This window comes from Archangium gephyra, assembly GCF_049060025.1.
Classification (GTDB): Bacteria; Myxococcota; Myxococcia; order Myxococcales; family Myxococcaceae; genus Archangium; species Archangium gephyra_A.
In genome coordinates this window covers 9,324,592-10,243,384 of record NZ_JBMEQQ010000002.1, presented here as the reverse complement: position 1 = coordinate 10,243,384, position 918,793 = coordinate 9,324,592, and the positions used below count along the sequence as shown (strand labels likewise).

The following is a 918,793-nucleotide window of genomic DNA, read 5'->3' as shown; positions in this document are numbered from 1 at the left end:
GCATTCGCGGGCACCTGACGCAGGAAACGCTCGCGGGCCTCGGCATCGGGGATGTCACTGGCGCGGGCCCGGACGCACTCCACGGCCCGGCGCAGCGCGGCGTCTCCCGCCCCGGCATCCCCCTCCGCCAGGCAGGCCTCCGCCAGCGCCAGGCGCGTGGCGACCGCATACACGCCCGAGCTCCCCATCCATTCCAGCTCCTGGACGCCGAGCTCCGCCACCTGCCGGGCTTCCGTGGCGCGCCCCTGGGCGAGCAGCACGGAGCTGAGAACCCTGCGCGCCAGGCCCAAGAAGGTCCGGAAGGGCACCAGTTGCTCACACGCCCTGCGCGCCTGCGACTCGGCTTCGCTCAGCTCACCACCAGCGGCCAGCACCTCCGCCAGGCAGGCATGCGCCAGGCCCCTCTTGTAGGAGTAGGCGCCGTCCTCCTCCATCCACTCGAGCACCAGCCACTCGAGCCCCAGCGCTTGCGCCTCCTGGCGATGGGTGGGCTCCGGGCTGGCGGCCAGAATCTCCAACAGGATCTGCTGCGCATACGTGACGGTGAGGTGATGCTCCGTCCGCTGGCCAATGGCCAGGCTCTCCCGCAGCCGCGCCATGGCTCCCGGCACATCGCCCAACGCCGCCAGGGTCGCCGCTGAAAGACATTGCATCAGGATCGCGTTGGGCTCCGAGCCGATCTCCCGGAAGCCCTGTTTCCCCGCGTCCGCCATCAGGAACGCCTGCCACGGTCTGGCTTCGTAATAGAAGAGGAACTGGCTCCTCACGGACCTCGTCCAGCCATACGCGACGCCATCCTGGGCCAGGTCATCGGCGCCGACCTCGAGGGTCCGCTCGATGAGCACATCCATCATCTCACGCTCGCCGGACCAGAGGGCCGCGGCACTCAACAAGGCCATGGCCTCGGCATAGCCCCCGGTGGCCTCGGGCGCGGGGGTGACACGCAGCAGCAACGCCCCCAGCCGGGCCGTCTCCTCCTGGAGCCCTTCATTGGCGCTCCCCAGAATCAGGCCTCCCAGCAGTCTGCACCACAGCGGGCTGCCCGCCTTCAACCCATCCAGCACCGGGCCCCCGAGCTCCAGGACCGTGGCCCACTGATCCTTCCAGAAGGCCACCGTGGCCTGGAGCGCACGCAGCCGGATCAAGGACTCGCCGCTGACGCCACAGTCCAGGGCCGCATCCACGCAGCGCAGCGTCGCCTGGAAGTCGTGCCGCTCGAAGAGCTGTTCGGCGGCCCGCGTATAACAAACGGCCGCGCGCTCCGGCTGGTGTCCGAGCTGGTGGTGCGTGGCGAGCACCAGCGCATCCGGCTCGCCCACCTGTTCCAGCCACGCCACCGCGAGCCGGTGGCCCTGGGGACGATGGTTGTCGGGCACCAGGCCATAGGCCGCATCCCGCACCAGCGCATGGCGGAAGCGGTACTCGGCCTCGGTGGAGAAGCGGCTGTCCGGCTGCCGCTCGATGATCTCCTGCTCCACGAGCTGGCGCAGGTACGTCTCGAACCTCTCGGCCTCCAGCCCCCGGTCCAGCAGCTCGCTCACCGCGCCGGACCAGAAGGCGCGGCCGAAGAAACTGGCCGCCTGCAGCATCTGCCGCATCCCGGGCGCCAGCCGCATCAGGCGCGACTGGAGCACCGCCAGCACCGTCTCCGGCGCTTCTTCCGCCCGCCCCTCGTCCACCATGCGGATGAGCTCCTCCAGGAAGAGCACGTTGCCGTCCGCCTGCTCCACCACCTTCTGCACCACGGCCTCGGGCACCTTCGGCCCCAGCACCTCGCGCACCAGCCGGGTCCCCGCCTTGCGGCTCAGCCCGTGCAGCGGCACCTCCTGCAGGCGCCGCGACCACAGCTCCGGGTGGAGCTCCTTCACTTCCGGCCGTCCCAGCGCCAGCACCATGAAGGGCTGCCCGGCCAGCTCCCGCAGCACCTCGTCCACCAGCTTCACGGTGAGCGCGTCGCTCCAGTGCAGATCCTCCAGCACCAGCAGCACCGGCTGGTGGGCACACTCGGCCCCGAGGAAGGCCACCAGCGCCCGGCCCACCTGCGCGCTCATCAACCGCGGATCATTCCGGGCCGCCCGCAGGCGGGGACTGCCCTCCTCGGGGAAGGGAATGGCGCACAGCTCGCCGAGGAACTCCGCGGCCTCCTGCGCCCGCGCCTCCGGAAGATGCAGGGCCACGCGCCGGTAGAGGCGCGTGCGGCGCGCCTCCAGGTTCTCCCCGTCCATCACTCCGCACAGCGACCGCAGCGCCTGGCCCAGCAGACCGTACGAGGCGCCCGTGCTCATCGGGTCTCCCCGCCCCATCAGCACCAGCGGTGGCTGCTCCTTGCGCTCCACGCGGCGCAGGAACTCGTGGCGCAGCCGCGACTTGCCCACGCCCGCGGGCGCCGTCACCAGCAGGGCCCGCGCGGCCGGCTCCTCGACACACGCGTTGAAGGTGAAATCCAGCAGGGCCAGCTCCTGCTCGCGGCCCACACACGGCGTGGGCCTGCCCAGCAGCGGCCGGGAGGTGTCGGCCCCCAGTTGCTCGCCTTGCAGCACGAAGGTGCCCGAGTCCAGGCGCGAGAGCTGGAAGCCCGCGCCGAGCAGCCCCGCGGTCACCTCGTCCATCACCACTCCGGAGGAGGAAGGCCGCCGCTCCAACTGGCGCAGCAGCCGGCCCGCGCGGTCCATGGCCTCGCCCACCGGCAGCCGCTCGTTGACGACGCCCAGGCCCGTGGCCAGCACCACCGCGGCCTCGGGCCAGCGCTCCTTGAAGGTGAGGGCACAGCGCGCCGCCAGCACCACCAGATCCATCGCGGTGCCGCGCTCCGGCACCAACGTAGCCACCAGCGAGCCGTCCGCCAGCAGCTCCACCTGCGCCCCATAGGGCGAGAGATCCTTGCGCAGAGCATCGCGCAGCGCGACCCCCTGGTCCCAATCCGCCGTCTCCTCCACCAACGTCATGGCCTGCAGGGACACCAGCAGGACGCTGACGAGCTTCTGCTCGGTCCCCATCAGACCGAGAGGACGCGGCACCTGCTCTCCTCGTGACAGCAGCACCTCGGGCACCGACTCCAGCGCGGCGAGGGCCTTCAACAGGCTGTCGGCATCTTGCAGCCGCCGCGTGGCGTCCTTGGCCAGCATGCGGTCCACCAACACCTGCAGGCCCGAGGGCAGACCGGCGCGCAGCGTGTACAGCGGCGCCGGCTCGGCGAAGAGAATCTTGGCCAGGGCGGCGGCGAAGTGCGGCGCGGCGAAGGGCGGTTTGCCGGTGAGGCACTCGTACAGCACGCACCCCAGCGAGAAGATGTCCGAGGCGGGAGGGATCTCCGGCTGGCTGGAGGCCTGCTCCGGCGCCATGTAGCCCGGGGTGCCCAGCACCGTCTGGCTCCCCGTCACGCCCATCAGCGTGGGCACGGCATGGCGCGCCAGACCGAAATCCAGCAGCACCACGTCCTCGGGGCGGCCTCCCCGGAGGAAGAGGTTGGAGGGCTTGATGTCGCGGTGGACGATGCCCTGACGGTGGGCCACCGTCAGCCCCTCGGCGACGCGGTGCAGCAGGGCCAGGGTCTCCGGCAGGCTCAGGGGCTTGCGAGCCAGCCGCCGGGCCAGCTCCTCTCCTTCGAGCCACTCCATGGCCAGGTAGGGCTGGCCGTTCTCGAGCGTGCCGTGCGCCACGTAGGAGACGATGGCGGGGTGGTGCAATTCCGCCAGCAACGCGGCCTCGCGGTTGAAGCGGTAGACGGGCTCCGGAGAGTTGGCCCCTTCCAGCAGCTTGAGCGCCACGGGCCGCCCCGAGGAGATATCCGTGGCCCGGTAGACGCAACCCATGCCGCCGCGTCCGGCCAGCTCCTCGAGCTTGAATCGTCCGACAATGACCGTACCCGGTGGATGCGGCCCAGGTGGAAGCCTCGAAGCCGCTGGGGCCGTCCTGTCATTGTCGTCCATGATGCGCGCCTGTATCCCCCATGGGCGGAGTGTACGCCGGAGAAACTAACACACTACTCCGGGAGCTTCGCCCCAGCGCTGGCGGGCCAGCTCCAGGGTCCGGGCGTTCTCGGGCACCTGCCGCAGGAAGCGCTCGCGGGCCCCGGCCTCGGGGATGTCACTGGCGCGCAGCCGCACGCACCGTGAAGCCTCGCGCAGGGCGGCGTCTCCCTGCTTCGCATCACCCTCGGCGAAACACGCCTCCGCCAGCGCCAGGTGCATGGCCACCGCGTACACGCCCGCGCCGCCTATCTGCTCCAACGCCTGCACGCCAGGCACCGCCACCTCCCGGGCCTCCGCGGCACGCCCCTGGGCGAGCAGCACGGAGCTGAGAACCGCACGCGCCTGGAGCGAACAGGTCACGAATGGCATCAACAGCCGGCAGGCCATGAGTCCATGCTCCTCGGCCTCGAGCAGCTCGCCTTTGGCCAACATCACCCGCGCCAACAAGACGTACCCCACGCCCTGCCTGTAGGAGTAGGAGTCTTCTTCGGTCATCCACTCGAGCAACAGCGAGTGGGTCACGAATTCGAGCAACAGGGGGTGGGCCTCCTGTTGATGAGCGGGCTCGGGACTGCCCGCCAGCACCGCGCACAGGCCATTTTTGGCATGGACCGCGGAGAGGTGGGACTCCGTGCGCTGAGCGGTGTTCAAGGCTTCCCGCAGCCCCGCCACGGCCACAGGCAGCTCTCCCAGGGAGGCCTGCACCATCCCCAAGAAGATCTGCATCGATAGCTCATCCCGCTTGGAGCCGATCTCGTTGAAGTCCTGCCGCCCCTGCTCGGCAATCATCAACGCCTGCCAGGGATTCGCCTCGAGGAAATAGACGAAGTGGCTCTTCAAGAGTCTCATCCAGCCACGCGCCATGGCATCGTGGCTCATGGACGCGGCCCCCACCTCCAGGATGCGGTCCAGGATGGCCTGCGACTCCTGCCGCGCACCGGACCAGATCATCACGATGCCCAGGAGCGCGACGGCCTCGATATAGGCCGTAGTGGCCCCGGGCACGGGAGTGGTGCGCAGCAGCAATTCACTCAACCTGGACGTCTCTTCGTGGTGGCGGCCCTCCTGCCCGCTCGCGATGATGAGCCACCCCACCAACCTGCACCACAAGGGACTGCCCGCCTTCAGCCCGGCCACCGCGGGGCCGCCGACCTGTATGGCCTTCGACGGTTGATCCAACCAGAAGGCCACCACGCCCTGGAGTGCGCTCATCCGGAAGGAGGGCTCCCCGCTCAAGCCACAATCCAGGGCCCTCTCCGCGCACCACATCGTGCCCTGCAGATCATGGCGCTCGAAGAGCTGCTCGGCCGCCCGGGCGTAGCAATGAGCGGCACGCTCCAAATGCTGGCCAAGCTGATAGTGCGTGGCCAGCACCCGCGCATCGGACTCCCCCACCCGCTCCAACCAGGACCCCACCAGCCGGTGGCCCGTGGGCCGGTGACTGTCGGGAACCAGGCCGTACGCCGCATCCCGTACCAGCTCATGCCGGAAGCGGTACTCGGCCTCGGTGGAGAAATGGCTGTCGGGCCGAGGCTCGATGACCTCCTGCTCCACCAGTTGCCGCAGGTGCTCGTCCAGGGCCTTGCCTTCGCCATACTCCCCCAGCAACTCCCTCACCCCACCCCGCCAGAAGGTCCGGCCGAAGAAGCTGGCCGCCAGCAGCACCCGCCGCTCTCCCGCCTCCATCCGCGTCAGGCGCGACTGGAGCACCGCCAGCACCGTCTCGGGCGCTCCTTCCCCTCTGCCGTCGGCCACCCTGCGGATGAGCTCTTCCAGGAAGAGGGCGTTGCCATCCGCCTGCTCCACCGCCCTCTGCACCACGGCCTCGGGCACTCGCGGCCCCAGCACCTCGCGCACCAGCCGCAGCCCCGCCTTGTAGCTCAGCCCGTTCAGTGCCAGCTCCTGCAGCCGCCTCGCCCACAGCCCCGGGTGAAGGTCCTTCACCTCCGGCCGCGCCAGTGCCAGCACCATCAGGGGCTGGCCGGCCAGCTCCCTCAACACCTCGTCCACCAGCTTGAGGGTGACCCCGTCACTCCAGTGCACGTCCTCCAGCACCAGCAACACTGGCTGGTGGGCGCATTCGGCTCCGAGGAAGGCCACCAGCGCCCGGCTCACCTGCGCGCTCATCAGCCGAGGGTCTCCTCGCGCCGCGCGCAGCCGGGCACTGTGCTCCTCGGCGAAGGGAATGGCGCACAGCTCGCCGAGGAACTCCACGACCTCCTGGGCCCGCGCCTCCGGAAACCGCAAGGCCACACGCTGGTAGAGCCGCGTGCGGCGCGCCTCCAGGTTCTCTCCCTCCACGACACCACACAGCCGCCGCAGGACCTGGCCCAGCAGGCCGTAGGAGGCCCCCGCGTTCATCGGCTCCTCCCGCCCCAGCAGCACCAGCGGCGGCTGCTCCTTGCGCTCCACGCGGCGCAGGAACTCGTGGCGCAGCCGGGACTTGCCCATCCCCGCGGGCGCCGTCACCAGCAGCACCCGGGCGGAGGACTCCTCGATACAGGTGGTGAGGGTGAAGTCGAGCAGGGCCAGTTCCTGCTCGCGGCCCACACACGGCGTGGGCCTGCCCAGCAGCGGGCGGGAGGTATCGGAGCACAGTTTCTCGCCTTGCAGCACGAAGGTGCCCGAGTCCAGGGTCGAAATCTGGAAGCCCGCTCCGAGCAGCCCCGCGGTCACCTCGTCCAGCACCACGCCGGAGGAGGAAGGCATCCGCTCGCGCTGGCGCAGCAACCGCCCCGCCCGGTCCATGGCCTCGCCCACCGGCAGCCGCTCGTTGACGACGCTCAGGCCCGTGGCCAGCACCACCTCGGCCTCGTGCCAGCGCTCCTTGAAGGTGAGGGCGCAACGCGCCGCCAGCACCACCAGGTCCACCGCGGTGCCGCGCTCCGGCATCAGCGTGGCCACCAGCGAGCCGTTCGCCAGCAGCTCCACCTGGGCGCCATAGGGCGAGAGATCCTTGCGCAAGGCATCGCGCAGCGCGACGCCCTGATTCCAATCCGCCGTCACCTCGTCCTTGGACATGGCACTCAGCGACACCAGCAGGACGCTGACGAGTTTCTGCTCGGTCCCCATCAGCCCCAGAGGACGCGCCACCTGCTCTCCTCGTGGCAACAGCACCTCGGGCACCGACTCCAGCGCGGTGAGTGCCTCCAGCAGGCTGTCCGCATCTGGCAGCCGCCGCTTGGGGTTCTTGGCCAGCATGCGGTCCACGAGCACCTGCAGGCCCGGGGGCAGATCGGCGCGCAGCGTGTGCAGGGGTGCCGGCTCGGCGAAGAGAATCTTGGCCAGCGCGGCGGCGAAGTGCGGCGCGGCGAAGGGCGGCTTGCCCGTGAGGCACAGATACAGCACGCACCCCAGCGAGAAGATGTCCGCGGCGGGAGGAATCTCCGGCTGGCTGGAGGCCTGCTCCGGCGCCATGAAGCCCGGGGTGCCCAGCACCGTCTGGCTCCCCGTCACGCCCATCAGCGTGGGCACGGCATGACGGGCCAGACCGAAGTCCAGCAGCACCACGTCCTCGGGCCGGCCCCCGCGCAGGAAGAGGTTGGAGGGCTTGATGTCGCGGTGGACGATGTCCTGCCGGTGGGCCGCCGCCAGCGCCTCGGCGACGCGGTGCAGCAGCGCCAGCGTCTCCGGCAGGCTCAGGGGCTTGCGGGCCAGCCGCCGGGCCAGCTCCTCTCCTTCGAGCCACTCCATGGCCAGGTAGGGCTGGCCGGCCTCGGGGACGCCATGGGCGACGTAGGAGACGATGGCCGGGTGGTGCAGTTCCGCCAGCAGCGCGGCCTCGCGGTTGAAGCGGTAGACCGACTCCGGAGAGGGGGCACGCGCCAGCAGCTTGAGGGCCACGGGTCGCCCAGAGGAGGTGTCGATGGCCCGGTAGACGCAGCCCATGCCTCCGCGTCCGGCCAGCGCCTTGAGCTTGAAACGTCCAGCGATCACCTTCCCCCGTGGATGCATCCCAGGAGCGAGCTTCTCCGCGAAGGAAGCCGTTTCGTCGTTGTCCATGATGTGCGCTTGCCTCCCCCCCATGACCCGAGCGCGGGCCGAGACCGGAGGCGAGTGAGCCCCCGGAGGGCCCAAGGCCAGTCTACCACGCACGCTCGGGTGAATCCGTCCCGCCCCAACCGGATACACGGGGAGTGAGGAGACTACCCGGAGAGTTCATCCCAGCGCTGGCGAGCCAGCTCCAGCGTCCGAGCGTTCTCGGGCACCTGCCGCAGAAAGCGCTCACGGGCCCCGGCCTCGGAGGGAAACCGGCTGTCCGTCCGCCGCTCGATGACCTCCTGCTCCACGAGCATCCGCAGGTGCTGCTCCAGCACCTCGTTGCGCAGGGCGTCGCGCAACGCACTCCCCTGGCTCCAATCCGCCGTCTCCTCCTCGTGGACCATGGCGCGCGGAGACACCAGCAGGACGCTGACGAGCTTCTGCTCGGCCCCCGCCAGACTGAGGGGGCGCGCGTGAACCGGCCAGCGACCACCTTGCCCGGGGCGGTTCCAGGGGAATCAATGGGTGCGCTCGGAGCTGTCTTGTCGTGGTCCAGGAGGTCCCCCCGCCGGCCGGGCCTATCGCGCGCCGCGCTCTGGCCCGCTCGTGGCGCCGGCGCTCGCCCCGCGCATCCAGTCCGAGCACAGGTAGGCGTAGACGCCCCCTCCCACCGTCAGGGCGAAGGACACCTTGAAGAGCACCGACAGCTTCGGCGGGTGGATCTGCGAGATGGTGCCCTCGATGAAGCCCGCGAGCACGAAGAGCACGAGCGTGCCGAAGAGGAGCTTCACCGCGGTGACGGCCTCCTGGCGCAGGGCCATGCCCCGGGGCAGCCCTCGTGGCGCCACCTGTCCCCGGGCGATGACGAAGCCCGCCGCGCCCGCGATGCAGATGGCCGTTATCTCGGGAATGCCATGGGGGAGGATCCACGCCCAGAACCAGCCGGCCATGCCCTTGGCCGTGTACACCTGCGCGAGCGCGCCCAGCATCAGGCCGTTGAAGAAGAGCATCAGCGCGGTGCCCACGCCCACGGTGATGCCCAGCGCGAAGGCGAGGAACGCCACCTCGATGTTGTGCGTGAAGAGGAAGGTGGAGAACGCGGCCTGCTGCTGCGTGGACATGCCGTCGCCCGAGGCCTCGTTGGCGGCGCGCTCGACGGGATCCAGGCTCAGGTGCTGCTCGGGGACAAGGTAGGGGGCCGCGTCCGGGTCCACCAGCATGCCCAGGTAACCGAAGCCCATGCCGGCCAGGAAGAGCAGCACCGAGGCCAGGTACATGCGCCACTCCTGGCGCATCAGCGCGGGGAAGCCGCGAGCGACGAAGCCCCACACGTCCGACCACCTCGGGCGCTGACCCGGGTAGGTGAGCGCGTAGGCGCGGCCCACCAGGTCATTGAGGTACTCGCTCACGTCGGCCGAGCCGCTCCGGGCTCGCACCCACAGCAGGTCACTGGAGACGGCGCGGTACAGCTTCCCGAGCGAGCGGGCCTCCTCCAGCTTCAAGGAGCGCAGACCCCGCCCTTCGGCCTTGTCGAGCAGGGACTCGAGTTGCTGCCAGCGCGGCCGTCTCGCCTCGATGAACTCGGGCATCTCCATGGGAGGAGACTCTAAGCCATCGGGGGACGGGGCGTGACTACTGAGGCAGCAGCGCGCCCAGGCCGGACCAGCCCAGTGTCAGTTGTCCGCTCCAGCCGCCCCAGAGGCGCGCCCCGTCCGGACCGAACCCCCGGCGCACCGAGGTGCCCAGCTCGAAGCCCCCGAGCTTCAGCCGGGCCCCGACTCCGGCGGCGAAGCCCACCGGCCCGGGCTCCCGGGGCGTGGCGTCCAGCAGCGCATCGAGCCCGGCCCCGAGTGACAGCATGGGCAGGGGGAGGAACCACACCTGATAGGCACTGTCCCAGGTGGCCTGGGCCTGGCCCGGCCGGAGGGCATAGGACTGGCTGGTGGAGAAGGCCCAGCGCTCCCGGCGCAGGCCCGCGATCAGGGCCGGACGCAGCCGCAGCCCGCGCGCCTCCTCGTCGAAGCGGGAGCCCGCCAGGGAGCCGTCGAAGGCCAACAGCACGCGGAAGGCCGGATGGTCCGTCAGCCGCACCCGGGCCGACAGCGAGGCGGACAGCGCCGTCGAGGGCAGCCCCTCCGCGCCACCACCCAGCAGCACGCCGGGACGCATCGCCAGCGCCGTGCCCACGGCCACCCGCTCGGACACGCGCCCCTCCACGGCGAGGGTGGTGCGGCCACGGGCCACGTCCACGCCCGCCGAGCCCAATCCGGGCTGCACGCGCAACTCGAAGAGCCAGGCCTGCGGCAGGAAGGCGGTGGGCAGCGGGGCCCCTTCCACCAGTCCGCCCGAGGGAGCGCCCAGCAGCGGCATCAGCGCCACCTCCGGCTCGGTCACCGTCCCGGAAGGCTCGGGCTCCACGGCGGCGGCCACCGGGACCTGCGCCATGGGCACCAGCGCGTTGACCTGCTGGACGGGCGTCTCGCCCCAGAGGGCTTCCAGCGAAGCCAGACGCTCACCGCCCCGCGTCCCCGGCACCGCGCGCGTCAGCAGCGAGCCATCCGCCTGACGCCGGAGCGGCTCCTCCACCTGGGTGCCGTGCAGGCCGCGCAGCTTCAGCGCGGCGAAGGGGCCCTCCAGCGCCCTGCCCTGCTCGTCGAGCACCCGCACCGTCACCCGGAACGCGCCGGCCACGGGCTCCACGTCCACGTCCACGCGGGGCGGCACCACCGTGAGCGTCAGCTTCTCCGGGCGGGCCTCGGGAATGCCGCGCGGCAGCAACTCCAGCGTGTGCGTGCCCACGCCCTCCACCCGCACCGGGTGCGTCGTGGGGGCACCGTCGAGACGGAAGTCCAACGAGTCGGCGCCCTCCACCGCGAAGTCCAGCCGGTACGCGCCCCGGATGCCCTGGGGGCCCACGGTGCCGCGCTCCGTCTTCACGCGCATCACCTCCACCTGACGCACGGCGGACGCCTTGCCCACCAACCCCGCCGCGTCCACGGCGCGCACCCTCGCGAAGTACTTGCCGGGCGCCAGCGCGCGGGCCACGGACTTCAGCGCGTCCTGCGCCGCCCGCACCGTCTCCCCATGCACCCGGTCATTGAAACGCTCGTCGCGCGCGAGCTCCACCCGGTACGACGCCGCGTCCTTCACGGGCGCCCACCCGAGCTCCTCGTCCACGCCCTTGTCGTCCAGCAGCAGCCGCACCGAGCGCACTCCGCCCGCCCACACCGGCGCCTCGGGCAGCGGGCGCGGCTTCTCGGGCAGCTTCCCCTTCTCCACGCGCGTGCCGTGGTCCTTGGGCACCTGGACCTTCTGGCCCTGCGCGCTCACCTTGGCCTGGCCGTCGAAGACGGAGACGCGGCTCATCTGCTGCGCGTCCACGCCCACATGGAGATCCTTCGAGCGCGCGGCCACCGTGGCCGCCGGCATCCGCACGTCCACGGGCTCGCCGCGCAGCTCCGCCAGCGAGACGTTCAGCTCTCCCCGCAGCAGCTCCACCGCGCCGGACTTCTTCACCCTGTCCGCCGCCTTGGCGGCCTGGCCGTAGATGACGACGAGCGCGTTCTCGTTCATCTGCAAGCGCGTCAGGTCGCGGAAGGTGACCTCGGCGCCGGCCTCGCGCAGCGTGTTGACGGAGTCCAGCCGCCACAGCCCCTGGCCGGTGTTGGCCTGGAACCACTCCACCTTGCCCGCGCGCTTGGAGTTGACCTCGGGCCGGATGAAGGTGAGGCGCGCGTCGGGGTCTCCCTTGATGCGCAGCACCGTGCCCGGCACGAGCTGATGCGGCGGGGCCCCCATCTTGTTGAGCGCGTGCAGCTTCGCGGAGCCGGTGGTCGCATCGCCGAACACCTTGCGCGCCACGCTGCCGCACGTGTCCCCGGGCTGCACCACGTACACGTCGTCATCGGCCGGTTTGGGGGCCTCGGCCCACGAGACGGCGGGCAGGCACAGCACCAGTGCGAGCGCCGCGGCGAGTCCTCTAACGCTTGAGCTTCTGAGCACGCGATACCTTCCGGGTCAGATCGATCGGATCGAGCGGCAGGGGGACGAAGTCGAACAGTCCCCCCTCGAGCGCGCCCGTGACCAGGTCCCAGTCATCCGCGGGACCGCACAACAAGACGGGAGGAGAACCCGGGCGCGCGGCCAGAGTCCTCGCCCAGGCGAGCGACTCGCGCCCGTCCGCGACGACGAGCAGCGCGCCGAACGCCTGCCAAGGCTCGGCCTCCGAGGCCACCCACGCTTGGAATCCACACGCGGCGAGCGACATCACCAACGTGTTGCCAGCGGGCTCCTGATGCTGGGGAACCAGCACGGCCACGGGCGCCGCACCGGGCACGGGCCTGGGGACGGACACCTCGTGCCGCGCCCCCCCGAGCCCCCGCTCCGTCTTCTTTCCCTCGCCCCGCTTCTTCGGCAGCGGAGGGGGCCCCACCGGCTCGGCGAGCACGGCCAGCAACTCCTCACGCATGGCCGTCGCGTCCCGCGGGCGGGCAGCGGGCAGCTTCTCCATGGCCTTGCGAACCACGGCCTCCAGGCGCTCGGGGACGGAGAGGTCCGGCCGCACCTCGTGGAACGCGGGCACCGGCTTGTAGAGGTGCGCGACGACGATCTCCGCCGAGGGCATCACCGGGAAGGGAGGGAAGCCGGTGAGCAGCTCGTAGAGCACGCACCCCAGGGAGTACAGGTCGCTGCGCCCGTCCGTCGGCTGCCCGCGCATCTGCTCCGGGGACATGAAGCCCGGGGTGCCCACGGACATGCCTTCCTGGGTGAGGCGCGCGTGCAGCTCGCCCCCGAGCGCGGCCAGGCCGAAGTCGAGCACCTTCACGCGCTCGCCGCCCGGGTGGGGCTCCAGGAAGAGGTTCGCGGGCTTGAGGTCGCGGTGGACGATGCCGAGCACGTGCGCGGCCTCCAGCACCTCCAGCACCTGCACGGCCAGGCCCACCGCACGCTGTACCGGCAGCGCGCCCTCGCGCATCAACAGCGAGTCCATCGTCTCGCCGGACACCTTCTCCATGGCGAGGAAGAGGAAGCCGGAGTCGAGCCCGTAGTCGTACACCTCCACGGAGCCCGGGTGGCGAAGCCGGGCCAGCACCTGGGCCTCGCGCTGGAAACGCTCGGTGAAGCCGGGGGCGCTGGCGACGTGCGGGTGCATCACCTTGAGGGCCACGTGGCGGCCCAGGCCGAGCTGCTCCGCTTCGTAGACCGCGCCCATGCCCCCCTGGCCGAGCGATCGCAGGACGCGGAAGCGCTCGGCGATGACCGTGCCCGCCGCGAGCATCAGAGCGGTACCTCGAAGATGCGGGTGGCCGCGGTGCGGCCGTGAAGCTGGCGCTCTCCGGCGGGCACCAACTCCACTCCGCTGTCGCCGATGCGCTCGCGCGTGGCCTCGCTGACGAGGATCTGCCCCGGCTGGGCCATGGACTCGATGCGCGCGGCGATGTTCACCGTGTCACCGATGACGGTGTACTCCATGCGCTTCTCGCTGCCGACGTTGCCCGCCACCGCGGGGCCGGTGTGCACGCCGATGGCGAGCTGGATTTCAATGCCCCAGCGCGCGCGCCAGCGGCGGTTGCCCACGTCGAGCCAGCGCCGCAGGTCCTCGGCCGCCTGCACCGCGCGCAGCGCGTCGTCCGGGTGCGACTGGGGCGAGCCCCACACCGCCATGATGCAGTCGCCGATGAACTTGTCGATGATGCCCCCGCGCCGCTGGATGATTTCGGTGGCGAAGGTGAACAGCTCGTTGAGCAGCGCGACGATGATCTCCGGCGGCTGGGCCTCGGACAGTTTGGTGAAGCCCACCACGTCCGCGAAGAAGATGGTGACCTCGCGGCGCTCGCCCCCGAGCCGAAGCTGGTCCGGGTTGGAGACGACCAGGTCCACCACGTCCGGAGACAGGTAGCGGCTGAGGGCCGCGCGCACCTGCGTCTGGGTGACGACCTCGCGCTCCTTGGTCTCCAGCGTCACGGCCATGCTGTCGAAGGCGCGGCCGAGGGTGCCCAGCTCGTCTCCGCGCCGGGTGACGCGCTCGCCCACACCGCGGAAGGCCCGCTCGGCGAGGGCCCGCGTCGCGGCCACGAGATCTCGAATGGGCCGGGTGAGCTGCCGGGCCCCGAGCAGTCCGGCCCCCAGCGCCACCAGCGCGGCCAAGGCGAGCGCGGTGAGGATGGACCTGCGCATCTTCGACAACGACGCGTACACCACCGACCGGGGCTGCTGCACCGCCACTGCCCAGCCCTGCCGGGAGATCACATCCAGCGCGCCGACCATCTCCAGTCCGTCCAACTGGAACTCCGAGATGGCGGCCATGTTCGTTTTGAAGGAGGAATCCCCGCTCAGCGCCGCGAAGAGCCCGTGCCGGGACAGGTCCTCGCGAGCCACCACCCGGGCGCGGTCCGCGTGGAGCACGATCCGCCGCTGGTGGTCCACGACGAAGACGTTCTCGCGCGAACCAAGGAACTTCTCACCGAGTTCCTCCATCAGATCGCACAGCGTGCGGAGCTTCACCTGCGTGCCGAGGATGGCGCGCACGGTGCCGTCCTTCTGGATGATGGGATAGAAGGCCTCGAGCACGGGCTCCCCCTGGGCGTCCGCACGCACGGCATGGCTCACGAGGTGTCCGTTGGAAGCGCGGAGTGCCTCGAGGAGCGAGGGCTCCAGCCGGGGGGCCACTCGCGGGTCCGGCACCTCGTCCGCCTTCACGGTCGTCACGCTCTGGCCGCTCGGGGCGTAGAGCGTGACGAAGTCGATGTCGTCCGGGGCCGCCAACCGGGAGCCCACCAAGGCGAAGCGCGTGGCGTCATCGCCGAGCCCAGGCTCGAAGAGGATTTGGGAGATCCCCGTGAGGTCCTGCTCGACGCGGATCAACTCGTCCCGGACGCTGCGCTGCACATCCCCGGCGATGGCTCGGTACAGGTGGAGGGCAGACTCCTTGAGGGCCTCCTCGTTGGTGTCCATCATCTTCCAGCCCAGCCCCACCAATGGTGGCAGCGCACAGAGCAGGATGAGGAGGAACAGGCGCGTGAAGAGCGGGAGGCCTCGCGGGGCCGCCGGGGTGCCCTTCTCCTCGGAGGGAGGATTGGACTGCTCCGTGCCGCGCTCCGCGCTGCGAGTCTCCACTACGGGGACAGGGTGGGCTGCCATCGCGTGTCTGGGGGCTCGGCTTTCCGAGAGACGTCGGGGGAGGAGTTCCGGCTTATCACCCCCCTGAGGTGCGGAGCGAGCCCAGAGCCCCTCCGGGCCCCCCGCCCGGTCCCTCTCCGGGGGGACGCTCCTGGAGCGAGCAGCCGGGCACCATGACCCGGACGCGATACACTCCCGGCCCGCTTCCCCGCTGAGAGGAGATTCCGTCATGCGCTTCGAGAAGACCGCTCCCGCCCGCTGGCTCGCGGCGATCCTGTTCCCGCTGCTCACGGCCTGTGGCCCCACCGACCCTGGCGGTGCCCTGCGGGCCCTCGGCGAGTTCCAGAACGGCCTCATCACCTTCTACGACGCGAACGGCGAGGGCAACTGCAGCTTTCAGCCCAGCCCGGAGAACCTGGACGTGGCCGCGATGAACATCGGCCAGTACGAGAACAGCGCGGTGTGCGGCTCGTGCGTGGAGATTGAAGGCCCCAAGGGCAACCTGCGCGTGCGCATCGTGGACTCGTGCCCGGACTGCCCCACCCGGGGCCACCTGGACCTCAGCCGCGAGGCCTTCGCGAAGATCGCCAACCCCATCGACGGCCGGGTGAACGTGCGCTGGCGCATGGTGACGTGCGACGTGCAGGGCCCCATCCGCTACCACCTCAAGGACGGGAGTTCGCAGTGGTGGACCGCCATCCAGGTGCGCAACCACCGCGTGCCCGTGACGAAGCTCGAGTACTGGAAGAACGGCGCCTGGGTGAACGTCAAGCGCGAGAGCTACAACTACTTCGTCGAGCCCGCCGGCATGGGCACCGGCCCCATCAAGGTCCGGGTGACGGCCTCGGACGGGCAGACGCTGGAGGACACGCTGCCGGGAGCGAACTCCAACGCGCTCTACGACGGGGCGGCCCAGTTCAAGGCGGGCTGAAAAAGTGAAATAGTCGAGGCCATGAGTCTGCCGGCACAGGGGGCCGTGGTCTCGCCCATCGCGCAACGCCGTGTCGAGCTGGCGGGCCAGTTCCACGGCCGCACATCCGAGCTGTTGCGCCTGGAGCCGGGCAGGCTGCGCTTCTCGTTGGGGGTGTCGCTGGCGGAGCTGCGGCTGCCCTTCCACATCACCCCCGAGGCCGCCGCGCTCTTTCCCCAGGGCGTGCGCCAGCTCGCGGTGATGCTGCTGTCCCGGCACCGGGACCTCGTCTCCACCGGGGAGTTCGATCGCTTCCTGCTGGTGGAGGAGTACGCCACCCTGCCCCCGCTGCCGCCGACGCTGTCGCCCGGCACGGGCGGCCCGGACACGCGAGCCACCGCGGACCTGGCCACGCTCACGCACCCGCTGCTTACCGGCGGGGTGATGGCGGCCTGGCTGGGACCGGGGGGCGGAGGACGCTCGCTGGTGGCGCTGGTCATCGAGCTGATGCGGCGCGCCTTCGTGGAGATGAAGGAGTCGCGCGGGCGCGAGGAGACACCGGCCCTGGTGCCGTTGATGTTGTCCTCGCTGCTGCCGGGCGTGGAGGGCGCGCTGCGCACGCTGGAGTTGCCGGCCCTGGTGCAGCGCCAGTGGGTGACGGGCACGGCCACCGGCCTGTACCTCGCGCTGCGGCTGGGCGTGGAGCGGGCGGTGCGCGAGGCCCAGCCCTCCGAGGCGCTCGCCGCGCGCATCGAGTCGGCACTGGGGCCCATGGCGGTGCTGGGAGGCACGAAGCTGCTGCTGACGGGCGGCTCCACGCTCTACGGCTGCGAGCTGCTGGCCGGAGTCCCCGAGGCGGAGAAGCTGGTGGCCCAGTATCCCGGCGGCCTGCCGGTGGACACGGTGCGGGCCACGCTGGAGCAGGTGCTCTCGAAGGACGAGGTGCTGGCGCGCAAGGCCGAGCTGGCGGTGGGCCTGAGCGCCCTGCGCGAGTCCCTGGTGCGCGCGGTGCGCCTGGGCGAGGGCGGCGGTTTCCAGGCGGCCCTGACGGAGTATCTGCGGGCGCTCGCCACCCGCCCCGCGGAGCTGACGGCCCTGCTCGCCGGGGACAAGGAGCGCAAGCATCTGGTGAAGGAGCTGCGGACCTACACGGACACGCTGAAGGGCGCCTCGGCCGAGGCGCTGAACGACGTGGCCGCCCGCCTCAAGGAGTATTCGGCCAAGGATCCAGCGGCGATGGCCGGGCTCTCGCGAGCCAAGGCGCACACCCGCTACGCGAGCGCCGCCACCGGGTTCGTCTGTGACCTGTGGCTGGAGCGCTCCGTGTTCCCGCTGCGGCGCATGATGGAGGCGCGCACCGGCGAGGAGGTGGAGGGCGGGCTGGAGGCGGAGTACCAGGCCGGACGGCTCTACCAGCTCTCCACGAAGCCGGGGCCGCTGCTGCGCTCGGCGGTGAGCGCCCCGGTGGCGCACCTGTTCGTGGACGTGAAGGACTTCACCCGGCGCACGCAGTTGCTCGGCGGCGCGGCGATGGCGGACTTCCTGCGGCGGGAGTTCTACCTGCCCATCCTCGCCGACGCGAAGGCGCTCTATGGGGGCATGTCGCAGCTGACCGACAAGGGAGGCGTCTCGGTCAACAACCTGCTGGGAGACGCGCTCTCGCTGAGCGGGACGGTGGACCGGTTGGTGGCGCTCGGGGTGGCCATCCGCCGCCAGCTCGTGTCCTACGAGAAGCGCCTGGCGCAGACCATCTCCCGCGAGCAGGTGGAAGCGGGGCTGAAGGCCATCGAGGAGGAGTACGAGCGCAAGCTGCAAGCGGCCCGGCCGGGGGTGCGCGCCATCATCCAGCGGGAGAAGGAGGCGGCGCTGGCGCGAGGCCGGGGCGAGGGCCTGGAGGCGGGCGTGTTCATCTCGTACGGCCCGGCGCCGCTGATCATCACGCTGGAGGATGACGTGTTCGGCCTCTCCAAGGTGGCGATCGCGGATCGCATCAACGAGAGCGCCCGGGGCACGGCGCGCTCGGGGGCGGCGCGGGCGAAGGCGGACGCGCTGCTCACGCAGGAGCGGCAGCGGCGGGGCAACCCCTGGCTGGCGCATCCCTGGCTGGTGTTCGTGGGCGCGCCGCTGTCCGTGCAGGTGCCCTACTCCGCCGAGGCCGAGGCCCGTGCGGCGCTGAAGGCGGGAGACGTGGAGGGCGCGAGGCGGGCGTTGGAGCAGTCGCTGCGGGACGCGTTGGAGGACGCCGCGAAGCAGGGAGAGGACGCGCCGGGAGACATCTACAACGCGGGCGTCGCGGTCTCCGAGGAGACGCTGCTGGCCTACCAGGAGACGGTGGGGGATCAGCGCTTCTTCTGCCAGGTCGAGGTGGCGCCGGACACGCTGCATCCGGACATCCACCAGCGCTACTTCTTCCCGCCCGAGCCCTTGAAGCTGACAGTGGGCTTCCACCCGACGGGCGAGCTGGCGGAGGTGTTCCGGTACGCCGGCCGGGTGATGTTCAAGGGACTCGAGCGGAAGGGCGGGATGGGAGTCTGGGAGCTCGTGGACGAGCACGGCGTGGGCCGGCTCTTCGCACGGCACCACGCCTCGGAGTGGCTCCGGGCCCGCTGGCGGGCGGCCTGATTACAGCCGCTGCAGGGAGAAGCGCGAGCGGACCTTCATGCCGCCCATGCCGCCCATGGACTGGTCCATGACCTGGGTGCCCTCGATGCGGACGAGCCGGCCGGCCGCCACGTCGAAGCCGGTGGTCACGTCCACGTCGACGTTCATGCCCATGCTCGCGCCCGAGCCGCCGCCCTTGCCCGGCTTGCCGCCGCCCATGTTCATCCCGCCCATGCCGCCCATGTCCATCCCGCCCATGGCCTGAGCGCCCTCGTCCTCGTCACCGGCCTCCACGTCGGCGCCGCCGAGCTCGCTCTCCTCGCCGGCCTCGGCGGGGACCTCGGTCTTCTGGGCCACGGTGGTGCGCATCTGGGCCAGGTTGTTCTCGATCTCGGCGAGCGTCGTCGCCATGGCGCCCATGGGCGTGGTCACCTCGTAGCGGCCACCCGGCGTCATGTCGCCCTCGGGGAGCACCATCATGTCGAAGATCTGCTTGGGGAGGACGTCCACGGAGGGATCCTCCTCCTTGATCTTCACGGCCTTGAGCGCCGGAGGCGGCGCCTTCTTCTCCTCCATGGCCAGGGTGATGGTGCCCTTCTTCGGGTCCACCGCGGCCACCACTTCCACGCGCGTGTCGCCCGCGGTCATCGAGGCGCTGGCGCCCCGGGGGCCCGCCTTCAGGTTGTGCACGCCCACCACGGTGCGGCCTTCCTGGATGTAGACCGTCACCATCTTGTAGAACTTCGCGTTGCCCTTGCGGTCCACCTCGGCCTTCACCTTCTTCGCCGCGGCGGGGATCTTGTCGATGGTGGTGACGCGCTTGTCGGCGCCGACCAGGTCCATCTTCTCGAGGGTGAGCTCCACCTCGGCGGTGCCATCCGGGCGCACCGAGAGCACCTTCTGGCTGAAGACGGACTGGACCTTCATCCGCACGTTCATGCCGCCCTTGCCCATCTCCATGCCGGGCATCTGCATGCCCATGCCGGGCATCCCGCCCATGCCGCCGGGCATCTTCATCTCGATGGTGGAGTCATCCTCGTACTGGAAGCGATGCACATCCCCCTTCTTCCACTGATAGTTCAGCTCCACGGCGGAAGCGGAGCCAGAGGCGAACAGCACCAGAGCGGCAGCGAGACTGCGAGCACCAAAACGCATGGGGAACCCCCCTCCCAGGGGATGAACGCGGGCCAGGGGCCCGGACCGTTCAGCATGATTGTCACGGATGGCACTCGGGACGTCGAGCGGCCGGAAATATTCTAGAGTGGGGGCCGTGACGGACGCGCCCGACACCCTCCTCGACGGCAGCCACACCGTGCTCACCCCCGAGTACGTGGAGTTCCGCTTCACGCTCGCGGGCCTCTACTCGCGCTTCCTCGCGTGGCTGATGGACGCGCTCATCGTCGGCGCCTGCACGATGGCCCTCGTGATGGGGCTGAGCATGGCGCTGTTCGCCACCCCCGGCTTCGCCAGCGCCGTGGGCTTCGTCCTCTACTTCCTGGTGGACTGGGGTTATGGCATCGCCCTGGAGACGGCCTGGAGCGGGCAGACGGTGGGCAAGCGGGTGATGGACCTGCGCGTCATCCAGCGCAGCGGCGTGCGCATCGGCTTCTACCACGCCGCACTGCGCAACCTGGCGCGGCCGGTGGACCGGCTGCCCTTCTTCTACCTGGTGGGCGGAGTGACGGCGCTGCTGTCCGGCTCGCAGCAACGGCTGGGGGACATGCTCGCAGGCACCATCGTCGTGCGCGAGCGCCGCCTCAAGGCGCCCTCGGCCCTCGGGGCCCCGGCGGACGAGGGGCTGCTGGCGGATCCCCTCTTCGTCTCCCGGGTGAAGCGGTTGAGCGCCGAGGCGCGGGAGCTGGTGCTCTCCGCGGCCCTGCGGCGCGAGGAGCTGCGGATGGAGGCCCGCCTGCGCCTCTTCTCCGCGCTCGGCACGAAGCTGCAGGAGCTGCTGGCCCTGGAGAAGCCGGCCCACCTCTCGGACGAGAAGTGGACGCTGCTGGTGGCCGCGGCCCTGCTGCCCTCCCCCGGCACCCGGCCCGGGGGCACGGCGCGTGCGGTGGCCTGGGACTAGAAGTAGACGGCCGTGCCGCCCGACAGGATGAGCGACGTCTGCACCTGCTCCGACAGCGACAGGTAGACGTTGAACTGCGCCCGGGCGCCCAGGCTGATGGAGTCGGACACGAAGAACTCGATGCCCGCGTTGGGCCCGACGCCGAAGAAGCTCGAGTCTCCCTGCGGCTTGAAGACGTGCAGGTAGCTCAGGTCCGCGCCCAGGTAGGGCCGGATGGACTCCTCCAGGAAGAGGTAGCGGATGCCGAGCGAGGGGGCCAGGCCCACCACCCGCTTCCCGCTGATGGGATCCTCCGGGAAGGCGATCTTCGTCAGCGAGACGGCCTCGAAGCCGCCCTCGATGTAGAGGCTGGCGTCGAAACCGAGGAACACGGTGTCGTTGAGGGTGGCCGTGTTGTTGAAGCTCATGTAGCCAGCCGACAGGCCGAGGCTGCGGTTGGCGAACTGGGCGTGGGCGGGGGTGGCCGCGAAGAAGGCCACCGAGAGGCCAAGGACGAGCAGAAGCGAGCGCATGGGGCCGGACTCTAGCGTCCCCCGGCGGTGGCTAAACCACTGAAACCGCACGGAATCTCCTGGTTGGGGGGCGTTGATCCGGGTGGGGGGCCTCTCCTACACTCCCACCTGTCATGTCTGCCCTCCGCTCCGTCCTCGCCATCCCCCTGTTCCTGGCCTCCGCCTGCGTCACCACCCCGCCTCCGTCCGACCGGGCCCTCGTGAACAACGAGCTGTGCACGCAGGAGATCGCCAGGGGGGATCTCAAGCAGGCCGAGGTGTATTGCGACCTCGGACTGGAGTTCGCTCCCCAGTACGCGGACCTGTGGGCCAACAAGGGCCTCATCGCCATGTACTCGGGCAACAAGAAGCTGGCGAGGGATCACTTCATCAAGGCCATCCGCTTCAACCAGGATCACGCGGCCTCGTACATGAACCTGGGCAAGCTGTACCTGGACGAGCAGGCCTACGGAAAGGCCCACGACAGCTTCCAGCGCGCGCTGAAGGTGAACCCCGACTACATCGAGGCCCGCTACAACCTGGGGCTCACCTACATCAACCTGAAGAAGCTGGACAAGGCGGAGAAGGAGTTCCTCACCCTGCTGGTGGTGGACCCCAACAACGCCCAGGCCCACCATGACCTGGGCATCGTGCGCTACCACCAGGGCAGCCCGGACGAGGCCGCCGCGGAGATGCTGAAGTCCGTGCAGCTCGCCCCCAACCTGAACCCCGAGTGGTGGAACAACCTGGGCGCGGTGCAGATGGAGCTGGCCCGCTATCCGGACGCCGTGCATTCCTTCGGGAGCTGTGTGGCGCTCAAGGAGGACCACGCGGTGTGTCTCAACAACCTGACCATCGCCAAGAAGAAGGCGGCCCTGGCGGACGCGGGCCTCAAGCAGTTCCGCGACACGCAGCGGGCGGAGGGCAGCGCGGAGTCCCTCTTCATGCTGGCGCGCAAGTACAAGGACGAGGGGCTGCTGGCCGACGAGGAGCGGACCTACAAGAGTTGCCTCAAGCAGGACGGCAAATACGCGCCCTGCCACTACGGCCTGTTCGAGATCTACGCGAACGGCCAGAAGCGCCAGCACGCCGAGGTTGCGTGCAAGAACTTCCTCAAGTACGGCTCGGTGGAGGATTTCCCCACGGAGTCGGAGACGTGCGAAAAGTTCCTCAGCGCGCAGTCGTACTAGCGCCCGCCCGGAACCTCGCCCCCCGCCATCGCGATGAGCGTCAGGCTAACCGTCAAGCAGAGCAGTGAAGCCGGTGGACAACCCACCGAGTTCGTCCTGGACGACGCCGTCATCACCCTGGGCCGCGACAAGGCCTGCCAGGTGGTGCTGGCGCAGCAGGCCGTGTCGCGCAGCCATGCCCGCATCACCCAGGAAGGCAACCTCTTCTTCCTGGAGGACCTGGGCAGTGCGTACGGCACGCAGGTGAACGGCAAGCCGCTGCCCAAGGGCGAGAAGCGGCTGCTGCGCAACGGTGACGTCATCGTCATCGCGCAGTTCGACGTGCGCTTCGACAAGGTGGCGGAGCTGCCGCACGACGTGGAATCGCAGAAGACGTCCTTCGTCGCCCGCAACATGGTGAAGGACGTGATGCGGGGCCTGTCGGGTGGCGAGGAGCGCTACCTGCGGGTGATGAACGGCCCGCGCGAGGGCGAGCGCCTGGAGGTCAACGACGCCCAGGAGTTCGTCATCGGCCGGGACGACTCGGCGGACGTTGTGTTCCGGGACGATCTCATCTCGCGGCGGCACGTGAAGGTGCGGCGCGACTGGTCGGGCACGCACGTGGAGGACCTGGGGAGCCGCAACGGCATCAAGGTCAACCGCAAGCGGATCAACCGCAAGACGCTGAAGGACGGGGACGAGCTGGAAGTCGGTGGCGTCCGCTTCGTCTACGTGTGCCCGTCCGAGGCGCCCGAGGAGCAGTCCGAGGCGCTGTCCGTGCAGGTGGCCTCCTCGGAGGAAGAGCCCAGCTCGAGGACGAGTCCGCTGCCGGCCGCGCGCGAGCGCCCGTCGTCGGGGAAGCGAGCGGCGGCCACCGGGAAGCCGGCGGAAGAGCCCGCGGAGGCCGAGCAGGAGGCGGCGGCCAGCGGTGAGCCGGAGGCCGAGGAGCCCGCCGCGGCACAGCCGGAGCCGGTGGCCGAGCCGGAGGCCCCGGTGGAGGAGCCCGTGAGGCCCGCGCCGCCGCCGCCCGTGATTCGCCGGAACGAGCCGGCGCAGGACGAGGTGGCCGAGACGGATGTGAAGCGCTACATCCCGCTGGTGGCGCTGGGAGTCATCTTCGTGATGGCGATGGGCGTGCTGATCGCCCTGTTCGTGGGCGTCTGAGCGCCCCACCCTGTACCTCCCTCCCCCCCTCTCACGCATCCCCCCCTCTCCCACCGGGAGAGGGTCGGGGTGAGGGTGCCGGGAGCACCCGGGTTCCCCACTACCGGATGGAGATACGCGCCACCGGCTGGATGTTGAGCTCCGGCGACAGCTCCTGGAAGGAGACGACGGAGAAGGGCGGGTTGAACTCGTACTCGAGCAGCTTGCGGACGTAGCGCCGGATGTCCATGGCGGTGAGGATGACGGGGCGCTGCGCGCTGGGCGGCAGGTGGCCGCACTCGGACTTGACGGCCTGGACGATCTCCTGGGCGATGTCCGGCTCGAGGGCCAGGTGGGTACCGGCGGAGGTGCGCTTGATGGAGCCGCGAATGGCCTCCTCGATCTGCGGATCCAACAGGTAGACGACCAGGGTGCCGGTGCCGCGGGCGAACTTGTGGGACACGTAGCGCCGCAGGCTGGAGCGCACATGCTCGGTGAGCATGACGTTGTCGGCCTCGACCTGGCCGTACTCGGCGAGGGCCTGGAGGATGCCGCGCAGGTCGCGGATGGAGATCTCCTCCTCCACGAGGCGCCCGAGAATGTCCGTGAGCTTGAGCACGGTGACGACCTTGGGAACCACTTCCTTCACGATGGCGGGGAAGGCCTTCTCCAACTGGTCGAGCATCGACTGCGTCTCCTGGACGCCGATGAACTCGCGCGCCTGGCGGCGCAGCACGGCGGCCAGGTGGAGGATGATGTAGCCGGGCACATCCCAGGTGGTGAGGCCCGCGGCCTCGAGCGTGCCCTTGTGATGCTCGGGTACCCACGCGGCGGACTGGCGGGTGGCGGGGTTGATGGCCTCGAAGCCCTGGATGTTCATCAGCTTCAGACGCTCGACGGTGTCGTTGACGAGCACGTGGCCCAGGGTGGCCTGGCCCGTCACCACGGGCACTTCGTTGATCTGAATCTGGTAGGCGCCGGGAGGCAGGTTCGAGTTGCCGCGGGCACGCACGCCCGGGAAGCGCACGCCCATTTCGACGAAGAGGCCGTCGCGCATGAAGGGGATGAGCTCGAAGAGGAACTTGCCGTTGTCCTGGCGCGAGTCCACGTAGGGCACCAGGGCGTCGGAGACCTCCAGGACGATGGGCGTGACGACGGGGATGAAGAGCTCGGAGTCCGGGTTGATGGCCTCCTTGGGCTGCGGCTCGGTGGCCGAGGGCGTCTCTCCCTCGGGCGTCTCGCCGGTGAGGCCCGCGGCCTCGCCCGCCGCCAGCTCATTCTGCTTCTTCATCATCGACCAGGCGCCGTAGCCGGCGCCGGCCGCGAGCAGGAAGAAGGGAATCTTGGGCAGACCGGGGATGAGGCCGAGCACCACGAGCATGCCCGCGGCGATGGCGATGGCCTTCGGGTAGGCGGTGAGCTGCGTGCCCACGTCCTTGCCGAGGTGGTTGCCCTCCTCGTCGCCGCCCACGCGCGTCACGATGATACCGGCGCAGGTGGAGATGAGGATGGCGGGAATCATTCCGACCAGACCGTCACCGATGGTGAGCAGCGTGTACTTCTCGGCCGCGGCGCCCACCTCCATGCCCTTCTGCATCACGCCGATGATGAGGCCACCGACGATGTTGATGACGGTGATGATGATGCTGGCGATGGCGTCGCCCTTCACGAACTTCATCGCGCCGTCCATGGCGCCGAAGAGCTGGCTCTCGCGCTCCAGGTCGCGGCGCTTGCGCTTGCCCTCGTCCTGGTCGATGGAGCCGGCGCGCAGATCCGCGTCGATGGACATCTGCTTGCCGGGCATGGCGTCCAGGGTGAAGCGCGCGGCCACTTCGGCGACGCGCTCGCTGCCCTTGGCGATCACGATGAAGTTGACGATGACGAGGATGACGAAGATGACCAGACCCACGACCATGTTGCCCGCCACCACGAAGTGACCGAAGGCCTCGACCACCTCGCCCGGGTCTCCGGTGAGCAGGATGAGCCGCGTCGTGGAGATGGTGAGCGCCAGCCGGAATATCGTGGTGATGAGCAGCAGCGTCGGGAACACCGACAGCCGCAGGGCCGTGGGGACGTACAGGGAGATGAGCAGCAGCACCACCGAGATGCTGATGTTCAGGGTGAGCAGCACGTCCAGCAGCAGCGGCGGCAGCGGGACGATCATCATCCCGATGATGGCCACCACCACGCACGCCAGGACGATGTCGGAGTACTTGGACAGAAAGCTGTTGCTGTTGCTCTGGGCGGACATTCAGTCCGCAATCCTAGCGAGACCCGGTTACTTTCCCAAGCCTCCACCCCACCTACTCCGCCGCCGGACGCTTTCCAGCATCCAGGCAGGCGTGCCGGCTACTCCTTGCGGCCCCCGGCGACGGCGGCATCCCGCTGGGCGTCCTCGGCGCTCTGGAGGGCCGCGGCGGCCAGGACACGCGCACGCTCCGTCAGGGGATCCTTGTTCTCCGGGTCCAACTCCACCACGCGCGTGAAGTCGTGGACGGCGTCCATGATGTTGCCCAGGCGCAGGTGGACCTCCCCCCGGTTGATCAGCGCCGCGGTGTCCGCGTCATTGAGGCGGATGGCCTCGTTGAAGTGCACCAGCGACTCGTCGAGCTCGTCCACCGCCAGGCACGTGGCCCCCAGGGCCGTGCGGTAGTAGCCCTCCGTGGGATCCAGCGCCAACAGCTCCTGGAAGATGACACGCGCCTCGTCGTAGCGCCCCTGCTCGTACATCTGGAAGCCCTGCATCGCATGCTGGAGCAGGTCGGGCGCGGAGACATCAGGGTCGGAGTTCGCCATGTGGGTGGAAACCGGAAGAAGTCAACCTCGATGCTACTACGAGCTTCCGAACCGACGGAAGCTCCCTACCGGAAAAACAGGACAGGCCTCACAGGAGCGTCCTCCCGGGACGCGGCCTTCCGTAAGATGGGGTGCATGGACCTCGCGCACGCCCAGGAAATCTTCGAGCAGCTCTACTCAAGCTTCTCCGGCTACGACATCGCCCGGCACGAGAAGGAACGGATGGGACTGCAGGAGGCGGCTACCACCTACGGCGAGGTGATTCCGCCGGCCTTCCACGACGTGATGCTCGCGGCCGCTCCCAAGGAGGGCGAGGTCTTCTTCGACCTGGGCTCCGGAACGGGCAAGGCGACGTTCCTGGCCGCCCTCACCTTCCCGTTCCGCCGGGTGGTGGGCATCGAGCTGCTCCCCGGCCTGGGGGATGCGGCGCGCAAGGTGCTGAGCCACTACGACGCGGAGATCCGCCCCCGCCTGGGGCCGGAGCACCAGCAGCAGCGCATCGACTTCATCGATGGGGACTTCCTGGCCACGGATCTCTCCGAGGCCGACGTGCTGTTCGCCCATGGCACCTGCTACGGCCCCGAGCTCATCGCGAAGCTCACCCACAAGCTGGAGGAGCTCAAGCCCGGGGCGAGGGTCGTCATGGCCGGCCAGACGCTGGCCTCTCCCGAGCTCGTCTTCCAGAAGATGAAGGTGATGAAGACGGACTGGGGCTCGGCGCTCGCGGCGGTGTACCAGCGCCGCTAGCCCCACCCGCCTGGAGGCGGCTACTTCTTGGCCGCCCCCGCCTGCTGGAGCATCGTCAGGGTGGCGCGCGCGCGCTTGGTGTTCTCGCGCTTGGCGTCGGGATCCAGCTTCAGCGCCGTCTGGATGTCCTGGATCGCCGCGGGCACGTTGCCCTCGCGCAGGAACAGCTCGCTGCGCCCCACCAGGGCATCCACGTTGCCGATGTTGAGCTCGAGCGCCCGGGTGTACTCGTCCTTGGCCTCGGCGTACTTCTCGAGGTGGGCGTAGGTCGACGCCAGGTTGCAGTGGAAGACGCTGTCGTGGGGGGAAGCGGCGACCAGCCCCTTGAAGATGTCCAGGGCGTCTTGAAGCTTCCCGGTCTTCAGCATGTCGTGACCGCGCGTGGCGATCTCGTAGAGCATCTCCTGGGACAGGCCGAGGAACTCCGCCGGGGTGATCTCCCCGACGACGAGCTTCTCACCGAGCTCTTCCGAAATGACGCGCGTGGTACCTGCGGACTTCTGCGGGGTATTGCTCACGGGAGCACCTGTGGGAAAAAAAGACGGGAGGGCCGCGCAGGACCCCCCCGCCTGATGAGTCTAGACCAGAGCTCAGAACGTCAGGTAGCGGTTCTGGGAGACGCTCCGGGTCAGGTCACGCAGGGACGCCGCCTTGTCGAGCATGCGGCCGATGTCCTCGAAGCTGGTCTTCAGGTTGCTCTGGCGGCGATCCACCCAGCAACCGCCGCGCGGGCCACCGGGGGTGGGGCGCTCGAAGGGGTTGTTCTTCTCGAGCTTCTCGGTGAGCTTGCGCAGGGTGTCGAAGAGCTTGGACATCTGCTTGAAGAGGTCGCCGAGCTTGCCGAGGAAGTCGATCGGCTTCTGGGTGTCCGTGGGCTTGTTGGTGCCGGGGGCCGGGGCGCCCGCGGCCAGGTTGTTGCCGAGCTTGAAGGACTCACCGCCGTTGTTGCTGCCGATGATCTCCTTGCCGGTGAAGGACCAGTCGTCGGTCTCCTTGCCCATGACGAAGACGTCCTTGCCGCCGAAGCTGTTGACGTTGGCGTAGCCGTCCTGGGTGACGGGGCCCGTCTTGCCCTTGCCCTTGTCGATGTCGGTGACCTGCACGCGGTCGTTGCCGGAGATGATCTCCAGCTTGGCAGAGACCGTCATGCCGTTGCCGTAGGGGGCGGTGGTGCAGTTGATGCGGGTGCCGTCGCCGAGCACGAAGGTGCTGTCGCGCTTGAAGTCCCACTTGCCGCCGTCGCCCTCGTCCACGTGCGGGTCGCCCCAGACGCGGGTGTTCTTGCCGTCCGGACCGGTGATCTTCCACTCGAACTGGCTGGTGGCCTCGATCTTGTAGCCGCCCGGCGTGGTGATGACGCCGTTCTTGTCCGTCTTCAGGCTGCCCGACGGGTGGGAGGCATCACCGGGCGTCGGCGTCGCGGGCGTGGCAGGACCCTTGCCGACGACCGAGTAGAAGATGTCCATGATGGACCGGTCCTTGCGGAACACATCATTCTCGACCGTGGTGTTGGTCGGCGCGGCGGTCTGCGTGGTGGCCGCCGTGGTCTGCACCTGGCCGGCGTCCTTGGTGGCGCCCAGGGTCTGCAGCTCCGCGGTGTTGGTCCGGGCCAGGGTCGTGGTGTTCGGAGAACCACCGATCTTCGTCGACATGATGTTCGTCCTTTCTTTCGCTGGTGCGCGGCAGGGCCTACGCACCGGGTCAAGACATCTTGTGGGTGCGGCGCCGAAGCGCCGCATGCTGTGCTTCAGTTATTTCCATTATCGAGCCACCCCGCCGAAGGTTTCCTGTGACCTCGCGGAAGTGCTTTTTCCCCCTTGAAATCCCCTGATGTCCCCAGGGCCGGGAGTGGAAACCAGGGGCCGGGAAGCCGTCAAGTCCGCCCTGTCCGGGGAAAATGGCCGCCAAAGCGAAACCGGCCCCACGTGACCTCTCAGGGAGGGCCATGTGAGACCGGTTCGGACTGCTCCGCGAATGCTTCGAATCGGCGGCCCGCCTGGCTGCTTCCTTCCTCGTGAAGGAGGAGCTGCGTGCGCTCCGGCTCCTTTTCGGAGTTTCCAGCGGATTTTCCGGTGCATTTCCCGGCGCGGGGCTCCGAGGAGGCGCGGGACAGCGTCCGGGGAGCAAGCGCCCCAAAAGCGAAACCGGCCCCGCGAGGCCTCTTATCGAGGACCGCGAGACCGGTTCGGACTACCCAACGGCCTGGAGTGCTATCAGCCGCCGATGTTGCGGATGACGGACATCGCCATCTCGTGCATCTGCTTCATCATCTGCGTGATGAGCTGGGTGAGCTCCTGCTCCTTCTGCATCTTCATCTGCGCCTCGAGGAACGGCTTCATCTCGGCGGGGGCGTTGGCCAGCATGTCCTGCTGAGCCTTCGACAGACCGCCCATGGCGCTCATACCGGCGTTGGCGATGGAGCTGAGGGACATTGAAGTTCTCCTGGAAAATCAGTGGTTTGGATTCGAGTGGGGCGCGAAACAGCGACCTGACAAAATGATTATCGGACCCGCCCCTCAGGAGTTTCCTCCTTCTTTTTCCGGGGCATTTTTTTTCGGCGTCGCGCAGCCCCGCGCTTCGTCATGCCCGAGCAAGATAGAACCCTTCCGCCATTCGCCTCTCGACCTCCCTCGGGACGAAGACTGGACGGAGCCTTTTCAGAATGATCCTCCGCAACGTCACAGATGAGGACCTTCCCATCTTCTTCGAACACCAGCGCGACCCGGAAGCGCTGCGCATGGCCGCATTTCCATCGCGGGAGCGCGACGCGTTCATGACCCACTGGCGCACAAAGGTTCTCCGCCCTGAAAACGTCACCCGCACCATCGTCATGGGCAGCGTGGTCGTTGGGAACATCGGCAGTTGGGAACAGGATGCCAGGCGCTTCGTCGGCTACTGGATGGGTCGCGAGCATTGGGGCAAAGGCATCGCCACTCGGGCCCTCTCTGAGTTTCTCGTGCTCGAGCCCACCCGGCCGCTTCATGCGTGGGTCGCTCTCCACAACCTCGCGTCGATCCGCGTCCTCGAGAAGTGTGGCTTCCACGCCATGCTCACCGAGAACCCGAATCACCCGGGTGGAGTTGCCGAAGTCCTCATGAGGCTCGGTTCGACGTAGTGGAACAGCCCTGGGGCCCCAAAGCGAAACCGGCCCCGCGAGCCCTCTTATCGAGGACCGCGAGACCGGTTCGGACTACCCAACGGCTGGGGTTGCTATCAGCCGCCGATGTTGCGGATGACGGACATCGCCATCTCGTGCATCTGCTTCATCATCTGCGTGATGAGCTGGGTGAGCTCCTGCTCCTTCTGCATCTTCATCTGCGCCTCGAGGAACGGCTTCATCTCGGCGGGGGCGTTGGCCAGCATGTCCTGCTGGGCCTTCGACAGACCGCCCATGGCGCTCATACCGGCGTTGGCAATGGAGCTGAGGGACATTGAAGTTCTCCTGGAAAATCAGTGGTTTGGATTCGAGTGGGGCGCGAAACAGCGACCTGACAAAATGATTATCGGACCCGCCCCCCAGGAGTTTCCTCCTTCTTTTCCGGATCATTTTTTTGGGGCCGCGCGCAGGCCTGGTTCCAGTACCTTCGCGAGCGCACCATGACGACGGACACAGGAGAACCCACGGGCACGCGTCCAGCGAGGATCCACCGCGGTGACGTGTTCTGGATCGGGCCGGATGACTCGCGAGGGCCTGTCCCGAGCTACTCCCATCCCCACGTGGTGGTGCAGGACGACGTCTTCAACCACTCGCGCATCACGACCGTGGTCGTGTGCGCACTGACGTCGAACCTGCACCGGGCGAACGAGCCGGGAAATGTCCTGCTCGAGGTGGGCGAGGGAAACCTTCCCAAGCAGAGCGTCGTGGTCGTGTCGCAGATCTCCTCGGTCGACAAGGCCCGCCTGGGTGAACGGATCGGGTCGCTGTCCGACGCGCGGGTGGAGCAGATCCTGGCCGGCCTGCGATTCCAGCAGGCGTCGTTCTTCGAGCGGTAGCGAACGGCTCCTTCGCAACAGCCGCGAGGAGCCCTGGGGCCCAAAAGCGAAACCGGCCCCGCGAGGCCTCTTATCGAGGACCGCGAGACCGGTTCGAACTACCCAACGGCCTGGAGTGCTATCAGCCGCCGATGTTGCGGATGACGGACATCGCCATCTCGTGCATCTGCTTCATCATCTGCGTGATGAGCTGGGTGAGCTCCTGCTCCTTCTGCATCTTCATCTGCGCCTCGAGGAACGGCTTCATCTCGGCGGGGGCGTTGGCCAGCATGTCCTGCTGAGCCTTCGACAGACCACCCATGGCGCTCATACCGGCATTGGCGATGGAGCTGAGGGACATTGAAATTCTCCTGGGAATTCGGGGGGTTGGATTCGAGTGGGGCGCGAAACAGCGACCTGATGAAATGATTATCGGCCCTGCCCCTCAGGAGTTTCCTCCTGCTTTTTCCGGGGCATTTTTTTTCGGCGCCGCGCAGCGACAGGGCCCAAAAGCGAAACCGGCCCCGCGAGGCCTCTTATCGAGGACCGCGAGACCGGTTCGGACTACCCAACGGCCTGGAGTGCTATCAGCCGCCGATGTTGCGGATGACGGACATCGCCATCTCGTGCATCTGCTTCATCATCTGCGTGATGAGCTGGGTGAGCTCCTGCTCCTTCTGCATCTTCATCTGCGCCTCGAGGAACGGCTTCATCTCGGCGGGGGCGTTGGCCAGCATGTCCTGCTGAGCCTTCGACAGACCACCCATGGCGCTCATACCGGCATTGGCGATGGAGCTGAGGGACATTGAAATTCTCCTGGGATTTCGGGGGGTTGGATTCGAGTGGGGCGCGAAACAGCGACCTGACAAAATGATTATCGGGCCCGCCCCTCAGGAGTTTCCTCCTTCTTTTCCGGATCATTTTCCGGGGCCGCGCGCAGCCCGCCTGGCCTTCCCCCCCTCATCGAGAGGAATCAAGAGCGGCCCCGACGAACGGGCCATGCGCCTCCATGGGCCAGGCCCACGGAACGAGCACGAGGAGCACGACGAGCATCAGCACGGTGAGGGGGCCTCCGAGCCGGAAGAAGTCGCTGAACCGGTAGCGCCCGGGGCCGTACACCAGCATGCAGCTCGGCTCGAGCGGGGTGATGAACGAGCAAGAGGCGGCGAGCGCGATCCCCATGGCGAACGTGCGGGGGTTCACGCCCAGCGCCGCGGCGGCGCTCAGCCCGACGGGCAACATCACGAGCGCGGCGGCCTGGTTGCTCATCGGAACGGAGAGGACCACGGTCAACAGCATGATGCAGAGCAGCACCAGCCGCGGCCCCCCCACTCCCGAGAAGCTCGGCCGCGAGGCCTCCGAGCCATTGCCCCGTCCCGCTCTTCTCCATGGCGACGCCGAGCGCCATCATCGAGCCAATCAACAGCACCACCCGCCAGTCGATTCGGAATGCGCGCTTCGGATCCAGGCAGCCGGTGAGGACCATGAGGAGGACTCCCGCCACGCCCGCGGCGGCCAGCGGCACGAGCCCGGACGAGCCGAGGACGAGCGCGGTGACGAAGATGGAGAGGGCGAGGAAGGCCTTGGAGTGGAGAAACGCGGGGTCCCGAGCCGGCCGCTCCTCCTTGCGGACACCCGTCCGGGTGGGCAGGACCACCGGCGCCAGCAGGAGGATGAGGGTGACACCGAGGAGCGCCGCGGGCAGGCCGGCCGGAGTGAGCTCGACGAGGCCAATGGGGTCCATCCCGAGGTCGTCGAGACGTGCGGAGACCACCAGGTTCGTCGAGGTCCCATACAGGAATCCCATGCCGCCCAGGATGGAGGCGAAGGCGAGGGGCATGAGCACCCCGCTCCGCCGCAGGCCGACGGCCTTCGCTCCTCGGAGCGCCACGGGGAGGAAGGCCGCCGTGGTGACCGTGTTGGGGACGAAGGCCGAGAACACCGCCACGAGCACCATCATCCCCAGGAGGAACCCCCGAGGGCCGAGCCGGTTCAGGCGGGCCAGCCAGTTGCCGGCCCTGTGCATCACCCCCGTCGCCGACAGCCCCTCCGTCATCGCCAGGAGCGCGAAGATGAAGATGACCGTCTCGTTGGAGAACCCGGCGAAGGCCTCCGCGGGCGTCAGCACTCCCGTCAGCGCGAGCAGGCAGACGATGGAGAGCGCCGTCACCTCCAGGGGAATCGCCTCGATGGAGAAGAGGACGATGCCGATGAAGACGATGGCCAGCACGAGGGCGATCCCAGTCATGTCGAAACGCTCCTGGAGGACGTGCGCCCCCTCAGGTCATGCCGGGAGCGCGTAGCGATGGGTGATGGCTCCGAGGACCTGCCGGCGGCTGTCCGCGGCGGGAAGCTCGTAGCGTTGCTCGATGGCGGAGACCTGCCGCGCCAGCTCGTCGTCACGGAGGACGTGACGTATCCAGCGCGAGAAGTCCCCATGCCAGAGGTGGAAGAGCCACGCCCGCTCGTCCACGCCTTCCGCCACCTGGCAGAAGGTGCTCAGGTTGTTGGCCCGCACGTCCAACCTCCCTTCCGGCCCCCGGAAGACGAAGCTCCCGGAGCCCAGATCCCCCTCCACATGCCCCTGGAGGCGCCGCAGGCGCTCGGCGCGCCCGGGAGGAACGCTCAGCCGCATGGGCCAGTGCCCCTCGGTGACGAACCAGGCGATCACCTCATCCGCCTGGCTGGCGCTGAGGGGGACATAAGGAGAGGCCTCGGCGAGCGCCTGGGCCAACTCCCCGAGGGCCCGCGAGGCAGCCGGTCCGGCCGCCACGGCGACATCGACCTGCCGAAGGATGGAGCGCGCCACCTCCCCCGGGTGCTCCGCGAGCAGAATGGTCTCTCCCAGTTGGCAAGGGGCCCCCATGGCGGCGGGCCCTCCGGAGGGCCACACCTGCTGGGCTCCGTTGACGACAATCCAGTGAGGCCTCCCCGTCCGCTCCCGCATCACCCGCAGCGCCGTGAACAGCTCGGCGCAGAAGCCCGGCTGCTCGTAGGCGGGCAGCCCCGCGAGGTTGACCACGAGCTTCGCCGACGGATCCGTCAGGGCCGAGATGACCTCGGACACACGAGGCGCACGCAGCCGGCTCCCCAGCCGCGCCAGGTCCTCGCGCAGTGGGAAATCCCCCTGGGCGTCGATGACGCAGGGCTGGTACTTCTTCTGGATGAGCCGCTCGAGGAGCCCGAAGGCGTAGCTCGACTTCCCGCTGCCACGCGGCCCCATGACGAGGACGTTGTCCCCATAGGCGGGAATGCACACCGCGTCTCCGGCGCCATCGAAGCCGAGCAGCAGCGAGTCGTGGGGAATCCGCGCCCGGGCCGCTTGGAGATCATCACGGACCAACTCCTCGATGAGCTCGACCACCCCGGCTTCCGCCGCTCCGCTCGTCACGAAGGCCGCCCGCTCCTTGAGCGCGGGCAGGGCATCGGCCACGGCCACGGCGCACTCGCTCACGTCCAGGAGCGAATGATCATTGGCTTCGCTCCCGATGCTGACGACCTCGTGCGGAGACAGCCCGAGCGACAGGAGCGCCGCCTGCAGTCCGGCCCCCTTGTTGACGCCGGGAGGCACGGCCAGTGCCGACTCGCCGCAGAAGATGACCTGAAGCTCCAGGCCGAGCTCGCGAACCGCCTCGACGAGCGCACACGCATGCAACGCCTGGGTATAGACGACGACCTGTCCCCGCTCGACGGAGGAGAGGGCGCGCCGGCGCAGGGCCATCGTGAAGGACTCCGGGACGGGGGCGCGGAGGGACAGGCTCTCGCGTCGGGCCGGCCAGTGCAGGACGGCGCCGTTCTCCGCGATGATGCAATCGAAGAGCTCCAGGCGGGGACAGAGCGGGGGCAGCTCCCCGAGCCGCCGCGCGGTGACCAGGAGTGCGCGCCGCCCCGAGCGCCGCAGTTGCTCGAGCGCCGCGTCGATACGGCCGGCGTTGGACAGGGTTCCATCCAGGCTCATGGCGAGGGCCAGGTAGCGCATTGAGACCTCCGTTTCGGGTGGTGGACGTGGGAGAGCGGCCGCTTCGGGCAGACCCCTGACAGGCGGGTCCGCTCGAGCGTCCGTCGATGAGGGTGCGGGTTGAGGGAGGGACGGGTCCGGGTTCACCCTGCCGGGTCAGGCCTGGACTTTGGACCTGAGGGGGGGCGTACCAGACGAGGGCTCTTCCTCGTTCAACGACCGCCAGCGCCTCTAGACGAGAGGAGCGGCGGAGCGAGCGAGGAGCCAGGCCGCGGCCCTGTGGAGCACGCATGAGCGCCGGCACAGCCCTGCCCAAGGCATCTCGCTCTGGGTCTGGGCTGGGGGCTGCAGCATGCGCATCTCGGCTCTCCTGGGTGCACGACGATGCTCAATCCACATCGTCTACTATTCATCAACCCCTGCCCCGCCCGGCTTGTTCCTCCGCCCCCCGGGGAGCTCAACGCCGGGCTGGCGGCCCTCCGGCTGTTGCAGGACGAGAACGAGCAGTTATAGTTGTCCCGTGTATGCGCGCGATGCCGTGCGTACACCCCTGGTGATTGAACTCATGGCGCCCCTCTACCCAGCCCCGATGAAGTCCGGTACGCGCTGGGCCGTGGTACGCCGGGTTCTGCTCGCCCACGGCCGGGCAACCGCCTGGCTCGAATCCCACGCCGCCCGCCCCCAGCTCTAAACCCCGGCGCGCGGCGTCCCGTCCCCGCTGGGAGTTGCCCGGGCAACTTCCGAGGGGATCCCCCCAGTGCGGCGCGGGAGCGGCTCCACGGCCCTCCACCCCTGGCCTCCCTCGAATCACCCACCAGGCCGCCGCGCGGCCACTTCCCCCTGAGGACACCATGGCAATGACAATGACCCAAGAGCGACACATCCTCGTCACCGAGACCGACCTCGAGCGGCTCCAGCGACTCATCGAGCTGCACAGCGGCGGGCGCAACGCCACGCTGATCGAGATGCTGGATCACGAGCTGGCCCGGGCCGAGGTGACGAGCGCCCAGAAGGTCCCTCCGGACGTGGTGACGATGAACAGCACCGTAGTCTTCGAGGACGAGGAGACGGGTGAGACGCGGCGCGTCACGCTCTGCTATCCGCAGGACGCACGCAGCGACGAGGGCCGCATCTCCGTGATCGCTCCCATCGGAAGCGCCCTGCTGGGGCTGTCCGTGGGCCAGTCCATCCAGTGGCCGGTCCCGGGCGGACGTACCAGGACGCTCCGCATCGTCGCGGTGCCATACCAACCGGAGGCGGCAGGGGACTTCCACCTTCTGACACCCCGGAGGCGCCGGAGCGGACGGGCTGGCCCGAACCAGCGGTGTCCGCTCCGCCCCCGCCACGTCACGGCGGGTTCAGTGATTCACACCCTGCCGGGGTGATGACGGAACGCCATCGCCCTCGTGGACCAGGTCCCAGGAGGAGCCCGCGCGCTGGAGCTCGAACCAGAACGTGCTTCCCTTCCCCCGCTCGGAAGTGACGCCGACCCGGCCGCCATGCCCTTCCGCCAGCTTCTTGACCGTGGCGAGTCCCAGGCCGAGCCCTTCGGCACCGCCGCGCTGTCCGCGGAAGTACAGGTCGAACAACGAGGCCAGCACCTCCGGGGCGATTCCCGGTCCCGTGTCGATGACCTCCGTGCGAACCCGGGAGCCCTCCTCGAGCAGCCGGATGGTGATATGCCGGCTCGGCGCATCGCCCATGTACTTGATCGCATTGCGGACCAGGTTGCCGAGCAGGCTCATGTAGACCCCCGTACTGCATGCGACGAGGACGGGAGGAACCGGCTCGGAACGAAGCTCGATGCTGGCCTGCTCCGCTTCGGCCGCGAAGCCCCCCACCACATCGGCGATGACCGCTCGGGGCTCGGTCCGGGCACCTGGATCCGGCCTCGCTCCAGACCGGGCGAAGTCGAGGAGCGCGGTCGTGATCGCATCCGCCCTCGAGAGACTGCGGATGATGCGGTGGATGGAGTTGCCGGCCGCCTCGTCCTGACTCTTCCGGAGCGCGAGCTCGGCGGCCATCCGGGCCGCGGAGAGCGGATTCCGGATGTCGTGGGCCACACGGCCCGCGAACTGCTCCAACTCCGCGGCACGCATTTCGAGCGACCTGGTATGCGCGTCGAAGAGCGCGCGGCGAGTCCGCGACTGGCGATGGAGCTGCCACGCCACGACGACCGCCAGGAGGACACAGATCGAGGTGAGCCCGACGGAGAGCCAGAGGGTCTGGCGCCGGGTTTCGCGGATCTCCGCCGCCAGGTCCCGGCCGCGGAGGGCATTGTGTTCGATCGCTCGCGTGACCACCTCGAGGATCTGCCGGGCCGCCGGTTCGACCTTCTGACCGAACATCGCACGCGCTTCGGCATCCGCGTTCGCCGCCGAGAGCTCGCGCGCATGCCGGACCGCATTGTCGAAGTGCAGCCAGGCCTCCTGCACTTCCATCCACAGAGCCTGCTCGCCAGGGTAGGTCGGCAGCCTCAAGTACTCGTACGTCCCCTCTCTCACCCGGACCGATGCGGCCTCCAGGATTCGCCCCATCTCGGGCCGAAGCATGGGCTCGTGGATGTAACGCGAGAGGGCGAGCTCGGTCTCCAGAACGGACCGGCGAACGAACGCCAGGTGCTCGATGCTCGGGGCCGAGTTGTAGATGATGCTCTCGGACAGCGCACCGACGGCAGCCGAAGAGCGCTGGACGATGAAGGTCGTCACCAGGAAGCTCCCCACGACCGCCGCGAAGGCGAGCGAGAGCATCCTCCCGGACACATCCTTTCCAGATGGCGGCAGAGAAGGCATGAGCAACCCATGCGATCCACATCGCCCCGGGTCAAGCTCGACACGACGCGTCTGGACGGCCTCGCCCCCGCCGGGTTGACCACCAAGCGTTTCTCCACCCCCAAAGCGAAACCGGCCCCGCGAGGCCTCTTATCGAGGACCGCGAGACCGGTTCGGACTACCCAACGGCCTGGAGTGTTATCAGCCGCCGATGTTGCGGATGACGGACATCGCCATCTCGTGCATCTGCTTCATCATCTGCGTGATGAGCTGGGTGAGCTCCTGCTCCTTCTGCATCTTCATCTGCGCCTCGAGGAACGGCTTCATCTCGGCGGGGGCGTTGGCCAGCATGTCCTGCTGAGCCTTCGACAGACCGCCCATGGCGCTCATACCGGCGTTGGCGATGGAGCTGAGGGACATTGAAGTTCTCCTGGAAAATCAGTGGTTTGGATTCGAGTGGGGCGCGAAACAGCGACCTGACAAAATGATTATCGGGCCCGCCCCTCAGGAGTTTCCTCCTGCTTTTTCCGGGGCATTTTTTTTCGGCGCCGCGCCGCCCAGCTCCACGGCACCACCGAGGTGCAGGAGCCCTGGGGCCCCAAAGCGAAACCGGCCCCGCGAGCCCTCTTATCGAGGAGCGCGAGACCGGTTCGGACTACCCAACGGACTGGAGTGCTATCAGCCGCCGATGTTGCGGATGACGGACATCGCCATCTCGTGCATCTGCTTCATCATCTGCGTGATGAGCTGGGTGAGTTCCTGCTCCTTCTGCATCTTCATCTGCGCCTCGAGGAACGGCTTCATCTCGGCGGGGGCGTTGGCCAGCATGTCCTGCTGAGCCTTCGACAGACCGCCCATGGCGCTCATACCGGCGTTGGCAATGGAGCTGAGGGACATTGAAATTCTCCTGGAAAATCAGTGGTTTGGATTCGAGTGGGGCGCGAAACAGCGACCTGACAAAATGATTATCGGTCCTGCCCCTCAGGAGTTTCCTCCTGCTTTTTCCGGGGCATTTTTTTCGGCGCCGCGCAGCCCCGGCCAGCGGGGAGCCCAAAAGCGAAACCGGCCCCGCGTGGCCTCCAAGGAGGACCGCGCGAGACCGGCTCGAACTACCCAACGGACTGGAGTGCTATCAGCCGCCGATGTTGCGGATGACGGACATCGCCATCTCGTGCATCTGCTTCATCATCTGCGTGATGAGCTGGGTGAGCTCCTGCTCCTTCTGCATCTTCATCTGCGCCTCGAGGAACGGCTTCATCTCGGCGGGGGCGTTGGCCAGCATGTCCTGCTGAGCCTTCGACAGACCGCCCATGGCGCTCATACCGGCGTTGGCAATGGAGCTGAGGGACATTGAAATTCTCCTGGGAAATCGGGGGTGGGAAGCTGGTGGGGTGCGGAACAGCGACCTGACAAGCTGATTATCGGCCCGGGCTGTCCGGAGTTTCCTGGTGCTTTTCCGGATCATTTCCCGGGGCCGGGAAACCAGAAGGGACTAGCCCTTCACCTTGCCGAGCGCGGGATTCTTCATCCACGTCTTGAAGGACTCGAGCTGCTGCTGCTCGGACTTCGCATCCGCGGGAGCGGCGGGGGCCGGAGCGGTCTCGGGGTTGAGCGTCATGCCCTTGCGCTGCGAGCCGGAGCCCTCGAAGCCATCCTTCACGCCAGCAGCGCCGGGGCGCTGGGCCTGAGCCGCCGGGGCGGCCGCGGCGGGAGCACCCTCGAGCAGGGCGCCCACGAAGCCCGCCGGAACCGGCGGCGCACCCTCGGGCCACTCCATCTGGCCGGTGAAGCCCACCGCCACCAGACGCTCCTGCAGGAACTCCACGACCTCCATGATGATGGTCGGGGGAGGAAGGACGGGGTCCTTCGTGAAGCGAACGAACGCGTCCTTCACCTCGTTGTAGAGGTTCACGTTCAGCGGCGAGCCCACCTTCGTGTTCGTCAGCAGCTCGTGCATCTTGCGCAGCACGGGCTGGGCGGTGCCCGTCGCGGTCTTGGCCTGCTTCTCCAGCGCGGCCAGCAGCTTCTCCCGCTTCGCCACCAGCTCGGGCGGCTCCGTGGGGAGGGCATACTCTTCGTTGGCGTTCTGCTTCTTCGACATGAGCGCGTCTCTTTCTGCGGGGGGAGCGAAAAGTGTCAGTGCACGGCGGCGCCCATGTTAGGGATGGATGGATTCCCGGATCAAGCCAGCAACCTCGGAAACCCATGACCTGAGGGGTCGGGCGGGGGCTCAGCGCTGGGTCAGCGCCGCCATCATCGCCTCCGCCTTGTGGGCCAGCGGCTCATCCGCGTCCACCAGGGACGGAATGCGGCGCAGGTCCTCCAGCGCCTGGGCCTTCTGCCCCAGGGAGAGCCGGACCTCGGCACGGCCCACGTAGGCCTGGGCATCCCGGGCATCCAGCTTGAGGGCCACGTCGTAGGCGGCCAGCGCGCCCTGCGGGTTGCCCGCGGCCATCTCCACCACCCCGAGCGCCTTGGCGAAGTAGGCGTCCGCGGGGTTGACGGCGTAGAGGCCCTGGAAGAGCGTGCGCGCCTCGGCGAGCCGGCCCTGGTAGAAGAAGATGTAGGCCGTCTTGGCGATGGCGTAGAGCCATCGTCCGTGTAGCCGCGCACGTCGCGCAGCGTCGCCTTGCCTTCCGCCCAGCGCTGCATCATCGCGGTGAGCCGGGCCTCGTCCTGCGGGTTGTTGCTGTCGGATGCGGCCATGGCGCTAGAACCCTTCCTCCTGCTGCTCCTCGCGCATGCGGCGCTGGATCTCCTGGACCTCGGAGTGGACCTGGCCCACCAGCGCCAGCATCTGCGCCTCGCGCTGCAGCAGGCCCTTGAGGCGCTCCAGGCGCTCCGGGGGCGCGTTGAGGCGCGCCATGCTGCGCTCCAGCAACTGGCGCTGATCGCTGTCCCCTCGCCCGGCCACGCTGCCCAGGTAGGGCCGGTCCGAGAAACCCTCGAGGTCCGCGTCATGCCCCTTCGGGTTGGGCGGCGTGGGCAGCCGCAGCTCCTCGGAGGAGTGCGCCGGGCCGATGAAGTCCAGCAGGGCCGCCGAGGCGAGCGCCGGGCTCTTCGGGTTGCCCGCCTTGCGCTTCTTGCGATCGAACTGGGAGGGATCGACCAGCTTCTCGCGGACCGCACGAGGGCCGCCCCAGGGCCAGAGGGGTGTTCTCGGGGGCTGATTGTTGATTTTGGCCATGGTCTGGATTGAACCTCACTGCCGGGGGGGCACGCCAGAGTCTACCCTACTCGCCTCGCCGCACACGCCCTACCGCTTGCCGCCTGCCTGCTGCTCGCGCTGGAGGCTCGAAGATGAAGTTGAGGACCTCCGCGACGGCGTCGTACAGCTCCTCGGGGATCTCCTGGCCCACGTCGATGCGGTAGAGCGCGTTGGCCAGCGACACGTTCTTCATCACGGGGATGTTGTACTGCCGGGCGATCTCCCGAATCTTCTCCGCCTTGAGCCGCATCCCCTTGGCCACCACGCGCGGAGCGGTGTCCTTCTCCTTGTCGTACTTGATCGCGATGGCCATCTCGGCATCGTCACTCATGGGAACCTCGCGTCAGTTACGGGGGGGCCGCGTCAGGCCCGGGCCGCCGGAGTGGGATTCTTCAGGCTGTAGACGAAGTTGAGCACCTCGGCCACGGCGTCATACAGCTCCTCGGGGATCTGCTCGCCCACTTCCACGCGCAGCAGGGCGTGCGCCAGGGGCACGTTGCGCAGCGTGGGCACGTCCGAGTCGCGCGCCAGGGCCTTGATGCGCTCGGCCTTGAAGTCCAGGCCCTTGGCCAGCACCTTGGGCGCCACGTCCCCGTCCTTGTCGTACTTGAGCGCCACGGCCACGTGGTCCGGGTTGGTGACGATGACGTCCGCGTCCTTCACGGCCTCCATCTGCGCGCCTTCCAGGAGCTCGTGCGCCATCTCCTTGCGCTTGGCCTTGTTGTGCGGATCGCCCTCGCTCTCCTTGTATTCCTTCTTCACGTCCTCCTTCGACATCATCTGGTCCTTCATGTACGACTTGCGCTGCCACCAGACGTCGAAGATGCCGAAGAGGAAGAAGACCATCCCGATTCGCACGCAGACGCGGTACATCAGCTCGCCCATGATGGCCAGGATGGTGGGGATGTCGCGGCGCACCGTCTCCACCACCAGCGGCATCGAGTCGCGGATCACCCCATAGGTGACGTAGGCGGCGATGGAGATCTTCGTCAGGTTCTTGATGATCTCGATGATCTGCTTCTTGGTGAAGAGGTTCTTCAACCCCTCGATGGGGTTGAGCTTCTCCAGCTTGGGCATCACCGGATCGAGCGTGAACAGCGAGCCCACCTGGAGGTACTCCACCAGGCCGCCCATGATGGCCACCGCCGCCACCACCGGCAGCGTGAGCAGGAGCACCGTGTTGAGCCCCATGGTCATGAGCTGGCCGGTGGCCGCCTCGATCCCCTCCGGGTGCGCGATGTGATCGAAGCTGAAGTGGAAGAGCTCGGTGACGCGCTGCTCGACGTCGGACCAGATCATCTTGACCACGGCCAAGCCCACGACGAAGCCGAACACGGCCGTCAGGTCCTTGCTCTTCCAGACCTGGCCCTTCTTGCGTGCGTCGTCGAGCTTCTTTTGTGAGGGTTCTTCTGTCTTTTCTTCGGACATGGAAGGGACCCTGGGTCAGCCGAGCAGGCGGATGGCGTGGCGGAGCGTGGCCAGCATGGCGGCGAACTCCGTCTGCATCCGCCCCATGATGAGACCGAGCGACAAGAAGACGATGACCACGCCCACCAGGGGCTTGATGGCCATGGAGATGAAGAACACCTGGACCTGGGGCGCCACGCGGTTGACGGCGCCCAGCGCCATGTCCGTGAGGAAGGCGGCCAGCATGGCCGGCGCGGCGAGCGCGAGGGAGATCTTCAGCAGGTCCGCGAAGGAGCGGATGAGGAGATCGAAGAAGGCCCAACTGCCCAGGCTGAAGCGCGGGAAGCGGTCCAGCGGGACGATGGCGAAGCTCTCGGCGAGCGCCTCGATGACCAGGTGGTGGCCATTGAGCGTGAGGAAGAGCACCACCGAGAGCTGCACCTTGAGGCTGGCGAAGATGGACACCTGCGTGCCGAGCTGCGGCACGTAGAGCTGGGCGTTGTTGCTGCCCGACATGGTGTCCACGATGTTGCCGGCCACGCGCGCCGCCTCGAAGACGACGTTGACGATGGTGGCCAGCGCCACGCCGATGAAGATCTCCTTGAGCATCAACCCGATGAAGGGCAGCGCGTTGGTGGGCAGCGCGCCCATGCGCGCGCTCACCGCCGGGAAGAGCACGCCGGAGAGCATGACGCCCACGCCCATCTTGATTTCCGGGGGGATGACCTCGCCGCCCAGGAATGGGGAGAGCACCAGCACCGGCATGATCCGGCACATCAGCAGGCCCATGGTGAAGATGACGAGCGAGAGGTTCGCCTGCTCCGTCATCCGGGCGATGACTTCGGAGGCGTTCATTTGATCAGTGCCGGGAACTGATCGAACACGTGGAAGGTGAAGCGCACCAGCTGGTTGCCGATCCACGGCCCGGTGAGGGCGAGCACGCCGAAGACGATGATGACCTTGGGCGCGAACGAGAGCGTCTGCTCCTGGATCTGCGTGGTGGCCTGGAAGACGGCGATGATGAAGCCGACCAGGAGGCTCATCAGCACGGGAGGCGCCGAGACGACGAGCACGAGGTAGAGCGCCTGCTGGAGGATGGAATTCAGCTGGTGCATGTGCGGCTCACAGGTAACCGACGACGAGGCCCTTGGCGATGAGGTACCAGCCGTCGACGAGGACGAAGAGGAGCAGCTTGAAGGGCATGGAGATGGTGGTGGGCGAGAGCATGTGCATGCCCAGCGCCAGCAGGATGTTGGCCACCACCATGTCGATGACGATGAAGGGCACGAAGAGCAGGAAGCCGATCTGGAAGGCCTCCTTGAGCTCGGAGACCACGAAGGCCGGGACGATGGTCATGAAGTCCCTGTCCGTGAGGCTCTTCTTGTCCTCCTCGGTGGTGCGCATCTTCCTGGCCAGGTTGTAGAAGAGCGCGCGGTCCTTGGCGGTGACCTTCTTGATGAGGAAGTCGCGCAGCGGCTCCTTGGACTTGTTGGCCGCTTCCAACAAGGTGCCCACCGACTCCGAGGACAACAGGGCGGGCCCCTTTGCGAGGATGTCCACCTCCGCGGCCCGGTACATGGACTGGCCCACCGGGGCCATGATGTAGACGGTGAGGATGATGGCCAGGCCGGTGATGACCTGGGTGGGCGGGATCTGCTGGGTGCCCAGTGCCGAGCGCACGATGGAGAGCACCACGGAGATCTTCACGAAGCTCGTCACCATCATCAGAACGAAGGGGACGAGCGACAGCGCGGCCAGCGCCAGCATCAGCACCAGCGGACGCGAGGCGAAGGAGTCGGGGCTGACGGCGTCGACGTTCACGGCGGCGTCGACGGCGGAACCACCACCCCCGCGCTTGTTGCGCTGGGCGAAGGCGAGGAAGGGCTCCAGCGCGAACACCACGGCGAAGAGCCAGGGCGAGAGGCGGAGGGCGGGGAGGCGGACGTTGGTGAATCTCACGAGTCGTCTCGATCAAGCGCCCGGCGGCTCGGTGCCGCTCGGTTGGGTAGCACCCGGCTGCGTGGCTTCACGGCGGGCGAGGAGCTTCTGGAGGAAGGGAGAAAGGGAGATGACATTGGCCGGGGGACGCTCGGAACGGATGCGATCCACCGCCGCGGTGTCGAGCTTGGAGAGCAACTGGAGACCACTCTCGCCGCCGCCCACCAGCAGGTACTCGTCCGCGGCCTTCAGCACGAAAAGGGAGCGGCGCTGATCCAGCGGAATCCGCTCCAACACCGACACCACCGAGGGCCGCCCCGCGGGCACGCCCTGCAGCCCCATCAGCTTGCGCAGGCCCACGTTGAGCGTGAGGTAGATGGAGGCCACCACCGCGCCGAACAGCAGCAGCGTGCGCGTCAGCATCCACCCGAGGCTCTCGGGCTCCTCCTCCAGGCCCGGCGGCAGCCCGGGCGCCCCGAATTCGTCGGTGGAGGGACCGGTGGAGGGTGGCTGCGCGGGAGACGTCGAGGGCTCGGGGGAAGGAGCGGGCGCGGCGGCGGACGCCGGCGGTGGGGAGGCGGGAGCCTCGGCCCGGGCCAGCGGCGCCAGCAGGAGGCACGCGCACACCAGCCAGGCCGGGCGCGAGGAAAAGACGGAGGACACGGCCATGATGGGGCGCGAGGCTAGTGCATCGGGCAGGAGACCGCCACGGGTGCCCCCTGCCCTGCTCCGCTCCTTCGCCTGCCTGCCCGGGTCACCCCACACGCGCCACGCCCCTCTCAGCCCGCGAGCGAGAGGACCCGGACGCCCAACTGCCCCTCGATCTCCACCAGCTCGCCCCGGGCAATCACCTTGCCATTCACCGACAGGTCCACCGGCTCTCCCGGGGCCCGGCGCAGCTCCACCACCTGGCCCACCCGCAGGGCCACCACCTGCTCCGCCGTCACCGGCACCCGCGCCAGCTCCACGGAGATCTGCAGCGGGATGTCACCCAGCAGGTCGCCCGAATCCATTCTGTCGTCCACGGCACCACTCTCCGCCAAAGGGTTGCGCATCTCGGGGTTGGTGAACTCCTCGTCCCCCGACTCTCCCAGGGCATCCGCCGCGGACTCGTCCGCCTCGGAGGGCACGCGCCGCGGGAAGGACTGATCTCCGGGCACCATCCCGGTGATGCGTGCCCGGTACTGGCCATCCTCCAGGAACACGTCCGCCGCCAGGCAGCCCTTGCGAGCCAGCCCCACGAGCAGCCGGGCGGTGCCCTCCTCGCCCCGGTCCGGCCGGGCCGAGAACGCGTCCACCAGCACCACGTCCTTCACCCGGAGGCTCGCCAGGTCCCCGCTGGAGATCTCCGCCTGGGCGATCTCCGCGCGCAGCCAGGTGCGGACCGAGGACAGCCGGCCCAGGTGGGCCTGGATGTCGGCCTGCAACACCGCGCGCCGCTGCTCGGCCGCCTGCGGCGGCTCCATCACGTCCAGCACGCCCGAGGGCAGGAAGAGGCGCACCATGCCCTCCTGCGTGCCGAGCCGCGCCCGGAGCTGGACCACCAACACGGGGCCCTCCTCGCTCAGCCGCGTGATGGCCTCGTCCAGGCCGCGCGCCACGCCCTCCAGGCGCAGCTTGGGCAGCCCCTCCATCGCCGGCACCAGCGCCTTGAGGGCCTCGAGAATGACGAAGCTCGCCACGCCCTCCTCGATGTCCGTCAGGGGCCGCACGCCCACGGCCTCGCCCGCGCCACCCAGCAGCGTGTCCACCGCCGCGTGCGCCAGGGGCAGTTCAATCTCCAGCACCGCGCGCCCGCGATGCGGACCGGGCACCAGGAAGGACAGGAAGGTGGGCTCGGCCAGGTGGCGGCGCAGCTCGCCCGGCCCGAGCGCCCGCACCGCCTCCAGCGAGAAGCCCACCTGCGTGTCGAAGAGGCCCTTGAGCCGGGTGCACAGCGCCTCGGTGGCCTCGGGCTTGGGCGTCAGCCACTTGATGCGCGCGGTGAGCCGGGACTGGTTGAGCGACACCTTCTCCAGCTTGGGGAAGCTGAAGGGCTTCCACTGCCTGCCCGGAGCGGCCGGGGCCGCCGGACGCTTGAGCTGCCGGGCGTCCACCACCATGGTGCGCTCCTGCGGGCCGGGCTCGTCGTCCAGGTCGAGACTGCTCATGACTTCGCCTCGACGCGCAGCTCCTCCAGGGTGAGGCCACGTCCGGCCAGCGCGGCCTTGAGGGTCTCACGCTGCCCCTCGAGCATCTTCAGCACTTCCCGGTCGCTGCCGCTGAAGGTGGCGTGGATCTTCCCGTTCCTCGCGCTGAGCTTGATGGACAGGCCCTTGAGCACGTCGTTGCGCAGGTCGATCTGGAACTCCGCGTTGCCCGCGGCGTTGGTGCCCACGCGCACGCGCTCGACGATCTTCTGGGCGATCTCATTGGCGATGGCGCGCAGCCGCTCCGAGCCCGCCGTGGACTTGGGCTTGGCCACCGGCACGGGCGCCATCAGCGCGGGGTTGAAACGGAAGCTGGCGGCCGCCTCGGCGCCGTCCTTCTTGTCCTTGCCGTCCCCACCGCCCTTGCCCCCGCCGTCCGCGTCCGCCTTGATGGGGCCCTTGTCGCGCCGGGCCTGCACGCCCATGGCGGCGTTGTCGCTGTCCTTGTCGAGCGCCTCGCCGCGCTCGTCCAGGGCCTTGCTGGTGTCCTTGGCGTCCGCCGCGCGCGACTCGACGCGCGTCTGCGTCACGCCCTGGTCGTTCTTCCGGGCCTGCGCCATCTGGGGCTGGGCCGTCTCCGACTGGCGGCCGCCGGCCACCTGGCCCTCGGACATGCCCGTCTGCCGCTGCTGGCCGCGCAGGTCTCCCGCCTTGCCCTCCTGCTGCAGGCGCGCCAGCACGGACTTGCCCAGGTTCTGCTGCTGGGGCTGCTGCGGCTGGGCGGCCTTCTGCTGCTGCACCAGCTTGGAGAAGGCGGACTCCCCCTCCTGGCGCTGCTTCGCCTTGGACTCCTGGAGACGCTTCTCCTGGACCAGCCGCTCCACGGCCTTCTGCGCCTGACGATCGTCTTCGACTCGGCTCATCTCGACACCACCTGGGGGGGCCTGGAGGTTACTTGCGCTGCCGCATCAGGAACAAGGTGTTCCCGATTTCCTCCTGGTTCAGCTCCTCCTTGGCCTGGCGCTCGGCCCGGATCTGCTTCGTCCAGTTCTCCTTGTGCTTCTCGATGGCCTTGAGCTCCTTGGCCGCCTCGGCCATCTCGCGCCGGCGCTGCTCCACCAGCTTCTCGGCCGTCTTGACGACCTCCTTCTGGCGTTCGATCTCCAGCGCGAGCTGCGCCTCCTCGTCCTTGAGGCGCTCCTCGTACCGGTTCATCATCGTGAAGCTGTTGGGACCGGTGGTCCCCTTGGCCATGAGGCCCTGGAGGTAGGCCATGACCTTCTGCTTGCGCTCGGCCTTGCGCGTCTCGAGCTCCTGCTCCAGGCGCTTGAGCTCGGCCTTCTGCTTCTCCAGCGCCTTGACGGCGTCGGAAAAGGCCTGCTCGGCCTCCTCCTTGGCGCGCTCGCGCATCTCGAGCAGGGTCTGCAACCGGTAGGGGGGCATGGCCCCATCCTAACCCGGAAAACCCCGGTTCCGTCACCCCTCCCCGTCAGGCCTGCCCGTCAGGAGGCCCCGTCACTCCGCGAAGAGGCCGATGAGATGCTCGACGGTCTCGTCGAAGTCACTGTTGGAGTGGGTGTCCTGCTTGAGGAAGTCGATGATGGCGTCGTACTTGTCGATGGCGTAGTCCGTCCGGGGGTCCGTGCCGTACTGGTAGGCGCCCAGGAGGATGAGGTCGCGCTGCTTCTCGTAGGTGGCGAGCGTCTCGCGCAGCTTGCCCGCGGCCTTCTTGTGATCCTTGGAGACGATGCCGCTCATCACACGGGAGAGGCTGGCGAGCACGTCCATGGCGGGCCACTGATTGCGCTCGCCGAGGGCACGGTTGAGGATGAAGTGGCCGTCGAGAATACCTCGGACTTCGTCGGCGATGGGCTCCTCCATGTCACCACCGGCCACGAGGCAGGTGTAGATGGCGGTGCACTTGCCCTTCTCCGAGTTGCCCGTGCGCTCGAGGATGCGCGGCAGCATGGAGAACACGCTGGGCGGGTAGCCCTGGCGAGCCGGGGGCTCACCGATGGCGAGGCCGATTTCACGCTGGGCACGGGCCAGACGCGTCACCGTGTCGAGCATGAAGAGGACGTTGCCGCCGCGCTCGCGGAAGTACTCGGCGATGGCCGTGGCCACGTAGGCGGCGCGCAGACGCACGAGGCTGGGCTGGTCCGAGGTGGCGCACACCAGCACGGAGCGCTTCATGCCCTCCTCGCCCATGGCGTCCTCGATGAACTCGCGCACTTCGCGGCCACGCTCGCCGATCAGCGCCACGACGCACAGGTCGGCTTTCGTGTTGCGCGCTATCTGGCCCATCAGCGTGGACTTACCGACGCCCGAGCCGGCGAAGAGGCCCACGCGCTGGCCCTCGCCCACGGTGAGCAGTCCGTCGATGCACCGCACGCCCAGGGGCAGCGGCCGTTCAATCCGCTGGCGCTTGAAGGGGTCCGGGCAGTCGCGGTCCACGGACCAGTCGAAGAGGCCCTCGGTGGGCAGGGGCTTGCCGTCCATGGGCTCGCCGATGCCGTTGAGCACACGCCCCAACAGCCCTTCCCCGCACTTGATGGAGAGGGGTCTGCCGGTGGGGACGACCTCGCTGGACGGGCCGATGCCGAGCAGCTCGCCCAGGGGCATGAGCATGACCTCATCCCCCTGGAAGCCCACCACCTCGGCCTTCACCGCGTTGCGGCCGCCGTGGCCCTTGATGAGGACCAGCTCGCCCACGCGGACGTTGGGCACGCTGGCCTTGATGACCAGACCCGTCAGCTCGGTGACGCGGCCCTGCACCCGGTACAGCGGCGCTTCCTTGATGAGGGAGTAGTAGCGCTGGAGATCGAGAGCCATGGGTTACGCGGGACCGTCCTTCTTGCCCTGGTCCGGGAAGAGCACGTTCTGCAGCATCTCGAACTGGGTGGGGAGCTGCGCGTCCACCTTGCCGAACTCCGTCTGCACGATGCAGCCCACCGGCGCCACGTCCGCGTCCTCCTTGATGGACACGTCCACCGCCCGGCCGATGAGCTCCATCAGCTCTGCCTTGCGGGAGCGCAGCACCGCGGCCGACTTGGGATTGACCCTCAGCACCACCGCCCGCGCGCTGCGCAGCTCCTCGATGGCCTTGGCGCAGATGTCCGTCAGCAGCGAGGGATCCCTCTCCACGTCGCGGCCGATGATCTTCTCGGCGATCTTGCAGGCCAGCGCCACCACGTCGCGCTCCTGCTGGGCGAGGATCTCCCCGGCCTGCATCTTCGCGCGCAGCAGCGTCTCCGTGGCCTGGGCGAGTCCTTCCTGCCGGCCCTGCTCGCGCGTCTTCGCCAGCAGCTCCTCGCGCTCGCGCTGGGCCTCCGCGAGGATGCGCTCCTTCTCGCGATGGGCCTCCTCAATGATGCCCTGGGCGGTCTGCCGGGCATCGAAGACCTCGGCGTTCATCACGCCCGGACGCGGCGGACGCAGCACCGGCCTGTCCCCACCGGGTAGAGGCTCGGCCCCCGAGTCGCCCTTGATCACCTTGCCGATCGCCATCGAAAGCTCCTTGTGCGCCGGATGCTAGCGCGTTCCGCCGCGAGGTCCACGCCCACTGGTGCCCGGTCCCCCGGCTGGTCTCTGGACGCGCCGCTGGACCTGGGACTGGGACGGGGACCCGTCCGGCCGCACCGCCGGGAGGGAGGTGCTGGTCCCCAGCATCCTGGGCGGCCGCTCAGGCTCGGCCTCGACCCGCGACACGGCGCTCCGGCTGTGCGTGCGCGCCGCCAGGGGGGAACGGATGATGCGCGAGACCTCCCCCTCCGGCGCGGGAGGCTCGTTGACGCGGGACCGGGAGCCCACGCCCGTACCGGTCCGCGACGGCGGCGGCCCGATGCGCGCCCCGGTGGGATCCGGCTTCACGTCCGCCCCCTCCCGGGCATTGTCCCGGGCACTTCGGGGGGTCACCCGGCTCACCCGCGAGGGAGAGGCCTCGGGAGGCGCCTCCTGCTGGCGTCCCCCGTATTGCGAGCTGGCGCCCGCCCGGCGCGCCTCGCGCTCGGCGATGGGATCCCTCCGCACGTTGACGGACTGGGAGGACGCGGAGCGGCGGACCGACGCCTCGGAGCTGGCGCCCGCGCGCATCTCCCGGGACACCGCCGGGCCCCGGGTCGAGGGCGGAGGCACCACCGCCTTGCCACTCATCGAGGGCGGCGGGCCGAGGGCGGGCGGACGAGGCGGGGTGAGCCGCACCGGGCGCTCGATGAGCCCCCGGGCCGCGAGCCGCTCCAGGTCCGTGACGATGTCCGTGCGGCCACCGTCGCCGCGGGTCGTCGGCTTGGCGCGCTCCTCGCGCACCCACCTGGCCAGCACCTGGCCAAATTCGCTGCGGTGCTTCTCCACCAGGCGCGAGGCGAACTCGGCGGACTGCGCCACGCTCGCGCGAGCCAGCCGGTGCACCCCGGCGCTCCGGATGGCGGAGGCCAGATTCTCCATGCCGCCGTACTGCTCGAGCTGCGCGCGGGCATCCTCCTCGGCGAGCTTGCGCGGGGCGTTGGCCGTCACGGCCCGCGTGGCGAGCTGGCGCAGGTGGGGCGGCAGCACGGCGAAGGCCGGCTCCCGCTCGCCGTCCGGGATGCCCGCCAGCGCCGGCCCCAGCACGCGCGCGCCCAGCCGGTCACACATGGTGAGCAGTTCGCGCGTCTGCAGCAGCAGCACGTCGGTGAACTTGAAGGGCACGTGCGCCGAGGCCTCGCGCGACAGCCGCTCCTCCAGCTTCCAGCGCACGATGTCCAGCACCTGGGGCCGGACCTCGCGCGTGAGCTTCACCTTCCCCGTATTGGGCAGGTGGGTGCGCACCGCCTCGGCGAGCTGGGCCGGCAGCGCGCGCATCACCACTTCCACCAGGGCGGCCCGCTCCCGCTTGAGCAGCCCCGCGAGCCGCTCCGGATCCGCGCTCCACAACTGCCCGCGCCGATCCTTCACCAGCCGCTTGATCTCCTGGACCATCAGCGGAATCCGCTTGTCGCGCGGAATCTGGAGGATCTCCTGGGCCCGGTGCTGGAGCAGCTCCGCCTCTTCCTCGGGCAGATGCTCCAGCGCGGCGACGCCCTCCTGGCCACCGAAGGTGATGGCGGTCAGGAGCATCATCGTCTGTCGCTTGCTCAGCGAGGTGAAGAACTGATCCAACGGTCACCCCGCGGGGGAGAGGCGTTCCAGGAAGACGGCGGACTGCGCTCGCGACACGAACTACTTACGGGCCCGGCCCGCGGCGGGAGCGGCACCACCGCCCCGGAGCATCGGCCACACCGCCAGGCCGATGGCGGCCAGGATGACCATCACGGCCACGCCCGCCATCATCCGGAACTGGCTCACGCTGGAGGCCGTCATGCGCATGCCGAACACGTCCTGCAGGCGGCTCTCCGGGCCCACCTCGGCGTCGGGCGCCAGCGCCGGCGTCAGCAGCACCGTCACCGACGCCGGCTTGAGCCTCCGGCACCGCGGTGGAGACGAACTGCTGCACGTCCTCGCGCTTGATGGGCGAGTCGTTCTTCAGGCCCGGCCGGTACTTGATGAACACCGAGGCCGAGGGCTCCGGCTTGTTCTCCGGCTGCGCGAGATCGTTGTTCTCCGGAATCATCACGATGACCCGGGCCTCCAGCACACCGTCGATTTGATTGAGGGCGTTGGACACCTCGCCGCCGAGCGCCTTGAGCAACATGGCGCGCTCCTCGGTGGCGGTGGGCACCATGCCGCCCTTGGCGAAGTGGTTGAGCCCCTTCTCCATGGGCCGCGGCAGCGAGTACGCGCGCAGCAGCTCGGCGGCCTGGGCCGTGTCCGCCTTGGGCACCTGGATGCGGAAGCGCAGCTCGTTGCCACCCTCCTCCTTCATCTTGGTGGCGGAGATGCCGTTCTTGCTGAGCAGGACGTAGATCTCATTGGCGTCTTGCTCGGTCAGGTCGTGTTGCAGGTCGATGGTGCAGCCAGTCCCCACCGCGAGAGCGAGGAGGGCGGCGAGCGCGTACGGTCGGAGCGTCATGGGCGTCCCTAGCTTAGATGGGCCGCGTCCTTCCCAACAAGACCCAACCCCGAAACAGCCTGGAAAACGAGGAAGGGCGCCCCCTCGCTTGGAGGAGACGCCCTTCGGGAAGCAGCCGCCGAGGCTGGCTGCTCGCTTACACCTGGGTCTTCAGGGTGTCCTTCAGACCGCTGGTGGCCTTCTCGACGACCTTGCTCGTCAGGTCCAGCTCCTGCGTGTACTTGTACATGCCGGCCTGGAGCGAGAGCAGCTCGGCGTTGGAGAACGTCTTTCCGGAGGCGCCGGCCTGGATGAGCTTGTCCATGTTGACCTGGCCCTTCTCCAGCTCGCCCACCACGTGCGAGAGCATGTTGCCGACCTTGCCGGCCTCCTGCTTGCCGTGGACGGCCTCGGCGCCGCGCGCGGTGGCGGGCTCCTGGCCGGCGGTGTTCACCTTGTTGAGCGCCGCCTTCTCCGTCTTGTTGACGGACTCGGTGTGGCGAATCTGCTCGGTGCGCTGGGTGGCCTGAGCGGCATTCACCTGCTCCGGCCCGCCCGCGCCCTGAGCCTTGTTAGCGAGGGCCGCGTCGAACTTCGAGGCTCCCTGCTTGTTGACCTGCTGCGCGCCCTGATCCTGCAACTTCTGCTGAGCGATCTGCGCCGCCGAGACGCCGGCCATCGGACCCGCCATGTGACTGCCTCCTTGAATCCTCAGGGGAGGAAGAGTCCTCCTCGTTCAAAAGTTCCTTGAGCCGCTCGATGGCGCGCGCATGCAGCCGCGACGCCCAGCTCTTCGACTGCCCGATCTCCGCGCCCGCCTCTTCCAGCGTCTTGCCCTGGAAGTAGTAGCCCTGCAGCAGCCGCTTTTCCTTCTCCGGCAGCTTCTCGATGGCCGCCCTCAACCGCACCCGCTGCTGCTCGAGCTCCATCCGTTGATCCACGGGCAGAGACTCGTCCGAGAAGCCCAGCGTGTCCGCACCTTCGAGGCTGGTCGCGAACACCATCGCCAGTCCCGCCACCGCGTTGGAGATCTCCATGACATCATCGTCAATGGACCCCCCGCGGTTGCCTCCTCCCTGCTCGCGATCCGAAAGATTTCCCAAATAGGCCGTCGCGCGCTCTCCCATGTAGGAGGAGCGCGCGTCGCCGCCCTTGAGAATCCCCATCTTGCGCAGGCCGTCGTAGATGGCGCCCTTGATGCGGTAGTGGGCAAATGTGAGGAAGTTGGCCCCAACCTTCGGGTCAAAGCGATCCGCCGCCTCGAGCAGGCCAATCTGGCCGTAGGCGATCAGCTCATCGAGCTCGAGCTGGGCGGAGAACTGCCTGCGCACGGTCGACGCGAGCGACCGGACGTAGGGGCCGTACTTCTCCAGGAGGACCTTCTTGTCTTCGCCGAGAGCCAAAGCGGGGCGCTCACTCGGCCTTCGACCACAACCGCTCGAGGGCCTGATTCAGTCGGGGGTCATCCTGCAAGGCGTCGGCGATCTTGCTCGTCAGGGCCGACGACTTCATCCGCAGCTTTTCTTTGAGTACTTCGGCGACAAGCTTGCGAGTCGCCTCTTCCTTGTTCTTGAAGTCCCCGTTCTTGAGCTGTTTGGCGATGGCGAGCGCTTGGGAGGTGATGGGGTCAGTGGCCTGGGGCCCCTGCACGTTGCCGGAGCCGACGGCCCCGGACGGACCCACCAATCCCGCGGTGCGATCCACTCCGCCACCAAATGCCGCCGCTCCTGCCTTGCCGGCCGGCGCCTTACCGGAGGGGCCCTTGGCGCCTCCAGCTCGTCCCTTTCCGCCCCCTCGTCCAACTCCACCGACCGACATCGGCATCTCCTTCGTTCAACGCATCCTACTTCTTCGCGGAGGGCGGCGGCAGGGCCCCCGCCTCTTTCGCGTCGAGGAGGGCGCGGGCCAGCCGCCCCCCATCGCCGTCCGCATCCAAGTCCATGGCGGCCTTCAGCTCCTTGAGGGCCTCGGGCACCTTGCCCATGAACAACAGGGCCTCGCCCACGTGTGCCCGGGGCAGGCCGGAATTGGGAGCGAGCCGCTGGGCGGCCCGGTAGGCCTGCAGCGCCTTGTCATGACGGCCCTGGGCGAACTCGAGCGAACCGAGCGCCAACTGGGGCACCTCGCTCCTGGGCATCAGCACCGCGGCGCCCGCGAAGACCTCGCGCGCCTTGTCGAACTGGCCCATGTCCAGCCACAGGTAGCCCGCCTCGAGGAGGATCATCGCCTCCCGCCTGGCGAGCGGCACGAGGCTGCCCGAGATCTCCGAAGTCTCCGCCATGTGACGTCTGCTTCCTTTTCCGGCCCGGCAATGGGGAGGACGAGGCCTCGTCCTCCCCGGGGTGCCGGACCCGTGTGACCGCCAGCGTCAGACGCTAGCGGATGTTGCCGATGGAGTTCTTCGCCGAGTCGTGCCGGGTCTTCAGCACGTTGGAGATGGTGCTGAACACCTGGTTCTCGCGCTGCATGGCGACCTGCAGGCCCAGCAGCTTCTTCTGCTCGGCGAACATGCTCTGCATCTCGGGGTTGAACTCGCCGCCCACGCCGCTGCCGCCACCGGGCAGGCTGACCTGGCCGTTGTTGCCGCCGGAGGCGCCGATGGAGGTGGAGCCGGACACGAGCGCGCCGCCGCCGCTGTTGAGCGTGGTGTTCATCGGGGACGCGCCGGAGCCGAGGGCCGCGCCGTAGTAGGGCGCCGCGCCGGAGCCGTTGGCGCCGTTGAAGGTGGTGAGCGAGGACACGGCCGCGGACACCACGGAGCCACCGGGCACCATGTTGGCCACCACGCCCACGCCACCGGCCACCATGTTGGCCGCGGTCCCCACACCGTTCTGCACGCGAGCGGCGAAGCTCGTGTCGGGGGTCACGCGCGCCGTCGTCAGGTTGGTGGACATCCGCGGCATGTTCAGGTTGCTGTCGATCTTCATGGTTCCTCTCCAGGCGATGGAACGGCCAAGTCTTCGCGGAGCACGGGGGGGTCCGGCGCTCCCTTTTCTGAATTATCGGTGATCGTCCGGAACAGTTGCGTCTGATCCGTCAGAAAGTCGGCCCGCCCCCCAAAACCGCTGTTATTTCCGGCCCTTACCCTTGGACTCGGTCACGAGCCGCTCGCGCGTATCCAAAAGGACGCCGAGCAATTCCTCGGTGCGGGAGATGGCGGCCTGGACCTTCTTGGCGTGCTCGGCCTTGGGGCCCTTGAGGTTGGCCAGCTCGGTCTTCACCGGGGTGAAGAGCGACTGGACCTCCTCGGCGGAGGCGGTCTCGATGAAGGACTCGATGGCCGGGAAGGACGGCGTGGGCAGGGGCTCGTCAACGGGCGCGGGCTGCTGCTTGGACGGGGGAGGCATGGTGGAAAGGGACTCCTGTCAGTGCCGGCGCCAGGGCCAGCGCAGTCGGATTTCCCGAAGTTAGGGGAAAACCCCCTCCGGGTTCAAGCCGCCTGCCCTACTGACGGGGCGGCGCGCCGGAAAGAGCCGCCCGGGGAGGGTCCAGGCGCGTGCGTTTCCCGGGGCGTCCCTGGCCGCTACCCAGAGTGCACCTAGCTTTTGCCCAGCGGGGGGCGCTGCCAGGGGGGCACCGCCACCGCCTGACGAGGAGACTCTCATGACGAAGAAGATTGTGGGGCTGTTCGCGACCGTGGCGCTGATGAGCTCTGGCGTGGCCCTGGCGGGTGACGACAAGAACAAGAACCAGCAGACCCAGAGCAGCGGGCAGATGGGCGGCGACATCGGCGGTGCGGGCACCCAGGGCCAGTCCGGCCAGATGCAGGGCCAGATGGCGGGCGAGAAGCAGGTCAGCGGCACCGTGGTGAAGAGCAGCAAGAGCATGCTCCACCTGAGGACCGACAACGGCATCATCCCGTTGAAGATCAACAAGGACGTCCAGTTCCAGGATCCGAACCTCAAGAACGTCCAATCGCTCAAGGAAGGCCAGCAGGTCCGCGCCAGCTTCGACATCCTGGGCACGGACAACGTGGCCAAGAGCATCTCGCTGGACGCCTCGAACACGGGCGGCAGCGGCCTGGAAGGCGACACGGGCATCAACCAGGACCTGGGCGGCTCGGGCCTGGACCAGGACATCAACAAGGACATGGGCGGCTCCGGTGACGTGGGCGGTGACGTCGGCGGCTCCGGTGACATGGGCGGTGACGTCGGCGGCTCCGGCTCCGGCGACCTGGGCGGCTCCGGCGACGTGAAGCACTAGTCCGCCCCCGGTATCCATGGGGATGGAATCAGGGAGCTCGCGGCATCACTCCGATGCCGTGGGCTCCCATCAGTTCATTCAGTATTGACTGAACATCCTGACGCCAGTAGACGGGAGCGCGATTTCCCTTCCGGGAGAGGCCGCGCATGCGTCGGGATGGGTTGAGCGCCGAGGAAGAGCAGTTCATCGAGTCGATGGGCCTGTTCTTCGAGCGCCAGGGCGTGCCGCGCATCGGTGGCCGCATCCTCGGGTTGTTGCTGCTGGCCGAGAAGCCGCTCGCGCTGGGCGAGGTCGCCGGGCTGCTGAGGGTGAGCCCGGCCTCCGTTTCCACCAACGTGCGCCAGCTCCAGGCCAGCGGCCTGGTGGATCCCGCCAGCATCCCGGGGGATCGCCGCCACTACTACGTCTTCAACAGCGCGGGGTGGGATCACCGGCTCGAGATGGCGGTCACCGCCATGGACGTCCTGGGCCAGTTGTGCCAGGACGCGCTCGCCATGCCCCAGTTGAAGGAGCGCCACAAGCTGCGCGAGGCGGTGGAGTTCTGCGGTTTCTACCGCCAGGAATTGGCCGGTGCGGCCGGGCGTTGGCGCGCCCGCTTCGCCCGCAAGCCCGGCAACCAGGCCACCCTCCCTTCATCCCCGCCCTCCCCGCGTCAGCGCCGGAGCGCCACCCGCTAACCTGCCCCACCCCTTCCCCGGTCTCGGAAAGGACCGCCCCGTCATGACCCAGCTCACCGCCGTATCCGGCACCGGCGCCGCCACGCCCATCGTCTCCCTCACCGACGTCACCAAGACGTACACCCTGGGCAAGGTGGAGGTGCCCGCGCTCCGGGGTCTGTCGCTGGAGGTCTACCCCGGCGAGTTCATCTCCATCGCCGGCCCGTCCGGCAGCGGCAAGACGACGGCGCTCAACCTGATTGGCTGCGTGGACACGGCCAGCTCGGGCGTGGTGAGGGTGGACGGCCAGGACACCAAGAAGCTCTCGGAGCGGCAGCTCACGGACCTGCGGCTGCACACCATCGGGTTCATCTTCCAGAGCTTCAACCTGGTCTCGGTGCTCAGCGTCTACCAGAACGTGGAGTTCCCCCTGCTGCTGCAGCGCAAGCTGGGCGCGGACGAGCGCCGCCAGCGGGTGCTGACGCTGCTGGAGCAGGTGGGCCTGGACAAGCACGCCAAGCACCGCCCCAACGAGCTGTCCGGCGGCCAGCGGCAGCGCGTGGCGGTGGCGCGCGCGCTCGTCACCCGGCCCAAGCTGGTGCTGGCCGACGAGCCCACCGCCAACCTCGACTCCGTCACCGGCCAGACCATCATCGACCTGATGAAGGAGCTCAACCGCAAGGAGGGCACCACCTTCATCTTCTCCACCCACGACGCCAAGGTGATGAACCACGCGAACGCGGTGGTGCGGCTGGCGGACGGGAAGATCCTCGACCGCATCACCCCGGCGGAGGCCCAGAAGGCCCTGGCCGGAGGGGCGGAGGGGCACTAGCGATGGGACAGCTCAAGCTGCTGGTGCAGGTGGCCTTCCGCAACCTGTTCACGAGCTGGGTCAACGTCATCATCGGCGCCATCATCCTCTTCGGCACCCTGCTGGTGGTGGTGGGCGGCGCGGTGGTGGACAGCCTGGACGAGTCGATGAGCCGCAGCATCATCGGCAGCGTCGCGGGCCACCTCCAGGTGTACTCGGAGAAGTCCAAGGACTCGCTGGCCCTCTACGGGAACATGGGCGGCGAGGCGGATCTGCGCGTCATCGAGCGCTTCTCCGACATCAAGAAGGTGCTGGAGCAGCACCCCAACGTGAAGACGGTGGTCCCCATGGGGACCAACAGCACCATGCTGATGTCCGGCAACACGGTGGACCTGACGCTGTCACGCCTGCGCGGCCTCTACAAGCAGGCCGCCGCCGGGGAGACGCCCGAGCTGCGCGCGCAGATCGACAGCCTCAAGTCGCACGTGCGCCAGATGCTCGCCCTGCTCGACAAGGACCTGGAGCGGCGCAACGCCATCGCCGCCGAGAACGCCATGGATCCCGCGGACCTGCGGGCCCTGGAGCGCGCCCGCACCCCGGAGTTCTGGGAGGGGTTCGAGAAGGACGCGCTCGCCTCGCTCGAGTTCCTGGAGAACCGCATCGCCCCGCTGGTGACGGACGGAGACATGGTCCCCCTGCGCTACCTGGGCACCGACCTGGTCAACTTCCAGAAGACCTTCGACCGGATGCGCATCGTGGACGGCACCCCGGTGCCCGAGGGCCAGCGCGGCCTGCTGCTGCCCAAGTACGCCTACGAGGAGTTCTTCAAGCTGAAGACGGCGCGCCGGTTGGACATCATCAAGGAGGCGCGTGACGTCAACCACCGGAAGATCGCCGACGACCCCGACCTCCAGCGCCGGTTGAAGGAGAACCAGACCCAGACGCGGGAGCTCCTCTTCCAGTTGGATCCGCTCAAGACGCAGCAGGCCATCGCGCGGCTGAACAAGGCCCTGGGGAGCAACGAGACGGAGCTGGAGAAGCTGCTGGTGGCGTTCTTCACCATGGACGACGCCACCTTCGACACGCGCTACCAGCAGTTCTACGCGGAGCTGGTGCCCTTGCTGGACCTCTACCGCCTCCGGCCCGGGGACGAGCTGCCCATCACCTCCTTCACGCGCACGGGCTACGCGCGCAGCGCCAACGTGAAGGTGTACGGCACCTATGAGTTCACCGGTATGGAGAAGTCCCCGCTGGCCGGCTCGCTCAGCCTGATGGACCTCATCACCTTCCGCGAGCTGTACGGCTACCTGACGATGGACCAGAAGGACGAGCTGGAGAAGCTCCAGGCGGCCAGCGGCGTGAGCGAGGTGCAGCGCCATGACGTCGAGGACGCGCTCTTCGGCGAGGACAGCTCCCTGGTCGTCGAGAGCGTCTCGGGCACCATCAACGTGGATGCGCAGCTCGAGGACGCCGCCCAGGCCCGGCGCCAGCAGGAGGCGGCCCTGCGCAAGTACACCCAGCAGGACATCGACGAGGGCGTGGTGCTCCATGCCGCGGTGATGCTGAAGGACCCGGAGACGCTGGAGCAGACCATGGCCGAGCTCCAGGAGGCCTCGAAGAAGGCCGGGCTGCCGCTCAAGGTCGTCTCCTGGCACCAGGCCTCGGACCTCGTCGGGCAGATCATCGTGTTGGCCAAGCTGGTGCTCTACGCGGCCGTGTTCATCATCTTCGTGGTGGCGGTGGTGATCATCAACAACTCGGTGATGATGGCCACGCTGCAGCGGGTGCGGGAGATCGGCACCATGCGGGCCATCGGCGCACGGCGCGGCTTCGTGCTGGGCATGGTGCTGCTGGAGACCACGGTGCTGGGCCTGGTGTTCGGCGCGGCGGGCGCGCTGCTGGGCACCCTGGCCGTGAAGGGACTCGGCGTGGCGGGCATCCCCGCCTTCCACGAGTCGCTGTACTTCTTCTTCTCCGGCCCGCGCCTCTTCCCCACCCTGCAGGCCTCCAACATCATCACCGCCCTCGTCATCGTCGTCGGGGTGTCCGCCTTCTCCACCTTCTACCCCGCGTTCCTCGCGACCCGGGTCTCGCCCCTCCAGGCGATGCAGACGGACGAGTGAAGCCATGAATCAGCTCCTGCTCATCGCCCTGCGCAACCTCGGCTCGCACAAGCGCCGCACGCTGCTGCTGGGCGGCGCCATCGCCGGTGTCACCGCCCTGCTCGTCATCCTCATGGGGCTGGCCAACGGCATCCAGACGACGACGGTGGAGACCGCCACCACGCTCATGACCGGGCACGTCAACGTGGCCGGCTTCTACAAGGTGACGGCCGGCCAGTCCGCTCCCGTCGTCACGGCGTTTCCCGCCCTCCAGCAGAAGCTCCTCCAGGAGGTGCCCGAGCTGGATTACATGGTGCAGCGCGGGCGCGGCTACTCCAAGGTGGTCAGCGACACCAGCTCCATGGACCTCGTCCTGGGCGGCATCGACGTCCAGAACGAGACGGGCTTCCGCAAGGCCCTGATGATCCGCCAGGGCCGGCTGGAGGACCTCGCCCAGCCCAACACCCTGCTGCTCTTCGAGGAGCAGGCCAAGAAGCTCGAGGTGAAGGTCGGCGACACCCTCACCCTCTCCTCCCCCACCATGCGCGGCACCAGCAACACCGTGGACGTGCGCGTGGCCGCCATCGCCGCCAACGTGGGCATGCTCAGCTCCATCTTCTGCTACCTGCCCAACTCCACCCTGCGCGGCCTCTACCAGATGCGCGACGACGCCACCGGCGCCCTCCACCTCTACCTCAAGGACACCGCCGACGTTCCCGCCGTCCAGGCCCGCCTCATGAAGCGCCTGCCCGAGCTCGACTACAAGGTGCTCGACCACAACCCCAACCCGTTCTTCATGAAGTTCGAGTCCGTCAACCGCGAGGGCTGGACGGGTCAGCGGTTGGATGTCACCAACTGGGAGGACGAAATCTCCTTCATCACCTGGTCGGTGAAGGCGCTCAACTGGCTCACCATCGGACTGCTCGTCCTGCTGCTCATCATCATCAGCGTGGGCGTCATGAACACGATGTGGATCGCCATCCGCGAGCGCACCCGGGAGATCGGCACGCTGCGCGCCATCGGGATGCAGCGCGGGTGGGTGATGTTGATGTTCCTCCTCGAGGCCCTCCTGCTGGCGCTCTTCGGAACGCTGGGCGGCGCGGCGCTGGGGCTGGCCGTGTGCCTGGGCCTGAACGCCGCCCACCTCACCATGCCCATGGCCGTCCAGGTCATCATCATGTCCGAGCAGCTCCGCTTCGTGGTGGACCCGTCCGCCGTGGCCGGCTCCGTCGCCGTCATCACGCTGTGCACCACCTTCGTCTCGCTCATTCCCTCCTTCCTCGCCGCGCGGATGAAGCCCGTCACGGCGATGCACCACATCGGGTGATGATCATGACCCTGCGCAACCTCTTCGGCGCCGTGCTCGCCGCCGTGCTGCTCGCCGCTCCCGCCGTCAGGGCCGCCGACATGAAGGACCCGGCCGAGCTCGCGAAGCTCCTGCGGACGCTCGATGAGCGCCAGCGCAACGGCGGCGACTACAAGTCGTTGATGTACATCGAGCAGAAGGAGAAGGACAAAACGGACGTCGTGCGCGAGGCCGTGGTGTACCGCCGCGACGCGAAGGATCAGCTCATGATCCTCATGACCAAGCCCAAGGGCGAGGCCGGCAAGGGCTACCTCCGGTTGGAGAAGAACCTCTGGAGCTACGATCCCAACACCGGCAAGTGGGAGCGGCGCACCGAGCGCGAGCGCATCGCCGGCACCGACAGCCGCCGCGCCGACTTCGACGAGTCCCGGCTCGCCGAGGAATATGACGCGGCCTTCGAGGGCGAGGAGAAGCTCGGCAAGTTCACCGCCATGAAGCTCGTCCTCACCGCGAAGCAGGGCGTGGACGTGGCCTACCCGGTGGTGCACCTGTGGGTGGACAAGGAAACGTCCAACATCCTCAAGCGCCAGGAGTACGCCCTCTCCAAGCGGCTGATGCGCACCGCCTACTTCCCCAAGTGGATGAAGGTCTTCAGCGAGTCCAAGAAGTCCGACGTCTGGTTCCCCCAGGAGATGCGCTTCTATGACGAGGTGGAGAAGGCCAACTCCACCGTCATCGTCGTGAAGAACGTGGACCTGAACGCGCTCGAGGAGAACATCTTCACCAAGGCCTGGCTCGAGAGCAAAAGCCGATGAGCACCCGCACCACCCTGGCGCTCGCCGCGGCCCTCGCCGCCCTGCCCGCGTTTGCCCAGGAGCGCCCCCGCGAGGAGGACCTCTTCGGCGGTGAGGCCGCGGCGGACGCCCCCCGCCCCGACGAGAGCGCCCTCTTCGGGGACGACGCCCCCGAGGCCCCTCCGGCCTCCACCGACGACCGGGACGCGCGGGCACTCGACGGCCCCGCGGCCACCAACGCCTTCGACACCGAGGAGGCCATCGAGGACCCGCTGAAGATCGGCGGCCGCTTCTACCTGCGCGCCCTCTCCCAGGGGAACGAGGGGGTGTCCTTCGGCAACACCTCCTTCTCCGCCCCCATGCTGGTGGATGGCTACTTCGATGCCCGCCCCACCGACCGGCTGCGCGGCTTCGTGCTCGGACGGCTCACCTTCGACCCGACCCGTAGGGAAGGTTCGGGCAGCCTCCTCCCGTCGGGGACGTCCTCGTCCACCGCCTCCGCCGCTCCCCGCGTGCTCCTGGACCAGGCCTGGCTGCGCTTCGACCTGGGCCACACCCTCTTCATCACCGCCGGCAAGCAGCACGTGAAGTGGGGCACCTCGCGCTTCTGGAATCCCACCGACTTCCTCAGCCCTCAAGTGAGGGATCCGCTCGCCCTCTTCGACGCGCGCACCGGCGCCACCATGCTCAAGGTGCACGTGCCCTGGGAGGCCAAGGGCTGGAACTTCTACGCCATCGGCCTGCTCGACAACGCCGGCCCCGCGGGCACGCTCGGCCAGGTCGGCGGTGCCGCTCGCGCCGAGGTGGTGCTCGGCCCCGCGGAGCTGGGCATCGACGCCGTGCTCCAGCGCGGCCGCAAGCCCCGCTTCGGGCTCGACTTCTCCTCAGCCCTCGGCCCCATCGACATCTATGGTGAGCTCGCCCTCCGCAGGGGCTCCGACACGCCACTGTACCGGCTGCCCTCGGACGTCTCGCTCGGGGATCTGCTCGGACAGGTCGAGGGCAACGGCGGCCTGCCTCCCGACCTCGGCGCGCTCCCCATCGAGGCGTACTACCCGGACGGCTACACCCCGCAGGTGAGCGGCGGCGCCACCTGGACGTTCGCCTGGTCGGAGAGCGACACCGCCACCGTGGGCGTCGAGTACTTCTTCAACTCGACGGGCTACCCCACCTCCCTGGCCTACCCGTACCTGCTCTTCCAGGGCCAGTTCCAACCCTTCTACCTCGGCCAGCACTACGCCGCCGTGTACGGGCTCCTCGCCGGGCCGGGCTCCTGGGACGACACCAACTTCATCCTGTCCAACCTGGGCAACCTCTCCGACCGCTCCTTCCTCACCCGCCTGGACGTGACGCACCGCGCCCTGCGCTACCTCAGCATCGAGGCCTTCGTCGCCGTCAACTATGGCCAGAAGGGCGGCGAGTTCCGCTTCGCGCTCGATCTCCCGGCCATGCGCAGGGGTGAGCAGGTGATACCGCCCGTCGTCGTCGCCCCGCCCACGCTCCAGGCCGGCGTGGGCCTGCGCATCGACCTCTGACGCACCTCGTCCGCCGTGGCTGTACGCCCCAAGCCCCTGGAATCAGGGGCTTTTTCGTGGGCAGTGGGGAGCTGGGCAGAATTTGGCTCCCCCGCCACGCAACTTCCCCGGGGACCGGGCGATAATGGCTTCAAAGCTTTTGCGTCCCTTTTCCTGAAAGGTGCCCCATGTCCTTCAACGTGAACAACCGGACCCCGCCCGCTGCGACCGCGCGTACGGCCACCGCCGCGAACACCACTCCGAGCGCGAGTGAGCTGACGGACCAGGGTGTCAAGACCTCCAAGGAACTGACCTCGGGCGGTAGCTACAACATCGGCGTCAACAAGGACTCCGACAAGACCAAGGTCGCCGAGGCCCTCGTGCAGATCGCCGGCGACAAGGGCGCCCAGTACGCCAACACCATCGAGGGCCTGGGCAAGGCCTTCAAGGGCCGCGCGCTCGAGGGCATCCAGAAGGAGATGGGCGCGTGGCTGAAGGCCAACCCGAACGCCACCCAGAGCCAGGTGTTCGAGCAGGCCACGAAGACGCTCTACAAGCACACGATGATCAACCAGCAGTTCAAGCAGACCATCGACCAGATGGCCAGCGCCGCCATCTCCCGCATGAAGGACACCTTCGAGGGCTGATGCGTGACGTCCGGCGGGGCTGAGCGGTTCGCCTGCTCGCCCCTCGGACGGATGGACGGAGGCTCGGCCTCCGGGCTGTACCGGTTCGTCCGGCTGTGGACACGTTTGGAGGGATGAGCCTTCTCGCACTCTCCCTGACGCTGTTCCTCGGACAGACCCCTGCCCAGGCGCCGACCCTCGAGGAGCTGGAGCGCACCGCACGTGAGCTGGAAGTGAAGCAGCTCCGCGCCCAGATCGAGCTCCTTCAAGCCGAGTCGGAAGCCCAGCAGTCCCAACAGCAGCAGGACCAGGAACGCCTCCAGTCCCTGGAGCAGCAGGACACCACCGAGAGCGCCCGGGCCCAGGCCCTGGAGCAGCTCCGGCAGCAACGCCTGGAGCGCCTGCGCAGCGGCTACCAGTGGATGGTGACCGCGGACCAGTTGCTCGAGGAGGGTGACTTCTCCGTCGGACCGGCGCTCACCTCTGCACGCCAGGACATCTCCGAGGCCCTCGCCAGCGCCGCCGAGACCGGCCGGGGTGACACCGTGCGCCTCATCGAGAGCGCGCTGAACCGGCTCACCCGGCTCGAGGAGAACGTGGAGCAGCGCGACATCTACCGGGCCCGCCTGGAACTGCAGACCGCCGGCTTCGAGTTACATCAAGCCTGGCGGCTCAGCCTCCAGCGCTCGGGCGCCACGCTCGTCAATCAGTAGTAGTGCGGCGTGACCGAGGCCGGCGGGCTCGCGGGCCTCGCGATGAGGTAGCCCTGCACGAAGTCCACCCCGTGCTCGCGCACCCACCGCAGCTCCTCCGGCGTCTCGATGCCCTCGGCCACCGTGAGGATGCCCAGCTTCTGCGCCAGCTCCAGCAGCTTCTCCGTGATGGAGGCCTTGTAGCTGTCCTGGTGGATGCCCCGGATGAGCTCCATGTCGAGCTTCATGATGTCCGGACGCAACTGGTGGATGAGGTTGAGCGAGGAGTACCCCGCCCCCAGGTCGTCCAGCGCCACCCGGAAGCCCGCCTGCCGGTAGTAGGCGATCAGCGACTTGAGGTGGTTGGCGTCCGGCGTGTGGTCCGACTCGATGATCTCGAAGACCACGTGGCTCGGCGGGATGCCCACCTCGGAGATGGCCGCCACCGTGGAGCGCAGGCAGAACGCCGGATCGTAGATGGCCGTGGGCGTGAAGTTGATGAAGAGCGGCACCTTCAGCCCCAGCCGGGCCGCCTCGCGCACCGCGGACAGCCGCGCCGCCAGGTCCAACTGGAAGAGCAGATCCGCGTCGCGCGCCAGCGTCAGCATCTTCCCCGGGAACACCAGCGCCCCATCCCGCTCGAGCCCGCGCAGCAGCGCCTCGTAGGCGTACACCTGGCGCGTGTCCTTCGCGTGGACGATGGGCTGGTAGTGGCTGGTGACGCGCTTCTCGGCCAGCATGTCCACCAGCCACCCCGAGCGGGTGATGGTGAAGAGCTGCGGCAGCGAGCCCACCCGCGGGAAGTCTCCCAGCCCCGGGGCGCCCTCGCCCTCGACGAAGAGCGCGCGCGTGGCCCGCGACTCCTCGCCCGTCAGCGCGCCCATGACGTCGGCCACGAAGGCACTCAGCTGCGCGCCCTCCAGCCGCACCGCCACGCAGCGATCCTGCGGCATGGCCTGGTGCTCGCGCCCGGAGTCTCCCATCTGGCGCACCAGCTTGCCGTAACTGTGACCCAGCGGCAGCCAGAGGAAGAGCCGGCCTGGCCCCTCCAGCTCCAGCTTCTCTGGAAGGGACTGGCACCGCTCACACGACTTCGACACGGTCTGGCTCATGCGCCTCGCTCACTGCTCACGGAAGACGAGCAACCCCCGCGACGTCTCGGTGGCGTAGATGTACCCGTCACCGGGCACCTCCACCCCGCTGAGGCCGTCCAGGAACGCACGTCCCCGGCCTGAATCCGTCTCCCGCCACGTATTGTAGTAGGCAATCTGCCGGGGTGTGCTCGGGTTGGACATGTCCAGGACACGTAGACCATCCTGGTTATGAGCCACGTACAACTTCGTGCCCACGAGCGTCAAACCGGCCACCGTGGACTCCGGCCGCATCTCGAACCGGCCCACCTCGGTGATGTGGGCAGGATCCGACACGTCCAGGGCGCGGATGCGGGAGCCCCAGCCCTCGCTCGCCTCGAAGGCGATCGTTCGATCTCCAATGACCCCCGCCGCCACCGGACGGCTGGAGGCCTTGTCGTACCCGAAGTGCCCCTTTGCCTCCGGTTTGCTCACATCCGTCACGTCCACGACCGCCAACCCATACGCCCAGTGACCCACGTAGAGCCGGTTGTTCAGGACGACCCCCTCGACCGGGGCCTCTCCCGCCTGGGGGTCGGTGTCCGGGACGTAGTAGCGCGTCAGCACCGTGGGATCGGCCGGCGTGGAGATGTCGAAGATGAGCACCTCGGCCTTGGGCGAGGGCGACATCATGTAGAGCCGGTCCCCGTCCATGAACAGGCCCCAGCCCTGCAGGCCGGAGCTCGCCGTGGGCAGCGCCTTCACCCGCCGGGGCGCCGAGGGCGTGCTCACGTCATAGACGAGGAGCCCCTCGGTGTTGCTCGAGATGTAGAGCGTCTGGCCCTTCACCCAGGAGCGGTTCCAGGTGTCATTCGTCGGGGAGATCTCCGCCACCTTCGTGGGACTGGCCGGATCCCTCACATCGTAGATGAAGAGGCCGTGCGACAGCGCCGTCACGTAGGCGTACCCGCCCGAGACGAAGACGTCCATGGGCGTCCCGCGCGGCACGGCCGTCTCCGACACGAGCTCCATGCCGGACGCCTCCTGCTCGCCCGCCACGCGCTTGATGCGCACCGCCTCGAAGGTGCCCTTGAGGTCCGCCTCGCCGTTCACGCACCGGCGGAACTCGCCCTTCACCTGCTCCGGGGTGGGGGCCTGACAGCCCGCGACCGCCAGGCGGATGGAGGAGGAAGAACCGTTGTAGTCACTGGCCAGGAAGAAGGTCTCTCCCTCCACCTTGCGCTCCGTGAGCGGGGCCCCGAAGAGCAGGGACTTGGAGGGATCCGACGACAGGAGCATCGCCGCCGGCGTGTCGAGGCCGTCCAGCGTGACATTGGACTTCCAGATGCCGTCGGCCTGAATCGATGCGAAACCCGACCGGTCACATGCGGACAGTTCGAAGGCCTCGAGCTCGCACTCGCGCTTCACTTCTTCCGTGCGCGGGCAGCCAGGGAGGGTGAGGAGCAGGGCTCCCGCCGTGACAACCAGATAACGATTCATGCGCCATCCATACCGGGCACCGGGACGATGCGAAAGCATTGGTTCACCCAACACCCGGAGGGGCGGGTCCGTGCAACGCTGAGCAATCGTACAGAAGCGCTCGGCTGCCCACTCGTCTATATGGGGAAGCCTGCCTAGGTTCGCTCAGTCCCTCGTCTCCCCACCCGGGAGGTCGCCCTGTGAATCGTCGTCTTCTTACCGCCACCGTCTTGGCCCTGGTCCTCGCAGAGGCCGCCGTGGCTCAGGTCTATGTCATTCCACGTCGTGCCCAGCGCACACCGGTGCACACGTACGAATTCGACTGGAAGCACATGGACATCCTCGTCGGGCCCGAGGCCGAGGGTGTCGCCGCTCCAGCGGCCCACCGGGCCCACATGCAGCCGCCCGGCGCTCCGGGTGGCCCGACGCCCAACTCGCCCACCACGCCGCAGATGCGCTCGCCGGGCGTCCCCACCGCCGACGCGAAGCAGATCCCCAAGGGCGGCAAGCAGGGTGAGGAGGGCACCGGCGGCAGCCCCGTGGAGTCCATCGAGCCGGGCAGCCCCACGCCGGTGGTGGACAACCGGGATGGCGGCACGCCCATGGCCACGGGGAGCGAGCTCTACGTTCCCATCGCCCTGTCCGCGGACGGAGGCACGCCGGACGGCGGCCCGGCCTACGCCACGTCCCTGGGCGTGAAGAGCGGCGGCGTCCGCTTCTACTTCTACGAGAGCGAGCGGAACGTGGCCCAGTACGCCGCGCCCCAGCTCGAGGAGGCCTACCGCTACCTCGTGGACCGCTTCAAGTTCGTCCCCACGCAGACCTTCCCGTACATCCTCTACAGCAGCTACCAGGAGTTCCTGCAGACCAACGTCTTCGCGGTGTCCGAGGGAACGCTGGGCGTCACCAGCACCCAGGGCAACCTGGAGCTGGCCCTGCCCTACATGGGGGACCACCGGCTCTTCGGGGAGATCAGCTCCCACGAAATGGCCCACCAGTTCACCATCCAGAAGGTCCGCTTCCTGGCGGAGCAGGCCAAGGTGCAGGGGGATCCGCTCAACGCCATTCCCCTCTGGTTCATCGAGGGTCTGGCCGAGTTCTACGCCAAGGGCGGGTTGGATCCCGAAGGCGAGATGATGGTGAGGGACCTGCTCATCAACCCGGACCTGATGCGCGGGTACGCCTTCCTCGACTTCTGGTCGCCCGGGCCCTACGGCTTCCTGTGGATCTACAAGGTGGGCCAGGCGCGCTGCCAGTTCCTGGAGGAGACGTACGGGGCGGGCTTCATCCAGAAGGTGCTCGACAACTCGCCCAAGCTCATCTCCGGCACGGCCGGGACGCCGAACCTGGCCTTCGAGGGGCTGGTGGAGATGCTCACCGGGGATGAGCCGCAGAAGGTGGGCGCGAAGTTCGAGGCGTGGCTGAAGCAGCGCGCCTACCGCACCTACCTCAACTCCGAGCAGTCCACGCCCCAGATGGAAGTGCTGCGCGAGCGCAAGGGCATCGTCACCTCGCTCAACAGCTCGCCCAATGGCCGGCTGCTCATGTACCGGAGCATCATCCCGGAGACGGGCCAGAGCCAGCTCATCATGCTGGACCCGCGCGCGCCCCAGGAGAGCGTGAAGGTGCAGGGGGACGGCGTGCCGGGCTACGAGTCGCTGCACCCCGTCTTCGGGCGCAACTTCGCCCTCACGGACGACAAGCTGGTCTTCGTGGCCGAGTCGCTCTCGCGCGACATCATCTATGTCCAGTCCTTCAAGCACTCCGCCGAGCCCATCTCCATAGGAGGGACGCTGCCGTCGATGGGCCGCAGCCCCTACCTGAACAACCCCTCCGGGCTGCGCAAGGAGCCGCCCTACAAGGTGCGCTTCGACCTGGGCGAGCGCGTGGCCTACAAGCTGAAGGACCACGGGCTGATCGCCGCGTACTCGCCGGCCTTCTCGCCGGACGGCAAGCAGCTCGCGTTCATCGGCCTGAACGAGGCGGGCACGCGCGACGTGTACGTGCTGCCGCTGGACCAGGGCATGGACGTGGAGCCCCAGCAGCTCACCCACGACGTGTACGCCGAGCGCAGCCTCACCTGGGGCCAGGCGGGCATCGTCTTCACCTCGGACGCCACCTCGCACGGCTACTACAACCTCTTCCGGGTGAAGCCGGAGGCCGCCGACAAGGTGGAGCGCCTCACCAGCGAGCCGAGGGATCACTCGGATCCGACGGTGACGCCCGACGGCCGCCTCTTCTTCGTGGCCTACGAGAAGAGCCGCTCGGACCTGCACGAGTACACCGGCGGCGGCGGCATCGTGCGGCGCACGGACGTGACCACCGGCCTCTTCGAGCCGAGCCCCGCCCCGGATGGGAACCTGTGGTTGCTCTACCACGTGTCCGGTGAGCGCAAGCCGACCCTGCTGCGCTCGCAGCAGCTCATGAACCTCGAGGTGGCGCAGGCCAAGGCCGAGGCGGCCCCGCCGAGCCCCCTGCCCCAGCGCTCGTTGGTGGGGGCCACGCCGTACAAGCCCTTCGCGCGGGAGAACATCGATCTGGGGCCCATCATGGGCTTCGCCGGCGCGGGTGGCGGCGGCTTCTACGGCCAGGTGTTCGCCTCGGCCACGGACCGGATGCGCAACCACGCCATGTTGATGCAGGTGGCCGTGTACGGCTCGTTCGAGCTGACGGACGGCTACCTGATGTACATCAACCAATCCAGCCGGACGATGTACGGCCTGGGGCTCTTCCAGTCCCTGCGCTTCCGCCTGGACCGGACGCTGAGCCAGTACCGCGGCCGGCTGCCCTACTACGCGCTGGTCGCCGGTGAGCGCTTCTTCGGCGCCACCACGCTCGCGCGCTACCCGCTGAGCACCTTCACCTTCCTGGAAGGCAACCTCAGCATCGGCGGAGCCTCGTACTTCCTCGACCCGACGACCTCCTTCTTCCTCAACCTGGAGGAGGTCAACGGCATCGGCGACATCTACTCGGAGTGGCAGCGGAACCGGCCGAACATGCGCTTCCAGACGGAGGGCTCGCTGGCCTTCGGGTACAACACCCTGCGCTACCACTACACGGGCGTCCCCATCTCCGGCACCTCGTTCCTGAGCGAGGTCACCACCGGCGTGCAGCCCTTCAACGGGGAGTTCTACGGCAACCTGCGCCTGGACGCGGAGCGCTACTTCCCCATCCCGCTGGGCAGCACCCACCTCATGCTGCGCGGCGGCGCGGGCACCAGCTTCGGCGGACGCTTCTCCCAGTCCTTCTATCTCTCCAGCTTCGACACCCTGCGCGGCGTGCCCTTCGGCAACGAGCAGTGGCTGCTCGGCCAGCACTACCTCTACTCCACGCTGGAGCTGCGCGTACCGCTGGATGCGCTCATCCGCATCGCCTTCCTCAACACCCTCATGGGGGTGGCGGGCTTCGACGTCGGTGGTGTGGGCAGCTCGGCCCGTGAGCTGTGGAACCGGCGCGTGCTCGATGCCGCGGTGGGCGTCAACGTGGGTCTGGGTCCCATCCTCCTGCGCCTGCACTTCGCCTACCCGTTCGACATCAACGCCCCCGCCGGCCGCCCGTCCGACAAGTGGGTGACGCAGTTCTCCATCGGCCTCGCCGGGCTCGAGGGCTACCTCTTCAAGGGACACGGAGACCCGTCCCCCAGGAAGAAGGCCCCCGCTCCTCCGATAACCCTCGGCGGGCCGCGCATCGGCTCGCTGTAACGGGGCTCGTCGTACCGGGCTCGGGGTGGGGGCAGCCCCTCACCCCGGCCCGCTCAGGACTGGGCCGCCACCAGCGCGGCGTTGGAGCGCGCCAGCGGGCCTCCCTCGTGGGGAATCCGCTCGAAGTCGCCGCGCAGCGCCTTGAGGGCGAACTTCTCCAGATCGATCTCCCGCCGCGTCCGGACTCCCAGGGCCCGCACCAGCCCCGACAGGGGACCGAAGCCGAGGAGGCCGTGCTGCAGCAGCAGCCCCGCGGCCACCCCGCTCACCAGCTTCCACCTCGGGCCGTCCTTGGCCGCCAGCACCAGCCCGAGCACGGAGACCGCCGAGGCCGCCACCGTCACCACCCGGTTCAGGTCCCACTCCTTCTCCAGCTTCTCCAGGTAGCGGCTGATCTCCGAGCGGTCCATGTGCTCGGCCATGCTTTGGACGCACTTCTCCACCCGCGCATCAATCCGCCGGTTCACCCCGTCCGGTGTGTGGGTACGCACCGAATCGGTCGACGTCTGGTTCCAAGACTCCATCTCGCCTCCCTCCAGGCTGGCAGGCCATCTGTGCGAAGGTAGGGACGCGGGCGCACACGGGTCAGGAGAGGCGGCCGGGCCCGGCCGTCTGCCCGCCGGTTCCCCCTGCTCGGCCCGGGGACCGATGCCTAGCTTGGCCGACGTGAAACGCCTTCCAAGCTTCCTGCTCGCCTGCCTGCTCGGTACCGCCTGCGTCCACCGCGACCATCCCCAGTCCCTGCGCGTCTACGATGACGTCCCGGTGTCGGGGCCGGAGCTGTCGCTGGCCCTGTACCAGTCCGTGGGCGTGGGGCTGCGGTCCGGTCACACGGTGGAGCTGGTGCAGGACGCCCGCATCCTCGAGCGGCTCGAGGCGGAGATCCGCCAGGCCCGCGAGTCCATCCACCTGCTCGCCTCCAACTGGCAGCCGGGGGAGGCCTCGGAGCGCCTCCTGCGAGCGTTCTCCGAGCGCCAGGAGGGCGTGGTGTGCCGCATCCTGGTGGATCCGATGCACAGCCCGGGCTTCCGGGAGACGGTGGGCACGCGGCTCGTCCAGGCCGGGTGTGAGGTCCGTGCCTTCCGGCCCTTCGTCGGCTCGGAGGTGGTGTTCAATGACGAGCGGATGGAGGCGCGCAACCACCGCCAGCTCGTCATCCGCGATGGACGCAGCGGCCTCACCGGAGGCTCCGGCGTGGGACCGCAATGGGGTGGCGCGCGGAAGCCGGTGGAGGCGTGGCGCGACACCTATGTCCACGTGGAGGGCCCGGCCGTGCGCCAGTTGCAGCAGGCCTTCGCCCGGGACTGGCTGGAAGCGGGCGGAGGGCTGCTCCCCGAGTCGGCCTTCCCCACACTCGAGCCGCGCGGCGAGGCGCGTGCGGGCTTCGTCGCGAGCACCGGCTCGCCCTCGCTCAGCCACTCCGAGCGCATGGTACAGGTGCTGATGGCCGCCTCCCGGCGCCGCCTGTGGCTCACCAACGCCTGCTTCGTCCCCACCGCCGCCACCGTGGACACGCTCATCCGCAAGGCCCGCTCGGGCGTGGACGTGCGCATCCTCGTGCCCGGCTACGAGGCCACCGCCGGCGTGCTCGCCGCCCAGCGCGCCTCCTATGAGCGCCTGCTGGAGAGTGGCGTGCGCCTCTGGGAGTACCAGTCCGCGCCCCTCTACGCCCGCACGCTCGTCGTGGACGACCAACTGACGGCCGTGGGCTCCAACAACCTGGAGCCCAACGCGAACGCGATGCTCGAGGAAGGGGCGCTCGTCGTCGAGGATGAGCCGCTCGCCCGCGCCCTCGCCGACAGCTTCGAGCGCGACCTGTCGCACGCGGTGGAGATCCGCCGGGACGAGTGGCGGGAGCGCGGGTGGCTGGATCGCATCGGCTCCGCGCTTCCCCCGTCGTCCACCGGTTGCCGCTGAGCGGGTAGTCCGGAGCCCAGCCCGGACAACCGCCACCCCAGATGGGAGAACCCATTTCCCCTCCGGGGGCCTGCATCATCCGCCACCGGACAGAGGGAGGCCCTGAGGCACCGGGCATCCGACTTGCTCGAACAACGCGCGATGAGATTCGCGCGCCTGCTCTGCACCCTGTCGGTTGTCTGGCTGTTCGCCTGTGACTCCGAGGTCACCGCTCCGCCCTCGGTGGATGGGGAACAGAACTCCATCACGGACAACCCCGAGCCCCAACCGCAGGGGCCGCGGAACGAGAACCCGCCGCCGCCTCCGCCACCTCCTCCTCCGCCACCTCCTCCTCCTCCACCTCCGCCGCCACCACCACCACCGCCGCCTCCGCCTCCTCCGGTACCCGAGGAAGAGCGGGCCTTCGTGCTGCCGCCGGTGCAGGAGTCCTTGCAGGAGTACGAGCTCCTCCTGCCGCCGGACGTGCTGGAGAAGTTCTACACGGACAAGTACACGCCCGAGCAGGACGCCATCTTCCGCCACGCGGGGGTGAGCTATCCGGTGAAGGTGCGCCTGCGAGGCGCCTCGGCCCGTGACTTCCCCAAGAAGAGCTGGAACGTGAGCTTCGAGAACGGCACGCGGTTCGAGGGGCGCAACTCGCTCAACCTCGTGGCCGAATACCAGGACGCGTCACTGCTGGCGGAGAAGCTCTCCTATGATCTGCTGGCCGCCATGCGCCTCCCGGCACCGCGCGCGAAATACGTCCGGCTGAGCATCAACGGCCGCTACGAGGGCCCCTTCCTGGACATCGAGCAGGTCAACAAGTCCTTCCTGCGCGCCCACGAGTTCCCGGACGACGATGCCTCCATCTACCGCGCCGGCTGGAAGGACACCGAGCTCAAGCTGCGCTCCTGGAAGGTCCCCTATCAGGGGGACTGGGTGAAGAAGACGAACGAGAAGGAGCCCGACGACGCGCTCGACGAGGTGCTGTACGTCATCAACCGCACGCCCGAGCCGGAGCTGCCCGAGGCGCTCGCGCGGCACCTGGAGCTGGAGTGGTACCTGCGCTCCATGGTCATGGACGCGCTCATGGCCAACAACTACGTGGAGGACTCGGAGAGCTACTTCATCCACGACCGGGTGACGGGCCGCTGGGTGTATGTGCCGTGGGACCTCAACAACGTGGACGCGCGCTGGTGGCACGAGATCCCGATCGTCGAGGAGCAGGTGCCGCTCTACAAGCACCAGCTCTTCTCCTTCACCCTCACCGACGGGGCGGTGGCCACCCGGTACCAGCACCGCAAGAGCATCCACCCGGGCTACCTGCCCGTCTTCAGCAACCTGGGCACCCGCGTGGTGATGAACCCGGAGCTGCGCGAGCGGTTGGTGGCACGGCTCGACAAGGCCATGAACGAGCTCTTCACCCTCGAGGTGATGGGAGCCTACATCGACAAGTTGCACGCGCTCCTCGAGCCCCACATGGCCGAGGACCCGTACATGAGCTACGCGAAGTTCCAGAAGGGCCGCATCTGGATGAGGGACTTCGTCCGCCTGCGCCGTGAGTTCATCCAGAAGGAGCTGGAGCGCTACCGCGCGCACGAGCCCGGCCTGGTGCTGGAGGCATTGGATGCGCACGAGGGCTGGGTGGAGCTGCGCAACCGGGGCACGGTGCCGGTGCTGCTCGGGGGCATGGTGCTGACCACGAACCTGCGGCGGAGCATCCCCGAGCTGCTGAGGCCCGAGATTCCGGCGCAGACGCCCGAGGAGCCGCCGTCGTATGGCCCTCCCGCGGGCACCGTGCTGCCGGAGCTCACGCTGGGGCCGGACGAGCGCGTGCGCTTCTCCGCCACCGAGCTGGGTCTCACCTTCACGGCCGATGGGGAGCTCGGCATCTTCGATGGGAAGTCCGTGGTGGGGATGAAGGACGTCCTCTTCTACGGGAAGCTGCCGGACGGGAAGCACTACGAGCGCGCCGGGGATGGGAGCTGGCAGGTGCGCTGAGTGGCCCGCGCCAGCGGACGTGGGCCCGGGGGGGCCCCGCCGCTGGCGCGAATCACCGCGTACGAGGGAGGCACGCGGAGGCTCAGTACGTGTTGCCGGCCTCCTCACCGATGGCCAGGGTGGTGATGGGGCCACCACACTCCTCACCGATGGCCTTGCTGGTGATGGGACCACCGCCCTCTTCACCCACCGCCTGGGTCGTCATCTCCGGGTAGCCGCCGCGCACACCTTCCAGGTCCTTCGCGGGCAACTCGTAGTCGATGAACGTCTTCTTGCCAGTCTTCTTCATCACGTTCTCCTTTGGGAGCGAGTGCACCCGGGGATGTGGGGTGCATTCGGCTGGGATGGAGCACGTGGGTGTGACTTGTGAGACGGTCCCCGGCCCTCCAGGACAGGCCGCCTGGACGCTCGCTCACCGCTCCGGACGGCCCCCCTCCTGACTGACGAACCTAGGCCCGCCGCTCGATCAGCCGCTCGCGGGAGGAGAGCACTGGCGCGCCACGGGGCCGGGTGTCCTTGCGGCCCGCCCGCACCAGGCCCCACCCCACCGCCACCAACAGGGCTCCGAAGAGGAGGAAGCCCACGTCCCACGCGAGCTGCCCCGCTCCGGGGTGGACGTGGTGGATGCCCAGCAGGTGATGGTCGATGAGCCCCTCCACCAGGTTGAAGGCGCCCCATCCGATGGAGAGGGAGCCGACGAAGGTGCGGGTCGACCAGGGAACCTCGGGGCGCTGGCCCGCGCGCCACAGGAGGCCGAGGCCAATCGCCGTCACGAGCCACGTGAAGGCGTGGAAGAGGCCATCCCAGAACATGTTGACCTTCATCGCGACGAGGTCCGTGGGCGGGATCTGGCTCGAGAGCATGTTGTGCCACTGGAGCAACTGGTGCAGCAGGATGCCGTCGAGGAAGCCGCCCAGGCCCGTGCCGAGCAACACGCCCGCCGAGATGACGGCCCCCTGATGCCGTGGAATGCCAGCCATGGACTTCCCCCTTTGCGCGGTCACGATGGGCGCCCGGACTCGTTCCTGGCGCGTGCGGAGGTCATGCCCGAGGGCGGTAGCCCGATGCGGTACAGGAAGGCACTGAGGGCGCCGATGAACAGGAAGGGCACGACCGCCATCACCAGATAGCGCCAGAAGCCCTCGCCCAGGACCGACGCCCTGACCACCTGGGATGTGTCGCAGTTGGGACAGGCGGACGCGGCCGTCGCCACCAGCAGGCTCGCGAGCAACCCGAAGGATTCGAGCCGGCTGTGTCTCATCGGACGGACCTCCGGGTGGATGCTTCGCTCCCAGGGTGCGCACGGCGAAGGCACGGACGGGAGGACCAGGCAGCCGGATGAGGGATGGGACGCCAGGGGATTCCTCGCGGGAGTCCGCCGCACGGGACGCGGGATGCGGACCGGGAGATGGGGCGAGCGCGCAAGTGCGCCAGAAGTCTGGGACAGATGATGGCAGGGCCAGTGCAACCCGGAGGAGCCAGTCCCCTTGGAACAAAGGATCCTCACATGGTTCGCATGATGTCCGCCCTGCTCCTCGTCGTCCTCACCACCGGCTGCGCGAGCACGACGATGATTCGCTCCGATCCCAGCGGCGCCACGGTCCGGTCCCGCTCCGGGGAGCGCCTCGGCAAGACGCCGTACGAGCACAGCGATTCGGCCACCGTCAATCACACCGAGAGCTTCGTGCTCGAGCTGGAGGGCTTCGAGCCCGAGTACGTCACCATCAAGCGCGACCAGTGGAACGGCGTGCGCACCGCGGGCGGAGTCATCGGGGGGCTGATCATCTTCCCCGTCTTCGCCACCCTGCTCTGGGCCACCGACTACAAGGAGGCGTACCACGTGGAGCTGCGGGAAGCGCCGGAGCAGCCGGAGGAAGAGGCCGTCCGGCCGGTCCGCGCGTCCCGCCGCGCGGTGCCCGAGCGTCAGCGCAGCACCCGCCGCTGAACGGGATGGCAAAGGTGTCCGCCGCGGGTAGGCTCGTGGCGGATGCACGAACTCCCCGCCTCGCGTCCCGCCCCCTCCCGGTGGCGGCAGGCGCTCATCGATACCTTCCTGACCGTCCTCCTCATCGGGGGAATCCTTCTCTGGTTCCCCTTCATCAGGACGGAAGGCGCCTGGGCGCAGCTCGGAGGCCCCTCCTTCTTCGGCCTCGCGGTCGCGCTGGCGCTGGTACCGGCGCTGCTCGTCAATCACCTCTCGTTCCGGTTTTTCGACGCGGCCATCGAGCGGAGCGGGGAGCTCGCCGCCGAGCGCGGTGGCGGTCCGGACGCCGCCACCGAGTTGCTCGTGCAGATGCGGCCCTTCCGCTCGCGGCGCGTGCGCCAGGCGACGACCTTCCTCGTCTTCTTCAACCTGCTCGCCTCCTCGAGCGCGCTCGCGCTGTGGCACAGGCATTCCACCGCGCACGCCTCGGAGCGCATCGCGGTGCAATGCCAGGTCACCCGATTGAAGAAGGGAAGCGGCAAGGACCAGCGCTGGAGGGTGACGTTCGAGTGCCCGCTGCCCGGAGCAGCACCGGCGACGGCGCAAGCCCTGCTCCCGGAATGGCAGTGGGTTGCCAGTATGCCCCCGCCCCCCTCGCTCCGGGCCGAGCTCCAGCGCGGCGGGCTGGGTGGCTGGTTGGTGCCGCTGAAAACGGTGGAGCTCCAGGCGGCGCCCAGGCAGCAGCGGAACTGAGCCCAGCCCCCCCCCCACAAGACGAAGTCGAACGTCCTCCTCAGCAGCGCTGCCGGTGGGTCCGATCTGGGGACTTGACGACCCATAAGCGTTGGCTTATTGATCAGACATGCAGAGCGCGGCCGGACTCGAAGACAAGATCTTCCAGGCGCTGGCGGACCCCAGCCGTCGGGCGATCTTCGAGTCGCTCACGCGTGGCGAAGCAGCGGTGAAGGACCTCACGGCACGTTTCGACATCTCGCAGCCGGCGGTCTCGCAGCACCTCGCCACGCTGAAAGACGCCGGTCTGGTGAACAGCCGGCGCGAGGGGCGGTGCGTCTACTACCGGGTGGAGCCGCGCGGGATGAAGCCTCTCATCGACTGGATCTCGCACTACCGCGCCTTCTGGACGGAGCGCGTGGACCGCCTCGAACAACTGCTCGAGAAAATGGACCAATGAACCCCACCGACAAGACTGCCCCCTCACAAACGGCATCCATCTCCTTCGAGTTCGATTTGCATCATCCGCCGGAGAAGGTGTGGCGAGCGCTGACCATCCCCGAGCTGCTCACCGAGTGGCTTCTCCCCATCGTCGAGCTCAAGCTCGAACCGGGGGCCGCATTCGCCTTCAAGACGCAGCCGCAGCCCGGCTGGGACGGGACCGTGAACTGCCGGCTCCTCGAGATCGAAAAGCACAAGAAACTCAGCTACGCCTGGGTCGTCGGCGAGTTCCTCGACACCGTCGTGACCTTCACCCTGACGCCCACGGCGTCGGGCACCCGGTTGTTCTTGGAGCAATCGGGCTTCAGGCCTGACCAGAAGCAGAACTTCGGCGGTGCGCGCTACGGCTGGAAGATGATGGGCGGGAAGCTCGTCGACCTGCTCGAGAGGCTCTCATGAACTGGAACAAATTGATTCGAGAAACCCATCGCTGGCTGTCCATTGCCTTCACGGTGGCCGTCATTGCCAACATCGTCGCCATGCTCACCCAGAAGCCCGGCGCGGAGGCGGCGGGACAAGATCAGTCCGCCATGCTGGTGGGCCTGATGGCGCTGTTCCCACTCATCGTGCTCCTGTTCACCGGTCTGTATTTGTTTGCGCTGCCGTATGTGACCAGGTGGCGCAGGGCCGAGGCACCGGCGGCCGGGAACGCTCAGCCCCCACAATCGCAACCGGAGTGACGGCGATGTCCGGCAAGACGACGAAGAAAGCCGCGGCGAAGAAGAAGACCGCGACGGCCGCGAAGAAGCCCGCCGCCAGGCGTGTCGCGACGAAGGCGGCCAAGCCGGGCAAGGCTGCCGCCAGGTCATCGGACCCGATGAGCGCATCCGAGCGGATCGACAACCGGATCGCGACCCTCGGCGATTGGCGAGGGGTGAGGTTGGCCGAGATTCGCAAGCTCATCCACGAGGTCGACCCCGAGGTGGTCGAAGACTGGAAGTGGATGGGGACTCCCGTGTGGTCGCACGACGGGATGTACGTTCTCGCCAACCCTCACAAGGACAAGGTGAAGATCACGTTCTTCCACGGAGCCCACCTCCCTGACCCCAAGAAGCTCTTCAACGCGGGGCTCGAGGGGGGCAAGTGGCGGGCGATCGACCTTCGCGAGGGAGACAAGCTCGACACGACAGCACTCAAGGCGTTGCTGCGCGCGGCGGTGGATTACAACACCACGTACTCGGTGCCGAAGAGCAAGGGGTCGAGGAGAGCGTAGAACGCGCGCGAAGATTCCGCTTCCTGAATGCCGCGGCGCGGGGCTTCAATCCCGATCTGGCGCGCCGAGCGGGAACAGCGGACGGAACGGCCGTGCCTCCTCCACCGCCCGGGCGAAGGACGGGCGGGCAAGCAACCGCGCGCGGTAGGCGCGCAGCACGGGATACGCCTCGGAAATCCTGTGCGTCCAGTCCGCGTAGAACAGCGAGGGCGCGGCCGCGCAGTCCGCCAGCGTGAAGTCCGGACCCGCGGCCCAGGTCCTGCCGGCAAGCTGCCCCTCGAGCCACGCATAGGCGAGCTTCCAGCTTTTTCACGGCAAGCGCCAGTCCTTCCTGGCGCTTGACCGGGTCACCCGTCAGCGCACCGTCTACCGCGTGCTGCGCCGCGTTCATGACGTGCAGGTCGAAGAAGCGGTCGAGGAAGCGCACGTCCAGCGCGGCCCTCGGGTCCGCGGGCAGCAGGCGCACCGGCCCGGGATGCTCGAGCTGCAGATACTCGATGATGATGCTGGTCTCGGCGATGTTGCGCTCGCCGTCCACCAGCAACGGGAACTTGCGCAGCGGCCAGCGCCGCAGCCACTCGGCCGCGTGCTGCGGCGTCTCCGGCTGGAGGCTGCGGAACTCGAAGTGCAAGCCGTTCTCGTACAGCGCGATGAGCACTTTCTGCGTGTACGAGGAGAAGGGATGACCGTAGAGCGCGAGTGACATGATGGGTCCTATACCACTCTGGACCGCGTTCATGGATGAGCGTGAACGAGGTCACGCTCTACCGGCACTGGCCCACGGTGGAGCCCCGCCCGATGCGGGTGTTGGGGGTGGGCAACGTGGTGCGTCCGCGGCTCAGTCCCGCTTCCAGCGAAGTTGGAACTCGAGCTCGTCCACGCCCCCTTCGCGCTCGTGCTCGATGTTGAAGAGGGCATCGGCGGGGATCCGCAGGCGCTCGCCAGCCACCTGGATGGTGAAGGCCTCTCCGGCCTCAATCGCATCCGCCAACCGCCGCAGCTTCGCGACGAACTCCTTGCGCGGGTACGTCTTCTCCAGGTCTCGCTCGGGTCGCTTCGGCATCACATTCCTCGCTTCCGTCAGCAGGTGGTCCACGGCGCTCATATCATGGACGCACCGGGCGGGGCTTCGCGTCATGGGACATCTGCCCCCCCGCAGCACCCTCTTTCAAGAGAGCCACCTCGATGAACCGAACCCGACACGCCTGGATGTACCTGCTCGCCTCCGCGCTCTTCATCGCCTGCCAGCCAACGCCTTCCCACCCGGGGCAGCCGGATGCCTCCACTTCCGATGCCGGGGCCGTCTGGGACGGGAATGCCACTCCGCTCGAGGAGCTGGGCGATCTCCTGGATACCGGGCGGCTCTCCGTCTGCGGAATCATCACCGATGGGGGCGTCTCGGAGAGCTGTGGTGACCTGAACACCTTCGATCTCTCGCGGTGCAACCGGGACTCGCTCGCCAACGTGCCCCCCGGCGGCCACTACAACCAGACCCTGCGCACCGAGTCGAATGGCAGCCTCTACGGAGGCAACGTCATCTTCTCGGGGGACGGGGGCACCGGGATCCTCAACGGCCGCCCCCTCACCGACGTGCTGCAGGAGGAGAGGACCCTTCTCTTCTCCGAGCGTGTCTCCCTCCCGGACGGTGGCACCCTCCGCCGCTCCTACGCCGCCTGCGAGTCCCCCGGTGGCTCCGACTTCACCGGCTGCTATGCCACCTGCACCAACGGCAGGGTCACCGGCAGGGGGAGCACCTTCCGCGCCACCCGGCTGACGTGGCCCACGGGGGAGTCCGAGTCCTCCGGCCTGCGGCTCGTCTCCGAGCGCCGCGTGGAGCTGGGCTGGCCGGTGGACGTCTACGTCACCCGGGATCACGCCTATGTGGTGTCCATCGACAACAGGAATGGAGAGGGCACCGGCGGCCTCTCCGTCTTCAACGTGAGTGACAAGAGCGCCCCCGTGCTCGAGAAGACCCTCACCCTCAGCAACGACACCTATTGGAACGGCGTCTGGGCCAAGGGAGATGCCCTCTACGTGGCCAGCGACAAGCGCGGGGTGCTCCTCTTCGACATCAGCGAGCCGGCGAACCCCCGCTTCGTGCGCGACCTGCCGGGAGAGGCCATCAACGCCCACACCGTCTTCGTCGACGGGGACCGGCTGTACTCTGCCACCACCGACGCCGCGGGCGTGCTCATCTTCGACATCTCGACGCCCACCTCCCCCGTCCTGCTCAACCGCTATCTGGCGCCCAGCACCCACCCCTATCCCTACCCGCACGACATGTTCGCCCGGAACGGGCAGCTCTACATCAACCACGGCTACCTGGGCTACGTCGTGGCCGATGCGAGCGACCCGGGCGACATCCGCATGCTCGGCACGTACTCCTTCCCCAACCAATACAGCCACGCCACCGCGGTGGGCACCTTCGCCGGCCGCACCATCGCCTTCGAGGGCGGCGAGAACGCCGACGCGCACCTGCGCGTGCTGGACATCACCGACCCGGCCCACATCGTGAAGATTGGCGAGTTCCGCCTGCGCCCGGAGATCTCCATCCACAACATGCAGTTGGTGGGGCAGAAGCTCTACATCGCCTGGTACCAGGAGGGCGTGCGGGTGCTGGACGTCTCCAACCCCACGCGCCCCACGCAGGTGGCGTACTTCAACACCTACCGCGAGAGCGATCCCGGCCGGTCCGACTTCCTCGACGGAGCCATCGGCATCCGTGTGCCCGGCGATGGCTACGTCTACGCCGTGGACAAGCCTCGCGGGCTCCTCATCTTCCGCGAGCAGTAGGCGCCAACCATGGTAGACGGCCCGGCGGGCAACGAGGAGCAAGCAATGGCCAAGGTGGAGCAGGCAGGAACGGCAATCCATGTGCGGGGCGCGCGGGTCAACAACCTCCAGAACATCTCGCTCGATCTGCCGAAGAAGAAGATCACCGTGTTCACCGGCGTGTCGGGCTCGGGCAAGTCGTCGCTGGTCTTCGACACCCTCGCCGCCGAATCGCAGCGGCTGCTCAATGAGACGCTGCCGACCTTCGTGCAGACCTTCCTGCCGCGGCAGCCCCAACCCGACGTCGACGCCCTCGAGAACCTCTCGGCGGCGATCATCGTCGACCAGTCGCGGATTGGCGGCAACAGCCGCTCCACCGTCGGCACCGTCAGCGACACCGCGGGGCTGTTGCGGCTGTTGTTCTCGCGCCTCGGCACGCCGGCCGTGCCCCGCCCGAGCGCGCTCTCGTTCAATGATCCCGCAGGCCTGTGCAAGGCCTGCGACGGCATCGGCGTCGTCTCGTCCATCGACGTGAAGGGGCTGATCGACGAGAGCAAGAGCCTCGAGGAAGGTGCCTTGTTGTTCCCCGGGTTCGCCGTCGATTCCTGGTTCTACAACATCATCATCGGCTCGGGATTCTTCGATGCCAAGAAGAAGCTCGCCGACTACTCCGCCGAGGAGCGGCACAAGCTGCTGCACGCGCCGGAGTGCAAGGTGAAGCTCAAGGTGGGCACCAAGACGATGGGCTCCACCTACGAGGGGTTGATCCCCAAGATCCGCCGCCTCTATCTGGCGAAGAACCTCGACGACCTGCAGGCACACCTCAAGAGCGCGCTCGAGCCCATCCTCACCCGCGAGTCCTGCTCCGACTGTGGTGGCACCCGCCTGAACGCGGCGGCCATCGCCTGCCGCGTCGATGACGGCGCTGGCCACGCCATCAACATCGCCGAGGCCATGGCGTTGTCGGTCAGCGAGCTGCTGGAGGTGATCAACCGGAAGAAGAGCGGCTTCGACGATGCGGCCACCGCGCCGGTGCGGCAAGCCCTCGCCCGGCGCCTGCAGGCCCTCGTCGACATTGGCCTCGGCTACCTCTCGATGGATCGCGAGAGCAGCACGCTCTCGGGAGGCGAGTCGCAGCGGGTGAAGATGGTGCGGGCGCTCGGCTCGAGCCTCACCGATCTGACCTACATCTTCGACGAGCCGAGCATCGGCCTGCACCCCGCCGACCTGCACCGCCTCAACACGCTGCTCGTGCAGCTTCGCGACAAGGGAAACACGGTGCTCGTCGTCGAGCACAAGCCGGCGGTCATCGCCATCGCCGATCACATCGTGGACATCGGCCCCGGCGCCGGCGAGCACGGCGGCCGCGTCGTCTACGAAGGCGACGTGGAAGGACTGAAGCGCTCCTCGTCGGTGACGGGGCAGGCGCTGTCACAGAAGCCCGTGACGAAGACGCAGACGCGAACGCCGACCAGGTGGATCGAGCTCCACGATGTGACGCTGCACAACCTGAAGAACCTGAGCGTGCGCATCCCCCAGGGCGTCTTCGTCGTCGTCACCGGCGTGGCCGGCTCGGGCAAGAGCTCGCTCATCCGCCAGACGCTTCCGCAGCGCATCAAGGACGTCGTGGTCATCGACCAGAGCCTGGCCCGCGGCTCGAGCCGCTCGAACCTCGCGACGTGGACGGGGATCCTCGACGCCGTCCGCAAGCTGTTCGCGACGACGAACAAGGTGTCGGAGTCCTTGTTCTCGGCGAACTCCAAGGGCGCCTGCCCCGAGTGTCAGGGCCTGGGCGTCGTCTACACCGACATCGCCCACCTCGACCCCGTCGCCCTGCCCTGCGAGGCCTGCGGCGGGCGCCGCTTCACCGACGCCGTCTTGAAGCACAAGGTGCGCGGCCGCTCCATCGGAGACGTCTTCGACTTCTCCGTCGAGGACGCCGCCGCGTTCTTCGTCGAGCCCGCCATCCGGGGACCGCTTCAGTCCCTCGCCGACGTCGGCCTCGGTTACGTGCGCCTCGGCCAACCGTTGAACACGCTGTCCGGCGGGGAGCGCCAGCGCATGAAGCTCGCGCGCAGCCTGCACGAGCCGGCGTCCCTGGCGATCCTCGACGAGCCGACGACCGGACTGCACTTGAAAGACATCGATCGCCTGGTGGCGATGATCGATCGTCTCGTCGACACGGGCACCTCGGTCATCGTCATCGAGCACCACCCCCGGGTCATCCGCCGCGCCGACTGGATCATCGACATGGGCCCGGGTGCCGGTCACGACGGCGGCCGCATCGTCTTCGAAGGACCCCCCACCGGCTTGCTGAAGCACCCGGCTTCGCTGACCGGGCAGTGGTTGTCCCGAGAAGGCTGACGGTGGGTGTAACCGGCTTCACAGCCACGGACGCCCGCGCGAGGTACCGTGTCGGCCCTTCGGCTCGAGGCCGAAGGCTCATTCCACGCTCGCACCGCCAAGGAGTCGATGATGAAGCATCTGCTGGGTACCTTGTTGCTCCTGTCCGCTGGCACGCCTGCCCTGGCCGCGGATTCCATCGTGGTCAACGGCGGTTTCGAGGCCCCATGGCTCGTCCCCAACTGGTCGGTCTTCTCCAGCATCCCCGGGTGGACGACCACCTCGGGCCCCGGAATCGAAATCCAGGGATGGGGTGCGCTGGAAGGGGGACAAGCCGTCGAACTCGACTCCTATGGGCCCAGCACCATGGTCCAGCATCTGCCGACCCAGGCGGGCAGCACCTACAAGCTCTCCGTCGGCTTCTCGCCGCGTCCGGGCGTGGGGGACAACCGCATCGGTGTGTATTGGGATGGCAGGCTGGTCTCGGTCCTGGATGGGAACGGAATCGGCAATGGGGGCTCGGTGTGGCGCCGCCACTCGATACGGGTGACGGCCTCCAAGGCGAGTACACCGCTCATGTTCGCCGACCTGAGCCAGCCTGACAGCGTCGGCGGGCTCATCGATGACGTGCGCGTGGTGGAGGAGGTGCCGAAGGTCCTCGTCCATGGCTCGACTCCCGCGTATTACAACGCGTCGCTCGGTACCGCGCTCGATGGGACCCAGCCGCAGTTCCCGCTCGCCAACCTCGCCGCGGGTGACCCGACCCTCCATCCCGCCCCCGAGCCCAACCTGTCCAAGGTGGGCCCGGTGCTCGGCAACTGGCTGTCGGCGAACCCGTTGCCGCTCAACTCGTACTGGAGCGCCCCCGGGGTGATCCCCGCCACCTGGGCGGTCAATACCGAGACGGCGATCGTCTACGCGATTGATGCGGGCCGGTCGGGAATGCACGACGTCGTGGCCCGCTTCGGCGTGGACAACGGAGTCTTCGTCTGGCTCGACGGCAGCTACAAGTTTGGCGCGCTCGCGCCGGGCGCGGCTTCCGCGTGGGAGTACACCCTCCCCCTCGGTGACCTCTCGCCGGGAATGCACTACCTGCAAGTGCTCCGCGAGGACCATGGTGGTGGGACCGGGTACCTCGTTCAAGTGACGGGGGTGGAGAACGAAGCCGCCAGTTGCGAGTCCGATTCGGGCCAGTTCACGTCCTCCGGCGGCACGGCGGCGCTGCACCTGCAGCACTCGGCCACGGCCCTGGCGGATGGACGGGTGCTGGTGGTGGGCGGCTTCTACCCCAGCGCGGAGGTGTACAACCCGGCCACGAGCGCCTGGAGCTTCACGGGCCCCCCCCGCACCACCCATCGCCTCCACACGTCCACCCTCTTGAACGATGGCCGCGTGCTGGTGGCCGGCGGTGATGGTGCCAGCGCGAGCGATTCGGCAGAGGTGTATGACCCGGCCACGGGCACCTGGGCTTCCACCGGCAACCTGGTGACGTACCGGCGCGAGCACTCCGCGGTGCGGCTGGCGGATGGCCGCGTGCTGGTGATGGGTGGAACGGACGGGGGCGGCACGGTGCTGGCCTCGGCCGAGGTGTACAACCCGGCCTCGGGCACCTGGACTTCCACCGGCGGCATGGTCCGGGCCCGCCGCGCCTTCACCGCCACCGCGCTGCCGGATGGCCGGGTGCTGGTGGCCGGTGGTCTCATCGATAACGGGGACGAGTGCCTGGGCTTCAACTGCCTGGACTCGGCCGAGGTGTACAACCCGGCCACGGGCACCTGGACCTCCACCGGCGGCATGGCCACGGCGCGTGGCTTCCACGCGGCCTCGGTGCTGACCGATGGCAAGGTGCTGGTGACGGGCGGCGGCCTGGATGGCTCCACCAGTGTCCACGCCGAGGTGTACAACCCGGCCTCGGGCACGTGGACGTCCACGGGAGACATGAACGCGCCCCGGCGCCGCCACACCCTCACCCCGCTGAGCAGCGGCCTGGTGCTGGCGGTAGGCGGCTACGATGCCTCCACGGGCATCCACACCTCCGCCGAGCTGTATGACTCGAGCTTCCGGTACGTGGTACGCCACCGGCTCCATGAGCCAGGGCCGCTACGAGCACACCGCCACGCCGCTGCCGGGTGGCCGGGTGCTCATCACCGCGGGCTTCAGCAACGCCAGCCAGTACACGAGCGAGGTGTACGGCCCGGGGAGCAGGTAGTCCGCGCCGTCACCGCATGAGGCGTCAGGGGCTGTCTCCCGCGAGGGAGGCGGCCCCTGGGGCTCAGTTCGCGGGCGCGGCCAACGCCGAGCGCAGGGCCTCGAGCTTCCCGCTTCACCTCGGGCGAGGGCTCGTCCGCGAGCAGCTTCTCGAGGCGGTCGGGAACCTCCTTCTGGATCGTGGAGGCCAGTTGGGGCACCAGCCGGGGCAGGTCCTGCTTCAACGTCCCCAGGAAGCGGAGCCGGTCTTCATCCGAGTACACCTTCCGCTCCGAGAGCGTGGTGAGTGAGCCGATCACCACGCTGCCCAGGCCTGTCCGGATCTGCGCCATCCCCGACTCGAACGCCTGGCGATTGCGGATGCCGGCGAGAGGAACCCGGTCGATCGCCTCCATCATCTCCGCGGCCGCATGGGTGATGAAGGACTGGAAGCTCGATCATCTCCGTCGAGAAGGAACCGTTCTCGTTGGCCCCGATGTACAGCATGAGGATCTGTGAGACCGGCTCCATCACGGAGCCCGCGAGCTGGACCCGGGCCAGCGGAGCCACCTCGAGCTTCTCGATCGCGTCCACGTTCTCGAAGGCCGTCAACCGGGCGAAGAGCGGGCCGGAGCGCGTGCTCTGGTAGCGCGGCAGCTCGGCGGGGTTCTTCTGCGCGATGGCGGCGAGCGCCTGCGCGGCCAGCACATAGTCCTCGCCATCCCAGCTCCCCTCCGCCGAGGGGACGCCGAGCTCCACGTACTGCTCCAGCCCGAGGGAGCGATCCTCCACGGCGGGCGGAGCGGGCTGGGATACCGGGGAGGGGCCAGGTGCCTTGCCCTCGGACGTGGCGGTGGGAGTGGCACAAGCAGCCAACAACAAGACGAGCGAGCCAGAAGCCAGAAGTCGAGTGGACATCCGGCATTCAAGCCCCGGGGCTTCCATGCTCGTCAAGGATGGGAAGCACCCGCCTGGAGGTAGCGCTCCAGCACCCGCTTGCGCTGGGGCAGGAACTGGTCCCGGAGGGCCGGAGAGATGGCGAAGCGGCTGGGGTCCGCCGGATCATCGTTCTCGGTGCTGTGGACGAAGGTGGCCGAGGCGGGCCACGTCAGGCCGCCGCCCACCGGCCTGCCATTGTTGCGCTGGTGGCAGCCGCCGCAGGACAGGGCCTGGGCACGCGCGACGATGTCATGGGGAGTCAGCGTGCTGCCCACCCGGGCGAGCTCCTGGCCGATGGCCTGGTGGAACGGGCTGGGGCCCGGGCCGAATTGGGCGAGGTAGTCATCCACTCCGCCCCGTGTCTGGGAGTCGCTCTGGGCGGCGTTGAACTGATCCGGCACCGAGTGGTTGAAGAGGTTGAGGTCATTGATGGCCAGACTCGCCACCTGGGTGACGAAGTGGCTCCGGAAGGCGGAGGCCCGAGGGTCGGTGGACGCCGGGTTGAACAGGCCGCCAAAGGCGTTCGTCTTGACCGTCGCCGGGACGAACTTCAGCGTGCACGAAGGCTGCGAGGTGCAATCGCGCACCAGCTTGAACTCGCGCAGCATCCACGGAATGGGAGGCGCGGTGGGCCCGCCCTGGAGGAACTGGTTGGTGCGCACCTGGCCCAGGCTCCCCAGGTTGTTGCCGTAGTGGTTCATGCTCACCACCGGCGCGAAGCCCGGCAGCCCCGTGAAGTAGAAGGACTCCAGTTTGCTGGCGCGCGACGTGGGGTCCGGGTCAGTCGACAGCCCCGCCCAGAAGCTGGCCACCGGCCGGCACCCCTCGAGCCCCAGCTCGGGCCGCGGGTTGGGAAGAACGGACTCGAAGATGATGAAGTTGCGGCTGGCGGGCGCGGAGGGCAGCTTCGCCAGGACGATGCGGTACTCGCCGCAATGGGAGCCGTCCACGGGTGCCAGGTCGAAGCGGTTGTAGAGGCCCACCGCCGCATAGCTGTCCAGGTTGATGACCGAGCCCGGCCGCGCCTGGCCCCCCTCGCTCGGGCGGCACACATAGGGGAAGCCGTTGAGGGTGTTGCCCTGATCGGTGCAGTGCGGCATGCCGGGCAGGTCCGGCTGCCCGGGCGCCGGGTTCTGCGTGTCCCAGAGCTGGCGGAAGAGCTGCTCGGGGGTGAAGCCCGCCCCACCATTGTCCGCGGCCAGCTTGCTGAACACCCGCCGCCCGTTGAACCGGGCCAGGATGCTCTTCTCCGTCACGGCCAGCGAGCGGCGGATGTCGAGGGGAGCCAGTGCCGGAGATTGCTCGACACCCGGAGCCGGAGGCGTCATGCCGATACCGCCACGCTCGGAGTGCGGCGCTTCCGCCCCCTCCGAGGGCATCCCGTCACATGCACCCAGCATCGAGGCGGAGACCGCCACCAGACACACCCGCTTGAAACGTCCCTGGCCCATGGATTCCCTTTCGTGAGGTCCGCTGAGTGGGACCCGTGAGCCGCTCCGGCGGGCAAGGCACGCGCAAACAAGACTCGCGTGCGGAGGTCCCCGGCATTCCCCGGGAATCTCCTTGTCAGCGGACGTTCATCCGTTATAGTGGATGACGCATGCTTCCTCCGCGTCACGCTTGCTGCCGCTGTCCGGCTTTGACGGTGGGTCTCCACCCCGTCGAGCGGCGGTAGGACTGCTGCACGACAGAGGAAAAGAGAGCCCACCCCCCGCGAGGGTCCGGTGGGCTTTCGAGCTTCTATGCTCGATCGCAACCGTGCCTCGGTCCGGGTCACTCCAGGAGAGGTCAGGAATGCGAGCTGCGAACATCAGAAGACGAGCCACCCTCGTGCTGGCCATGACGGCTGTACTGGTCCATGGACCCGCGCTGGCCGAGGCGCCCGCGCCGGCCCAGGCCCCGGAGCAACCGGCGGACGCTCCGGTCACGGCTGAGCAGCGGCTGGCGGAGTTGGAGGAACAGGTCCGCCTGCTGCGGAGCGAGCGGGAGTCGGAGCAGAAGCAGGCGTCCGAGGAGAAGAAGAAGGGTGTCTCCGTGACGGCCGCGCCCGGCAAGGGGCTCACCGTGACGACCGATGACGGACGCTTCGCGCTGACGGTCCGGGCGCGTGCGCAGCTACGGGAGACGCTCGCCCGCGACAAGGACAAGACGACCAACGAGATCAACGTGAAGACGTTGCGCCTGGTCACCCAGGGGCATGTCCTCAGCACCGATCTCAAGTACAACATCCAGTTCGCCTTCGGCGGCAACGACTTCGAGACGGGCAGCGCCTCCCCCATCTTCGATGCGTTCATCGACTACACGCGGATCCGCGATCTCAACGTGCGCGTCGGGCAGTACTTCGTTCCGTTCGATCGGGCCCGCACCATCCGGGAGTTCGCGCTGCAGCTCGTCGACCGGCAGCAGGTGGTGCAGGAGCTGACGTTGGATCGCGATGTCGGGCTGATGCTGTACTCGAACGACCTCGCGGGGCTGAACGGGCTGCTGGGCTATCACCTCTTCGTCGGCGGCGGCGAGGGACGCAACCGCTTCGGCGCCCAGGCCACGGGCGGCATCTACGTCGCGCGCCTGGTGCTCCGGCCGTTTGGCGCCTTCGACGATGATCAGGAAGGGGATCTCCAGCGGCTCCCCAAGCCGCGCCTCGCGCTCGGGGTCGCCGGTGGCTACAACCAGGGAACGAATCGCCAGCGGTCGACCACGGGCAACGCGCTGACGCTCGGGACGCTCGACTACAGGCACGCCGCCGCCGATGTGGTCTTCAAGTACAGCGGCTTCTCGTTCCTCGGCGAGGCCGTCGTCCGCACGGCGGGGCGCGACTTCCTCGAGGGGACCAACGCGAGCGGGGCGACGATCCGCGAGTACTCCCGCTCCGGTTGGGGCTACTTCCTCCAGGCCGGCATGATGGTGCACCCGCTGGTCGAGGTCGCCGCCCGGTGGGACCACCTGCTCGCCTTCGCTGGGACGGATCCCGCGCTCGTCACCCAGGTGAACACGCAGGGGAGACAGGTCGGCGGTGGACTCAACGTCTACCTGAACGGTCACGCGTTCAAGCTGCAGACCGACTACTTCTACATCTTCGGCCACGACCGCGCCGCGGGCCGGCATGTCGCGCGGCTCCAGCTCGACGCCTCGTTCTGAGCCCGGAAGTGAGCGGACCGCGCAAGGGAGCGGTGGAGTCGTCTGGGCAGCCCGGTGCGTGAGCGCGGGCCGCTGCTCGAACCGCGGGAAGTCTGGTACGAGTAAGCCGATGAGTGTCATCGGCTTGCTCCCCCTGCCCATCCGATTGGTGCTGCTCCGTCCGCGCAACGCGGAGAACCTGGGGGCCGCCGCCCGGGCCATGAAGAACTGCGGGCTGTCCGAGTGGACCTGGGTCCGTCCCGAGGCCGAGGACCTCGCCCCCGCACGCCGGCTCGGCGTCCACGCCGAGGACGTGCTGGAGGCCTCGGGCCGCGCGGACACGCTCGAGCAGGCCGTGGCGGACTGTGTCTGGGTGGTGGGCACCAGCTCGCGCAAGGTGGAGGGCAAGCGCCGGCTGTCCCCTCGCGCCGTGGCGGAGGAGATGGTGCAGCGCGCCGCCCAGGGGCCCGTGGCCCTCGTCTTCGGCGATGAGCGCAGCGGCCTCACCAACGTCGAGGTCGAGCGCTGTCACGACCTGTCCGCCGTCCCCACCGCGCCCGAGCAGCCCTCCATCAACCTCGCCCAGGCCGTGCTGCTGTATTCCTATGAGCTCCGCATGGCCGCGCTCGCCGCTTCGCCGCCTCCCGCCGCTCCGCTTCCCGTCGCGGCCACGGACACCGAGCTGGCCCTGGTGGAGTCCGCGCTGGAGGACGCGCTCGTGACCGGGGGTTTTCTCGTGGACGAGCAGGCCCGAGGCCGCACTGGGCTCCGGGACTTGTTCGCGCCGCTGCGCCGCTCCCGGCTCACCCGTAAGGAAGCGAAGCTGTGGCTCGCCGCCCTGCACACGCTGTCCAAACGGCTGCGCTCGAGTAACAGGGGCGCGTGACCCTCAAGGGTGGGACTCCCCTTTACTCAGCGCGCGGCGCCCAGCAGCTTCGTCATCAGTTTCGGGTCCTCCGGCAGCAGCCCCGACTTCGGCAGCCGCTTGAGCAGCTCCTTCCAGCGCGGATCCGCCTTGTACGTCTTCTGCAGCAGCGGCACCGCCTCGTCCACCTTCCCCGCGTTGACGAGCGACACCGCGTGCCAGAACACCATCTCCGTGTTGCCCGGCGCCAGCGCCTCCGCCGCCGAGTAGGCCTTCAGCGCCCCCTGCGTGTCGTTGTGCTCCATGGCCAGGTCCCCCTCGTTCATGAAGTTGTACGCCCGCTGCAGCGTCACCAGCCGCCGCAGCTCCTTCAGCGGCGCCGTGTGGTCATCCACCCGCAGATCGAACCTCCGGTCCGCCCAGGGGCGCCCCGAGGCCTTGCCCGACACCACGATGAGCGCCGCCGACTGCTTGCCCCGGATGTCGCCGCCCTGCGCCTCCGCGGCCTCCAGCGCCGCCAGCATCCGCTCGGCCAGGTCTCCCTTCGCCTCCCGGTAGGCCTTGGCCATCGCCGGCCACACCGTGTCCTTCTCCATCATGTTGGCCTGCACCGCGAAGTTCTCCCCCACGATGTGGCCCGCCGCGGCCACGCACTTGTCCCCCGTGTGCGCCGCCACCCGGCCCTGCGCGTCGATCATCCCCACCTGCCGCACCTGGCTCGCCGAGTCCGCCGCCAACAGCCCCGCCAGCGACTGGGGCGCACTGCGGCCCGCGCGCATCAGCTCCAGGCCGAGCTTCCCGTAGGACGGGTCCACGAAGGACTGGGTGGCCACCGCCCCCACGCCCGCCTCGGCCCAGGGCACCGTCGAGCCCACCGAGAACCAGTGCGACTGCACCGCCACGCCCATCTCCCCCGTCCGCGGATCGCGCGCGACGATGGAGTAGGTGTTCACGGGCCTCTTGGGAACGGGCACCGGCTCCGCGGCGAGCGCGGGCACGGCGACCAGGGCGAGCAACAGGATGGAACGCAGCATGGAGCCTCCGAGGAACGGGGCCGCGAGACTGAGCGAGCGAGCGTCCAGCCGCAAGCGCTCTCCGTCCCCCAGCCCTCCAGCGAGCGGCCTGGAAATGCCCCCAGTAGGGCGCCTCCCAGGTCCCTACCTTCTCTGAAGATTCCAACGCGGAAGGAGCCACCATGCGTCACATGCCCTACGAGCGGATGTCCATCAGCGACGGACCCGACGACTCTCCCAACGTCCCCAACCGGGAAGCCCCCGAGGAGAAGGAGAACGGGCCCAAGCGCACGCCCAACGCCGCCGAGGGCACCGATGGCGAGGAGCGCCGCATGCCCCAGGACGAGCCCGGCCCCACTCCCGGCTCGGCCGAGGGGGGCGCTTTCGACGAGCCCTCGCGGCATTGACTCGCGGCCGTTACAGTGGCCTGGAGCCATGAACCGCAAGCCCCCTGCCCGCCGCTCCCCGCCTCCCCCCTCCAACAAGCACACCCACCCCGGGCGCTGGGAGGGCAAGGCCAAGCCGGACTGGATCGCCCGCGCGCTCGCGCGGGCCGGGGTGCTGCCCCAGGAGGAGGCCGAGGCCGCCATCAAGGCCGGCCGGGTCTCGATGAACGGGAAGGTGGTGAAGCAGCCGCTCGCCCCCATTCCCCCCGGAGCCGCCGTGCGCGTGGACGGGTTGCCCGTGTCGCTCGAGGCGCCCACCCGCGTCCTCGCCTTCCACAAACCCGCCGAGCTGCTCACCTCCACGGTGAGCCAGCATCGGGTGGGCACCGTCTATGAGGTGCTCCTGCCCCAACTGCCCCCGGAGCTGGCCGGCTTCACCTGGCACGCCGTGGGGCGGCTGGACCGGGGCACCACCGGGCTGCTCCTCTTCACCAATGACGACAAGCTGGTGACGCACGCGACGTCCCCCGAGACGCACCTCACCAAGCGCTACGTCGCCACCGTCTTCAGCGACGCGGACGAGGAGAAGGTGGAGCCGTTGCGCCGCGGGGTGCAGCTCGAGGACGGCCCGGCCCGGCCCGCGAAGGTCCGGCTGCGCGACGCGCACACCGTGGAGGTCATCGTCACCGAGGGCCGCAACCACCAGGTGAAGCGGATGCTCGGCGCGGTGGGGCTGCCCGTGCGCGCCCTGCACCGCGAGGCCGTGGGCGGGGTGGAGCTGGACGTGCCCGAGGGCTCCTTCCGGCTCCTCACCGACACCAAGGTCTCCGAGGGTCTCCGCTACACCCCGGGCAAGGCCTGAGCGTCTCCCGGGCCTCCCTCAGGACTGCCGCTTCAGGCTGCCGACGGTGAGCCCCGCCCGGCGCGGCTGCTCCCGGTTGATCTCATCTCCCCGGGCCCGGGCCAGCTCCGGCGCCTGGGAGGGAGCGCTCGAACCGGCGGCGGCGGGCGTGGACGTGCTCCGCCCCGCGGCCCCGCCGAGCAACTGCTGGATACGCGCCCAGCGGACCTTCTCCTCGGCCATGAGGCGCTTGAGCTCCTCGCGGGCCGCGGTGTCCGGCAGCGTGTCGGCCGTGGTGGCGACCCGATCCAGAAAGGGCATCAGGTAGCCGATGTCCCTGTCGAATCCTGCGGGCTTCGCCATGTGCATCCTCCTCGGGTAGGGGGTCGGACCCCGTCCCCCCTTCCTACCTCAGCGGACGGCCGTCCGGGCGGTTCATCCCACACCTCCCCCCGGAAATCGTCCTGCCCAACAGAAGCTTTTGGGAAGCCTGGGGGTTAGAACCCCGAGTGTAGGCAGGGCTCCTCCAGCAGCCCAGCACCCGGGGGGGCTTCCCCTTGGGCCTCAGAGGGAGTACACGGCTCCCCGGCTTCAATGCCGATTTGGCTGGAAACTTCAAGCGCCGGGAAGTAAGGGCGCCCCCTGCCCTGTTCTCGCAGGACTTCAATCAGCAGAAGGACCGACCCTCGTGGCCTCCCAAGTTCCCATCGAAAAGGTTCGTAACATCGGTATCTCCGCCCACATCGACTCGGGCAAGACGACGCTCTCCGAGCGCATCCTCTTCTATACCGGCCGCATCCACGAGATCCATGAGGTGCGTGGCAAGGACGGTGTGGGCGCGAAGATGGACTCGATGGATCTGGAGCGTGAGAAGGGCATCACGATCCAGTCTGCCGCCACCTACGCCATCTGGGGCGAGTACAACATCAACCTGATCGACACCCCGGGACACGTGGACTTCACCATCGAGGTGGAGCGCTCCCTGCGCGTGCTCGACGGTGCCATCCTCGTGCTCTGCTCGGTGTCCGGCGTGCAGTCCCAGTCCATCACGGTGGACCGGCAGATGAAGCGCTACAAGGTCCCCCGCATCGCGTTCGTCAACAAGATGGACCGCGCGGGCGCCAACTACGAGCGCGTGGCGGCCCAGCTCAAGGAGAAGCTGAGCCACCACCCCGTGCGCCTCCAGGTTCCGATCGGCGCCGAGGAACGCTTCCAGGGTCTCATCGACCTCATCCAGATGAAGGCGTTCTACTTCGACGGTGAGAGCGGCGAGAAGATCCGCGAGGAGGAGATCCCCGCCGAGTACGTCGAGAAGGCCAAGGCCGACCGCCTGGAGATGATCGAGAAGGTCGCCGAGGTGGACGACACGCTGGGTGAGCTGTTCCTGGCGGATGCCGCCATCAACAACGAGCAGATCATGGCCGCCATCCGCCGCGCCACGATCGCGCTGAAGATGACGCCCGTCATGTGCGGCTCGGCCTACAAGAACAAGGGCGTGCAGCTGCTGCTCAACGCCATCTGCTCGTTCCTGCCCAACCCGGCGGAGATCACCAACGAGGCGCTGGACCAGAAGAACGGCGAGGCGAAGGTCATCCTCGAGTCCAGCCCGGACAAGCCCTTCGTGGGCCTGGCGTTCAAGCTGGAAGACGGCCGCTACGGTCAGCTCACCTACATGCGCATCTACCAGGGCAAGGTGAGCAAGGGTGACTTCATCACCAACCAGACCAACCAGAAGAAGGTCAAGGTGCCGCGCCTCGTTCGCATGCACTCGAACGAGATGAACGACATCAACGAGGCGCGTGCCGGTGACATCGTCGCCCTGTTCGGCGTCGAGTGCGCCTCCGGCGACACGTTCACCGACGGCACCGTGCAGTACACGATGACGTCCATGTTCGTGCCGGACGCCGTCATCTCGCTCGCGGTGAGCCCGAAGAACCGCGACGCCCAGGCCAACTTCTCCAAGGCCCTCAACCGCTTCACCAAGGAGGATCCGACCTTCCGCGTGAACCGTGACGAGGAGTCCGGCCAGACGATCATCAAGGGCATGGGCGAGCTGCACCTGGAGATCTACATCGAGCGCATGAAGCGCGAGTACAACTGCGAGGTGATCGCCGGTAAGCCGCAGGTGGCCTACCGCGAGACGATCTCCCAGAAGGGCGAGTTCTACTACACGCACAAGAAGCAGACCGGTGGTTCCGGCCAGTTCGCGCGCGTGTGCGGCTACGTGGAGCCCCTGCCGGCCGACGCCGTGCAGCAGTACGAGTTCGTGGACGACATCGTGGGCGGTTCCATCCCCCGCGAGTTCATCCCCGCGTGCGACAAGGGCTTCCAGGAGGCCATCAAGAAGGGCTCGCTCATCGGTTTCCCCGTGGTGGGTGTGCGCGTGGTCATCAACGACGGCGCCTTCCACGCGGTGGACTCGTCCGAGCAGGCGTTCAAGACCGCCGCCATCATGGGCTTCCGCGAGGGCTACGCGGCCGCCAAGCCGATCATCCTCGAGCCGATGATGAAGGTGGAGGTCCAGGCTCCCGAGGACTTCCAGGGCTCGGTGGTCGGTCAGATCAACCAGCGCCGTGGCACCATCCTCGAGTCCGGTACGGCCGAGGGTTACGTGACGGTGGTGGCCGAGGTGCCGCTGAACACCATGTTCGGCTACTCCACGGACCTCCGCTCGGCGACGCAGGGCAAGGGCGAGTTCACGATGGAGTTCGCCAAGTACTCGCCGGTGCCGCGCAACGAGGCCGAGGCCCTGATGGCGCAGTACAAGGAGAAGCTGGCTGCCGAGCAGGCCGCGCGCAAGTAGTCCCGCGCTGCACGGCCTGACAGTTCCAGGCTGTTGAAGGAAGGCGCCTCCCCCGGGGGCGCCTTCTTTGTTTTCGGGCCCGCTGGCGATTCGCGCCGCGGGCCTCCCGGGGACCATCCCCACTCACGAGAACACATGACTTTCGAAGACCTGAAGCTTGCCGAGCCCCTGCTGCGCGCCGTGAAGGCCGAGGGCTACACCACTCCCACGCCCATCCAGCAGCAGGCCGTCCCCCACGTGCTGGAGGGCAAGGACGTGCTCGGCTGCGCGCAGACGGGTACCGGCAAGACGGCGGCGTTCACGCTGCCCATCCTCCAGCGGCTCTCCGTGGGCCGCCCGCCCCCGCCCGCCCGCGGCCGCCCCATCCGCGCGCTCGTGCTCAGCCCCACCCGGGAGCTGGCCGCGCAGATTGGTGAGAGCATCCGCGCCTACGGCCGCCACACCGGCATCACCTCCGCCGTCATCTTCGGCGGCGTGGGCCAGAACGCCCAGGAGCAGGCCCTCAAGCAGGGCGTGGACATCCTCGTGGCCACCCCGGGCCGCCTGTTGGACCTGATGCAGCAGGGCTTCGTGTCCTACAAGTCGCTCGAGGTGTTCGTCCTCGACGAGGCGGACCGGATGCTGGACATGGGCTTCATCCATGACGTGAAGCGCGTCATCGCGAAGCTGCCCACGCAGCGGCAGACACTCTTCTTCTCGGCCACCATGCCGCCGGAGATTCAAGGGCTGGCCAACAGCATCCTGAAGAACCCGGTGCGGGTGGAAGTGGCCCCGGTGGCCACCACGGCGGAGACGATCGACCAGCGCCTGTACTTCGTGGAGAAGGAGCAGAAGCGCGGCCTGCTGGTGCACCTGCTGCAGACGGACAAGGCCATCCAGCGCGTGCTCGTCTTCACGCGCACCAAGCACGGGGCGAACCGCGTGGCCAAGCAGTTGGAGGCCGCGGGCATCGGCGCCGAGCCCATCCACGGCAACAAGAGCCAGAACGCGCGCGAGCGGGCGCTGGCGGCCTTCAAGTCCGGCACCTGCCGGGTACTGGTGGCCACGGACATCGCCGCGCGGGGCATCGACATCGACGGCATCACCCACGTCATCAACTTCGATCTGCCCAACGTGCCCGAGACGTACGTGCACCGCATCGGCCGCACGGGCCGCGCGGGCGCGGCGGGCATCGCCCTCTCCTTCTGCGACTCCGAGGAGCGCGCGTACCTGAAGGACATCGAGCGCACCATCCGCCGGCGCGTGCCGGTGATCGAGGCCCAGGCCTACCGCTCGAACCTGCCGGCCCCCGCCGAGGGCGCGCTCGAGCCGGCTCCGGCCCGGGCCCAGCAGAACACCCGTCCGCCGCAGGGGCAGCCGCGTGGCGAGCGCCGTGATGGCGAGCGCCGCGACGGGGGTGGACGCCGCCGCGGTGGTGGGGGTGGTGGTGGTGGTGGCGGCGGCCGGGGTGGTGGCCGGGGTGGAAACGCGGGAGGCTCCCGGAAGCTCGGAGGCGCGTCCGCCTCGGAGCGACCGTCCGGCCACCCAGCAGGCCCAGCGCCCCTCGGCGTCGGCCCCGGCGGCACCGCCCGCCGTTTCCCAGAGGCCTCGCGCGCCCAAGTGGTTGTAAGAAGCGCCCGCGACGAGAACCTCCGTACCCCCCGCTGAAGAGGCACCCTTGACCCTGCTCCGCGCCGCCGATGTCCAACTGTCCTTCGGCAGCCGTACCGTCTTCCAGGGCCTGACGCTCACCATCGAAGAAGGTGAGCGCGTGGGCCTGGTGGGAGTGAACGGCTCCGGCAAGTCCTCGCTGATGAAGATATTGGCGGGGGTGGCGCGCGCGGACGCGGGGGAGCTGCAACTGCGCCGGGGCGCCCGCGTCACCTACCTGCCGCAGGAGCCCGAGTTCGCTCCCGGCGCCACGGTGGCCTCGGAGCTGAGCGTGGCCCAGGGTCCCCTCCGGGATGCGCTGGCCACGCAGGCCGAGCTCATCCGCCGCATGGAGTCCTCCCCCGCCGACGCCCAGGGCAAGCTCATGGAGCAGCTCTCGGTGCTGTCCGACAAGATCGAGCAGCTCGGCGGCTGGGACACGGAGCACCACGCCAAGACGCTGCTGGACCGGCTGGGCGTGAAGGACTGGGACCGGCCCGTGGCCGAGCTGTCCGGCGGTCTGCGCAAGCGCGTGGCCATCGCCCGCGCGCTGCTGACGCGGCCGGACATGCTGATGCTGGACGAGCCCACCAACCACCTGGACGCGGACACGGTGGACTGGCTCGAGGAGGAGCTGGACAAGCTTCCCGGCTCGCTGCTGCTGGTGACGCACGACCGCTACTTCCTGGACGGGCTGGTGGACCGGATCGTGGAGATCCAGCCCGGAGAGGGCGTCGTCTCGTACCCGGGCAATTACGAGGCGTACGTGGAGCAGAAGCTGGTGGCGCAGGAGAACGCGTCCACCGCGCAGCACAAACGCGAGCGCTGGATTGCCCAGGAAGTGGCCTGGCTGCGCAAGGGCCCGGAGGCGCGGCGCACCAAGAGCAAGGCGCGCATCGACCGGGCTCGCAAGCTGATGGAGGAGAAGGGCTTCCAGCGGCCGAAGGTGGCGGGACTGCAGGTGATGCAGGCGCCCCGGCTGGGCCACACCGTCATCGAGGCCGAGGACGTCCGCAAGTCCTACGGCGAGCGCAACGTCCTCAAGGGCGTGAACCTGATGCTCCAGCGCGGCGAGCGCGTGGGCCTCGTGGGGCCCAATGGCGTGGGGAAGACGACCTTCCTGCGCGTGCTGCTCGGCGAGCTGCCTCCGGACTCCGGCAAGGTGGTCATCGGGAAGAACACCAAGGTCGCCTACTACGACCAGACCCGCGCCTCGTTGGATCCGGAGCAGACGGTGTACGAGGCGGCCTCGCCACGCGGGGACGACTGGGTGGAGCTGGGCGACCAGCGGGTGGCGCTGCGCGACTACCTGGATGACCTGCTCTTCCCCGTGCCCATGCAGCGCATGAAGGTGAAGGCGCTGTCGGGTGGCGAGCGCAACCGCCTGCTGCTCGCGCGGCTCTTCCTGGAGGGCGCCAACGTCCTCGTGCTGGACGAGCCGACGAACGACCTGGACATCGTCACGCTGAACATCCTCGAGGGCCTGCTGCTCAACTTCACCGGCAGCGTGCTGCTGGTGACGCACGACCGGTACTTCCTCGACAAGGTGGCCACCTCCATCCTCGCCTTCGAGGGCGACGGCAAGGTGGTGCGCTACGAGGGCAACTTCGCGATGTACCGGCGGCTGAAGGAGCAGGCCCAGGCCCGCGCCGCCGCCTCCCCCGCCCCCTCGGCGAAGAAGGCGGAGCCCGTTCCCCAGGCCGAGGCGAAGCAGGCTCGCAAGCCGGGCAAGCTTTCGTACAAGGAGCAGCGCGAGCTGGAGGGGATGGAGGCGGCCATCGAGGCCGCGGAGACGCGCAAGGCCGGGCTGGAGGCCCAGCTCGTGGATCCCAGCGTCTACTCCAGCGGCTCCAAGGCGGCCGAGGTGCAGAAGGAGCTGGACGTGACGGCGGCCGAGGTGGAGCGCCTCTACACGCGCTGGCAGGAACTCCAGAACCTGGCCGCCGGTTCCTGAGCACCAAGAAACCCAATTTGAGTGCAATACCCCTCTCCCCCTGGGAGAGGGCCTGAGGTCCCATGATTCGTCTCGACAACATCGGCAAGCAGCACGGACAGCAGATCCTCTTCGTGGAGGCGTCTGCGCAGCTCAACAAGGGCGAGAAGGTGGGCCTGGTGGGCCCCAACGGCGCGGGGAAATCCACCCTGTTCCGCATGGTGGTCCAGCGGGAGCACCCGGACGAGGGCCAGGTGTCCGTGGATCGCGGCGTCACGGTCGGCTACTTCGACCAGGACGTGGGCGAGATGTCCGGGCAGAGCGCGGTGGCGGCGGTGATGGACGGCGCGGGCCCCGTGTCCGAGGTGGCCTCCGAGCTCAAGCAGCTCGAGGCGGCCATGGCGGACCCCGACCGCATGGACGAGATGGACAAGCTCGTGGAGCGCTTCGGCGTCGTGCAGGGCCGCTACGAGGAGCTCGGCGGCTACGCGCTGGAGGGCCGGGCGCGGGAGATCCTCGCGGGCCTCGGCTTCTCCGAGGAGATGATGGACGGGGACGTGGGCGCGCTGTCCGGCGGATGGAAGATGCGCGTGGCCCTGGCCCGCATCCTCCTGATGAGTCCGGACGTGATGCTGCTCGACGAGCCGAGCAACCACCTCGACATCGAGTCGCTCATCTGGCTGGAGAACTTCCTCAAGGGGTTCGAGGGCGCGCTGCTGATGACGAGCCACGATCGCGAGTTCATGAACCGCATCGTGACGAAGATCATCGAGATCGACGGCGGCGAGCTGACGACGTACTCGGGCAACTACGAGTTCTACGAGCAGCAGCGGGCGCTCAACGAGAAGCACCAGCAGGCGCAGTACGAGCGCCAGCAGGCGATGCTCGCCAAGGAGCTGAAGTTCATCGAGCGCTTCAAGGCGCGCGCCTCGCACGCGGCCCAGGTGCAGAGCCGGGTGAAGAAGCTGGAGAAGATCGAGAAGGTGGAGCCGCCCAAGCGCCGGCAGACGCTGGTGTTCGAGTTCCAGCAGGCGCCGCGCTCGGGCGACGACGTGGCCAAGCTGGAGCGGGTGGTGAAGGGCTACGGCAAGCGCCGCATCTACAACGGCCTGGACTTCCTCGTGCGGCGCGGCGAGCGCTGGTGCGTCATGGGTGTGAACGGCGCGGGCAAGTCCACCCTGCTCAAGCTGATCGCCGGTGAGTCGAAGCCGGACGACGGCGCGGTGAGCGTCGGCGGCAGCGTGAAGATGGGCTACTTCGCCCAGCACGCCATGGAGCTGCTCAAGCAGGACCAGACGGTGTTCGACTCGCTGGCGGACAGGTTCCCGCGGGCCTCGCAGGGCTCCCTGCGCGCGCTGGCCGGGTGCTTCGGCTTCTCGGGCGATGAGATCGAGAAGAAGTGCAAGGTGCTCTCCGGAGGCGAGAAGGCCCGGCTCGTGCTGGCGCAGATGCTGTACGACCCGCCCAACTTCCTGATCCTCGACGAGCCCACCAACCACCTGGACATGGCGACGAAGCAGATGCTCATCGCGGCGCTGGCCAACTACGAGGGCACCATGCTCTTCGTGAGCCACGACCGGCACTTCCTGGGCGCGCTGTCCAACCGGGTGCTGGAGCTGACGCCCGAGGGCATCCACCAGTACGGCGGCGGCTACACCGAGTACGTGGCCCGCACCGGCCACGAGGCCCCCGGCCTGCGGAGCTGACGTTCCCCGGACATGAGGGGCGGCTCCCGCTGCTCCTCATGTCTCCCAATGGGTTCTGGACGGGCCGCGCCCTGGCATGGAGGATGCCCCCCCATGCTCACCCTCCACAAAGGCCCCGCCGCGTTCGGCGTCAACGACATCAGCCCCTTCTGTTTGAAGCTGGAGACCTATCTCCGGATGGCCGGCGTCCCCTACACGGCGAGGATGGCCGACTTCGGGAAGGCGCCCAAGGGCAAGATCCCCTTCATCGAGGAGGATGGCTCGTACCTGGGTGACTCGCAGCTCATCATCGAGCACCTCAAGCGCAAGCACGGCGACACGCTCGACGCGAAGCTCGACGCGGCGGAGATCGCCCAGGGCCACCTGGTGCGGCGGGTGCTGGAGGAAAGCGTCTACTGGCACATCATCCAGGAGCGCTGGGTCTCCCAGGAAGGGTGGCGGGTCTACAAGCCCGTCTTCGGGACCTTCTTCCCGCCCGGCGTCGGCAAGTTCGTCACGCCCATGATTCGCCGGGGGGTCACCAAGGCGGCTCATACCCAGGGCCTGGGCCGCCACCGGCCGGAGGAGGTCCTGGAGATGGGCAAGGCGGATGTCTCCGCGGTGGCGGCGGTGCTCGGCGACAAGCCGTTCCTGCTGGGTGAGAACCCCACCTCGTTCGACGCGGCGCTCTACGCGTTCATCGTGAGCATCCTCGCGTTCCCGGTGGACTCGCCGCTCCGGAAGTACACGCAGGGGCAGCAGAACCTCGTCCGCTACTGCGAGCGCGTCCAGCAGCGCTACTTCGCGGGCGGACAGAAGTAGCCCTCCCGGCGGCTGTCTGGACCCCCGTGCTCAGAGCAGTTTGCCGGGGTTGAGGATGCCCAGCGGATCCATCGCGCTCTTGATGGCGAGATGGAGCCGGTGGGTCTCGGGGCCGAGCTGCCGGGCGATGAAGGGGCGCTTGAGCGAGCCGACCCCGTGCTCCCCGGTGATGGTGCCCCCCAGCTCGAGCACCGCGTGCAGGATGTCGTCGAACGCCGCCCTCGCCCGGGCCACCGCGTCCGGGTCGTTCTGGTCGAAGACGATCGTGGGGTGCATGTTCCCGTCGCCCGCGTGGCCGAACGTCCCGATGAGCACCCCCCGCTGCCCGGCGATGCGCTCGACCTCCGCGAGCAGGTCCGGAATGCGCGAGAGCGGCACGCCCACGTCATCGAGCAGCGTCGAGCCCTGCCGCTCCAGCGCGGGAAAGGCGAACCGGCGCGCGCCCATCAGCAGCTCTCCCTCGGCCTCGTCGGAGGAGTGCGCGATGAAGGTCGCTCCGACTGCCTCGCAGATCGCCGCCATCCGGGTGGACTCCGCCACGCCCTGCTCGCCCCCGGCATCGGAGCGCGCCAGCAGGAGCGCCGCGGCGTTGACGTCCAACCCCATGGGCCTGGCGGCCTCGACGGCGCGGACGGTCGTGCGGTCCATCAACTCCAGGAGCGAGGGCCGCAGCTCGGCCATGATCTCCGTGACGGCCGCACCGGCTCCGACCAGCGTCGGGAACGAGGCCACCAGCGTGGTGGCCCGGGGCGGACGCGGCCGCAGCTTCAGCGTGGCCTCGGTGATGATGCCGAGCGTGCCCTCGGAGCCGACGAACAGCCGGGAGAGGTCATAACCGGCGACGTTCTTGACCATGCGGCCACCGGTCCGGACGACGGAGCCATCGGCGAGGACGGCCTCGAGCCCGAGCACGGCATCCCCGGTCACGCCGTACTTCACACAGCACAGACCACCGGCATTGGTCGCGAGGTTGCCGCCGAGGGTCGAGAACTCCCAGCTCGCGGGGTCCGGCGCGTACCAGAGCCCCACCTCCGCCGCGGCCGCCTTCAGGGCGCCGTTGATGACTCCCGGTTGGACGACGGCGTACAGGCCTCGCCGGTCGAGCTCCAGGATGCGGTTCATCCGCGTGAGCGAGAGCACGATGCAGCCGTCCACGGCGTTGGCGCCGCCGGACAGCCCCGAGCCCGCGCCACGCGGGACCACGGGCACGCGGAGGGCCGAGGCCACCCGGAGCACGGCCTGGACCTTGGCCGTGGAGCCAGGACGGACGAGGACACGCGGGGAGCCCGCTGGAGCCCACCCCGCCTGGTCCCGGCGGTGGGACTCGAGAACATCGGAATCGGTGACGAGTGCCTCGGGCGGCAGGACGGCCGCGAGCTCACGCAACAGGTCCACGCTCATTCCGCTCTTACCCAGGAGCGCCAGGTCACGCGGACTCGAAGAGTTCCTGCACGGACTGCACGGACATCGCCTTGAGGAGCCAGCGCTCGAGTTGCGCGAGGTCCGTACAGGCGGCAATGCGCTGGCGGGCCTGCTCATCCACCTGGAGGCCCCGGGCTTCGAGGACCTTCAGCAGCGCTGTCACTTCTCCCTCCTGCCGGCCCTCCTGCCGACCCTCCTGCCGGCCCTCCTGCCGGCCCTCCTGCCGGCCTTGAGCAAGGTAGCGCCGGGCGAACTCGCTCTGGTACTCGTAGGTGCCACCGCGCATCAGTGCCTCCAAGGCCGTGCGTGCCGCGTCGTTCAACGAGCACATCACCAAATCAAAATAGAAGCGCGCCCGCTCGTCATCAACCCCCAGCAGCCCGGGCAGCACCGCCTCCGCGATGGCGGCTCCCTTCTCACCCTGCCCGTGTGCCATGGCGGACAACACCGCCAACTCCACCGCCTCGCGCGCCTGCTCGGGCCGGGTAATCACCGGAATGCGCTCCGGGCCCGCCACGCAGGGCCTCAGCACGAAGCCCGGGTGGCCCATCTCCATCGGCTGCCCGCCCCAGCGGGCCACCGCGGCGTCTGGTGCCACCACCAGCAGCACCGTGGGGCACCTCAACCTCGCCCTCATGTGCGTGAGGTACACCGGCCACGTGTACCGCTTCTCCTCGTCCGGCGAGAGCTGCACCTCCACCACGATGGCGAAGCGAGGCGTGTCCTCCCACAGCAGCACCACCAGATCCGCCCGGTACTCGGTGGGCACCACCTGGGTCAGCTCCGCGGACTCCGCCCGGGCTTCCGCGTAGGCGGGCAGCTCGACACCGAGCGCGTCCCGCAGCAACTCGGCCGCCAGGGCCGGGCGGTTGCGGAACAACTCCAGGAGGGCCTCGTGCCGGAGGGAGGGCATGCGGCAGCGAATGTGACTCGATAAGTCACATCGCTGTCAAGCCCATGGTTGACTCAAGAAGTAGTGCCCAGGCCCTCCACGAGGGCCTACTTGGGCATCATTCCAAAGGCCTTGAGCATCGCCACGGCAATGCCCATGAGGCTCTCACCGGCGATGAAGCCCGAGCTCACCGGGAGCACCGTGGCCTCGGCCAGCTTCGCCTTCTTGCGGCGCAGCACCTTGGCGATGGCCGCGCCGATGAAGAAGCTGATGGAGCTTCGCCCCGGGAATCACGATGGCCAACCCCAGGCCCGCCGACGAGGGAATGAAGGGCTTGGCCTTCTTCGGCGCCCAGCGCTCCAGCAGCACCAGCGCCACGCCCAGCGCCAGGCCACACAGGGCTCCAATCCGCGCCGACATGTGCAGCGAGCTCACCCCGTTGACGAGCATCTTCGACACACCGGCCCACACCAGCGAGGACGGCGCGGGGAACTCCTCGGTGCCCAGCACGTCCGCGCTCGGCACCAGCAGGTTGAAGGCCGGCACCACCACGGCGGCCCCGGCCAGCACGCCGAAGAGCTGCCCGAAGAACTGCTTGCGCGGGTTGGCGCCCAGCAACCAGCCCGTCTTGAGGTTCGTGAGCAGGTCCGCCGAGTGCAGCCCCACGCCGCCCGTGGCGTTGGCGCTCATCACGTTGGCCGCGAGGTTGCCGGGCAGGATGGCTCCGTAGAGGAGCTGCGTCACCGGCCCGAGCGCCTTGGTGGGCGTGGTGTCCGTCTCTCCCGTGACGCGCGCGGCGATGACGCCCATCACCACCGACAGCGGCAGGGCGATGACACCCGCCCACCACGGAATCTGGAAGAGGTACATCATCAGCCCCACCACCACCGGACCCAGCACCAGGAAGCCCAGGGGGAACCAGGTGGGCGGGCACTCCACCTCGGCGAGCGGATCCTTCTCCTCCTCGGTGTTCTTCCCGAAGAGCCCCGAGAGCGCCTTGAACGACTTCGCCACGCTGCGCCACTGGAAGGCGAAGGACAGCAGGCCCGAGGACACCAGCACCGAGGCCCCCGTCCACAGCGCCCAGCCATTGATGGCCTTGTACGTCACCTCGGGGATGACGCCACGGCTCACCATCTCCGGGGCGAGGAAGCCGTAGGTGAAGATGGCGCCCAGCAGCATGGACCAGCCCGTCTTGAAGCTCACCAGCGCCCCGGCGCCAATCAGCAGCAGGCTCAGGTCCAGCGAGAGCGTCCACGCCCCCGCCGGCTTGCCGCCGATGGTGAAGGGCAGGCTCAGCTTCGAGGGCAGGTTCCACCCCAGCCACGAGGCCCTGCCGTCCCGCCAGAACGCGATGACGGCCCCCACCAGGCCCGCGAGTCCCAGGTAGCGCGCCTTGCCGCGCGAGCTCTCGTCATTGCCGTGGAGCGCCTGGAGCGTCTCGGCGGTAGCCGTACCCGTTGGAAACGGGAGCTGCTCGATGTTGACGAGCTGGCGCTTGATGGGGATGGCCGCGAAGACGCCCATGGCGGAGATCACCGCGAACCAGGCCACCAGCCATCCCGCGGACGGCAGCGACCCGGTGAGCATCAGCAGGGCGGGCACGGCCGCCATGTTGCCCCCGCCCGTCATGTACCCCGCTCCCGAGGCCACCGAGCCCACCGCGTTGTTCTCCAGCGCCGTCACTTCCGTCTTCACCAGCCCCACGGCCCGCAGCGCGCCGAAGGCGGCGAAGGACAGCACACAGGCCGTGATGGTGACGCCCAGGCTCCAGCCCGTCTTGAGGATGACGTACAGGTTGGACAGGCACATCACCGCGCCAATCAGCATGCCCGCGATGACGGCGCGCACGGTGAGCTGGTTCTCGGCCCCCTTGTAGACGTTCTGCAACCAGTACCGCTCGGGATCCTGGGCGGCGGTCTTGGAGTCCTTCGTGGGCGACTCCAGCTCGGGAGGGAGCCGGAGCTGTTGGGGAGAGGGCGTGGCGGGCTGGCTCATGGGGGGTGGAAGATACCGGAACACCCCCTACCCCACGAGTGGGTATTGCTTCCGGAGCGGCCCGGCCACCCGCTCAGTGCGCGCCGCCCGGCCCGTGAGCGTGGCCGTGCTCCTTCTCCTCGTCCGTGGCCGCGCGCACTTCACGCACGGTGATGTCGAAGTGGAGCGTCTTGCCCGCCATCGGGTGGTTGAGGTCCACCACCACCTTGTCGCCCTTCAGCTCGCGAATGGTGATGGGGATGACGTCCCCGTCCGCCGTCTGCGCGCTGATGGTCAGGCCCGCCTGGAGGTTGGCGTTCGGGGGGAACATCTCGCGGGGCACTTCCTGGAGGCCGCGCGGATCATGCTCGCCGTAGCCCTGGGCAGGAGACACCACCACCTTCTTGGACTCTCCGGCGGACATGCCCTCCAACTGCCCCTCCAGGCCCGGGACGATCTGCCCCCGGCCATGCATGTAGGCGAGCGGCTGCCCGGGCTCACTCTCGTCCACCACCTGTCCGTCCCCGAGGTGCAACCGGTACTCCAACGAGACCACACTGTCCTTGGACACCTTCATCGTGGGCTGCTCCTTCTGTCCTACGGGTATGGGGACGGGGATGTAGCGGGGGCAAGCAAGCCGTGCTCCCCCGATTGCTCAGGAGGAGGACGAGCCGGACTCCCCCCGGGCCACGTAGACGGCGGCGGCCAGGTCCCCCGTCACGTTGAGCGTGGTGCGGCACATGTCGAGGAAACGGTCCACGCCCAGCACCAGCGCGAGCCCCTCGGGGGGAATCTTGAACATGCCCAGAATCATGGCGATGACGGGGATGGAGCCGGCCGGGACGCCCGCGGTGCCGATTCCCGCCAGTACGCAGATGAACATGATGACGGCCTGGTCCGGCAGGCTCAGTTGCACGCCGAACACCTGCGCCAGGAAGAGCACGGTGACGCCCTCGAAGAGCGCGGTGCCGTTCTGGTTCATCGCCGAGCCGGCGGTGAGGACGAAGCGCGCCACGTTGCGCGGCAGCTTGAGGTTCTCCTCGGCCACCTTGAGCGCGGTGGGCAGCGTGGCGCTGGAGGAGGCCGTGGAGAAGGCGGTGACGATGGCCAGCCGGCAGTCGCGGAAGAAGGCCACCGGGTTGCGCCCGCCGAGGAAGCGCACCGACAGCGAGTACACGACGAACATGTGCAGCCCGAGCGCCAGCAGCACCACGCCCACGTAGGACGCCACCTGCATCAGCACGCTCATGCCCAGGCGCGCCATCATGCTGAAGAGCAGCGCTCCCACGCCGATGGGCGCCAGCTTCAGCACCCCATCGATGAGCTTCATCATCACGTCATACAGGCCCTGGACGGTGTCGCGGAGCCGCTTCGCCGCCGGGGTGTCCGTGAGCGCCAGCCCCAGGCCGAAGAGGAGCGAGAAGACGATGAGGGCGATCATGTCCCCCTCCGCCGCCGCCTTCACCGGGTTGTTGGGCACCATGGCGGCGATCAGCGAGGGCACCGAGGTGCTGCTCGGCGCGGGGGCCGCCTGCACCGAGGTGCCCTTCATGGCCAGCGCGCGGGCCTCGTCGCTCAGCCCATCGCCCGGCCTGAGCGTGTTGACCAGCAGCAGCCCGATGAACACCGCGATGCTGGAGACGACCACCGTGTAGCCCAGGGTCCGCAGGCCCAGCCGGCCCACCTGCTTCAGGTCCAGCTCGCACACGCCCATCACCAGCGCGGAAAAGAGCAGCGGCACCACCAGCATCAGCAGCAGCCGGAGGAAGAGCTGCCCCACCAGCCCGGTGATGTTCGTCACCACCCACTCGAGCCAGGGCGCCCCCCCCGCCAGGAGGTTGGCGGCGATGCCCGCCACGGTGCCGATGCCAATGCCCAGGAGCATCTTCTGGTGCTGCTTCATCCGGGTGCCTCGTGTGGGGTGCTGGGGAGAAGACGCCCTGGCGACAGGCGGGAGGGGGCGCAGCCTACCGGCGATTCCCCGTGGCGGACACATCTGCATCGGCGGGGGCCGGCTCCGGCCGCACTCCCGCGCCCCGGGCCAGCTCATCCGCCGTCTCACGCAGCCGGCGGCTCACCCGCTCGGCCCACTCGGGCTCCACCTCCAGGCACGCCGCCTTGCGCCCCAGCCGCAGCGCCGCCGACGGCATGGAGCCACTGCCCGCGAACGGGTCCAACACCCAGTCCCCCGGCCGGCTCCAGGTGCGCACCAGCGGCTCCAGCACGGAGAAGGGTTTGTGGTGGGGGTGGTTGCCCCAGCGCGCCGCCTCGGCGTCGTCGTCGTAGCCGCCCACCACCGCCCAGACGGTGGGCAGCTCACCCGGCCCCAACGCGGGCGCGGGCGTGCGCGAGAGCACCAGCGCCACCTCGTAGACGCGCAGCAACTGCTCGTTGGCGTTCTTGTCCGTGGTGCGCTTGCCCCAGACGTACTCGCCCCGGAAGTGGCTGAAGCCCAGGGAGCGCGCCACCGCGAGGATGGGCTCCTTGCCCAGCAGGTTCGTCCAGATGGCCAGCGTGGCGTCCGGCGCCAGGTGCGCCACCGCGCGCGTCATCCACTCCTCGGTGAAGACGCGGTAGTCGCGCACCGTCTCGAAACGCACGATGGGGTTGCGATCGATCTTCTTGTTCGCCCGGGGCTCTCGCAGGTCTCCCCCCTTGCGCCGCCGCGTGAGCAGGCAATAGGGCGGATCCGTGTGCAGGAAGGTGGCCTTCGCCTCTCCCAGCACGGCCCGGTAACCGCCGGGCTCCCGCGCATCGGCCCGCACGCAGCGGAAGGACTCGAAGCTCTTCGTGAGAATTCATCCGGCGCGCACCCTACCCCAGCCGCCCCGTTTCACCACCGCGCCTCGGGAGGCACCGCCCGCGTGACGGCCAGGATGTCCCCCACCGACACCCGCTCGTGCGACTTGAAGACGGCGAAGTCGTCCCCCTGCTCGGTCACCACGTCCAGCACCTCGTCGATGAAGGCCTCGCCCTCGCGCAACTGGACCGCCACCGGCCGGTGCCGCAGGACGGCCTCCTCGAGCACGTCGATGAAGTCACAGCGGCCCACCTCGTCCTGGCATATCCGCGTCATCGTCTCGCCGCCTCCGGCGCGCACTCCCCTCGCGCCGTGCCCCTCAAACGTAACGATTCCCCGGGGCCCCGCCCACCAGGAATGACCCCGGGCCTGTCCGGAGCACACCCCTGGCCGCCATCCGCCTCCCCGCCCGCTCCCAGCTCACCGCTTGCGCCGACGTGGCTTCGGAGGCGGCTGCGGAGCCCCGAGCCGCCGGGCCTCCTCCCCCCAGCGTCCCCTCAGGCGCGCCTCCGTGGCGAGCGCCTCGTCCCACGAGGGCCCGTCCGGCAGCACCCGCGACGCGTGCTCGAGCATGAGCTGCTCCAGGGCCCGCTCCTCGCACAGCCGCCGCACCTCGTGCGCGTCCAGGCCGCAGGTGGCGAGGTACGCCTCGCGCTCCCGCGGCGGCAGGCCCAGGCCCTCCCACCACTCCGCCTCGGCCTGCGCCACCTCCTCGGCCGTGGGAAGCAGGCCGAGCGACCGCGCCTGGCCCGCGAGCAGCGCCCGCCGCAGGCCCGCCTCCGCCAGCTCCCTCGCGTCGGGGGCGGCGCGCAACTCCGAGAGCACCTCCTCCGAGGACACGAGGGCCTCCTCCGTCACGCACAGGCCCTCCACGAGGCGGCGGCGGCGCACGTACGACGAGGGGGGCGCCCGGCCCGTCCGCGTTCTCACGGGGAGGCGTGCTCCCGAGGCGAGGAAGGCCGAGGCGGCCTGGAGGCAGGCGCGGGCATCCTCGCGTTTGAGATCCTCGAAGCCCCCGGCGGCCCACGCGTCCCACTTCGCCCGGGTGTCCGGACGCCACGCCTCGCCCACGGCCGCCAGCATCCGGGGCCAGGTTCTATCCTGGTAGAAGAGCGCCGCCGCCGCGTCCACCAGCGCCTGGGCCTCGCGAGGCGCCAGCACGCGCGCTTCCTGCGCCTTGCGGGCCGCGTGACGCACGTTGACGAGCGGCACCGTGAGGGGCCGGAAGCCGTGCTCCTCGTCCGCGTGGAGCAGCGCCACCTCGGCGTCATCCACCAGCTCGCCCCGGCGGTACGCCTCGAAGATGTGGCCCACGCCGACCACGCCGTGCACCGCGAGCTCCGCCGCGCGCAGCGCGCCCATGCTGCCTCCGCCGAACACCGCCACCCCGGCATCCAGCGCCGCCAGCAGCTCGTGGTGCCAGACGGAGGGCTGCGCCTCGAAGACGCCGTCCACCAGGGCAATGGCCCTCGGACGCAGCGAGAGGGCGCGCCACACATCCCCCTGGCGGGCAGGAGGCAGCACCCGGCAGGGCGCCAGGGCCCGGGCCTCTTCCTCCGGCATCGAGGGGCCGAGGAAGACGATGAGGTCTTCGGGACGGAAGGGGGCTGAACGTCGTTTCACAGCAGCTCCGAGACGCGCAGGCCCGGCACCACCACGCGCACCACGTGGAGTCCGGGGAGAGGGGCTTCCAGCTCGACGGCGGCGGCCCGGCGGAAGCCCGCCTTGCCGAGCCGGACCAGCACTTCGCGCACCGCTTCCTCCGGCGAGGACACCTCATCGGAGACATCGGGCATGGACTCCACGGCCCGCCGCGGGCGGACCTGCGCACAGGCGGCCGCCAGGGCCAGGGTGGCCTCGCGGTCTCCCGCGGCCACGTCCTCGCGCGCACCGTGGATGTCCGTCAGGCGGGACTGGGCCGCCTCCAGCAGGGCGCCGAGCAGGGCCTGGTCCTTTCCCAGTCCGCAGGCGTACCCGGCCGCCAGGGGCACCGGCCCCTCCTCGCGGTCCACGAGCAGCGCCCCGCCCACGGGCAGGTCCGCGGCACCGCGCGTCCGCTCGGGGGGCGTGAGATCGAAGAGGTGGACGGCGAAGCCCCGCTCCTCCAGGGCCCGCACGAGCGCCGCCGTCCGGGGCGCGCCCTGCTCGAGTCCTCCGGGGCGCAGCATGCGCGTGCGGAGCACCTCCTCCGACCAGCCGTCCGGGAGGATGCGCGCGAGCTGGTCCCGCTCCGTGGCCTCCAGCAGCGCATGCAGGAGCGCCCGGGCCCGCTCGGGGTGCGCGCCCGAGCCGTTGCTCGTCCACTGCACGCTCACCGGGCCGAGCGCCGGAGCCCCCGAGGGCGGGCAGTACACCCCCTGCGCGAGGACGAGCACGGATTGCCCGGACTGCAGCTCGGTGGCCTCGCACCACGCATAGCGCATCTCGCGGCTCCACAGCCGGGAGATGACCACGCCGCCCCGGGTGCCCAGTTCCTCGGCGCCCCAGACGGCACGCCCCCGGGCCTCCAGCCCATCCATCGAGCCCCAGACGAGCCGCTCCAGGGGGACGTTCTCCGCGGCCCACAGCTCGGCCGTCTCCAGGAGGGCCCCGGCCGACGCGGCCTGGAAATCCAGGCCCTTGCCATTGCACACCTGGAGCACGTAGCCGCCTGGACGCACCGCGGCAGCCACCTCCACCCCGGCCCGGTCCAACCCGGTCACCCGTGCCACCCGGGTGACGCCGAGTCCTCGGGCGAGAGGGTCAAGAAAGGAGGACGTCAACGGAACTGCGGTCGGGAGGGCCACGGGAGAGGCTCTGTGTTGGGTGAGCGAGGGCTTATCGGCGGGAAGCATGCTAGGGGAGTCCGGCGTCAGGAGGCCGAAAAGAAGATGCTCGACGTGGGACAATCCGCCCCGGACTTCACCGGCACCGACTGTTGGGGACGCACCTTCTCGCTCTCAGCCCTGAGAGGCCGCCGGGTGGTGCTCTTCTTCTTCCCCAAGGCCTTCACCATCGGCTGCACCGAGGAGACGCGCCACTTCCGGGACAACCACGAGCGGATTCAGGCGCTCGGCGCGGAGTTGGTGGGCGTGTCGGTGGACACGGTGAAGACGCAGTGCGAGTTCGCCGAGAAGGAGGACATCCACTTCTCGTTGCTGGGTGACGAGGGGCGCACCATCAGCAAGGCGTATGACGTGCTCTGGCCCGTGCTGAACGTGGACCGGCGTGTCACCTACATCATCGGCCCGGACGGCCGGGTCGAGTCCGTCATCCGCCACGAGATGCGCGTCTACAAGCACCTGGACGACGTGCTGCGCTACCTGAGCGAGCACCCGCTGCCGGCGGCGGGCGCCTAGGCCTCCCAGGCGCAGTGGTACTCGCAGTGACCGTTGCCGCGGGCGCGGCATTTGGAGTGCTGGATGCGCACGTCGCGGCCACCGCTCATCTCGATGGCGCGCTCGTACCAGCCGATGATGGTGAAACAGTCGGCCTCGGTGACACTCTCGGCGCCCACGGTGCGCAGCACGCCACCGCGCGGCCCTGTCTTCTCGTAGGAGCGGTTCCCCACCGCGTAATAGAGGCGGTAGATCTCCGGCGCGTGGCTGAGGAGGAAGTGCGGATCCCCCTTGCGGATGAACACGTGGTGGGGGCCGTTGAGGTTCTCCTCGGCGGAGGCGCGGCCCATCTCGACGAAGGCCTTGTCGCGGTCCCTGGGCGAGAGCGCATCGGCGATGGCCATGTCGAGGCGGAGGTTGAGTTCCAGGGGGTACCAGCCGATGGGCATGATGACGCCCTCGAGAACCTTGCGATCGGCGGGAGGCAGCCGCTGGAGCACCTGTTGGAGACGCCCTGCCCCGCCCTGCTTCCTCAGCAGATTGATGCGGGTGATGAGCACACTTCCCTTGATGCGTGCGGCCGCGTTTTCCGTTGCCATGATGCGAACCCCCCGGTGAGCCCCTCCATTGTGACAGCCGGAGGATGGGGGCGGCAACCTGCCCGGGGGCGACCTCCGGAGTGGAGCAGGCAGGCGAGCCCGATGCATGAGCGAGGTCAGTGTGTCGGGAAGCTCTTGCAGGCGCTTCTCGAGATCCTCGCCGAGGTCCGTCGGCCGGCGCAGCACCGCGGCCATCATGACCACCGCGCCCGCCGTGAGCTCGTCTTGGGCATTCAGCCTGCGAAACCCCTCTTGCATGTCCGCGAGCATCCGCCGGAAGTCCTCGCGCAGATGCAGTACCTCCCCGCCCAATTTTTGAACCTCCCCGCCCAGTCGCTGAACCTCCCCGCCCAATTTTTGAACCTCCCCGCCCAGTCGCTGAACCTCCCCGCCCAGTCGCTGGACCTCCCCACCCAGTCGCGCTTCCAGCCCGTCCATGCGCGCTTCGAACCTGTCCATCCGGACACCCAGACCCTGAACGGCATTCAGGATCTGCGTGCCAATGTCGCCCCCGATCATCTCTGCCATCTGCACACTCCTCGCCCACCCGGGCAGTCCGTGAGCCCCCAGACCCACGCCGCACAGAATAGCGGAACACCCCGGCGATGCGAACCTTTTTCTAACCTCTCAAGTAGGGTGCTCCTCCCTACTTCCCAGAACGACATCGGGGTACCTGGACGTCCGCCGAAAAAACCCCCTTTAACTTTTCGCCGGCTCCGGGGTTTGTAGGAGGCGTGAAGGCCCTGGAGACATCCCCGGCGCTGGCGGAGGCCGCCACCGAGCCGAGTGACGAGGCGCTCTGCCGTGCCTTCCTGGCCGGTGACGAGGCGGCCTTCGGCACGCTGGTGGAGCGGCACCGGGCCCTCATCTTCTCCCTCCTGCGGCGCTACACGGCCCGGCCCGAGGACGCGGCGGACCTCGCCCAGCAGGCCTTCCTGCGAGCCCTGGAAGCCTCGCGCCGTGTCTTCTCGCGCTGGAGCCCCTCGGGCCCCGCTCCCTTCCGGGCCTGGCTCATCCGCATCGCGCTCAACCTGGCGAAGAACCATGCCCGCCAGGGAAGGCGCTGGCTCCGGGCCGTGCACCAGCCAGAGCCCGAGGCCCCGGAAGAGTCCGCGCAAGAGGCGCTGGAGAGGAGCGAGCGGGAGCAACAGGTCCGTGCGGCGGTGCTCACCCTGCCCCGCCGCCAGCGCGAGGTGCTGACGCTCCGGGTGGACGGTGGGTTGGGCTTCCGGGAGATCGCCGAGACGCTCGGCATCACCGAGACGAACGCGAAGGTGAACTTTCATCACGCCGTGAAGCGCCTCCGGGCGCAGGTGGCGGAGTTGCCCGGGGAGGAACGCTGATGGCGCCGTGCCAGGACCAAGACGAGCTGCTGACCCTCTTCGCCGCGGGAGCGCTGGAGCCCGAGGAGGAGGCGCGGGTGCGCGCGCACCTGGACGCCTGTGCCGCATGCCGCTCGGAGGCGGAGGCGAATCACGAGGTCCTCGGCCTGGCCGCGCTCCCCCCTCCGTCCGCGCGGGAGCAGGCCGTGATGGCGGCATTGCCTCGGACGACGCCAGGCGCCTGGCGCGGGGCACAGGTCCAACAGGCGGCGCGGATGCGGACCGCCGGAGCGCTGATGGCGGCGGCCGCCGTGGTGCTGCTGGTGCTGGGGCCCGTCATGCAACGCCGTGCGGCCACGCCTCCCCCGTCCACCGCCCAGGTGGAACCCGCCACCCGCCCGCCCGAGGAGGACGCCTTCACGCTGGAGCAGTGGGCGCTGGCGGACCCGCTGGCCGACGCGCTCGACCTGGCCGAGGCGGACCTGGAGGAGCTCGAGTCCGACGAGTTCCTGGACTCCGAGCTGGACGATGTCTTCGTGTACCCGAACCCTGGAGAGTCGCTGTGATGAAGCCGTTTCGACTGGCGGTGCTGACCCTGAGCCTGCTTCCCCTGGTGTCGCTGGCCCAGACGCCGGAGGCGAAGGAAGCCGTGGAGCGGGCGGAGCGACAGACACGCCTGATGCGGGTGGTGGGACTGGCCGAGGAGCTGGAGCTGCAGGAGTCCCAGGCGCTGAAGATGGCGGACACGATGCGCCAGTTCGACGAGCGCCGGCGGCCCCTGCTCGAGCAGGTGCAGGAGTCCGCGCGGGTGCTGAGGCAGGCGGCGCGGGGAGACACACAGTCCCAGGCGCAGGTGGACCAGGCCGTCCAGCGGGTGTTCGACGCGCGGACGCAGCTCACGGCGTTGGACCGTGACATGTACCAGGCACTCGCCAAGGACCTGCCGCCGCAGAAGCGGGCGCAACTGGCCATCTTCATGGCCCGGCAGGACGGGAAGATGAAGATGGAGAAGATTCTGAGGAAGGCCGAGCGGGAGGGCCGGCGCGAGGAGCGCGAGAAGCGGAGGCAGGAGCGCATGCAGCGGATGCAGCAACGCCTCCAGGAGCGCGGCCCGTAGCGCCCGCCCTACACGCGCACCAGGAGCGCCACCTGGTGCGCGCCGATGCCGATACCGAAGAGCACGAGGTACTTCGTGCGCAGCTCGCGGTGGTGGCGGGCCAGGGTGACGGGGATGGAGGCAATCACCATGTTGCCGCAGTCCTCGAGCGTGTGCAGGTACTCGCGCGGGCGGATCTTCTCGTTCCAGTGGTCCAGCAGCTTGCGCGTGGCCTGGTGTGACACGAGGGTGATGTCGTCCCCGGTGAGGCCGTGCTTGCGCAGCAGCCGCTCGACGAGCCTCGGCGGGCCCTCCATGCCGGTGTTCAGGAAGGCCTGCACGCCCCGGGAGGGCTCGAGCCCGTACACGGGGGTCTGGAAGCCGGACTCGGGGCGGGAGCGCATCGTCATGGCCCCGTACTCGTCACTGAAGGTGTCCGCGGCGTAGTCCACCAGGACGAGCCGCTCCCCGGCGCCGAGCACGGCCGCGCCCGCTCCATCCCCGATGCCGAAGGCGTGGCCCTGCGCGTAGTCCACGTTGCGCGTCCACCCCGCCCCCACCGTCACGAGCGCCCGCTCCGAGTGCCCCGCCAGCATCGCCTCCCAGGCCAGCACCGTGCCCATGACGAAGTTGCCGAAGTCGGCCTGCACCGGCACCACCAGCGCGTGCGAGCCCAGTCCTACCTCCCGGTGCACCTGGTACAGCGCGTTGGGTGAGACGAACTCGGACACGGAGACGTAGCCGTAGAGCCGGTCCACCTGCTCCGGCCGCACGCCCGCGTCCTCCAGCGCCGCACGCCCCGCCTTCGCCGTGAGGGAGGCCAGCGACTCGTCCGGGCCGAGGCACCGGTGCTCCCGGTTGCCGTAGAAGAGCGAGGCCTCGGACAGCCCCTGCGCCCGGGCGGCCTCGCGGATGCGATCGAAGATGGGGTCGGCACTGGTGCGGACCCGCTCCGGCAGCGCCGAGCCAAGTCCCAGGAAGGCAATCGACGGACGTGTCATCGCACCGGAATAGAGCACATCCGGCCCTCCGTCCGGGGGCTCCACTTTCCGCCAGCGGAGCGGGCAGGCAAACGACCCTGCGAAGCCGGCTCCTGGCCGCTATGGAGAGTCCCTCATGAGCGCACTCTCCCTGAGATACGTGGCCCTGGGTGACTCCTCCGCCGTCGGAGTGGGCTCGCGCAGTGGTGGCTACGTCGAACACCTCTTCCAACGCCTGCGCCGCACCCGCCCGGGTGTGGGCCTGCTCAACCTCGGCGTGAGCGGCGCCACCAGCGCCACCGTCCTCTCCGGACAGCTCCCCAAGGCCACCCGCTCCCGCCCCCACGTGGTGACCCTCGCGGTGGGCATCAATGACCTGTGGCGCGGCGTGGAGCCCGACCAGTTCGAGTCCAACCTCGACCAGCTCGCACGCGGCCTCGTGGCCACGGGCGCCCCGGTGGTGCTGGCCAACCTGCCGGACATGTCGCTCGCCCCCATCGCGCGGCTGGCGACGCACTTCCTGCCCGTCCAGCTCATCTCCGAGCGCATCGCCTCCTTCAACGAGGCGGTGGCCCGCGTGGTGGCCCGCCATCGCCTCCACGGCGTGGACCTCCACGGCCCCAGCCTCCAGGAGCTGCCGGGCAGCACCGACTACTTCTGCGGCGATGGCTTCCACCCCTCGGACACGGGCTACCAGCGCATGGCCGAGCACTTCTGGCCCGTCCTGCTCCAGGCCGCCGAGGCTCGGCGCCAGCACCACGCAGGCCACCGGCTGACACCTCGCGGGCCGGTTCGAAAGGTGGGGGACGGCCCGAGCTTCATGCCGCCGCGGCGTGGAGGTAGCTGTCGATGGCGCGGTTCACCGCCTCGGGCGCGCTCAGGTGGGGCAGGTGCCCGCTCGCGTTGATGGTGGTCATCCTCGCGAGCGGGATGCGCCTCGCCATGTACTCACCCACCGGGTTGGGGACGGCGAGATCCTCCCCGGAGTGGATGATGAGCGTGGGCACCTTCAGGCGCGGCAGATCCAACCGGTGGTCGTACTGGAAGATCATCCGGGCGATGGCCAGGGCGATGTCCGGCCGCATGGAGGACAGGGTGCGGGCGAACTCCTGGCCCAGCTCGGGCCGCTCGGGGTTGCCCATGGCCAGGGGCGCGAAGCCGCTCGCCCAGGCGTAATAGCTGGAGGACATGGCGGCGAAGAACGCGTCGAGCTCCGCCCGGGTGAAGCCCCCCACGTAGCCCGACTCCGGATCGTCGAGCAGCCGGGGCGTCGACTTGACGAAGACGAGCTGGCGGAAGCGCCGGGGCTCCACCATCGCCGCCAGCGTGCCCACCATGCCACTGAAGGAGTGGCCCACGAAGATGATGTCGGAGAGCTTCAGCTCCTCACACAGCTCGAGGAGATCCTCGGCGTAGGCGTGGACACCGCTGTAGCGGTGCGGGCTGTAGGCGTTGAAGTCGGATCCGCCGCACCCCACATGGTCGAAGAGGATGATGCGGTAGCGGTCCTGGAAGGCCTTCACCTGATGCCGCCAGGCGCTCTGCTCGGAACCGAAGCCATGGGCGAAGATGAGGGTGTCCGGGCCGTTGCCGAGCACCTGCACGTTGTTGCGCTTCCGGATCGCCTGGCCCATGACGCTCACACTCCTATCGAGATGCTGAGTGTCGATCGTGCCAGCACCGCGTTCTCCCATCTGTCGCAACTACCGGTGGAAACGCGGATTGCAGGGTGGAACACCGCCGTTCAGGGTTTGTCCGTCTTTCAACCAACATCCCCGCGGGCCGGCACACATCTACCCCCGGCGCATCTCTATCGTCACCGCGAGCCGAGCACGGCACCAACCAGTGGGAGAGAGAGGGCCCGAGTGAAAGGAAGCGTATGGGTGGAGCTGAGTGGCGGCATCGTCATCGCGCGGTTTCGCGGCGAGCCCACCGAGGCCTTGCTCAGGGAAACCCAGGAGCGCGTCCTCGTCCTCCTCCAGGACACGGCGCGCCGGAAGGTCCTCTACGACGCGCTGGAGATGGAGCCGCCCACGGTGGAACTGACGCTGGTGCAGCAACAGCTCAGCGAGGAGATCCACAAGATGGGAGTACGGGTCGCGCTGCTCGTCCCCAACAGCCGTCTGGCCTATCTCTCCCGGCTTGCGTTTGGCGCGGGGAACTACCGGGTGTTCTACAACGACCTGGGCGAGGCCATCTCCTGGCTGAGCGCGGACAATCAGGGCACGGGGCCCGCCTAGAAGGCGATGGGGATGTCGAGCTGGAGGATGGAGTACTTCTGCTTCGACATCGGCGCATCGAGCGCGAAGGCGTAGGCCAGACCCGGGCGCAGCGTGGGGCCATCCTTCAGCTTGATGTGGAAGCGGGGGCCGATGGCCACGGTGAGGTTGTCGCGCAGCTCGGGCGAGGTGACGCTGGCGGGAGTGGAGAGCCAGCGCTGGTAGCGCACCTCGCCGCCGAGCGACATCACCGGGAGCACGAAGTAGCCGAGATGCAGGCCGGAGGTGAAGTTCGTCCGCGAGGCGTCCGGCTGCACGGCCTCGCCGCGCACGCGGGTGAGCTGGAGGACGGTGGCCTCCACCTGGGCGGTGAAGCCTCCGGAGACATAGGAGAGGCCCACGCCGGGGAACACGGTGAAGTCATTCACCGCGAACATGGCGTTGTCCATGGCGGAGCGGGCCAGCACACCCGAGCGTGTGGCGGTGGCCACGGCGGCGTCCGGCTCGTTGCCACCGGACATGCCCACCGGCACGGTGAAGCCCAGGAAGAGGGCCAGCCGCAGCGACTCGTTGAACGGAATCGCGTAGGTGGCGCCCAGAGCCGGGTTCACGAAGGAGGTGCCGGAGCGGCCCCTGGCCGGGTTGTGGTGCACCGCTCCGAAGCGGACGAAGGGCGCCAACTGGGGCAGCACCTTGTAGGAGGCGAGCAGCATGAAGGCGTCGGTGAGGTTCTGCTCGCCCTCCACGGGTTGGCTCAGGGCGAAGGCCGTGTCGGAGCGCACGACATTGAGCGCCGCCGTGGGGCGTAGCTGCCACGGGAGCGAGTACGGCGCGGGCGCGGCCGCCCGGGAAGCCGCGGGCGCGAGCAGCGTCACGGCGGCGAGCAGGGCCGCCTTCACGCGGCCGGTGGAACGAAGTACGAAGGAACTCATGGGGTGGTCTCACTCACTCTTGCGAGCGTCCTGCTGTGGCACTGCCTGTTGCTTGCTCAGCGCCTTCTGGCCGAGCCGCGAGTAGTTGATGGAATCACCGAGGATGCGGGCCGCCTCCTGCGGGGCATGGAAGCCGCTGGAGTTCTCCGCCTCCACGAAGTCCAGGTAGAACTGGGCCTTGCGCTGGAAGCCCCGGGCCTCGGCCAGCTCCAGGTCGGTGGCGCCCGCCAGCTTGCGCGCCTTCATGTCCTGGATGAGGTCCACCAGCGCGTCCATGGCCGTCCCACGCAGCTTCTGGTTGCGCGCCTGGATGGTCTCCACGCGGCCCAACAGCTCCTGCTCGGACCACTTGTGGCACGTCTGGCAGGAACGGTTGATGTTGAGCAGCGGGCTGCGCACGTGGTGGTCGGTGATCTTCATCGCCCCCTCGCGCTTGTAGGCCATGTGGCAGTCGGCGCACGCCACCCCCGAGCGGGCGTGGATGCCCTGGTTGTACATCTCGAACTCGGGGTGCTGGGCCTTGAGCACCGGCGCACCCGTCTCGGCGTGAACCCAGTCCTTGTGCCCGTTCTCCTCGTAGTAGGCCATGATGTCGTCCACGTTCAGGCCCTTGGCCCACGGGTAGACGAGCCGCTTCTCCTTGCCCTGGAAGTAGTACTCCACGTGGCACTGGCCGCAGACGTACGAGCGCATCTCCTGGCGCGTTGCCTGGGAATTGACGTCGTAGTTGGCAACGCCCTGCCCCGCCTTGAGTGCGCGCATGCCCTCGATGAAGCCGGGGCGCGTCACCCGCAGCGCCATCGTCCCGGGGTCATGGCAGTCGATGCACGTCACCGGGTGCTCCACCAGCTTGCGCGCCTCGGTGTAGGGCATCTGGTTCATCTTCTCGAAGCCCTTGATGAGGTCCCCGTCCCCCAGCTTCTTGTAGGGCACGTAGACGGAGCCGTGGCAGTGCATGCAGGTGCCCGGCTGCTTCACCACGTGCTGCCGCTCCGTGTACGTCTGGTCATCCAGCATGTACGCGTGGCCGCGCTCCTCGCGGAAGTCCACGGCGAAGGCATAGCCGGCCCACATCGTCTTCAGCCGCGGGTCCTCCTCGATGCGCGACTGGGCCACCACCGAGCGCGGGTCCGCCTCGGTGGGCGTGTGCGGCACCGCCTCGCTCCCGCCGTACTTCGTGCGCACCTGGTCCACCGTGCGCTTGTAGTCGTCGTACTGCAGCGGGAAGTTCTTGCCCCAGAACGGCGGGGTCCACCGTCTCGTCCGTGAGCCTCGACGACGCGGTAGAAGGGGTTGCGCGCCTCCTGCTTGCGCTCGGAGATGTTCACCAGCAGGGCCGTGGCCGCCACCGCTCCCGCGGCCGAAACGAGGGCCGTGAGGAGGACGAGCCGCATCTTGCGGCTCCGCGGCTCGGCCCCAGGCTCTGGACGTGTCATTGGATTGCTCATGGATGGCCCACCGAGTTGTGGCAGCGAAGGCACGAGGTCTCTTCAGCGCCATGGGGGGCCTCCAGGGCCTCCACCATCTCGCTGTGGCACTTCCGGCACGCCTGCTCCGTCACCACCCGGTTGCCGGGGCGGATCTGGATGGGCTCGTGGAAGTCGCCGGTGGTGAAATAGAACGAGTGCCAGAAGCCATTGGACGCCTTGGTCGCGTACTTGCCCACCAGGCCCGGCGGCGTGTGGCAGTCGTTGCAGGTGGCCACCGCGTGGTGGCTCGACTTCATCCAGCCGTCGTACTGCTCGCGCATGACGTGGCAGTTGGCGCAGGCGGCCGGATCATTGGTGAGGTACGCGTAGCCCTTGGCGTAGGTGAAGGTGAAGGCCCCGATACCGACGGCGATCCCCACGCACGCGCCCAGGGCGATGAGCAGCCAGGACCTGGCGCCCAGGCCACCTCCCTCCGCTCTGTCCGCCGCGCGTTCCATGACCGGGGCGACTTCAATTCCCAGGCCAGGAGCTCGCCCCCGGAAATGAGGATTCCGGAGTGCAGGTTTTGCGTGCGCGCGAAGGGGCGGCGGTGAAACTTGCGCCGGAGGCTAGGGCGCGGGGCTCAACGCGCGCACCAGGAAGTCGTCGAACCAGACCCCGGCGATGGGGGTGGCGAGTCCCGCGAAGCCCTCCCCGGTGAGCGCGGCCGGGTCGTCGTCCGTCACCGTGAGGCGGACCTGCCCGTTCACCGAGGCCGAGAGCCGCACCGGGCCCGCGCCCGACACGGACAGGGAGAGCCTCACGGCATCCCAGGAAGACGCCTGGCCGCCGGGGGCCTCGCCGAGCACGGTGAAGCTCCCGTCCCGGTAGCGGCGAAGCTGGATGCGGCCCTGGGGCAGCAGCACGAGCGCATAGCGCTCATCCCCCTCGGCGCGCAGCACCACGCCCGCCTCGTCCACGCCGAAGGCATGCACCCAGGCCTCCACCTGGCAGTCGTCACAGCGCGAGGGCAGCGCGAAGGCGAGGTTGTCCCCATTCGGGTGGTCCAGGTCGCTCACCGCGCGCCGGCCATCCGTCAGCCACAGCCCGCTCCACTTCCAGTCGTGCCCGAGGCTGTTCGACGAGGTGCGCGGGAAGGTGTCGTTGAAGAGGAGCTCCCCGGGCTCCGGCTCCTCGGGCGGCGGCGCGTCCTCCTGCGGCGGTGGCTCCTCGCCTCTCCCCGGCACCGCGAGGGCCCCGCGGGCCACGTACCCACGCGAGTTGGCGTTGGGGGCATCTCCGAAGAAGAAGGGCACCTCGGTCGTCCCCTCCGGCAACGTCTCCAGGGCGTTGGGATAACCCTTGTAGGTCCGCCGCGAGTCGACCACCACCGGCTCACTGAAGCGTCCGCCCTTCAGCACCCGGGCATGCACCTCATAGCTCGCGTTGGGCTGGCGCATGACGTTGTAGAAGACGTACAGCGTGTCGCCGATGCGCGTGGTGGCCGCCTGCATCGCCCAGTCGCGCGAGCCCTCCAGCAACGTGCGCGGGCCGAACACGTTTCCATTGAAGTGGCGGTGGTAGAGGCGCTCGGACTCGTCCTTGTAGACGAAGTGCATGCCGCCCTTGCCGTCCGCGACGGCGCTCAGCGCGGCCCCGTGGTAGATGCCGTCGGAGAAGGCGTCGCGCACGGCGCTCCAGGTGCCCAGCGGATCGCCGTCGTTCCGGATGCGCATGCGCGTGGGCTCGAAGCCGTCGTGCATGGCGTAGACGAAGATGAGCTTCGAGCCGAGGCTCAACAACCGCCCACCGCCCCGGCGCTTCACCCGGCCCAGGTTCGGCTGGCGCTGGAAGCGTGTGCCCCCATCGGTGGAGACGGACAGCACCGCCGTGGAGCCGCCATCCGAGTCCAGGCGGAAGGCCTGTACCCACAGCCGGCCCCGTGAGTCGCGCGCGAGCAGCGCCCGGGAGTAGGCCGTGCTGTCGTCGGCATCGAAGACGCGCACCGCCGGTTGGGGCGCCCAGTCGTGCGTCTCCGGCCGGTAGCGCCACCATTGGAAGTACACGTCGTGTCTGCGCGAGGCCGCCAGCTTCGGCGCCTCGTACGAGTAGACGAGCGCCACATCCCGGCCCACCGCGAGCACCTCGGCGCGGTCCGCGTGGCTGGCGTCCGGTTGGATCGCCGCGGCGAAGCGGAACGTGCGCCCGCCGTCATCCGAGCGGAAGAACGACAACCCCCGCCCTTCCGCGCCTTCCTGCTGCAAGGTGAGCAACCAGGTAGGCGGCCGCCCGTTCCCCGTGTCGATGCGTACCGCGTGGCGTTGAGCCGGCAAGGTGAGCGCGTTTCCCCCGCTCACCGGAACCATGGGCGCAAGGCTCGCGAGCACCGTCGCGAGCAGCGCCGTCGACAATCCCACCATCCGTCCCCCTCCCCCGTATTCCCCGAGACAAACTAAGGCGCCCGGGGGCAGGAGGAAAGCGTCAGGACCCCACCTGGCCTGTACCCCGGTCTCAGTCGAAGAGGGGCATGCCCGTCATCGCCTTGCCGATGAAGTCGTAGAGCAGATCCGTGGTCGGGGACATGACAGTGACGGCGCGGGCGTCGCGGAAGTGCCGCTCGAGGCCCACCTCCTTGCGATACGCCGCGCCACCACACACGCGCATGCCCAGCTCGGTCACCTCGGGGGCCAGCTCGCCCACGGCGGCCTTCACCTCGAGCACCCGCATCTGCGCGTCCTCGCGCTTCGACTCGATGGCGTCCAGCGTGTCGCGGATCAACCCGCGCACCAGGTCCGTCTTCATGCGCATGCGCGCCAGGTAGGCCCGGATGGTGGCCAGGTCGGCCAGGGCCTGCCCGGTGTGGAGCAGCCGCGTCTTCGTCACGTGCGCCGCCGCCTTGTGCGTGGCGGCCTCCATGACGCCCAGGTAGCAGCTCGAGCCCAGCACGTGGAAGTGGGGCAGCACGTTGCCCATCATGATGTCGAACCCGCCCCCGTCCACGCCGAGCATCGCCGAGCGGGGCACCCGCACATCCCGGGCCACGATGGGGCTGGAGGAATTGCCCCGCAGGCCCATTCCATCGAACGCCACGGGGAACGACAGCCCGGGGGCATTGCCCGGCACCAGCCAGAGCGTGCTCATGCCCTTGGCCGCCACCGGCCTGCTCGACCAGAACGTAGCTGTCGGCCTGGCCCGCGGAGGTGGCCCAGCTCTTGTCCGCGTCCAGCCGCACGGTGTCCTCATCGGGCACGGCCAGGGCGGTGCTCACCGGCGCCCAGAAGTGACTGCGCGAGCCCGCCTCCGACAGGGCCAGCGTCGTCACGTGCCGCCCCGCCGCGATGGCCTCGCGGACGTCTCGCGGCCCGTGCTGCTCGATGATCGCCGCGCCGCAGAAGTGCATGCACAGCACCATGCCGCTGGAGCCACACGCCATCCCCACCTGCTCGACCAGCGCGGCCGCCGCCCGGAGCCCCTCTCCCCTTCCCCCGACGTCCTTGGAGCTGACCAGCCCCAGCAGGCCCACCTTGCCCAGCGCGTCCATGCTCGCCCGGGGATAAACCCCGTACCGGTCCACCTCGATCGCCTTGGGCTCGATGACTTCGGAAATGATGCTCTCGACGGAGTTCACGGGTCCGGCTCCTCGGAGATGAAGGGTCCCGGAAGGTAGCAACCCGCGGGACGAAAGTGGGAGGGACAATCTGATAAGAGGCCCGCCCGATGAATCCGCTCGAGCTGACGACCGACGACTTCCGGCGCCTGGCCCACCGCGTCTCCACGCTCGCCGAGCAGTGGCTCACGGAGCTGGACACCCGCGCGATCGCCCCTGCCGTGACGGGCCATGACACCGAGGCCCTCTTCGCCGAGGGCTTGCCCGAAGAGGGCTTGAAGGACGGGGCGCTCGACGCGCTGGGGGCGGTGATGGCCGGGGCCCGCGCGGGCAACGCACGCTTCCTCGCTTACGTGCTCGGCTCGGGCGAGCCGGTGGGCGCGCTCGGGGACTACCTGGCGGGCGTGCTGAACCAGAATGTCACCGCGTGGCGCTCGTCCCCCACCATGGTGAGCATGGAGCGTGCGGTGGTGCGCGGACTGGCGGCCGCGGTGGGCTGCCCCGGCTTCACCGGGAGCCTCACGGGTGGGGGCTCCTCGGCCAACCTCATGGGTCTGACGATGGCGCGCGAGGCGAAGGCCCCGGCCAACGAGGAGGGCTCGCCCTCGGGGGTGGTGTACGCCTCCACCGAAGTCCACATGTCCATCCCCAAGGCCCTGGCACTGCTCGGCCTGGGACGCAGGAACCTGCGCCTCATCCCCACGGACGCGGAGTGGCGGATGCGCCCGGAAGCCCTCGAGCGCGCCATCACCGAGGACCTGTCCGCTGGCCGGCGCCCGCTGGCCATCGTCGCCACCGCGGGCACCGTCAACACCGGCGCGGTGGATCCGCTGAAGGAGGTGGCGGCCATCGCCCGGCGGCATGGGCTCTGGATGCACGTGGACGGAGCCTTCGGCGCCCTGGCCGCGATGGCCGTCCCCGAGCGTTTCGAGGGCCTCGCGCTGGCGGACTCGCTCTCCATGGACGCGCACAAGTGGCTCTACCAGCCGGTGGACTGCGGGGTGCTGCTCTACCGGGATGCCACCGCCGCGCGCCGCGCCTTCTCCTTCTCGGGCGACTACGTGCGCACCATGAGCGCGGACGCCGTGGAGGGCTTCGCCTTCTTCGACGAGTCCCTGGAGCTTCTCCCGCCGCGCCCGCGCGCTCAAACCGTGGCTCTCGGTGCGCTACCACGGGCTGCGCGCCTTCCGGGAGGCCATCCGCAAGGACCTGGAGAACGCCACACAACTGGCGGAACTGGTGCGAGCGGAACCGGCGCTGGAGCTGCTCGCGCCCGTGCCGCTGAGCGCGGTGTGCTTCCGCTACGTCGCGGGCCTGGCCGAGCACGAGCGCGATGCCTTCAACACGCGGCTGATGGCACGGCTCAATGCACGCGGCCGCGTCTACCTCTCCAACGCCACGCTGTCGGGACGCTTCGCCCTGCGCGCCTGCTTCGTGAACCACCGCACCACGGCGGAGGACGTGCGGACGGTGGTGGCCGAGGTGCTCGCCACCGCGAGGGAGCTCCAAGGCGCGTGACAGCGGACTACCGGGTGCCCGTCCGGCCCCCGGGCCGCGTCACCGGAGGGCTCCCCTTCGTCTCCTGGGGCGCGGGGCTGGAGCCCCCGAAGAGCATCGCGACGAGCCCCGGGCCGAACAAGGCCAACAGCCCCGCGAGCGCGAAGAGCAGCACCCAGCGCCAGGGCCTGCCGCGAGGTGGAGCCGCCTCCTCCCCCTCGGTCTTCTCCGGAGGCGGAGGCGCGGGCTTCTTCGCGAGCTTCGGCGCCGCCTTCTTCTCGATGGGAGCCGCGGGCTTCGGCTCGGCGAGGCGGGCAGGTGCGGCCGGAGCCGGGCGCTCCTCCACCGCACGGGCGGCGGGCACCTGGACGGGCTCGGGCCTGGGCTCGGGTTTCTGGACCGCGGGGGCCGGGACCGGAGTGACGGGGGCGGCCCGCGCGGCGGGCACGGGGACTCGCTCGGGCTCGGCCTCCTCGACGGGAGCGGCCACGACCCGAGGACGCGTCCGGGCGGGAGCTTCCGGCACCTGCACCGGCGCGACCGTCACCGGGATGCGTGTCACGGGAACACGCAGCGGCGTCCCCGTCCGAGGTGGGGCCGGGGCCTCCGCTCCCAGCGCGGCGGAGAACTCCCGGCACGAGGCGAAGCGCCGCTCCGGGTCCACATCCATCGCCCGGAGGATGGCCGCGCGGAGTCCCGGCTCGAGGCCCGGGTGCACCACCTCCGGGGGCACGAACTCCGCCCGGGTGATCTTCTCCATGAGGGTGAAGTCGCTCTCGTCCTGGAAGCACGGCTGCGCGGTGGCCAGCTCGTAGAGGGTGACGCCGAGCGAGAAGATGTCCGAGCGGACGGTGACGTCCTCGGCCGAGCGGATCTGCTCCGGGCTCATGTACTGCGGCGTGCCCATGCGCGAGCCCGTGCGCGTCACCGGCCGGCCCTCGGCGCCGGACACCTTGGCGATGCCGAAGTCGAGCACGCGCACCACCCGCCGGCCGTGCACCTGCTCCAGGAAGATGTTGGAGGGCTTGAGATCCCGGTGGATGACGCCGTGCTCGTGGGCGAACTCCATGGCCGCGAGCACCTGCCGGAAGATGTCGCGCACCTCGTCCGCTTCCGGAGGCCGCCGCGCGCTGGCCAGGTACTTGTCGAGCGACTCGCCCTCCAGGTAGTCCATGACGAGGCCCGCGACGCCGGGCGCCACGACCACGTCCGTGATGACCAGGATGTTCGGGTGCCTCAGACGCGCCTGGATGCGGCCCTCGTCCAGGAAACGGGCGCGCAGCTCCGCGTTGCCCACCAGCTCGGGGTCCAGCACCTTGAGGGCATGGACGCTGCCCAGGGCCACGTGGCGCACCTTGTAGACACGCGCCATGCCGCCGCCGCCCAGCTCGCGCTCCACCTCATAGCGCTCGATGACAGTCCCCGGGCTCAACATGGCGCGACTCTACTCCAGCTAGAAGAGCTCCCAGGGGCCAACCCGCTTCCCGCTCTGGAGCTTGGAGGCAATCCGGTACGCGTCCACGATGAACGCGATGTACCAGGTGAGCCAGAGGCACGCGCCTCCGGGCCCCCCTCCGGTGATGATGTTCTTGAGCACGAAGAAGGACGCGATGAGGCCGAGCACGCCCTTGGCCGTCTGGCCGTTGTAGAGCTGGCCGCCCCCGGACACGCAGAACAGGTTCAGCACCACGGCCACTCCGGGCGAGCCCGTGGGGCGGGACACCGCCGCCGGTGAGGCCCTGGCCACGTCCTTCGGGCTCACACGCACGGTGTTGACCGGAGCGTGCTGGATGGAGGCAGGGGCCACCGGCGCGGGAGCCGGGGGCGCCGGAGCGGGCGGCGGGGTATCACCCTTCGGGAACCGCCCGGTCCCCGGCACGTAGGTCGGCGCGAAGGCGGAGGCGTCCGGCTCGGGCGCCGGAGCCGGAGGGTTCTCCACCTGGGTCACCGCGTAGGAGCGGGACGGCTTCTGGGGCGCCTGCGCACCGGCGTTGAAGGCGTTCTCCAGGGCCTCGCGGAAGGAGGCGCAGTCCTGGAAGCGCTCGGCGGGGTCCACGGCCAGCGCCTTGCGGATGCAGCCGGCGATGACGGGGTGCAGGCCACCCACGACGCGCTCGGGGGGCTCGTAGGTCCCCTCCACGATGTTCTTCATCGTGTCGTAGTCGCTCGACGCGTGGAAGGCGACCCGGCCGGTGGCGGCCTCGTAGAGGATGGCGCCGAGCGCGAAGATGTCGGTGCGCGCGTCCACCTCACCGGCCCCGCGGATCTGCTCCGGGCTCATGTACAGCAGCGTGCCCATGCGGGCCCCGGCCTGGGTACGCGGCTTGCCGCCCGGGCCCTCCTCCAGCATCTTGGCGATGCCGAAGTCCGTCACCATGGGCTGGAGCCGGCCCCGGTTGTCCTTGCCGATGATGATGTTGTCCGGCTTGAGGTCGCGGTGGACGACGCCCCGCTTGTGGGCCTCCTCCATGGCGTCCAGCACCGGCAGGAAAACCTCCAGGAGCACCCGGGGCTCCAGCCCCTGGCCGCGGCAGAACTCACCGAGCGTGGGGCCCTCGATGTAGTCCATCACCAGGCCCGCCACCGGGGTGGTGACGATCTCCGTCACCTGGACGATGTGGGGATGGCGGAAGCGCGCCTGGATGCGGCCCTCGGCGAGGAAGCGCCCGCGGATGTCGTCGTTGCGCGCCAGGTCCGCGTTGAGCACCTTCAAGGCGTGCGTGCTGTGCAGCGCGAGGTGGCGCACCTCGTACACGGCGGCCATGCCGCCCTGCCCGAGCAGCCGGATCACCTCATAGCGGCCGTCCAGCTCCGTTCCCGGCTGGAGGAGGTTCATGTCACCACTCATACGCTCACCCGCCATGGCGATTGCATCCGCCTATCCCAGCAGCCCGAGCACGCCCGACTTGTCGGGGCCGGACGCGAGCACGTCCTGGGGCGTGCACTCGAGGCATCCGTTGGGGCACTTGCAGTTGGCCAGGATGGCCCGGACCCACTTGAACGTGTCGTCGATGAGGGCCAGGTCCAGCGCCTCGGCCACGCCCATGCCCTGGAGGTGCCGGTCCACCACGACGATGCCGGCCGGGGCCTCCGGGAACATGCCCGGCCCCACCGGCACCACGTCCATGTCCTCGTCATTGGAGAGCAGGTGCGCCACCAGCACCCCGTCCGCCGAGCGCGCCAGGTGGACGAGCACCTGGGGCGTGGTGGCCGCGGGGAAGAAGACGCCGCGCACCCGGGTGCGGTAGCGGCAGCTCACCGCGCCCACGTCCACCCGGCCCGGCCGCCCGAGCTGCGAGTAGCCGGTGACGCTCTCCACCACCGTCGCCTCCAGGGTGCACACCTGGTACACGCACCGCCCGGTGCGCACCGTCTGGGGGGACTCCACCACGGTGGCGGACTCGAACTGGATGCGGAGCTGCGGCTTGGTGAGGGGCCTGTCGTTGGGCACCGGTTTGACGCGCAGCTCGTTGCGCTTGGTGTCCAACGAGTGCAGGGGCACCTCGTAGCGCGCATCGCCCACGGCGAACACCCGGCCCGGGTAGTAGCGCGTCTCCGCCATCAGCCGGTCCACCTCGGTGAGGAGCTGGCCGCTGTGCACGTCGAGGATGCGCACCACCTGCTCGCTCACGGTGCGCCGCAGCGGATTGACGGCCTCCGCGACACCGGCGGGGACGACGGGGCTGCGCACGGGCGGGCGGCCCGCGGCCAGCCGCACCACGTGGCGCTCGGGACGGAACTTCGGCCCCAGCAACTGCTCCACGCGCGAGCGGCCGAAGACGGCGGCCAGGGACTCCACGTCCTGCGAGCCCTCCTGCATGGCGGCCTTGAGGTGGGCCGTGGCCAGCGCGCCGTTGTGGTAGCCCACGAGCGCCCGCGGCGGCATCAACATGCCGTTGCGTGACAGCCCGTCCAGGTTGCCATCCCGCGTGAGGAAGCGCGTGACCGGGTTGTCGGCGAGGCCCCACAGCGCGTCATGCGTCTGCCCATCCGCCAGCGGCACCCGGTGCGGGAGCGCCCGGTACGCGGCCACCAGCCATGCCTCGTCCAACGTGCCCACGGAGGCCACGCCGAAGAGGGACACATCGCGGACGAAGCGCAGCTCGCCACCCCAGAAGTCCACGGCCTTGAGATCGAACGCCCCGCCCGGGTCTCCCACCGCCGCGGGCAGCTTCGCCCCCACCACCGGCTCCAGGGCCCGGCGAACCCACGGCGTCCCGGGCTGGGTACGGAAGCCCTCGACCACGCGCCAGACGCGCACGGGCGCCGCGGCGCGCGGGGTGAAGGGCACCTCGCGCACGGAAATGCCGGGGAACATCTGCTCCACCAACCCCCGCGTGCCTCCGCCTCCCACGCCCGTGGCCAGCACGCTCCAGCGCGCCCCGGCCGCCGACAGCGCCAGCTCCAGCCGCCGCAAGGTGAACATGCGATGCGTGGAGGCGAACGGCGTGCCCCGGTCCACGCGCGAGAGCAGCACCAGCCCCACCGAGCGGGCCCACAACCGGCCACAGCCGCCCCGCGTCTCGGAGAGCGCGCGGATGCCTCCGGCGGACAGCTGCTCCACGTCCAGGAAGACGGCGGCCGGCATCCGGTTGCCCGCGAAGGCCTCGCGCATCGCCGCCTCGCCGGCCAGCAACGGCCCCGAGGGCCACGAGCCACTGCGCGAGATGGCCTCCAGCACCGCGTCGCGCAGCGCTTCCGGCTCGTCGCTGATGACGAGGCACGGCAGGCCCTCGCGCTGGAGCGCCAGCAGCACGCTCGAGGTGAGGAAGTAGCGCTCCGTCGGATCGGGCAGGTCCCCCACCAGCCAGCCCTGGTTGGGCGAGCCCCACGCGGTGGCGATCTCCTCCAGCGCCCGAGGTGGAGCCCCGGTGGCGCCCGAGTCCCGCCACGCGGCGGCGCTCCAGGCGGGAGCGGAGTCCGCGGTGGCCGTGCCCTGCGTCGCGAGCAGCGGGCGCGCCTGGGCCTCGAGGGCTCCCAGCTTCCGCCACATGCCCGGGACGTCCGCGCGCAGCGGAGCGGGCGTCTGGGGCTGGGGAGCCTCCTCCTTGGCGGGCGGAGGCGCGAGGCGCTCGGAGCGTGTCCACACCGCGAGCGCCACGCACAGCATGGGCAGCACGGCGGCGAGGTCGAGCAGCATGCGGGGCTTGTCCTGCCGCCACGGCGCATCCACGGCGATGAGGGCCAGCACCGGCACCACCACCAGGACGAGCGCCAGCGGGTCCGCGAGCGGCACACGGAAGGACGCGAGGCTCTTGTGGCCCGACTCCTGGAAGGCGAACACCGCCGTCGCGAGGAGGAAGGCCACGGCATGGGGCAGGGCCAGCAGCAGGACGGCGTCCAGGGGGAACCAGGTGAACTTCACCTGGGGCACGCCCGGAGTGGTGCTCTGGGGCAACGCCGTGAGCGCATGGAGCCAGCCGAGCGGTCCGCCCTGCATGGAGGCACTGGCGGCCTCCACCAGCCGGGTGAGGAGCACCAGGGCCAGGGTGACGAGGACGGCCTTGCCCACGGGAAGGGCGGCGCGGCGCCAGCGCGAGTTGGGACCGGGGCCCACCAGGAGCGCCGCCAGGGCCCACGCCACCACGGGCGTGCCGAGCAACAGCACCCAGACGAGCAGGTAGAGGATCGTCGTCAGTTGCTGCGACAGATGCGGGAGTTGCAGCGTCATCGCGCACCTCGCGGAACCACCACGGGCTGCGGGGTGGCGCGAGCCCCCCGGGACATCTCTTCCACGGAGAAGCCCTCCCAGGTGCGCAGGAAGATGACGCGCGCGGCCTTGGAGGGAGACCAGAGGATGTGCAGCCGCGTGGGCATGTCCCGGAGGCCGGCATCGAGCGTGTCGCGCCCCGCGGACGGAGCGATGACGAAGCCCTCGCCGGGACGGACACCGAGCACCGGGTCCCCATGCGGGTTCAGCGGCTGGCACGGCGGAGCGAGCACCGCTCCCATCCGCGCTCCGAAGTCACGCAGCACGTCCGCGGCCTGCTGGCCCGCCTCCTGATCATCCATCACACTGCGCTGGGCCATCGGCTGCACCTGACGCCGGCTCAGCTCGTCGATGCGCGCGGGGTCGCCACACGGCACGTCCTCGAGCAGCCCGCCCTCGGGCCAGGCGCCTTCCAGGAGACGATCCGCCCAGACGCGGTCCTCGGAGATCTCCCGCCGGGAGGCAACCCACCGGCTGATGACCTCCGGAGGCACGAGCGAGCCATGGAGCAGCCCGCCCGCGCCGAGCAACGGCCCCAGGTCGTCCAACCGGGCCTCGGCGGCCGGAGTCACCCCGAGCGCCAGCAACTCCTGACGCTTGCGATCCCTCGCCTCCAGCAGCGCGTGGCGGACGGCCTGCAGCCGGGCCACGGCGTTCTCCAGGGCGAGGATGGCACCGCGACGGGCGCGTTTGCGGCGCACCACCAACTGCAGCTCCGCCTGCTTCGCGCGCCGCCCTCCCCCGCCCCGGCTGACCAGCGACTCCAGCGCGTCACGCCGGAGCTTCAGCACGCGGCGCACTTCCTTCCGGGTGTGGTTGCCGACGAAGTAGAGCCACCCGCCCCCGGCACCCGCCGCGGCGAGCACTCCGAGAATCCACGGCAGGGCCTCGCGCCAGTCGAAGCCCTGGGTGGCCGGGGGAGCCGTCGTCGAGAGCACGGGACTCGAGGGCGAGGCGCCGCCCGGGAGCGCGGCCGGAGTCATCACGGCCAGCGTGCCGAAGGAGACCCCCAGCAGCACGGCCAGCGCGAGCGCCGCCGCGGCCGCCAGCGCCATCCGTTTCGAGGGCAGCTCCAGCAGAGCCCGCTCCAGCTCCTCGCGGTGCGGGTCCACCGGAGGGCCCGCCGGTTGTGCGGGGTCCAACCTCCGCAGGGCGGACTCCTCCTGGGCCTGCTCGTCGTGGAGCTGCGCGATGACGCGCTTGAGCCCCTGCTCGACGGAAGGAAGCTGGGACAGGCCCGACGAGGGCCCGAGCGAGGCGTCGAACACCGCCTGGATGCCCTGCTCCACCGAGGTGGCCACCTCGGCCTCGGCGCGGTCGAGTGCGCGGAAGGTCTCATCGGTGCGGGCCTGGTCCACGGTGGTGGGCGAGGTCTCCACCGAAGCCGGTTTGAAGAGCCCGGAGTGGTTGGCGCGGATCTCCTCGGGCGTGTCGAGCGGGCCCACGCGGATCTCCGCGGGCAGATCCACGGGAGAGCGGGACAGCTCGGCGGCGAGGCGCCGGGAGAGCTGCGCGGCCTGTCCCTCGACGAAGGGGGCCAGCCAGCGGTCCTGCTGGAGCGCGGACACGGCGCCCATGGCCAGGGTGGCATCGGTGCCGGGCTGCTGCACGCGCTCCACCAGCACGCCGAGCCCGTCATACGCGGCCCGGGCGGCGGCATAGGTGCCCAGGCGCGACTCGGGCAGCTCCACCGAGGCCAGCGAGACGAAGCTCACCAGGCCCTCATCGCGGGAGGGGTGGGCCAGGCGGCGGGACACCTCGTCCTCGGTGCGCAGCCCCGAGGCCACCATGCCGAGCGCGAAGGAGGCGCAGGTGGACACCATCTCCTCGGAGGTGAGGGTACCGGCGGCGGTCTGCTGGGACACGACCCAGATGCGGGCCAGCAGGGGGAACACGGGACGGGCGCGGGCCCAGTTCTCCAGGGCGGCCAGCCGCGCGAAGACGACGGAAGCCCGGGGGCTGGACAGCGCCGGCACCTGCACCACGAGGTGCAACGTGGCGGTGCGCTGCTCCGGCGGCCGGTCCGGCGGGAACATGGTCCCGTAACCCTCGGCCAACAGCCGCGCGGCCTGCTCGCACGCGGTGAGCAGATCCTCGTCACCGCCCTGCAGCGCGGCACAGAAAGCAATCACATCCAGCCGCTGGTCGCGCCGCTCGCCCGAGCCACGGCCCGCGCGCAACAACTCCTCCAGCAGGGGCTGGAGCCCGGCGGCCACGCCCGAGGGCTCGCAGCGCAGCACGCCCAGCAGGGGCGAAGAGGCCTCCAGGGACTGGAGCGTGCGGCCGATGACCTCGTGGCCGAAGCGCCCCAGTCCGAGCAGGACGGTGGGGTACGAGACGGCGGCGTCCAAGCTAGCTCCTCAGCTCGGCGGCGAGCGCCTCCACCACGTTGCGCTCGTCCTGGAGGAAGCGGCGCTCGGCATCCTTCTGCTCGGAGACGGCGCGAGCATAGGCCTCGGTGAGGCGGCGCTGATGGGCCTGCACCTCCTCCAGCAGCCTGGCGCGCGCGGGCCGCTCGGCCGTCGCGGTCACCCACGAGTCGTGGGCGTTCTTCTCCAGGTCTCCGCGGAGGACGGGGTCCAAGGCCTCGAAGGCGTCGAAGGCACGCACCCGATCCGGCGCCAGCTTGTTCTTCGTGCCGGCGAAGCTCCAGTGGTAGCCCTCGTCGTCGCGCGAGATGCCGCCGAACAGGGCGCACAGGGTGAAGGCGCGCAGGCGGGACTCGCGGGCCTCACGGGTGGCCTGGGCGGAGCGCTCGACGGTGCGGCGCTCCTCGGCGCGCTTGAGCTCCACGGGGTCCAGGTCCGGCAGGCCCGGCGAGGACTCCCACACCGCCTCGATGTGCAGCGGGTAGGTGCGGTTCTTGTCGTCGCGCACGCGCTTGTAGCCCGAGTACAGCTCGGACTGGACGTTCTTGAACCAGTACACGGGGACGCCGAGCAGCGCGCGGTAGAGCACCAGCGAGTCGCGCTCCTCCCAGCCCGCCACGCGGTTGGTGCCGGACACCACGCCCTTGAGGACGCTCCAGAGAGAGCCCTCCTCGTCACTGGCGTACTTGTCGTGCAGGCCGGCGTAGAAGACGTCCGCGGGCGTCACCGTGGGGTCATCGCGGCGCGTGGCATCGATGTGGGCCAGCAGCACGCACTCGTCGGACAGGCGCTTGAGCCGGTCCTCGATGCCGCGGCGCACCTCGGTGGCGGACACGGCGCGCAGCTCGTCCTCCAGCTTGCCCTTGCGGCGCAGCTCCTCCAGGTCCTTCCCGGCCTTGTGCAGGGCGATGTAGCGCTGCTCCAATTCCAACCCCGAGGCCAGGTCGAGCCCCATCTCCTCCATCACCCGGCCGTAGACCTGCAGGGCCTGGGTCTCCAGCTTGCCGCGCACGTGCTGGACGATCTCGTTGGCGTCGCGGGCGCGGAGCTGGCCACTCGGATCGCGCACCGGGGTGAAGGCCTCGGTGACGGAGTCGAAGATGTCGGCCACGCGGAAGTGGGCGTCGCTGTCGAGCTTGTGGCTGTAGAACTCCTTCCACAGCCGCTCGCGGCGCCGGTCGTCGCGGAGCACCTCGGCGTCCAGGTAGTACTGGGCCACGTCCGAGCCCGCGTCCACCGAGGCCGGGTCCTTGCGGAAGCGCTCGGCCTGGGACTCGGCGTCACGGGCGCGCTCGTCGGCCACCTGGGCCACCTTGCGGAAGGACTCCAGCCGGGCCTCGGCGTCCTTGCGCAGCTCGCTCTCGAAGGACTTCCAGAAGAAGCGCTTGATCTCGTCGCGGAACTCGTTGGCCCAGCTCTCCACCTTGGCCACCGCGCGCAGCTTGGCGGCGGCGAAGGCCTTGTTGTCCCGGTCCGTGATGCTCTGGAAGAAGCCGGGCTGTGCCTGCTTCGTCATCTCCGAGTCGAGCCGGGCGATCTCCTGGCGCAGCTCCGGGCTGTCGAGGTCGGGCGGCGTGCCCTCGGCCTTGAGGTAGGCGCCCTCCTCCGGGTCCTTGAAGGGGACGACGAAGGACTGCTCCAGCAGGCGCACGAGGAAGAGCCGCTGGGCGATGGGGTTGACCTCGTACTCCTTGAAGAAGGACTCGAAGAAGCGGCCGGTGCGCACATCGCCGCGCTGGGCCTCGAGGTACTCGCCGCACACGCGGGCGCGCGACTCGTCCTTGGCCCGCCGCAGCACCGCGATGGCCCGGCTCAGCGACGGGTTGCCCGGGTTGATGGACTGCTTCTCCACGTCCGGGATGTCGATCTGCTCGTCCAGCCTGCCGAAGATGGCCTCCAGCTTCTCGCGGAAGGCCTCGGCCAGGTTCTTCCCGCCCTTCCCGATCTGCTGCTGGATTCCGTAGAACTGGCCCTTCTCGTCGCGGCGCTCCTCGTCGGAGGCGCGGAAGGCCACGTAGCCCTTGAACTTCTCGTCGATGCGGCGGTTCTTCTCGTTGGGCTCCAGGCGCTGGAAGGCGGGGTCACCGTAGGGCACCTGGAAGTCCGGGTGGTCCGCGCCGAAGCAGAGGAACTGCCGGAAGGCGCTCGCCACGTAGCGCAGGCCCGCGTACTTGAGGAGGTCGCGGCGGGGCAGTTGCAGCAGCGCGGTGCCGAACGAGCCGTAGTGCACGGAGAAGTGGCCCAGGGCGAGCTTCTTCTGGTGCTTCTCGTAGTTGTCGTACTCACCGGCCTGCGCGCCGAGCAGCGGCGAGAAGATCTGCAGGTAGCAGGCGTCGGCCACCGCGTTCTCGTACTTCTCGATGGAGAGCTGGTCGGGCCGGTCGATGAGGTAGGTGAGCGTGAAGGGGCGCTCGCCGACGACCTGGCGGTCGCGGTCCTGGCTGCCCGGGTCGTAGTGGAACTCGATTTCGCTGGAGCCGCCCGCGTAGTCGAGCTGGCGGTTGAGGTACTCCAGCTCCTTGAGGGCGGAGTAGCCGTTGGCGAGGATGTCCGGGTGGAGCTGGGGCTTCACCTTGTCGAGGAAGGCGGTGGGCAGGGTGAGCACGCCCGTGACGCTGGGGCGGCCCCAGCCCGCGTCGAGCACCATGCGCCGCAGCAGGTAGGCCATGGGCAGGAAGCCGCCCGAGCCGGTGCCGCCGGCCACCGAGCCGTAGAGCATGACGCGGACGACGCGGTTCTCGTTGTCGCGCCAGGGGTTCTCGCGGCGGGTGGACTCGTCGAGCAGCTTCTGGAGGGCCTTGCGGATGCCGCGCCGATCCTCCTCGAGGTTGTAGTAGAGGCGCAGGCGGCTCTCCATGCGGATCTGCCCGGCACCGGCGCCCTGGGTGGAGCGGAACTGATAGGTGGAGGGGACCCACTGGGTGACGAGCTTGTCCTCCTGGAGCTCGCGCTGACCGCGCTTGCGCTCGATGTAGGCGCGCGCGTCGAAGGCGGAGATGAGGAAGCGGTTCTCCACCGGGATGTCCTTGAGCTTGTCGAGGTCATCCTTGTTGGTGTCGATGCCCACGAAATGGGTCATCGACTTGATGCGCTCCCAGTTGGGATGACGGCGCAACCGGCCGGCGAGCAACTGGACGATCTTCCCGCCGTTACCACCGAGCCCCACGAACAACGTGGGGTTGAACTTCTCCGTCGCGAGCAGCCCCAAGACATCCCCCTCCGCGGCATCTCCACTGCATGTAGAGAGTACGTGCCCGATATAGCACGTCGCGTCGGGTGCGGAGGGGCACTCGTGGTGTGCCCGCGCTTCACACCTTGGAAGACCTCATGCCCGGCCTCGTTTCACCCGCCGGCTGGCTCAGGCATCGGCCGTTCGATGAGGCCCGCCCTGTCCAGCAACTCGCGGACGCGGGCGGTGAATGCCACATGCTCGGGGTTGCTCGCCGTCAAGGGCTCGAGGGAGAGCACGAGGAGCCAGCCCAACGTCCCCACCGGCTCGATGCGCACGGGGGCGGGCAGAGGCGGCAGGGAGCCCAGGCGGCGCGACAGGTACGTCAGCCAGCCCACGCGCACCTCTTTCTTCCGCTTCTGGACGAGGCGCACCATTTCGATTGAGCTCACCATGGCGAAGTCAGGGTCCCACGCGGTGGCCACACTGGTGAGCACCTCGGCCAGCACCGGGGCGGCCAATATCCGCTCCCGCTCCGGGCCCTCGTCGGGAGGAAGAATGAGGCAGGTGTTTCCCTCGCCAAAGGGCGAGTACTCACCGCAGTGGAGTTCGACGCGAGTCCGTCCCCTCTTCGCATTCCACACGTACTCGCTGAACCCGAGGTCCTCGATGACCTTTCTATCGGCGTCCCCGCGGTTCATGCCGCGAAGGAACAACTGCTCCCACTCGGTTGCCACGGGGCGGACAGGGTGACCAGGCAGCTCGCGGGGGGCGCCACGTCCGCCCCGGTACCACTGGACGAACGTCGGGTCACACCGCGCCAGCATGTGGAAGAAGAGCTCCGCGCGCCGGGCACACTCCAGGGCCGTCTCCTTGCGCGGGCCCCAGTACGCCCCCAGGTAATAGTCCTCCTGCATGCGTGCCCCTTTCTCTACCGTGCTGCTGGCTGAGGGTGGACGGTGATGTTGCCCCAGCCGTTCTTCTCGAAGAGTTTTTGAAGGAAGCTCGCGAATTCCGCCTCGGCCACGTACCACACCACCGGCAGATTCAGCGTCTCTGCTGCTTTCGACTGCCGCCTCGCCTGTTCCACCAGTCCCTTGAAACCCTTTCCAGCCTCGAACCAGGACTGGGCCGTACCGTCCTTCGTGAGGAAGTGCTTGTAGCTTCCCCCCTTGGCTTCCAGCAGGGCCTTGCCGTTGAAGCCGTCGAACTCCACCACGCCCACCATGTACACATACCAGGCGGGACGCCCCGTGATCTGCTCCTGGTAATCGAGGGCCTGCTTGGACTCGGTGGTGGGCTTCTTGTACGTCCACTTGCCGGGACCGCGCGCTGAAGCTGTCTGGGTGGACGTCCCCGCCTTGCCACTCGCGCCGCCGGTGTTTCCCTGGCCGCTCACCGCCATGTGAAGGATGGAGAGGGCGCCCAGGTCCATGCCCACCGTAGCCGTCGTGCCTGCCCCCATCACGGCCCTGCCCAGCACCAGCTCGCCCTCGGCCGTGAGCGACAGCACCGGCAGCGCAGCCTCCAGCCCCCCCATGCGCCCCACCGTGGCTTTCGCCCCTCCGAGCAGCATGAGAACGTGCGTGGACAGGCGTGCCGCCTCGCGTATCTGATCCTCCCGGGACATGGCACCGTAACGCGCGAAGTATTCGGGTGAGGATGCGATGAGGTGCGCCACCGTGGTGGGCAGTTGCCCCAGGTCCTCCAGCGTGCGGATGGGGTGGAGGATGGAGTGAGCCAGGGCCATTACCATCTCCGCCATGGCGTCCTGGGCCCCGTCGAGCGCGGCGTTGAGCGGGTCCCTCCCCAGGCCCAGTTCCGCCAGGGGCGGGCTGTCCGCGCGCCGCAGGGCCTCCGTGGCCGGGTAGAAGACCCCCCCGTGCGAGACGTAGAAGCCGCCCACCACGAGGCGGCCTACCCTCCACTCCCCCTCCACCAGCTCCAGTGGACCCAGGCGATGAAGCGGCGTCCCATCGAGCGCTGCCACCAGGTAGCCGTCCGGGCGCACCAGCACCACGAACCCGAAGCGCTCGGCACGCCACTGCAAATCGGCGTATTCCACACGCTCGCCGCCCTCGAGCACCTCGCGCAGCAGCCAGAACAGCGCCCGGCGCGGGGCGAAGCTCCGCTGTGTCACGGGCGTCTTCACCAGTTGCCGCAGGAGTTGGCGCGCCTGCTCCAGGTAGAGCGCCGCGCCCGCCGGGTGCCGGGCCTCTTCCCCGAGGCCGCTGGCCTCCTGCACCACCTGGAAGGGGTCCGCCGTCTGCTCGGGGAAGCCGCACGCGGCTCCCTCCGCATCTCCGGGCGGAGGAGTGGCCGCGGGCTGCCGGGGTCCGGAGTTGTCACGGGACGAGGTGAATCGCGAATGGAGCCCGAAGCCACTCGTGAGGCTCTCGCGCGGAGGGCCCATGGCGCACCCTTCGAGGAGCACGACCACTGCCAGAGCCAGTATGACCACGCCGAGTTGACGGCTCGGGATACGAGGCGCCGCAGTGGCGGGTGGCCTCGCATCAGATGCATTGCGTGTATCGCTCACGGGTATTGCCGGTACAACCACATCCACGTTGGGGCGCAGCCGTGCGTACAGAATCAGCTCCACTTCAAATACAGACTGCCCACCCGGTACACCGTGTTGGGCGTGTACCCGATGGCCAGCTCCTCGACCGGCACGGGCTCCCACTTCCCGGTGCGCTGCACCTTGCGCTCGAGGCCCCCAGCAGTGACGAAGCGCGTGGAGCCTCCCGGCCCCGCCTCCAGGACGAGCACCGCCGCACGTGGAGAGCGCACGAAGTCTCCCCCCGCGTTCAGGCACATCCGGGCGTTGCGGTAGAAGCCTCGCGTCCCCCCGGGCGTCTCGCGCAACGTGAGCGCCGAGGCCCGCTTGAGCCCCATCTCCGAGCCCGCCACGTAGACACTCGCTGCTGGATCGAAATCATGCGGCCGGACGAAGCCCGCGACGATCCAGCCAAAGCCAAGCATCCCCGCCGCCAGGGTGAGCCAGGGCCACCAGCAGCGCAGCCAGCCCGTCTCGTCTACCTTCACGACCGCCGGCACCGTCACGGCCGAGGCGGCGTAATGCGGATGCTCCGCGGAGAAGAGCACCCCAAGTCCTGACGGAGCCAGCCGGCCACAGCATCCCTCGGCAACGAAGCAGACTTCATACTGGAGCGGCTGTCCCTTGCGGCCATTGCCCAGGTCCGCCTCCGAGCCCGCGACGGGACCACAGCTCAGCAGGCCCTCCTCCACCGTCCCCTGTGCGGTGCATTGGATGGGCACCCGGTCCGCGTTGGTGGAACGGGACAGGTCCACCGTGACGCACCGGCGCGTCTCGGAGCGCTCACCCCGCCACTGGCCGAAGTCGATCGAAGCCGGATTCGGTACCAGGGCGAGGTCGAGGAAGCCCTCCACCTGCACGTTCCGGCGCGCGCGCTGCTCCATCCACGCGTTGCGGAACGTCACCTGCACGGGCGTGGGCGCGCCATCCTGCGATAGCCGCGCGGGCGTCCAGTCCGCCACGAAGCGCCCTCCCCCCTCATGGCGCAGCGGCACCTCCTGGCCATCGAGCGTCGCCACGGCCGCGAAGCCGTCCGCCTGGAAAAAGGTCTCGTCATCGAACGTCTTCCCCCGGAAGAGCAGCCGCGCGTCGAGCCGCACCTGCTCGCCCACCCGGGCCGTTGCCGGCACCGCCAGCGAGGCCTCGAGATCGTAACGAAGGATGAGCCCGTAATCGATGTCACCCGAGCCCTTCGGCAATGACAGCGTCCAGCGGCTGGGCTGGTCCGGCGAGTTGGGCGCGCGGAACACCTGGTAGTGGCGGTGCGGCGGCTGGCACAGCTTCGGCGCGCCCCCGTAGCGCACGCCGGGTGGACACCCATTGTCCCCCGAGGCCTGGACCGGAACGTTGCCCTGGGGGCCCTCCAGCTTCGCGGTGTACGCGGGCCCGGGCGAGGCCGACGCCGTGGCCACCAGCACCTCCACCACGTACTTGCCCACCTCGAATGTCTTCGACTCGCCGGGTGACAGCGAGCCCGTCTCCGGCCGCGAGCCCAACACGCGGGCATAGCCCCGGGTGAAGGCTTCGATCACCTCGCGCGGCTTCTGCACGAAGACCAGATCCTGCGGATTGCGCGCCAGCGGCTTCAGGAATTGCTCGCCCGTCTCGCGCATCTCGTCACTTCCAAAGAGCCCGATGACCAGCGTCTCGAAATCCGCCCCCTCCGAAACACCCAATGTCCGGGGGCCCTCGGCCGGGTCCTTCAAGTCCTGCGGGACACCATCCGTGAAGAAGAGGAACAGCCGGTTCGGCAGCGTCGAGCTCCGCAACCGGTTCCCCGCCTCCTCCAGCGGGCGCTTGAAGAAGGTGCCCTGCGCATAGGGCAGCGCACGGATGGCGTCCGCGTCCCGGGCGGGACGGGGCGGATCCCTCTCGCTGTCCCCGAAGGCCAGCACCTCGACACGGTCGGCCGAGCCTCTCGCCAGTCCCTCGACGATGAGCGTCCCGAGCACCGCGGCGCGCTCGGGGTCGTTGGGCGGATACCGGCGGCCATTGTCGTCCCGGGACTCGACGCCCATGGAGCAGGAGTTGTCGAGAATGAGGACGATCTCGTTGCCCCCGCCCGCCGCTCCGGAGAGGAGCAGGGGCAGGACGAGTTGCGCGAGCGTCATCTAGAGCTCCACCTTGAAGTACGTGCCCCCGGCCCGGTACAGCACCGAGGGAGAAGGAACATGGCCCTGGGCCAGGTCCGCCACCGGCTCCCACTTGAGGGTGCGGCGGTCCTGCTGCTCCAGGGGACCGAGGCCCGTCAGCACCACTCCAGCGCCCCGGGTGGCGCGCAGGATGAGGACCGCGTTCCGGGTCCGGCCGTTCACCTCGCCGTCCCCATGCAGGCCCAGCCGCGCGTCACGGTAGAAGCCGGGGCTGCTGCCAGGACACGCCTGCAGGAGGATGGCGGCGGACTGGCGCATGCCTCGCTCGCTCCCGGCCACGCGGAGGGCCGCACCGGGCGGGAAGCGCGCGGGCTGGGTGAAACCGGCGATCACCACACCGAAGCCGAGCAGCGCCAGCGTGGGCCACACCCAGGCGCCATGGCAGCCGAGGAAGCCCCGCCCCTCGACCTTCCAGCGCAGGCGCACCGTCTTCTCCTGCGCCTTGAACTCGGGGGTGAGCGGCACCACGCGCAGCACGGCCGAGTCCGGTGACACCTCCCCGGCGCAGCGCGGCACCTCCAGGCAGATGTCGAGCCGCCGGTCCTTCGGATCCAACGCCTCGATGCCCAACGAGGGCTCCAGCCCGCGCGCGTCCGCCTGTCCCAGCGCGTTGAGGAAATGGAGCACCGGGCGGGACTGGCAGCCGCCAAGCCCCTCGGTGCGCAGCTCCCAGCGGTGCTCCTCCGCGCTCTGCGAGCCGCTGAAGTCGAGCTTCTGGCAGGCCTTCGTCACGGAGGTGCCCGCCGCGACGGTGCCGAAGTCCAGCTCCGCCGGCAGCTCCAGCTTCAACGGGGGACGCACCCGCACCTCGTGCGCGGGCATGGCCACGGGCCCTTTCGGCGTCTGGAACACGATGGACCAGCTCACGTTCCCGGGCTCGCCGTAGGTGGCTGAGAACGTATACCGGTCATCCGCCCGGGGCGGCCCCCGGTAACGCTCCTCGCCCGTGTCCACCATGCGGGCCTCCACCTGGGGGTCCGCGAGCAGTGCGTCCACCTGCTGGCGGCCCGTTCCCGGCTCCGGGCGGAGGAGCCGCACCGTGCCCTGGCAGGGAAGCCCGATGTAGCAGGTGCGTGGCAGCTCCGAGGTGTCGAAGCCGAGCCCCAGATCGCTCACCGTGGCGGAGACCTCTCCCGCGGGGCACACCACGCGCTCGCCCACGCGCCCGCCCGCGCTGAGCCGCACCTCGCGCGGCTTGGGGGACGCGGGCGGAATCCACGTGGCGGCGAGCGCACTGTCCGCGCGGAGCACCCGCGGCTTCTCCCCTTCCACCTGCACGGTGAACTCCAGCGAGAGGCCCGCCGGCGGCGAGACCACCGGCACCTGTCCCGCCGCATCGAAGAGCCGGGCGAGCAGCGCGGTGGACTGTCCCGCCACGAGCGCCTCGTGCTCGGTGGGCTGCACCACGCGCGCCCGGAAGCCACAGACCTCCACCTTCAGCTTCTGGGCCTCGGAGGCCGCTGCCCGGAGCGTCTCGTTCTCGCCGAGCGGCGGCGCCTCGGGGAGGAACTCGATGCGCACGGAGTCGGAGGGCGGGAGCGAGAACCCGGCCGACACGGTGCCGTCCGGCTGCACGGTGCCCTTGTGCTCGGTGCGCTGTCCGCTCGCGTCGGTGACGCGGAAGGTCCCTCCGAGGATGCGGCGCAGCGCCCCGGCCTCATCGCGGACCGCGCCCACCACGGTCACCTTGTCCCCGGCGGTATAGGGGCCAGGGGAGATGCGCTCCACCCGGGCCTCGAGCTGCATCCGCGGGGGCACCGCGGAGGGCGTGACGTGCTCGCCATTGATGACGTGCTCCATCACGAGGCCGGCGCTGTGTCTCTCCCCGTAGAGCCGCGCGCATTCGTATTCATTCGTCCGCTGCCAGGTGTCCCGATTGCGCGCGAGGAACGTCGTGATGCAGGTGTTGTCGTTCTCGTCGTAGCAGGCGAAGCAATCCTGTCCGTTGGTGAGCCATGCGTGGAAGTGCCATTGGGCGTGCAATGCGCGCACGGCCGGCTGGTCACACGCGGCGACGAAGTTCGGCGGAGTCCCCTCGTACCCTCCGACACAGTAGGTCACCCCGGCCTGTGCCCCGGCGGGCACAGCCCACAGGAGCGGCACGAGGGCGAACAGCGCCGCGAGCACGCGGAGCATCACTTCCCTCCGGATTCCGTGACACGGGGATCAGCGGACGGAGCCGGTCCTGGGGTGTGCGGCGTCCCCATCCCCGTGGGCGGTCCGGACTGAGCGACGCCCGCGTCCTGCTCCGTTCCACCATCGGTCTCCACCCCGGGGGAGGAGCCCTGAACGGGCGCTGGCGGCGACGGTGTGCTGGCCGCCCCCAGCCCCAGGGCAATGCCCACGCCCATGGTCAGGATGCCCGTCGCGAGCAGCCACCACAGCGGCACCCGGCGCCCGGAGCTCCCCGCTGACACGGCCGCGGCCGGAGCCGCTGGAACCACTGGAGCGGCGAGCTCCCTCCTGCGTGGCTCGGGAACCGGCTCGGCCCGCACCGCGGGGGCGGGCTCGGGCGCGAGCATCGGCATGCCATCCGGGAGCGTCTCCCGCCGTGCGACCTGGGGGCCCTTCACCCTGCGCGGCACCTCGGGCTGTCCCGCCACGAGCAGGATGACCGTGATGTTGTCGGCTCCACCGCGCTCGTTGGCCGTCTGGATGAGCCGCGTCACCGCGTCCTGGTAGTCGCGCCCCTCGATGAGCGGATACAGCTCGTGGTCCTCGATGAAGTCGTACAGCCCGTCGCTGCACAGCAGCACCACGTCGCCGGAGCGCAGCTCCAGCGGCTCCGCCCACACCTCGGGCTTGAAGCTCTTCTGCACGCCCGGGCTGCCCCCCAGCGCCTGCACGAGCACGTGCGAGTCGGGATGATTCCGCGCCTCCTCGGCCGTGAGGATGCCGTGGGTGATCATCTGCGCGACGCGCGTGTGGTCTCGCGTGCGGTCGATCAGCCCTCCGTCGCGGAACTGGTAGAGGCGGCTGTCGCCCACCCAGCCCACGTAGCAACGCGAGCTCATCACCCAGGCGATGACGCCCGTGGTGCCCATGCCCGGCGCGCCCCGGGTGACCACGGCATCGAGCACCGCCTGGTTGGCCTCGACGAACGCCTGGTAGATGGCGGCAGGCGGGTTGTCGGCCGCGCTGGCGGTGAGCACCTCGACGAGGCGATCGCTGGCCACCTGGCTGGCCACCTCACCGGCCTCGTGGCCGCCCATGCCGTCACAGACGACGAGCAGGCGGGAGCCGTCCGGCTGAGCGGCGACGCGGAAGGAGTCCTCGTTCTGCGCGCGCTGGCGCCCGACGTCGGAACTCCCGTGGATGTAGAGCGGGAGGCTCATTCGTCATCTCCCCTCGCGGGTGCGTAGAGGGTTCTCGCCTTCGCCCGAGGGGCTTCGGCGGACGGTTGGGGGTCGGCGGGGGCCGAGGGCGGCGCCGCGGCGATGGGCACCCCCGCGGAAGGCTCTGCGGGCTGGAGCCCGGGCTGCACCAGGGTGAGCTCGAGCTGTTGCGACAGGCGGATGCTCTGGCCGGGCCGCACCTGGACGCGCTCGCCCGGATTCAGGCGGCGCCCGTCCACGAAGGTGCCGTTGGTGGAGTGCTCGTCCTTGACGAAGACGTTGCCCCCCTTGAAGAGCTGCACGGTCACGTGGTGGCCGCTGAGCTGGGGCAGGTCGACAGCGAGGTCCATCTCGCCCTGCCGGGCGCCGATGGTGAACGTGGACTTGTGCACCCGGTAGAACGGCTCGAGTCCGGGAGGCCCCTTGCTCACCACCAGCCGCGTCTCCGGCAGCGTGGCGAAGGGATCCTTCCACACCGCGGGAGCGGCCGGAGGAAGCTCGGGCTGCGCGGGAGGTGGCTCGGCCGCGGGAGGTGGAGCGGCGGGCTGCGCGGCCACGGGCGGCGAGGGATTCACGGCCGGAGCGGCCGGCTCCGAGCGGCGCCGGGACAGGAACACCATCAGGGCGATCAACAGCAGCAGACCCAGGCCGATGAGGAGGGCCAGCAGCCACCAGGGCAACCCACCCGGGGCCGCACCCGCGCCGGGAGCACCCGCCGGGCCACTCGCACCAGGAGCGCCCGGTCCACCACCGGGCTGCGCCGTGCCACCGGGAGTCCCCATGGCGCCACCGGGCTGCGTCGCCGCCCCAGGAGTCGCCGGAGTGCCTCCGGGCTGCGTCGCCGTCCCGGGGCTGCCAGCCGCCGTGCCCGGCTGAGCCGGGGAACCAGCGCCCGGCGTGGCTCCCGGTTGGGCCGTGGAGCCGGGAGTGCCGGGCCGGGCTCCCGTGCCAGACTGCGCCTGGGAGGCCCCCATGACGACCGAGCCCGGACAGGCGGCGGTCGCGGGGCCCTCGGCCCTCTGCCGGAAGGCGATCGGGTCGCTCCAGGCGGTGGGGGTCTGGCCCACGAAGGCATCGACGGAGAGCCGATCCGAGGTCTGCCCCGGCTTCACGCCACAGAAGGCCACATCCAGCCAGTAGAGGTGCTCCAGCGCCCCCACGAGCCCCATGACGGCCTGCCGGGCATCGACGTCCCCCTCCTGGATGTAGCGGCCTCCCGAGCCCTCGGCGAGCTGGGACATCTCATCGAGCCGCTGCGCGATGCCCTTGCCCGCGCTCTGGCCACTGAAGACGATCACGTGGACACGCACGCCCCGATCGCGCGCCTCGCGGGCGAGCTCCTTCACCTTGAGCGCGGCCGACTCCTCGCCGGCATCGGTGAAGACGATGACCTCGCGCGAGCCACCACGCGGGAGCGGCTGCTTGCGCGCGGCCTCGCGCACCGCCTGCTGGATGTAGAACTTGAGCCGGGTGACGAGCTGGTCCGTGCCCCGCGCCTCGACTCGCGCCAGACACGCCCGGAGCCCGGCGGCGGTGGTCTCCTCGCAGTGGGTGGACTTGCTCTTCCCGAACGTCATCACCGCCACGGTGTGGTTGCGGGACCGGGCGCCGAGCTCGTCCGCATACGCCTCCGCGAGGTCGAAGGCCTGGGGCCAGTACGCGGCGAACGACTTGGACTGATCGAAGGCCAGGACGGTGTAGCGGCGCTCCTTGGAGGAGTCGGCCATCCGGGCCACCGCCTTCACCTCCGCACCGGCCTGCTCCACGGCGACGCGGAAGCGATCCGGCGAGGCCCCCGACGACCGGAAGCTCCTTCTGGAGGGAGGGATCGGTGACCTCGACCTGGAGCCGCATCCGCCCGTTGGAAGCGGGAGGCGCCGCGAGCACGGTGAGGCCATTGTCGGCGGCGGCCGCGGGGACGCCCACGAGGAGCGCGGCGAGCAGTCCCGCGAGCATGATGACGGTGCGATGCATGGACATCCCCCCTCGGCCGCTCACGGGGAGCGCCGGGACAGCAACTGCTCGGGGACGATGACGAGCACGAGGGTCGTCCCGCCCAGGGTGATCACCGACTGGTTCTGCAGGACGATCTGCTCGCCGTGGACGACGGCACCGTTGACGATGGAGCCATTGCTGGAGACGTCGATGAACGAGGCATCCTCGGCACGGATGAAGAGGAAGGCGTGCTGGCCGCTCACGCGCCCGTCGTCGATCATCACATCGCAGTCGGCGTTGCGGCCGAGCACGTTGCGCCCGGCGCGCAGCGGGTGGACACGTCCGGGGTCGGTGGGTCCGCGGTACTCGAAGAGGGCGCCACGGACGAGCCCCACGGCGGCCGGGCTCTCACCGCCGGTCTCCACGATGGTGCGGGCCTTGGGGCGAGGAGCGGCGGCCGGAGGGGCGGGAGCAGGCGCGGGAGCCGGCGGCATGACGGCGGGGGCCTGGGCCGGACGGGAGGGCGGAAGGGACGCGGCGGCGAAGGGATCGCGCGGGTCGAAGGTGGGCCGGGGCGGGGGCGGATTGGCGAAGAAGTCCGCGCCCCGGTGGGCGGGAGGAGGCGGAGGCGCCGCCGGGTCCGGCTCGAAGATGGTGCGGCGTTTCTGATGCGGGTTGGCCGGCTGGGGCGGCGGCGGCGGCGCGGGTGCACTGGCGCCAGGAGCGGGCCTGGGAGGCGTCAGGTCCATGCCGCACATATCGCAGTAGGCGGCACCGGCATCGTTCTCGTTCTGGCAGGAAGGACAGCGCATGAGGGGCGGCCACGACTCTAGGGCACGCCCTGGAGGAAACTCCAGCCGGACGAGCCCCCAGGCGCCTACGAATGAGCCAGGCGGCGATTGCGGACCTCTGGGGATACTCCCGGGCACCTCATCCTGGCTGCTCCTCGGATTTGTCGAAGCCGCAAGCAGTGCGCATCTCGTTCAGCGTATCGATGACTTCACCGTGGCGCATCAAACTCCTCCCATCCCTCCGCATCCCACGCCAGCGGCTCCTCCTGGGAAGAGAACTCATCCACGGAGGGCGGGGCCGTCCCATAGGCCACCGCATCCGAGGAACCGCTTTGCGCGGCAGCTCGGAGCGCGAGCTTCGCAAGGCGCACCTGCTCGTCACGTGAGAGCTTCTGGACGAGCGGCAAGAGGTCCTGGGCGGTAAGAGTCTGGCTCATGGGCGCCCGGCCTCACCTTCCCCGCGCTGCCTTCCGGATCGGCTCGTCGGCGGCGAACACCGACTTGAGCACCCGGCCCGTGGCCGTCTTCAGCCGGGCCACGTCCTGCGGCGTCCCCTCCGCCACGATGCTCCCGCCCGCCTCGCCACCCTCGGGCCCCAGCTCCACCACGTGGTCCGCCGAGGCGATGACGTTCGGGTGGTGCTCGATGACCACCAGCGTGTCCCCCCGGTCCACCAGCCGGCGCAGGAAGGCGATCAGCTTCGACACGTCTCCCAGGTGCAGGCCCGTGGTGGGCTCGTCGAGCACGTACAGCGTGGGCTCGTGGCGCGTGGACGCCGTCAGCTCCGCGGCCAGCTTCAACCGCTGCGCCTCACCACCGGACAGCGTGTTCGAGCCCTGGCCGAGCTGCAGGTAACCCACACCCAGGTCGGACAGGCAGGACAGCGGCGCCGCCACCTTGGGGATCGCGTGGAAGACGTCCTTGGCCTCGTCCGCCGACAGGCGCAGTGCGTCGCCAATGGTCAGCCCGTGGTAGCGCACCTCCAGCGTGGCCGCGTCGAAGCGCGCTCCGCCGCAGGCCTCGCACGGGGTGACGACGTCCGGGAGGAAGGACATCTCGTGGGAGATGGCGCCCTGCCCTTCGCACGCCGTGCACCGCCCGCCAGAGGTGCTGTTGAACGAGAACCGCGTGGGAGAGAAGCCCCGCAGCTTGGCCTCGGGCGTGGCGGCGAACGCCCGGCGCAGCTCGTCCCAGAGGCCCAGGAAGGTGGCCGGCACCGAGCGCGGCGTGCGTCCGATGGGAGACTGGTCCACGGCCAGCACGCGGCGGATGGCCTCCATGCCCGTGAGCGACTTGAAGGGCCCCGGGCGCGTCGTCACCAGCCCGAGCTTCTCGCGCAGGGCCGGGTACAGCACGTGCCGCACCAGGGTGCTCTTCCCCGAGCCCGACACCCCCGACACCACGGTGAGCCGGCCCACGGGAATGCGCAGATCCACACCCTTCAGGTTGTTGGCGCGAGCCCCCTTCAGCTCCACCCACTTCTCCGCCTGGCCCCGGGCCGTGCCCGCCAGCACCGCGGGCTCCCGGAGCGCACGGGCCGTGGGAGCATCCTCGACCTGCAGCACCTTCTCGGGAGGGCCCTCGGCGAGGATGCGCCCGCCACCCCGGCCACCGGTGGGCCCCAGCTCGACGAGGTGGTCCGCCGCGCGGATGGTGTCCGTGTCGTGCTCCACCACCAGCACGGTGGAGCCGGTGTCCACCAGTGCGCGCAGGTTGGACAGCAGCCGGTGCGTGTCACGCGGGTGCAGGCCGATGGTGGGCTCGTCCAGCACGTACATGGCCCCGGTGAGGCCCGCACCGAGCTGCGCGGACAAGCGCAGCCGCTGCATCTCTCCACCCGAGAGTGTGGCCGCGTTCCGGTCCAGCGACAGGTAGCCCAGCCCCACCCGGTCCAGGAACTCCATGCGCCGCAGCAGCTCCTGGCGGGACGGCTCGCCGAGCAGTGCCCGGTCCCCGCGGAACTTCCATCCGCGCACCTGCTCCAGCGCGGCGGTGACGGACTGCTGCACCACCTCATGGTAGCGCTGCCCCTCCAGCTTCACGGCGCGCGGCACCGGCTCCAGGCGCGAGCCCTCGCAGGTACGGCACGGCTCCGAGCGGCCCTCGGCCAGCGCCTCGGCGCCTCCCTCCACACCAGTACCCTCGCAGTCCACGCACCGGCCCTGCTTGGTATTGAAGGAGAACCACCGCGGATCCATCTCCGGCACGGAGAAGCCGCAGACGGGGCAGGTACGCTCGCTGGACAGGAGCGTCTCCTTGTTCCCGTTGGAGCGGACCTTCAACGCGCCCTTGCCCCAGGTGAGGGCCTTGTCGAACACCTCGCGCGGCAGCTTCGCCAGCTTGCCCTGGTACATGACGAGGTCGATGTCGTGCTCGCGCGACTTCACGAGCTGGGGCGGCTGATCCGTGGAGACCACCTTCCCATCGGCGATGGCGGTCTCGATTCCGGCGCGGGCGGCGGCGGTGAAAACATCCAGGTAGGTGCCCTTGCGCGCACGCACGGCGGGAGCGAGCACGGTGCCATCGCCCTTCATGGCGGTGAGCTGCGCGTAGAGGGCCTCGGCCGTGGTGGCGGCGATGGGCTCGCCGTCACGCGGGCAGTGGGGCTGGCCCAGCTTGGCGAAGAGGAGGCGCAGGTAGTGGGCCACCTCGGTGACGGTGGCCACGGTGCTCGTGGCGCCCGCGCGCGAGGTGCGCTGCTCCAGCGCTACCGAGGGCGGAATGCTGCTGATGCGCTCCACGTCCGGGCGAGGCATGGTGGGGAGGAACTGGCGCGCGTACGGCGTCAGCGTCTCCAGGAAGCGCCGCTGCCCTTCCGCGAACACCACGTCGAAGACGAGCGAACTCTTGCCCGAACCGCTCGGCCCCGTCACCACCGTCATCTTCCCCAGGGGAATCCGGCAGGACACCTCCTGCAGGTTGTGCTCGCGCGCATGCTCCACCTCGATGGCCGGAGCCACCTCCGCCGCGCCCTTCGCACGCCTGTCCTGCACCACCGGCGCGGCCAGCTCCCCGCGCAGCGCCGCCGCAGTGAGGCCCTTGCTCTTGGCGAGCTGCTCCGGCGTGCCCTCGGTCACCAGGCGCCCGCCGTTGCGGCCACCGCCCGGGCCCAGGTCGATGATCCAATCCGCGCCCCGCATGACCACGAGGTCATGGTCCACCACGACGACACTCGCGCCGCGCTCCACCAACTCGTGCAACGCGGCGAGCACCTGGCGCACGTCCGCGTCGTGCAGACCGGCGCTCGGCTCGTCGATGAGGAAGAGCGAGCCCTTCGCCTCGCTGGCCAGGGCACGCGCCAGCTTGAGGCGCTGGGCCTCGCCACCGGACAGGGTGGACAGGGGCTGGCCGAGGGGCAGGTACCCCAGACCCAACCGCGACACGGGCCCCAGCGCGCGCACCAGCGGCTTGTCGCCGGCGAAGCGCGCGAGCACCTCGTCCACGGTCAGCTCCAGCATGTCCGCCACGGAGAGGCCATGGTGCCGGATGGCCAACACCTCCTCCTTGAAGCGGCGGCCCCGGCACACCGGGCACAGCAGGGACACGTCCGCGAGGAACTGCATCTCCACCGTCTCGTAGCCTTCGCCCGAGCAGGCCTCGCAGCGCCCCTTGTCCACGTTGAAGGAGAAGTGCGCCGAGGTCAGCCCGCGCACCTCCGCCTCGGGCTCGGAGGCGAAACGCTCTCGCAGCCGGTCCCATGCCTTGGTGTACGTGGCCGCGTTGCCGCGCGAGGTGCGCCCCAGCGGAGACTGGTCCACGAAGGTGACGCGCTCCACCGCCTCCAGCCCGTCCACACCGTCCGCCTCGCCGGGCAGCTCCACGTCCTTCTCGCCCAGGGCGCGCCCCAGGTGGCGGTACAGCACCTCGTCCATCAGGGTGCTCTTGCCCGAGCCGCTCGGCCCGGTGATGGCGCACAGCACGCCCAGCGGCACGCTCACCGATACGCCCTGGAGGTTGTGCGCCCGCGCATTGCGCACCACCAGCTCGCCCGTGCGCTGGCGCGGCTCGCGCTTCACTTCGCCCGTGCCCGCCAGCAACCGGCCGGTGGGCAGGTCCGCGCGCTTCGCCAGCGCCTGCGGCGTCCCGTCGAAGCACAGCTTCCCACCGTGCTTGCCCGCCCCGGGCCCCAGCTCCAGCACGCGGTGCGCGGAGCGGACGACGAGCGGATCATGCTCGATGACGAGGGCGATGTTGCCCCGGGTGGCCAGCTCGGCCATGGCTCCGGTGAGCGGCCCCACGTCGGCGGGGTGCAGGCCCACGGTGGGCTCGTCCAGCACGAAGAGCGCCCCCGTCAGCGAGGTGCCCAACGCCGCGGTGAGGGACACGCGCTGCGCCTCGCCACCGGACAGCGTGCGCGCGGGCCGGTCCAGCGTGAGGTAACCCAGGCCCACCCGCTCCAGGTAGCCGAGGCGCCCGGCCAGCTCGCGGCGCACCAGCTCGCCCTGGCCGGTATGGGTGCGCAGGGCCTCCAGCCGCGCGCGCGCATCGGACAGCTCCAGCCCGTGCCACGCGGACAGATCCAACCCGCCCACGCGCCAGGCCCGCGCGGACTCGTTGAGACGCGCGCCCTGACAGCTCTCGCACAGCGTATAGGCCCGGTAGCGCGAGAGCAGCACGCGCACGTGCATCTTGTACGTGCGGCTCTCCATCCACCGGAACCACGCGCGCACGCCCGGGTACGAGCGGCCACCGTGGTAGTCGCCCTCCCCTTCCAGCACCCGCTCGCGCTGCGCCGGGGTGAGCTGATCCCAGGGCCTGTCCAGCGGGATGCCGTGCTCGCGCGCGTAGCGGAACAGCATCTTCCGCTCCCACTCGGACGTCTTGCCCGACCAGGGACGGATGGCGCCCTTCTCCAGGCTCAGCGACGGGTTGGGCACCACCTTGGCCCAGTCGATTCCAATCGTGCGGCCGAAGCCCTTGCACGGGGGGCAGGCCCCGGTGGGCGACTGGTAGCTGAAGAGGCCGGGCCGGGCCTGCTCGAACTCGCGCGAGCACTTGGGGCACACCAGGCCGCGTCGGATGCGCCGGGTGCCCGAGGGCGTGAAGGCCTCCGCCTCGCCATGGCTCATCGCCCACGCGGACTCCAGCGCCGCCGTCACCCGGCCGAGCTGCCCCTGGGACAGCTTCACCCGGTCCACCACCACGTGCGCCACACCGGCCGGATCCGTGGCCTCGGCGGGCCGCAGCGACTCCAGCTCACGCACCTCGCCCTGCACCACCAGCCGGTGGTAGCCGTCCTTCAGCAGCCGGGCGCGCACGTCGAGGAACTCGGCGGTGTCCGCGATGCGCAGGGGGAAGGCCAGCACGGCCAGGGCGTCGGGCTCGGCGGCGAGGGCCGCGGTGGCGGCCACGCGTGCATCGGTGCGCACCGCTTCCACCCCACAGGTCGGGCACACGGGCATGGCCTCACGGGTGAAGAGCGCGGACAGATACGCCTCCACGTCGGCCAGCGTGGCCACGGTGGAGCGCGAGCTCTTCACCGGGGCACGGCGATCCACGGCCACGCCCGCGGCCACGGGCTCCAGCGTGTCCATCGGGGGCCGCTCCAGCCGCTCGAGGAACTGGCGGGCATACGGGCTGAAGCTCTCGACGAAGCGGCGCTGGCCCTCGGCGTAGAGGGTGTCCAACGCGAGGCTCGACTTACCGGAGCCCGACACCCCGGTCAGGCACACCAGCTCGCCTTCGGCGAGATCCACGGAGAGGGATTGGAGGTTGTGGGTGCGGGCGCCAACGAGGTGCGTCTTGTGCATGGGAGGCGCTGATTTAACGGCGGAAGTCGGGCCCGCCAACGGAATCTGTCACGTGGGACCGGGCAGGCGTCCGGGCAGTCCCAGACAGTTGTTGACCGGGCTGCGTGCGCATTTCCATTCGAACCCCTATGGGCGTGGTGCCGATCTAGCCTGCTGATCCCCCCCACACCCCCAGAGGCCTGCGCATGAGCAGCAGAGTGAACCTGCTCGCACCCGAAGTGCGGATGAATCCCTATCCCCTCTATGCCGAGCTGCGCCGGAACGCACCCGTGAGCCAGGTGGACCCGGGCGGGCTTTGGGCCGTCTCGCGCTACACGGACGTCATCACCGTGATGAAGAATCCGCAGCTCTTCTCCTCGGAGGGCATCCGGCGGACCTACCGCCCGGAGTGGATTCCCGACTACCCGATGGCCGACTCCATGCTCGTCATGGATCCACCGCACCACACCCGGCTGCGCTCGCTCGTCAGCCGGGCGTTCGGGTCCTCGGTGGTGAGCCGGCTGGAGCCACGCATCCGGGAGCTCGCTCAGCAGATCGCCGCCGCGCTGCCTGCGGGCCAGACGGTGGATTTCGTGGAGGCCTTCTCCATCCGCTTGCCCATCGCGGTGCTCGGAGATCTGGTGGGCATTCCCCCCTCGCTCCACACGCGGCTCAAGCACTGGGCCGAGGTGATGACCCAGTTCACCAGCGTGGGCCCGGAGGACACCGGCTTGCAGGAGCGGATCCGCGTCGCGGTGGCCGAGGCCCGCGAGCACTTCGAGCAGGTGGTGGAGGAGCGCCGCCGCGCGCCCCGTGAGGATCTCGTGAGTGAGCTGCTGCGGGCGCGCGTGGACGGCGAGGCGCTGACGGCGACGGATCTCATGGGCTTCATGTTCCTGCTGCTCATCGGCGGCCTGGAGACGACCGTGCACCTGCTGAGCATCAGTGCCCTGAAGTTCCAGGAGGATCCGGCGTTGATGGCGCGGCTGCGCGCGGAGCCGGGCCTCATCCCCCGCTTCATCGACGAGATGTTGCGCCACAGCGGCCCGGTGCACGGGGTGGTGCGGCTGGTCACCGACGAGGTGGAGCTGGGCGGCGTGCGCGTCCCCCAGGGCGCGCGGTTGCTGCTGCTGATGGCCTCGGCCAACCGCGACGAGGCCTGGTTCGATGACCCGGACCGCTTCGACCTGGACCGCCCCGGTCCGCAGAACCTGCCCTTCGGCCATGGCGTCCACTTCTGTCTGGGTGCCCAACTCGCGCGGATGGAGGCCCGGTTGGCCCTGGAGGCACTGCTCGCCCGCTGCACCCGGCTGACGCTCGGAGAGGAGCCGGCGCGGTGGAACATCTCGCTGGTGATGCGCGGGCCCACGCTGCTGCCGCTCGCGGTGCACCCCGCCTGAGTCCTCGGATACCCCACGGCCACCCCGGGCCCGCCGGGGCGGCTCCCCCTCGGGCTGGGCTACGATGAAGCCCCCCCGCATCACCCCCGAGGTAAGCCGATGAGCAGTACCAGTCGAGTGAACCTGTTGACCCCCGAGGTCCGCGCGAATCCCTACCCCGTCTACGCCGAGCTGCGCCGCAACGCGCCCGTGAGCCAGGTGGATCCGGGAGGGATGTGGGCCGTCTCGCGGCACGACGACATCCTGTACGTGCTGAAGAATCCGCAGCTCTTCGCCTCCGAGGGTTTCCGTCAGGCCTACCGCCCGGCGTGGATCTCCAACTACCCGCTGGCGGACTCGGCGCTGGTGATGGATCCGCCGCGCCACACCCGGCTTCGGGCCCTCATCAACCGGGCCTTCGGGACCTCCGTCATCACCCGTATCGATCCCTTCGTCCGCCAGCTCGCGACCCGGCTCGTCGCGGCCATCCCCGAGGGCCGCCCGGTGGACTTCGTGGAGCACTTCGCCACGCCCATGCCCATGGGCGTCATCGGCGAGCTGCTGGGGCTGTCCCCCGAGGTGCACCCGCGCCTCATGCACTGGGCGGAGCACCTGGCCACCTTCACCAGCATCGGCCCCGACGACACCGAGAAGCAGGAGGCGATGCGCGCCACGGTGAACGAAGCCCGCGGGCACTTCGAGCAGGTGCTGGAGGAGCGCCGGCGCAACCCGGGTGACAACCTGGTGAGCGACCTGGTGCGCGCGCGCGTGGAGGGCGAGTCCCTGTCGGACACGGAGCTGCTGGGCTTCATGTTCCTGCTGCTCATCGGTGGCCTGGAGACGACGCTGCACCTGCTCAGCCACGCCGCCCACCGGCTCCACCTCCAGCCGGAGCTGATGACGCTGCTGCGCGAGCAGCCCATCCTCATTCCCCGCTTCATCGAGGAGGTGCTGCGCCACGAGCCGCCGGTGCACGGGATGATCCGGCTGACCACCCAGGAGGTGGAGCTCGGCGGGACGCGCTTGCCCAGGGGCGCGCGGGTGCTCACCCTCATGGGCTCGGCCAACCGCGACGAGTCCCACTTCCCCAACCCGGACCTCTTCAACCTGGACCGCCCCGGTCCGCAGAACCTGCCCTTCGGCCATGGCATCCACTTCTGCCTGGGCTCCCAGCTCGCGCGGTTGGAAGCACGGCTGGCCGTGGAGGCACTGCTCGCCCGCTTTTCCCGGCTCACCCCGGGAGACGCACCGGTGCAGTGGAATTCCTCGCTGATCGTCCGGGGCCCCGCGAAGCTTCCCCTGGTGGCCCACCCGGCCTGAGCCTGGGGCGTGCCCGGCTGCCCTGCCTTCATCGGGACACCCCCCACGTGATGCCTGCCCGGTCTCGTCGGCGTGTCCATGCTCTACGGAAGGCAGGAGGCCCCCCATGTTGAACGTCGATACCGATATCTCAACCGCTCGGGCGGTCGCTGCCCGGGCAGCCCCAGCACTCGCCATCCTCGAAATGCCCGGCCGCCAGGGGGTCGGCTTCGTGGCCTCTCCCGGGGGCCAGCTCGTCACCAACCTCCATGTGGTGGCGGGCGCCGAGGAAATCCACGTCCTGCTCGCCGACGATCAATTGCTGCAGGTGGAGCGGGTGATCGCCCTCGACGAGAAGCGGGACCTGGCCGTGCTGCAGTTGCCCATGCACGGGCTGGAGGCGCTCCGGCTCGACGGCGGGGTCCACCCGGGCGAGGGAGACGTGCTCTTCATCCTCCTCCCAGCCGGCGGGGGCATGCTGGGGTTGATGGAGACGCGCGTCCACGCGGTGCAGGTGCTCGATGAGTCCCTCACCTTCCTCGAGCTGGAGGCGGGCCTGCCGGAGGATGCCTCGGGCAGCCCGGTGATGGATGTCTCGGGCGCGCTGGTGGGCGTGGCCACGTGCGCCTTCGCGGACGGACGGCCCGTCACCATCGTCATCCCCTCGCGCTATGTGGAGCCGCTGCTGGAGTGCTCCGGGACGCAGCCGCTCTCCACGCTCGCCCTGGCCCGGCCCGCGGCCTCGCGCCAGCGGCAGGTCCCCACCCACCCGCTCTCCATGCTGGAGGGCTGTGCCACCGACAGCGTCGAGGAGATCGCCTTCGCCATCATGCAGGCCATCCAGCTCGGTGCCCCCGCCTACAACCGGGGAGACCCCGAGTCCTGCTACCGCACCTATGAGCGCACGGCCGAGCGCCTCATCCAGGAGCGTCCGGATTGTCCCGGGGCCCAGGCCGCCCTGCGCGAGGGGCTCCAGCGGTGTGCCCGGCTCGATGGCGCGGACGCCTGCGCCTGGGCCTTGCGCGACACCTTCGACGGACTGCTCCACGTCATCGACCGCTGGCTCCAGGCCCAGGCCGCTTTCGCACGCATGTCCGCACCCAGATCGTACCTCCAGTGAAGTGCCCCGCGAGCTCCGCCGCCGAGGGAGATGACCCATTGGGGATTCCGTTCAGTCCCTGACGCCATGGGTCCTCTCCCGCCGCCGGTGTGGCTGTGGGTCAATCCCCACCCACCGGGGGCGGCGCCGACCCGTAGTAGAACGTCGGTTCGACGCCACCCCCCTCGGTGAGGAGCACATGCGAGCCCTGCTCGTTCCATCCGGGAGCATCGAGCTCTCCCCCGTGGAGCTCCTGCTCCGTCAACTCGGTGTGACGCCGACCCTCGCCAGGGACGAGGAGGCGGCCATCACGGCCTTCCGGCTGTCCCCCTTCCCGCTGGTGCTGCTGGGCATGGATGAGGCGGGAGACCGGATCGTGCTCGTGCGGGCGCTCCGGGCCTGCCCGCGGGGGATGCAGGCCTCGATCGTGCTGGTGGCGCACCCGGAGCAGGTGGAGCGGCTCAAACCGCTGCTGGACGCCGGAGCCGACGACTTCCTGCTGCTGCCGCTGGACGAGGCCTCGGCCACGCTGCGGTTGAGGCTCGCCGAGCGCCGGTCCGCCGAGCGGCCGCAGCCGATGCCGGACGACTTCGAGCTGGACGGGCTGTGCGCGGTGCTGCTGCGCGAGAGCCCGGTGCCCACCTGCATCACCACGCGCGAGGGCAGCGCCTTCGTCGAGGTGAACGATGCCTGCACGCGGCTGTTCGGCTACGCGCGCGAGGAGATGCTCTGGCGCACCGCGAAGGACCTGAACCTGTGGGAGACGCCCGTGGAGCCGGATCGCCTGGGCGCCATCTTCCGGGAGTACGGGGTGGTGCGCGGGGTGGAATCGCGCGTGCGGGCCAAGAGCGGAGAGCTGCGCCACGTGCTCGTCTTCTCGGGGATCGCCGAGTACGCGGGCACGCCGCACGTGGTGACGATGTTCCCGGACCTCACCGAGCGCAAGCAGATGGAGGCGCGGCTGCTGCTGGCGGACCGGATGGCCTCGGTGGGCACGCTGGCCGCGGGCGTGGCGCACGAGATCAACAACCCGCTGGCCTACGTCACGGCCAACCTCGGCTACGCGCACGAGGAGCTGGTCCGCCTGCTGGAGCGCGGGGCCGTCGCGGCGCCGGAGGGTGCTCCCGCCGCGAGCCCGCTCAAGCCGGTGTGCGTGGCGCTCGGCGAGGCGCTGCACGGCGCGGACCGGGTGCAGACCATCGTCGGGGACCTGAAGACGTTCTCGCGCGAGACGCAGGAGCCCCTGCGGGCGGTGGACGTGAAGAAGGTGCTGGATCGCACGCTCAACCTGGCGTCCGGGGAGATCCGCCACCGGGCGAAGTTGGTGAAGGAGTACGGGGACGTGCCCCCGGTGCGTGGCAACGACTCACGCCTGGGCCAGGTGTTCCTCAACCTGCTGGTCAACGCCGCGCAGGCCATCCCCTCCGACGGGGATGCGGATTCTCATGAGATTCGCGTCACCACGCGGCTGACGGCGCCCGGGCAGGTGGCGGTGGAGGTGTCGGACACCGGAGCGGGCATCGCACCGGAGCTGTTGGGCCGCATCTTCGATCCCTTCTTCACCACCAAGGCGCCGGGGGTGGGAACGGGGCTGGGCCTGTCCATCTGCCACAACCTCATCCACGCCATGGGAGGGGAGCTTCACGTCCACAGCGACCTGGGGCGGGGAACCACCTTCCAGGTGCTGCTGCCCTCGGCCACCACGCCGGTGGAGGAGTCCGTGCCGGAGCCGCGGCCCGCGGTCACCGCCGGAGGACCGAGGGGGCGCGTGCTCGTCATCGACGACGAGCCCATGCTGTGCTCGGCGGTGGAGCGGATTCTGAGGCCGCACCACGACGTGGTGTACACCACGCTGGCGGCCGAGGTGTTGCCGCGGCTGGAAGCGGGCGAGCACTTCGATCTCATCCTGTGCGATCTGATGATGCCGAGGATGAACGGGATGGACTTCCACGCGGCGCTGCAGCGGCTGAGGCCGGATCTGACGGGCCGGGTCATCTTCCTCACGGGCGGTGCCTTCACGGCGCAGGCGAAGACCTTCCTGGAGCGGGTGCCCAACCGGCGGGTGGAGAAGCCCTTCAACGCGCGCGCCCTGCTGGCGGTGGCGCGCGAGGTGATCACCACCCCGGGTTGAAACAGTGTGCAGTCACGGCATTTCCGCGTGGCCTGAGAAGGCACGCAGCCAGGTCAGTTCGTGACGCGCACGGGAGGACTCCAAATCCTCCAGGAGCGAAGGCAGGGGCCAACGTTCGATGTTGGCCGCGAGCGAGGCCCGGAGCCCCTCACGCACCATGTCGTCCCGTCTCCTGGCCTGGTCCAGGTCACACATCTGCCCCATGTGTTCCGCGCCGAGTTCCATCAGCAGGGTGCCCACCGAGTGCTCCAGCAGGCTGGAGGCCTCCGCCATCCGCTGACCGATGTGCCAAAGCATGCGCCCGAGCCAGCGTTGCTCTTCCTCCGATAAATGAGACCAGGAGGCGTCGGCACGTGTGCGCAGCAGGAGTGCCACACCGGAGCCTACGGTCTGCTCGGCCACGCCGAAGGCCCCCGTGTCGGCATTGGGGAGACCCAACTGCCGCAGGAGCTCACGCGCCTGAAGGAAGGTCTGGGAAAAAGAGGTCTCCCGCCAGCCTGGGAGCGTGGAAATAGCCTCGAGCGTTTTCAACTCCTGAGCATTGAAGGGAGCGTCTCCTCGAGTGTCAGACAGGAGCACCGTCAAGCGGGGCAACATTGCACGAGAGGAGTCACTGGAGAGCCCTCGCAGGCGTTGAAGCAGGACTGCCCGAGCCTCGGAGCGGAGCACGTCGGGAAACAAAGAAGCTCTGCGCGGGTCGAGCAGGGCCACCAGCCGAGCCGGATCGTCGAGCGCGGGGATGCGTTGCAGCAACCCGCGAGCCTGCTCCTCCGAGAGGGTGGAGATGGCCATGGCGAGGGTGGGCCGGGCTTCAACGGAGGCGCGCAGCCATGCCCGAGACATGAGTGGAGAGGCGTCTACTTTGGAATGGAGTACGGGCGGCAAGAGAGGACTGTCACGCAGGTCGGGCCGTCCCACGTCGGTCCAAGCCTGGAGGAATGCCCGGCCCCAGCCAGGAGGGAGGAGCTTGCGGCGTTGTACGAGGAGATTCTGCAGGAGAAGTGGCTCGGGGCGATCAGGGGCCGCGGAGCGGAGCCGGGAGATGGCCGCCTGGGCCTCGTCCAACCTGGAATCCTCCAAGGCCTGGCAGGCGCGAAGAAGGAGCGTTGACGCGGTGGCCACCGTTTCCAGGCTTCGCCCCTCCACCGCGCTGGAGAATGGGTCCTCCGGACTGTGTGACACCCACAGGGCACTGGCCGCTCCGAGCGACAGGAGGGCAAGAAACCTGAATCGGAATCGCCTTCGGTGCGCTTGTCGGGAATGGGACACCTGGCCAGGTGGCTCCCGGGGGGCGGTCATCGGCCCCATGCTACACCTTTCTCATGAGTGGCCTCCAAGCACTCCGGCACCACCCCCGCCCCAGCTTGTTGTCGGCCGGTGTCTGCTTGTTGCTGGTGTCCTGTGCCAGCAAGGACGACTGGCAGGACATCGGAGACTGCCCGGTGCCGTTGACCAACGCGGAGATCAAGCAGAGGTGCAACGCGGCATTCAACCGGTGTCTCGAGACCCGTATCCAGGGCATCGAGAGTGAGACGTGGGGGCATAGCCTCTGCCCCATCTGCATGGATGTATGCATGCAGCAGAAGGGGGTCTGGCCCAACAAGATCTGGGATGGGCGACCCTGCCAGTGAAAAGACTGTCGAAAACGGCCGAACGCCGCTCCAGGGACGTCGCACGGGCTTTCGACCAGCTCATCGTGGCGGCCCGGGATGACGCCTTCGAGGTCTTGGAGGCCAGATACAAAGCGTTGGAGCGGCAACTCCTGCGCTCGGTGGTCAAGACGGACTTCGAACGCAAGGAGTTACGGCGGCGTATTGCCGAGAGGCTCTTCACCGAGGCCTTCGGGCACGACTGCCCCTGGCCAGTCTTCGGGCGCACCCTGCGGCGTATCCAGCGGCTGGGCTACTCGAATGTGGAGCGCCGCTACCATGTGGCATGCATCTACGCCATGTGGTGTGAACGCCACCCGGAGCATGACCCACGAGAAGCTCGCCGCCTGCTCGACAACACCGAGCAGCACCTGCTCCGGCTCCCCCGCTCCAGCCGATTGCGCCAGGGTCTTCTGGAGGCGCTCGCGGACAAGCGAAGGGAGACAGGCCTGTAACCCCCCTCAGACGCGCGAGTCGCCCTCGAGCGGCTCGTGTCCGGAGACGAGGAGGGCGGTGCGCTGGAGGCGCTCGGTGCTCAACCGCGAGAGCGCCTCACGCACCCCGGGCTGCACGAGGATGTGCTTCTCGAAGGACTCCCGGTCCAGCCGCAGCAGCGTGCAGGGCGAGTCCGTACGCACGGTGGCGGTGGCCGGCAGGCCGAGCATCATCGAGAGCTCGCCGAACACGTCGCCCTCGCGCAGCACCGGGTACTGGCTCTCCTGGCCGTCCGGGTGGCGGTGCGTCACCCGGCACCGGCCCCGGAGGACCAGGTACAGGGCCTCGCCGGGCTGGCCCTGGACGAGCATCGTCCTGCCCGCCGGCTGGGTCTCGAGCTGGAAGGCCCGGGCCGCGGCCTCGCGCTGCTTGGGCGTGAGGGTGGCGAAGAGCTTGTTGCCGCGCATCACGTTGGCCAGCAGCCGCTCCTGGTGGAAGGAGCGCAACACCCGCCCCACCGAGGCGTCCCGCTGGATGAGCCGCGCCACCATCGCCCGCGTCAGCTCCAGCACCACGGTGCGCTCGGCGGCCACCACGCTGGCCAGCCGCGGGCTCTTGGACAGCAGCGCCATCTCCCCGAAGAAGTCCCCCTCGCCCATCGCCGCCACCTTGCGCCGCTGGCTCCCTTCCAGTTGCCGCACCACGTCCACGCGCCCTTCCACGATGGCGAACATGGAGGTGCCCGGCTCTCCCTCGGTGACGATGGCCGCCCCCGCCTCGAAGGTCTTCAGCTCCAACCCCTCCAGCAGTGCCACGAAGGACTCCTGGCCGAGTTGCGAGAAGATCGGGATGCGCGGCAGGGCCGCCAGCGCCGCGGGCTGGGCCGCCCTGGACGGCTCGGGCGCCACCGCCACCGGCACCGTGTGAATCACCCGCGCCGGCGTCTCCAGGCGCCGCGCGTAGAGCTCCGCCAGCCGCTGCTGCGTCCGCCCGTGCCTCGGATCCAACTGGAGGATGACCTTGCACATCGCGATGGCACGCAGCAGCCAGCCCTGCCGGGCCCAGCCATCCGCCACCGACGCGTACGTCTCGATGGCCTCCTGCTTGCGATTCAACCGCTGCAGCAACTCCGCCACCTTCTGACGGCTGGCCAGGTCCTCCGGAGCGGCATTCGCTACGAGCTGGTACTCGGTGAGCGCCTCCTCCAGCCTCCCGCTGGCGAAGAGGTGGGCGGCGTTGTCCTTGTGCTCACGAAGATTCCCGGCCATGGCGTGACTCCCTGATGAACGCCCGCGGCCCGTTTCCGGCCCCGCGAACACCTCCCTTTTCCCACGCGGGGCCCGGCCAGGAAGTGACGCAGCCAACAGTCCGGAAGTGAGGCCCGTCACACCGTCGCGGAGGGGTCGCGCCACTCCAGCCGGTAGAGCGTCAGCGCCTCCTTCTTGCCCTTCACCTCGACGGGGGCCAACTGGATGAAGGGCCACTCCCTCTCGCGCCAGCGCTCGAAGGTGGTCGCGTTCATGCAGATCTCCCCGTCTCCGGCGGCGGAGCACACCCGGCTGGCCACGTTGGTGGCATCTCCGATGGTGGCGTACTGCACGTACTGCTCGGAGCCGATGTTCCCGGCCGCCACGCGCCCCGTGTTCAGGCCCACGTGGATCTTCAGCTCGGGCTTGCCCTGGGCCCGCCACCGCGCGTTGAGCTCGGCCAGCGCCCGCTGCATCTCCACCGCGGCGCGCACGGCCCGGTCCGCGTCGTCCGGGTGCGAGAAGGGCGCGCCCCACACCGCCATCAGCGCGTCGCCGATGTACTTCTCCAACGTCCCCTCGTGCCGGAAGACGATGTCCGCCATCACCGGGAAGTAGTCATTGAGCAGGTCCACCACCTGCCGGGGCTCGAGCGTGGAGGAGAGCGCGGTGAAGCCACTGATGTCCGAGAAGAGGACCGTCACCTCCGTCTCGATGGTCTCCAGGGGGCCGCCCTTGGCCATCTGCAGCTTCTTGAGGGTGGCCGGAGGGAAGAAGCGCAGGTAGACGTTGCGCAGCACCGCCTCTTCCTTGAGCCGCTGCGAGAGCAGCGAGTTGTCGAGCGCGATGGCCGCCTGGTTGGCGAAGGCGGTGAGGAACTCCAGGTCCTCCTCGCTGAAGCCGTTGGGCCGCGAGAGGTTGTCCACGTACAGCACGCCCAGCACCTCGTCGCGGGGCTTGAGCGGGGCGCACATGGAGGCCTGGATGGACTGCAGCACCACCGAGGCGGCGTCGTCCAGGCGGGGATCCAACCGGGCATCGGAGAAGAGCGCCGCCACGCTGTGCGAGCGCACGTAGTCGACGATGCGCTGGCTGTAGAACGGGCCGGAGGGGGCCTCGCCGGCCGAGGTCCGGGCCACCCGGGGAACCAATCTCCCACTGGTGGAATCCACCAGCAGGATGGCCGCCCGGTCCACCTCCATGATCTGGAAGACGAGGTCCAGGATGCGCTCCAGCAGCGCGTCGATGGAGCCGGGCGAGGAGAGCAACTGGCTCACCTTGAGCAACACCTGCAGCTTGTCGTTGGCCCGGTTCTCCCGGCTCGCGTGCCGCACCTTCAGGGCCGAGCCCTCCCCAGGCTCCGAGTGCCGCTCCAACAGCTCATCCATGGAGCCGGGAGAGAACCGCGTCTGCAGCGGCTGCACCTGCGTGGGCGAGAGATCCAACGGCAGCGGCCGGGAGGCGGACACCAGCTTGAAACGCACCTCGCCACAGCGGAAGGCCTCGCCGCCCCGCAGCTCGTGGCGATCGATCCGTGCCTCGTTGACGAACGTCCCGTTCTTGCTGTTCAGGTCGACCAGGAGGATCCGCTCGCCGTCCCGCTCGAGCCGTGCGTGCCGCCGCGACAGGCTCTTGTGGAGCACGCAGATGGTGCTCTCCTCCGTACGGCCGATCGTCACGGAGCCTTCGGGGAGCTCGAAGACCTGCTCATCCAGCAGGCCCGGATTCATGATGAGCTGCATAGACACTGGACGTTAGCACCCGGGCGCGCGGCCCGGACTAGCCCGCCTTCGCGGCGGCGAGCGCGGAGGGTTGTGACGAAGAGGCCGAGGACCCATGCACCTCGATGGAGGCGGTCTGGTCCGAGCTGGACACCCGCTGCTCCCGGCGCGCCACGAGCTCATGCACGGTCAGCTCCGAGTTGGAGCCGGGCAGGATCCTCTTTCCCAGCGCCAGGCACTCGAAGCCCGCCTCCACCCGCGCGAGCAGATGCGCCCCGATGAGGATCTGATCCTTCCCGGCCAACACCGTCAGCCGGGCCGCGGTGTTCACCGTCTCCCCGAGCACCGTGTAGTCCAGCCGGCCCAGCCCCTTGGCGCCGATGCTGCCGCAGATCAGCTCTCCCGAGTCCACGCCGACGCAGAGGCCATGGGCATACGGAGAGGCGTCTCCCGAGCGGAAGGCCATGGCGCGAAGCTGCTGCCGGGCCGCCAGACAGGCCTCCAGGGCCCGGCCCAGGTGCCCGTGGCCGCGGAACACGGCCATCACCGAGTCCCCGACGAACTTGTCCACCATCCCGCCCCGCGAGAGCAGCTCCGGGACGATGACCTCGAAGTTGGCGTTCAACCGGCGGACGGCCGCCTCGGGCTGCTCCTGGCGCAGCACCGGCGTGAAGCCCTCGAGGTCGAGGAAGGCCACCGTGGCCTGCACCCGCTCCCCGCCCATCATGTCCGGGCCATGCATCAGGGGGAGCGCCCGCTCCACGACCCCGCCGTGCACGAACATCCGCAGGAGCTGGTTCTCCTCGGCCGAGCGCACCATCTGGCGGAACTCCGTCACGTGCCGGAGCGCCTTGGTGAGCGTGGCGTCGAGATCCTGGAAGTCGAGCGGCTTGACGAGGAAGTCGAAGGCCCCCCGGTTCATCGCCACGCGGATGTTGCTCATGTCGCTGTAGGCGGAAACCATGATGACCTTGACGAGCGGATTCACCTCGCCCACCCGGGCCAGGAAGGTGAGCCCGTCCATCCTCGGCATGTTGATGTCGGACAGCACGACATCGGTATCCGGGTGCTGGCGCAGCTTCTCCAGGGCGTCCTCGCCGTCGGAGGCGAAGATGAACTCGTAGACCGAGTCGCGGATGTGCTTGCGGAAGCGCTGCTGCATCAGCAGCGCCATGTCCGGCTCGTCATCGATGACGAGGATCTTCGCGGCCCGGGAGGGGCGGTTGGCCTCCACCAGGGAGGCGAAGGCCACGGCCAGCTCCCGCGCGGACTGGAAGCGGCGCGTGGGGTCCGGCTCCAGGGCACGCGAGAAGAACGCATCCACGCCCTTGCCCAGCTCGGGCACCAGGGTGGACGGCGGCTCGCCGAACGTGATGGTGCCGCTGCGGCCCAGCTCTCCGAGCGCATCCGCCGAGAAGGGAAAGCGACCCGTCAAGGCCCGGTACGCCACCACCCCCAACGCCCAGACATCCGTGCGGTGGTCCACCCAGGCCTCGCCCCGCATCTGCTCGGGGCTCATGTAGCGAGGGGTGCCCATCACCCTGCCCGGCTGCTCGGTGGAGGCCGAGGCGCCGCCGTCCAGCCGCGCCAGCCCGAAGTCGAGCACCTTCACCACCTCGTCGCTGTCCACCCGGGCGAGGAAGAGGTTGGCGGGTTTGAGATCCCTGTGGATGACTCCCGAGGCATGGGCGGAGGCCAGGGCCCGGGCGATCTGATTGAGCAGCGAGGCGACCACGGCTGGAGCCAGCCGGACCTGCCGCTCCAGGCGCGTCTCGAGATCCTCCCCCTCGAGCAGCTCCATCACGATGAAGGGCGTGTCACCGTCGACGCCGTAGTCGTGGATCTGCACCACATGGGGGTTGCGGAGCTGGGCGACCGCCTTGGCCTCCTGCTCGAACTGGTGCCGCGCCGAGGACGAGGCGATGCGCTCGGGCGTCATCAACTTGAGCGCCACCCGCCGCTGCAGTTGTGAGTCGAGCGCCACCCAGATGGCCCCCATGCCGCCACCCGCGACCCTGCGCTCCAACACATACCTGCTGCCGATCCTGCGTCCCGACATAGATGAGACCCACCTCAGCGACTGGCCGGGATTGCCAATCCCGGTTGGAATATCATCGCACAATTGCTGAGGGGGTGTAGAGCGGGCCCGGGTGCTCCTCTGCTCTCGCCGGACTGGAACTGTTTCGGCTGCAAAAAGCGCAAATCCTGCGCATCTGGCCGGGCGGGGCACCTGGCGGGGGCTCGGTCAGCCCTGGCCGGGTTCCGTGGCCGCGGGCAAGATGACGGGTGGGCAGACCACCCGGAAAGCCAGGAAAGCAGCGCGCCATGTCCGATTCGGAGCTCCTCTCCCAGGTTCCCCTCTTCTCGTCGCTCGGGTCCGACGACCTGGAGCGGCTCTCCTCGAGCCTGCAACTCCGGCGTTATGACCGGGGAACGCTCCTCTTCCAACAGGGCGACGTGGGGACCGACCTCTTCATCATCCGCGAGGGCGAGGTCACCATCCGCCTCAGCTCGCCGGATGGGCGCGAGGTCTCCCTGGCGCTGCTGCGGCGCGGAGATGCCTTTGGCGAGCTGGCGCTGTTGGACGAAGCCCCCCGCTCGACGGACGCGGTGGCCCGCGAGGACACGGCGCTGCTGGCTTTGAGCCGCAAGGACTTCCATCGATTCCTGGAAGAGCGGCCCCAGGTGGTGCCGGCCCTGCTGGCCGAGCTGAGCCGGTTGGTGAGGCGCGTCACCCAGACGGTCCACGACGCCAACTTCCTGGATGCGCGGGCCCGGCTGGCGCGCGTGCTGTTGGATCTCGCCCAGGTGCAGGGGAAGCCCGGGACCCAGAGTGAAGGGGTGGCCATCACCCCCCGGCTCACCCAGACCGAGCTGGCCAACCTGGCCGGGCTCACCCGCGAGAGCACCAACCGGTGGCTGCGCTTCTACGCCCGCGAGGGACTGCTGTCCTACGAGGAGGGGCGCATCACCCTGCTGGAGCCCGACAGCCTGCGCCTGAACGTGGAGTGAGTCAGCGCACGTACACGTTGTGCAGCACGGAGATCATCGCCGCCACGTCCGCCGCGGCGGCCATCTCGCGGATGGAGTGCATGGACATCATGGGATTGCCCACGTCCACGGTGCGGATGCCCAGCTCGCCGGCGGAGATGGGGCCGATGGTGCTGCCGCAGCCCAGGTCCGTGCGGGTGACGAAGTTCTGCGGCGTCACGCCCACCTCCCGGCAGCAGAGGGCGAACCAGGCCGCTGTCTCGCCGTCGGTGGCGTAGGACTGGTTGACGTTGGACTTGATGACGGGGCCCCCGCCCAGCACGGGCGCGTGCTTGGGCTCGTGCATGGACGCGTAGTTGGGATGCAGCGCGTGCGCCATGTCCGCCGACACCAGGAAGGAGTGGTGGATGGCCCGGTGCAACGCATCCCGCCGCCCGTCCGAGTGCGACAGGGTGATGCGCTCGAGCAGATCCTTCAGGAAGGGAGACGCGGCGCCCTGGGCACTGACGCTGCCGCACTCCTCGTGGTCGTACAGGATGACGCCGCAGGTGGCCTCGCGCGGCCCGCTCATGGCGAGCAACGCGGACAGGCCCGCGTGGCTGCTGGCGAGGTTGTCCAGGCGCGCCGAGTGGAGGAACTCGCCAAAGGCGCCGGAGCGGGTGGGCGGCTGCAGGTCATAGAGGCACAGGTCGAAGCCGAGGATGTCCGCCGGGTCCACCTGGGTGCCGCCGCGGGCCAGCTCCGCGACGAGCATCGCCTTGAGGTCCACCGCGCCCGAGCGCTCCAGGGCGAGCACCGGCACCAGGTGCTCCTGCGCGTTGAGCTTGAGGCCGTCGGTGTTGACGGAGCGGTTGAGGTGGATGGCGAGGTTGGGGATGCGCAGCAGCGGGCGGCGGAAGTCCACCAGGTGGTGCGTGAGGCGCCCGTCCTTCGCGGTCACCACGCGGCCGGCGAGCGACAAATCCCGATCCATCCAGGTGCTGAAGAGGACGCCGCCGTACACCTCCACGCCGAGCTGGTGGAAGCCGGAGCGCTGCACGTGGGCATTGGGCTTGAGGCGCAGGTTGGGCGAGTCGGTGTGGGCGCCCACCAGGCGGAAGCCGGCACGATCCACGGGCACGGTGCCCAGGTGGAAGGCGGCGATGCTGGTGTCCCCGCGGGTGACGTACACCTTGTCACCGGACTTCAGGTCCCAGGGCTCGCGCTCATCGAGGGCGCGGTACCCCTGGGCGGTCAGGCGGCGGATGCTCTCGCGCACCGCATGGTAGGGCGTGGGCGAGGCATCGATGAAGGCCAACAGATCATTGGCGGCGGCGTCGGTATCGGAGGGAGTCATCTCCCCCCAGGCTAGCGCCGCCGCCGGGCCTCGCCACAGGAAAGGCGAGGCCCTGCCGGGTAGCGGCTAGTTGGCCGAGCCCGGCACGGTGGCCTGCTGGCTCCCGGCGGGCTCCACCCCCTGGTACACGGCCGGCAGCGAGGCCGACACCGTGCTCACGTAGAAGATGCCGTGGTAGCCATGGCGGTTGCGGCCGCCGAAGAGCTGCACGAAGTAGCGGTCGCCGTTGTCCTCGCCCTTGGTCTGCTTCACCCCGCAGTCCAGCTTGTCCTCCGGGGTCATGGCGCACACCCACGCCGTGCCGCTGTTGTAGGCGATGTCCAGGGAGTACACGTTGGACAGCTCGCCCGCCAGCCGCAGGCCCATGGGGCGGTAGTCCGGAGCCCCGGGCAGGCCCTTGGCCTGGCGCGGGTGGACGTTGGCGCTGAGCACCAGCAGCGCCCGCTTCGGCGACCTCTTGGCCACCTTCAGCACCACCCCCGCCATGAACTCCTCGCGCGCATCACCCCGCAGCGCCGGCTGATCATAGGCGAAGATGTTCACATCCAGTCCCTGGCTGCGCAGCTTGCGCAGGGCCTCGATGAGGTACACCACGCCCTCGCTGTTGCGGCCATCCGGGTACGGGCTGCGCCAGAAGGGGCTCTCCATCAGCTTCGCCCAATCGGCCTCGGTGCCCGCGCTGATGAGGAAGGTCTCCAGCCGCTCCTGGTTCGCCGCCGGAATCTCCAGGCCCACCGTCACGGGGATGCCCTGGGTGGCCACCTGGCAGGCGCTCTGGGCCACGAAGTGCGGCACCTGCTGCGTGCCGTGCAGCTCGCCCAGCAACACCACGTTGCCACCACGCGCCAGCTTGCCCAGCCCCAGGATGGGCACGCCGCACTCGATGTTCTCCTCCCGCGTCACCACCACGTCGGGGCTCTCGGTGGACTTCTTCGCGTGCTGCATGAGCTGCGGGGAGAGGTTCCGGAACACCTTCCACTCCAGCACCATGTCGCGCGCGGACTGCTGGGACTCGCCGAGGATGGCGGCATCGGGGCTCATCCGCTGCAGCATCGCCACCTGGGTGGCCGCGTCGCTGCCGAAGCCCGTGGGGTTCTCCGCGGTGCGCCCGTCCACCCCCCACATCAGCTCGGCGCCCGGGGCCTTCAGCGCCTTGTTCGCGCTGCGCGTCGTGCGGGTGATGACCAGCTTGGTGCGGTTGGCGCCCTCCGGCCGGGCGACGACCAGGTAGCGGTGCCAGTAGGCCGAGATCCGCGAGCCGATGAACTCCTCGCGCCATTCCGTCTCCAACTGGGCGCCGCCCGGCACCTCACGGAAGACGAAGCCCCGGGACGAGAAGTAGTCGCGGACCTTGGGCCACACCTCGTCGACGGGATACTCGTAGACGGCCTCCTCGTCGGGGGCGAAATCCACGAAACGCCCGGCACACCCCGACAGCGCGGCGACGAGCAGCAGCAGACAACCAAAGGCCATCCGTCTCATTCAGTACTTCCTCCTGGGTTCTCTCACTTGGAATCGATGGCCCGCGCGCCGTCCAGACGCACCGCCGGAGGCGAAGCCGACACCGCCCCCACATAGAAGACGCCGTGGAAACCGGCCTCGCTGGGCTCCTTGAAGAGCGAGACGAAGAACCGGTCCCCGTGGTCCTGGCCCTTCGTGGGCCGCGCCCCACATTCGAGCGTCTCCCCTACCGCGCAAATCCACGCGGAGCCACTGGCGAAGGCCACGTCCAGCGACACCAGGGAGGGGAGCTGGCGGGCGAGCATGTAGCCCATGGGGCGGTAGCCCAGGTCCCACGGCACGCCGGGCCGGGTGCGCGGGTGGAGGTTGCCGGTGGCGATGAGGAAGAAGCGCTCCGGGCCCGCCTCCACCTGGGACAGGACGCTCCGAGCCATGGCGGCCTCACGCGCCTCGCCCTGCAGCTCCGGGTGATCGAAGACGAAAACAGCCACGTCCAGGCCCTGCGCGCGCAGCCAGCGCAACTGCTCCAGGAGCTGGGCCACCGCCTCGCTGCCGCGGCCGTCCGGGTAGGGGCTGCGCCAGAAGGGGCTCTCCATCAACAGCGCCCGGTCATGCTCGGTGCCCGCGCTGGCGATGAACCGCCGCACGCGCTCCTGGTTCTCCACCGGCATCTCCAGCCCCACCGTCACCGGGGTGCCCCGCGAGGCCACCTGGCAGGTGCTCAGCGCCACGAAGCGGGGCACCTCGCGCGTGCCGTGCAGCTCGCCCAGCAGCATCACCCGGCCCTTCGGCGTCTGCCCGGACAACCCGATGATGGACATGCCGCACTCGAGGGTGCTCGTGCCCGGCTCCTGCTTCGTCGCCGCCAGCGTGCGCCCCTCCAGGCCCTTCTTGCGCGCGTCCAGCTCCGGGACGATGACATCCCTCAGCGCCCACTCCATCCCGAAGTCCCGCGCGCCCTGCAGCGACTCGCCCGCCGCGCCAATCCCTTCCGGCAGCACGACGCCGGACACGGAATCCTGGGGCACGAAGCGCAGCTTCGGCTCGCTGGTGGGAATGCGCACATCGTACTCCTCCGGGCGGCTTCCCCCCGGCAGGCCGTCATTGCCGGGGCCCGGCATGCGGCTCGCGTCCCAGTCCGGCTGCTTCGCCGCGTAGATGGGGGCTCCATTGGGGCTGCGGCTGGTGCGGATGATCAGGACCCGGCTGCGCGCCGGGCCCTCCCGCTTGCCCACGACGGTGTAGCGGTGCCAGTAGCCGGCGATCAGCGAGCCGGCGAACTCCTCGCGCCACTCCGTCTGCATCACGAAGTGGGCCGCGTCCTCCCGGTACTGGAAGCCGCCGTTCCGCATCCAGGCGTGCACGGAGGGCCAGACCTCCTCCAGGGGGTACTCGTAGACGGCCTCCTCCTGCGGATCCATCCGGAGGAATGCCGGCCGTGAGGCACACCCCAGCAGCCCTCCCACCAGGAGAACCGACATGAAGATGGCCGCTCGCATCCCTACCTCCCTTCGGGCGTAAGGCCCGCAGACGTTGAACGAACTCGTCGCGCGGACATACTGCCTGGATTCGAACGGATTTTCGCGAGCCCTATCCTACCCGCCCCCACCCTGCCCCAATTCCTCCAGGAGCCGGCGGGCGTTGTAGACCTTGCGCAGCCCCTCGAGGATGCCCTGGCCGTGGACGGACACGGCGCGGTTGACGGACTCGTCGAAGCCGTACTCGCCGCCCAGGGACAGGATGTTGCCGTCGAAGACGACGCCGACGATCTCCGCGTCCTTGTTGAAGATGGGCGAGCCCGAGTTGCCTCCGATGATGTCGTTGGAGCTCACGAAGTTGAAGGGCGTCTGGAGGTCCAGGCGGGGTTTGGCCTGGAGCCAGCTCGGGGGCAGGCGGAAGGGATCCTCCCCGGTGGCGCGCTCGTAGAGCCCGGCGATGCGGGTGAGGGGCTCCACCGTCTTCCCATCCTCCGAGTAGCCCTTCACCTGCCCGAAGGACAGACGGAGCGTGAAGGTGGCATCCGGGTAGGTGCTGGTGCCATAGGCCTCGAAGCGGGCCCGGGCGAGGAGCTCCCCCTGTTGATCGATCACGGACTCCACCTCCTCCTCGAAGCGCTTGCGGACGGCGCGCGACTCGCCCTCCAGGGCGCGGACGAGCTCCAGCATGGGGTCCTTCGAGGCGCGAATGGCCTCCGGACCGCCCTGGTAGAGCTGGCGGCGCACCTGCGGGCTGGCCAGCCGGGAGCCGGACACCACCTTGCGCGCGAGGGTCTGGGGGGACTGCTTGCCCAGCACCTGCTTCACCACCGGATCATCCACCCCGAGCTGCTCGCGCAGCTTCGTCAGGTAGAAGGTGAGCAGGGCCTCCTCCAGCTTCGGGTAGACGGGGGCGGGGCTGAAGAGCTGCTGCTCCAGCTCGGGCTTGCGTGCCTCGGAGAACTCCTCCAGGCGCAGCTCGTTGGGCTTGGAGAGCTCGGCGGCCGAGCGGGCGAGCATGCGGGCGTAGCCGAAGAGGTCCGAGCCCGCCCCGGCGCCCTGCTCCAGCAGCCGCAGCCGGATGCGCATGGCGCGCAGCGTGTCCGTGGCCCGGGCGATGTGGTCCCACGCCTGGCCGTAGCGCTTCTGGCGCTCGGGATCCGCCTTCACCCAGTCGCGCAGCTTCTGCTCCTCGGCCATCTTCTTGGTGAAGAAGTCCCGGTCCACGAGCGCCTCGCGCCGGCCCACCAGCACCTTGTAGGCGTTCTCGATGCCTAACTTGAGGCCGTTGGAGATGCGGGTGAACTCGGGGCCGCGCTGCTGGAACTCGTCGAGCATCCCGCGCATCTGGGCAAGCTGGAAGAGGCGCTCGGGCAGGGCGTAGTCGCGCTGGTAGCGGAGCTGATCCATCGTCAGCAGGCGCGAGGTGCCGCCCGGGTGCCCGGCCACGAAGGTCAGCTCGCCCGGCTGCGCTCCCTTGGCGGACCAGCGGAGCCAGTGGTCGACCTTGGCCGGCTTGCCGTCCTGGTACACGCGCACGAAGGCCACGTCATAGTCGTAGCGGGGGAACTCGAAGTTGTCCGGGTCCCCACCGAAGAAGGCGATGGCCTCCTCGGGGGCGAAGACCAGCCGCACGTCCTGGAAGCGCTGGTACTTGTAGAGGTTGTACATGCCGCCCTGGTACAGCGTCACCACGTCACAGCGGACGTCCGGAGCGGTGGCGCACGCCGTCTCCAGCCGGGCGATCTCCGCGCGCTGCGCATCCCGGAAGGCCGCGCCCTCCTTGCCCTGGGTGGCCTTCGTCAGCGCGTCGGTGACGTCGGAGATCTCCAGCAGCTTGTTGACCTCCATGGCCGGGCACTGGCGCTCCTGCGGCGCGCTGGCCGCGGAGAAGCCCTTCACGATGAAGTCGTTCCGCGGCGTGGAGAGCTGCTGCACGCAATCGCGGACGCAGTGGTGGTTGGTCATCACCAGCCCGGTGGCGGACACGAAGCTGGCCGAGCAGCCACTGGCGATCCGGGCCGCGGAGAGCCGGACCTTCGTCAGCCACTCCGGGCTCGGGGAGAAGCCGTAGCGGGACTGCACCAGGGCGGAGGGGAAGTTGTTGAAGGTCCACATCCCCTCGTCGGCGCGGGCGAGCCCGGCGGAGAGAAGGACGAGGATGGGGAGCAGCCGTGTCATGTGCGGAGTCTCCTTCGAGTACAGCTCGCACCGGAGGGGTCACCCACCCGGGGGAGCCGGGTCAAAGACTCGCACACGGGAAGCGTCGCATCCGTCCGCCCGGACACGCTCGCGCCGGAAAGGTGACAGCCAGCGGACGGAGCCGGGTTCTCGGGAACACGCCGCCCGCTCGTGCGTTCCGGCCGCACCCACGGAGCCGGAGAACATGAGAATCGTCGCGTCGATCCGGTCCGGCGGGTCACCCTCACCGGGGGGACATGGATTCGCCGGGCGGGCTGGACGATGATGGGCGCCCAGCCCTCATCGGAGACTCCCGTTGTCCGCCCTGCCCTCCTTTCCCCCTGCGCCGTCCCCTTCCACCTCCGAGCCCGCCACGACGCACGAGCGGTTGAGCGGAGCCCGGCGGGCCCTGGTGCTCTTCGTCGTCCAGGGCCTCCCCCTGCTCGGCTTCTGTGCAGGCGTGTGGCTCTTCCTGCGTGAGGGCGTCAGCGGGTTGGACCTCGGCCTGCTGGGGGGCATGTACCTGCTCACCATGGTGGGCATCGAGGTGGGCTTCCACCGCTACTTCTCGCACCGCACCTTCGAGACGACGCGCCCCGTGCGCGCCCTCTTCCTCATCCTCGGCTCGATGGCGGGACAGGGCTCTGCCCTGCTGTGGAGCGCCGTGCACCGCACGCACCATGCCCATACGGATCAGCCGGGAGATCTGCACTCGCCGCTGTTCGGCCGGCCGGGCTTCTGGGGCGGGGTCCGCGGCTTCTTCTGGGCCCAGTTCCTCTGGTACCTCGAGGTGCCCGCCATTGGCCGCTTCGGCCGCCTCCTGGACCGCTACCGCGCGGCACCGGCCGGCCTCCTGACGGCGAAGGAGGACGACCAGGCCCACCGCATCGCGCGCACCCTGCCGGATCTGCTGCGCGACGAGCCGCTCGTGCGCCTCAACCAGCGCTATGGCACCTGGGTGCTGGTGGGCTTCGCGCTGCCCGCCCTCGTGGGAGGCCTCGTCACGCAGTCCTGGGACGGTGCCCTGCGCGGGTTCGTCTGGGGCGGGCTCGTCCGCTACTACATCGTCCAGCAGGTGACCTTCGCCATCAACTCGGTGGGCCACACGATGGGGGTCCGCTCCCTGAACAGCCGCGACACCAGCCGCAACAACGTGGTGATGGCGCTGCTGACGCTCGGCGCGGGCTGGCACAACAACCACCACGCCTTCCCGGGCTCGGTCCGCACCGACTTCCGGTGGTGGCAGTTGGACATGGGCGGCCTGCTCGTCCGCCTGCTGGCCCGGCTCGGGCTGGCCTGGGATTTGCGCGAGCCCTCTCCGGAAGCCCTCCTGGCTGCCCGGTTGGATCGCTGAACGACACACGCCCGTCACCCGGGAACAACTGGGCGCCCGGGATCGCGCTCCCTACCTTGCTCCTCCAGAACGGTGGAGGAGCAACGGATGGCCTCGCGCACCCTGACCCTCACCTATGCCCTCTCCGTCCTTCTGGCGTGTGGTGGACATGGGCTGGAACCGCTCCCCATGGATGAGTCGCCGGGCGAGCTCCCCCCGCCGGAAGCCCCAGCACCCGAGGCCCCCACCGTGGAGCAGACGCCCGCCGCGCCCACCTGGGTGACGGTGTCTCCTTCCGACGCGCGCATCCAATACACGGGGCGGGTGGACGTCTCCCCGGCCGCCGCCGCGTTCTCGTACCCGGGCGTCTCCATCAAGGTCCGGTTCTGGGGAGATGCCCTGGAGCTGTTGCTGAACGAGCAGGGCCCGGATGATGCGACGACGACCAATTACTACCAGGTCACGCTCGACGGACAGGCGCCGGTGAAGTTCCCGGTCCGCGCGAACCAGACGGTGTATGAGATTGCCCGGAGCCTCCCCCTGGGCGAGCACACCGTCGAGCTCATCAAGCTGACGGAGAGCGATGTCGGCCGGAGCGAGCTGCGGGGCTTCCGGGTCCGGGGCCAGTTCCTGTCGCCACCGGCCCGGCCCGCCCTGCGGCTCGAGTTCATCGGGGACTCCATCACCTGCGGCTACGGCAACGAGGTCTCCATCCCGGAGTCCAACAACCCGTCGACGGGGTTCCACTCCGTCAACGAGAACATCACGAGGACCTACGGCTGGCTCACCGCGCGCAACCTGGGCGCCGAGGCGGTGATGATCTGCAACTCGGGCCGGGGCATCTACCGCAACAACACGGGCGATACGGTGAACACCGTCCCGCGCCTCTACGGCCGCGTCTTCCCCCATCAGGACACGCCGCGCTGGGACTTCACGCGGGCCCCTCCGGGCATCGTGGTGCTCAACCTGGGAACCAACGACTTCTATCCGGGAACGCCGGACGCGGCCCTCTTCCGGGCCGCCTACACGGACTTCGTCACCCGGCTCCGGAGCCAGTACCCCCAGGCGAGGATCATCTGCGCCGTGGGCTCCATGATGAACGACTGGTACCCCGCGGGGCAGTTCCACTGGAGCACCCTCCAGGGCTGGGTGTCCTCCGTGGTGAAGGGCTTCAACGACCGGGGCGATGCCCGCGTGCACTACCTCGCCTTCACCCCGCAGACCGGGCCCTATGGCGAGGACTGGCACCCGTCCGCCGCCACCCACCAGGCCATGGCCACCCGGCTCACGGAGTTCATCCGCTCGCTGGAGTGAGCCGCTCTCAAAGCAGGCATGCCAGGGCCCGGCTCTCTCCCATCAATACGGGCCAGGGCACGAGCGTCAGGGGTGCTTCCTCCTGTCACATCCCGCGGCACCCGCCTCATCATTCTTGAAGCACTTCGGTTCGCACCGAAGGCTTTGGGGGGCGGAGCATGCGTTCAACCAATCAAACATCCGCTCCAAAAGCTGATGAGCTCCCGAAGGAGCTTTCAAAACCCAGGAAGCAACCCTGGCTGCTTGGCTACTTCGGCGACAGCTTCAACAAGTTCACGAACTTCGTGCTTGATCATCCGGGGCTGTCCCGCGCCTTCAGTGTGATGCTGCTGTTGACGTACATCAGCGCCTGCACCCTCTACATCATCAACCTGGAACCTGGCCCTGGAACAGGATCTGCCCAAAGGCTGATCAGCTACTGCCCCACGGTGATTGCCCTCTCGCCGAGTCTGTTGGCGCTCGGCCATTTCATCACGAGACGCAGGCGCTCGACCCGGATCCACACCCAGACCATCCAGGCCTACGTGAAATTCCGAGAGGACGTTGCCCGCCGGTTCTGCGCCTCGAAAGCCAACCCCGTGTCGCTCAGCTTCCTGGAGAATCCGGAGGAGAAGGAAATCGACTATCTCCTCCGCCCTCGACCGGGCCAGTACCTGCTAGGCGCATGCGCCCTGACCCTGCCCTTCCTGGTCCTGTCGATCTTCTCCGATGCCTTGCATGGAGTCAGGGGGACGGTGGCTGTCTATCAAAATGACAACGGCCTGCCCTTCCAGGAAGGAATCCGAGGGTTGGTGTTCACGGGCTATGGCATCTACGTCTACACACTCATCGTGCTCCTGCACCGCATGCACGCGGAAGCACTCTCCGCGGAGTTCCTGCTGGGTGCGGCGCTGCGGGCTCTCACCATGATGCTCATCGGCTTCATGGTGGGAGAAACCGGCATCTTCATCACGCAGGCCAGTCCTGTCGTACAGGCGCTGCCCCAGGTACTGCCCGTGCCCGTCGCAACGCCCGTTCCGGATATCTACTTCGCCCAGGCGAATCCGGACGTCCTGGCGCCTCTCGCCGCGCAGACGACCTCGGCTCCTGTCGGGTCATCCATGTTGGGGCTCTTCGTGTACTTCGCCATCGGCGCGTTCCCTTTCTGGGGGTATGAAGCACTCCGCAGCAAGGCTCGAAAGCTCCTCCAGCCCCACACCACCTCGGAGAAGATCCCCCTGGAATATGTGGATGGCCTGGACGAGATGATCATCGAACGGCTCGAGGAGCTTGGCATCGGCAACGCCCAACACCTCGCCACAGCCGATCCCGTCATCCTGACGCTTCGGACCAACTATCCATTCAGCCGGATCATCGACTGGATCAACCAGGCCATCCTGATCACGCACCTGCAGGACAGGGTTCGCGTCGCGCGGGAAGCTGGAATCCGAGGCGCGACAGACCTGCGCCGTCTCTACGAAGACGTCCAGAAAGGCCGGCCCGCCAGGCGCCTTCGCTTCCTTCACCGGCGGAACTGTCCCCATTGCAGGCAGTTCATGCTGGGCAGTGAGGCCGAGCGATCCCGCACCCTGCTGCAGCAACTCGCCGACAGTACCCGCTCCAGTATTGAGAGCATCTACTCCATTGGCGCGAGGTTCGCGGATGACTTCCATGTCAACCTGCTCCTGGAGGCTCTGGCAGGATCGATGCATCTGTGAGGAAACGGGCTCGAACACGAAGTGGACCCGCCTCCTCAACCCCTCCGGATGGAAGCGCGGCGCCAACCGCGAAGCTCCCAAGAACGGTGAGCCGCTGGCGCCCAAGAACAGCGAGCCAGCGCCGACCCAGCATTGATACCGAGGTCTCGCCCCACCCGGACCCGCCCCTTGGACGAGCCGCATGTAGAATTACAGCGTGATGGATTGAATCCGTTGCATCACTCGGCTGCCCAGCGAGCAGGCATCGCGGCCGAGTGTTGAGCACCAAATAATTTTGATGGATGCTCAATCCGCGCGGACGACGGCCCCGCGAGCACGAGCCATTCCAATTCCTCTCCGAGCGCCGGGGCCCTGTGCCTCGTCTGGCGCGACGGGAGGGCTGCATCCCGAAGTCAATCATTCCCCCCGCCGCTGTCTGTCTTCAACTCACCGAGAGAATCCACCCCGTGAAGAAACTCCTCGTGTTGGCTGAAACCCTGCTCCTCATCGCCGCTGCTGGTTGCGGCGCCCCCGAGACCTCCGCCACCGAGGCAACACCCGAGTCCTTCACGACAGCGGCCGCCGGACTGACGGTGCAGAATTGCACGCCCCTCGCCACGCAGTCGGTGCTTGCCTCCGGCAATGACGGCAACGTGCCGGACAACACGCGTGACGACCGGCTCGACACCCGCTGGAGCAACTTCGGAAAGGGCTCGTGGATCGACTACGACCTGGGCTCCACGAAATCCATCTCCGGAGCGGCCATCGCGTGGCACGCCGGCAACACGCGCGCCAACCAATTCACCCTGATGGTGTCCCCGGATGGGATGAACTACACGCAGGTCTACTCCGGCACGAGCAGCGGGAAGACGGAGGCGGCGGAGACGTATACCTTCGCCGCTCGCACCGCGCGCCGCCTGCGCATCTACGTCAATGGCAACACCCTGAATGAATGGGCCAGCATCGCCGAGGCCCGCCCGTGCGCGGGTCCCACCGGCGCCAGCGTGGTGTGGCGCGGCGACTTCGAGACGGGGAACACCAGCCAGTGGGACCGCTCGCAGATGGTCAGCGCGGACCGGCTGCAGCTTGTGACTTCGCCGTTGCGCCAGGGCCGCTACGCCCTCAAGGCCACGGTGCGCCAGGGTGATGATCCCATCAACTCCAGTGGCAACCGCAACGAGCTGGTGAAGATGACGCGCGAGCCGGTGGGCTCGGAGTACTACTACCGCTTCAACACCATGTTCGCCTCGGACTTCCCCAGCGTGAGGACGTGGCAGGTCTTCGCCCAGTGGCACCATGAGGGCAGCAGTGGATCTCCGCCGGTGGAGTTCTACGTGTATGGCGAGGAGATGCGCCTGAACATCGGCGGAGACCCCGGCGTCATCGTGTGGAAGGCCCCGCTGGTGCGCGGGCAGTGGCAGGACTTCATCCTCCACGTGAAGTGGTCTTCCGACGCCACCGTGGGATTCGTCGAGCTGTACCGCAACGGCCAGCTCGTCCTGCCCAAGCGCAACATCGCCACCCAGTTCCCCGGGATGCTCAACTACCTGAAGGTGGGCCTGTACCGCAGCGACACCGTCACCCAGACGGGCGTCGTCTACCACGACGGGTGGACCATGGCCCGCGAGCTCGCGGACGTGCTCTGAGGCCGGCCTTCCTGGAACGCCTCCGGCTCCTCCCCGAGGCATTCCGGGTCACGGGCGGCCACTGCTATTGCAACCGTACTTTCAGGCGCGCCTCCGCGGCATTGGGCCGCCCCAGGAGGGCATCGAGCAAGCGCTCCTCCAGGCCCTGTTGTTCCCAGACCGCCGCCGGTTCGAGCCCCACACATTCCTGGGGCTCGGCCTCTCTCTCGTTGCCAGCGGTGTCGAAGATGGTGCAGCGGCGGAAGTCCCCCAGGTCCTGCATGAACTGAACGACGGGCTGGGCCAGATGCTCCTCGAGTTCCCTCCTTCCAATGAACTCCCACGCATCGAGAGCCAGATGGCGAACAGCAATCCTGAAGAGAATGGGCTTTGACGCAATCCTGTCCAGCTCGGAATCTGGGCTCGTGGTCCTATAATTGTAGAAGGCCGCATAGGGCGGCTCGAGGAGCCTGCCATAGCCGAAGGAGCCGTCGGCGAGGGGAATCCTGACGAATGCTCCTCTGGCATGCTTCCGTCTGCCCATCTCTCAATCTCCGGTGTAGGGGTAGAGCTGGCCCCACTGTTTCACGGCGGCGTCGTGGAACAGCCTGCCCAATGGGTTGTCTTTCGCCACGCCGCGCTGGAGGTTCTCGGTCCGATACGGTTCTCGAGTATCGGATTGAGCGCCCCCAAAGGAGTCCATCAACTGCTGCTCTCTTCCACGGATCCGCCAATACGCAATATCATTGTATCTATTCGTATAGTTGACTGCGGTCCCTACATCGAACTTATCAAGCAGAGCCTCCTGGAACGCAGGATTTTTTGGTTCATCGTTTTCGTCAATGTGCTGGTTCAAATCTCGCGCGTTGACAGCCACCACGGCCTGAGGACGAAGGGGTTTGCGCAGATCAACCACCATACTGGTGCGGCCCGAGTAGTAATGGCCGGTCTTCACGTTGAACTTCGTGTAGGTCGCGTAGAGGCGACCCCGGTTCTCTTCTCGAGCGCTGTCCTTGTCGACTTCTGTCGCCGGTCCCGGAGCGGTAGGCGCATGGGGCTCGGAAGTCGGCTTCAACTCCCGCGCAGACGCAGATGACCCCGGGTGCGCCGTGTCCTTGGGCATGTAGCAGCCCTGAACCCAGCCCTGAAGGTCGCCGAAGTGGGTACCGTAGAATGCGTCCGCGATGTCGAGAGGGGTCTGCCTCCCGTCCAGCGCGGCCTTGACGGTCAAGCAGACCAGGACAACGCTGCCCCCCACCGCCAGCACTGCACCGCCGGTCACGAGCGCGCCTCCCGTTGTGGCAGCCGGTCCTGCTTCCGCCGCAGTTGTGGCACCTCGTGGCACGAGTTGAAGCACGGCGCGTGGAATGCCATGACCCAAGCCCTCGCCAGCAACTCCCTGGAGCAGGCGCGGCGGCGGCGGTGTGCTCGGCGCCACGGGTGGATTCGACTTGAGCGGACCCTGGCAGCCGCCAGGACGGACACCTCGTGTCGTGCCGCTACACCCCACCAGGCACATGGAAAGCAACAACGCCACCCAACCTGACATGCGGCGCCCTCCAGCGCGGGCGCTCATGGGGGTTGCGGACGATCTCTGCCCCCGGCGGGGTCTTCCGTGGGGGCGCCGAGGGGGGGCAAGGGGAACCAGACTCATTCATGGTGGGAGTTCCTGGGCAGGCAGGATATGCGCACCTGATCCCGCGAATACACCGGGCAATGCCCCGCTCCAGGCGGGCCCTGCCCTCCTGTCACCCGCTACGCGAGCTCGGTCCGCCGTCCGGGCCGGAGGTGATAGACCGGCCCTGGACTCGGCCCGGCCGGGGCTCCGTCATGGAGGTGCTCCGCTTCACAAGGTAGGATTGCTCCCATGCGGAAGACGTGGGAACGACCGAAGGACGTCTGGCACCGGGCGCGCGAGCGTTGGTGGGTGCGCCAGGTGATGGACCTCGCGCTGGTGGGGCTCGTCTTCCTGGCCGTCATGGCCTGGCAGACCCGCCGCCTCCCGACGGGCGCCCCCGCGCCGGACTTCACCCTGCGCACCCTCTCCGGCGCGCAGGTGCGCCTGTCCGAGCTTCCAGGGCAAACCGGTGGTGCTCACCTTCTGGGCCCCCTGGTGCGGGGTGTGCAAGGCCGAGGCCTCCACCCTCTCCGCCCTCCAGGGCACGGTGGGCGGCTCCGCGCACGTGCTGTCCGTGGCCGTGGCCTACGAGGACGAGGAGGACGTGTGCCGCTTCGCGCGCGAGCACTCGGTGGACTACCCCGTCCTGCTGGGAAGCGAGGAGCTCCGGCGGGCCTACGGCGTCGAGCAGTTCCCCACCACCTTCTTCGTCTCCTCCGAGGGCCGACTGGAGCGGGCGGCCGTCGGCTACACCACCCGCCTGGGGCTGCTCTGGCGGATGTGGCTGTAGCGGCACCCGCTCACATCAGGCCGTCCACGACGTACCAGAGCAGGGCCGTCCCCAGGCAGCAGGGGACCATGAGGTTGCCCGCGTACAGGGAGGAGAGCACCATGCTGCCCTCGCCCGTGGGCAGCAGCAACAGGGTGAGGGCGGCCAGCAACCACGTGACGCCGAGGCCGAACGCGCGCCGCACGGGCCGCTCGCGCGGGGGCAGGCGCTGGAGGAGCTGCTCCCGGAAGCCATCGTCGGAGGTCCCGGAGGGCAGTTGCCGCTGGAGCAACGTGTCCAGCCAGACCTCGTCATCGCGGCCGTTCATGGGGTCTCCTCGAGTTGCCGGCGCAGCTTCTCCTTCGCGCGCGCGACGTGGGTCTTGAGCGTCCCCACGGGGCAGTCGAGCACGACCGCCGCCTCCTCGTGGGTCAGTTCGTTGGCGTAGGTGAGCACGAGCGCGGCCCGCTCGCGGGGCTTGAGCGCGGCGAGCGCCTTCTCCAGATCGTGCCGCTCCAGGACCAGGTCCGGCAGGGCCAGCTCGGCGTTGCCGGCCTCCAGCGCGGGAGGCTCCTGGGGGGCCTCGCGGCTGCCGCGGTCCCGGCTGAAGAAGACGTTGCAGGCGATGCGGTAGAGCCAGGAGGAGAACTTCGCCCCGCCCCGGTACCCCCGCAGCCCCCGGTAGGCACGCAGGAAGGTCTCCTGCGCCAGGTCATCCGCCTGCGCCAGGTCTCCCCCCGTCAGCCGGCGCAACAGCCCGCGCACCGCGGACTGGTGCCGCGCCACCAGCTCGCCAAAGGCGCGCCGGTCGTCACGCAGGAGCACCCGCGTGATGAGCTCGGCGTCGGTGGGGGCGGCAGGGGGAGAGGCCATGGCGCGAGGGGTCTACTGCTGGGGCTCCGGCGAGAGCGCGGCCGCCAGTGCACCCCGTCCCTGCTGCAGGCGCCAGACAAGCATGTGTCCCACGCCGATGAGCAGGAGCGTCACGCCCACGCCCCAGGCCCCCGGCATGTCGGGCAGGGCCGCCAGGAAGATCGTCAGTCCCAGCCCCGAGGTGGACAGGATGATGCCCCGGCGCAGATCGGACGGCTTCCTGCGCGGAACCGGCGCGAGCAGCCCCTGGGGAATGTCCGCCCCCTTCTCCACCATCAGGCGCACCGTCTCGTGGAGCTGGCGCGTCCTGCGGTAGGCGGCCACCAGCCAGGCCAGGAAGCCCGTCAGCATGCAGCCGAAGAAGGACATGCTGACGATGGCGGGAGTGGGGTCGAAGTCGGCCTGGGAATTCCGCCGCGCCTCGCGCTCCTGGAGGAGCGTGTAGAGCTGCTCCTGGGTGAGCCGCCCGTCCGGGTCGATCCGCCGCGCCTCCGCCTCGAGTTGCTGGATGTCGGACTCGAGCTGCTGCCTCTGGGCATCGAGATCGCTCTGGCGGGCCCGCAGTTCCTCGCGCTGGGCCTCCAGGTGGGGCGGCAGCGGGGCCTTCACGGCGGAGCTCCCGTGAGGAGCGGGAGGGGCAGCGGGGGCCTCGGGCATGGGGGCGGACGCGGCGCGCCCTCCCGCGAGGGTGGCCAGGAGGCACACCGAAAGCAACCAGGTCTTCATCGGGAATCCTTCCGTCGGTTTTACGGACGTTAGGACTCCCGGACCCGATTTATTGGATTCACCCCCCTGTTTTTTCTTCGAGTGCTGGCATGGTGCGGCCCCGATATGAGAACGCGCGACCGCCTGCTCCTGCTGATGCTGGGGACCGTCTGGCTCGGGCTTCCGGGCTGCTCCTCCACCCCCGCGGACCCTCCCGAGGAGGGCCCTCGCTACGACGGAGGCCCCGTCTCCTGGCATCGGGACGTGCTGCCCATCGTCCAGGAGCGCTGCCAGGGCTGCCACACCCGGAATGGTGTCGCGCCCTTCGCGCTGGAGACGTACGGCGAGGCCTCCGGGATGCACGCCGTGCTGGCCCACTCGGTGCGGGAGCGGCGGATGCCACCGTGGATGCCCGCGGAGGGCCCCCACCGTTTCCGGGACTCGCGGCGGCTGACGCAGGGCGAGGTGGACATCCTCTCGGCCTGGTCCGAGCAAGGGGCGCCCGAGGGGGACCCGAACGACGCGCCCCCTCCCCTCGAGCCCACACCACCCCTCGCCTGGACCGACCTGACGATCGGCCCCGATGCGCCCTACCTGCCCAAGGACGAGGCGCCGGACGACTACCACTGCTTCCTGTTGGATCCCCACCTCGAGGAGAGGAAGGATCTGATCGGCTTCGAGGTGATGCCGGGCGTGAAGCAGCAGGTGCACCACGTGCTGCTCTTCGCCGCCCCCCGCCAGGTGGCGCTCGACCGCGATGCGCGCGAGGCGGGCGCCGGCTGGACGTGCTTCGGGGACTCGGGCATCGACGGAGCCTCGCTGCTCGGCGCCTGGGCTCCGGGCTCGCCGCCCACCCGCTACCCGGAAGGCACGGGCGTGCGCGTGGCCGCGGACGCCGTCTTCGTCATGCAGGTCCACTACAACATCACCCAGCGGCAGACCGGAGCCGGGCACGTCACCGCGATGCATGGCGAGGCCCAGCCGGACCTCACGCGCATGGCGTTGCAGTTCGCACGCGAGCCCATCGCCAGGCGCGCCTCGCTCTACCCCCTGGTGGATGGCGCGTTCTCCATTCCCCCGGGAGCCACCGGGTACTCGCACCACTCCGAGCAGTACGTCCCCGCGGGCACCCTCTGGGGCGTGCTGCCGCACATGCACACCAAGGGCAGGCGCATCCAGGTGGAGCTGGGCGGGGAGCGCCTCATCGAGATTCCCGCGTGGGACTTCCACTGGCAGCAGATGTACCTCTACAAGCAGCCGCTGCGCGTGCCGCTCTTCAGCCAGATGAAGCTCACCTGCGTCTGGGACAACCCCACGTCCCGCACCGTGACGTGGGGAGAGGGCACCGACGACGAGATGTGCCTGGCCTACCTGTACATGACGGAGTGACGCGCTCGCGCGAGCACAGCGAGGGACAGCGATGCGGCAACAAGGAACATGGATGCGCTGGGGGGCGCTCGCGGGCGCCCTGCTCTGCACGGGCCTCCCGGAAGCACGGGCCGAGGAGCCGGACCCTGGTACTCCGGTGGCGAGCACCTCCCAGCGGCGTGGAATCCTCACCGTGAGGGCCTCCTGGCGGACGGGGGTGCCGGACTACCTCGGCGGCTCGTTGACGGTGAACGCCATTCCCCTGGTGGACGTGGAGCTGGGTGCCACGCTCGTCAACCCCGTCGTCGCCTCCCTGTACCTCCGGGCGGGCCCACGCTGGAGCCTGTACGAGGGCCGTAACGACGCGGGACGGGGCCTGTCGCTGCGGCTGTCGGCGCTCGCGGGCGCCCGGGGGACCTCCGCCTATGACGTGCGCCAGGGCGGCTGGCGCGGGCAGTGGGGGCTCAATGCCGTGGCGGCGCTCGATGGCACGTACTGGCTGGCGCGCTATTTCGGCGTCAGCGCGCAGCTCGTCGCCGGAGGCACCACCTACTTCCCGCTGCGGCAACCCGTACAGGCGCTGCTGGGCCCCCTGACGCCCGACGCGCGCCTGTCCCTGGGCCTGTCCTTCTGAGGGCGTGTTGAACTGGAGCAGACGCCCGGCCGAAGCTTCAGGGCGAAGGTGTCACGCGCCTGCTGCTCCGTTGCCCGCAGGAGGCTCCAACGGGCCCGCCACTTGTAGTCGACTACAAGTGAAGATTTATAAATGTGTAGGATAAATTTATCTTCACTTGTAGTCGACTACAAGTGACGGTGGATTGCCTCCTCGGGCCCAAGAAGTCGACGAGCCCTGGCTGGACTTCGGATGGCTGGAAGTGGCGGGTGCGCCGACCGCACCGCCGTGCTTGCTCGTTTCAATTCAACACCCTCTGCGCCGTCAGGGAGACGCCTTCGACTGCTCGACCGCGGGGTAGTACCAGACGCGCTTCACGAGCCCATCGCGGACCTCGTAGACCCCGAGGGCCGCCTGCGAGCGCCGGCCGGACTTCCCCGTCCAGGAGACCCGCTCGCGGAAGGCCACGTACGAGCCGGTAATGGTGGTGTGCTCGATGACGGACTCCACGTCCCGCACCGAGGCGAAGTAGCCCGCCATCGACTGCTTCAACGCCTCGCGCCCCACCGCGTCCACGCTCACCTTGCTCCCGTCAACGCTGAGGTACTCGAAGTCCTCGTGGACGAGCGCGGCCATCCGCTCCGGGTCATGCCGGTTGAAGGCCTCCACGAGGGCCCGGACGACACCGAGCGCGGCATCCGCCGACGCGTCCCGTGCCGCCACCTCGGTCAGCTCGCGGCCCCGCTCCCCGCGAGGCGCACAGCCCCCGAGCAGCAGCGCCACCCCACCGGCGATGAGGCTCCAGTCCTTCCGCTTCCGAATCAACATGGGCGATTCTCCCTTCCCACCGGACCCGGGTTGGACTCCGCGTGGGATGATGGGCCGGAACGTAGAGGGCGCGAGCATGTCCACGGAAGACGGGGCCGGTCGCCCCGGCACGAAAGTCAGGGTCCTCTCCTGGTGCATCATCGCCGTGGCGAAGACGGTGCAGGTGGCCGCCAGGGGCCTCGCGCCGGTCCTCCGGCCCATCCTCCGCCGGATTCCCCCCGACCCATCCATCGAGCGGACCTGGAAGAACGCGGAGCACCTCGTCGCCGCGTGCCGGGCCTTCCAGGCGAAGCACGGCGAGCTCCCCGAGTCGCTGGAGCAGCTCGTTCCCGGGTTCCTCCCCGCGCTGCCCCCCGCTCGCTATGAGCACCCCGAGTTCGGCTGGGATTACCACGTCAGCGACGATTCGAAGCAGCACGTGCTGAGCTGGACGTTCCGGGCCCCCTCCGGGCGTCACGTCTACCGCTTCGAAGAGGACCGGTGGCTCGTCGTGGACTGAGCGTCAGCTCCCCCGGCGGCCCTGGAGGATCTCCAGGAACGAGCGGGTGCGCAGCTCCTCCAGGGTGAGCCCGGCGGCACGCGCCTCGTCCTCGGTGAGGGCGCCACAGGCGATGCCGCGCAGGAAGAAGTTGATCAACCCCTGCCCGGTGGCCGCGTCGTCGAAGACATCCCCCAGCCGCGTGGCCTGGGCGGCCTTGTCCATGAAGGCCTTCAGCCGGCGCGAGGCCGCGTCCAGCCCCTCCAGGAAGAAGGCGTACACGGCGGCGTAGCGCACGGGCACCTGCGCCGGATGCAGATCCCACCCCTGGTAGAAGCCATTCGTCAGCGCCTGGCGCACGTTGTCCGCGTGAAGCCGCCACGCGCGATGCACGGCGGCGCGGTTCTCCTCCTGCTGCGCCGGGGTGAGCGCACCGCCCTTTGGCGCCTTGTGCGGCCCCACGGGCATGGCGGTGGTGGCGCCGTCGGAGAGGTGAACGCCCGTGCCCGCCAGGGACACCTGCATCACGTGCCGGGCGAAGTCACAGGAGGGGTGGAACAGGTGCTGGTGCGCCGCGGTGATGCCGCACGCGGCGGTGTAGTCATACGCACCGAAGTGCGCGCCCGTGCAGCGTCCCTGGGCGGCGGCCACCAGCCTCGGCAGGGCCAGCCGTCCCTCCGGGTCGAAGAGGGACTGAGGCGTCTCCACCATCAGTTCCACCTTCACCCCGCCCCGCTCCAGGCCCAGGCCCGTCTCCAGGCCGCTCAACACCGAGTCGAGCGCGGCCACCTGCTCGCGCAGGGTGACCTTGGGCAGGGTGACCACGAAGTGGGGCGGCAGGCGCCCGCCCGTCTTCTCCACCAGCGAGGAGAGGAACAGGTCCAGGGTGCGCACGGCCCGTGGGAAGAGCTCGTCGCTGAAGGACTTGATCCGGATGCCGGTGAAGGGTGCCAGCGAGCCTCGCTCCAGGCCCCTCGCCATCTCCTCCGCCGCGGCCACCGCGTGCCCGTCCTCCTCCGCGTCCGGCCGGTGGCCATAGCCGTCCTCGAAGTCGATGCGGTAGTTCTCCACCGCCTCGCGCCGCAGCTTGGACACCACGCGCGCATGCACCGTCTCCGCCAGCGGGCCCTCCTCCTCCAGCCCCAGCACGCGGGCCAGGGTGCGCGCATCCGGCGCATGCTCCTCCCATGAGCGCAGCGCCACCTCCGCCAGCTTCGTGGCCGTCTCCGCCTTGAAGAGGTGGGCCCCCCCATACACGGAGTGAATCGGCTGCCTCCGGGCGGACTCCCCCGGGTAGCGGTGGTTGAAGGCCGTGTTCGCCTCCTTCAGGGCGGCACGGGTGTCCGAGAGGCTCTGGGCGGTCAGGGTCGTCTTCATGGAGCGCCCGGAGACTCGCCCCGGTGGAGGCGGGACGCAACTCCGCCCGTCAATCGAGGATAATGCCTCCATGGATCCGATCGGCCGACGCCCCGTTGCTCCCCAGACGCTCCCCCAGCCCACCCGGGCCGAGCCCCGCCCGGCCGCGAACACCGTCCAGACGGCCACCCCCTCTCAATCGGTGGGACATGCCCGGAAGAGCGGCTTCGAGGCCGCGGGCGTGAAGGCCACCCAGGCCCCCGTGGGCACCTGGCGCGCCCCGGCGGACTCGGAGCTGGGACGGGTCATCAACGGGATGCTCGACCGGCTCAAGCAGTGCGACATCAAAATCAAGGGGGACACCCCCGAGAGCCTCTTCCGCCGGGCCATCCTCGACAACAAGCACGTGACGAACGAGCAGCTCCTGGCCATCTCCCAGGTGACGCTGGAGCAGCTCGACTCCGGCCCGAAGACGCGCCAGGAGGTGCTGAAGAAGATCCCCAACGCCCGGGAGCTGCCCGTCCACAAGTTCACCGTGGCCCTCATGTCGGCGGCGACGGGAATCGACCCCCAGAAGCTGTCCGAGGCCTGCCCGGACCTGGGAATCACCGGCGCGCCGGGCACTCCGCTGCTCTACGCGGCCAAGACCGAGCGCATGCAGCGCTCCACGGCCCTGCACGACTTCACCGACTACCTCCGGGGCGTCGGCATCAAGGGCCTCAACAAGGCCGTCTGGGGTGTGGAAAACCGTGTGCTGTCGGCGGCCGTCAGTGCACTGGGCGGAGGCCGGTACTAACGGGTAGCGTTCCCGGCCCATGGACGAACCCAACGGCCGGCTCATCCAGACCCTCATCGAGGCGCGCAGGCACCACTGCTTCCCGCCTGACGTGCGCGCCGCTGCGCCCGAGCTCATCGAGAAGGTCCTGGCACTGCTCTTCCCCCACTTCGCCGAGCGGATGGACTGTAGCTCCGTCGGCATCCGCTCCGAGGTGGCGGTGGTCGAGGCCGTGCTCACGCGCGCCCTGGACACGCTCGCCCCGCGCTACCCGGGCCTGAAGCCGGACGTGCCCCAGCGCTTCATGGAGCAGCTCCCGGAGGCTCTACGCCTGGCTGCGGCAGGACGCCGAGGCCATCAACGAGGCCGACCCCGCCGCCCGCAACGTGGACGAGGTCATCCTCACCTACCCGGGCTTCTACGCCATCGCCATCTACCGGATCGCCCACGCCCTGCACCGGCTGGGCCTCCCGCTGCTGCCCCGCCTGCTCACGGAGCTGGCCCACCAGCGCACCGGCGTGGACATCCACCCGGGCGCCACCATCGGCCGGCGCTTCGTCATCGACCACGGCACCGGCGTGGTGATTGGCGAGACGACCCTCATCGGCACCGGGGTGAAGATCTACCAGGGCGTCACGCTGGGCGCCCTCCAGGTGCAGAAGGACCTGGCGGACAAGAAGCGCCACCCCACCATCGAGGACGAGGTGGTCGTGTACGCCAACGCCACCATCCTCGGCGGCAATACGGTGGTGGGCCGCGGCAGCATCATCGCGGGCAACGCCTTCATCACCCACAGCATCCCCCCCGAGTCCATGGTCACCCGCCGCAGCGAGGTCCGGCACCGGGAAGCGAATGTCGAGTTCGACGAGCTTGAATATCACATCTGATGTAGCGGATATTCATCTTCTGTAACGGACACTTCTCTGACGAGGCCCATCCCCATGAAGGTGAACAACATCCTGGAGACGATCGGCAACACGCCGCACGTGCGCATCAACCGGCTCTTTCCCTCGCGCGTCGAGGTGTACATGAAGCTGGAGCGGGCCAACCCGGGCGGGAGCATCAAGGACCGCATCGGCCTGGCGATGATCGAGGACGCGGAGAAGCGGGGCCTGCTGAAGAAGGACAGCGTCATCATCGAGCCGACGTCGGGCAACACGGGCATTGGCCTGGCGATGGTGGCGGCGGTGAAGGGCTACAAGCTCATCCTGGTGATGCCGGATTCGATGAGCATCGAGCGGCGCCGGCTGATGGCGGCGTACGGGGCGACGTTCGAGCTGACGCCGCGGGCGCAGGGCATGAAGGGCGCGATCGCCCGGGCTCAGGAGCTGGTGGCGCAGAACCCGAACGCGTGGATGCCGCAGCAGTTCGAGAACGAGTCGAACATCGAGGTGCACAAGCGCACCACGGCGCAGGAGATCCTCAACGATTTCCCCGAGGGCCTGGACTACATCATCACGGGCGTGGGGACGGGCGGGCACATCACGGCGTGCGCCGAGGTGCTGAAGGAGAAGTGGCCGAAGCTGAAGGTGTTCGCGGTGGAGCCGGCGAAGTCGCCGGTGATCAGCGGAGGGCAGCCGGGGCCGCACCCCATCCAGGGACTCGGTGCGGGCTTCATCCCGAAGAACCTGCACAAGGACGCGCTGGACGGCACCATCCAGGTGACCGAGGAAGAGTCGTTCGACTTCACGAAGCGGTCGGCGCGCGAGGAGGGCATCTTCGTGGGCATCTCCTCGGGAGCGGCGCTGGCGGCGGTGAACAAGAAGCTGTCGGAGATCCCCGACAAGAGCCGGGTGCTGTGCTTCTGCTACGACACGGGCGAGCGCTACCTGTCGATCGAGAACCTCTTCCCGGCGCAGTAACCACCGAGCAGTCCCCCTGCGCAGCAACCCGAGCGCAAGTCAGCCCAGTGCCCCCCACTCCTCCCTCTCCCACCGGGAGAGGGTCGGGGTGAGGGTATCGAGGGCCCCGGGTTCAGGCGCCCGCGGGCCGCGCCGGACGGGCCAAGGTCGGACCCATGGGCGCGATCTCGTAGCGGCCGATCGCCCGGGCGGGATCGCGCTCGAGCAGGCCGCGGAGCGCGTCCATCGACTCCGCCTCGAACACGGCCATTCCGAAGACGCCCGCGGGGTCGAGCACCGGGCCCGCCACGACCAGCGAGCCGGCCGCGAGCTGGCCCTGGAGGAACTCGCCATGCGCGCGCATGGTGGCCTGCTCGTCGGCGCTCATGGACATCGGGAAATCGGGACGATTCGGGACGAGGCGGGCGAAGAAGAGGCTGGTGGGCATGAGGCCACTCCTTAGAGTTCTAGCCTGACCGCGTCCACCCGATACGCAAGGCACCCGCATGCGGCCCCTCCTGCTGACTGTACTGCGGCCTTCCCTCGCCGCGGCTGGCGGCTTCCAGCGCCTGCACGCCGAACAGGCCACGGCCACCAGCTTCCTCAGGAGCAACTGGAACAAGTACGAGGAGAACTACCACCCCAGCTACGTCCTCGATGACGATCCGAAGACGGCCTGGGTGGAGGGCTCCGAGGGAGACGGAATCGGCGAGTCGCTGACGATCCCCGTCTCGGCGCTCAAGTCGGCGCGAGCCATCCGCCTCGTGCTCTTCAATGGCTACCAGATCCGCGAGCGTGGTGCCGAGGCCGTCAGGTCGACTACGCTCCCGGCCCGTGACGCCCTACACCATGCTGCACCTCGCGCTCGCGGGAGCGTTCCTCGTCCTCGCGCTGGTGCATTTCGTGACCTGGGCCGCGGTGAGATCCCAGCGCGTCCAGCTCTGGCTCGCGGAGAGCTTCCTCGGGTTCGCGTTGATCAGCTTCACCACCGGAATCACCAGCCGCGAAGCCAGCGAGATGATCGCCGACACGCGTCCGTGGCTCCTCCTCGGCGTCCTCCCGTCGATTCCCCTCCCCTACACGCTCCTGCGCGTCGCGTGGTCGCTGTTGGATCAGCCGCTCACGCTCTGGCGGCGCGTGATGTTGGGAGTGGCCCTCGCGCTCGGTGCGGTGCGGGTGCTCGACGTCTCCTGGTCCATCCTCACGCTGCCCGCGACCGGGCTGACCGCGGAGGCGCTCTCGCGTGCGACCGCGGGCCTGAGCCTCCCGCTGTTCTGGCTGCTCGCGACGTGCGTGGCCGGGACCTGGGCCGTCGAAGCGGCGCGGCTCCTGAATCGCCGGGGCGCGATGGCGGCCGCCGTGCTCGCCGCCTCCCTGTGCGCGCTCGCACTCCTGTGCCGTGCAGCTCGCCATCGACGCGGGCTGGCTCCCGGGGCCTCCGCTCTTCGCGCTCGTGGGACTCTCCTTCCTGCTGTTCGCCTCCACCGCGCTCGCGATCCTCACCGCTCGCTCGCTCCGAGGGGCGGACCTGGGAACCGGCATCCACCGTTACCGCCGGCTCACCCGGCTCGGACGCGGCGGCATGGGTGAGGTGTGGCTCGCGGTGCGGACGGGCCGCGCGGGGTTTCATCGGCTCGTCGTCCTCAAGCGGATGCTGGATGAGGACTCCGAGGACCCCGCCGTCCAGCTCCACCGCTTCATCGGCGAGGCTCGCACCGCCGCGCGCCTCCATCACCCGAACATCGTGTCCGTCTATGATCTCGGGCAGATCGAGGGCGGGTGGTTCATCGTCATGGAGTACCTCAGTGGCGTGAACGTGCTCGAGCTCGTCCGGCGCGTCGAGAAAGGAAGCCGGCTGCCGCTCGAGGTGATCGTCGAGATCTCCCAGCAGGCCCTGCGCGGGCTCGCCTACGCGCATGAGCGCGGCGTGATTCATCGCGACATCAGCGCGGACAACCTCGTCGTGTCGTTCGATGGCGTGGTGAAGGTCGTCGATTTCGGGATCGCTCACGGTACCGGCGAAGCCCAGGAGCGCGTCTCCGCGAACGTCTCCGCGCCTTCCGAGAACCGGCTCACACAGGCCGGGGGCATCATCGGAAAGATGGCGTACATGCCGCCCGAGCGCCTCCAGGGAGCCGAGGCGACGGCGTCCGGCGATCTCTACGCGCTCGGCTGCGTCATCTACGAGCTGCTGTTCGGTGATCTTCCCGACTCGTCCCTGGACGGCCTCCCGCTCCCGCACATGGAGCGGCCCGACGCCCCCGCCGCATATCAGCAGCTCAGGAACGTCCTCGACATCGCGCTTCACCTGGATCCGCAGCGGCGCTTCGTCGACGCGAGGGCATTCCTGCTCGCGCTCGAGCCGGTCCGGCACGCGCTTCCGGCGGTCGAGCTCTCGAGCTGGCTGCGTGAGAACTTCGCGGAGCGCTGGACGCGCGAGCGGGAGCTGTCGGAAGCTCGGAGATCCCACGCCCGCCGAAGTGGAAGCGCTGCTCACGCGCGAGTCGGCCGTGGCGCCCGGAGCGGATTCAGAGGCAACGCGGCTGCTGGGCCCGAGAGCCGCGCCACCCGTCGGGGAGCAGACCACGCGAATCATCGAGCGTCCCCGCTGAAACCCGCCTGCCCCCCTGACCCGAAGGAGTACGCCATGGCCGCGAAAGCCTCCCCCGCGAAGAAATCCACGAAGCGCGGGGCGTCCGCGCCCGAGAGCGTCGAGACCTTCCTCGCGTCGCTCGAGCACCCGTTCAAGCAGGAGATTCTCGCGCTTCGGCAGATCATCCTCGGTGCGGATCCCCGCATCGCCGAGGGCATCAAGTGGAACGCGCCGAGCTTCCATACCTCCGAGTACTTCGCGACCTTTCAGCTTCGGGCGAAGGACGGCGTGCAGGTCATCCTGCACCTCGGGGCGAAGACGCGAGACACGGCGGCCACGGGCATCGCCATCGCCGATCCGGACGCGTTGCTCGAGTGGCTCGCCAAGGACCGGGCGTCGGTGAAGTTTCGCGACCTGAAAGACATCGCCGCGAAACGCTCCGCCTTCGCGAAGGTCCTCCGCGAGTGGCTCGCGTACGTCTAGAGGAACATCTCGATGGGATTCAACCGCGCCTCGGGCGTGGGCCGCTTCAGCCAGCCCTCGCGGACGGGCACGTCGTAGAGCCGCCCCGGGCCCAGCCGCCGCCAGAAGTGGCGCATCCCCGGCACCACCACCTTCACCACCGTCAGGCCCACGTCCGGGCGGGTCTGGTCCAGCACCACCGTCTCCAGGCCCCGCTCACGGGCCAGCCGGACGCACGTCTCCACGTCGTCGCGCAGGTCCTCGCCCCACAGCCTCGGGAAGCTGGACGCCGTCCTGATGGACCGCCTCGTGTCGGGTGACAGGTAGGAATGGTCCGCGAGCCGCGCCTCGAGCAGCCACCGCCAGGCGGAGGAATCCTCTGGCCGGGCCTGCTCGAGCCCTCGCTCGGACGGCAGCAACTGGTTGAGCTCCGTCACGGCGCGCAGCAGGGCGATCCGCGGCTCCAGGTGGGCACCGAAGCCCAGGAGGATGGCCTCGGGGGAGCCCTCCACCCGCCGGGACACGGCGGCGAACACCGGGATGCCGAGATCGCTGGTGAGATCCACCGCCCACAGCTCGCGGCCCCGCGAGCGGTAGTACTCCGCGAGCCGCTGGAGGTAGGGCTCGCCGAAGCCGTCCAAGGCCACGCCCGGGCGGCGCAGCCGGTTGTACCACCAGAGCGCCACCGCATCGCGCTCCACCAGCTCGAGGAACCCCTGGAGGATGGCCTCCTCCAACGAGTTGCCGGCGGCGCAGCCATTGGAGTCCGAGAAGACGAAGGGCGGCACGCCCGGATCCTGGAAGCCGTAGTAGCAGAACGCGGTGGCCAGATAGCGCCGGGCCCCGTGCGTCAGCGACCACGCGGGCGACCAGGAGATGCGCCGGGATGGATCGAAGCGGTGGGGTACTTCTTGAAGCTCCTCGCCGGAGGACTCGCGCTCGAGGTACTGCCGCTCACTGTAGAGGAGACAGTCCGCGGGGGAGATGGCCTCGGGCCCGAGGGCCTCGAACGTCGCGCGTCTCCGGGCCTCGTCGCCGTGGAAGACACCGCAGGCGCGCTCGAGGGCCTCGCAGAGGGCGCTCGCCCGCGCCTGGGCCACCGTCCGGCCCTTCCCGTAGCTGCGCAGCCGGTAGAGGCCTCGCAGGGCCGCCAGGCGCCGGGCGCCAGCCGCGCGGTTGGGGCCCGCGTCGAAGAGCGGCACCACGTCCGAGGGCAGCGCCTCGTCCGCCTGGAGATGCTGGACGAGTCCGGTGATGGGGCTCACGTGGTGCTCGTGACGCCTCACCGTGTGTTCGGGGTCCTCCTGCCGGTGGCCCCCATCGGAGGTGAAGACCTTGGGCCGGCGCTCCAACACGAGCGGCCGCGACTGGCTCGCGGCCACCCGCCCCGGCTCGCCGCACGCGGGACACTGGGGGCGCCTGACGACGAGGTGGCGCCGCGTCCCGAACCCGAGCAGCTCCAGGGTCACCAGCGTGTCCCGCAGGCCGTCGTCTCCCGTCACGAGACCTCGCACCACCGCCGAGGCGATCAGCCCCGCCGCCGCGCGCGCCGTGGACTCCAGCGCGGCCCGGGCGGGGCGAAGCGCGCCGGACGCTGGCCGGTGCCGGGCCACGAGGGCCTCGAGGGGGCGGTTCGCGCGGAGCCGCTGCGCCAGGCACTCCCAACACGCGCCCTGTCCTGGCACGAAACGCGGACCGAGCCAGAGCGCCTTCCCGGTGGGCCTCGCCAGGAGCCAGGGCCTCTTCGTCCGGAGTGCCTCGCGGTTCAGCTCCTCCAGCGGGGCCCGCAGGTAGTCATCGGCGAGGACGATCTTCAGCACGCTCCGTCGCCGGCCCACCCGCAGGCCCTCGGCGGCGAGCGCCTCGCGCAGAGGCTCGTCGGCGCTCTCCCCGATCGAGACCACCTCCACGGCCGACTCCGCCAACCGCCGTCGCGCGTCGCGCGGATCCACGCCCAGCGAGTGCCAGAAGGCCGCGAAGGCCGGCGGTTCATCCGGGGCCGCCTCGACGAGCACCCCCTTCTGCTCCAGCCGGCCCAGTCCGTAGTGGACCTCGGCCGCGGAGAGCGAGTCCGAGGCCGTCTCGACGATCTCCTCCACCGTCCGGCTGCCGTCGAGCAGGGGCGCCAACACGCGGAACACCTGGCCACGCAGGTGCAGGACATCATCCTCCGCCAGCAGGAGCACGCCCTCTCGTGGGAGCACCTCGACATGGAGGTGGCTGGCGAAGGTGGGGTACCGGAGCGTGCTCATCGGCCGGTGGGAATCACGCGGAGGTGACTCACCTCACCGCGAGGACCGGTGCGCTTCGCGGAGTCCTTCCGGGTACAACCCGAGCCCGGCACGGTCATCGCCCTGGCCGCCGCCGCAGAAGCAGAAGCACCCCTTGGCCATGGCCGGCGCGCTCGCACGCTCGAGACTCGAGACGTCCTCGTCGTCGAACCCCTTCGGCTTGTCCGGCAGCCCGAGCACGAGGGTCGTGTTCGGGCCCTTGCGGGTGACCTGCGTCCGGGCGTGCCCCGGGACCACCTGCACCTCGAGCCCCTCCACGGCGGGGACTCCGTGCTCCGCGAGCACGCTCGTGGGCTCCTTCAGCAGCCGCCGCTGGAAAGCCGGCTCCAACCACGCCCTGGCGACGAGCTTCGGCCACGTCTCCGCCCATTGGCGGACTGCTTGTTCGTGCGTCATGTGTCCCCTCCACACCGCGAAGTACGTCGATAGTACGCGAACGGTGTGTTCCGGTAAATGGAGCGCCCCGAGCGGGCTCACTCCTCGGGAGCGCTGCCGAGGATGAGCTCTCCCACGGAAGCCTCGGAATGGCGCTCGAGCCCTGTCGCCTCGGCGAACGCGTCGGGGCTGCCGTGACCGAGCGCGCACGCCGCCAGGCCCATGGCGGCCGCCGCGAGGGACATGGACTGATACAGCACGCCCACGTCCTTGAGGATGAGCGCGTACGCCATGGACTCGTACTTCCAGAACATCCGCTGGAAGCGGGCCGCGAGGGTGATGAGAACCTGGGGAGGAGTGGCGCCAGGGTCGAGGGTCGCTTGCTGGAGCAACCGCTCCACTTCGGCGGTCATCCCAGAGAGCCGGACGAGCCGGTGGGCTCCAGGGTCGTAGTGGTAGAGCCCGGGCTCGAGGCCCTGGCAGGTGGAGATGCTCAGGTACAGCTCCAGCTCGTAACATCCGCCGGCCCCCGGGTACGGGCGCGAGCTGAACTGCCCCCGCGGGGAGTCCACGGTGCTTCGCACCCGGGCGGTCCGGTACAGGAATTCACCGAGCTGCGCCTCGGTGAGCGGGATGGAGCCGTGGGTGCGTATCGAGCGGCGGCGCTCCATCACCTCCGCCAGCGGGGGATCCTCCGCCCGGAGCCGCTCCAGGTCCGGCACGGGAAGGGGCCGGTGCTCGTCCGTCATCGGAGGCTTCACCGCGGGGAGCGGAGCGTGCGGGCCGCGGTGGTAGGTGGCTCCGAATCCCTTGTCACGGCCATGCCTGCCCATCCGGCTGCGCGCGTGGAAGAGCAGCTCATGGAACTCCCAGGACTCCGCCCCTCCGTCCGCCTCCGCGTCCGTGCCGACGAGCATCCCGGCGCCGAGGAGCAGGGTGCAGACGCCGAGGGCCTCCGCGCGGGAGAGGCGGCAGGGCTCCAGGGGGAGGCGCGAGGGAGCCATGGCCTCCGACAGCTCCAGGCACAGCAACCGGGCGCGCCAGTCGTGGAAGACGACGCGCTCGTCGGACAGCGCGCTCTCCAGGACGAACCGCGATTCCTCCCGCCGCAGGTAGGCGAACCGGGAGAGGACATGAGGGCTGCCGGACGACAGCCTCGGGAGCTGGAGGGGCGCCCGGGAGCCAGGCGTCCACGTCGCCAGGGGGGCCTTCGCGGTCCTCGCCGTGTACGCGAGGAAGCCCCGTTGCTGGAGCCGGCCCAGGTGAAAATGCAGACGGGCCAGCGCCTCCGGACCCTCCCGCTCACTCACCGTGGCCGTGAGCCGGTTCTCGGGGGCACCTGCTCCGGACAGCAACCGGAGGGCGGCACACAGCCCGGGTGCCTTCTCGTTCAGCGCCAGGTCGCCCCAGGGCGCCCGGAGCCGCGGTGGGCCCTGGCCGGTCTCGAGGAGCGAGACCCCCTGGGCGAGGTGGAGATGGATGAGGGGCTCGGGGAGTGACATGGCGCCGTGACGGAGCGAACCGGGCGGGTGATACCGCTTCAGCCGCTGCGTCTCCTATGCTGCGTGCTCCCGCGGAACCGGAAGGGGGGACGATGAACCTGGACGAATATACGAGTTTCGATGGCCTGGGCCTCGCGGAACTGGTCCGCAAGGGCGAGGTCCAACCCAAGGAGCTCGTCCAGCTCGCACTCACGGCCATGGAGCGCGTCAATCCGCGCGTGAACGCCGTCATCCGCATGGTGTGGAGCCCGGAGCACGGCGAGTACAAGGGTTCCCGGGAGGCGCCCTTCGCCGGCGTGCCCTTCCTCATCAAGGACCTGCTCCCCCTGGCGGGCTTTCCCATGACGATGGGCTCGCGCCTGATGGAGAAGTACGTCCCCAAGGCCAACGCGCCGCTGATGGACCGTTACCTCCAGGCCGGGCTGGTGACGCTGGGAAAGACGAACCTCCCCGAGTTCGGGATGAACACCACCACCGAGCCCGTGCTGTTCGGCCCGAGCAGGAATCCGTGGAACCTCGAGCGCAGCACGGGTGGCTCGAGTGGAGGTTCGGCGGCGGCGGTGGCGGCGCGGGTGGTGCCGATCGCCCACGGCAATGACGGCGGAGGCTCCCTCCGCATCCCGGCCTCCTGCTGCGGAGTGTTCGGCTTCAAGCCCACGTCGGGCCGCACCGGCGCCAATCCCCAGGCGGACGACACGGTGGCGCATGCGCTCACCCGCTCGGTGCGGGACAGCGCCGCGCTGCTGGACGCGACGATGACCCGGGCGCTCCCGCGTCCGCCGCGCCCCTACCTGGCCGAGGTGGGCGAGCCTCCCGGACGGTTGCGCATCGCCTACACCACGACGAACCCCCATGGCGCTCCCGTGGATGCCGAGTGCGTCCAGGCCCTGGAGAAGACGGTCCGCCTGTGCCAGGAGCTCGGCCACGAGTTGGTGGAGGTCTCGCCGCGGTACCCCTCCGGGTTCGCGCTCTGCCTGGACCAGTACGTGGCCGGAGGAATCGCCCACTTCGTGAACGTCATCGCGCCGGAGCTGGCGGGGCAGCAGCCTGGCCCGGACAACGTGGAGACCGTGAACCTGCAACTGGCCGAGCTGGGCAGCACCACCACCGCGATCCATCTCATCTCCTACGAGAACAGGGTGAACGCGGCCGCCAGCGTGTTGCTCGGCGTGTTCGACAGCCACGACCTCCTGCTCACGCCCACCCTGGCGAAGACCCCCGTTCCCCTGGGCGAGCTGAAGGCGAACGCCCGGTGGCCGAATCCCCTGGACTTCCTGAACCAGGGCTATGCGTTCTCGCCGTTCTGCGCCCTCGTCAATATGTCGGGACAGCCGGCGATGTCCGTGCCCCTGCACGAGAGCGCGAACGGGCTGCCCATCGGGATGCACTTCATCGGCCGCTACGCGGACGAGACCACCCTGTTCCGGCTGGCGGGTCAGCTCGAGCAGGCCACGCCCTGGGCGGGCCGCCGTCCTCCTGTCTGCGCTGGCGCGTCCCGGCCCATTGCCGCACGCCGGCCGGACGCACGCCCCCGGCGGCACCAGGCGCGCTACCACAGGTGAGCCCGGCGTGTGGAAGCGCGCCCCTCACGCGAAGGCGGCGCTGCGCAGGACCATCACGTCGGCGAAGTCCCGGCGATGTGGCGCGAGACGGAGCGCCCCCTGCGACACCTGCTCGAGGAAGTGCTCGCCATAGTCGTTGCGAGGGCCCGAGGCGTACACGGTGATGTCCCGGGCGCGCGCGACCTCCCCGAGCGTCCGGGCCACCGCGTGCGCCACCTCTCCCCAAAAGGGGAAGTACAGATAGAACGCGGTGCCGTCCGACAGGTCCACATCGCGGACATCCGCGTGGATGAACTCCAGGTTCGACAGCGCGAAACGCTCGCTGTTGCGCCGGGCGGACTCGACGTACGACTGGCCGTACTCCACGCCCTTCACCCGGGCCGAGGAGCTCGCGGCCACGGTGATGGCGAACTTTCCGTTGCCACAGCCGAGATCATAGACCGTGTCGCGCTGTCCGGGACTCGTGATGGAGAGGAAGTCGGAGATGCGCTGGGCCCGCGAGGCCAGATTCACCTGGCCACACGGGGGCCGGTTCTGGCCGGTGGTGATGCGGGAGATGCGCAGCAGGCCATCGAGCCAGTCATCCGCCGCCGTGCTCGCGCGGCCACTCGCCTCGGTGAAGCCGAGCCCCTCCCACCGCTCCCGGAAGCAGGCCGCCGCGAGGTCTCCCGAGCGAAGCTGCCGCGCGACGTCCTCTCCGGCCACATCCAGCGCCTCGGTCACCAGGAGGGCGCGGGCCTCCAACGCCCCCCAGAGGGCCTGGAGGCTCCGGACGGGCCCGCACGTCGAGAAGGAGCAGGTCCGGCTCCACGTTCTCCCGCACGAAGGAGAACCGCTCGAAGAGCTCCCACAGCATGCCCAGGTCCAGCGTGCGCGCCTCCTTCGATGCCAGAAGGGTCTCGGCGCGCTCGACCCACCAGGGGGCGGCGCGGGGGGTCGGGGAGGGAGAGGGCATCCCCGCAGGGTCTCACCCGGACAGGCTCCTGTCCAAAGCGAGCGCGCCCGGCCCACGCATTCCGCGTGTGCCCGCAGGGTCTCCTGGCAGGCCCTCGGCGGGTATCGGTTAGAGTCCGCCCGGACCGAAGTCCCGGAGGTGCCCATGCCCGCTGACTCCACTGCCCTGGCCCCGCTGCTCCACCAGAACGCGCTGCGCGTGCGCCAGACGAAGGAGTGGGGAGAGATCCTCACCGGCTTCGAGGGGCGCAACACGTACCAGGTGGTGGGCGACGACGGAGAGACGCTCTTCTACGCGGGCGAGGTGGGCAGCGGGCTGGGCCTGTTCCTGCTGCGCAACTTCCTCAAGGCGAAGCGGCCCTTCACCATGGAGCTGAAGAGCCCCTCGGGTGCCACGGTGTTGCGGCTGCGGCGGCCCTGGCGCTTCTGGTTCTCCACCCTGGAGGTCGAGGATGGGAACGGCCAGCTCCTGGGAACCATCCAGCAGCGCTTCCGCTTCTTCACCCGCGCCTATGACGTGCTCGGCCCCGGCGGCGAGGAGCTGGCCCACCTGAACGGGCCCTTCTTCCGCCCGTGGACGTTCGTCATCGAGGAGGGCGGCCGCGAGGTGGGCACCATCGCCAAGAAGTGGAGCGGCTTCGGCAAGGAGCTGTTCACGGACGCGGACAACTTCGGCGTCCAGTTCGACGGCCCCACGCGGGACGCGCGCCTGCGCCCGCTGGTGGTGGCCGCCACCTTCCTCATCGACTTCGTCCACTTCGAGAACCGGCACGAGAGCAAGGGCTGAGGCCCGCTCCCGCGCCAGGGCTCACTTCCCGGAGAAGGCCCGGACCATCTCCACCAGCCGGTCAATCTCCCCGGGCTGGTTGTAGAAGTGGGGCGAGATGCGGATGCGCCCGCGGCGCAGCGAGAAGCTGACATTGCGCTCGGAGAGGTGCGAGGCGAGCGCCTTCACATCCCCACGAGGCGGCAGGAAGGTGAGAATCCCCGCGCGGTGGGCGGGCACGGGCCCCGTCTCGCACCCGAAGGCGCGCAGCTCCTCGTCCAGGTGGATGAGCAGCTCCCGGATGCGGGCCTCGACGTTCTCCAGGCCCACCTCCAGCAGCAGCCCCAGCGCGGCGCCCAGCGCATAGGTGCCGGCGTAGTTCTGGCTCCCCTCCTCGAACTTCAAGGCGTCCGGGCGCAGCTCGAAGTGGGAGCGGTTGAAGTTCCAGGCATCGGTGGTGGAGCGCCAGCCGACGAGCACGGGCCGCACGCGCGGCAGCACGTCCTTGTCCACGTACAGGAAGCCGATGCCGGACACGCCGATCATCCACTTGTGGCTGTCGGCGCTGAGGAAGTGGATGCGGCTCTTCTTCACGTCCACGGGCAGGCAGCCCACGCTCTGGATGCCATCCACGCAGAAGAGGACGCCCGAGCGCTCACAGAGCGCGCCGATGGAGTCCAGGTCCGTACGGTAGCCCGAGGCGAACTGCACGGAGCTGAGGGCCACGACCCGGGTGCGCGGGGTGATCGCCGCGGCCACGGCCTCGGGGGTGACACCGCCCTCCACGGTCTCGATCTCCCGGACGGACACGCCCCGGTCGCGCAGGTGCAGCCAGGGATAGACGTTGGAGGGATACTCGATGGACGAGGCGACGGCGACCTCGTCCCCGGGCCGCCAGTCGAGCCCCTCGGCGACGAGGCCCAGGCCATGGCCCGTGTTGCGCACGAAGGCGATCTCCTCGGGCGCCGCTCCCACCATCCGTGCCGCGAGCCGACGCGTGTTCTCCGAGCGCGCCTCCCAACCGCGCTCGTAGCGCACCCCGTGCTGGAGCAGATCCTCCACCCACTCGCGCATGGCCGTGGCCACCCGCTGGCTCGTGGGCGCGACGCCCGCATGGTTGAAGTAGAGCTGCTCCTGCACGACGGGGAACTCGGAGCGGTACGCGTCGAGGTGGGGAGACGAGGTCATGGCGGGCGCATCATGCCAGGACGGCGCGCCCGTGGAGCCCCTGGCGCGCCGCCTTCGTCACCGGCTCAGCGGCCCTGACAGGCCAGCGCGAGTCCCTGCTGCATGGACGCCTGGGGCATCACGTGGCGCGCCAGCCCGGCCACGCCCTCCTGCTCGAAGGCCGCGTTGGCCTGGGCCACCGCCTCGCGCGAGTGCACCGTCACCGCCGCGCCCGAGACATCCACCACCTCCAGTGACCCGTCCACCCGCTCGCGCGCCTGCACCAGCAGCACGCCCGCCTCGTCCCGCACCGCCATGCCGTCCTCGAGCGGCTCGAAGTAGCGCACCTGGGGCGCCTCGCCCGCGCGCTCCAGCTCCACGCGCATCACCCCGTGCTGCTCGTCGCGCGACAGCCGCAGCGTGTCCGTCGGGCTCAGCTTCACCACCCGCGTCCCATCCTCCTTCGTCCCGGCGTTCGCCAGCGGGTTGCTCCCCGTCCAGAACTCCAGGCTGTTGAAGACGAGCGCGTCCACCAGCGCCCCCACCCCGTACACCGGGATGATGGTGAAGCCGAGGAACACCAGCCACCTCACGAACTTGTTGTCCGAGATGCGCTCGTTGAGGCCGTAGATGTTCCGCGTCAGCGCGAACGAACCGAAGCAGCCGGACACGTGGAGCGACAGGACGGCGGCGAACAGCGCAGCGACCAGACGAGGCGAACGCGACTTCATGAATCCTCCTTGAAGCGGACTCCGGGGGCTCCGGCCCGCTGGAGGGAGAACGTAGATCCGTGTCCGCTGGGACGTGCGGGGGATTTGAAGCGCATGGTGGAAATTGAAAAGGGCCGGCCCTCTTCCAAAGGGCCGGCCCTCTTCCAGAGGTCATGCGCTACGGCAGCGCCTTCAGCGCGTGGGCGCCACCGCGGGCTTCTTCGCGCCCTTCGTCCACTGATCCAACCAGTCCAGCACCGTCTCGTGCCACTGGATGCTGTTGGCCGGCTTCACCACCCAGTGGTTCTCGTCCGGGAAGTAGAGCAGCTTGGACGGAATGCCCCGGCGCTGCAGCACCGTGAAGGTGGACAGGCCCTGCGTGTCCACCACCCGGAAGTCCTGCCCGCCGTGGATGACCAGCATCGGCGTCTTCCACTTCGCCACGTGGTCGATCGGGTTGTGCTTCGCGTACCCCTCCGGGTTCTCCCACGGCGTCCCGCCATGCTCCCACTCGGGGAACCACAGCTCCTCCGTGTTGAAGTACGCCAGCTTCTCGTCCAGGTTGCCGTCGTGGTTCACCAGGCACCGGAAGCGCTCCGGCATCTGCCCGGCGATCCAGTTGATCATGAACCCGCCGTAGCTCGCTCCCAGCGCGCACACCTTGTCGCCGTCCAGGAAGGAGTACCGCTTCACCGCGGCCTCCAGGCCCTTCTGCAGGTCCTCCAGCGGCTTGCCGCCCCAGTCCCCCCGGATGGAGTCCGTGAAGCCCTGGCCGTAGCCCGTCGAGCCGTGGAAGTCGACCATCACCGCCGCGTAGCCCCGGCCCGCGTACGTCTGCGGGTTCCATCGGTAGTGGAAGTGGTTGCCGAAGCTGCCCTGCGGCCCACCGTGGATGAGGAACGCCACCGGGTACTTCTTCTTCGCGTCGAAATCGACCGGCTTCACCACGTAGCCGCGCACCGTCTCGCCATTCCAGCCCGGGAACTCGAACTGCTCGTAGTCCCCGAAGCGCAGGCGCGACATCGCCTCCTCGTTCACGCGCGTGAGCTGGCGCAGCTCGCTCCCGTCCGCGCGCACCGTGTAGAGGTCCGCCGGCGACTTCAGGTCATCGCGCAGGAAGGCGATGCGCCCGTCCGGCAGCGGCTGCGGCTCGGCGGCGTAGCCCGGGCCACTGAAGGCCTTCACCTGGCCGCTCGCCACGTCGATGGAGAAGGCACGGTGGTGGCCCACGTCATCCGCGGTGACGAGCACGGACTTCCCATCCGGGCTCCAGGTGAGCCCGCCGGCCGAGCGATCCCACTGCTCGGCGAGCACGCGCTCCTTGCCCTCCGGCCACGAGCGCAGCACCACGCGCAGCCGGTCCGACTCGTAACCCGGACGCGACATGGCCAGGTACGCGAGCGTCTTGCCGTCCGGGCTGAACACGGGCTGCGTGTCCGTGGCGCGGTTCTTCTCGGTGAGCTTCCGGGGCGTGCCGGCCTTGTCCACCGGGGCGAGGAAGAGATCCAGATCCGTGGACCAGGACTCGCTGTTGCCCACGTCGCGCGCGGTGAAGACGAGCCCCTTGCCATCCGGGGTGAAGGTGAACTCCTCCGGACCGCCGAAGGGCTTGGTGGGGGCATCCGCGTCCATGCCCGCCATCACGTCGCGCGGGGTGCCACTGCCGTCCACCGGCAGCACGAAGAGGTGCGAGCGCTTGCCATTGCCCCAGGTGTCCCAGTGGCGCACGAAGAGCTTGTCGTAGACCTGGCCGGTGCTCTTGCCCTGCGCCTTCTCCTTCTGGCGCTGGGTGGTGCACTCCAGCGTGGCGCAGTCGGGGTAGACCTCCAGGGCGACGGCGAGCGTCTTGCCATCTCGCGACAGGGCGAAGGCGCCCACGTCCAGGGGCAGCTTCGTGACGGCCTGGGACTCACCGCCGTCGAGCGGCAGGCGGAACACCTGCCGGGAGCCGCCGCGCGAGGAGAGGAAATAGAGGCCCTGGCCATCCGGGCTCCAGACGGGCTGGCCTTCGCTCTCGGGAGAGGAGGTGAGCTGGCGCAGGCCGCTGCCGTCGGCGTGGACGAGCCACAGGTCGGTGCGGCCCTTGTTGGCCTCCAGGTCGGTGGAGCGCAGCACGAAGGCGATGCGCTTGCCATCCGGCGACACGCTCGGACTGCTGATCCGGCGCATCGAGACCTGGTCCTGGATGGTGAAGGGCTGGGGTTTGGCGGGAGCGGCGGTCAGGGCGAGCGCCGCGAAGAGGGAGAGGGACAAGGAATCCTCCGTGCGAGTCGGCGTGGGACGGTGCCCGTTTCAACTCCGGGTGTCCACCGTTCATCCCCACCCGGCGGCACCACGGCCGCCCCTCCGGCCCCCGACCCATACCCTCCGTCGCTCTCCCCTCTCCCTCTGGGAGAGGGAGCCTGGGTCCCTCAGCCGCGGGCCGAGCGGGTCCGGGCGCGGTTCTTCGTCCCGGAGGCCGAGCGTCCCGTCTTCGCCGTGGACTTCTGCTTGCGGCTCGCCGGCGGCTTGCGGGCCGAGCCGGACGACTTCGAGGACTTCTTCTTCGACGCCTTCACCGGGGCCTTCTTCTTCCGGGGCGCCTCGTCCTTCTTCTCCTCCTGCGGGGCGAGGATGGTGCCGCGGCAGGTGGCGGCGCCGCAGCGGCAGACATAGAGCGCCTCCTCCTCCGGGCCCATGTCCTCGGTGCGGTCGTAGCCGTAGTCGTAGCTGAGCTCCTCGCCCTCGCGGATGTCGCGCAGGGCGTAGATGAAGATGCGGTCCCCCTCCAGGAAGGCCTGGCAGTTGGGGGCACACGAGTGGTTGATGAAGCGGGCGTCGTTGCCCTCGTGCGCCGCGTCGATGACCGTGTCCTCGTCCACGTTGAAGAGGAAGGTGTGGTGGCGGGACATGGCCGTGTCGTCGTAGCGCTCATCGGCCACGGCCTGGGAGATGCGCTCACCGATGTACTCGATGATTCGCGCGCCCTTGCGGATGGCTCGCGTGGCGAAGGCGCCGCGTCCCTGGATGGACGAGGGCCTCAGCTCGAAGGGCTGGGGCGTGAGGGTGGGCATCTTGCGGGAGGAGGGCTTCTTGGTGGTGGGAGCGGGCATCGGAAGAGGAAGTAGAGACGCGCCAGGAAAGGCGCGGTAGGGTGCCTCAGTCGGACCTCTGAAGAAAGAAAGGCGCTCGACGATGCGACAGTGGCTCATTCTCGGCGCGGCAAGCGCGTTCCTGTCCGTGGCGGCGGGAGCGTTCGGCGCGCACGCGCTCCGGGCAAGGCTCACCCCGGACCTCCTGACCATCTTCGAAACCGGCGCGCGCTACCACATGTACCACTCGCTGGGGCTGATCGCGATCGGTCTGCTCATGCAGACGCGCCCCAGTCCCCTGTTGAACTCCGCCGGGTGGGCCATGCTGGTGGGCATCCTCGTCTTCTCCGGCAGCCTGTACGCGCTGGCGCTCTCCGGAGTGCGCGCCCTCGGGGCCATCACCCCGCTCGGCGGGCTGGGCTTCCTCGCGGGCTGGCTGCTCTTCGCCGTCGCCGCCTGGCGGCAGGCGGGCTGAGCCACACGGCGGGGCCCCGCTCCCCCGCTCCCTCCCTCCCCGTGCTTCCGACGGGTGCAACTCCCTCTCGGGATCCCCACCGTATCCCCGGGAGGCGGGCCCTTTGGAGCGGAGCAAGCACGCATGAAGACCATCCAGGACGTGATGACGCGGGGGGTGGAGGTCGTCGGCCCCAACGCCACCCTGATGCAGGTCGCGGAGAAGATGCGGCGGTTCAACGTCGGTCCCCTCCCGGTCTGCGACGGCGACCGGCTGCTGGGCGTCGTGACGGACCGGGACCTCGTGGTGCGAGGCATCGCCATGGGGCATGACCCCCACACCTCGACGGTGTCCTCGGTGATGACCGAGGACGTGGAGTTCATCCACCTCGAGGCCAGCCTGGAGGAAGCGGCGGACCTGATGAAGGAGAAGCAGATCCGCCGGCTGCTGGTGGTGGACGGCCACAAGCACCTGGTGGGCATCCTGTCGCTGGGAGACCTGGCGCAGGAGGCGGACGACACCACCGCGGCGCGGACGCTGGAGCACATCTCCGAGCCCTCGTCGGCCTCGCACTGAGCCGGAAAGGGACTATCGTCCGGGGCGTGCACCCCAAGGACGAGAAGCTGCAACCCAGGCTGGGCACGGAGCTGCGCATGGCCCGGATGCGCCTGGAGCTCACCCAGGAGCAGGTGGCCAAGGCGGTGGGCTTCGTCCCCACCGTCTACGGCCGCATCGAGCGCGGAGACATGGTGCCCAGCACCCCCAAGCTGAAGGCGCTCTGCGCGCTGCTGGGGATCTCCGCCGATACGCTCCTGGGCACGAACCTCCAGCAAGCGCCGCCCCCCCAAGAGCCCCCGGCCCCGCCCCCCGGTGACTCCCCGGAAGCTCCGGCGCCTCGCCATGATTCTCCGCGAGCTGCCGCCCGACAGGCTCCGGCTGTTCCGCGTGGCGCTCCGGTCCATCGCCCATCCCGAGGAGGAGTGAGGCTCACCCCCCCCTTGACACCGGAGGGTGGGAAAACGTCCGGAACCGGTCATTTCTACCGATTTGCCGCCTCCTGATGTCCAACCGCCGACACATGTTGGCCCGCTCGTCCGCTTGGGCGTCAGTCAGACGACAGCGTGTTCAACCTTCGGTCTGGGTGGAAGTGAAGAGAGGCGGTAAACAAGCACGGTGTCTGATCCCCGGACGGCCCGCGCGCTCCCCGCTTCGCCCACCATGTCCTCGCCCCCCACTCTGCCGCGCGTCGATGTGCTGACCGTTGACGACACCCCGGCCAACCTCCGTGCCCTGGAGGTGCTGATGGCCGACATGGGTGCCAACATCGTCACCGCCTCCTCGGGTGACGAGGCGCTGCGCCTGCTGCTGGACAGGGACTTCGCGCTCATCCTCCTGGACGTGCAGATGCCGGGGATGGATGGCTACGAGACGGCGAGCCTCATCCGGATGCGCGAGCGCACGCGGCACATCCCCATCATCTTCATCACCGCCTACAACCGCAGCGAGGTGAACGTCTCGCGCGGCTACGAGCTGGGCGCGGTGGACTACCTCTTCAAGCCCATCGTCCCGGAGATCTTCCGCACGAAGGTGACGGTCTTCCTGGACCTGCACCGCAAGACGGAAGAGGTGCGGCGGCAGGCGGAGCTGCTGCGGCAGGCGGAGAACCGCGAGCACGAGCGCGAGCTGGCCGAGGCGCGCGCGGAGTACGAGCGCTCCCTGCTGGAGCAGGAGATGGAGCGCGAGCGCAAGGTGTCCGAGGCCCGCGAGCAGCGCGCCCAGGAGCTGGTGCGGCTGGTCAACGAGAAGGAGCAGGCCCAGTCGGCCCTGCACGAGAGCAACGCGCGGCTGCGCCTGCTGGCGGACGTGGCCAGCCGCCTGCTGAAGGGCCCCGACGGGCGCACCCTCCTCAACAGCGTCCACCACCAGATCGTCGAGCACCTGGGGCTCGAGGTCTGCATGGGCTACCTCTTCCAGGAGGGCCATGGCTCGCTGCACCTGGCGGCCCACGCGGGCATCCCCGAGGGGCTGCTCCACCGGCTGGAGCCGCTGCAGGCCGGCCAGGGCGTCGCGGGCAAGGTGGCCGCCGAGAGCCAGCGCTGGGTGCTCGACACCGGCGCCGCCGCCAACGGGCCCGTGCCGGATGCCGCGCCGGAGCTGGGACTGGCCGCGCTCGCGTGCTACCCGCTGATCAGCCAGGGCCGCGTCCTGGGCACGCTGGCCTTCGGCACGCGCACCCCGCGCACCCTCTCCGCCGACGAAATCTCCCTCATGCAGGGCGTGTGCGATCAGGTCGCCGTGGCCCTGGAGCGCGAGCGGCTCATCGGCGCGCTGCGCGAGGCGGACCGCCGCAAGGACGAGTTCCTCGCCATGCTGGCCCACGAGCTGCGCAACCCCCTGGCCCCCGTGCGCCACGCGCTCGAGGTCTTCCGGATGCGCATGTGGCAGGACGACATCATCCAGCGCACCATCGCCAGCGCGGACCGCCAGGTGGCGCACATGACGCGGCTGGTGGATGACCTGCTGGACGTCAGCCGCATCACCCGCGGCAAGGTGGAGCTCAAACCCATCCCCGTGTCCCTCGTGGACCTGGTGGAGGGCGCGGTGCAGGCCTGCGAGCCCATCGTCACCCAGCGCCGCCACGAGCTGAGCGTCTCGATGCCCTCCGAGACGGTGATGCTCAACGTGGACCCCACCCGCATGACGCAGGTGGTGGCCAACCTGCTGCACAACGCGGCCAAGTACACGCCCTCCGGCGGCCGCATCCACCTCAAGGCCGAGCGTCAGGGCGAAGAGCTCGTCCTGAGCGTGCGCGACAACGGCATCGGCCTGAAGCCGGAGATGCTCCACCGCGTCTTCGATCTCTTCGTGCAGGTGGACCCCGGCAGTGACCGGGCCCAGGGCGGGCTCGGCCTGGGCCTCACCCTGGTGCGCAGCCTCGTGGAGATGCACGGCGGCAGCGTGTCCGCCCGCAGCGAGGGCATCTCCCAGGGCAGCGAGTTCTCCGTCCGCCTCCCCCTCCCCCCCGAGGCCCCCGCGGCGCTGGCGATCCCCCACATGCTGAAGGCCGCCGCCTCCGCCAGCCAGAAGCTGCAGCCGCTGCACATCCTCCTCGTGGAGGACAACCCGGACATCCGCGAGACGCTGAAGGATCTGCTCGAGCTCCACGGCCACCGCGTGCAGGAGGCCAGCGATGGCCGCTCGGCCGTGGACCTGGTGCTCTCCGAGCGTCCCCAGGTGGCCCTGGTGGACATCGGCCTGCCCGAGCTGGACGGCTACAAGGTGGCCGAGCTCGTCCGCGCCTCCGCCGGCGGTGCGGCGACCCGGCTCGTCGCCCTCACCGGCTACGGCCACCCCGAGGACCGCAAACGCGCGCTCGAGGCGGGCTTCGACGCCCACCTCGTCAAGCCCGTGTCCTCCGACGACCTCTCTCAAGTCTTGAAGAAGCTCTGCACAGTGGCCGCCTGAGGCCGCACATCCCCCTCCCCCGGTGAACGGTGGACGGACCTCCCCGGGGTCCGTTCACCGGACAAGCATCACAGGAGACGCCCCACACCATGGCAACGCAGTCCGATAAGGCGCCCGCCGACAACGCCCTCGATCCGAAGCTCCTCCTCAAGACGCTCCAGTCCCTCCGCAAGGGTGACTTCAGCGCCCGCCTGCCCGAGGACCGGACCGGAACGACGGGGAAGATCTACGACACCTTCAACGAGGTCATCACCCTCAACCAGGCGCTGGTGCACGAGCTGGAGCGCGTCAGCACCGTGGTGGGCCGCGAGGGCCGCATCAACCAGCGCGCCACGCTCAATGGCGCCGTGGGCAGCTACCAGTCCGCCGTGGAGGCGGTGAACGCGCTCATCGCCGACCTGGCGCAGCCCACCACCGAGGTGGCCCGCGTGATCGGCGCGGTGGCCAAGGGTGACCTCACCCAGACCATGGCGCTGGAGTTCGAGGACCGCCCCCTCAAGGGCGAGTTCCTCCGCACCGCCCAGGTCGTCAACAGCACCGTGGCCCAGCTCTCCTCGTTCGCCAGCGAAGTGACCCGCGTGGCCCGCGAGGTGGGTACCGAAGGAAAGCTGGGCGGCCAGGCCGTGCTGCGCGGCGTGTCCGGCACCTGGAAGGAGCTCACCGACAGCGTGAACCTGATGGCGAGCAACCTCACCGCCCAGGTGCGTAACATCGCCGACGTGACGACCGCCGTGGCCAACGGCGACCTGTCCAAGAAGATCACCGTGGACGTGCGCGGGGAGATCGCCGAGCTGAAGCAGACCATCAACACGATGGTGGACAACCTCAACACCTTCTCCGGCGAAGTGACCCGCGTGGCCCGCGAAGTGGGTACCGAGGGCAAGCTCGGTGGCCAGGCCCAGGTGAAGGGCGTGTCCGGTACGTGGAAGGACCTCACGGACAACGTGAACTCCATGGCCAGCGGCCTCACGGCCCAGGTGCGTGACATCGCCAAGGTCGCCACCGCCGTCGCCAACGGTGACCTCGGCCAGAAGGTCACCGTGGACGTGAAGGGCGAAATCCTCGAGGCTCAAGAACACCATCAACAAGATGGTGGACAACCTGAACACCTTCTCCGGCGAGGTGACCCGCGTTGCTCGCGAGGTCGGTACCGAAGGAAAGCTGGGTGGCCAGGCCAAGGTCGAGGGCGTGTCCGGTACGTGGAAGGACCTCACGGACAGCGTGAACCAGATGGCCTCCAACCTCACCGCCCAGGTGCGTGACATCGCGGATGTCACCACGGCGGTGGCCCGCGGCGACCTCTCCAAGAAGGTCACCGTGGACGTGAAGGGCGAGATTCTCGCCCTCAAGAACACCATCAACACGATGGTGGATCAGCTCTCCTCCTTCGCTTCCGAAGTGACCCGCGTGGCTCGCGAGGTGGGGACCGAAGGAAAGCTGGGCGGCCAGGCGCAGGTGCAGGGCGTCAGCGGCACCTGGAAGGACCTGACCGACAGCGTGAACAGCATGGCCAGCGGCCTCACCGCCCAGGTGCGCGACATCGCGAAGGTCGCCACCGCGGTGGCCAACGGCGACCTCGGCCAGAAGATCACCGTGGACGTGCGCGGCGAGATTCTCGAGCTGAAGAACACCATCAACAAGATGGTGGACAACCTCAACACCTTCTCCGTCGAGGTGACGCGCGTCGCCCGCGAGGTGGGTACGGAGGGCAAGCTCGGTGGCCAGGCCCAGGTGAAGGACGTCGCCGGCACCTGGAAGGACCTCACGGACAACGTGAACCAGATGGCCTCCAACCTCACGGGCCAGGTCCGCAACATCGCCGAGGTGACCACCGCCGTGGCCCGGGGCGATCTCTCCAAGAAGATCACCGTGGACGTGAAGGGCGAGATTCTGGCCCTGAAGAACACCATCAACACGATGGTGGATCAGCTCTCGTCCTTCGCCTCGGAAGTGACCCGCGTCGCCAAGGAAGTGGGTACCGAGGGCAAGCTGGGCGGCCAGGCGCAGGTGGAAGGCGTCTCCGGTACGTGGAAGGACCTCACGGACAACGTGAACTCCATGGCCGGCAACCTCACCGCCCAGGTGCGCGACATCGCCAAGGTGACGGCCGCCGTCGCCAACGGAGACCTCTCCAAGAAGGTCACCGTGGACGTGAAGGGGGAAATCCTCGAGCTGAAGAACACCATCAACACGATGGTCGACCAGCTCTCCTCGTTCGCCTCCGAAGTGACCCGCGTGGCCCGCGAGGTGGGGACGGAAGGAAAGCTGGGCGGTCAGGCCGTCGTGCGTGGGGTCGCCGGTACGTGGAAGGACCTCACCGACAGCGTGAACAGCATGGCCAGCGGCCTCACCGCCCAGGTGCGTGACATCGCGAAGGTCGCCACGGCCGTCGCCAACGGCGACCTCGGCCAGAAGATCACCGTGGATGTGCGCGGCGAGATTCTCGAGCTGAAGAACACCATCAACACGATGGTGGACAACCTGAACACCTTCTCCGGCGAAGTGACCCGCGTGGCTCGCGAGGTGGGTACGGAAGGAAAGCTCGGCGGCCAGGCCCAGGTGAAGGGCGTGTCCGGCACGTGGAAGGACCTCACGGACAACGTGAACTCCATGGCGAGCAACCTGACCGACCAGGTGCGCAACATCGCCGAGGTGACCACCGCCGTGGCCCGTGGTGACCTGTCCAAGAAGATCACGGTGGACGTGAAGGGCGAGATCCTGGAGCTGAAGAACACCATCAACACGATGGTGGATCAGCTCTCCTCGTTCGCTTCCGAAGTGACCCGCGTCGCGAAGGAAGTGGGTACGGAAGGAAAGCTGGGCGGCCAGGCGCAGGTGAAGGGCGTCAGCGGCACCTGGAAGGACCTGACCGACAACGTGAACAGCATGGCGAGCAACCTGACCGCTCAGGTGCGCGACATCGCCAAGGTGACCACCGCCGTCGCCATGGGAGATCTCTCCAAGAAGATCACCGTGGACGTGAAGGGTGAAATCCTCGAGCTGAAGCAGACCATCAACACGATGGTGGATCAGCTCTCGTCCTTCGCCTCGGAAGTGACCCGCGTCGCTCGCGAGGTGGGTACCGAGGGCAAGCTGGGTGGCCAGGCGCAGGTGCAGGGCGTCGCCGGCATCTGGAAGGACCTCACGGACAACGTGAACAGCATGGCGAGCAACCTCACCGCCCAGGTGCGAGGCATCGCCACGGTCGTGACCGCGGTCGCCGCCGGTGACCTGAAGCGCAAGCTGGCCCTCGTCGCCAAGGGGGAGATCGCCGCCCTGGCCGACACCATCAACGGGATGATCGACACGCTGGCCACGTTCGCCGACCAGGTGACCACGGTGGCCCGCGAGGTGGGTATCGAGGGGAAGCTGGGTGGCCAGGCCAAGGTGCCCGGCGCCGCCGGTACGTGGAAGGACCTCACGGACAACGTGAACTCGATGGCCGGCTCGCTCACCACCCAGGTGCGCTCGCTCGCCGAGGTCGCCACCGCGGTGGCCAAGGGCGACCTGACCCGCAGCATCTCGGTGGAGGCCCAGGGCGAAATGGCCGCCCTGAAGGACAACATCAACCAGATGATCGCCAACCTGCGTGACACCACGCAGAAGAACACCGAGCAGGACTGGCTGAAGACGAACCTCGCGCGCTTCACCCGCCTGCTGCAGGGCCAGCGCGAGCTGGAGACCGTCTCCAAGCTCATCCTCAAGGAGCTGGCGCCGCTGGTCCAGGCGCAGCACGGCGTGTTCTACCTGATGGACGGCAGCGAGAAGAACCAGCAGCAGGCGCTGCGTCTGCTGTCCGCCTACGCCTACAAGGAGCGCAAGAGCCTCGCCAACTCCTTCAAGCTGGGCGAGGGCCTCGTGGGCCAGTGCGCCCTGGAGAAGGATCGCATCCTCCTCACCGACGTGCCGGACGACTACATCCGCATCAACAGCGGACTGGGTGAGTCCAAGCCCCTCAACATCGTCGTCCTCCCCGTCATCTTCGAGGGCCAGGTCAAGGCCGTCATCGAGCTGGCCAGCTTCTACCGGTTCAGCGAGACGCACCTGTCCTTCCTGGATCAGCTCACCGAGTCCATCGGCATCGTGCTCAACACGATCGCCGCCGGCATGCGGACGGAGGAGCTGCTCAAGCAGTCGCAGAGCCTCGCCGACGAGCTGCGCAGCCAGCAGCAGGAGCTCACCGAGACCAACCGCCGCCTGGAGCAGCAGGCCAAGAGCCTCCAGGCCTCCGAGGAGCGCCTCAAGCAGCAGCAGGAAGAGCTGCAGCAGACCAACGAGGAGGCTCGAGGAGCGCAGCCGCCTCCTCCAGGTCCAGAACATGGAGGTCGAGCGCAAGAACCGCGAAATCGAGCAGGCCAAGGTGGCCCTCGAGGAGCGCGCCCAGCAGCTCGCCCTCTCCTCGAAGTACAAGAGCGAGTTCCTGGCCAACATGAGCCACGAGCTGCGCACGCCGCTCAACAGCCTCCTCATCCTCTCCAAGCTGCTGGCCGAGAACTCCGAGGGCAACCTCAGCGGCCGTCAGGTGGAGTTCGCGCAAACCATCCACGGCGCCGGCAGCGATCTGCTCAGCCTCATCAACGACATCCTGGACCTCTCGAAGATCGAGTCCGGGACGATGAGCGTGGACGTGGACGAGGTGTCGCTCGTCAGCCTGAAGGACTTCGTGGAGCGCACCTTCCGGCAGGTGGCGGTGGACCGGAAGCTGGGCTTCAAGCTGGAGTTCGCCCAGGCCATGCCCACGCACATCCTCACGGATGGGCGCCGGCTGCAGCAGGTGCTCAAGAACCTGCTGGCCAACGCCTTCAAGTTCACCGAGGAAGGCCAGGTCACCCTGGACGTGCGCCCGGCCCGCGGCGGCTGGAGCGTGGATCACCCGGTGCTCAACCAGGGCGGCGCGGTCATGGCCTTCTCGGTCATCGACACGGGCATCGGCATCCCGGAGAACAAGCAGCGCATCATCTTCGAGGCCTTCCAGCAGGCGGATGGCACCACCAGCCGCAAGTACGGCGGCACCGGCCTGGGTCTGTCCATCAGCCGCGAAATCGCCAAGCTGCTCGGTGGCGAAATCAAGGTGTCCAGCGCCCCGGGCAAGGGCAGCACCTTCACCCTCTTCGTGCCGCAGACGTACGTGCCGGTCACCAGCACCATGCGCTCGCAGCAGCTCGCCGCCGCCAGCGCCAACCCCACCCCGTCCGAGCGGGCCACGGCCGAGGCGCGCCTCAACGCGCTGCGCGCGGAGGTGGAGACCGCGGTGCAGGACGCGGAGCTGGCCCGTGAGGAGGAGGTCGAGGACGACCGGCGCAACATCCAGCCGGGAGACCGGACGCTGCTCATCATCGAGGATGACATCGTCTTCGCCCGCATCGTGCTGAGCCTGGCCCGCGAGAAGGGCTTCAAGGGCCTGGTGGCGCTGCGCGGAGACACGGGCCTGGCCATGGCGCGCCAGTACCGGCCGGATGCCATCACCCTGGACATCGGCCTGCCCGTCATCGACGGGTGGAACCTCCTGGACCGCCTCAAGCACGACAGCCGCACCCGCCACATCCCGGTGCACATCATCTCGGCGAGCGAGGAGCAGCGCAGCCGCGGCCTGCGGTTGGGCGCCCTGGCGGTGCTGCAGAAGCCGGCCAACCGCGACGCCCTCGGCGACGCGCTGGCCCGGGTCAAGGGCTTCATCGAGCGGCCGGTGAAGAACCTGCTGGTGGTGGAGGACGATCAGCGCCAGCGCGAGAGCATCGTCACCCTCATTGGCAACGGCGACGTGAAGTCGACGGCGGTGGGCAGCGGCCAGGAAGCCCTCAACGCCATGCAGGAGCGCTACTTCGACTGCGTGGTGCTGGACCTGGGCCTGCCGGACATGACGGGCCTGCAGCTCATCGAGGCGATGAAGGCCAAGGGCCACACCCCGCCCATCATCGTCTACACGGGCAAGGAGCTGTCCGAGGAGGAGGAGACGATCCTCAAGCGCGTCACCGACGCCATCATCATCAAGAGCGTCAAGTCGCCCGAGCAGCTCCTGGACGAAACCGCGCTCTTCCTGCACCGCGTCGAGGCCAACCTGCCCGAGAACAAGCGGGCGATGATCAAGCAGGTGCACCAGAGCGATCCGGTGCTGGCTGGCAAGAAGGTGCTCGTGGTGGACGACGATGTGCGCAACATCTTCGCCCTCACCAGCGTGCTGGAGAAGCACAAGATGCAGGTGCTCTACGCGGAGAACGGCCGCAAGGGCATCGATCTCATCCGCGCCACCCCGGACCTCAACGTCGTCCTCATGGACGTGATGATGCCGGAGATGGACGGCTACGAGACCATGCGCGCCATCCGCCAGGTCAACGAGCTGAAGACGCTCCCCATCATCGCGCTCACGGCCAAGGCCATGAAGGGTGACCGGGAGAAGTGCATCGACGCGGGCGCCAGCGACTACATCACCAAGCCGGTGGAGACGGATCAGCTCCTCAGTTTGTTGCGTGTGTGGCTGTTCAAGAACTCCGAGCGTGCACACTCTGGCGGCAACGAGTAAGCACGCCGCATACGGACCGCGGAGCGGGTAACGGGCGATGAAGGAAGCGCTGGTGCGTGAGGCGGTCGAGGGCGAGGACGCCCTCGAGGACATCGAGCTGGACCTGCTCCTCCAGGGCATCATGCGGCGCTACGGCCTGGACTTCCGGGGCTACGCCCGTATGTCCCTGCGGCGGCGGGTGTGGAACATGATCCACGCCCAGAAGCTGGGGACGCTCTCCGCGCTCCAGGCCAAGGTGCTGCACGAGCCCTCCGCCATGGAGGAGCTGCTGCAGCACCTGTCGGTGAACACCACCACCATGTTCCGGGACCCGAGCTTCTTCGCGGCGTTCCGGGAGAAGGTGGTGCCCCACCTCTTCTCGGCCCCCTTCGTGCGCATCTGGCACGCGGGGTGCTCCACGGGTGAGGAAGTGTACTCGCTGGCCATCCTCCTCACGGAGGCGGGCCTGTACGAGCGCAGCCGCATCTACGCCACGGACATGAACGCGGCCGTGGTGGAGAAGGCCAAGTCGGGCATCTTCCCCATGGAGCACATGCGGGAGTACACGGCCAACTACCTGCGGGCCGGGGGCTCGTCGGCCTTCAGCGACTACTACACGGCCAACTACGATCACGCGATCTTCAAGGCCTCGCTGCGCAAGAACATCGTCTTCGCCCAGCACAACCTGGTGAGCGACGGCACCTTCAACGAGTTCAACGTCATCCTCTGCCGCAACGTGCTCATCTACTTCGGCACGGAGCTCCAGGGGCGGGTGTACCGGCTGCTGCACCAGTCGCTGCGGCGCTTCGGCGTGCTCGCCCTCGGACGCGGGGAGACGCTGCGCCACACCGTCATCGAGAACGAGTACGACGAGGTGGATGTGCAGGAGCGCCTCTACCGCCGCCGAGCCTGAGCCGGGCGCTCACTCCACGGCGGGAGGAAGGCGGTAGAGCTCGTCGATGTCCCCGTGGTGGCGCAGGCCCATGGCCTCGCGCTGCACGATGAGGTACCAGCGCTGCTTCTCCGCCTCGCCGCGCAGCTCACGGTGCCGGGCCGCCAGGCGGGCCCGCGCCGGGCCGCTCGCGCCGAGCCACCCCTGGCGCGTCTCCTCCAGTTCCACCAGCAGGGACTCCAGCCGCGAGGCCACCCGGCGCATCGCGGAGGCCTTCTCCGATTGAATCTCCACCTCGATGGCGAGCGTGGCTTCCGGGTCCTTGTAACGCAGCGACATGGGGATTGAGCTAATCGCCGTCTCCGGGGCCAGCAACCGGAGCCAGCAACCGCCGCGCGGCCGTCAGTGGGGCGCGGGAGGAAGCGGCTCATCGCGCTCGCCGAGAGGCAAATCCTGCTCCACCTTCTTGCGCACCAGCCGCTTGGTGGCGGTCTCCTCCTCCTCGGTCCGCTGGCGCCGGCGCACCAGGCCCTGCGCCTCGTCCACGAACCAGAAGAGCACCCGGAAGAAGGCGGCGATGACGGTGACGAGGATGGAGGAGAGGAACCAGCTCAGCACGCTCCCCACCCAGCCCCCCACCACCACCGGGATGGGATAGGTGCCCGTGAGCGGCACCAGCACGAAGGCCACGTAGTGCGAGGCGCAGTAGGGACAGGACACCAGGTACCCGCACCAGGTCTCCTTGCCGCCGAGCCACTCGCGCAGGGGCGCGAAGATGCGCTCCTTGGTGAGGGTCTGGGCAATGCCCATCACCACCGCGGATACGGCGAAGAGTTGAAACAGGTCCGTCATGCCGCAAAAGGTGGCAATGGACCCGGGCAGGTGCCGTAGGTCCGTCGACCACCCGACCGCGGTACAGGGGGGCGGGCAGGCAGGCCCTGCTCAGCGCGCCCGCCGCTCCTGACGATCGCGGGTCTCGGCCTGCTTGCGGCGCGAGGCCTCGGCGGCGGTCTCCGGAGGCACCAGCGCGTGCGGCCCGCGGCCGATGAGATCCTCGCGGCCGGCCTGCTGCAACGCCTCGCGGGCCAGGGGCCAGTGCTCGGGGTTCCAGAAGAGCAGCAGCGCCTTCTGCAACCGCTTCTCGCGCAGGCCCTTCGCCGTGTAGACGGGCTCCATCTTCAGCGGATCCATCCCCGTGTAGTACATGGCCGTGGCCACGGACATGGGCGTGGGGATGAAGTCCTGCACCTGGCGCGGGCGCTTGCCGTTGTGCTTCAGCCACAGCGCCAGCTCCACCATGTCCTCCAGCGCCGAGCCCGGGTGGCCACTGATGAAGTAGGGGATGTCGTACTGCTCCTTGCCGGCCTCCTCGCTGGCACAGGCGAACATGTGCTGGAAGCGCTCGAAGCTCTCGATGCCGGGCTTCTTCATCTTCTCCAGCACGCGGGGCGACACGTGCTCGGGCGCCACGGAGAGCTGTCCGCCCACGTGGTGCGCGGCGAGCTCCTTCACGTACTCGGGCGAGCGCTCGGCCAGGTCGTAGCGCACGCCGCTGGCGATGAAGACGTGTTTGACGCCCGGCTCCTCGCGCACCTGCTTCATCACGTCGATGAGCGGGCCGTGGTCCGTCCCCAGGTTCTCGCAGACCCCGGGGTGCACGCAGGACAGCTTGCGGCAGCGCTTCTCGATGTCCTCGCTCTTGCACTTGAGCTTGTACATGTTGGCCGTGGGGCCACCCAGGTCCGTGATGGTGCCGCGGAAGTCCCCCATGCGCCGCAGGGCCCGCACCTCGCGCAGCACGCTCTCGGCGCTGCGGCTCTGGATGACGCGGCCCTCGTGCTCGGTGATGGAGCAGAAGGTGCAGCCGCCGAAGCACCCGCGCATCAGCACGATGGAGTGCTTCACCGTCTCGTAGGCGGGGATGCGCTCCTTGTACATGGGGTGCGGGACGCGGTTGAACTGCAGGTCATACAGCTCGTCCATGGCCACCGACGCGCTGTCGCCCTTGCCCTCCCCGTCCTCCAGGGGCTTCGCCGGAGGGTTGAAGTAGACGGCGCGGTTGCCGTGCCGCTGCGCCAGGGCCCGCCCGTTGCCGGGGTTGGTCTCCATCTGGAAGTCGCGCGACATGCGGGCAAAGGCCAGCTTGTCCGCCACCGCCTCCTCGTAGGAGGGCAGCACCACCACCTTCTGGTCCGCGGCCCGCTTCGCCGGGTCCGCCTCCAGGGCCTTCATCTCCGCGTCGTTGATGATGTACGCGGTGCCGCGCACGTCGCGGATGTCCTCCACCCGCTCGCCCCGGCGCAGGCGGTCGGCGATCTCCCACACGGGGCGCTCGCCCATGCCGAAGACGAGCAGGTCCGCCTTGGCGTCCATGAGGATGGAGCGGCGCACCTTGTCGCTCCAGTAGTCGTAATGGGCGATGCGGCGCAGCGAGGCCTCGATGCCACCGAGGACGATGGGCACGTCCGGGAAGGCCTCGCGGCAGCGCTGGGCGTAGACGATGGAGGCGCGATCCGGCCGGCAGTTGGTGCGCCCGCCCGGGCTGTACTGGTCCTCGGAGCGGTTCTTCTTCTGCGCGGTGAGCCGGTTGAGCATCGAGTCGAGGTTGCCGGCGGCCACCCCGAAGAAGAGCCGGGGCTTGCCCAGCGCCTTGAAGGGCTCGGCCGAGTGCCAGTCCGGCTGGGAGATGATGCCCACCTTGAAGCCACGGCCCTCGAGGAAACGGGCGATGAGCACCGGGCCGAACGCGGGATGGTCCACGTACGCGTCGCCGGAGACGATGATGATGTCGAGCTGCTCCCACCCCCGGGCCTGCATGTCGGCACGGGTGACGGGGAGGAAGGGATGCGCGTAGCGGGTCTGCGTGGCCATGGGGGTACCCATCCCTCCCCTAACCCCTGAAGACCCCCGGATGCAAACGGATGCTCTCCGGGGAGGAGGACGGGTCCCCGCCTGGATGCCCGGCGAGACGGAGAGGCCTCAGCCCTGGCTCGGCTGCTGGCTGTCCGCCGCGCGCCGCCGCAGCAGGGAGGCCGCGAGCCCGGACAGGGTGCTCACCCCCATGCCCGCACAGACGCAGAGCGGGGGCAGGACGAGCAGCAGGTACTGGGCCCACTTGGTGGGCCAGAGCACCAGGAAGACCAGGCCCACCAGGGCCCAGGAGGCCCACACGGGGCGCTGACGCAGCGTGGCCGGCAGGCCAAGGGCGGCCAGGGGCAGCAGCACCCAGACGGTGGCCCCGGTGGCGAAGACGCCCTTGTGCCACTCGGTGGGGGTCGCGTGCGTCAGGTGATAGAGCGGCTGGTACCAGGGCAGCGCCGAGCGCACCACGTGCTTGCTCTGCGAGTAGTCCCAGTGGAACGTGACGGACTCCCACAGGTGCACCAGGGGGCTCCGCCAGAGGGCCGGGTGCGCGAGCAGGAACACGCCCAGCGCCGGGAGCACGAAGGCGGCCCACACACGGCCCCGGGCCCGGCCGTACCCGGCCAGGAACGGGAGGAAGGCCAGCCCCACCACCATCCCGTACGGGTACTTGCCCGCGGCCGTGAAGCCCAGCAGCGCCCCGGAGAGCGCGAGCGGCGCGAGCTGGAAGGGCTCCCCCCGCCCCGCTCCCCGGCGGGCCCGCTCGAAGGCCAGGACGGCGAGGAGGGCGAAGAGGCCGGGGACCGCCTCCAGGTAGGCCTGCGAGGTGTACTTCACATGGTACGAGTCGAACGCGAGCAGGAGCGCGCCCACGGGGTGGACCGCCCCGAGGAGGCCCACCTGGAGGATGCCCATCACCCCGGATAGCCAGCGCGTCTGCCGGAAGACGGGCACCGCGGGCTCCGGAATGGGACGGCCCACGCGCACCGTCTTCCAATCCGGCTCGGGCGTCCCGGACACCAGCAGCTCCGAGGCGTACAGGAGCTTCACCAGCGGTGGGTGCTCGAAGTTCTCCCGGTACGCCACCACCTCGCCCCAGCGGCCTCCGGCCAGCATCTCCGCGTAGCGGTACGCCAGGGGAAGGTAGATGCCCTCGTCGAAGTCCGGAGGCAGCTTCTCCACTGCCCGGGCGCGCTGCCAGGTGGCCGCCAGCAAGGCGAGGAGCACGGTGAGAAGGGCCAGGATGCGTTTGCGCGCCATCGCCGCCGCGAATAGCACAGAATGCCAACGCCCCCCATGACGCCCCCGCACAAGACGATCGTCTTCGACCTCGACGGCACGCTGGTGGACTCGCTGCCGGACATCATCGCCAGCTTCCAGTACGGCTTCACGAGCCTGGGACTGTCAGCGCCCACGGACGCGGAGGTGCGCCCGCTCATCGGCCATCCGCTCGAGGACATGTACACGCACTTCGCGCCCGCGCACGCGGCCTCGCTGTGCACCGTCTACCGGGAGCACTACGCGCGCAACTTCACCCACCGCTCGCGCCCCTACCCCGGCGTCGTCGAGCTGCTGCGGACGCTCCGGGCACGGGGCTACCGGCTGGCCATCGCCACCACCAAGCGCACCGACATGGCCCGGCGCTTCGTCGAGGCGCTCGGGCTGACGCCCGCGCTGGACCATGTGCAGGGCACCGACGGCTTTCCGCACAAGCCCGCCCCGGACGTCATCCACCGGGCCCTGGCCGCACTGGGCGCCGCCGAGGGCCTGTGGATGGTGGGCGACACCACCCATGACATCCAGGCGGGGAAGGCGGCGGGACTGCGCACCTACGCCGTCACCTGGGGCAACCATGACGCCGGGACGCTCGCCACCGCCACCCCGGACGAGCTCCAGCCGGACCTCGGGCGCCTGCTGGAGCACCTGCCCCCCATCTCCCGGGCCTGAGGGGCGGGCCTAGGGGCTACCGGCCGCCTGCGAGTCGTCCTCGTGTGCGTGGGCCTTCTGCTCCCGGTACTCGCCGATGTGCTCGTAGACGCTCTCCGGGAACTGGAGATCCTTGTAGACGTTGCAGGCGTCCGGATCCTCCGCGTTGGGGCAGATGGGGAACTCCTGCTGCGCCTGGAACTGGAGCACCTTCTCGCGCCGGGGTGGGCTGTAGTCGCGCCCCTTCACCTGCTCGATGAGCGAGATGGCCTGCCGCTCGTCGAAGGCGGGATCCTGCAGGAGCGTGTCGCGCAGCTCCGTCTCGTCGAGGAAGTGCCGCGCCACCATGGCGAAGACGAGCCGGCCGTAGTGGCCGATGTCCTGACCCGCGTCGAGCGAGTCCAGCAGGTGCGCCATCATCCCGTTCTTCCGGAGCGCCTCCCGTCCGCTGCTGCTCCGGGTCTGCTTGCGTGCACGTGCCATGGCTGAAGTCCTCTCGTGGAAGCCGGCCGAACCGCGTCACCTGAAAGTGCGTTCAGGCCGTTTCATCGAAAGTAGGCACCCTGCGAAGCGGGGCCAGGGGTCCACGGGGGCCGTCTGGCGGGCAGGCACCCGGGCCGCCGCGAGCGCCTCAGCGCGGTGAGGAAGGAGTGAGCGCGGCCTCCTGGGTGCCCGCCCCCTCGGTGGCGGCCTCGTAGGCCGCGGCATAGCCGGGGTGGTTGGTGCCCATGAGCCGGTCCCACACGTTGAAGTAGAGGCCGAAGTTCCAGTTCGTCTTCTGGTGGTGCTGGTGGTGGTGGGTCGTCGTGTTGAAGATCCACCCCAGCGGCGAGCGCAGGAATCCGCGCGGGTACATCTCGAAGCCGAGGTGTCCCGTGACGTTGATGAGGAGCTGGATGGTCAGGAAGAGGATGAACGCATCGCGGTGCACCGGCAGCGTGAGCGCGATGAGCGGAGCAATCCCCGTCTCGATGATGGCCTCCAGCGGGTGGAAGGCGTAGGCGGCGAGCGGCGAGGGATTGTTCGACAGGTGGTGCACCCGGTGGACGTACTTGAAGATGCGCTTCCAGTGCATGAAGCGGTGCGTCCAGTAGAAGTACGTGTCGTGGAGGATGAGCATCACCGGGATGGACAGGATGAACCACACCGTCCCGTACCGGTCATCGTGGTAGATGCGGGACACCCCGGCCCGGGCGAGCACGTACATGAGCACGCCCGTGAGCCCGAAGATGCCCAGGCTCACCACCGAGTAGAACACCTCCCTGCGCGCCTGCGCCGTGCTGACGGGCCCCGGGCCGAGCCGCCGTGACAGCGCGCCCTTGGGCGTCCACCGGTGGAAGAGCAGGAACAGCGGGACGGAGAAGACCACGTAGCGCAGCAGGTTGATGCCGAAGACGAAGAGCGCGACCTCGACGGGCGAGCGCGTGAGCATGACGGGCATACGGGCCTCCAGACGGCTCGATAGCCTACTGCTTTCCACTTCCAGGACGAACGCCCACCGAAGCGCCTTCCCCAAGGGCATGGGGATGCTATGTCCTCGCCCCCATGTCCCCTCTCTCCAGCCTGACCCAGTCCCTCAACCGCCTCGCCTCGGCCGAGACCCTGCGCCGCGCGTGGGGCGTGCTGCGCCATGCCCCCGGTGGAGGAGTCCTCATGGGGCAGATCCTCGGCAACCTCGCGCCCTATACCGGCACCATCCGCCCGGAGGTCCTCACCCTCGAGGAGGGCTATGCCCGGGTGCGGATGCGCGACCGGCGCGCCGTGCGCAACCACCTGCGCTCGGTGCACGCCATCGCGTTGATGAACCTGGGAGAGGTGGCCACCGGCGTGGCGATGATGTCCGCCCTGCCCGAGGGCATGCGGGGCATCATCACCCACCTGGAGATGGACTACCTGCGCAAGGCCCGCGGTTCCATCACCGCCGAGTGCCGGGCGCCCCTCGCCACCGCGGGCGAGCGTCATGAGTACGACGTCCAGGCCGACCTCACCGATGAGGCCGGCGAGGTGGTGGCCCGGGCCCGCGCGCGCTGGCTGATCGGCCCCGCCTCGCACTGACGCCCGCCCCACCGCGAGCGTTGGTGAAGAAACGAAAGTGGCCAGAGGCCGGGACACCCTGAATCATCCAGGGCATGCTGGCTGCTTTCGCCGCCGGCCCGGAGGTTCTCATGGCGTCCCCCGTGTTCGGATTCGCCGATCTGCACTGCCACCTGATGGCGCACCTGGGTTTTGGCGGGCACCTGCTCGCCGGATTCCCGGATGGGAAGATGGAGCAGGCGCTCGCCCGCTGTGACATCCATCTCCACGGCAAGTGGGGCCTTGGCAACTTCGGCAAGGACTGGCCGTTGGTGCAGGCCTTCATCGAGGGTGGACTCGGCCACGGCCCCTGTGGCCATGGCACCTATGCCGACTGGCCCACCTTCAACACGCTCATCCACCAGCAGATGTTCGTGGACTGGCTGCAGCGGGCCCATGCCGGGGGGCTGCGGCTGCTGTGCAGCGTGGCCGTCAACAACGAGCTGCTGGCCGAGGAGTGCCACCACCCCGACAAGGACGAGTCCTCCATCGAGAAGCAGATGCGCGAGCTGCGCCGCTTCACCGAGCGGCACGCGGACTGGATGGGGCTGGCCCTGAGCGCCTCGCAGGCCCGCCAGCTCATCACCGCGGGCAAGCTCGCCGTGGTGGCCGGTGTGGAGGTGGACTCCCTGGACAGCCTCCTGGGTGACCGCGAGACGCTCAACAAACAGCCCCTCTCGCTGGAGCAGCTCCCCCGCATCCTGCGCTGGCTGAGGGACCTGGGCTTCCGGATGATGACGCCGCTGCACCTGGCCAACAACAGCTTCGGTGGCGCCGCCGTCTACGACGACAAGTTCAACCTGCTCAACCACTTCCTGCGCGGGCGCTTCTTCGACGTGCAGGGCGCCGCCGACGTGGGCTTCCGGCTCGGGCAGGACATGGAGACGCAGACGAAGGCGGCCGTCATGCTCTACGAAGTGACGCGCCGGGCGCACTACCCGAAGGGCTATGCCCTCAACGCGCCGGGCCAGGGCCACGTCAACCAGCTCGGACTCACCTCCACGGGCCGGGCCTTCCTGCGCGAGGCCATGCGCCAGGGCTTCATCCTCGACGTGGAGCACATGTCCGAGCGCTGCACCAACGAGGTGCTCGACCTGGCCGGGCAGTCGCGCTACCCCGTCGTCGCCTCGCACTGCGCCTTCCGCGAGCAGGGCCTCGAGCCCCACGAGACGAGCCTCAAGGCCAAGCGCGCGAACGAGTACATGAAGACGCGCGGCCAGGCGCGGCGCATCCTCGAGCTGGGCGGACTGCTGGGCCCCATCACCAACCAGCACGAGCTGAAGGACTTCCCCGGCGGCACGGTGGACAACGACTGCGCGCGCTCGTCCAAGACGTGGGCCCAGTCCTACCAATACGCCCTCTCCCTGCTGCGCGAGGTGGGCTCCGGCGGGGTTGCGGTGGGCACCGACTTCAACGGCCTCAACCAACAGCCGGGCCCCCGCTACGGGCCCCACGCCGCCTCCGGGCTGAAGGATGACAAGCTCCGGGAGAAGCGGCGCCCCGTGCAGCAGATGCTGCAGCGCAACAAGCCGCCCCTGCCCTACTCGGGCACCATGTACCGCACGGACACGCCCTTCCTGAAGGCACGCGCCGGCTCCCGCGAGTTCGACTTCAACACCGACGGGCTGGCCCACGTCGGCCTGCTGCCGGACTTCCTCCGGGACCTCGTCCACGTGGGCATGACCGACGCGCAGATGGATCCGCTCTTCTCCTCGGCCGAGGCCTTCCTGCGCATGTGGGAGTCCTGCGAGACGCGGGGCGCGGACCTCCTCGCGGGCGAGCTGGTGGACGCGGCGATTCCCAGGTTCAACCCCGCCGGTTGAGCCCGGCTGGGAATAGAAAAAGCCGCCGGGTGTCGTGGGGGCAGCCAGGGAGCCGGGCCGTCATTGGCTCGGCCGCCTTCCCTGCGCCAAGCCCCTCGATTCCCGACCATGACCACTTCCCGAAGGCAGTTCCTCCAGTACTCCCTGGCCGCGGCCGCGCTGACGGCATGCGCCCCGGGCATGCGGGCCGCGTCCGGAGATGGCCGCCCCGTCTCCAAGAAGAAGATCCTCGTCCTCGGTGGCACGGGCTTCCTCGGCCCGGCCTTCGTCACCGCGGCCCAGGCGCGCGGACACTCGCTGACGCTCTTCAACCGCGGCAAGACCCGGCCGGAAGCTCTTCCCGGACGTGGAGAAGTTGCAGGGCGATAGAGATCCCAACAAGGGCGAGGGCCTCAAGGCCCTCGAGGGCCGCTCGTTCGACGCCGTCCTCGACACCTCGGGCTACTACCCGCGCATGGTCGGAGCCTCGGCGGCCCTGCTCGCCCCCCACGTCGGACAGTACCTCTTCATCTCCAGCGTCTCGGCCTACGCGAAGAACGACACGCCCCACGCGGACGAGACCGCCGCGACCGCCACGCTCGCCGACCCGAACGTCGAGACGATGGGCAAGAACTACGAGAACTACGGCGGGCTGAAGCGCGCGTGCGAGGAAGCCGCGGAGAAGGCCTTTCCTGGCCGTGCCACCATCGTCCGCCCGGGCTACATCGTCGGCCCGGAGGACCGTTCGGACCGCTACACGTACTTCGCCCGGCGCTACGAGCAGGGCGGCGAGATGCTCGCGCCGGGCAGCCCGTCGGATCCGTTGCAGATCATCGACGTGCGCGACCTGGCCGAGTGGCTCGTGCTGCTGGTGGAGCGCAACACCACGGGTGTCTTCAACGCCGTGGGACCGGAGAAGCCCTGGAGCATGGGCGAGATGTTCGCGGCCTGTCGGGAAGTGACGGGCAAGGACACGAAGCTCATCTGGGTGCCCGGCGAGTTCCTCCTGAAGAACGGCGAGGACGGCGAGGGCGCCCTCCCCATCTGGGCGCCGGCCTTCGGGACCTACGCGGGCATGCACCTGCGCAGCAACACCCGGGCGGTGCAGGCCGGGCTGAAGTTCCGCTCGCCCGTCGTCACCACCCGGGACTCGCTCGAGTGGTTCAAGAGCCAGCCCGAGGAACGCCGCAACAAGCCACGCGCCGGGCTCACCCCCGAGCGTGAAGCGGAGCTGCTCTCGCTCTGGGCCAAGGCCCAGCAGGGCACACCGGCTCCGGCGGCCCAGGGCGGCTGAGCGCCACATGGCCCTCGGGGAGGGGCGGCTTCCTCCCCGGACCGTGCGGGAGTGGACGGCACTACCGCCCTCGGGTCCCCCACGAGCAGGCAGGCAACCCCCACGCGGTCCTTCCGGAGCGGGACACTGCGGACGAACGCCCGTTGCCGCTCCGCGAGGGAGCATCACCTTTGCGCGAGTCATCTCCTGCAGGAGGCGCAAACGCATGGCGAACACCAGCGATGTCGAGACGCTCAACTCCTTCCTTCGCGGTGAAATCTCGGCGGTGGAGACCTACCGCCAGGCCATCGGACACGTGTCGGATGAGCGGATTCGCAGCCAACTGGAGGACTGCCTGCACGACCACGAGCACCGCGTGGAGTCCATCCGCGAGCGCGTCGAGAAACTCGGAGGCAAGCCCGTGGGGAGCTCCGGTGTCTGGGGCACCTTCGCGAAGCTGGTGCAGGGCGGCGCGGATCTCCTCGGTGAGAAGACGGCCATCCAGGCCCTCGAGGAAGGTGAGGACCACGGCCTCGCGGACTACCAGCGCGACCTGGACAAGACGCACGGCGAGGCCCGCCGCTTCGTCCGCATGGAGCTGCTGCCCGCGCAGAAGCGCACCCACGAGCGGCTGAGCCGTCTCAAGAAGACCCTGCACTGACAGGAGGACGGCGTGGACGGGACAGCGCCGCCCACGCCACCGCCAGCACGGTGAGCACCGAGAGGAGCACCGCCGGACGCGCTCCTCGCGAGGGTCCGAAGCGCAGCACCACCTCGCCCGGGCCCGCGCGCAGCTTCATCAGCCGCGCGCCCTCGACGAGCGCCGGCTCGAGAGGCACCACCTGGCCCTCGCGCGTGGCCTTCCATTCGGGGGCCCAGCCCATCCACAGCAGCACCTCGGTGGACTCGGGTCCGGCGAGGCGCAGGCGCACCGCCTCCTCTTCCCAGGACAGCACCTCCGCGGCCGCGCCGGGTGTCGAGGCGCTCACCCGGGGGAGCGGCCGCACCTCGCGCACCTCGAAGCGGCCCCACCGCGCGAGCACCGGCAGCCCGGCCAGCGGTCCACTCGCGGGCGCATCCATCAGCACCGCCGTCACCCCCAGGTGGCCCAGCATGCGTGGCTCCTGGGTGCTGAACTTGCCACCGAAGACGGTGGCCGGCGTGTAGCCCACCTTGAAGAAGGGGCGCTCCAGCCACGGCACCGCCAGCAGCAGGCAGTGGTGGTGCTCGGAGGGGTTGTAGAGCGCCCACCGGCCCTGCCCCAGGCGCGGGCCGCTCTCCCGCAGCAGCCGTGCCAGTCCGGCCTCCTCCTCCGCCGTGTAGCACTGGAATTGCTTCGGCGCCTCCGACGTACCGCCCGGGGGATCCCCCCCCCGGAAACGCCACACCCCGAGGCCCGCGCACAGCAGCAGCCCCAGCGTCCCCGCCACCCACCGGCGGCCCTCGCGCAGCGCGGCCACCCACTCCCTCACGGACAGGACCGCGAGCCCCACCAGGAACAGGCGCCCCACCGCCCGGAAGCGCACCACCTGCACGCCCTCGATGGCCCGGTGCTTCTCCAATCCCAGGAGCCGGTACGGCCATTCCGTCGTCAGCAACAGCGCGCCCCAGGTGGCGAGCACCAGCCAGCGCCCACGCGGGCCTCCCTTCCACCACGCCACCCCCGAGCCCACCACGGCCAGCGGCCCCACCCAGCCCGGCAGCCCCGGCACCAGCTCGCCGCCCCACACCCCACTCCACAGCTTCGCCAGGGGCTGCGGCATCGCGCCCACGTGCTCGGCCTGCTCGCCCCGGAGGAGGAAGGGAATGAGCCACCACGCCGCGAGCCCCAGGCCCACGGCGGACACGGCCAGCCACCGCCTCGGCGCGATAAGTCCGCCGCCCGCCTCCCGCCAGAAGACGGCCACCTGCAGCGCGGCCAACGGGAAGAAGAGGACGAGCGCGAAGGGATGGGCCAGCAGCGCCAGGCCCAGCAGGACTCCGGGGATGAGGGCCTCGCGGCGTCCGCCTCGCACCAGACAGTCCGGCAGCCGGGCGAGGGCCGTCAGCACCAGGGCCACGGACGCCCCGAAGGGCCAGACTCCCATGTCGAGGTACCAGTGACGGCCTCCCGCGTACGTCCCGCCCCGGTCCACGAAGAGACAGAGGCCCAGGGCCACCAGCGCCCAGAAGGGGCCAAGCACCGGACGCAGGAGCACGAAGAGCGCCAGCGCGAAGCCCCCGAGGAACACCCCCAGGACGACGCAGTAGCTCCCATCCCACCCCAGGAGGCCGCCGGTGAGCAGGTGGAGGGAAGCGACAGAGAGGTTGGCGAGCGGTGGGTAGAAGGCGTTGGCGGGGTGTCCCGCGAACTGGAAATCACTCCAGCCCACCAGCCGCCCGGAGCGCAGCAGGAGCTCGGCCTCCGCCGCGTTGGCCAGGTGCACGTTGTGGTCGGCCGAGTGCGGCGGACTCCCCCACCACACCGAGGGCCACGCCAGCGTCCCGAGCAGCACCGCCAGGAGTGGCGCCCAGCGGCCCAGGTCCTTCACGCCCATGTCCATCCCATGGGCCATGTACACTACACCCGATGGAGAACCCGCTGCCCAGGGTCTGCCCCCGCTGTGGTGAGCCGCGCATCCTCGCGCCGGAGTGCCCGAGGTGCGGCGTCCTCTACGCCAAGGCGGAGGCCCGGGCCGCACAGCTCACCGCTGCCCCTGCTGCCCCGGCCCCCGAGCCTGCCCCGGCCCCGGGGGAGACCCCGGTCCCCTTCCCTCCCGCGGGCACGTTCTGGAATGGGGACGTGGAGGAGGCGCGGAGCGAGCTGCGGGTCCGCCTGTTCGCCCTCCCCGTCGCGTTGGCCGTGGCGTGGGTGCTCGTGAACTCGCCCATGTGGGGCAGCCTGCTGCGCATCTTCCTCTCCATGTGGATCCACGAGCTGGGCCACGCCGTCACCGCCTGGTTCTGCGGCTTTCCCTCCATGCCCGGCCCCTGGGTCACCCGCACCGGCGAGGAGCGCTCCACCGTCGTCTTCCTGGTGATAGCCACCGTGCTCGGAGGGATGATCCTCCGCGGCTACCTCACCCGGAACCGTCTTTGGATGATCGCGGGCGCCACGGGGCTCGTCCTCCAGTTCGTGGGCACGATGGTGCTGTCCCCCGGGAAGGGCCGGATGCTCGTCGTGTTCGGAGGCGACGCCGGGTGCCTCGTGCTCGGCAGCCTCCTCATGACGACCGTCTACGCGCCCAGGGACTCCGCCCTCCGCCGGGGCGCGCTGCACTGGGGCTACCTGGCCATCGGCGCCGCGGCCTTCATGGATTCCTTCTCGCAATGGTGGGCCGCCCGGACCGACTTCGCGCGGATTCCCTTCGGCGAGATGGAGAACGTCGGGCTGAGTGACGCCTCCAAGCTCGTCGACGTCTACGGCTGGGGAGAGCTCGAGCTCATCCGGCGCTACACCTGGCTGGGGCTGGCCTGCCTGGCGGCGCTCGCCATCCTGTACGGGGTGGGATTGAACCGCGCCCGCGCCGGGCTGCGCGCGGGCGAGCGGTAACCGGGCCTCAGGAGCCGCGGGAGCGGGCCTGGGTGCCACCGTCTCCCTTGGCCAGCGCCTGGATGGACTGGATGCGCCGCTCCGCCTCCTGGGCATCCAGGAAGATGTGCAACATGTCGCGGATGGTCGGCAGCGCCCGCGTCAGCGACGTGGCGGTGAGGAGCTGAGGGTCCACCCCGGCCTTGCGGCACGCGCGCGTCATGGTGGAGGCGGCGATGACGGGAGACAGGCCACAGCGCGCCACCAGGGCATCGAAGAGAGCGCCCGGCATCGCCCCCGCGGACGGCGCGGGAGCGGAGGACGGCGCCGAGGCCGAGGCCGGAATCACGGCATGGTGTGCGCCGGACGGGGTGCGCGGAATGGGAGGGAAGGAGCCCGACGGGTTCCGCGGCATGGGCGCGGAAGGTGCGGCCTGCTGCTCGGACTCCGCCCGGCGCCGCAGCTCGGTGCGCACCTGCGCGCGCAGCACCTCGATGTCCTCCGTCTTGGAGCAGAAGGCATCCACCTTCACCGCCAGCGCCTCGGAGATGAGCTTCGCGTCGAAGCCGGCCGTCAGCCCCACCACGGCCACCTGGGCCGTGCCCGGCAGCGTCCTCACCGAGCGCACCCACTCCGGCCCGTCCAGCCCCGGCATTTCCAAGTCCAACAGGATGCAGTCCACCGGCTGGGCTTCCAGCAGCCGCATGGCGTCGTCGCCGGACTCGGCGATGATGACGTCATGGCCGTCCTTGCGCAGCGCATCCGAGGCGCGGTGACGGAAGTCGATGCGGCCATCCACCACCATCACCCGCCGGCGCCTGCCGGCCGACACCAGCCGCGGCGTGCCATCCTGCTCGGGCACCTGCGTCAGCTCGTGGGCCCGGCGCACCACGTACGCCGGATCATACGGCTTGCCCACGTAGTCATTGGCCCCGTGAGACAGGCCCTTGAGCCGCTGCATCACCGCGGCCTTGGTGGACAGCATCAACACGGGCAGGTGCGACGTCCGGGGGGCGCGGCGCAGCTCCTCCAGCAACTCCACGCCCTCTCCATCCGGCAGCACCATGTCCAGGATGAGCAGGTCGAATTCCCCCTCGCTCAGCGCTTTGCGGGCGGCCGCGAGGCTCTCGCACAAGGTGGTGCCAAAGCCAGCGGCGCTCAACACCCCGCGCATGTCCGCGCGGACCGTCGCGCTGTCGTCCACGATGAGCACACGTGCCTTCATGCCGTTCCTTCCCTGGCTCCTGCTCGGGCGAGCGCCGTCAACAGGGGGGGAATCTCCGTCAGCTCCGTCACATGCTGAGCGGCCCCCAGCCGAATGGCCTCGCGCGGCATGCCGAATACCACGCAGGAGGATTCATCCTCCACCACCGTGGCGGCTCCCGCGCGTCTGAGCGCCGCCAACCCCTCCGCCCCATCCCGTCCCATGCCCGTCAGCAGGCAGCCGATGGCGGCTGCCCCCACTTCCCGGGCCACGGACTCGAAAAGCTCGTCCACCGAGGGCCGGCACGAGTGCCGCTCCGGCCCGTCCACCAGCCGCAACCGGCCACTGCGCACCACCAGGTGCCGGTTGCCCGGCGCCATCCTCACCGTCACCCGGCCCGGCATCGGCAGCGCCTCCCCATCCACCGCATTGCGCACCATCAAGCCGCTCTGCCCTTCCAGCCACTCGGCCATGGCGGTGTCGAAGTGTTCAGTAATATGCAACACCAGCAGCACCGGCAGGGGGAAGGCCGGGGGCAGCGAGCGGAGGATGTGGCGCACGGCCGCCGGCCCACCCGTCGAGGCCCCCATCACCAGCAGGCGCGGGGGCACGAGGGGTGCCGGCACTCGCGGCGGCGCGTGGGGCGTCTCCTGCCGCAGCCGGGCCCGGACATGGGTGATGACGCGCACGCGCGAGGCCACCCTCACCCGCGACAGCAGCATCTGCATCCATTTGGAGTCCAGCAGGCCCGAGGGCTTGTCCACCGCGTCCACCGCGCCCGCGGCCAGCGCATCCATCGTCCGCAGGCCCTCGGTGCGATTCTCAGCCGCCGAGAGGACGACGATGGGGGTGGGACAGTGGGCCATGATGAGCTCGGTGGCCCGCAGCCCGTCCACCTTGGGCATCACCAGGTCCATCGTCACCACGTCCGGGCGCAGGCGCTGGCACTGCTCGAAGGCCTGCTGGCCATCGGCCGCCTCGCCCACCACGTCGCACGAGGTATCCAGCGCGAAGCCATCCGCCAGCCGGCGGCGCACCGTCAGCGAGTCGTCCACGACGAGAACCCGCAGACGGTTCATGCCGGCCTCCGTCCGGTGGCGATCAACCGGGCCACCGTGTCCAGGTAGCTGTGCTGCTGGAACTCGCCCTTGACGATGTAGGCGGACACCCCCGCCTCCTTGCCGCGCCGCTTGTCCTCGTCCGTGGCCAGCGAGGACACCATGAGGATGGGCAGCCCCTGCAGGGCGGGAATGGAGCGGATGCGCCGGGTGACGTCCAACCCCGTCATGCCCGGCATCTCCACGTCGACGATGAGCAGGGCGTGGCCGCCGCGCTGAATCTTCTCCAGGCCCTCCTCGCCGGAGGCGGCCAGCTCCACCTGGTAGCCGGCGGCCTCGAGGATGCTCTTCTCCAGCATGCGGGTGGTGACGGAGTCGTCCACCACGAGGATGAGGTGCTTCTGCGACGGGCGCGCCTTGGGGACGCCGCCCGAGGAGCCCTGGTGCACCAGCCGCACCAGGCCGGCCGCGTCCAGCAGCAGCAGGGGCACGCCCTGCTCGTCGAAGCTCGCCCCGGCCACCAGCGGCAGGGCGGGCACACTGGAGGGCAGCGGCCGGCTCACCCGGCGGGAAATGCCCAGCAGCCGCTCCACGCCCACCGCGGCCCGTCCCACGGAGCCCGCGTTGAGCACCAGCACGGACCAGGCGCGGGGCCGCTGCGCGCCCGGGTTCCCCATCGCATCCAGCAGCGGGAGGAAGGGCAACACCTCGCCACCGAAGGCAATGGAGGCGCGCGATCCCGTCCAGTTGACGGCCTCGGCGGGCAGGTGGAGGGCGCCGCTCAGCGACTCCAGGGGGACGAGCATGCGCTGCCCGCCCGCCTCCACGCCCAGCACCTCCAACGAGGCCAGCGTGAGGGGCACCTCGAGCGTGATGCAGGTGCCCAGCCCCGGCCGGGAGGAGATCTGCACGTCGCCCTTGAAGCGGCGCACCATGTCGCGCACCACGTCCAGCCCCACGCCGCGGCCGGACACCTCGGTGACGCTGCGAGCGGTGCTGAAACCGGACTGGAAGAGCAACTCCAGCAGCCCCTGCTCGTCCAGGGCGTCCACTTCAGCGGGGGAGACCACGCCGCGCTCCAACGCCACCTGGCGCACCCGCCCCAGGTCCACGCCGCGCCCGTCGTCCTCGCACACGAAGGAGACGCGCCCGCCGCGCCGTTGCACCTTCAGCGAGAAGCGGCCCGTGGGGGACTTGCCCACCGCCCGGCGCTCGTCGGGCGTCTCCAGCCCGTGGTCCACCGCGTTGCGCACCACGTGCACCAGCGCCTGGCGCACCGCCGCCAGCACGTGCCCATCAATCTGGGTGTCCCCGCCCTCGGTGTGGACCTCCACCTGGCGCCCCAGCGAGGCGGCCGCGTCGCGCGCGGCCAGCTCCAGCGGGCCGAAGAGCGTCTGCGTGGGGACGAGCCGCAGGGTGTTGGCCCCGTCGCGCAGGCGCCCCAGCTCCGACTCCACCTGCCCCAGGCCGCCACCCAACTGCCGCCCCGCCTTCACCAGCGAGGAGCGCAGGCTCTCGGTCACGGACAACACGCGCGACAGCCAGCGGGCACGCTCCGCGGGCGAGCCACTGGAGGCCACCGGCGCGGTGAGCTGCTCGATGAGGGTGTCCGCACCGTGGTGCGCCTGCGCCAGCGACTCCACCACGCCGCGCAGGCCGCCGAGCTGCACCACCGCCTCGGACAGGCCCTCCAGCAGCGTGTCCAGGCGCGCCAGCTCCACGCGCACCACCTCGGAGGACGGGCCGCCCTCGGGGCCCGCCACCGCCGCGGTCACGGCCGCCACCGCCTCCTCGGCCTGGGCCGTCTCGGCGGACACCGGCGGGGGTGCATCCAGCGCGTCCAGGGCCTCCGCCATCTGCCCCACCAGGCGCAGGAACTCGTGCACGCTGTCGACGGGCAGGGCCTGGCCGTTGCTGCGGTAGGGCGTCAGCGCGTCTTCCACCGCGTGCGCCATCTCCGCCAGGGGCGCCTGCCCCACCACCCGCGCGGCCCCCTTCAGGGTATGCGCATAGCGGAAGAGCCTCCGGCACGATCTGGGCGCTGCTCTCACCGTCGGCCAGGGTGAACAGGCCCTGCGTGAGCTGCTCGATGAGCTCCCGGGCCTCGATACGGAAATAACGGTAGGGGTCGTTGTCGAGGCTCATGCGGAGGCGCGGGCGTCGATGATGGCATGGAGCTGCTTGGAAAGCTGGATGAGCCGGGTGGCCGTCTGCAACGTCTGCGCGGAGCTGGACTCCACCTGACGCGCCGTCTGCGCCACCTCGAGGATGGCGGTATTCACCTGCTCCACCGCCGTCGTCTGCTGCTGGGTGCTCAGCTCGATTTCCCGCGCCACGTCCAGGTTGGCGCGCACCAACTCGGTGATGCGCCGGAAACTGCCGGCCACATCGGTGAATTGCTTCGTGCTGCTCAACACCGCCTTGGAGCCGTCCTCGGTGGCCATGATGGTGGTGTTGGAGGCGGCGCGGATCTCATCGATGAGCACGCGGATGTCCTTGGTGGCCCCACCCACGCGATCCGCCAGCTTGCGGATTTCATCGGCCACCACGGCGAAGCGCCTGCCGTGCTCCCCCGCCCCGGCGCTCTCGATGGTGGCGTTGATGGCCAGGATGTTCGTCTGCTCGGCCAGGTCGTTGATGATGTCCACGATACCGCCAATCTCCTGCGAGCGCTTGCCCAGCTCCAGCATGTGATTGACGATGGCGTCCACCTGGCGGCTCACCACGTCGATGGCTTCCTGGGCATGCAGCACCGTGTCGTTGCCCTGACGGGCGGCGCCGGCCGTCTCGTCCGCCACGCGCGCCACCTGCTGCGCGCTGCCGGCGATCTGCCGCGAGGTGGCCAGCAGCTCCTTGACGGTGGTGGAGATCTCCGTGGTGGACGAGGCCTGCTCCCGCGCGCCCGTGGCCTGCTGCGAGGCCGCCGACTGGAAGCTCGGACGAGGAGCCCTGCATCTGCTCGATGGCCGAGCCGATCTTCTTCTGCAGCCCGGTGCCGACCAGGGCGGCCGCCAGCATCACCAGGAGGATGGCCACGCCGCCGCCCCACTTGAACAGCCCCTCGAAAGAAGCCGAGTCCCGCAGCAGTTGCTCATCGCGCTGCTGGAGCAGCCGCAGCTCGTGCTCGCGCATCTCCGCCACCACGCGCCGGATGTCGTCCATCAGCGCCTTGCCTTCCCCGGTGTTGATGACGGCCAGGGCGGCCTCGAAGCCCCGGGAGCGGCGCAGCTCGACGTTGGCCTGCATGCCGGCCAGCTTCTGCGTGATGAGGAAGCGCAACGCCTCCAGTTGCCGGGTCTGCACGGGGTTGTCGGCGAGGAGGCCGCGCACGCGCGCGAACTCCGTGTCGATGCCGCCCTGCGCCTCGCGGTAGGGCTCGAGGTAGGACTCGTCACCGGTGAGGACGAAGCCGCGCTGCCCCGTCTCCGCGTCCTTGACGCTGGAGAGGACGCGCTCCAGGCCGTTGATGACCTCGAGGGAGTGCTCCACGGCGACCGCGGTGCCCGTGAACTCCCGGGTGCTCCGGATCGCCAGGAAGACGAAAAGGCAGATCAGCACCGACACCATGACGACGGCGGCGGCGAACTGCTGGAGCAGCGTCCATTTGGAGAAGCTCTTCATCCTCTTCCCTGTTGAGGACCGGAGGCGTCCTCCAGCAACTTTCTCACGAGGGAATCCACGTCGAGCACGGGCAGCGGGGGGGCATCCGGCAGGAGGACGCTGGTGCTCAGCAGGGGATGGGCGGAGGAGCCACCGCCCGAGCGCATCTGCTCCGAGGTCGCGCGCATCTGCCCCTCGAAGCCGGCCGCGGCCAGCCCCACGCGCCGGCTCCCACCGGCCAGCAGCAGCCAGCGGGGAGGCTCACCGGACTGCAGGCCCAACAGCGCCGTCAGGTCGTGCACGGCGATGAGCTGCCCCCGGAGCCCCGCCAGGCCCAACAACGAGGCCGGAGCGCCCGGCAGGCGCACCAGCCGGGGCATGAGGTGGAGACCGGAGAGGTGGCCCAGCCGCACGGCCAGGGGGGCACCGCCCACGCGCAGCCGCAGCAGCGCCTCGCCGGGATCCTGCCGTGGAGGGGGCGGGCGGGTGAAGGAGGAGTCGAAGCCGTCACGCAGCTCGTCCAGCCGCAGTGCCGTCCGGGTGCGAGGCAGGCTCATGAGACCTCCGTACAGGCCTGCAGCTCTTGCAGGCCCACTTGCATCAACCCGTGGCGGCCAAAGCCACCACCGAAGAGTGACAGGTGCAGGGGCTTCTCCTGGGGCAGCAACGACACGGCCATGCGCAGGGCCACGCGGGCCTCGACCATGTCCCCGGCCCGGCGCGCCAGGGAGCCCGCGCGCAGGTGGGCCAGCGCGAAGGTGGGCTCGGCACGCACGGACGCGGCGTACCGGCCTCGGGCACCGGCCTCGTCCCCGCTCTGCTCCAGACACAGCCCCAACAGGTAATAGGCCGGGGCCTCGGTGGCGCTCGCCGTGACGAGCTGCCGGCCCAGCTGCTCGGCCTGGGACAGGCGTCCGGCGTGCAGGTGCAACACCGCGCGCAGCAGCAGCGCCCTGGGGCTCGCGCTCTGGGGCAGGGACTCCAGGAGCGCCCAGGCATCCGTGTAGCGCTCCACCTCGAGCAGCTGCAGCACCCCTTCCAGTCCGTCCGGTGCCGGCGGCGGCGTGGGAGCGCGCGCGGCCACGGCCTGGACGGCCTCGGGCGCGGACACGGCCTGGGCCACGGAGACGGTGGGCGCGGGGGGCTTCAGGCGGTAATAGAAGGCATCGCCGCCGCGCAGCAGCTCGAACTCCTCGGAGATGCCACGCAGCGTCTCGCTGGGCCCCATGAAGAGGTAGCCACCGGGGACCAGGGCCTGGGCCATACGGGCGATGATCTTCCGGATGACGTCCTGAGGGAAGTAGAGGATGACGTTGCGGCAGAGGATGGCGTGGAAGGAGCCCGGGGCCCAGAAGGCGGAGGCCTCCTCCAGGAGGTTGCGCTCCTCGAAGATGACCTGGTCGCGCACGTGGGACTGGAGGGCGAAGCCCTCGGGAGTGCGCTGGAACCACTGCTGGCGCATGGCGCTCGGCACGGCGCGCAGCGACCAGGGGGAGTAGCAGGCGCGGCGGGCGTGGGCGATGGCCCGCGGGTTGACGTCGATGCCGAGAATCCGCAGGCGGGAGGAATCCACCCGGCCGCGCTCGCGGGCGAGCAGGGCGATGGAATAGGGCTCCTCCCCGGTGGAGCAGCCGGCGCACAGCACGCGGATGGTGGACGTCTGGCGCGCGAAGGTGGGCAGCACCTGATCCACCAGCGTCTCCAACTGGGTGGGATGGCGCAGGAAGTACGTCTCCCCCACGGTGAGCCGCTCGGCGAGCGTCTTCCATTCCGCCTGGGAGGAAGGAGCGGCCAACTGCTCCAGGTACCGCTCCACGCCCCCGGCGGCGCGCTCCGCGAGCAGCGTCTCCAGCTCGCCCCACTGGCCCTGCTCATAATGCAGGCCCAGGCGCTGCTCCACGAGCGTGACGAAGCGGACGAGCGGCGTGCGGGCGGGCGTGGCGATCACGCTCCCCCCTGTCCGGAGGGATTCTCCAGGCGGCGCCAGAGCTCCTCGGGCAGCAGGCGGGACGTCCCCAGCAGGGCCAGCAGGCGCCCGTCGAACGAGCCCAGGTGCTGGAGGTGGCCGCTGGCGGTGGCGCGCAGCAGAGGGGGCACCGAGTCCAGGCCGCTCTCCTCCATCCAGCGCAAGCCGTGCACCTCATCCACGTCGAGCGCCATGCGCCCCTCGGGCACCCGCAGCGAGACGAACCGGCGGCTCGCACCGCCCTCACCCTCGGTCACGGCCCCGCCCAGCAGCGACGCCAGGCTCACCACCGGCGCTGGCGCGCCACGCACCAGGGACACACCCCGCACGAAGACCGGGGCCGCGGATACCGGGGCAACCGGCAGCGGCCTCATCGTCTCCTCGACTTCCTCGAGCGGCAGCGCACACATCCACTCCTGCGCCCTCACGACGAGGAAGCAGCGAGACCCCTGCCTGGGCATGACTCCCCCTTCGGGTTCGAACTCCACGCAAATCATGCACCTTCAGCGTATGTCAAGGCGAGGACCAAGCGCGTCCGGCGGCCGCCAGGACGGCGCTGGCCCCCCAACCGAGCCAGGGAGCAGGCCGGCGGTGGACACCGCACCCGAACACACTCCCCGGCACACCTGCGCGCAAAGACAGCCAAAGCATTACACACGCCACGGCACCTACAGTGTGCTCGCCGGACGCCTGGGGTTGAACCCAGACAGGAATTTGGCATCACCGCGAAAAGGCGTTTCGCCGCTCAATGGAATCTTGCAAGCCTTTCCGTAAAAAGTACGTGTCCCCTCGCGACAAGCCTCGACATTCTCGTCTTCTTCCAGATAATTGAGAATTGCCGCGTAGGCGTGGTCGGACAAGGGTTTACACCCGCCTTCCTCGAACCAGACAGGGTTTGGGTAGTGACCGAAGCCGCACGCCGCGGGTCGATTTGTCATTGCTGCGGGAAGTCACAACACGCAGAGTCTCACCACGAAGTCACAGATAGTCATTGCCACCGGTCCGGGACGAACGGGCCACCGAGTCGGACCACGGGAATGGAGTCGACGAGCATGATTCGGATCGGGCGAAGGCAGTTCACAGCCGGTTTGGGAGCCTCGCTGCTGGCGTCCCCCCTGTTGCGGTTCCTCAGCGGGGAGGCCCACGCGGCGACGCCGGTGGCCAAACGGCTCATCGTCTTCTTCACCCCCAATGGCACGGTGCACCGCTTCTGGCGGCCGAGCGGGACGGAGACGTCCTTCACCTTCCCCGCCGGCAGCATGCTGGAGCCGCTCAACGAGCACCTCGCCAACCTGCTCGTCTGCGAGGGCCTCAACTTCGTGGACGTGGACAACCACGAGGCGGGCATGGCCAACATGCTCACCGGCGGAGGCACGGCGCAGAGCACCACCGGGGGCCTGTCCGTCGACCAGTATGTCGCGAGCAAGATTGGCGAGGGCTCGCGCTTCAAGTCCCTGGAGTTCGGGGTGCAGACGAGCCTGTGGGGCGCGGCGCGCTCGACGCGCATGTCGTACTCGGCCCCCGGCGTCTTCGTCTCCCCCGAGGACAACCCGCGCAGCGCCTTCCAGCGCCTCTTCGGCGCGCTCGGGGGTGACACGAGCACCGCCGACAAGACGCTGCGCCGCCGCAAGAGCATGCTCGACCTGGTGCGCGGTGAGCTGAATGACCTGTCGCAGCGGGTGGGCGCGGAGGAGAAGCGCAAGCTGGAGCAGCACCTCGAGGCGCTGCGCCAGACGGAGAAGGGGCTGACCGAGCCCGTGGCCCTGCCCGGGTGCCCCTCCGCCACGGCCCCCATCGCCATGGACGCCATGGCCAACGCCAACTTCCCCGCCGTGGGCAAGGCCCAGATGGACCTGATGGTGAGCGCGCTCACCTGCGGCATGACGCGCGTGGCCTCCCTCCAGTGGTCCCACACCGTCGCGCCCCAGGTCTTCACCTGGTTGGGTGTCGGCGAGGCCCACCACGAGCTGTCGCACAAGGACGACTCCAACACCGCGGGACTCTCGGAGCTCGTCAAGTGCGAGCGCTGGTTCGCCGAGCAGTTCGCCTACCTCCTGCAGTCCCTCAAGTCCCGCCCCGATCTGGAGACCGGGGGCACGATGCTCGACTCCACCCTGGTGGTGTGGGCCAAGGAGGCTCGGCGACAGCCGCATGCACGACTGCCGCTCCGTCCCCTTCATCGTCGCCGGAGGCTCGCAGAGCCATTTCCGCTTCGGCCGCTACCTGCGCTACAGCAGCGTCCCCCACCAGAAGCTGCTCACCTCCGTCTGTCACGCCCTGGGCGTCCCGCTCGGCACCTTCGGCGATGCCAACCGGTCCAACGGCCCGCTCGACGGGCTCGTCTGACAGCCTCCCCTCCCCTGACAATTCCCCCCTCGCGATTAGGAGGCAGATCCGTGCTCACCTCCCGGCACCTCGCTGCCCTTGGCGCCCTCTTTTTCTCCACGGCCTTTCTCCCGGCCTGCACGTCCGACTCCGGGTGCCCCGACGACCTGGAATTCTTCCGCACCCGGGTGTGGGAGCCGGTGATGTCCGTGCAGTGCGTCGCCTGCCACAAGTCCGATGGAGTGGCGGGGAACACGCGCATGGTGCTCCTGCCCCCGGGAGCACCGGGTGCGGTGGAGTCCAACTTCATGACGGTGCGGGCGTTGGCACGCGAGCAGCTCAACGGCCAACCCCTGCTGCTGCTCAAGCCCGCGGGCCTGCACCCGGAGGGGCACGCGGGCGGCACGGTCGTGGCACAGGGCACCACGCGCTACGACAACTTCCAGCGCTTCGCGGACCGCATCAACGGCGCTCCGGGCGCCTGCGAAGCCTCCGCGCTGGTGGCGTGTGAGCCGGGCAAGAGCGACCCCAGCGCGAAACGCCGGCTGCGCATGCTCACCCGCTTCGAGTTCGACAATACGCTGCGCGACCTGCTCTACCTCGACTCCCAGTGGGGCCAGTCCCTGCCCGCGGAAGAGGTGGTGCACGGCTTCGACAACAACGCGGACGAGCGCGCGGTGGGCCAGCTCCTGACGGACAAGCTCCTCTCCGCCTCCGAGCAGGCCGCCGAGGCGGCCGTGGTGAATCTCGCCCGGCACGTCTCGTGCGCTCCGGGGGAGGAGTGCGCGAAGCAGTTCATCCAGGACTTCGGCCTGCGTGCCTTCCGCCGCCCGCTGACGGACGGGGAGAAGACGCGCTACCAGTCGCTCTACACGGCCGTGGCGGCGGAGGACGGCTACACCGAGGGCATCGAGGCCATCATCGCCGCCATGCTCCAGTCCCCGAATTTCCTCTACCGCACGGAGCTGGGAGAGCACCTGGGCGACGGGCGGTACGTGCTGACCGACTACGAGGTGGCCTCGGAGCTGTCCTATCTCTTCTGGGGCTCCATGCCGGATGAGGAGCTCTTCGCCAAGGCGAAGGCGGGCGCCCTGAGCAAGCCGGAGCAGCGCACCACCGAGGCGCGCCGGATGCTGGCGTCTCCCCGGAGCCGGCCCATGCTCGACCACTTCGTGAGCCAGTGGCTGGACCTGGGACACATCAACCAGGCGCAGAAGGACGCCACCGCCTTCGCGGACTTCAGCCCGGCCATCCGCGCGGCGATGAAGGCCGAGACGACGGAGCTGTTCGACTATGTCGTCCGCGACAGCAGCGGCCGGCTGCCCGAGCTCTTCACCTCCGACTACACGTTCGCCACCGACGCGCTCGCCTCGTTCTACCGCCTGCCGTCCGGGCCGGTGACGTCCTCGACGGCGCCCGCCAGCGGCCTGCGGATGTGGGAGCTGAAGAGCACGGGCCGCGGCGGCATCCTCACCCACGGCAGCATCCTGGCCAGCCAGGCCACGCCGCAGACCTCCTCACCCATCCGCCGCGGCAAGCTCGTCCGTGAGCGCCTGCTGTGCCAGCCGCTCCCCCCGCCTCCCCCGGGCCTGAGCGTGCAGCTCTCTCCCGTGAGTGAGGGGCTGCCCAACCGGCAGCGCTTCCAGGAGCACTCGACCAGCCCGGCCTGTTCGTCCTGCCACCAGCTCATGGATCCCATCGGCTTCGGCTTCGAGCAGTTCGACAGCGTCGGCCGTTTCGAGCCCAAGCTGCCCAACGGGGAGCCGGTGGACGCGAGCGGCGAGGTGCGCTCCTCGTCGGCCACCAACGGGACCTTCACCGGCGTGGATGGGCTCCAGCACAAGCTGGCGGAGAGCGAGGACGTGCACTCCTGCTTCTCCATGCAGTGGCTGCGCTTCGGCTACGGCGTCTCCGGAGATAACGACTCCTGCGCGGCCAACGAGCTCTCCGAGGCCTTCCGCAAGCAGCACCTGAGCATCCCGGAGCTGCTCATCTCGCTGACGCAACTGCCTCGCTTCACCGTACGCATCGGAGAATCGACGGGCACGGCCAACCCGGGTCCGGGCGGCGGCGGCGGCGGTGGTGGCGGCGGGACCCCCACTTCCGGCAACGCCCAGGTCGCCGTGTCCGTCCAGGACGACTGGGGGAGTGGCTACTGCCACAACGTCAAGGTGACCAACCCCGGGACGGCCCCGCTCACCTGGCGCGTGACCATCGATATCGAGGGCACCTTCAATCACGCCTGGAGCTCCACCTTCACCCACTCGGGCAGCCAGACGACCTTCAGCGGTCTGTCTTGGAATGACGAGCTGGCGCCGGGGGAGAGCACCAGCTTCGGTTATTGCGCGACCCGGTAGACCCCACGCTTGAACCTCGCGCCTCCTGACGTTAGGGAGGCGCGAGCCTCATGTCCCTCCCGCGCCCCCCCTTCAAGCGAGGCCGTGTCGTCCTCCTGCTGTTCGCCCTCCTGCTCGCCGCGGGCGTGGGGGCTGGCCGGAGATGGCTGCGCGGAGAGGCGGCACGCAGCCAGGTACTGGCCCGGGTGAAGCCCGCGCTGGAGTCCCGGCTGGGCCCCGTGCACATCGGCGACGACTTCCACGCCGGGTGGACCGGCACGGTGACGCTCGGGCCCGTGGAGCTTCCAGGTACGCGGCCGGAGGGCGCTCCGGTGGTGCGCATCTCGCGTGTCACCGTCCACCTCCGGCGGCTGTCCCTGTTGTCGGGCCACGTCGAGGCGAGCCGCGTGGTCCTCGCGGGTGTCCAGGTGGAGGCCGGGCCCCAGGGGCAGGAGGTGCGGGCACTCGTCGAGCGGGTGCGCGAGGTGCGCCAGAAACGGCGTCCGTCCTCGTCCTCGGCGGAAGGTGCTCCCCGCGAGTTTCCCGAGCTGGAGCTGAAGGACGTGCGCCTGGCCTTCGAGCGCCATGGCCGGGTGGAGTGGGGACCGTTGTCGGCACGGGTGAGGAGGGAAGGCCCGGCGGAAGCGTCCCGGTGGGAGGCGACAGCAGAGATGCCCGGCGGGGGCAGCGCGGTGCTGTCCGTCCAACGAGGGGAGACAGGCATCTCGGGGACGCTTCAGGGGCGGGGCATCCCGGCGGGCCCATGGCTGTCGCTCGCGGAGCCTCCGTGGCGCATGGAAGGGGGCACGCTGGAGGGTGAGGTCCGGATGGACGCGACGGGGGCCACCTTCTCCGGAGCGCTGATGGGGCTCACCGTGAGCAGCCCCCAGCTCGCTCCGGAGCCGGTGGGGCCGCTCTCCTTGTTGGCCGAGGGCCGGGCGAATTGGGACGTGGAGCGGCGGCACGTGAAGCTCGAGTCCCTGCGGCTGACGGTGGGGGAGCAGCGTGCGGCACATGTCGAGGTGCGGGGCGAGGCCACCTGGAGCGGAGCGCCCCATTTCTCGGTGCAAGCGGAGCTGCGACCGCTTTCCTTCGAGCAGGCCATGGCGGCCCTGCCCCCGGCACTGGTGCCCGGTACGGAGCTGGCGCGGCTGGAGGGCCACTTCCAGGCCTCGCTGGCCCTCTCGGGTCCGATTCACCAGCGCCGGGACTGGGAGGTGAAGGCGAAGCTGGACCTGTCGGAGCTGAAGCAGTCCGCCCGGGCGGGGCCCCTGGGCTGGCTGCGCGAGCCCTTCGAGTACCGGCCCTTGACGGCCGAGGGTCGCGGACGGGAGCTGCACATCGGCCCGGACAACCCCGCATACCTGCCACTGGCCGAGCTCCCGCGTCCGCTGGTGCGGGCGGTGTTGCGGAGCGAGGATGCGGCCTTCTGGACGCACCGGGGCTTCGACTTCGACTCGCTCCGGAACATCCTGTTCGCCCCCGCGGACGACAAGGTGCGCGGCGGATCCACCCTCACCCAGCAGCTCGCCAAGAATCTCTTCCTGTCCCGGGAGAAGACCTACGCGCGCAAGGTGAAGGAAGCGTTTCTCACGCTGGGGCTGGAGGCCTCGGTGCCCAAGGAGCGGCTGCTCGAGGTGTATTTCAACATCATCGAGTGGGGCCCCGGTCTCTATGGCATTGGCGAAGCGGCACGACACTACTTCGGCAAGGACGCGCGAGAGCTGAGCGTCCGCGAGTCGGCCTTCCTGGCCACCATCATCCCCAACCCGGTGCGCTATCACGTGTATTGCAGCCGGGGGACACTCTCCGAAATCTGGACGAAGCACGTGAACGAGTTGCTGAGGGTGCTGTACGAGGGGGGTGATCTCACCGAGATGGAGTACCAGGAGGCACTCTCCGCGCCGCTCGTCTTCACGGGCCACCCCAGCGCACAGCCGCCCTCTGACGAGACGCCGACCCGCGCCATCAGTCCCGAGCGGGACTGACACGAGCGCTGCCCCATCTCGTTTCACTTCTCGCCGGCGAGAAGTGGAATGCACCCACCTCGTTTCACTTCTCGCCGGCGAGAAGTGGAATGCACCCACCTCGTTTCACTTCTCGCCGGCGAGAAGTGGAATGCACCGGGGAGAAAAGACCGCAGGTGTCTCCTATCTCGGATGTGCCCTCCGAGAGCCGGGACTCCCTTGCCATGCCCTGGCGCGTAAACGGTCGAATACACAGGCATGCCTCCTGGCCCTTGGGTTGCTTGATACCGCGCAGCCGCACTCTCGCGGTTCCACCTCATTGGGGGGAGCAGTCATGGAAAAGACGAACGGAAGCAACACCCTGCCCGAACTGACGCTCGAGCAGGTGCGGGACTCCATCCTCAGCTACCTGGAGCAGGGCAACGCCGGTCACTACAGTATCGGCCGCCTCTACAACTACACCGTGGACAACAAGCTGGCGGAGAAGAACCAGTACGACAGCGCCCAGCAGTTCTTCAGCCAGCACATCAAGACGCTCTCGCAGGCAACGCTGAGCCGGTACGGCGCCGTGGCCCGGGAGTTCACCGAGGAGGCGTGCGGAAGTACGGCGTGATGAACCTGACCACCTTGCGCACCTACGCAGTGGCCGCCGACATCCAGCCCACGAGCGGTGACCCGGGTGCCACGCCCATCGACGTCCCGCAGGAGGACGGGCGCGTGGCGCAGAAGCCCTTCGCCGAATGCACCATGGAGGAGCTGAAGCTGGCCGTGAAGAACAAGCGCAAGCCGTCCCGGGCGACCATCCCCGCCGCGGACGCGGCCCGCGTCGAGTTCATGCGGGAGAGCCTCGCGCGCCACTTCGCCCAGGGCACTCGGGTGCAGTTCAAGACGACCCTCAAGGGAGGCAAGACCCTCCTCACCATTCAGGGCGTGCCGCTGGAGGAGGTGGAGCGGCTCATGGAGGCGCTCCTGGATGGCCTCATGCCGCCCGTGCGCGCGGTAGGCTGAGCGCCCAGACGTGGGGCCGCAACGACTCCGGCTCGACACCTGGACCCGTGAATCCCGCCCGGCAGGGAGTCACCCGGGTATTCTGTGGGCCCATGCCCAACAGCCTGCTGGTCGTCCACGTGCACGTCCACGTCAAGCCCGAGTCGGTTGAAGCCTTTCGCGAGGCCACCCTGGCCAACGCGCGGGAGAGCGTGAAGGAACCCGGCATCTCCCGCTTCGACGTCGTCCAGGACACCGAGGACCCGACGCGGTTCGTGCTCGTCGAGGTCTACAAGACGCCCCAGGCGCCAGCCGCCCACAAGGAGACGGCCCACTATCTGAAGTGGCGGGACACCGTGGCGCCCATGATGGCCGAGCCGCGCACCTCCCGGAAGTACGTCAACAGCTTCCCCGACGATGCGGGGTGGTGAGATGGGCATGCCGGGTTTCGAGTTCGCCACCGCCACACGCATCGTCTTCGGAGCGGGCCGGCTGGCCGAGCTTCCCGAGGCGGTGAAGGCCCTGGGCGGGCACAAGGTGCTGCTGGTCACGGGCCGGGATCCCACGCGCGCCGGGCCATTGCGCGAGGGTCTCGGCCGGATGGGCCTCTCCAGCGTGACGTTCACGGTGGAGGGCGAGCCCACCGTGGAGCGGGTGCGCGAGGGAACCGCCGCCGCGCTCGCCGGGCAATGCGATGCGGTGGTGGCGTTCGGTGGGGGCAGCGCACTGGACGCGGGCAAGGCCATCGCCGCGCTGGCCGCCAACGGGAGAGACCCGCTCGACTACCTGGAAGTGGTGGGCCGGGGACAGGCGCTGACCAGGCCCTCGCTCCCCCTGGTGGCCATTCCCACCACCGCGGGCACCGGCTCCGAGGTGACGCGCAACGCGGTGCTGGGGGTGAAGGACGCCCAGGTGAAGGCGAGCCTCCGCAGTCCCCTCATGTTGCCCCGGCTGGCCCTCGTGGATCCGGAGTTGCTGGTGGGCGCGCCCCCCGCGGTCCTCGCTTCCAGCGGACTGGACGCGCTCTCCCAGCTCCTCGAGCCCTTCCTCTCGGCCCGGGCCAACCCGCTCACCGACGCGCTGGCGCGTGAGGGCATGGGCCGCTCGGCGCGCTCGCTGCGCCGCGCGGTGTTGGAAGGCCCCGACGCGGCGGCGCGGGAGGACCTGGCGCTCGCGAGCCTTTTCGGTGGGCTGTGCCTGGCCAACGCGGGCCTGGGCGCGGTGCATGGCTTCGCGGCCCCGGTGGGAGGCATGTTCGAGGCGCCCCATGGCGCGGTGTGCGCGGCGCTGCTGCCCGCCACGCTGGAGGTCAACCTGCGCGCGCTCCGGGCCCGGGCTCCGTCGCACCCGGCGCTTCCGCGCTTCCAGGAGGTGGCGGTGCTCCTCACCGGGCGCGCGGATGCCCGGGCCGAGGACGGCATTTCCTGGGTGACGGAGCTGTGCCAGGCACTGGGCGTGCCGGGCCTCGGGCGCTATGGCCTCTCGGAGGCCGACGTGCCACGGCTCGTCGCCCGGGCCAAGGCAGCCAGTAGCATGAAGGCCAACCCCTTGCCCCTCACGGACGAGGAACTCACGGAGATTGCCCTCCGCTCCCGGTGAGCACCCGCGAACCCCATGGCCAACAGGATCAGCCGGATCACCTCCTACGTTGAAAAGCGCAAGCTCGGCTTCGGTGTCGCGCGCCTCATCATGATGAGCGGGGTAAACGTCCGCAGCATCAGTCCGAATGATCCAGACCCGCCGGACGCACTGCGGCGGCTGGAGCAGGCACTGCCCCAATTGTTGTCGGCCCAGGAACTGAAGGAGCTCCAGGAGCTTCTTTCGGAGGCATGAAGATGACGGTCTCGATCGGAGTCGGAATCGGAGATGCCGTGGATGTGGAGAAGGCCGTCCAGGCGGCGGTGGAGCAGGCACGCGCGCAGCTCGGAGGAGCGCCCGCCCAGGCGGCCTACATCACCGCGACGGTGGACTACGAGGCCGCGCGCGTCCACACCGCCTTCCGGGAGGTGCTGGCCGGTGTCCCACTGCACGGGGTGACCACGTCCCTGGGCGTGCTCACCTCGGCCGGTGTCCGCAACGAGGGCCATGGCGCGGTGGCGGTGATGCTGGTGGGCGGCGCACCGGGGGTGGCCTTCGTGGCCTCCTCCACCGAGCCGGACGGCCGGCGGGCCGGTGAGGCAGCGGCGCGGGAGCTGGTGCGCAAGGCGGGAAGGAAGATGCCGCGGATGATTCTCTTCAACGCCTCGCCCGGTGTGGAGGAGGCGATGCTGGAGGGCATCGCGAGCGTGTGCCCGGACGTGCCGTGCCAGGGAGGCAGCGCCGCGGACCATGCCATCGCCGGACAGTGGAGCGTCTTCACGCACGAGGGCCCCGTACCCGCGGGCGTGTCGCTGCTGGGCCTGTTCGGCGAGCTGCGCGTGGGAACGGCGCTGTCCACGCCCTACGTCCCCACGGGTGTCGCGGCCCGGGCCACGGGGCGGAGGGCCGTACCCTGCTGACGCTGGATGGCCAACCCGCCGCACAGGTGCTGGGACGCTGGATGGAGGGCTCCATCGACGAGCAGGTGCGCGCGGGCGGCAACATCCTCGCGCAGACGGCGCTGCGGCCCATCGGCGTCCGCCGCGGCGTGAGCCACCGGGACCACTACGTGACGGTGCACCCGGCCCACGTCCACGCGGACCGGGGAGCGGTGGACGTCTTCGCCCGCATCGAGCCGCAGGACGAGGTGTGCTTGATGACCGGTACCGCCGAGGGACTGGTGAACGACGTGGCCCACCTCATCGACATGGCGCTGGCGCAGGGTGGATTGAACTCGCGGGAGGTGAAGGGCGCGGCGCTCATCTTCTGCGCCGGGTGCGCGGGTGCACTGGGGCCGCGCGTGGACGAGGGCCTGCGGACGTTCTCGCGGCTGTTGCCGGGCGTCCCCCTGCTGGGCCTGTGCACCTTCGGCGAGCAGGGCTACATCCCAGGCCTGGGCAACGTGCATCAGGACCTGTCGCTCAGCCTGACGTTGTTCGCGGACCCGCGGCCCTGAGCCCCTGCCAGACCTGCTCCGGCTCGCGCGTCAAGGCTCTCGCCGGTCCGCTGGAGGCATCCGAATTCGAGGACTCCGTAAACCTCCGCCCCGGGTGCCACACGGCCCGTCACCTGGGTGCACTGCTCGTCGCGCACCCAACAACCGGGGAGCCATCCGCGCTATACCTGCGCCGTTCCATCCGCCCGCTGGCGGACGACAGGAGCGCGTCGGACATCATGGCCCGTTGGTCGCCCGTGCATTGCCTGCTGACGCTGGTGGCCCTCGCCACGAGCGCTTGTGTCTGGACTCCACCCGTGGAGCCCGAGGCCCTTCCTCGAGAGGCGAAGGCACCCGCCCCCCCGGAGCCCACGGCCTGCCTGACGGCGCCCATCGTGACGAACGGGAGCCGCAACCGGATGCGGGTGGCGCTCACCTTCGACGCCTGCTCCACGCGCCACAACCAGTATGACGGGCGCATCATCCGCACCCTGGTGGAGACCGGGACGCCGGCCACCCTCTTCATCGGCGGCGGTTGGGCGCTGGCCAACCCGGGGCGCCTCGAGGAGCTCGCGCAGTACCCGGACTTCGAGTTCGGCAACCACACCTTCTCCCATCCGCACATGCCCAAGGTGAAGGACGACGGGAAGGTGCTGGAGGAACTGCAGCGCACGCAGCAGGTCATCTATGACCTGACGGGCCACATCCCCAAGTACTTCCGCCCGCCCTTTGGCGAGGTGGACAGGCGTGTGGCCTGGCTCGCGTCCAAGGCGGCGCTCGTCACCCTCAACTACGATCTGCCCTCGGGGGACCCGGACACGAACATCACCGCGAACCAGTTGGTGAACTGGGTGGTGCGCAAGGCGAGCCCCGGGGGCATCGTGGTGCTGCACATGAACCACAAGCGTTTCGCCACCGCCGCGGCGCTGCCGGGCATCATCAAGGGGCTGCGCAAGCGCGGCTTCGAGCTCGTCACGGTGGGCACGCTGCTCGAGGACACCACCTGGCCCACGTGCCAGCCCTCCGAGGAGCCCGAGCGTCCCATGGTGGCGGAAGTCATCCCCTGACGCGCGGCTTCCAGAAGACGAGCTCGGTGACCCCCGGGACGGCGAAGCCCGGGAGCTGGCCCACCTGGCGGTACCCGTGGCGCTGGTAGAAGCGCTGCGCTCCCTCGTTGAAGTCGGAGGTGAGCAGGAAGTAGCCCCCGGAGGGCTCTCCACACCCGGCCTCGTACGCCGCGAGCAGTTGCGCGCCGAGCCCTGAGCCATGGCGGTCTTCCCGGATGGCGAGCGTCCGCAGGTAGGCCCCCGTGCCGAAGGTGCCCCGGGTGAGGTACCAGCACACGCCCACCGGGCCGCTCTCGTCGGTGGCCATGAGCAGACCCTCGCCCCGCTCCAGCGCGCCCCGGAAGCGGGCCGCCAGGGCCGGGGCCTCCAGGCCATAGGCCTTGAAGAGGGGGAGCGGCGCCAGCGCGGCGGCCAGTGCCGCAAGGTCCTCTGGAGTCGCGGGGCGGATGACGGCGGGCATCGGGTCCTCTCGGGTTGCGGGGGCCTCGGGAGATTGGACCGGAGCGCCGTGCCGTACAACAGGACTCGGGCTCAACCCGTGGCGAGGGCCGCCGCGAGCAGGGGGAGCACCTCGCCCGCACGGCCCTCCACCCGCACATCCACCAACTCCCCCCCACGGCACTCGCCCATGTTGACGAGGCCGATGGGCATGTGGCGGTCCGCCGCTCGCTGGAGGAAGCGGAAGCCCGAGTAGATGGCCAGGGACGAGCCCACCACCAGCAACGCGTCCCCCTCCTCGAGCAGCGCGAACGCGGCCTCCACGGTGGGCGGTGGGACGTTGTCGCCGAAGAAGACCACATCCGGCTTCAGCGTCCCGCCGCAACGGGCGCAGTCCGCCACCAGGAAGGCCCGCACCGCCTCGACGGGCAGCTCCGCATCCCCATCGGGCCTCAACTCGGCGGTCCGCTCCGCGAAGCCGGGATTGAGGGCAAGCAGGCGCTCCTGCACCTCCACCCGGGATTCGAAGGACTCACAGTCCAGGCACCGCACCCGGGCGAGCGCCCCATGAAGCTCGATGACCCGCTGGCTACCGGCGGCATGGTGCAGGCGGTCCACGTTCTGGGTGATGAGGCCCAGCACCTGGCCCTCCCGCTCCAGCGTGGCGAGCGACTGGTGTGCCGCATTGGGACGGGCCGAGGAGAAACGCGGCCAGCCGAGCAGGCTCCGGGCCCAGTAGCGCGTGCGCACCTCGGGTTTGGTGAGGAACTCGCGATGTTGGATGGGGTTGCGGGCACGAGCGAGCGTGCCGGGCCCCCGGTAGTCCGGGATGCCCGACTCCGTGCTGCACCCGGCACCCGTGAGCACCACGAGTCGGCGGCCCCGCAGCAGCGCGGCCAGGGCGTCCACGCCCTCGGGCCCAGTGGAGATGGACGGTTGTTCCAGGGGGGCGGTCATTCGGGAAGAATCTATAACGCCCCTTCCGGGCGCTCGCCGGACTCCCGTCTGCTTGGCCGCCGGACGAGGTACAGCACGCCAATGCCCGTGACGATGCCGCCCGCGATGAGGGGCGCGCGGACATCCGCCCCGGGACCCAGGACGCGGCCAGCAATCATCACCAGGAGGTGTGTTCGCTAGCGGCCATGGGAAGGCCTCTTACTCACGGTCCTCTTCCCGATTCGAGTCACTTCCCGGTCCTGCTGTCAGGAAGCCGCCAGCTCACCTCCGGCGGGCACGCTGTTCCTCCCGGCATGCTGGCATCATGCCCTCATGAGGAAGGTGCTCTGGTTCGCCGGTTACGTCTGGGCACTCCCAGTGACGATACTGGGCCTGATGCTCGCCATGCTCTTCGCCCGCCTCGAGTCGGTGGACGAGGAAGGCATCCTCCACTTCGTCGTCCAACCGGGCGGGCCTCTCGCCTGGTACATGCGCCGCTTCCACATCGCCGCCTTCACCATTGGCGCCGTGGTCACCTACTCCAGCGCGGATGGCCCCAGGCAGATCCGCCTGGTGCGCCACGAGCGCGCGCACGTCATGCAGACGCTCGTCCTCGGCCCGCTGTTCCTGCCCCTCTACGCGCTCGCCTCGCTCTGGCAGCTCGCGCGCGGAGGCCACCCGTACCGCGACAACTGGTTCGAGATCCGGGCGCGCGCGGCGGAAATCCCCGGCTACCGCACGCTGCGGCTCGTGCGCTAGCCACGCCCGTGTGTGCCAGAATGGGCGGGTCATGCCCGCTCAGCCCGCCATTCGCGGCTTCATGTCCAGGATGATCCTCGACGCGGCCAGGAACCTGCCCGCCGAGAAGCAACACCAGGTATTCCCGCTCGTCCCGGAGCCGGTGATTGCCCTCATCGAAGCCACCCCCCGGCTGGGCTGGGTTCCCCTCGAACAGAACATCAAGCTGTCCGACGCCCTCCACCAGGTGCTGGGGGATCCGGGCTTCCGCCATTTCTTCGCGGGCCTCGCCGAGCGCATGATGACCTACCCGCTGTTGCAGTCCTTCTTCGATGGGGCGGTGCGGCTCTTCGGGTTGACCCCCCAGGCGATGCTGAAGTGGACCAGCTACGCCTGGGAGCAGGCCTTCCGGGACTGCGGGAAGATCGTCTACCAGCCGCGCCGGGAGGCGGTGAACGACGGCAGCGCCGAGATGGTGCTGGAGGGCTTTCCTCCCGCGCTGCTGCGCTCGGGCACCTTCCCGGAGTCGCTCGCGGGGACCTTCGACATGTACCTGCGGCGCGTCTCCAAGCAGGGCCGGGTGGACATCCTCGTCACCGACCTGGAGCAGGGCCGCGTGGTGTACGCCGTCTCCTGGCAGTAGCGGCCGCCGCCTCACCGGACGACGGAGGCCCCCCACCCATCGAAGTCAGCCCCATGCGAGTCCGCCAGCTCGTCGTTGGCCTCCGACTCGGCCGAGATGGCCTCCAGGTCCAACGGCAGGCGTTTGACCATCACCAGGGTCCCCTCCTCCGCGGGAGCTTCCGCCGGGCGGGTGTACCCGCGCTCACGCAGGGCGCGGGCCACCGCCGCCAGCGCTTCGCCGGAGCCGAAGAAGACGAACTCGAGGGCATGCTCCCGGCTGGGATCGCTCCCCGCCTCCACGAGCCGCTCCACGGTGCGTTGATCCGCCAACCAGCGCCACGTCGCCTCGTCCGGGCGGATGCAGGCATCGAAGTACTCCCACCCCTCGTGCTCGCGGAGCCGCACCGGGTGGTAGTCCGGGCACTCCCCCTTCCAGGCCTCGACCACCGGCAGGAAGGCTTCCCGCGCCTCCAGTTGGAAGACCCACTCGCGGGTGCCCTGATGCGTCAGCCGCGCGACCAGCCGGCACTCGACGCCCGCCGACTCCAGCGCCGCGCAGAGCGCGTCCTCCAGCACGTTGAGCCGGTCCGACTCCGGCGGAACCGGGCCGCCGTTCGGGTTGGGGTGGTGGATGCTCACGGCGACCCGGACACAGTGCCGCAAGGTTCCCGTCAGGTCCTCCCGTGCGGCGTCCTCGTCGAAGGACACGAACAGCGGTCCGCGCCCGGTCTGAGCAACGTAGATGTTCCAGGCGTCGTGGACGACCCGGGCCGGTGGTGCGCTCATCCCAGCAACTCCCCGCGAAAGTGAGGCCTCTCCTCGAGAACCGGAGGGTGGAGTGGATTCATGCCCGAGCGGCCCGGTGTCACGCACGACGAAACGGCGGGCCCCTCCATGCGATGCCAGAACAGCGCGAATGATGAATAGATGACAACGCATTCACGGCCCACCGCGTCACCGGGGAGATGACGCGGCCTGTCATTGATTGACGCCTCAGGCAAACCGCGCCCCTCCCGAATTCGTCTCAACCAGTACGAATTGGCCAAACTTTCTGTTATACCGGCGATGCCGGCCAATAAGCCGTGCTCCTGTTTCACCCCTAAATCTCGATTCCAGGAGTCTCCATGTTCTCTCGTCTCAACGGGCAGGGTGTGTCCCTCGCCGTGACGCTCACGGCCAGCCTCGTGCTGGGCGGCGACGCGCTCGCGAGCACCATCAACCAGAACACGTCGTGGACCATCGACCGCGCGGGCACGACCACGAAGTACCGCGTCGTGGCCTACGGCGACTCCATCTTCGCCGGCTACAACGGTGGCCTCTTCAGCGTGGCCAAGCGCGCGGCGCCCGCCGTCGAGGGCGAGTACCTGGCCCAGAGCTTCAACTCCGACATCGAGGTCGTCCGCCGCACCAAGTCCGGCGCCCGGGCCGACGACATCTACAACAACAAGATCGTCGCCGAGCGCTCGTACATGCAGGCGACCAACACCCGCGTGGTGATGTTCGAGATGTGCGGCAACGACTACCTGCAGGCGCGCTCTGCCTTCACGGACCAGACGGGCACCTGCAGCTACGCCGGGCTGGACACCGCCCTGGCCAATTGCACCACGTACACGCAGCGGGCCATGCAGGCCATCAACACGTACGCGACGACGGCCAAGGCCAAGATCGTCATGAACATCTACTACCCGGGCTTCGACGCGGACAACGTGCTCACCAACTGCACGGACTCCACGACCGGCACCCGGATCAACAAGCGCGCCAAGTTCCTGCCCTACCTGGCCAAGAGCAACTGGCGCACCTGCAACCTGGCGGCGCAGAACGGCTTCCAGTGCGCGGACGCGTTCGCCGAGTACATGGGCGCGGACTACGACTCCAACGGTGACGGGAAGATCGACCGCGAGGCCCTGCGCTACGTCCACGGTGAGACCGAGGCCGCCTACGTGGCCCGCATCACCGGCACGCTGGCCGGCACGCTGCGCGACGCCAACACGCACTTCGTCAGCTCGGGCGTCAGCTTCGACTACATCCAGTCGGACAACACCCACCCGACCTTCTACGGCGGCACGATGAGCACGGGCTCCACCACGGGCGCCCCGACGTTCACCGACACGCAGGTGGTGGACGGCAAGAACCCCCAGTGGAACAGGTCGGGCCACGAGCGCGCGGGCTGGCTGATGTCGCTGATCGACCCCGCCACGCCGTAATCGCAGGTAGCACCCGGGCGGGGAGTCACCTCCCCGCCTGGCCTCCCCGCCCTCTCCCCTTCGGGAGGGGGCCGGGTCGAGGCCCTGAAGCACCCCCCTCCCCCGCTTCTGGACTGCTCGCGGACCATGCGCGCCCGGCGTCCACGGGGTAGGGTGCCCGGCATGAATCGGATGATGGAGCTTCGGACGCGCTGGACCCTCGTCACCGGCGCCTCTTCCGGACTGGGCGTGGAAATGGCCCGGTCCATCGCGAGGGACCAGGGCGGCAACGTGCTGGTGGTGGCCCGGCGGAAGGATCGTCTGGAGGCGCTGTGCGAGGAGCTGCGCTCGCGCTACGGCGTGCAGGCCGCCTTCATCGTGGCCGACCTGTCGCGGCCCGAGGACGTGGAGCGCGTCTTCACCGAGGCCACGCACGAGCGGGAAATCCACGGCGTCGTCCTCAACGCCGGCGTGGCGTACTGGGGAGATGCCCTGAAGCTGGAGTGGAACGAATTCCAGTCCATGCTGAACACCAACGTCACCAGCCTGGTGCGCCTCTCCACCCTCTTCGCGCGCTACCTCGTCGAGCGTGGAATCCAGGGCGGACTGATGTTCGTCTCCAGCGTGGCGGGCTTCATCCCGGTGCCGTACCAGGCGGCCTACAGCGGCACCAAGGCCTTCGTCACCAGCTATGGCCAGGCGCTGACGCAGGAGCTGCGGCCCCAGGGCGTGTCCGTCACCGTCTTCGCCCCGGGTGGCATCTCCACGGAGATGCTCGACAGGACGGGCCTCTCCAACCGCTTCAAGTCGGGGGACCTGGGGGTGATGAGCGCCCCGGACTGCGCCGCGCACGCGGTGCGGGCCTTCATCCACCGCAAGGAGCTCTACGTCCCCGGGTTGATCAACCAGACGCTGACGTTCGCCGCGCGGCTGCTCCCCCGCGGCTTCCTGGCCCAGCGCACGGCCGCCATGTACCGGCCCGAGCGCTGAGCCTACTGCTGCCGGGCCAGCTCTTCCTGGATGGCCCGCAGCAGCGCCTCGTCGGAGAGGCCCTTCTCCCAGTCTCCGGGCAGCTCGACGCGCACCGACTTCGCGCCCCCGCTCGGCGTGCAGACGACGTGGAAGCGGTTGCGGGAGCCGTCCACCCGGGCGGCCTCCACCTTCTCCGCGTCCTTGCCCAGTCCCGCGAAGGCCTGGATGCACGACCAGGTGATTCCCTCCGAGTCCGTGACTTCCCGAGGCATGCCGCTGTCCTTCCTTCCAGGCGCCACCGGGCGCCTCACACGTGGCGGGGCCGGCGCCAGAAGGGTGGACGCCAGGGAGCCCGCTTCTGGAGTTGCTCCGCCACATCTCCCTTCAGCGGCAGACCGAGGCGCTCGCGCCGCAGGAGGAGCAGCTCGCGGATGACGATCTGACAGGTGCCCACGATGGGCACCGCCAGGAAGGTGCCGAGCACACCGGCCAGCTCCGCGAAGAGGATGATGCCGAGCAGCGTCACCAGCGGGTTGAGCTCCACGGTGCGCTTGTAGATGACGGGCGCCAGCACGTGGTTCTCGAACTGCTGGTAGAGCGTGACGTAGAAGCCCACCCCCAGGAAGGCCCAGAGCCCGCCCGAGGCGTACGCCACCACCGCGATCAGGAGGCCGGCCGCGGTAGCGCCCAGCAGGGGGATGAGACTGCCCAGGCCGGAGAGGATGCCGAGCGGCAGGAAGTAGGGCACGCCGAGGATGGCCAGGAAGACGGTGGCGCAGACGGCGTTCACCACGCCGATGAGGGCCAACCCGCTCAGGTAGCCCCCCACCGCCTGGTACACCTTGTCCAGCACCCGCTCGTAGCGCTGGCGGTGGGCCGGGAGCGACTCGGCGAGCACGCCCCGCACCACCCGGCCGCCGTAGACGAGCATGAAGACGACGAGGAAGAGCACGGTGACGAAGGCGCCCACTCCCGCTAGTAGCCCCCCCAGCACGCGCAGGGCCGGATCCACCGCCTGCTGGAGGAGTCCGGAGTCGTCCTTTCCGAGCGCTCCCATCCGTTGCTCCAGGCCCAGCCGCGCGTCGAGCCACTGGAACAACCGGGTCTGGTGCATGCGCTCGTTGAGCTCTGGCAGGCGCTCCACCAGGTCGCGCACCTGGGCCACCGTGGCGGGGACGATGAGGAAGCCCACCCCCACGAGCGCGCCCAGGACGAGAAGCATCACCGCGGCGATCGCCATCGGCCGCTTCAGGCCCCATTTCTCCAGCCGGTCCACCCCGTGGTTGAAGGCCACCGCCAGGAGGATGGCCGTCACGGTGAGGGTGAGGGTGACGATGCCGTGGATGAAGAGGTAGATGGCGGCCAGCACCCCCACCACGGTGGCGCAGATGGTGAGCACCGTCTTCACCGTTACCTGGGAGCGAGGCACGACCACCGGCTCCCGGTCGTTCACGGGCTCGACTGGCGAGCGGATGGGCCTCTCTGGTTCCACGCTCAACGTTCCACCCTCCCTGGCGATACGAGCCTCCAGGAAAGCTGGGGCTCCTCTGGCCGGAACGGCAACGCACTCTCCGTGAGGAGACTCAGCCGCCCGCCTGCCCGGCTCCCCGGCTCATTTCGAGCGAAACGGGAGCACCCGGCTAGAATGCCCCCGCCCATGCGTGCCAATCGATGGACCGATGAGATTCTCGAAGGCTTCCGCCAGCGGGGAGATCCGCTCGCCGACGAGACCGTGAAGAACCTGTTCCAGCAGGGACAGGTGGAGACCGCCAACGTCCTGCTGAAGCAGCTCATCCGCAACGATCAGCTCGTCCCCGAGGAGCTCCCGGAGATGTTGCGCGAGTACCTGCTGCGCACGGCCCGGCTCCCGGACTGGGCGGACCCGGAGCTGGTGCGTCAGGGCGAGGCGCTGTTCGGCCGGTATGGGCCGCAGGCCGTCGTCTCCCTCTTCTGCGGGGCCCTGCCGGCGAGCTACGCGGCGGCCAAGGGCGTCCAGGTCATCCACCTCACCGCCCGGCTGGCGACGGACCCCTTCCGCCGCATCATGGAGACGGCGCAGATGCTGATCGACGTGCTGGCGCCGGACGGGCTGGCACCGGGCGGCAGCGGCATCCGCAGCGCCCAGAAGGTGCGCCTGATGCACGCGGCGGTGCGCCACCTCCTGCTGCAGAGCGGCGAGTGGAACCCCGAGTGGGGCCACCCCATCAACCAGGAGGACCTGGCGGGAACCCTGGTCGACTTCTCGTACGCGGTCATCGTGGGCCTCGAGAAGCTGGGCTGCACGCTCTCCAGGCAGGAGCAGAACGCCTACATCCATTGCTGGAAGGTGGTGGGGCACATGATGGGGCTGGAGGCGGCCGTGCTCCCGGACGACGTGGAGGACTGCGCGGCGCTCGCCGCGGTCATCCAGCGGCGCCACTTCCGCGCGAGCCCCGAGGGGCAGGAGCTGACGCGCGCGCTCATCCAGATGGCCGAGCACGTCACGCCGGGAAATCTCTTCGATGGGATCGCCGCCTCGCTCATGCGCCACATCCTGGGCGAGGAGGTTTCCGACATGCTGAAGGTGCCGCCCGCGGACTGGACGCGGCATCTGATCGGCCCGCTGTCGATGCTGAACAAGGCCTCGGACGAGCTGGGAGACCACTCCCGGGTGGTGGCGAAGATCTCGGAGTTGTTCGGCCGCAAGCTGGTGGAGGGGATGGTGTGGATGAACCGCGGGTCCGGGCGGCCCCCCTTCCGCATTCCCAGCACGCTGCGCGAGTCCTGGAACGTGCAGGGCCGGTAGAGACAGCAGGGCCGAGGACATTTCCCCCATGGCTGGCCACGCCGCTTCCGGACCGCCCGGCGGGGAAAAAGCGCCTCGGACACAAATGCAACTTGATTGCTTTTACATGGTGATGGCACATTGCCGCGTGTTCATCGAACACCGGCAGTCCCCTACCCCCAGAGGAGTCACACCATGAAGAACCTGTTCAGGAAGAGCCTGTTCGCCTCCAGCGTGGCACTGCTGCTCAGCGGCTGCGGCGGCATCGAGGCCGAGCCCCCGGAGATGGAGCTGGAGGAGCGGCAGGACACGCTGCTCGCGGCCTGCGCGGAGCCCGAGGCCACGGAGTTGCTCGAGGTGGCCGAGCACGCCTGCGTGCACGGTGACTTCGGGCCCTTCGAGGCCGTGGCGGCCGCGCCGCTGGGCACCTACCCGTTCGTGGACGTCAGCGTGCCGCACATCGCCTACAACATCACCCTGCCGGTCCGTACCGGCGCCTACGGGTACGGCGGCGCGGTCAACTTCATCCCCGAGGAGTCCGGCGAGTACGCCTTCCTGCTGTCGCGCCAGCGCGGCCTGCGCATCTTCAACGGCACCACCGAGGTGGCGCGCGAGTGCCGCGTCCAGGTGCCCGAGGAGGCGTGCGGCAGCCTGCGCACCGCCGTCGTCGCGGACCTCGAGGCCGGCGTGGAGTACCGCCTGGAGTTCAAGGCCCTCGCGCAGCGCAACTCCCAGTTCACCCTCGTCATCGAGGAAGCGGCCCACGATCACGCGGAGTAGCAACTTCTGTATCGCAGTTGCATTTTCCATGGTGATACGGCAAGGAAGGGAGGCATGCGTCCCCTCCTCCGATTCCCTGCCCTGGCCGCCTGTGCGGTGGTGATTGCCGCCTGCGGCCGTTCCCCCGAGACAGATCCCGAGCCTCCCGGCGAGCAGCCCCAGGAGCAGGCGGATCCGTGCGCGCCCCACGGCCACATCCACCGCGAGGCCACGGGGGACTGGTGCCACTGCGACCGCGGCCACCTGGCGTCCGAGCAGGGCCTGTCGTGCCTGCCGGACCCGGATTACGTGCCGAGGGACGGCTTCGACTTCGGCGACAACGGCGAGCACGCGTGCTGGCACGTCGGCAACGGCCCCTTCGCCACGGTGACGGCGGCCGTGGACCGGCTGCCCCGCGTGGACTCCTTCCACACGCACTACACCGTGAAGCTGCGCCCCGAGGGCGGGCAGTACGTGGGCACCTTCAACTTCAAGGCCTACGCCACGGGTGATTTCATCGCCTACCTGAGCGACGCCGGCGTTCCCCTCGCCGTGCGCGAGGGCGCGAAGGTCCTCGAGGTGGCCGCCACCTCGCCCATCCCCGAGGCGCTCCGCGACGGCGTCTGCCAGGGCGGCCTGGTGCACATGGTGGGCTACGAGCTGACGGACAAGGTCCAATACACCGTCACCTTCGGCCCCACCCCGCTGCCCGAGCTGGGCCTCGTCATCGAGCACCTGCCGTAGCCCGCAGCGGAAACGGCATCGAGACTGTTGCAACTCAATTGCACATGCGTCATCAGTGCGGGTGCCGGGGAGCACGTGGTGCGGGCGCATGGCGCCGCGCCGCTCCCGGTTCACGTCGAAAGGAACCAACCATGAAGATGACGATGCGGAACGTCTGCGGTGCGCTCGTGGGCCTGTCGCTGGCGGCCTGTGGCCCCGCCCTCGAGGAGGAGCAGGGAACCTGGCAGCAGGAGGCCTCGCTGGAGGCCGGCTGCACGGCGCTCGGCGCCAGCATCACCTCGCACTCCTGCGTGCACTCGAACAACGCGGCGGACCACCTGGCGGTGACGGCGACGAGCGGGCTCACCGCCTCGACGCCTGGCATCAACACCGCGCACAAGCAGTACGACGTGACGCTGCCGGCCGGCGCCACGGGGACGGTGAAGTTCCGCCCGGCCACCGCGGGCTCCTGGGCCTTCTACCGGACGCAGGGAAACACCCTCACCGTGAAGAATGGCGCCACCACGCTGAGCCCGGCGCTCAGCCACACCGTGTCCGTCTCGGGCTGCGGGCTGCTGACAGTGACCGTGTATGACCTGGCCAGCACCACCACGGACTACCAGGTGGACCTGGGCACGGCCTCGGGCAACCTGGTGGGCGTGGTGGCCGAGCGCGTGGAGGACTACGCCACCCGCTACTACCAGGACTCGGACAACGACACCTGGGGCAACACCAGCGTCTCCGTCCTCACCGCGTGCGTGCCGCCCTCCGGCTACATCACCCGGCGTTTCGACTGCAACGACACCAACGCCAGCATCAACCCCTCGGCCACGGAGATCACCGGCAACAGCGTGGACGAGAACTGCAACGGCTCGCTGACGAACTAGTCCCCCGCTGACCGAAGCGGGCGAGTGCCCGCGAGCCGGGGCGGTCTCCTCCCGAGGCCGCCCCGGTGCCATTTCCACCCCTCGTCTGTGAGGAACCCCGAACGATGCGACCCATCCCTGGCACCGCCCTGCTCACCGCCTGCGCCCTGGCCCTGACGGCCTGCGACGGCCCTCCTCCGGCGCCCCCACCGCCCTCGGGAGCGGACACGCAGCCGCCCACGGTGACGGCCACCTCCCCCACCGAGCGCGCGGAGGCCGTGCTTCCCGGCGCCACCTCCGAGGTGTCCATCACCTTCAGCGAGCCCATGAAGCCGGACACGGGGACGCTGGTGCCCTCGAGCGGGCTGAAGCTCGGCCCCCCGGCCTGGACGGGCCACACGCTGAAGGTGCCCGTCACGGGGCTGAGCCATGACGAGGCGCACACCCTGGAGCTGAAGGGCTTCCAGGACATGGCCGGCAACGCGCTGGACGGCACGGTGCTGCTGGGTGACGGCACGCTGGACTTCCACACCGGCTCGGACCGTCCCCGCGCGGCCGTGGCTTCCGCCAGCGTGGCGGAGGGCGCCCCGGACGTGTACCCGGTGGAGATGTACTACGACGGCGCGGCGAGCCGCCCGGGCACGTACTTCCGCAAGGTGCTCACCGTGACGTTCAGCGCGGCCATGGACCCGGCCTTCGCGCAGGTGACGCTGGTGAACCGCACGGACAGCACGCTGCCGCCGCGCTCGCTGACGGGCCAGTGGTCTCCCGACGGCCTCATGCTCACCGTCACCCTCACCGCTCCCGAGGAAGGGGGCCCGCCGCTGGAGGAGGAATCCACGTACGCGCTGGACCTGGGTGCGTTGAGGAGCGCCGCCGCTGGCAACCGGCTCGATGCCAGCACCTTCCTGGGTGACGGCAGGCTGGACTTCACGACGGGCAAGCGCGACGGCGCGCTCGAGCACGCCTGCACCCACTCCCTCGTGAGCGCTCCGCGGAACGTCGAGGCCGCGCCCAACATGCCCCCGTTCGGTTTCCCACCGCCGACGACCGAGGGCCATGCGCGCTACCGCGTGACGCTCCCCGAGGCGGACGGGGGCTCCCACGAGGGCTACACGGAGTTCCTCTCCAAGCCGGACCAGGACGAGCTCATCGTGCTGTACCTGAACCAGGAGCTCCCGGTGGGCGCCTGGGAGGAGCTGGACGGGGTGGGCGTGCCCGTGGAGGTCAGCCCCACCACCGCGGTGTGCCCCGGCATCACCCACCAGGCCCGCTTCCCCGTCCTGAAGGGCGAGCGGTTCTACTTCCTGCGCTTCGGTGCCACCCCCAGCGCGACGCTCGAGTTCATCCTCGAGCGCTACGCGAGGTAGTGCTCACTCCCAGGCGGCGCTGAAGGCGGTGTGCCGCCGCACGTTGACGAGCAGCGCGCGGTGCACCTGGCTCTCCGGGGGCACCGCCACCGCCACGCCGCCCGGGGGGACCTCCAGGCGCTCGAAGAGGGTGCCCTCGAACCAGCGGTGCGGCTGGAGTTCCACGATGAAGAGGCCCTCGTCCTCCAGCTCCACCTCGGTGGGGACGAACTCCACCCGCTGCAGCTCCACCGGCGGGGGGAAGTCCAGGGCGGCGCGGAAGGCCAGGGTGCGCCCGTCGCGCGAGGCCGTGCCCTCCAGCAGCACCGAGCGCCCCTCGAGCGGTGCCGCCTCCGCGCCGAGCGCCCGGGACGGAGGCTGGAGCAGCAGCGAGAAGGAGCGCGCCACGCCGGCGATGCCCGGGGAGCGGCCGAGCACCCGCGTACCGCCGCCTTCGCCCAACAGGTCATACACCACCTCGCGGTCCCACTCGCCCAGCACCTGGCCGCCGGCGAAGAAGGACTCATGCGCGTGCGCGGTGGGGGCGAGCACGTCGAGGGCGCGGCGCCACCAGCGTCCGGTGGGGCTCTTCTGGAGGGGCGAGGGGTTCTCGAAGAGGTAGATGGGGCCGAGCACCATGCGCGCGGAGGTGAGCGCCACGCGCCAGCCGGTGTCGGTGGTGAAGTGGCCCGGCAGCGTCTCGCCGGGGGCCCGGGCGGTGCGCAGGCCCATGCGGAAGATGATGGCCCGGCCGCCGGTGCCGGACAGTCCGCAGGCGGAGCCGCCGCCGAGCAGCGCGGTCCCGAGCAGCGTGGTGAAGGCACGGCGGGTGGTGCGGAAGGGAGTCGTCATGGCAGCTCCTCGTCCTGGAGGTCCAGGTAGAGGGTGAAGGTGGCTCGGAAGGTGCGCGGGGCGCCCGCGGCGAAGTGGCGCGTGGCCAGCAGCGAGGCGGGTGCGTCCGGGCCGCGGAAGTTGGACACGTAGTTGAACTCGGCCTCGCGCCAGCGCGCGTCGAGCAGGTTCTCCACGGACAGGCCCAGCTCCATCCACTTCCACCGGGCGCGGGCCGCGGCGTCGAAGAGGAAGACGGGCTCGCTGTAGCGGTCGAGCGGCAGCGGCTTGGGGCCGATGGCGCTGTGCCCCAGGGCGAGGTTCCACCCCACCGGCTGTCCGGACACGGTGAGGTCTCCGCGCACGGAGGCATCGAGCCGGCCGAGGAGGTGGGGGATGTAGGGCATGACGGTGCCCTCCCACACCTTCCACTGGGGGGCACCGGGAGCCGGGAGCGTGGCGCGGGCCCAGGCGGCGCTGGCCTGGATGTCCACCCGCTGCTCCAGGGTGAAGCGCGCGGTGGCGAAGGCGCCCAGGCGTTGCGAGGGGCCCACGGGCTGGTTGCGGCCGGCCGTCTCGTCGAAGACGAGATCCTGGGAGACGCGGGTGGCGAAGAGGGCACCGCGCGCCTCCAATTCATAGGGGCGCCCCTCGCCCCCGAGCCGCCAGCCCAGGCCGGTCTCCGCCGCCGTGACGCGGGCATAGGGGGCGAAGCTCCGCGTCGGACAGCGCCGCGGCGTCACTGGAGCGTGCGCCCAGGCCCGCGCTGGTGAGCCAGGTGAGACGGGGCGTCAGCCGCACCTCGGCGGTGATGCGGGGGCTGGCGAAGAAGCCGTAGGCCTCGATGGACTCCTCGGGGATGCGCTCGCCCTGCCGGTCCGAGGCGGGGCGGTTCTGGTCCTCCACGCTGAAGAGGAAGGTGTCCAGGCGCAGGCCGCCGCGCAGGGTGAGCCAGGAGAGCGGAGCCAGGCGCAGGGAGGCATAGGCGCCCAGGTTGGTGGTGCGCACCTGGTTGTCGAAGAGGGTGGCGTAGGGCGCGCCGCCGTGGTCGCGCAGGCGGCGGGCGCGGGTGAGTACATCATCGAAGCGCGCGAGGTAGCCCAGCTCCAGCGGCTGCGGCTGGCCGAGGAAGGTGAGGCCCGGCGAGTAGCGCCCGCGCAGGCCCACGGTGGTGCCGCGGTAGTACTGCTCGGTGTTGTCGCCGCGCGGCTGCTCGCCCACGGGAGGCACGTCGTTGAGGAAGCCCGTGTAGTTGTCGCGCAGGCGCATCTGCCGCACCACGACGAAGCCCTGCTGGACGAAGCGCCCACCGCGGCGGAGCCGTGACTGCAGCTCGGCGGAGACGATGTGGCGCTGCCCTGCCCCGCCCTGGTTCGGATCATGGAGGCAGAAGAACTGGGAGTCCGAGCCGGTGGCACAGGGCATGCGGCCGTCCACCACGTCCGTCTCCCGGACGACGCCCGCCGAGGAGAAGCGAGCGGCGTAGCTGGCGCCGAAGAGGCGCAGCCGGGTCTCCTCGCCGACGCGGAACTCGACTTGAGCCATGGCGCCCGCGTTGGCGTAGGCACGGTTGGGACCGAAACCATGGCCCTGGCGCAGCAGCAGGCCCACGAAGTTGGCCTCACTGGACTCGGGAGGCCCCCACACCAGCGACAGGCGGCGCGAGGCGAAGCTGCCATAGCTGGCGGAAGCGGTGAGGCCGCGGCGCTTCAGGCCGAGCTGGTACTCCACGGAGCCGGCCACGCCGAAGTCACCCTGAGCGGGGTCATAGGGGCCCTCGGTGATGCGCAGCGAGTCCACCAGCTCGGGGATGATGAAATAGGTGTCGGCGTAACCATGGCCGTGGGCATGGGACACCTCATTGAGGGGAACACCGTTGAGGCGGAACTCGACGTCCTTGCCCTCACCGGCGTCGAAACCCCGGATGAAGATGGTCTCGGCGTGGCCCTCGCCGCCGTGGTTGGCGAGCATGACGCCGGGAGCGAGCAACATGAGCTCGGTGGCGGAGTTGCGAGGCACATCGGCGAGCTGGCCGATGGGGATGTGAAAATCCCCGACGGCGGCGGGAGGAGGAGGAGCGGCCTGGCCGCGAACGGTGGTGGCGAACGAAGGAGCCTCCCCACTCCTCTCCCTCTCCCCCCGGGAGAGGGTCGGGGTGAGGGTATCCGCCCCCTGGGTTGCCTCCGCGTCAACCCCCTCTCCCTCTGGGAGAGGGCTGGGGTGAGGGTCTACGGGCGGCGCAAACGTGACAGGAACATCCGCCTGGACCTCGATGGGCAGCTCGCCGCGCCGGGCGGGCTGAAACCGCCAGCGCAGGGCAGCGGCCATGGCGGCCCGGTCAAAAACCCCTCCGGCCGACTCACGCACCTCCACGCGGGACACCTCACCGGCCTCGTCGATGGTGAGGCGCAGCAGCACGGTGACGGGAGCGGCCAGGGTGGGCGCATCCGCGGGCATGACGGGGGGAGCGGCCTCCAGGGGGACGGGAGGGAACACGGGGGCTTCGGCCGTGGCGCTCAGCAGGAGGAGCACCAGACTGGAAATCCACATCACGGGTGAAGACCTCGTTCGGGGGTGGCCGGAGGGATACACCATCCCCGGCTTGACTCGCAACACTGTTACAACTACCTCTCTGATACATGAGTTTCCAGAGATTGAAGTCCAGGCCGTGGTGCGCGGTGCTCGTGGGGGTGGCGCTGGCGGGGACATCCTGCGAGCCGGTGGCGGAGGGGGACGTCCGGGTGACGATGAGCGGAGGAGATGGAACGCAGCGGGGCTATCCGAGCCACCTCTTCCAGGACGGCTGGTCGGTGCAGTTCACGAAGTACCTGGTGTCGCTGGGGGACTTCACGCTCACGTCGGCGGCGGGAGAGCGGCGGGTGTCGGGCGAGCACGTGCTGGTGGACGTGCAGAAGGGAGACATTCCGCTCACGGAGCTGAAGGGGCTGGCGGCGGGGCGCTGGAGCGTGGGCTTCCGGGTGAGCCCGCCGAGGGAGGACACGAAGCTGCCGGACGGCGGCGTCTCGGCCGGGGACCTGGCGATGATGCGCGAGCGCGGCTACAGCTACTGGGTGGAGGGGGTGGCGGTGAAGGGGGGCGTGGGCATCTACACGTTCCGCATGGGCTTCCCGGTGAGCGCGCACATGGTGGACTGCGTGAACGGGGTGGACGGGACGCTGGGGCTCGTGGTGCCGGAGAAGCTCGGTGGCGGAGGCGGAGGTCACCATCCACGCCGAGCACATGTTCTATGACCGGCTCGGCACGCACCGGGGGGTGGAGCTGCGCTTCGACGCCTTCGCGGCCACGGCGGACGCGGACCAGGTCATCACCCCCGAGGGGCTGGCCGGGCAGCGGCTGTTGGATCTCCGGGGACTGGACGGCGGCGAGCTGAAGGACGCCCAGGGCAGGCCGGTCGTCTACGAGCCGGGCGCCTACACGGTGCGGACGCTCCAGGAGTTCGTCACCCAGAGCATCGTGGATCAGGCGCACCTCAACGGAGGAGGCGTCTGCACCGTCGCCCACTGAAGAGGCGCCATGTGAGCTTCCGCCATGTGCCCGGGTGCGCTAAGCGTTCATCCCGGGGGAATGGGAGTGGAGGGACTCACGGTGAAGCGTCTGTTCGTCACGGGTGGCACGGGGTTCATCGGCACGCGGTTCGTCTCGCTGGCGCTGGAGGCGGGCTACCGGGTGCGGGTGCTCACCCGGAATGCGCGGGCCGCCGAGCGGTGGAAGCACGAGGGTGTCAGCGTGGTGCAGGGGGACCTGCTCACCCCGGGGCCGTGGCAGGAGGAGGCGGCGGCGAGTGACGAGGTGGTGCACCTCGCGCAGCCGCTCACCTTCGGGGCCCGGGTGACGCACCAACGGGCCCTGGCCTACCGGGAGCAGCGGTTGCGCATGGACTCGCTGCTGCTGGAGTCACTGAAGCCGGGCACCGTGAGGCGCGTGCTCTACGTCGGGGGCACCAGCTACTACGGGGACCAGGGCCCCGGGTTGGTGACGGAGGACGCCACGCCGAGGCCCACGGGATGGGGCCCGTACATCGCGCCCGCCATCGAGTCGCTCCCCCGGCACCTGGAGCGCGGACTGCCGCTGGTGGAGACCTATCCCGGCTCGGTGTACGGACTGGGCTCCTGGTTCGTGGAGTACGCGCTGGTGCCGCTGAAGGCGGGCAAGCGCATCTTCGGCCTGAAGGAGGCCACCACGCACCACATGTCCCCCATCCACGTGGAGGACTGCGCGCGGGCGCTGCTGCACCTGCTGGAGCACGGCGAGGTGGGCCGGCGCTACTTCGTGGTGGATGATCAGCCGGCGACCTTCGGGGAGCTGACGCGGGTGGCCGCCGAGGCGCTGGGCGTCTCCTACCGGAAGGTGTTCGTGCCCCGGTGGCTGTGCCGGCTGTTGCTGGGACCGGTGTTGACGGACTCGCTGACGAGCGAGGCGCGGCTGTCCAACGCGCGCCTGCACGGCACGGGCTTCCAGTTCCACTACCCCACCCTGCGCGAGGGCGTGCCCGCGTTGGTGAAGCAGTGGCTGGAGACGCGCGGCCGGAGCTGAGTCGAGACGCGCGAGTCGCCCTCGTGCACCGCCCGGCCGCCCGCGAGCAGCTTGGAGATGTGCAGGAGCCGCTCGGTGCCCAGCCGCATGAGGGCGGCGCGGATGCCGGGCTGGCCGGAGAGGTACTGCTCGAAGGGCTCGCGGCCCAGCCGGAGCACGTGGCAGGGCGTCTGCGCGCGCACCGTGGCGGTGGCCGGCTGGCCGAGCAGCAGGGAGATTTCTCCGAAGACATCGCCCTCGCGCAGCGGGGGGAAGGCGGTCTCCTGCCCATCGGGGCGGCGGAACAGGGGCGTGCACTGGCCGCTGAGCAGCAGGTACAAGGCATCGCCCCGCTGGCCCTGCTCGATGAGGACGCGGCCCGCCTCCACCGTGCGCAGCTCGAAGATGTGGGACAGCGCCTCGCGCTGCGCGGGGGGCAGCGCGGAGAAGACGGGATGGCTGCGCAGGACGTTGGCCAGCAACCGCTCGCGGTAGAAGGCCCGCACCGTGTCGCCGACGGAGGCGTACTTGAAGGCGATGCGATCCATGCGCGTGCGGTGGAGCTCGAGCGCCAGGACGTGCTGGTCGGCCACCACGCTCGCCAGCCGGGGGCTCTCGGAGACGAGGGCGATCTCCCCGAAGAACTCCCCCTCCCCCAGCGAGGACAGCGTGCGCGGCTCGCCCGCGTCCATCTTGCGCACCACGTTCACCTTCCCCTCGACGAGGACGAAGGAGGAGCGGCCCGTCTCGCCCTCGTTGATGAGGGGCTGTCCGGGCGCGAAGGAGCGCGGCTCCAGCACGCTGATCAGGGACATGAAGGGCTCGCGGGCGAGCTCCGAGAAGAGGGGCACCCGCGGCAGGGCAGCGGCGCCCGGAGTGGGAGCGGGGGCGCCCGGAGCGGGTTTCGCGTAGAGGTCCGCGAGAAGCTGCGGGGTGCGCGTATGGGCCGGCTCGAGCTGGAGGAGGACCCGGCACACGGCGATGGCGCGCAGGGGTTGGCCCTGCCTGGCGAGCTCGGTGGCCAGGGCCTCGGCGGCGGCGAGGGCCTCGGGAGTACGACCGAGCGCCAGGAGCTGTTCGAGCCGGACGTGGAGGGGGTCGGACATGGCCCCCTGTATGCCACAGGCCCTCGGCCCGCGCAGCAGTGGGGGCTTGGGCTACACCACCGCGCGGGGTGGCTCCTCAGTGGTGCAGTGGCGCCTCCCGCTCCAGGGCGGAAGGCCCCCGGTGGGGCTGGAGAGGCCGCATCTCGAACTCCTGGATGAGCAGCTCGTGGAACTCCTCCAGGCTGGAAGCCGCGCGCAGGGACTCGAAGCCTCCGTCCCACGAGAGCGACAGCCTGGAGAAGCTCCGCGGACAGGGCCTGGAGGAACCGGTCCTGGAGGTTCGGATTCTCCATCCATCGTGGCTCCCACTGCCTCTCGGGGCCAGCCTCTCCCGCGAGGGGGATGCCGCAGTCCTTCAGGGCCCGATCGATGGAGCGCTCGAGCTTCCCGGCGCGAGCCCGAGACGATGCCGCGGCGGCAGAGGTGGGCCAGGAAGTCCACCCGCAGGTCATCCGTGAAACTCTCCCCGAGGAGGTAGAGGGCGTCGAGCTTCCAGCTCTCCGCGGCGCGCCAGCTCCGCGAGCACCGCTCGGGCCTGCTGGCTCGGCCTCCTCGAAGCGCCTTCCGGGCGGGGCGCCTCCCGCGCTCCGGCGTCCGGCTCGGGCTGCCGGGCGAGCCGCACGAGGCGCTGCATGTCGATGGCGCCTCGGATGCCCAGCTGCCGCGCGCAGGTAATCTTCTCCCTCAGGTGGCAGATGAGGAGGGCCTGGTCTATCCAATCGATGATGCGGTTGAGGGGATGGAAGAGCCGCACGGACAGCTCTCCGGGATCCGAGTTGGCCATGTGCTGGATGTTCGAGATGCCCATCTCCTCGAGCCGGTCGGAGACCTGCTCGTTGATGCCATCCACATACTCCAGGGACAGCTCCTTCTCGCCGGAGACCACGGGCCGGAGGATGGACTTCGACCGTCGGCGCAGCGCCTGGAGTGCCCACCCGGGGAAGGCTCCGATGGAGAAATAGACGAAGGCGGACTGGCGATCCATCGACAGGAGGTCGGAGAAGAGCTGCGACTGTCCCACGACGAAGCCGAGCACCAGCACGATGAGCGCCCGGAAGGTGAGCGTGACGAGGAACTCGAAGGAGAGCGCGGCCGCGTTCAAGCGGAAGAAGAGCCGGACGAGCGTATACGTGTAGACGCCATAGCCCGCGTACACCGAGCCGATGACGCCCTCGTGGCGGAAGAACCCTTCGGAGCCAGGCGCGGGGAGGAGCTGCGTCCCCTGCCCGGGCAAACTGGAGTCCCCGTCGAGGAGCGCCTGGGAGAAGGCCGCGACGATGAGGAAGGGCACCGCGAGCCCCAGCGTGCCGAGCAGCAGCTGCGCCAGGTGCGGGCGCTGCCGGCGGAACTCCTCCTCCCCCACCTCCGCCGGGTAGAAGAGGGGGTGAGCGCTCTCCAGTCCGCGCGTCGTGGCGTAGCGCCGGGTGTAGCCCCGGTAGCACCGGAGCAGCTCCTCATACGCGATGAGGGCCCGCCGGTGGCCGAGCATCACCATCCCCAGCACGAGCATGCTGGGAATGAGGGCGACGATGATGAACACATTGTTGACCCAGAGTTCCGCGTTCTTCAGCACGAAGTGCCAGATGGCCACCACGAGGCAGGCGAAGAGCAGCAGGACGATGAAGGGCCTCGCCTGGAGCCACCCTGCCCAGAGGTGCCCTCCCTGCCTCGCCGACTCTTGTGCGCTCCGGTCATTCCCATCCTTGGCCATGGGCAGACTCCTTCCAAGCAAGAACCAAGACTGAGCATCCGCACACGCAGATGTGACAGCGCGCCGCCCCTCGCCCCGCCCTCGCCAGGCTCGGGTCCTCGGGGGGTTTGCCCCCGCGAGGCAGGCCTCACGTCGAGCCTCGAGGCGCCCAGGCCAGGGCCCCTTGGTGGGACGCGAAGCGAGGAAGGGATCGTGCCGTGCCCACGACGAGCCCCCCGGAGACCTACCCGAGCGAGCTGTAGCCCGGACTGTTGCCAGGAAGCTGGCGTATGACTGGGACCATGAGCTGGGTTTGCAGTAGGGAGCCCTACTGCCCGACCGACTGGGGCGGCGGCCTGGCGCTGAAGAGGGGCACGTAGCACTCTCCCTTGTACTCGTAGAGTTCTTCCGGACATGGGGCCTTGAGCTTGTGAGGCCCCCAGCAGGCGCCGTTGATCTCCACCTCGATGCGGCGGTTGCATGGGGGGCGCTTCTGCCCCTTGAAGGGCTCGCGAGGCAGGGGATCAGCGAACGCTCTTCCCTCGGGCATGGTGTCCGTGAGCCAGGCGCTCTTGAAAGGCATGGGCATCCCGCCATCCATTGGCTCCGCATGGGACACGGACTCCGGCGCGGCTCCCGCCATGGGGGCCGCACTATCTGGCGGCGCGGAGGCCATGCGCACCAGGACGAAGATCACGGCGCACATCGCGGCCACGCCCGCCAGCGCCAACCCCAGGCGCCTCCATGGACGAGGCTCGTCGTAGGAGGGGAAGGCAGCGGCCATCCGGCCCATGCCCTCGCGCACCTCCTCGAACAGGAACATCAGCGCCTCCACGGAGTGCTTGTCGGGAGCCACGGCCCAGCGCGAGTCCTCCGCCTCCAGCGCCACGTAGCCAGGCTCGGCCGAGGACACGCAGCGCACCCGCCAGTCGCCGGGCGGCGGCGCTCCGTCTCCTTCGGCGGGCTTGAACACCAGGGCCGTCGTGCCGCTCGTCTCGTGCGTGGCCCGGTAGAGTTCCCCCTGGTGGTGCTCGTCCTGCGGCACCTGCTCGCGCAATTGGTACGGCCCCAGCGTCTCCCATTCCTCCTGGCTCCCCTCCGGCTCTTTCTTCACGCGTGCACCTCACTGTCGAGGCCCGGCACGCTCCTCCGTACCGGGCCGTGCCCCTACTCCAGAGGGTAACCGATCGCGTCGGGTTGGCCTACTCCACAAGTGATGCGTCCCATGGACCGCGCGACTCGCGCCGGCTCGCTGCGTCTATGTACCGGGAGTGGAAGCAATGACCGGGCCCGCCGGGCGTACAATGGAAGGCCTGCCGAGGAGATCGCCATGGACTCCCCCCCCGACATGAAGACGAGCCGCCCCAGGTGGAAGCTGTACCTGTTGGATGTCGCCGCGCTGGGCGTGCTCTTCGTGGGCCGCGCCAGCTTCGCGGACCATTACCACGTGCCCTCCGGCTCCATGGAGCCGACGCTCGCCATCAAGGACCACCTGGCGGTGGACAAGCGGGCCTACGGGCTGCGCATCCCCCTCACCCACACCTGGCTCACCGAGACGGAGCCGGCGCGGGGGGACGTCGTCGTCTTCGACTCGCCCATTGACGGCAAGGTGATGGTGAAGCGGCTGGTGGGGGTGCCGGGGGACCGCATCGCCTTCGACGGCGAGGCGCTCGTGCTCAACGGCCAGCGGGTGGCCCAGGAGCAGACGGAGGACGGCGCGCGGCTGGAGCTGCTGCCGGGAGCGAAACACGCGCTGCACCCCGAGCCGGACCAGGGACCTTGGATGGACGAGCTGGAGATTCCGCCGAGGCACTACCTGGTGCTGGGGGACCACCGGGGCAACTCGGCGGACAGCCGCGTCTGGGGGCTGCTGCCGCGTGAGAATCTGCTGGGCCGCGTGGTGGCGGTGCTCTACAGCTCGCGCGAGGGGCTCTCCGGGAGCGAGCGCTGGTGGATTCCGATGAGCACGGACGAGGGCACCGGCGTGGACCCCCGCCTCACGCGCTGACGGCTCAACGCGTGGCATGCCCTCGCGGGCCCCCTCACCCGGAGTCTCCGCCGCCCGGTACTCCCGTGAGGACGAGACCGCCGTCGCGCACCGGACGTGACGGGCGAGCATGGAGAAAGGCCCTCGCCCACGCCGGAGACGGCGCTTCCGGTGCGTGGGCGGGAGACCCACCTTCCCTGCAGAGCAGACCTGCCTTGCAGGAGGGCCAGGTAATGAAACATCCCGCGTCGCCGAGAGTCGTCACCCTCGTAGGACCCCAGGGCGTGGGAAAGACGACCCTGTTCGAATCCCTGTTGAAGTCCACGGGGGCCGAGGAGTTACGGGCAGTGGGAGGGAGCGGTGGGGCCACCGGACGGAGCATGACGCTCGAGCTGTCCGTGGCCCACACGCGCTTCCTCGGAGAGGAGTGGACCTTCATCGACGCCCCGGGCGCCACCGAGTTCGCCCAGGAGGCGCGCCACGCCCTCATGGTGAGCGACGCGGCCGTGGTGGTGTGTGACGCCTCGCCCGAGCGCGCCGCGGCCCTCGCGCCCCTCTTCACCTTCCTGGATGCGCGGCGCATCCCCCACCTGCTCTTCCTCAACGTGCTCGAGGAGGGAGGCGCCCCGGTGCGGGAGGTGCTCGAGGCGCTCCAGGCCGTTTCCTCCCGGCCGCTGGTGATGCGGGAAATCCCGCTGCGCGAGGGCGGGCACCTGGTGGGCGTGGTGGATCTGGTGAGCGAGCGCGCGTGGGGCCTGGGCAAGGAGGGCAAGCCCGCGCTCCTCTCCCTGCCGGACTCGGACAAACCGCGCGAGGAGACGGCGCGGCGCGAGCTCATCGAGCGGCTGGCGGACCTGGACGATGCCCTGCTCGCACAGCTCCTCGAGGACGTGATTCCTCCACCGCCAGCCCTCTACGAGCAGTTGGAGCGGGCGCTGCGCGAGGACAGGCTGGTGCCCGTCTTCCTGGGCTCGGCGGAGCAGGGCCTGGGCCTGGAGCGGCTGCTCAAGGGCCTGCGGCACGAGGCCCCCACGGTGGACGAGACGCGCGCGCGCCTGGGCATCCCCGGTGAAATCCCCCTGCTGGTGCAGGCCTTCAAGACGCAGCACCAGCCGCACGTGGGCAAGCTGTCGATGGTGCGCATCTGGCGGGGCGGGCTGAACGAGGGAGACACGCTGGCCGGCAGCCGGGTGGGCGGCGTGCAGCGGGTGCATGGAGCGAAGCAGACGCCCGCCGGGACGGCCCGCGAGGGCGAGGTGGTGACGGTGTCCCGGGTGGACGCATTGCGCACGGGTGACCTGGCCGATGCCGAGGGCCTCCTCACCCCCAAGGACTGGCCCCTGGCACCGCCGCCCGTGCACCAGCTCGCCATCGTCGCGGAGAAGCGCACGGATGACGTGAAGCTGACGAGCGCCCTGTCCCGGCTGGTGGAGGAGGATCCCTCCCTGTCGGTGGACCAGGAGGCGGACACGCAGATGCTGCTGCTCGGGGGACAGGGAGAGCTGCACCTGCGGCTGGCCCTCGAGCACCTGCGCACACGCCTGCGGGTCCCCGTGTCGACGCGCCCGCTGCCCATCCCCTACCGGGAGACGATCCGCAAGACGGGCTCGCACCATGCGCGCTTCAAGCGGCAGTCCGGCGGACACGGGCAGTTCGGCGACGTGGTGGTGGACGTGAAGCCGCTGCCGCACGGACAGGGCTTCCGCTTCACCTCGGCGGTGGTGGGCGGCGCCGTCCCCAAGCAGTACGTCCCCGCGGTGGAGGAAGGCGTGAAGGACGGCCTGAAACGCGGGCCGCTCGGCTTCCCCGTGGTGGACGTGGAGGTCACCCTCACCGGCGGCACCTACCACTCGGTGGACAGCTCGGATCAGGCCTTCCGCACCACCGGGCGCCTGGCCCTGGTGGAGATCCTCCCCAAGCTGGAGCCGGTGCTGCTCGAGCCCATCCTCCAGGTGGACATCCACGTGCCCAACGAGGCGATTCCCCGGGCGCAGCGGCTCGTCACCAGCCACCGGGGGCAGATTCTCGGCTTCGACACGCACCCGGAGGTCCCCGGCTGGGAGGTGCTCACCGCCTATATTCCGCAGGCGGAGATGCAGGGCTTCATCGTGGAGCTGCGCTCGGCCTCCTCCGGCCTGGGCAGCTTCGTGACGCGGCACGACCACTACTCGGAGCTGGTGGGCAAGCAGGCCGAGCGCGTGGTGAGCCACCAGCAGCAGCCCGCGGCGGAGCGCTGAGGCGCTCAGGGGGCGGGAGGTGAGAGCCCCGCAGCCCCTCGGCGATGGCGGCGGCGATGTTGCCCATCAAGTCCTGCCGCGCGTTGACGACATAGAGGTGCGGGGTGAGGGCCCACACCTCGCGCACCACGCGCCGGGGCGGTGGAGGCGGCTGGGTGCTCAGCTCGGCCTGGAGCAACGGCAGCACCTTGTCGGACAGGCGCAGCGCGGTGTCCATGACGAAGATGGCCAGGTGGGGGCGCAGCACGCGCACGCGCCGGAAGAAGGCGCCCACCTCGTCGGAGGCCAGGTGCTTGGGCGGCGAGGACTTCATCTCCAGGTAGAGGAGCCGGCCCTCCGCCGCGGCCACCACGTCCAGGTCTCCGCCCACCTCGGGCGCGTGGAACTTCACCCCCACGGCCACGTCGAAGCCGAGCCGCCGGCGCAGCTCGCGCGCCACGTACCACTCCAGCGTGCCGCCGAAGTTGTGGGCCGGGTAGCGCAGGCGGTAGCGCCCGCCGTCCTCGCGCTCGGCGAGCCCGAGCTCCACCAGCTCCTCGGCCGTCTTCGCGGCCTGCGCGGCCCCCACGTAGCGCGTGGCCTCGGTGGGCGAGAAGCCGCCGCGCCGCAGGATGGCGCCCCGGAGGAAGAGGCGGAAGGCGTAGTGGCCGAGGTGCTCCGCCAGCCGCTCGGCCGCCTCGCCCTCGAGGTCCGCCGGAAAGGGCAGGTCCAACGGGGCCACGGTGGGCTGGAAACCCCGGCGCACGAGCATGGCCAGGGCCTCGCTACCGGAGGGCAGCAACAACCTCGGCGCGGCGGGCGTGCCCACGGCGTACAGCTCCAGATCCCTTGCCGTGGGCCGATTCCCGGAAGGTGGCGGCTGCTGCGTCATACCCTCCCCCTGGCCGCCGGACGGGCGCGGCCCCGTTCACTGCCGTGTCACAGATCGCAATCGACGTCGTTGTAGGTGTTGAAGGGCACGCCCGCGACGATCAGCACCTCGCTGTTGCCACACGGCGGCGTGCTCAGCTTCGCGTCCTTGGTGGCGACGTGCCAGGTGTCCAGGCCGCCCGTCTCGTTGTCGAGGTTGCCCACCGCGAACGCATCGATGTTGCAGCCGGGGCATGCGCCCGAGAGTCCCGGGGACTGCGGCGCGTCGCCGTCGCCCGTGGCCCAACTGAAGCTGACCGGCATGGGGGCCGGCGTGGCGGTGGGGACCTTGAACTTGCCCTCGTCCACGGTGATGCAGTTGGCGGACTCGGGAACGGTGACGCCCTCCAGCTTGCGCTCCTCACACCTGCGGGTGGGAGCGAAGTAATAGGCGTACCGGTTGCCGCGCTCCGGCGAGAAGCCGACGGCCCCGTGGGCCTCCGCGTACATGCCCTTTTCCTGCAGGAAGGAGCGCTGGGTGGTGAACCAGGTGCGCAGGTTGGACTTGGCTTCCGCCTGCTTCGCGCGGGACTGGAACTTGAGGAAGTTCGGAATGGCCACCGCGGCGAGGATGCCGATGATGGCCACGACGATCATCAGCTCGATGAGCGAGAAACCACGCCTGGACATGGCGAACGACGGACGGCGCATGACGAACCTTGAGGACAGCGGGATGCGGCCGCGACGGTAGCACCGACCGGACCCGATGCGCAGCGGAGCGCCTGCCCGCCCCCCGGCCGGGCGATCCGGAATCCGGTGATGGTACGATGCTGCCATCGGGGGGGGCCGCGGCCACCCCACCCCAGGGGGCACATGAAATCCAGCATCATTCCGTGGGTGCGCTGCGCCGTGGCGCTGCTCGCTCTGTCTCCGGCGCTCGCGGCGCCGCCCACCCCTCCAGCGCCGCTCGACGCTTCCGGCATCGCCGCCCACCTCGAGGCGGAGCTGATGGCGGCCCAGCAGGCCATCGAAATCCATGGCGCCCGGATGGAGTCCGCCCTGGCCCCCTCCCTCCACGGGGACACGCTCGCCAGGGAAGCCCAGGCGCTCCACGCCGCGCTCCCGAGGTTCATCCGCGAGAACCCGCACCTCTTCGTGGAGCTCATCGGAGCGCTCGAGGCGCTGGGCGGGCAGCGGGACTTGAAGACGTTCCAGACGTCCCGGGAGGGAGTCACCCAGGCGCTGAAGGCCGGCCTGAACCAGGGGGTCACCCGGTTCGGCAACCGGGTCGGCGCGCCACCGGCGCTCGTCGTCTCCGGCGGGGTGAGCCTGGGCTCGTACCAGGCGGGCTTCCTCTACTATTACACCCTGTTCCTCCATGACCGCGCCGCGGTGCTGCGCGCGATGGGCTCCGGGCACCGGAATTCGCTGCGGAAATTCGGGCTCGCGCTGCCGGAGGATCCTCCCAGCGGCTTCACCATCGTCACCGGTGCGTCGGCGGGCTCGGTGAATGCCCTGCTCTCGGCGTACGCGGGCTGCCGCGCGCCGGAGCGGATTCCCAGCGAGAGCCTCTTCTTCCTGACGTGGAACACGCTCGACCTGGAGACGCTGCTCCAGCCGGGGAGCGTGGGCACCGACCACACCTTCTCGTCCAAGCCCGTCATGGAGGCCATCGAGCGCCTCAAGACCCTGGACCCCAGCGGCTGGCAGGGTTGCAGGTTCTCCCTGGGCGCGACGACCACCCGGCTCCAGGGGCGGGAGATCGAGCTCTCGCAGACCAGCCACAGCCGGACGGGAGAGCATCTGCGGCTGGCGCGTTTCACCGAGAAGTTCCTGCTCACCGCCCAGGGAGGCCCCCAGCAGGCCCCCGAGTTCTGCCCCTTCCCGGGGTGCGACGACACCCGGTCGGCGCCCTACTCCACGTTCTATCCCCGGCTGGCGCGGCCGGAAGGGAAGCCCATTCCCGTGGACAACGTCTTCAACATGGTGGCCGCCTCGGGCGCGTTCCCCACCGCCTTCGAGCCGCGTGTCATCCCGCACAGCTACTTCGACACCCGGACGGGCAAGTGGGTGGAGGACACCACCTCCCGGTTCGCCGATGGCGGCATCTACAACAACAACCCGCTGGACCTGGCGCTGCGGATGTCCAAGTGGGAGATGAGCGCGCTCCGGGACAGCCACCGCTTCCTCTACTTCGATCCCAACGCGGTGGATTGGAAGTGGGCGGTCCAGGAGCAGCAGCGCCTTGCCGGCCCCGGGCTGCTGGACACCTACCAGGATCTGCTGGCGGGCTTCGCGGGCACGGCGATGAGTACCCAGCTCATGGACACGCTGGAGACGGAGCCGGACATCCGCGAGCGCATCGACGTGCCGGTGCGCCATGCGCCACTGGCGGGTGAGTACCTGCTCGCCATGAGCGCCTTCCTCGACGAGGACTTCCGCACCTTCGACTTCCACCGGGGCATGGTGGATGCGTGGCACTTCGTGTCGAAGGAGTCGGACACCCGCATCCTGTTCCAGATGCTGGCCCACGCGAACCCCGAGGCGCCGCCCACGACGGTGCAGGTGGACTCACCCCTCTTCGACTGCTTCCTGGCCTTCGAGCAGTCCGACGCCGACGAGCCGGCGACGCTGCCCGTGTGCGGCCGGCTCCAGACGGCGGAGAGCCGGAACGTCCTGACGCTCATGGCCGTCTCGCGGAAGATGCGGAAGGATCCGGCGCTGTCGCTGAGCAACAACTTCGAGCGCTTCACGGAGGGCCTCGCGACCCGGGGCTATGTGTTCCGCTCGGGCCTGTTGAAGGGGCAGACGGCCTCGGCGCTCCAGGGCAGGTTCCGTCAGGTCTTCGGGAAGGCGGTGACCGAGCTCACGCACCAGCAGCCGCGCTCGCAGCAACTGGGGTTCGGGGTGGGAACCAAGCTCGCCCTGGACAGCGCCATCGTCTACCAGCCGGTTCCGTTCTACTTGCTGGCGGGCATCACCTCCGGTGGACTGGAGCTCGCCGTCTCGCCCTCGCTGATGCATTGGAAGGACAAGGAGCTGCGGCTGCGCACGGGCGTGCGGGCGTCCTACGGAGAGTCGGTGCGGTTCTCCGGAGGCACGAGTCCCGCGGACTTCGACACGGCGGCGTACGTGAGCGGCGCCTTCGGCTTCGGCCCGCCGCCCATCCGGTTCGAGGCGGGCCTGGGCCTGCTCACCGAGGCCTCCTACCTCCCGGACACTCGCAAATGGGTGGCGCTGCGCTTCGCGGTGGAGGGCTCGGTGATGATGGTGGCCGCCGAGCACCTGGAGATCAGCCTGCGCCCGAGGCTGTACCTGGACCGGGGCCGTGCGGACTCACCGCTGTACGTGCCCACCACCGGCAGCACCAACGTGCCCCAGAAGTTCGAGGCCATGGGACTGCTGCTCGGCGCGGGCTGGCGGTTCTAGAGGGCCATCGACGCGACCGATAAAACCTTTTCCGGGGCCGTTCGTGAAAGGCCCCATGCTCAAGCACTCGCTCCTGTATCTCGGCCTGATGGCGCTGCCCGGTTCCGCCGCCGCGGAATCCCCCCTTCCCGCCCGATCCACCCCTCCTCAGACCCGTCCCGCCGTGGCGCCCGGGACGCTCGAGGCGGCCATCTCCGCACCCAAGGTGCAGATCGCCCTGCTCCTGGACACCAGCAGCAGCATGGACGGCCTCATCGAGCAGACGAAGCGCCAGCTCTGGACGGTGGTGAATGCCTTCCAGAAGGCCCAGCGCGACGGCCAGCAGGCCCGGCTGGAGCTTCGCCCTCTACGAGTACGGCAATGACACCCTCCCGGCCGAGGGCGGCTACATCCGCCAGGTGGTGCCGCTCACCACGGACCTGGACCGGGTGTCCGAGCAGCTCTTCGCCCTGAAGACCAACGGCGGCAGCGAGTTCTGCGGCCAGGCCATCCAGAAGGCCACGCAGCAGCTCGAGTGGAGCAAGTCCAAGAAGGACCTCAAGCTCATCTACATCGCGGGCAACGAGCCCTTCTCGCAGGGGCCGGTGGCGTTCCGCACCGCCATCTCCGCGGCGAAGGAGCACGGCATCATGGTGAACACCATCCACTGCGGCCCCCCGGAGGCCGGGGCGAGCGGCGGCTGGGCGGAGGCGGCGCGGTTCGCGGGCGGGCAGCCCTTCAACATCGACCAGAACCAGGCGGTGGCCATGATCGCCGCGCCCCAGGACGAGGAGATCGCGAAGCTGGGCGTCGAGCTGAACAAGACGTACCTGAGCTATGGGCGCTCGGGCGCGGAGGCCAAGAAGCGCCAGGCGGCCCAGGACGTCAACGCCAGCGGCAACGCGGTCAGCGCCACCACGCGCGCCATGTCCAAGGCGTCGCGGCTCTACGACAACTCGAGCTGGGACCTGGTGGACGGGACGAAGCAGGGCAAGGTGAAGCTGGAGTCGCTCAAGGACGAGGAGCTGCCCGAGGAGCTGCGCGGCAAGAGCGCCGAGGAGCGCAAGGCCCTGCTCGAGGCCAAGGAGAAGGAGCGCACGCAGTTGCAGGCGCGCATCCAGCAGCTCAGCCAGGAGCGGCAGAAGTACCTGGCCGGCAAGCAGAAGGAGCTGGCCTCGGAGGGCAAGAACACGCTCGACAAGGCCATCCTCGACTCGGTCCAGACCCAGGCCAAGGCCCAGAGCTTCACACTGGAGTGAGGGCGGGTGATATGACGCGTGGCGTCGAGAGGGAGGGGTGTGCCAGGATGCGCGCCCCGCCCGCCTCGTACGACTGAAAGGAAGCGTCTTGAGTCCGTCGCGCCCCCTGGAGTTTGCCCGTAGTACGGAGAAAGAGCCCCATCTCGAGCGTGCCCGCGCCATCCTGCGCGCCCACCCCGAGATCAAGGATCTGTGCGGCCCTACTCCCATTACGGCCCTGTTCGTCCTGCTGCTGGTGGGCGGACAGGTGACCATCGCCTGGGCGCTGCGGGACTCGCCCTGGTGGGCGCTGCTGGCCACCGCCTGGCTGGTGGGTGCCTTCATCGACCACGGCCTGTGGGTGCTCATCCACGAGTGCACCCACAACCTCGTCTTCCGCAGCCCGCGCCTCAACGCCGTGCTGCAGCTCTTCACCAACCTGCCCATCCTCTTCCCGGCGGCGGCCTCGTTCCGCAAGTACCACCTCATCCACCACCGCTTTCAGGGGGATCCGGAGCTGGACGCGGACCTCGCCACGCCGTTCGAGGCGAAGCTGATCGGCAACTCCTTCTGGGGCAAGGCGTTCTGGGAGCTCAACTTCTGGGCCTTCCAGGCCATGCGCGTGTCGCGGCTCAAGCGCATCCCGCTCGTCGATGGCTGGTACATCGCCAACTTCGCCATCCAGATCGCCTTCATCGCGGGCGTCTGGGCGCTGCTGGGGCCTCGCGCGCTCGTCTACATGTTCCTGGCGTCCATCTTCGCCATCGGCCTGCATCCGCTGGGCGCGCGGTGGATCCAGGAGCACTTCCTCGTCAAGGCGCCCCAGGAGACGTACTCGTATTACGGGCCGCTCAACTGGGTGGCCTTCAACGTGGGCTACCACAACGAGCACCACGACGTGATGCGCGTGCCCTGGACGCGCCTGCCGAAGGTGCGCCAGCTCGCCCCCGAGTTCTACGACACGCTGCACTACCACACGTCGTGGACGGCCCTCTGGCTGAAGTTCCTCTTCGATCCCTCGCTGTCGCTCTACAGCCGCATGACGCGCACGGGTGGCTCGGGAGACGGCACGGTGCGGGCCGAGGACGCCGCCAAGGCGGCCTGAGCCGTACCTGGCCTCAGGGGTCGAGCAGCGCCCGGTGAATGGCCGGGTCCACCTCGCGCCCCAGGGCGAGGAGGCGCTTCTTCACCTCGTGCTCCCAGGCCCCCCGTCCGCCGGGCAGGGGCCACCCCCGGCTCCTGGGCCGGGTGTGAGGCCGGTCGTCCCAGGCGTCGATGGCCCTCTCGTTCAAACTGTCGAGGGTCCGCGCATCCGGTGGGGACCGTCCAGTGCCCTGCGCGAGGCGCAGGAAGCCCCGCTCGATGCCCTCCTGGACATCGGGGCGGGACGGGGAGCGCACGGCGTGCACGTGCCAGAGCACGAGGACCGGGGCCTGCGTGTCCTCGAGCAGCGCGGCGGTCAGCCGATCATGTCCGTCGAGGACGACGAACATGTCCAGGGAGCTGACGAACAGCAGCAGGACCGGGGGCAGCCGCCCGTCCCGGACGCTCTTGCGCCACGCCTTGACGCGAGCACTCCCGGGCTCGAGCTGCCGCAGCGGCAACACCCCCTGGCTGCCGTAGGTGGGGTGCCAGTGCCTGTAGCCCGCCCAGGTGGGCTCGAGCAGGTGCTGGAGCCTGTCCACCGTGAAGCATTCCGCCCGGGCCTCGGAATCGTCGCGTGGGCGCTCGAGACGCCAGGTGCCCGCGTGCAGGGGCGAGCGGGGGGAGCGCTCCAACGCACCGGCGAAGTGTCGCGCCCAGGCGGCGAGCCAGGCCTCGCTCCGGGGTTCCTCGCCCACCCGCGAGAGCTCCAGGGCGTCGATCGGGGCGAGCGGGCTGGTGTCCCGGACCCCGGAGCGGAGCCACCAGACCCCATCCCAGAAGGGATGCATGCGCGCCCAGAGCAGGGGCGTGCCGCCGCTCACCAGCCGGAGAAAACCGCCCCGCGCGGCCTGGATCCGCCAGGAAGGGGCCGGGAGCCCGTCCACGGTGAGCTCCAGGCCCTCCCACTCCGCGGGCGGCGTCTCGCGCCGAAGATCCTTCCAGAACATGGGCACCTCCGGCGCGAGAGGACGGACCACCCCACGCGACACTGACGCCGGGTGCCTGCCCTCCCCCGCTCAACCGAGCGCGGCGAGGGGGGATTCAGCGTAGCGCGTGAGGAGATCCCTCGGCGTGCCGAAGACGCCGATGGCCCCGGCGGACCGGAGCTCCTCATCCGTGAAGCCACCGCACACCAGCCCGACACACCGCATTCCCAGCCGCACGGCGCCCTCGACGTCGTAGGGCACTGCCGCGATGGCCAGCGTGTCGTCGGTGCCATCGAGTCCCAGCAGCCGGACCGCCTCCGCGGGAATTTCCTCGTGCAACCGGTTGCGGTCCACTTCCGCGTCCGTGGTGCGCGCGTCGATGAGATCCTCCACCCCGAGCAGCTCGATGTAGTGCTCCAGCTCGTCGGGGTCCGCGGTGGAGGCCAGGGCGATGCGCCACCCCTCCGCGCGCAGGTGCCGCAGCAACTCGGGGGCCCCGAGGAAGGGCCTCACCTTCGGCAGATACTCCTCATGGAAGAGCGCGCGGTAGAAGCTCGCCAGCTCATCGGCGTAGCGCAGGTACTCGTCCTCGGGAAGGAATACGGAGAGGAACTGGTCGCCCATGCGGGCCATCTGCGCGAGCACCCGGGGCAGACGCACCTGACGGCCGTAACGCGCCAACGCTTCCTGCCAGGCCCGCGCACGAAGCACGTTCGTGTCCACCAGCGTCCCATCCACCTCGAAGACGATTGCCTTGGGCACTCCGTACATCCTCCGGTTACGAATTGCGCACTCCCAACCCCCGTGGCCACGCGGGAAAGTCCAGGGCTGGATCAGCGCAACGACGGGACTCGCGCCCGCCCTCCATGCCGCCTGGCAGCCGGGCAGGAAGGCCCCTCCGCGCCTCAGGGACCGGAGGGCACCGCCACCGCGGCGGACTCCACCTGCTCCTGGAGGATGTCGCGGTGGTCCACGCCAAAGGCCGCCATCAGCGGCAGCACGCTGCTGCGCTCGTCCGTCCAGCGCACGCGCGGTGGCCCGGAGAGCCCCAGCCGGAACGCCTTCCCGCTCTGGCGCGCGAAGGTCTCCCCCCGGGAGAAACCCGGCTCCAGGCTCAGCATCACCCAGAGGCTGGCGAGGCGGCTGCCCTCCGACTCGGACTCTACCCCCATGGCGTGCAGGCCGAAGGTCCGGGCATGCGCCAGGGCCAGGGGCAGCAGATCCAGGTGCACGCTGCTCAGGTGCAGCGCCAACACGCCCCCGGGCGCCAGGTGCCGCCGGTAGACGTCCACCGCCTCCTCGGTGAAGAGGTGCACCGGGATGGAGTCCGAGCTGAAGACGTCCAGCGCGAGTACGTCGAAGCCCTGCGGCTCGCCCCGCGACAACTCCTGCTCGAGCATGATGCGCGCGTCCCCCTCCACCACCTCCACCCGCGCCGGCGAGTCGCTCAGGAAGGAGAAGTAGCCGCCCGCGCCCTGGGCCAGGGCGATGACCTGGGGATTGATTTCGTAGAAGCGAAAGACGTCCCCGGCGCGCGCCATCGCCGCCGTCGTCCCCACCCCGAGGCCCAGCACCCCCACGCGCAACGTGGGCGGCAGTCCCCGCGTCTCCCGGAGCCGCCGCTGCTCGGTGAGCGCCAGCCCCAGTCCGCCGCCGGGCGTGAAGTAGCTGGTGGGCCAGGAGCGCCGCTCGGGCCGGGTGTACTGGTAGCCGTGCAGCACGTTGCCGTGGACCAGCATGAAGGCATGCGCCTCCGAGTCCCGGGCCTCCACCTCCCCCACGCGCAGCACGCCGAAGAAGTTGCGCGACGACTCGAGCGAGCGGCGGGTCTCCACCACCGCCAGGCCGAGGCTGCCCGCGACGATCAGCAACAGCAGGGCGCAGACGCCGCTCAGCACGGTGCGGGCCCGCGTGGTGGCCAGGGGCTGGCGCAGCAGGAGGAGCACCGCCAGCAGACAGCAGACCCCGAGCATGAGCGGGTACTCCGCATACGAGCGGAAGAGGCGCGGGGCCAGCAGGTGGACGAAGAGCCCCCCGGCCACACCGCCCGCGGACACCCAGAGGTAGAAGGTGCTGAGGTAGCGCGGCGAGGGCCGCAGCCGGTACAGCTCGCCGTGGCACAAGAGAGCGCCGGCGAAGAGGGCCCCCGCGTGCACGAGCAGCAACTGGAGCAGCGGGACGTGGGGCCCGAGCAGGGTGGCACGCGTCACGCCACCCACCGCGAGCAGCAACAGCAGCGCGGTGAGGGGGCGCGAGTAGAGCGCCTCGCGCTCGAAGGCGATGATGAAGGTGAGGAGATAGAGGGCCAGCGGCAGCACCCAGACGAAGGGCCCGGCCGCCACGTCCTGCGAGAGCTGATTCGTCGCGCCCAGCAGCAGCACCGAGGCGCCCGCGCTCAGCCCCAGCCACGCCAGGGTGCGCCCCACGCCCGGCGCTGGCCCGCCGTCCGCCTCCGGGACATTTCCGGCCACCGGTGCGTCCTCCTGGCGCATCACCCCCCGGGCACACGCCGCGCAGCTCACGGCGAAGACGAGGAAGCCCGCGCCCCACCCCCACGCCTGCACGCCGCGCCCCAGCCAGGGCTCGACGAGGAAGGGGTAGGCCAGCAGCGACAGCAGCGAGCCCGCGTTGGAGAGGGCATAGAGCCGGTAGGGCGAGACGCCCGGCCGCACCCGGCTGAACCAGCTCTGCAGCAGGGGCGCGGTGGTGGACAGCGTGAAGAAGGGCAGCCCCAGGGTGGCCGCGAGCATCACCAGCAGCCGCGGGGTGGAGATGCCATCCGCCGGGGGACGCCACTCCGGCCCGGGGGCCACCGGCGAGCCCGCCCACAACGCGCGCCCCACCAGCACCGCCACCGTCAGCCCCAGCAGCCCCAGGTGCACCCGCGCCTGCCGCCTCGGCGTCAGCCGCCGGATGCTGGCATGCGAATAGGCGTAGCCGCCCAGCAACACGGCCTGGAAGAAGAGCATGCACGTCGTCCACACGGCCGGTGTGCCGCCGAACCAGGGCAGCGCGTACTTCCCGGCCAGCGGCTGCACGCCGAAGAGGAGGAAGGCACCAAGAAAGAGGGTGAAGGCGTAGAGGGACATGGGGGGGCCGCGGGCGAGGATATCCCGGATTGACGGGTGCCGGGCTGTCCGCCGGACGGGCACTCCTTCCCCGTGCGACTCCGGCCTGCCCGCCTCCCCACCTGAGAGGGAAGCGAGCCCCCCAGCTTCTCCCTGGCGAGGGAGGACGGGGTCATCGTGCGCAGGCGGCGGGCTTAGCTTGAGGGGACGGAATGTCGCAATCCAGGGGAGCCCACATGTCCGAGGAGGACGAGCGGAAGAGCGAACCGCGGTCCAAGGTCGCGCTGAGCGAGGACGAGGAGCGCTTCCGGCTCCTCATCGACAGCCTGCAGGACTACTCCGTCTTCCCCTTGTCGGTGGATGGGCGGGTGAGCAACTGGAATCTCGGCGCCGAGCGCCTCAAGGGTTTCACGACGGAGGAGGCCCTCGGCCTGCACATCTCGCTCGAGGCCGCCTGGGTGCGGTCCGCGCTCGGGGTGGACACTCCGGAGCGCTTCATGGCGCTGGGGGCACGCTCCTACATGTGCGTGCCGCTCAAGGCCCGCGGCGGCACCTTCGGCGCCATCACCTTCGTGTCGGTGACGCGGGGCAGGAGCTATGGGCCGGGAGAGCTCGCGCTCGCCGAGGAGTTCGCGCGCAGGGCGGCCCTGGCGGTGGACAACGCGCGGCTGTTTCGCGAGGCGCAGGAGGCGCTCAAGGCCCGCGACGAGTTCCTCTCCATGGCGTCGCACGACCTGCGCTCGCCGCTGACCTCGCTGCGCCTGCAGTTGCAGGCCGTGCGCAGGAACCTGCAGCCGGGCAGCGACGGGCAGCGCTCCACGGAGAAGCTGGCTTCCCGGGTGGAGTCGATGGAGCGGCAGACGGACCGGATGCTCCACATGATGGATGCCCTGCTGGACATCAGCCAGATGACGGCGGGCCGGCTCGAGCTCAAGCGCCAGCGGGTGGACCTCGTCGAGGTGGTGCGCGGCGCCATGGCCACGCTCGACGAGGAACTGCGTCAGTCCGGCGTGCAGGTGCGGGTCCACGCGGAAGGCCCGGTCGAGGGAAGGTGGGACAGCCTGCGGCTCGAACAGGTCGTCGACAACCTGCTCTCCAACGCCGTGAAGTACGGGAAGGGGCAGCCCGTGGACATCACGGTGTCCACGGACGGTCTCACGGCCAGGCTCGAGGTCCGGGACCAGGGCGTGGGCGTCGCGCCCGAGGACCAGGCGCGGCTCTTCGACCGCTTCGAGCGCGTGAGGCTCGACCGGGGCGTCACCGGGTACGGGGTGGGGCTGTGGATCGTCCGGCGCGTGGTGGAGGCGCACGGGGGCAGCATCTCCATCGAGAGCCGTCTGGGCGAGGGCGCGTGCTTCATCGTCCGGCTGCCCTCGCGCGGCCAGGCCAGGGACATGGACGCCGCGGAGCACCCGCCCGCCGTCCACTAGCGCGGGCCCGGGGACACGCCCGCGCGGGCACGCGGACACACCCCGCGTGAACCCCGAGGCCCGGGGAGCGCCTATGGGGTGGCCCGCCGATTGCTGGTATGAGAGGAGCGCCCGGCCGCACCCCCTGTGCGGCACCTCCCCCAGAGGGCCTCATGCTCCTCTCACCGCTGTCACTCACCCTCCTGCTGCTCAACGCCGTCAGCCTCTCGCCCGCCTCCGTGCCGGCGAAGGGCAACCAGGAGGCCCTCGTCACGCTCGACCGCGCCTCGCGCGTGGCCATCACCGCGCGCACGCCCTCCGGGACCTCCTGCGAGATCGTCGACCACGTGCGCGGCCCCTTCGCCCAGAGCGGCGCCGCGGGGAGCGCCAACTGCGAGTTGGATCTCCTGTTGGACGCGGGCACCTACAAGCTGCGCCTGGCCTCGAGGACGAAGGGCAAGGGCACCCAGGGGAAGGTGGACCTCAAGGCGGTGGCCTACACGGAGGACAACGCCCACCCGGTGCGGCTGCTGCCGGAGCGCGAGGTGCGCCAGGTGCTCGCCCCGCGCCACCAGGCCTCCTACTGGCTCTCGCTCGACAAGCGCCAGCCCGTCACCCTGCGGGTGTCCGGCCGCACCGCCGGGGACGTGCGGCTGTGGCGCAACGGCGCGTGGCTGGAGCCCGTCGAGGTGAAGGACGTCTCCACGCAACCGCGCGCGGGGCAGCCGCAATACGAGTGGTGGCTGGAGACCACGCTCGACCCGGGCAACTACCTGCTCACCGCCTACGGCACGGCCCCGAAACAGTGGACCGAGGGCCAGGAGGACAACACCCTCTCGGTGGCCTACGGCTTCCCGAAGGCGCCCGCGGAGCGCTCGCTCACCGTCACCCTTCCGCCCTGGGGCATGCACGCGGTGGAGCTGCCCTCGGGGCCCAGCGCCATCTTCCTCTCGCGCGACAGCGCCGCGCAGTCCTCCAGCCGGGTGAGCCTCCACGGGCTGGACGCCGAGGGTGCCAGCAACGTCACCTCGGGCGTGGAGGCGAGCTGCCAGATTCAGGGCAAGGCGCTCGTCCCGCAGTGCAGCGCGGTGGTGGGGGGAGCGGACGCGAGCCGTCACGTGGCCCTCCTCCGGGGCGAACCCGGGACGCGGCTGACGCTGCAATGGGCCCGCCTCCCCACGCGGGAGCGCTTCCTGGACGGCACCTACGGCCAGGGCGGGCTGACGCCGTATTTCGAGGCGCCCTCCACCGGCGAGTTCCTGGTGGGCCTGCATGAGGTGCCCCTGGATCCGGACAGCGCGCCCCTGGGGTGCATGCTGGAGACGACGTCCGGCCGCGACTGGGTGCCCACGCAGTTCGATGTGCCGCAGGTGGGCCCCGAGCGCGCGTTCCGCCGGGCCTTCAACTACAACGGCTCGAACGCCACCGTCTGGTTCGAGGTGACGCGCTCCGGGCGCTACGTCTTCTCCACCAGCGGGGACCGCAAGGGCCGCTGCGAGCTGTACCAGGTGGACGGCCCCAGGCGCATGCGCATCACGGAGTCCAACCCCAAGGGGCAGACGTGCCGCATCACCCACACGGCCGGGCCCGGGGTGTACGAGCTGAAGCTGTACGGCGGCACCGAGGGCATCGAGCGCCTCACGCTTGCCCCCGAGGGCCGTGAGCCCCAGCAGGACACGCCCACCCGCACCTCGTGCCTGATGAAGGGCGTGAAGCTGCAGAAGGGCTACACCTACCGCATCGTCGCCAACCGGAGCACGGGCGGCTCCATGCGGGGCCTCGTGCTGCGCCCGCTGCCGCTCGCCCTCGCCGAGCCCCTGCCGGTGGTGCTCGAGGGTCCCCAGCCGCTCGAGCTGCCCCTGGACACGGGAGGCGCCGCCGAGGTGCGCTCGGCCGGTGGCGAGCCCTTCACGTGCGCCCTGGGCGGCACCCGGGTGGAGGCGCGGGAGGGACGCTGCCAGCTTCCGTCCTCGGGAGGCACGCTCACGCTGTCGCAGCCGGGGAACGGCTCCCTCAACCTGATGGTGCACCGGCCCGCGCCGCCGCCACCGCCTCCGCCGCCGCTGAGCGCGTACACGCCCATCTTCCCTCCCCTGCCCTCGCTGCAACCCTCCCAGCCCGCCTGGTTCGACTTCGATCGCGGGCAGTCGCACTCGCTCACCTTCGACGTGAAGAAGGAGGGCCTCTACCACGTGACGACGCAGGGCCTGCTGGCCACCGAGTGCAGCATCCGCACGCCGGTGGTGCCCCAGGTGGGCAGCGCCCAGGGGGGAGGACGGGGGCGCAACTGCCTCGTGTCCACCTACCTGCGGCCCGGCCGCTACCTGCTCACCGCGAGGACGGTGAATCAGAGCAAGGGCCGCGGCGCCGTGCTGCTGGAGCGGCGCGACGTGAAGGCGGCCGAGGCCGTGCGCGCCGATGGCGAGGCGTTCTTCCGCGTCGAAGCGGGCGACCTCATCCAGCAGCGGCTCACGGTGCCGCGCGGCGCGGACTACACCCTGTCCACCGCCGCGCTGGGTGCGCGGCTCCAGTGCCGCCTGGATGATCCCCAGGGTTGGCCGGTGGTGACGGTGCCCACGCCCTGCGAGCAGTCGATGCGGCTGGCGAAGGGCACGTACCTGTGGACGCAACTGCCGCTGACGGTGGAGTCCATGCGCCGCACCGCGCTGGAGCGCATCCAGCCCCCGGTGGTGCTCAAGGGCAACAAGGCGCACCCGGTGCGCTACAACCAGTGGTACCGGGCGGACCTCGGCAAGGACGGCAAGGACGAGTTCACCTTCGAGGTGCCGGCGCGCATGGCCGTGTCCTTCTCCCTCTCCCACGGCATGCAGGGGCGGCTCTACGTCGCGGGTGCGGACGGTGCGCGCAGGCCCGTGGAGGTCATCGCCCCACAGAGCACGTACACGCCGCCGCCCGCCCCGGAGCCAGAGCCTTCGCCCGAGGGTGAGTCCCCCGAGTATTCCGAGGGAGAGGAGTACCCGGCGGAGACCCCGGAGTATTCCGAGGGAGAGGAGGCCCCCGCCGCGCCGAGCGAGGACGAGAGTATTCCGCCCCCGCCCGTGGCGCCGCTGCCCGCGCCGAACGCGCCGCCTCCCGAGGGCCAGTCCATCCAGCTCGAGCCCGGGCGCTACACGCTGGTGGCCGAGCACAGCCGCGGGGACGTGGCCATCTCCTACACGCTGTACCTGAGCACCGAGGTGCTCGCGCCCCCCATGGTGAAGGACGTGAACGTGCCCGGCCGGCTCCCGCTGGTGCTGCCCGTGGACGGCACGCTGCGCCTCTTCACGCGCGGTAGCACGGACGTGCGCTGCCGCCTCTTCGACGGCGCGGGACGGCTCGTGGTGGAGAGCGCGGACCACGGCGCGGATTGGAACTGCGCCATCGCCGAGCCGCTCCCCGCGGGCAGCTACTCGCTGGTGCTGGAGAGCCAGACGCAGCAGCCGGGCCCCTCGCGCGTGTCGGTGGAGCTGGCCACGGTGTCCGATGCCGGAGTGCTCGCCGAGGGCGGCACGCTGGAGGTGGGCAACGGCGTGGTGCGCGCCACGCTGCCGCCCGTGCCCGCGGACACGCTGCAGCAGGTGGTGCTGCGTGCGAAGACGGCCTTCTCCTGCGCCCTGGAGGACGAGCGCGGCGCGGTGGTGTCGCGGGGCATGGACGTGCGCGAGTGCTCGATGCTGCTGAAGCCGGGCACCTCGCCCTGGCGCGTGCGCGTCTGGACGCTGGGCCAGCCCACCAAGGTGAGCACCAGCGTGGCGGCGCGGCCCCTGCGTCCCTTCTCCGGCGGGAGGATTCCGGCGGGCGAGGCCACGAGCGCGCAACTGCCGAGGCCCGGCCGCTACGAGACGGGCAGCGGCGTCTACTGCCTGCCCGCCTCCCGGCAGGGCCCCCTGAACCCGTGTGGCCCCGAGGCCTCGCTGGAGGCCGGTGACTGGGTGTTCGGCGTGCCCGGCGCCACCGCCGAGACGAAGCTGTCCCTCTCCGAGCGCGTGGACACGCTGGAGGACGCCAAGGAGCAGCGCGCCCCGCTGAGCCGGGACATCGCGCTGCTGCGCCAGCGCTCGAAGCAGCAGGCCCTGCACCTGATGCGGGTGAGCGTGCCCTTCGGGGACTCCGCCTACCCGGCGTGCCGGCTGGACGGGGGCGTGGCCCAGCAGCGGAGCTCCGTGTGCTACGCGGCCACCGGCCCCACCGAGGAGTCGCTCGCGCGCTGGTGGACGCCCGTGGCCGAGAAGGGCGAGGCCTCCGTCCAGCGGCGCTCCTTCCCGGTGCCCACCTCCTCCGTGCCGCTGACGCCCGGACTGCAGGACCTCACGTGGAGCGGTGGGCCCGCCCTCCGCATGGTGATGCCCGGCGAGCCCACGCGCGTGCAGCTCTCGCTCCCCCGGGAGGCCTGGGCCGTGCTGGTGGATGACAAGGGCGCGGCGGTGGATTTGTGCCCGCCCGGCGACGCGCTCTCCCGCTGCATCCTGAGCGGCACGGGCGGCGCGGTGTTCCTCTGGTCCCCGGCCGAGTCCCGCGTACAGACGGAGGTGCTCTCGGTGGAGGCGGCGAAGCCGGCCGTGCCCCTCGCGACCCTGTTCGAGGCCACCTCCCGCGTGCCCGGCCAACAGGTGCTGTCCTTTGGTACCTCGCAAAGCCCGCGGCTGCTGCGGGTGACGGGCGCGGAGCGGTGCGTGGCGTCGCTCGACGACGGGACGCGGCTGGAGGGCTGCGAGCTTCCAGGTGGCCCCCGGCCGCCGCGGCCAGCTCCTGCTGGAGACGAACCCGGGCGGTGTGCGCGCGGTGCTCGCGGAGCCGGACGGGCTCGGCCTGGCCCTGCTGCCCCCGGCGCCCAAGGGCAAGGTGCCCGAGTTGCTGCCCGCCGCGAAGGCCCTGCGCCTCTCGGGCGAGGTGGTGGAGCGCACCCTCACCGTACCCGCCGACGCCGTCGTCCACCTCCGGAGTGACTCGGGCGTCTGCGGCCTCACCCGGGACAACACCGTGCTCGTGGTGGCGGGCCTGGAGCGCGGCTGCTCCTTCGACCGGTTGCTCGCGGCCGGCACCTACCGGCTGGCGGTGCGAGGCTTCGCCGGCCAGCCCCTCTCCGGCAACGTCACCTGGACGCACGAGCCGGTGAAGGAGCTGGCCGAGGGCGTGGCCAAGGCCGAGGGCTGGGTGGCCCCGGGCCAGACACACTACTTCCGCTTCGACACCGCCTCGGCCGGCAACATCGGCCTGGGGCTGCAGGTGCCCGCCGAGGTGCTCCAGTGCACCGTGCTCGACGTCTCCCAGCGCGTGCTCGGCGAGGGCTGTCAGCAGTTCCTCGCCCTGGAGAAGGGCACCTGGCTGCTCGCCATCCACGCGCCCAGCACGCTGGAGCGTCCCCTCCCCTTCAAGCCCGTCCTCGTGGGCCTCGCCGGTGCGAAGACCGGCGTCCCCGAGGAGTACCTGCGCGACTTCTTCAATCGCATCGGAGAGAACCCGTGATGCGCCTCGTGAACTCCCTTCTCTGCCTGCTCCTGGTGCTCGCGGCCGTTCCCGCCCGGGCGCAGGAGTACCGTCCGGCCGACGAGAGCCAGCGCCCCGAAGGCGGGGGGACGAAGATCCTCCCCGACCAGTTCCTGCGCGGCTTCGACCCGGTCACCGTCTACTTCCCCGACAACGCGGGGCCCGGCAAGCAGAGCGCCGATGATGGCGCGAAGCTGCTCAAGGTGGTGCCCTCGTGGCCCGGCCAGTGGTTCTGGGCGGACCGCAAGACGCTCCAGTTCCGCCCCGCCGAGCCCTGGCCCGCGCTGGCGCGCTTCTCCTTCGAGGCGGGCGGCTCGCGGAAGATTCTCACCACGATGATGTCGGCGCCCTCGGCGATGTCGCCGCAGCCCGACAGCACGGACCTGAGGCCCTTCCGCACCCTCACGCTCACCTTCCCGCAGGCGCTGCCGCTCGACTCGCTGCGCAAGATGCTCCGGCTGGAGGTGCGAGACCTGCCGGGCCTGGCGGACTCACCCACGCGGGTGCTGAAGGACTGGACGCTGTCGCAGCTTCCGCGCGGCAGCCAGCGCGAGCAGGCCGTCTACGCCATCACCCTCGAGGAGGACGTGCCCGAGGGCAAGCAACTGCGCGTCAACGTCAGCCTCGCGCTGGGCGACGAGGACAAGGTGCTGTGGGTGGGGCGGCTGTCCACGCGGCCGGCCTTCCACCTCCAGCAGGTGCAGTGCGGCCGGAGCCAGTTCTCCCTGACGGGTGGGGCCTCGACGCCCCGGGACATGGCGCTCGCGTGCGGCAACCAGGGAGACCTGCCGCAGCTCGTCTTCTCCGCGCCGGTGGAGGGCCTCTCGCTCACCACGCTCAAGAAGCTGGTGCGGCTGGAGCCCGCGGTGCCGGACCTGCACTATCAGGCGTACGGCAGCCGCGTGGCGCTGCGCGGCAAGTTCGTCCCGGACACGCTGTACCGCATGCGCATCGGCGCGGCGCCCCTCCGCGACGACAGCGGCCGGCCGCTGAGGGACCCGGGCGAGCTCCAGGTCTTCTTCCACCTGGACTTCAAGCAGCCCTTCCTGCGCTGGATGCAGGGCACGGCGGTGATGGAGGCCAAGGGCCCGCGCATGCTGCCGCTGCAGGGCTACGGTGACGCGCGCGCGGACGTGCGCATCTACCGGGTGGATCCGCTGCACCCCGGCCTGTGGCCCTTCCCCAACCGCCCCATCGTGGTCAACGAGCAGAGCGCCCCGCCCTTCCCCGGCGAGGAGCCCCAGGTGAAGCCCACGCCCGGTTACATCGGCGAGGACGAGCTGACGGCACACATCCGGCTGCTGGGCTCGCCACTCGTCTCCACGCTGGTGGACCTGCCCCTACCGAAGCGCGGCGGCACCACCACCTTCGGCCTGGACCTGGCGCCCCTGCTCAACCCGGTGGTGGGCAAGGTGAGGCCCGGCACGTATCTCGTCGGCCTGCGGCGGCTCACCGGCGCGCCCGAGCGTTCCTATGTCCGCGTCCAGGTCACCAACCTGTCGCTGAGCACGGTGGAGGAGCGGGACAAGGCCGTCTTCTTCGTGCGCACGCTGGACGGGGCCCAGGAGGTCCGCGGCGCGCGCATCGTGCTCGAGGGCCAGCACCGCGTGCCGGATCCGAAGCACAAGGGCTCGTTCCTCCAGGAGCCCTTCACGCACGAGCTCACCACGGACGGTAGCGGCCGGGCGACGCTCGGCCCGCAGCCGAACTGGGTGCAGATCCAGCGCGTCACCGTGCGCAACGGCGAGGACATCCTCGTGTTGGATCCGCGCGAGGCCCCGGCGTCCTTCGCCAACAACCACTGGTCGCCGTCCTCGGGCTGGCTGGAGTGGCTGTCGCAGCAGACGCCGCCGCCGCCGAATGACGGGCTGCGCGGCTTCCTCTTCACCGAGCGCCCCATCTACCGGCCGGGAGAGAAGGTCTACCTCAAGGGCTTCCTGCGCAACGAGGTGGGCGGAGACTTCGAGGCCCCCGGGAGCGCGGGGAAGTACTCGCTGACCGTGCAGGGTCCGGGCGAGCAGACGTGGAAGCTGCCACTGGCCTTCACCGCGCTGTATGGCTTCTCCGCCGAGTTCCAGGAGAAGGACGCGCCCACCGGCGAGTACTACGCGGTGCTCGAGGAGGTGCGCACGGGGCAGACGCTCGCGCGCCGGAAGTTCCAGGTGGAGGCCTACCGCCTGCCCACCTTCGAGGTGCAGCTCTCCAGCCCCGCCACGGTGCGGCTGGACGCGCCCTTCAAGGTGAAGGCGGTGGCGCGCTACTACGCGGGCGGCAACGTGGCCGGACAGCCCATCGCGTGGACCGTCACGCGCCGCCCCTACTACTACGTGCCCAAGGGGCGCGAGGGCTTCCTCTTCGCCTCCAGCACCCAGTTCGCCCGCGAGGGGCAGAGCCGCGCCCCCGAGGCGATGACGCGCAACGCGACGCTGGACGACAACGGCGCGGATGAGATGAGCGTCAACCCGGCGCTGGATCTGGACGGCTCGGCGCGCATCTACCGTTTCGAGGCCACCGTCACCGGCGCGGACAACCAGCCCGTCTCCGCGGCGCAGGACGTGAAGGCCCTGCCGCCCTTCGTGCTGGGCCTGAAGCTGCCGCGCTACTCGGACAAGCCCTTCACGCTCACGCCGGACGTCATCGCCGTGGGCGTCAACGACAAGCTGGTGAAGGGCCAGGAGGTGCTGGTGCGCCTCTACAAGCGCATCTGGCACAGCCAGCTCCGGGAGACGCACTTCGCCACCGGCGAGGCCCGCTACGTCACCGAGCAGGAGGACGTGAAGCTCGCGGAGAAGACGATCACCACCACGGAGGACAAGCCCGTGTCCCCGGCCTTCGAGCTGAAGGAGGCGGGCGTGTACGTGGTGGAGCTGGTGGCACGCGACAAGCTGGGACGCGTGCAGACGCTCTCGGCGGACCTGTACGTGGGAGGCCAGACGCCCATCGCTTGGCAGAAGTCGCGCCAGGGCGTGTTCGGGCTCACCCCGGACAAGAACTCGTACAAGCCGGGCGAGACGGCGCGCCTCATCCTCCAGAGCCCCTTCCAGGAGGGCCGTGCGCTGGTGGTGGTGGAGGAGCCGGGCGGCAACACCTACACCTGGCACGAGGTATCCGGCGGCAAGGCGGTGCACGAGCTGGCCATCCGGGCCCAGCACGTCCCCAACATTCCGGTGCACGTGCTGCTGATGCGGGGACGGCTCGGCGAGGGGGACAAGGACGACTCGCGCTACCGGCCGCAGACGCTCGGGGCCTCGGTGGACGTGAAGGTGGAGCCGGTGCGCAACCAGGTCTCGGTGGAGCTCAAGCACCCCGAGACGGCGCGCCCCGGGGCCACCATCCCTGTGGAGCTGACGCTCAAGGACGACCAGGGCAAGCCGCTGGCCGGAGAGGTGACGCTGTGGCTGGTGGACGAGGCCGTGCTGTCGCTGGCACCGGAGGGGACGCTCAACCCGCTCGACGAGCTCATCCGGGAGAACACGCGCGGCACCACGCTGAGGGACACGCGCAACAGCCTGGTGGGCAAGCTCTTTGAGCAGGAGGAGACGCCCGGCGGTGACGGCAGCGAGGAGGAGCTGGAAGGCGGAAGCAAGCGCGTGGTGCGCAAGAACTTCCAGACGGTGCCGTACTACCAGGCCACGTTGCAGGTGCCGGCGTCCGGGAAGCTGACGGTGCAGGTGCCGCTGTCGGACGACCTCACCAACTTCCGCGTGCGCGCGGTGGCCATCTCCGGGCTGCAGCGCTTCGGCTACAAGCAGACGGTGCTGCGCGTGCGGCTGCCGGTGCTGGTGCAGCCGCAGCTCCCGCGCTTCGTGCGCCAGGGAGACCGCTTCTGGGGCGGCGCGGTGGGCCGCGTGGTGGAGGGCAGCGGTGGACCCGGCTCGGTGCAGGTGCGGGTGTCGGGCCCGGCGGACGTGCAGCCGCTGAACCAGAGCGTGGAGCTGCAGGCCAACCGGGCCATGAGCTTCGTCACCCCCATCACCGTGCGGAACGCGGACGTGTCCGAGCCGCAGTCCCTGAAGGTGCGCGTGGACATCGAGCGCAAGGCGGACAAGGCCGGAGACGCCTTCGAGGTGCAACTGCCCGTGCTGCCGGACCGCACGGTGGAGCACTTCGCGTACTTCGAAACGCTGAAGGCGGGCACGGCCACGCTCAAGCCCCTGCCCGAGCCGGCGCGTCCGGGCACCGCCTCGCAGGAGGTGTTCATCACCTCCATCCCGGGCGTGCTGGAGATGATCTCCGGCCTGGAGTACCTGGCCGAGTACCCGCACGGCTGCCTCGAGCAGAAGCTGTCGCAGCTCTACCCGGACGTGGCGCAGGCGGGGGTGCTGCGTGAGCTGGGGATCCGCACGCCCTTCGGCAAGCAGATCAACGGGAACGTGCAGCGCCTCCAGGAGGAGATGTCGCTCTACCAGGATGACCAGGGCCTGCTGGCCTTCTGGCCGGGAGGACCGGGCGACGTGCAGGTGACGGCGCTGGCGGTGGAGTTCCTGGACTGGGCGCGGCGCGCGGGCCTGAAGGTGGACGAGAAGCTGCAGACGCGTGCGGTGGAGGGCCTCAAGCGCGTGCTGCGCAGCACCTACCCGGGCCTGGTGCAGGAGTGGCGCTACAACCAGCAGACGGCGGCGCTGCGCGCCCTCACCCGCGTGGGCTCGCTGGATCAGCACTACCTCATCGACCTCTTCCAGCTCCGCGATCGCCTGGACATCCAGAGCCTGGCGGACCTCGCCGCCACCATGAACACCCAGCCCGCGGTGTACCGCACCAACCTGGAGGCGCTGCGCAACGAGCTGTGGGACAGCGTCATCATCAAGCTGAACAAGGGCAAACCCGTCTTCGAGGGCCTCAAGTGGCGCCGCGACGCGTGGGGGTACTACGGCTACCTCGGCTCGCGGCCCGCCAGCGTGGCGGCCGTCTTCGAGGCGCTGGTGTTGCTGTCCCCGGAGGACCCGCGGCTCGAGCAGTTGCGCGACGCGCTCCTGTCCTACGCGAGCGCGGAGACGGGCTTTGGCAGCACCTTCGAGAACCGCCGGGCCATCGGCGCGCTGGCGCTGTACCTGGCGAAGGCGAAGCCCGCGGTGCCGGACACCACCCTGACGCTCTCCTCGGGCGCCGTGCTCAAGGTGGGCAAGGACACGAAGACGGCCCGCGCCGAGGTGGCCAATGACGCGCAGCTCTCCGCCACCGTGAAGGGCGGGCCCGTGGGCATGCGCGCGGAGGCCCGGTACATCCCGGCCACGCCGGGAGACAAGGTGACGCCGCTCAAGCAGGGCTTCATCGTCTCGCGCGGCGCCACCTGGCTGCACGCGGACGGCTCCGAGGAGACACGCTTCGACGACGCCTCGGGCGAGGTGAAGGAGTTGAAGGTGGGCGACATCCTGGAGTTGCACGCGCGCATCGTCACCGAGGAGAAGCGCGTCCACGTGGCGCTGGTGGTGCCCTTCGCGGCGGGCCTGGAGCCGCTCAACCCGGAGCTGGCGAACGCGTCCTCGGACGCGAAGCCGTCGCAGGCGGACTCGCTCCGCCCGGCCTATGTGCAGCGGCTGGACAACGAGGTGCGCTACTACTTCCTGGAGATGCCGCGCGGCACGCACACCTTCCACTTCCGGGTGCGCGCCGCCACCGAGGGCTCCTTCGTGCACCCGGCCCCCTGGGCCGAGCTGATGTACCGCGAGTCGGTGCGTGGCCGCGGCGAGGGCCTGCGCATCGTCGTGAAGGGAGAGCATGAGAAGTAGCCGGACACGCCGGGCGGCGGTGCTCGCCCTGGTGCTGCTGGGGGCGGGGGTGTGGTTCGCCTCCAGCCTCCAGGACGGGCTGCTCGGCTACGAGCCCTCGCGCCTCGTGCTGGACCGGCGGGGCGCGTACCTGGGCGAGGTGCCCGGCTCGGGCGGGGAGCTCGGCTACTGGCCGGTGCCCTACGTGCTGCCCGAGCGCATCGTCCAGGCCACGCTCATCACCGAGGACCGGCACTTCTACGAGCACCCGGGCGTGTACCTGCCGTCGGTGGGGCGGGCGCTGGTGCAGAACGTGCGCAACCTGCGCGTCATCTCGGGGGCGTCCACGCTGGCCATGCAGGTGGCGCGGATGCAGACGCCCGGGGGACGCACCGCGTGGCGCAAGGTGCGCGAGGCGGTGGAGGCGCTGCTGCTCGTGCACGGGCACGGCCACGAGAAGGTGCTCCGCCAGTATCTGGCCATCGCCCCGTACGGCAACCGGGTGCACGGGGTGGGACGCGCGGCGCGGCTCTACTTCGACAAGCCGGTGGAGGACCTGTCCTGGGCGCAGGCGGCCTTCCTCGCGGGCCTGCCGCAGCTCCCCGGGCGGATGAACCCGTACACCGAGGACGGCCTGCGCCGCGCCCGTAAACGCAGCCACCGCATCCTCCGGGCGCTGCACGCCCAGGGCGCCCTGTCCCGGGAGGAATTGCAGCAATCGCTCCAGGCGGACCTGGGCCTCGTGCCCCGGCCCCAGCGCATGCCCGAGGCCCTGCACGCGGTACTGGAATGGAGCGTGCTGGCCCGTGCGCGGCACGTGCCCATCTCCACGGCCACACTGGACCTGGAGGTGCAGTCGAAGGTGGCCCACATCCTCCAGCGGAACCTGAACCGGCTCGACGGCGCGGGAGCGGGCAATACCGCCGCGCTGGTGGTGGACACGGAGACGGGCGACATCCTCGCGTACGTGGGCTCGCGCGACTTCTTCAACCAGGAGCACCGGGGCGCCATCGACTTCGTGAAGCAACGGCGCTCGCCGGGCTCCACGCTCAAGCCCTTCCTCTACGGGCTGGCGCTGGAGAAGGGCATCGTCACCGCCGCCACCGAGCTGGCGGATACACCCATGGACGTGCGGGTGGAGAACGGCCGCTCCTACCTGCCGGAGAACATCAACCACTCCTTCCTCGGACCCATGCTGCTGCGCGAGGCGCTGGGCAACTCGCGCAACATCCCCGCCCTGCGCGTGCTGGAGCAGGTGGGCGTGGAGCCCGCGCTGCGCTTCCTCGAGAAGGCGGGCGTGGGGGGCATCTCCTACGAGCCGGACCGCTACGGGCTGGGACTGGCGGTGGGCAACCTGCACGTCACGCTGGAGGAGCTGTCGGAACTGTACCTGGTGCTCGCCCACGAGGGGGAGACGCGCTCGCTGCGGCGCTTCACCGACGAGCCCGTGGCGCCCTCGCGCCGGTTGATGACGCGCGAGTCGGCGCAACTGGTGCGCCACATGCTCGCGGATCCGCTGGCGCGGCGGCCCTCGTTCCCCGTGGGCAGCGCGCTGGACTACCCGTACGCGGTGGCGGTGAAGACGGGCACCAGCCAGGGCTACCGCGATGCCTGGGCCATGGCCTTCAGCGACCGGCTGCTCGTGGCCGTCTGGGTGGGAAACCACGACTGGCGGCGGATGAATGGCGTGGGCGGGCTGCTCGGCGCGGCCAACGCGGTGCACGAGATTTTCGACGCGGTGATGCCGGAGTGGCGTCCGTACCGGACGGTGCTCGATGCCTTCCCGCCACCCACGGGGGCACTGGCCCTGGACGTGTGCCCGCTGTCGGGCCGGCTGGCCGGGCCGGAGTGCCCCCACCGCAAGAGCGAGTGGTTCGTCGCGGGCACCGCCCCCACGGAGAGCTGCCCTTTTCACGCGAAGGTCCGGCTGGACCGGCGCAACGGATTGAGGGCGACTGCCACCTGCCCCGAGCGCGAGGTAGTGACGAGGGTGATGCTGGCGCTGCCGGAGGAGTACGAGCAGTGGGCACGGCGGCAGCATCTGGACATCGCGCCGCTGAGGGAGAGCCCGCTCTGTCCGAGCCGGCCCGAGGAGTTGGAGCCGAAGGTGGCCATCCGCGAGCCGAGGGGCACGGTGCGGCTGCTGTACGACCCGGACACGCCGGCGTCGGCGTCGACGCTGCGGCTGGCGGCGGACGTGACACCGAGCACGGAGCCCATTGTCTGGATGGTGGACGGCGTGCCGGTGGCCGAGGTGAGCTACCCGCACGAGTTCCGCTGGAGCCTGCGGCCCGGGCAGCACGTCATCACCGCGGCCATGGTGCACCGCCGTCAGATCAGCCAGCCGGTGACGGTGGTCGTGGAAGACTGACGGACATCGCCTCCGGCTCGCTGGGTGTGTATAGCTCCAAGGCATGTCGTACGCCCCCCGCTCCCGCCGAGGCATGGCAGCGACCCTGCTGGCCCTGGCCGCCTGCGCCCTGCTGGCCGGCTGTGCCACGGCTCCGCACTGGCGCTCGGAGCATGCACGTCCGCATCCGCCGGGCGCCTGGCGGCTGTCCTCCTCCCCCGCGGAACTCAGCCCCCCCGTCCCCCCCTGGTGGGAGGACTACCGCCCGCTCATTCCCCGGGAGCAGGACACCTGTGCCTTGTTGCAGCAGTCCGCACAGGTGGACGAGCACCTGCGTCTGGCCACGAATCACTCCCTCCAACCCCAGCAGGCCCTTGCCCTGTGGTCCTGGCTCGCCAGGGCGCCGCTGTCACTTCGCACCTTCGCCCCACGCACCGCCCTCGCCTGGCTGTCGCGCCACGTCCTGTCGCAGGGCCGGCGGTTGCCCGCCTCCGAGCTGCGCCCCCTGTGCGAGCGGTTCCTCGCCCTCGTCGTCATGCGGCCCGACGGCTATCTCGCCTCCGCCTCCAACGGCCAGCCCTCCCAGCGCATGGGCCAGGTGGCGCTGCGGGATGGCGCCCTCATGGCCGGAAACTTCGTCGTCGGCCGCCTCTACCTGTCTCGTGGTGGCATCTTCTACCCGCTGGACGATGAGCTTCCGGCTCTCCAGTGACATTCCCCTGGGCGAGCTGGGTCTGGACAAGGACCTCGTCAACACGGCGCTGGACGGTGCCGCGGAAGCCTTCGCGGAAACAGCACTCGCCCTGGCCGTCGGCCTGACGGACGTGGACGGCACCCTGGAGGGCCTGCGCCAGCTCCCCACCACCGTCGCCACCCTCATCGAGTCCTCCCCCGAGTACTTCGCCCACTACCGCGACAGGCCGCTGCGAGAGCAGGTCCGGGAGGCCTCCCGGTTGTCCACACACCTGCTCATGCTGGCGGGAGGAGCGGCGGGGACGGGCGTGCGCATGGCTGGCTTTGGGGTGCGGCTGCCAGTATTGCGGCTGGGTGCCCAGGGGCTGTTGGTAGTGGAAGAAGTGGCCGTGCCGCTGGGGACGGTGACCGCCGCGCTGGGCAGCGGCGCGGGCGCCCTCGTCCTGATGTCCGCGCCACCACAGGTCGACCCGGATGCGGCGCGCGCCCTGTATGACAAGGGAATGCAGGAGGCGCGCAAGGCCTTTCCCCACCTGACCGGCGGTCCCAAGCAGAAACATCACCTCCACCCCCGCTACCTCGGCGGCCCGGACAACGGCCCCACCGTGGACCTGGACCCCGCCTATCATCAACTCATCACCAATGAGTTCCGGCGTCTGGCGGGTTATGGAAGCAAACCGCCACGACTCAACGTCGTTTTGGAAATCATGAAGAAGGTCTACGCCAGATACCCTCTCCCCGGGATTCATTTTTGATCATGCGGGAACTCATCGAGGTACGGCTCTTCGCGGACGAGGCGAAACGGTTTCTTCCTCCTGACGTAGGTCAGGAGGAAGGCTTGTCACGCCGGGTCTTGCTCGAGTTGGACGACCCACTCGTCGAGCGGATACGCCAGCATGAGCAAGAGAAGCGCAGGCAAGACTCAGTCGTGGTCACCTACTGGGAAATCCACAGGAAATACACGCAAAAGGAGCTGAAGGAGGCCAGGCTCCTCTGGCTCAAAGTGCGCCCCTTCTTCGAACCAACAGGTGAAGACTGCGGCACGGTGTATGACGAAACGAAGGCTTGTCCGAAGTGTGGTTCTGGAGCCAGGCAGGTAGGGCCCCTGCATCTGGAGTTGAAGCGGATACCCAGGAGAGACATCGCCCGGACCTTGGGTGGAGAAATCGTGGTGTCGGCACGGTTGGCCGAGGAGATGAAGGCCGCGGGCATCCGTGGCTACGAACTGGGGCCCGTGGTGAGCCACCAGGGCAAGCCGACCCCACACTGGTACCAGCTCCTGCTGTCCGAGTGCGCGGTGGAGCTGGCGCCCGAAACCCGGGTGGGCGCCGACTTCTTCGTCCCACAGCCAGATGAGGCCCGCTGCCCTGCGGGGCACGTGGTGGGGTTCGACGTCCTCTCCGAGGTTCATGTCCAGCGCTCCAGCGTGGGCGAGTCGGACTGGTTGTGCACGCGCCAGGCGGTGGGCCAGCGCCTGGGTCCCTACCGTCCGCTTCCCCTGCTGCTCATCTCCCAGCGGCTGTACCAGCTCCTGACGGCGTGCAAGGTGAAGCGCTTCGACGTGGAGGTGGCAAATCTCCTCTGATCGCCTGACCAACTCAGCTCCAATACAGTATCGATCCATGACATGACGAACTCCCCTCGTTCCCGGGTAGCGGCCCTGTTGCTGGCCGCCTGCGCCCTGCTGGCCGGCTGTGCCACGGCTCCGCACTGGCGCCCGGAGCATGCACGTCCGCACCCACCGAGTGCCTGGCGGCTGTCCTCCTCCCCCGCGGAACTCATTCCCTCCGTCCGCCCCTGGTGGGAGGACTACCGCCCACTCATTCCCCGGGAGCAGGACACCTGTGCCTTGTTGCAGCAGTCCGCACAGGTGGACGAGCACCTGCGTCTGGCCACGAATCACTCCCTCCAGCCCCAGCAGGCCCTTGCCCTGTGGTCCTGGCTCGCCAGGGCGCCGCTGTCACTTCGCACCTTCGCCCCACGCACCGCCCTCGCCTGGCTGTCGCGCCACGCCCTGTCGCAGGGCCGGCGGTTGCCCGCCTCCGAGCTGCGCTCCCTGTGCGAGCGGTTCCTCGCCCTCGTCGTCATGCGGCCCGACGGCTATCTCGCCTCCGCCTCCAACGGCCAGCCCTCCCAGCGCATGGGCCAGGTGGCGCTGCGGGATGGCGCCCTCATGGCCGGAAACTTCGTCGTCGGCCGCCTCTACCTGTCTCGTGGTGGCATCTTCTACCCGCTGGACGATGAGCTTCCGGCTCTCCAGCGATATTCCCCTGGGCGAGCTGGGTCTGGACAAGGACCTCGTCAACACAGCGCTGGACGGTGCCGCGGAAGCCTTCGCGGAAACAGCACTCGCCCTGGCCGTCGGCCTGACGGACGTGGACGGCACCCTGGAGGGCCTGCGCCAGCTCCCCACCACCGTGGCCACCCTCATCGAGTCCTCCCCCGAGTACTTCGCCCACTACCGTGACAGGCCGCTGCGAGAGCAGGTCCGGGAGGCCTCCCGGTTGTCCACACACCTGCTCATGCTGGCGGGAGGAGCGGCGGGGACGGGCGTGCGCATGGGCGGCTTTGGGGTGCGGCTGCCCGTGTTGCGGCTGGGTGCCCAGGGGCTGTTGGTAGTGGAAGAAGTGGCTGTGCCGCTGGGGACGATGACCGCCGTACTGGGCAGCGGCGTGGGCGCCCTTGTCCTGATGTCCGCGCCACCACCGCTCGATCCGAATGCGGCACGCGCCCTGTACGACAAGGGAATGCAGGAGGCGCGCAAGGCTTTTCCCCACCTGGCTGGCGGCCCCAAGCAAAAGCATCACGTACACCCCCGCTACCTCGGCGGCCCGGACAACGGCCCCACCGTCCTCCTGGACCCCGCCTATCATCAGCTCATCACCAATGAATTCCGGAAGAATCGTGGCTATGGGCTCGGCACATCAAACCTGACACAAGCCCTGAAACTCATGAGGCTGGTCTACTCGAAATGCCCACTCCCCGGAGTGCACTTCTGACCATGCGAGAAACCATTGAGCTCAATATCTCGTCGGACGATGCAGCGCCCTTCCTTCCTCCGGAAGTGGGAGAAGACATGGGATTGACCCGGCATCTGGTGCTTCCCACGAACGACCCACTCCTGGAGAAGATAAGAGAGCATGAGCAGGAATGGCAGCGGCGTGGCTCGACGATGTTGACCTACTTGGAAATCCATCGCGAATACACCCCCAGGGAGTTGAAACAGGCGGAACTCCTCTGGCTGCGCGTGCGCCCCTTCTTCGAGCCCACAGGCGAAGACTGCGGCACGATGTATGACGAAACCACGGCCTGTCCGAAGTGTGGCTTCGGTGCCAGGCAGGCCGGGCCCCTGCACCTGGAGCTGAAGCGCATTCCCAAGAGGGACATTGCCCAGACCCTGGGGGGCGAAATCGTGGTGTCGGCGCGGCTGGCCGAGCAGATGAAGGCCGCGGGCATCCGTGGCTACGAACTGGGACCCGTGGTGAGCCGTCAGGGCAAGCCCACCCCGCACTGGCACCAACTCCTGGTGCCCGAATGCCCGGTGGAGCTGGCACCCGAAACCCGGGTGGGCGCCGACTTCTTCGTCCCACAGCCCGACGAGGCCCGCTGCCCGCGGGGGCACGTCGTGGGGTTCACCGTCCTCTCCGAAGTCCACGTCCAGCGCTCCAGCGTGGGCGAATCGGACTGGCTGTGCACGCGCCAGGCCGTAGGCCAGCGCCTGGGTCCCTACCGCCCGCTTCCCCTGCTGCTCATCTCCCAGCGGCTGTACCGGCTCCTGACGGCGTGCAAGGTGAAGCGCTTCGACGTGGAGGTGGCCCACCTCGGCTGACCGCGAGGAGGACACGTCGGGGCTCGAGGGAGGCTGACGATGGTGAAGGACTGATGGAGTAGACAATGACTGGACCGGACGAGACAGACGGATTCGAGCCCATTCACGTCGTGGAGGACGTCCACGATGCATGGCCGCTGCAGGGCATCGCCGGCTACGGCGGCAGGCCCCACGCCTTCAAGCGCAGGTTCGACGAGAGGAGCTGGAGGCCCTCCTGGGCAATCGGCTGAAACGGCCGGCTGGAGCAGGAACCTTCCGGGCCATCCCCCAATTCAAGGATCTCGACCTTGGCGCCAGGGCGACAGGTCAGGTGCGGCGGAAGCCGCTCTCCCCTCCCCCTGACTCCCTGTGAGTCATCGGCCCTTCACGTCACTTCAGTCGTGCGGAGCGCGCATCCCCCGCCACCACAGGTCTCGACTCCGTGGATGCGTGGCTCGCCGGGAAATCCGCCACCGTGCCCACGCAAGAGCCCACACCCCGGTAATTCCGGCGGGGGGTGGCTGGAAAAGCCGCGGCCGCCGCGGAATGCACCCGCGGCCGAGACGCACTCTCCCCCCAGAACACGAAATCCCGCGCAGCGCTGACAAGTGATTGCCCGTCCCACAATGGACAGGCAATTCATCGTCTTTTGGAAAGCGGGAAAAGGCAGACGAGCGCACGGACGGCCCCGTGCGAATCCTTCTTCGGACCGGGCCGGTCCTGGTTCATACACCCAGCAAAGGAGCTCATCGTGTCTCAGCTTCGTCTGTCGCTCAGCGCGCTCGTCATCACTGGCATGCTCTTCACCGTGGCTTGCGGTCCGCAGCCCGAGGACACCTCCTCCGAGCCCAACACCTCCACCGTGCAACTGCGGGAGACCACCGAGGCGGAGCCGGACACCGGCCAGTCCGCGGAGAAGAAGAAGTGCGACTACAAGGATCCCACCCGGCGCTACGTCTCGCGCGATCCGAACGAGTGTCCCGCCATCCTCTTCTTCTGCAATGAGGGCGAGACGGCCTTCTTCAACGAGTGCGGCTGTGGCTGCGTGACCAACCCGTAAGCCAGGGTCTCGCCAGGAAGAGCGGCCAGGCCCGGGTGCTAGAATCGTGGTCCATGCGAGTGATTCCCTGGCTTCTGGCCGCCGTCCTGATCACGGCCTGTCCTGCCCCGCGAGCGGGCACCGTCCCGGGGGAGACCCCGGCCTGCGTGCTCGACGCCCCACCCGAGCTCATCCCGGTGCCGAACCCCAAACCGGGCGAGCTGAATGAGTTCTTCGAGCTGCCCGACTCGCCCGCGTGGTGGGCGCCGGCCCCGATGGACGCCGAGCGCGAGCAGTACCGGGCGGCGCTCATGGCCCGGCTCGGCGGGGAGGGCCTCCGGCAACGCCTCCTGCTCGAGCGGCAGCACGCCATCCATACCGCGATGGCCGGCAAGCCCATGCAGCGCGAGGCGGAGAACACCGGGCGCGTCCTGGAGGGGAGCGCGGGGAAGATGGGCCCGGCGAGCTGCCTGGAGTGGCGGCTGTTCCAGCGCCAGGCGCATCGCTACCCCATGCTCGCGCACCCCACCGAATTCGGGGCCTACATCCTGCGTGGGCACGGGCGGGTGCGGGTGTACCTCTCGGGAGGCGACAGCGTCGGCGGGCCGTTGCGTCACGAGGTGAGTGACCGGGTGGCGGCGGACGCGGCCAACGGCTTCGAGCCCGTGGCGCACCTCCACAACCACCCCTTCATGTTCGACCGGAAGCCGGGCGACCGCATGTACACCACCGAGGACTCGGTCAATGACATCGGCGGAGCGCTCGCCCCCAGCCTCACGGACGTGCACGCCTGGCGCAACATGCGCGCCGGGTTCGGCCTGAAGGGCGCATGGCTGACCAACGGGCTGGACAGCATCCACTACACGTCCGAGGACTTCGACCGGCTCTCCGCCTGGGATTGAGCGCCGGATGCGGCGCCACCGTGCTCAGTCCCCCGCGACGGCGAACAGCCAGTCCCCGTTCTCGCTGATGCCGGTGCGCAGGCCCAGGTAGCCTTCTTCCAGGTTCCGCCACTGGGCGAGTTGCTCGGGAGGATAGAACCCTTCGAGGGCCTTCCAGTCCTCCGCCTTCGCGCCCATGCGGAACACGGACGGCCAGACGTAGAGCGTGCCGTCCTTGGCGTACGGAAGGTTGAGCAGCCGGACCAACCGCCCGAGCACGGCATCGCCCTCGCGCTCCCGCTCGCGCCAATAGGCCGCTGGATCCTCTCCGGGTCCGAAGCTGAAGTTGAACTCCTCGCCCTTCTCGCGGGCGAGCACGGCCAGCGCCGCGTAGTCACACGCCACCGCCGCGGCGACGATGCGGCGGCGCATGGAATCCACCACGGCGGGCAATGGCGGTTGGGCCGGTACCGGCTCGGGGCTCAGCGTGCTCGCCGAGCAACGGGCCGCTCCGGCATCCTCCCTGCTGGGGCCCGGGGTGCCCGCATCCATCGGAGCCTCCCTCGCGGAGGCAACACCGGCGTCCTGGACCACGGGAGCGGGCGGAGCCGCGGGCGCGGAGGGCACGTTCGGGGAGGATCGGTTGCAGGCGGCCAGGAGGAGCGCGCACAGCGCGGTCAGGAGCCGATTCATGGGTGCGGCGCCTCGAAGCCGGGCTGGGAATACCTTGCACTCCGGGTCTTTCCTCTCTTTGTCGAGGATCTGTTCGATTTTCATGATGTTGCCCCCCTCGCATCGTGCGAAGGCGCGCCGCCGTATCACATGATGAAGGTATCTGGGGGGTTGACGTGGCCCGCCCACCCTTCGCAGCATGAACGTCCCTCCATGCTCGTCCCTCCCGTCTACCGCCGATGGGTCACCTGCCCCGAGCCGCGCCCCCAGGCGAAGCTGCGGCTGTTCTGCTTCCACTTCGCTGGAGGTGACGCCTCCGTCTTCCGGTTGTGGGCCAGGCAGCTCCCCGCCTCCATCGAGGTCTGCCCCATCGAGCTGCCGGGCCGCGCCACCCGCCGGACCGAGCCCCCCATCACCCGCTTCCCCGAGCTGCTCGACAAGCTGGCGGGCATGATGCTGCCCTTCGTCAAGCAGATGCCCTTCGCCTTCTTCGGGCACAGCTTCGGCGGCGTCACCGCCTTCGAGCTGGCGCGCTGGTTGCGCCGCCAGGGGGGACCGCTCCCGGCCCACCTCTTCCTCTCGGCCTCCCCGGCGATGCACATCCGGCAGGGCCCTCCGGCGCGCCTCAGCCACCTGCCGGACAAGGAGTTCCTCAAGGAGGTGGCCACCCGGTTCGGCACGCCCCTGGAGGTGCTCTACAGCGAGGACTTCCGGCTCGGCGTGCTGCCCGCGCTGCGCACGGACGCGCTCGTCGGCGAGAGCTACCAGTACGCGCCCGAGCCTCCGCTGGACGTGCCCATCTCCTCCTTCGGCGCCTGGCAGGATCCCGAGGTCAGCCACGAGGAGGCCAACTCCTGGCGCCTGCAGACCACCGCGCGCTTCCAGTTGCGCATGTTCCAGGGCAGCCACCTGTTCCTCTCGACCGAGCGGCCCCGCATCTACAAGGCCATGCTCGAGGACCTGGCGCCGCAATTTCAGTGACGGGGCCGGTGTTTCCCGGCATCTACCGCCCGCGCCGAGCCTCTCCGGCCACCGGGCAGGCGGCCTCCGAGGAACTCGCACGTGCTCATCCGGTATTCCGAGTGGAAGAAGCCCACCGACGCGGCCTACGCCTTCCAGCTCCGCGCGGCGGGCTCCGGGCAGGCGGGCGGCTTCTCCCCGGCGGTCCCCGGTACCGGCCTTCCCCGTGACATCCGGGAGATCGCCCGCGAGGTCCTCGTGGACGGCGAGGCGGAGCGCTTCGAGCGCCAGGTGCACCGGTGGCAGGGCCCCGAGGACGTGGCCGGCGACGCGGGCGAGAAGCCGTACGTGGGCCAGCAGCTCACCTTCGAGGAGTCCGCGTGGCGCGACTCGCTGACGATGCGGGACGTCGACTCCGTGCTGCGCGGCAACGTCCGGGTGATGCGGAGCCCCGGCGGCCAGGCCGACTACGTGCTGCGCGATCACCACATGCTCGACGTGGCCCTGTACCACTACCGGACGACGGGCGAGCTGCCCCGGGCCCTCTTCCACGCGGACCGGCACTCCGACTGGTGCAAGGACAGCTACCTGGAGGCGCGCGTGCCGCCGCAGGCCGCCACGTGGTGGAAGCTCTTCGAGGGCCTCAAGCGGCCCGAGGGCTCGGCGCCCGTGCTCACCGAGGAGGACATCTTCTTCACCACCGCCAAGGCCGAGCCGACGGCCAAAATGACGGGCCGGGACGTGGGCTTCTCCACGCTCGTCCCCTGGTTCGTGGACACCTCGGCGCTGCACTGGCGGCAGGTGCTCGAGCGGCCCGGTGTCGTCCAGGCGGATTGGGTGTCGCTGGACCTGGACTACTTCCAGCCCGCGCCGCAGCTCCGGCTGAGCGGCGGCCTGATGAGGGACTCGCGCTTCCACGGGATGATGGAGCGGGCCCGGGTGCGCGTCTTCGTGCTCTCGCCCCAGTTCACCAACGGCGGCGACAAGGTGGACCCCTGGGAGATCCAGGGCAGCGTCCACTCGTCGCTCCGGCTGTTGAATCTGTTGCGCCGGTTGCCCGGCAACGTGCGGCGCGTCCCCTGAAAATGGGACGGGCGGCCCCCTCGTGGAGAGAGCCGCCCGCCTGTCCATCCCTACCGTCCGCCGGGACTACGGCCTGGTGTAGTGGATGGTCAGGTTGTAGCTCGCGGTGCCCGAGCCGGCGCCGCGGACCATGATGTACGCGTTGCTCTGGCCCGCCGGCACCGTCACCGTGCACGTCTCGGAGGCGGTGGACGTGTTGGAGCGGCAGTCATAGAGCGAGGTGGTGGGCGCCGAACCGAAGCGCACATACAGGTCCGGGTTGCGCGTGCCCGTCATGGTCACCTTGAAGGTGGTGCCGGCCAGCACGTTGTACGGGCCGAAGTTGTCGCTCGCGTTCTTGCTCACGCTGTCGCTGAGCGTCTCGGTCACCGGCGTGCCCGTGCCGCCACCGCCGTCACTGCCACCACCGTACGTGCCCTTGAGGGTGACGCCGGAATAGCTGGAGTAGGCGTTGAGCATCACGTACCAGGTGCCCGCGGCCGGGTTGGTGAAGGGGCAGTTCTCCGCGTTGCCGCTCGCATACGGACGGCAGTCGTAGGTGCTGGAGCTGGGGACGGCGCCGTAGCGCACGTACAGGTCCGCGTCACCCGTGCCGCCGCTGATGGCGAACGCCAGGCTCGTCTGGCCCGCGGGCACCTCGAGCGCGTAGTACTTCTTGCTGCCGGAGCTGCCCGAGAGGCTGCTCACCGGCACGCCGTTGGACAGCGGGTTGACCACCGGCGGCGGAGGCGGCACGCCCACGGCCTTCCAGGCCTCGTTCACCGCCAGGGCCTCGGCCGAGCCCGCGCCGTAGAGCGCCTCGGCGGCCTGGAGGGTGTACGTCTTGGCCTGCTCGAAGGTGGTGCTCGCGGTGAAGAGGTCCGTGTTGGCCTTGTAGAAGATGCGGCCGGCCTTCTCCGGGCCGATGGCCGGCACCACGTTGGCCGACTTGCCGCGCGGGTGCACGCCGCCCTTGGAGAGCAGCGAGAACACCAGGTTGCTGATGCCCGAGCTGTAGTGCACGTCCACGCCCGAGGAGTAGTCGCCGTAGAAGTCGAGCGACACGCCATCCTTCACCGGGTCATCCATGTAGCGGAGGGCGTCGTTCGCCGTGCCCGGCGTCCAGATGTCCTCGCCGATCATGAAGACGTCCGCGTCCACGGCCCAGCCGCGGTTCCAGCTCTCGCACACGCCGGCGAAGATGTCGGACATGGACTCGTTGAGGCCGCCGGACTCACCCGAGTAGATGAGATCCGACTCGGTGTCCGTCACGGCATGGGTCAGCTCGTGGACGGTGACGTCCAGGTCCTTGCCCAGCTCGATGGAGTCCGAGTTGTTGCCGTCGCCGTACACCATCTGGGTGCCGTCCCAGTAGGCGTTGACGTAGTTGCTGCCGTAGTGGACGGTGCTGATGAGCGTGGCGCCCGCGTTGTCGTACGAGTCGCGGCCGAAGAGCGTCTGGTAGCAGTTGTAGGTGACGCCCAGCATGTCGTAGTTGGTGTCGACATGGGCGTCGCCGATGGCCGCCTGGCCCTCGCTGCGCTTGAGCGTGCCCGGCGTGCTCGTGCCGTTGTTGGCCGAGTACACCTTGCGGTTGATGGCCGTGTGGATGAGCGGGTTGACCAGCAGGAGGCCGCCGCGCTGCGCGTCCACGTAGACCATGTCATCGGCGGGCATGCCGTCGCGCTCGCCCTTCACGCGCACCTCGTAGGCCAGCCGCGGCTCGTTGCTGCCCTCGGAGCGCAGGTAGACCAGCTTCGCCTCGCCCTCGGAGGCGGCGCCCCGCGCGGAGGAGCCCTCCACGGCGGCCTTCAGCGCGGCCTCGGGGGCCACCTTCGCGGCGGCCGACACGAGCGAGCCATCCCTGGCCGAGCCGTTGGCCGCGTAGACATTGCCCGCCTCGTCCACGTGCACGACGAGCTCGCCGCCCACCACGCGCAGGCCGTTCTTCGTCTGCTGGAAGCGCAGGTGCTGGTGGCCCTGCGCGTCCACGGTGGCGCGCCGGAGCACCAGATCCTGCGCGTCGAGCCGGAACACCGGCGCCACGAGGCTCAGCGCCTCGCGCACGTCCGGCTGCGAGCGCAGCGCGCCCTGCGCCTGGGCCGCGCGGCCGAACTGGCCCCGCACGGCGTAGGGCACGCCCTCGTCGCTGCCCAGCACCTGGGCGCCCTTGATGCGGGCCAGCGCGGACTGGATGTCGGCGTCATCGCCGCCCTGCACGAGCGCCTCGCCCTCCTGCATCGAACCGCACGCCGCCAGGCTCGCGCCCAGCCACGCGGCACAGAACGTCCTCAGGTACCGGTTGCTCACGAAGAACTCCTCTGAAGTAGAGGCACCTTTCTTGACATACCCGTTGGTTGCGCTTCAAGGCGCTGTGATGATTTTCAGGATTTTTACTGATTGAGTTGTGTGAACGCGGACGAGAGGCCACTTGGTTGTTCATCGCTGAAGTGGCACGGTGCGCGGTTTTTCTTTTTCCGAGAAAAGAGAGGCCTCCGGCTCCGCCATGAAGCTCACGAAGCTCCACATCCATGGGTATCGGGACGTCGCGCCCGGCACCGAGCTCGTGTTCAGTCCGGCGCTCAACCTGGTGCTCGGAGAGAACGGCACCGGCAGGACGACGCTGCTGGACCTGCTCTCCCGCGTGCTCGCCGCGGACTTCTCCGGGCTCATCCGTGAGGAGTTCTCGCTGGAGTACACCCTCACCTTCCCCGGCATGGAGGCTCCACATCTCCGTGCGCAACACGCGGGCCTCCGGCGCCTCGCGGCCCTCCTCGCGCGAGGACCTGGCGCTCCTGCTGCCGCGTCCCCCGGAGGCCACCCCGGAGTTCGAGCCCTTCATGGAGCTGGTGCTCGAGCTGGATGCCCCCGGTCCCCGGCTGGTGATGCGCTCCGACGCCACCGGCGTGTCCTGGGAGGTGGACGGGCAGCCCGCCTATTCGCAGAACATGTACTGGTCGCTGTTGGACCGGACCGTCTGGGTGGTGCTCTTCATGACGGCCCAGCGGCTGGAGCCCGAGGTCCGCGAGCCGCTCAAGGAGCTGCTGCGCCGCACCTTCCTGCTCGCCCCCGCGCGCTTCGACGAGGCGCTCGGGACGTTCCAGCAGATTGGCAATACCCAGTATGGAATGGAGATGAGGGGCGACGAGGTCTTCCCCCTCGGGCTGATGTGGCTGCCCGCGTGGATGCCCGGGCTGCTCCGCGAGCGGGTGGCGCGCGAGATGCCCCGGCCGGGCGGCTTCCTCGACATCCGCCATGACGAGGTGGAGCGGAGCTTCCTGGCGAAGTTCGTCACCCTGGCCGGGTTCAGCTCGGGGCTCTTCCGCGTGGAGCTGCTGGACAAGCGCAGCTACGAGGGTGGCGGGCGCCTGGAGTTCGGCCGCTTCGGCTTCCACTTCACCCGGCGCGACGGCTCGGTGCTGACGCAGGAGCACCTCGGCCACGGGCAGAAGCGGCTGCTGTCGTTCCTGTACTACCTGGACGTCAACGAGGACTTCGTCATCGCCGACGAGCTGGCCAACAGCCTGCACCCGCGCCACGTCGAGGCCTGCATGAGGGAGCTGGGCCGCCGGCAGTCCTTCGTCACCAGCCAGAACCCGCTCCTCTTCGAGCACGTGCCGCTCGGCTCCGCCGAGGAGGTCCGCGCCTCGCTCATCCACTGCGGGACGGAGCCGCGCGAGGGCCGCGAGTGGAAGGTGTGCGCCAACCCGCCGCCGGAGACGGCCGCGAAACTCTTCGGCGCGTACCAGCGGGGAGACACCCCGCTCGCGGCGCTGTTACGGGCTCACGGGGTGTGGTGAGGCCCGGGCGTCTTCCGCTCGCGCGCGAGCTCGGCCCGGAAGAAGGCGCTGTGACTGGCGAGCGTCTCCATGTAGGGCCGCACGTCCTCACGGGCCTCGGGTGAGAGCAGCGCGTAGGGCGTCACGTGTTGGTCCGGCACGTAGCGGAAGGTGAGGTTGATGCGCCGGGTCTTGAAGTCCGGCATCTCGGGCGCGAGCTCGTGGCCGGCGCGCGTGTCCACCCGTTGCACCCGGTGGAACGTCTCCTCCTTCCAGCGCGCTCCCCCGAAGAGCTGGAGCGCCCCATCGTCGAGCCACTGCTCGAGCACCACCTCGTCGCGCTCGCCCGGGCGGGAGGAGGTGACGAATTGGATGAGCGCGCGCTCGCCGAAGGACAGCGAGGCCACCGGCCCCGGCTCGAAGTCCTTGTGCTCGCCCACCCGCGCGGTGTCCACCCAGCGCCCGTCCTCGAGGCGGCTGCCGTAGAAGTTCACCAGGCAGGTGTTGAGGTGCCAGCCGGACGGCATGTCCGGGCCCCGGAACATGCGGCGCGCCAGTTGCTCCACCTTGTCCACCTGGCGCTGGAGCACCGGCGGGAAGGGCTCGGCCTTGACGCAGCGGTCCTTCACGCCCTTGGGCGGCCGGTAGTAGTCGAGGCAGGCGAACTGCCAGTTGCCCAGCCAGTACACCGGCCGCAACAGCCGCCGCTGCTGCTGCCCCGGCGGAGGCGGGAAATGCTTGGAGTAGCGCTGCTCCCACAGGGGGTGGAGGGCGCCGAGCCAGGAGAGGATCTCCGTGCGGTCCGCCGCCGAGAGGAAGCTCGCGTTGTAGTGGTGGCCCGGGGTGCGCTGGCGGGCCTTGTGGGCCAACGAACGGCCGTAACGGGGAGGAGGCGCCATGGGAGTCTCTCCCCTACCACACCGCGGCGGTCCCGCGGATTCCCGGTGCGCCGGGAGCCTCCCCGGCCGGGCGGAGGCTCAGAAGGTGGCGAGCACGCCGGCACTGAGATGGGTGGACATGCTCTGGCTGCCGCGGCTTCTCAGTGTGAAGGCCAGGAAAGCGTTGCCTGTCAGGCTCCAGACCTCGTTGAGGTGGACGGACAGGAGCGGGAGCGAGGACCCCGAAGCACCGCCGATGCGCATCCCCACATAGGGCTCATCCACCACCTCCACGATGCTGCCATCCGGGAGGCGCACGGTGGGCTCCGCGAAGCTGGTCGTGGCCTCGAGGCCGATTCCCAGCGTCACCACCTCCCCCAGCGTCACGGAGTAGCCGGCGCCCACCGACGGCGCCCACCAGCGCCGCACCGGGATCCCCTCAGGCGAGAACCTGGGAGCGAGGACGGGGGCCGAGGCCGATGCCACCACATGAACACTGCTGGAACCCGACAACCACCACCGCGTCCGCAGGCCCACCGCCAGCCCCATGTAGTCGGGCCACTTCCCGGGCGGCGCGGCGACCGTCACGCTCGTGTAGGGCACCCACTCGGAGCGGCCCGCCTCACCCAGGCGATAGGAGAACGTCGGCGAGGGAATCCCCACGTACACCCTCCGAGGGGAGTTGAGCTTCACGGAGGGCAGTCCGCTCACGGCCAGCTCCAGCCGGTCGGTCAGCCCCACGCGGTAACCGGCCCCCAGGTTGGGATTGTTGGCGTAGACGATGGACTGCGGGACCTGGAGCTCTCCATACCCCCCCGACACCGACAGGTGCACCGCGTGGGTGCCGGCCGGAAGCGTGGTGAGGGTGGCGGCCAGCGGCTTCGCGTAGCGCTTGGCGGCGAGCCCCGGCGCGCCCACCAGCTCCAGGTTCTCCTCGTGCACCGTCACCGTCTTGCCGGCCTCCACCTGGAGCTTCCCGGGCGAACGTCCCCTGCGGCGTCCTGCGGCGCACCAGGTACGGCCCCACGGGCAGCGCCATGCGCAGGGCGCGCCGGCCCTCGGGAACCTCCAGCACCACCAACCCCGAGTGGAGCTGGATGACCTGCAAGGGGCCCAGCTCCTGCCGCACCTCGAGCGTGCTGCTCGCACTGGCCAGCCGGGTGAGGGGCAGGTCCTGCCGCCCGCGCAGCCGCAGGTCGAAGCTGGGGTGCTGCACCGCATCACCGTGCAGCGAGGTGTCGCGGATGGTGAGGCGCTGGGCATAGGCGAAGGCCTCGCCCACCGTCACCTGTCCGTCGTCGCCCTCGTCCGCCGCGCCGCGCAGGCCCGCCACCAGGTGGTGGGTGAAGAAGGAGCCTCGGAGCGCATCCGTCTCGTGCGAGGCCTCCTGTCCCGTGCTGGAGGCGAGCAGCACCGAGCCTTCGCTGGACAGCGCCAGTGGCATCTCCACCGCGAAGGGCGCCGCCGGGGTGAGCCCCTTGGCCCGCGTCCAGCTCCCGCCCTGGCAGGCGTCGAGGATGCCCACGCGCACCGCGGCCCGCTCGTCCTCCAGCCGCGCCCGGAGCGCCTTCAGCTCCAGCGGCTGGCCATTGGGATAGAGCGCCCGCTCGTCCGAGTGGCCCGAGTAGTAGAAGAGCAGCAGTCCCTCCCGGCCCTCCTTCCCGAGCCGCTCCAGCCGCGAGTCCAGCACCGCGAGGACGTGCGAGGGCTCCGGGTCCTCCAGCACCACGACGTCCTCCCGGAGGAACTGTCCGGCCTCGATGAGCACGGAGGCCAGGTTGTGCGCGTCCTGGTGCGCGTACCGCAGGGGCGTGCGTCCGGGAGCGGCGCGGTTGGAGCCCACCACCACCGCCAGGCGCTTCGCGCGCAAGGAGCCGGTGTCGGGCGGGGCGGCGGTGAGGGCAACGAGCGTCAGGGCGAGGAGTGCGTTCATGGCGAAACCGGCTCGGAAGAAGGCTTGGAGAGGGTGAGCGGGAGGACCCACAGCGCCTCGGTGCGCGAGGGTTGCTCGTGGAGCGAGGCCAGGGAGCTGGCGGGGACGGGCGCGTGGCTGAGGACGACGAGGAGCCGCTCGGGCTGCTCCCCGGGCTCCACCCGCCAGCTCGTGGGCAGGAGGGTCTCGCCCCGCTCGGGCACCGGGCCCTCATGGAGCACCTGCCAGGATCCCACCTGCCAGGAGCCCACCTGCCAGGAATCACCATCGGCCGCGGCCACGGTGAGCCAGCGGAAGCCCTCGGGCATCACCTTGAGGCGCAGCAGGTCTCCCTCGGCCACCGGAGCCTCGCCGTCCCACAGGCGCACCGCGTCCCCGGTCTTCACGTAGAGGGCCACCGCCGGGCTGCCCTTGCTGCGCAGACCCGCCCTCGGGGCCGGGAGCGTCTCCATGCCACGAGGCACCCAGAGCACCAGCGCGAGCCCCGCCGCGAGCGCCGCGACGCCCCAGGGCGCCAGCCGGGCCAGGAACGAGGGAGCACGGGGCGGCTCATGGGCGAGCGCCACGGCCCATGACGGCACGGGCGGAGGCCGTCCGAGGGCATCGACATGCCCGGCACAGCGAGGACAGGAGGCCAGGTGGGCCCTCACCTCCTCCGGCATGTCCCCGAGCGCGGCGCGATCCAACGCCAGGAAGGACGGGTGGACGGTGCTCATCGTTCCTCCTCGCGCCAGGGCCCCAGCCGCGCCTCGAGGCGGGTGAGGATGCGGCGCACGGTGCGATCCGACAGGCTGGTGACTTCGCCGATTTCGGGCTGGGTGAGGCCGTCCAGCCGGTGCAGCAGCGCCACCTCGAGCGCTCCTCGGCGGGCAGGCTGGAGGCGAGCGACTGGAGGCGCTGACGCACCTGCAGCACGGACTCGATGCTGGGGGCGGGGTGGGCGGTGGTGTCCTGGAGCGCGGCGGACATCTCCGCCGGCTGGCGGCGCTGGCGGACCCGGAGCCTGTCGATGAGCAGGCGCGTGCTCACCCGGTAGAGCCAGGGCACCACCTCGCCCACGGGGCGCCGGGCCATGCCGGAGCGCCACAGACGGATGAAGGTCTCCTGGGCCACCTCCTCCGCCTCCGCCGCGTCGCCGAGGGCCCGGGCGCACTTGTGCTGGAGCAGGGGGAAGTATTGGCGGTACGCGGCCGTGACGGTGGCCGACGCCCCCCCCTCACGTGGCTGCGCGCTCATGGCGGGAAGGAGGAGGCATGAGGTGTCCTGGAGCATTCACCCGTACAACGAAATGCCCCGGAAAAAGCGGACACGGCCTCACGGCCCGGGCGGGCGGCTCGGGCGGGAGAGCACGTACGTCGCGCCCACGAGGATGAGCGCCCCGGCCGCCGCGAGCACGGGCCACTTCACCCGCGCGACGAAGGCCAGGAAGCCGAAGCTGATGGCCATGGCGGAGACCGCGCTCACCTTCACCTTCACCGGCACGGCGCCGTGCTCATTCCACTCCTGGAGCCGGGGCCCGAACCGGGGATGCGTGTACAGCCAGTGGTGGAAGCGGCGGGAGCTGCGCGAGAAGGCCCACAACGCGACGAGCAGGAAGGGCGTCGTCGGCAGCAGCGGCAGGAACGCGCCCAGCACCCCGAGGCCGACACAGACGAACCCGAGTGCCATGAAGGCGAACCGGAAGCGGGAGCGCTCCGCCCCGCCGGTGCCCGGCTGCTCCTGCTCCATGGACGGTTCCCCCGGCATCGCCGTGCCTTATCGCACTCTGGGGTACTGTTCCACCGGCTCCAAGGGCCATTCGAGGTGAAGATGAAGCGCGTGTTGAAGATTGCCGGTCTGGTCCTGCTGCTGCCCATCCTGGGAGTGGTGGCGCTGTTCGTGAGCATGTTCGCCGGCAACCCGGAGATCCCCGATGGCCAGGAGCTGGAGGGCTTCGCCCGGGTGGTGAAGGACGGCTACGTCAGCCTGGACGTGCTCGACGCCGGAGAGGGCGCGGTGGTGCTCATCGACTCGGGCACGGATGCCGAGGGGAAGATCCTCCTGGCGGAGCTGAAGCGCCGCGGCCTCGGGCCCGACGCGGTGAAGGCCATCCTCCTCACCCACGGGCACGCGGACCACGTCGCCGGGTGCCACCTCTTCCCGAAGGCCGAGGTGATGGCGCTCGAAGCGGATGTGCCCATCGCCGAGGGAAAGGCGCGCAGTGACAGCCCCATCCTCCGGCACCTGCCGCCCTCCGACCGGAAGGTGCGCGTCACCCGGGCGCTGAAGGACGGCGAGACGCTCCAGGTGGGCACCCTGGCCATCCGCGTGTTCTCCATCCCCGGCCACACCCGGGGCAGCGCCGCGTACCTCGTCAACGGGGTGCTCTTCCTGGGGGACAGCGCGGACGCGACGAAGGACGGCAAGCTCGTGGGCGCCAAGTGGCCCGTCACCGAGAGCACGGAGCAGAACCGCGCGTCCCTGAAGGCGCTGGCGGCGAAGCTGAAACCCGAGGAGGTGAAGCAGCTCGTCTTCTCGCACACCGGGGTGCTGCCCGGGTACGCACCGCTCCGCGACTTCGCGGCGAACTGAGAGGAACACGTGAAGACACTCCAACACCTCCTGATCGCCTCGCTCCTGGCCGTGCCCGTGGCTCACGCACAGGAGGAACGCCCTGCCCGGACGGAGAAGACGACACCGGCGCTCGCCGTGACCGATGCCACCCTCTCGCTGCTCGAACCCGCCAGTGACGGTTGCCAGTGGGCGCAGATGGACCCCGTCACCTCGGCGCGCCGGGTCATCGCGAAGCTCGCGGTGGAATGCCAGGGCGCGAGCACCGCGCTGAGCCGCGATGGCAAGCAGGGCGCGGCGCGGTTCTGGCGCGGCGGAGTCAGCCAACCCGTGGTGGGCAGACCCACGTTCCCGGAGAAGTTCCCCTCCCCCGCGTTCCGCGACCGCCTGTTCCTCGTGGACCTGACCACGGGCGGTGCCGAGGAGTTGCCGTTGCCCGGCTCGGGGAAGCTCATCGAGTTCGGCTTCGATGCCAAGGGCCGGCTGCTCGGGCTCACCATCCAGAAGCCCACCCCGGAGCAGGAGCGAGCGGGCGCGGTGGAGGTGGACGGAAACACGATCCGGTTCGGTCTCAATGGCACCACGAGACGCGCGCTGTTGGCCCACGCCTTCGTCTGGCGGGACGGAGCGTGGACGCGGCTGGATGCGAAGGCGAGCACCGAGTCCTCTGGGACCGGCGTCCTGCCGATCCGCAAGGAATTGGGTGAACGGTCGAGCCGAGTGCTGGATCCACGCTTCACGCCCAAGGAGATCGAGGACGACGCGCTGCTGGACCAACTGTATGCGTTCACCCCCGAGCAGCCCGAGGGCGAGTGGGCCGCGCTGGAGCGTGGCGGTTACACCCTGGCGGTCTGGGGCACGCCTTTTGGAGAGGAATTGCTGGCGACCGGCCTGCTGCGGAGGGTGGACAAGGGGAAGGCGGTCGCGCTCCCCGGCCACACGTACCGCGAGAACGACCTGGTCAGCATTCAAGCCCGAGGGCAATTCCTGCTCATCTCGCTCGCCGACTCGGGTGGGCATCCGCGCCTGTACCGGGGGAAGAAGCTCGTCTGGAGTTCGGAGAACGCGCGGGCGGTGACGTTCTGGCCGAAGTAACCGGGTTCCGCATGCGCCCTCTCCCTCTGGGAGAGGGCGGGGGGTGAGGGTTGTCACACTGTGAGGAGGGAAGACCCTCACCCTAACCCTCTCCCAGAGGGAGAGGGGACATACACGGGACCTCAGTGGAAAGCGGCCGGGCGTGGTGGGCGCGCGAGTGCTCACCCGGCTCGATGATGTCGGTGGCCAGCCCCAGTGCGCGCAGCAGCGCGAGGAATCCCCACCCCAGGTCCAGCTCCCACCAGCGGATTCCCAACCGGGCCGAGCGCGGGAAGGTGTGGTGGTTGTTGTGCCAGCCCTCGCCCATGCTCAACGCGCCGAGCAGCAAGCTGTTGAAGCCTTGCACCGCCGCGCCCTCGTTGTGCCAGCCGCGGTAACCCTGCCGGTGCGCCACGTAGCCCACGAACCAGTGGCCCGTGGTGCTGACCGCCACGCGCACGAAGATGCCCCACACCAGCCAGGGCAGCCCGCCCACCGCCAGGAACAGCACCGCCCAGGGCAACTGCTGCCACATCCAGGTGCGCTGGAGGAAACCATAGAAGGCATCCGCCTCCACCCGCGCATCCAGCCTGGGCTCGAAAGGCTGGGCGAACTCGAAGCGGCAGTGCAGGTTCCAGAAGTAATCGCGCCAGGCGGGCTGCCGGTGCGCGAAGTAGTCATGGCACCAGGGCTCGTTCTGCTGGAAGTCACGCGTGTTGTGCATGCGCACCAGGGCCCGCGGCCCGTCCAGGCCCACCAGCACGCCCAGGTAGGTGAGCAGGTACTCCAGCCACCTGGGCACCCGGTAGGCGCGGTGGATGAGGCCCCGGTGGATGCCCACCGAGTGCCCCGCGCACAGCGTCAACGCCGTGCTCCCCGCGAAGAGCACGAAGGCCGAGGGGGTGAAGGTAGGCACCGCCCCTACCACCGCCACCAGCGCCACGAGCCCGAACCAGAGCGACTTCCCCGCGTTCCACCGCACCCGCCCGTCACCCGGGCGCACCGTATTTCCACCAGCCATGACCACCTCCACCCGGGAGTACCGGAAGAAGTGGCGGCGGTTGCGGGAGGCTCGGAAATCCGTCCCAGGCTCCGCTCGTGGCCTCGGCCACGGCTCGTGGCTACATCAACCTGGAGGAAGGTGCGGACATGCGCGAGAGCATCCTGGCAGCCGCGGTCGCGGCGATGACATGGGGAGCGGCGGCAGCCAACGCCCAGCAGCCCATGGCGGGCAGCTATCAACTCCAACAGCCGATGGCGGGCAGCTACCAACTGCAGCAACCCATGGCGGGCAGCTACCAGCTCCAGCAGCCCATGGTGGGCAGCTACCAACTGCAGCAACCGATGGCTGGCAGCTACTACCTCCAGCAGCCGCTCACGGAGAGCTACGGCCTCCAGCAGGTGCCCCCGGGCGGCTACTTCCTCCAGCAGCCCATCCCGGGGGGCTACTACGTCCAGCCAGTCCCGCCCGGCGGCTACTTCCTCCTGCCAGAAGACCCCGGCCTGGAGCCCGAGGACCCCGGCCTGGAGTCCTGGCCCTGGCCCCAGGAGCCCTGACAGGCGGGGCTCTACGGCCGGGCAGCGGAGCCACTCCACTGCGAGCGTATTCCGCTGAGAGGCGAGGCGCGATACACCTGGGGTCGCCATGGCAGAGACCCCGATGAACATCCCCACCGTCGACCTCACCGATCTCTCGTCGAAGGACCCCGCCCGCGTCGAGCGTGCCGCGGCGGCCATCCGGGAGGCCTTTGGCGTCTTCGGCCTCGTCTACGTGAAGAACCACGGGATCGACGCCCAGGCGCTCGAGCGGTACTACGACGCGTTCCGCACGTTCGTCTCCTGGCCCACCGAGGCCAAGCGGCCCTACGGCCGCGCGGACATCTGGTACCAGCGCGGCTGGACACCTCCGAACACCGAGGTCGCCGTCGCGGGCAACGGCCAGCCCGACTTCAAGGAGTGCTACTTCGCGGCGCCCTACCCCTCCGACGAGAAGCTCGGCGCTCGAGTTCCCGCAGATCTACCCCGAGAACGTGTGGCCCTCCGATGCGCCGCCGTTCTTCCAGGAGGGCCTGCTCTCGCTCGGCCGGTCGCTCCACGAGGCGGGGCTCGGGCTCCTGCGGGGCGCGGCGGTGGCGCTCGGACTGCCGGAGACGGTCTTCGCGGACCTCTGCCAGCGCGGCCCTCACGTCACGCGCGCGCTGCAGTACCTGCCGCTCACCGCCTCCCAGGTGAACACCGGCATCGTCTGGGGCGAGGAGCACACCGACTTCAACCTGCTCACGCTGCTGCCCGGGGGCCGGTTCCTCGACCCCCAGGGACAGCCCGCGAAGAGCCCCGATGACAAGAGCGGGCTCTACCTCCGCACGCGCCCGACGCCCGAGGAGCCCAAGGGGCGGATGGTGCGCGGGACCGCGCCGGCCGGCTGCATCGTCGCGCAGGTGGGCCAGCAACTGGAGATCCTCACGGGAGGCACGTTCCTCGCGACGCCGCACGTCATCACCGCGCCCGGCGTGCCGGGCTGGCAGCGTCAGTCGGCCGCCCACTTCATGCACGTGCACACCAACACGGTGCTCTTCCCGCTGTCGAAGTTCCGCACCCCCGACGCCGTGCGGAACTACGCGCCCCCGGTGCTCGCGGGCACCTACGACATCAAGACCCTGGTGGACATCGGCCTGGCCCCCGCGAGCGCGCTCGACCAGCTCGGCTACCGCCACTACGACCGGCTCAACCAGATGCGCGCGGGGGGCGCGAAGTCCTAGCCCGTGCGCGCCCACGCGTCCATCGACACGGCGTGGTCGTTGCTGCGCGAGGCGCTCTCGACGCCAGCCTCTCCTGACACGAAGGCGAGGCTCGAGGCGCTCGACGAACAACTGGCCGCGTTCGTCCGCGCCTCCCCTGGCGCGCTCGAATCCGTGATGCTCGCGGGGGTGGACGAGCTCGCCTCCTCCTGGAAGCGGCTCCTCCCGTGGGCCCGGCTTGACGGCGAAAGCTCGAGGCTGGCGGTCCTCCTCACGCGGACGCCTCCTGGCATCGAGACGCGGGACATCCTCCTTCCCAGCGGGCCCACGCTGGAGCGGACGCTCCAGGTCATGGAGCCCCTGGCCATGCTGCGGGTGTTCGCGGCCGCACGCCGGAAGCACCCGCGGATCCTCTCGGAGTACTGCTGGAGGCAGGCCTTCGACCTGGCCGCTTTCTTCGTCCAGCGCGCGGAACCGGACGCGCTCGACCGTGTCCCCCGGTTGCTCCCCGATGAGCGGGACTTCCTGCGCTCACTGGCGACGGGGGAGCCCCTGGCGGACATCCTCCCGGACAACGTGCACGACATGACCCCGGAGGAGATCGCCTCGGCGCTCGCCCGTTACCGGAGCGTCACGGTGGAGGAACTCGAGGCCTCCCTGCGCCCTGGACGCCTTTCGGAATCGGGGTTCCTCGCGCCCGGGGAGCGGCTGGGCGAGGTCATCCTGCGGGATGCCCGGACACTGCACCGGCTCGGGGTACGGCGGCACGAGCTCGCCAGGAAGCTCGAGCGCATCCACCAGGAGAGCCTCGAGGGAACCCTCGGTCCCCCCTGGCGCTACGACTCGACCGCCTATCTGGGCCACCAAGAGGATCCCTTCCACACGCTCGACGTGTACGAGATCCGTCAGCAGGGCGCCCATGATTTCGAGCTCTTCCACACCGGGCTCGGACCCGAAACGGTCCTGCGCTCCGGGGATCTGCTCTTCACGCTGATCCGGCGGGCGTGCTTCTTCGAAGGCGCCGTGCAGCACCGGATCGATCCCGAGAAGGCCGTGCGAGTGCTCGGCCTCGGGTGAGCTCGTCAACGGCCGATCTTCACTTCCTTGGCGTGGATCTCATCCGCTTCGATCCAATCCGTTTTGATCTCCTTGGCGTAGATGATCTCCGCGGAGACCTCCGAGGTGTGCACCTCACCGCGGCCCCAGTCTCCCTTGCCACCCTTCCCGCCCTTCCCTCCCTTGCCGCCCTCGCCGGTGTAGATGCGGCCCACGCGGCCATCTCGCGCCTTGACCTCCTTGGCGTAGATGATCCGCGCGTAGACGCGCTCGGCCTTGATCTCCTTGGCGCGCAGCACGTCCTGAGGGGGAGGCGGCTGCGGGGACGGATGCGGCTCGCCCGGAGGCGGCGGGTACGGATACTCGCCCCGAGGCGGCCGTCGCGGCCAGTCGTCGTGGAGGTGGATGCGGCACCCAGAGACCACCAGGGCCATCACCATCAGCAATGCATGCGCTCGCATCAGGGAATCCCCACGTTGTCGACCAGCACCGCGTTGGAGCTGGGCACCGAGGCCTGACCGGCCGTGAAGCGGTTGCGCAGCAGCGACACGCCGTTGCCGGTGATGGTGGCACTCGCGATGTCCGAGAAGGACACCGACAGGTTGTTGGCGTTGCTCGTCAGGCGGCCGTTGATCTTGACGCCCCGAATCCGGTTGCCGCCGCCGAGCACCGTCACGTTGCCCTCGATGGTGGAGAGCGGCCCGTCCTCGGGAGACCAGGCGCCGAAGATGAGCACCCCCGCGGCGCGCAGCTCGAGGTTGCCCGGGTACGTGCCCGGGGCCAGCACGATGATGGTGTTGTCGCTGGCGGCCGCCTGGGCGATGTCGTCTCCCCGCTCCACCTCGACCACCGTGCCGCCGATGGGGTAGCGCACCGGAGGGATGATCTGCTGCACCCTTCCATCCCGGTACGCCACCACCACGTCATACAGCTCCTTCTCCTGCACCACCTGGAAGGAGGACGTGCCGGGGTTGAAGTCGAGAGTCACCGTCCCCGTCGGCAGCTCCTCCACCAGCGCCAGCCCCGTCGAATCCGTCTCGACCGGCGCGAGGTCCGCGGCCCTGAACGACACCCCCGAGCGCGCGGAGCCCGGCACCACCGACGTGGTGGAACCCTGGTTGATGACCGGGTTGACCACCACCACCGCGCTCGTCACCTCACCGAAGCGGCCCGCGATCGGGGTGCGCTCTCCGCACCCCGCCAACACCATGACCACCACTGCTCCCAAGACTCGTCGCATGTGACACCTCCGCGAATGGACCCGTCCGCGGGGGACATGGCCACGGGTGCGCATTCCTCGGCAAGCGTTCCGTGATCGGTGAGCAGCCAACCTTCATATTTCCGGCGGCTGTAGAGGGTCCTCCGCGCCGCGGAACCGGTGCGGTGGGACCCTGGTACCGGAAGGGATACACTCCGCGCGTGAACGCCGTGGAGACCCTGCTCGCACCCGCCGATGCCCTGCGCACGAGGCTGTACCGGCTCGTGGCCCCGTGGGCCGGGCCGCTCTTCGCGGACCGGGACCGGCGCGTGGCGTGGATCGGCGTGGGCAGCGTGGGGCTCTCCTTCCTGCTCACCCTCACCGTGCCGCTCTGGACGCTGGCGCTCGGCCCCGTGCTGCTCGGAGTCCCGCACCTCGTCTCGGACGTGCGGTACCTCGTCGTGCGCCCCGGGCTGCTCCAGCGCGGCGGCTTCGCCCTGCTGTGCGGCGTGCCCGTCCTCGCCACCTGCTTCGGCGCCGGGCCCGAGGTGGGCCTGCTCGCGATGGTCCCCGCCATCCTGGGGGCCCACGGGCCCGCGTGGCGCAAGGGGCTGCTGCTCACCGTGTGGGCCGCGCTCACCGCGTTCGCCGTGGGCTCGCCCCTGGGCATTCGGCTCGCCCTGCTCCATGGGCACAACGTGATGGCGGTGGCGCTCTGGTGGTGGGCCTGGCGCCGGACCCACGCACGCGCCTGGGGTGTGCCACTCCTCGCCACGGTGGGGACGGTGGCCCTGTTGCTCGGCGTGGCCGAGCCCGTCCTCACGGCGCTCGGCACGTGGACGGCCCCGGCGACGGGCACCACGTTCGAGGCCTTCATGTGGGCCCTGGCTCCGTTGGAGGAGCAACCGGTGCTGGCGGCGCGGCAGGTGCTGGTCTTCGCGTTCCTCCAGTCGGTGCACTACAGCGTGTGGTTGCGCCTCATCCCCGAGGACGACCGGCCCCGCGCGGCCCCCCGCTCCTGGCGGGCGACGTGGCGGGCCCTGGTGGAGGACTTCGGAGCCCCGCCGCTCGCGCTCATGCTGCTGCTCGCGCTCAGCGTGGCCGCCTATGGAGCGTGGGACCTGACGGAGGCCCGGCTGAGCTATCTCCAGCTCGCCATGTTCCACGGCTTCCTCGAGCTCGCCGTCGCGGCGCTCTGGCTCGTCGAGGGCCGGGGGCCACGCGCCCCAACGCAGCCGTGATAGGACTTGGGCCATGCGCCTGCGCCACCTCGCCCTGCTCCTCGCCCTGCCCTTTCTGCCGGCCTGCAAGAGCCAGAAGGAGGCCCCTGCCGCCGCTCCCGCGAAGCCCGCCGCTCCGGAGGCCGCGGCCGTCCCTCCCGCCACCCAGAAGAGCAGGATTGGCCTCGTGCTGGGACTCGGGGGACGGGGGGACCAATCCTTCAATGACTCGGCGCTGCGCGGCCTGGAGGTCTGGGCCTCGGGCGTGAAGTACGAGCAGGGAGGCTACAAGGACGTGGCCCCCGAGGAAGCTCGAGTCCTCGCTCCAGCTCTCGCTCGGACAGGACCGGGCCCGGCGCAACCTCCAGGTGGCGCCGCTCGGCATCACCCCGATCGTCCTCCAGAGCCGGGTGGCCGAGGACTACGAGCCCAACCTGCAACTGCTGGTGGAGGAGCAGGGCGTGTCGCTCGCGCTCGGAGTGGGCTTCATGCTGGAGAACGCGGTGGAGGCGGCGGCGAAGCGCAACCCGGACAAGCACTTCCTCCTGGTGGACAGCCCGCTGCTGTCCGCGCAGGGCGAGCCGTACACGCTGCCCAACGTGCGCACCGTCGTCTTCCGCGAGGAGGAGGGCTGCTACCTGGTGGGCGCGCTGGCCGGGCTCACGACGAAGACGGGCAGGGTGGGCTTCGTGGGCGGCATGGAGATTCCCCTGGTGAAGCGCTTCGAGGCCGGCTTCCGCGCGGGCGTGGCGGCCACCAACCCCAAGGCCACCGTGGTGTCCACCTATACGGGAGGCTTCACCCACTTCGCGCTCGGCAAGCAGGTGGGGCAGGACCTGCTCACCAAGGGCTCGGACGTCCTCTTCGCCGCCGCGGGCGTGGACGGACTGGGCGCCATCCAGGCGGTGAAGGAGGCGCGCGACGAGGGCAAGGCCGTCTACGTCATCGGCGTGGACTCGGACCCGTCGCACCTGGCGCCCAAGGCGGTGCTGTCCGCGGTGGTGAAGCGCGTGGACCTGGTGGTGTACGAGGCCGTGAAGGATCAGGTGCAGGGCCGCTTCCAGGGCGGCAACCTGTCGCTGGGCCTGCAGGAGGGCGGCATCACCTACGCGCCGGTGCGGCTGGACTTCCCCGGCAAGGACGCCGCCCTGGCCCGGATGGAGGAGCTGAAGGCGAAGATCATCTCCGGGGAGATCAAGGTGCCCACGCACCCGGATCAGCTCCGGCCCGCCAACCTGGCCAACGGCAAGCCCTGACCGCGCCGGGGCGTGAGCCCCTGGGTGAGGGGGTCATTCAGGACGGAGCGGGAGCCCGGCGGCGCGGCGCCGTGCGCCAGGTGACCCAGGCTCCGAGGGCACTCAGGACCGCGCCGCAGAGGATGGTGATTCCCGCCCAGGCCGGGCTTCGGTCGCCGCCGATCGCCCAGGCGTAGAGGGACGTGAAGACGAGCGGGGCGATGACGCTCGTCGCGCTCGCGATCGAGGAGGCGACACCTTGCAGGCGCCCCTGCTCGTCAGCGCCCACGGCCTGCGACATCAGGGTTTGCAGCGCCGGCCGGTCGATGGTGCCCAGGACGGCGACGAGGGCGCCTGGCCAGAACAGGACGGCCGTGGGCGCGAGCCCCATCGCCAGCATGCCGAAGCCTTGGATGGTGGCGCCCACGATGAGGGCCCGGCGCTCTCCCAGGCGGCGGGCGACGGCGCTGGCAACGAAGGCCTGGACGAGGATTCCGAGCGCCGCCACCACGGCCACGAAGACGCCGAACTGCATCGTGCTCCAGCCGTAGCGATGGGCGGTGTAGAGCACGACCATGTTGTCGCTGCTCTGGAAGGAGAGCCACGAGAGGAGCAGCACGACCGCCAGAGGGCGAAGGGCGGGCTGGGTTCCAAGCAGCCGGAACGCCTCCCAGAGCCCGGCCCGCGGCTCCTGAGGCGACGTGCGATGTGCGCGGGCCAGCGGCTCGGGCATGAGGCCCACCACGTAGAGCGCGCCCACGGCGGCGACGACAGCGCCGACATAGAAGGGCGAGCGAAGGTCGGCCTCCGCCAGCCAGCCGCCGAGCAGGGGGCCCACGACGATGCCAGCGTAGAGGGCGCCGTTGACGAAGCCGTAGGCGCGGGCGCGCTCGTCCGGCGGTGCGGTGTCGGCCACGCCCGCCATGACCGCCGCCTGGGCGCCGAAGGTGAGGCCGCACACGAGCCGCCCCGCGAGCAGCCAGCCGAGGTTCTGCGCCAGGGCATCGAGGAGGAGTTCGAGCCCGATGCCCCCCATCGACAGGAGCATGAGCGGCCGGCGGCCGAACCGGTCGGACAAGGCGCCCAGGAGCGGGGCCATGACGATCTGGGGCAGCGCCCAGGCCACCTCCAGCCAGCCGACCCAGAGGGCGGTCATGCCGGGATTGCCCTCGAGGAATGAGCTCACGAGGCGCGGAAGCACCGGGAAGCTCACCGATTGCGCCAGGCCATCCAGGAAGATCAGCAGGGACAGGCGCGCGACCATGCCGCGCGCGGAGGGCGTGTAGAGACGGGAATTCATCGGCAATTCGATCGCAATGGGCCGCGTGCGGCGGCCGCTTCAGGAGATCGGAGCAAGTCCGGAGGGATCTCCGCGCGGAGGCCCGCGCGGGACGACGGACTTCAGGCTCGAGTCTTGCCGGTGCAGATCATGGTGCAAACCTAACAACAAGCCCGGCCGTTTACGACTTCGACTTCTTCCAGCGCTCGAACTCGCGCTTCGCGCGTTCCAAGGCGGCGGCGATGTCGTCGCTGTCCGGATCCGGTTCTTCTTCGCCCTCCAGCTCGGGCATGGGGGGCGGGGCTGGCTCCGCCGCCTTCTGGGGGCGAGCCGAGGGGGTCCCGGAGAGCTCGACCTCCGAAGGCCGTTCGTTGCGCAGGTGGTAGTCGTCGGAAAGCAGGATCTCCGCGGCCGGCAGGATCGCCTCGAGCTTCTGGAACGCACGCACCAGCTTTCGGAACTGCGCCTCGGTGCGGACCTGAAAGAAGGATGCGTAGTCGGCGCCCGGCGGCGCGGACTTCCTGTCGGATCGCTTCAGTTCGTCGAGCCGGGCGTCGGGCAGAAGACCGCGCCATGCATCGAATGCATCACCTCGAGTGGACGAAAGCCGCAGGCCGTGTTCGCGGCTCCAGCGCTCGATCGCTGCCTGCTCGTCCGCCGTCAGCGGCCGTTTCAACCGGATGGAATACGTGAGCGCCCAACCCATGGCCCGAAGAAGAGGGGTTTTCCAGCCGCGGAGTCAAGCGGCGGGGGTGTTGAGTCCACGCCGCGGTGACCACTCGGCAGCCGGATTCGGCTGCCGGGCCCGAGGTGCCCTGTACGGCGGCTCACCAGCGCGTGGTGAAGGTCCCGGAGGCGACCACCGTGCCGCTTCCGTTCTCGATGCGGTACTCGTACCTCTGGCCCGGCGTCAGCCGCGCGGACGGGGTGAAGTCGAACTGCTGCATGCCTGTCCCGGTGGTGGAGAGAGACCAGCCACTGCTCGTGCTGAAGCTGGACGAAACGCGCACCGTCGTCCGGCTGGTGCCGGAAGGCACGAAGACGTCGAAGAGGGCGCCGACCCGGGTGGGCAGAAGGGTGTGATTCCAGGATGCCGGAGCGGCGGGCACCTGCCCCTGGACCAGCACCGCGCCCGTGGAGCTCTCCAACCGCCAGTAGTACGGCAGCCCGGCCTCGAAGGAACTCAGCTCCAGCCGCAGGTTTCCCAGTGCATCCGCGGGGTCGTACTCGTACCAGCCGACCTGCCCCGTCAGCGGGGACTTCGACGCGCGGAGCGTGTAGGTGTCAGCCTTGTTCAGGTGCGCGGCGAAAATCATGCCCGCCGGCGTGCGCATCACCGCGTGGTGGTCCACCGGGCCGGGAGCAGGTCCCGTGGACCCGGCGGGCACGTGCTCCTTGATTTGAGCCTCCATCACCAGGCCGAAGTCGGAGCGTGCGTGGCCCAGGCCGGAGATGACATCCAGGGAGGTGGCGAAGCCGCGGCCGGTATAATGGTTGTAGCCCGCCTTCACGCCGTAGGCGCTGGTCGTGGTGTAGGCCGCGTCCTGGGAGCCCGTGTTCCAGTTGATGTGGACGTTGCCCTTGAACGCTGAAGCGTAGGAGACCTCCGTCATCTTCGGCGAGCCTCCGTAGGAGATGGCGACCAGGACGCCGTCCGTCATCGTCCGCTGAGCGGCCCCACTCGGAACCCAGTACTCCGTGGTGAGCTGCGCGCCGGACGAGTAGCCGCCGAACGCCACGCGAGCGGTCTCCAGCGGGTAGAGGCGCTGCACGGAGGTGACCAGCTCCTCCGCCCACTTCGTGTAGCCGACAGGGTCGCCCAGGTACCAGCAGCTCCCATCGCCGTCGCTGCACGCCTTGTTCGGGGAGAGGGGGGTCAACAGGACCATGTTGTTGCGCTTCGCCACCGCGATCAGGCCATTGGTGCCGGCCAACAAATAGGTGGAGCCTGGGTTCTTCAGCCCGTACTCGCCGCTGCCGTCCGCATAGATCAGAAGCCCCACCGGCTTCGTCCAGTCCAGCCCGGCTGCGTACAGGTGGTACTCGGACGTGTACTGGCTGCCGGTGAAGGACAGGAACGTGCGGTTGGTGAGCGGCCCGCCGGACCCGCCCGTGGAGGCGGCGAACGCGGGAGAAACAGCCAGCGTCATCGCTGCGATCACGGCAGCGAGAACGCGAAGGAGCCAGGTCATGACGGTGTCCTCATGGCGGAGAGTCTCCGCCAGGTACGGGAAGGCAGCACCTCAGGCGACACGGGTGACCTCGTCGGCCGGGCGCGCGCAAGGTGCGGGTGCGGATGCATACGCCCATAGGACGGAGCAGACGGCAGGCCGTCTCATGCAAATGGACGCTAAGGAGTCTTCGGAGCGGACTCGAGCTGCTTGCACGCGGGGGCGAGCCCGAGGCCACACGCCTTCTGGAAGAACCCCCTGGCGCGCGCCGGGTTCTTCGCCACGCCGTTGCCATTCTTGTGGGCGATACCGACGTTGAGACAGCCACCCGGCAGGTCCGCGGCACAGGCCTTCTCGAAAAGGGAGACGGCCCGCTTCATGTCCCGCGACACGCCACTGCCCGCCATATAGGCCACCCCCAGGCTGTTGCAGGCCGTCATGTGCCCCGCGTCGCAGGCCTTCGAGAAAAGGGCCGAGGAGCGCTCCAGGTTCTTCTCCACGCCCTTGCCGCTCGCGGAGGCGACGCCGAGGCTGAAGCACCCATCCGCGTGGCCCTTGCCGCAGGCCTTGTCGAAGAGGGCGGCGGCGCGCGCCGGATCCTTCTCCACCCCCAGGCCCGCGTTGTAGGTGAGGCCGGCGTTGAAGCAGCCCTTCGCGTCCTCCGCCTTGCAGCTCTTCTCGAAGAGCTCGAGGGCCTGCTTCGGATCCTTCTCCACCCCCACGCCCTCCGCGTGGGCGATGCCGAGGTTGTTGCAGGCATCCAGGTGGCCCTTGTCGCAGGCCTTCTTGTAGAAGCTGGCCGCGCGGGCATCGTCCTTGGGCACGCCCGCGCCCTGCGCGTAGGCCACCGCCAGGTTGAAGCACTCGCCCTTGTCGCCCTTCTTGCAGCCCGCCTCGTGGAGCTTGACCTGGCGGGCCAGCTCCTCGCGGCCGAAGAAGGACTCCTGCTTCTCCGCCTCCTTCGTCGCCGCCTTCGGAGCCCCCTTGGCGGGCGCCTCATGCGCGTGCCCGTCATGCGGCCCATGCGCGTCCTGCGCGACGGCGGGCGCCCCCAGCAGGGTCATGGCCAGACCGAGACCGAGCACCCACGGACGCCGGCCTTCCTCGGTTCCAGAGCGAAGCATGTGGAAATCCTCCCGGGCACGAAGGCCCATCCTGTCCGGCGGGTATAGCAATCTTTCGAGCGGAGGCACTCAGCAGCAGCGCCCCCCGCCTCCGCGGTAGCGTGCGCGCATGCGCTCGTCGAAGAACTCCGGGTAGCTCATCACGGGCCGCTCCGGGTGATTCAGGCGCATGTGTGCGACGTAGGTGTCGTAGTCGGGCACGCCGATGATCAACCGGGCGGTCCGCACCGCCTGGAGCCAGAACCGCGTCAGCGCGTCCCTCGCGGCGCCCATGTCAGTGCCCCACCGTCGCCAGGGGAACAGGGGCCGACTCCTGGGCCGTGGGGCCGGCCGAGCGGCGGGCGGCCAGCGCCGCGCGGAGGCCGAACGAGATGGTGGCGATGACCAGCAGCATGAAGAGGACGGTGAGGGTGGCGTCCACGTAGTCGTTGGTGATGACGCGCTCCATGTCCTCCAGGGACTTCGCGGGCGCCAGCACCCGGCCCTTGGCGGCGGCGGCCGAGAACGCGCGCGCATGGGCGAGGAAGCTGACGCGGACATCCCCGCCGAACACCTTCTGCCAGCCGGCGGTGAGCGTGCAGCACACCAGCCACACGGTGGGGAGCGCCGGAATCCACAGGTAGCGCTCGCGCTTCATCTTCACGAGCACCACGCAGGCCAGCGTCAGCGCGATGGCGGCCAGCATCTGGTTGGCGATGCCGAACAGCGGCCACAGCGTGTTGATGCCGCCGAGCGGATCCACCACGCCCTGGTAGAGGAAGTAACCCCAGCCGCCCACGCAGATGGCCGTGGCGAGCAGGTTGGCGGACCAGGACTCGGTCTTGCGCAGCGGCGCGTACACCAGACCGGCCAGCTCTTGAATCATGAAGCGGCCCACGCGCGTGCCCGCGTCCACGGTGGTGAGGATGAACAGCGCCTCGAACAGGATGGCGTAGTGGTACCAGAAGGCCATCATCCCCGCGCCGCCGACGAGCCCATGGAGGATCTGCGCCATGCCCACCGCCAGCGTCGGCGCGCCGCCCGCGCGGGACAGGATGGAGGACTCGCCAATCTCCTTGGCCGTCATGCTGAGCACCTCGGGGGTGATGACGAAGCCCCAGTCGCTGATGGTGCGCGCCGCCTGCTCGACGGTGGTGCCAATCAGACCGGGCGGCGAGTTCATGGCGAAGTACACGCCCGGGTCCAGCACCGTGGCGGCGATCAGCGCCATCATGGCGACGAAGGACTCCATCAGCATCGCGCCGTAGCCCACCATGAGCGTCTCGCGCTCGTTGGCCAGCATCTTCGGCGTGGTGCCGGAGGCGATGAGCGAGTGCCAGCCCGACACCGCGCCACAGGCGATGGTGATGAAGAGGAACGGGAACACGTCACCGGAGAACACCGGACCGGTGCCGTCGATGAACCGGGTCACCGCCGGCATCCGCAGCTCCGGCGCGGCCAGGATGATGCCCACCGCCAGCAGCACGATGGTGCCAATCTTCAGGAAGGTGGACAGGTAGTCGCGCGGCGCCAGCAGCAGCCACACCGGCAGCACCGAGGCGCAGAAGCCATAGGCGATCAGCATCCAGGCCAGCGGCTTGCTGCCATAGGTGAACAGGGGAGCCAGGGACGGCGCCTCGGCGACCAGGCCGCCCAGCCAGATGGAGAGCATCAGCAGCACGAAGCCGAGGACCGACACCTCGAGCACGCGGCCCGGACGCAGGTAGCGCAGGTACACGCCCATCAGCAGGGCGATGGGGATCGTCATCGCGACGGTGAAGGTGCCCCAGGGGCTGTCGGTCAGCGCCTTGACCACCACCAGGGCCAGCACCGCGAGGATGATCATCATGATCATCAACACGCCGATCATCGCCACCACCCCGGCGGCGGGACCCAGCTCCAGACGCACCATGTCGCCCAGGGACTTGCCGTCGCGGCGGATGGAGAGGAACAGGATCATGAAGTCCTGCACCGCGCCGGCCAGCACCACGCCGAAGAGGATCCACATGGTGCCCGGCAGGTATCCCATCTGCGCGGCGAGCACCGGGCCCACCAGCGGACCGGCGCCCGCGATGGCGGCGAAGTGGTGGCCGAACAGCACCCACTTGTCGGTGGGCACGTAGTCCAGGCCGTCGTTGCGCAACTGCGCCGGCGTGGCCCGCGAGGGATCCAACCTCAAGGCCCTGTCGGCGATGAACCGGCCGTAGAAGCGGTACCCGAGCATGTAGACGCAGACGGAGGCCACCACCAGCCAGGTGGCGTTGATCGTCTCGCCCCGGTGCAGCGCCACCGTGCCCAGGCAGAACGCGCCCACGACGGCGACCAGTGCCCAGCCCAACCTGCTCGCGACACGTCCCATGTCCCCTCCGCTCGTGCTGCTCGCGGCAACGTTCCCGCCCGGGGCGGACCGGGTCAATGATCAATTCCGCCCCATGAACAAAGACGCCAACTACCAGGTGGACGTGCGCTTCGTGCCCGCCCCCTGAGGCCTACTCCTTGGCTTTGGGGCCACCCCGCTCGAGCTGGCGGAGGATGTCCGAGAGATCCTCTTCCTCTTCCTGGATGACGAAGACGCCCTCGTCGGAGGGCGGGGGCCTGGGCGGAGCATCATCCTGCGCGGTGCGCTTCGGCATGGGCATGGGCATGGGCGGAGGCGGCCTCGGGAGGGGCTCGGGACGGGCCGGTGCGGGGGCCCGGAGTGACGGAACGGGCGCGGGAGGAAGCTCGGCCGGGGCTTCCTCGGCGGGGGAAGGCAGGTGCCAGTCCGTCTTCCGATTCAGCCACTCCGCGTAGCGCGTGAACGTCCAGGAGCCATCGGCGGCGCCCGTCTCGATGGCGGATGGGAGCTTGAAGAAGTGCCCCTGGCGCACGAGGCTCCGCACGGGCGTGCTGCCCGGGAGCACCTCGCACTCGGGCACGCGGATGCCCAGCTCCGGACGGTAGCGCAGCCGCTGGCACACCGCCCCCACGAGGCAGTCCGCGAGCTGGGCGCACACCGCGCCCTGTATCTCCGGGGGAAAGGCCGACACCACGCGCTGGAGCGCCTCGGCGGTGCTCGAGGAGTGCACCGTCGCGAGCACGAGGTGCCCCGTCTCCGCCGCGTTCAGCGTCAGGCGCATCACCTCCGGATCTCTCATCTCGCCCACCATGAGGACGTCCGGGTCTTCCCGGAGCGCGTCGATGAGCGCCTGCTCGAAGGAGGGCGTGTCCCGGCCCACCTCGCGCTGGCGGATGAAGGACTGGCGCGGCACCAGCGCGTACTCGATGGGGCTCTCCACCGTGATGATGTGCCGGGCCTCGGAGAGGTTGATCTCCTGCAGCAGCGCCGCGAGCGTGGACGTCTTGCCGGAGCCGGTGGGGCCACTCACCAGGACCAGGCCATGGGCTGGCTCGATGAGTCGGCGCAGGTCCGGGTGGAGGTTGAGCTTCTTCAGCGTGGCCTGCGCGGAGGCCAGCAGGCGGATGGCGAACCCCACGCCGCGCGCGCTGCGCAGGATGTTGATGCGGCAACGCTGGCCCTCCACGTTGCGCGAGACGTCATACGAGCAGCGCTGGATGAACTCGGGCCAGGCCTCGTCGCCGATGATGTCGCGCGCCAGCGCCGTGAGCGCAGCGGCCGGCACCGCTTCACCGGTGAGCCGCAGGGCGCCGCGGATCCGCAACGCCACGGGCATCTCGCCCTCGAGGTGGATGTCGCTCGCTCCCTGCTCACGGGCGAGCCGGATGAAGGCTTCGAGTCCCACGTGTGTCCCCTCCTGCCGTCCAGGCCAAAGCAACCGGTATGCCGCGTGCGCTCCAGCCGGCATTTATAGACAGAGGCGGTGGGGGCCTGCCGTGTTGTCCGGCGCATGCGCGGACCGGGCGACACTTTGTCCGTGGGGCTCCGCTGCTATTCTTTGGGAATGACGCAGCGACACGACACCCGCTTCGCCTTCCTGCTCTGGCTCACCGTCGGACTGTGGGTCTGCGGCAACGCGCCCAACGAACCCGCCGCCCCGGCGTCCCAGGCCCCCCGGCTCACCTTCGAGGTGACGGTGCCGGCCACGACGCCCGCGGACGCGGAGGTGTGGATCTCCGGCAACCACGCCGCCCTCGGCCATTGGAATGGCTCGGGCCTGAAGCTGACGCGCACGCCGGAGGGGCGCTACACCGGCGGCCTCCCGCTGCCGGCTGGCACGGCGCTCGAATACAAGGTGACGCGCGGCTCGTGGGGCACGGTGGAGAAGGACGCCGCCGGCCAGGAGCTTCCCAACCGCGTCCTGCGCATGGGCAACCGGCCCGAGCAGGTCTCCGTTTCCGTGGTCCGCTGGGCGGATCAACCGGGTGCGCCGCCCGCGTCCTCGTCACTCACCGGCACCGTCCGCTACCTGCGCGGCGTGACGTCGCGCCACCTGCCCCGCACACGTGACGTCATCGTTCTGGCTGCCGCCCGGCTACGACGCCAACCCCAGGCGCCGCTACCCGGTGCTCTACATGCACGACGGGCAGAACCTGATGGACGCCTCCACCTCCTTCTCGGGGGAGTGGCACGTGGACGAGACGGCCTCACAACTCGTGGCGTCCGGCGAGGTGGAGCCCCTCATCATCGTCGGCGTCTACAACACCGAGGATCGCTTCGCCGAGTACACCCAGGTGCGGGACACCGGCGAGTACGCCCACCTCGGCGGAGGCAACGCGGACGCCTACGGCCGCTTCCTCGTCGAGGAGCTCAAGCCGGTCATCGACAAGACGTTCCGCACCCGGACGGATGCGAAGAGCACGGGCCTGGTGGGCTCGTCGCTGGGAGGCCTCGTGACGATGCACCTGGGCCTGACGCACGCCAACACCTTCCGGCGCCTGGGGGTGATGTCTCCCTCCGTCTTCTGGGCCAACCGGGACATCCTCACCCGGGTGAAGGGCGTGCGCAGGAAGCCGGCCTCGCGCATCTGGGTGGACATCGGCACCGAGGAGTCGAAGGGCAGCCAGGAGACGGTGGAGGACACCCGGCTGCTGCGCGATGCGCTGGTGGCCAGGGGCTGGAAGCCCGGCAAGGATCTCCAGTACGTGGAGGTGCCCGGCGCGGCCCACATGGAGAGCGCCTGGGCCGAGCGCTTCGACGACCTCCTGCGCTACCTCTACCCCGCGCCCTGAGTCGCCCCGGGCCGGCTCACTCCCACCTGCCCAGGGGACGATCCGGCCCGGGGTGACCGGCCGCGAGCGTCTCCTGTTCCCGCTCCTGGGTGAGCCCGGAGGCGCTGGAGAGCTTCGTGTCTCCATGCGGGTCGTCCGTCCGCGCCACGGAGTGCGAGTGCGCCCGCTCGGGCCGGGCCTCGGACAGGGGATGCGGGCTTCCCGGGCGGCCCTCGGCGAGCGTGCGGCGGCCCGGATCGAGGTGGACGTACGTGAAGTCCTCCACGGGCTCGCGCGGCGTGAAGAGGGCGCTCATCGGCTCGGGCAACGCCTCGCGCACCCGGTGCAAGGTTCCCGGAGGCAGCGCCTCCGCGAGGAACTGGCAGACGACGCCCGTGTGCTCCACGGCCACGCCGAGCGGCACCCGCAGCCGGCTCGCCACGCGCGCCTGCAGCTCCGCGAGGTTGAAGTCCTGGTGGGGGACCACGCTCCGCAGACTCGCGGCCAGGGAGGCGGGAAGGTCCTCCGCCAGCGCCTGGAGGACGGGCCAGCTCAACCGCTCGCCCACCACCTCGAGCACCGCGCGGACGGTCCGCTCTGCCTCCTGCCGTCCAGGGAGCCCCGCGTGCCCGGCGACGTGGGACAAGAGTTCGTCGTGCATCATCATCGTCCTCCTCGCGGGCCGCCTCCGGACAGGACGGAAACCCGTCAAGCGGACGGCTGCCCCGCGGGCAGGCCCCGGCTCCTGGCCGGAGCCCGTTCCCCGAGGGCGGCCGACTCACTCCCACGAGAATTCATATTCACTGTCGAGCGGTCCCAACACCCCGCCCCGCACGCGCACGTTGCGCGCCCCCAGCCGCTCGAGCACCTCCACCATGGCGCCCTCGTGGTACGGCATGGGCAGGAAGCTGCGCCGCATGGTGAGGCGGCCGTGCTTGGGGCCCATCCACTCCATCGAGCGCTCCCCGTAGTTGGCGGTCACCTTGTAGATGGCCTGGAGGCTGGCGGAGATGTGGTCGGAGCCCATGCCGGACTGCGCGCACATGGCGCTGCCCACCGCGGAGGACATCAGGCCCACCGCCGCCTTCTGCCCCAACATCCGCAGCACCTGCTCGGCGCCGCCATGCCGGGCGCTCAGCTCCCGCACCGCCGCCATGGTCAGCCGGAGGAGCAGGGTGACGGGGTAGTTGACGAAGTCCATGAGCCGCTGCTGGCCGAGCACCGCCTGGCACCGGGCCACGGCTGCCTCGTCCCCGAGCGCCCGGACGGCTTCCAGCGTGCGGTTGAGGAACAGCCCGCGCGCGGTGTCCTGGGAGGTCGCCAGCTCCATGAGCTGCTCCAGCGCCCGCTCCCAATCCGATTGCATCCTCATGCCGCGGCTCGTGCTCATGTCCACCCGGCCCGCCTGTCCCAGCCTCCCAGACGCGGGATCCCACCAGCATAGAGCAAGACGGGGCTGAATTCCCAGTTTACGAGAAATCCCCGGACTTGGAGTGTAACCCCGGAGCCAAAGCAGAAGGCCGGAGACGCCCACCTGGCGGGCCCAAGAAGTCTTGCGGGCCGGAACACGGCATGGTGGCGTTCCGTCACAGAGCCGAGTGCCAGCGGTCCGGCGGAACGATCCGGGGTCATCCAAGATGGACAAAGCGAAGCTCGAGAACATCCAGGTGCTGGGCGCCAACCTGTCGAACGTGCTGAACGCCTTCGGCAGCTTCCAGCTCCTCGCCAGCCGCATCATGCTGGAGGAGGGGCTGGGCGCGGAGTCGGCCGAGGGGATCGTCCAGTTCGAGCGGGACAGGTGGTACCCGGTGGCCCGCTGGTTGGCCACCTTCGAGCGCATCGGCCGCGAGTACGGGGAGAGCATGCTCGGCCAGGTGGGGCTGGCCGTGCCGAAGAACGCCATCTTCCCGCCCTTCGTGACGGACATCGACAGCGCGCTCAAGTCGGTGGACATCGCCTACCACATGAATCACGCGCTCGACGGCGAGGCGATGTTCTCGCCGGTCACCGGCAACATGCGCGAGGGCATCGGCCACTACGGCTACCTGCGGGTTCCCGGCAAGAAGCAGATCATCTCCGAGTGCACCAGCCCGTACCCCTGCCCCTTCGATCTGCACCTGCTCCAGGCCATGGCGCAGCGCTTCGAGAGCACGGCCACGGTGTCGCATGACACCACGAAGCCGTGCCGCAAAACCGGCGGCCCGAGCTGCACGTACATCGTGAAGTGGGTGTAGCCCTCGCGGCCCTCCACCCATGAGGGCGGAGAGCGCCGGGGTGGAGCTGAGGAGGTGGAGCTGCAGATGGTGTCGAGATCGATGTCGCAGCCGATCTTCTCGCCGAGCACTCCCAGCTCGTCCCGCATCTTGCGGGCGCTCGTGCCCTGGGGAAGGGTGACGACGCCCTCGAGCACGAAGAGCGGCGTTCCCGCGAAGGGCGCCGACTCGATGCGCGTCTCCAGCTCCTCGACGTTGACGGAGTGCTGGCGGAGGAGCGCGGTCACGCGGGCGGCGATGCCCGGCTGGTCGTTGCTGTAGACCTTGAGACGGTAGGGGACGCTGCCCGGGGGGCGGGTGGTGGCAGCGGCCGCCTCGTACATCTCGACACGGAGCCCCATCCCTCCCCCCTCGCTCTCCAGCTTGCGCCGGAGCGAGGCGAGCGCTTCCGAGGAGCCCTCGATGAGGGCGAGCAGGGCGAAGTGGCCGCGCAGATTGACCATGCGGCTATCGGCGAGGCTGGCGCCCACATCGAACACGTGACGCGTGAGGTCGGCGACGAGTCCGGGGCGATCGGGTCCCACTGCGGTGACGATGAGCTGAGACATAGGACGCCCACCATAACAACCCGGCTCGGGGCCGCGGGCGTGCATCCTTCACGGAGCGGGGCCGATCTGCCGGAAGCTGACGTTTCGCCCCTCAGAGGGACGACGGAGAGAAGTCGGCCTTGGCCACCGGCTTCACGTCGCTGAAGTCGAAGCGCTCCAGCGGCCCCTGCGCGTCGTCGATCTCCATGATGACCGGCAGGGCCAGCACCGGATCCATGCAGATGCGTGCCCGCGTCGCGTACAGGTGCTGGCCTCCGGCGGGCGCGTTGAAGGTGATGCAGTAGCGCCCCGCGGCGTCGAAGCCCTCGTCCTTCCGGGTGTATCCGCCGAGGGACTCCCCCTGTTTGAAGCTGTCCTCCAGGACGCCGATGATGGACGTGAACGCGAAGTCGGTGATGGGGTGGTTCGTGTCGCTCCGGGTGAGGCCGCTATTGATGTCGAGCCACATCGCGCCCGCGAGCCCGAGGACCCCCGCCTCGCGGACCCGGAGCTCGCCCTTCTTCACCGTGGAGTCGTAGACCACCCGCCGGCCCTTGGCCGGTCCGTCGAGGATCTCCAGCCGCACCGCCCGGGGCGACTGCCGGACCGTGAGGTGGATCTTCTGCGGCTTCATCAGCTTGCCGGAGACGCGCTCGTACTTCACCACCCGCGACTCATAGGTGCCCATTTGAGAGGCCGCGGCCTTGCCCGCGTCCAGGAGCAACGCGACCGGCGTCGTGGCGAACAGCTCCACCAACCTCTCGCGCGTGAGCTCCTTGACCTCGGCGCGCCGCTGCTCCAGCGGAAGCCGCGCGAAGTCAGGGACCGGGGACGGCGCGGGAGCCGGGGTGGTCATCAGCAGGTTCGGCATCAGGAGCGCGAGAAGGACTGGATTCATGGCCCCCGAGGATACCCGTCCGCGTTGGGTGGCCGCCAAAGCCCCTCCCCTTCTCATGGATTTCTGTTATTACTCGACTTACTGCATATCCGTATCCAGGAGAGGGAGCCCCATGAAGATGCGCATTCAGCAGGCGATGTACGGGTTGGGCACGCTGTCGGTCTTGTGGGCCACGACGCCGGTGCTGGCGCAGGTGGATCCGCAGCGCAACCTCGAGCGCATCGTCGCGGAGAAGGCCGCGTTCCCTTCCGGCACGCGGGTGCTGAGCGTGCGGATGCAGGACGAGCGCGCGGTGGTGGAGCTCAGCTCCGACGCCGTCGCGCAGGGGCTCGGAGACGAACAGGCCGACGAGATGACACGTGAGCTGGTCGCGGGCCTGGACTTCTTCACCGGGATTCGCGAGGTGGAGATCCTCGTGGGCGGCAAGCCGCTCTGGACGTACCTGCCGGAGTCCTCGGAGCCTCCCGCCCTCCAGGCGCGCAGCCTCGCCGCGGCGCGGACGCCCGTGGACGCCCTCTCGCTGGAGCTCCAGGGCAAGAAGATCGCCCTGCACCCGAGCCACGGGAGCTACTGGAACCACACCACCCGGCGCTGGGTGCGAGCACAGCGCACGCTCACCGGTCCGAACCCCGCGACGCGCCCCGCCGGCTGGACGGGCAGCACGTACACCCCGAGCGACGAGTACTTCTGGAACCGGGGCCTCCAGTGGGGCTCCATCTACGAGGACGACATCACCATCCACGTGATGCGCTTCATGAAGGAGTACCTGGAGTCCTCCGGCGCGCAGGTGTTCCTCTCGCGCGAGCTTCTCCGGCGAGGCGGGCCTCTACGACCACAACCGCTTCGGCTATCCGAACGCGGCCTTCCCCCTGCCGAAGACGCAGGTGGCCGCGAAGTACTACCTCGAGGAGCAGGGTGCTCCGCGCTGGGTCTGGGATGAGCCGAGCCTGAGCAGCCATTCCGACAAGGACATCCGGGCCCGTCCGTACTACGCGAACTATGTCGGGGCGGACCTCTCCATCAGCCTGCACACCAACGCCTTCGGGGACGGAGGGGCCCGGGGCACGGAGACCTTCTGGTACACGGCGAAGTACCCGCACCTGCAGGAGAGCGCGAAGCGCTTCGCCACCGCGCTGAACGAGGGGGCGGTGAAGTCCATTCGCGAGTACTTCGACGACAGCTACGGCCGCCAGGCCTACCTGAACCCCTACCCGGCGATGGGCGTCCCCGAGTGGCCCTACTACTCGCCCTACCCGGCGCCCTTCGATTACGGCGGTTACAGCCGGTGGACCGATCGCGGGGTGAAGACCTCCAACCTCGGTGAGCTGCGCGAGGCGCAGATGCCGGCGGCGCTCATCGAGCTGGCCTTCCACGACAACTGGAAGTGGTACCCGGACAACCTCTTCCTCCAGGACCCCATCTTCCAGGCGACGTCGGCCTGGGGCATGTACGAGGGCGTCTGCCGCTACTTCGGCATCACCCCCAAGCCGCGCCTCGCGGCGAAGCTCGTGGCGGGCAAGGTGCCGGCCCTCGTCGGACCGAACCAGGTGCTCAACACGTCGGTGACGTTCCAGAACGAGGGCATGACGTGGAACTGGGGCAGCCGCCAGGTGAATGGCGCGTATGCCCCGTACACCGTGTGGCAACTGCGCGTCCTGGAGGGACAGGAGGCGTTCTCCGCGCCCGAGCGCATCTCCATCGACCCCACGGACATCCTGCACCCGGGGGACAGCAAGACGTTCGACGTTCCGCTCGTGTCGCCCGGAGTGAGCGGCCTGTACCCCCTCCGGCTGACGATGACGAAGGCGGATGCGCGCGGTGGGGACTTCGGAGAGGAGTTCGCGGCGCTGGTGCGGGTGGACGCGGATGCTCCGGCGGTCTCGGTCGTGTCGCCCCAGCCGGAGGCCTACCCCTACGGCACGCAGCGCGTCGAGTTCAGTGCCGAGGACGCGTGGAGCGGCGTCGCGGAGCTGACGGCCACGCTCGACGGCACGCCGGTCACCTCCGGTGAGGACGTCGCCGGGTTGCTGCCCGGGGAGCACACCCTGGCCATCACCGCCACGGATGGGCTGGGCAACACCACCACCTTCACGCGCACCTTCACGGTGGTGAACTCATCCGGATTGGTGACGGGCGGGGGCTGGGCGAGGCTCGCACAGAAGAAGGCCACCTTCGGCATGGAGGTGCAGATGACGCCGGGGACCGCCCAGCCGGTGGGTCACTTCACCTTCCAGGACCACGGCCTCGGGCTGACGCTGCACAGCGCGCACCTGTGGGCCTTCGGCCTCTCGGGGGGCACCGCCACGCTCTCCGGCACGTGCACCGTGAACCAGGAGCCCGGACACGTGTTCCGGCTCGAGCTGACGGAGGGCAGCACCGGCAAGGGCGGCTCCATCCGGCTCGTGCTCGACACCGGCTACCGCCTCGACGCGCCGCTGGAGGGCGGCAACGTCACCCTGCTGGGGCTCTTCGGCGGCGAGTGAGCGGCCTCGACAGGGCTCCCACCCCTCGTGTGCGCCGCGGAGTTGTGGCATGCACCTTCCCCGCATGCCGTCCAACGCCTTCTCCGCGCTCTTCGCCGCCCAGCCCGTCATGCTCGCCCCCATGGAGGACGTGAGCGATGCCATCTTCCGGCGCATCTGCCGGAAGCTGGGGGCGGACGTGTGCTTCACCGAGTTCGTCAACGTGGACTCCCTGTTGCTGGGCTGCCAGCGCAACAAGCGCAAGCTCGTGCTGGCGGAGGACGACCGGCCCACCGCCATCCAGATCTACGGCGCGGATCCCGCACGGCTGGTGGAGGCGGCACGCATCGCCGAGGAGGCGGGGCCGGCCTTCATCGACATCAACTGCGGGTGCTGGGTGCCGAGAATTGCCCGGCGGGGCGCGGGGTCGGGCTGGCTGAGAGACCCGGAGGCGATGGTGGCCATGGCCGCGCAGGTGGTGCGCGCGGTGTCGCTGCCGGTGACGGTGAAGACGCGCATCGGCCTGGGGCCGGAGGACCAGATGCCCATCGTGGAGCTGGCCCCCCGGCTGGAGGACGTGGGGGTGCGAGCCCTCACGGTGCACTGCCGCACGGCGAAGATGGGCTACACGGGCACGGCGGACTGGCGCTGGGCGGCCCTGGCGCAGGCACAGGTGCGCATGCCCGTCGTCGTCAACGGGGACATCCGCACCGCGGCGGACGTGCAGCGGGCGCTGGCGGAGACGGGCTGCGCGGGCACCATGCTGGGGCGAGGCGCCATCGATCACCCGTGGGTGTTCCGCGAGGTGAGGGAGCTGCGCGCGGGCCGTACCCCTGTCCCTCCGACGCCCGCGGAGCGGCTGGGACTGCTGCGCGAGCACCTGCTCGCCAACGTGGCCTCGCGCTCGCCCGGGTGGGGGGTGCCGTACACGCGCCGCTACCTGGCGGGCTACCTGCGCGAGGTGGAGGGCGGCCCCGAGCTGCGCATGTACCTCAACACCTCGGGCCAGCTCGACGACTGGCTGGAACGCATCTCCGCGCTGGAGGCGCGCGTGGCGGCCTGGCGCTAGGCTGAATCAGCCGCTGGACGGAACATCCGCCCCGCTCCCCCGGGGTTTCTGGTGCGCGCCGGCGTGAGCCGGCCGCCCCGCGGCGCCCCCCTTGTCGGGAGCCGCCGCCGGCCCCTTCCGTCCCCGCCGCCGCCGCCGCCTTTTCACCGGAGCGCCCTCGGAGCGGCCTTCGAGCCTCTCGCAGCACCCGCTTGCGAATGCCGCCCTCCAGCCGCAGCTCCTGCAGGAACGAGTGCACCCGCTGGGCCCCGTGCGGCTGGCGCAGCATCTCGCAGAGCCGCTCGACGATGTCGATCCGCAACGCCACGGGACCGAGCACCTCGTAGCCGAAGGCCCGCGCACTCCAGCCGCCCAGGTCCGTGACAGCGAGCGCCGGCTCCCGGGGAATGCCCTTGGGGGGCGGATTCTGATGGAACAGCGCCGTCAACATGCAGCGCCGGTCGAGCGCCTGCGGTGCGAGCGCCTCGGCGACGTAGAGGAAACGCTGTCCCTCGCGGACACCCAGCGTCCTCAAGCGCTCCCGGGCCTCGTCATCCAGGAGCCGCCACTGCTCGTGCGCCTCCCCTTGGGAAATCACCCCCAGCCCCTCGGCCAGACGGTAGGCGAGGCCCCGCGTCGCCGCGGAGCGGCCCGTTCCGGTGAGGGCCTCGGCGGGAAAGCCCCCCATCGCCTCGGTGACGAGATCCCTCGCCAGCGCCACCAGACGGCGCTCGAGCCGCTGCCGCGCGCCCGCGGTCCACACCTCCGGCTCCGCGAGGGCGATCTGCGGGGTGCGCCGGTCCTTCCCGCGAACCAGCCGGGCCAGCGGCTGCGCTTCGAACGAGATGCGTCCAGCCGCGTCCACCTCGAAGGCCTCATGCGTGGCGTCGACCACCCGCTGGACGAACTGCTCCTCCGTCATCGCGCCGTCGGCGCCCGGCACATCCCCCAGCAACTGCCCCAACTTGGCGAAGGGGCTGTCCGACGAGGCCGCTGGCTGCGCGGCGGCCCTCACGAACCGGCGAGCACTCCTCCGCGCGGCCCGCTGCACGAAGCGCTCCACGAGCCGCTCATGAAGGGCGTCACCCAGGGCGTCCTCGATGCGGCGGGTGCGCTCCTGCCAGTGCTCGGCGTCGTGCAGCCAGCTCGAACGATGGCTGATGTACGTCCAGATGCGGATGGCGGCCAGCCGGTCCATCAGGGTGTGGATGTCTCCGGAGACGTCATCGAGCGGCGCCACCTGCCGGGAGAGCCACGCCTGCTCCAGCTTCCCGTCCCCCTCGGAGAGCTGGAGGAAGGTCTCCCGCAGCAGCGCGACGTGCTGGCCGAAGAGGCCTTTGCGGAAATCCGGAATCTGGCAGACCTGCCACAGCAGCTCGACCATGGACCGGTCGGTGGCGGCGTCTCGAATGGCGGGAACGTTCGAGAGTTCCTTGAGCGCATCGAAGTCGTCCGCGCGTTCCACCCGGATGAAGCCATGGTGGCGCGGAGCCCGCGACAACGAATCCAGCAGGGCCTCCGGGCTCGAGAAATCGAGCGTCGAATTGCGCCAGATGAGACTGCGCACCGCCGGGAACCGGTGGGACTCGATGGCCGAGATCACCCGCGGGGACAGCTCGGGCAGCGTGTTCAGGGTCCCGAAGCTCCCGTCATTCAGGTGGCGCCCCGCGCGGCCGGCGATCTGGGCCAGCTCGTCCGGGAGGAGGTCCCGCTGCTCCGCGCCGTCGAACTTGGAGAGCGCCGCGAAGGCCACGTGGTGGAGGTCGAGGTTCAACCCCATTCCGATGGCATCCGTGGCCACGAGGTACTGCACCTCCCCGGACTGGTACATCGCCACCTGGGCATTGCGTGTCCTCGGGGAGAGCGCGCCCAGCACCACGGCCACCCCGCCCCGGAGGCGGCGCAGGGATTCGGCGAGCTCGTACACGCGGTCCGCGGAGAACGCGACCACGGCCGAGCGCGGAGGAAGGCTCTTCAGGGAGCGCGTCCCGGAATAGCGAAGCTGGGACAGGCGGGTGGCGCGCTTCACCGAGGCCTGGGGGATGAGCCCATGGACCACGGGCCGCATCGTGTCCGCGCCGAGGAACCAGGTCTCCCGGAGCCCACGTGCATGGAGGAGTCGATCGGTGAAGACGTGCCCGCGTTCCCGGTGGGCGGCGAGCTGGATTTCATCCACCGCGAGGAAGTCGACCTGTCGATCCGTCGGCATCGCCTCGACCGTGCAGATCCAGTAGTCGGGGCGTGGCGGCAGGCGCTTCTCTTCCCCCGTCATCAGCGCGACCCGGCCCTCGCCCACCCGAGCGGTCACCCGGTCGTAGACCTCACGAGCGAGCAGGCGGAGCGGCAGACCGATCATGCCCGTGTCGTGTTCGAGCATGCGCTCGATGGCGCGGTGGGTCTTCCCCGTATTCGTGGGCCCCAGCTCCGCCACGACGACGGACGACCGGCTGGAGGGGCTGGAGTTCATTGGCGAATTTTAACCCCGACCAGGGCCCTCCGCCCAGGATGCTGGCCCACCGGGTGGCCGGGCTTGCATGGCCCCTGATCCATGTGCGCTTCCCGAAGAATCGAGCGCCCGGCGCCAGAATCCGCCAGGTCATGCTCTAGACTCCGCCTCGCGCAGCGGACCCACCTCCCACGCGCCGGAGCCGAACATGACAGTCGAAGACTGCTTGCCCGCGGACCTCAGGGGACCCACCAGCACCATCACCCGGATCGCCGCGGGGATGTCGGGCGCCGGCGTCTACCGCGTCGAGGCCGCCGGCCAGTCGTTCGTGCTCAAGATCGCTGGCGAGGCCGAGAACGACGCCGACTGGCGCCGCGCGCTCCACATCCAGCGGCTCGCCGCCGACGCGGGCCTCGCCCCTCGCATCGTCCACGTCGACGAGGCGCGGCGCGCCGTCCTGACCGCCTTCGTCGCCGACCGCTCGTTCATGGCCTTCTACCGGGACCCGCGCACCCACGAAGCCGCGCTCACCCAGCTCGGCCGCACCGTGCGCCGCATCCACGCGCTCCCCCTCCCCGCCGACGCGCACACGCGTGATCCCCTCGAGGTCCTCACCCAGGTCCGGAACGGTTTCCTGGCCGGCTTCGCCCTCCCGGACTTCGCCCGCGACGCGGTCCAGCGCGTGCTCGCCGAGGAGCCACCGGCCAGAGAGCGCGCCCTGGTCCTCGGCCACAACGACCTCAACCCCACCAATCTCATCTACGACGGCGAGGCGATCCTGATACTCGACTGGGCCACCGCCGGGCTGATGGACCCCTTCTACGATCTCGCGGTGCTCTGCGTCTTCCTGCGCATGGACGAGGGCACCTGCCTGCGCCTGCTCTCGGCCTACGAGGGCACGCGGCTCGCTGGACTCCCGCCCCGCTTCAGCTACCACCGCCGGCTGGCGGCGGCGCTCGCCGGCTCGTTCCAGCTCTACCTCGCCCGCCAGATGAAACACGCGGGGGCCACCGGCGCGGAGACGCTCGACTCCACACCCTCGCTCGGCGAGTTCTATCAACGGATGATGGCCGGCACGCTGAAGCTCGGCACGGCGGACGGCCAATGGTGGTTCGGTCTCGCCCTGCTGAAGGAGAGCCTCGCGCTATGAGCATGGCCGAATGGTCCAGCGGGATCCGTCCCTACGCTCCGCTCTCGACACTCAAGCCGCTCGAGGACGGAATCTGGTGGGTGGATGGGCCGGTCATCCAGATGAGCCTGGGCCCGTTCTCCCTGCCGTTCCCAACGCGCATGGTGATCATCCGTCTGCGCTCGGGCGGCTTATGGATCTGGTCGCCGACGGCTCCGGCGCCGGAACTGTTCGCCGAGCTCGATGCGCTCGGGCCCGTCGAGCATCTCGTCTCACCGAACAGGTTCCATTACGCGGCCATCCCTGCGTGGAAGGAACGCTATCCCCACGCGACGGCCTGGGCCTCTCCGGGGGTGCGTGAGCGTGCGAGTTCGCAGAAGATCGAGATCACGTTCGATGCCGATCTCGGCGACGGCGCGCCCCCTGCATGGGCGGGCGACATCGAACAACTCATCTTCAAAGGCAGTCGCTTCGTGGAGGAGGTCGTGTTCTTCCACAAGGCGTCCTCGACCTTGATCCTGGCGGATCTGGTCATCGCCTTCGAACCAGAGCATGTGCGGCCACACCTGCGATGGCTGTTCGCGCTCGGCGGGATGACGTCGCCGGGACAAACACCACGCGACCTGCGGGTGACGTTCTGGGGACGCGAACCGCGGGCACGCGCCTCCTACCAGCACATGCTGGGATGGCAGCCCCGGCGGGCGATCTTCGCTCACGGCCGCTTCTACCTCGATGATGCGACGGCCCAGCTCGAGCGCGCCTTCGCCTGGTTGCGCTGAGCACTCGCCTTCAGTCTCCAAAGTCACTAGCGTCGAGCCGTTCCGATCTCGCGAGATTCCTCATGAGCACAGCCCCGATCCAGGAGCAGCGAAGCTACGACACCGCCGAAATCATGGGCGGCCTCTACGGTGATGGCATCATCGGCCTCAAGGGCGCGTTCAGCCGCCAGTGGGCCGAGCGGATGCGCGAGGACATCGAGCAACTCTTCGCGGAAGCGCGGAAGGTGCCCGGCGGAGCGCTGCCTCGGGGGCCGGAGCGTTACTATGTCGAGGTCCATCCCGAGCGCATCCGCGGCTTCGTCGACATCGCGACGCATCCCTGGTTCATCGCCGTTTGCGAGGCAGTGCTCGGGCCCGATTACAAAATCGTCGAAGTGGGCTTCGACATCCCCTTCCCTGGCGCCGCCGACCAGCCCTGGCACCGCGACTTCCCCTCTCCCGAAGCGACGCTGAAGGGGCGCCGGCTGAACTCGCTCGCGTTCAACCTGACGGCGGTGGACACGGTCGTCGAAATGGGTCCGTTCGAGGTCGCGCCCGGCACGCAGTGGGACGATCTCAGCGGCCATCCCAAGGGCATGTTCCCGCCGAAGGAGCTCTATCCGCGCTATCGAGAGCGCATGGTGCAGAAGCTCCCACAGATGGGAGACATCTCGGCCCGTTCGGCGCTCACCATCCACCGGGGTACCGCCAACCGCTCGAACCAGGCGCGGCCGGTGCTCGTCGTCGGTGTCGATGCGCCCGATGCGACCAACGCCAGGCATCACGATCTTCAGCTCACCCGGCGCTACGCGGAATCGCTGCCGCCGCGCGTGCGCGATCACCTCACCTACCGGCTCGTGGACGACCTGGAGTTCGTCATCCAGCACCACGTCATCGAGGGGCTGCTGAAGCCGGACTACTGAGCAGTGTGACGCCGAGCGCCCAGCAATAGAAGCTCAGCTCGTCGACGTCCTGCTCGACGAGCGCCGTCAGCGTGGTGCCGCCGCCGTGTCCCGAGTCCCGGAGGGGCAGCAGGAAATAGGGTCCACCCTGGGTGCCTTCAGCCTGGAGCCTGGCGACCATCTTGAGCGGATCGTACGGAGGCGCGATCCGGTCGTTCAACGCAAACACGAAGGTCATCACCGGATAACGGCGATCGGCTCGGACGTTGTGATAGGGCGAATACCCGGCGAGATACGCGCCCTCCACGGGATCTTCGGGCGAGCCGTATTCGATGGTCGCCGAGCTGCATGTGGCCGAACTTCGGAAAGCGAAGCATGTCGAGCGTGGGCGCACGGCAGAACACGGCGCCAAAGGCCTCGGGCGCTTGCATGGCGGTGACGGCGACGAGCAGACCGCCGTTGCTGTTGCCGCGCGAGGCGAGCCTGGAAGGCGTCGTATAGCCCGCCGAGACGAGCCACCGCGCCGCCGCGATGTAGTCGTCGAAGGTGTTCTGCCGCCGCGTCTTGCATGCCGCCTCGTGCCAGGCGCGGCCGTATTCGCCGCCGCCTCGCACGTTGGCGAAGGCGAGCACGCCGCCCAGCTTCAGCCAGGCGGCATGGAGCGCCGTGAAGCGCGGCTCCATCGAGATGTTGAAGCCACCGTAGCCACTCAGACGCACGGGCTGGCGCCCGTCGCGAGGCAGGTCTTTCCGGTGGATGATGAACATCGACACCCGCGTACCGTCGAGCGACTCGTACCAGACCTGGTCCGTCACATACTCGGATGCGTCGAGCCCGACATCGGGCACGTGGTACGGCGACAGGCGGTCCGCCGCGTAGTCATACCGATAGACCGAGGGTGCCTGCACGTACGACATGAAGCTCACCCACACCTCGTCACCGCTCCAGGCGCCGCTGATGCCGCTGACGATGCCTTCACCCTCGTTGCGATTCACCGAGCCCAGTGCGGGCAGCACCAGGTCGCGGAGGTAAGCCCCATCCTCGGCGTGGATGCGCACGCGATGCGACGCCGCATGCGAGTAGACGGCGTAGAGCCGGCCGCCGACTCCGGCGACCGTCTGCAGCGTGTCCTCGTTCTCGGGGATGAGCGTCCGCCACTCGGTGGGCGCCGTCAGCGACGCGACACAGAGGCGGCCGCGCGGCGCGTCGAGGTCGGTCTGGACGAGCAGCGAGTCACCAATCACCTGCACCTGGTTGAGAGACCGCATGGTGGGAGCCACCGGCACCAACACGTCATCGGCGAGGCGCAGGAGGTAGACGATGTTGGCGTGCACATAGTCCCACTTGTAGAGCACGGCGAACCGGCGGCACTCGCTGAGCCTGACGGAGCACCAGTACTCCTTCGCATGGTCGTCGCCGAAGACACGCCGGGCCGGTACGCCCGACCCGAGCCGGTGCTCGTAGATGGCGTTCCAGTGCGCCTCGTCGCCCGCGGGCACCTCGCCCGGCTCGGGACACGCCGCATAGAAAAACCCCGACCCATCGGGCCGCCAGGCCAGCGACGCGTGGCTCGTACCGCGGGGCCGGTCGGGAAGCAGCTTCCCCGTCTCGACGTCGAGCACGTGGAGCACCGCATCATGGGTGCCGCCAACGGCCTTTCCGAACGCGACCAGCGCACCGTCGGGTGACGGCACGGCGAACACCAGGGCCTCGCCACTCGCCCACGTGTTGGGGTCGATCACCGTCTCGAGCGGCGCGCCCTTGCCGCGCCGGAGCATGAACTTGAGCTTGTCCTCGCTGGCATCCGCCTGCCAGAGGAACTCGCGTCCGGGGGGCCCGGCGGGAATCGGCGGCGAGAGCCGCGCATAGCGCGTGGAGCGGGCGACCGCTGCCCGCAGCCCCTCACGTCCCGGCACCGCGCGCAACACCGCGTGCGTGACGGCCTCCTGCGCCGTGACCCAGGCCTGGGTCTCCGCGGCGTCGAGCCGCTCCAGCCAGGCGTATGGATCGTCGAAGCGCCTGCCGTGCAGCGTATAGCCGCTCTCCGGATCGCGTCGCGCCGTGGGAAATTCCAGGGTCCGGTTCAGGTCTTTCATCAGGAGATCCTCCGCCAGCGCATCCAAGAAGCCCTCTTCGCCCTATACGTTCGCGCGGGCTTCGGCGAGACTTGGCTTTCGGACCTGGCAACCCCCCTATACCTCCAACGCCGCCCATCGCGGTGCTGGCGATGAACCTCTTGTCCGTTGGGGCGGTCGCCGCCTCCAGGAATGTGACCGATGGCTGATGTGATGCTCCGGGATGTGCGGAAGCGCTATGGCGCCCAGACGGTGATCCATGATGTCTCGCTGGACCTGAGACACCGGGAGTTCATCGTCTTCGTCGGTCCCTCGGGGTGCGGCAAGTCCACCCTGCTGCGCATGATCGCCGGGTTGGAGCAGATCAGCGGTGGAGAGATCCTCATCGGCGGGCGCCGGGTCAACGACACGCCGCCCGGCGACCGCGGCGTGGCCATGGTCTTCCAGAACTACGCCCTCTACCCGCACATGACGGCGGCCGAGAACATGGCCTTCGGCCTGCGCAATATCGGCACGCCGCGCGCCGAGATCACCGAGCGCGTCACCCACGCCGCGAAGACGCTGCAGATCGAGCACCTGCTGGCTCGCCGCCCGTCGGAGATGTCCGGCGGTCAGCGCCAGCGCATCGCCATCGGCCGCGCCATCGTCCGCCGCCCCGACGTCTTCCTGTTCGATGAGCCGCTCTCCAACCTGGACGCGGCGCTGCGGGTGCAGATGCGGGTCGAGCTGGTGCAGCTCCACCAGCGGCTGGACGCCACCTCCATCTACGTCACGCACGACCAGGTCGAGGCGATGACCATGGCCGACCGCATCGTCGTCTTCCGCGACGGGCGGATCGAGCAGATCGGCACGCCGCTCGACATCTACCGGATGCCCGCGAACACCTTCGTCGCCGGCTTCATCGGCGCACCGAAGATGAATCTGCTGGAGACCCGGGTGGTTGCCGCCAGCCCTGGCCGGGTGGAGGTCTCCCTGCCCGGAGGCAGGGCCGAGGTCGCGGCGAATGGCAGTGCGCTGACCGCGGGCGCGCCGGTCACCTTCGGGGTCCGGCCCGAGCATCTGCGGCCGACCGCTGGCGAGGGCATCTTCCGTGGCCAGGCCAGGGCGCTTGAGCGGCTGGGCCGCGAGACGCTGCTGCATGTCACGAGTGCCGACGGCGCCACGCTCATCGCCACCGACACTGGCGACAGCCTGGTCCGCATGGGCGATACCGTGACCCTGGCGCTCGACCCCGGCAGTGGCCGGCTCTTCGGCGCGGATGGGGTGGCGCTGCCTCTCGCCGCGGTGAGCCCCACAGGTGGGGGCGTTCCATGAGCTGGCTGAGACGGTACCGCGACGCCATCGCCGGTTATGGCTTCCTGGCGCCATTCCTCGGGTTCTACGCCGTCTTCCTGGTCTACCCCTTCGGCCTCGGCCTGTGGATGAGCCTGCACGACTGGGAGATCGTCGGGGACTACCGGCAGTTCATCGGCTGGCTGAACTACCAGGAGCTATGGGACGATCCCTACTTCTGGGAGGCGTTCAAACGCACCCTGCAGTTCGCCGTCATGGCGGCACCGGCGGCCACGGTGCTCGGCCTGGCCCTGGCCCTGGCCCTCAACAAGCCCCTGCGGCTGTATGGCGCGCTGCGGGCCATCTTCTTCGCCTCCAGCATCTTCTCGGTCACCGTCGTCACGCTGGTGTGGACGATGGTGCTCAACCCCGACCAGGGCCTGATCGCCAACGTGCTGCGTTCCGTGGGGCTGGAGCCGATCGCCTTCCTCGCGGACCGGAATTGGGCCATGCCCGCGCTGGTGGTGACGACCTTGTGGTGGAGCGCCGGCTTGCCGATGGCGCTCTTCCTCGCCGGGCTGCAGCAGATCCCCCCGGAGGTCTACGAGGCCGCCCGGCTCGACAACGCCTCGCGCTGGGCGGTGCTGCGGCACATCACCCTGCCGGCACTGGCACGCACGACGCTGCTCGTGGTGGTGCTACAGACCATCATGCATCTCCAGGTGTTCGGCCAGCCGCTGTTGATGACGCGCGGCGGTCCGTCCAACTCCACCCGGCCGCTGGTGCAGCTCATCTACGAGACCAGCTTCCGGGACTGGCGTTCCGGCTATGCCTCCGCGGTGTCGATGGTGCTGTTCTCCCTGATGTTCTGCGTGGCGTTGCTCCAGTTGCGGCTGTCGCGGCAGGAGGAGAAGTGAAACCATGAACCGGACCTTTGGTGACCGTCTCCTCCTCGCCCTGCTGATCGGCGCCGCGTTCGTGTGGATGACGCCGATGCTGTGGGTGCTGGCCATGTCGCTCAAGCCCAACGCCATGTTGGTGAGCTCCACCCGCGGCATCCTGCCGTGGCCGCATACCCTGGAGAATTTCGCCACCCTGATGCGGGTGTCGATGACCCCCCGCTGGCTGCTCAACAGCGTGGTGGTCGCCTTCGGTATGACGGCACTCACGCTGGTGCTCTCGTCGCTCGCCGGCTACGCCTTCGCCCGCATCGACTTTCCCGGCCGCCGCGCCGTCTTCCTGCTGGTGCTGGCCGGACTGATGGTACCCGAACAGGCGATCTTCGTGCCGCTGCACGCCATGCTCGCCGACTGGGAGCTGCACAACACCTACTTCTCCCTGGTCGCCCCCCGCCTGGCGGCGCCCATCGGGGTGTTCCTGATGACCCAGTTCTTCAAGGCCGTCCCCCGCGAGCTGGAGGAGGCCGCGGAGCTCGACAACGCGAGCCGGCTGAGGATCTTCTGGTCGGTGATGCTGCCGCTGTCCCGCCCGGCGCTGACGACGCTCGGCATCTTCACCTTCCTGTTCGCCTGGAACGACTTCCTCTGGCCCGTCGTCACGGCGACCCAGCCGGAGATGTACACCCTGAGCGTCGGCCTCGGCTCGCTCCAGGGCAACTTCGCGATGTCCGAGGGGCTCGGCTTCCTGATGGCCTCGGCCGTGTTCGCCAGCGCCCCGATACTCTGCGTCTACGTCGTGTTCCAACGCTACATCGTGCAAGGCATCACCATGACCGGCGGCAAGTAGCGCGCGGGAAAAGGAGACGCTTCCCATGAAGATGAAGACGCTACTTCCGGCCGCGCTGTTGCTGGCCGTCACCCTCGGCGCCAGCCCCGCGCTCGCCGGCACGGAGATCACGCTGTTCCGCTTCTTCGGCGGCTGCAGCGACGAGTACGCCCACGTCACCGACCTGTCGAAGGCCGTCGGTGAGTGCGGCATCATCCAGGTGCTGGCCAACAAGTTCAACGCGGAGAACAAGGAGGGCATCACCGTCAAGACGCAGTCGGTGGAATGGGGCGTCTACTACGACCGGCTGAGCGCCAATGTGGCGGGCCGCACCCCGCCCGACATCGCCGTCATGCACCGCAGCGTCCTGCCCAACTACGTGGTGCGCAACCTCCTCCAGCCGCTCGGCAAGGACTTCGCCACGGTGGGCATCGACACCGCCGACTTCGTGCCGGTGGCGCGCGAGGCCGTCACCTCCAAGGGCGAGGTCTGGGCCCTGCCGTTCGACCTGCACGCCCTGCTGTGGCACGTCAACGCGGACCTGTTCACCCAGGCGGGGCTCGTCGACGACAAGGGCCAGCCGAAGATGCCCACCAGCCCGGCCGAGCTGCTGCAACACGCCGAGACGATGAAGGCCAAGACGGGCAAGCCGTACTTCGCCATCCCCTCCGGGGCCGATCCGATGCCGGCCTGGCAGTACCTCTCCTGGGTCTGGCAGCAGGGCGGCAACCTCGTCGACGCCGAGAGGAAGGCGCAGCTCGAGTCGAAGGAGAGCAAGGAGGCGTTGCGCCTGCTCAATGCGCTCTACGCGGCGGGCCACGCCAACCGAAAGCACGACTATGCCGGAGCGCAGCAGGCCTTCCTCTCTGGCCAGGCCGCGGTGCTCGTGAACGGCACCTGGGGCGTCGATACCTACGCGGCGCAGGCCAGGGATCCCAAGTCGGCCCTCAAGAACTATGTCGTGCGCGACATGCCCCGCCTCTACGCCCAGGACGCGGTCTGGTCCGACAGCCACACGTGGGTGCTGCCGCGGCAGCCGAAGCCCGATGCGGCGAAGCAGAAGGCGGCGCTCGCCTTCCTGAAGTTCCTCAACGACAACAACCTCCAGTGGGCCCGGACCGGGCACCTGCCGGTGCGCGCCTCGGTGCTCCAGAGCGCCGAGATGCGGGCCCTGCCGCACCGGGCAGAGTACACCCGCACCGCCACCATCGCCACCGCGCTGCCGCCCATCGAGTACCAGCGCGCCCACATGGACCTGCTGGTCAACGAGCTGAACTCCACCTGGCTGGTCAACAAGGATCCGGACAAGGCTCTGTCGGATGCCCAGCGCGCGGCCTCGGCCATCCTGCGCCGTTCCCGGCACAGGTAGCCTCCGTAGCCTCCCCTGCTCTCGCATGGGCCTCGTTGGCCGTGGGGCTGGCAGGGGAGCTGCGGTGCAGCCCCGGACGCAGAGCGCGCTGGAACTGGGAATACGCCCTCCAGTAGCTTGCGCGCTCCCATGAGTGCTCCCTCCGACCTTGAAGCCCCGCGTGGCCCCGCGGGAGCCCAGCTTCCCGCCGAGCCGAACCGCCTCCGCTCCAACACCGTGCGAGACCCGGCGGGCCTCTTCGATGTTCCCCCGGACGAGTCGCGCACGCTCGAGGACATCGTCGCGAACCTGCAGCGGGTTCCCGAGCCGCTCATCCACGAGCCCATGCCGGATCCCTTCGTGCTGCGGCTGACCGCGAACAGCCCCGGTGGCGCGCGCACCGCGGGCCTCTGGCTGCTCGCGACCACCAACGACCAGCCGTTCGCCTTCCGGCTGTATCGCTTCGTGGGCGGCACCTGGGTGCCGCACATGGTGGATGGCAAGCACTCGGCCATCTTCCCCGAGGGAAAGATCCCCGCGTGGTGGAACGCGGGTGAGCTCGATCCGCTCTCGCCCGACCTTCCCCGGGACCTCGTCGTGGCGCGCTGGGCTCCCGAGATCGACGTGCGCAACGGCCTGCTCACGCTGCACTACACCGCGAGAGATCGCGCCGGCATCCTGCGCTCCGCCTACGCCACCGCCTCCGTCATCGACGGCGAGTGGACGGACCACGGCTTCCTGGACATCAACGTCCGCGTGAAGGACCTGGCGCCCGACTACCCGGGAGGCCCCGCTGGCGAGAACCCGGTGATCGGAATGATCGACGGCCACGTGGCCGCGACCGTCGACGCGGAGGGCAAGGAGCGGACGTTCCTGCTCACCAAGGTGGATGGGAACGGGTTGCAGTGGAAGGACCCCGTGACCCACGAGCATCACAAGGCGCCCACCCCCATCCTGTCCCACGAGTTCAGGCAGGACGCCGATGGGCGCATCACGCTGCTGGGCCCGGCGAAGGTCCTGTTCACCAACGGGCCGCATCACGACGGGCTGATCGAAGGCCAGTTCGTGGTGAACGAGGATGGCCAGTCCCACGTCGTCTACAGCGCCGGCTTCTTCGGGAACTCCCAGTACCGCACGTACATCGCGAAGCTGGACCTGCTCGGGAACAAGGTGATGGACGAGCGGCTGTTGATCGACAGCGAGAGCCCGGCGCTCGGCGGGCAGTGGAACGGCCCCGGTCACCCCTCGCTCGTGCGGCTGGGGGAGGGCCTCTATGCGCTGTACCTGCACGTGTGGCGCAACGGCACCGAGTACTCCAAGGACGGAGACCAGCGGAAGGCCATCCAGCGCCATGTCGCCTTCCGTGACCTCGAGGGCCGCCCCTGCGAGCCGTTCGTCGTCGAGGAACGGTTCTCCGGTTAGTCAGGCGGCCCGGGCGGAGGCCACGCGTCAGACGACGCTGGCCCCGTCCGCGGCCTGGCACACGTAGCACTGCGGCGTGTTCCCGGTGGCCTGCTTGTACTTCTCGTTGATGGTCTGGACGAACGCCTCGGACGGCTCGGGCGAGACCAGGGCCACCGCACAGCCACCAAAGCCCGCGCCCGTCATGCGGGCTCCGAAACAGCCCGGCTGAGCCCGCGCCAGCGTCACGATGGTGTTGAGGGCATCGTTGGTGACCTCGAAGTCGTCGCGCAGGCTCGCGTGGCTGGCGTCCATCAACTGGCCCAGGCGCGTGAGGTCTCCGGCCCGCATGGCCTCGGCGGCCAGCACGGTGCGGTCGTTCTCGGTGATGACGTGCCGCGCGCGGCGGCGCACCAGCGGCTCGAGCTCGTTCTGGCGCGCCGAGAAGGTCTTCGCGTCGACATCGCGCAGCGCCTTGACGCCGAAGAACCGCGCGGCCTCCTCGCACTGGCTCCGGCGCTCGTTGTAGGCGGAGTCCACCAGCCCGCGGCGCGTCCCCGTGTCGAGCACGACCACCACGGCGCCCGCGGGCACGGGCACGGGCTGGAACTCCAGGCTGCGGCAGTCGATGAGCAGCGCGTGGTTCTGGCGGCCCCCCGCGACGATCATCTGATCCATGATCCCCGAGTTGACACCAATCCACTTGTTCTCGACCCGCTGGCCGAGCAGCGCCATCTCGGAGGGTTTCCACGGCAGCCCGCTCACGGTGGCGAAGGCGCGCTGCACGGCCAGCTCCACGGCGGCGGAGGACGAGAGGCCCGCGCCGCGCGGCACCTCCCCGCTCATCACGCCCTCCCAGCCCTGGAGGGTGTGACCGGCCTCCTGCAGCGCCCAGGCGACTCCCTTCACGTACTCCGCCCAGTCCGTACCGGCGCGGGAGATCGGCCCGAGCTCGAAGGTGAGGGACGCACCGTAGTCGAGCGAGTGGACGGAGACGCGGCGGTCGTCGCGCGGGCGCAGGGCGATCCACACCTCGCGGTCGATGGCGATGGGGAGCACGAAACCGTCGTTGTAGTCGGTGTGCTCACCGATGAGGTTGACGCGGCCCGGAGACCGTACGACCACGGTGGGGGCAGCGCCGAAGCGATTGCGGAAGTCCTGCTCGACCTGTTCGCGGAGCGTCATCGTTCTTTCACCAGAGGGAGAGCGGCCAAATTCACGCACCCGAGACGGAAAACCTGTAGACGGAGCGCGAGCGGTAGTACTCGCCGGGGCGCAGAATCGTCGAGGGGAAGCCCGGCTGGTTCGGCGAGTCCGGCAGGTGCTGGGTCTCCATCGCGAAGCCGTAGCGGTGGTGGTAGACCGCGCCCTTCTTCCCCTTCAGCGAGCCGTCGAGGAAGTTGCCGGAATAGAACTGCATGCCCGGCTCGGTGGTGTGGATCTCCATCACGCGGCCGGTGGTGGGCTCCAGGACGTGCGCGGCCAGCGTCAGCGCGCCGGCCTTGCCGCCCTTGTCGAGCACGAGGCTGTGGTCATAGCCCAGCCCGTTGCGGAGCTGCTCGTCATCCTGGCGGATGCGGGCGCCGATGGCCGTGGGCCGCCTGAAGTCGAACGGCGTGCCCGTGACGTCGCGGAGCTCGCCGAGGGGGATGGACGTCGGATCGATCGGGACGAAGCGGTCCGCGTTGAACGTGACGACATGGCCCAGGATGTCGCCCTTCCCATCACCGGCCAGGTTGAAATAGCTGTGTTGCGTGAGGTTGACCGGCGTCGCCTTGTCGGTGGTGGCGTGGTAGTCGAAGACGAGCTCGTCATCGCCGGTCAGCGTATAGGTGACCCTCGCGGTCAAGGTGCCCGGATAGCCCTCCTCGCCGTCGGGGCTGACGTAGGTGAGGACGAGGCCCATGCCCTGCTCGTTCTCGAACGGCTCCGCGGTCCACACCACCTTGTCGAAGCCCTTGAGGCCGCCGTGCAGGTGGTTGACGCCGTTGTTCGTCGCCAGGGTGTATTGCTTGCCATCGAGCGTGAACCGGCCCCGGGCGATGCGGTTGCCGTAGCGGCCGATCAGCGCGCCGAAATACGGGGATTCCGCCAGGTAGCCGGCCAACGAGTCATAGCCCAGCACCACGTCGTCGAAGCGGCCGTCCCGGTCCGGCACACGCAGGCTGAGGATGATTCCGCCGTAGTTGGTGACGCGCGCCTCGACCCCTCGCTTGTTGGTGAGGGTGTAGACCTCGACGGGCTGTCCTCCTGGCGCTGCACCGAAGGGAATCCGTTCCACGACACCTCCTGGGATGAAGATGAATGCGCGGCCTGTCGCGTGCAGCGCCTGAGCCGGCCTCGAACCGTCAGCCTCTGGCCCAGGCATGCGAGCGAGCGGCGGCTTCATAGCACTCGGGGCATGAAGCTTCAGCGGGAAACACGGCCCCCCGCCACGGACTCACCCCAGCGCTGGCGGGCCAGTTCCAGCGCCCGTGCGTTCTCAGGTACCTGACTCGAGAAGCGCGCCCGGGTCTCCGGCTCGGGAATGTCCTCGGCGCGAGCGCGCACATGCCGGGCGGATTCACGCAGAGCGGCCTCTCCCTCCTCGACATGACCCGTGGCGAAACAGGCCTCTGCCAGCGCCAGGTGCACCGCCACCGCATGCACCCCCGCGTTCCCCATCCGCTCCAATTCCCGCACCCCGAGCACCGCCATCTGCCGGGCCTCCTCCGCGCGCCCCTGGGTGAGCAGGAGGGAGACGAGGGCCCTCCGGGCGAAGAGCAGGTAGGACGGGAATGGCGCCAGCAATTCGCAGGCCTTGCGCATCAGCACCTCGGCGTCTGGCTGCTGGCCGCGGCCGGCCGCGACCTTCGCCAGCACCAGGGTGGTCTGTCCCTGGTACAGGAGATTGGGGGTTTCGTCCTTCATTCCCTCGAGGGCCAGGCACTCGGCCTCGTCCCACGACTCCTCCTCGGAACCATCCGCCAACACCAGGGCCAGATGGAACCGGGAATAGCCAATGGAGAACTTCTGCAGCGATTGCACCAGGGCGGTGCTCAGACCCTCCCGCAGCAGTTCCAGGGCACCGGGCCGATCTCCGAGCGCGGCGAGCGCCAGCCCCGCGATGGCTTGCGTCGCGAGCGAGCTGAACTCCGCCCCCGCCTCCCGGAAGGCATTCGTCCCTTGCTCCGACCAGACGAAGGCCCGCCATGGCCTGTCCTCGAAGAAGTACTCGTAGAAGCCGTGCGCGCAGAATGCCCAGCCCTGCGCCAGACCATTCCAGGTCCCGTCTCCCACTTCGGCCATGCGCGTGCGGAAGACGGCGGCCGCTTCACGCCCACCCGACCAACTGGTGATGTTGGAGAGAAAGGAGAGGGCCTCGGTATAGGCCGCGATGGCATCCGCATCCGGGGTGGTGCGCAGCAGGAGCGGGGCCAGCTCGGCCACGTACTCCTGTCTTCCACTCTGGGAGCAGGCCGCGATGAGCGCCCCCATCAGCTTGCACCACGCGGCGTTCCCCGCCCGCAGCTCGGGCAGGACCGCGCTGCCGAGCTCGTAGCAGGCCGTGAAATCCTCCGTCCAGAAGGCCACCGTGGCATGGAGCGCACGCAGCCAGGGAAGGGACTTCCCCTCGATGCCACAGGCCTGGAGGGATTCCAGGCACCGGTTCACGCCCCCCAGGTCATACCGCGCCAGGAGCCGCTCGACGGCCTGGGCGTAGAAATGGACGGCGCGCTCCGGCTGCTGCCCGCGACGGTAGTGCGTGGCGAGCGCCAGCGGGTCGGACTCGCCCATGCGCTCCAACCACTCGGCCGCCAACTGGTGGCTGCCGGGCCGGTGGCTCTCGGGCACCAGGCCGTAGGCCGCGTCCCCCATCAGCGCGTGACGGAAGCGGTACTCGTCCACGCCACGAAAGCGGCCCTCGAGCAACGGCTCGATGAGCTCCGCTTCGACGAGCCGCCGCAGGTGGTGCTCCAGTGACGCCCCCTTCCCCTGCCCCAGCAGGGCATTCACGCCCTCCGACCAGAAGGTGCGTCCGAAGACGCTGGCCGCCAGCAGCACCTGCCGCGCTCCGGGCTCCATCCGCATGAGACGTGCCTGGAGCAACGCGAGCACCGACCCCGGTGCCGACTCTCCCCTCCCCTCCGCCGCCATGCGGATGAGCTCCTCCAGGAAGAGCGCGTTGCCGTCCGACTGCTCCACCACCCTCCGCACCACCTCTTCGGAGACCTGCGGCCCCAGCACTTCCCGCGCCAACTGGCCCCCCGCCTTGCGGCTCAGTCCCTTGAGCGTCAGCTCCGTCAGGTGCCTCGCCGCCAGTCCCGGGAAGAGTTCCTTCACCTCCGGCCTCGCCAGTGCCAGCACCATGAAGGGCTGCTCAGTCAACTCTCGCAGCAACTCGTCCACCAGCTTCACGGTGAGCGCGTCGCCCCAGTGCAAATCCTCCAAGACCAGCAGCACGGGCTGGTGCTGGCACTCGGCCATCAGCAAGCGGTTCAACGCACGGCTCACCTGCGCGCCCATCAACCGCGGCTCACTCCGCGCCGCCTTCAGCCGAGGGCTGTCCTCCTCGGAGAAGGGAATGGAGCACAGCTCTCCGAGAAACACCGCCGTCTCCCAGGCATCCGCCTTGGGCAGGTGCAAGGCCACCCGCTGGTACAGCCGCGCGCGACGCTCCTCCAGGCTCCCCGCGTCCTCCACTCCGGACCATCGCCGCAGCGCCTGCCCCAGCAGGCCGTGCGAGGCTCCCGCGCTCATCGGGTCGCCTCGCCCCAGCAACACCAGCGGTGGCTGCTCCCGCCGCTCGACACGGCGCAGGAACTCGTGACGCAGCCGCGACTTGCCCACTCCGGCTGGCGCCGTCACCAGCAGCGCCCGGGCGCCGGGCTCCTCGGCGCAGGAGTTGAGCGTGAAGTCGAGCAGCGCCAGCTCCTGCTCCCGGCCCACGCAATGCGTGGGCTTGCCCAATAACGGGCGGGACGCGTCGACATTGAGCTGCTCGCCTTGCAGCACGAAATTGCCCGAAGGAAAGGGGGCGAGTTGGAAGCCCGGCCCGAGCAGACCCGCCGTGACATCGTCCATCACCACGAAGGCGGAGGGAGTGCTCTCGAGCTGGCGCAGCAACTGTCCTGCCCTGTCCATGGCCTCGCCCACCGGCAACCGCTCGTTGACGACACCCAGGCCCGTGGTCAGCACCACGGCGGCGTCGGGCCAGCGCTCCTTGAAGGTGAGGGCATACCGCGCCGCCATCGCCGCCTGGTCCGTGGCGGTGCCACGCTCCGGTACCAGCGTGGCCACCAGCGAGCCATCCGCCAGCAACTCCACCTGGGAACCCTGAAGGGGAGCGAGGTCCGTGCGCAGCGAGTCGCGCAGCGCGACCCCCTGGTTCCAATCCGCGGTCTCCTCATCCTGAGTCATGGCACCGAGCGACACCAACAGGACACTGACGAGCTTCTGCTCGGCCTCCGCTCCGCCGTCGAGCCGCAGCTCCGGCCCGGTCTGCGGCAGCAGCAGCTCGGGGCTGGACTCCAGTGCGCCGAGCGCCTCGAGCAGGCTGGCGGCGTCCGGCAGCCTCCGCCGCGGGTCCTTCGCCAGCATCCGGTCCACCAGCACTTGCAGGCCCACGGGCAGGCCCGGGCGCAGCGTGTGCAGGCGCGCCGGCTCGGCGTGCAGAATCTTGGCCAGGGTGGCGGCGAAGTGCGGCGCCGCGAAGGGCGGCCGGCCCGTGAGGCACTCGTACAGCACGCATCCCAGCGAGAAGATGTCCGCGGCGGGAGGAATCTCCGGCGCGCTGGAGGCCTGCTCCGGCGCCATGTAGCCCGGCGTGCCCAGCACCGTGCCTGTCCCCGTCACCGCCACCAGCGAACGTGTGGTGTAGCGGGCCAGACCAAAGTCCAGCAGCACCACGTCCTCGGGCCGGCCCCTTCTCAGGAAGAGGTTGGAGGGCTTGAGATCGCGGTGGACGATGTTCTGTTGGTGGGTGGTGGCGAGCGCCTCGGCGGCCCGGCGCAGCAGGGACAATGTTTCGGACAGGCCGAGCGGCTGGCGGGTCAGACGCCGTGACAGGTCCTCACCCTCGAGCCACTCCATGGACAGATAGGGCTGGCCTGCCCCGGTGGAGCCATGCGCCACGTAGGAGACGATGCCGGGGTGATGGAGCTCGGCCAGCAGCACGGCCTCACGGTTGAAGCGGTAGGCGACCTCCGGTGAGGTGACCGCATGCAGCAGCTTGAGGGCAACGGTCCGGCCCGTGGAGGAGTCGATGGCGCGATAGACGGAGCCCATTCCTCCACGGCCCGCCAGGGACTCGATGATGAAGCGGCCAGCGATGATCGTCCCCTTTGGCAGGGGCCCGAGCGGGTTGGCGGGTGAAGGGGCCATCGGTTCGTTGTCCATGGAGGTGCGCTGCTATCCGCGGGCAAACATAGCCGAGGCGGCATCCGTGCCTGAAGGCACGCCAGGGTCCGGCCGCCAGGGTCACTGCTCCATGTACGGCCCCTGCGGCTGGGCCGCGCACCGCGACGAGCGCGGCCACCGTGGGCAGCGAGAACAGTGACACATCCTCCGCGGGTTCCTTCGATTCGAGCGGCGTTGACGCAGTGTGTCCCGTTTGCTCCCACGGTTTTCTCGTCAGGCAGAGAATCCCCGATAACCTGTCTTGACACCCTCCGTTCACACGAGTGATATGCCGCGCCTACAAACAACCACCAGACCGGCGCGGATGAAAACCGGAGGATCTCGTCTGGCAGCTACAGCCTGGCGGAAGGTCACGGGAAGCGTCCGCGCGGTTGGGGAGAGCATGAGATGCGCTTGAAGAGAGTCGTTCTCGGTTCGTTATCCATCGCGATGCTGACACCCGCTGCTCTCGCGCAGACCCCAGAAACCGCCCCGAACAACCCGGGCGCCGCACCCCAGCCGCGGACGGATGCCGACGCGGCCGCTGCCGAGCCCAATCCCGACGAGGAGTATGTCGAGGAGATCGTCGTCGTCGGCCTGCAACGCAGCATGCAGAAGGCGCAGAGCGTCAAGCGCAACTCCGACCAGATCGTCGATACGGTCGTGGCGCAAGACATCGGCAAGCTGCCGGACGTCACGGTCTCCGAGACGGCGGCTCGCATTCCGGGCGTCCAGGTGGCCCGTGAACGGGGCGAGGCGGCCGGCCAGGTGCTGGTGCGCGGTCTGCCCGATGTCACCACGACCTATAACGGACGGGAGATCTTCACCGCCGAGACGCGCAGCGTCGCGCTCGCCGACTTCCCCTCGGGCGGCATCGCGTCGCTCGACGTCTACAAGACCACGACCGCCGATCAGCTCGAAGGCGGCCTCGCCGGTCTCATCGACGTCCGCTCCCGCCGGCCGTTCGACTTCGAGGGCTTCGAGCTTCTCCGGCGCCGCGCGTGGCTCCTATGCCAACCAGTCGGGCATGTTCGACCCGAACGCCAACATCCTGGTCACCAATCGCTGGCGGACCGGCGTGGGTGAGCTCGGTGCGCTGCTCAACTTCTCCTACACCCGCCTCAACTATCTCGACTCCGCGCGCTGGAACTCCGGGAACATCGCCACCGGGCGGACCGTCACGGGCGAGCAGTTCCGCTACCCCGAAGCCGTCGGCATCTTCTACGGGGCAGGCCAGCGCGAGCGGCCGTCCGTGAACGGAGCGGCGCAGTGGCGGCCGACGACCGGGCTCGAGATCTACGTCGAGGGCCTCTGGCAGGGGTACCGTGACAGCGTCTCGGACCGCCAGTTGCTGATGGGGCTGCGGACCGATGCCAGTGAATTCACCAACTTGACGCTGAGGCCGGGCACCACGGACCAGGCGCAGAGCATCACCGTCGCGAATTCCTCCCGGCCGTTCATGTTCCAGGGCGCGACCAACCGCCACACCGACACCTTTCAGCTCGCCGTCGGCGGCTCCTACGAGGCGGGGCCCGTGCGGATCACGGCCGATGTCGCTCGGACGGACAGCCGGTTCGACATGTCGCTCTACAGCTTCGACCAGGAGCTGGCCACCGCCCCCACCTTCAACGTCAACTTCGACGTGCCGAGGGGACCCGGCGGCGTGGAGTTCGACCTCCAGAACTTCGACCTGACCGACCCCGCCAACTTCCGCTATCTCGGCTTCTTCGACAGATCCTATGTCGCGGGGGGTGACGACTGGCAGGCGCGCACGGACCTCGACTGGAACACCGGCTTCTCCTTCATCCCCAAGGTGGAGGCCGGGTTGCGGTTCACGACGCGCGACGCCTATCAGGAGAATGGTGAGCGCTACGGCACGCCCAGGGCCGGGACGCCACTGTCCGACATTCCGGTCGATCTGCATGTGTTCCGCGGCGGCTTCCGGGGCAGCGACATCCAGCAGACACGGACCTGGGTCGTGCCGACGTACGAGAGCATCCGGCGGAATGTGGAGCAGCTGCGCGAGCTTCCAGAACTTCGCCCCGGGCGCTCCCGAGCGGTTGCGCCTCTTCGAGGCGGACGAGCAGACCTTCGCCGGGTACGCGCAGGCGCGCTACGCGTTCAAGGTGGGCTCCGTGCCGGTGGACGGCGTCCTCGGCCTCCGGGCGGTGAGAACCTCCACCAACGTCACCTCCAACACCCTCACCGACGGCGCCATCACCCGCCAGACGGGCAGCGGGAGCTATACCGATCTGCTTCCCACCGCCACCGCGAGGATCCGGTTCATTCCCGACCTCCAGCTCCGGCTCTCCGCCACCCAGACCCGTACGAGGCCGGGCTTCGACCAGATGCGTCCGATCCTCCTCGGCCCGCCGCCGCCCTGTCTGTCCGAGCCCGAGCCGGCTCCGAGCTGCCAGGTCACCGGCTCGGGCGGCAACCCCGATCTCGAGCCCGTCCGGTCGAACAACTACGACGCCACGCTCGAGTACTACTTCCTGCAGACCGGTATGGCGTCGCTCGCGCTGTTCCACCGCGACTTCAACGGCTTCATCACCAACCTCGAGGTGAACCGGGATAGCCCCGTCTATGGGCCGGGCCGCCTCCGCGTGAACATCCCGGTGAACGGCGGCCAGGGCAGCCTCCAGGGCTTCGAAGCCTCGCTCGGGAGCTTCTTCGATTTCCTCCCGGGCTGGCTCAGCGGCTTCGGCGCCCAGGCCAACCTCACCTATCTGAACGATGAGCAGTCCTTCCCCACGGACTTCCAGCTCCAGCAGGGCGAGAAGGGCCGGATCCCCAACGTCTCCAACTGGTCCTACAACCTCGTCGCGATGTACGAGCGCCAGGAGTTCTCCGCGCGTCTGGCCTACAACTACCGCTCGCGCTGGATCACCTCCTACGTCCAGAATCCGGAGGGGGAAGGCTTCACGGGTGAGTACGTGGACGGCGTTTCGCGCCTCGACTTCTCGGCGAGCTACGCGCCCTGGCAGAACAAGCCCTGGGAGAACATCACCTTCACCTTCGACGCGTCGAACATCCTCGGCAGCCCCTTCCGGAACTTCAGGAAGTTCACGCCCGAAGGCGCCACCTACCCCCGCGACGTGCGCTACGAGGAGAGCGTCTACGCGCTGGGCGTCCGCGTCCGCATCTAGCTGAAGAAGGAGGGCGGCTCGCCCCGTTCTCCGCCCGCCGCCTCAACGCGGTTCGCGAGCGGAGATTCGGGGCACGCCGTCTTGCCAGGCCAGTTGAACGATATGCATGAAGCGGCCCAGGTTCGCTGACTTGCATGTGTTTGTCGCCGCCCAGGAATGGAAGGCGAGGAGATCCCTGCCTCCGGATTGGAACACGGTCTGATGACCGGGGCCGCTGAGGCAGGGTTGAGACGTGCTGGCGAGGAACGGATTGTCCGGAGCATCGGCGCAGGGCCCCAGCGGCCCCTCGCACGTGGCGTAACCAATCCCATAGCTCGAGACACGCTGCGTGTCCTCCCATCCATAGTGATTGGCGGAGAAGAACAGGACATAGGCGCCGCCCCGCTCGATCATGGTCGGAGCCTCGACCACGCGGCCCTCCCAGGGTTTGTCGTTGCGGATCAAGGAGACGGGCTCGCCGGCCAGGCTGAGCCCGTCGGGGGAAAGACGCTGGGCGAAGATCTCCGTCGGCTTGTTGAAGGCCGGGTTGTTCCCATCATTCTTGAAGTAGAGGTAGAGCTGCCCGTCCGGAGCACGGAACGGGCTCGCGTCGATGGTGCCGCCGAGCGCGTACTGACACACGAGGGGTTCGGAGGCCGGTGAGGTGAACGGACCGCGCGGGTCATGGCTGGCCGCGGCTCCGACGCATTGGAGGCCGCTGGCGGCGTGGCGCGCGGTGAAATAGAGCACGAAGCCATCGGGTGTTCGCAGCACTTCGGGCGCCCAGGTGAGGCCAGACTTCGCCCAGGAAGGCAGGACGGGCATCGCGTCGTGCAGCCGGCCCGGCCCCTGTTCAGCCCAAAGGATCTGCCAGCTCGCGAGATCGGCGGACGAGGCCATCTGCACGTTGGCCCCTTCCGTATTCGTCGCATAGGCGAGATACCGCCCTTCATGCTCGAGGATGAACGGGTCCGGGAAATCGGCACGGAACACGGGCGGGTATGACGCGCCGGCCTGCGGGGGCTGGTCGCCAGAAGTCACGCAGCCGCCAGCAACAGCCAGTGCCGCGGAAAAGCCGAAGAACGACGCTCTACCCATGCCTGACATGGCAACTCTCCTCACGCACTCGCCCGAGCCGGTGCGGGGGCCATGAGCATGGCTGGGGCGGAAGCTGGTTATACGGACTGTATCACCCGGGGAGTCAGGTCATGGAGGAGGGCAGGTCCACCCGTGGAGGGACCTGCCCACACCCGGATGCCCAGGCGGTAACGCTCACCGGGCAGCGGGCCCACCGGCCTTTCCGGTGGGCCCCTTCACTGCGAGCCGCTCAGAAGACCTGGGAGAACGACCGCGTCGCCGGGCACTGGCCGAAGATCTCCTGGGTGAACCTGAAGTCGGCGGTGGTGTCACCGAACTGCGAGGTGCAGAGCGTGGATAGCGTCTGGATGCACGTGGTGCCCGCCGGGATGGAGTGCGAATTGCTGCTGCCGCTTCCAGGCACATCCCAATAGTGCTGGACATAGTTGAAGCCCTGGCCGAGTCCATCGTTCGCGCCCTGCGTGGTGTCCACGGCGCAGGAAGGGGACGGCAGACAGGTGTTATCCGTGAAGGACTCGCACTTCTTGCTTCCCCAGCTCCCCACGACATGGTGGTCGAAGTATTGCGACGCCGCAACGCGGTCCAGGGCATTGATGTTCTGGCCCATCCACGTGTAGAGCGAGTTCGAGGCGGGCACGCCCCCCGAGCCGATCTCCGTATAGTAGGACAGCGGGTGCGCGCACTTGCCCCAGCGCACCGTCTCCATGCAGTTCTCCATGGCCGTCTCCATCTCCTGTCCAGCCGCGGTACAGGATGCCGTGCTGAAACCGTAGTTCTCGAGCAGCTTGCAGCGCTGGAACCTCTCGAGCTCGAGCGCGGTCCAGCGCCGCAACTGATCGAGCGGCGTGCGGTAATCAGCGAAGACCTGGAAGTAGCTGTAGTTGAGGAACTGCGTGGGCTGGTCGTAGTGGCTCGTGAACTGCTGGATCGCCGCGACATTGCTCGTGTTCACGGTGGTCACGAACTCCTGGAACTTGGTGCCGAAGTTGGTGTGGGTGATGTCCACCTCGACCCCCGTGTTACCGCCTACCGCGTAGGCCTTGATCTCCACGCCGGTCGACTTCAGGAACAGCGCGGTGGCCAGCGAGACGGAGCCCCCGCCATTGAGGCTCAGGACCTCCTTGATCTTGGCAGTGAGCGTGGCGGCCTTCTGCTGCCGCTCGGTGCTGCTGTAGCTCTTGGCATCGAAGCTGAACACGAAGTACAGCCGGGCACCCCGCGTCACCGCATGGATATACTTGTCGCCGCAGCGCTCCCGGAACCTGCTCTGGGCATTGGGGTTGAGGGGAATCAGCATGCTGGAGGCGAAGTCCGGCTTGAGCGGCTCGGCGATTGTATTGAGGGTCCAGTGGTCGACCTTGTTCTCCCACCTGGCCACGATCGTCTCCCGGTAGCTGTCGCCCGTCTGCTCGCTCAGGCGCTTCTTGCTTCCCGTCACGTCGAGCGTGAAGTCCTTCAGCCCCAGGGACAGACCCCCGCTCACATCCACATCGAGCAGTTGGCTCAGGTGGGTGAGGCTGGTGGCACGCTCGACAGAGAACGTGCGGGCATTCACAGGGTTGGAGACGATCTGGAAGCTCGGGTGATTGGTGTCCACGCAGATCTGCGCGGGCTCTCCCTTGAGCAGGTTGACGCCCTGTCCCAGATAGAAGTTTCCGTCCACGGGGGTCAGCGTGGCCGGCGAGGTCTGCTGGAAGCCGGTCCTGAAGCTCTGGTTCTGAGCCGCGTACTGGGCGTTCTGCTGATCGTGCGTGTACAGGAAAGGGTACTCGGCGTAGAGGTCAACCACCGGCTTCGGGTTCACGACGATGGTCGTGCTCGTTCTGTAGCTGCCGCACCCCCCGGAGTTACACCCGCGGACCCGGTAGTTGTACTCCCCGGCGTTGCGCCCGCTCACATAGAAGGAGCGCTCAGGGCCATGGTAGAGCGGGGTCCAGACTCCCTCGTTGAACTGCTCTTCCAACTGGTACGTCTCACCGAAGAGGCTGGAGCCCCACGTCACGGTGTAGGCCCCGCCGTGGGTATATGCGGGATGACTCACCGACGAAGGAGAGAACGGCTTGAACGCGAGTCCAGACTGGACCTGCTCCTCCGTCTGCACCAGGGTTTCATCCTGGTCCAGCCCTTCCACAGCGCCGCACGCCCCCAGGGTGGGGGTCAGCACGTAGACCAGCAGCGACAGCACGCGTTTCCCGGTTCTCATCAACGTAGCCCTCTCAAGTTGCTGGAACATCCAGGGACTCGTGTAGCCAGAGAACACGAGACCGCGCCGACACGCGAGGTGACATGCCATCAGCGGAGTGGATGCGCGTCCCCCGGGGAGAGCGATCCGCAATGACAGACAGCAGCACTCGACGTCTACTCCTGGCTCGGCTTCTGAAAGCTGATTGCCACGGAAGAGATCGTGAGTCCAGGGAAAACCAGGACAACTCGCCAGAATCGGAATACCATAAATCAAGAAAAAGCGAGCCGGGCACCCGCCCCATTGCAGCAGTCCATGGGTGACGACAGCTTCAAAAGAAAACCCCGGCTCGAAGCGGCGGAACTCGACCCCTCCGCCCGCGCCGAGGATGAGTCTCGACGCCGTGCCTGGCACTCGCTATTCTTGGAATCCATGGAAGTCAGCGTTGCTGCCCCGGGAATGGGGTGGCACGACCAAAGCGCTGGTGAGTCCAGAGGGGGTGTGTGACATGTGCCAGAAGCTCTGTGGAAACGAGTCGAACCACGACAGTGCGCCGGTGAAGGAGGGATCCTCCCGTCGCGATTTTCTCGTGAAGGGGGCTTCCGCCGTCGGTGCCGCGGTGGCCGCCTCGGCTCCCCTACCGGCGCTGGCGGCGCCCGCGCAGGGTGACCTGTCGCACGAGAGCGGTGCCAGGAACCATGACATGCCCAGGGAGACCGGTGCTGCGCACCGGCGTTACCTGCTGAAAGGCGGCGCGGTCCTCAGCATGGATCCCCAGGTGGGAAACTTCGCCCGGGGCGACGTGCTCATCGAGGGCAAGCGGATCGTCGCGGTGGGGGCCAACCTGCACGCTCCCGGGGCGGCGATCATCAACGCCGCGGGCATGATCGTCATGCCAGGGTTCGTCGACACCCATCACCACCAGTACCAGACCGCGCTGCGCAGCTTCCTGTCAGACGGCCTGCTGTCCAACGATGGGCTGCCGCACGGCGAGAAGAACTACCTCGACTACATCCACTTCAAGATCACGCCGGTCTTCAGGCCGGAGGACGCCTACCTCGCCGAGCTCGTCTCCTCGCTCAGCCAGCTCGACGCGGGGGTGACCACGGTCGTCGACACGTCGCAGGTGGGCCACACTCCGGCGCACACCGATGCCGTCATCCAGGGGCTTCAGGAGGCGGGCCGCCGCGCGGTCTTCGTGTACTCACCGGGCGCGGGCCCCGGCAACATCTTCCCGAATGATCTCCAGCGGCTCCGGAGCCGGTACTTCTCCTCGACCGATCAGCTCCTGACCCTGGCGATGGGCGGGGAGGTGTTCGACCCCGCGTTCCGGACCTACTGGGCCATCGGGCGCCAGCATGGCCTGCCCATCCTGACGCACCTCGTCGGCAGCATCGGCCAGGCAACGCTCGTGGAGCAGCTCGCGAGCGAGGGCCTGCTCGGACCCGACCTCGTGTTCATCCACGCCAGCCACATCTCGGAGGGCTCCTGGCAGGCGATCGCCCAGTCGGGGGCGAGCGTCTCGATCGCCGCCCCCATCGAGATGGCCATGCGGCACGGCATGCCGCCGCTCCAGGCCGCGCTCGATCATGGAGTCCAGCCCGCGCTCAGCACGGATGTCGAGTGCACGATGACCGCGGACTTCTTCACCCAGATGCGGACCGCCTTCACGCTCCAGCGGGCGCTCATCAACGAGCGCGCGCTGAACGGCGAGACGAACCTGCCCGAGCTCCTCACGTGCCGCGATGTGATTCGCTTCGCCACGGTCGAGGGGGCCCGGGTGGCCGGTCTCTCCCACAAGGCCGGCTCGCTGACCCCGGGCAAGGAGGCGGACATCCTCCTGCTGCGCGCGGATGCCCTCAATGTAGCCCCGCTCAACAACGTGCCGGGGGCCGTCGTCACGTTGATGGACCGCAGCAACGTGGACACGGTCATCGTCGCGGGAAGGATCCGCAAGTGGAGAGGAGCCCTGGTCGATGTCAACTGGGCCCGCCTCCGCACCGCCCTCGAGGCGTCCCGGGACTACCTCCTCCAGGCCGCGGGAGTCCAGCGCGAGCTCTTCTGAGAGGGGGGGCTGGGGGGACTTGCATGAGAGCGGCCCTGGCGGTGGACTCGCTCCATGCTGAACCTCCCAGGCTACACGCTCCGTCGTCCGGTCCGCGCCACTGACGCGAACATGCTGTTCCTGGCGGTGCGCGAGGCGGATGGCGCACCGGTCATCATCAAGACGCCGGCGGGCCCCTTCGCGGGCCCGCGCGAGGAGGAGCGGTACCGCCGGGAGCACGGCATCCTGCAGCGGCTCCTGGGCGTGCGTGGCGTCACCCGGCCCCAGGGTTGCGAGCGGGTCAACGGCCGCCCCGTCCTCGTCCTGGAGGAGGTGCAGGGGGTGGCCCTCTCCGAGGCGGTGGGCAGACCCTTCGAGCCCGCCCGCTTCCTCGAGCTGGCCGTCGCCCTGGCCTCGACCCTGGCGGAGATTCACCTCCGAGGCGTCATCCACAAGGACATCAAGCCCTCCAACATCATCGTCACGCCCACGGGAGAGCCGCGCATCATCGACTTCGGCGCCGCCACCCTCCAGCGGACCGAGCATGTGGACGCGGCTCCGAGCGACCTGCTCGAGGGAACGCTGGCCTACATGTCCCCGGAGCAGACCGGGCGCATGAACCGCGCGCTGGACTACCGCACCGACTTCTACTCGCTGGGCGTGACGTTCTACGAGCTGCTCACCGGAGTCCGGCCCTTCCAGGGGCGTGACGCGCTCGAATGGTTCCATGCGCACATGGCCCAGCTTCCGAGGCCGCCGCACGAGCTCGTCGCCAGCGTGCCGCCCGTGCTGTCCGCGATCGTGATGAGGTGCCTGGCCAAGGTCGCCGAGGAGCGCTACCAGAGCGCCGAGGGGCTGAGGCACGACCTCGCGGAGTGTGTGGAGGGCCTGCGCCGGGATGCCCTCGAGCCTCTTCGTGCTGGGCAAGCGGGACCTCCCCAGCCGCTTCCAGCTCCCCCAGCGGCTCTACGGGCGCGACGCCCACGTCGCCACCCTGCTCCAGGGTTTCGAGCGAATCGTGCGCGGAGGCAGACCCGAGCTCATCCTGGTCCGCGGCTACTCCGGCATCGGCAAGTCGTCGGTGGTCCACGAGCTGCACAAGCCCGTGGTTCAGCGGCGAGGGTTCTTCCTGAGCGGCAAGTTCGATCAGCTCCAGCGGGATGTTCCCTACGCCACCCTGGCCCAGGCCATCCGGGGGTTGGTGCAGCACCTGCTGATGGGCACCGATGAGGAGGTGGCCCGGTGGCGTGAGCGCCTGCGGGAGGCCCTCCAGGGCAACGGCCAGCTCATCGTGGACCTGGTTCCGCAGCTCGCGCGCCTCCTGGGCCCGCAGCCCGCGGTGCCGGAGCTTCCGCCCTCCGAGGCGCAGCACCGCTTCAAGCAGGTCTTCCTGAAGTTCCTCGGCGTCTTCGCCACCGCCGAGCACCCGCTCGTCATGTTCCTGGACGATCTGCAATGGGCGGATCTGGCCAGCCTCCGGCTCCTCCAATCCCTGCTCACCGAGGAGGACGCGCCCCCGGTGCTGTGGATCGGCGCCTACCGGGACAACGAGGTCACCCCCTCCCACCCGCTGATGATGACGCTCGGGGAGATGCGCAAGGCGAACGTCCCGGTGACCGACCTCCAACTCGAGCCGCTGAGCCGGGAGCAGCTCCAGCACCTCGTGGGCGATGCGCTCCCGGGCGCGGGGCGGAGCTCATCGTGCCCCTTTCGAAGCAGGTGCACGAGAAGACGGGCGGCAACCCGTTCTTCCTCCTCCAGTTGATGCTGGCGTTGCACCACGATGGACTCCTCAGCCGCACGCCCGGAGGGGGATGGCGGTGGGATGCCGAGGGCGTCCGGTCCAGGGGGTACTCCGACAACATCGTCGACTTCATGGCTCGCAACCTGCACCAGCTTCCCGCGAGCACCCGGCACCTGCTTCCCCTGGCGGCGTGCGTGGGCAACAGCTTCCCGCTCGGGATGCTGGCCCTCGTCGCCGGCCTGGAGGCGGGCGAGGCGGAGCGGGGGCTCGAGCCGGCGCTCCAGGAGGGCCTGGTGGTGCGCAGCGCCCCGGAGCAGTACCGGTTCCTGCATGACCGCATCCAGCAGGCGGCACATGCCCTCATCCCCGAAGGAGAGCGCAAGGCCATCCACCTGCGCATCGGGCGCCTGATGCTGGAGCGCCTGTCTCCCGAGGAGGTGCGCGAGAAGCTCTTCGAGATCGTGAGCCAGCTCAACACCGGGGTGGAGCTGATCAGCGGCCACGAGGAGCGCCACCGCCTCGCGCGGCTGAACGCCGAGGCGGGCTGGAAGGCCCAGGCCTCGAGCGCGCACGACTCGGCCGCCGCCTATCTCTCGATGGCCTTCGGGCTCATCCCGGGCGACCCCTGGGAGACGGACCCCGCGCTGGCCTTCAAGGTGCAGCTCGATCAGGCGGGCAGCGAGCTCGTGAGCGGCAACTTCGCCCAGACCCGCCGCCTCCTGGAGGGGCTGCGCTCCCGGGCGCGGAGGCGGGCGGACATCGCCGCCGTCTACGGACTGAGGCATGAGGTGCACCTCATCTCCGGAGAGATCCAGGCCTCCGTCACCTGCCTCCTGGAGTGCCTGGCCCTGCTGGGCATGCCGATGGACCCCCATCCCTCCTGGGAGGAGGCCATGGCCGCCCGTGAGGAGGTCCAGGCCCTGCTGGGAGCCCGTCCCATCGAGAGCCTCGCCGAGCTGCCCCTGATGACGGACGCGGACATGAAGCCGGTGATGAACGTCCTGGCCCGCCTCTTCCCGTCCGCCTACCTCACCGACAACAACCTGCTCGTCCTCCACGTCTGCCGGATGGTCTCCCTGAGCCTCCGCTACGGCAACACCAACGAGTCGGTGATCGCCTACAGCTCGCTCGGAGTGCTGCTCGGCCAGTTCTTCAAGAGCTATCAGGAGGGCTACGCCTACGGCATGCTCGCCTGCGCGCTCATCGACCGGTACCACTTGACCCATGAGCGGGTCCGGGCGCTCTTCAACCTGGAGATGATCAGCTACTGGTGCCGGCCCCTGGCCGTCGCGCACGAGCACGCGCTGAGCGCCTTCCAGCACGCGCTCCAGACCAACAACTACCTGTACGCCTGCTACATCGTCGGCCACGTCGTCTGGAACCGGCAGGCCATGGGGCACCCCCTGGACGACGTCTACCAGGACGCGCTCGTCCGGATGGACTTCATGCGCAAGACGGGCTTCGTGGGGGTGGTGGATACCACCCTCATCGTCCTGCGCTACATGCAGACACTGCGGGGCCACTCGCCCACGTTCGGCACGCTGGACGGGGAGGGCTTCGACGAGAAGGCGCTCGAGGCAGCGCTGTCGCCGGCCCACATGAGCGCCATGGTGTGCCAGTACTGGCTCTCCAAGATGCAGGCGCGCTTCATGTGCGGCTCCTACGCGGAGGCGCGTGAGGCGGGGGACAAGGCGGCGGCGTTCATCTGGTCCTTCATTGGCATCATCCCGCGCCTGGATTTCTACCTCTTCCGCGCCCTGACCCTGGCCGCGTGCTGCGAGGGAGCGGTGGAGGAGGAGCGGCAGCGCTACCTCGAGGCCGCCGAGGTCCACTGGCAACAGCTCGAGGTGTGGGCGGCCAACTGCCCCGAGACCTTCCGCGCGCTCGAGCGGCTGGTCTTCGCGGAGCTGGCCCGCATCCGGGGCCGTCTGGACGAGGCGCTCCCCGCGTACGAGGAGGCCCTTCGCGCGGCCCGCGAGAACGGCTTCATCCAGCACGTGGCCCTCGTGGGCGAGCTGGCGGCGAACTTCTACCGCAAGCGGCAGGCCTCCTTCATCGCGGAGGCCTACGCGCGCCAGGCCCGGGAGGCGTACGCGCAGTGGGGAGCCCACGGCAAGGTCAGGCAACTGGACGCCCTGTGGCCCTCCCTGGTGAGCCCGGCGGCCCCCTCGAGCACCAGCACCACCACCTCCTCCTCGGAATCTCGGGAGATCGACGCGCTCGCCGTGGTGAAGGCCCAGCAGGCCGTCTCCAGTGAGATCGTCCTCGAGCGGCTGGTGTCCACGCTCATGCGGGTCGCCACCGAGAACGCGGGGGCCCAGCGAGGAGCCCTGCTGCTCCCGCGCGGTGACACGCTCGTGGTCGTGGCCGACACGGAGGGCGCGGCGGAGGCCGCCCTGCCCTGGACGATCCTCTCCTACGTCCGGCGCACGCACGAGCATGTGCTCATCGGCGACGCGGCGGAGCCGCACCCGTTCTCGGGAGACCCCTACCTCGCGCACAGCGGAGCCAGGTCCGTGCTCTGCCTGCCGCTGCTGCGCCAGGAGTCCCTGTCGGGAGTGATGTACCTGGAGAACAGGTTCGCCTCCGGGGCGTTCACCCCGGAGCGCACCCTGCTGCTGGGGCAGCTCGCCTCGCAGGCCGCCATCTCCATCGAGAACGCACGGCTGTACGCCGAGCTCCAGCGCACCGAGGCCGCGCTGCGCAGCGCCAACGACGGGCTGGAGCGGCGGGTGGAGGAGCGCACGCGCGAGCTCAAGCATGCACAGGCCCAGCTCGTGGACACGGCGCGTGCGGCGGGCATGGCCGAGATCGCCTCGGATGTGCTGCACAACGTGGGCAACGTCCTCACCAGCGCCGTCATCAACCTGGAGCAGATGCGCTCCGCGGCCGCGGCCTCGCGCTTCGACCGGGCGGCTCAGCTCTCCGCCCTGCTCAAGGAGCACCAGGAGGATCTCGTGGGGTTCCTGACGCGAGATCCGCGTGGCAGCCTCCTCCCGGAGTACCTCCTGGCCCTCACCCAGGAGCTCCGCCAGGAGCGGACCCAACTCCAGACGAATTTGCATGAGATGGGCCTGCACCTCGAGCACATCCACGCCATCATCCGGGTACAGCAGGACTACGCCAAGACGTCACTCATCCTCGGGGAGTGGGATCTCGCCCAGCTCATCGAAGACAGCTTGCGCTTCCAGATGGCCTCGCTGCAGCGCCACGGCGTTTCCGTGACGTGCGAGCTCACCTCCGTCCCCCGGATGCAGGTGGACAAGCACAAGGTGCTGCAAATCCTCATCAACCTGCTCAGCAACGCCAAGAACGCCATGGCCGAGCTCCCCGAGGGGCAACGTCACCTGTGCGTGCGGCTCACGGCCCAGGGGAAGGTGGCCCGGATCCAGGTGGTGGACAATGGCAAGGGCTTCACGCAGGAGCTTCCGCAAGCAGCTCTTCGCGCTCGGCTTCACCACACGCAAGGAGGGGCATGGCTTTGGCCTGCACTCGAGCGCGCTGGCAGCGCAGGTGATGGGGGGACGCCTGCTGCTGGAGAGCGACGGTCCCGGCAAGGGCGCCACGGCCACGCTCGAGCTTCCTGTCTCGCAGTCCCCCTGACAGGGAGGCCGCTACAGCCGCTCCACCCCTCCGTCCCCGTCCGCCGCTTCCGGGACAGGCTCGTGGCAGAAGGCGAGCCGCTCCTTCAGCACGTCGAGCGGCAGGGCCACCTCTTCTCACGGTAATGTCCGCGGGCGCCGGAGTGCGGTGACGTACCGCGTTCCGAGAACACCACAGGAGCCCGAAGACCATGGCGATGAATCGGAAAGAACTGCCGCCCATCGACGCATACCTGGCGGGACTGGAGAACCCAGCGGCGAAGAAGACGCTGGAGGCGCTTCGCACGCAGCTCCGCAAGTTGCTCCCAGGGGCGGTCGAGACCATCAGCTACCAGATGCCCACCTTCAAGGTCGACGGGAACGCCGTGGCCGGTTTCGCCTTCTTCAAGACCCACTGCGGCTACTACCCCTTCAGCGGCGGCGTGGTGCCAGCACTGAAGGCGCAGCTGGACGGCTACGTCACGTCGAAGAGCGGAGTGACCTTCCCGCCCGGCAAGCCGCTCCCGGCGAAGCTGGTGAAGCTGCTGGTGCAGACACGGCTCGCGGAGATTGCCACGAGAGGGAAGAAGAAGACGGCCACGAAGAAGAAGACGGCCACGCAGAAGAAGACAGAGGCGAAGAAGGCGCTCGTCACCGGCCGCGTGACCGACAGCGCCGTGAAGGAGGCGACCGGGCGGGACTGGAAGGGGTGGACGCGCGCGCTGGACGCGGCAGGGGCAGGCGAGCTGAACCACAAGCAGCTCGTCGCGCACCTGGCCCGAGAGGTGGAGTCCACGTGGTGGCAGCAGTCCATTGCCGTGGCGTACGAGCAGACCCGCGGCAAGCGGGTCGTGGGCGAGACGGCGGCCTCGGGCTTCCAGGTGGGCGTGGTGCGCACGCTGCCAATGAGTGCCCAGGAACTGTGGGAGCGGGTTGAAACACAGCCGGAGCGATGGCTCGGTGCCGGCGCGACGCTGACGCTCGAGCCGGGGGCGGGCTATGAGGTGCCCAAGCGCCGTGGAGCACCCGGCGTACGCGGCGAGGTCCGGGTGGTGAAGCCCGGGCAGCGCATCCGCATGACCTGGCAGCCAGACGGCTGGAGGAAACCCGCGACCCTGCAGCTCACGCTGATGCCGAAGGCGCGAGGCGTCTCCTTCCACGTGCACATGGAGAAGCTGCCGGACGCGAAGGCCCGCACGGCGATGCGCGAGCACTGGTCCAGAGTGCTCGAAGGCCTCGCCGAGCGGAGCGCTGGCAGCACGCCTTCGACGAGAGCCTGACAGCGGATCCCAAGCTGGGTGGCGGATGCGAGCCGCTTGCGAGGCCTCGGGGCCTCGATTACGCAGGACGCGTCCCGGGAGTGCCCCGGGCGGTAAGGACTCGCATGGCATCATCCAGCAAGGGCCTGGGGAAGCGGCTGACGGGCTTCTGGAAGAAGCACCCGGTGTGGAGCCTCGTGCTGGCGGCCGGGGTGCTGCTGGTGGCACTGGGCGGGGTGCGAAGTCTCCGGGGTCCGGAGGTGCCCGTCCTCGTGGTGAAGCGCGGGCCGCTGGTGCACCGGGTGGTGATGAGCGGGCGGGTGTCGCCGCCGGCCGGGTGGGTGGTGGCGAGCCAGCTATCGGGCACGGTGGCACGAGTCCTCGTGGACGAGGGCACCCGGGTGCAGCCGGGCCAGGTGCTGGTGGAGCAGGATGCGGCCCCCCAGGAGGCGGACGTGGCGCGCGCACGCGCGGCGTTGGAGCAGGCGCGGGCGCGGCTCGGCAACCTGAAGGAGGTGGGGGTACCCCAGCGCGAAGAGGCGGTGCGGCGGGCCGAGGCGGAACTGGCCCGGGTGGAGCGCGAGGCGCAGCGGGCGAAGGCGCTCGCCGAGGCGGGGGTGATGACGCGCGTGCAGCTCGAGGAGGCGGTGACGGCGCTCGAGGTGGCGCGCAGCCGGCTGGCGAGCGCGCGGGCGGAGGCGGCGGGCAGCGGGCAGGGCGGGAGCGAGCAGCGGCAGGCAGAGGCGGCCCTGGCCGAGGCGGAGCTGCGCGCGGCCGAGGCCCGGCGAGCCCAGGCGACCCTCACGGCGACGACGCCCGCGGTGGTGTTGACGCGCGAGGTGGACCCGGGTGACTCGGTGCAGCCGGGCACGAAGCTGCTCACCCTGGCGAGGCTGGGCGGCACGCAGCTCACGGTGGAGGGAGGAATGGGTGCGGGGCTGGCGCGCTTCTTCGCGAGCCTGGCCACCAACCCGGACGGCTCGCCGACGTTCCCCGTCCAGCTCGACGCGAAGCTCTTCCTCACGGCCTCCGCGGTGGCGATTGTCACCGGGCTGTTGTCAGCGGTGATTCCGGCGCGCCGGGCCTCGGGACTGGATCCGGCGGTGGTCATCCGTGAAGCCTGAGCCCGTCCTGCGCCTGGAGGGCGTCACCAAGGCGTACGGGGAGGAGGTCGTCACCCGTGTCCTGCATGACATCGACCTGACGCTGGAGCAGGGCGAGTTCGCCGCGCTCATCGGCCCGTCCGGCTCGGGGAAGAGCACCCTGCTCAACATCATCGGCCTGTTGGATCGGCCCACCAGCGGCCGCGTGCTCCTCCAGGGCCAGGACACGCGCGGGCTGGACGAGGACGCGCTCGCGCGGCTGCGGGCGCGGACCCTGGGCTTCATCTTCCAGTTCCACCACCTGATGCCGGCCTTCACGGCGCTGGAGAACGTGATGATGCCGGCACTGGCGGAGCGGGGCCGGCCGGACGAGCGGATGCGCACGCGCGCCTTGGATCTGCTCGCGCAGGTGGGGTTGGAGGAGCGTGCCGGGGCCTACCCGCGTCAGATGTCAGGAGGCCAGCAGCAGCGTGTGGCGATTGCCCGGGCGCTCGTCATGTCACCCGCGCTCGTGCTGGCGGACGAGCCCACGGGCAACCTCGACACCGGCACGAGTGCCCAGGTGTTCGAGCTGTTGCGCCACATCAACCGCGAGCAGCGGATGACGTTCCTCGTCGTCACGCACGACCCCCGGCTGGCCCAGCGGTGCGACCGCATCATCGAGGTGGTGGATGGCCGCATCGTGAGCGACCGGCGGGAGCCGCCCCGTTCCGGCTGAGGTCACTCCCGCAGAAACTCGACAGCGGCCCGGGTGAACGCACGAACCTTCTCTTCGGGGCCCTGAGCGACGAGCACCAGGCGCAGGGTGTGTGGGTCTTCCAAGTTGCTCCGCAGGCTGTGCTCGACGCCGAGCTTGCTTGCGAACTGCTCGAAGGCGAGATGCATGGGATCCGTCCTCGCGGCGACCACTTGAGGCGTGGGGCTGTTCGGGATCGTGAACGACAACTCGGCGCGCAGCTCACCGCTGGAACCTTCGACAGGCGCCTCGGTGAGCGACGCGTTCGAGAGGAGTTCGAGCGGCATCGGCTCCGTCGAGCTCTTCGAGAGCGCCTTCTCCAGGGTGTGATTCGCAATGTCGCGGATGCGGTGGGGGTCGATGGCGCCCATGATGTCGATCGTGCCTCTTGAGGGGTTCTCGCCGCACCAAAAAAAAACCCCGGCTCGCCTGATGGCGGCCGGGGCTCTTTCACTTCAGTGGAGGCGGCGGGAATCGAACCCGCGCCGGGCGGTGCGAAACTCCCGGCAGAATCGCGCCCTTACCTCGTAACCGCCCGGAACCGTTAAAAGTGGGTGTCCCGCCGCGTCCCTCTTCGTCCCATCCTGTTCCAGGTTATTCCGCAGGCTTCTGCGATGAACTGGTTCCAAAGCATAATCGTGCGCTGCGGCGGAATGATGCGTGCATCGTCATGAGCTGTATGTTTCATGTACAGGCCAAGAAAATCGGATAGCCTATAGATCGAGATAATACCGGGTACATCTTCGGAATGGTGGAAGCCGATAAAACCTGAGCGCAAGTACCAAGCAATGAGATCAAGCTCATCACCGATGAATGATACCTGAGCTTCAATCTCCGCGCCGGCGTGCGGCTCATGGGCTCCCCGTCAGCGTCCCTCACCTCCCGCTCTGCTCCCGCCCGCTACGCCCAAGAGAGCTCCTGTCCTTCCTATGCTCAGAGCCACAAATGACAAACAAAGCCTAGGAGGCCTGATGTATGAGTACAGCCCAGCAGGTACTGCTCCCCGCCAGTACCCATTGGCACGGTACGTGGCTTTCTGACCGGGGGCGGTGAGCGCCGTGCTATGCCGCGCACCGCCCGAAGCTGGGCCCATCTGAAACCATTCCAAGAGGGAGTCCTGATGAGAACCGTGTTGCTGTCTTCAGTTGTCGTTCTTTCTGTTCTCGCCGCGTGCGCGAACGATCCCGGCTCTTTCGATGAAGCCACCGGGACGCCCGATACGCCGATGGAACCGCTCGCCGAGCCGTCCTCGCTGGCGTCGGCGTCCACCGTGCTAGCGCCTCCGCAGGCGGACTTCTCGTGGTGGTGCCAGCCCGGCAACCTGCGCTGCTATTTCGACCCGGCGTGGTCCACCGGCCAGCCGCCGCTCCAGTTCACCTGGATCTTCCCACCGGGCGCGTACTCCGCCGGCGGCGATGCGCCCACCGCCTCCTTCAGTCGCTCCGGCACGTATTCGGTGACGCTGAGAGTGCGCGACGCACTGGGCCAGGAGTCGACCGTCACCAAGCCGGTCAGCCCGGCCTCGCAATACCGGCCTCTGCCGGGCTCCTGGTCCAACTCCTCGCGCCCAGGCGCTAGCCTCGACTTCTTCGCCACGCCGGATGGCGGGTACACGGCCGCCTGGTACACGTTCACCCCGGACGGCGCGCCGGTCTGGTACACCACGGGCATCGGCTACTGGTACAACAACTCGTGGAGCGCGCCGCTTTACCTCTCGACGTGGAATGGCTCGTCGAACGTCCTCACCTACGTGGGCTCGCTGAAGTTGATGCTGATGTCGCGTAGCTCGGGGGCGTTCCTGTTCACGGTGAACGGCGTCTCCGGCAACGAGCCCTACACGTACCAGGGCGGCGGATTCGAGCGCACCGGCGCCTGGTACGAGCCGGCGTTCTCCGGCTGGGGGCTGAACATCCAGGAGAATTCCGGGTTCTACGGCGCGAAGGTGGCCTTCTACGAAGGCTCGCAGCCACGCTGGGCGGAGGGCTCCACCACATCTGCGCCCTCGGTGAGCATGAACCTGAAATGGATGAGCGGCCCCGGGCTGTGCCCGGGCTGCACCTACGTGGGCCCTCCGAGCGTGCAGTACGTGGGCTCGGTGTCGATCCAGATTCCCTCATACAGCACCTCGGGGTTGACGAAGATGAACATCACCACGCCCTCGGGGGCGCAGTGGGTCCGCCCCTGGGTGAACGTGGTGAAGCTCACCCAGTGACGCGGGCGCGGTGGCCGCGCTGAGCCGGGGACTTCCACCAGCGGCTCAACGAGGCGGTGTGTGTGGCTCGGGGCAGCGGGAGCTCCGCACACGCCGCCTTGTTCTCTCCGGCGCGGATCTGCCCGGCCATCAGGGAACGCTGTTGGCGTCCGCCAGGTTGCTCCCCGCGGCCCGCTCGTCTCCGTCCAGCACCCCGTCAAGGTGGTGCTGGAGTGGAACCTGCCGGAGGCGCCGCCTCGCAAGGTTCAGCCGCGTCCTCTCCGTGCGCTGAGGCGCCCGCTCAGGGCCGCGCCTCGCCGGCCAGCGCCGCGCGGTGGATGGCCACCCAGAAGTCGGCGGCCCGCCGGGCCCCTTCGAGCAGCGGCTCCGGGTGCCCGGCCCCCAGCGCCGCGCAGAGCGCCTGGGCCCGCGCGCCGTGCTCCAGGTCCACGTCGAGGTGGACGAGGATGAAGCGCGCCTTCGTCCGCTCCAGCCCGAGCCGCCCCAGCTCCTGGCGGGCCTCGCCTCCCAGGTGCCGCGCCACGCCCTCCAGCACGCGCAGCGCGCCCAGGAAGGCGAGCTGCCGCTCCGGCCCGATTCCCTCCCAGAAGGCGTGGAAGCCGGCCACCTCGCGAGGCGTGTCGGACGAGGGCTCGCGCCCGAAGGCCGCGAGGTCCGCCTTGGCCAGCAGGTAGTGCGACTGCGCGTCCCCCGCCAGCTCCGCGAAGAAGGCCTTCAGCTCGGGGAGCGTGGCGCGCTCGGCCGCGAGCCGCAGCCGGTCTCCGCTGCGCCGCGTGTAGTGGTACATCATGTCGAGGAACGCCACGTAGCGCTCTGGCGTCACCGCCGGCAGCCAGCTCGTGACCTGCCGCGCCATCCCGACGGTGAGCGCCTCCAACTGCTCCTCAATCGACGACATCCTCAGTCCCTCCGGTCCGAAAGCAGCGCGCCCAACGTCCGCCGAGCATGCGCGAGGTGCGGCGCCGCCCGCTGGGGGGGCAGCTCGTCCAGGCGCACCACGCCCGCGTCGAGGAACCCCTCCCCACCGAGTCCCCGTCCACAGGCGGTGGGCACCGCGCGCAAATCCACCGGCTGGAGCACGCCCCGCGCGTCCCGGGCGAGCGCGAGCTTCAGCACGGCCCCCGTCTGGCACGCCAGCGTGGGCATGATGCTCAGGAAGTTGCCCAGCGAGTACGCGATGAGCCCCATCCGCGCGGGCCCGCCCCGGCGCACCTGCGTGGGGCATGTGGCGTCCGCGCCGTCGATGGACACCCACTCCACCGGCTGGAGGACATGCGGCGAGGAGCCCAGGAGGAGGTCCGCCCCGCGCTCGATGAGCCGGCAGGCGTGCTCGCGCTGGAGGGCCTCGGGCCAGTACTCGTACTCGAAGCCCCAGTGCGGCATCAGCACCACCAGGTCCGGCCCCACCGCGCGAGCGGCATCGATGAGCGCGCCCAGCCGCTCCCAGTCCGGCGCGTGGAGGGGGCTGCCCAGCCGCGTCACCGGCACCCCGGCGGGCGGCGCCCCCACGAGGTGGTTGATGTCATACGTCACGGCGGCGATGCCCATCCGCACCCCGTCCACCTCCAGGGCGGCCACCGCGTCCTCCGGCCGGGGGCCTCCCACGCAGCGGTGCTGGGAGAAGGCCAGCACCGTCCCCCGGGTCCTCTCCAGCCCTTCGGCGCCCTGGTCGAGCGCGTGGTTGTTGCAGAGGGAGAAGACGCGGTGGCGCGCCGTGCCCTCCCAGGCCGCGAGGTAGTCCGGCGGGGCGTTGTAGTGGAGCGTCTCGTAGACGAGCCGGGGCACGGGCCGCGCCGGGTCCACCGGCGTCTCCAGGTTGGCGAAGGCCACCGCGTCCCCCGCCATCACCTCCCGGACGCCGGGAGAGAGGGCGCGGTGGAAGCCGCTGCGAATCCACATCATGTCGCCCACGGCGCTCAGCCGGAGCTTCCGGCGCGCCCGCGTGCCGCCAGCTCCCCGAGGCGAGGTGCCGGGCGACTCGCGCGAAGTGCTCCCCGGTTTCGGCCGAGCGCGGCTCCGGCAGGTGCAGGAGGCTCTTGGTGATGTAGCGCAGGTTGAGGTCCCACCGGGACAGCGGCCAGCGGCCGTCCTCGTAGCGGATGTCCGCGTACAGCCGGCGCAGGGCGTTCATGGGCGCTTTCGCTCCAGGGTGACGAGTCGCACGTCCTCCTCCACCACCATGGGGCCGGCCAGGAGGGCCCGCCACATGACGTGGAGGTAGCTGTCGAAGACGGGGGCCCCGTGCGCGAGCAGCTCGGGGCGCAGGCGCGCGTGCAGCCGCGCGAGGTTGTAGCCGGGCACCCGCGGGTAGAGGTGGTGGTCCAGGTGGTGGTTGAGGCCGTTCCACAGGAAGGTGACGAGCCGGGTGCTGCGCACCGTCGTCGCGGTGTGGAAGCGGTCGCCGCGCCAGACGTTGGCGTGGTGGTCGGAGATGGACTTGAGCCCGTTGAGGGGGCTGGCGAAGAGCACCGGCAGCAGCCAGCACTCCACCGCGCCCCCGAGGAGCCCGTGGCCCGCCAGGAGCCAGAAGAGCAGCGCGTAGAAGGCCCCGTAGCCGAGCAGCACCAGCGCATGGCGGCGCAGGCGGGCGGCGTCGAAGTGCTGCACCGGATAGAGGACGTTGAAGTAGACGAGGCTGAGCGGCAGGCCCAGCAGCACGGTGGCGTAGAAGAGTGCCCACAGCCCGGGCGAGCGGCGGCCCGCGTTGTAGGCGTCAGGGTCCTTCTCGGTGCGGTTCCAGCGGTGGTGCGCGAGGTGGTCGTGCCGCATCGGCTCGTAGGCGATGCCCACGAGCAGGCTGAGCCCGTTGCCGAAGAGGCGGTTCTGCCAGGGCCTCGGGAAGAGGGTGTCGTGCCACGCGTCGTGGTCGAGCTGGATGAGCCCCATGACGCCCTGGGCCGCCAGCAGCCACAGGGGCAGCTTCAGCCAGAAGCCGCTGACGTGCGCGAGCCCCACGCCGGCCAGCCCCCACACGCCCAGGTGGAGGGCCGCCATGCCCAGAGCCCGCGCGGGGCGGATGCGCAGCAGCTCCACCAGCTCGTCGCGGGAGGGGCCCGGCCCGGCGGGGGCAGCGGGTGAAGCGGAGACGGGGGCGAGGGCGGGCTGCATGGGGTCTCAGAGGTAGCGGGGGACGCGCTGGCGGTAGCGCGCGTAGGCCTCGCCGAGGCGGGCGGAGAGGTAGCGCTCCTCCTGGAGCACCAGCCCGTGGAACAGCCCCCCCAGCACCGCGCACGCCCCGAGCGTCACCAGCGACGGAGCCCAGAGCGAGGCGCCCACGAGGTACAGGTAGGAGAAGACGTAGATGGGGTTGCGCGAGTAGCGGTGGAGTCCTCTCTCGTGCAGCACGGGCGGGGCCTCCCCAGCGTCCACGCCGATGCGGAACGTCGCGCCCATGCCGTACTGCGCCGCCAGCATGCCCACCAGCCCGAGCACGCCCAGCGCCCAGCCCACCTCCGGCGGAAGGGCCAGCAGGGGCCGGCCCCAGGGCAGCTCGGACCAGCGCGGCCAGAGCGCCGCCACCACCGAGCCAGCCCACACCAGCGAGGCGCCGCTGATGCGCCGCGTGAGGCGCGTGTGGGCGGAGTCGGCCCCGGTGCTCCGGTAGGCCAGCGGGCCGCGGCCGAAGCGCAGGCGGTAGACGAGGCTGGAGCCCAGGTGCCCCAGCAGCAGGTGCAGCGAGATGAAGCCCAGGTAGAGCGCGGGCGCGTCGCGAAGCCCCTTCATGGTCCCACCACCTCCGCCGGAAGCCCGAAGCCCGAGGACGCCCAGCCCGCGAGCTGCTCGGTGAAGTCGCGCAGCTCGCCCCGGGTCCACAGTCCCTCGAACGTCGCCGTGTTGATGTGGAGCGTGTCGCCAAAGCCCAGGCCCGTCGCGCCCCAGGTGGCCGTGTGGCTGCGCATGGAGTGGATGCGGAAGGGCGCGTCCACGAAATGCTTGTCGAGCCGCCCCAGGTAGGTCGCCACCAGCGTGTTGGTGCGGGGCTCGGCCACCAGCCCGGGGCGCGCGTTGCGCCGCAGCACGGGCCCCGGGGCGAGCCGCGCCACCGCCATGCACTCCAGCGCCGTCGTCCAGTGCACGCCCTCGTCGAGCACGCGCCGCAGCGCCTCGCGCACCAACGCCGCCAGGGCGGGCGCGTCCTCCAGCCGGGCGCGGACCTCCCGCAGGGGAAGCTCCAGCGGCACCGTCGAGCAGCCGTTGCCCAGCATCCGCCCCAGCCCCAGCATGCGCCGCAGGTCCACCGGCACCCGCAGGCGGATGAGCCCGTCCTTCGTGGGCTCGCGCAGCGCGACGCCCGCCAGCAGCGCGGCGAAGAAGACCTCCGAGGCCTGGACGTCCGTGCGGCCAGCCGGGAGTGTCAGGCGCGCCGTCGCCAGCAACGAGCGGCCCGCGGTGTCTCCACTGCGGCGCAGGCCCAGGCCCCGCTGCGCGAGGAGCCGGCGGCGGGGGCTCGCGAGGCCCAGCACCCGGCCCGGCCCGCGCAGCGCCGCGAGCAGCACCTTGCCATCCGTCAGCGTCGAGGGGCCCAGCGGGGGCGACTCCGGCGCGCGCCCCGCGCAGTGCAGCCAGAGCCGCTCCAGCAGGTGGGCGAGCGCCTTGGCGTCCCCAATCGCGTGGTGGAGCTGGATGGCGAGCAGCCACGGGCCCGGCGCTCCATCGGCCAGGGGGTGGAGGTGCAGCCGCAGCGGCACGTCCCTCGCGAGGTCCACCCGGGTGTTGATGACCCGCGTCACCGCCTCGGGCTCGTCCAGCGGCTCGGCGCCTTCCAGCAGGGCCGCGTCCACCGCCTCGTCCGTGCGCGGCGCGGGCACCCACGCACCGCGCGCGTCGTCCCAGGCCACGTTGAGGCGCTCGCTCTCGCGCACCAGGGCGCGCAAGGCCCCGCGCAGCCGCGCCACGTCGGGCCGCGCGTCGATGCGCAGCAGCACCGTGGCCCAGATGGTGGCCACCTCGCCGTCCAGCCGCGCGAGGAGCGTGTCTACGAAGTTCGCGCGCATTGCTCCACCCATCCGCTCCACAGGGCCCGGGCCGCCTCGCCGTCCAGCCGCGCCCGCCCCACCGCCTCGCGCGCCCGCTCCGGCGCCGGCAGGTGCTGGAAGACGATGTCGTCGGGCGCGTCCAGGCGCGGGCGGAGGCCCGTCGGCAGGTAGCCCGCCGCGAGGAGCACGGGCGTGGCCTCGGCCACCCGCTGGGGCTCGCCCATGGACAGGTGGACGAGGTCCACGCGCGCCCGCGAGGACGGGAGCGCCGTGGCCCCCTGCCCTTCTCCGGCAGGCCCCACCAGCTCCCGCCGTTCGAGCCGCAGGGACTCGTTCCAGTCGAGCGGGCGCAGCACGAGGCCCCCGGCGCGAGGGCGGCGCTCCAGCGGCGTCAGCTCCACCGTCCCCGGCAGGCCCGAGGCGGCGAGGATGGACGCGAGCCACTCCCCCCACGGCCCCGCGGGCAGGAAGCGCCGGCGCGGAGGCAGCGGCGCGAGCACCGTCGTCATCGCCAGCGCCTGCATCGGCAGGCCCGAGCCCTCCACCCCCACCAGCGTCTCCCCCTCGGTGTAGTCGACGATGAGGCCCACCGGCACGGCCCGCATGAAGCGCGACGCGTAGCGCTGCGCCATGAGGTGCAGCGTGGACGTCTGCTGGTGCAGCAAGCCCACGCGCGCCTCGAGCAGCTCCAGAAGGTGGCTCCACAGCCGCTCGTGCTCGGAGCGGTCCATGGCGGTGCGCCGGCTGGGCAGGGCCATGGAGAGCCCCGAGTCCAGGGAGTCCCGCCCCGGCTTGCACCACAGCCCCGTGTGCCAGAGGAGCGTGCCCTGGGCGTCGAACTCCCCCAGGCTGAGCAGCGCGCCGGCCCTCCAGAGCCGCGAGGCCCCTCCAGGCTCATGGAGGAAGCGGTAGGAGTAGCTCCCGGCGTAGCGCGCGTGGAGCAGCTCGCGCAGCGCGGGCTCATCGGGCTCCGCCAGCCAGCGGGTGTGCTCGCTGGGCTGGGCGGCGCGAAGGCCGTCAAAAGGGGGGGCGGCGCGTTCCCGGCACATGGAGTGTTAGCAATGCACCAACAGGGCCAGCCGGGAAGCCCCCTCCTTCCAAGGGGATGGGCCCGGCCGCCGCCCCGCGCCCCCACCGGGTGTGCAGCCCGCTACACGGGGTGGAGTGCTCGGCTGAGCCTGCCCCGGTTTTGTGGCTCTCCCGCAGTTTATGTGAATCCTGGGCGCATACGGATGGCCGCAAGAGCGAGGCTCGCCTGCTCGCTACCGCCGAACCACACGAAGTGCGGGAGAGCCACGTAACCGGGGCAAGCCCAGTGCCGGCCTCTACCAGGTTCGCCTCAGTGGGAGAGCGGCCAGGCCTCTGCTTCAAACCACTCGGGATGATGAAGGGTGACATCCCCGCGGGAGCCGGGCGCGCCTTGGAAGCTCATGCCCAGGGAGCAGGGTGACGTCAGGCCGAGCCACGAGCAGTGCACGAACTTGATTGCGCACGTCAGCCGCGCGCTGGGGGTCCACCGCGACACGCTCCACGTTGTCGGAATGCAGCCATTCTCGGTGAACAACGGCATCGCCGGTGAGGAGCACCGGCCCCCCCGGCAGGGCGAGGAGAGCCATGACGTCCTCCCGCGCATGGCCACCGCCCCGCAGCAGCACGACGCTGCCATCTCCGAACAAGTCGAGCGAGGCATCAAAAGGCGGGAGGGCGCGCGTGTCGTGGAAGTCCACTTCGCGCCAACGAGGCGCCGACAGGCCCAGCACCTTGCCGGCCGTTCCCAGCCCACCGATGAAAGTCGCGCCCTCGAAGGACGCGGCGGCGCCAAGGTGATCGTCGTGCAGGTGCGAGATGATGACCCATCGGGCGCGGGCTGGCTCCAGTCCGGCCCCCCGCATCTGTGCGTCGAGCGTCCTTCCCTCGCGTCCGCGGCTCTCGAAGAGCCAGCGCATCGGCACAGGCAGAGCGGACTCGCCCTCTCGGGCGACGGACGTGGAGAGCCCGCAGTCGAACACAGTGAGCCCTTCTCGCGGATGCTCAATCACGAAGGCAGGAGCCGGCCGCCATGGGCGGTGCTCACCGACCAGGAGCGCCGACATGCGGTTCATTCCCGTGTTGAAGACGTGGAGCCGAAGACCGGCCACCGCCGCGGGCATCGGATAGGGACCGGGAGGCGGCTGGGCCCCACTCACGATAACGGGACGGTAAGGGAGCAGGACGGCTCCGAGCGCGACGAGCACACCCGCACTCAGCAGGCCCAGCGCCGAGAGACGGCGACGTCGAAGACTCACGGGCATGCCCCCACAGTGCGGGAGATTGACATGGAAGTGCTCCGGGTGAAACGGGGGAGGGCCCTCCGCGCCGAGGTGGCCAAGCTCCAGGTGCAGCGCCCCAAGCGAGGCCCGCTCACCCGGGCTGGCGCTGGCGGCTTCAGCGGAAAAAGAAAACCCCGGCTCGCCTGATGGCGGCCGGGGCCTTTGCTACATCCAGTGGAGGCGGCGGGAATCGAACCCGCGTCCGAAAGCCTTCCGTCCTTTGACCCTACGTGCGTAGTCCGCGATTTGTTACGTCCCACAGACTCCCACGGACGGGATTCTGTGAGCCGGTCCTGGATGATCTCACCGCCGAGAGTCCAGGCACCCTCGACGGCCAGCCCGCATTATGACGGTCCTACCCCACCCCACGGGCCGAGAGCGGGGGGACCGCGCACTAGGGAACTGCTAGTTAGGCAGCCAGCGCGAGCTCAACGTTGTCGTTGGCTTTTGTGTCTGTGTCAGTGGTTTTACGAGCGAACCAACAAGCTCGGCACGCGTCTCGAACTTCCATGCCCCCGTCGAAACCAGGTCGCCCCCTTCGGGCACTTCAACTTCGCTTACTGCTTCGTTGCTCCATCTACCTTAACCGCTGACGGCGCCCGGTCAATCCTTCTGACGCCTCGCGATGTCGTCCTCCAACGGCCGCCCTCCCCTGCCCGCCCGCTCGTGGGAATAGCAAGTAGCCTGCGCCGTTCCCTGGCGCCCACCTCGTGGGTGCTTCAGCGACATGAGGACACGCATGCAACGCCGCTTCATCTCCCTCCTGCTGCTCCTGCTGGGAGTGGCCCTTCCCGCGGCGGCCGCCGAGCAGGCCGCCTCCCCCTTCTTCCCCTACCCCATGAAGGTCGATCGCCTGCCCAACGGGCTCACGGTCGTCCGCGTGCCCTTCAACTCGCCGGGCCTCATCGCCTACCAGACGGTGGTGCGCGTGGGCTCGCGCAACGAGGTGGAGCCGGGCCGCACCGGCTTCGCCCACTTCTTCGAGCACATGATGTTCAAGGGCACGAAGAACTTCCCCGAGGGCGAGCGCGAGAAGGTCATCAGCACCTACGGCTACGACGACAACGCCTTCACCTCCGACGACATCACCGTCTACCACTCGTACGGGCCCGCCGCCGGCCTGGAGAAGCTGGTGGAGATCGAGGCCGACCGCTTCCGCAACCTCGAGTACTCCGAGCCCTCCTTCCAGACCGAGGCGCTCGCCGTGCTCGGCGAGTACCACAAGAATGCCGCCCAGCCCTACCTGAAGATCGAGGAGGAGCTCGGCCGCACCGCCTTCACCAAGCACACCTACGGGCACACCACGCTCGGCTACTACGACGACATCAAGGCCATGCCCCAGGCCTACCAGTACAGCCGCACCTTCTTCGAGCGCTGGTACACCCCGGACAACGTCCTGCTCGTCGTCGTCGGTGACTTCGACGACAACACGCTCATGCAGGCGGTGCGCACGCACTACGGCCCGTGGGACCGCAAGAGCGCCACCGTCAACGTGCCCGCCGAGCCGCCCCAGACGAAGGAGCGCTCCGTCCACATCGACTGGCCCCAGAGCACCCAGCCGCGCCACATGTTCGCCTGGCGCACCCCGGCCGCCCGGCTCGACACCTCCGCCGCCGCCATCCAGACCGTGCTCGTCGACTACCTCGTCGGCCCCACCAGCCCGCTCCACAAGGAGCTCGTGCTGGAGAAGCAGTTCGCCCAGCAGATCGGCAGTGACTTCTCCCTCCACCGCGACCCGCACCTCTTCAGCCTCGTCGCCGTCCTCCAGGAGGAGCGCCACCGCGGCCCCGTCCGTGACGCCTTCAATGCCGCCGTGAGGGAGCTCGCCACCGGCAAGGTGGACGCCGGCCGCGTCGAGGCCATCAAGAGCAACACCCGCTACGGCCTCCTCATGAGCATGGAGACGGCCAAGTCCGTGGCCACCCAGCTCTCCTGGTACGCCGGCATCTTCGGCACGCCGGACGCGCTCGCCCTCCACTACCAGAAGGTCTCCGAGGTGAAGCCGGGCGACCTGGTCACCTTCGCCAAGAAGTACCTCACCGCCGCCAACCGCACCCAGCTCACCCTCACCCCCAAGAAGGCCGGAGGCCAGAACTGATGCGTCCCTTCATCTCCCGCTCCCTCGCCCTCTGCGCCGTGCTGTACCTCGGCGGCTGCGCCACCACCTCCCAGACCGCGCCCGCTCCCGAGGCGCCTCCGCCCCAGGCCGAACAGGCGCAGGCTCCCGCTCAGCCCGAGACGCCCGCCTCCGTGCCCGCCGTGCCCCTGAAGCGCCCCGAGCCCCTGCGGCTCGTCGTCCAGGCCAACCCGGCCAGCCCCATCGTCAGCTTCCGGCTCGTCTTCCACTCGGGCTCGGTGGATGACCCGAAGGGCAAGGAGGGCCTCACCTCCCTCACCGCCGACCTCCTCGCCGAGGGCGGCACGCAGAGCCTCACCTCGGCCCAGCTCAATGAGGTCCTCTTCCCCATGGCCGCCGAGCTGGGCTCCTCCACCGACAAGGAGCTCACCGTCTTCGCCGGCCGTGTCCACAAGGACCACCTGCCGCGCTTCCTCGACCTCTTCACCGACGTGCTGCTGAAGCCGCGCCTGTCGCCCCAGGAGTTCGAGCGGCTGCGCGCGCGGGCCCTCAGCGACGTGCGCAACGGGCTGCGCAGCGAGAACGACGAGCTGCTCGGCAAGGTGGCGCTCGATGCGCTCCTCTTCCAGGGCCACCCCTACGCGCACTTCGTGGGCGGCACCGAGAAGGGGCTCGAGTCCATCACCCTGGAGGACGTGAAGGCGCACGCCGCGCGCGTCTTCACCCAGGACCGGCTCGTCATCGGCCTCGCGGGCCCCGTGGACGAGGCGCTCCAGAAGACCGTCGTCTCGCGCCTGTCCGCGCTCCCGGCCACCGGCGCCCCGCGCGTGGAGCTGCCTCCCGTGCCCACCACCGGGGGCCGCGCCCTCGTGGTGCAGAAGCCCACCCTCTCCACCGCCGTCTCCATGGGCTACGTCACGCCCCTGCGCCGGGGAGATCCGGACTTCTTCCCCGTGTCCCTCGCCCTCTCGTACCTCGGCGAGCACCGCCAGTCCTCCGGCGTCCTCTTCAACGAGCTGCGCGAGAAGCGCGGCCTCAACTACGGCGACTACGCCTACGCCGAGCACTTCATCGAGCAGCCCGGCACCACCTACAACCGCACCAACATCGCGCGCACCCAGCAGGACATCACCCTGTGGATCCGCCCCGTGGTGCCCGTCAACGGCGTGTTCGCCACCCGCGGCACCCTCTACTTCCTCGACCGACTGGTGAAGCAGGGCATTCCCCAGGACCGGTTCGAGCTCAGCCGCGGCTTCCTCCTGGGCTACACCCGCCTGTGGGAGCAGACGGATCAACGCCGGCTCGGCTACGCCATCGACTCGCTCCTCTACGGCACGCCCGGCTTCCTGGAGCAGTACCGCGCCGCGCTCGCGAAGATGACCCCCGAGTCCGTGCACGCCGCCATCCGCCGGCAGCTGCGTCCCGAGGCCCTCAACTTCGCCTTCGTCACCCAGGATGCCCAGGAGCTGGCCAGGCTCCTCGAGGAGCAGCCGCCCTCGCCCATCACCTACGCCTCCGCCAAGCCTCCCGCGCTCCTGGAGGAGGACCAGGCCATCATCTCCTGGCCGCTGCCCATCCGCCCCGACGCCATCCAGATCGTCCCCGCGCAATCCTTCATGGAGAAGTAGCGCGGGGCTGTAGCGAGCAGGCACTCTCGCGGGGGTTTTCTTTCGCCCCCCGGGAGTGGATGGTATGAGCCGACCCATTGTAGAGCCCGAATTTCCGGGCCTCTCCCTGGGAGCGGTCATTGCGCAGCGAAGCAACCCGACTCGCAGTGGTGTGCCTGCTGCTGGCCGGTATCGCGGCGCGGGCGGACCATGATCCGTTCGCGCGCGGCTTCGATGCCGTGCCGCTGAAGGCCACGCCTGCCCAGCAGAGTGGCATTGCCCTCGAGGGCGCCAGGGCCGAGCCCGCCGGCAGTTTCCGGGGCGCCCTGCTCTTCGACTACAACCGCGGCCTCCTCGCCCTCAAGCTCGGCGACGAGAAGCTGGGAGATCTCCTCCCCTACCGGCTGGACGCCCACGCGCTCTTCGCCTGGCAGCTGCACCGCCGGTTGGAACTCGCCGCGGACGTGCCCCTCACCCTCACGCAGGGGGATGGCTTCCAACTGCTGCGCGACACCCTCAATGCCCCGGACTTCCCGGGCGCCGCCGGAGTCAGCCGGTTCGGCTTCGGCGACGTGCGGCTCCAGCCCCGCGTCTTCCTCCTGCTGCCCGAGGAGTTCCCCGTGGGCGTCGCCCTCTCCGCCGAGGTGCGTCTGCCCACCGGGGATGGCGGCAGCTTCCTCGGGGAGCGCAGCGTGCTGGTGGCCCCGCGGCTCGCCGTGGAGCGCGCCTTCGGCCCGGTGCGCGTGCTCGGCAACCTGGGCCTGCGCCTGCGCCCCCAGCATGCCCAGTACCTCAACCTCTACGTGGGCAACGAGGTGACGTTCGGCGCCGGTGCCGTGGTGGACCTGCCCAACATCGGCCGTCTCACCGACGTGCAGGCCGTGGCCGAGATGCACCTGGCCACGCCCGCCTCCGCCCCCTTCAACTTCCGCCAAGCCGACTCGCTCAAGACGCCCTGGGGGGTGCTCGGCGGCGTGCGCGCCCGCGTCTTCGGCGCCTGGGGCGTGGAGCTGGACGTGGGCCGCGGCGTGACGCTCGGCAGCGGCTATGGCCGCGAGGAGCTGCGCGTCATCTTCGCCCTGCGCTACGACGAGACGTTCGTCGACTCCGATGGTGACGGCGTGCCCGACTCGCGCGACCGGTGCCCCATGGAGGCCGAGGACCTGGACGGCTTCGCGGACACCGACGGCTGCCCGGAGACGGACAACGACGGCGATGGCATCACCGATGGCGAGGACCAGTGCCCCAACTCCGCCGGCTCCAAGGCCGATGGGGGCTGCGGCGACTCGGATGGTGACGGCGTGCCCGATGGCCAGGATCTCTGCCCCTTCATGGTCGGCCCCAAGGGCTATGACGGCTGCCCGGACACCGACGGCGACGAGGTCCCCGACAACGTCGACAAGTGCCCCGACCAGTCCGGTCCCCCCGAGGCCGATGGTTGCCCCATCGACAACCCGCCGCTCGTGGTCATCGAGTCGGACCGCATCCGCATCAAGGGCAACATCCTCTTCGAGACAGGCTCCGCCACCATCCAGAAGCAGTCGCTGAAGCTGCTCGACGAGGTGGCCATCGTGCTCGACCGCAACCCCGAGCTCGGGCCCGTGCTCATCGAGGGTCACACCGACAACGTCGGCTCCGACACCCTCAACCTGAACCTGTCCCAGCGGCGCTCCCAGTCGGTGATGGACTACCTCATCTCCAAGGGGATCGAAGCCCACCGCCTGCGCGCCAAGGGCTTCGGCGAGGCCAGGCCCATCGCGACCAACGCCACCGCGCTCGGCCGCGCCAAGAACCGCCGCGTCGACTTCCGCCTCATCAAGTCGGAGATCGAAACGCCCGCTCGCACCGTCCCCGCCGACAAGAAGGACGGGGGCGATAACGGGAAGCGGTGAGCAGGTAGGACGGCCTGCTTCCGGGTGGGTGTCAGACACAGCTCTGGCAGCTAAAACAGTTTTAGCGTGACTTGCTGCGTTTTCCGCGAGTAGTCTGCCGTTCCCCCCTCCGGAGAATGGCATGCACAAGAACAAGTCCGCGTTGCTCGGCCGTCGTGGTTTCCTCCAGGGCACCGCCGCGCTGGGAGCGATGCTCGTCGGTGGGCCGAGCGTCGCCAACGCGCGCCTCGCCGCGGCGTCCGCCGGCATCCGCGCCCACGACTGGCACTCGCTGCCGCGCAACGATGGAAGCACCGTGACGGCCGGCCCCGAGGACATGGGGGGTGACTTCCAGCTCGCGCGCGCCGCGGACGGTTCCTTCGAGCCCGGCCGCACCTTCATCTCCGAGGTCTTCCAGTCCACCGGCTGGTTCAACATGGTGGGCATGCACTGGGTGGCGGACGTGCCCGAGGGCACCACGATGGAGCTCGAGGTGCGTGGCAGCCTGGATGGCGCCGTGTGGGGCCCCTGGACGCCCGTGGGCCACGTGATGGAGGCGCGCGGTGACGAGGAGGCGCCCCAGGGGCTGGAGACGTTCACGGACGCGGTGGAGTTCGGCCGGGCCAGCGCCATGCAGTACCGCATCACCCTCGAGACGACCGATGCCGGCCTCAGCCCGGTGGTGCGCCGCGTGACGGCCACGCAGATCGACGCGCTGGACTCGCCGGGCCTGGAGGACCTCGACTCGCGCGGCCGCGCCATTCCCTTCCGCGTGGGCAACGGCGGCCCCCCGACGGCGCGCCTCATCCTGCGTGACGGGCCGAACGGCTGGGGCGCGACGAATTTCGAGCCGGGCTCGCCGTACTACTGGGAGCCCTACGCCGGCGTGTACCCGACGCAGTTCGTGACCATCCACCACACCGCGTGGGCCAACAACCCGGAGAACCCCGTCGCGACGGTGCGGGCCGTCTGGTACTACCACGCCATCACCCTGGGCTGGGGCGACGTCGGCTACCACTACCTCGTGGACCAGTACGGCAACGTCTACCAGGGCCGCGCCGGCGGTCACGCCACCGAGGCGGGCCACGTCTCCCGCTACAACCACTACAACATCGGCGTGTGCCTGCTGGGCCAGTTCGAGCCGGGCGCGCCCAACGTCCCGCCCGGTGGCGAGCCCACCGCCGAGGCCCTGGACAGCGCGATGCGCATGGCGGCGCTGCAGTCAGCGTACTGGGGACTCAACCCGCTGGAGCAGGCCGCCTATCCCAAGCCGGACGCCTCGTGCCGCCCGGCGCTCGTCAATCACCGCATCTGCGGCCACCGCGACTGGGGCCGCGGGGCGAGCTGCGTCCGCACCGCCTGCCCGGGCATCAACGTCCACAAGCGCCTGCCCGCCATCCGCGAGCAGGCCGCCGCGCTCATCCCCGACATCAAGGACTTCCACCTGATGGAGATCCTCAAGCGCGGCTGACCGGGCCTCCCGGCGCCACACTCACGTCCCGTTCCAGACGTGCCCATGGCGCTCGAGCAACCGGCTGGCGGCCGCCGGGCCACACGTCCCGGCGGCGTAGTTCGGCTCCGCGCCCGTGGTGGACCAGGCGTCCAGCACGGGCGTGACCAGCTCCCAGGCCCGCTCCACCATGTCCTCCCGCGTGTAGAGCGTGGAGACCCCGAGCATGCCGTCCAGCAGCAGCCGCTCGTAGGCCTCGGGCGGCGGCCCCTCGTGTGACGCGGCGTAGAAGCAGCTCATGTCCATGTCGCGCACGCGCACCGCCCGCCCGGGGGCCTTCATCGCCACCCGCAGGGTGACGCTCTCGTGCGGTTGGATCCGGATGATGAGCTGGTTGGCGGACATCCGCTCCCGCTGTCCCCCGCCGAAGAGGTTGTCCCGTCCCTCCTTGAACTGCACCACCACCTCGGTGAGGCGCTCCTTCAGCCGCTTGCCGGAGCGCACGTAGAAGGGCACACCGGCCCAGCGTGCGTTGTCGAAGCGCATGGTCAGCATCGCGTAGGTCTCCACCCCCGAGGTGGGCGAGACGCCCGGCTCCTGGCGGTAGCCGCACACGGGAGTGCCCGCGATGAGGCCCGGCCCATACTGCCCCCGCACGCACTCGGCGCGGATGCGCTCGGGAGTGAAGGGCCGTGCCGACGCCAGCACCCGCACCTTCTCGTCACGCACGGCCTCGGGCTCCAGGCTGGCGGGTGGCTCCATCGCGATGAGGGAGAGCACCTGGAAGGCGTGGTTCTGGATCATGTCCCGCACCACTCCCGCCTGCTCGTAGTACCCGCCCCGTCCCTCCACGCCCAACGGCTCGGCGCACGTCACCTGGATGTGGTCGATGTGCTGCCGGTTCCACAGCGGCTCGAAGATGCTGTTGGCGAGCCGGAGCACCAGCAGGTTCTGCACCATCTCCTTCCCGAGGTAATGGTCCATCCGGTAGATGCGCGACTCGTCGAAGTGCCGGCGCAGGCAGAGGTTGAGCCGCCGCGCACTGGGGAGATCCGTCCCGAAGGGCTTCTCGACGACGATGCGCGACCAGCGCCTCGCATCGGACCTGGCCAGCCCCGACTCCCCCAGCCGATCCACCACGTCACCGAAGAGCGTGGGCGACACCGCGAGGTAGAAGAGGCGGTTGCCCCCCGTCCCGCGCTCCGCTTCCACCTCGCCGAGCAGCCTGCCCAGCCGCGCGTAGTCCCCGGCCGAGGAGATATCCACCGGCACGTAGTACAGCCCCCGGGCGAACACGTTCCACGCGGCCGCGTCCACCCCGCCGGACCCGAGGGCCTGCTCGACCACGGTCCGCATCCGCGAACGGAAGGCCTCGTGTCCCATCTGGGCGAGCGCGGTGCCGACGAGGGTGAACTCCGCGGGCAGCAATCCCTCCTGGAAGAGCCGGAAGAGCGCCGGGACGAGCTTGCGTCCCGCCAGGTCACCGGAGGCACCGAAGAGGATCATCGTGCACGGCTCGGGAATCTCCCGGGCCCACTCGACGTCCGCCGCGCTCTCGTCCCATACCCTTGCCGCTGATTGCATCATCCGCTCGCTCCCTGTCTTGCCTCGCTGGTCCCTGCAAGACAGTTCGAGAGGAACGGAGTCGCCTGTGATTCCGGGCCCTTTTCCCAAGGCCCTGCACCGCCTCGGCGGCTGAGCAGCCTGGCGTGGCTCACAAGAAAGGCCCTCTGACTCTCCCCCCAAGAACCCCAGGAGAGATCATGGAGCGGAATAGAAACGGCACCCTCGGGCTGCTCGTCCATCAGGTGCGCAGCGGCGAACTGGACCGGGAGGGTTTCCTCCAGGCCGCGAAGGAGGCAGGAGTCCCAGCGGAGCGCGCGGCGCTCCTGGCCGAGGACGCCCTCGCCGCCTGTGAGAACCAACGCCGGCTGCGCGAGAGCCCCCGCGAGGCCCATGACTTCATCGTCATTGGCGCGGGCTCGGCTGGTTGTGTGCTGGCCGCCAGACTGTCCGAGGACCCGGCGAATCAGGTGCTGGTCCTCGAGGCCGGTGGCCCCGGCACCCATCCGGACGTGTTCATCCCCTCGCGCTGGAAGCACCTGCTCGGCACCGAGCTGGACTGGAACTACCAGACGGTGCCCCAGCGGAACGCGGCGGACCGGATCGTCCCCTGCCCTCGCGGAAAGATGCTGGGGGGCTGTGCCAGCAACAACGCCAGCGTCTGGGTACGCGGCCACCGCGAGGACTTCGAGAGCTGGGCCGCCCAGGGAAACCCCGGCTGGGATGCCGAGACGGTCCGCCGCATCTTCAAGGAGCTGGAGGACTACTCGGGCGGCGCGGACGACTACCGGGGCACGGGCGGCCCGCTGCGCATCTCCCGGGCGGCCGACCCCCATCCCCTCGCCCATGCCTTCCTCGAGGGCGCCCGGCAGACCGGCGTGCCCACCACCCGCGACTACAACGGCGCGAACATGGAGGGCGCGGGCTTCTTCGACCTGTGCATCGCCGACGGCGAGCGCTTCAACGTGGCCCGGGGCCTGCTCTTCCCGGCCATGAGCCGGCCCAACCTGACGGTGCTCACCCACGCCGAGGTGACGCGGCTGATCTTCGAGGGCCGCCGCTGCACCGGCGTGGAGTTCCGCCATGGAGGCCAGGTGCGCCGCGTGCGCGCCACCCGCGAGGTGGTGCTGTCCGCCGGTGCCATCAACTCCCCCAAGATGTTGATGCAGTCCGGGGTGGGGCCCGCCAACGAGCTCCGGGCCCTCGGCATTCCCGTGGTGCACGATCTGCCCGGCGTGGGCCAGGAGCTGCAGGACCACATCCTGGTGGCCGGCGTCAATTACGAGAGCAGCGTTCCCCTGCCTCCGCCCCGAGGCAATGGCGCCGAGGCGACCTTGTTCTGGCGCTCGCACCCGGGGCTCTCGCGCCCCGACATCCAGCCGATCCTCCACGAGTTCCCCGTCGTCTCCCCCGAGTTCGGCCCCGTGCCGGACAACTGCTACTCCATCATCCCCGGCCTGATCCGCCCGGCCTCCCGAGGCCACCTGCGGCTCGCCTCCGCGGACCCTTCCGCCCCGCCCATCATCGACATGAACTACCTGGGCCACGAAGCGGACGTCGAGGCCCTGCGGATCGCCGTCGAGCTGAGCCGGGAGATTGGCGCCTCGCGCGCCTTCGACGGGTTCCGCAAGCGCGAGCTCATGCCAGGACCGCTCGGCCGCACCGCCATGGTGGAGTGGATCCGCAAGGCGACCACCTGCTTCTTCCACCCCACCAGCACCTGCCGCATGGGCGTGGACGAGCGCGCGGTGGTGGACCCGCGGCTGCGCGTCCATGGCCTCGAGGGCCTGCGCGTGGCGGATGCGTCGATCATGCCGGAGATCACCTCCGGCCCCACCAACGCTCCCGCCATCCTCATCGGTGAGCAGGCCTCGCGCTTCATGCTCGCGGCGCGGCACGGCTGAACGTCACATCCGCGCCCTCTCCCCTCTGTCCACACAAGCCGCGCGGCATACACGCCGGCTTCCAACCCCCCTCCATCCCCGAGCCGCAACAGGAGAGCAACCTTGAATCATGACATGTCGCGAACCTGGATTGTCAGTGCCGCCCTGCCCGTCCACTATCAGGTGCGGGTGGTCAACGGCGTGTTCGATCCCCACAACCGGGCCCTCCTGGAGGCCGGCGCCACCCAGCAGACGGGCACGCTCCGCAGGCTCGTGGTGATCGACTCCGCGGTGGACCGCCTCTACGGCGTCCAGCTCCGCCAGTACCTCCAGCACCATGGCGTGAAGCATCAGATCATCTCGCTCCCCATCTCCGAGACGGAGAAGACCATGGACTCGGTCTTCGCCGTGGTGAAGGGCATCAACGAGTTCGGCATCTCGCGCCGCCACGAGCCCATCATCGCCATCGGCGGAGGCGTCCTCATGGACATCGTCGGGCTCGCCGCGAGCCTGTACCGCCGCAGCACGCCGTATGTGCGGGTCCCCACCACGCTCATCGGCCTCGTGGACGCCGGGGTGGGCGCGAAGACGGGCGTCAATCACAGCGCGCACAAGAACCGGCTCGGCACGTACTTCCCCGCGAAGGACACGCTGCTGGACCGCTGCTTCCTGAAGACGGTGGACCGCCGGCACATCGTCAACGGCCTCGCGGAGATCCTGAAGATCGCCCTCATCAAGGACCGGGCCCTCTTCGAGCTGCTCGATCGCCACGGCCCCACGCTCATCGAGGAGCGGCTGCAAGGCAGGACGCCCGAGAGCAACCAGGCCGCCAATCAGGTCATCGAGCGGGCCATCACGGGGATGCTCGAGGAGCTGGAGCTGAACCTGTGGGAGCAGAAGCTGGAGCGCGTGGTCGACTACGGCCATTCGTTCAGCCCGACCGTCGAGATGCTGGCCCTGCCCGAGCTGCTGCACGGCGAGGCGGTGAACATCGACATGGCGCTCACCACGCTCCTCTCCGTCCAGCGCGGGCTGATCACCCCCGGGGAGAGGGATCGGATCTTCGGGCTCATGCGCAAGCTGGAGCTGCCCATCTACCACCGGCACTGCGAGCCGGAGGTGCTGGTGGAGGCCCTGGCCGACACGATCCGCCACCGCGACGGGCTCCAGCGGCTGCCGCTGGCCATGGGCATCGGCTCGGCGTGCTTCGTCAATGACGTCCGGCCGGAAGAGCTGGTCGCCGCGGCCACCACCCTCCGGGAGATGGACTCCGGCTCCGAGCTCATGCGCGAGGCCGCCAATGCGTGAGGGGTTGATCATCGGAGATCTCGAGGATCCCTCCGTCGTCTACGGAGTCCACGGCACCACCGGGCTCTCCCAGTGGAAGTGCCTGGCGCGGCGGGCCGGGTTGTTCGGCGCATGGGAGGCGATCGAGTGGGCGTGGATCCCCCCGGGCGGCATCAGCGGGGAGCACGTGCACACCCGCACCGAGGAGATCTACTTCATCCTCTCGGGCCGCGGAGAGATGACGCTCGACGACACGCCGCACGCGGTGGGCCCGGGCAGCCTCATCCTGACGGGCCTCGGCACGAAGCACGGCCTGCGCAACGTCGGCGACGAGGGCCTGGGCTGGCTGGTCATCGAAATGCCCAGTCCCGCCACCGCGGCGGCGCTGCGCGGCTCGGCGCCCCCGGGCCCCGCCCCCACCCCCCCCATGCAACGAGGAGAGAAAGACGTGACGAACGCCGTGGTGCTCAACCTGAGACAGACCTACGAAGTCGATCCCCGCGGCGTCTTCACCGGACCGCTGCGCAACATCCGCCTGGTGGACCTGAAGCCCGGACAGCAGGCGGAGCTGTCCGCGGAGGGCGTGGAGCACACCCTGTTCACGCTCCGGGGCTCCGGGGAGATCTCCTCGGGAGAGACGGCCGTTCCCATGAAGTACGGCGTCTCCGTCACGCTGCCGCTGGGGACCGGGATGACCGTCACCGCCGGAGCGGAAGGCCTGGAGTACTTCCTGGCGAGCCTCGAAGTGCCCGGAGGCGGAGCGCGATGATCATCTCCACCATCGACAGGACCTCCAGCACGCGCGAGGGCGGCGAGGAGATCCGCTGGCGCTCGCTGGCCCGGCGCGGAATGTTGCATTCCGAGTGCGAGTCCGTCGACTACGTGCGGTTGTCGCCGGGCACCGAGTTCGCCCTCCGGGGCCGCGAGGGCAGCGAGAGTGCCTGGTTCATCCTCGCGGGCTCGGGGCGGCTGCTGGAGCAGGGCTCGGAGTCCACGGGGCGTCCCCTGGGGGCCGGTGAGCTGGTGCTCGTGCCTGACGGGGCGCAGGTTCGCCTCACCAGTGGGGACGGCGGCCTGGAGCTGCTCTGGCTCGCCGTGATGCCCCGCTCCATTTCCCAATCCCTGCCCATGAGGAGGCCCGTCGTATGAGTGTGATTCGAACAGGAGCCTGGCCGGAAGGCTCGATGACGGCGGTGGCGATCACCGCACCGGGGCGTGTCGAGGTCACCCGGATTCCGATTCCGGGGCCCCGGCCGGCCGAAGTGTTGATCCGTCCCTCGTATGTCGGGCTGTGCGGCACCGACCTGGAGCTGCTGCACGGCACCGCCTCGTACCTGAAGGATGGCCGGGCGAGCTTTCCGCTGGTGTTCGGCCATGAGTGGTGTGGCCAGGTGGCCGCCGTGGGCGAGGACGTGCGGGGAATCGCGGTGGGAGACCGGGTGGTGGGCCAGACGATGGTCCCCTGCGGTCTGTGCCGGATGTGCCAGCGCGGCCAGCGGGCGCACTGCGAGCGGCTGGTGGAGGTGGGCCTCTACGGGCTGCAGGGCGCCGCGGCCGAGTACATCCGCATGCCCATGCGGTCGCTCACCGTGTTGCCGGACGCCCTTTCCGACTTGAACGCCGCCTTCATCGAGCCGGCGGTCACCGTGGTGGGTGGCTTCGACAAGGCCGGCTGCGGCCTGGAGGACGAGGTCGCGGTGGTGGGGACCGGAACCATCGGCCTGCTCGCCGTGCAGCTCGCCTCGCGGATGGGCCGGAGCGTGGATGCGATCGGCATCGATGAAGCGGGGCTGAAGCTGGCCGCCGCCTGCGGGGCCCGGCGCACGCTGCGGCCCGAGCAGGCCCGGAGCGGCTCCTACTCGCTGGTCATCGAGGCCTCCGGCTCCTCGCGGGCCTTCCTGCGCAGCGTCGAGCTCGCCGCGACGGGTGGCCGGGTGGCGGTGGTCGGCGTCGCGAACGAGCCGGTGGCCGGGTTCGTGCCCGGGGAGCTCGTCCTGCGGGGAGTCGATCTCCTCGGCATCCGGCATGGTCTGGACTACTACGACCGGACGATCCAGCTCTTCGTCGACGGCATCCTGGACGCGAAGCCGCTGGTCGCCGGAGTGCTGCCGCCCGGACAGGCCGCACACGCCTTCGAGATGCTCGAGCGTGGCCGCTCGGGTCCGCCCAAGGTGCTGCTGCGCTTCAACGACAGCCAGTCCTCGCTCGGGTCCCGGGAAGGGAGGGCGTCATGATCCGGCGCACCCTCGAGGCCTTGAGCGGGTCCTCCCGGCAGCGGACCAGCGGCGTGCAGTGGCTGGTCAACCGGGAGCTCATCCCGGAGGCGCTCGGCATGCTGATGATCCAGGAGCTGACCGAGGGATCCGGGCTGCCGGAGCACAGCCTTCCCGGGGCGGAGTCGGTCTCCTTCCTGCTGTCCGGAAAGGGCGACTGGCGCGCGGACGGGCAGACCTGGCGGCTGGCTCCCGGCGAGGGCGTGTTCAACGCGCCGGGTACCCGCCGCGCCTTCGAAGCCAGGAGCGGCGAGAACGCGGTGCTCCTGGTGGTGTACGGCGGAACCAGCGACCCGCGGGACGCGGAGCCCCACGCGGCGGATGGCGCCGGGTGCGGCTGCCGCATCTCCCGGACGGCGGACCAGGGCAGTCACAGCCCCCTGGGCGAGGCCGGTGGGTTCATCGACATGGGCGTGCACTGGCTGGCCACCAGCCAGACCGTCGGCACGCGCTCGGTGGTCGTGGCCACCTCGACGTTCACCCCCGGAGGCAGCCACCAGCTCCACCGCCACCCGAAGGCCGATGAGTTCTTCCTGGTGCTGCAAGGCGGTGGCGAACACCTCACGAAGGACGGCCCGGTGCGGTTGAACCCGGGCGACCTGGCCTACATCCCGGCCGGCGAATGGCACGGGTTCCGGACCGATCCCGGCGTCACCACCCGGACGGTCTACGGCTACCTGGGCGCGGGGAGCCTCGCCCAGGCCGGATACGAACTGCTGGAGGAAGAGACATGAAGAACGAGCGTTTCGCCATCGTGACCGGTGCCAGTTCCGGCATCGGCAAGGCCACCGCCATCGCCCTGGCCCAGAAGGGCTTCGATGTCGGGATTGGTTTCAACTCGAACGCGGAGGGAGCCCGGCAGGTCGCCGCGGAGGTGGAGGCCCACGGCGTGCGGGCGGTGACCTTCCGCATGGACCTGACGGATCCCAAGGCCGCCGCGGACGCGGTGGAGCGGGCGATCAGCGAGCTGGGCGGAGTGGACGTCTTCGTCAACAACGCCGGGGTCAACCGCCGCGCCTCGTTCCTCGAGGAGACGCCGGAGGACTGGCAGCGCATCCTCACCATCAACACCACGGGCCCCTTCCTGTGTGCCCAGGTGGCGGCACGCCGCATGGTGGCGCAGGGGCGAGGCGGGCGCATCGTCAACGTGACGTCCGTGCACGAGCTGGTGCCCATCCTGGGCGGTTCCTCCTACTGCGCCTCCAAGGGGGGACTGGGCCTGCTGACCAAGGTGATGGCCCTGGAGCTGGCCCGCCATGGCATCAGCGTCAACGCGGTCAGCCCGGGAGAGACCGCCACGCCGATGAACGGCGTCCCCGAGAGCCGTGACGCGGCGGAGCTCTCCCGGCCCGCCATCCCCATGGGACGGCCCGGGCGCTCGCGCGAGGTCGCGGCGCTCATCGCCCACCTGGCGGGACCGGACGCCGCCTACATCACGGGCGTCACCCTCACCGTCGATGGCGGCCTGCTCTTGATGAGCGCCATCGCCAACCAGGAGTACGCGGGCCGCGAGTAGTCACATCCCGTCCGTGACCCCCTCGAACCAGACACACGAAAGGACTTCCTCACATGAGCCGTACCAGCAAGGGCATTCCCGGCGCACGCAACGTCCACCACCTCGCCTATACCGTTCCCAACCTCGATCAGGCGGTCGACTTCTTCGTCAACGTCCTGGGTGCCGAGCTGCTGTACCGGATCGGCCCCGTCGAGGATCAGACGGGCGACTGGATGACCCGCCAGCTCAACGTGGACCCCCGGGCCTCGACACACATCGCCATGCTGCGCTTCGGACCCGTCAGCAACCTCGAGCTGTTCGAGTACACGGCCCCCGGCCAGCGGCAGGAGCTCCCGCGCAACAGCGACTGGGGCGGCCACCACCTGGCCATCGACGTCGAGGACGTGGATGCCGCGGTCGACTACCTCCGGTCGGTGCCCGGCGTGAAGATCCTCGGCGAGCCGCAGACCATCACCGAGGGCCCCATCGCGGGAGATCGCTGGGTCTACTTCCTGACCCCGTGGGGCATGCAGATGGAAGTCCTCCACATGCCCAAGGGAATGCCCTACGAGAAGGACACCGACGCCCGGCTGTTCGGACCGTGCGAGGCCTGGAACAGCCGGAACGAGTGAGCCGGGGCCAGGAGAAATCCCCATCGCCTTTCCCCTATAGTCCCGGGAGCCACCTTCTTCCCCCCTCCCGGAGATGCGATGTCGAAGAGCCCCCGCCTGGCTTCCCAGGGTCTGCCCCATCAAGACGTGCTCGCCCGGATGCGCGAGATGCGCACCGAGGACGCGCGCTGGCAGGAGGGACGGACGTGGAGCCTCGTCTACAACGCGGGCGAGGACATCCGCCGCGTGGCCGCCGAGGCGTACACCGAGTTCATGTCCGAGAACGGCCTCAGCCCTCTGGCCTTCCCCAGCCTGAGGCGCTTCGAGGCCGAGGTGCTCGCCATCGCGGCGGAACTCTTCCACGGCCCCACCGCCGCCGGAACGATGACGTCCGGAGGCACCGAGTCCATCCTCATGGCCGTCAAGACGGCCCGTGACTTCGCCCGCGCCGAGCGCGGCATCACCGAGCCGGAGATGGTGCTGCCCGCCTCCGTCCACCCCGCCTTCCAGAAGGCCGCCCACTACTTCGGGGTGAAGCCCATCAACGTCCCCGTCGCGGCCGACTTCCGCGCGGACGTGGCCGCCATGCGCGCCGCCGTCGGCCCTCGCACCGTGCTCGTCGTGGGCTCGGCGCCGTCCTACCCGCACGGGGTGATGGACCCCATCTCCGAGCTCGCCGCCATGGCCCAGGAGAAGGGTGTCCTCTTCCACGTGGATGCCTGCCTCGGTGGCTTCCTGCTGCCCTTCGCGAAGCGGCTCGGCCACGACATCCCCGACTTCGACTTCGCCGTGCCCGGCGTCACCAGTCTGTCGGCGGACCTGCACAAGTACGGCTACGCCGCCAAGGGCGCCTCCATCGTCCTCTACCGCACCCCCGAGCTGCGCCGGCACCAGTTCTTCACCTATGCCGGTTGGAGCGGCGGCATCTACGCCTCGCCCTCCATGGCCGGTACCCGCCCCGGTGGCGCCATCGCCGCGGCCTGGGCCATCCTCAAGTACCTCGGCGAGGAGGGCTACCTGCGGCTGGCCCGCACGGTGCTCGACACCTCGAAGGCCCTGCGAGAGGGCATCGCCGCCGTGCCCGGGCTCGAGCTGCTCGGCAAGCCTCCGCTCAGCGTCTTCGCCTTCACCTCGGACACCCTGGACGTCTACGCACTCGGTGATGCCATGGAGGCGCGCGGCTGGAAGCTGGATCGGCAGATGATGCCTCCCGCGCTGCACCTCATGGTGACGCCCGCCCATGCGGCGGTGGTGGAGCCCTTCCTCGCGGACCTGCGCGCGTGCGCCGCCAGCCTCGCCTCCGGTGAGCCCGCCCCGGATGGCAGCGCCGCCATGTACGGCATGCTCGGCGCCCTCCCCGATCCCAAGGACGCCGAGGGGTTCATCCTCCAGTTCATGGACGGGCTGTACGACGTCTCCGAGCAGGAGTGAGCCCATGACCTCGACGGGGCTCTTCCAGGTACTCGCGCTCGTGGGCTTCCCAGGGCTCTCCCTGCTCGCCGCGCGCCACCTCAAGCCCGTGGCCTGGGTGGGCCCCGTGGTGGTCTGCTACGCCTTCGGCATCATCCTCGGCAACATCCCGGGGCTGGGGCTGCGGGAGCCCCTGAGCATCTCGGTGAGCGGGGCCGCCGTGTTCCTCGCCATTCCCCTGCTGCTCTTCACCACGGACGTCCCCCGGTGGCTGCGGCTCGCGCGGCCCACGCTGCTGTCCTTCGGCCTGGCGTGCCTGTCCGCCATGGTGAGCGCCTCGCTCGTGGGCCTCGCCCTCTCGGACCGCTCGGACGAGTGGTGGAAGATGTCCGGCATGCTCGTGGGCGTCTACACGGGCGGCACCGCCAACATGAACGCCATCGGGCTGGCGCTCCGGGTCCGCGATGAGACCCTCATCCTCCTCAACACCGCGGACATCGTCGTCGGCTCCGCCTACCTCCTCTTCCTGATGACGGTGGCCCAGCGGTTCGCCCTCCTCTTCCTGCCGCGCTTCCCGAATGCCACCGGCTGGGATGACGACGAGGCACAGCGAGCACGGGAAGCCTCCGGCTTCACCTGGAGCCGGGCACGCGGCATGGGGAAGGCGTTCCTCCTCGCCGTGCTCATCGCGGGTGTGTCCGCGGGAGCGACTTCCCTGGTGTTCGGCGGGCTGGAGCTCCCCGTGGTCCTGCTGCTCATCACCTCGCTGAGCCTGGCCGCGTCCTTCGTGCCCTCGGTGCGCCACCTGCCGGGCAGCTATGAGATGGGAGACTACGCACTGCTCGTCTTCTGCGTGGCCATTGGCACGCTCGCGGACGCGAGCCGCCTGCGGGACACCGGCCTCTTCGCCTTCGCCTTCTGCGCCGGCGTGGTGGTGCTCGCCGTGGGGATGCACTTCGCCCTCGCCGCCCTCTTCCGCATCGACGCGGACACCGTCCTCATCACCTCCACCGCCACCATCTTCGGCCCTCCCTTCATCGGCCCCGTGGCACGCGCCCTGCGCAACCGCGAGCTCATGGTGTCCGGTCTCACCACCGGCATCATGGGCTACGCCGTGGGCACCTATCTCGGACTCGCCGTGGCCTGGCTGCTGCGGCCCTGACGTACCTGGAGTCTTCCATGCATCCGACTCGCACGACGTGGGCAGTGGTGCTCTCCGCCGCGCTGGCCTCCGCCCCCACGTGGGCAGAGGAGGCCCCCAAGGAAGCCCTCGCGGCCCCCGGCCCCGAGCCCGTGCCAGCAGCAGCGCCAGCGCCCGCGCCCCGGACGGGCTGGGGCGTGCAGGGCCTGCCGCTGGTCAACTTCAACAGCGACGAGGGGTTTGGTTACGGCGCGCGGTTGATGGTGGTGGACTCGGGCGACGGCACGCAGCGGCCCTACCGTCTGGCCTTCGTGGCGCAGTTCTTCCAGACGACGAATGGGGTGGGCATGCACCGCCTCATCGTGGATGCGCCCTCCTTCCTGTCGTCCCCCTGGCGCCTCGGAGTGGACGTCAGCCTGCTCAACGACCGCTTCTCTCCGTACTACGGCCTGGGGAGCGCCGCGGGGTACGAGCCCGCCTTCGCCGCGTGCGAGGACCGGGGAGCGCTGGAGTCCGACCCGAACGCCTGCCCGGGCAACCCGGACTTCCGAGGCCTGCGCTACTACACCTTCGAGCAGCGCTCCCTGCCGAGCGTGATGTTGAACGTGCGCCGGCCCCTGATCGGCCCCTGGCAGGTCGCGCTGGGCTATCGCTTCCGCCTCACCACGGTGCAGACGCGTTACGGCGCGGACGACCTGGGACAGGCGCGCGACTCGCGGCTGGTGGAGGACGCCCGCGCGGGATTGCTCACCGGGTTGAGGGGGGAGCCGGATGCGCCCGCCTCCTTCCGCACGGCCGAGGTGACCGCGGGCCTGCTGTTGGATCTGCGCGACAACGAGCCGGCACCCGTGCGCGGCATGTTCCACGAGCTCTCGCTGCGCGGGGCCACCGGCGCGACGGGCAGCGCCTTCTCCTACTGGGGCGCCACGGCCAACCTGCGCTTCTACCACCCCGTGGTGGACGACCGGCTCGTCGCCGCCCTGCGCCTCTTCGTCGATGTCATGGGCGGGGATGTCCCCTTCTTCCTCCTCTCCTCCTTCAGCGGCGTGGAGTGGCGCGAGGGCTGGGGCGGCATCGGCGGCGTCTACACCGCCCGCGGCATCCTCAAGAACCGCCTCCAGGGACAGGTGAAGGCGCTGGCCAACGGGGAGCTGCGCTGGCGCTTCCTCTCGGTGGCACCGTGGAACCAGCGGCTCGACTTCACCCTCGTCGGCTTCCTCGACGCCGGACAGGCCTGGGCCGACCTGCGCTTCCTCGACACCGGGCTCCCGCGCTACGCGGGCGGGGGTGGGCTGCGCATCGCCTGGGAGGACAACTTCATCCTCCGGCTCGACTACGGCGTCAGCCCCAGCGACGGCACCTCGGGCTTCTACCTGGACTTCAACCACCTGTTCTGATCACTGCTCCAGTGCCCGTTCGATCCGCGCCCGCAGCGCGTCCTCCGAGAGGGCTCCGCGCTGCGCGTCCACCACCCGCCCCTCCCGATCCAGGAAGTAGAGCGTCGGCAACGCCGTGACCTGGAACGCCGCCGCCATCTCGTCCGGCGCATACACCACGTACGGCGCCAGCTCCGGCATCCGGCTGATCACGAACTCCTCGACGAACAGCGGCGCATCCGGCATCTCGTCCCGGCTCGCCGCCACGAAGACCAGCCCCTTCGACTCGTACTCCTTCGCCAGCTTGATGAGATGGGGCATCTCTGCCTGGCACGGCGGGCACCACGTCGCCCAGAAGTCCAGCATCACCACCTTGCCCCGCAGATCCGACAGCGACAGCTTCTTGCCGTCGTACGTCTGCATCGGCATGGACGGCGCCGTCGTCCCGTCCGACGCCAGCCGCGCCCTCAGCGCCTCCTGCACGCCCAGGTACCCCAGCCCCGCAAGGCCCAGCAGCGCCGTCACCACCAGCAGCACCTTGCTCCACCCCTGCCGCTCGGGCCCCTGCCCGCCTCCAGCGCCCGCCTGCTCCGGCCCCGGCTGCCCTCCGGCGTCTCCGTTCCGCTGCTCCGTCACGTGCCTGCGCTCCTCGTCGTCTTCAGCACCCGGTGCACCTGCTTCAGCACCCCACGCACCCCTCGCCTCACCCCCGGCCTCCTCACCACCCACTCCGCCACCCCTGGCCCATACCGGTAGTAGACCCGGATGAATTCCCGCCCCAGCCCGTGGCGCCGCAGAACCTCGTCACGGAACTCCCGGAACGCCACCAGCTCCGGTGCCCCCTCCCCGAACGCCGCCGTCACCACGAAGCACCCGCCCGCCGGCGAAATCCACATCAGCCGGTTGTTCGTCAGGTTCAACACCACCTTCAGCTCGCGCGCCTCGGTGTACAGGAAGACCAGCAGGTCCCTCCTCGCCACCGGGAACTCCTCGCCGCTCGCCTCCTCGAACTCGATGCGCGAGCTGCCCGAGCCCCTCACCTCGTCCACCGTGAAGAAGTAGCGCCGCGAGCTGCTCTTGTGCTCGATCTCCAGCCCGCGCAGCTCGCCGAAGTACGCGAGGAAGGGCGTGCCGCAGGCCGGGCACACGTAGCGCCGCGTCCCCGGCCCCGGCACGTATCCGTAGTCGTTGATGCGCTTGCAGCCCGTGTTGGGGCAGATGAGCTTCACCTGCGCCACCGACTCCTGCCGCGGGTCGTACCGCGAGGCCCCCGATGTCCGGTCATACACCGGCTCGAGCACCGTCTCCTTCGACCCGATCGCCCGCGTGGGGTGCGCCAGGCGCTCCAGCTCCACCGCCCGCCGCCACGCCTCCTCCGCCTGCACCAACCGCCCGCCCACCGTGTGGCACAGCGCCTCGCCGTGCGCCTTCAGCGCCGCGAGGATCCGCTCCGTGGCCTCCCAGTGCCCCGCCTCGCGCGCCACCGCCAGCGCCTGCGCCAGCACCTTCTCCATGTCCGGCAACAGCGCCTCGGCCGCCTTCCGGGCCGGATCCTCCGCCCGGTGGTACACCGGTGGCTCCGGAATCCGGGCGAACAGCGCCAGGGCCTGCGCGCGCAACTGCTCCTGCGCTTCCTGCGCTCGCGGGAGGGAGATCGTCGCCGCACGCTGCTGGGCGGCCTGGAAGAGCTCGTCGGGCTGCAAGGCCGCGCACATTAGAGTCCCCCCCGCCCGCTGTCAGCGCTCTTCCCCTCCTCCTGCCAGAAACTGGCCGACTCCCCCGCCCCCGTGTAAGAGGGAGTAGGAGGATGTGAACCATGGGCTTCTTGAAGTTCCTGGTATGGACGGGCTGTGCGGTAGGACTCGGAGTCTTCCTGGCGATCGGAGAGATCGATGGGCGGCCGCCGATGGAGTACGTGCAGCGGGAGTGGAAGCGCCACGTCCAGCCGGCGAAGGTGGAGCGGGTGAAGGGCGAGCTGCGCGACGCGCTCGACGAGGCCAAGGACGCCGTCAACCGGACGACGAAACAGGCCGCCGCGGCGCCGCGGGAGCGCATCACCAACGAGGACCGGGCGGCGATCGACCGCATCATCGCCCAGAAGAAGTAGGGTTCCCTACCCTTGCCGACCGCCCCGCTTCCCCTCCGGTCCCCCCCTCCCTAGCTTCTTCCGAGGGCGGGCGGGGTCGGAGGCGGGACGATGACAGGTGGACGGTGGTGGAGGGGTGTCTCGCTGGCAACAGCGTTGTGCTGCGCCGTGGGTGCGCCGGCCTGGGGCGCGAAGCGGGGTGAGCCCGAGCGGCTGTGGGTGGAAGCGCAGCAGCGCTCCGTCCGCGAGGAGCGCTCGGCGCTGAGCCAGGTCGCCCGCTCGGCCATGCCCGCGGTGGTGTCCATCACCACGACGCAGCCGGGCACCAACGCCGAGGGCGAGCAGCAGAAGGGCATCGGCTCGGGCGTCATCATCCATCCGGACGGCTACATCCTCACCAGCGCCCACGTGATTGAGGGCGCGGAAGGCATCTCCATCTCGGTGCTCTCCGAGCGGGGCTACCCCGAGGAGTACCCCGCCGAGCTGGTGGGTGAGGACGAGCGCACGGACTTCGCGCTGCTGAAGATCGACGCGGGCCGCAAGCTGCCGGTGCTGAAGCTGGCGTCGGCCTCGCGGGTGGACGTGGGCGACTGGGTGGTGGTGATCGGCAACCCCTTCGGGCTGACGCACTCGGTGACGGCGGGCGTGGTGAGCGCCAAGGGCCGCACGGACGTGACGCCCAACGGCCGCGACGGGGATTTCGACTACATGCAGGTGGACGCCTCCATCAACCCGGGCAACTCGGGCGGGCCGGTGCTGGACGTGCACGGGGACGTGGTGGCCATCGCCAACGCCGTCAACGTGGCGGGCCAGGGCATCGGCTTCGCCATCCCGGTGGACATCGCCAAGGCGGTGGTGCCGCACCTGCAGAAGTACGGGCGCGTGCGCCGCGGGTGGATGGGCGTGTCCGTGCTGGACTGCACCCCGGACGCCATCGAGGCCTACGGGCTGGCGCGCACCCGGGGCGTGGTGGTCTCGGAGGTGACGGATGGGGGCCCCGCCTCGCGTGCCGGACTGCAGGTGGGCGACGTCATCGAGGGCCTGGACACCTCGAAGGTGGACCGTGCCGCCCGGCTGCGCTGGCAGGTGGCCTCCCGGGGGGTGGGCCGCAGCGTGATGCTCCGCGTGCGCCGCGGGGAGCGGCCCCTGAAACTGAGGGTGAAGCTCGAGGAGCTCCCCGGCGAGGCCCTGGAGCTCGCCCCTACCCTCGCGGCGCCCTCGAAGGGGACCCCCCCGGGGGAGGAGCCGGGAATGGGGGGCAGCGGACGCCCGGACGCTCCCTCGCCCTGAACCGGAAAACGGGGGATGCGCCCGCATCCCCGCCTGCCTCCTTGCGTTCCGATACGGCCAGCGCTACAGACAGCGCCTTTGCATGTACGCCCCGCGGGTTCCCCATGGTGACGCGAGGCACCGTTATCGAAACACAGGAGCATTTCCATGGCTGAAGCACAGAAGACGACCTTGAAGAACTGGCCGCGCGTGGCCAAGGCCGGTGGCAAGAAGGCCTGCAGCGTCGAGGGTTGCAAGCGTCCCTACCGCGCCAAGAGCTACTGCTTCTTCCACTTCAAGAAGTGGCGGCAGGGTGAGCTCCCCCACTCGCGTTACCGCACCTGCTCCAAGCCGGACTGCCGCGTGAAGACGTCCAAGGCCGGTCTGTGCGAGAAGCACTACGCCGAGACGTACAAGAAGGCCGACGCCGCCGCCTAGCCGTTCTGGCCGGGGCCTCGCGAGGGCGCTCCCTTCCCGGGAGTGCCCTTGCCCCCGCCCATCGCTCGTCCCACGTGCTTGAAGGCCGTGAGCCACAGCTCCGCCTCGCGCTGGGTGAGTTCCGCACGCAGCAGACTCCGCTCCAGCTCCATCAGGATGTGCTCCGGCGCCTGCGGGTTGAGGAACTGCGCCTCCAGCATCACCTGGCGCATCCGCTCGCCCAGCGCGCGCACCGTCCCCATCTTCGCACCCTCGTGCTCCGGGGCCACCGGCGCCACCGCCTCCGCGGGCTTCCGGCCCTCGCGCGAGCACAGGTAGAGCAGCACCGCCGTCGCCTGCGCCAGGTTCATGGACGGCTGCACCTCGCTGGTGGGGATGACGAGGAAGTCCGTGCAGAAGGCCAGCTCCTCGTTGGACAGCCCCCGCTGCTCGCCGCCCATCACCAGCGCCACCCTCCCCCGCCGGCTCTGATCCGCCAGCCGCGCCGCCGCCTCCTCGGGGGTGAGCGCCGAGCGCCCCTCGATCTGGGTGCGAGAAGTGGTGCCAACTGCGTACACGCAGTCCTTGAGGGCCTCGGGGAGGTTCCGGGCCACGGCCATGGCGTCCAGGACGGAGTCGCTTTTGACGGCGAGCCGCTCGGCCGCTCGGAAGGCGTAGGTGGCGGGGTCGGAGAGGATGAGGCGGGAAAAGCCGAAATTGGCCATCACCCGGGCCACGGCCCCCAGGTTGTCCGGTGATCGCGTCTGGTGGAGGACGACGGTCAAGTTCACAGCGGGAAGCATGCCTCCGAGTTTAGCTTTCCGTGTCAGACCCGCATCGGTATATTCCCGGGTGATGCGTCGCTGGGTCGCAAGCCTACTCCTCTCCCTCGTAACCCTGACCGGTTGTGGCGTCGGGGGTGCTCCCGTGCGCGCTTCTCTGGGCGCGCGTCAAGCACTCACCAGTCCGCCCGAACTGCTCGAGTTCGAGACGTCCTCCACCCGCCTGGAGCTGTACCGCGAGGTGGCCCGCATCTCCGAGATGGAGGCGGGCCAGGCCGCGCAGGCACCGGTGCTCTTCCCCATCACCCAACGCGGTGAGCTGGTGGCGGCGCCGGGTTTCGAGGCGCGGACGGATCTGCTCCAATCGCCGGATGCGGGAGCGCCGCTGCAACTGAGCTTCGATGGGCGTGCGGGCGAGCGCTGGCCGGAGGATCGGCGCGAGGGCCTGCAGGGCCTGTCGGAGCGCGAGGCGGCCGAGCTGGTGGCGCGGACGCTGCTGGCGCACTGGAGAATCAACCCGGCGGGAGTGGTGCAGGTGGACCGGGCCTCGGGGGCGCCGTACGCGGCGGCCTACGTGGACGGCATCCTGCGCATCAACCCGGCGTTCCTGTACATGGCGGCGGCCCAAGGTCCCGCTTCCCTGCCGGGCGCGGGCCAGTAGAGTCGCGCCTCCTTCCCGCCCCGCTTCGGGGCCGAGGCGCCTCCTGTGAACACCTCCGCACTCCACGCGCAGCTTCCGCATACGCTCCGGCAGACGAGCCTGCCGCCCTCCCTGGGCCAGCACTACCAGGGCAAGGTCCGTGACACGTACCGCCAGGGAGACCGGCTGGTGCTGGTCACCTCGGACCGGTTGTCGGCGTTCGACCATGTGCTGACCACCATCCCCTTCAAGGGCGAGGTGCTCAACCGGCTGGCGACGTTCTGGTTCGAGCGCACGAAGCACATCGTGGCCAACCACGTGCTGGACGTGCCGGACGCGAACGTGACGGTGGCGCGCGCCTGCGAGCCCTTCGCGGTGGAAGTGGTGGTGCGCGGCTACCTGACGGGCAGCCTGTGGCGCGACTCCCAGAAGGGCACGCACACGGCCTACGGGGTGCCCTTCGCGGACGGGATGCGCAAGGACGAGGCGTTTCCGTCCCCCATCATCACCCCGTCCACGAAGGCGCAGTACGGCCAGCACGACGAGCCCATCTCCGAGCAGGAGATTCTCGCGAAGAACCTCGCGAGCGCACGCGACTGGGCGCGCATCACCGAGGCGGCGAAGGGGCTGTTCCTCGAGGGCCAGAAGTGGGCGCGCACGCGCGGATTGATTCTGGTGGATACGAAGTACGAGTTCGGCAAGGTGGGCGATGAGCTGTACGTCATCGATGAGATCCACACGCCGGACTCGAGCCGCTACTGGGTGGCGGACGAGTACGAGGCGCGCTTCGCCAAGGGCGAGGACCAGCGGATGCTGGACAAGGAGAACATCCGCCAGTGGCTCATCCGCGAGCGGGGCTTCCAGGGCCACGGCACGCCGCCGGCGATTCCGGATGAGGTGCGCGTGTCGCTCGCGGAGAAGTACCTCGCGGCCTACGAGCGGATTACCGGCACGCCGCTGGAGCTGAACGTGGGCGACGTGCACGCGCGCATCGAGAAGAACCTGAAGGCGCGCGGGTATCTCTGAAGCCTCCGGCGGCGGGTTCGACTCCCGCCGCCTCCAATAGAGGGTGCCCGCCGCCTTGCGTCGAACCCACTCCTAACGAGGAGGCGTGGAGCATCTTGGGGAACCAAATCGGTTCTGCGTATAGGCAGGATAGAGGCCGTGTTGAGGGGGAGGGCTGGTGTAGAGGGGCCGAGGAGGGCCGCTGACGGGTGCCGGCCGAGCTGTGAGCCGGGCCGGGGCAAGCCCAACCTTCGTCTCGGTGATGTTCTGGGAGCGATCACACTTGGACGCTTCCTGCCTCGCAGCTGTCTGGGACGCCTCATGGCGAGGTCAACGCCGGAGCGATTTCATGAGTTCTTGCGCGGGATCTTTTCGCGAGTCGTCGCCCTGGATTCCCATCATGTCCTCCAGCCAGGCACTCTCAAGCGCATTCAGCGCACGCGCTCTGTCATCATCGAGGAGCAGGTAACGCTCGATTCGAATGAGTGCCATGAGCGCCTCGTACTGCTCAAATGGCGAGTCGGGTTGTTGGATGGACTGCAGGATGAGGTCCATGCTCAAGAGAACGACAGGAACCTCGACCTTCCGGCAAGCCGCCAGCGCCGCAATCCGCGCACCTTCCGGGTTCTCATGCTGGAGGTAGAGCTCTTTCAGGTCATTCGCCGTGAAGAACACTTCGGGGATCACGCTCATCATGCGCGCGACCACTCCTTTCATGAGCGTCGTCCGCTCGTCACCTGACGGGAGCCGCTTGCGCAACTGCGTGTAGTCCGCCGCGAGCCGCAGCAGGCGCGAGCGCACCTCCTCCTTCACCTCGCAGCCGCCTGACGTCTCCTCGAACTTCTCAATCGGGACCGGGGTTGCGCTTCTGCCCACGGTCTTGGCGAGACGGCGGGCCTCTTCCTGCTGCATGGAGGCATCCCCGTAGACGACAGCAAACCGTGCAGACGTCCCCTGACGTGCGCGGACCACGCGGAGCCGGTCCCGGTTGAGCTTGATGCGACCGCTGACGGCCAGTGCCTCCCGCTGGGCGAGGTACGCGTCCACGGTCGCGGCACACTCGGCGTGTTCACTCAGGAGGACGACGTACCCGGTCACCTGGAGCGTGAGCTCGACTTTGGTGCCACGAAGCACTCGAGCCCCAGCGGAAGGCGCCTGTGCAGCGACGATTTCCCCGCGGAGCCCTTCTGCTTGGGGCTCGGGCCAGACGGCTACCAGCCCGACGTCCTCAAGTGCGGCGCGAGCTTCCGACCAGCCCCGCCCCACTACGTCGGGAACGTCGATGAGGCGCGCGTCAGGCGCCTCCCATCTGAATTCCACCCTGCGATTCAGGGCAAAGCACGCCTCGGTGTCTTCCGTGCAGCGCGGCCGCGTCTCGCCGTAGCCGATGGTTTCGAGGCGGGAGGCGGGCACGCCCAGCGCTACGAGGTCCCGCTTGACCGACGCGGCAATCCTGTTGCTGAGCACCAAGTTGTAAGCATCCTCACCCTGGGCGCTGGCGTGCCCCTCGATGATCACGCGCGCACCGTCGGTACGGTCGCTGATACAGCGAGCGTAGTGCTGGAGCAGGACCCGCTCCGGCCCGCGGAGCCGGGTTTCGTTGAATCCGAACTGTAGCGGAGTCAGCTCGGTCAGCTCGCACCTGGGGGGCAGCCGTATCACCGTGACATCGACCCGGCTGCCGACGCTCGCCCGGCTCCCCTCGCTGGGTGACTGCGAGCTGACCACGATGTCCGGGGAGTTGAGCCGCACGTCCGGCGTCTGCCCCCGCACCTTGCCGAGCCGCAGCCGTGCTTGCTCAAGGAGGCCCTCCGCCTCGCTCACGCTCCGGGTGACCAGGTCGGGCACCTCCGCGCGCTCTACTGTGCCCATCTTCCACTGTAACTCCACCCTGCGATTCCGGGCCCGACACGCCTCCGTCGTCTCACTGCACAGCAGCTTGGACGTGCCCGCCCCTTGCGTCTCGATGCGGGAGGAGCTGACGCCGAGGGAGACAAGGTATTGGGCGACCTGCTGGGCCAGCGCCTTGCTGGCGCCCTGAACGGCCACCCCGCGCTCCTCCCCCTCCGCGTGTCCGGTGATGAGCAGTATGTCTGGAGCAGACCGCTTCTTGACGCAATCCGCGACGTGCTTGAGTTGCTCCCGCACCCTGCCGGAAAAGCCATCGACCCCATACGCGACCCGGACCGGCTCGAACGCGTCGCACCTACTAGGGATGTCACGCACGAGGGGCCAGAGCCGCACCTCCTTCGGGGAGATGGTGAGCAGGGTGGTGCCGTCCAGGCTGAGACGCGCGTCCGTGACACCGTCGTGATGAATCCCCTCCACGAGGAGCTCGCGTGTTTGCGCCTCGTGGAGGGAGATGCGTCCGTTGAAGTCTCGCTGGACCAGCAGGAGGCCCCACGGCGTGGCGCTGGCATGCAGGCGGCCCCCGCCCGCCTGGAGCCAGAAACGCGGCTCACCCAAGCGTGCGTCCCACCCCAGCACCCTCCCGTCCGCCGTGGTGTTCAGCAGCAGGGAGCTGTCATCGCTCGTGAACGCTGGCCGGCCTGGGTCGAAGGGCGGCTCCCCGGGCACCATTCCCCCCTGCCGCAGGGTGAAGGGAACCCGTACCGACCGCTCCACATCCCACGCCACCCACTCCCCCGTCTCCTCACCGATGAGCACCCGGTCGGCGGAAGGGAATGCCGCAGTGGAGAACCTCGCGCCCTGCGGCTGCCGCCGGTCGATTGCCCAGCGTGAGGTGCCGGACGGGACGTCCCAGACCCGAGCGGTGAACGCGCCGAGCCCGAGCAGGCGCTCGCCGCCGGCACTGAAGCGCAGCAGCGACACGTCCTCATCGGAGCGTAGAATGCGTGGTTCGCCGCCGGAGCGGACATCCCACAAGCGCACCCCACCGCCCTTGGAGGCAATGGCGAGCACGTTGCCCGTCGGGGCAAACGCCAGGGCCGTGATGGGGCTCCGGCGCCCGGGAGACACCTCCTTCCAAGGTCCTGTCGGTGGCTCCACCCACTGCACCACTCCGCTCTCCAGCCCCAGGACGAGCTGCTTTGCGTCCGGGCTCAGCGCCACTGCCGCGATGCGCGGGGGCTCCGCGGGGGGCTCCACCCTCGGGGTGCACAATACCCCCACGAGGGCCGCGCTCGCGCATGCGGCTACGAGGCGCACCTGCCGCGGCCGGAACGCAACCCACCCACGTACCCGCGCCCTCATGCGCTCGCGAAGCCTCCGCGGAGCACGGCTTGCCGCGCTCACCTGCAGGGGCGACGGCATGACTCCGACGTGGCGGAACAGGCGCCGTAGGATGCCCGGCGCCTCGAGCACCGGGGCCTCGATGCGCGCGCCCGCCATGAAGCCGACGAACACCGCGTCCCTCATCGGGCTCTCCGGCGAAGCCGTCTGGAGGAGCTGCAGCGGGTTCCAGGCCTTGAGGCGCAGACCTCCGCGGGCCCCGTCCGGGCCCCGCCCTTGTCGCGCGAGGGTCCTCTGGGCCAGCAGCGCAAGCCTCTCCCTGAGGCAGCGCCGGACAGCGCGCTCCTGGCCAGCGGTGAGCTGGGTGAGCAGGGTCCTGCGGAGCCATTCAGGCATCACCCCATACTGGAACCAGGGAAGGCGAGCCAGCCTGGGCAGGTGGACTGGAACGGACAACTCGCCACCGGAGCCGTCCAACACCTTGGGCACAGTCCGCGCCAGGTACAAGGTGAGGTCCCATTCCACCTCCGGGTAGGCCGCGCATGCCGCGAGCCACGTGAACGCGGAGGGGCCTAGGTAGGCGCGCAGCTCCCGCAGCAAACGTGCAATCACCCCGGCATCGGGTGCCGCGCTCTCGAGCCAGCGTTCCGGGTTCCGCCGAATGGACGGGGGAAAGGGCCGCGTGAACTCCGCGCGTGCCTGCGGGCGCGCCATCCCCCCACCCTCGCTCCGCGCGAACGCGACGAGCGCCTCGGGCTCCAGGGGGATGACCGCGAAGCCTTCCTGCTCAACCGCCAGCTCCTCCCTTCCCCAATGGGCCACGGGCGCTGGCGTGAGGAGGACCCTTCGGGGAAGGCGGCGGAAGTCAGCGAGCCAGTGCGCGGGCTTCGCCATGAGTGGGTCGAGGACGGTGCGTGCCTCGGCCACGAGAACGACCATGGAGGCGTGGTGACGCGCCAGGAGGCGCGCGAGAGGAATCGGCGTGCGCTCGCCGTCGGCGGCGAAAGCTGTCCTGGGGTCCTCGACAAACGTGTAGCGAGCCACCGCCACGTGGCGCTTGCCGAGTTCTTCGAGCAGTCCCTCGACGAGGCGGGCCTGATGATCCTGGGGAGCCCGGCGCTGGACGAGGAAGAAGTAGTGCGGGATGGTCTTCCGCGAGGAGAAGAGCGGCAGGCTGAACCCCGCACCACGGGCAGCCGCCTCGGCCGTCCTCCGTGCGTCGAACTCTGGCACCTGCAGCAGCTCGCGAGGACGCCGGAGACCCGCCGCGAGGTCCCTCAGCCGCGTGTCCTCCAGCCAAAGAGCATCAGAGGGCTCAGGGTCGAGATGCACGAAATCCGGTCGTTCGGCCTCTGGGAGCTTCTGGAGGACCAGGCGGCGAACCCTCCAGGCGAGGAGCGACCAGAGCCCGAAGACGACGAGGCCCCCGATGACGCCCAGGAGCCCCCCGCGCCTCCAGTCCAACACAGGACTCTGAGACCCGCTCAGGACGGAGGGCGAGAACGTGCGTGGCGCCTCGACGCGCAGCCACGTCTGGGGCGACGATGGGGGATCCGTGGACGCGGGGGTGGATGCGGGGGTGGATTTGGGAGTGTCGGGCTCGGTGGGGGGCACGGGCTTGCCTCCGCAGCGCAATGGGATGTTGCTAATTACGAACCAGAAGAACAGGAGGCAGGCGACCACGGAGAGACCCGCGATGGCCGCCCTCAGAAGCACCCCGAAGGTGGGGGGAGGCGGGGGAGGCGGGGGAGGCGGGGGAGCCGCGAAGTGCGCCTGGACGACCTTCCCGAAGCGAGCTTGTTCTTCGGGGGACGTGCAGAACAGCGGCCCCAGGTGGGAGGTGAGTGCCTGGACGTCCCCGTCGATCCGCACACCCCGGCGCTCCAGCTCCACCAGGAGCTGGTGTGCCGCCAGGAACTGGCGCGTGTCGACCTTGAAGCCTGCGTCGCGCAGTTGTGCGGTGAGCAGCGGGAGATCCAGCGTCGGTTTCATGTGTCAGCCGAACTTGAGCTCGTCCTTGATGAACCGCTCCAGGAGCGACCTGACCGCAGGCTGATCGTCCGCGTTCTTCACGAGCGCATGCAGCCCCTGGAACGCGATGGCCTGCGACTCTTTGAGCTTGCGGTCGGACGCCGCCTTCATCTGCCGCATGAAGGTGAGCCACTGCAGCAGCTCCGCAGTGGAGATGCGCCGCTGGAGCTGGGCCTCCTCGCGCAAGTATCTGAAGAACTTCAAGGCATCCTTGAGCAGCGCACCGCCCGGTGGCTTCTCCCCGGGCGTACGGGCGATGAGAATCTCCAGCAGCCGCGTCGCTGAAGGGAAGGGAATGTCGTAGTAGATGCAGCGGCGCAGGAACGGCTCGGGCAGCGCCTTCTCCGAATTGCTGGTGATGACCACGATGGGCCTCAGCGCGTCCGCCATCTTCCCTCTCCCGCCGACGGTCCGGCCACCGAGCTTCCGGGATACGGAAGTACATCTGGTCCAGCTCATTCAGAAGGTCGTTGGGGAAGTCCAGCGGCGCCTTGTCGATCTCGTCGATCAACACCACGCTTCGCCGCGGGCCCCGGTGCCTGTGGCCCGGGGGCAGGAGGGATCTCACGTTCTCCACGGAGCAGGCGTCCAACAGCGCGCGGCCGAGCGCGTTGTACGCGATGTAATCCACGTTGTTCCTGCTGCCCTTGGTGTGCGCCGCGTGGAACCTGCCGATCGCGTCAAACGAGTAGAAGAGGTCCCGTGAGACCGAAGTCGACTTGGTCTCGAACTTCTCGACCTCGAAGGAGGTCACCCCCTCTACGCCCTGGCGGTGCAGTTGCCAAGCGATGCTGGAGGCGAGCTGCGTCTTGCCCGTCCCGGGCTCCCCCGTGACGAGCAGCGGGCGCTGCAGGACAAGCGCCACGTTGACAGCGTTGACCAGGTCATCGTCGGGCACGTAGCCCGATGGATGTTCACCACCCGCGCGCTTCGCCTCCGCCTTGTCCTCCTCCGTCACCAGGCGCTCGATGTCTTTCGTGTAGTGCATGGTCCTCTCGTCATGGCGGGGAGCGGCCGCCGAGGAGCTCCTGTACGTGGTGCGCGAAATGGCTCATCCGGAGCCTACTGTCGCGCAGGCGGTAGCGTGAGCTCTTCACGAGCTCCTGTAACTGCAGCCGCTTCTCCCGGACGAAGGGCCGCACTTCCGGCCGGTCGAGCCAGACGTCGATGTCAGGTCTTCCGATGGGGGCCAGTGCTGGAAGTACGGCCGCTCCCCCCACCATCACCCGACCCGCTGTGTCCGGCGCAACCAGGGAACTCTTCTCGGCGTAGTGGCGCAGGTTCACCCAGAGCAGGAACGGATGGCTCGGAACGATGACCGCGGTCTTTCCACCAGGCCCCGGAAGCCGAAACAGACCCTGCCACGCACTGGCGAGGTTCTCCACGAACCGGCGGCCGCCTTGCGGCAGGTCATCATCCGCGGCCTCGAGCACCAGGACCTGCGGTTGTCCCGGGGATTTGAGGTACTGGGTGAGCTGCTCCTCCGACGCGGTCGAACCGAGGACATGCTGCTTGATGCGCTGGCGGAGCAACGGGGCGCAGTCCTTCACCCTGGCGTAGGGCTTTGGCCACACCAGCTTGTGCTCGGCCAGGCCGGACCTCGTGGCGCCAAGGCACTCCTCGAGGATGGCGGGCTTCACCCGGCGCAGGAAGTCGTTGTGGCTCTCGTCCCCGTGACCATGGACGACACAGATCGGCGTCCGCTCCTGCCGCAGGATGGCGTTGAGGAAATCGTTGAGCGCACCCTCTTGCACGTCGCGGTCACACAGGTACGGAAGCATCTCCGGGATCGACTCTGCCTGCGGGGTGGCCGAGGTACCCAGGCATGCGTGGAGCCGCTTCGCGAGCCGTTTCACGTCCGCGTCCTTCTGCTTGCGCGTCAGCACCTCGTGCTGGAGCCTGAGGAGCGGACGAAGCTCCTCAGGCAGCCGATCGGCTCCGGGGAGCTTTGCCGGCTCGACAAGGACCGGGATGACGAGAACGTCTCGGGGACCGCGAGCGAGCGCCCCATGGACCTCCCTTCGAACCCAATCGCCCTCGTGCTTCAAGCGCCGGAGGCTCCTCCAGTTCGTCCACCCCTTGCCGACGACCACAAGCATGGCGCGGCACGTCTGGACCGCGTCCTGGAGCTCGTTCGGCCAGACCTGACCCGCCTCCAGACGAAGCGAGTCCAGGAACACCTCGAATCTGAGGTCCTCCAGATCGTCCGCCAGTATTCGCGCTGCTTCCCAATCGGAATGCCGGTAGCTGATGAAGATGTGAGGCATGTTCTCGGCCGGTAAGGGCACCCCCGTGTGCTCACTGGGGCCGGTTCGCCGTGATGAAACCACAAAATCCCCATGCTCCCAATCGGCTGAGCCGGGGCCATCGAGGTGCGCGCCCTGGTGCGGCGCCCCTCAGCTCTCGGGCTTCTTCTCCTCCGGGGCTGCAACACGAGTCGATGCCTCTGCGATCCAGGCGGAGTTCTCCGCACGAAACATAGCCTCGGTATCGAGGACGAGCCTGCGCTCGTCCTCTGGCGTCTTCTTGCTGCTGGACCACACCGCGAGCAGATACTCCAGCCGCTCGGCCGCGGCTTGGTAGGTGCTGACGAGGTACTGGTGGCGCCCAGCGGTAGCGAAGCTCGTCAGCCCCATTGCCGCAGTCGACACCACCGCGACCCAGGCTACCATCTGTGCCCCAGACTCCGTGGCGCCGAAGACGCCCAGGAGCGTCCCGATGAGGCCCAGGACGATCCCCACCACCCGATAGCGGCGCACCTTGTTCAGGTGGGCCATCGCCTTCGGCTTATAGAACTTGTTGATCTGCTCCTCGATGCGCAGCGTGATGTACTCATCGATGGTCCTCGTCGCCTTGGCAGGTGAGGCCTTCAGCTCCGCCTCCGTGAGCTGTTCCCGGTCCGGCCCCGCTCCAGCCTTTTCCAGCTTCTGGACCTTTTCGAGCAGCCGCTGCTCAGGTGTTGCCGGCCCGGCCGCGGACTTCTGGTAGGGCTCGACCCCCATCCAGAACAAATAGAGCTGCGACTTGATGGCCTCGGCGATGCCCCGCGCCTTGACCCACCGCGTCTCACGCTCGACCCCCAGGAGCTGCGATGCCAGATACGTGGACACGGCCACGCAGAGCGCGCTCATCCCTGCGACCCACTGGTTGAGCTTGACCGCGTCCGGGACCGGATCTTCGGGTTTCACGACCTGCTGAGCGATGATGCCCGCGATGGCCCCCAGGATGGAGAGCACGCTGACCCACCCATAGGACCGCTCGTGGGTGGCCTTGAGCGTGCGCGCCGTCTTGGCCCAGACGCGATACCGCTTCCAGACAAGCTCTTCCGCGGAAACACCACCAAGCTTCATTGTCGCCATCGTTACGGCCCCATTCTTGCCGGACACCCACTTCACGGACTGCGGACAAGCGGTGCCATCTCTTGTCACAAGACGCGGAGATTGGCGAGCCCCAGCCCAACCCTCCACGGCCCATGAAGATGGATGGGCGGGTGGACGGCTCTGGTATTAAGGGCGCGATGCCCCTGCGAACCCTGATCCTGTTCTTGTCCTCTCCCGGTGACTGCAGCCAGGAGCGCGAAGCAGCGTCCCGGGTCGTCGACAAGCTCAACCGGGACCCGGAGCTGAAGCATCGGTTCCAGCTCCAAGTGGAACGCTGGGACTGGGCGACCAGCAAGCTCCCGATGTGGGCCACGTTGCCTCCCCAGGAGTCCGTCAATCGCGGGCTGCTATCGCCCGAGGCTTGCGACTTGTTCGTCGGAATCTTCCGGGGCCGGATGGGCACGCCGCTGCCTTCGGGCACGTTCCAGAAGCCGGATGGCTCTCCCTATGCATCCGGGAGCGAGTACGAGTTCTACCGGGCCATGGAGGGAGCCCAACACACCCGGGGAGGCAAACCGTCCATCCTCATCTACAGGGGGCCACCCATTCCTCCGGTGGACGACGGCCAGATCCAGAAGTTGGACGCGTTCTTCACCCAGTGGAGCAAGGGCCTGGATGGTACCGCTCAGGGCGGGAGCAACCGGTTTACGGATACCGCGGACTTCGAACGCCAGCTCGAGTTCCACTTGAGGACGTACCTCAGCAAGCAGGCGTCCTGGCTGCACCAGCCATTCGATGAGTGGCTGCGGGAGAGAGCCCAGCGAATCGCCGAGGACGCTGGGCCACGCTATACGCCCGAGGCTCATGTCGACACGCCCGTCATGCGGTGCTTCGACTGGCTCTTGAGGCGCCCCGCGGCCCTTCGGGAGTTGGATGACGCGCTAGCGAAGATCCACAAGTCCATTCGTTACCAGAGCGAGCTTCGCCAGCTTCATGGCCCCGCCCTCGAGCAACTGGCCACCGGGCTCAAGCTGTTGAAGCCGTGGGAAGCCCCACCCGATTTCGAGCAGATCGAGGGAGTCGTCAGCGAGCTTCAGAAGACTTGCGAGGGGCGCTTGGAGAAGGTGGAACAGGCGCTCTCCACTCTTGATGAGACTCGGCGGCTGGAGCCACAGGGCCGCGCTGTGTACGAAGAACACAACGCGCTCTTGTCCGTGCGGGATGCATGCGTCCTTGCGCGCGAGCTCATCCGGCACGATGTCCCGCTCATAAAGAACCCGGTGTTGCTCCTCACCGGGCCTGCGGGACATGGCAAGACCCACACCCTGGTGGATCAAATCAACCGGAGTGTCCGGCAGGGCGGCGTGGCGGTGGGCGTGCTGTGCATCCAACTCTCAGGCTCGGTCGACCTCTGGCGCGACATCCTCGATCGGCTGGGCACCGCGGGCACTACCACCGCAGACCAGTTTCTCCAGGAGCTGTCCAGAAAGGCCCGGGAGCGCAAGTGCATGGCGCTCCTTGTCTTCGACGGCCTCAACGAGACCCACCCGCAGAGTCGGTGGAAGAACCAGCTGCTCGGCATGCTGGGAGATATCCGGAAGTTCGACAACATCGCCGTGGCCTTCTCCATCCGCGACGACTACCTCACCCACACGCTTCCTCAGCTCGCCAACGAGCAACAGCCGCCGTGGACGGAGTTCATCATCAGGGGGTTTGCGAGGGTCGAGCCCGAGGCGTTGGTGAAGTTCTTCGCGTTCTACGGTCTGGATGCACCTGTCGCGCCCCCCATCATCCCGGAGCTGAGCAACCCGCTGTATCTGACGCTGCTCTGCAAGAGCATGCAGAGGCGCTCCCATGCCGCGGGGTCACTGCCCTCCTGGCTGGATGTTCACGATAATCTGATCGAGTACCTTGAGAAGGCCGCTCATCAGAATCCACAGCTCGGGTTGGAGCCCACCCTGCGGGACCCCATCCGTCGTGTGTTGGGACACCTGGCGGACGCCATGCTGGCAAGTGATGCGTTCTCGATTCCACGCTCACAAGCTGAGTTGCTGGCTGACAAGGTTGCCAATGGCCGATTCCTGATTGGGTTCCTCATCTCCGAGAAGGTTCTCCTTCAGAGCCCCCGCCGTAACCCCGAGGACGAGGAGAAGCTCCATTTCGCGTTCGAGCGGCTCTCCGAGACCTTCCTCGCTGCTCGCATGCTCGACCGCATCTCGCCAAGCGGCGGCCGGATAAGCAGATGGAGAGTCGCATGGGAGTTGTTCCGCTTCGGTTCGCTTCACCCTTTGCTCTCGGAGCAGCCCGGCCCCCCGGAGAACCGGGAAGGCCTTCTCAAAGCGCTGGCACTGCTGCTGCCGCGCAGAGCCGGGCGGAGCTTCCCGGACTGCCTTCCTCCCTTCACCCGGGTTTCCAAACCCCGCGTCGCGCAAGCATTCATCGACAGCCTGCTCTGGAGGAACCGCATCGACGAGTTCGGAAGTAAGCCGGAGCAGCTCTCCCGCCTCATCAGCAAGTGGGCGCCTGAGTTCTGGTGGACAGATGAAGTCGCGCTCGACTTCCGCATCCGCCTCGCGCTCATCCCCGGGCATCCACTCGGAGTCATGAGCTTGCATGAGCAGTTGATGAGCTACGACTCGCCTGGGAGCCGGGATGCTGACTGGTCCATTCCTCTGTTGCAGTTCTGGGAAGACGAGAATTCAAGCATCGCCATCCTCGTGCACTGGACCGGCAAATACGCCTTTGAGGCATTGACTCGGGACGTGGCTTTCCCGACTGCACTGATCCTTGGATGGATCTGCACCACGTCCCTCCTTGACCTGCGGGAGCAGGCGACCCGCGGTCTGGCACGTGTGCTCGCCGCGTGTCCTGAAATCACGGCGGAGGTGCTCGACGCGTTCGGCCCGGTGAATGACGCCTATGTCGCCGAAGCGATCCTGCACGCCACCCTGGGCGTTGTGCTGCAGAGCAGCGACAGCACCTTCACGCAGAGCATCGGCCGGAAGGTGTACCAGCAGCAGTTTCCTCCAGGAGGACCGCGCTGGTGCCACCTTCTGATCCGCCACCTTGCACAACAGATCGTGGAGCATGCGGCCCAGCATGGTGGGCTTTCGGATCTCGACCTCGCGGCGGCTCGCCCGCCGTACCGGAGCCATCTGGACCTGGAGCACGTCCCTTCGCGCGAAGGGCTGAAGCAGCTCGACAAATCACGCGGCTTCTGGAGGATCATTCACTCGTGCACCACCCACGACTTCTTCCGGTACAAGCTGGGAGGTAATGCAGGCCGCGGGAAGTTCATGTCCACGCCTGTTCCTGGCTCCACGGAACCTTCGCGGCCCTACCTGGCCCCGAGCAGCCACTTTTCTTCCAGAACGAACCCGCGCTCCTTCGATCTGGCACTCATCGGAAGGTTCATCGCTCACTACACCCGAAGCCTCGGCTGGACGGCAGAGCGTTTCGAGTTTTTCGACTGTACCATCGTCGACTCGAGCCACAGATTCCGCGAGCGGCAAAAGCCAGAGCGGATGGGCAAGAAGTATCAATGGATTGGCTGGAGGACGATACAGGCGTTTCTGGCCGATAATTACCCTCTCATCTACGACACCAACGACTATAACGTCGACCTCGAGACCACCCCAGAGCCTAAGATCTACGGGAACCTCTCCGATCTGGACGAGTCGCTCCTGGATCCTGTGTCCTGGCTCGTGAAGCCGCACGAGCCGGGGAACCCGGACAGCGCTGCATCGTTGTTCCGGTCAAGACAGGGGGGGATCGACCCAGACAGGGTTACTTTGCCACGCCCCTGGCCGGAGCCAACGGAATCATCCGCCAAGGCATGGCTTCAGGATCCGCAAGCCGATCTTCCGTTCATCTCCCTCCTCCGCATTCCCCCTCCAGAGCTGGCCACCACGCCTGGAGGGCCCTGGCTCCGGACCTCCGTGGAATCAGCTCTGGACTCCGACTCCCAATGGTATCCCGGTCGCTGGGCGGAGTCGGAGCATGCCGCCAGCATCTGGTGGATGGGCCAGCCCAGACTCATCCTCGCCTCGAGCTTTCCCGCCCTTCAGCACGCACTCAACGACGCCCAGGTCCAAGAGCAACTGCAATCTCTCGGGCGCCCAGACTGTCCAAGCGCAGCGGGCTCCCTGGCACACTGGCAAACCATGACTGGCGAGCTCGCCGAGGGGTTCGTCGACGAGACCCGCTCCTGGAGGTCAGATGAGTACTTTCCCGTGCCGTATGCCTCCCTCTTGGGCGAACTCACCCTAGGAGAGGAAGGAAACACAGTCACCCTGCCCACCCCCTGGGTCATCCAACAATGGAACCTGAAGCTCGACCTCAGGTCCCATGGATACAGGCTCCCGGATGGCCGGCTGCTATTCGTGAATCCAGGGCTCGGCGGTGGTCACGATGTGGTGTTCGCCTCCCTTCCCTTGCTCAGCAAGCTCCTGGCTCAATCCGGATGGGCCCTTGTTTGGTCGGTTCACGGAAACAGGCATGCTCAGTGCAAGGGTGACATGAACGGCATGGTGGAATTGTACCAGGTGGTGTGGCTCGACGGTGACACGCCTCGTGTTGCCTGGAGCGCCCGAATCCTCGACCCGCACCTGTGAGGGCCATCTGAGGGGTGCGACGCGTCACCCTCCTTTCAGGTGTGTGACGAACGACAGCAACAGGTCCTGGATGGTGGAGATATCATTGCAATCCTTCAACTCGACATAGATCGCGCCACCGAGGTCCGGGGGCATCGTTGCGCCCTTCTCGCGGATGGTCAGCGTGCGCCTTGGGCCCTTGGCATGCATGAAGAAGCCCGCCTCGAAGATGGCGTTGTCCGAGCCGAGGAGCGGCTTTCCCCACCCCACCATCTAGGAGATCATCACGAGTGAACAGGAAGAAGGTGCTCTCAACGTAGTTGTCGCGGTAGTCCGGACTCAAGCAGTCGGCCTGAACTAAGACATTGCAAGGGACGGGGCTGGTGCAGAGGAGCCAGGGAGGGCCCACTAATGAGCGCCCCGCTCAGTTGGCATCCCCCACCGCTCTCATCCTCCCTTCCTCTCCTTTTGCCTGTGAGTAATCGCCTTGCGAAGCCCTCGTGCAACGTCAGTGAATGCCGCGTCGCGATCATCCCATGACTTGATGGATTTACTGTCCTTCGGCAGGGCTTGGAACTGGCCAAACGGCGCCGTACGCCAGTCGCAATCACGCAAGATGATCGGAATCACTACTGCGGATCCGTCCTCGTGGCGCTCCAAGGCACGCTTCATCTCCTTGGCGAAACAGTAGTCTGACGCAATGAAATCAGCACTTATGAGCAAGAGGATGATATGGGCCGACTCAAGATGGCGGTCGATGTCGTCGGCCCATTTCTGTCCTGCGATGATTTCACGATCATGCCAAAGGCGGATCAAGCCTTCTCTTTTGAGCAAGGATAGATGCTTCTCAAGATCCTTACGGAAAGCTTCGTCCTCGTGGGCATAGGAGATAAAAAGGTCCACGCCATCAATAGCGGGCTCCTCGTCCTTGTTGGAGTCTTCACCGCCAAACATTTCCTTCAAAGTGGACCCACGCTCACTCAATATACCCAGGGCGTGCGAACTTTCCGTATCCAACATGTCGAGCTGGGCCAAGGCTTTGTCCCGCTGCTCAAGCGACATGCGTTGAGTCCGAGCCGCATCCTCCAGCGTTTGCCGATAGAAATGAAAATACTCACGCAGCCGCACGAAGTACTCGTCAATACCGTTCTTGAAGTCAGTCGCCAGGAAGTCATCAAACCCCACGGCGATCTCCTCCACGCTTTGATGCGCGGCCTGTTTGACGTGATGAGAAACCTCTTCGAGAGAGACGGTGTACTTATCCTTTCCTTTCACGGGGTATTTTACCTCGTGCTGCCACAGATGAAGTGTGTACCATCGAGTTTCATAGCGAGTGCGATACTCGATCTCGCCTGGCTTGATTTTCGTTAGTCGCTTGGTGGAGCTGATCTTCTCAAGGGGGTTGGCGAGTTGTGGACGCGGGAACTCAAGGGCCACATCAAACTGGCGCTTGATCCTTTCCGCCGCGCGTTGAAGAATAGGCTGCGTTTCTGTTTTGAGAACCTGCTCAAATTCGCGCCTCGTCGCCTCGACACGTCGATGGGTTATCTCCAGGGCCTGTCCGATCTGAGGACGAATCCTGCCCAGTGCAATATTGACGGCGTAGTCCGCGAAGTCTTGAGCATCCTCCGGGGAGTCGAATTCGACCATTCGCGAGATTCCACCCAGCGGATCGCCAAGACTCCGGGCGACGAAGCGCTTGCCTCGTTTCAAGAACCCTTGGATGGGCGAGGCGTCGCTGTCTTCTTTCTCCTTGAAGACGAGGAGGACGTCTTGCTCGATGACGGGCTGAAGTCTCCTCCGGAAAACATTGAGATGATCGCGAAGGTCGCTTTCGACAGCGGCGAGACGCTTGTCCACATTGCGCCTGCTTTCCTCTAGGCTGCGAAGTTCTTGGTCAAGAGTCGTGAGTTCGGTCTCGACAGTAGTCGCGCTCGTGCGGATAGCCTTGTGGCGCATTCGCGCGTCATTGCGGAGGGTTGTGAGATGGGCTCGGGCGACGGAAATCGCGACCCGCAGCGCCCGAGGGGCAACTTCCGCGAGAAGCCGTTCGATGGCTTGCGACAGGAAGACGTCGAAGCCCGAACGCCCCCATAGCTTACGAGCACGTTTCGCGAGCTCATCACCCGTTGCCTCTTGAAGGTCCTCTTCCCATTGTGTCGCGCCAAACACCAATGGAGCTAGAGCGATCGCAGTGGGCCATGTGCACACGTCCTCGGTTCGCTCAGAACGCTGTCCGTGCTCACGCAGGAAGTCAGCTGCTCGAAAGGCACGCTTCGCGGAGATTTCGAAAATCCGGTTTCCTGGCAGTGGCTTCTTGAAGTTCAAATGGCCAGTGATAAATTGGCGAACCTGCTCACTCGTCATCCCCTTGTCGTCACGCTCATCGATCTTGTTGACGATGACGAAGATGTTCTCCTCGCCCACGATTTGCGCGACGGCTTGAACTTCCTTGCTGACGAGTTCGGCCGCTTGGGCACTGAGTTGCGTGAAGTCGAGGACAAGCAACACGAGCGAGGTCTGCTCCAACTGCTCGGAGACGATTTGCCCGAGAAGATGGTGCTGCCTCGCCTCGTTGGGACCTGGGGTATCAACGATCACGAGCGTGCCATACCGGACCACCGGATCGGGAGAAGACCGAAGGAAGCTTGCTTTGAGACGCGGAAGCTCAAAGTCCTTGATGCCGATAAGCGCGTTGGGTCCCTCAAGGAGCGCAGCCGCGCGGAAAAGATCATTCAAACACAACAGGGTGGTTTGGATCTCTTGAATGCCGGATGCGTGCGGACCAAACGGTGCTTCCGAGTGTTCGCTGAGTTTTGATATCAGTGCTTGCACTTCAGGGTTCTCGGGCGCGAGTTTGACACTCGCCTCTAGGCCGCGCTTGAGCACCGCTTGATGGAGTTGCCGCCACAGCCCCTTGAACCGAGAGAGCGCCGACTCAGGAATCGTCAGTTCGAAGCCATTGCATTCCGGGTCGTCCGTTATTTCGGTTGGAATGCTCGTCATCGCTGAATTGCGTGCTGGTAGCACCCCCGCACCCAAGATCGCGTTGACGATCGTCGACTTGCCCGCCTTGATGGGGGCAACGATCGAAAGCCTCAATTCAAGTGCCGTTACTTTTCGGCGCTCCGTCCCAACGATCCCAACAAGCTTCCGGTAGTGCTCCGGCTTGTTGAGCCACTGCTCTCCTCGACGCAACAATTCTTCTGTGGTCTCAAGCAGACGGATCGTGTCTTGCTGAAGTTCGGCGATTGTCTTTATTTTATTTGAGTTGGGCATGACCGTTGATTAGCGCTGTTTCCGTGTGCCCACGGCTACTGGCGTCCAAGGATATTGGAGCCATACCGGAACGCAAATTTTCCTGCCTTTTTGTTCAGGACAATACGCTGGCCCCAGCGAAGAGACAGAGGCCGGAGGAGAGTCCAATCCACGGCGTCTGTCAGGCGACAGCAAGGTTGACCCCCTTGGCGACAGTAACTCTGACCCCACCCCACCTGCGGTGAGGCTCCTGGCCTCACGCGGTCAGCCCAGTGCCCCGTGGCGAGGACGCTGTCCAGGGGCGCGTAGCGACTAGCGAAAGCGAGCCTGCCCTGGACAGCACAGCAGGCGCAGGGCATGCGAGATAGGGAGAGCCACACTGAACCCAGGGGGATAGCGTTAGTGGCGCGAGGGGGTTCGTTTCTGCTGTCGCTCTACACAGCAGCCGCGCCAGAAGGGAAGGTGTCAATGGACTCGCTCCGACACCTCGTCTCCTACGAATCGTCTGACATCATTCATGGCCTACGACTCAGAATGCACGGCCGAGGCTCGCGCGGGACGCGAGCGACCCCGCGCCTCTTACTGCCCGAGCGACGAGGGCGGCGGCCGGGCACTGAACGAGGGCAGGTAGCACTTGCCCTGGTACTCGAAGAGGTCCTCCGGACATGGGGCCCTGAGCTCGTGAGGTGCCCAGCAGGCGCCGACGAGTTCGACCTCGGTGTAGCGGGTGCAGGGGGGGCGCTTCTGTCCCTTGAAAGGCTCTTTCGGCAGAGGCCGGGCGAGCAGGGGTTGCCCCTGGGGAGTGGTGTCCGCGAGCCATGCGCGGAAGTCCGGCGTCTCGACTGCCGTGGGCACCTCGTGGCCCAGGGGGGCTGGGAGGGCGCTTGGGGGTTGAGACACGGGAGCCAGACGCACCAGCGCGAGGAGCAGGGCGCCTACCGTGGCGGCGCTCGCCACGCCCCATCCCAGACGCCACCGGAGGCGGGGCTCGTGGGGGCCGGACACGGCGCGCACCATGCACCGCACTTCCTCGAGCACTCCTTCCAACGTGAGCAGCAACGACTCCGCCGACTGCCTGTCCTGGGCCCTGGCCCAGTCGGTGTGCTCCACTTCCATGGCGGAATAGCCGCGTGAGGCCCAGGTGCCGAGGAACACCCGCCAGTCCTTCCGCGGTGCATGGCCCTCCTCGGCGGCGTGTTTGCGCACCAGGGCCGTGGCCCCGTTCGTCTCGTTCGTGGCCAGATAGAGTTCCTCCTGGCTGTCGCCGGACTGCTGCACCTGCTCCTGAAGCAGGTACGGCCCCACCCGCTCCGCTCCCTCCCCGCTCGCTTCGGACTTCTTCTCCTCGTCCATGCGTGCTCCTCCCTGGCCTCCCGCCTACAGGTGGCCAGGTGCTCTTGTTGGCATGGACCGAACCCGACTTCCAGGAGGTACCCGGTGCGCCGGGTGGGGGCCTACTCACGGGGACGTCGGGGAAGATGTCGAAGGACTCGTTCCGCCGTTCCTCGTGCTCAGCTCCGGGACTCGACGATGACGGGCACTCCGCCCTCGGGGGCCAGGGTGACACCGCGCCGCCCCACCCGGGTCTCCGCGCGCGTGGCGGACCGGAGCTTCACCCTCCGCAGGAGCTCGGCGAAGATTATCCGCATCTCGTAGGTGGCGAAGGCCATGCCGATGCAGCGCCGTGCTCCACCGCCGAAGGGGAAGTACTCGTAGGGGCTGCTCCGCTTGCCCAGGAAGCGCTCCGGGTTGAAGCGCTCGGGCTCCGGCCACAGGTCCGGGCGGCGCTGGGTGAGATAGACGCAGGGCATCACCGCCATGCCCGCGGGCAGCTCCCACTCGCCCATCTTCATGGGCCGCTGCAGCACCCGGCCCACGGCGGGGGCGACGGGCAGCAGGCGCAGCGTCTCCTTCAGCGTCGCGTCCAGGTACTCCAGACGGCTCACCTGCTCGGGAGCCAGGGGCTCCGTACCCGCCACCTGGCGGAGCTCCTCCCGGAGCCGCGCCTCCACGTCCGGGTGCTGGAGCACGCGGTGGAGCGCCCACGAGAGCGTGGTCGCCGTCGTCTCGTGTCCGGCCGCCAGCACGCATGACGCCGGCGACAACTGCCCGGGTGAGTAGCCGCTCGCCTCCGAGAGGCTCGCGAGGGAAAATCACCAGCGCGCTGCTGCTCACGTGCGTTGACGTACCTGCCGAGGTGACACCCACCGTCACCCCGTGCGTCCCCTCCACAGGGCCTGTCCACGCCCGGAAGAGGAAGCCGCCTTCGGCGAAGCGGCTCTTGCTCCGCGCGAAAAAGCGCGCGAAGGCCTCCCGCGTGGGCTCAAAGCCGAGCTGCAGCGACTCCTCGGCCGAGCCGCCTTCCTCGTACCAAAGAGCCAAGCTCGGATGGCACTCAGCCATTAGCCGGAAGAACGCCTCCGCTCGCCTCGCCCACACCTCCCTCGACTCCGAGCGCGGACGCCAGAATGCAGTGGCCGAGTAGCTCTCGCTCATTGCCACGTCTCCTCACGCAACCGCGTCACTCCTCCGCACGCCCACCAATCTCCGGGAAGCGCTCATAGGCTCGCTTGAGGGCCTCGAGGTGCTCGGGCTTGTCCAAGTCGAGCGGCGCCGCGGTGAGACTCACCACCCATCCCCCCGACGCCGTGCGCCTGGCGCGCGACAGCAGCTCCGCGTCGCGTGAGGGGTCCGGGAAGCCGATGGCCTCCGCAGCCGCCGCGGACCAGTAGTTGATCCACCCAAGGTACCTGGGGACCTTCGGTGAGCGGATGTTCCACGCGAGCTTGAGCATTGGCAGCCCAAGAGGTGGCCCGTCCGGATTCCCGAGCTTCGGCCCCACTTGCGCCGCGATCACCAATCTCAGGGGGCCGGGCGCCACGGTTCCCCACTTGGCGCGCACTCCTTCTGCGACGTTCTCCAGCATGTCCACAGCCGCGGCGACAACGGGCTCGTCCTGCGGGAGCTGCGCATAGACGAGAAGCTGAGGCTCACCCCCCGGACTCGAGCGCGCACTCTCTCGCCGCCCATCCAACGTCACTGGGTAGCTCTCGTCCCCGTTGCACAGCATCCCGAACTCACCACTCGCAGCGGACTTGGCCAGCCACGCCCCGCGCTGAGCCAGCGCGATGGGGCGCCCCGCGTCCGAGAGCCGCCACGCCAGGCGCAACCCGGGCACTGCCCGCTCCATCCCTTCAACGGCCGCGAGCGGGCGTCCGTCGTCTCTGGTGAGCGCTGGCGCGAAAACGTGAAGATGCAACTCGGCTCGAGCGGTCATCATTATTTGCACCCCGTGACGACGATATCAAAGTTGTCGTCCACCTTCAGCAGCGCGGCCCTGTGAGCCTCGCTGATCACGCCGACCCTGAAGGCATACCCACAGGCCTCCGCAATCTCCCGGAACTCCCTGAGCTCCTTAATCTCCCTCTTGACCGTGATGTTCTTGAGGAAGTCGGTGTACCCGTCGAAGTACTCGACCTTGATTTCCCAAAGCACCCGCACTCCCACCTGAAGCGCGTCGAAGTTCTTGCCACCTACCTCTGCGTCCATCCCGGGCCAGCGGTTGGGCGGATACCAGTCGGCGCATGTGTTGTGCGCCTTGTTGCCGCCCTTATGTGGCACCGGGATGGGCTCGCACTTGCGCTCGCGCTCTCTGCCGGTGGGCTCGGGGGCCGGTCCTGGCGGCCGGCCCTCTCCCTCGGGCTTCGTCTTGGGACGCCGCTTCTTCTTGAGCTCCGGCGGAGCGGGCTTCGTCTCCGTCACCGGCCGCGCTTCCGGCACGGGCCGTGTCTCAGGCGCGGGCCGTGTCTCGGGCACGGGCGGCGTTGGCGGCGGCCGCACCTGGGGACGGCCCCGCTTCTCGTACGCCTCCAGCGCCTCTGAAATGGCGAAGCCCACCACCACCACGCCCACGACGATCACCGCGCCGACGGCCAGCTCGGGCGCCGCGAGGACACAGAGCCCGATGCCCAGGGCCCCGGCGCCGGCGGAGGCGACCGAGCACCGCCCCGTGGTGTCCCTGAACCGCACCCGCTCGTGGTCGAGCGCGTAGTAGCACTGCTCCACCAGGTCGGACCATGGCTGGCCCGCCGCCTCAACGACGCACCGGCCCCCGTCCGTCCAGGGCAGCTTCGCCGCACGCCGGAGGTTGGCGACCACCAGGTCCTTGCCGGAAGCGTCCGACGCCGCCGCGGCGCCCTCCTGGGGCCTCACCGCACCCCGCCCGCTGCGCTTGCCGGTGAGCGTCCCGCCCATGGGGTAGCCCGTCGCGCAGGCGGCCTGCAGCGCGAGGACCACCAGCACCAATGCACGCGAGGCAAGCCACGGCCTACCCCGCGAGCGCCGCCGGGACACGAGCTGCGGTCCGCCGCCTACCCCCACCGCAGGACTCGGGTGCTTCTTCAACATGGCGCTGGCCTTCCCCAGGAGCATCAGCCCTGAAGGATAGGAGGCGGGAAGGCCACCCATACAGAGCGGGCCCCCACCAGCCCTGGAGTTCGCTCGGCGAGCCGTGGCGCCAGCGCCGCATTCGCCACTCAGCAACTGAGCGCGAGCAACAACCGCCACTCCGTCTCCGCGGACACGGGTGCTTCTTCAACAGCTTGTTGACCCTTCCTCGGCGAGGAGATGGCCCTCATGGGCTTCAGGAAGCGTGTTTGCGCACCAGGGCCGTGGCTCCGCTCGTCTCGTTGGTGGCCAGATAGAGTTCCTCCTGGCTGTCGCCGGACTGCTGCACCTGCTCCTGAAGCAGGTACGGCCCCACCCGCTCCGCGCCCTCCCCCCTCGCTTCGGACTTCTTCTCCTCGTCCATGCGTGCTCCTCCCTGGCCTCCCCGCCTACGGGTGGCCAGGTGCTCTTGTTGGCATGGACCGGACCCGACTTCCAGGAGGTACCCGGTGCGCCGGGTGGGGGCCTACTCACGGGGACGCCGGGGAAGATGTCAAAGGACTCGTTCCGACACCTCGTCTCCTCTACGAATCGTCTGACACCGTTCCTGGGCTCAGCTCCGGGACTCGACGACGACGAGCACTCCGCCCTCGGGGGCCAGGGTGACACCGCGCCGCCCCACCCGGGTCTCCGCGCGCGTGGCGGACCGGAGCTTCACCCTCCGCAGGAGCTCGGCGAAGATTATCCGCATCTCGTAGGTGGCGAAGGCCATGCCGATGCAGCGCCGTGCTCCACCTCCGAAGGGGAAGTACTCGTAGGGACTGCTCCGCTTGCCCAGGAAGCGCTCCGGGTTGAAGCGCTCGGGCTCCGGCCACAGGTCCGGGCGACGCTGGGTGAGATAGACGCAGGGCATCACCGCCATGCCCGCGGGCAGCTCCCACTCGCCCATCTTCATGGGCCGCTGCAGCACCCGGCCCACGGCGGGGGCGACGGGCAGCAGGCGCAGCGTCTCCTTCAGCGTCGCGTCCAGGTACTCCAGACGGCTCACCTGCTCGGGAGCCAGGGGCTCCGTGCCCGCCACCTGGCGGAGCTCCTCCCTCAGCCGCGCCTCCACGTCCGGGTGCTGGAGCACGCGGTGGAGCGCCCACGAGAGCGTGGTCGCGGTCGTCTCGTGTCCGGCCGCCAGCAGGGTGATCGCCTCGTCGCGCAACGCCTGATCGGACATGGGCTGGCCGTCCTCGTCACGCGCCTGCATGAGCATCGAGAGGACATCCTCGCGCTTCTCGACCCCCTCGGCGCGGCGCCTGTCCATCTCCGCGTAGAGGTACGTGTCCACCTCCTTCATGAGGCGGCTGAGCTGGGCCCACGGAAGGAACCGGCTCAGGTCGGCCTTCACGGGCCCGAGGTGGATCGGCTCCCGCCCCACCGAGAGCAGCTTGAGCATCCGCTCCGGTGGGAGCAGGGCGCTCATGAGCAGCACGGCGTTGTGCGAGCCCAGGTTCAGCATCCGGATGAACAGCTCGCGGAAGTGCTCGAACGTCTCGCCCTGGGTGAGGCCGAAGACCGTCTTGAGGATGATGTCCAGGGTGATGTCCTGGAACTGCTCGTGGAGGGTGAAGGGCTTGCCCACCGTCCACCGGTCGATGACGCGGTTGGCGGACTCGCGCATGGACAGGCCGTAGGCCAGCATTCGCTCGCCATGGAAGGGCGGCGTCATCATCCTCCGCTCGCGGATGTGCTCCTGGTCATCGAGCAGCAGCAGCGAGTTCTTCCCCACCATGGACTCCATCACCCGGTTCACCGGCCCCACATAGAGGTCCTCCGGCTTCCCGGTGAAGACCTGACGGATGACCTCCGGGTTGCTGGTGAGCAGGAACGGGGGCGCGTTGGGGAACTGCATCATGAAGCTCTCGCCGTAGCGCCGCGCCGACTCCTCCATGAACTGGATGGGGCGGTACACCCACTGGTGGAGCTGGAGGAGACTCGGCTGGGGAATGCGAGGAGGAAGCATGGTGGACTCCCTGAGTCGGCACAGGCGCGCTGCCTTGCCACTTCATTTGTAATGAGGTGGCTGGCAGCGGATGTGATGTATCACGGAGCCTCTATTAGCACTTCTTGATGCTCAATGGAGCTTCGGCAGCTTCGAGGAGGGCCGCGGACAGCGACCGACCGAGCAGTGCGCCAGGCAGGTGGAGAGGCTGCGCAGCCCCTTTGAGTACACGCCAGCCCAGGCCGCCCTCCCATGCAGAGATGCAAGCCCACCGAAGGATGCGGAGCCGAGGCAATTTTCCGAGGCGCCGCCTCGCGGCCCCTCAAGAATCTGAGTGGACGGGCCATCCAAAGCCCGGCTGATCGCTCGATGTCCCTCGGAGTCCGCCGGGCCTGGGCTTTGCTTTCCTGGGCATCACCTGGGATTCACGGGAGAGAACACATGCTGCGCCTGAAGCGACACGGACTGGCACTGGCTTCCTGCCTGGTACTCACGGCCTGTGGAGGCGGCTCGGCCCCAGCCAACGAGGAGGCGGATGCGCGGATGGCCCTGTACGTCGCGTCCTGCGAGTCCCCCGCGCCGCTGCACCTCTCTCCGGGCGAGAAGGTCCCTGACTCCTACATCATCGTGTTCGATGAGGCGTTGGAGGATCCCTTCGCGCGGATAGACCAGCTCGAGGGGAAGTACGGTTTCACCTCGGACTTCCGGTGGAAGGCGGCCCTCAAGGGCTTCTCCGCCACGCTCAGCCCCGAGACGGTGGGGGCCCTCCGCTGTGAGCCCGACGTGGACTACATCGACGAGAATGCCTGGGTCGAAGTGGGCTGACGCTCCCTAGAATGCTGGGATGCTCACCCCCCGCGTCGTGCTCTGCTGCGGTGTCCTGTGGTTGCTCTCCTCCGGCTGCGCTGGCTCGTCCGCCACGATGCGAAAGGGCGAACCGGGTGCGGAAGCAGGTGGGCCCTCGACCGAAGCTTCTGTGCAGGCGCCTGCCGCCCCCGTGGAGACGCCGGCGCAGGAGCCCTCGAACTACGGCTACACGCCGGAGAACCCCATCAAGGTCGGCGGAGGGCCTGATGGCGAGCACGAATACCTGCAGCACCTGCGTGGTCCCGAAGGTCAACAGCTGAGCTACAACCGGCTCGGCAGTTGCTGCGGCTTCGAGGACGCCTCTCTTCCCTTTGGCGGCGGCATGCTCGACATGTACGAGGTGACGTACGAGGGCCTGGAGAAGCCGGTGACGCTCTTCCTCGACATGTACCGCCGCGAGGAGCCGCGCGCGCCCTCGGGCTTCCGCATCGACTGAGGCGCAGCGGACGCGAAGGCAGCCCGCTTGCCCTGGACCAAGGAGGTCACGTACCGGGTGGACCGGCGTGAGGACGGCTCGAGTGTAGAAGTCTCGCGCCAATCGGCATGGCCAGGTGGCGCGGCGTTCCGTGTCCCCTACTCGCTGCGGCCGAACACGCGCTGGAAGATGTCGTCCACGTGCTTGATGTGATAGCCGGCCGAGAAGCAGTCCTCGATCTCCGCGGGCGTCATCACCTTGAGCAGATCCTGGTCCTCCGCGAGCGCCTGCCGGAAGGTCACGCCCTGCTCGTACATGCGCATCGCGTTGCGCTGGACGATGACGTACGCCGCCTGGCGATCCATCCCCTTGCGCGCCAGCTCCAGCAGAATCCGCTGCGAGTTCACCACCCCGCCCAACATGTCCAGGTTCTTCTGCATGTTCTCCGGGTAGACGCGCAGGTTCTCCATCAGCCCCGAGAAGCGGTGCAGCATGAAGTCGGCCACGATCGTCGCGTCCGGGCCGATCACCCGCTCCACCGAGGAGTGCGAGATGTCGCGCTCGTGCCAGAGCGCCACGTCCTCCAGGGCGCTCACCGCGTAGCCGCGCAGCAGCCGCGCCAGCCCGGAGAGGTTCTCCGAGAGGATGGGGTTGCGCTTGTGCGGCATCGCGCTCGAGCCCTTCTGGCCCGGGGTGAAGTGCTCCTCGGCCTCGCGGACCTCGGTGCGCTGCAGGTGGCGGATCTCCACCGCGAACTTCTCGATGCTCGCGCCCACCAGCGCCAGCGCGGAGAAGTACTCGGCGTGCCTGTCTCGCTGGACCACCTGGCTGGAGGCCGGCGCGGGCGTCACGCCCAGCTTCTTGCACGCGAACACCTCCACCGCGGGAGGCAGGTGCGCGAACGTGCCCACGGCGCCCGAAATCTTCCCCACGGCGATGACCTCGCGGGCCCTCAGCAGGCGGGACTCGGCGCGGCGCAGCTCGTCGTACCAGATGGCCAGCTTGTGCCCGAAGGTGATGGGCTCGGCGTGGATGCCGTGGCTGCGGCCCATCATCAGCGTGCGCTTGTGCTCGAAGGCGCGCTTCTCCACCGCGGCCATGGCGCGCTTCACCCCCTGGAGGATGAGGTCCGCCGCATCGCGCAGCACCAGGCCCAGCGACGTGTCCAGCACGTCCGAGGACGTCATGCCCAGGTGGAGCCAGCGGGCGCTCGGCCCGATGCGCTCCTCCATGAAGGTGAGGAAGGCGATGACGTCGTGCTTGGTGGTGCGCTCGATCTCCTCGATGCGGGCGGCATCCGCCTCGGTGAAGTCACCGGCGCGGGCGAGGCAGTCGTCCAGCGCCTCGCGCGGAGCAATCCCCTGCTCCACCATGCCCTCCAGCGCGGCCAGCTCCACGTCGCGCCAGCGGCGCAGACGGGCCACGTCGGTCCAGAGGGAAGACATCTCCTTGCGGCTGTAACGCGGAATCACTCGAACACCCTCACGGGGAAGTCCCGCTTCGCCGCGAACCGGAGCAGCTCCAGCACCACGTCCCTGGAGCCTCCCAGCTTGCCGGCGGCGGAGAGATTGACGGACAGGTCCATGCCCTCGGGCTGGGAGACAGCCAGCGCACCGGGATCGACCTTCTCATGGATGATGCGGTTGGCCAGCCGTCCCGCCTGCTGCCCGATGGCGGTGGGGCTGGGAGCGAGGGCGAGCGTGGCGCCCTCCTTCACCTGACTGGGGGTGAGGCCCACCAGCGGCAGGCGTTGCGCGGTGGCGAAGGCGATGAGCTCCTGGACGACCGCGGCGTTGCCCACCGTCTTGTCGGCCACCATCAGCAGCGCGTCCACCTTCTCCTTCGAGGCGGCGAGCACCTTGTCCGCCTTGCCCTGCGCGTCCGCCGAGAGTGGCACGATGGAGAGCCCCAGCGGGCCCGCGGCCGACTGCGCCGCTTCCACCAGCCCGCTGGAGAAGCGCGGGTCATGCAGGATACCCACCCGCTTGGCCGAGGGAGCCAGGGACTTGAGGGCGGCGAGCTCGGGGCGGAAGTCGCTGGTGAGCGCGATACCGGTGATGTTGGGGCCCTCCAGGCCATACTTCTCGTAGTAGGGCACCATGGCGAAGAGGACGGGGACCTGCGTGAACGTCCGGCGGGCGGCGTTGGCCGCCAGCGGGCCAATGGCCAGCACCAGCGCCGGCTTCTGCGCGGCGATGCGCTGGAAGGCCCGGGCCGCCGTCGGGGCGCTGTCCTCCAGCGTCACCTCCACCACCTCGGCACGCACCTCGGCGCTGAAGCCGGCCACCACCGCCGCGTAGGGCGCGAGCGCGGCGGACTTCACCACCACCACCACGCGGGGCCGCGCCGGCTCCGAGGCGGCCACCAGCGGCGCCCACAGCACCAGCAGGGCGAGCCACCCCCACCGCCTCATGGCCTGGTCCCCTGCGAGGACGAGGGAGCCGCGGGAGCCGGCTGCGCGCCGTGACGGAGCTTCAACAGCAGCCAGTACCCTCCGGCCGCGCCCAGGCCGAGCCCCGCGAGCGTCAGCAGCACCAGGGCCATGGTGGAGGAACGGGGACGGGGCGGCGCCGGAGCCACGGGCGCGCTCCGGGGAGGCGCCTTGGCGGGAGCCTCGGGCCGGGGCTCGGCACGCGCGGCGGGAGCCGGTGGAGCCGGGGCCGGACGCGGTTTGGGCGCGGGCGCGGGCTTGGGAGCCCGGCCCATCATCACCGCGAGCGTCGCCGAGTCGAGCGGCTGGGTGGCCTCCAGCGGACGCTCGCCCTCCTTGGCCTGCGAGGCGAGCCGCTGCTCGATGCTCGTGGAGGACAGAATCTCGGTGGGCCCGGAGTCCACGCGGGCACGGGGCACCTCGAGCGTGGGCGTGCTCGGCACGGGAACCTCCGGGAGGGTGGCCTTGGGGACTTCTTGCTGCGTGGGCATCATGCCCCCCACGGCGGGCACCTGGATGGTTGGGGCCGCCAGGGCCGGCAGCTCGGCGGTGGGAACGGGCGGGGGCAGCATGTCCGAGCCCAGGGGAGCGGCCGTCGCCAGCTCGGCCGTGAGGCTGAAGGGCACCGGCTTGGGGCGTGGGCGGGCAGCCGCCTGCGCCCCCGCGGCGGGCTTCCCCGAACCCGGCGCCGGCCTCGGACGCGCCAGGGCCGCGGAGAAGCTCCGCGAGGAACTCGTTCGCCGTCTTCGGCCGCGCGAGCGGATTGGCGTTGACGGTCCGCCGGTAGAGGGCTTCCACGCCGGGCGGCAGCTCGGGGTCATGGGCGTGCAGATCCGGCACCTCGCCCTCCTCGGGCGTCTGTCCGGTGAGCAGCTCGCCCAGGATGACGCCGAGCGAGTAGATGTCCATCCGCGTGTCCAGCTCGCCGCCTTCCGCGTACTCGGGGGCGACGTAGCTCGCGACGCGCCAGACCTTCTGGGCCTGGATGAAGGGCAGCCGGGGAATGCCGAGCGCCAGCCCGTAGTCCGTCACCTTCAACATGTCGGGGAGGACGAAGATGTTCTCGGGCTTGAGGTCCGAGTGCGGCCCGTACTTGTGGGCGGTGTTCAGGGCCTCGACGAGCTGCGCCAGGAGGGGCTCGGCCTCCTTGGCCGTGAAGCGCTGCCCCTGCGCCGCGCGCTGCTCCATCATCCGCCGCAGCGTCATGCCCTCGAGCAACTGGGTGGTGAAGTAGGGCCGGTTGCGGTCCTCGCCCTCCTCGTAGACGCGCACGTGGTGGGGGTGGGAGAGCTTCTTGCCGTGGCGCAGCGACAGGGAGAACTGGGTGCGCTCCTCGGGCATCTGCACCAGGCGGGGGTTGATGACCTTGAGCGCGACCTCGACGTCCATCTCCTGGTCGAGCGCGCGGAAGACGTGTCCCACCGGACCGGGGCCGAGCACCTCGCGGATGGCGTAGCGCTTCGCGAAGACGTCGCCGGGCTTGTAGGGAGCCTCCACGCTCCCTCCACGACGGCGCGAGCCGCCCCCCGCCGCCGCGCCCGTGAGCTTCAGCCCACAGGTGGCGCAGGATTCACTGTTGTCGGGGACATGGCTGCCGCAGCGGTAGCAGAGCAAAGCGGTCGGACTCCCGGAGGTGGGGGGCTGTGGCGGGGCCTCCAGAAGGCACCCATCTTGGGTCTTAACCCGCTGCGCCAAGACGGGGCAAGGAACGCCCACTCAGCGGCCCGTCGAGCCGAAGCCCCCCTCTCCCCGCTCGGTGTCGTCCAGCACCGTCAGCTCCACCAGGGACACCTGGGACACCGGAGCCACCACGAGCTGAGCGATGCGTTCGCCGCGCCGAAGCGTGAAGGGCTGCGAGGAGAGGTTCACCAGGAGCACCTTGACCTCGCCCCGGTAGTCCGCGTCCACCGTCCCTGGCGAGTTCAACAGGGTGATGCCGTGCTTGAGCGCCAGTCCCGAGCGGGGCCGGAGCTGCGCCTCGTAGCCGGGAGGCATCGCCAGCGCGAGGCCCGTGGGCACCGCCATGCGCTCCATCGGCCCGAGGGTCATTTCCCCCTCGATATCCGCCCGCAGGTCCATCCCCGCGGCGAGCTCGGTTTCGTAGCGCGGCAGCGGCAACGGCTCGGGATGGGTGCGCACGCGGCGGACCCTCACGCTGACGGACGAGGTCATGTGGGATGAAGTAGCACAAGGTAGCTACAAAGCGAGTTCCCAGCCTCCCGGCCCGCCAAGCCAGTGGAAGTCAGTTCTTTCAGGAGTGCTCCCGCGGGAAAGCACGGGGCGCCCTCCGGCCGCGCGGAGAGCCGACTGGTCCAACAATCGGACCAGTTGCTCCCCATCGCGGCCGGAACCTCCCCCCTGACAGGACTTACCCCTCCTGGCTTAGCGGGCAGTCTCGTTCGCCACGGGAGTGGACCTGGGGCGGAAGCGCAGCGGGTCCACGGGCTGCGCGGAGAGCTCGAGCTGGTAGTGCAGGTGGGGCCCGGTGGAGCGGCCGGTGTTGCCCGAGCGGGCGATGAGCTCACCGCGCGTCACACGCTGTCCCGGCCGGACCAGCAGCTCCGAGTTGTGGCAGTAGGCCGTCGTCACGCCGCGGCCATGGTCGAGGATGAGCACCCGGCCATTCACGCCGTCCTCGCTCGCGCGGCGCACCGTGCCGTCGGCCACCGAGCGGACCTCGGTGCCCACGCGCACGGAGAGGTCCACGCCCGTGTGCAGCTTGCGCGTGCCCAGCACGGGGTGGAGGCGGTAGCCGAAGGGGCTCGACACCGGGGTGTGCTCCGGCACGGGCCACGCGAGCCCGAAGGCCGTGGCCAGCGCGAGCGCCTGGGCGGCGGCCACGGTGGCGTCCTCGAAGCCGGGGGGGAGCTGCCTCGAGAGGCGCTCCAGACTCGGGGCACCGCCCTCGGCCGCCACGCGCGAGGCGGCATAGCGGGCCGGGACGCGGCCGGCGAAAACGGCGGTGAGGCGGGACTCCTCGTGGGGGAAGGCGCTGGCCAGGGACTCGTGCAGCTTGCGGGCGGCGAGGGGGCCTCGGGTCTCATCCAGCAGGGACTCGGAGGGAATGCCCAGCTCCGTGGCGAGCGCGAAGGCGGGAGCCCGGGCCGCGGGCGAGAGGCCCTTGAGCGCGAGGTGGGTGCCGTACGCGAGCGCCTCCGCGTGGGTGAAGGGCCGGAGGGGTGGCGCACCGGGGGCGAGCGCGGGCGCGGACACGCCGGAGCCACTGACGCCATCATAGTAGGCGAGCAACGGCCGGGCGGTGCTGCGGCTCCCGAAGACCCAGGCCGAGGTGCGCCGCACCAGGGCCCCCGCGGGCGTGTGGTGCCAGGCACACCAGAGGCAGAGGACAGCCAGGGAGAAGTCGAGCAACCCTCGAACGTGGCGTGGGAACACGGGGCGTCCTCCTCAGCGCACGAAGGACCACAGGGGCGAGGCATCGAGCGCGGCGGCGAGCGCGAGGGGTGCCACCAGGGCGGAGCCGGGCAGCCCGTAGGCGAAGGCCCGTGCGGGTCCGCGCGCATGGAGGCTCGGAGGCGGCATCCGCGTGCTGGAGGTTGCGCAACACCGCGCGCCAGCCCAGCCGCCACAGCAGGCCGCCCAGCGCCGCGAGCGCGAGGCCCCGGGCCGCCACATCCGCCACCCCATCGCCGAGCAGCTCGCGCCACGAGAGGTACACCGAGCCCTGGACGAGCCGCGCCACGGTACAGGCGCCAGCCACGGCCACGAGCGCGGTGGCCAGCGGGCGGATCCACCGCACGGTGGTGGGTTTGCGCAGGCAGCGCGACAGCATCGCGCGCCACGAGTCGCGCCGCGGAAGCGCGAGGGAAGACCGGGCTGGAGACTGCATCTCCTCACGGTAGCCGAGCGCGGGCAGCGCGAGCACCACGTCCGCCGTCAGCTCCCAGGCCAGGGCGAGGGCCCGGGCCAGCGTGGTACGCCGCTCGAGGGAGAGCAGGTCCACGAGGGGGGCGGTGAGGGAGTAGCGGCCCACGACCCGGTCGAACGCGGCATCGGCCAGGTCCACCACGGCCAGGAGCCGGTCATCGAGCGTATCGGCCGCGGCGTGGACGCCCACGGCGATGAGCGCCAGCAGGCCGAGCGGCATGAAGGCCCACCGGAAGTGGCCGAGGAAACGCGAGAGCGCGGAGAAAGGCCCAGGGGACACGAGAGGCTCCGGAGGTGGACGCGCTCATCAACGCACGAGCCGCGGGGAGGATTTTTCCCGCTTGGAGCCCGCAAAGGAAGAAGCCCTCCCCCGCCGGAGCGGAAAGAGGGCTTCGATTCACCTTTCCCAGAGGGAAAGGGGAGCGACTCAGGCCTTGGCGCCGGGCTGGGTGGCCTCGGGCTGGGCGGTGTCCGCGGGAGCGGGGGCGGTGCCCTGCTGCGTCGCGGCGCGCTCGGCCATGGCCTCCTTGCGCGACAGACGGATCTTGCCCGTCTTGTCGATGCTGATGACCTTCACCAGCACCTCATCGCCCTCGTTGAGCACGTCCGACACGCTCTTCACGCGCTTGTCCGACAGCTCCGAGATGTGGATGAGGCCGTCGGTGCCCGGGAACAGCTCCACGAAGGCGCCGAACTCGGCGATCTTCCGCACCGTGCCCGTGTAGATCTTCCCGATCTCCGCCTCGCGCGTGAGCGCCTGGATCATCGCGATGGCCGACTTCACCGAGTCCACGTTCGAGCTCGCGATGTCCACGCGGCCCGAGTCGTCGATGTTGATGACGGCACCCGTGCGGGCGATGATGTCCTTGATCACCTTGCCGCCCGGTCCGATGACGTTCTTGATGAACTCGGGGCGGATCTGGATGGTGGTGATGCGCGGCGCGTAGGAGCTGATCTCCTTGCGCGGCTCGGCCATCGTCTTGAGCATCTCGCCCAGGATGTGCAGACGGCCCTGGCGCGCCTGCTCCAGCGCGCGGCTCATGATCTCCGTGGTCAGACCGGTGATCTTGATGTCCATCTGGATGGAGGTGATGCCCTTCGAGGTGCCGCACACCTTGAAGTCCATGTCGCCCAGGTGGTCCTCGTCACCGAGGATGTCCGAGAGGATGGCGACCTGATCGCCCTCCTTCACCAGGCCCATGGCGATGCCGGCCACCGGGGCCTTGATGGGCACGCCCGCGTCCATCAGCGCCAGCGTGCCACCGCACACCGAGGCCATGGAGGACGAGCCGTTGGACTCGAGGATGTCCGACACGAGCCGCACCGTGTACGGGAACTTCTCGCTCGGGGGCAGCATGTTGCGCAGCGCGCGCTCGGCCAGGGCGCCGTGACCCACCTCGCGACGGCCGGGGCCGCGCAGGGGCTTGGTCTCGTTCACGCTGAACGGGGGGAAGTTGTAGTGCAGCATGAACCGCTTGAAGGACATGCCGCCGAGCAGTTCCAGCCGCTGCTCGTCCTCGGCGGTGCCCAGCGTGGCCACCACCAGCGCCTGCGTCTCGCCGCGGGTGAAGAGCGCGCTGCCGTGGGTGCGCGGGAGCACGCCCACCTCGTTGGTGATCTCACGCACCTTGTCGTGCCCGCGGCCGCCGATGCGGCCACCGTTCACCGTCAGCGTGCGCATGTGCTCGTACTTCAGGTCCTCCACCACCGACTTGGCGTGCTTCTCCACCTGGGAGGTGTAGGCCTCGCCCAGCTGCTCCTTGAGCTTGGACAGGGCCTCCTTCTTGGCCTTGGAGAGCGCGTCGTAGCGGGCCGCCTTCTCCTTGATGGTGTAGCCCTGGACGATGCCGTCCCAGGCCAGCGCACGCACCTTGGCCTTCAGGTCCTCGGGCACCGCGGCGATGCGGTCGTAGTTGCGCACCGTCTTGTTCAGCGCGCGCCGCATCTCGTCCTGCAGGTCCAGCACCGGCAGTGCCGACTGCTTGCCGAACTCGAGCGCGGCCACCATGTCCGCCTCGCTCACCTCCTCGGCGCCGCCCTCCACCATCACGACGGCCTCACGGCTGACGGCCATGACCAGGTCGATGTCCGACAGCTCGCGCTGCTTGCGCGTGGGGTTGGCGATGAGCTTGCCGTCCACCCGGCCCACGCGGATGCCCGCGATGGGACCGTTGAAGGGGATGTCCGACACCCACAGCGCCGCGGAGGCGCCGGTAATGCCGTGGATGTCACCCTCGTGCTCCGGGTCCGCGGAGATGACGCTCGCGATGACCTGGGTCTCGTAGGCGTACCCTTCCGGGAACAGCGGACGGCAGGAGCGGTCCACGATACGGCTGGCCAGCGTCTCCTTCTCCGTCAGACGCCCCTCGCGCTTGAAGTAGCTGCCGGGGATGCGGCCGGCCGAGTACAGCTTCTCCTGGTACTCCACCGTGAGGGGGAGGAAGTCCACGTCCTTCTTCTCGCGCGCGCTCACCGCGGTGACGAGCAGCATGGTGTCGCCGTAGCGAACCACCACGGAGCCATCCGCCTGCTTGGCCATGTGGCCGGTCTCGATGGTGCAGCTCGGTGTCGCCAATCTTGACGCTCTTCTTCAGGTGCATATCGGTCTTGCCTCGTACTTCCTGGTGGCCCCGCTGACGCGCGCCCTGCCTTTGGACAAAAGAAAGGTGAGGGCCCACGCGCCTCGGTGCGAGGCCTGTGGGGTTGAGATGCGGTCGCCTGGCCTGGAACAGGCGGATACGGGCAACCGCGGCTTGACTGCGGTGGGGGGCGCTTCGGAAGCGCCAGAGGGATGCGCCGGAGCTTTGATCCCTGATCGCGCGGGCCGACCCGTTTGAGCTGGTCGGCCCGTCCGAACGGAAACCAAAACCTCCATCCACACCACTCTCTTGCTTCCTCCCTGCCCCGCTTCTTTCTCGAAACTGCGACTGTTGTGACGTCTCTAACGACTCGGGGCGCTGACGAATGCCAGCGCCCCGGTGGACTGCGACGGGCCTACTTGCGGATGCCGAGCCCCTCGATGAGCTTCTTGTAGCGGTTGGCGTCCTTGCTCTTCAGGTAGTCGAGCAGACGGCGACGCTGACCCACCAGCTTCAGCAGACCGCGGCGGGAGTGGTGGTCCTTCTTGTGCGTCTTGAAGTGCTCCGTGAGCATGGTGATGCGCTCGGAGAGCAGGGCCACCTGCACCTCGGGAGAGCCGGTATCGGTCTCGTGGGTGCGGTACTTCGCGACAACCTCTGCCTTGCGGTCCTGATGCAGTGCCGACATGTGCTTCCTTCTTCTTCCCGCTCCGGGGGGTGGGTACTGCGGTTGCCGCGGTCCGCGGAGGGGTACAGACCGGGCTTCCTCCTACTAACGAATCGGGGGCTTATAAACACCGCCCGTGCGGGCGGTCAACCTGAAGCGCCCGGGCAACTGCCTGGAAACGGGCCAGTGGACAGTCCAATGCCCCGGGACGAGGGTCTCCAGGGCGCTTTCCAGGGCTCCAAGGGGTCAGACGAGCACCCGCAGGTAACGCAGGCGGCCGCGCACCACCTCGGCCACGGCGAGCAGCGCGTCCGAGGGGCCCACCACCCGCACCCGGCCGGGATGGGCGGGAGCCTCCACCGGCACCCCGTGGGACACCCGGACGGCATCCGCCGCGCTCACATGCACCGCCGGCAGGTCCGTCAGGGCCTGGGAGATGGGCACCAGCCGCCTGGCCAGGGCCTCGGGCTCCCGGGCCAGCTCGGCCAGGTCCGCCAGCGGCAGGGCCTGAGCCAGGGTAAAGGGGCCGCTGGTGGTGCGCCGCAGCGCCTCCAGGTGGGCCCCGCAGCCCAGCGCCCGGCCTATGTCATAGGCGAGCGTGCGCACGAAGAAGCCCTTGGAGCAGCGCACCGACAGACGAAGCTGGTTGGCGCTGAAGTCGCGCAGCACCAGCTCGTACACGGTGACGTGGCGGCTGGCGCGCTCCACCTCCTCGCCAGCACGGGCGAGCTCATACAGCCGCTTCCCGCCCACCTTCACCGCCGAGTACATGGGCGGCACCTGGTCGAAGGAGCCACGGAAGCGCCCCAGCACCTCTTCCAGCAGGGCCGCGGTGAGGGCGGGCACGGGGGCCTCGGCCACCACCTTGCCCTCGGCGTCCTGGGTGTCCGTCTCCGCGCCCAGACGCACCACGGCGTCATAGGCCTTGTCGCCCTCGGTGATGAAGCCGGCCACCTTGGTCGCCTCGCCCAGGCACAGGGGCAGCACCCCCGTGGCCATCGGGTCCAGCGTGCCGGTATGGCCCACCTTCTTCACTCTGAGCAGACCCCGGACCTGCCGCACCACGTCGAACGAGGTGGGCCCCTTGGGCTTATCGATGACCAGGACGCCGTCCATGCTTCCGATTCTACCGGCAACCGCACCGTGCGCGGCTACCAGCCCTCTTTGTCCTTCACCTCGCGCAGCAACCGCTCGATGCGGTCACCCCGCTCCAACGACTCGTCGAAGGTGAAGAAAACCTCGGGCGACACGCGCAAATTCACCGCCTCGGTGATCTCCCGGCGGATGTACCCCTTGGCCGCCTCGAGCCCCTTCTCGGTGTCCTTGCGCTCCTGCTCGGTCCCCATCATCGAGTAGTAGACGCGCGCTGTCTTCAGGTCCGGCGACACCTTCACGCCGGTGATGGTGATGAAACCGATGCGTGGATCCTTCAGCTCGCCCCGGGTGAGCATCCTCCCGAGGGCCGCCTGGATCTCCTGCCCCACACGCTCCGGCCGATTGCTGGTGCTCATTTCTTCTCCCAATCCCTCGGGTTGCGCAGGCTCCGGGCGCGGGCCCGGGCGTCATCCAGGGACATGGGCCCCGGCTGCCGGTCCGTCCCCTTGGCTGGACGCCCGCTCTCCTGCCCCTGGTGCCGACGCTCCCAGTCCGCCATCCCCTCGGCCTCGGCCATGGAGCGATCTCCACGGCCCATGCCGGCGATGAGCTCTTCCAGGTCCGCTTCCGGCCCCGCCTCCTCACCGTCCTCGTCGACTTCCTCCGGCTCCTCGTCGTCCTCCGCCGCCGCCCGCCGCCCGGCGGGTGCCGTCCGGCCGGGGGTGTAGAGCGTATCGCCGAAGGCCATGATCTCCGTCTGCCGCGAGAGGAGGGGTGCGACGTACATCTCCTCCACGAAGTGGATGATCTTCTCCATCTGCTCGTCGACGTGGCGGCGCTCGTTGCCCACCACCGCCAGCGCGAGCGTGGCCTTCTGCCAGAGATCCTGGTCATCCACCTCGGCCACGGCCACGTTGAACCGGGCCTTCACCCGTTCCGTGACCCGGCGGAGCACCTGCCGCTTGGCCTTGAGAGAACCGCTCTCCGGAATCTGCAGGGTCAGACGTGCGACGCAGACGAACATGACACTCAGGACCTCGACCCGGTGACCTCGCCTGGACGGCGGGCCACCGGGCGCATTCCGGTGGTGACAGACAGCGGCCGGAGAGGAACTAGCTCAGGCTCGGCCGCGTCTCCTCGATCTCGTAGGCCTCGATGATGTCGCCGGGCTTGAGATCAGCGTAGTTCTCGATGCCGATACCGCACTCGAAGCCCTGGGAGACTTCCTTCACGTCGTCCTTGAAGCGGCGGAGCGACGCCATACGGCCGGCGAACAGCTGCTTGCTGTCACGCAGCAGGCGGACGTAGGCGCCACGCTTCATCACACCGTCGAGCACCGCCGCACCGGCGATGGTGCCCAGCTTCGGTACGTTGAAGGTGTTGCGCACCTTGGCCCGGCCCAGCTTGCGCTCGGTGCGGATGGGCTCCAGGAGGTCTTCCATGGCCTTCCGGACACCATCGATGAGCTCGTAGATGATGCTGTAGGTCTGCAGCGTCACTTCCTGAGCCTTGGCAGCCGCCTCGGTGCCGGACTCGGGCTTGACGTTGAAGCCCACCACGATGCCCTTGGAAGCGGCCGCGCGCATCACGTCGCCCTCGGTCATCGCGCCCACGCCCGAGTGGATGACTTCCACGCGGACCTTCTGGGTGGACTGGGACAGCTTCTGGACGGCCTCCTTGACGGCCTCGGCCGAGCCCTGCACGTCCGCCTTGATGACGAGCCGCAGTTCCTTGGCGCCACCGCCCGCCTTGGTCTTGGCGAAGAGCTGCTCGAGCGTCTCGCGGGTGCTGGGCTTGCCCAGCTCCGCCTCACGGCCCTTCATGGCGCGGTGGGTGGCGATCTCCTTGGCCGCCTTCTCGTCGGCCACCGCGTTGAGGGTGTCACCCGCGGTGGGCACACCCGACAGGCCGATGAGCTCGGCGGAGTAGCCCGGGAGGACTTCCTTCACGGCCTCGCCACGGCTGTTGTTCATGGCGCGGACGCGGCCGAAGTGCGTGCCGGTGACGACGGCATCGCCCACCTTGAGCGTGCCCTCCTGCACCAGCACCGTGGCCACGGGACCGCGGCCCTTCTCCAGCTTGGCCTCGATGATGGCGCCCACCGCCGGACGGCTCGGGTTGCTCGTGAGCTCCAGCACCTCGGCCTGCAGCGCGATGTTCTCCAGCAGCAGATCGATGCCCATCTTCTGCTTGGCGGACACCGGCACCATGATGGTCTCACCGCCCCACTCCTCGGGGGTGAGCTCGTAGGTGGCCAGGTCCTTCTTCACGCGGTCCGGGTTGGCGCCCGGCACGTCCATCTTGTCGATGGCGACGACGATGGGGACCTCGGCGGCCTTGGCCTGCTTGATGGACTCGATCGTCTGCGGCATCACGCCGTCGTCGGCGGCCACCACCAGCACCACGATGTCCGTCACGTTGGCGCCACGGGCGCGCATGGACGTGAAGGCCTCGTGGCCCGGGGTATCCAGGAAGGTGATGTCACCGCGCGACGTCTTCACCGAGTAGGCGCCGATGTGCTGGGTGATGCCACCGGCCTCGCCGCCCGCCACGTTGGCGGCGCGGATGGCGTCGAGCAGGCTCGTCTTGCCGTGGTCGACGTGGCCCATGACCGTGACGACCGGCGGACGGTTGCGCTCGTCCTCGGGACGCGCCTCCACCTCGGGCAGGAAGTCCTCGACCTCGAAGCCGGCCTTCTCCACGCGCCAGCCGTAGTCGGTGGCGATGAGCTCGGTCGTCTCCGCGTCGATGATCTGGTTGGCCGTGGCCATCTTGCCCAGACCCATCAGCTTCTTGATGAGCTCGTTGGTGCGCACACCCATGCGCTGGCCCAGGTCGGACACGGAGATGCCCTCCTGGATCTTGATGACCTTCTTCTCCTCGGCCATCTGGGTGATCTGCGTCTTGGCGCCCTTCTTCGTGGGCTTCTTCTTCTTGCCACGGATGGGGATGGTGACGCGGCCCCACACCAGGTCGGAGATCTCCTGCTTGGACGGGCCGCCCTCGCCACCGGGGCCACGCTTGGCGCTGCGTCCGCCGGCCTTCTCCTTGTCCTTGCCCTTGGAGACGTCGACGAGCTCACGGCCACGGCCGGCGTGGTCCGGGATGACCCTGAACTCACGCTTCTCGCCGATGGCGCTCTTGCCCGGCGCCATGGGGTACTGCTTGCCGGCACCGCCGGTGGGCGTCACGCGGCGCACCTGGATGAGCGGGCGCGAGATGACGACGGCCTGGGTGGCCGTGGGGCGCTGCGAGCGCGGATCCTGCGACACCTGCTGGTGGGGCACTCCACCCACCATCACCTGCTGGCCCGTCGCACCGGGAGCGGCGCCGGGCTGCCCACCCGCGGCACCCGGCGTCGAGGGACGCACGGGACCCGTGGACTGGATGCCGCCACTGCGCTGGTACTGGCTGGGGCCGCCACGCTGATACTGGCTGGGGGCACCACGGCCCTGACCGCCGGGACCACCCGGACGGCCTCCCTGGCCACCGGGACCGCCCGGACCACCGGGACGGCCACCAGGACCGCCGGGACCACCGGGACGGCCACCAGGACCACCGGGACCACCGGGACGGCCACCAGGACCACCGGGACCGCCGGAACGGCCTCCCATGCCGGGACCACCCGGCGAAGAGGTCCGGTGCGGACCAGAAGAAGGATGGGCCGAGGGGGTCCGGACAGTGGGTGGAACCGCCGAAGGCGGGCGGGTAGACAAGCTGGGTGACTCCTTGACGGGGGATGACGGCTGCGCGGTGGCAGCCGGGGGCGGGGTGGCCGCACGGGGCGGCTCCGCGGCCCGGGGCGCCTCAGTGGCGGCCGCGGGGGACGACGGCTGCGTGGCGGGGCGCGACGGCTCCGCGGCGGCAGCAGGCTGCTGGGCCTCGGCACGGGGTGCCTCGGCGGAAGTGGCCGGCGTGACGGCGGCCGGAGTCTCGGAAACGGAGGGCGTGGCAGCGGCCCGCGGCGCCTCGGCGGCGGGCGGAGCGGCGGCGGCCGGGGTCTCCGGAGCGTCGGGCGGCTGAGCGGCGGCCCGGGGCGCCTCGGCCACGGGGGCCTCGACGGCCGGCGGCGGCTCGGCGGCACGCGGGGCCTCGGCGGCCGGCGGCTCGGCGTAACGCTGACCCTCGGCCGGAGTATCCTCATAGCCCGCGTCGGAGGACGAAGGCGTGCTCGTCGGGGCCTTGCGGCGCACCACGAACCCCTTCGCCGTCACCGGCGCCGCGGCCTGCTTGGGCTTCCGCTTGTCCAGGATCTTCTGTACGGCAGCGGTGGCCTGATCGTCCTCGAGCGAGGACGAGTGGCTCTTGACGTCGTAGCCGAGCGCTACGAGCTCGGTCACGACCTCTTTGTTGTCGAGCTCGACGCCCTGGTCCTTGAGCTCTTTGGCAATTTCGTGAACGCGCTTCTTCGACATACGTTGCTTGGCCTTTTGCTCCGCCGGCTACCGGGCGCAGCACCCTAATCCAAAAATGTGTGCGAGTGGTGCTAACACCCACTCCCCCCGGCTGCTCCACCCCGTGCCGGGCCTGACTCCAACGCCTGTCCCAGGGCCGACGGGTCAACCGCCCCCGCCTTCCCCCGAAAGGCCCTGCCAAAGGCCTTCCGCTTCACCGCCGCGGCCAGGCACCCAGCACCGCAGAGATAGGCCCCCCGACCGGGGAGCCGCCTCGCCCTGTCCACCACCAACCCGCCCTCGGGGCCCACCGCCAACCGGGTGAGCTCCTCCTGAACCCGCCTGGCGCCGCAACCGATGCAGCTTCGCACCGGTCCGGCGTTCGCCGGGAGTTCTTCTTTTCTTCTACTACCGGAACGAGCCTTCAGGCGCATCCCCCCTGGCAACCAAGCGAGCTTACAACCCTACCCCGACCCTAACCTAAGCGCCCGCCGGCTGCGCGGCCGAAGAAGAGGCCCCGCGCTCGGCGTTGAGCTCCGCCCGGAGCTTGGCCTCCTCCACCAGATAGTTCTCCGCCGCGCTCTTGAGCTGGCGGGCCTTCTTGATGCCAACCCCCGGCACGTCGCCCAGCTTCGCCAGGTCCTTCTCGTTGGCGAGCTCCTCCACCGTCTTGTAACCGGCCAGGCCGAGCTGCTCGATGGTCTTCTCGCCCATGCCCCTGACGCGGGCCAGGCGCTCGGTCTGACTGAGCTCGTCCGGATGACGGCGCGCCTCGGCCTGGCGGGCCTGCTCGCGCTCCCGCTCCATGCGCGACAGTTCCGCCGCGTCGAGCGACATCTGCTTGCGCGCCTCTTCCTGCATGGCGGGAATCCGGGACGGGTCCATACCCGGAATCTGGCCCAGCATCTCCGGATTGGCCTCGGCGATGTCCTTGGCCTGACGGAAACCGTGCGCGTAGAGCGTCTCGACCAGCATCTCGTTGACACCCGGAAGGGCGCCCAGCGAACGGTTGGCGAACTCGCGCATCTCGCGAACCCGGCTCTCGCTGTTGATGTCCAGCTTCCAACCCGTGAGCTGGGCGGCCAGGCGGACGTTCTGCCCGCGCCGGCCGATGGCCAGCGACAACTGGTCATCCGGGACGATGAGCCTCCATGGCGTGGTTGGCCTCGTCGATGATGACGCGGCTCACCTCGGCCGGGGCCAGCGCCGCGCACACGAAGCGCGCCGGATCCTCGTCGTAGGGGACGATGTCGATCTTCTCGCCGCGCAGCTCCTGCACCACCGCCTGCACGCGGCTGCCCTTCATGCCCACGCACGCGCCCACCGGATCCACGTCCGAGTCGCGGCTGGACACGGCGATCTTCGCGCGCCCGCCCGGCTCACGCGCCGCGGCCTCGATGACGACGATGCCCTCGGCGATCTCCGGCACCTCCATCTCGAAGAGCTTGGTGAGCAGGTTGACGGAGGCGCGGCTGAGGACGATCTGCGGGCCCTTGGACTCGCGCAGCACGTCCAGCACGTAGGCCTGCACCCGGTCACCGGCGCGGTACGTCTCGCGGGGCACCTGCTCGCGCACCGGCAGCACCGCCTCGGCACGGCCCAGGTCCACGACGATGTTGCCGCGCTCGAAACGCCGGGCGATGCCGGTGACGATCTCGTTGCGCCGGTCCTTGTACTCGTTGAAGACGTTCTCGCGCTCGGCGTCGCGGGTGCGCTGGAGGATGACCTGCTTGGCCGTCTGGGCCGCGATGCGTCCGAAGCCGCGGCGGAACGTCTTCAGCCGGAGGATGTCCCCGTACTGATCGTCCTGCGCCTTGGCCTCCGCCGCGTCCTCGTCACGGTAGAAGATCTGGAACACGAGCTCGTCGCCCGGCTCCACCTCCATGCCCTTCTTGTGCGCCTCGTCGAGGGAGATCTGGTTCACCGCCTGGATGGGGTCGGTGATGGTCTCCACCACGGTGATGGCCTGGAAGAGCTCCACCACGCCCTTCTCCGGGTCGTACTTCGCCTCGAGGTTGCGCTCCTGGCCAAAGTGCTTCTTGGCCGCGGTCGTCATCGCGTCCTCGAGCGTGGTGATGAGCACGCTCCGCTCGATGCCCTTGTCCTTGGCCACCTGATCCAGGACGAGGTTGAGGTTGATGTTGGGGTTGGCTGGCGTGGGCATCATCTTCTCCAAAGGTTCCACGGGCGCGCCCGCGCGAGGGCGCACCCTGTATGTGGACTGCTAGAACTCGAACTCCAGATTGGCCTTGGCGATGTCCTTGAAGGAGATGCGGAAGCTGCCCGCCCCTTCCACGTCCACAGCGATGGCGTCGGCCGCCACCTCGGTGAGCGTCCCGGTGAAGTTCTTGCGCGGCGGCTCCCCGAGGGGCCCGAAGGTCTTCACCTTGATCTTCTGGCCCTTCACCCGCTCGAAATGCACGGGCTTCTTCAGGGGCCTGTTCACGCCGGGGCTGGAGACCTCCAGGTTGTACTCGTGGGGAACGATGTCCTCCACGTCCAGCACCGTGTCCACCGCCCGCGAGACCTGCGAGCACTCGTCCAGGCCCACCCGTCCACCCGGCTTGTCGATGAACAGGCGCAGGATCCAGCCCTCGCGCTCGCGGAGGAACTCCACCTCGAGGAGCCTCCAGCCCCTCGCCCGCAACGATGGGCTCAAGCACTTCCTGTGCCCTTGCCTCCACCGTTTGCTTGATGTTCTCCGCCATAGGCCGCTTCGAAAACTCCGGACTCCAAAAACACAAAAAGCGGGCGCGACGGCCCACTTTTCGAAGAACTGCGTCGAAAAATGTCGGCGGCGTCCGTAGCACACGCCACCTCGGGGTGTAAAGGATGACGCACCCCTTGTCCTGACATCCAACAGTCCCCCCAGGGGTAGGGATTCCCGGGGTTTCCGTGGACGGGGACCGGTTATAACGCCCCCATGCACCTCATCGCCGCAGCCCAGATGGTGTCCACCGCGGACAAGGCCCACAACCTCGACTCGGCCACCCGGCTCGTCCGGCGTGCGGCCGGCCTGGGCGTCCGCCTGATGGGTCTGCCCGAGAACTTCAGCTGGATGGGCCCGGAAGCCGAGCGCCAGGGCGCCGCCGAGACGCTGGAGGGCCCCACGCTCTCGCGCATGGCCGAGCTGGCGCGCGAGCGGAAGGTGACACTGCTGGCCGGCTCCATCCTGGAGACGGGTGCCCCGGGCGGCCGCCTCTACAACACCACCGTGCTCTTCGGGCCGGACGGCGCCCGGCTGGCCGTGTACCGGAAGATGCACCTCTTCGACGTGGACGTGGGCGACGGCACGCCCTACCGCGAGTCCGAGGCGGTGGCCCCGGGCAGCCAGGTGGTGGTGGCGGACACGGAGGCGGGCCGGCTGGGCCTCTCCATCTGTTACGACCTGCGCTTCCCCGAGCTGTACCGCCGCCTGGCGAAGGACGGCGCCACCCTGCTGGCGGTGCCGGCGGCCTTCACCCTGATGACGGGCAAGGACCACTGGGAGGTGCTGCTGCGCGCACGCGCCATCGAGAACCAGTGCTACCTCTTCGCCCCGGCCCAGGGCGGGCGGCACTCGCCCCAGCGCGTCACCTGGGGACATGCCATGGTGGTGGACCCCTGGGGACTGGTGACGGCCCGGGCCTCCGAGGGCGAGGGACTCGCCGTGGCACCGGTGGACCCGGAGCTGCTCGCCCGCATCCGCAAGAATCTGCCCTGCCTGCAACATCGACGACTGGACTGAACCAGCCGAGCACTTGTGACCGGGCCCCTGGGTACCGGGTCCATTCCCCGGTACACTGAGGACCGGAACCTCTCGTGAAAAGTCGCTGGTCCTATATGGTGTTCGTCCTCCTCGGGTCCGTCTCGGTGGGTTGCCCCGCCGACGAGAAGCCCGTGGCCCCGGTGCATGCGCCGGCCGCGCCGCCTCCGGTGCGCCGCGCCCAGCTCAAGGGGCTTCAAGGGGATGTGAAGGTCAAACGCGCGGCGGGGGACGAGTGGCTCCCCGCCCAGGAGGGCATGCCCCTCTTCGAGAACGACAAGGTGAGAACCGTGGCAGGCGCGGGAGCGCAGATCGTCTTCGCCAACGGCAGCATCGTGAACCTGGGCGACGACGCGCTGATCGGCATCGCGGAGACGCGGCCCAGGCCCGGACAGGAGCGCACGGACCTGACGGTTCTCCGCGGCCGGGTGGACGCCGAGATGGAAGATCCGGCACGCCAGTCACTGTCGGTCACCACACCAGCGGCCACCGTCCGGGCCGGAAGGGAGATCGTGTTCCAATGAAGAGTTCCTTCCTGCTCGCCCTGTTGATGCTGGCGCCCACCGAAGTGGTGGTGCGCGATGGAGAGTCACTCGCCGAGGTGGCCCAGCGCACGCTGGGAGACCGTGGTGGCGCCAGTGCAGCTCAAGGCGCTCAATGGATTGAAGGACAACGCGGTCGCGCCGGGCACGAAGCTGAAACTGCCCGGGCCGGACCGCGCGATCGCCCAGCGGTCGCTGACGACGGCGCGCAACGCGCTGGCCCAGGCGGACGCCAATGCGGCCCAACGCAAGGAATCCGCGGCCAAGCTGAAGGAGGCCGAGGTCCACTTCCAGGGCGCGCGTTATGACGCCGCCGCCAAGGCGGCCGATGAGGCCTGGAAGCTGGTGGCGGCGACGACGGCGCAGCCCACCACCTTCTCCGTGGCCGTGGATGCCAAGGGCACCACCACCGTGGAGTCCAGGTCCGGCCAGCCGGTGCGCGTGGAGGCCGAGGGCGTCACCCACCCGGTCTCCGCCGGCGAGAGCGTGCGCGTGGTGAAGGGCCAGCCCCCGTCCGCCCCCCGGGCTCCGCTGGGCGCGCCCCTCCCCACCCAACCCGCCAACAAGTCGAAGTTGACCGTGCAGCCCGCCAAGGGCGGCGCCAGCCCCGTCACCCTCGCCTGGAAGCCGGTGGAGGGTGCCGAGGGCTACGAGGTGGAGCTGGTGCCCGTGCGAGGGGAGAAGCGCACGCTGCCGGCCAACACCCACCAGCTCAAGGTGTCGCTGGCCGCGGGTGCCTACCGCTGGAGCGTGCGCGCGGTGGCCCGCGAGTCCCGTTCCGAGGCCTCGGCCGAGCAGGGTTTCGAGGTGGCGGAAGCGCCAGCCAAGCCCATCAACCTGCAGGTGCAGCCCTCGAAGTGGCAGTAGCGCGGGAGGCGCGTTCCCATGCGGCTCTTCAAGACCATCCTCTTGTTGATGCTGGTGGCCAGCCTGGTGCCCACGGTGATGGTGGGCCTGCTGTCCGTGTCCGACACGCGCGAGCTGCTGGTGCGCGACGCGCAGGAGCTCACGCAGGAGCGTGTCAAACAGCTCAAGCTGAAGGTGGAGGGCTTCCTCGCCGAGCCCACGCGCGCGGTGATGGGCATGGCGCGCGTGCCCAACTTCTTCACCCTCACGCTGGAACAGCAGCAGACGTACCTGCGCGCGGTGCTCAACCAGAGCCGCGAGGTGCAGGCCATCACCCTCTTCGGGCCCGATGGCAAGCGGCTGCCGGGGCTGCAGGCCTTCGCCGTCAGTGACGTGCCCCCCACCGCGCTGGCCGAGCACGAGTCGCGCGCGGTGGCCCTGCTGGAGGGGCTCGCCGGCCTGCGCTACGCGGACGTGGTGTGGCGCCCCACCGGCGAGGCCGTGGTGACGTTCGCCTTCCCCGTGGGCGAGCCCGTCAAGGGCTACATCGCCGCGGACGTGACCCTGGCGGAGCTGCAGACCATGCTCGCCCAGGAGCGCGTGGGCAGCACCGGCTTCGTCTACCTCTCCGACGCCCAGGGCCACGTGCTCGCCGGCGGCGGCGGGCTGGTGACCGGCCAGGACGTCTCCCAGCGGCCCGTGGTGGCGCACCTGCTCAAGGGCGTGGCGCGCTCCCCGGACACGGACATCCTCCACGTGGGCAACTTCTCCGAGGGCGACGAGGCCGTCGTCGCCGCCTACGCCACCCTGGCCGATCCCCACTGGGCCATCGTCTCCGAGCAGCCCGTGGCGCTCGCCTACAAGCAGGTGGAGACCATGGAGCGGCGGCTGCTGCTCACCGTGCTGGCCGCCACCGTGGTGGCCCTCGCGCTCGCCGCCTTCTTCTCGCGCAGCGTCACCCGCCCCCTCAAGGGCTTCACCCAGGGCGCCCTCCAGCTCGCCCAGGGCAAGTTCGGCCTCGAGGTCAACGTCCCCCAGAAGAACGAGCTCGGCGAGCTGGCCCGGACGTTCAACTACATGAGCAAGCAGCTGCTCGCGTACGACCACGAGAACCGCGGCCTCTACGAGAGCCTCGAGCAGGGCTACCTGGAAACCATCGTCGCCCTGGCCAACTCCATCGACTCCAAGGACTCCTACACCCGCGGCCACAGCCAGCGCGTGGGCGACGTGGCGGTGGAGATCGGCCGGGAGATGGCCCTCTCCGAGCGCGAGCTCAAGCAGCTCCAGTTCGGCGGCATCCTCCACGACATCGGCAAGATTGGCATCGTCGAGTCCATCCTCTGCAAGCAGTCGCGGCTGACGGACGAGGAGATGACCATCATGCGCGAGCACCCGGCCATCGGCGACACCATCATCAAGCCCATCAGCTTCCTGCAGGCCATGCGCTCCTGCGTGCGCAGCCACCATGAGCGCTGGGATGGCACCGGCTACCCGGACAAGCTCGCCGGCGAGGACATCCCCCTGCTGGCCCGCATCGTGGCCTGCGCGGACACCTTCGACGCCTGCACCTCCACCCGCCCCTACCAGAAGGCCATGCCCCTGGAGAAGGCGATGGAGATCCTCGAGAACCTCAGTGGCAAGCAGCTCGACCCGGCCGTGGTGTCCGCCCTGCGCCGGGTGTTGGAGAAGAAGGGTGTGCGCGTCGAGGGCCACCGGCTTCCCGTGAAGCTCGCCTCGTGAGGCCCCCCAGGGTTCTCCCCCTGCGGCGCGCCGGATGGTAAGCAGGGCCCAGCGATGTTCTGGCCCTGAAAGGGGAACCCCTTGAGTTTCTGGGATCGAATCAAGCCCACCGAGCGCCCCGTCTCCGCCACCGAGGTGACGCTGTCGCCGGACAACACCCGGTTGAGCCTCGTCTGGGAGGATGGCGTGAGGACGGACGCCACCGCGCAGCTGCTGCGCCAGCAGTGCCCGTGCGCCGGGTGCGTGGACGAGTGGACCAACAAGCGCACGCTGGACCCGGCCCGGGTGCCCGCGGACGTGCGCATCACCCAACTGCAACCGGTGGGCAACTACGCCCTCACCTTCGTCTTCAGCGACGGCCACGGCACCGGCATCTACCCCTGGAAGCTGCTGCGCGAGATCACCCAGGCGCAGGGCTGAGCCCATGGAGCAACGCGTGAACGAGTCCCGCTACCGTCTGGTGCGTCCGCTCGCCATGGGAGGCATGGCGGAGCTGTTCCTCGGCGTGGTGCGCGGCGCGGAGGGCTTCGAGAAGTCCGTGGCCATCAAGCGCATGCTGCCGCACCTCGCGAGCGAGCCCACCCTCGCGCAGATGTTCCTCGCCGAGGCCCGGCTGGCCACCCACCTGCAGCACCAGAACATCGCCAGCGTCTACGACGTGGGCAGCAGCGCGGAAGGGCTCTTCCTGGTGATGGAGCTGGTGGACGGCTGGGACCTGGGCGTGCTGCTGCGCCACGCCCACCGCCGCGGCCAGCGCTTCCCTCCCCACCTCGTGGCCCTCATCGGCTCCCAGGTGCTCGCCGGCCTCATCCACGCCTACCGCCGCCTGCACAACGGCCGTCCCGTGCTCACCGCCCACCGGGATGTCTCGCCCTCCAACATCCTCATCTCCCGCGAGGGCGAGGTGAAGGTGACGGACTTCGGCATCGCCCGCCTCGAGGGCATGTCCATGGGCACCCAGCCCGGCACCTTCAAGGGCAAGCTTCCCTATGCCGCGCCCGAGACACTGCGCGGCGAGCCCGCCAACGCCCTGAGCGATCAGTTCGGGCTCGGCATCGTCCTCTACGAGCTGCTCGCCGGACGCCACCCCTTCGGAGATGGCGCGGGGGACCCGATGGCCTTCGCCCTCGCCATCACCCAGCAGGAGCCCCCGCCGCTCACGGACGTGCCCGCGCCGCTGGCCGCGGTGGTGGTGCGCGCCATGGCCAAGGCCCCCGAGGCCCGTTTCCCCCGGCCCGAGGACATGGCCGAGGCGCTGGCCCGCTACCTGGCCCAGGCCGGTGAGCCCGCCACCTCCCAGTCCCTCGCCACGTTCATCTCCAGCCTCACCCCGCCCCTCACCCTCGTCGAGCGGGTGCAGGCCTCGGAGTCCGACGACGCGTCGCCGCAGTCCATGACGCCCACCGTCCGCCGCCCCTCCCTGTCCACCCGGGCCGTGAATCCCCCCTCCTTCGAGCTGCAGCCCATGGAGGAGAACCTCGAGCACGAGGAGGTGCCCGGAGGACCCGTGCTCAGCATGAGTGGCCGGCTCGTCGTCCCCACCGCCCCGGCTCCCGCCGCCACACCCGCCGCCGCGGCCCCCCGGGCCCGGGAGTCCCGCTGCGCCCGCTGCAACAGGCCCCTCGCCTCGGCCCACGCTCCGTGCGACCGCTGCGCCCGGGAGCTGTCCCCGCAGCTCTCCTCCCTCGCCGAGGACGTCTCCGCGCCCCAGGGTGCCGCGTCCGCTCCGCGGCGCTCCGTGCTGGACATGCGGGAAGACGAGCTGGAGCTGGCCGAGCGCGCCCCGAAGAAGGAGACGGTGTACGAGCCGCCCAAGGCCCGCTTCCCGTGGGCACGCGTGGCGACCACCCTGGCCACGCTGCTGCTGCTGGGCGGCATCGCCGTGGTGGGCTACCCCTACCTCCGGCCCTTCCTGACCCGGCTGTTCTACTCGGTGGGGCCCAAGCAGTCCCTGCCCCTGCTCGCCATCGATAGCCAGCCCGAGGGCGCCACCGTCATCGTGGACGGCACGGAGATCGGCACCACGCCCATCGTCCTCGACAACACCTACGCCAGCGGCCAGGACGTCCCCGTGCAGCTCACGCTCAAGGGCCACAAGCCCTGGAAGGGCACCTTCATCGGCGGCCAGCCGGTGGATCTCCACGTCCGCCTCAAGCGCTGAGGCGGAGGAAGCCCCGCCCTCACTTCACCAGGCGCAGATGGCCTCGACGCGGCGAGGGCGGCTCGTCCTTGGGTCCCTCGGCCTCGACCGGGCTCGGAGTCGGCACGGGCGCCGGAGCCGACACCGGGACTGGAGCCGGAACCGGCACCGGGGCCGGAGTGGGAGCAGGCGCCGGAACCGCCGCGACAGGCTCGGGCGATTCGTCCTCCGGCCCGTCCTCCTCTGGCCCGTCCTCCGGCCGCCCCACCTCGCGCAGCACGGCCCGCGGACGCTCCACCGCCGGTGCCGATTGCTCCGTCACGCTCTCCGGCACCTTGGACGTCACCATCGTCTGCTGGATGAGCTCGGCCGGCATGTCGTCCGGGTACATCCAGAATTCCTTCGTCAGGTGGCTCGTGATGGCGAAGAGCGCCGACCACGGCACCGCCACCTTGAAGCGGCTCCCCGAGAAGCTCAGGGTGCAACGCACGCCCCACTCGCCCACCGTCAGATCCGGTGGATCGAACCGGTAGGACAGGTTCAGGCGCAGGTGGGACTCATTGCGCAGCGAGGTGGGCACGAGGACCCCCGGACGGCGCGCGTCCAGGTGGATCATCACCATGCCCTTGTCGAGTGCGGCCAATAGCCGCGCCTTCTTCTCAGGACCCTTCTTGTCCATCGACGTGCGCTAGCGGGCGAGGGGGGCGTTTCAGCGACGGCGCATCGCCCGGTCCATCTCCCGCTTGGTCTCCCGTTCCTTGATGTCCTGCCGTCGGTCCTCGTGCGTCTTGCCCCGGCACAGCCCCAACTCCACCTTCGCCCGGCCGTTCTTGAAATACAGCAGGAGCGGGATGATGGAATAGCCTCGCTCCCGAACCTTCGTGATCCACCGGTCGATTTCCGCCCGGTGCATCAACAGCTTGCGGCCCCGCAGAGGCTCGTGGCTGAAGAAGCTGGAGGGGTTGTAGCCGCCGATGTGAGCATTGAGCAGATAAAGCTCACTGCCCTTGGGCAGCGCGTAGGCGTCCGAGAGGTTGGCCGTCCCGGCCCTCAGCGCCTTCACCTCGCTGCCCGAGAGCGAGAGGCCGGCTTCGACCTTCTCGTCCACGCTGTAGGCGGCGCGCGCCTTGCGGTTCTCGGCGATGATCTTGATGCCGGACTCGCCCGTCCCGCCCTTGCCCTTTACAGCCGCCATACGCTCGTGTCCCCTAGCCTCCGATGGGCTGGTTGTCGATCAGCCGTGTGGAACCAACGAAGGCCGCCACCAGCAGCCGCGCGGGCTGGCCTGGTGTCACGGCCGGCAGCGGGGTCAGCGAGGTAGCGTCCACCAACTCGACATAATCCTCTCGAAGGCCCGCGGCCTCCAATTCACGGCGCACCGCGCCCACCAGGGCCGCCGTCTCGCGCGTCCCGCTCCGGCAAAGCGCCTGGGCCGCCGCCAGACCTCGCGACAGGGCGAGCGCCCGCTGCCTGTCCTCGGGGGACAGGTAGGCGTTGCGCGAGCTCATCGCCAGCCCGTCCGGCTCGCGGATGGTGGGCATGCCGATGATTTCAACCCCAAGGTTCAGGTCGCGCTCGAGGGCGCGGATGACCTGGAGCTGCTGGTAGTCCTTCTCGCCGAAGAGGGCGAGCTGGGGCTTGAAGAGGCACAGCAGCTTCGTCACCACCGTGGCCACGCCGCGGAAGTGGCCGGGCCGGCGCGCGCCGCACAGGCCCTGGCTCACCTGCTCCACGTCCACATACGTCTGGTAACCCGGGGGGTACACCTCCGCCGGAACGGGGGCGAAGACGGCCTCCACTCCGGCGCTGGCGCACTTCTCCAGGTCCCCCTCCATGTCCCGCGGGTAGCGCGACAGGTCCTCCTTGGGACCGAACTGGGTGGGGTTGACGAAGATGGAGGCCGCCACGGCGTCGGCCCGCCGGCGTCCTTCGCGCATCAACGAGACGTGGCCCTCGTGCAGGAAGCCCATGGTGGGAACCAGCGCCAGGCGGCGGCCCGAGCGGCGAAGGGACTCCGCCCAGGCGGCGGTCTCGGCAACGGTACGAAGGACGAGCGGGGCCATGGGCTAGACCGGAAGCTCCGTAGATGGGGCCCACCTTCTCGGCGCCCTCGGCGGGCGCGTCCGCGGGCTCGGGCGTGGAGGCCACGAGGCGGATGGGCTTGGACTTGAAGGAGTGCTCCTCGTCCGGGAAGGTGCCCGCGCGTACCTCGGAGAAGTAGGCGCCCGCGGCCTCCGTCATGGAGCCGAAGAGGTTGGCGTAGCGCTTGACGAACTTGGGCTTGAAGTCCGGGTTCATCCCCAGCAGGTCGTAACAGACGAGCACCTGGCCGTCGCAGTACTTGCCCGCGCCAATGCCGATGGTGGGGATGGAGAGCCGCTGCGTCACCTGACGCGCCAGCTCCAGCGGCACGCCCTCGAGCACCAGCGAGAAGCAGCCCGCGCGTTCCAACGCGAGAGCGTCCTCGAGAATCTTCTGAGCGGCGTCCTCGTCGCGGCCCTGCACCACGTAGCCGCCCATCTTGTGCACCGACTGCGGCGTGAGGCCCAGGTGGCCCATGACGGGGATGCTCGCGCGGCTGATGGCGGAGATGACGTTGGCGAACTCGGCGCCGCCCTCCAGCTTCACCGCACCCACCCTGCCCTCCGCCACCAGACGGCCGGCATTGCGCACCGCCTCCTCCACCGACACCTGGTAGCTCATGAAGGGCATGTCCCCCACCACGAGCGCCCGCTTCGTCCCACGGACGACGGCGGCGGAGTGGTACACCATCTGGTCCATCGTGACCGGGAGGGTGGAGTCATGCCCCTGCACGACCATGCCCAACGAGTCTCCCACGAGCAGTATGTCCGCTCCGGCTTCATCGAAGACGCGGGCGAAGGTGGCGTCGTAGGCCGTGACCATGCAGATCTTCTGGCCGCTCTGCTTCAGGCGCTTCAGCGTGTGGATGGTGACCTTGTCCTTCACGGTTCACCTCCTCTGGGGATAGGGGTTCAACGTCCTGCCGTGCATGCATGGACGCCTCTCACCGTCCCCGAGGGGATCGCCGGAAGCGGCCATCGGTGACACTCTAACGCCCTCGGGAGCGCCGCGGGGGCTTCTCTTCAGGGCAGGCAGGCAGCCGAGCCCCTCTCAAAGCCGCTTGGCGCTGTTGGGTTGGTAGTGGTGGGTCCCCTGCCGCGCCCCGTCGATGGCCCCCATCAACCCCTTGAGATCGTTCTCGTTGTGGACGAAGTCGATGTCCGAGGTGTCCACCACCAACAGCGGCGTCTCCGTATAGCGGGAGAAGAAGTCGTTGTAGGCGTGGACGAGCGCCTCCAGGTAGCCGGCGTCGAACTGGCGCTCGAACTCGCGGCCCCGCTTCTTGATGCGGTGGAGCAGCACGTCCAGGCGGGCCTGCAGGAAGATGACCAGATCCGGCCGCGTCACCCGGGGCGTGAGGGCCTCGAAGACGCGCTCGTAGAGGGACAGCTCGTGCGAGTCCAGCGTCAGGCACGCGAAGATGCGGTCCTTGGCGAACAGGTAGTCGCTCACCGTCACCGAGTTGAACAGATCCGGCTGGAAGAGCTTCCTGCTGCTGCTGGAAGCGCGAGAGCAGGAAGAAGATCTGCGTCTGGAAGGCGTACTTCTGCCGGTCCTCGTAGAAGTGGGCGAGGAAGGGATTCTCCTCGTATTTCTCGAAGACGCGCCGGGCCCCGAAGCGCTCGGCCACGAAGTTGGAGAGACTCGTCTTACCGACGCCGATGGGCCCCTCGACCACGATGTAGCGGTTGTCCATCCGCTTCGAGACCTCCGACTGCACGAGACGCGCTCCGGCCTGGGGAACCCGGCCGGAACGGGGCGCGGAATAGAGCACGGGAGTGGCAGCCGGGCAATGTTCGCGCTCCCGCCAGACTCGCCACGCTTGACGGGCCGATGAGCGTCCACTACCAGGGACGCACGCGCGGTGCGGGAGAGGCGGACGCGCGGGGACCGAGGGAGATGAATCGACGGCAGCGGGCGAAGACGGTCATCGAGTTGGAGCCACGCCGGGCCACGTCCACCGAGACGGCCCAGGCTCCCACCCAGGCGCTGGAGCCCGATCCGCTCTACGGCGTGGCCCTCCTCAAGACGGCCCTGGAAGCTCAAGCGCCGCAAGGACGGCACCCCGGAGGAAATCCTCCGCGGCGTGCTGGCCCGCATGCGGCTGTCCGAGGACGAGTTCCGCGCGTGGTTGTCGCAACAGGGCGGGCTGGCCAAGGTGCTCGGCGGCAACGGCGGCGGCGGGCCCTGAGCCTCTAACGCGAGGCCACCCAGGGCTGGAGCGCCGCGTCCACCGCGCCTCCGAGGGACTTGCAGAAGGCGTACTCGGTGCGCAGCCGCTCCACGGGTGTGGCCGCCTCGAAACGGCGAGTCTCGAAGAAGAGCGCGTACACCACCTTGTCGCCCACCTTCGAGCGGATGCCGAGGTACTCGCCCTGCACGTCCATCTGCGGCAGCAGCATGCGCTCCAGCGAGCGATAGACGCGGGCCATGTCCTGCGTGGCCCCCACGAAGGTCTTCTCCTCGAGGAGGGGGATGGGGCTCGGGTCACCCCAACGCAGCAACACCACCCCATCGGGGCGGGCGAACACCGCGTACACCACGCCGAAGCGGTTGAGCACCGGCTCCAGCTCCTCCAGTGGCAGGGGCTTCATCAGTCCTCTCCGGGCCGCTCTTCTCGTTAACACCGGAGCGGGCCGGACGCCAAATTGGAGCTACTTCGCGACGGGCCCCAACGCGCGCTCGATGGCGGCGAACTCCACGGACGAGAGCGTCTCCGCGCGCCGGGTCGGATCAATGCCCGCCGTCCGCAGCGCCTGCTGGAGCTGCTCCAGCGAGCCCAGCGACTTGTCCGACTTGAGCGAGTTGATGAGCGTCTTGCGGCGCTGGGCGAACCCCGCCTTCACCAGGCGGATGAAGCGCGCGCCATCCACCACCGGCGCCAGCGGCGCGGGACGGCGGATCAGCCGCAGCACCGCCGAGTCCACCTTCGGCGGCGGATGGAAGCGGTGGGCGTCGATGTCGAAGAGGTTCTCCGACATGAAGTAGAGGCCCAGGATGGCGGTGAGCAGGCCGTAGTCGCGCCCACCCGGCTCGGCCGCGAGCCGGTCCACCACTTCCTTCTGCAGCGTGAAGACGGCGCGCGTCACGTGGTCGCGCTGCTCCAGCACCTGGAAGAGGATGGAGCTCGTCAGGTGGTACGGGAGGTTGCCCGCGACCTTCACCTCGGGGACGCCCGCCACCTTGGCGAACTCCACCGTGGCCGCGTTGCCATCCACCACCCGCACGCCGGGGATGGCCTCCTTCTCGAGGACGGCGATCATGTCCCGGTCCTTCTCCACCGCGGTGACGCGCGCCCCCGTGGCGGCGAGAAAGCGCGTCAGGTGCCCCAGGCCCGGGCCCAGCTCGATGACCGGCTCGCCCTCGCGCAGCTCCAGCGCGTCGGCGATGGCCTCCAGGATGCCCGGGTCCCCCAGGAAGTTCTGCCCCCAGCTATGCTTGGCCCTCAGGCCGTGGCGCTGGAGGATATCACGTGGCGTATCCACTCTCGGCTCCCTTCACCTTCACATGCGCCAGGCCGGGTCGGCGGACAGGTTGAAGTCCCCGCGCAGACCCCGGCGCCAGGCCTCGTAACCGGCCACGGCGATCATCGCGCCGTTGTCCGTGCACAGCCGCACCGGCGGCAGGAACAGCTTCAGATTCCGCTCCGCGGCGCGCTCCTGGCTCAACGAGCGCAACCGCGAGTTGGCCGCCACGCCCCCGCACACCACCAGGTTCTTCAGGCCCAGCCGGCGCGCCGCGGCGACGAACTTCTTCGACAGCGCATCCGCCACGGCTTCCTGGAAGGAGGCGCACAGGTCCGCCAGCGCCTGCCCCTCGGGGACACCGTGCTTGCGCACGTGCTGCGCCACCGCCGTCTTCAGGCCGGAGAAGGACCAGTCGAAGTTCTCCGCCCCGGGCAGCGCGCGAGGGAAACGGATGGCCTCCGGGTTCCCCTTCTGCGCGAGCTGATCGATGGGCAGCCCGCCCGGGTACGGCAGGCCGAGGATGCGCGCCGTCTTGTCGTAGGCCTCGCCCGCGGCGTCGTCCCGGGTGCTGCCCACCAGCCGGTAGCGGCCGTAGTCCTGCACCTCGTAGAGGCTGGTGTGGCCGCCGGAGACGACGAGCCCCAGGAAGGGAGGCTCCGGCGCGTCCTCGAGCAGGCGGATGGCGAGCAGGTGCCCCTCGAGGTGGTTGGCGCCGACGAAGGGCTTGCCGGTGGCGAGGCTCAGCGACTTGGCCACCTGCACGCCCACCAGGAGCGCGCCGATGAGGCCGGGCCCGGAGGTGACGGCGATGAGGTCCACGTCGTCGAGCGTCTTGTGGGCCCGGGTGAGGGCCTCGTGCAGCACGGGCATGACCTGCACCACGTGGTTGCGGCTGGCCAGCTCCGGCACCACCCCACCCCAACGCCGGTGGATGTCCACCTGGGTGGAGACGACATCGGAGAGCACGCGCCGGCCGTCCTCCACGAGGGCGGCGGCGGTCTCATCACAGGAGGTTTCGATTCCGAGTACGAGCAAAAGGCGTCCTCTCTACCAGGAGCCCGCCGTTCCGCCTACTGTCCGAGCGACTTGAGCGCGGCGCGCACGTCGTTCGCGTACTGGCCGTTGGGCTCCAACGAGAGATAGCGCTTGTAGGCGTCGATTGCCTTCTTGTCCTGCTGGACCATCTGCCGGCCCATGCCGAGGCACAGCCAGGCGTGGGCGTTGTTCGGCTGGTCCTTCAGCGCGTCTTCCAGCAGCTTGACGGCCTCGCGGTAGCTCGAGTCGCTGCGCACCAGGGAGATGCCCAGGCCCGCCTTCGCCTCGTCCGAGTCCGGCTTGAGGTTGAGCGCCTTGCGGTACACGAAGGCCGCCGTCTTGTAGCGCCCGCCCGACATGAGCTTCTTCGCCCGGCGCGTCAGCTCGGCGTACTGGGCCTCGGGGCTGAGCTGCTGCGCCTCGGGCTGCTCCGGCTCGTCGTCCTTGCCGTCATCCCCGGCGGGCGGCGTGCCATTCGCGGCCACGGCCGGCGGCTCGGTGGCCTTGGGAGGAGTCCCCGCGTCGGGCACGGCCGTCTGGGCCGCGGTGGCGGGCTGCTCCGGCGTCTCCGGCTTCGTCTCGGGCGGCTTCGTCTCCGGAGCCTTCGCCTCGGGGGCCTTGTTCTCGGGCTCCGGGGCCTTCACCTGCTCGGTGGGCGCGGACTTCGGCTCCGGCACGGGCGTGGGCTTGTCCGAGCCACCCGACTGGGTGAACACCACCACCGCGGCGGCCATGGCGATCGCCACGACGCCTCCGACGATGAGGCCAGTCCGGTTCGGCTTCGGCTGCTGCGCGCTCTGCACTCCGGCCGCCGGCCCCTTGGACTGCGTGGGGCGGGGAGTCGACACCGGCCGCGGCTTGGGCTCCTCCGCGGGCTTGCTGGCCTGCGGCGTGGGCTCCGGCTTGGGCTCGGGCTTGGACGCGGCGGGCTCGGAGGACGCGGCGGGCGCGGGCGCACCATGGCCCGGGTACGGCGGCAGCGCGAGCTGCTGGGGCTTCTCGGCCGGCTTCTCCACCGGCTTTTCCACTGGCGTCTCCGCGGGCTTCTCGACAGCGGCGGGCTTCGAACCCGACACCAGCGTCACCTCCTCGGCCGGAGTCGCGGGCTCCGGAGGAGGCACCGGCGGCACCGGATTCGGGGCCACGGCGGCCCCTCCAAAGATGGGGCCACGCGAGGCCGACGTATCCACCACCGGAGCCGGAGGTACGGCCGGCGACGGGGACACGGGCGTGGAGGCCGGTGCGCTGGGAGTCGTCGAGGCACGGGGCGCCGGAGACCAGCCCGGACCCCAACCCCCTGCCCCCGCCGAGCCGATGCCATCCACGTCCACCCGGCTCCAGTCGAGCAGCAGGCTGCGCCGCTCCAGCTCCTTGGCGCGGTGGGCCGGCGCCGGCTCCACGAGGAACGACGAGCCCTCGGCCGAACGCGGAGGCGCGATGATGTCCGTCTCGGGAACGTTCGCCTGGCGCTTCCTCGACTCGAAGACGACGACGTTGGCGAGCTGCGGCTGCCGGTCCTCGTCGGACGGGGCCGCGGCCTGCGCGGGCGCCAGCGGCTCCGGCTCGACCACGGACTCCAGGGGCAGCTCCACGGCCAGCTCCACCGGAGCCACCTCGGGCTGCACGGGCTGCGCCACCACCTGAGCCACCTCGGGCACGGGCGCGAGCGCCACCGCGGGAACGACCGGCTCCGGAGCGGGCTCGGCCGGGGCGCTCGGCGCCGGCGCGTTGTGCAGCCACTCCTCGATGCCGGGCTTGCCGCTCTGCACGGGCTCCTGCGAGACACTGCCCAGCTCGCGGATCAGGCCCTCGAAGTACAGCTTGCTGATGATGCCCAGCGCCGCCAGGTCATCGAAGTCCGAGTCCTCCACCACCCGGCTCAGGCTCCGCTTGCCGTCGAACAGGCGCAGCAGCCCGTTGACCTCGTCCGGAATCTCCGAGAGCCGGTCCGCGAGCTGGTGGTAGTCGATCTCGAACACCGTCTCCAGCGGAGGCAGTTGCTCGAGCATGCGGCCCCACTCGTCCAGCCGGCGCATGCCCTCCATCAGCAGGCCCTGGGTGGAGACCTCGATGCGCTCGGGCCGGTCGAGCGCGGTGAACTGCACCTCGAACTCGCCCTCGGTGGCGTTGAGCAGCCGGTAGAAGGCGTTCTCGCCCTTGAGCCGCCCCATCTCCGCGTCGATGACTCGGCCTTCCTTGAAGTAGATGGTGGCGACGCGCTCGCCCTTGATGGAGATGTTGCCCGTCTTGCGGCCGATCTCGAACGTCTGGACCAGGTCCACCACGCCCATGTCGGCCAGGTTGCCGGCGAACCCGCCCTTGGTCGTCTCCCGCCGCTCGATCTTCTCCTTGTCCGCCTTCTGGAGGATCATCGTCACGCGGGTGACGATCTCTTTGATGTAGATGGGCTTGGTTAGGTAGTCGTCGCCCCCGAGCTCCAGCCCCTTCACCTTCGCCTCGACCGCCTTCTGGTTGGTGAGGAAGACGTAGGGGATGTGCTTGAAGCGCTCGTCCGACTTGAGCGTCTTGCACAGCTCGAAGCCGTCCATCTCCGGCATCTTCGTGTCGGCGAGCACGAGGTCCGGCGGGCTGATCTGCACCTTCTCGAGCGCGTCCTTGCCGTGGATAGCCGTGGTCACGGAGAAGCCGGCCTTCTTCAGGCTGACCTCCATCACACGGAGACTCTTCGGGTCACCATCGACCAGGAGCAGGTGCTGCTTGGCCACGTTCGAATGCCTTTCGCTGCGCGCGGAGAAGAGTGCGGATGATCACGCCCGCTCTCCAGGCGTGTCAATGGCGGAGGGGACAGGGTCCTCGTCTGGCGTCCGGGGAGCCGGGCACCCTTCCCGGGCCTACGGGACCCCTGCCCGGAGCCCGGCCAGGCGGGCGTGATTCCAGGGAAAGCCCGCTCCCCTAGCCGAACAACCCGCCCTTCTTGGTGGGAGGAGGTGGATTCTTCTTGCGCATCTCGATGAGGCGCAGCTCCTGGTTAGCCTCGAGGTGCTTGGGGTTGGCGCGTACCGCCTCGCGGAAGTGACGCTCGGCACGGGCCACGTCGTTTTCGACCCGTGCGATCACCCCGAGCTGGTAGTGGGCCCGGTCACAGTTGGGGTCCAGCTTGAGCGCCTCGGCCATCATCTGCTTCGTCTTGGGGATGTCCGCCTTGCGCTGCGGGTCCATGTAGATGGCCCACGCCCGGGCGGCCAGGTACACCGCCTTGGGATCGGCGTTGTAGGCGCGCTCGAAGTGCTCGGCCGCGGCCACGAAGTCCCGCTTGCGGAAGAAGACCTCGCCCATCTTGAAGAGATCATTCGGGTCGATTCCCGAGGGCCTGGCGCTCGCCTGCGCCGCGCTCTTGGTGCGCAGCTCCTGGAGGTAGGCCACGCGTTGCGTGTCGTTGTAGAGGACCTCGTAGGAGTCGCGGATGGCCTCGAAGACGGCGGTCATCTTGGGCGCGAAGCTCGGAGAGCGCCTGGGGCAGGCGATCCGGGTGGAAGCGCTTGGCGAGCCCGAGGAACGCGGCCTTCACCTGCTCCTTCTTCACCTCCGGGTCGATGGGGAGACCCAGCATGGAGAAGTGGTCGCGCTTCGCCTGCACGTCCTCGTAGCGCTTCTCGATGAGCTCGGCGAGCTGGGCGAGTTGCTGCTCCTCGGAGCTGACGGGGGCGGGCGCACCCGGAGCCGACGCGGGAGCATCCGGGGCCGGAGCGGGACGGGAACCGAGCTCCATGGCCCGCTGGAGCAGGGCCTGACGGCGGGCCTTCGCGGCCTCGTCGGAGGGCTCATCCGCCAGATCATCCTCACCGAGGGGCAGGTCGTCCCACGCGTCGGGCGTGTTGGACCTGGCCGTGGCCGGAGGAGGCGCGGGCGCCGGGGCAGCGGGCGTGAGGACGGGCGGGACCGGGGCAGCCGCCTGCTGGGGGACGTCCGGGCGGACGAGAGACTCCAGGTGGGCATCCACCTGCTGGAACGCGGCCTCGAAGGAGGCGTTGATGTCGCCAGGGACCTCGCCGGAGGGGGCGTTGTCGAAGGCGATACGCCAGAGGTCATCGTCCCCCGTGGGACGGGCTGCGTCCGGCCCCAGCCGGAGTGGCTGCATGGGAGCGGCGGCAGGCGCCGGAGCGGGAGCCGCGGCGGGGGCGGGCGCGGCAGGCGCGGGCGCGGACGCACCGGCGCGCACGGCGGGCGAACGGAGGCCCGGGGGAACGGGAGCCGCTGGAGCCGGTGCACTGGAAGCAGGTGCCGGTCCCCGGGCGGCGGGAGCCTGCGCGCTGGCGGCGGGTGAACGGAGGCCCGGGGGAACGGGGGCCGGCGCGCTGGCGGCGGGTGAACGGAGGCCCGGAGGAACAGCGGCCCGAGGAGGCGCGGCGGGCGGCGGGCGCGCGGCCATGGGAGGTGCCGCGGGGGCCGGAGCCACGGGAACGGGCGCGGCACGGACAGGCGCCGCTGGAGCAGGTGCCACCGGGGCAGGCACGACGGGTGCCGGCGGCTCGGGAGCCACGAGGTCGCCCCAGTCCAGATCGGCGCTCATCTCGCCCACCGGGACCTGGGGCGAGGAGGCCACGGACGCGGGAGCCACCGGCGCGGGGGCTGGAGCGGGCTCGTCGATGAGCCACGGCTCGGGAGGAGTGGGCCCCGCCCGCCGCATGGCCTCCTGCATGTCCTGCATCAGCGCGGCGTCGGCCTGCTCACGCGCGAGGCGGATACCGTCCGTGTCCTCCTGCGCAGGCAGTTCCGCGGTGCTCTCGGCGGGGACCGCGTCGAACCAGACCTCGGAGGTGGGCGCGACCTCGGAAATCGAGGCCTCGGACTGAGTGCCGGTCCGCATGCCCGCCGCCACAGGAGCAGCGGCTGCTCCCGCGAGATAGCTGACTCCAGGAGGACGCGCGGGCATCACGGGCTCGCTCGGCGAACCGGTGAGGATCAGTTCTCCATCCTGCAGCTCGGCCGCCTCGGCGAAGAAGGCCACGTCCGATAGCTGGGAAACCTCCCCCATGCGCCGCTGCTGCGGCTCGGCAAGGCGCTGCTGCTCGGCGAGACGTGCGGCCTCTGCGAGGCGAGCCTCTTCGGCGAGCCGGGCCTCTTCGGCGAGCCGGGCCTCTTCGGCGAGACGAGCCTCTTCGGCGAGACGAGCCTCTTCGGCGAGACGAGCCTCTTCGGCCAACCGGGCTTCTTCAGCTAGTCGAACTTCCTCTACGCGGCGAGCCTCTTCCTCGGCACGACGGGCCTCTTCGGCAAGGCGTGCCTCTTCCGCCAGCCGTGCCTCTTCCGCGAGACGGGCCTCTTCCTCTGCCCGGCGGCGAGCCTCTTCGGCAAGGCGAGCCTCTTCGGCAAGGCGAGCCTCTTCGGCAAGGCGAGCCTCTTCGGCAAGGCGAGCCTCTTCGGCGAGTCGTCGCTCCTCAGCAAGGCGAGCTTCTTCGGCCAGTCTGGCCTCTTCCGCGAGGCGAGCCTCCTCCGCGCGACGTGCCTCTTCAGCCAGTCGGGCCTCTTCGGCCAGTCGGGCCTCTTCGGCCAGCCGGGCCTCTTCCGCCAAACGAGCTTCTTCGGCGAGTCTGGCCTCTTCTGCGTGACGTGCCTCTTCCGCCAGCCGGGCCTCTTCCGCCAGCCGTCGCTCCTCAGCGAGACGAGCCTCTTCGGCCAGCCGAGCCTCTTCCGCGAGTCTGGCCTCTTCTGCGCGACGAGCCTCTTCGGCGAGCCGAGCCTTTTCGACTTGCCGTGCCTCTTCTTCCGAGCGGCGCCGGGCTTCTTCTGCCTGACGAGCCTCTTCCGCGAGACGAGCCTCTTCGGCCAGCCGTCGCTCCTCAGCGAGGCGGGCTTCTTCCGCCTGACGAGCCTCTTCCGCGAGACGAGCCTCTTCGGCCAGCCGTCGCCCCTCGGCAAGGCGAGCTTCTTCCGCCTGACGCCGCGCCTCTTCAGCTAGACGTGCTTCCTCGGCAAGACGCGCCTCTTCTTCCGCTCGGCGGCGGGCTTCCTCGACCAGCCGGGCCTCTTCGGCCAGCCGGGCCTCTTCCGCGCGACGTGCCTCCTCCGCCAGACGAGCTTCTTCGGCGAGGCGAGCCTCTTCGGCCAGCCGGGCCTCTTCCGCGCGACGTGCCTCCTCCGCCAGACGAGCTTCCTCGGCGAGGCGAGCCTCTTCGGCCAGCCGGGCCTCTTCCGCGCGACGTGCCTCCTCCGCCAGACGAGCTTCCTCGGCGAGACGCGCCTCTTCTTGCGCCCGAAGGCGGGCTTCCTCGGCGAGTCTGGCCTCTTCAGCCAGCCGTGCCTCCTCGGCGAGTCTGGCCTCTTCAGCCAGCCGCCGCTCCTCAGCAAGGCGAGCCTCTTCCGCCAGACGGGCTTCTTCCGCCAGCCGTGCCTCTTCTGCGCGCCGCGCCTCTTCCGCCAGACGAGCTTCCTGGGCGAGACGAGCCTCTTCTTCCGCTCGAAGGCGGGCTTCCTCGGCGAGTCTGGCCTCTTCAGCGAGACGAGCCTCTTCGGCCAGCCGTCGCTCCTCGGCAAGGCGAGCTTCTTCCGCCTGACGCCGCGCCTCTTCAGCTAGACGTGCTTCCTCAGCAAGACGCGCCTCTTCTTCCGCTCGGCGGCGGGCTTCCTCGACCAGCCGTGCCTCCTCGGCGAGCCGTGCCTCCTCGGCCAGCCGAGCCTCTTCCGCGAGGCGAGCCTCTTCCGCGCGCCGTGCCTCTTCTTCCGCCCGAAGCCGAGCCTCTTCCGCGAGGCGAGCCTCTTCCGCGAGCCGCGCCTCTTCCGCGAGCCGCGCCTCTTCCGCGAGCCGCGCCTCTTCCGCGAGCCGCGCCTCTTCCGCGAGCCGCGCCTCTTCCGCGAGCCGCGCCTCTTCCGCGCGCCGTGCCTCCTCCGCGAGGCGGGCCTCCTCGGCCAGTCGCGCCTCTTCGGCGAGGCGAGCCTCTTCGGCCAGTCGCGCCTCTTCTTCCGCCCGAAGCCGAGCCTCTTCGGCGAGGCGAGCCTCTTCCGCGCGCCGTGCCTCCTCGGCCAGCCGCGCCTCTTCGGCGAGCCGTGCCTCCTCGGCCAGCCGAGCCTCCTCGGCCAGCCGCGCCTCTTCGGCGAGCCGCGCCTCTTCGGCGAGCCGCGCCTCTTCCGCGCGACGAGCCTCCTCGGCCAATCGCCGGGCTTCCTCTTCCGCGCGCCGCCGGGCCTCCTCTTCGCGCCGGGCCTCCTCCTCTCGCCGGGCCTGTTCGCGAGCCTCCCAGGCCGCGATGGACAGCGACTCGACGAAGCCCTCGCGCTCGAGGACGTGGAGCAGCACCTCCTGAGCGGGCTTCAGCGCGTCCAACCGCTGGAAGTCCGCCAGCTTCAGCAGGAGGGCCATCTCCTCCGCGCTGGCCACCCACGGGGCACACGCGCCCGGGTCCTCGCAGCGGTACATGCGGGGCTCCGGGGCCTCGGCTCCCGCGGGCTCCAGGGCGGCGCGCACCACGCGCGTCCCCGGAATGGGGCGGAACATCGCCTCCACCCCACCCTCCTCGAAGGCGGCGCGCTCGGCCAACTGGCTCAACCGCCGCACCTCGGCGAGCACCTGCTGCTCCGCCACCGCGTCCGGCGCCAGCCCGAGCTCCTCCAGCAGCTCCTCGTCCGGCGCGCCCGCGCTCTCGCGGGCCCACAGCGCATCCAGCAGCTCCGCGCGGATGCGGCCGGCCTGCATCAGCGCCTGCACCGGCGTCTGGAATCCAAAGCCCAACCGCGTCCCCACCAGGTCACCCCCCTGGAGGAACAGCAGCGCTTCACGCCCACCGGCGTGCAGCGTGAGCCGGCCGGTGGAGCGGGACTTGTGGGCGGAGTACAGCGTCTCGGCGACCTGCGAGGGGGGCATGCGGCCCCCAGTGTAGTCCTTCCGCCCCTCCCCTCAACTCGGCGTGCCTGCCCGCCCGCCCGCCGCGCCGAATTCCACCTGCCGCAGGGCCTCGTAGGCGGCGATTCCCACCGCGGTGGACAGGTTGAGGCTGCGGCGCTCGGGCAGCATGGGGATGGTGACGGCCGTGCCCGAGCCTCCCCCGACGATGTCCGGGGGCAGCCCCTGCGTCTCCGAGCCGAAAACCAGGTGGTCTCCCTCCTCGAAGCGGGCGGCGTACAGGGATGTAGCGGCGCGGGCGGAGAACAGGAAGCGCCTGGCCGAGGGCCACTCGGCCAGGTAGGCGTCGTAGTCCGGGTAGAGCTTCAGGAAGACCTTGTCCCAGTAGTCCAGCCCGGCCCGCTTGAGGTGCCGGTCGTCGATGGAGAAGCCCAGGGGCTCCACGAGGATGAGGCGGCAGCCGGTGACGGCGCACAACCGGGCGATGTTGCCGGTGTTGGGGGGAATCTGCGGGGAGACGAGGACGAGGTGGAAGGGGCGCGCCAGGGGCTGGAGCATTGGGGTAGAAGGCGCTTCATGCGCCTGAAGGTGAACAATGTGACACGGCAGCGGCTGTTGGCGGACCGCGCCGAGCGGGCCGAGTCCTTCGCGGACCGGTTCGTGGGATTGATGGGCCGGCGGTCGCTGGCCTTCGGGGAGGGGCTGCACATCGAGCCCTGCAACTCCATTCATACCTTCTTCATGCGCATCGCCATCGACGTGGCCTTCCTCGACCGGGACGGGGTCATCGTCAAGCAGTTCCTGGCCCTGCCTCCCTGGCGGGCGACCTCGGTGTACTTCCAGGCGAAGTCGGTGCTGGAGCTGCCGGCGGGGACCCTCCAGGCGAGCGGCACCCAGGAAGGCGACCGGCTCGTCTTCGAGCCGGTGGTTTGAACCCCGAATGGGAGTGAAGAGGGCAACCTTCCGGGCTGCCGGGGTTTTGACCCTCTTCGCCGCGCTTTGTTAACCTGCCCCCCCGTCCACGGCCCCCTCCTGGACATGTTGGAGACTCCGCGAGCATGCGCATCGAGGTTGCTGGCTACACCCACGTCGGGATGAAGCGGAACCACAATGAGGACAACTACCTCATTCTGACCGACGAGAACCTGTGCTGTGTCGCCGATGGGATGGGCGGACACTCTTCCGGTGAAATCGCCTCGAAGATCGCCGTGGAGGAGCTGGCCGAGTTCTTCCGGATGACGTCGCGCGACGAGGACGCCACCTGGCCCTTCAAGATGGACAAGGGGCGCAACTACGACGAGAACCGGCTGGCCACCGGCATCAAGCTGGCGAACAAGAGCATCTTCGACAAGGCCAGCGCGGACCAGAAGTACAAGGGCATGGGGACGACGATCGTCTCGGTGCACTTCACCCACGCCGCGGCGTACGTGGGGCACGTGGGCGACAGCCGCGTGTACTACTTCCGCCAGGGCGTGCTGCGGCAGGTCACCGAGGACCACTCGCTGCTCAACGACTACCTCAAGGCGAAGAAGCTCTCGCCGGAGGAGATCGAGAACTTCCCGCACAAGAACGTCATCGTCCGCGCGCTGGGGATGAAGGAGACGGTGGCGGTGGACGTGGCGAAGGTGGAGGCGCAGCAGGGCGACATCTTCCTGCTGTGCTCGGACGGGCTGTCCGGCATGGTGACGGATCCGCAGATCCAGGAGCTGCTCACGCGCACGTCGGAGCTGGAGAAGGCGTGCTCGCAGCTCATCGACATGGCGAACGCGGCGGGCGGCAACGACAACGTCACCTGCGTGCTGGCGCGCTTCCACGCCAACTGAGTCTCACGGGGTGAGCGGCGCGGGCACCCGGTGTGCCCCCCAGGCCATCACCTCGGTCAGCTCCTCGCCGGGGGCCACCTCGGTCCCCTCCAGGATGGCGCAGCGCTCGAGCCGGGCTCCCGCGCCCACGCGGGCCTGCGCGCCCACGGACACCGAGGCGCCCACGCGCACCCCCTCCGCCAGTGAGCAGCCCGCATCCAGGTGCGCCGGGCCCGTCACCTGGGCCCCACCCACGCGGGCGGACGGATGCGCCCAGTAATTCCCCTGCGCCCGAGGCGCCGAGGCGAAGGGTGAATCCGTGCCCAGGCCCTCCAGGGGCACCTGTCCGGAGAGCACATCGCGCACGGTGGACAGGTAGCGCGAGGGCGTCCCCAGATCCGACCAGTACGAGCGCACCACCTCGCCGCGCACGGTGAGGCCCGCCTCCATCATCCGCACGTAGACGTCGCGGTTGATGTCCTCGGGGCCCTCGGGCGTCATGAAGTCGAAGACGCGCGAGGACATGACGTGCACGCCCGTGAAGTGCCAGGGCGAGAGCCCCTCGCCTCCGGGCCCGAACCTGGCGATGCGGCGCACGCGGCGCTCCGCATCCATCTCCACCGCGGCGTACTTCTCGCTCTCGGGCATGGGCAGCAACACCATGGTGGCCGCCGCGCCCGAGGCCCGGTGCGCCGCCACCACGGGGCGCAGGTCCACCGGGAAGAGGATGTCGCCGTTGAAGACGATGAAGTCATCCCCCGCGAGGAAGTCGCGCAGGCCCCGGATGCCGCCGCCGGTGCCTTGAATGACGGGCTCGTGCACCACGTGCAGGGGCAGGCCCACGCGGGCGCACTCGGCGCGGGCGGTGGCCGCCATGACGTCCGGCAGGTGGTGGGTGTTGATGCCCACCCCCTGCACTCCGGCGGCCCGCAGCACCGCCAGGTGGTAGCGGAAGAGCGGCTGCCCGAGGAACGGCATCGCCGGCTTGGGCCAGCGCTCGGTGAACGGACGCAGGCGCGTACCCAGCCCCGCGCAGAGGACCATTGCCTTCATGTGCCGCCCCTCCCCTTCCTGTCAGCCCACCTCGGGCACGTACTTCGCAATCAGCTTCCGCAGCCCGCTCAGCTCCGGCCGCAGCTCGAACGCATCGCGCACGTAGCGCAGCGAAGCCGGGATGGACACCAGGAAGCCCGGGTTGCCCTTCACGCGGTTGATGAACTCGAAGCGGCCCGCGTCCTTCAGCTTGCGCTGGATGGTGAGCAGATCGAAGAAGGCCTTGAAGGACTTCGGCTCGATGCGCTCGCCCGTCACCTCGGCGAAGGTGGCGATGTAGCGGTCGAGCATCGTGTCCACGAAGCCCCGGTCCAGTTCCACGTAGCTGTCGCGCAGCAGGGCCACCAGGTCGTACTGGCGCGGGCCCTGGAGGGCGTCCTGGAAGTCGATGACCACCAGCTCGCCGTCCTTCATCATGATGTTGCGGCTCTGGTAGTCGCGGTGGGTGAAGCCCCGGGGCGCGGCGGCGAGCTGCTTCGCGATGTCGCGGAAGGTGCGGTCCAGCTCGGCGCGCTCGGCCTCGGTGGGCTTCTTGCCGCTCCACACCTCGAGGCCCCACTCGCGGAAGTGGTGGAGCTCCCAGTCGTAGAGGTCCTCGTCGAAGGCGCGGGTGAAGGCGAGGCAGTCCGGGTCGGGCAGCCGCTCGGCCTGGGCGCGCATGCGGGCCAACAGGTCCACCGCGCGGGTGTAGAGGGCCTGGTTGTTCTTGCCGCCCTCGAGCGCCGCCTCGAAGGTGACGTCGCTCAGGTCCTCCAGCACCATCATCCCCGCCGGCTCGTCGAAGCGGAGGATGCGCGGCACGCGGATGCCCAGCTTCTCCAGGTAGCGGTGGACGTTGACGAAGGGCAGCTCCTTGGGCGGCTCGCCCTTGGAAGCCTCCTCGCTCTTCTTCGAGGCATCCAGGGGCATCACCATGACCACCCAGCTCTCGGGAGCGGTCCCGACGCGGTAGTACGAGCGGTTGCTCGCATCACCCTTGAGCTTCTTGATGGGGGCCTGGGACACGGGGCGGCCGAGGGCCTTCCCTACCTGGTCGCGCAGCGCGGCCTCGATTTCCATAAGTAGACGCTTCTCCTGGGGTGGTCCGTGAAAGAAGGCGCGGGAGTATGGGAGTGCCGAGCAGCCGGGTCAAAGCTCCTGTGCGGAGTCATTTCACGAGCGGTCGTATGCCCGACAGGAGGAACCCGGGGCCCGAGTGGCCGCCTGCTGTCCGGAGCCCCGCTTCGCCGCACCGTGTCGGAAAGCGCGAGGGGCACGGAGGTGTTCCCCTGAAGAGGGGGGCGGGCAGCCGGACGAGGTCGACCGGCATCACCGGGGCAGTTATAAGGGCGCCGGTTTCTCCTTCCCCCAAGAGAGCTTCAGATGGAAATCCACGACAACATCCTCTCCGCGATCGGCCACACGCCCCTGGTGAAGCTCAACCGGCTGGTAGGGCCCAACGACGCGACCGTGCTGGTCAAGTGCGAGTTCATGAACCCGGGCGCGTCCATCAAGGACCGCATGGCCCTCTACATCATCGAGAAGGCCGAGAAGGAGGGGAAGCTCAAGCCGGGCGGCACCATCGTGGAGAACACGAGCGGCAACACGGGCATGGGCGTGGCGCTGGCGGCGGCGGTGAAGGGCTACAAGTGCATCTTCACGATGCCGGACAAGATGTCGCTGGAGAAGATCAACCGCCTGAAGGCGATGGGCGCGCAGGTGGTGGTGACGCCGACGAACGTGCCGGCGGAGGATCCTCGGAGCTACTACGAGACGGCCAAGCGGCTGCACCGGGAGACCCCGGGCGCGTTCATGCTCAACCAGTACCACAACCCGGACAACATCGAGGCCCACTACAAGGTGACGGGTCCGGAGATCTACGAGCAGACGGACGGGAAGATCGACTACTTCGTGTCGGGTCTGGGCACGGGCGGCACGATGAGCGGCGCGGGCAAGTTCCTGAAGGAGAAGATTCCGGGCCTGAAGAACGTGGGCGTGGACCCGGAGGGCTCGGTGTACGAGGGCTACTTCAAGACGGGGAAGCTGACCGAGCCGCACGTGTACAAGGTCGAGGGCATCGGCGAGGACATGCTGTGCGGTGCCATGGACTTCAAGGTGGTGGACGACATCCGGCAGGTGGATGACCGCCAGAGCTTCGTGGCGGCGCGGCGGCTGGCGCGCGAGGAGGGCATCTTCGCGGGAGGCTCGGCGGGCGCGGCGGTGCACGTGGCGGTGCAGCTCGCGAAGGAAGTGGGCAAGGGCAAGACGATCGTCGTCGTCCTGCCGGACACCGGCATGAGCTACGTCAGCAAGTTCCACTCGGACGAGTGGATGCGCGACAACGGCTTCGCGGAGGAGAAGGGCGCGGGCACGGTGCGCGATCTGCTGAATGGCAAGCGCGCGGTGATCACGGCGCGCAAGGGCCAGCGGGTGGACCAGGTGGTGGAGGCGATGCGCCAGCACGGCATCAGCCAGATGCCGGTGATGAGCGAGGACGGGCGCGCGGTGGGGATGATCCACGAGTACGACCTGCTCAACGCGCTGGTGGCGAGCAAGGCGAAGTTCGCGGACACGATCGACAGCATCGTGGCGCCGCTGCAGGGCGTGGTGTCGCCGGAGACGAGCCTCAACCGGCTGCGCGAGGTCTTCAATCAGGACAAGGTGGCGGTGGTGAAGGAGGGCGAGAAGATCCTCGCCATCGTGACGAAGATCGACCTGATCGAGTACATGCACCGCACGGCGGCGTGACCACCCGCTGAACACAGCGCCCAACTCCCCTCTCCCCCCGGGAGAGGGACGGGGTGAGGGTATCGAGGGCCTCGGGTTCGCCAGAACCTGGGGCCTTCGTGCATCCGGGCCACCGCGGGCCCCGAGGGTCCATTCCCGGCACCCACCCCGTCATGACGCTTCCGCGCGTCACGGGTATGGGGCAAAAGGACCGCATGTCGCTGTTGACCCTGCTGCTGCTCGCATTGGGACTGGCCATGGATGCCATGGCCGTGTCCATCGCGAGTGCCCTCGCGGCCGCGCGTGTCCGGGCACGAGACGCCCTGCTGCTCGCCTTCATGTTCGGCCTCTTCCAGGCGCTCATGCCCGTCATCGGCTGGGCGCTGGGCTCGCAGTTCGCGAAGACCATCTCCGCCTGGGACCACTGGCTGGCCTTCGTGCTGCTCGGGGGCATCGGGGCCAAGATGATCCACGAGGCCATCACCCACCATCACCCGGGCGTACCCGACGCGCCGAAGCCGGACGACCCGCCCTCGAAGCGCAACCCATTCCAAATGGGGACGCTCACGCTCATGGCCCTGGCCACCAGCATCGACGCGCTCGCCGCGGGCATCACCCTGCCCGTGCTCGAGGTCCGGCTGGTGATGGCGGCGGCCATCATCGGCGGAGTCACCTTCGCCCTGTGCCTGCTGGGCGTGAGTGTCGGCCGCCGGTTCGGTGAGAAACTCGAGGGCAAGCTCGACATCATCGGAGGCCTCGTCCTCATCGGCATCGGCACCAAGACGCTCATCGAGCACCTCTCCGCCGGCTGAGGAACGCCCCACGAAGCACCGAGGCCGGAAGCCGCTGAATGCGCAGCGGTCTCCGGCCCCGGCCTACCACCCGGCTCCGCTCACTTCGCCGGCTTCTTCTTCGCCGCGCCCGGGACCGGGAAGCCGCGCTTGCGCATCAGCGCGTCGATGCCCGCCTCCTTGCCGCGGAAGCTCCGGTAGCCCTCGGCCGGGTCCACCGTGTTGCCCACGGAGAAGATGTTCTTGCGCAGGCGCTCGGCCACCGTCCGGTCATAGGCGCCCTTGGCTTCGGTGAAGGCCTCGAAGGCATCCGCCGTGAGGGTGTCCGACCAGAGGTAGCTGTAGTAACCCGCCGAGTAGCCGTCCCCCGCGAACACGTGGCCGAACTGCGGCGTGCGGTGCCGCATGACGATCTCCTTCGGCATGCCGAGCGCCCCCAACGTGTCGCGCTCGAACGCGTCCGGATCGATCTGCTGGCTGCCCGCGAGGTGCAGCTTCATGTCCACCAGGGCGCTCGACAGATACTCGACCGTGTCGAAGCCCTGGTTGAAGTTGGAGGCCTTCTCGATCTTCGCCACCAGCGCCGCGGGGATGGGCTTGCCCGTCTGGTAGTGCAGCGCGTACGTGTTGAGCACCTCGGGCGTGGAGAGCCAGTGCTCCAGGAGCTGCGAGGGGAACTCCACGTAGTCCCGGGCCACGGCCGTGCCCGACAGGGTCGGGTACGTCACGTTGGAGTTGAGGCCGTGCAGCGCGTGGCCGAACTCGTGGAACAGGGTCTCCGCGTCGCTCCAACTGATGAGGACGGGCTCGCCCGGCGCGCCCTTCACGAAGTTGGAGTTGTTGGAGACGATGGTGCTGACCTCGCCCTTGAACCGCTCCTGGTTGCGGTAGGCGTTCATCCACGCGCCGGAGCGCTTCCCCTGCCGCGCGTACGGGTCGAAGTACCACAGGCCCACGTGCTTGCCGCTGGCCTTGTCCTTCACCTCCCAGACGCGGACATCCGGGTGGAAGACGGGCACATCGTTCACCGGCGTGAACGAGAAGCCGAACAGCTCGCCCGCGACCCAGAACATGCCCTCGCGCAGCTTCTCCATCTGCAGGTAGGGCTTCACCTCGTTCTGATCCAGGTCGTACTTCGCCTTGCGGACCTTCTCCGCGTAGTAGCGGTAGTCCCAGGGCTCGATCTTCAGCTTCGCGCCTTCCTTGTTGGCGATCGCCTGCATGTCGGCGACCTCCTCGCGGGCCCGGGCGACGGCGGGCGTCCACACCGCCTCCATCAACTGCATGGCGCGCTCGGGCGTCTTCGCCATGGTGTTCTCGAGCCGCCAGTGCGCGTGCGTCGGGTAGCCCAGCAGCTTCGCGCGCTCGGCGCGCAGCGTGAGCACCTCGGAGATGATCTGGTTGTTGTCGCGGGCATCCCCGTTGTCCCCGCGGTTGACGTAGTTGCGCCAGACCTTCTCGCGCAGCTCGCGGCGGGCCGAGTACGTGAGGAACGGCTCCATGGAGGAGCGCGTGTTGGTGATGACCCACTTGCCCTTCATGCCCCGCGACTCGGCGGCGGCCGCGGCCCCGGCGCGCACGGAGTCCGGCAGGCCGGCGAGGTCCGCTTCCGACTCGAGGACGACGACGTAGCCCTCCTCGTCCGCCAGCACGTTCTGGCTGAAGCTGGTGTAGAGCGAGGCGAGGCGCTGGTTGATGCCGGCCAGGCGCTGCTTCGCCGCCGCGTCGAGCTTCGCGCCCGCGCGGACGAAGTTCGTGTAGCGCAGCCACGTCAGGCGCTGCTGCTCGGGCGTCAGCTTCGCCTTCTCCGGCGACTGGTAGACGGCCTCGATGCGCTGGAAGAGCTTCTCGTTCTGGGTGATCTCATCGGCGAAGGCCGCGAGCCGGGGCGCCATCTCACGCTGGATGGCCTGGAACTCCGGCCCGCTCATGGACGAGCCCCAGATGCCATAGAGCGTCTCCACGTCGTCGAGGGTCCGCCCGGCGTCCTCCAGGGCGGCGATGGTGTTCTCGAAGTCCGGCGCGGCCGGGTTGTGGGCGATGGCGGCGATGGCCCGGCGCATCTCCTCCATGCCCGCCTCGAGCGCGGGCTTGAAGTGCTCGACCCGGACCTTGTCGAACGGGGGCACGCCGCCGTACGGGCCGGACCACCGGGCCAGCAGCGGGTTGTCCACCGGGGCGGCCTCGGATGGGGCCGCCGGGGCCTCCTGGGCGGCGGGGGCGGACGGGGCGGCCTCGCGGACCGCCTGGGTGGCCGTCGAGCACCCGGCGGACACGAGCGCGGCCACGCCCGCGCTGGCGAAGAGAAGCTTACGCATGTGGGAACTGCCTCCAGACTGGGTTGACTGCGGAAAATCCCTGCTCCAACGAGCATGCCTGCTCGCTTCTTCCCGTCGACCCCCTCCGGCTTTCCCACCCCCTGCTAAGGAAGGTAGAACGATTGGGCTATGCTCCGCGCCCACACTCGCGGTGCATTTCCTCGCCATGGCTTACTCGCGCTTCCGTCCGCTCCCCGCGCTGCTCGCGTCCCTCACCTTCCTGTCCTGCGCCGGTCCGCGTATCGAATCGCAGACCCTGCAGCCGCCTCCGCCCGCCGCCAACGGTGGGCGCCCGGTGTCGGATCCGCCGCCCTCGCGCATCGTCATCCACGCCACCATCTTCCGCGAGGCCCTCCTCAAGAAGATGGCCGAGAGCCTGCCGCGCTCGGGCGAGGGCGATGCGCAGCTCTTCGCCGGCCAGACGCTGCACTACACCTGGCAGCGCGAGCCGCTGACGCTCAAGTTCGACCGCGGCCGCGTCGTGGTGGGCGTCACCGTCAACGGCCGCTTCAACATGCTGGGCGATCGCGAGATGCCCATCGCCGTCACCATCGCCGGCGAGCCCGTGATGACGGCGGACTTCAAGGCGCTGCTGCAGTCCACCGAGGTGCAGGTGGTGGCCAAGGGCCCCGTGGATGCCGTCAACCGCTCCATCGAGGGCAAGCTCAAGGAGCTCATCGGCAAGACACTCGACGAGTTCCGCTTCGACGTGCGTCCGCTGCTCTCCAGTGCCTTCGCCCGGCTCGCCCGCCCCATCGAGATTCCCGTGGGCGGCGGCCAGGTGGCCTGCGCCGAGCTGAAGGTGACGAGCCTGGAGGCCGCCCCCACCCTGCTCGCCGATGGTTTCGAGAAGGACCTCGGCATCGTCGTGATGCCCTCGGTGACGCTGCCCTGCACCCCGGTGGCGAGCCTCGCCGCTCCCACCGGCACGGACGGCGGCACGCCCACGGATGCGGGAGTCCAGGCGGCCAGCCCCGCCACGAACCCCGGTGGTAGCACGCAGTTCGCCAGCTACACCGTGACGGATGGCGGCACCCCGGACACGGACGCGGGCACGCAGACGGCGCTGTACACCACCGGCCCCACGAGCAACGACGGCGGCACCGGGGTGGACGCCGGCATGCCCCCGGCCACGCAGGTGGCCACGCAGGTGACGATGCCCCTGCTGCAGAACGTCTCCACCCTGCCCTCCGGCCCCTTCAAGGTCGTCATCCCCGTGGCCGCCCGCTACGAGGAGCTCTCCAAGGCGCTCGAGGCCTCCATGAAGGGCCGCCTCCATTTCTCCGAGTCGCATCCGGAGCTCTACATGGAGAATCCCCAGGTCTACCCCTCGGATGACACGGTGGTCATCAAGATGAACCTGGGGGGCAACGCCAAGGTGGGCAGCTACTCCGTGCCGATGACGGGCGAGCTCTTCTTCGCCGGCCATCCCCGCGTCCTCGACAACCAGATCTCCGTGCCCGACCTGGAGATCACCCCGGGCACGGCCAGCGAGCTGCTGAAGCTCAAGTTCGCCCTGGACTACCAGTCCATCCGCGACCAGGCCCGGCAGGCGCTCCGGGTGGACATCTCCGAGCGGCTCGCGATGGTGAAGGACAAGCTGTCCACCGAGATGACCTTCTCGGAGGACCTGGGCTGCGTGCGCGGCCAGGTGCTGCGCTCCGAGGTGACGGGCATCTACCCCCACCCGAGCTTCCTGCGCATCTACGTGCAGGTGGACGCGCAGCTCGGGCTGTACCTGCCCTGCAAGAGGTAGGGCCCACTGTCCGATTCGTGAGCACCCCGTCCGGGAATCGGACAGTCCGGACGGGTGCGCTCAACCCTTCGAATCCACGGACGATTCGCCAGGTAACGTCAGGACTCTTTACGAGGAGCCCCAGGGCGGCTGGTATATCCGTGCTCCGAGGCGGCTCGGACACCGCGCCCAAGCCCTTGTTTTCCCATGTGTCCAGGTGTTGGCCCGAGGGTTGCTCATGGCAAGGGGCGCGCGGCTGGAACCTCCAGGCGCCAGCGTCCACCCCTTGTAGTCTCCTCAGAAGGAAGCCCCCATGCGCAAGCTCTCCATGGCGTTGCTGGCCGGTGTTGCCCTCGTTGGCTGCGGTCCCCAGACCGAGAACGACGAGATCGTCTCCAACCTGGTCGAGGCCGGCTTCCCGGCTGACGACATCCAGATCGTCGAGGATGCCGTGTACGTGGGGCGCGACGCTCACGTGACCCTCGAGACTTCCCGCGAGATGCTGCGGACCGACAAGGCGACCGCGGAGCAGTACCGGACGACCAACCTCGTCGGCACCTCCGTGACGAAGATCTGCATCGTCCCCACCTCCCAGTTCAACAGCTACAGCACGCTGAGCGCGGGCCTGGATCTGGCCATCGACAACTACAACAGCCAGGGCCTCCAGTTCACCATGGTGCGCGGCTCGGCCGCTGACTGCAGCGCGACCATCTCCGCGAGGACCACGAGCGGCACCGGCGGCTCCGCTGGCTTCCCCAAGGGCGGCAAGCCCTACGGCACCATCAACATCGGCGTCGGGCTGCAGAGCTACAGCATTGACGTGAGCGAGCACGTCATCACCCACGAGCTGGGCCACTGCATCGGCTTCCGCCACTCGGACTACTACGATCGGTCCATCAGCTGCGGCGGCTCCGCCAGCAACGAGGGCGCATCCAACGTGGGTGCCATCCACATCCCCGGCACGCCGACCACGGCCACGCGCGGCGGGTCGATCATGAACTCCTGCTTCAGCTCGTCCGAGTCCGGTGAGTGGAGCAGCTCTGACCGCACCGCGCTCTCCTACCTCTACTGAGAGCTGGCGCGACAGCCCCCGGGTCCGTCGAGGACGCTGGGGGCTCTCCTCCTCGCGGGCACCGGACTCCCGGGCGTTTCAGCCCGTGGACCGGTGCCCGCTGCTTTTCCGGCGGTTACTTCCGGCCGCCGAGCCACGAGCCCCACCGCACCAGCCGCGTGCCGCCCTCGGGCTCGCGCTTGCCATCGGCGGTGACGCGCTCGGTGCTGCTGGCGAGCGGCTGGAAGCGCGCCTCATGGGGCAGGCCCGCCAGGCCCGGGGCCCACGGCTCGGCCGCGTAGGTCTCCGAGAAGACGCGCTGGATGCCCTCGACGTTCTCGGTGCGCTGCTCGATGAGGGCGGGCACGGTGCGGCCCTCCGCGGTGAAGGTGCCCCGGGTGCCGGACGCGGCGGCGGCGGGAGGCCACTCCCCCGAGGACAGCACCTCCCAGGGCAGGCTCATCAGCAGCTCCTCGAGGGGCTCCGGCTGGGCCTGCGAGAAGTCGGAGCAGGGGGCGGTGTCGGCGTCCGCGGGGCCCTCGGTGCGCAGGAGGAAGCCGCGCTCGGCGGCGAAGCACACGCGCTGCACGCTGGGCGAGGGGCCCACGTCCACGCTCCGGTCGTAGTACGCGCCCGGGCCCAGGGGCCGCTCCAGCGCGGGCACGGGAGCATTGGCACCGGCCGGGCCCTCGCGGAACTCGCGCAGCGTCAACTGGAAGCCGCCCGCGGCACCGAAGCCGGAGAGGGTGGTGTTCGCGTCGAGCAGGCCGCGGGTGAGGTAGAGCGGGCCCGGCGCGTTGGCGTACACGCGCGTGTTCAGCGGGCCGTCCACGGGGCGCTGGTCACTGACGTAGCGCGTGGCCTCCCAGGTGCGGCCCGCGCTGGAGGGCTTCTCGGCGCTCGTCTCTCCCGCGTGGGGCACGTCGAGCGGCCGCGTCGTGTCCGCGCGCACGGGGATGAGGAGTTCCTGCGCCAGCCGCGCGTGGGCCAGGGGCTTGCCGGCCTCGTCGGTGTAGGCCAGGCGCACCCACACCCAGGGCTGCTGCACGGCCACCACCTCCAGCGTCACCTGACCGCCCAGGGTCCGCATGGAGCCGCCGCCGCGGGGCGCGGAGCTCTGCGTCCCGGAGAAGGAGTAGGTGACCCGGTCGCCCACGCGGGCGCGCTTCCAGGCGTCAGCGGCCTGCATGGACGCGGGCTCCTGGGCCTGGGTGTCGGAAGGAGAAGGGCTGCTCGACTTCGTGCTCTCGCAGCCCGGGAGGACGGACAGGGCCGCGCCCAGCAGCGCGGCGAGGGGGAGGTTGGAGTGGCGCATGTGCATGTGAGACTTGATACACGCAGAGTGTATTCACACCAGACACTGTCCGATTGGCGAGCACGGCGTCCGAGATTCGGACAGCCTGGATGCTATGCACTCAAACGATTGATACTTCAAATGTTTCACCATCAAACGTCAGGGACTTTTACAAGAAGTCCCCAGCGGCCGGTGCATCCGTGCTCCAGGGACAATCTTGCACGGTCAACCAACCCCCTGTTTTTCCGTGTGTTCATGGGTTGGCGCGAGGGTTGCTAAGGGGAAGGGGCGCGCGGCCGCGGCTGAAGTCCCGGGCGGCAGCGTCCAACCCCCGTCGTCCCCCGAAAAGGAAGCTCTCATGCGCAAGCTCTCCATGGCGTTGCTGGCCGGTGTTGCCCTCGTTGGCTGCGGTCCCCAGGCCGAGAACGATGAAATCGTCGCCAACCTGGTCGAGGCCGGCTTTCCCGCCGACGACATCCAGATCGTCGGCGAGGCCGTGTACGTGGGCAACGACGCTCACGTGACCCTCGAGGCTTCCCGCGAGATGCTGCAGACCGACAAGGCGACCGCCGAGCAGTACCGGACGACCAACCTGGTCGGCACCGCCGTGACGAAGATCTGCATCAACCCCACCGCCACCTTCAACAGCTACACCCGCCTGAGCCAGGGCCTGGATGCGGCGATCGCCAACTACAATGGCCTGGGGCTGCGCATCTACTTCCAGCGCGGCGGCACCGGCTGCACCGCGACCATCGCCGCGAAGACCATGTCCGGCACCGGCGGCTCCGCGGGCTTCCCCTCGGGCGGCAGGCCCTACGGCACCATCAACATCGGCACCGGCCTGAACAGCTACAGCGTTGACGTGAACGAGCACGTCATCACCCACGAGCTCGGCCACGCCATCGGCTTCCGTCACTCGGACTACTACAACCGCGCCATCAGCTGCGGCGGCGCCGCCAGCAACGAGGGCACCGCCGGCGTGGGCGCCATCCTCATCTCCGGCACGCCCAGCACGGCCACGGTGGGCGGCTCCATCATGAACGCCTGCTTCCGCTCCACCGAGACCGGCGAGTGGACCAGCTCGGACAGGACCGCGCTGAACGCGCTGTACTAAGACAGGGTGCGCCCCCCCTGCTCCGTCCATGACGCAGGGGGTCGCATTCTCGCGGGCACCGGACTCCCGGCCTTCTGGCCCGTGGACGTGCGGTGCCCGTGCATTGGGCGCGCTGTCCGATTGCTGAGCACCCCGTCCGAGACTCGGACGGTGCGGGTGCTGTGCGCCCAAACTGTTGAGCCCACAAACGATTCACCCGGAATCGTCAGGACTCTTTACAAGAAGTCCCAGGACAGCGGGTGCATCCGTGCTCCAGGACTAATCGGGTCTTGCCAGCCAAGTCCTTGTTTTCAGGTGTGTCCGGGAGCTGGCCCGAGGGTTGCTGAGGGGAAGGGGCGCGCGGCCGCGGCTGAAGTCCCAGGCGGCAGCGTCCAACCCCCGTCGTCCCCCGAAAAGGAAGCTCTCATGCGCAAGCTCTCCATGGCGTTGCTGGCCGGTGTTGCTCTCGTTGGCTGCGGTCCCCAGAGCGAGAACGAGGAAATCGTCGCCAACCTGGTCGAGGCCGGCTTTCCCGCCGACGACATCCAGATCGTCGGCGAGGCCGTGTACGTGGGCAACGACGCTCACGTGACCCTCGAGGCTTCCCGCGAGATGCTGCAGACCGACAAGGCGACCGCCGAGCAGTACAGCACGACCAATCTGGTCGGCACCGCCGTGACGAAGATCTGCATCAACCCCACCGCCACCTTCAACAGCTACACCCGCCTGAGCCAGGGCCTCGACCTGGCGATCGCCAACTACAATGGCCTGGGGCTGCGCATCACCTTCCAGCGTGGCGGCACCGGCTGCACCGCGAACATCACCGCGCAGACCATGTCCGGCGCCGGCGGCTCCGCGGGCTTCCCCTCGGGCGGCAGGCCCTACGGCACCATCAACATCGGCACCGGCCTGAACAGCTACAGCGTTGACGTGAACGAGCACGTCATCACCCACGAGCTCGGCCACGCCATCGGCTTCCGTCACTCGGACTACTACAACCGCGCCATCAGCTGCGGCGGCGCCGCCAGCAACGAGGGCACCGCCGGCGTGGGCGCCAACCTCATCCCCGGCACGCCCAGCACGGCCACGGTGGGCGGCTCCATCATGAACGCCTGCTTCCGCTCCACCGAGACCGGTGAGTGGACCAGCTCGGACAGGACCGCGCTGAACTACCTGTACTGAGACATGGTGCGCCCCCCCGGTCCGTTCATGACCCCGTGGGGTCGCATCCTCGCGGGCACCGCACTCCTGGGCATTCTGGCCTGTGGAACGGTGCCCGCGGATCCTCAGGTCTGCGGGGATCCGAAGCAGCCGGAGGTGGGCAGTCTCCCGGTGGGCAGCCTCTCGCAGTGCGGCCCGACCGCCGATTTCACCCCCATCAACAGCTACCGGGGTGAGTTCTCCGACGTCCTCGGCAGCGAAGACGCGGTCGTGCTGATCGACGGACGCTGCACCGGAACGCTGATTGAAGCGAGCGCGGGACCGGTGGTGCTCACCGCGGGCCACTGTGTCGGGCGCGGGGACCGGTCGGTGCTGGTCTTCAACTTCGAGGACAATCCCGACGGCGACCCGCTGGTGACCGAGGGCACGGTCCTCGAGCAATCGCTCGAACCCGACTATGCGCTCATCGCGCCCGACGTGCTTCCCGCGGTCACGCCGGTGTTGCTGACGTCCCAGGCCAGCGAGCGGTTGGCGATCATCCAGCATCCCCGGGGCCGGACCAAGGTCATCGCCGAGGGCAGGTACCTGGACTCATGTGATCGGCTCGTCTACTACGCGGACCTGGACACCCTCGTCGGGAAGCTCCGGGGCGGGCGTGCTCACCCGTCGAGGCCACCTGCTGGGCATCCACACCGACGGCGACTGCGACAAGAAGGGCCGCGGCGCCAACAGGGGCTGGACGGCGGAAGCGATTGTCGAGGCGTCCGAGTACCTGCGGAGCGACGACGTCGCCGGACGCTGAGGCCCCAGGGCCCGCTTGGGGCCGAGCAGCTTCAGGACGCCCACGATGGCGGGGCCCATCATCGTCTCGCTGAACGAGTCCACCATCCGCTCGCCCAGCTCGAACCAGGCCCGCTCCTCGGGCACGCCCGGGTAGAGGTCCGCCACCACCAGGCGCATCGTGCGCAGCCACACCTCACGCGGGTAGGCCGGCTTCAACTTCGCGTCCAGCTCGATGCCCGCCTCCTTCACGCGCGCCTTCAGCCTCGGGCTGAGGCGTCCCTTCAGCGCACGGGAGAACATGGCCTCGACGGTGGCGTCGTAGACGAGGGGCTCTCGGGGCGTCGGCACGGCGCGGAGACTCCTGGACACAGGCGGGCGAGCGGAGGCCGCCATTCTGGCACGAGCCTCGAGGCGGTGGCTCGCCTCGGCGCGAGACCGTGCCTGTCACCGCTTCCGCTTCGTGCAAGGGTTGGCCGGCCTACCCCCTATCCTTCAGGGCTGTTTCTCCTGGGGGAGACCAGCGGCATGTCGAATAAGCACCGGAGTCTTGCGGTGGGGGAAGGCGGCGGTACGCAGCTCGAGGCTCGGCGGAGGTCGTGGGACGAGCCGTGGATGGCGGTGCGCCTGGTGGTGCTGGTGCTCCTGGCGCTGCAGACGGCGTGCGCGACGGGCCATCCCTTGGGCGGGAACCTGGGGGTCGGGCGCCAGCGGTGGCGGGTGCAGCGGCCCCCCCCTGGGCCACAGGAGAACAAGGGCCACACCCAGGCGGCGCCCGTAACGGGGGCCCATGGGGCCGACGAGGACCTGGAGAGCGCTGACACGGGGGCCGACGTCACGGTGGTGGCATCCGCAGCCGAAGGTCCCGTGGAGCCGAGGCAGGCCCGGCATCGAGCGCGCCGCGCAAGGGCGTTGGGTGGCCGGACGGAGTGGGCGACGGACGGCCCTTCGAGGTGCCCATGACGCTCGACTACTTCCAGGGGTTTCTCTCGCAGGCGGGCGTCCCGAGTACCGCGTTGCCCAGGGATGGGCGGACGCTATCGCCGCAGCAAGCGCTGGAGCTCGTGCCACATCTGCTCTCCACGCCGGTGACACTGGGTAACTTCGGGCTGCGCCGCATGGCAGCGCACCTGCTCTTGGAGGTAGCCACGGGGGACAAGGTGGTGACGAGGGACGAGCTCCACGCGTGCATGCGGCGCTTTTCGCGGCTGCTGGTGCTTCGTCCAGACGGATACCTGGTGAGGGCCACCTCTGGAGTAGCGGTCCAGAAGGCGGGGCAGGTTGTGCTCGCCGAGGACGGAACGCTACGGGCTGGTCGCTTTGCGGTGGGTCCCTTCTACGCCGTAGAGGGCGAGCGTCTCTTTCCGGTGAACCAGCAGCTCGAGGTTCCGAAGGGGGCGCGGCCGGCGGGCCTATATGAGCCCGACGACAACCCGGCGCTCGCGCTGGCCGAGGGCTCTGTGCTCGCGGTCGTAGATATGGTGGAGGGCCTCTACCGGCTCGTCTTCTACACGGACGAGACACTCGAGGGGCTGCTACAGCTCCCGGGTGCGGTGAGGCAGCTTTACGAGAAGCTCTCCGCAGCTGTGGGAAGAGTTCCGCCACAAGCCCTATGCGGAGAAGGTACGGACGATCTCGCGGCTGGCGACGGGGATTGTCCTGACGGTGGGCACCGCGGGGGCGGGGGCTGCGAAGGCCGCGTCCTGGGGAGGAAAGGTCGGGAGTATGAGCGTGCCGCTCCTGTCGCTTTCGAGTGATGGGCTTCTCGCGGTGCGCCTGGTCGCGGTTCCTGTCGGGGGAGCGGTTGCAGTAGCGGGAAACGCGCTGAGTGCCACCTACGTTCTGCACATGGCCAACATGGGCGCGCAGGGCGGTGGCGGCTGGCCTCCCTCCGGCGGTCCTGGGAAGTGGGAGCAGACAAACGAGAGCATGTCGCAGGACTCTCGTTGCTACCAATGCCAGGTGACGGGGGCGCCGCCGGGGTGGGTCTACCGCGTTTGGAGGAATGGAGAGAAGGCGGACTTCGACGGCTACAGCATCTCGCAGGGTGTTCTGCAGGACGGCAAGGCGTTCAGCTACGCCAAGCACTACGATGACAAGCTCGATCCCAAGCGGTACTTCCGGGGCGCCAACAAGCTCCTCGAGACTGCCCGGCGCCAGACCCGGGTGGCGAATGGAGTCCCTATCCGGTGGTACGTTGCGGAAGAGGAGATGGTCGGGATTCTCAAGAAGATGTTGGAGAAGGACGGCCTTCTTGGCATCGAAGTGGTTTACGAAGGAGCCGCGGTGAGGGGTGCCCCATGACGGAGAGCTACTATGCAGGCGTCTACTGGCCGGCCCGGCTCGAATCCGCGGAGGAGTGTGCTCGCCGAACGGAGACCTTCTTCCGCCTCCTCGCGCGCTGCGACGAAATCTTTAGTCAATGGTATGAGCAGGCGGACTCGTCAGAGGAGGCGCTCCAGCGCGGGTTCACGCCGAACTACGAGACCCTCCTGCGCTTCTTTCGGAGCGAGGAAAACCAACTCGGCAAGGACGGCTTCAGCTTCGGGGCTTGGACTGGGCACGTTGACGACGGACGTGGGAGCATGGTGCGCCTCACGTGCGGGGACGCATCCGGGGCCTACCCAAATTGTTGCGTGCTGTACCTCCCATGGCCCGAAATCGAGCCAGAGGGCGCGCGCGTGATGACAACGCCCGTTCTCGTGAACGTCCTGCGGGCCATGGTGCTCGCGTGGGAGCCTGTCCTTGGCGTCGTATCCAGCGACGAGTGGCGGTGGGCGCTTCGGCCCGAGAGAGAGCCGCGCGGCTTCGCGGGGTGGCTCACCTACGTGTCGCGCGCGCGAGGGGAGGTGCCTCCAATGTCTCCGCCTGTCCGAACGGAGCCGGTAGAGGACAAGGGCACGCTCCTGGTCTTGGCACCGGAGCGCTTGAGCGCATGCAATCCACAGCACCTTTCGCTCGGGCGCCGAGCCCAGGAGGTATTGGATGCGAAAGACTTACTTCGCCCGGTCCTCTCGTAGAGGCCGCGTGAGTCCGAACATTCACAGGAGGGAGAGGCCCTAAGCCACCCGAGCCAGATTCGCGCAGGGGGAGGTGGACAGGCCGCACCTACGGCTTGCGCTTGACGCTCAGCGCAGCCGCGGCCGCCGCCTCGCGCAGCTTGTCCTTCTTGCTCTTGCGCTTGCCCTTCACGCCGCCGTGCGGGTCCTGCGCCGGCGGGGCGAGCTCGACCGGCTCGAATCCCTCGATGCGCTCGCGCGGAAGCTCGAGGTGGTGGCGGCGCTCGATGAGACGGAAGTGGGCCTCGGTGCTCGCGCTGACGAAGCTGACCGCCATGCCCGGCTGTCCGGCCCGGCCCGTGCGGCCGATGCGATGCACGTAGTCCACCGTGGAGCGTGGCAGGTCGTAGTTCACCACCGCGGGCAACTGCGCGATGTCCAGGCCGCGGGCGGCCACGTCTGTCGCGACGAGGACCCGCACGCGCTGGGCCTTGAGGTCCGCGAGCGCCTGGGTGCGCGCGCCCTGGCTCAGCTCGCCGTGCAGGGCCGCCGTGGGGATGGAGGCGCGGTTCAGCTTCAGCGCGAGGTGGTCCGCCCCGTGGCGGCTCGCCACGAAGACGAGGACCTGGGGCCACCCGTGGATCTCCAGCAGCCGGCGCAGCAACATCGTGCGCTTGCCGGTGTCCACCGCGATGGCGCGCTGGACGAGGGGCGCCGCGGCGGGCAGCGCGGCGGTCTCCACCTGGACCCGGACGGGCTCGCGCAGCAACTGCGTGGCGAGCGCCTGCACCGCCTGCGGGAAGGTGGCGGAGAAGAGCAGGTTCTGCCGGCGCGCGGGCAGCAGCGCGAGCAGGCGCGTCAGCTCGTCGGCGAAGCCCAGCGAGAACAACCGGTCGGCCTCGTCGAGCACCAGGGTCTCCACCGAGGAGAGCCGCAGGGCATTCTGATCCACGAGGTCCAACGCGCGCCCCGGGGTGGCCACCACGAGGTCCGCGCCACCGCGCAGCGCCATCATCTGGGGGTTGGCCGAGACGCCGCCGACCGCCAGGCAGCTCTTGAGCGGACTCGGCAGGTAACGGCCGTAGCGGCCGATGGCCTCGTCAATCTGGGCGGCGAGCTCGCGAGTGGGAACGAGGACGAGGGCGCGCACCTGCCGCGGCACGCGTCCCGGGCGCAGGCTCAGGGAGTGCAGCAGGGGCAGGAGGAACGCCGCGGTCTTCCCGGAGCCCGTCCGGGCCGAGGCCCAGACGTCCCGGCCCCGCAGCACCGCCGGGATGGCCTCCCGCTGGACCGGCGTGGGCTCGTCGTAGCCGAGCTCGGCCACGGCCCGGGCGAGCGCCTCCGAGAGGCCGAGCGAAGTGAAGGTCATGGGGGAGGGCTACCTCGGGAGAGGGGCGCGAGGGAGGGCGTGCGCCGGGGGCAAGCAGTCTACCTGGAGAAGGCGAAGGGCCTCCGCTCCCAGACACTGGAGCGTGAGGCCCTCGGCCCGGGATTCGAACTGTGCGGCTCAGGCCACTTCGAGCGCCTGCTTCAGGTCGTCCACCAGGTCCTGCGCGTCCTCGATGCCCACCGACAGGCGGATGAGCCCATCCGTGATGCCCAGCAGCTCGCGCGTCTCCTTGGGCACCGACGCGTGCGTCATGATCGCCGGGTGCTCGATGAGCGACTCCACGCCACCGAGCGACTCGGCGCACGCGAAGATCTTCACCGTCTTGAGGAACGTGCGCGCCGCCTCCAGCCCGCCCTTGATGTCGAAGGTCATCATGCCGCCGAAGCCCGTCATCTGCTTGCGGGCCAGCGCATGCTGCGGGTGGCTCTCCAGGCCCGGGTAGGTGACCTTCTGCACCTTCGGGTGCGTGGCGAGGAACTGCGCCACCTTCAGCGCGTTCTGCGCGTGGCGCTCCATGCGCACACCCAGCGTCTTCACGCCGCGCAGCACCAGGAAGCAGTCCATGGGGCCCGGCACGCCGCCCACCGCGTTCTGCAGGAAGTACATCTTCTGCGCCAGCTCGTCATTGCTGGTGCACACGAAGCCGCCCACCACGTCGCTGTGGCCGTTGATGTACTTCGTCGTCGAGTGCGTCACCACGTCGAACCCCAGGTCCATCGGACGCTGGAAGTACGGCGTCATGAACGTGTTGTCGCACACCGAGAGGATGTTCCGCTTCTTCGCCGTCTCCGCGATGCGCGGCAGGTCGATGAGCTTGAGCATCGGGTTGGTGGGCGACTCCACCCACACCATCTTCGTCTTCGGCGTGATGGCCTTCTCGAAGTTGTCCGGGTTGGACAGGTCCACCCAGGAGAAGTTCAGCCCGTGGCGCCGGAAGACCTTGTCGAAGATGCGGAAGGTGCCGCCGTACACATCGTCGGACACCACCACGTGGTCCCCGGACTCCAGCATGTGCATCAGCATGTCCGAGCCCGCCAGACCCGAGGCGAACGCGAGGCCATGCTTGGCCCCCTCGAGCGCCGCCAGACAGTCCTGGAGCGCGTTGCGGGTGGGGTTCTGCGTCCGGCTGTACTCGAAGCCCTTGTGCTCCCCGGGGCCCGCCTGGACGTAGGTGGAGGTCAGGTAGACCGGCGTCATGATGGCGCCCGTCGTGGGATCCGGCTCCTGGCCGGCATGGATGGCGAGGGTATCGAAGCGCATGGCCGGGGGCCTATCACACTCCCCTGCCCCCCGGGAGTGTCCGCCGCGCCCGCCCGCCTGTCCGGAAGACTTGCCCGGCGGCGGGGAGTCGGAGAAGAGGGGGCGGCGGTTGTACCGGAGAGGACAGGGCAGTCATGACGCAGGGCAGCGGAACGGCGGTGGGGATGTTCGAGAACCGCCTGCGCAAGAACGTGAAGCACTTCCGCAAGTGGGCCAAGGCCCGCGGGCTCACCGCCTTCCGCGTGTACGACCGGGACGTGCCCGAGTACACCTATGCGGTGGACCTCTACGCGGACCGGGTGCACCTGGTGGAGTACCCGCGCCGCCGGGCCCTCAAGAGCCTGGAGGAGCAGCGGGCCGAGGTGCTCGCCGCGGTGACGGCCGTGCTGGAGGTGCCCCCGGAGCGCATCCACGTGAAGACGCACCTGCCCCAGCCCTGGGGCCGCTCGCAGTACGGCCGGGTGGGCGAGGGCACCGAGCGCGTCGTGGTGGAGGAGCAGGGGCTGAAGTTCTGGGTGAACCTCGGCGACTACCTGGACACCGGCCTCTTCATGGACCACCGGCTGACGCGCGCCCGCGTCCGTGACGAGGCCAAGGGCAGGAGCTTCCTCAACCTCTTCTGCTACACGGGCGCCTTCACCGTGTACGCCGCCGCGGGCGGGGCCTCGCGCACCTTCAGCGTGGACCTCTCCAACACCTACCTCGACTGGGCCGAGGAGAACCTCGCGCTCAACGGGCTGTCGGACCCGCGCCACACCCTGCTGCGCGCCGATGCCATGGCCTGGGTACAGGACCAGCGCCACGAGCCCGAACAGCTCTTCGATCTCGTGGTGTGTGATCCGCCCTCCTTCTCCACCTCGAAGAAGATGCAGGGCTCCTTCAACGTGCAGCGCGACCACGTGCGCCTGCTGGAGGGCATCCGGGAGCTGATGGCTCCCGGCGGCATCCTCTACTTCTCCACCAACTTCCTGGGCTTCGAGCTGAAGGACACCGCCGTGCGCAGCTACGAGGGGGTGGAGGAGCTCACGCCCGGCTCCATCCCCGAGGACTTCCAGCGCCAGGAGATCCACCGCTGCTGGCGCATGGTGGCACCTGGCGCCGCACGCCGCTGAGCCGCGGGCTCAGCGGCGGCAAATCGGGCAGAGGATTTTCCAGCGCCATGGGCAAACGGGCCCTGCGAGCTCACTCGAACCAACACGAATCGCCCGAGGTGTGAACCCGTTCACTGCATTCGCATCAGGCCTTGATAAAGAAGGCTCACACCGCGCCTCCAAGAGAGTTGGCCCATGTCGAATACCCATTCCCATGGAATGCCACTCATTGGAGGCACCTACCCGAAAGGCTGTGGCATGAAGAACTTTTTGGCGATTCCCTGCCTGATGGTCCTGTTGGCTGCATGTGGCGGGACTTCCACCGTGGAGGAGACCACTCGCGCGGATGACACCCTCAATACGGTGCAGTCTGAGTTGTCGTTCGTCGAGTGTGGCCTGGGGTGCCCTGCCGGCGCCGCGGCCAACGCCTACGGGTGTTATGGCGGTTGTGGCCCGTGCTCCGCTGGAGACCAGTACACGTCTGTGAATGGAACAGGTTGCAACCCCATTACGGCGGGTGCGTATTATGCCTGTGGTCTCGGTCAATCTGGGTCGAGCGGTCATTACAACGGCGGGTACATAATCGACCGGTATTGCGATGCTGTCACCTCGTCCAATGGGGGAACCGTCCCCAACAAGACCTACTACGGGGCGTTGCCGACTCCTGGCACCCAGGCCTTCTTCAACTGCAGCCTCGGTTGTCCGAGTGGCTATTCCGTCATCCGGCACGAGATCTCCCGCGGGTGCAACCCCTCGGGCACGACCCCAAGCTCTCCCAACGCCACCTGGTGCATGTAGTTTGTCTCCAGGCCCTGAGGCTCCACCCAAGGAATGACGGGTTGGGCTCTCGCTGAACCAGAAGAGGGCGGAGCACGGGTCCCATGTTAGACCGGGGCCATGTTCTCTGCCCTCTCCGTGCTCGCCCTGCTGCTCTCAGCGGATGGGACCCAGGACCCCAAGAAGGTGTCCCCCTCCACTGCCCCGGCCGAGGTCACCGCACTCGCCGTCGACGTGGACTTCGTCTGCCGCACCCCGAGCACCCAGAGCCTCATCCTCCCCCCCAAGGCCCAGGTCCAGCTCGACGTCCCCAAGGACTGCCCCGATGCCCGCGCCGACTGGCGCCTCTCCGTCGACTGCGGCCCCCAGAGCTGCTCGGGTGAGATCCGCGCCCGCGACGGCGCCATCGCCCGGCTCGAGGGCTCCCGGAAGCTGCTCACCGTGAAGCCCGTCTCCTCGCAGCACCCCCCTACCCTGGACTTCATGGCCGTGCGCATCACCGGCCAGCACTCGCTCAAGCTGGACACGCCCACCGAGCACCAGCCCCCCGTGCAGTTGCTGCTCCAGGTCCCCGCCGTCACCGGCGTCTATACGCTCTCTCCTTCGGAGCCGGAGCCGATCTCGGTGGATTTCGAGCACCGCGCCAAGCGCCTGAGGCTGTACGCCCGCGCCTCACGCACCGATGCCACCCACGTCCGCCTCCAGCTCTGGAACGCCCGGAAGGAGCTGCTCGTCGATGCGACCCTCGAGATGGACAAGCCCCGCGAGCTCGACTGCCAGCGGCTGGATGGCATCTGCGAGGGCACCATGAAGTTCTGGGTCCGCGAATACCAGCGCGTCCTCTGAGGCACGGGCGTTCTACTCGGTGAACTCCGCGTCGGTTTCGTCCCCCGGCTTCCGTTCGATTCGGGGCTTCGAGGCTCGGGGCTCCCCTCCCGGTGAGGGTCCGAAGGGCCCCCCGGAGAATGGACCCGACTGGAAGGTGGTCACGCGCAGCGTCCCCGCGGCCATGCGGCGCTCGAGTCTCCGGCGCACCAGCCCGGCGATGACCCGGCGCGTCGGCGGGAACAGCAGGAAGAGCCCCACGAAGTCGGTGAGCACCCCCGGCGACACCAGCAGGACTCCGCCCACCAGGACCAGCACCCCTCCCACCAACCCCTCCTCCGGCATGCGGCCCTGGGCGAGCGACTCCTGCCAGCGGCGCAGCACGCGCAAGCCCTCCTTCTTGGCCAGCCAGGCACCAATCAGGCCCGTGAGCAGCACCCCGCCCACCGTGGGCCAGAAGCCCACCTCGCGGCCAATGGCCAGCAGCAGGTACAGCTCGATGAACGGAACGACCGTGAACGTCAGGAGCAGGTACTTGAACACCTGCCCAACCTAACGCCCCGCGGCCTCCAATGCCTGCAGGAACGCATGGATGCGGGCGGCGTTGGCTCCCAGGTCACCCCGCCCCACCCTCGACTTCGAACGCATGTCCACCCGCGAGCCCCCTCCCTCCTCCGGCCGCACCCGCACCACGAAGTCGTCACGGAAACGGAAGAGGCGCGTCTCGGCGAAGCCCTCCAGCGTGTGCCCCGGGGCGTCCACGTGCGTCACCGTCCACCCGGGCTGCGCCCGCGCCAGTTCCACCGCCCGCGCGAAAACAGTGTCCGGGGGTTGGGCCTGCTTCAGCGACTTCAGGTCCGTGTAATACATCCGCACCACGGACTTGAACTCCTCGGGGTAGCCCAGGTCCCTCCCCGCGTTCTCCGGCAGCGTCCGCGCGTGGGTGAAGACGGGCACGTCCTGCAGGTCCGTGCTGATGTCGTTGATGGGCGGCTTGCCTCCACCGGCGAAGGCCGGCGACAGCACCGCCACCAGCGCCAGCGTCCCGAGCGCCACCGCCGTCATCCCCGGCGCCACCTTGCCCCGCACCGCGGAGATGATCCCCGCCACGATGCCCGCCAGGCCCACCAGCGCCGCGCTCGCGAACACGAGCATGGCCTGCATCCCCGGGAGGATCCCCACCACGGCCAGCAAGGGCCCGAGGGCGAGCAGCAACACCGCGAGCAGCGAGATGCGGACGGACCAGGAGCGGAGCATGCGGCAGGCATGCGTCAGCGGCGCCGCGAAATCCAGCCTTTTCAGCCCCCGAGCTGGGCGTTGATCCAATCCACCAGCAGGTACAGCAGGGTGAAGAAGCCGATGGCCCCGAACACGAGCTTCGTCGTCGGCTGGAAGCCCTCGGCCTCGGGGGTGGGCATGGGCATGGCCGAGGCCAGTCCGAGCATCTCCCCCGCGTAGCGCGCGGTGCGCTCGTACTGGTCCGCCACCGCGCCCGCCTCATGGGTGTTGAGCTCGCGCCCCAGTTGCGGATCGAAGAACCGGACCTCGGCCTCCCGGGCCAGCTCCGCCCCCTTGGAGACCACCTCGCGGATGAGCTCGGTCCGGTCCGACAGCGGCACGCGCACCTCGGTGGCCACCCACTGGCCGCCCTCGCGCAGCGGGTGGAGCTCCACCTCGCCGTTTTCCAGCAGCCAGGTGCGCCCACCGCTCGGTTGGGCCTTCGCCCCCCGGGCTTCCAGGAGGGCTTCCACCCGGGCGCTGTCGAAAGGCGTCCCCGGGACCATGGATTGAAGGAGCAGGTCGTATCTCACGCTGTTTGGAGTATACGCCGCACACGCCATGCCCAAGCCAACTCCAGGACCCCGCCCCGATCGCCGCCCCGGTGGCCCCCCCGGCCGCAACCGCCCCCCGCAGCGCCCGGAGAAGCCCGCCCCGGACCGGAGCACTCCGGACATCGGCCAGGACGGGCTCCCCCAGGTCTCGCTCGTCCGCCGGGGTGTCGAGCGCTGGCAGGCCGGCCACCCGTGGATCTACCGGGCCGACCTCAACGGCGACCCCGCCCTCCAGGGCGGCGAGGTGGTGCGCGTCGTCGACGCCCGCGGCTGGTTCCTCGGCAAGGCCTTCTATTCGAAGCAGTCCAAGATTTCGCTGCGCTGGCTCGCCTACGAGGACGTGCCGGTGGACACCGACTTCTTCCGCCAGCGGCTGGCCCTCGCCGACGCGATGCGGCGCCGCGCCCTCCCCGGGGAGACCACCTACCGCGTGGTGCACGGCGAGGCGGACCTGCTGCCCGGCCTCGTGGTGGACCGCTACGGCGACTGCCTGAGCGTGCAGTTCCTCATCCCCGCCACCGAGCAGCGCAAGCAGCTCATCACCGACCTGCTGGTGGAGCTGTTCAAGCCGCGCGCCATCGCCAACCGCTCGGACGTGGGCGTGCGACTGCTGGAGGGCCTGCCCCAGGAGAAGGGCGTGCTGTACGGCAGCCTGCCCGGGCCGGTGACCTATGACGAGGGGCTCGTGCGCGTGCGCGCGGACCTGCTCGAGGGCCAGAAGACGGGCGCGTTCCTGGACCAGCGGGAGAACCACGTCGTGGCCTCGCAGTACGCGTTTGGCGAGGCGCTCGACTGCTTCTCGTACGTGGGCGGCTTCGCGCTGCAGCTCGCCACGCGGGCCGAGAAGGTCACCGCGGTGGAGATCTCCGAGCAGGCGGCGGCGACGCTGCGCGAGAACGCGGCGGCCAACAAGCTGCCCAACGTGGACGTGGTGGTGGCCAACGCCTTCGACTTCCTGCGCGACGCGGTGGACGAGGGCCGGCGCTTCGACACCATCGTCCTGGACCCGCCGTCGTTCGCGAAGAACAAGGACGCCATCGAGGGCGCCCTGCGCGGGTACAAGGAGATCAACCTGCGCGCCATGCAGCTCCTGCGGCCGGGCGGCTACCTCATCTCCGCGAGCTGCACGTACCACATCGACGAGCAGGGCTTCGAGGACATGCTGGCCTCGGCGGCGGCGGATGCGAAGCGGCGGGTGCAGATCATCGAGAAGCGCGGGGCGGGCAAGGACCACCCGGTGCTGCTCAACCTGCGCGAGACGCGTTACCTGAAGTGTTTCGTCCTCCGCGTGTTGTGAGCCGGCCCGTCCCGGTGGGATGATCCACAGCCGCTGAAGCCATGCGACACCCCGACTGGGACGACGACACCGACGATGAGGCCCCCAGGGCCCAGGGCTCGCGCGAGGAGGCGCGGGCCCTGCAGGAGCTGCGCACCATCTACCGGCAGGCGGATGCGGCGTACGCGCCCTTCTCGTGCCCGGCGAGCGGCGAGTGCTGCCAGCTCTCCACGACGAAGCGGCAGCCCTGGCTGTGGTACCCCGAGTGGTTGCTGCTGGCGCGCCACCATCCGCTGCCGCCCCCGAGAGAGGACGGCGGCTGTCCCTACCTGGACGCCGCGGGCAAGCGCTGCACCGTGTACGCGGAGCGGCCGTTCGGCTGCCGCACCTTCTTCTGCGAGCGCATCCGCGGCCCGGCACGTCAGCCAGCCGACACGGTGACCGCCCTGCTGCTGCGGCTGGAGCGCGTCTCCCAGCGGCTCCTGCCATCGTTGACCGGCCCCCGTCAGATCCTCGAGTGGCACGCGGAGGCTTCGCTCCGCGAGGAGGAACCATGAGCCCGATGCCGTGGCGCAACGTCGTCCTGCCCGTAGCCGTTCTCTTCCTGTCCGGATGTGGTACCGGGGGCGGGGCCGTCAGCGGGGCCTTGTTGAACACCGGCATCGCGCTCGGCGCGTCCGCGATCTCCCGCTCCCAGGGGGGTTGCTACGCCGTGTGCCCCGTGGGGACCACGTGCAACGAGGCCACGGGCTACTGCGATCCCCTCCCCTGCCGGGGCGAGTGCGACCCGTTCGAGGAGTGCATCGAGGAGAAGATGGTCTACCAGTGCGTCGCGCGGGGCTCTCGCGATGGGAACATCATCGTCAACCCCGCCGAGCCGCCGGCCTCCGCGTCCACGTCCTCCAAGCCGCGAACCGACGTGCCTCGGGCCGCCAGACTGAGACCCGACGCGCCGCTGCTCACCCCGGCCCCCTCGGCTGAAGAGGAGCGCACGGCGGAACCCACGCCGTGAGCCGCTGGCTCGTCGCACCGCAGGAATTCAAGGGCACCCTCACGGCCGCCGAGGCCGCCGCCGCCCTCGCCGACGGGTTGCGCCAGGGTGCACCCGGCGTGGAGCTGGACGTGGCGCCGCTCGCGGACGGCGGGCCGGGCACGGTGGACGCGCTGCTCGCGGGCGTCGGTGGCGAGCGGGTGACGTGCACCGTCCAGGGGCCGCTCGGTGCCCCCGTGCGAGCCACCTACGGGCTGCTGGACTCGGGGCGCACGGCCGTCATCGAGATGGCCGCCGCTTCCGGGCTGACCCTGCTCGCGCCAAGGGAGCGGGACCCCCGGCGTGCCTCCACCTCCGGCACCGGCGAGCTGATGCGCGCGGCGCTGGAGCGGGGTTGTGAACGGCTCATCCTCGGGCTCGGGGGCAGCGCCACCAATGACGGAGGCACGGGGGCACTCACGGCGCTCGGGTTCCGGTTCCTCGATGCGCAGGGGGCGCCCCTTCCTCCGGGTGGGGCCGCGTTGAAGCGGCTCGCACGGGTGGAGACGGATGGACGGCATCCGCGGCTCGCTGGAGTGGAGCTGCTGGTGGCCACGGATGTCACCTCACCGCTGCTGGGGCCGGACGGGGCCTCGTACCTCTTCGGGCCGCAGAAGGGCGCGGACGAGGCCACTGTCGCCGAGCTGGAGTCAGCCCTGGCGCGCTTCGCCGAGGTGGTCGCGCCCGGACTCGCCCAGACGCCTGGCGCGGGTGCGGCGGGAGGCTTCGGCTACGGGCTGCTGGCCCTGGCCGGAGGGAAGATCGTCTCCGGGTACGAGCTGGTGGCCCGGACGCTGCGGCTGCCCGAGCGGCTCGCCGCCGCGCAGGCCGTGCTCACGGGCGAGGGGCGCTTCGACCGGCAGACGGCGTTCGGCAAGGGGCCCGGCGCGTTGGCGAAGGAGGCACGGGCGCTCGGCAAGCACACGGTGCTGTTCGCGGGAGCCGTCGCGCCCGGCACGGACAGCGCGCCCTTCGACGAGGTGGTCGAGGTGTCCGCGCTCGCCCCGCCCGGTGTCTCCCATGCCGAGGCCCTGCGCCATGCCGGTGCGGGGTGGGCCTCCAGGGGCTCGCGCTGACGGCGATGCCCCGAGGCCCCACGGCTCACGGCGTGTACTTCACCGTGCGCTCCAGCCAGGACATGCCACCGCGTCCGTCACGCGCCACCACCCAGAAGCGCACCTCCTGGGCCTGCGCGTCGCGCGGAGGCGTCCACTCCACCCGGTGCCGCGCCACCCCGCCGCCGAAGTCCGACCCGCCCGTCTGGTTGGGCGAGAAGCTCCCCAGCGTGGTGTGCCACGCCACCTCCCACGCCTCCTGGAGATTCACCGGCTTCAGCTCGAAGGAGGGCACCACGTACGCCTCTTCGCGCCCGGTGAGCTCCGGCACGTTCACCTCGAAAGGCCCCGGGCCCGACAGCTCGCGCGGCACACCCTCCACCCACGGCTCGCCCTGCAGCAACAGGTCCGGCAACTGCGGCTGCTCGTTGGCCTTCATCTCCGGGAAGAAGCGGCAGCCGTACACCATCAGCTTCTGCGCGTAGACCTGCTCGCCACCGCCGCGCACCCACAGCACCAGCGGCATCCGCACGCCGCCCAGGCCGTTGTAGAGATCCTCCTCCAGGATCCGCTGCACCAGGAAGGTGCCGTCCCCCAGCCGCGACGTGCCCGGCCCCGGGAACAGATCAATCACCAGCTCGCCGCCCTTGGTGACCCCGCGCGCCAGCTCCACGCGGTCCTCGCGGCAGGTGTCATCGTCCTGCGAGGCGCAGGCCCACAGGGTGTAATCCAGGTCGCGGCCCTCTCCCGCCGGGTCCGGGATGAGCGCGGTGAGGCGCACCGGGCGCACCAGCGTGTCGGCGAGTACCGCGGGGTCCGTGGAGCACTCCTCGGCGAGCAGCTCGGGCGGATCCATCCGCATCGCGAGCACGCGCAGGTCCTTCACGTTCGACGGAGTGTCCTCGGGCCCCACACAGGCGGCGCACAGCAGCAGGCCCAGCAGGGCGGACAGGTGGCGCATGACTCAGAAGCTCCCCTTGACGCCGACGACCGGGAGGATCGGGATGCCAGGCACCTCGAACAGCTCGCGGTAACGGTAGTCGTAGAAGGTCGCCTCCACGTTGGAGGCATTGTAGACGTTCTGCACGTCGATGTAGGCGTTGAGCGTCCAGCTCTGGAAGATCCAGTTCTTGTCCAGCCGCAGATCCAACTGGTGGAAGGGCTGGAAGCGGATGGAGTTGGACGGGCCGAAGGTGCCGCCGAAGTTGTTCCGGTCCACGTCGTAGCGATCGAACGTGTGCTGCAGCGGCGTGGTGGGCCGGCCGGTGACGTAGCGCATGCGCGCGCCCAGCTCGAAGCCATACGGCAGCCGGTAGCTGGCCACCGCGGTGAGGATGTGCGTCTGGTCCCACGTGGTCAGGCGGTAACCATCACCGCCCACGCGCCGCTGCTCGGAGCGGTTGAGGGTGTAGGCCAGCCAGCCGAAGAAGTCGCGCGTCACCGCGTGCCGCAGCATCACCTCCATGCCGTAGGCGCGCCCGAGGCCCCGGTTGGAGTACTGGAAGCGCGTGAGCGTGCCGTCCTCGTTGCGCACCGTCTCGCCCGGGGAGACGACCAGGTCGTAGCGCCGGTTGAAGTAGCCGGTGACGTCCACGCTGATGATGTCGGTGAGCTGCTGCTCCACGCCCACGCTCGACTGGAAGGAGCGCTCGTGGGTGAGGGCCGGGTTGCCCAGCGGCGCCGCCTCCAGGTTGAAGGCCTCCGGTGGCTGGCTGTAGAGGCCCATGCTGCCCTTGAAGGACGTCCTCTCCGTGGGCTGCACGCGCACCCACAAGCGAGGGTCGTAGGCGAAGCGATCCTGCCCGTAGATGCGGGCGTAGGTGGCGCGCAGCCCGGGCGTCACCGTCACCGGCCCCACCTTCACATCCGCCTCGGCGTAGAGCGCGCCGTCGAAGGTGTTGGCCACGCGGTGGATGTCCTGCATCTCCACCTTGGGCTCGCCGCCGGGGAAGGCCGGGTACTGGATGCCGCCGATGAAGGGAATCCGCCCCTCGCCCACCAGGTGCTCGAACCGCACGTCCGCGCCACCGCGCGCGGTGAGCCAGGGCAGCACCTCCAGCGCCAGGTCCTCGCGCGCGCCGAGCGACCAGATGCTCGCATCCAGCTTCGTCTCGCCGAAGCCGAAGCTGCCCAGGTCATAGCCCGCGTACGGGGTGAACACGGAGGTGAAGCGGCCGTTGCGGTACGTCCAGTCACCCTTGACGCGGTGGAAGAGCGTGCGCGCGTCCACGGAGATGTCGCGGTTGCGCCCGCCGCCAGAGGCCACCACGTTGAGCAGATCATCCGAGCCGAAGGCCATCACGTACCCGGTGTGGCGCCCGCCAGGACCGGGCTCGCTGCCCCGCTTCGCGCCGAAGTCCACACGCACCTGGTAGTCCCAGTAGCGCGGCAGCACGAGCAGCGTGCCGCCCTCGGGGTCCTCGGGGAGCACCGCCGGCAGGAGCACGTCCACGTACGAGCGGCGCGCGGCACCGGCGACGGAGATGCCCTCGGTGACGGGGGCCTCGAGGAAGAAGCCCGAGTCCAGCAGATCGATCTTCACCGAGCCGTGCAGCGTGTCGGTGGAGCCCTTGCGCGTGGCCACGTCCACCGCGCCGCCCACGGCCCGGCCGTAGCGCGAGCCGAAACCACCCGGGAAGAAGTCCACCCGGTCGATGAACTCGGCGTTGAGCACCGAGGGCCCACCACCCAGGTGGTAGAGGAGCGGAACCTCCACGCCGTCGAAGAAGGTGAGCGTCTGGTCCGGCGAGGCCCCGCGCACGATGAGCTGGCCGGCGATGGCGGGCGCCCGCGCCACGCCGGGCAGGTTCTGGATGACGCGGATGGGGTCACCGAAGGAGCCCGGCACCTTCTGCAGCTCCTGGCGCTCCAGGGTACGGCGCACCACTTCCTTCTTCTCGCGGGCGCCGCGCACCACCGTCTCGTAACCGGGGGCCTTGGGCATCAGATAGAAGATGACCTCCGTCGTCTCGTTGGGGGCGAGCGCCTCCTTCGTGGTGAAGAGGTGGAAGTCGTTGGCCACCACGCGCACGTCACAGGTGCCGGGCGTCACCTTCAGGGTGAAGCGGCCGTCCTCGTCCGAGAGCGCCTCGAGGGCCTCCGGGTCATCTCCACAGCGCACCGTGGCGCCGGCCACGCGCGAGCGGCTGCCACGCGCGAGGAGCTGTCCGGTGAGGGTGGCCTCGGGCGGGGGCGGGGGCGGAGCGGACTCCTCCACCTTCGGCGGCTGGAGGACGAAGTTGTAGACGTACTGGATTTGAATGGGGGCCGGCGCGCCATCCACCTCGGCCGGGGAGAACTGGAACTGCCGCACCGCCGCGAGCGCCGCCTCGTCGAAGCCGTCGCCCACGGGCGTCACGACCTGCACGTCGGACACCTGGCCCGTCTCGTCGATGGTGACGAGCATTTCCACCGAGGCCGTCTTCCCTGCCGCGGCGGCCTCGGGCGGATAGACGGCTTCCACGAACCGGACGAGCTCGGGTGCCTTCGTCAGCACCGGGGTATGGACACCGGCGTCCACCTCCTCCCGGCGTGCGCCGTCGTAGGCCTGGGCCCACGCCTGCACGGAGGAGAGCGAGAGAACGGCGAACAGCAACCAGAGGACGGAGCGATTCGAGGCCACGGTGGGGGGCATTTAAGAGGGACTTCCTTGCCGGACAACCAGGAATTCTACCGGCATTCGCCCTGGAGACGCTTGCCCCTACTCGGAGCTATTGGAAGACACCGCCCGGAGGCTTCCAGAGCAGGTAGCCGTGGTCCAGCAGCCACGGGTCCGTGACAAGGCCCTCCACGCGTGAGGCGAGCCGGAGGACGGAGTGCCGGAAGGCCTCCGGAGGGGCTGTGTGTCCCGCCTCGCGCGCCTGCTGCCACGCCGCCGTCCAGTCCGCGAAGAAGGTGTGGATGGGCTCTCCGGGCTTCACCCGGCGGCGGAAGTCGCGGGGCATCCAGTCGCGGAACAGCACGGGCGCGAAGCCGCGGCTGAAGTCGGTGTGGAACAGCAGGGCCTCGCGCGCGAGCCCCTCGGGGACACGCCGCAGCAGGTGCGTCACCAGCACGGCCCCGGGCGTGTCCGTGCTGCCCTCGACGAGCAGCCCCCCTTCGAGCAGCACTCCGCCCAGCTTCTGGTGGATGCCGGGCACCTCCTCGGGACGGTAGCCGCGCAGCAGGTTCATGGCGCGGATGAGGCGCACGCTCTCTCCGGGGCGCAGGGGCAGCTCGAAGCCGCCCTGCCGGAAATCGGTGAGCGCATCGGCATGGACCTGGGCGGACTCCACGCGGGAGGCCTCCAGTTCCACGCCCACCACCGGGAGCCCCGGGTTGAGCTCGCGGAAGGTCTCGGCGCTCTCGAGCGTGGTCCACGGGTGCTCGCCGAAACCGACGTCCACGAAGGCGGCCCGGGCCCAGGCGCCCTCGCTCCGGACCAGCAGCTCGCGCTCCTGGTCGCGCAGGTACACGTCGAGTGCGCTCAAGCGCCCGTGCGAGGTGCGTCCTCGGGTCTTCTTGTCCAGGGAGGTCATGGGCCGGGCCCGGGACTCTATTCCGATCATGCCCGCCACGACGCCACCTCTCCCGTGGACGCATTGGAACATTTCGGGCCAAGGATTCCCCCACCGGACGTGCCCTGCGTTACACTCCGCGTGATTGCTGCATACCCGGAAGGGGGGACTCCCATGATCGCGACCGCTGCGCTCCAGGCCAACCAGGCTGAGTTCGAATTCCAGGTGGGCCCCCATGCCGCGGGAGAACTGGCTGTCGTGGGCTTCGACGCCGAGGAGACCCTCTCCCAGCCCTACTCCGTCGAGGTCCTCCTGGCGCCGCCGCCCGACGTGGGCGTGGAAGAGAAGGCCCTGCTGGGGCAGAAGGCGCTGCTGACGGTGCAGCTCGGGGATGGGACGGCCCGCTTCTTCAACGGCATCGTGTCGCGCGTGGTGCGCTGGGAAGCCAACCGGGGGCCGGATGGCCAGCGCATCCGCGTCACGGTGGTGCCCCGCCTGTGGACGCTGCGGCACACGCGCAAGAGCCGCATCTTCCAGGAGATGACCGTCCCGGACATCGTCCACAAGGTGCTCAACGAGGCCATGGTCGAGCACAAGCTCTCGCTCAATAGTACCTACGCCCCGCGCGAGTACTGCGTGCAGTACCGCGAGTCGGACCTCGACTTCGTGTCCCGGCTGCTCGAGGAGGAGGGCATCTTCTACTACTTCGAGCACACCGAGGACGGGCACAAGATGGTGCTCAACGATGCCTCGCTCACCTGCGCGGCCATGGCCGGCGAGGCGAGGCTCGTCTACCGGGAGCGCAGCAAGAGGGTGGCGGAACAGGAGTCCGTGCACGAGTTCGCCGCGCGGCTGGAGGTGCAGCCCGGCGCCGTCACCCTGCGCGACTTCGACTTCACCCGGCCCGCGCTGGACCTCACCACCGCCAGCACGGCCGACGGGAGCGAGTCCTCGCTGGAAATCTACGACTACCCTGCCCGCTACGAGGACACGGGCGTGGGCAAGGTGTTCGCCAAGGTGCGCCTGGAGGAGCTGCGCGCGCGCTCGGAGCTGGTGAACGGCGCCAGCAACTGCCGGCGCCTGGTGACGGGGCACACCTTCGAGCTGGACGAGCATCCGGTGGGCGCGCTCAACCGGGGCTACCTGCCGGTGTCGGTGCGGCACACGGGCCGCCAGCCGGAGGTGCTCACCATCGAACAGACGGAGCGGGACAGTCAGGAGGGCTACCGCAACGAGTTCCTCTGCATCCCCGCGCAGGTCCCCTACCGGCCAGCGCGCGTCACGGCTCGCCCGACCATCGCGGGTGCCCAGACAGCCATCGTCGTGGGCCCCTCGGGCGAGGAGATCCACACCGACGAGCATGGCCGCATCAAGGTCCAGTTCCACTGGGACCGCGAGGGGAAGAACAACGACAAGAGCTCATGCTGGATCCGCGTGAGCCAGGCGTGGGCGGGACCGGGCTGGGGCTCGCTCTACCTGCCGCGTATCGGGCACGAAGTGGTGGTGGAGTTCCTCGAGGGCGATCCCGACCGGCCCATCGTCACCGGCAGCGTCTACAACGGCCAGAACCCGGCGCCCATCTCGCTGCCCGACAGCAAGACGAAGAGCACGCTGCGCTCCAGCTCCAGCCCCGGCGGCAACGGCTTCAACGAGCTGCGCATCGAGGACTCCGCAGGCGAGGAGGAGATCTTCCTGCACGCCCAGAAGGACTTCAACATCGTCGTCGAGAACGACAAGACGCAGCTGGTGGGCGGCAACGAGACGCTGCTGGTCAAGAAGGACCGCAGCCGCGTCATCGAGGGCAACCAGTCGCTCGAGGTGAAGAAGAACGACGACAGCGTCATCAGCGGCAACCAGAGCCTGGAGGTCGTCAAGGATCGCTCGACGACGGTGACGGGCAACCACACCGAGTCCGTGGTGGGGGACCAGTCCATCTCGGTGGGCGGCAACCAGAACCTGACGGTGGCGCTGGCCTCGGCGGAGACGGTGGGACTGGGGAAGATGCTGAACGTGGGCGGCGCGTATGCCGTCACGGTGGGCGGGGCGCTCAACCAGTTGGTGGGCGGCCTCAAGTCCGAGCAGGTGGGCGGCGCCAAGGTGGAGGTGGTGGGCGCGAAGAAGTCCGAGACGGTGAAGGGCTCGCGCACACTGCAGGTGGGCGGAGATCTGTCCGAGCAGATCGACAAGAACCGCACCCTGAAGGTGGAGAAGGATCTGCTGGTGAGCGTGGGCGGCAAGCACAACCACGCCGTCAAGGACGCCTACACGCTCTCGGCGAAGGAGATCTCCCTGGTGGCCCAGGAGCAGTTCACCCTCAAGGTGGGCTCGGCGACCCTCCAGGTGAAGAAGAACGGCGACGTGGTCATCAAGGGCGCGAAGGTTGAAATCACCGCCAGCGGTGATGTCGTCATCAAGGGCTCGAAGATCTCCGAGAACTAAAAGGGAGCCGGAAAACCATGACCTCACCCACGAATCCATCGGCGGCGCGGGCCTCGGAGTCCGGGGAGCAGCAGGAGCCCATCTGGGGAACCCGGCTGGGATGGCTCGTCGGCAACAATGCCGAGGGCCACTTCCTGGTGGACTACGACGGCAACCGCGCGGGCCCGCTGGTGGCCCGGAGGACCATCACGCTCGAGCCGCAGGAGTTGCACGCGGCCATCGCGGCTCGCCGCAAAGCGGTGCTGCTCTTCGAGAACGGAGACCCGCGCCTGCCGCTGGTGGTGGGCATGGAGCAGGTCCAGAGCGCCACGCCGCTGACGGACGCGGTGCTGGAGGCCGCTCTGCCCGCTCCGGTGGCCCAGCAGCCCGTGGAAGCCCACGTGGACGGCAAGCGGGTCGTCATCGAGGGCAAGGACGAGATCGTCCTCCAGTGCGGCCAGGCCAGCATCACCCTGCGCCGCAACGGGAAGGTCATCATCAAGGGGACCTACGTCGAGTCCCACGCCTCGGGCACCCAGCGCATCAAGGGCGGCTCGGTGCAGATCAACTGACGGGGTGAGGGCGCGCCCTCACCCGTCCATTGGGCCGGTGGTCCGAAACACCGTCACCCCGCCTGCCTGAAGAGTCAGGCCGGGAGTCCTGCTTCGGGGGTGCTCCAAGCATCGAGTGGGAGCGGTCTACTGCTCGGAGCGAGGCGGACCAAGCGGGGAATCGTGGGGTACTCGCGGTACGTCTCCAGGCCGCCCAGTTCGGCGAGCCGCAGGAGGGCGAGGCCCGTCACGTAGATGAAACGCTCCGTGAGAGCTGCCTCCCGAGACTCCGTCTCACGCTTCTGCTTCTCGAAAGTCTCGGTACGCTGGGCAATGGCATCCCCCAGCGCTTGGTTGAACTGCCTGGAATTTCGGTCGAGCAGCGCCTGGCAGAGTTCGAAATGACAGGTAGTGCCGTCTTGGAGCAGCGCCTTCCAGCGAGCCAGGAGCGATTGCAGGTCGAAGGCTCCAGGCGTCTGGAGGTTCACGGTGAACCTGTGCAGGAAGTGGTGGAAGAGGAAATCCTCCTCGTACTCGCAGGAGGGCTCGTGACGCTCCTTGGTCAGGCGAGCAACCTCAGCGGCCAAGGGGAGCTGACCGGCAGCAAGCGCATCCATGAAGGAGAAGTTCTTGCTGGCGCACATGTGGATCTTGTTGGCCGGGTGTCCATGGGCAACGAGTTGCAGGAAGTGGCGCCGCGCCTGAGCTGACTTGCATCTGAGGCATCCCCTCATATAAGGCCGAAAGCTTCACGGAAAACGAGCTGTTCACAGACGAGTTGGGCGAAGCGCTCAATGAGAGGCCGCAACTGGGCTTCGGGCATATTGGGCAGAGCCTGGTAGTACATGCAGCCCTGGCGGAAGAGGGAGTAGGTGCGCTTCTTGGAGGTGTTGGCTTTGAGGTGGCGCTCCATACCCAGGCTCTCGCCAGCAGCCCCCAGCAGCGTCAGCAGGGCACATGCGAAGGCACTCAGTAGCAGCAGCCTGTCACGCCTGTCCGTCTCCGCGATTCGGAAGGAGGACAGGCCCATGCCAAAGCGCAAATCCTTCACGTCCCTGAAACTCTCCTCGATGGTGAATCTCCCGCTGTAGAGAGTCACCACCTGGGCTCCGGAGCTCTCCCCCAGGCTGGTTGCCAGACACCAGGGCTCCTTCATGCCCTTCTTCTTCACGCATACCACCGCGGCGACTTCCACCTCATCGGCCGTGACGCGTGCTCCCTTGAGCTTGCGCAGGTGGCCTGAGGTGGGCACCCACTCCGCTGCCGTCCGGCGCTCTCCCTGCGCGCTGGTGACGATGATTCGCTGGCGGAAGCGCACCACGTACTCGAAGCGCAACTGCTCGAGCAGGGCATAGAGTTTCTGGTCCGCGAAGCCCCGGTCGGCCAGAATCGTCACCTTCACCTCGGGCGCAATCAACTCCCGCAGCCGCAGCAGGACGCTGTCTTCGGCGTCATTGCGCATTCCCTTGAGCGCGGACTTGTTGCGTGCACCGGACCATGTGGAACACCGATTCCGGGGCAAGTGGAACACTGATTCCGGAGCAAGTGGAACGCCCATTCCGACCATGTGGAACACCGATTCCGGGCAAGTGGAACGCACCCGGCAGGTAGGCCGAGGGATGGGCGACACAGTGGAGCGTTGACGGTGCTGGACGAGCCGCCGCCTCTGATCTCCCCGAAGAAGGAGGTCTTGATGGCGGCAGAGAGGCTGTCCATGCGCAAGCTGAGAGAGTTGTTGAGGCAGAGGTTGGAGCTGAAGCTGTCGGTGCGGGAGATAGCCCGGAGCCTGGGAATCGGCGTGGGCACGGTCAACCGCTACCTGTACCGGGCGCAGGCGGCGAAGCTGACGAGTTGGCCGCTGGCGCCGGAGCTGGACGACGACGCGGCGCTCACGGCGCTGCTGTTCGCGGACGAGGGGAAGGTGGTAGCGAGCCGGCCCGAGCCGGACTGGGCGCACGTGCACGCGGAAGCTCAGGAAGAAGGGCGTCACCAAGTCGCTGCTGTGGCAGGAGTACCGGGAGACGCACCCGGAGGGCTACCAGTACAGCCAGTTCTGCGAGCGCTACGCGCGGTGGGCCAAGAGCGTGAGCGTCACCATGCGCCAGGAGCACCGTGCCGGGGAGAAGTGCTTCATGGACTTCAGCGGCGATGGGCTGCAAGTCCACGACGCGGTGAGCGGCGAGGTGCGTGTGGCGAAGCTGTACGTGGCGGTACTGGGGGCCAGCAACTACACGTACGTGGAGCCCGTCTTCAGCGAGGACGTGGCCACGTGGGTGGGGTGCAACCAGAGGGCGTTCGCGTACTTCGGAGGCGTGTCGGAGATGGCGGTGCCCGACAACCTGAAGGCAGCGGTGACGCGCACCAACCGGTACGAGCCGGACATCAATCCCAGCTACGCGGACATGGCGAGGCACTACGGCTTCGCGGTGGTGCCTGCGCGGCCGCGCAAGCCGCGGGACAAGGCGAAGGCGGAGAACGGGGTGCTGCTGGCCGAGAGGTGGATTCTGGCGGCGCTGCGCAACCGGCGCTTCACGTCGCTCTGCGAGGTGCGCGAGGCGGTGGCGGTGCTGCTGGAGAAGTTGAACACGCGGCCCATGCGCAAGCTGGGCAAGAGCCGCCGGCAACTCTTCGAGGAGGTGGAGAAGGCGGCCCTCAAGCCGCTGCCGGACAAGCCCTACGAGCTGGCGCAATGGAAGAAGGCGCGCGTCAACGTGGATTACCACGTGGAGGTGGAGGGGCACTGTTACAGCGTGCCCTACGGGCTGGTGGGGCAGCAGGTGGAGGTGCGTTACACGGCCTCGTGCGTGGAGGTGTTGCAGGCGGGCCGGCGCGTGGCCAGCCACGTGCGCAGTGAGGAGCGCGGACGCTTCACCACCCAGGCCGAGCACATGCCCAAGAGCCACCGCGCGCATGCGGAGTGGACGCCGAGCCGGATTCTCTCCTGGGCCGCCACGGTGGGCCCCAGCACGGCGACGCTGGTGGAGGAGCTGATGAAGCGCCGCCCCCACCCCGAGCAGGGCTTCCGCTCGGCCCTGGGCGTCATCCGCCTGGCGCAGCGCCACGGGCAGCAGCGCGTGGAGAAGGCGTGCGCGCGGGCAGTGCGCCACCGCGCCTACAGCTACAAGTCCGTGGCCGCCATCCTCCAGCACCACCTCGAGGACGCGCAGGCGGCGCACGAGGACAAGGGCCCGCTGCCACAGCACGAGAATGTACGCGGCGCCAGCTACTACCACTGAAGCCTCCCGCGCCCGGCCACGGTGCGCGGACAACTCTCCGCGGTGCTGGCCCTCGCGGCCCGCTACCACGCAGGACGCCTGCGCGCGCCCTTCGGGCGCGCGCAGGCGGCGCAACACCCAACAACCCCCAACGAAGAGACGAGAGAATGCTGACGGAGCAGACGCTGGAGAAGCTCAACGCGATGAAGCTGTACGGCATGGCCAACTATCTGCGCACCTGGATGGAGCGGCCAGCGGACACGCAGCTGGGCCCGACGGAGCTGGTGGGCCTGCTGGCGGACGCCGAGTGGGTGCACCGGGAGAACAAGAAGCTCACCTCGCGCCTGCGCAACGCGCGGCTGCGCCAGACGGCGTGTTTGGAGGACATCGACTACAGCCTGGCGCGCGGGCTGACGAAGGCCCAGGTGCTGGAGCTGTCCACCTCGCGCTGGGTGGCGCAGGCGCAGAACGTGCTGGTGACGGGCCCCACCGGCGTGGGCAAGAGCTTCCTGGCGTGCGCGCTCGGACAGAAGGCGTGCCGCGACGGCTACGGCGTGGTGTACCGCCGTGCCTCGCGTCTCTTCGACGAGCTGGCGCAGGCTCGCGCCGACGGCACCTACCCGCACCTGCTGCGCAGGCTCGCCAAGGCCCAGGTGCTGATTCTGGACGACTTCGGCCTGGAGCCCCTGGGCACCAGCGAGCGCAAGGAACTGCTCGAGGTGTTGGAGGACAGGTATGGCTCCGGCGCCACCGTGGTGACGTCTCAACTCGACCCCAAGGACTGGCACGCGGTGATTGGCGAGGCCACCCTCGCCGACGCCATCCTCGACCGGCTGGTGCACAACGCCCATCGGCTCAAGCTCACGGGCGACTCGGTGCGCGACCCGGAAAGGAATTTGACCCGGTCCAAGAAGGGGGCGAAGTGAACCCCGGCCAGCGTCGCTGACGCTCCGACTGTTCCACATGGCCGGAACGGGTGTTCCACTTCGCCCGGAACGAGTGTTCCACTTCGCCGGAATACGCACTTGTGGACCGTCAGCCACACCAGGGGCGTGGAGCGCCCGTGTCCTGTGCGCAGCGAGGCCACCAGCGTGGTGTGGTCGTCCTCGTCGAAGTCCGTCCAGTCCAAGGCCACCACAGCCTCAGTTCGCTGTCCCATGACGTAGGGCACCCAGAGAGAAAGCAGGTGCCACACGTCCACTCCCGTGTTGGACAGCAACCTGTCCACCTGCTTCACCCCGTGCTTGCCCTTCTTCCCCCTCGCCACTGCCAGCGCCTGCCCTATGGCGTACACCGAGAGGCTCGCGGCGTGGATGACGCCCAGCGTCGCCAGGGAGAGCGACAGGACTCTCTTGGCGTGGAGGTCTTCTCCGAAGAGTCCGGCGAGGAATTCATGCACCTGCTGTTCGTTGATGGCTTGAGTGCCCACTTCTCCGGTAACATCCATGACCCTACTGCTCAAACCACTTGGCCAGATACACGCTTCCTCGCCTGCTTGCTAGATGAGGGGATGCCTCAGGGTCCGGAGAGCTTAGAGGAGGCAATCTCATACGTTCAGTGTCCTCAGACGAGGAAACACTTCTCGCCCATTGCGATGTACCTGGCGCCGGTCATGCCCTCCTTATCGAGGACAGCACGGAGATCACCCCGGATGATGACGACGGCGGGCATGTCCTGGATGCGAAAGAACCTGGCTTCTGGATCGACCCGCTCGGGATCGAGCTGGAGCTTTCGCAACTGCGAGAACTGCCCTGGTTTCAAGGCGGACTCCTTGAACTCGGACCTGCTGCGATCGACACAGTCTCGAGTTCCGAGCACGTTGGCGATATAGCAATCCTCGTTGGCGACACGCCCTTTGTGGTCGTGGATGGCAACGGGGAGGAACTCGATGCTTGCGCCGGACTCCCGTTCCAGCAGGTCCCTGAGCCGTCGGGTGGAGATATGCAGGTGGGAGTTGTTGAAGACCAGATCCGGAACGACCAGTCCGGCGTGTCGCTTGTCCATGTCCAGTCGCACCTTCGAGGGATGATGCTCCCCCATGGGTTGTCCCTTGGCGATGCGCCATGTCTGGCGATCGAAAGGCTCCGGGCACTGCCCTAGTTTGCAGAATTCCGGGGTGCTGAGGGGCTCGAAAATGAAGTAGTCGTGCATGATGTTCTTGAAGCTTGGTGTAGGAGGGCTCTCGCCCCAACTCCCGCTGCGGCGGAGCATCGACTCTTCAGTCGATGATATCGAGTGAGTGGGAGAGGAAATTGTCCGGCCCTCGGAGGTCGTTGGCCTTGGCTCTCGCCACTCCCACCTCCCTCAAGACCTCGCGCATGCTGCGGGAGAAGTCCTCGAGTTCGCTCTTCAGTCCACCGACGTTTGCCTCGGTGAGTGCGGGATGGTCCTCGCCCTGTGATGCTGCTTCCGCGATCACTTTCTTGATGCTGTCGAGCTGCTTCTCGACAAAGTCGTTGTAGTTGCCGTGGCTGCTGTTGGTCCCCGTTGCGTTGAGGTGGGCCGGGAGTTCGAACACATAAGCATAGGGCTCCTGCGTGGGCAGGAACATGATGTTGACACCCTGAGGCATCCCCTCATATAAGGCCGAAAGCTTCACGGAAAACGAGCTGTTCACAGACGAGTTGGGCGAAGCGCTCAATGAGAGGCCGCAACTGGGCTTCGGGCATATTGGGCAGAGCCTGGTAGTACATGCAGCCCTGGCGGAAGAGGGAGTAGGTGCGCTTCTTGGAGGTGTTGGCTTTGAGGTGGCGCTCCATACCCAGGCTCTCGCCAGCAGCCCCCAGCAGCGTCAGCAGGGCACATGCGAAGGCACTCAGTAGCAGCAGCCTGTCACGCCTGTCCGTCTCCGCGATTCGGAAGGAGGACAGGCCCATGCCAAAGCGCAAATCCTTCACGTCCCTGAAACTCTCCTCGATGGTGAATCTCCCGCTGTAGAGAGTCACCACCTGGGCTCCGGAGCTTCTCCCCCAGGCTGGTTGCCAGACACCAGGGCTCCTTCATGCCCTTCTTCTTCACGCATACCACCGCGGCGACTTCCACCTCATCGGCCGTGACGCGTGCGCCCTTGAGCTTGCGCAGGTGGCCTGAGGTGGGCACCCACTCCGCTGCCGTCCGGCGCTCTCCCTGCGCGCTGGTGACGATGATTCGCTGGCGGAAGCGCACCACGTACTCGAAGCGCAACTGCTCGAGCAGGGCATAGAGTTTCTGGTCCGCGAAGCCCCGGTCGGCCAGAATCGTCACCTTCACCTCGGGCGCAATCAACTCCCGCAGCCGCAGCAGGACGCTGTCTTCGGCGTCATTGCGCATTCCCTTGAGCGCGGACTTGTGGACCGTCAGCCACACCAGGGGCGTGGAGCGCCCGTGTCCTGTGCGCAGCGAGGCCACCAGCGTGGTGTGGTCGTCATCGTCGAAGTCCGTCCAGTCCAAGGCCACCACAGCCTCAGTTCGCTGTCCCATGACGTAGGGCACCCAGAGAGAAAGCAGGTGCCACACGTCCACTCCCGTGTTGGACAGCAACCTGTCCACCTGCTTCACCCCGTGCTTGCCCTTCTTCCCCCTCGCCACTGCCAGCGCCTGCCCGATGGCGTACACCGAGAGGCTCGCGGCGTGGATGACGCCCAGCGTCGCCAGGGAGAGCGACAGGACTCTCTTGGCGTGGAGGTCTTCTCCGAAGAGTCCGGCGAGGAATTCATGCACCTGCTGTTTGTTGATGGCTTGAGTACCCACTTCTCCGGTAACATCCATGACCCTACTGCTCAAACCATATGGCCAGATACACGCTTCCTCGCCTGCTTGCTAGATGAGGGGATGCCTCAGGTTGACACCCGCATTGATGTTGTACTTGGCCTTTTGAAGGAGCAGCAGATCACTCTTGCCGGATTCCTTCCCTATAGAGAAGGCGGAATGCAGTGAGCCAATTGGGATGAGATGGTGCGCATTGAAGCTCCAGGGCTTGCTTTGGCTCTTGAAATTCCCGCTCCTGGTCATCCACCACGTCTGCTTGGCCCGTGAGTTACGCGGATCCGGTTTCCTGGCCTTCAGTACGATGAAGCCTCGCTTCAACTCACGTTCGAGACGTGCCCGGGCAGAACCCTCGACGGAGAAGTCGAGGTTGTACCAACTCAGATCATTTGCAACATGGAAATTACGACCGTTCTTCCGATGATCGTGTCCCGTGAACTCACAGACCATGCGAGTCCATCCATTTGAGGCCACTTCCTTCTTCCACTTGCAGCGAGTGACGCAGCCTTCACCCTCCCCATCCACGTGGGTTACGTCGCTTTTGCAGCTCTTCGACATGATCATCCTTCGCGCTCATGGTTCCTCACAGAGGGCATCAGGCAAGTGGGGCATCCACGAAGAAAGCACCCCGGTTCTCATCATCGTCCAATAGCGAGACCAGGATGGAGGGGGTGCTGGCGTAGTTCCTGGCGAAGCTGCGGACCCCCAGACAGAGGGAGACAGGGCCGGTGGCAGCCCCAATCTCACCGAAAGATTCTGGGGGATACCACTGCCGGAAGGAGGAGGGCAGCCCCGCCGCACTCATGCGGACGAGCGCAGTGCCAAAATCCCTGGCCCGGCGCTCGTCACCGTTGAGGTTGATGATGGCGAGATTGACGTCCCGGGCAGGTGGCCGCAGGGCCGCGAAGCAGGAGGCCACGGCGTTGAAGAGGGCCGCGCCCGCCGGAGGAGGTCCGGAGAAGCGATGGTGCTCCTCCGCCGCGGCAGCATAGGGCCCGATGAAGGCTTGAGGCTGTGCACCCCGTGCCCTTGCGGCATCTGCCCGCTCCAGCAGAACGAAAGCAGCCGCTTCTCCCGGGAAGAAACCGACAGGGCCCTGGAGTGACCGGGTGAGTCCGAGTTCATGGATACACGAAAGAGGTGCCCCATACGCGAAGGAGTCAATGCCGCCCAGGATGCAGCGGTCCAGGGTACGTGTTTGAAGCCACTGGACAGCCTGCGCGAGGCCGGGGACGAAGGCTGCTGCCCCCCCTTGAAGCCCCCCCGGGCTCCAGCGGGAATCGGGAGAGAAACCAGTGAGAGCAACTCCTGGAGCACGCGTTGTCTCATGGCCTCCCGAGTGCCGAGGAACTCGGCGGTGGCCTCTTCGGCTTCGGCCAACTCGTGCTCGTCACCGGTCGGCTCTCCGAGCAAGGAGCCTTGAAGATGGGCCATCCCGTAGAAGTCACCCGGAAGGTTCAACAAGAAGCCGGTCCTCGCCAGATGTGTCCCCTGGAGGGCCACATGCTCGAGAAGATCCGTGAGCGCCGCCTCTCCCAGCCGCAGTAGACGCGCCATCCCGTCAAACCCATCCGTGAGGCCACGCACGAGATGGCCCTTCAAGGGAACGTTTTCCAGGGTGTCGACGTCTGCTTCCTCGATGTCGAGGGCCACTCGGCGACTGAGGCCTGCTCGCGCGGCGGAACAGCTCGAGATGACATCCAGTCCGATGGGGGAGACCATCCCCAGACCCGTGATGGCGATGCCACTGACGGCATGCGCGGCGATGCGCAGGGGTGGGTTGGAACTCATGTGTGCAGCCCCTCGGAGAAGGACCGACTGAGCCGAGACATCGCTGCGGAGCGGGCCGCGAGCAGCGCTGCCTGGGCGTGGTGGGTGAAGGTGCGTGTTGGAATCCGAAGAAGGCCGCGGCTGCGCAGGGCCACGTCAAGGGCAAGCGCATGCCGCTGACGCATAGGCGCTCTCTCGAGCACTTCCAACAACCACTCTGGGCTGAAGGGGCGACCGTACAAATAGCGCTGACCTGGAGAGAAGCGCTTGTGGCGCTCTTCTTCCCACCATGCCGCCACGACCGCGGCCCGGGGATACGGCAGAGCATCCTCGGGCTTGGAACTCAAATCGGCATCGAGCTCCTCCTCTTCCAGCGCGACGAGCACGTCCCCCTCATCCTCGGGGGAATCGACGAAACGCCCCTCCAAGCGGAGACCGGTAATGGAACAAAAGGCCTCCGCTGCCAGATGCGCCACCTCGTCATCCTCCATCCATTCCAAGCAAGCGTCAGCGCAGGCAGGCAAGCCGCTGAAGCCAAGTGCCCAAAGCGCATCGGGCCGGTGCTCGGGCACGGAGAGCAGACGCCGCAGCAACGACAGGTCCTGCTCATTTCCTCCCAAGGCCAGCAGCAGTGCGGGGAAACGGAGTTGCGGCGCGCGCCCCTCCACTACAGCCCGGCACATCAGCCATGCGACCCTGTGGTTCCCCAACAGACCTGCCTCAATGGCCGCATCTCTTACGGCGGGTGAAGGAGAGGCCAGGACCCGCTCCAGGAAATCACGCTCCAGCCGGTGGTTGACGCGAGCACTCAACCGCAGAGCCGCAGCGACAACACGAGGCTCCTCGTGCTTGAGCAGACGGGCCAGCGCCACACCGGTGTTACGCCCCTGAAAGCACAGGACATCCAATGCCAGTGCCTGGAGCGCGGGAGCTTCGAGTTCGAGCAAGCCAGGCAACCAGGCAAGGAGAGCACCTTTCTCCGAAACTTCCAGTGCCCGTTGGACAGCAGCAAGCGTTGGCGGAGTGGCCGTATCAAGCACCGCACGCACCAACTCAGCACCACCTGGGACCTCCTGGCTCAGGAGCGCGTACGTCGCCGCAGTGACCCGCTCCAACTCTTCAGACTCCAGCGCGGGTAGCAGCAGGCGCTCAGTCACGGGAGCACCGCCAAGCACCAACGCATCCAGGCGTGCGAACAACCGCTCCTCGGTGTCGGCGACCTCTGACGCCACCTGGTCAGGCGCCACCAGGGCCTGCTCCCACTGGCTCCAGAGGAAAGCAGCCTCGTCGAGGTGCTCCTCGTAATGGTCCCAGTTGATGACGAGTTCCGTACGCATTGTTTGACAGTGTGACTACAGCTTCTTCTTGCACACTCCACACTTGTGGTCGTCAGTCCGCTTACCAAATCCGCTCAGCGGCGGCTGCATCAGAGGGAAGGGAGGTGTGTTCTTGTCGTTGTGCAGCATGAGGTCCAGAGCCCGGGCCACATTCTTACCTTCCACCTTCACATCGAAGGAAAAGTTGACGAACTCGGCCTTGCCCTTGGTCTTGCTCGAGGCCACACCGCCTCCTGCGGTTCCAGCTTCGTCACCCGTACTGGTGCTGAAATTGGAGTCCTTCAGGCACAGGGGGTTGCCATCGACCGTCACCTTCTTGCTTGCCTTCGCGGTATCGGCCGAGCGCGCGATGTTGGGGTAGGGAATAGGGATGGGACCACCAGGGCTGGGGGTCTTGCACACATCCGGAAATGCCACCGTGGTGCCATTGCTGTCCTTGGTCACCACAGACATCATGTTCACACCGACCGTGTTCGCCATAGCTCCCCCCGTCACACGCTACATGGTACCCCGTATCGTCACCGATTCGCGAGACTTCGTGCTCGGGGCGGGAATGCCCTCCGCCTCCAACGAGACGCTCCGCACGTCATGGGGGCCATCCCTCAGGGGGACACTTCCTCGCCACAGCAGGAAGGCGCGGTGCTCGTCCATATCCAGGATGATGGTGTCCAGGTTCAACGCCGGGTGGACATCGTCGTCTCCCGCGAGCTCCACGGTGGCCTTCGGCATCACGCGCGGCAACGCGAATGAGAGCCGGCCCAGCGCAGAGACGCCAACAAGGGTGACGGGCTCTCCGCCTTTCAGGAAGCCCGGAGCGACCAGTCCGGGAGACGCGGCGTTGAAATGGCGTTGGTCGAAGTCCTTCGGCAGCAGCGGCTTGCGCTTCTGATTCCAGGCCTCGTCGTAGGTGCCCGCGAGGGAAGCGCGAGGCTGCCAGTGTGGCGACACGAAGCCGAAGCCCGCGGGCGCAATCCCCTGGCCGAAGCGCTGCAGCGGCTGCTCGGGATCTTCCAGGTTCGGAAGCCGCAGCCCCTCCGCGAAGTTCCGGAGGCTGGCACGGAAGCCCACTCCCACCGGATTGCGCGGCTCGAAGCCATGCTTCGCGGGGTCCGGATCCGTCCGGTCCCAGCCACCGAAGGCGCGCTCGTAGCGCAAGGGCATGCGCTCGAACGGCTGCGGCTTCGTCATGGAGATGCTGCCCATGCTCTTGAACCACACCCGCTCCCCCACCACCCGCACCATCTTGCGCACCGGTCCCACCTGAAGCGCGGCCAGCACCTCCGTCGTGCCCCGTGCGGGCGCATGCGCGTGGCCCACCAGCACCACATCCGTGGCCGGCTTGATGAAGGCGCACTCGGGCTCGTAGCGATAGCTGGACTCTTCCGGCACGCCCCAGTACTCGCCGGCCACGTTCACCGGCACCTGCTCCTCGGCCAGCGTCAGCCCGTCCCGGCCGATGACGTAGGTGGCCTTCACCACCAACGTCAGCAGCGGGCGCATCTCCTCATCCGCGAGGAACAGGGGCTCCAGCACCAGCGGCGTCTTGTTCTCGATGGAAGCGTGGCCCATGCGGAGCGCCCCTCACCCGTCCAGCGGGTCCGTGGTCTTCACCACCTTCATCCCGGCCTCGCGGAATTTCCGCATCGCCTCGTTGGCCACGCGCGGGAAGTCCAACCCGGGGGGCAACGGATCCAGCGGCGGCGCCGGCACGGGGCTCATCGCGTCCTCGAGGATGTGGATGCGCCCCATCTTCGAGCGGTCCGTCGTCTCGATGTGCTTCTGGAGGTCCATCAGCGTCGACAGCACGCAGTGCGACTTCGCCTGCCCGAAGACGTACACCCGGTCGAACGTCAGCAGGTGATCGAAGAGCTCCTGGTTGAACTCGCCCACCTTCTGCCCGGGCAGCTCCGTCACCTCGGGCGAGAGCACCGAGTAGTTCTCCGTCAGCGGCTCCTCGCCCTTCACCTCGAAGCGCGTCTGCGTGTCGCGCGCCACCGCGTGGAAGAGGCTCGCCTCCATGACCGACGGCAGCAGCGCGTGGCTGAGCCCGCCGAGCAGGGCGTGGTACGGCCACACCGTCAACACGTACTTCCCCGTGGCCTCCAGGCGCTCGCAGTAGGCCAGGCTCTCCTGCGAGTAACGCGTGGGCCGCCACTTCCCCGAGCGGATGTCCGCCGACGTAATCGGCGTCATCGGCGCGGGATTGCGGCCCTCGGCGTCCTGCCACCACGCGGGGTGGAACACCTGGAAGACGCGGTGCGTGTCCAGCGAGAACACCAGCCCGGTGATGCGGTCCAGGTGCGTGTACAGCCAGCGCAGCGCGCGCTGCGAGTCCTCCACCGCGCCCGGGACGAAGAGGCTCGCCTCGGGCTGGCAGAAGGCCACCTGCACGTCGATACCGAAGGCGGCGATGCGCTGCCGGTCCTCGCGCGCGGGCTTCACCTGGTGGGCCAGCGCATAACGGCGGGCCTCCTCGGTCACCAGCGCGGCACGCTCCAGGTACAGCGTGCCCACGCGCTTGTCGTCATGGAACTCGGGAAGGGGCAACGGCATGGCGTTCTCCAGGAAGGCTCAGGACCGCAGCGCGGGGCCCTGTGGGAAGTGACGCTGGCGCAGCTCGTCCACGAGCGCCTGCGTGGCCGGCGTGTACGCGACGCGGTGTTCCCCCTCCGTGGGGGCGGGGATGGCGGCGGCGGCCTCGGGCGTGGCGCCGGAGAGCAGCTCGTAGCCCTCGGGCACCGGCTCGCCCTCCTGCCCGATGAGGCCGATGGGCCCCGAGCCGCTCTTGCGCCGGAACACCACCGGCACGCCCGGGATGCTCTGCTTGCCCTCGGCCAGCTCGTTGCCGAACTTCATCGTGGGCACGTGGCCCGTGCGCGACAGCTTGTACACCGCCGCCACCCGGTCCCGCGTGTAGGGGCTCGCCATGGTGCGCGCCACGATGAAGCCGCCATAGCCGTAGAACTGCTTCGAGGACTCCCAGCCGTACTGGGTCCGCAGCGCCTCGAACTCGCGCGTGGCCTGCGCGTCCAGCCCGTCCTCGAGGATGAGCACCGGCTTGATGCCCTCCTCCTTCGCCCGCGACACCGCCAGCACGTACTGCTTCTTCTTGTCTCCCGAGTCGAAGCGGATGGAGTCCCCCGCGCCAGGCTCCTCGTGGACGAGGCGGAAGGCCGTGGGCAGGCCCGAGGTCACCGTGTCGTAGGTGTCCAGCAGGTAGCTGGAGCGCTCCGGCCGCCGCTCGCGGATGGCCCGGAAGGCCGCCTCGTCCGAGCCGTAGCGCTGCACGTGCTCGTGCCCCATGGTGCCCACCGGAATCATCCCCAGCTTCTGCGCCAGATACACGTTGCTGGTGCGCATCACCCCGGCCTCCTTGCAAGCCCGCAGGGCGATCTCATGCTGCTCCAGGCACGTGGCCGCGCGCAGCCCCACCTCGAAGATGCGGCTCGGGTCCTGCACCGCCGCCACCAGCTCGCGCACCACCGCCACCACGCGCGCATGGTAGCCCTCGGCGTCCACGGTGATGGGCACCGGCTTCACCCCCACCGCGTCCAGCGTCTCCAGGGCGATGCGCTTCTCCTCCTCGCACGACAACACGGCGAGCGCCTTCGCCAGCGCCTCGCGGTCCGCCAGCGCCTGCGTGGCGATCTGGATGCGGAAGTTGAGCTGCAGCAACAACGGCTCCAGCCACGACACCAGCGCCGAGGTCCCCGTCACCGTGAACACGGGCTCACGCGCGTAGAAGCGGGCGCCCTTGGGCAGGGCGCGGATGACGAGCTTGTCCTTGCGCTGGATGGCCGCCTTGAAGCCCGCCCCCATCTCGTAGCTGTTGCGGGCCAGATAGGCGTAGTCGCTCTCGGCCGGCTCCGGGAGCAGGCCGCGCACGTAGGACTCGAGGTCCAGAGGCACCACCTGCTGTCCGCCCTTGCGGTGCGAGTAGTAGAACGTCTCCCGGCGAAGCGGCCAGCCAGCCTCCGCCATGCTGAACTTGTAGCCGTCCGTCGCGAGCAGCGAACTCCCCATGTGGTGTTGCCTCCAGGACTCGCACTCTAACCAAATGGGCGCCAGGGGTGGTTAGATCGGCCCAGGAATGCCGGACTCCCGACGCCGACTGCTGCTCGCGCTCCTCCTGAGCTTCGGCTTGCACGCCGCGCTGTGGCTATGGATGGAGGTCCGGCATTCCCCGCTCGCGGAGCAGCGCCCCCTCTCCCCTGCCCCGGCGACGCTCCAGTTCGTCGAGGTGGAGGTGGCTCCACCCCCCGAGCCTCCGAAGCCCCTCCCCCCGAGCCCCCCGCCGCCGAGACCGCCCCGCCGCCCTCCACCCGCCATTGCGCAGGCCCCGAAGCCACCGCCACCCTCGACCCAGGCCGAGCCTCCCACCGTCACCGAAGCGCCTCCCGTGGGAGACAGTCCTCGCGCGGACGTGCCCCGGGCCGAGGATCCCCGCCTGGGCGCGTCACGGCTCCTGCCCACGCCCTCGCTGTCGTGGAGCCCCGGCGGAGGGGTCGACGTGCCGGACGCGGGCGTGCCTGTTCCCGCCACGCCGGAGGAGAAGGTCGCCGACATGGTCATGGAGGGAGTGCGCCGGGGGAAGGTGGACCGGGGGCTCGTGCACCCGTACTTCTCCGAGCTGGGCAAGTCGCTGCTGAAGAACTGGGATGCCGAGCGCGCCGTCAGTGCCAAGGGCATCAAGGGCTTCCTCGACCAGACCCGTGGCAACTCGGCGGAGTGGATGCGCGTGTGGTCGGACAGAGCCGCGGCGTACGCGAACACGGGCTCGGCGCTCGACACCGACACGCCGGAGGCCTACGACCGCCTGCCGCCCGGAGGAGACCCATCGCTTGAGGCGCGCCGCACGCTGCGCCGGCAGATGAAGGAGCAGTTCCGCGCCACCCGCCGCGCCACCGTGCGCGTGGTGCAGGACACCGAGGGGCGGCTGCTCAGCGTGGAGCTCGTCACGCCGAGCAACGACCTGCAGATAGACCGGGAGGCGGTCGCCGACATCCGCGCCGCCGCCGCGAGCCTGCCCATTCCGCCACCCGAGGCCCTCCAGGGCCGCACGCAACTGGTGAGCCTGTGGCAGATCGAGCTCATCATCTCCATCAGCCCGCCCATCCCCACCGTCAGCATCGAGTTCGACGCGGAGATGAAGCTCACGGACCTGCGGATGCCGCTCGACCGCCGGCTCTACAAACGCGTGCGGCTGCTCGAGGTGCGCTGAGCAGTCCGCCATTGATGAGCCCTGCGGCGCTCGGAAACAAAAAAGCCCCTGGGTGAAAGCTCCCCGTCAATTCCGGTCGATCTTCTGAGCAGCGAGCGCGGTCTCTGCGGCTGACAAATCCAAGCACAAGGGTTCTATGGGATGTCCCGCCAGCGCAGCTCTGACCATGTCCGGCCGGACGCATACGTCCTGCAGCAATGACAGCGGGGCGAAGCGATTCCCTGCCTGCACGGCCACTCTGTCGGTATCCGCACCAGGGGATACGACGGCGTACGGGCCGGCCAGCGTGGCCCAGCCCTGCGGTAGACGGACGATTTCCGCCATGGGGCGCCACGTTGCCGTATCCCAGAGTCGAGTGACACCATCGTCCCACGCAGTCGTAATCGCGCGGCGGCCATCCCTCGAGAATGCCACGCAATCCACCTCCGCAGCATGCGTATCGAGCCGCTTGAGTAGCGTGCCAGCCCGGACGTCCCAGACACAGGCCGAGCCTTCTCTCGAGCCCGTCAGGAGCCAAGCTCCATCCGGGGAATACGATATGCTGTAGATAGACTCATCGGGCCCGCGCATGACACGAGCCGGCTCACTCGACGTCAGATCCCAAAAGAAGATCTCGCCATCCTCCCCGGCTCCCGCCAACCATTTTCCATCTGGAGAGAAGGTAATGCAGTGCACATGGACTCGAAGGCTTTCCAAGACTCGCACTGCGGCTCCGGTCCTGCCATTCCACAAACGTACGGCCTCATCGTCGAAGGTCGCCAGCCAGCGCCCGTCCGGGGAAAAGGTGCCTCCGCCAATCAGTCCTTCGTGCCCCTCCAACGCAAAGGCGACCTGCGGTCGGGTCGATGTCAGTTCCCAGACCAGTGCATACTGACCTACTCCCGCCAGATATCTTCCATCCGGCGAGAACTCCAGAAAGAGGAGGCGCTCGCGACTGGAGACCACATCCAGCAATTCACCTGTCTCAAGGCTCCAGATCTGAACAGCACCATAGCCTGCAGCGGTAGCCAATCGTGTCCCATCAGGAGATACCGCTAGACCGATCAGATCGTCACTTCCAGTCAGGACAATGGGTCGACACTCGCCACTCTGTGTATTCCAGATCCAGACGGATCCATCCACACATCCAATGACCGCGTTCCCATCTGGCATCAACACAGTAGCGGGCACCCAGGGAGTGGCTAAACTCAGAGCACCCGCCCCGGAGCCATCGAGGTGCTCGATGGAGAGCGACCTGATCGTAGCGAAAACAATGCTCGCGGTGCGCCCCGCTACAAAGGCCACGATGCCCTCTTCCGCTTGGAGGGGTATGTTGCGAACTAGTGTCTGCGTTTCGCAATTCCAGACCAACAGGCGGTCCCGGTCCGTAATGGCAGCCAAATAGGTGCCATTGAAAGCCATGCTATTGATGACGCCATGGTTGGGATCGAACTGCAGGGTCTCAATTTCTTCGATTACGCTCCAGAGGCGCAGCGTGCCATCCTCGGATCCGCTCGCAAGTTGATGCGGGATCCTGGGATGGAATGCGATCCAGACAACGGGATTCCGATGGCCTCTCAGGCAGCGAACAGGCTTTTTCCCAGAGACGTCCCAGATGAGGATGGTCGCATCTTCCGAGCCGGTGGCCAACAGCGCCCCATCCGATGAGAAGGAGACCGTTGTCACCGGCTTACCGTGGCCATCCAGAGTTCTCAGCAACTTGCCGGTCCGTACGTCCCACATACAAGCGGTACCGTCCTCGGATCCCGTGGCGAGCAGTGCACCATCAGGCGAGAACGCCAACTCACGGACTTGCTGTGCATGGGCCTGAATGCTCCAGAGCAGCTTCCCGGATGAACTCTCCCAGAAGACCACTTTGCCATCATCGCAGCCACCCGCCAACCACGCTCCATCGGGAGAAAAGGTCACCCAGCCCACTTCCGCGTCGTTGCCGACCAAGGACATCAAGGGACGACCCGAAATGGAGTCCAGGATCCTGGGGCTCCAGCCGCTGCTGATCGCCAACAGAGAGCCATCGGGTGAGCTCGCGATGGACTTGATCTTCCCCTGGAGCACCGGAACCAGGAAGGCGTCGGGTTGACCCTGCGCCACGATTCGCTGTGCGCGCCACCGCGCAAGCGCCAGATCGGTGCTCTCAAGAGTGGCCGCGTGCAACGCAGGCATCCGCCAGGCGGTCCCTCGCAAACGCACATCCCGAAGCACTGCGTTGACGAACAACGGGGACCGATGAAAGGCACTGCTCCCCGAGAAGTCCGCCCCCTCCAACTCCGCGCCCGAAAAGTCCGCCGCATCCAGCACACCGCCGCGCACTTTGAGCCCCATCCCCGCAACTCCTCGCAAATGGGCTCCTGTGAGGTCCGCTCCATCCAGCAGCGCTCCTTCGAGCTGGGCGCCCTCGATCCAGGCAAAGGCCAGACGGGCATTGCGAAGGTCAGCCCCCTGCAAGCGAGCCCCGATTGGGACGATCCGGGACATCTCCTCCTGACTCCGGGAACCCGCCTGCCCTGCGGTGTTGCAGGCCCATTCGTAGGCGAGCCGGAGGGCGTTCTCGCTCACCTGCGGACGATAGGCGGAAGCGAGTATCCCGTGCAGGGCCACCCGGAGCTCATCACCGCCCCCTTCGAGTGCGATGAGGTCGGCCACGAAGGAGACGCACTCCGGCGTCAGTGGCGGCGTATCCAGCGCGCTCGTCAGGGTCCGCTGCCGTGCCGCACGAAGCAGGTACCGGGCAAAAAAGAAGTCCTCGAAGCTCTTGAACGCGAACTGGTAATTGCCGACGGGCTCCGTTCGCGCGAGGAAGGGCGAGGTCCGCAGCTCCGTTCCCAGGCGCTCGGACTCGGCAAGGGAAAGCCTCTCATCCAACTCCCTCAATAGGCCGATGAGTTGACGCAAATGCACCCTGCCCTGTGGACGTCCTCTCAGCTCCCGTGCGATGTGCTCGAAAATCTGGGGCTGAACCATTGCCGCATCGGGACTCCGCAGGGACTCTGTCTTGAACCAGCGGTCAGTGAAATGCTGGAAGAGAGACCCCAGACTCAAGGGTCCCTTCTGGGCGGAAAGATCAGGAGCCGCATACAGCAGCATCTCCACTAGTAGCGGGCGAGATATCACCAGCTCCGCCTTTTCCTCCAATCTGCTCAAGAGCATGCGCCACTGCTCCGCCCGCTCTTCGCCAAACGACCGGGTGAGGAACCGGAGGAGTTGCTTCTGATTCCACCCCGCCAGTTCGTCCACCTCCACCCCGAATGCCAGAGCGACCTGGCCCAGCGACGTCAACTGGGGTTGCCCCTCCTCGGGAGAGCGGGAACCGACCGGCCGCGGCTCGCGGAACAGACCCGTCCTGGCGGTCAACAGAACCCGGTTGCCGCGGCGCCGTTCTGGCTCGAGCGCCGTCGGCCGGGCCAGATTGCGGAATTGCTCCTCCAGCGCGGAGAAGTTGGCCACCGCACTCCCCATCTCATCCAAGCCATCCAGCAGCAGGACCACACGCCCCAGGGAGAGCAGGTAGAGCAGGACGGCGGGGTCTCCGCGCCAGCCCACGGCCGTGGCCATGTGTTCCTGGAGCAGCGTCTCCAGTGTCAGGGCACCTGACAGCTCCCTCAATGGGATATAGAGGGGAATGGGCGTTTCCGAGTCACGCTCGGCGGCAGTCGCCAGCTCGTAGGCGAGCCTCCGGACGAAGCTGGTCTTCCCTGTCCCCGGCTCTCCCAGCACGACCCAGAGGCGCGAGCCCTTCCCGTGAGCCCATGCCTTGCCCCGCTCCAGGACGGGGATGGACTTGGGCTCGTGAGACCTCGGAACGAAACTCGAGTCCACATAGGCGCGAGCGAGGGTGCTCTCCTCGTAATTCCTCCGGAGGCGTGTCAGATAGGGTTTGAAGTCGAACAACTCCCCTTCCAGCTCGCCCAGGGTCAATGCAACCCCCTGCCAATTCCGGAAGTAATCGCGGGCCGCCTTCGAAAACGCGGACGCCACCAGCATGGGCTTTGTCCCAGGGGTATGTTCGGTCGCAGCGCGCAAGGAGTCCGCGAGGTCCGCCGCCACGGCCGCGCTCAAGGGGCTACGCGATTCCTTGCATGCGACGAGATAGCGTTCTTGTTGAAAGCCGCTCTTGCGCTGGGCGATGAGGCCGGAGGGTTCGCCACGGCTCACCGAGTAACCCAACAGCTGCAGCAACCGCTCGATCCGTTGCTCGAAGGATGGTCCTCGCGCTTCCTTCTGTCTGGGGCCCGGCCGGTTCGAGGAGAGGTCACGGTAGAGCACGGACTCGAGCTCGGCTGACTCTTGCTTCCGGAGAAGCGCCTTGCGCAGGTCGAGAAGCTGTTGGGCCACCCGCGTGTAGGCGCGTACCACGGGAGAGCTGGGCTGCTCCGTCTCCACGAGCAGTTCCTCACTGAAGAGGAGCCGGGCCACGAAGGGCACCTCCACGCGGGTTTCCTCGGGTGGCAACTCGAACTGGCTATCCCAGACAGCACGGCGGCGCGCGAGGCTGCCCGGATCCTCGTCGAGCGGCACAGGCGATGCGACGAGGATCCGCTGGAGTGCGCCCTGGTTGCGCACAGAAAGCTTGTCGTCCACCGCCTTCTGGAGCGCGCGGTAGACACTCAACAGGCCCACGGTGTTCTGCGCCGAGTAGTTGCCCACCAATACCGTCGCATGCGGCAGCACGGCGGTGAGCAGCCCTCCCAGGTCGGTGATGCCCGTGCGTGAGTCCAGCAGGATGTGGTCGTACTGGAACTTCGCGGCGAGCGCCTCCAGGAGCCGTTGGAACAGCTTCAACCCGACCTCTGGATTCCGGGCGATGAAGGCATGCCAGTCAATCTGTTGGTACAGACGAGCGAAGTTGCCGCGTTCTCCGAACGCAGGCAGAACAAACAATCCTGGGATGTTGGGGACGGCATAGGCCAGCGACAGGAAGGACTCAAGCAGGTGTCCCTCCGGAATCGGAGAGTTCGCCTGTTGCCAATCCACGAGCCACTCCAAGAAGCCACGGGCCGGTAACTTCTGCGCTCGCAGTCCCGAGATGTAATGCATCCCCGGTGCTTCCATATCGAGGTCCCAGAGCAGGATCTTTTGCGAGCTGCGCGCGAGGCTGACGCCGACATTGGCGAGCAGGAGGGAGCGTCCGACGCCGCCCTTGAAGCTATAGAAAGTAGAGATGTGGGTCGTCATCGTCACATCGGGGGGGGAGGCGAATCATCGTCCGCCATGTACGAGGAAGGGCGCGGCATCTTCCCAGACTGCTCGACGGTGGGCGCTGGGGGCAGCGGCGCGGTGGCCGGTGCCAGTTCGCGGCCCCGGGGCCCCAGGGTGATGAGATTGCCGCCACCCTTGCCCGGGAGCTTGTCGATGAGTTCGTGGGCTTCCAGCCGACTCAGGATGCGCGACAGGTTGGCCTTTTTGAGATCCAGCTCCCGTTGGAGGTCCTGCTGGCTCACTGGCCCGCGGGCCCGGGTGAGGTACTCCAGGATGGAAGACACGTGCTCCCGCACCAGCAACTGTTGAGGCATCTCACCGCGCCGCGATTCGATGCGTCGCTCCAGGAGCTCACGCAACAAGGACCAGCGCTGGTAGTAGCGTTGGCCCAAGCCGTCCAGTTCCTCCTGCCGCAAGGGATGCACCACCTGGACGAGGTGCTCGTTGAACTCCTCAAGCTGCTCTCTCGGTGCGTTCGTCCGGATCAGCTTCAGCAGCCGCTCGCAATAAACGTAGTCCAGCACCGCCGCCTTCCTGTCGCTCCAGCCTGAGATGGCCTCGACAGCTTCCAGCAACTCGGGGAGGGTCGAGTAGACCGCCACATCTTCGGGGGCACACTCCTCAAGATCGAGCGGCATGAGTAAACTCCTGGCAATAAGCCTGTTTACTCTAGTTTACCCACCCGGGGCCACTCTTGTTTCCCCCGGGCGTCTCGTCGGGCCAGATCCGCAGTTCCTCCACCTGAAAGGCGTCCGCCTGTTCCGCTGGCTGCTCGTCGGGGTTCTGGGGCGTAGACTCCGAGGGAGGATCTCCGATGAATCCACGAGCCGGTGCTTCACCCCGAGGATGCTGGTTGGCGAGCACCGTCCGGCTTCCGTGGGAAATCTTGAGATCCTTGGCCGCAGCGCGATGGGCGTTCACACTCGACTGGTTGCCGTAGGCAGGAACGAGCAACCACTCCGGACCGAGTGCCTTCCAGATCTCACGGATCGGGTGATCGGACTGGCAGAAGTCCAGGCAGATGGGGGTGGCCATCAGGCCGATGGGCAACGGAAGGAGGCTGATGCGCTTTCCGAGGCGGATGTGCTCGAACGATTCTATGCGGCCAAAGCTGGTGATCTTGCTGTGATCCATCACGACTTGACCGGTGCTGTCCAGCAACTGCGTCCTGTTGAAGACCTCACTGGGCCGGGATGAGTCGGCCTCGTGGAAGCTACCCGGTAGAACCAGGAGGAGTGAGTGGCGGCCGAGGTGCTTCACCAACCAGTGCTGGATATTGCGGCGCAGGGCTGGAGTAACGGTGAGCTCGGGAAGAACTAGGACATGGACCCTCTGCTGGAGGGCGCGTTCCAGCAGGCGCTCCACCCGATTCCATTGTTTCTCCGGCTCCTTGAGGTCCACGGCCTGCAAATGGGGGAGCAGGTTCTCGTGCCAAACAATCTCCACGCCCTCCTCGAAGTGGTAGATGGCCACTCGCAGCAGCTCTCGGCGCTGCCGGAGTGCTTCGAACTTCGAAATGAGGAACTGCGTCGGTCTGACGATTTCGACGCTGTAGCCGTAGAGCTTCTCCGGGATGACCCAGTGGTGCGCTACCCAGTTGCGCAGGTGCCCGCCCATCTGCCCCTGGATGGACGGCTGACGCAGGCCCAGGGGGCGCCGGTAGACATAGAAGCGCCGATCGCCTTCCAGCGTCACCTGAGCCGGCAGACCCGTGACTTGAAACCCGGTGCTCTCTTTCAGGAACCGGTCCAAGGCCCTGAGCTTCACAAGAGGCCGCATGTCCGCAGGCAACTCCTGGCCCTCATCCAGGAGCGCGAAGCCCCGAGCGATCTCCACCTCAAGCCTGTTCATCAAGTCCAGCACGGTCCCGCACTCCTCGTCCTGGAACCAATTGTGGTCCGCTTCGAACTGGACAAAGAGTTCGACGAGCAGCCGGCGCGCGTAGTTGTTGGTCTGCAGATCCGTCATCATTGACCGACCGGGTGAACAGGCAGCATTCCTAACATCAGTGAGCGCGGGAACCGTTCACGCGCTGGCGCTCAACGCCCTGCCGAAACCCTGCGCCGACGCAAGGCCCCTCCATAGGCAGGGGTGCATCTAGGGGCTACCCCTTGCGGCCGCGCGACTTGCGCGCGGGCGCGGGCTGGCCGTACACGCGCTGGTAGTCCTTCATGCTGCGCTGGATGACCTCGTGCGCCTCGCTCCGATCGTACATCTCGACGATCTCCACCGAGCGCTTGGCCTGGCTGGGGATCTGCTTGTACGTGAGGAAGTAGTGCTTGAGGCGCTCGACGAGCGTGATCGGCAACTGGGCCACGTGCTGCAGCGCCCCGTAGACGAGGTCCGACTCCAGCACGGCGATGATCTTGTCGTCGGCCTCGTTGCCGTCGACCATGCGGAAGCCGCCCACCGGCACCGCGCGTACCAGCAGCGCGCCGCTCGGAATCACCTTCTCCGTCAGCACGCAGATGTCGAGCGGATCCCCATCCCCCTTGATGCCCTTGTTTCCGGTGCGCTCGGCGCAGCGCTTGGCCACCAGCTCGTCGCAGTACGTCTGCGGGATGAACCCGTAGAGCGTGGGGCACTGGCTGGAGAACTGCTGCGGCCGGTCCAGCCGCAGGATGCCCGTGTCCTTGTCGAGCTCGTACTTCACCGTGTCGGTGGGCACCATCTCGATGTAGGCGGTAACGGTCTCGGGGGCTTCGTCGCCCGGGGAGATGCCGTGCCAGGGATGGGCCTGGAAACTGTGGGTCTGCGGCTTCTTGGTGGCCATGTGACTTCTCTACCCGGCGTCAGGGACGTCCGCGGTCCTTCTCTTCAAACGAATTCATGCGCTGGGAACAGGAGGACATCCGAGATGGACTCCACGCCCAGCAACAGCATCAGGATACGGTCCAGCCCCACGGCGATACCCGCCGAGGGTGGCATGCGCCCTACCGCGTCGAGGAACCGCTCGTCCAGTGGATAGACGGCACGGCCCTCTCTTCGCCGGAACTCCTGTTCCTCGACCAGGCGGGCGCGCTGCTCCACCCCGTCCGTCAGCTCGGAGAAGCCGTTGGCCAGCTCCAGCCCCCTCGCGTACAGCTCCGTGCGCTCGGCCACGGTGGGGTCCTCCGGCTTGAGCCGCGCCAGCGAGGCCATGGAGGCGGGGTACTCCGTCAGGTAGGTCGGCCGCTCCCACCCCAGCTTCCCCTCCACCTTCTGCAGGAAGAGGTGGAAGAAGATGTCATCGAAGCTGGTGGCGTCCCCGGTGCGCACCCCCGCCGCCTCGGCCGCCCGCTTCAGCGAGGGCCCGTCCGAACACTCCCTCAGGTCCACGCCCGTCTCCCGGAGCACCGCGTCCCGGACCGACAGCCGCTCGTAGGGCATGCGGCTGAAGAAGCCATCGCCTCCCACCGCCCGGTCCGCCTCCGCCAGCGCCCCCTCCAGGTCCGCCATGATGGCGTGGTAGTCCGCCTGCGGCCGGTAGAACTCCAGCATGGTGAACTCGGGGTTGTGGGTCCTCGAGACCTCCCCGTTCCTGAATACCTTGCAAATCTGGAAGAGCGGCCCGGAGCCGTCGGCGAGCAGCCGCTTCATGGCGTACTCGGGGCTGGTGTGCAGGTAGAGGGTGCGGCGCTGCCCCACGTCCGTCTCGGGGACGAAGGGGGCCTCAAAGGCGGTGATGTGGGGCTCCATCCCCGGAGCGGGGACGAGCAGCGGGGTGTCCACCTCCAGGTAACCAAGCTGGGTGAAGAAACGGCGGAGGGCTCCGTAGAGCGCCTGCCGGCCTGCCGCCGAGCGCCACTGGACTGGATTGGGCATGAGCGCCGCGGAAGTTACATTGCGCGCCCCATGCGCCCAAGGCTTCCCGCACTCGTCCTGTCCCTCAGCCTCAGCGCCCTCGGCGGGTGCGTCACCACGCCCAAGGTGGCCCCTCCCCCCCTCACCGAGGAGCAGAAGCTCTCCCAGGAGGTCGCGCGGCTCGCCTCCGAAGCCGCCGCCCTGCTCAAATCGCAGGATCTGCTGGTGTGGAACTTCTGGGCCGAAGGGGCCCGCGCGGACATGGCCTCCACCTACGACGGCAAGGAGGCGCTGTTCAGCCTCGACAACATCCGGAAGATCGACCGGCTGCGCCAGCGCACCACGGAGCCGCGCGAGCTGCGCGCCCTCACCGCGCTCCAGTCGCACTTCGCGGGCGAGTACCTGTCGCAGCAGCTCGCCGAGATGAACGATGCCATCGCCAACCTGGAGGCGTCGCTGACCTTCCAGGTGGATGGCCGCGAGGTGCGTTGGGGCGAGCTGGAGCGGCTGCTGGCCAACGAGCGCGCCGCGCCGAAGCGCCAGGCCCTCTACACGGCGGCCACGCCCGCGCTGGAGCGGCTCAACCCGCTCATCCAGCGGCGCGAGCAGCGCACGGAGGAGCTGGTGCGCGAGCTGGGCTACGCCTCCTATGAGGCCTTTGGCGGCGAGCTGCGGCAGGCGGACCTGAACCGGTTGGCCCTGCTGGCCGAGGAGGTGCTGCAGGCCACCGAGGCGCCCTACAAGGACGTGATGGAGCGGCTCGCCCGGCGCGAGCTGGGGATGCCCTTCACGAGCCTCACCCGGGCGGACCTGCCGCGGCTGTTCCGCCCGCGCGAGGTGGATGGTTTCTTCCCCAAGAACGGGATGCTGAGCCGTGCGCACGGCACCGTGTCCGGGATGGGCCTCGGCCTGTACGGGATGAAGAACGTGCGCGTCGACGCGCGGGAGGACGTGAAGCGCAAGAATCCACGCCCGCTGTCGCTGGGAATCGAGGTGCCCGGAGACGTGCGGCTGTCGGTACGGCCCGGCGAGGGTGCGCTGGAGCAGTCGCGGCTGCTGCACGAGTTCGGCCACGCGCTGCACTATGCGTACACGAAGGAGCCACGCTTCGAGCTGGCCAAGCTGGGCAACCCCACCGTCACCGAGGCCTACGCGGCCCTCTTCGAGGACCTGATGGAGGACCCGGTGTGGCTGGAGGAGCAGGCGGGACTGAAGGGCAAGGACCGCTCCACGTACCTGGCGGCCACGAGCGCCCACAAGCTGTTCCTCATCCGCCGCGCCGCGGGCCGGCTGCTGTACCAGCTCGCGCTGCACCGGCAGGAGGAGGGCGTGGACGCCCGCGAGCTGTACAAGGCCATGCTCGAGCGCGTGGACGAGATGCCCGCGACGAAGGATGACGTCGCGCGCCACCTGGTGGAGCAGGAGGACTTCTTCCAGTCCGCGGACAGCTTCCGCGCGTGGTTTCTCGCGGGCCAGCTCCAGGGCCAGCTCAAGGCGCGCTTCGGCCCGTCCTGGTGGCACACGCCGGATGCCGGCAAGTTCCTCCAGGGGCTGTGGGCCCACGGCAACGCGCTCTCCGCGCGCGAGGTGGCCGAGGCCATGGGCGAGCAGGGCATCGCCCCGGACGTGCTGCTGCTGCGGCTGGGCACCACCCTGGGCGTCCCCATCAAGCTGGATGCCCGCGACGAGAACGCGGCCCCGCCCGCCGCCCCGACGAGCCCCACCGCTCCGGCCTCTCCCGAGAACACCCCGGCGGCGCCCACGGCTCCGGCACAGGAGCCCGCTCCGGCCACGCTCCCGTGACTCCCACCCCCGCTCCCGCGGCCCAGCCCACTTCGGCGGCCGCGCATGCGGCGAAGAAGCCGCTCCAGGCCCGTACCTCGAGCGAGGGCCTGTCCGCACAGGCCCGTAGGTCTACGCCCGTCCCCCGCGGCACCGCGTCCCGCACCGATAGCCGCTCGTAGGGCGTGCGGCGGAAGAAGCCATCGCCCCTCACCGGCCGGTCTACCTTCGACACCCAAGCTGGGTGAAGAAACGGCAGAGGGCTCCGTAGAGTGCCTGCCTACCTGCGGCCGAGCGCCACCGGTCTGGATTGGGCATGAGCGCCGCGGACGTTACATTGCGCCTCCCATGCGCCCAAGGCTTCCCGCACTCGTCCTGTCCCTCAGCCTCAGCGCCCTCGGCGGGTGCGTCACCACGCCCAGGGCACCTCCTCCCCTCACCGAGGAGCAGAAGCTCGCCCAGGAGGTGGCGCGGCTCGCCTCCGAAGCCGCCGCCCTGCTCAAATCGCAGGATCTGCTCGTGTGGAACTACTGGGCCGAGGGGGCCCGCGCGGACGTGGCCTCCACCTACGTGGGCAAGGAGGCGCTGTTCAGCCTCGACAACATCCGGAAGATCGACCGGCTGCGCCAGCGCACCACGGAGCCGCGCGAGTTGCGCGCCCTCACCGCGCTCCAGTCGCACTTCGCGGGCGAGTACCTGTCGCAGCAGCTCGCCGAGATGAACGACGCCATCGCCAACCTGGAGGCGTCGCTGACCTTCCAGGTGGATGGCCGCGAGGTGCGTTGGGGCGAGTTGGAGCGGTTGCTGGCCAACGAGCGCAGCGCGCCCAGGCGCCAGGCCCTCTACACCGCGGCCACCCCCGCCCTGGAGCGGCTCGGCCCGCTCATCCAGCGGCGCGAGGCGCGCACGGAGGAGCTGGTGCGCGAGCTGGGCTACGCCTCCTATGAGGCCTTTGGCGGCGAGCTGCGGCAGGCGGACCTGAGCCGGTTGGCCCTGCTGGCCGAGGAGGTGCTGCAGGCCACCGAGGCGCCCTACAAGGATGTGATGGAGCGGCTCGCCCAGCGCGAGCTGGGGATGCCCTTCGCCAACCTCACCCGGGCGGACCTGCCGCGGTTGTTCCGCCCGCGCGAGGTGGATGGCTTCTTCCCCAAGGGCGAGCTGCTGCTGCGCGCGCACGGCACCCTGTCGGGGATGGGCATCGACCTGGGCGAGATGAAGAACGTGCGCATCGACGCGCGGGAGGACGTGAAGCGCAAGAACCCGCGCCCGCTGTCGCTGGGAATCGAGGTGCCCGGAGACGTGCGGCTGTCGGTACGGCCCGGCGAGGGCGCGCTGGAGCAGTCGCGGCTGCTGCACGAGTTCGGCCACGCGCTGCACTATGCGTACACGAAGGAGCCACGCTTCGAGCTGGCCAAGCTGGGCAACCCCACCGTCACCGAGGCCTACGCGGCCCTCTTCGAGGACCTGACGGAAGACCCGGTGTGGCTGGAGGAGCACGCGGGGCTGACGGGCAAGGACCGCTCCACGTACCTGGCGGCCACGAGCGCCCACAAGCTGTTCCTCATCCGCCGCGCCGCGGGCCGGCTGCTGTACCAGCTCGCGCTGCACCGGCAGGAGGAGGGCGTGGACGCCCGCGAGCTGTACAAGGCCATGCTCGAGCGCGTGGACGAGATGCCCGCGACGAAGGATGACGTCGCGCGCCACCTGGTGGAGCAGGAGGACTTCTTCCAGTCCGCGGACAGCTTCCGCGCGTGGTTTCTCGCGGGCCAGCTCCAGGGCCAGCTCAAGGCGCGCTTCGGCCCGTCCTGGTGGCACGCACCGGAGGCCGGCAAGTTCCTCCAGGGGCTGTGGGCCCACGGCAACGCGCTCTCCGCGCGCGAGGTGGCCGAGGCCATGGGCGAGCAGGGCATCGCCCCGGACGTGCTGCTGCTGCGGCTGGGCACCACCCTGGGTGTCCCCATCAAGCTGGACGCCCGCGGCGAGAGCGAGGCCCCGCCCACCGCTCCGGCGAGCCCCACCGCCCCGGCCTCTCCCGAGAACACTCCGGCGGCCCCCACGGCTCCGGCTCCCGCTCCCGAGGCCCAGCCCACTCCGGCGGCCTCGCGCGCGGCGAAGAAGCCGGTCACCGCCCAGGCCCGGGTGTCGAAGCCGAACGCCGCGAAGGCTCGTAAGTCCAAGGCCGCGACGTCCAGGAAGAAGGCGGCCTCCCTCCCGAAACACGGGCACAAGGCCCGGCGGTAGGAACACGAAGGCCTCCGCCCGGAATCACGGACGGAGGCCTCGGGGTACAACTCGTGGTTTCCGGCACCCTCACCCCGTCCCTCTCCCGGCGGGAGAGGGGATATGGGGGGCGCTGGGGTGCCGTGAAGCTGGGGGCTACAGCAGCTTCATCAGCTCCGCGCGCTTGGCGTTGTACTCGTCATCCGAGAGCACGCCCGCGTCCTTCAGCTCCTTCAGCTCCTTCAGCCGCTGCGCCGGGCTGCGCGTGTCCGTCGGCGCCGCCGCGGGAGCCGGCTGCTGCTGCTGGTGCTGCTGCTGCTGCTGCTGGTTCTGCTGCTGGTTGGTGAACATCTGGGCCATGCCGAAGCCCATGCCCATCCCCATGCCCTGCAGGCCCGCGCCGGCGCCGCTGCCGTCGCCTCCCTTGGCCATGCCCTCGGCCGCGCCCAGCATCGCCTGGCCCTGCGCGTACTGCTGGAAGCCGCCCGCCAGACGCGAGTACGCCACGTCCTTCGACAGCTTCTTCAGCGTCACCTCGTCCTCTTCCTTGATGCTGACGTGGAAGTTCCCCATCCGCACCACGGTCATGCCGTAGGTGTCCACGTGGGGCTTGAGGCCGGCGATCACCTCGGTCTCGATCTCCTCGGTGTACGCGCCGCTCGTCACGTCCAGCAGCGGCCAGCGCTTCTTCACCAGCAGCTCGGCGATGCGATCGCGCGTGACCTTGAGCACCTGGCCCTTGAACCAGCCCAGGAAGTCCGCGTTGCTCGTGCGGCCCATGCCCACCAGGCCCACCACCAGCTTCTCCGGCTCCGTCACCCGCACCGAGAAGTCGCCGTACACCATCGTGCCGATGCCCAGCCCCGTCTCCGGGTCACGCACGTCACCGATGGGGCCTCCGAACTTCACGCCCGTGAACTCGCGCGTGGAGACGAAGAACACCTCGGCCATGAACATGTTGCCGCCGGTGAACTTCTCCACGAAGCGCGACAGGAACGGGATGTTGCTGGTGTCGAGCTGGTGCCGCCCCGGCCCCAGCTTGCCCTCCACCTTCCCGTCCTTGACGAAGAGGGCGACCTCGTCGGCATCGACGGTGAGCTGGGTGAGCATCCGGATGTTCTTCTCCGGATACTTGTAGACAATCTCGCCCTTCGCCTCGTCGGCACGCGCGATGAAGTTGCGCTGCGCCTCGTCTTTGATCGTACCGAAGAATCCCATCGTGCTTTCGAAGCCTCCTGAGACCGCGTCGACTACCGGGAGCCACGCCGCCTACACCCCTCTAACGGATAGCGACCGGGCCCATTGCATGCCCGCCGATCGCACCGCTCCCGGCTTGCCCCCTGGAACATGCCAGAGGTTCCGCACCTTTGGCCAGTCAACCCGGCATGCCTCCGTCCGCCCGGCTACCCCCACCGGCTGATCAGCCGCTCCCGGTCCAGCAGGCGGATACTCGCCCACAACAGCGCCGCGTCGAGCAGCAGCACCACCGCGCCCTGCACCGCGTAATAGGCCAACCCAGCGTTCAGGAAGCCCGCCACCTGCCCGGCCACCAGCCCCACGAGCGGTAGCACTATCAGTGCGGACAATTGTTGCGCGGTGCGTGCCTCGGCGACCCGCGCGGAGATGAGCACCGCCACGCCGTTGCCGAAGAAGGCGAAGAGCGGCGCCAGCACGATGATGCCGAAGAGCCACACGGTGTTGGGCATCATCAGCCCCTGGCCCAGCGGCCATGCCACCACGTCCACACCCACGCACAGCAGCACGAAGGCCGTCCAGGTGATGAGCATCGCCGGCACCAGCGAGGCCAGGCTCTTGCCCGCCACCAGCTCCACGGCCGTCACCGGCGAGGCCAGCAGCGGCTCCAGCGTGCGCCGCTCCTTCTCCCCCGCCACGCTCTGCGAGGAGATGAGGATGGGGACGAACACCGGCATCACCAGGAACATGCCGAACCAGTCCAGCAGGGTGCGCTCCACCAGGAAGCGCCCCGCGTTGGCGTTCAGCGGCAGGCTCGGGTCGTAGTAGAGGGCGATCACCCGGAGGTTGCTGTCGTTCGGGTCGCGCACGTAGGTCCAGACGACGACCATGGGCACCACCACCAGCACCATGGGCAGCGCCGCCATGGCCAGCAGCAGCGCCGGGTTCTTGCGCAGATCCAGGAAGTCCTTCCAGAAGACGGCCAGCGCGCGCCGGGGACGGAACGACATGCTCACACCCTCCCCTCGCGGATGAGCTCCAGGTAGACCTCCTCGAGCGGACGCTGGGCCGGCACCGCGCTGCGCACGCGCGCTCCCGCCCCCACCAGGCACGCCACCACGTCCGGAGCCTGGTCCTCGTCCGCCAGCATCACCCGCAGCCGCTCCCCCTCGGCGAGCACGTTGGGCGCGAAGGGCAACGCGGCCAGGGCCTCGACGTAGCGTTCCGCCTCACCTTCCACCTTCACCTCCAGCGCGCTGCCCGTACGCCGCAGCTCGTTCACCGGTGCCATCGCCAGCAGCCGCCCCTTCACCACCGCCACCCGCGTGCACAACCGCTCCACCTCGGCCAGGTTGTGCGAGCACAGCACGATGGTGCGTCCCTCCGCCGCCAGCTCCGCCACCGCGTCACGCACCGTGCGCGCCGACTCGGGGTCCAGGCCGCTCGTGGGCTCGTCCAGGAAGATGACCTTGGGGTCGTGCACCAGCGTGCGCACGATGGCCAGCTTCTGCCGCATGCCCTTGGAGAAGCCGCCGCAGGCGTCGTTCTCGCGGCCCGCCAGCCCGAAGCGCTCCAGGTACGACTGGACACGCGGCCACACCTGGCGCTCGTCCAGCTCGTGCAGCTTCATGAAGAAGCGCAGGTTGTCTCGCGCGCTCAGCCGCTCATAGAGCCCGGGCTGCTCGGTGAGCAGGCCCACCACGCGCCGCAGCGCCTCGCCCTCCGTGCGCACCGAGTGGCCCCAGACGCGGGCCTCCCCCTCCGAGGGCTGGAGGAGGCCGGTGAGCATGCGCACCGTGGTCGTCTTCCCCGCCCCATTGGGACCGAGCAGGCCGAACACCTCGCCGGGGCGGACGTCGAAGTCCAGCCCCTCCACCGCGGTGCGCGTGCCGAAGCGCTTGGCGAGTCCCTGGACGGAGATGCCGCTCAATCGATCGCCACCAGGATGAACTTGTTGTTGATGTCGCGTTCGATGACGGTGACGGTCTTGTCGGCGCCCGCCGCCTGCTTGAGCAGCCCGAGCCGGTTGTGCTCCACCAGCGCCCACTCGCGGCCGGGCTGGTCCACGAAGGGCTTGAGCTTGGGCGTCTCGCGGATCTGCTTCACCTGGTTGCGCGAGTAGAACGTCTCGCCACGCCAGTTCATCATGAAGGCGGTGATGGGCTCGGACGGCTTGCGCTGGCGGTAGTAGCTCCAGAACAGGTCGCGCTGCGTCCAGTGGTGGGACACGTCCACCCAGTGGCCCCAGTTGAACCAGAGGGCGAAGCCGGCCGCGAGCGCCCAGAAGGTGCCGTACAGCATCACCCGCGAGCGCTGCAGCGCCGCCACCACGGCCAGGCCCCCGGCCACGGTGAAGACGAAGCCCAGGGCCATCTTCACGTTGACGGGCTGGGACAGGGACTTGAGGAGCGAGTCGCTCGCCGGAGGCAGGCGCACGGTGCGCACCAGGGCCATGGCCCCGCCCAGCAGCAGGGCCGCGGCGAGCACCCACAGCCCGGTACGAGCCTCCTCGCCGGCCCGGTACGCCTGCCAGGCCACCCAGCCGCCCACGAGGAAGAGGGCCCCGCCCATGATGGGGGTGGCGGACACCGCGCCGCGTAGGGCCATGGGCACGAGGAAGGCCCCGCCCAGCGCCAGGCACAGCAGCGCCACCGTGCGCGCGTACACCGAGCCCGCGGTCTTCTCGGAGAACACGCCCACCGCGAGGTAGGCGCCCACGGAGAGCAGCACCAGCGTCAGCAAGTCCCCCATCCACAGCGGGCGGGAGACGAACATGGCGATGGGCCGGGTGACGAGCTCGGTGGGGTACGGCCGGTCGTAGTTGTAGACGAAGAGGTCGGTGAAGTTCTTCGGGTTGTTGGCCAGGTCATGGCCCACGAGGAGGAAGAGGATGAAGCCGAAGACGAGGCTCATCGCATGGGCGGAGATGCCCTCCTCCCACAGCCGGTCCACGAAGAGCGCGATGAGGACGGCGAGCCCCGGGAGCACCGGGAAGACGTAGTGGTGGAACTTGGTGGCCGAGGAGGCCAGCAGGGTGAAGGAGAAGGCCACCCACAGCGCGGCCATGAGGGCCAGGTGGTCCGCCTTGTCACGCGAGCGCAGCCGCAGCCGCGACACCAGCGCGAAGGCGCCCGGCACCAGGGCCACCCAGGGGAAGATGGCGAAGCCGCCCTGCTCGATGAAGTAGATGAAGGTGCCGCCCGGCGTGGTGGTGTGCACGCCCGCGCTCAGGCGGTTGAGGTGGTCGTGGATGAAGAAGCGGTACCAGAAGAGCTTGCTCTCGTCGTCCACGCCTTTGAAGAGGATGAGCGTGAGGTACCAGGGCACGGCCACCGCGCAGAACACGAGGATGCCGGTGCCCAGCTTCATCTTGTACATCTGCGCCCACAGCACGGGCATGGGGCGCTTGCCCTCGCGCACCTCGGCGCGGAAGGGGGCCTCCAGCAGCCAGCGCAGGTGCGCGTTGAGGCTCGCCGCGTCATAGGGGATGACGGCGAAGAGGGCGTAGAGCACGAGGATGACGGCCGGCAGGCCCACGCCCAGCAGGCCCTTGGCGAGGGTGGACAGGCCCGCGAAGACGTAGAAGCCGTACCACCACCCGGCGCGGTGCTTCGTGGTGTCGTCCAACTGGCCGATCATCGCGCACGCCATGGCGCACACCAGCGTGGTGACGAAGGGCGTGTCCGTCACCGTCTGCCGGGTGAGCAGGAAGTAGAGCGGCATGGTGGCCAGCACGAAGCCGGTGGCCAGGCCCGCGCGCCGGTTCACCACCCGCGCGACGGCCAGCGACAGCAGCGACACCGCGGCGATGCTCAGCAGGGCGAAGGGCATCCGCATGCCCCACTCGGTGTAGCGGCCCAGGGCGCCCTCGGAGCGCAGCGAGCCCACCACCTGCATGCCCAGCGCCTGCATCCACATGGTGAGCGGCGGCTTGGAGAAGAACCACGCGTTCTCCCAGAAGGGGTACACGTAGTCGCGGCGCTGGACCATCTCGCGGCCCACCTCGCCGTAGTGCGTCTCCCAGGGGTCCCACAGGCCCACCGCCCCCAGGTAGGGAATGAAGAGCAGCGCCGCGAAGGCCGCCGTCGCCAACGCCACGCGCAGCGTCGGCTCCAGCGCCATCCAACGCTTCGCCCAGGACTCCTGGTGGATGCCCTTGCCGAGGACGGCCTCGGTGAAGGTCCGCGGCTCCTGCTCCTGCGCTCCGTTGTTCGACACGGGGAAAGACGCCTCCATCCGCATGGGCCCACGCTCCGGGCGGGGGTCGCGGCCTTATATCCCCGCCTCCCGCCCCGGTCGACCTCCGCTGGAGCCTGAGCCGTGCAGCCCGCCGCGCGGCTGGTCCGCTCTCCAAGGCGCAGTCAGGACTCGCGAAGGCCTTCTTGTTTTCCTGTTTTTTCTCTCTATTCTCTCTCTCGCATCGAGCAAGGAAGTTCCCCTTCGAGCAAAGGACAACCCATGTTTCGTCCGTGGAGCCGGTGGAGCGGTGTCGTCGTCGGGTGTCTCGTGGCCACGGGCTGCGGGGATGCCGTGACCTCGGAGGTGCGTGAGGAGGCCCCGGCCCAGGCCCCTCGAGCCCCCGGAGCACGTAACGAAGCGTTCCGCCAGGCCAGTGCTCGTTACGGAGTGCGCGAGGACGTCCTCCTGGCGCATGCGTACCTCATGGGCCGCTTCGAGGCCTCTTCCACCGAGGAGCATGACGCGGCGGAGGCGCGGGATGGGCACCTCCACGCGCCTCGCTTCGGGGTGATGCACCTGACGGCGGAGCAGGTGGCGGCGGGCGCCCGGGCCACGGGCCTGGCCGAGGCCCAGGTGCGCGAGGAGCTGGAGGCCAACGTGCTGGCCGCCGCGGCCCTGCTGCGCGCCTCGCTCGACGAGGCCGTGGGACCGGGCCAGGCGGCTCCCGGCTGGGAGCACTACCGCACGGCCGGGGTGAAGCTGACGGGCTTCCAGGAGCCCCGCGCCGCCGAGGGCCACGCACAGGAGCTGATGGCACTGCTGGGCCGCGGCCTGGACGTCACCACGCCAGACGGGGAGCGCCTCTCCTTCTCCGCGGTGCAGGCGCTCGCACACGAGGTGGACACCGTCCAGCAAGCGGCCACCGCGCCCGGCCAGTACCCGCCGATGTCCTGGGTGGCCGCACACCCCAACAACTACATCTCCGGCCGCAGCGGCGGCACGGTGAAGTACGTGCTCGTCCACGTCACGGAGGGCGGCTACTGGGGCACCCTCGACTGGTTCTCCCAGGCCAACCCCTCGCAAGCCTCCACGCAGTACGTCATCCAGTCCAGCACCGGCAACATCACCCAGATGGTGAGCGAGGCCAACGCCGCCTGGCACGCCGGCAACGAGTACTACAGCCTCAACTCCATCGGCATCGAGCACGAGGGCTACAGGGCCCATCCGGAGACCTGGTACACGGACGCGATGTACCGCTCGTCCGCTTCGCTGGTGTGCGCCATCGCGAAGAAGTACGGCATCCCCGTGGACCAGCAGCACATCATCGGCCACTACCAGGTGCCCGATCCCTACCTGCTGGCGGCCTCCACGGCGCCGGGCACGAACGCCCAGGTGCAGGCGGCTCCCTCGAATTGGGGCGGGGCCTCCAACCACTATGACCCGGGCTTCGCCGGCAGCGGCTGGAACTGGAGCTACTACTTGGGGCTCATCCGCGATTGCGTGAACGCGGCCAGCCTCTCGCCCATCATCATCGACAGCAACGCCGGCAACAACGACCCGGCCCGGGCGCGCATCGAGGTGTCGGCCAACTGGACGTCGGCCAGCAGCACGGCGGGCTACTACGGCACCGGTTACTACTACGCCTCCACCGCACCGGTATCCGACGGAGCCAACTTCTGGTTCTACCTGCCCACGGCGGCCACCCGCACCGTGGACGCGTGGTGGACCACGGGCACCAACCGCTCCACCACCGCCAACTTCGTCGCCTTCGACGCGGCGGGCACCAGGCTGGGCACCGCCTACGCCAACCAGCAGCTCAACGGCGGCAAGTGGAACACCCTGGGCACCTACAACTTCAGCGCCGGCTGGAACAAGGTGGTCCTCTCCCGCTGGACGACCGAGGGTTATACCGTCATCGCCGACGCGGTCCGCGTGCGCTGAGTGACTCGGGCGGGCTTCCGGACGGAGCTGGGAGCCCGCCCCTACAGCGTCAGCCGCACCGAAGCGAGCACCTGGTCGTTGCGGTTGAAGTAGCCGAAGGCACTGAAGGACGGGCCGCCGTACACCTCGGCCGCGAGCCCCAGGTGCACATGCTCGCTCACGCGCCAGCCCACGCGCGGCGCCACGAGGAAGGAGCGTTGGATGGGCTCGAAGGCCCCGCGCATCCCCACCTGGAGCCGTCCTCCCAGGAGCGAGTACCCGACGTCCGCCACCAGCAAGTGGAAGAAGGCCGTGCGCGCCTGTCCGCGTGCCGTGCCCGGCTCCAGCAGGAAGAGCACCTCCTGCTCGCCCACGCCCGGCACCGCGAGCCCGGTATAGGTGACGGAGTAGACGAGGTCCGACTCCTCCGCCTGTGACGCGCCCACCACCCACGACACCGCGGGCTTGCGCAGCGGGCGCAACCGGTCGCCGTAGAACGTCCGCGAGGGGCTGAAGGCCACGTCCACGTCGAGCTGCGCGGGCCCCACCAGCGTGCTCGCCTCGGCGGCCACCACGTGCTGGCGCCCATAGCGGCCGGTGGCGAGCGACTCGCCCGCGCTCAGCCGGTCCTGCAGGGAGAGCAGCAGCGCCGCGTCCACCGGCTCGCCGCGCTCCCGGGCGCGCAGCAGCGTCTCCAGCTCGGGGTCGAGCGTCACCTGGGGCTGCTTCTCGTTGGCCCACACCCACGAGCCGCCCAGCTTCACTCCGCCCACCTCACCGGTAACGCGCAGGCCCACGTCTCCGGGCAGGCCCGGCCGCTGCGTCTCCAGCAGGCGCGGCTGCAGTCCGTCCTCCACCGAGGCCTCCACGGCGACGGGCACCGGCACGCCCAAGGGAGGCTGCAGCAGCGCCATGTCCTGGCCGAACACGTCGTAGCGGTCCGCGAAGAAGAAGGGCACCCACACGCCGGTGACGGACAGGGGCCCCACCGTGGCGAGCGCCCGCGCGGCGAAGACGGGCAGCTTCAGGTCCTCCGGCTCCAGTTGCACGAAGCTCTGGCGCAGCTCGCGCGGGTTGAGGATGTCCGTGGGCGCGAAGAAGGGGTTGGCCCCGAAGGCCAGCGTCTGCTGCCCCACCCGCACGTCCACCCACCGGGTGTACACGTCGAGGAAGGCCTCGCCCAGGAAGGGCTCGAAAGAGGACTTCTCACGCTCGAAGCCCTTCTGGGCCCCGCCGCGCCACAAGGCCCGTCCCTCCACCACCAACCGTAGCGAGGGGCTCAGCTTCACGTCCGTGGCGAGCGACGCCCTCCCCCACCCGTCCACCACGTGCTCGCCGAGGCCGTCCTCGCGGGCGGGCTCGAAACCGGTGTCCACGCCCCCCATCAGCCGCACGTCCCCGCGCACCGTCACCGTGGGCGCCGCGGGCGCATCCGAGGAGAAGCTCCTGCAGCGGTGCCGGCTCCTGCGGAGCCGCGAGCGCGAGCGCGGGCACCAGGGCCAGCCATGCCGGCAGGCAGCGTCTCACCCGCGCTCCAGGGCCCGCTCGGTGAAGTCCTCGTCGCCGAGCTGCACCTCCTCCAGCTTCAGCACCTCCAGCGTCGTGCGAGAGCCCGTCTGGAGGTTCTCCATCACCGCCTCCGCGGCGACGACGCGGTCCTTGAACTTCTTGAGCTGCACGGCGCGATACACCTTGAGGGGCTTGCCCTCGCGGTCCGAGTACTCGGCCTTCACGGGGACGTCCGTCTCCTTGTCCACGTAGAGCGTCACCTCGCCGTAGGGGGAGTCCGGCCCGGCCTTCCCGCGCAGCACGTGGGCGAGCCGGTCCAGCACCTTCGTCTCCCCCACCAGCCGGAGCGACTCGTCGCGCTCGCCGCCCGAGCCGCCCAGGTCCGCGTAGTTGAAGTCCGTCTCCATGAAGGACTGGCCCCGCTGCCCCTTGGCCACCTTGCGCACCCGCTTGAGCTTGGGCAGGTACAGGGAGATGTCGGCCGGCTCGCCCGGGGCGCCCTCCACGGTGAGCACCGCCACGCCCGCCACGCCCGCCGGCTGCGAGAAGCGCGCGAGCGAGTGCAGCCGTCCGCCCACCCGTCTCGCGGTGGAGGAGAGCACCTGCTCCTTGCGCCGGCCGTCCTTCAGCACCGTGGTGAGCTTCAGCTCCGCGCGCATCCCGAGCAGGTTGAGGGCTCCCCGCTCACGGCTCCGGCGGGCGATGTCCGCCGCGGAGTCTCCGGCCAGGGCCGGGGGAGCCAGCAGGAGCGCCACCGCCGCGGCGCACAGGAGGGGGGCAAGCTTGTTCCGCATGGCGCGGACTCTAATCCCACGCTCTCCCACCGCCAGCCCTTCGGGTGCACGGCCGCTCATCCCCCCTGCTTTCCCTCCTTATATGCGGGAGGCCTGATCCGAGGGCGCGGCCATCTGTCCGATAGACAACCGACCCGTCAAGACCCCTTCCTATGGGAAAAGCCCTGTCGTTTAGGGCGGATGCCCACCTTGAGGTGCCCGGGGGCATTCTGCTATAGCTGTAAGGGGACCCGACCCGTGCTGAAGCTCATCATCGAAGACGACGAGGGGCGAAAGACTGTAGTCCCCTTCGTGCGCGACGAAATTACGATCGGCCGCCAGGAGGGGAATACAATCCGCCTGACGGAGCGAAACGTATCTCGCCGCCACGCACGCCTGGTGCGCCAGAACGGGCACGTGCTGGTGGAAGATCTGGGTAGCTATAACGGGGTGCGCATCAACGGCGAGCGCATCCAGGGACAGGCCCAGATCGCCGACGGCGACCTCATCCAGATCGGCGACTACGATCTGGCGGTGCAGAAGGAGGCCGCCGCCCAAGCCCAGGCCCAGGCTCAAGCCCAGACCCAGGCGCATTCGCAGGTGGGGGCGCCCACCATCCGGCTGCCCGCCTCGGCCCTGCAGGCCGCCCTGAACGACGCCAACGCCAGACCCGCCCCGGCCGCCGAGGCCGAGACGGAGCTGGACGTCCCCACCCACCCGGACGAGGAGGAGGACGACGCGCCTACCCCTTCCCCGGCCGAGCAGCGCCGTCACTCCACCGCGGTGATCCGGATGGATCAGGTGGAGATGAACCGGCCCCGCAAGGTCGCGGCGGTGGAGGCCGACGAGGCGCCGCACCTGCTGGTGGTGAGCGCCGAGCTCAAGGGCCAGGAGTTCGCCTGCATCCGCACGGAGATACGGATCGGCCGCACCGACGACAACGACATCGCCATCGACCACCGCTCGCTGTCGCGCACGCACGCGAAGCTCGTGCGCGAGGACTCCGGCGAGTGGCGCATCATCGACATGCAGTCGGCCAACGGCATGGCCGTCAACGGTGAGAGCTACGCGCAGGCCTCGCTCACGCACGGTGACCTCATCGAGCTCGGCCACGTGAAGCTGCGCTTCATCGGCCCCGGCCAGAGCGCCGAGGGGCTGACTCACGAGGGCACCGCCAAGGGCTCGAAGAAGGGGCTCGTGCTGGCCCTCGCGGGCGTGCTGCTGCTCGGCGTGGGCGGAGGCGCCGCCTGGTTCGTGTTCGGCCAGCAGCCGGCCACCCCCGCTCCCCCGCCCCAGCCCGTCGCGGTGGAGACGAAGCCCGCCGAGCCGCGGCAGCCGGCCAACCCGGCGCAGAACCCGGACCCGCGGCCCTCCCCGCCCACGGTCTCGCTCGCGGAGCAGCTCCAGGGCGCCCGGGCCTCCATCGACGCGCGTGACTTCGACGCGGCGGTGAAGACGCTCGAGTCCCTCCAGGACGCCAACGGCCAGCGCCCCACCGAGGCCCAGGAGCTGCTCGGCCAGGCCAAGGCGGAGCAGGAGTCGAAGCAGAACCTCGACCAGGCCCAGAAGGCCTTCGACGAGGGCCGCCACCAGGAGGCCCTGCCGTACCTGGAGGCCGCCGAGGGCACGCTCGCCTTCGCCGAGGAGCATGCCGCCCTGAAGGAGAAGGTGGAGGCCGGGCTCGCACCGCCCTCGAAGGCGGGCAACACCGGCAAGACGCCGGTGTCGGGCAAGACGCCGCGCACCCCCGCTCCGGGCCCCAATACGGAGCAGCAGGCCAAGCAGCTCTTCGACGACGGCTACATGCTGTTGCGCAAGGCGCAGCTCCCCGAGGCCGAGTCCGTCCTCCGCAAGTGCGTCAACCTCGAGCCCAACTACGCCCAGTGCTACCTGGCGTTGGGCACCGTCATGGCCCGGCGCAACCGCCCGGACGAAGGCGCGCAGTACTACCGCGAGTTCCTACGGCTCGCGCCCAATCACGAGATGGCTCCCAACGTCAGGAAGCTCGTCGCTGACTACGACAAGAGCCAGAAACAACCGGGAGGCGGCAAGTAGGCCGGCCGCGTACGCCGCCCCCCGCGGCGTGTGCGGAATCCCGGCCTTCGGGCTTCCACCCCCACACGAGGAGAAGGTTCGTGCAGATTCGTATCCTGGTGGTCGATGATGAGCAGGACAACTGCGACTACCTCAAGCTCGTCCTGATGCGCGAGGGCTATGACGTCGTCACGACGACGGACCCCACGAAGACGGTGGAGATCCTCCGCAGCGCCGACTTCCACCTCGTCATCCTGGACATGATGATGCCGGTGATGTCCGGCACCGAGGTGCTCGAGCACATCCGCAAGTACGACACGGACGTCGCCGTCATCGTGGCCACCGCCTACCCGACGGTGGACACGGCCGTGGCCTCGCTGAAGAACCAGGCCAGCGACTACGTGAAGAAGCCCATGGAGCCGGACCAGTTCCTCGGCGCCGTGCGCAACGCGCTGGCCAAGAAGGGCCTGTCGCAGGATCCCGAGGCGGACCTGCACCGCGCCATCGGCCGCACCATCCGCGACGCGCGCAAGACGCAGGACCTCACGCTCAAGCAGCTCGCGCGCCGCACCGGCCTGTCCGTGTCGCTGCTCTCGCAGATCGAGCGTGCCGAGTCCTCGGCCTCCATCTCGTCGCTCTACAAGATCGCCTCCGCGCTGCAGCTCCGCATGGGCGAGCTCTTCGGCGACACCTGAGTCACCGGCGGGCGGCCCGCCTCACTGGCCGCGGAACCGGGGCGTGCGTTTCTCCAGGAACGCCGCCTTGCCCTCCCGGGCATCCTCACTGGCGAAGGCGCGGGCCCGCACCTCACGCAGGTGCGCCCGCTCCTCGCCGGACAGGAGCGCCCGCGTGAGCAACCCGAAGGTCTCCTTCATCCCCGCCACCGCCAGCGGCGCTTGTCCCGCGAGCGTCCGGCACAGTTCCAGGGCCCGGGCCTCGGCATCGGCCGCCGGGAGGCACTCGTCCAACAGGCCCCAGGCGAGCGCGTCCTTCGCCTCCAGCCGGCGTCCGGTGAGGAAGAGGTTCTTGGCACGCGCCACGCCCACCAGCCGGGCCGCGCGCATCAGCCCGTCCGGCGAGTAGACGATGCCCAGCCGCGCCGGGGGCATGCTGAAGAGCGCGTCCTCCGCGCCCACCCGGAAATCACACGAGGCCGACAGGTCGAAGCCCGCCCCGAAGGCCGGCCCCTGCACCAGCGCCACGCTGGGCAGCGGCAGGGCCTCCAGCCGCGCCAGGCACGCCATCAGCGCGTCGTCCGGCAGGCGGTCCTTCGTGGGCGCCGCCAACATGTTCAGGTCATAGCCCGAGCAGAAGGCGCCGCCCGCGCCCCGGATGAGGACGGCGCGCGCCCTGCCGGGAGCCGAGGCCAGCGCCTCGTCCAGACGGGCCACCTGGCTGTCGTCGAGCGCGTTGCGCCGCGCCGGGTTGGACAGGGTGAGGACGCGGACACCATCGTCCCGGTCCTCCACATGCAGGGCGGACAGCTGCACCACGCGCGTCCGCTACTCGAGCACCACGAGGACGTCGCCCTCGTTGACCGACTGCGCCTCCTTGCAGCGGATCTCCTTCACGGTGCCGTCCTCGGTCGCCTCCACGGGCATCTCCATCTTCATGGACTCGAGGATGACGAGCGTTTCTCCCGAGGAGACCTTCTGACCGACCTTGACCTCGATCTTCCACACCGTCCCGGTGATGTGCGCCGCCACGTCCGCCATCGCTGTGCTCCTCCGCAAGGTGCTGCGTGTGCTCTACGTGCTGCGAGGAAAAAAGGGCCCGCCTTCGCCTACGGCTTCGCGTGGTGCTCCAGGAAGCGCGTATTCAGGTCTCCCGCGCGGAAGACCGGGTCCTGCAGGATGCGCAGGTGCAGGGGGATGTTCGTCTTGATGCCCTCGACGCGGAAGCTCTGCAGCGCCGCGATGGAGCGCTCGATGGCCTCGGTGCGCGTGGCACCCGTGACGATGAGCTTGGCGATCATGGGATCGTAGTTCGGCGTGACGGTGTTGCCCTCGGCGTAACCCGAGTCCAGGCGCACGCCCTCGCCCGTGGGCGCCTGGTACACCTTGAGCGGGCCCGGCGAGGGGAAGAACTTCACGGGGTCCTCCGCGTAGATGCGGAACTCGAGCGCCGCCCCGCGCCGCTTCACGTCCTCCTGCTTCACGGTGAGCTTCTCGCCCGCGGCGATGCGGAGCTGCCAGGCGATGAGATCCACCCCCGTGGTGAGCTCGGTCACCGGGTGCTCCACCTGGAGCCGGGCGTTCATCTCGATGAAGTAGATGCCGCCGTCCGAGTAGAGGAACTCCACCGTGCCGGCGTTGGCGTAGCCGAAGGCCCTGGCCGCGGCGAGGGCCGCCGTGAAGAGCTTCTGGGACAGCTCCGCGTTGCGGCCGTCCGCGAAGAGCGGCGAGGGAGCCTCCTCCACCACCTTCTGGTGGCGCCGCTGGATGGAGCACTCGCGCTCCAGGCAGTGGATGAGGTTCCCGTGGTGGTCACCGAGAATCTGCACCTCGATGTGGCGCGGCGCCGGGAAGTAGCGCTCGATGTAGACGCCCTCGCGGCCGAAGGCGGCCTTCGCCCGGTCCGTGCACTGGCGGAAGACCTTCTCCAGCTCGGCCGGGTTGTTGGCCGCGGCCATGCCGATGCCGCCACCACCACCCGCAGCCTTGCAGAGCACCGGGTAGCCGATGCCCTCGGCGGCGGCCAGCGCGGCCTGCACGTCCGGGAGCACGTCCTCGGTACCGGGCACCACCGGCACGCCCGCGGCGGCCACCAGCTTACGCGCCTGGCTCTTGTCCTTCATCCGCAGCATGGCCTCGGGCGGCGGACCCACGAAGGTGATGCCGGCGGCCTTGCACGCGGTGGCGAACTCGGCGTTCTCCGACACGAAGCCGTAGCCCGGGTGCACCGCGTCGGCGCCCGTGGACTTCGCCGCCTCGAGGATGGCCGCGATGTTGAGGTAGCTGTCCTTGGCGGGAGCGGGCCCGAGGCGCACCGCCTCGTCCGCCTCCTTCACGAACGGCAGCTCCGCGTCCGCGTCCGAGTAGACGGCCACGGTGGAGATCCCCATCCCCTTCGCCACGGCGTTGATCCGGCGGGAAATCTCACCCCGGTTCGCGATGAGCAGCTTCTTGAACATGGCCCGCAACCCCTCCGCTGTGAGGCGCGCGAACCTAAACCCCACCCCGCGACGTGACAAGGAGACAACGCGCCCACCGCCGGGAAGTTGCGGGCATGTAGGTAAATGGCGTAGCGTCCTTGGCCGTGAAGCCCTCCACGACAGGAACAGTGGTGGATCTCCAAGGCGCGCGCCACGAGCGGCGGCTGGAGATGTACCGGGCGCGAGTCACCGAGCGCCTTCGCACCAACCGCACAGCCGTCGAAACCCTCTACCAGGGTGGCACGCTCTTCTCGCCCCAAGGTACGAGGGCGGGACGTGCGCTGCTCCGGGCCCATCAGGTGCTCCAGCGGGCCAGTTCCCTGCTGGAGCAACTGTCCGGCGACGGAGTGGTTCCGGCCCCGAGGCTGCCCGAGCGCATCGACGAGGTCTACCGCGAGGTGGACACGTTGCTGTCTCGCAGCGACGCGCTCTCCGGCCGCAACCACCGGGCGGCGAGCGTGGCCCGCCTCCCCGGCCGTTAGCGCCCAGCCCTTCCGGACCGGGGCCCCTGCCTCACGGCATCTCCGTCTGCCCCTGGCGGCGCAGGAACGTGGGGATGTCGAACTGATCCTCGTCCAGCGGCAGCGCCGCGTCCTTCACCACCGCGGTGCGGTTGGAGATCACGCGGGTGTCGACGGTGGGCATGGAGCGCGAGCCAGCCTTGGCGGGCACCAGGCTGGCCACCTCCTCGCGCGGCATGTTCAGCGAGACGGGCGAGGGCCGGGTGACGATGGGCACCTGCACCACCTGAGCCGGCTGGCGCCCCTTCGCATCGCGCGACACGAAGCCCGTGGCGATGATGGTGATCTTCACCTCGTCGGTGATGTTGTCGTCGATGAGCGAGCCGAAGATGATCTCCGCGTCCGGGTCCGCCGCGTCGTGCACCAGCGTGAGGGCCTCGTTGACCTCCTGGAGGGTCATGTCGCGGCCGCCGGTGATGTTGATGAGCAGGCCGGTGGCGCCGTCGATGGAGATGTCCTCGAGCAGCGGGCTGGAGATGGCCTGCTGCATGGCGGTGAGCGCGCGCTTGTCGCCGGTGGAGTTACCGGTGCCCATGAGCGCCAGACCCTTGTCGCTCATGATGGTCTTCACGTCGGCGAAGTCCACGTTGATGTAGCCGTGGTACTGGATGAGGTCCGAGATGCCCTGGACGGCGTTGAGGAGCACCTCGTCGGCGCGCTTGAAGGTCTCCAGCAGCGGCATGGGCTCGTTGCTGAGCGTGAGCAGGCGCTGGTTGGGGATGGTGATGAGGGTGTCCACCGCGGCCTTGAGCTCCACCAGGCCCTGCTCCGCCTGCTTGCGGCGCTTGTTGCCCTCGAAGAGGAAGGGCTTGGTGACCACGCCCACCGTGAGGCAGCCCAGGCTCTTGGCGATGTCCGCGATGATGGGAGCCGCGCCCGTGCCGGTGCCACCGCCCATGCCGGCGGTGACGAACACCATGTCCGCGCCCTCGAGCATGGCGGCGATCTGGTCGCGCGACTCGAGCGCGGCCTCGCGGCCCATCTCCGGGTTGGCGCCGGCGCCCAGGCCCTTGGTCAGGGTCTGGCCGATCTGCAGCCGGACCGGCGCCTTGTTCGCCGCGAGCGCCTGCACATCGGTGTTGGCGGCAATGAAGTCGACCCGCTCAAGCTTCGCCATGATCATCGTGTTGACGGCGTTGCAACCGGCGCCACCGACGCCAACGACACGAATCTTTGCGGCCTGCTTGTTCTGGTCGAACTGGTCCATGTGGTTCCTTCTTTCGGCGCAGGTCGCACGTGCCCGCGCGCGCCCCTGCGACACACATCTTCAGCAAGTCGCGCTCTTTGGCAAGTTCCTCGCTACGAACATGTAGCGCTACGTCGCGGTACCAAGTCGTCACAGGCACTTACGCGGAAGCCCCACCGCGCTCCGGTGCGGCGCGGTGGGTGCATCACGCCTCTTGACTCGCGCGATGAGGTCTCGTCACTCCCCCCGGGAGGCCTTGTCCTCGCGCCACCAGTGGCTCATCCGCTCGTGGATCTCCGCCTCGTGGCCCTCCTTGCTGGGCCGGTAGAAGACGGAGCGCTCCAGGGGCTCGGGGAGGTACGTCTGCCCGGGCACGTAGTGGTCCTTGTGGTTCCACGGCGGCTCGTAGCCCTTCTTGTACCCCAGCTCCTTCATGAGCTCGGTGGGGGCGTTGCGCAGGTGGAGCGGAGGGGCCGCGTTGGGGTGGGCCTCCACGGCCGCCAGCGCCGCATCCATCGCCTGATAGGCCCGGTTGCTCTTCTTCGCCGTGGCCAGGGTGAGGGTCGCCTGGGCCACGAAGATGCGCCCCTCCGGCATCCCCACGGAGAGGAAGCCCTCCTCGCACGCGCGCACGATGCTGATCGCCTCGGGCATCGCCAGCCCCACGTCCTCCACGGCGATCACCTTGAGCCGGCGCCACAGCGCCACGTAGTCCCCCGTCTGCAGCAGCCGCGCCGCCCAGAAGATGGCGCCCTGGGGGTTGGAGCCCCTGCACGACTTCTGCAGGGCGCTCAGCAGATCGAAGTGCTCGTCCCCGTCCTTGTTGTGCCGCGCCAGGCGCGCCCCGGTGGCCTGGAGGGCCGTCTCCCGGGAGATCTCCGCGCCGTCGGCGGAGAGCTGGGCCGCGAGCTCCAACGCGCCCAGGGCCTTGCGCACGTCTCCCCCGCTGCCCTCGGCCAGGACGGAGAGCGCCTCGTCACTCGCGGTCAGCTTCCGGGCCCCGAGCCCCCGCTTCTCATCGGAGAGCGCCCGCTGGAGCGCGGTCCGCAGGTCCGCGGGGGTGAGTTCGCGCAGCAGGAAGACGCGGCACCGGCTGACGAGCGCGGGCCTCACCTCGAAGCTGATGTTCTCCGTCGTCGCCCCGAGGAGGATCAACAGGCCGCTCTCGACATGGGGCAGGGCCTGCTCCTGGACGTTCTTGGCCCAGCGGTGGATCTCATCCACGAAGACGACGGTGCGCCGGTGGTACTGGTTGCGCAGGCGCTCGGCCTCGGCCACCACCTCGCGGATGCGGGGAATGCCATCGGAGACGGCCGAGAGGATGACGAACTCCGCGTCGACGTTGGCGGCCAGCATGCGCGCGAGCGTGGTCTTCCCCACGCCGGGAGGCCCTCCGAAGAGCGAGGAGACAATCGCCTTGCGCTCGATGAGCTGGCGCAGGGGGGCTCCAGGGCCGAGCAGGTGCGACTGCCCGATGAACTCCTCGGGTGTGCGCGGACGCATGCGCTCGGCCAGCGGGGCGAAGCGGTTGACGTCGACGGAAGCGGCGAACAGGTCGGGTCCAGCGGGCATCGGAAGGCGGCACCCTAACAAAACGTGAACCCCGGGGCCCGCCGGGAATCCAACGCGGATTCCGTGATTCACAACGGGCGGCGGCTGCCCGTTCTCAGGGCATGAATCCACCCACTCCCACCGTCCGGCCACCACCCCGGGCTCATTCCTCCTTCATCAACTTGCGCAGCCGCGCACGGGCGAGCTGGACGCGCTTGCGGACGTTGGCCTGCGTCAGCCCCATCCGCAGGGCGATCTCCTCGTACGAGATTCCGTCCACGAAGCGCAGCAACAAGGGCTGGCGCAGGCCCTGCGGCAGGTACTCGAGCGTGACCCCCAGCGACTCCAGCCGGGCCTGGACACAGAGCTGATCCTCGGGATTCGCGAAGCCCGGCGGCAGGAGCGTCAGCCCCTGGGCATGGGACTCGTCCAAGGTACTCAGGAACTCGCCGCGGCATTGGCGCTCGCGGTAGCGGTCCATGCACACGTTGCGCAGCAGCGTGGTGAGCCATTCCCGGGGTTTGAGAAGACGATGAGCGAGGTGGGGATAATTCGCGTGAGCCTTCAAGGCGGTGATGCTCAAGACATCTTCCGCCTCGGCGCGGTTTCCCTGCATCAGGCGCAAGCCGAGCGACCACAGGTGCGGCCGGTGCTTCAGCCACCACCGCCAGAACTCCTGCTCGGGGAGCCGCGGCGGATGCGTGAGCCCCTGGGGAGGACACTCACACACGGGAGCTCCGAACGCCCCGGTGTCTGGCATTTCCGGAGAGCCGGCGGAGGTTTCCGGCCCGTTCGAAAGACTGGGAGTGAGTTCGGTCAACGACATGGCGGCTCGCAAGGCGGCGTGCGGGGGGGAACGTCCATCGCTCGGCGCTGCCGTCACGGAGGGGTGCTCACGTCCACGGGGCCCGGGGCATCTGAAGGCAGAAGTCTCCGCTCCGGCACCCGCCGGTGGAGACAACCGCCAACTCCCGGAGAACCGCTCCGGGATGTCTCGCGCCCCCTGGATGTGAGCCATTCACGGCCCGTGGTCACCCGGGGTGACCGCGAGCGCACTCCTCCCGTCGAGAAGGCACACCTCGGATGAGGCTTCCGGGGCAGGCCCGCCAGGCGGGAACGTTCGCGCCAATCGAAAAGCTATGATTGAAACTCGAGGCTGAAGACAGACATCCGCGGCGCTTTCACGCGCAGGGTCTGGCCCGGCTCCGCCGCCACACATGCCACGCAACCCGTCCGAGCTCCGGCCGATCACAACGTTTCCTGAAGACCGCGAGCCGCGGGACGATCGCGGACTCGTTCCTGAACACCAAGGTGTCAACACTCACGGCGTGCTCCCTGATCGCAGATTTAATCGACGGGGCTGACATCAGCGACGGGTGGAACCGCGCCTTCCCGCCCGCGAGGACAGAACGGTCCGCCCGGGTAGATGTGAAAAACCGGACAGGGGTTCCAGGGGGCCTCCACTGTGGGTGTGAAGGCGGTCCCCGGACGCACGGCGTCACAGCGGGCGGGCCCGGCCGTCATGGATCCAGTGCAACAGGGATGTTGCACGCTCACGGCATCCCGAGGAGCGCCAGGCACCTGCCCGGGATCAGGGCCCGGCGGCGAATTCACAGCGGCGCCGCGCCAGCCGTCACTGTGCGGAGCAGGTCCTTGGATCACGGGAGAAGCGCATGATCGTCGACGTCGGGCGCATCAAGCAGGGGACGGAGTACACGGTGAGCGTCGCCGTGGATCAGAAGAACGAGGAACCGGCCTTCGTCTCCGTCGGCTGGCAGCCGATCCTCGAGATGGACTCGCACCCGTATTCCTATCAGATGAACATCGAGCCGGGACGTGCGGGCGCGCACACCCAGCAGTGCCCCCCGGCCTCCGAGTACTGCAACATCGAGATCCTCGTGGAGCTGCACGAAGGGCGAGACGCGCGCCGCGGAGCTGGGAGAGGTGACGCTGACGATCTCCGGGCTCGCGGATCAAACCTGGCCGGCCCGGCTGAGCATCACCCGCAACGGGCTCTACTGCCTGGAGATCATCGCGTCATGACAATCCCATCCATCCGCGGCCGGTAGAGCCGCTCGCGCCAGGCCTTCCATGTCAGAAAGCACTCCGCCAGCGCCCCAGGGCCGCTCCCTCACACCGCTCCTGTTGCGGTTGTTCTTCACCCGGGAGTCGTCACCCTCCTGAGCCTGCCCATGGCGCTGTATGTCGACGCGTTGCTGCTCGGCCTCGACCGCACCAATGACTGGCGTGCCGTGGGGTTCTCGCTGGCGATCACCTATGTCTTCTCGGGCGTCCTGCTGTCCCTGCTGGTGATGAGGCTGCTGCTGCACCGGGCCCTGCGGATCATCCCGGACGAGCTCCCGGGGCGGCGGCTGGAGCGCCTGCTCGCCCTGCCCTGGAAGCTCATCCTCGTGTCCAACCTGTTGATGTGGATGCTGGGCGGCTTCCTCATCAACACCAGCATCGCCGTCATTCTCGAGAAGGATGTCTGGAGCATCGTCCCAAAGGGCCTGGCGGTGGCCACGGGCGTGGGGCTGCTCAATGGCTCGCTCCTCTTCATCCTCTACGAGCGCATGTTGATGCCCCTCACGCTCGAGGAGTTCGAGCGCAGCCCGCGCTCGCTCCCGGCCAGCCGCGGTCTCTTCCGCCCCCGCCAGAGCTGGTTCCTCCCGTACGTGCTCGCCTCGCTGCTCTTCGGGACCCTCGTCTTCACCGGGACGGTGGTGCACATCCAGCTCACCCGGTTGAGGGAGGACTTGAGCCGGAAGCTCATCCAGAACAAACAGCATGCGCTGGCCGAGCAGCTCACGCGAAGCAGCGGGGCCTTGTCCAACGAGCTCTTGTTTTCGGTCGGCGGCACCACCGCCCTGCTGCTGCTCGGCTCGGGGCTGACGGTGTGGGGGATGGGGCGCAGGCAGCGGGCCGGAGCCGAGGCCATCTACCAATCCCTGGAAGGGCTCACCCGCGGAACCTCGCGGCCTCCCCGCTGGGTCTCCACGGATGAGATGGGAGACCTGTCCTCCAGCGTCTGGCTGCTCTTCGACCGGCTCCAGGAGCTGCCCCGGGAGCCTCCAGGCCGTGACGCAGCGGCTGGGGGAGGCCAGCTCGCGCCTGGGCGAGAGCTGTGGCCTGCAACAACAGACCCTGGAGCAACAGTCCACCGCCCTGCGCGAGACGGACATCACGGCCAGGGAGATCCGCCAGAACTCGCTGCTGGCCCAGAACCGGGTGCAGTCCATCCACTCGGTGTTCAACCGCACCGCCGAGCTGGGCCGGCAGGGAGAGACGGCCATCCAGCAGTCCCTGCAGTGGCTCTCCAACATCGGCACCACCACCGAGCACGTGCGCGTCCACGTGGGCCAGCTCGAGCGGCATACCCAGGAGCTCCAGCGCGTCATCGAGACGGTGGAGGATCTGGCCAAACGCGCCAACATGCTGGCCATCAACGCCGCCATCCAGGCGGTGCACTCGGGAGAGCGAGGCCAGGGCTTCAACACGGTGGCACGCGAGTTCCGGGCCCTGGCCGATCAGTCCGGCAAGGCCACCGAGCAGGTGCGCACCATCATCGAGCGCCTGGGCACCGCCATCCACGAGGCCGTCTCCCTGGTGGACAAGGGCGCCCAGGGCATCGCCGATGCCGTGGAGCGGCTCAACGCCAGCAGCGGCTCGCTGAACGAGCTGGCGCTGCTGGCCCAGCGCAACTCCGCCACGGTGGGGGAAATCACCCAGGCGGTGGAGCGGCAGCACCAGGACATCGCGCAGCTCTTCAGGGCCTTCCAGCAGATGCTGCGCCTGACGAACGAGACCCTGGCGCACCTGAAGGTCGTCCAGGGCGCGGCGGGTGACTGCGACGAGGTGTCCGGTCAGGTCGACACGCTCGCCCGCCGGTATGGCCTGGAGAAGGCCCCGGCCAGACGCCTCAGATGAGACCGCGCGCGGCCAGGTGCATGCCGAGCAGGGTGTCCACGCCCCGGATCAGCCGGGCCATGTCGAAGGAGCGCACCCGGGCCATCAGCACGTCCAGCCGCTGGCGCTGCTCGCGCCACTCGGCCAGCAACAGGTCCTCCATGCCGGAGGAGTCGATGCGCGCGGTGATCTCCTCCGGGGGCAGGGTCTCGAGCTGCTCCGCGGTGAGGACTCCCGACTCCAGGGCCTGGACGAACACCCGGCTGGCGAAGTCCCGCGCCGGCACCTCGCGCCGCCAGGTGGCCGTCATGTTGGCGATCTGCCCCATGCTCTGCGCGTACCAGATCGTCTCGCGGATGGCGCCCAGCTCCGTCTCCACCACCGGGGCCGTCATCAGGTCGATGGTGGCGAACACCATCATGTTCATGTTGTGCGGAGAGTACGCCCGGTTCTCCGCCAGGTTGTGCAGGGCCGGCCGGTTCCGCGTGAGCACGGAGTGGCGCATGCTGTTGAAGACCTGCTGGTAGTCGAAGACGTAGAGCGGACGGTAGGCGGCGTGGTGGGGAAGCGCCTGCACCCGCTCCTCGAGGGCGTGCCACAGCTCCGCGATGAGGGCGAAATAGCGCCGCTCCTCCGCGGGCACCTCGGGCGCGGGAGCGGCCTTGCCCTGGGGGTGGAAGGGGATGGTGAGGGCGGCCTCCAGCAACTGCTCCGAGCCACGCTGATCCGCCAGGTCGTCCAGCAGCACGTTGAGGATGATGGCCAGCAGCTTGGTGGAGAGCACGTGCTCCTTCCACGCCTCGGGCACCAGGGGCAGGGTCGTCTCGTCCACGCCGCGCCAGCACCAGCGCCACAGGAAGGCGCCGCGGTGCCCCACCTCTTCGTAGGCGGAGACGTAGCGCTCCACCACCGGCGGGAGCTGGATGGAGCGCAGCGAGGCGAGCGTATCCGTCCAGGCCGCGGCGTAGTCCACGGGAGCGGGGCCCTGGGCGAAGAGCCGGGTGTTGCGCTCGCGCATGCGCTCGGCGATCAGCCGCGCCAGCCCGCGGTACAGCCGCAGCGCGAAGCCCGGATCCACGGCGGCCTGCTGCTCCACCGCCGAGCGCTGGATGCGCAGCACCCGGCTCGGCGCGAGGGTGCTCACCGAGGCACTGGCCAGGTCATTGGTGAGGAAGGACATCTCGCCCAGCAGGTCCCCGCTCGCCACCCGGTCCACCTCCAGCATGCCGTCCCCCCGCCGCAGGTGGACGGAGGCAGTGCCCTCCAACAGCAGCAGCAGCGCCTCGGGCCGCTCTCCCTGGGTGATGAGGGCGCTGCCAGCGGGGTACTCCGTCACGGTCCCGAGCCGATCGAGCAGGGCGTGATCCTCCGTGAGCAACTCCGGATACCGGCTCCAATGGGAAGCAGCATTCCGCATCGCGGTGTCTCCAAGGCAGGGCCGCCGGGCCCTGGTGTGAGGGTGACGAACCTGACACAGAGTGGCGCCGGGAGGGAGGAGGTCCTGGTGGCCTGTTCGCGGAGGGCGGGGTCCTGTATACGGACTCGTGCCGTTGGTACCCGCATGATGCAGGGCCCCTACTCCGGTCGCGCCACCCAGGGCAGTTTCTTCGAGGGATTGTTCGTCCACTCGCTCCAGGCGGGTGGGCCCTTCGCGGACGCGCTCCGGGAGTGTGGCTATGACCCGCGCCACCCCAAGGCCATCTACCCCATCGAGGTGTGGAACGCGGCGCTCGAGGTGGCCTGGCGCCACTGCTACAGCGGGTGGGATCGCGAGTCCGCCTACCGTGAAATGGGCCGCCAGCTCGGGCTGGGCTTCCTGCGGACGTGGATGGGGAAGGTGGTGGACATGGGGCTGCCCATGCTCGGCCCGGAGCGCCTCCTGACGCGCCTCCCCAGTCTCCTGGCGCTCGACACCTTCCGCTATGAGGTGCGGGTGCTGCCGCTCGGCTGGCACCAGTACCGCGTCTCCATCCGGAACGATCCGGACGCCAAGCCCGAGCTCATCGCCGGGCTCCTGGAGGCGGGCCTGGGCAGGACGGGCGTCAAACCCACCGCCACGGTGGTGATGCGCAACGGGCAGGACTTCGACATCGACGTAAGCTGGTGACCGGCCACCCATGCCCCCTTCCGCCTCCCCTGCTTCACCCGCCGACGCGATCCTCCACGCCACCCGGCGCTACCTGCGCGCCTACCCCTCGGCCGCGCTGTGTGTGGGCCTCACGCACCGCGGCGTGCACCACGTGCAGGCCCTCCGCGGCGAGGGGCCTCTGCCCGCGGTGGACGCGCTGTATGAGCTGGGCGCGCTCACCCAGGTCTTCACCGGCACCCTGCTCGCGCTGTTGGTGGACCGGGGTGAGGCGAGACTCGACACCCCGTTGAAGGAGCTGATTCCCCTGCCGCTCCTCCCGGATGAGGCCGCCGGCCGCATCACGCTCGAGCAACTGGCGACGCACACCTCGGGCATGCCGCGTGTCCCGGCGAACCTGCGGACGCCCCAGCAGAACCCGGCCGACCCCTACGGCCACTTCACCGCGGAGCTCTTCGGCGCCTTCCTGCGGAGCTACCACCCCCGTCACCCGCCCCCGCGGCCGTACGCCGAGTCCGTCATCGGCCTGGGCGTGCTCGGCCATGCGCTCTCACGGCGCCTGAGGCTCAACTACGGACACGCCGTGAGGGATCTCCTCAGCACGCCGCTGCGGTTGAGCGACACCACCGCCGTCCGCCTCTCCGAGGATCAGGAGCGGCGCCTGCTTCCCGGCCACTCCGCCCGGGGCGGCACGGTGCCGGGCTGGACCTTCCCGGCGATGCCCGGGGCGGGGGCCCTCCGCTCCACGGTGCCCGACCTGCTGCGCTTCCTCGATGCGAACCTCGGGCGCGAGGATGCCGGACTCGGCCGGGCCCTGCGGCTCGCGCACAGCCCGCGCGTGGAGACCCGCGGCGGGCACGCGGGGCTCGGGTGGAGGCTCTCCCCTGTGGGGGGCAAAGCCGTGGCGTGGCGCGCCGCGGTGACGGGCGGCTACTCCGGCTTCATCGGCTTCTCGGCGGACGCGGAGGCGGGGGTCGTCGTCCTGTCGGACCACGCGGGCTCCTTCCTCGCATCGCTTCTCGGGCGTGTGCCCGTCGAGGAGCCCGGCTTCACGCTCCTCAGCGGCTACCTCCGTTGACGCGGTCCGGCACGGGCTCGGAGTGCCGGACAGGAGCCCGAGCCCCGGGCCGCCGTGCAACCGTCCAGGCTAGAGCGCGCCGAGCTGGGACTCGGGCGAGACGGCCGGAAGGGCTCCGGGCTGCGTCAGCTCGTCCACCCCCCGCACGAGCCGTTGCCCAGCCGCGCGAGGTGCTCGGAGGAGAGCAGCTTCCGCACCTGGGGGAAGAGGATGGAGCGCTCCTCGGCCACGTGCGCCTCGACGGATTCGCGGAGGCGGATCAGCGCGGGCTCGAACTGGATGTCGCGAACGTCGAGGTGCAGCATCTGGGAGATCAGCGCCTTCGACTCGGCATGGTCGTCATAGGAGTGCTGGACCAGATCGCTCGTCTCGGCCAGCTTCACCTCCGGGTAGAAGAAGCGCTCCTCGAGCTGGGTGTGAAGGGTGAGCAGGTAGGCGAGACGGCGGAACAGGTGGGTTCGCTCTTCCCCGCTCGCCACCGCCACCTGCTGGAAGAGGCTCTCCGCTTCTTCATGCTGCCGCGTCAGGAGTTCGATCGGATCCATAGGAGGACGCTCGGCATTGGCTCGTCCGGCGGCAAGCCGCTCATCCCCGGACGCCGGGCAGCCGGGCACCAGTCCACGACGAGACGACCGGCTACCTCGAGGTAGGACTCGTGGACGAGGAGGCACTCGAGCCCGCCCAGGCGAAGCTCGAGGCCCTCGGTCTCCCCTTGGATCAGGTCGTCTTCCAGGCGGTGGCGCCGATCGTCGGGCTGTCACTCACTGCCAGCTCCCGAGGGGCCCGCCGTAGGCCCCTCGGTCCTCGTGCGTCCCGTTCGGATCGAGGCCCTCGAAGCACCCGGCGTCGATCAACGGGGAGGCCCCGGCGGGGTGGAAGTTGCCCTCGCCGGGGGACGTGAAGAGCGGGTCCAGCTCGACATTGCCGTCCGTGCCGATCTCGAACCGGGGCGGCACGTCGCTGATGTCCGCGCCGTTGACGCCATTCTCGAAGAACAAGTTGCAACGGATGCGGCCCGTCTGGATGTACGCGTGCCAGATGCCCACCTCGGAGCGGGCCACCACGTTGTTGAGGATGTCGAGGTAGGCCGCCTGGCTGACGATGGCCTCGCGGGTGTTCTCCCAGAAGACGTTGTTGGCGACGAGGGCCACGTCCTGGAAGTGGTTGGCCACGAAGCCGTGGGTGTTGCCCACGAAGAGGTTGTTGCGCACCACCGCGCGAGCGTGGAAGTAGAGCATCGCGCCGATGGAGTTGTTGCGGAAGACGTTGTGCATCAGGAGGGCGGACGTCGGCGCCTCGCCCCGGTCGGTGTGGCCATCCGCGTAGACGGCGGACGAGTACCAGTCTCCCCCGCAGTGCATCACGTCATGGGAGTCACACACGTTCCCCGTGCCGACGTTCTGGAAGGTGAACCCGGCCACCACGACGTCCGTGGCCCCCGAGAAGTCGACGAGCTTCACGGGCGCCCCTGCCCCATCGAGGATGGTCCACCGGGCACCACTGCCGAGCAGCCGGATGCCACTCTTGAGGCGCACCGTCTCGAAGTAGGTGCCGGACTTCACGAGCACGGTGTCACCGGCCCGTGCGGCATCCACGGCGGCCTGGATGTTCGGGTAGTCCTGAGGCACCCGGAGGGTCTGGGGCTTGTCCTGCTTCGCGGGCCAGGCGGAGGGCCCCACGGGGACCATCGCCGATTCCGACAGCCCACCGGCGGGGTCCAGCACGGACACGGCCAGAACCTCCCCGGGGGTACCGCCAACCTCGAATTCCTGAGCCCCCGCGGCCAGCTTCGTCACGGACTCCTGAGCCGGGCGGGACTCATGCAGGCGCGAGACCACGACCACGGCGCCAGAGGCCCGCAGCGCCTCCGGGACGGGAACCCGGAGGGAATAGGGCACCGGGGCGGGCTGGGGCTGCTCGAGAGGCGGCACAGGCTGTGGAGGGGCCGGTACGGGGACCACGTCGGGCGAGGAGCCGGTGTCGGGTGGAGCCTCCGCCGAAGGCGGTTCGACGCATCCGGCCAACAGGAGACCGACCAACAGCGAGGCGGACCATGGAGAGCGCACGTTCATGCCTCCAGCCACAAGCAATCCCCACACCAGTTCCTCATGCCCTCGAGCGCGACAAGTGGGAGAGATGACAACACCTCGCGGGCGGAGCCTGGAGACGCAAGGGTCCGGCTATGCTCGGGCACATGACACGAGTCCTCTCGTTCCACGGCCGCTCCTGGCACCTGGCGCGCAACCTGGGCCGCGCCCTGTTCGTCCTCGCACTCGGGCCCCTGAGCCTCCAAGCGCGGGCCGCCACCGCTCCAGCCGAGGCCTCCGCGCAGGCCCCCTCACATTCCGTCCTCTTCGCCCGCGCCTGCGCCGCGCTCGAAGCCGGAGACCTGGAGGGTGCCGAGAGCACCCTCCTCACGCTGCGGCAGACCCTGCCCGAGCGCCCCGAGCCGCGCCTGCTGGAGTCGCTCCTGGCCCTCCGGCGGACCCGGCCAGCCATGGGCTGGCGTGAGGCCTTCATCCAGGCCTGGAATGACACCGGCCGGCCCGACCTCAGGGAGTCGCCCTTCCTGCCGAAGGACCCGGAGCCGCCCGCCACGGGCCCTGGCCCCGAGGAGGTCTGGAAGCGGGAGCTCTCGGCCGAGCAGCGCGCCCTGGTCGCCCTCACCATGAGGCTCGATGCCGAGCAAGCCCGCGCCCTCATCCAACAGCTCCCCGTGCTCGCGCCTCCCGAGCTGATCGTCCCCATCGCCGAGGAGCTCGGGCGCGACCACCTGCCCGCCGCGCCGCGCACCCAGCTCCGAGCCGCCCTGCGCGCCCGCCTCGCGGCGCTCTCCGCCGACTACCCGGAGGCCATGCAACTGCGCGCCCTGCTCCTCCTGGAGGGAACGGACGCCAAGGCACCTCTCACGGCCCGGGAGATTCAGGAGCTGGAGGCCCTCTCGCGGCTGCCGGACTGGCGTCACAGTGATTTCCTCTCGATCCAGCAGTACGCGCTGCGCCACCTCGAAGCCACCGGGATTTCTCGCCCGGAGAACCACGCGTACATGGTTGCCGTCATGGCACTGGTGGGCCCCACGCCCTGGCTGCTGCAGAAGCGCACCGAGGCCTCGCGGGACACGCTGACGCCCGCCGAACGCCAGCGCCTGAACGAGGCGCTGTGGCGCATCGGCTCGCGCCTGTCCGAGGAGTCCTCCATCCTCGAGCGGCTGGTGGGACTCAACCTCATGAAGAAGGCCGCCACGGAGCTGGGGGACCCGGAGCGCCTGCGGCAGGCCACGGAGCGGAGCGATGACGCACGGGCCAGCTACAAGGCCGTGGATGGCGCGGTGCCCCATCAGTGGCCCCTGCCCTCCCTGCGCAAGGAGATGATCGAGTCCTCCATGAGGGACGAAGTGGCGCACATGAACGCCTTCCGGGCGCCCAAGGCCAGCACGCGGTAGGAGCGGGCGGCATGAGCGCATCCAGGCGGCGCGTGTCCAGGGAGGAGACTGTCTACACCTACGGCGCCCAGCGCGTGCCTCCCGGCTCGAACCCACTCTGAGCGCTGTGTCGAGCCCCCCTGCCCTCGGCGGGCCTGGAGCACGGGGCCGCCGGTCCTCGCGGCCCCGGCATTGCACGACACGAGGGCCATGCTGAAATCATCCCTCATGGCCACCCGTCGCCCTTCCGAGTCCGAGTCCACCGAGCGAAACGCCCCGTCCGTCGAGGCGGCCTTCCAGGCGGCTCCAGAGGAGATGGTGGCTCAGATTCTGGACGGGGAGCTGCATCTCAGTCCCCGCCCAGCTCGCCCCCACACCAACGTCGCAACCAACCTCGGCATCCTCATTGGCGGGCCCTTCAAGTTCGGCAGAGGCGGACCGGGCGGATGGGTCCTCCTCGACGAGCCGGAACTGCACCTCGGAAGACGGCCGGACAAACTCGTGCCGGACCTCGCCGGGTGGCGGCGCGAGCGCCTCCCCGATGCCCTTGGAGGGGACGAGGCCCCGGCACACTACGACCTCGCGCCGGACTGGGTGTGCGAGGTGCTCTCCGAGCGCACGCGGCACATGGACAAGGGCCTGAAGATGCGCATCTACGCCCGGGAAGGGGTGCGCCACCTGTGGCTGGTGGACCCGCTGGCCCACACGCTCGATATATTCCGGCTCAAAGGGAACCACTGGCTCCTGGTCGAGACCTTCGCCGGAGAGCAGCAAGTCCGCGCCGAGCCCTTCGAGGCCATCGAGCTCGAGCTGGCGCTGCTCTGGTCCAGATGAGGCGTCAGTCGAGGAAGCGGCGCTCCCATCGGCGCATGTCTTCGTCGGAGAAGCCACCCCAGTTGCCACGGTCCATGTACAGCCAGGGTTCCAGCACGCGTGCCAGCTCGCGGTACTCGGGCAACGTGCGGCCCTGCTCCGTGTCACCCGCCTCCGGCCATGTCCCCAGCGTCACCACGGCCCGCTCGCCATCGAGTTCCTGCACGGTGGTGCCGGGCGAGCGCAGGCGCTCACGCAGGCCCGCAGCGCCCCCGAGCTCGCCCAACACGGGCTGGCCCAGGAAGTTCAGCCAGTGCACCCCCTTCACCCGGGTGCCGATAGAGAACGAGTCGAAGTGAAAGCCTGGGATGTCCAGGCCAGGATGGCGGAAGGACATCTCGCGGATGGCATCGGTCGTGCCGACGACGCTCTCCGGGTAGTTGAAGCACAAGCCCCCATGTCCGGAGCAAAAGGGCAACTTCGCCGCCAGCTCTAGCGCCAGGTCCCGCACGTGTCCCGGTCCGTGCGCTTCCAGGTATTCCGTGGGCAGAATGAAGGACAGTGCGCTTGTCACATTCTTCTTGAGCAACCGGCCCCTGTAGAGAACCTCATACCCTGTGGTCTCACTGGGAGACTCACTCAACCAAATTTGGGCGACGGGTTCCTCGAGCATCAAGCGCCGGATGTACGCCCAACCCTTGTCATCGAGTTCCTCCCAGTCGCCACTGTACGGGTCTGCATACCAACCGAGCACCTGGGGCCCGATGGCACGGAGGTACACCTCCATGCAGCGCATCACCTCCTGGACGATCTCCTGGTGGGGGCGCTTCATGTAGAAGGTGAGGCTCACGCTCTCCCGGATGTACAGGGAACGTTGTTCACCACCGATGGTCGAGTAGAGGCGAACGCGCGGATAGTGCTCATTCATCACTGAACCCCCTTGGGCGTGACGAAACTGGCATCGAGCTTTCCATCAAGAAGTGCCTCTTTGTACATCGTACCTTGATCATTTGGATGATGAGGTTGGCCCTGAGTGGATTGCCGCCACGAAGGTCTGTTGTTGGGCGGGCAAGGAAACTTCAGGTCATAGATGCGCTGAACCTGGTTCGGATTACCCGATACGTGAATCACGACATCGGGCACCAGTGCACCCCAAAGCATGCTGGTCAACCCGAGTTGCAGCCACTCCTCCACTTGCTTGGGGTCAACCCACCGCCATCGTCCCGTGCTGGAGTCTTTCTGGTAGGTGGGCTCCACGCTGACATTTTGCGTGAAGCGTTCCGCGAATGCCATGCGCGCGCACTCGAGGGCCACCTCGTGCTTCCTCGCCCCAAGCTCCATGGCGCGCGTCACCTCCTTCCCGCCCTCCATGCGCACCACCTTCTTGCATTGCTCCCTGGTGGGCTCCTGTCCCTGGAGTTCCTTATCCTCTTTGTTGACCTTCTCATTAGCTTTCTGGGCGCAGTCGGTCAGCACCTGCTCGACGACCTTGATCTCCGCGCCCTCCAGCATCACCGACATGGTGGTGGCGGCGTTGGCGGCGTCCACGGCACGTGACACCCAGGGGATGACCGCCTCTTCGCCCGGCAGGGTTTTGTAGCAGGCGGGGTTGCGCAGGCAGCCGGCCGTCGCCGAGTCCGTGGACTGTGCGTACTGGACCGGAGCACGGGTGGGGCCCAACGTGCTCACCAGCGGACCTCCCGCGGCGCATCCAACCTGCAACAGGAGAATGAGCAGCAGCGGTATGCCGGACGTGGGGGGCCGGGTAGACATGCCTCGACTTCCTCCTCCAGGGTGGGTGGACTTCGAGTGTAGTGGATTCCGGTGAACTCTCGACGAACCGTCCCTCATCGAGGGGAGTGCACCTGTGTAGTAGTCCGCCGCTTGGTGCACCGAGTACCTCCTGGAAGTCAGGCCCCCGTCCATGCGAACAAGAGCATCAGGCCTCCGGCAGGCACGGCGGCCAGCGAGGAGCACGCATGGACGAGCAGAAGCAGGCCGAGGCCAGTGAGGAGAATCCGGATCAGTTGGGGCCGTATCAACTCCAGGAGCAGGTGCCGCAGGCCGCTCGCGGCCAGGAGGAACTCTATCTGGCCACGCACGAGACGAGCGGGGCAACGGCCCTGGTGCTCAAGCTCAACGCCGAGCAGGACGCGGCGGCGCTGAAGGACTGGCGGGTGAGTCTCAGTTCCTCGTCGGCCCCACCTGGCTACGTCGTCATGCAAGTGGAGCAAACCCCGTGGTCCAGGGCGCCCGACAGGCAGTCGGTGGAGTCGCTGGTGTTCACGTTCGAGAGCGTGCGCGAGGCAGTGTGGCGCATGGCCCGCGCCGTCCCCGAGAACTATGAGACCCGCTCTCGGTGGCGCCTGGGATTGGGTGTGGCGAGCGCCGCTGCGGTGTGCGCCCTGCTCCTGGCGCTGGTGTGTCTGGCCCCCGAGTCCCGGCCTCCGAACAGCCCGGAGCCGTTGGCGAGCGCTCTGCCAGCGCCAAGGTCCCAGGACAAGCAGCTCGCGGCCTATAGTGGGGGCGAGGGGGCCGATTCACCGCTCAATGCGACCACCCTGGTCCAGACGGAAGACCCGGACTCTACTGGCATCACCTACCCACTTCCCGCGAAGCCCTTCGGCAACCAGGCCAAGGCACCCTGCAAGCCCAGAAAAGGCGAGGTGGAGATCAATGGCGGCTGCTGGGTAGCGCTGGAGAAGCGCCCGCCTTGTTACGACGATCAGGCCGAGTATCAGGGGAAATGCTACCTGCCCGTCGCTGAGCGCCCGAAGCCCCAGCCGAGTGCGCTCCAACCATGAGGTCAGGGTCCTCCGCCCCATGACGCAGCACTACCCCCGGATTCGCCCCTACGGTGTCTATCCCCCTGAGAAGGAGGCCGGCGAGCGTCTTCTCGCGAGGGAGGTGATTCATTTTGTCTTCTACATGCCGCATGACCACCCGGACCTCGCCGCCGGAGTATCTCACGCATTCGACTGCTACATGAACGCCGTTGGCGAAGGACCACACACCATCAACTCCTGCGCATTCGGCTACCACACTCATGGGCCCCTTTCCGAAGAGCGTTGGAAACGCATTCACGAATTGCTGCAACCCGACCGTCCATTCCGCTACGCCGAGGACTGCACTGACCCGTACCGCCGCAGGGAGATGGAGAAGAGCGGCAACGAGACGTGGATCCACCTGGGCAACTGGCACGACAGGCTCTCGGGCTTCAAGCTCACCTACTCGGCCCGTATCCCCTCCCGAGACCGGGAGCCGTCCGACTACGACGTGAGCTATCTCGAAGGCATGCTGCCGACCGAGTACCTCGAGGACCACGGCCCCGCGGCGGTGAGGGAGCTGATGCTCGACCTGGCGTCAGGCCTTCACTTCGCCAGTGGCCACGCGGGCCTGAGCTTCGATTCTGTCATCGGGGATGTGTTCTTCACGCCCCGAATTCGCACCGAGCTCCTTCGCCATCCGGGGGTCAGCCTCAACCACGGCTCTACTCCGGATTGGATGGGCACACAGGTTGACGGCGTGCACTGGCTCAACTTCCTCGGCCATCCAGTCCTTCAGGAGCTGGGCGGCGTGTCCGCACTTCGTTCCAGCCTGCACTCACCAGAAACAACCGTGCAGGCAATGGATGAGGCGCGGGCCATCGTGACACTGGGGGATTGGCCCGAAGCTGGCGATCTCAATCGAGGCGATGCGCTTCCCGCCTACCGAGAACTCGCCCACGTGCTGGAGTCCTGGCTCGACAAGCCCTTCAACGCTTCCAGGTTCCGCGTCGAAGGCTTCACTCATGAAGAATCCATGAGATGGGCCCAGCGCTTCCTCGCATAACGTCGCATTCGAGTTCTTTGACACCTCGTCACCGACACCTCGTCACCCGTGCTCATTCATTACTGAACCCCTTGGGCGTGATGAAGTTGGGAGCGAGCGATCCTTCACGTGGTAGCTACGTGACCTCGACGAACTTCGTTCCTGTGATGCCCCTGAGGCATCCCCTCATATAAGGCCGAAAGCTTCACGGAAAACGAGCTGTTCACAGACGAGTTGGGCGAAGCGCTCAATGAGAGGCCGCAACTGGGCTTCGGGCATATTGGGCAGAGCCTGGTAGTACATGCAGCCCTGGCGGAAGAGGGAGTAGGTGCGCTTCTTGGAGGTGTTGGCTTTGAGGTGGCGCTCCATACCCAGGCTCTCGCCAGCAGCCCCCAGCAGCGTCAGCAGGGCACATGCGAAGGCACTCAGTAGCAGCAGCCTGTCACGCCTGTCCGTCTCCGCGATTCGGAAGGAGGACAGGCCCATGCCAAAGCGCAAATCCTTCACGTCCCTGAAACTCTCCTCGATGGTGAATCTCCCGCTGTAGAGAGTCACCACCTGGGCTCCGGAGCTTCTCCCCCAGGCTGGTTGCCAGACACCAGGGCTCCTTCATGCCCTTCTTCTTCACGCATACCACCGCGGCGACTTCCACCTCATCGGCCGTGACGCGTGCTCCCTTGAGCTTGCGCAGGTGGCCTGAGGTGGGCACCCACTCCGCTGCCGTCCGGCGCTCTCCCTGCGCGCTGGTGACGATGATTCGCTGGCGGAAGCGCACCACGTACTCGAAGCGCAACTGCTCGAGCAGGGCATAGAGTTTCTGGTCCGCGAAGCCCCGGTCGGCCAGAATCGTCACCTTCACCTCGGGCGCAATCAACTCCCGCAGCCGCAGCAGGACGCTGTCTTCGGCGTCATTGCGCATTCCCTTGAGCGCGGACTTGTGGACCGTCAGCCACACCAGGGGCGTGGAGCGCCCGTGTCCTGTGCGCAGCGAGGCCACCAGCGTGGTGTGGTCGTCCTCGTCGAAGTCCGTCCAGTCCAAGGCCACCACAGCCTCAGTTCGCTGTCCCATGACGTAGGGCACCCAGAGAGAAAGCAGGTGCCACACGTCCACTCCCGTGTTGGACAGCAACCTGTCCACCTGCTTCACCCCGTGCTTGCCCTTCTTCCCCCTCGCCACTGCCAGCGCCTGCCCTATGGCGTACACCGAGAGGCTCGCGGCGTGGATGACGCCCAGCGTCGCCAGGGAGAGCGACAGGACTCTCTTGGCGTGGAGGTCTTCTCCGAAGAGTCCGGCGAGGAATTCATGCACCTGCTGTTCGTTGATGGCTTGAGTGCCCACTTCTCCGGTAACATCCATGACCCTACTGCTCAAACCACTTGGCCAGATACACGCTTCCTCGCCTGCTTGCTAGATGAGGGGATGCCTCAGGTGATGCCCTCCTCCCCATGGCTTGTTTGAAATGCTCGGAGACGAGGAGAGCCACATTCCAAACCAGCGACGGAAAACGTGGGAGTCGCCCACCCTGCTTGGGTCGATGTGCATTCCGGCAACGACTCGGTACTGCCCCACCCCATCGGGGTCTTCGTCCTCTGGACGCCAGTAACGCACCTCTTCTTCGCAGCGCGCATCATCGATGCCCTGAAACACTTGACCTTGACGAAGCAGATGAGATTCATCCGCTCTGCGCTGGATTCTCTCCCGATGGAACAGTCCTTTGCCGGAAAGCATCGAGCCCGGCGAGCAAGTCGCGCACTTCTACGGGCACCTCGTCTATGTGGAATGCGTCAATAATCGCAGTCGCCGTCACCTGTATTTTGTGCTGCTCTTGCAAACGCTGGTTCAACGCAGCGAGACAGCGCTTCCCTGGCACCAATTCCATTCGGCCCTCGAACGTCGACCAGCGCGCATGGAACTCAGAGAGCACCCGATTGATCGCCGTGGCGGCATCGATGCCGCCACGCTGCTCAGACGCCTGCCGACGAGACAAATACTGACTGAGCACTTCGCCTTGGAACGAGCCGGCGATCTCCATGAGAAGGGCCTGGATATCCGGTATTTCTGCCGCGGCTACTCCGGTTCGCCGTGCGCGCTCGCGGGAAGCGGCAGATGCAGCCCTCGCCAAAGGCTCAGTGACAAGCAGATAGTTCTCGACCTCTTTTCGCTGGTGCAGGTGTACGAACTGAAGATGCGCAGCCAATTTCACGCGCACGTCCTCAATCTCAGCATCGGCCCGGTAGTCTCGATCCAACACAATGCTGAGCGAGAGTGGCCGTCCCAATGTCCGCCCAATGCCCCAACCAACCCCTACAACCTTCTCCCAATTTGCGAATCCACCAATAGGAACCACGGTCAAATCATTGCCATTGGAGAGTTCGCCAAGCCCGAGGCGCCGCGCGAACCGCCGGAGAATCCGAAAGTCCTCCCCCTCGACGAACAACACCCGTCGCGTCCTGGCGAGATGGGTCAGCGTAGGATTCTGGATGGAGCCCACAGCTTCGAGCACCTTCTGGACACCATCCGCGTCCGAAACACGATGGGCTGACTTGAAACGTTTGTTGATCAGGAGCAGTTCGTTGGGCTCGGCCTCGGCGATGATTTCGGACGAGTGCGTCGCAAGCATGATGTCGGGCCCTGCCTGACGAAGAAGCCCAAGCAACTTTCGCTGCACGTCAGGATGGAGGTAGGTCTCCGGCTCATCGAGAACAAGCAGAGTGGCGGCTCGGTTGCGGACGATATGGGTGAGAAGCTGGCACCAGATCTGAAATCCAAACCCCACCCAGTAGAGCTCCCGATCAATGCGCTCCTCTCGGCAGAACATGGAGGTGTGTGTAAAGAGGCGAGCGCCTTCGCGCCTTACTACCTGTTCCGGCGAGTTGATCTCCATGCCAGGCCAGGTTTCCCGGACCAATGCAGCGAACTCCTCGAACTGTTCAGGGAAGTGATGCCAGAAACTGCGAAAGTGACGAGAGGCCCGATGGGTTGCGAGTCCTCGTGTCACCGTCTCTGGCTCGACCAGACGCTCCTCATGCTCTACCGGACCCAGGACCGGAACGACACCAACAGTAACGGGAAAAGCTTTTCTGAAGGCGCTCGGAGTCTGAATCGCAGCCCCCTCGCTCTCATGGAAGAGGAAACAGCCTCCATCAGCCGGAAACCAGAGCAACAGCCTATTCTTGTTCGACAGCTGAAAAGTGACAGTGGATGAACGATCGTTGTAGTCGCTATGGACGTTCTCGACAGAGATCGGCAGTTCATCAACAGGGATGGACCAGCCCCACCGCGTCCGTTCATCCGGTCCTTCGTGGGGAGTAGGTGAGCGGGCTCGGGCTGCACGTAAGCCTGCGGCGAGTGCCCGGAACGCGGCGATGACCGTGGACTTCCCCGAGTTGTTGGCACCAACAAGCACGTTCATGCGTTGCAGGGGAACGCGGTAAGAGACCAGTGCCTTAAAATTCTCGAAATGAATCGAGGTGAAAGTCACCTCGCTGCTTTGCTCTCGGGTCACGGTAACTCCACCGGCTCTCCGGGAATGGGGGCGCGACAACACAGGGCGCAGGCCAGAGGAAGAGTGGAGCCCCTGTTGACGAAAAGCACCGGGGCCGCTGGGAGGAGAGCGGCCCCGGTGGGGTACGGCAAGTCTGACAGAACTGCCTAGAAGATCTCCTCGAGCCACTCGCGCATGCGGCCCTTGACCTTCTTGTAGACGTTCTCCTCGCGGATCCGGAACATCCGCCGGTCCAGGTGCTTCGCCCCGTACACCACCAGGCCCACGCCCGTCGCGTACATCGGGCTCTTCACCACGTCCACCAGCCCGCCAATGCCCCTCGGCATGCCCCGGCGCACCGGCAAGCCAATCACTTCCTCGGCCAGCTCCGGCATCCCCGCCAGCAGCGTCGAGCCACCGGTAATCACCACGCCCGAGGCCAGCAGATCCTCGTAGCCGCACTTCTGGATCTCCCGGTGCACGAGCTGGAAGATCTCCTCCACCCGCGGCTCCAGGATCTCACACAGAATCTGCCGCCCCAGCACCCGCGGCTGCCGGCCACCCACGCTCGGCACCTCGATGGTCTCGTCCTTGTTGACCATCGACGCCAGCGCGCAGCCGAACTTCTGCTTGATGCGCTCGGCCTCGTGCGCCGGGGTGCGCAGGCCAATCGCGATGTCGCTCGTCAGGTTGTTGCCACCCAGCGCGATCACCGCCGTGTGCACGATGGAGCCGCCCGAGAAGATGGCGATGTCCGTCGTGCCTCCGCCGATGTCGACGAGGCACACGCCCAGTTCCTTCTCGTCCTCGCCCAGCACCGCCTCGGCCGACGCCAGCGGCTGCAGCACGATGTCCGCCACGTTCAGGCCCGTGCGGTTGGCGCACTTCACGATGTTCTGCGCGCTCGACACCGCTCCCGTGACGATGTGCACCTTCGCCTCCAGGCGCACGCCCGCCATCCCCAGGGGCTCCTTGATGCCGCCCTGGTCGTCGATGATGAACTCCTGCGGCAGGACGTGGATGACCTCGCGGTCCAGCGGAATCGCCACCGCCTTGGCGGCGTCGATGACGCGCGCGATGTCCGCCTCCCGCACCTCCTTGTCCTTCACCGCGACAATCCCCTGCGAATTGAAGCCCTTGATGTGGCCACCGGCGATGCCCGTGTACACGTGGGAGATCTCCGCTCCGGCCATCAGCTCGGCCTCCTCCACCGCGCGGCGGATGGAGGACACGGTCGCCTCGATGTTGACCACCACGCCCTTGCGGAGGCCCTTCGACGGGTGCGTGCCGATGCCGATGATGTCGATCCCGTTGTCGGTCAGCTCGCCGACGATGGCGCAGATCTTCGTCGTGCCGATGTCGAGGCCGACGATGATCTCCCCGGACTTCTGCTTCGCCATGACAACCCTCCCAGGCCCCCCACTCTCGTGAAAGGGGCGCGTTCCCTACTGCGAGGCCCCGCTCCTCTCGGACGCGGGGCTCGAAAGCTTCACCGCCACCCAGCCGGGCCGGGCCCGGTTCTCCAGGTGGATGACCCCCGCGGTCAGGCCGCGGGCACGCAGCTCCTCGCGCACGCGCGAGAGCCTCTGAAGTTTGGCGTCCGTCTCCCCCTCCCCCATCCGCGCCTCCATCCCGTCCGCCATCACCAGCACCAGCCCCTCCGCCGTCATCCGCACTTCGCTCAGCCGCTCGCGCTTGACGGGCTCGGTGGCCGCGTAGGCCCGGGCCACCTCGAGCGCCTGGCGGAAGCGCTCGCGCGTCTTCGCCTCGTCCGCCAGGTAGTCCTCCCGGTCCATCCCGCTCACGAGCGGCAGGTCCAGCTTGTCGCCGGGCTGCAGCCGCTTGAAGGGCTCGCCGTCCTCGTCCACCAGGTACAGGTCGCCCAGCACCGCCAGCGCGGCCGGCACGTGCTCCACCACTTCCACGGACACGCTCGAGGGGAAGCGGCGCGACACCTCCACGGTGCGCACCCAGGGGTGGGCGGCCATGGTGCGCTCCAGCGTCTCCACGTCCAGCGACCACAGGTTCTGCCCCACCGTCAGCCCGGACAGCTTGAGCAGCTCGCCCGGCGCGGCCCGCTGCAGCCCGCTGAAGGTGGTCTCCTTCAAGAGGAACGTGGGCGAGGACAGCGCCCAGCGCCGCAGCTCGATGCCGCCCCACACCAAGGCGCATGTCAGAGCCGTCAGTAGGATGGACTTGAGCAGTCCGGGACCGTGCGAGCGCACGGCTCCCTTCACCGCCTCCTTGGTCTGGGCGGCATCCTGGCGACGACGGTTCTTGGACTTACCGAATGCCATGGTGTGCGTCGGCGCATGCTGCGCTCGGATGGATCTCCACGCCAGTTTTTCGCTACAGACACGTCGCTGTAGCGCCCGGGTCCCCGGAAGGGGACCGGCGAGTCCTCTTCGACCTCGGGGGAAGGGCCTCTCAGGCCTTGAGAGTCGCGCCTTGCAGCAGGCGCTCACAGAGGCCCGGGAAGTCGATGCCCCGGCCCGCGGCGATCTTCGGCAGCAGGCTGGACTCGGTCATTCCGGGCAGCGTGTTGATCTCCAGCAGGAAGACCTCCCCGGACGGCAGCAGGATGACGTCCGAGCGGGAGCCTCCACTGCACTCGAGGGCGCGATGAGCGGCAAGGCAGACCTGGTTCACGCGCTCATACTGATCCGGCGGGAGGGGTGCGGGGAAGAGATACTGTGTCGTTCCGCCGGATTGGTACTTGGCCTGGTAGTCGTAGAACTCCCGGGCGGACACCACCTCGATGACGCCCAGGGCCTCGTTGTCCAGGACGCCGCCCTGCACCTCGCGGCCCTTGATGAACTGCTCCACGAGGATGGAGCCGGCCAGCTTGGAGACGGCCTCGACGGCGGCGAGGTACTCGTCACGCGTCTTGCAGATGTAGACGCCCACGCTGCTGCCCTCACGGGAGGGCTTGACGACGACGGGGAAGCCGAAGGGGAGCGAGTCCGCGGCGGCCCGGGCCTCGTCGCCGGAGTGGAAGGCGCGGTAGGGCGGGGTGGGGATGCCGTGGGCGATGAAGACCTGCTTGGCGAAGACCTTGTCCATGCCCAGGGACGAGGCCATGACGCCGCTGCCCGTGTAGGGGATGAACATGCACTCGAGCAGACCCTGGACACAGCCGTCCTCGCCGTAGCGGCCGTGGAGGGCGATGAAGGCCACGTCCACCTTCTCGGCGGCGAGGCGCGCGGGCAGATCCTTGCCCACGTCGATCTCCGCCACGTCGTAGCCCAGGCCGCGCAGGGCCTTGGACACGGCGGCGCCCGTGCGCAGGGACACCTCGCGCTCGGAGGAAAGACCACCGGACAGCACACCCACCCGCTTCCGCTTCAGCTCGTCCTTGGAGAAGCCGCTCATGGCTGGAAGACCCCTACACGCTTGACTTCGGGTTGGAGCTCGACACCCCGCTCCTCGCGCACGCGAGTCTGCATCAGGGTGAGGAGCGAAAGCACGTCGTGAGCGGAGGCTCCGCCCAGGTTGACGATCCAATTGGCGTGCAGGGTGGACACCTGCGCGCGGCCAATGACGTGGCCCTTGAGGCCCACGCTCTCGATGAGGCGTCCGGCGAAGTCGCCCGGCGGATTGGCGAAGACGCTGCCGAAGTTGGGCTGGCTGAGCGGCTGGCTCCGCTTGCGGTAGGCGAGGTCCTCGTCCATGGCCTTCTTGGAGGCCTCGAGGTCGCCCTTGGGCAGCAGGAAGCGCACCCGCGTCACCACGCCGCCCCGGGGCAGCTCCGAGTGGCGGTAGCTGTGCGGAATCTGGGCCTTGGAGAGCCACCCCACCCCGTCCGCGGTGGCGACTTCCACCGCCTCCACCACGCGGTAGCACTCGCCATTCTTGGTGCCCGCGTTCATGGTGACGGCGCCGCCGAGGGTGCCGGGAATGCCGGCGAGGAACTCCGCGCCGACCAGCCCGTGGGCCCGCATCTGGTTGCAGAGCCGGACGATGGCCGCGCCCGCGCCGAGGATGAGCCTCCCCTCCTCCGCGCCCACGTCGGCCTGCTCGGGGAACAGGTCGCTCGGGAGCTTCACGGTGACGCCGGGGATGCCGCCATCGCCCACGAGGGTGTTGGCGCCCCCGCCGAGCACGGTGAGGGGCACGCCCTCCTCGCGCAGGAAGCGGAGCAGGGCCACCAGGGCGTCCGGGGAGCGCGGACGGACGAGCGCCTCGGCCGGGCCGCCCACGCGCACACTCGTGAGGGGCGCGAGCGGCGCACCCGCCGTCACGTCCACGCCGGACAGGCGCCCCAGCCGCTCGGGCAGGGACGATGAGGAGAAACCCGCCGCCATGCGCTAGTCGCCCTTCGCCGTGCCGTGCTGCTTGAGGAGCTCGACGAGCTCGGGGCCCACGTGGGTGATGTCTCCGGCGCCCAGGGTGAGGACGATGTCGCCCTCGCGCAGCCGGGGCAGCATCTCCCTGGCCAGGTCGGTGCGCTTCTCCACGAAGGTGACGTCGCGGTGGCCGTGGGCGCGGACGGCGTCGGCCAGGGCATCGCCGGTGGCGCCGGAGATGCGCTCCTCGCCCGCGGCGTAGACGCTGGAGACGAAGACGACGTCCGCGTCGTTGAAGGAGGTGGCGAACTCCTTCAGCAGGTCATGCGTGCGCGTGTAGCGGTGGGGCTGGAAGGCCACGACGATGCGCCGGCCGAAGGCGCGCCGGGCGCCCGCGAGCGTGGCCTGCACCTCGGTGGGGTGGTGCCCGTAGTCGTCCACCACGGTGACGCCGGCCGCCTCGCCGCGCACGGTGAAGCGCCGCTGCACGCCGCCGAACTCGGACAGGGCGCTGCGCACCACGTCCAGGGGAATGTCCATCTCCTCGGCCACGGCGATGACGGCCAGGGCGTTGAGGGCGTTGTGCGCGCCCACCATGCGGACGCGGAACTCACCGAGCGGCTCGTCGCGCCGGAAGGCCTCGAAGCGGGTGGTGAAACCCTCCAGCCGGATGCCCTCCAGCCGGTAGTCCGCCATGTGCGAGCTGCCGTAGGTGACGGCGCGCTTCTCCAGGCGGGGCAGCAGCGACTGGACGTTGGGGTTGTCCAGGCAGAGGACGTTGAGGCCGTAGAAGGGCACGCGGTTGCAGAAGGCCGTGAAGGCGTCCTTCAGGTTGTCCAGCGTGCCGTAGTGGTCCATGTGCTCCGGGTCGATGTTGGTGACCACGGTGATGGACGGGTGCAGGTGCAGGAAGCTGCCGTCGCTCTCGTCGGCCTCCACCACCATCAGCTCGCTCTTGCCCAGCTTGGCGTTGGAGTCGAGCACGTTCACCTTGCCGCCCACCACGGCCGTCGGGTCCAGGCCCGCGGCCGACAGGACGGTGGCGACCATGGAGGTGGTGGTGGTCTTGCCGTGGCTGCCGGCGACGGCGACGGCGTACTTGAGCCGCATCAGCTCGGCGAGCATCTCCGCGCGGGGGATGACGGGAATCTTCCGCTGGCGTGCGGTGACGACCTCGGGGTTGTCCTTGCGCACCGCCGAGGAGATGACGACGACGTCCGAGTGGACGAGGTTCTCCGCGCGGTGGCCCTCGAAGATGGTGGCGCCCAGCCCCTGGAGGCGGCGGGTGATGTCGCTGGCCTTGAGGTCCGAGCCGGACACCTTGTAGCCCTGGTTGAGCAGCACCTCGGCGATGCCGCTCATGCCGATGCCGCCGATGCCCACGAAGTGCACGTGCGCGGCGTGGCGCGTCTTGAAGAGGCTCGCGGGCCTGGCGGGGCGGGTGTTCGTCACGGATGTCATCTCCTCAGACCTGCTTCTCGTTGCCGCCAGCCTGCTTCTCGCTGCCGTCGCCGCCGGGCGGCTTGTCGCCGCCATTGGACTTCTTCGGCTTCTTCGGGTTGGGGTCCTCGCCGCGGGCCTCGGCCCGGCCGTAGGGCCCGTACGTCTTCACCATCAGGTCCACGAGCACGTCCGCCAGCTCCTTGGCGGCCTCGGGGCGCCCGAGCAGGCCCGCCTTCTTCTCCATCTGGCGGCGCGCCTCGGGGTTGTCCTTGAGACGGCGGATCTCCGTGGCGAGCTGCTGCCCGGTCAGCTCCGACTCGCGGAACATGAGGGCCGCGCCCGCCTTCACCAGCGCCTGGGCATTCACCTCCTGGTGGTTGTCCGTGGCGTAGGGGAAGGGGATGAGGATGCTGGCCTTCTTGGCCACCGTCAGCTCCGACAGCGTGGTGGCACCCGCCCGGCAGACGACGAGCTCCGCCTTGGCGTAGGCGCTGGACATGTCCTCGATGTACTCCACCACCTGGGCCTGGCCGTCGAAGCCCTTGTCCGCGTAGCCCTTGCGCACCGTCTCCAGGTCGTTCTTGCCCGTCTGATGGATGATGTGGAGCTGGTCCTTGATGTCCTGGAGGTGCTCCAACGCGTCGATCATCCGCTGGTTGATGCCGCGGGCGCCGAGGCTGCCGCCGAAGACGAGGAGGGAGAACTTCTCGTGCGCCACGCGCGAGCGGAGGAAGTTCTCCATCAGCTTGCGGCGGATGGGGTTGCCGACGAGCTGCACCTTGCGCGAGGGGAAGAAGCGGGCGGCGTCCTCGAAGGCGGTGAAGACGACGCGCACGAACCTGCCGAGCACCTTGTTGGTGAGCCCCGGCAGCGCGTTCTGCTCCTGCACGGCGGTGGGGATGCCCATGAGCGCCGCGGCGAGCACCACCGGCCCGCTGGCGTAGCCGCCCACGCCCACCACCACGTCCGGCTTGTGGCGCTGGAGGATGCGGAAGGACTCGACGAAGGCCATGGGCAGCGCGAACAGGCCCTTGAGGAGGCCCACGACGCCCTTGCCCTTGAGGCCCTGCGCCCGGATGGTCTCCAGCGGGTAGCCCTCGCGGGGAACCACGCGCGCCTCGAGGCCGCGCTCGGTGCCCACGAACACCACCTGGTTGGCGTGGTGGCGCGTCACCACCTCTTCGGCCAGGGCGATGCCCGGATACAGATGACCGCCCGTACCGCCTCCCGCGATGAGCACCTTCACGCCGCCACCTCCCTCATGTCACCGCCGGAGCGCAGGGTCCGGTTGCCAGCACCTTCCGCGCTGGCACTGAGCGAGAGCAATACACCGGCCGCCCCCATGAGCACCACCAGCGAGGTGCCTCCGTAGGACACGAAGGGAAGTGTCAGTCCTTTAGTGGGCAACAACCCCATGGCCACGCACATGTTGACGGTGGCCTGGAAGGCGATGATGGAGGTGAGGCCCAGGCCCAGGTACGTGCCGAAGGCCTCGGGCGCCGCGAGGCTCGCGCGGATGCCGCGCCAGATGACGACGCCGTAGAGCGACACCAGCAGCACCACCCCGACGAGGCCCAGTTCCTCGCCGATGATGGCGAAGATGAAGTCCGTATGGGCCTCGGGGAGGAAGAAGAGCTTCTGCCGGCCATCACCCAGGCCCAGGCCCGTGAGGCCGCCCGAGCCGATGGACATGAGGGACTCGGCCACCTGGTAGCCGATGTCATGGCGATGGGCCCAGGGGTCCAGGAAGGCCAGCACGCGCTTCATGCGGTAGGGGCTGGTGGCGATGGCCGCGTACGCCAGGGGCAGCGCCAGCAGCACCGAACCCACCAGGTAGCTCAGCTTCGTGCCCGCGGCGAAGAGGAGCGCGAAGAGCAGGAACACCAGCAGCACCGAGCTGCCGAAGTCCGGCTGCAGCATGCACAGGCCCACCAGCAGGCCGCACAGCATGAGGTGCGGCAGGAAGCCCACGGAGAAGCTCGCCACCTTCTCGCGCTTCTTCGCCAGCGAGTAGGAGAGGTAGACGACCCAGGCGAACTTGGCCACCTCGGCCGGTTGCAGGCCGAAGCCCGGGAAGCGGATCCACCGCCGCGCGCCACCCGCCGTGGTGCCGATGCCCGGGATGAGCACCAGCACCAACAGCACCAGCGTCACCAGCAGCAGCGGGTACGCGAGCCTCGCCAGCCGGCGCCAGCCCACCTTCATCCCCACCGCCATCGCCACCACGCCCATACCGGCCGCCACCAACTGCCGGTTGAGGAAGTAGAGGCTGTCTCCCTTCTTGTCCTGCGCCATGACGGCGCTCGCCGAGTAGACCATCACCAGGCCGAGCGACACGAGCGACAGCACGGCACACAGGAGCAGCGGGTCGAACCGCACCGGGGCGGAGGACGGAGCGGCGAGGGCCTTCATGGGTTCAGAGTTCCCCGACGAGGCGTTTGAACGTGTCGCCCCGGTGCTCGAAGTTCTGGAATTGATCGTAGGAGGCGCATGCCGGTGACAAAAGTACAGTGTCGCCGGATCTTGCCAGGGCCCTGGCCCGCCGTACAGCTTCCGCGAGCGTTTCGCAGGCGTACACAGGACAGCTTCCCTCGTACGCCTGGGAGATAGTCCCGGCGTCCTGGCCGATGGTGAGCACGCCCTTCACCTTGCCGCGGCCCTCGTCGACCATGGGCTGGTAGGGAGCGCCCTTGCCCTTGCCGCCGGCGATGAGGAGCACGTCCTTCTGGAAGGCGCGCAGGGCCACCAGCACCGAGTCCACGTTGGTGGCCTTGGAGTCGTTCACCCACTCCACGCCGTCCAGCACGCGCACGCTCTCCAGCCGGTGCGGGAGGCCCGGGTAGCTGTCCAGCCCGGCCTGCACCGCCTCGTGCGCCACGCCGGCCAGCCGCGCCAGCAGTGCCGCCGCCATGGCGTTCTGCGCGTTGTGGGCCCCGCGCAACGCGCGGTTGGTGAGGGTGAAGGACTCGCCCTTCTCCCCTGCCCCCTCGAAACGGAAGCCGCCGGGTTGAGCCACCGCCATGCCAGCCAACTTCGGGGCCGCGGCCACGGGACGCCCGGTGAGGCTGAAGCCGTAGACGGGCACCTTCGCGGCCTCGGCCAGCCGCAGCACGTGCGCGTCGTCCGCGTTCACCACGACGAAGTCACCCTGCGCCTGGTTGCGGAAGATGCGGGCCTTGGCCTCGCCGTAGGCCTCGTGGCTCGCGTACCGGTCGATGTGGTCCGCCGTGAGGTTGAGGAGGGTGGAGCCGAGGGGCCGCAGGCCGTCGATGCCCTCGAGCTGGAAGCTGGAGAGCTCCACCACCAGCGCCTCCCAGTCACCGGGCGACAGGGCCGCCTCGGCCAGCGGGCGCCCGAGGTTGCCGCCCACGAAGGTGCGCCGGCCACCGCGCGAGAAGAGCTCGCCGGTGAGCGCCGTGGTGGTGCTCTTGCCGTTGGTGCCGGTGATGCCGATGAACGGCAGGTGCGAGAGGTAGCGCCAGGCCAGCTCCACCTCGCCCCAGACGGGCACGCCCGCGGCGCGCGCCTTTTGAATCTCCGGCAGCGCCAGCGGCACGCCCGGGCTCACCACCACGAGCTGCCGCGACTCCAGCAGCCCCGGTGGCGTGGGACCGGCGACGAGCGTCACGCCCTGGGCCTTCAGCTCGCGCGCCGTCTCACCCAGCGCCTCCTCGGTGCGAGCGTCCAGCGCCGTCACCTGAGCGCCCTTCGCCTTCAACAGGCGGATGGCGGCCAGCCCGCTCTTCGCGAGCCCATACACCACTACCTTCCGGTCCTTCAGGTCGGGCGTCATGCGCGCCACCCCTCCACACTGCCTACCGAAGCTTGAGCGACAGAATCGCCACGCCTCCGCAGAGGATGGCGACGATCCAGAAGCGGACGATGATCTTCGGCTCGGCCATGCCCTTCAGCTCGAAGTGGTGGTGCACGGGCGCCATCTTGAAGACGCGCTTGCCAGTGAGCTTGAAGGACGTCACCTGGATCATCACGCTGAGGATCTCCGCGAAGAAGACCCCGTGGATGATGGCGGACACCACCTCGTTCTTGGACAGCACCGCCAGCCCGCCCAGGGCCCCGCCCAGCGCGAGCGAGCCGATGTCACCCATGAAGACGGAGGCCGGGTAGGCGTTGAACCAGAGGAAGGAGATGCCGGCGCCCACGATGCTGGCGCAGAAGACGGCCAGCTCCGCGCCGCCGGGCACCTCGGGGACGCCCAGGTACTGCCACAGGGGCTCGCCCACCACCCGCGCCACGCCCCCCACCGTCTCCACGTTGGCGATGCGCGTCGCCGAGCCCGCCACGTAGCAGAGGATGGTGAAGGTGGAGGCCGCGATGATGGTGGGCATGATGGCCAGGCCGTCCAGACCGTCCGTCAGGTTGACGGCGTTGGACGTGCCCACCACGACGATCCACGCGAAGAAGACGTAGAACCAGCCGAAGTCCGGGTTGAACCAGCGCGTGGGCACGAAGGGCAGCGTGAGCTTCGTGTCGATGAGCAGCCTGGGCCCCGTGAAGCCCCCGTCCGGCCCCGTCCACGTGCACATGATCCCGAAGATGGCCACCAGGTAGAAGACCGTCTGGAGGACCATCTTGTAGCGGCCGGCCAGCCCCTTGGAGTTGCGCTTGGACAGCTTGAGCCAGTCGTCGAGGAAGCCGATGAAGCCGTAGCCCATCGTGAGCACCAGCGCCGCCCACACCGCGCGGCTCTTCAGATCCGCGAAGATGAAGGTGCCGAACGCGATGCACATGAGGATGAGCGCGCCTCCCATGGAGGGCGTGCCCTTCTTCTTCTGGTGGGTGTCCGGGGTGTCCTCGCGCACGTTGCTCTGCCCGTGCTGCTTGAGGCGCAGCCAGGCGATGAGCCTCGGGCCGACGAACATGCCCAGCAGCAGCGAGGCCACCGCCGCCGCGACGATGCGGAAGGTGGGGTAGCGCAGGAAGTTCAGGAACCGCGCCGCGTCCGTGCCCTGAATCCACTCATAGATGAGGAGCAGCACCTAGTGGCTACCTCCAGGCGCGGCGGCCCCCGTGAGGCCCGCCACGACCCGCTCGAGCCGCATGCCACGGCTCGCCTTGACCAGCACCACGTCCCCTGCCTTCAACCGAGGCTGCAGCCAGGCCAGCAACGGCTCCACCTCGGTGAAGTGCGCCGCGTTGTCGCCCAGCCCCGCCGCCTCGTACCCCTTGCGCGAGCGCGGGCCGAAGAAGGCCACCAGCTCCGCCTTGCCCGCCGCCAGCGTGCCTAGCGCCGTGTGATCCTCCAGCTCGCCGGGCCCCAGCTCCAACATGTCCCCGAGCACCGCCACCTTCCGGCCACCGGGCTGCACCAGCGAGCGCAGCGTGTCCAGCGCCGCCGCCATGGAGGCCGGGTTGGCGTTGTAGCAGTCGTCCACCACGGTGACGCCGTGCAGGCCGTCCACCACGTTGAGCCGGCGCGCGTACGGCCTCGCCGCCTCCAGGCCCTTCACGCACTCCTCGGGGGAGTAGCCCAGGGCCACCGCCAGCGCGAAGGCGCCCGTGGCGTTGAGGGCGTTGTGCTCGCCGATGAAGGACAGCTTCACCGGCCAGTCCTTGCCCTGGTAGTGCACCGTGACGGCCAACCCTTCCCGGCCGCGCGGCGTGACACCCGCCAGCCGCACGTCCGCGTTGGCGGCCCGGCCGAAGGTGAGCTTCTTCGCCGGGCTGCGCGCCGCCTGCGGTGGAATGAGCGGGTCATCCACGTTCACCACGGCCACGGCCTCGGGCGGGAGCTCGCGGAACATCTCGCCCTCCGCCTCGGCCACGCCCTCGATGCTGCCCAGTCCCTCCAGGTGCTCGGGCTGGATGATGGTGATGACGGCCGCGTCCGGCTTCGACACGCGGGTGAGCCGCGTCATCTCGCCGGGACGGTTCATCCCCATCTCCACCACCGCCGCCACATGCGAGGGCTCCAGGCGGAACAGCGTCAGGGGCACCCCCACCTCGTTGTTGAGGTTGCCCTCCGTCTTCAGCGCGGAACCCCGTACGGCGAGGATGGCGCCCACCATCTCCTTGGTGGTCGTCTTCCCGTTGGAGCCACCCACGGCGCCCACCGGAATCCGGAAGCGCTCGCGGTACGCACGCCCCAGGCCGCCGAGCGCCGCCAGGGTGTCCTCCACCTCGTAAAGGGCCAGGCCCTCGGGAAGTGGGGGGAGCGCCCTGCCCTTCTTCACCACGGCGCCGGCCGCCCCTGCACTGGCGGCCTGCGCGAGGAAGTCGTGCGCATCGAAGCGCTCACCCTGCAGCGCCACGAAAAGGCACCCGGGCACCAGGGCCCGCGTATCGGTGCAGACGGCCGTGAACTCCGCCGCGGGCCTACCGCCGCGCCGGGTGGCCCCGGTCGCCTGCACCACCTGCTCGTCCGAGAATCGTACGGCCATAAAGGGTCCGCGGCTCTCCGTCAGGTCCGGATGGCGAGCGCCCGCGCCGCCACTTCGCGGTCATCGAAGGCGCGCTTCTCGGTACCGATGATCTGGTACGTCTCGTGGCCCTTGCCGGCGATGAGGACCACGTCGTCCTCCTTCGCCAGGGAGATGGCCGTCTCGATGGCGGCCTTGCGGTCCGCGTCCACGAGGTAGCCCTTCTCCCCGCTCTTGGCCTTGCCGGCCGAGATGCGGCGCATCCCGATCTTCTCCAGGCCCGGCGTCACCTGGGAGATGATCTCCTCCGGGTCCTCGGTGCGCGGGTTGTCGCTCGTCAGCACCGCGAGGTCCGCGGCCTCGGCGGCCGCCGTGCCCATGAGCGGACGCTTGCCCTGGTCACGCTCGCCACCGCAGCCGAACACCACGATGACGCGGCCCTTGGCCATGGCCCGCGACGCCTCGAGCGCGCGCTTGAGCGCGTCGTCCGTGTGCGCGTAGTCCACCAGCACCGCCGGCGCCTGCGCGGGACCGTGGTTCTCCACCCGCTCCATGCGGCCGGGCACGCTGCCCATGCGCTCGATGCCGAGTTGCACGTCCTTGCGGCGCGCGAAGCCCGCGCCCAGCGCCAGGCCGGCCGCCGCGAGGATGTTCTCCAGGTTGTGCGCCCCCAGCAGCCGGCTCTTCACCGGGATGTCACCCGCAGGCGTCTTCAGCACGCCCTGGATGCCCTGCAGCGTGAAGGACGCGTCCGAGGCGGAGATCTCCCCGTTGCCCTGGCGGCTGAACTTCCACGCCATGCGCTTCTGCCCGCGCAGCTCGTTGTAGATGCGGGTGCCGTAGGTGTCGTCACCGTTGACCACCGCCACACCCGTCTGCGACAGGTTCTCCACGAAGAGCTTCCGCTTGGCCTGGAAGTACTCCTCGAGGTCCTTGTGGTAGTCGAGGTGGTCTCTCGTCAGGTTGGTGAAGGCGGCGGCCTTGAAGGTGATGCCGTGCACGCGCTCCTGCAGCAGCGCGTGGCTGGACACCTCCATCACCACCGTCTCCACGCCCGCGTCCACCATCTCCTTGAGGATGCGGTGCAGCTCCAGCGGGTCCGGCGTCGTATGGGCCGTGGGGTGGAACTGGCCGCCCACCTTGTAGCCCAGCGTGCCGATGACTCCCGTGGAGGAGTAGGCCGCGGTGGCCATGGCCTCGAGCAGATAGGTGGTGGTCGTCTTCCCGTTGGTGCCCGTCACGCCCAGCATGGTGAGCTTGTCGGCGGGCCGGCCATGGAAATTGGCCGCGATGAGCGCCAGCGCCTTGCGGGCGTTGGACACCTTGAAGAAGGGCACCTGCGAGGACAGGGACTTCTCCGACACCACCGCCACGGCCCCACGGGAGACAGCCTCACCCACGAACTGGGCGCCATCCTCCTTCGTACCCGGAATCGCGACGAACAAATCGCCCGGCTTCACCTTGCGAGAGTCCTGCGACACCCCCGTCACGTCGGCCGGGGTCCGGCCGCCCGAGGTCTGCTCGGCACCACACCCTGCAAGGACATCCGTCAGCTTCATCGTTTCCCCTTCACATGCAGCCGCAAGCGCGAGGCCGAGCTGTCCCGCGGCCTCATTGCCGCGCCGCCAGCTCCAGCGTCACCCGCGCACCCTTCTCCACCAGCGAACCGGCGGCGGGACTCTGCGAAACAACGCGTCCACTACCCAACAATCGAGGCTCCAGGGCCGAGGTGAGCAGCTTCGTCACCGCCTCGCGCCCCGCCTGACCTACAACATCCGGAACGCGGACGGAGCCAGGCTCCACGTTCTCGGTGACAGCCTCCGACACCACGGGCCGGACCGTCTCCACTCTCGAAGGAGGGGGCTGCGCGGCCGCCACCGGCAGGGCGGTGGGCGGCAGCGGAACCTCGCGCGAGGGGGGGACGGCCAGGTGAGCCATGGCGGCGGTAGCGATTTCCTTGAAAGCGGGGGCAGCCACGTTCCCCCCGTACACGTCCGTCTTGGGCTCGTCCACAATCACGAGGATGACGGCACGAGGATTCTCGGCCGGTACCACGCCCACGAAGGAAGCGAGCCGCTTGTCGGAATACCCCCGGGCCACCGGATCCGCCTTCTGGGCGGTGCCCGTCTTGCCAGCTACCCGGTAATCCTGCATGGCGGCCTTGGGGGCGGTTCCTTCCTTGGTCACCACGCTCTCGAGCATGGAGACGACCTTCTTCGCGGTGGCGGCCGAGACGACCTGGCGCACCTCGGTGGGCCGGTTCTCCAGCAGCACCACCCCGTCGGGGTCCACCACCTTGGAGACGAGGTAGGGGCGCATCAGCATGCCGCCATTGGCCAGCGCGCCCCAGGCGGCGGCCATCTGCACGGCGGTGGCGCTCATGCCCTGCCCGAAGGACTGCGTGGCCAGCGACACCTCCGCCTTGGGGAAGGGAATGGAGCCCCGGCCCTCGCCGGGCAGCGCCAGCCCGGTGCGCTCGCCGAAGCCGAAGTCGCGGTAGGACTTCACGAGCTGCTCGCGCCCCATCTGCTGGGCAATCTTGGCGGCGCAGATGTTCGAGGACACCTGCAGCACGCGCTGCGGGGAGAGCCAGGCGTACTGGTGGGTGTCGTGGATGGTGTGCCGGCCGATGTTCCACGCGCCGTTCTCGCAGAAGAAGACGTCGTCGGGCTTGATGGCCTTCTGCTCCAGGGCGCTGGCGATGACGAAGGCCTTCATCGTCGAGCCGGGCTCGAAGACGTCGAGCGCGGCGCGGTTGCGCATGCTGGCGCGCGCTTCCTTCTCGGGGGCGTTGGGGTTGAAGCGCGGGTGGTTGGCGATGGCGAGGATTTCCCCCGTCTTCGGCTCCAACAGGATGGCCATGCCCGCCACCGCCTTGGCCTCCTCCACGGCGCGGCTCAGGGCCCGCTCGGCGACGAACTGGAGGTGGCGGTCGATGGTGAGGGTGACGGCGGCGCCCTGGCGCTCGATGGTGTCCGGAGCGCCGGAGACGAGCAGCTTGCGGCCCTTGGCGTCGCGGAAGCCGGACAGGCGCGAGTTCTGTCCGGACAGCTCGTCCTCGAAGGCCAGCTCCAGGCCCTCCAGGCCGTGGCCATCCAGGCCCACCATGCCCACCACGTGCGCGCCCAGCTCCTTCTGCGGGTAGAAGCGCTTGGGCTCCTTGGTGAAGCCGAAGCCGGGCAGCCCCAGGGCCTTCACCGCCTCCACCTCGCGGGGCGTCACCTGGCGCTTCACCCAGGCGAAGCGCCTGGCGCGGCCGAGCCGGGCCTGCAGGTCCTCCACGTCCAGCTTCAGCACCTTGGCGAGCGAGCGCGCGGCCTGCTTCACGTCCGGCAGCATGGAGGGGTCCACCCAGATGGAGTCCACCTCCACGCTCTGGGCGAACGGCGTGCCACGGCGGTCGAAGATGTCGCCGCGGCGGGCGGGAATCTCGATCTGGCGGACGTACTGGTCCTGGGCGAGCCCACGCAGCTTGTCGCGCTCGAACACCTGGAGCTGCACGGCGCGGCCGAAGGCGGCCATCAGCAGGGCCACGAAGAAGAAGGCCAGCAGCTTCACGCGAAGCCGCAGCCACTTCTGGTTGGGCTCGGGGGCCCGCGCCGATTTGAAGTCCCTCACGGCCAGTTCCCCCCTCAGTGCGGTGCGGCAGGTGCGCCGCGCTCGGCCACGCGCACGCCGCGCGCGTCGCGGGCCTCCACGCGGGAGGGGCGCTTCTTGCCCGGCAGCTCCACCGGCAGGGCGATGACGTGCGGGCCCGCGGGCATGGCCATGCCGAGCTTCTCGCGCGCCAGCTTCTCCAGCCGTGCCGGGTTCTTCAGCGTGGCCAGCTCCAGCTTCAGCCGGTCATTCTCCCGGATGAGCGCGCGCTCCTCGGCCTCGGCCTTGGAGAGGCGGTAGCCCATGTCCACCACCAGCACGCGGCTCGTCACGTGGAGGAAGCCCACGGCGGCGAAGAGGGCGAAGAAGAGCACCGCGGGCAGCAGGTGCATCAGCACCTGGCCCACCGACACTCCACTCCCACTGCCACGAGAGACAGGCTTGCTGCGGCTCATCGGATCTTCTCCACCACGCGCAGGTGCGCGCTACGGGCACGGGGGTTGGCGGTAATCTCCTCGTCCGAGGGCGCGATGGCCTTGCGCGACACCAGGACGAAGTCTCCCTGGCCGCCACAGACGCACACCGGAAACCCGGGCGGGCACTTGCAGGCGCCCACCATGTCCCGGAAGGTCTCCTTCACCTTCCGGTCCTCGAGCGAGTGGAACGAAATGACGGCGGCGCGGCCCCCCACCTTCAACAGCCGGGGCAGCGCGGCGAGCAGCGACTCCAGGGACTCCAGCTCCTGGTTCACCGCCATGCGCAGCGCCTGGAAGGTGCGGGTGGCCACGTGAATCTTGTTGGGCCAGGCCTTGCGCGGCACGGCGCGCTTGACGGCCTCGGCGGCCTCCAGGGTGCGCGCGGGCAGCGAGCGCTTGAGCTCGCGGGCGATGGGCCGGGAGAAGGGCTCCTCGCCGTACTCCTCGAGGATGCGGCGCAGCTCCACCTCGTCCTCCTCGGCGATCAGCTCGGCGGCGGTGCGGCCCGTGTCGCCCATGCGCATGTCCAGCGGGCCGTCCTTCTGGAAGGAGAAGCCGCGCTCGGCCACGTCGAGCTGGGGCGAGGACACGCCCAGGTCCACCAGCACCCCGTCCACCGGGAGCACGTCCGCGGCCACCTCGAGCAGCTCTCCGAAGTTGCCCTGGCGGGTGCTGAAGGACGGGTAGCCGGCGAGCCGGGCGCGAGCGGCCTGGAGCGCCACCGGATCCCGGTCCACACCCAGGACGGTCGCACCCCGGGCGAGAAGCGCCTCGGTGTGGCCACCACCACCCAGTGTGCCGTCGATGATCACCTTCCCCGCTCCCGGTCGAAGGACGTCCACCGTTTCCTTCAGGAGGACGGTCTGATGGCTGAAGTCAGCCAAGGGGCGCCTAGACGAACGGGGCCCGCGCCAGCGCGAAGGCGGCCCGGGCATCGTTCATATGCGGGTAGAGCTCGAAGACATCGTGAGCGCCCGCGGCCCGGAGGATGGCGGCCAGGTAGGGGGACAGGCCGGACAGCTTGATGTCCCCGCCGGCCTTGCGGAAGGCCTCGGCGCGCGCCACCAGGGGCTTCACGCCGCGGTAGTCCAGGTGGCGCACCTCGGCGAGATCCACCACCACGTTGCGCAGACCCCGCTGCATGCGCTGCCCGAGCTCCTCGCAGAGCTGGGTGAGGTCCTTTTCCAGAAGCTCCCCCTCGAGCATGAGGGTCTCCACGCGCCCACTGGAGACCGCGCGGATGCCCTGTGCTTCGGCTGCCTGGTTCATGACACCACCTTCCCGGGTTTCCCGCTTCCCGTCGAAAATTCGGCCCACTACTGGCGCAGCTCGGTGAGCACGCGCATGACGTCCGCGCTGGAGGCTTCCTTGCGTGCCTCCTCCTGGGCCCTGGCCCAGCCCTCGCGGCTCCACAGTTCGATCACCTTCACCATCCCCGCCCACACCAGATCCTTCTCCAGCCCCGCGTGGGTGCGCAGCGACGGCGGAATGAGCACGCGCCCGAGCTTGTCGAGCGGGCACTCCTGCGCGCTGGCCACGTAGAGCCGCATGAGCGTCTTCACCCCCGGCTCCATCGGGTTGCGTTTGGCGAGAGCGGCTTCGAGCTGCTCCCACTCGCGCACCGGGTAGGCATGGAGACAGGGATCCAACGCCGTCGTGATGATGAGGCGCTCGTCGTACGAGCCCACGAGCGTCTCGCGCAGCCGGGCCGGGAGGCTGGTGCGCCCCTTCGCGTCGATCTGGTGCTCATAGACGCCTCGGAACACGCGAAGAAGTCCACCTTGTCAGCCCGGCCGATCCACATTACGCCACCCGTTCCCACTCCGATCCACTTTGGGCGGCGGAAAATACGCGTGGCCCCCTACCCGGTCAAGAAATGCAACAGGCCCGTACAGGTCCGTGTCGCGCGGGGGGAAACATGGACGGGCGGGGCCCGGATCTGCATAACTGCCGCCGCTGAGCGCCTGTGCAGGGCCGCTCACGCCCCGCATCCCGGCCGGAGGGCGGGGACCTCACAAGAAAATGAAGGTGCACGCATGAGCCGCTTGACTCGTCTGACGATTCTCTCCGCGATGACCCTGGGCCTGGTGGCCTGTGGTGGTGCGAAGCTCGGTGGAGGCAAGGAGGGCGCGGCCCAGGCCGCGTTCCAGGCCTCGCAGGCCGCGGATCGCGGCAGCAAGGCCGGAGCGGCCCTGGTGGAGCAGGCGCTGGCCAGCGGCGCCGCCACCGTCAGCCTCAAGACGAGCTGCGCCAAGGGTGGCAACGTGAGCCTGCTGCTCGACGGGAACAACACCACGACGGGCGGCGGCGTCCGCTACACCATCACCTACGACAACTGCAACCAGGACGGCAGGAACGAGTACAACGGCAGCATGGAGACCACGATCACGGCCACCATCGACCCGGACTTCACGGGCGCCGCGGTCGTCTTCGGCATGAAGGGCAAGCTGACCATCGAGGGGGAGGTCTCCGACTTCATCGACACGGACGTGCGGATGACCATGTCCGTCACCGCCACCTCGGCGAGCTCCGGCAACGTGAGCATGACGCTCGACGGCAGCATCAAGACCTCGGAGGGCAACTACGAGTACGCCAACGAGTCCATCTCCATCACCGCTGGCGAGCTGCCGAAGGCCTAGCCGCCCGCCTGCTGTCGCTTTTCCGAGGCCGGACTTCCAATCTGGAGGCCCGGCCTTGCTTTTGCCCTATGATCCATCCGCCGAGTCATTCCAGGGGAGTACCGCTGCCATGAGCCAGACCGCGACGAACCGAGCCCACGGCGAGGTACGCCTCAAGGTGGCCTACAAGAAGCCCGAGGCGCTGCTGAGCGAGTACACGCGCAGCATCGGCCGGGGAGGCGTGACGCTGCAGACGCAGAAGAGCCTCCCGGTGGGAACGCGCTTCGTCTTCGAGATGCACAACCCCGGGGTGTCCACGCCGGTGGAGGTGCTGGGCGAGGTGGTGCGGGTGACGCCGCAGCCCAACGGGCGCTACATGATCACCGTGAAGTACGACCCGGGCCAGGACCGGGGCGGGCTGGACGCGGTGCTGCAGCGCGTCTTCGATCTGCAGGAGTTCGAGAAGCTGCGCCGCTACCCGCGCGTGCCGCTGCACCTGCCGGCGATGGAGGAGGAGACGCCCTTCGCGCCGCCCTTCTTCGTGCGCGACCTGTCGCGCGGAGGCGTGGGCCTGGAGGTGGAGGCGCCCGCGTTGCCGCCCTCGGTGAAGGTGGGCATGCCCTTCATGCTGGAGATGGACCTGACGCTGGGCACGCTCATGCTGCACGGAGAGATCGCCTGGACGTCCGCAGGAGGGCCCGAGGTGCTGCCCACCTTCGGCGTCACCTTCGGAACCCTGCAACCGGACACGACGGAGCGGCTGGAGAAGCTGCTCTCGCTCGAGTCCATGCCGCCCCCGCCATGGCGCGCCCGCGTCTGCTTCGGCATGGACGCGGTGATGCGCATGCCGTGAGGCACTACACCGCGGACAGCGGGTAGCCGGTGGCCTTCTCCACCGCCGCGAGGATCGTCTCGCGCAGCTCCACCGGATCGTACGGCGTGAAGAGCTCCAGCCGCGCCACCTTGGACAGGTGCTCCTGGAGCGCGTCACCCTTCACGGTGGCGCACAGCGCGCGCCGGGCCCGGTTGTAGGACTGGGCGTTGGCGTCGGTGGCGTACTGCCGCGTCATCGCCACCCGCGCCGCATCCAGCTTCCCGTCCACCGCCGCCTGGCGCGTGCGCGTCACCATCGAGTCCAGTGCGTACGCGTCCATCACGATGTCCGCCACCGTGGCCAGCACCTCCTGGCGCTGCTCCAGCTCCGGGCCGAACGTCTCCGCCGCCACCTTCAGCGTGTAGATCGCCAGGCGCTTGAGGTTCTCCGCCGCCTGCTCCTCCGCGGCCAGCGCGTCCTGCACCCGCGCCTTCGGCATCCGCCCCGCCACCAGATCCTCGTCCACCGCCTGCGCCACCTCGAAGAGCGGCAGCGTGCCCTTCATCGTGCGCTTGAGCAGCATCCCCGCGATGAGCATCCGGTTGATCTCATTGGTGCCCTCGAAGATGCGGTTGATGCGCGCGTCGCGATAGGCGCACTCCACCGGGTACTCCTCGATGTAGCCCGCGCCACCGTGGATCTGCACCGCGTCGTCCACCACGTACCCGAGCGCCTCCGAGCCGTACACCTTCATGATGGAGGACTCGATGGCGTACTCCTCGATGGCGGTGATGAGGCGCGCCGAGTAGTCGTCGGCCGTCTTGTCGGCCCCCGCCAGCACCGCGTCCACCAGGCCCGACGTGCGGTACGTCATGCTCTCCAGCGCGTGGATGAGCGTGGTCATCCGCGCCAGCTTCTCGCGGATGAGCGGGAAGCTCGCGATGGCCGTCTGGAACTGCTTGCGCTCCTGCGCGAAGAGCAGCGCGTTGCGCAGCTGCAGCTTCATGCCGCCGAGCACGCCCGCCCCCAGCTTGAGCCGGCCGTAGTTGAGGATGTTGAAGGCGATCTTGTGCCCCTTGCCCACCTCGCCGAGCAGGTTCTCCCGGGGGATGCGCGCGTCCTCGAAATAGAGCGGGCACGTGGAGGAGCCGCGGATGCCCATCTTGTGCTCCTCGGGCCCCACGGTGAAGCCGGGCGTGCCTTTCTCCACGATGAAGCCGGTGAACTTGTCGCCGTCCACCTTGGCGAACACCACGAACACGTCCGCGAAGGCCGCGTTGGTGATGTAGAGCTTGGAGCCGTTGAGGATCCACTCCTTGCCATCCGGCGACAGCACGGCCTTCGTCTTGGCCCCGAGCGCATCCGAGCCACTGCCCTGCTCCGTGAGGGCATAGGCCGCCACGAGCTCGCCGGTGGCCAGCTTCGGCAGGTACTTCTGCTTCTGGGCGTCGTTGCCGAACCAGACGATGGGTAGCGTGCCGATGCCCGTGTGGGCACCAAAGGACACGGACCAGGAGCCCTGCATGCTCATGGCCTCGGCGATGAGCAGCGAGGTGGTCTTGTCCAGGCCCAGGCCCCCGTAGGCCTCGGGGATGTCGATCATCAACAGGCCGAGCTCGCCGGCCCGGCGCAGCAGGTCGCGCAGCAGCGCGTTGTCCTTGGCCTCGATCTTGTTGGACTGGGGGAGCACCTGCTCGGTGGAGAACTGGAGCGCCGTCTTCAGATAGAGACGCTGCTCCTCAGTGAACAGCTCGGGCGTGGTGATGCGCACCGAACCCACGTCATTGAAGAGGAAGGCCCCCCCAACGGGGACCGTACCGGGACGAGCCTGCTCGAGCACTGCTGCCATTCGGAATCCTCCAGGAGCTTGCCTCCTCGCTCGGGAGGCAGTTGTGCCACCGCGCCGGGCAAGATATGGCGCGGTGCATCAGGGCGGTAGTAGCGACAGGCCCGCCCCTTCTCAACCGAGTTGGACTCGCGGAGGAAGTGACGCCATGAAGCTGCGCTGGAACGTGCTGGGAGCCGTGCTGTTGGGACTGGGACTCGTGGGCTGTGGCGCGACGGTGGGCGATGCCTGCACCACGGATGCCGAGTGTGGAGACAAGGGCTTCTGCATCAACAACCAGGCCTTCACGCCAGGGGGCTACTGCTCGCAGTCCTGCGTGCCCGGCAAGGACGACACCTGTCCCACCGGCAGTAGCTGTGTGAGCCAGGGCTACGCCTCGGACGTGTCCGCCTGCTTCCTGCGGTGCGGCTCGGACGACGACTGCCGCACGGGCTACCGGTGCCGGGGGGGCTTCCAGGACAACCCCACCTCCGTCTGCGTCGCCGCGGACTGAGCCCGCACGCCTGCCTTCCGAGACCCTACTGTCCCGCCGGAGGCTCCGGCCACGGCGGGGGCCCGGGGCGTCGGGTAGATGAAGCACAGCGTCTCGAAGAGGGGCTCGCCGGGCGCCACGTAGACCCCACTGAGCGCCCGCGCGGCCTGCGCCAGCTCCGTGCCGAACGAGGGCACGAGGCAGATGTCCTCGGAGGTGGTGAAGCGCCCCTTCAGCTTCCCCAGCCCCTTGCGCAGCGTGGCGATATCCTGCTTGCCGCCACGCACGGGGACGGAGGGGCCGTTGGCGTCGGGGCCCGGGAGCTTCCCCACGCTGGTGGTGAGCTCGAAGCCGTCCTGCCGCTGGATGATGCGCAGCTTGCCGGGAGCGGCCTCGGCGAGCCACGCCTGGAAGCCCTGCTCGTCGCGCAACACCAGCGGGTAGGCGGCCGGTGCGTCCGGGTGGAGCAACCACACCTCCCGCGCGGAGTCGCGCAGGACGGCGAGCAGCTCGGAGGTCTGCGCGAGGAACGTGTCCGCGTCGGGCACGAGCAGCACCCCCTGCTCCTTCACCCGCTCGCGCAGCCGGGCCTGGTCCTCGGGCCGGGAGGGCTCGAACCACTCCCCACCGAGCCGCACGGCCTCGCCCGCCAGCTCCACCCGCAGGACCTTCCCGGGCACGGGCTCGCCGTACACCTCGGCCGGAGCCACCTGGAAGCGAGCGTCCTCCGCGGCGAGCACCGGGAGCGGCGGCGGCTTGAGCGACGAGAGCGGCTCGGCCGGCTTCTCCTCCCTGCACCCCGCGGCCAGCACCAGGGCCAATCCCAACACCCGCTTCAGGCTCATGGAGTCCCCTGCTCCGCTCGCGGCGTGGCTTGGGGAAACGCGGCGGAGACACACGCACGCGGGGCGAGTCCCGCCTGCACGGCGTGCAGGGCGGCCGTGCTCGCCTCCTGGAAGAGGACCATGTCCTGGAAGCGGGCGGCGTCCGCGGTGTTCCCCGCGTCACGGATGTAGATGGCGCGCACGCGCCCGGGGAACTCCTCGCGGATTTGAGCGTAGACCTCCGGGTCCTTCTCGCCCGAGTCGCCCACGAGCACCACGGGGTGGGGGAAGCGATGCAGCAGGCTCCGGATGATGGGCTGCTTGTAGTCGGAGAGCGAGCGCGGCCCGAGGTCACGCAGGAACAGGCCGAAGCCCTCCGGGAAGCCGTGGCGGTCGAGGAATCCACCCACCCGGGGCAGGTACTGGACGGGCGAGCCGCTCACCAGCGCGAAGCCCGGCCGCGCCTCCGCGTTCGCACCGAGGCACCCGTAGAAGCCCGGCATGCCGGGGACGGCCTTCTGGGTCTCCTCGTCGCGCAGCAGCGCGTTGGCGACCAGTTTGTCCGGCTGCGTCACCTCGGAGATGGCCAGCGTGTCGTCGAAGTCGGAGATGACGAGGAAGGGGGCCGGGTCCGCCAGGATCTCCACGGAGGCCGTGGTCTTCGCGCCCGTCACGCTCGCCTGGGCGGAATGGCGGCCCGGGGGGAACGAGCCGCCTCCGGCCGGCTGGAGGGTCACCTGGAAGTTGCCATCCTCCCCGCTGGTGACGGTGGCCACGGTGCCCTGGAAGGAGACCTCCACCTTCGCGCCCTTCCAGTTGCGGGCCGTCAGGCTCCGCAGGTTGCGCGTCAGGGCAGAGCTCCCGTGCGGGGTCTCGGCGAGGACGCGCCCCTCGAGGGTGACACTCCCGGGGCGGCCGAGCGCCGGCGAGAGCAGCACCGTCGGGGCCGCGAGCACGGGGGCGGAGGCCAGGGCGAGGACGAGCGCGGCGAGGCGGATGGGGGCGTTCACCAGGAGATTCCTCGGGCAAGTGTTGAGCGGCGCATGATACGCGCGGCCACCGTTCCAGGAGGAGTGTCGCGCTACAGACCTGTTACGTCTGCCCCTCCAACCCCGGGGCGCACGCCTGGCTGGCCGCCCGGATCTCCAGGGACCGGACATCCGCCTCCTGTAAGTCGTGGCATCCGTTGAGGGTTGATGCTACGACCTCTCACTGATCTCGCGTCTCACGAGGGGGACATGCAAGACGGATCCGCATCACTCCAGCTCGCGGTCGGCGACCGGGTGGTCTACCCCAACCAGGGGGTCTGCCGTGTCTCGGCCATCGAAGTGAAGGAGGTGGCGGGTCAAAAGCTCACCTTCGTCACCATGCGCCGCGAAGAGGATGGGGCCGTGGTGATGGTGCCCCAGACCAAGGTGCTCTCCATCGGAGTCCGCAAGGTGGCGGGCCCCGAGGACGTCACCCAGGTCTTCGAGTTCCTGCGCTCCGACAGCGACAAGGCGGACCTGGACTGGAAGATGCGCGCGCGCACCAACCAGGACCGCATGGCGCAGGGTGGCCTCATCGGCCTGGCCGAGGTGGTCAAGGGGCTCCAGGTGCTCAGCGAGCTGCGCCCGCTGCCCACCAAGGAGCGTGAGCTGTACGACAACGCCCGGCACCTGCTGGTGTCCGAGATTGCCGCCGCGCTCAACACCTCGGACTGCAACGCCGAGGACGCCATCGACCTGGTGCTCTTCCCGCCCGGCCGCGAGCGCCCCAAGCGCACCGCCGCCGAGTTCGCGCCCCGTCCCGGGGAGGGCGACGAGGAGCTCGGCCTGGACGCCGACCTGCTCGGGCTCGACACCGAGCTGGACCTGCCTCCGGACGAGGAGGAGGCCCCCGCCGAGGAGGAGGAGGAGTCCTCCGAGGAAGCCGGCGAGGAGGACGAGGAGGGCGAGGCCAAGCCCCGCAAGAAGGCCGCGGCCATGCCCGCCGAGGGCGGTGCCGACGCCGCGCCCAAGAAGCGGGGCCGTCCGCCCAAGCCCAAGCCCGAGGGGGCCGAGGCCGCCGCGCCCAAGAAGCGGGGCCGTCCGCCCAAGCCCAAGCCCGAGGGCGCCGAGGCTCCCGCGCCGAAGAAGCGCGGCCGTCCGCCCAAGGCCAAGCCGGCGGAGGGGGCCGAGGCCGCCGCGCCCGCGCCCAAGAAGCGGGGCCGCCCGCCCAAGGCCAAGGCTCCCGAGACCGAGGAGGCCGAGGAGCAGGATGCCGACTTCGATGATGACGACATCGAGGCCGATGAGTGACACCCATCTTTCGAGGTGACGCCCCGTGATTCGCGTCGTGACGCTGGACTCCTTCGACGAAAAGCAGATCGCGAAGCTCTGCCAGACGCTCTATACGGCGTTCGGCGTGGGCAGCGAGCACTCCGGCCAGAAGGAGGTGCCCGCGGGCATGTCCGAGCCGCTGGATGCCGAGAAGCTGCTCACGGAGATGAAGGGCATCCGGGCCTATGAGGACGACAAGGTCCTCTTCATCACCTCGCGCAAGCTGAAGGAGCGCGAGCTGGGCGGCGGCAAGGCGCCCACTCCGGGTTTCGCCCAGTACAACCAGAGCCGGGCCATCATCAGCACCCACGGGTACAAGGACCTGGAGACGGCCTTCAAGCCCGTGGCCCGCAACGCGCTGCAGCAGATCGGCCACCTGTGGGGCCTGCACCACTGCCTGGATCCGCGCTGCTCCATGTATCCGCCCTGGACGCCTTCGTTCGCCGCGGGCGAGGCCACCTTCTGCACCTTCTGCCGCGACAAGAGTGAGCAGAAGCTCCGCCTTGCGAAGTCCTAGGTCCTTCCCGCGCGCCCTTCCCCTGCTGGAGCTGGGGGGGTTGCTGCTCGTCGCGCTCGCCTGTCTCGTCTTCCAGCTCCGCCTGCCCGGCCGGCTTGCCTCCGAAGCGGACTACCGCACGGTGGCCGGCTGGCTCCGCGCCGAGGCCCGCCTCGGTGACGCGGTGCTCCTCTTCCCGTGGTGGAGCGAGAGGGCCCGGCTCTACCTGCCGCCGGAGCTGCCGGTGTACGGCTACCTCGGCTCGGACAAGGACGACCTGAGCGCGCACCCTCGGGTGTGGGTGTTGGGCCAGCCGGAGCTGCCGCGCGCCGGTGAAGCGGACTTCCAGGCGGCCTTCCTTCCCCAGCGCACCGCCGTGGGCACCTCGCGCCGGGCGGGCAACCTGGAGCTGACGCTGTACGAGAACGGCCGCCACCGGCCCCGGCGCTTCGTGGCGTCGGAGGCGTACGTGAAGGCCCGCGTCTACCTGGAGGCGCGGGACGGCACGCGGCGCGACTGCCCCTTCGACGGGCGCGTGCACCGCTGTCCCGGGCCGCCGCACCTGTACGTGGCACCCGAGTGGCATGAGATCAACTCCGAGCCGCGCCACTGCCTGTGGATGCACGCGCCGGGCGGGATGCAGCGGCTGGTGGCCGAGTTCGACGGGGTGCCCGCGGGCACGGAGCTGCGGCTCGAGGGCGGCCTCATCTTCGAGTACGCCTCGCACCGCGACGCGCGCCTGAGCACCACGTATTACGGCGTGGAGGACGTGGCCAGCGGCGAGCCGTTGCTGGAGATCGCCCAGCCGCCGGGCCTGGAGGGCCTGCAGAAGGCGTCGCGCGCGCTGCCGCCGGGTGAGGCCCGCACGGTGAAGGTGTGGGTGCGGGCGGAGAATCCGGACAGGCGGCAGGTGTGCCTGGATGTCTTCGCGCTCGGAGACGGGGCGGTGGTTTCGAGGGAGGGCACATGACGGCGGGCCGGGCTCCGACGCGGGACGAGCGCTGGCTGGCGCTGGGGCTGTGGGTGCTGGGCTTCGTGGCGCTGTGGGCCACCGAGGCCGCGGTGGGCTTCACGCGCGACGAGAGCGTCTACTTCTACGCGGGCGAGGGTTATGCCCGCTGGTTCCAACAGCTCTTCCGCGAGCCCGCGCGGGCCCTGACGGACGCGGCCATCGTGCGCGCCTGGGACTACAACCACGAGCACCCGGCGCTGATGAAGGAGCTGTTCGGGCTCTCGCACCTGCTCTTCCACGAGACGCTCGGGTGGCTGCGCCCGGCGGCGGCCTTCCGGCTTCCGGCCTTCGCCCTGTCGGCGCTGGTGCCCGCCCTCACCTTCCTGCTGGGCAGCGCGGTGTACGGCCGCACCGCGGGACTGTTCGCGGCGCTCTCCTTCCTGCTCATCCCGCGCCAGTACTTCAACTCGGAGCTGGCCTGCTTCGACATGCCCATCGCGGCCATGTGGCTGCTGGTGGTGTACGCCTTCTGGCGCGCGCTGGAGGACAGGAACTGGGGCGTGCTGTGCGGCGTCTTCTTCGGCCTGGCGCTGTGCACCAAGCACAACGCGCTCTTCCTGCCCTTCATCCTCGCGCCCTTCGCGCTGTGGCGCGCGTGGACCACCACGGTGGACCGGCCGGATGCACGCGTCTGGCTGTGGCGCGTGCTGGGGCTCTTCGCGGCCGTGGCGGTGCTGTACGGGCTGCTGGTGGTGAGCCTCGGGCCCGAGGACTTCCAGCGGAAGTTCTTCCTGCTCAGCCCGCACACGCTGCTCTTCGCGGTGCTGGCGGTAGGTGCATTGGGAATGCTGCACCTGCTGAACGAGGTGCACCCGCCCTCGGCGCTCGCCCTGCTGCCGCTGGCCACCATGGCGGCGTTCGGGCCGGTCATCTTCTACCTGCACTGGCCCTACCTCTGGCACGCGCCGGTGGAGCGGACGGCCTGGTACCTGAACTTCCACGCCACCCACAACCACTACACCTGGTTCTACCTGGGCAAGCTGCTGCGCGAGCCGCCCTTCCCGCTCGCGTACGTGGTGGTGAAGACGGCGCTCACCGTGCCCACCAGCCTCTTCGTGCCGATGGTGACGGGCTGGTGGGTGCTCGCCGGACGCGCGGTGTTGAGCCTCTTCGAGCGCACGCGCTCCCTGGTGCGCGCGCCCTCGCTGGCCGAGAGCCTGGTGGGCCTCAACGCGGTGGCGGCCATCCTCATCATCAGCCATCCGCAGGTGCCGCACTTCGGTGGGGTGAAGCACTGGCTGCCGTCGATGCCCTTCCTGGGGATTCTGGCGGGCGTGGCGGTGACGCGGGGCTGTGAGGCGCTCCTGGAGCGGCTGCGCGTGCGCTGGCCAGCGGTGCCCCTGGCGGCGGTGGCGGCGCCCGTCTTCGCGCTGCTGATGCTGCCGGCGCTCATCGGGCTGGTGCGCGTGTTCCCGTACGGCACGAGCTACTACTCGGAGCTGGCGGGGGGCGTACCGGGCGCGGCGTCGCTGGGGATGCAGCGCCAGTTCTGGTCGAGCAACGTGACGGGAGTGCTGCCGTGGATCAACGAGCACGCCCCGCGCAACGCGCGTGTCTTCCTGCACGAGGTGAACGGCCTGTCGTTCCGCGACTACCAGCGCAACGGGATGCTGCGGAGCGACTTGCAGCCGGGCGGGCCGTCCGACTCGGACATCGCGGCGTACCAGTACCACCAGGAGTTCCGTGAGCACGAGATGAACGTCTGGCAGGCCTACGGGACGCGGACGCCGGTCACGGGGCTGTACCTGGACGAGACGCCGCAGGTGATCGTCTACCAGCGCCGCTGAGACATGACGCGGCGCGTAGGTGGAGGTCCCTGATTGTTCAAGGCGAGACGGCGAGCAGGCCCCCGGGGCAGGACTCCGGATTCCGGGCTAGGCTCGGTTCACGACCATGGTGGAAGTCATCAGGAGGGGCACATGACTCGGTGGATGAAAGCCGTAGCGGTGGTGGCGCTGGGCACGGTGGGCTGCACGCAGCAGCAGAAGCAGCCGGCGAGCACCGCGCGCGCGGAGCTGAAGATGGTGAGCGGCTCCGCGATGGAGATCATCCCGAAGGAGGGGCAGCACCCCTACTGCATGCTCTTCACGGTGTCGGAGAAGGGCATCATCCGGCAGCTCACGATGACGCGCGAGAACCGGTCGATCAAATGCGACGCCGGCAAGCGCATCTACAACTCGAGCTTCCGGGTGCCGGTGGAGGAGGGAAAGGTCCGGGCGTACATCATCTTCTCGGACCAGCGCATCCAGGCGGGCTCGGTGGCGCAGCAACTCTATGACCTGAGGGACAAGCCGCGGTTGACGGCGATGGACTTCCGGCTGCCGGGCTCGGTGTCGGTGGAGATGCTGGAGTTCACGCCGCAGCCGGGAGGCGAGCCGGTGACGGGAGCGGTGGTGGGCACCACGGACCTCGCCGAGGGAGGCCAGGCCGAAGGGAGCCAGACCGAGGAGGCCGAGGTGGAGGATCCGGGGCAGGACCTGGCGCCGCCGCAGGTGACGCCGCCGCCGAACGGAGGCGGGAGCGGCCCGGCGACGGCCACGGACGCCGTGAAGTAACGTCCCCTCTCCCTCAACTTCCCCTCTCCCTCCGGGAGAGGGACGGGGTGAGGGTGCCTGGGCCCGTCCTCCCCACTGCGACAAGGAGGGGGGCCCAGCGATCCGCTAGAACGACTCGCGGATCATCGCGAGCAGCTCCTCCTGGGTGCACGGGCGCGGGTTGCCGCGGTGCGAGGCATCCACGAAGGCCTTCTCGGAGATGCGGACCAGGTCCTTCTCCTGCACGCCCGCGTCACGCAACCGCAAGGGAATGCCGACGGTGGCGTTCAGCTTGCGCACCCGCTCGATGGCATTGCCCGCGAGCACCTCTTCACGCGAGTTCGAGGTATCGCCCATGGCCACGGCCACGCGGGCCAGGCGCGCGGTGGTGACGGGGCGGTTGAACTCCATGACCACGGGCAGGACGATGGCGTTGGCCAGACCGTGGTGCACACCGGAGATGGGCGTGAGGGCGTGCGCCAGCGCGTGGCAGGCGCCGAGCCCCTTCTGGAAGGCCATGGCACCCTCCATGGCGGCCACCATCATGTCGGTGCGGGCCACCAGGTCGCGGCCCTGCTCCACGGCCTTGGGCAGCGAGCGGGCCACGCGGGCAATGCCGTCGATGGCCACGGCGTCCGCGAGCGGGTGGAAGCCGTTGGACAGGTAGGCCTCCAGACAGTGCGTGAAGGCATCCATGCCCGTGGCGGCGGTGGGCCCGGGAGGCAGACCGAGCGTCAGCTCGGGGTCGCAGATGGCGGCCCTGGGCATGAGGAACGGGCTGAAGATGACCGTCTTGCGCCCGGTGTCCGAGAGCGTCGCCACGCCCGAGCGGCTCACCTCCGAGCCCGTGCCCGCCGTCGTCGGAATGGCGATCAGCGGAGGCATGTTGTCGCGCACGTACTGGTCCCCGCCCGTCGCGTCGTCGTAGCGCGACAGCGGAGGCTCGTGCGTGGTGAGCACCTGCACCAGCTTCGCCGCGTCCAGCGGGCTGCCGCCGCCAATCGCGATGATGCCGTCGCACTTGTTGGCCCGGTAGGCCTCCAGGCCCGCGAAGGCATCGCGCTCGGTGGGGTCCGGCTTCACCTCCTCGAAGGTGGCGAAGCCCACGCCAGCCCCCTGGAGCACGTCATACAGACGCTGGGCCAGTCCGGCCTTCACCACGCCCGCGTCCGTCACCACCAGGGGGCGCTTCATGTTCAGCCGCGCCACCTGCGCGGGGAGCCGCTGCAGGGCACCGGCCCCGAGGACGATCTTCGTGGGCCAGGACAGCTCGGTGATGCGCGGCTCGTTCGGCATGTCGAACGGTTTCATCGGTATCTCCTAAATGAGTTCCATGTAGCGCTCGAGCTCCCAGTTCGTGACGGCGCGCTCGTAGCGCCGCGCCTCCCAGTCACGCGTGCGCACGTAGTGGTCCACGAACTCGTCGCCCAGAATCTGCCGGGCCCGCTTCGACTCCTTCAGGAGCGTCACGGCCTCCCGCAGCGAGCGCGGCAGCATCGGCGCCTCGGCCGAGTACCCGTTGCCCGCGCACGGCTCGGGGGGCTCCACCTCGTTCTCGATGCCCCACAGGCCGGCGGCGAGGCTCACCGCCATGCCGATGTACGCGTTCATGTCCGCGGCCGTCTGGCGGTACTCCAGGCGCATGGACTTGGGGCTGTCACCGATGACACGCACCGCCGTGGTGCGGTTCTCCTTGCCCCACGTGGCCGACACGGGCGCCCACGTGTTCTCCACGCTGCGCTTGTACGTGTTCACCGTGGGCCAGTAGAGCGCGGTGAGCTCCGGCATCAGCTCCATCAAGCCGCCGATGTAGTGCCGCATCGTCGTGCTCATGCCGTCGCGGGACTCGGGGTCGTGGAAGACGTTCTCGTGGCTCTTGAGCGACCACAGCGACTGGTGGATGTGGCCCGAGCACCCCGGCAGCTTCTCGTCCACCTTGGCCATGAAGCAGGCGGTGAGCCCGTGGCGCGAGCAGATCTCCTTCACCACCGTCTTGAAGAGCGCCGCCTTGTCCGCGGCCTTCTCCAGGTCGTCGTAGCGGATGGCCGCCTCGAAGACACCCGGGCCCGTCTCGGTGTGGAAGCCTTCCAGCTCCAGCCCGAAGTCGCGGCACCCGTCCATGATGGCGTGCACCAGCGGCGCGTTGAGCGACGTGCGCAGCCACGAGTAGCCGAACATGCCCGGCGTGAGCGGCGTCAGGCGCTCGTACCCCTTCTCCTTCAGCGACTGCGGCGTCTCCTTGAAGATGAAGAACTCGTACTCGGCGCCGAACTTCGGCTGGTAGCCCATCTCCTTCGCCCGCGCGTTGATCTTCTGCAGGAGCTGGCGCGGGCTCGGCTCGAAGGGCGAGCCGTCCGGGTTGACGAAGTCCAGGAGGAAGGCGGCGGTGTCCGGCTCCCACGGGATGATGCGGCCGGTGGACATGTCCACCTTGGCCTGTCCGTCCGGGTAGCCCGTGTGCCAGCCCGTCACCCGCGTGTTGTCGAGCAGCTCGTCGGTGATGTCCCAGCCGAACACCACGTCACAGAAGCCGAGCCCGCCCTTGCACGCGGAGAGGAACTTCTCCACGGACACGTACTTGCCGCGCCAGACGCCGTCGATGTCCACTCCGCCGATCTTCACCTGGCGGACGCCGTTCTCCTCGATCCACTTCTGCAGCACGTCCATGTCGGACGGCTCACGCAAGGGCCTGACATTGCCGCGATCCTTGTCCTTGGAGCGCGCGCGCCTGCCCGCGGGCTGCGGCAGGGTGATGACCTTCGCCTTGGAACGGTTCGCCATTGGCCTCTTCCCTCTCCTTCGCCCGACGCCCATGACCGCGCCCGGCCTTTCCTCAAATCTCCGAAGGCAGCGTCGTCCACACTGCCTTCGTCTGGAGGTAACCCTCCAGGGCGTGATGGGACAGGTCGCTGCCCCAGCCGGACTCCTGCCGAAGGGTTCCGCCCTGCCCGGGGTCCACATGCTGGCCCTCGATGCGCAGCTTGAGCGCCGGAAGCTGGGGAGAGAGCGAGCAAGCGTCGGTCATGAAAATTCCTCGGGAGCCCGGGCGCGCACCGGCGGCACGTGCGGGCGTCAACAGGAAGCGGCAGCCGAAGCTAGGGACCGCCGTACAGGGCGGCAACCCGGCCCACCGAGAGGCGAGATGAAGAACGTTCTGCTTTTGAAAACTGGGGACGCGGCCCACGCCGTGAAGCTGAGCGTCGGTGATTACGAGCACTGGTTCGTCGAGTCGCTGGGGCGCGGAGGCTGCCAGTTCGACATCCTCCCTGTGCACCGGGGCGCCCGGTTACCGGACGACGCCTCGGGCTACGACGCGGTGATGATGACGGGCTCGCCAGCGTCGGTGACACAGTTGGAGCCATGGATGGAGCGCTCCGCGGAGTTCATGGTGAACGCGGCGGCCCACGGCATCCCGGTGCTCGGGGTGTGCTTCGGGCACCAGTTGCTCGCGTATGCCCACGGGGCGCGTGTGGTGCGCAACACCCACGGGCGGGAGATCGGCACCGTGGAGGTCGCACTGAGCGACGCGGGCCGCGAGGACCCGCTCTTCCACGGATTGTCCGAGCGCATCACCGTCCAGGCCACCCATGAAGACATCGTCGAGCACCCGCCGGAGGGGGCGACGGTGCTCGCGGGCAATGCGAACACGGCGGTGCAGGCGCTCGCCTTCGGGCCCCTCATCCGGGGCGTGCAGTTCCACCCGGAGGTCCACCCGGCGGCCATGCGGGCACTGATTCTCGCCCGCGCGGAGAAGTTGGAGGTCGAAGCAACCCACCGGGGCCACCCGCCCGGCGAGCGGGTGAACCGGCTGCTGGCGGGGATTGCTCCCTCGCCCGCCGGGCAGCGAATCCTGCGGAACTTCGTGGAGCGGTTCACCTGAGGGCGGGGCTGGGGTAGGTAGAGGGTATGGCCTCGCGCTGGGACTACCTCTTCGAGACGAAGCCCGTCCCCCTCATCGACCACATGCTGGAGGAGGTGGCGAAGCTGCTCGCCAAGGACCTCCAGCAATGGCCGCCGCCCGTCCAGGAGGTAGACCTGGACGTGGGGGGCCAGTTCGCGACGCTCTTCACCGAGCCGCCCCCGCGCCCCGCCCGCGCCGTCTATGACGAGGCGCTCCGGCTCTCGCGCTGGGAGCTGGCCCGGGAGCTGGAGGCGTACGACGACTACATGCGCAACAAGCGCTACCTGGAGCGGGGGCTGGCCCCCACCGACCGGCTGGTGCTGCTATTCCTGAACCGGTGGTTGGTGGACCACATGCTGGGCCTGGGTGAGGCCACGGAGGGGCGCGTCAACCGGCGGCTGATGTTGCAGTGTCTCGACCGCCTGGAAGCTCGCTTGAGGATGGTTCAGACGCCCTTCTCTTGAGACCCGCCCTTCCCTCTGCGATAAGCCGCTCATGCTGCAGCCCCACGAGCTCAATCTCCCGGCGGAACAACGCCGCAAGCGCCTCTACATCCTGGCGGGACTGTGGCTGACCGTCGTGGCGGTGCTGGTCCTCTTCCACTCGGTGCTGCTGCCCTTCGCGAGCGCCGCGTTGATCGCCTACCTGGTGCACCCGCTGGTGACGCGCCTCACGCTCGTCCAGGTGCGCGGGCGGAACATCCCCCGCTGGGTGGCCATCCTGCTCATCTACGCCCTGTTCTTCCTGGTGGCGTACATCTTCTTCGTCACCATGGTGCCGCAGCTCTACCGGGAGCTGGCGCGCATCAGCCGGGACGGGATTGCCTTCCTCAATTCGCTCACGCCCGAGCGCGTGCACGTGCTGGCCGACCGCGCCGAGGACTGGCTGCGGGCCAATGGGATTCCGCTGGCCATCGCCACGCCCGAGGACATCCGCACGGGCGTGACCAGCACGGGCCTGTCGGTGAACCTGGAGAAGACGATCCAGGACACGGCCATGAGCCTGTCGGCCTTGGGGCGCGAGCACCTGGGCGACATCGTCACGGTGTCGCGCAACATCATCACGTCGGTGGTGGCCGGCGTGTTCATGCTGTTCTTCATGCTGATGGTGGCGGCGTTCTTCTCCATCGATGCGCAGGCCATCGTGCGCTACTTCACGAGCCTGGTGCCGGCGGAGTACGCTGCGGACGCGAACCTGCTGCTCGAGCGCATCGACCGCTCGCTGTCCGGCGTGGTGCGTGGGCAGGTGACCATCTGCGTGGTCAACGGCATCCTGACGGGGATCGGGCTGGTGCTGTTCGGGGTGAAGTTCGCGTTCCTGCTGGCCACGATCGCCACGGTCTTCAGCCTCATTCCCATCTTCGGCACCATCCTGAGCTCGGTGCCCATCGTGCTGATCGCACTGGCGGACGGCTTCCAGAAGGGGTTCGCCATCCTGCTGTGGATCATCGGCATCCACGCACTGGAGGCGTACTTCCTGAACCCGAAGATCATGGGCTCGGCGGCGCGCATCCACCCGGTCATCGTGGCCTTCAGCCTGATTGCCGGGGAGAAGATGTTCGGGCTGGTGGGCGCGCTCTTCGCGGTGCCCGTGGCCTCCATCGTGGTGGCCTGCTTCGACTACGCCCGCGTCAAGGCGCAGCCCAAGCTGGGTGAGGTGCACCTCGAGCCGCCGAAGTAACCGAGGGGTAGACCCTCACCCCGACCCTCTCCCAGAGGGAGAGGGAGGAGTGGCTCAGCCCTGGCAGGCGGCCTCGCAGCGCGAGTCCCGGCAGAAGACGTAGCAGCGCCCACAGTCGAGCCCATCCGCTGGGCAGTTGTTGGTGCACCGCACGTTGCTGCAGTCAGGCCCGTCCTGCACGTGGGTGGGGTTGGTCCCCAGCCCACAGCAGGCGTTCCCCGTGCAATCCGAGTCCTGGTAGCAGATGCGGTTGGACAACGGCGCCGGGTTGCCCAGCGAGTCCGGGTCGATCGGCTCGCACCCGGCCAGCAATCCGAGCACCGCCCCCAGGACGAGGGCGGACAGAGACACAGAGCGGGTGCGGCGCATAGGTCGACTCCCTACCGGTGCTACCGGTTCATCGAGCCGAGGAATTCGGCGTTCGAGGCCGTCGGACGCATGTGCTTGAGCACAAATTCCATCGCGTCGATCGGCGTGAACGGGTGCAGTACCTGACGGAGCGCCGTGATCCGGATGAGGTCCGACTGCGGCAGCAGCAGCTCCTCCTTGCGCGTACCGGACTTGTTGATGTCCAGCGTCGGGAAGATGCGCTTCTCCATCAGCTTGCGGTCCAGGACGATTTCCGAGTTACCGGTGCCCTTGAACTCCTCGAAGATGACCTCGTCCATGCGGCTGCCGGTGTCGATGAGCGCGGTGCCGATGATGGTGAGGCTGCCGCCCTCCTCGATGTTGCGCGCGGCGCCGAAGAAGCGCTTGGGCTTGTGCAGCGCGTTGGCGTCCACACCACCGGAGAGAATCTTGCCCGAGGCCGGCACCACCGTGTTGTAGGCGCGCGCCAGACGGGTGATGGAGTCCAGGAGGATGCACACGTCGTACTTCTGCTCGACCAGACGCTTGGCCTTGTCGATGACCATCTCCGCCACCTGCACGTGACGCGTGGCCGGCTCGTCGAAGGTGGAGCTCACCACCTCGCCGCGCACGTTGCGCTCCATGTCCGTCACTTCCTCGGGGCGCTCGTCCACCAGCAGGACGATCAGGTAGACGTCCGGGTGGTTGCGCGAGATGGCGTGCGCGATGTTCTGCAGCAGCACCGTCTTACCGGCCTTCGGCGGCGCGACGATCAGGCAGCGCTGGCCCAGGCCGATGGGGCAGAACATGTCGATGATGCGCGTCGTCATCTCCGAGCCCTCGTGCTCCAGCTTGAGCTTGCGGGTCGGATAGAGCGGCGTGAGGTTGTCGAAGAGGATGCGCTCGCGGGCCGCCTCGGACTGGGGGTCCGTGAAGTTGACCCGGTCCACCTTCTGCAGCGCGAAGAAGCGCTCGCCCTCGCGCGGCTGGCGGATGGGGCCCGTCACCGTGTCGCCCGGCCGCAGGTTGAAGCGGCGCACCTGCGACGGCGAGACGTAGATGTCGTCCGGGCTCGGCTGGTAGTCGCTGTCCGCGCTGCGCAGGAAGCCGAAGCCGTCGCTGAGCAGCTCCATCACGCCCTCGGCGTGCACCTCGAACTTCTTGTCCGCGATGCCCGACAGCAGCGAGAAGATGAGGTCCTGCTTCTTCAAGCCCTGGTAGCCCTCGACACCGAAGTCGTGGGCCATCTTCGCCAGGTCGGTGATCTTCATCCGCTTCAGGTCATTGAGCTTGATGACCTGCATGGGGGCGCCGTCGCGCGTCACCTCGGTGACCACGGGCGTCTCGGCCTGCTCGGGAGCGGAGGGCTGCGCGGAGGGCTCCTCCTCCTCGTGCACGGCGTGGGCGCGGACCTCCTGGTACTCCTCGTCCCGCAGGGGATGGGAGGGCATCGGCGTCAGCACCGGGCGCGGCGTCTCGGCGACCACGGGAGACTCGGTCTCGGTCTCGACGTCGTCTTCCCGGCGGCTCGCCGTCCGGCGGCGCGCCGGCTTCTCGGTGTCGTCCCGGTCGGCCGTCTTCGCCCGCGCCGTGCGGCGCTTGGGCTTCTCCTCGACTTCGACGGGAACCAGGAGCTTCTCTTTGGGGGAACGGGCTTTGGCCATGATGGGGGGATTGCTGCTGGCTGGCGCCCTGGGGTACGCGGTAGGCGAAACACCCTCAGAGCGGCACTCGGGCTCCCTTCTTGCCGGGACCTCGCGAGTGGTGGAACCTTGTGCTGGGAAGAGATGGGGCTTGGAGGTGGGACAACAACCCTCATGAGCCGCCGCAAGAGGTTATTGACCACCTCCGGAGCTGTCAAGGCATCCTCGCTTCCTGCCCAGTCAGGCAGCCGACGCCCCGAATTTTTTCAGTCCAGCCGCCGAGCCTTCATCCGTGAACTCCTCGAAGACCGCCGACGCCGCCCGAATCGAGCAACTCCGCCGCGAGCTCGCCCACCACAACCACCGTTACTACGTGCTCGACTCGCCGGAGATCAGCGACGCGGAATACGACCGGCTCATCCGGGAACTGCAGGAGCTGGAGGCGCGGCACCCGGACCTCATCACGGTGGACTCGCCGACCCAGCGGGTGGGCGGCGCCCCCGCCGAGAAGTTCGAGAAGGTGGTGCACCGCGCGCCGATGCTCTCGTTGGCCAACGTCTTCGGCGACGAAGAGCTTTCCGATTTCGACGAGCGGATCCGCCGCCAGACGGGCCTGGCGCAGGTCGCCTACGTGTGCGAGCCCAAGCTCGATGGCCTGGCCATCACCCTGCTCTACGAGCAGGGCCGCTTCGTCCGGGGCGCCACCCGCGGGGACGGCACCGAGGGCGAGGACGTCAGCGCCAACCTGCGCACCATCCGCAGCCTCCCCATGGAGCTGCTGCCCCAGGACGGGGTGAAGGTGCCCGGCTCGCTCGAGGTGCGCGGCGAGGTCTTCATCTCCAAGAAGGACTTCAAGAAGCTCAACGACGCGCGCGAGCAGGAGGGCGAGCCGCTCTTCGCCAACCCGCGCAACGCCGCCGCCGGCAGCCTGCGCCAGTTGGACCCGCGCATCACCGCCTCGCGCCCGCTCTCCGTCTACCTGTACGAGTGCGTGCCCGGTGAGGGCGTGCCCGCCTTCCGCTCGCACGCGGAGAAGCTCGAGTACCTCAAGTCGCTCGGGCTGCCGGTGAACCGGTACGTGCGCGCGCCGGGGGTGGAGGGGGTGCGCGAGCAGTACCGCGCCTCCGTCGAGGGCCGCCATGCCCTGCCCTTCGAGGTGGACGGCATGGTGGTGAAGGTGGACGAGGAGGATCTGCGCCTGCGGCTGGGGCAGGTCTCCAAGAGCCCGCGCTGGGCGGTGGCCTACAAGTTCCCGCCCGAGGAGGAGGCGACCCTGGTGGAGGACATCCAGGTGTACGTGGGCCGCACGGGCGCGCTCACGCCGGTGGCGCACCTCAAGCCGGTGAAGGTGGGCGGCGTCACCGTCAGCCGCGCCACCCTGCACAACGAGGACGAGCTGCGCCGCAAGGACGTGCGCAAGGGCGACACCGTCTTCATCCGCCGCGCCGGCGACGTCATCCCCGAAATCGTGAAGGTGGTGGAGTCCAAGCGCCCCGAGGGCACCCAGCCCTTCGTCTTCCCCACCGAGTGCCCCGTCTGCCACGCGGCCGCCATGCGGGATGACGAGGGCACCATCATCCGCTGCACCGGCGCCACCTGCCCCGCGCAGCTCGTGGAGAAGGTGCGCCACTTCGCCTCGCGCACCGCCATGGACGTGGACGGCCTGGGCGAGAAGCTGGCCGCGCAGCTCGTGGAGACGGGGCTGGTGAAGAGCTTCGCGGACCTCTACCACCTCACCAAGGGCCGGCTGCTGGAGCTTCGAGCGCATGGGCGAGAAGAGCGCCGACAACCTGCTCTCCAACATCGAGCGCTCCAAGCAGACCACCCAGGCCCGCTTCCTCTACGCGCTCGGCATCCGCCACGTGGGCGAGGCCACCGCCAAGACGCTCGCCGAGGCCTTCCCCGACGCGCGCCAGCTCTTCGAGGCCAGCCTGGAGGACATCTCCCGCGTCAAGGACGTGGGCCCCACCATGGCCCAGGTCATCTACTCCTTCTTCCGCGAGCCGCAGAACCGCGAGGCCATCGAGGCGCTGCTGGCCGCGGGCATCACTCCGGCCGCGCCCCGCGCCGTCCAGGGCGGCCTCTTCGCCGGCAAGACGGTGGTCCTCACCGGGGGCATGAGCGGGATGAGCCGCGACCAGGCCAAGGAGGAAATCGAACGCCGGGGGGGCAAGGTGTCGGGAAGTGTCTCGCGCAAGACTGACATGGTGGTGGCGGGCGAGGACGCCGGTAGCAAGCTGAAGAAGGCACAGGAACTCGGGGTAAGAATCCTGGACGAGCAGGCGTTCCTCCAGCTTTTGCAGTCCGACGCCAGAGGGTAGAAGGGCCGGCATCATGGACAGGCGGCGAGCAAGCCTCCGGATTCGAGGCAAGGTGCAAGGGGTGTTCTACAGGGAGAGCGCCCGCACCGAGGCCTTGCGGCTCGGACTGACGGGCCAGGTGCGCAACCTCCCGGACGGGTCCGTGGAGGCCGTTGTCGAGGGAGCACCCGAGGCCATCGAGGCGTTCGTCACCTGGTGCCACCGTGGCCCCGTCCAGGCCCGGGTGACGGACGTGGAGCGCGCCGATGAACCGGCGCGTGGGGAGTTCAGCACCTTCACCGTGGAGCGTAGCTCATGACTCCCTATGCGCTGGCTTCTCTGCCGGCCATGTTGGGCATCAAGTCCGGCAGCAAGGTTTCCGTCATCAATCCCCCCCGGGGCTTCGTCCAGCGGCTCAACCCGCTGCCCGAGGGGGTGGAGTTCCTCATCACCGCCCAGACGGGCCTGGACGTCATCCTCTTCTTCACCCAGGACGCGCACGAGCTGGTCCAGCGCCTGCCCGCCCTCTCGCGCGCCATGGCGCTCACCGGGGGCATCTGGGTGTGCTGGCCCAGCGGCGAGGGCATCAAGACGTCCCTCTCCGAGGACTTCATCCGCCAGGCCGCGCTCGACATCGGCATGGTGGACAACAAGATCTGCATCATCGACAGCACCTGGACGGGCCTGCGCCTGGTGCGCCGTCCCCGGGGCCGTCTGGACAAGCCGGACCACCGGAAGCGGGCCCCCACCGCCCAAGCCTAGGGAGCGGGCGAGCTGCCGGAAGTCCGACATTTTCCATGTCTCGCCTTTACAGGTCGTATCAGGCGTGAAAACCTTTTGTTGTTTTCGGGCCTTGGAACGTTCCACCAGGGGTGGGGCGTTTGGGGTCCAAGTGGATTCTTGATTTTTGAGACGGGTGCGTTCCCAGGAGACCAGGGGGCGCCGCTGCATCGGGTCTCTATCGCCCCCCCAAGGCGCCCGCGGATGGGCTCCGACCGGGTGTGGAAGGAAGAGGACGGTCGGTAGGCGTGCCAGGGAACTCCGGAACGCTCGATTGGAAGTAAGTCCCCGCCCGGCAGGGTGCCCGCGGGGCCACATGAACTCGGAGGAGCAGGTTCTGGACCCCTCAACCCTCACCCGCGCGGAGACAGCCGGAGCCCGGAGACACGGGCCGTCCTGCGTTCGCGCGCACCGAGGGCCTGGGGCCACCTCTCCCCTCGCAGCGCGCTCGGAAGCGGGAGACGCCGTCGCCTCCCGTCCGCCGGAGCTCACGCATCCGCGCGCGCGCCCAGGATTCATCAATGAGCAGCATCCTCGTCATCAACGCGGCGGGCCGGGAGACCCGCGTGGCCCTCGTCGAGACCGGCCACATCGCGGAATTCTACCTCGAGCGTAAGAAGGACAAGGGCATCGTCGGAAACATCTACAAGGGCCGCGTCGTCCGGGTACTCCCGGGCATGCAAGCGGCCTTCGTGGATATCGGGCTGGAGAAGGCGGCGTTCCTCTACGTCAGTGACGTGGTCTACGACCCGGACTTCGCACGCGCCCAGTTCGAGCTGACCGAAGGCGAGCACGACGACGCCCCGGAAGTGCCCGAGGAGTCCGAGGCCATGGCCGCCGAGGCCGCTCATGACTCGGGCGCCGAGGTGGACGCCGAGGTCCACGAGCACGCCGCCCCCGGTGGCGAGGCCCTCCCTGCCGTCGAGGAGCCCGAGCAGCGTCCGGAGGAGCAGCGTGCCGAGGCGCCCGCCGCCCAGACCGAGGCGCCCGCTGCCGTGGCCGCCCCGGCCGAGCCGGTGGCCGCAACTGCCCCCGCCGAGCCCGTGTCCACTGCCGCTCCGGCCGTGTCCGTGGCCGCTCCGGCCGAGCCCGTGTCCGTGGCCGCTCCCGCCGAGCCGGTGAGCGTCCCCGTGGCGCCGGTGGAGTCCGCGCCCGTGAGCGTGGAGGCCCAGACGGCCCCGGCCATTCCGGAGGCGGGTTCGTCGATGCACACCACCGAGGGCTCCGTGGCCCTGGCGCTGCCGCCCGAGCCGGCCACCGTCCCGAGCGAGCAGCAGGCCGCCGTGGCCCCCGCCGCTCCGGCCGAGGCCCCTGCCCCTGCTCAGCGTCCCGAGCCGGCCGCCGGTGAGCGCCGGGCTCCGCGTGAGAACCGCGAGGCGGCTCGCGAGGCCCGTGAGGCCCGCCGCGAGCAGAAGGATCGCGACCGCGAGAAGGACCGGGAGAAGGACAAGGCCCGCAAGCAGCGCGACGAGCAGCAGCGCAAGCGCGACGAGGAGAAGTCCAAGCCGCGCAAGACGGCGAAGATCGAGGAGCTGCTGAAGGTGGGCCAGGAGGTCGTGGTCCAGATCTCCAAGGATCCCATCGGCACCAAGGGTGCGCGCCTCACCTCGCACATCTCCATCCCGGGCCGCCACCTGGTGTTCATGCCCACGGTGGACCACGTGGGCATCAGCCGCCGCATCTCCAACGAGAAGGAGCGCAAGCGGCTGCGCGAAATCGTGGACCGGCTGCGTCCGCCCGGGACGGGCTTCATCGTGCGCACGGTGGCCGAGAACGTGCCGCAGGAGAAGCTCGAGACCGACATCCGCTTCCTCATCGAGGTGTGGAACCAGGTGGTGCGCCGCAACGAGAAGCGCGGTGGCCCCGGCCTGCTCCACCCCGACCTGGATCTCATCCTGCGCGCCACGCGCGACCTCTTCGCCCATGACGTGGAGAAGCTCGTCGTCGATGACCGCGAGGAGTACGAGCGCATCCTCGGCTTCGTGAACGCGCAGGACCCGGCCCTCAAGGACCGGGTGGTGCTCCACGAGTCGGACGAGCCCATCTTCGACGCCTACGGCATTGAGCACGAGCTGCAGCGCGCCACCCAGCGCAAGGTGTGGCTCAAGAGCGGCGGCTACCTCATCATCGACCAGGCCGAGGCGCTCACCGCCATCGACGTCAACTCGGGCCGCTACGTCGGCAAGAAGAGCCTCGAGGAGACGATCACCAAGATCAACGTCGAGGCGGCCAAGGAGATCGTCTACCAGCTCCGGCTGCGCAACATCGGCGGCATCATCATCTGCGACTTCATCGACATGGAGAAGCCGCAGAACCGGGACAAGGTCTTCAAGTCGCTGCAGGAGGCGCTGGGCCGGGACAAGGCCAAGACGAACGTGCTGCGCATCTCCGAGCTGGGCCTGGTGGAGATGACGCGCAAGCGCGTGCGTGAGTCCATCGGCCGCGTGCTGCACGAGGACTGCCCGTACTGCGACGGCAAGGGTTTCGTGAAGACGGCGACCACGGTGGCCTACGAGCTCTTCGGGGAGATCCGCCGCGAGGCGCCGGGCTACAAGGACCCCACGCTGGTCATCAACTGCAACGCCGAGGTGGCGCGGCTGCTCCAGGGCGAGGAGCGGCAGGAGCTGCGGCACCTGATGGACCGCTACAACAAGTCCATCCAGGTGAAGGCGCAGCAGAACTACCACCGCGAGCAGTACGACATCTACGGCCGCAGCGCGCAGGGCGGGGACCACAAGGTGGCCTCGTCACCGGGCTCGGGTGATGGCGAGCTGTCGATGCAGCGCCGGCCCGAGAGCGGCGGAGGCGAGCGGAGCGCACGCGAGGGTGGCCGCGACCGTGACCGGGGTGGTGGCCGCGACCGCAACGAGCGCGGTGGTGACAGGGGTGGTGGCCGCGACCGCAACGAGCGCGGTGAGCGCGGTGGTGACCGGAGTGGTGGCCGCGACCGCAATGAGCGCGGTGAGCGCGGTGGTGACAGGGGTGGTGGCCGCGACCGCGACCGCAACCGAGGCGAGCAGCAGCGCCGGCCCGAGCAGCGCGAGGGGCGTGGACAGCAGCAGCAGGCGCAGCAGGGCCAGGCAGGCGAGCAGCCGAAGTCATCCAACGGCGGCAACGAGTCCGGCGGCAACACCTGAGCCCGACCTCCCCTCTCCCTTCGGGAGAGGGACGGGGTGAGGGTGCCGGGCCCGCTGTGGAGCACCCACCGCGGGCCCCGAGCCCCCCTCCCCCTGGCCGAGCCGCCCCGGCATTGGCTAGCCTGGGCGTCCCCCGGATGCGGCCCTTCACCCCCCTCTTCGTCAAGCGACTGCGCACCAGCGCGTTTCAATGGGCCCGGCGCACCTGGGCTCCGCTGGAGCGGACGCGCACGGGCCGCTTCGCGAAGGACACCTTTCAGGCGGTGCGCGGCCTCGCACGAGGCTTCCAGGGCGAGAACATCCGCCTGCGGGCCGCGGCGCTCACCTACATCAGCGTCTTCTCCCTGGTGCCGCTGCTGACGGTGGTGGTGGCCCTGCTCGGGGCCTACCACCAACAGGAGATCCAGCATCGCCTGCGGGAGCTCGATCTTCGCGGTGATGGCCCCCGGCGTGCGCGAGGAGTCGGCGGCCTTCCTCGAGGGCTTCCTGGAGCCGGGCCACACGACGGCCATCGGAAGCGCGGGCTTCCTCGGCCTGCTCTTCTCGGCGGGCTCGCTGCTGCACAACATCGACGTCTCGCTGAACGAAATCTGGGGCGTGAAGAACCACCGCTCCTGGCTGGTGCGCGGGCTCATCTACGCGGGGCTGCTGCTGCTGGGGCCGCTGATGCTGGCCATCTCGTTCACGGGGTCGGGCGTGGTCCGCTCCTTCCTGGAGGGCACCCACGCGCCGCTCGTCGTGGACCTCTTCGAGCTGCTGTTCGGCGCCCTGTCTCCCCTCATGGCGGCGAGTGGGCTCACCCTGCTCTACTACGTGACGCCCAACACCCACCTGCGCCTGCGCTCGGCGCTCGCGGGCGGGCTGGTGGCGGGAGCGGCCTGGAGCGTGGCGCGGCATGTGTACACGGGGATCGCCGCGTACAGCTTCCGCCACAACCCGCTCTACGCCTCGCTGGGCGCCCTGCCCATGTTCCTCGCGTGGCTGTACGTGGACTGGCTCCTGTTCCTCATCGGCGCCCGCCTCTCCTACGCGGTGGAGCACGCCACGTTCCGCGACTCGCTGTGGGCCTTCGGCGCCCACCCTCGCGCACGGGAGTTGGTGGCCGCCCGGGTGGCCCAGGAGACCACGCTCGTCTGGTTCGACGGCGCGACGCCTCCCCTGCCCCGGGATCTGGCCCTGCGCCTCCGGGTCGCCGAGGCCCTCGTCGACGAGGTGGTGGACGACCTCGAACGGGCGGGCCTGGTCGAGCGCCACCGGAGGGGAGGCATCCTGCCAGCCCGCGCTCCGGCCGAGCTCACCCTGGCCGACCTGACACTCGCCGTCCACGGCGTCTACAACCCCGTGGAGCCCGGAGCCCACACGACTCCACGAGCCCCCGGTTTCGAGGTCCTGGACGCCTTCTTCCAGGAGTCGGACCGTGCGGGCCTGGACGTGCTGCGCCGGACCCGGTGGGTGGACCTCGCCATCCTGGTGCGCCCGGGCCTCGCGGAGGCCCAGGTGGCCACCGCCTCGACGCCCGCTCCAGCCGAGGACGTAGCGGGAAGCGGAAATCCGTAACGTTTCTAAGAGGTTGGCGGTCCTCGCGCCTTGCGTGCCGCCCCCGTTCTGTTATGTTTTTGGGATTCGACTACGGGCCAAGCGCCCTGTTTCCGAGGAGTCAAGCGGTTTGCGGGAGCGTGCGATGCTGAAGTCCGATCTGATCAACGTCCTCGTCGGCAAGAAGGGGATGACGCAGAAACAGGCCGAGGCCACGGTCGAGACAATCTTCGAGTCCATGAAGGAGGCGCTCTGCCGCGGGGAGAACATCGAGATCCGCGGCCTGGGCGCCTTTCATGTGAAGAACTACCAGGGCTACCAGGGCCGCAACCCCAAGACGGGACAGATCATCCCCGTGAAGCCCAAGCGGGGCCTGCTGTTCCGCACGGGCAAGGAGCTGCGCGACCGGGTCAACCGGCCGGCCCCCCAGACCCCGCAGTCCGACATCTCGTTCGACCCCAAGAGCGGCAGCGGCACCTACTAACCCCCCCGCTCAACGCCCCAGGGGCACGGGTGACAGCCGCCCCAAGGGGCGGATCTGCAGGTTCATGTCCAGCTCGCCATAGGTGAGCACCGCGACGTCCGGGAAGGCGCCCTCGCACAGCTTGCGCAGGGTCCGCCGGACGTCGGGCGCGGTGAGCAGCACCGTCTGTCCGCCCGTGGCGAGGTGCTTCACCCCCTCCAGGATCTCCGCCACCCGCTCGGGCGAGGGCGCCGGCCCACGGGGCCCGCCGGAGCGCAGCGTCTCCTCGATCTCCGGATCCACCAGGTAGGCGAAGAGCGGCCCGGATGGGGCGAACTTGTGGCTGAGGTAACGGGACAGCGCCTGGCGGCAGCGCTCGGCCAGGGCCGTCGCATCCCCCTCGGTCGTGGGAGCCACCAGCGCCTCGAGGATGGCGCGCATGTTGCGGATGCTCACCTGCTCCTCCACGAGCTTGCGCAGGACCTCGGTGAGCAGCGGCAGCGGGACCTTCTGGAGCGCTTCCTTCACCAGCGTGGGGGCCTGGGCCTCGAGCCCGTCCAGCAGCCCCTGCACCTCCTGGATGCCGAGGAACCCCGCCGTGCGGGCGCGGATGATGCTCCGCAGGTGCTCGGCGATGAGCTCCCCCGCGTTCCGAAGCGGCACCTGCGCCATCTCCAGACGTGCACGCGCCTCCGCCGGCACGCGGCTGATGAGTTTGCCGGTGGAGGGCTCCATCGCGGGCTCCGCCTTCAGCTCCAGGAAGGCCAGCTCCTCCGGCTGCGCCAGCGCATAGAGTGCTCCGGGCACCACCTGTCCCATCGCCGCGGGCACCTCATCCATCAGGATGCGGTAGCTGCCCGCTGGCAGATAGGCGGCCTCGGTCCGCACCCGGATGCCCGGCACACGCACGCCCAGCTCGTAGAAGAGCTCGTCCCGTACCCGGTTGAGCACCTGGTGCACGAACGCGCCCCCCTGCTCCTGGGCCAGCGGGGTGAGGTCCGGCGCAAGGTCCACCGTCAGCGGGGCCACGCCCACCGGGGCCACCGTGCTCTCGGGAGGCGCTCCCGGTCCGCCCTGCGCCGCCTCCCCTGCTTCGGATTTGCCCTCGGCCTGGGCCATGGCGGCATCCTCCTCCGCCGCGGCGGCCTTCATCCGCGCGAGGGAATGCGCGAGTCCCCCCAGGGCCGCCCCCAGCCCGAGAAACGTCAGGTGCGGCATCCCCGGCATCGCGGCGAGGGCCACACAAAGCGCGGCCACCACCCAGAGCGCCTTGGCCTCGCCGAAGAGCTGCGCGCCAATCTCCGCGCCGAGCGAGTCGTCTTCCTTCTCCGAGGCCACGCGCGTGACGACGAGGCCCGCCGCCACCGCGATGCACAGGGAGGGAATCTGCGACACCAACCCGTCACCGATGGCGATGAGCGCGTAGGTGGAAGCCGCGTCCGCCATCGTCATCCCGTTCTGCAGGATGCCGATGCAGATGCCGCCCAGGAGGTTCACCGCCACGATGACCAGACCGGCGATGACGTCTCCCTTCACGAACTTCATCGCGCCATCCATGGCGCCGAACATCTGCGACTCGCGCTCCAGGTTCCGGCGCCGGCGGCGGGCCTGTGCCTGATCAATGGCGCCCGCGCGCAGGTCCGCGTCGATGGACATCTGCTTGCCCGGCATCGCGTCCAGGGTGAAGCGCGCGGAGACCTTGGCCACGCGCTCGGCGCCCTTGGCCACCACGAGGAACTGCACCAGCGTGAGGATGGCGAAGATGACCGCGCCAACGACGTAGTCCCCCCGCACCACGAACTCGCCGAAGGCCTGGATGACCTCTCCCGCATGTCCCTCCGCGAGCGCCAGCCGCGTGGACGACACGTTGAGCGCGAGCCGGAAGAGCGTGGTGAACAGCAGCAATGTCGGGAAGGACGTCACCTTCAGCGCGTCCCGGGCGTAGAGCGCCGCCACCAGCAGCGCCACCGCCGCCGCCAGGTTGATGGCCAGCCCCAGGTCCAACAGCCAGGGCGGCAGCGGGATGATCAACGCACCGAGCACCGCGACCATCGCCGCCGCGAGCACCACGTCCGAGGACTTGCGAGCCCTCATGAGAATCTTCATCAGTCGGTTCATGACGTCTGCCTCCGTGGATGGTCGTCCACGTCCTGCGACTCCTGCGCTACCCGGAGGACCGCCGCGGCGGCCTGGTACAGCTCCTCGGGGATCTCCTCCCCGACGTCGTAGTGGATGAGGCTGCGGGCCAGCGGCACGTCCCGGACCACCGGGACTCCGAGCCGCTCGGCCTCACGCCTCAGTGAGAGCGCGTCCGCCTCCCGCCCCTTGGCGACGAGGTAGGGCGCCTCACACTCTTCCGTGGCATAGCGGAGCGCGATCGCGATGTGCGTGGGGTTGACGACCACGACGCTCGCCTTCTGCACTCCACGTGCCGGACCTCCCGCGGCCAACTGGCGGTGCAGCGCCTTGCGTTGGCCCTTGTGGTGCGGGTCGCCCTCGCTCTCCTTGTGCTCCCGCTTCACTTCCTCGCGCGTCATCATCAGGTCCTTCACGTGCTTGCGGCGTGCGAGTGCGTAGTCGCCCACGCCCAGCACCACGAGGACCCACGTGAGCCGGAGGGTGAGCGGCCCGAGCCGGCCCAGGATGTGCTCCAGCCCCAGCGGGCCCTCCAGCCAGGCCGCGCGGAGTACGTCCGGTCCGGCCTCCACGGCCGCGCTCCAGAGAAGCCACACCACCACCGCGGTCACGAGCAGCGCCTTGCCCAGTTCGATGAGCGGTCTCAGGCTGAAGAGCTTCTTCAAGCCCTCCGCCGGGTTGATGCGCTCGAGCTTCGGCATCACGTGCTCCGTGTTCAGCTCGAAGCCCACCGTGGCCACGGACACCGCGAGAGATGCCAGCAGTGCGCCCCCGAGCGCGGGGCCCACCAGGAGCGCCATCAACCCCACTGCTTCCTGCAATGCGCCCGTCGGCTCCTGGTGCAACATCAACCGGGCCGTCCACTCCTTCAGCCTCGCGAAGCCCGTGGGTGCCGACGCGGTGAGGCCGAGCAGCCCTCCGAGTGTCACCACGCTGGAGGACAGCAGGCGGCTGCGCGGAATCTGTCCCTTGCGGCGCGCCTCGCGCAGGCGCTTCGCCGAGGGTTGCTCCGTCTTCTCGCTCACCGCGCCACCTCCCCGAGCCGGAACAGCGCGCCGTCCACCGAGAGGAAGCCCGCGAGCAGCCGCTCACAGAGGATGCCCACCGCGAGCCACAGCAATGCGCCTCCCGCCAGGATGCGCAGCGGCGCTCCCAGCTCCTGGAGGTTCACCTGGGGGGCGGCGCGCGACACCATCCCCAACAGACAGTCCACCGCCATCACCGCCGCGGCGATGGGTGCTCCCACCGCGAGCCCCGTGGCCATCGCGCCCCCAGCGAGTCCCACCACATGCATCACCGCCGCCTCGGTGGGCACGTACGCGCCGAGCCTCACCCACCCGAAGCCACGCACCAATCCGGAGAGCACGACGGGCATCAGCCCTCCCGTCACCACCAGTCCGACGAGGAGCTGGTAGAGCGCATCTCCCGTAGCGGATTCGCGCGTCCCGGCCACGGGCAGGCTCGCCTCCGCCGAGGTGCCCCGGAACAAGTCGATGAAGCGCCCGCCCATCCGCGCCGCGTCGAAGGGCAGCGCCGCCACCAATCCCACGGACGTGCCGTAGGTGAGTTCCTTGATCGCCAGGGCGGCCAGTTGCATCGGTGTCTCCACCGGCTCCGGCAGGGACACTCCCGCCACATGGTGCAGGAAGAGCGCGAGGCTCAGCACCAGGGCGAGCTTCACCGTCGTCGGCGCCGCCTGTCCCCCCAGGAGAGGGCAGAGGAAGGCCACTGGCAGCAGCCGCGCGGAGCACAAGGCCACCGCCAGCACACCCGGCCCCAGGGGCTCGAGCTGTGCGCGAAGCAGCTCGAGGGTCACCCGCCCACCTCCGCGATGACTCGCAGGACTCGATGCGCGAAGAGCGTGAGCTGCCCGGCGATCCACGGTCCGGCCACCACCAGGGCCAGCACCGCCGCGCACAGCTTGGGCACCACCGTGAGGGTGCTCTCCTGAAGCTGCGTGGTGGCCTGGAAGAGGCTCATCAGGAAACCCACCACCAGGCTGGCTCCGATGGGCGGCAGGGAGGCGAGCACCATCAACAACAGCGCCTCGCGGCCCAGTGCGAGCAGGACGTCCTGGGTCATGGCATCACCGGTAACCGAGGATGAGGCCCCGAGCGAGCAGCGCCCAGCCATCCACGGCCACGAAGAGGAGGATCTTGAAAGGCAGGCTCACCTGGCTCGGTGACAACGACTGCATTCCGAGCGCGAGCAGGATGTTGGCGACGACCATGTCCAGCACCAGGAACGGGAGGAAGACGAGGAAGCCAATCTGGAAGGCCTCCGTCAGCTCGGTGATGACGAAGGCCGGAATGACCACGAAGAGGTCTTCCTCGTGGACCTGGTCCGCCTCCTCGGGCGGCCGCAGCTCGCGCGCCAGGTCCAGGAAACGGGCCCGCTCCTCCGGGCTGCCATGCTTCACCAGGAAGGCGCGCAGCGGCTCGGTCACCCTCTCCGCCGCGCTGATGATCTGCGCCCCGGAGCCGACGTCCTGGTAGACGGCCTGCCCCACGTCGTACATGCGCTCCATCACCGGCGCCATGATGTGCCCCGTCAGCACCGCTGCGAGCCCCGTGAGCACGATGGTCGGCGGCGCCTGCTGCGTTCCCATCGCCGAGCGGGCCAGTGACAACACCACGGCGATCTTCGAGAAGCTGGTCAGCATCAGCACCGCGAAGGGCAGCAGCGACATCAGCGCCAGCATCCCCATCATCGACAGCGGGCTGCCAGCGAAGGACATCTGCGAGAGCGGCGCCTCCGCCGAGGCCAGCCCGGGAACGAGCGCGCCCGCCACGAGCAACGCGCGGCTCATGACAACGTCTCCTTCTCGTAGGAGCGGGCCACCGCGCGCCGCTTCGACCGGGTCTTCACTCGCACGGGGGCGTGCGCCCGGCGGATCTCCGCGAAGGAGTCTCCAAAGGCCACGAGGTAGCGGCTCCCCTCCACCTCCACCAGTGCCAGTCCACAGCGCGGCGACAGGCCCGTCCTGGACACCACCCGCATGCGCTCGGTGAGTGCGAAACGGACGTCGGCCCGTCCACGCCGCACGAGCCACCACCCCAGGCCCCCCAGGGCCGCGGCCCCCAGCAGCCCCCGGGCCAACACAGCCGCCGACACGCCGCCCAACTGGGCCAGCGCGGACAATCCGAGCACGAGCCCAAGCGCCAGGAGCAGCTTGTTCCGCGGAGACATGGAGTCGAGCAGGGTCTTCATGGGCGCGCTCATGGCAGCAGGGTGAGGATGCGGGCCCCCACCTCGCCCTCGATGTCCACGAGCTCCGCCCGAGCCACGGCCCGATCGCCCACGCGCAGCAGCACCGGCTCGCTCGCGTTGATGTGCAGCGGCAGCAGCGCCCCCGGCTTCAACCCCGCCAGCTCCGAGAGCGGCAGCAGCAGCCTCGTCAGCTCGATCTCCACTTCCACCGGCAGCGGGGGCATTCCCTCGCTCCGCTCGATTACGGTCGCCATGTCCGACTCCTGGAAAAGTCCGCGCTTGCGCGCGTGGTTCAACGAGAAACCCTCGGGAGTGAAGTCACCCGTCAGCTCGAAGCCGCGCAGGACGATGCGCCCGAGGCCCGACAGCTCCGTGCCCTCCCGGCGCAGCCCCTCGAAAAGAACGACGTCTCCCGGCCCGAGCGACTCCAAGGCCTTGCCCGGCAGGGACGTGCAGCCCACGAAGCAGCGGGCCTCCAACCGCGCCGCCAGCACCTCGGGTGCGAGCGCCGTGTCACGCTCCGCTGGCAGCTCCTTCAACGCCCCCTCCAGCACCACGGCGGGAAGTACCAGCCGCCCACCCGCCGTCGTCTGCCCCACCGTCACCGTCAGCTCCACACCCAGGTGGCGCTGCCGGGCATCGAGCCGCGCCAGTGCCTCCGTGCGATTCATCGTCACCGCGACGAGACGCGGACCGAACCGCCGGTGCAGCTCCTCCTGGCCGCGCAGCGCGTACAGCGCCGACAGGCCCAGGAAGGCGAAGGAGGCCTCCTCCAGGCGCGTCAGCTCCGTGATGGGACCGGGCTTCGTCCCCGCCCCCGCCAGGCGCTCCAGCGCGGCGAAGAGCACCGTCGGCTCCAGCTCCAGCACCGCCGTCCCCCCCGTCGCCGACAGGTCCACCAGGGCGAAGGCCGCCGTGTGCGCCAGCCCCGCCGCCGGCATCACCACCGCCTCCAGCAATCGCGCCTCCGCTCGGACGGGGCACCCCAGCTCCCGGCCGAGCGCCTCGCACACCCCCTGGAGCGCCTGCCGCGCGAGCCGCACCACCTGGGGCCGCTCGTTCAGCGTCACGTGGGCCCGCGACAGCCGGCGTGTACCGAGCCGGCGCAGCTTCATCGGCTTCAACGTCGTGGACTGACTGCTCTCTCCGAGAGGACTCTGCATGGTTCGCTCCGTGCGGCGGACGCACTGCTCCTGTTCACGGCCGATGCCAACGGCCGTGCCCGCGAAAACGAGGGGTTGGATGTCAGGGGCCGTCCCGGCTCGGGACGGGGTGTCTCAACGCGTGGCTTCGCGGATGAGCCGCTCGGCCAGGGCGCACACCGCCGGGGTGGCCGCAGCGCCGGGCGGTTCCACCTGGCGCTCCGGGAAGAGGCTGCGGTGATAGGGCGGCAGTCTCCGGAAGAGCTCCCGCCCCAGTACCTCTGGAGCCTCCTCCATCACCGCCCGCAGCCGCGCCGCGGCATCCGGCCGCACTCCGAATTCCACCGCCACCCGTGCCTGCCGCCTCGCCGAGGAGAGCGCGGAGAAGCCCGCCAGGTGGTTCTTCGCCTGCCTCACCTCCGGCTCCCGCAAGCCCTCGAGCAGCGCCCCCGCCCGCTCCCGCCCAAAGACGAGCGCCACCAGGGCAATCCGCTCCAGGGGCAGCGAAACAGGAGTCGGGCCCTTCACCGGCTCCGGATACGTTGGCTTCCTGGCGGGCTCCGGCGGCGGACTCCGGGGAGCCCGGACCGCCACCGTCGGCTCCGGCCCTGGCGTCTTCGCGCCAGGACGTTCGATGCGCGTCACCTCCATGTCTCATCCCCCCACAAGCTCACGCCACCTTGCGCGCGGCCCCAGGTGTCACCACCGGGCGCGCGGGGGCCGGTGGCGCCGCGGGCTTCGCTTCCGCTCTCGCCCGGTAGTGCCGCAGACGCAGCGTCATGAGGATCAACCCCACCGAGAGCCCCGTCACCGCCAGGGACAGCACCGCCAGCAGCACCCGCAGCCGCGCCAGCGGAGACGCCCCGGGCGGAGGCGCCACCACGCGCGTGGACACCTCGTCCACCATGAGGGACACCGACTCGGAGGCGAGCCCCTCCACGCCTCCCGCGAGCAGCGACCGCAGCAGCTCCCGCGAGCCCTTGATCGTCTCCGCGTAACCGGGTGCCACCCGCAGCATCGCCGAGGCCTTCGACGGCACCGGCGGCTGTCCCGGCCTCGGCGGCGGCGGCACCACCAGGTGCACACGCGCGAGGATGACCCCCTCCACCGTCTGGAGCGTCTTCTCCAGCCCCTGCTCCATCACCCTCACCCGGCAGAGCTGCTCCTCCACCGGCGTCCGCACCAGCCCGCCTCCGCCGAAGACGTCACAGCCCTCGTCCGCCTTGGGCCTCGGCAGCCCCAGCTCCGCGAGGATGCGCACCGCGTCCGAGGACTGCTCCTCGGTCACCTCGATGGCCCACGTGGGCTTCTTGCCCGCCTCGGGCACCTTGCGCGCATCGAGCCCCCGCTCGACGAGCACCGTCTGCAACTCGTTGGCCTGGCGCTCGTCCAGGCCGTGCTGGATGCGCTCCCGGCACCCCGTGGCACACAGGAGCAGCAGGAAGAGACAGCGTCGGAAGTTCATGGGCATCCTCACACCTGGGTCTGCAGCACCTGCTTGACGCCACCGGTCGCCTTCTCGACGACCTTCCCGGCGAGATCGAGCTCCTGGCTCGCCCGGTACACGTGGGCCTGGACGGCCAGCAGCTCCGCCGGAGTGAACGACCTGCCGGACTCGGCCAGCGCCAGGAGGTTGTCCAACCGCTTCTGCGCCTCGGTCACCCGGTCCAGCACCTGCACCGCCTGCTGCGACTTCGCCGCCTGCACCGAGTCCACCCGCCCCCCGGCCCGCACCTCCGACGTCCCTCCCGCGGCCTTCTCCACTCCCTCCGCCTTGCACGTCCCGCGCGCCGCCTCCGTCTTCTCCGGGGCCGCCACCTGGGGCGTGCCCTCGGTGGCGACCCGGGGCCCCGGATGCTTCGCCGGGCCCTTCACCCCCTCCAGTACCTCGCCGAACCGCGCCTTCCCCGAGGGCTCCTGCGCGGGCGTCGCTCCCGCCCCGCCAATCGCCCCCACCTTGTCGATGGCCATGGCTCGCCCCTAGCGGATGTTGTTGATGGCGGCCTTCGCCGAGTCGTGGCGCACCTTCATGATGTTGGAGATGGCGTTGTGCGCCCGGCTCTCCGCCTGCATCTCGTTCTGCAGGTTCATGTAGGCCAGGTTCATCTTCATCCCCTCGGCCTGCATCTCCCGCTGCGCCGCCAGCAGGTCCCACTGCTCTCCCCCTCCCGCGGTGCCACCCACTCCTCCCGCACCGCCCACCGCCGACGCCCCCCCGACAGACGAGGCCGTCGACGACACCACCGAGCTGATGCTCGCCACCGCCGCGCTCACCATCGGGGCCCCCGGCATCATCGACGCCGCGATTCCCGCTCCCGCCTTCACCACCTCCTGCGCCGTCCGCGCGAACACCGTGCCGAAGTCGTTCTGTGGCGTCTGCCTCGCCACCGTCGGGGTGATGGACAGCGAGCCAATCCGATTGCCGTTCTCCACGTGATGCCTCCTGCGCTTGGGATGCGCCGGGGCTTCTTCAGCCGGCATGCCAGGCGGCGAGCGCAGTCTTCCCGGGCACATGGCGGCGTCCCCACCCGGGCAACCCTCCACGGCGTGGAGCGCACATCCGCGCGCGTGGACGGTCAGGCGGTGCTGGCGGGCTCCGGACGAAAAGTTGCGACCCCCCAGGGCTGCTCCAGACTGTAGCTCCCTGTCGCACCCCGAGGAGGTTCCCCATGTTGCCGTCCACTCCCCCCCTGCGCCCCCAGGAGCGCTTCCACCCGCGCGTGGACGCCAACTGGATGGTGAAGGTGCACCTGGGCGAGCGCACCGTGCTCGTCAAGGCGCGCGACCTCTCCATGGCGGGCCTGTTCCTCCACGGCCATCCCCCGGACACCACGAAGCAGCTCTCCCTCACGCTGCCGCTGCCCGGCATCGGGGACATCACCGCCACGTGCAACGTCGTCCGCCGCGCCGCGCATGGCGTGGCGCTCGAGTTCGCGGACCTGGATTGGGATCACTTCCTGCTGCTGGCGCGCTACCTCCACCCGCGCCTGCCCTGAGCCGGGCCTCGCCTCACACCACCCGGCGCAGCCGCTCCACCAGCGCCATCAGCTCCGCGCCCTTGAAGGGCTTCTGGATGTAGCCATCCGCTCCCGCCATGGTGGCGCTCTCCATGTCCGACTTCTTGGACTTGGCGGTGAGCATGTAGACGGGCACCTTCGACGTCGAGGGATCGCTCTTGAGCATCCGGCACACCGAGATGCCGTCCAACTGCGGCAGCACCACGTCCATCAGCACGAGCTGGAAGGGGCGGCTCTTGGCCAGCTTCAATCCCTCGATGCCATTGGCGGCGCATACGACCTCCACGGCCCCGTCGCTCAACATGGAACGCACGAGTTCCCGGATGACGGGCTCGTCCTCGACCAGGAGGATGTGGAAGGGATTCTGCAGGTTGGCACCCATGGGACTCACTCGTATGCGAGTGCCTCCACCACGTTGAGGGTGGCGGCACGACGCGCAGGATACAGCCCGGCCACGATGGCGCACAGGGTCGATGCAACCCCCATGATGACCGCCAGCCGGGCGGGAAAAATATAGGGAAAGCTCCACCCCGTGGCCTGACCGCCTACCACGTCGGTGATGAGGACCCCCATCCAAAGGCCCGCCAGCCCTCCGATGAGCCCTCCTGACAGGCCGATGAAGCCCGCCTCCCCCACGAACAGCCAGACGATGTGGGACCGGGCCGCGCCCACCGCCCTCAACAGGCCGATCTCCCGGGTCCGGTCCAGCACCGCCGCCAGCAGCGTGTTGACCACCCCCAGCAGCGCCAGCAGCACCGCCACCACCTCCATCGCGTAGGAGACGGAGAAGGCCTCGTCGATGAGCGCGGTGGCCTCCTGGCGCAGATCCGCGTTGCTCAACACGTAGAGCTGGTGGCGCTCCCCCCACCGCTCGCTGATGGTCCGGCGCAGCTCGTCCAGCCGCGAGCGGTCCGACAGGTACAGCTCGAAGGTGTCCACCCGGTCGTCCTGGAAGTGCGCCTGGTACACCTCGCGCGCCAGGAAGACGACCCCCTGATCCGAGGTGTAGTCCACCGCCACCCCGGCCACCGTGTAGGTGCGCGCGCCCGTGGGGGTGGACATCTCGAAGGTGTCCTCCACGTGCAGGTTCCTGCGGCGCGAGAGGTTCTCCGAGATGAGGACGCGCCCGCCCAGCCGCTCCTCGCGCGTGGGCAGGCGGCCCTCCAGGAGCTGGGGCTTGCCGTGGCGCTCGTAGATTTCGGGGATGAGGGAGATGACGTAGGCGCGCAGGCCGAGCACGTCGTGGGGCAGCACGCGGACCCGGTCCACCTCCGACACGCCGGGCAGCGCCGCGAGCTCCTCGGCCAGCTCCGGTGCCATGGGCTGGTTGCGGCTGCCCGCGATGCGCGCCGCGGAGGTGAGGAAGAGGTCCGCCGGCACCGATTGATCCAACCACCGGTGCGCGACCGAGCGGAAGGAGCCCACGAAGCCGGCGATGCACACCGACATGGCCACGCCGATGGCCAGCGCGGACACCGGGACGGCCGTGCGCGCGGGCGCTCGCGCGAAGTTGTCCGCCGCCAGCCGGCCACTCACCCCCAGCAGCGCCTCGCCGGGACGCTGGTAGACGTGCCACAGCAGGCGCAGCACCTGCGGAGCCAACAACGTGGTCCCCATCAGCACGAGGAAGATGGAGATGTAGCCCCCCACCGGCAGGTTCTCCACCGGCGCGGGCAGCCACGTGGCCGGATAGACGAGCAGCAGGCACCCCACGCCCAACCCCGTGGACAGGCGCGAGCTGCCCACTCCCGCGCCCTGGGCCGCGTCCCGCCGCAGCGCCTCCACCGGGAGCACGCTCGAGGCCCGCAGCGCCGGCATCAGGGCCGCGAAGCCACTGCCCAGCACGCCGAGCGCCACACCCAGCCCCAGCTCCAGCGGGCCCACCGTCACGTCCCGCGCGTTCACCTGGATGTAGAGACTGGAGATGGCGCCGGACACCCAGCCGATGGCGAGCCGCCCGATGAGCACCCCCAGCGGCAACCCCAGCACCGTCCCCACCCCGCCCAGCACCAGCGCCTCCAGCGTGAAGAGGGCCCGGATGCGCAGGCGCGTGGCCCCCAGCGCCCGCAGCGTTCCAATCTCCCTGCGCCGCTGCACCACGCTGATCGCGATGGTGTTGTAGACGAGGAACACCCCCACCAGCAGCGCCACCCCGGAGCCCAGGTTCAGCCCCATCTGGAAGCTGCGCACCATGGTGGCCACCGAGCCGCCCCGCCGTGACGGGCGCTCCACCTCGAAGCCTCCGCCCAGCGCCGTGCGCAGGCGCTCGCGCACCGCGTCCACGCCCACCAACGGGTCCACCGCCACGTCGATGCGATCCAACGTCCGCTCGCGCCCGAAGGCCGCCTGCGCCGACGCCACGTCCATCACGCCCACCGAGCCGCCGAAGGCCTTCACCGGCCCCGACTCGCGAATGAGCGCGTGCACCACGAAGTCCTGGGGCCCGCTCCCGGTGACGAGCTGGAAGCCGTCCCCCACCTTCAATCCCCGCTCGCGCGCGAAGCGCTCCGAGACGAGCATCCGGTCCGTCGAGTTGAGGAACTCCAGGTCATCCGACAGCGCGCCCAGATCCCGGTCCACCCCCTCGTAGGTGCGGAAGTGGCCGTCATCCAGCAGATCCACGCCCATCACATAGAGGCGCTCGCCCGGCGCGCCCTGGACCGGGCCAATCACCGTCATCGCCCCCGAGGCATGCGCCACCCCGGGCACCGCCCGCACCCGCTCCAGCACGGCCTCGTCGAAACCCACCTGCGAGCCCGCCACCGTGAGGTCCGCCTTCCCGGCGATGGCATCCACCGTCGAGCGGAAGGCCTCCAGCACCGAGCCATTGATGGACATCACCCCCACCATGGTCGCCACACCCACCGCCACGCCCAGCACCGTGAGGCCGGTGCGCAGCGGTGTACCCAGGATGTGACGCAGGGAGACGAGCCGGAGCAGCGAGAACATGTCCCGCGCACCTTATCCCCTCCATTGTGGCCTGGGGTGCTCGGATGAAGGGCAGGCAGGCATGCGCCCAGCCCTCGTGACACGCCGGCCCTTACGTCACCTGGAGCGGCTGGGGGTATGCGGCGGACTCCAGGAGACGCCGCAACTGCGCGAGGTCCTCCGCCAGGTGCTTCCTCGCGGTGCGGACGAAGAGCGGCGTGGTGAGGGAGACCAGACCGCTGAGCCGGGCCTGCGTGCGGAAGATCACCCGAGTCCCGTCCCGGACCGGCTCGAAGAGGCGCCAGCCCATCACCTGGATGTGCGGGATGCTCGCCCGGAACACCACGCGCGTGGGAGGCTCGTACTCGAGCACCTCGACGGGCACGTGCGCGCGCCGTCCGAGCAGGTGCACCCGCTGGATGAGGTGGACCCCGACGCCCAGGGGCCCTGTCGCCTCCACCTGCTCGACCACCGCGCTCCAGTCCGGGTCGTTCTTCGGATCACTCGCCAGCGCGAAGACCTCCGCCAGAGAACGCCGGATGAGCACGCTCTGCTCCAGTTCGACCATCTCGCCTGCCTGCCTCCCCAACGGGGACCCGGGCCCCCTGTGGCGCCATGCATGGACACGCACCGGGCACCTCGCCCCGCGGAAGGTGGGGCGCCCGGTCCGTTCTGTCCGGCGCGCCGGTGAAAACCGGCTCCACGTGTCCATGAGCCGACACTCCACCCGTCCCCGGAGCCATGACTAACTTCAGGGGCCATGAACAAGGCCCCCTCGCCCGCTCTCGAGCTCTTCCTGCGGCTCCGTGCCTCGTTCTTCGAGCGTTACCTCGAGACCCAGCCCGAGGAGGCCACCACCCTCGGGCTCCACCACCTGGATGACCGGCTGAAGGATCTCTCCGCCTCCGCGCTGGGCGACGAGTACGCCTTCCACCGCGACGTCCTCGCCCGGCTCGAGCACCTCCCCCACGAGGAGCTGCCCCCGAGGCCCGGCTGGACCGGCTGGCGATGCTCGACGTCACCCGCTTCCACGTCCACACCTACGAGGACCTGCGCAGCCACCGGCGCAATGTCGAGCTGTCGACCTACCCGCACACCATGCTGCAGTACCAGATCGGCCAGGCCGAAACGGCCGAGGACTGGTCGGCCATCGCCAGCCGGGCCGCGCGCATCCCCACCTTCCTCCAGCAACAGGAGCAGCTGCTCGCCGAGGGCCTCGCCACGCGGGAGGTGCCGGACCCGCACATCGTCCACGACTTCGCCGAGGACCAGCTCCCCGTCATCGTGCGCTATTACGAGCACCTGCCGGCCCTGCCCGGTGCGCACCAGGTGGAGCTCTCTCCCGCTGGCGCCCGGGAGCTTCAGCAGGCGGCCCGCGAGGCCCAGCGAGCCTTCGCCTCCCACCGCCAGTTCCTCCGCGAGCGCGTCCTGCCGCACACGCACGCGAACGTCGTGCTCGGCGACGACGAGTACCGGTGGCGGCTGCGGCACATGTTCGGCATCACCGCCTCTCCCGAGGAGCTGGTGCGCCAGGCCGAGGACGTCCTGGCCCGGGCCCAGGAGGCCATCGTCCGGCTCTCCGGCCAGCTCGCCAAGGAGCTCCCCGGCGCACCGTCCACCCTGACCGACCTGGGGGAAGCCCGGGCGCTGCTCGCCGGACTCGAGACGGAGCACCCGGATCGGGACGAGGACGTCATTCCCCTCTACCGGGAGCTCATCGCGCGCGCCGAGCTCTTCCTCCACGAGCGCGAGCTGTTCAACGTGCCCGAGGGACTCCGGCTGGGCCTGAAGCCGCTGCCGCCGGGGATGGTGGACGTGCGGGGCACCAACTGGCCCGCGCCGCTGTTGGATCCCCGCAAGGTGGGCTGGTTCGTGCTGGCCCCCATGGCGGCCGCGCACCCCACCGTCTGGGCCGCGCTGCTGGCCGTGCACGAGGGCATTCCCGGGCACTTACTCCAGAGCGTCGCCTGGCAGCGCGCCTTCTCGCGGCACCCCGCCCCGGTCCGCTTCCTCCTGGTGACGGACCACGTGGCCATGGCGCGGGGCCACTTCGGCCCCATGCTCAACATCGAGGGCTACGCCACCTACGCCGAGGAGCGGATGCGGCGCGCGGGCTTCTACACCGCGCCCGAGGAGCTCACCGCGCTCGTGGCCCGGGCCCTGCGCGCCCTGCGCGTGGTGGTGGACATCGGCCTGCACACCGGGCGCATGGATGACGAGGCGGCGGTGCGCTACCTCGTGCACCACGCCCGCATGCCGGAGCCCAACGCGCGGCGCGAGGTGCTTCGCTACAAGCGCATCCCCATGCAGGCCATCACCTACCTGCTGGGCGCGCTCGAGCTCGAGCAACTGGAGGAGGACTGCCGGCGCGAGCGGGGGAGCCGCTTCGACGAGGCCCGCTTCCACGACGAGCTCTTCTCGTTCGGCCCGGTGCCGCCCGCGCTCCTGCGGCGCTTCATGCTGGCGGGCGCGTGACGTCCGGGAGCCAGCCCACGAAGCGGGTGTCCCCTCCCCGCTTGCCGCGCACCCGGTGCAGCACCCGTTTGAACAGGGCGTAGACGTGGAAGAAGGTCTCCAGGCCCGCCCGGTCCGCCGCGGTCAGCGGCCGCGCACTGCAGATGACCTTGGGGTCGGCGCAGCCCGCGTCGAGGAAACCAATCACGCCCACCACCGGCACGCGCAGACGCTCGCCCCGGCGCAGGCGGGGGCCGAGCACCACCACGTCCAGCGGATCCCCATCCCCCGAGTCCAGCCCCGGAATGCAGCCGTAGTTGTAGGGACAGGGCAGCGGGGAGATGAAGTCCACGCCCCCGTCCGCGCGCCGCTTCACCACCGAGAAGCGAGGGGATTCGATGAGGACTTCGGGCTCGCGCGGGAAGCTCCGGGGGCAGGGAGAACTCGGACACCCGCGCTGTGTAGCACGAAGGGGCGCCTGCCCCGTCCTGCAACCAACGGAACACTCCAGGCTCTGTGTACCCGGTCACGTCCCTCCCACCGGAAAATCCGCTCTCCCCTGGCCTTCCGCCCGGCGCCTCCCCACCTCCCCCTGAAGCGGCAAAGGAGGGCGTCGATGAGGCGGGGTTGGGCACTTCTCGGGCTTCTGGCCCTGGCGGCGTGTTCGGGCGTGGATGACGTCTCGGGGTTGGACCGGAACACGTGCGGGGATGTGAAGGAGGGCGCCCTGCCCGGCCGCACCGAGGCGGCGGATGGCCGCGAGTCCTTCCTGGTGCGCTACCGCTCCGGCTCGCGGGTGAGTGCGGCCGCGGTGCGGCGCCTGGGGGGCGAGGTGACGGCCCAGTACCACTCCGTCCCGGCGGTGGCCGCGCGGCTGACGCCCGAGGAGCGAGCCCGGCTCGCCGCGGATCCGGACGTGGAGCGCATCGAGCCGGACGTGCAGGTGCGCGCACTGCGTGTACCCACGGCGGTGGGCTCCGTGGGCGAATACACCGATGCGGTGCGGCTCGTGCAGGCCCCGCGGGTGTGGGACGCCAACGAGGACGGCGTGCTCGACACGGGAGCGCCGGTGGGCGCGGGCATCCGGGTGTGCGTCATCGACAGCGGCATCGACCGGCGGCACCCCGAGCTGGCCCTCCCGTACGTGGGCGGCCATGACTTCGTGGACAAGGACGAGGACCCGAGCGACGAGACGGACGGCGTGCGGGGCATCGGCCACGGCACGCACGTGGCGGGCATCATCGCGGCGCAGCTCTCCTCGGGCGGCACGACGCTGGCGAGCATGAGCCGGGGCGGCATGGTGGGCGTGGCACCCGGCGTGGAGCTGCTGATCGCCCGGGTGCTCAACGTGCACGAGACCGCCAGCATCAGCGCGGTCATCTCGGCGCTCGAGTGGTGCACGCAGAACGGCGCCCACATCGCCTCGCTGTCGCTCGGGGCGTCCATGGACCTGGGAAACACGGCGCGCGAGGCCTTCCAGCGTGCGTCGGACAACGGGATGCTCGTCATCGCGGCGTCGGGGAATGACAGCGGCGATGGCTACGAGGCGCCCCTGAGCTACCCGGCGGCCTACCCGTCCGTGCTGGCCGTGGGGGCCGTGGACAAGGACGAAGAGGTGGCATCCTTCTCCAACCGGGGCCCGGGGCTGAGCCTGGTGGCGCCCGGGGTGAAGGTGCTCTCCTCCGTCACCCTGCAGAGCGCCACCGTGTCGGAGCTGGACGTGGAGGGGGTGCGCTTCGACTCCCGCTCGCTCTTCTTCTCTCCGGCGGGGGATTACACCGGCCAGCTCGTCGACTGCGGCCAGGGCGAGGCCCAGGGCTGCAAGGGCGCCACGTGCGACGGCTTCGTGGCCTATGTGAGGCTGACCGGGAACTCCCGGGCCTCCACCGCCGCGAAGAGCGTGATGAGGCAGGGGGCGAAGGCCATCATCTTCGGCACCGACGCTTCCGACAGCGAGGAGTGGCAGAAGATGCTCGACGGACCGGGGATCGAGTGGGTGCCCTCGCTGGCGGTGGGCCGGGAGTCGCGGGCGTCCGTGCTGAAGAACCTGGGCAAGCCGGTGCGCGTGAACCTGCGGGGCGTGGACTACGCCGAGTTCCCGGGCACCTCGATGGCCGCGCCCCATGTGTCCGGCGTGGCGGCGCTCGTGTGGGGCTCGCGCCCGGGCTTGAAGGCCTCCGAGGTGCGCACGCTGCTGGAGCGCAGCGCGAAGGACCTGGGCGACTCGGGCCATGACCCGCGCTACGGCTACGGGCTGGTGCAGGCCAAGGCGGCGCTCGACGCGCTCCAGCAGATGCCGTGAGAAACGGGTGTGAGCCTGTGTCCGCCCCTCTCCCTCTGGGAGAGGGCTGGGGTGAGGGTATGCTCCCGGGTGTCCATGCCGACCGAGCCCACCCTGCTGCGCTACATGACGCGCTTCCGCTGCATCGCGGAGCGCTGTGAAGACACCTGCTGCTCGGGCCTGAGGGTGCCGGTGAGCGAGCCGCAATGGGCGCGGATGCGGGCGGCGGTGGCGGGCAGTCCGGAGGACTCGGAGCGCCTGCACCAGTGCATCACGCCCAATCCCGGTGGAGCCTCCACGGAGCACGCGTTCATCCAGATGCGTCCGGATGGGCACTGCCCCTTGCTGGACACGGAGCGGCTCTGCTCGCTCCAGCGCCGCCACGGGGACGCGGTGCTGCCAGACATCTGCGCCACCTTCCCGCGCGTCGTGACCCGGTGGGGCGAGCGCATGGAGGTCTCGGGGACGCTGGCCTGTCCGGAGGTGGCGCGCCTGTGCCTGCTGGCGGAGGACGCGGTGGAGCCGGTGCCCACGCCCATCGAATCCTCGAACGTCCCGCGGCCGGAGACGGCGAGGCACATCCCCGCCGACGCGGAAGACGCCTACGCCTTCCATGCGGAGACGGTGCGCGAGGCCCTGCTGCGGCTGCTGCACCGGCGCGAGTATCCCCTCGCCTCGCGGCTCGCGATGCTCGGGCATCTGGCCCACGGGCTGGACGGTTTCTACTTCCGGGGGACGGAGTCCTTCCGAGGCGAGGACCGTGCCGCGGCCGAGGCCCAATTGAGTGAAGTGCTCCAGCGCTTCGAATCACCGGAGGTCCTGGAGGCGGTGCACCGGGACTTCACGAGCCTGACGCTGCCGGGTGGCCCGTGCGTGGGCCTGTTCAGCTCGGTGCTGAGGGCGAGGATGACGGCGGGCCGGGGCGAGCGCTTCTCCACCCTGGCCCGTGGCGTCCTGGAATCACTCGGGCTCCAGGAAGGCGCACCGGGAGACCTGGACACAGCCTGGCGCACCTACGCGGAGCGGTGGCGCCAGTTGGAGGCCCTGCACGGCGCGCGGGTGCACCAGTACTTCGACAACTACGCCGCCCATTACCTCTGGCGCGGCCCGCTCATCGACGCACCGAGCCTGCTCGCATACGTGTTCCGCCTGGCCCTGCGGGTGGGATTGCTCCGCCTGGCGCTCGTGGGCCATCCCCGGGTGGCGGAGCTATGCCAGGAGCCCTCCCCCACCGCCGAGGCCCAGGAACACTTGGACCGGGCAGCGGTGGAGACCTTCCAGCTCGTGGCGAAGCACGTGGAGCAGGCGCCGGACTTCCTCGCGTTCGCCGACGGCCTCGTGGGCCCGGGACGTGGCGCGGACGCCCTGGGCAAGGTGCTCATCTTCGCGACGTTCTGACGGGACCGCACGGGGCGCCTTCCGGCCGCGCGGCGTGCCGGCTGGTCCAACAATCGGACCAGTTGCTCCCCATCGCGGCCGGAACCTCCCCCCTGTCAGGACCTACCCCTCCTGGCTCAGGTGCTGGGAGGAGGCGGCGGAGGAGCCACCGGAGCAGGCGCCTCCGAGCTCTTGAAGGAGAGGGAGGACAACCTGTCGATGCGTTCGCGGCGGTCCCACACCAACTCGTGGCCCCGCTTGAAGTACCAGACGCGGTGCCAGGGAATCTCTCCATCGGGGGCGAACGCCCCGAAGGGCATCTCCTCCAGGGTGTCGCCATGCGCGTCGTAGCCGATGACGAACTCGCGCGCGTCGAACCGGGGGTCCCACCGGATGCGGTGGTACACCTCGCGGCTGGTCTGGAATCTGTCCTGAGACGTATCCACTCGGTGGAGCGGTGCAGAGGGGCGGCGCAGATGTGATAACGGGTGCGCCGCCCGCCGGTCTGCCGACGGGGATGGGCGGTGCTCAGGTCGCGGCAGAAGAGGTGGAGGGTATCCACTCGGTGGAGCGGTGCAGAGGGGCGGCGCAGATGTGATAACGGGTGCGCCGCCCGCCGGTCTGCCGACGGGGATGGGCGGTGCTCAGGTCGCGGCAGAAGAGGTGGAGGGCATCTGCGCGGCAGCCGCGCGCGCGGCCTTCCACATGGGCGGCAGCAGTTCATCGAGACGGCGCTGCGGCCAGCCCTGGGCGAGCTTCTCCAGCACGTCAGCCAGGTACGCCCACGGCTCCACCCCGGCCAGCACGCACGTGGCCACCAGCGTGTACACGCACGCGGCGCGCTCGGCTCCCGCGTCGCTGCCGGCGAACAGGTAGTTCTTCCTGCCGACGGCAATCTCCCGCAGCCGCAGCTCCGAGGCGTTGTTGTGCAGCGGCAGGCGCGCGTCCTCCATGAAGCGCGTCAGCGACTTCCACTGGTTGATGGCGTAGCGGCACGCCCGCGCCAGCGGACTCTTGGGCGGCTCCCGGTTGTAGACTTCGGCCACCCAGCGCCCCAGGTGCTCCGTGACAGCGCGTGAGAGCGTGTCGCGCCTGCGCAGCCGCTCGGCCTCGTCCACCTGTTGCTCGTCGGCTTCGCGCTCCACCTCGAAGAGCCGGCCGATGAGAGAGAGCGGCAGCGCCGCTCGTGTGTCACCAGCGTCCAAGGCCTCGACGAAGTAGCGACGGGCATGGCTCCAGCACCCCACCTCCAGCGCGGTGGCGCCCTGGCGGGTAAACAGCTTGTCGTAGCCCTTGTACCCGTCCACCAGCAGCCAGCCCTCACGCTTGTCCAGGAAGGACAGGGGCCCTTCTTCCTTCCAGTCCGGCGTGTAGACGAAGGCCGCCCAGGTGGTGTCCCCCAAGTACACCCACATGTGCCCGCGCTTGAGGCCGTTGGGGTGCTCTCTGTCGAGCACCTTCAGGTGCGTGTCGTCGCTCTGCAACACGTGCGAGTCCAGCGCCCGCCGGGCCACCTCCCGGGCCAGCGGCTGGAGGGTGTCGGCGCCCGCGGCCACCCAGTCCGAGAGCGTCGAGGTACGCAGCTGCACGCCATGGCGCGCGTACATGCCGCTCAGCCGGTGCAGCGGCAGGTGGTCCTTGAATTTGGAAACGAGGATGTGGGCCACCAGGCCCGGTCCGGGCAATCCCCCCTCAATCACCCTGTCGGCGGGAGGAGCCACCACCAGCCCGTCACCACACGGCCGGCAGGCGTACTTGGGCCGTACCTCCTCAATCACCTTGAAGTGACCGGGCACCCACTCCAATGTCTCGCTCCTCTCCTCGCCACAGCACGTCTTGTCCCGCCCGCATGCCTCGCACCGCAGCGCCTCGGGCGGGGGCTGGTGGACGCGCTGTTCGCGCGGCAGGCTGGAGGGGAGCGGACGGCGCCCGTGCCCCTTGCGCTCCTTCTTTCGCGACTCCTCGTGTGGTGGCTTGGAGGGCGGCGTGGAGCCCGCCGCGACGCCTGCGTCCCTGGCCTCAGGCGCCGCCGCCTCTTGGGCCCCGGCGTTCTCCTGGCCCAGTTGCTCCAGGAACAGCGACAGTTGCTCGGCGGATAGCTTCTCGCTTTGGCGGCCAAACCGCTGGCGCATCTCCTTGCGCAGCCGCAACTCCAACTCGGTGTTCTTCTCCACCAACTGCGAGAGCAGGCCCACCACCAGCTCAATCACCTGCTCGTCCTGGCCCTCGGCCAGCAGCGTGCGCAACAGCGCCGCCACGCCGTGTACGTCCGTCGTCTTCTTGCCGGGGGCCGCGCCGCTCATGTCCCGGGACATGAGCCATGGAGCTGCCCCTGGACGCAAGAGGTATTCTCAAGCAGCCGACTTCAGAGGTGGGGGCTGCCAGCGAGGCCGGCGGACACTGGCCTTCAAATCAATCCCCTCCAGCAGCAGGGTGAGCTCCACCGCGTCCAGGGTGACGGCGCCCGTGTCCTCCGGTAGCGAGCGCGGCAGGCGGAAGCTGCCCTTCTCCAGGCGCTTGGAGAAGAGGCAGAAGCCACCGGAGTGCCACCACAACACCTTCACCATGTCGCGCGTGCGGTTGAAGAAGACGAAGAGGTGTCCACTCAAGGGGTCCTCCCGCAGTACCTGTCGCGTCAGCAAGGAGAGCCCGTCGAAGGACTTGCGCATGTCCACCGGCTGGCTCGCCAGGTGGATGCGCACCGAGGAGGGCAGTGTCAGCATGCTTCCTCCAGCACCCTCACCAGCCGCGCCAGCGCGTCCGCGTCGAAGCCCGGCTCCACACGGATGCGCCGGCCCCTGGCCAGTAGCACCTCCATGCTGGCTGTGCCCGGTGCCCGCTGTGCTTCTGTCGACGGTGGCGCCGCGACGTGCACCGGGACGAACGAGAGCGCCGGGCCCGCCTCCTCGGCCCGCCGCTTCTTCCACCACCTCAGCCGCTGCGGTGTAAGCCCATGGCGGCGGGCGAACTCCGCCACCGACAACCCGCTCTCCTCGTAGGCCTCGAGCACCTCCTGCGCTTCGGCCTCCGTCCAGTAGTTGCTTGCCGCGGCCCTCGCGAGCGTTGCGTCCACTTCTTCCGTGTTGCGTCCCATGTCTACACCTCCTGGAACGCGACGCTGAACGCCTCCTCCCTCACTCGGAAGGTGTGGTCCGCCGAGCGCTTACCCTGAGACATGGGAGTGGCCCTCGCGTCAGCGGGGAACTGGCTCCCACGCGCCCCACCTGACGCCACGCACGTGCCGCGCCTGACAAGCCCGCCGGGCCACCTGCTACCGGCCGCGAGAGAACAGCCGCCGCAGGTTGCGATGCCGCCAGCGGAAGGCCAGCCGGAAGAGAACGAGGTTCAACGGCCCCAACGGGCGCAGCCTCGGGGTGAACCGGACCGAGTCCGTGAGCTGGCACCCCGTCGCGGTAGGGGTGACGACGCGCTCGTGCACCCACTCCTTCTGGGAGAACATCACCGAGCGTTCGAGGAAACGGCGGCCGGGCTCGAACTCGACGAGGGTGAGGTCGTCGTAGTCGATGGGCAGCAGGCCGAAGAGCAGAATCCAGCTTCGGAACAGCCGCTGGCCAAGTACGGGGCGGGCGGGCAACCCACCATCCGGTCCAGGCCACGTCATCCGCGCCAGCGGGAAGAACTCCCGGTTGACGCCCCGCATGTGGGTCGAGTGGGACCAGACCTCTTCGGGGGAGGCGTGGAGGCTCGGAGGAGAAGGAGAAACCGTACTCCCGGGCCGGCGCGGGCATACCCTCAGGCCGCCTGCTCGTGAGCCACCCGCTCGTCGCCGACGAGGCGCCCGTCCGCCAGGCGCACGATGCGGTCTCCCACCTCGGCGGCCTTCGGGTCGTGCGTCACCATCACCACCGTCAGCCCGCGCTCCCGCGTGGCCTCGCGCAGCATCCGCAGCACCTCGGCGCCCGTGCGCGAGTCCAGGTTCCCCGTGGGCTCGTCCGCCAGCAGCACCGCCGGCTCCATCAGCAGCGCCCGCGCCACCGCCACGCGCTGCATCTCTCCACCGCTCAGCTCGTCCGGCCGGTGGTGCGTGCGGCCTCCCAGCCCCACCGTCTCCAACAGCACCTCGGCCCGCCGCCGCAGCTCCGCCTGCCCCCGGCCCGACAACAGGCCCGGCAGCATCACGTTCTCCAGCGCCGTCATCGTGGGCATCAGGTTGAAGAACTGGAACACGAAACCCAGCCGCTCGCGGCGGAAGGCGGACAGCTCGTCATCCTTCATCCGCGCCAGCTCGCGCCCGTCGATGCGCAGCGACCCCGAGCCCGCCACGTCCAGCGCGCCCAGCAGGTTCAGCAGCGTGCTCTTCCCGGAGCCCGACGGCCCCATCACCGAGAGGAACTCCCCCTTCGGCACCGTCAGCGACACGCCCGCCAGCGCACACACCTCCGTGCGCCCGCGCCGGTACACCTTCGCCACGTCGACGGCCTCGATCATATCTCCGCCACACCCTCGCGCTCGGCCCAGCCCTCCAGGCCATTGGGCAGGCGGATGCGCACGTAGCGCCCCGTCTCCTCCATGACGCGCACCTTCAACCCGGGGTGCACCTCGAAGGCCACCTTCGCCTCTTCCTTGGGGAACTCGCGGGCACGCAGCGTGGGCGCGATGACCACGGCGTCGCGCCGCGTCTCGTGCACCCAGACGTGCGCGGCCAGCAGGGCACCGGACGGCAACGACGCGGTCAGCAGCAGGCCCGCCACCACGGCGGCCCAGACCCGGCTCCCCGGGCGCAGCACGCGGAAGAGGAACAGGAAGGCGAAGCCTCCCAGCCACGTCCCGAGGAAGAGCCACGCCACCAGGTTGCCGCTCGTGGCGGTCACCACCCGCTCGTGGAAGGACTCCTCGGGCGCGGCGCCCACCACCTTGTCGAGCTGCCGCGCACGCGCCATCGCCAGGTTGGCCTCCAGGTCCGGGCCCTCGCCACCGGCCCTGCGCGCGCGCTCGAAGGCCAGCACCGCGCGCCCCAGGTCCCCTTCCGACAGGTACGTGGTGCCCAGGTTGTAGTGGATGTCCGGGCCTCCGAAGCCACGCGAGAGCAGCTTCTCGTAGCCCTCGCGCGCGGAGGCGTAGTCCTGCTCGAGGAAGGACTCGTTGGCCTGCTGGAAGAGGAGCTGGGCCTCCTCGGGCGAGTAGTAGGCCTGCCCCAGCAGCGTGGCCACGAGGATGGCGGTGATGGCGCTCACTTGTCCCAACCCTCCATGACGGCCGCGGCATCATCCAGGATGCTCTCGCGGGCAGCGGCCTCCGCGCCGGGGGCGAAGCGTCCGGCGTCACAGGCCTCCAGCACGAAGCGCACCCGCATGCGGCGATTCGCGTCCACTCCGGCCTCGACCAGCTTCGCGTCCAGTGCGGCGTGCGTGAGCCCACCCACCGGCGCGTGCAGCCGGGCCTCCAGGAAGTTCAACACGGCCTTCTCCACCTCGCCGTAGAAGGCGCTGGAGCTGCCCTCGCGCAGCTTCTCCGCCTCGGCGAGCCGCTTGCGCGCCGCCTTGGCCCGCTGCCGGTTGCGGCTGGTCTCGTCCGGGTTGGAGATCCGCCCGCGCACCAGCCCCACCAGGCCCAGCGCCAGCATCAGCCCCAGGGGAGACAGCAGCGTTGGCACGAAGAAGGGCCGCTGCCACACGGCGGCCGCGGGCTCCTCGAAGCGGGCCTGGTAGCGCAGCGGGCGCAGGCCGTTGGCGGTGAGGACGTTCTTCTGCTCGGACGCGGCATCCGCCACCTGCGTGGGCGAGGCCGGTACCGGCGCGGACGCCACCCCACCCGCTCCGGGCTCCACCGTCAGCTCCACCGGCTCGGTGCGGGACACCTCGTAGCGGCCCGTCTTCGGGTTGAAGTAGGGGAACTCCAGCGGAGGCAGCGTGAAGGTGCCCGTGCGCTGCGGCATCACCAGGTACTCCTGCACCCGGCGGCCCTGGATGCGCCACTTGTTGGGCACCACCTTGTCGGAGGTGGTCGGGTCGTACACCTTGAGCGCGGCGGGAGCCTCCAGCCGGGGCGGGGTGACGTTCTTCACGTTGCCCGCGCCCTCGAGGACGACCTTCACCGTCACCGGCTGGCCCAGCTCCACCCGCGTCTGGGACACCTCCAGCGACAGGGCCCACTCGCCCACGTGGGCGCTCGGCATGCCCTTGGGCCCGCCCGGCGGCAGCGGCTTCACCTCCACGTCCAGCGCATTGGAGACGCGGTGCACCCGGTGCCCGGCGAAGAGGAAGCCGGTGGTGATGTCCGCCTCGGCGGCGGTGACGGACAGGGTGCCACTCTTCACGGGGAAGAGCGCACGGCGCCGCAGCAGATAGGTGCGGTAGGGAATGCCGTTGACGACGCGCTGCTCGCCGGAGAGCTGCGTGGGGCTCTCCACGTCCTCGCTCCAGAAGCCCTCCAGCTTGGGCATGGTCACCGCGTCCACGCTGGACAGGTCCACGCGCGAGTAGATGTAGAGCGACAGCGTCACCTGCTCGCCCACGTACACCTGCTTCTTGTCCACGGTGGCGCGCAGGAAGAGGTCCGAGTCGCCCCGGGGAATCCGCACGTCGTCCTGCCGCCGGCCGTCGGGGTCCTCTTCCTCCTCGTCGGCGAACGGGTCCTGCATGCCGCCAAAGGGAGCGGGGAAGTTGCGGAACGGGTCCGGCGGCTGCTGACGCCCCGCCTGGGCGCGAGGTGCCGCGACGTGGCCCCTGCGCGCCGTCATCTTGATGGGCTCGGTGCGCCAGGTGCGGCCGCCCGCGGTGAGCACGGCGGGCGGGATGGTGAGGGTTCCCGGACGGTTGGCCCGCATCATCAACACGTGCTTGCGCACCGTCTGGATGACGGGCGGTCCGCCCCCGCTCATCTCGATGGAGCGCTGCTCGCTCTGCGCGGACGACAGCACCTCGAAATCCTCGGGCGCCGGGAACTGCACCTGGGCGTTGGCCGGGGGATCCACCACCACCACGGTGAGCTGGAAGATGTCCTCCGTGCCCACCTCGGTGCGATCCGCCGTCTGGTAGAACTCGATGGACGCCCACGCGGGCATCGCCACCAGCAACAGGGCGAGCGCGGCCAGCGCCGCGTGGCCGCTACCAGTCCTTCTCATTGGGATTCCTTGGCCTCTTCTTCTGCTGGAAACGCCAGAGCTGAAGATTCTTCTCGTTCTGCTTCATCGCATCCAGCAGGCGCTCCGCCTCCTGGCGATCAATCTCTTCCTGGCTGATGCCGGCATCCAGCGACTCCGCCTCGCCCTCGGTGCCCCCGTCCGACTCGGAGCCTTCCTCCTCGCTCGAGCCCCCATCCTCCTGGCCGCCATCGCCCTCACCACCGTCCTGCTGACCCCCATCGCCCTGGCCCCCATCGGACCCGCCATCCTCCTGGCCTCCGTCGCCCTGGCCCGCATCGCCCTGGCCACCATCCGGCTGGCCCGCGTCCTCCCCGCCCCCGTCCTGCTGGCCTCCATCCATCCCGCCGTCCTGACCGGCATCCATGCCACCGTCGGTGCCTCCATCCTGGCCGGCGTCTGGCGTACCACCATCCTGCTGACCCGCATCGGGGCCCGCGTCCGGGCGGCCGCCATCCTGCCCGCCGTCCTGGCCGCCATCCGTGCCCCCGTCGGGGCTGCCCTTCTGGGGCGGAGGCAGGTTGCGCAGCAGCACCTCGTAGTTGTGCCGGGCCTGGGCGTCCGAGGGGTCCAACGTGAGCGCGCGGCGGTAGGCCTTCAGCGCCTCGCGCGTGTTGCCCGTCATCGCGTGGACGTTGCCCAGGTTGTAGGTGGCCTTCTGGCGCAGCTCCGGCTGGTTCTGGGTCTCCGCCACGCTCTGGAAGGCCTTCTGCGCCTCGTCGTAGCGCCCCAGCTTCAGCAGCGCGTCGCCCCGGTTGAACTCCACCGCGGGATCGTTCGGACGCTCCTTCTTCGCCTCCTCGAAGGCCGAGAGCGCGTCCTCGTAACGGCCGGCGGTGTACGCCTCGCGGCCTTTTTGAATGAGCGGGTGCTCCTTCTCCAGCAGCCCCGCGGCCCGCGCGCCGGACGGCAGCGCCAGCCCCAGCGCGAGCAACAGCCACAGCCCCACGCGCATGCCCATGACTCCCCTGCTCACGACGGCCTCCGGCGCGCGGACGGCAGCAGCAACATCCCCAGCACCAGCATCACCAGCCCCGGCACGGCGAACACCTGGAAGCGCTCGTCGTAACGGACGGTGACGCGGCTCTCCAGCTCGCTCTTCTGCATCTGCTCGATGCGCTCCAGCACCTGCGCCATGGCCACGCCGCGCGGCTGGTAATAGAAGGTGCCGCCCGTGGCCTCGGCGATGGCGGTGAGGCCCCCGCGGTCCATGCGGGTGATGACCGTCTCGCCGCTGCTGTCCTTCTTGTAGTCCACGAACTCGCCGCGGCGGTTGTAGACGGGGATGGGCTCGCCCTGCTCGGAGCCCACGCCCACGGTGAGCACCTGGACGTTGGCCGCCTTGAGCGCGGCCACGGCCTCGTCCACCTGGCCCACCAGATCCTCGCCGTCGGACAGCAGCACCACCACGCGCTCCTTGGCGCCGCGGTCCGCGTTCTCCAGCACCTGCCTGGCCAGCAGCAGCGCATCGCCGATGTTGCTGCCGCCCTGGGGCATCTGCTCCGGATCCACCGCGCGCAGGAAGAGCTTCACCGCCGAGTAGTCCGAGGTGAGGGGCGACTGGACGAAGGCATCTCCCGCGAAGGCGACCAGGCCCACGCGGTCCCCCTTCAGCTCGTCCAGCAGCGTGGTGAGCTCCAGCCGGGCCCGCTCCAGGCGGCTGGGCTGCACGTCGCGCGCGAGCATGGACTTGGAGGCATCCAGCACCACCACCACGTCGATGCCGCGGCGCTTCGTCAGCTCGCTCTTGGTGCCGCACTGGGGTTGGGCCAGCGCCAGCCCGAAGAGCAGCAACCCCAGCCCGTAGAAGCCGCCCTGCACCGCCGGGCGCCAGCGCGAGGCTCCCGGGGCCAGCTTGTCCACGAGCCGCTCGTTGAGCAGCGCGCTCACGCGGGAGCGACGGCGCAGGGCCAACAGCAGGGCCAGCGTCCCCACCAGCCCTCCCACCACGCACAGCGCGAGGTAGCCGGGCTTCGCCAGCCCCATCTGGTAGCCGAGGAAGAGGAAGCGCAGGGGCTCCATCAGCTTCCCGAAGAAGTCGGTCAGGAACGCCGGCATCACGGGAACACCCTCAGGAAGGTGGAGCGCAGCAGCAGCTCCAGCGCGGCGAGCCCGAAGGCCAGCAACAGGTACGGGTGGTAGTCCTCGCGGTAGTTGGCCGTGGCCCCACCCTCCATCAGCTTGGAGCGCTCCAGCGAGTCCAGCACCTTCTGGAGGCCCTGCTTGAGGCTCTCCGGGTCGGTGGCGCGGTAGTACTCGCCGCCCGTCTGGTCGGCGATGTCCTGGAGCAGCTCGGGGTTGATGGGAATCTCGGTCTCGCGCCAGACGGTGTTGCCGAACAGGTCCGTGCCCTGGGGGAAGGGCACCTTGCCGCCCTTGCCCACGAGGATGGTGTAGATGGGGATGTTCAGCGACCTGGCCATGCCGGCCGCGTCCATGGGAGCGATCTTCCCGGCGTTGTTGTCACCGTCGGTGATGAGCACCACCACGCGGCTCTTGGCCTCCGAGTCGCGCAGGCGGTTGAGGGAGGTGGCCAGCGAGTCGCCGATGGCGGTGCCGTCCTCGAGCACGCGGGTGCGCAACTGCCGCAGCACCTCCTTGAGCACGCCGTAGTCGAGCGTCAGCGGGGCCTGCGTGTAGGCCGCGCCGGCGAACACCACCAGGCCGATGCGGTCGTTGACGCGGCTGGTGATGAACTCGGCGAGCACCTCCTTGGCGACGTGGAGGCGGTTCTGCGGACGGAAGTCACCGGCCTCCATGGAGGTGGACAGGTCGAGCGCGACGACGATGTCGATGCCCTCCACGCTCGAGTCCCTCACGCGCGCGTCGCGGGACTGGGGCCGGGCGAGCGCGACGACGGCGGCGGCCACGGCGAAGACGCGCAGGAAGGGCAGCAGGGGCAGCATGTACGAGCGCAGGCCGCGGCCCTGGCGGGCGAGCACATGCGCCGCGGAGAAGCGCAGCACGGCACGGGAGCGCCGCTCCCGCCAGGCCCACCCGAGGAGGACCGGCACGAGCAGCAAGCCCCACAGGAACTCGGGGTTATGAAACGCGGGGACCGGAGGCATTGGACACGAGAGAGGCCTCGGTGAGAGGCGGCACGAGAGGGGGCCACGTCTTGTCCAGCAGCTCGTAGCCGAAGGCGAGCGCCTCGCGGCACGACTCCGGCGTCGACTCGGCGCGGGCGTACTTGACCAGGTCCGACTCGGAGACGAAGCGCATCAGCCCGTCCTCGGGGAACTGGAGGGGCTTCTTGCGCCGCAGCTCCTGCATCAGCTCCGAGCTGGTGCACTCCAGGGCGTCGAAGCCATAGCGCTCGCCCAGGTAGCCACGGATGATCTCCGACAGCCGGAAGTAGAAGTCCTTCACCTTGCCCTTGGCGGGCAGGTCCTCGGACTCGAGGGTGTCCAGCGCCTGGCGGGTGCGTACGTCCAGGGGCAGCAGCGGCTTCACCTCGGCCAGGGGGCGGTTGCGGTACTTCTGGAAGAGCCGCCACGCCACCAGGCCCACCACGATGGCGGCCAGCAGGCCCAGCAGCCCCCACAGGAGCGTCCAGGAGCGGATGGCCACCTCGGTGGGCGGCTGGATGTCCTTGAGGTCCGCGCCCTCGGCCTGGGCGTCCTCGGGCAGCGTGCCGGCCACCTCGAGCGTGCGGGCCGGCGCCATGAAGCGCATGGGACCCTCCTGCGTGGACACGAGGAAGGGCACCTCGGGCAGCGTGAGCATGCCCAGGTTGAAGGCGGACAGCTTCAACCGGAAGGTGGTGACGGCGGGCTCCCCTTGCGGAGGCGTGCGCGCCTGGGACAGCAGCTCGAAGTCACCCAGGTCCGCCGGCAGCTCCAGCTCGTAGCGGTGGTCCGCCGGGTGGGTGATGACCAGCTCGTAGACGAAGGGCTCGCCGAGCAGCACCTGCTCGGGCTGCACGCGGGCCTGGAACCCCTGGGGCTCCACCGCCGGCAGCTTCGCGAGGGCCTGCGCCGAAGGCGAGACGGGCGCCGGAGCCTGGGCCAGGGCCGGCGAGGCGAGGAGGAACGCGCAGAGAGCCAGCCACCTCATGCCGCCATCCTCCGGGAGCGGGCGCGGAAGAAGCGCACCAGGGCCATGCCGTGATCATCGCCGGTGCTCAGCTCCACGTGGTCCAACTCCAGCTTCTTGAAGAGCCTGCGCCGCTCCTCGCGCTGCGCCTGCATGGCACGGGCGAAGCGGCCGCGGACGAGCGGATCGCTCGTGTCCACCACGAAGCGCTCGCCCGTCTCCGGGTCCTCCATCTCCACGAGGCCCAGCCGGGGGAACTCCTGCTCGAGCGGATCCTCGATGATCACGGGCACCAGGTCGTGCTTGCGGCCCACCAGGCGCAGCGGCGGCTCGTAGCCGTCGGCGAGGAAGTCCGAGATGAGGAACGTCACCGTCTTCCGGCGCGCCACGCGGTTGAGGTAGGTGAGGCCGGTGGCCATGTCCGTCCCCTTCCCCTTCGGCTGGAAGGTGAGGATGTCGCTCACCAGCCGCATCACGTGCGTGCGGCCCTTGCGCGGGGGCACCACCTTCTCCACCCGGTCCGAGAAGAGGATGAGCCCCACCCGGTCGTTGTTGGCGATGGCGCTGAAGGCGATTTGAGCGGCCACCTCGGCGGCCACCTCCGACTTGGAGCGCTCGCGCGAGCCGAACTCCTTCGAGGCCGACACGTCCACCACGAGCATCACCGTGCAGCTCGCGCTCCTCGGTGAAGACCTTGACGTAGGCCTCGTTCATGCGGGCGGTGACGTTCCAGTCGATGATGCGGATTTCGTCACCGGGCTGGTACTGCCGCACCTCGGAGAAGGCCATGCCCCGGCCCTTGAAGACCGAGTGGTACTGGCCCGCGAGCATGTCCGACACCACCTTGCGGGTGCGGATCTCCAGCTTGCGGATGCGGCGGATGATGTCCTTCGCGAGCACGACGCGCCCCCTGGGCTCTCCCGGGTCTGTTTACGGAACCTCGACGCGATCGAAGACGCGCTGGATGAGCTTCTCGGTGGTGAGCTCCTCGGCCTCGGCCTCGTAGGTGAGGGCGATGCGGTGGCGGAGCACATCGAAGGCCACGGCCTTGACGTCCTCGGGCGTGACGAAGCCGCGGTGGCGCAGGAAGGCGTGGGCCCGGGAGGCCTGGCTCAGCGCGATGGTGGCGCGCGGGCTGGCCCCGAACTGGATGTAGTCCGCCTGATCCTTCAGGCCGTAGCGGCCCGGCTCGCGCGTGGCGAAGACCACGTTGAGGATGTAGTCCTTCACCTTCTCGTCCATGTAGATCTGCGTGACGAGCTCGCGGGCGTTCACCAGGTGCTGCAGGTCGATGACCTTCTGAGCCTGCGGGGGCTTCCCGCCGCTCATGCGGTCCATGATGACCTTCTCGTCCTCGCGCGTGGGGTAGCCCACCTTCACCTTGAGCATGAAGCGGTCCACCTGCGCCTCGGGCAGCGGGTAGGTGCCCTCCTGCTCGATGGGGTTCTGGGTGGCCAGCACCAGGAAGGGCGAGGGCAGCGGGAAGGACGTGTCACCGATGGTGACCTGGCGCTCCTGCATGGCCTCAAGCAGGGCGGACTGCACCTTGGCGGGGGCGCGGTTGATTTCGTCGGCCAGCAGCACGTTGGCGAAGACGGGGCCCTTGCGGACCGTGAAGTTCGCCGCCTGCTGGTTGTAGATCATCGTGCCCACCACGTCCGCGGGCAGCAGATCCGGGGTGAACTGGATGCGCTGGAAGGACGCGCTGATGCTGTCGGCGATGGTGCGCACCGTGAGCGTCTTGGCGAGGCCCGGCACGCCCTCGAGCAGGACGTGGCCGTTGCACAGGAGGCCGATGAGGATGCGCTCCAGCATGTAGCGCTGGCCGACGATGACCTTGCCGACCTCCTGATTGAGGACCTCGACGAAGCTGCTCTCCTGCTGGACGCGCTCGGTGAGCGCCCGGATGTCCGTGTTCATATGTGCCGTCTCGACTGTCCCTGGAGGAGGCGGGCAGCCTAGGAGGTGTAGGTACGCCGCTCAACAACCCATCACGCCGGACATTCCAGTAATTTCGGGGGTCCATGCCCTCGGAACCGTCCCGGAATGACCCGCAGGAGTACCCCAAACCACATCGGGACGGGGAACGCCAACCTTCTGGAGGGGGCGAGCCCCGTGTCCCGGGGCCGGTGGAGGCCGGGTTGCTGGGGGAGTTGGCTCCGAGGGTGACTTCCCGGGTGTGCCCGCTGCGGGGGGGTGGAGCGCTGCGGCTCCTGGAGGGAGGCGAGGGCCCGGCGGTGGTGCTCCTCCATGGCCGGGGGAACGCGGCGAGCATGTGGTTCCCGCTCCTCCCCGAGCTGGCCCGGGAGCACCGGGTGCTGGCGGTGGATCTGCCGGGCTTCGGGTGCTCGTCGGCGCCGGGCGGGCGGGTGCGGACGGCGGAGGACGGGCTGCGCTTCTTCGTCGAGCCGGTGGAGGAGCTGCTGGCCACACGGGCGCCGGGACCGGTGACGCTGGTGGGGCACTCGCTGGGCGGGCTGGTGTCGCTGGAGTTGGCGCTGCGAGGCCGCGTGCCCGTGGAGCGGCTGGTGCTGGTGGACGCGATGGGGCTGAGCCCGGAGATGGCACGGGATGCCCGGCTGTTCTTCCGCGTGGGCCCGGAGCGGGTGGCTCGCGTGCTGGGGCCGAAGCTCTTCGGCCACATCGCGCCGTTGCCGGACACGCCGCTGAACCGGAGGCTGGAGGCGCTGGGGTACGAGCTGATGACGGTGCCCGGGGGCAGAGCCGAGGCCACGCGGGCCTTCAACACGCTGGTGCCGCTCACGGGCGGCGTGTTCCACCGAGCCGAGCGGCTGGGGGAGGTGAAGCAACCCACCCTGCTCTACTGGGGCGAGCACGACACGATGCTGCCCGTGTCACTCGCCGAGGCCGCGGTGAAGGTCATGCCGGATGCGCGGCTCGTGAGGGTGCCGACGGGGCACAGCCCGCACCTGGAACAAACGGGGAGCGCCATTTTGGGATTGAACACTTTTTTCTCCATTCACTAAAGCATAACGCGCAACCACCAAGAAAACAGAACAGACCAAAGAATTCACACCATGGCATCTAAATCTTCAAACACAGTGCAACACCCCAACCAGTTCATCGAGGGCGTACTCACCGCAATTCATGAACTAATCCCGAGCACAAACGTCAAATGCAGAAACACAACGCTCGCATCCCTCCAAAAAGAACGTGGGTTCAACAAACAAGGGATATCCGGGCATGCGGGAGGAACCCACTCCGACAATCAGTTCACAATATGGATCAACACATCAGGCGAAGAGGCATATACCATTGAAATCTCGCGACCATCAACACCACTCACCCGACGCGAACTAAAAGTCCTTGGAAGGCTTCCAGATGCACTGGCTGGCCTATTAACTCCTGCCCCCTCAAAAAATCTACAATTGGCTCAACGAATCTCTGGACGCCTCTCTCTCGAACATCTACTTATATACAAATTCTTGCGTGGTGGTCACGCCAGCACTTATTGGACACCAGCACTCACTATAACCCAGCTTCAAGAATTAACCTACCGGCGATACGAAGGAACCCTCTGCACGTCCGGGTTCATATACACCTCGCAACCTCAGCTTTATCTACCAAGAATCAAAAACACACCCTACGGCTTCACGCATTTTCCTGAAGCAATCCGCCTAGCACCCACACACTTCAGTAGCCCGGCTTCTTTTCGATACGTAGATGGAAAAAACTCCTTCTACCTCATTGACAATCTACAAAGAATTCACGGAATCATCTCCAATACAACCCCCAAGAATTTCGGCGTCATCGACAGATCTTCACACCTACACATTTCTCCGCTCGTGGAACAAATGCCAGGGCGAGTGTGGGTCACGTATGTCGGTAACAACAGCGATGTAAACATCCACATGTCGGGGGGGATTCATTTTCGCTGGGAGAAGAACCATTGGCATCTACGTGACAAATCCATATTAGAATCCATTTTGGAAGATCACGGATGCTCCAAGGATCTAACATCAACCCTAACCTCCGTCGCATACACGCTTTCCGATCTACGACTGGGTGCCGCCCTACTCATTCCGGACGACGACACACGAATTCCCAAAATCATTGGTGTAATCGATGGTTCGGACCTAGGGAAATCACTTCGAAAATCATTTCTCAATCGCTCATTCCAAGAACTCGTCAGCTCAAACTCAGCACTCGGAATCCTTTCCTCAGATGGGTTAACAACAGTATCAAAATCCGGCATACTCATCGGCTGTGGAGACATTATCGATATCTCTAGCTCTGCTGCTAAGTCTCTAGCCGGTGGAGGACGAACACAAGCAGCAAGGGCAGCAGCAGAATACGGCCTTTCCATTAAGATATCCGAAGATGGCCCTATTTCTGTATTCAAAAATGGGGAACAAATAATTCGCCTATAGATCTATGCGCGTGAGTTCCGCCAGAATCATCGCCCGCGCCGCGTCCGTGCCCAGCACCCGGCCGAAGCCCTCGCCCGCCTCGCGCAACTCGCCGAAGGTGCTGGCCCCATGCGCCCGGCTGGCCATGCTCGCCCAGCCGTCCATCAGCCCCGTGGCGTTTCGTTCCACGTCGACACGCCACGAGGCGGGGCGGGTGCTCCTCGCCCTGAATCAGTAGACAATGAAGTCGCACTTCCCGATGGCAGCCTTGAACACCTCTTCCGTGATGGCCAACCGCTTCGCCTCAGCGGGAGCGTAGTAGCTCAAGGCCATCGTGGAGCGCGGGTGCTTGTAGCGTTTCTCCGGACTCTGATCCAACAGGGATATCAGCGAGCTGCCAAACCCATCCGGCCACTTGAGGTTGCGGAGCTCGTCGGCTCGACGGATAGGATCCAGGAGCGTGAAACACGGCCACTTGGGAAACCGGAGGCTGCGGGGGTCATCCTGAGGCATCCCCTCATATAAGGCCGAAAGCTTCACGGAAAACGAGCTGTTCACAGACGAGTTGGGCGAAGCGCTCAATGAGAGGCCGCAACTGGGCTTCGGGCATATTGGGCAGAGCCTGGTAGTACATGCAGCCCTGGCGGAAGAGGGAGTAGGTGCGCTTCTTGGAGGTGTTGGCTTTGAGGTGGCGCTCCATACCCAGGCTCTCGCCAGCAGCCCCCAGCAGCGTCAGCAGGGCACATGCGAAGGCACTCAGTAGCAGCAGCCTGTCACGCCTGTCCGTCTCCGCGATTCGGAAGGAGGACAGGCCCATGCCAAAGCGCAAATCCTTCACGTCCCTGAAACTCTCCTCGATGGTGAATCTCCCGCTGTAGAGAGTCACCACCTGGGCTCCGGAGGCTCTCCCCCAGGCTGGTTGCCAGACACCAGGGCTCCTTCATGCCCTTCTTCTTCACGCATACCACCGCGGCGACTTCCACCTCATCGGCCGTGACGCGTGCGCCCTTGAGCTTGCGCAGGTGGCCTGAGGTGGGCACCCACTCCGCTGCCGTCCGGCGCTCTCCCTGCGCGCTGGTGACGATGATTCGCTGGCGGAAGCGCACCACGTACTCGAAGCGCAACTGCTCGAGCAGGGCATAGAGTTTCTGGTCCGCGAAGCCCCGGTCGGCCAGAATCGTCACCTTCACCTCGGGCGCAATCAACTCCCGCAGCCGCAGCAGGACGCTGTCTTCGGCGTCATTGCGCATTCCCTTGAGCGCGGACTTGTGGACCGTCAGCCACACCAGGGGCGTGGAGCGCCCGTGTCCTGTGCGCAGCGAGGCCACCAGCGTGGTGTGGTCGTCATCGTCGAAGTCCGTCCAGTCCAAGGCCACCACAGCCTCAGTTCGCTGTCCCATGACGTAGGGCACCCAGAGAGAAAGCAGGTGCCACACGTCCACTCCCGTGTTGGACAGCAACCTGTCCACCTGCTTCACCCCGTGCTTGCCCTTCTTCCCCCTCGCCACTGCCAGCGCCTGCCCGATGGCGTACACCGAGAGGCTCGCGGCGTGGATGACGCCCAGCGTCGCCAGGGAGAGCGACAGGACTCTCTTGGCGTGGAGGTCTTCTCCGAAGAGTCCGGCGAGGAATTCGTGCACCTGCTGTTCGTTGATGGCTTGAGTACCCACTTCTCCGGTAACATCCATGACCCTACTGCTCAAACCATATGGCCAGATACACGCTTCCTCGCCTGCTTGCTAGATGAGGGGATGCCTCAGGGGGTCATCCCCGTGGAAGCGGCAGGCATCCAGGCGGGCCTCGGAGAAGTCGCAATCCTCGATGGATCCCAGTTGGTACTCCGGCGCCTTCCCGTACTCGGGCCAGTGCCCGAAGTCGCACCCCGACAGCCGCCCCTTGAACCGGCAGCCCTTGAGGGAGGCTCTTATCCAGTCCTGATAGTTCTTCAACTCCTGCTTCACCTCGAAAGTACAGTTGATGAACCGGGCCTGATGGAGGCTCAAGCGTCGAGCGGACACCTTCAGCACGAGGGTGCAGTTCTTCAGCGTCAGGTTGGGACCGAGGATGTAGTTGGCCTCTTTATCCGTCAGTTCCAGCCGCTCGTTCTCGATTTCCCGCTCCTCGAAGACGACATTCCCGAGCCAATCCATCGCCGCTCCGTTCAGAAGGTGAGCATCCGGTAGAACTCGCCCGCCATGCGCCTGCCATGGCGTGCGAGGTTCGACGCCGTTCCGGAGAGAATCTCGTACTTGAATCCCCCGGGCGAGGGGTCCTCCACATCGACTCCCCGCGGTTTGAACCGGTAGAGCCGCTCGAACTGTTTTTTCACCGTCTCGTGCACGAAGCGGCCCCGGGCCTCGCGCTCCAACACGTGCGCCAGCCAGTATTCACCCTGGTCCAAGGCGACCTTGATGGCGTCTGCCTCTCTCGGCGAGAGCCGGTGCGGCCCCAGAGCTGGGCCGCACCGGTCACGGCCCTCTGGAGCCTGTCGCCCAGGCTCTGAATCAGTAGACGATGAAGTCGAACTGCTCAATGACGGCTCTGAGCTCTTCCGGTGTGGCCCTGCTCCTCTTGGCGAAATCAGGAGCGAACCAAGTCAGTGCGGATGTGGAAGGCGGGTAGTCGGCGAGATCCTCAATCACAACACGGCCGATACTTCCAGGCCACCGTACGGTGGACAATTGGCGGCTTCTGCCAACAGGGTCCAGGAAGGTGAAGCAGGGCCACTTGGGAAACCGTAGGGTCGTGGTGTCACAACCATGGAAGCGGCAGCCGTCCAGACGCGCCTCGGAGAAGTCGCAGTCCTCGATGGAGCCTAGCTGGTACTCCGGCTCCTTCCCGTACTCGGGCCAGTGCCCGAAGTCGCACCCCGACAGCCGCCCCTTGAAGCGGCAGCCCTTGAGCGAGGCTTTTATCCACTGCTGGTGGTTCTTCAGTTCCTGCTTCACCTCGAAGGTGCAGTCGGTGAACTGTGCCCCAATGATGATGAGGTTCCTGGCTGATACCTTCAGGAGGACGGTGCAGTTGCGCAGGGTCAGGTTGGGTCCAAGAAAATAGACCGAGTCCTTGTCCGTCAGCTCCAACCGCTCGTTCTCAAGCTCCTTGTTCTCGATGATGACATTCATGGACGACCTCATGCGGGTCTTCTTCAGAAGGTAAGCATCCGGAAGAAATCGCCCGCCATCCGGCGACCATGCCGAGAGAGGTTCGACGCCGTTCCGGAGAGAATCTCGTATTTTCGGTTGTTGCTCAGGTCAGTCACGTCGACTCCCTGGGTATTGAACTGAAGTACTCCTCGAAACTGGGCCTTCACCGTCTCGTGCACGAAGCGGCCCCGGGACTCGCGCTCCAGCAGGTGCGCCAACCAGTATTCGCCCTGGTTCAAGGCTTCCTTGATAGCTTGACGCTCTCTGGGCGAGAGCCGGTGTGGCCCCCATTGCTGGGCCGCCTCGGTCACCGCCCTCTGGAGCCTGTCACCCACCTCGTCCACGACGGGGATGTCGTGGAGGGAATAGCCAGGAGGCAGATGCCAGCGCTGCCCGTTGGGTAGAATCACCTGCAGGTTGCCGCCCCGGTGGCGGATGGCGACGATAGCCGAGGAGCCGCCCCCGGAGGACGCCCCGCCGCCCTGCCCCTTCTTGAGCATCACCACCGCCAGGGGGCCGTGCGGGGTGGCCGCCACCGTCTCCACCGCCACCACCGCCCGCGCCAGCGCGCTCTCCTGGGCCGCCATCACCTCCAGCCGCCCCAGCACCGCGGCCCCACCCTGCGCCTGCCACTGGGCACTCGCCAGGCCGTAGCCCGGCAGCGTGCGCACCCTCGCCGCCACCTCCCCCAGCGTGCGCCCGGTGAGTGCGCCCACCGCCAGAATCATCGCCCGCGCCGCGTCCGTGCCCAGCACCCGGCCGAAGCCCTCGCCCGCCTCGCGCAGTTCCGCGAAGGTGCTGGCCTCGTGCGCCCGGGCGGCCATGGTGGCCCAGCCGTCCATCAGCCCCCACAGCATGTCCACGCCCAGCCATGCCACCAGCACGACAGACAGCCCGGCGGCCAGCAGCTTCGTCGTCGGCTCGGGCACCAGCCAGAGGGCCATATAGGTGCCGAGCGCCCACATGCACGAGGCCATCAGCACCTGGGGGCTCAGCTCCCGCCCCAGCGCCGCCTTCGTCTCCTCCAGCACCGAGCCGAACGCCAGGGCCAGCGCCAGCGTGCGCCGGTCCTCGGTGCGCAGGGAGGGCCCGTCGTCGAACAGGCGCAGGCAGTCGCCTCCGCCCCAGGCCCGGGTGCACCACAGCAGGTACTTGTCGCGCAGCTCCGCGTCCGCCTCGGGTGTCAGCCGGTTGTCCTCGTCCACCGGCACCAGCGAGAGCACCTGGCCCTTGTACACCTTGGCCACCCACGTCCCGCTCAACTGCTCCCATTCCGGGTGCTGCTCCACCTGGCCCTTCAGCCACTCGCGCGCGGCCTCGCGCGGGCTCCTGCCGGTGTGTTGCACCTCACGGGCGATGCGCTGCACCGCGCGCTGGAAGTCCACCCGAGCCACCGGTACGGGCCGGGTGGTGCCTCGGCCCGGCTGAAGCACCGCCACCTCATACACCACCGCCCCCTCCAGGCCGGGCTCCGAGGTGGGCGCCTCCCGGGGCTCTGGTGGCGGCGTGAGCGACACGGCGCGCAGGCTCCCCGTCAGCGTGCCGCCCGGAGGGTGGCCCGTCGCACACGCCGAGACGAGGCACAGCACGAGCCACATCCACCCGCGGCGCGGCGACATGCCCGCCGCGGGGTGATGCCTCAGAGGGAGGGACATGCCGCACCGCTTCCTCCAACCGTGGGGGCTGGTGTTGGGGTTTCCGGGAGTACACGGAAACACGGGTGCGACCGTCAAGACGCCAGGTAGGTGGAGTGGTGCAGGACGTGGAGGGTTGGCCGGGGAGGCGCGGGCGTTAGGGGAAGGTGACGTGGCCCAGGGTGACGGTGCGCTTCTGCTCCGTATCCCAGAGCACGAGGGTGTACGTGCCCCGGGCTTCCTCCTCCGAGGCCAGTACCTCCACCACCACGTGGCGCCATCCCTTGGCACCGGGCTCGGTGGGGAGGACCTCCTGCTGCCAGAGGGGCAGCGGCTTCAGCACCTCGCCCTTGGGGCCGCGCAGCACCGCGCCCGCCGCCACCCAGGGCACAGCGCCGGGATTGTCGAGCCATAGGTCCACCGCCACCCGGCCCTCGGCGCGGTAGCTGCGGGCTTCCTTCAAGCGCAGGGCGTTGCTCCTGGCCTCGGTGACGCTCTCCATCAGGTCCTTGAAGGCAATGCGCCCCTCTACCAGCAACCCGGAGGCAAGCACGCCCCTCAACCCCTCGGGTGCGCCGCGCTCCGCGCGCAACTGACGCACCTCCTGCTGGCACTGCCGAGCCTCGGCCTGGGCCGCCTTCTCCCCCTCCCGGAAGGACTCCACCGGGCGGGGCGCACGAAACATCTTCACCTGCGACAGGCCCAGCGCCGGGTGGGCCCGCAGGAGGAAGGTGGCGCACGCGGGGGCCGCGCCGTCCGCGAAGCACACCTCCAGCTCGAAGCGCTCCCCGGCCTCCAGCTTCTCCGGAGGCACCAACATGAGGCTCTGCTGCCCGGGGGCCACGTCCGCGAAGCGCTCCCGCTCCGCCAGCCGCACGGACTCGGGCTGGAGCGCCGTGTCGAAGCGCAGCGTGAGGGGCACGTCCGGGCTGATGCACACCACGGGCGGCTGCACGGGCGGCTCGGCCGTCAGCTCGATGCGGGGGCTCGCCGTCTCACACCCGTCCGGTGCGGACGGCATGGTGGCCTGGGGGGAGGGGGCGAGGAGGGCCAGCGCGAGCAGGCCCACGGGGGACGCGAGGAGCACAGGGAGTCAACCTCCAGAGGAAGGCGAGGCGGGGTGACGCGAGGCGTTGGCCTCTACCACACCTCGCCGGGCCCGTGCCGCCCACGCCTACTCGAAGCGCTCCACCGCCCGGACGGCCTGGGTGGAGAAAACGACGGCGGCGTCAGCGGGCCCGCCAACGTCCTTCCGGTCCACGCCCGGGGGTCCTCCCCATGCACTGGTGCGCCCTACCAGCTCCAGGCACACCGGGTACGTCTTGCCGGTGCGCGTCCGGGCCTGGATGAAGCGCCCGTAGACGCGCTCGGGCCCGAGGTAGAGCCGCCCGGTGAGCTCGCTCCCGGCCAACTGCCCCAGATTGTCCGTCCCCGCCTTGATGGGAACCGACATGGGAGTGGACTCGTGCACGGTGACACGCTGGGCGCTGCCGTCCACGGGGAACTCCGCGGTGGCCGTCTTGCCAATGCGAATGCCCAGCTCCTCCATCGTCTTCACGGCGCCAGGAGGGCAGTCGGCGGCCCGGGGCGGGGGACGCACCACCTGGGGCGTGCTGGTGCAGCCGGAGAGGAGCACGGTGCACAGGCCCACCAGGCACAGCTCCTGACGGGCGGGGACACAGCCCGGCTCCGGGCGTTGCGGCCTGGGGGCGGGCTTCTGCTGGAGATTCGGGCGGGTGTCGTTCTCGCGAGGCATGGCGGCGGAGGGGGGCGCGGGGGATGAGCCGGGGGAAGTGGCCGCGCCCCCTCCAGCTTCGGACGGCCCCTCCGGCGCCGCCACTTCACGGACAAGTCCGGGGTGCGGTGTCGGGGAGCCCGCCCACCCCCCAGGAGGTAGCGGTGCCGCCAGGGGAGCGGGGGCCGGTGGGCGCTCCGCCCCAGCATCCGGGCGGGAGAGCAGGGCCCACGTGCCGGCCAGCACCAGCGCGCCCACCAGCAGCGTCACGGCCAGCACACGCGCCCGCGGGCCCGGGGGCGTCCGGTGGACAGGAGGGGACGGCGGGAGCGCCACGAGGGCAGCGGCGCCCTCCACCTCGTACACCGGGGACTCTGGTGCCAGGGGGACCCCCGGCGCTTCCTGCCGCGCTGCCGCCTCCTGATTCACAGGTGCCTCCTGCTGCGCTGGCACCAGGGCAGCGGCTGGCACCTCCTGCTGCGCTGGCTGGCGCCGGACCTTGCGCCCCCGCCCGCGCCGGGGCATCGCCGCCACCACCTGCCGCAGGAAGCGCTCACGCGAGTCGCGGTCCACCACCTGGCCGGGTATCTCCTCGGTGGTGCGCACCTGGGGGGCGAAGGGGTCCATCAGCGGCACGTCCCAGTCCTCCCCCGCCCCGGCCAGCGCCGCCTCCAGCGCCGCGGCCACCGCATCCATGTCCGCCAGCCTCTCCCCGGGCTCCTTCTCCAGCAGCCACAGGCACACCCGGCTCAGCGCCACCGGTACGCCTGGGTTGTCCTCGTGCGGCGCCAGGGGCGTGCGGGTGCGGATGTCCTTCACCATGAGGGGGTTGCTCATGCTCGAGCCGAAGGGCAGCCTGTCCGTCAGCAGCTCGTACAGGGTGACGCCGAAGGCCCACACCTCGTTGGCCACGCCCGGCCGGTAGCGCGTGCTCTTCTCCGGGTGCTCCGCGAGGAAGCGGTACGCCTCGGGGCTGGTGTACTCGGGCGTGCCCAGCGGCAGCCGCCCCCACCGTGGCAGCGTGGGGCGGCCCTCCAGGTGGCCCACCCCGAAGTCCACCCACACGGGCGCGCCGTCCGCCGTCCTCACCAGCAGGTTGTCCGGCTTCACGTCCCGGTGCAGCACGCCCTGGCGGTGCACCACCGCGAGCGCCCCCGCCGCCTCCCGCATCAGCGTGGCGGCCTCGCGCGCCGAGGGGTTGTGCACCAGGGCATGCCTCAGCAGCGGCAGTCCCTCCACGTACTCCATGACGAGGTAGAAGTAGCCCTCGTCCGGGTAGGGCCAGCGCCCATGGCCCAGCACCCGCACCACGTTGGGGTGTTGGACGTGGCGTAAAATATCCATCTCCAGCTCGCCCCAGGGGTTGTCCGGGTAGTCGCGGAAGAACTTGAGGACACAGGAGCGCCCCGCGCACTCGGCCAGGAAGACATGACTCTGGCCGCCCTCGCCTAGCGGGCCCATCACCCGGTACTGGCCCACCAGCTCCCCGGGCTCGGGCAGCCTGTACACCCGCGCGCTGACTCTCAACAAGGCCCACCTCCGAGGTGAGGAGGCTAACATGACTCGGCGGATTCTCCCGTGGCGGGCAACTCCTCGCGCAGGCCCCATCCAAACCTTCCTCCGAGGACTGGACGAGAAAATCTACTTCTTACGTCATGTGGTGATAGGTTCGTCTCAGACAAGCACCTCCACATCTGGAGACCCTTCATGCAAGTCACCACCTGGTTCATCGCGACAGAAGACGAAGTGGAGGCAATCGAGTCGATCGTCACGACCGAGGAGCACTCCCCGGAGGACTGGACGTACCTCGAGCTCCCGCTCATCGAGATGGAGCTCATGGCCCTCTCCGCCGCGCTCCGGGGCACGGAAGACATCACGGACGAGCGCACCCTGGAGGAGCCGCTCATCTTCCGGGAGGAAGACGGGCTCATCATCGCGCGCGTGGTGGAGCCCTTCATCCAGATGCTGGCCCGTGTGACGGACTCGAACGTGCCCGGGCTCGTCAACGCCTGGGCGGAACGGATGGACCAGGAGAACCACGGCCCGGAGGATCTGCGTGAATTCCTCTCGGAGCTGGTGAAGTTCGCCCGGCAGGCGGTGGAACGCCGCAGCCCGGTGCTGTCGCTCGCGACGTTCTGATGCGGGTTTGAGTCAGGAGTCCGCGCCTGTCACGTCCCTGGGTATCCTCTACTCCCCACCCGGAGGCGTCCATGACCCGCGGATCCAAGACTCCCGAGCAGGACCGTGCCGAGGGCACCGCCCGTCCCCGTGGCTACGAGCAGGTGGACAAGCTCTCCGTCCCCCTCCCCCACGGCACCGAGGTGACGACCCGCGTGGAGCGCGTCGCCGGTGACCGGCACATCCCCCAGGGCGTGGTGGGCCGCGTGGTGCGCGCCCGCGGCGGCGGCTTCGACGTGCAGATCGTCGGCGTGGGCGAGCTCTGGTACGCCCGCGATGAGCTGGTGCCTCGCAAGCCGGGACAGCTCCAGTTCGCGCTCCGGCGCGCCGCCACCTGGGACGCCCTGCGCCCCTGCGTGGTGCTGGAGACCGTGGTGGGCTCGCAGGCCTGGGGCCTTGCCAACGAGGCCTCCGACGTCGACATGCGCGGCGTCTTCGGCCTGCCCCTGCCCTGGCACTTCGGCCTCGCCGACAAGGCGCGCGACCTCGTCAGCGCCGATGGCAGCCACACCTTCTGGGAAGCTCTCCAAGGCCGTGGAGCAGGCCCTCCGCGCCGACCCCAACACCCTGGAGATGCTCTTCGTCCCCAGCGCCCGCGCCTCGGACGAGCTGGGAGAGTGGCTCCTCGCCGAGCGCGAGGCCTTCGTGTCCAAGGCCATCTTCGGCAGCTTCGGCCGGTATGCCATGAGCCAGCTCGACAAGCTCACGCGCAGCCAGCGGCTCGCCGAGCACCGGGACCTGGTACTCGAGTGGCTGTGCGAGGAGCCCGCGCCCGGCCTCGACGAGGTGGCCCGGCGGCTCGCCGCCATCTCCCCGCGCTCCGCTCCCTCGCCCGAGGACGCGCTGCTCGCGGCCAAGACGTACCTCAAGCAGCTCTACCGCTCGCTGTGGGACCAGGGCCTCATCGAGGCCAACGACTTCGCCGCCCTCACCCGCTATGCGCGCGGTGGCGGCCAGCGGCCTCCCAGCGCTCGCGAGCTGCGCCCGAAGAACGCCTACAACCTGCTGCGCCTGGTGGTGCTCGCCACCGGGTGGCTGCGGGAGGGAGTGCCCACCTTCGAAGTCACCGGCACCTACAAGGCGCGCATGTTGGAGATCAAGGCCGGCCGCGTCCCGCTGGAGGAGGTGCTGCGCGACGCCGAGGCCCTCGCACCGGAACTGGAAGAGGCCCACCGCACCAGCAAGCTGCCACAGCTCCCGGATTACGGGCGCGCGGACCGCCTGCTGCGCCGCGTGGGCGAGGAACTCGCGCGGCGCTGGGTGCTCCAGGTACCCGGGCCGCTCGGCCGTGATGCCCCCGCGCCTCCGGCCGTCGAATGGAAGGAGGAAGAGTCATGACCGCTACCCTGATGACGGAGCACCAGACCCGGGTGGCCCATGCCGTGCTCGACGAGGAGTCCACGCGCCGGTGGCACCTCGTCGTGTCGCTCTCGGGCGCGCACGCGTATGGCTTCCCCTCGCCCGACAGTGACCTGGACCTGAAGTGCATCCACGTCACCCCCACCGCCGACCTGCTCCGACTGGAGCAGCGCGGCCCCGTGCCCGCCGAGCGTCTGGAGGTGGTGGACGGCGTCGAGGTGGACTACTCGTCCAACGAGGTCGCCCCCGTGCTGCTCGGCGTCCTCCAGGGCAACGGCAACTACCTGGAGCGGCTGCTCGGGTCCCACTCCCTGCGCGGCTCGCCCGAGTTGGAGGCCGTGCGTCCGTTGGTGCGCGGCGTGCTGTCGCGGCGGCTGCACCGGCACTACCGCGGCTTCGCCCAGGGCCAGTTGCGCGAGTGGGAGAAGACGGGCTTCCGCTCCACCAAGAAGCTCCTCTATGTGCTGCGCACCACGCTCACCGGCACCCACGCGCTGCTCACCGGCGAGGTGGAGACGGACCTCACCGCGCTGATGGACCGCTATGGTTTCGGCGAGGCGGGCGAGCTCGTCGCCTGGAAGCGCCGTGGCGAGCGCAGCGAGCTGCCCGAGCCCCTCTCCGAGCACTGGCGCGGCCAGGTGACGCGGGCCTTCGAGCGGCTCGACTCCGCCCGCGAGCGCTCCGTGCTCCCGGAGGAGCCTCAGGGCACCGAGGCGCTGGAGGCGTGGTTGCTCGAGCTCCGGCGCTCGCGGTTCTGAGACACGGAGGGGAGGACGGGGACGGACACCCTCACCCCGTCCCTCTCAGTTTCTGTTTCAGGTAGTGCTCGCGCTTCGCCTTGGGGAACTTCTCGATGGCGTAGCGCAGCATAGTCCTCGGCATCTCCCGCGCATGCCGGGAGAGGAAGGACTCCTCGCTCGCCAGGTCCCTGTTGCCCACCTCTCGCAGCATCCATCCCACGGCCTTGTGGATGAGGTCGTGCGCGTCGTGGAGCAGCAGCTCCGCCAGCTTCAGCGTGTGCGTGAAGTCTCCCGCCCGGATGAAGGCCAGGGTCGACATGATGGCGATGCGCCGCTCCCACAGTCCCGGCGAGCGCGCGAATTCGTAGAGCAGCGGCGTGAGCTCCGGGTGCTCGAGCAGGTACGCGCCCACGAGCCGGGGCGCCACCGTGTCCACCAGATCCCAGTTGTTCAACCCCGCCAGGTGCTCCCGGCAGAACGCGAAGAGCCGGCCGCGTCCGGCCTCGTCCGCGCGCTCGAATCTCGCCACGAGGATGAGGAAGCCGGTGAGCCGGTGCTCGTGGACCTCACTCCGCAACAGCTCGCCCAGTTGCTCCAGGGGAAGGTCCTTGTGGCGCCGGGCAAGCTTTCGCTGCTCCGGCACGGTCACTCCGAGGAACACGTCTCCCTCGGCGTACTCGCCCGGACCTGTCTTGAAGAATCGTGGGTAGAAAGCGGCCTTCTCGGGGTCGGCCGCCCGCGCCAGCTCGTCCCGGATGGCCTTGGAGGAGGAGGTATTCACAGGTGGAAGTCTGGCGGGGACACGACCCGGGAGGCTAGCGTCATCCGCCGTGTCCCAAGATCTGCTCGACCTCGCCGCCACGCCCGAGCGCCTCCGCGCGCTCGCCGATGCCGGTGTCCTGACGCCCCAGAGCCTGGAGCACGCCCTGCGGCTCGCCGTCGCCACGCCCGGGCGGCCCGCCTGGCGGCGCTTCCTGTCCGCCGTGCTGCTGGGCTTCGGCTCGCTGCTGGTGCTCTCCGGCGTCATCTACTTCTTCGCCTACAACTGGGCGGCCCTCCATCGCTTCGGGAAGATGGGGCTGCTGCTGGCCGCCATCCTCGCCTCCTGTATCGCCGCCTGGCGTCTGGGCGAGACGCTCGCCGGACAGTTCGCCCTCCTCTTCTCCGCCGTGCTCGTGGGCCCGCTCCTCGCCGTCTACGGGCAGGCGTATCAGACGGGCGCGGACCCCTATGAGCTGTTCCTCGGCTGGGGCCTCCTCATCCTTCCCTGGGTGGCGCTCGCCCGCTTCAGCCCCCTGTGGCTGCTGCTGCTCCTGCTCGTGAACACCGGGCTGTGCCTCTTCTGGTTCCAGGTCGCCGACGGCAAGGGCACCACGCTCATGCTGGTGCTCGCGCTGGTGAACTGCGGAGCCTGGGTGGTGCATGAAGTGCTCGCAATGCGTGGCGTGCCCTGGCTGACGGGCCGGTGGATGCCCCGGGTGCTGGCGATGATGACCATGGCACCGCTGCTCGGCCTGGCGGAGCTCCTGGTGGCGGTGCCCCGGGAGGCGGACACCGCGAGCGGCGTGGGGCTCGGCCTGCTCGTGCTGGTAATGGCCGCGGCGTACGTCTTCCACCGGCAGGTGCGCTCCGAGCTCTTCCTCCTCACCCTGGACGCGGTGAGTGTGATGACGCTGGTCACCACGCTCGTCGGCCGCGTCCTCTTCAAGGCGAGCCGCTTCGATGCGGGCGTCTTCTTCGTGATGGCCCTGCTCGTCATCGGCGAGGTGGGGCTCACCGTCTGGTGGCTGCGCGCCGAGGCCCGTGGTCCGGAGGAGGCATGACCATGGCGTTCAAGCCCTCATTGCGAGACGTGCTTCCCGCCGGACTCCAGGAGCAGGCGCGCGCCGCGCTCGCTTCCAGCCAGGAGGCCACGGCCAGCATGCCCTGGTTCGTGCGTGTCCTCACCGGCTTCGGGGCCTGGCTGGCCTCGATCTTCCTGATCATCTTCATTTCGATCGGTGTGCTCGGAGTGGGCGAGGAGGTGGGTGCCATCGTCCTGGGACTGATCCTCACCGGAGCCGCCGTCCTGGTGCGGTACGCGGGGAGCAACGTGTTCCTCACCCAGCTCGCCCTGTCCACCGGACTGGCCGGACAGGGCCTCTTCATCGGCGGCGTGGGGGCCCTCGCGGACGAGAAGATGGCGGCCCTCGCCACCGTCGTCCTCCAGCTCGTGCTCCTCTTCGTCTACCCGGATGTCATCCAGCGCTTCCTGTCCGCGCTCTTCGGCAGCACCGCGCTGCTGTTCCTGCTGCGCCTCACCGCGCCGGGCGTGCTGGTGGACGTGACGCTGGTGGGGCTCACCGTGCTCGCGCACCTGCTCTTCCTCCACCAGGCCCGGCTCCAGAGTGGGCGCTGGAGGGAGCTGGTTTCACCCGCGGGCTTCGGGCTCGTCACCACGCTCCTGTTCTCGCTGGTGGTGCGCACCTGGTTCCATGACATCTACGGGAGATCCTTCCGCGAGGACGCCACGGGGCTGCCCGCCGGGGTGCTGACGCTCGGGCTGGCCGTGGTGACGCTGTACTCGACGTGGCGCGTGCTGGAGGAGACGGACTCCGAGCCCGGTGGCGCCGCGGGGGTGACGGCCTTCGCCGCGCTCGGGCTGATGGCCGTCCTCACGCTCCAGACGCCCGGAGTCATCGCGGCGATCGGCATCCTCCTGCTGGGCTTCCACCGGCGCAGCGTGGTGCTGCTCGGCATGGCCGTGATCTTCATCCTCGCGTTCGGCGTGGGCTACTACTACGACCTCCAGTTCTCCCTGCTGGCCAAGTCGCTCGCGCTGCTGGGCAGCGGACTGATGCTGCTCGGCCTGCGGCTCTTCATCCTGCGCCGCTTCCCCGCGGCCGAGGAGGTGCGCTGATGCGCGCCCGCGTCATCTTCGGTGGATTCCTTCTCGTGGTGGCCGCCCTCGTGGTGCAGGTCGTCCGCAAGGAGCAGGTCCTGGCCCACGGCACGCCCGTGCTGCTGGAGCTTCGCCCCGGTGGACCCCCGCTCGCTCATTCAGGGCGATTACATGGTGCTCGACTACGCCATCAGCCGAGAGGCCCGGCTGGCCAGCGACACGAGCTGGGGCACGGCGTCGGCCGCGAGCTCGGGCCCGAAAGAGGGGCGCCTCGTGCTCCGGCTGGATGAGAACGGCGTGGGGCGCTTCGTCCGTCACGACGTGGCCGACACTCCGCTCGCCCCGGGGGAGCTGCTGCTGCGCTACAAGGTGCGCCAGAGCCGCGTCCGCCTGGGCGCGGAGGCCTTCTTCTTCCAGGAAGGTCACGCGGACCGCTACGAGCAGGCGAAGTATGGCGAGCTTCCGGGTGACCGGCGACGGCTCCAGCGTGCTCGTGGGCCTGCGGGACGCCGGGCGCCAGCCGCTTGGCAGCGCGGTCCCGTGACCGTCTAATCCCCCGGCGCCCCCAGGTCTTCCAACTCTTGGGGGGTCAAGGAAGGTCCCAGCAATAACGTACCGTCTCCATTTCTGAAGACGGTGTGGGTTCTTCCGCCAATCTTGACCAGAGTGCCCAGAGCAGGTGCTGGCTGCCCCTGCAACCAGGACTGCGCCTCCAGCATGTCCTTGAATTCGTGCGAGATGAAGATGCTTTGCTCCGCGGGAAGGTGCGCGGTCCTGACATGCTCGTTGAATGCCTCGAGCTGATTCGTAATGAAGAGGAAGCTGAGCGCATGGGCAGACAGCTCGATGGCATGGAGTTCCGCCGAACCTGGCGGAAACCTCTGGACTGCTTTCTCAAGGGTTCTCAGCACCTCTTCCACTTCGAAATCCACGGTCGTTCCCGTCACGCAATCCTCGTCAGAGCGCGGCAAGTGGTACCAGAATCAACGCCCCAGAGCCTCCAGTGGCCACGATGAAGGAGATCCCGGCAACTACCACCACTGTTCCAACCAGAATCTCCTTTTCGTGGCGCTTCAGCCAATCTATCGCGCGTTCCAGCGTGGAGAACTCGCGAAGGTGCATTTCCTTCCGCTTCAGACATGCCCTGTATTCCTTGAAGCATTTGGTCTCACAATATCGATAATGATCGCGCTTGTGATATTCATAGGGACGGGGTGGCTTCTTCTTCCAACATGCCCTGAAGCATTCGATGTGCGCAGCATCGCAGTCACTCGTGTCCTGTGAGGCGAATACGATTTCATGGGCACCCGCTTCCGCCGAACTCATTGGCGCGCCGGCTGTGAACTCCGCTTCGTCTGGATCAGCAGTAGACGAAGAACGCACTGCGGCCAGAGACGGGGCGCGAAGAGACGGCTGGGTGGTACCGCAGGCCCCGAGCCAGAGGCTGGCGACCAACAGAACGAATTTCAGCGGAGCGCCCTGTGGCTCGAGCATGACAGCCCGAGCATAGATGCCAGATGAAGTTCCGGCCTGGTCCAACGCTCAACGGTGACGCGGAATCAACACTGTCACGTGCTTGCAGTGCAGGGGTGAGAACCCCCTCGTGGGCTTCGCACTGCACTGAACCGGGCTCACTACCATTTCCCTCGAGCCGGAAAGGCCCCCCGCCTGCTCACACCAGCAGTGCGTCCCGGGTTTTCACGGGGGCCCGATTGATCGATTCGCCGCCCTCCGGTTAGCTGATCTCCATGCTCTACCGAAGGCTCACCGCATCGTTGCTCACCACGGGTCTCCTGAGTGGAGCCTGGCCACTCGCCGCGGCCGCGCAGCGCGCCAAGGCCCCGTCCCGCCCGGAGCCCACCGTCAGCCTCAACATCCCCGTCAACGTCAGCGCTCCGTTTCCGAAGGCCGAGGACAACCTCCCCTACTTCGATGACTTCTCCTGGCGGGAGTTCATCGCGCTCACCTGGCCGGTGCGCGTCGGCACCAGCGCGCCGTTCCCTCGCGGTGTCCCGGACAGCAAGAAGAAGTACGGCGATGTCTCGGTCCCTGGCGTCTGGGAGACGTGGAAGGCCGACTACGAGCTGTTCCTCCCCGACGGCTCCGCCCCGGCCGACTGGCAGAGCTTCGCGACTCCCTCTCCCTGCGACGGGGATGGCACCCTCGTGCCGTACCAGAAGGTTCTCGGCTCGTTCGCCAGGTACCACGGCTTCAACCAGGCGAGCATGACGGAGAGCGGTGGCCCCCTCGTGAGCCAGAACGGCCAGTACGTCCGCTACGAAACCCGGGTGAACCAGGCCGAGTACAAGTACATCACCAACCCCGGCGGCTCCCATCCCGGGCCGCTGTACCTGGTGAAGAACCTCCCCGGAAATGGCTCGGCCAACCCTCCGCTGAAGTTCCCGAGCGGCTCGGTGGAGGTCAAGGCCTCCTGGCGTGTGATGACGGGCGTGCCCGACAAGCAGCGCAAGCGCTACTACATCACCCAGGCGAAGGTGCTCGATCCCGTGAGCGGCACGTGCACCCTGGCCGACGTCGGCCTCATCGGGCTGCACATCGTGAACAAGACGCCCACGCTCCCCCAGTGGGTCTGGTCCACCTTCGAGCACGTCGACAACGTGCCCGCCCTCCCGGGTGAGAGCAGCCAGGCGGCCCCGCCCTACTCGTTGAACGACAACGACCCGAAGACTCCGCTCTCGGAGATGGGCAAGCCCATCAGCCAGTGCAACCCGCCGCAACAGCACCCCGCGCCCACCCAGGTGGTGCGCAAGCGGCCGATCGCGGCCTCGACCCAGCAGACCAACAAGGCCTACCAACAGGCCAAGGGCGTGAAGGGGACCGTCTGGGAGAACTACCAGCTCGTGCTGACGCAGTGGCCCGTCGGCGCCACGGACACCTTCCCGAGCACGGCTCAACCCCAGCCCCAGACGAATACCGCCAACGTGGCGACCGAGACCTGGGTCCAGGACTCCACCGCCACCTCGTGCATGGGCTGCCACAGTGTGTCGAACAACCACCAGTATGACTTCGTGTGGTTCCTCCCGCTCGGCGCATACCCGCGGCACTCCGAGCCGTGCCAGCCGCAGGTAGCGTCGGCCACGCCCGCGGCCCAGCCCTCGGACAGCCTCGCGGCCCCGCTGCCCGCCGCCCCGCTGCCCGCGGTCGAGCGCCGGAACAAGGCCGTCATCGACCTGCGAGATCTCATGAACCGGACGAAGCAGGGCCAGGCCGCGGCGGAACCCTGAGGGCGGCTTCACAATCGCCTGACTCTTGCCGATAATCCTTTCTTGACACGAGGCGTCAGCGGTTCCTCCCCCCGGAGGGCCGCGTCCGTGAAAGGAATGGAACGTGAGGGTCCCCGCACCAGCCGGCTTCATCGGCAACGAGCGCTTCCAGGTCCGCCGGCCTCTTGGCCAGGGTTCGTTCGGCCACGTCTACGAAGTCTTCGACACCCACTACAACACGGTGGTGGCCCTCAAGCTCCTGCACGAGCCCCGGCCCATCGCGCTGTACCGCTTCAAGCAGGAGTTCCGGCTGTTGGGGGATCTCGTCCACCCCAACCTCGTCACCCTCTACGAGCTGCACTCGGAGGGCAACCAGTGGTTCTTCACCATGGAGTACGTCGAGGGCGCGCACTTCACCTCGTACGTGCGCTCCATGAGCGCCTCCCTGTCCCTGAGTGAATCGCCCCACGACCGGACCGAGACGGTGCTCCCCAGCCTGCCACCGGCCGGCACCGGCTCGGGCGCGAGCAATCCCCACGACGCGACGGCCACCCTCTCCCCCACGGTCCGCTCGGGGGAATTTCCCATCCCCCGCGAGGCCTGGCCCACCGCCTCGCCCTTCGTCGTGGACCCGGAGCGGCTGCGCGCCGCCTTCTACAACCTGGCCCAGGGCGTCCGGGCCCTCCACTCCGCCGGCATCGTCCACCGCGACCTCAAGCCCACCAACGTCCTGGTCACCCCCACCGGCCGCGTCGTGGTGCTCGACTTCGGGCTCGCCAAGGAGCTGGCTCCCGCGCCCCAGGACCAGACCCCCGAGGGAATCGCCGGCTCGCCCTCGTACATGGCGCCCGAGCAGTGGTCCGGCGAGGGCATCTCCGAGGCCACCGACTGGTACAGCGTCGGCGTGATGCTCTACGAGGCCCTCAGCGGCATCCGCCCCTTCTACGGAAACTCCTCCGAGCGGCGCGAGCTGCAACGCCAGGGACCCGTGCCCCTGCCCCAGGTGATGCAGGGCATTCCGAAGGATCTCTCGGACCTGTGCATGCGCATGCTGGAGCCGGATCCCTCCCGCCGGCCCGGTTTCGAGGAGATCCTCGCCTGCTTCGCGCCGAAGGGTGACGCCGCCGGCTCGCGCGGGCACGAGGCGCTGCCGGAGCGCGGACGCTCGCTGGTGGGCCGCGAGGCGGAGCTGGCGGTGCTGGAGGAGGCCTTCCAGCAGACCACGGCGGGAAAGCCCGGCATCGTGTACCTGCACGGCAAGCCCGGCATGGGCAAGAGCACGCTGCTGCGCCACTTCGTGGACTCGCTCCACCGGCGGGGCGCCGTGGCCCTCCTGGGCCGGTGCTACGAGCGCGAGTCCGTGCCGTACAAGGCCCTGGACAGCCTGTTCGACTCCCTCGTGCGCTACCTGCTGCGGCTCCCGCCCGAGGAGGCGAAGGCCCTGCTTCCGGAGCGTTTCCACGAGCTGCTGCCGGTGTTTCCCATCCTCCGGGTGGTGGCCGAGCGCCTCGCCCCCACGCCCGGCCAGGCCGAACCGCAGGATCCCCTCCAGGCCCGCTGGCACGTGGCCACCGTCCTCAAGGAACTGCTGCGGCGCATCGCCGGGCGGGGGCCGCTCGTGCTCTGCCTGGACGACCTGCAATGGGGTGACGTGGACAGCGCGCGGCTGATGGCCGAGCTGCTCTCGCCGCCCGACATGCCCACCTTCCTGCTGGTGGCGAGCTACCGGAGCGGTGAAGCCCAGGGCAATCCCTTCCTGCAAGAGCTGGAGCGGCTCCTGGCGCACTCCCTCGTGCTGGGGACTCCGCGCGAGGCCGTGCTCGGGCCGCTCCCGGAGGAGGAGGCCACGCGGCTGGCGCTGTTCCGGATGGGAGCCTCCTCGCACGAGGCCCGGCTCCAGGCCGAGCGCATCATCCGCGAGGCCGAGGGCAACCCCCTCTTCATCGAGGAGCTCGCCCGCACCGAGCCCGACAGCGGCCCCGCCACCGGGGAGTCCGGGGAGCACGTCACGCTGAGCGACGTCCTGGCGCGGCGGTTCCGCCAGCTCCCCGAGGGCGCCCGCCGTCTGCTGGAAGTGGCGGCGGTGTCCGGACGGCCCACCGAGGAGACGGTGGTGCTCGAGGCGGCCCAGGCGGGACACACCGCGCTCTCCGCGCTGGTCCTCCTGCGCGCCCAACACCTGCTCCAGGGCCGCACCGGGGACTCCTCCCGGCTCGAGGTGGCCCACGACCGCATCCGCGAGAGCGTGCTGGCCCAGTTGAAGCCCGCCACGCTCGCCGGCCACCACCGCCGGCTGGCCGAGGTGTTGGAGGCGCGGCCCGAGCCGGATCCCGAGCGGCTCGCGCTGCACCTGCATGGCGCGGGAGAGCTGCGCAAGGCGGCCGTGCAGGCCGTGCTCGCTGCGGAGCGGGCCGCGAAGGCCCTCGCGTTCCACCGGGCCGCGGACCTCTTCGGCTCCGCGCTCGAGTGGAGTGGCGGCGCAACGGACTCCGCCCTGCCCGAGCCGCGCATGCTCCGGCTGCGCCGCGCCGAGGCGCTCGCCAACGCGGGCCGGGGTGGCGAGGCGGGACCGCTCTTCCTCCAGGTGGCCGAGGAGGGGCCCGAGGAGCACGGGTTGGACCTGCGGCGCCGGGCCATCGAGAGCCTGATGCTCAGCGGCCGGATCGACGAGGGGCTGACGCTGGTGAAGCCCGTGCTGACGCGGGTGGGCCTCTCCTACTCCGACTCCACCGCCGTGACGCTCGGCGGCGTGGCGTGGAACATGGTCCGCTTGATGGCGGGCGGCGCGAAGCTGCGCAAGCGGCCGGACTCCGTCCCCGCCGAGCTGCGCGCGCGCACGGACATGACGTGGGCACTGGGCAAGTCCCTGGCGAGCATCGAATCGCTGCGCGCCATGGGCTTCCAGATTCAGAGCCTGCGGCTGGCGCTGGAGTCCGGAGACCCCGCCCGGGCGTCGCGCGCGCTGACCGCCTTCGGGGCCTTGTGGCTCTTCCAGGGCACGCGGGGCTCGGTGGAGCGGGGCTCGCGCTATCTGGAGCAGGGCAAGGCGCTCGCCCAGGAGTTGAAGGACTCCGCCCTCATCGGCTTCGCGGAGACGTACCAGAGCACGCGCTCGTACGTGCTCGGCGAGTGGCGCACCGCCCTGGCGGAGGCGGACCACGGCATGGGGCTGCTGCAGGAGCACGGCGTGGACGTCATCTGGGAGACCAACGTCGGGCGCACCCAGGCGTGTCTGGTGTTGCAGACCACGCACGGCCTGCGCGAGCTGGGGCAACGCGCCTCGGAGTGGTTCCGGGTGGCCAACGAGGTGGGCGACCTGTTCTCCCGCGTCACCGCGTCCTTCTCCACGGCGCTGTGCCTCATCTCCCAGGGCCAGACGGACGAGGCCCGCCAGCTCATGACGGAGATGATGGCCGGTTGGAGCCGGCTCGGCGCCATCCAGCACGGCTGGCACGTGCTGCGCGAGACGCTGGCGGAGCTGTACGAGGGCAAGCTGGAGGAGTCCCGGGTACGGCTGGAGAAGGCGTGGCCCTCGCTGGTGGCCGGACAGTGGCTGCGCGGGCAGCTCGGCCGCTTCGAGCTGTACGGGCTGCGCGCGCGCATCTCCCTGGCCCTGGCGGAGCGGGAGCCCCAGCGGCGCGAGGAGCTCGTGCGGAGCGCGCGAAAGGACATCGCCCTGCTCGCCCAGGAGATCCGGCGCGACACCCCGTCCCTGGTGCACCTGCTCCAGGCGGGAGCGGCCCGGCTGAGTGACCAGCCCGAGCAGGCGCTCACGCACCTGTCGGCGGCCATCGACGGCTACGACGCGGCGGGAATGCCCACGCTCGCCGCCAGCGCCCGCTTCTGGAAGGGAGAGCTGGTGGGAGGCGAGGCGGGCAAGGAGCTCGTCACCCGCGCCACCACGGTCCTGCGAGGCGAGGACATCCGCGAGCCGCGCCGCTGGGCCGCGGTTCTGGCCCCGGGCTTCGGCGCGTAAGGCCTGGCGTCCCGTGATTTCGCGGGACGCCTGCCGTGTTTCGCGGTATCCCCAGGACAACCCACAGCTGGGAGGGGACCGTGCTCCTGCATTTCATTTCCGATTTGATCCGCGATCCGGAGCTGCAGCGTCAGTTCAGCAAGGATCCGGATGGCACGATGCTGAAGGCCAACCTGTCCGAGGCGCAGCGGGAGGCCTTGAACAGGGGCCAGCTCGAGTCCGTGATGAAGCTGCTCAAGACGGAGCTCGCCTCCCTGGAGCTCTTCGCCGTGGTGTGGGTCAAGGCGGTCGTCCAGGTCAACTCGGCCACGCCGGACATGGGCTCGAGCGGCAACACCGTCCAGCTTCGTGTCGAGGGAGACTTCTTCACCACCGGCGCGTTCGCCGCCGTCAAGCTGAGCGGCGTGGATCTGCCCGCGGTGACCCAGAGCGTGGAGAACCCCGGTGGCCGCGGCTCCGTGCTCCACTGCACGCTGAACCTCCCCTCCAACGCGCCCCTCGGCGTGTACGACGTGGCCGTGGTCAACCCGGATGGGCACTACGGCCTGCTCCCGCAGGCCTTCACCATCGCGTGAGCGCGGCTCCAGGGCTTCCCGATGATCGTCCCCATCGATGAATTGATGAGCCGCCTGAAGCCGTTCCTCTCCAAGGACCTGGTCGGAGAGGCGGAGCTCGGCTACGTCAACGAGGTGGCCCGGCTGCTTCCGGAGGTCTCGGGAGGCTTCTGCTTCGAATGCCGCATGGAGGCGGGCGCCCCACGGGTCGACTACATGGTCTGCTGCATGCGGACCGATGGCGGCCCCAAGGCCCTCGCCGACGCGCTGGAGAAGACGCGCGAGCAGCTCACCGGGCCCCTCTGGGACGGCGTGCGCACGTTCTCCCGGGAGTGGTTGGATCCCCAGTCGCCGCTGGCGCGGGTACCCGTGCTCTGGCTCGAGTACGACGTGGAAGGCCCGATGGCCCTCCCCAAGCCCTTCGCCTTCGCCTGTGTGCAGCCCGAGTTCGGACAGAAGCCGCCCGGCTCGCGGCGGGCAAGCGGGGCGAGTGTGGACGACGAGCCGCTCCAGCTCACCTGGCGTGCGCTGGAGGCCTTCCAGGGCGGACCGGTGCGCCCGGCCATCGCGCGCACCGTGTCGCGCTGCTTCGAGCAGTTGCCGGACTTCGCGGAAGTGGAGCACGTGGCCTCGCTCGCCTGCCGCGGCTCGGACGCGGTGCGGATGATCATCGGCATGCCCCGGGAAGAGGTCGGCGCGTACCTGGAGCGGATCGGCTGGCCGGGCTCGCGGGCGCAGGTCGAGGAGCTCACGAAGACGTGGCTCTCGTACCTGCACTTCGCGGAGGTGAACCTGGACGTGGGGGAGAGCGTGGGCCCCACCATCGGCCTGGCGCTCCCCTTCCCCGAGAAGCCGCACGAGCCATGGGCGAAGGAGTTCCTCCAGCGGATGGTGGACGCCGGGCTGTGCACGCCCGAGAAGCGCGAGGCCATCCTCCAGTGGCCCGGGCGCGAGCGCGTCCCGCTCACGGGCCACCGCTGGCCGAGCAACCTGTGCCGGACCATCGGCGCGAAGCTGGTGGTCCGTCCGGACGCTCCGGTCTCGGTGAAGGTGTATCCCTACTTCGAGTGCCGCTTCTCGCTCTGGAGCGACGTCTAGCCCCTGGGCTTCCCGGACGTCCCCACGGTGAAGAGCTGCTGCAGCATGAAGCAGCTCGAGCCCAGGCTGGTCTGGACGTAGCCGAAGACGATCGAGCGCACGGTGCTCCCGTGGGTCTTGGGATCGAACAGGAACGTCTGGGAGAACCCGGTCATGCCGTTGCCCGGAGGCGTGCTCCCTCCCACCGCGGTGACCGAACCGGAGCAGTAGAACCTGGACGAATCGCCGGGGTTGGTGATTCCCACGTACAGGTTCGTGACGGCGTCCGTCTCCGGGTTCTTCGGTGTCACCGTGCAGGAGACCGCGAGCTGGCCCTGCACGAAGGTCACCGTCCAGTTGCTCGGCACGACGAGGCTGTTGTCGCCGTACTCCTCCGGGGCCGGTGCCGCGAGCTGCGGAGCCGGCCCAGGTGCCACGCTCTCGGAAGTGTCCTTGGTGATGCCCATGTGTTGCCCCTCCGTTCCTGTCTCGGGCCGATGATAACCGGTTGAGTCCCTACCGGAGCGATTCCCGTGTGCTCACGCTGGAGACTCGTTTCCCTCCGTGGGGAAGCTCGAGGGTGAAGGTGGCGCCCTGTCCGAGGCCGGGACTGGAGCACGTCAGCCGCCCCTTCATTTCCGCGGCGGACAGGGCGCTGATGTGCAGACCGAAACCGTGGCCTGTCTTCCGGGTGGTGAAGCCTTGCATGAAGAGGCGTGGCAGTGTCTCCGGGGCGATCCCCACGCCGTTGTCGGTCACCTCGATGAGGGCCCCTGTCCCGTCAGGTGCCGGCCGGATGCGGAGGCGCATCCACTTGTCTTCCTTCGCGCTGTCCACCAGCGCATGCCGCGCATTGCTCAGCAGGTTGATGAGGATTTGCAACAGCTTGTGGCGATCCACGGAAATGGGCGGCACGGGGGCATAGTCGCGCTCGATACGGATGCCCTGCTTCTCGAAGGAGCCGGCGATCAGGCGCAACGCCTCGTCGAAGAGCTGGGGGAGGGCCACCTGCTCCACCACGCCCGCGGCTCGCGCATGCATCTGCTGCATGGCGATGATGGAGTTGATGTGCTCCACGCTCTCTCCCAGCGCGTGCATCTCCTGGAGAAGGCCCTCCCGCTCCTCCTGGAGCTGACGGGACACGGCGATGAGATAGGCCGGAAGCTTCTGCCCCTGGAGGTCCTGGGTGAGGAAGGAGGCCAGGTCGGCGGTGTGCTCGCTCAGGAGCTCGGTGGCCTTGGCCAGTCCGGAGACCCGGGACTTGCGGAGCCGCTCGGTGATGACGCTGGTGGAGATGTTGACGCTGTTGAGCGTATTGCCCACGTTGTGGAGCACGCCGGTGGAGACCTCCGCCATGCCGGCCTGCCGGGAGGTTTCCACCAGGGCGCGGTGCATCTCGCTCAGCCGCACCTCGTCCTCCCGGCGGGCGGTGATGTCCCGGCCGAAGAGCGTCATTCCCACCGCGCGTCCCTCCGGGCCGAACAGCGGGCTGATGTGGACATCCAGGAGGTGCCGTACGCCCTCCAGCTCGTACTCATCCTCGAACCTCGCACGCTGGCCGGCTCGCACCCTGGCCAGCGCCGGTCCCCAGACCTCGGGACGCGCTGGCTGGCTGGTCCCGAAGAGTTGCCCCACCACGGGCTCCTTGCCATAGCACCGGCGGTGGAACTGTCTCGCCGCGGAGTTGGCGGTGAGCAGGTTTCCCTCCATATCGATCGAGACCACGAGATCGTCCGTGCTCTCCAGGACGCTGCTCAATCGGGTCTCGCTTTCGCGCAGCGCCTTCAGCGTCTGCTCGAGCGAGGCCTGGGCCGAGTCCCGCGTGGTGTTGTGCAACGACCCCAGCCCCCAGGCCCCCAGAAAGGCCACGCCCGCGAAGAAGTAGGAGAAGTTGAGATAGGCCGGGGAGAGGGACGCGGGATCGATGCCGACTCGCGAGAGGTAGAGCGGGTAGCCCAGGCTGAGCGTCGCGATCAGCAGGAGGGTGACGAACAGCCCGACCCGTGCGCCCGCCAGGAAGACGGCCAGCGCGGGAATCAGCATGGCCAGCGCATGCATGCCGAAGTAGGGGAGCCTGTATTGCATGGCGGTCCCCAGGATGACGAGGACCATGGTCGTCAGCATGAGCATCGTGGCGGGGCCGGGGGTGGTGGACCTGCGCACCAGGACCAGCGACCCCAGATAGAGCAGGCTGGCGATGATGCTGGGATAGGGAGGCAGGCCCAGCACGAGCGACCACACCGTGAAGAGGGCGTTGAACGCAAACAGGAAGCCGGCGGCACCGACCAGGATCCGGAAGCGGACGAGCCCGACGGGGACGCCCTCCGCAGGGGCTCCGACAGCAGGGCATCCAGCCGCTGGAGGATCCAGACACGCGAGCCGGTGCTCGTGGAGGACGGTTCGGTTGGCTCGGGAGAGGAGCGCATGGCCTGATCTGAACACACTTCCAGCCCGGGCTCCGCTCGACGGCGGCCGCACCCGGGCCGTCAGCACGTCCCTCTTCCACACGCCGGAGGAGCGGGACGGAATGCCGAGCCCGGGAATGGGACCTCGACGAGAGCTACGCCGCACTCGACAGGCTGCTCGCCGCCATCTCCTGAGCGCCTGATGTACGGTGGGCCACCCACTGCCCTGCGCGTGAACATCCATGACCTCCACCGTGGCCTCCCCCCCCGCTGAATCGAGCGCGCTCCGCGTCCCTGGCTACCGGACCTTTCTCATCACGTTCATGTTGGCGATGATGGCCGACAACATCGAGCACGTGATCAGCTACTGGGTGGCGTTCCAGAAGTTCCACTCGGCGGCGCTGGGTGGGTTCGCGGTGGTGTCCCACTGGCTGCCCTTCCTGGTGTTCTCGGTGCCGGTGGGCGCGCTCAATGACCGGTTCGATTCCAGGCGCCTCATCCAGGCCGGCATGGTGCTCTTCATCACCGCCTCCGTGGGGTGGGGATACTTCTTCGTCACGGACTCCTTGCAGGTGTGGCACGCGATGGTCCTCCTCACGATCCACGGCTGCGCGGGTGTCCTTTGGGGCACCTCCAGCCAGATGTTGCTCTACGACATCGTGGGCCCGGGCTCCCTGGCCAGCGCGGTGCGGCTGAACGCGACGGCCCGTTACCTCGGAGTCCTGGTGGGCCCCGGGGTGGGCAGCCTCATCATGCGGACGCTCGGGCCGACCTGGGGCATCTTCGTCAACACGCTGTTCTATCTGCCCCTCCTGCTCTGGCTGGTGAGAGCCCCCTATGGCCGGCACTTTCGCGGGGCGGCGGCGGGCCCCAAACGTGCCGTCCGGGGCTTCTCCGACATCCTCCAGACCGTCCGCGACGTGCGAGGGTTGCCCGTGGTCGCGGCCATGGTGTTGCTGGCGGGGGCGGCCTCCTTCTTCATCGGCAACAGCTACCATGCGCAGATGCCGGGCTTCGCCCATGATCTGGGCCATGGAGACCCCGGCCTGGCCTATACGCTCCTGCTGGCAGCGGATGCGGCCGGTGCGCTGCTCGCGGGCGTCCTGCTCGAAATGCGCGGGACCTGGCTGCGGATGTCGCCCGCTTCCGCGTTGAGACTTGCATTCCTGTGGGGATGCTCGCTCTTCACGTTCTCATTCATGGACTGGTATCCGGCGGCGATCTGCGTGCTCTTCCTGGCCGGGTTCCTCGAGCTTCTCCTTCAGCAGCATGACCCAGGCGCTCGTGCAACTGAATGCGCCGGACCACATCCGAGGCCGCGTCCTGGGGCTCTTCACCATGTCGGCCATGGGCCTGCGGGCGTTCAGCGGCGTGACCGTGGGGCTGCTGGGGAGCGTGACCAACATCCACATCTCGCTCTCGCTGTCCGCCCTGGCCTTCGTGACGGTGGCGGGCGTGCTGTTTCTCCGACGGCCGCAGCAGGCCACCTAGACGGGACCTCCCTCGCGGCGAGAGTTGCGAGGCATGCGATAGTCGCCCCATGAAGACACTTCGGCTCGTCGTGGGATGTCTTGGATTGGGGATGGGGTGTGGGGGGGATGCGGACTCCGTTGCGCCGGTGAATGTCCGGCTGGTGGAAGGCGTGACGGAGGGAGAGCGCGTCTCGGGCTCGCGGCTCCTCCGGGCCACCGCCGAGGACAACTCGGGCATGGTGGCCCGGGTGGAGTTCTCCGTCTCCGGCTCGCCGGTGTGCGTGGACGACCTCGCGCGGCGCTCCGGCTCGACCTTCTCGTGCACCTGGGCCCCATCCACCACCCCCCCGGGGAGCCACCAGCTCACCGTGAAGGCCCAGGACGCCGCGGGCAACAGCACCCTCTCCGCCCCCGTCTCCTTCACCCTCCTGCCGCCCAACCGCGCCCCCACGCTCGGGGCGGTGACCACGACGCACACGACCCTCGACGAGGGCTCCAGCGCGAGCCTCTCGGTCACGGCCACGGATGCCGATGGTGACCCGCTCACCTATTCCTGGACCCAGAGCCCGTTCACGCCCCTGGGAACGTTCGCCGAGGGAACCCACTCCGCCCCCTCGTGGACCGCGCCGTTGCTCTCGAGCGACACGACCTTCCTCCTGAAGGTGACGGTCTCGGACGGCAAGGGGGGCTCGGCCCAGGGCACGGTGCCGGTCACCGTGGTGAACGTCCCCGCCCTCAATCAAGCGCCCTTCGTGGACGCGGACATCAGCGTGGATCCGCAGGGGCTCGTCGCGGGCAAGTCCCTCCCCCTCTACATCTCCGCGAGGGATCCGGATGGAGATCCGCTCACCTATTCCTGGACGACGGAGCCGCCCGGAACGGGGAGCTTCACCCGCCCGAACCAGGCCTCCGCCGAGTGGCGCTCGGGGGAACTCGCCCGGCCCGCCGCCTATACCCTGAAGGTCACCGTGTCCGATGGCTCCCGAGCGGAGACCCGCTCCGTGAACGTGCAGGTCGGTGTTCCCTCGTATGCCCGGGACATCGAGCCCCTCTGGAGCGCGAGCTGCGCGGACTGCCACAACGAGCATGGCGCCGAGGGACTGAACCTGCAGGCGGGCAAGTCCCACGCCTCGCTGATGGCGCCGGGAGTGGGGCCGTGTGCCGCGGGCCCCCGGGTCACGCCCGGCAGCCCCGACGAGTCCCTGCTGGTGTCGCGCATCAGCGCCGAGGGGTGCGGCCGCCGGATGCCCCTGGGCAATCCCGACTATTTCGACCTCCACCCGGGAGAAGCTCACCCAGATCCGCTCGTGGATCCTCGCGGGCGCTCTCGACAACTAGCCCCATCGACAACGGAGGGACGACGCCACTACTGTCCGGGCCACACATCACCCCCCGAGGTTCGAATGAGCAACGGCACCAACGGCACCGATGTAGAGCAACTCGACGCCCCCCCACCGATCTCCGCTGAGCTGCGAGCGAAGATCCTCGCGGACCCGAACGTGGCGAAGATGGCCGCGGAACTCGAGATGGACCTCGAGGTGTTCGTCAACACCGTCGGGTACTACATGAACAACCCGGGCGTGGAGCCCGCGTTCCTCGTCGTCAGCGACGAGAACCTGAGGAAGATGGGCGTCGAGCCGCCCACCGCCGAGGCCCTCGAGGCCAACGTGCGCGCCAGCGTCGAGGCCTTCAAGGCCGGCCAGGCCCCCAGCGGTTTCGAGGATGCCCGCAAGAAGACCGTGGATCTGGCCTCCCAGGGCGGCGAGGCCGTGAAACCCAAGGCCGATCCGGGCCTCGAGGACGCGGTGAAAAAGGGTCGGAACCCGGTAAAGCCCTGATTCTACAGGGCTTTTCAGGAAAAATCCGGCCACCGGCAACTTCCAACCGCGGCCTTCGATAATCCTTTCAACGTAGCAACCTCCACTTCCAAAAAAGAGAGCAAGCCATGGGCTTCATCAAGGGTATCGGCAAGGCGTTCAGCAAGATCGGTGACTTCGCCAAGAAGGCGGTCGGCTTCGCGAGCAAGATCCTCAATGGTCCCCTGGGCCAGATCGCCTCGTTCATCCCGGGCGTTGGTCCCTTCATCGCGGGCGCCCGGAAGATCGTCGGCATCGCGGACGGCGTGCTCAACGGTGGCGGCCTCAAGGGCATCATCGGCGGCCTCGTCGGCAACCTCGGTGGCGGCCTGCTGGGCAAGGCCGGCTCGCTCCTGAGCAAGACGGGTCTCGGCGCCGCCATCGGCCTGGGCTCGCAGGCCAACAGCACCGGCGGCGTCCTGGACCTGGTCAAGGGCCTGATGAGCTCGCGCAAGGGCGACCAGTCTCCTGCCGCGCAGGGCGACAAGTACAACCTGGGCCAGTTCGCGGCGTTCAAGGTCGCCAACCTGCTCCGCGGCGTCTGATAGAACCCGCCTCCGCTTCGCTCCAAGGGGTGCACGCTCACGGGCGTGCACCCCTTTTTCTTTTCTGCCTGACGCGGGAAGTCTCGGACCTCAGCCGCCCACGGAGTCGATCGCCTTGATTTCATAGCAGGGAGAGAAGAATGCGCCTGACAGAAGAGGGATGCCTCCGCCGGTTCGGCACGAGTCCCGCTCCCGGGCAGCTTGAGGAGATTCGCGCTGTCCTGGACGCCGAGACGCAGCGGGAGCGCCAGGCGCAGGGCGGCGGAGACACGCAGGTCATGCGGCTGTGCTGCTTTCTGCTGTTCCGGGCCGGGCTGCTCGAGGACGTGCCGAGAATCTGGCGGGCGAAGACCTCCAGCATGGATGCGGACGCATCGATCGACCTCCAACTCCTGTGTGGCGCGGGATTGGAGAGGACGAAGAGGTATCTCCGGGAGCTCGGTTCCGACGAGGCGGAAGCCGCGGCGAGGCGGCTCCTCACGAATGAGGTGTCCGGGGAGCTCGATGGCTTCTCCGTCGACGCGTACGCGGCCTCCCAGGAGGCGTACTACGCCGGAGACGAGGGGTAGCAGCGTCTTCGGACACCGTCTCCGGGCCTACGCGGGCACGTCCCAGGCGATGGGCAGGTGCTCGAAACCGCGCAGCATGAAGTAGGGCCGGAACACCGGGGCCTCGTCCGTCCGCAACCGCAGGCCGGGCAACCGCCGCAGCAACTGCTCGAAGGCGATCCGCCCTTCCAGCTTCGCCAGCGGGGCGCCGACGCAGAAGTGGATGCCCTTGCCGAACGCCAGGTGCTTCTTCGCCTCGGCGCGGCGGATGTCGAAGCGGTCCGGCTCGGTGAACTGCGTCTCGTCGCGGTTGCCGGACGCGTACAGGATGAACGCCCGCGAGCCCTTCGGGACGGTGACCCCACTCAGCGCGGTATCGGCCATCACCGTCCGGAAGAAGCCGCGGATGGGTGACTCCACGCGCAGCACCTCCTCGAGGGCGTTGGGCAGGAGGCCGAGGTCCTCCCGCACGGCCTCCAATTGCTCCGGAGCCTTGAACAGCAGCCACATGCCATTGCCGATGAGGCCCGTCGTCGTCTCGTGGCCGGCGGCGAACAGGTCCATGGCGTTGCACACCGCCTCCTGCTCGCTCAGGGGCGCGGTGCCGCCCAACGACTGCGGCACGAGCAGCGTCAGCAGATCCTCGCGCGGGTGGCGCCGCCGCTCGTGGAGCTGCTCCCGGAAGTAGCGCTCCATCGCGATGAAGCCGTGCGCGCTCTGGACCTGCTGCTCGAGGGGCGCGGTGGCCGACATCAGCAGCGTCTTGTCATCGGACCAGCGCTTGAGCTGCTCCATGTCGGAGCGCGGCACGCCGAGCAGGTCGCAGATGATGAAGCCCGGCAGCGCGTAGGCGAACTGTTGGATGAGGTCCGCCTTGCCATCGCGGAGGAAGCCGTCGATGAGCGCATCCGCCGTCGCACGGATGGTGGGCTCCATCGCCGCGATGCGCTGGGCGCTCAAGGCCTTGCCAAACACGGCCCGGACGCGGGTGTGGTCCGGAAGGTCGCTCTGGACGAGTGAGAGGAATTGAGAATACCCTTGCGCGAGAACGGCGCGCACCTCGGGGTGCGGCTCGGCCCGGGCATCGAGCGCCCCCACCGAGGAGAAGCGCGCGGTATCCCGCTCCACCTCGGAGATGTCCGCGTAACGGGTGACGACCCACAGGTCGAACATGGGACTGTAGAAGACGGGCCGCTCCCGCCGCAGCCGCGCATAGAGCGGATACGGATTGTCGAGCTGGTCGGGGGCCATCGGGTTGAAGTGGGCGGTGACGTCATCCATGGCAGGGGCGGTGTGGGCGGGCATTGACGGGCGATGATATCGCCTGCGCACTTCGAAGGCATCAGAGCCAGCCGCCCCAGCTCCCGCTCACTCCTGCTCCATTCCAAACACAATCCAATTCGGCTCGACACTCGACCCTGTGGTCAGGCGGAGGGGCCGGTGTCCTCGTCCTCGGAAAAGCCGGTGGGCAGTCCGTCGAGGCTGCGCGTGTTCTTCTGGCGCCGGTACGTCTTCAGCCCCTCCGGGCCCTTGGCTTCGGCCCACTTGATGAGCGTGGGGCGCTCACCGGTGTACGCGAAGAGCGGGACGCCATAGCCGCAGGAGGTCTGCACGAGCTCGATGTCGAGCTGCACCATCTGCCGGGCGCCCAGGGGCTCCACGCCGCCGAAGTCCGAGGCCAGCAGCCGGGTGTACTCGGGGCCGCCGCGACGCAGGATGCGGCTGCGTCCATAGAGGCGCAGAATCAGGGGCGGCCCCTCGAAGGCGCAGAACATGAGGGTCAGCCGCCCGTCCGCCAGGGCGTGGGCCGCCGTCTCGTTCCCACTGCCGGTGAGGTCGAGATAGACGACGGCCTTCTCACTGAGGACGCGGAGCGCGTCGAGCCCCTTGGGCGAGAGATTCACATGCCCCGTGGGCGCGGCGGAAGCAGTGAAGAACAGCCGCTGGCGCTGGATGAACTCACGGTGGGAGGGCTCGAGGTACGGGAACTGCCTGGCCACGACGGCGCTCCTCCTGCCGCGCGCAGGTGCCGTGCGGCGGTGGGGGCATGCTAACAGCCGCGTCGTCCGCCCCGCCAGACTTCAGGGGATGACCCGGCGCCGCCGGAAGTCGTCGGAGATGCGCAGGAACATCGCCTCGGTGTCGACGTACTCGTGGAAGCCGGACCGGCGCGCCTTGGTACCGTCGGCAAGCACGTCGTAGTCCCAGGCGAAGCCTCGGCTCGCGCTCACTGCCTGAGTTGGTGAACGGTTACACTCCGCCTATACGCTGTTCCCGCAGAACCTGGAGTGCTAGGTTTGACATCTCCTTCCTTCCTCCTTCAAGGACAATCGAGATGAGCAAGAACAAGTTGCGTGGACTGATGGTTTTCGCGGCCCTGGGGATTGGTGTGCTGACGGGATGTGGCGGTGTGGACGACTCCGCGGCGGAGCAGGAGCCGGCTTCGATGGAGCAGGAGCTGAAGTACTGCCGCAGCAACGCCGATTGCATCGGCGGCGAGCTCTGCATCAACTCCGCCTGTCGGCCCGGGTCGTTGGAACCCATCATCTGTGGCGACATCACCTGCGCGGATGGGCAGATCTGCTGCGTCAACAACTGGTCCTGCCAGGACGTGTGCTCCATCTAGCAGGACGCGGAAATACCGACCTCGCTCTCATCGGCCTTGCAGGAGAGCTGGGCTTCGACACCATCGACGCCGGGCCCCTGCGCAATGCCCGCTGGTTCGAGACGCTCGGCTCCGTGCAGAAGCTGGGCACCGGCATCGGCTTCCGGCGGGTGCGCTGAATCCGCCCGTGCCGGCGCTCACACGTTCGCGCTGTCCGGAGGCGCCGCGTCCGGCTCGGCCGCCGCGCTTCCCGCCGCATTCTTCCGTGCGCCCGGACACGGGGCGTCGATGGTGAAGCTCGTCATGGACAGCGAGCCGAAGGTGTAGCCATCGATGAGGACGTCGGTGGACCTGCCCTCGGCGGAAGCGAGGCCCGCGAGGTAGAGGAGCGGGAGGAAGTGGTCCGGCGAGGGTGCGGCGGCGCGGAAGTCGGGGTGATCCACCAGCGAGAGGACGTCCGCGGGACGCCCGGTCATCACCTCACGGGCGCGCTCGTCGAAGCGCTGGTTCCAGTTGAAGGCGGCGTCCGGCGCACGCCAGTCCAGGGCGCGCAGGTTGTGCACCACGTTGCCGCTGGCGAGCACCATCACGCCACGCTCGCGCAGGGGCGCCAGCTTCGCCCCCAGCTCGAAGTGGAAGTCGAAGGGCTTGAGCGCATTGAGGGACAGCTGCACCACGGGGATGTCCGCATCTGGGAAGGCATGCGCCAGCACGGACCAGGTGCCGTGGTCCAGCCCCCAGCTGTCGACGTCCGCGCCCACCCACATGGGCTTGACCACCTCGGCCACCTCCTCGGCGAGCTCGGGCAGGCCAGGGGCCGGGTACTGCACGTCGAAGAGTGCCTGGGGGAAGCCGTAGAAGTCGTGGATGGTCCTGGGCTTCGGCATCGCCGTGACGGCCGTCCCGTTGATGTACCAGTGCGCGGACACCATGAGGATGGCGCGGGGCCGCGGGACGGAGGTACCGAAGATCCGCCAGGCCTCGGTGTACCGGTTGTGCTCGAGGGTGTTCATCGGGCTGCCGTGGCCGAAGAACGCCGCCGGCATCTTCGTCTGCTCTGCCATCTGCTCTCTCCTCCCGAACGCTGTCCAACCCCGGGAACGTACGCTGCGCACGCCCGTGGCGCACCGTCAAGCATTGCGCCGCCTCGTCCTCCAATGGCGAGGCGAGCTGAACGCAGGGTTACCGCCCAGGCAATGCCCGGGCCTGCTTGCGCCGTTGCAGCTCGCCGCGGATGAGCCGGACCTCGCGTCCTCCCTGGCCAGCGATGGCGCTGTTCTCCTGTGCGCGGCGGATGAGGTACGGCAACACGGCGCGCACCGGGCCGTAGGGCAGGTACTTGGCCACGTTGTAGCCCGCCCTCGCCAGGTTGAACGAGATGTTGTCGCTCATCCCATAGAGCTGGCTGAAGAAGACACGCGGATCGTTCGGGGCAATGCCCCGCTGGGCGAGTTCCCGCACCAGCAACAGGCAGCTCTCCTCGTTGTGCGTGCCGGCGCACAGCCCCATCCGCTCCAGGTGGTCCAGGCACAACCGCAGCGCGCTGTCGTAGGCGGCATCCGTGGCGGCCTTGTCCGGCTGGATGGGATCCGGGTAGCCCCGCTCCTTCGCGCGCAGCCGCTCCTTCTCCATGTACGCGCCGCGCACCAGCTTGGCCCCGAGGAAGTACCCCTGGGTCCTCGCCCGCTCCAGCGCCGCGCGCAGGTTGTGCGGGCTTGCCGTCCGGTACATCTGGTAGGTGTTGTAGACGAGCGCCCGCTCCCGGTTGAAGCGGATCATCATCTCCTCGCCCAGCCCGTCGATGACGTCCTGGATCCACGTCTCCTCGCCATCGAGGAAGATGCGCACCCCGAGTGCGTGGGCTCGCTGGCAGATGCGCAGCACGCGCTCACGCACCCGGCTCCACTCGGCCTGCTCGTCCGCGCTCAGTGCCTCACCCGCGCCCAGCTTCTCCAGCAGCCCGAAGCGCGCCAGGCCCGTCACCTTGAAGACGCTGAAAGGGATGTGGGGGTGGCTCGCCGCCCATTCGATGGTGGCGAGCGTCTCGCGCGTGGTGGCGTCGAAGCTGGCCTCGGACTTCTCCCCCTCCACGCTGTAGTCGAGAATCGATTGGACGCCCACGCGTCCCAGCGCTTCGACGGCGGCCTCGCACTCCTGGATGCTCTCGCCGCCGCAGAACTGCTCGAAGACGGTGTGCTTCACGGCGAGCCGGACGCCGGGCAGGCCCAGGCGCACGAGCCAGGCGCAGAGGGGAATGCCCGCTCGCACCAGCCAGGGGTGGCGCAATGAGGAGAAGAGCAGGTGTGCTTTGCGCATCTGCCAATCGCTCCTGGTGGCGAAGGCAATGGCCGTGTTGTCGAACGATGCCAGGGGGGAGGGCTCCACCGGGTGGCCGAGAGACGAAGAGGGGGCGGGGACAAGTGCAGACATCGAGTGCCGGGCTACAGGTTTTGGGGGCCAGCATCAAGGGGGGCACCCACCGAGATGGATGTCTTCACCTGTGCCTGGTGTAGAGGCAGGCGCCGGGTGTCGGTGTACCTGACGGCACCCAACGCAGTGCGCGCCATTCCGAAGCACCTGTCACTGCCCACGCGGCCGGGGGAGGCGCTCATGCGGACGGCCGCACACGCAGTGCGGGAGAGCCACGTCACCGGGCAATTCCCTGGGCACATCCGTGGCCACCTCTGGCCATGAGCCTGCGGGTCTTGTATGTAAACACCCGTGTACATACCGGTGCACCCGGCGATCGTCGAGTTCCTCCAGACGAATCAGGGGCGCCGGGTGAAGCACCCGCTTCCGGACGGCACCACGCACCTCTTCTTCACCGGGCGGCAGCGCCTCCGCCGCCCGCCCATGGGTTTTCAGTCACCGCGCACCCCAGACCATGCTCACGCCCCTCGCGCCGTCTCCCAGTGCCCCGCCTGCTCCGCAGGGCCGCAAGGCCATTCTCTCCGCCATCATGCTCACGCTGTTCCTCTCGGCGATGGACCAGACCATCGTCGGGACGGCGCTCCCCCGCATCGTGGCGGACCTGTCCGGACTCCACCTGTACTCCTGGGTCTTCACCGCCTACATGCTCGCGTACACCATCGCCGTCCCCATCGGGGGCAAGCTGGGGGATGTGCTGGGGCGCAAGGTGATGATGCTGGCGGGCATCTCCCTGTTCCTCGCCGCCTCCGCCCTGGGAGGGGTGGCGCGCAGCATGGAGGTGCTGGTGCTCGCGCGCGGGCTCCAGGGCCTGGGCGGCGGGTGCATCTCCGCCAGCGCCGCGGCACTCGTGGGAGACCTGTTCCCCCCGTCCGAGCGCGGCCGCTACACGGGCCTGCTCAGCGGCGTCTTCGCGCTGGCGAGCCTGGTGGGCCCCATCCTGGGCGGCGTGGTGGCTGACCACTGGAGCTGGCGCGGCATCTTCCTCATCAACCTGCCGCTGGGGCTCATCGCGATCGGAGTGCTCGCCAGGCTGCCCGGCATGGCGCGCCACCGCGGCCGCTCCCTGGACTGGCTGGGGGCGCTGACCCTGATCGGAGTCATCGTGCCGCTGATGCTGGCGGTCCCGGCCCGCGAGGGGAGCGCGGAGCAGGCCGTGCCGTCCGTCCGGCTGCTCCCGCTGCTGCTGGGGGCGCTGATGCTGGGGCTCTTCGTGCTCGTCGAGCGCCGGGCCAGCGAGCCCATCGTGCCGCTCGCGCTCTTCCGCCGGCCCGTCTTCGCCCTCTGCATCGCCACGGCGTTCATCTCGGGGCCGGCGCTGTACGTGGGCGGCATCTTCATCCCGCTGTTCATGCAGGGCGTGCTGCACTCGAGCGCCTCGGCCACCGGGATGGTGATGATGCCGATGATGCTGGTGCTCGTGGTGGGAAGCATCATCGGCGGGCAGCTGGTGTCACGCACCGGCGTGTACCGCTGGCTCTCCGTCTGTGGGCTGGCGCTGTCGACGGCGGGCATGTTCGCGCTCTCCCGGTTGAGCCCCTCGACGGCCCCCTCGTACCTCATGGCGGCGCTGGCGCTCGTCGGCTTCGGGTACGGGCTGACGCTGCCCACGCTGTCGCTGGCGGCGCAGAATGCGGTGGAGCACCGCCACCTGGGGGTGAGCGTGTCCCTGCCGTCGTTCGCGCGCAACCTGTCGGGCACCCTGGGCGTGGCGCTCTTCGGCGCGCTGATGGCACGGCGCCTCGAGGAGGGCATCGCGCCCGCGGTGGCGCACGTCTTCCTGGTGGCCACCGGCGTCCTCGCCACCGCCACCTTCATGAGCTTCTTCCTCCAGGATCTCCCGCTGCGGCGCACCAACGAGGAGCCGGAGGAGCACAACGTCGTTTCAGGAGAAGGACAAGCATGAGTACGCAGGGACCGAGGTTGATTCCACTGGAGCGGAGCGAGGGCGACGAGGTGGGCGGAAAGGCCTCCGGCCTGGCGAAGCTCATCCGGATGGGGCTGAGAGTACCGGAGGGCTACGTCATCGTCGGGGCCACGCCGGGGCAGTTGCCCGAGGGCCTGGAGGAGGCGTGCGCGAAGCTGGGCGATACCGCCCTGGCGGTGCGCTCGTCGGCGCGAGGGGAGGACGGCGCGGAGACGTCCTTCGCGGGCCAGTACGAGACGGTGTTGGACGTGCGGGGCACCCAGGCCCTGCGCGAGGCGGTGGACCGCTGCCTGCGGTCCGCGCACGGCGTCCGGGCGGACGCCTACCGCGACGGGTTGAGCGCCGCCGGTGAGGCCCGCATGTCCGTGGTGGTGCAGCGCATGGTGGACGCCCGCGCCGCCGGCGTGCTCTTCACCGTGGATCCTGTCAGCGGCGCCAGGGACCGGGTGGTGGTGAACGCCGTTCCCGGCCTGGGCGAGGCGCTCGTCTCCGGCCAGAGCGCCGCGGACCAGTTCGTCCTCTCGCGCGACGGGAAGGTGCTGGAATCCCAGGCGCGGGGAGAGGTCCCCGCCATCGACGCGGCCATGCTCCAGGCCCTGCTCTCCGGCGCGCTCACGGCCGAGGCGAAGCTCGGGCACCCGGTGGACATGGAGTGGGCCATCGCCTCGGATGGCACGCTGTACTGGCTCCAGGCCCGGCCGATCACCACCCTGGATGCGCCGGATCTCAACGAACTGGACTCTCCGGCGCCCTCCCCGGACTGCGTCCTCACCACCTACAACGTCAGCGAGGTGATGCCCGGGGCGGCAACGCCGCTGACCGTGAGCGTGTTGGGGCGGCGGCTCAATTCGATCATGAGCGATATGTACGTCCGCTGCGGCGTACCGCCCGCGGAGCTGGAGGGGAGGCCGCTGGTGTTCAACTTCTACGGCCACCAGTTCATCAACATGAACACCATGTACTTCCTGGGCACGCAGGTGCTGGGGGCGAGCAAGGAGGACATGGACTACGCGCTCGCCGGGTGCGTGCTGCCGGAGGTGGAGCTGGGACCGAACGCGCCGCTGCACCGGCGGCTCTTGAATACCGTGCGGTACTTCCGGCTGCTGTTCCAGGCTCGCGAGCGGCTGGACACCTTCACGCGCCAGACGGCCGGCTTCCGCTGGGTACCCGGCCAGGACATGGCCACCGCGTACCAACGGCTCTATGAGACGGTGGATGTCGTCCGCGAGGCCTTCGCGGTGCACATCCACACCTCGACGTTCTCCAGCGCGCTGCTCTCCCTCGTCCTCCGGACGCTCAGCGGCGGGAAGCGGCCCGAGGCGCAACACAACGCGGACGCGGCGGCGCTGCTGGCTCATTCGAGCGCGGGGGCCACCAACGCCCACGTGGCGACGAGCTCCCTGGGAATGGCCGAGGCGATGGACAAGGTGATGGCGGCGCTCTGGGCGGACGCCGAGGCGTCGGCGCGGTTCGTCGCCCTGGGGCAGGACGAGGCGCTGGCCTGGCTGCGCGAGGGCGCGCCCGGGCCCATCCGCACCGCGTTCGCTGACTTCCTGCGCGACCATGGGCACCGCTGCATCCGCGAGATGGAGCTGCACACGCCGGACTGGCAGGAGGATCCGCGGCCGCTGGTGCTCAACCTCCAGCGCGCGGCGAGCGTGCCGCGGACGGCCCCGGCGGCGCGCAAGGAGGACAGAACCCAGGAGGTGTTCGCGCGGCTGTCCCCCGCGGCACGCGGGTTCCTCGGCTGGCTGTTGCCCAGGGCCCGGGAGGCCGTGGTGCTCCGCGAGCGCTCCAAATCCCTGAGCGTCCGGTGCACCCGGCAACTCCGGTACGGCTACCTGGAAGCTCGCCCGGCAGTTGGTGAAGCTGGGGCGGCTGCCAGACGAGGACCTGGTGTTCTTCGTCACCCACGAGGAGCTGGGCCGGTTGGTGCACGGCGAGGAGCGGGCACTGGTCCGCCGCGCGCTGCACCGGCGCAGGCTGCATCCTCAGCAGATGGCGCTGGAGTTCCCGCGCGTCATGAAGGGCAAGCCCGTGCCCCTCGCGCCCGCGGGCGAGGAGGGAGACACCGCGTCGGTGATGCACGGGACCCCGGTGAGCCGCGGCATGGTGGTGGGGTTGGCCCGGGTGGCGCGGACGCCCGAGGAAGCGGTGGAAATGCGGGAGGGGGAGATCCTCATCGTGCCGTACACGGACGTGGGCTGGGCGCCGTACTTCTGCCGGGCGGCGGGGTTGGCCACGGAGATTGGCAGCCCGCTCTCGCACGGGGCGGTGGTGGCGCGGGAGTATGGACTGCCGGCGGTGGTGAACCTGCCGGGCGCCACGAAACGCTTCAAGACGGGTGACACGGTGCGGCTGGACGGCAACACCGGCGAGCTGCGCCGGTTGGGGTAGGTGCCCGGCTCGCCCAGGCGCGAGGCCCAGGTCTTGGAAGGGCGCAGGCGGGTCTCGCGCCTGTCATTGAAGCAGCGTGGAAGGCCGCAGCCTCACCTCTCCCCGGTAGGGCTCCCGTGGTGGGGAGAGCAGGGTCTCGCGCAACGTGCCCTGCTCATAGCGGAGCTCGACCAGCGGGTGGCGCACGGGCTCCAGGCTCTGGTCCGGGTGCAGCAGCGCCCCTCCCCCCGCGGGAATGCCAATGCCTCGCACGCCAGGGCCGGCTTCCCGCACGGCTTGCTTCAGACCCGTCCACTCCGGCTGCTCGTGCGCTCCCACGATGAACGGGGCCAGTCCGAGCACCGGGAACAGCGCCGCTCCGCCGGAGCCGGAACCAGAACCGGATTCACTCCAGGCCTGCTCCCCGAGCTGCATCGCCCCCGCGGAGATGCCCATGAGGACCGCGCCGTCCAGGTAGCGCTGCCGCAACACGGGCTCCAGGCCGTTCTCCCGGAAGCGCTCCCAGCCCAACAGCGGGTCTCCTCCCGCCAGCAGGATGACGTGCGCCTCCGCGAGCCACGCGCGGTCCTCGTCCGAGGGCCGGGAGGGAATCATCCGGCAATGGGAGATGCCGGCCAGCTCCATCGCGGCGGTGAAGAGCTCGTAGAAGGCGGGCACGTCGCCGTTGGAAGCACCCAGGTAGGCCGCCTGGATGGGTGGCACCGCGAGGCCCGCCCCCGTCAGCACGCGAAGACAGTCCAGGAAGGGCTTGTCCCCACTGCGCCAGAACAGCAGGGAGCTGTCCGCGAGCAGGAAGAGGGGCTTGAGCGGCGACTTCATGCGGCGCTCTTCGCGGGCTGCAGGACGAAGATGCTGTCGAGCCGGATCTCCCCCCGCTTGCGCGGCACGTCCACCTGGTAGTCGAAGTCGAAGACCTCCAGCACCCGCAGTCCCGCCCGGCGGAACAGGCGCCGCGCCTGCGCCAGGTCATACGTGCGGAAGTACCAGTGCGTCTCGATGAGCAGGTCCTTCCCCGGCCCTGTGATCCGCAGCCGGTTGCGCATCTCCGAGCGTCGCAGGCGGCGCTCCGGCAGCCCCTCGTGGGTGTTGCACACCACGGTGTCCTTGCCGAGCTTCTCCACCCACCGCTCGTGCTCCGGCTTGCGCCGGCCGTAGTCGGTGAGGTGGAAGCCGAGCACGTACAGGCCCTCGGGTTTCAGCAGCCGCCGCGTCGCCTCCAGGTGCGCGAGCGCCGCCGCCTCGCTGTCGAGGTAGCGGAACGTGGACACCAGGTTGAAGGCCAGGTCCACCTGCCCCTCCAGCTCCGGCCGGTGGAACGTCTCCATGCGCGAGGGATAGAGGCGCACCCGCCGCCGCTCGGCCGGGGTGAGGCGCTGGCGCGCGTGGGCCAGCATCTTCTCGGAGATGTCGTAGCCCACCACCTGCTGGCCCCGGCTCGCGGCCTCGGCCACCAGCCGCCCCGCACCGCACGCGGGCTCCAGCAGCCGCTTGCCTCCCGTGCCGTAGCGGCGGCCCACCTCCAGCAGGAAGTCCATCTCCCGCTCGGTGTCCGTGCCGAAGATGGCTTCGTAATACTCGGGATGATCGTACCAGTCGGAGAGTCGTTGCATGGACGGGATGCCGCGCTCGCGGCTGCGCGCATCCTCGGCGCCCCGGGCTGAAAAGCAAGCACGGCCGTGGGCCATGCGGCCAGCCGCCCGCCGGGTCCACGGCCACGGACGCCATGGGCCTCACGGCGCATGTTCCATGGAAGGAGCCGAATCGCGGGCCCCCGGGTCCGCTCGCGTGGAGGAAGCCATGATGGCCCAACCCATCCGCCGCATCCTGGTAGCCACCGACTTCTCGGAATACTCGCGGCGTGCCGTGGAGTACGCCCTCTCGCTGGCCGAACGGATGAACGCCTCCATCGACCTGCTCCACGTCTGGGAGCCTCCTCCACACCTGGAATCGGAGAGCCTGGTGATGGTGCCCGGAGACCCGGAGGCTTCGCTCGAGACGCTCGGCCTCGCGCAGGCCGGCCGGCTCCTGAACGCCTGGTCCGAGCGCTATCAGTCCAGCCCCGTTCCGCTCCAGGTCCGTCTGGAGCGAGGCCCCACCGCCGACACCATCCTCGGTTTCGCGAACCGCGGGTATGACCTGGTGGTGATGGGCACCCACGGGCGCACCGGGCTCGCCCGGCTCCTCATGGGCAGCGTCGCGCAGAAGGTCGTGGCCCGGGCCACCTGCCCCGTGCTGACGGTGCACGGGGCGGAAGAGCAGGAGGCCCGGCCAGTGGGGTGAGGCACCTCGGTGCCTCTCCTCCTCAGTGCCTATCCTCCTTGTCCAGCAGGCGATCCGCGAGCCGGATGAGGTCCGTCTCCGTGATGAGGCCCACCAGCCGATCCCCGTCCTCCACCACCGGCACGCATCCGAACTTGCGGTCGAGCAGCTTGTGGATCGCCTCGCGCACCGAGCTTCCGCGGCCGCAACGTCTCCAGCGAGCGCGTCATGACGTCCCGCACCTGCACCGGGGGTGAGCCCGGGCTGCGCTCATGACGGGCCAGGGCTCGAATCAGGTCCCGGTGGCTCACCAGCCCGATGAGCTTCCCCTCCTTCACCACGGGCAGATGGCGGATGTCGTATTTGGCCAGCAGGTCGTCCCCGCGGACGAGGTCATCGTCCTCGTTCAGGGTGACCAGATCCCGGGTCATCAGTTCCTCGACGGTGAGCATGGGGGTCCTCTCGGTCGCACCAGGTTCACGACTCAGGGTGCGACCTGGGAGGGCCCCGTGCAGGCGGCAAGCGTTCAGCCGGGCCAGGGCTACTCGCGCTGTCCGCTCACGCCGCCACCGTCCACACACCCGCTCCACCCGGGGCTCAGTGTCCCGGGTGCTCCGTCACCTGCGACAGCGCCAGCATCAGCAGCAGGCCGGCCGCCAGCGCCACCAGGTTGCGTCCCCGGTTGTCCTTGCCGTGCCGGTTCACGTGCGGCAGCAGGTCCGACACCGCCACGTAGAGGAACGTGCCCGCCGAGAAGGCCAGTGCCCTGGGCGCCAGGGACTCGAAGCGCAGCACCGCGTCGAAGGCGAAGTACAGCACCGCCCCCACCGGCACCATCAGCCCGTAGAGCACCGCGTACCCCATGATGCGGCCCGAGCTCTTCCCCTCCGCCTTGAGGATGGAGGCGAGCGACAGCGACGAGGGAATCTTGTGCGAGGTGATGGCCAGCAGAGCCATGACGCCCACGCCCTCCTTCACCGCCGAGCCCAGCGCGATGCCGTCGAAGAGCGTGTGCGCCGACAGTCCCAGGAACGCCGTCAGCCCCAGCGTGTTCCCGTGCATGTGCTCCTCGCACTCCGGCGGCTCCTCGCACGCGTGCGTCAGCACGTACCGCTCCAGCACCATCAGGAACACGAAGCCCGCGGGTACCAGCGCGAACGCCCAGAACCCGCCCCCGTGGTACGCCTCCGGCAGCATGTGGAAGAACGCCGCCCCGAACATCACACCCGCCGCGAAGGCCAGGAACGTCACCAGCCGCGTCGGCTTCTGGGTGACGACCACCACCAGTGCGCCCACGACGGCGCCCAGCAGGATGATCAACGAATAGGAGGAGAGAGCTACCGCGGGAGACATGGGGGGCCCGACACCTAGCACAGATCCATGCCACGGGTGGCGCGAGTGCATGTCCCCTGCCCTCTCCCGGGGCTGGCGGCGGAGTCAGGCCCTTGCACGAGGGGCGGGGACTGATAAATCCCAGGGCGATGGCCACCGCCTACAACCTCGAGGAGCACCGCGCCGCGCTGACCGGCCACTGCTATCGCATGCTGGGTTCGGCCGCCGAGGCCGACGACGCCGTCCAGGAGACGATGGTGCGGGCGTGGCGCAGCCTGGACCGGTTCGAGGAGCGCGCGTCCCTGCGCACCTGGCTCTACCGCATCGCCACCCGGGTGTGCCTCGACTCGCTGAGCGACAGCTCGCGCCGCGCGCGCCCGATGGAAATGGGGCCCGTCGGCTCGGTCGACGACACGCTCACCCAGCTACCGGCTTCCCACTGGCTCGAGCCCATCCCCGACGCGCGCGCCCTCCCCTCGGACGCCGATCCCTCCGAGCTCGTGGTGCTGCGCCAGAGCATCCGCCTCGCGTTCGTGGCCGCGCTCCAGCACCTCCCTCCCCGGCAGCGCGCGGTGCTGCTCCTGACCGAGGTGCTCGGCTGGTCCGCCGCCGAGGTCGCCGAGAGCCTCGAGACCTCGGTCGCCTCGGTCAACAGCGCCCTCCAGCGGGCCCGGGCGACGCTCGCCACCCGGGACCTCACCGAGGCCCGCGCCCCCCTGTCCGAGGCACAGTCCACGTTGCTGAACCGGTACGTCGAGGCCTTCGAGCGGTACGACGTGGCCGCGCTCACCGGGCTGCTCCACCAGGACGCGACCCTCTCGATGCCGCCCTTCTCGCTGTGGCTTCGCGGTCACGAGCCCATCAGCCAGTGGCTGTTGGGGCGGGGCTCGGGTTGCCGGGGCTCCCGGCTGGTGCCGACCTCGGCCTGCGGCTCGCCCGCCTTCGGGCAGTACCGGCCTCCCGCTGAACCCGGGGGCCCTCACAAGGCGTGGGCACTGATCGTGCTCGAGCTCTCCGGCGACCGCATCGCCGCGATGAATTCATTCCTCGACACCGAGGCGTTGTTCCCGCGGTTCGGCCTTCCCCCCAGCTTCGCCCCCTAGCCGCTTTTTTTTCCGGGGCACCGATGAGTTCGCACGCCCGGGGGCGTCTATAAGGCAAAACCCCTTTGGAGGCGTCCATGGCCACGAACCGTTCCCGGAAGATCTTCGTCAACCTGCCCGTCAAGGACCTGAAGCGGTCGATCGAGTTCTTCACGAAGCTCGGCTTCTCGTTCAATCAGCAGTTCACCGACGAGACCGCGACCTGCATGATCCTCAGCGAGGAGGCCTACGTGATGCTCCTCACCGAGAAGCGCTTCAAGGACTTCACCAAGAATCAGCTCTGCGACACCCGCACCCACACCGAGGGCCTCTTCGCGCTGTCGTGCGACAGCAGGGCCGAGGTGGACGAGCTGGTCAACACGGCCATCGCCGCGGGCGGAAAGCACGCCGTGGACAAGCAGGACCACGGGTTCATGTACGGCTGGAGCTTCTACGACCTCGACGGGCACCACTGGGAAGTGTTCTGGATGGACCCGGCGACCATCAAGTGAGCGCGAGCTGAGCTACTCGGCCGCAGCCACGGCCGGGGCCGGCACGGGGGCGGGAGTGGACGGAGCGCTCAGGACCTCGTCGAGCGTCTTCTGGTCCAGCCCGCCCTCCCAGCGCGCCACCACGATGGTGGCCACGGCGTTGCCGATGAAGTTGGTCAGCGCGCGGCACTCGGACATGAAGCGGTCGATGCCGAGGATGAGCGCCATGCCGGCGATGGGCACCGAGGGCACCACGGACAGGGTCGCCGCCAGGGTGATGAAGCCCGCGCCCGTCACCCCGGCCGCTCCCTTGGAGCTCACCATGGCCACCAGCAGCAGCAGCGTCTGCTGGCCGAGGCTCAACTCGGTGTTGGTGGCCTGGGCGATGAAGAGCGCCGCGAGCGTCATGTAGATGTTGGTGCCGTCGAGGTTGAAGGAGTAGCCGGTGGGCACCACCAGGCCGACGATCTGCTTGGGGCAGCCCGCGCGCTCCATCTTCTCCAGCAGGCTGGGCAGGGCGGCCTCGGACGAGCTGGTGCCGAGCACGAGCAGCAGCTCCGCCTTGAGGTAGCGGATGAGCCGCAGGATGGAGAAGCCGTTGTAGCGGGCCACCAGCCCCAGCACCACGAGCACGAAGACGGCCGACGTCAGGTAGAAGGTGAGCACGAGCGCCGCCAGGTTCACCACCGAGCCGATGCCGTACTTGCCGATGGTGAAGGCGAAGGCCCCGAAGGCGCCGATGGGCGCGGCCTTCATGAGGATGTTCACCAGCCGGAAGAAGGCGTGGTTCAGCGAGTCGAGCAGCTCCAGGGTCGGCCGGGCCTTCGCCCCCACCATGGCCAGGGCGATGCCGAACAGCACGGAGACGAACAGCACCTGGAGGATGTCACCCTCGGAGAAGGCGCTCACCACCGTGTTGGGGATGATGTTGAGCAGGAACTTCACCAGCGACTGGTCATGCGCCTTGGCGGCGTAGGTGCTCACCTCGCCCGCGGAGGTGAGGGTGCCCGGGTCGATGTTCATCCCCGCCCCCGGCCGCACCACGTTGGCGATGACCATGCCCACCACCAGGGCGAGCGTGGAGAAGGTGAGGAAGTAGGCGAAGGCCTTGGCGGCCACGCGGCCCACCTTGTTCAGGTCCGTCGACCCGGCGATGCCCGTCACCACCGTGAGGAAGATGACGGGGGCGATCACCATCTTCACCAGCTTGATGAAGCCGTCTCCCAGCGGCTTCAGGGACGCGCCGAGGCTCGGGTAGAAGTGGCCGAGCAGCGCCCCCAGGGCGATGGCCGCGAGCACCTGGACGTAGAGGTGCCGGTGGAGACCGCGAGAGGTGGGTTCCGCCTTGAAATCCTGTACGGCCATGGAAGGGGGGTTCCTTGGGAGGTAGGAGGCCCGAGCGTATCGCGGACTCCCCAGGCGGGGGAGTGGGCGTGCGAGGAGGCGTTCAGTCGTAGCGGCGGATGACGAGGACCCGCACGCGGCCCGGTGCGACGTCGACCTGCCGCTCGGTGCGCAGGCCCGAGGCTTCCACCGTCACCGTGTGCCGCCCCGCGGGCAGCCGGAAGCGCGCCAGTTGGAACTCCGCCGGCAGCGACATCCACGAGCGCAGGTCCGGCTGGTTCATCGCGTTGAGCAGCAGGAACGTCAGCGCCCCCACCTCCCTGCTCTTCGTCAGCGCCCCCGCCCCCGCCGCCAGGCCGGCCTTCGCCACCGCCCCGGCCACCTGTCTGGCCAGCATCCGGCCGATGCGCTCGTCCAGGTGCACCTTCGCCACCTCCGCCAGCGACGTCACCGTCACCGCCCGCTGGCTGCTGTCCCGGACCCAGACGTTCGCCAGCCCCGGCCGGCCCCGGTCCCGGTACACCGGCACCTGGATGATGTCGTGCGTCTCCAGCCTCCGGTCCGCCGGCTCCTTCTCCGGCGCCCGCCCCGCCTCCACCACCACGAGCACCTGCCCCTCGCCCGGTCCCAGCGGCTCGTGCGCCACGTCCGGGAAGCGCTTGCGCAGCCGCTCGTACTCGTCCAGCCGTCCCGTCTTCTTCGCCAGCCTCAGCAGCGGCTCCGCCAGGGGCCCCAGCCCCGGCGCCAGCTCGAGCGCCTGCGCATAGTCGATGTACGCCGAGTCCCACTCCCGCTGGTCCTCGTACAGCACGCCGCCGATGTAGCGCGCGATGGCGAGCTGCTCGTAGGGCTTCTTCTCCTCGACGATCATCTTCCGCAGCCGCTCGTTCACGCGGCGGACCTCGACGAGGGCTTCCTCGTCCTGGCCCAGCTGCGCGTAGTTGAGCGCCTGGAGCACGGAGATCATCAGCCGCTCGAAGTCCTCGCCGCGGTAGGCGCGCTCCCGCTCGTTGGTGAGGAGCGTCCCGGCCTCCTCGCTCACGGAGACGACATCCAGCTCCGCGGCCAGGCGATCCGCCTCCGCCAGCACCTGGATGCTGTCCTTCCACCGCCCCGCGGCATGCAGCACCATGCCCCGGTCCAGCAGCACCAGCAGCGAGTCCTTGCCCTTGTCGTGCCGCGCCACCTCGTCCAGCTCGGCCAGCGCGCGCTCGTAGGCCTCCTGCTCGTACGCGGTGCGGAGCTGGCGCGTCCGCGCGACGTAGTCCCCCGCGCAACCGGACAGCAGCACCGCGCCCGCCAGCACGAGCACGGCCCATCCCCGCCCCCCGTGACGCCGCGAGTCGCTCATGGCCGGGCTACCAGGAGATGGGCTTCCGCTCGAACTTCTTGCGGATCTCCTTCTCGTCCGTCCACTCCACGATGCCCGTGCGCACGTTGTTCAGCTTCACGGTCATCTTGTAATAGACGAGCTTGTCGTTGCCGACCTGCTGGACGATGGAGGCGAGCTCTCCGGTGAGCAGGTAGTCCGCGCTGGCCTGCTCGCCGGGGCCCTTGGCCGAGTCGGGGCGCACGTAGCCCGACTGCTGGTACTCGTACTCCTCGGCCAGATCCTCGCGCGCCGCCTTGTCCAGCAGGGCGAACCGGCCCGTCTGCGCCAGCCCCGTCTGGATCTTGTCCCCCAACGAGGCCATGTCGATGTGCTCGGACGTCTTGTTCTTCAACCGGCCCACCAGCACCACCGGAAGCTGCTGCCCGCCGGGCTGGGACTGGGAGAAGCGCGGCGACCCGGCCAGCGAGTTCACCATCTTCTTGGCGATGAGCTGCAGGTCGTTCTCGTTGAACTGATCCGACAGCATCTCGATGGTGTTCGGGTCCTCATAGGTGCCGCGGGTGAAGGCGCGAGGCCCTCCGCAGGCGGTGGTGAGGAGCCCGGCGAGCGAGACAGACACGAGGAGACGGGTCTTCATGGCGAGCACTCCTAGTTCCATTCACATTCGAAGCGGCTGCCCTGGAAGTTCCACTTGTGGGCGAGCACCGCGTCGCGCTTGTACCCGGCCGTCAGCCTGCAGAGGCTCTGCAGCGACGAGCGCGGGTAGTCGAAGGTGTAGAGCTGCGCCTTGGCGCGCTCGGCCTCGGTGAGCTGCGAGGGATGGGTGAGCGTCGGGCTGGCGCTGGCCACCACCATCACCCGGTGCGCGCCGTACGTCTTGAGCGGCACCTGCCCGGCCAACTGGATGCGGCGCACCGTCCGGGCCCGGAGGATGTCGCTGCGGTCCACCATCGTCTCGTGCCGGTTCTGGCGCGCGAGCAGCTCCGGCAGGTTGGCGGTGAAGACGCGCGTCAGCTCCCCGTCCTCCACGAAGAAGTAGAGGAAGCCCTCGCGCGCCGTGCGGCTCTCACCGGTGAAGTCCAGCGTCACCAGCAAGTCCAACGCCCGGTTGGGCCGCAGCGCGTGGGTGGACACCGCGTCCAGCACCCCCTTGGGCACTCCCGCCTGCTTGAGGCGGATGAGCCCGTCCGCGCTCGCGTCGCAGGCGCAGCGGCGCTGTTCGATCATCTTCACCAACTGGGCCTCGTCGAAGCCCGCCTGGGCCAGCTTCGCCACCTCCTCGCCGGTGAGCGGGAGCTGGTCCGTGCGCTCGTAGATGCGCGGGAGCTGGTTGGGGTCCCACTGGATGATGTTGTAGGTCTGCGTCTGGCCCGGGAAGGGCAACACGGGCACGGACTGCCCGCTGGCAGTGGAGGTCCGAGGCACCTCCCCCTGCACCTGTCCGGTGGCGAGCGCGAGCACGGCGGCGAGAGCGTGGGCGAGCATGGTGTCAGAACCTGTAGCCGACGTTCATGAACAGCCTGTTCATGAGGCCGCGAAAGTCACCGGAGCCAACAAAGGGGATGTCCAGCGCATAACCCAGGCCGAGCACCAGCCGCTCGTTGGCCGCCAACAGGTCCACGCCCACCTGGGGCGACAGGCCGAAGCGGAAGCCGGCATCGGGGATGAAGAAGCCACCGGCCTTGAGGCCCGCGTTGAAACTCACCGGGAAGCCGTAGGTGCGGAAGCGCGGACCCGCCAGCACGCTCCACTGCTCGTTCTGCAGCACGTACGCGCCGCTCAGGTCGAACTGGTACCAGTCCGCGCCCCAGAGGGAGGCGGTGGCGCCGAAGAACATCGGCACACTCCCCCGCCGCACCGTCGACGCATCGGCGGCGAACGCCGCGCCCCAGTTCAGCTCCAGCGAGAACCGGCTGTCCGAGGTCCGGGAGTAACCTCCCTTGCCGTACTCGGACCCCTCCGGCCCGTCGGTACGACCCCGCCCCTGCGCATGCGCCGACGGGGCCACCCCCACTGCGGCCGCCAACGAGGCGGCTCCCCACAACCAGGCAAGACGCTTCATCACAGGCTCCCCATCTGGTGCGGCGGCCCGGGGCTGGCAACCCCGGGTGCGCAACCACGCCGTCAGACGCGGAGGGGGGTGCGCCTATTCACTCCCCGCCCACCGGGCGCGGCGCCACCGTTTCCCAGTTCACGCACGGGGAGGAGCGGGCGGAGGGGGCTGTGCCTGCTCGCTCGCTGGCGCGGGAGCGGGCGGCTGGGGAACATTACGGGGCTCGGTGCGCGTGATGGGCAGCCACTCGGGCCGCCCACGCAGGTACGCCATCAGCTTCTCGCGCACCAGGGCCCGCAGGTCGAAGAGGTTCGAAGGGGCGGCGCTGACCAGCGCGCGCACTTGCAGCGTCCGGTCCAGCACCTCCAACACCACCACGGTGGCCACCCGGCCGTCCCACAACGCCTTGCCCTCGTTGTCCAGGATGCGCCGCAGCTCCTCCCGCAGCGCGTCCATGTCCGTGGTGAAGTCCACCAGCAGCAGCACCGGGCCCAGCATGCTCTGCCCGCCCTTGCTCCAGTTCTGGAAGGGCTTGTCGAGGAAGTGGGGAATGGGGATGACCAGCCGCCGCTCGTCCCACACCTTCACCACCACGTAGGTGAGGGTGATCTCCTCCACCGTCCCCCACTCGTTCTCCACGATGACGGTGTCCCCGATGCGGATGGGCTGGGTGATGGAGAGCTGGATGCCGGCCAGCAGCGAGGAGATGGACTTCTGCGCCGCCAGACCGATGACGAGGCCCGCGACACCGGCCGAGGCCAGCAGCGACACGCCCACGTTGCGCACCGTCTCGAACTGCATGAGCAGCAGCGCGGCCGCGATGAGGTAGGTGGCCGCCTCGAACACGGAGCGCAGCACCGCCAGCTGGGTGTGCAGCCCACGCGCGCGCGCGGCGTCCTTCCCCTCCTTCGTCACCGTCTGCTGGACGAACTGCGCCGTCACCCGGAGGAAGCGCAGGACGAACCACGCCACCGACACGATGAGCAGCGTGGTGAAGAGGTGGGAGGCCAGGAACCGGGCCGTGGGCGGCAACAGCAGCAGCGTCGCCCCGAGCGCCCCGAGCAGCGCGAAGTACAGCAGCCGCAGCGGCCCCTTGCACGCGGGCACCAGCGCATCGTCCCAGCCGTTGCTCGTCCAGCGCGCGAGCCGCCCCAGCACCCTCAGGGACAGCTTCTCCAGCACCACGCTCAGCACCCCCGCCCCCAGCAGCGTCACCACCATGCCCAGCCACTGCCACGGCTCCATCCCCAGCACCGGCTTGTCGAAGAACCACGGCGGCAGCACCTCGCCCAGCCTCGACGGGCCGTACTCCTCGTAGAGCGGATCAATCGCCCGCACCGTCGCCTCGCTGAACACCCACACCCGCCCACCATTGTTGGCGGGCACGCTGGCCAGGCGGATGGGGTAGGAGGCCTCCCCCACCGAGAGGACGCCAATCTGGTCGAAGCGGTTGCCCTCCGCGTTCCCCTGGGGCTCCTTGCTCAGGCTGGCCAGGGCGGTGGGCAGCTTGTGGTCCAGGACGAACTTGAGCCGCCGGGCCAGCACGGGCCCCCGGGCCTTCTGCTCGGCCGCGGGGATGAAATCCAGGTCCAGGTAGTGCGCGGCCAGCTCGTAGTCCCCCCGGTGCACGGCGGCGGAGAACCCCTGGGCCGCGGCGTAGGGCGTCTGCCGGTCCAACAAGGGCGGCTCGCCGAGGCCCACATTGAGGGCCCAGGCCCTCGGCAGGAGGAGGACGGACACCAGCAGACACAGTCCAGTCAGAGCGCGGCGCATGGCCGCCTTAGTGCCCCCCCACGTCCCTCCCCGCAACACCAATGTGCCGCCGGGCCGCTCGTCCTCCAGGGTAGCTGACGAGTCGTGCCCCCGTGGATTCCACCCCCACGAGAAAGCCTTGGAGCCATGGGAGCCCTGGGCTAGAAAAGGCCGCCCAGGAAGAGGTTGCCGTGCAAGAGAAGCGAAAGATCCTCCTCATCGACGACAGCGAGATCACCCTCGCCATGGAGAAGGCCGTGCTGGAAGCACGCGGCTACGAGGTCATCGCCACGTCGACGTTGATGGAGTTCGAGAAGACCCTGCAGACGTGGAAGCCGGACCTCATCCTCACGGACATCCACATGCCCGAGGCCAAGGGCACGGACATCTGCCGGACGCTGAAGAACGAGTACGGCACACAGGACATCCCCATCATCCTCTTCTCCAGCCTCCCGGATGACGAGCTGAGCAAGCTGGCCGAGCAGGTCGGCGCCGACGGCAGCCTGTCCAAGGTGAACGGACTGGAGAAGATGGGTGAGAAGATCGACGAGCTGGTGCAGAGCATCATCTGGTGAAGCGGTGAAGCGGCTCGTCACCGGAATGGCCTTGCTGGCGGCGCTCTCGGGGTGCTCGCGCAAGGAGCCACGGACGGGTGAGCCGGACGCCGCCCCCCGAGGGAACACGACCGCCCAGGCGCAAGCACCGGGCGCCATCCTCTTCTTCTCCGCGGACACCCGGGGCTACCTGGGCCCGTGCGGCTGCAGCGAGAACATGCGCGGCGGCATCGCGCGCGCGGCGTTGCAGGTGAAGGAGGCGCGCAAGGGCGCCCTGCCCGTCCTCTATGTGGACGGCGGAGACAGCCTCTTCGGCGAGCCGAAGCTCAAGCCGGAGCAGGTGCCGCAGGAGGAGCGCAAGGCCCGGGCGCTCGCCGAGGCCATGAAGGGCATGGGGCTGGTGGTGCGCGCGACGGGCGAGCTGGACGACACGCGCGGCGCCGCCTTCCGCCAGGGGCTGGGACTGCCCGAGCTGGAGCCCGGCGGAGTGAAGGTGCTGGACGCCGGGGCGCGCAAGGTGGGCGTGGTGAGCGCCTCGGACGCGGCCGGACTGAAGCAGGCCGGCGCCAAGGCCCGCGCCGGGGGGGCCGCCTTCGTGGTGGGCCTCTTCCACGGCACCGTGCAGGAGGCCGAGCAGGCCGCGTCCACGCCGGAGCTGGGGGTGGACCTGGTGCTGGCCACGCACACCGCCACCGAGTTCTCGGGCGAGGAGAACAAGCCGGTGCGCGACGCGTCGGTGCCCGTCGTCGCCCTGCAGAGCAAGGGCCGCTCGCTGCTGCGCGTGGACCTGGCCTACGGCGCGAAGCCGGGCCGCTTCACCCTGCGGAAGACGGCGGAAGACAGCGAGCGCGAGGCCGCCTCCATCGAGCGGCGCCTGGGGCTGATGGACAAGGAGATCAACCTCCCCGGCATCAACCCGGAGCGCCAGAAGCTGCTGCAGCAGAAGCGCGAGGAGCTGGTGGCGCGCCGGCAGACGCTGCTCACCGCGCCGGTGGCCGCGGCCGGAGAGGGTGACAGCTTCTCCGTGCGCTTCGTCCCCCTGGAGTCCAACCTCGCCTCGGACCCGGCGGCCCAGGCGGTGGTGAACGCCTACGACGCGGACGTGGGGAAGATGAACCTCGAGTGGGCCAAGGCCCACGGACAGGACTGCCCTGCCCCGGAGAAGGGCCAGGCCGCCTTCGTGGGCAACAAAGCCTGCGCCGAGTGCCACGAGGAGTCCTTCCCGGTATGGGAGGCCTCCAAGCACCGCCACGCGTGGAAGACGCTGGAGGATGCGGGCAAGCAGTTCCACCTCAACTGCACCGGCTGCCACGTCACCGGCTGGGAGAAGCCCGGCGGGGTGTGCCGCCTGGACAAGGTGGCCGGCCGCGAGGACGTGGGCTGCGAGAGCTGCCACGGCCCGGGCTCGCTCCACGCCGAGGACCCGTCCGCCGACAACATCCTCGCCCGCCCCGGCCAGGACGTGTGCGTCACCTGTCACAACCCGGAGAACTCGCCCCACTTCGACTTCGCCACCTACGTGCCGAAGATCCTCGGGCCCGGCCACGGCCAGCCACCCGCAGTGAAGCCGAAGCCCTGAAACACATCCAGGCGGTGTGTTTCTTCCCGTGGGTTCCATCCAAGGGGAAGATGGCCCGTCTGGATGCTTGTTTGAGTGAAACGAAAAGCATCGAACACTTGAGCCACCAACCAACCCGGCCCTTCGGGCAGCCGGCTCCCAGGTGACCATGCCGTCCTTCAGCCTGCTCCTCCTGGTCCTCACCTCCGTCCCTCCCGCCAAGAGCGCGGTGCCGATGCCCCCGCCGCCCCCCGGCATGCGGGTGCTCAGCACGGAGGACAAGCAGCTGCGGGTGGGTGCCGCCCCCCAGGAGCCGGAGATCCAGTCCGCCGAGGAGATCCTGGAGGACCTGCGCAACGAGTCCTCCGAGGCCGAGGAGCCCACGGAGGAGTCCACCGAGCTGGAGGAGATGCGGGCGCTGGAGGGGGCCACGTTGGATCCCGGTGCCCGGCCCAACGCCGAGGTGCTCCAGTCGCTGCGCCGCCTGGGCCTGGCCAACCCGCTGCGCCAGCGCATGCTGGACGCGTTGGAGGAGCCCACCTTCCGCGAGGACGAGGAGCTGGGGGAGCTGCCCCTCATCACCGACCTGTCCAACTTCGACGTGGCGCGGGTGCAGCCCAAGTACGACATCCCGGTGGAGATGCAGCCGCTGGTGGCCCAGTACATCCAGTTCTTCCAGGGCCCGGGCCGCAAGTGGTTCAGCAAGTGGGTCAGCCGCTCCACCAAGTACCTGCCGGTGATGCAGCCCATCCTCGAGGCGCAGGGGCTGCCGCGCGACACGGTGTACCTGGCGATGATCGAAAGCGGCTTCTCCCCCACCGCCTACTCGTGGGCGCACGCCTCCGGGCCCTGGCAGTTCATCTCCAGCACCGGCCGCCAGTACGGACTGCACCAGGACTTCTGGGTGGACGAGCGCAGGGATCCCATCAAGGCCACCTATGCGGCCGCGCGCTACCTGAAGGACCTGCGCAAGGAGCTGGGCCACTGGTACCTGGCGTGGGCGGGCTACAACACCGGCAGTAGCCGGGTGCGCCGGCTGGTGGAGCGCCACGGCACGGACGACTTCTGGGTCATCTCCGCGGAGAAGGGCCTGGCGACGGAGACGAAGCACTACGTGCCCAAGCTCATCGCCGCGGCGCTCATCGCCAAGCACCCCGCGGCCTTCGGCTTCTCCGAGAAGGAATTCGTCTACGAGCAGGCACTCACCTTCGACGAGGTGAAGCTCACCGACGCCACGGACCTGGACGTGATTGCCCGGGCGGCGGGCGTATCCGTGGAGCAGGTGCGGGACCTCAACCCCGAGCTGCGGCGCTGGTGCACCCCGCCGGCGAGCGCCAAGAACCCGTATGTGCTGCGCCTGCCCCAGGGCTCGTCCGAGCGCTTCGCGGAGAACTTCCCCCGCATCCCGGCCAAGGAGCGGCTCACCTTCCGCGTCCACAAGGTGAAGCGGGGAGACACGCTGTCGCAGATCGCCCTCAACTACGGCACGGCGCCCGAGGCCATCCTGCAGATGAACCAGCTCAAGAGCGCGCGGACGCTGAAGCTGAACGCGGAGCTGGTGATTCCGGTGCCGGCCGGGCGCGGCGCGGGCAAGACGGACGCGGACAGCGCCCTGGCGCGCAAGGTGGCGCAGGCGCGGCGCAGCGGCGTGACGGTGATGCGCCCCGAGGACGAGGTGCCCGCCGGGACGCCGCGCGGCCCCGTGGCCACCGGCCCCATCAAGACGGAGAGCATCAACGGCCGCAAGCGCATCACCTACGGCGTGCAGTCGGGAGACAGCCTGTGGGCCATCGCCCAGCGCTTCCAGGTGAACGTGGACGACGTGCGCAAGTGGAACAACCTCACGGTGCGCGCCAGCAAGAAGGCCCTGAAGGTGGGCTCGGTGCTGTACGTGTGGCCGGACAGCGCGCCCAAGCAGGTGGTGGAGCGCGCGGGCACCGTCATCGCCCAGCGCGCCCCGGCCGGTAACGCGGGCCGTCCCGGCACCGTGCACGAGCTGGCCGCCGGCGAGTCCATCTGGAGCGTCGCCCAGCGCTACGGCGTGACCGTGGAGGACATCAAGCGCTGGAACAACATCAAGGACACCACGCGGCTGCCCACCGGACTGCGGCTCACGGTGAAGGCGCCGTAACGCGGTTTCCCGCTCGTGGCCCCGGGCCCCCGTGAGGGCCCGGCGGCCCCTGGCCCGCCCCTCAGGGCACGGCCAGGTTGATCATGTAATACAGGCCCTGCAGGTAGCGGTTGAGCGCTCCCATCAACATCGGGAGGACCGTGATGATGCTCGCCCCACCGGCGATCGTCAGCGCGAAGACGACGGCCGAGTACTCGACCATCGCCTGACCGCGCCGGGGCCGCCGGCCGAAGAGGCCGCGCCGCACGGCGCGCTCCACTGCCTTCGTCTCACGGGATTCAGTGGTCATCATCGTTCGTCACCTTCACCCCCGGGGGGGCCTTGGGCGGCTTGATGTTCTCCATCATGTACTGCGCATCGAGCTTACCCTTGTTCTTGCAGCTCCCGCTGCAGGCATCGGCCATCTGCTTGCAGTTGGCCTCGCAGGCCTGCTTCGCCTGAGCGTTGTTCTTGATCTCCTTGCAGGGATCCGCGCAGACATTCTCGATGATCTCACACTGGTCCGAGCAGGTCTTCGGAGCCTTGGTGACGAGGGGCTTGGCAGGCTGAGGCGCGGCCTCCTTCTTCTTCTTGGGGGCCTGGGCGGAGGCCAGTCCGGCGGCGAGCAACACGGCCAGGGACACGGAACGGATGGTGGTGGCGAACACGGTGTTTTTCCTCATTCCTCGAGCCACAGCAGACCCACGGCCACGGTGGCGGCCTCCGTATGGGGCTGGGCGGAAATGGACAGCATCGAGCTGCCCTTCTGGTAGTTCTCCAGGCCTGGCAGGCCGTCCTTCACCTGCACGGGAACGAAGCCACGCTTGAGCAGCTCCTCCCGGTAGAAGGACTGGACGCGCGCCACCGAGCTCTCCCGCACCAGGAAGAAGGCACTGCGCGAGGCCATGCCCGGCTCGAGCTGCTGGATGGCCGAGGGCATCTCCGCCTTGGGAGGCAGCGGCACATCGTCCGGCAGGGTCGAACGCCCTTCGATGAGCTCCTCCGGGTTGCCCACCGAGGCCAGGATGACCGTCCCCTCGCCATGGGGGACGAAGGTGAGCGTCTTCAGGTTCTTGCTGCCCGGCGGCCGGAAGCTCAGGTACGTCATCCCCGGCACCTCATCCACCCGGCCCTGGATCGGCGCGATGCCCTGGCGCTCGAGGGCATCCAGATAGAAATTCGTCACCATGCGGGGAGGATCCTCGACGATGAGGGAAGCGACCTCCATCCGGGCGCCATTGATGAGCGTCTGGCTGCCCATGGGCTCGGGACGCACGCCGCGGTACACGCTGAAGGCGAAGAGATCCGCGTCCGCCGGCTCCTCCGGGGGAGGGGCCGAGGACATCACCTCGCGCACGAACGTCCGCCAGCTCTCCTCCGAGGCGTAGGGGTCGTGCCCGTTCGCCCGGTGGGCGGCCAGGGGATCCATCCCAGGCTCTGCCGCCGCGCCACACGAGCCGCCACCCGCGCCGCCGTTGCAGCACGAGCCTCCGGCGGGGGCCGCCTTCTCCGGGCTGGCCTCGGAGAGCGCCTGGGCCACGGACGTTTTCTCTCCCTGGTGGGACAGGGCGGGCGCCGCCCACAGCAGGGCGGCGGTGACGACGACACTGCTTCTCAAGGACACCGATCCCTCTCCTCTTGACGGCAGCCCATGTAGTACACACCCCGGTTGCTGCCCGCGGTCACGTAGTTGTTGTTGACGTTGCGATAGGGCGTGGACTGGAAGCCCTGGCCCCCACCGAACAGCCCTCCCGAGGCCTGCTGCCGCAGGCCCGGGTCCTGGGGCTTGTAGCGGGAGATCAGGAAGGTACCCGCCATGTTGGGCAGGCCGGCCACGGACCGGGTCGTCGGGCCCGCGGTGGCGGCCGCCAGGATGTTCTGCTGCGCCGCCCGCGCGGAGAAGGCGCCCGAGGCCGCCGCCACCGCCGCGTACGTCGGCGTGCGCGAATAGTCGAACACCACGCGGTCATAGAAGGGGCCTTCGATGTTGTCCGGGTCGCCCATCAGGCCGGAGCGCGCGCCGATGTCCGCATTGGCGAGCCCGCCGGAAGCCGCGCCGTTGCGCAGCGCCCACGTGTTGTAGATGAGCGAGCCCGTCTCGTGGGCCACGATGTTGCCGCCCCGGCCCTGGATGGAGTGCGAGTCCGTCGTCGCGCTCTGACGCTTCGTCAGATTCGACATCTTCACGTCGGTGAACTCCGTGAAGAGCTTCTCCGGGATGAGGTAGTTGTAGATGTAGCCGGTGGCCGAGCACGTCACCTGGCCGCCCACGTTGAATTCGGAGCCGGCGAAGGACGGCAGCAGGCCGGTGACATCACTGGCCCAGCCCGAGTCCTCCGTCAGCTTGCAATCGAACTGGGTGTCCGGCCCCACGTTCGCGTCGAAGCGGAACGTGTACTGGGCGGCGAAGTAGATCTTGTGGTGCTTCTGATGGTCGTGGTTGCCCGTGATGCGCTGGACATTGCCCAGGTCCGGCTTGCTCACCTCCGAGCCATCATCGATGGCGGAGGTGTGGTCCGAGTACGAGGCGCGCACGGCCCGCTGAACCTGGCCGAAGTCCTCGTTCTTGTCGCCGCTCTCGGCGTTCCGGGTGGAGAAGTCCCACAGGCCCGACACGACCGTCTCCTGGAGATCCAGCTTCATGTACGCCGCGTCGATGAGGAAGAGGGCGTAGAGCAACAGCGGGATGAGGACGATCATCAACAGCGCGGTCTCCACCATCGCGGCGCCGCGCCGTCGCCCGTGGAGCCTGGAGCGCGAAGAGAGGCTGCTCATTGGATGTTCACTCCCTTTCCGCCGCCGTTGGGTACGGCACTCGCGCCGGTAACCACCGCCGCCGCGTCCGCGTCGACGCTCCCGAGCGACATCAGGTCCGTTTGGGTCAGCGGGTGGAGCTTGGCCCGCCAGTAGGGATTGAAGAGGTTGGGGTAGTCGGACCAGTCCCCGATGCGGTGGTAGTAGACCTGCGCCTTGGAGAAGGCGTGCATGGGCGAGTTGTTGGAGAGCGTCAGCACGGCATCCTGGGAGCCCACGTTCTTCACGCGCACCGTCCCGCTGCCGTTCTTGGCCACCTCATAGGGGCCCCGGATGCCGTACTCGTTGACGCGGCCATCCGTGGTCACCGCAGCGAACACGGCGGGCTGGTTGTAGGGAGCGCTGGTGCCGATGTTGAACTCCGTGAAGCGCTCCATCCGCATCTGGGGCGAGGTGTGCTGGCCGCCCGTGTGGGGCCGGTTGAAGAAGTCCATGATGCCCAGGTCCGCCCGGTGGCGCGCGGAATTGCCGGTCACCAGCTCACCGGGGCCCGCGGGCCCGAAGGCCGGCAGCGGCCCCACTCCAGCTCCGTCCCGCCACTGGCCGGTGAGCGTGCCCCAGTCGTACGAGCTCATGCTCTGCCCCTGGGTCGTCGACGCCGCGCTGTCCCGCGCCGCGAAGACGGTGCCGCCCGCCTGCCCCGGGAAGTTTCCATCCGTCGCGCCCGTGCGGCCGCCCGCCATGAAGCCGGTGTCCGGTACCTGGGACACGAGCCAGTTGCCCCGCGGGCCGATCCACAGCTGCGCCTTGACGATCTGGTTGAGCTGGGGAAAGAGCACCGCCTGAATGGCGGGCGAGCCCTTGCGGTTCCACGCGAAGTCCTGCCGGGAGGCGTTCACCGTCTCGGCCATGATGCGCCGCTTGAGCTGGGTGTTGGAGTAGAAGATGCGGTTCCACTGGGCGACGTTGAAGGCATTCACCAGGGTCTCGTCCGTCGTGACGGACTCGGCCTTCTGCATGTTGTCCTTCTTGAGCGTCCCCAGGCTGCCCGACGTCAGCGTGGCCGTCACGCCCACCCGCACCGCCGTCTGCGAGGCGCTCAGCAGGGTGACGTGCGCGTCCAGGGCGCGCATGAGGTTCTGCGCCGGCTGGTCCAACTGGCGGATGCGCTGGCCCATCTTTCCGCTGATCCAGTCGATCGTCAGGCCCGCGGCGTTGATGCCCGCCTCGAACGCGTGGATGCAGTGGGTGAAGCAGCACGGGGCGCACCCGAAGGGTGAGCAGCAGCAGTAGCAGAGCGCGTTCTCCTGCGCGGCGATCTGCCCCATCACCCCCGCCGCGGACAGCTTCAGGTCGGCCAGCATGGCCGCCTCGGACATGTACGCGTGCACGTTGGCCATGCCCACGTAGGCCGAGGCAATGGCCCGGTTGGTGTAGGCGAAGTGGTTGAGGGCGCGGGCCTCGGCCACCGCCAGGGAGAAGGCCTTGGCGTCCGCGTAGTTCTGCAACCGGATCTTCTGCTGCACCGACACCGTCACGTTGATGGTGATGAACACCACCAGCGCGAGGACCAGCAGGGTCACCACTCCCAGGATCATCGCCTGGCCGCGCGGGCGCAGGCGTCCAGGGCCACGCGACTGTGCTTGGAGGAACTTCATCATGGGAACCTCTTCATGCCGCATCCGGGTAACCGCCCCAGGCTCAAGGCTTGTAGTGGATGCAATCGTTTGTGTCGGGCAACTTGAATCTGTTGAGGAACAGGTTGCTCTGCATCCGCATGGCGTAGCTGACGTTGATCGGCAGCGTGTAGATGCGGCGGTTGGCCAGTTCGCTGACCGCCTTCAACTGGGTACCCGTCGTCTTGGGAGTGATCGGCGAGCTCTTCCGGGTCATCATCAGGACCGACGGCAGCGACAGGCCCAGATAGCTGCGGGTCATGATCCAGTTGGCGAAGGGGATGGGCATCCGGTAGAGCAGTTGCAGTTGCACGCGCAGCCGCAGGCGGTTGTAGCGCCGCATGCCGTCGCCGGTCTGCGCGTCCATCGTCGAGGGCAGCGCCAGCTCCGGATCGTCGAAGTCCACCTCGTTGTTGCTACCCAGGCCATGCAGCGCGCGCTGGCTGCCCGCCGGCAGCGGGCTCGCGCTGCCGCTCGCGGTGCCGCGCAACTCCCCAAGGGTCGGTCCGCAGATGACGACCTGCACCAGCCGGCGCCCATCCGCGCTCCTGTTCTGGTTCTCTATCATCGCGCGGTTGTACTTGAGGAGGATGTCGCTGGTGCTGCTGGTGGGCAGGATGGTCTCGCTGTCGCTCACCAGCACCGGAAGCAGGTGGAAGATGGCCGCAGCATTCATCGCATCCTGGCTGGCGTGGTGCATCGCCCCCACGCGCGCCGCCCGGTACGCGGCGTACTTCGCCATCACGCGGGTCTGGGCAATCATCCCAAGTTGTAGGATTCCGAGAATCAGGAAGATGAAGAGCGGGATGACGAGCGCGGTTTCCACCGCGACCTGACCGGACTCTCCACGAGTATGGCGACGAGGGACAAATGCCATGGCACCCTGCAAACTAGCGGATGGGGCGTGCCCCACACTATCGGTCAACTTGCCGCACGGGCACTGCGGTAAGGTGATCATGGGAGAAAACGAATGAGAAAGACGTTGCGGATTCTGGGAGCAGTGGTGGCGCTGTCGCTCGGGGCGTGTGTGGACCCGGGTGATGGCGGCGGAGACGGTAACACGGTCTGTACGGGTACCTATAGCGGAGCCATCACGGGCCGCGTCAGCTTCTGTAGTCTGGAGGCAACCAAGCTCGCCAACGGGCAGCTTCAGTATTTCCTCCAGATCGATCCCGAGCAGGGCAGCGGGAACGTGTCGGGCAGCGACGGCGTCCTCATCACCCTCACCGGCGACCCCAAGACGGGCACCCTCACCGGGAGCGCCGTCACGCAGATCCTCGGCACGGTCACGTCGACCGATGACAAGGAGTACTCCGTGCAGAAGGGCGCGGCGGAGAACCTCGGCTCGTTGTCGCTGACGATCGACTCCGTGCCCGCCGGGCAGGCCGCGGGCACCGGCACGCTCTACCAGTGGTTCGGTGGGAAGGCGCAGATCCAGTACGCGGCCGCCGCGGGCGCGGGCTACACCGGCACGGTCAACCTGTCGCTCGAGTTCAAGCCTCAGTAGCAGCCAGCCATCCCAGCGGGTGGGGCGCTCGGCCGAGGTTCGATCGAGCGCCCTTCCCCGCCTACCCCTCCTCGAGCAGCATCTTCAGCTCGCGGATGCGGCGCGTGACGTGGTCGCGGTCCAGCCGGCGGAAGCTCTCGGGCAGCAGCTCCCGGCTGGTGCACTCCTGCACCGCCACCAGGTTCTGCAGCTCGATCTCCAGCGGGTAGCTCGGCGGCACGAAGTCCTCGAAGACGGCCTTGAGGTCCTCCACCGTGGCCTGCTCGCGCCCGTTCGCCAGCGCCCGGAAGCGCGTGCGCACCAGCACCGCCTCCATGTCCGCGCCGCTCAACTGCCGCGTCCCGGTGGGGATCAGCTCCGCGATGGACGTCACGTCCAGCTTCAGCCCCGTCTTCTTCTGCATCACCTTGAAGAGCTCTTCCCGCTCCTCTTCCGTCTCCGGATAGAAGAGCGCGAGGTGCTCCTCGGCGCGGCCCTGCCGCTTGAGGTCGATGGGCAGCAGGTCCGGCCGGGCCGTCAGCAGGAACCAGACGATCTTCCCGCGGTACACCGTGTTGCCCATGAACGAGGCGATGGAGCCGAAGATGCGGCTGCTCGTCCCCGAGTCCCCGCCCGAGTCGCGGTTGCCCAGGAAGGTGTCCGCCTCGTCCACCATCACCGCCACCGGCCAGAGCGCCTTGAGCAGGTTGAAGATCTTCTCCAGGTTGGACTCGGTGACGCCCTGCCACTGGCTGCGGAAGTTGAGGAACTTCACCACCGGGATGCCAATCTCTCCGGCGAAGCAGGACACCATGAACGTCTTGCCGGTGCCCACCGGGCCGCTGACGAGGTAGCCCATGGGCATCACCTCGATGCGCCCCTTCTTGAGCGCGTTGGCCGCGTGGCGCAGCATGTCCTTGGCCTTGCCGTGGCCCGCCACCGCGTCCAGCGTGTGCACCGGCTCGATGAACTCGAGCAGGCCATGGCACTCGGCCTGGATGAGCTCCTTCTTCTTCTCCTTGAGCAGATCCGTGGTGATGCGCACGTCGCGCTCGAGGGCCTCGGTGAGCACGCGGTCCAGGTTGATGCGCGAGAGGCCCGCCGTCATCTTCGCCAGGCCCGCCAGCGGCACGTCCGACACCGCCGCCAGCTTCTTGCCCTCCAGCTTGTAGCGCACGTACTCCAGCCGCTCGTCCTCGGTGGGCAGGGGCAGCTCGATGGCCGCCACGTACGGGTTGCGCGACAGGCGCTGGGACACGTCCGCCAGGTTCTCCGCCAGCAGCACCACGGAGGTGTCCCCCGCGAGGAACTGCGGATCATGCGCCCACTTGTCCAGCGTGGCCAGGACGAACCGGTCCTCCGCCGACAGGTGGCTCATCTCCCCGCCCGGCACCAGCGTCTCGGCGAAGTCGATGATGAGCGCCAGCGACTTGCCCTCGCTCAGGCGCATCCGCAGGAAGTTCTCCAGGAGCTGCAGCGCCCGGGCGGGATCCCTCGGCAGGCTCTTGGCGTAGTCCGTGCCGTACATCGCGTCATACCCGGCCATCGTCCGCTGGAAGTCCTTCTGCGTCTCCGGAGACGCCGAGCGGATGCCGGACGAGCGGTCATAGAAGATGACGTGATCGCGCCCGCCGAAGAGCTCCTCGGACAGGAAGGTGCGCAGCGTGCCGAAGCTCCGGCTGCCGTCCTCCTGGGTGGTGGGCTGCAAGTCCCTCACCGCTCCGTAGAGCAGGAAGGTGCTGACGGTCTTCGTGTAGTACTTCTGGGCCAGCTTCTGGGCCCAACCGGGCAGCCCCGCGAGTGGATCCGCCGCCTCGGCCTTGCGTGACTTGGTCACCGACACACCCCTCCCGCCCCGGATGGGGCGCTCACGCCCGCCCGAGCCGGGCGGGCGCCTCTTTGATTACCGCGCTACCGGCAGCCGCGCTGCTTCTTCAGCCGCTCCTTCACCTGGCCCTTGCCGGGAGCCACGTCCACGTCCACGTCGTCGTGGCAACGCAGCTTGAGGCTCACCTGCTTGACGCTGTTGGGGAAGCGCACCCGGGCCGGCGTCTCGCCCCACTCCTTGCCACCCGCGAAGATGGTGGCGCCCGCCGGAGTGGAGGCCACTTCCACCTCGAAGCCGTCCGCCTCGAGCTTGAGCTGCACGTCCATCGGCTTGTCGCCAGCGGCCGGGGTGAGGCTTTGCTTCACGGGCTTGAAGCCCGGGGCACTGGCTTCCACCAGCACCTCGGTGCCCGCCGTCAGCTCGCCGAAGTAGGTGGAGCTGCTGCCCTTCTGCCGCACCACCTCGCCCGCCACCTTCAGCTCCGCGTCCGGCGGCTGGGTGACGATCATCACGCGCGCGAACTGCTGCGTGCGCTCGAGCTTCGCCTCCACCGGCGTGGGCGACATCCCTTCCTGGATGTCCACCTGCTGGGTGAAGGGGTGGTAGCCCTCGGCACTCACCATCACCAGGGCGGGGCCCACCTTCACCTGCTGCAGCAGGGGACCGGACTTGGGCGTCTCCAGTTCCTGGCCGCCGAAGCTCACCCGATAGGGCACCTTCAGATCGGGGGGCACGTTCACCAGGATGTAGCCCATGGGCACCGGCCGCGACATGAGGAATCCGCCCACCCCCGCCATCACGAGCAACAGCACGGCGAGCCCCGCGATGAGCGGCAGGCGGTTGGCTGCCGCCGTCTCGGGAGCCCGCGCCGGGGCGGCAACGGCGGCAATCGCCGGAGAGGACGCGGCCGGAGGGACGCGCTGGGCCGCGGCGGCCGCGCGCAGCGGCGTGGCCGGCGTGAGCTCCATCGCGTCCTGCGACTCCGGCTCGTCCAGGAGGGGAGGCGGCGGAGCCGGCTGCGGGGTCCGAGGGGCCGCCACCGCCGGCATGGCCGTCATCGAGGCCCGCGGAACGATGGACGGCTCGGACACCGGAGGATCCGACGGCCGGACGGCGCGCATCCCATCCATCGTGTTGCGCCCCTGGCGGGCCACGGTGGTGCTCTCCGCGGACGGCGGAGCGGGCGCGAGCGTCGGAATGGACGGGCGCGGCGGGGCGGACACCACCGGCGTCCGCACGCTGGCCATGCGCTGGGCCGGCTGCTCGTCGATGACGGGCGCGCGCGGCACCTCCACGGGCGTCACCGTGCGCCCGGGACCCACGAGGCCCGGCTGCGTGGTGGGCTCGTCGAGGTACTCGGGGCTGCTGACCACCATGGTCGCGCCGGACTCCTCTTCCTGCACGGGCGGAGCCGTGGGCGGGGGAGCCGTCAGCTTGGGCATGGCGCCCAGCGTGGGCGCACGGCGCACGCCTCCCAGCGAGGGGGTGGCGGGCATGGGCGGCGACATGGGCGCCTGGGCCGGCACCGGCGCGCTGGCCGGCACCTGCACCTGCGGCGCCGAGGGCGCTCCGCTGAAGCCCATCTCGATGGCGGCCAGCATGCCCTCGGGGGGCTTGATGTCCGCGTACTCCTGCAGCCGCTGCTTCTCGCGCTCCACGTCCTCGGCGAAGGTGGACTTCATGTACTGCATGAGGTCCTTGCGCCCGAAGATGGAGTCCGAGGTCAGCAGGAAGCGCTGCAGGTCATCGCCCAGCTCGTTGGCGTACTGGTAGCGCTCGTCCACGTCGCGCGCGAGCGCCTTGAGGACGATCTTCTCCAGCGCCTCGGGGATGCGCCGGTTGTACGTGGAGGGCGGGGCCACCTCGGCCTTGCGCACCTTCTCCAGCACGCTGAAGTCGCTGTCGCCCACGAAGAGCCGCTCGCCGGTGAGCATCTCGTAGAGACACACGCCGATGGCGAAGATGTCCGAGCGCCGGTCCAGCGGCAGGCCGCGGATCTGCTCCGGGCTCATGTAGCCGAACTTGCCCTTGAGGATGCCGGCCTGCGTCTTGGTGGCCTTGCCCGCCGCCTTCGCGATGCCGAAGTCGATGACTTTGACCTCGCCCTCATAGGAGATGAGGATGTTCTGCGGCGAGATGTCGCGGTGGACGATGTTCAGGTCCTGGCCCTGGTTGCTCTTCTTGCGGTGGGCGTAGTCCAGGCCCTCGCACATCTTGGAGACCACGTAGGCCACCAGCGGCACGGGCGCGGGCTCGCTCTTCTTCCGGCACCGGTCGAAGATGGCCCGCATGTCCCTGCCGGGGATGTACTCCATCGCGATGAAGTAGCTGTTGGTGATCTGCCCCAGCTCGTAGATCTGCGCGATGTTGGCGTGGTTGAGCTGGACGCTGATCTTCGCCTCGTCGATGAACATCGAGATGAATTCATCGTCCTCGGCGATGTTCGGGAGGATGCGCTTGATGGCGACGAGGCGCTCGAAACCTCCCGCGCCAAACATCTTTCCGCGCCACACCTCCGCCATGCCGCCGATGTTGATGCGGTCCAGGAGGAGGTATTTCCCAAACGGGATGGGCTGCCGCTTCGGTTGAGTGGTCGTCACGTGGGTGCGTGGCTCGGTGTTTGAAAGCCGAGCCTATCGACCGCGCCTCCATAGGGTCAACCGCGCGCCGTCCCCCACCCCCAGATCGTCCCGTGCCAGTCTCAGGGAGTGGGAGCCGGAGCCAGGGCCCCGGCATCTGTATCCTCGGGAGCAACAGCGGGTTCGGGAGGCTCGGGCGCAAGGGGGAGAGCGAGCGGCTCTCCTGCCTCCTCCTCGGGCAGTGTGGGTTGCACGACCGCCACGTGCGCCTGTCCGTCCACGGACAGCACCGCGGGGTGGCCGAAGCGCTCGCCCGCTGGCAGGGCAACCAGGGAGACCCAGGCCGTCTGGCGGTCCGCGGCCACGCAGTAGACGAGCGTCCCCACCGTGAGGCCCGGCGCCTCCTGCACGGGTCCCTCGCACTGCTGGCGCACCTGCAGGGACCAGGCCGCGCGCTGTCCCCGGACGAGGTACGGGGGCGGCTCCAGCTCCGCCAACAGGGGCTGGAGCACCGCCGGGTCCGCCGGGACGGTGCGCCCGTCCGACAGCGCCTTGGCCCGCTCCTCGAACTGGCTCAGCGCCATGGCCGCCAGCTCCTCGGAGCGCAGCGGCACCTCGTTCTCGGCCCGCACCAGGCCGGCGAAGAGGGCGCACAGCAGGAGGATCGGCAACAGCCGGTAGCCCTTGAAGTCCTCGCCCCGGCCGCGCACCAACCCCCACAGGACGACGCCCAGCACCCCCACGGTGGCGGCCAGCACCACGGCGGGCCACACCAGGGAAGGCAGCGCCGTGAAGGCGGACACCTCGGCATTCCGAGCCCGCGAGGCATCCAGCAGGTCACCCCCGTAGAGCCACACGAGGGCCAACAGGCACGCGGCGTTGCCGAGGAGCGTCTTGAGCGAGGGCAGCTTCATCCGGCGAGTGTCCGGGCGGGGTCCGTGGCCGCGGCCCGATGGCTGGGGAACCAGGCACCGGCCACCGCGGCCAGCAACCCGAGCACCACGCCTCCCACGACCACGGGCCAGGGGAAGGAGAAGAAACTCTCGGGCTTGAAGGGGAACTGCGGCAGGTAGGAGACGGCGAGCCGGTCGATGAGCAGCGCCAGCAGGAGCGCGAAGACGGTACCCAGGAAGCCACCGGCCACGCCCACCACGCTCGCCTCGGCCAGGACGATGTTGCGCACATCCGAGCGCGAGGCCCCCACCGCCTGCATGACGCCAATCTCCTTGGCCCGCGCGCGCACCGAGGCGCTCAGCGCGTGGGCGATGTTCACCGCCGCGAGCACGCAGATGAGGATGGACAGCAGCGCCAGCGCGGACGTGGTGAGCGTCACCGCCGCGCCCACGTTCTCCGCGAGCCGCCGCTCCTGGTCGTCGATCTCCAGGCCCATTTCCCGCACCGCCGCCATCAGGCCCGGCACCGCACCCGGGCTGGTGGCCACCAGGGTGATGCCGGAGAACGTCTCCGCGTCCTGGCCCAGCTCGCGGTTGAGGCGGATGGCCGCGTCCAGCGGGATGGTGACACCCGCGAGCAGCGCCCGATCGGACGCGCCCACCACCTGCACCTGGGACGAGATGACGGCGACGTCCGGCAGCGGGGCCGTCACGTAGGAGCGGTTGAAGTCCACCGGGAGGGTGAAGCCCACGAGCAGATTGGGCGTGAGCGTCGGCAGCTTGCGGGCCGGGGCGAAGGTGTTGTTGTAGATCTCCAGCAGCCGCGTGGAGATGAGGCCCGGCAGCGGCTGGCCCGGCCCCGGGTCCACGAACTTGCCGAGCTGCACGTCGCCCTCGACGAGGCCGGGCTCCACGCCCACCGCGAGGACGTCCATGCCCATGCGCATCTTCCGGCCGAAGAAGTCCCCCTGGTAGAGGCTCGCCGCGGGGGCTCGCACGCTCATCTTCCGGTAGAGCTTCTCCACGTCGGGCAGCGCCTGGAGCCGCTCCACCATGGTGGCGTCCAGCTTGCCGCCCCCGAGGAACGAGCCGAGCGACACCGCGGGAGGAACCACGTCCACCAGCCGCGCGTCGTTGGGGAAGATGCGCTCGCGGATGACGCGCCCCACGCCCAGGCCCAGGCCCACGAAGAAGACGAGCGCCCCCACGCCCATGGCCACGCCGAAGGCGGAGAAGAACGCGCCCCGCCGCTCGCGCGCGAGGCTCAGCCGCACCAGTTGCGACAGCGCCGCCAGCCTCATGACACACCTCCCGCCAGGGCCGGCCGGGGCTCCTCGACGAGCCGCCCCTCCTTGAGGCGCAGCACGCGCCGGGCCGCCGTGCTCATCCGATCCTCGTGGGTGACGGCGAGCAGGGTGATGCCCTCGCGGTTCAGCTCCTGGAAGAGCGTGATGACGCCGGCGCCCGTGGCCGCATCGAGGTTGCCGGTGGGCTCGTCACACAGGAGCAGCCGGGGGCCGGTGAAGAGGGCCCGGGCGATGGCCACGCGCTGCCGCTCGCCGCCGGAGAGCCGCACCGGAGCGCGGTCCTTCTTGGCCAGCAGGCCCACCCGGTCCAGCAGGGACTCGGCGCGCCTGCGGGCCTCGGGGGAGATGACGGCGCCGAAGTGCGAGGGCATCAGCACGTTCTCCACCGCGGACAGGTTGGGAATGAGGTGGAAGGACTGGAAGACGAAGCCCACGTGCTGGTTGCGGAAGCGCGCCAGCTCCTTGTCCTTGTCCTTCAGGCCGGACAGCTTCACCCCGGCCACCTCCACGTCGCCCTGGTAGTGCACGTCCAGCCCGCCCAGCAGGTGCAGCAGCGTGGACTTGCCACTGCCGGACGGGCCCACCACGGCGACGAAGTCACCGTCCGCCACCTCGAGCGAGAGGCCATCCAGGACGCGCACCTCGGTGCCATCCCCGTCCCGGTACTGTTTGACGATGTCGCGTGCGCGTATCACTGGGGTGCCAACCAGAGGGTGAGCTCGGCCTGCAGGGCCTTCTCCTTCTCGGAGAGGCCCAGCGTGACCGCGCGAAGGTCATCCGTGGCGTCCAGCCAGCGCACGGTGGTCGCCTTGATGGCGAAGCCGCCAATGCCCCAGGCCTCGGAGGGAAGCGCCTTCACCGCGTCGGCGAGGCGCCGCAGGTCCAACACCGCCCCCAGCACCGGGCCTTGCAGCGCCGGGCGCAGATCCTCGGCCAGGGGGCTGTTGCCCGCGGGGTTGCCGAGCCGGGTGAGCGCCGTCTCGAGGCGCGACCGCGGCGCGGCGAGCACCACCTTGTCGCCCACCGAGGCGAAGTGCGCGCCCTCGCCCTGCCGGTACGAGGTGAGGTAGACGCGCTGGCCGTTGACGTCCTCGGGCTTCACCTCGGCGCCGAAGCGCTGGGCGATGGAGGGCACCTTCTCCAGCGTGGAGGCGAGGCCCGCCGCGTCCTTCCCCTCCCCCACCACCACCAGGTGCACGAAGCGGAAGGGGTTGGTGCGCCGCAGGTCCAGCGACGGCACGCCGGCCCCGAGCTGCACGGTGGGCGCCAGGGACACGCCCGCGACGAGGCCGGGCTTCAACTTGTCCAGCACCTCGGCCTTCAGGTCGAAGCCGCTCTCCTGCACCGCGCGGGTGACGTAGGGGCCGACGAGGTAGGGCCAGATGCCGCCGAGCTGCGCGGGGTCCCCCTGGTAGCGCGCCAGGAGGAAGCTGTCCTCCGGGAGGTAGCCGAGCAGGTCCGTGGCCTTCCGCGGCACGAGCGCGGCGAGCGAGGCCTGCGAGTCCGGCCACGGCGTGTCCAGGCGCAGCGTCACCGCGCGCTCCCCGAGCGAGCCCGCCAGGGTGACGGACTGGGTGGTGCCCGCCGGGACGAGGAAGCCGATGCCCCCCGGGAGGAAGGCGTAGAAGTCGCGCTCGGCGGGCAGCCGCTTCAGGGAGGTGTTGAGGAGCGGCTCCTCGGCGAGCGACTTCTCCGCGGGCAGCGTGGCGTAGCCTGAGAGCTGGGACACCATGGTGCCCGCGCCCAGCAGGGCGTAGTCACCGGTGAAGAGGAGCCCCAGCGCGGGCTGCTGCGCACCGGCCCGGGTGAAGGTGACGAGCGTGCCACCGGAGACCTTCTGCTCGGCGGTCTGCGCGGCGCCGAGGCGGTCACGGGCGAGCTTGGCGAAGGTCTCCCGGAGGGTCTTCTCGTCCTTCACGCCGAGCACGGAGAAGGCCTGGCCGCCACCGAGCAGGGCCGCGCCCGCGCCCCGGCCGGGGTCGATGCCCGCGGCCTCCATGGCCTGGCGGCTGCGCAGATCCACGCCCACCTGGCGCATGATGCTGGAGACGTAGGCCTCGGCGGACTGGGCGTTTCTGGAGCTGGGCGACGAAGTTGGCCAGCTTGAGATTCTGGAAGCGGGCGAGCCGCTCGCCGAAGGTGCCGAGATCGGGGATGACGAGGGCGGCCTGGGCGCCACGGGGCAGGAAGCGGGCGGGGTTGGTCGTCTTCACCCCTTGGGCGCCCTGCTTGTCGCCGCAACGGGAACAGCCGGCGAACACGAGCAGCACGAGCAGAAGCCAGGGCGAGGCGCGGCGGAGCATAGGAACCGGAGTGCAGACGGCCCCGGGCCCGGAGTCAAATTCTTCGTGCGGAAGCATGAGCCCGGCCGTCCGGGGGGTGACCTTGCCCTACCTGGAAGCCTGCTGGGAGAGTGGGTGAGCAACCCGCTGCCCGTCGAGTCCAGGAAGGCGGCGAACCCCCACAGAGAGGCGAGCACCACCATGTTCGATTCCGTCACGCGCAGGGCCGGCCTGCTGGCAGCGACGTTGCTGCTGGTCATGGGCACGGCGGCCGAGGCCACCACCGTCCGGGTCCACTACGACGTCGGCTACGGCAACCGCATCACCCTCCGAGGCAGCAAGGCGCCCCTGTCGTGGACCACCGGCACCAACGCCACGTGGACCACGGGCAACGTCTGGACGCTCTCCTGGGCCAACACCGTGGGCGACGTGGAGCTCAAGCCCCTCGTCAACGACGCGACGTGGTCCACCGGCGCCAACTACCGCATCAAGGCCGGCGCCACGGTGGACATCTACCCGTTCTTCGGTCCGGCCTCGGGCCGGTTGGTGTCCGTCCCCAACTTCTACTCGCCGCAGTTCGGCAACTCACGGGTGCTCACCATCTACCTGCCCCCGAGCTACTCGGTGAACCCGCTCAAGCGCTACCCGGTGCTGTACGCGCATGACGGGCAGAACCTCTTCAGTGCCTCCAGGGCCACCTACGGCGTCGAGTGGCGGATGGACGAGACGGCCAACTCGCTCATCGGCAGCGGCGCGATGGACGAAGTCATCATCGTGGGCATGGACCACGGCGGCAACAACCGCATCTACGAGTACACGCCCTGCTGCGATTCCCAGTACGGCGGCGGGGGCGCGGACAAGTACGAGCGGTTCATCCTCGACACGGTGAAGCCGTACATCGACCAGAACTACCGGACGCTGACGGCGAAGGCGAACACGGCGCTGATCGGCTCATCCCTGGGCGGGCTGGTGTCGTTCTACATCGGGCGGCGCAACCCGGCCGTCTTCGGAAAGCTCGCGGCGCTGTCGAGCTCCTTCTGGTGGAACAACCAGGCGCTGACGCGGCAGGTGGAGACGGCCACCACGAAGGTGGCGGTGAAGTTCTACATCGACGCGGGGACGAGCAGCGACGGACTGACCGAGACGACGCGCATGCGGGACGCGCTGGTGGCGGACGGGTACGTGCAGGGCAACGACCTGTACTACTACGTGGCCCAGGGCGCGGGGCACAACGAGTCCTCCTGGGCCGCGCGGCTCAACATCCCGCTGACGTACCTCTTCCCCTGGCAGAGCACGGTGTACTGAGGGTTGCGCATGCCCCCTCTCCCTCTGGGAGAGGGGATATCCCACGGACTCTCTCACCGCACCCGCGTCCCGTGCGGCAGCGGGCCCGAGGTCTCCTCCGAGAACTCGAGGAAGCGCTCCATGTCGCGCACCGTCTCGTCCGTCGCGTGCGCCTCCGCGCTCAGCGCGTCGAGCTGCCGGTTGACGCTCTCCGGGTCGCGGATGGCGATGGACTGCTCGTGCGTCAGCCGCATCAGGTCCTCGATGCTCGCGAGCTGGTGGCTCACCATCTCGCGGCTCTCCCCCGCCTGCTCGAAGCGCGCCAGCCGCTTCTTGAGGATCTCCAGCCGCTTCTCCTTCACGTCCTTGAGGCGCGGGTTCGTCTCCTGCGCCAGCTCCGACTCCAGCGCGCGCACGTCCTTCTCCAGCGACTGCCGCTCCGAGGAGTTGAGGTACGTGCGGTACTGGTTCAGCGTGGAGATCAGCCGCAGGAACGAGGTGAGCAACGCATCCAGCCGCTGCTCGCTGCTGGCCGCCAGCACCCGCCCACCGGGCAGCTTCGCGTAGTTGGCGAGGATCTTCTCCTTCAGCCCCACCAGCACCTGGTAGTGCTCACGCTGCGAGGCGGCCAGGTCCGACAGCAACGAGTCCACCTGCTGCCGCGCGGCCTCGTCGTCCTGCGCCCCCGGGGTCCCCGCGCGCACCGCCCGCTGGAAGCGCTTCGAGAAGGGCACCACCCCGAGGTACAGCGCCTCCACCCCGAGCGCGACCATCGCCGGCAACGGCTCTCCGGTGAGCGCCGCGGAGGCGCCCGCGGTCATCAGCCCCACCAGGTTGGCGGGCAACAGGAAGGCAGCCTTGAGGAAGTTGGGAGTGCGGGCCACGGAAGTCCTCGCCAGGGAGGCGCCTCGCGGACAGAGGGCTCAGGGCCCTCGCGCCTCCGACACGTATTTCAGCGCGCCGAGGTCGCGAGTGTCCTCGGCCGGCGGGGTCACCGCCGTGCGCCTGATCTTCTGGTAGAGCGCCGAGGCGCTCTGGAAGAGCTCGTCATAGGTGACGGGCGCCTCGCCGGAAAGCCCGAAGAAGGCCCGATTGTCCGCCAGCGTCGCCGGAGGAGCGCTGCGGATGGCCTCGGTGGGGTCTCCCAGGTACGGCGCCACCTCGCCCAACAGCCGCGCCGCGGGCCCCGGCTCCTTCTGCACGCTGGCCCCCGCATCCAACAGCCCGCGGATGACGCGGCGGACCGCGTCCGGGTAGCGCGCGGCGTAGTCCCCCCGGGCCACCAGCACCGTGGCCACCAGGTGCGGCGCATCCGCCGTGGTGGCCAGCACCGCGCCGCCCCGGTCCCGCGCCGCCAGCTCCACGTCACCCCACAGCCCCGCCACCGCGTCCGCCCGGCCCTCGCGCAGCGCCCGGCCCGCGTCCAGCGTGGAGGGCAGCTCCACCCACGACACGTCCGTCATGCGCAGGCCCGCGCGCGACAGCACCCACAGCGAGAAGTAGTACGAGGCCCCCGAGGGATACACCCCCAGCCGCTTGCCGCGCAGCGAGGCCAGGTCCGGCACGCCCACCGCCGCCAGCGCCTCCTGCCCGCGGCTGCGCCCCACCAACATCACCGTTCGCGGCGCCGCGTCCCGGAGCGACGGCAGCCACGCCGCCAGCCGGTCCACCGAGATGGCCGCCATGTCCACCCCGCCGTGCTCCGCGCCCACCGCCAGCGCCTTCCGCAGCTCCTCGTCGGTGGCGAAGACGACGGCCCGCGCGTCCATGGCGTAGGCCGTCTTCAGCAGGCCCTGCGCCGCGCCCGCCGGAGCCACGGGGTTGTCCAGCGAGGAAGCCCCACCGGTGGCCAGCAGCAGCGCCGCCGCCGAGCCTCGCGCGGTGAAGCCGATGAGCGTGGGCCTCAGGGGCACCGAGGCCAGGTCCGCCACCGGTGCCGCCACTCCCGCGGGGAAATCTCCCGGCGACAGGCGCACGGCCTGCTTCGCCGCCGGGAAGAAGCGCGCCTGGAGGCGATCCAGGTACCCGAGCCGTGAGGCCAGCAGGTACCCCGCCCCCAGCACACACAAGGCCAGGAACGGGTAGAGGCCGGGTCCGCGTCGCAACGCCATCAGCTCGGCCTCCTCCGTCCCACGGGACTACTTGATCTCTACCTTCTTGCCGATCGTCTTCTCGGCGGCGCCGCCGACGTCGGACACCGGAGCGGGGCTCTCCATGCCCATCTCCATCTTCATCTGCTTGACGAGGTCCATCGCCTGGATGCGCTCGGCGTCCTCTTCGATCTGCACGGCCTGGTGGTCCACCGACTCGAGCGCCATCTGCATGCGCGCCTCGTTGACGGCGGCCTTCTCGTTGACCTTGCGCACCATCTCGTCGTGCGTGGCGTCGATGCCGGCCACCTGGAAGGTCTCCATGGCGTCGGCCACCTTGGACTGCCACTGCGCGCGCCGCGCGTCGCGGATGGCGTTCATCGCCTCCTGCGTCTTGCGGTCCTTCTCGCGCATGAAGGCCTTCTTCAGGTTCATCGACTTCTCGTACGCCACCTTGGCCGTCTCGAGCTGCTGCTCGTTCCGCTCCAGCGCCGCCTTCTCCGTCTGCAGCTTGGTGGCGTACTGCGCCGCCAGGTCGTCACGCCCCGCCTGGATGGCCGCCTTCACCTTCGCCGTCAGGTCGCGGATGTCCTGCTTGTACTTGACGTTCTCCTTCTCCAGGAGCGTCAGGTTCGCCCGCACCATGGCGATCGACTCGTTCATCTTCGGGACCTGATCGTTCAGGTCACGGATGTTCTGCTCGAGGATCAGCTCCGGGTCCTCGATGGAGGAGACGAAGAAGCCGAAGAAACTGCGCATTGCCCTTGTGAACCGGTTCCACATGGCGGGGGTCTACCTCCTGCGAATCGAGTCTTGTGGGGACCTTACACCATCCCACCGTATTCCACGTATGACGAATGCCTCGGGCCTACGCTCGGGGAACGGAGCCCATTGCCGGACGAAAGCCCCGAATCCCCGCCCCTTCGCTCGGGGTGCGAGCGAGCCCTACCTGGGACGGACTCGGAGCCTCAGCGGACCCGAGCGGCGATGCGCGCGGAGTGCTGGCGGGCGCTCGAGGCCACGGAGGCCGCGTCCAGGGTCAGGAGGGCCCTGTCCTTGAGGACGGGTTTGCCGTCGATGAGCACGTGCACCACGTCGGTGGAGCGGGCGGCGTAGACGAGCGGGGAGAGCACGTCCCGGGGGTCCGCCGGGGTGGAGTGGAGGCCGGAGAGGTCCACCACGGTGACGTCCGCGCGCTTGCCCTCCTCCAGGGAGCCCAGCTCCGCCTCCATGCCAATGGCCCGGGCCCCGCCGAGCGTGGCCATCTCCAGCACGCGCTCGGGAGGCATGCCCCGGGGGCCCACCCGCGGCTTGTGCAGCAGCGCCGCCAGCCGCATCTCCATGAACATGTCCAGGTTGTTGTTGCAGGGCGCGCCGTCCGCGCCGAGGCACAGGGACACGCCCGCGTCCAACATCTCCGGCACCGGGGCGAAGCCCGAGGCCAGCTTGAGGTTGGAGCTGGGGCAGTGGCACACCACCGTGCGCGTGTCGCGCAGCAGCCGCTGCTCCTCCTCGGTCACCCACACGCAGTGGGCCAGCGTCACGTGCGGGCCGGTGAGGCCCAGCTCGTGGAACCAGGCCACGTTGTCCCGGCCGGTGAGCTCGCGCACCACCTGGATTTCCGAGCGGTTCTCGCTCGCGTGGGTGTGGATGCGCACGCCCTTCTCCCGGGCCAGGCGCCCCACCTCGCGCATCAACCTCTCCGTGCAGGAGAGGACGAAGCGCGGCGCGAAGGCGTAGCGCAGCCGGCCCCCGTGGGTGCCGTGCCAGCGCTCCAGCAGCGCGAGACTCTCGGCCAGCGAGGCCTCGGTGGACTCGTGCAGCCCGCCCGGCACGTCGGGCGCGTCCATCATCGCCTTGCCGCCGGTGAGCCGGAAGCCGCAGTCCCGGGCGGACTCGAAGACGGCGTCGTAGTGGCGCACCGAGCCCATGTCGAGCGCCGCCGTGGCCCCCGAGCGGATGAGCTCCGCGAAGGTCAGGTCCGCCGAGACGCGCATGGAGTCCGCGTCGTGCGCGGCCTCGAAGGGCCAGATGCGCTCGCGCAGCCAGTCCAGCAGCTCCAGGCCGTCGGCCCGGTTGCGGAACAGCGTCTGACAGGCGTGCAGGTGGCCATGGATGAAGCCGGGCAGCACCACCTTGCCGGTGACGTCCAGCACGCGCAGGCCGCCGCCCCGCGTCCGGAGGTTGCGCCCCACCCGGGCGATGCGCCCATCCTGGATGAGGACATCTGCCTCCGCGAGCACCTCGCGCTCGCGGTTCATGGTCACGACGGTGCCGTTGGTGAGAAGCAGATCCACGCCCGGCACTCTAGAGGAAATCGCTGGTGAAGGCGTGGGGGAGCAGTTCCCCCAGCGAGTAGCGCGCCTCATCCCCCTTGAGGTTGCGGCTGCGCACGGGCATCTCCTTCGGGGCGAACTCCAGCATCACCTGCCGGCACATGCCACACGGCGGGCACGGGGTGGGCGTGTCCACCACGATGGCCACCGCCACCGGCTTGCTCCGGCCCTGGGCCACTCCGGCCGCCAGCGCACCGCGCTCGGCACACACGGAGAGTCCGTAGGAGGAATTCTCCACGTTGCAGCCCGTCACCACCGAGCCGTCCGCGTAGAGCACCGCCGCGCCCACCGGAAACTTCGAATACGGCGCATGGGCGCGCTCGCGCACCTTCATGGCCGCCTCGAAGAGCTGCTCCCAGGGAATCTCCGCGCTCATGAGCCACCGCCTTCCTTGGACTCCGCCAGTTCGAGGTCGTCGAGGTAACGGGCGATGAGCATCTCCGTCTCCACCGGCAGGTCCAGGAAGCGCACGTGCGCCGACGAGCCGCGCGAGCCGTGCCCCACGTGGAGCACCTCCCCGCGCACCTGGAGTTCCTCGGCGGAGCCGGGCAGCGTGAACCGGGCCTCCACCTTCTGGCCCACCGACAGGGCCGCGCCGAACCACGCGAAGCCCCCGAGCGAGATGTTGCCCTCGCGGGAGTCGAAGGCCAGCGACGTGTTCTCCCGCCTCACGCGGATGCGCATGGGCACCCGGGGGGATTCACGCCGTTCATCTCCTGGCCTCTGGCTACCGTCCTTGGACTGCTCGCTCATGCCTTGCTCGCTCCCGCGCGGGCCACCGTGGCTCCATCATACCCACCCCCACGCCCTCCGCACGGACTCACGTGGGCGGGTGTGGAATGGGAGACCCCCGACACTTCGCGTCACACGGTTACTCCAGCCGCTCGATGACCAACGGCCGGGGCGCGGGGGCCTGGGGCCCGTAGTGGTACGCCCTGGTGAGCCGCGCCTTGACCTCCTCCAGCGGCGCCGGGTCGTTGTAGTGCACCCGCACCACCGGCTCCCCCGCCTTCACGGGCTCGCCCTCCTTGCGCAGCAGGGTGAAGCCCACGGCGGGGTCGATGATGCTGTCCACCCGCTGGCGCCCGGCACCCAGCGCCACCGCCGCCAGGCCCACCGCCTCCGTGTCGATGACGGTGATGAAGCCGTCCTGGGGCGCCACCACGTCCACCGTGGCGCGGGCCCGGGGCAGCAGCGTGTAGTCGTCGATGGCGCGCGGATCTCCGCCCTGCGCCTGGACGATCTCCTTCAGCTTGCGCACCGCGCTCCCGTCCGCGATGACCTTCTGCAGCATCGCGCGCGCCTCGGCGATGGAGGCCGCCTTGCCGCCCAGCACCAGCATCTCGGCGGTGAGGGCCAGCGTCACCTCGGTGTAGTCCGCCGGAGCCCGGCCGCGCAGCATCTCCACGGCCTCGATGATCTCCAGCGCGTTGCCCACCGCGCTGCCCAGCGGCTGGTTCATGTCCGTGAGCAGCGCCGTCACCTTGCGGCCCATCTCCGCGCCGATGCCAATCATCGTCCGGGCCAGGGTGCGCGCGTCCTCCACCTTCTTCATGAAGGCGCCGCTGCCCACCTTCACGTCCAGCACCAGGGCGTCGATGCCCTCCGCCAGCTTCTTGCTCATGATGGAGCTGGCGATGAGCGGGATGCAGTCCACCGTGGCCGTCACGTCCCGCAGCGCGTAGAGCTTCTTGTCCGCGGGGGCGATCGCCTCCGTCTGGCTGATGAGGCAGCAGCCCACCTCGCGCACCAGCCGGCGGTACTCGGGCACCGGCACGTCCATCTTGAAGCCGGGAATGGACAGCAGCTTGTCCACCGTCCCGCCGGTGTGCCCCAGGCCCCGGCCCGAAATCATCGGCACCGGGACGCCACAGGCCGCCGCCAGGGGCGCCAGACTCACCGACACCTTGTCCCCCACCCCTCCCGTGGAGTGCTTGTCCACCTTCACGCCGGGTGTGTCCGACAGGTCCACCACCTCGCCGGACTCGAGCATGGCCCGCGCCCAGGCGCCCAGCTCCACCGAGTCCAGCCCCCGGAAGAAGACCGCCATGCACAGGGCGGACATCTGGTAGTCCGGCACCGTTCCCGCCGTATATGCCTCGATGAATGCCCGGATGTCCTCGGGCGACAGCCGTTTTCCATCCCGCTTGGCCTTGATGAGCTCGTAGGGTCTCACGGGAACAGGCCATAGCAGGAAGCCGGGCGGGCATGCACCGGGAGAAAGGCCCGCCGTCACCCATCGTCCATCTGATAAAGGTGGACTGTCTTGATCTCCCTCCGGAACATCCACAAGCGCTTCGGCGCCGTGACCGCCCTGGACGACGTGTCGCTGGACATCGGCACCGGGGAGGTGATCGCCCTGGTGGGCGAGAACGGCGCCGGCAAGTCCACCCTGATGAACGTCCTCTACGGGCTCTACCAGGCCGACTCCGGCGAGGTGCGCGTCGGCGGCCAGCCGGTGCGCCTGCGCAGCCCCCGGGACGCCATCGCCAAGGGCATCGGCATGGTGCACCAGCACTTCATGCTCGTCCCCGCCCTCACGGTGGCGGAGAACGTGGTGCTCGGCCGCGAGCCCTCGCGCTTTGGCCGGATGGACCTGGACCGGGCCTGCCAGGAGGTGGCCGCCACCTGCGAGCGCTTCGGCTTCAAGCTGGATCCGCGCGCCCGGGTGGACACCCTCTCGGTGGGCTCGCAGCAGAAGGTCGAAATCGTGAAGGCGCTGCACCGGGGCGCCCAGGTGCTCATCCTCGACGAGCCCACCGCGGTGCTCACCCCGCAGGAGGCGGATGACCTCTTCCGGGTGGCGCGCGGGCTGGCGGCCGGCGGGCGCACCGTCGTCTTCATCAGCCACAAGCTGCGCGAGGTGCTCAGCGTGGCCGAGCGGGTGGCCGTCATGCGGCGAGGCAAGCTGGTCGCCGAGGTGCGCGCCGCCAACACCACTCCCCAGGAGCTGGCCGCGCTGATGGTGGGAGAGGCGCGCATGCCGCACGCCGAGGCCCAGGCGTACCACCCCCCCGGGGGCGAGAAGCTGCTGGAGGTCCGGGAAGCTCCGGGCCCGGGGCGCGGACGGGAGGCCCGCGCTGCAAGGGGTCTCCCTGGAGGTGCACGCGGGGGAGATCGTCGGCATCGCCGGGGTGGACGGCAACGGCCAGCGCGAGCTCGCCGAGGTGCTCACGGGGCTGCGGGCGCTGGACGGAGGCGGAGGCACCCTGTTGGGCAAGCCGCTCACGGGGCTGACGCCCGCCGAGGCCCGGCACCGGGGCGTGGGACACGTGCCCGAGGACCGGCTGTGGCGCGCGGTGGTGAAGGCCATGACGGTGGAGGAGAACGTGGCCCTGGGGCGGCAGGGGCAGGCGCCCTTCGCCCGGGGGCTCCAGGTGGACTTCGCGGGCCGGCGCGAGCGCACCCAGGCACTGCTGAAGGCCTATGACGTGCGGCCGCCGGATCCCGAGGTGCCGCTGCAGGCGCTCTCCGGCGGCAACCAGCAGAAGGTGGTGGTGGCGCGCGAGCTGGACGCGGCGCCGAAGCTGCTCGTGGTGGTACAGCCCACGCGCGGCCTGGACATCGGCGCGGTGGCGCAGGTGCAGGCGAAGCTGCGCGAGGCGCGCGACAAGGGAGCGGGCGTGTTGCTCGTCTCGTTGGACCTGGAGGAAGTCCTGGCCCTGGCCGATCGCATCTACGTCTTCTTCGAGGGGCGCATCACCGGCACCTTCACCCGGCCGGAGTTCGACGAGCGGGAAGCTCGGCCGCCGGATGCTCGGCACCCGCGGGGAGGTGGCCCATGGGTGAGCGGCTGCGCGCGGTACTGCCCTCCGTCCTCTCCGTGCTCCTGGCCCTGGCCGTGTGCTGGGTGTTCATCGCCCTCACGCGCGACGCCGGGACGGCCACCGGGGCCTACCTCCAGATGCTCCGGGGTGGCCTGGGCGACTGGCCCAGGTACTTCGAGGACGGGCGCGTCACCGTGCTCTCCCGGCCCCTCGGCGAGGCCGCCATCAAGGCCGCCCTGCTGCTGCTCACCGGGCTCTCGGTGACGGTGGCCTTCAAGGTGGGCCTCTTCAACATCGGCGCCCAGGGGCAGATGCTGGTGGGCGCGCTCGCGGCGGCCGTGGTGGGTGCGCAGCTCCAACTGCCCGCCGTGCTGCACGTCCCGGCGGCGGTGCTCGCGGCCTGCGTGGCGGGAGGCTTCTGGGCGCTCATCGCCGCGGTCCTCAAGCTCACCCGGGGCGTCCACGAGGTCATCTCCACCATCATGCTCAACTGGGTGGCGGTGAGCCTGGTGGACAACTGGCTGTCGGTGGGGCCCCTCCGGGCCGGTGCCGGCACCAACCTCTCCACCACGGGCACCGCGGAGATCGCCGCCAGCGCGCAGTTGCCCCGGCTGCTCGGGGAGATGTCCCGCATGCACCTCGGCTTCCCCATGGCGCTGGCGGTGGCGCTGGCCATCTGGGTGTGGCTCTCGCGGCTGCGCTCGGGCTTCGAGACGCGCGCGGTGGGCCTGGGCTCCGAGGCGGCCCGGGCCGCGGGCATTCCGGTGGCGCGGCGCACCGCCCAGGCCATGGGACTGGCCGGAGCGCTCGCGGGCATGGCCGGTGCGGTGCTCGTGCTGGGCACCGAGTACAGGTACCCGGGCGGGCTGGGCGCTCCCTACGGCTTCGACGGCATCGCCATCTCGCTCATCGGCGGCAACCACCCGCTGGGCGTGGCGCTGTCCGCCCTCTTCTTCGGAGCGCTGCGCGCGGGCGGCACGCGCATGCAGCTCCTGGGCGTGCACAAGAGCTACCCCGAGCTCATCCAGGGCCTCGCCCTGCTCTTCGTGGCGGGGCGGCTGGTGTGGCTCTCGCTGCTGCGCCCGCGGCGGGTGACCCCCGTGGCGCCCACCCAGCAGCCGGCACCGGGCAGCCCGGAGGTGCCCCGTGCTTGAAATCGTGGAAGCCCTCCTGTCCTCCACGCTGGAGTACTTCCCCGCGCTCCTCTTCGCCGCGCTGGGCGCCACGCTCTGCGAGCGCTCCGGCGTGGTGAACGTGGGCATCGAGGGGATGATGCGCGCGGGCGCCTTCTGCGCGGCCGTGGCGGCCATCAGCATGCCCACCCCCCTGGGCGTGCTCATGGGCATGCTCGCCGGCGGCGGCATGGCCGCCATCCACGGCTACCTGTGCATCCGCTGGCGCTCGGACCAGGTGGTGTCCGGCATGGCCATCAACCTCGTGGCGCTCGCCGGAGGCACCTACCTCCTCGAGTCCCTCTACGGGCCCAACGGCACGCCCCCCATCGAGCAGCTCACCCGCTGGCACCTGCCCGGCCTGTCCCAGGTGCCCCTGCTGCGCGCCTTCTCCGGGCACTCGGCCCTCACGTGGATCGCCCTGACGCTGCCCTTCGCCTTCCATTGGCTGTTCTACCGCACGCCCCTGGGCCTGCGGCTGCGGGCCGTGGGCGAGAAGCCCCATGCCGTGGCCACCCTCGGCCTGTCCGTGACGGGGCTGCGCTGGCTCGCCGTGCTGGGCAGCGGAATGCTCGCGGGGCTGGGCGGGGCCGCCCTCTCCACCGCCGTGTTGGATCGCTTCGAGCAGCACACCCCGGCCGGCCTCGGCTTCATGGCCCTGGCCGCCATGGTGTTCGGCCGCTGGACGCCCCTGGGCGCCTTCCTCGCCGCCCTCTTCTTCGCCGCCGGCAACGCGCTGCGCATCGGCCTGGCCTCCAGCGCCCCCGGCCTCCTGGAAGTGGTGCCCCAGGGCTTCCTCCTCGCCCTGCCCTACCTCCTGACGCTCGCGCTGCTCGCCTTCCAGGGCCAGCGCACCCACGCCCCCGCCGCCCTCGGCACCCCCTACGAGCAGGAGTCGCGCTGACCCGGTGGGCCTCCCCGGCCCCCCCCCTCGCGAGGTGCCCCCCCAGCCCCCCTCCGTCCCCTGCCCGGCAGCGGGCCGTGGGGGCGGCTTCGTCGGGACATGGGTCATAGGGAACCCGGGTCATTACTGACCGGGAATCACTTCTGACCCACGTGCTCTTATGTATGCCCCAGGAGGCATGAGTAGGTCTTCATCCGCGAAACTAAGCAAAGCTCTGAAACTCAAGGAAGAAAGGATAGACTGTTTCGGAGCGTACACTCATGAACGGAGCGGCGAGCAAACGGCACGCGCATCGCATGGAATGGGTGGCACGCGAGCAAGCCGCACGTCAGTGAAGAAGTGGGCGCGGGACGAGCGGGTTGTCTGGGGATGGTGGAGGGAGGAGGGAGGGCGGCGTCCGGAACGCAGTGAGGGGGGAGCCGGCGTGAAATCAGACACACCACGGAAGGCACGAGGTAACGCGATGAGCGCGGTGGCGATGGCTTGTTGGCCGAGGCAGATGATGGTGACGAGCGGCGAGAGCCGCGGCCACCTGACCGCCGTGGGCGCGCTGGACGGCACCGACGTGCAGAACCTGGATTTGTGCGCACTGGCGCGGCACGCGCTGGCCCTGCTCCACGCGACGGGCCACGTGGAGAGCAGCGAGGTGCGGCTGGAGCTGCCGGACGAGCCGGTGTTCGCGCGGGTGAGCCGGCGGCGGATGGAGCAGGTGATGCTGCACCTCCTCACGGACGCGGTGCTGGCCCACCGGAGCGCGGACCTGCCGGCGCGCACCGTGCGCTTCGTGGTGGAGCCGCAGGACGACTTCGGGGACCAAGGCCCCCGCTTCCAGGTGCGCTACGCGGCGCGCGAGAGCACTCCGCAGACGGGCCTGGCGGCGGCGCGCGAGCTGGTGGAGACGCTGGGCGGGCAGCTCGCGGTGAAGAGCCACGGGCTGACGGGCACCACCGTCTCCGTCTCCGTGGAGCTGGAGGACCAGGGCACCGCGAGCTGGTAGTGCTCGCGGGCCCGGTGGCCGCTCCGGTCAGAACTTGTAGGCCACGCCCAGCAACGCCTCGAGCGTGAAGCGGGCGCGGCCCCGGTCATCGAAGCCCGCGTAGGAGCCGACGGACGGACCCATCCGCACGTTGAAGTTCACGGCGAGGTTGCGGTCGATGAAGTACTCGAGGCCGCCGCCCAGGAGGATGGGCACCACGGCGCCGCCCCCGGTGCCGAAGATGACGTAGAAGGGGATGTCCAGGCCCACGTTGAGCATGAGGGCGCTGCCCACGGGGATGCCCACGTTGATGCCGATGGGCAGCGACAGGCCCACGTCGGTGAAGCGGTTGTAGAAGTAGAAGAAGGGCCCGGGGGCGAAGGTCAGCCCGACGTTCACCCGCGACGACTGCAGCAGCATCAGCCGCATCCACGCCTGCAGCTTCAGCCCCGGCACCACGCTGGTGACGATGCCCTCGCGGCCGTAGTTGAAGGTGAGCTTGCCGCCGATGTCGAACCGCGACGTGGCCCCGTGCAGCAGGCCCAGCGACACACCCGGCCAGCCCACCTGGCCCACCAACGCGGTCCCCTGCCCCAGCGTCTGGCCCGACAGCACGGACCAGCCCTGGCCGCGGCCGTACGACACACCCTCCGGCTGCTGCGCCACGGCGGCGCTCGAGAGGAGGAGGACTCCCATCAACACCCAACTCGGAACACTGCGTTTCACGTACCCACCTCCGGTTGCCCTCGCTCACGCGCCAGCGCGATGAAGGCGTCGATGAGCTTCTGGAGCCGGGCCTCGGCCCGGGCCCGCGCGGCATCCATCGGCTCGCCGGCGGCCAGCGTCTCCTTCAGCTCGAAGTAGTATTTGATCTTGGGCTCCGTGCCGGACGGCCGCGCCGTCACCCGGCCTCCGCCCTCCAGCTCGTAGGCGAGGACATTGGAGGGCGGCAGCCGCTCCCCCTTCTTGTAGTCCAGCACGGTGCGCACCGGCAGCTCGCCCACGCGCGAGGGCTCCGAGCGGCGGAAGCCCTCCATGATGCGGCCAATCACCTGAGCGCCCTCGGCGCCCGGGAAGGTGAAGTTGCGCTGCGCGCTCACGTAGAGGCCGAAGCGGCGCTGGATTTCCTCCAGGTAGCCGAGCACCGTCTTGCCCCGGGACTCGCACCAGGCGGCCAGGTCCGCGAACACCAGGGCCGCGCCCACGCCGTCCTTGTCCCGCGTCACGCTGCCCACGCAGTAGCCGAGCGCCTCCTCGTAACCGAAGACGAACTGCGTGCCCTCCTGCCGCTCGCGCTCGACGGCGCGGTTGGCGATCCACTTGAAGCCGGTGAGCACCTCGTCATAGGCGACGCCCAGCTCGCGGGCGATGTCACCGAGCTGCGTCGAGGAGACAATGGTGGTGACGACGTGCGGCTTGGAGCGCCGCGTGGGCCCCTGCACCAGGACGTAGTGGCCCAGCAGCACGCCCACCTCGTTGCCGGTGAGCATGCGCAGCTTGCCGGAGGTGTCGCGCACCATCGCCGCCAGCCGGTCCGCGTCGGGGTCGTTGGCGAGCACCAGGTCCGCCTTCACGCGCTCGGCGGTGGCGAGCGACAGGTCCATGGCCCCGGGCTCCTCGGGGTTGGGGAAGCGCACGGTGGGGAAGGCGCCGTCCGGCTGGTGCTGCTCGGCCACGGGGTGGACGTTGCGGAAGCCCGCGCGCTCCAGGGCCCGCTCCATCCACACGCCGCCCACGCCGTGCATGGCGGTGTAGACGATGGAGAGCGACTCCGAGCCGCGCCCGTGCACGCGCAGCTTGAGGATGGCGTCCAGGTACGCGTCGCCGAGCGAGTCCGGCACGTCGCGCCACAGGCCGCGGGCATGCGCCTCGGTGGGGCTGAGCAGCTCCACCTGATTGGCGGGCTCCACCCGGGAGATGAAGTCGGCGATGCCCTTGTCATGGGGCGGGATGATCTGCGCGCCGTTGCCCCAATACACCTTGTAGCCGTTGTACTCGGGCGGGTTGTGGCTGGCCGTCACCATCACCCCCGCCGCGGCGTTGAGGTGCAGGGTGGCGAAGGCGGCGAGCGGCGTGGGCGCCAGCGAGGGGAACACATGCGCCGGAATGCCCTCGGCGGCGAGCACGCAGGCGGTATCCTCGGCGAGCTCGGCGCTCAGCCGCCGGCCATCGCGGCACACCACCACGCCCCGGGTGGTGACATCCGGGACGGTGGCCTTGAGGTAGCGCGCCAGTCCCGCGGTGGTCCGCCGCACCACGGCGCGGTTCATCCGGTTGGGCCCCGCGCCCAGCACGCCGCGCAGGCCGGCGGTGCCGAACTCCAGGTCCCCCGCGAAACGGTCCGCCAGGTCCGCGAGGTCTCCCCGCGCGAGCACGTCCCGCAGCTCCGCCACGGTGGCCGCGTCCGGGTCCGCCTGGAGCCACGCCTCCGCCTTCGCCTTCAATCCAGTCGCGTCCATGTGCTTCCCCTCCTTAAGGCCGGTGCCGCGGTACGGCCGCGTCCGCCTTCCCCGTCTGTTCAGCGATGATCAGACCCGAGCGAGGACTCAGGTGTAATCGGTGAGTTTGCGCCGGGTCGGCCCGCCCTTGGGGGCGTCCTTCTGACCCTGGCAGTTCACGCAGAAGCCCACGTAGGGCATGGCCTCGAGCCGGCCGGGTGGAATGTCGTCGCCGCACTCCTCGCACTCGCCGAAGGAGTCCGGGTCATCGCGCAGCTTGCCCAGCGCCTTCACCACGAGCTGGAGCACGCCGTCCAGGTTCCGGTTCCGCTTGGAGGCGATGGCCTGCATCATCTCGTTGAGCGGCTGCTCGTCCTCGTCGCCGCCCACGCGCGCCTCATCGGTGCGGTTGGGCTCGATCTTCGCGGGCGCCTTTTCCGTCAGCTCCGCGTGGAGCGCCAGCAACTTCTGCTTGTACTTCTCGCGCTGTGCCTCGGTCACGGGCCTCTCCCCAGCGGGTGGCTAGTACTTCGCGGAGGACCTCTGGCCGGTGACGATGGCCACCGACGCCGAGGCCCCCAGGCGGTTGGCTCCCGCCTGAATCATCTTCAGGGCGTCCTCGGCCGAGCGGATGCCACCCGAGGCCTTCACGCCCACGTCCTCGCCCACCACCCGGCGCATGAGCGAGATGTCCTCCACGGTGGCGCCGCCGGTGCTGAAGCCGGTGGACGTCTTCACGAACGCCGCCCCCGCCGCCTTGGACAACACACAGCCGGCGATCTTCTCGTCCTGGGTGAGCAGGCTCGTCTCGAGGATGACCTTCACCGGCCAGGGCCGGCTGGCCTCCACCACCTTCGCGATGTCCTCGAGCACCAGCGCGTAGTCGCGCGCCTTGAGGGCCCCGACGGGGATGACCATGTCGATTTCCCGGGCCCCGGCCTGGATGGCCTCGCGGGCCTCGAAGGCCTTGGCGCTGGTGAGGGCCGCGCCCAGCGGGAAGCCCACCACGGCGATGGGCACCGAGCGCGAGCCGGCCAGGATGCCCGCCACCGTGGCCACGTGGCTCGAGTTCACGCACACCGTGGCGAAGCCGTGCTCCACCGCCTCGCGGGCCACCCGGGCGACGTCCTCGCGCGTGGCCTCGGGCTTGAGCAGCGTGTGGTCGATGTAGGGCGCCAGGTCCGCGTTGTCGCGGATGGACTCGGGCGCGATGCTCGCGGTCCGCACGGGGCCCGGGGAGCCGGCGCTCGCGGGGGCCGCGGAAGGGGGGTTGCCCGCCCGGGAACCGAGCATGCTCTTGCGGACGTGGTCGGCGATTTCCTCGACGACACGCTGGATGTCTTGGGCCTCGGCCATATGGGGCGCGGTGTAGCCCAGTCCGGCCCGCTCGGGAAGCACCGAGACGGCCCCATGCCTGACACGCAATGGACCCCACTCCATGCAGTAGAGTCCCTCCGCTCATGGCTTTCGCGCGGCTTCTCCTCGTCCTCTTCGCCCTGCTCGCCGCCCTTCCGGGCCGGGCTGCCCCGCAGGCGCCCCCCCTCAAGCCCCTCACCGTCTACTTCTTCGACGTGGGCCAGGGGGACGCGGCGCTCATCGTCTCGCCCACCGGCAAGACGGTCCTCATCGACGGCGGCCCGCCCGAGGCCGACGAGGCCCTGGTGCCCCGCCTGCGTCAGCTCGTCCAGGGCCCCATCGACCTGGTCATCATGACCCACCCGCACCTGGACCACCTGGGCGGCCTCGTGAAGATCATCCAGGCGGTGGGAGCCCGGCGCTTCATGGATCCGGGCTTCAACCACCCGAGCGAGTCCTACCGCAAGCTGCTGGACGTGGTGGGCCAGAAGGTGGGCCAGGTGATGACGCCCACGCCCAACCCGGGCTCCCCGGAGACGCTCCTGACCGTGGGCCTGGGCGAGGGCGTGACGCTCACCATCCTCTGGCCGCGCACCCCGCGCGATGCGTTCCTCGATGACACGCGCTCGGACGTCAACGCCAACTCCATCGTGGCCAAGCTGACGTACGGCAAGACGTCGTTCCTCTTCACGGGCGACGCCGAGCCGGAGACCGAGGCGTTCCTGCTGACCAGGCCCATCGACTTCACCTCCACCGTGCTGAAGGTGGCGCACCATGGCGGCAAGCACTCGTCCACCGCGCCCTTCCTCGCGGCGGTGAAGCCCCAGGCGGCCGTCATCTCCTGCGGCTCGGGCAACGACTACGGACACCCCACCCCCGAGGCCCTCCAGCGGCTCGGCGACGTGGGCGCGCGCGTCTTCCGCACCGACCTCCAGGGCGAGGTGCTCGCGGTGAGCAATGGCACCACCGTCACCCTCACCCCCAAGAAGGGCCGGAGCGCTCCCGTCGTCGTCACCGGCCGGACGACCAGCCCCGTGGCCAAGGGGCCCATGCCCTCGGGGGCCTCGGGCGCCACCAGGGGCAAGGTCGTGCAGGCCAGCGGCAAGCTCCCGGCCGCGTCCGCCAGGGCCTCGGGGGCGCGCTACGTGGGCCTCAAGGGCAGCGAGGTGTTCCACAGCGAGGACTGCCGCGCGCTCGAGCGGGCGAAGACGCAGGAGCGTACGGTGTACAAGGACCGAGCCTCCGCCATGCGGGAGCGCCGCCCCGCCAAGGACTGCGACCCATGAGGAAGAAGAAGCAGCAGCCGCCGCGTCCCAGGACGATGGCCAGCCTGGACCGGTTCGAGGACGAGCTCGCCGTGCTCATCGTGGACGGCCGGGAGCAGACGCGCCGCCGCGAGGAGCTGCCGCCCGGGGTCCGCGAGGGCGACGTGCTGGACCTGGAGACGCTGACGGTGGACCCGGAGGCCACCGAGCGCCTGCGCGCCGAGGTCCGCCAGGCCCGCGAGCAGGCCATGAAGAACAAGGCACCCCCGCCCGGGGACTTCGACCTCTAATCCGGGCCCATGGGCTGACCCGTGGCCAATCTCCCCTCGCCCTCCGGGAGAGGGAGCATCACTCCTCAAGCTCCCGCCGGAGGACGGGCACGCGGCAGCAGCAGCACGAGCAACACCGCGCTCAACCCGGCGAGCGCCCCCGCGGTGACGAAGGCGGTGGTGCTGCCCAGGCTCGTCCACAGCGCGCCGAAGAGCAGCCCCGCGGCGAGTGACGCGCCCCCCGTCAGCCCGTTGTACAGCCCGAAGGCGCGCCCACGGGCCTCGGCCGGCACCAGCGAGGTGAGCAGCGACTTCTCCGCGCCCTCTGCCAGGGCGTGGTACAGCCCGTAGACACCGATGACGATCATCGTGAGCGTCACGCCCCGGGCCCACGCGAGCGCCAGGTAGCTCAGCGCGTACAGGGACCAGCCCGTCACCACGAGCCGCGAGGCCCCCAGCCGATCCGCGAGCCGGCCCGCCGGGAACGAGACGGCCGACTTCACCGCCTGCAGCAGCAGCCACGCCAGGGGCAGGAACTCGGGCTGGGCGCCCTCCTCGGTGAGCTTCAGCAGGAGGAAGGCGTCGGTGGAGTTGGCCACGCCGAAGAGGGTGATGGGCACCAGGTAGTACGCGAGGCGCCGGGGCACCGGGGCGAGCGCGCGGGTTACCCCCGGAGCGGAAGCCGGCTCCGGACGAACGGGCTCGCGCACGAGCAACAGGGCCACCACCGCGAGCAGGCCGGGCACCGCGGCGACGAAGAACACCTGCTCCACGCGCAGGCCCACGGCCACCAGCACCATCGCGGCGAGCGCGCCCACGGCGGCCCCCGCGTGGTCCATGCCCCGGTGGAAGCCGAAGGCCCGGCCGCGCGATTCCGCGGGAACGGAGTGGGCGATGAGCGCGTCACGCGGGCTGGAGCGCAAACCCTTGCCCACCCTGTCCAGCGCGCGGATGGCGACGGGATGCCAGGCCAGGGTGACGAAGGCCATCAGCGGGCGCATCAGGCTGGACAGGCCATAGCCCAACAACACCATCGGCTTGAGGCGGCGCGCCCGGTCGGCCCACACGCCGGACTGGTACTTGATGAGGGCGGAGACCGCGTCCGCCACGCCCTCCATGAGGCCCAGCAGCAGGGGCGCCGCCGGCAGCCTCGCGGCGAGGAAGGCCGGCAGCAGCGGGAAGATCATGTCGCTGCTGATGTCCGTCAGCAGGCTCACCACGCCGAGCACCACCACGGTGCGCGGCAGGCGGCCCGCTCCCTGCCGGGAAGCGGGGGCGTCCACGTCCACCCTCCTCGCTACATGGACTTGCTGAGGACGAGCGGAATCTCGACCTCGACGTCATCCCCCTCGAAGGCGGGGAACACCATGCGGCGGGCGCGCGCCTTGATGCAGTTGCCCATGGCCGAGCCGTTGATGTCCTCGCGGTCGAAGGACACCTTCTTCACCGTGCCGGAGCTGCCCACGGTGGCGGTGAGCAGCAGCTTGCCGTCGCGCAGCTTCGGGTTCTTGCGCAGGGCCTGGTCGATGCAGGACTTGAAGGCGGTCTGCGACTGCTTCACCACCTTGTCCAGCGCCTCGGGAGGCGGGCCGGACTGCTCGGCCGAGTCGGTGGGAGCCACCTCGGTGTTCTCGCGCACCTCGGGGCCCACGTCCGTCTTCTCGCCATCGGCGTAGAGGGCGGCCACGGCCTGCTGCTCCTCGGCGGAGGGCGGCTGGGCGGCGGGCTCCTGCGGCGCCGTCTCCGGCTTCGCGGCCCCTTCGGTGGGACGCGGCTTCGCCTCGGCCTTCGGCGCGGGCGCGGGGGCCGGCGCGGGCGGAGGCGGCTTCGTGCGGCCGAGCATCAGGTCCCTCAGCTCGCCAATGCCCTCGGGCGAGAAGACGGACACGGGCTCCTGCACCACCTGCCCCTTGGCATCCACGCGCGTGACCCGCAGCGGCACCACCTGCAGCTCGGTGAGCGCGTACAGCACGCCCACCGGCAGCCCCAGCAGCAGCACCACGAAGAGGGCGATCTTCCAGGGCGGGTTGCGCCGGTGCATCCCCGCCTTCTTCACGAAGTACTGGGTGTTCTCCGCCGGCGCGCGCTGCTTCTCCGGCTCCTTGCCCAGCGCGGCGAGGGGATCCTCCTGCTGGGAGGAGCCCGCGAGCATGTCCATGCCCAGCTCCCCCCCACCGTCCTGCTGCCCGGTTTGGGGAAGGTCCAGGTCGGAGAACAGCGCGCCCAGGGGGGCGCCGTCGATGTCGGAGTCGGAGCCGGCGGGCACGGCGGCGTCCTGCTCCGGCTCCCACGGGGTGGCGTCCTGCCGGGCGGCCGGGCGGCGCTGCGCCGGCCCGGTCTGCCAGGTCGTCTGCGAGGGCGCGGGCGGATCCGGCTGCCAGGAGGTGGCCGACTGCTCCGAGGGGTTCGTCTCGGGCTCCGGCGCCATCATCATGGGGGGCGGCGCGGTCCGCATGGGCGGCGGCGGGGGCGCCGGCGGCGGCTCCGCGGGCGCGAAGAACCCGGCCAGCTCGGGGATGTCCTGCCCCCGCTTCCAGTCCGGCATGCCCTGCTGCCAGAAGTAGCTGCGCGCGGTGACGGCCCCCGAGGCGACGAGCTCGACTCAGGGCGCCCTCGTCCAGCGGGCCCTCCTGCTTGCTCTTCACCATCACGAACCAGGGCGAGCGCGTGTCGCGCAGCGGCATGGTCCGCGTGGGCTCGTCCTCCCAGGACTGGGCCGCGGGTGCCGACTGGGTGACGGGGGAGCCCGTCTCCTCCTCGGCGAGCGAGCGATCCTGCTCGCGCAGGCGCTCCACGTCCGCCAGGGACACGACGCGCGTGCTCTCCTCGACCTCCTCGGGGGGACCTTCCACCGAGATGACGTTCTGGCAGTTCTTACAGCGGACCTTGACGGTCTTGCCGCGGACCTTGTCGTCCGCGATGGAGTACCGCCGCTGACACTTGTTGCAGGAGAAGTTCAAGGGGGCTGTCCGGCGCGCGCACACAAGGGCGAGCACATGCGATGCTAGCGCCTATGTCGTGGAGTGCAAACCATCGGGTTGACTCTGCCTGCCGGCCCAACTAAGAGCCGCCTCCCCCTACCCTCTTGACACATTGACACAGAAGGTGGCGCATGCCCGCGAAGGACCTCGGGAACAAGTACGTCTGCTTCAAATGCAGCACGAAGTTCTACGACATGAAGAAGCCGGACCCCCTGTGCCCGAAGTGCGGCGCTGATCAGCGGGAAAGTCCCGCCCTCAAGCCCGCCTCGGAGGGCCGGCGCGGCCGTCTTTCCTCCATCCCCAAGGTCATCGAGCCCATCGAGCCCGAGGAGCCAGCCGCGGAGAGCGAGGAAGAGGAGTTGGCCGAGTTCGAAGACGAAGACGCCGAGGCGGCCCCGGCCGACGAGGACGAGGAGATCTGAGCCCGGTACGAGGGGGGCTCCGCCACCCGGCGGTGCCCCCTTCGGCTTTTCAGGCTCCGCGCGCCTCGGCCGTCCTCCCCGAGGGGGTGGACAGCAGGTGGAGGGCGCGGCGCAGCTGCTCGTAGCGCACGGGGCCCAGGGCCTGTACGCCCACCGGCCGCCGCGGGGTCTGCCCCTTGTCCAGCGGGGTGCGGGCTGTTCCCGTCCTCGGGTTGGGTCGCTTCTTCGGCTGCATGGGTCGTCCCCCGGCTCGCATCGTCCAGACATGTAGCAGGTTTCCACCACGACGGAAACTTTTCGCCCGATTCTTCCTTCTCCGAGGGAGGCCGCCGGGCGGAGAGGCCTTCGGACGGCGGGCGTGCGGGCGGACGCCTGGCGCTTGGGGACGGCGAGCCTCCTTCACCGCCCGCCTGCTCGTGACACGAGGGATGACACTGGTGCAATTTGTGCGTTGGACCGTGCAGATCCTTGTTGGTAGAAGGACGCGGGCTCCGCGGTAGAGCCCTCCATGGAGGCAGCGATTTTGCGGGAGAAACTGAAGGCGCTGGCGGAGCTGCAGAAGGTGGACCTCGAGGTCGCCTCGCTCCAGAAGGCCGCGGACGTGCATCCCCGGCAGTTGGCGGAGCTGGAGCGCGAGCTGGGCGCCGCGCGCAGCGCCATCGAGGCGGAGCGCAACCGGGTGGCGGACATCGAGCGGCAGAAGACGACGCTCGAGCAGAACATCACGGACGAGAAGGACAAGGTGAAGAAGTGGGAGGCGCGGCTCGCCGAGCAGCGTTCCACCCGCGAATACTCTGCCCTCGCCCGGGAGATCGACATCGCCAAGAAGGCGAACCAGACGATGTCCGAGGAGCTGGTGGAGATCACCAAGACCCTCGGCGCGGCGCGCGAGGCGGTGAAGGCGAAGGAGGCGGAGTTCGCCACCCGCCAGGAGCAGCTCTCCAGCCGGATGGCCGAGCTGCGCGGCAAGCAGACGCAGGCCGAGGGCCAAGTGAAGACGCTCGAGGGCAAGCGCTCCTCGGTGGCTTCGGGCGTGGACGCCACGCTGCTGCGCCGCTACGAGACCATCCGCAAGAAGAAGCTGCCGGCGATGGTGGGCGTGGTGGCCGGCACGTGCCAGGGCTGCAACATGAACGTGCCCCCGCAGCTCTACAACAACCTGCGCGTGTCGCTGGGCACGGACATCTGCCCGTCCTGCAACCGCATCATCTACGCCGTCGAGGCGCTCGAGACGCCGGCGGCGAAGTAGTCCCCGCGCGATGGCCCCGCCGGACCTCGCCGACATCCTCCGTCACATCGGGCGCGAGGAGCCGCTCTCGGGGACGGTGCGGGCCTTTCCGGGGCTCACCCGCGAGGACTTGGGCCGCCTCCTGGAAGCCGCGGCCAGCCAGCTCGCGGCCCCATCGCCCGAGCCTCGTGCGGAGCCACGCCGCCCGGCGCGCACGCCCCCTCCCCTCCCCTCCGAGCCGAAAGGTACGGCCGAGGTTCCTTCGCGCCTGAAGCTCTTCTCGGATGGCGCCGCCCGGGGAAACCCCGGTCCCGCCGGCGCCGGCGCGGTGCTCATGGACACCGAGGGACGGGTGGTGGCCCGGCTCGGCAGGTTCCTGGGCGTCCAGACGAACAACTACGCCGAGTACATGGGCCTGCTGCTCGGCCTGAAGCATGCCCGGAGCCTGGGCGTGAAGGAGCTGGAGGTGCTCGCCGACAGCGAGCTGCTCATCCGCCAGCTCCAGGGGCGCTACCAGGTGAAGAGCCCCACGCTCCGCCCCCTCTATGAGGAGGCCACGGCCCTGCTCGAGCAGATTCCCCGGGTGAAGCTCACCCACGTGCCGCGCGAGAAGAACAAGGCGGCCGACGAGATGAGCAACCGGGCCATCGACGAGCGGATGTGAGCCGGAAGCGGCCTCCCGGAGTGACCTCGGGCCCTCCTCTGTTGTATGAGGCGTGTGCCGGAGTGGTCCGGGTGAACGCTGGTCACTGCAGGAATGGGTGACGGGAGGAAAGTCCGAGCTCCATAGGGCAGGGTGCTGGCTAACGGCCAGTCGAGGTAACTCGCAGGACAGTGCCACAGAAAATAAACCGCCGGTTCCGCGAGGGGCCGGTAAGGGTGAAACGGTGCGGTAAGAGCGCACCGCGCTCGGGGTGACTCGAGCGGCACGGAAAACCCCACCTGGAGCAAGAGCCAATAGGAGCGCGTCCTCGAAAGGGGACAAGGGTTGCCCGCCCCATGCGCTCGGGTTGCTCGCTGATGAGGCCCCTGGGCAACCAGGGCCCTAGATGAATGTTCACCGCCCATCCCGAAAGGGGTGGGAACAAGACTCGGCTTACAGGGCCACTCCGGTTTTTTTCCCTGTACCTACGGCTGTGCCACCGGCACCTGCGCGAGCAGGATGCGGCTGCGCCCGTCATTGCGCACGGCGTCCGGGTTCTTGAGCTGCAGGCGCGCGTCCGTCTTCGGGTCCCAGAAGCCCACCCAGAGGTTGAGGGCGCGGGCGGTGGAGCCGGGCGGAATCACGATGTTGAACTCGTCCTTCACCGTCTCGCCCGTCTTCCACTGGGTGGTGGGGTAGAGGCCTCCGGCCGGCTTGTGGTCCACGTTGAGGCGCTCCGCACGGCCCTCGGCGTCCTCCACGTGGACGAAGATGGTGTAGTCCTCCTCCAGCGGCTTGAGGACCTTGAAGTAGGCGGTGACGCGGGCGCCCTCGCCGCGAGCGAGGCGGCCGGGCTGCACGGTGGCGCCCACCAGCTCCACCTTGTCCTCGAAATTGGCGCCGCTGCGCACCGAGAGCGCCGGCACCTGGGTCACCACGGCCTGGCGCCGCTCGTTGGGACTGGCCCCCCCGGGAGCCTCGACGATGCAGGCGCTGAGGAGGGAGACGGAACCGAGGAGGGCGAGGAGCGTGGGCCGGTGCATGGCCCCCCGTTTCTACCGGCTTCCCGGCACGGCATCCACCGGCCCGTGGCCCTCCGGGGCCGGGGACGTGTTCTCCGTGTGGCGGGGAGCGCAGGATGGGTGGGACTCGCGCGGGCATCTTGAGGTATGCGGTGCGCGCCATGAAGACGCCCAACGCCCTCCCCTTCCTCCTCGCGCAGGCGCCGTCGCCGCAGCCCTCCCCGCTGCCCCAGGAGCCCCCGCGCACGCAGCCCGGGGTACCGGAGACGGGCACGCCCCCGCCGCCCGAGAGCGGCACCGTGGACACGGTGGTGGGCGTGGGCGTCACCGTGCTGCTCGTGGCCCTGATGGTGGCCGCGGCGCGCAAGCTCTTCTTCAAGAAGCGTCCCGAGGAGCCCGGCCGAGCCCCGGTGCCCCCCACGAAGCAGAAGCCCGAGCTGCCCGCGGAGCGTCCGGAGCTGCGCGTGGAGCTGCCGCCCAGCGAGGCGGAGCTCGCGAGACTGCGCGAGGCGGAGGAGATCCACGCCCGCGCCGAGTCGCTCGCCCGCCAGCGGGAGGAGGCCACCCGGGCCGCGAAGAGCACCACGGACGCCGCCGAGCGCGCCCGCCTGGAGGCCGAGGTCCGGGCTCTCAAGGAGCGCGAGGAAGAAGAGAAGCGCGCCGAGTACCGCGCGAAGAAGGCCGCCGAGGACGAGGCGAAGGAGCGGCGCAAGCGCGAGCGCGAGGAGGCGGAGCGCCTCGTGGCCGAGGAGAAGGCCCGGGAGGCGGCGGCGGCCGAGGAGGCCCGGCGTGCGGAGGAGGCGGCGGCGCGGGCCAAGATTGACGCCGAGGCGGGACGGACGCTGGCGCAGGGCCTGGACAAGACGCGCAGCCAGGGCTTCATGGCGCGGCTCAACGGCCTGTTCGGCTCCAACCGCAAGGTGGACGAGTCGGTGCTGGCGGAGATGGAGGAGATCCTCTTCACGGCGGACATCGGCGTGCGCACCGCGTCCAGCCTGGTGGAGGTGGCGCGCGAGAAGCTCAAGCGCAACGAGCTGAGCGACGCCAACCGCATCAAGGACCTCATCCGCGAGGAGGTGACGCGAATCGTCGACCTGCCGGTGCCGCGCACGCTGGAGGGAGGAGGCCCGCCGCACGTGGTGATGGTGGTGGGCGTCAACGGCGCGGGGAAGACGACGACGATCGGCAAGCTGGCGGCGAAGCTGACGGGCCAGGGCAAGAAGGTGATGCTGGCCGCGGGCGACACGTTCCGCGCGGCCGCCACCGAGCAGCTCGACGTGTGGGCGGACCGGGCCAAGGCGGAGCTGGTGAAGGGCGCCGAGGGCGCGGACCCCAGCTCGGTCATCTTCGAGGCCATCAAGAAGGCGAAGGACTCGGGCGCCGACGTGGTCATCGCCGACACGGCGGGCCGGCTCCACACGAAGGTGAACCTGATGGACGAGCTGAAGAAGGTGAAGCGCGTCATCGACAAGGCGCTTCCCGGGGCTCCCCACGAGGTGCTGCTGGTGCTGGACTCCACCAACGGGCAGAACGCCATCCAGCAGGCCAAGCAGTTCCACGAGGCCGTGGGTGTCACGGCCATCGCGCTGACGAAGCTGGACGGCACGGCCAAGGGCGGCGTCATCATCGGCATCGCCGACGAGCTGAAGCTGCCCGTGGTGTGGGTGGGCGTCGGCGAGAAGGTCGCCGACCTGCGCCGCTTCGAGCCCCGCGAGTTCGTCCAGGCGCTGTTCGACTAGCGCCTACTCCTCCTGCCCCTTCATCAGGCCCGGAAGCAGCTCCTCCATGAGCTTGAGCGTCTCCGGATCCAACGCCTCCCCATTCATCCCGGCGCCCAGCAGGGCGCCCATGTTGGGCTTGCCGAGGTCCTCGTCCCCATGGGCCTCCTGCCACCAGCGCACGCGCAACTGCTCGAGCGCCTGGGCCTTCGAGGGACTCGCCTTGGCGAGCTCGCGGGTGAAGCAGTCATCGCACGTCCACTTGAAGCGGTACGTGTCCACGTAGGAGCGCAGGGCCTTGAAGAAGGCCTCATCGCCGATGAGCTTGCGCGAGGCGTGGTGCAGCAGGGGCGCCTTGCCGTACACCAGCGCGCCGTACTGCATGGAGTCGTCGAACTCGGAGGTGGGCCGGTCCGCCGGGCCGTCCTTGCCGCCCGAGAGCCGGTACAGGTGGTAGGAGCCCACGAGCATCTCCTCCCGCAACCGCTCGGCCACCGCGCGCCCGTGCTTCCACTCCATGTAGAGCAGCGCCGCGTACTGGGCGAGCGTCTCGTCCACCACCGGCGCGTGGATGGGATCCGAGCCCACCAGCGCCGCGAAGTACTGGTGCGCCACCTCGTGGGCCACGGTGAACTCGAGCGTGCGCTCCAGCGACTGCCCGAGCTGCGCGAGCGGTGCCGCGTCCCCGCCCATGGCCTCGAGGAGCTGCTGCATCTGCCCCATGCCCGGCATGCCCTGGAGCGCGGTGCTCGGATCCGCCGCCCCGCGGTAGAGGGCCGTGCCCACGGTGACGAGGCCGGGGAACTCCATGCCACCGGCGCCTCCGGCCAGCGGGGCCTCCACCACCCGGAAGTATTTGAACGGCAGGGGCCCGAGGCGGCGCTCGAACTCGGTGAGCACGTCGCTGGCGTACTTCAGCACGCGCTTGCCCACCGCGGCGTCGCGGGCGGCGAAGTGGCTCTCCACGGTGACACCATTCACCGTCGTGGTGGCGCTCTGGTACCCGCGCGCGGCGAACACGGGGAAGTCGCGCACCGCGCCCGCGGCGAAGGTGTAGCGGATGCGGCCGTCCTTCTGGGGCAGCTCGCCCATGGGGGAGCCGGTGGCGAACACCTTCCAGCCCGAGGGGACGATGACGTTGGCGAGCACGTTGGAGGGCTCGTACAGCGCCAGGTCGCCCACGCCGGTGGGACCGGCCCAGGGGTTGCCGCTCGTGTCGAGGGGCGGCACCAGGGGCACCACGCCCACCAGGCTCATGAAGTCGTCCATGGCGGCGAAGGCGCCGTAATCCCCTCCCCCACCCGAGGAGCCGAGCGAGCCCAGCAGCGAGGTGGAACCGGGCTGCGCACGTGGCACCCGCGCCTCCAGGTCGAGCTGCACCTCCACCCAACTGCCCGGAGCGGCGGGGCTGGCCAGCGGCAGGCGGTAGAGGCCGTCCTCGGGGCGCTCCGGCTTCACGGGCTTCCCGTCCACCTTCACCTCGGAGAGCTCCACCCGTGGGTCGAAGGCATTGGGCGTGACGCGCAGGTGGACGGCATCCAGCGGGCGGCTGCGGACGAGCAGCTCCACCCGCAGGTGGCCCTTCACCTTGCGCGCCTTCGGGTCCAACTCGAGCTGGACCTGGTAGCGGGGCAGATTCTCCAGGGGCCCGAGCGCCTGCGCGGCGCGGGCCCGCTCCTCGGACTTGAGGTGCTGGAGGGAGAACTGCACCTCCGGCGGGACGAAGTTCCCGGCGGGAGCAACCCCGGGCACGAGCAGCAGTGCCAGCAGCGGCCAGCGACGCAGGTAGTCGAGCATGGGGAGGATGTTACACCTCCCCGCCCGGCTTCAGCGCCTCACGGGCAGCCGGAGCTGACCTCGAGTGCGTCATACGCCATCCAGCCGTTGCGCTTGGTGCCGGTGGTGTTGGCGATGACGTAGCCGTAGAGGAACTTCATGGTCCCCGACTGCACGCGGTAGCGGCCCGTGCTGTCCGCGACCCAGAGCGGGATGTTCGATGGACGGGGCGCCGCCGTCGGTCGGCACGTCCAGGCGCTGGAACTTGGTGCCCGCCGGCCAGTGGTCCACCGCCGGCCCCCCCAGGGCGAAGCCCGGCACGTTGAACGCGAGGTTCGCCGAGCGCTTGCCATTGGCGCGCACCAGCGGCAGGTAGTCGCCCGCGCGCTCGTGGGTCGCCGTGCTGTCGTACACCACCTTCTTGAACTCGAGGTTGGTGTCGTGCCAGTTGCGCACGGCGTAGCAGCCCAGCTTCGCCAGGCCCGCGCCCAGCGCCGACACGTGGCCCACCTTCTGCTCGAAGGACGTCCGCCCATAGATGGCCGACATCGGCAGCCACCCGGCGCTCGAGTTCGACGTCGACACCGCGAAGGCATGGGGCTCGCCCGCGAAGGAGCGCGTCTGGCCGTAGTTGAACTGGGCGCTCGTCCGGGTGTTGGTCCCCTGGATGTTGCCGTGGCCATCGCGGATGGCGATGCCCGTCATGATGCCCCAGTTGTCGTTGGCCGGATCGTTCGTCTCCACCCGGTTGCCGCCCGACTCCCGCAGCTTGCAGTTGTACGGGCTCGCGATGCAGTACGTGCCGTTCACGCCCGAGTAGGCCGCCTGCTCGCGCGTCCCAACCGCCTCGCCCGCGGACCCGCGCTCCTCGAGCGGTGCCTCGCCTCCACATGCGGACGACACCAGGACAATTGCGCAAACTCTGAAAAGTCCGTTTCGCATGCCCTCATGGAACAATGAGGAAGTGTTGATTGTCAAGAATCCACGGGTCCACGCCTGTCGCCAGGAGACAGGGGGGAGCCACCGCCTGCCCGGGGTGCGTGCTACACACGGCCGCCATGTCCACCGAGCGTTCCAAGTACGACCCCTCGGCCATCGAGCCCAAGTGGCAGAGCCGTTGGGAGCAGGAGAAGACCTTCGAGGCCCGGCGCCATCCAGGCCGTCCCAAGGCGTACATCCTCGACATGTTCCCCTACCCGTCCGGCTCCGGGCTCCACGTGGGCCACCCGGAGGGTTACACGGCCACGGACATCGTGGCGCGCTACCAGCGCATGCGCGGCGTGGACGTGCTCCACCCCATGGGCTGGGACTCGTTCGGACTTCCCGCCGAGCAGCACGCCATCGAGACGGGCACCCACCCCGCCCAGACGACGGCGAAGAACATCGCCACCTTCAAGCGGCAGCTCAAGTCGCTCGGCTTCTCGTATGACTGGTCGCGCGAGCTGGCGACGACGGACGAGGCCTACGTCCGCTGGACGCAGTGGATCTTCCTCAAGCTCTTCCAGCGCGGGCTGGCCTACCAGGCCGAGCTGCCGGTGAACTGGTGCCCGGCGCTGGGCACCGTGCTGGCCAACGAGGAGGTCATCGACGGCAAGAGCGAGCGCGGCGGCCACCCGGTGGTCCGCCTGCCCCTGCGCCAGTGGACGCTGCGCATCACCGCCTACGCGGACCGGCTGGTGCAGGAGCCTCGAGGGGCTCGACTGGCCGGAGACGAAGGAGAAGCAGGTCCACTGGATCGGCCGCAGCGAGGGCGCCGAGGTGGACTTCGCCCTGGAGGGCCGGAGCGAGAAGCTGCGCATCTTCACCACGCGCCCGGACACCCTCTTCGGCGCCACGTACATGGTCATCGCCCCCGAGCACCCGCTGCTCGAGCCGCTCACCACCCCGGACCGGCGGCAGAAGGTGCTCGCCTACCGGGACTCGGTGGTGAGCAAGAGCGACATGGACCGCACGGCGCTCACCAAGACGAAGACCGGCGAGTTCACCGGCGCCTACGCGCTGCACCCCATTACGGGTGCGCGGCTACCCATCTGGGTGGCGGACTTCGTGCTGGGCTCCTACGGCACGGGCGCCATCATGAGCGTGCCGGCGCACGACGAGCGCGACTTCGAGTTCGCCCGGGCCTTCGGGCTGCCGGTGGTGGAAGTGGTTTCGCCGGACGGCCAGCTCCACGACACCGCCGCCTGGACCGAGGCCTTCACCGCGGAAGGTGTGGCGGTGCGCTCGGGGTTCCTCGACGGCCAGCGCACGCCCGAGGCGAAGGCGGCGATGATTTCCCACCTGGAGCAGAAGGGGCTGGGGACGCGCCGGGTGCAGTACCGCCTGCGAGACTGGGTCTTCTCCCGCCAGCGCTACTGGGGCGAGCCCATTCCCGTCTACTTCCCCGTGGATCTGCCGCCCGGCTCCACGGATCCGCGCAAGCATCCGCACACGGTGCGCTACGGCGAGCCCATCGCCGTGGCCGAGAGCGAGCTGCCCGTGCGCCTGCCCGAGCTGGAGGACTTCAAGCCCTCGGATGATCCGGCGGGCCCGCTGTCGCGCGCGCTCGACTGGCGCTTCTTCCAGAAGGACGGCCAGTGGTACGCGCGCGAGACGAACACCATGCCCCAGTGGGCGGGCTCGTGCTGGTACTACCTGCGCTTCATCGATCCGCACAACACGCAGGAGGCCTTCTCCAAGGAGGCCTATGACGCGTGGATGCCGGTGGACCTGTACGTCGGCGGCTCCGAGCACGCCGTGCTGCACCTGCTCTACGCGCGCTTCTGGCACAAGGTGCTCTTCGACTGCGGCGTCGTCTCGCACCCCGAGCCGTTCGGCAAGCTCGTGCACCAGGGCATGATTCTCGGGGAGAACAACGAGAAGATGTCCAAGTCGCGCGGCAACGTCGTCAACCCGGACGAGGTCGTCCAGAAGCACGGCGCGGACTCGCTGCGGGTGTACGAGATGTTCATGGGCCCGCTCGAGGCGGTGAAGCCCTGGCAGACCCAGGGCGTCACCGGCGTGCGGCGCTTCCTGGAGCGCGCCTGGAACACGCTGGCCTTCGTGAAGGAGGAGCCGGGAGCCGCGGAGGCCACGCTGGACGAGGAGTCGCTGCGGCTGCTGCACAAGACGGTGAAGAAGGTGGGCGAGGACATCGAGGCGCTGCGGCTCAACACCGCGGTGAGCGCGCTGATGATCCTCACCAACCGGCTGGCGGACATTCCCCACGTACCGCTCGAGGCGGCGAAGACGTTCGCGCTGCTGCTGTCGCCCTTCGCGCCGCACCTGGCCGAGGAGCTGTGGGAGCGGCTGGGCGGGACGAAGAGCCTGGCCTACGAGCCGTGGCCCTCCTACGACGTGGCCCTCACGGTGGACGACGTCGTGGAGATGGGCGTGCAGGTGAACGGCAAGCTGCGCAGCAAGGTGAAGCTGCGGCGGGACGCCACCGAAGCGGACGTGCGCGCCGCCATCGCCAGCGACCCGAACGTGCTGGCCCACACCCAGGGCAAGACGGAGAAGAAGTTCGTCTACGTGCCCGGCCGCATCATCAACCTCGTGGTGGGCTGAGCGAGGGCTGGGGTGGGGGCTGCGTGCCCCCGCCTCAGAACTGCAACAACCCGCCACCGGCCGGGCGGTTGATGACGCCGTCGCAGATGCCACCGCAGACCTTGTCCGGATCCAGCGGCTGCTGCTGCGTGGCCATCACCGTGCCGACGGCGGCGGCGGTGACCACGGCGCCCACGCCCGCCCAGAAGTACCAGCGGCTGGTGAGCGGCCGCGACGAGACCTCGGCCACGGGCTGCTGGGTGAGCGGCGAGGGCTCGGAGACGGCGGACGGCGTGAGGACCGGATTCCGCGGCTTGTCGGTCTGCGCGATGGCCTCGGGACGCAGGTTGACGTCGACGGTGTACTCCTTGCCGGCGCGCACGGCGATGCGCTGCGACTCGGGACGGAAGCCCTCGCGCTGGACGACGATCTCGTAGGAGCCCGCCGGGAGCATGAGGTTGTCGAGCGGGGCCACGCCCTTGTCATCCCCATTGATGAGGACGCGCGCGCCCGCTACGTCGGCCTTCACCGAGACGAAGCCCGCCGTGGGCTCGAGCAGCACACCCACCTCGGTGAGCTCGCCCTCCTTGGCGGTGATGCGCCGGGAGTAGTCGCGGTGGCCGGGCTTGCGCACGGCGATGACGTGGTCGCCGGGGTCCACCTCGATGGGGCCCTTGGGCATCGCGCCCAGCTCCTGCTCATTGAGGAAGAAGCGCGCGCCCCGGGAGGAGCCATTGAGCTTCACCAGCAGCTCGGTCTTCTTGACGAGGGGCGCGAGGAGGAGATCGTCCCCCCCGGCCTGCGCCTGATCCTCGGGCTCCGGAGCCGGGGCCTTGGCGCCCTTGCCCTTCTTGGCGCCCTTGCCTCCCTTGGCGGCCTTCGGGGCCTTCTTGGGGGCCTTGGGCGTGCGGCGCTGGGTCGTCTTCCCCTTGCCCTTCTTCCCGGACGAGGACGGAGCCAGGGGCGCGAGGAGATCATCCATCCCCTGCGCGAAGGAGGAAGGCGCGGCGAGACAGAGGACCAACGCGATCAGGAAGGCGCGGCGCAGGAGCATGGCGGGGACAAAGGTTAGAGAGTCGTGAGAGAGGGGTCAAACAGGAGTCCACCCCGGAGGCCGGTTGGGGGAAGATCCGCCCCCATGTCCCGAAAGATTCCCTGGATTGCAGCGGGTGGCCTCGCCGCCACCCTCATGGCCTGTCCGGCCCGGACCCCCTCCTCGCCTCCGGCGCCCGCGCCGATCCGCGTGCCCCCCGGGTGCGAGAAGAACCAGGCAGGCGAGTACCACCACACGGACAACCCCGCGTTCCGCTACCTCGGCGAGGATGACGGGGGCACCCTGACGCTGATGCTGGCGCGCACCCGGGAGGGGGCGGAGGCCCAGACGGATGGGGGCACGACGGTGAGCATCGTGCTCAACCGCACGCCGGACGGCTTCGCGGGAGAGACGCGCTCCACGACCTTCACCACCGGAGGCCTGGCGTGCCCGGTGCGCTTCCCGACGCAGGCGATGGTGTGTGACGACAAGGGCCTGACGCTGCGCACCATCGCGTCCACGGCCATCGACGAGGACTGCCGCCCGGCCCCCAGCGGTCCGAAGCCGGTGTGGAAGGAGCAGCGGCTGCTGAGGGGCGCGCCCGACGCGGGAGTCCCGGACGCGGGAACCGCCCCCGCGCCCACCACGGCCGGAGACGCTGGAACCCCTCCGCGCTGAGACCCCGGGTGAAACTCCCTCTCCCTCTGGGAGAGGGTTGGGGTGAGGGTCTTCCCCACCCCGTTCACCCCTACGCCGCGCGGCGGGTCTGCTCCTCGGAGACCGTCACGGGAGCGGGAGCGGACTCGCTGACCTTGTTGAAGCGGCCCTCCAGGAGGCTGGAGAGGCCGACGTAGGCGAAGCCGGCGAGGAACAGGAAGATGAAGGGCACCGAGCCCCAGATGCGCTTGTCGATGGCGAACCAGAGCGCGCCGAGGAAGTAGGCGGCAAAGGAGAGGCTCGATGACGGGCAGCAGGGTCTTGCTGCCGCGGTAGCTCTTCTTGATGGCGGTGACCTTCTTGCCCTCGGCGCCGGTCTTCGGGGTGCGGGCGAAGGCGGACTGCTGGCCCAGGAGCGCCTCGATCACGGCCTTGGCGTTGCTGATGGCCATGCCGATGCCCAGGCTCATGATGAAGGGCAGGTACTTGAAGCGGGCCCAGCCCTTGGCGCCCTGCTCACGCTGGGCGGCGACGTAGAAGACGCCGACGCTGGCGGTGGCGCTGATGAAGAAGGGCAGGTCCAGGAAGAGCGTGCCGTACAGGCCGTGCTGGAAGCGCACCACCATGGACAGCGGCATGAGCGCGCTGAGCAGCACCATCAACAGGTAGGCCATGTTGTTGGTGAGGTGGAAGAAGGCCTCGCGCTTCACGGCGAAGGGCAGGTCGCTCTTGAGGATCATCGGCAGCAGCTTGCGCGCCGTCTGGATGGAGCCCTTGGCCCAGCGGTGCTGCTGGCTCTTGAAGGCGTTCATGTCCACCGGCAGCTCGGCCGGGGAGATGACCTCGGGCAGGAAGATGAACTGCCAGCCCTTCACCTGGGCGCGGTAGCTCAGATCCAGGTCCTCGGTGAGCGTGTCGTGCTGCCAGCCGCCCGCGTCCGAGATCGTCACCCGCCGCCAGATGCCGGCCGTGCCGTTGAAGTTGAAGAAGCAGCCGGCGCGGTTGCGCGCGGTGTGCTCGATGATGAAGTGGCCGTCGAGGAAGATGCTCTGGGCCTGGGTGAGGATGGAGAACTCACGGTTGAGGTGGCCCCAGCGCACCTGCACCATGCCCACCTTGGCGTCGGCGAAGAAGGGCACCGTGCGCAGCAGGAAGTCGGGGCTGGGCACGAAGTCCGCGTCGAACACCGCGATGTACTCGCCCGTGGCCGTCTTCAGGCCGTTCTCCAGCGCGCCCGCCTTGAAGCCCGAGCGGTTCTCGCGGTGGATGTAGACGATGTCGTGGCCCTTCTGCCGGTGGCGCTCCACGCACGCGCGGGCGATGCCGCACGTCTCGTCCGTGGAGTCGTCCAGCACCTGGATCTCCAGCAGCTCGCGCGGGTAGTCGATGCGGCACACCGACTCCACCAGGCGCTCCACCACGTACATCTCATTGAAGATGGGGAGCTGGATGGTGACCCGCGGCATGGCCGGCAGCACGCCCTTGGGCGTGGGCAGCCGGAACTTGTGGCGGTAGTACAGATACGCCATCCGGTAGCGGTGCGATCCGTAGACCGCCAGCACGCAGAGGACGCTGAAATACACGCCCAAGAAGATGATCTCGACGGTGGTCATCTGACCTGGCCCCTCCCGCGGGTGAAGTCGCCGCGGTCCTTACGCTGCTCGGCGGAGTTTGAAAGACCGACCCTCGCTGACCGCCGCACTCGGTCCCTCGGGGCCCCCCGCCACGTATGTGCCCGGAAAGACAAGGGTTTGTCTTTGCCGGGTCATAACGAGCGCGGACAATAGGGACGCGTCAAGTGACTGTCAAATGGTTGTCTGGAGATGCGGGCTCAGCCGGCCGCGCGCTGGGCCACCACGACGGGCAGCGCGGAGGGCGCCTCCAGGGCCAGCGGCGCCTCGGCCACGTCCACCTCGTCGCGGGCGGCGAGCGCGAGGATCTGCTCCACCAGCGCGGGAAAATCGAGCCCCTTTTGAGCCGCAATCTTCGGCAGGAGGCTGACGGGAGTCATGCCGGGCAGCGTGTTCACCTCGAGGATGACGTCATTCTCATCCTCCGAGCAGATGAGATCCACCCGGCCGTAGCCGCGGCAGCCCAGGGCCTGGTAGGCGGCGAGCGCGAGGGACTCCACGTTGGCCACGCGCGTGGGGGACAGGCGCGCGGGGAGGAAGTAGCGCGAGCCGCCCTTGTACTTGGCGTCGTAGTCGAAGCCCTCGCGCGGGGTGGCGATCTCGCAGGTGCCGAGCACCTCCTCGCCGAGGATGCCCACCGTCACCTCACGGCCGCGCGCCATGCGCTCCACGAGGGCCTCGCCCCCGAAGCGGCAGGCCTGGGCCACGGCGGCGGCGAGCGCCTCGGGCTCGCGCACCACCGAGAGGCCCACCGAGGAGCCACCGCACGCGGGCTTCACCACGCAGGGGAAGCCGAGATCGCCGTGGAACTCCAGGGCGCGCGGGACGTCGGCGCGGCCGAGGCGGTAGCCCATGGGCGTGGGGAGGTTGTGCAGACGAAAGAGCTTCTTGGCCATGGGCTTGTTCATGGCCAGCGCGGAGGCCAGCACGCCCGAGCCCGTGTAGGGCAGCCCCATCAGCTCCAGCAGGCCCTGCACCTTGCCGTCCTCTCCCATGCGGCCGTGGAGGGCGTTGAAGACCACGTCGAGCTCGGCCGAGCGCAGGGCGCGGTCCAGCCCGGGACCGGCGAAGATGCGGCTCACCGTGTGGCCGCGAGACTCGAGGGCCGCCACCACCGCCTCACCCGTCTTCAAGGAAATCTCCCGCTCCTCGCCCCAACCCCCCATCAGAACACCGACGCGCTTGCCCATGACTTTGGATTCCTCCTTGTCAGGGGGCTAGAGCACGCGGGATGCCAACGGCGCGTGAGTGCTCGCGTGCTCGCCCGGCCGCTCGAAAGTGCCCTCTTCCCGGGCACTTCGGGACACGGCGCGAGGAGACCCACACGGAGCGAGCGTGTCCGCGAGACCACGCCGTGTCCGGCGAACCACGTTCACCCGAACCAGCGGCCCGAGGTGGGCGCGAAAATGCGCAGCCTGTCGCGCAGGCTCTCGGGGGCACGGGCCTGAATCACGGCGTGCACCTCGTCGGGGCTGTAGGCCTGGCTGAAGTGCATCAGCACCAGGGCCTCGTTACGGAAGCGCTCCGCCCGCGCGAGGATCTCATCCAGGTGGATGTGCAGGCGCTCCTGCGCATCCTGCACCGTGCGCCTGGCGTCGATGAACGTGCACTCCAGGATGAGCACCCGGCAGTCGAGCAGCGAGGGCGCGGTCTCCAGCACGTGCGAGAGCGTGTCGGTGGCATAGGCCAGCTCCAGCCGATCCACCTCGTCGAACAGGGGCTCACCCGCCTGGCGCCGCCGGCCGATCTCCGCGGGGGGCAAGCTCTGGAACTCGGGCTTGAGCTTCGAGACGCGGCGGAAGAACTGGTAGCAGAGCGAGGGCACCTTGTGGTGCGTGCGGAAGGCGCGCACCCACAGCCCATGCCCGAGGTGATGCGTATCCCCCGGGTGCATCGGCACGGTCTCGATGTCCGTCTCGGTCCGGTGCAGCCGCCCCTGTACCGCAAGGGCCTCGCGCACGGGCGCTTCGATCTCCGCGGGAAGGAACACCTGCGGAGGCGCCTTGCCGATGAGCGTGCGGATGCCGAGCAGCGACCCGAGCGCGCTCGCGTGGTCGGAGTGGCCGTGGCTCAGGAAGATGCGGTCCGTCCCGGCGAAGGAGCGGATGGGCACTCCGGCATCGAGCACCACCCCGAGCTTCCGGCACCTGCAGCGACGTGTACACGCCGCCGACCGAAATGCCTCGAACCGTATAGGGCCCCGCGCTGACCTCGGTGAGCATCCCGCGAAGTTAACCGGTGGCCCGCACGGGCTCCAGCAGCCAAGAACGCCGTGACGGCGATGCGAGGGCCCTTGACGGGGTGTCCGCGCGTCCCAAGGTTGCGCGGGTGGATTCCCAACACGAGGCCCTGGTTGAGCTCGGGCGGGCGCTGCGCGACTCGGGCTACCGCTTCACCACGGTGACGCCGGAGACGCACCGCCGCGTCAACGCCCGCCCCTCCGCACGAGAGGCCCGTTCACCACGTGACGTGTTCGGCTGGAGCCGGCCCTTCACTCCGGACGTGCTGCCACCGCGCCTGCTCGGGTTGCTGGAGCGCGCGGACATGCTGGAGCCTCAACAGGACGGCCGGCTGCGGAGCCTCGTGCGCTACTCCAGCCTGGGGGAGGGGCTGTACCTCCACGAGGCGTACCCCACCACGCACCCGGACTCCGTCTTCTTCGGGCCGGACACCTACCGCTTCGCGGCACTGCTGACGCGGGTGCCCGGCCGCTTCCGGCGCGCGGTGGACATCGGCTGTGGCTCGGGCGCGGGGGGCCTGTCCCTGGCGGGCCGGGTGGAGTCGCTCGTCCTCTCCGACGTGAATGCCCGGGCGCTGCGCTTCGCCCGCGTCAACGCCGCCCTCAATGGGGCCACTCACGCGGAGGTGCTCTCCAGCGATGGGCTGCGCGGCGTCCCGGGCGAGGTGGACCTGGTGCTGACCAACCCGCCGTACCTCGTGGACGAGGCCTCGCGCACGTACCGTGACGGCGGCGGGCGCTATGGCGTGGAGCTGTCCGTGCGCTTCACCCGCGAGGCCCTCCAGCGGCTGTCTCCCGGTGGCACGCTGGTGCTCTACAGCGGAGCGCCCGTGGTGGATGGGGAGGACCAGTTGCGCGCGGCGCTCACGCCGGTGCTCGCCGAGTCCGATGCCCGGGCCCACTACGAGGAGCTGGACCCGGACGTCTTTGGCGAGGAGCTGGAAAACCGCGCCTATAAGGACGTGGAGCGCATCGCCGTGGTGTCGCTCGTGGCCACGCGCCCGGCGTGATGCACGCCGCGCTGCCTCCCGCGAGGTGGAACTGCTCCAACGGCACCGCCACGGGCCAGCGCCCGAGCGCCTGGAGCAGCGCCTCCACCTGAGGAGCGCTCCCGCCCACCCGCACCGCGCGGCGGTACGCGCGGGCCACGCCACGGACGTGACCGGGGTGCTTCCCACACCGCGGCTCGCTGAGGGCGAACGCCGGAGGAGAAGGTTGGCTTGCGAATGGGTCCATCCCCATATTCCCCCCGTGCCCCGTGGCTGGCATCGAGCCGGCCCGGTGGTGGAGAGGGTGTGCACCATGTCTGGCTTCAACGAGCAGGAGATGGCGGGTGAGGCGGTGCCTGGTCACCTGCGTGAGGAGCGAGCGGGCAGGTGGGGCCCCGAGGCCTTGCACCGGATGTTGTTGCGGTTCAACCGGACGCGCCTACGCCCCGCGCTCCCGCATGACGACTGGGAGGACGGCGTGGCCCTGGAGGCGCGGCTGCGCGGCCTGGAAGGGGCCTTCGTCGAGCGCGAGCGCCGGCTGGTCGCCGAGCGGGCGGCCGAGGCCCCCGAGGAGCCCGAGGCTTTCGTCGCCTGGTTCGAATCGCTGAAGCAGACGGGCCCGGGACAAGGGGATCCGCTCTTCCCGTGGCTTGCCACGGAGGCGCCGCTGGAGCCCTTCCGCTGGTTCCTCACGCAGGAGGTGGCGGGCGAGGCGGGCTTCGATGACCTCGTGGCGCTCACGCAGGTGAAGCTGCCCACGCGGGCCAAGCTGGAGCTGGCGCGCAACTACTGGGACGAGATGGGTCGGGGCCGCGAGGAGGCCATGCACGGGCCCATGCTGGAAGAGCTCACGAAGGCGTTGGAGCTGCACCCCACGGACGAGGACACGGTGTGGGAGGCGCACGCGCTGGCCAACCTCCTGTGCGCGCTCGCGTCCAACCGCCGCTACACGTACCAGTCGGTGGGGGCGCTCGGCGTGGTGGAGCTGACGGCGCCCGGACGCGCGGCGTGCGTCAACGTGGGCCTGGAGCGGCTCGGCTTCGGCATGCCGGTGCGGCGCTACTACGCGGTGCACTCCACGCTGGACGTGAAGCACTCGGAGGCGTGGAACCGCGAGGTGCTCCAGCCGCTCGTGGCGGCGGACCCGCGCGTGGCCCGGCCCATCGCCGAGGGCGCGCTGATGCGGCTCGCCGCGGGAGCCCGCTGCTTCGAGCGCTATCGCCGCGAGCTGGGACTCATGCTGCCCCAGGCCTGAGGGCAGAGGGCCCAACGCACGACCGGCCAGACGGGCTGTCACGCCCCGCGAGACACCGCTGACAGGATGTCGCGCTCGGTGTGTGTGGCCCCCGGGGAAGAGCCCCCTCTTCCCTCTGGAGTGCCCGTGGCGGAGCCGTTGGTCCCGGCCTTGCTCTGGGGGAGTGCATCCACGCTCCCGTCAGGAGGCCTCCCATGTCCACGATCATCCGCCCCGCGTTCCATGCCCTCACCCTGCTCTGCGCCGCGTGCACATGCCTGGCGGCCGCGTACGCCGTGAACTCGGTGGTGGACGCCTGGCTCCAGCCCCTCCCCTCCTTCCAGGAGCCACCCAGGAAGGCGCGCGCGAAGGAGGAGCTGCCAACACCGCTCGCCCTGGCACCACTCGCCCGCATCCTGGGCCTTCCGGACAAGCTGCGTGAGGAGGTCATCGCCGCCCCGGGAGACGAAAACGGCGAGGCGGTACCGAACACGCTGGGCCTGAAGCTGCTGGGCACGATGGTGGGGGCGAATCCCTCCAACACCTTCGCCTCCGTGTACGAGGGCACCACGCGCCGCACGCGCTCGCTGTGGATGGGCGGCGACATCCAGGGTGCCCAGGTGGTGGCCATCGAGCGCACGCGGGTGCTGCTGATGAACTCGGGGCGGCTGGAGTACGTCAGCGCCACGGCGACGGACGCACTTCCCCCGCCCGTGGAGCCGCGTGCCGCCACGGCGCCGGCCGCGGCGGAACCGAAGCCCTCGGTTGATGTGCGGCAGTTGGGCCCGCAGAGCTACGAGGTCTCGCGCAAGGACCTGGACGTCGCGCTCGCCAACCCCAGCGAGCTGCTCATGCAGGCGCGCGTCATCCCCGCCATGCGCAATGGAGAGCCCCAGGGCTTCAAGCTGTTCTCCATCCGGCAGGGCTCGCTCTACGGCCGCATCGGCCTCCAGAATGGGGACATCCTGCAGCGCATCAACGGGCTTTCCATCGCCAGCGCGGAGCGAGGACTCGAGGCCTTCCAGAAGCTGCGAGAGTCCTCGCACATCGAGCTGGAAGTGGAGCGCAACGGCCAGCCGATGCGCTTGACGTACTCGATGCGCTGAACCGTTGCGGGAATGCAGGAGGGTCCACGCTCGTCTATAGTGGACGGCCACGCATCCTCGATGCGGGTGGTTCACGGTTGAGCAGAACGGCCTCATTCACTGGGGGGATTCACATGTCCGGCGGAACGACACGGGGTCAGGTGACGTCGCAGCAAGGTGGAGCGGACTCGGGCGCTGGCGCTACGAGCAACTATTGGGAAGACGAGAATCTCTCTCTTTCCTTTACGGACAAGGCCCACTTCAGCGTCGACTCGGCCGGTGCCAGGAAGCACAAGCAGAAGGCCAACACTCCCGCTGAATATGTCACTCAGCTCCAGAAGGATCTGGTCACCCTGGGCTATCTGTCATCGGTCTCCAAGTACAGGGAGGGGCTCTATGAAGCCTCGACCCGGCGTGCCGTCTCGAGATTCCAACGCCACGCAGCCAGACCGTATCGACTGCCAGGACCCGACGCCCAGGAACCGAAAAAGCCCGACCTTTCCATCCCCGGCTTGATGAAGGAGGGCCTCCGCGGTGCGGCGGTACTTCCGCTGGCGAATGGTCCCTTCAAGGGGCCAGACACCATGTTCTCTGGCCGCCGCGATGGTGTGTGTGATCATTCCACGGCGAAGGAAGTCCGGAATTGGATCTCCCGAGGTTCCAAGATTCCGGTGGGCCGTTTCCCGCTGCGCGCCATCCGCGTCATCGGCGCTGTTGGCAGACTCCGGCAGGATGCGGCCGAAGCGTGGGAGACGATCGTCGAAGGGGTCACCAAGGCCGGAGGAACACTGGAGGGCGCCTATGGAGACACCACCCGCGTCCTCCAGAAGACGACCAAGAGCGGCACGAGCCGTTACAGCTTTCACTACTGTGGCCGTGCGGTGGACATCAACCAGGCGCTCGGCGGAGGCAAGGGCCAGCGGTACTACGCCGTGCAGGAGACGGTGGACCAGCACACCTACTGGAGAATCTATTGCAAGACCTCGCTCCAGGATGGGACCCAGGGCACGAAGTTCACCAAGGGCCAGGTCAAGTGCCATCTCTTTGCAACGAACAAGCAATACGACATCCCCGCGGGGTATTACATCGATCTCACGGAGATGATCGAGTCAGCGGGAACTTTCGAGCGCATCAAGGCCCAATCGGGTTGGGAGAAGACCTACAACAAGACCGAGTGGTGGCACTTCCAATACAAACTCGACAAGCAAGAGACGTTCTTGGATGAGATGGAGCTCATCGGCTTCACGGAGAAGCAACTCCGCGAAGCGGGCTGGGAGACGGAGGAGATGCTGGATCACCAGCCAGGATGAGCTCTCGGGCCGCCTACTCTCCGAAGGCGAACTCCGCCCGGATCTCCTCGCGAGCCGTAGCGAGAACACGGCCCTTGGCATCCAGGCCCTGAACAGTCACGACAAAGCGTGCCGCGTAGACGTCGGCTCCGGTCTGGGGCTGACGCGACTTCTTGCGCAGCAGGCGGGAGAAGAGCGGCTGCGGGATGAAGAAGCTGCGCACACGCTCCGCCACCGAGGCGATGGCCTCCACCTGTGGCGTCTCCTCTCCCATGGCCAGCACCTTCCGCGGATGCGCCGGAGCGTAGAGCTCGCCCATGGAGGTGAGTGAGCTGCCCTGACCCGCTTCCAGACGGATCCGCAGGCTCTGAAGGTCAGGCTTGGGTTCGGAGTCGATGCGAACCTCACAAACCACCGCGTCGGTGTTCCACTGAGCGCCCCCAGGTCCACCTCCGCCCGCCTTCAAGTCGACGCCCTTCCAGGCATCGAAGCATTGCAGACGGAGGGTGAGCGGGGTGGAGGGTTCCGCCAGAGCGGTGCCCGCCAGGAGCAGGATGCAGATAGCAGTCCATGAGCGCATGGGCGGGGATTATAGACTCCACGGTGGTCACGGACAGGCGGGTAGGCGCCTTTACCAGGAGGCGTACCCACCCCCGTGCCCTGTCAGGAGCGCTTCGCGGCGGCCTTGTTCCCGGGCCACACGGAACGGAGCGTGCCCGAGAGGGCCCGGAGCGCATCGGCCCGGGGGTAGCCGGGGCGCCACACCAGGGCGAGGGTGCGGCTCGGCGTCGGGTCCGAGAAGGGCCGCACCACGAGCTGGCCCAGCCGGTTCTCGATGGGCACCGAGAGCGCGGGCAGCAACGTGACGCCCCCCGCGCCCGACATCACCATCTGCGCCAGGGTGGTGAGGCTGGTGGCCCGGAAGTCCACCTCGCGCGCTCCGATGCGCGTGCACAGCGCGAGCGCCTGTCCCCGGAAGCAGTGGCCATCCTCCAGCAGCAGCACGTTCTCCTCGTCCAGGTCGCGGAACTGCACCTGCTTCTTCTTCTCCAACGGATGTCCGGGAGGCGCCGCGACGACGAAGGGGTCCTCGGAGATGACCGCGTGCTCCACATCCCCCACCTCGGGCACGAGCGCCAGCAGGGCCGTGTCCAGCCTTCCCTCCTGCAGGTCCCGCACGAGCACCTCCGTCTTGTCCTCGCGGAGGCGGAGCTGCAACCGGGGGTACTGCTTCACCAGGGCGGGGATGACCTCGGGCAGCACGTAGGGCGCGATGGTGGGGATGACCCCCAGGCTCAGCGGCCCCGCGAAGGGATCCGACAACCGCGACGCGGCGGACAGGATGTCTCCGGCCTCGGTGAGCACCCTGCGGGCCCTCGCCACCAGCTCCTCCCCGGCGGGCGTCAGCATCACCCGGCGCTTGTCCCGCTCGAAGAGCTTCACCCCCAACACGTCCTCGAGTTGCTGAATCTGCGCACTCAGGGCGGGCTGGGAGACGTGGCACCGCTCGGCCGCCCGCCGGAAGCCCAGCAGGTCCGCAACGGCGACGAGATACTCCAACTGCCTCAGGGAGATGTCGTTCAGGGAGGGCATGGCTCTGGGACAACTGATAGCCCCACCCTATCAATCCCATCGGAACGATGTCTTGGGCAAATCAGCGCAACCTCTCTACCTTCCCCCACGTCACAAACGCACTGACGCCACTCGCAGGAGAGAATCGCGTGTCCAATCGTCCCCGCTTGACCACCGAGGCCGGAGCCTCCGGTCGCCGACAACCAGCACTCGCAGACCGCCGGCGCCTCGGGCCCGGTGCTCCTCCAGGACCACCACCTGCTGGAGAAGCTCGCCCGCTTCAACCGCGAGCGCATCCCGGAGCGCGTGGTGCACGCGGTGGGCTCGGGCGCCTACGGCTACTTCGAGGTGACCCACCCGGACATCTCGAACTACACGCGCATGAAGCTCTTCGACACGAAGGGCAAGCGCACCGAGGTCTTCCTGCGCTTCTCCACCGTGGCCGGCTCCAAGGGCGCTCCCGACACCGCCCGTGACCCGCGCGGCTTCGCGGTCCGCTTCTACACCGAGGACGGCAACTGGGACGTGGTGGGCAACAACACGCCCGTCTTCTTCCTGCGCGACGGCATCAAGTTCCCGGACTTCATCCACTCGCAGAAGTACGACCCCTTCACCAACTGCCAGGAGCCCGACAACCAGTGGGACTTCTTCTCCTACTCGCCCGAGGCCACGCACCAGTTCACCTGGCTCTTCGGTGACCGGGGCATCCCCGCCACGCTGCGGCACACGGACGGCTTTGGCTCGCACACCTTCCAGTGGGTGAACGCCAAGGGCGAGCGCTTCTGGGTGAAGTTCCACTTCAAGACGGACCAGGGCATCAAGACGCTCTCCAGCGAGGAGGCGGCGGCCATCGGCGGAAGGGATCCGCAGCACCACCAGCGCGACCTCTACATGGCCCTCGAGCGCGGCGAGTTCCCCTCGTGGACGCTCAAGGTGCAGGTGATGCCCGAGGCCGACGCGCCTGGCTACCGCTTCAACCCGTTCGACCTCACCAAGGTGTGGCCGCACAAGGACTACCCCCTCATCGAGGTGGGCAGGCTGGTGCTCAACCGCGCCCCGGACAACTACTTCGCGGACGTGGAGCAGGCCGCGCTCGACCCGAGCAACTTCGTGCCGGGCATCGGCCCCTCGCCGGATCGCATGCTGCAGGCGCGCCTCTTCGCCTACGGCGACGCGCAGCGCTACCGGCTCGGCATCAACCACACCCGCCTGCCGGTGAACTCGCCCAAGGGCGTCCAGGGGGGCGCGCGCAACTACGGCCGTGACGGCGCCATGGCCTTCGACGGCAACGGCGGGCGCGGCAGGAACTACGAGCCGAACAGCTACAACGGCCCCGCGCAGACGGGCGAGGCCACCGGCCTCGGCGTCTCCCTCACCGGCTCCACGGGCACCTACGTCCCGGTGCGGCACGCCGAGGACAACGACTTCGTCCAGGCCGGTGCCCTCTACCGGCTGATGAGCGAGCCGGAGCGCCAGCGCCTCGTGGAGAACATCTCGGGCAGCCTGTCCCAGGTGAGCCGCGAGGACGTCATCGCGCGATGCATCGCCCACTTCCGCAACGCCGACGAGGAGTACGGCGCGCGCGTGGCCAAGGCCGTCCACGACAAGCGCCGCTCGCGCTGAGCTTCCCTTCCTCCCTTCTCCCCTCTCGAGATCCTCCCCATGAAGACGCAGACCCCTGATTCACAGACGACGATGGACAACGATGTGATGGCGCTGGCGCGGACGGCGTTCCAGCACGCGAGGGCCGGGGAGGCGACCCACCTGGCGTGGCTCGTCGACTCGGGGCTGCCCGTCAACCTGAGCAACGAGAAGGGGGACACGCTGCTGATGCTCGCGAGCTACCTCGGCCAGGAGGGTGCCGCCCGGGCCCTCCTGGAGCGGGGAGCCGACCCGGAGCGGACCAACGATCGCGGCCAGACACCGCTGGCCGGGGTCGCCTTCAAGGGGAACGCCGCCATGGCCCGGCTGCTGCTGGACCACGGTGCCAGGGTCGACGGCTCGGGGCCGGACGGCAAGACGGCCCTCATGTTCGCGGCGATGTTCGACCAGCTGGAGGTGCTCGAGCTGCTGCTCGCTCGTGGCGCATCGCCGGAGCACAAGGACGCCGAGGGCCGCACGGCGCTCGACTACGCCCGCGCGATGGGCGCCCGCGGGACCACGGCGCGGCTCGCGGGGCAGCAGTGACGCGCGAGCAGCACCCCGCCTGACAACGCTTCACACCGGCCACCGCCGCTTGACAAAAAAAGAGGCCACGCGCACTTTGCATCGCGTGAGCTTCTTCAGCGCCACCACCACCACGACGACCACCACCGCCACCCAAACGGCGGGAGTGGACTCGTGCGTGAAGTGAGCTGACGAACGCACGGTCCCCTGCCCCGCCTTCACCGGCCGGGGCGTCCGTGCAAGCGCTCACAGCTCCGACCGGAAGGCCTCTTTCCCGTATCGGAGTACGCAATGCTCGACGCACACGATCACCGTTCCCTCGGCCAGCGCCAGGATCTCTTCCACCTGCAGGAGGAGGCGCCCGGCATGGTCTTCTGGCACCCGCGCGGCTACCTGCTCTACCGGCTCATCGAGAGCCGCGTCCGGCAGCAGATGCAACACGATGGCTTCCTCGAGGTCAGGACACCTCAAGTCCTCGCCCAGCCCATCTGGGAGTGCAGCGGCCACTGGGAGAACTTCCGCGAGAACATGTTCCAGCTCGCCGATGAGGGCGGGCGGCACCTGGCGTTGAAGCCCGTGAGCTGCCCGGGCCACATCCAGATCGTCCAACGCATGGCCCCCAGCTACCGGGATCTGCCGGTGAAGCTGGGCGAGTTCGGGCTCGTGCACCGCAACGAGCCCAGCGGCTCGCTCCAGGGCCTGTTCCGCCTGCGCCAGTTCACACAGGATGACGGCCACGTCTTCTGTGCCGCGGACCAGATGCGCGAGGAGGTCTCCCGCTTCTGCCGCTCGCTCATCTCCTTCTACGCCGGCTTCGGCTTCGAGGGCGTGGAGGTGGCCTTCTCCAGCCGTCCCGCCCAGCGCGCCGGAAGTGACGAGATGTGGGATTTGGCCGAGTCCCTCCTGCTCGAGGCCGCGAAACAAGCGGGGCTCGAATGCGTCATGCAACCGGGCCAGGGGGCCTTCTACGCGCCCAAGCTGGAGTTCGTGCTGAAGGACCGGCTCGGCCGCGCCTGGCAGTGCGGGACAATCCAGCTCGACCTGGTGCTGCCGGAGCGGTTCGACCTGAGCTACGTGGATGGCTCGGGGCAGAAGCGCCGGCCGATGATGCTCCATCGGGCGATCCTCGGAAGTCTCGAGCGCTTCATGGGCATCCTCCTGGAGCATCACGAGGGCGCGCTGCCCGCGTGGCTCGCACCGGAGCAGGTGGTGGTCGCGGCGGTGGGTGAGGCGTCCGCGGACTACGCCGGGCGCTTCGCCGCGAAGCTGCGCGAGGTGGGCTGCCGCGCGAGCGTGGATGTCCGGAGCGAGTCGCTGTCCCGGAAGATCGTCGACGCGCACCATGCCGGGGTGCCGTGGCTCGTCGTGGTGGGCAACCGGGAGGTGGAGAAGAACGCCGTGCGGCTGCGGCGGCGGGACGGCGAGCAGCGCGACCTGCCGTGGGACGAGGCGGTGGCGGCGCTCGTCTCCGAGTGCCGGCTCGCGGCGTCCGCGTGACAGAAGGAGGTGCCGGGCGCCCGTGACGTGTCAGCCACGTCACGGGCGCCCGCGCCCTCCGTCTCACGAGCCTGGAGCCCCGAGGTGGGGATGTGGTTGTGTGCGCCGCCTATGCCAGAGCGCGTGAACAAGATCGCAATCATCGGAGCCGGCTCGGTAGGGGCCACCATCGCCTATGCCGCCATGATCCGGGGCGTGGCCAAGCAGCTCGCCCTCTACGACATCAACCGGGCCAAGGTGGACGCGGAGGTACTGGACCTGAACCACGGGCTGCAGTTCATGCCCATGGCCACGCTGGAGGGCTCGGACGACATCAACGTGTGCGCGGGAGCGGACGTGGTGGTCATCACCGCGGGCGCCAAGCAGAAGCAGGGCCAGACGCGGATGGAGCTGGCGGGCGCGAACGTGGAGCTGTGCCGCTCGCTCGTGCCGCGATTGCTGAAGGTGGCCCCGGATGCGCTGCTGCTGGTGGTGACCAACCCGGTGGACGTGCTGACGTACGTGGTGCAGAAGCTCAGCGGGCTGCCCTCGCGGCGGGTGTTCGGCAGCGGGACGGTGCTGGACTCCTCGCGCTTCCGCTACCTGATTGCCCGCCACCTGAACGTGGCCGTGCAGAACGTGCACGCCTTCATCGCGGGCGAGCACGGCGACTCGGAGCTTCCCCTGTGGAGCCTGGCGACGGTGGGGGCGGTTCCACTGATGCAGTGGTCGGCGCCCGGGCACTCCCGGCTGACGGAGGAGGACCGCACCCGCATCTTCGACAACGTGCGCAACGCCGCCTACCAGATCATCCGCGGCAAGGGTGCCACCAACTACGCCATCGGCCTGGCCACGACCCAGATTCTGGAGGCGGTGCTGAACGACGAGCAGCGGGTGCTGCCCGTGAGCTCGCGGCTGGAGGGCTACCTGGGCATCAGCGACGTGTGCATGAGCGTGCCGAGCATCGTCAACTGCACGGGCGTGGAGACGGTGCTGGAGGTGCCCCTCAACGACACGGAGCGCGAGGGCCTGAAGCGGAGCGCGGACACCATCCGCCAGGCCATCCGCACCCTGGGCTTTTGAGCCTCCCGCGGCGGCGGGCGATGAGAGCAGGACGCATCCGCGCGCTTCGCGCTAGCCTGCGTCGACTCCTCCAGGAGCCCCTCATCGTGACTTCCCGCCGCCTCCCTCTCGCGTGGCTCTTTCCCCTCGTGCTGCTCACCGTCTCCGCCTGCCGGAACGAGCGCCCACCGGCGCCCCCTCCGGTGAGCACGCCCGTGTCCGGTTTCGAGGTCGTCCAGAGCTGGCCGCATGATCCCAACGCCTATACGCAGGGGCTCGTCTACCGCGACGGCAAGCTGTACGAGGGCACGGGCCTCAATGGCCAGTCGAGCCTGCGCGAGGTGGAGCTCGAGACCGGCGCCGTCCTGCGCCGGCACGAGCTGGAGCGGCAGCACTTCGGCGAGGGGATCGCCCTCTTCAAGGGCAGGCTCTACCAGCTCACCTGGCGCTCACAGGTGGGCTTCATCTACGACGCCGCCACCTTCCAGCAGGTGGGCCGTTTCCACTACGCCACCGAGGGCTGGGGCCTCACCGACGACGGCACGTCGCTCATCATGAGCGATGGCAGCAGCACCCTGCGCTTCCTCGACCCCGCCACGCTCGCGGTGCAGCGCACCCTCCGGGTGACCGATGCCGCCGGCCGGGACATCCCCCTGCTCAACGAGCTGGAGTTCGTGAAGGGTGAGATCTACGCGAACGTGTACATGCAGGACGACATCGCCCGCATCGATCCGGCCACCGGACGGGTGACCGGGTGGATCGATCTCTCCGGGCTGCTCCCCCCCGAGGAGCGCACCGGGACCGAGAACGTGCTCAACGGCATCGCCTACGACGCGGCCCGCGACCGGCTGCTCGTCACCGGCAAGCTCTGGCCCCGGCTCTTCCACATCCGGCTCGTGCCCAGGTAGTCCTCCTCCTCACCCTTTCGCACTCGCACCTTCACAGCGAGAACGGAAAATTGCGGATTGACAGGACGGCTTATTTTATCGGAAAGTGAGGAAGTGCTCGACACAACCGTCGAGCCGGAAGGAACCGTCATGCGCACTCGTCGTCTGGTTTCCATCCTCCCCCTCATGCTCCTCGGGAGCGCCTGCAGCGTCGACAGCACCGAGCTCGACACCCAGGGCACCCAGGACAGCAACCTCTCCGCCAGGGCCGAGGGCCGGGGTCTGGAGCAGCTCAAGGCGCAGCGTCCGGACTTCTTCCGGGGCGCGGGGGAGGTGTCGCTCAAGCGCGCGCTGCGCGATGAGAAGGGCCTGACGCACGAGCGCGTGTCGCAGCGCTTCCAGGGCGTGCCCGTCTTCGCCACCGAGGCCATCCTCCACCTCGACGCCAACGGCGCCGTGGCCTCCGTCACCGACCGTCTCGCCCGCGATCTCAAGGTGAACACCACGCCCAAGCTCCGGGCGGCCGAGGCCGAGCAGATCGCCGTGGCCCAGGTGGGCGGCTCGCGGGCCCTCACGGCCAACCCGAAGTCGGACCTGCAGATCCTCACCGAGAGCATTGGCAATAGCGCCCGCCTGACCTGGCGCGTGCAGCTCGAGAGCGTCTCGGCCGAGGACGTGCCCTCCATGATGAACTTCTTCATCGACGCCCATACGGGTGAGATCGTGAAGCAGTTCGACAACCTGATGACCGGCCGCAACCGCAACACCCACACCGCCAACAACCGCACGACGCTGCCCGGCTCGCTGGTGCGCAACGAGGCCTCGGGCCCGTCGAGCGACGCGGTGGTCAACGCGGCCCACGACAACGCGGGCATCACGTACAACTACTACTTCAACACCTTCGGGCGTGACAGCTTCAACGGCGCTGGCGCCCCCATCACCTCCACCGTCCACTACAGCCGCAGATACGTGAACGCGTTCTGGAACGGGACGCAGATGGTGTACGGCGACGGCGACGGCACCCAGTCCGGCCCGCTGACGGTGCTCGACGTGGTGGGCCACGAGCTCACCCACGCCGTCACCAGCTACTCCTCGAACCTCGTCTACTCCAACGAGTCGGGCGCCCTCAACGAGGCCATGTCCGACGTCTTCGGCGCCGCCATCGAGGCCTACCGCGACGGCGCCGTCAGCGCCAACACCTGGAAGATCGGCGAGGAGTGCTGGACGCCGGGCACCGCGGGCGATGCGCTGCGCTACATGAACGACCCGGCCCTGGCGGGTGACTACGACTACTACCCCACGCGCTACACCGGCACCTCCGACAACGGCGGTGTGCACTGGAACTCGGGTATCGCCAACCTGGCCTTCAAGCTGATGGTCACCGGCGGCACGCACCCGCGCGGCAAGACGAGCAACGTGGTGCCGGCGATCGACTCCAACGCGGTGCTCAGCATGCAGAAGGGCGCGGCCATCTTCTACCGCGCCAACACGGTGTACCTGACGCCGGGCAGCACCTTCTCCGAGGCGCGCGCGGCCACCGTCCAGGCCGCCATCGACCTGTACGGCGCGGGCTCGGCCGCTGTCACCTCCGTCAACGAGGCTTGGAACGCCGTGGGCGTGCCCGTGCCCCCGAACTGGACCGTGCTCACCACCCTCAGCAACGTGTCGGGCGCCACGGGCAGCAAGACGAACTTCAGCTACGTCACGCCTGCCGGCGCGACGGCCATGCGCTTCGCGACCACCGGCGGCACGGGTGACCTCGACATGTACGTGAAGTTCGGCAGCGCGCCCACCACCTCCAGCTACGACTGCATGTCCGCGGGTGCGACCAGCGCTGAGAGCTGCACCATCATGGGGGCCAAGCAGGGCACGTACTACGTCCTGTTCGACGGCTACTCGGCCTACTCGGGCGTCACCTACACGGTGAGCTTCCGGGCAGTAACTCCGGGCAGCACCGAAGTCCTCACGCCGGCGCGGCTACCTCCTGGTGGCCGCGCCGGTTGTCTTTTGACGGTGGGAGCGCGTTACGGAACGACCTCGCAGCCGCAGCCGCACTCGTCGAAGAACCCCTGGGTGTTTCCTTCGCAGATGAAGGTGATGGCGGCGCACGCGTCGGGATCCCTCGAGACGTAGTCCCGGTTGGGATCGTTGTAGTCGCAGGCCTGCGGCCGCTGCTTCTGGCAACCGCATCCGCACTCGTTGAAGAACGGGGCGAAGCCCTCCTTGCAGGTGAAGCGGATGGCGGCGCACTGGGCGGGGTCGCGGGAGACATATTTGTAGCCCGGCTCCCGGCCCGTGCAGGCTTCGGGATTCTCCCTCATGCAGATGCCCCCACAATCGGCGCCGCCCTGGTTCGGGTCACAGCTGTCATTGGGATCGTCGATGCAGGCATAGCCCTCGGCACAGGGGATGCCGGCGAAGCCACCGCAGAAGTCTCCCTCGACTTCATGGGCCTGAAGTGCGACCTGCTGCTGGGCATCGGCGGTGGGAACACACCCCACGCCACAGAGCGTTGCGGCGACGACGAGGACGCTGCACCACATCAGACGAATCGACATCCGGGACCCCCTCCTTTGGACTGCGCAGGAGGATGAGGGCGGGGGATGCACTCCGGGAGCGGACTGGCAAGCAGGCAAGGGCTCGTGCTCCCAGGTCTGACCGGGGGGCCGCCCTCTGTTCACTCCTGATGACGCAGGGCGCCAGCACGAGAGGCGCGACAGCCCACGCCCGCCGCTGGCACTCTCGCGCCCCCATGAGGAAGCCCATCCATGTCGAGGAGTCGCCCGTGAGCAAGCCGCTCGAGCTGGTGACGATCCCCGCCCCTCCGTCCGAGTCTCGCGTCCGCCGCGACGCCCGCTTCGCCACCCCCGGCGAGAAGCGCACGCGCTATCACCTGCCCGAGTCGCTCGAGTCGTCCTCGCCCGTTGGCTACCGCACACGTGTCTCGCTCTCCACGGAGGAGGCCGGCACGATGCTGTCGCTGCTCTCGCTGCCGAGGCCGTCCCGCTTCGTGCCGGGCCCCGCCCTCACCGAGCGCGAGCTCTTCGAGGAGTGTTCGCTCGGGGTGCTCTCCGCGCGGCAGTCCACCAACTTCCGCGGGCAGCGGGAGGTGTTGCTCGGCCCCAAGGACTCCGAGCAGGCGGCCGCGCTGCTGAAGCGCATCGGCCGCAAGGAGGCGCCCGTGCTCGACGGGGCCGCCTGCACCCATGTGGTGCTCGCGCGCCCCTACCGCACCCCCTTCACCTTCCTGCTCACCTTCGTCGGCCACAAGCCGCTGGCCAGCCTCGTCACCGTGCCGCTGCGCGCGTGGGCCAAGCGCTTCCGCCACGCGGATGACATCCCCACCATCGGCTACCTCAAGGAGCTGCACCTCGGCGTCCTCGCGGATGCCATGGAGCGCGCGGCGGTGATTGCCTCGGCGGGGACGCGGCGCGCCCAGGTATTCCTCGAGCCCTTCGAGCAGCCCTCGGACGCGGCGGCCCTGCGGGAGCTGGAGGCCCTGGTGGGCCTGACGTCCGCGGAGCGCGCGGCGGGTTGGCGCATCTCGCTGGTGGCCCAGGTGGGCCATGCGCCCGAGGAGGAGCGCGTGCCCATGGAGCGCACCACGGCCCGGCGCCTGGGCGCGGCGCTGCTCGCCCTGCGCAGCGAGCGCATCCAGCCCGGCGTCAACGCCGAGCCGAGTGCCCCTCCCGCCTATCAGGCGCGGCAGCCCCTGGATGTGCCCGAGGAGCTGACGGTGCAGGCGGGCCGCGCGGCCTACAACGCCTTCGCCCGGTTCACCGGCGTGTCCCGCGAACGGGCCAAGGAGCTGATGCTGCTCGAGCGCATCGACGTGCTCACGCCCCACGGCAAGGAGCGGCTGCGCGCGGTACGCGAGGAGCTGGAGCAGGTCACCGACAAGCTCATCGCCCGGCTGCCGCTGTGGGCGGACCTGGCGCTCGGGCGTGCGCTCTCGCGCAACAGCGCGCGCGGGCGGAAGGCGTTCGCGCTCGCGGGCCAGCGGATTTACGTCGGAGGGTTGTCCCGCCGCGAGGTGGAGCAGTCGGGGTTGTCCTTCGCCCACGCGGTGCGGGCCTTCGGCGCGGCGGCCGCTCGCGGTGCGCTCGTCGCCGAGGTGGCCGGCACCACGGAGATTCCCGAGGGGTGTGATCTCCGCGGCGGCGTGTGTCTGATGGCGGGTCCGGTGAACCAGAACGACATCGGCAAGCAGTTCTTCGGCGGCAAGGACCTGCTCGATCAGGCCTTCGCCGGGCGAGTGCCGACGAGCCTGCTGGTGTGGACGTTCAAGGCCAAGACGGTGGCCGATCCCATCGGCAACGAGCAGCAGTTGCTGGACGCCGCACGCAAGGGCGCGCTCGTGGATTTGAGGCCGGGGCCGCACGAGGTGGTCACGGTGCGCCAGGGGACGGCGCTCGGGCCCATGCGTCAGCGGGCCGGGCAGGTGAATGCCGAACGGGCCTTTGGCGACGTGGGCAATTTCGTCACCGACCCCGAGGGCCGCGAGATTCCTGGGAACAGGGGCACGGCGTGGCCCTCGGACCAGGCGGACGCGCCCTTGTGGCCCGGGGGCTCGCGGTAGGGTGTGACTGGTTCAACCCGGGGCCCGTGGCACCCTCACCCTGTCCCTCTCCCGAAGGGAGAGGGGAAGTGGGGTCAGCGGGTCTCGGTGCTGGCCTTCGCGGACGGGCGGGGGGTGGTGCTGTTCGCCATGCTGTTCAGGTAGTTCAGCGACATCTTGAGCTGGTAGTCCGTCAGCTTCGCCGCCACGTCCCAGTCGCGCACGCTCTCGGGCAAGCCCTTGGGCTTCGCCACCGCTTCGGACTCGCTCGCCACCGCCGGCTCCGCCTTGAAGTGCCGGTCCAGGTCCTTCTCCCGCGGCTGATCCTTCGCGCCCTTCCCTCCCGGCGCCTCCGGCACCCAGTAGTCCGGGGTGATCCCCTTCTCCTGGATGCTCCGCCCCTTCGGCGTGTAGTAGCGCGCGATGGTCAGCTTCAGTCCCGAGCCGTCCTCCAGCTCGATGATCGTCTGCACGCTCCCCTTCCCGAAGGTCTGCGTGCCGAGGATCGTCGCGCGGCCGTAGTCCTGCAGCGCTCCCGCGACGATCTCCGACGCCGAGGCGCTCCCCGCGTTCAACAGCACCACCAGCGGGTACTCCGGCTCCGTGTCCCGGTCCTTGCTCAGCTCCTCGGTCGCGCGGCCGCCCTTGCGCCCGCGCGTGCTCACGATGGGCAGGTTCCCCGGCAGCCACAGGTCGCTCACCGCCACCGCCTGGTCCAACAGCCCACCCGGGTTGTTGCGCAGGTCCAGCACCGCCCCGCGCAGCGGCTTGCCCCCGTTCTGCTCGCGCAGCCGGTCCAATTCTTTGCGCAGGTAGAGCGCCGTGCGGTCCTGGAAGTTCTTCACCTTCAGGTGGGCGATGCCCCCGTACAGCGCGCCTTCCACCGAGATGATGCGGATGTGGTCCCGGATGATGGCCAGCTCGCGCGGTGCGTTGAAGCCCTCGCGCATGATGGTCAGCAGTACCCGCTTGCCCGCCGGGCCCCTCATGCGCTGCAGCACCTCGGGCACGCCCATCCCCTGGATGTTCGCGCCGTCGATGGCGACGAGCTCGTCCCCCGCCCGGATGCCCGCTCGCGCCGCGGGGGTGTCGTCGATGGGCGCCACCACCACGATGCCCTCGCCCTTGCGCGCCACCTCGATGCCCAGCCCTCCGAACTCGCCGGAGGTGTCGATCTTCATCTCCTTGAAGACGTCGGGCGGCATGAAGACGGTGTGCGGATCCAACGTCTCCAGCATTCCCTGGATGGCGCCGTACATCAGCTTCTTGCCGTCCACCGGCTCCACGTAGTTGTTCTCCACGTACGAGAGCACCCGGGCGAACACCTCGAGTTGCTCGTACGTGGTGGTGTTCGGCGGGGGGGGCACGCGTCCGTCCGCCCGCGCCACGGGAGCCAGGAGCAACAGGCCCGCGGCCAGTGCCGCGCGCCAGGAGTGCAGGGAGCGCATGGGCCCCGAGTCTAGCACCCGGCCCGCCCCCCGGCCCTCCTACAGCCCCGCGGCGTTCGCGAACTGCACCAGTTCCGACACCAGCTCGTTCGGCCGCTCGACCTGCGGAATGTGGCCGAACTGCTCCACCACCCTCACCCGCGAGTGCGACGGCAGGTGCGAGCGGAAGAAGTCCAGACTCTGCCGCGGCAGCAATTTCTCACTCCCACCCCACACGCACAGCACCGGCATGGCGAGCGACTGGAGCACCTCGGGCTTGAGGTACTCGCGCGTGGCCAGCGCGTCCGCGCTCAGCGCCTTCACCGCGGGAGTCGAGTAGATGCCCCGCACCATGTCGGCCAGCAGCATCATCATCATGGGCGGACGGTGGAAGAGCCGCCGGGTGAGCGCCCGCGACTGCTCGGCCGTGCGCACGTCCATGGCCTGGAGCACCTCCACGATGAGCTCGTGCCCCACGTCCGCGCCCGCGGGCGCCACCAGCCCCAACGCCTTCACCAGCTCGGGGTGCTCGGCCGCCAGCTGCACGGCCAGGGCACCGCCCAGCGAGTTGCCCACCACGAAGGCCGGGCTCCCCACCACCGTCCGGCTGTACTCCGCCAGCATGTCGTACTGGCCGCGCACGCACGTGGGCCCGAGGCAGTATTCCGGCGAGAAGCCGTGCCCCGGCAGGTCCACCGCCAGCACCCGCTCGAAGCGTTTCGCCAGCCCGAAGAAGATGCGCGCGAAGCCGTTGGCCGTCCCGCCCAGCCCGTGCACCAGCAGCACCGGCGGCCCCTTGCCGCTCCCCTTCAGCTCGTAGTGGTGCAGCCGCTGTCCGGCCACGTCCACCATGTTCGACCGCACCCCGCGCGCCACCAACATGCGCCGGGTGACTTCCTGGAGTCCTGAAATGAGATCCACGGCCGGAGCTTAATGGTCTCCATGCCGCACCGCATCATTTCTGAGCGCCATCCTTCCACGAGTGGACGCCCGGGAGCCCGGAATCCGGACAATCAGCCCTGGAGCGGGATGCGCCGGCCCTCGTCCGCGCTGCGCACCGCCGCCTGGATGACGCGGATGACCTGGCCCGCGCTCTCCGCCGTCACGGGCACCGGCCCCTCGCCCGCGATGGCCGCGGCGAGCTGCCGGTAGAACGCCTCGTAGCGGCCCGGCAGGCCCGGCGCGTTCCCGCCGAGGCTCAGCCGGCCGGAGCGCTCCGGAGGCTCGACGCCCCAACCCGCCATGTCCGGCCGGAGCCCCGCCCCGAGCTGCTCCTCCTGCGGGTCCAACCCGTACTTGTGCCAGGCGTCCGCCTCGCCCTGCAGCACGAAGCGCGGCCAGGGCTCGTGCACCACCGAGCCCGAGTGCAGCAGGACGCGCAGCTCGCCATAGCGCAGCACCAGGTGGAACCAGTCCGTGGCCCGCGCGCCCGTCCGCTGCCGGCCGAGGTCCGCGCTGATGGACTCGGGCAGCCCGAAGAGTTGCAGGGCCTGATCGATCAGGTGCGATCCGAGATCCCACAGCGAGCCACCGCCGGGAACGTCCTCCTCCTTCCAGCGCGCCTTCACCCGCGGCCGGAAGCGATCGAAGTGGCTCTCGAAGCTGAACAACCGGCCGAGCCGTCCCTGCTCCAGCAACTGGCGCACGGTGAGGAAGTCCCCATCCCAGCGCCGGTTGTGGAAGACGGTCAGACACAGGCCGCGCTCGCGGGCCAGCGCGTCCAGCCGCGAGGCCTCGGCCGCATCCAGGGTGAAGGGCTTCTCCACCACCACGTGCTTGCCGGCCAGGAGCGCCCGCTCCGCCAGCGCCGCGTGCGTGTCGTTGGGCGTGGCGATGATGACCAGCGCCAGCGACGGATCCGCCAGCAGCTCGTCCTGGGAGAGCACGCGCACGCCCGGCCAGTCACGCGAGACGTCCGAGGCCCGGCGGGTGGCGACCGCCGCCAGGGTGAAGGCGGGCTCCGCGGCGAGCAGCGGCGCGTGGAAGCGCGCACCGGACAGGCCGTAGCCGATCAACCCCGTGCGGATGGGAGCGGTCATCGCGCCAACCAGGGGGAAGGGTCCACCGCCTGTCCGGCGCGGCGGATCTCGAAATACAGGTAGGCGCCCTTGAGCGAGCCCGTGTCACCGACCTCGCCCACCACGTCCCCGGCGGCGACACGGGCACCCACCTCCTGGGCCACGGAGGACAGGTGCGCCACCAGCGTGTGGTAGCCGCCCCCATGGTCCAGGATGAGCAGGTTGCCGTAGCCGCGCATCCATCCCGCGTAGGCCACGGTGCCCTTGGCCACCGCCTTCACGGGCGTGCCCGCGGGCGCGCGGATGTCCACGCCCTTCTGCACGGTGACGGTGTTGAAGCGCGGGTTCACCACCTTGCCGAAGCCCACCTCGATGAGGCCCGGCGAGGGGAAGGGCAGCTTGCCCTTGAGCGCGCCGAAACCGGACGCGGCCGGGCCCTCGTTCAGGTCCTGGATGACGCGGGTGAGGTCCGCGTCCGCCTGCTCCAGCTCGCGCACCATGCGCCGCGCCAACTCCGCCTCGCCCTTGATGGAACCCACCACCTCCTCGAGCGCCCCCTGCTGCGCCCTCGCCAGCGCTGCCTGCTCGCGCAGGAAGCCCAGGCGCACGTCCAGCGAGCCCTGCAACCGGCGCAGCTCGGCCGCCGACTGGCGCCGCAGGCGTGCCACCCGCTGCACCGTGCGCAACAACCTCAAGTCCTCCTCGAGCGTGGCCTTCAGCGCGCGCGAGCGCCACACCATGGCGGAGAAGTCCTTCGCGCTCAGCAGCACCTCCAGCGGCCGGCGGCGCATCAACCGGTACATGCCCCACAGCCGCGGAGACAGCCGGCGCAACTGCCCGCGCAGCATCTCCTGCGTCACCTCGTCCTCCTGCTCGGCGACGGCCAGCCGCTTGCGGAAGACGGCCAGGTCGCGCTCCAGCGCCTTCACCCGCTGCGAGCTGGTGGCCGCCCGCTGCTCCACCATCTCCAGCACCTCGAGCGCGGACACCTTGCGCGACTCGATGAGCGCGAGCGCCGCCCGCTGTGTGGACAGCTTCTCGCGCACCGCCTCCCGCTCGGCCGCCTCGTCCAGGGCGGGAGGTGGCTCCGCCGCCCCTTCCTGGGCGGACGGCGGGGGAGCCGCGTCCTCTTGAGCGAGGACCGCGCCACCCCACAGCAGCAGTGAGAGGAGGACGAGCCGGCTCATACCCGCAGGAAGCGCCCCACCGCGATGAAGCTGCCGCCCAGTCCCAGCGCACAGCCCGCCGCCACCAGCTCCAGGGCGATGCCAGGATCCAGCAGCGGCACCATGCCGCCGGGCCCCACCAGGAAGGAGAAGAGCGAGGCCAGTCCCGGCCCCGCCAGCCGCTCGAAGGTCACCAGTCCCGCCAGCGCCACCCCGGCCCCGAGCAGTCCCTGGAGGAAGCCCTCGATGAGGAAGGGCGCCTTGACGAAGCGGTCCGTGGCGCCCACCAGCTTCTGGATTTCAATCTCCCCGCGCCGCGCGTAGATGGCGAGCTGGAGCGTCGCGGACACGATGACCACGGTGGCCAGCAGCACCACCGCGAAGGCCACCCACCCGCCATAACGCAGGGCCTTGGAGATGGCCGAGAGCCGCTCCACCGCCTCCTCGCCGTAGTCCACGCCGGTGACGCCGGGCATGGCGCGCAGTTGCCGCGCCAGGGCCTTCAGGGCACCCGGGGTGCGCCGCTCCGGGGGGACCTCCAGCTCCAGCGAGGGCGGCAGCGGATTCTCCGGCAGGTGCGCCAGCGACTCGCCCAGGTCGCCCAGCTCGGTCGCCAGACGCGCGAGCGCGGCCTGAGGGGGAACCAGCACGGCCCGGCCTCCGCTGGCGGTCACCATCCGCTCGCGGAGCACCTCGGCGCCCTCTTCGTCGAGCTCGGGGGACAGGTACACCGTCACCTGCACCTCGCCGCCCAGCGAGCCGATGAGCGCATCCACCATCCGTCCCGTGGCCTGCGCGAGCCCGGCGGCGAAGAGGGCGATGGCGATGGTGGTCACCGCGACGAAGTGGATGAAGGGCGCATGCCGCAGGCCCGAGGCCGCCGAGCGCCAGAAGTAGGCCGCCTTCGCGATGACGCTCATCCCGCGGCCATCCGCCGGGCGGCCTTCACGCCGTCCTCGTCCGACACGATGAAGCCGTTCTCCAGCCGCAGGGTGCGCTTCTGGTAGCGGGTGATGAGGCTGGTGTCGTGGGTGGCCACCATCACCGTGGTGCCCCGCGCGTTCACATCCATCAGCAGATCCATGATCTCCAGCGTGAGGGCCGGGTCCAGGTTGCCGGTGGGCTCGTCCGCCAGGAGGATGGTGGGGTCGTTGACGAGCGCCCGGGCAATCACCACGCGCTGCTGCTCACCACCGGAGAGCTTCAGGGGCATGGAGCTCGCCTTGTGCTGGAGGCCCACCAGCTTGAGCATGCGATGCACGCGCTCGCGAGCCACGGAGCGGGGCACGCCCAGCACGTCGAGGGCGAAGGCCACGTTGTCCTCGACGGTGCGGTGGGGCAGCAGCTTGAAGTCCTGGAACACCACGCCGATGTTGCGGCGGAGGTAGGGGACGGCCGACTCGCGGATGCGCGCGATGTTGCGCCCGCCCACGAGAATCTGTCCCTTGGTGGCCTTCTCCCCGCAGAAGATGAGCTTCATGAGCGTCGTCTTCCCGGCGCCCGAGGGCCCGGTGAGGAAGACGAACTCGCCCTTCTGCACGTGCAGGTTGATGTCCGAGAGGACGGGCGGATCGCCTGGGTAGGCCTTGTAGACGTGGAACATCTGGATCATCGGCGGGTCCGATTATGGCCTCGTCGGCGCAACCTGGCCACGTTGCGGAACGTGGCTGCCCGTTGGACCCGGAGTGAGACCCCCACCTCGCCGTCCCGTGTGCGCTGGGTCTGCCTGCTCGCCAGGCAGGCGCTGGCTGCACGAGGCATCCAGTGCAGCATGTCGCGCAAGGGCAACCGCTGGGACAACGCCGTGGTGGAGAGCTTCTTCAGCAGCTTGAAGTTGGAGTGTCCGCCAAGCAGGCCTCCTCATAATCCCACCGTTCCTGCTCCCGCCCGGCATCGAGTACCAGGCGGAGCGACTCAAGGGGAACGGAGGGAGGCACATCGACGGCGATCAATCTTGGCAGGTGGCTCTGCTCCACCGAGCACCCCTTGTGCTCGAAGAGCGCGCGTACGGCGGGCACGTCGGCCGCTTCGGAAATGGCGAGCCTGAGCGTGCTGTGTCCCGAGGGGTGGACGACCGCCTGGAAGCAGAAGGCGCCCTCTTCTGGGGTGGCGGAGACGACGTCTCCCAGGGCGACTCCCGTGGCGAAGAAGGGGATGTTGTCCACCTGGAAGAGGCCCTCGCCTTTGGGCAGGGCCCACAAGCTCTCGACGGAGGCGGGTGGATAGCCGTCCTCATCCTGCTCGAGCTGGAAGAGGACTTTGACGTGCCGCTCGGAGCCGGCGCCCTTCATGGCGAACGAGACTTTCGGGGCGCCTCCGGAACCTTGGCGCCCTTCTTGAGGTTGCAGTCACGGCACAGCACCTGTCCGTTATCCGGATCCCCGCGTCCTCCCTCCACTCGTGGAATGACGTGGTCCACATGTGTTTCGTTAACAGGAGGGGTGACGCCTGTCTTGTGCTGCTCGGCGGGAACGGTCTCGATATCGCAGTTCTCGCAACGCGTCTGCCCCTGATTGCGATCGGCGTTATCCTTCTTGACGATCTTCTTGCCTGTCCTGGTGAAGGGCAGCCCCTTGCGGTTCTTGGACGCGACTCCAGGAGCGTGGTCGGCGGGTGCTGCGCTCTCTTCCTCCGAGAGGCGCTCTTGCAGTAGCGGCGCAGGCTGTGAGCGCCACGAGTCCTCCGCATGGGCGGCTTTTGAGCCCAAGGCCCCCAACACCAACAGGAGAAAGAGTGGAACTGCTCGCGCAACGGCGGCAACCGACATGGAACCTCCCGAACGCAGGTGGTGAGTGGTGGTGCGCTCCAGTTCGAGTCTGTCGGCCAGCTCCGACACGACGGTGTCCGGGCCGGTCATTGCCAGCAGCACGCACGCTCGGCGCGCTACTCGGTGCGTCCGTCTCCTCATCCACCCACCTTACCCGGTCTCCTCGTCTACCCAACCTACCCACTGGCCTCGATTATGTTGAAAAACTTGTCGGACACTCCACTAGCTACGGGAACGTCACACCGTCGAAGAACTCCCCGGTGCCGCCGTCCTGGCTCCACAGCTTCAGGGTGAAGGTGCCGCGCGCCTCCTCCTCCGTCATCTCCACCTCCACCCCGATGAGGCGCGAGTCCCCAGGCGCAATGGGCTCCAGCGGCCACACGCCGAGCGCCTTCCACTCCACGCCGTTGGGGCCCACCAGCACCGCACCAGCAGGCGTCCAGGACGTGCTCCCGTTGTTCTTCAGTTCCTGCCTCACGGCCAGCCGCACCACCTTCCGTCCGCCCTCCACGCGCCCCGTGACGGCTCGGTAGCTGCGGGCCTTCATGGAGTGGAGCGTGTTGCCCGAGCGTGAGGTAACGCTCCTGCTGATGTTCTTGCTGTCAATGCCTCCCTCACCCAGCAACTCCTGAGCGAAGAGGCCCAGGAGCCCCACCTGCCCGCTGCACTCCGCCTCCAGTCGCGCTTTCTCCACCCCGCACTGCTGGGCGTCCGCCCGCACCTCCTGCTCGCCCTCGCGGGAGGAGGCGAGGGTGCGCGGCTGGCGCGTCACCTCCACCCGCCGCTCGGCCTCGGAAGGGTGCACCACCAGGGTGAAGCTGGCGCCCGCCGGGGCCACGCCGCCCTGGAAGGTGACGGTCACCGGCACGCGCTCCCCCTGCGTGAGGTGGATGCACACCTCGTGCGCCTCGCCGGGCGTGTCCACCGTCAGTTCCAGGTGGCGCGTGCCTGTCTCGCAAGCAGGAGGCGCGGAGGGCGCGGAGGCCTCCGGGGGGGCGGCGAGCAACACGAGCCGCAACAAGGCGGCGGAGGACAACACGGGCATGGGGCGGGGACCTCCCGAGGACGTGGACGGGACCGGAGAGGTGGGCCTCTACCACACCTCCTGCCCGGTCGTGTCCGTCCCACTGCCGGGACGCCCCTACTTGAATCGGTCCACCACCCGCACCTGCACGACGGGGTCCACCATCATCTTTCCCGGCCCGCTGCCGGGCTGGAGCTCGAGGCCCACGTTGTCGTCCGTATCCACCAGTTCCAGGCATACCGGGTACGTCACCCCCAGGGGCGTGCGCGCCTCGGTGAAGCGGCCGTACACCCGCCCCTCTCTGACGTACAGCCGCCCGGAGACCCGGGTCTTGTTGGGCAGCGCGAACCGGCCTCCCCTGCCCCAGCTATCGGACCCCGCATTCCAGTGGCCCCCCAAGAGGACTGGGGTGTCCTCGTACACACGCACGGACCTGCCGCGCACGTCGGACCAGTCGGCGCTCTTCGTTTCCCCCAGGCGGAAGCCGAGCGTGCGCGTCATCGTCTCCAAGGCCTCGGCGGGGCACGCCTGGGGAGGCGGCGCGGGGCGCGCGGGCGGCACCTGCTGCGGGGCGCCCAGGCAGGCCTGGAGGGCGGCGCCGGTGAGGCCGAGACACGCGTTGCGCATGGCGGCTCCCCGGCTCTTGGGGGCCGCTTCGGGCTGGGGGCCGGACGTCTGCGGCTGCGTCTTCACGGGGGCACTGTCCTTTCGGGGCGCCACCGGCGGGGCGGCGGCCGCGGGAGGAGGAGCCTCGGGGGGAGGCGAGGCCACGGCCCGCACAGGTTCCGGCGCGGGCCCCCCGGGCGCCACTTCCTGGCTGGAGCCGAGCCACCAGGCCCCCAACGCCACGGCCAACCCCAGGCCCACCGCCGCCAGCAGCCGCCCCCCGCGCGCCCGGCGCTTCACGGGGGGCCGGGTCTCCGGGTGCAGCGGCGCATTCCAGGCCACGTCCTCCCGGGCCCGCAGCTCCTCCAGCGCCTCGTACAGCGCCACGGCCCCCGGGTAGCGCTCCTCGGGCGTCTTGGCCAGCAGCCGCAGGCACACCGCTTCCACCGCCCGGGGCACGCGCGGGTTGACGAGGTGCGGGGGCAGCGGCGTCTGGTGCAGCACCGCCTCCACGTCCTCGCCCCCGTCCTCGTGGGGCCGGAAGGGGAAGCGGCCCGTCAACAACCGGTAGAGCACCACTCCCAGCGCGTACAGGTCATCTCCCGGCCCGGCCCGGTAGTGCGCGCCCGCCACGCCCGCGTGCGCACGGCCGAAGGCCCAGGCCTCCGGAGCGCGGTAGGGGAGCGTGCCCGGGGGAAACATCCCCTTCGTCAGGGTGGGGTACGCCGGGTGGTAGCCCACCCCGAAGTCCACCAGCACCGCCTGTTCGGTGCTCTCGCGCACCAGGATGTTGGCTTCCTTCACGTCCCGGTGGATGACGCCGGCCTCGTGCGCCACCGCCAGCGCGCGCGCCACCTCCAACACCCGGTCCACCACCTCGCCCACGGTGCGCCCGGGAGCCAGACCCCATTCCTCGAGGGTGGAGCCGACAATCAGCTCCAGCTTCAGCCAGAGGAAGCGGGGCTTGGTGTCGGGCCACTGGCCCGCGCCGAGCTGGCGCGCGAGGTTGGGGTGGCGCAGGCGCATGCCCAGCGACATCTCGCGCCAGGCGCGCGCGGTCCGCTCGGGGCCCTCATCCAGGGGCAGCAGTTTGAGGGCGGACAGGTGGCCCTCGGGGCCGCGCACCCGGTACACGGTGGCGAAGCCGCCGGAGCCCAGCACGGCTTCCACCACGTCCCCGCCAATGCGGGTGCCGGGCGGCAGCGGGGACGTGTCAGGTGGACTCATGGCCCCCTCGTCGCGAAAGGGAACGGCGCGCTCGAGACTGGGGAAAGGAAACGTGCGGACACGCGGGGCCTACCTCCCAGGACCTCAACGTAGCAGGTTGCGTGCCCCGTCCGGGGCGGCAGAATGCGCGCGCCCACCCCGTTCAGTCGTAGTCGACTACGACCGATGTGCGACAAAACCCCACACCACTCATAGTCGACTACGAGTGACGTGCGACAACTCCCCCTCTCAAGCCAGAGCAGTCGACGCGCCCTGCCCATGCGCACGGAGGGGGAGAACTTCGCGGTCCATGGCCGGCGTATGGCCACGGAGTTCTTCCGGATGATTTTCTATTGAGGGGGCGCGAGGATGTGGCTCGGTAACATCATCCATGAGGACCGAGAGATTGACGGCGAGCTGCTGGAGTTGTCGTTGAGGACGCGAGTTGGATGGATCCGGGCGCACAAGGCCGAAGTGGCGCTTGGTACGGTCGTCATCATCGCTGGCGTTGCATTCCGGTTTCTTGCGGCTGAAACCTCAATAATCTCAATGCTTTATATGCGCTGTTGGCTTTAACAAAGACAGGTGTTTGACAGGGGGGGCGCCCCCCCCTACATTGTTTTTTGTCATTCGGTGAGCCCGGCGGGGTGCTTGGCCCCCGGATCGACGTTCGCTAAGCCCGGCGGGGTGCCCGGCTACTGGTTTCGAATTTTTTTCGACACCGGAGTGTCCGCATGGCCCCCACCAATCCCCCCAGTTCGGGTCTAAACCTAAACCACGCCGTTGAACAGGCGGGGGAACTGCTTTGCGATGAGGCGGGGTCGATTGCTTCGCAGCAATCCGCTCCCCCTCCCAAGGGGCAGAATCAAGCGTTCAAGGTCCTCGCTGCACTCCGGTCGATGCCGGGAGCCCGACCCCTTTTCGTGGTTGGGGTGCTTGGCTACCTGCTCTCGAAACTCCCGGAAGGGTTCCTTTGGGGTCCCATCGAAGCTCGCGGCGTTAGCCTGTGGGTCTTCATGGCGCTTGGGTCCTTTGCCGCAACTCTTCTCTTCAGGTTGGCGGTCGGACTCGCGGGTATCATCGCCCCCACTCCCCAGCACTACCTACGCGTGCTTGAGGCATGGCTGCTGTACCGGATGGGATGCATACCACCCGCTGTGTACTTCGAGCATGTGGCCAAGTTGCACGCTACGCGCCTCAAAGGGCACTTCTCTGCAACGCCCCCCTCTGCGAGTCGGGAGGCATCTGTGCTCCGCACGATCCGGTGGAGGATGGTGTCGGAGGCTAAGCGGACTCAGAAGCCGAAGAGAAAGAAGCAAAACCCTAAGCGGAAGAAGACACGCACGGGCGGAATGGGGTCCTGATCTCTTTCCCTGCGCTCTCCCCGCTGAGCCTTAGCGATTGCCCCTTCAGGGCCTCCAGGTGCCCCGCTGGGCATCTTTCGGGGCCTTCGGGGGTTCCGGAGCGGCTCGCTCTCCCGGGGCTCCTGGGGCATTCTGGAGGCCGAAGGGGAACACATGAACCGGCCTGCTGTTTTCGCGCTGCTCTCGGCACTCGTCCTGCTCACTGCCTGCAACAACAAGGACAACGATGGGGGCTGGACGCATGAGCGGCGTGAGTGGCTCCATAGCCTCTGTAAGGGTGGCCCCTCACACTGCGTTTGCTACGTGAGGGAGGTTACGACCACCGTTACTTACAAAGAGTTTGTGCAGCAACACGGTGTAGATCAGGGGGTACTGCTCGCGGCACAGAAGGTGTGCAGTTTGACGGCCCCAAAGGACTGAGCCCCCAGGGCCTCCCGTGTGCCCCGTGCGCGGTCTCTGTCGGCTCCCCTCCGGTGCCCCTGGGGTGCCATTCAAGGCTCCCCCTGGGGAACGAAAAAGACCGGTCCCACCGCGCCCCCATCAAAGGAGATGGATGGTAGAGGCCAGTTAGAGGTGGGGAGTCAGCAACGGAACTAACCCAGGGCCCATGGCCCGGCTCGCGTCACTTGTGCCACGGTAGGCATGTGGCTTCCCGCCCGACCCGGAGTGCGACCCCCACCTCACCGTCCCGTGTGCGGCTTGCTGGCCTGCTCGCTGGGCCGCTCGCTGCCGCTGCCCTCCTGCTCATCCCCTCGGGGCTCCACACCGTGCCCGGCATGGGCCACCGCCCGGCCGCCGCCGCCGCCGTGGCCGCCTGGATGGCCATCTGGTGGTTCACCGAGGCCATCCCCATCGCCTGGACGGCCCTGCTCCCCCTCGTCCTCTTCCCCGCGCTGGGCGTCTTCGACACGGGCAGCTTGCCCGCCTCCCTGGGCCGCGCCGCCCTGCCCTACGTGGACCCCTACATCTTCCTCTTCCTCGGAGGCATGGCCCTGGGCGCCGCGCTCGAGCAGTGGAATCTGCACCGGCGCATCGCCCTGCTCATCATGCGCGCCATCGGCACCGCGCCCCAGCGGCTGCTGCTCGGCATGCTCGTGGCCACCGCCGCCGTCTCCCTGTGGATCTCCAACACCGCCACCGCGGTGATGATGGTGCCCATCGGCATGGCGCTCATCGCCCAGCTCGAGTCCGGCGAGGGCCGGCGGCTGGAGCACTTCGGCGCCGCGCTCATGCTCGGCGTGGCCTACGGCGCCAACATCGGCGGAATCGGCACCAAGATCGGCAGTCCCACCAACTCCGTCTTCGCGGGCGTGGCCTCGCGGCGGCTGGGCACGGAGGTGGGCTTCCTCGAGTACATGGCGGCCGCCCTGCCCTTCGTCGTCCTCTTCGTGCCGCTCGTCTGGTGGGTGCTGTGGCGCAAGGGCCGCCGGGACGCGCTCGGCCCCGGCAAGGGCGTGGACGTCATTCAACGGGAGCTCGCCGCGCTCGGGCCCCTCTCCGGGGGCGAGAAGGTGGTGGGCACCGTCTTCCTGGTGGCCGCGCTCCTCTGGATGGGCGGGGACTTCCTGAGGCCCGTGCTCGCCCCGTGGGTGGCCTCGGCCTTCGGGGGCTTCAAGCTGCTGGGCAAACACTACGAAGCGGGCGTGGCGCTGCTCTCCGCCGGGACGCTCGTGCTGCTGGGCCGGCTGTCGCGCCGCGCCCTCGCCCGTGTCCCCTGGGACACGCTGTTGCTCCTGGGAGGAGGCTTCGCGCTCGCCGCCGGCATCGAGGGGGGCGGGCTGTCCACGTACATCGCCACGCGCCTGGGAGGCCTGGAGTCACTCGGCCCCGCCGCCCAGTACGGCGCCGTGGCCCTGTCCACCGTGCTGCTGTCCGCCGTGGCCTCCAACACCGCCACCGTGAACGTGCTGCTCAACGTGCTGCCGGGCTCGCTGCCCCTGCTCGCGGTGAGCACCTTCGCCTCGTCGTGCGATTTCGCCCTGCCCGCGGGCACTCCGCCCAACGCCATCGTCTTCGGCAGCGGCTACGTGCGCCTGCCCACGATGATGAAGGTGGGGCTGCCGCTGGACCTGTTGGCCGCCGCGCTCCTCACCGTCTACGGGCTCGTCTGGGTACGCGTCGTGCTCGGCTGAGCACGGCGGCGGGGGACTACTGGTTGTTGTCCTCGCCCGCCAGGTAGCTGAGGATCACCTCGTCCAGGCTCTTCTCGGAGATGAGATCCTCTCCGAAGAGCGTCTCCACGCCCACCTCGTTGATCTTCGGCGCCACCTTCAGGGCACGCGCCGCGGCGATCTCCGGGGGGACGAAGGCGGCGGCCGGAGCCGCGACCGGAGCGGCCTTGGCGGCCGGGGTGGCCTGCCGCGCGTGGGCGGCGTCCTCGGCCGTGCCCAGCTGGCCCGGCTGGTAGTGCCGCACGCCCGAGGTGTCGAAACCGTCGTACACCCCGTTGATGAGGTTGCGCAGCATCTCCTTGTGCTGCTCCTCCATCAACTCACGGACGACCTCGCCCAGGTTCTCGGCGTTGAGGATGTCCGCGTACGACGTCTTCTTGGACGCGAGGATGTTACCGCCCACGAACAGGTGGGTGATGATGTGGGGGTTGTTGACGCCCGAGTCCTCGGTCTGGACGTGGTAGACCTTCCCCTTGTACTTGATGTTGTGGTTGAAGCCTGTGACGGCTTTTTCGAAGGTTTTCGCCATGCCCGAGGCCGCGGAACGTACCAGCGGCTACCAGGGGACACAAGGAACGCGTCGGTCCTGCTCGTCCGGATGCCTGGTGGCCTCCCGGCTGGAAGGCCGAGCACCTGCACTGTTCACTTGATGACTTCGTCGGAGATCCGACTCCAGGTAGAATCCGCCCTGGACGTGGCGCCCGGCCCCCCCGCCGGCACCACTCGGAGCACGACGGGACTCATGACGAAGAAGAACCAGCTCAAGAACGACCTGCGTCAGCAGGACGCCACGGCTCTGGCCCAGGGCTACTCGCCGGCCATCCGCGCCATGGAGATCGCCAGCATCGTCAGCTTCGTGGCCCTGGAATCCGCCCTCGCCTGGCGCCTGTGGGGCGGCCCCTACACCGGCCCCTGGCTCGTCCTCAGCGCCCTGCTGCTGGGCTACCTGGCGGCGGATTTCGTCTCCGGCTTCGTCCACTGGATGGGCGACACCTGGGGCTCCACCGACATGCCCGTGCTCGGCAAGGCCTTCATCCGGCCCTTCCGCGAGCACCACGTCGACGAGAAGGCCATCACCCGCCATGACTTCGTGGAGACCAACGGCAACAACTGCCTCGTCTCCATCCCCGTGGCCATCCTCGCCGTCGCCCTCCCCCACTCCAGCCCCGGCCAGGTCTTCGTCTCCACCTTCCTCGGGGCGATGATCTTCTGGGTGATGGCCACCAACCAGTTCCACAAGTGGTCCCACATGGACCAGCCGCCCGCGCTCATCGGCTTCCTGCAGCGCGTCCACCTGATCCTCCCCCCCGACCACCACCGCATCCACCACACCGCCCCCTACAACAAGTACTACTGCATCACCGTGGGTTGGATGAACAAGCCGCTCCTGATGATCGGCTTCTTCCCCACCCTCGAGCGCCTCATCACCTGGGCGACCGGCCTCATCCCCCGCAAGGATGACATCGGCACCGAGGCCGCCCTCGAGCTCTTCGAGGCCACCTCCACCGCCACCCCTCCCGTCGTCCAGGCCGCCAAGGAGCTCCTCGAGGAGGAGACCCGGCCCGTGTCCCCGGCCCGGCCTTCCTGACGCCTGGGGACCTAGAAGGACAGGTCCACCTGCTCCGCGGAGTGGATGGGACGCCCGAGGAACCGCGCCCCCACCTCCACGAAACGCTCCGGCACGTCCGTCACGAAGTAGTGGTGCACCGGCGCTCCTCCCGCGGGCGCCAGCAGCTTCCGCTCCTCCAGCAGCGCCCCCACCACCTCCGCCGTCGCCTCGGCCGAGTCCACCAGCTCCACCCGCGGCCCCACCGCCTCGGCGATGACGTCCTTGAGCAGCGGGTAGTGGGTGCAGCCCAGCACCAGCGTGTCCACTCCGCTCCGCGCGAAGTCCGCCAGGTACTCGCGGGCCACCAGCCGCGGCACGTCTCCTCCCAGCCACCCCTCCTCCGCCAGCGGCACGAAGAGCGGGCACGCCCTCGCCTTCACCTTCACCCCCTCGGAGCCCGCCGCCGCCTCCAGCTCGCGCTGGTAGGCCCCCGAGCGGATGGTGCCCGGCGTCCCGATGACGCCCACCCCTCCGCCCCGCGTGCGCCTCAGCGCCGCCCTCGCCCCGGGGGCAATCACCCCCACCACCGGCACCGGCAGCGCCGCCGACAGCGCCGGCAACGCCACCGCCGAGGCCGTGTTGCACGCCACCACCAGCAGCTTGATGCCCCGCTCCAGCAGGAACTCCGCGTTCTTCAGCGAGTAGCGCGTCACCACCTCGCCGGACTTCGTGCCGTAGGGCACCCGCGCGGTGTCACCCAGGTAGAGCGTGCTCTCGTGGGGGAGGTGGGACATCAGTGCCTTGAGGACGGTGAGCCCTCCGACACCTGAATCGAAAACCCCGATGGGACCGTGGCTGCCTTGCCGCATACCCGGGCTCCCTATCACGTTTGATGCCAACCCCGGCTGCCCGCCCGCAAAGCAAGGAGGGCCGAGGCGGATGCCCCGGCCCTCCGGACGGCAGGCGGGCTGCCGGACTACTGCCTGCGCAGGTTGATGACGTCGTAGTCGTCCTTGGTCCGCTGCACGTAGGGCTTCACCTGCAGGGAGGGCGCGGTGCTCCGGTTGGTGTAGTAGATGCCGCCCGGTCCCCGCGCCTCCATGATGACCGTGTAGTACCCGGGCCGCAGGAAGTTGTAGACGATGGCCGCATCGCCACACCCGTACGTCTCACCCTCCGGGCCGTAGACGTACGTCCCGTCCGTCTCGTCGTAGAGGTGGATGGTCACGTCCGTGACTCCCGACTGGGCGCAGGTCTTGCGCAGGGAGCCATCGTAGAGATCCCACGCCACCGACATGCCCCCCACCACCCAGAGCTGGTAGGACGCGGAGACGGGGCTGCCCGCCACCGTGTTCAGCGTGCTGCGGCGGTAGTAGTAGGGCGTCTCGATCGTGCCGACGACGTGCACGCCGACGAACTCGATGGTGTGGGAGCCAGGGGCCAGATAGGGCGACGCCACCTGGTTGCTGCCAACGCCCTCATCGCAGTAGAGGCGCTCCCACGCACCGTTATCGATGCGCACGTCCACGAAGTTCACCCCGGCCTGGGCGCAGGTGGGGTTGGAGCTGCCGGTGTTGCCCTCGAAGCTCCAGGAGACATACGCGAAGGAGCTCGGGCTGCCGCGCGGGGTGAGGGTGACGTTGAGCCGCTGATCGCCGTTCACCGTGAAGCTGCCGCTGGCCTGGTAGATGACCTCGTCGGTGTAGCTCAGGCCCTCGAGCGTGTAGCTGTAGTTGCCGGGCACGAAGTCGTGCAACACGATGCCGTCCACTCCGGCGGTGCTGCAGGCGTAGACGCCCCCGTTGTGGAGCGTCTCCCCGGGGATGGAGATGCGCACCCGCTTGACGTCCGGCACGTCCGCGCACCGGCCAGAGCCGGAGCCGGGGAACGTCCACAGGAACGTCACGTCACCGGGGTAGGTGGCGGGAGGGGGGGGAGTGCAGCAGGGACCATCATCGTCATGGTCGACGATGATGCAGCCCGTGCTGGCGGTGAGACACAGGAGGAATGCGGCGAGGATTCTGGCGTTCATGGGGCGTCCTCATTCTAGAGCGACGAGGGGAGGAGGCGGGCATGCGGCCCGTCACACAGCCCCTCGGACGCCCCCCTGGGGAATTTATTCAAAGCCCGGCAACAGCAACCTGCCAGCCCCACCCACCCACCGGGTTTGTTTGACCACCCCGGACCCGGATGTTACGGCCTGACCCCCATGATGCTGCCCCATCTCCCCCTGGCGCTCGGCGCCATGAACTACCTGCAGATCCTCCGTGACGCCTCCCTCCTGGAACTGGGCGTGCTGGGCCTGCTGATGGCCGTTTCCGTGGCCTCCTGGGCGCTCATCGCACTCAAACACACCCAGTTGTCGCGCGCCCGGAGCCAGTCCCTCACCTTCCTGGACTCCTTCTGGAAGGCCTCCCGGCTGGAGACCATCTACCAGGACGCCCAGAAGCTGGACGGCTCGCCGCTGTCCAAGGTGTTCTGCGCGGGCTACGAGGAGCTGAGCAAGCTGGCCCAGCACAAGGAGGGCTCGGAAGGCGCCATGGCCGAGCGGCTCGGCGGCATCGAGAACGTGGAGCGGGCGCTCAACCGGGCCTCCACCACGCAGCTCACGGAGCTGGAGAACCGGGTGTCCTTCCTGGGCACGGTGGGCGCGGCCTCGCCCTTCGTGGGCCTGTTCGGCACGGTCATCGGCATCCTCAACGCCTTCAACTCCATCGCCGAGCAGGGCAACGCGACGCTGGCCACGGTGGCGGCGCCGGTGGGCAACGCGCTGTTCGCCACGGCGGCCGGCCTGTTCGCCGCCATCCCCGCGGTGGTGGCCTACAACTCGTTCGTCAGCCGCATCAAGGTGTTCGACACGGAGATGGCCAACTTCTCCGCGGACTTCCTCAACATCATCAAGCGGCACTTCTTCCGCTAGGGGACACACGCCATGGGCATGGGCTCCAATCGCGGAAACGGTGGCCGCGTCACCATGAGTGAGATCAACGTCACGCCCATGGTGGACGTGATGTTGGTGCTGCTCATCATCTTCATGGTGACGGCGCCCCTCATCCAGCAGGGCGTCAAGGTGAACCTCCCGGAGGCCAAGGCGGCCCCGGTGGAGGCGGCCGAGAAGAAGCTGGTGCTGTCCATCGACGCGCAGCGGCGCATCTACATCGGCGAGGCCGAGGTGGCGGTGGACGAGCTGGAGACGAAGCTGGCCAGCAACGCCAAGGCGCAGGCGGACAAGGAGCTCTACCTGCACGCGGACCGGGACGTGCCGTACGGCGTGGTGGTGGACGTGATGGCCGCCGCCCAGCGCGCCGGCATCAGCAACGTGGGGATGATCACGGACCCCACGGCCGGGGGCCGGGCGTCCAACAAGGGCAAGAAGGAAGCGAAGGAAGCAAGGCGCTAAGCCCATGCACCCGGCCGTCAATTCCAGTCTGCTCGCCCCGAGGAGCTCCCGCCTGGGGCGCTTCCTCACGGTGTCCCTGGTGGGGCACGCGCTCATCCTGCTCGCCGTGGGGCTGTACAACGCCTTCGTCGAGGGCCCCAAGGTGGAGTTGGATCAGAAGCCCATCCGCGCCACGCTGGTGCGCCTGGGCAAGCCCCGGGACGAGAAGCTGCTGCCCCGCAAGGAGCAGCCGCCCCCGCCGCCGCCCAAGAAGGTGGAGGCGCCGCCCACCCCCACGCCCCCCGCGCCCGAGCCGGCCAAGGTGGCCGTGCCCGTCCCCGGGGTGAAGCCGGAGCCCGCCCCCGCGCCCGCGCCCCAGAAGGGCGAGACGAAGGGCGAGGACCGGCGCAACAAGCTCTTCGGGGCCTTCGACAAGCTCTCCAAGAGCGCGAAGCCCGACGAGGAGCTGGACGGCGCCGAGGACGGCGACCCGAACGGCGACTCGGCCACCGCCGAGGGCGAGCGCTACTTCGGCCTGCTCTCCTCGCAGGTGCGCCGCCACTACAACGTCGCGGACACCATCCCCGACAACGAGCGCCTGTACCTCAAGGCCCAGGTGGCCATGCGCCTCAACCGCACCGGTGACGTCATCGAGGCGCGCTTGGCCAAGGCCAGTGGAAATGGCCTCTTCGACTCGGCCGTGCTGGCCGCGGTGAAGAAGGCCTCTCCCTTCTCCCCTCCCCCCGACCATCTGCGGGACACGCTGCAGAAGAGCGGCATCGTCCTGGAGTTCAGCCCGTGAACGCGAAAGCCCTTCTCCTCTCGCTCCTCCTCTTGCCGGTGGCGGCGCTCGCCCAGGCCCCCGTCATCCAGATTTCCGGCGCCAACTTCCGGCCCCTTCCGCTCGCCGCCGCCGCGCCGCTGGTGCAGGGCGAGGAGGCCAAGGCGTCCGCCCAGGAGGTGGACGACGCCTTCATGTACGACCTGCGCGCCTCCGGCATCTTCCAGGTGCTGGACCGGAGCAGCTTCCTGGCGGACCCGAAGGAGGGCCTGGCGGCGGGCAGCATCAACTTCTCGCGCTGGGCGGACGTGGGCGCCGAGTCGCTGGTGAAGTACTCGCTGGCCCAGGAGGGCGGAGAGCTGAAGGCCGAGGCGCGCGTGTTCAACGTGGGCACCGGCCGCGAGGACTTCAAGACGGCCCAGAGCGCGCCCGCCGCGGAGGCGCGCCTGGTGGCCCACAAGCTCGCCGACGCCATCTACCGCCACTTCACCCGCGAGCCGAGCCCCTTCCTCTCGCGCATCACCTACGTGCGCAAGACGGGCAACAACCGCGACGTGTGGACGGCGGACTGGGACGGCCGCAACGCGAAGCAGGTGACCCGTGGCGGCATCAACCTGCTGCCCTCGCTCGGGCCGGATGGGGCCGTGGGCTACACCTCGTACCAGCAGGGCGAGCCGGACCTCTACATCCGCCGGACGGATGGAAACACGGTGCGGCTCAAGACGAACGAGGGGCAGATGGCCACCGGCATCTCCTTCTCGCCGGATGGCAAGCGCATCGCGTACTCGCTCGCCGCGGGGGAGAGCACGCAGATCTGGGTGGCCGCGGCGGATGGAGACAAGCCCAAGCAGCTCACCGACACGCGCTTCGGCATCAACACGAGCCCCTCGTGGTCGCCGGACGGCAAGCGCATCGCCTTCGTGTCCAACCGGGGCGGCTCGCCGCAGGTGTACGTGATGAACGCGGACGGCTCGGGCGTGCGCCGGCTCACCTTCCAGGGCAACTACAACCAGACGCCGGACTGGTCGCCGCGGGGAGATCTCATCGCCTTCACCGCGCGCGACGAGCGCAACGCGTTCGATCTCTTCACCGTCAACGTGGACAGCGGCAAGGTGACGCGCCTCACGCAGGACCAGGCGAACAACGAGGAGCCGTCCTTCTCGCCCAACGGGCGCCTCATCCTCTTCACCTCCACGCGCACCGGCACGCCGCAGCTCTTCGTGATGACGGCCGACGGCAACAACCAGGTCCAGTTGCCGGTGCAGGAGAAGGCCGCGCTGCTGACGCCCGACTGGGGCCGCTAATCGGGTTGCGCATGCGCCCTCTCCCCCTGGGAGAGGGCGGGGGGTGAGGGTCGTCCCAACCCGCCAGCACCCCTGCATGCCGTGCTACCCTGGCCGGCGTCTCATCCGCCCGGGAACACGCCGACGTGACCAGCACCAACTTCGCCTTCCTCGCCAAGGGCCACGACCCGCTCTTCCTCCAACTGGCGGAAGCAGCCGAGCGCACCCTCGCCGTCGACCCCAACAGCACGCTGCTGAAGGTGCGCCAGCTTGGCGAGGCCTTCGCCAAGCACGCCGCCGCTGCCGCCGGTGTGTGGACAGGCCCCCAGGCCGGCCAGGTCGATCTCCTGCGCGAGCTGGACCGCAAGGGCTACCTCGACCGGCAGATCCTGGATCTCTTCCATTCGCTGCGGCGTGTGGGCAACGCCGCGGCACATGACTTCATTGGCTCGCGCACCCAGGCCGTCGATGGCCTGCGCATTGCGCGCCAGCTCGCCCTCTGGTTCCACGGCACCTTCGGCCCGCCGGGCTCGCGCGGCCTGAAGGCGGGCCCCTTCGTCCCGCCCCCCGACCCGACCGAGCACCTGCGCAAGCTGGAGGCCGAGCACGCCGCGCTGCGAGTGCAATTGGAGAGGCTCGCGGAAGGACGCCACCGCCGCACGAGAGGAGGCCCGGCTCGAAGCCCTCCGCCGGGCCGAGGAGGAGACCCTCCGCCGCCGCGCGGAGGAGGACCGCGCCGCCGCCGAGGAGCTGCATCGATGAGGCCCAGCGGAAGCTGAGCGAGGCGGAGCGCCTCTTCCAGGAGCAACTGCACGCCGTGCAGGCCCAGGCGGAACAGCAGTCCGCGGCGGTGCTCGACGCCCAGAAGACCCTCGCCCTCGAGGCCAGCGCCAGCCTCGACCTCGACGAGGAGGACACCCGCGCCCTCATCGACGCCCAGCTGCGCGCCGCTGGATGGGAGGCCGACAGCGTCAACCTTCGTTACGCCCAAGGGGCACGCCCGGATCCCGGGAAGGCCAAGGCCATCTCCGAGTGGCCCACCCGGAAGGGGCCCGCGGATTACGTGCTCTTCGTGGGCCTCACCCCACTGGCCATCATCGAGGCGAAGCGGAAGGCCAAGAACGTCTCGGCGAGCGTCACCCAAGCCAAACGCTACAGCGTGGGGTTCAAGCCCGAGGCAGACCTCACCCTTCCGCGCCCCCACGGCGCGCCCGACGGCTTCCCCGGTTGGGACAGCGGCAATACCCACGACGGCAAGCCGGAGTACCTGCGCGTCCCCTTCCTCTTCGCGACCAACGGCCGCAGCTACCACCGCCAGTACTCGTTGGAGAGCGGCATCTGGTTCCTGGACGCCCGCGCCCAGACCCACCACCCTCGTCCCCTCGAGGCGTGGTACTCGCCCGAGGGGCTTCAGCACCTGCTGGAGGTGGATGTGGCCGGAGCCCACGCGCGCCTGCGTGAGGAGCCGACCCACTACCTCGGGCTGCGCGACTACCAGTTACGCGCCATCCGCGCCGTCGAGGAGGCGCTCGAGAAGGGAGAGCGCAACTGCCTCGTGGCCATGGCCACGGGCACGGGCAAGACGCGCACCACCATCGGGCTCCTCTACCGGCTCATCAAGGTCCAGCGCTTCCGCCGCGTCCTCTTCCTCGTGGACCGCACGTCGCTCGGGGACCAGGCCACGGACGCCTTCAAGGAGATGCGGCTCGAGCAGTCGAAGACGTTCACCGACATCTATGACCTGCGCGAGCTCGGGGACGCCGCGCCCACCGAGCAGACCCGCGTGCAGGTGGCCACCGTGCAGGCCATGGTGAAGCGGCTCTTCCGGCCCGAGGACGGCGAGGATGCGCCGCCGGTGGACCAGTACGACTGCATCGTCGTGGACGAGTCGCACCGCGGCTACACCCTCGACAAGCAACTGAACGAGGGCGAGGAGACGTACCGCGACTTCCGCGACTACCTCTCCACGTACCGCCGGGTGCTGGACTACTTCGACGCGGTGAAGATTGGCCTCACCGCCACGCCCGCGCTGCATACGCGCGAGATTTTCGGCGACCCGGTCTTCGCCTACTCGTACCGCGAGGCCGTGGCGGACGGCTTCCTCGTCGACCACGAGCCGCCCATCCGCTACGTCACGCGGCTCGCGCAGCAGGGCATCAAGTTTCCCAAGGGCAGCAACGTGGAGGTCGCGGTCGGCTCGGGCCAGCGCGACTTCTGGAAGCTCGAGGACGAGCTGCTCTTCGAAGTCGACGCGTTCAACCGTACGGTCATCACCGAGGGCTTCAACCGCGTGGTGTGCAGGGAGCTCGCGAATGACCTCGACCCGCACCTCGAGGAGAAGACGCTCATCTTCTGCGCCAACGACGAGCACGCGGACCTCGTCGTCCACCTGCTCAAGGAGGCGTTCCAGGCCCGGTACACGGACGTGCCGGACGCCGCGGTGCTCAAGATCACCGGCGCGACGGACGACGTGAAGGCCGCCATCCGCCGCTTCAAGAACGAGCGCTGGCCCAACGTCGCCGTCACGGTGGACCTGCTCACCACCGGCATCGACGTGCCCCCGATCGCCAACCTCGTCTTCCTGCGCCGGGTACGCAGCCGCATCCTCTACGAGCAGATGCTCGGCCGGGCGACGCGCCTGTGCACCTACACGGACGAGACCCAGAAGGCTGTCTTCCGTATCTACGACGCCGTGGACCTCTACGCGGCGCTCGAGTCCGTGACGGACATGAAGCCGCTGGTGAAGGACCTGGACATCCCCCCGGGCCAGTTGATCGACGAGGTGCTCGACCCGAAGGCCCACGCCGTGGCGGGTGCGGATGCCGGCCTGACACACGCGGACGAGCGCCTGGCCCAGCTCGCCGAGCGAATGCGCCGCCGCATCCGGCGCTCGCACAGCCCGCGCGCCCAGGTCAGCGAGACCTTCAAGAAGGCCGTCGAGCGCATCGAGACGCTCACCGGGACGGAGCTCGAACGGCTGCCGGACGTGCTCCGCCGTGGGGGCGCGGTGAGCTTCGCGAGCCTGCTGAAGAAGCACCCCGAGCTCCGCCCGGCCCTGGAGATGCTCCTCGCACCCGCGCAGGTGATGACCAATCCCCGCTACATCGCAACCGAGGAGGACTCGCTCGTCGCGCGCGAGCGCGAGTACCCCTACGGCAAGAAGCCCGAGGACTACCTCGAGTCCTTCCGGGCCTTCGTGAAAGCAAACCTCAACGTCATCCCCGCGCTGAGCCTCGTCGTGAGCAAGCCAAATGGCCTCACCCGCCAGCAGCTCAAGGAACTCCGCCTGAAGCTGGACGGCCACGGCTTCGACGAGAAGACACTCGAGAACGCCGTCGCGGACGTGCAGGGGACGAACGTCGCCATTGCCGCGAGCATCATGGGCTTCATCCGCCAGCAGGCGCTCGGTTCGCCTCTCAAGCCCTACAGCCAGCGCGTGGACGCGGCGCTCCAGAAGCTGCTCGCGTCACGTCCCTGGACGGCCGCACAGAGAAAGTGGCTGGAGAAGTTCGCACTCCAGCTCAAGCACCAGCAGGTGCTTGATCGCGAGGCACTCGACAGCGGACCCTTCAAGATGAGCGGCGGCTTCGCGCACATCGACAAGGCGTTCGATGGCAAGGCGCTCGACGTGCTCAGCGAGCTTCAGCAGCAGATCTGGACTGACGTAGCCTGACAGGCAGCCTGCGCTCCCTTCACCCTGACTCCTCAACCATGACCACTACGCGCGACATCGTTGCCAAGCTCTGGTCCCTCTGCGACATCCTCCGGGACGACGGCATCACGTACCACCAGTACGTCACCGAACTCACCCTGCTGCTCTTCCTCAAGATGGCCAAGGAGGCCAGCCAGGAGGACGCACTTCCCAAGGGCCAGCGCTGGGACGACCTGAAGGCCAGGAACGGCGTCGACCAGTACGACTTCTACAAGCAGATGCTCATCACGCTCGGGCGCGCGCCCAACAAGCGCGTGAGCGCCATCTACGCGAGCGCTCAGACGGCACTGCGCCAGCCCAAGCACCTCAAGCAGCTCGTGGACGACATCGACGCGCTCGACTGGTTCAGCGCGCGAGAGGACGGGCTCGGCAACCTCTACGAGGGCCTGCTTGAGAAGAACGCGAGCGAGGTGAAGAGCGGCGCGGGCCAGTACTTCACGCCCCGCGCGCTCATCAACACCATGGTGGCGCTCGTACAGCCCCAGCCCGGAGAGACCATCCAGGACCCGGCGGCCGGTACGGGCGGCTTCCTCGTCGCGGCGCATGAGCACATCAAGGCCAAGACGAAGGAGTTCTACGACCTCGGGGACAAGGAGGCCACCTGGCAGATGGAGAAGGCCTACCTCGGGGTGGAGCTCGTGCCCGAGACGCAGCGGCTCGCATTGATGAACTGCCTGCTGCATGGCATTGAGGGGCCGCGCGGCAGTGAGGGTGCCATCCAGCTCGGAGACGCGCTGTCGAGCCTGGGCGCGGGCCTGCCCAAGGCCGATGTCATCCTCACAAACCCGCCATTCGGGACGAAGAAAGGTGGAGGGCGGCCTACGCGGGATGACCTCACGTATCCCACGGGCAATAAGCAGCTCGTCTTCTTGCAGCACATCTACCGAGGCCTCAAGCCGGGAGGCCGCGCGGCGGTGGTGCTACCCGACAACGTTCTCTTTGAGGACGGCGTGGGCCAGAAGGTGCGCACGGACCTGATGGACAAGTGCGACCTGCACACCATCCTACGGCTGCCTACGGGCATCTTCTACGCCCAAGGCGTGAAGACCAATGTGCTCTTCTTCACCCGCGGCGAGAAGGACACGGGCAACACGAAGGCGGTGTGGATCTATGACTTGCGCGCGAACATGCCGAGCTTCGGCAAGCGTACGCCGTTCACGCGTGAAACGCTGAAGCCCTTCGAGGACACATACGGCGCGAACCCGCACGGCAAGAGCAAGCGCAAGGACGAGGGGGAGGCCGGGCGGTTCCGCAAATTCACGCGTGAGGAGATCGCGAAGCGCAACGACAACCTCGACATCGCTTGGCTCAAGGACGGCAGCCAGCACGATCCCGATGATTTGCCGGCCCCGGAGGAACTCGCGGCAGAGATTGAGACTGAGCTACAGAGTGCGCTGAAGGCTATCCAGGCGCTTACGGCGATTCTCACCGTTGGGAAGGCGGAGAATGAGGAGGAAGCGGCGTGAGTGCGCTTCCTCTTGGCTGGGCGATATTCCCCCTTGAAACGCTGGTTGCGCCCGAGGCTCCGATCATGTACGGCATCGTCCAACCCGGACCTGATATCCCAGACGGGGTCCCCTATGTCCGGCCGACTGAAATTGAGAATAACGAAATAGTACTAAACAATCTGCGGCGCACCACGCCTGAGATTGCTGCGCGCTACGCGCGCGCATCTCTAGCCTACCGAGACGTGCTCCTCTCAATCGTCGGAACAATCGGTAAGGTGACATTGGTTCCGCCCCAGCTTGCGGGTGGAAACATTACGCAATCATCTGCCCGCGTTCGCGCGAATGACGCAGTGGAGCCAGAGTGGCTTGCGTGGTTTCTGCGCTCTCCCTCAGCACGGAAGCAGTTCAAAGAGGCTCAACTCGGCACTGGCGTGCCCCGCCTTAACATCGCACATGTGCGTGCACTGGAAGTACCGCTTGCGCCCCTTGATGAACAGCGCCGCATCGTGGCCAAACTCGACACGCTCTTCGCTCGTAGCCGCGCGGCAAAGGCATCGCTAGAGCGCGTGCCTGCGCTGCTTGAGCGGCTGCGGCAGGCTGTCTTGGCCGCAACCTTTCGAGGAGATTTATCCGTTCGCACAGCAAGCGATCGAGCCGATTTGCCTGAGCCAGACTTATTCCAAAAATTCTCACCAACGACTCGCGAATTTCTGCAGTCAAAGGGTGTCATTCTTCATAAACTCCCAGCTGGATGGTCTTGGACTACTCTCGGCTCGCTGGCGACTGAGGTACGGAATGGTCTCGGGATCAAACCAGAGGATGCGCCGCCAGGTATTCCAATCTTGCGCATCAGCGCGATCCGCCCTTTCGAAGTCCGCCATGAAGAGACTCGGTTCCTTCGTGCCGAGGCTGACATCGATGCTTATGGCCTACGTACGGGTGACCTTCTCTTCACTCGGTACAACGGCTCTCTGGACCTAGTTGGAGTGGGTGCGATGATCCGGGACGTGCAGGCACCTCTCGTCTATCCAGACAAGCTGATTCGAGTCCGGCTGCGCGAGGGCGTTCCGCCAGCGTACGTAGAAGCCGCATGCGCGACGCCGACAGCGCGCCAATTCATTGAGAGCTGCGCCAAATCAACGTCCGGCCAAACAGGAATCTCTGGGGCAGAGCTGAAAATGGTTCCAATTCCTCTGGCTCCTCCTCATGAGCGCGAACTCATTGTCAAGGGACTTGAAATGTTTCGCCAGTATGAGCGGTCAACGTTGAACGCAGCGTTGGGTGCACTCGAAAAAGTTACGGCTCTGGATCGGTCGACCCTCGCCGCCGCCTTCCGCGGCCAACTCGTCCCCCAAGATCCGAACGATGAGCCAGCCTCCGTCCTTCTTGAGCGCATCCGCGCGGAGCGCGAAGCCCCTCCGCCCGTGAAGAGCAAGCGCGGCGCGAACACCGCAACACCCGCCAAGGCTCGCACATCCAAGAGGGCACCGTGACGGCCATGTGGATGGTGCGCGCCGGCCGTGGCGGCGAGAACGTGGACGAATTCCTCAAGAAGTCCGTCGTGGCCCTCGGCTGGCCGCACGTGGGCAAGCTGGAGTCGCCCAACAAGGCCGAACTCGTCGCGCGTCTCGCCGATTCGTACCCGGACGTGAAAGAGGGCACCCATGGCAATTGGGCGGGCACCCTGCTGCGCTTCGCCTATGAGCTGGCCGCCGGGGACAGCGTCATCACCTACGACCCCGAGCGCCGCCGCTACCTCCTGGGCACCCTCACCTCCGGCTACGAGTGGCAGCCGCAGCTCGTGGAGGACAAGCCCAACGTGCACCACGTGAAGTGGACACACCAGGTCGCGCGAGACGTCCTCTCCACGGGGGCCCGCAACAGCCTGGGCGCCATCCAGACGCTCTTCAAGCTGTCCGAGGACGCCGCCGCCGAGCTGCGCCGCCTCCAGGTTCCCCTGGACGCGCCCCTTCCCGAGGCACCCGCTCGCGGCCTCCCCCCGCCCTCCCCCGCGGAAGACGAGGAGGAAGACGGAGCCCGCACCGAGGCGGAGCTGCGGGCCGAGGTGGAGCAGAAGGCGGACGCGTTCGTCGAGGACGCCATCAGCCGGCTCGACTGGGAGCAGATGCAGGAGCTGGTGGCCGGCATCCTGCGCGCGATGGGCTACCGCACCACCGTGAGCCCGAGGGGCGCCGACCGGGGCGTGGACATCTTCGCCTCGCCCGACGGCCTGGGCCTCCAGGATCCGCGCATCTTCGTCGAGGTGAAGCACCGCACGGGCACCGCCATGAGCAGCAAGGAGATTCGCGCCTTCCTCGGCGGCCGCAAGCCGGGCGACAAGTGCCTCTACGTGAGCACCGGCGGATTCACCAAGGACGCCCACTACGAGGCGGACCGCGCCTTGGTGCCCGTCACCCTCCTGACGCTCTCCACCCTGCGCAAGCTACTCATCGACCACTACGACGCGCTCGATGGGGAGACCCGCGCGCTCGTGCCGCTCAAGCGCTTCTACTGGCCAGCCGTCTAGTTTCCTCCCGGCCCGCGACAACACCCGCCGGGCGACTCACTCGTTGACGTCAACGAGTGAGCGGCACCCTATGCGTGCGGAGGCAGGTGAGGAAATGATGAGTTTCTACGAACTCCGAGCACCGCGAGAGTCGAAGTACACCGGTACGCTCAGCGCCGGGCACAAGTGGGGGGGATTACCCGGGCTGAAGTGCCCTGAATGTGGAGCCGCGTGGGCGGGAGGAATGACCGCGTATCCAGGTGTGGACCTGTCCACCCTTGCCGAGCGCGGCGAGTACGAGAAGCCCCGGCCGGAGCCCTTCGACGAGTTCGTGCGGCTGCGTGAGCTGGTGCGGCCACTGGTACCACCGGGAGCCCCATTGCTTCCAGGAACGACTTTCGGCCCACTGGTGGGCACCGCCACCGGCACCTTCAGCCCGTTGTTCTTCTATTACTTCGAAATGCCGCTGATACACCGCGAGGCGCTGGAGAAGTTGCAGACCGAAGGGGTGCGCGGCCTGCGCGGTTTCCAGACGGAGCTGCGCTTCCGCCAGAAGAAACACCCCGAGTTGTTGGAACTGGAAATCCTGCCTCACGGCCGGCTGCATCCGGACTGCACACCGCCGGATCGGCGCCCGCCATGTCCCAAATGTGGCCGGGATGCCTTCCGCTTCCCCGATGAGCCCATCCTGGATGCGGCGTCACTCCCCACCCACACGGACCTGTTCCGGCTGAGCGACTTCGAAACCATCTTCATCGCCACCGAGCGCTTCGTGGAGGCCGTGCGCCGCCTGGACCTGGACGAACTCGACATCCACGAGGTGCCGGTGCGCTGAGCCCGGCCTCCTGCCCCGCCGTGCTACCCTGGCCAGCGCCTTCTCCGCCCGGGAACACCCCGACGTGACCAGCACCCACTTCTGATCGTTGACGTCAACGAGCGGCGGGCCGCAAACATCTACACCACGCATCGGACCATGCGAACACCACGAACACTCTGCCTGCTGCTGGTGGGCCTCCTCGCCGCGTGTGCCACCTCAAGCCCCGCCATCCAGGAGGGGAGCCCAACACCCGAGCCGGAAGTGGTGGCGTCCTGGGAGGAGGGGTGTGAGGACGAGCGCAGTCTCGTCCTGCTGTGCCAGGAGGAAGGAGAGGAGTGCGGCTTCTTCCGTTGCCACGAGGTGGTGTCTGGCGAAGAAGTACTCCTGGCGTCCCGGGGCGGGGGGCCCATCTACATTCCGGGTCCCTCTCCCTTCGCACGCGGGTGGCGGGGCCGCCCCACCGGATGGCCACGGAACACCAGGCCCGTCCTCACCTTCCGCTTCAACCGGCACTTCGACCCCAAGCCAACCCTGCCCGCCCTCCCTCCGGGCCGCTGGGTCAAACACCACCTCTTTCCCCAGGCCCAGGAGGCTTCCGGGAGTGGTTCCACGCCCGCGGAGTGCCCGACATCCATCAGTACACCCTTGTCATTCCCGAGCATGTCCACATCCGGATCCACAGCAGCGGGCCCAAGGGGGGCCTGTGGAATCAAGCATGGCTGAACTTCAAACGTGCCAAGCCCAATGCCTTTCCCGAGGAAATCTACCGCCATGCGGGGCAGCTCATCTTCCGCTTCGAGCTGACGGGTCCTGTTGTTCCGTATGCGCGCGGGGGCAGGTGACGAAATGACGAAGTTCTACGAGCTTCCGAACGCCGCAAGAATCAAAGTACACCGGTACGCTCAGCGCCAGGCACAAGTGGGGCAGCCTGCCCGGGCTTCGCTGCCCTGAATGTGGAGCCACGTGGGCGGGAGGAATGACCGCGTATCCGGGCGTGGATCTGTCCTCTCTTCCCGAGCGCGGCGAATACGAGAAGCCCCGGCCGGAGCCCTTCGACGAGTTCGTGCGGCTGCGTGAGTTGGTGCGGCCTTTGGTACCACCGGGAGGCCAGTTGCTCCCAGGCGCGAAATTCGGCCCACTGGTGGGCACCGCCACCGGCACCTTCAGCCCCTTGTTCTTCTATTACGTCGAGATGCCGCTGCTACACCGCGAGGCATTGGAGCGGTTGCAGGCCGAGGGGGTACGCGGCCTGCGCGGTTTCCAGACGGAGCTGCGCTTCCGCCAGAAGAAACACCCCGAGTTGTTGGAACTGGAAATCCTGCCTCACGGCCGACTGCATCCGGACTGCACACCGCCGGATCGGCGCCCTCCCTGCCCCAAGTGTGGCTGTGACAACTTCACCTTCCCGGATGAGCCTATCCTGGATGCGGCGTCACTCCCCACCCACACGGACCTGTTCCGGCTGAGCGACTTCGAGACCATCTTCATCGCCACCGAGCGCTTCGTGGACGCCGTGCGTCGCCTGGACCTGGACGAGCTCGACATCCACGAGGTGCCGGTGCGCTGAGCCCGGCCTCCTGCCCCGCCGTGCTACCCTGACCAGCGCATTCTCCGCCCGGGAACACCCCGACGTGACCAGCACCCACTTCTCCCTCCTCGCCAAGGGCCACGACCCGCTCTTCCTCCAACTGGCCGAGGCCGCCGAGCGCACCCTGACCGTGGATCGTTGACGTCAACGAGCGAAAGCCACAACCCCCCACACCGCTCATCGGACCATGCGAACACCACAACCACTCTGCCTGCTGCTGGTGGGCCTCCTCGCCGCGTGTGCCACCTCGAACCCCGCCCTCCAGGAGGGGAGCCCAACACCCGAGCCGGAAGTGGTGGCGTCCTGGGAGGAGGGATGTGAGGACGAACGCAGTCTCGTCCTCCTGTGCCAGGAAGAAGGAGAGGAGTGCGGCTTCTTCCGTTGCCACGAGGTGATGTCCCGCGAAGAGGTGCTCCTGGCATCCCGGGGCGGGGGGCCCATCTACATTCCGGGCCCCTCTCCCTTCGCACGCGGGTGGCGGGGCCGCCCCACCGGATGGCCACGGAACACCAGGCCCGTCCTCACCTTCCGCTTCAACCGGCACTTCGACCCCAAGCCAACCCTGCCCGCCCTCCCTCCGGGCCGCTGGGTCAAACACCACCTCTTTCCCCAGGCCCAGGAGGCTTCCGGGAGTGGTTCCACGCCCGCGGAGTGCCCGACATCCATCAGTACACCCTTGTCATTCCCGAGCATGTCCACATCCGGATCCACAGCAGCGGGCCCAAGGGGGGCCTGTGGAATCAAGCCTGGATGGATTTCAAGGATGCCCGGCCCAATGCATCACCTGAAGCAATCTACCGCCACGCCGGAGAGCTCATCTTCCGCTTCGAGCTGACGGGTCCTGTTGTTCCGTATGCGCGCGGGGGCAGGTGACGAGATGACGAAGTTCTACCGGCTCCGAGCACCCAGGAACTCCAAGTACACCGGTACGCTCAACGCCGGGCATAAGTGGGGCAGCCTGCCCGGGCTTCGCTGCCCTGAATGTGGAGCCACGTGGGCAGGAGGAATGACCGCGTATCCGGGCGTGGACCTGTCCACCCTTGCCGAGCGCGGTGAGTACGAGAAGCCCCGGCCGGAGCCCTTCGACGAGTTCGTGCGGCTGCGTGAGTTGGTGCGGCCTCTCGTGCCACCCGGAGGCCAGTTGCTCCCGGGCGCGAAATTCGGCCCACTGGTGGGCACCGCCACCGGCACCTTCAGCCCCTTGTTCTTCTATTACGTCGAGATGCCGCTGCTACACCGCGAGGCATTGGAGCGGTTGCAGGCCGAGGGGGTACGCGGCCTGCGCGGTTTCCAGACGGAGCTGCGCTTCCGCCAGAAGAAACACCCCGAGTTGTTGGAACTGGAAATCCTGCCTCACGGCCGGCTGCATCCGGACTGCACACCGCCGGATCGGCGCCCTCCATGTCCCAAATGTGGTTGGGAGGACTTCGCCTTCCCGGAGGAGCCCATCCTGGATGCCGCGTCACTCCCCACCCACACGGACCTGTTCCGGCTGAGCGACTTCGAGACCATCTTCATCGCCACCGAGCGCTTCGTGGACGCCGTGCGCCGCCTGGACCTGGACGAGCTCGCCATCCGCGAGGTGCCGGTGCGCTGAATGCCGCCCTCCAGCCCGTCCCGGCTGGATGGGGCCCCCTCCCCCACCCGGCGCCGCGCCATGCGTTGACATGGCCAGGGGGCCCGGCATTGTCCCCCCGCCATGGACGCGTCCCCCTTCCGCTCCCAGTGGTCACTCGATCCCGAGGTGACCTTCCTCAACCACGGCTCCTTCGGCGCCTGCCCCACGCGCGTGCTCGAGGAGCAGTCCCACCTGCGCGCCCGCATGGAAGCCGAGCCCGTGCGCTTCCTCCACCGCGAGCTCGAGCCCCTGGCCGATGCGGCCCGCGCGGCCCTCGGCGACTTCCTGGACGTCAACCCGGACGACCTCGCCTTCGTCAACAACGCCACCACGGGCGTCAACACCGTGCTGCGCTCGCTGCGCTTCGCCCCCGGCGATGAGCTGCTCACCACCGACCACGAGTACAACGCCTCCCGCAACGCGCTCGACTTCGTGGCCCATCAGTGGGGCGTCAAAGTCGTCGTGGCCAGGCTGCCCTGGCCCGTGCCCTCGCCCCAGGCCGTGGTGGACGCGGTGCTCGCCCACGTCACCCTCAACACCAAGCTGCTGCTCATCGACCACATCTCCAGCCAGACGGCCCTGGTGATGCCGGTGGCCGGGCTCGTCCGCGCCATGCGCGAGCGTGGCATCGAGACGCTCGTGGACGGTGCCCACGGGCCCGGACAGGTGCCCCTGTCCCTGCACCAGCTCGGCGCCGCGTACTACACCGGCAACTGCCACAAGTGGCTGTGCGCCCCCAAGGGCGCCGCCTTCCTCCACGTGCGCAGGGACCAGCAGTCCCTCATCCGCCCCCTCGTCATCAGCCACGGGTACAACTCGCGGCGCACGGACCGCTCGCGCTTCCGCCTGGAGTTCGACTGGCTCGGGACCAATGACCCCACCCCCTTCCTCTCCGTGCCCAAGGCGCTGGAGGTCATGGGCGGGATGCTCCCCGGCGGCTGGCCCGAGGTGATGGCCTCCAACCGCGCCAAGGCGCTGGAGGCGCGGACCTTCCTGTGCCGGCGGCTCGGGGTGGTTCCCCGCTGCCCCGAGGACATGGTGGGCGCCATGGCCACCGTGCCCCTCCCGGACGGCTTCCCCGCGGAGCCCTCGGTGCTCGGGCTGGACCCGCTCCAGGACCGGCTGCTCTCCGAGCACCGCATCGAGGTGCCCATCACCCCCTGGCCCCGGCCTCCCCACCGCCACGTCCGCCTGTCCGCCCAGCTCTACAACTCGCACGCGGAGTACCAGCGGCTGGCGGAAGCTTTGGAGGCGCTGCTGCGCTGAGTAAGCTCCGCGCAATGCCTCGTTACGCCACCATCGACGTGGGGACCAACTCGGTCCTCCTGCTCGTCGCCGACCGCCTGCCCGACGGCCGCTTCCAGGCCGTGCAGGAGCGCGCCGAAATCACCCGCCTGGGCCGGGGCGTGGACAAGAGCCGACGCCTCTCGCCCGAGGGCCTGGAGGCCACGCTCCAGGTGCTCTCCGACTTCGCCAGCGAGGCCCGCCGTCTGGGCGCGGAGGCCATCGCCGCGTCCGCCACCAGCGCCGCGCGCGACGCGGAGAACGGTGCCGACTTCCTCACCGGAGCCCGCGAGCGCGCCGGGGTGACGGTGGACATCATCTCCGGCGAGCTGGAGGCGCAGCTCTCCTTCACCTCGGCCTGGGCGGACTTCGGCCGCGAGTCCTCCGCGCCCCTGGTGGTCATCGACATCGGCGGCGGCTCCACCGAGTTCATCTACGGGGATGCGCAGGGCCGCGTGGCCTTCCGGCACAGCTTCGACGTGGGCGCGGTGCGCATGACCGAGCGCTACGTGCAGTCGGACCCGATGTCCGCCGCGGACCGGGCCCGCGTGGAGTCGCACCTGCGCGAGACGTTCTCCAAGCTGCCGCCCTGCCCTCCGGACGCGGTGCTGGTGGGCATCGCCGGCACGGTGACGACGCTCTTCACCATGCAACACGCCATCGACCCCTATGACGCCGCGCGCGTCCAGGGCGGCACCCTCACGCTCGCCGAGCTGGAGGCGCTGGCGGACAGGATGTGCCACCTGCCGCTCGCCGAGCGCCAGAAGCTGCCGGGCCTGCAACCCAAGCGCGCGGACGTGATTCCCGCCGGAGCCCTCATCCTGCTCGAGAGCCTGCGGGCGCTCGGGCTCGAGCGCTGCCGGGTGAGCGACCGCGGCCTGCGTTGGGGCCTGCTCGCGTACCGTTTCGGAGCCCCCCACCCATGAGTCCGACCACCGCCGTGGCCACCCCTTCCGCTCCCGCGAGCTCCTCCACGCGCACCAGCTACTACGCGCTGCTCATCCTCTCGCTCATCAACCTGGTCAACTACCTCGACCGGTACATCGTCACGGTCGCCCTGCCCTACATCAAACAGGACTTCCAGCTCACCAACACCCAGGCGGGCTACCTGGGCAGCTTCTTCATGTTGGTGTTCATGCTGGCCTCCCCGGTGAGCGGCTTCCTCGGGGACCGGCTGCCGCGGCGCTACCTGGTGGCCGCGGGCGTGCTGCTGTGGAGCCTCGCGACGGGGGCCTCGGGACTGGCCACCACCTTCTTCGCGCTGATGGTGGCGCGGGCCTGCGTGGGCATCGGCGAGGCGGGGTACGGCGCGGTGGCCCCGTCCATCATCTCCGATCTCTTCCCGCGCCAGCAGCGCACGCGGGTGCTGTCCTTCTTCTACATCGCCATCCCGGTGGGAGCGGCGGCGGGCTACGGGCTGGGCGGGTGGCTGAGCGAGGCCTACTCCTGGCACATGGCCTTCTTCGTGGGCGGCGCGCCGGGCCTGGTGCTGGGCGCCATGGCCTTCTTCATGCCCGAGCCCGAGCGCGGCGCCATGGACGGGCCCGAGGCGCAGGCGAAGCTGCCCTTCCTCGTGGGCCTCAAGGGACTGGCCCACAACAAGTCCTTCTGGTGGACCACGGCGGGCTACACGCTGATGACGTTCTCCATCGGCGGGCTCGGGTACTGGCTGCCCACCTTCCTCGTCAGCGAGCGCGGCATGTCCCCGGGGACGGCGGGCTTCAGCTCCGGCGCCGTCACCGCCACCGCGGGCCTGGTGGGCACGCTCGCCGGAGGCTGGCTGGGCGACAAGATGGACCGGCGGATGGAGGGCGGTGGCCTGCGCCTGTCGGGCGTGGGGCTGCTGATCGCCGCGCCCCTCATGTTCCTCGCGATGAAGGTGGACTCGCACGTGCCGATGTTCGCCATCATCTTCCTGGCGCAGTTCTTCATCTTCCTCAACAGCGGCCCCATCAACGCGGCCATCGTCAACGGCGTGCCTCCGGCGTTCCGCGCCTTCGCCATGGGGTTGAACGTGCTGTTCATCCACATGCTGGGCGATGCCATCTCGCCCACCGCCATCGGCAAGGTGGCGGACCTGAGCAGCCTGAGCTTCGCCATCGAGCTCAATGCCCTTCCGGTGCTGCTCGGCGGGCTCGCGCTACTGATGGCTGGCAAGCTGTTCCGGCACGTCACGGCCTGAAGTCCAGGCCGCGGGCGCGAGATTCCAGTATGTCCCCGTTTGAGCCGGGCTCCTCCCGGCTCGACGCCGGCATGCTGGAGGCTTTATGGGCAGTCTTCTGTTCACCCCGCTGACCCTGCGCGGGGTCACCCTGAAGAATCGCATCGTCGTCTCGCCGATGTGCCAGTACTCGAGCGAGGACGGCTTCGCGAACGACTGGCACTTCGTCCACCTGGGCACCCGGGCCGTCGGCGGCGCGGGGCTGATCATCTTCGAGGCCACCGCGGTCGAGGCCATCGGACGCATCTCGCCGCAGGACCTCGGCATCTGGAAGGACGAGCACATCGCGCCGCTCGCGCGCATCACGCGCTTCATCCACGAGCACGGCTCGGTGGCGGGCATCCAGCTCGCGCACGCGGGGCGCAAGGCCTCCACGGCGCAACCCTGGAAGGGCGGTGCCCCCATTCCCCCCAGTGAGAAGGAGGGATGGACGCCCGTGGGGCCGAGCCCCGTGGCTTTCGACGCGGAACATACGGTGCCGGAGGCGCTCGATGAGGCGGGCCTCCAGCGCGTGGTGCGAGCCTTCGTCGATGCCACCGAGCGCGCGAAGGCCGCGGGGTTCCGCCATGTGGAGATCCACGCCGCGCACGGCTACCTGCTGCACGAGTTCCTCTCGCCGCTGTCGAACCAGCGCACGGACCGGTATGGCGGCTCGTTCGAGAACCGCGTGCGGCTCACCCGCGAGGTGGTGCAGGCGGTGCGCAAGCGCTGGCCCGAGGAGCTGCCCCTCTTCGTGCGCATCTCCGCCACGGACTGGGCCGAGGGCGGCTGGAACCTCGACGAGTCGGTGGCGCTCTCCACGCTGCTGAAGCAGGACGGGGCGGACCTCATCGACTGCTCCTCGGGAGCGCTCGTTCCGGGGGTGAAGATTCCCGCAGGGCCCGGCTACCAGACGATGTTCGCCGAGCGCATCCGCAGGGAGGCCGGCATCGCCACGGGCGCCGTGGGCTTCATCCGCTCCGCCTTCCAGGCCGAGCACATCCTGCGCACGGAGCAGGCGGACGTGGTCATCCTCGCCCGGGAGCTGCTGCGCGACCCATACTGGCCCTTGCACGTGGCGCGCGAGCTCCACGCCAAGGTGGCCTGGCCGCCCCAGTACGAGCGCGCCCAGGACTGAGCCGCGCTCCGTTCCGCACGGCGCCTCTCACTCGGACCGCCGCGGGAGCTGGACCCCGAAGTGCTCGAGCAGGGCCCGCTCGAGCTCCTCCTGCCCCGCGATCGGCCGCTCCACGCGCTGGCCCTGCTCGGTGACGATGAGCCGGCTGCCACTCAGGGTCACCCGCCCCGTGGGCGTCTTGAGCGTGCAGAGCAGGCCCTTGAGGAAGAACGAGTCGGGCGAGGTCTGGTGGTACCGGCACATCTCCGAGAACTCCTCCAACCGCCTCGGCACGCGGGAGAACACGTAGAGGAGCTTCCTCGCGCCGTCCGGCCCCTCCTGCGAGAGCAGCCAATCCTCGCCGCGCCGCTCCAGGTGGAACCGCTGACCTCCCGAGTCCCACTGTCCCGGAGCGAGGGGCAGCGGCTCGACAAAGCCCTCACCGAAGCCCACGTCGACGAGCCAGGAGGCTCCGTCCAGGGAGACCTCCAGCACGAGATGATCGAACTCGGGGCCGGAGGGCTGGACGCCATCGGGGGACACGCGCCCGGACAGGTACGTCACCTGGAAGCCCAGGGCGCGCAGGAGCGCGGCGAACAGGCCGTTCAGCTCGTAGCAGAACCCGCCACGGCGGCACCGGACGATCTTCTCGAAGAAGGCCGCCTCGTCGAGGACGATGGGGCGCCGGCCATGGACATCGAGGTTCTCGAAGGGAACGGACTCGAGGTGCCGCAGGTGCAGCGCACGCAGGGTGTCCAGCGTGGGCTCCCGAGGCCCCTCGTATCCCAGCCGCTGAAGGTACTGGCCGATGTCCATGGAGTCCCCCGTACGCGGCTCGAAAGCGCGACTCGCGCAGTATAGGTCAAATGGAGTGGCGGACGATGGCGCAGGCTCCGGGCCAGGAGAAGATGGCGCCCTGCCCTCTCTCCCGGGAACCGCCATGAACCCCACTGATCCCCGCATCACCCTCGAGCCTCCGTGGACCGCTCGCCCTGCTCGGCATCAACCGCGCCGACAAGCGCAATGCCTTCGACCTCACGATGCTCCGGGCCTTCGCCGCGGCGATGACCGAGGCGGACCGCCATCCCGACGTGCGCTGCATGGTCGTCCTCGCGGAGGGAGATCACTTCTCCGCGGGGCTGGACCTGGCCAGCGTGGGGCCCGCCGTCGCCAGCGGGGAGCGGCTCTTCCCCGAGGGCCTCATCGACCCGTGGGCCATCCAGGGCGAGGTGCGGACCAAGCCGCTCATCGTCGCCGTGCAGGGCCTGTGCTTCACGCTCGGCATCGAGCTCATCCTGGCGGCGGACATCTCCGTGGCCGCCGAGAGCACGCGCTTCGCGCAGATCGAAATCAAGCGCGGCATCTTCCCGTTCGGCGGCGCCACGCTGCGCTTCCCGCAGGTGGCTGGCTGGGGCAACGCCATGCGCTGGCTGCTCACGGGTGACGAGTTCGACGCGAAGGAAGCCCACCGCATCGGGCTCGTCCAGGAGGTGGTCGAGCACGGCACGCAGCGAGAGCGGGCCCTGGCGCTCGCGGAGACGGTGGCGAAGCAGGCCCCGTTGGGCGTGAGGGCCACACTCGCCTCGGCGCGGCAGACCCTGGCCGAGGGGCCCGATGCCGCCCGGCGCGCCCTGCTGCCGAAGCTGCTCGAGCTCTCCGCCAGCGAGGATGCGCGCGAGGGCGTCCGCTCGTTCGTCGAGCGCCGCGAGGCCCGCTTCACGGGCCGCTGAGAGAAGCCCTTACTACGAGGAGACGCATGGCGATTCTTGCTCGGCATCGATTGCTCCTGCTCGCTACGGCATCGCTGCTCGCCTGTGAGAAGAAGAGCCCTCCACCGCCGCCCGTTCCTCTGGCGGTGGATGGAGGCTACAGCCCCCTGTCCATTCGGAGTCCGGCCAGGATGCACGCGCTGAAGCAGGAGATCGCCATGGCCTTCGCGGAAGTGCCCTATCCAGGGGACGAGAGGATCGTTGATGGTGACAACCCTTACGACCTGGAGATGGCCGAGCTCACACGGGCGCTCAGGGGCAGGCACTGGAAGCAGCTCTCTCCACGAGAACTGCGCCATCATGACCTCGCGTTCCTGAGCCGCGAGGCGCTCCAGTTCTACCTGCCCGCCTACCTCATCGGCTCGCTGTACGACTACGGAGACACCCCGTACGCCGACATCCTCCACTCCACTGTATTCGCGCTCGCGCTGGCTGAAGGCGACACGGCCAGGGAGCACATTCTGCGACAGCATGAAGTGGAGATGTTCTCGGTCTTCTCCCCGGAGCAGAAGCGCGCCATCCGATCCTTCCTCGAGTACGTCCGCGATGAAATGCCCGACGAATTCTACAGGGGCGACGTGCCAAAAAGGGCACTCACACAGTACTGGGGCCGGGATTGGTGAAAGGTGGGTCTGGAAGAATGAGAATGCTCCTGCTGCCCGTAGCACTGGTGCTTGCTTGCGAATCCTCAGAACCAGCGCCTCCCCAGGCACCTCCTGGAGACTGCACCGCTGAGCAGCACAGGCAGCTTCAAGAGACCGTGGACCTGGAGTGCAAAGGCAAGAAGCTCAAGTGCAATACAACCCAGAGCTGCGACACCTTGCGCGACAACTTCTCGCAATTCCAGAAATGCATCAGCGCACGGAGCACCATCATGGATCGGTGCTTCCGCGGTGGTGACAGGAAACATCAATTGCGACTGTTCGAAACTGAGAGTGGCGCTCAGGAGTGCCTTCGCCTGATGGCACTCGAGCATTGTCCACCCGCCTGCCCCTAGGTGCCTCGTGAAGGACCCCAGACTCCTCGCACTCCGGCAGCAGATCGAGTCAGCCTTCGCGGAGGTGCTCTATCCCGGAGATGACCGCATTGCGTACAGCAACATCGATCAGGATGGTGCTTCACTCGCGGCGACCTTCAGAGGGAAGCACTGGAAGGAACTGACACCACACGAACTACATCATCACGAAATGACCTTCTTGAGCCGCGAGGGACTTCAGTTCTACCTCCCAGCCTACCTGCTCGCCTCAATGGAGGGATACGACGGTACCCTGTACGAAGACATCCGGCCTTTTACGGTGTATGGGCTGACACTCCCTGACGAGGACACACCTCGGAACCGGCATCTGCGTGAATCACGATTGAGGGACTTCGAGCTCTTCACGCCTGCCCAGAAGCGCGTGATCCGTTCCTTCCTCGAATACGCCAGGAACGCGTGGACAAATGATCTTCCAGGAGGGGAGTCACCTGGCAAGGCATTGGAACGCTACTGGGGTCGGGATTGGCAGTAGCGTTCGCTCCGGCCTGGGAATCAGCATGCACTCAGAGCCGTCACTGCCCGCGCTTGCGGACGGAGATCTCCACGATGAACTCCGGTCCCCGCTCGGCGCCTGGCTCGGTCCGCGCCAGCACCGCGGGCCGGTCGTCGCCCGTCCACAGGCCCAGCAAGTCATAGGTCATCCACTGCGCCAGCGAGCGCGCCACCCGCTGCGCTCCCTCGCGCGACACCGTCGAGAGCGACTCCTGCGCGTCCATCAGCCCTCGCACCAGCCGCGCGGGCACCATCCAGCATTCGGCGCGCAGCGAGGGCGGCACCAGGAACAGGCAGAAGGAGGCCTCCGTCTGCCCCAGCAGCCCGTCCACCTGCTCGCGCCCGAGCCGGAGGTTCGGCGCCCACTCGCCCCGGTGCTCCAGCTTCCTCGCCAGCACCAGCACCGCGCGCTTCGTCGTCAGGAAGGAGTCCACCTCCACCTTCAGCACGAACGCCAGCTCCACTCCGGCCGGCCGCGCGCTCTCCGGCACCGGCTCGCCCTCCACGGGCTCCCGCGTCCTGCGGTACTGGAGCTCCAACTCCAGCGGCACCGGCTGCCCCTGGGAGAGAAGGATCGACAGGTCCGAGCGGATGCTCTCGAACTCGTGCTTCAGATCCTCGAGCAGCCGCGTCACCAGCCGCGCCTCGTCCTCCCGGAAGTGCTCCGGGTAGCGCGCCGAGAAGTCCCGCTCCACGCGGCTGAACGCGCCCAGGAGCAGCTCCTCCAGATCCCTGTCCTTCAGCCACGTCCTGCCCCCGCCGAGCGTCATCGCCCCCGAGGCTCGCAGGTGGCGCAGGGCCCCCGTCAGCGTCGCGGGCGTCGCCGGCTCGGGCGCGGACTCGGCTCCATGGGTCAGCCACGCGTTGATGGCCCGCACGCGGAAGCGCACGCGTGTGGACGGGTGCTCGCCCAACCGGCGGAGCTGCCGCCGGTCCGTGCCCGTCTTCACCAGCGACAGCGTCACCAGCTCGGCCTCGGAGGCCGCCGCGTCCGGCGCGCACCATAGGAAGAACTCGATGGCCGCCTTGCGCAACACCGGCTTCTTCGCGAACCGGCGCGTCACCTCCTGCCGCCACGCCGCCAGATCGTCCGCTCCGGGCCGCCGCTCCGACTCCACGCGGGGCCACAGGTCCGCGCACTCCTCGGCCAGCCAGTACAGGGCCTCCGCCACCGGCAGCTCGCGCACCCGCTCCCGTGCCCGGTTGCGCCGCTCGAAGGCGTCCTCCGAGCCCTGGCGCAGCGCCACCCGGAAGATGCGCTCCTCCAGCCACAACAGCACCAGCGCCAGGCCGGGCTCGGCCTTGGGCTTCAGGTGCTCCCAGCACTTGTCCGCGACGAGCCGGTGCCGCTCGAGGTCCTTGTCCTCGTGGATGCTGGTCACCAGCGCCTGCAGGGCACCTCGCAGGCCCTCCACCGGCGCCTCGAAGTACACCAGCAAGTCACTGAGGTTCTCGATGACGGCCAACGCTCCTCCCTCTTCGAGGTTCCTGGCGAGCAGCAGACTCGCCCGGGTGCACCAGCGCGCCTCGCTCTTCCCGCTCGCGTAGCACCCGAGGAAGCCGCGCAGCTCGCTCCGGCCCTCGGGCGAGGCCGCCATCTGGAAGAGCTTCTCCTCCAGCACGTCGCGGCACTCGCGCCAGGGAATCCGGGCCGCCCGCTCCCGGATGAAGGTCACCAGCTTGTCCCGGCCCTCGCGCAGGTACGGCAGCAGTCCCCGGAGCTGATCCAACCGCCCGATGACCCGCCGCTCCGAGCCCAGCAACACCTTCAGGTCCAGCTCCACCGTGTCGTGGAAGCGCAGCACCCGGCCGTCGAACGTGCAGCGCACGCCGCTCACCAGCTCCCGCAGCGCCTCGGGGTGGCGCTTGAGGTAGCGCGTCAGCACCTTGGAGACCTCGGCCTCCACCTGCTGCACGAGCGGCTCCACGCCCTCGCCCTGCCCCTCCGCCTTGAGCGCCTGGACGAGCTGCTCCCGCCGGGAGATGAGGCGCTGGAGCAGCTCCCTCGGGGGCGCCGTGTAGGGCCACAACAGCTCGCCGCTGTGGGCCAGCAGGAAGAGCAGCTCCCCGGGAGAGCGGTCGCCGGAGTCCAGCCGGGCCCAGGCGGCCGTCTGCGCCATCTCGCGCTCGTCCAGGGTGGCGCTGCGCACCCACTCCGCGAGCCGCTCCGTCCACTGCGGGCGCGACGACAGCACGGCGCCGGGGCCGGCCCCCGTCACCTGCTCATAGAGCGCCTGGATGGAGTCAGGCCACCTGTCGTCACCGGGCCGCATGGTCGAGCGCTCGCGCTCACCGCCCTGCTACCACAGCTAATGGCGCAACGGGCTGATCCAGTCGCGGCTGGTACTCCCCGGCCAGTTGCTCCACCTCGGCCGCCAGACGCTCACCCTCGGAGAGCAACCGGGCCTTGAGCCGCGCCCGGCTCCCCAGGGTGAAGAACACGGACACGTCATGGAGCAACACCTGCCAGCGATCGGAGAAGTACAGCGTGAAGAGCGCCAGCGGCGGCACGCCCAGCAGCACCGGCAGCCCCAGCGGCGCCCCGCGCCACAGCCACGCCCCCACCGTCAGCGCCCCCCACCACGTCAGCGCCATCACCAGCGCCGCGAGGAACTTCACCGTCGCCTGGATGTCCAGCTCGGACTTGCGGCTCGCCCACCTCGGGAAGAGGTAGGGTACGTAGAACAGCCCCAGCCCCAGGGCGAACAGCGGCATTCCGAAGGCGAGCAGCAACAGGTTCTTCACCACGAAGCGCGCCACCGGGCCCGTCCGGTACTCCAGCGCCAGGTCCGTGGGGTCCGCTCGCACCAGCTCCAACCGGCGCTGATAGGACATCATCTCGCCGCGCACCCGCTCGAAACGCTCGGGCTGCTCGGAGCGGAAGAGTTGCAGGCCCCGCGCCCAGTGGCGCAGCCGCTCGGGGTCCTTCGCCTCCTTGTTCCGGAAGGCGAAGAGCTGCTCGGCCAGTTGGATGAGCGGCAGGTCCTCCCACTTGTCCAGGTTGAGGGTGACGGCCCGGAGCCCCTCGGCGATGCGCTCGGTGAGCCGGCGCACCGACTCCCCCTCGGCCGCCGCGTCCGCCGGCAGGAAGTCCTTCACCTCGATGGGGGTGCCCATCTCGATGAGCACCTCGCTGTGGAACAGGTTCTTGTCCGCGTACGTGAGGCCCACCGGGACGATGCGCACCGGCGCCCCCTGCTTCGCCGCCCCGAGCGCGATGCGCGCCGCCCCCGTCTTCAGCTCCGCCAGCGAGGGCTCCGAGTGGCTCTTGCCCTCGGGGAAGAGGGTGATGGCCCGGCCCTCCACCAGCGCCCCGCGCGCCGCGTCCAGCGTCCCCTCGTTCTTGCCCATCTGCGAGGGGTCATCCTGCTTGCGGTACACCGGCAGCGCCCCGAGCCCGCGCAGCAGCCAGCCGATGACGGGAATGCGGAAGAGCGGCTCCTTGGCCAGGAACGTCACGTGCCGGCGCGTGAGGATGAAGACGAGCGCGGGATCGATGAGACCATTGGGGTGATTGCCCACGAACATGACCGGGCCCTCGGGCTCGGCCGGGGGTGCATTCACCTTCACCCGGTAGAAGAGCCGAAGCGCCAGGGACACCACCGCACGCACGAAGCTGTAGAACACGCGCGCAGTGTACACCGGGCGCGGCCTTCCCGGGACAGCCCCGGCCCCGCCCGGCCGGGGCCGCCGCACGCGTTGTATGTGGACGCCAGCACGCTCCTTGGCATAGAGCGGCACCCTCGATGGCCGTTGGCCGGACGGCTTTCGCTTGGGGGAGGTCACACAAGATGTGGAGAGAGATTCGCCCGCGGTGGCTCGCGCTGCTGGGGCTCGCACTCGTGGTGTCCGCGTGTGGGGGTGATGAAGAGGAGCCGGATGGGTTGCTCATCGACCCCGCGCACCAGACCGTGGCGATCGCGCCGGGAGGCAGGGTCCCCGTCCACGTGAAGCTCGATCGGACCGGGAGCCTCTCCGGAGCCATCCTGGTGACGGGCAGCGCGGGCCCCTCGGGACTGACGGCGGAGCCGCTGGTGCTGACCGCGGAGGAGTCGGAGGGCGATCTCCACCTCCAGGTCACCGAGACCGCGGAGATCGGCGCCAGGGGCCGGGTGCTGGTGCTCGCCCAGTCCGGGAACGAGGCCTACAGCGCCACCGTGGACGTGGAGGTCATCGCTCCGGTGACAGTGCAGGTCCAATCGGGAAGTCCGTTGGTGACGCGGGGCCAATCGGCCCAGGTGAGGGTGGCCATCGAGCGTACTGGCGGATTCGCGGGGCCCGTGCGGCTCGCCGTCCAGGGCCCGCCCGCTGGCATCTCGGTGGATACCCAGGAGCTCACGCTGGAGGCCGGCACCGCCTCGGCGACCTTCACGTTCCGCACCACCTACGCAACCCCCGTCGCGAAGCATCCCCTCACCTTCACCGCGGCGACGAGCCGGTTCTCCGCCTCCACGACCACGTTCCTGGAAGTGACGCGGCCAGCCGGCCTCTGGGATGAAGGCTTCGGAACCGCCGGGAGTCTCACGCTGCCTGACAACCACAACATCTCGTCCCTGGTGACCCAGCCGGATGGCCGAATCGTCCTGGGCACGGGGAACTACGGCATGAACGTGTGGATCCACCGGCTCGAGCTCGACGGGCGCCCGGACACGACGTTCGGACAGGCGGGAGTCGTCGAGCTGCCCTTCCCGGCTGGCGTCACCTACGTCTCGCAGCCCAAGCTGGTGCTCCAGCCCGACGGGAAGCTGCTCGTCCTGACCACCTCCAGCGGGAGGGGGCTCCTCTATCGCTTCAAACCGGACGGCAGCCTGGACACCCCGTTCGGCAGCGGGGGGCTGGCCACTGTCGACCTCCACGGCTACTTCGCGGAGCTGCTGCTCCTGCCGGATGGAGCCCTCCTGGTGACCAGCCGGAGCGAAATCTACGTGGAGTCCCTGCGGCTGAGCTCCCTGGGGCTGAAGGATGAGAGTTATGGCTCGTCGGGCCGGGTGTTGCTCCGTGCCGACGACCTTCTCTCGAACGCGATCTTGGGAGCCTTCGTCGACGCACAGGGCCGCGCGGTGATCGCGGTCGGCTACCGCGCCAGTGACGCGAGCATGGGAGGCGTCCGGGTGTTCCGGGTGACCCGCGAGGGTGTGGCGGATACCACGTTCGGGCCGGACGGACAGCGCACCTACCCCCTGTCGCCGGACTTCAGACCCAACGCCTTCTCCCAGCTGGAAGAGGGGCTCGTCGTGCTCGGCAGTGTCACGAAGGACACCACGAAGCCCGGCGAGCAATGGCTCGTCCGGCTCGGGGAGCAGGCCGGGACACTCGAATACCGGTGGAAGAGCATGGGCATGGCCTGGACCAACGCGGACGGCGCGCTCACGACGCTCTCGGACGGGAGCATCCTGGCGATGATGTCCACCGGGCCGGTCCGGACGTTGTCCACGGGAGTGGTGGATACGCGATTCCAGGCCCCATCTGTCTACGCGTGGGAGCTCTTCACGGGCCCGGGGGACGTTGTCTACGTCACGGCCGGCCAGAACATCCGCAGGCTGCTCCCACCGTATTGAGCAGCGCTGGCCTCTCACGCTCCGCCCCTCGGAAACGGCACGACCGGGCTCCTCGGCTGAGGAACCCGGTCGCGGACTTCCAGCCGTTCGCCTGGCGGCTGGCCTACTCGGCCGCCGGGGCCACCGCGGCCTCGCCGCGGGTCCGGAACAGCGTGTAGCCGATCGTCCCGGCGATCACGGCCACGATGATGCCCACGCTCACCGGCAGCGGCACGTGCAGGCCGTACGTGGGCGCGATGGTGTTGGAGATGGCCGGGTACACGAGACCCACGGTGCCGTTCACGATACGGCCCAGGTCCGGCAGGAGGATCTTCACGCCCGCGATCGCCAGCAGCAGGCCGATGCCCTGCTTCATGTGCGAGAAGCGCTCCTGCATGTTCTCGATGAGGAAGTAGATGGCGCGCAGGCCGAGCACCGCGAGAACGTTCGAGGAGATGACGATCCAGAAGTTCTGGCTGATCGCCATCGCGGCCGGGAGGCTGTCGAAGGCGAACGGGACGTCGGTGCCCTCGATGACGAGCAGCGTGAGCAGCATGAGCGTGCCGCGCTTCTTGCCGTCCACCACCGTGAAGAACTTGAGCCCGTCATACTTGTTCTCGAACCCGAGCCAGCGCTTGGAGAGCCGCACCAGCCAGTTCTTCTGGAGCTCCTCGTGCCGCTCCTCCTCGGACCGCTCCTCGTCATCGAGGAAGAAGACCTTGAAGGCCGCCCAGAACAGGAACGCGCCGAAGAACCAGAGCAGCGGGCGCCAGACCGTGATGATCGCCGTGCCGCCGAGGATGATCGCACCGCGCATCACGACGACGCCGACGATTCCCCAGCGCAGCAGCTTCGGGCGCGCCTCCTCCGGCGTGTTGAAGAGCCGGAAGATCAGGTAGAACATGAACAGGTTGTCGAGGGAGAGCGCCTTCTCCATCACGAAGGCGCCGAAGAACTCCGCGGCCGGCTGCGCGCCCCAGGTGGCCCAGATGCCCACGTTCACGAGCATCGCGACGCCGACCCAGAAAAAGAAGTTCTGTATTGCCTGCCGCGTAGTCATTGCGGTCCGAAGCCTCCGAAAATTGTACGGAACGGGGTGTGTATCCCGAGCGGCGCCCGTGGGGCAATCTCGCACGGGCAGCGCATGTGACGGCACGTGAGGGGCGAAATCGCCAGGTTCCCGGCCAGGGGAGCGGTGGCTTGTTTCGACCCGAAGCGGGGTGAGGCTCAGAAGGTGCCGATGCTGAAGTGGAACTGCATCAGCGGCTCGTTGAGCGTCTCGTCCGGATCCAGGTTGATGCCCACGTCGAAGGACAGCGGGCCCACCGGCGTCTGGTAGCGAGCGCCCACGCCCGTCGAGTAGCGCAACGCGGAGAACCGGTACTGCTCCCGATCTTCCCAGAGATTGCCCGCCTCCAGGAAGAGGCCCACGTCGAACGAGGAGCCCACGGGAATGCGCAGCTCGCCCTTGGCCAGGGTGAACACCTGCCCGCCTTCGCTGGTGGGCGGCTGGCCGGCGAGGATGGTCAGCAACTCCGGAGAACAGCCGGCCGGGTGCACCAGCGAGCGGCAATCCGCCAACTGCCGCCGCAGCAACGTGCGCCGGTCCTCGCCGAGGATGCCATCCTCCCGGAAGCCGCGCAGGCTGGAGGAGCCGCCCAGGTAGAAGCGTTTGGAGCCGATGACCCACGACTCCTGCTCCAGGGGCACGATGGTGCCGCCGCGCACGGACAGCGCCAGCACCGCCCGGGACGGCAGCGGCACGTACCCACTCACGTTCCCCATCAGCTTCACGCCGTTGATGGGCTGGGGATCCGTGGGCTCGCCGCTGGCGGTCGTCGGCAGCGAGCGGAGGTCCCTCATCAGCTCGGCGCTGGTGGACACCACCAGGCCCCTGCGCGGGTTGGCCGGGTCATCCCGCAGGTCCACCGCACCCGAGGCGCGCAGCGAGTTCAGGATGAAGAAGCCGGTGGGGAAGCGCAGCCGCTCCTGGTCCGCGCGGCTCGGCGCGGTGAGCTGCCGGTCTCCGCGCTCCAGCAGGTTGCCCTCGAGCTCGTACTGCAACCCGAAGCTCAGCCAGCGCGTCGCCGACCAGTCCAGGCCCGCCACCGCCGCGACTCGGGAGGAGAGGTACGAGGGCCGGTGCACGCGCTCGCCGATGAGATCGAACCGGGCACCCACCTCCAGGGGCAGCAGGCCGTAGAGCCGGGGCTGGGCCGCCGACAGCACGGCGCGCCCACCGAAGTCACGCACCCAGGCATACGGCTCGGGCGCCTTGCACTCCTCCGGTGCCGCCAGGCAGCGGGCCCGGGCCAGCGAGGCCTTCTCCCAGCCCTGCGCGCTCCACCCGATGTAGTTGAGCTTCAACCGGCCCGACAGGTTGAGTCCGCGCCCGTCCACATTGGGGCGCGACACGTCCAGTCCGAGCCGAGGACCTTCCGCCAGGAAGTAGCCGCCGGCGACCTCGCCCTCCCAGCGCGGGCGCTCGCGCACCTCGATGACGATGTCCTTGCTGGCCTCGGGCACGTCCGGCTTCTCCAGGCGCACCGTGGCCTGCCGGAAGATGTTGAGGAGCGTGAGCCGGCGCTGGCTCTCGAAGAGCTTGTCCGGGTCCAGCACCTCGTTCTCCTTGAGGCGCACCGTGGCGCGGACCACCTCCTCGTTGGTGCGAGCCGTGCCATGCACGAGGATGCTGCCCACCGTCACCCGGGGCCCCGGCTCCAGGCGGTAGAGGAGGCTCACGCCCTTGGCCGCGAGGTTCGGCTCCGCGTCCGCGCGGGCGAAGAGGTAGCCCTTGCGCCCCAGCGCCGTGACGAGCGCCTCCCGTCCGCGCTCCACCGCGTCGCGGCTCATCGGCTCGCCCACCTTGACGGGCACCAGTCCCCGCGCATCGAAGCCCTGCGGCCCGCCCTCGACACGCACCTCGGCCACGCGCATCTGCGGGCCCTCGTGCACGTCGAACCAGGCCACCGCCGTACGCCGGCCCACCTCCACCTGCAGCCGGGTGAAGCGCACCCAGGCCTCCAGGAAGCCCCGCTCCCGGTAGGACTCCGCCATCAACTCCGCCGCCTCCCGCCAGGCCTCCTCGACGAAGACGGTGGCCGGCTCGTGCACCCACTCGGGAGGCCCCAGGTGGCGCTTGCCGGGCCCCATCTCCACCGCGTCCGTCAGCAGCGACGGCGTGGCCGGCTGGGGCTCGTTGGAGCGGATGTGCTCGGTGAGCATCTCGCGCAGCGACTCGTTGGGGATGACCTTGTTGCCCCGGAAGATGACGCGCCGCACGCGCAGCGGGTGGCCCTCCTCGATGTCGAAGGCGAGCACCGCCGCCTCGCCGTCCGGGCGGAGCACCTCGCGCGTCTCTACGTGCACGTCGTTGAAGCCGCGGTAGCGGTAGAAGGACTCCAGCCGCCGCGCCAGCCGCGCCACCGTCGGCGAGTCCAACGGCTCCGAGCCGTCATAGGCGAGCATCCGCGCCAGCACGGTGTCCGGGAAGCGGTGGTTGCCGTGGAAGTGGAAGGTGAAGCGCGGGCCCGCGGAGATGGGCACCACCACCGTGGCCGCATCACCCTCCCCCTTCTGCTTGGGCTGTCCCACGATGGCGCGCCAGTAGCCGCGCGAGCGCAGCAGCGTCCGCAGCCGCTCCAGCCCGGACTCCAGGCCGCCTCGGTCCAGCACGCCGCCCACGCGCAGGCCCAGCGTGGCGAGCAGCTCGGGCAAGGGCAGGCCGGGGCTGCCGGTGATGGAGACGGCCGCCACCCGCGTGGGACTGCCCTCGAAGACGGTGAAGACGAGCGCCACGCCTTTGTCCACGGACTCGCGCGTGAGCTGGATGCGCGCGTCGTTGTAGCCCTGGCGCTCGTACGCGCGGGACAGTTCCTTGAGCGCCGTCCGCAGCACGTCCTCGTCCAACCGCTTGTCCAGCTCGATGCCGTTCGCGCGCAGCACCGCCCGGAGCGCGTCGTCACCCAGGACGACGTTGCCCTCCACGTCGATGCGGCGGATGGGAGGCATGGCCGTGAGCTCGAACACCACGCGCACGCCCTCGGGCACGTCCACCGTGCGCACGACGATGTCGGAGAAGCTCCCGCTGGTCCACAGCCGCTCCACCGAGCGGCGCACCGCGCGGGCCGACAGCACCTGTCCCTTGCGCACCGCCAGCAGCTCCGCAAGCCCCGCCGAGTCCTCCTCCGCGGACAGGTGCAGCTCCACCGCCACCACCGTGGGACCGGCCGGGAGCACCGGGGCCTCCGGGCGCACCGGTATCGGCTCCGTCTCGAAGGCCTGGGCCTCGACGGTCTTCGCCGGCTCCACCGCCCTCGCCGGCTGCGCCATCGCGGCACCGGCCAGCAGCAGGCAGAGCCCGAGCGCTACTGGGACTCCCAGCTCAACTTCGAGCTCGATCCCAGGGTTGCCGAAGGCGGTCTCGCTGTTCTCGTTGTCCCACTGGCCCCGCACGGAGAAGCGATTGTCGAAAAGGTACTCGGCGCGTGCGCGAGTTCCGCGCCCACTGACGGGCTGCGTCAAGCCAATCTTAAGCTGCTCCGTGAGGAACTTCGACTCCAAGCGGGCAGTTGGCTCCGCCTGCTGGGTGGCGTCGTTGTAGGTGGTGGAGATTTGCAGGGACAGGCCCCGGAGGACCGGGTTGTTGGGCAGGAAGCGCTGCACCTGCCGGTCCAGGCCGGAGATGTTGAAGAAGGCCTCGGCGGCCAGACCCGCGCTGGCCGAGGCGGCGGTCTCCTTGTCCGTGCTGGTGAGACCCAGCGTGAGGAGCGACAACACATCGCCCTCGGTGAGGCCCGGCTCCGAGGTGAACTGCACCTGGGGAGCGGCCGGGCGGCCGAAGGCATGGAGTTTCACCTGGTACTCGCGCACCTGGGCCTGGGCGAGCAGGTCGAACACGGGATCGATGCCGTAGCGGTCCTGGAAGTCGATCTGCCCGCGGTTGACGGTGAACTGGTTGTTGCGGAAGAAGGCCTGGCTGCCCTCGGCGGTCTCCACCCGGCCGAGGATGCCCGGGCGCACGTTGGTGCCGGTGAGCTTGAGCGAGCCGAGCAGCCGTGCGCGGGCGAGGTTGTTGTCCACCCACACGTCGGTGAGGAGCAGGCCCACGTCGAAGGTGAGGTACTCGCGGGGCTTCTCGGTGGGCGTGGCCAGCACGCTGCGCCGGGCGAGCCGCTTGAGGATGTCGTCCAGCTCCAGGCCGCGGCGGTAGCGCAGGTTGCGGATGTCCATCACACCGCCCAGCCGCAGCGCGTCCGGGTTGCCGGTGAGCCACAGCCGTCCGCTGGTGGTGAAGGGCAGGTCCTCGTGGAAGCGCGTGGCCACGTCGGTGAGGGCCACGTTCATCAACAGCTCCGAGGGGCGGAAGTCGACGAGGTTCACCTCACCGCTGCCCAGCATGCGGCCCTCGTTGAGGAAGCCTTCCATGGACTCCAGGAGGATGCGCTGCCCGGTGAAGGCCACCCGTCCCTTCACGTCCCGTACGGACAGCGGCTGATCCCTCAGGGACAGCTTGCCGTCGACGATGCGGGCCGAGCCCGCCACCGAGGGCTTGCGTGGGCTGCCATTGGCCACGGCGTTGAGCTCCACGCGGCCGCCGGTGCGCACCAGCATGGGCGAGACGGACTCGAGCAGGCCCAGGTTCATGGCGCCCCGCACGTAGAGTTCCATCTGCTCGGGGCTCACCCACCCCGCCGCGGACAGCTCGGTGTCCGGCCCGCGGAAGGTGAAGGAGGGTACGTCCAGCCGCCCGTTGGCGTAGCTCAGGGAGATGGGGGCATCGTTGGCGCCGGAGAACGCGCCACGCGCCAGGGTGAGCCGCTCCACGGTGGCGTTCATCTGGAGGGCCTGGGTGTTCTTCAGCGCGCCCTGCGCCCGCACCACCGCCTTGACGGAGCCGGACAGCTCCTGGGTGAAGGAGTTGGCGGGCAGCAGCGGGCGGATTTCAGGCAGCTCCAGCGTCACCGCCGCCTCGAAGGGATAGGGCTCCTTCACACGCATCCACAGGATGCCGGAAGTATCGCGGGAGGGACGGCCGGCCACCTGCAGCTCACGGCCTTCCATGCGGGCCTCGAAGCCCATGTTGCCCAGGTTGCGGCCACCGAACGTCACCTGCGGGCCGGACACGTGGGCCGTCGTCACCGGCACGTCCGTGGTGCCCGACACCGTGCCTTCCAGGGCCAGCGTGGCCTCCAGGCCCATGCGCTCGGCCGTCTCCGGGCCGGCGAGCTCGCCAGGGACAGGTTGTCGCCGCCGAAGCGGTAGTCCAGCACGCCCTTGTCGGGCCCGGAGAAGAAGAAGCTCCCATCCACCCAGGTGCGGCCCAGCCGGCCCTCCAGCACCGTGCGCTCCAGCACCATGGCCTGGCCATCGTCGAAGCGCAGCCGGGCCGAGCCGTTGCCCATGTGCCGCCCGTAGTACGTGGTGTCCTTGAAGTCCAAGGCCACCAGTCCCGAGAACTGGTCCATCGGGCTGTCGATCTCCACCCGGCCCGAGACCTCGCCCTGCATCGGCCCCTGCATGACGGAGATGGTGGAGTGCAGCGGGGCGATGATGTCGATCAGATCCTCGGTGCGGCCGCGCGGCACCTCCACCTCGGCCCGCGCATGCAGCGAGCGCCCGAAGGTGATGTCCGCCTTGCCGAAGTACTGGGTGCGTCCCTTCTGGCCGGAGAGGGTGGGGAAGCCCAGCACCTTGTCCGCGTACGTGAGCTTCCCCTGCACCACGCCCAGGTCGAAGTCCCAGAACATGAAGTCGCGCAGGGACAGGCTCGCGCCGATCTTCACCTGCGAGTACGGGCCCTCGACGGTGGTGCTCACCGAGCCATGTCCCGCCCACGGAAGCTGCGCGATGTGGCCGAAGTCGGAGAGGTCCGCGTCGCCGTGAGCATTGACGAGGAGGCCCTTCTGGGAGTCGTAGAAGAGCGTCACGTCGCCGCCGATGCGCGAGCGGCCCGAGTCGATCTGGATGCCGGTGAAGGTGACGCGGTCCGCCAGGAGCGACACCTGCGTGCGCACGTGGCCGCGCTCGTAGGTGAGGAGGGTGCGCCCGGAGTCCACGGGTGCATCGAAGGCGCGGGAGGCCAGGATGAAGCGGCCGTGACGCAGGTCCAGGTCGCCCGACAGGTTGGGCCTGGGCAGCAGCGTGCCGGACAGGCGGGCCTTGGCGTTGGCCGGGAAGTCCACCCAGGAGCCCGTCAGACCGGCCTTCTCGAGGATGCGGCCGAACTGCGCCTCGTGCGTCTCCAGCTCCACCTCGACGGGCAGCCCCGGACGGAGCGCGAGCGTCCCGGTGATGCGCGCGTCGCCCGAGCCGATGGGCAGGAGGAGTTCCTCCACCGTCACCAGCTCGTTGGCATACGCCAGCCGCGCGGTGAACGAACCCGGAGAGTACTGCGCGTAGGCAATGCCGCTGCCCGACAGCTCCACGGACACGCTGGGCGCCGCCGGGCGGCCATTGGCCGTCACACGCGTCCAGAGGTGGCCCTGGGCGGGCCTGGGCAGCAGCCCCACGCGCGACAGCGTGCGCAGCGGCAGGAACACCTGGGCATCCAGCGCGAGGATGGGCTCGCAGAGCTGCTCCACGCGGCCGGAGATGTTCACCGTCACGTCGTCCAGCGCCACCTCGGCGCGGTCCACCTCCAGCAGCTCCTCGTCCACGTCCAGCGCGCCCGAGAGCGCCAGCCGGCCCAGGGTGAGCTTCCTGATTCGGACCCAGCCGGACGAGGCCGCGCCGGGCCTCCACCTCGAACTCCTCCTCGCCCCAGCGCTCGCGCAGGCTCACGTCCAGCTCGGACAGCTCCACCTGCCGGCCACCGGGCAGCCCCAGCCGCACCTCCGCGCCGGTGATGGCCACCCGCGCCAGCTTCAACCGCCGCAGCGGCTTGAGCGGACACTCGCCCGGCTCACCCGGGGGTGGCCTGGGGCGTGACAGGTCCAACGACACGCGCGGCCGGTGCACCTTCACCAGGTCGATGGCGAGCTGGCCGGAGAGCGGGTTGGGCAGTCCGAGCTGCACCTCGGCCGAGTCCGCGGCGACCAGCGGCGTGTCGGCGCCCTTCTCGAAGACGGACACCCCGCGGAGGATGAGCCGCTGGCCGAGCGGATCCACCTCGCACTGGCCGATGCCGACCTCCATCCCCAGCAGCGTGGGCAGTTGGCGCCGGGCCTGCGTGCAGAGCTGATCCCACGCCGTACGCGTGCGGAGGACCAACACCGTCCCCAGCACGAGCGTGAGGACGATGAGCCACAGCGGCGGCCTGCGCGCGCCCTGCTGCCTGTTCCGGGGAGCCAAAACCGCTACAGCTTACCCAACCCCTCGAGGTAACGGTCGATCTCCGCGAGATCGACCTTCGAGTTGCCGCTTGCCCGACTGCTCGGGGCGGCGGCGGGGACGGGCTTCTGTTGCCCTTCCGGCAGCGCCGAGCCCTGGAGCCCCAGGTTGTCGGCGATGCGATGGATGAGCTTGTCGGAGATGGTCTGCTCCCGGGCCAGGAAGGCCTCGAAGAGCGCGTTGTCGCAGATGCTGTTGATGACGCGCGGGGTGCCGCCCGAGCGCTGGTGCACGGAGACCAGGGCCTCGGCGGTGAAGGGCATGCGCGGGCAGCTCGCCAGCCGGAGGCGGTGCTTGATGTAGGCCTCGGTGGACTCGGCGGTGAAGGGCTCCAGCTTGTAGCGGAGCGACACGCGCTGGGCCAGCGGCGGGTCCAGCTTGAGGTTCTTCTCGATCTCCGGCAGGCCGAAGAAGACGAAGGAGATGAGCTTGCGCTCGGGGACCTCCAGGTTGAGCAGCCCCCGGAACTCCTCCATCAGCTCGCGCGTCTCCAGCATCTGGGCCTCGTCGATGAGGACGACGGCCTTCTTGCCGGACTCGTAGATCTGCAGCAGCCGCTGGTAGAGCTGGGACAGGAGCGCCAGCTTCTCCTGGGCCGGGTTCTCCACGCCCAGTTGCAGGGCGATGCGGCGCAGCAGCCAGTTGGCGGTGATGCCCGAGTGGATGATGACGAGCAGCGCGGCCTCGTACTCGGACTCGGGCAGCGAGTCGAGCATGCGGCGCGCCAGCGTCGTCTTGCCCGCCCCGATGTCGCCGATGAGGATCGACAGACCCTTCATGTAGCTGACCGAGTGCATGAGGCGGGTCAGCGCCTGCGAGTGCTGGGCCGAGTTGTAATAGAAGCGGCTCACCGGAGCGTTGGAGAAGGGCTCCTGGGTGAGCTCGAAATAGTCGAGGTAGGTGGACATGGGCTCGGCGAACCTCGGACTGCGCTAGACGTAGCCTACCTTACGTGGCCGGGCGGCTCCGGCGGCCGCGGGCATGGCACCCGGAGGAGGCGCCCCACTGGGCCCCTTCCCACCGCTGGGGGGCAGCGGATCCGGCACCGGAGACGTGGTGGCGGCCAGCCGCGCCACGTTGCCGGAGACTTCCCGGAAGTTCGGGTCGAGCGCGGCCACGCGCTGGTAGTGATAGAGGGCCTTGCCGTGCTCGCCGATGGCCTCGTAGGCCAGGCCGAGCTCGAAGCCGATCGCCTTGGCCACCTCGCCGGTGGCGTGCTCGCTGGCGAGCGCCTGCTTGAAGGTGCCCACCGACGCTCCGGCATCGCCCTTCTGGGCCTGCAGCAGGCCGATCATCGTGAGGCAGTCCACCTCACGCTTCTTGCCCATGCAGCCCTCGCGGGCCACGGCGAACTCGTTGAGGGCGTCTTCCATGAGGCCCATCTCGCGGTAGGCGATGCCCAGGTCGTAGTGGGTATCCACGTCCTCGGGCTTGACCACCTTGGCGAGGCCCTTCTTGAACTCGGCGAAGACCTCCTCCACCGAGTACTGGAAGTCCTCCTCGACGGCGGGCGCCGCGGGCTCATCTCCGCCCAGGTCGCCGAACTCGCCGGCCAGCTCCGCCGCCAGGTCGAACGCGTCGCGCTCGGCGGGGGACTCGCCCAGGGCGGGCACCGCGGGGACGGCCAGCACCTCGGCGCTCTCCTCGGGCTCCTCGGCGGCCGGAGTCCCACCGGACTCGAGCGCCTCGAGCCGGGCCATCAGCTCTTCCGCGCGCGCGTGGCCCGGGAAGGCGATCTGCACCGTCTCGAGGATCTCCCGAGCCTCCTCCAAGAGGCCCTGATCCAGGAAGAAGCTGGCCTCGTCGCACTCCTCGCCGGCCGGCTCCTCCGCGGGCTCCTCGACCTGGGCGACGACGGGCTGCGGCTTGGGCGCGGGCTGGGCCTTGGCGGGCGCGGCGGCCTGGGGCTGCGGCTTGGGCGCGGGCGGAGCCTTGGCGGCCGGAGGCGGAGCCTTGGGCGCGGCCACCACGGGCGCGGGCACCGGCTCCGGCTCCTCGAACTCGTAGGAGCCTGCGAGCGCCGGCGAATCCACCGGAGTGCCCTCGTCCTCGAAGACCAGCGCGGGAGCGCCGGACGAGGTCGGCTCGGCGTCGAGCTCATCCAACTCCGCGGGGCGCATCGCCACCCGCGTGGGCATGTCGTCCGGCTCCGGGAAGCCGGAGTCGTCCGAGAAGGAATCCTGGAGGAACTGGGCCGAGGGCGCCGCCACCTGCGTGGGGGGCGGCTCGTCGTCGCCGAGCGCCAGGGGCTCACCGGCGTCCGCCAGCAGCGGCTCGTCCTCGAAGCCGGAGGAGGCGGCCAGGGCGGCATCATCCTCGCCGGCCGGCTCCATGAAGACGGTCGTGGCCTCCTCGGGCTCCTCGCCGGCACCGAAGAGGGGCTCGTCGTCCGACACCACGGCGCCCGGCTCGTCCGCGATCACCAGCCCATCGTCGGAGTCCACCGGCATGCCGAACTCGCCGGAGAGGATCTGCTCCTCCTCGTCCGCGCTGGTCGCGGAGACCAGGGCCAGCTCGTCTCCCGGCGGATGCTCCAGGGCGTCCGCGGGCGCGTCGGCGACGACGATCTCCTCGTCGCTGGAGTCCACCAGGATGGCGTCCTCACCGACGGACTCCACCTGCGCGACCTCGACGGGCGCCACCTCATCCGACTGCAGCACGGACAGGAAGGCGGGCACCTCGGGGTGGCCGGGGTTCTGCTCGAGGATGATGGCCAGGTACGGCTGGGCGCGCTGCACGTCCGCGCGGCGCGTGCACAGGCGCAGCACGTTCAGGAGCTGCTCTCCGGCCTGGGCCGTGTTGCCGGAGGCGACGTAGATGTGGAAGGCCTTCTCGTGCGCGTCGAGGTTCTCCGGGTCCACCGCGAAGATCTTCCGCAGGTGCTCGAGCGCTTTGTCGTGCAGGCCGTATTTGACGTAGACGTCCGTCTCCGTCAGCAGCTTGGAGAACTGCTCCTTGCCCGGCTGAGCCGGGGCCGCCGGAGCCGCCTGGGCGGGCGCGGGAGCAACCGCGGCGGGCGCGGGCGCGGCGGCGGCCGGAGCGGGTGCCTTGGCGGCGGGAGCCGGAGCGGGTGCCTTGGCGGCGGGAGCCGGCTGGGGGGCCGGAGCCGGCGCGGGAGCAGCGGCGGCGGGCGCGGGGGCGGGAGCCGGTGCCGCGGTGGAGCTTCTCGGCCCTGTACGCCTCCAGCTCCGGATCAGCTGGATCCAGCTCGGCGACCTGGTTCCAGATGTTCCTGGCGTCCTGGTGGCGGCCGCGCTCCTGGTAGACCTTGGCGAGTTCCTTGTAGACGGAGATCGTCTTCGCCGTCTGGCCGAGCCCGTGGAAGGCCTGGGCCAGCATGTTGAGCGTCTCGACGTCGCGCCCGTCCGCCTTGAAGCACACCTGGAGCCGGGCCAGCGCGCGCTTCTGGTCTCCGCGCGACAGGTACTGCTGGGCCAGGTCCTTGGCCAGCGCCACGTTGTCCGGATCCAGGGAGGACAGGCGCTCCGCGACGCGGAACCAGTCATCCATCCGGTTGTTGCGCTTGAGGTACTCGGCGGCCTTCTTGAACTCCTGGGCGGCCTCGCGCGGCATGTTCTCGCGCGCGTACAGCTCGGCCAGCTTGATCTTCGACGCCACGTTCTCGGGGTCGAGATCCACCATCTTCTTGAGCGTATCCAGGGAGTTCTTGACGTCGCCGGCCTTGTCGTAGTGGTTGGCGACGATCTGGAAATACGCCATGGCCTCGGACATCAGTCCGAGCTGCTGATGGAGGTCCGCCAGCTTGAGATTGACGTCCAGCAGGTTCGGGTTGAGCTTGAGAACCTGCTTGTAGAGGGCAACGGCCTTGAGGAAGAAACCGTCGGTCGAGTAGCCCTCGGCGACCTTGGTGAAGTAGTGGGCCGCCTGAACGTTGTCGTTCTTCTTCTGGTACAGCTCCCCCATCTTCTGGAGGACGCGGCCGTCCTTGGGGTCTACTTCCAGGACCTTCTGGTACTCCTTGATGGCCTTGTCGTAGGCGCCCTTCGCGACGAGCTTGGCGGCGGCTTCGATGATCTTGTTCTTGTCCATCGAGCGTGGGCTTCCTGCCGAGCGAAACCCCAGGAAAATCCGGGGTTTCTGCTTCCTTCAAGGAGACAGCGAGGGAGGCACGAGGCTAACGGAATCCTCCCTCGCGGGTCAAGGAATCCACCCACCCCAACCCCCAGGAGGATCAGGGGGTTGCGCGATGAGCAGGCGAGCAGGCCCGCCTACGGGGTCTCCTCGATGGCCTTGCGCAGCCGGTGGCTGCCCGTCTCGGAGGCCAGCAGCCGCTCCACGAAGCGCGTGTCGTAGTTGCCCTCGACGAAGGCTTCCTCCGCCATGGCCGCCCGGTGGAACGGGATGTTGGTGCGGATGCCCTGCACCACGTACTCCCCCAGCGCCCGCTGCATGCGGCGGATCGCCGTGGGCCGGTCCTCCGCGTAGACGATCAGCTTGGCCAGCAGGCTGTCGTAGTACGGCAGCACCGTGTAGTTCTCGTACGCACTGGAGTCCACACGCACGCCGTAGCCGCCGGGCACGCTGTAGGCCGTGATCTTGCCAGGCCAGGGGGAGAAGGTAACGGGGTCCTCGGCGTTGACGCGGCACTCGATGGCGTGGCCGCGCATCTGGATGTCCTCCTGCTTGCGCTGGAGGGGCTCGCCCGAGGAGAGCTTGATCTGCTCGCGCACCAGGTCGATGCCGGTGACGAGCTCGGTCACCGGGTGCTCCACCTGGATACGGGTGTTCATCTCCATGAAGTAGAAGCGCCCGTTCTCGTCGAGCAGGTACTCGATGGTGCCCACGTTGTTGTAGCCGAGCTTCTCCATCGCGCGGATGGAGACCTCGCCCATCTGCTGGCGCAGCTCGGGGGTGAGGGCCGGAGAGGGGCTCTCCTCGATGAGCTTCTGGTGGCGCCGCTGCACCGAGCACTCGCGCTCACCCAGGTGGATGATGCGGCCGTGCTCGTCGGCGACGACTTGAATCTCGATGTGACGCGGCTTCTCCACGTACCGCTCGATGTAGAGGTCGCCGTTGCCGAAGGACGCCACCGCCTCGGCCGCCGCCGTGGAGAAGGCCTGCGCCAGCGCGTGCGGCTCGCGGACGATCTTCATCCCCTTGCCGCCGCCACCGGCCGCCGCCTTGAGGATGACCGGGAAGCCGATCTCCCGGGCGAAGACCTCGGCCTCCTTGGGATCCTTCACCGTGCCGATGCTGCCGGGCAGCAGGGGCAGACCGGCCTCGCGCGCCGCGTTGCGGGCACGCACCTTGTTGCCCATCAGCGAGATCATCTCCGGCCGGGGGCCGATGAAATGAATCTTGCAGTCGCGGCACACCTTGGCGAACTCGGAGTTCTCCGAGAGAAAGCCGTAGCCGGGGTGGATGGCGTCCGCACGGGTGATCTCTGCCGCGGAGAGCAGCTGCGGAATATTGAGGTAGCTCTCCTTGGACGGGGGCGGACCGATGCACACCGACTCATCGGCGAACCGCACGTGCAGCGCATTGGCGTCCGCCGTGGAGTGCACCGCCACGGTGGCGATGCCCAACTCACGGCAAGCACGGATGACCCGCAGGGCAATCTCCCCGCGGTTGGCGATCAGCACCTTCTTGAACACGATGTCGTGCCTCCGCGGGGCGCTCGAACGCCCGCTATGTCAGACCGGCTCGATGCGGAACAGCGCCTGGCCGAACTCGACCGGCTGCCCATTCTCCACGAGGATCTCCGCCACGCGGCCCGCCACGTCGGCTTCGATCTCGTTCATCAGCTTCATGGCCTCGATGATGCAGAGGACCTGGCCCTTCTTCACCACCGAGCCCACATCCACGAAAGCGGGCTGATCCGGGGCGGGCGTCCGGTAGAACGTCCCCACGAACGGGCTGGTGACGGAATGGCCGGGCTTCTCCACCGCCGGAGCCGCGGCGGCCGGAGCCGCGGCGGCCGAGGGGGCCGGAGCGTGATGGTGGACGGGAGGGGCGGCCATCGGCGCGGCGGACATCACCGGCGCGGGGCTCACCGAGGGCGTCACCGGGGCCGCGTGCACGATGGTGGGCACCGGCACGGGGCCACGGCGGATGAACAGCCGCTCCTCGCCCCGCTGCCAGACGAGCCGCGTCACCTCGGAGGCCTCGAGGATCTCCACGATCTGCCGGAGCGCCTCCACATCCAGCGACGTGGAACTACCCTCCACGCGGACGCCACCGCTCTGCGCGGGGGCCGTGGGCTCCGTTCGGACTGCCTTGCGCTTGGTTGCCAATTCCGTCTCCCCTCCCTGAACCGCCGTGAACCGCTGGTGGGCTCTAGCCCGCGGTGGCCACGCGCGTGAGGTACTTGCCATCGCGCGTGTCGATCTTGAGGACATCACCCTCGTTGATGAAGAGCGGTACGTTGACGGAGTAGCCCGTCTCCAGCACGGCCGGCTTCAACGCACCGGACACCGTGTCGCCCCGCACGCCCGGATCACACTTGGTCACCTTCAGGTCCACCGAGTTCGGCAGCGTCACGCCAATGGCCTTGCCGTTGTAGAACAGGATGGAGGCGTTGATGCTCTCCTTGAGGAAGTTCTTCGACTCCCCGAGGACCTCGGCGCTGATGAAGGTCTGCTCGTAGTTGCGGGTGTCCATGAAGTAGAAGTCGCCGCCCTGCTCGTACAGGAACTGCATGTCCTTCTCTTCGATGTCGGGCTTGGCCACCTTCTCGCCGGACTTGAGGGTCGGCTGGAGCACGCGCCCGGTCAGCAGGCTGCGGATGGACGTGCGCACGAAGGCCGAGCCCTTCCCTGGCTTGACGTGCTGGAACTCGACGATTTCGAAAGGCTCACCGTCGATTTCGATCTTCATGCCCTTGCGAAACTCGGACGTATCGATGACACCGGCCATGGACAGGCTCCTTCGGACAGCTTGAAAAGTCCGGGGTGTCTAGCCGATGGCGCCGCGCCTTGCAAAGTGGAAAGGCGCGGCGCGATGCGCCGTCCGCTCGGCGGCCTACAACTCGGCGCGAATCTTGGGGGCGATCACCCGGAGGACGTACCTGCCCTTTCCATAGTTACCGTCCGCCCGGAGCGCCAGCACCAGGAAGTATTCCGGGGTGATGAGGCGCATCAGCGTCAACACGCGCTCGCTGTTGACGCTGACCTCCTGCACCTCGCCCGTCTTGAGGGTTTCCGCGGCCTGGCGGAGCTGACCGAGCAGGTTGGCGTACTCCACCCAGGCCCCGTTCAGCTCCAGATCGGCCGCATCCTCCTTCTGGAGCGTATCCACGGAGATGCCGTCGAAACCCATCACACTGCAGGCCAGGGCCCCGTCTACCTGGTTGACCACCGACTCGAGGTGCGTGCGGAAGGACATGGCCGCAGGGTTCTAGGAGGCACCGGACAGCAGGTCAAGGTGCATCCGACCCGATGCACACGATGGGTCCGCCCAGGCCGGCAATCCCACACGCTCCACTGGCGAACTCTCCATCCGCGCAACCCCCGAAACCGCTCGAGATCACGGTGACCGGGAAGGTGAACGCGTTGCTCTCCACCACCTGCCCTCCACTCAGCCGTCCCCGGGCCTTGATGGTGGACAACACGGTCACCGCCGTACCGGGCGTGATGGCATTGCGCAGGGCGTCGAGCGCCCCAGGACCAAACGCCCTCACGAAGGTGTAGGTCTCCTCCGGATCGGTCTCGGGGCGGAAGACGGCGTAGGCGGCGAGGCGATCCACCTCGTCCGCGGGCAAGGTCAGGCTGACAGCCCCAGAGTTGAGGAGCGGCTGAAACTCGTAGGAATAGATGTACTCGTTGAGGGTGATGTCGCCGAGCCCTTCACCCGACATCGGCTCCTGGCCGATGGTGATGGGTTGCTGGAAGGTGTTGGTCTCGACGCTCATGGCCAGCAGGTAGTTCTGCCCGCCGGAGATGTCGAGGGTTCCCTCGGTGATGACGAAGTCGTCGGAGGCCGTACAGCCAATGCCCTCCTCGAACACCAGTGCCCGGGCCCAGAGGAACCGGATGGGCGCATCTCCTTGATTGGCCACACAACCCAGCGGCGCCAACGCCAGTGCCGCAATCGCCATCAATCGCTTCATGGACATCAACTCCTTGGACCGAAGGTGGGAGACCGGCTAGAGGGACTGGGCAATCGTCTGCCGGTTGAGGATGCGCGGCGTGATGAAGATGAGCAGTTCCTGACGGTCATCACGCTCGCGGAAATTCTTGAACAGCAACCCCAGCACGGGAATCTTCGACAGGAAGGGCACCGAGTTGCTCTGGGTGCTGCCGCGGCGCACGTAGATGCCACCGATGACGGTGGTGTCGCCGTCCTTCACCAGCACCTGGGTGTTGGCCTCCTTGCGCTGGATGGCGGGCTGTCCGTTGGCACCGGTCTGGGAAGGATCCGGCTGGTTGTTGGCCGCGTTGATGGTCAGCATGATGCTGCCATCCTGGGTGACGTGGGGCGTCACCTCGAGCGACAGGCGCGCTTCCACGAAGGTGGTGTTGGCACCGGAGGCGGACACCTGGCTGAACGGGATGGACACGCCCTGGCTGATGCGGGCGGTGTTGTTGTCCAGCGTCGTCACCTTGGGCGCGGAGATGGTCTTCACGACACCCTCGTTCTCCGCCGCCGACAGGCGCAGGTTGAGGGCGAGCGCACCACCGGCCGAGCCGAAGACGAAGCCGAGCGCACCACCGGTGCCCAGACCCGCGCCCACCGGCAGGTTGACGGCGAAGTTGGGGATGTCGGACACGCCCGGCGAGGTGCCTTCCACGCCGCCCGTCACCACGGCGGTGTTGGGGAAGATGAGGCCGGTGGGATTGCCCGTGGAGGGCGCGGCCGCGGCCTGACCACCCCACTGCACACCGAGCTCGCGGCTGAACGAGGTGTTGGCCTCGACGATGCGGCTCTCGATGAGCACCTGCGGCGTCTGCGTGTCCAGGTTGCGCACCAGCGCGCGGGCCTTCTCGACGTTGGCGCGCACGTCCTTGACGATGAGCACGTTGGTCCGCGTGTCCACCGTCACCGTGCCGCGCTCGCTCAGCACGTCCTTCACCCGCTGCGACATCTCGTTGGCCGTCGCGTAGTTCACCGGGATGAGGTTGACCAGCAGCTCCTCCTGCGCGACGAGCGACTTCTTGCGCTCCTGGCGCAGCTTGGCCTCCTCCTCCAGCGTCTTGAGCGGAGCCACGCGCACGATGTTGCCGATCTCCTCCTTGCCCAGCGACTTGGTGCGCAGGACGAGATCCAACGCCTGATCCCAGGGCACGTTGCGCAGGCGGATGGTCACCTTGCCCTGCACGTCATCGGCCACGACGATGTTCTTCTTGGAGATCTCCGCGATCACCCGCAGCAGGTTCTGGATGTCGATGTCCTTGAACTCGAAGGACACCTTCTTGCCGCGGTAGCGGGCCTGCTGGGGCGCGCCCTCGGAAGCGTAGGTAGGCGCCTCGGCGGTGAAGCCGGCGGTGCGCTGGGTGACGGTCACCTGCTCCGTCTTCACGCCCTTGACGCTCAGCCTCCAGGACAGGCCACCGCCCACCTGGCTCACGCTCTCCTCGATGGCGCCGTCGGCGGCCACCACCACGCGCACCCGGTTGCCCTCGCCGGGCACCGCGAAGGCGCTGATCATCTTCACCGGCGTCTCCAGCGCGCTGGTGTCCAGGCTGCGCTCCAGGCGGCGCGGCAGCCGGGCGTTCTCGATGGACAGCACCGCGCTGCGCGGGTCCGGGCGCTCCACCTTCCACGCCACCGCGCCCGACAGCTTCAGGTTCACCCGGCCACCGGACTCGTTCTCGTCGAACGTCAGGTCCTTGACCTCCACGGCCGCGAGCTGGGCGTCCACGGGCCTGGCGCGCAGGGGCTCGTTCTCCGCCACCACCTTCTCGGGCGTGTCGGACGGCGCGGACGGCTTGCGGGCCACCTTGCCACCGAGCACCACCGCGAGGCCGCGGCCGGTGCGCTCCACCTCGTAGCCGGGCATCTGCCCGCGCACGTCGAGCACCAGCCGGACCTTGTCCGAGTGGGCACCCACGCGCACTTCCTTCAGCAAGCCCGAGCGGACGCGAGGCGCGCGCGCCGACAGGCCCACGCCGTACACGTCCACCGCGAGCCGGGGAGGATCCGCCAGCTCCAGCACCTCGTAGCGGGCGACCTCGCCGTCCGCGCGGATGCTCAGCGTGTCACGGGCGAAGGAGAGGCTGGTGATGCGGCGCGCCGGGTGCGCCACCTCGCGCTCGTCCGCCTCGGCCGCCACCACGTTCTCGGGCAGCGCGGCGGCCTTCTTCTCCTGCGGCTGGGCCGCGGCCGGCCGCGGCGCGGGGGCCGCTTCCGGAGCGGGCGCGGCGCTGGCGACAGCGGCCTTCGGCTCGGGCGCGGCCGGCGTCACCGGCTCCGCCTTCGCCTCGGCCACCTTCGCCTCGGCCACCGCTCCATCCACGGAGATGATGACCTTGTTGCCATCGGCGCGCACGTCGTACTGCGCGGCCTGGTGCAGGGCCACCAGCACCCGGCCCACGCTGGCGCGCTCGTCCGAGAACTGGGAGGCCACCACTCCGGCCACCGGTCCCTGGCCGTTGTGATGCCCCTTGATGCCCGTGGCGTCCGCCGACGAGAGGTCCACCACCAACCGCTCCGGACCACTCAGCCGGAAGACGGTGAAGGTAGGAGCCCGCGTGCCGGCCACCACCACCTGGGCGCCCGAACCCGTCTGCACGACTTTCAGGTCGCGCAACGTATTGAGCTCGGCGGCCTCGGCCCCGACACCCACGATGGCAACCGCCAGGGCGGCCACCAAGCTCATCAACTTGCCCCTCGTCACAGCGCTCTCCTCGAGCATGCTTCCCCTCAACAAGTTGCAATGGGCCAGGGAGCCAGGGCAACCCCGGCTCCCAGGTTACCGGGAGACTACGGCTCCCAGTTCTTGCCCGTCATCAGGTCGTAGGCGGGGTCCACCCGGCCATCCTGCTGCTTCAGTTCCAGCTTCACCGGGTTGTAGACCACCCGGTCCGCCGTGGTGGTGGTCTCCGTGACGATGACCTCCTCACGGAGAATCTGCGTCACCTTGCCACCCTGCCGGCCCATGCGGGTATTGCGGCGCACGATGTGGCCGCGGCCCATGGGATCTTCCACCATGGCCATCGGGTTGGCGTCACCGGTGACCACGGCCACCAGCTTGAGCTGGTCGATGTCCCACTGGCACAGCGGCTCGTTGCAGCTCGTCATCTGAGGACCGGCCTGCGTATTCTCGCGCACCATGTCCTGGATGGGACTGCGGAACGGATCACGCCGGCCCACGGGGTTGTAGCTGTAGACGTAGGCAGGCCCAGCCACCACCGTCTCCGCGGGCTTGTCCTTCGGGGCCTCGGCCTTCGGGCGCGTGGACACGGCCGGCGGCGGCGGCGGCGCTTCCTCCTCGCCACAACCGACGAGCGCGAGGGCCAGTGCCCCCGAAATGAACATGGATTGGAACGTCTTCATCCTCGGGTCCCCTTGTCGCCCCATTTCCAGGACCGATCAAGTTTCTACTTCTTCTTCTTGGTTTCGGGCTGATTCGCCGTATTGACGAAGCGGAAGGTGGTGGCGAGGAACGAGCTGTTGAGCATCACCTTCTCGTTCTTCACCTTGGCGCCATCGAGCTTGATGTTGTTGACGTTCACGATGCGCCGCATGGTCGAGACCTCCTGAAGGAACATGGCGATCTCGTGGTAGTTGCCGCTCACCACCATCTTGATGGGGATGCGCGCGAAGAAGTCGCCACCGCCCACCGTCTCGGGGCCCGGCTCCACGCGGGCGATCTCCAACCCGGACTTCTTGCCGATGTCGTTGATCTGCGCGAGCAGCTCCTCGATGTCCTTGTTCTCGGGCAGCTCCGTGAGGGCCTCGGCGAGCTTCTGCTCCAGCACGTCCATCTCGCGCCGGCGCTCGTTGAGGTTCTGGGCGATCTCGCTCTTCTCGGCGAGCTCCAGGTCCAGCTTGCGCTGCTCGGCCTGCTGCTCCTCCATCTCCACTTCCAGCGGCTGGATGCCGAAGAAGAAGTTGGAGGCGGTCAGCACCATCACCAGGCCCGCCAGCACGCCGAAGCGGACGGCGGGAGGGGCTTTCGCGAGCCTTTCGAGTTGCTTGTCCATGGCTGCGGTTCCTCTCAGATGGCGTAGTTGGCGGTGAGGGAGATGTCGAAGTCCACCGTGGTCACCTCACCCGGCTTGGCACCGGAGCCCGCCTGGGTACTCTTGAGGTCCACGTTGGAGAAGAAGGGCTTGATGTCACCCACGGGGAACTCCTCGATGGCGGCCTCGGCCACCACCAGCTCCACGCGGGACGTCTTGGCCTCGCGGCGCTGCTCCACCAGGCGGCCAATCCCCTTGGGCGTCCACACCATGCCATTGAGGTTGCGCATCAGCTCGGCCACGTCGTCGTGGCTGACGGCCGAACCGGTCAGCTTCACGCTGCCGCGCTCCTCGTTGAAGGCCTTGATCCACACCTTCTTGGGCAGCGCGGTGGAGAGGGCGTCCAGCATGCGCACGGGACCGGAGCGGCCACGGCGCAGCTCGTCCAGGACGGCCAGCTTCTTCTCCACCTCGGTCTTGCGGGTGTTGATGTTCTTCACCTCGCCGATCGTCTTGTCGAGATCGGCGATGCGGCGCTTGGTGTTGGCCAGGCCCTCGGCCTGCTTCTCCACCACGCCATTGCGATCGGCGTACCACATGTAGTTGCCCACGGCCGCGCCCACGAGCACGAACGCGAAGAGGGCCAGGACTTGGCGGCCCGCGTTCGGCCTGACCTTGGCGCGGACTGGCAGCAGGTTGATGCGAATCATCATGTGCGTCGGTCCTTCGAAGACGAAGAAGCTGGGGAGGGGGGATCAGCCGAGCTTGTCGCCAGGCTTGCGCAAGGCCAGACCCACGGCCACCGCGGCCATCGGCGCCACCTCCATGATGAAGGCGGGGTCGAACTTGCGGTTGTCCACGTCGATCTTCCGGAACGGGTTGAGGATCTCCACCGGCACGCCCACTCGCGTCTCGATGGTCTTGAACAGCGCCGGAATCTTCGCGGTTCCACCGGAGAGGTAGACCTTGGTGAAGTTGGCATCCACCGCGGTGCCCGCGTAGAAGTCCAGCGAGCGCTGGATTTCACCGGCCACCTGCTCGGCCACGCCCAGCAGCACCCGCTCCACTTCCTGGGGAACCACGGCGTCCGAGTCCCCGCGGGTGCCGCCGATCTTCAGCGCCTCGGCCTCCTCGTAGGAGACGTTGAGCTGCTTCTGGATCTCCTCGGTGAACTGGTTGCCGCCGATGGTGACGTCACGGGTGAAGACCGTGATGCCGTTGGAGATGATGTTGATGTTCACCACCGAGGCGCCCGCGTTGATGAGCACCACCGTCTCCTTGTCGGGGACGTCGTAGTTGGAGGCGAACATGTTCTGGACGGCGAAGGCGTCCACGTCCACCACCACCGGCTGCAGCCCCGACTCGGAGACCACGGTGGTGTAGTCGTTGATCATGTCCTTCTTGGCCGCGACCAGCAGCACGTCCATCTGGCCGGTGGCGTCATTGCCGCCCGCGTCCAGGATCTGCGTGTCGATGTTCACGTCCTTCACGTCGAAGGGGATGTACTGCTCCGCCTCCCACTGGATGCTCTCCTCGAGCTCTTCCTGGCTCATCCGGGGCATCTGGATCTTCTTGATGATGACCGAGTGGCCGGAGACGCCGATGGCGACCTCCTTGTTCTTGACCTTCAGCTCGGTCATCAACTCCTGCAGCGCCTGGACGATGGCGGTGGAGTTCATGAGCGCGCCGTCGACGATAGCCTCGGGCGGCAGAGGCTTCATGCCGAAGCTCTGCAGCGCGTAGCTCACCTGGCCACGCTTGCGCTGCTCCTTGAGCAGGATCATCTTCACCGAGGTCGATCCGATATCGAGACCGAGAGCCAGCTTTCCCTTCGCCATACAGTCATCGCTCCTGGAGGGGCCGCCAGCGTAGCACCGGCCCGCGAGCCCTCCTAAAAAGTGCTCCGCGCCTGCCCGCGTAGCAGACGGCCTATCTGTCCCCCGGAATCCCACGGCGGTGCACCCACGCCGTTCTTGTAGGGCCGATTTTCCGGCTTCGGACGCGTTCCGTCAAATCGCCCCACCCGACGCTTCGTCGTCTGCCGGGCAGCCGGTCAGCCTCGCTCCCCCTCGGCATCCGCGTCGATTCCATACTCCTTGATTTTGTACAGCAGGGCCCGATGGCTGATCTCCAGCACCTCGGCGGCGCGGGTGCGGTTGCCCCGGGTGCGGCGCAGGGCGGCGCGGATGTAGGACTCCTCCAGGTCCCGAATGGCCTGTTTGAGGGACAGGTTGGCCTCGGAGGAGGGACGTGTGGGGGTGAGCGCGGGCGCGCTGGCCGGTGCGGGGACGGCCCAGAGCCGCTCGGGCAGGTTCTCCGGGAGGATCAGCTCTCCCTCGGCCAGCAGGACGGCGCGCTCCATCGCGTTCTCCAGCTCGCGCACGTTGCCGGGCCAGGCGTAGGAGGCCAGGAGCGCCTCGGCCTCGGGGCCAAAACCGCGCACGGGCGGCTCGCGGTTGAGCTCGCGGTTGAAGCGCGCCAGGAAGGCACGGGCCAGCAGGAGGATGTCCGTCTGGCGCTCGCGCAGCGGCGGGACGCGCACGTTCACCACGTTGAGCCGGTAGTAGAGATCCTCGCGGAACTCGCCCCGCTCCACCAGCCGGCCCAGGTCACGCAGCGTGGCGGCCAGGACGCGCACGTCCACCTTCTCCGCGCGGTTCTCCCCCACCGGGCGGATCTCCCCCTCCTGGAGCACGCGCAACAGCTTCACCTGGGCGGGCGGGGGCAACTCCCCCACCTCGTCGAGGAAGAGCGTGCCGCCGTCGGCCTCGCTGAAGAGGCCGCGCCGGGCGGTGCGCGCGTCGGTGAAGGCGCCCCGGGCGTGGCCGAAGAGCTCGCTCTCGATGAGGCCCGCGGGGATGGCGCCGCAGTTGACGGCGACGAAGGGCATGGCGGCCCGGGGAGAGCGCGCATGCAGGGCCCGCGCGATGAGCTCCTTGCCCGTCCCGCTCTCGCCGGTGATGAGGACGGTGGTGCCCACCGGCGCGAGCTTCTCCACCTGCCGCATCACCACGCGCATGGGCTCGCTCTCGCCGAGGATGCCCTCTCCGGGAGAAACCCCGCCGGCTGCCTGCAGGCGCCGGTTCTCCCGCAGCAGCCGCTCGCGCTCCTCCGCCTTGCGCAGGACGAAGACGATCTCCTCGGGCTTGAAGGGCTTGCGCACGTAGTCGTACGCGCCGGCCCCCACCGCCTCGAGCGCCTGCTCCTGCGAGCCGTAGGCGCTCATCACCACCACCGTCAGCCCCGGATGATCGGCGATCGCCTGGCGCAGCACGGACAGACCGTCGCGCTTGGGCATGCGCACGTCACACAGCAACACGTCGTAGCCGCGCGCGGACAGCTCCCGCAGCGCCTCCTCCCCATCGGCCACGGCCCGCACCTCATAGCCCAGCCCGGAGAGCACCAGGGTGAGCACGTGGCGGACAGAAGGTTCGTCGTCGGCGACGAGGATGCTGCGGAAGAGGGCCATGGACCCCCTCAGAAGTAGCCCACTCCGGGGTGCACGGCCAGATTCCGCCTCAGATGGCTGGCAGCCGGACGGAGAAGCGGGCTCCCCCGCCCGGCACGTTCTCCGCCGTGAGCCGCCCTCCCATCCCCTCCGTCAGGTGCAGCGACACGGCCAGCCCCAGCCCCGTGCCCTGCCCGGGCTCCTTGGTGGTGAAGAAGGGCTCGAAGAGGCGCGGCATCACCTCCGCCGGAATGCCGGGCCCCGTGTCCTCCACCACCAGCAGCACGTCCGCCCCCTCACCCCGGGTGGAGAGCCGGACGAGCCCCTGCCCTCCCATGGCCTGCACCGCGTTGAGCAACAGGTTGATGACGATCTGTGACAGCGGCCCGGAGTCCGCCCGCGCGAGCAATCCCGGCGTGAGCACGAGCTCCAGCCGCACCTGCGAGAAGTCCCGTCCGGCCTTCACCAGTTGCACGCACGTCTCCACCACGTGCCCCACCTCCACCGGCCCCAGCCACTCGCGCTCGGGGCGGCCAATCTCCAGCAGGCCCCGCACGATGCCGTCGATGCGCTGCACCTCATGATCGATGCGCCCGAGGTACTCCTGCACCTCGGGGTCCTTCACGCGGGCACCGGCCAGCGACAGGTAGCCGAGGATGCCCGCCAGCGGATTGCCCACCTCATGGGCCACCCCCGCGGCGAGCCGGCCCACGGTGGCCAGCCGCTCCGCCGAGACGAGCCTCCGTCTGCGCCTGGGCCAGACGCGCGTTGGCGGCCCGCAGCGCCTCCATCTGGCGCCGCGTGGTCTCCTGCTCCTCCTGGAGCGCCGCCGCCATCCGCGAGAGCGCCCGCTGGATGCGCGAGAGCAGCGGCCCCGGGCTCTCCGGCACCGACACATCCAGCTCCAGCCGGCCGAGCTGCTCCACCACCACCTCGGTCCGCCGCAGGGGCCGGCCCACCATGAAGTCCAGCACCCCGTACGCCAGGACGGTGAGCAGCACCAGGTCCAGCACCAGGAGGAAGGGCAGCGAGCCGAGGGTCCGCGCCAGCACCGACGCCTCCGGCGAGCCCTGCACCGCGCCGTGGCGCGCCACCTCCAGCAGCGCCAGCAGCGGCCGCTGCAGCGTGAGCCAGGTGAAGCCCGTGCCCATCACACTGAGCAGGAAGGCGACGCTGGCGATGCGCCACTTCATCCGCGTCCGGGCTCCCTCACGGAGCGCCCGCCAACAAGAGATCCAGCGGCGCCGGCAGCACCGCGCGCACCCACGGGCCGAGCAGCATCACCTGGAGGGCCGCGAGCGACAGCCAGGGTCCGAAAGGGATGTTCGTGGGACCCGGCTCCCAATCGTCCTCCTCCTCGTCACCCTCCCCCGCCTCCTCTCGAGCGTCCGCCTGAGCCACCGCCACCTGCGCCGGTCCGGGCTCGCCCTCCTGGGGAGTCCCCGTCCCGGCGGCGGTGGCCGGTGGCGGCACGGCGGAGGGCTCGGGCGCCGGTCCCGCCCGCCCGCGGAAGAGCAGCAGCAGCAGACCCACCACCGCGCCCTGCAACGAGGAGAGGAAGATGACGGCGAGCAGCGCCTTCCACGTGAGGAAGGCCCCAATGAGCGCGAGCAGATCCTTGTCTCCCGCGCCCAGCGCCTCCTTCTTGAAGATCTTCTCCCCCAGCCACTCCATCGCCCAGAAGACGAGGAAGCCGGCCACCGCGCCGATGATGGAGTCGCGCACCCGCTCCATCCCCATGGGCACGGACAGCACCACCCCGGCGGCGATGCCCGGCCACGTCAGCTCGTGCGGGAGGATCCAATGCTCCAGATCAATAAAGGAGAGGGGCACCAGCAGCAGCACCATCACCAGGGCGGCCACCAGCTCGGGCGTCCACCCGAAGCGGCGCTGGCAGGCGAGGAAGAGCAGCGCGGTGAGCAGCTCGATGAGCGGATAGCGCCAGGAGATGGGCAGCCCGCAGGAGCTGCAACGGGCGCGCAGGGCCACCCATGACAGGACTGGAATGTTCTCGTACCAGGCGAGTTGATGCCCGCACCGGGGACACCGCGAGCGGGGATGCACGATGCTCTCGTCCAGGGGCACGCGAGCGATCACGACATTCAAGAAACTGCCGAAGAGCAGGCCCAGGACGAAAATCAGTGCCACGGCCGCGCCTTCCACCGCCTGAGGAGTCACGTTCTGCGTCCCTTCGTTCCGCGAGAAGCTCCGGAGGCCGGAGCATAGGGCCCAGACGCGTCACCGGGGCAGACGATTCCTGTCACTCCAGTGACAAAAATTGGCACCCGCAACCCGTCACCGCGCGGCTGATCCCACGCAAGTGCCTGGATCCGCGTGGGGGCGCACTGGGTTTGACGGTGGCACCGTTCGTGCTATTCCTCACGACGGCTTCGGCCGCAACCCATCCTTCACCCGAAGGGAACACCCCATGACCCGTCTGTTCGCCCGCAAGAACCGCGGCTTCACCCTGATCGAGCTCATGATCGTGGTGGCCATCATCGGCATTCTCGCCGCCATCGCCATCCCGAACTTCATCAAGTTCCAGGCCCGCTCCAAGCAGGGCGAGGCCAAGGCCAACCTGAAGGCCTGGTTCACCACGCAGCGCGCCTTCCTCCAGGAGAAGGACCGCTACGAGGAGGACATCAAGATCATCGGTTACGCCCCCGAGCGCGGCAACCGCTACGCCTACTACTTCTCCCAGACGCAGACCTTCGAGGTCCGCGGCGACGACAAGATCGCGGACCTGGACTCGGCCACGGCCATCACGGTCGACACCGGTAAGTTCAAGGGCGCGAAGACCAACCCGGAGCCCGCCGCGGTGACGGGTATGGTTCACGTCGGCACGGGCGGCAAGCCCGCGCAGCCCGGCATCTCCGGCGACTGCCCCGGCTGCAACATCGACGCGATCGCGGCCGGCAACGTGGACAACGAGATCGTCGGCAACGACACCTGGTACATCGCGACCTCTGACCACAAGGGCGAGGCCAACTGCGGCAACGCCGACGAGACGATGGCCGTCGCCGGCACGCCGTTCATGAACTACAACGACGTGGACTGCGACAAGTAATACGCAGCCTCCGGTCCGGCTCTCACGAGCCGCCGTTGAGTACAAAAGGACACTCGGGCATAAACCCGGGTGTCCTTTCTGTTTTAATGCCGCCATGAGGTCGCGAACCTACCTGCCTGCCCTGCTGGTCGGCATCATCAGCCTGACCGCACTCGTCCTGCTCGCGGCGCCGCCTCGCAAGCCGCCCCGAGGTCCCCACCAGGAGCCCCTCCTCCCCCGTCAGGAGCTGCTGCGGATGGTGGGCCATGGTTACCAACAACTGCTCGCCGACTACTTCTGGCTCCAGGTCGTCCAGGCGACCGGCCGTGCGTTCGGAGCCGAGGAGTACCGGGACATCTACCCGTATGCGGATCTCACCACCGATCTGGATCCAAAGTTCGGCGCGGTCTACCCCTTCGCCGCCGGCGCGCTGCCCACCAACCTGGGGCGCGAGACGTGGGTCAATACCGAGGAGTCCACCCGGCTTCTGCGCAAGGGCCTGAAGACGTTCCCGGACGACCTCAGGATGCGCATGTTGCTGGCCTACAACCTGAGCGCCTTCCACCAGCAATACGGAGAGGCCGCCCAGGTGCTGGAGCAGGCCTCGAAGCTCCCGGGAGCGCCCTCCTATCTGCCCGCGCTGGCCACCCGCCTCTATGCCCAATCGGGAAGCGTGAACGCCGGCCTCGCGCTGGCCCGCTCCCTCGCGGAGTCCGCGGAGGATGAGGAGACGCGGGAGATCTTCAAGCAGCGCGTGTTCGATCTCGAGATGGAAGGGGAGCTGCGGCGCGTGGACGAGTCCATCGGCCGCTTCCGCCAGGCGTTCGGCGTGGCCCCGCCGGATATCGACACGCTGCTGTGGCTGGGCTTCCTCGACAGGCCTCCGTATGACCCCAAGGGCGGCGGTTTCGTCCTCGGCTCCGACGAGCGCGCCTATTCGGAGACCCAGCAGCGGCGGCTCGAAGTCTTCACCCCCGACAACCGTGGTTACCAATGGGCCCCGCCCATGGATCAGTGAACCCATGGACTCTCCCTCTCCCATCGAAATCCGAAACCTCTCGAAGACGTACCGGCTCGGCTTCTTCATGAACCGGCAGGTGCGTGCCCTCCAATCACTGGACCTGTCGCTGATGCCGGGCCAGGTCTATGGGTTGCTGGGGCCCAATGGCGCCGGCAAGTCCACCACCATCAAGATTCTGCTGAATCTGGTGCAGCCCTCGGAAGGCGAGGCCCGGCTGTTCGGCCGTCCCCCGGCAGAGCGCGAGGCACGCCGCCGCGTGGGCTATGTGCCCGAGAATCCCGCGCCCTACGAGTACCTCACGGGCCGTGAGTTCGTGACCCTGTCGGGACGGCTCACGGGCATGAGCGGCAAGGAGCTGGATGACCGGGTCAACGAGGTGCTGGGCATGGTGCAGATGACCCGCGCCGCCAACCTTCAAATCCGCCGCTACAGCAAGGGCATGGTGCAGCGCGTGGCGCTGGCGCAGGCGCTGGTGTCCAAGCCGGACCTGCTCATCCTGGACGAGCCCACCTCGGGGTTGGATCCCGTGGGCCGCCGGCAGATCCGCGACCTCATCCTCGAGGAGCGCCACCGCGGCACCACGGTGCTCTTCTGCACGCACATCATCCCGGACGTGGAGGCCCTGTGCGACCGGGTGGCCGTGCTGGTGGGCGGCCGGCGCGTGCGCGAGGGCAGCGTGGCGGAGCTGGTGAGCTCGCAGGCCACGCACGTGGAGCTGACGGTGGAGGGCCTGCCGCTGGAGCGCATCCAGGCGTTGGGGATTGGCCTGGAGCTGACACGCCAGTTGGAGAACCGCGTGCTGCTGCACGTGCGCGAGGCGGATGCCCAGAACCTGCTCAAGCGCGTGCTGGAGCAGGGGGGCCGTGTCACCCAGCTGCAGCCCGCCCGCTTTTCATTGGAAGAACTGTTCCTGCGTGCGCTGGAAGAGGCGAAGCAGGGTCCCGTTGGAGGAGAGATTTCGTGATGGGTCCGTTCGTCGCCCTGGCGCTCAATGGGTTCCGGGAGGCCCGGCGCAACCGGGTCACCCTGCTGGTGGCCATCTTCGCGCTGGCCATGCTCCTGTCCACCACGCTCGTGCTGGAGGTCACCGTCGGCACGTTCGACCGCGTCATCACCGACGTGGGCCTGGGGGCCATGAGCCTCATGCTGGTGCTGCTCGCCATCTTCCTCTCCAGCGGGCTCATCTCGCGGGAGATCGAGCGGCGCACCATCTTCCTCATGGTGTCCAAGCCCCTGTCGCGCGGCGCGTTCCTGGTAGGCCGGCTGATGGGCAACATGCTCACCGTGACGGTGCTGCAGGGGCTCATGGCCGCGCTCTTCTTCGTGATGATGCGCTTCTACGACAGCCCCATCAGCCAGGCGCATCTGGCGGCGGTGGGCATGCTGTGGTTCGAGCTGTGGGTGCTCAGCGCCGTGGGCTTCCTGATGTCCAGCTTCTCCAGCCAGATGGTGTCGGCCTTCGTGACGGTGAGCGTCTACTTCGCCGGCCACCTGTCGTCGGACATCTACGCGCTGGCCGGGAAGTCCAAGAGCGAGGGCATCCAGGCGCTGGGCAAGGCCGTGTACTACGTGCTGCCGGACCTCTCGCGCTTCAACTACAAGCCGCACGCGACGTACTACGTCAACGTGGCCTCCGGCGAGCTGCTGTCGGCCGCCCTGTACGGCATGGCCTACACCGGCGTGCTGGTGGCGCTGGCCGTCATCCTCTTCAACCGGCGCGACTTCCGCTGAGGCGCCCCCGGCCCGGGGAGGCGGGACTCACGTCTCGTCCTCCCGGTCCGACAGGCCGTGCTTGGCCAGGCGGTAGCGGAAGGAGCGGAACGTCAGGCCCAGCAGCTCTGCCGCGCGGATCTTCACCCCGCCGGCCTGCGACAGGGCGGCCAGCAGGTAGCGCCGCTCGGCGTCGTCCAGGTGGTGCTCCAGAGAGAAGCCGGCGCCGAGCGACACCTCCGCGGGAGACGTGGCCGCCGGGGCCGGCGCCGGCTCGCCCCGGAGCGTGGGCGGCAGCGAGGCCAGCGTCAGCACGTCTCCATCCGCCAGCGTGGCCGCGCGCTCGACAATGTTCTCCAACTGGCGCACGTTGCCCGGGAAGGAGTAGGCGGACAGCACCGCCAGCGCCTCCGGAGAGAAGCGCATCCCCGGCCGCCCCAGCTCCTTGCGCTGGCGCTCGAGGAAGTGCTCGGCCAGCAGCGCGATGTCCCCCGCCCGCTCGCGCAGCGGCGGCAGCTCGAGGGTAATCACGTTGAGGCGGTAGAAGAGATCCTCCCGGAAGCGCCCCGCCTTCACCTCGGTCTCCAGGCGCCGGTTGGTGGCGGCCACCACGCGCGCGTGGAAGGAAATCTCCGCCGAGCTGCCCACCGGCTTCACCTTGCGCTCCTGCAGCACGCGCAACAGCTTCACCTGCGTGGCCAGCGGGACCTCGCCAATCTCGTCGAGGAACACCGTCCCCTCCCCCGCATGCACCAGCAGGCCCGGCCGCTCCTGCGTGGCGCCGGTGAAGGCGCCCTTCACATGGCCGAAGAGCTCGCTCTCCAGCACGCCCTCGTTGAGGGCCGCGCAGTTGACGGGGAGGAAGGGCTGGCCCGCCCGCTGGCTCTTGAGGTGGATGGCCTTGGCGATGAGCTCCTTGCCCGTGCCGCTCTCCCCATGGATGAGGACGGTCGAGCGCGTGGGCGCCACCTTCTCCACCAGGCCCCACACGGCGCGCATCCGCTCGCTGCGGCCCACCCCCATCACCCCCGCGCCGGGCACCAGGTGCTCGCGCAGCGACACGTTCTCCTGGCGCAGCGAGCGCTTCTCCAGCGCCTTCTGCACCAGCAGCTTCAGCTCCTCGTTGTCGAAGGGCTTGCCGATGTAGTCGTACGCCCCCTCGCGCATGGCCTCCACCGCGGAGGCCGCCGTGCCGAAGGCGGTGATGACGATGACCTCGGGCGGCTCGGGCAACGCGCGCGTGGCACGCAGCACGTCCATGCCGCTCTGCGAGGCGCCCAGCTTCATGTCGGTGATGACCAGGTCCACCTTCGCCGAGCCCAGCACCTCCCGGGCCGCCTTCACGCCGTCCGCGCACGTCACCCGGTAGCCCGCACGGGTCAGCAGCACCTCCAGGAACTCGCGCATCGACAGCTCATCGTCCACCACCAGGATGTGCACGGCCACGCTCTGCCTTTCCCCCTCAACCCTGCAGCGGCAGCTGGATGAGGAACTCGGTGCCCTCTCGCGGAGAGGAGGACACCCGGATGTTGCCACCATGCGCCCGCACAATGGAGTACGCCGTGGACAGGCCCAGCCCGGTCCCACCCTCCCGGGTGCTGAAGAAGGGCTCGAAGATGCGCGACAGGTCCGAGACGGGAATGCTGCCCCCCGAGTCCCAGATGCGCAGCAGGGCCAGCTCGTCCGCGGCCTCCAACATTACCCGCACCCGGCCTCCCGGTCCCGCGGCCTGGAAGGCGTTGCGCAGGAGGTTGATGAGCACCTGCCGGAGCTGATCCGCGTCCACCGGCACGCGCAAGGGAGCCAGCGCCAGCTCCACCCCCACCTGCCAGGCCAGCGGGTCCGCCCTCAGCATGTCCACCGTCTCCGCCACCAGCACCTCCAGCTCCTGCTCCTGCTTGACGGGAGGCGGCGGGCGGGCGAAGCGCAGGAAGTCCTCCACCAGCTTGGAGAGCCGGTCCGACTCGCGCAGGAGGATCTCCACCAGCTTGGCAGAGGACGGATCGCCGCCCCCCGGCTCCTGGACGAGCAGCTGCGCCGAGCCCCGCATGGCGGCCAGCGGGTTGCGAATCTCATGGGCGAGCTGGGCGGCCAGCGTCCCCAGGGCGGCCAGCCGGTCCGCGCGCTTGAGGTCCTCCTCGATGCGGCGCAGCTCGGTCAAATCCTGGAAGACGACGAGCGTGCCCCCGCCTCCGCTGCCCTCCAGCCCCGTCACCGTCAGCCCGAGCGTGCGCAGGCCCGAGGGCGTCTGCACCGTCAGCTCCCGGCGGCGCTGGCGGGCCTCCTTCCCCAGCGTGCCCGGCAGCAGAGACTCCACGTGCAGCCCCGGTGGCCGTGCATCCAGGGACAGGATGGCGCTGGCGGCCCGGTTGACGAAGGTGACCCGCCCCTTCTCGTCACAGGTGATGAGCCCCGAGGGCATGCAGGCCAGGATCTGCCGCTGCAGGTTGTCGAGCTTCTGGAGGTCCGCCTCGCGCTCGGATAGCCGCCCCCCCGTGGCCGAGAGCTGGCGCGAGAGGTAGCCGGCCAGCGCGGCGATGAGGAAGAGGGCCAGCACGTTGCTGCCCAGCAGGAAGGCCAGGCGCTGACGGCTGACGTCTCCCACGCCCAGGGGCGGCTCCAGCCACTGGAGTTTCACCGCCACCAGCAGCGAGGCATAGGCAATGGCCCCGGCTCCCGCGGCCAGCAGCGCGCCCCGGCCATCCAGCAGGATGCTCGCGCCGATGACGGCCAGCAGGTAGAGGAAGGTGAAGGGGCTGTCCCCCACTCCGGTGAGGAAGACGAGCACCGAGGCGATGAGCAGGTCACCCACCACCTGCACCACCGCCGCCACCCGGTCCGCCCGGCCCCCGCGCAGCATGAGGCCGTACACCAGGGTGAAGAGGTAGACGAGCCCGATGACCGCGAAGGACAGCGTGTCCACGCGGCTGGGCTCTTCCACCAGCGGCTGCATGAGCAGCCGGGCCGCCACCGCCACCAGCGACAGACTGACGGCCACCGTGCGGAACACGGTGAGCCAGACCAGCCGCGTCCGCAGCGCATCGGCCTGCGGAGGCGCGGCGAGCACGAGACCGCCGACGCTACTTGACGGCACCGGCGATGGCGAAGATGGGCAGGTACATCGAGATGAGGAAGCCGCCGACCACGCCGCCGAGGAACACCATCATCAACGGTTCGATCATCGCCGTGAGACCCGCGACGGCCGTGTCCACCTCGTCGTCGTAGAAGTCGGCGATCTTGTTGAGCATGGTGTCCATGGCGCCCGTGGCCTCACCGACGCCGATCATCTGCACCACCATGGGCGGGAACACCTTCGTCTCCAGCAGCGGACCGGCGATGTTCTTGCCCTCGGCGATCTTCCCGCGCACGTAGTAGATGGCCTCTTCCACCGAGCGGTTGCCGGCCGTCTTCGCCGTGACGTCCAGCGCGTCCAGGATGGGCACGCCCGAGGAGATCATCGTGCCGAGCGTCCGGGTGAAGCGCGCCACCGCCACCTTGCGGATGACGGGCCCGAAGATGGGCGCCATCAGGAACGCCTTGTCCAGCAAGCGCCGGCCCTGGGGGTGCCGGTACGTGTACGTGAAGGCGGCCGAGACGACGGCGATGATGGCGAAGGCGTGGAAGATGTAGTTCTGGGCCCACTCGGACAGGTCCACCACGAACTGGGTGGGGGCCGGCAGCGCCTGGCCGAAGTCGGAGAACATCTTCGCGAACGTCGGCGTCACCTTGAGGAGCAGCAGCGCCGTCACGCCGAAGGCCACCAGGAGCACGATGACCGGGTAGGTCATGGCGCCCTTCACCTTGCGCTTGAGCTTCTCGTTCTTCTCGCGGTAGGCCGCGAGCCGGTTGAGGATGTTGTCGAGAATACCGCCGACCTCACCGGCCGCGCACAGCTGGACGAAGAGCTCGTCGAAGACCTTGGGGTGGTCCGCCAGCGCGTCGGCGAAGGTGGAACCCTGCTCCACCTTGCTCTTGATGGCGAACACGACCTTGCGGAAGGCCGGGTTGTCCATCTGGCTGCCGAGGATGTCGAGGCACTGCACCAGCGGCAGGCCGGCGTCGATCATCGTGGCGAACTGACGGGTGAAGACGAGGATGTCCTTGCCCGTGACGCCCGACCCGAAGGTGACGTTCAGGTCGGAGTCGAGGAGACCCTTCTTGCGGACCTTGACGGGGTTGAGACCGAGCGACTTGAGGCGGGCATTGACCGCCTCGATGTCGTTGGCCTCCATCTCCCCCTTCTTGGTCTCGCCAGACTTGGTCTTGGCCTCCCAGAGGAACTGGGCCGTGTTCTTGGACTTTTGGGGTGCCGACTTCTGGGTTGCCGTTGCAGCCATACAGCCCTCCGAGGGGGATGTGAGTCTATCCCCTCAGTCAAATTTCGCGAATTAGCGTCCGCCCGGCCCGGCCGGCCGCTGACCAGCCAGGCCACCAGGGCCGGCTCCCGCGGACAGGATGTTGCGCAGCTCGTCCGGATCGCTCGAGCGCCCGAACGCCTCTTCCTGCGAGATGAGCCGGCGCGCCAGGAGCTGCGCCAGGGCCTGATTGAAGGTCTGCATGCCGAACTTGGCCTGGCCCACCTGCATCGCCGAGTACACCTGGTGCACCTTGTCCTCGCGGATGAGGTTGCGGATGGCGGGGTTGGGGATCATCACCTCCAGCGCCAGCACGCGGCCCGGAGAGCCCGCCTTGGCGATGAGCGACTGGCTCATCACGCCTTCCAGCACGAAGGAGAGCTGCGCGCGCACCTGCGGCTGCTGGTACGGCGGGAACACGTCCAGCACGCGGTTGATGGTCTGCACCGCGCTGTTGGTGTGCAGCGTGGCGTAGCAGGTGTGGCCCGTCTCGGCGATCACGAGCGCCGCTTCGATCGTCTCCAGGTCACGCAGCTCTCCCACCAGCACCACGTCCGGGTCCTGGCGGAGGATGTACTTGAGCGCCGTCTTGAAGTTGCGCGTGTCCGCACCCACCTCGCGCTGGTTCACCAGGCAGTTCTTGTGCGGGTGCAGGTACTCGATCGGATCCTCGATCGTCATGATGTGCTCGTGACGATCGGTGTTGATCTTGTCCACCATGGACGCGAGCGTCGTGGACTTGCCCGAGCCCGTGGGACCCGTCACCAGGATGAGGCCGCGCGGCTTCTTCACCAGCTCGGCCACCACCGGAGGAAGACCCAGCTCCTGGAAGGTGAGGATCTTGAAGGGAATGGTGCGGAAGGCTCCGGCCACCGCGCCGCGCTGCATGTAGATGTTGGCGCGGAAGCGGGAGAGCCCCTTCACACCGAAGGACAGGTCGAGCTCGTTCTCCTCCTCGAACTTGTGCTTCTGGGCGTCGGTGAGGATGGAGTAGCAGAGCTGCTTGGTCTCCACCGGGGTGAGCTGGGCCGTCTTGAGCGGCACGAGCTCGCCGTCCACGCGGAGCTGGGGCGGGGAGCCGGTGGTGATGTGGAGGTCGGAAGCGCCCTTCTCGACCATCGCCTTGAGCAGCTGGTGCAGATTCACGAAAACCGTCCTTCGGGTAAAGGGTGTTGGCGGGTGGTGCGAGAGGGTTAGAAGGTGTCGGGCGCCGTGTTGGCCACCACCTCGTCCAGCGTGGTGACACCGTCCATCATCTTCGCCAGGGCCGACATGCGCAGCGAGCTCATGCCCAGGCGGATGGCCTCCTGCTTCAGCTCGGCGGCGGAGGCGCCGTTGATGACCAGCTCCTTGAGGCCGTCCCAGAAGGGCATGACCTCGTAGATGGCCACGCGGCCGCGGTAGCCGCGGTCGTTGCAATCGCGGCAGCCGACCTTCTCGTAGAGCGTGAAGGTGCCGAGCTTCTCGGCGGGCACGCCCGCGTTGATGAGGGCCTGCTCGTCCACGTTCTCCGCCGGCCGCTTGCAGGCGGCGCACAGGCGGCGCGCCAGACGCTGGGCCAGGATCAGGTTGAGCGAGGCCGTCACGAGGAAGGGCTCGATGCCCATGTTGAGCAGACGGCTCACCGTGCCCGGCGCGTCGTTGGTGTGCAGCGTGGAGAGCACCAGGTGGCCCGTGAGCGCCGCCTTCACGCCGATTTCGCCCGTCTCGAAGTCGCGGATCTCACCGATCATGATGATGTCGGGATCCTGACGGAGGAAGGAGCGCAGCGCCGCGGCGAAGTTCAGGCCGATGTCTTCATGCATCTGCACCTGGTTGATGCCGGCGAAGTTGAACTCGACCGGGTCCTCGGCGGTGGCGACGTTGGTGTCGATCTGGTTGAGCATCGAGAGCGCCGAGTAGAGCGTCGTCGTCTTGCCGGAGCCCGTGGGACCCGTCACCAGCACCATGCCGTAGGGACGCTCGATGGCCTCCTTGAACCAGGCCAGCGGCTGCGGATCGAAGCCCAGCTTCGTCATGTCGAGCTGGAGGTTGGACTTGTCCAGGAGGCGGAGCACCACCTTCTCGCCGAAGAGCGTGGGGCACACGCTGACGCGGAAGTCCATCTCCTTGCCACCGCCGAGCTTGATCTTGATACGGCCGTCCTGCGGCAGGCGGCGCTCGGAGATGTCCAGGTTCGCCATGATCTTCAAGCGGCTGGTGATGGCGTTGCGCAGCTTCATCGGCGGACGCATCACCTCGTAGAGCGAGCCGTCGATGCGGAAGCGGACCCGGAAGTCCTTCTCGTAGGGCTCGACGTGGATGTCCGAGGCGCCCTTCTTGATGGAGTCCTGGAGGATGAGGTTCACCAGCTTGACGACGGGGGCGTCGTCCGCGGCGCGGGCCATCTCCTCGATGTTGCCCTCCTCCTCCTCCTTGGCCACCTCGATGTCGTCGGCCATCTCCTCGACGAGGGCGTTCATGTCCGGGCCCTTCTCGGCGTAGTAGCGCTCGATGGCCTCGCGGATGGAGATTTCCGAGGCGACCACCGGCTCCACGTTGTAGCCGGTGAGGAATTTCAGATCGTCCACCGCGTAGATGTTGGACGGATCGCACATCGCGACGATGAGCGAGGGGCCCGCGCGGTTGACCGGAATCACCAGGTGCTTCTCGGCCACTTCCTTCGGCACGAGCTTGATGATCTCCGCGTCGATGTCGAAGTCCTTCAGGTTGATGGCCGGGACACCGTACTGCTTGGAGAGGAAGTCGGTGAGCTTGGACTCCTCGATGGCTCCCGTCTTGATGAGGGCAGTGCCGATACGCGTACCCGTCTTCTGCTGCTCCTCCTGGGCCTTGCGCAGCTGCTGGACGGAAATGAGGTTCTCTCGAACCAGCAGTTCACCAAGTCGACCGGACATTCAGATGGCCTCGAACGTTGAAATGGCTTGATGGTTCCCCCCGCAGGTCAGCGCGGGAGGACCCCCATGGATGCGCTCAGACCCGAGCGCACCGATACCTCGGGATTAAAGGAAGGGACGCGCGAACCTGTCAAGGCGGCGCCTCACGCCCGCACTCCCGGCAAACCGTTGAATCTACTCGGGAAAAGTTCAGTCGGACGCCCGTGCGATGACCGCCCGAGCAGCCTCGACGTCCCTCTTGATTTGCCCCACCAGCTCTGCCACCGAGCCAAAACGGCGCTCGGGACGCAGCCGCTCCAGGAACTGCACCCGTAACTCCTTGCCGTAGAGATCACCACTGAAGTCCAGCAGGTGGGCCTCGATGGTGACCTCGTTGACGCCAAAGGTGGGTTTGACACCGATATTGGCCACCCCCGGGAGCCAGGAGGTGTCCGGAGGGGTGCCAGGTGCGCCGAGGAAGCGGACGCGGATGGCGTAGACGCCGGCGGCGGGCCGCAGCTCGTTCTGGGTGTCCACGTTGGCGGTGGGGAAGCCGATGCCGCGGCCCCGGCCATGGCCGGTGACGACGGTGCCGTCCAGATCGAAGGGGCGCCCCAACAGACGCTGCGCGGCGCTGACGCGGCCCTCGAGGATGTACTCGCGCACCTTGGAGGACGAGGCCACCACCCCATCCACGGTGACGGGAGCCACCACGTGCACCTGGGCGCCCCGGGCGGCGGCGGCCTCGCGCAGGGTGTCCGCGGTGCCGGCCCGCGCGGCGCCATAGGTGAAGTCGTAGCCCACCACGAGGTGGCGCGCGCCCAGCACGTCCAGCAGCGAGGCCTCGAAGTCGCGCGGCGAGTGGCGGGCGTACTCGCGCGTGAAGGGCTGCACCACGGCCGCGTCCAGCCCGCGGGACGCGAAGAGCTCCAGCTTGCGCGGCAGGAGGGAGATGAGCTTGGGGGCCAGGTCCGGCTGCAGCACCTTGCCCGGGTGGGGCTGGAAGGTGAGCGCGGCGGAGGGCGAGCCCTGGCGCCGGGCCTCGGCGAAGAGGGCCTGGTGGCCCAGGTGCACACCATCGAAGTTGCCCAGCGCGAGCGAACAGCCGGCCAGCTCCCGCGCCTCCGTCACACCGTGGAAGACCTTCATGGAGCGCCGGTATAGCGCCAAAGCCGTCGCTTTGCCCTGGTCAGACCGCCCCGGCCCGTGCGAAGAGGCCCCCCAGCGTCACGCATCCGTCATGGCCCGCCCCCGCCTCCTCCCCGAACCTGTCGGCCTGCACCTGGCCAAGCTGGAAGCTCCCCCCGATTGGGACGCGGAGTTCGGCTTCGCCGGACCCCTCGAGCTGGAGATCGGCTCCGGTGCCGGTGGCCACGCGCTGGAGTACTGCCGGCGCAATCCCCTGGTGCGCTTCGTCGCCTTCGAGTGGCGCAAGAAGTACGCGCGAGACACCCAGGAGCGCGGCAACAAGATGGGCCTGCGCAACCTGCGCGTGCTCGAGGCGGACGCGCGCTTCATCGTGCCGCGCATCTTCGCGTCCGGCTCGCTCGACGCCATCCACCTGCAGTTCCCCGACCCGTGGTGGAAGCGCGCCCACTTCAAGCGCGCCGTCATCCAGCCCGAGTTCGCCAGACTGCTGCTGGACAAGCTGAAGCCCGGCGGCCTCTTCGACATGCGCACGGACGTCCAGGACCGGGGCGTGGCCATGCTGGCCATCCTGGAAGAGGCCGGCTTCGTCAATCCCCTGGGGAAGGGTATCTTCCATCCTTATGACCCCGAGGAGGTACCCTCCACGCGGGAGCGGCGCTACCTGGCCAGCGGGGAGCCGGTCTACCGCGCCCGCCTGCGCAAGCCGGCCTGAGGGGCACCCGGGCCAGTGGGTGACTTGGCAGTCACCGGGCTTCCGGGGAAGAATCAGACGGCCCCGGTAGTCGAGGGAGCAGCGGGGTGCAGGCAGCGACATGGCGGACGGCTCGTTCAAGAAGATGGGAGAGGTGGCCCGCCGTACCGTGTCCACCCCGGCGCTGGCCGACCGTACCATCCTGCTCGTCGACGACGATCCGGCCAACATCCAGCACGTGCGCGAGGGCCTGGCCGCCCACGGCTACCGCTTCCGCGAGGCCCATGACGGCACCGAGGCGCTGCGCTCGCTGCGCGAGGTGAGGCCGGACCTCATCATCATGGACGTGGAGATGCCGCGGATGGGCGGGGTGGAGGTGTGCCGCATCATCAAGGCCAACGGCGGCGAGGGCGGCTTCGGCTTCATCCCCATCATCCTGGTGACGGCGCGGCAGGCGGCGGGCAAGGTGGAGGGCCTGGAGCTGGGCGCGGATGACTACCTGGTCAAGCCCTTCGACATGCTGGAGCTCTCCGCGCGGGTGAAGTCCATGCTGCGCCTCAAGGCGCTCCAGGACGCGGTGGTGGAGAAGAACCGCGAGCTGGACCGGGCCAACAAGGAGCTGGCCCAGAAGCGCGAGGAGCTGCTGGCCCTCACCCGCGTCGACGCGCTCACCGGCCTCTACAACCGCCGCTACTTCGAGGAGCGGCTCACCGAGGAGTTCGTCCGCTCCACGCGCTACCGCTCGCCCTTGTCGCTGGTGATGATGGACATCGACCACTTCAAGAAGCTCAACGACACCTACGGACACCCCTTCGGGGACGAGGTGCTGCGCCAGGTGGCCCGGACCATCAAGGGCAAGCTGCGCGAGGTGGACTTCGTGGCGCGCTACGGCGGCGAGGAGATCATCGCCCTGCTGCCGGAGACGGGCCCCAAGGAGGCGCTCGGGGCGTGCGAGCGGGTGCGCGAGGCCATCGCCTCCATCCAACTGGAGTTCCGCGCCCAGGACGGGTCGACCCGGATGGTGCGGTGCACGGCCTCGCTGGGCGTGGCCAGCGTGCCGTCCAAGAGCCTGCCCGTCATGGAGGAGCTGATGCGCGTGGCCGACGTCTGCCTCTACGAGGCCAAGGCGGCGGGCCGGAATTGCGTCCGCCAGTACCAGGATCCAACCCCAGGGTGATGCTGCCTCTTGGCGAGCGGGGCGGTTTGGCCTAGATGACAGGTCATGCGTCTGCTGCCCGCGATGCCGTTCCTCCTGCTGGCCGTGCTGGTCCTCGGTGGTTGTAACCGGCCCAGTTACACGACGCCCGACAAGGCCTACCAGTCCTTCCTCGAGGCCCTGCGGCGAGGCGATGAGAAGACGGCCTGGTCCGTCCTCTCCCAGCCCACCCAGGAAGCACTCAAGGCCCGGGCCGAGACGGCCGCCAAGGCCTCCGGGGGGACCGTGAAGGCGGATCCCCTCGCCTTCTTCTTCGCGAATGTTCCTCCCCCTCCCGATGTTACGGAGGTCTCGTTATTGAGCGAGGAAGGGGACGTGGCGGAGGTGGGCGTGGTTTCCTCGAATGTAAAGAGCCAGGTCCGGATGGTCCGTGAACCATCTGGATGGAAGATTGACCTTACGAAGTCCCTCCAGCAGCCGTGAGAACAGGCCTCCCCCAGGCGGCTCGCACTTCAGGTAGCCTACCAACGTGAACGATCGGAAGACACGGCGGATTGCCCCCGCAGTCGAGGTCATCCGGCGCCCTGCCAGCTCTCCCGGCACCGCGGCGCCGAGCCCGACGCCCACCAGCTCTGTCTCGCCCCGGCCTATCCCTACGCCCACGCCGAGACCCACCCCCACCCCCACGCCTTCCGCGCCGGGGCCCACCGTCTCCGTGACGCCGAAGCCCACGCCGAAGCCCACGCCGACGCCGGCCCAGACGCCGGATTCCACACCCGCGCCGTCCGGACCCGCCGAGGCCCCCGTGGCCGCGGCTCCCGTCGCGCCCCGGCCCGTGCCCTCCCCCACCTCGCCCCGGCCCGCTCCCTCGATGGGCCGCGCGCCCGGCGCGGGACCGATGGGCGCTCGCCCCGGTGGTGGCTTCGGACGTCCCCGGACGCCCCGGCCGCCTCCCACCCCCGAGCAGATCCTCGCGCTCGCCACCAAGGAGCATGTGCCCGCGCGCATCGCCAAGGGTGAGCTCGAGGGCAAGATGAAGTGCCGCATCTGGCGCAAGCTGCACGCCGAGGAGGCCAGGCGCTTCGACCAGGTGTACGCGCTGATGGGCCAGAACCCCGGCCTGTCGCTCCCCGATGCCTTCGGCGTGCTGCAGAGCGGCCTGACCGTGGCCGAATTCCTGGCGCGCAAGGAGCGCACCCAGCGCAAGGCCGCCGTGAAGCAGGCCCGCGTCGAGGTGGATGACACCTCGGTGGCCGCCTTCATCAACGGCCTGCTGGAGTCGAAGACCGAGCTGGCCGTCGTGCTGGGCGAGCGCACCGTGCTCGACACCCTCTCCGCCGTGGAGCCCATCTCCTTCGTGCTCGGCCGCAGCGGCCGGCTGGAGAAGCTCCAGGTCGTCATGGTCACCCGCCGCTCGGACTGGGAGCAGCTCACGCCCCAGCTCGAGCGCGACCAGAAGCTGGCCCAGAAGCCCGCCAATGTCGCGCGCCAGCCCGACAAGCGCCCCTTCTCGGATCCCCGCCCCTTCCTCCCCCACCAGGGCCAGCTCGTCCACCTGACGCTGCGCAATGGCATCCAGCTCTCCATGCGCCTGCGCGTGGTGGGCCGCTTCGATCTCATCGTCGGCGAGGACGGACACGAGGTGTTCATCCCGCTGCATGCCCTGGTGCGCTTCTCGGCCGAGGAGGCCGCGGACGAAGGCACCGAGACCCCCGGCGACGAAGCCGGCGAAAACGACTGACCGCGAGGACCCGCGATGCCCTTCTTCTCCAAGATCATCAAGCCGCTGCTCGCCCTCACCCTCGCCGCGGCCGTCGTGAGCGCCCAGGGCTGCACGAAGGACTCGAAGCCGGACGCGAAGCCGGCGGAGCCCTCCGCCGCGGCGCCCACCGCCACCGCTCCCGCCCAGCCCGCCGCGAAGCCCGGTGAGCCGCGCACCATCGCGCTCTCCGTCACCGAGAAGGGCTACGAGCCGAGCCCCGTCACCCTCAAGCAGGGCGAGCCCGTGAAGCTGGTGCTGACCCGGACCACGGACCAGACCTGCGCGACGGAGATCGTCCTCGAGGACTACAACATCAACACCCCGCTGCCCCTCAACCAGCCGGTGGAGGTGGCCTTCACCCCCAACAAGACGGGCAAGCTCGTCTACGGCTGCGCCATGGGGAAGATGATCAGCGGCGTGTTCATGGTGGAGTAGCTCCACCGCTCCGCTTCCGCCTTGCCCAGGGGGCCGGCCACACCCGCGCGGTGTGGAGGCCCCCTTCGTGTATCAGTACGCCCTCTCCATGGAGTCCTCCATCTCCACGGCGGCGGGCAGCGGCGCCGGGCACTGGAGCGGGCGGGCCGACTTCGCGGCCCGGTGACGCGCGAGGTGGAAGGCCGGCCAGCCTCCCGGCATCGGCTCGGTGAACCGGCAGAACATATCCTGGGCGTTGCGCACGAACACACCGCCGGGCGACTGCGCCAGGTGCGCGGACACCTCCGGCACCGCGTCCTCGGACAGGGACACCATGTACCACTCGTCCAGTGCGTAGCCTTCCGCGGCCCTCGCGAGGTTGCCCCGCGCGATGAAGGCGTCCGGGTTGAGCACGTTCAGCACGGCGAGGAAGCCGAGCGCCCCGGCGAAGGCCCCGATGGCGAAGCGCTCCGGGCGCCACCACAGCGTCACCGCGCGCCACACGAGCACCCCGGCCAGCGCCACCATGAAGACGTGCGTGTACACGCGCAGGTGCGTGTAGCCGTAGGCGGACTCGTAGAGCGCCATGCGCTTCATCGCCGAGGCGAGGATGACCAGCACCAGCCCCACCATCACCGAGCACGCCACCCGGAAGGCCGTGACCTGCCCCTCGCTCCGCAGCCGCGTCCAACGCGCCAGCGCCAGGCTCAGTCCCAGCGTCATCACCGACACCGCGAGCAGCTCGAAGAAGCCGCGCCGGGCGTACTCGGAATAGCTCATGAACCTCGCGGGCAACTGCGCCGCGCCGAAGAGGAAGGCGAGCTGGATGGCGGCGAACCCCAGGAAGAGCAGGTCCACCAGACCCACCAGCGTGAGGCTCTCGGTGAAGCCCAGGCGCGCCTCGGCAGGTGCCACCTCCAGATCACCCGCCTCGACGCCGTTGCGGCGCCGCCGCTGCGCGTGGGCCAGCAGCCCGAGCACTCCGAAGGCGCTGACGCCCACGAACACCAGCCGCCCCACCGTGTCCAGGAACGTCATGCCCGGGCTGAAGGACAGCACCCGCGCCACCGCGTCCTCGAAGACCGCGTCCGCCGAGACGAGCAGCGCGGTGAAGATGAACAGCACGGGCACCGCGAGCAGCGCGCCACGCAGCACCGGCATCAGCTTCGGCACCTGCCTGCGCGCCGCGGACAGGTCCACCTCCGAGCGCACCACGCCCGGAGGCAGCAGCACGGCGCGGAAGAAGGTGCCGAGCACGGTGAACGGGTAGCTCCACAGCCCGAGCCGCTCCACCCGGCCCGCCGCCCAGAAGTGCGTCACCAGCAGCAGCAGGAAGCCCGAGGCGAGCACGTTGAGCGTCGTGAGGAAGGGGCTCGCGCGCACGAACACCATGCCCGAGAAGAACAGCAGCGGCACCAGCAGCCATGCGTTGGGACGGGCCCGCTGCCACCCCTCGCGCCCTCCCAGGCCGAGCAGCGTCGCGAGCAACAGCACGACGAACAGCGGGAAGGAGACGCCGAGCGCGGGCCCATCGAAGAGCACCTCGGCACAGACGCCCAGCCCGAGCGCCGAGAGCAACGTCGCGACAGGCCTGCGCAGGCGCGGGACGGCGGGGGCCGAGGGAGCATCGGCGTCATGGGTCGGGAAACCAGTGGCGGCGGTCGTCATACGGGACTCCGAGAAGCGTGAGTTCGCTCGGTGCTGTGCAAGGTTGGGCCCAGCCGCGGTGCCGGCGAGCCCCCGCGCGCCGAACGGTCGGTTCGCGGCGCCGAGCGGTCGCGGCCCGTCTCCGCGTCTGGACGGTCCTCCCGCTCCGTTCACCTGCCCGTGTCCGGACCGCCACGGCTGCGGCCGGTGAACCGCACTGCATCCCCGCGTGAAGTCCGCGATTGGACGGTGCTCTTCCATGAGACCCCGGACGCCCGGTTTCTCGGCACGACGCCCGAAGACGGGTAGGCTTGCCCCTCTTCCCCATGGGCGGCGCGGCAGCACTCTTCACCCGGCACGTATTCCTCGACCTCGAGACGACGGGGTTGGATCCGCGCGCCGACGAGGTCATCGAGCTCGGGGCCCTCTTCATCGAGAACGGCCGGGTGGTGGACCGCTACGTCCACTTCTTCGCCGCCTCGCGCCCCCTGCCCCTCACCATCCGCCGGCTCACGGGCATCGAGGACGCGATGCTCGCCGGGCAGCCCCGGCTCGCCGACAAGGTGCCCGAGCTGCGCCAGATGCTCGCCGGTTGGACCGTGGTGGCCCACAACGCCTCCTTCGAGAAGGGCTTCCTCCCGGACCTGCTCGGCCCCATCCGCGCTCCGGTGCTCGACTCGTGCGAGCTGATGCACTACCTGCACCCGGAGCTGACCAGCCACTCGCTGGAGTCGCTGCTGCGCTGGGCCGGCAAGGGGCCTCGTGCCCGCCACCGCGCCATGACGGACTGCGAGGCCACCCACGCCGTGCTGCTGCACGCGCTGGACGGCTGCATCCGCGACGGCCGCGCCGAGGATCTCGCCGATCTGCTGGAGACGTTGGATCCACGCGCCGCCCTGCGGCTGGCTCAAATCGAGGCCGGTGAGGCCGGGATGGAGCTGGACGGAGCGCTCGACCCGGAGGCCGCGCCCCTCGTGTCGCTACTCACCGGCCTGTGGAACCTGTGCCGGGCCCAACCCGCGCCGCTGAAGCTGGAGGCCACGGGCTTCCTCCCCGGACGTTCCGAACGCCAGCGGGCCAACGGTTCGAAGCCGCCTCCCGAGCAGCCGGACGAGAGCACCCCGGTGCTGCCCGTCCGCGCCGAGGAGGTGTCCGCGCTGCTCGGCCCCGGAGGTGCCCTGGAGCGCGCCCAGGAGGGCTTCGCGGCCCGCCCCGCGCAGCTCGAGATGTCCCAGGCCGTGGCCCGCACCCTGTCCGACGGCGGGCAGCTCGCGGTGGAGGCCGGCACGGGCACGGGCAAGTCGCTCGCGTACCTCGCGCCCGCGGCCCTCTTCGCCGCCCGGAATGGGCGCAAGGTGGGCGTGGCGCCGCACACCAAGACGCTGCAGGACCAGCTCATCGAGAAGGACCTGCCCCGCCTGCACCGCGCCACCGGCGGCGCCTTCTCGTACACGCTCCTCAAGGGCCAGACGAACTACCTCTGCCGCCGCCGCGCGCTGGACATCACCCGCGTGGAGCCCGGCATGGGCCACACCGCCCGCGCCCCTCGCGCCTACCTGCGCGCCCTCATGCGCCGCGGCCCCGATGGAGACCTGGACCGGCTGAGCCACTGGTTCCGCGAGCGCTTCCCCGTGCTGCACGCGCTCGCCCCGGCCGTGCGCTCCGAGGCCGCCACCACGCTCGGCGAGCGCTGCCCCCACTTCCACCGCTGCTACTACCACTCGGCGGTGGCCCAGGCGCGCGACGCGGACGTGCTCGTCATCAACCAGTCCCTCGCCTTCGCCTGGCCCGCCCGCTACCCGAAGCTGGAGCACCTCGTGCTCGACGAGGCCCACGAGGTGGAGGACGTGGCCACCACCGCCCTCTCCTCCGAGCTGTCGGACATGGCCTTCAACCGGCTCGCCGAGCGGCTGCACGGGCGCGACGGGCGGCGCGGACTCTTCGCCGAGCTGCGGCGGGCCCTCTTCGCCTCGCGGCGCGCGGAAGCCCGCGTGCTGATGAGTGAGATTGATAGCGCCCTGCTCTCGGTGGGCTCGGCCTCGCGCGGCCTGGGCGAGCGGGTGATGGCGCTGTGTGAGCCGGCCGCGGCGAGTGCTTCCGAGGACGCGGACGAGTCCGCCTACGCACCGGAGCTGCGCATCACCTCCGAGGTACGGGCCTCGCCCGGCTGGGAGCCCGTGCGCGAGGGACTGCTGGAGCTGCGCGAGTGCCTCCAGGGCCTGCACAAGCTGCTCACGGTGGGGCTGCAGGAGATATTGCCGGACCTGGCGGTGAAGATGCCGCCGCTGGAGCGCGAGCTGGCGGGCGGCGTGTCCGAGGTGCTGGAGCTGACCACGCTGGCCTCGGAGCTGTCCGACGAGCCGGCGGAGGGCCGGTGCTACGCGGCCACGGCGGTGCCTCGCAAGCAGCGCTGGACCCTGAGCGCCCAGCCGCTGAACGTGGCGCCCTACGTGTCCCGGGACTTCGCGCAGCACAAGCGGGCCCTGGTGCTGGCCTCGGCCACGCTGAGCACGGGCACCGAGCGGATGCCCTACGTGCTCGGACGGCTGGGACTGGACGGGCGCAACGAGGGCATTCCGGCGCCCCGGCTGCTGCGCGCGCCCACGCCCTTCGACCTGCGCAAGCAGGCCCTGGTCATCCTGGTGATGGACGCGCCGCGCGCGCACGAGGAGCCCTTCATCGACTGGGCCGCGACGCGCGTATCCGGGCTGGCCCAGGTGATGGGCGGACGGGTGCTGGGACTGTTCGCCTCCACGCGGCGGATGGAGCGCGTGGGAGACCTGGTGAGGGCGAAGCTGGAGCCCCAGGGCATCGAGGTGATGCGGCAGTCGCGCGGGCACGGACGCTCGCTGGCGGCGCGGCAGGAGAAGGACACCGGCACGGTGCTGCTGGGGACGAAGAGCTTCTGGCAGGGCGTGGACATCCCCGGCCGGGGCGTGGGGTGCGTCTTCATCGACAAGCTGCCGCTGGAGCCCGCCAGCCGCCCGCTGGTGGCCGCGCGCGAGGAGCCGCTCGCCCGCGGAGGCAACACGCACCTGGGCTTCCTCCACTACCGCATGCCCCGGGCCCTGCTGATGCTCCGCCAGGGCGTGGGCCGCCTCATCCGCTCGCACGCGGACCGGGGCGTGGTCGTCATCGCCGACCCCGGCCACCCCAGCTACCGGCAGCTCCTCCTGGACGCGCTCGCCGGCTACCGCGTGGAGCTGCTCCCCTGGTCCGAGGCCCGCGTGCGCCTCTACTCCGCCATCGAGGAGATGGGGCTCATCCGCCGGGCGTGAGGGCCGGGGGGGCTTTCCTCGCGCTCGGGGATGGCCGAAAGTCCACCCATGGCTCCCTGGATGACAACACTCGCGTGGTTGTGGCTCCTGGCTACTGTCATCTCCCTCGTCTCGGGCGTGACGATGGCCCTCGTGTCCTGGGGCGTGGGCGCCTCCCTCTCGGAGGTCCGCTTCCATCTGGGCCCCCCGCTGTTCTTCCTCCGCATCCGGGGCGTCAAGTGGAGCTTCGGCTTGCTCAACATCGGCGCGAGCGTCACCTACGAAGCGCTCGGCATCCGCAGGGACGGGACGGATGACAACAGCTTCCTGCGCCTCCCCCTGCCGCTCCGGCTCATCGCCCACACCGGCACGGTCGCCGGCATGCTGCTGCTCGCCGTGGTGTGCCTCTCGCCCGCACGCGGCCTCGCGGCCTTCACCTCGGGGTTCGAGCAGGTGGTCAACGTCTTCCTCGCGCGGGAGCGGGTGGGCGCCTTCCTCGCCCTGCTGAGGACCGAGGGCTTCTTGCCCGCGCTCGGCGTGCTCTCGGCGAAGCTCGCCGCCCTCAACCTGCTCCCAATTCCTCCGCTCACCGGCTACCTGATGCTGCGCGAGCTCTGGCAGGCGATTTTCAAGCCCCGGATTCGGAGCGACGCCGTCCCGGCCTGGGGCACCCTGCTCGTGCTCCTGCTGCTCCTGGGATGGGGCTATGGCCTCTACGAGGGCGTCGTCAACCCGTACTCAAGGGAGCCCGGGCTCAGCACCATGTTCCGCGAGGCCAAACGGCTCATCGGGTCCTTCGAGCCCTGAGGGGGTGTCGCACACCACTCGTTGACGTCAACGAGTGGTGTGGGTGGATGTGTGATGCTCATTGACGTCAACGAGTGAAGCGAGGGGAGGCGCGCCAGGCGTCCCGTGCTGTTGGGTGCCGCGGCCTGCTCCTGGAGGAACCTCGGCCCGGCCGGGCCGCGCGACCTGATACGTTGAGGTCCTCCGAGGTAGGCCCCACGTGTCCACGCCTTCGCCAGCCCCCACACCCGAGCACTTCGTTCCCCCTGGCGCCGAGGGCGCCCTGAATCCGCCCGGCACGTCCCCGCTGCCCGTGGGCACCCGCATTGGCGGGGACGTGGTGGAGGCGGTGCTGGGCAGTGGCGGCTTCGCCACGGTGTACCGGGTGAGAAGTCCCGAGGGCCATGTGTCCGCCCTCAAGCTGCTGCCGCTGGACCAGGGCCCCGAGCGGGCCGCACGCGCCTGGCGCGAGATGTCGCTGGGCACGCGCTTGAACCACCCCAACCTCGCGCGCCAGCTCGGCGCGGGCCAGTGGCCTTTCGAAAAGCCGCGCTTCCTGTGGCTGAAGTTCGAGCTGATTGACGGCCCCACGCTGGACGAATGGGCGCCGGGGCGCTCCCTGGGCGAGGGGGTGGAGCGGGTGCTGGAGGTGGCGCGCGCGCTGGCGGTGTCGCACGAGGCGGGCGTCCTCCACCGGGACGTGAAGGAAGCCAACATCCTGGTGAGGAGCACCGGACAGGCGGTGCTGGTGGACTTCGGAGTGGGCTACCACGAGGCGTATCCCACGCTGACGAAGGGGATGTTTCCCCCGGGCACGCCGCCCTACCGCGCCCCCGAGGCGTGGGCCTATGGCCGCGCGCACGCGGGCGAGCCGGGCGCGCACTACCGGGCCGGAGTGGGGGACGACCTCTACGCGCTGGGCGTCGTCTTCTACCGGCTGCTGACGGGCCGCTTCCCCTTCCGGCCCGCCGAGCACGGGGGCGAGGACGTGGACGCGGTGCTGCACCGCGAGCCGTTGCCACCGCACCTCGTCAACCCACGTGTGCCCCTGGCGGTGGAGGCGGTGTGCCTGCGGCTGCTGGCCAAGACGCCCGAGGCGCGCTACCCGGGCGCCGTCGCGCTGTACGAGGCGCTGGAGGAACTGAGGGCCCGCACGGACGTGGACTGGACGGTGGTGCCGCACCCGGAGCGGCGGCCCCCGGAGAAGCCGCGGGCGCGCGGGTGGCGGGTGCTGGCGGCGGTGGGCGTGGGGTTGGCCGTGGCATTGGCGGCCTGGTGGCTCGGCTCCGGCCAGGAAGTGGCGCCAAAGGGGCCCGCGCCGGAACCTGTGCGGGCCGTGGCCGCGCCTCCCGCCGAGGCGCATCCTCCCCCGGCCGCCGCCCCGCCGCTGGCGCCCCGAAAGGACAGTGCCCCCGTGAAGCCAACGCAGCAACAGACCTCTGCCCCCCAGCCCGAAGCCGCCGCCAGGCGCCGGAAGGCCGCCGTGCGCACCGCGTGCCTGGGCCTCACCGGCGCCGCCCTCCAGGCGTGCATGAGCGCCCCGCAGCAGGTGCCGCCCGAGCGCCCCGCACCACCTCCCCAGGCCTGTCCCGCCGGGGCCGTGGAGACCATGACGGACATGCTCGGCCTGCGCCTCGGGGAAGTGAAGAGCGCGGACTGGAGCGACGTGCGGGGCAGGGCCGTGCACGTGCAGGAGGACTCGCCCCTCCGCGTGGGCGGCGATTGGGAGACGAATAGGGATGTGTGGGGCAGGGGCGACAAGGTGGCGCTGCCGGACCAGACCCGCCTCTCCGGGAGGCTCTACATCCACGAGGGGCGGGTGTACGGCCGCTTCACCGAGGCGCGCACGCCCCTCGGGGTGACGTACCCGGTGTGTCTGGATGTGATGGATACGGACGGCAACGTCGGCCTCGCGCTTCTGCCCGGCAGCGCGCCGGGGAAGATGATGGTGGAACCCGTCGTGCGGGTGCGGGTGGTGGACCGCTTCAAGTAGGGGGTGTCCCGCGGGTGGGACGGACACGACCGGGCAGGAGGTGTGGTAGAGCCCCACTCCCCCGGTCCTGTGAGGTGCCTGCCCCATGCCCTTGCTGTCCTCCGCTGTCCTGTTGCGGCTCGTGCTGCTCACCGCTCCCGTGGACGCCTCCGTGTCCTCCGCGCCGCCTGCCTGTGTGGCGGGCACGCACCACCTGGAACTGACGGCGGACACGCCTCGCGAGGCGCTCGCGGTGTGCATCCACCCGGGGCTGCCCACGAACTTCTTCTTCGACGCGAAGCTGGTGCACGTGGAGCTGCCCGGGCGGGAACGCTTCCAGGCGATACAGGACGAGACGGGGCTCGCCCTCGTCCCCACCCAGGCCCTGGAGAAGGGGGAGCGCGTGCGAGTGACGTTCTCCTTCCAGGAGGGCACGGACCCGGAGGGTGTCACCTTCACCCTGGTGGTGCACCCCTCCGAGGCGGCGGGGCTGGTGCGGGTGACACGCCGGCCGCGCACGCTCGACTCCTACCGGGAAGGCGAGCAGCAGGCGCGGGCGGAAGCGCGGCGGTGTGGGGAGGAGAAGGCACGCATGGCGGCGGAGTGCAGCGGGCAGCGAGGACTGCTGGGCCTGCGCGCCCAGGGGTTGCTGGGGGAGGACGGTATCCCCAGCAAGAACCTCAACCTGAGCGTCACCTCCCGCCCGGGCAACACGCTCCAATCCATGGAGGCCCGCGGCTACCGCGCGGACACCACGCGCACGGAGGGCGGGCACAGGGTGGTTCGGCTGGCCGTGGAGCAGCACTTACGAAACCACGGGAGCACACCCTGGACGCCCGCGGGTGCGGTGCTGCTGGGGCCCAAGGGCGAGGAGTGGAAGGCGCTGGGCGTGGGGCCGCTGGAGCCTATTGCCCCGGGTAAGGAACTCCGCGTCATGATGGAGGTGGAGATGACGGAGGAGGAGGCGCGCGGCACCTTCACCCTGAAGTGGTGGGGCCAGGAAGCAGGCAGCGGGAGCGAGCACTTCGACGGCGTGACCTTCCCGTAGTTCGATCAGGGGTCCGCTTCAGGCCGACACCCTTTGACTCGACTTTCGCCATTTTGGGTGCCCCAGAGGGAAGACCGAGGCTCCTTCCCAGGGGGAAGTCAAAGAGAGCCGGTCAAAAATGGCGAAAGTCGAGTCCAAGCCAAGCAAAGTAATTCCGTTCAGGGGCTAGGTCCCGGCCGCGAAGGGGAGCAACTGGTCCGATAGTCGGACCAGTTGGCACGCCGCGCGGCCGGAAGGTGCCTCCGCGTTGCTGCAAGAGCACCCCTGAAAGGATTTACTTCGTATGGCTTAGCGCAGTCCCTGGGAGCGCTTGTAGCCCGGCCTCACGTGTCCCACTCGAACGTGTCCGCGGCCTCCTCGACGATGCGCGGGGCCAGCACCTTGAGCAGGTCCTCGGGCTTGGCTCCCGACGCCTGCACCTCCACGTCTCCCAGCAGCGCCTGGTCCGGGTAGCCGATGCACACCATCCGCACCAGCAGGCCTCCCGACTCCGTGGGGTGGATCTCCGCCTGCACCCGGAAGCCATTGATGCCGTGCTTGCGCAGCACCCCCTTCGCCGCCGTCTTGCTCTCCTTCGCCGGTGCGAGCTGCGCCCCCATCTGCGTCAGCTTCCGCTTCATCCGCGCCTCGGCGAACTTCACCACCTCCGGCCGCAGCTCGCCCGTCTTGTCCTTCACTCCCACGAAGTGCACGTACACCCGCGGCGTCTGGCCCTTCAGCTCCTGCAGCGTCTGCATGGACGCCTTGATGGCCGCCTGCGCCGCCGCGTCCGTCTCGCCCTTCCGCGCCTTCAGGCACTCCAGCCCGGCCACTTCCTTCAGCTTCCCCAGCGCCTGGGCCGCCGCCGCCCGCACCTGCTCGCTCGGGTCCTTCAACCCCGCGCACAGCGGCTTCACCGCCTCCGGATCATCCGAGGACCCCAGCCCCTGCGCCGCCTGGGAGCGCGCACGCGGCTCCTGCCCCTGGCCGAGCTGTTTGCTCAGCGAGGCCGTCCGGGAATCCACCTGGGCCAGGACAGTCCCAGGAAGCGAGAGAAGGAACAGAACGAGGAGCAAGAGCGAGCGCCGCATGCGGGGAACCGAATCCTAGCGTCCGGTGCGTGCGAAACGCAGCGCACCCGGGGTGTGCGCCATTTCTACTTGAACGACCCCACGGCCTCCTCGACGGCTCCGGGCGCCAGGGCCGCGAGCAGCTCGTAGGGCTCGCCCCCCGACGCCTCGACCTGCGCGCTCCCCAGGAGCCGGTTGCCGGGGTATTGCTGCCACATCACCGACAGCGTCAACCCCTCCGAGGGCCCGGGGCGGATCTCCGCCACCAGCCGGTAGCCCTGAAGCTTGTGCTTGCGCAGCACCGCCTTCGCCGCCGCCTCCCCCTCCTTCGCGGGGGCCAGCCACGCCCCCATCTGCGTCAGCTTCCGCCGCATCCGCGCCTCGGTGGCCTTCACCAGCTCCGGCGGCAGCGTCCCCGTCGTGTCCTTCACCTCGCCCAGCATCACGTAGAACTTCGGCGCCCGGGCCTTCAGCTCGCGCAGGCTCTTCAGCGCCGAGCTCCTGGCCGCCTTGGCCGCCGCGTCCGGCTCGTCCTTCCGGGCCTCCAGGCACTCCACCCCCCCCAGCTCCCCCAGCTTCTCCAGCGCCCCGGCCGCCGCCGCCCGGACCTCCCCACTCGGGTCCTCGAGCGCCGCGCACAGGGGCGGGAGCGCCTCCGGATCCTCCGACTCCCCCAGGACCCGGGCCGCCTGGACGCGGTGCCCGGGCTCGGCCCCCTGCTTCAACCTCCGGGCGAGCGAGGCCGTCTCGGGGTGGGTTTGTGCCAGGACTGTCGCCGGGCAGACGAGCAGCAGGAGGGTGACAAGGTGGGATGGGGAGCGCATGTCAGTAGGCGGATCCTAGCTTGGTCCATAAGAAACGCAGCGCACCCACCACTTGTGGCATATACCCTCACCATGTCCTCTGTCCTATCCGCTTCCCAGATTCGAGAGGCGTTCCTCAAGTTCTTCGAAGAGCGCGGCCACCGCCGCGTCGCGTCGTCCTCGCTCGTGCCGCAGAACGACCCCACCCTGCTCTTCACCAACGCGGGCATGGTCCAGTTCAAGGACGTCTTCACGGGGCGTGAGAAGCGCGAGTACAGCCGCGCCACCACCTCGCAGAAGTGCGTTCGCGCCGGCGGCAAGCACAACGACCTCGACAACGTGGGCTACACGGCCCGGCACCACACGTTCTTCGAGATGCTCGGCAACTTCTCCTTCGGCGACTACTTCAAGGCCGACGCCATCGCGTACGGCTGGGAGTTCGTGACGAAGACGCTCGGGCTGGACAAGGCGCGGCTGGCCGTCACCGTGTTCAACGGCGAGGGCGGCATCCCCTGGGACGAGGAGGCCTTCGAGCTGTGGGCGAAGCAGGGCGTGTCCCGCGACCGCATCATCAAGCTGGGCCTCAAGGACAACTTCTGGGCCATGGGCGACACCGGCCCGTGCGGCCCCTGCTCGGAGATCCACTACCACCAGGGTGACGACATCCCCTGCTCCGAGGCCGCCGCGGGCCGCGAGTGCAAGGGCGTGGCGTGCGACTGCGACCGGTGGCTGGAAATCTGGAACCTCGTGTTCATGCAGTTCGAGCGCAAGGAGAAGGACGCGCCGCTCATCCCCCTGCCCAAGCCGTCCATCGACACGGGCGCGGGCCTGGAGCGCATCGCCTCCGTCGTGCAGGGCAAGCGCTCCAACTACGAGACGGACCTCTTCCAGGCCATCCTCTCGCGCGTGAGCGAGCTGGTGGGCAAGCCCTATAGCCAGGAGGGCGGAGCCTCCATGCGCGTGGTGGCGGACCACAGCCGCGCGGCCGCGTTCCTCATCGCCGACGGCGTGCAGCCCTCCAACGAGGGCCGCGGCTACGTCCTGCGCCGCATCATGCGCCGCGCCATCCGCCACGGCTCGCTGATGGGGCTCGACGAGCTCTTCTTCTTCAAGGTCGTGGACCGCGTCATCGAGCTCATGGGCGACGCCTACCCCGAGCTGCGCGACGGCCGCACCTTCCTCCTCGAGGTCTGCAAGCACGAGGAGGAGAGCTTCCGCCGCACGCTCAACCGCGGCATGAAGCTCATCGACGAAGAGGTGGCCCGGATGAAGCAGTCCGGGGAGAAGGTCCTCTCGGGCGCCAAGGTCTGGGAGCTCCACGGCACCTACGGCTTCCCGTGGGACCTGACGGAGATCATCCTCAAGGAGCGCGGCTTCGAGGCCGACATCCAGGGCTACGAGAAGCTCAAGAAGGAGGAGGCCGAGAAGGGCACGGACGAGGGCGGCATCAGCAAGGACAAGGCCATCGCCACGGTGCACCTCCAGCTCCTCGAGCGCCTGGGCCCCACCCAGTTCCTCGGCTACGAGGGCGTGGGCCACGAGGGCGAGGGCTCCGTGCGCGCCATCATCAACAAGGGCGGCGTGGAGCTGACCGAGGCCAGCGCGGGTGACGAGGTGGAGCTGGTGCTGGATCGCACGCCCTTCTACGGCGAGTCCGGCGGCCAGATGGGCGACACGGGCCGCATCGTGGGCCACGGTGGCAAGGCCAAGGCGCAGGTGCTGGACGCGCAGCGCCCGGTGCAGGGGCTCATCGTCCACCAGGTGAAGGTGACCGAGGGCACCTTCAAGGTGGGTGACATGGTGCAGGCGGGCGTGGACGGTGAGCGGCGCTCGTCCATCCGTGCCAACCACTCGGCCACGCACCTGCTGCACAAGGCGCTCAAGATGGTGCTCGGCGAGCACGTCAAGCAGGCCGGCTCCGTGGTGGCGCCCGACTCCCTGCGCTTCGACTTCTCGCACTTCTCGCCCATGACGCACGAGCAGCAGGAGCAGGTGGAAGACCTGGTCAACGGCTGGGTGCGCGAGAACACCGAGGCCCAGACGCGCGTGATGAACCTGGAGGACGCGAAGAAGTCCGGCGCCGTCGCCATGTTCGGCGAGAAGTACGGCGAGACGGTGCGCGTCGTCACCGTGCACCCCCAGTCCACCGAGCTGTGCGGCGGCACCCACGTGCGGCGCAGCGGCGACATCGGCCTCTTCAAGCTGGTGAGCGAGAGCGGCGTGGCCTCGGGCGTGCGGCGCATCACCGCCGTCACCGGCATCGGCGCGCTCCAGTACGTGCGGGAAACCGAGCGCGAGCTGAAGAAGGCCGCCGAGCTGCTGAAGACCTCGCCCAAGGAGCTCGTCAAGCGCGTGGAAGCCACGCAGAAGCGCGTGAAGGACCTGGAGCGCAAGGTCGAGGAGGTGGCCGTCAAGGCGCAGGCCGGCTCCAGCAAGGATCTGCTCGAGCAGGCGCGCGACATCAACGGCATGAAGGTGCTCGCCACGCGGATGGACCCGGCGGATCCGAACGTGTTCCGCGGGCTGGCCGACCAGCTCAGAGATCGCATGAAGTCCGGCGTGGTGGTCATCGGCGGCGAGAAGGACGGCAAGGTCGTCCTGCTGGTGGCGGCGACCAAGGACGTGGTGGCCAAGGGCATCCACGCGGGCAACCTGCTCAAGGAGATGGCCAAGGAGGTCAACGGCCGCGGCGGTGGCAAGCCGGACCTGGCCCAGGGCGGTGGCGAGGATCCCTCGCGCATCTCCAACGCCTTCGACAAGTTCTACGAGCTGGTGAAGGGGACGAGCCTGTCATGAGCCCGAGCACCCGAGGACTCGCGGTGCTCCTCTGCGCGGCGGCCCTCCTCGGGGGCTGCAAGAAGGAGGAGCCCGCCACGGGCCAGGACCGCACCCTGGACAAGCTGCGCCAGGAGGTGGACCGCGTGAACCAGGGCGGGGCTCCCTCCGCCTCGCCCGATGAGACGGATCCCAACGCCCGGCTGGCGGGCCTCGCCGCCGGCCAGGGCCAGGAGCAGGCCAGGACGTACACCCTGCCCTCCAAGGAGACCGTGAAGGTGGACACGCTCGCGCTCCAGCCCACGGGGTTGGAGTCGCAGCACTCCCTGCGCGGCTCGGGCAGGGTGTCCCTCACCACCGACGAGCTGTTCCTGCTCGTGAAGTTCGACGCCGTGAACGCCGGGGAGAAGCCCGTGCACGTGCCCTTCTCGACGGCGCGGCTGGTGGACGCGGGGGGCAAGGAGTACCCCGTCGCCCATGACGCCCAGACCGTTGGAGGGACGCGCAAGCTGGACCGCACCTGGGAAGCTCGAGCAGCGCGAAGCGATGACCCTCGTCTTCGAGGTGCCTCCGGCCGCCATCGCGCCGGGGCTGTCCCTCCTGATTCCCACCAGCAGCGGCGAGGACGCTCGCATCCCGCTGCAATGAGGCCCTTCGGGAGACGGTGACGCACGGTGACGGTCGAGCCCAAGCTGCTCCCGCTGCGCATCCGCCTCCCGTACGCGACGGAGGAGGACTTCGTCGAGAAGTACGGCTCGAACGTCGCGCGCGGGGGCCTCTTCATCGCCACGCGCTCGCCCAAGCCCGAGGGCACGGGACTCGCCTTCGAGCTGGTGCTGGCCGATGGCGGGCGCCTGCTGCGCGGCGAGGGCGTGGTGGTGAAGTCCCAGGCCGAGGGCGCTCGCGCCGGGATGACCGTGCGCTTCGTACGCCTCGATGCGTACAGCAAGGCGCTCATCGATCGCATCGTCACCCGCCGCCAGCAGGGCTCCGAGGGCGCCGCCAGGACCGGTGACGCGGCGGCCGGTGTGCCCACGCTCGCGCCGGAGCAGCCTTCCGGACAGATGCCGGAGGCCGGTGCCGCCGCCGAGACACCCCGCGCGAATGAGCCCGCGCAGGAGCCCTCTCCGCGCCCGGAGACTCCACCCGCCATGGCGAAGCGCGGGCGGCCAGTCATCTCCGCGGAGGCGCTTCGCAAGCAGGCCGTGACGCCCCGTGTAGCGGCCCCCGAAGTCCCGGCCGCACAGGAGCCAGCCCCGCCCGTGGGGCCACCCGCCGCGCCGAAGCAGGCCATGCCGAAGCAGCAGGCCGCGCCCAGGCCCGCCGCGCCCAAACCGGCCGCCACCGGCACACCGGCGACGCCCACTCCGCCCGGACCGGCTCCCGCTCCGCGCCCACAGGCGCAGGCCCCAGCCACGCCCAAGCCGGCACAACCCCGTGCGCCGGAGCCGAAGGTCCCCCCGGCTCCCGCGCAGGCGGCGCCCCCTGCCTCCGCGAAGCCCGCGGGGCCCTCCGCTCCACCCCGGACGCCTTCGCCGAAGCCCGCCGCGCCTCCTCCACCGGAGGCCGTGGCTCCTCCCAGCGCCCTGCCCGCGCAACCGGAAGTCCCGGCCACACCGAAGCCCGCCGCACCCGCGGCACCGCCACCGGCCCCCGAGGCTCCAGCAGCGGCGAGTGTCCCGCCGCCCACGGAGGTTCCCGCGGCGCCCGCGCGTCCCACGACGCAGGATCTCCTCGCCAACGCCGTCCTGGATCATCTCTCCCCCGACGAGGAGCTGCTCTCCCCCGAGAGCATCACCCTGGAGCCCGAGCCTCCCGCGCCTCCCACCGCTCCCGCCAACCACGAGGCGTCCGCTCCCACCCCTCCCCCGGAGGCTCCCGCTCGTCCGGAGATCGCCCGCGAGCTCCCGCCTCCCGCCGAGGAGCCCCGCCGTTCCGTCTCGGCCGACATCAAGGGCCGCCGGCGCGCCATCCTCGACGTGCCCGTCTCCACGCCCGTGACGGCCGCGATCCCCGAGGTGGTGCTCGGCATCGACCTCGGCACCTCGCAAGTGCGCGTCGCCGTCCGTCACCAGGGCACGCTTCAGCTCATCCCCCTGGGCGAGGCCAGGTCCCTGCCCGCGCTCCTCGCCGTGGACGCCTCGGGCCAGCTCCTCGTGGGCGCCGCCGCCCGGGCCGAGGCCGAGCGCTCCCCCCGCCATGCCGTCCACGGGCTTCGCCGCTTCCTCGGCCTGCGCGCCCGCTCGCCCCTGGTGCGCGCGCTCGGCGGTCCCCTGCCCTTCCCCATCTCCGCGGGCCCCCGTGGAGACGCCAGCATCGAGCTCCACGGCCGCGGCCACCTCCTGCCCGAGCTCGCCGCCCGGCTCCTGCGCGAGCTCAAGTCCGCCACCACCGCCTTCCTCGGCCACGAGGCCACGCGCGCCGTCCTCTGCGTCCCCGCCCACTTCGACGACCGCCAGCGCGCCGCCATGCGCGAGGCGGGCTCGCTCGCCGGGCTCGACGTCCTGCGCATCCTCAACGCGCCCTCGGCCGCGGCGCTCGCCTTCGGCCATGAGCGGGGGCTCGCCCGCAAGCGCCTGCTCGTGGTGGAGCCTCGGCGGCGGCGGCCTCGACGTGTCCGTCGTCCAGCTCACCGGGGATGATCTCGAGGTCATCACCACCGGGGGAGATCCCCTCGTGGGAGGCATGGACTTCGACGCGCGCATCGCCGAGGCGCTCGCCAGCGAGCTCCAGGCCCAGGGCCTTCCCCGCCCCGAGCACCCCTCGGACTGGCTCCCCCTGCTCATCGCCGCCGAGGCCGCCAAGGTGGCCCTCAGCGAGCGCGAGGAGGTCTCCTTCCCGCTCCCGGGCACCCAGGTTCCGTTCTCGCTCAACCGCGAGCGCCTGGAGGCCCTCACCGCGGACCTCGTGCAGCGCATCACCCTCGTCGTCCGCCACGTGCTCGAGTCCAGCGCGCTCCTGCCGCAGGGGCTCGACGAGGTGTTGCTGCTGGGAGGCCAGGGCCGCTCGCCGCTGGTGCGCCGCCGGTTGGAGGAGAGCCTGGGGGTGCCCGTGCGCGCGGACCTGGAGTTTCCCCACGAGGCCACCCACTCGGTGGCGCTCGGCGCGGCGCTGCTGGGCCAGGGCCTGCTCGATGCCGCCGCGGGCAAGCCCGGCGCCACCGTCTCCGAGGTACTCTCCGTCCCCATCGGCGTCGCCGAGCGCGGGGGCACGCTGCGCCGCGTCCTCGAGCGCAACACCCGCCTGCCCGCGGAGAAGACGCTCGTGCTGCCCGTCACGCCCGGGCCCCTCACGCTCGCCCTCTTCCAGGGCCCCTCTCCGGTGGCCGCGGAGAACGAGTACCTCGGCACGCTCGCCTTCTCCATCGAGCGCGCGGGCGAGGCCGAGGTGCACTTCAGCCTCTCCCAGGACGGCATCCTCTCGCTCGCGGCCACGCTGCCCGGCGTGAAGCGCCACGCCGTCACCCTCGCCATGGACATGCCCGAGGACGCGGAGCTGGAGGCCGTCATGGCCCGCTCCCCGCTGGAGGGCGAGCCCGAGGCCCGTCCGGGCGGTCTGCTCTCCGGCCTGCGCAAGCTCTTCGGCCGACGCTAGCGCTCCGTACCTCCCCGGAGACCGGGAGGCCAGGCGAGCGCCCCGCTCCCGCCCCGGAGTGTGCACGGCCATCCGCGTTGGCTCGCGGTCCAGTCCTTCTCATACCGGACGAATGGCCAGATTCCCGCAAGCAGACATTCGCAGTGCTTGATGGGAGGACGAGATGAAGATTCGTTCGTGGATGGGTGGTATCGCGATGGTTGCCCTCTGCTCCGCTGGCTCGGCCCTCGCGGCTGTCGATGCTGCGGATGTCGGCAACCGGCTCAACTTCAACCCGGACCAGACGCGGGTGGGCCTCGACGTGCGCCTGGGCCTCGGTGGTCTCACGGGTGATCTCGGCGAGCGGACGGCACCGGGCCCGCTGCTCGGCATCACGGCGGGTGCGCAGCCCTGGCGCCTCATCGGCGTCGAGGCGGGCGTCGAGGCGCAGCGGATCCCCGTCGACGACAACCGCATCGACGATGGGGAGGCCCTGTACCGCTACAACCTGGGCGTGCTGGCCAAGGCCGGTCCGCTCGTCATGCAGGACAAGCTGCGTCCCTACGTGGGCGCGGGCGTGGGCGTGAGCTACCTCAACGCCACCGAGCAGGCCGAGGCCCTCTACGACAACGACATCCTCGCCGAGGTGCCGCTCGCCGCGGGCGTGGACTACCGGTTCACCGACAACATCTTCGCTGGGGCGCGCGCCTCGTACCGGGTCCTCGTGGGTGACGAGTTCGCGGACACGGCCAGCGTGACGTTGGACCCGACCGACGACAACCCGGATGGCAACCTGCTCAACTTCGCCCTGACGGTGGGTGGCCGCTTCTAGTCCTCGCCGGACCGGGTCTCATGAAGTCGAGCCCCGCCGCGCCTTCACCAGGAGCGGCGGGGCTTCCTGATGGCTGAACCGACACCCTGGAGCGCACCATCCTTTCCGAGATCGCCATCATCCTGATGCTCGTGCTCGCCAACGGGATCCTCGCCGGAGCGGAGCTGGCCATCATCTCCCTGCGCAAGACGCGGGTGAACGAGCTGGTGGAGTCAGGCAGCCGGGCCGCGCGGGCCGTCTCGGGGCTGAGGGAGAATCCGGATCGCTTCCTGGCCACGGTGCAGATTGGCATCACGGTGGTGAGCGCCACGGCGGGAGCCTTCGGCGGCGCCTCCATGGCCCAGCCGCTCGCGGCCGTGCTGCAGGGGTTCGGGCTGGGCGCGCAGACGGCCGCGAAGGTGGCCCTGGCGCTGGTCATCGTGCTCATCTCCTACCTGTCGCTGGTGCTGGGCGAGCTGGTGCCCAAGTCACTCGCGCTGCGGTACTCGGAGCGGTACGCGCTGACCATCGGCGGGCCGCTGCGGATGCTGTCCCGGCTGACGCGGCCCCTGGTGTGGCTGCTCACCGCCAGCTCCAACCTGGTGCTGCGCTTCTTCAAGGACCGGACCTCCTTCAGCGAGGGCCGCATGACCCCGGAGGAGGTGCAGCAGGTGGTGGAGGACGCCTCCCGGGAGGGCTCGGTCAACCCGCGCTCCGGGGACATCGCCTCGCGCGCCCTCGAGCTGGCGGGGCTGAGCGTCGCGGACGTGATGGTGCCGAGGCCCAAGGTGGTGGGGCTGCGCAGGCACGCGCCGCTGGACGAGTGGAAGCAGGTGCTCCAGCAGCGGGGCCACTCGCGCCTGCCCGTGTACGAGGACACCTTGGACCGGGTGGTGGGGTACGTCGTCGGCACGGACCTGTTGAGCATCGCGCTGGAGCAGGGCACGGTGGACCTGGAGGAGGCCCTGCGCCCGGCCTACTTCATCCCGGAGACCACGCGCGCCCTGGACGCGCTCCAGCAGATGCAGGTGCGGCGCACGCCCATGGCGCTCGTGGTGGATGAGCGGGGCGGGCTCGCCGGGCTCGTCACCGTGGAGGATCTGCTCGAGGAGCTGGTGGGGGAGATCTTCAGCGAGAGCGACGTCCCCCCCGACTGTCTGCACGCCGAGCCGGACGGCACCATCCTCGCGGATGCCACCCTGTCCGTGCGCGAGGTGAACCGGGCGCTCGAGCTGGAGCTCCCGGAGGGCGAGGCTTTCTCCACCCTCGGGGGCCTCTGCATGCTGCTGGCGGGAGTCATCCCCGCGCCGGGGACCCGGCTCACCACGGACGACGGCACGGAGCTGGAGGTGGTGGAGGCCTCGGCCCGCCGGGTGAAACAGGTCCGCATCCGCCCACCGCCCCAGCCCTCCGCGGAAGACAACCCCGAGGAGCAATACCCGCCCGTGTAGGCGCTCCTTCAGGCCGATGAGGTGGAAGCACCCGGAAGCGTGAACGAGAAGGTGCTGCCCTCGCCGGGCTGGCTCTCGGCCCAGATGCGCCCACCGTGCGCGTCCACGATGCCCTTGGAGATGTAGAGACCGAGCCCCAGCCCTCTCCGGTCCTCGCTGCGGGCCTGCCAGAAACGCTCGAACACGGACTCCAGTTGCTGGGTCGGGATTCCGGGGCCGGTGTCCGCCACGGAGAAGCGAACGTCCTGGTCCACCGGCTCCACCCGAAGCGAAATCCTGCCTCCTGCCGGAGTGAACTTGATGGCGTTGCTCAACAGGTTGGCGAGCACCTGAAGGACCCGCTCATGGTCGAACTTCGCCATCAGCGTGTTCCCGCGTATCTCCACGTCGAGCGAGAGGCCATGGGCGGAGGCCAGAGGCTGGAACGCCTCGACGGACTCCCGCACGAGCGCGCTCGCATCCTGCAACGCGGGGGCGACACGGATCCTCCCCTCCTCGATGCTGGCCACATCCACCAGGTCTCCGATCAGCCGGTTCATGCGCGCGGTGTATCGCTGGATCTTCTCGGCGGCTTGTACGGCCCTCCTGCCCGCCTCGTCCTCGGCAGCCCCCCGCTTGAGCAAGGCCGCCTGCAAGGCGATGCCTCCGAGGAGCGTGCGCAGGTCGTGGCTGACCATCCCCATGAACTGATCCCGCGTCGCGAGCCCCTCATCGGCGCGCGCCCGCTCCGTCACCAGCCGCGTGTCGGTTTCCGCTCGTTCCAGGTGAAGGAGGGCATCCAGGGCGCGCTTGCGTTCCGCGCGTTCGTCTCGCAATTCGGCGTCAGCGGTCGCACGCTCTCCCTGCAAGGTGGCGTCCTCGCGTGCCCGCTCCTGGGAAATGGTCTCACGTGTCGAGGGCGCCTCCTGCCGCGCCAGCTTCACATCCGCGTGGTCGCGGGCTGCTCTCAGGCTCGCATCCGCCCTGCCCCGGGCCTTGTCGATGGCGGCATCCGCGTCCTCTTCGATGTCGGTCTGCGTCTTGGCGTACTCAAGATCGGACTTCTCCCGCTCCAGGCGCAGGCCTTCGTCCGTGTGGGTACGCTCGGGTTGGGGTTTCCGGTCCTGGGTCGCCATGGAGGTGCTCCCTACGCAGTGCCGCCTGCGCCAACAGTAACACTCCGGAAGCGGCCCGCCTGGATGCTGGCTCAGGCGGCCATCGCCCCGGGCTCCGAGGACGCTCCGGCGGTGTGCACCGGCAGGGCGATGCGGAAGGTGGTGCCCCGGCCCGGCTGGCTCTCCACGGTGATGTCGCCGCCGTGCATGGTGATGATGCGCTGGCACACCGAGAGCCCCAGCCCGCTGCCCACGCCCGCGGGCTTGGTGGTGAAGAACGGCCGGAAGATGCGCTCCAGGTTCTCGGCGGGAATGCCGCTGCCGGTGTCACTCACCTCCACGAGGACGCGGGAGTCCGGGCCCTTCCGGGCCACCAGCCGGATTTCATTCTGCTCCACCTGCCCCGGGGGAATCGCGTGCGCCGCGTTGATGATCAGGTTGAGGAACACCTGGCACAGGCGGGCCGCGTTGCCATGGGCCCGGGGCGCTCCCTCCGTCTGCATCACCACCCGCGCCCGCTGGCGGACCTCGTGCGCCGCCATCTTCGACGCGCTCCGCAGCACGGACTCCAGGTCCACCGGGCCACTCACCGCGTCGTCCGCGCGCGCGAGCATCTTGAGATCCTGCACCAGCAGCCGCACGCGCTCGGCGCCCTCGTGCGCTTCCGAGAGCGCCGCCAGCAGCTCCTCGCGCTCCAGGGGCGAGGGCGCGCCCTGCATCCGCTCCAGCTCCTCGCGCGCGTAGCCGAGGTTGCCGAGGATGAAGGCCAGCGGGTTGTTGATTTCATGGCCCACGCCCGCCGCGAGCTGGCCCACCGTCACCAGGCGGTCCGCGAAGAGCAGCCGCGCATTGACCTCCTCCAGCTCGGTGGTGCGCTGGCGCACCGTCTCCTCCAACAGGGTGTTGTAGCGGCGCATCTCCCGCTCCGCGGACTCGGCCTCGGCCTTGGCCAGCCGCTCCTTCTCGCGCACGGTGTCGCGCAGCTCCTCCGTCATCCTGTTGAAGGCCCGCGCCAGCATGGCGTACTCGTCATCGCCCTTCACCGGCAGCTCGGTGGTGAAGTCTCCCCGGCCGATGCGCGCCGCTCCCCGCAGCAGCTCCTGCGACGAGCGCCGCAGGGTGATGAGCAGGGTGGCCGCCAGCGAGAACACCAGCCCCAGTGCCACCAGCGGCACGGTCACGCCGAACACCTGGCTGGACCGGAGCGCCTCGAGCCGATCCCGCTGGTGCCGCGCCAGCCGCGCGCGCTTCTTCACCCAGGCCTTGTCGAGGTGCGGCATCACCTCCGCGCGGAAGGAGTCCAGCGCCTCGTGGAGGATCCGGTCCTCGCCCGCCGTCCCCGCCTGCCGCACGCGAGGCTCCAGGCGCCCCATCCAGTCCAGGTGCGCCCGCCGCGCCGCCTCGACGAGGGCGAGATCCTCGGAGAGGGACTCGGGCAGCGCCTCGAGCGAGACGAGCTCCCGGAGGTGCGAGAAGTCCGCCTCGGCGCGCCGCTGCTCCGCCTCGAACACGCTCCGGACCTCCTGCCCCTTGCCGTGCGCCTCGAGCAGCGCGTGCGGGATACCCACCGCGTCTGCGGACAGCTTGCCGTACAGGGTGTTCTGCTCCTGCATGGCGAAGAGCTGTTGCGTGCTCAGCCGCCCCCGGGTGGCCAGGGCGTACAGCGAGCCCCCCACCATTGCGACGAGTCCCACCGCCACCGCCGCGAACAGGAGGATTTTGCCGCGCACCGTCATATTGGCCTCTCGGATGGACCCCCAGCGCCTCCCCGGTGTCCTCAACCCGAGCCGCCCATACCTCAAACCCGGCATTCAAGCCAAACCGGATTTATTCACCAGCACGGTATTCGTCGACAACCTGTCAGAGTCACGAACAGGTGAACAGCGCCTGGAAGCGGGCCGGATTGCGCTCTACGGAAGCCTCAGCGCCTAGAGCGCGGCGCGGTCCAGCAGCGCCTCGGGGCGGGGATCCTTCTCCCAGGCCTCGAGCACCGCCTGCCCGGGCGAGCGCCCGGAAGCGGCCACCTCGGCGAGCGGCTCGAGCAGGGGGGCGTCCTCGCGGTCCAGGCGCTCCAGGCCGCGGCGGGCGATGGCCACCATCTCCCCCGCCAGCCGGTGAAGCTCCTGGTTGCCGAGCCGCCCGGCCAGCCCCTGCCGGCGCGCGGTGTCGTGGAAGGCCAGGTGCTCCTCGTAGGAGAGCTGGGGCAGCAGCTTCTCGGCCTCGTCCATGGCACCCGGGCCGTACAGCAGTCCCCGCCACAGCGCCGGGAGCGCGCCCGTCATCGCGGCCGACGCGCAGTCCGCCCCGCGCACCTCCATCACCTTCTTCAGCCGCACCTCGGGGAAGAGCGTGGAGAGATGGTCGGTCCAGTCGGACATGTCGGCGGGCGCGCCCTCGAAGCCCTCCTTCATGAACTGGCGGAAGGTCATCTTCGGGCGGAGGTACTCGCCGCGCCGGCGCAGGAAGAGGATGGGGGCGTCCAGGGCCCAGTCCAGGTAGGCGCGGTAGGAGAAGGAGCCGTCGAAGAAGGAGCGCAGGTAGCCGCAGCGCGTGGGGTCCACCTCGTCCCAGACGCGGTTGCGGAAGGACAGGTAGCCCGAGGGCTTGCCGTCGACGATGGGGCTGTTGGCGTAGAGGGCCACCATCAGCGGGGCCAGGCGCGCCGTCAGCACCGTCTTGCGCACGCAATCGGCCTCGCTCTCCCAGTCGAGCGACACCTGGCCGGTGGACGTCATCAACATCATGTTGTGCGCCAGCCGGCCGCGCTCGGGCAGGGTCTGGCGCATGGCGACGTAGCGCGACTTGGGCATCCACGGCATGTCGGCCGGGGTGACGAAGGGCCGGTAGCCCAGGGCCACGAGGCGCAGTCCGAGCGCCCCGGCGGCGGCCTTCACCTCGGCCAGGTGGGCGAGGTTCTCCGCGTGGGCCTCGCGCGCGGTGCGCAGGGGTGAGCCGGACAGCTCGAGCTGCCCGCCGGGCTCCAGGGAGATGGTGAGCATCCCCTTCTGCAGGGCGATGATGGGAGAGGCCGGCGTCTCCCGGAAGGGGGTGTAGCCGTTGGGCGCCAGCCGCTCCAGCAGCGCGCCAATGCCCGAGGGACCCTCATAGGGCACGGGCCGCGCGGCCTGGACGGGGTAGACGAATTTTTCGTGCTCGAGCCCCAGCAGGTGCTGTGAGGGGGGCTTCTCGGCGGATCGAAAACCGGCCAACAGCTGGTCGACGGAGGTGATCGGCTCGGAGGAGTCGCGCTGGAGATCGAGAGACATGGCGGCCCTATATAACGATCGTTGACCCCGCCGCCGTCATTTGCGCATCGTGCCGACAATGACCCACCCCTCGACCCACCCCTCACCGGTGCCCACCTTCTCCGCCCGGGCCGGTCCGGCGGACGTGTTCCAGGGGCTCGGCCTCATCTTCCGGGCCGGACACCTCATCTTCCACACTCCCGCGCTGAGGCGGCTCTCGGCCCTGTGCGCGGCCGTCACCCTGGTGGCCCTGGGAGCACTCTTCGTCCTGCTCTGGATGTATGCGCCGGACCTGCTGGGGTGGCTGTGGACCCGGCCCGAGCCCTGGTACGGCCGCGTCTTCTGGTACCTCGTCCTGGTGTTGATGTTCCTCGTGCTGCTGGTGGTGGGGGCCAACGTGGTGGTGCCCGTGGTGCTGGCGCCCCTGCAGGATCCGCTCTCCGAGCTGCACCGAGGCCCAATGCGGCGGCTACACCTCGCCCCCCTTCCGGCTGGGCTCCTTCCTCCAGGGGCTGGCCACCAGCCTGGGGCACACCGTGGCGCGCGTCCTGCTGCTGCTGGTGGGCCTGGCGGTGATCTTCCCGCTCAACCTGATACCGGTGGTGGGCAACATGGCGTGGACGGTGCTGGGCACCCTGTGGACGGTCCTCTGGCTGGCGGGCGAACACCTGGCCGCCCCCATGACGCGCCACCAGTACCGCTTCGCCGAGGTGCGCCGGGTGATGCGCCAGCGCTGGCTCCTCTGCCTGGGCTTCGGCGCGGGCGTCTACGTCCTGCTCTGGGTTCCGATCCTCAACAGCTTCTTCCTGCCGGTGGCCGTCGTGGGCGGCACCCTCCTCTACCGGGGGCTGCTCGCCGTGGGCAACGTGCCTCCTCCCCCTGCGTCCGGCCCTCCCGGGAAATAATCCTGGGAGCCGGTTGTCTCCCCTGGTGGCCTCGATCCGGGAACGCGGCGCACGATCGTGGCGTTATCGAACGCTGCGGGAAGGCGTCGGCTTGAAGCACCAAGGGGCCATGATTAGGCTTGCCCGGTTGCTCCCGGCACTCGCTCCTCACGCCAACTGCTCGGATTCGTTGGGCTTTTCACGCATCACCCCTGGGGCCCACGGGCCCCACCCTGGATGAACCATGCCGCGACTCTTTCGCCGGATCACCGCCGTCGCCGTTCTTCTTGGCGCCTGGGCCCTCGTGGGCAACGACCGGGCCCCTCTGCCGCTGACCCTCGGCGTGGCGGAGGCCGGCCAGGCGAGCTCGGACTCCTCCCGCGTCGCGGGTGAGAAGGGCGGTGCGACGCACGACCTCTCCTCCCTTCGCGTCTTCACCAAGGTCATCCTCTATGTGAAGGACAACTACGTCGATCCCAAGCGCGTGAAGCCCAAGGAGATGATGATCTCCGCGCTGGAGTATGTGGAGAAGAGCGTCCCGGACGTGCTCGTGGACGGCAACGCCGAGACGGGCAAGCTGCACGTCACCGTCAACGGCAAGCCGCGCGACTTCGACATCAGCCACGTCGACTCGCTCTGGAAGATGTCCTTCACGCTCAAGGACGTCTTCGACTTCGTGAACAAGAACATGCGTCCCATGGATGACACCCGCGACATCGAGTACGCGGCCGTCAACGGGATGCTCTCCACGCTGGATCCGCACTCGGTGCTGCTGCGCCCCGAGGTGTACCGGGAGATGAAGCTCTCCACCAAGGGTGAGTTCGGCGGCCTGGGCTTCGTCATCCAGATGCGCGAGGGCAACCTCACCGTGGTGAAGGTGCTGCCCAAGACGCCGGCGGCGCGCGCGGGCATCCAGAAGGATGACCAGATCAAGAAGATCGGCGAGGAGTCCACGGTCAACATGGACCTCAACGAGGCCGTGTCCAAGCTGCGCGGCCCGGTGGACAGCCGCGTGGGCATCACCGTGGAGCGCAAGGGCTGGGAGAAGCCGCGCCCCATGACGCTCAACCGCGCGATGATCTCGATCGAGAGCGTCCAGCACAAGCTGCTGGCCGGCAACGTGGGCTACGTGCGCCTGAAGAACTTCCAGGGCAACACCACGCGTGACTTGCAGGCGGCGCTCAGCGAGATGCGCCGTCAGGCCGAGCCCAAGGGCGGCCTCAAGGGCGTGGTGCTCGACATGCGCGGCAACCCGGGCGGTCTGCTGGAGCAGGCCATCCAGGTGTCCGACACCTTCCTGTCCAACGGCACCATCGTCTCGACGGTGGGCCTGTCCGACAAGCTGCGCGAGGAGAAGCGCGCCCGTCCGGACGAGGGGGAGGACACCTACCCCGTCGCCGTGCTGGTGAACGCGGGCAGCGCCTCGGCCTCGGAGATCGTCGCCGGCGCGCTCAAGAACCTCAACCGCGCCGTCATCATCGGCCGCCAGACGTTCGGCAAGGGCAGCGTGCAGGTGCTCTATGACTTCCCGGACGACAGCGCCCTGAAGCTGACCATCGCCAAGTACCTCACCCCCGGTGACGTCTCCATCCAGGAAGTGGGCATCGTCCCGGACATCGAGCTGGTGCCCTCGGCCGTCACGGACGAGCGCGTGCTGGTGTTCGCCCCGCGCAAGACGATTGGCGAGGCGGATCTGGATCAGCACTTCGGCAACCCGAACTCGGACTCGGTGGCCAAGAAGCGCGAGGACGTGCTGGGCCGCGAGAAGCCGCTGGAGACGGTGAAGTACCTCAAGCTGGACGAGAAGCAGCTCCAGGCCGCCGCCAAGAAGCAGGAGGAGGCCGCCAAGAATCCCGAGGCCGCCACCAAGGCGCACGGCACGGGCACCAACCCGCTGCTGGACATCGACTCGGTGGGCACCGCCGAGGAGCTGGACGACCAGATGGACGCCGAGAGCCAGGACGAGGTGAAGGAGGACTTCGAGGTGAAGTTCGCCCGCGACTACGTCCTGCAGATGCCCTACACCGACCGGCGCCAGATGCTGCAGAAGGGCAAGGACTTCGTGGAGAAGAAGCGCTCCGAGGAGGAGCAGCGCATCAACTCCGCCATCCACGCCCTCAACGTGGACTGGAGCGCGGGCCCCACGCCCAAGGACGTGAAGCTCGCCGCCACCTTCACCCCGGCCGCCGACCAGCGCATCGCCGCGGGTGAGGCGTTCGACCTGACGCTCACCGCGGAGAACCAGGGTGCCGAGCCGCTCAAGCGCGTGCGCGCCTGGACGGAGAGCGACAACTACTACCTGGATCGCCGCGAGTTCCTCATCGGCAGCCTCGCCCCGGGGGAGAAGAAGACCTGGAAGGTGAAGGTGAAGCTGCCCAAGGATCTCACCTCCCGCCGTGACGAGGTGAAGGTGAAGTTCTTCGACGACCACGGGGCCCTGCCCACCACGCTCACCAGCGAGCTGAACTTCGCCGAGCTGCCGCGTCCCGCCTTCGCCTTCAACTGGCAGGTCATCGACGCGTGCGAGTCCTGCAACCGCGATGGCCAGGCCCAGCGCGGCGAGGACATCACCCTGGTGTTGGACGTGACGAACAGCGGCAAGGGCAAGGCGCTCGACTCGTTCGCGCAGATCAAGAACCTGGGTGACCCGGACATCTTCATCGAGAAGGGCCGCTTCAAGATTGGCGAGCTGGCCCCGGGCGAGACGAAGACGGCGCGCTTCCAGCTCACGGTGAAGAAGGGCTACGACGGGAAGAGCTTCCCGCTGCGGCTGGCCATCGTGGACGAGCCCCTCGAGGAGTTCGCCATGGAGAAGCTGGAGCTGCCCGTGTCGGATGGCGCGGTGGCGAAGTTCGAGCCGAAGAAGGGCCTGGTGAAGGTGGCGGAGAAGGCGGAGCTGAGGGCCTCTCCGGAGCAGAACGCCCCGGTGGTGGCGAGGCTGTCGCGCGCGGCGGTGCTCAACACCGACGGCGTCACCAAGGGCTTCTACCGGGTGGAGCTGGACAAGGACCGCTTCGCCTTCGTGAGCACCGAGTCCGCCCGCGACACGCGCGGCAAGGCCACGGCGCCCCAGGGGCTGACGTACGTGGCGCGCCGCTCGCCGCCGGAGATCAAGCTCGACGTGGACCTGGCCCAGGGGGGCCTGGTGGCCAACGGCGAGAAGTACACCCTCTCCGGTGAGGTGGACGATGCCCAGGGCCTGCTGGACATGTACGTCCTGGTGAACGACCAGAAGGTCTACTTCCAGGGCGTGGACACCAAGGCCAAGGCGGGCGAGCCGCAGAAGCTGAAGTTCAGCACCGAGTTCTCCCTCAAGGAGGGCAACAACAGCGTGCTGGTGGTGGCCCGCGAGAGCACCGACTTCGCCAGCCGCCGCACCCTGGTCATCCGGCGCCGTCCGGCCGAGGTGGCCCAGAAGGTGGCGGCCCCGGCCCCGGCCACCAAGCCGGGCAAGCCGGCCACGCCGTAAGCAGTAGCCGGGCTGATCGTCGTCCTTCCGGGCGGCTTTCGCTGGGGCGCTCCCGCCCCTTCGGAAGCCGCCCGTTTTATTGACGCTCTCCTCTCACGCACGCTAGCGTCGCTCCGATTGGCGCCGTCGCGGGACGCGCGCCCGGGAGGCGGTACTGAGGATGCGGACGTTCAGCCGTGGGATGGCCCTCGCGGTACTGGTGTGCGGCTCCGCCGCGTATGCGGATCGCAACGACTTCAGGATCACGGATCTCGGCAATCCGGCGGTGGACCCGGAGGCCAACACGGACTTCCGAGCCTTCGCGCGCACCTTCGCCGCGGTGATGACCTCGGCGAACCTCATGCCGCCGGAGACGCTGGGGCACGCGGGCTTCTCGCTCAACGCGGAGCTGAGCGTCATCGGCCTGCCCACGCCGGGCCGCGAGGACGGCCAGGTGACGCTCCCCACGGAGGGCTCGCCCACCAATCCGCTGCTGATCCCCTCGGTGCACGTGCGCAAGGGCCTGCCCTTCTCCTTCGAGCTGGGCGCCCGCGTGGGGTGGATCGACCGCAGCGACATGTTCACCGCCACCGGCGAGCTGAAGTGGGCCGTCAACGAGGGCTTCACCTGGCTGCCGGACATCGCCGTGCGCCTGCACGTGACGCGGCTGATGGGCAACAAGGACTTCGATCTGACGGCGGGCGGCCTCGACTTCGGGGTGGGCAAGCAGTTCCCGCTCGGGGGCATGGTGACGCTCACCCCCTACGGTGGCCTGGACCTGACGGGCGTGGCGGCCAGCACGGACACGCTCGACTTCAACCAGAGCCGCACGCGCGGCGACACGCTCAACCCCGCCAACCCCTACGCCGGCCTGGACAACACCGGCGTGTACAGGGAGGTGAAGCTGGGGGAGAACATCAACAGCCGCCTCTACGGGGGCGTGCGCTTCATCGGCGGCGCGCTGCAGCTCGGCGCCGAGGTGTCGCTGAGCAACCAGGGCTTCATCGAGACCAGCGCCAGCACGGAGGACGAGCCGGTCAACCGCGCCCTGCCCGCGGTGCTGGCCTTCAGCACCACGCTCGGCCTGGACTTCTAAACCCCTTCGGAGATGTGCCCACGAGTCCCTCTCCCCTCGGGAGAGGGTCAGGGTGAGGGTGCCCGAGCCTGTTCTCCAACCCGTGGCCCGAAGTGGGGATAGGGGGTTCAACCCGGGTTTACCCGACACCCTCACCCCGTCCCTCTCCCGGAGGGCGAGGGGAAATGGCCGCGGTTGTGAGCACCTTGAAGGGGCTCAGGCCGCCTTGCCGCGCAGGGCCTCGCGCATGGCGCGGGGCTTGTTGGTGATGAGGTAGGAGACGCCCATCTCCTCCAGCTCCCGGGCCCGCGCGGCGTCATCCACCGTCCACACCGCCACGCGCAGGCCCCGGCGGCGCCACTCCTCCACCCGCTCCGGCGTGCACTGCCCGTCATACGGGTGCACCGAGTGCGAGGACACGAGCGGCGTCACCACGTACGCCTGCGGCCCCCAGCGCTTGTCCGGATCGATGAGGAAGCCGCGGCGCAGCGAGGGCGCGGCGGCCGCCGTCCGGAAGAGGCACAGCGGGTTGAAGCTGGAGATGACCACCCGCTCGGCCAGTTCCCGGCGGGTGACGAGCTCCGCCACCTTCCGGGAGAGGCCCCCGTCATCGGCGTGGTCGCACTTCGAGCTCGATGTTGACGAGGAAGTGCGAGGGCAGCGCGTCCAGCACCTCCTCCAGCAGGGGAATGCGGGCGGGCGCGAAGCCGAGCCGGCTGCCCACGTCCGCCCCCTTCAGCTTCCACCAGGACGTGGTGCGCACCTCCCAGGGCAGGCCGGCGAGCCGCTGCAGGTGCTCGTCATGGCACACCACCACCTCGCCGGAGCCGCACACCATGGCGTCCAATTCCACGCCGTCGGCCCCCTGGGCCACGGCCTCCTGGAAGGCGGCGAGGGTATTCTCCGGGGCATCGGCGCTGGCACCTCGGTGGGCGAGCAGGAGCATGCCGCGCAATGTGCAACAGCCCGGCCCCCGGAGCGAGCGTCCCGTGGGGGCCCCCCGTCCAGGCGGTGACACGCGGCTTGCCTCACCCCCGGCTTTGCTGCACTGTGCGCCGCATGCTGGGGCTGCGTACCGGGGAGATTCTGTTCATCGCGTTCATCCTGGTGGTGGTGTTCTCCGCCGCCCGGATGGGTCAGCTCGGCAATGCCGTGGGCAAGTTCGTCTACTCGTTCAAGAAGGCCTCGAAGGGTGAGGACCTCGTGGACGCGAAGACGCTGCCCCGCTCCAAGCGCGGCCAGGACGTGTCCGACGCCGACTACACCGACTCCGGCCCCAAGCGCGGCTAGCGCGAGCCGGTCGCCGGTCCCCCGGCCAGCAGGCGCTGGGCCTGCTCCCGCAGCGAGGAGTGCACGGAGGAGTCCCCCGCCAGCTCCTCCAGGTCGTTGGCATTGAGCAACGGGACGATCTTCACCCCCACCTCCGGCGGCAGGTACGGGTTGAAGACGAGCGCCCGGCGCACGCCGTGACGCGAGGACCAGCGCGGCGACTTCCAGATCTCCACCAGCGGCTCCGGCCGGGCCGGACGGCGCGCCGCCATGCGCACCACCAGGGGCTCGGTGAGGCGGGGATTGAGGAGCGCGTTGCGCACCACCAGGGGGTTGCTCGCCGTGACCAGCCGCGCGAGCAGATCCGGGTCCCTCGTGAGCCGGGCCTGCTGCTTGAGGTGGCCCAGCGACTGGGTGAGGAGCTTCGCATCCGCCTTGGCGGCCGCGCCCTCGTCGAACTCCTTCTGGGCCGGCGCCGTCTCGAAGAGGTCCGCCACCGACTCCAGGGACTGCACCTTGGCCATGCGGCGCATGGAGTCCGCGTAGGGGATGCTCGCGGCCTCCCGGCCCAGCGCCGACACGAAGGCGGAGAGCACGCAGGTGGCCGGCTCCCAGCCGCCCCGGGCCAGGAAGATGACCTCGTGGAGCAGCTCGTTGGCGTCGAGCGGATCCCGCCGCGCGAGCTCTCGCGCGGCGGCCTTGCGGACGATCTCCGCGCTCCCGCTCAAGGCGTGGAGCCGGTGAACGACGGTCTTGGCCTCCTCACGGCTGGGCATTGCCGGCGCTTCCCTCCTTCGACCCTCCACTGGCGAGCGCCGTCTGCGGCTCGAGGGTGACCTCGAGCCGGAAACCCGCCAGATCCGAGGGGTACTCGTAGAAGAAGACGACGAAGGGAGCCCGGGCGCCGGGAGCGATCTCCTTGGCGGCGGCGTCCAGACGGGCCCGCAGCGTGTCGGCCTCGCCCGCGCTCGCGAGCGCATGCAGCTCCTCCGGCGTGGGCACGGCGCCCACGATGCCTTCGGCGGACTTCACCCGCTGGTCGCCTTCGAACAGCGCGACCCCGGCCTTCACCCGGATGGCGGAGGTGCCACGGTTCTCCACCTCACCGCGGACGAAGAAGAGGCTGTGCCCGTCCCGCGTCTCGTAGAGGCCGTTGGACAGATCCTTCGCCACCAGGGGCCGCGTGGGAGACACCAGCTCGCGCATGCGCGAAGGCGACAGGGCCGACAGCTCCATGCGCCCATCGTTGAGCCAGGCCATGGCCATGGCGAGCAGGCCGACCACCAGCACCGCCGCCACCATGAACTGGGCGGCCACACCGGCCAGCCGCTGCACGATGCTCGGGCCCGTGCGCACGGCGGGGGCCGGCTGCGGGGGCGGCGCGGCGATCACCGGAGGAGGAGGCGCGGGCGGGAGATCCGCGAGCACCTCGCGGCTCGGCGAGCCCTCGCCCTGCCCCGGGAAGTCGGGGAAGGGGTTGCGCTCCGTGGGAGCGTTCGCCTTGGCGATGGGAGTGGCCGCGACCGTCTGCGGAGCACCCCAGTCCGGGATGCCCGAGGGCGCGCCCTGCTGCGGAGCACCCCAGTCCGGCACGCCCGATGGAGCCGCCTGCTGCGGAGCGCCCCAGTCCGGAATGCCGGAGGGAGCCGCCTGCTGCGGAGCACCCCAGTCGGGGATGCCCGAGGGCGCGGGGCTCGGAGCCGGAGCCTTCGCGGCGGCCGGAGGCAGGGCCGCCACGGGGTCGAACGTGGCGAACGGGTTGTTGCCCTCGAGGCCCTCCATCTCGTTCGGGTCCGCGGCCGGAGCCCTGGCGGAAGCCGGAGGCAGCGCCGCGACGGGATCGAACGTGGCGAAGGGGTTGTTGCCCTCCAGGCCCTCCATCTCGCTCGGAGCCGCGGCGGGAACCGGGATGGGCGCGGCGCGGGCCGGCTTGGGAGCCGGGGCCGGGGGCAACGTGGGCGTGGCCGGGACCGTGGGCGCGGCCTCGAAGGAGACGAACGGGTTGTTGCCCTCGAGGCCCTCCATCTCCTCGTAGACCGAAGCGGGCCCGGCGCTGGACGAGGCCTGCGCCGGCGCGTGGTCCGGGGGCAAGGAGAACGGATCATTCTCCTCGAAGGACACCGGTGCGCTGCCGCGCGCGGGCGCGGCACCGCGAGGCGGCAGCGTGGGCGTGGCCTGGAGCGTCGGCGCGTCCTCGGGAGGCAGCGAGAACGGATCGTTCTCCGCGAACGACACCGGCGCGCTGGGGCGAGGCGCGGGCGCGGGGCTCCTGGCGGGAACCTGCACGGGCACGGGCGCGGCGGCCTGGGCCGGCTTGGGCGCGGGCGGAGCGCTCCGGGCGGGCACGGGCGTGGGGACCGGCTTGGGAGCCGGCGGCAACGTGGGCACCGGGGCCGGGAGCGTCGCCTCCGTATCGGTCGAGCCGAACGGATCGTTCTCGTCGAAGGAGAAGGGGGCGCTGCTCACGGGCGCGAGCGCGGGGCTCCTGGCCGGAACCTGCACGGGCGCGGGGCTCCTGGCCGGAACCTGCACGGGCGCGGCCTGGGCCGGCTTGGGGGCCGGAGCCGCCGGCTTGGGGGGCTGGACCGGACCGGTCGCGAGCGCCCCCGCGGGCTTGTTGGGGATGGGGGCCTTGGAGGCCAGCTTGAGCGCCTCGGCGGGCGTGGGGGTGTTCTCCCCCATGAACTCCATCAACGGATCCAGGTCGATGGTCGCTGGCGTCTTCGGCGGCTCCATGGAGGACAGGCGCGGCAGCACGGCCGCCGGAGCACCTCCGCGGGGAGCGGCCATACCCGGAGCCGACGTGGCGCTCACGGGCCCATCGAAGAGGTTGTCCAGGCCCACGGGGCGCGCCGGCTTGCCAGCGGGCGGAGAGGCCCGGGGCACCTCGAGGGGCGTACCCGCACGAGGAGTGGCCGGCGGCTTCGAGGCCGGGTCTGGGGAAGGCACAGCCGGGGCCGGCGCGGCGGACGTGGAGTCCTCACGCGCGACCCGGAAGGTGTGCTGACACTTCGTGCAGCGGACCTTGACCCCCTTGTCCGTCACCTTCTCGTCGGGGATCTTGAACCGCGTCTGACACCGCTCACACTTGACGATCATTCCCGGTCCGGAAGTATAGGCGCAGAGCGGCGTCATCGCGAGCATGCCTCCGCCCGGCTTGCCCGCCCCCCACCCCTCTGCTACAGGCTTTTGTCTGTCCCACACCCTGGGCGCAAGCATCCGCAGGGGGCGGAGAACCAAGATATGAGCGAGCCAGAGCAGGCAGGCGTGCAGGGCAAAGAGCCCAAGGTCATCAAGCGGTACACCAACCGCAAGCTCTACGACACCGTCGAGAGCCGGTATGTGACCCTGGATGAGATCGCCGCGATGATCAAGGACGGGGTCGAGGTCCAGATCGTCGACAATCGGACGAAGGAGGACCTCACCTCGGTCACGCTGGCGCAGATCATCTTCGAGGAGGAGAAGAAGCGGAACCGGATGCCGCTGACGGTGCTCCGGGAGATCATCCGCCATCCAGGCGAGTCGCTGACGGGCTTCATCCAGAAGGAGGTCACCCCGAGGGTGGCGTCCATCCGGGAGGAGGCCGAGTCGCGGCTGGACAAGCTGCTGAGGCGCGAGGACAAGCGCGAGGACGGCACGGAAGGGGCCGAGCCCACGCCCGCCGAGCAGCCGGCCGAGCAGCAGGACGCCAACGCGCCGGGAGGCCCGGCGGAGCTGCTCAAGGCGAGCCAGCGAGCGCTGGAGGACTGGCAGCGGAAGATCGACGAGCGGGTGAAGCACGCCGTGGAGAACCTGGCGGGCAATCTGCCGGCGCTCGGCCGTGACATGCAGGTGCTGACGCAACGGCTGGAAGATCTCGAGAAGAAGCTGGACGAGATCGAGAAGAACAAGCAGCAGTAGCGCCCGGCCCGCCCTCCCCTGCCTCCCCTCACCGCCAACCTCCCCTCTCCCTCCGGGAGAGGGACGGGGTGAGGGTGTCGAGGCCCGTGGGTTCCCCGCCCGTGTCACTTCGCCGGTGCGCGAGGGTGGGCCGCGTCCCACGCAGCCACCACGCGCTTGGGAGCGATCCGCCGCCAGGCCTCGACGAGCAACTTCCCAAAGAGCGCCCGGTCCACGCGCGCGAGCTCCACACTCGTCCAGCCCTGGTGCCCCCAGGGCGTGACCGCGAACACCTCGGGCTGCATCTTCACGAAGGCGTCCTGCTCCTCGAGGGACAACTTGAGGACGGCGCGCTTCTCCTTCTCCCAGAGCGTCGCGAAGATCTTCCCCCGCACGCGGAACGAGGGCTTGTCGAAGTGCGCCTGTTCCTCGGCCTCGGGCAGCGCCAGCGCCAGCTTCCGGACGTCATTGGGAGTCATGCGCCGGCATTCTACCGGGAGTGGCGGCGCTCACACCTGCCCTGCCGGAGAGCCCGTGCGGCTACGCCACGCGGGAGGCCTTCTTCCCCCGCTTCGCGGCCTTGGCGGGCGCCCCGTCGAAGATCTCCGTGGCGATGGCGGCGAGCATCCTGGCGCCCGTGCTGCTCGGGGCGTACTCCCAGATGGTCTTCCCGTGGCTCTGCGCCTCATCCACCTTGACGTTGTAGCCGAGCGGCGTGGCGGCGAGGGTCTCGGGGAAGTAGGCCTTGAGGCGCTCGAGGATGGCGGTGGCGAGCGCGGTGCGCCGGTAGAGGGTGGGCACCACCTTGGTGATGCGCAACCCGGGACGCCCCTCGGTCTCGGCGACCTGGCGGACGGTGTCGGCCACCTCGGCGCAGCCGTCGAGCGCGAAGTACGTGAGGCCCACCGGCACCACCACCTCGGTGGCGGCCACGAGGATGTTGCGCGTGGTGAGGCCCATGGACGGAGGCGCGTCGAAGACGATGACGTCGAAGCCGACGGCCTCCGCGGGCGCGAGCCGCTCGGCGAGCCGGTGCGCCCGGCGCGCGTCCTGGGCCACCGACAGGGGGAAGTCCGCCATCTCCTTGTAGGCGGGCAGGACGGACAGCCCCTCGACGGCCGAGGGCCGCACCACGTCCTCCAGGCGCACGGCCGGGTCGGTGAGCAGGTGGAAGACGTTGCGCGGCAGGGTGCGCACGTCCAGGCCGAGCGACTTGCCCGCGTGCCCCTGCGTATCCAGGTCCACCAGCAAGACCTTGAGCCCGCGCTCCTTGGCGAGCCACGCCGCGGTGTTGACCGCCAGCGTCGTCTTGCAGGTGCCACCCTTCTCGTTGATGAAGGCGATGCGCCGCATGGGTGGCCTCTACTTCTTCCGGGCCGACACCAGCGTGTCCAGCTTGGACTCCACCGAGGACAGCAGCCGCTCCAGGTCATCCACCTTGTTGCGCAGCTGCTCCACGTCCGCGCTGGAGGGCAGGTTCATCGCCGACAGCGCCGAGCGCAGCGCTCCGTCCAGCGTGCCCTTGGCCGCCAGCGAGCGCGACACCAACGTCTGCACCGCGGCCACGAACTTCTCGTTGGACATCAACTGCTGCGCCAGCTTGCCGACGCGCTCCTCGCCGGTCTCGACGAGCTTCTTCACCACGGGGTTGTTCTTGAGCATGGAGGTGTCCGTCAGTCCGCAAAAAACCCGCGAACTCTGGAAGCACGCGACGCGACGTGTCAAGCGATGGAATCCAGAAGACAGAGTGCGTTGACAGGGGGGAGGGGCGTCCTTACGGTTCGCCGCTCCCGATGGCCGGCCTGCTCGACAAGAGGGTGTGGATCGTCTCTGGTAAGGGTGGCGTGGGCAAGAGCACCATCGCCGCGGCGCTGGCGTTGCGCTCGGCGCGCGCCGGCAGGCGTACCCTGGTGTGTGAAATCAACACCCAGGAGCGCATCAGCCGCATGCTCGGGCATCAGCCCGTGGGCCCCGAAGTGACGAAATTGGAGGACAACCTCTGGGCGGTGGACGTGCGCCCCCAGGAGGCCATGCGCGAGTACGCGCTCATGGTCCTACGCTTCGAGACCCTCTACAAGACGGTCTTCGAGAACAAGGTGGTGCGTTACTTCCTGCGCTTCATCCCCTCGCTGCAGGAGCTGGTGCTGCTGGGGAAGATCCTCTTCCACGCCCAGGAGAAGCGGCCGGATGGCCAGCCCCTGTGGGACACCATCGTGATGGACGCGCCGGCCACGGGCCACGCCATCACCTTCCTGCGCGTGCCGCAGGTGCTGCTGCAGACGCTGCCGCCCGGGCCCATGACGCGCGAGGCCCTGAAGATGCGCGACATCCTCGAGGACCCGGCGGTGACGGCGGCGGTGCTCGTGTCGCTGCCCGAGGAGTTGCCGGTGAACGAGACGCTGGAGCTGCACGCGGCGCTGCGCGACCAGGTGAAGGTGCGCACACACGCGGCGGTGCTGAACGCGGCCTTCCACGAGCGCTTCACCGAGGACGACCTGGAGGCGCTGGTGGACCAGCCGGAGCTGCTGCGGGTGGCCCGCTCCCACCATGACCGGGCGGCGCAGACGGTGCTCGCGGAGATGAAGCTGGAGCGCAACCTCCACGTGCCCGTGTACCAGGTGCCCCGCATCTTCACGCCGGGCTTCGACCGCTCGGCCATCGAGCAGGTGATGGGCCACCTGGAGCCGCTGGTGACGGGGAAGGCGGAGGCATGAACGCGCTGTCCGAGGCACTGAAGTCGAAGCGCGTCCTGGTGTGCGTGGGCTCGGGAGGCGTGGGCAAGACGACCATCTCCGCGACGCTGGCGCTGCGCGCGGCGGTGGACGGGCGCAACAGCCTCGTGTGCACCATCGACCCGGCCAAGCGGCTGGCCAACTCGCTGGGGCTCAACGCCCTGGGCAACGTGGAGGCCAAGGTCCCCGCCTCCGCCCTGGAGCCCCTGGGGATGACGCCCCGGGGCCGCCTCCACGCGATGATGCTGGACATGAAGCAGACGTGGGACGACCTCATCCTCAAGTACGCCCCACCGGACAAGCGCGAGAAGATCCTCTCCAACCGCTTCTACCAGTCCCTCTCCAGCGCCCTGGCCGGCAGCCAGGAGTACATCGCGATGGAGAAGCTGTGGGAGTTGCGCAACAAGCGCGACTACAAGCTCATCGTGCTCGACACGCCGCCCACGGCCCACGCGCTGGACTTCCTCGAGGCACCCAACCGGGTGCTGGACTTCCTCGACAACGAGGCGGCCAAGTGGCTGCTCACCCCGGCGCTGGCGGCGGGCAAGATTGGCCTGTCCATCTTCAGCCTGGGCAGCAGCTACATGGCGAAGACGATCTCCAAGTTCACCGGCACGGAGACGCTGCAGGAGCTGGCCGGCTTCATGATGGCCATCGCTCCGATGAACGAGAGCTTCCGGGAGCGGGCGCGCGGGGTGCGCGAGCTGCTGGAGGCGAAGCAGACGGGCTTCGTGCTGGTGACGAGCCCCGGGCGCGAGCGGCTGGACGAGGTGATGCACTTCCACCGGCTGCTCAAGCAGAACGAGATGGACGTGGTGGCGGTGGTGGTCAACCGCGTGCACCCGATGCCGTCACCGGAGCTGCGGGAGGAAGTCCAGGGACTCATCCCCACCCGGCGCACGAAGATGCAGCAGACGCTGCTGGAGCTGACGCTGCTGGCGGAGCAGGACGCCCGGGGCATCGCCGAGTTGCAGGCGGCGGTCGGGAACACGCCGCTCATCCAGGTGCCGCGCTTCGAGCTGGACGTGCACGACATCGGGGCCCTGTGGCGCACGGGGCGCTACCTCATGGGGGACGAGGTGATTCCCGGCCCCACTCCCCCTCTCCCCTCGGGAGAGGGACGGGGTGAGGGTTCCAGTCCCCCGGGTTGAGCCCCGGAAGCACCCCTCACGAATCCCGGCACAACCGGTCCACCCGGTTGAGCAGCGTGGGAATCCGCGAGGCCCCGTGCATCCGCCGCACGTGCTCCGCGGCGGCATTCACGTCCACCCCCACCGCGGTGACGAACAGGGGCCGCTGGCTCTGCCCGCGCAGCACCGGCACCGCGAGCTGGCTGGAGTGGAACGCCGTCTTGGCCACACCCAACACAGGCACGCGCCGCCCGAGCGCCTCATACAGATGCGCGCCCAGCCCGGGCCGCTCCTCGCCCAGCCACACGTAGCCGTCGATGACCACCGCCTCCAGCGGCTCCTGGAGGCGGCCGAGCACCTTCAACAGGTGGGGCAGCTCGCGGCGGTAGAACTGGCCGGGCTCGTAGGGCTCGGCGGGAGGGCCGCGCTCCACCACGTGCGAGGCCTCGGCGGCATCGGCCCAGTCCCGGAAGAGCACGCAGGCGGCCACGGTGACCCCGGTCCGGTAGTCCACGTCCAGGCAGGCCAACATCGTTCCTCCTCCAAGTGTCCACGGTTCCGCCCGCCCGGCCGCCCGCCGTCGCGCCATGCGGGCGGGAACGGCGGGTGGAGGTTAAGCTGCGGGCCGTTTGGGAACTCCGGGACGGCTCCTGCTGTCCTGGAGGCTGGAGCTTCGATGCGGAGGACATACATGTTGGCCACCTGGCGCAAGTGGGTGTTGGTGGGAGTCCTGGGCCTGGTGGGGTGCCGGACGACGGGCACGGCGGTGCGCGAGACGCCGGAGACGCCCCGGCAGCAGGTGCAGTTCGAGCCCGTGACGGTGACGGCGGACCTGGAGCTGGCGTCGCTCAACGACGAGGAGCTGTTCGCGGGAGGCACGTCGGCCTTCGCGGCCAACGACTTCGCCAAGGCGGCGCGCTACTTCGGGCGGCTGGCGGACTTCCACCCGCAGAGCAAGCACCGCGACGAGGCGCTCTACAACGCGGGCCTCGCCCACGAGCGGCTGGAGCAGTGGGAGGAGGCCTACCTGCGCTTCTCCGAGCTGGCGGACGCGGAGAAGGGCACGGGCGACGCGCTCGACGCGGCCTTCCGGCTGGCCGAGACGCAGTACCACCTGGAGCGCTTCGCCGAGGCCGCGAAGGTGCTGGCCACCATCGCCGGACGCGCGGACCTCCCGGTGGGCAAGCGCCTGGAGGCCCAGGTGCAGCAGGGCGTGTGCGAGCTGGAGACCGGGCAGAAGGAGAAGGCGGAGAAGACGCTGCGCCAGGCGCTCTCCACCTACGACTCCCTGCAGGACAAGGACGAGGTGGAGGACTACTTCCCGGCGCAGGCGCACTTCTTCATCGGGGAGATCTACCGGCAGCACTACGACGAGGTGAAGCTGGACCCGGCCAAGGGCAGCGACGCGCTGGCCAACGACCTGAACTACAAGGCCGAGCTGCTGCTGTCGGCGCAGGGCAACTACCTGCGCGCCATCCGGGTGGGCAACGGACACTGGGCCACCGCGGCCGGCTCGCAGATCGGCGCGCTGTACGAGAACCTCTACGAGCACCTGGTGAACTCGCCGGCACCGGCGGAGCTGGACGCCGAGGAGGCGCTCATCTACCGCGAGGAGCTGCGCAAGAAGGTGCGCGTGCTGATCACCAAGTCCATCAACATCTACGAGCGCACGCTGGAGGCGGCCGAGCGCATCGGCGCGCAGAGCGCGTTCGTGGACAAGACGCGCCAGAGCCTGGAGAAGATGAAGGCGCTGCTGCTGGCGGACCCGGAGCCCCTCCCGGAGGACGGGGCCGCCCAGTCCAAGCCGCACTCCTGAACGGGCGGGCCGCTAGGCCGCGCGCCGCGGCAGCCGCACCGTGAACGTCGTCCCCTCGCCCTCCTCGGAGCGCACCTCGATGGTGCCTCCGTGCGCGTGGACGATGTTGGCCACGATGAACAGGCCCAGGCCGATGCTGCGGCTGGCCGAGTCTCCTCCCGGCCTGCCCCGTGTCATCGGCTCGAACAGGCGCGGGAGGAGCTCGCGGGGAATGGGCTTGCCCGCGTTGTGCACGCTGAGCAGGACGGTGCCGTCCACCCCGCGCGTCTCCACGCGGACGGGCGTTCCCGGAGGGCTGTAGGCCAGCGCGTTGTTCACCAGGTTGGTGATGACCTGGGCCAGCCGGTCCCCATCCCACTCGCCCGCGCCGTCCCCGCCGCGCACCACCTCCACCTCCCGGTCCGGATGGGCGAGCCGCACCTCCTCCACCACCTGCCGGCAGTGGGTGTGCAGCTCCAACGGCTTGCGCTCGATGGGGATGCCGCCTCCGAGCCGGGCCCGGGTGAAGTCGAGCAGGTCGCGGATCATCCGCGTCGCCCGCTCCGTCGCCGCCGAGATGCGCGCGAGGCCCTTCGCCTGGCGATCGCCCAGGTCCTCCTGCCGCATCAGCGCCGCCACCGACAGGGTGATGGCGTTGAGGGGGTTGCGCAGGTCATGCGAGACGATGCCGATGAGCTGCTCGGCGAACTCCGCGCGCTTCCGTGACTCCTGCTCCTGGTACTTGCGCTCGGAGATGTCCTGGGCGGTGCCGATGAAGCGCACGGCCCGTCCTCCCTCGAAGTAGCCCCGGCCGATGCCGCGGACCCAGCGGACGATCCGGCCCTCCTGCCTCAGCGGGCGGAACTCGATGTCGTACTCCCCGCCACTGGCCGGTTGCAGCGCCCACTGGACGGCCGCGTGCGCGCGCTCGCGGTCCTCCGGGTGGAGCGCCTCCAGGAAGCCCTCGTACGTCACCTCGGGAACCAGCGGCAGGCCGAAGAGCGCCTTGCACCGCTCGTCCCACCGCAGGATGCCCGTCACCGGATTGAAGTCCCACGTCCCCAGCTCCGTCGCGCGCACCGCCATCCGCAGCCGGTCCTCGCTCGCCCGGAGCGCCTCGCTCGCCGCCTTGCGCGCGGTGATGTCCTGCATCGCCCCCACCATCCGCACCGCCCTGCCGCTCGCGTCCCGCTCGACGAGGCCGTGGTCGGTGACGTGGACGTAGCCACCGTCCCGGTGATGGAAGCGATACTCCTCCCTCCACCGCTGCCCACCGCTGGCGATGAGCACGTGGATGCCGTGGACGACCCGCTCCCGGTCCTCCGGGTGGATGTTGTCGTACCAGTTGGAGACGTGCCCTCCGAGCTGCTCCGGGGTATGTCCGGAGAGCTTCTCCACCCCTCCGCTCCAGGAGACGGTGTCCGTCTGGAGATTCCACTCCCAGATGGCGTCGCTGATGGCCCCGGTCGCCAGCCGGTAGAGCGTCTCGGACTTGCGCAGCCGCTCGTTGGCCTGCCGCAACTGCTGGAGCAGGAGGGCCTTCTGGATGATGCCGGAGAGGTACTCCACCAACGTCTCGAGGTAGCGCCGGGCCTGGGGCTCGAAGGGACGGATTTCCGCCACGCCGAGATAGAACACCCCGAGGAGCTTGCCGTGGGGCCACAGCCGCAGGCCCAGCAGGGAGTGCAGGCCACTCTGGCGCACGCCCTCGGCCACCGCGAGGCCGGCACTCGCCGCATCCGCCAGCTCCAGGGACTCCTCGGAGGCCGCCAGCCTGGCCACGAAGGAGCTCCCCATCCACCGGGACGGGCTCCGTCTCGGTCCGCGCGTTCCACCGGCCCGTGTACGCGGTGGGAAGGAGCAGCTTGCCGTCCGCGTCCGCGAGCAGGAGCGCGGCCCCCTCCGCCCGCATCGCCTCTTGCAGCACCTCCACCAGGGCGCCCAGCCGTTCCTCGAGGGGAACGGAGTGCTCACTGTCTCCCATCACCTCGCTCGCCAGCACGTTGAGGCGGTGCAGGAAGCGCTTCTCGCGCTGCCGGTCCTCCTGCGAGTAGCCGCTGAAGGACACGATCACCTGGTCCATCGCGCCCTGGAGCTCCTCGAACAGCAGCCGCGTGTCCTCCGACGTGGGCTGCTGCTCCAGGGGAAGCCCCTCCCAGAGGCCCGAGATGAGCCGGCCCATGAGGACGTACTCGGCCGTCACCTCCTCCTGGTTGAAGCCCACCCGCACACGCTGGCTGATGTGCGTCTCCTCCAGGCGCTTCTTCGTCTTCGCGGGGTCGCCCCGGTGCCCCTGCCGGGAGATGGCCGCCAGGGTCGAGAGGTATTCGGGGAAGGTGTCGGTCCGCTCGTACGGGGTGAGGCCCCGGGCGGACTCCCACTTCGCCACCTCCTCCGTATAGCGCTCGACGAGCTGCTCCCGGTTCCTCTCGATGAACTCCGCGACCGTCGTCATACCGTGGGTCTTCCTCGCACCCCCGAGGGTGGTGAGGACCCACGCCTCACGCCAGCACGGTGTTGGGGGGGGCGTTGTCCTTTCAACGCGGGAGCGGAGACCCCTCCCCCCCTGGGAGAAGACCCGGGTGAGGGTCTACGCTCTGGACCGCCCATGGAGCCCCTCTTCACGCCCGAGCAGCTCGCCGAGATCAAGGCCTACCACCTGCCGCTCTACATCCGGAGCGCGGTGAGCCCGCTCGTCTACCTGGGAGTCCTGGCCCTCCTCCTGGGCGTCCTGGTGCGGCCCTTCTACCGGTGGTCCCAGTCCTGCGCGGCCTGGCTGTCCCGGCGGTTCGCCTTCTTCCGGACGGCGCCGGTCAGCCGGGTCGTCATCCAGGCGATGGACCGGCTCTGGGGCGAGCCGGGCTGGGGCGCGGCCATCCTCTTCGCGCTGCTCGTGGAGTTCTTCATCGAGCTCGTCTACGTCCCGGCGAACATCTACTTCGGCTATGTGCTGGAGCACCGCCACGGCATGTCCACGTACACGCCGCTGCGCTACCTGCTGGACGAGCTCAAGGGCATCGCCCTGGAGGGTTTCGCCGTGTCGGCGCTGGCGCTGGGCCTGTACGGGCTGGCCCGGCGGATGAACCGCTGGTGGCTGGTGCTGGGCATCCCCACGGCGCTGCTGATGCTGGGCGCCTCGGTGCTCGATCCGTACCGCAGCCAGGTCTATTTCGAGCAGACCCCCTTGGAGCAGGGGCCCCTGCGCGAGCGCATCACCGCGCTCATGGCGCGCGCGAACGTCCCCTTCCAGGACGTGCGGGTGGAGAAGACGTCCGTGGCCAGCAAGCGCCTCCAGGCGTACTTCGCGGGCCAGGGCCCCACGCGCACCATCGTGCTCAACGACGTCATCCTCCGCGAGCTTCGAACCGGACGAGATCCTCGCCGCCGTCGCCCACGAGGCCGGCCACGCCCACGAGTCGAAGTGGCCGGGGCGCATCGCCTCCTCGGTGGCCCTGGTGGGGATCCTCTTCGTCATCGACCGGATGCTGCGGCTCTCCGCCGCCCGGGGCTGGTTCGGCACCACGCGCTTCGCGGACATCCGCACCTTCCCGCTGCTGTGGCTGCTCTCCTTCTTCGTCTTCTTCCTGAGCGCGCCCCTCTCCGCGGCCTTCTCGCGCGAGCGCGAGCGCGAGGCGGACCAATACGCCCTGCGACTCACCCAGGACCCCGCCGCCTTCCGCCGCATGCTGGTGAAGGCCGCCCGGGTGAACAAGATGGACCCCGAGCCCCCCCGCTGGATCGTCCTCAAGGGCTACAGCCACCCGCCCATCGGCGAGCGTCTGGCCGCGGTGCCTCCCGCTCCAGAAAAAAGAGCGTCAGAGCCCTCGCCCTGACGCTCTCCCCCCGGGCCGCATGTGCCCTGCTCCCCTCCACGGCCCGGCGGTCCCTCGCGGCTCCGCGGACTACGCCTTCGCCCGCGGCTCCTCCTTCACCTTCTCCACCGCCGCCAGCGCGATGGCCCGCACCAGCGCCTTCGCCCTGCGGCCCGCCGACGTCTGCCCCTTCGGATCCGCCTCCACCGCGTTGGCCAGGTCCGTGAAGCCCTGCCGGTTGCCCCGCCGCAGGTACAGCTCGCCCCGGTTCACCAGCGCCACCGGGTTGGCCGGGTCCCTCGCCAGCGCCGCGCTGTACTCGGTCACCGCGTCCTCCAGCCGGCCCAGCTTCTGGTACACCGTGCCCAGCGCCGCGCGGCTCGCCGAGTCCTTCGGGTTCCCCTCCACCAACCCCTCGAAGAGGATGCGCGCCTCCTCGTAGCGCCCCGCCGCCGCCAGGTCACACCCCACCTGCGCAATCGCCTTCGCCTCCTCGAAGGTCATCCCCTCCACCTCCGCCCACGTCAGCTCCCCGCGCACGAACGCCTTCAGCTTCTCCGCCGTCGCCGTCTCCATGGTTCCTCCCTCGTACTTGATGACGCGTCCCATCTCCGCTCACGCGCTCCGCATGTTGGAGAGGGCCGTCTTCGCCATCTCGTTGAACTTCATGGACAGCGTGCTCATCATCTCGAACATCATCTTCCGCTTCTCCACCAGCTTCTGGAGCCGCATGGAGATGCGATCGATGTCGCGCTGAGCATCCGTGAGCGCCTTCTCGTCCCCCTTCCCGTTCTTGATGCCGGCCTGCCTGTCCTGCGCCGCCGCCAGGTCATCCATCGTCTGGAGGATCTCCCCGTCCATCTTCTCCGTGAGCGCCATGAGGATGGCCTCGATCTTCTCCTCCAGGCTCATGTTCGGGTCGTTGATGATGCCCTTCATGCTCGAGCCCGCCGTGCCGCTCGTGGAGCCGGACGGCGCGCTGCCCGTGGACGCCCCCGGACGCTCGGGCCGCCCGTACTGCGCGAAGTCCGCCTTCACCTTGTTGAGCTCGTTCTGGAGGTTGCCCTGGCTGATGCGGTCGTCGTTGAGCGAGTCCCCGAGGAGCTGCCCCAGGGAGTGGACCCCCACCGCGGTGTCGAGCCGCTCGAAGTAGCCCGGGTTGTCCACGAGGAAGCGGGCCGCCTGGCGCAGCTCGGGCGACACCCGCGCGTCCTCGGAGATGCGCTTCAGGTCCCCCCGCGACAGCGAGCCGTCCAGCTTCCCGTCCGTCGCGTCCAGGTACCGGAAGTTCTGTTGGAGCGTCTGCAGCGCATGGAAGTAGTCGTTCATCTTCGGGTCCAGGTGGCTGCCCCGGGCCGGGCCACAGGACTGCTCCGGGCCGCTCGTCCCCACCGGCGAGGCCCCATGCCGCGCGGGCGCCGCATAGCCCTCACACGCCTGCGCGTTGTCGGCGGGCGGCTTGTACTCGGTGGTGGCCGGCGGGTTCTTCGTCAGCTCCTGCGCCAGCCCCATCGCGCCGTCGGCCGCCAGCATCACATTGCCCGTCATCGCCCCCACGGCCACCTTCGCCGCGTTGGTGATGGCCGGCGGCAGTCCCAGCGCATTGCCCGCCGCGTCGATGAGCGCGCCTCCCGACAGCAGGCTCGTCACACTGCCCAGTGCACTGCCCAGCCCCCTCAACAAGTCACTCATGGTGCCTCCCTCGCGGCGCCGGGGCTCCGTGCCTCCGGGTGCCGCGCTCCGTGTTCCGCGCCTGACGGATTGCAGCCGCGATGCCGGGCCCCGCCCGGGGGGTGGCTCCAACGAATTCAGTGGTTTAGGCCGCTCACCGGGCGAGCGCGGTCCTGCCTCGCGGACGGGACGGTCCACAGCGGGGGATTGCGGTTAGATTCCGCCGCGCATGCGCACCCTGGGCCTCGATTACGGTACCAAGACGATTGGCGTGGCCGCCTCGGACGGCCTGGGCCTCACCGCCCAGACGGTCACCACCATCCGCCGCACCAACCTCAAAGCCGACCTCGCCGCCCTCAAGGAGCTGGTGCGGGAGTACGAGGCCGATCGCTTCGTCGTCGGGCTGCCCCTCAACATGGACGGCTCCGAGGGCCCTCGCGCCGAGGCCACCCGCAAGTTCGTGGAGGCACTCACCGAGGTGCTCGGCCTGCCCGTGGAGCTGTGGGACGAGCGACTGTCCACCGTGGCCGCCCAGCGCACCCTCCTCGAGGCGGACGTATCGCGCGCCAAGCGCCGCGAGGTCATCGATCAGATGGCCGCCCAGTTCATCCTCCAGGGCTGGCTCGATGCCAGACGCCCGCCGTCCTCGGGGGATGACTACGACGATCGCGATTATGACCCGGAGGCGTAGGTGAAGAAGGCCCTGCTCGCCCTGCTCGTCCTCGTGGTGCTCGCGGCGGCCGCCGCCGGCGGTTGGTATCTGCGCCGCGAGCGGCTCGTCTCCGAGTTCGCCACCGCTCCCGTCACCCTGCCCGCCCAGGGCGTCACCCTGACCGTGCCCACGGGCACCGGCCCGAAGACGCTCGCCCGGATGCTGGCGGACGCGGGCATCGTCACGGACCCGGAGCTGCTCTACCTCTACATCCGCCGCGAGCAGGCCGGCCCCCGGCTCAAGGCCGGCGAGTACCTCTTCGAGGGCACCCTCACCCCCGCGCAGGTGGTGGAGCAGCTCGCCTCCGGCAAGGTGAAGCTCTACCGCTTCACCGTCCCCGAGGGCCTGCGCGTCGAGGAGATCCTCCCCATCCTCGCCAGCTCGGAGCTGAAGCTGGACTTGAAGGAGCTGGAGCGGCTCGCCGCGGACCGCGCCTTCCCGCGCACGGCCGGCGTGCCCACCCCGTCCCTCGAGGGTTTCCTCTACCCGGACACGTACGCCTTCACCCGCAACGCCACCGCGGAGCAGGTGCTGACGAAGATGGTGCAGCGCTCGCTGGAGGAGTACCGGAAGGCGGACGCGCAGCGGAAGAGCGGGGTGAAGCTCTCCCTGCTGGAGACGTTCACCCTCGCCTCCATCGTGGAGAAGGAGACGGGCCAGCCCCAGGAGCGGCCCCGCATCTCGTGCGTCTTCCACAACCGGCTGCGCCAGGGCATCAAGCTGCAGACGGACCCCACGGTCATCTACGCCATGAAGCTGCTGCGCGGGGTGTACTCGAAGAACATCACCCGCAGGGACCTGGAGACGCCGCACCCGTACAACACGTACACCACCGCGGGGCTGCCGCCGGGGCCCATCGCCAGCCCGGGCGCCGCCGCGCTCCAGGCCGCCCTCCACCCGCTCGAGTGCGACGATCTCTTCTTCGTGTCGCGCAATGACGGCACGCACATCTTCTGCCCCACCCTGGAGTGCCACGAGGCGGCGGTGCGGAAGTGGCAGGTGGAGTTCTTCCGCAACAAGCGCCGTCAGCAGCGGACGGGCGGAGCCCACTAGCTCCACCTCTCGGCCACCGGGCCAGCGGGGATGCGCGAAGCCCTTCGTCACCTCGCCGCTCGAGGAGCCGTGGCGCGAGGCCCGCTCCCCCTTCGAGTCAGGCTGTGTCCAACCTTGGAAGGTGAAGGGACTCTTCCCTTTCCCTCTTCAGGGAGGTGACACATGGCAACAGCGGCGCAGCAGCGAGCAGGCGTGGGATTCCTCGCGGGGCCTCCGGTGAAGGTGAGCTGGGGTTCCATCTTCGCCGGAGTGGTGACGGCACTCGGGTTGTGGGCCCTGCTGTATTCGTTCGGCCTGGCCCTGGGGCTCTCCTCCATCAACCCGCAGGACGCCGGGAGCGCGAAGTCCTC

At 69.2% G+C, this 918,793-nt stretch carries 771 protein-coding genes, 2 other RNA genes and 46 pseudogenes (2 of these 819 running past the window's edge); 361 read left to right on the top strand and 458 right to left on the bottom strand.

Going from position 1 to position 918,793, the window contains the following annotated elements; all coding sequences use genetic code 11:
• The 7 genes from ACN28I_RS44780 to ACN28I_RS44750 form a co-directional block, all read right to left on the bottom strand.
• On the bottom strand, positions 1–3,929 hold the 5' portion of the coding sequence (locus tag ACN28I_RS44780) for a serine/threonine-protein kinase PknK (protein WP_420947989.1). Its footprint begins 49 nt before the window's first position; only the first 3,929 of its 3,978 coding nucleotides appear in the window; the start codon lies at positions 3,927–3,929; its stop codon lies beyond the left edge, outside the window.
• Between the two features lie 45 nt (positions 3,930–3,974).
• On the bottom strand, positions 3,975–7,973 hold the full coding sequence (locus ACN28I_RS44775) for a serine/threonine-protein kinase PknK (RefSeq protein ID WP_420947988.1): 3,999 nt from the start codon (positions 7,971–7,973) through the stop codon (positions 3,975–3,977).
• Between the two features lie 143 nt (positions 7,974–8,116).
• Entirely contained in the window at positions 8,117–8,356 is a 240-nt protein-coding gene (locus tag ACN28I_RS44770) for a hypothetical protein (protein ID WP_420947987.1), read from the bottom strand.
• Between the two features lie 174 nt (positions 8,357–8,530).
• Positions 8,531–9,547: a stage II sporulation protein M gene (locus ACN28I_RS44765; protein WP_420947986.1), complete on the bottom strand. Its 1,017-nt coding sequence runs from the start codon at positions 9,545–9,547 to the stop codon at positions 8,531–8,533.
• Between the two features lie 37 nt (positions 9,548–9,584).
• Positions 9,585–11,954 carry a FecR domain-containing protein gene (locus ACN28I_RS44760; protein WP_420947985.1) on the bottom strand — a complete coding sequence of 790 codons (2,370 nt, stop codon included), beginning with the start codon at positions 11,952–11,954 and terminating at the stop codon, positions 9,585–9,587.
• The gene (locus ACN28I_RS44755) at positions 11,932–13,230 is read right to left on the bottom strand and encodes a protein kinase domain-containing protein (RefSeq protein WP_420947984.1); all 1,299 of its coding nucleotides are present in this window, start codon (positions 13,228–13,230) and stop codon (positions 11,932–11,934) included. The genes ACN28I_RS44760 and ACN28I_RS44755 overlap by 23 nt, the downstream gene beginning before the upstream one ends.
• Positions 13,230–15,068 (bottom strand): adenylate/guanylate cyclase domain-containing protein, encoded by a 1,839-nt coding sequence (locus ACN28I_RS44750; protein WP_420947983.1) that lies wholly within the window; start codon positions 15,066–15,068, stop codon positions 13,230–13,232. The genes ACN28I_RS44755 and ACN28I_RS44750 overlap by 1 nt, the downstream gene beginning before the upstream one ends.
• Before the next feature lie 232 nt (positions 15,069–15,300).
• Here ACN28I_RS44750 and ACN28I_RS44745 point away from each other — a divergent pair, with 232 nt between their 5' ends.
• Together ACN28I_RS44745 and ACN28I_RS44740 are read left to right on the top strand one after the other, a co-directional pair.
• Positions 15,301–16,002 carry an expansin EXLX1 family cellulose-binding protein gene (locus tag ACN28I_RS44745; RefSeq protein ID WP_420947982.1) on the top strand — a complete coding sequence of 234 codons (702 nt, stop codon included), beginning with the start codon at positions 15,301–15,303 and terminating at the stop codon, positions 16,000–16,002.
• Positions 16,003–16,023: 21 nt separating this feature from the next.
• Positions 16,024–18,603, top strand: coding sequence for a hypothetical protein (locus ACN28I_RS44740; RefSeq protein WP_420947981.1), 2,580 nt, complete (start codon positions 16,024–16,026; stop codon positions 18,601–18,603).
• Here the strand turns inward: ACN28I_RS44740 and ACN28I_RS44735 are convergent, their stop codons facing one another.
• Entirely contained in the window at positions 18,604–19,737 is a 1,134-nt protein-coding gene (locus tag ACN28I_RS44735; RefSeq protein ID WP_420947980.1) for a hypothetical protein, read from the bottom strand.
• A 67-nt stretch (positions 19,738–19,804) separates the two neighbouring features.
• Between ACN28I_RS44735 and ACN28I_RS44730 the strand changes: the two genes are divergently transcribed.
• A complete protein-coding gene (locus ACN28I_RS44730) occupies positions 19,805–20,656 on the top strand; it encodes an RDD family protein (RefSeq protein WP_420947979.1) in 852 nt (283 codons plus the stop codon).
• Here ACN28I_RS44730 and ACN28I_RS44725 read toward each other — a convergent pair.
• The gene (locus tag ACN28I_RS44725; RefSeq protein ID WP_420947978.1) at positions 20,653–21,168 is read right to left on the bottom strand and encodes an outer membrane beta-barrel protein; all 516 of its coding nucleotides are present in this window, start codon (positions 21,166–21,168) and stop codon (positions 20,653–20,655) included. The two genes, ACN28I_RS44730 and ACN28I_RS44725, sit on opposite strands and share 4 nt — an antisense overlap.
• 113 nt (positions 21,169–21,281) lie before the next feature.
• Between ACN28I_RS44725 and ACN28I_RS44720 the strand changes: the two genes are divergently transcribed.
• Together ACN28I_RS44720 and ACN28I_RS44715 are read left to right on the top strand one after the other, a co-directional pair.
• Positions 21,282–22,337: a tetratricopeptide repeat protein gene (locus tag ACN28I_RS44720; protein WP_420947977.1), complete on the top strand. Its 1,056-nt coding sequence runs from the start codon at positions 21,282–21,284 to the stop codon at positions 22,335–22,337.
• Between the two features lie 33 nt (positions 22,338–22,370).
• Positions 22,371–23,480, top strand: a complete 1,110-nt coding sequence (locus ACN28I_RS44715) for an FHA domain-containing protein (protein ID WP_420947976.1) — start codon at positions 22,371–22,373, stop codon at positions 23,478–23,480.
• A gap of 100 nt (positions 23,481–23,580) precedes the next feature.
• Here ACN28I_RS44715 and sctV (ACN28I_RS44710) read toward each other — a convergent pair whose 3' ends face one another.
• Both sctV (ACN28I_RS44710) and ACN28I_RS44705 read right to left on the bottom strand, forming a co-directional pair.
• Positions 23,581–25,710 (bottom strand): type III secretion system export apparatus subunit SctV, encoded by a 2,130-nt coding sequence (gene sctV, locus ACN28I_RS44710; RefSeq protein WP_420947975.1) that lies wholly within the window; start codon positions 25,708–25,710, stop codon positions 23,581–23,583.
• A 98-nt stretch (positions 25,711–25,808) separates the two neighbouring features.
• On the bottom strand, positions 25,809–26,255 hold the full coding sequence (locus ACN28I_RS44705) for a tetratricopeptide repeat protein (RefSeq protein ID WP_420947974.1): 447 nt from the start codon (positions 26,253–26,255) through the stop codon (positions 25,809–25,811).
• Positions 26,256–26,390: 135 nt separating this feature from the next.
• On the opposite strand from ACN28I_RS44705, the gene ACN28I_RS44700 reads away from it, so the two are divergent.
• Positions 26,391–27,002: an SAM-dependent methyltransferase gene (locus ACN28I_RS44700; protein WP_420947973.1), complete on the top strand. Its 612-nt coding sequence runs from the start codon at positions 26,391–26,393 to the stop codon at positions 27,000–27,002.
• Between the two features lie 20 nt (positions 27,003–27,022).
• On the opposite strand, the gene ACN28I_RS44695 is transcribed toward ACN28I_RS44700, so the two are convergent.
• The 3 genes from ACN28I_RS44695 to ACN28I_RS44685 form a co-directional block, all read right to left on the bottom strand.
• Complete coding sequence (locus tag ACN28I_RS44695) at positions 27,023–27,520, bottom strand: tetratricopeptide repeat protein (protein ID WP_420947972.1); 498 nt, start codon at positions 27,518–27,520, stop codon at positions 27,023–27,025.
• A 72-nt stretch (positions 27,521–27,592) separates the two neighbouring features.
• The gene (locus ACN28I_RS44690) at positions 27,593–28,654 is read right to left on the bottom strand and encodes a DUF1521 domain-containing protein (protein WP_420947971.1); all 1,062 of its coding nucleotides are present in this window, start codon (positions 28,652–28,654) and stop codon (positions 27,593–27,595) included.
• A 561-nt stretch (positions 28,655–29,215) separates the two neighbouring features.
• A complete protein-coding gene (locus ACN28I_RS44685) occupies positions 29,216–29,434 on the bottom strand; it encodes a hypothetical protein (RefSeq protein WP_420947964.1) in 219 nt (72 codons plus the stop codon).
• A gap of 230 nt (positions 29,435–29,664) precedes the next feature.
• On the opposite strand from ACN28I_RS44685, the gene ACN28I_RS44680 reads away from it, so the two are divergent.
• A complete protein-coding gene (locus ACN28I_RS44680) occupies positions 29,665–30,117 on the top strand; it encodes a GNAT family N-acetyltransferase (RefSeq protein WP_420947970.1) in 453 nt (150 codons plus the stop codon).
• Between the two features lie 98 nt (positions 30,118–30,215).
• Here ACN28I_RS44680 and ACN28I_RS44675 read toward each other — a convergent pair whose 3' ends face one another.
• The gene (locus tag ACN28I_RS44675) at positions 30,216–30,434 is read right to left on the bottom strand and encodes a hypothetical protein (RefSeq protein WP_420947964.1); all 219 of its coding nucleotides are present in this window, start codon (positions 30,432–30,434) and stop codon (positions 30,216–30,218) included.
• A 165-nt stretch (positions 30,435–30,599) separates the two neighbouring features.
• Here ACN28I_RS44675 and ACN28I_RS44670 point away from each other — a divergent pair, with 165 nt between their 5' ends.
• Positions 30,600–30,995, top strand: coding sequence for a type II toxin-antitoxin system PemK/MazF family toxin (locus ACN28I_RS44670; protein WP_420947969.1), 396 nt, complete (start codon positions 30,600–30,602; stop codon positions 30,993–30,995).
• A gap of 121 nt (positions 30,996–31,116) precedes the next feature.
• Here ACN28I_RS44670 and ACN28I_RS44665 read toward each other — a convergent pair whose 3' ends face one another.
• The 5 genes and pseudogenes from ACN28I_RS44665 to ACN28I_RS44645 all read right to left on the bottom strand — a co-directional run bounded on the left by ACN28I_RS44665 (position 31,117) and on the right by ACN28I_RS44645 (position 34,953).
• A complete protein-coding gene (locus ACN28I_RS44665; protein WP_420947964.1) occupies positions 31,117–31,335 on the bottom strand; it encodes a hypothetical protein in 219 nt (72 codons plus the stop codon).
• 226 nt (positions 31,336–31,561) lie between these two features.
• Complete coding sequence (locus ACN28I_RS44660) at positions 31,562–31,780, bottom strand: hypothetical protein (RefSeq protein WP_420947964.1); 219 nt, start codon at positions 31,778–31,780, stop codon at positions 31,562–31,564.
• Between the two features lie 154 nt (positions 31,781–31,934).
• Positions 31,935–32,243, bottom strand: a complete 309-nt coding sequence (locus ACN28I_RS44655) for an anion permease (protein ID WP_420948834.1) — start codon at positions 32,241–32,243, stop codon at positions 31,935–31,937.
• 703 nt (positions 32,244–32,946) lie between these two features.
• Positions 32,947–33,222: pseudogene (locus tag ACN28I_RS44650) on the bottom strand (SLC13 family permease); the annotation flags it as partial.
• Between the two features lie 36 nt (positions 33,223–33,258).
• Positions 33,259–34,953 (bottom strand): HAD hydrolase family protein, encoded by a 1,695-nt coding sequence (locus ACN28I_RS44645; RefSeq protein ID WP_420947968.1) that lies wholly within the window; start codon positions 34,951–34,953, stop codon positions 33,259–33,261.
• Between the two features lie 363 nt (positions 34,954–35,316).
• Between ACN28I_RS44645 and ACN28I_RS44640 the strand changes: the two genes are divergently transcribed.
• Positions 35,317–35,445 carry a hypothetical protein gene (locus tag ACN28I_RS44640; protein ID WP_420947967.1) on the top strand — a complete coding sequence of 43 codons (129 nt, stop codon included), beginning with the start codon at positions 35,317–35,319 and terminating at the stop codon, positions 35,443–35,445.
• Between the two features lie 350 nt (positions 35,446–35,795).
• Entirely contained in the window at positions 35,796–36,317 is a 522-nt protein-coding gene (gene rnk, locus ACN28I_RS44635) for a nucleoside diphosphate kinase regulator (RefSeq protein ID WP_420947966.1), read from the top strand.
• On the opposite strand, the gene ACN28I_RS44630 is transcribed toward rnk, so the two are convergent.
• The 26 genes and pseudogenes from ACN28I_RS44630 to ACN28I_RS44505 form a co-directional block, all read right to left on the bottom strand.
• Positions 36,291–37,682: a sensor histidine kinase gene (locus ACN28I_RS44630; RefSeq protein WP_420947965.1), complete on the bottom strand. Its 1,392-nt coding sequence runs from the start codon at positions 37,680–37,682 to the stop codon at positions 36,291–36,293. The genes rnk and ACN28I_RS44630 overlap by 27 nt on opposite strands.
• A 222-nt stretch (positions 37,683–37,904) precedes the next feature.
• Complete coding sequence (locus ACN28I_RS44625; RefSeq protein WP_420947964.1) at positions 37,905–38,123, bottom strand: hypothetical protein; 219 nt, start codon at positions 38,121–38,123, stop codon at positions 37,905–37,907.
• Between the two features lie 258 nt (positions 38,124–38,381).
• The gene (locus ACN28I_RS44620) at positions 38,382–38,600 is read right to left on the bottom strand and encodes a hypothetical protein (protein ID WP_420947964.1); all 219 of its coding nucleotides are present in this window, start codon (positions 38,598–38,600) and stop codon (positions 38,382–38,384) included.
• Between the two features lie 235 nt (positions 38,601–38,835).
• Positions 38,836–39,054, bottom strand: a complete 219-nt coding sequence (locus tag ACN28I_RS44615) for a hypothetical protein (protein WP_420947964.1) — start codon at positions 39,052–39,054, stop codon at positions 38,836–38,838.
• Positions 39,055–39,195: 141 nt separating this feature from the next.
• Positions 39,196–39,804, bottom strand: a complete 609-nt coding sequence (locus ACN28I_RS44610; protein WP_420947963.1) for a hypothetical protein — start codon at positions 39,802–39,804, stop codon at positions 39,196–39,198.
• A gap of 129 nt (positions 39,805–39,933) precedes the next feature.
• A pseudogene (locus ACN28I_RS44605) lies at positions 39,934–40,409 on the bottom strand (SycD/LcrH family type III secretion system chaperone).
• Between the two features lie 4 nt (positions 40,410–40,413).
• Positions 40,414–40,890, bottom strand: coding sequence for a hypothetical protein (locus tag ACN28I_RS44600; RefSeq protein ID WP_420947962.1), 477 nt, complete (start codon positions 40,888–40,890; stop codon positions 40,414–40,416).
• A gap of 69 nt (positions 40,891–40,959) precedes the next feature.
• A pseudogene (locus ACN28I_RS44595) lies at positions 40,960–41,242 on the bottom strand (EscU/YscU/HrcU family type III secretion system export apparatus switch protein).
• A gap of 32 nt (positions 41,243–41,274) precedes the next feature.
• The gene (gene sctU / locus ACN28I_RS44590; RefSeq protein WP_420947961.1) at positions 41,275–42,339 is read right to left on the bottom strand and encodes a type III secretion system export apparatus subunit SctU; all 1,065 of its coding nucleotides are present in this window, start codon (positions 42,337–42,339) and stop codon (positions 41,275–41,277) included.
• Positions 42,340–42,354: 15 nt separating this feature from the next.
• Positions 42,355–43,173: a flagellar biosynthetic protein FliR gene (locus ACN28I_RS44585; protein ID WP_420947960.1), complete on the bottom strand. Its 819-nt coding sequence runs from the start codon at positions 43,171–43,173 to the stop codon at positions 42,355–42,357.
• Positions 43,170–43,433 (bottom strand): flagellar biosynthesis protein FliQ, encoded by a 264-nt coding sequence (fliQ, locus tag ACN28I_RS44580; RefSeq protein WP_047859259.1) that lies wholly within the window; start codon positions 43,431–43,433, stop codon positions 43,170–43,172. Before fliQ ends, ACN28I_RS44585 begins: the two co-directional genes overlap by 4 nt.
• Positions 43,434–43,440: 7 nt before the next feature.
• A complete protein-coding gene (sctR, locus tag ACN28I_RS44575) occupies positions 43,441–44,277 on the bottom strand; it encodes a type III secretion system export apparatus subunit SctR (protein ID WP_420947959.1) in 837 nt (278 codons plus the stop codon).
• Positions 44,278–44,289: 12 nt separating this feature from the next.
• Positions 44,290–44,925, bottom strand: coding sequence for a FliO/MopB family protein (locus ACN28I_RS44570; protein WP_420947958.1), 636 nt, complete (start codon positions 44,923–44,925; stop codon positions 44,290–44,292).
• A gap of 110 nt (positions 44,926–45,035) precedes the next feature.
• A complete protein-coding gene (gene sctQ, locus ACN28I_RS44565) occupies positions 45,036–46,406 on the bottom strand; it encodes a type III secretion system cytoplasmic ring protein SctQ (RefSeq protein ID WP_420947957.1) in 1,371 nt (456 codons plus the stop codon).
• Complete coding sequence (locus ACN28I_RS44560) at positions 46,403–47,308, bottom strand: flagellar hook-length control protein FliK (RefSeq protein WP_420947956.1); 906 nt, start codon at positions 47,306–47,308, stop codon at positions 46,403–46,405. The genes sctQ and ACN28I_RS44560 overlap by 4 nt, the downstream gene beginning before the upstream one ends.
• Before the next feature lie 28 nt (positions 47,309–47,336).
• Positions 47,337–47,828: a flagellar assembly protein FliH gene (locus tag ACN28I_RS44555; protein WP_329725682.1), complete on the bottom strand. Its 492-nt coding sequence runs from the start codon at positions 47,826–47,828 to the stop codon at positions 47,337–47,339.
• Between the two features lie 72 nt (positions 47,829–47,900).
• A complete protein-coding gene (gene sctN, locus ACN28I_RS44550) occupies positions 47,901–49,217 on the bottom strand; it encodes a type III secretion system ATPase SctN (protein WP_420947955.1) in 1,317 nt (438 codons plus the stop codon).
• A 3-nt stretch (positions 49,218–49,220) separates the two neighbouring features.
• On the bottom strand, positions 49,221–49,892 hold the full coding sequence (locus ACN28I_RS44545; RefSeq protein ID WP_420947954.1) for a FliH/SctL family protein: 672 nt from the start codon (positions 49,890–49,892) through the stop codon (positions 49,221–49,223).
• 24 nt (positions 49,893–49,916) lie between these two features.
• The gene (locus tag ACN28I_RS44540; protein WP_420947953.1) at positions 49,917–51,521 is read right to left on the bottom strand and encodes a hypothetical protein; all 1,605 of its coding nucleotides are present in this window, start codon (positions 51,519–51,521) and stop codon (positions 49,917–49,919) included.
• A 64-nt stretch (positions 51,522–51,585) separates the two neighbouring features.
• Positions 51,586–52,371 carry a hypothetical protein gene (locus tag ACN28I_RS44535; RefSeq protein ID WP_420947952.1) on the bottom strand — a complete coding sequence of 262 codons (786 nt, stop codon included), beginning with the start codon at positions 52,369–52,371 and terminating at the stop codon, positions 51,586–51,588.
• A gap of 136 nt (positions 52,372–52,507) precedes the next feature.
• Complete coding sequence (locus tag ACN28I_RS44530) at positions 52,508–52,891, bottom strand: ATP-dependent helicase HrpB (RefSeq protein ID WP_420947951.1); 384 nt, start codon at positions 52,889–52,891, stop codon at positions 52,508–52,510.
• Positions 52,892–52,922: 31 nt separating this feature from the next.
• The gene (locus ACN28I_RS44525; protein WP_420947950.1) at positions 52,923–53,753 is read right to left on the bottom strand and encodes a sigma-70 family RNA polymerase sigma factor; all 831 of its coding nucleotides are present in this window, start codon (positions 53,751–53,753) and stop codon (positions 52,923–52,925) included.
• 10 nt (positions 53,754–53,763) lie between these two features.
• Positions 53,764–54,054, bottom strand: a complete 291-nt coding sequence (locus ACN28I_RS44520; RefSeq protein ID WP_420947949.1) for a hypothetical protein — start codon at positions 54,052–54,054, stop codon at positions 53,764–53,766.
• A 139-nt stretch (positions 54,055–54,193) separates the two neighbouring features.
• A complete protein-coding gene (locus tag ACN28I_RS44515) occupies positions 54,194–54,631 on the bottom strand; it encodes a tetratricopeptide repeat protein (RefSeq protein ID WP_420947948.1) in 438 nt (145 codons plus the stop codon).
• 94 nt (positions 54,632–54,725) lie between these two features.
• Entirely contained in the window at positions 54,726–55,277 is a 552-nt protein-coding gene (locus ACN28I_RS44510) for a hypothetical protein (protein ID WP_420947947.1), read from the bottom strand.
• Positions 55,278–55,418: 141 nt separating this feature from the next.
• Positions 55,419–55,697: a hypothetical protein gene (locus ACN28I_RS44505; RefSeq protein ID WP_420947946.1), complete on the bottom strand. Its 279-nt coding sequence runs from the start codon at positions 55,695–55,697 to the stop codon at positions 55,419–55,421.
• A 256-nt stretch (positions 55,698–55,953) separates the two neighbouring features.
• On the opposite strand from ACN28I_RS44505, the gene ACN28I_RS44500 reads away from it, so the two are divergent.
• From ACN28I_RS44500 to ACN28I_RS44460, 9 genes are all read left to right on the top strand, one after another.
• Positions 55,954–56,553, top strand: a complete 600-nt coding sequence (locus ACN28I_RS44500; RefSeq protein WP_420947945.1) for a hypothetical protein — start codon at positions 55,954–55,956, stop codon at positions 56,551–56,553.
• Positions 56,554–56,699: 146 nt separating this feature from the next.
• Positions 56,700–57,230 carry a GbsR/MarR family transcriptional regulator gene (locus ACN28I_RS44495; RefSeq protein WP_420947944.1) on the top strand — a complete coding sequence of 177 codons (531 nt, stop codon included), beginning with the start codon at positions 56,700–56,702 and terminating at the stop codon, positions 57,228–57,230.
• A 43-nt stretch (positions 57,231–57,273) separates the two neighbouring features.
• Positions 57,274–58,041 carry an ABC transporter ATP-binding protein gene (locus tag ACN28I_RS44490; protein ID WP_420947943.1) on the top strand — a complete coding sequence of 256 codons (768 nt, stop codon included), beginning with the start codon at positions 57,274–57,276 and terminating at the stop codon, positions 58,039–58,041.
• Between the two features lie 2 nt (positions 58,042–58,043).
• Positions 58,044–60,143 carry an ABC transporter permease gene (locus ACN28I_RS44485; RefSeq protein ID WP_420947942.1) on the top strand — a complete coding sequence of 700 codons (2,100 nt, stop codon included), beginning with the start codon at positions 58,044–58,046 and terminating at the stop codon, positions 60,141–60,143.
• A 4-nt stretch (positions 60,144–60,147) separates the two neighbouring features.
• The gene (locus tag ACN28I_RS44480) at positions 60,148–61,449 is read left to right on the top strand and encodes an ABC transporter permease (RefSeq protein WP_420947941.1); all 1,302 of its coding nucleotides are present in this window, start codon (positions 60,148–60,150) and stop codon (positions 61,447–61,449) included.
• A 5-nt stretch (positions 61,450–61,454) separates the two neighbouring features.
• Complete coding sequence (locus ACN28I_RS44475) at positions 61,455–62,243, top strand: outer membrane lipoprotein-sorting protein (protein WP_420947940.1); 789 nt, start codon at positions 61,455–61,457, stop codon at positions 62,241–62,243.
• Positions 62,240–63,757, top strand: a complete 1,518-nt coding sequence (locus tag ACN28I_RS44470; protein WP_420947939.1) for a hypothetical protein — start codon at positions 62,240–62,242, stop codon at positions 63,755–63,757. Before ACN28I_RS44475 ends, ACN28I_RS44470 begins: the two co-directional genes overlap by 4 nt.
• A 167-nt stretch (positions 63,758–63,924) precedes the next feature.
• Positions 63,925–64,383, top strand: a complete 459-nt coding sequence (locus tag ACN28I_RS44465; protein WP_420947938.1) for a hypothetical protein — start codon at positions 63,925–63,927, stop codon at positions 64,381–64,383.
• A gap of 113 nt (positions 64,384–64,496) precedes the next feature.
• The gene (locus ACN28I_RS44460; protein WP_420947937.1) at positions 64,497–65,075 is read left to right on the top strand and encodes a hypothetical protein; all 579 of its coding nucleotides are present in this window, start codon (positions 64,497–64,499) and stop codon (positions 65,073–65,075) included.
• On the opposite strand, the gene ACN28I_RS44455 is transcribed toward ACN28I_RS44460, so the two are convergent.
• Together ACN28I_RS44455 and ACN28I_RS44450 are read right to left on the bottom strand one after the other, a co-directional pair.
• Positions 65,069–66,166, bottom strand: coding sequence for an EAL domain-containing protein (locus tag ACN28I_RS44455; RefSeq protein WP_420947936.1), 1,098 nt, complete (start codon positions 66,164–66,166; stop codon positions 65,069–65,071). The two genes, ACN28I_RS44460 and ACN28I_RS44455, sit on opposite strands and share 7 nt — an antisense overlap.
• A 9-nt stretch (positions 66,167–66,175) precedes the next feature.
• The gene (locus ACN28I_RS44450) at positions 66,176–67,624 is read right to left on the bottom strand and encodes an LVIVD repeat-containing protein (protein WP_420947935.1); all 1,449 of its coding nucleotides are present in this window, start codon (positions 67,622–67,624) and stop codon (positions 66,176–66,178) included.
• 179 nt (positions 67,625–67,803) lie between these two features.
• Here ACN28I_RS44450 and ACN28I_RS44445 point away from each other — a divergent pair, with 179 nt between their 5' ends.
• Positions 67,804–71,304, top strand: a complete 3,501-nt coding sequence (locus tag ACN28I_RS44445) for a tolB protein precursor protein (RefSeq protein ID WP_420947934.1) — start codon at positions 67,804–67,806, stop codon at positions 71,302–71,304.
• Between the two features lie 53 nt (positions 71,305–71,357).
• Here the strand turns inward: ACN28I_RS44445 and ACN28I_RS44440 are convergent, their stop codons facing one another.
• Positions 71,358–71,828: a hypothetical protein gene (locus ACN28I_RS44440; RefSeq protein ID WP_420947933.1), complete on the bottom strand. Its 471-nt coding sequence runs from the start codon at positions 71,826–71,828 to the stop codon at positions 71,358–71,360.
• 142 nt (positions 71,829–71,970) lie between these two features.
• Between ACN28I_RS44440 and ACN28I_RS44435 the strand changes: the two genes are divergently transcribed.
• Together ACN28I_RS44435 and ACN28I_RS44430 are read left to right on the top strand one after the other, a co-directional pair.
• Complete coding sequence (locus ACN28I_RS44435; RefSeq protein ID WP_420947932.1) at positions 71,971–73,221, top strand: phospholipase D-like domain-containing protein; 1,251 nt, start codon at positions 71,971–71,973, stop codon at positions 73,219–73,221.
• 141 nt (positions 73,222–73,362) lie between these two features.
• Positions 73,363–75,201, top strand: coding sequence for a CotH kinase family protein (locus ACN28I_RS44430; RefSeq protein ID WP_420947931.1), 1,839 nt, complete (start codon positions 73,363–73,365; stop codon positions 75,199–75,201).
• An 82-nt stretch (positions 75,202–75,283) separates the two neighbouring features.
• On the opposite strand, the gene ACN28I_RS44425 is transcribed toward ACN28I_RS44430, so the two are convergent.
• The 3 genes from ACN28I_RS44425 to ACN28I_RS44415 form a co-directional block, all read right to left on the bottom strand.
• Positions 75,284–75,490 (bottom strand): hypothetical protein, encoded by a 207-nt coding sequence (locus ACN28I_RS44425; RefSeq protein WP_420947930.1) that lies wholly within the window; start codon positions 75,488–75,490, stop codon positions 75,284–75,286.
• A 160-nt stretch (positions 75,491–75,650) separates the two neighbouring features.
• Positions 75,651–76,181, bottom strand: a complete 531-nt coding sequence (locus tag ACN28I_RS44420) for a DUF2243 domain-containing protein (protein WP_420947929.1) — start codon at positions 76,179–76,181, stop codon at positions 75,651–75,653.
• Between the two features lie 20 nt (positions 76,182–76,201).
• Positions 76,202–76,462: a hypothetical protein gene (locus ACN28I_RS44415; RefSeq protein ID WP_420947928.1), complete on the bottom strand. Its 261-nt coding sequence runs from the start codon at positions 76,460–76,462 to the stop codon at positions 76,202–76,204.
• 246 nt (positions 76,463–76,708) lie between these two features.
• On the opposite strand from ACN28I_RS44415, the gene ACN28I_RS44410 reads away from it, so the two are divergent.
• The 6 genes from ACN28I_RS44410 to ACN28I_RS44385 all read left to right on the top strand — a co-directional run bounded on the left by ACN28I_RS44410 (position 76,709) and on the right by ACN28I_RS44385 (position 79,571).
• Positions 76,709–77,146 carry a hypothetical protein gene (locus ACN28I_RS44410; RefSeq protein WP_420947927.1) on the top strand — a complete coding sequence of 146 codons (438 nt, stop codon included), beginning with the start codon at positions 76,709–76,711 and terminating at the stop codon, positions 77,144–77,146.
• Between the two features lie 42 nt (positions 77,147–77,188).
• The gene (locus ACN28I_RS44405) at positions 77,189–77,878 is read left to right on the top strand and encodes a hypothetical protein (protein ID WP_420947926.1); all 690 of its coding nucleotides are present in this window, start codon (positions 77,189–77,191) and stop codon (positions 77,876–77,878) included.
• Positions 77,879–77,987: 109 nt separating this feature from the next.
• Positions 77,988–78,317, top strand: coding sequence for an ArsR/SmtB family transcription factor (locus ACN28I_RS44400; protein ID WP_420947925.1), 330 nt, complete (start codon positions 77,988–77,990; stop codon positions 78,315–78,317).
• Positions 78,314–78,757 (top strand): SRPBCC family protein, encoded by a 444-nt coding sequence (locus tag ACN28I_RS44395; protein ID WP_420947924.1) that lies wholly within the window; start codon positions 78,314–78,316, stop codon positions 78,755–78,757. The genes ACN28I_RS44400 and ACN28I_RS44395 overlap by 4 nt, the downstream gene beginning before the upstream one ends.
• Entirely contained in the window at positions 78,754–79,038 is a 285-nt protein-coding gene (locus tag ACN28I_RS44390; protein ID WP_420947923.1) for a hypothetical protein, read from the top strand. Before ACN28I_RS44395 ends, ACN28I_RS44390 begins: the two co-directional genes overlap by 4 nt.
• 5 nt (positions 79,039–79,043) lie before the next feature.
• The gene (locus tag ACN28I_RS44385; protein ID WP_420947922.1) at positions 79,044–79,571 is read left to right on the top strand and encodes a DUF1801 domain-containing protein; all 528 of its coding nucleotides are present in this window, start codon (positions 79,044–79,046) and stop codon (positions 79,569–79,571) included.
• 45 nt (positions 79,572–79,616) lie between these two features.
• On the opposite strand, the pseudogene ACN28I_RS44380 reads toward ACN28I_RS44385, so the two are convergent.
• Positions 79,617–80,277, bottom strand: a pseudogene (locus tag ACN28I_RS44380) (glutathione S-transferase family protein).
• Between the two features lie 132 nt (positions 80,278–80,409).
• The gene (locus ACN28I_RS44375; protein WP_420947921.1) at positions 80,410–80,634 is read right to left on the bottom strand and encodes an amphi-Trp domain-containing protein; all 225 of its coding nucleotides are present in this window, start codon (positions 80,632–80,634) and stop codon (positions 80,410–80,412) included.
• 122 nt (positions 80,635–80,756) lie between these two features.
• On the opposite strand from ACN28I_RS44375, the gene ACN28I_RS44370 reads away from it, so the two are divergent.
• From ACN28I_RS44370 to ACN28I_RS44360, 3 genes are all read left to right on the top strand, one after another.
• The gene (locus ACN28I_RS44370; protein ID WP_420947920.1) at positions 80,757–82,364 is read left to right on the top strand and encodes an LVIVD repeat-containing protein; all 1,608 of its coding nucleotides are present in this window, start codon (positions 80,757–80,759) and stop codon (positions 82,362–82,364) included.
• Between the two features lie 9 nt (positions 82,365–82,373).
• Complete coding sequence (locus ACN28I_RS44365) at positions 82,374–84,707, top strand: ATP-binding cassette domain-containing protein (protein WP_420947919.1); 2,334 nt, start codon at positions 82,374–82,376, stop codon at positions 84,705–84,707.
• A 108-nt stretch (positions 84,708–84,815) separates the two neighbouring features.
• On the top strand, positions 84,816–86,915 hold the full coding sequence (locus ACN28I_RS44360) for a kelch repeat-containing protein (protein WP_420947918.1): 2,100 nt from the start codon (positions 84,816–84,818) through the stop codon (positions 86,913–86,915).
• Positions 86,916–87,143: 228 nt separating this feature from the next.
• On the opposite strand, the gene ACN28I_RS44355 is transcribed toward ACN28I_RS44360, so the two are convergent.
• Entirely contained in the window at positions 87,144–87,791 is a 648-nt protein-coding gene (locus ACN28I_RS44355) for a hypothetical protein (protein ID WP_420947917.1), read from the bottom strand.
• A 32-nt stretch (positions 87,792–87,823) separates the two neighbouring features.
• Positions 87,824–89,263: a hypothetical protein gene (locus ACN28I_RS44350; RefSeq protein WP_420947916.1), complete on the bottom strand. Its 1,440-nt coding sequence runs from the start codon at positions 89,261–89,263 to the stop codon at positions 87,824–87,826.
• 343 nt (positions 89,264–89,606) lie between these two features.
• Here ACN28I_RS44350 and ACN28I_RS44345 point away from each other — a divergent pair, with 343 nt between their 5' ends.
• Positions 89,607–90,950: a porin gene (locus ACN28I_RS44345; RefSeq protein ID WP_420947915.1), complete on the top strand. Its 1,344-nt coding sequence runs from the start codon at positions 89,607–89,609 to the stop codon at positions 90,948–90,950.
• Positions 90,951–91,059: 109 nt separating this feature from the next.
• Entirely contained in the window at positions 91,060–91,815 is a 756-nt protein-coding gene (locus ACN28I_RS44340) for an RNA methyltransferase (protein WP_420947914.1), read from the top strand.
• A gap of 26 nt (positions 91,816–91,841) precedes the next feature.
• On the opposite strand, the gene ACN28I_RS44335 is transcribed toward ACN28I_RS44340, so the two are convergent.
• Positions 91,842–92,828, bottom strand: a complete 987-nt coding sequence (locus tag ACN28I_RS44335; protein WP_420947913.1) for a DUF1028 domain-containing protein — start codon at positions 92,826–92,828, stop codon at positions 91,842–91,844.
• Between the two features lie 161 nt (positions 92,829–92,989).
• Between ACN28I_RS44335 and ACN28I_RS44330 the strand changes: the two genes are divergently transcribed.
• Positions 92,990–93,214: a hypothetical protein gene (locus tag ACN28I_RS44330; protein WP_420947912.1), complete on the top strand. Its 225-nt coding sequence runs from the start codon at positions 92,990–92,992 to the stop codon at positions 93,212–93,214.
• A 28-nt stretch (positions 93,215–93,242) separates the two neighbouring features.
• Positions 93,243–94,055, top strand: coding sequence for a pseudouridine synthase (locus ACN28I_RS44325; protein WP_420947911.1), 813 nt, complete (start codon positions 93,243–93,245; stop codon positions 94,053–94,055).
• 18 nt (positions 94,056–94,073) lie between these two features.
• Here ACN28I_RS44325 and ACN28I_RS44320 read toward each other — a convergent pair whose 3' ends face one another.
• The gene (locus ACN28I_RS44320; RefSeq protein WP_420947910.1) at positions 94,074–94,397 is read right to left on the bottom strand and encodes a hypothetical protein; all 324 of its coding nucleotides are present in this window, start codon (positions 94,395–94,397) and stop codon (positions 94,074–94,076) included.
• A gap of 325 nt (positions 94,398–94,722) precedes the next feature.
• Between ACN28I_RS44320 and fusA the strand changes: the two genes are divergently transcribed.
• From fusA to ACN28I_RS44295, 5 genes are all read left to right on the top strand, one after another.
• The gene (fusA, locus tag ACN28I_RS44315) at positions 94,723–96,837 is read left to right on the top strand and encodes an elongation factor G (protein ID WP_420947909.1); all 2,115 of its coding nucleotides are present in this window, start codon (positions 94,723–94,725) and stop codon (positions 96,835–96,837) included.
• A 135-nt stretch (positions 96,838–96,972) separates the two neighbouring features.
• Positions 96,973–98,484 carry a DEAD/DEAH box helicase gene (locus ACN28I_RS44310; protein WP_420947908.1) on the top strand — a complete coding sequence of 504 codons (1,512 nt, stop codon included), beginning with the start codon at positions 96,973–96,975 and terminating at the stop codon, positions 98,482–98,484.
• A 10-nt stretch (positions 98,485–98,494) separates the two neighbouring features.
• Positions 98,495–100,420, top strand: a complete 1,926-nt coding sequence (locus ACN28I_RS44305; RefSeq protein WP_420947907.1) for an ABC-F family ATP-binding cassette domain-containing protein — start codon at positions 98,495–98,497, stop codon at positions 100,418–100,420.
• A gap of 62 nt (positions 100,421–100,482) precedes the next feature.
• A complete protein-coding gene (locus tag ACN28I_RS44300; RefSeq protein ID WP_420947906.1) occupies positions 100,483–102,105 on the top strand; it encodes an ABC-F family ATP-binding cassette domain-containing protein in 1,623 nt (540 codons plus the stop codon).
• Between the two features lie 93 nt (positions 102,106–102,198).
• Positions 102,199–102,906 (top strand): glutathione S-transferase family protein, encoded by a 708-nt coding sequence (locus tag ACN28I_RS44295; RefSeq protein WP_420947905.1) that lies wholly within the window; start codon positions 102,199–102,201, stop codon positions 102,904–102,906.
• A 30-nt stretch (positions 102,907–102,936) separates the two neighbouring features.
• Here ACN28I_RS44295 and ACN28I_RS44290 read toward each other — a convergent pair whose 3' ends face one another.
• From ACN28I_RS44290 to ACN28I_RS44250, 9 genes and pseudogenes are all read right to left on the bottom strand, one after another.
• A complete protein-coding gene (locus tag ACN28I_RS44290; RefSeq protein WP_420947904.1) occupies positions 102,937–104,307 on the bottom strand; it encodes an FAD-binding oxidoreductase in 1,371 nt (456 codons plus the stop codon).
• 25 nt (positions 104,308–104,332) lie between these two features.
• Positions 104,333–105,241: a hypothetical protein gene (locus ACN28I_RS44285; RefSeq protein ID WP_420947903.1), complete on the bottom strand. Its 909-nt coding sequence runs from the start codon at positions 105,239–105,241 to the stop codon at positions 104,333–104,335.
• An 86-nt stretch (positions 105,242–105,327) separates the two neighbouring features.
• Positions 105,328–107,218: pseudogene (locus tag ACN28I_RS44280) on the bottom strand (OPT family oligopeptide transporter).
• Between the two features lie 73 nt (positions 107,219–107,291).
• A complete protein-coding gene (locus ACN28I_RS44275) occupies positions 107,292–107,774 on the bottom strand; it encodes an FKBP-type peptidyl-prolyl cis-trans isomerase (protein ID WP_420947902.1) in 483 nt (160 codons plus the stop codon).
• A 78-nt stretch (positions 107,775–107,852) separates the two neighbouring features.
• On the bottom strand, positions 107,853–109,100 hold the full coding sequence (locus ACN28I_RS44270) for a dicarboxylate/amino acid:cation symporter (RefSeq protein WP_420947901.1): 1,248 nt from the start codon (positions 109,098–109,100) through the stop codon (positions 107,853–107,855).
• 64 nt (positions 109,101–109,164) lie between these two features.
• Positions 109,165–109,962, bottom strand: a complete 798-nt coding sequence (locus tag ACN28I_RS44265) for a DNA-methyltransferase (protein ID WP_420947900.1) — start codon at positions 109,960–109,962, stop codon at positions 109,165–109,167.
• Between the two features lie 68 nt (positions 109,963–110,030).
• The gene (locus tag ACN28I_RS44260) at positions 110,031–110,273 is read right to left on the bottom strand and encodes a hypothetical protein (RefSeq protein WP_420947899.1); all 243 of its coding nucleotides are present in this window, start codon (positions 110,271–110,273) and stop codon (positions 110,031–110,033) included.
• Positions 110,274–110,417: 144 nt separating this feature from the next.
• On the bottom strand, positions 110,418–111,620 hold the full coding sequence (locus ACN28I_RS44255; RefSeq protein WP_420947898.1) for a TfuA-like protein: 1,203 nt from the start codon (positions 111,618–111,620) through the stop codon (positions 110,418–110,420).
• Positions 111,617–112,783, bottom strand: coding sequence for a YcaO-like family protein (locus ACN28I_RS44250; protein ID WP_420947897.1), 1,167 nt, complete (start codon positions 112,781–112,783; stop codon positions 111,617–111,619). Before ACN28I_RS44250 ends, ACN28I_RS44255 begins: the two co-directional genes overlap by 4 nt.
• Before the next feature lie 84 nt (positions 112,784–112,867).
• On the opposite strand from ACN28I_RS44250, the gene ACN28I_RS44245 reads away from it, so the two are divergent.
• On the top strand, positions 112,868–113,335 hold the full coding sequence (locus tag ACN28I_RS44245) for a peroxiredoxin (protein ID WP_420947896.1): 468 nt from the start codon (positions 112,868–112,870) through the stop codon (positions 113,333–113,335).
• Here ACN28I_RS44245 and ACN28I_RS44240 read toward each other — a convergent pair.
• Complete coding sequence (locus ACN28I_RS44240; protein ID WP_420947895.1) at positions 113,332–113,913, bottom strand: TIGR02265 family protein; 582 nt, start codon at positions 113,911–113,913, stop codon at positions 113,332–113,334. The genes ACN28I_RS44245 and ACN28I_RS44240 overlap by 4 nt on opposite strands.
• 743 nt (positions 113,914–114,656) lie before the next feature.
• Here ACN28I_RS44240 and ACN28I_RS44235 point away from each other — a divergent pair.
• The 3 genes from ACN28I_RS44235 to ACN28I_RS44225 are packed head-to-tail and all read left to right on the top strand — an operon-like array spanning position 114,657 to position 116,352.
• Positions 114,657–115,256 carry an RNA polymerase sigma factor gene (locus ACN28I_RS44235; protein ID WP_420948833.1) on the top strand — a complete coding sequence of 200 codons (600 nt, stop codon included), beginning with the start codon at positions 114,657–114,659 and terminating at the stop codon, positions 115,254–115,256.
• A complete protein-coding gene (locus ACN28I_RS44230) occupies positions 115,256–115,801 on the top strand; it encodes an anti-sigma factor family protein (RefSeq protein ID WP_420947894.1) in 546 nt (181 codons plus the stop codon). The genes ACN28I_RS44235 and ACN28I_RS44230 overlap by 1 nt, the downstream gene beginning before the upstream one ends.
• Positions 115,801–116,352, top strand: a complete 552-nt coding sequence (locus ACN28I_RS44225) for a hypothetical protein (RefSeq protein WP_420947893.1) — start codon at positions 115,801–115,803, stop codon at positions 116,350–116,352. The genes ACN28I_RS44230 and ACN28I_RS44225 overlap by 1 nt, the downstream gene beginning before the upstream one ends.
• An 8-nt stretch (positions 116,353–116,360) precedes the next feature.
• Here the strand turns inward: ACN28I_RS44225 and ACN28I_RS44220 are convergent, their stop codons facing one another.
• Positions 116,361–117,350 carry a 3-oxoacyl-[acyl-carrier-protein] synthase III C-terminal domain-containing protein gene (locus tag ACN28I_RS44220; RefSeq protein WP_420947892.1) on the bottom strand — a complete coding sequence of 330 codons (990 nt, stop codon included), beginning with the start codon at positions 117,348–117,350 and terminating at the stop codon, positions 116,361–116,363.
• Between the two features lie 97 nt (positions 117,351–117,447).
• Here ACN28I_RS44220 and ACN28I_RS44215 point away from each other — a divergent pair, with 97 nt between their 5' ends.
• A complete protein-coding gene (locus tag ACN28I_RS44215; protein WP_420947891.1) occupies positions 117,448–118,218 on the top strand; it encodes an SGNH/GDSL hydrolase family protein in 771 nt (256 codons plus the stop codon).
• Here ACN28I_RS44215 and ACN28I_RS44210 read toward each other — a convergent pair.
• Positions 118,130–118,945 (bottom strand): alpha/beta fold hydrolase, encoded by an 816-nt coding sequence (locus ACN28I_RS44210; protein ID WP_420947890.1) that lies wholly within the window; start codon positions 118,943–118,945, stop codon positions 118,130–118,132. The genes ACN28I_RS44215 and ACN28I_RS44210 overlap by 89 nt on opposite strands.
• A 231-nt stretch (positions 118,946–119,176) precedes the next feature.
• Between ACN28I_RS44210 and ACN28I_RS44205 the strand changes: the two genes are divergently transcribed.
• Entirely contained in the window at positions 119,177–119,551 is a 375-nt protein-coding gene (locus tag ACN28I_RS44205) for an STAS/SEC14 domain-containing protein (protein ID WP_420947889.1), read from the top strand.
• Here the strand turns inward: ACN28I_RS44205 and ACN28I_RS44200 are convergent.
• The 6 genes and pseudogenes from ACN28I_RS44200 to ACN28I_RS44175 form a co-directional block, all read right to left on the bottom strand.
• On the bottom strand, positions 119,548–120,462 hold the full coding sequence (locus ACN28I_RS44200; RefSeq protein WP_420947888.1) for a hypothetical protein: 915 nt from the start codon (positions 120,460–120,462) through the stop codon (positions 119,548–119,550). The genes ACN28I_RS44205 and ACN28I_RS44200 overlap by 4 nt on opposite strands.
• A 9-nt stretch (positions 120,463–120,471) precedes the next feature.
• Positions 120,472–121,647, bottom strand: coding sequence for an ammonia-forming cytochrome c nitrite reductase subunit c552 (locus ACN28I_RS44195; protein ID WP_420947887.1), 1,176 nt, complete (start codon positions 121,645–121,647; stop codon positions 120,472–120,474).
• Between the two features lie 259 nt (positions 121,648–121,906).
• Positions 121,907–122,389, bottom strand: coding sequence for a cytochrome c nitrite reductase small subunit (gene nrfH / locus ACN28I_RS44190; RefSeq protein ID WP_420947886.1), 483 nt, complete (start codon positions 122,387–122,389; stop codon positions 121,907–121,909).
• Positions 122,390–122,500: 111 nt separating this feature from the next.
• Positions 122,501–124,291: a hypothetical protein gene (locus ACN28I_RS44185; protein WP_420947885.1), complete on the bottom strand. Its 1,791-nt coding sequence runs from the start codon at positions 124,289–124,291 to the stop codon at positions 122,501–122,503.
• Between the two features lie 91 nt (positions 124,292–124,382).
• Entirely contained in the window at positions 124,383–125,012 is a 630-nt protein-coding gene (locus tag ACN28I_RS44180; protein ID WP_420947884.1) for an acyl-CoA dehydrogenase family protein, read from the bottom strand.
• A 259-nt stretch (positions 125,013–125,271) separates the two neighbouring features.
• A pseudogene (locus ACN28I_RS44175) lies at positions 125,272–125,445 on the bottom strand (acyl-CoA dehydrogenase family protein); the annotation flags it as partial.
• A 143-nt stretch (positions 125,446–125,588) separates the two neighbouring features.
• Between ACN28I_RS44175 and ACN28I_RS44170 the strand changes: the two are divergent.
• Together ACN28I_RS44170 and ACN28I_RS44165 are read left to right on the top strand one after the other, a co-directional pair.
• Positions 125,589–126,500: pseudogene (locus ACN28I_RS44170) on the top strand (pyridoxal phosphate-dependent decarboxylase family protein); the annotation flags it as partial.
• 139 nt (positions 126,501–126,639) lie between these two features.
• On the top strand, positions 126,640–126,996 hold the full coding sequence (locus ACN28I_RS44165) for a hypothetical protein (RefSeq protein WP_420947883.1): 357 nt from the start codon (positions 126,640–126,642) through the stop codon (positions 126,994–126,996).
• Between the two features lie 7 nt (positions 126,997–127,003).
• Here the strand turns inward: ACN28I_RS44165 and ACN28I_RS44160 are convergent, their stop codons facing one another.
• The 14 genes from ACN28I_RS44160 to uvrA all read right to left on the bottom strand — a co-directional run bounded on the left by ACN28I_RS44160 (position 127,004) and on the right by uvrA (position 154,744).
• Positions 127,004–128,410, bottom strand: a complete 1,407-nt coding sequence (locus ACN28I_RS44160) for a protein kinase domain-containing protein (protein WP_420947882.1) — start codon at positions 128,408–128,410, stop codon at positions 127,004–127,006.
• An 18-nt stretch (positions 128,411–128,428) separates the two neighbouring features.
• Positions 128,429–129,811 (bottom strand): serine/threonine protein kinase, encoded by a 1,383-nt coding sequence (locus tag ACN28I_RS44155; protein WP_420947881.1) that lies wholly within the window; start codon positions 129,809–129,811, stop codon positions 128,429–128,431.
• Positions 129,812–129,853: 42 nt separating this feature from the next.
• Positions 129,854–132,646, bottom strand: a complete 2,793-nt coding sequence (locus ACN28I_RS44150; RefSeq protein WP_420947880.1) for a Zn-binding domain-containing protein — start codon at positions 132,644–132,646, stop codon at positions 129,854–129,856.
• Positions 132,643–135,036, bottom strand: coding sequence for a hypothetical protein (locus ACN28I_RS44145; RefSeq protein ID WP_420947879.1), 2,394 nt, complete (start codon positions 135,034–135,036; stop codon positions 132,643–132,645). Before ACN28I_RS44145 ends, ACN28I_RS44150 begins: the two co-directional genes overlap by 4 nt.
• A gap of 1 nt (position 135,037) precedes the next feature.
• Entirely contained in the window at positions 135,038–138,262 is a 3,225-nt protein-coding gene (locus ACN28I_RS44140; RefSeq protein WP_420947878.1) for a tubulin-like doman-containing protein, read from the bottom strand.
• Positions 138,263–138,396: 134 nt separating this feature from the next.
• A complete protein-coding gene (locus ACN28I_RS44135; protein WP_420947877.1) occupies positions 138,397–139,140 on the bottom strand; it encodes an Imm52 family immunity protein in 744 nt (247 codons plus the stop codon).
• Between the two features lie 14 nt (positions 139,141–139,154).
• Positions 139,155–140,636, bottom strand: a complete 1,482-nt coding sequence (locus tag ACN28I_RS44130) for a Tox-REase-5 domain-containing protein (protein ID WP_420947876.1) — start codon at positions 140,634–140,636, stop codon at positions 139,155–139,157.
• A 179-nt stretch (positions 140,637–140,815) separates the two neighbouring features.
• Positions 140,816–142,891 (bottom strand): hypothetical protein, encoded by a 2,076-nt coding sequence (locus ACN28I_RS44125; RefSeq protein WP_420947875.1) that lies wholly within the window; start codon positions 142,889–142,891, stop codon positions 140,816–140,818.
• Positions 142,892–145,069: a hypothetical protein gene (locus ACN28I_RS44120; protein ID WP_420947874.1), complete on the bottom strand. Its 2,178-nt coding sequence runs from the start codon at positions 145,067–145,069 to the stop codon at positions 142,892–142,894.
• Positions 145,069–146,268, bottom strand: a complete 1,200-nt coding sequence (locus ACN28I_RS44115; protein ID WP_420947873.1) for a protein phosphatase 2C domain-containing protein — start codon at positions 146,266–146,268, stop codon at positions 145,069–145,071. Before ACN28I_RS44115 ends, ACN28I_RS44120 begins: the two co-directional genes overlap by 1 nt.
• Complete coding sequence (locus ACN28I_RS44110; protein WP_420947872.1) at positions 146,265–148,034, bottom strand: FHA domain-containing protein; 1,770 nt, start codon at positions 148,032–148,034, stop codon at positions 146,265–146,267. Before ACN28I_RS44110 ends, ACN28I_RS44115 begins: the two co-directional genes overlap by 4 nt.
• Before the next feature lie 228 nt (positions 148,035–148,262).
• Positions 148,263–149,015, bottom strand: coding sequence for an FHA domain-containing protein (locus tag ACN28I_RS44105; protein ID WP_420947871.1), 753 nt, complete (start codon positions 149,013–149,015; stop codon positions 148,263–148,265).
• A 188-nt stretch (positions 149,016–149,203) separates the two neighbouring features.
• The gene (locus ACN28I_RS44100) at positions 149,204–149,431 is read right to left on the bottom strand and encodes a hypothetical protein (protein WP_420947870.1); all 228 of its coding nucleotides are present in this window, start codon (positions 149,429–149,431) and stop codon (positions 149,204–149,206) included.
• 12 nt (positions 149,432–149,443) lie between these two features.
• Positions 149,444–154,744: an excinuclease ABC subunit UvrA gene (uvrA, locus tag ACN28I_RS44095; protein ID WP_420947869.1), complete on the bottom strand. Its 5,301-nt coding sequence runs from the start codon at positions 154,742–154,744 to the stop codon at positions 149,444–149,446.
• Positions 154,745–154,929: 185 nt separating this feature from the next.
• On the opposite strand from uvrA, the gene ACN28I_RS44090 reads away from it, so the two are divergent.
• The 4 genes from ACN28I_RS44090 (at position 154,930) to ACN28I_RS44075 (ending at position 160,631) form a co-directional block, all read left to right on the top strand.
• The gene (locus tag ACN28I_RS44090) at positions 154,930–156,123 is read left to right on the top strand and encodes a cytochrome P450 (protein ID WP_420947868.1); all 1,194 of its coding nucleotides are present in this window, start codon (positions 154,930–154,932) and stop codon (positions 156,121–156,123) included.
• A 117-nt stretch (positions 156,124–156,240) separates the two neighbouring features.
• Positions 156,241–157,422 (top strand): cytochrome P450, encoded by a 1,182-nt coding sequence (locus ACN28I_RS44085; RefSeq protein WP_420947867.1) that lies wholly within the window; start codon positions 156,241–156,243, stop codon positions 157,420–157,422.
• Between the two features lie 106 nt (positions 157,423–157,528).
• The gene (locus ACN28I_RS44080; RefSeq protein ID WP_420947866.1) at positions 157,529–158,521 is read left to right on the top strand and encodes a S1 family peptidase; all 993 of its coding nucleotides are present in this window, start codon (positions 157,529–157,531) and stop codon (positions 158,519–158,521) included.
• Positions 158,522–158,699: 178 nt separating this feature from the next.
• Entirely contained in the window at positions 158,700–160,631 is a 1,932-nt protein-coding gene (locus ACN28I_RS44075; protein ID WP_420947865.1) for an ATP-binding protein, read from the top strand.
• A 12-nt stretch (positions 160,632–160,643) separates the two neighbouring features.
• Here the strand turns inward: ACN28I_RS44075 and ACN28I_RS44070 are convergent, their stop codons facing one another.
• A complete protein-coding gene (locus ACN28I_RS44070; RefSeq protein ID WP_420947864.1) occupies positions 160,644–161,384 on the bottom strand; it encodes a hypothetical protein in 741 nt (246 codons plus the stop codon).
• 874 nt (positions 161,385–162,258) lie between these two features.
• Here ACN28I_RS44070 and ACN28I_RS44065 point away from each other — a divergent pair.
• Positions 162,259–162,735 carry a hypothetical protein gene (locus ACN28I_RS44065; RefSeq protein ID WP_420947863.1) on the top strand — a complete coding sequence of 159 codons (477 nt, stop codon included), beginning with the start codon at positions 162,259–162,261 and terminating at the stop codon, positions 162,733–162,735.
• 6 nt (positions 162,736–162,741) lie between these two features.
• Here ACN28I_RS44065 and ACN28I_RS44060 read toward each other — a convergent pair whose 3' ends face one another.
• The 3 genes from ACN28I_RS44060 to ACN28I_RS44050 form a co-directional block, all read right to left on the bottom strand.
• The gene (locus ACN28I_RS44060) at positions 162,742–163,983 is read right to left on the bottom strand and encodes a cyclic nucleotide-binding domain-containing protein (protein ID WP_420947862.1); all 1,242 of its coding nucleotides are present in this window, start codon (positions 163,981–163,983) and stop codon (positions 162,742–162,744) included.
• A 116-nt stretch (positions 163,984–164,099) separates the two neighbouring features.
• Positions 164,100–165,692 carry an adenylate/guanylate cyclase domain-containing protein gene (locus tag ACN28I_RS44055; protein WP_420947861.1) on the bottom strand — a complete coding sequence of 531 codons (1,593 nt, stop codon included), beginning with the start codon at positions 165,690–165,692 and terminating at the stop codon, positions 164,100–164,102.
• Positions 165,693–165,741: 49 nt separating this feature from the next.
• The gene (locus ACN28I_RS44050; RefSeq protein ID WP_420947860.1) at positions 165,742–167,742 is read right to left on the bottom strand and encodes a protein kinase domain-containing protein; all 2,001 of its coding nucleotides are present in this window, start codon (positions 167,740–167,742) and stop codon (positions 165,742–165,744) included.
• A gap of 266 nt (positions 167,743–168,008) precedes the next feature.
• On the opposite strand from ACN28I_RS44050, the gene ACN28I_RS44045 reads away from it, so the two are divergent.
• Positions 168,009–168,695 (top strand): Crp/Fnr family transcriptional regulator, encoded by a 687-nt coding sequence (locus ACN28I_RS44045; protein WP_420947859.1) that lies wholly within the window; start codon positions 168,009–168,011, stop codon positions 168,693–168,695.
• A 1-nt stretch (position 168,696) separates the two neighbouring features.
• Here ACN28I_RS44045 and ACN28I_RS44040 read toward each other — a convergent pair whose 3' ends face one another.
• The 4 genes from ACN28I_RS44040 to ACN28I_RS44025 form a co-directional block, all read right to left on the bottom strand.
• Positions 168,697–170,010 (bottom strand): M18 family aminopeptidase, encoded by a 1,314-nt coding sequence (locus tag ACN28I_RS44040; RefSeq protein WP_420947858.1) that lies wholly within the window; start codon positions 170,008–170,010, stop codon positions 168,697–168,699.
• A gap of 66 nt (positions 170,011–170,076) precedes the next feature.
• Positions 170,077–171,492 carry a hypothetical protein gene (locus ACN28I_RS44035; RefSeq protein WP_420947857.1) on the bottom strand — a complete coding sequence of 472 codons (1,416 nt, stop codon included), beginning with the start codon at positions 171,490–171,492 and terminating at the stop codon, positions 170,077–170,079.
• A gap of 23 nt (positions 171,493–171,515) precedes the next feature.
• Positions 171,516–172,970: a hypothetical protein gene (locus ACN28I_RS44030; protein WP_420947856.1), complete on the bottom strand. Its 1,455-nt coding sequence runs from the start codon at positions 172,968–172,970 to the stop codon at positions 171,516–171,518.
• 96 nt (positions 172,971–173,066) lie between these two features.
• Positions 173,067–175,127: a S46 family peptidase gene (locus ACN28I_RS44025; RefSeq protein WP_420947855.1), complete on the bottom strand. Its 2,061-nt coding sequence runs from the start codon at positions 175,125–175,127 to the stop codon at positions 173,067–173,069.
• A 316-nt stretch (positions 175,128–175,443) separates the two neighbouring features.
• Between ACN28I_RS44025 and ACN28I_RS44020 the strand changes: the two genes are divergently transcribed.
• From ACN28I_RS44020 to ACN28I_RS44005, 4 genes are all read left to right on the top strand, one after another.
• Positions 175,444–176,481: an acyl-CoA desaturase gene (locus tag ACN28I_RS44020; protein WP_420947854.1), complete on the top strand. Its 1,038-nt coding sequence runs from the start codon at positions 175,444–175,446 to the stop codon at positions 176,479–176,481.
• Between the two features lie 87 nt (positions 176,482–176,568).
• Complete coding sequence (locus ACN28I_RS44015; RefSeq protein WP_420947853.1) at positions 176,569–177,774, top strand: SGNH/GDSL hydrolase family protein; 1,206 nt, start codon at positions 176,569–176,571, stop codon at positions 177,772–177,774.
• 158 nt (positions 177,775–177,932) lie between these two features.
• Positions 177,933–179,471 (top strand): hypothetical protein, encoded by a 1,539-nt coding sequence (locus tag ACN28I_RS44010; RefSeq protein WP_420947852.1) that lies wholly within the window; start codon positions 177,933–177,935, stop codon positions 179,469–179,471.
• A gap of 446 nt (positions 179,472–179,917) precedes the next feature.
• Positions 179,918–181,096: a heparin lyase I family protein gene (locus tag ACN28I_RS44005; protein WP_420947851.1), complete on the top strand. Its 1,179-nt coding sequence runs from the start codon at positions 179,918–179,920 to the stop codon at positions 181,094–181,096.
• Between the two features lie 64 nt (positions 181,097–181,160).
• Here ACN28I_RS44005 and ACN28I_RS44000 read toward each other — a convergent pair whose 3' ends face one another.
• Positions 181,161–181,619 carry an Imm26 family immunity protein gene (locus ACN28I_RS44000; protein ID WP_420947850.1) on the bottom strand — a complete coding sequence of 153 codons (459 nt, stop codon included), beginning with the start codon at positions 181,617–181,619 and terminating at the stop codon, positions 181,161–181,163.
• Positions 181,620–181,622: 3 nt separating this feature from the next.
• Positions 181,623–182,357 (bottom strand): hypothetical protein, encoded by a 735-nt coding sequence (locus ACN28I_RS43995; protein WP_420947849.1) that lies wholly within the window; start codon positions 182,355–182,357, stop codon positions 181,623–181,625.
• 805 nt (positions 182,358–183,162) lie between these two features.
• Between ACN28I_RS43995 and ACN28I_RS43990 the strand changes: the two genes are divergently transcribed.
• Positions 183,163–183,483 carry a TlpA disulfide reductase family protein gene (locus ACN28I_RS43990; RefSeq protein WP_420947848.1) on the top strand — a complete coding sequence of 107 codons (321 nt, stop codon included), beginning with the start codon at positions 183,163–183,165 and terminating at the stop codon, positions 183,481–183,483.
• A 10-nt stretch (positions 183,484–183,493) separates the two neighbouring features.
• Here ACN28I_RS43990 and ACN28I_RS43985 read toward each other — a convergent pair whose 3' ends face one another.
• The 3 genes from ACN28I_RS43985 to ACN28I_RS43975 are packed head-to-tail and all read right to left on the bottom strand — an operon-like array spanning position 183,494 to position 185,061.
• Positions 183,494–183,790 (bottom strand): hypothetical protein, encoded by a 297-nt coding sequence (locus ACN28I_RS43985; protein WP_420947847.1) that lies wholly within the window; start codon positions 183,788–183,790, stop codon positions 183,494–183,496.
• The gene (locus ACN28I_RS43980; protein ID WP_420947846.1) at positions 183,787–184,335 is read right to left on the bottom strand and encodes an RNA polymerase sigma factor; all 549 of its coding nucleotides are present in this window, start codon (positions 184,333–184,335) and stop codon (positions 183,787–183,789) included. Before ACN28I_RS43980 ends, ACN28I_RS43985 begins: the two co-directional genes overlap by 4 nt.
• A 12-nt stretch (positions 184,336–184,347) precedes the next feature.
• Positions 184,348–185,061, bottom strand: a complete 714-nt coding sequence (locus ACN28I_RS43975) for a DUF6249 domain-containing protein (RefSeq protein ID WP_420947845.1) — start codon at positions 185,059–185,061, stop codon at positions 184,348–184,350.
• Positions 185,062–185,166: 105 nt separating this feature from the next.
• Between ACN28I_RS43975 and ACN28I_RS43970 the strand changes: the two genes are divergently transcribed.
• Positions 185,167–186,429 carry a hypothetical protein gene (locus tag ACN28I_RS43970; protein WP_420947844.1) on the top strand — a complete coding sequence of 421 codons (1,263 nt, stop codon included), beginning with the start codon at positions 185,167–185,169 and terminating at the stop codon, positions 186,427–186,429.
• A gap of 52 nt (positions 186,430–186,481) precedes the next feature.
• Entirely contained in the window at positions 186,482–187,042 is a 561-nt protein-coding gene (locus ACN28I_RS43965; RefSeq protein ID WP_420947843.1) for a hypothetical protein, read from the top strand.
• Between the two features lie 303 nt (positions 187,043–187,345).
• Here ACN28I_RS43965 and ACN28I_RS43960 read toward each other — a convergent pair whose 3' ends face one another.
• Positions 187,346–187,849, bottom strand: coding sequence for a nuclear transport factor 2 family protein (locus ACN28I_RS43960; protein WP_420947842.1), 504 nt, complete (start codon positions 187,847–187,849; stop codon positions 187,346–187,348).
• A 76-nt stretch (positions 187,850–187,925) separates the two neighbouring features.
• Between ACN28I_RS43960 and ACN28I_RS43955 the strand changes: the two genes are divergently transcribed.
• On the top strand, positions 187,926–188,348 hold the full coding sequence (locus ACN28I_RS43955; protein ID WP_420947841.1) for a hypothetical protein: 423 nt from the start codon (positions 187,926–187,928) through the stop codon (positions 188,346–188,348).
• A 3-nt stretch (positions 188,349–188,351) separates the two neighbouring features.
• Here the strand turns inward: ACN28I_RS43955 and ACN28I_RS43950 are convergent, their stop codons facing one another.
• Entirely contained in the window at positions 188,352–189,704 is a 1,353-nt protein-coding gene (locus ACN28I_RS43950; protein WP_420947840.1) for a DUF6986 family protein, read from the bottom strand.
• 70 nt (positions 189,705–189,774) lie between these two features.
• On the opposite strand from ACN28I_RS43950, the gene ACN28I_RS43945 reads away from it, so the two are divergent.
• The 3 genes from ACN28I_RS43945 to cysK all read left to right on the top strand — a co-directional run bounded on the left by ACN28I_RS43945 (position 189,775) and on the right by cysK (position 192,320).
• Positions 189,775–190,479: a hypothetical protein gene (locus tag ACN28I_RS43945; protein ID WP_420947839.1), complete on the top strand. Its 705-nt coding sequence runs from the start codon at positions 189,775–189,777 to the stop codon at positions 190,477–190,479.
• A 365-nt stretch (positions 190,480–190,844) separates the two neighbouring features.
• On the top strand, positions 190,845–191,345 hold the full coding sequence (locus tag ACN28I_RS43940) for a serine O-acetyltransferase (protein ID WP_420947838.1): 501 nt from the start codon (positions 190,845–190,847) through the stop codon (positions 191,343–191,345).
• Positions 191,346–191,399: 54 nt separating this feature from the next.
• Entirely contained in the window at positions 191,400–192,320 is a 921-nt protein-coding gene (cysK, locus tag ACN28I_RS43935; protein WP_420947837.1) for a cysteine synthase A, read from the top strand.
• A 112-nt stretch (positions 192,321–192,432) separates the two neighbouring features.
• On the opposite strand, the gene ACN28I_RS43930 is transcribed toward cysK, so the two are convergent.
• Positions 192,433–192,747 (bottom strand): YciI family protein, encoded by a 315-nt coding sequence (locus ACN28I_RS43930; protein WP_420947836.1) that lies wholly within the window; start codon positions 192,745–192,747, stop codon positions 192,433–192,435.
• A 58-nt stretch (positions 192,748–192,805) separates the two neighbouring features.
• Here ACN28I_RS43930 and ACN28I_RS43925 point away from each other — a divergent pair.
• From ACN28I_RS43925 to ACN28I_RS43915, 3 genes and pseudogenes are all read left to right on the top strand, one after another.
• Positions 192,806–193,078 (top strand): annotated as a pseudogene (locus ACN28I_RS43925) (NADase-type glycan-binding domain-containing protein); the annotation flags it as partial.
• 55 nt (positions 193,079–193,133) lie between these two features.
• Positions 193,134–193,889 carry a hypothetical protein gene (locus tag ACN28I_RS43920; RefSeq protein WP_420947835.1) on the top strand — a complete coding sequence of 252 codons (756 nt, stop codon included), beginning with the start codon at positions 193,134–193,136 and terminating at the stop codon, positions 193,887–193,889.
• A complete protein-coding gene (locus ACN28I_RS43915; protein ID WP_420948832.1) occupies positions 193,882–195,375 on the top strand; it encodes a protein kinase domain-containing protein in 1,494 nt (497 codons plus the stop codon). Before ACN28I_RS43920 ends, ACN28I_RS43915 begins: the two co-directional genes overlap by 8 nt.
• Here the strand turns inward: ACN28I_RS43915 and ACN28I_RS43910 are convergent.
• The 3 genes from ACN28I_RS43910 to ACN28I_RS43900 form a co-directional block, all read right to left on the bottom strand.
• A complete protein-coding gene (locus ACN28I_RS43910; RefSeq protein WP_420947834.1) occupies positions 195,372–197,606 on the bottom strand; it encodes a TOMM precursor leader peptide-binding protein in 2,235 nt (744 codons plus the stop codon). The genes ACN28I_RS43915 and ACN28I_RS43910 overlap by 4 nt on opposite strands.
• 33 nt (positions 197,607–197,639) lie before the next feature.
• Complete coding sequence (locus tag ACN28I_RS43905) at positions 197,640–198,041, bottom strand: hypothetical protein (RefSeq protein WP_420947833.1); 402 nt, start codon at positions 198,039–198,041, stop codon at positions 197,640–197,642.
• 77 nt (positions 198,042–198,118) lie between these two features.
• Positions 198,119–199,522, bottom strand: coding sequence for a SagB family peptide dehydrogenase (locus ACN28I_RS43900; RefSeq protein ID WP_420947832.1), 1,404 nt, complete (start codon positions 199,520–199,522; stop codon positions 198,119–198,121).
• Between the two features lie 92 nt (positions 199,523–199,614).
• Between ACN28I_RS43900 and ACN28I_RS43895 the strand changes: the two genes are divergently transcribed.
• The gene (locus tag ACN28I_RS43895) at positions 199,615–201,084 is read left to right on the top strand and encodes an amidase (RefSeq protein ID WP_420947831.1); all 1,470 of its coding nucleotides are present in this window, start codon (positions 199,615–199,617) and stop codon (positions 201,082–201,084) included.
• 24 nt (positions 201,085–201,108) lie between these two features.
• On the opposite strand, the gene ACN28I_RS43890 is transcribed toward ACN28I_RS43895, so the two are convergent.
• Complete coding sequence (locus tag ACN28I_RS43890; protein ID WP_420947830.1) at positions 201,109–201,807, bottom strand: methyltransferase domain-containing protein; 699 nt, start codon at positions 201,805–201,807, stop codon at positions 201,109–201,111.
• 376 nt (positions 201,808–202,183) lie between these two features.
• On the opposite strand from ACN28I_RS43890, the gene ACN28I_RS43885 reads away from it, so the two are divergent.
• The gene (locus ACN28I_RS43885) at positions 202,184–202,825 is read left to right on the top strand and encodes a phospholipid scramblase-related protein (RefSeq protein ID WP_420947829.1); all 642 of its coding nucleotides are present in this window, start codon (positions 202,184–202,186) and stop codon (positions 202,823–202,825) included.
• Positions 202,826–202,846: 21 nt separating this feature from the next.
• On the opposite strand, the gene ACN28I_RS43880 is transcribed toward ACN28I_RS43885, so the two are convergent.
• The 4 genes from ACN28I_RS43880 to ACN28I_RS43865 form a co-directional block, all read right to left on the bottom strand.
• Complete coding sequence (locus tag ACN28I_RS43880) at positions 202,847–203,992, bottom strand: aminotransferase class V-fold PLP-dependent enzyme (protein WP_420947828.1); 1,146 nt, start codon at positions 203,990–203,992, stop codon at positions 202,847–202,849.
• A gap of 65 nt (positions 203,993–204,057) precedes the next feature.
• A complete protein-coding gene (locus ACN28I_RS43875) occupies positions 204,058–204,702 on the bottom strand; it encodes a DUF3332 domain-containing protein (protein ID WP_420947827.1) in 645 nt (214 codons plus the stop codon).
• Between the two features lie 171 nt (positions 204,703–204,873).
• Positions 204,874–206,934 (bottom strand): prolyl oligopeptidase family serine peptidase, encoded by a 2,061-nt coding sequence (locus ACN28I_RS43870; protein ID WP_420947826.1) that lies wholly within the window; start codon positions 206,932–206,934, stop codon positions 204,874–204,876.
• 158 nt (positions 206,935–207,092) lie between these two features.
• Positions 207,093–207,734: an SET domain-containing protein gene (locus tag ACN28I_RS43865; RefSeq protein ID WP_420947825.1), complete on the bottom strand. Its 642-nt coding sequence runs from the start codon at positions 207,732–207,734 to the stop codon at positions 207,093–207,095.
• A 121-nt stretch (positions 207,735–207,855) separates the two neighbouring features.
• On the opposite strand from ACN28I_RS43865, the gene ACN28I_RS43860 reads away from it, so the two are divergent.
• From ACN28I_RS43860 to ACN28I_RS43835, 6 genes and pseudogenes are all read left to right on the top strand, one after another.
• Positions 207,856–208,227, top strand: coding sequence for a DUF423 domain-containing protein (locus ACN28I_RS43860; RefSeq protein WP_420947824.1), 372 nt, complete (start codon positions 207,856–207,858; stop codon positions 208,225–208,227).
• A 123-nt stretch (positions 208,228–208,350) separates the two neighbouring features.
• Positions 208,351–208,782: a CBS domain-containing protein gene (locus ACN28I_RS43855; RefSeq protein WP_420947823.1), complete on the top strand. Its 432-nt coding sequence runs from the start codon at positions 208,351–208,353 to the stop codon at positions 208,780–208,782.
• A gap of 26 nt (positions 208,783–208,808) precedes the next feature.
• On the top strand, positions 208,809–209,267 hold the full coding sequence (locus tag ACN28I_RS43850; protein ID WP_420947822.1) for a helix-turn-helix domain-containing protein: 459 nt from the start codon (positions 208,809–208,811) through the stop codon (positions 209,265–209,267).
• Between the two features lie 157 nt (positions 209,268–209,424).
• A complete protein-coding gene (locus ACN28I_RS43845; RefSeq protein WP_420948831.1) occupies positions 209,425–211,671 on the top strand; it encodes a response regulator in 2,247 nt (748 codons plus the stop codon).
• Between the two features lie 89 nt (positions 211,672–211,760).
• Positions 211,761–218,191 (top strand): annotated as a pseudogene (locus tag ACN28I_RS43840) (HAMP domain-containing protein).
• Between the two features lie 37 nt (positions 218,192–218,228).
• Entirely contained in the window at positions 218,229–219,083 is an 855-nt protein-coding gene (locus tag ACN28I_RS43835; protein WP_420947821.1) for a CheR family methyltransferase, read from the top strand.
• 9 nt (positions 219,084–219,092) lie between these two features.
• On the opposite strand, the gene ACN28I_RS43830 is transcribed toward ACN28I_RS43835, so the two are convergent.
• From ACN28I_RS43830 to ACN28I_RS43815, 4 genes are all read right to left on the bottom strand, one after another.
• Complete coding sequence (locus ACN28I_RS43830; protein WP_420947820.1) at positions 219,093–219,401, bottom strand: hypothetical protein; 309 nt, start codon at positions 219,399–219,401, stop codon at positions 219,093–219,095.
• Between the two features lie 63 nt (positions 219,402–219,464).
• Complete coding sequence (locus tag ACN28I_RS43825; protein ID WP_420947819.1) at positions 219,465–219,914, bottom strand: hypothetical protein; 450 nt, start codon at positions 219,912–219,914, stop codon at positions 219,465–219,467.
• Between the two features lie 90 nt (positions 219,915–220,004).
• Complete coding sequence (locus ACN28I_RS43820) at positions 220,005–221,933, bottom strand: YgiQ family radical SAM protein (protein WP_420947818.1); 1,929 nt, start codon at positions 221,931–221,933, stop codon at positions 220,005–220,007.
• A gap of 108 nt (positions 221,934–222,041) precedes the next feature.
• Positions 222,042–223,184: a hypothetical protein gene (locus ACN28I_RS43815; protein WP_420947817.1), complete on the bottom strand. Its 1,143-nt coding sequence runs from the start codon at positions 223,182–223,184 to the stop codon at positions 222,042–222,044.
• A gap of 36 nt (positions 223,185–223,220) precedes the next feature.
• Here ACN28I_RS43815 and ACN28I_RS43810 point away from each other — a divergent pair, with 36 nt between their 5' ends.
• The gene (locus tag ACN28I_RS43810; RefSeq protein ID WP_420947816.1) at positions 223,221–223,871 is read left to right on the top strand and encodes an HAD family hydrolase; all 651 of its coding nucleotides are present in this window, start codon (positions 223,221–223,223) and stop codon (positions 223,869–223,871) included.
• A 9-nt stretch (positions 223,872–223,880) separates the two neighbouring features.
• Here ACN28I_RS43810 and ACN28I_RS43805 read toward each other — a convergent pair whose 3' ends face one another.
• Both ACN28I_RS43805 and ACN28I_RS43800 read right to left on the bottom strand, forming a co-directional pair.
• Entirely contained in the window at positions 223,881–224,333 is a 453-nt protein-coding gene (locus tag ACN28I_RS43805) for a hypothetical protein (RefSeq protein WP_420947815.1), read from the bottom strand.
• 148 nt (positions 224,334–224,481) lie between these two features.
• Positions 224,482–225,291: a sterol desaturase family protein gene (locus ACN28I_RS43800; protein ID WP_420947814.1), complete on the bottom strand. Its 810-nt coding sequence runs from the start codon at positions 225,289–225,291 to the stop codon at positions 224,482–224,484.
• A 104-nt stretch (positions 225,292–225,395) separates the two neighbouring features.
• Here ACN28I_RS43800 and ACN28I_RS43795 point away from each other — a divergent pair, with 104 nt between their 5' ends.
• The 5 genes from ACN28I_RS43795 to ACN28I_RS43775 all read left to right on the top strand — a co-directional run bounded on the left by ACN28I_RS43795 (position 225,396) and on the right by ACN28I_RS43775 (position 229,659).
• The gene (locus ACN28I_RS43795; RefSeq protein ID WP_420947813.1) at positions 225,396–225,905 is read left to right on the top strand and encodes a hotdog fold domain-containing protein; all 510 of its coding nucleotides are present in this window, start codon (positions 225,396–225,398) and stop codon (positions 225,903–225,905) included.
• Between the two features lie 110 nt (positions 225,906–226,015).
• Positions 226,016–227,746 carry a membrane dipeptidase gene (locus ACN28I_RS43790; protein WP_420947812.1) on the top strand — a complete coding sequence of 577 codons (1,731 nt, stop codon included), beginning with the start codon at positions 226,016–226,018 and terminating at the stop codon, positions 227,744–227,746.
• A 108-nt stretch (positions 227,747–227,854) separates the two neighbouring features.
• Positions 227,855–228,115 carry a twin-arginine translocation signal domain-containing protein gene (locus ACN28I_RS43785; RefSeq protein ID WP_420947811.1) on the top strand — a complete coding sequence of 87 codons (261 nt, stop codon included), beginning with the start codon at positions 227,855–227,857 and terminating at the stop codon, positions 228,113–228,115.
• The gene (locus ACN28I_RS43780) at positions 228,093–229,019 is read left to right on the top strand and encodes an NAD-dependent epimerase/dehydratase family protein (RefSeq protein WP_420947810.1); all 927 of its coding nucleotides are present in this window, start codon (positions 228,093–228,095) and stop codon (positions 229,017–229,019) included. The genes ACN28I_RS43785 and ACN28I_RS43780 overlap by 23 nt, the downstream gene beginning before the upstream one ends.
• A 205-nt stretch (positions 229,020–229,224) precedes the next feature.
• Entirely contained in the window at positions 229,225–229,659 is a 435-nt protein-coding gene (locus ACN28I_RS43775) for a DUF2383 domain-containing protein (RefSeq protein ID WP_420947809.1), read from the top strand.
• Here ACN28I_RS43775 and ACN28I_RS43770 read toward each other — a convergent pair.
• Positions 229,640–231,553, bottom strand: coding sequence for a hypothetical protein (locus tag ACN28I_RS43770; RefSeq protein WP_420947808.1), 1,914 nt, complete (start codon positions 231,551–231,553; stop codon positions 229,640–229,642). The two genes, ACN28I_RS43775 and ACN28I_RS43770, sit on opposite strands and share 20 nt — an antisense overlap.
• 14 nt (positions 231,554–231,567) lie before the next feature.
• On the opposite strand from ACN28I_RS43770, the gene ACN28I_RS43765 reads away from it, so the two are divergent.
• Positions 231,568–232,530, top strand: coding sequence for a hypothetical protein (locus tag ACN28I_RS43765; protein ID WP_420947807.1), 963 nt, complete (start codon positions 231,568–231,570; stop codon positions 232,528–232,530).
• 7 nt (positions 232,531–232,537) lie between these two features.
• Here ACN28I_RS43765 and ACN28I_RS43760 read toward each other — a convergent pair whose 3' ends face one another.
• From ACN28I_RS43760 to ACN28I_RS43725, 8 genes and pseudogenes are all read right to left on the bottom strand, one after another.
• Positions 232,538–233,734 (bottom strand): response regulator, encoded by a 1,197-nt coding sequence (locus ACN28I_RS43760; protein WP_420947806.1) that lies wholly within the window; start codon positions 233,732–233,734, stop codon positions 232,538–232,540.
• Entirely contained in the window at positions 233,731–234,792 is a 1,062-nt protein-coding gene (gene cheB, locus ACN28I_RS43755; RefSeq protein WP_420947805.1) for a chemotaxis-specific protein-glutamate methyltransferase CheB, read from the bottom strand. The genes ACN28I_RS43760 and cheB overlap by 4 nt, the downstream gene beginning before the upstream one ends.
• A complete protein-coding gene (locus tag ACN28I_RS43750; RefSeq protein WP_420947804.1) occupies positions 234,789–236,750 on the bottom strand; it encodes a hybrid sensor histidine kinase/response regulator in 1,962 nt (653 codons plus the stop codon). Before ACN28I_RS43750 ends, cheB begins: the two co-directional genes overlap by 4 nt.
• Positions 236,751–236,912: 162 nt before the next feature.
• Complete coding sequence (locus ACN28I_RS43745) at positions 236,913–237,482, bottom strand: methyl-accepting chemotaxis protein (RefSeq protein ID WP_420947803.1); 570 nt, start codon at positions 237,480–237,482, stop codon at positions 236,913–236,915.
• A 436-nt stretch (positions 237,483–237,918) separates the two neighbouring features.
• Positions 237,919–238,338: pseudogene (locus ACN28I_RS43740) on the bottom strand (CHASE3 domain-containing protein); the annotation flags it as partial.
• A 50-nt stretch (positions 238,339–238,388) separates the two neighbouring features.
• On the bottom strand, positions 238,389–238,928 hold the full coding sequence (locus ACN28I_RS43735) for a chemotaxis protein CheW (RefSeq protein WP_420947802.1): 540 nt from the start codon (positions 238,926–238,928) through the stop codon (positions 238,389–238,391).
• A complete protein-coding gene (locus ACN28I_RS43730; protein ID WP_420947801.1) occupies positions 238,925–240,319 on the bottom strand; it encodes a CheR family methyltransferase in 1,395 nt (464 codons plus the stop codon). Before ACN28I_RS43730 ends, ACN28I_RS43735 begins: the two co-directional genes overlap by 4 nt.
• Positions 240,316–240,798: a chemotaxis protein CheW gene (locus tag ACN28I_RS43725; RefSeq protein ID WP_420947800.1), complete on the bottom strand. Its 483-nt coding sequence runs from the start codon at positions 240,796–240,798 to the stop codon at positions 240,316–240,318. Before ACN28I_RS43725 ends, ACN28I_RS43730 begins: the two co-directional genes overlap by 4 nt.
• Positions 240,799–241,389: 591 nt before the next feature.
• Here ACN28I_RS43725 and ACN28I_RS43720 point away from each other — a divergent pair.
• The 10 genes from ACN28I_RS43720 (at position 241,390) to ACN28I_RS43675 (ending at position 252,032) form a co-directional block, all read left to right on the top strand.
• Positions 241,390–245,019, top strand: a complete 3,630-nt coding sequence (locus ACN28I_RS43720; protein ID WP_420947799.1) for a DUF1552 domain-containing protein — start codon at positions 241,390–241,392, stop codon at positions 245,017–245,019.
• Positions 245,020–245,069: 50 nt separating this feature from the next.
• Entirely contained in the window at positions 245,070–246,986 is a 1,917-nt protein-coding gene (locus ACN28I_RS43715) for a transglycosylase domain-containing protein (RefSeq protein ID WP_420947798.1), read from the top strand.
• 313 nt (positions 246,987–247,299) lie between these two features.
• Positions 247,300–247,578, top strand: coding sequence for a hypothetical protein (locus ACN28I_RS43710; protein WP_420947797.1), 279 nt, complete (start codon positions 247,300–247,302; stop codon positions 247,576–247,578).
• Positions 247,560–247,973 (top strand): hypothetical protein, encoded by a 414-nt coding sequence (locus ACN28I_RS43705; RefSeq protein ID WP_420947796.1) that lies wholly within the window; start codon positions 247,560–247,562, stop codon positions 247,971–247,973. The genes ACN28I_RS43710 and ACN28I_RS43705 overlap by 19 nt, the downstream gene beginning before the upstream one ends.
• Before the next feature lie 92 nt (positions 247,974–248,065).
• Positions 248,066–248,383, top strand: a complete 318-nt coding sequence (locus ACN28I_RS43700; RefSeq protein ID WP_420947795.1) for a putative quinol monooxygenase — start codon at positions 248,066–248,068, stop codon at positions 248,381–248,383.
• Position 248,384: 1 nt separating this feature from the next.
• A complete protein-coding gene (locus tag ACN28I_RS43695) occupies positions 248,385–249,551 on the top strand; it encodes an iron-containing alcohol dehydrogenase (protein WP_420947794.1) in 1,167 nt (388 codons plus the stop codon).
• A gap of 15 nt (positions 249,552–249,566) precedes the next feature.
• Entirely contained in the window at positions 249,567–249,785 is a 219-nt protein-coding gene (locus ACN28I_RS43690) for a hypothetical protein (protein ID WP_420947793.1), read from the top strand.
• A gap of 2 nt (positions 249,786–249,787) precedes the next feature.
• Entirely contained in the window at positions 249,788–250,450 is a 663-nt protein-coding gene (locus ACN28I_RS43685; RefSeq protein ID WP_420947792.1) for an FIST N-terminal domain-containing protein, read from the top strand.
• 26 nt (positions 250,451–250,476) lie between these two features.
• Positions 250,477–250,986, top strand: a complete 510-nt coding sequence (locus ACN28I_RS43680) for an FIST C-terminal domain-containing protein (RefSeq protein WP_420947791.1) — start codon at positions 250,477–250,479, stop codon at positions 250,984–250,986.
• Between the two features lie 218 nt (positions 250,987–251,204).
• Positions 251,205–252,032, top strand: a complete 828-nt coding sequence (locus ACN28I_RS43675) for a polysaccharide deacetylase family protein (RefSeq protein ID WP_420947790.1) — start codon at positions 251,205–251,207, stop codon at positions 252,030–252,032.
• Here ACN28I_RS43675 and ACN28I_RS43670 read toward each other — a convergent pair.
• Both ACN28I_RS43670 and ACN28I_RS43665 read right to left on the bottom strand, forming a co-directional pair.
• Positions 252,022–252,492, bottom strand: a complete 471-nt coding sequence (locus tag ACN28I_RS43670; RefSeq protein ID WP_420947789.1) for a GNAT family N-acetyltransferase — start codon at positions 252,490–252,492, stop codon at positions 252,022–252,024. The genes ACN28I_RS43675 and ACN28I_RS43670 overlap by 11 nt on opposite strands.
• A gap of 71 nt (positions 252,493–252,563) precedes the next feature.
• Positions 252,564–253,427, bottom strand: a complete 864-nt coding sequence (locus tag ACN28I_RS43665; RefSeq protein ID WP_420947788.1) for an NAD-dependent protein deacetylase — start codon at positions 253,425–253,427, stop codon at positions 252,564–252,566.
• Between the two features lie 312 nt (positions 253,428–253,739).
• Here ACN28I_RS43665 and ACN28I_RS43660 point away from each other — a divergent pair, with 312 nt between their 5' ends.
• Together ACN28I_RS43660 and ACN28I_RS43655 are read left to right on the top strand one after the other, a co-directional pair.
• On the top strand, positions 253,740–254,165 hold the full coding sequence (locus ACN28I_RS43660; protein ID WP_420947787.1) for a hypothetical protein: 426 nt from the start codon (positions 253,740–253,742) through the stop codon (positions 254,163–254,165).
• Between the two features lie 31 nt (positions 254,166–254,196).
• Positions 254,197–254,787, top strand: a complete 591-nt coding sequence (locus ACN28I_RS43655; RefSeq protein WP_420947786.1) for a hypothetical protein — start codon at positions 254,197–254,199, stop codon at positions 254,785–254,787.
• An 11-nt stretch (positions 254,788–254,798) separates the two neighbouring features.
• Here ACN28I_RS43655 and ACN28I_RS43650 read toward each other — a convergent pair whose 3' ends face one another.
• Positions 254,799–255,554: a DUF695 domain-containing protein gene (locus ACN28I_RS43650; protein ID WP_420947785.1), complete on the bottom strand. Its 756-nt coding sequence runs from the start codon at positions 255,552–255,554 to the stop codon at positions 254,799–254,801.
• A 338-nt stretch (positions 255,555–255,892) separates the two neighbouring features.
• Here ACN28I_RS43650 and ACN28I_RS43645 point away from each other — a divergent pair, with 338 nt between their 5' ends.
• Together ACN28I_RS43645 and ACN28I_RS43640 are read left to right on the top strand one after the other, a co-directional pair.
• Positions 255,893–256,972 carry an SGNH/GDSL hydrolase family protein gene (locus ACN28I_RS43645; RefSeq protein WP_420947784.1) on the top strand — a complete coding sequence of 360 codons (1,080 nt, stop codon included), beginning with the start codon at positions 255,893–255,895 and terminating at the stop codon, positions 256,970–256,972.
• Between the two features lie 162 nt (positions 256,973–257,134).
• The gene (locus tag ACN28I_RS43640; RefSeq protein WP_420947783.1) at positions 257,135–257,941 is read left to right on the top strand and encodes an SDR family NAD(P)-dependent oxidoreductase; all 807 of its coding nucleotides are present in this window, start codon (positions 257,135–257,137) and stop codon (positions 257,939–257,941) included.
• A gap of 2 nt (positions 257,942–257,943) precedes the next feature.
• On the opposite strand, the gene ACN28I_RS43635 is transcribed toward ACN28I_RS43640, so the two are convergent.
• Positions 257,944–258,195, bottom strand: coding sequence for a hypothetical protein (locus ACN28I_RS43635; RefSeq protein ID WP_420947782.1), 252 nt, complete (start codon positions 258,193–258,195; stop codon positions 257,944–257,946).
• A 35-nt stretch (positions 258,196–258,230) separates the two neighbouring features.
• On the bottom strand, positions 258,231–259,415 hold the full coding sequence (locus ACN28I_RS43630) for an AI-2E family transporter (RefSeq protein ID WP_420948830.1): 1,185 nt from the start codon (positions 259,413–259,415) through the stop codon (positions 258,231–258,233).
• Positions 259,416–259,580: 165 nt separating this feature from the next.
• Here ACN28I_RS43630 and ACN28I_RS43625 point away from each other — a divergent pair, with 165 nt between their 5' ends.
• From ACN28I_RS43625 to ACN28I_RS43605, 5 genes are all read left to right on the top strand, one after another.
• Positions 259,581–260,708 (top strand): oxygenase MpaB family protein, encoded by a 1,128-nt coding sequence (locus ACN28I_RS43625; protein ID WP_420947781.1) that lies wholly within the window; start codon positions 259,581–259,583, stop codon positions 260,706–260,708.
• A gap of 174 nt (positions 260,709–260,882) precedes the next feature.
• Positions 260,883–261,467 carry a hypothetical protein gene (locus ACN28I_RS43620; RefSeq protein WP_420947780.1) on the top strand — a complete coding sequence of 195 codons (585 nt, stop codon included), beginning with the start codon at positions 260,883–260,885 and terminating at the stop codon, positions 261,465–261,467.
• A gap of 54 nt (positions 261,468–261,521) precedes the next feature.
• Positions 261,522–262,190: a hypothetical protein gene (locus ACN28I_RS43615; protein WP_420947779.1), complete on the top strand. Its 669-nt coding sequence runs from the start codon at positions 261,522–261,524 to the stop codon at positions 262,188–262,190.
• 131 nt (positions 262,191–262,321) lie between these two features.
• A complete protein-coding gene (locus ACN28I_RS43610; RefSeq protein ID WP_420947778.1) occupies positions 262,322–263,056 on the top strand; it encodes a putative metal-binding motif-containing protein in 735 nt (244 codons plus the stop codon).
• A 104-nt stretch (positions 263,057–263,160) separates the two neighbouring features.
• On the top strand, positions 263,161–264,405 hold the full coding sequence (locus ACN28I_RS43605) for an Ig-like domain-containing protein (RefSeq protein ID WP_420947777.1): 1,245 nt from the start codon (positions 263,161–263,163) through the stop codon (positions 264,403–264,405).
• Positions 264,406–264,408: 3 nt separating this feature from the next.
• On the opposite strand, the gene ACN28I_RS43600 is transcribed toward ACN28I_RS43605, so the two are convergent.
• Both ACN28I_RS43600 and ACN28I_RS43595 read right to left on the bottom strand, forming a co-directional pair.
• Positions 264,409–265,236: a hypothetical protein gene (locus tag ACN28I_RS43600; protein ID WP_420947776.1), complete on the bottom strand. Its 828-nt coding sequence runs from the start codon at positions 265,234–265,236 to the stop codon at positions 264,409–264,411.
• Positions 265,233–267,765: pseudogene (locus ACN28I_RS43595) on the bottom strand (TonB-dependent receptor domain-containing protein). Before ACN28I_RS43595 ends, ACN28I_RS43600 begins: the two are co-directional and overlap by 4 nt.
• A 104-nt stretch (positions 267,766–267,869) precedes the next feature.
• On the opposite strand from ACN28I_RS43595, the gene ACN28I_RS43590 reads away from it, so the two are divergent.
• From ACN28I_RS43590 to ACN28I_RS43580, 3 genes are all read left to right on the top strand, one after another.
• Positions 267,870–268,466: a hypothetical protein gene (locus ACN28I_RS43590; RefSeq protein ID WP_420947775.1), complete on the top strand. Its 597-nt coding sequence runs from the start codon at positions 267,870–267,872 to the stop codon at positions 268,464–268,466.
• On the top strand, positions 268,420–268,740 hold the full coding sequence (locus ACN28I_RS43585; protein ID WP_420947774.1) for a hypothetical protein: 321 nt from the start codon (positions 268,420–268,422) through the stop codon (positions 268,738–268,740). Before ACN28I_RS43590 ends, ACN28I_RS43585 begins: the two co-directional genes overlap by 47 nt.
• A gap of 81 nt (positions 268,741–268,821) precedes the next feature.
• A complete protein-coding gene (locus ACN28I_RS43580; protein ID WP_420947773.1) occupies positions 268,822–269,769 on the top strand; it encodes an NAD-dependent epimerase/dehydratase family protein in 948 nt (315 codons plus the stop codon).
• Here ACN28I_RS43580 and ACN28I_RS43575 read toward each other — a convergent pair.
• The 3 genes from ACN28I_RS43575 to ACN28I_RS43565 all read right to left on the bottom strand — a co-directional run bounded on the left by ACN28I_RS43575 (position 269,700) and on the right by ACN28I_RS43565 (position 273,658).
• On the bottom strand, positions 269,700–270,854 hold the full coding sequence (locus ACN28I_RS43575) for a cyclic nucleotide-binding domain-containing protein (protein WP_420947772.1): 1,155 nt from the start codon (positions 270,852–270,854) through the stop codon (positions 269,700–269,702). The genes ACN28I_RS43580 and ACN28I_RS43575 overlap by 70 nt on opposite strands.
• 448 nt (positions 270,855–271,302) lie before the next feature.
• Positions 271,303–272,565, bottom strand: coding sequence for a hypothetical protein (locus ACN28I_RS43570; RefSeq protein ID WP_420947771.1), 1,263 nt, complete (start codon positions 272,563–272,565; stop codon positions 271,303–271,305).
• Between the two features lie 307 nt (positions 272,566–272,872).
• The gene (locus ACN28I_RS43565; protein ID WP_420947770.1) at positions 272,873–273,658 is read right to left on the bottom strand and encodes a hypothetical protein; all 786 of its coding nucleotides are present in this window, start codon (positions 273,656–273,658) and stop codon (positions 272,873–272,875) included.
• A 216-nt stretch (positions 273,659–273,874) separates the two neighbouring features.
• Between ACN28I_RS43565 and lepB the strand changes: the two genes are divergently transcribed.
• Positions 273,875–274,552, top strand: coding sequence for a signal peptidase I (gene lepB, locus ACN28I_RS43560; RefSeq protein ID WP_420947769.1), 678 nt, complete (start codon positions 273,875–273,877; stop codon positions 274,550–274,552).
• Between the two features lie 212 nt (positions 274,553–274,764).
• Positions 274,765–276,768, top strand: a complete 2,004-nt coding sequence (locus ACN28I_RS43555; RefSeq protein ID WP_420947768.1) for an elongation factor G — start codon at positions 274,765–274,767, stop codon at positions 276,766–276,768.
• A 918-nt stretch (positions 276,769–277,686) separates the two neighbouring features.
• Here the strand turns inward: ACN28I_RS43555 and ACN28I_RS43550 are convergent.
• Positions 277,687–278,328: a type IV pilin protein gene (locus ACN28I_RS43550; RefSeq protein ID WP_420947767.1), complete on the bottom strand. Its 642-nt coding sequence runs from the start codon at positions 278,326–278,328 to the stop codon at positions 277,687–277,689.
• A 162-nt stretch (positions 278,329–278,490) separates the two neighbouring features.
• Between ACN28I_RS43550 and ACN28I_RS43545 the strand changes: the two genes are divergently transcribed.
• The 4 genes from ACN28I_RS43545 to ACN28I_RS43530 all read left to right on the top strand — a co-directional run bounded on the left by ACN28I_RS43545 (position 278,491) and on the right by ACN28I_RS43530 (position 283,368).
• Positions 278,491–281,046, top strand: coding sequence for a patatin-like phospholipase family protein (locus tag ACN28I_RS43545; protein WP_420947766.1), 2,556 nt, complete (start codon positions 278,491–278,493; stop codon positions 281,044–281,046).
• Positions 281,047–281,101: 55 nt separating this feature from the next.
• The gene (locus ACN28I_RS43540; RefSeq protein WP_420947765.1) at positions 281,102–281,410 is read left to right on the top strand and encodes a hypothetical protein; all 309 of its coding nucleotides are present in this window, start codon (positions 281,102–281,104) and stop codon (positions 281,408–281,410) included.
• Positions 281,337–282,284: a vWA domain-containing protein gene (locus ACN28I_RS43535; RefSeq protein ID WP_420947764.1), complete on the top strand. Its 948-nt coding sequence runs from the start codon at positions 281,337–281,339 to the stop codon at positions 282,282–282,284. Before ACN28I_RS43540 ends, ACN28I_RS43535 begins: the two co-directional genes overlap by 74 nt.
• Positions 282,285–282,372: 88 nt before the next feature.
• The gene (locus ACN28I_RS43530) at positions 282,373–283,368 is read left to right on the top strand and encodes a fatty acid desaturase (protein WP_420947763.1); all 996 of its coding nucleotides are present in this window, start codon (positions 282,373–282,375) and stop codon (positions 283,366–283,368) included.
• Positions 283,369–283,381: 13 nt separating this feature from the next.
• Here the strand turns inward: ACN28I_RS43530 and ACN28I_RS43525 are convergent, their stop codons facing one another.
• The 3 genes from ACN28I_RS43525 to ACN28I_RS43515 form a co-directional block, all read right to left on the bottom strand.
• A complete protein-coding gene (locus ACN28I_RS43525; protein ID WP_420947762.1) occupies positions 283,382–284,356 on the bottom strand; it encodes a hypothetical protein in 975 nt (324 codons plus the stop codon).
• Positions 284,357–284,425: 69 nt separating this feature from the next.
• Complete coding sequence (locus ACN28I_RS43520) at positions 284,426–285,097, bottom strand: HAD family hydrolase (protein ID WP_420947761.1); 672 nt, start codon at positions 285,095–285,097, stop codon at positions 284,426–284,428.
• Positions 285,098–285,240: 143 nt separating this feature from the next.
• On the bottom strand, positions 285,241–287,424 hold the full coding sequence (locus tag ACN28I_RS43515; protein WP_420947760.1) for a spermidine synthase: 2,184 nt from the start codon (positions 287,422–287,424) through the stop codon (positions 285,241–285,243).
• Between the two features lie 215 nt (positions 287,425–287,639).
• On the opposite strand from ACN28I_RS43515, the gene ACN28I_RS43510 reads away from it, so the two are divergent.
• The 12 genes from ACN28I_RS43510 to ACN28I_RS43455 all read left to right on the top strand — a co-directional run bounded on the left by ACN28I_RS43510 (position 287,640) and on the right by ACN28I_RS43455 (position 308,799).
• On the top strand, positions 287,640–288,833 hold the full coding sequence (locus ACN28I_RS43510) for an ATP-binding protein (RefSeq protein WP_420947759.1): 1,194 nt from the start codon (positions 287,640–287,642) through the stop codon (positions 288,831–288,833).
• Between the two features lie 152 nt (positions 288,834–288,985).
• Positions 288,986–293,758, top strand: coding sequence for a hypothetical protein (locus tag ACN28I_RS43505; protein WP_420947758.1), 4,773 nt, complete (start codon positions 288,986–288,988; stop codon positions 293,756–293,758).
• Positions 293,759–294,277: 519 nt separating this feature from the next.
• Positions 294,278–300,028 (top strand): alpha-2-macroglobulin, encoded by a 5,751-nt coding sequence (locus ACN28I_RS43500; protein ID WP_420948829.1) that lies wholly within the window; start codon positions 294,278–294,280, stop codon positions 300,026–300,028.
• Complete coding sequence (gene pbpC / locus ACN28I_RS43495; protein ID WP_420947757.1) at positions 300,018–302,378, top strand: penicillin-binding protein 1C; 2,361 nt, start codon at positions 300,018–300,020, stop codon at positions 302,376–302,378. The genes ACN28I_RS43500 and pbpC overlap by 11 nt, the downstream gene beginning before the upstream one ends.
• 73 nt (positions 302,379–302,451) lie before the next feature.
• On the top strand, positions 302,452–303,069 hold the full coding sequence (locus tag ACN28I_RS43490) for a hypothetical protein (RefSeq protein ID WP_420947756.1): 618 nt from the start codon (positions 302,452–302,454) through the stop codon (positions 303,067–303,069).
• The gene (locus ACN28I_RS43485; RefSeq protein ID WP_420947755.1) at positions 303,047–303,805 is read left to right on the top strand and encodes a hypothetical protein; all 759 of its coding nucleotides are present in this window, start codon (positions 303,047–303,049) and stop codon (positions 303,803–303,805) included. The genes ACN28I_RS43490 and ACN28I_RS43485 overlap by 23 nt, the downstream gene beginning before the upstream one ends.
• 416 nt (positions 303,806–304,221) lie before the next feature.
• Positions 304,222–304,635 carry a hypothetical protein gene (locus ACN28I_RS43480; RefSeq protein ID WP_420947754.1) on the top strand — a complete coding sequence of 138 codons (414 nt, stop codon included), beginning with the start codon at positions 304,222–304,224 and terminating at the stop codon, positions 304,633–304,635.
• Between the two features lie 631 nt (positions 304,636–305,266).
• A complete protein-coding gene (locus ACN28I_RS43475; protein WP_420947753.1) occupies positions 305,267–306,049 on the top strand; it encodes a hypothetical protein in 783 nt (260 codons plus the stop codon).
• Between the two features lie 173 nt (positions 306,050–306,222).
• Positions 306,223–306,879 (top strand): hypothetical protein, encoded by a 657-nt coding sequence (locus ACN28I_RS43470; protein ID WP_420947752.1) that lies wholly within the window; start codon positions 306,223–306,225, stop codon positions 306,877–306,879.
• A 65-nt stretch (positions 306,880–306,944) separates the two neighbouring features.
• Positions 306,945–307,109, top strand: coding sequence for a hypothetical protein (locus tag ACN28I_RS43465; protein WP_420947751.1), 165 nt, complete (start codon positions 306,945–306,947; stop codon positions 307,107–307,109).
• A 500-nt stretch (positions 307,110–307,609) separates the two neighbouring features.
• Positions 307,610–307,918, top strand: a complete 309-nt coding sequence (locus ACN28I_RS43460; RefSeq protein ID WP_420947750.1) for a hypothetical protein — start codon at positions 307,610–307,612, stop codon at positions 307,916–307,918.
• A gap of 146 nt (positions 307,919–308,064) precedes the next feature.
• Positions 308,065–308,799 carry a hypothetical protein gene (locus ACN28I_RS43455; protein WP_420947749.1) on the top strand — a complete coding sequence of 245 codons (735 nt, stop codon included), beginning with the start codon at positions 308,065–308,067 and terminating at the stop codon, positions 308,797–308,799.
• A 24-nt stretch (positions 308,800–308,823) separates the two neighbouring features.
• Here the strand turns inward: ACN28I_RS43455 and ACN28I_RS43450 are convergent, their stop codons facing one another.
• A complete protein-coding gene (locus tag ACN28I_RS43450) occupies positions 308,824–309,471 on the bottom strand; it encodes a hypothetical protein (RefSeq protein ID WP_420947748.1) in 648 nt (215 codons plus the stop codon).
• Positions 309,472–309,663: 192 nt separating this feature from the next.
• On the opposite strand from ACN28I_RS43450, the gene ACN28I_RS43445 reads away from it, so the two are divergent.
• A complete protein-coding gene (locus tag ACN28I_RS43445) occupies positions 309,664–310,431 on the top strand; it encodes a thioesterase II family protein (RefSeq protein WP_420947747.1) in 768 nt (255 codons plus the stop codon).
• 81 nt (positions 310,432–310,512) lie between these two features.
• A complete protein-coding gene (locus ACN28I_RS43440; protein WP_420947746.1) occupies positions 310,513–311,493 on the top strand; it encodes a hypothetical protein in 981 nt (326 codons plus the stop codon).
• Positions 311,494–311,559: 66 nt separating this feature from the next.
• Here the strand turns inward: ACN28I_RS43440 and ACN28I_RS43435 are convergent, their stop codons facing one another.
• Positions 311,560–313,782 (bottom strand): M4 family metallopeptidase, encoded by a 2,223-nt coding sequence (locus ACN28I_RS43435; RefSeq protein ID WP_420947745.1) that lies wholly within the window; start codon positions 313,780–313,782, stop codon positions 311,560–311,562.
• Between the two features lie 196 nt (positions 313,783–313,978).
• Between ACN28I_RS43435 and ACN28I_RS43430 the strand changes: the two are divergent.
• Both ACN28I_RS43430 and ACN28I_RS43425 read left to right on the top strand, forming a co-directional pair.
• A pseudogene (locus ACN28I_RS43430) lies at positions 313,979–314,080 on the top strand (hypothetical protein); the annotation flags it as partial.
• A gap of 127 nt (positions 314,081–314,207) precedes the next feature.
• Positions 314,208–315,272: an ATP-binding protein gene (locus ACN28I_RS43425; RefSeq protein ID WP_420948918.1), complete on the top strand. Its 1,065-nt coding sequence runs from the start codon at positions 314,208–314,210 to the stop codon at positions 315,270–315,272.
• Here ACN28I_RS43425 and ACN28I_RS43420 read toward each other — a convergent pair.
• The 7 genes and pseudogenes from ACN28I_RS43420 to ACN28I_RS43390 all read right to left on the bottom strand — a co-directional run bounded on the left by ACN28I_RS43420 (position 315,257) and on the right by ACN28I_RS43390 (position 319,790).
• Positions 315,257–316,150, bottom strand: a complete 894-nt coding sequence (locus ACN28I_RS43420; protein ID WP_420947744.1) for an alpha-ketoglutarate-dependent dioxygenase AlkB — start codon at positions 316,148–316,150, stop codon at positions 315,257–315,259. The two genes, ACN28I_RS43425 and ACN28I_RS43420, sit on opposite strands and share 16 nt — an antisense overlap.
• Before the next feature lie 78 nt (positions 316,151–316,228).
• Positions 316,229–316,792: a hypothetical protein gene (locus tag ACN28I_RS43415; protein WP_420947743.1), complete on the bottom strand. Its 564-nt coding sequence runs from the start codon at positions 316,790–316,792 to the stop codon at positions 316,229–316,231.
• Positions 316,752–318,062 carry a caspase family protein gene (locus ACN28I_RS43410; protein ID WP_420947742.1) on the bottom strand — a complete coding sequence of 437 codons (1,311 nt, stop codon included), beginning with the start codon at positions 318,060–318,062 and terminating at the stop codon, positions 316,752–316,754. Before ACN28I_RS43410 ends, ACN28I_RS43415 begins: the two co-directional genes overlap by 41 nt.
• Positions 318,059–318,778, bottom strand: a complete 720-nt coding sequence (locus ACN28I_RS43405) for a hypothetical protein (protein ID WP_420948917.1) — start codon at positions 318,776–318,778, stop codon at positions 318,059–318,061. Before ACN28I_RS43405 ends, ACN28I_RS43410 begins: the two co-directional genes overlap by 4 nt.
• The gene (locus ACN28I_RS43400) at positions 318,775–318,912 is read right to left on the bottom strand and encodes a sigma factor-like helix-turn-helix DNA-binding protein (protein ID WP_420948916.1); all 138 of its coding nucleotides are present in this window, start codon (positions 318,910–318,912) and stop codon (positions 318,775–318,777) included. Before ACN28I_RS43400 ends, ACN28I_RS43405 begins: the two co-directional genes overlap by 4 nt.
• 191 nt (positions 318,913–319,103) lie before the next feature.
• Positions 319,104–319,298: pseudogene (locus tag ACN28I_RS43395) on the bottom strand (sigma factor); the annotation flags it as partial.
• Positions 319,299–319,376: 78 nt separating this feature from the next.
• Positions 319,377–319,790: a YbaN family protein gene (locus tag ACN28I_RS43390; protein WP_420947741.1), complete on the bottom strand. Its 414-nt coding sequence runs from the start codon at positions 319,788–319,790 to the stop codon at positions 319,377–319,379.
• An 81-nt stretch (positions 319,791–319,871) separates the two neighbouring features.
• Between ACN28I_RS43390 and ACN28I_RS43385 the strand changes: the two genes are divergently transcribed.
• Positions 319,872–320,633: an MBL fold metallo-hydrolase gene (locus tag ACN28I_RS43385; RefSeq protein WP_420947740.1), complete on the top strand. Its 762-nt coding sequence runs from the start codon at positions 319,872–319,874 to the stop codon at positions 320,631–320,633.
• A gap of 9 nt (positions 320,634–320,642) precedes the next feature.
• On the top strand, positions 320,643–321,707 hold the full coding sequence (locus tag ACN28I_RS43380; protein WP_420947739.1) for a hypothetical protein: 1,065 nt from the start codon (positions 320,643–320,645) through the stop codon (positions 321,705–321,707).
• A gap of 82 nt (positions 321,708–321,789) precedes the next feature.
• Here the strand turns inward: ACN28I_RS43380 and ACN28I_RS43375 are convergent, their stop codons facing one another.
• Positions 321,790–322,707 (bottom strand): fatty acid desaturase, encoded by a 918-nt coding sequence (locus tag ACN28I_RS43375; RefSeq protein WP_420947738.1) that lies wholly within the window; start codon positions 322,705–322,707, stop codon positions 321,790–321,792.
• 128 nt (positions 322,708–322,835) lie between these two features.
• Here ACN28I_RS43375 and ACN28I_RS43370 point away from each other — a divergent pair, with 128 nt between their 5' ends.
• From ACN28I_RS43370 to ACN28I_RS43355, 4 genes and pseudogenes are all read left to right on the top strand, one after another.
• The gene (locus ACN28I_RS43370) at positions 322,836–323,243 is read left to right on the top strand and encodes a hypothetical protein (protein ID WP_420947737.1); all 408 of its coding nucleotides are present in this window, start codon (positions 322,836–322,838) and stop codon (positions 323,241–323,243) included.
• A gap of 88 nt (positions 323,244–323,331) precedes the next feature.
• Positions 323,332–323,634: pseudogene (locus tag ACN28I_RS43365) on the top strand (2-oxoglutarate and iron-dependent oxygenase domain-containing protein); the annotation flags it as partial.
• Positions 323,635–323,716: 82 nt separating this feature from the next.
• A complete protein-coding gene (locus tag ACN28I_RS43360) occupies positions 323,717–324,445 on the top strand; it encodes a hypothetical protein (RefSeq protein ID WP_420948915.1) in 729 nt (242 codons plus the stop codon).
• 3 nt (positions 324,446–324,448) lie between these two features.
• On the top strand, positions 324,449–325,501 hold the full coding sequence (locus tag ACN28I_RS43355) for a hypothetical protein (RefSeq protein WP_420947736.1): 1,053 nt from the start codon (positions 324,449–324,451) through the stop codon (positions 325,499–325,501).
• Positions 325,502–325,506: 5 nt separating this feature from the next.
• On the opposite strand, the gene ACN28I_RS43350 is transcribed toward ACN28I_RS43355, so the two are convergent.
• Together ACN28I_RS43350 and ACN28I_RS43345 are read right to left on the bottom strand one after the other, a co-directional pair.
• Positions 325,507–325,941 carry a hypothetical protein gene (locus ACN28I_RS43350; protein WP_420947735.1) on the bottom strand — a complete coding sequence of 145 codons (435 nt, stop codon included), beginning with the start codon at positions 325,939–325,941 and terminating at the stop codon, positions 325,507–325,509.
• A complete protein-coding gene (locus tag ACN28I_RS43345; protein ID WP_420947734.1) occupies positions 325,941–326,720 on the bottom strand; it encodes a hypothetical protein in 780 nt (259 codons plus the stop codon). Before ACN28I_RS43345 ends, ACN28I_RS43350 begins: the two co-directional genes overlap by 1 nt.
• 179 nt (positions 326,721–326,899) lie before the next feature.
• Between ACN28I_RS43345 and ACN28I_RS43340 the strand changes: the two genes are divergently transcribed.
• The gene (locus ACN28I_RS43340; protein WP_420947733.1) at positions 326,900–327,919 is read left to right on the top strand and encodes a hypothetical protein; all 1,020 of its coding nucleotides are present in this window, start codon (positions 326,900–326,902) and stop codon (positions 327,917–327,919) included.
• A gap of 347 nt (positions 327,920–328,266) precedes the next feature.
• Positions 328,267–329,154, top strand: coding sequence for a BMP family lipoprotein (locus tag ACN28I_RS43335; RefSeq protein WP_420947732.1), 888 nt, complete (start codon positions 328,267–328,269; stop codon positions 329,152–329,154).
• A 37-nt stretch (positions 329,155–329,191) separates the two neighbouring features.
• Here ACN28I_RS43335 and ACN28I_RS43330 read toward each other — a convergent pair whose 3' ends face one another.
• From ACN28I_RS43330 to ACN28I_RS43305, 6 genes are all read right to left on the bottom strand, one after another.
• Complete coding sequence (locus ACN28I_RS43330; protein ID WP_420947731.1) at positions 329,192–330,433, bottom strand: MFS transporter; 1,242 nt, start codon at positions 330,431–330,433, stop codon at positions 329,192–329,194.
• 160 nt (positions 330,434–330,593) lie between these two features.
• The gene (locus ACN28I_RS43325; protein WP_420947730.1) at positions 330,594–331,118 is read right to left on the bottom strand and encodes a hypothetical protein; all 525 of its coding nucleotides are present in this window, start codon (positions 331,116–331,118) and stop codon (positions 330,594–330,596) included.
• Positions 331,119–331,239: 121 nt separating this feature from the next.
• The gene (locus ACN28I_RS43320; RefSeq protein ID WP_420947729.1) at positions 331,240–332,604 is read right to left on the bottom strand and encodes a hypothetical protein; all 1,365 of its coding nucleotides are present in this window, start codon (positions 332,602–332,604) and stop codon (positions 331,240–331,242) included.
• A gap of 158 nt (positions 332,605–332,762) precedes the next feature.
• Positions 332,763–333,707, bottom strand: a complete 945-nt coding sequence (locus ACN28I_RS43315; protein WP_420947728.1) for a tetratricopeptide repeat protein — start codon at positions 333,705–333,707, stop codon at positions 332,763–332,765.
• Positions 333,708–333,776: 69 nt separating this feature from the next.
• Positions 333,777–333,980 carry a YbdD/YjiX family protein gene (locus ACN28I_RS43310; RefSeq protein WP_420947727.1) on the bottom strand — a complete coding sequence of 68 codons (204 nt, stop codon included), beginning with the start codon at positions 333,978–333,980 and terminating at the stop codon, positions 333,777–333,779.
• A 1-nt stretch (position 333,981) separates the two neighbouring features.
• Positions 333,982–336,045 (bottom strand): carbon starvation CstA family protein, encoded by a 2,064-nt coding sequence (locus ACN28I_RS43305; protein ID WP_420947726.1) that lies wholly within the window; start codon positions 336,043–336,045, stop codon positions 333,982–333,984.
• On the opposite strand from ACN28I_RS43305, the gene ACN28I_RS43300 reads away from it, so the two are divergent.
• Entirely contained in the window at positions 336,044–336,172 is a 129-nt protein-coding gene (locus ACN28I_RS43300) for a hypothetical protein (protein WP_420947725.1), read from the top strand. The two genes, ACN28I_RS43305 and ACN28I_RS43300, sit on opposite strands and share 2 nt — an antisense overlap.
• 3 nt (positions 336,173–336,175) lie before the next feature.
• On the opposite strand, the gene ACN28I_RS43295 is transcribed toward ACN28I_RS43300, so the two are convergent.
• Complete coding sequence (locus ACN28I_RS43295; protein ID WP_420947724.1) at positions 336,176–337,429, bottom strand: type IV pilus twitching motility protein PilT; 1,254 nt, start codon at positions 337,427–337,429, stop codon at positions 336,176–336,178.
• 105 nt (positions 337,430–337,534) lie between these two features.
• Here ACN28I_RS43295 and ACN28I_RS43290 point away from each other — a divergent pair.
• Together ACN28I_RS43290 and ACN28I_RS43285 are read left to right on the top strand one after the other, a co-directional pair.
• Positions 337,535–337,951, top strand: a pseudogene (locus tag ACN28I_RS43290) (carbohydrate-binding module family 20 domain-containing protein); the annotation flags it as partial.
• A 139-nt stretch (positions 337,952–338,090) separates the two neighbouring features.
• Positions 338,091–338,816 (top strand): alpha/beta hydrolase, encoded by a 726-nt coding sequence (locus tag ACN28I_RS43285; RefSeq protein WP_420947723.1) that lies wholly within the window; start codon positions 338,091–338,093, stop codon positions 338,814–338,816.
• Positions 338,817–338,832: 16 nt separating this feature from the next.
• Here the strand turns inward: ACN28I_RS43285 and ACN28I_RS43280 are convergent, their stop codons facing one another.
• The 4 genes from ACN28I_RS43280 to ACN28I_RS43265 all read right to left on the bottom strand — a co-directional run bounded on the left by ACN28I_RS43280 (position 338,833) and on the right by ACN28I_RS43265 (position 342,493).
• Complete coding sequence (locus ACN28I_RS43280; protein ID WP_420947722.1) at positions 338,833–339,462, bottom strand: DUF2267 domain-containing protein; 630 nt, start codon at positions 339,460–339,462, stop codon at positions 338,833–338,835.
• Positions 339,463–339,573: 111 nt separating this feature from the next.
• Positions 339,574–340,167 carry a TIGR02265 family protein gene (locus ACN28I_RS43275; protein WP_420947721.1) on the bottom strand — a complete coding sequence of 198 codons (594 nt, stop codon included), beginning with the start codon at positions 340,165–340,167 and terminating at the stop codon, positions 339,574–339,576.
• 669 nt (positions 340,168–340,836) lie between these two features.
• Complete coding sequence (locus ACN28I_RS43270) at positions 340,837–341,616, bottom strand: glycine cleavage system protein R (RefSeq protein ID WP_420947720.1); 780 nt, start codon at positions 341,614–341,616, stop codon at positions 340,837–340,839.
• A gap of 91 nt (positions 341,617–341,707) precedes the next feature.
• Positions 341,708–342,493 carry a DUF1571 domain-containing protein gene (locus ACN28I_RS43265; RefSeq protein ID WP_420947719.1) on the bottom strand — a complete coding sequence of 262 codons (786 nt, stop codon included), beginning with the start codon at positions 342,491–342,493 and terminating at the stop codon, positions 341,708–341,710.
• 112 nt (positions 342,494–342,605) lie between these two features.
• Between ACN28I_RS43265 and ACN28I_RS43260 the strand changes: the two genes are divergently transcribed.
• Genes ACN28I_RS43260 through ACN28I_RS43250 form a run of 3 tightly spaced genes read left to right on the top strand, consistent with a single transcriptional unit; the run spans position 342,606 to position 346,024 of the window.
• The gene (locus tag ACN28I_RS43260) at positions 342,606–343,433 is read left to right on the top strand and encodes a GerMN domain-containing protein (protein WP_420947718.1); all 828 of its coding nucleotides are present in this window, start codon (positions 342,606–342,608) and stop codon (positions 343,431–343,433) included.
• A complete protein-coding gene (locus ACN28I_RS43255) occupies positions 343,378–344,976 on the top strand; it encodes a post-COAP-1 domain-containing protein (protein ID WP_420947717.1) in 1,599 nt (532 codons plus the stop codon). Before ACN28I_RS43260 ends, ACN28I_RS43255 begins: the two co-directional genes overlap by 56 nt.
• 49 nt (positions 344,977–345,025) lie before the next feature.
• Complete coding sequence (locus tag ACN28I_RS43250; protein ID WP_420947716.1) at positions 345,026–346,024, top strand: tRNA dihydrouridine synthase; 999 nt, start codon at positions 345,026–345,028, stop codon at positions 346,022–346,024.
• Here the strand turns inward: ACN28I_RS43250 and ACN28I_RS43245 are convergent.
• The gene (locus tag ACN28I_RS43245; protein ID WP_420947715.1) at positions 345,948–348,470 is read right to left on the bottom strand and encodes a helicase-related protein; all 2,523 of its coding nucleotides are present in this window, start codon (positions 348,468–348,470) and stop codon (positions 345,948–345,950) included. The genes ACN28I_RS43250 and ACN28I_RS43245 overlap by 77 nt on opposite strands.
• A 187-nt stretch (positions 348,471–348,657) precedes the next feature.
• Here ACN28I_RS43245 and ACN28I_RS43240 point away from each other — a divergent pair, with 187 nt between their 5' ends.
• The 3 genes from ACN28I_RS43240 (at position 348,658) to ACN28I_RS43230 (ending at position 351,259) form a co-directional block, all read left to right on the top strand.
• The gene (locus tag ACN28I_RS43240) at positions 348,658–349,599 is read left to right on the top strand and encodes a phosphotransferase (RefSeq protein ID WP_420947714.1); all 942 of its coding nucleotides are present in this window, start codon (positions 348,658–348,660) and stop codon (positions 349,597–349,599) included.
• Positions 349,596–350,357 carry a DUF4336 domain-containing protein gene (locus ACN28I_RS43235; RefSeq protein WP_420947713.1) on the top strand — a complete coding sequence of 254 codons (762 nt, stop codon included), beginning with the start codon at positions 349,596–349,598 and terminating at the stop codon, positions 350,355–350,357. Before ACN28I_RS43240 ends, ACN28I_RS43235 begins: the two co-directional genes overlap by 4 nt.
• Positions 350,358–350,419: 62 nt before the next feature.
• The gene (locus ACN28I_RS43230) at positions 350,420–351,259 is read left to right on the top strand and encodes a phytanoyl-CoA dioxygenase family protein (RefSeq protein ID WP_420947712.1); all 840 of its coding nucleotides are present in this window, start codon (positions 350,420–350,422) and stop codon (positions 351,257–351,259) included.
• Here ACN28I_RS43230 and ACN28I_RS43225 read toward each other — a convergent pair.
• Together ACN28I_RS43225 and ACN28I_RS43220 are read right to left on the bottom strand one after the other, a co-directional pair.
• A complete protein-coding gene (locus ACN28I_RS43225; RefSeq protein ID WP_420947711.1) occupies positions 351,228–351,545 on the bottom strand; it encodes a prolyl oligopeptidase family serine peptidase in 318 nt (105 codons plus the stop codon). The two genes, ACN28I_RS43230 and ACN28I_RS43225, sit on opposite strands and share 32 nt — an antisense overlap.
• 103 nt (positions 351,546–351,648) lie before the next feature.
• A pseudogene (locus ACN28I_RS43220) lies at positions 351,649–353,334 on the bottom strand (prolyl oligopeptidase family serine peptidase); the annotation flags it as partial.
• A gap of 180 nt (positions 353,335–353,514) precedes the next feature.
• Here ACN28I_RS43220 and ACN28I_RS43215 point away from each other — a divergent pair.
• The 5 genes from ACN28I_RS43215 (at position 353,515) to ACN28I_RS43195 (ending at position 359,080) form a co-directional block, all read left to right on the top strand.
• On the top strand, positions 353,515–354,627 hold the full coding sequence (locus ACN28I_RS43215; protein ID WP_420947710.1) for an ABC transporter ATP-binding protein: 1,113 nt from the start codon (positions 353,515–353,517) through the stop codon (positions 354,625–354,627).
• Entirely contained in the window at positions 354,624–355,502 is an 879-nt protein-coding gene (locus ACN28I_RS43210) for a carbohydrate ABC transporter permease (protein WP_420947709.1), read from the top strand. The genes ACN28I_RS43215 and ACN28I_RS43210 overlap by 4 nt, the downstream gene beginning before the upstream one ends.
• Positions 355,503–355,506: 4 nt before the next feature.
• Positions 355,507–356,331, top strand: coding sequence for a carbohydrate ABC transporter permease (locus tag ACN28I_RS43205; RefSeq protein WP_420947708.1), 825 nt, complete (start codon positions 355,507–355,509; stop codon positions 356,329–356,331).
• A gap of 25 nt (positions 356,332–356,356) precedes the next feature.
• Positions 356,357–357,679, top strand: a complete 1,323-nt coding sequence (locus ACN28I_RS43200; RefSeq protein WP_420947707.1) for an extracellular solute-binding protein — start codon at positions 356,357–356,359, stop codon at positions 357,677–357,679.
• 129 nt (positions 357,680–357,808) lie between these two features.
• A complete protein-coding gene (locus ACN28I_RS43195) occupies positions 357,809–359,080 on the top strand; it encodes a xylosidase (protein ID WP_420947706.1) in 1,272 nt (423 codons plus the stop codon).
• 27 nt (positions 359,081–359,107) lie between these two features.
• On the opposite strand, the gene ACN28I_RS43190 is transcribed toward ACN28I_RS43195, so the two are convergent.
• From ACN28I_RS43190 to ACN28I_RS43180, 3 genes are all read right to left on the bottom strand, one after another.
• Positions 359,108–360,244: a galactokinase gene (locus ACN28I_RS43190; RefSeq protein WP_420947705.1), complete on the bottom strand. Its 1,137-nt coding sequence runs from the start codon at positions 360,242–360,244 to the stop codon at positions 359,108–359,110.
• A gap of 31 nt (positions 360,245–360,275) precedes the next feature.
• Positions 360,276–361,340: an aldose epimerase family protein gene (locus tag ACN28I_RS43185; RefSeq protein ID WP_420947704.1), complete on the bottom strand. Its 1,065-nt coding sequence runs from the start codon at positions 361,338–361,340 to the stop codon at positions 360,276–360,278.
• 128 nt (positions 361,341–361,468) lie between these two features.
• Positions 361,469–365,437, bottom strand: a complete 3,969-nt coding sequence (locus ACN28I_RS43180) for a serine/threonine-protein kinase PknK (RefSeq protein ID WP_420947703.1) — start codon at positions 365,435–365,437, stop codon at positions 361,469–361,471.
• A 408-nt stretch (positions 365,438–365,845) separates the two neighbouring features.
• On the opposite strand from ACN28I_RS43180, the gene ACN28I_RS43175 reads away from it, so the two are divergent.
• Together ACN28I_RS43175 and ACN28I_RS43170 are read left to right on the top strand one after the other, a co-directional pair.
• Positions 365,846–366,523, top strand: a complete 678-nt coding sequence (locus tag ACN28I_RS43175; RefSeq protein ID WP_420947702.1) for a TonB-dependent receptor plug domain-containing protein — start codon at positions 365,846–365,848, stop codon at positions 366,521–366,523.
• Positions 366,524–367,443: 920 nt separating this feature from the next.
• Positions 367,444–368,586 carry a TonB-dependent receptor domain-containing protein gene (locus ACN28I_RS43170; protein ID WP_420947701.1) on the top strand — a complete coding sequence of 381 codons (1,143 nt, stop codon included), beginning with the start codon at positions 367,444–367,446 and terminating at the stop codon, positions 368,584–368,586.
• 42 nt (positions 368,587–368,628) lie between these two features.
• Here the strand turns inward: ACN28I_RS43170 and ACN28I_RS43165 are convergent, their stop codons facing one another.
• Both ACN28I_RS43165 and ACN28I_RS43160 read right to left on the bottom strand, forming a co-directional pair.
• Positions 368,629–369,672, bottom strand: coding sequence for a glycoside hydrolase family 43 protein (locus ACN28I_RS43165; RefSeq protein WP_420947700.1), 1,044 nt, complete (start codon positions 369,670–369,672; stop codon positions 368,629–368,631).
• 220 nt (positions 369,673–369,892) lie between these two features.
• Positions 369,893–371,866 carry a hypothetical protein gene (locus ACN28I_RS43160; RefSeq protein WP_420947699.1) on the bottom strand — a complete coding sequence of 658 codons (1,974 nt, stop codon included), beginning with the start codon at positions 371,864–371,866 and terminating at the stop codon, positions 369,893–369,895.
• A 682-nt stretch (positions 371,867–372,548) separates the two neighbouring features.
• Here ACN28I_RS43160 and ACN28I_RS43155 point away from each other — a divergent pair.
• From ACN28I_RS43155 to ACN28I_RS43135, 5 genes and pseudogenes are all read left to right on the top strand, one after another.
• Positions 372,549–373,910, top strand: a complete 1,362-nt coding sequence (locus tag ACN28I_RS43155) for an amidohydrolase family protein (protein ID WP_420947698.1) — start codon at positions 372,549–372,551, stop codon at positions 373,908–373,910.
• A 54-nt stretch (positions 373,911–373,964) separates the two neighbouring features.
• Positions 373,965–379,236 (top strand): annotated as a pseudogene (locus ACN28I_RS43150) (trifunctional serine/threonine-protein kinase/ATP-binding protein/sensor histidine kinase).
• Between the two features lie 190 nt (positions 379,237–379,426).
• A complete protein-coding gene (locus tag ACN28I_RS43145; protein WP_420947697.1) occupies positions 379,427–380,494 on the top strand; it encodes an SRPBCC domain-containing protein in 1,068 nt (355 codons plus the stop codon).
• Between the two features lie 104 nt (positions 380,495–380,598).
• Entirely contained in the window at positions 380,599–381,597 is a 999-nt protein-coding gene (locus tag ACN28I_RS43140; protein WP_420947696.1) for a biotin/lipoyl-binding protein, read from the top strand.
• Positions 381,587–382,294: an ABC transporter ATP-binding protein gene (locus tag ACN28I_RS43135; protein ID WP_420947695.1), complete on the top strand. Its 708-nt coding sequence runs from the start codon at positions 381,587–381,589 to the stop codon at positions 382,292–382,294. The genes ACN28I_RS43140 and ACN28I_RS43135 overlap by 11 nt, the downstream gene beginning before the upstream one ends.
• Positions 382,295–382,296: 2 nt before the next feature.
• Here the strand turns inward: ACN28I_RS43135 and ACN28I_RS43130 are convergent, their stop codons facing one another.
• A complete protein-coding gene (locus ACN28I_RS43130) occupies positions 382,297–382,683 on the bottom strand; it encodes a hypothetical protein (protein WP_420947694.1) in 387 nt (128 codons plus the stop codon).
• A gap of 749 nt (positions 382,684–383,432) precedes the next feature.
• Here ACN28I_RS43130 and ACN28I_RS43125 point away from each other — a divergent pair.
• On the top strand, positions 383,433–384,524 hold the full coding sequence (locus tag ACN28I_RS43125) for a PKD domain-containing protein (protein ID WP_420947693.1): 1,092 nt from the start codon (positions 383,433–383,435) through the stop codon (positions 384,522–384,524).
• A 280-nt stretch (positions 384,525–384,804) separates the two neighbouring features.
• Here the strand turns inward: ACN28I_RS43125 and ACN28I_RS43120 are convergent, their stop codons facing one another.
• The 8 genes from ACN28I_RS43120 to ssrA form a co-directional block, all read right to left on the bottom strand.
• Positions 384,805–385,422, bottom strand: a complete 618-nt coding sequence (locus ACN28I_RS43120) for an iron-containing redox enzyme family protein (protein ID WP_420947692.1) — start codon at positions 385,420–385,422, stop codon at positions 384,805–384,807.
• A 2-nt stretch (positions 385,423–385,424) separates the two neighbouring features.
• Positions 385,425–386,435, bottom strand: coding sequence for a CapA family protein (locus ACN28I_RS43115; protein WP_420947691.1), 1,011 nt, complete (start codon positions 386,433–386,435; stop codon positions 385,425–385,427).
• Positions 386,436–386,651: 216 nt separating this feature from the next.
• Complete coding sequence (locus ACN28I_RS43110; protein WP_420947690.1) at positions 386,652–387,632, bottom strand: fatty acid desaturase family protein; 981 nt, start codon at positions 387,630–387,632, stop codon at positions 386,652–386,654.
• A gap of 6 nt (positions 387,633–387,638) precedes the next feature.
• Positions 387,639–388,247 (bottom strand): methyltransferase family protein, encoded by a 609-nt coding sequence (locus tag ACN28I_RS43105; RefSeq protein WP_420947689.1) that lies wholly within the window; start codon positions 388,245–388,247, stop codon positions 387,639–387,641.
• On the bottom strand, positions 388,244–389,518 hold the full coding sequence (locus tag ACN28I_RS43100) for a hypothetical protein (RefSeq protein ID WP_420947688.1): 1,275 nt from the start codon (positions 389,516–389,518) through the stop codon (positions 388,244–388,246). Before ACN28I_RS43100 ends, ACN28I_RS43105 begins: the two co-directional genes overlap by 4 nt.
• Complete coding sequence (locus tag ACN28I_RS43095) at positions 389,500–390,549, bottom strand: hypothetical protein (RefSeq protein WP_420947687.1); 1,050 nt, start codon at positions 390,547–390,549, stop codon at positions 389,500–389,502. The genes ACN28I_RS43100 and ACN28I_RS43095 overlap by 19 nt, the downstream gene beginning before the upstream one ends.
• A gap of 318 nt (positions 390,550–390,867) precedes the next feature.
• Positions 390,868–391,785 (bottom strand): MBL fold metallo-hydrolase, encoded by a 918-nt coding sequence (locus ACN28I_RS43090; protein ID WP_420947686.1) that lies wholly within the window; start codon positions 391,783–391,785, stop codon positions 390,868–390,870.
• A gap of 196 nt (positions 391,786–391,981) precedes the next feature.
• Positions 391,982–392,346: a transfer-messenger RNA gene (ssrA, locus tag ACN28I_RS43085) on the bottom strand.
• Positions 392,347–392,548: 202 nt separating this feature from the next.
• On the opposite strand from ssrA, the gene ACN28I_RS43080 reads away from it, so the two are divergent.
• The 4 genes from ACN28I_RS43080 to ACN28I_RS43065 all read left to right on the top strand — a co-directional run bounded on the left by ACN28I_RS43080 (position 392,549) and on the right by ACN28I_RS43065 (position 398,835).
• Positions 392,549–393,907, top strand: a complete 1,359-nt coding sequence (locus ACN28I_RS43080; RefSeq protein WP_420947685.1) for a M16 family metallopeptidase — start codon at positions 392,549–392,551, stop codon at positions 393,905–393,907.
• On the top strand, positions 393,907–395,514 hold the full coding sequence (locus tag ACN28I_RS43075) for a M16 family metallopeptidase (protein ID WP_420947684.1): 1,608 nt from the start codon (positions 393,907–393,909) through the stop codon (positions 395,512–395,514). Before ACN28I_RS43080 ends, ACN28I_RS43075 begins: the two co-directional genes overlap by 1 nt.
• A 119-nt stretch (positions 395,515–395,633) precedes the next feature.
• Complete coding sequence (locus tag ACN28I_RS43070; protein WP_420947683.1) at positions 395,634–397,385, top strand: OmpA family protein; 1,752 nt, start codon at positions 395,634–395,636, stop codon at positions 397,383–397,385.
• Positions 397,386–397,506: 121 nt separating this feature from the next.
• Entirely contained in the window at positions 397,507–398,835 is a 1,329-nt protein-coding gene (locus ACN28I_RS43065) for a peptidoglycan recognition family protein (RefSeq protein ID WP_420947682.1), read from the top strand.
• 21 nt (positions 398,836–398,856) lie between these two features.
• Here ACN28I_RS43065 and zwf read toward each other — a convergent pair whose 3' ends face one another.
• The gene (gene zwf / locus ACN28I_RS43060) at positions 398,857–400,401 is read right to left on the bottom strand and encodes a glucose-6-phosphate dehydrogenase (RefSeq protein WP_420947681.1); all 1,545 of its coding nucleotides are present in this window, start codon (positions 400,399–400,401) and stop codon (positions 398,857–398,859) included.
• Between the two features lie 176 nt (positions 400,402–400,577).
• Between zwf and ACN28I_RS43055 the strand changes: the two genes are divergently transcribed.
• The 11 genes from ACN28I_RS43055 to omp85 all read left to right on the top strand — a co-directional run bounded on the left by ACN28I_RS43055 (position 400,578) and on the right by omp85 (position 411,874).
• On the top strand, positions 400,578–402,281 hold the full coding sequence (locus ACN28I_RS43055; protein WP_420947680.1) for a GMC family oxidoreductase: 1,704 nt from the start codon (positions 400,578–400,580) through the stop codon (positions 402,279–402,281).
• Positions 402,282–402,383: 102 nt separating this feature from the next.
• A complete protein-coding gene (locus ACN28I_RS43050; protein ID WP_420947679.1) occupies positions 402,384–403,568 on the top strand; it encodes a sedoheptulose 7-phosphate cyclase in 1,185 nt (394 codons plus the stop codon).
• Positions 403,561–404,316 (top strand): cupin domain-containing protein, encoded by a 756-nt coding sequence (locus ACN28I_RS43045; RefSeq protein ID WP_420947678.1) that lies wholly within the window; start codon positions 403,561–403,563, stop codon positions 404,314–404,316. Before ACN28I_RS43050 ends, ACN28I_RS43045 begins: the two co-directional genes overlap by 8 nt.
• A complete protein-coding gene (locus tag ACN28I_RS43040; RefSeq protein ID WP_420947677.1) occupies positions 404,313–404,696 on the top strand; it encodes a cupin domain-containing protein in 384 nt (127 codons plus the stop codon). The genes ACN28I_RS43045 and ACN28I_RS43040 overlap by 4 nt, the downstream gene beginning before the upstream one ends.
• A complete protein-coding gene (locus ACN28I_RS43035) occupies positions 404,693–405,781 on the top strand; it encodes a zinc-dependent alcohol dehydrogenase (RefSeq protein WP_420947676.1) in 1,089 nt (362 codons plus the stop codon). Before ACN28I_RS43040 ends, ACN28I_RS43035 begins: the two co-directional genes overlap by 4 nt.
• Complete coding sequence (locus tag ACN28I_RS43030) at positions 405,778–406,554, top strand: cupin domain-containing protein (protein WP_420947675.1); 777 nt, start codon at positions 405,778–405,780, stop codon at positions 406,552–406,554. The genes ACN28I_RS43035 and ACN28I_RS43030 overlap by 4 nt, the downstream gene beginning before the upstream one ends.
• The gene (locus ACN28I_RS43025; RefSeq protein WP_420947674.1) at positions 406,551–407,336 is read left to right on the top strand and encodes an SDR family oxidoreductase; all 786 of its coding nucleotides are present in this window, start codon (positions 406,551–406,553) and stop codon (positions 407,334–407,336) included. Before ACN28I_RS43030 ends, ACN28I_RS43025 begins: the two co-directional genes overlap by 4 nt.
• Positions 407,337–407,389: 53 nt before the next feature.
• Complete coding sequence (locus ACN28I_RS43020; protein ID WP_420947673.1) at positions 407,390–407,947, top strand: VOC family protein; 558 nt, start codon at positions 407,390–407,392, stop codon at positions 407,945–407,947.
• Between the two features lie 78 nt (positions 407,948–408,025).
• Positions 408,026–409,357, top strand: a complete 1,332-nt coding sequence (locus tag ACN28I_RS43015; protein ID WP_420947672.1) for a pyridoxal phosphate-dependent decarboxylase family protein — start codon at positions 408,026–408,028, stop codon at positions 409,355–409,357.
• A gap of 4 nt (positions 409,358–409,361) precedes the next feature.
• Entirely contained in the window at positions 409,362–410,498 is a 1,137-nt protein-coding gene (locus tag ACN28I_RS43010) for a DUF819 family protein (protein ID WP_420947671.1), read from the top strand.
• A 17-nt stretch (positions 410,499–410,515) separates the two neighbouring features.
• On the top strand, positions 410,516–411,874 hold the full coding sequence (gene omp85, locus ACN28I_RS43005; RefSeq protein WP_420947670.1) for an Omp85 family outer membrane protein: 1,359 nt from the start codon (positions 410,516–410,518) through the stop codon (positions 411,872–411,874).
• Here the strand turns inward: omp85 and ACN28I_RS43000 are convergent, their stop codons facing one another.
• Both ACN28I_RS43000 and ACN28I_RS42995 read right to left on the bottom strand, forming a co-directional pair.
• Positions 411,875–412,489 carry a TlpA family protein disulfide reductase gene (locus ACN28I_RS43000; protein ID WP_420947669.1) on the bottom strand — a complete coding sequence of 205 codons (615 nt, stop codon included), beginning with the start codon at positions 412,487–412,489 and terminating at the stop codon, positions 411,875–411,877.
• Positions 412,486–413,556 carry a CFI-box-CTERM domain-containing protein gene (locus tag ACN28I_RS42995; RefSeq protein ID WP_420947668.1) on the bottom strand — a complete coding sequence of 357 codons (1,071 nt, stop codon included), beginning with the start codon at positions 413,554–413,556 and terminating at the stop codon, positions 412,486–412,488. The genes ACN28I_RS43000 and ACN28I_RS42995 overlap by 4 nt, the downstream gene beginning before the upstream one ends.
• Positions 413,557–413,669: 113 nt before the next feature.
• Here ACN28I_RS42995 and ACN28I_RS42990 point away from each other — a divergent pair, with 113 nt between their 5' ends.
• From ACN28I_RS42990 to ACN28I_RS42980, 3 genes are all read left to right on the top strand, one after another.
• The gene (locus tag ACN28I_RS42990) at positions 413,670–413,960 is read left to right on the top strand and encodes a hypothetical protein (RefSeq protein WP_420947667.1); all 291 of its coding nucleotides are present in this window, start codon (positions 413,670–413,672) and stop codon (positions 413,958–413,960) included.
• Between the two features lie 147 nt (positions 413,961–414,107).
• Positions 414,108–415,229, top strand: a complete 1,122-nt coding sequence (locus tag ACN28I_RS42985; RefSeq protein WP_420947666.1) for a S1C family serine protease — start codon at positions 414,108–414,110, stop codon at positions 415,227–415,229.
• Between the two features lie 147 nt (positions 415,230–415,376).
• Complete coding sequence (locus ACN28I_RS42980) at positions 415,377–415,646, top strand: vegetative protein (RefSeq protein WP_420947665.1); 270 nt, start codon at positions 415,377–415,379, stop codon at positions 415,644–415,646.
• Here the strand turns inward: ACN28I_RS42980 and ACN28I_RS42975 are convergent.
• Positions 415,643–416,416, bottom strand: a complete 774-nt coding sequence (locus ACN28I_RS42975; protein ID WP_420947664.1) for an RNA methyltransferase — start codon at positions 416,414–416,416, stop codon at positions 415,643–415,645. The genes ACN28I_RS42980 and ACN28I_RS42975 overlap by 4 nt on opposite strands.
• Before the next feature lie 136 nt (positions 416,417–416,552).
• Between ACN28I_RS42975 and ACN28I_RS42970 the strand changes: the two genes are divergently transcribed.
• Both ACN28I_RS42970 and ACN28I_RS42965 read left to right on the top strand, forming a co-directional pair.
• On the top strand, positions 416,553–417,068 hold the full coding sequence (locus ACN28I_RS42970) for a hypothetical protein (protein WP_420947663.1): 516 nt from the start codon (positions 416,553–416,555) through the stop codon (positions 417,066–417,068).
• A 45-nt stretch (positions 417,069–417,113) separates the two neighbouring features.
• Complete coding sequence (locus tag ACN28I_RS42965) at positions 417,114–418,073, top strand: phosphoribosylaminoimidazolesuccinocarboxamide synthase (protein WP_420947662.1); 960 nt, start codon at positions 417,114–417,116, stop codon at positions 418,071–418,073.
• 309 nt (positions 418,074–418,382) lie between these two features.
• Here ACN28I_RS42965 and ACN28I_RS42960 read toward each other — a convergent pair whose 3' ends face one another.
• The 6 genes and pseudogenes from ACN28I_RS42960 to ACN28I_RS42935 all read right to left on the bottom strand — a co-directional run bounded on the left by ACN28I_RS42960 (position 418,383) and on the right by ACN28I_RS42935 (position 426,634).
• Positions 418,383–423,236 carry an OmpA family protein gene (locus ACN28I_RS42960; RefSeq protein WP_420947661.1) on the bottom strand — a complete coding sequence of 1,618 codons (4,854 nt, stop codon included), beginning with the start codon at positions 423,234–423,236 and terminating at the stop codon, positions 418,383–418,385.
• A gap of 3 nt (positions 423,237–423,239) precedes the next feature.
• On the bottom strand, positions 423,240–423,665 hold the full coding sequence (locus ACN28I_RS42955; RefSeq protein ID WP_420947660.1) for a hypothetical protein: 426 nt from the start codon (positions 423,663–423,665) through the stop codon (positions 423,240–423,242).
• 25 nt (positions 423,666–423,690) lie between these two features.
• Positions 423,691–424,263: pseudogene (locus ACN28I_RS42950) on the bottom strand (AAA family ATPase); the annotation flags it as partial.
• Positions 424,264–424,273: 10 nt separating this feature from the next.
• On the bottom strand, positions 424,274–425,161 hold the full coding sequence (locus ACN28I_RS42945) for a hypothetical protein (protein ID WP_420948828.1): 888 nt from the start codon (positions 425,159–425,161) through the stop codon (positions 424,274–424,276).
• A 63-nt stretch (positions 425,162–425,224) separates the two neighbouring features.
• Positions 425,225–425,542, bottom strand: a pseudogene (locus tag ACN28I_RS42940) (toll/interleukin-1 receptor domain-containing protein); the annotation flags it as partial.
• Positions 425,543–425,671: 129 nt separating this feature from the next.
• Entirely contained in the window at positions 425,672–426,634 is a 963-nt protein-coding gene (locus tag ACN28I_RS42935) for a DUF4231 domain-containing protein (protein ID WP_420947659.1), read from the bottom strand.
• A gap of 113 nt (positions 426,635–426,747) precedes the next feature.
• On the opposite strand from ACN28I_RS42935, the gene ACN28I_RS42930 reads away from it, so the two are divergent.
• Entirely contained in the window at positions 426,748–431,208 is a 4,461-nt protein-coding gene (locus tag ACN28I_RS42930; protein WP_420947658.1) for a hypothetical protein, read from the top strand.
• 24 nt (positions 431,209–431,232) lie between these two features.
• Here the strand turns inward: ACN28I_RS42930 and ACN28I_RS42925 are convergent, their stop codons facing one another.
• From ACN28I_RS42925 to ACN28I_RS42885, 9 genes and pseudogenes are all read right to left on the bottom strand, one after another.
• Entirely contained in the window at positions 431,233–431,460 is a 228-nt protein-coding gene (locus ACN28I_RS42925; protein WP_420947657.1) for a TIR domain-containing protein, read from the bottom strand.
• 174 nt (positions 431,461–431,634) lie between these two features.
• Complete coding sequence (locus ACN28I_RS42920; RefSeq protein WP_420947656.1) at positions 431,635–434,466, bottom strand: TIR domain-containing protein; 2,832 nt, start codon at positions 434,464–434,466, stop codon at positions 431,635–431,637.
• A 558-nt stretch (positions 434,467–435,024) separates the two neighbouring features.
• Positions 435,025–435,798, bottom strand: coding sequence for a hypothetical protein (locus ACN28I_RS42915; RefSeq protein WP_420947655.1), 774 nt, complete (start codon positions 435,796–435,798; stop codon positions 435,025–435,027).
• Between the two features lie 158 nt (positions 435,799–435,956).
• Complete coding sequence (locus ACN28I_RS42910; RefSeq protein WP_420947654.1) at positions 435,957–436,532, bottom strand: cytochrome P450; 576 nt, start codon at positions 436,530–436,532, stop codon at positions 435,957–435,959.
• Positions 436,533–436,575: 43 nt separating this feature from the next.
• Positions 436,576–436,941 (bottom strand): annotated as a pseudogene (locus ACN28I_RS42905) (Imm52 family immunity protein); the annotation flags it as partial.
• Positions 436,942–436,966: 25 nt separating this feature from the next.
• Positions 436,967–437,722, bottom strand: coding sequence for a DUF5953 family protein (locus ACN28I_RS42900; RefSeq protein WP_420948827.1), 756 nt, complete (start codon positions 437,720–437,722; stop codon positions 436,967–436,969).
• Between the two features lie 2 nt (positions 437,723–437,724).
• Complete coding sequence (locus ACN28I_RS42895) at positions 437,725–438,852, bottom strand: DUF6310 domain-containing protein (protein ID WP_420947653.1); 1,128 nt, start codon at positions 438,850–438,852, stop codon at positions 437,725–437,727.
• 235 nt (positions 438,853–439,087) lie between these two features.
• A complete protein-coding gene (locus tag ACN28I_RS42890) occupies positions 439,088–439,255 on the bottom strand; it encodes a hypothetical protein (RefSeq protein ID WP_420947652.1) in 168 nt (55 codons plus the stop codon).
• A 189-nt stretch (positions 439,256–439,444) separates the two neighbouring features.
• Positions 439,445–440,842, bottom strand: coding sequence for a cytochrome P450 (locus ACN28I_RS42885; RefSeq protein ID WP_420947651.1), 1,398 nt, complete (start codon positions 440,840–440,842; stop codon positions 439,445–439,447).
• 420 nt (positions 440,843–441,262) lie between these two features.
• Between ACN28I_RS42885 and ACN28I_RS42880 the strand changes: the two genes are divergently transcribed.
• On the top strand, positions 441,263–441,646 hold the full coding sequence (locus ACN28I_RS42880) for a protease inhibitor I9 family protein (protein ID WP_420947650.1): 384 nt from the start codon (positions 441,263–441,265) through the stop codon (positions 441,644–441,646).
• 172 nt (positions 441,647–441,818) lie between these two features.
• Positions 441,819–442,124, top strand: a complete 306-nt coding sequence (locus tag ACN28I_RS42875; RefSeq protein WP_420947649.1) for a hypothetical protein — start codon at positions 441,819–441,821, stop codon at positions 442,122–442,124.
• Positions 442,125–442,261: 137 nt separating this feature from the next.
• On the opposite strand, the gene purB is transcribed toward ACN28I_RS42875, so the two are convergent.
• The 14 genes and pseudogenes from purB to rimP all read right to left on the bottom strand — a co-directional run bounded on the left by purB (position 442,262) and on the right by rimP (position 459,862).
• The gene (gene purB, locus ACN28I_RS42870) at positions 442,262–443,575 is read right to left on the bottom strand and encodes an adenylosuccinate lyase (RefSeq protein WP_420947648.1); all 1,314 of its coding nucleotides are present in this window, start codon (positions 443,573–443,575) and stop codon (positions 442,262–442,264) included.
• Complete coding sequence (locus ACN28I_RS42865) at positions 443,572–446,031, bottom strand: ABC transporter substrate binding protein (protein ID WP_420947647.1); 2,460 nt, start codon at positions 446,029–446,031, stop codon at positions 443,572–443,574. Before ACN28I_RS42865 ends, purB begins: the two co-directional genes overlap by 4 nt.
• A 219-nt stretch (positions 446,032–446,250) precedes the next feature.
• Complete coding sequence (dut, locus tag ACN28I_RS42860) at positions 446,251–446,706, bottom strand: dUTP diphosphatase (RefSeq protein WP_420947646.1); 456 nt, start codon at positions 446,704–446,706, stop codon at positions 446,251–446,253.
• Between the two features lie 210 nt (positions 446,707–446,916).
• Positions 446,917–447,783 (bottom strand): M23 family metallopeptidase, encoded by an 867-nt coding sequence (locus ACN28I_RS42855; RefSeq protein ID WP_420948826.1) that lies wholly within the window; start codon positions 447,781–447,783, stop codon positions 446,917–446,919.
• Positions 447,767–448,699, bottom strand: a complete 933-nt coding sequence (locus ACN28I_RS42850; protein ID WP_420947645.1) for a hypothetical protein — start codon at positions 448,697–448,699, stop codon at positions 447,767–447,769. Before ACN28I_RS42850 ends, ACN28I_RS42855 begins: the two co-directional genes overlap by 17 nt.
• Before the next feature lie 147 nt (positions 448,700–448,846).
• A complete protein-coding gene (pnp, locus tag ACN28I_RS42845; protein WP_420947644.1) occupies positions 448,847–450,994 on the bottom strand; it encodes a polyribonucleotide nucleotidyltransferase in 2,148 nt (715 codons plus the stop codon).
• A gap of 419 nt (positions 450,995–451,413) precedes the next feature.
• Positions 451,414–451,686, bottom strand: a complete 273-nt coding sequence (rpsO, locus tag ACN28I_RS42840) for a 30S ribosomal protein S15 (RefSeq protein ID WP_420947643.1) — start codon at positions 451,684–451,686, stop codon at positions 451,414–451,416.
• A gap of 225 nt (positions 451,687–451,911) precedes the next feature.
• Positions 451,912–452,781: a tRNA pseudouridine(55) synthase TruB gene (truB, locus tag ACN28I_RS42835; protein WP_420947642.1), complete on the bottom strand. Its 870-nt coding sequence runs from the start codon at positions 452,779–452,781 to the stop codon at positions 451,912–451,914.
• A gap of 35 nt (positions 452,782–452,816) precedes the next feature.
• Entirely contained in the window at positions 452,817–453,176 is a 360-nt protein-coding gene (gene rbfA, locus ACN28I_RS42830) for a 30S ribosome-binding factor RbfA (RefSeq protein ID WP_420947641.1), read from the bottom strand.
• Complete coding sequence (locus tag ACN28I_RS42825) at positions 453,173–453,784, bottom strand: DUF503 domain-containing protein (protein ID WP_420947640.1); 612 nt, start codon at positions 453,782–453,784, stop codon at positions 453,173–453,175. The genes rbfA and ACN28I_RS42825 overlap by 4 nt, the downstream gene beginning before the upstream one ends.
• 88 nt (positions 453,785–453,872) lie before the next feature.
• Positions 453,873–457,175, bottom strand: a complete 3,303-nt coding sequence (infB, locus tag ACN28I_RS42820; protein ID WP_420947639.1) for a translation initiation factor IF-2 — start codon at positions 457,173–457,175, stop codon at positions 453,873–453,875.
• 71 nt (positions 457,176–457,246) lie between these two features.
• A complete protein-coding gene (locus tag ACN28I_RS42815) occupies positions 457,247–457,588 on the bottom strand; it encodes a YlxR family protein (protein WP_420947638.1) in 342 nt (113 codons plus the stop codon).
• Positions 457,589–457,634: 46 nt separating this feature from the next.
• Positions 457,635–459,318 (bottom strand): annotated as a pseudogene (nusA, locus tag ACN28I_RS42810) (transcription termination factor NusA).
• 60 nt (positions 459,319–459,378) lie between these two features.
• Positions 459,379–459,862, bottom strand: a pseudogene (gene rimP / locus ACN28I_RS42805) (ribosome maturation factor RimP).
• 215 nt (positions 459,863–460,077) lie between these two features.
• Between rimP and ACN28I_RS42800 the strand changes: the two are divergent.
• The 6 genes from ACN28I_RS42800 (at position 460,078) to ACN28I_RS42775 (ending at position 466,188) form a co-directional block, all read left to right on the top strand.
• Positions 460,078–460,881, top strand: coding sequence for a carbon-nitrogen hydrolase family protein (locus ACN28I_RS42800; protein ID WP_420947637.1), 804 nt, complete (start codon positions 460,078–460,080; stop codon positions 460,879–460,881).
• 95 nt (positions 460,882–460,976) lie between these two features.
• Positions 460,977–461,423 (top strand): FecR domain-containing protein, encoded by a 447-nt coding sequence (locus ACN28I_RS42795; RefSeq protein WP_420948825.1) that lies wholly within the window; start codon positions 460,977–460,979, stop codon positions 461,421–461,423.
• 105 nt (positions 461,424–461,528) lie between these two features.
• Entirely contained in the window at positions 461,529–462,308 is a 780-nt protein-coding gene (locus ACN28I_RS42790) for a LysM peptidoglycan-binding domain-containing protein (protein ID WP_420947636.1), read from the top strand.
• An 18-nt stretch (positions 462,309–462,326) separates the two neighbouring features.
• Positions 462,327–464,027, top strand: coding sequence for an HD domain-containing phosphohydrolase (locus ACN28I_RS42785; RefSeq protein WP_420947635.1), 1,701 nt, complete (start codon positions 462,327–462,329; stop codon positions 464,025–464,027).
• 81 nt (positions 464,028–464,108) lie between these two features.
• The gene (locus ACN28I_RS42780) at positions 464,109–464,447 is read left to right on the top strand and encodes a DUF971 domain-containing protein (protein WP_420947634.1); all 339 of its coding nucleotides are present in this window, start codon (positions 464,109–464,111) and stop codon (positions 464,445–464,447) included.
• 16 nt (positions 464,448–464,463) lie between these two features.
• Positions 464,464–466,188 (top strand): protein kinase domain-containing protein, encoded by a 1,725-nt coding sequence (locus ACN28I_RS42775; RefSeq protein WP_420947633.1) that lies wholly within the window; start codon positions 464,464–464,466, stop codon positions 466,186–466,188.
• A 19-nt stretch (positions 466,189–466,207) separates the two neighbouring features.
• Here ACN28I_RS42775 and ACN28I_RS42770 read toward each other — a convergent pair whose 3' ends face one another.
• From ACN28I_RS42770 to ACN28I_RS42715, 12 genes and pseudogenes are all read right to left on the bottom strand, one after another.
• Entirely contained in the window at positions 466,208–466,846 is a 639-nt protein-coding gene (locus ACN28I_RS42770; RefSeq protein ID WP_420947632.1) for a ClpXP protease specificity-enhancing factor SspB, read from the bottom strand.
• 30 nt (positions 466,847–466,876) lie between these two features.
• On the bottom strand, positions 466,877–467,362 hold the full coding sequence (smpB, locus tag ACN28I_RS42765) for an SsrA-binding protein SmpB (protein WP_420947631.1): 486 nt from the start codon (positions 467,360–467,362) through the stop codon (positions 466,877–466,879).
• A 13-nt stretch (positions 467,363–467,375) separates the two neighbouring features.
• Entirely contained in the window at positions 467,376–468,230 is an 855-nt protein-coding gene (panC, locus tag ACN28I_RS42760; RefSeq protein WP_420947630.1) for a pantoate--beta-alanine ligase, read from the bottom strand.
• Between the two features lie 25 nt (positions 468,231–468,255).
• Positions 468,256–469,134, bottom strand: a pseudogene (panB, locus tag ACN28I_RS42755) (3-methyl-2-oxobutanoate hydroxymethyltransferase); the annotation flags it as partial.
• Positions 469,135–469,299: 165 nt separating this feature from the next.
• Positions 469,300–469,945: pseudogene (locus ACN28I_RS42750) on the bottom strand (deoxynucleoside kinase).
• Positions 469,946–470,444: 499 nt separating this feature from the next.
• A complete protein-coding gene (locus ACN28I_RS42745) occupies positions 470,445–470,843 on the bottom strand; it encodes a hypothetical protein (protein WP_420947629.1) in 399 nt (132 codons plus the stop codon).
• Positions 470,844–470,903: 60 nt separating this feature from the next.
• Complete coding sequence (gene rsmA / locus ACN28I_RS42740) at positions 470,904–471,734, bottom strand: 16S rRNA (adenine(1518)-N(6)/adenine(1519)-N(6))-dimethyltransferase RsmA (RefSeq protein ID WP_420947628.1); 831 nt, start codon at positions 471,732–471,734, stop codon at positions 470,904–470,906.
• A gap of 18 nt (positions 471,735–471,752) precedes the next feature.
• A complete protein-coding gene (gene tsaD, locus ACN28I_RS42735) occupies positions 471,753–472,751 on the bottom strand; it encodes a tRNA (adenosine(37)-N6)-threonylcarbamoyltransferase complex transferase subunit TsaD (RefSeq protein ID WP_375766988.1) in 999 nt (332 codons plus the stop codon).
• 35 nt (positions 472,752–472,786) lie between these two features.
• Entirely contained in the window at positions 472,787–475,477 is a 2,691-nt protein-coding gene (locus ACN28I_RS42730; RefSeq protein ID WP_420947627.1) for a response regulator, read from the bottom strand.
• Between the two features lie 187 nt (positions 475,478–475,664).
• On the bottom strand, positions 475,665–475,886 hold the full coding sequence (locus tag ACN28I_RS42725) for a tetratricopeptide repeat protein (protein ID WP_420948824.1): 222 nt from the start codon (positions 475,884–475,886) through the stop codon (positions 475,665–475,667).
• Between the two features lie 172 nt (positions 475,887–476,058).
• Positions 476,059–480,570: a J domain-containing protein gene (locus ACN28I_RS42720; RefSeq protein WP_420947626.1), complete on the bottom strand. Its 4,512-nt coding sequence runs from the start codon at positions 480,568–480,570 to the stop codon at positions 476,059–476,061.
• 33 nt (positions 480,571–480,603) lie between these two features.
• Positions 480,604–481,107: a tRNA (cytidine(34)-2'-O)-methyltransferase gene (locus ACN28I_RS42715; RefSeq protein WP_420947625.1), complete on the bottom strand. Its 504-nt coding sequence runs from the start codon at positions 481,105–481,107 to the stop codon at positions 480,604–480,606.
• Positions 481,108–481,125: 18 nt separating this feature from the next.
• On the opposite strand from ACN28I_RS42715, the gene ACN28I_RS42710 reads away from it, so the two are divergent.
• Positions 481,126–481,482, top strand: coding sequence for a DUF192 domain-containing protein (locus ACN28I_RS42710; RefSeq protein ID WP_420947624.1), 357 nt, complete (start codon positions 481,126–481,128; stop codon positions 481,480–481,482).
• A gap of 125 nt (positions 481,483–481,607) precedes the next feature.
• Entirely contained in the window at positions 481,608–482,372 is a 765-nt protein-coding gene (locus ACN28I_RS42705) for a Stp1/IreP family PP2C-type Ser/Thr phosphatase (protein WP_420947623.1), read from the top strand.
• Between the two features lie 3 nt (positions 482,373–482,375).
• On the opposite strand, the gene ACN28I_RS42700 is transcribed toward ACN28I_RS42705, so the two are convergent.
• Both ACN28I_RS42700 and ACN28I_RS42695 read right to left on the bottom strand, forming a co-directional pair.
• Positions 482,376–483,404 (bottom strand): sugar phosphate nucleotidyltransferase, encoded by a 1,029-nt coding sequence (locus ACN28I_RS42700; RefSeq protein ID WP_420947622.1) that lies wholly within the window; start codon positions 483,402–483,404, stop codon positions 482,376–482,378.
• 21 nt (positions 483,405–483,425) lie between these two features.
• Complete coding sequence (locus tag ACN28I_RS42695) at positions 483,426–484,463, bottom strand: aminoglycoside phosphotransferase family protein (RefSeq protein ID WP_420947621.1); 1,038 nt, start codon at positions 484,461–484,463, stop codon at positions 483,426–483,428.
• Positions 484,464–484,766: 303 nt separating this feature from the next.
• Between ACN28I_RS42695 and ACN28I_RS42690 the strand changes: the two genes are divergently transcribed.
• The gene (locus tag ACN28I_RS42690) at positions 484,767–486,131 is read left to right on the top strand and encodes a pyridoxal-phosphate dependent enzyme (protein ID WP_420947620.1); all 1,365 of its coding nucleotides are present in this window, start codon (positions 484,767–484,769) and stop codon (positions 486,129–486,131) included.
• 194 nt (positions 486,132–486,325) lie between these two features.
• Positions 486,326–486,922, top strand: a complete 597-nt coding sequence (locus tag ACN28I_RS42685; protein WP_420947619.1) for a manganese efflux pump MntP family protein — start codon at positions 486,326–486,328, stop codon at positions 486,920–486,922.
• 80 nt (positions 486,923–487,002) lie between these two features.
• On the opposite strand, the gene ACN28I_RS42680 is transcribed toward ACN28I_RS42685, so the two are convergent.
• The gene (locus ACN28I_RS42680; protein ID WP_420947618.1) at positions 487,003–489,219 is read right to left on the bottom strand and encodes a M3 family metallopeptidase; all 2,217 of its coding nucleotides are present in this window, start codon (positions 489,217–489,219) and stop codon (positions 487,003–487,005) included.
• 166 nt (positions 489,220–489,385) lie between these two features.
• Between ACN28I_RS42680 and ACN28I_RS42675 the strand changes: the two genes are divergently transcribed.
• Both ACN28I_RS42675 and ACN28I_RS42670 read left to right on the top strand, forming a co-directional pair.
• A complete protein-coding gene (locus ACN28I_RS42675) occupies positions 489,386–490,975 on the top strand; it encodes a DUF4403 family protein (RefSeq protein WP_420947617.1) in 1,590 nt (529 codons plus the stop codon).
• Positions 490,976–491,267: 292 nt separating this feature from the next.
• Complete coding sequence (locus ACN28I_RS42670; RefSeq protein WP_420947616.1) at positions 491,268–492,026, top strand: zinc-dependent metalloprotease; 759 nt, start codon at positions 491,268–491,270, stop codon at positions 492,024–492,026.
• Between the two features lie 115 nt (positions 492,027–492,141).
• On the opposite strand, the gene ACN28I_RS42665 is transcribed toward ACN28I_RS42670, so the two are convergent.
• Complete coding sequence (locus ACN28I_RS42665) at positions 492,142–493,320, bottom strand: DUF6068 family protein (RefSeq protein WP_420947615.1); 1,179 nt, start codon at positions 493,318–493,320, stop codon at positions 492,142–492,144.
• Positions 493,321–493,657: 337 nt separating this feature from the next.
• Between ACN28I_RS42665 and ACN28I_RS42660 the strand changes: the two genes are divergently transcribed.
• Both ACN28I_RS42660 and ACN28I_RS42655 read left to right on the top strand, forming a co-directional pair.
• Positions 493,658–494,413, top strand: coding sequence for a zinc-dependent metalloprotease (locus tag ACN28I_RS42660; protein ID WP_420947614.1), 756 nt, complete (start codon positions 493,658–493,660; stop codon positions 494,411–494,413).
• Between the two features lie 405 nt (positions 494,414–494,818).
• Entirely contained in the window at positions 494,819–495,574 is a 756-nt protein-coding gene (locus ACN28I_RS42655) for a zinc-dependent metalloprotease (protein ID WP_420947613.1), read from the top strand.
• A 570-nt stretch (positions 495,575–496,144) separates the two neighbouring features.
• Here ACN28I_RS42655 and ACN28I_RS42650 read toward each other — a convergent pair.
• A complete protein-coding gene (locus ACN28I_RS42650; protein ID WP_420947612.1) occupies positions 496,145–496,684 on the bottom strand; it encodes a DUF2378 family protein in 540 nt (179 codons plus the stop codon).
• A gap of 177 nt (positions 496,685–496,861) precedes the next feature.
• On the opposite strand from ACN28I_RS42650, the gene ACN28I_RS42645 reads away from it, so the two are divergent.
• The 4 genes from ACN28I_RS42645 to ACN28I_RS42630 are packed head-to-tail and all read left to right on the top strand — an operon-like array spanning position 496,862 to position 499,353.
• Positions 496,862–497,296: a hypothetical protein gene (locus ACN28I_RS42645; RefSeq protein WP_420947611.1), complete on the top strand. Its 435-nt coding sequence runs from the start codon at positions 496,862–496,864 to the stop codon at positions 497,294–497,296.
• Positions 497,293–498,090, top strand: coding sequence for a hypothetical protein (locus ACN28I_RS42640; protein ID WP_420947610.1), 798 nt, complete (start codon positions 497,293–497,295; stop codon positions 498,088–498,090). The genes ACN28I_RS42645 and ACN28I_RS42640 overlap by 4 nt, the downstream gene beginning before the upstream one ends.
• Positions 498,059–498,637 (top strand): Tox-REase-5 domain-containing protein, encoded by a 579-nt coding sequence (locus ACN28I_RS42635; protein ID WP_420947609.1) that lies wholly within the window; start codon positions 498,059–498,061, stop codon positions 498,635–498,637. Before ACN28I_RS42640 ends, ACN28I_RS42635 begins: the two co-directional genes overlap by 32 nt.
• Positions 498,634–499,353, top strand: a complete 720-nt coding sequence (locus tag ACN28I_RS42630; protein ID WP_420947608.1) for an Imm52 family immunity protein — start codon at positions 498,634–498,636, stop codon at positions 499,351–499,353. The genes ACN28I_RS42635 and ACN28I_RS42630 overlap by 4 nt, the downstream gene beginning before the upstream one ends.
• 88 nt (positions 499,354–499,441) lie before the next feature.
• On the opposite strand, the gene ACN28I_RS42625 is transcribed toward ACN28I_RS42630, so the two are convergent.
• Together ACN28I_RS42625 and ACN28I_RS42620 are read right to left on the bottom strand one after the other, a co-directional pair.
• Entirely contained in the window at positions 499,442–500,701 is a 1,260-nt protein-coding gene (locus ACN28I_RS42625; protein WP_420947607.1) for a DEAD/DEAH box helicase, read from the bottom strand.
• A 138-nt stretch (positions 500,702–500,839) separates the two neighbouring features.
• A complete protein-coding gene (locus tag ACN28I_RS42620; RefSeq protein ID WP_420947606.1) occupies positions 500,840–501,982 on the bottom strand; it encodes a cystathionine gamma-synthase in 1,143 nt (380 codons plus the stop codon).
• 134 nt (positions 501,983–502,116) lie between these two features.
• On the opposite strand from ACN28I_RS42620, the gene ACN28I_RS42615 reads away from it, so the two are divergent.
• Both ACN28I_RS42615 and ACN28I_RS42610 read left to right on the top strand, forming a co-directional pair.
• Entirely contained in the window at positions 502,117–503,094 is a 978-nt protein-coding gene (locus ACN28I_RS42615; protein WP_420947605.1) for a class I SAM-dependent methyltransferase, read from the top strand.
• An 876-nt stretch (positions 503,095–503,970) separates the two neighbouring features.
• Positions 503,971–504,696 carry a hypothetical protein gene (locus tag ACN28I_RS42610; RefSeq protein WP_420947604.1) on the top strand — a complete coding sequence of 242 codons (726 nt, stop codon included), beginning with the start codon at positions 503,971–503,973 and terminating at the stop codon, positions 504,694–504,696.
• A gap of 12 nt (positions 504,697–504,708) precedes the next feature.
• Here ACN28I_RS42610 and ACN28I_RS42605 read toward each other — a convergent pair whose 3' ends face one another.
• Genes ACN28I_RS42605 through ACN28I_RS42595 form a run of 3 tightly spaced genes read right to left on the bottom strand, consistent with a single transcriptional unit; the run spans position 504,709 to position 506,486 of the window.
• Complete coding sequence (locus ACN28I_RS42605) at positions 504,709–505,218, bottom strand: FxsA family protein (RefSeq protein WP_420947603.1); 510 nt, start codon at positions 505,216–505,218, stop codon at positions 504,709–504,711.
• A 9-nt stretch (positions 505,219–505,227) separates the two neighbouring features.
• Complete coding sequence (locus ACN28I_RS42600; protein ID WP_420947602.1) at positions 505,228–505,932, bottom strand: DUF1499 domain-containing protein; 705 nt, start codon at positions 505,930–505,932, stop codon at positions 505,228–505,230.
• A 41-nt stretch (positions 505,933–505,973) separates the two neighbouring features.
• Entirely contained in the window at positions 505,974–506,486 is a 513-nt protein-coding gene (locus tag ACN28I_RS42595; protein ID WP_420947601.1) for a hypothetical protein, read from the bottom strand.
• Between the two features lie 28 nt (positions 506,487–506,514).
• Here ACN28I_RS42595 and ACN28I_RS42590 point away from each other — a divergent pair, with 28 nt between their 5' ends.
• From ACN28I_RS42590 to ACN28I_RS42575, 4 genes are read left to right on the top strand one after another with little or no spacing between them, the layout of a single operon-like run.
• Entirely contained in the window at positions 506,515–507,804 is a 1,290-nt protein-coding gene (locus tag ACN28I_RS42590; protein ID WP_420947600.1) for a class I SAM-dependent methyltransferase, read from the top strand.
• A gap of 41 nt (positions 507,805–507,845) precedes the next feature.
• Positions 507,846–508,340: a YkgJ family cysteine cluster protein gene (locus ACN28I_RS42585; RefSeq protein ID WP_420947599.1), complete on the top strand. Its 495-nt coding sequence runs from the start codon at positions 507,846–507,848 to the stop codon at positions 508,338–508,340.
• Positions 508,337–508,795 (top strand): hypothetical protein, encoded by a 459-nt coding sequence (locus ACN28I_RS42580; protein ID WP_420947598.1) that lies wholly within the window; start codon positions 508,337–508,339, stop codon positions 508,793–508,795. Before ACN28I_RS42585 ends, ACN28I_RS42580 begins: the two co-directional genes overlap by 4 nt.
• The gene (locus ACN28I_RS42575; protein ID WP_420947597.1) at positions 508,792–509,889 is read left to right on the top strand and encodes a glycerate kinase; all 1,098 of its coding nucleotides are present in this window, start codon (positions 508,792–508,794) and stop codon (positions 509,887–509,889) included. Before ACN28I_RS42580 ends, ACN28I_RS42575 begins: the two co-directional genes overlap by 4 nt.
• 25 nt (positions 509,890–509,914) lie before the next feature.
• Here ACN28I_RS42575 and ACN28I_RS42570 read toward each other — a convergent pair whose 3' ends face one another.
• The 3 genes from ACN28I_RS42570 to ACN28I_RS42560 form a co-directional block, all read right to left on the bottom strand.
• Positions 509,915–510,829 (bottom strand): hypothetical protein, encoded by a 915-nt coding sequence (locus tag ACN28I_RS42570; protein ID WP_420947596.1) that lies wholly within the window; start codon positions 510,827–510,829, stop codon positions 509,915–509,917.
• Positions 510,830–510,832: 3 nt separating this feature from the next.
• Positions 510,833–513,502 carry a TonB family protein gene (locus ACN28I_RS42565; protein ID WP_420947595.1) on the bottom strand — a complete coding sequence of 890 codons (2,670 nt, stop codon included), beginning with the start codon at positions 513,500–513,502 and terminating at the stop codon, positions 510,833–510,835.
• A gap of 76 nt (positions 513,503–513,578) precedes the next feature.
• Positions 513,579–514,385, bottom strand: a complete 807-nt coding sequence (locus ACN28I_RS42560) for a methylase (protein WP_420947594.1) — start codon at positions 514,383–514,385, stop codon at positions 513,579–513,581.
• Positions 514,386–514,538: 153 nt separating this feature from the next.
• Between ACN28I_RS42560 and ACN28I_RS42555 the strand changes: the two genes are divergently transcribed.
• Both ACN28I_RS42555 and ACN28I_RS42550 read left to right on the top strand, forming a co-directional pair.
• Entirely contained in the window at positions 514,539–516,803 is a 2,265-nt protein-coding gene (locus ACN28I_RS42555; protein ID WP_420947593.1) for a type VI secretion system Vgr family protein, read from the top strand.
• A gap of 17 nt (positions 516,804–516,820) precedes the next feature.
• Positions 516,821–517,354: a DUF6484 domain-containing protein gene (locus tag ACN28I_RS42550; protein WP_420947592.1), complete on the top strand. Its 534-nt coding sequence runs from the start codon at positions 516,821–516,823 to the stop codon at positions 517,352–517,354.
• Between the two features lie 74 nt (positions 517,355–517,428).
• On the opposite strand, the gene ACN28I_RS42545 is transcribed toward ACN28I_RS42550, so the two are convergent.
• Together ACN28I_RS42545 and ACN28I_RS42540 are read right to left on the bottom strand one after the other, a co-directional pair.
• Positions 517,429–517,977: a hypothetical protein gene (locus tag ACN28I_RS42545; protein WP_420947591.1), complete on the bottom strand. Its 549-nt coding sequence runs from the start codon at positions 517,975–517,977 to the stop codon at positions 517,429–517,431.
• Positions 517,978–518,063: 86 nt separating this feature from the next.
• Positions 518,064–518,813, bottom strand: a pseudogene (locus ACN28I_RS42540) (IS4 family transposase); the annotation flags it as partial.
• A gap of 234 nt (positions 518,814–519,047) precedes the next feature.
• Between ACN28I_RS42540 and istA the strand changes: the two are divergent.
• Both istA and istB read left to right on the top strand, forming a co-directional pair.
• Positions 519,048–520,569 (top strand): annotated as a pseudogene (istA, locus tag ACN28I_RS42535) (IS21 family transposase).
• Positions 520,570–520,715: 146 nt separating this feature from the next.
• On the top strand, positions 520,716–521,474 hold the full coding sequence (gene istB / locus ACN28I_RS42530) for an IS21-like element helper ATPase IstB (protein WP_420943654.1): 759 nt from the start codon (positions 520,716–520,718) through the stop codon (positions 521,472–521,474).
• Positions 521,475–522,111: 637 nt separating this feature from the next.
• Here istB and ACN28I_RS42525 read toward each other — a convergent pair.
• The 4 genes and pseudogenes from ACN28I_RS42525 to ACN28I_RS42510 all read right to left on the bottom strand — a co-directional run bounded on the left by ACN28I_RS42525 (position 522,112) and on the right by ACN28I_RS42510 (position 524,856).
• Entirely contained in the window at positions 522,112–522,699 is a 588-nt protein-coding gene (locus ACN28I_RS42525) for an imm11 family protein (RefSeq protein ID WP_420947590.1), read from the bottom strand.
• A gap of 67 nt (positions 522,700–522,766) precedes the next feature.
• Positions 522,767–523,099 (bottom strand): hypothetical protein, encoded by a 333-nt coding sequence (locus tag ACN28I_RS42520; RefSeq protein WP_420947589.1) that lies wholly within the window; start codon positions 523,097–523,099, stop codon positions 522,767–522,769.
• A 25-nt stretch (positions 523,100–523,124) separates the two neighbouring features.
• Positions 523,125–524,277: pseudogene (locus tag ACN28I_RS42515) on the bottom strand (IS4 family transposase).
• 69 nt (positions 524,278–524,346) lie between these two features.
• On the bottom strand, positions 524,347–524,856 hold the full coding sequence (locus ACN28I_RS42510; RefSeq protein ID WP_420947588.1) for a hypothetical protein: 510 nt from the start codon (positions 524,854–524,856) through the stop codon (positions 524,347–524,349).
• 756 nt (positions 524,857–525,612) lie between these two features.
• Between ACN28I_RS42510 and ACN28I_RS42505 the strand changes: the two genes are divergently transcribed.
• Entirely contained in the window at positions 525,613–525,840 is a 228-nt protein-coding gene (locus tag ACN28I_RS42505; RefSeq protein ID WP_420947587.1) for a hypothetical protein, read from the top strand.
• Between the two features lie 239 nt (positions 525,841–526,079).
• On the opposite strand, the gene ACN28I_RS42500 is transcribed toward ACN28I_RS42505, so the two are convergent.
• The 5 genes from ACN28I_RS42500 to ACN28I_RS42480 are packed head-to-tail and all read right to left on the bottom strand — an operon-like array spanning position 526,080 to position 531,422.
• Positions 526,080–527,399 carry a TIGR02270 family protein gene (locus ACN28I_RS42500; RefSeq protein ID WP_420947586.1) on the bottom strand — a complete coding sequence of 440 codons (1,320 nt, stop codon included), beginning with the start codon at positions 527,397–527,399 and terminating at the stop codon, positions 526,080–526,082.
• A 15-nt stretch (positions 527,400–527,414) separates the two neighbouring features.
• On the bottom strand, positions 527,415–527,879 hold the full coding sequence (locus tag ACN28I_RS42495; protein WP_420947585.1) for a DUF4150 domain-containing protein: 465 nt from the start codon (positions 527,877–527,879) through the stop codon (positions 527,415–527,417).
• A gap of 18 nt (positions 527,880–527,897) precedes the next feature.
• On the bottom strand, positions 527,898–528,968 hold the full coding sequence (locus tag ACN28I_RS42490; RefSeq protein ID WP_420947584.1) for a DUF2169 family type VI secretion system accessory protein: 1,071 nt from the start codon (positions 528,966–528,968) through the stop codon (positions 527,898–527,900).
• A gap of 12 nt (positions 528,969–528,980) precedes the next feature.
• Positions 528,981–529,952, bottom strand: a complete 972-nt coding sequence (locus ACN28I_RS42485; RefSeq protein ID WP_420947583.1) for a nicotinamidase — start codon at positions 529,950–529,952, stop codon at positions 528,981–528,983.
• A gap of 18 nt (positions 529,953–529,970) precedes the next feature.
• The gene (locus ACN28I_RS42480) at positions 529,971–531,422 is read right to left on the bottom strand and encodes a nicotinate phosphoribosyltransferase (RefSeq protein WP_420947582.1); all 1,452 of its coding nucleotides are present in this window, start codon (positions 531,420–531,422) and stop codon (positions 529,971–529,973) included.
• A 67-nt stretch (positions 531,423–531,489) separates the two neighbouring features.
• Between ACN28I_RS42480 and ACN28I_RS42475 the strand changes: the two genes are divergently transcribed.
• Positions 531,490–532,620: a hypothetical protein gene (locus tag ACN28I_RS42475; RefSeq protein WP_420947581.1), complete on the top strand. Its 1,131-nt coding sequence runs from the start codon at positions 531,490–531,492 to the stop codon at positions 532,618–532,620.
• Positions 532,621–532,686: 66 nt separating this feature from the next.
• Here the strand turns inward: ACN28I_RS42475 and ACN28I_RS42470 are convergent, their stop codons facing one another.
• From ACN28I_RS42470 to epmA, 5 genes are all read right to left on the bottom strand, one after another.
• Positions 532,687–537,792, bottom strand: coding sequence for a KGGVGR-motif variant AAA ATPase (locus tag ACN28I_RS42470; protein WP_420947580.1), 5,106 nt, complete (start codon positions 537,790–537,792; stop codon positions 532,687–532,689).
• Positions 537,793–537,794: 2 nt separating this feature from the next.
• Positions 537,795–538,454, bottom strand: coding sequence for a helix-turn-helix transcriptional regulator (locus ACN28I_RS42465; RefSeq protein ID WP_420947579.1), 660 nt, complete (start codon positions 538,452–538,454; stop codon positions 537,795–537,797).
• 31 nt (positions 538,455–538,485) lie between these two features.
• On the bottom strand, positions 538,486–539,787 hold the full coding sequence (locus ACN28I_RS42460) for a hypothetical protein (protein ID WP_420947578.1): 1,302 nt from the start codon (positions 539,785–539,787) through the stop codon (positions 538,486–538,488).
• A gap of 133 nt (positions 539,788–539,920) precedes the next feature.
• Positions 539,921–540,589: an inorganic pyrophosphatase gene (locus tag ACN28I_RS42455; protein ID WP_420947577.1), complete on the bottom strand. Its 669-nt coding sequence runs from the start codon at positions 540,587–540,589 to the stop codon at positions 539,921–539,923.
• 44 nt (positions 540,590–540,633) lie between these two features.
• Positions 540,634–541,620 carry an EF-P lysine aminoacylase EpmA gene (gene epmA / locus ACN28I_RS42450; RefSeq protein ID WP_420947576.1) on the bottom strand — a complete coding sequence of 329 codons (987 nt, stop codon included), beginning with the start codon at positions 541,618–541,620 and terminating at the stop codon, positions 540,634–540,636.
• 30 nt (positions 541,621–541,650) lie between these two features.
• On the opposite strand from epmA, the gene ACN28I_RS42445 reads away from it, so the two are divergent.
• Positions 541,651–543,402, top strand: coding sequence for a chromosome segregation protein SMC (locus ACN28I_RS42445; RefSeq protein ID WP_420947575.1), 1,752 nt, complete (start codon positions 541,651–541,653; stop codon positions 543,400–543,402).
• Between the two features lie 327 nt (positions 543,403–543,729).
• Positions 543,730–545,622 carry a chromosome segregation protein SMC gene (locus ACN28I_RS42440; protein ID WP_420947574.1) on the top strand — a complete coding sequence of 631 codons (1,893 nt, stop codon included), beginning with the start codon at positions 543,730–543,732 and terminating at the stop codon, positions 545,620–545,622.
• Positions 545,623–545,757: 135 nt separating this feature from the next.
• Here the strand turns inward: ACN28I_RS42440 and ACN28I_RS42435 are convergent, their stop codons facing one another.
• The 4 genes from ACN28I_RS42435 to ACN28I_RS42420 form a co-directional block, all read right to left on the bottom strand.
• Positions 545,758–546,819 (bottom strand): SPFH domain-containing protein, encoded by a 1,062-nt coding sequence (locus ACN28I_RS42435; protein ID WP_420947573.1) that lies wholly within the window; start codon positions 546,817–546,819, stop codon positions 545,758–545,760.
• Between the two features lie 185 nt (positions 546,820–547,004).
• Positions 547,005–547,805, bottom strand: a complete 801-nt coding sequence (locus tag ACN28I_RS42430; RefSeq protein WP_420947572.1) for an ABC transporter permease subunit — start codon at positions 547,803–547,805, stop codon at positions 547,005–547,007.
• Between the two features lie 2 nt (positions 547,806–547,807).
• The gene (locus ACN28I_RS42425; protein WP_420947571.1) at positions 547,808–548,725 is read right to left on the bottom strand and encodes an ABC transporter ATP-binding protein; all 918 of its coding nucleotides are present in this window, start codon (positions 548,723–548,725) and stop codon (positions 547,808–547,810) included.
• The gene (locus tag ACN28I_RS42420) at positions 548,722–551,031 is read right to left on the bottom strand and encodes an ArnT family glycosyltransferase (protein ID WP_420947570.1); all 2,310 of its coding nucleotides are present in this window, start codon (positions 551,029–551,031) and stop codon (positions 548,722–548,724) included. The genes ACN28I_RS42425 and ACN28I_RS42420 overlap by 4 nt, the downstream gene beginning before the upstream one ends.
• 222 nt (positions 551,032–551,253) lie before the next feature.
• Here ACN28I_RS42420 and ACN28I_RS42415 point away from each other — a divergent pair, with 222 nt between their 5' ends.
• On the top strand, positions 551,254–552,915 hold the full coding sequence (locus ACN28I_RS42415) for an N-acetylmuramoyl-L-alanine amidase (RefSeq protein ID WP_420947569.1): 1,662 nt from the start codon (positions 551,254–551,256) through the stop codon (positions 552,913–552,915).
• A 41-nt stretch (positions 552,916–552,956) separates the two neighbouring features.
• Here ACN28I_RS42415 and ACN28I_RS42410 read toward each other — a convergent pair whose 3' ends face one another.
• Positions 552,957–554,306 carry a hypothetical protein gene (locus ACN28I_RS42410; protein WP_420947568.1) on the bottom strand — a complete coding sequence of 450 codons (1,350 nt, stop codon included), beginning with the start codon at positions 554,304–554,306 and terminating at the stop codon, positions 552,957–552,959.
• A gap of 111 nt (positions 554,307–554,417) precedes the next feature.
• On the bottom strand, positions 554,418–555,197 hold the full coding sequence (locus tag ACN28I_RS42405; RefSeq protein WP_420947567.1) for an outer membrane lipoprotein-sorting protein: 780 nt from the start codon (positions 555,195–555,197) through the stop codon (positions 554,418–554,420).
• A gap of 237 nt (positions 555,198–555,434) precedes the next feature.
• Between ACN28I_RS42405 and ACN28I_RS42400 the strand changes: the two genes are divergently transcribed.
• Positions 555,435–557,231 (top strand): FHA domain-containing protein, encoded by a 1,797-nt coding sequence (locus tag ACN28I_RS42400; protein ID WP_420947566.1) that lies wholly within the window; start codon positions 555,435–555,437, stop codon positions 557,229–557,231.
• A gap of 80 nt (positions 557,232–557,311) precedes the next feature.
• The gene (locus ACN28I_RS42395) at positions 557,312–557,905 is read left to right on the top strand and encodes a response regulator (protein ID WP_203402602.1); all 594 of its coding nucleotides are present in this window, start codon (positions 557,312–557,314) and stop codon (positions 557,903–557,905) included.
• A gap of 21 nt (positions 557,906–557,926) precedes the next feature.
• Here the strand turns inward: ACN28I_RS42395 and ACN28I_RS42390 are convergent, their stop codons facing one another.
• From ACN28I_RS42390 to ACN28I_RS42380, 3 genes are all read right to left on the bottom strand, one after another.
• Positions 557,927–558,703 (bottom strand): enoyl-CoA hydratase/isomerase family protein, encoded by a 777-nt coding sequence (locus ACN28I_RS42390; protein WP_420947565.1) that lies wholly within the window; start codon positions 558,701–558,703, stop codon positions 557,927–557,929.
• Between the two features lie 9 nt (positions 558,704–558,712).
• Complete coding sequence (locus ACN28I_RS42385) at positions 558,713–558,925, bottom strand: biotin/lipoyl-binding carrier protein (RefSeq protein WP_420947564.1); 213 nt, start codon at positions 558,923–558,925, stop codon at positions 558,713–558,715.
• Between the two features lie 68 nt (positions 558,926–558,993).
• On the bottom strand, positions 558,994–560,343 hold the full coding sequence (locus ACN28I_RS42380; RefSeq protein ID WP_420947563.1) for an acetyl-CoA carboxylase biotin carboxylase subunit: 1,350 nt from the start codon (positions 560,341–560,343) through the stop codon (positions 558,994–558,996).
• A gap of 152 nt (positions 560,344–560,495) precedes the next feature.
• Between ACN28I_RS42380 and ACN28I_RS42375 the strand changes: the two genes are divergently transcribed.
• A complete protein-coding gene (locus tag ACN28I_RS42375; protein WP_420947562.1) occupies positions 560,496–560,846 on the top strand; it encodes a hypothetical protein in 351 nt (116 codons plus the stop codon).
• Positions 560,847–560,877: 31 nt separating this feature from the next.
• Here the strand turns inward: ACN28I_RS42375 and ftsZ are convergent, their stop codons facing one another.
• The 3 genes from ftsZ to ACN28I_RS42360 form a co-directional block, all read right to left on the bottom strand.
• Positions 560,878–562,092, bottom strand: coding sequence for a cell division protein FtsZ (ftsZ, locus tag ACN28I_RS42370; protein WP_420947561.1), 1,215 nt, complete (start codon positions 562,090–562,092; stop codon positions 560,878–560,880).
• Positions 562,093–562,308: 216 nt separating this feature from the next.
• A complete protein-coding gene (locus tag ACN28I_RS42365; protein WP_420947560.1) occupies positions 562,309–563,643 on the bottom strand; it encodes a replication-associated recombination protein A in 1,335 nt (444 codons plus the stop codon).
• A 142-nt stretch (positions 563,644–563,785) separates the two neighbouring features.
• Entirely contained in the window at positions 563,786–564,352 is a 567-nt protein-coding gene (locus tag ACN28I_RS42360; RefSeq protein ID WP_420947559.1) for an RNA polymerase sigma factor, read from the bottom strand.
• Positions 564,353–565,295: 943 nt separating this feature from the next.
• Here ACN28I_RS42360 and ACN28I_RS42355 point away from each other — a divergent pair.
• Entirely contained in the window at positions 565,296–565,691 is a 396-nt protein-coding gene (locus tag ACN28I_RS42355; protein WP_420947558.1) for a hypothetical protein, read from the top strand.
• A gap of 206 nt (positions 565,692–565,897) precedes the next feature.
• Here the strand turns inward: ACN28I_RS42355 and ACN28I_RS42350 are convergent, their stop codons facing one another.
• Together ACN28I_RS42350 and ACN28I_RS42345 are read right to left on the bottom strand one after the other, a co-directional pair.
• Positions 565,898–566,164 carry a hypothetical protein gene (locus tag ACN28I_RS42350; RefSeq protein WP_420947557.1) on the bottom strand — a complete coding sequence of 89 codons (267 nt, stop codon included), beginning with the start codon at positions 566,162–566,164 and terminating at the stop codon, positions 565,898–565,900.
• A 21-nt stretch (positions 566,165–566,185) separates the two neighbouring features.
• Positions 566,186–566,560, bottom strand: coding sequence for a hypothetical protein (locus ACN28I_RS42345; protein ID WP_420947556.1), 375 nt, complete (start codon positions 566,558–566,560; stop codon positions 566,186–566,188).
• Between the two features lie 140 nt (positions 566,561–566,700).
• Here ACN28I_RS42345 and ACN28I_RS42340 point away from each other — a divergent pair, with 140 nt between their 5' ends.
• The gene (locus ACN28I_RS42340; protein ID WP_420947555.1) at positions 566,701–567,549 is read left to right on the top strand and encodes a methyl-accepting chemotaxis protein; all 849 of its coding nucleotides are present in this window, start codon (positions 566,701–566,703) and stop codon (positions 567,547–567,549) included.
• Here ACN28I_RS42340 and ACN28I_RS42335 read toward each other — a convergent pair.
• Positions 567,542–568,906 carry a cyclic nucleotide-binding domain-containing protein gene (locus ACN28I_RS42335; protein ID WP_420947554.1) on the bottom strand — a complete coding sequence of 455 codons (1,365 nt, stop codon included), beginning with the start codon at positions 568,904–568,906 and terminating at the stop codon, positions 567,542–567,544. The two genes, ACN28I_RS42340 and ACN28I_RS42335, sit on opposite strands and share 8 nt — an antisense overlap.
• A gap of 183 nt (positions 568,907–569,089) precedes the next feature.
• On the opposite strand from ACN28I_RS42335, the gene ACN28I_RS42330 reads away from it, so the two are divergent.
• Positions 569,090–569,635, top strand: coding sequence for a DUF2378 family protein (locus ACN28I_RS42330; protein ID WP_420947553.1), 546 nt, complete (start codon positions 569,090–569,092; stop codon positions 569,633–569,635).
• A gap of 10 nt (positions 569,636–569,645) precedes the next feature.
• Positions 569,646–570,692, top strand: a complete 1,047-nt coding sequence (locus ACN28I_RS42325; protein WP_420947552.1) for a serine hydrolase domain-containing protein — start codon at positions 569,646–569,648, stop codon at positions 570,690–570,692.
• Between the two features lie 125 nt (positions 570,693–570,817).
• Here the strand turns inward: ACN28I_RS42325 and ACN28I_RS42320 are convergent, their stop codons facing one another.
• Both ACN28I_RS42320 and ACN28I_RS42315 read right to left on the bottom strand, forming a co-directional pair.
• A complete protein-coding gene (locus ACN28I_RS42320) occupies positions 570,818–571,237 on the bottom strand; it encodes a hemerythrin domain-containing protein (protein WP_420947551.1) in 420 nt (139 codons plus the stop codon).
• A 216-nt stretch (positions 571,238–571,453) separates the two neighbouring features.
• Positions 571,454–572,422, bottom strand: coding sequence for a NosD domain-containing protein (locus ACN28I_RS42315; RefSeq protein ID WP_420947550.1), 969 nt, complete (start codon positions 572,420–572,422; stop codon positions 571,454–571,456).
• 464 nt (positions 572,423–572,886) lie between these two features.
• Between ACN28I_RS42315 and ACN28I_RS42310 the strand changes: the two genes are divergently transcribed.
• Positions 572,887–574,134 (top strand): hypothetical protein, encoded by a 1,248-nt coding sequence (locus ACN28I_RS42310; RefSeq protein ID WP_420947549.1) that lies wholly within the window; start codon positions 572,887–572,889, stop codon positions 574,132–574,134.
• 207 nt (positions 574,135–574,341) lie between these two features.
• Positions 574,342–574,947, top strand: a complete 606-nt coding sequence (locus ACN28I_RS42305; protein WP_420947548.1) for a Uma2 family endonuclease — start codon at positions 574,342–574,344, stop codon at positions 574,945–574,947.
• Positions 574,948–574,951: 4 nt separating this feature from the next.
• Here ACN28I_RS42305 and ACN28I_RS42300 read toward each other — a convergent pair whose 3' ends face one another.
• Both ACN28I_RS42300 and ACN28I_RS42295 read right to left on the bottom strand, forming a co-directional pair.
• Complete coding sequence (locus ACN28I_RS42300) at positions 574,952–575,854, bottom strand: DUF3396 domain-containing protein (protein WP_420947547.1); 903 nt, start codon at positions 575,852–575,854, stop codon at positions 574,952–574,954.
• A complete protein-coding gene (locus ACN28I_RS42295; RefSeq protein ID WP_420947546.1) occupies positions 575,854–576,615 on the bottom strand; it encodes a hypothetical protein in 762 nt (253 codons plus the stop codon). The genes ACN28I_RS42300 and ACN28I_RS42295 overlap by 1 nt, the downstream gene beginning before the upstream one ends.
• A 290-nt stretch (positions 576,616–576,905) precedes the next feature.
• On the opposite strand from ACN28I_RS42295, the gene ACN28I_RS42290 reads away from it, so the two are divergent.
• Together ACN28I_RS42290 and ACN28I_RS42285 are read left to right on the top strand one after the other, a co-directional pair.
• On the top strand, positions 576,906–577,730 hold the full coding sequence (locus ACN28I_RS42290) for a hypothetical protein (RefSeq protein WP_420947545.1): 825 nt from the start codon (positions 576,906–576,908) through the stop codon (positions 577,728–577,730).
• 19 nt (positions 577,731–577,749) lie between these two features.
• On the top strand, positions 577,750–578,757 hold the full coding sequence (locus ACN28I_RS42285) for a type VI immunity family protein (protein ID WP_420947544.1): 1,008 nt from the start codon (positions 577,750–577,752) through the stop codon (positions 578,755–578,757).
• A 165-nt stretch (positions 578,758–578,922) separates the two neighbouring features.
• Here the strand turns inward: ACN28I_RS42285 and ACN28I_RS42280 are convergent.
• The 18 genes and pseudogenes from ACN28I_RS42280 to mraZ all read right to left on the bottom strand — a co-directional run bounded on the left by ACN28I_RS42280 (position 578,923) and on the right by mraZ (position 600,166).
• Positions 578,923–580,075: pseudogene (locus ACN28I_RS42280) on the bottom strand (IS4 family transposase).
• 334 nt (positions 580,076–580,409) lie between these two features.
• Entirely contained in the window at positions 580,410–582,242 is a 1,833-nt protein-coding gene (locus tag ACN28I_RS42275) for an ATP-dependent nuclease (protein WP_420947543.1), read from the bottom strand.
• 146 nt (positions 582,243–582,388) lie between these two features.
• Entirely contained in the window at positions 582,389–583,621 is a 1,233-nt protein-coding gene (ftsA, locus tag ACN28I_RS42270; RefSeq protein ID WP_204226192.1) for a cell division protein FtsA, read from the bottom strand.
• Between the two features lie 45 nt (positions 583,622–583,666).
• Positions 583,667–584,518 carry a cell division protein FtsQ/DivIB gene (locus tag ACN28I_RS42265; protein ID WP_420947542.1) on the bottom strand — a complete coding sequence of 284 codons (852 nt, stop codon included), beginning with the start codon at positions 584,516–584,518 and terminating at the stop codon, positions 583,667–583,669.
• Positions 584,519–584,648: 130 nt separating this feature from the next.
• Entirely contained in the window at positions 584,649–585,593 is a 945-nt protein-coding gene (locus ACN28I_RS42260; RefSeq protein ID WP_420947541.1) for a D-alanine--D-alanine ligase, read from the bottom strand.
• The gene (gene murB / locus ACN28I_RS42255) at positions 585,590–586,525 is read right to left on the bottom strand and encodes a UDP-N-acetylmuramate dehydrogenase (protein ID WP_420947540.1); all 936 of its coding nucleotides are present in this window, start codon (positions 586,523–586,525) and stop codon (positions 585,590–585,592) included. Before murB ends, ACN28I_RS42260 begins: the two co-directional genes overlap by 4 nt.
• A 3-nt stretch (positions 586,526–586,528) precedes the next feature.
• Complete coding sequence (murC, locus tag ACN28I_RS42250) at positions 586,529–587,959, bottom strand: UDP-N-acetylmuramate--L-alanine ligase (protein WP_420947539.1); 1,431 nt, start codon at positions 587,957–587,959, stop codon at positions 586,529–586,531.
• 13 nt (positions 587,960–587,972) lie between these two features.
• Positions 587,973–589,196 carry an undecaprenyldiphospho-muramoylpentapeptide beta-N-acetylglucosaminyltransferase gene (murG, locus tag ACN28I_RS42245; RefSeq protein ID WP_420947538.1) on the bottom strand — a complete coding sequence of 408 codons (1,224 nt, stop codon included), beginning with the start codon at positions 589,194–589,196 and terminating at the stop codon, positions 587,973–587,975.
• Entirely contained in the window at positions 589,193–590,362 is a 1,170-nt protein-coding gene (gene ftsW / locus ACN28I_RS42240; protein ID WP_420947537.1) for a putative lipid II flippase FtsW, read from the bottom strand. The genes murG and ftsW overlap by 4 nt, the downstream gene beginning before the upstream one ends.
• Before the next feature lie 4 nt (positions 590,363–590,366).
• On the bottom strand, positions 590,367–591,743 hold the full coding sequence (gene murD, locus ACN28I_RS42235) for a UDP-N-acetylmuramoyl-L-alanine--D-glutamate ligase (RefSeq protein WP_420947536.1): 1,377 nt from the start codon (positions 591,741–591,743) through the stop codon (positions 590,367–590,369).
• Positions 591,744–591,765: 22 nt separating this feature from the next.
• Positions 591,766–592,947, bottom strand: a complete 1,182-nt coding sequence (gene mraY / locus ACN28I_RS42230) for a phospho-N-acetylmuramoyl-pentapeptide-transferase (protein ID WP_420947535.1) — start codon at positions 592,945–592,947, stop codon at positions 591,766–591,768.
• Positions 592,948–594,348, bottom strand: a complete 1,401-nt coding sequence (locus tag ACN28I_RS42225) for a UDP-N-acetylmuramoyl-tripeptide--D-alanyl-D-alanine ligase (RefSeq protein WP_420947534.1) — start codon at positions 594,346–594,348, stop codon at positions 592,948–592,950. It lies immediately after the preceding gene.
• A 20-nt stretch (positions 594,349–594,368) separates the two neighbouring features.
• Entirely contained in the window at positions 594,369–595,886 is a 1,518-nt protein-coding gene (locus ACN28I_RS42220; protein WP_420947533.1) for a UDP-N-acetylmuramoyl-L-alanyl-D-glutamate--2,6-diaminopimelate ligase, read from the bottom strand.
• Positions 595,887–595,938: 52 nt separating this feature from the next.
• Entirely contained in the window at positions 595,939–597,945 is a 2,007-nt protein-coding gene (locus ACN28I_RS42215; RefSeq protein WP_420947532.1) for a penicillin-binding protein, read from the bottom strand.
• A gap of 14 nt (positions 597,946–597,959) precedes the next feature.
• The gene (gene ftsL, locus ACN28I_RS42210; RefSeq protein WP_420947531.1) at positions 597,960–598,379 is read right to left on the bottom strand and encodes a cell division protein FtsL; all 420 of its coding nucleotides are present in this window, start codon (positions 598,377–598,379) and stop codon (positions 597,960–597,962) included.
• Positions 598,376–599,335: a 16S rRNA (cytosine(1402)-N(4))-methyltransferase RsmH gene (rsmH, locus tag ACN28I_RS42205; protein WP_420947530.1), complete on the bottom strand. Its 960-nt coding sequence runs from the start codon at positions 599,333–599,335 to the stop codon at positions 598,376–598,378. The genes ftsL and rsmH overlap by 4 nt, the downstream gene beginning before the upstream one ends.
• Positions 599,292–599,669, bottom strand: a complete 378-nt coding sequence (locus ACN28I_RS42200; protein WP_420947529.1) for an STAS domain-containing protein — start codon at positions 599,667–599,669, stop codon at positions 599,292–599,294. The genes rsmH and ACN28I_RS42200 overlap by 44 nt, the downstream gene beginning before the upstream one ends.
• Positions 599,670–599,716: 47 nt before the next feature.
• Entirely contained in the window at positions 599,717–600,166 is a 450-nt protein-coding gene (mraZ, locus tag ACN28I_RS42195) for a division/cell wall cluster transcriptional repressor MraZ (protein ID WP_420947528.1), read from the bottom strand.
• A gap of 270 nt (positions 600,167–600,436) precedes the next feature.
• Between mraZ and ACN28I_RS42190 the strand changes: the two genes are divergently transcribed.
• The gene (locus ACN28I_RS42190; RefSeq protein WP_420947527.1) at positions 600,437–601,039 is read left to right on the top strand and encodes a hypothetical protein; all 603 of its coding nucleotides are present in this window, start codon (positions 600,437–600,439) and stop codon (positions 601,037–601,039) included.
• A gap of 109 nt (positions 601,040–601,148) precedes the next feature.
• Positions 601,149–601,871, top strand: a complete 723-nt coding sequence (locus ACN28I_RS42185) for a PilZ domain-containing protein (RefSeq protein WP_420947526.1) — start codon at positions 601,149–601,151, stop codon at positions 601,869–601,871.
• Between the two features lie 4 nt (positions 601,872–601,875).
• Here the strand turns inward: ACN28I_RS42185 and ACN28I_RS42180 are convergent, their stop codons facing one another.
• Positions 601,876–603,681: an acyl-CoA dehydrogenase family protein gene (locus tag ACN28I_RS42180; protein WP_420947525.1), complete on the bottom strand. Its 1,806-nt coding sequence runs from the start codon at positions 603,679–603,681 to the stop codon at positions 601,876–601,878.
• A 145-nt stretch (positions 603,682–603,826) separates the two neighbouring features.
• Between ACN28I_RS42180 and ACN28I_RS42175 the strand changes: the two genes are divergently transcribed.
• Positions 603,827–604,171, top strand: a complete 345-nt coding sequence (locus tag ACN28I_RS42175) for a hypothetical protein (RefSeq protein WP_420947524.1) — start codon at positions 603,827–603,829, stop codon at positions 604,169–604,171.
• On the opposite strand, the gene ACN28I_RS42170 is transcribed toward ACN28I_RS42175, so the two are convergent.
• On the bottom strand, positions 604,111–604,995 hold the full coding sequence (locus ACN28I_RS42170; protein WP_420947523.1) for a hypothetical protein: 885 nt from the start codon (positions 604,993–604,995) through the stop codon (positions 604,111–604,113). The two genes, ACN28I_RS42175 and ACN28I_RS42170, sit on opposite strands and share 61 nt — an antisense overlap.
• The gene (locus tag ACN28I_RS42165; protein ID WP_420947522.1) at positions 604,992–605,984 is read right to left on the bottom strand and encodes a phosphatase domain-containing protein; all 993 of its coding nucleotides are present in this window, start codon (positions 605,982–605,984) and stop codon (positions 604,992–604,994) included. Before ACN28I_RS42165 ends, ACN28I_RS42170 begins: the two co-directional genes overlap by 4 nt.
• Before the next feature lie 228 nt (positions 605,985–606,212).
• On the opposite strand from ACN28I_RS42165, the gene ACN28I_RS42160 reads away from it, so the two are divergent.
• The 5 genes from ACN28I_RS42160 to ACN28I_RS42140 all read left to right on the top strand — a co-directional run bounded on the left by ACN28I_RS42160 (position 606,213) and on the right by ACN28I_RS42140 (position 611,337).
• Complete coding sequence (locus tag ACN28I_RS42160) at positions 606,213–607,253, top strand: CarD family transcriptional regulator (protein ID WP_420947521.1); 1,041 nt, start codon at positions 606,213–606,215, stop codon at positions 607,251–607,253.
• Positions 607,254–607,278: 25 nt separating this feature from the next.
• Positions 607,279–607,791 carry a hypothetical protein gene (locus ACN28I_RS42155; protein ID WP_420947520.1) on the top strand — a complete coding sequence of 171 codons (513 nt, stop codon included), beginning with the start codon at positions 607,279–607,281 and terminating at the stop codon, positions 607,789–607,791.
• A complete protein-coding gene (locus ACN28I_RS42150; RefSeq protein WP_420947519.1) occupies positions 607,778–608,740 on the top strand; it encodes a hypothetical protein in 963 nt (320 codons plus the stop codon). Before ACN28I_RS42155 ends, ACN28I_RS42150 begins: the two co-directional genes overlap by 14 nt.
• Positions 608,737–610,569, top strand: a complete 1,833-nt coding sequence (locus ACN28I_RS42145; RefSeq protein ID WP_420947518.1) for an ArnT family glycosyltransferase — start codon at positions 608,737–608,739, stop codon at positions 610,567–610,569. Before ACN28I_RS42150 ends, ACN28I_RS42145 begins: the two co-directional genes overlap by 4 nt.
• Positions 610,570–610,701: 132 nt before the next feature.
• Positions 610,702–611,337, top strand: coding sequence for a hypothetical protein (locus ACN28I_RS42140; RefSeq protein WP_420947517.1), 636 nt, complete (start codon positions 610,702–610,704; stop codon positions 611,335–611,337).
• 105 nt (positions 611,338–611,442) lie between these two features.
• Here ACN28I_RS42140 and ACN28I_RS42135 read toward each other — a convergent pair whose 3' ends face one another.
• From ACN28I_RS42135 to ACN28I_RS42125, 3 genes are read right to left on the bottom strand one after another with little or no spacing between them, the layout of a single operon-like run.
• Complete coding sequence (locus ACN28I_RS42135) at positions 611,443–612,627, bottom strand: iron-containing alcohol dehydrogenase (RefSeq protein ID WP_420947516.1); 1,185 nt, start codon at positions 612,625–612,627, stop codon at positions 611,443–611,445.
• A 9-nt stretch (positions 612,628–612,636) separates the two neighbouring features.
• Positions 612,637–614,097 (bottom strand): glutamine synthetase family protein, encoded by a 1,461-nt coding sequence (locus tag ACN28I_RS42130; protein ID WP_420947515.1) that lies wholly within the window; start codon positions 614,095–614,097, stop codon positions 612,637–612,639.
• Between the two features lie 52 nt (positions 614,098–614,149).
• Complete coding sequence (locus ACN28I_RS42125; RefSeq protein ID WP_420947514.1) at positions 614,150–614,341, bottom strand: hypothetical protein; 192 nt, start codon at positions 614,339–614,341, stop codon at positions 614,150–614,152.
• A 117-nt stretch (positions 614,342–614,458) separates the two neighbouring features.
• On the opposite strand from ACN28I_RS42125, the gene ACN28I_RS42120 reads away from it, so the two are divergent.
• From ACN28I_RS42120 to ACN28I_RS42110, 3 genes are read left to right on the top strand one after another with little or no spacing between them, the layout of a single operon-like run.
• Entirely contained in the window at positions 614,459–615,196 is a 738-nt protein-coding gene (locus ACN28I_RS42120) for a glutamine amidotransferase (RefSeq protein ID WP_420947513.1), read from the top strand.
• Positions 615,197–615,222: 26 nt separating this feature from the next.
• Entirely contained in the window at positions 615,223–615,681 is a 459-nt protein-coding gene (locus ACN28I_RS42115) for a hypothetical protein (protein ID WP_420947512.1), read from the top strand.
• A 31-nt stretch (positions 615,682–615,712) separates the two neighbouring features.
• Positions 615,713–616,897 (top strand): AI-2E family transporter, encoded by a 1,185-nt coding sequence (locus ACN28I_RS42110; protein ID WP_420947511.1) that lies wholly within the window; start codon positions 615,713–615,715, stop codon positions 616,895–616,897.
• A 54-nt stretch (positions 616,898–616,951) separates the two neighbouring features.
• Here the strand turns inward: ACN28I_RS42110 and ACN28I_RS42105 are convergent, their stop codons facing one another.
• Positions 616,952–617,266, bottom strand: a complete 315-nt coding sequence (locus tag ACN28I_RS42105; RefSeq protein ID WP_420947510.1) for a hypothetical protein — start codon at positions 617,264–617,266, stop codon at positions 616,952–616,954.
• Positions 617,267–617,286: 20 nt separating this feature from the next.
• A complete protein-coding gene (gene rho, locus ACN28I_RS42100) occupies positions 617,287–618,909 on the bottom strand; it encodes a transcription termination factor Rho (protein WP_420947509.1) in 1,623 nt (540 codons plus the stop codon).
• 271 nt (positions 618,910–619,180) lie between these two features.
• Here rho and ligA point away from each other — a divergent pair.
• The 6 genes and pseudogenes from ligA (at position 619,181) to ACN28I_RS42070 (ending at position 627,125) form a co-directional block, all read left to right on the top strand.
• Positions 619,181–621,209, top strand: a pseudogene (ligA, locus tag ACN28I_RS42095) (NAD-dependent DNA ligase LigA).
• A 13-nt stretch (positions 621,210–621,222) separates the two neighbouring features.
• Complete coding sequence (locus ACN28I_RS42090; protein ID WP_420947508.1) at positions 621,223–621,507, top strand: acylphosphatase; 285 nt, start codon at positions 621,223–621,225, stop codon at positions 621,505–621,507.
• Positions 621,504–621,950 (top strand): DUF3052 family protein, encoded by a 447-nt coding sequence (locus tag ACN28I_RS42085; RefSeq protein ID WP_420947507.1) that lies wholly within the window; start codon positions 621,504–621,506, stop codon positions 621,948–621,950. The genes ACN28I_RS42090 and ACN28I_RS42085 overlap by 4 nt, the downstream gene beginning before the upstream one ends.
• Before the next feature lie 539 nt (positions 621,951–622,489).
• A complete protein-coding gene (locus ACN28I_RS42080; RefSeq protein WP_420947506.1) occupies positions 622,490–625,105 on the top strand; it encodes an Rne/Rng family ribonuclease in 2,616 nt (871 codons plus the stop codon).
• A gap of 438 nt (positions 625,106–625,543) precedes the next feature.
• Entirely contained in the window at positions 625,544–626,662 is a 1,119-nt protein-coding gene (locus ACN28I_RS42075; protein WP_420948823.1) for a YhjD/YihY/BrkB family envelope integrity protein, read from the top strand.
• Positions 626,663–626,786: 124 nt separating this feature from the next.
• On the top strand, positions 626,787–627,125 hold the full coding sequence (locus tag ACN28I_RS42070) for an HU family DNA-binding protein (protein WP_329725806.1): 339 nt from the start codon (positions 626,787–626,789) through the stop codon (positions 627,123–627,125).
• A gap of 9 nt (positions 627,126–627,134) precedes the next feature.
• Here the strand turns inward: ACN28I_RS42070 and sctV (ACN28I_RS42065) are convergent, their stop codons facing one another.
• The 11 genes from sctV (ACN28I_RS42065) to ACN28I_RS42015 all read right to left on the bottom strand — a co-directional run bounded on the left by sctV (ACN28I_RS42065) (position 627,135) and on the right by ACN28I_RS42015 (position 636,025).
• The gene (gene sctV, locus ACN28I_RS42065; protein ID WP_420947505.1) at positions 627,135–629,222 is read right to left on the bottom strand and encodes a type III secretion system export apparatus subunit SctV; all 2,088 of its coding nucleotides are present in this window, start codon (positions 629,220–629,222) and stop codon (positions 627,135–627,137) included.
• A complete protein-coding gene (locus tag ACN28I_RS42060; RefSeq protein ID WP_420947504.1) occupies positions 629,219–630,265 on the bottom strand; it encodes an EscU/YscU/HrcU family type III secretion system export apparatus switch protein in 1,047 nt (348 codons plus the stop codon). The genes sctV (ACN28I_RS42065) and ACN28I_RS42060 overlap by 4 nt, the downstream gene beginning before the upstream one ends.
• Positions 630,262–631,056 (bottom strand): EscT/YscT/HrcT family type III secretion system export apparatus protein, encoded by a 795-nt coding sequence (locus tag ACN28I_RS42055; protein WP_420947503.1) that lies wholly within the window; start codon positions 631,054–631,056, stop codon positions 630,262–630,264. Before ACN28I_RS42055 ends, ACN28I_RS42060 begins: the two co-directional genes overlap by 4 nt.
• Entirely contained in the window at positions 631,053–631,322 is a 270-nt protein-coding gene (locus tag ACN28I_RS42050) for a flagellar biosynthetic protein FliQ (protein ID WP_324960552.1), read from the bottom strand. Before ACN28I_RS42050 ends, ACN28I_RS42055 begins: the two co-directional genes overlap by 4 nt.
• Before the next feature lie 4 nt (positions 631,323–631,326).
• Positions 631,327–632,049: a type III secretion system export apparatus subunit SctR gene (gene sctR / locus ACN28I_RS42045; protein WP_420947502.1), complete on the bottom strand. Its 723-nt coding sequence runs from the start codon at positions 632,047–632,049 to the stop codon at positions 631,327–631,329.
• Positions 632,046–632,450, bottom strand: a complete 405-nt coding sequence (locus ACN28I_RS42040) for a flagellar biosynthetic protein FliO (protein WP_420947501.1) — start codon at positions 632,448–632,450, stop codon at positions 632,046–632,048. The genes sctR (ACN28I_RS42045) and ACN28I_RS42040 overlap by 4 nt, the downstream gene beginning before the upstream one ends.
• A gap of 8 nt (positions 632,451–632,458) precedes the next feature.
• On the bottom strand, positions 632,459–633,613 hold the full coding sequence (locus ACN28I_RS42035) for a FliM/FliN family flagellar motor switch protein (protein ID WP_420947500.1): 1,155 nt from the start codon (positions 633,611–633,613) through the stop codon (positions 632,459–632,461).
• Positions 633,614–633,727: 114 nt separating this feature from the next.
• On the bottom strand, positions 633,728–634,243 hold the full coding sequence (locus ACN28I_RS42030) for a hypothetical protein (protein WP_420947499.1): 516 nt from the start codon (positions 634,241–634,243) through the stop codon (positions 633,728–633,730).
• 19 nt (positions 634,244–634,262) lie between these two features.
• A complete protein-coding gene (locus tag ACN28I_RS42025) occupies positions 634,263–635,063 on the bottom strand; it encodes a flagellar M-ring protein FliF (protein WP_420947498.1) in 801 nt (266 codons plus the stop codon).
• Between the two features lie 2 nt (positions 635,064–635,065).
• Positions 635,066–635,563, bottom strand: a complete 498-nt coding sequence (locus tag ACN28I_RS42020; RefSeq protein WP_420947497.1) for an ATP-dependent helicase HrpB — start codon at positions 635,561–635,563, stop codon at positions 635,066–635,068.
• Between the two features lie 9 nt (positions 635,564–635,572).
• Positions 635,573–636,025, bottom strand: coding sequence for a hypothetical protein (locus ACN28I_RS42015; RefSeq protein WP_420947496.1), 453 nt, complete (start codon positions 636,023–636,025; stop codon positions 635,573–635,575).
• Between the two features lie 236 nt (positions 636,026–636,261).
• Between ACN28I_RS42015 and ACN28I_RS42010 the strand changes: the two genes are divergently transcribed.
• A complete protein-coding gene (locus tag ACN28I_RS42010) occupies positions 636,262–636,588 on the top strand; it encodes a PilZ domain-containing protein (RefSeq protein WP_420947495.1) in 327 nt (108 codons plus the stop codon).
• 13 nt (positions 636,589–636,601) lie between these two features.
• Here ACN28I_RS42010 and ACN28I_RS42005 read toward each other — a convergent pair whose 3' ends face one another.
• The 4 genes from ACN28I_RS42005 to ACN28I_RS41990 form a co-directional block, all read right to left on the bottom strand.
• Complete coding sequence (locus tag ACN28I_RS42005) at positions 636,602–636,991, bottom strand: response regulator (RefSeq protein ID WP_329725820.1); 390 nt, start codon at positions 636,989–636,991, stop codon at positions 636,602–636,604.
• Positions 636,992–636,996: 5 nt separating this feature from the next.
• Complete coding sequence (locus ACN28I_RS42000; RefSeq protein ID WP_420947494.1) at positions 636,997–639,558, bottom strand: ABC transporter permease; 2,562 nt, start codon at positions 639,556–639,558, stop codon at positions 636,997–636,999.
• A gap of 91 nt (positions 639,559–639,649) precedes the next feature.
• On the bottom strand, positions 639,650–640,105 hold the full coding sequence (locus ACN28I_RS41995; RefSeq protein ID WP_420947493.1) for an SRPBCC family protein: 456 nt from the start codon (positions 640,103–640,105) through the stop codon (positions 639,650–639,652).
• Between the two features lie 183 nt (positions 640,106–640,288).
• Entirely contained in the window at positions 640,289–640,507 is a 219-nt protein-coding gene (locus ACN28I_RS41990; protein WP_420947492.1) for a hypothetical protein, read from the bottom strand.
• Positions 640,508–640,545: 38 nt separating this feature from the next.
• Here ACN28I_RS41990 and ACN28I_RS41985 point away from each other — a divergent pair, with 38 nt between their 5' ends.
• Positions 640,546–642,012 (top strand): DUF885 domain-containing protein, encoded by a 1,467-nt coding sequence (locus tag ACN28I_RS41985; RefSeq protein WP_420947491.1) that lies wholly within the window; start codon positions 640,546–640,548, stop codon positions 642,010–642,012.
• On the opposite strand, the gene ACN28I_RS41980 is transcribed toward ACN28I_RS41985, so the two are convergent.
• Positions 641,993–642,370 (bottom strand): inorganic diphosphatase, encoded by a 378-nt coding sequence (locus tag ACN28I_RS41980; protein WP_420947490.1) that lies wholly within the window; start codon positions 642,368–642,370, stop codon positions 641,993–641,995. The two genes, ACN28I_RS41985 and ACN28I_RS41980, sit on opposite strands and share 20 nt — an antisense overlap.
• A 237-nt stretch (positions 642,371–642,607) precedes the next feature.
• Between ACN28I_RS41980 and ACN28I_RS41975 the strand changes: the two genes are divergently transcribed.
• Both ACN28I_RS41975 and fliB read left to right on the top strand, forming a co-directional pair.
• The gene (locus ACN28I_RS41975; protein ID WP_420947489.1) at positions 642,608–644,293 is read left to right on the top strand and encodes a S8 family serine peptidase; all 1,686 of its coding nucleotides are present in this window, start codon (positions 642,608–642,610) and stop codon (positions 644,291–644,293) included.
• 75 nt (positions 644,294–644,368) lie between these two features.
• Positions 644,369–645,670, top strand: coding sequence for a flagellin lysine-N-methylase (gene fliB / locus ACN28I_RS41970; protein WP_420947488.1), 1,302 nt, complete (start codon positions 644,369–644,371; stop codon positions 645,668–645,670).
• 116 nt (positions 645,671–645,786) lie between these two features.
• Here the strand turns inward: fliB and ACN28I_RS41965 are convergent, their stop codons facing one another.
• The 14 genes and pseudogenes from ACN28I_RS41965 to ACN28I_RS41900 form a co-directional block, all read right to left on the bottom strand.
• Positions 645,787–646,095 (bottom strand): DUF504 domain-containing protein, encoded by a 309-nt coding sequence (locus ACN28I_RS41965; protein WP_420947487.1) that lies wholly within the window; start codon positions 646,093–646,095, stop codon positions 645,787–645,789.
• Positions 646,096–646,293: 198 nt separating this feature from the next.
• Positions 646,294–647,964: an IS66 family transposase gene (gene tnpC / locus ACN28I_RS41960; protein WP_420942789.1), complete on the bottom strand. Its 1,671-nt coding sequence runs from the start codon at positions 647,962–647,964 to the stop codon at positions 646,294–646,296.
• 36 nt (positions 647,965–648,000) lie between these two features.
• Entirely contained in the window at positions 648,001–648,372 is a 372-nt protein-coding gene (gene tnpB / locus ACN28I_RS41955) for an IS66 family insertion sequence element accessory protein TnpB (protein WP_420941580.1), read from the bottom strand.
• A complete protein-coding gene (tnpA, locus tag ACN28I_RS41950) occupies positions 648,366–648,743 on the bottom strand; it encodes an IS66 family insertion sequence element accessory protein TnpA (protein WP_420941581.1) in 378 nt (125 codons plus the stop codon). Before tnpA ends, tnpB begins: the two co-directional genes overlap by 7 nt.
• Before the next feature lie 177 nt (positions 648,744–648,920).
• On the bottom strand, positions 648,921–649,310 hold the full coding sequence (locus tag ACN28I_RS41945; protein WP_420947486.1) for a hypothetical protein: 390 nt from the start codon (positions 649,308–649,310) through the stop codon (positions 648,921–648,923).
• Between the two features lie 92 nt (positions 649,311–649,402).
• Entirely contained in the window at positions 649,403–650,098 is a 696-nt protein-coding gene (locus ACN28I_RS41940; protein ID WP_420947485.1) for an ABC transporter ATP-binding protein, read from the bottom strand.
• The gene (locus tag ACN28I_RS41935; protein ID WP_420947484.1) at positions 650,095–650,844 is read right to left on the bottom strand and encodes an SH3 domain-containing protein; all 750 of its coding nucleotides are present in this window, start codon (positions 650,842–650,844) and stop codon (positions 650,095–650,097) included. Before ACN28I_RS41935 ends, ACN28I_RS41940 begins: the two co-directional genes overlap by 4 nt.
• A complete protein-coding gene (locus ACN28I_RS41930) occupies positions 650,841–652,733 on the bottom strand; it encodes a BatD family protein (protein WP_420947483.1) in 1,893 nt (630 codons plus the stop codon). Before ACN28I_RS41930 ends, ACN28I_RS41935 begins: the two co-directional genes overlap by 4 nt.
• Entirely contained in the window at positions 652,717–653,712 is a 996-nt protein-coding gene (locus ACN28I_RS41925; RefSeq protein ID WP_420948822.1) for a tetratricopeptide repeat protein, read from the bottom strand. The genes ACN28I_RS41930 and ACN28I_RS41925 overlap by 17 nt, the downstream gene beginning before the upstream one ends.
• A gap of 11 nt (positions 653,713–653,723) precedes the next feature.
• Positions 653,724–654,809 carry a VWA domain-containing protein gene (locus ACN28I_RS41920; protein WP_420947482.1) on the bottom strand — a complete coding sequence of 362 codons (1,086 nt, stop codon included), beginning with the start codon at positions 654,807–654,809 and terminating at the stop codon, positions 653,724–653,726.
• Positions 654,809–655,765, bottom strand: coding sequence for a vWA domain-containing protein (locus tag ACN28I_RS41915; RefSeq protein ID WP_420948821.1), 957 nt, complete (start codon positions 655,763–655,765; stop codon positions 654,809–654,811). The genes ACN28I_RS41920 and ACN28I_RS41915 overlap by 1 nt, the downstream gene beginning before the upstream one ends.
• Before the next feature lie 28 nt (positions 655,766–655,793).
• Positions 655,794–656,807 (bottom strand): hypothetical protein, encoded by a 1,014-nt coding sequence (locus ACN28I_RS41910; RefSeq protein ID WP_420947481.1) that lies wholly within the window; start codon positions 656,805–656,807, stop codon positions 655,794–655,796.
• A pseudogene (locus tag ACN28I_RS41905) lies at positions 656,804–657,686 on the bottom strand (DUF58 domain-containing protein). The gene ACN28I_RS41910 and the pseudogene ACN28I_RS41905 overlap by 4 nt, the downstream one beginning before the upstream one ends.
• A 30-nt stretch (positions 657,687–657,716) precedes the next feature.
• Entirely contained in the window at positions 657,717–658,706 is a 990-nt protein-coding gene (locus ACN28I_RS41900) for an AAA family ATPase (RefSeq protein ID WP_420947480.1), read from the bottom strand.
• Between the two features lie 245 nt (positions 658,707–658,951).
• On the opposite strand from ACN28I_RS41900, the gene ACN28I_RS41895 reads away from it, so the two are divergent.
• A complete protein-coding gene (locus ACN28I_RS41895; protein WP_420947479.1) occupies positions 658,952–659,773 on the top strand; it encodes an alpha/beta fold hydrolase in 822 nt (273 codons plus the stop codon).
• A gap of 51 nt (positions 659,774–659,824) precedes the next feature.
• Positions 659,825–661,177, top strand: coding sequence for a hypothetical protein (locus ACN28I_RS41890; RefSeq protein WP_420947478.1), 1,353 nt, complete (start codon positions 659,825–659,827; stop codon positions 661,175–661,177).
• On the opposite strand, the gene ACN28I_RS41885 is transcribed toward ACN28I_RS41890, so the two are convergent.
• From ACN28I_RS41885 to ACN28I_RS41845, 9 genes and pseudogenes are all read right to left on the bottom strand, one after another.
• Entirely contained in the window at positions 661,172–661,345 is a 174-nt protein-coding gene (locus tag ACN28I_RS41885) for a hypothetical protein (protein ID WP_420947477.1), read from the bottom strand. The two genes, ACN28I_RS41890 and ACN28I_RS41885, sit on opposite strands and share 6 nt — an antisense overlap.
• A 42-nt stretch (positions 661,346–661,387) precedes the next feature.
• Entirely contained in the window at positions 661,388–661,669 is a 282-nt protein-coding gene (locus tag ACN28I_RS41880; protein WP_420947476.1) for a hypothetical protein, read from the bottom strand.
• 4 nt (positions 661,670–661,673) lie between these two features.
• Positions 661,674–662,826: pseudogene (locus ACN28I_RS41875) on the bottom strand (IS4 family transposase).
• Between the two features lie 78 nt (positions 662,827–662,904).
• Positions 662,905–663,306: pseudogene (locus tag ACN28I_RS41870) on the bottom strand (hypothetical protein); the annotation flags it as partial.
• Between the two features lie 11 nt (positions 663,307–663,317).
• Complete coding sequence (locus tag ACN28I_RS41865; protein WP_420947475.1) at positions 663,318–663,557, bottom strand: hypothetical protein; 240 nt, start codon at positions 663,555–663,557, stop codon at positions 663,318–663,320.
• Positions 663,558–663,660: 103 nt separating this feature from the next.
• Positions 663,661–664,281, bottom strand: coding sequence for a pentapeptide repeat-containing protein (locus tag ACN28I_RS41860; protein WP_420947474.1), 621 nt, complete (start codon positions 664,279–664,281; stop codon positions 663,661–663,663).
• 23 nt (positions 664,282–664,304) lie between these two features.
• Positions 664,305–665,957 carry a hypothetical protein gene (locus ACN28I_RS41855; protein WP_420947473.1) on the bottom strand — a complete coding sequence of 551 codons (1,653 nt, stop codon included), beginning with the start codon at positions 665,955–665,957 and terminating at the stop codon, positions 664,305–664,307.
• A gap of 136 nt (positions 665,958–666,093) precedes the next feature.
• On the bottom strand, positions 666,094–667,023 hold the full coding sequence (locus ACN28I_RS41850; RefSeq protein WP_420947472.1) for a DUF2381 family protein: 930 nt from the start codon (positions 667,021–667,023) through the stop codon (positions 666,094–666,096).
• An 87-nt stretch (positions 667,024–667,110) separates the two neighbouring features.
• Positions 667,111–669,201: a serine/threonine protein kinase gene (locus ACN28I_RS41845; RefSeq protein ID WP_420947471.1), complete on the bottom strand. Its 2,091-nt coding sequence runs from the start codon at positions 669,199–669,201 to the stop codon at positions 667,111–667,113.
• Positions 669,202–669,378: 177 nt separating this feature from the next.
• Here ACN28I_RS41845 and ACN28I_RS41840 point away from each other — a divergent pair, with 177 nt between their 5' ends.
• The 3 genes and pseudogenes from ACN28I_RS41840 to ACN28I_RS41830 all read left to right on the top strand — a co-directional run bounded on the left by ACN28I_RS41840 (position 669,379) and on the right by ACN28I_RS41830 (position 671,966).
• Positions 669,379–669,810 carry a hypothetical protein gene (locus tag ACN28I_RS41840; protein ID WP_420947470.1) on the top strand — a complete coding sequence of 144 codons (432 nt, stop codon included), beginning with the start codon at positions 669,379–669,381 and terminating at the stop codon, positions 669,808–669,810.
• Positions 669,811–669,881: 71 nt separating this feature from the next.
• Positions 669,882–671,187, top strand: a pseudogene (locus ACN28I_RS41835) (DNA polymerase beta superfamily protein).
• Positions 671,184–671,966, top strand: coding sequence for a DNA polymerase beta superfamily protein (locus tag ACN28I_RS41830; protein WP_420947469.1), 783 nt, complete (start codon positions 671,184–671,186; stop codon positions 671,964–671,966). Before ACN28I_RS41835 ends, ACN28I_RS41830 begins: the two are co-directional and overlap by 4 nt.
• Before the next feature lie 31 nt (positions 671,967–671,997).
• On the opposite strand, the gene ACN28I_RS41825 is transcribed toward ACN28I_RS41830, so the two are convergent.
• Positions 671,998–672,729 (bottom strand): DNA alkylation repair protein, encoded by a 732-nt coding sequence (locus ACN28I_RS41825; protein WP_420947468.1) that lies wholly within the window; start codon positions 672,727–672,729, stop codon positions 671,998–672,000.
• Positions 672,730–672,778: 49 nt separating this feature from the next.
• Between ACN28I_RS41825 and ACN28I_RS41820 the strand changes: the two genes are divergently transcribed.
• The 3 genes and pseudogenes from ACN28I_RS41820 to ACN28I_RS41810 all read left to right on the top strand — a co-directional run bounded on the left by ACN28I_RS41820 (position 672,779) and on the right by ACN28I_RS41810 (position 675,373).
• The gene (locus ACN28I_RS41820; RefSeq protein ID WP_420947467.1) at positions 672,779–673,771 is read left to right on the top strand and encodes a DUF2157 domain-containing protein; all 993 of its coding nucleotides are present in this window, start codon (positions 672,779–672,781) and stop codon (positions 673,769–673,771) included.
• 2 nt (positions 673,772–673,773) lie between these two features.
• Positions 673,774–674,847 carry a DUF4401 domain-containing protein gene (locus ACN28I_RS41815; RefSeq protein WP_420947466.1) on the top strand — a complete coding sequence of 358 codons (1,074 nt, stop codon included), beginning with the start codon at positions 673,774–673,776 and terminating at the stop codon, positions 674,845–674,847.
• Positions 674,847–675,373 (top strand): annotated as a pseudogene (locus tag ACN28I_RS41810) (GDYXXLXY domain-containing protein). The gene ACN28I_RS41815 and the pseudogene ACN28I_RS41810 overlap by 1 nt, the downstream one beginning before the upstream one ends.
• 4 nt (positions 675,374–675,377) lie before the next feature.
• Here the strand turns inward: ACN28I_RS41810 and ACN28I_RS41805 are convergent.
• Positions 675,378–675,776 (bottom strand): hypothetical protein, encoded by a 399-nt coding sequence (locus tag ACN28I_RS41805; RefSeq protein ID WP_420947465.1) that lies wholly within the window; start codon positions 675,774–675,776, stop codon positions 675,378–675,380.
• A gap of 10 nt (positions 675,777–675,786) precedes the next feature.
• Positions 675,787–676,323 (bottom strand): hypothetical protein, encoded by a 537-nt coding sequence (locus ACN28I_RS41800; RefSeq protein ID WP_420947464.1) that lies wholly within the window; start codon positions 676,321–676,323, stop codon positions 675,787–675,789.
• Between the two features lie 254 nt (positions 676,324–676,577).
• On the opposite strand from ACN28I_RS41800, the gene ACN28I_RS41795 reads away from it, so the two are divergent.
• The 4 genes from ACN28I_RS41795 to ACN28I_RS41780 all read left to right on the top strand — a co-directional run bounded on the left by ACN28I_RS41795 (position 676,578) and on the right by ACN28I_RS41780 (position 683,681).
• On the top strand, positions 676,578–678,074 hold the full coding sequence (locus tag ACN28I_RS41795) for a hypothetical protein (RefSeq protein ID WP_420947463.1): 1,497 nt from the start codon (positions 676,578–676,580) through the stop codon (positions 678,072–678,074).
• A gap of 103 nt (positions 678,075–678,177) precedes the next feature.
• Positions 678,178–682,029: a serine/threonine-protein kinase PknK gene (locus ACN28I_RS41790; RefSeq protein WP_420947462.1), complete on the top strand. Its 3,852-nt coding sequence runs from the start codon at positions 678,178–678,180 to the stop codon at positions 682,027–682,029.
• A gap of 80 nt (positions 682,030–682,109) precedes the next feature.
• Positions 682,110–682,604 (top strand): hypothetical protein, encoded by a 495-nt coding sequence (locus ACN28I_RS41785; protein ID WP_420947461.1) that lies wholly within the window; start codon positions 682,110–682,112, stop codon positions 682,602–682,604.
• A gap of 45 nt (positions 682,605–682,649) precedes the next feature.
• Positions 682,650–683,681 carry a hypothetical protein gene (locus ACN28I_RS41780; protein WP_420947460.1) on the top strand — a complete coding sequence of 344 codons (1,032 nt, stop codon included), beginning with the start codon at positions 682,650–682,652 and terminating at the stop codon, positions 683,679–683,681.
• Here the strand turns inward: ACN28I_RS41780 and ACN28I_RS41775 are convergent.
• The gene (locus ACN28I_RS41775; protein ID WP_420947459.1) at positions 683,678–684,127 is read right to left on the bottom strand and encodes a hypothetical protein; all 450 of its coding nucleotides are present in this window, start codon (positions 684,125–684,127) and stop codon (positions 683,678–683,680) included. The genes ACN28I_RS41780 and ACN28I_RS41775 overlap by 4 nt on opposite strands.
• A 49-nt stretch (positions 684,128–684,176) precedes the next feature.
• Positions 684,177–685,889 carry a two-component system sensor histidine kinase NtrB gene (locus ACN28I_RS41770; RefSeq protein ID WP_420947458.1) on the bottom strand — a complete coding sequence of 571 codons (1,713 nt, stop codon included), beginning with the start codon at positions 685,887–685,889 and terminating at the stop codon, positions 684,177–684,179.
• Between the two features lie 418 nt (positions 685,890–686,307).
• Here ACN28I_RS41770 and ACN28I_RS41765 point away from each other — a divergent pair, with 418 nt between their 5' ends.
• The 4 genes from ACN28I_RS41765 to ACN28I_RS41750 all read left to right on the top strand — a co-directional run bounded on the left by ACN28I_RS41765 (position 686,308) and on the right by ACN28I_RS41750 (position 690,507).
• A complete protein-coding gene (locus ACN28I_RS41765; protein ID WP_420947457.1) occupies positions 686,308–687,609 on the top strand; it encodes an MFS transporter in 1,302 nt (433 codons plus the stop codon).
• Positions 687,606–689,375, top strand: coding sequence for an Ig-like domain-containing protein (locus ACN28I_RS41760; RefSeq protein ID WP_420947456.1), 1,770 nt, complete (start codon positions 687,606–687,608; stop codon positions 689,373–689,375). The genes ACN28I_RS41765 and ACN28I_RS41760 overlap by 4 nt, the downstream gene beginning before the upstream one ends.
• A 107-nt stretch (positions 689,376–689,482) precedes the next feature.
• Positions 689,483–689,938: a hypothetical protein gene (locus ACN28I_RS41755; protein ID WP_420947455.1), complete on the top strand. Its 456-nt coding sequence runs from the start codon at positions 689,483–689,485 to the stop codon at positions 689,936–689,938.
• A gap of 140 nt (positions 689,939–690,078) precedes the next feature.
• Positions 690,079–690,507 (top strand): hypothetical protein, encoded by a 429-nt coding sequence (locus ACN28I_RS41750; protein ID WP_420947454.1) that lies wholly within the window; start codon positions 690,079–690,081, stop codon positions 690,505–690,507.
• 27 nt (positions 690,508–690,534) lie between these two features.
• Here ACN28I_RS41750 and ACN28I_RS41745 read toward each other — a convergent pair whose 3' ends face one another.
• The 3 genes from ACN28I_RS41745 to ACN28I_RS41735 form a co-directional block, all read right to left on the bottom strand.
• Entirely contained in the window at positions 690,535–691,791 is a 1,257-nt protein-coding gene (locus ACN28I_RS41745; protein ID WP_420947453.1) for a cytochrome P450, read from the bottom strand.
• 119 nt (positions 691,792–691,910) lie between these two features.
• Entirely contained in the window at positions 691,911–692,486 is a 576-nt protein-coding gene (locus tag ACN28I_RS41740; RefSeq protein ID WP_420947452.1) for a pyridoxamine 5'-phosphate oxidase family protein, read from the bottom strand.
• Positions 692,487–692,567: 81 nt separating this feature from the next.
• Positions 692,568–692,717 carry a hypothetical protein gene (locus tag ACN28I_RS41735; protein WP_420947451.1) on the bottom strand — a complete coding sequence of 50 codons (150 nt, stop codon included), beginning with the start codon at positions 692,715–692,717 and terminating at the stop codon, positions 692,568–692,570.
• Positions 692,718–692,821: 104 nt separating this feature from the next.
• On the opposite strand from ACN28I_RS41735, the gene ACN28I_RS41730 reads away from it, so the two are divergent.
• The gene (locus tag ACN28I_RS41730; protein ID WP_420947450.1) at positions 692,822–693,112 is read left to right on the top strand and encodes a hypothetical protein; all 291 of its coding nucleotides are present in this window, start codon (positions 692,822–692,824) and stop codon (positions 693,110–693,112) included.
• Positions 693,100–693,270 (top strand): hypothetical protein, encoded by a 171-nt coding sequence (locus ACN28I_RS41725; protein WP_420947449.1) that lies wholly within the window; start codon positions 693,100–693,102, stop codon positions 693,268–693,270. The genes ACN28I_RS41730 and ACN28I_RS41725 overlap by 13 nt, the downstream gene beginning before the upstream one ends.
• An 18-nt stretch (positions 693,271–693,288) precedes the next feature.
• On the opposite strand, the gene ygiD is transcribed toward ACN28I_RS41725, so the two are convergent.
• On the bottom strand, positions 693,289–694,155 hold the full coding sequence (gene ygiD / locus ACN28I_RS41720) for a 4,5-DOPA dioxygenase extradiol (protein ID WP_420947448.1): 867 nt from the start codon (positions 694,153–694,155) through the stop codon (positions 693,289–693,291).
• Positions 694,156–694,273: 118 nt separating this feature from the next.
• Complete coding sequence (locus ACN28I_RS41715; protein WP_420947447.1) at positions 694,274–695,407, bottom strand: proline dehydrogenase family protein; 1,134 nt, start codon at positions 695,405–695,407, stop codon at positions 694,274–694,276.
• A gap of 568 nt (positions 695,408–695,975) precedes the next feature.
• On the opposite strand from ACN28I_RS41715, the gene ACN28I_RS41710 reads away from it, so the two are divergent.
• The 3 genes and pseudogenes from ACN28I_RS41710 (at position 695,976) to ACN28I_RS41700 (ending at position 699,842) form a co-directional block, all read left to right on the top strand.
• Complete coding sequence (locus ACN28I_RS41710; RefSeq protein WP_420947446.1) at positions 695,976–697,424, top strand: MDR family MFS transporter; 1,449 nt, start codon at positions 695,976–695,978, stop codon at positions 697,422–697,424.
• Positions 697,421–698,152 (top strand): annotated as a pseudogene (locus ACN28I_RS41705) (PEP/pyruvate-binding domain-containing protein); the annotation flags it as partial. The gene ACN28I_RS41710 and the pseudogene ACN28I_RS41705, both read left to right, overlap by 4 nt.
• A gap of 1,291 nt (positions 698,153–699,443) precedes the next feature.
• Positions 699,444–699,842 (top strand): PEP-utilizing enzyme, encoded by a 399-nt coding sequence (locus ACN28I_RS41700; protein WP_420947445.1) that lies wholly within the window; start codon positions 699,444–699,446, stop codon positions 699,840–699,842.
• A gap of 63 nt (positions 699,843–699,905) precedes the next feature.
• Here the strand turns inward: ACN28I_RS41700 and ACN28I_RS41695 are convergent, their stop codons facing one another.
• Positions 699,906–700,661 (bottom strand): Type 1 glutamine amidotransferase-like domain-containing protein, encoded by a 756-nt coding sequence (locus ACN28I_RS41695; protein ID WP_420947444.1) that lies wholly within the window; start codon positions 700,659–700,661, stop codon positions 699,906–699,908.
• Complete coding sequence (locus tag ACN28I_RS41690) at positions 700,658–701,452, bottom strand: class I SAM-dependent methyltransferase (protein ID WP_420947443.1); 795 nt, start codon at positions 701,450–701,452, stop codon at positions 700,658–700,660. The genes ACN28I_RS41695 and ACN28I_RS41690 overlap by 4 nt, the downstream gene beginning before the upstream one ends.
• A gap of 187 nt (positions 701,453–701,639) precedes the next feature.
• On the opposite strand from ACN28I_RS41690, the gene ACN28I_RS41685 reads away from it, so the two are divergent.
• Positions 701,640–702,122, top strand: a complete 483-nt coding sequence (locus tag ACN28I_RS41685) for a universal stress protein (RefSeq protein WP_420947442.1) — start codon at positions 701,640–701,642, stop codon at positions 702,120–702,122.
• A 22-nt stretch (positions 702,123–702,144) separates the two neighbouring features.
• Here ACN28I_RS41685 and ACN28I_RS41680 read toward each other — a convergent pair whose 3' ends face one another.
• The 3 genes and pseudogenes from ACN28I_RS41680 to ACN28I_RS41670 all read right to left on the bottom strand — a co-directional run bounded on the left by ACN28I_RS41680 (position 702,145) and on the right by ACN28I_RS41670 (position 703,454).
• Complete coding sequence (locus ACN28I_RS41680; RefSeq protein ID WP_420947441.1) at positions 702,145–702,291, bottom strand: CBS domain-containing protein; 147 nt, start codon at positions 702,289–702,291, stop codon at positions 702,145–702,147.
• Positions 702,292–702,439: 148 nt separating this feature from the next.
• A pseudogene (locus ACN28I_RS41675) lies at positions 702,440–702,532 on the bottom strand (CBS domain-containing protein); the annotation flags it as partial.
• Between the two features lie 166 nt (positions 702,533–702,698).
• Positions 702,699–703,454, bottom strand: a complete 756-nt coding sequence (locus ACN28I_RS41670) for a ZIP family metal transporter (protein ID WP_420947440.1) — start codon at positions 703,452–703,454, stop codon at positions 702,699–702,701.
• Positions 703,455–703,582: 128 nt separating this feature from the next.
• On the opposite strand from ACN28I_RS41670, the gene ACN28I_RS41665 reads away from it, so the two are divergent.
• Positions 703,583–704,536 (top strand): sigma-70 family RNA polymerase sigma factor, encoded by a 954-nt coding sequence (locus ACN28I_RS41665; RefSeq protein WP_420947439.1) that lies wholly within the window; start codon positions 703,583–703,585, stop codon positions 704,534–704,536.
• 77 nt (positions 704,537–704,613) lie between these two features.
• Positions 704,614–705,027, top strand: a complete 414-nt coding sequence (locus tag ACN28I_RS41660) for a VOC family protein (RefSeq protein WP_420947438.1) — start codon at positions 704,614–704,616, stop codon at positions 705,025–705,027.
• A 12-nt stretch (positions 705,028–705,039) separates the two neighbouring features.
• Here ACN28I_RS41660 and ACN28I_RS41655 read toward each other — a convergent pair whose 3' ends face one another.
• From ACN28I_RS41655 to ACN28I_RS41630, 6 genes are all read right to left on the bottom strand, one after another.
• Positions 705,040–706,371: a dicarboxylate/amino acid:cation symporter gene (locus ACN28I_RS41655; RefSeq protein ID WP_420947437.1), complete on the bottom strand. Its 1,332-nt coding sequence runs from the start codon at positions 706,369–706,371 to the stop codon at positions 705,040–705,042.
• A gap of 82 nt (positions 706,372–706,453) precedes the next feature.
• A complete protein-coding gene (locus ACN28I_RS41650; RefSeq protein ID WP_420947436.1) occupies positions 706,454–707,701 on the bottom strand; it encodes a COG3014 family protein in 1,248 nt (415 codons plus the stop codon).
• A gap of 7 nt (positions 707,702–707,708) precedes the next feature.
• Positions 707,709–708,320: a penicillin-binding protein activator LpoB gene (gene lpoB, locus ACN28I_RS41645; RefSeq protein WP_420947435.1), complete on the bottom strand. Its 612-nt coding sequence runs from the start codon at positions 708,318–708,320 to the stop codon at positions 707,709–707,711.
• 11 nt (positions 708,321–708,331) lie between these two features.
• Positions 708,332–709,168, bottom strand: a complete 837-nt coding sequence (locus ACN28I_RS41640) for a hypothetical protein (protein WP_420947434.1) — start codon at positions 709,166–709,168, stop codon at positions 708,332–708,334.
• Between the two features lie 4 nt (positions 709,169–709,172).
• Entirely contained in the window at positions 709,173–709,745 is a 573-nt protein-coding gene (locus tag ACN28I_RS41635; RefSeq protein WP_420947433.1) for a hypothetical protein, read from the bottom strand.
• Between the two features lie 129 nt (positions 709,746–709,874).
• On the bottom strand, positions 709,875–711,509 hold the full coding sequence (locus ACN28I_RS41630; protein WP_420947432.1) for a mechanosensitive ion channel family protein: 1,635 nt from the start codon (positions 711,507–711,509) through the stop codon (positions 709,875–709,877).
• 170 nt (positions 711,510–711,679) lie between these two features.
• On the opposite strand from ACN28I_RS41630, the gene ACN28I_RS41625 reads away from it, so the two are divergent.
• From ACN28I_RS41625 to ACN28I_RS41615, 3 genes are all read left to right on the top strand, one after another.
• A complete protein-coding gene (locus ACN28I_RS41625) occupies positions 711,680–712,063 on the top strand; it encodes a response regulator (RefSeq protein WP_047859801.1) in 384 nt (127 codons plus the stop codon).
• Between the two features lie 25 nt (positions 712,064–712,088).
• Entirely contained in the window at positions 712,089–713,621 is a 1,533-nt protein-coding gene (locus ACN28I_RS41620; protein ID WP_420948820.1) for a multiheme c-type cytochrome, read from the top strand.
• A gap of 148 nt (positions 713,622–713,769) precedes the next feature.
• Entirely contained in the window at positions 713,770–715,731 is a 1,962-nt protein-coding gene (locus ACN28I_RS41615) for a LysM peptidoglycan-binding domain-containing protein (protein WP_420947431.1), read from the top strand.
• A gap of 61 nt (positions 715,732–715,792) precedes the next feature.
• Here ACN28I_RS41615 and ACN28I_RS41610 read toward each other — a convergent pair whose 3' ends face one another.
• The 6 genes from ACN28I_RS41610 to ACN28I_RS41585 are packed head-to-tail and all read right to left on the bottom strand — an operon-like array spanning position 715,793 to position 720,966.
• Positions 715,793–716,023: a hypothetical protein gene (locus tag ACN28I_RS41610; protein WP_420947430.1), complete on the bottom strand. Its 231-nt coding sequence runs from the start codon at positions 716,021–716,023 to the stop codon at positions 715,793–715,795.
• Positions 716,010–716,378 (bottom strand): hypothetical protein, encoded by a 369-nt coding sequence (locus ACN28I_RS41605; RefSeq protein WP_420947429.1) that lies wholly within the window; start codon positions 716,376–716,378, stop codon positions 716,010–716,012. Before ACN28I_RS41605 ends, ACN28I_RS41610 begins: the two co-directional genes overlap by 14 nt.
• Before the next feature lie 11 nt (positions 716,379–716,389).
• Entirely contained in the window at positions 716,390–717,334 is a 945-nt protein-coding gene (locus ACN28I_RS41600; RefSeq protein ID WP_420947428.1) for a hypothetical protein, read from the bottom strand.
• Positions 717,325–718,485, bottom strand: coding sequence for a hypothetical protein (locus ACN28I_RS41595; protein ID WP_420947427.1), 1,161 nt, complete (start codon positions 718,483–718,485; stop codon positions 717,325–717,327). The genes ACN28I_RS41600 and ACN28I_RS41595 overlap by 10 nt, the downstream gene beginning before the upstream one ends.
• Positions 718,482–720,125: a hypothetical protein gene (locus ACN28I_RS41590; protein ID WP_420947426.1), complete on the bottom strand. Its 1,644-nt coding sequence runs from the start codon at positions 720,123–720,125 to the stop codon at positions 718,482–718,484. The genes ACN28I_RS41595 and ACN28I_RS41590 overlap by 4 nt, the downstream gene beginning before the upstream one ends.
• A gap of 40 nt (positions 720,126–720,165) precedes the next feature.
• Complete coding sequence (locus ACN28I_RS41585) at positions 720,166–720,966, bottom strand: TadE family protein (RefSeq protein WP_420947425.1); 801 nt, start codon at positions 720,964–720,966, stop codon at positions 720,166–720,168.
• Positions 720,967–721,110: 144 nt separating this feature from the next.
• Here ACN28I_RS41585 and ACN28I_RS41580 point away from each other — a divergent pair, with 144 nt between their 5' ends.
• Positions 721,111–721,647 (top strand): hypothetical protein, encoded by a 537-nt coding sequence (locus tag ACN28I_RS41580; RefSeq protein ID WP_420947424.1) that lies wholly within the window; start codon positions 721,111–721,113, stop codon positions 721,645–721,647.
• Between the two features lie 61 nt (positions 721,648–721,708).
• Here the strand turns inward: ACN28I_RS41580 and ACN28I_RS41575 are convergent, their stop codons facing one another.
• From ACN28I_RS41575 to ACN28I_RS41550, 6 genes are all read right to left on the bottom strand, one after another.
• Complete coding sequence (locus ACN28I_RS41575) at positions 721,709–723,463, bottom strand: ATP-binding protein (RefSeq protein WP_420947423.1); 1,755 nt, start codon at positions 723,461–723,463, stop codon at positions 721,709–721,711.
• Positions 723,464–723,537: 74 nt separating this feature from the next.
• The gene (locus tag ACN28I_RS41570; protein ID WP_420947422.1) at positions 723,538–726,054 is read right to left on the bottom strand and encodes a serine/threonine protein kinase; all 2,517 of its coding nucleotides are present in this window, start codon (positions 726,052–726,054) and stop codon (positions 723,538–723,540) included.
• 101 nt (positions 726,055–726,155) lie between these two features.
• The gene (locus ACN28I_RS41565; protein ID WP_420947421.1) at positions 726,156–726,947 is read right to left on the bottom strand and encodes a hypothetical protein; all 792 of its coding nucleotides are present in this window, start codon (positions 726,945–726,947) and stop codon (positions 726,156–726,158) included.
• Complete coding sequence (locus ACN28I_RS41560; protein WP_420947420.1) at positions 726,944–728,227, bottom strand: ABC transporter permease; 1,284 nt, start codon at positions 728,225–728,227, stop codon at positions 726,944–726,946. The genes ACN28I_RS41565 and ACN28I_RS41560 overlap by 4 nt, the downstream gene beginning before the upstream one ends.
• A complete protein-coding gene (locus ACN28I_RS41555) occupies positions 728,224–728,928 on the bottom strand; it encodes an ABC transporter ATP-binding protein (protein ID WP_420947419.1) in 705 nt (234 codons plus the stop codon). Before ACN28I_RS41555 ends, ACN28I_RS41560 begins: the two co-directional genes overlap by 4 nt.
• Positions 728,925–730,271: a hypothetical protein gene (locus ACN28I_RS41550; RefSeq protein WP_420947418.1), complete on the bottom strand. Its 1,347-nt coding sequence runs from the start codon at positions 730,269–730,271 to the stop codon at positions 728,925–728,927. The genes ACN28I_RS41555 and ACN28I_RS41550 overlap by 4 nt, the downstream gene beginning before the upstream one ends.
• Before the next feature lie 445 nt (positions 730,272–730,716).
• Between ACN28I_RS41550 and ACN28I_RS41545 the strand changes: the two genes are divergently transcribed.
• A complete protein-coding gene (locus ACN28I_RS41545; RefSeq protein ID WP_420947417.1) occupies positions 730,717–731,820 on the top strand; it encodes an alpha/beta hydrolase in 1,104 nt (367 codons plus the stop codon).
• A gap of 53 nt (positions 731,821–731,873) precedes the next feature.
• On the opposite strand, the gene ACN28I_RS41540 is transcribed toward ACN28I_RS41545, so the two are convergent.
• The 7 genes from ACN28I_RS41540 to ACN28I_RS41510 all read right to left on the bottom strand — a co-directional run bounded on the left by ACN28I_RS41540 (position 731,874) and on the right by ACN28I_RS41510 (position 738,401).
• The gene (locus ACN28I_RS41540; RefSeq protein WP_420947416.1) at positions 731,874–732,683 is read right to left on the bottom strand and encodes a hypothetical protein; all 810 of its coding nucleotides are present in this window, start codon (positions 732,681–732,683) and stop codon (positions 731,874–731,876) included.
• 39 nt (positions 732,684–732,722) lie between these two features.
• On the bottom strand, positions 732,723–733,910 hold the full coding sequence (locus tag ACN28I_RS41535) for an ABC transporter substrate-binding protein (RefSeq protein ID WP_420947415.1): 1,188 nt from the start codon (positions 733,908–733,910) through the stop codon (positions 732,723–732,725).
• Between the two features lie 27 nt (positions 733,911–733,937).
• Positions 733,938–734,672 carry a PspA/IM30 family protein gene (locus tag ACN28I_RS41530; protein WP_420947414.1) on the bottom strand — a complete coding sequence of 245 codons (735 nt, stop codon included), beginning with the start codon at positions 734,670–734,672 and terminating at the stop codon, positions 733,938–733,940.
• 185 nt (positions 734,673–734,857) lie between these two features.
• Positions 734,858–736,186, bottom strand: a complete 1,329-nt coding sequence (locus tag ACN28I_RS41525; protein ID WP_420947413.1) for a 5'-deoxyadenosine deaminase — start codon at positions 736,184–736,186, stop codon at positions 734,858–734,860.
• A 10-nt stretch (positions 736,187–736,196) separates the two neighbouring features.
• Positions 736,197–736,601 (bottom strand): cytidine deaminase, encoded by a 405-nt coding sequence (locus ACN28I_RS41520; RefSeq protein WP_420947412.1) that lies wholly within the window; start codon positions 736,599–736,601, stop codon positions 736,197–736,199.
• Positions 736,598–736,978, bottom strand: a complete 381-nt coding sequence (locus tag ACN28I_RS41515) for a PilZ domain-containing protein (RefSeq protein WP_420947411.1) — start codon at positions 736,976–736,978, stop codon at positions 736,598–736,600. Before ACN28I_RS41515 ends, ACN28I_RS41520 begins: the two co-directional genes overlap by 4 nt.
• A gap of 118 nt (positions 736,979–737,096) precedes the next feature.
• On the bottom strand, positions 737,097–738,401 hold the full coding sequence (locus ACN28I_RS41510) for a thymidine phosphorylase (protein ID WP_420947410.1): 1,305 nt from the start codon (positions 738,399–738,401) through the stop codon (positions 737,097–737,099).
• A gap of 147 nt (positions 738,402–738,548) precedes the next feature.
• Between ACN28I_RS41510 and ACN28I_RS41505 the strand changes: the two are divergent.
• The 4 genes and pseudogenes from ACN28I_RS41505 (at position 738,549) to ACN28I_RS41490 (ending at position 743,065) form a co-directional block, all read left to right on the top strand.
• A pseudogene (locus ACN28I_RS41505) lies at positions 738,549–740,014 on the top strand (ABC transporter ATP-binding protein).
• The gene (locus ACN28I_RS41500) at positions 740,007–741,146 is read left to right on the top strand and encodes an ABC transporter permease (protein ID WP_420947409.1); all 1,140 of its coding nucleotides are present in this window, start codon (positions 740,007–740,009) and stop codon (positions 741,144–741,146) included. The pseudogene ACN28I_RS41505 and the gene ACN28I_RS41500 overlap by 8 nt, the downstream one beginning before the upstream one ends.
• Entirely contained in the window at positions 741,139–742,068 is a 930-nt protein-coding gene (locus tag ACN28I_RS41495) for an ABC transporter permease (RefSeq protein ID WP_420947408.1), read from the top strand. Before ACN28I_RS41500 ends, ACN28I_RS41495 begins: the two co-directional genes overlap by 8 nt.
• Positions 742,069–742,531: 463 nt before the next feature.
• Positions 742,532–743,065: a sensor histidine kinase gene (locus ACN28I_RS41490; protein ID WP_420947407.1), complete on the top strand. Its 534-nt coding sequence runs from the start codon at positions 742,532–742,534 to the stop codon at positions 743,063–743,065.
• 27 nt (positions 743,066–743,092) lie between these two features.
• Here ACN28I_RS41490 and ACN28I_RS41485 read toward each other — a convergent pair whose 3' ends face one another.
• The 4 genes from ACN28I_RS41485 to deoC form a co-directional block, all read right to left on the bottom strand.
• Positions 743,093–743,770 (bottom strand): hypothetical protein, encoded by a 678-nt coding sequence (locus ACN28I_RS41485; protein ID WP_420947406.1) that lies wholly within the window; start codon positions 743,768–743,770, stop codon positions 743,093–743,095.
• On the bottom strand, positions 743,767–745,503 hold the full coding sequence (locus tag ACN28I_RS41480; protein WP_420947405.1) for a phospho-sugar mutase: 1,737 nt from the start codon (positions 745,501–745,503) through the stop codon (positions 743,767–743,769). The genes ACN28I_RS41485 and ACN28I_RS41480 overlap by 4 nt, the downstream gene beginning before the upstream one ends.
• A gap of 87 nt (positions 745,504–745,590) precedes the next feature.
• Positions 745,591–745,983, bottom strand: a complete 393-nt coding sequence (locus tag ACN28I_RS41475) for a TraR/DksA family transcriptional regulator (protein WP_420947404.1) — start codon at positions 745,981–745,983, stop codon at positions 745,591–745,593.
• Between the two features lie 21 nt (positions 745,984–746,004).
• Positions 746,005–746,838, bottom strand: coding sequence for a deoxyribose-phosphate aldolase (deoC, locus tag ACN28I_RS41470; protein ID WP_420948819.1), 834 nt, complete (start codon positions 746,836–746,838; stop codon positions 746,005–746,007).
• 104 nt (positions 746,839–746,942) lie between these two features.
• Between deoC and ACN28I_RS41465 the strand changes: the two genes are divergently transcribed.
• Positions 746,943–748,124, top strand: coding sequence for a ComEC/Rec2 family competence protein (locus ACN28I_RS41465; protein ID WP_420947403.1), 1,182 nt, complete (start codon positions 746,943–746,945; stop codon positions 748,122–748,124).
• Positions 748,121–748,393, top strand: a complete 273-nt coding sequence (locus ACN28I_RS41460; RefSeq protein ID WP_420947402.1) for a DUF3006 domain-containing protein — start codon at positions 748,121–748,123, stop codon at positions 748,391–748,393. Before ACN28I_RS41465 ends, ACN28I_RS41460 begins: the two co-directional genes overlap by 4 nt.
• Before the next feature lie 65 nt (positions 748,394–748,458).
• Here the strand turns inward: ACN28I_RS41460 and ACN28I_RS41455 are convergent, their stop codons facing one another.
• Both ACN28I_RS41455 and ACN28I_RS41450 read right to left on the bottom strand, forming a co-directional pair.
• Positions 748,459–749,655 (bottom strand): MFS transporter, encoded by a 1,197-nt coding sequence (locus ACN28I_RS41455; protein ID WP_420947401.1) that lies wholly within the window; start codon positions 749,653–749,655, stop codon positions 748,459–748,461.
• Between the two features lie 14 nt (positions 749,656–749,669).
• Positions 749,670–750,917 (bottom strand): AgmX/PglI C-terminal domain-containing protein, encoded by a 1,248-nt coding sequence (locus ACN28I_RS41450; protein WP_420947400.1) that lies wholly within the window; start codon positions 750,915–750,917, stop codon positions 749,670–749,672.
• A gap of 89 nt (positions 750,918–751,006) precedes the next feature.
• Here ACN28I_RS41450 and ACN28I_RS41445 point away from each other — a divergent pair, with 89 nt between their 5' ends.
• Entirely contained in the window at positions 751,007–751,309 is a 303-nt protein-coding gene (locus ACN28I_RS41445) for a hypothetical protein (RefSeq protein WP_420947399.1), read from the top strand.
• Here ACN28I_RS41445 and ACN28I_RS41440 read toward each other — a convergent pair.
• A pseudogene (locus ACN28I_RS41440) lies at positions 751,273–751,356 on the bottom strand (hypothetical protein); the annotation flags it as partial. The gene ACN28I_RS41445 and the pseudogene ACN28I_RS41440 sit on opposite strands and share 37 nt — an antisense overlap.
• Before the next feature lie 128 nt (positions 751,357–751,484).
• Here ACN28I_RS41440 and ACN28I_RS41435 point away from each other — a divergent pair.
• Positions 751,485–751,775: an FYDLN acid domain-containing protein gene (locus ACN28I_RS41435; protein ID WP_047859830.1), complete on the top strand. Its 291-nt coding sequence runs from the start codon at positions 751,485–751,487 to the stop codon at positions 751,773–751,775.
• Positions 751,776–751,824: 49 nt separating this feature from the next.
• Here ACN28I_RS41435 and ACN28I_RS41430 read toward each other — a convergent pair whose 3' ends face one another.
• On the bottom strand, positions 751,825–752,010 hold the full coding sequence (locus ACN28I_RS41430) for a hypothetical protein (protein ID WP_420947398.1): 186 nt from the start codon (positions 752,008–752,010) through the stop codon (positions 751,825–751,827).
• A 288-nt stretch (positions 752,011–752,298) separates the two neighbouring features.
• On the opposite strand from ACN28I_RS41430, the gene ACN28I_RS41425 reads away from it, so the two are divergent.
• The 3 genes from ACN28I_RS41425 (at position 752,299) to rnpB (ending at position 754,118) form a co-directional block, all read left to right on the top strand.
• On the top strand, positions 752,299–753,024 hold the full coding sequence (locus ACN28I_RS41425; protein WP_420948818.1) for a zinc ribbon domain-containing protein: 726 nt from the start codon (positions 752,299–752,301) through the stop codon (positions 753,022–753,024).
• Between the two features lie 10 nt (positions 753,025–753,034).
• Positions 753,035–753,667 (top strand): ribonuclease HI family protein, encoded by a 633-nt coding sequence (locus ACN28I_RS41420; RefSeq protein WP_420947397.1) that lies wholly within the window; start codon positions 753,035–753,037, stop codon positions 753,665–753,667.
• Positions 753,668–753,726: 59 nt separating this feature from the next.
• Positions 753,727–754,118, top strand: an RNA gene (rnpB, locus tag ACN28I_RS41415) — RNase P RNA component class A.
• Positions 754,119–754,131: 13 nt separating this feature from the next.
• Here rnpB and ACN28I_RS41410 read toward each other — a convergent pair.
• Positions 754,132–754,689 (bottom strand): hypothetical protein, encoded by a 558-nt coding sequence (locus ACN28I_RS41410; RefSeq protein ID WP_420947396.1) that lies wholly within the window; start codon positions 754,687–754,689, stop codon positions 754,132–754,134.
• Positions 754,690–754,829: 140 nt separating this feature from the next.
• On the opposite strand from ACN28I_RS41410, the gene ftsY reads away from it, so the two are divergent.
• Entirely contained in the window at positions 754,830–756,407 is a 1,578-nt protein-coding gene (ftsY, locus tag ACN28I_RS41405; RefSeq protein WP_420947395.1) for a signal recognition particle-docking protein FtsY, read from the top strand.
• Between the two features lie 3 nt (positions 756,408–756,410).
• Here ftsY and ACN28I_RS41400 read toward each other — a convergent pair whose 3' ends face one another.
• Complete coding sequence (locus ACN28I_RS41400; RefSeq protein ID WP_420947394.1) at positions 756,411–758,183, bottom strand: M1 family aminopeptidase; 1,773 nt, start codon at positions 758,181–758,183, stop codon at positions 756,411–756,413.
• Positions 758,184–758,252: 69 nt separating this feature from the next.
• Complete coding sequence (locus ACN28I_RS41395) at positions 758,253–759,065, bottom strand: hypothetical protein (protein ID WP_420947393.1); 813 nt, start codon at positions 759,063–759,065, stop codon at positions 758,253–758,255.
• A 155-nt stretch (positions 759,066–759,220) separates the two neighbouring features.
• Here ACN28I_RS41395 and ACN28I_RS41390 point away from each other — a divergent pair.
• Both ACN28I_RS41390 and leuS read left to right on the top strand, forming a co-directional pair.
• A pseudogene (locus tag ACN28I_RS41390) lies at positions 759,221–759,790 on the top strand (class I tRNA ligase family protein); the annotation flags it as partial.
• Positions 759,791–759,896: 106 nt separating this feature from the next.
• Positions 759,897–761,708 (top strand): leucine--tRNA ligase, encoded by a 1,812-nt coding sequence (gene leuS / locus ACN28I_RS41385; protein WP_420948817.1) that lies wholly within the window; start codon positions 759,897–759,899, stop codon positions 761,706–761,708.
• 34 nt (positions 761,709–761,742) lie between these two features.
• Here the strand turns inward: leuS and ACN28I_RS41380 are convergent, their stop codons facing one another.
• Complete coding sequence (locus ACN28I_RS41380; protein WP_420947392.1) at positions 761,743–762,741, bottom strand: PEGA domain-containing protein; 999 nt, start codon at positions 762,739–762,741, stop codon at positions 761,743–761,745.
• 84 nt (positions 762,742–762,825) lie between these two features.
• On the opposite strand from ACN28I_RS41380, the gene ACN28I_RS41375 reads away from it, so the two are divergent.
• Complete coding sequence (locus ACN28I_RS41375) at positions 762,826–763,398, top strand: hypothetical protein (RefSeq protein ID WP_420947391.1); 573 nt, start codon at positions 762,826–762,828, stop codon at positions 763,396–763,398.
• Positions 763,399–763,468: 70 nt separating this feature from the next.
• Here the strand turns inward: ACN28I_RS41375 and ACN28I_RS41370 are convergent.
• The 3 genes and pseudogenes from ACN28I_RS41370 to ACN28I_RS41360 all read right to left on the bottom strand — a co-directional run bounded on the left by ACN28I_RS41370 (position 763,469) and on the right by ACN28I_RS41360 (position 767,139).
• A pseudogene (locus tag ACN28I_RS41370) lies at positions 763,469–764,990 on the bottom strand (cellulose synthase family protein).
• Between the two features lie 218 nt (positions 764,991–765,208).
• On the bottom strand, positions 765,209–766,198 hold the full coding sequence (locus ACN28I_RS41365) for a D-alanine--D-alanine ligase (protein WP_420947390.1): 990 nt from the start codon (positions 766,196–766,198) through the stop codon (positions 765,209–765,211).
• Between the two features lie 182 nt (positions 766,199–766,380).
• Positions 766,381–767,139 (bottom strand): MBL fold metallo-hydrolase, encoded by a 759-nt coding sequence (locus tag ACN28I_RS41360; RefSeq protein WP_420947389.1) that lies wholly within the window; start codon positions 767,137–767,139, stop codon positions 766,381–766,383.
• A 197-nt stretch (positions 767,140–767,336) separates the two neighbouring features.
• Here ACN28I_RS41360 and ACN28I_RS41355 point away from each other — a divergent pair, with 197 nt between their 5' ends.
• The 4 genes from ACN28I_RS41355 (at position 767,337) to ACN28I_RS41340 (ending at position 771,865) form a co-directional block, all read left to right on the top strand.
• Positions 767,337–768,257: a methyltransferase gene (locus ACN28I_RS41355; protein ID WP_420947388.1), complete on the top strand. Its 921-nt coding sequence runs from the start codon at positions 767,337–767,339 to the stop codon at positions 768,255–768,257.
• A gap of 292 nt (positions 768,258–768,549) precedes the next feature.
• Positions 768,550–769,491: an iron-containing redox enzyme family protein gene (locus ACN28I_RS41350; RefSeq protein ID WP_420947387.1), complete on the top strand. Its 942-nt coding sequence runs from the start codon at positions 768,550–768,552 to the stop codon at positions 769,489–769,491.
• A 194-nt stretch (positions 769,492–769,685) separates the two neighbouring features.
• Complete coding sequence (gene gspC / locus ACN28I_RS41345; RefSeq protein WP_420947386.1) at positions 769,686–770,576, top strand: type II secretion system protein GspC; 891 nt, start codon at positions 769,686–769,688, stop codon at positions 770,574–770,576.
• A 113-nt stretch (positions 770,577–770,689) separates the two neighbouring features.
• Positions 770,690–771,865, top strand: a complete 1,176-nt coding sequence (locus tag ACN28I_RS41340; RefSeq protein ID WP_420947385.1) for a peptidoglycan-binding domain-containing protein — start codon at positions 770,690–770,692, stop codon at positions 771,863–771,865.
• A 13-nt stretch (positions 771,866–771,878) separates the two neighbouring features.
• Here the strand turns inward: ACN28I_RS41340 and ACN28I_RS41335 are convergent, their stop codons facing one another.
• Together ACN28I_RS41335 and ACN28I_RS41330 are read right to left on the bottom strand one after the other, a co-directional pair.
• Positions 771,879–772,163, bottom strand: a complete 285-nt coding sequence (locus ACN28I_RS41335; protein ID WP_420947384.1) for a hypothetical protein — start codon at positions 772,161–772,163, stop codon at positions 771,879–771,881.
• A 344-nt stretch (positions 772,164–772,507) separates the two neighbouring features.
• On the bottom strand, positions 772,508–773,437 hold the full coding sequence (locus ACN28I_RS41330) for a LysR substrate-binding domain-containing protein (protein ID WP_420947383.1): 930 nt from the start codon (positions 773,435–773,437) through the stop codon (positions 772,508–772,510).
• 216 nt (positions 773,438–773,653) lie between these two features.
• On the opposite strand from ACN28I_RS41330, the gene ACN28I_RS41325 reads away from it, so the two are divergent.
• Together ACN28I_RS41325 and ACN28I_RS41320 are read left to right on the top strand one after the other, a co-directional pair.
• Positions 773,654–775,039: a catalase gene (locus ACN28I_RS41325; RefSeq protein ID WP_420947382.1), complete on the top strand. Its 1,386-nt coding sequence runs from the start codon at positions 773,654–773,656 to the stop codon at positions 775,037–775,039.
• 39 nt (positions 775,040–775,078) lie between these two features.
• Positions 775,079–775,603, top strand: a complete 525-nt coding sequence (locus tag ACN28I_RS41320; RefSeq protein ID WP_420947381.1) for an ankyrin repeat domain-containing protein — start codon at positions 775,079–775,081, stop codon at positions 775,601–775,603.
• Between the two features lie 30 nt (positions 775,604–775,633).
• On the opposite strand, the gene ACN28I_RS41315 is transcribed toward ACN28I_RS41320, so the two are convergent.
• On the bottom strand, positions 775,634–775,783 hold the full coding sequence (locus ACN28I_RS41315; RefSeq protein ID WP_420947380.1) for a hypothetical protein: 150 nt from the start codon (positions 775,781–775,783) through the stop codon (positions 775,634–775,636).
• 90 nt (positions 775,784–775,873) lie between these two features.
• Here ACN28I_RS41315 and thrS point away from each other — a divergent pair, with 90 nt between their 5' ends.
• The 4 genes from thrS to ACN28I_RS41295 all read left to right on the top strand — a co-directional run bounded on the left by thrS (position 775,874) and on the right by ACN28I_RS41295 (position 781,140).
• The gene (gene thrS, locus ACN28I_RS41310; RefSeq protein ID WP_420947379.1) at positions 775,874–777,079 is read left to right on the top strand and encodes a threonine--tRNA ligase; all 1,206 of its coding nucleotides are present in this window, start codon (positions 775,874–775,876) and stop codon (positions 777,077–777,079) included.
• A 123-nt stretch (positions 777,080–777,202) separates the two neighbouring features.
• On the top strand, positions 777,203–778,141 hold the full coding sequence (locus ACN28I_RS41305) for an L-lactate dehydrogenase (RefSeq protein WP_420947378.1): 939 nt from the start codon (positions 777,203–777,205) through the stop codon (positions 778,139–778,141).
• A gap of 86 nt (positions 778,142–778,227) precedes the next feature.
• Positions 778,228–779,028: a glutaminyl-peptide cyclotransferase gene (locus tag ACN28I_RS41300; protein ID WP_420947377.1), complete on the top strand. Its 801-nt coding sequence runs from the start codon at positions 778,228–778,230 to the stop codon at positions 779,026–779,028.
• A gap of 129 nt (positions 779,029–779,157) precedes the next feature.
• Positions 779,158–781,140 (top strand): M4 family metallopeptidase, encoded by a 1,983-nt coding sequence (locus tag ACN28I_RS41295; protein ID WP_420947376.1) that lies wholly within the window; start codon positions 779,158–779,160, stop codon positions 781,138–781,140.
• On the opposite strand, the gene ACN28I_RS41290 is transcribed toward ACN28I_RS41295, so the two are convergent.
• Positions 781,032–781,565 (bottom strand): hypothetical protein, encoded by a 534-nt coding sequence (locus tag ACN28I_RS41290; RefSeq protein WP_420947375.1) that lies wholly within the window; start codon positions 781,563–781,565, stop codon positions 781,032–781,034. The two genes, ACN28I_RS41295 and ACN28I_RS41290, sit on opposite strands and share 109 nt — an antisense overlap.
• 227 nt (positions 781,566–781,792) lie before the next feature.
• On the opposite strand from ACN28I_RS41290, the gene ACN28I_RS41285 reads away from it, so the two are divergent.
• Positions 781,793–783,586: a hypothetical protein gene (locus ACN28I_RS41285; RefSeq protein WP_420947374.1), complete on the top strand. Its 1,794-nt coding sequence runs from the start codon at positions 781,793–781,795 to the stop codon at positions 783,584–783,586.
• Between the two features lie 74 nt (positions 783,587–783,660).
• Here ACN28I_RS41285 and ACN28I_RS41280 read toward each other — a convergent pair whose 3' ends face one another.
• The 10 genes from ACN28I_RS41280 to ACN28I_RS41235 all read right to left on the bottom strand — a co-directional run bounded on the left by ACN28I_RS41280 (position 783,661) and on the right by ACN28I_RS41235 (position 793,800).
• Complete coding sequence (locus tag ACN28I_RS41280) at positions 783,661–785,013, bottom strand: S41 family peptidase (protein WP_420947373.1); 1,353 nt, start codon at positions 785,011–785,013, stop codon at positions 783,661–783,663.
• Positions 785,014–785,052: 39 nt separating this feature from the next.
• The gene (locus ACN28I_RS41275; protein ID WP_420947372.1) at positions 785,053–785,874 is read right to left on the bottom strand and encodes an alpha/beta fold hydrolase; all 822 of its coding nucleotides are present in this window, start codon (positions 785,872–785,874) and stop codon (positions 785,053–785,055) included.
• Between the two features lie 131 nt (positions 785,875–786,005).
• Positions 786,006–787,031: an oxidoreductase gene (locus ACN28I_RS41270; protein WP_420947371.1), complete on the bottom strand. Its 1,026-nt coding sequence runs from the start codon at positions 787,029–787,031 to the stop codon at positions 786,006–786,008.
• Entirely contained in the window at positions 787,028–788,197 is a 1,170-nt protein-coding gene (locus tag ACN28I_RS41265; RefSeq protein WP_420947370.1) for a murein hydrolase activator EnvC family protein, read from the bottom strand. The genes ACN28I_RS41270 and ACN28I_RS41265 overlap by 4 nt, the downstream gene beginning before the upstream one ends.
• On the bottom strand, positions 788,194–789,096 hold the full coding sequence (locus ACN28I_RS41260) for a cell division protein FtsX (protein WP_420947369.1): 903 nt from the start codon (positions 789,094–789,096) through the stop codon (positions 788,194–788,196). Before ACN28I_RS41260 ends, ACN28I_RS41265 begins: the two co-directional genes overlap by 4 nt.
• Positions 789,093–789,788, bottom strand: coding sequence for a cell division ATP-binding protein FtsE (gene ftsE / locus ACN28I_RS41255; RefSeq protein ID WP_420947368.1), 696 nt, complete (start codon positions 789,786–789,788; stop codon positions 789,093–789,095). The genes ACN28I_RS41260 and ftsE overlap by 4 nt, the downstream gene beginning before the upstream one ends.
• A gap of 208 nt (positions 789,789–789,996) precedes the next feature.
• A complete protein-coding gene (locus ACN28I_RS41250) occupies positions 789,997–790,467 on the bottom strand; it encodes a DUF4265 domain-containing protein (RefSeq protein ID WP_420947367.1) in 471 nt (156 codons plus the stop codon).
• The gene (locus ACN28I_RS41245; protein WP_420947366.1) at positions 790,464–791,045 is read right to left on the bottom strand and encodes an HNH endonuclease; all 582 of its coding nucleotides are present in this window, start codon (positions 791,043–791,045) and stop codon (positions 790,464–790,466) included. Before ACN28I_RS41245 ends, ACN28I_RS41250 begins: the two co-directional genes overlap by 4 nt.
• Positions 791,046–791,169: 124 nt before the next feature.
• Positions 791,170–791,988 (bottom strand): DUF2381 family protein, encoded by an 819-nt coding sequence (locus tag ACN28I_RS41240; RefSeq protein ID WP_420947365.1) that lies wholly within the window; start codon positions 791,986–791,988, stop codon positions 791,170–791,172.
• 96 nt (positions 791,989–792,084) lie between these two features.
• Entirely contained in the window at positions 792,085–793,800 is a 1,716-nt protein-coding gene (locus tag ACN28I_RS41235) for a serine/threonine protein kinase (RefSeq protein ID WP_420947364.1), read from the bottom strand.
• Positions 793,801–795,919: 2,119 nt separating this feature from the next.
• On the opposite strand from ACN28I_RS41235, the gene ACN28I_RS41230 reads away from it, so the two are divergent.
• Positions 795,920–797,275 (top strand): SLC13 family permease, encoded by a 1,356-nt coding sequence (locus ACN28I_RS41230; protein ID WP_420947363.1) that lies wholly within the window; start codon positions 795,920–795,922, stop codon positions 797,273–797,275.
• Positions 797,276–797,291: 16 nt separating this feature from the next.
• Here the strand turns inward: ACN28I_RS41230 and ACN28I_RS41225 are convergent, their stop codons facing one another.
• On the bottom strand, positions 797,292–797,843 hold the full coding sequence (locus ACN28I_RS41225; protein ID WP_420947362.1) for a hypothetical protein: 552 nt from the start codon (positions 797,841–797,843) through the stop codon (positions 797,292–797,294).
• A gap of 213 nt (positions 797,844–798,056) precedes the next feature.
• Between ACN28I_RS41225 and carF the strand changes: the two genes are divergently transcribed.
• Positions 798,057–798,902 (top strand): plasmanylethanolamine desaturase, encoded by an 846-nt coding sequence (carF, locus tag ACN28I_RS41220; RefSeq protein WP_420947361.1) that lies wholly within the window; start codon positions 798,057–798,059, stop codon positions 798,900–798,902.
• A gap of 11 nt (positions 798,903–798,913) precedes the next feature.
• On the opposite strand, the gene murI is transcribed toward carF, so the two are convergent.
• The gene (gene murI / locus ACN28I_RS41215; protein WP_420947360.1) at positions 798,914–799,732 is read right to left on the bottom strand and encodes a glutamate racemase; all 819 of its coding nucleotides are present in this window, start codon (positions 799,730–799,732) and stop codon (positions 798,914–798,916) included.
• A 107-nt stretch (positions 799,733–799,839) separates the two neighbouring features.
• On the bottom strand, positions 799,840–800,895 hold the full coding sequence (locus ACN28I_RS41210; protein ID WP_420947359.1) for a hypothetical protein: 1,056 nt from the start codon (positions 800,893–800,895) through the stop codon (positions 799,840–799,842).
• Positions 800,896–801,075: 180 nt separating this feature from the next.
• Here ACN28I_RS41210 and ACN28I_RS41205 point away from each other — a divergent pair, with 180 nt between their 5' ends.
• The 20 genes and pseudogenes from ACN28I_RS41205 (at position 801,076) to ACN28I_RS41110 (ending at position 820,617) form a co-directional block, all read left to right on the top strand.
• Entirely contained in the window at positions 801,076–801,783 is a 708-nt protein-coding gene (locus ACN28I_RS41205; protein WP_420948816.1) for a MotA/TolQ/ExbB proton channel family protein, read from the top strand.
• A gap of 12 nt (positions 801,784–801,795) precedes the next feature.
• Positions 801,796–802,263: a protein TolR gene (tolR, locus tag ACN28I_RS41200; protein WP_420947358.1), complete on the top strand. Its 468-nt coding sequence runs from the start codon at positions 801,796–801,798 to the stop codon at positions 802,261–802,263.
• Between the two features lie 4 nt (positions 802,264–802,267).
• On the top strand, positions 802,268–803,044 hold the full coding sequence (locus ACN28I_RS41195; RefSeq protein WP_420947357.1) for an energy transducer TonB: 777 nt from the start codon (positions 802,268–802,270) through the stop codon (positions 803,042–803,044).
• The gene (tolB, locus tag ACN28I_RS41190) at positions 803,041–804,327 is read left to right on the top strand and encodes a Tol-Pal system beta propeller repeat protein TolB (protein WP_420947356.1); all 1,287 of its coding nucleotides are present in this window, start codon (positions 803,041–803,043) and stop codon (positions 804,325–804,327) included. Before ACN28I_RS41195 ends, tolB begins: the two co-directional genes overlap by 4 nt.
• A gap of 125 nt (positions 804,328–804,452) precedes the next feature.
• Positions 804,453–805,085 carry a DUF4145 domain-containing protein gene (locus ACN28I_RS41185; protein WP_420947355.1) on the top strand — a complete coding sequence of 211 codons (633 nt, stop codon included), beginning with the start codon at positions 804,453–804,455 and terminating at the stop codon, positions 805,083–805,085.
• Positions 805,086–805,123: 38 nt separating this feature from the next.
• Positions 805,124–807,979 carry a type I restriction-modification system endonuclease gene (gene hsdR, locus ACN28I_RS41180; protein ID WP_420947354.1) on the top strand — a complete coding sequence of 952 codons (2,856 nt, stop codon included), beginning with the start codon at positions 805,124–805,126 and terminating at the stop codon, positions 807,977–807,979.
• 38 nt (positions 807,980–808,017) lie between these two features.
• Positions 808,018–809,484 carry an N-6 DNA methylase gene (locus ACN28I_RS41175; protein WP_420947353.1) on the top strand — a complete coding sequence of 489 codons (1,467 nt, stop codon included), beginning with the start codon at positions 808,018–808,020 and terminating at the stop codon, positions 809,482–809,484.
• On the top strand, positions 809,481–810,959 hold the full coding sequence (locus ACN28I_RS41170) for a restriction endonuclease subunit S (RefSeq protein WP_420947352.1): 1,479 nt from the start codon (positions 809,481–809,483) through the stop codon (positions 810,957–810,959). The genes ACN28I_RS41175 and ACN28I_RS41170 overlap by 4 nt, the downstream gene beginning before the upstream one ends.
• A gap of 5 nt (positions 810,960–810,964) precedes the next feature.
• Positions 810,965–811,993: a restriction endonuclease gene (locus tag ACN28I_RS41165; protein WP_420948815.1), complete on the top strand. Its 1,029-nt coding sequence runs from the start codon at positions 810,965–810,967 to the stop codon at positions 811,991–811,993.
• A 94-nt stretch (positions 811,994–812,087) separates the two neighbouring features.
• The gene (locus ACN28I_RS41160; RefSeq protein ID WP_420947351.1) at positions 812,088–812,807 is read left to right on the top strand and encodes a double-CXXCG motif protein; all 720 of its coding nucleotides are present in this window, start codon (positions 812,088–812,090) and stop codon (positions 812,805–812,807) included.
• A 138-nt stretch (positions 812,808–812,945) separates the two neighbouring features.
• Positions 812,946–813,368: pseudogene (locus tag ACN28I_RS41155) on the top strand (DUF2380 domain-containing protein); the annotation flags it as partial.
• Entirely contained in the window at positions 813,254–813,631 is a 378-nt protein-coding gene (locus ACN28I_RS41150; RefSeq protein WP_420947350.1) for a TIGR02269 family lipoprotein, read from the top strand. The pseudogene ACN28I_RS41155 and the gene ACN28I_RS41150, both read left to right, overlap by 115 nt.
• Before the next feature lie 41 nt (positions 813,632–813,672).
• A pseudogene (locus tag ACN28I_RS41145) lies at positions 813,673–814,356 on the top strand (double-CXXCG motif protein); the annotation flags it as partial.
• A 208-nt stretch (positions 814,357–814,564) separates the two neighbouring features.
• Positions 814,565–814,987 (top strand): annotated as a pseudogene (locus ACN28I_RS41140) (DUF2380 domain-containing protein); the annotation flags it as partial.
• On the top strand, positions 814,873–815,250 hold the full coding sequence (locus ACN28I_RS41135; protein ID WP_420947349.1) for a TIGR02269 family lipoprotein: 378 nt from the start codon (positions 814,873–814,875) through the stop codon (positions 815,248–815,250). The pseudogene ACN28I_RS41140 and the gene ACN28I_RS41135, both read left to right, overlap by 115 nt.
• A 4-nt stretch (positions 815,251–815,254) precedes the next feature.
• Entirely contained in the window at positions 815,255–815,974 is a 720-nt protein-coding gene (locus ACN28I_RS41130; RefSeq protein WP_420947348.1) for a double-CXXCG motif protein, read from the top strand.
• A 102-nt stretch (positions 815,975–816,076) separates the two neighbouring features.
• The gene (locus tag ACN28I_RS41125; RefSeq protein WP_420947347.1) at positions 816,077–817,261 is read left to right on the top strand and encodes an aminotransferase class V-fold PLP-dependent enzyme; all 1,185 of its coding nucleotides are present in this window, start codon (positions 816,077–816,079) and stop codon (positions 817,259–817,261) included.
• 14 nt (positions 817,262–817,275) lie between these two features.
• Positions 817,276–818,205, top strand: coding sequence for a Ppx/GppA family phosphatase (locus ACN28I_RS41120; RefSeq protein ID WP_420947346.1), 930 nt, complete (start codon positions 817,276–817,278; stop codon positions 818,203–818,205).
• On the top strand, positions 818,202–819,461 hold the full coding sequence (locus ACN28I_RS41115) for a spinster family MFS transporter (RefSeq protein ID WP_420947345.1): 1,260 nt from the start codon (positions 818,202–818,204) through the stop codon (positions 819,459–819,461). Before ACN28I_RS41120 ends, ACN28I_RS41115 begins: the two co-directional genes overlap by 4 nt.
• Before the next feature lie 85 nt (positions 819,462–819,546).
• Complete coding sequence (locus ACN28I_RS41110; protein ID WP_420947344.1) at positions 819,547–820,617, top strand: NADH:flavin oxidoreductase/NADH oxidase; 1,071 nt, start codon at positions 819,547–819,549, stop codon at positions 820,615–820,617.
• A gap of 27 nt (positions 820,618–820,644) precedes the next feature.
• On the opposite strand, the gene ACN28I_RS41105 is transcribed toward ACN28I_RS41110, so the two are convergent.
• Complete coding sequence (locus tag ACN28I_RS41105; RefSeq protein ID WP_420947343.1) at positions 820,645–821,412, bottom strand: arylamine N-acetyltransferase family protein; 768 nt, start codon at positions 821,410–821,412, stop codon at positions 820,645–820,647.
• 134 nt (positions 821,413–821,546) lie between these two features.
• Between ACN28I_RS41105 and ACN28I_RS41100 the strand changes: the two genes are divergently transcribed.
• From ACN28I_RS41100 to ACN28I_RS41085, 4 genes are read left to right on the top strand one after another with little or no spacing between them, the layout of a single operon-like run.
• Positions 821,547–822,326: a crotonase/enoyl-CoA hydratase family protein gene (locus ACN28I_RS41100; RefSeq protein WP_420948814.1), complete on the top strand. Its 780-nt coding sequence runs from the start codon at positions 821,547–821,549 to the stop codon at positions 822,324–822,326.
• 26 nt (positions 822,327–822,352) lie between these two features.
• Entirely contained in the window at positions 822,353–822,988 is a 636-nt protein-coding gene (locus tag ACN28I_RS41095) for a DUF6714 family protein (protein WP_420947342.1), read from the top strand.
• Between the two features lie 17 nt (positions 822,989–823,005).
• Positions 823,006–823,362, top strand: coding sequence for a hypothetical protein (locus tag ACN28I_RS41090; RefSeq protein WP_420947341.1), 357 nt, complete (start codon positions 823,006–823,008; stop codon positions 823,360–823,362).
• Between the two features lie 7 nt (positions 823,363–823,369).
• On the top strand, positions 823,370–823,873 hold the full coding sequence (locus ACN28I_RS41085; RefSeq protein ID WP_420947340.1) for a DUF6714 family protein: 504 nt from the start codon (positions 823,370–823,372) through the stop codon (positions 823,871–823,873).
• Positions 823,874–823,913: 40 nt separating this feature from the next.
• On the opposite strand, the gene ACN28I_RS41080 is transcribed toward ACN28I_RS41085, so the two are convergent.
• Positions 823,914–826,166, bottom strand: a complete 2,253-nt coding sequence (locus ACN28I_RS41080) for a hypothetical protein (RefSeq protein WP_420947339.1) — start codon at positions 826,164–826,166, stop codon at positions 823,914–823,916.
• A gap of 16 nt (positions 826,167–826,182) precedes the next feature.
• Positions 826,183–827,520 (bottom strand): lysophospholipid acyltransferase family protein, encoded by a 1,338-nt coding sequence (locus ACN28I_RS41075; protein ID WP_420948813.1) that lies wholly within the window; start codon positions 827,518–827,520, stop codon positions 826,183–826,185.
• 164 nt (positions 827,521–827,684) lie between these two features.
• Between ACN28I_RS41075 and ACN28I_RS41070 the strand changes: the two genes are divergently transcribed.
• A complete protein-coding gene (locus ACN28I_RS41070) occupies positions 827,685–829,451 on the top strand; it encodes a hypothetical protein (protein ID WP_420947338.1) in 1,767 nt (588 codons plus the stop codon).
• Between the two features lie 103 nt (positions 829,452–829,554).
• On the opposite strand, the gene ACN28I_RS41065 is transcribed toward ACN28I_RS41070, so the two are convergent.
• From ACN28I_RS41065 to ACN28I_RS41055, 3 genes are all read right to left on the bottom strand, one after another.
• Positions 829,555–830,565 carry a TerC/Alx family metal homeostasis membrane protein gene (locus ACN28I_RS41065; protein WP_420948812.1) on the bottom strand — a complete coding sequence of 337 codons (1,011 nt, stop codon included), beginning with the start codon at positions 830,563–830,565 and terminating at the stop codon, positions 829,555–829,557.
• 92 nt (positions 830,566–830,657) lie between these two features.
• The gene (locus ACN28I_RS41060) at positions 830,658–835,631 is read right to left on the bottom strand and encodes a translocation/assembly module TamB domain-containing protein (RefSeq protein ID WP_420947337.1); all 4,974 of its coding nucleotides are present in this window, start codon (positions 835,629–835,631) and stop codon (positions 830,658–830,660) included.
• A complete protein-coding gene (locus ACN28I_RS41055; protein ID WP_420947336.1) occupies positions 835,568–837,088 on the bottom strand; it encodes a hypothetical protein in 1,521 nt (506 codons plus the stop codon). Before ACN28I_RS41055 ends, ACN28I_RS41060 begins: the two co-directional genes overlap by 64 nt.
• 188 nt (positions 837,089–837,276) lie before the next feature.
• Here ACN28I_RS41055 and ACN28I_RS41050 point away from each other — a divergent pair, with 188 nt between their 5' ends.
• The gene (locus tag ACN28I_RS41050; RefSeq protein ID WP_420947335.1) at positions 837,277–837,612 is read left to right on the top strand and encodes a hypothetical protein; all 336 of its coding nucleotides are present in this window, start codon (positions 837,277–837,279) and stop codon (positions 837,610–837,612) included.
• Between the two features lie 115 nt (positions 837,613–837,727).
• Here the strand turns inward: ACN28I_RS41050 and ACN28I_RS41045 are convergent, their stop codons facing one another.
• The 17 genes from ACN28I_RS41045 to ACN28I_RS40965 form a co-directional block, all read right to left on the bottom strand.
• Entirely contained in the window at positions 837,728–838,669 is a 942-nt protein-coding gene (locus tag ACN28I_RS41045; RefSeq protein WP_420947334.1) for an ExeA family protein, read from the bottom strand.
• A 24-nt stretch (positions 838,670–838,693) separates the two neighbouring features.
• Positions 838,694–839,056, bottom strand: a complete 363-nt coding sequence (locus tag ACN28I_RS41040) for a hypothetical protein (RefSeq protein WP_420948811.1) — start codon at positions 839,054–839,056, stop codon at positions 838,694–838,696.
• Between the two features lie 1,348 nt (positions 839,057–840,404).
• Complete coding sequence (locus ACN28I_RS41035) at positions 840,405–841,811, bottom strand: tetratricopeptide repeat protein (RefSeq protein ID WP_420947333.1); 1,407 nt, start codon at positions 841,809–841,811, stop codon at positions 840,405–840,407.
• A 179-nt stretch (positions 841,812–841,990) separates the two neighbouring features.
• On the bottom strand, positions 841,991–843,376 hold the full coding sequence (gene accC, locus ACN28I_RS41030) for an acetyl-CoA carboxylase biotin carboxylase subunit (RefSeq protein WP_420947332.1): 1,386 nt from the start codon (positions 843,374–843,376) through the stop codon (positions 841,991–841,993).
• 39 nt (positions 843,377–843,415) lie between these two features.
• The gene (accB, locus tag ACN28I_RS41025; protein ID WP_420947331.1) at positions 843,416–844,015 is read right to left on the bottom strand and encodes an acetyl-CoA carboxylase biotin carboxyl carrier protein; all 600 of its coding nucleotides are present in this window, start codon (positions 844,013–844,015) and stop codon (positions 843,416–843,418) included.
• A gap of 43 nt (positions 844,016–844,058) precedes the next feature.
• Positions 844,059–844,637: an elongation factor P gene (gene efp, locus ACN28I_RS41020; protein WP_420947330.1), complete on the bottom strand. Its 579-nt coding sequence runs from the start codon at positions 844,635–844,637 to the stop codon at positions 844,059–844,061.
• A 105-nt stretch (positions 844,638–844,742) separates the two neighbouring features.
• Complete coding sequence (locus ACN28I_RS41015) at positions 844,743–845,105, bottom strand: roadblock/LC7 domain-containing protein (RefSeq protein WP_420947329.1); 363 nt, start codon at positions 845,103–845,105, stop codon at positions 844,743–844,745.
• 34 nt (positions 845,106–845,139) lie between these two features.
• Complete coding sequence (locus ACN28I_RS41010; protein WP_420947328.1) at positions 845,140–845,829, bottom strand: hypothetical protein; 690 nt, start codon at positions 845,827–845,829, stop codon at positions 845,140–845,142.
• Between the two features lie 36 nt (positions 845,830–845,865).
• Positions 845,866–848,574 carry a type IV pilus secretin PilQ gene (pilQ, locus tag ACN28I_RS41005; RefSeq protein ID WP_420947327.1) on the bottom strand — a complete coding sequence of 903 codons (2,709 nt, stop codon included), beginning with the start codon at positions 848,572–848,574 and terminating at the stop codon, positions 845,866–845,868.
• A gap of 68 nt (positions 848,575–848,642) precedes the next feature.
• The gene (locus ACN28I_RS41000) at positions 848,643–849,215 is read right to left on the bottom strand and encodes a pilus assembly protein PilP (RefSeq protein WP_420947326.1); all 573 of its coding nucleotides are present in this window, start codon (positions 849,213–849,215) and stop codon (positions 848,643–848,645) included.
• 44 nt (positions 849,216–849,259) lie between these two features.
• Complete coding sequence (locus ACN28I_RS40995; protein ID WP_420947325.1) at positions 849,260–849,865, bottom strand: type 4a pilus biogenesis protein PilO; 606 nt, start codon at positions 849,863–849,865, stop codon at positions 849,260–849,262.
• Between the two features lie 14 nt (positions 849,866–849,879).
• The gene (locus tag ACN28I_RS40990) at positions 849,880–850,557 is read right to left on the bottom strand and encodes a PilN domain-containing protein (RefSeq protein WP_420947324.1); all 678 of its coding nucleotides are present in this window, start codon (positions 850,555–850,557) and stop codon (positions 849,880–849,882) included.
• Between the two features lie 42 nt (positions 850,558–850,599).
• Positions 850,600–851,682: a type IV pilus assembly protein PilM gene (gene pilM / locus ACN28I_RS40985; protein ID WP_420947323.1), complete on the bottom strand. Its 1,083-nt coding sequence runs from the start codon at positions 851,680–851,682 to the stop codon at positions 850,600–850,602.
• 215 nt (positions 851,683–851,897) lie between these two features.
• The gene (locus ACN28I_RS40980; RefSeq protein WP_420947322.1) at positions 851,898–853,313 is read right to left on the bottom strand and encodes a sigma-54-dependent transcriptional regulator; all 1,416 of its coding nucleotides are present in this window, start codon (positions 853,311–853,313) and stop codon (positions 851,898–851,900) included.
• A gap of 49 nt (positions 853,314–853,362) precedes the next feature.
• A complete protein-coding gene (locus ACN28I_RS40975; protein ID WP_420947321.1) occupies positions 853,363–854,004 on the bottom strand; it encodes a sensor histidine kinase in 642 nt (213 codons plus the stop codon).
• Complete coding sequence (locus ACN28I_RS40970; protein ID WP_420947320.1) at positions 853,973–854,485, bottom strand: hypothetical protein; 513 nt, start codon at positions 854,483–854,485, stop codon at positions 853,973–853,975. The genes ACN28I_RS40975 and ACN28I_RS40970 overlap by 32 nt, the downstream gene beginning before the upstream one ends.
• A gap of 16 nt (positions 854,486–854,501) precedes the next feature.
• Positions 854,502–855,440 (bottom strand): prepilin peptidase, encoded by a 939-nt coding sequence (locus ACN28I_RS40965; RefSeq protein ID WP_420947319.1) that lies wholly within the window; start codon positions 855,438–855,440, stop codon positions 854,502–854,504.
• 280 nt (positions 855,441–855,720) lie between these two features.
• On the opposite strand from ACN28I_RS40965, the gene ACN28I_RS40960 reads away from it, so the two are divergent.
• The 4 genes from ACN28I_RS40960 to ACN28I_RS40945 all read left to right on the top strand — a co-directional run bounded on the left by ACN28I_RS40960 (position 855,721) and on the right by ACN28I_RS40945 (position 859,090).
• A complete protein-coding gene (locus ACN28I_RS40960; protein ID WP_420947318.1) occupies positions 855,721–856,359 on the top strand; it encodes a prepilin-type N-terminal cleavage/methylation domain-containing protein in 639 nt (212 codons plus the stop codon).
• Between the two features lie 94 nt (positions 856,360–856,453).
• On the top strand, positions 856,454–857,356 hold the full coding sequence (locus tag ACN28I_RS40955; protein ID WP_420947317.1) for a hypothetical protein: 903 nt from the start codon (positions 856,454–856,456) through the stop codon (positions 857,354–857,356).
• Positions 857,357–857,360: 4 nt separating this feature from the next.
• On the top strand, positions 857,361–858,323 hold the full coding sequence (locus tag ACN28I_RS40950) for an ATP-binding cassette domain-containing protein (RefSeq protein WP_420947316.1): 963 nt from the start codon (positions 857,361–857,363) through the stop codon (positions 858,321–858,323).
• A complete protein-coding gene (locus ACN28I_RS40945) occupies positions 858,323–859,090 on the top strand; it encodes an ABC transporter permease (protein WP_420948810.1) in 768 nt (255 codons plus the stop codon). Before ACN28I_RS40950 ends, ACN28I_RS40945 begins: the two co-directional genes overlap by 1 nt.
• 27 nt (positions 859,091–859,117) lie before the next feature.
• Here ACN28I_RS40945 and ACN28I_RS40940 read toward each other — a convergent pair whose 3' ends face one another.
• The 6 genes from ACN28I_RS40940 to ACN28I_RS40915 all read right to left on the bottom strand — a co-directional run bounded on the left by ACN28I_RS40940 (position 859,118) and on the right by ACN28I_RS40915 (position 867,449).
• Positions 859,118–860,509, bottom strand: a complete 1,392-nt coding sequence (locus tag ACN28I_RS40940; protein WP_420948809.1) for a sigma-54-dependent transcriptional regulator — start codon at positions 860,507–860,509, stop codon at positions 859,118–859,120.
• Between the two features lie 22 nt (positions 860,510–860,531).
• A complete protein-coding gene (locus ACN28I_RS40935; protein WP_420948808.1) occupies positions 860,532–862,022 on the bottom strand; it encodes a two-component system sensor histidine kinase NtrB in 1,491 nt (496 codons plus the stop codon).
• Between the two features lie 127 nt (positions 862,023–862,149).
• The gene (locus tag ACN28I_RS40930; protein ID WP_420947315.1) at positions 862,150–863,406 is read right to left on the bottom strand and encodes a type II secretion system F family protein; all 1,257 of its coding nucleotides are present in this window, start codon (positions 863,404–863,406) and stop codon (positions 862,150–862,152) included.
• A 51-nt stretch (positions 863,407–863,457) separates the two neighbouring features.
• Positions 863,458–864,570 carry a type IV pilus twitching motility protein PilT gene (locus ACN28I_RS40925; protein ID WP_420947314.1) on the bottom strand — a complete coding sequence of 371 codons (1,113 nt, stop codon included), beginning with the start codon at positions 864,568–864,570 and terminating at the stop codon, positions 863,458–863,460.
• 47 nt (positions 864,571–864,617) lie between these two features.
• Positions 864,618–866,321, bottom strand: coding sequence for a type IV-A pilus assembly ATPase PilB (gene pilB, locus ACN28I_RS40920; protein ID WP_420947313.1), 1,704 nt, complete (start codon positions 866,319–866,321; stop codon positions 864,618–864,620).
• Positions 866,322–866,510: 189 nt separating this feature from the next.
• Positions 866,511–867,449 carry a bifunctional riboflavin kinase/FAD synthetase gene (locus ACN28I_RS40915; protein ID WP_420947312.1) on the bottom strand — a complete coding sequence of 313 codons (939 nt, stop codon included), beginning with the start codon at positions 867,447–867,449 and terminating at the stop codon, positions 866,511–866,513.
• Between the two features lie 91 nt (positions 867,450–867,540).
• Here ACN28I_RS40915 and trmB point away from each other — a divergent pair, with 91 nt between their 5' ends.
• The 5 genes from trmB to ACN28I_RS40890 all read left to right on the top strand — a co-directional run bounded on the left by trmB (position 867,541) and on the right by ACN28I_RS40890 (position 871,493).
• Complete coding sequence (trmB, locus tag ACN28I_RS40910; protein ID WP_420947311.1) at positions 867,541–868,161, top strand: tRNA (guanine(46)-N(7))-methyltransferase TrmB; 621 nt, start codon at positions 867,541–867,543, stop codon at positions 868,159–868,161.
• A gap of 100 nt (positions 868,162–868,261) precedes the next feature.
• Positions 868,262–869,317 (top strand): diguanylate cyclase, encoded by a 1,056-nt coding sequence (locus tag ACN28I_RS40905; RefSeq protein ID WP_420947310.1) that lies wholly within the window; start codon positions 868,262–868,264, stop codon positions 869,315–869,317.
• Between the two features lie 45 nt (positions 869,318–869,362).
• A complete protein-coding gene (locus ACN28I_RS40900; protein WP_420947309.1) occupies positions 869,363–869,779 on the top strand; it encodes a hypothetical protein in 417 nt (138 codons plus the stop codon).
• A gap of 232 nt (positions 869,780–870,011) precedes the next feature.
• Entirely contained in the window at positions 870,012–871,037 is a 1,026-nt protein-coding gene (locus ACN28I_RS40895) for a hypothetical protein (protein ID WP_420947308.1), read from the top strand.
• A gap of 15 nt (positions 871,038–871,052) precedes the next feature.
• Positions 871,053–871,493: a cupredoxin domain-containing protein gene (locus ACN28I_RS40890; RefSeq protein ID WP_420947307.1), complete on the top strand. Its 441-nt coding sequence runs from the start codon at positions 871,053–871,055 to the stop codon at positions 871,491–871,493.
• A gap of 72 nt (positions 871,494–871,565) precedes the next feature.
• On the opposite strand, the gene ACN28I_RS40885 is transcribed toward ACN28I_RS40890, so the two are convergent.
• Positions 871,566–873,140, bottom strand: a complete 1,575-nt coding sequence (locus ACN28I_RS40885; protein WP_420947306.1) for a DUF4153 domain-containing protein — start codon at positions 873,138–873,140, stop codon at positions 871,566–871,568.
• A 305-nt stretch (positions 873,141–873,445) separates the two neighbouring features.
• Here ACN28I_RS40885 and ACN28I_RS40880 point away from each other — a divergent pair, with 305 nt between their 5' ends.
• The 4 genes from ACN28I_RS40880 (at position 873,446) to ACN28I_RS40865 (ending at position 880,182) form a co-directional block, all read left to right on the top strand.
• Positions 873,446–876,397, top strand: a complete 2,952-nt coding sequence (locus ACN28I_RS40880; RefSeq protein ID WP_420948807.1) for a helicase C-terminal domain-containing protein — start codon at positions 873,446–873,448, stop codon at positions 876,395–876,397.
• 60 nt (positions 876,398–876,457) lie between these two features.
• On the top strand, positions 876,458–877,183 hold the full coding sequence (locus ACN28I_RS40875; RefSeq protein WP_420947305.1) for a site-2 protease family protein: 726 nt from the start codon (positions 876,458–876,460) through the stop codon (positions 877,181–877,183).
• Positions 877,184–877,382: 199 nt separating this feature from the next.
• Entirely contained in the window at positions 877,383–879,155 is a 1,773-nt protein-coding gene (locus tag ACN28I_RS40870) for a serine/threonine protein kinase (RefSeq protein WP_420947304.1), read from the top strand.
• Between the two features lie 85 nt (positions 879,156–879,240).
• The gene (locus tag ACN28I_RS40865) at positions 879,241–880,182 is read left to right on the top strand and encodes a DUF2381 family protein (protein ID WP_420947303.1); all 942 of its coding nucleotides are present in this window, start codon (positions 879,241–879,243) and stop codon (positions 880,180–880,182) included.
• A 323-nt stretch (positions 880,183–880,505) separates the two neighbouring features.
• On the opposite strand, the gene ACN28I_RS40860 is transcribed toward ACN28I_RS40865, so the two are convergent.
• Both ACN28I_RS40860 and ACN28I_RS40855 read right to left on the bottom strand, forming a co-directional pair.
• Entirely contained in the window at positions 880,506–881,252 is a 747-nt protein-coding gene (locus ACN28I_RS40860; protein WP_420947302.1) for a HEAT repeat domain-containing protein, read from the bottom strand.
• 65 nt (positions 881,253–881,317) lie between these two features.
• Positions 881,318–882,055, bottom strand: a complete 738-nt coding sequence (locus tag ACN28I_RS40855; RefSeq protein WP_420947301.1) for a HEAT repeat domain-containing protein — start codon at positions 882,053–882,055, stop codon at positions 881,318–881,320.
• A gap of 72 nt (positions 882,056–882,127) precedes the next feature.
• On the opposite strand from ACN28I_RS40855, the gene alaS reads away from it, so the two are divergent.
• The 6 genes from alaS (at position 882,128) to ACN28I_RS40825 (ending at position 890,644) form a co-directional block, all read left to right on the top strand.
• Positions 882,128–884,830: an alanine--tRNA ligase gene (gene alaS, locus ACN28I_RS40850; RefSeq protein WP_420947300.1), complete on the top strand. Its 2,703-nt coding sequence runs from the start codon at positions 882,128–882,130 to the stop codon at positions 884,828–884,830.
• Entirely contained in the window at positions 884,827–885,477 is a 651-nt protein-coding gene (locus ACN28I_RS40845) for a hypothetical protein (RefSeq protein WP_420947299.1), read from the top strand. The genes alaS and ACN28I_RS40845 overlap by 4 nt, the downstream gene beginning before the upstream one ends.
• A gap of 6 nt (positions 885,478–885,483) precedes the next feature.
• A complete protein-coding gene (locus tag ACN28I_RS40840; protein WP_420947298.1) occupies positions 885,484–887,451 on the top strand; it encodes a TIGR02266 family protein in 1,968 nt (655 codons plus the stop codon).
• Entirely contained in the window at positions 887,423–888,403 is a 981-nt protein-coding gene (locus ACN28I_RS40835; RefSeq protein ID WP_420947297.1) for an Hsp70 family protein, read from the top strand. Before ACN28I_RS40840 ends, ACN28I_RS40835 begins: the two co-directional genes overlap by 29 nt.
• A gap of 163 nt (positions 888,404–888,566) precedes the next feature.
• Entirely contained in the window at positions 888,567–889,214 is a 648-nt protein-coding gene (locus tag ACN28I_RS40830) for an outer membrane protein (protein WP_420947296.1), read from the top strand.
• A 125-nt stretch (positions 889,215–889,339) separates the two neighbouring features.
• Entirely contained in the window at positions 889,340–890,644 is a 1,305-nt protein-coding gene (locus ACN28I_RS40825; RefSeq protein WP_420947295.1) for a hemolysin family protein, read from the top strand.
• An 8-nt stretch (positions 890,645–890,652) separates the two neighbouring features.
• Here ACN28I_RS40825 and ACN28I_RS40820 read toward each other — a convergent pair whose 3' ends face one another.
• The 3 genes from ACN28I_RS40820 to ACN28I_RS40810 all read right to left on the bottom strand — a co-directional run bounded on the left by ACN28I_RS40820 (position 890,653) and on the right by ACN28I_RS40810 (position 895,004).
• Positions 890,653–891,759, bottom strand: coding sequence for an ATP-binding protein (locus ACN28I_RS40820; RefSeq protein ID WP_420947294.1), 1,107 nt, complete (start codon positions 891,757–891,759; stop codon positions 890,653–890,655).
• 71 nt (positions 891,760–891,830) lie between these two features.
• The gene (locus tag ACN28I_RS40815; protein ID WP_420947293.1) at positions 891,831–893,474 is read right to left on the bottom strand and encodes an ATP-binding protein; all 1,644 of its coding nucleotides are present in this window, start codon (positions 893,472–893,474) and stop codon (positions 891,831–891,833) included.
• A gap of 192 nt (positions 893,475–893,666) precedes the next feature.
• The gene (locus ACN28I_RS40810; protein ID WP_420947292.1) at positions 893,667–895,004 is read right to left on the bottom strand and encodes a glutamate--cysteine ligase; all 1,338 of its coding nucleotides are present in this window, start codon (positions 895,002–895,004) and stop codon (positions 893,667–893,669) included.
• 58 nt (positions 895,005–895,062) lie between these two features.
• On the opposite strand from ACN28I_RS40810, the pseudogene ACN28I_RS40805 reads away from it, so the two are divergent.
• The 4 genes and pseudogenes from ACN28I_RS40805 to ACN28I_RS40790 all read left to right on the top strand — a co-directional run.
• Positions 895,063–895,371, top strand: a pseudogene (locus ACN28I_RS40805) (sulfate transporter); the annotation flags it as partial.
• Between the two features lie 148 nt (positions 895,372–895,519).
• Positions 895,520–895,888, top strand: coding sequence for an EI24 domain-containing protein (locus ACN28I_RS40800; RefSeq protein ID WP_420947291.1), 369 nt, complete (start codon positions 895,520–895,522; stop codon positions 895,886–895,888).
• Between the two features lie 223 nt (positions 895,889–896,111).
• Positions 896,112–899,336, top strand: coding sequence for an MXAN_5808 family serine peptidase (locus tag ACN28I_RS40795; protein WP_420947290.1), 3,225 nt, complete (start codon positions 896,112–896,114; stop codon positions 899,334–899,336).
• 160 nt (positions 899,337–899,496) lie between these two features.
• Positions 899,497–900,411 (top strand): hypothetical protein, encoded by a 915-nt coding sequence (locus ACN28I_RS40790; protein WP_420947289.1) that lies wholly within the window; start codon positions 899,497–899,499, stop codon positions 900,409–900,411.
• Positions 900,412–900,606: 195 nt separating this feature from the next.
• Here ACN28I_RS40790 and ACN28I_RS40785 read toward each other — a convergent pair.
• Positions 900,607–901,336 (bottom strand): annotated as a pseudogene (locus tag ACN28I_RS40785) (glycerophosphodiester phosphodiesterase).
• Between the two features lie 113 nt (positions 901,337–901,449).
• On the opposite strand from ACN28I_RS40785, the gene ACN28I_RS40780 reads away from it, so the two are divergent.
• On the top strand, positions 901,450–901,680 hold the full coding sequence (locus ACN28I_RS40780; protein WP_420947288.1) for a twin-arginine translocase TatA/TatE family subunit: 231 nt from the start codon (positions 901,450–901,452) through the stop codon (positions 901,678–901,680).
• Here the strand turns inward: ACN28I_RS40780 and ACN28I_RS40775 are convergent.
• Entirely contained in the window at positions 901,677–902,435 is a 759-nt protein-coding gene (locus tag ACN28I_RS40775; protein ID WP_420947287.1) for a hypothetical protein, read from the bottom strand. The two genes, ACN28I_RS40780 and ACN28I_RS40775, sit on opposite strands and share 4 nt — an antisense overlap.
• Entirely contained in the window at positions 902,422–904,758 is a 2,337-nt protein-coding gene (locus ACN28I_RS40770) for a zinc-ribbon domain-containing protein (protein ID WP_420947286.1), read from the bottom strand. The genes ACN28I_RS40775 and ACN28I_RS40770 overlap by 14 nt, the downstream gene beginning before the upstream one ends.
• A 144-nt stretch (positions 904,759–904,902) precedes the next feature.
• Between ACN28I_RS40770 and ACN28I_RS40765 the strand changes: the two genes are divergently transcribed.
• On the top strand, positions 904,903–905,559 hold the full coding sequence (locus ACN28I_RS40765) for a polyhydroxyalkanoate synthesis regulator DNA-binding domain-containing protein (protein WP_420947285.1): 657 nt from the start codon (positions 904,903–904,905) through the stop codon (positions 905,557–905,559).
• Between the two features lie 104 nt (positions 905,560–905,663).
• On the opposite strand, the gene ACN28I_RS40760 is transcribed toward ACN28I_RS40765, so the two are convergent.
• From ACN28I_RS40760 to ACN28I_RS40750, 3 genes are all read right to left on the bottom strand, one after another.
• Positions 905,664–906,017 (bottom strand): MmcQ/YjbR family DNA-binding protein, encoded by a 354-nt coding sequence (locus ACN28I_RS40760; protein ID WP_420947284.1) that lies wholly within the window; start codon positions 906,015–906,017, stop codon positions 905,664–905,666.
• A gap of 61 nt (positions 906,018–906,078) precedes the next feature.
• Positions 906,079–906,891 (bottom strand): ParA family protein, encoded by an 813-nt coding sequence (locus ACN28I_RS40755; protein WP_420947283.1) that lies wholly within the window; start codon positions 906,889–906,891, stop codon positions 906,079–906,081.
• A 9-nt stretch (positions 906,892–906,900) separates the two neighbouring features.
• Positions 906,901–907,200 (bottom strand): hypothetical protein, encoded by a 300-nt coding sequence (locus ACN28I_RS40750; protein WP_420947282.1) that lies wholly within the window; start codon positions 907,198–907,200, stop codon positions 906,901–906,903.
• Positions 907,201–907,331: 131 nt separating this feature from the next.
• On the opposite strand from ACN28I_RS40750, the gene ACN28I_RS40745 reads away from it, so the two are divergent.
• A complete protein-coding gene (locus ACN28I_RS40745) occupies positions 907,332–908,252 on the top strand; it encodes an ArsA family ATPase (protein ID WP_420947281.1) in 921 nt (306 codons plus the stop codon).
• Positions 908,249–909,421: an ArsA family ATPase gene (locus ACN28I_RS40740; protein ID WP_420947280.1), complete on the top strand. Its 1,173-nt coding sequence runs from the start codon at positions 908,249–908,251 to the stop codon at positions 909,419–909,421. Before ACN28I_RS40745 ends, ACN28I_RS40740 begins: the two co-directional genes overlap by 4 nt.
• A 16-nt stretch (positions 909,422–909,437) precedes the next feature.
• Here the strand turns inward: ACN28I_RS40740 and ACN28I_RS40735 are convergent, their stop codons facing one another.
• Entirely contained in the window at positions 909,438–909,932 is a 495-nt protein-coding gene (locus tag ACN28I_RS40735) for an endonuclease V (RefSeq protein WP_420947279.1), read from the bottom strand.
• A gap of 144 nt (positions 909,933–910,076) precedes the next feature.
• Between ACN28I_RS40735 and ACN28I_RS40730 the strand changes: the two genes are divergently transcribed.
• A complete protein-coding gene (locus tag ACN28I_RS40730; protein WP_420947278.1) occupies positions 910,077–911,216 on the top strand; it encodes a tetratricopeptide repeat protein in 1,140 nt (379 codons plus the stop codon).
• Between the two features lie 12 nt (positions 911,217–911,228).
• Here ACN28I_RS40730 and ACN28I_RS40725 read toward each other — a convergent pair whose 3' ends face one another.
• On the bottom strand, positions 911,229–912,992 hold the full coding sequence (locus tag ACN28I_RS40725) for a PAS domain-containing protein (RefSeq protein ID WP_420947277.1): 1,764 nt from the start codon (positions 912,990–912,992) through the stop codon (positions 911,229–911,231).
• Between the two features lie 383 nt (positions 912,993–913,375).
• Here ACN28I_RS40725 and ACN28I_RS40720 point away from each other — a divergent pair, with 383 nt between their 5' ends.
• Together ACN28I_RS40720 and ACN28I_RS40715 are read left to right on the top strand one after the other, a co-directional pair.
• Positions 913,376–913,597 carry a hypothetical protein gene (locus ACN28I_RS40720; RefSeq protein WP_420947276.1) on the top strand — a complete coding sequence of 74 codons (222 nt, stop codon included), beginning with the start codon at positions 913,376–913,378 and terminating at the stop codon, positions 913,595–913,597.
• Positions 913,598–913,803: 206 nt separating this feature from the next.
• Positions 913,804–915,028, top strand: a pseudogene (locus tag ACN28I_RS40715) (M48 family metalloprotease).
• 69 nt (positions 915,029–915,097) lie between these two features.
• On the opposite strand, the gene ACN28I_RS40710 reads toward ACN28I_RS40715, so the two are convergent.
• Together ACN28I_RS40710 and ACN28I_RS40705 are read right to left on the bottom strand one after the other, a co-directional pair.
• Entirely contained in the window at positions 915,098–915,616 is a 519-nt protein-coding gene (locus ACN28I_RS40710; protein WP_420947275.1) for a tetratricopeptide repeat protein, read from the bottom strand.
• A 6-nt stretch (positions 915,617–915,622) separates the two neighbouring features.
• Positions 915,623–916,699 carry a hypothetical protein gene (locus tag ACN28I_RS40705; RefSeq protein ID WP_420947274.1) on the bottom strand — a complete coding sequence of 359 codons (1,077 nt, stop codon included), beginning with the start codon at positions 916,697–916,699 and terminating at the stop codon, positions 915,623–915,625.
• Between the two features lie 208 nt (positions 916,700–916,907).
• On the opposite strand from ACN28I_RS40705, the gene ruvX reads away from it, so the two are divergent.
• The 3 genes from ruvX to ACN28I_RS40690 form a co-directional block, all read left to right on the top strand.
• Positions 916,908–917,369 (top strand): Holliday junction resolvase RuvX, encoded by a 462-nt coding sequence (ruvX, locus tag ACN28I_RS40700; protein ID WP_420947273.1) that lies wholly within the window; start codon positions 916,908–916,910, stop codon positions 917,367–917,369.
• A complete protein-coding gene (gene mltG, locus ACN28I_RS40695; protein ID WP_420947272.1) occupies positions 917,370–918,443 on the top strand; it encodes an endolytic transglycosylase MltG in 1,074 nt (357 codons plus the stop codon).
• A gap of 162 nt (positions 918,444–918,605) precedes the next feature.
• Positions 918,606–918,793, top strand: partial view of a hypothetical protein gene (locus tag ACN28I_RS40690; RefSeq protein WP_420947271.1) — the 5' portion only. It continues 766 nt past the right edge of the window; 188 of the gene's 954 nt are visible here — the first part of the coding sequence; its start codon is at positions 918,606–918,608; the stop codon falls past the right edge of the window.

Bases quoted from the DNA above. Each gene is read 5' to 3' on its own strand.
- ACN28I_RS41135 (WP_420947349.1), top strand. From the start codon at position 814,873: ATGGCCACGGAACACCAGGCCCGTCCTCACCTTCCGCTTCAACCGGCA.
- ACN28I_RS43820 (WP_420947818.1), bottom strand. From the start codon at position 221,933: ATGGCCACGCAGACCCGCTACGCGCATCCCTTCCTCCCCGTCACCCGT.
- ACN28I_RS42900 (WP_420948827.1), bottom strand. From the start codon at position 437,722: ATGACCGCTCGAGCCGAGTTGCATCTTCACGTTTTCGCGCCAGCGCTC.
- ACN28I_RS43905 (WP_420947833.1), bottom strand. From the start codon at position 198,041: ATGACGCACGAACAAGCAGTCCGCCAATGGGCGGAGACGTGGCCGAAG.
- ACN28I_RS43570 (WP_420947771.1), bottom strand. From the start codon at position 272,565: ATGGCCAAGGATGGGAATGACCGGAGCGCACAAGAGTCGGCGAGGCAG.
- lepB (WP_420947769.1), top strand. From the start codon at position 273,875: ATGGACTCCCCCCCCGACATGAAGACGAGCCGCCCCAGGTGGAAGCTG.
- ACN28I_RS41410 (WP_420947396.1), bottom strand. From the start codon at position 754,689: ATGCACCGGCCCACGCTCCTCGCCCTCCTCGGTTCCGTCTCCCTCCTC.
- ACN28I_RS41050 (WP_420947335.1), top strand. From the start codon at position 837,277: ATGGCCACCCGCGCCAGCTTCAACCGCCGCAGCGGCTTGAGCGGACAC.
- murD (WP_420947536.1), bottom strand. From the start codon at position 591,743: ATGACGCCCGACCTGAAGGACCGGAAGGTAGTGGTGTATGGGCTCGCG.
- ACN28I_RS43735 (WP_420947802.1), bottom strand. From the start codon at position 238,928: ATGAGCCTGCCTCGCACCCGGACGGCACTGCGGCTGGACGAGCTGCGT.
- ACN28I_RS44120 (WP_420947874.1), bottom strand. From the start codon at position 145,069: ATGCTCCGCGTGCTCGCGGCGCTGTTCGCCCTCGTGCCGCTCCTGTGG.
- ACN28I_RS43045 (WP_420947678.1), top strand. From the start codon at position 403,561: ATGCGTGAGGGGTTGATCATCGGAGATCTCGAGGATCCCTCCGTCGTC.
- ACN28I_RS44325 (WP_420947911.1), top strand. From the start codon at position 93,243: ATGAACCGCAAGCCCCCTGCCCGCCGCTCCCCGCCTCCCCCCTCCAAC.
- ACN28I_RS42645 (WP_420947611.1), top strand. From the start codon at position 496,862: ATGTCGAATAAGCACCGGAGTCTTGCGGTGGGGGAAGGCGGCGGTACG.
- ACN28I_RS44500 (WP_420947945.1), top strand. From the start codon at position 55,954: ATGACGAAGAAGATTGTGGGGCTGTTCGCGACCGTGGCGCTGATGAGC.
- ACN28I_RS40770 (WP_420947286.1), bottom strand. From the start codon at position 904,758: ATGATCGTCAAGTGTGAGCGGTGTCAGACGCGGTTCAAGATCCCCGAC.
- pbpC (WP_420947757.1), top strand. From the start codon at position 300,018: ATGAGAAGTAGCCGGACACGCCGGGCGGCGGTGCTCGCCCTGGTGCTG.
- ACN28I_RS44490 (WP_420947943.1), top strand. From the start codon at position 57,274: ATGACCCAGCTCACCGCCGTATCCGGCACCGGCGCCGCCACGCCCATC.
- ACN28I_RS43155 (WP_420947698.1), top strand. From the start codon at position 372,549: ATGCCCAGGGAGACCGGTGCTGCGCACCGGCGTTACCTGCTGAAAGGC.
- ACN28I_RS42720 (WP_420947626.1), bottom strand. From the start codon at position 480,570: ATGCCCCCCTCGCAGGTCGCCGAGACGCTGTACTCCGCCCACAAGTCC.
- ACN28I_RS44720 (WP_420947977.1), top strand. From the start codon at position 21,282: ATGTCTGCCCTCCGCTCCGTCCTCGCCATCCCCCTGTTCCTGGCCTCC.
- ACN28I_RS41160 (WP_420947351.1), top strand. From the start codon at position 812,088: ATGATGAGTTTCTACGAACTCCGAGCACCGCGAGAGTCGAAGTACACC.
- ACN28I_RS41400 (WP_420947394.1), bottom strand. From the start codon at position 758,183: ATGCTCGACTACCTGCGTCGCTGGCCGCTGCTGGCACTGCTGCTCGTG.
- ACN28I_RS42145 (WP_420947518.1), top strand. From the start codon at position 608,737: ATGACGGCGGGCCGGGCTCCGACGCGGGACGAGCGCTGGCTGGCGCTG.
- ACN28I_RS43985 (WP_420947847.1), bottom strand. From the start codon at position 183,790: ATGAACGGCCGCGATGACGAGGTCTGGCTGGACACGTTGCTCCAGCGG.
- ACN28I_RS44415 (WP_420947928.1), bottom strand. From the start codon at position 76,462: ATGAGACACAGCCGGCTCGAATCCTTCGGGTTGCTCGCGAGCCTGCTG.
- ACN28I_RS44670 (WP_420947969.1), top strand. From the start codon at position 30,600: ATGACGACGGACACAGGAGAACCCACGGGCACGCGTCCAGCGAGGATC.
- ACN28I_RS43215 (WP_420947710.1), top strand. From the start codon at position 353,515: ATGGCTGATGTGATGCTCCGGGATGTGCGGAAGCGCTATGGCGCCCAG.
- ACN28I_RS44740 (WP_420947981.1), top strand. From the start codon at position 16,024: ATGAGTCTGCCGGCACAGGGGGCCGTGGTCTCGCCCATCGCGCAACGC.
- ACN28I_RS43100 (WP_420947688.1), bottom strand. From the start codon at position 389,518: ATGCGCGCGAACTTCGTAGACACGCTCCTCGCGCGGCTGGACGGCGAG.
- ACN28I_RS43660 (WP_420947787.1), top strand. From the start codon at position 253,740: ATGAGGAAGGTGCTCTGGTTCGCCGGTTACGTCTGGGCACTCCCAGTG.
- ACN28I_RS43980 (WP_420947846.1), bottom strand. From the start codon at position 184,335: ATGGCCTCTCCCCCTGCCGCCCCCACCGACGCCGAGCTCATCACGCGG.
- ACN28I_RS44155 (WP_420947881.1), bottom strand. From the start codon at position 129,811: ATGAACCTCCTCCAGCCGGGAACGGAGCTGGACGGCCGCTATGAGGTG.
- nrfH (WP_420947886.1), bottom strand. From the start codon at position 122,389: ATGGAACGCGCGGCGGACAGAGCGGAGGGAGGTGGCCTGGGCGCCAGG.
- ACN28I_RS43020 (WP_420947673.1), top strand. From the start codon at position 407,390: ATGAGCCGTACCAGCAAGGGCATTCCCGGCGCACGCAACGTCCACCAC.
- ACN28I_RS42465 (WP_420947579.1), bottom strand. From the start codon at position 538,454: ATGCCGCTCGATCTTGAGGAGTGTGCCCCCGAAGATGTGGCGGTCTAC.
- ACN28I_RS42320 (WP_420947551.1), bottom strand. From the start codon at position 571,237: ATGGATCCGATCGAACTCCTGACGCGGCAGCATGAAGAAGCGGAGAGC.
- ACN28I_RS41995 (WP_420947493.1), bottom strand. From the start codon at position 640,105: ATGGTCGAACTGGAGCAGAGCGTGCTCATCCGGCGTTCTCTGGCGGAG.
- ACN28I_RS42990 (WP_420947667.1), top strand. From the start codon at position 413,670: ATGGGCTTCTTGAAGTTCCTGGTATGGACGGGCTGTGCGGTAGGACTC.
- ACN28I_RS44465 (WP_420947938.1), top strand. From the start codon at position 63,925: ATGTCCTTCAACGTGAACAACCGGACCCCGCCCGCTGCGACCGCGCGT.
- smpB (WP_420947631.1), bottom strand. From the start codon at position 467,362: ATGGCGGCTGTAAAGGGCAAGGGCGGGACGGGCGAGTCCGGCATCAAG.
- ACN28I_RS41465 (WP_420947403.1), top strand. From the start codon at position 746,943: ATGGCTTTCGCGCGGCTTCTCCTCGTCCTCTTCGCCCTGCTCGCCGCC.
- ACN28I_RS43765 (WP_420947807.1), top strand. From the start codon at position 231,568: ATGGAGAACCCGCTGCCCAGGGTCTGCCCCCGCTGTGGTGAGCCGCGC.
- ACN28I_RS41755 (WP_420947455.1), top strand. From the start codon at position 689,483: ATGGGCTTCATCAAGGGTATCGGCAAGGCGTTCAGCAAGATCGGTGAC.
- ACN28I_RS40705 (WP_420947274.1), bottom strand. From the start codon at position 916,699: ATGAGTGACTTGTTGAGGGGGCTGGGCAGTGCACTGGGCAGTGTGACG.
- ACN28I_RS41205 (WP_420948816.1), top strand. From the start codon at position 801,076: ATGCTGCCCCATCTCCCCCTGGCGCTCGGCGCCATGAACTACCTGCAG.
- ACN28I_RS43540 (WP_420947765.1), top strand. From the start codon at position 281,102: ATGCTCAAGCACTCGCTCCTGTATCTCGGCCTGATGGCGCTGCCCGGT.
- ACN28I_RS41615 (WP_420947431.1), top strand. From the start codon at position 713,770: ATGCCGTCCTTCAGCCTGCTCCTCCTGGTCCTCACCTCCGTCCCTCCC.
- ACN28I_RS44765 (WP_420947986.1), bottom strand. From the start codon at position 9,547: ATGGAGATGCCCGAGTTCATCGAGGCGAGACGGCCGCGCTGGCAGCAA.
- ACN28I_RS44100 (WP_420947870.1), bottom strand. From the start codon at position 149,431: ATGAGCCAGACTCTTACCGCCCAGGACCTCTTGCCGCTCGTCCAGAAG.
- ACN28I_RS42525 (WP_420947590.1), bottom strand. From the start codon at position 522,699: ATGCACGACTACTTCATTTTCGAGCCCCTCAGCACCCCGGAATTCTGC.
- ACN28I_RS43710 (WP_420947797.1), top strand. From the start codon at position 247,300: ATGGAAAAGACGAACGGAAGCAACACCCTGCCCGAACTGACGCTCGAG.
- ACN28I_RS41620 (WP_420948820.1), top strand. From the start codon at position 712,089: ATGGCCTTGCTGGCGGCGCTCTCGGGGTGCTCGCGCAAGGAGCCACGG.
- ACN28I_RS43960 (WP_420947842.1), bottom strand. From the start codon at position 187,849: ATGTTGATTCGGAAGCGGAAGGACTGGAGCCTCATCGCCGGTGGGGTG.
- pilQ (WP_420947327.1), bottom strand. From the start codon at position 848,574: ATGCTCGAGGAGAGCGCTGTGACGAGGGGCAAGTTGATGAGCTTGGTG.
- ACN28I_RS42920 (WP_420947656.1), bottom strand. From the start codon at position 434,466: ATGCCCAACTCAAATAAAATAAAGACAATCGCCGAACTTCAGCAAGAC.
- ACN28I_RS40760 (WP_420947284.1), bottom strand. From the start codon at position 906,017: ATGACTCCCAATGACGTCCGGAAGCTGGCGCTGGCGCTGCCCGAGGCC.
- efp (WP_420947330.1), bottom strand. From the start codon at position 844,637: ATGGCCGGTGTCATCGATACGTCCGAGTTTCGCAAGGGCATGAAGATC.
- ACN28I_RS42630 (WP_420947608.1), top strand. From the start codon at position 498,634: ATGACGGAGAGCTACTATGCAGGCGTCTACTGGCCGGCCCGGCTCGAA.
- ACN28I_RS41330 (WP_420947383.1), bottom strand. From the start codon at position 773,437: ATGCCCTCCCTGAACGACATCTCCCTGAGGCAGTTGGAGTATCTCGTC.
- ACN28I_RS41490 (WP_420947407.1), top strand. From the start codon at position 742,532: ATGAGCGCGGTGGCGATGGCTTGTTGGCCGAGGCAGATGATGGTGACG.
- ACN28I_RS43330 (WP_420947731.1), bottom strand. From the start codon at position 330,433: ATGAATTCCCGTCTCTACACGCCCTCCGCGCGCGGCATGGTCGCGCGC.
- ACN28I_RS43420 (WP_420947744.1), bottom strand. From the start codon at position 316,150: ATGGCGCCTCCTCCCCGTTACGGCCGTTCGTTGGCCCACAAGGCCCGC.
- ACN28I_RS40725 (WP_420947277.1), bottom strand. From the start codon at position 912,992: ATGGGGAGCTCCTTCGTGGCCAGGCTGGCGGCCTCCGAGGAGTCCCTG.
- ACN28I_RS44515 (WP_420947948.1), bottom strand. From the start codon at position 54,631: ATGGCGGAGACTTCGGAGATCTCGGGCAGCCTCGTGCCGCTCGCCAGG.
- ACN28I_RS43240 (WP_420947714.1), top strand. From the start codon at position 348,658: ATGACAGTCGAAGACTGCTTGCCCGCGGACCTCAGGGGACCCACCAGC.
- ACN28I_RS41380 (WP_420947392.1), bottom strand. From the start codon at position 762,741: ATGCTCCTGCGCCGCGCCTTCCTGATCGCGTTGGTCCTCTGTCTCGCC.
- ACN28I_RS43575 (WP_420947772.1), bottom strand. From the start codon at position 270,854: ATGTCCGACCCCCTCCACGTCCGGCTCGAACAGCTCCTGGCGCTCGGT.
- ACN28I_RS43625 (WP_420947781.1), top strand. From the start codon at position 259,581: ATGCGTGCCAATCGATGGACCGATGAGATTCTCGAAGGCTTCCGCCAG.
- ACN28I_RS43695 (WP_420947794.1), top strand. From the start codon at position 248,385: ATGGGCATGCCGGGTTTCGAGTTCGCCACCGCCACACGCATCGTCTTC.
- ACN28I_RS41035 (WP_420947333.1), bottom strand. From the start codon at position 841,811: ATGGACAAGAACAAGATCATCGAAGCCGCCGCCAAGCTCGTCGCGAAG.
- ACN28I_RS42685 (WP_420947619.1), top strand. From the start codon at position 486,326: ATGTCGCTGTTGACCCTGCTGCTGCTCGCATTGGGACTGGCCATGGAT.
- ACN28I_RS44555 (WP_329725682.1), bottom strand. From the start codon at position 47,828: ATGCCCCCCTACCGGTTGCAGACCCTGCTCGAGATGCGCGAGCGCGCC.
- ACN28I_RS42725 (WP_420948824.1), bottom strand. From the start codon at position 475,886: ATGGCCGAGGCGCTCAAGCTGGACCCCAACTGTGACCGGGCCCACTAC.
- ACN28I_RS43690 (WP_420947793.1), top strand. From the start codon at position 249,567: ATGGCCAACAGGATCAGCCGGATCACCTCCTACGTTGAAAAGCGCAAG.
- ACN28I_RS43510 (WP_420947759.1), top strand. From the start codon at position 287,640: ATGTCCGAGGAGGACGAGCGGAAGAGCGAACCGCGGTCCAAGGTCGCG.
- ACN28I_RS43390 (WP_420947741.1), bottom strand. From the start codon at position 319,790: ATGGAGCAGGAGCAGCCGGGCACCGGCGGGGCGGAGCGCTCCCGCTTC.
- ACN28I_RS43800 (WP_420947814.1), bottom strand. From the start codon at position 225,291: ATGCCCGTCATGCTCACGCGCTCGCCCGTCGAGGTCGCGCTCTTCGTC.
- ACN28I_RS42555 (WP_420947593.1), top strand. From the start codon at position 514,539: ATGATCGCGACCGCTGCGCTCCAGGCCAACCAGGCTGAGTTCGAATTC.
- ACN28I_RS41295 (WP_420947376.1), top strand. From the start codon at position 779,158: ATGCGCACTCGTCGTCTGGTTTCCATCCTCCCCCTCATGCTCCTCGGG.
- ACN28I_RS43965 (WP_420947843.1), top strand. From the start codon at position 186,482: ATGCGCTGGGGGGCGCTCGCGGGCGCCCTGCTCTGCACGGGCCTCCCG.
- ACN28I_RS42120 (WP_420947513.1), top strand. From the start codon at position 614,459: ATGAAGAACGTTCTGCTTTTGAAAACTGGGGACGCGGCCCACGCCGTG.
- ACN28I_RS41000 (WP_420947326.1), bottom strand. From the start codon at position 849,215: ATGAAGACGTTCCAATCCATGTTCATTTCGGGGGCACTGGCCCTCGCG.
- ACN28I_RS41580 (WP_420947424.1), top strand. From the start codon at position 721,111: ATGAGAAAGACGTTGCGGATTCTGGGAGCAGTGGTGGCGCTGTCGCTC.
- tnpB (WP_420941580.1), bottom strand. From the start codon at position 648,372: ATGCTGACACTGCCCTCCTCGGTGCGCATCCACCTGGCGAGCCAGCCG.
- ACN28I_RS43345 (WP_420947734.1), bottom strand. From the start codon at position 326,720: ATGCGACGAGTCTTGGGAGCAGTGGTGGTCATGGTGTTGGCGGGGTGC.
- ACN28I_RS42510 (WP_420947588.1), bottom strand. From the start codon at position 524,856: ATGATCATGTCGAAGAGCTGCAAAAGCGACGTAACCCACGTGGATGGG.
- ACN28I_RS43040 (WP_420947677.1), top strand. From the start codon at position 404,313: ATGATCATCTCCACCATCGACAGGACCTCCAGCACGCGCGAGGGCGGC.
- ACN28I_RS44370 (WP_420947920.1), top strand. From the start codon at position 80,757: ATGAACCGAACCCGACACGCCTGGATGTACCTGCTCGCCTCCGCGCTC.
- ACN28I_RS44160 (WP_420947882.1), bottom strand. From the start codon at position 128,410: ATGTTGAGCCCGGGGACTGTCATCGAGCGCTATGAGGTGGAGCGCGAG.
- ACN28I_RS44680 (WP_420947970.1), top strand. From the start codon at position 29,665: ATGATCCTCCGCAACGTCACAGATGAGGACCTTCCCATCTTCTTCGAA.
- ACN28I_RS44620 (WP_420947964.1), bottom strand. From the start codon at position 38,600: ATGTCCCTCAGCTCCATTGCCAACGCCGGTATGAGCGCCATGGGCGGT.
- ACN28I_RS43260 (WP_420947718.1), top strand. From the start codon at position 342,606: ATGAAGATGCGCATTCAGCAGGCGATGTACGGGTTGGGCACGCTGTCG.
- ACN28I_RS43305 (WP_420947726.1), bottom strand. From the start codon at position 336,045: ATGGGACGTGTCGCGAGCAGGTTGGGCTGGGCACTGGTCGCCGTCGTG.
- ACN28I_RS43350 (WP_420947735.1), bottom strand. From the start codon at position 325,941: ATGCGAGCGCATGCATTGCTGATGGTGATGGCCCTGGTGGTCTCTGGG.
- ACN28I_RS42075 (WP_420948823.1), top strand. From the start codon at position 625,544: ATGGCCCCCGGCGTGCGCGAGGAGTCGGCGGCCTTCCTCGAGGGCTTC.
- ACN28I_RS44345 (WP_420947915.1), top strand. From the start codon at position 89,607: ATGCGAGCTGCGAACATCAGAAGACGAGCCACCCTCGTGCTGGCCATG.
- tolR (WP_420947358.1), top strand. From the start codon at position 801,796: ATGGGCATGGGCTCCAATCGCGGAAACGGTGGCCGCGTCACCATGAGT.
- ACN28I_RS40745 (WP_420947281.1), top strand. From the start codon at position 907,332: ATGGCCGGCCTGCTCGACAAGAGGGTGTGGATCGTCTCTGGTAAGGGT.
- ACN28I_RS43815 (WP_420947817.1), bottom strand. From the start codon at position 223,184: ATGGCGCGCAAACGCATCCTGGCCCTTCTCACCGTGCTCCTCGCCTTG.
- ACN28I_RS42655 (WP_420947613.1), top strand. From the start codon at position 494,819: ATGCGCAAGCTCTCCATGGCGTTGCTGGCCGGTGTTGCTCTCGTTGGC.
- ACN28I_RS43235 (WP_420947713.1), top strand. From the start codon at position 349,596: ATGAGCATGGCCGAATGGTCCAGCGGGATCCGTCCCTACGCTCCGCTC.
- ACN28I_RS43770 (WP_420947808.1), bottom strand. From the start codon at position 231,553: ATGGCCCATGGGATGGACATGGGCGTGAAGGACCTGGGCCGCTGGGCG.
- omp85 (WP_420947670.1), top strand. From the start codon at position 410,516: ATGCATCCGACTCGCACGACGTGGGCAGTGGTGCTCTCCGCCGCGCTG.
- ACN28I_RS44375 (WP_420947921.1), bottom strand. From the start codon at position 80,634: ATGCCGAAGCGACCCGAGCGAGACCTGGAGAAGACGTACCCGCGCAAG.
- ACN28I_RS41010 (WP_420947328.1), bottom strand. From the start codon at position 845,829: ATGAAGCGATTGATGGCGATTGCGGCACTGGCGTTGGCGCCGCTGGGT.
- ACN28I_RS42225 (WP_420947534.1), bottom strand. From the start codon at position 594,348: ATGGCCGTACGATTCTCGGACGAGCAGGTGGTGCAGGCGACCGGGGCC.
- ACN28I_RS44210 (WP_420947890.1), bottom strand. From the start codon at position 118,945: ATGGGCCAGGCGATCCGGAAGCGCAACAACGTGCAGGTGCTCGGCAAC.
- ACN28I_RS40960 (WP_420947318.1), top strand. From the start codon at position 855,721: ATGACCCGTCTGTTCGCCCGCAAGAACCGCGGCTTCACCCTGATCGAG.
- ACN28I_RS44630 (WP_420947965.1), bottom strand. From the start codon at position 37,682: ATGCTCTCGCTCGCCTTCGCGGCGGTCGTGGGGAGCTTCCTGGTGACG.
- ACN28I_RS43055 (WP_420947680.1), top strand. From the start codon at position 400,578: ATGGAGCGGAATAGAAACGGCACCCTCGGGCTGCTCGTCCATCAGGTG.
- ACN28I_RS40750 (WP_420947282.1), bottom strand. From the start codon at position 907,200: ATGCTCAAGAACAACCCCGTGGTGAAGAAGCTCGTCGAGACCGGCGAG.
- ACN28I_RS44655 (WP_420948834.1), bottom strand. From the start codon at position 32,243: ATGAGCAACCAGGCCGCCGCGCTCGTGATGTTGCCCGTCGGGCTGAGC.
- ACN28I_RS42615 (WP_420947605.1), top strand. From the start codon at position 502,117: ATGACGCAGGGCAGCGGAACGGCGGTGGGGATGTTCGAGAACCGCCTG.
- ygiD (WP_420947448.1), bottom strand. From the start codon at position 694,155: ATGGCAGAGCAGACGAAGATGCCGGCGGCGTTCTTCGGCCACGGCAGC.
- ACN28I_RS41045 (WP_420947334.1), bottom strand. From the start codon at position 838,669: ATGTCCACCTACCTCGACTATTTCGAGCTCACCCAGGAGCCCTTCTCC.
- ACN28I_RS44730 (WP_420947979.1), top strand. From the start codon at position 19,805: ATGGCACTCGGGACGTCGAGCGGCCGGAAATATTCTAGAGTGGGGGCC.
- ACN28I_RS44715 (WP_420947976.1), top strand. From the start codon at position 22,371: ATGAGCGTCAGGCTAACCGTCAAGCAGAGCAGTGAAGCCGGTGGACAA.
- ACN28I_RS43805 (WP_420947815.1), bottom strand. From the start codon at position 224,333: ATGGCACGTGCACGCAAGCAGACCCGGAGCAGCAGCGGACGGGAGGCG.
- ACN28I_RS43720 (WP_420947799.1), top strand. From the start codon at position 241,390: ATGATTCGGATCGGGCGAAGGCAGTTCACAGCCGGTTTGGGAGCCTCG.
- ACN28I_RS44400 (WP_420947925.1), top strand. From the start codon at position 77,988: ATGCAGAGCGCGGCCGGACTCGAAGACAAGATCTTCCAGGCGCTGGCG.
- ACN28I_RS43470 (WP_420947752.1), top strand. From the start codon at position 306,223: ATGTTGACCTACTTGGAAATCCATCGCGAATACACCCCCAGGGAGTTG.
- ACN28I_RS42265 (WP_420947542.1), bottom strand. From the start codon at position 584,518: ATGGCATTCGGTAAGTCCAAGAACCGTCGTCGCCAGGATGCCGCCCAG.
- ftsE (WP_420947368.1), bottom strand. From the start codon at position 789,788: ATGATCCAGATGTTCCACGTCTACAAGGCCTACCCAGGCGATCCGCCC.
- ACN28I_RS40995 (WP_420947325.1), bottom strand. From the start codon at position 849,865: ATGGACAAGCAACTCGAAAGGCTCGCGAAAGCCCCTCCCGCCGTCCGC.
- ACN28I_RS44410 (WP_420947927.1), top strand. From the start codon at position 76,709: ATGGTTCGCATGATGTCCGCCCTGCTCCTCGTCGTCCTCACCACCGGC.
- ACN28I_RS41280 (WP_420947373.1), bottom strand. From the start codon at position 785,013: ATGCGCTCCCTGCACTCCTGGCGCGCGGCACTGGCCGCGGGCCTGTTG.
- ACN28I_RS41375 (WP_420947391.1), top strand. From the start codon at position 762,826: ATGTCCCGAAAGATTCCCTGGATTGCAGCGGGTGGCCTCGCCGCCACC.
- ACN28I_RS42705 (WP_420947623.1), top strand. From the start codon at position 481,608: ATGCGCATCGAGGTTGCTGGCTACACCCACGTCGGGATGAAGCGGAAC.
- ACN28I_RS44090 (WP_420947868.1), top strand. From the start codon at position 154,930: ATGAGCAGCAGAGTGAACCTGCTCGCACCCGAAGTGCGGATGAATCCC.
- ACN28I_RS41685 (WP_420947442.1), top strand. From the start codon at position 701,640: ATGATGGCCCAACCCATCCGCCGCATCCTGGTAGCCACCGACTTCTCG.
- ACN28I_RS44390 (WP_420947923.1), top strand. From the start codon at position 78,754: ATGAACTGGAACAAATTGATTCGAGAAACCCATCGCTGGCTGTCCATT.
- sctQ (WP_420947957.1), bottom strand. From the start codon at position 46,406: ATGAGCAGTCTCGACCTGGACGACGAGCCCGGCCCGCAGGAGCGCACC.
- ACN28I_RS40795 (WP_420947290.1), top strand. From the start codon at position 896,112: ATGCCGCGACTCTTTCGCCGGATCACCGCCGTCGCCGTTCTTCTTGGC.
- ACN28I_RS41670 (WP_420947440.1), bottom strand. From the start codon at position 703,454: ATGTCTCCCGCGGTAGCTCTCTCCTCCTATTCGTTGATCATCCTGCTG.
- fliQ (WP_047859259.1), bottom strand. From the start codon at position 43,433: ATGCACCAGCTGAATTCCATCCTCCAGCAGGCGCTCTACCTCGTGCTC.
- ACN28I_RS43915 (WP_420948832.1), top strand. From the start codon at position 193,882: ATGGGTGAGGTGTGGCTCGCGGTGCGGACGGGCCGCGCGGGGTTTCAT.
- ACN28I_RS42675 (WP_420947617.1), top strand. From the start codon at position 489,386: ATGGCTTACTCGCGCTTCCGTCCGCTCCCCGCGCTGCTCGCGTCCCTC.
- ACN28I_RS44290 (WP_420947904.1), bottom strand. From the start codon at position 104,307: ATGAGCGTGGACCTGTTGCGTGAGCTCGCGGCCGTCCTGCCGCCCGAG.
- ACN28I_RS43075 (WP_420947684.1), top strand. From the start codon at position 393,907: ATGCGTCCCTTCATCTCCCGCTCCCTCGCCCTCTGCGCCGTGCTGTAC.
- ACN28I_RS43950 (WP_420947840.1), bottom strand. From the start codon at position 189,704: ATGAAGACGACCCTGACCGCCCAGAGCCTCTCGGACACCCGTGCCGCC.
- ACN28I_RS42980 (WP_420947665.1), top strand. From the start codon at position 415,377: ATGGCTGAAGCACAGAAGACGACCTTGAAGAACTGGCCGCGCGTGGCC.
- pilB (WP_420947313.1), bottom strand. From the start codon at position 866,321: ATGTCCGGTCGACTTGGTGAACTGCTGGTTCGAGAGAACCTCATTTCC.
- ACN28I_RS43265 (WP_420947719.1), bottom strand. From the start codon at position 342,493: ATGAATCCAGTCCTTCTCGCGCTCCTGATGCCGAACCTGCTGATGACC.
- ACN28I_RS42355 (WP_420947558.1), top strand. From the start codon at position 565,296: ATGATCGTCGACGTCGGGCGCATCAAGCAGGGGACGGAGTACACGGTG.
- ACN28I_RS41335 (WP_420947384.1), bottom strand. From the start codon at position 772,163: ATGGGCGAGCTCTACGCTCCGGCGCATCCGCGGAAGGTGCTGGCCATG.
- ACN28I_RS42600 (WP_420947602.1), bottom strand. From the start codon at position 505,932: ATGCTCCGCTCCTGGTCCGTCCGCATCTCGCTGCTCGCGGTGTTGCTG.
- ACN28I_RS40775 (WP_420947287.1), bottom strand. From the start codon at position 902,435: ATGCCCAGCCGTGAGGAGGCCAAGACCGTCGTTCACCGGCTCCACGCC.
- ACN28I_RS41240 (WP_420947365.1), bottom strand. From the start codon at position 791,988: ATGCCCGTGTTGTCCTCCGCCGCCTTGTTGCGGCTCGTGTTGCTCGCC.
- ACN28I_RS43665 (WP_420947788.1), bottom strand. From the start codon at position 253,427: ATGACCGCCCCCCTGGAACAACCGTCCATCTCCACTGGGCCCGAGGGC.
- ACN28I_RS41765 (WP_420947457.1), top strand. From the start codon at position 686,308: ATGACCTCCACCGTGGCCTCCCCCCCCGCTGAATCGAGCGCGCTCCGC.
- ACN28I_RS41830 (WP_420947469.1), top strand. From the start codon at position 671,184: ATGACCGCTACCCTGATGACGGAGCACCAGACCCGGGTGGCCCATGCC.
- ACN28I_RS41880 (WP_420947476.1), bottom strand. From the start codon at position 661,669: ATGCCTCAGGATGACCCCCGCAGCCTCCGGTTTCCCAAGTGGCCGTGT.
- ACN28I_RS43650 (WP_420947785.1), bottom strand. From the start codon at position 255,554: ATGAGCGCACCACCGGCCCGGGTCGTCCACGACGCCTGGAACATCTAC.
- ACN28I_RS44485 (WP_420947942.1), top strand. From the start codon at position 58,044: ATGGGACAGCTCAAGCTGCTGGTGCAGGTGGCCTTCCGCAACCTGTTC.
- ACN28I_RS43790 (WP_420947812.1), top strand. From the start codon at position 226,016: ATGGCGTCCCCCGTGTTCGGATTCGCCGATCTGCACTGCCACCTGATG.
- ACN28I_RS41235 (WP_420947364.1), bottom strand. From the start codon at position 793,800: ATGAGTCCACCTGACACGTCCCCGCTGCCGCCCGGCACCCGCATTGGC.
- gspC (WP_420947386.1), top strand. From the start codon at position 769,686: ATGTCCACGATCATCCGCCCCGCGTTCCATGCCCTCACCCTGCTCTGC.
- ACN28I_RS42380 (WP_420947563.1), bottom strand. From the start codon at position 560,343: ATGTTCAAGAAGCTGCTCATCGCGAACCGGGGTGAGATTTCCCGCCGG.
- ACN28I_RS41775 (WP_420947459.1), bottom strand. From the start codon at position 684,127: ATGGGCATCACCAAGGACACTTCCGAGAGCGTGGCACCTGGGCCGGCT.
- ACN28I_RS41175 (WP_420947353.1), top strand. From the start codon at position 808,018: ATGACCACTACGCGCGACATCGTTGCCAAGCTCTGGTCCCTCTGCGAC.
- ACN28I_RS43065 (WP_420947682.1), top strand. From the start codon at position 397,507: ATGCACAAGAACAAGTCCGCGTTGCTCGGCCGTCGTGGTTTCCTCCAG.
- ACN28I_RS44260 (WP_420947899.1), bottom strand. From the start codon at position 110,273: ATGACGCGGATATGCCAGGACGAGGTGGGCCGCTGTGACTTCATCGAC.
- ACN28I_RS41545 (WP_420947417.1), top strand. From the start codon at position 730,717: ATGTTCGATTCCGTCACGCGCAGGGCCGGCCTGCTGGCAGCGACGTTG.
- ACN28I_RS41530 (WP_420947414.1), bottom strand. From the start codon at position 734,672: ATGTGGAACCGGTTCACAAGGGCAATGCGCAGTTTCTTCGGCTTCTTC.
- ACN28I_RS42815 (WP_420947638.1), bottom strand. From the start codon at position 457,588: ATGCGCCTGAAGGCTCGTTCCGGTAGTAGAAGAAAAGAAGAACTCCCG.
- deoC (WP_420948819.1), bottom strand. From the start codon at position 746,838: ATGGCCGAGGCCCAAGACATCCAGCGTGTCGTCGAGGAAATCGCCGAC.
- ACN28I_RS44040 (WP_420947858.1), bottom strand. From the start codon at position 170,010: ATGACTCCCTCCGATACCGACGCCGCCGCCAATGATCTGTTGGCCTTC.
- ACN28I_RS41690 (WP_420947443.1), bottom strand. From the start codon at position 701,452: ATGCAACGACTCTCCGACTGGTACGATCATCCCGAGTATTACGAAGCC.
- ACN28I_RS44115 (WP_420947873.1), bottom strand. From the start codon at position 146,268: ATGAGCCTCCCGCTCTACATCCACGGGAGTTCCGACGTCGGGCGCCAG.
- ACN28I_RS44645 (WP_420947968.1), bottom strand. From the start codon at position 34,953: ATGCGCTACCTGGCCCTCGCCATGAGCCTGGATGGAACCCTGTCCAAC.
- ACN28I_RS43615 (WP_420947779.1), top strand. From the start codon at position 261,522: ATGCGTCCCCTCCTCCGATTCCCTGCCCTGGCCGCCTGTGCGGTGGTG.
- ACN28I_RS42050 (WP_324960552.1), bottom strand. From the start codon at position 631,322: ATGACCCAGGACGTCCTGCTCGCACTGGGCCGCGAGGCGCTGTTGTTG.
- ACN28I_RS43825 (WP_420947819.1), bottom strand. From the start codon at position 219,914: ATGACGGACCTGTTTCAACTCTTCGCCGTATCCGCGGTGGTGATGGGC.
- ACN28I_RS43210 (WP_420947709.1), top strand. From the start codon at position 354,624: ATGAGCTGGCTGAGACGGTACCGCGACGCCATCGCCGGTTATGGCTTC.
- ACN28I_RS44405 (WP_420947926.1), top strand. From the start codon at position 77,189: ATGCACGAACTCCCCGCCTCGCGTCCCGCCCCCTCCCGGTGGCGGCAG.
- ACN28I_RS41900 (WP_420947480.1), bottom strand. From the start codon at position 658,706: ATGAACACGGACATCCGGGCGCTCACCGAGCGCGTCCAGCAGGAGAGC.
- zwf (WP_420947681.1), bottom strand. From the start codon at position 400,401: ATGATGCAATCAGCGGCAAGGGTATGGGACGAGAGCGCGGCGGACGTC.
- ACN28I_RS44660 (WP_420947964.1), bottom strand. From the start codon at position 31,780: ATGTCCCTCAGCTCCATCGCCAATGCCGGTATGAGCGCCATGGGTGGT.
- ACN28I_RS40740 (WP_420947280.1), top strand. From the start codon at position 908,249: ATGAACGCGCTGTCCGAGGCACTGAAGTCGAAGCGCGTCCTGGTGTGC.
- ACN28I_RS40790 (WP_420947289.1), top strand. From the start codon at position 899,497: ATGCGGACGTTCAGCCGTGGGATGGCCCTCGCGGTACTGGTGTGCGGC.
- ACN28I_RS43605 (WP_420947777.1), top strand. From the start codon at position 263,161: ATGCGACCCATCCCTGGCACCGCCCTGCTCACCGCCTGCGCCCTGGCC.
- ACN28I_RS40755 (WP_420947283.1), bottom strand. From the start codon at position 906,891: ATGCGGCGCATCGCCTTCATCAACGAGAAGGGTGGCACCTGCAAGACG.
- ACN28I_RS44535 (WP_420947952.1), bottom strand. From the start codon at position 52,371: ATGACGCTCCGACCGTACGCGCTCGCCGCCCTCCTCGCTCTCGCGGTG.
- ACN28I_RS42520 (WP_420947589.1), bottom strand. From the start codon at position 523,099: ATGTTCCTGCCCACGCAGGAGCCCTATGCTTATGTGTTCGAACTCCCG.
- ACN28I_RS44060 (WP_420947862.1), bottom strand. From the start codon at position 163,983: ATGGCCGGGAATCTTCGTGAGCACAAGGACAACGCCGCCCACCTCTTC.
- ACN28I_RS44600 (WP_420947962.1), bottom strand. From the start codon at position 40,890: ATGGCCAAAATCAACAATCAGCCCCCGAGAACACCCCTCTGGCCCTGG.
- ACN28I_RS42895 (WP_420947653.1), bottom strand. From the start codon at position 438,852: ATGTTGAAGAAGCACCCGAGTCCTGCGGTGGGGGTAGGCGGCGGACCG.
- ACN28I_RS40980 (WP_420947322.1), bottom strand. From the start codon at position 853,313: ATGGCCCTCTTCCGCAGCATCCTCGTCGCCGACGACGAACCTTCTGTC.
- ACN28I_RS43025 (WP_420947674.1), top strand. From the start codon at position 406,551: ATGAAGAACGAGCGTTTCGCCATCGTGACCGGTGCCAGTTCCGGCATC.
- ACN28I_RS42365 (WP_420947560.1), bottom strand. From the start codon at position 563,643: ATGCCCGCTGGACCCGACCTGTTCGCCGCTTCCGTCGACGTCAACCGC.
- ACN28I_RS44025 (WP_420947855.1), bottom strand. From the start codon at position 175,127: ATGACACGGCTGCTCCCCATCCTCGTCCTTCTCTCCGCCGGGCTCGCC.
- ACN28I_RS43015 (WP_420947672.1), top strand. From the start codon at position 408,026: ATGTCGAAGAGCCCCCGCCTGGCTTCCCAGGGTCTGCCCCATCAAGAC.
- ACN28I_RS44045 (WP_420947859.1), top strand. From the start codon at position 168,009: ATGTCCGATTCGGAGCTCCTCTCCCAGGTTCCCCTCTTCTCGTCGCTC.
- ACN28I_RS42325 (WP_420947552.1), top strand. From the start codon at position 569,646: ATGCCCCCTTCCGCCTCCCCTGCTTCACCCGCCGACGCGATCCTCCAC.
- ACN28I_RS42420 (WP_420947570.1), bottom strand. From the start codon at position 551,031: ATGGAGGCGTCTTTCCCCGTGTCGAACAACGGAGCGCAGGAGCAGGAG.
- ACN28I_RS43200 (WP_420947707.1), top strand. From the start codon at position 356,357: ATGAAGATGAAGACGCTACTTCCGGCCGCGCTGTTGCTGGCCGTCACC.
- ACN28I_RS43160 (WP_420947699.1), bottom strand. From the start codon at position 371,866: ATGAGAACCGGGAAACGCGTGCTGTCGCTGCTGGTCTACGTGCTGACC.
- ACN28I_RS42405 (WP_420947567.1), bottom strand. From the start codon at position 555,197: ATGCGGAACAAGCTTGCCCCCCTCCTGTGCGCCGCGGCGGTGGCGCTC.
- ACN28I_RS42110 (WP_420947511.1), top strand. From the start codon at position 615,713: ATGCTGCAGCCCCACGAGCTCAATCTCCCGGCGGAACAACGCCGCAAG.
- ACN28I_RS41090 (WP_420947341.1), top strand. From the start codon at position 823,006: ATGAGAATGCTCCTGCTGCCCGTAGCACTGGTGCTTGCTTGCGAATCC.
- ACN28I_RS41855 (WP_420947473.1), bottom strand. From the start codon at position 665,957: ATGTCCCTCCCTCTGAGGCATCACCCCGCGGCGGGCATGTCGCCGCGC.
- ACN28I_RS40905 (WP_420947310.1), top strand. From the start codon at position 868,262: ATGGCGGACGGCTCGTTCAAGAAGATGGGAGAGGTGGCCCGCCGTACC.
- ACN28I_RS40825 (WP_420947295.1), top strand. From the start codon at position 889,340: ATGCTCGTGCTCGCCAACGGGATCCTCGCCGGAGCGGAGCTGGCCATC.
- ACN28I_RS40860 (WP_420947302.1), bottom strand. From the start codon at position 881,252: ATGCGGCGCTCGCTCTTGCTCCTCGTTCTGTTCCTTCTCTCGCTTCCT.
- ACN28I_RS43675 (WP_420947790.1), top strand. From the start codon at position 251,205: ATGGCCCGTTGGTCGCCCGTGCATTGCCTGCTGACGCTGGTGGCCCTC.
- ACN28I_RS44365 (WP_420947919.1), top strand. From the start codon at position 82,374: ATGGTAGACGGCCCGGCGGGCAACGAGGAGCAAGCAATGGCCAAGGTG.
- ACN28I_RS43645 (WP_420947784.1), top strand. From the start codon at position 255,893: ATGTTCTCTCGTCTCAACGGGCAGGGTGTGTCCCTCGCCGTGACGCTC.
- ACN28I_RS44640 (WP_420947967.1), top strand. From the start codon at position 35,317: ATGCTCAATCCACATCGTCTACTATTCATCAACCCCTGCCCCGCCCGG.
- carF (WP_420947361.1), top strand. From the start codon at position 798,057: ATGACGAAGAAGAACCAGCTCAAGAACGACCTGCGTCAGCAGGACGCC.
- ACN28I_RS43785 (WP_420947811.1), top strand. From the start codon at position 227,855: ATGACCACTTCCCGAAGGCAGTTCCTCCAGTACTCCCTGGCCGCGGCC.
- ACN28I_RS42310 (WP_420947549.1), top strand. From the start codon at position 572,887: ATGACACGAGTCCTCTCGTTCCACGGCCGCTCCTGGCACCTGGCGCGC.
- ACN28I_RS42890 (WP_420947652.1), bottom strand. From the start codon at position 439,255: ATGGACGAGGAGAAGAAGTCCGAAGCGAGGGGGGAGGGCGCGGAGCGG.
- ACN28I_RS41565 (WP_420947421.1), bottom strand. From the start codon at position 726,947: ATGAAGCTGCCCTCGCTCAAGACGCTCCTCGGCAACGCCGCGTGCCTG.
- ACN28I_RS42480 (WP_420947582.1), bottom strand. From the start codon at position 531,422: ATGGGGAGTTCGCTGCTCGCGACGGACGGCTACAAGTTCAGCATGGCG.
- lpoB (WP_420947435.1), bottom strand. From the start codon at position 708,320: ATGAAGACCCGTCTCCTCGTGTCTGTCTCGCTCGCCGGGCTCCTCACC.
- ACN28I_RS41350 (WP_420947387.1), top strand. From the start codon at position 768,550: ATGTCTGGCTTCAACGAGCAGGAGATGGCGGGTGAGGCGGTGCCTGGT.
- ACN28I_RS42785 (WP_420947635.1), top strand. From the start codon at position 462,327: ATGCGGCTCTTCAAGACCATCCTCTTGTTGATGCTGGTGGCCAGCCTG.
- ACN28I_RS43385 (WP_420947740.1), top strand. From the start codon at position 319,872: ATGAAGCGCGTGTTGAAGATTGCCGGTCTGGTCCTGCTGCTGCCCATC.
- ACN28I_RS44585 (WP_420947960.1), bottom strand. From the start codon at position 43,173: ATGAACGCCTCCGAAGTCATCGCCCGGATGACGGAGCAGGCGAACCTC.
- ACN28I_RS40990 (WP_420947324.1), bottom strand. From the start codon at position 850,557: ATGATGATTCGCATCAACCTGCTGCCAGTCCGCGCCAAGGTCAGGCCG.
- ACN28I_RS43035 (WP_420947676.1), top strand. From the start codon at position 404,693: ATGAGTGTGATTCGAACAGGAGCCTGGCCGGAAGGCTCGATGACGGCG.
- ACN28I_RS43195 (WP_420947706.1), top strand. From the start codon at position 357,809: ATGAGTGCTCCCTCCGACCTTGAAGCCCCGCGTGGCCCCGCGGGAGCC.
- ACN28I_RS41105 (WP_420947343.1), bottom strand. From the start codon at position 821,412: ATGGACATCGGCCAGTACCTTCAGCGGCTGGGATACGAGGGGCCTCGG.
- infB (WP_420947639.1), bottom strand. From the start codon at position 457,175: ATGTCGAAGAAGCGCGTTCACGAAATTGCCAAAGAGCTCAAGGACCAG.
- ACN28I_RS44000 (WP_420947850.1), bottom strand. From the start codon at position 181,619: ATGGGCAGACGGAAGCATGCCAGAGGAGCATTCGTCAGGATTCCCCTC.
- ACN28I_RS42030 (WP_420947499.1), bottom strand. From the start codon at position 634,243: ATGGAGGTGACGCGCATCGAACGTCCTGGCGCGAAGACGCCAGGGCCG.
- ACN28I_RS43635 (WP_420947782.1), bottom strand. From the start codon at position 258,195: ATGCCTCGGGAAGTCACGGACTCGGAGGGAATCACCTGGTCGTGCATC.
- ACN28I_RS44420 (WP_420947929.1), bottom strand. From the start codon at position 76,181: ATGGCTGGCATTCCACGGCATCAGGGGGCCGTCATCTCGGCGGGCGTG.
- ACN28I_RS44075 (WP_420947865.1), top strand. From the start codon at position 158,700: ATGCGAGCCCTGCTCGTTCCATCCGGGAGCATCGAGCTCTCCCCCGTG.
- ACN28I_RS44135 (WP_420947877.1), bottom strand. From the start codon at position 139,140: ATGCAGGAGGACTATTACCTGGGGGCGTACTGGGGCCCGCGCAAGGAG.
- ACN28I_RS41890 (WP_420947478.1), top strand. From the start codon at position 659,825: ATGGCATCTAAATCTTCAAACACAGTGCAACACCCCAACCAGTTCATC.
- ACN28I_RS42105 (WP_420947510.1), bottom strand. From the start codon at position 617,266: ATGCGCCGCACCCGCTCTGTGTCTCTGTCCGCCCTCGTCCTGGGGGCG.
- ACN28I_RS42610 (WP_420947604.1), top strand. From the start codon at position 503,971: ATGTTCTCTGCCCTCTCCGTGCTCGCCCTGCTGCTCTCAGCGGATGGG.
- tnpA (WP_420941581.1), bottom strand. From the start codon at position 648,743: ATGGGACGCAACACGGAAGAAGTGGACGCAACGCTCGCGAGGGCCGCG.
- ACN28I_RS44440 (WP_420947933.1), bottom strand. From the start codon at position 71,828: ATGGAGTCTTGGAACCAGACGTCGACCGATTCGGTGCGTACCCACACA.
- ACN28I_RS41650 (WP_420947436.1), bottom strand. From the start codon at position 707,701: ATGAGCGACTCGCGGCGTCACGGGGGGCGGGGATGGGCCGTGCTCGTG.
- ACN28I_RS42185 (WP_420947526.1), top strand. From the start codon at position 601,149: ATGAGCCAGACCGCGACGAACCGAGCCCACGGCGAGGTACGCCTCAAG.
- ACN28I_RS41110 (WP_420947344.1), top strand. From the start codon at position 819,547: ATGGGCAGTCTTCTGTTCACCCCGCTGACCCTGCGCGGGGTCACCCTG.
- ACN28I_RS41420 (WP_420947397.1), top strand. From the start codon at position 753,035: ATGGCCCCGCCGGACCTCGCCGACATCCTCCGTCACATCGGGCGCGAG.
- ACN28I_RS43500 (WP_420948829.1), top strand. From the start codon at position 294,278: ATGCGCCTCGTGAACTCCCTTCTCTGCCTGCTCCTGGTGCTCGCGGCC.
- ACN28I_RS41520 (WP_420947412.1), bottom strand. From the start codon at position 736,601: ATGAGCGCGGAGATTCCCTGGGAGCAGCTCTTCGAGGCGGCCATGAAG.
- ACN28I_RS40810 (WP_420947292.1), bottom strand. From the start codon at position 895,004: ATGTCTCTCGATCTCCAGCGCGACTCCTCCGAGCCGATCACCTCCGTC.
- ACN28I_RS40730 (WP_420947278.1), top strand. From the start codon at position 910,077: ATGCGGAGGACATACATGTTGGCCACCTGGCGCAAGTGGGTGTTGGTG.
- ACN28I_RS42695 (WP_420947621.1), bottom strand. From the start codon at position 484,463: ATGGAAATCGAGGCCGCGCTGCGCGACCAGGTAGGGAAGGCCCTCGGC.
- ACN28I_RS41595 (WP_420947427.1), bottom strand. From the start codon at position 718,485: ATGAGCAGCCTCTCTTCGCGCTCCAGGCTCCACGGGCGACGGCGCGGC.
- ACN28I_RS42435 (WP_420947573.1), bottom strand. From the start codon at position 546,819: ATGGGATTCTTCGGTACGATCAAAGACGAGGCGCAGCGCAACTTCATC.
- ACN28I_RS43170 (WP_420947701.1), top strand. From the start codon at position 367,444: ATGTGGAGCAGCTGCGCGAGCTTCCAGAACTTCGCCCCGGGCGCTCCC.
- ACN28I_RS43685 (WP_420947792.1), top strand. From the start codon at position 249,788: ATGACGGTCTCGATCGGAGTCGGAATCGGAGATGCCGTGGATGTGGAG.
- ACN28I_RS42690 (WP_420947620.1), top strand. From the start codon at position 484,767: ATGGAAATCCACGACAACATCCTCTCCGCGATCGGCCACACGCCCCTG.
- ACN28I_RS44035 (WP_420947857.1), bottom strand. From the start codon at position 171,492: ATGAGACGGATGGCCTTTGGTTGTCTGCTGCTGCTCGTCGCCGCGCTG.
- ACN28I_RS42585 (WP_420947599.1), top strand. From the start codon at position 507,846: ATGCGACACCCCGACTGGGACGACGACACCGACGATGAGGCCCCCAGG.
- ACN28I_RS44615 (WP_420947964.1), bottom strand. From the start codon at position 39,054: ATGTCCCTCAGCTCCATTGCCAACGCCGGTATGAGCGCCATGGGCGGT.
- ACN28I_RS41800 (WP_420947464.1), bottom strand. From the start codon at position 676,323: ATGCTCGAGCCACAGGGCGCTCCGCTGAAATTCGTTCTGTTGGTCGCC.
- rbfA (WP_420947641.1), bottom strand. From the start codon at position 453,176: ATGAGCACCAGCAATCGGCCGGAGCGTGTGGGGCAGGAGATCCAGGCG.
- ACN28I_RS43250 (WP_420947716.1), top strand. From the start codon at position 345,026: ATGCACCTTCCCCGCATGCCGTCCAACGCCTTCTCCGCGCTCTTCGCC.
- ACN28I_RS42070 (WP_329725806.1), top strand. From the start codon at position 626,787: ATGCTGAAGTCCGATCTGATCAACGTCCTCGTCGGCAAGAAGGGGATG.
- ACN28I_RS41695 (WP_420947444.1), bottom strand. From the start codon at position 700,661: ATGAAGTCGCCGCTCAAGCCCCTCTTCCTGCTCGCGGACAGCTCCCTG.
- ACN28I_RS42285 (WP_420947544.1), top strand. From the start codon at position 577,750: ATGACGCAGCACTACCCCCGGATTCGCCCCTACGGTGTCTATCCCCCT.
- ACN28I_RS44335 (WP_420947913.1), bottom strand. From the start codon at position 92,828: ATGCTGCGTTCCATCCTGTTGCTCGCCCTGGTCGCCGTGCCCGCGCTC.
- ACN28I_RS42570 (WP_420947596.1), bottom strand. From the start codon at position 510,829: ATGCGCCACCTGTCCGCCCTGCTGGGCCTGCTGCTGTGCGCCGCCTGT.
- ACN28I_RS44230 (WP_420947894.1), top strand. From the start codon at position 115,256: ATGGCGCCGTGCCAGGACCAAGACGAGCTGCTGACCCTCTTCGCCGCG.
- ACN28I_RS42745 (WP_420947629.1), bottom strand. From the start codon at position 470,843: ATGAAGCCCCTGCCACTGGAGGAGCTGGAGCCGGTGCTCAACCGCTTC.
- ACN28I_RS44460 (WP_420947937.1), top strand. From the start codon at position 64,497: ATGAGCCTTCTCGCACTCTCCCTGACGCTGTTCCTCGGACAGACCCCT.
- ACN28I_RS43230 (WP_420947712.1), top strand. From the start codon at position 350,420: ATGAGCACAGCCCCGATCCAGGAGCAGCGAAGCTACGACACCGCCGAA.
- ACN28I_RS44625 (WP_420947964.1), bottom strand. From the start codon at position 38,123: ATGTCCCTCAGCTCCATCGCCAACGCCGGTATGAGCGCCATGGGCGGT.
- ACN28I_RS43370 (WP_420947737.1), top strand. From the start codon at position 322,836: ATGCGCGAGAGCATCCTGGCAGCCGCGGTCGCGGCGATGACATGGGGA.
- ACN28I_RS44225 (WP_420947893.1), top strand. From the start codon at position 115,801: ATGAAGCCGTTTCGACTGGCGGTGCTGACCCTGAGCCTGCTTCCCCTG.
- ACN28I_RS44285 (WP_420947903.1), bottom strand. From the start codon at position 105,241: ATGCCCTCCCTCCGGCACGAGGCCCTCCTGGAGTTGTTCCGCAACCGC.
- ACN28I_RS43490 (WP_420947756.1), top strand. From the start codon at position 302,452: ATGGCAGCGACCCTGCTGGCCCTGGCCGCCTGCGCCCTGCTGGCCGGC.
- ACN28I_RS43970 (WP_420947844.1), top strand. From the start codon at position 185,167: ATGAGAACGCGCGACCGCCTGCTCCTGCTGATGCTGGGGACCGTCTGG.
- ACN28I_RS40880 (WP_420948807.1), top strand. From the start codon at position 873,446: ATGGGCGGCGCGGCAGCACTCTTCACCCGGCACGTATTCCTCGACCTC.
- sctN (WP_420947955.1), bottom strand. From the start codon at position 49,217: ATGGCTCTCGATCTCCAGCGCTACTACTCCCTCATCAAGGAAGCGCCG.
- ACN28I_RS41275 (WP_420947372.1), bottom strand. From the start codon at position 785,874: ATGTTGGTGGCGCGCGGGGTGCGGTCGAACATGGTGGACGTGGCCGGA.
- dut (WP_420947646.1), bottom strand. From the start codon at position 446,706: ATGACCTCGTCCGTCAGCGTGAGGGTCCGCCGCGTGCGCACCCATCCC.
- ACN28I_RS44105 (WP_420947871.1), bottom strand. From the start codon at position 149,015: ATGCGCTGTCCTTCCTGCCAGAACGAGAACGATGCCGGTGCCGCCTAC.
- ACN28I_RS40900 (WP_420947309.1), top strand. From the start codon at position 869,363: ATGCGTCTGCTGCCCGCGATGCCGTTCCTCCTGCTGGCCGTGCTGGTC.
- ACN28I_RS41795 (WP_420947463.1), top strand. From the start codon at position 676,578: ATGCTCTACCGAAGGCTCACCGCATCGTTGCTCACCACGGGTCTCCTG.
- ACN28I_RS40885 (WP_420947306.1), bottom strand. From the start codon at position 873,140: ATGACGACCGCCGCCACTGGTTTCCCGACCCATGACGCCGATGCTCCC.
- ACN28I_RS42470 (WP_420947580.1), bottom strand. From the start codon at position 537,792: ATGACGACCCACATCTCTACTTTCTATAGCTTCAAGGGCGGCGTCGGA.
- ACN28I_RS44745 (WP_420947982.1), top strand. From the start codon at position 15,301: ATGCGCTTCGAGAAGACCGCTCCCGCCCGCTGGCTCGCGGCGATCCTG.
- ACN28I_RS42475 (WP_420947581.1), top strand. From the start codon at position 531,490: ATGCCGGACTCCCGACGCCGACTGCTGCTCGCGCTCCTCCTGAGCTTC.
- ACN28I_RS42670 (WP_420947616.1), top strand. From the start codon at position 491,268: ATGCGCAAGCTCTCCATGGCGTTGCTGGCCGGTGTTGCCCTCGTTGGC.
- ACN28I_RS44350 (WP_420947916.1), bottom strand. From the start codon at position 89,263: ATGGGCCAGGGACGTTTCAAGCGGGTGTGTCTGGTGGCGGTCTCCGCC.
- ACN28I_RS41750 (WP_420947454.1), top strand. From the start codon at position 690,079: ATGCGCCTGACAGAAGAGGGATGCCTCCGCCGGTTCGGCACGAGTCCC.
- ACN28I_RS41165 (WP_420948815.1), top strand. From the start codon at position 810,965: ATGTGGATGGTGCGCGCCGGCCGTGGCGGCGAGAACGTGGACGAATTC.
- ACN28I_RS41260 (WP_420947369.1), bottom strand. From the start codon at position 789,096: ATGAGCGTCATCGCGAAGGCGGCCTACTTCTGGCGCTCGGCGGCCTCG.
- ACN28I_RS43205 (WP_420947708.1), top strand. From the start codon at position 355,507: ATGAACCGGACCTTTGGTGACCGTCTCCTCCTCGCCCTGCTGATCGGC.
- ACN28I_RS42300 (WP_420947547.1), bottom strand. From the start codon at position 575,854: ATGAATGAGCACTATCCGCGCGTTCGCCTCTACTCGACCATCGGTGGT.
- ACN28I_RS41975 (WP_420947489.1), top strand. From the start codon at position 642,608: ATGAGGCGGGGTTGGGCACTTCTCGGGCTTCTGGCCCTGGCGGCGTGT.
- ACN28I_RS41745 (WP_420947453.1), bottom strand. From the start codon at position 691,791: ATGCCCGCCCACACCGCCCCTGCCATGGATGACGTCACCGCCCACTTC.
- ACN28I_RS43535 (WP_420947764.1), top strand. From the start codon at position 281,337: ATGCCTTCCAGAAGGCCCAGCGCGACGGCCAGCAGGCCCGGCTGGAGC.
- alaS (WP_420947300.1), top strand. From the start codon at position 882,128: ATGTCCTCTGTCCTATCCGCTTCCCAGATTCGAGAGGCGTTCCTCAAG.
- ACN28I_RS44030 (WP_420947856.1), bottom strand. From the start codon at position 172,970: ATGCGAGCGGCCATCTTCATGTCGGTTCTCCTGGTGGGAGGGCTGCTG.
- ACN28I_RS43795 (WP_420947813.1), top strand. From the start codon at position 225,396: ATGTCCCCTCTCTCCAGCCTGACCCAGTCCCTCAACCGCCTCGCCTCG.
- ACN28I_RS41515 (WP_420947411.1), bottom strand. From the start codon at position 736,978: ATGAGCGAGCAGTCCAAGGACGGTAGCCAGAGGCCAGGAGATGAACGG.
- ACN28I_RS42490 (WP_420947584.1), bottom strand. From the start codon at position 528,968: ATGGGCCACGCTTCCATCGAGAACAAGACGCCGCTGGTGCTGGAGCCC.
- uvrA (WP_420947869.1), bottom strand. From the start codon at position 154,744: ATGCACAAGACGCACCTCGTTGGCGCCCGCACCCACAACCTCCAATCC.
- ACN28I_RS40890 (WP_420947307.1), top strand. From the start codon at position 871,053: ATGCCCTTCTTCTCCAAGATCATCAAGCCGCTGCTCGCCCTCACCCTC.
- ACN28I_RS41920 (WP_420947482.1), bottom strand. From the start codon at position 654,809: ATGCCGGCGTTCCTGACCGACTTCTTCGGGAAGCTGATGGAGCCCCTG.
- ACN28I_RS41430 (WP_420947398.1), bottom strand. From the start codon at position 752,010: ATGCAGCCGAAGAAGCGACCCAACCCGAGGACGGGAACAGCCCGCACC.
- ACN28I_RS41265 (WP_420947370.1), bottom strand. From the start codon at position 788,197: ATGAGCCGGCTCGTCCTCCTCTCACTGCTGCTGTGGGGTGGCGCGGTC.
- ACN28I_RS43845 (WP_420948831.1), top strand. From the start codon at position 209,425: ATGTCCTCGCCCCCCACTCTGCCGCGCGTCGATGTGCTGACCGTTGAC.
- ACN28I_RS44675 (WP_420947964.1), bottom strand. From the start codon at position 30,434: ATGTCCCTCAGCTCCATTGCCAACGCCGGTATGAGCGCCATGGGCGGT.
- ACN28I_RS41435 (WP_047859830.1), top strand. From the start codon at position 751,485: ATGCCCGCGAAGGACCTCGGGAACAAGTACGTCTGCTTCAAATGCAGC.
- ACN28I_RS43545 (WP_420947766.1), top strand. From the start codon at position 278,491: ATGAAATCCAGCATCATTCCGTGGGTGCGCTGCGCCGTGGCGCTGCTC.
- ACN28I_RS44270 (WP_420947901.1), bottom strand. From the start codon at position 109,100: ATGAAGCAGCACCAGAAGATGCTCCTGGGCATTGGCATCGGCACCGTG.
- ACN28I_RS43505 (WP_420947758.1), top strand. From the start codon at position 288,986: ATGCTCCTCTCACCGCTGTCACTCACCCTCCTGCTGCTCAACGCCGTC.
- ACN28I_RS43405 (WP_420948917.1), bottom strand. From the start codon at position 318,778: ATGAGCACCGTCCACCCGTCCTTCCTGGCGTTGGATCGCGCCGCGCTC.
- ACN28I_RS42460 (WP_420947578.1), bottom strand. From the start codon at position 539,787: ATGATGACGGATCTGCAGACCAACAACTACGCGCGCCGGCTGCTCGTC.
- ACN28I_RS42190 (WP_420947527.1), top strand. From the start codon at position 600,437: ATGAGCCGCTTGACTCGTCTGACGATTCTCTCCGCGATGACCCTGGGC.
- ACN28I_RS43865 (WP_420947825.1), bottom strand. From the start codon at position 207,734: ATGCCCACCCTCACGCCCCAGCCCTTCGAGCTGAGGCCCTCGTCCATC.
- ACN28I_RS40845 (WP_420947299.1), top strand. From the start codon at position 884,827: ATGAGCCCGAGCACCCGAGGACTCGCGGTGCTCCTCTGCGCGGCGGCC.
- rnk (WP_420947966.1), top strand. From the start codon at position 35,796: ATGACCCAAGAGCGACACATCCTCGTCACCGAGACCGACCTCGAGCGG.
- ACN28I_RS42170 (WP_420947523.1), bottom strand. From the start codon at position 604,995: ATGAGCCTGAAGCGGGTGTTGGGATTGGCCCTGGTGCTGGCCGCGGGG.
- ACN28I_RS43275 (WP_420947721.1), bottom strand. From the start codon at position 340,167: ATGAGGATGCAATCGGATTGGGAGCGGGCGCTGGAGCAGCTCATGGAG.
- ACN28I_RS42580 (WP_420947598.1), top strand. From the start codon at position 508,337: ATGAGCCCGATGCCGTGGCGCAACGTCGTCCTGCCCGTAGCCGTTCTC.
- ACN28I_RS42715 (WP_420947625.1), bottom strand. From the start codon at position 481,107: ATGCTCCAGCCCCTGGCGCGCCCCTTCCACCTCGTCCTCGTCTCCCCG.
- ftsY (WP_420947395.1), top strand. From the start codon at position 754,830: ATGAAGACGCCCAACGCCCTCCCCTTCCTCCTCGCGCAGGCGCCGTCG.
- ACN28I_RS43010 (WP_420947671.1), top strand. From the start codon at position 409,362: ATGACCTCGACGGGGCTCTTCCAGGTACTCGCGCTCGTGGGCTTCCCA.
- ACN28I_RS42770 (WP_420947632.1), bottom strand. From the start codon at position 466,846: ATGGACAAGAAGGGTCCTGAGAAGAAGGCGCGGCTATTGGCCGCACTC.
- ACN28I_RS41130 (WP_420947348.1), top strand. From the start codon at position 815,255: ATGACGAAGTTCTACCGGCTCCGAGCACCCAGGAACTCCAAGTACACC.
- ACN28I_RS41560 (WP_420947420.1), bottom strand. From the start codon at position 728,227: ATGAGGCTGGCGGCGCTGTCGCAACTGGTGCGGCTGAGCCTCGCGCGC.
- ACN28I_RS44185 (WP_420947885.1), bottom strand. From the start codon at position 124,291: ATGGTGGGATTGTCGACGGCGCTGCTCGCGACGGTGCTCGCGAGCCTT.
- ACN28I_RS40955 (WP_420947317.1), top strand. From the start codon at position 856,454: ATGAGGTCGCGAACCTACCTGCCTGCCCTGCTGGTCGGCATCATCAGC.
- cheB (WP_420947805.1), bottom strand. From the start codon at position 234,792: ATGAACCGTCTGCGGGTTCTCGTCGTGGACGACTCGCTGACGGTGCGC.
- ACN28I_RS43310 (WP_420947727.1), bottom strand. From the start codon at position 333,980: ATGGGCGCCGCGAGGGACGCGCTGACGCGGTTCTGGCTCCAGGCGGTG.
- ftsA (WP_204226192.1), bottom strand. From the start codon at position 583,621: ATGGCGAAGCAGAAGTCCGGGGAGATCATCGTCGGCCTCGACATCGGC.
- ACN28I_RS44295 (WP_420947905.1), top strand. From the start codon at position 102,199: ATGCTCACCCTCCACAAAGGCCCCGCCGCGTTCGGCGTCAACGACATC.
- ACN28I_RS41630 (WP_420947432.1), bottom strand. From the start codon at position 711,509: ATGCGCCGCGCTCTGACTGGACTGTGTCTGCTGGTGTCCGTCCTCCTC.
- ACN28I_RS40855 (WP_420947301.1), bottom strand. From the start codon at position 882,055: ATGCGCTCCCCATCCCACCTTGTCACCCTCCTGCTGCTCGTCTGCCCG.
- ftsZ (WP_420947561.1), bottom strand. From the start codon at position 562,092: ATGGACCAGTTCGACCAGAACAAGCAGGCCGCAAAGATTCGTGTCGTT.
- murI (WP_420947360.1), bottom strand. From the start codon at position 799,732: ATGCGGCAAGGCAGCCACGGTCCCATCGGGGTTTTCGATTCAGGTGTC.
- ACN28I_RS44425 (WP_420947930.1), bottom strand. From the start codon at position 75,490: ATGAAGAAGACTGGCAAGAAGACGTTCATCGACTACGAGTTGCCCGCG.
- ACN28I_RS43930 (WP_420947836.1), bottom strand. From the start codon at position 192,747: ATGCCCACCAGCCTCTTCTTCGCCCGCCTCGTCCCGAATCGTCCCGAT.
- ACN28I_RS41700 (WP_420947445.1), top strand. From the start codon at position 699,444: ATGGCGCTGGAGTTCCCGCGCGTCATGAAGGGCAAGCCCGTGCCCCTC.
- ACN28I_RS43760 (WP_420947806.1), bottom strand. From the start codon at position 233,734: ATGAAGGCACGTGTGCTCATCGTGGACGACAGCGCGACGGTCCGCGCG.
- ACN28I_RS43515 (WP_420947760.1), bottom strand. From the start codon at position 287,424: ATGTCCCTCTACGCCTTCACCCTCTTTCTTGGTGCCTTCCTCCTCTTC.
- ACN28I_RS44330 (WP_420947912.1), top strand. From the start codon at position 92,990: ATGCGTCACATGCCCTACGAGCGGATGTCCATCAGCGACGGACCCGAC.
- ACN28I_RS41365 (WP_420947390.1), bottom strand. From the start codon at position 766,198: ATGGGCAAGCGCGTCGGTGTTCTGATGGGGGGTTGGGGCGAGGAGCGG.
- ACN28I_RS41710 (WP_420947446.1), top strand. From the start codon at position 695,976: ATGCTCACGCCCCTCGCGCCGTCTCCCAGTGCCCCGCCTGCTCCGCAG.
- ACN28I_RS42220 (WP_420947533.1), bottom strand. From the start codon at position 595,886: ATGAAGCTGACGGATGTCCTTGCAGGGTGTGGTGCCGAGCAGACCTCG.
- ACN28I_RS41195 (WP_420947357.1), top strand. From the start codon at position 802,268: ATGCACCCGGCCGTCAATTCCAGTCTGCTCGCCCCGAGGAGCTCCCGC.
- ACN28I_RS42000 (WP_420947494.1), bottom strand. From the start codon at position 639,558: ATGTTCTCGCTGCTCCGGCTCGTCTCCCTGCGTCACATCCTGGGTACA.
- ACN28I_RS43885 (WP_420947829.1), top strand. From the start codon at position 202,184: ATGCCCGCTGACTCCACTGCCCTGGCCCCGCTGCTCCACCAGAACGCG.
- ACN28I_RS43555 (WP_420947768.1), top strand. From the start codon at position 274,765: ATGAAACATCCCGCGTCGCCGAGAGTCGTCACCCTCGTAGGACCCCAG.
- ACN28I_RS41095 (WP_420947342.1), top strand. From the start codon at position 822,353: ATGGCGATTCTTGCTCGGCATCGATTGCTCCTGCTCGCTACGGCATCG.
- pilM (WP_420947323.1), bottom strand. From the start codon at position 851,682: ATGGCGAAGGGAAAGCTGGCTCTCGGTCTCGATATCGGATCGACCTCG.
- ACN28I_RS42625 (WP_420947607.1), bottom strand. From the start codon at position 500,701: ATGACCTTCACTTCGCTCGGCCTCTCGGAGGCGCTCGCCCGGGCCGTG.
- ACN28I_RS42560 (WP_420947594.1), bottom strand. From the start codon at position 514,385: ATGACCTCCCTGGACAAGAAGACCCGAGGACGCACCTCGCACGGGCGC.
- ACN28I_RS42640 (WP_420947610.1), top strand. From the start codon at position 497,293: ATGACGCTCGACTACTTCCAGGGGTTTCTCTCGCAGGCGGGCGTCCCG.
- ACN28I_RS41040 (WP_420948811.1), bottom strand. From the start codon at position 839,056: ATGATCGGCCTGCTGCAGGCCCAGAAGGGCGATGCCGGAGCGTCGGTG.
- ACN28I_RS42345 (WP_420947556.1), bottom strand. From the start codon at position 566,560: ATGGCCTCGGCTCCGGCCCGCTGCCTGCGCCCCATCCCCCACACCGTC.
- ACN28I_RS40930 (WP_420947315.1), bottom strand. From the start codon at position 863,406: ATGGCTGCAACGGCAACCCAGAAGTCGGCACCCCAAAAGTCCAAGAAC.
- ACN28I_RS44010 (WP_420947852.1), top strand. From the start codon at position 177,933: ATGCGTTCAACCAATCAAACATCCGCTCCAAAAGCTGATGAGCTCCCG.
- tnpC (WP_420942789.1), bottom strand. From the start codon at position 647,964: ATGTCCCGGGACATGAGCGGCGCGGCCCCCGGCAAGAAGACGACGGAC.
- ftsL (WP_420947531.1), bottom strand. From the start codon at position 598,379: ATGAGCCGCAGCAAGCCTGTCTCTCGTGGCAGTGGGAGTGGAGTGTCG.
- ACN28I_RS43190 (WP_420947705.1), bottom strand. From the start codon at position 360,244: ATGACGCTCCGCGAACAGGTCGAGCAGGACTTCCGCAATCGCTTCGGC.
- ACN28I_RS43810 (WP_420947816.1), top strand. From the start codon at position 223,221: ATGACGCCCCCGCACAAGACGATCGTCTTCGACCTCGACGGCACGCTG.
- ACN28I_RS43325 (WP_420947730.1), bottom strand. From the start codon at position 331,118: ATGGGTTGGGCGCTCACGTATTCCATCCGGTTGAAACGGCCGCTGACG.
- ACN28I_RS44340 (WP_420947914.1), top strand. From the start codon at position 91,060: ATGAGTGTCATCGGCTTGCTCCCCCTGCCCATCCGATTGGTGCTGCTC.
- ACN28I_RS43830 (WP_420947820.1), bottom strand. From the start codon at position 219,401: ATGTCGCTGCGTTACAAGGACCCGGAAGCCACGCTCGCCATCGAGGTG.
- ACN28I_RS42800 (WP_420947637.1), top strand. From the start codon at position 460,078: ATGCACCTCATCGCCGCAGCCCAGATGGTGTCCACCGCGGACAAGGCC.
- ACN28I_RS44505 (WP_420947946.1), bottom strand. From the start codon at position 55,697: ATGCCTCCCCCGTCCAAGCAGCAGCCCGCGCCCGTTGACGAGCCCCTG.
- ACN28I_RS44725 (WP_420947978.1), bottom strand. From the start codon at position 21,168: ATGCGCTCGCTTCTGCTCGTCCTTGGCCTCTCGGTGGCCTTCTTCGCG.
- ACN28I_RS41660 (WP_420947438.1), top strand. From the start codon at position 704,614: ATGGCCACGAACCGTTCCCGGAAGATCTTCGTCAACCTGCCCGTCAAG.
- ACN28I_RS43655 (WP_420947786.1), top strand. From the start codon at position 254,197: ATGCCCGCTCAGCCCGCCATTCGCGGCTTCATGTCCAGGATGATCCTC.
- ACN28I_RS43715 (WP_420947798.1), top strand. From the start codon at position 245,070: ATGTCCCTCCCGCGCCCCCCCTTCAAGCGAGGCCGTGTCGTCCTCCTG.
- ACN28I_RS43180 (WP_420947703.1), bottom strand. From the start codon at position 365,437: ATGGACAACGAACCGATGGCCCCTTCACCCGCCAACCCGCTCGGGCCC.
- ACN28I_RS41460 (WP_420947402.1), top strand. From the start codon at position 748,121: ATGAGGAAGAAGAAGCAGCAGCCGCCGCGTCCCAGGACGATGGCCAGC.
- ACN28I_RS42550 (WP_420947592.1), top strand. From the start codon at position 516,821: ATGACCTCACCCACGAATCCATCGGCGGCGCGGGCCTCGGAGTCCGGG.
- ACN28I_RS44510 (WP_420947947.1), bottom strand. From the start codon at position 55,277: ATGAAGATCGACAGCAACCTGAACATGCCGCGGATGTCCACCAACCTG.
- ACN28I_RS43450 (WP_420947748.1), bottom strand. From the start codon at position 309,471: ATGAATCGGCTCCTGACCGCGCTGTGCGCGCTCCTCCTGGCCGCCTGC.
- ACN28I_RS42825 (WP_420947640.1), bottom strand. From the start codon at position 453,784: ATGTTCGTCTGCGTCGCACGTCTGACCCTGCAGATTCCGGAGAGCGGT.
- ACN28I_RS43550 (WP_420947767.1), bottom strand. From the start codon at position 278,328: ATGCGCCGTCCGTCGTTCGCCATGTCCAGGCGTGGTTTCTCGCTCATC.
- ACN28I_RS43465 (WP_420947751.1), top strand. From the start codon at position 306,945: ATGACTGGACCGGACGAGACAGACGGATTCGAGCCCATTCACGTCGTG.
- ACN28I_RS42485 (WP_420947583.1), bottom strand. From the start codon at position 529,952: ATGCCGTTGCCCCTTCCCGAGTTCCATGACGACAAGCGCGTGGGCACG.
- ACN28I_RS42495 (WP_420947585.1), bottom strand. From the start codon at position 527,879: ATGGCGAACACGGTCGGTGTGAACATGATGTCTGTGGTGACCAAGGAC.
- ACN28I_RS41535 (WP_420947415.1), bottom strand. From the start codon at position 733,910: ATGGCGTTGCGACGCGGACCCGGCCTCTACCCGTTCCTGGCCTTGTGT.
- ACN28I_RS43860 (WP_420947824.1), top strand. From the start codon at position 207,856: ATGCGACAGTGGCTCATTCTCGGCGCGGCAAGCGCGTTCCTGTCCGTG.
- ACN28I_RS44275 (WP_420947902.1), bottom strand. From the start codon at position 107,774: ATGAAGGTGTCCAAGGACAGTGTGGTCTCGTTGGAGTACCGGTTGCAC.
- ACN28I_RS42440 (WP_420947574.1), top strand. From the start codon at position 543,730: ATGCGCCCAAGGCTTCCCGCACTCGTCCTGTCCCTCAGCCTCAGCGCC.
- ACN28I_RS43120 (WP_420947692.1), bottom strand. From the start codon at position 385,422: ATGTCGTCGATTGAGGAGCAGTTGGAGGCGCTCACCGTCGGGATGGCG.
- ACN28I_RS43670 (WP_420947789.1), bottom strand. From the start codon at position 252,492: ATGCCCGCCGTCATCCGCCCCGCGACTCCAGAGGACCTTGCGGCACTG.
- ACN28I_RS44685 (WP_420947964.1), bottom strand. From the start codon at position 29,434: ATGTCCCTCAGCTCCATCGCCAACGCCGGTATGAGCGCCATGGGCGGT.
- ACN28I_RS43900 (WP_420947832.1), bottom strand. From the start codon at position 199,522: ATGTCACTCCCCGAGCCCCTCATCCATCTCCACCTCGCCCAGGGGGTC.
- cysK (WP_420947837.1), top strand. From the start codon at position 191,400: ATGAAGGTGAACAACATCCTGGAGACGATCGGCAACACGCCGCACGTG.
- ACN28I_RS43610 (WP_420947778.1), top strand. From the start codon at position 262,322: ATGAAGATGACGATGCGGAACGTCTGCGGTGCGCTCGTGGGCCTGTCG.
- ACN28I_RS44385 (WP_420947922.1), top strand. From the start codon at position 79,044: ATGTCCGGCAAGACGACGAAGAAAGCCGCGGCGAAGAAGAAGACCGCG.
- ACN28I_RS44355 (WP_420947917.1), bottom strand. From the start codon at position 87,791: ATGTCCACTCGACTTCTGGCTTCTGGCTCGCTCGTCTTGTTGTTGGCT.
- ACN28I_RS43485 (WP_420947755.1), top strand. From the start codon at position 303,047: ATGAGCTTCCGGCTCTCCAGTGACATTCCCCTGGGCGAGCTGGGTCTG.
- ACN28I_RS43975 (WP_420947845.1), bottom strand. From the start codon at position 185,061: ATGAAGACCTGGTTGCTTTCGGTGTGCCTCCTGGCCACCCTCGCGGGA.
- trmB (WP_420947311.1), top strand. From the start codon at position 867,541: ATGGCCCGCCCCCGCCTCCTCCCCGAACCTGTCGGCCTGCACCTGGCC.
- ACN28I_RS44395 (WP_420947924.1), top strand. From the start codon at position 78,314: ATGAACCCCACCGACAAGACTGCCCCCTCACAAACGGCATCCATCTCC.
- ACN28I_RS41840 (WP_420947470.1), top strand. From the start codon at position 669,379: ATGCAAGTCACCACCTGGTTCATCGCGACAGAAGACGAAGTGGAGGCA.
- ACN28I_RS42635 (WP_420947609.1), top strand. From the start codon at position 498,059: ATGAGCGTGCCGCTCCTGTCGCTTTCGAGTGATGGGCTTCTCGCGGTG.
- epmA (WP_420947576.1), bottom strand. From the start codon at position 541,620: ATGCCCAATCCAGTCCAGTGGCGCTCGGCGGCAGGCCGGCAGGCGCTC.
- ACN28I_RS43175 (WP_420947702.1), top strand. From the start codon at position 365,846: ATGCGCTTGAAGAGAGTCGTTCTCGGTTCGTTATCCATCGCGATGCTG.
- ACN28I_RS42620 (WP_420947606.1), bottom strand. From the start codon at position 501,982: ATGCGCTTCGATACCCTCGCCATCCATGCCGGCCAGGAGCCGGATCCC.
- ACN28I_RS43300 (WP_420947725.1), top strand. From the start codon at position 336,044: ATGTCCCCTCCGCTCGTGCTGCTCGCGGCAACGTTCCCGCCCGGGGCG.
- ACN28I_RS42930 (WP_420947658.1), top strand. From the start codon at position 426,748: ATGAAGATGGATGGGCGGGTGGACGGCTCTGGTATTAAGGGCGCGATG.
- ACN28I_RS43245 (WP_420947715.1), bottom strand. From the start codon at position 348,470: ATGAACTCCAGCCCCTCCAGCCGGTCGTCCGTCGTCGTGGCGGAGCTG.
- ACN28I_RS44200 (WP_420947888.1), bottom strand. From the start codon at position 120,462: ATGAGTTCCTTCGTACTTCGTTCCACCGGCCGCGTGAAGGCGGCCCTG.
- ACN28I_RS42260 (WP_420947541.1), bottom strand. From the start codon at position 585,593: ATGAGCGGCTTCTCCAAGGACGAGCTGAAGCGGAAGCGGGTGGGTGTG.
- ACN28I_RS41060 (WP_420947337.1), bottom strand. From the start codon at position 835,631: ATGGGCCTGGAGGCCACGCTGGCCCTGGAAGGCACGGTGTCGGGCACC.
- ACN28I_RS40830 (WP_420947296.1), top strand. From the start codon at position 888,567: ATGAAGATTCGTTCGTGGATGGGTGGTATCGCGATGGTTGCCCTCTGC.
- ACN28I_RS42040 (WP_420947501.1), bottom strand. From the start codon at position 632,450: ATGAAGACCCTGCTCGACTCCATGTCTCCGCGGAACAAGCTGCTCCTG.
- ACN28I_RS41500 (WP_420947409.1), top strand. From the start codon at position 740,007: ATGGGTGAGCGGCTGCGCGCGGTACTGCCCTCCGTCCTCTCCGTGCTC.
- ACN28I_RS43945 (WP_420947839.1), top strand. From the start codon at position 189,775: ATGGATCCGATCGGCCGACGCCCCGTTGCTCCCCAGACGCTCCCCCAG.
- ACN28I_RS44240 (WP_420947895.1), bottom strand. From the start codon at position 113,913: ATGGCAACGGAAAACGCGGCCGCACGCATCAAGGGAAGTGTGCTCATC.
- ACN28I_RS43105 (WP_420947689.1), bottom strand. From the start codon at position 388,247: ATGAAGGGGCTTCGCGACGCGCCCGCGCTCTACCTGGGCTTCATCTCG.
- ACN28I_RS41070 (WP_420947338.1), top strand. From the start codon at position 827,685: ATGTGGAGAGAGATTCGCCCGCGGTGGCTCGCGCTGCTGGGGCTCGCA.
- ACN28I_RS41230 (WP_420947363.1), top strand. From the start codon at position 795,920: ATGGGCCACCGCCCGGCCGCCGCCGCCGCCGTGGCCGCCTGGATGGCC.
- ACN28I_RS42175 (WP_420947524.1), top strand. From the start codon at position 603,827: ATGAAGCTGCGCTGGAACGTGCTGGGAGCCGTGCTGTTGGGACTGGGA.
- ACN28I_RS43620 (WP_420947780.1), top strand. From the start codon at position 260,883: ATGAAGAACCTGTTCAGGAAGAGCCTGTTCGCCTCCAGCGTGGCACTG.
- ACN28I_RS44130 (WP_420947876.1), bottom strand. From the start codon at position 140,636: ATGGGCCCTCCGCGCGAGAGCCTCACGAGTGGCTTCGGGCTCCATTCG.
- ACN28I_RS41550 (WP_420947418.1), bottom strand. From the start codon at position 730,271: ATGCGCCAGGTGGGCGTGGATCTGCGCAGCCGCCAGGCCATGGAGGCC.
- ACN28I_RS43125 (WP_420947693.1), top strand. From the start codon at position 383,433: ATGAGAACCGTGTTGCTGTCTTCAGTTGTCGTTCTTTCTGTTCTCGCC.
- ACN28I_RS40780 (WP_420947288.1), top strand. From the start codon at position 901,450: ATGCTGGGGCTGCGTACCGGGGAGATTCTGTTCATCGCGTTCATCCTG.
- ACN28I_RS42305 (WP_420947548.1), top strand. From the start codon at position 574,342: ATGGCCACCCGTCGCCCTTCCGAGTCCGAGTCCACCGAGCGAAACGCC.
- ACN28I_RS42005 (WP_329725820.1), bottom strand. From the start codon at position 636,991: ATGGGTGCCAACCTGCAGAATCCCTTCCACATCCTCCTGGTCGAGGAC.
- ACN28I_RS42415 (WP_420947569.1), top strand. From the start codon at position 551,254: ATGTTTCGTCCGTGGAGCCGGTGGAGCGGTGTCGTCGTCGGGTGTCTC.
- ACN28I_RS42925 (WP_420947657.1), bottom strand. From the start codon at position 431,460: ATGGTGGGGTGGGGAAAGCCGCTCCTCGGCTCGGACAACGCCATCTTC.
- ACN28I_RS40710 (WP_420947275.1), bottom strand. From the start codon at position 915,616: ATGGGACGCGTCATCAAGTACGAGGGAGGAACCATGGAGACGGCGACG.
- ACN28I_RS42710 (WP_420947624.1), top strand. From the start codon at position 481,126: ATGCGCCTGAAGGTGAACAATGTGACACGGCAGCGGCTGTTGGCGGAC.
- ACN28I_RS44545 (WP_420947954.1), bottom strand. From the start codon at position 49,892: ATGGCGATCGGCAAGGTGATCAAGGGCGACTCGGGGGCCGAGCCTCTA.
- panC (WP_420947630.1), bottom strand. From the start codon at position 468,230: ATGGCCCCGCTCGTCCTTCGTACCGTTGCCGAGACCGCCGCCTGGGCG.
- ACN28I_RS44320 (WP_420947910.1), bottom strand. From the start codon at position 94,397: ATGGCGAAGCCCGCAGGATTCGACAGGGACATCGGCTACCTGATGCCC.
- ACN28I_RS40765 (WP_420947285.1), top strand. From the start codon at position 904,903: ATGAGCGAGCCAGAGCAGGCAGGCGTGCAGGGCAAAGAGCCCAAGGTC.
- ACN28I_RS43910 (WP_420947834.1), bottom strand. From the start codon at position 197,606: ATGAGCACGCTCCGGTACCCCACCTTCGCCAGCCACCTCCATGTCGAG.
- ACN28I_RS44055 (WP_420947861.1), bottom strand. From the start codon at position 165,692: ATGAATCCGGGCCTGCTGGATGAGCAGGTCTTCGAGCTCCCCGAAGGC.
- ACN28I_RS41860 (WP_420947474.1), bottom strand. From the start codon at position 664,281: ATGAATGTCATCATCGAGAACAAGGAGCTTGAGAACGAGCGGTTGGAG.
- ACN28I_RS44450 (WP_420947935.1), bottom strand. From the start codon at position 67,624: ATGAATCGTTATCTGGTTGTCACGGCGGGAGCCCTGCTCCTCACCCTC.
- ACN28I_RS42915 (WP_420947655.1), bottom strand. From the start codon at position 435,798: ATGGACGAGGAGAAGAAGTCCGAAGCGAGCGGGGAGGGAGCGGAGCGG.
- ACN28I_RS40935 (WP_420948808.1), bottom strand. From the start codon at position 862,022: ATGCAGCCGCTGGTGGAAGAGCCCAGCCGCGTGGACACGCTGTCCTTC.
- ACN28I_RS42665 (WP_420947615.1), bottom strand. From the start codon at position 493,320: ATGCGCCACTCCAACCTCCCCCTCGCCGCGCTGCTGGGCGCGGCCCTG.
- ACN28I_RS44310 (WP_420947908.1), top strand. From the start codon at position 96,973: ATGACTTTCGAAGACCTGAAGCTTGCCGAGCCCCTGCTGCGCGCCGTG.
- ACN28I_RS41250 (WP_420947367.1), bottom strand. From the start codon at position 790,467: ATGAAGGGCGCCGGCTCCGAGCGGCACGTCAAAGTCCTCTTCCAGCTC.
- ACN28I_RS44015 (WP_420947853.1), top strand. From the start codon at position 176,569: ATGGCCTCGCGCACCCTGACCCTCACCTATGCCCTCTCCGTCCTTCTG.
- ACN28I_RS43600 (WP_420947776.1), bottom strand. From the start codon at position 265,236: ATGACGACTCCCTTCCGCACCACCCGCCGTGCCTTCACCACGCTGCTC.
- ACN28I_RS41930 (WP_420947483.1), bottom strand. From the start codon at position 652,733: ATGAGAAGGACTGGTAGCGGCCACGCGGCGCTGGCCGCGCTCGCCCTG.
- ACN28I_RS42795 (WP_420948825.1), top strand. From the start codon at position 460,977: ATGGTGTTCGTCCTCCTCGGGTCCGTCTCGGTGGGTTGCCCCGCCGAC.
- ACN28I_RS41125 (WP_420947347.1), top strand. From the start codon at position 816,077: ATGGACGCGTCCCCCTTCCGCTCCCAGTGGTCACTCGATCCCGAGGTG.
- ACN28I_RS41290 (WP_420947375.1), bottom strand. From the start codon at position 781,565: ATGTCGATTCGTCTGATGTGGTGCAGCGTCCTCGTCGTCGCCGCAACG.
- ACN28I_RS44245 (WP_420947896.1), top strand. From the start codon at position 112,868: ATGCTCGACGTGGGACAATCCGCCCCGGACTTCACCGGCACCGACTGT.
- ACN28I_RS43080 (WP_420947685.1), top strand. From the start codon at position 392,549: ATGCAACGCCGCTTCATCTCCCTCCTGCTGCTCCTGCTGGGAGTGGCC.
- ACN28I_RS43280 (WP_420947722.1), bottom strand. From the start codon at position 339,462: ATGATGATGCACGACGAACTCTTGTCCCACGTCGCCGGGCACGCGGGG.
- ACN28I_RS42010 (WP_420947495.1), top strand. From the start codon at position 636,262: ATGTTGCCGTCCACTCCCCCCCTGCGCCCCCAGGAGCGCTTCCACCCG.
- ACN28I_RS42385 (WP_420947564.1), bottom strand. From the start codon at position 558,925: ATGGCGGACGTGGCGGCGCACATCACCGGGACGGTGTGGAAGATCGAG.
- ACN28I_RS41590 (WP_420947426.1), bottom strand. From the start codon at position 720,125: ATGATGAAGTTCCTCCAAGCACAGTCGCGTGGCCCTGGACGCCTGCGC.
- ACN28I_RS41665 (WP_420947439.1), top strand. From the start codon at position 703,583: ATGGCCACCGCCTACAACCTCGAGGAGCACCGCGCCGCGCTGACCGGC.
- ACN28I_RS42545 (WP_420947591.1), bottom strand. From the start codon at position 517,977: ATGTGCGCCAGCAAGAACTTCTCCTTCATGGATGCGCTTGCTGCCGGT.
- sctU (WP_420947961.1), bottom strand. From the start codon at position 42,339: ATGTCCGAAGAAAAGACAGAAGAACCCTCACAAAAGAAGCTCGACGAC.
- ACN28I_RS41925 (WP_420948822.1), bottom strand. From the start codon at position 653,712: ATGGGCATGCGCGTGGGGCTGTGGCTGTTGCTCGCGCTGGGGCTGGCG.
- ACN28I_RS43140 (WP_420947696.1), top strand. From the start codon at position 380,599: ATGGCATCATCCAGCAAGGGCCTGGGGAAGCGGCTGACGGGCTTCTGG.
- truB (WP_420947642.1), bottom strand. From the start codon at position 452,781: ATGGACGGCGTCCTGGTCATCGATAAGCCCAAGGGGCCCACCTCGTTC.
- ACN28I_RS44080 (WP_420947866.1), top strand. From the start codon at position 157,529: ATGTTGAACGTCGATACCGATATCTCAACCGCTCGGGCGGTCGCTGCC.
- ACN28I_RS44470 (WP_420947939.1), top strand. From the start codon at position 62,240: ATGAGCACCCGCACCACCCTGGCGCTCGCCGCGGCCCTCGCCGCCCTG.
- ACN28I_RS41985 (WP_420947491.1), top strand. From the start codon at position 640,546: ATGCTCGACGTCACCCGCTTCCACGTCCACACCTACGAGGACCTGCGC.
- ACN28I_RS42090 (WP_420947508.1), top strand. From the start codon at position 621,223: ATGGACAGGCGGCGAGCAAGCCTCCGGATTCGAGGCAAGGTGCAAGGG.
- ACN28I_RS43955 (WP_420947841.1), top strand. From the start codon at position 187,926: ATGTCCACGGAAGACGGGGCCGGTCGCCCCGGCACGAAAGTCAGGGTC.
- ACN28I_RS44735 (WP_420947980.1), bottom strand. From the start codon at position 19,737: ATGCGTTTTGGTGCTCGCAGTCTCGCTGCCGCTCTGGTGCTGTTCGCC.
- ACN28I_RS44125 (WP_420947875.1), bottom strand. From the start codon at position 142,891: ATGACGCTCGCGCAACTCGTCCTGCCCCTGCTCCTCTCCGGAGCGGCG.
- ACN28I_RS40815 (WP_420947293.1), bottom strand. From the start codon at position 893,474: ATGACGGTGCGCGGCAAAATCCTCCTGTTCGCGGCGGTGGCGGTGGGA.
- ACN28I_RS44755 (WP_420947984.1), bottom strand. From the start codon at position 13,230: ATGCTCGCGGCGGGCACGGTCATCGCCGAGCGCTTCCGCGTCCTGCGA.
- sctR (WP_420947502.1), bottom strand. From the start codon at position 632,049: ATGAGCCGCGCGTTGCTCGTGGCGGGCGCGCTCGTTCCCGGGCTGGCC.
- ACN28I_RS41150 (WP_420947350.1), top strand. From the start codon at position 813,254: ATGGCCACGGAACACCAGGCCCGTCCTCACCTTCCGCTTCAACCGGCA.
- ACN28I_RS43880 (WP_420947828.1), bottom strand. From the start codon at position 203,992: ATGACCTCGTCTCCCCACCTCGACGCGTACCGCTCCGAGTTCCCCGTC.
- sctV (WP_420947975.1), bottom strand. From the start codon at position 25,710: ATGTCCGCCCAGAGCAACAGCAACAGCTTTCTGTCCAAGTACTCCGAC.
- ACN28I_RS42080 (WP_420947506.1), top strand. From the start codon at position 622,490: ATGAGCAGCATCCTCGTCATCAACGCGGCGGGCCGGGAGACCCGCGTG.
- ACN28I_RS42565 (WP_420947595.1), bottom strand. From the start codon at position 513,502: ATGCCCCCCACCGTGGCCTCGAATCGCTCCGTCCTCTGGTTGCTGTTC.
- ACN28I_RS43375 (WP_420947738.1), bottom strand. From the start codon at position 322,707: ATGGCTGGTGGAAATACGGTGCGCCCGGGTGACGGGCGGGTGCGGTGG.
- ACN28I_RS42430 (WP_420947572.1), bottom strand. From the start codon at position 547,805: ATGTCGTTCCGTCCCCGGCGCGCGCTGGCCGTCTTCTGGAAGGACTTC.
- ACN28I_RS43835 (WP_420947821.1), top strand. From the start codon at position 218,229: ATGAAGGAAGCGCTGGTGCGTGAGGCGGTCGAGGGCGAGGACGCCCTC.
- ACN28I_RS41780 (WP_420947460.1), top strand. From the start codon at position 682,650: ATGAGCCGCCTGAAGCCGTTCCTCTCCAAGGACCTGGTCGGAGAGGCG.
- ACN28I_RS42330 (WP_420947553.1), top strand. From the start codon at position 569,090: ATGATGCAGGGCCCCTACTCCGGTCGCGCCACCCAGGGCAGTTTCTTC.
- ACN28I_RS43775 (WP_420947809.1), top strand. From the start codon at position 229,225: ATGGCGAACACCAGCGATGTCGAGACGCTCAACTCCTTCCTTCGCGGT.
- ACN28I_RS42140 (WP_420947517.1), top strand. From the start codon at position 610,702: ATGACTCGGTGGATGAAAGCCGTAGCGGTGGTGGCGCTGGGCACGGTG.
- ACN28I_RS44560 (WP_420947956.1), bottom strand. From the start codon at position 47,308: ATGAGCCGAGTCGAAGACGATCGTCAGGCGCAGAAGGCCGTGGAGCGG.
- ACN28I_RS41815 (WP_420947466.1), top strand. From the start codon at position 673,774: ATGGCGTTCAAGCCCTCATTGCGAGACGTGCTTCCCGCCGGACTCCAG.
- ACN28I_RS44360 (WP_420947918.1), top strand. From the start codon at position 84,816: ATGATGAAGCATCTGCTGGGTACCTTGTTGCTCCTGTCCGCTGGCACG.
- ACN28I_RS41480 (WP_420947405.1), bottom strand. From the start codon at position 745,503: ATGGACGCGACTGGATTGAAGGCGAAGGCGGAGGCGTGGCTCCAGGCG.
- ACN28I_RS43410 (WP_420947742.1), bottom strand. From the start codon at position 318,062: ATGAACGCACTCCTCGCCCTGACGCTCGTTGCCCTCACCGCCGCCCCG.
- ACN28I_RS44300 (WP_420947906.1), top strand. From the start codon at position 100,483: ATGATTCGTCTCGACAACATCGGCAAGCAGCACGGACAGCAGATCCTC.
- ruvX (WP_420947273.1), top strand. From the start codon at position 916,908: ATGCGCACCCTGGGCCTCGATTACGGTACCAAGACGATTGGCGTGGCC.
- ACN28I_RS41450 (WP_420947400.1), bottom strand. From the start codon at position 750,917: ATGCCGGACTGGAAGCGGGGGCAGGACATCCCCGAGCTGGCCGGGTTC.
- ACN28I_RS42085 (WP_420947507.1), top strand. From the start codon at position 621,504: ATGACTCCCTATGCGCTGGCTTCTCTGCCGGCCATGTTGGGCATCAAG.
- ACN28I_RS41940 (WP_420947485.1), bottom strand. From the start codon at position 650,098: ATGATCGAGGCCGTCGACGTGGCGAAGGTGTACCGGCGCGGGCGCACG.
- ACN28I_RS41610 (WP_420947430.1), bottom strand. From the start codon at position 716,023: ATGATGACCACTGAATCCCGTGAGACGAAGGCAGTGGAGCGCGCCGTG.
- ACN28I_RS42160 (WP_420947521.1), top strand. From the start codon at position 606,213: ATGCAAGACGGATCCGCATCACTCCAGCTCGCGGTCGGCGACCGGGTG.
- ACN28I_RS42700 (WP_420947622.1), bottom strand. From the start codon at position 483,404: ATGAAGGCAATGGTCCTCTGCGCGGGGCTGGGTACGCGCCTGCGTCCG.
- ACN28I_RS42455 (WP_420947577.1), bottom strand. From the start codon at position 540,589: ATGGCCACCAAGAAGCCGCAGACCCACAGTTTCCAGGCCCATCCCTGG.
- ACN28I_RS44770 (WP_420947987.1), bottom strand. From the start codon at position 8,356: ATGGTCCACGAGGAGGAGACGGCGGATTGGAGCCAGGGGAGTGCGTTG.
- murB (WP_420947540.1), bottom strand. From the start codon at position 586,525: ATGGCGGCGGGTTTCTCCTCATCGTCCCTGCCCGAGCGGCTGGGGCGC.
- ACN28I_RS43640 (WP_420947783.1), top strand. From the start codon at position 257,135: ATGAATCGGATGATGGAGCTTCGGACGCGCTGGACCCTCGTCACCGGC.
- ACN28I_RS40720 (WP_420947276.1), top strand. From the start codon at position 913,376: ATGAGGACGTACTCGGCCGTCACCTCCTCCTGGTTGAAGCCCACCCGC.
- ACN28I_RS42590 (WP_420947600.1), top strand. From the start codon at position 506,515: ATGCCCAAGCCAACTCCAGGACCCCGCCCCGATCGCCGCCCCGGTGGC.
- ACN28I_RS41015 (WP_420947329.1), bottom strand. From the start codon at position 845,105: ATGTCCTTCCGCACGCACCTCGAGTCGGTGGTCAACCAGGTAGACGGG.
- thrS (WP_420947379.1), top strand. From the start codon at position 775,874: ATGCTCGACGCACACGATCACCGTTCCCTCGGCCAGCGCCAGGATCTC.
- ACN28I_RS41910 (WP_420947481.1), bottom strand. From the start codon at position 656,807: ATGAGGTGGCTGGCTCTCTGCGCGTTCCTCCTCGCCTCGCCGGCCCTG.
- ACN28I_RS42035 (WP_420947500.1), bottom strand. From the start codon at position 633,613: ATGCAGAGTCCTCTCGGAGAGAGCAGTCAGTCCACGACGTTGAAGCCG.
- sctV (WP_420947505.1), bottom strand. From the start codon at position 629,222: ATGAACCGACTGATGAAGATTCTCATGAGGGCTCGCAAGTCCTCGGAC.
- ACN28I_RS44610 (WP_420947963.1), bottom strand. From the start codon at position 39,804: ATGTCGAAGAAGCAGAACGCCAACGAAGAGTATGCCCTCCCCACGGAG.
- ACN28I_RS42680 (WP_420947618.1), bottom strand. From the start codon at position 489,219: ATGCGTAAGCTTCTCTTCGCCAGCGCGGGCGTGGCCGCGCTCGTGTCC.
- ACN28I_RS44215 (WP_420947891.1), top strand. From the start codon at position 117,448: ATGAGCGCACTCTCCCTGAGATACGTGGCCCTGGGTGACTCCTCCGCC.
- ACN28I_RS44705 (WP_420947974.1), bottom strand. From the start codon at position 26,255: ATGGCGAACTCCGACCCTGATGTCTCCGCGCCCGACCTGCTCCAGCAT.
- ACN28I_RS43875 (WP_420947827.1), bottom strand. From the start codon at position 204,702: ATGAAGTCGCGTTCGCCTCGTCTGGTCGCTGCGCTGTTCGCCGCCGTC.
- ACN28I_RS44050 (WP_420947860.1), bottom strand. From the start codon at position 167,742: ATGTCGGGACGCAGGATCGGCAGCAGGTATGTGTTGGAGCGCAGGGTC.
- ACN28I_RS42130 (WP_420947515.1), bottom strand. From the start codon at position 614,097: ATGGCGAACCGTTCCAAGGCGAAGGTCATCACCCTGCCGCAGCCCGCG.
- ACN28I_RS42935 (WP_420947659.1), bottom strand. From the start codon at position 426,634: ATGGCGACAATGAAGCTTGGTGGTGTTTCCGCGGAAGAGCTTGTCTGG.
- ACN28I_RS43145 (WP_420947697.1), top strand. From the start codon at position 379,427: ATGGCGATGAATCGGAAAGAACTGCCGCCCATCGACGCATACCTGGCG.
- ACN28I_RS41655 (WP_420947437.1), bottom strand. From the start codon at position 706,371: ATGGCCGTACAGGATTTCAAGGCGGAACCCACCTCTCGCGGTCTCCAC.
- ACN28I_RS41120 (WP_420947346.1), top strand. From the start codon at position 817,276: ATGCCTCGTTACGCCACCATCGACGTGGGGACCAACTCGGTCCTCCTG.
- ftsW (WP_420947537.1), bottom strand. From the start codon at position 590,362: ATGAAGGCCCTCGCCGCTCCGTCCTCCGCCCCGGTGCGGTTCGACCCG.
- ACN28I_RS42135 (WP_420947516.1), bottom strand. From the start codon at position 612,627: ATGAAACCGTTCGACATGCCGAACGAGCCGCGCATCACCGAGCTGTCC.
- ACN28I_RS40945 (WP_420948810.1), top strand. From the start codon at position 858,323: ATGGGTCCGTTCGTCGCCCTGGCGCTCAATGGGTTCCGGGAGGCCCGG.
- ACN28I_RS44570 (WP_420947958.1), bottom strand. From the start codon at position 44,925: ATGGCCGTGTCCTCCGTCTTTTCCTCGCGCCCGGCCTGGCTGGTGTGC.
- ACN28I_RS40875 (WP_420947305.1), top strand. From the start codon at position 876,458: ATGACAACACTCGCGTGGTTGTGGCTCCTGGCTACTGTCATCTCCCTC.
- ACN28I_RS43030 (WP_420947675.1), top strand. From the start codon at position 405,778: ATGATCCGGCGCACCCTCGAGGCCTTGAGCGGGTCCTCCCGGCAGCGG.
- ACN28I_RS40915 (WP_420947312.1), bottom strand. From the start codon at position 867,449: ATGAAGGTCTTCCACGGTGTGACGGAGGCGCGGGAGCTGGCCGGCTGT.
- ACN28I_RS42880 (WP_420947650.1), top strand. From the start codon at position 441,263: ATGCTGCGCCTGAAGCGACACGGACTGGCACTGGCTTCCTGCCTGGTA.
- ACN28I_RS44475 (WP_420947940.1), top strand. From the start codon at position 61,455: ATGACCCTGCGCAACCTCTTCGGCGCCGTGCTCGCCGCCGTGCTGCTC.
- ACN28I_RS42180 (WP_420947525.1), bottom strand. From the start codon at position 603,681: ATGGCAGCAGTGCTCGAGCAGGCTCGTCCCGGTACGGTCCCCGTTGGG.
- ACN28I_RS44495 (WP_420947944.1), top strand. From the start codon at position 56,700: ATGCGTCGGGATGGGTTGAGCGCCGAGGAAGAGCAGTTCATCGAGTCG.
- ACN28I_RS43270 (WP_420947720.1), bottom strand. From the start codon at position 341,616: ATGTCTCAGCTCATCGTCACCGCAGTGGGACCCGATCGCCCCGGACTC.
- ACN28I_RS43315 (WP_420947728.1), bottom strand. From the start codon at position 333,707: ATGCTTCGCTCTGGAACCGAGGAAGGCCGGCGTCCGTGGGTGCTCGGT.
- ACN28I_RS42960 (WP_420947661.1), bottom strand. From the start codon at position 423,236: ATGAAACCGACGCTGGATCTCCCGCTGCTCACCGCACAACTGCGCGAC.
- ACN28I_RS40865 (WP_420947303.1), top strand. From the start codon at position 879,241: ATGCCCTTGCTGTCCTCCGCTGTCCTGTTGCGGCTCGTGCTGCTCACC.
- ACN28I_RS44180 (WP_420947884.1), bottom strand. From the start codon at position 125,012: ATGAGCACGCTCTGGCTGGTGCCGGGCAATGCCCCCGGGCTGTCGTTC.
- ACN28I_RS40735 (WP_420947279.1), bottom strand. From the start codon at position 909,932: ATGTTGGCCTGCCTGGACGTGGACTACCGGACCGGGGTCACCGTGGCC.
- ACN28I_RS44455 (WP_420947936.1), bottom strand. From the start codon at position 66,166: ATGAGCCAGACCGTGTCGAAGTCGTGTGAGCGGTGCCAGTCCCTTCCA.
- fliB (WP_420947488.1), top strand. From the start codon at position 644,369: ATGCCGACCGAGCCCACCCTGCTGCGCTACATGACGCGCTTCCGCTGC.
- ACN28I_RS43095 (WP_420947687.1), bottom strand. From the start codon at position 390,549: ATGTGCCGGGAACGCGCCGCCCCCCCTTTTGACGGCCTTCGCGCCGCC.
- ACN28I_RS43320 (WP_420947729.1), bottom strand. From the start codon at position 332,604: ATGACCTGGCTCCTTCGCGTTCTCGCTGCCGTGATCGCAGCGATGACG.
- ACN28I_RS42660 (WP_420947614.1), top strand. From the start codon at position 493,658: ATGCGCAAGCTCTCCATGGCGTTGCTGGCCGGTGTTGCCCTCGTTGGC.
- ACN28I_RS41760 (WP_420947456.1), top strand. From the start codon at position 687,606: ATGAAGACACTTCGGCTCGTCGTGGGATGTCTTGGATTGGGGATGGGG.
- rsmH (WP_420947530.1), bottom strand. From the start codon at position 599,335: ATGCCCGGGCCGCCTTCGCGCTGGCGCGGGCCCCGTTCGTCTAGGCGC.
- rpsO (WP_420947643.1), bottom strand. From the start codon at position 451,686: ATGTCGGCACTGCATCAGGACCGCAAGGCAGAGGTTGTCGCGAAGTAC.
- ACN28I_RS42125 (WP_420947514.1), bottom strand. From the start codon at position 614,341: ATGACCGACGCTTGCTCGCTCTCTCCCCAGCTTCCGGCGCTCAAGCTG.
- ACN28I_RS41715 (WP_420947447.1), bottom strand. From the start codon at position 695,407: ATGCGCAAAGCACACCTGCTCTTCTCCTCATTGCGCCACCCCTGGCTG.
- ACN28I_RS41340 (WP_420947385.1), top strand. From the start codon at position 770,690: ATGTCCGGCGGAACGACACGGGGTCAGGTGACGTCGCAGCAAGGTGGA.
- ACN28I_RS44700 (WP_420947973.1), top strand. From the start codon at position 26,391: ATGGACCTCGCGCACGCCCAGGAAATCTTCGAGCAGCTCTACTCAAGC.
- ACN28I_RS44775 (WP_420947988.1), bottom strand. From the start codon at position 7,973: ATGGACAACGACGAAACGGCTTCCTTCGCGGAGAAGCTCGCTCCTGGG.
- ACN28I_RS41640 (WP_420947434.1), bottom strand. From the start codon at position 709,168: ATGCTCGCCCACGCTCTCGCCGCCGTGCTCGCGCTCGCCACCGGACAG.
- ACN28I_RS43895 (WP_420947831.1), top strand. From the start codon at position 199,615: ATGAACCTGGACGAATATACGAGTTTCGATGGCCTGGGCCTCGCGGAA.
- ACN28I_RS42025 (WP_420947498.1), bottom strand. From the start codon at position 635,063: ATGCCCATGAACTTCCGACGCTGTCTCTTCCTGCTGCTCCTGTGTGCC.
- ACN28I_RS41270 (WP_420947371.1), bottom strand. From the start codon at position 787,031: ATGACCGCTCCCATCCGCACGGGGTTGATCGGCTACGGCCTGTCCGGT.
- ACN28I_RS41225 (WP_420947362.1), bottom strand. From the start codon at position 797,843: ATGGCGAAAACCTTCGAAAAAGCCGTCACAGGCTTCAACCACAACATC.
- ACN28I_RS42445 (WP_420947575.1), top strand. From the start codon at position 541,651: ATGCGCCCAAGGCTTCCCGCACTCGTCCTGTCCCTCAGCCTCAGCGCC.
- ACN28I_RS41945 (WP_420947486.1), bottom strand. From the start codon at position 649,310: ATGCGGGGCGTCAACCGGGAGTTCTTCCCGCTGGCGCGGATGACGTGG.
- ACN28I_RS44150 (WP_420947880.1), bottom strand. From the start codon at position 132,646: ATGACGCTGCAACTCCCGCATCTGTCGCAGCAACTGACGACGATCCTC.
- ACN28I_RS41320 (WP_420947381.1), top strand. From the start codon at position 775,079: ATGAAGACGCAGACCCCTGATTCACAGACGACGATGGACAACGATGTG.
- ACN28I_RS43165 (WP_420947700.1), bottom strand. From the start codon at position 369,672: ATGTCAGGCATGGGTAGAGCGTCGTTCTTCGGCTTTTCCGCGGCACTG.
- ACN28I_RS43700 (WP_420947795.1), top strand. From the start codon at position 248,066: ATGCCCAACAGCCTGCTGGTCGTCCACGTGCACGTCCACGTCAAGCCC.
- ACN28I_RS41210 (WP_420947359.1), bottom strand. From the start codon at position 800,895: ATGAACGCCAGAATCCTCGCCGCATTCCTCCTGTGTCTCACCGCCAGC.
- ACN28I_RS43445 (WP_420947747.1), top strand. From the start codon at position 309,664: ATGCTCGTCCCTCCCGTCTACCGCCGATGGGTCACCTGCCCCGAGCCG.
- ACN28I_RS42290 (WP_420947545.1), top strand. From the start codon at position 576,906: ATGGACGAGCAGAAGCAGGCCGAGGCCAGTGAGGAGAATCCGGATCAG.
- ACN28I_RS42885 (WP_420947651.1), bottom strand. From the start codon at position 440,842: ATGCTTCCTCCTCGCATTCCCCAGCCGAGTCTCCTCCAGCTCCACCAG.
- ACN28I_RS41730 (WP_420947450.1), top strand. From the start codon at position 692,822: ATGAGCAAGAACAAGTTGCGTGGACTGATGGTTTTCGCGGCCCTGGGG.
- ACN28I_RS40820 (WP_420947294.1), bottom strand. From the start codon at position 891,759: ATGGCGACCCAGGACCGGAAACCCCAACCCGAGCGTACCCACACGGAC.
- ACN28I_RS42200 (WP_420947529.1), bottom strand. From the start codon at position 599,669: ATGAACCAGGCAGCCGAAGCACAGGGCATCCGCGCGGTCTCCAGTGGG.
- istB (WP_420943654.1), top strand. From the start codon at position 520,716: ATGCTGACGGAGCAGACGCTGGAGAAGCTCAACGCGATGAAGCTGTAC.
- ACN28I_RS44690 (WP_420947971.1), bottom strand. From the start codon at position 28,654: ATGTCGACGAAGATCGGTGGTTCTCCGAACACCACGACCCTGGCCCGG.
- ACN28I_RS43525 (WP_420947762.1), bottom strand. From the start codon at position 284,356: ATGTTCTGGAAGGATCTTCGGCGCGAGACGCCGCCCGCGGAGTGGGAG.
- ACN28I_RS42115 (WP_420947512.1), top strand. From the start codon at position 615,223: ATGGCCTCGCGCTGGGACTACCTCTTCGAGACGAAGCCCGTCCCCCTC.
- ACN28I_RS44665 (WP_420947964.1), bottom strand. From the start codon at position 31,335: ATGTCCCTCAGCTCCATCGCCAATGCCGGTATGAGCGCCATGGGTGGT.
- ACN28I_RS42955 (WP_420947660.1), bottom strand. From the start codon at position 423,665: ATGGCGGACGCGCTGAGGCCCATCGTGGTCATCACCAGCAATTCGGAG.
- rho (WP_420947509.1), bottom strand. From the start codon at position 618,909: ATGGCCAAAGCCCGTTCCCCCAAAGAGAAGCTCCTGGTTCCCGTCGAA.
- ACN28I_RS41115 (WP_420947345.1), top strand. From the start codon at position 818,202: ATGAGTCCGACCACCGCCGTGGCCACCCCTTCCGCTCCCGCGAGCTCC.
- ACN28I_RS43110 (WP_420947690.1), bottom strand. From the start codon at position 387,632: ATGCAGCCCGCCCTCGCCCCCGTCTCCGCTTCACCCGCTGCCCCCGCC.
- ACN28I_RS40970 (WP_420947320.1), bottom strand. From the start codon at position 854,485: ATGAAGTGGCGCATCGCCAGCGTCGCCTTCCTGCTCAGTGTGATGGGC.
- ACN28I_RS42020 (WP_420947497.1), bottom strand. From the start codon at position 635,563: ATGGCCATCGACAAGGTGGGGGCGATTGGCGGGGCGGGAGCGACGCCC.
- ACN28I_RS43725 (WP_420947800.1), bottom strand. From the start codon at position 240,798: ATGCCCAGGCAGGGGTCTCGCTGCTTCCTCGTCGTGAGGGCGCAGGAG.
- ACN28I_RS41080 (WP_420947339.1), bottom strand. From the start codon at position 826,166: ATGCGGCCCGGTGACGACAGGTGGCCTGACTCCATCCAGGCGCTCTAT.
- ACN28I_RS40950 (WP_420947316.1), top strand. From the start codon at position 857,361: ATGGACTCTCCCTCTCCCATCGAAATCCGAAACCTCTCGAAGACGTAC.
- ACN28I_RS42500 (WP_420947586.1), bottom strand. From the start codon at position 527,399: ATGCGTACGGAACTCGTCATCAACTGGGACCATTACGAGGAGCACCTC.
- ACN28I_RS44430 (WP_420947931.1), top strand. From the start codon at position 73,363: ATGAGATTCGCGCGCCTGCTCTGCACCCTGTCGGTTGTCTGGCTGTTC.
- ACN28I_RS41635 (WP_420947433.1), bottom strand. From the start codon at position 709,745: ATGAAGCGTCTTGCCTGGTTGTGGGGAGCCGCCTCGTTGGCGGCCGCA.
- ACN28I_RS43130 (WP_420947694.1), bottom strand. From the start codon at position 382,683: ATGGGCGCCATCGACCCCCACCGCATCCGCGACATTGCGAATCACACC.
- ACN28I_RS43855 (WP_420947823.1), top strand. From the start codon at position 208,351: ATGAAGACCATCCAGGACGTGATGACGCGGGGGGTGGAGGTCGTCGGC.
- ACN28I_RS44480 (WP_420947941.1), top strand. From the start codon at position 60,148: ATGAATCAGCTCCTGCTCATCGCCCTGCGCAACCTCGGCTCGCACAAG.